Raw genomic sequence first — 906,823 nt, forward strand, 5'->3', positions numbered from 1 at the left:
CGCAGCTCCTCGGCGAGCGCGAGGGAGTACGAGAGCACGTACGCCTTCGTCGCGCCGTAGACGGCTCCACCCGGCGAGGGGTACACCGCGATGGTCGAGGAGACGTTGAGGATCCGACCGGCGCCGCGTTCGACCATCCTGGGAACGACGCGCTTGGTGAGTTCCGTGAGTGCGACCACGTTCAGGTCGAGCATCGACCGTTCCGTCCCTGGATCGGTCTCGCCGTAGAACCCGTAGACACTGAACCCGGCGTTGTTGACGAGCGTGTCGACGTGGATCCCCGCTTCGTCGACGCGTGCGAGGAGGTCGTCGACGGCGGTCGCCCCCGTGAGGTCCATCGGGACCACCGTCGCGTCGACGCCGTGTGTTCCACGGAGGTCGCTCGCGAGGGCTTCGAGTCGCTCCTCGCGCCGGGCGACGAGCACGAGGTCGTCGCCCCCGGCGGCGAACTGCTTCGCCAGTTCGTAGCCGATACCGCTCGAGGCGCCGGTGACGAGCGTAGCCCCTCGTGTGGTCTGTTCGTCGGTTCGCGTCGCGGTTGTCGTGTCTGCGGACATGGTCAGCTCTCCGCGCAACGCGACCGGGGGGTGACGGTCGCCCGCCCGAGTCCGTGCGTCGAATATTATTGATTGTATGACACTATGAACGTTCCTCTCCCGGATCTCGGCTCACGCCCGAGACTCACCGGTGAGAACGACCCCCTCCGAACCTCCCGTTGTCATCCGCTCGTCTGACGCATCTTTATCAAAACGCCACGAGGGCTAGAGAGCATGAGTAATCGGGTGGACGACCTCGAAACGAAAGTGTCGGAACTCCAGGCGGCGGTCAACGGTCTCACGGAGGAGCTGGTCGAGACGAAAGAACGGGTCCGCCAGCTCGAGAACGCCGTCGACGTCGACGATCCACTCTCCCGGGCGAAACAGCCCAGAGAACGGACGGCAGAGACGGAGACCGAGTCGGCGACGGACGACGCCGACGCCTCGACCGAAGCCGAACCCGCCGACGAGACAGACGCGGAGCCGGAACAGCGGTTCGTCGACGCCGAGGAGCACGAACAGGAGATCCAGGCCGAGACGGAGACCGACGAAGAGGCTAAGTCCACGGAGGAGAAGGAAGACGAGAAGGAGTCCGAGCAGGAGAGTAGCGACATCATCGTCGCGTAAGCTCGCGACTCCATCCGCGAGCACCCCATGCACATCAAAGAGCTCGTACTGGACGACTTCAAGAGCTTCGGCCGAAAGACACGGATCCCGTTCTACGAGGACTTCACCGTCGTGACGGGCCCGAACGGCTCGGGGAAGTCGAACATCATCGACGGCGTCCTCTTCGCCCTGGGACTGGCCCGCACCCGCGGCATCCGCGCCGAGAAGCTCACCGACCTCATCTACAACCCCGGCCACGACGACGACGCCGAGGTGAGTGGCCCGAACGAGGCGTCCGTCGAGGTCGTCCTCGACAACGCGGACGGGACGCTCTCGCGATCGCAGGTCGTCTCCGCCGCGGGGACCGAGGACGTCGGCGACGTCGACGAGATCACCGTCAAGCGCCGCGTCAAGCGCACCGAGGAGAACTACTACTCGTACTACTACCTCAACGGACGCTCGGTGAACCTCTCGGACATCCGAGACCTGCTCGCACAGGCGGGTATCACCCCCGAGGGGTACAACGTCGTCATGCAGGGCGACGTCACGGAGATCATCAACACCACGCCCTACCGCCGGCGAGAGATCGTCGACGAGATCGCCGGCGTCGCGGAGTTCGACGCCAAGAAGGAGGACGCCTTCGAGGAGCTCGAAGCCGTGAAAGAACGGGTCGAGGAGGTCGACCTCCGCATCGAGGAGAAGGACGCGCGACTGGAGCAGCTGGAGGACGAGCGCGAGACCGCCCTCCAGTACCAGACGCTCCGCGAGGAGAAAGGCGAGTACGAGGGCTACCTCAAGGCCGCCGAGCTGGAGGAGAAGCGGTCGACGCTCGCGGCGACCGAGAAGAAGGTCGAAGCGGCGGAACAGGAGCTCGACGACGTCCAGGGCGTGCTCGACGAGCGGCAGGGGAAGGTCAGCCGGCTCGAATCCGAACTCGACGAACTCACCCGGGAGATCGAGCGGAAGGGCGAGGACGAACAGCTGGCGATCAAGGCCGAGATGGAGGAGATCAAGGGCGAGATCCGCTCGCTGGAGAACGACATCGCCGCGGCCGAGGAGCGCGAGGACGCGGCGGAGGCCGAGCGGCGCAAGGCGTTCGTCGACCTCGACCGCAAGAACGAGCGCATCGACGAACTCGACGCCGAGATCAGGGAGACGAAAGTCGAGAAGGCCTCGATCAAGTCCGAGATCCAGTCGACGGAGGCGGAGCTCGCCGAGGTCGAAGCCGAGATCGACAGCGTCGACACGGCGTTCGACGAGCTCAAGTCCGACCTCCAGGAGAAGAAAGCGGAGCTGGAGTCGCTCAAATCGGAGAAGAACGACCGCCAGCGCGAGAAGGACCGCCTGCTCGACGACGCCCGTCGGCGGTCGAACGAGCTGTCGGAGGCGCGCGACGACCTCGCCGAGGCACGGGAAGCGATCCCGGAGAAGAAACAGCGCCTCTCGGAACTCCACTCCGAGTTGGACAAGGCCGAGAAGAACAGGGCGAAGATCGACGGCGTCATCGACGACCTCCGCGCCAAGAAGCAGGAGCTGAAAGACCAGCTGTCCGAGGTCGAGGACGACCTCCGCGGGAAACAGAACGAGTACGCCGAACTCGAGGCACGCGCCGGTCGCGACGGCGACGACTCGTACCCCCGGGCCGTGACGACGATCCTCAACGCGGGGATCTCGGGCGTCCACGGCACGGTCGGCCAGCTCGGGGCCGTCTCCGGCGAGTATGCCACCGCCTGCGAGACCGCCGCCGGGGGTCGCCTCGCCCACGTCGTCGTCGACGACGACGGCGTCGGCTCGTCGTGCATCGACTACCTCAAGTCGCGCAACGCGGGGCGCGCCACGTTCCTCCCCATCTCGAAGATGGACGACCGCGGCCTGCCCCGGGAACCCTCGCATCCGGGGGTGATCGACTTCGCGCGGAACCTCGTCGACTTCGAGTCCCGATACGACCCCGTGTTCTCCTACGTCCTCGGATCGACGCTCGTCGTCGAGGACATGGCGGCCGCGCGCGACCTGATGGGCGACTACCGGATGGTCACCCTCGACGGCGACCTCGTCGAGAAGTCGGGCGCGATGACCGGCGGCTCCGGCTCCGGCACCCGGTACTCGTTCTCGAAGTCGGGCAAGGGGAAGCTGGAACGCCTGGCGGAGGAGATCTCCGATCTCGAGGAGACCCGCCGCTCGTTCGCCGAGGAACTCGACGACGTCGAGAGCCGGCTGGACGACGCCCGCGGGCGTGCGTCGGACGCCCGCGACAAGGTCCGCGCGGTGGAGAGCGACATCGAACGCGCCGAGGGCGAGTTGGAGGAGGCCGAAGAGCGCGTCGAGACGCTCGAGGCACGCATCGACGAACTCGAGGCCGAACGCGAGTCGGTCTCCGCGGAGATGGAGACGCTCGACGCCGACATCGACGAGACGGACGCCGAGATCGACGCGGTCGAGGCCGCCATCGAGGAACTGGAGGCCGAACTCGCCGACTCGCGCGTCCCCGAACTCTCCGCGAAGGCCGACGACCTCCGCGCCGAGATCGACGAGCACGAGGACCGGATGGACGACCTCGACGCGCAGCTGAACGAGCTCTCGCTCGAACGGGAGTACGCCGAGGAAGCCATCGACGACCTCGAGGAGACCATCGAGGACGCCCAGAACCGCAAGGCCGACGCGGTCGAGACGATCGCGGCGAAGGAAGACGAGATCGAGGCCCAGGAGGCGAAGCTCGAGGAGAAACGCGAGGCCGTCGCCGACCTCGAGGAGGAGCTCGCGGAGCTGAAAGACGAACGCCGGGAGCTCCAGTCGGAGCTGCAGGAGGCCCGCGCCGCCCGCGACGCGCAGCGCGAACGGGTGAACACGGTCGAGTCGAGACTCGAGTCGCTCGAGTCCGACCGAGAACGTCTGGTATGGGAGATCGACGAACTCTCCGCGGAAGTGGGCGACTACGACCCCGACGAGGTGCCCGACCACGACACCGTCGAGTCGGAGATCGCCCGACTCGAGGAGGAGATGGCGGCGCTCGAACCGGTGAACATGCTCGCCATCGACGAGTACGACCGCGTCGCCGACGACCTCGCGGAGATGCAGGAGAAACGCGACGTGCTCGTCGAGGAGCGCGAAGGGATTCGCGAACGGATCGAGCGCTACGAGTCGCAGAAGAAAGAGACGTTCATGGAGGCGTTCGACGCCATCAACGAGCAGTTCACCGACATCTTCGAGCGGCTCTCCGACGGGACGGGCGAACTCGGCCTCGAGAACCCCGACGACCCGTTCGAGGCCGGGCTGACGATGAAGGCCCAGCCGGGCGACAAACCCATCCAGCGGCTGGACGCGATGTCTGGCGGCGAGAAGTCGCTCACCGCCCTCGCGTTCGTCTTCGCCATCCAGCGGTACAACCCCGCGCCCTTCTACGCGCTCGACGAGATCGACGCGTTCCTCGACGCCGCCAACGCCGAGCGCGTCGGCGAGATGGTCGACGACCTCGCGGGACGCGCACAGTTCGTCGTCGTCTCCCACCGGTCGGCTCTGCTCGAACGGTCCGAGCGGGCCATCGGCGTCACGATGCAGGGTAACAACGTCTCTGCTGTCACGGGAATCAGGCTCGGCGACGACACCGACGCCGAGGAGGTGGCCGCCGATGACTGACCGATCGGAGCCGACCGACGACGCCGACCCACCCGCTGGGCGCGACGACGCTGCGTCGCGTAACGGGCGAGACACCGACTCCGCCGACGACCACGACGCAGCCGACTCGTTCTACGCCGACGGAACCGCCGACGACGTCGCCGACTTTACGCTCGACCTGACCAGTCCCCGTGAGGGGGCCGACGGCCCGACCGACGAGGCGGCGCTGACGGACGGTGCATCGACGAACGGGTCCGCATCGACGAACGGGTCCGCATCGACGAACGGTACGGCGACAGACGAGTCTGCATCACCGAACGAGTCCGCGAGGACGAACGGCGAGTCCGAACTGCTCACCGACGCGGCCGACGTCGCGGGCGACACCGACGACGACGAGGTCGAGCCCGTCGAACTCCTGGTCCAACTCGCCGAGGAGGGCGAGATCGAGCCGTGGGACATCGACATCGTCGCCGTCACCGACGCGTTCCTCGAACGGCTGGACGAGAGCGACCTCCGGACGTCGGGCCGGGCGCTCTTCTACGCGAGCGTGCTCCTCCGCATGAAGAGCGACGAGATCCTGGCACCCGACGAACCCGACGAGCCGGAGCCGTGGGAGGCCGAGATGCACGGCGGCGAGTTCACGCACGATCCGATCGACGCGCTCGAGTCGGAGATCGACCGTCGGCTCGACCGCAAACACGCCCGTGGGTCGCCCGAGACGCTCGACGAACTGGTCCGCGAACTCCGCGAGGCCGAACACGGCTCGTGGTGGAAGGAGGGACGGACGTACGACACGAGCGGCTCCCCACACGGCTACAACCGGGGGACGCAGACGCTCGACTACCGGGCGGCGGACGACTTCCGCGACGAGGGCGAACCCGGCGAGGCGGACGTCACGGGGACGGCACACACGGAGGACATTGAGGCGACCATCGCCGACGTCGAGACCGCGCTCAGGAGCCAGTACGACCAGGGCCGCGAGGAAGTACTGTTCGCGGAGATCAGGCGGACGGGTGGTCGACCGGTCCAGACGTTCCTCGCGCTGTTGTTCCTCGCTCACCGCGGCGTCGTCCGCCTCCAGCAGGACGAACTGTTCGGCGACCTCTGGGTGCAGAACCCCGCGGCGGTCGCCGTCGGCGACGAGGCCGTCGCCGACTGACCCCCGACCCGACTCGGTCTTCTCAGTCTCCTCCGCCTTCGAGGTCGTCGATCGTCTCGAGCAGCGGGATCACGTCGTCGAACGCGGGGCCGCGCACGATGAGGTCGTCCCGTGGATCCCAGTCGATCAACCCGGCGTCGGACAGTTTCGGGAGGTTGACGTGGTGGAGACGGGCACGTTCGTTCGCGTCGTCGGATTCGACCGACACGGGGCTCCCGTCGGCGTCCAGCAACGACCGGAGGAGCTGTCGGTTCCGTTCGGCGGCGAGCAGTCGGAGATAGGTGTCGAGATCAGACATCGTCGTCTCTTCGTCGTTTCGATGTGCCGCTGTGGCACAATTACGCCTCCCACAAAAATACTTGTCGGTTGAAAATTGTGCGCAATCGTGCACAATATCAGAGGTAGTCGCCGACGAGCGGGGCGAGTCGCTCCGTCACGTCGGCCGGCACGACGTCCGCCGGGGTATTGATCGTCCCATCGAGAGCGGTGTGGCAGTCGCAGGTGTGGTCCGCCGGGAGCGTCTCGATGGCCCGTTCGACGGTTCGCTTGATCGCGTCCTCGTTCGCTCGGGCGTTCTCCAGCACTTCCCCGAGCGTCACCTGTGATTCGTCCTTCCAGACGTCGTAGTCCGTGATCCCGGTGACCGTCGCGTACGCCATCTCCGCCTCGCGGGCGAGCTTCGCCTCCGGGATGGTCGTCATCCCGACGACGTCCCACCCCTGCGCGCGGTAGAACTCGCTCTCGGCGACGGCCGAGAACTGGGGTCCTTCGATGCAGACGTACGTCCCGCCGTCGACGACGCTCTCGTCGACCGCGCGGGCCGACTCGACGAGGTGTGCCGACAGTTCGGGACAGTACGGGTCGGCGAAGGGCTGGTGGACGACGAGCCCCTCGTCGAAGAAGGTCAACGGGCGATGTTTCGTCCGGTCGTACACCTGATCCGGGACGACGAGCGTCCGGGGTGGGAGGTCCTCGCGGAGGCTCCCGACCGCGTTCGACGCGACGACGTGCGTCACGCCGAGCGTCTTCAGCGCGAAGACGTTCGCCCGGTAGGGGAGCGTCGTCGGGGAGTACTGGTGGTGACTGCCGTGCCGGGGGACGAACGCCACCTCGCGGCCGGTGTCGCCGAACTCGCCGACCGTGAGCGGTGCCGACGGATCGCCGAACGGGGTCGTCACGTCCTCCTCGCGGGTGTTCGTCAGGGGAAGTGCCTCGTAGATCCCGCTCCCGCCGATGAATCCGAGCATACCTCGACTGCGGCCAGTGCGTACAAAACCGTAGGGGTCGTCCGAACCGCGTCCCTGGATCGATCGGGCGGTTCGGCTCAGAACAGCACTCCGGCGTTCAACAGGGCGATGATCCCCGTGAGCACCGGAAGCGAGACGAGCGTCGTCACGAGGACGACCGTCGAGACGAACGACTCGACGGGGACCCCTCCCACGTCGCCCTCGCCGAACTCGACGAGCAGGATGAGCGGGGTAACCGCGGCGGGCATGGCGCTCTCGAGGACGAACACCCGCCCGACGGTCGGATCGGTGAACCCGATGACGAGCGCGATGCCGGCGGCAACGATCGGCGCGACGCCGATCTTCAACACGGTGGCGAGACCGACCTGTCGGAGGGCCGCCCCGTAGTCGGTCTCGGCGAGCTGGAGCCCGAGGATGAGCAGCATCACGGGAATCGCCGAGTCGCCGACGAGTTTGAGCGTCGTCATCGCCGTCGTTCCCGTCGGCGGGACGACCTCGAGCGCCCGCATGCCGAGCGCCGCGAGGACGGCGTAGACGAGCGGCACGGTGAACACCCGCCGGACGCCGGCCAGCGCCCCCTCGCTGTTCCCCCGGGCGGCGATGTAGACGCCGACCGTGTACATGAGCACTGCCTGCACCGCCAGGAACAACACCGCGGTCGCCCGGCCCGTCTCGCCGAAGGCGAACTCCGACACGGGGATCCCGAAGTTCCCCGAGTTCGGGAACGCACTCACGAGGACGATCGCGCTCACGCCGGTCGTGGTGCCGCCGACCAGACGCCCGACACCCTCGGCGAGAACGATCATCACGGCGATGTAGGCGACGACGCCGACCGCTACCTCGACGAGCGTCCCCACGGCGAGCGTCGTCGTCGCGAGACTGTGGAAGACGAGCGCCGGCGCGAGGACGTAGACGGTCACCGTGTTCAGCGGTCCCGGATCGATCTCTCGGAAACGCCCGAGCACGAAGCCGACCACGGAGATGGCGGCGATCGGGAGAATCGCCGTCGCGAAGATGGAGACGAGCGACATGCGTGAGTGAGATTTACGCGGGTGTTACAAGTCCGTCGGTTCGTCCCGTCGCTGTCGCGGTGCTGTCAGGTCCTCTCACCGCTCCGGTACCATCGGGTCGGCCAGAACGTCGCTCGGGACCCGCGCCTCAGCTCATCCCGACGTCCTCGAGGATCCGGTCGAGGGGCTCTCCCTCGTCGATCCGCCGCCGCACCTCGCGTTCGGTCGCCTCGACCCGCTCGGCCGCGTCGGTCACTGCCGCGACCGCGTCGCGACGGATCGCGACGACGCCGGTCTCGTCTCCGACGAGAACGTCCCCCGGTTCGATCGCCGCCCCACCGACGGTCACGGGGACGTCGACGGCCTCTTCCGCGGATCCGGACGGGCCGCGCGGCGTGCGTCCCCGGGCGAACACCGGGTACGACAGTGTACGGATCTCGGAGACGTCCCGGACGGCTCCGTTCGTCACCAGCCCGACCACGCCCTCCCGCTCGGCGTACCGCGACAGGAGTTCGCCCCAGACCGCCTCCGACACCTCGTCGGCCGCGTCGACGACGACGATCTCGCCCGCCCGCGCGTGCATCAGCGTTTCGAGGGGTACCCAGAGCCCGTCGGGGTCGAGCCGGCTCGTCCGCGCGGTGCCGACGAACGCGCAGTCGGCGTGGAGCGGCGCGATCGCGGCCGACAGGACCGTCGCCTCCTCGTGGCCCGCGTCGGCGATGGCGGCGGCCGACAGGCGGCCGAGTCGTTCGGTCAACTGGTCGTCCAGGGGTTCGAGGTCGGTGGGCATGGCCGAACACGTGTGCACTGGCTCTTGAGTATACCGTCGGTCGTCGGTCGATCGCGAGACCGTGGCGGGAGACACCCTCTCGCCGACCCCGGGCCAATCGCGGTGGTTCGTCTCACAGCCGGCCGAAGAGAGTCGTCTCGCTGGCGCACACGAGAGCGTCGTGCCACGGTCGGCCGCCGCCGGTGCCTACCCATCGGCTCGACCGGCGGGGACGACGCCGTTCGTCACTCCGCGACGAGTCGCCACGCCGTCTCGTCCGTCGACTCGACGACGCCCCGGCGTTCCATCTCCGTCATCACCTCGGGGAGCCGCCCCGGCTGGGCGATCTCCATCCCGATCCGGTCGACCTCGTGGTACGTCGAGAGGTAGTGGCGGACGTCTTCGGCCTCGAACGTCTCCTCGTCGGCCTTCTCCATCACGCCCGCGATCAGGTCGATCATGTCCTCGATGAAGTTCCAGGGGTAGACCACCCACGCCCACTCGTCGAGCCGCTCGCCGACGTAGTCGGGCTCGAACTCGCTCGTCCCCAGGAGTTGGAGCGTGGCCGTCCGGACGTCGTCGGGGTCGCGCTCGTGGACGTACTCGTGGGCACGACGGATGGACCCACCCGTGTCGGCGATGTCGTCGATGATGAGGACGTCCTTGCCGGCGACGCTCCCCTCGGGCATCGGATACCGCACCTCCGGCTCGCCCGACTTCTGGGCCGTCCCGACGTAGTGTTCCATCTTCAGGCTCGTCAGGTCGTCGAGCCCGAGGAAGTCACAGAGACACCGCCCGGCGAACCAGCCGCCGCGTGCGAGCGCGACGACGACGTCCGGCTCGAAGTCGGACGCCTTCACGTCGTCGGCGACGTCCCGACAGAGACCGTAGATGTAGTCCCAGTTCGTGATGGTACACCTGAACTCCTCGGGGAGATCACCCATGTCTCTCGCTCACCGTTAGCCACACGGGTCTGCGGGGATGTTAAGATATCCGGCTTCCGTCCCCGGTCGTGTAGTACCTTTATCATGTCTCGAATCCATGTTACAGCGTACCACGGTGACTCACCATGCACACCTGCGCCAACTGTAACTCGTTCGTCACGCCCGACTTCGTCCGTGTCTTCGGCACGGAGGACGACCGCGTCTTCGGCTGCCCACACTGTGCGAACATGCGCGAACTCATGCAGGGGTTCGGAGCGCGGACGTCCGAAGGGGATCCACCGATCCCGTGACGTGACTTCAGTCCGGTCGGGAGACGGTGGACGAGCGGTCGTCGTCCGTTCTGACACCGTCGTCCGTCTCGTCGTTCCCCGCTGCCCCGGTCGTTCCCCACTCGTCCCGTCGCCGGACGTGCAGTTCTCGCTCCCGACCGGGCAACTGACAGGCCGCCCTCGCCCCTACCCGACGTCGTGCGCCACCACTCCAGACGACGGTTCCTGCTCGCGGCAGGTGTGAGTCTCGGCCTCCTCGCCGGGTGTGCCGCCACCGGGCCGGCAGACGACGACGCACGGTCTCCCGATCCGGAGGCGCGGCGTCCCGCCTCGTCGACCGACGACGGGCGCGAGACGGCCGCGTCGACGGACCGGGAACCGATGGACGACACGCCGGCCGACCCCGCAGTCGTCGACGACCGGACGCACCGGTTCGTCCGTCGACTCGTCGACGGCGAGTTCGAGTGGGCGGTGGGGATGTTCGGTGGCGTGCTCGGCGGTGTCGGTGCCGGTCGGCTGGCGTCGACCTGGCGCGGCCTCACGATCCAGCACGGCCCCTACGAACGCCACGAGATCACCGGCCGGGCGGTCCAGGGTGATCGGTCGCTCCGGGCCGTCTCCCTCAAGTTCGCGACCGATAGCCAGCGGCTCTCGCTCGTCTTCAGTCCGTACGCACGCATCGTCGGCATCGACTTCCCGACGCGTGACACCCGCCTACCGTCCGTCGCCGAGCACCGGTCGTTCGACGTCACGCTCCAGCGCGACGACGCCGACGACTGCCCGCTGGGTGCGACCGTCACCCTCCCTCAGGGCGACGACCCCGTCCCCGGCGTCGTGATCGTCCATCGCTCGGGACCGCTCGACCGCGACGGTACCGTCGGCCCCAACCGTCCCTACCGCGACCTGGCAGCGGGGTTGGCCGCCCGCGGTGTCGCCGCCATCCAGTACGACAAGCGGTCGCTCGTCTGTGACCTCGCGCGGGACGAACAGACGCTGCGGAACGTCGTCGTCGCCGACGCGGTGACGGCGGCGGCGCGACTCGCTGCGGTCGAACGCGTCTCCGACGTCGTCGTCTTCGGGCACGGGATGGGCGGCGTGGCTGCGCCGCTCGTCGCCCGCGACGCCGACGTGGCGGGACTCGTGCTGGCGGCGACGCCCGCGCGCCCGCTCTCCGAGGTCTTCCTCGGGACCGAACGACGGAAGGCCGCCGCCGACGGTCGGATCACGGTCGTGGAACGCCAGCGGCTCGACTTCTTCGCCGAGAAGCTGAACGGGACGGCCGATCTCGGTCCCGACGACGACTACTACGTCCTCGGGACGTCCACGGCGTTCTGGCGCGACCTGCGCGCCCACGACGTCGTCGCGGCCGTCCGCGATCGGCCGGTGCCGGTGCTGGCGCTCCACGCCGGTCGGAGCTTCGTCACGACCCACGAGGACCTCCAGCGCTGGGACGAGGTTGTGCCACGCGACGCGATCCACGTCTACCCGGCTCTCGACCACCTGTTCATGCGCGTCTTCGACGACTCGCTGCCCGAGGCGTACTTCTTCCCTGACACAGTCGCGACCCAGGTCGTCGACGACGTCGCGTCGTGGGTCGGTACGGTCGGCGACTGACGTCGGTGTGGTCGTGTGCCCAGCGACGTGGCTCTCCGTTCGCCGACCACGGGAGGGCGCGACTGTCCGCTCGCCGACGACGGTGACACGGTCCCACGAACGCGCCGGAGACGGTGGGTTCTTGAGTCGCGCGGGCGTCTCGCGGCCATGCCCACCGCGTGTCGCACGCTGCTCGTCGACGCCTTCACGGACGAACCGCTCTCGGGGAATCCCGCGGGCGTGGTGCCCGACGCGGGCGACCTCACGGAGACACAGATGCAGGCGATCGCCCGCGAGCTCGGCGCGAGCGAGACGGCGTTCGTCCGTCCCTCCGACGACGCCCTCCACCGCGTCCGGTACTTCACCGCGAGCCAGGAGGTCGACCTCTGCGGCCACGCCACGGTCGCGGCGTTCTCGCTGCTCGCACGCGAGGGACGCGTCGCCCCCGGGAGCCACGAGGTGGCGACCAACGTCGGGACGGTCGCGGTCGAGATCGAGCCCGCGGCGGACGACGAGCGCGAGGCAGCCGACGGGAGCGTGGACGCCGGTCGCGACGCACTCGACGACACCACCGTCTGGCTCACCGGGAGAGAGCCGACCGTCGAGTTCGTCGATCTGGACTACGGGGCCGTCGGCGACGCGCTGGGTATCGACCCCGCCGCGCTCGAGGACGTCGGCGCGGACCTCGCACCCGCCGTCGCCTCGACGGGGCTGCCGTGGCTCTGTCTGCCGGTGAACTTCCTCGAACACCTCGGCGGGGCCGACCCCGACGACGACCGCGTCGTCGCCCTCGCCGACGCGCACGACGCTGCGGGCGTCTACGCGTTCACCTTCGACACGCTCGCGGCCGAGTCGACGCTCCACGCCCGGGCGTTCGCCCCGGGCATCGGCGTTTCGGAGGACCCCGTCACCGGGACGGCCGCGGGAGCCTGCGCCGCGTACCTCCGCGACGTCGGAGCCTTCGACGACCCCACGGCGTACGACGACCTCCGGTTCGAGCAGGGTCACTTCGTCGACCGTCCCGGTATCGTCCGTGCGAAACTCACAGATGATACTATCGCCGTCGGAGGGACGGCGACCGTCGCGCTCGACGGCACGCTCACCGTCCCCGATCCGCGGGACGACGACATCGTCGTCGCCTGAGACGTCTCGCGTGTCGACGCGATCAGAGGTTTCAGACCTGATATTAGCGGCGAGCGTATCAAGTACTCGTGAGCCCGACGTCGCACATGAATGGCCGGAATACTCCGGGTGTGGCCGGCCCGGACAACGAGCCGACCCGCCCCGACAACGAGCCGACCCGCCCCGACAACGAGCCGACCGACGTCCCGCTCGACGAACTCGAGCGGCGTGCGCTCGACGCGGTCGACGCGGGCGTCGTCATCTCCGAAGCGACCGAGGACACGCCGATCGTCTACGTCAACGAGGGGTTCACCCGGATGACGGGGTACGACCCCGACGAGGTGATCGGCTCCAACTGTCGGTTCCTGCAGGGTGAGGAGACGGACGAGCGCCCGGTCGCGTCGATGCGGAAGGGGATCGCGGAGGAGCGCGAGACCTCGGTCGTCCTCCGGAACTACCGGAAGGACGGGACCGTGTTCTGGAACGAGGTGGAGATCACGCCGGTCCGCGACGACGACGACGAGGTGACACACTTCTTCGGCTTCCAGCGCGACGTCACCGAGCGCAAGCGAGCACAGATCGAACTCGGGGCCGCACGTCGTTCGTTGCGGGAGCTGTACGCGGTGACGACTGACCGGTCGATCTCCTTCGAGGAGCGGGTCGAGCGGACGCTCGCCGTCGGCTGCCAGCGCCTCGGCGTCGATCTGGGGTTCCTGACGCGGATCACCGACGACACCCAGACCGTCGTCCACGCGGTCGGCGATCACCCCGAACTCCAGGCCGGCGCGGCGTGTCCCCTCTCGGAGTCGTACTGCCGACGAACGCTCGACACCGACGGGTTACTCGCCGTCGTCCACGCCGCGTCAGACGAGGAGTGGACCGACGACCTCGGCTACGAGCGGTTCGAGCTGGAGTGTTACCTCGGCGGGAAGGTCACCGTCGACGGCGAACTGTACGGGACGCTCTGTTTCGCCGACGTCGAGCCTCGGTCGGAGCCGTTCACGGAGTCGCAGGCGACGTTCGTCGAACTCCTCACGCGGTGGGTGAGCTACGAGCTCGAACGACGCAAACAGGAGCGCGAACTCCGGATCGCCGACCGCCGGTTCCGCTCGCTGTTCGACAACCCGATGACGTTCGCCGCCGTCCTCGACCCCGACGGGACGCTCCGCGAGGTGAACGACACCGCGCTGGTGACGCTCTCCGACGGTACCGACCTCGTCGGTCGGCCCTTCTGGGAGACCCCCTGGTGGACGCCCAGCGACGACTCGGTCGCGGCGGTCGAGGCGGCGGTCGAGACGGCCGCCGGTGGCCAACTCGCCCGGTTCGAGTGCGACTACTTCCACCGCGACGGAACGGGGACCGTCGCCGCCACGCTCTACCCGGTCTACGACGTCGACCCCGAGGAGCACGAGAGCGAAGACGCCACGGGAGACGAGGTGGTCTCGCTGATGGCCGTCGGCGCCGACACGACGACCCGGACCGAGCAGGCCACCCAGCTGAAACGGCAGCGCGACCGGCTCGAGGAGTTCGCGAGCATGGTCTCGCACGACCTCCGGAGCCCGCTGGAGGTGGCGCGGGGCCGACTCCAGCTGTACGACAACACGGACGACCCCGACCACCTCGACGAGATCGAGGCGTCGCTCGACCGGATGTCGACGCTCATCGACGACCTCCTCACCCTGGCGCGTCAGGGCAAGTCCGTCTCGGACCTGGAGCCGACGCCGGTGGCGGCGGTCGCCACCCGGGCGTGGAACACAGTCGAGACGGCCGACGCGTCGCTCGCCGTCGTCCTCGACGACGAGACGGCCGTCGCCGCCGACCCGAGCCGGCTCCAGCAGCTCTTCGAGAACCTGTTTCGGAACGCCGTCGAGCACGGCTCGGCGGGCCCCCGTCCGGAGGCTCGCGGGGACAGCGTGGAGCGCAGCTCCACGAGCAGTCGGCTGGACGCCGACGACAGCGCGGAACACGACGGCAGCCCCGTCACCGTCCGGCTCGCCGGGCTGGACGACGCCGCCGGCTTCGCAGTCGAGGACGACGGACCGGGTATCCCCCCCGCCGACCGCGACCACGTCTTCGAACGGGGCTTCTCCACCGACCGCGACGGAACCGGCTTCGGTCTCGCCATCGTCCGGCACGTCGCCGAGGCGCACGGGTGGACGGTCCGGGCCACGGAGAGCGACGCCGGTGGCGCACGGTTCGAGGTCCGCGTCGACGCCTGAGCGAGCGACGTGCGGTCGACCCGGTTCTGTCCGCCCTCGACGTCGCCACGCCGACGCCGTCCACCTCCTTGATGCGCCGCGGAGACGTGTGCTCAGGGTGGTTCGGCCGTTCCCGGTGGTTCGGCCGTTCCAGGTGGCTCAGCCGTTCCAGGTGGCTCAGCCGATGTATCGCAGATCGTCGTCGGTCGGCATCGACCCCTGCTGGTTCTGCATCTCCTGGATCTTGCCGACGACCTCCTCCATCTCCTCGGCGCGCTCTTCGAGCGACTCGAAGCCCACCTCGAAGCCGATGATCTCCTCCAGCGCGACGAGGACGGCCTGTGCGCTCTTGGGGTCGACGAGGTAGCCGCTCGTCTCTCCCATCAGACAGCCGACGTCGAGACCCCGACGGCCGCCGAGGCCGAGCAGGAGTCCCGAGACACCGACTACCCCGCCGGCGGGTTCGTCCTCGCGGAACTCGACGCCGGCGGCCTCCAGCGGTTCGATCGCCTCCGCGTGGGAGACGGCCCCGAGGACGCTCGGTTCCTCGACGAGTTCGCCGGTCGGGACGCCCCCGAGCGCGAACACCCGTTCGACGTCGAACCCCGCCGCCACGTCGAGGAACGCCTCCGTGAGCCGGTAGTGCCCCGCGTTCGTCTGTGCCTGGTGGTCGCCCGTCAGCACGAGGAGGTCGACGTCGCCGTCGTCTGCGTCGTCCGTTTCGTCGTCCGCGGCCGGGATGTCGACGGCGTGAATCTCCGCCGACGCGAGCTCCGCGACCCCATCCTCGATCGTCACCTGTGGGGGGAACTCGGTCGCGAACACGCGCCGTACGACCTCGCTGTCGAACTCCTCGAGGAGGTGCTCGACGGCCAGCTTTCCGACGTGACCCACGCCGGGTAACCCTTCGATGAGGACCGGATCGGACAGCTCCGGATCCGCCAGCGTCTCGATCTCGATGTCGTCCATGCCGCATAGTCGCGTGGCACGTCTTAAGAGCACGTTGGTCGCCTGCGACGGAACCTGAGACCGACTCGACCCCGGACGCGTGACTCGTCGGCTCGACGTCCCGGCTCGTCTGCGAGTCGTCGGTCGCCGCCCACCGTGAGCACCGTCGTCGACCGATAAGTATCAGCCGCGATACTCGGCCCGGTAGCTATTGGTTGCCGCGTCGTCGACACCGCGCAATGGACAGGACGGCGTTCGAGGAGACGCTTCTCGACCACACGATCGACATCATCGTGGTGCTCGACGAGACCGGCGAGTTTCAGTACGCGAACGCGGCCGTCCGGCGCGTCCTGGGGTACGACCCCGAGGAGCTGATCGGACGGAACGCGCTCGACCTGATCCACCCCGACGACCGGTCGGAGGTCGTCGGCGTCTTCCGGCATCTCGTCGACTGGGAGCCGGACGCCGACCAGCCCGCAGCGGACTGGTCGGAGTTCCGCTACCGCGGGGCGGACGGGGAGTGGGTCTGGCTCGCCGCTCGGATGTCGAGCGAGCCGTCGAGCCGCTCCGGCGGCTACGTCGTCAGCTGCCGGGATATCGACGCCCAGCGGCGGGCCGAGCGCGAGCACCGTCGGACCCACGAGCGGCTCCTCCACATCGCCGAACACACGAACGACGTGCTCTGGATGTTCTCGGCCGACTGGGAGGAACTGCTGTTCATCAACTCGGCGTACGAGGAGCTCTGGGGCCGATCGATCGAGGCGCTCGAGGCCGACGCGACCGACTTCCTCGAGGGTGTCCATCCGGCCGACCGCGACGCCGTGCAGCAGGCGATGGCGTGCATCTCGAGCGGCGAGTCGATCGGCACCACGTATCGGGTGAACGCGGCCACCGGCTTCGGAACGTGGGTCTGGGTACAGGGTCACCCCATCGTCGAGGACGGGACGGTGACCAGAGTCGTCGGCTTCGCCCGCGACGTGACCGAACGCCGCGAGCGCGAGCGTCAACTGCTGGTGATGGACCGACTCCTCCGACACAACCTCCGCAACGAGATGAACCTCATCCTCGGCCACGCCGAACAGGCGCGCGACCGCGGTGGCGAGGCGGTGGCGTCCGACGTCGACCGGATCGTCCAGACGGGCGAGCACCTGCTGCGGACGGTCGACAAGGAGCGCGACATCGTCGCCCTGCTGACGGACGCCGAGGAACCGGGTGCGGTCGATCTGGTCTCGATGGTCGAGGACATCTGTGCCCGCGTCCGCGAGGCCCATCCCCGGGCGACCGTCGAGGCGACGCTCCCGGCGGCCGCGACGGTTCGTGCGGTGCCGAAGCTGTCGCTCGCCGTCTACGAACTCCTCGTGAACGCCATCGAACACGCCGACAGCGACGCACCGCGGGTCGAACTCACCGTCCGGGTCGACGACGACCGGGTCGATCTCGTGGTCGCCGACGACTGTCCACCCATCCCCGTCCAGGAGATCCGTGTGCTCCGGGGCGAGCGGGACGTCCGCTCCGTCTACCACGGTAGCGGACTGGGGCTATGGCTCGTCTACTGGGCCGTCGATCGCTCCGACGGGGAACTCGCGTTCGAGACGGCCACCGACGCGGGTCGGGGCAACACGATCACGGTCTCGCTCGACCGCCTCACCGGATGAGGCTCACGCCGAATCGTCCCGGCGCCGCCGCTTCAGCCGACGACGGTACTCGCCGTAGGGGTCGTCCGGGTCGAACGGGGCGGGAGCGCTGTTCTCTGCGTCGGCACCGCAGCGGGGACAGGTCGACGCGAGCGTGTAGACGGGACGGTCGTGTTCCTCACGCCAGGCGGCACAGACGCGAATGTCCGATTTCACGGCTCTCCCCCGTTACTCGTCGTCTTCGTGACGCTCGCGGTGGTAGTGAGCGGTCCCGCCGTGCGCTTCGATGGCCTCGCGTGCGCGCCCGACGGCGGTCTCCAGCTCCGACTCGGCGGTCTTGTAGTCGGGCGCGCGGACCTTGATGCGGTACTCCGGCGAGCCGACGTACGTGACCTCGAGTTCGATCCCCTCGGGGACGTCGCCGTTCCCCCCGGCGGCCTGCAGCGCCTCTCTGATGTCGTCGACCCCGTCGCCGGTCGGACAGCGCAGGTCGACGTAGCCCGTCACGTTCACGTACGGCACCGAGACGTTCTCGCGGGCGACGTCGACGACGGCCTCGACCTCGTCGTCGGAGAGGTCGACGTCTTCGAGCGCCGCCGCGCCGTGGATGGCCGCGGCCTCGAAGCCGTCGTAGAGGCTGTCGAACTCGGCGAGGATGGCGTTGGCGACGGCGCCGTACTGCTCGTCGGACACCTCCTCGCCGAAGGCGAGCGTCATCCACTTATCGGCCTTCTGTTCGTTCTTCCACTCCTGGATCTTCTCCTTGCGCTGGTGCTCGTTGACGTCCTTGATCGAGAGGTCGATCTGCTGTGAGGACTCGTTGACGTCGAGCACCTTCGCGACGACGGTCTGTCCCTCGCGGACGTGGTCGCGGACGTTCTTGATCCAGCCCGAGGCGACCTCGGAGATGTGGGCCAGGCCGCGCTTGTCCTCGTACTCCTCGAGGTCGACGAAGACGCCGAAGTCGGCGATGTCGTCGACTTTTCCCACGACGAGTTCGCCCTTGTCGGGCCATCCACTGTACTTCATCTTCGATCCCTCAGCGCGCCTCGACGGTCTCGACGATCTCGTGGTCGATCTGTGCCTTCCCACCCGTGGGCGTCGCCAGCGTCGTCCCGCAGACGGCGCAGTTCACCGTCGACGAGGCCTTGCCGAAGACGATCTGCTCGTTCTCGCAGTCGGTGCACTTGATACGGTAGTACGAACCTGCCATGACTACTCCTGGAACTCCAGTCGTCCGGCGCGCCATCCCTCGCGCATGTGGGCCTTGCCGCAGTCGGAACAGCGGTACTTCAGGTGGACCTTCTTCGTGGGCTTGTCGCCACCGGGCACCTTCGAGAACTTGCCGGCGTTCCCGATGGTGGAGCGACCAGCACGGGTGCGGCGGGCGTCCCACTTCATCCCCGTGGGGCGGCCCTTTCGGACTTTCTCCACCTCGTGTTCGTGGTGGGCGTTGCAGTGCGGACAGTACGTATTGAACCGGCGAGGCATCTGCATGATATCTACCTTGCCGGGATTTTGACGCCGTGAGTTAAAACCCGTTTGGTTCCCGTCGCCGCCGTCGTGACGGTGCGGGACGGTCACACTGCTCGCGGTCGGGACAGGAGCACCTGGACTGTTGCTCGCCGTCGTCCGTCCCCGCCTCGTCGTTCCCGTCTCCCTCGTCGTCCGCCGCTGTCGGCCCCTCCACGCTCCGCTTCGAACGACCTACGCCCCACCCCAGGCCGGATGCGCCCGGATCTCCTTGCGAACCGTCTCGCAGTCGGACTCCGACGCGACGCCGAGCGCATCGACGATGCGGGTCGTCGTCTGTCGGTCCGCGACCCCTGACGAGCCGTCGGCCGCGTCGAGTCTGAACGTCGGACTCCGAGACAGTCCCCCGAGACCCGAGCCTCCCGACCCTTCGACGACCGTCGGGAGGATCCGGTGTTTCGCCAGCGTCCGGATCAGTTCGTCCCTGCCCCCCTCGATCGCGTCCGTGAACTCCGTCTGACTGGCCATACGTGCTGTTTCGTTGTCATCCGACTTCACTCTGACGCGGGGACACCTCGCTCCCGCGGCAGCGTCCCGACGGGATCGACCGGGGCCGGCGTGTGCGGTGGCGACCGGAACCGACACCGTTCGCGGAATCCCGAAGAGATTAAGCCCGCGTCGCCGGAACCCGGAGGTATGAAGAAGCTCATCGTCCGCGGTGATCCCGGGATTCGGCGCGACGCCGTCATCGAGTGGGACGGCGAGGAGCAGATCTGCTTCGCCATCGACCGGCAGGGGGACTACCACGGACCGGACGAGGTTCAGCTGTGGTGCACCATCGGCACCGAGGACGAGCGCGAGACGTTCGACAAGCGCGAGTACGTCCCTCACTTCCTCGACGTGGACTCCGTCGACGCCGAGGCGCTCACGGTGATCCAGAAACGCGGCATCTGAGCGCGCTCCCGCCGGACCGCCGTTCCTTCACCCTTCTTTCGTCCGCTCAGCGGTCCTCTTTCGTCCGTCCTTTCGTTCGTGTTGCACTCCGATCCACACGCTCCACGAACGGGTTACGACCCGGCTACCCACGACTCGGTTCGTCTTCGCCCACTCGATCGACGTCTCCGTCCCGCTCGAGCGGGAGGTCTGTCCGATCCCCGACCGACCTACCTCGGCGCTGCCGTGGTCGCGGGTGGTGCCGCGTCCGTCCCTTCGGGCAGCGACCCCGTCGCGGTCAACCCCACACAACGGCGAGTGGGACGCACTGGAGCCGAGACTAAACGGCACAGAGACGGTCCACTCCGGGCCGGCGGTCCGTGGCACCGCCGTGGCTCGCGTCCTCGCCCGGTCCGCCAATACTCGGGTACTCAGCCCGCGGGGAGTTCGTCGGCGTCGACCCGGTACACCGTCACCGATCCGCGCTCGTAGACGGGTTCGACGCCCGCCAGGTCGGTCACGGTCACGTCGTCGTACCGGAGCCGTTCGGACGGCCCGATCCAGATGTACTCGACGTCGTACTGTCGCAGGAGTCGCGCCTGCTCCTCGGGGGTGCCGAGGAACATCGTGTCGACCTCGCGCACGCGCGAGTAGTACGCGTCGGGACCGCGGTAGCCGACCTCGTGTTGCCACCCCGCGACGGTGGGGATCCCGGTGAGACTCGCCGCCGGGTTCGAGGTCCACGCGTACATCCCGCGTTCGCGCTCGTCCGTCCCGCCGCGCGAGTGCCACGTCGTCCCGGGGGCCGACAGCAGCGTCGGCTGCCCCTCGCGCTCGTCGAGCCACCGGATCGCGGGTGCCTCGTCGGGGTGCTGGCGATCGACGAACGTAGTCGCGTCTAGCGTCGGCTCGGCCGTGTTCTCGAAGTGGTTCCCCAGCGCGAAGACGCCGTAGGTGCTCGTCGAGACCACGAGCAGCACCACGAGGCAGACGGCGAGGACGCGCCGGATCGGGAGACCGACACCGAGCCGTCTACCCTTCTCACCGTTGGCATCCCTGTCGGCTCCGTCACTGCCGCTGCCGGCGGTGTCCCGGCCGCGCTCGCCGTCTCCGCCGCCGTCGGCAGCGACTGCCCCGCGTGTCGGTGTCGTCGCCGCTGTCTCGGTCGGGCTCCCGCGGACGAGGCCGGCGAGCGCGGCACCGGCGGCGACTCCCCAGAGCACCCACGTCTGGATGTAGAACTTGAACACGGTGTTCATCCGGAGCGGGCCGGCCTGCTCCGTGAGATAGACCAGTTCGACCATCGTCACCAGTCCGGCCCCGCCGACGACGAGCACGGTCTCGAAGCCGACCGGGCGGTCGAACCGAAGCGCGACGAACCCCACCACCAGGAGGGGTGCCGTCAGGAGGAGGACGGGCAGATCGACCGCACTCGCGACGAGCGCGACGACCGTGACGCCGACCAGCACGGGCGTCACCCGACCGATCCGCGCCAGGAGGTACGCGCCGAACGCGGCGACGAAGCCGCCGTGGACGAGGAGCAGTCCTTGAAGGGAACTGCGCTCGGCCGCGGCGAGGACCTCGAGCGACCGGCTACTCCCGCCACCCATCGCGAGCGCGACGAACGGGGCCGAGAGCACGACGCCGACGACGCCGGCGACCACGGCGACGCCGAGCGCTGCACCCAGTCGACCGAGTTCGCCGACGAGCCGTGAACCCGCAGCGCCGTTCCCGTCGGCCTCACCGACGCGGTCGAGCAGCGCCGATCCACGGGGGAGGAGCGTGAGCGGGTGGGCCGGGGCGAACGCGACGCCGAGGAAGAGCAGGCCGAACAGCGTGGGGAAGCTCCAGGTGTCGACGACGGACTGCAGTCCCGCGACGACCGGGACGGCACCGAAGACGAGCAGCCGTCGCCGTCCGATCGCGGACGCGGGCGTCTCGTAGTACGCGAACGCGAGACCGGCGGCGAGGAGGACGAACGGCAGACCCATCATGTGCGCGTGGAGGTCGCCGTTGAGCCACGCGAACAGCGGGAACTCGTTGATCGTCCCCGGGATGATCCGCGAGGCGTCGAAGTAAAAGAACCCCGACGCGCTGTCGAGGATCTCGACGGGATCGCCGCCGGTTCCGTCCGCGATCCACGTCGCGAGCGCGGTTCTGCTCCCCGCCGGGAGGAGCCCCAGCGCGACGTCCGACGCGGTGTGGAGGTTGGCGGCGAACCCCACGAAGAACGCGCCCAGGAGGCCGGCCAGTCGGGCCGACCCGTCGCGCGGAGGGGTGGGGTCGGCGTCGTCTCGTGTGCCCCGAGCGCGTCGGGCCGCCGCGATCGTCGCCGCGAGGTCGTACGCCGCGGCGACGAGCATCGCGTAGAAGCCCGCCAGCGCGAGGTTGTACGCGAAACGCGGCGGTGTCAGCGACAGCCGCGAGAGGAGCGACGTGATCAGGTGTCCGCCGTAGTAGTAGCGGACGGGCTCGCCCGCGAACCACATGTCCTCCGGGGGGAGCGTCTCGCTGCGTGCGAGCGACTTCAACAGCCCGAAGTCGAGGAACTTCTCCCCGCCGAGCGCGTGGACCGCCGGGTCGACCGCCCGGACGGCGACGAGCAGGCCGAACGCGGCGGTGAAGACGACGGCCGCCTCCGCGAGCGCCCGGCGGTCGAGTTCGAGGTCGGGCGCGAGTCGGAGCGTTCCCGCTCGGAGTGCCGACAGGTCCGCGCCCGCGACGACGCCCGCGACGACGAGGACGACGACGCCGACGACCAGTCCGGCGGTGAGCGAGAGGTGACCGACCCAGTACGCCGGCAGCGTGAGGACGACGAGCGCCACCGGGAGAGCGAACCCCGCGCCCCGACCGGGGACGCGGAAGAGGCGCGCGGCGATCGGTACGCCGGCCGCGGTCACGGCCGCGAACAGGAGGAGCCAGCGAACGACGAGGGCGTACTCCATCTGTCCGAACGACTCGCGCCGCAGCCTATACGTTTTCTGCCTCGGTTCGCAGTACTGATCCCTCGTCGATGGACCCCGCCGGTCCGACCCCGATCGCACTCCGTCGGCGACCGCGGTGACGTCGGACCACGTCGGAGGGGTAAACACCAAGAGGGAAGCCTCCCCGTGTTCAGACGGTGAGGACGAACGGATGACGGACCGACCACCGAGACTGACCGATGGGGGTGACTCCGGCGAGGGAACGGCGACCGACGGCGTCGACCAGCGACGGGCGATCCTCGGTGGCGTCGCACTCGTGGTCGCCGTCGTCGGTTTCACTGCCGTCCGGGCGGCAGTCGACGCGCTGGGCGTCCCCGGCGAGTGGGTGCTCGTGGCGCTCCCCGCGTTCGGCGTCGTCGGCGTCGTCGGCTTCGTCCTCCTCGTCTCGACGGTGGTCCCCGAGTGAGAGCTGTCGTCAGCGAGTGAGCCCGGGTCGTCAGCCCGGACGGTCGTAGCTATTCGGTCGGTTTTTTATCCACCCTCTGTAACGCTCTCTCAATGAGCACTGTCGGTGTCGTCCTGCCCGCTTACCACCCCGAGATGGATCTGCTCACGGCGTATCTCTCGGCGATCGACGACGTGCTGTCACCGGCCGTCGTCCGCGTCGAACTCGACGATCCGCGTCCGGGGACGGTCGACGCCCTCCACGATCTCCCGTTCCCTCTGGAGGTCAACGCGGTCGACGCGCGCCGGGGGAAAGGTGCTGCCATCACCGCGGGCTTCGAGTCGCTCGCTCCTCGCGTCGACGTCCTCGCGTTCGCCGACGCCGACGGCTCGACGCCCGCCGACTCGCTCGCCGACGTCGTCCGGCCCGTCGTGGCGGGGCGGGCGGGGCTCGCCGTCGGTTCCCGCCGTCACCCCGAGTCGACCATCGTCTCCCACCAGACGTTCGCGCGCCGACGGCTCGGCGACGGCTTCGCCTGGCTCGCCCGTCGGTTCCTCGACGTCTCGCTGTCCGACTACCAGTGCGGTGCGAAGGCGCTCTCGACCGACGTGTGGGCGGCGGTTCGCGAACACCTCTACGAACCCGGCTTCGCGTGGGACGTCGAGCTCGTCGCGGTCGCTGGCGCGATCGACTGCCGGGTGGTCGAGGTGCCGGTCGCCTGGGAGGACCACCCTCAGTCGACCGTCTCGACCGTCGACACCACGCTCCGACTCGCTCGGGCGCTCGTCCGCTCGCGACACCGTGCCCGGTCGCTCCGCGACGACCGTCTGCACACGTTCCTCGGCCGGCTACACGACGCCGAGCCTTCGCTCGTCGAACGCCTCACCGTCGACGTGGTCGACGAGTGATCACATGTCCGTCATCGACTCCCTGCTGTCGGGGACCCGCTTCGGCAAGTTCGCCTCCGTCGGTGCCGTCGGTGCCGTCTTCGACGTGACCACGGCCACGCTCCTCCGCGAGCTCGGCGTCTACCCCGAACTCGCCGTCTTCGTCGGCATCGAGGTGGCGATCGTCGTCATGTTCCTGCTCAACGACAACTGGACGTTCGCCGAACAGGGTGCCGCCGGGATCGGCGCGACGCTCCGCCGCCTCCTGCGCTCGAACCTCGTCCGCGCCGGTGGCATCGTCGTCCAGCTGGCGACGTTCCGCTTCCTCTTCCGCGTCGTCGCGCTCGAACTGGAGGTGGCCGGCGTCGACGGCTGGTTCGTCCTCTCGAAGATCGCCGGCATCGGGACGGGAATGATCGTCAACTACGTCGCCGAGAGCCTCGTCACGTGGCGCGTCGGGCGTGGCTGACTCGCACGGGCGAAAGTAGCATACGGCGTCCGAATCACAATCCTTAACCGGGGCGGTCGACTCGTATCGTGTAGCGGGATGGGATAGCCAGGAGATTCCGCCGGGCTCATAACCCGGAGATCGGTAGTTCAAATCTACCTCCCGCTACTTCTGGAGTGAACAACTGCGCGGAGCTCCGTCTCCGCGCCTCTCGTGAACGACTGACGAAGCGAGCAGTAGATTTGAACGAGAGGACGAAGCGTAGCGGAGTCCGCGTTGTTCAAATCTCCCTCCCGCTACTTCTCTCGGACTCACCTTCCAAGTGGCGCGTTTCATCGCGCTGCGCCGCCGAGCGCGACGAGCGTCCACCACTCGACGGGTCGGCTACCCTTCGTCGGCGTGCTCGTCGGCTCGCTCCAGCGGAGGGAGCTGTTCCCCGATCATCTCACGGTCGGCCTCGAGCCACCCTGGCAGCTGGAGCGTTTCGCCCAGCGACCCGACTGGTTCGTCGATGGCGAACCCCGGCCCATCGGTCGCCAGTTCGACGAGAACCCCCCCTGGTTCGCGGACGTACACCGATCGAAAGTACGTCCGGTCTTTGACGTAGGTCGGCTCCAGGCCGTCCTCGACGAGGAGCACGCGCCACGCCTCCAGCGCCTCCTCGTCGGGCAGTCGGAACGCGACGTGGTGCACCGTGCCGATTCCCTCGCGGCCGAACGGGAGTTCGGTGTCGAGGACGTCGACGACCGCACCATGCGTTCCTGGCACCCGATACCGGACACGGACGCCCTCCTGGCCGACGAGGTCGAACCCCAGCGCGTCGAGGACGCTCGCGGTCTGAAACGGACTCGCGGAGGCGAGTGTCACGCCGTAGAGCCCTCGAATCGCGTGTTCTCGCGGGACGTTCTCATTACCCCACCCACGTTCCGACGTCTCGATTCCGACGAGTTCGAGCGGCTGGCCCTCGCCGTCGTCGAACGCGAGGAGCGACTCGCCGAACCGCTCGCCGCGTGTGACGTCGACACCCTCGCGCGCGAGTCGGTCGGCCCAGTAGTCGAGGCTCCCGCGCGGAACCGAGAGAGCGGTCGCGGTCGGCTGCGGCCGGCCGACGCGCCCCTCCTGTCCGCGCTCGGCCGGGAAACAGGTCAGGAGCGTGCCGGGGGTCCCTCGCTCGTCGCCGAAGTAGAGGTGGTACATGAACGGATCGTCGTAGTTCACCGTCAGTTTGACGAGCTTGAGTCCAAATATTTCTGTATAAAATCGGAGTGTCGCGGCCGACGATCCCGTGATCACGGAGACGTGGTGGAGCCCCGGTGTCCGTGGTGGCAGGCTCACTCGTCGACTCCCGTCGCCACGCCGTCCTGGGGCCTGTCGTCGGTCGTCGCGTCGTCTCCGTGCCGTTCGCCGCGGGAGAGCGTCACCGGACCCTCGATGAGGGTGCGGACGAACGCGATCTCGTCGTCGTTCACGGTGTGTGCCATGCCCGGATAGATGCGCTCCGTGACGTCGCCGCCGAGCCGCTCAAAGACGTCACGGGACTCGTGGACGCGCTCGACGGGGACGTGTGGGTCGACGTCGCTACACCCGAGGAAGACGGGCGTCCCGGCGAGGTCGCCCGTGTGCTCGAACGTCGTGCCCTCGGGACCGATCAGCCCGCCGCTCAGGACCACCAGCCCGCCGTATCGCCGTGGGTGTCGCGCGACGTACTCGGCGGCCAGACAGCCGCCCTGGGAGAACCCGACGACGACCACACGCTCCGGGGGGACACCAGCGTCGATCACGTCGTCGACCGTGGCGTCGACCGCGGCGATCGCAGACGACAGATCCGGCTCGTTCGCGTCGATCGGTGCGAGGAACGACCGGGGGTACCACCGGTTCCGGTGTGCCTGCGGCGCGACGGACGCGACCCCGTGACGGTGGAACTCGTCGGCCAGCCGGAGGACGCTCTCGGCGGTCGCTCCCCGTCCGTGGAGGGCGACGACGGCGGTGTCGGCGACGCGGAGTGGTGCGCCCGCGTACCTCGGTGTGAGCCCCTGGTGCGGGCCGTCAGGTGATTGGGTCGTGTCCATGTGGTGACTGTGCCGAGGGCGAGCATAACACTTCGCTGACACGGGGGTTACGTGGTAGCGTGTCCGTCACCCCGACTGTGGCGAGCGTCGCGACGCGGCGATCCAACCCGAATTCGATGAAAGTAATTGTATACTAGCACGTCGATCCTCGGCCATCGTCCGTCGCCCGCCGAGGCTTCGAGACGTCGGCTCGAACTCCTGTTCCGCGGTGCGCGGAGCGATGGCCAGTCGACCGGCCGGGTCCGAGGGTCCCGGGAGTCACACGGAGTCGGCGGCGTCGCACACCTCCGCCAGCCCTTGGCAGTACGCTGCTCTGGTGATCGACGGCGGTGTCGAGCGGTTCGAGGGCGGGATCCAGACGCTTCGGGAGATGCGGATAACGTGCGATCACGGGGAACGGATCCTCCAACTGGCAGTGTCCCGCCTCGTCCGTCGTCGACACGGAGGACCGGATCACCGCGATCGTCGGCGTCTCGATCCCGGCCAGGTGACGTGCGACCGTCGACCGACTGAGGACGTTCTCAGCACCGCCAACGTCTTCATCGCGACGCTTCGGTCGTCGGAACCCGTTACATCCGTACTGCTGTCATTTTCGGCGCCGTCACGGACGAATGGTACTGGCTGATCGAGTCCCCCCGAACAGAACGGTGGAAGTACGCCGTCTCCGCGCCCGCGATGAACGGCTGGCGTGGTGGAACGGGCGACCCGCGGAGCGACACATACGTCGAACGCTCCCTCTACGACCTCCAGTCGGACCCGACGGAGTCCGCGAACCTCGTCGGCCGGGCGGACTACCACGACGTGAGGGGTCGACCTCCGTCCGCGCCTGCGCGAACACATCGCTGCTGTTGGAAGGGACGAACCGACCGTCGACGTGTACGAGAACCCGGGCGATCGCGAGTACTGAGCTGTCCCCCCGTCCCTTCCCGTACATCGTTCCTCGTCTGATCCCCTCAGTTCGGGCTCGTCGCGACACGGTCACACGCTCCGGCCCGTCGCCGTTCGACCCCCTTCGCCGCGTCCGCTGCTTCGCGAGACGCGAATCGATCACGAACGTTCACCACGAAAGGAATTACAGTCCTACAGATGTAACGGGATGTGGTCGATCCCGGCGGGCGTCAGGTGAGCGAGTTCTCGAGCTCGAACTCGTTGGCGACGCCGAGCAGGACCTCCGGGAGCTCCGTCTCGAACCGGTCGTCGGTCAGTCGGTTCGCGGGGCTCGCGACGCTGAACGCGCCGACGACCTGCCCGTCCGAGCCGTCGACCGGGACGCCGACGGCTTTGACGCCGTCGAGCTGTTCCTGGTGGTTGAACGCGACCCCTCGCTCACGGACCGTCGACAGCTCCTCGACCAGGACGTCGGCGTCGGTGATCGTGTTCTCCGTCGCGGCCGGGAGGCCCCACTCGTCGACGATCGCCTCGACTCGTTTCTCGGGCAGCCGCGAGAGGATCGCCTTCCCGGCCGACGTCTGGTGGAGGTAGAGCCGCTTTCCGACGGTCGAGTACGTCCAGACCGCGTGCTCCCCCGAGAAGGTGTACATGTAGACGCCACGCCCGTTCTCCTCGACGACGAACACGGCACGGCACTCGGTTTCGGCCGCCAGCTGTTCGGTGTACGACTCGGCGATCCGGTACGCGTTTCGCCTGTTGCGAACGTAGTCTCCGAGCCCCAGGAACTTGAGACTCAGGTGGTAGACGTCCCCGCTCTTCACCACGTATTCGGCGTCGACGAGTGTCGTCAGATGGGCGTGGATGGTACTCGGTGCCAGTCCCATCTCCGCCGCCAGCTCCGTCACCCGTGCACCGTCCATCTCCCGTAGCGTCTCGACGACCTCGAGGGAGGTCGCGGTCGTCTGCAGCGTCCGGCCGCCGTCTTGCGCGCTCATAGCGCATAGTGGTGACCCTCACTATTTAAAATTCGCGACGTGCAAATCCCTCTCACGGGTGATCGACCTGAAAACCGCAGGGCCTGCCCACGTACCTCGCTTCGTGTCGTCGAGAGCCCACGTCTGATTCGCCTCTGGTGAATGTTATCAGACGTCCAGAGATCCCGTGCGGGACGTCCGACCGAACCCGTCGCAAAGAACGGTCTACGGGAGACGCCGTGGCGATTCAGAGCCCGAGTAGCTCGCGCGCCTCGCTCGGCGAGGCGATCTCGCGCTCGAGTTCGTCCGCGATCCGGGCCGTGCGTCGGACGAGCTGTGCGTTGCTCTCGGCGAGTTCGCCCCGGCGGTAGTAGACGTTGTCTTCCATGCCCACTCTCACGTGCCCACCCATCGTGATCGCCGCGGTGGTCATCGGCAACTGGTGTTTTCCCACGGCGAGACACTGCCACTCCACCGGGTCTGGGAGGTTGTCGACGAAGTTCACCAGGTTCCGGGGGCCGGGGGGCATGCCGTTCTGCATCCCGAAGATGACCGTCGCCCAGTACGGCTCATCCAGCAGTCCCTCCTCGATGAGGTGTTCGGCTTCGGGGATGTGCCCGGGATTGAACAGTTCGAGCTCGGGCTTGACCCCGGCGTCGCGCATCCGTTCGGCGTACTCCTCGTTCTGCTCGCGCGTGTTCTCGGCCGTTCGCGTCTGGCCGAAGTTGATCGGGCCGAGGTCGACGGTGGCGACCTCGGGTCGTGGTTCCGTCTCGAGGATGGGTGCGAGGCGCGTTTCGCGGGAGTAGATGCCGCCACCGCCCGTGGTGAAGTTGACGATGATGTCGTCGCAGTGGTCGTCGATGGCGTCTCTCAGTAGCTGGAACCGTTCGACGTCTTTCGTGTCCTCGTGGTTCTCGTCGCGGGCGTGGAGGTGGACCATCGACGCACCGGCCTCCTCGCACTCCGCGAGGTCCCGTGCAACCTCGTCGGGCTGTGTCGGCAGGTTCGGGTTCGCCTCCTTCCCGTGGAGGCCGCCGGTCGTCGCGACAGTGATGACGAGTTTCTTCTCGAAGTAGTCGGTGTAGCCCTGATACGGCATGACTCAACCGACTCGGCGTCGGGTCTTCATTATTTCGGGCGACGGTCGTCGCTCGCGGCCGACGATCCAGCCATCCTCCACATTTATGTATGAGAGTCCGAGTTGTGGATACATGGAACGTGAGAGCACAGCCCTGGTTACTGGTGGTGGTCGCGGCATCGGCCAGGCGATCTGTGTCGAACTGGCGGCGCGGGGACACGACATCGCCATCGCCGACCTCGACGAGGAGGAGATGGCGACGACCGTAGCGCTCGTCGAGGAGGAGGGACAGGAGGCGCTCGCCCTCCCGACCGACCTGAAACACCACGAGAGCGTCGAGACGACCGTCGACCGGGCGCTCTCGACGTTCGGTTCGGTCGAGCATCTCGTCAACAACGCTGGCATCGCCGGTCCGACCGCCGCCTGTGAAGACGTCGCCCCGGAGGAGTGGGACGAGACGCTCGCGGTGAACCTCCGCGGGCCGTTTTACACCTGCCGGACGCTCCTCCCCACGATGAAAGACCAGGGATACGGCCGCATCGTCAACATCGCCTCGGTCACCGGCAAACGGCCACTGACACAGCGGACGCCGTACGCGACGGCCAAGATGGGGCTCATCGGCTTCACCCGGACGCTCGCCGCCGAAGTCGGCGAGTACGACATCAACGTCAACGCCGTCTGCCCCGGGTCGGTCGACGGGCCGCGCATCCGCCGCGTCTTCGAGCAGAAGGCCGAGGCCACCGGACGGACGTACGAAGCGGTCCGGGCGGACGCAGAGAACGAGAGCCCCCGGCGGGAACTCGTCACCCGGGAGGATATCGCCAACTCGGTCGCGTTCCTCTGTTCGCCGGACGCGGACCGGATCACCGGGCAGGACCTCAACGTCTCTGCGGGCAAGGTGATGTACTGAACGCCTCTCTGAGAGTCGGACGCCGTCCTGGTGATTCGATGGACCGTCGAACCTGCTACGATTCCAATCACAAACTATAAATCATGGTGTTCACCACATCATGGTGTCGCAAACATGGCACGAGATAGCAGCAACCAGTCCAGGCGTCGCTTTCTGAAGAAGACCGCCATCGGTGGATCGGCGGTCACACTGGGCGGCCTCGCGGGATGCACCGGTAGCGGCGGCTCGTCGGGCGGCTCGGGCACTTCGAGTGGCTCGGGATCGAGTTCGGGAGGGTCGAGCGACGGCGAGTCTTCCGGTTCCTCGGGCTCTGGCGGCAGTGGCTCGAAGACGTCGATGGGCTCCATCGCCAACCGGCAGAACTCCTACTGGCTCAGCTGGGAGAAGGGCTACCTCGAGGCGTGCGAGGCCTTCGGCTACGAACCGAACGTTCAGACGAACAACGGTGAGGTCCAGACACAGCAACAGCAGTTCGACACGGCGGTGTCGAACAACGCGGACTTCATCGCCGGTCAGACCTACACTAACGCCGCCGCAATCACGCTGGCAGAGACGCTGGTCGAGGGCGAAATCCCGGGTGTCCTCGCGGTCACCATCGCCGACTGGTTCGTCCCGCAGGACGCCGGCGAGGAGTACGTGACGTTCTTCACGCCCCACTTCGTCAACCACGCCTACACGGGCGCGAAGATGCTGTTCGAGGCGATGGGTGGCAGCGGGACGTTCGTCCACATCGAGGGCAACCGCGGTACGGCCCCCAACATCGGCCGGAACAAGGGTGTCGACCTGGCACTGGAGGAGTACCCCGACATCGAGATGGCGGGGCCACGCCAGCCGGGCAACTTTATTCGCTCGGACGCCCGCAGCGTCATGAACGACAAGGTCTCGCAGTTCGGTGACGACATCGACGGCTTCTTCGGCCAGAACGACGCCGTCGCGCTGGGTGGACTCACCATCCTCGAGGAGAACGACATCGACGTGCCCGTCGTCGGTATCGACGCCAGCGAACCCGGACTCGCGGCCATCGCCGAGGACCGGATGACCGGTACTGTGTCTGGAATGGGCCCGTGGCAGGCCGGCTGGTCGGTCGCGAAGTGCCACGACTACATCAACGGGCACACGCTCAGCCCCGCAGAGAAGATGATGTCGTTCAACGCGCCGGTCTGTGTGAAGAACCCCAGCGAGTGGACCGACGTTATCGACCGGCTTCCAGTTGTGGACGCCGCCGACTACAACGACGCCATCTTCTCGGGCGAGACGCCCTACGACTGGACGGCGATGTCCGTCGTCGAGGCTGGCGAGGACGCGTGGGACCCCCAGATCGACATGCAGCCCATGAACCTCGCGGACATGAAGCAGGTGCTCGACTGGAAGGACGCGGACAAACCGAGTGGCTACAGCCTGCCTGGCGTCTACACCGACGACGCCGCACAGGAGGAAACGACCCAGCTCTACGTGGATCAGTTCCAGAACAACCCGCTTCAATAACGCTCAGTACACACCCCCATGGCATCAGAGACACACACCAAGGCGATGGACGTGGACGGGGCCAGTCCCGGGAGTGAGGACCACAGCTTCCGCGTCGAGGGCATCTCGAAGTCGTTTCGCCACGTGCAGGCACTCAAAGACGTGTCGCTGGCAGTCGACCACGGTGAGGTCATCGGCCTCGTCGGGGAGAACGGCGCGGGCAAGAGCACGCTGTTGAACATCCTGACCGGCGTGTTGCAGGCCGACGAGGGCCAGCTGTACGTCGATGGCGAAGCGGTCACGTTCACCAATCCGCGTGAAGCGGCGGACTACGGCGTCTCGCTCGTTCACCAGGAGCAGGACGTTATCACGACCATGCGGGGGTACGAGAACCTCTATCTCGGGCGGGAGATGGAACGATTCGGAGTGCTCGAGAAGGAACAGATGCGCAAGGAGGCCCAGGCGTTCGTCGACGACCTGGGCATCAACATCGACGTGGACGAGCGCGTGCGCAGCTACTCGTTCAACGAGCGCCAGATGCTCGAGATCGCGAAGGCGTTCCACGTCTCCCAGAAGTCCGAGAACCCGGTTATCCTGCTCGACGAGCCGACGGCCGGCCTCGAAGAGAGCGGCCGTGAGATCCTCTTCGACCTCGTGAACGACCTGCGCGAGCGGGCGACGTTCGTCTTCGTCTCCCACGAACTCGACGAAGTGCTGCAGATATCCGATCGGATCTACGTCCTCAAAGACGGGGAGCGCGTCGACTCCACGACCGCGGCCGAAGCAACCACGGACTCGCTGCAGCAGGCGATGGTCGGCCGGGAGACCGCCGACGAGTACTACCGCGTCCCCGACCAGCAGCGCGAGTCCGACCTCGGCGAGACGGCGATGTCCGTCGACGGGGTGACTCACCAAGACAAGGTCGGCCCGATCTCCTTCTCCGTCCGTGAGGGCGAGATCTTCGGCATCGTCGGCGTCGAGGGATCGGGCAAGCAGCGGTTCGGACGCTTGCTCGCGGGTGACCTCGACGTCTCTGAGGGCTCGATCTCCGTCGGCGGGACCACCATGCAGAACCCGTCGGTCTCAGATATGGTCGACGCGGGTGTCGGCTACATCCCGAAGGACCGGAAGTCCGAGGGCCTGCTGCTCTACCAGTCGGTGCTGGTCAACACCTCCCTGGCGATGGTCCGGGACATGCACGGCAACATGCCGCTGCTCGACCTGGACGCCGAGGAGGAGGCGACCCTCGACGCGATCGAAGAGCTGGCTATCAAGACGCCGGGCCCCAACGCCTTGGTGCACGGCCTGAGCGGCGGGAATCAGCAGAAGGTCGTCATCGCCCGCTGGCTGGCACAGGAGACCCCAGTGCTCGTGATGGACAACGTGACCCGGGGTATCGACGTCGGCGCAAAGGAGGAAGTGTACCGTCTCTGCCGTGAACTGACCGACAAGGGCGTCTCGATCGTCTTCATCGGCGACGAACTGCCCGAGGTCATCGGCATGTCCAACCGCATCGCCGTGATGGCGAAAGGCGAGTTCGTCGGCGAGACGTTCGACGCCTCGCCGGGCAACAAACCAACTGAAGAGGATCTAATACAGGAGATGATCTGAGAATGAGTACAAGTAGTGTCAGCGAGTGGATCACGAGCCAACGAGAACAGCGCACCCTCCACGACTGGATACAGGATCTGGGCCCGTTCGTCATGCTGTTCGGGCTGATACTCTTCTTCACGTTCACGACCGAGCGCTTCTTCACCGAGGGCAACCTGCTCGACAACGTCGCGAAGAACGCCGTCACGCTCCTGCTGGTGGCACTGGCGGGGACCTTCCCCATCCTTCAGCAGAGCATCGACCTCTCGGTCGAGTCGGTCGTCCTGTTGACGGGCGTCGTGACCGTCGTCCTGATCTCGCAGTTCGGCCTGGGCCTCTTGGCCATCCCGCTCGCCATCGGCGTCGGGATGCTCGCCGGCCTGTTCAACGGCCTCGTCTTCACGAAGCTCAAGGTGCCCTCGTTCCTGGTCACGCTCGGGACGCTCTCGGTGATGGCCGGGGTCGGGAAGATCATCACCGGTGGTTCGACCATCACCTTCCGGAACCCCGCCATCCGCACCATCTCGAACGGGGACGTCCTCGGCATCCCCAACCTCGTGCTCTGGGGGCTGCTCATCTACGTGGGCACCATCGTCCTGGCCTTCCGGACGAAGTTCGGCCGGTACTGCTTTGCGCTGGGTGAGAACGAGCGCGTCGTCGAACTCGCGGGGGCAAAAGTCGACCGCTACAAGATCTATCCCTTCGTGCTGTCGGGGCTGCTCTGTGGCATCGCCGGCGTCCTGCTGACGCTGCGCATCTCGTCGGCCTCGCCGAACATCGGGAGCGGGCTTCTCTTACCGAGCATCGCCGCTATCGTCATGGGCGGGACGGCGCTGACCGGCGGCGTCGGCGGGCCTCACCGGACCATTCTGGGCGTGCTCGTCATCGCGGTCCTGAACAACGGCATGAACCTGCTCGGCACCGACTCGTTCGTCCAGGAGATCATCCTGGGGCTCGTGGTCGTCGCGGCGGTGGCGCTGTCGATCGACCGCGCGAAGATCGACGTGGTGAAGTAGCGCGGCTCTCCTCCGCGCTCCGGCTTCCCCCCTTCGTATCTCCCGTTCTCCGTCCGCTGTCGGACCCCTCATCTTCATGACCCCTGCTAGCGTACCGCTCGACATGGGACGCACACTGGTCGCGCTAGACGATTCGCCCCAGGCACAGAACGCGCTTGAGTACGCTCTATCGGTCCACGACGACGACGAGTTCGTCCTCGTCCACGTCATCGACTACAGCGAGTCCATCACCGACCCCGGCCGCGGCGGTCGCGGGCGGCTAGAAGGGTGGTACCAGAAGGCGACTGAGGACGCCGAGGAGCTGTTCGCCGAGGCGAAATCGCGTCTGGACGAACAGGGTGTCTCGGTGACGACCGTCGTCAGAGACGGGAAACCCGCGGAGGAGATTCTCGACTCCGCCGAGGAACACGACGTCGATCAGATCGTGATGGGGAGCCACGGTCGGACAGGCGTCGCGCGCGTCCTCCTCGGGAGCGTGGCCGAGCAGGTCGTTCGTCGTTCGGAGTGCCCGACGACGGTGGTACACTGACCGCGATACGGCGGCGAGCAGTATCGGTCAGTCGGCGCTCGCGGCGGCGTCGAGTCGACTGCTCGGCACGGTCCCCTCCTCGGTCCAGCCGCGACGGTCGTAGTACTCGTCGAGCGCCGCCTCGAAGTCCGGCAGCGAGTACGGGAGCGTGTCGTCCGCGCGGTCGACGCCGCGCTGGTTGTTGAAGTGCCGCTCGAGGTCGACGACCCTCGAACCGACGGCGAGGAGGTCGTCGTAGTCCTCTGAAAAGAGCCCCTCGAACCGTTCGGGCGTCATGAAGCTCCGCGAGAAGCGACAGACGATGCCGCAGTCTTCCAGCGCGCGGGCGTTCTCCTGCTCGATGACCATCTCCGGCTTGCCCTCCAGTCCCGTGGGATCGTACGCCTCGTCCTTGTCGACGAGCGGGTACTCCCAGGCGTACATCGTGGTGAACATGTGGTCCGCACCCCGCGTGGCCGTCGCGTACGACAGCCCCTGACCGTTGAGCGTACGGCCGTCGTGTGCGGCGAAGTCCAGACCCTTGACCGTCCAGTTCTCGACTCCCAACTCCTCGTGGAAGTCGTCGATTCCCTCTGCGAGGAGGTCGCCGATGCCCTCGCGGTGGGCGATCTTTTCGACTGTCTCGAAGATCAACTCCGTGTTCCCGAACTCGTCCTCGCTGGCGAGGTACGCCGAGACGACGTTGCCACAGGAGATCGTGTCCAGCCCGTATCGATCACACAGCTCGTTCGACTGCATCACGTCGACGATGTCGTCGACGCCGGCGTTCGACCCGAACGACATCACCGTCTCGAACTCCGGCCCCTCGGTCTCGACGCCCCGCTCCTCGTCCTTCGTCGGGAGTTTGCAGGCGAACGCACACGCCGAACAGGTCGCCTTCTCGAACTTCTTCTCTTCTACCCGATCCCCGTTGATGCCCTCGCTTCCCTCGAACTGGAGTTCGGAGAAGTATCTGGTGGGGAGCGCGGAGACCTCGTTGGCGAGGTCCGTCACCGACGTCGTGCCCTGCCGCTTCATGATGTGGTCGGCGGTGGCCGCGTCGCGGTGGACGTCCATCTGGATGGCGGGAATCTCGATCTCCGGGCTCGAGTCGCCGTCGAACGTGACCGCTTTGACGCCTTTGGCCCCCAGGACGGCACCGAGACCACCACGCCCGAACGCCCTCGACTCGGAGGTCATGATCGAGGCGAAGCGCACCTCGTTCTCGCCACCCGGCCCGATGCAGGCGACGTGGTCGTGCTCCAGCCCGTGTTCGTCCTCGATGTACGCGGTCGTCTCCGGCACCGTCGCCCCCGCGAGGTCGGGGACGGCCTCGAAGTCTACCCCCTCGTCCGTGACGTGGACGACAACGAGTTCGTCGCTCGCGCCCACGAGTTCGACGGCGCCGTAGCCGGTCGCGGCGAAGTTACGCGACATGAACCCGCCCGCGTTCGACGAGAGCAACCCCCCAGTCAATGGGGAGACGGCCGTACAGTTCATCCGGCCCGTGAACGACATGTTCGAGGCCTGCATCGGCCCCGTGGTGAAGTACAGGCAGTTTCTCTCGCCCAGCGGCTCGGCGTCGAACGGGATGCGGCCGTGGGCGAGTTTCGTCGCGACGCCGCGGCCGCCGATATACGACTCGTGCACGTCGTCGATCTCGGTCGTCTCCGTGGTTCGACTGCCGACGTCGACGGTCAAGAGGGGTCCCTCTGCGTGGAGCATACACTCACACCTCACGAGCACGAAATCATAAGCGTTGCTCACCACCGTTTGGACGCGTCGTCTCAGGCGGTGAAGCCGCCGTCCATAACGAGGTTGTGGCCGGTGACGAACGACGACTCCTCGCTCGCGAGGAACAGCGCCGCGTCCGCGACCTCGTCGGGCTGGCCGGCTCTTCCCAGGGGCGTCTGCTCGAGGATACCGCCCGCAGTGTCGCCGTCCTCCATCGTCATCGCCGTCTCGATGAACCCCGGATTCAGGGCGTTGACGCGGATACCGTGCTCGCCGTGTTCGACTGCCAGCTCCCGGGTGAGGTTCGTCACCCCTCCCTTCGAGGTGCAGTACAGCGAGGAGTTCTCCAGCCCGCGGATACCACCGATGGAGGACATGTTGATGATACTCCCTCCGTCCACCTGGTCGCGCATCACGTCGATGGCTGCCTGACTGCCGAAGAACACGCCCTTGAGGTTGATGTCCATCAGCCACTCGTAATCCTCCTCGGTGACGTCTCCCAGAGGTTTCTGGCGTTCGACACCGGCGTTGTTGACCATCACGTCCAGCGAGCCGAACGCGTCGACGGTGGCCTCGACCGCCGCGCGGAGGTCGTCGACCGAACTCACGTCGCAGTGGACGAACTGCGCGGTGCCGCCATCGTGCTCGATGAGTTCGTGTGTCGGCTCCCCGCCCATCCGTGGGTCCTCCCGGACGTCCGCGACGGTGACGCTCGCGCCTTCCTCGGCGAATCGCCGCGCGATGGCCCGACCGTTGCCGGACGACCCACCCGTGACCAGTGCTGCCTTCCCCTGCAGTCGCTCGGACATGACAGTCTACCGTGCTACTCGGTGCCAATTAAGTGTTTCTCGCTGTCGGCGCGTCCCGTCTATCTAGGTGCGTCCGTGTGGCGGCTGCACACCGACATCCCGGAGTACTCATGCAGGCTCTGCTCCCCCTCTCCCGACTTCCTCACCGAGCAATCCAAATGTTTAATAATGGTTCACTGGACGTACACAACGAGATGTTAGACAGTGGCTCACTCGTAGTGGACTCCGTGTCACACTGCTTCAACCACACGCCAGAGAACCACAAGCACCCACACGCGCAGGTCTGGGACGACGAGACGTACGAACTCGGGGCGAAGCTCCTCCCCGACGGCTACATCCCGAGCGAGGAGGTGTTCTACCGCGACCACCAGCCCGAAGAGCTCGCTCGGCTGCTCTTCCTCGAGAGCCAGATCGACTACTCGGTGTACCACTCGCTCCCGCTCGACGACTACTTCCACGACGGCTACGTCTCCCGCGAGAAGGGGTTCGAGTTCATGGAGCAAAACTCGAACAGGGTGTCGATGTACGTCGACGTCAACCCGCTGGAGGACGACGCCGGCGACCAGATCGAGGAGTTCGCGGCGAAAGACGGTGTCGAGGGGATCAAGTTCTACCCGGCGCGCTACCAGAACGGGAACGACCTCTCGCTCCAGTTGACCGAAGACGCCGTCTGGCCACTCCTCGAGCGCGTCGCCGACTCCGAGGTCGACACGCTGGCGATCCACAAGTTCATCCCGTTCGCGACGGCCCCCGTCCGGTACTTCCAGCCGGGCGACGTCGAGGACGCGGCCAACTCCTTCCCCGACATCAACTTCGAGATCATCCACGCCGGCTTCTCGTTCGTCGAGGAGACGGTGTTCGCGATGGCGAGCCACAAGAACGTCTACGCCAACCTCGAGAACACTGCGTGTATGGTCAACACCCGCCCGCGGAAGTTCGCGAAGGCACTGGGTGAAATGCTCTACTGGGCTGGCCCCGACCGCATCGTCTACGCCGGTGGGGCGACGGCGCTGCACCCCCAGCCACCCATCGAGGGCATCTGGAACTTCGAGATGCCCGAAGACCTCATCGAGGAGTACGACTACCCCGAAGTCACCCAGGAGATGAAAGAGAAGATCCTCGGCAAGAACGCGCTTCGCCTCCTCGACAAGGACCCCGAACAGATCAAGAAGGACATCGAGGGCGACAAGTGGGACCAGCTGAAGAGAGAGCGCGAGGAAAGCGGTGACTACCCGGCCGCGCCGTGGTCGACGTACGAGGCCGAGTCGGCGCTGGCTTCAGACGACTGATCACCCATGTCCGCACACACAGACCCGTACGCGCGAACGGAACCGGCCACGCACGTCACGCCGGAGACGGAGTTCGACGACGAGCGCAAGACGAAGATCAAAGCGCAGTTGAGCGAGGTGCTCGACCCCTGTAGCTGTATGAGCGAGCACCCGATCGACATCGTCGACCTCGGGCTCGTGGAGTCCATCGGTGTCGATGGGCGTGACGTCGAGATCACGCTCCTCCTGACCTCACAGCGCTGTACGTACTTCCTCGACATCAACGACGAGATCCGCGAACGCGTCGAATCCCTGGAGGAGATCGACAGCTGCGAGGTCCACCAGGACACGAGCGGGAAGATCTGGACGAACGACCGGATGTCTGCGGCGGAGCGCAAGGCCCGCCGCAAGCGCTTCCACGAGCGGATGGAGGCTGCGGGTATCACACCCTACGCGGAGCGCTCGGACTGACTGCTGGACGCCACACCACGGAACTGCCGCCCTCCCGTTCTTCGGCACCACCGCCGTCGCCTCGCGACGAGTGAAGACGGTCGACTTCGATCGCCCGGAGGTGTCCGAGAGGGCCCGTCAGGATGCGTCTCGGAGTTCGTCGAGCGCGGCGGGGTTCTCGATACTGCTCATGTCTCCCAGTTCGTCGCCCTGGTAGATCGACGAGATGGCCCGCCGGATGACCTTCCCCGACTGCGTCTTGGGGAACTCCGAGACGAAGAGGATCTCACGCGGGCGGAACGGCTTGCCGTGTTCCTCGCCCACCAGCGCCGACAGTTCGGCTCGCAACTCGTCGCTTCCCTCGTCGCCGTCTTCGAGCACCACGTACGCGACCACTGCGGTCCCCGTCGTGTCGTCGGGCACGCCGACCGCGGCGGCCTGGTTCACCGCGTCGTGTTCGGTCAGCACTCCTTCGATCTCCGCCGGCCCGACCTTCCGCCCGGCGACGTTCAGCGCGTCGTCGGCTCTCCCGTGAAGGAACCAGAAGCCGTCCTCGTCCTTCTGCGCCCAGTCGCCGTGGTCCCACAGATCGGGCCAGGTCGACCAGTACTCGTCGAGGTAGCGCTCGTCGCCCTCCCACAGCGATTTCGTGGTCGAGGGACACGAGTCGCGGGCGACGAGGAACCCGCGTTCGTGGGTGTCGGCGATCGACTCACCCGCCTCGTTCACGATGTCGATATCCATGCCCAGCCCCGGCCCGCCGAGCGAGGTGGGTTTGAGCGGTTCGGTGGGCATCGGCATGAGGAAACAGCCGCAGATCTCGGTCCCCCCGGAGATGTTGATGATCGGGGCCTCGCCCCCGCCAACGTGCTCGTAGAACCACTGCCACGACTCGGGGTCCCACGGTTCGCCGGTCGATCCCAGCAGGCGAATCGACGACAGATCGTGCTCGTCGACCCACTCGTCGCCGTGTTTCCTGAGCGCTCTGATCGCCGTGGGAGAGATACCGAACGTCGAGAGCGAGTGGCGGTCGATCATCTCCCAGAACCGGTCGGGCTCGGGGTGGTCGGGCGCGCCCTCGTACATGAAGACGGTGCCGCCGAAGGTGTGATTTCCAATCAACGTCCACGGGCCCATCATCCAGCCGATGTCCGACACCCAGAAGAACCGGTCGGAGGGGTTGTGATCGAAGCCGAAGTAGATCTCTTTGGCACACTGCATCTGAACTCCGGCGTGGGTGTGGACGATGCCCTTGGGTTTGCCCGTCGTGCCCGACGAGTACAGCAGCATCGACTCCTGATCCGAGGGAAGCGATTTGGTGTCGTAGTCGTCGTTCTGGGTTTCGACGGCGTCGGTCCACCACTCGTCACGGTCGTCGTCCCAGGGGATGTCCGCCTCGTCGCCGAGACGGTCGTAGACGACCGTGTGTTCGACGTGGCCCGCCTCCTCGATGGCCTCGTCGGCCGATTCCTTCAGCGTGATCGGGGAGCCACGGCGGTAGAAGCCATCACCCGTGAAGAGGACCGAACACTCCGAATCCTCGATTCGCGTCGCGGTGGCGTCGACGCCGAATCCCGAGAAGATCGGAACCGCAATCGCGCCGACTTTGAAACAGCCGTACAGAATGGAGACGACCTCGGGGACCATCGGCATGTACAGCCCGACGGTGTCACCGGTGTCGACGCCCGTCGATTCGAGGTAGTTGGCGACCTTGTTGGACTGGCGAGCCAGTTCGTGGTACGTTATCTCTCTGATATCACCGGGTTCGCCCTCCCAGAGACACGCGACTTTGTTCCTGGTGTCGCTGTCGACTGCGGCGTGACGGTCGACGACGTTGTGCGCGAGGTTGAGTTCGCCGCCGGGGTACCACTCGGAGAACTGCGGACCGTCGGCGTCGTCTCTGACGCGGTCGTACGCCTCGTAGAAGTCGATGCCCAGGTAGTCGGGCATGGTGTCCCAGAACCACTCGACGCCGCTCTCGTCGACACCCGCGAGATCTGTCGTGGTGCGTTCGACGAGTTCGTCGTAGTCGTCGATGCCGTACGTCTGCATGAACTCGTAGACGTTGGTCGACTCGACGAACTCCCGGGTCGGTTCGTGGACGATCCGCTCTTGCTGTGGCTGACTCGACATGGGCGTGCGGCGAGATGACGCGCCACTCACTAAGAGATACCGAAAGGCCCCGTCGCGATCACTCGAACCGGCCCGTCTCCTTGTACTCGCGGGAGAGGTCGACGTAGTGTTCGTGGACGCGCGCGATCTCGTCGCGCTGGCCGTCGGTGAGCGGTTTCGTCTGTGCCGGTGCACCGTACGCGAGGTGTCCCTCCGGGACCGTCTGCTCCTGGAGGACGACCGCACCGGCGGCGACGATGCTCCCGGACTCGACCGTCGCGTCGCGGAGCACACAGCTGTTCATGCCGACCAGCGAGAAGTCCTCGACGGTGGCGTAGTCGACGACGACGCCGTGGCCGACGGTCACGCGGTCGCCGAGGTCGGCCCCGTGGAGCATCGAGAACTCCTGCACGTTGGTCTCGTCGCCGACCGTCACGGTGTCGCCGTCCCCCCGAAGGCACGTGAAGGGCCAGAGGCTCGCCCGCTCGCCGACGGTGACGTCGCCGACGAGGTACGCCATCCGCGAGACGAACGCCGAGTCGGCGACGACGGGCGTGTGTCCGAACAGCGATTCGCGCAGTGAGTCTTCGGCACCGGACATACACCCACTGCCCGCTCGAGCGCGATAAAACTACGCCGGTAACGGTCACTTCCCGGCACGGGATCGCAGGGTCCGTCCGGATCCCGCCTCGGCCCGATCCAGGCACGGCCCGCCGGGTCGTGGTCCGATGATTTATCTACTCTCTCATCGAAGGTCTCCACGTGTACCGAGTACTCCTCGCGGTCAGTGACGATGTCGAACAGGCAGCCGACCAGGCCGAGTTCGTCACCTCGATGCCCGGCGGGTCGGATATCGAGGTCACGGTGACACACGCCTACGACGACACCGATCGTCGCGACTCGCGAGGACGGTCGCTCCCGCCGGAGGAGAGCGAGTCCGTTCAGGTCGCCCGGTCACGTCTGGCGGAGGCGGGGATCGCTGTCGAGACCCGGGAGACGTACCTCCCCGTCGCCGAGGGGATCGTCGACCTCGCGGCGGACGTCGACGCGGACCTCGTCGTGATCGGTGGGCGCCGACGGAGCCCCGTCGGAAAGGCGATGTTCGGGAGCGTCACGCAGTCGGTAGTCCTCGACTCGCCGGTCTCCGTCGCCGTCGTCGGCGTCGACGGCGAGTGATCTCCCACGACCACGCACGCCGCCGTCGGCGAACCGGCACGGTGCCGTGGTCGGAGTGAAGAACGTGTCGGACTGACGGCCGCGGTGTGGGCGCGTCGTGGTGGCACGGGGGACACGGTCAGTACACCGCGGGCGTCGGCGGACGAGTGGGCAGTCTGGCTACCCCTGCGGATCGACAGCGCCTTCGCCCGACACTCGTCGTCTTCAGACCGCACTGAAGACGTCCCGAGATGGACGCCAGTGCGTATTAGTCGTTTCCCCTCGCACAATGAGAGATCTATTTAATTGGACAATTTGGTTGCGTATTTTCGCTCCTTCGGCGCTCCGGCGGCGCTGCTGCTCCGCTCGACGGCGTGGTGTGCGATCGGGTCGGAGCTCGCGTCCCCGTCGCACGGATCGAGTCTCGTCCCTTCAGGCAGGCGCCGGCGATTCGACGACGAGGGATCTCTGCTCTCACCCCCTGCTCACTGAACCGGGAGACCACCGGACGGACGGGGTGGTTCCTCCCCGGTGGGACGACGAACGACGCGCGAGACACGCCGGGGATAGACGGAGATAGAATACAACTAATTATATCGGAATACGATCCCATGGTCGACCGCCCGCGTCCGTCACCGGGCCTTCGGCCATCGAACCGCCCGGGCGACCCGTCCTCGATCAGGTCCCCGTGAAGTCGATGCGACTGCCCGACGACTGTGCCGTCTCTCCGGAGGGACCGAGCCGTTCGAAGGTGTACTCGTCGTCGGTCAGGAACACCTCTCCGTCCCTCACCGTGATCTCGACCGTATCGAGATACGAGCCCTCGCAGGGGCCGAAGTTGCAGTAGCCCGAGTCGCACTCGAACGTGGCAGCGTGTTTCTGACAGACGATCTCGTCGTTTCGTACCAGTGCACCGGACCCCTTGTCGAGCCGAACGTCAGTCCAGTGTTGACAGTAGTTTTTGTACGCACTCACCCCGTCGTCGAACCGGACGAGGATGACCTCCGCGAGGCCGTCGCCGTCACGCACGGTGAACAGGAGCGTCCCGTCGGACGGCACTTCGTCGAGCGACGCGACGTGCCGGTCGTCGTCCATACCTCCGGTTGGGACGGCGCGTAATCAACCGTTACGATCCGTTCCGCCGAGTAGCGTGTTCGTGTACAGCGCCCCGACATCGATCTCGCCGGCCGACATGTAGTCGCCGTCGATCGTCTGTAAGATCTCCTCGTCCGCGAGCCACGCGACGAACTCCGCCCACCGCTCGTGACGCATCCTGCCCCACTCACCTCCCGAGAGATACGCCGGTGCGATCCGCCGCTGGCTCTCCACGAGGAACGACTCGTCGTCGAGCCCCGGGCCGTCGGCGGTCTCCGCGAGCAGTCGTGCGGCCTCCTCCGGGTCGGCGGCGGCGAACTCGTAGCCACGCCGCGTCGCGTCGAGAAACCGCGCCAGCAACTCGGGTTCGTCGTCGATCGTCGTCGGGTGGGCGAGCAGCACCGGAGTGTAGCCGTAGGGAACGCCGTACTCGTCGAGGGAGAACGCGTTCAGATCGATCCCATCTCGTTCAGCCTGGACGCCCTCCCACGGCACGAACACCCACGTCGCGTCCGCCGTGCCGTCGAGCAGCGTGTTCGGGATTCCGAGCTTCGGCGGGGTGACGATCTCGACGTCGCCTTCCCCGCCGTCGTTGCGGACGAGCTGCCGAACGATGTGATCCTCGAACCGTGCGCCGTACGATGCGTACGTCTTCGTGTCCAATTTTTTCGGTCGGTCGATCCCGCTCGACGCGAGCGTGACGATCGCGCTGGTGTCGCACTGGCAGACCGCGGCGATCGCGGTCAGCGACGGGTAGTCGGGGTGGGTGTGGTAGCTGATCGCGCTCTCCGACGGGGCGATGGCGACCGTCGCCTCCCCGGTGGCGACGCGCTTGGCCGGCGTCGTCTCGTAGTCGTCTTCGGCCGGCGAGTGGATCGAGAGGTCCACGTCGACGTCGTCGTAGTACCCTTTCGCCCGGGCGACGTAGATCCCCGTGTGGTTCGTGTTCGGTGTCCAGTCGAGCGCGAGTTTCATCGATGGTAGGACCGAGTGGTCGCCCGACGAACGTCAAAATACTGGCCGTTCGCCGACGCTCGTGTCCACCGGTCGTTCGGCTCACGTGTCCTCACTTCCCGGATGCCCACCTCCCGCGCGAGCCGAACGCGGATCGCGCCCTGTGTCGGGCCTCTTCGGTGTGATGGACGGCCTCCGGAGATCCGGTCCGGCCTCACCTGCTGTCGCTGACGTCCCACGGGCTGTCGACGCCACCGGCCGTCTCTCCGTCGGCGTCGTCCGCGTCGACACCGTCCGTTTTCGACCGGTAGTGCCCCTGTTCGACCCGCTCGTCGAACAGCCGCGACAGGAGGGTCGTGACCGGCCCGCCACCGCAGTCGATCCCGTCGACGGTCGCGACGGGTCGCAGCTCCCACGTCGTGTTCGTCAGGAACACCTCGGCGGCACCACGGACGTCGTCGGGGGTGAACTGCCCCTCGCGCACGGGGATTCCCTCGGCGCGGGCGAGTTCGATGACGACGTCGCGGGTGACGCCGGGGAGCACCGGTCCGTCGAGCGACGGCGTACAGAGCGCCTCGTCGGAGACGAAGAAGACGTTGCTCGTCGCTCCCTCGGCGACGTTCCCCTCCGAATCGAGCATCAGCGCCTCGTCGGTCCCCGTCACCCGGAGTTCGAGCCGAGCCAGGATCCCGTTGAGGTAGTTGTGCGTCTTCGCCCGTGCCGGGATCGCGCGGTCGGGCACGCGGCGGGTCTTCACCGTCTGGACCGTCGCCGGACCGTTCCAGACCGGGTCGCTCCCGCGGCCCCCGCGCGGGAGCTCTTTGACCAGGACGACGACCGTCGGATCCACCTCGGGCGCGGGCGTGAGTTTGCCGGGCTGGACACCCCGTGTGACGGAGAGACGGACGTACGCCTCGGTGAGCTCGTTGGCGGCGAGCGTCTCCCGGACGCGCTCGTGGAGGGTCTCGTCGGAGAGGCCGTGGTCGAGCTGGAGGGCCTCACAGGTCCCGGCGAGGCGCTCGGCGTGTGCCTCCCACTCGAACACCTCGCCGCCGTACGCCCGTAGCGTCTCGAACGCCGCGTCGCCGTACATGAACCCTCTGTCACGGACTGACACGGTCGCCTCGCTCGCGGGATGGAGCTCCCCGTCGACGTGGTAGACGAACTCGTCCGTCGGCGCCTGGCCGTCTCCGCCCTCTCCCGCGTCGGTCGCGTCGCCCCGTGTCATCGGGACGGATCGACGTTCGCCGGGATCATCGGCCTTCCGGCTCCGGTGCGTCCGTGGGCTCGTGGCGTGGCCTCGCGACGCGGCTCGTGTGCACGGAGTCGTCACTCGTCCCGTTCGTCACGCTCGTCTCGGATCGGTGTTGTCGGTGCGCCTCGTCGCGGACACCGTCTCCTCGATCGACCCGAGCACGCGTGGAAGCGGCGCGCTCAGTACTCCTTCGCACGTTCGATCCACTGCGAGACGAGCTTCTCCGAGACGTCGATGGCGTCGGCCACCTCGCCGGCGTCCGCGGCGGCCAGTTCCGCGACGGTCGTGATCCCCTCGTCCGCGAGCCGGCTCGAGTACGCCGGGCCGATCCCCTTGATCTCGTCGGGCGACGTGCTCCCCGCCGCGTCGGTGCCGGACTCCGTCTCCCCTTCGTCGTCGTCGGCCTCCGTCTCTTCCCCGGTGTCGGCTTCCGTCTCCTCCTCCTCGTCGGTGTCGACTTCCGCTTCCTCCTCGTCTCCCCCCACGCCGGCGTCGGTCTCCACCGCTTCCTCGTCGTTCTCGTCGACTGCCGCACTCGCCGTCTCCGACTTGTCGGCGTCGGTCGTCGGCGTTTCGACGGCCTCTGCCGGTTCGGCCGCCTCGTCTTCGACGTTCTCGTCGACCATCGACCCGGTCGACGCGGCCGCCTCCGTCCCCGTCGCGGCTGCCTCCGCCGTCTCCGGAGGTTCGGTGTCGACCTCGGTGTCGTCCTCGTCGTCCCCGCCGACGGCCTCGGCGGGTTCCGCGGCCTCCTCGGTGCTCTCGGGTTCGTCGACCATCGACGCAGTCGAGGCCGCCGCGTCCGTCTCGGCCGCCACCGGCTCGGCGTCGTCGCCGTCCGCCGTCTCTCCACCGGGTGCCTCGTCCGCGGGCGCCTTCACCGCCGACTCGCTCTCCGTCCGTGCCTCGCGCGTGTCTCGTTCGACCGTGACGCCGACGTCGTCGTCGCGGCGTCGACCGTCGTCGCCGCCCAGCCCGAGTAGCGTCTTGATGGTGTCGAGGAGCCCCATCACACACCAGCTCCCGTGACGGTCTCCACTGCGCGTTCCTCACAGGTCCGTGTCATGCCTCGCCCTACGCCCGCTCGTATTTAAAACCCTTCGTCGGCAGGCGGGCTCTGTCGCTCGGTCTGGGTTTCAGAGGCGCGCCCGCAACGCGTCGTTCATCGCGTCGACCGGCGCGTCGTGGCCGGTCCACCGCTCGAACGCGTCGACGCCCTGGAAGAGGAGCATCCACGCGCCGTCGATCGTCGTCGCGCCCGCCGCACGCGCCTCGCGCAGGAGTCGGGTCTCGATCGGACTGTACACCGCGTCGAGCACGGCGAGGTCGCCGTGGAGGTGCTCGGCTGGGACGGGCGAGGCGTCCTCGTCCATCCCGACGCTCGTCGCGTTGACGAGCACGTCCGCCCCGGCGATCCGCTCGAGCGTGTCGAGTCCCCCCGCGGTGGCCCCTCCCACGGAGGCGGCGAGTTCCTCGGCCGTCTCGACCGTGCGGTTGGCGACGTGGACGGCACAGCCGGCGTCGGCGAGCGCGAACGCGACCGCCCGCCCCGCTCCCCCGGCCCCGACGACGACGGCGTCGCGACCGTCGAGGTCGACGCCGTGGTGGGTGAACGACCGCGTCACGCCCGCCGCGTCGGTGTTGTGGCCGCTGGGTGGCGTGGTCGAGAAGTCGACCGTGTTCACGGCACCGATCCGTGCCGCCAGCGGGTCCGGGTCGACGAGGTCGAGCACGTCCCGCTTGAACGGGATCGTGACGTTCAATCCCGCGATCCCGAGCGCGGCCGCCCCCTCGACCGCCCGGTCGATCTCGTCGACCGCGGGCTCGAACGTGACGTAGCGTGCGTCGATCCCGAGCGCCTCGTAGGCGGCCTCGTGCATCGGCGGCGACAGCGAGTGCCCGACGGGGTTGCCGACGAGTCCGAACACCTGCATGGCCATGCTCGGCGGTGTCCGTCGGGGTACAAAAGTGGTCCGCTCCTCGCACGTGCTCCGCGGCTCGTTCGCCGGTGCCCGGCGGCCCGCTCGTCGCGTGTGTCTTTCACTCTCACGGCGACGTTTTGTCTCCCGGCCGAGTACGTGGGGTATGCTCTCCCCCGTGTGGGTCGACGCCGCGTTCGTCGGCGTCGGCGTTCTCGCCCTCTATCTCGGCGCGGAAGCGCTCGTCCGCGGCGCTGCCAGCCTCGCGCTCGGGCTCGGCATCCGCGCGGCGGTCGTCGGCGTCACCGTCGTCGCCTTCGCCACCACCACGCCCGAACTGTTCGTCGCGGTGCTCGCGGGTGCGGGCTACTCCACCGCGCTCGGGCTCGGTGCGGTCGTCGGGTCGAACATCGCCAACGTCGGCCTCGTGCTGGGCACCGCCGCCCTGGTCCGACCGTTCGACGTCGACGGCGAGGTGCTCCGGCGACACGTCCCGTTCATGCTCGGCGCGACCGCTCTCCTGGTGGTCCTCGCGGTCGACGGCCGCATCTCCGCCGTCGACGGGGGCGTCCTCCTCCTGGCGCTCGCGGCGTTCACCGCGACCCTCCTCCTCCGGTCGAGCGGTGGCCGCGGCTCCGTCCGGTCGGCGGCTCCACGGGACCTGCTCCTGGTCGGTGCCGGTCTCCTGGCGCTTCTCGTCGGCGCACGCGCCCTCATCGACGGCGGTACGGGACTGCTCGCCGGCTTCGGCGTCCCGACGCGCGTGGTCGGCCTCACCGTCCTCGCGCTCGGGACCTCTCTCCCGGAACTCGCGACCTCCGTGGTGAGCGCCCGACGCGACGAGGGGACCGTCAGCGTCGCGAACGTCGTCGGCTCGAACATCTACAACGTGCTCGCCGTGCTCGGCGTCCTCGCGCTGTTCGTCCCGGTCAACGTCCCCCGCTCGGTCGTCACGGTCGACCTCCCCGTGCTCGTCGCCTTCACCCTCGGCGGCGTCGCGCTCATGATCCACGACCGCGACGTCTCGCGACTCGACGGCGCGCTCCTCCTCGGCGGCTACGCCTCGTTCGTCGTCCTGCTCGTCTGAGTCGTCCTGCTCATCTGAGTCGCCTCTGGCGTCGCTCGTGCCCTCCGGTACCGGTCGTGTCCTCGGCGGTGTCACTGACGACGCGGGAGGACGCCCACGAATCGGCTCCCGTTCGTCGCCGGACGACGGCACGACCCGGGGACCGCCACGCCGACGGCTGGCCGGACTGACAGAAAGGGGAATGAATATCTGTCTCGGTTCGTTCGTGCCAGATATGAGTTCTCGAGTGCGTCACCCGCTCGTCGCGGTCGTGGTCGCGGTGACGCTCACGCTCCCCTGGTTTCTCTCCTGGGCCACCGGTGCGCACGCCTCGTTCGAGACGCTCACGACGGTGGCCGTGAGCGGGGTCGCCGTCCTCGGCGCGTCGTTCCTCCTCGCCTGGGGTGCTGAAACCGCCGAGAAGGACGTCCCCCGTGCGTTCGCGCTCGCCGTGCTCGCCGTGCTCGCCGTCGCGCCGGAGTACGCCGTCGACGCGCTGTACGCGTGGACCGCCGGAGCGAACGTCGGTACGCCACGCGGGACCGAGGCGGCGAACCTCGCCGTCGCGAACATGACCGGTGCGAACCGCATCCTCATCGGTCTCGGCTGGTCCGCCATCGCGGTGTTCACCGTCTACAAGGCTCGCGCGACGGACGACCCGGCCGTCGAACACCGCTCGGGCTTCCTCGGCGACGTGGTCCACCTCGACCGCGACATCTCCACCGAGATCGCGTTCCTGTTCGCCGCGACGGCGTACGCGTTCTTGGTCCCACTCAGCGCCGCGACGTTCGACGGAACCAGCACGATGGGTGGTATCGGCATCCTCGACACGGTCATCCTGGTCGGTCTCTACGCGCTCTACATCGCGATCATCATCCGCGGCGACGTCGACACCCACGAGGAACAGGTCGGCGTCCCGGCGTACTTCCAGGCCTACAGGAAACCGCGCCGGATCGCCACGGTGCTGTTCCTCTTCGCCTTCTCGGGGCTCCTCATCCTGACCGCGGTCGAACCGTTCGCCCACGGACTCGAGGATCTCGGCAAGCAGGCGGGCATCCCGCCCTTTTTCATGATCCAGTGGGTCGCACCGCTCGCCTCGGAGAGCCCTGAACTCATCGTCGTCGCCTATCTGGTCAACAAGGCCCGGTCGACGGCGGGATTCAACGCCCTCATCTCGTCGAAGCTGAACCAGTGGACGCTCCTCATCGGGACGCTCGCGGTCGTCTACTCCATCGCCGCCGGCCAGGTGGCCGCGCTCCCGTTCGACGGGAAACAGGTGGCCGAGATCTGGATCACCGCCGCGCAGAGCTTCTTCGCCATCGCCATCCTGACGAACTTCGAGATCTCGCTCCGGGAGGCCGTCGGCCTCTTCGGCCTGTTCATCACGCAGGTCCTCGCGGAGTTCGTCGTCATCAGGACCGTCGCCGAACCGCTCGCCTCCACCTACAGCCTCTACATCCTGTACGCCTACACGGCGGTCTACCTGCTCCTGGGGATCGCGTTGTTCGCGACCCGACGCGACGAACTCCGCTGGCTGTTCGGACGGACGAAAGCTACCGCACGGGAGGCCATGGGTCGCTCCGATACCGGGGTGGACCACGCCGATTGAGGTCGGGAACCGACACGCTGGACCGTCCCGAACCGACCCCGTATTACTCGAGATCCGAACCGACCCCGTTTTACCGCACGGAGACGAACACAACACCGTGATCGCGCTCGTCGTCAGCCGTGCCGACCGCGCCTCCGAACACATCGGCGAACAGGTGCTCGCGCTCGCGGACTGGACCGAGCGCGTCGACGAGAACCGCCCCGAAGGCGCGGGCGGCGGGACGTACCACCGCCGCCTGGGCTTCGAACTCCGGACGTTCGACGATCTCCACCTCCACCTCAGCGACGCGGCCGAGGCGTTCGACGATCCGTCGCTGCTCCTCTTTCTCTCCCGGCACTCCGGCGAGACCGGCCCCCTGCTCTCGGCGCACTTCACTGGCAACTTCGGCCCCGCGGAGTACGGCGGCGCGGACGGCGACCTCGCGCGGGCCTGCCCCGAGGCGCAGAAGGCGGTCGTCGCCGCCCTCGCCGACCACGCTCCCGACGGCTACGACGTCGGCATCGAGTGCACTCACCACGGCCCCTCCCGCGTGGGCTGTCCGTCGATGTTCGTCGAACTCGGGTCGGGTCCGGATGAGTGGGACGACCCCGACGGCGCTCGCGCGGTCGCGAGGGCCGTTCTGGCCCTCGCCGACGTCGTCCCCGACCGGCACGACGGCGACCGGACGCGGCACGTCGTCGGCTTCGGCGGCGGCCACTACGCGCCCCGGTTCGAGCGGATCGTCCGCGAGACCGACTGGGCGGTCGGTCACATCGGCGCCGACTGGCCGCTGGAGGCGATGGGCCACCCCGAGACCCGCCGCGACGTGATCCGGGCGGCGTTCGAGGCGAGTGCCGCCGACCTCGCGGTCGTCGACGGCGACCGCCCTGCCCTCGTCTCGGTCGTCGCGGAGGCGGGGTTCCGCGTCGTGAGCGAGACCTTCCTCCGGACGACGGCCGCGGTCCCGCGCTCGCTCGTCTCGCGCGTCGAGGGCGCGCTCGGCTCGGTCGACGATGGTCTCCGCTTCGGGACGCACGCGCGGGTCGGCCTCGCCGGAGGCGACGACACACCAGACGCCGAGCGTGCCCCCGACTTCGCCGTGGTCGACCTCCCCGACGACCTCCTCGACGCGGCGCTGGGGATCGACGCCGCGGCGGTGCGCGACGCTGTCGCCGACCACTCCGTCGGCTACCGGACCGCGGAATCCGGTCAGCGACCGACCGAGCGGGCGGCGCTCCCGGTCCGTGACGACGTGGCCGACGGCGAGACGGATGCACTCGACACCGACACGGACTCCGCCTCGGACGCCGGTACGGGCACGCACGACACCGGCCCAGATGCCGACGCGGTGGCCACTTCCGACGCCAGTGGCGACTCCGACGTCGTCGCCGCCTACGACCGCCTCGTCGCGGGGCTCTGTGCGGTCCTCCGCGAGCGGTACAGCGAGGTGTCCCGCGAGGGGGACGTCGTCGTCGCCCGCGAGTCGGCGTTCGACCCCGACGCCGCGGCCGACCTCGGTGTCGAACCCGGACCGGCGTTCGGCCGCCTCGCAAGCGGGGACGCGGTCGAGGTCGACGGCCGCTGGGTCGATCCCGCCGACGTCCACCGCGATAGGATTGTCAGATTTCAGGTATAAAGTGCGCGTAATCGCCCGACAGAGCGTCAGACAGGCGTATGACATCAGGGGAAAGATAATGTGGGTCCCCCCGGAACAGGGGGGCATAACGTATGGACTCCATCGTCGACAACGCAATCGATGAGGCCGAACGGATGGAGGATGGGACGACAAACGGTGTCGACGAACCCTCGCATTCGGCAGAACAGTCGGGCACGATGACGGACGACCAGCTGAAGGACGTCCTCCGTGACCTCCAGACGAACATCACGGTCGTGGGCTGCGGCGGTGCCGGCGGAAACACCGTCCACCGGATGGCCGAGGAGGGAATCAAGGGTGCGAAGCTCGTCGCCGCCAACACCGACGTCCAGCACCTGGTGAGCGTCGAGGCCGACACCAAGATCCTGATCGGCGAGCAGAAGACCCAGGGACGCGGTGCCGGCTCCCTGCCACAGGTCGGCGAAGAGGCCGCCCTCGAGTCCCAAGAGGACATCCACGACTCCATCCAGGGGTCGGACATGGTGTTCGTCACCGCCGGACTCGGTGGTGGCACGGGAACCGGGTCGGCACCCGTGGTCGCGAAGGCCGCACGCGAGGCCGGCGCACTCACCATCGCCATCGTCACCACCCCCTTCACCGCCGAGGGCGAGGTCCGCCGGACGAACGCCGAGGCGGGGTTGGAACGGCTCCGCGACGTGGCCGACACGGTCATCGTCGTCCCGAACGACCGGCTCCTCGACGCCGTGGGGAAACTCCCCGTGAAGCAGGCGTTCAAGGTGAGCGACGAGGTGCTGATGCGCTCGGTGAAGGGCATCACGGAGCTCATCACGCAGCAGGGACTGGTCAACCTCGACTTCGCCGACGTCAAGACGGTGATGGAGCGCGGCGGCGTCGCCATGATCGGTCTCGGCGAGTCGGACTCCGAACAGAAGGCACAGGACTCGGTCAAGAGCGCGCTCCGCTCCCCCCTCCTGGACGTGGACATCTCCGGGGCGAACTCGGCGCTGGTCAACGTCTCCGGCGGGTCGGACATGAGCATCGAGGAGGCCGAAGGCGTCGTCGAGGAGATCTACGAGCGCATCGACCCCGAAGCCCGCATCATCTGGGGCACCTCCGTCGACGAGGAGCTCGACGGCTCGATGCGGACGATGATCGTCGTCACGGGCGTCGAGTCGCCACAGATCTACGGCCGGAGCGACGTTCAGCCAGAGGCCGACACCGCCGACATCGACTTCGTCGAGTAGTCCGCGGCGTCGCGGCGTCGGCTCTCGATCGTCCCCGTTTTCGACAGTCGACAGCGACGGCCTCGGTCGGTTCCCTCCTCGTCCCGTCGTCGTCCGGGCCTGCGCTGTCATCAATAGATAGAAAAAGCCCGCCACCCTAGCGCCCACAACCAACCATGGACGTCAAGTACGATCTCAACAGCTACGTTCGGGTGTTGAAGCTCGCGTCGACGCCCTCCTGGGACGAGTTCTCCCAGATCTCGAAGATCGCCGGGGCCGGCATCTTCCTCGTGGGCTTTCTCGGCTTCGTCATCTTCGCGATCATGAGCTTCCTCCCGGGAGGCGTGTAGCCGTGCCGATCTTCGCCGTCAAGACGACCGCGAGCCAGGAGCGGACGGTCGCGGACATGATCGCCAACCGTGAGGAACGGGAGATCCACGCCGTGCTCGCGCCCGACTCGCTGACCTCGTACGTGATGGTCGAGGCCGACAACAACGCGGTCATCGAGCGCGTGCTGGAGGAGATCCCCCACGCCCGTGGACTGGTCAGTTCGGGCGGCGCCGTCGGTCAGTCGTCGATGGCCGAGGTCGAGCACTTCCTCTCGCCGACCCCCGACGTCGAGGGGATCGCCGAGGGCGACATCGTCGAACTCGTCGCCGGCCCGTTCAAGGGCGAGAAGGCCCGCGTCCAGCGCATCGACGAGGGCAAAGACCAGGTCACCGTCGAACTGTACGAGGCCACGGTTCCGATCCCCGTGACGGTTCGCGGCGACCAGATCCGCGTGCTCGATAGCGAGGAGCGGTAGCTCCTCGGACCGTTCCTCGACGGGCGAGCGGCCGGAGGCCGCGCGCCACTGACGAACACGTCGATGTCCTTCGACGCCCCCTCGTTTCGCTCTCGCGTGACCGAAGCGGGCGTCCGCTATCCGTTGTGACGGCGACGTCTCTCCTGGGTCGGGGTGGAGGGACGGTTCGTCTCTGATGACTCGATCGTAACGAACCCGTCCGACCCGCGGAGTGTCCCCGTCACTCCGGTCGTCGCTGCGCCCATCCCGGTCCACCTGCCACGCGCCGTGGCCCCTAGAACCCGCCTTCCTCTTCGACCCGCTCGACCACGCGGTCGACGTCGACCGTCGCTTCGATCTCCGCCTTCACCGACTCGCGTTCGCGGATGTCGTCGGCGCTGGCGTCGTACGCGCGGACGTACTCCGCACGCCCGTGCTCGTCGAGCGCGTGGCGAATCGCGAAGTAGCCTTCGGGCACGGCCGCGTCGCAGATCTTGCACGTGTGGTGGTCGTGTGCCGTCGCCTGGTGGACGATCGTGGCCTCGGCGTCGTCGAAGCTCGCACCGCACCCGGCGATCGCGCACTGCCAAGGGGACATGTGCGACTCCTCACCGCCCGGGAGCAAAACCGTTTCGTGGGTCGACACGGGGCGCGTTCTCGGTCCCGGCCCACTCGCGAGCCCGGCTTCCGTCGCCCGATTCGCGCCGAATAGCAACCACTAACTGGCGGCTACTCCACGGATCGCGTGTGAGGCGCGAGGCGTACGCGAGCGGGACCGAGACGCGAGTCGACATGCACGTGAAGCTCCTCGACGACCGCGTGGTCCAACGGGCGAAGGCGCGCGGTATCGACGTGCTCGTCTACGCGCCCCACTTCACCCGCCTCCCCGACATCCGCGCTCGCGCCCGGGAGTTCACCGACGAGGACCTCCTCGTCGTCCCCGCCCGCGAGCTGTTCACCGGCTCGTGGCGCGACCGCAAGCACCTCCTCGCCGTCGGGCTCACCGAGCCGGTTCCCGACTTCGTCACCCTGGAAGGGGCGATCCGCGAGTGCGAACGGCAGCGCGCGGCCGTCCTCGTCCCCCACCCGGATCTCCTGACCGTGAGCCTCGACGCCGCCGACGTTCGACGCCACCGCGAACGGATCGACGCCGTCGAGCGCTACAACGCGAAGTGTCTCCCGTGGCAGAACCGGGCGATGGGAGCCGTCGTCCGCGAGACGGGCCTTCCGGCTTTCGGGTCGTCGTACGCCCACCTCCACGCCACGGTCGGCGAGGCGTGGACGGCGTTCGAGCGTCCGCTCGACGACGAGACGGACCTCGTTCGTGCCCTCCGAGAGGGTGTCCCGCGGCGCGTGATTCGTCGATCGGGTGCCGGCCACCGCGTCCGTGGTGCCGTCGAGTTCGCCCACCTCGCGTACGAGAACACCTGGGGGAAGGTCGACCGACTGCTGCTGTCTGGGATGGAGCCGACCCACCCCGACCACATCGCCTATCGCGGCCGGTTCGACGACGTCGCGGTGTACTGAGTCGGGCAGCGGGACCGAGCCGAACACTCAGAGCAGCGCAGACAGCGCCGCGAGCGCAGCCGTCGTGACCTCCTGCAGCCCCGCGACGCCCGAGTCGAGCGGGTACGCGAGGTAGTGGACGGCGGCCAGCACGCCGAGTTCCACCGCCGTGATGACGACCGTGACGGCGTCGGCGTGTCTCGAACTCGTCGTCACGCCGGAGGGGAAGCCGTACTCCGTCTTCGACAGCGGGTAGAACAGCGCGATCCCGCGGCGGCTCCCCACCACGTCGAGGAGGTAGTGGGTGGCGACCCCGATCCAGACGAACTGGAGGTTGCCGAACAGCAGGGGGAACCCGACGAACACCCCGAGCACGGGGAGGTTGTGGAGCGTCTTGCGGTGTTTGCCGAACGCCGTGTCGACGTCGGGGAACAGCGCCCCGAGGGTCACGGGCACGGAGAGTTCGATCACGCGAGCGAGGCTCTCGACGACGACGTCGGTCGTCGGCTGCGTCGTTGGGGTCACCGTGAGGATCACACCCAGCCCGACGCCGAGCAACACCGCGTTCAGGACGTGGCCCTTCTTGTTCACGACTCTCCTGCCCCCGCGTGATACTCAAGCGTTTCGCCAGAGTTCTCGCGGTCGCGTCTCCGGCCGTGGGTCGGTCCACTCCCGGTCGCATACGCCCCACTCGAACGTACCCACCGCCGGGAGCGACTGCTGGATGCGCTGGCAGACTCCATAATCAATTAACGTTATGTTGTATGGAATACATCATCCGACCGGAGTGACTGGCACACGCCAGCAGGTAACACTATGGAATTCAGTGGGACGTTCGAACTCGAGGACACGACCGTCGACGAGGTGTGGCTCGCGCTCTCCGATCCGGTGTTGATCGAGCGATCGTTGCCGGGGTGTCAGTTCCTCGTCGCGGTCGACGACACCGACGTCGACTTCGACGCGTTGCGCGAGGAACTGGCCGACCGGGACGTGGAACTGACGAGCGACCCGGCAGTCGTCGAGGACCGGGCGTTCGAGGAGGGTGGCCACTACGCGGCACTGATGCAGGTCAGCGTCGGTCCCGTCAACCCGACCTTCGAGACGGTGGTGACGATCGACCGTCGCGAGTATCCGGAGATGTCCGCCTCCGGCACGGGCAGCTCCGGCGACAGCTCCTTCGAGATGAACTCGTGGATGACCCTCTCGGCGATCGACGACGGCGTCGCCGTCGAGTGGGGGACGGAGGCGGACGTGTTCGGCCGCGTCGCGCAGATGGGCCAGCGCGTCGTCAACCCGGTCGCCAACCGGGTCGTCAAGCGCTTCTTCTCGTCGGTTCAGGACCGGCTCCACGAGCGGACCCTCGCGGACGTCGACGCACCGGCCGCGAACGACGACGCGGACGCCGCAGACGACACGGACGGAGGAAGTCTCGTCGACCGGGTCCTCGGTCGCTCGAAGGGTGACGCAGATCGCTCGTAGATCGCTAACGACACGTCCATGACAGAGCACGACATCACACTCACGGTCAACGGCACAGCACACGAACTCACGGTCGAGGCGCGCACGCTTTTGATCCACGCGCTCCGCGACGAACTCGGCTACACGGGGGCGAACGTCGGCTGCGAGACCAGCCTGTGCGGCGCCTGCACCGTCCACGTCGACGGCGAGGCGGTGAAGTCCTGCACGGCGCTGGCGGTCCAGGCCGACGGTGCGGAGATCGAGACGATCGAGGGGCTCGCCGCCGCGGACGGCGAGCTCCACCCCGTCCAGCGGGGGTTCCAGGAGGAACACGGTCTGCAGTGCGGCTACTGCACTCCGGGGATGATCATGACGGCGACGGAACTGCTCGAGGAGAACCCGAACCCCACTCGCGAGGAGATCCGCGAGGGGCTCGAGGGGAACCTCTGCCGGTGTACGGGCTACCAGAACATCGTCAACGCCGTCGAGAACGCCGCAGCCGCGATGTCGAGCGGGGCGGTCGCGGACGGCGGCGCGGTCCGCTGGCCGACAGACGACGGCGACGGCGATGGCGATGGCGATGATGACGACGGCGGTTCGGCTGCCGGTACTGACGCCGACGACGCTGGGGCAGGTGGTCGCGAATGACCGTCCACACCCGGACGATCGACGAGATCGACCCGTCGGAGATCTTCGGCTCCCCCCTCGAACGGCGGGAGGATCCGGCCCTGATCACCGGCGACGCCGAGTACGTCGACGACATCCACCACCCGGGGACGGCGTTCATGGCCGTCGCCCGGAGCCAGTACGGCCACGCGCGGATCGAGGGCGTCGACACGAGCGCCGCGGAGGAGCGCGACGACGTCCTCGCCGTCTACACCCACGACGACGTCGCCGCGAGCGACGTGCCGGGTACGCTCGCCGTCTGGGTGCAGGAGGACTACGCCCACATCCCCGACCGGCCGATCCTCGCCGACGGACGGACCCGGTTCCAGGGTGAACCCATCGCCGTCGTCGTCGCGGAGTCGCGGTACGCCGCGGCGGACGCGGCCGCCCTCGTCGAGGTCTCGTACGACCGGCTCGACGCGGTGACCGATCCGGTCGAGGCCGTCGGGGATGAGGCGACGCCCATCCACGACGACGCGCCGGACAACGTCGCACTCGAGTGGGAGCACGGGGACGAGGAGGCGGTCGACGCGGCGTTCGCCGACGCCGCCGACGTGGTCGAACTCGATCTCGAGAACAACCGGCTCATCCCGACGGCCATGGAGACGCGGGCGGCGGTCGCCCGGTACGACGCGGACGACGGCCGACTGACCGTCGAGATGACCTCGCAGAACCCACACCTCCACAAGGAGTGGCTGGCCGAGACGCTCGGGCTCGACGAGGACGACATCCGGGTCCGCGCGCCCGCCGTCGGCGGCGGGTTCGGCTCGAAGATCCACCACTACCCCGAGGAGGCGCTCGTCTCTTTCGCGGCGATGGAGCTCGACCGACCGATCAAGTGGCAGGCGACCCGCACGGAGGGGTTCAGCTCGACCTCCCACGGCCGCGACCATCGGGCCCACGCCGAGATCGCCTTCGACGACGAGGGCCACATCACCGGGCTTCGCACGGAGACGCACGTGGGCGTCGGCGGGTACATCTCGTCCGCGCAGGCGAGCGTCGCCGCCCCCGACTACGCGGAGTTGCTCTGCGGGCAGTACGACGTCCCGGCGTTCTACGCCCACGTCACCGGCTCGTTCACCAACACGGTGCCCGTCGACGCCTACCGGGGTGCCGGCCGGCCGGAGGCGACCTATCTGATCGAGCGGCTGATGGACCGCGCCGCGGGACAGCTCGACGTCGACCCGGTCGAGTTGCGCCGGCGGAACTTCGTCGGGCCGGACCAGTTCCCCTACCAGGCGGCTGCCGGCCGCGAGTACGACAGCGGCGACTACGAGAAAACCCTCGACCTCGCGCTCGACCGCGCCGACTACGAGGCGTTCCGCGAGCGCCAGGCGGCCGCGCGCGAGGAGGGCCGCTACCTCGGCATCGGCTTCTCGTGTTACATCGAGGCCTGCGGCGTCGGCCCCGGCCTGTTCGAGGCGAGCACCGTCGAGTTCGAGAGCCCCGACGAGGTCGTCGTCAAGGTGGGGACCCACTCACACGGGCAGGGCCACGAGACGAGTTTCGCGCAGATCGTGGCCGACCGACTGGGGGTTCCCTACGACGACATCGAGGTCGTCGAGGGCGACACAGACGTCGTCGAGGAGGGCCGGGGGACGTACGGTTCGCGCTCTGCGCCGGTCGGCGGCAGCGCGGTGTTCAACAGCGCCGAGGAGGTCCGCGAGAAAGCCCGGACGATCGCGGCCCACCAGCTGGAGGTCGCGCCCGCGGACCTCGAGTTCGAGGCCGGCGCGTTCCACGTCGCGGGCGCGCCCGAGCGGTCGATCACCATCCGCGAGGTCGCCGACATCGCGGACGATCCGGACGAGTTGCCCGACGACGTGGAGCCGGGACTGCGGGCGCACACCTCGTACGACCCGCCGAACTTCGTCTTCCCCTTCGGCACGCACGTCGCCGTCGTGGAGGTCGATCCCGCGTCGGGCGAGATCGAGTTCGAGCGATACGTCGCGGTCGACGACGTCGGCACCCAGATCAACCCGAAGCTCGTCGAGGGACAGATCCACGGCGGGATCGCCCAGGGACTCGGCCAGGCGCTCTACGAGGGCGCTCAGTACGACGCCAACGGGACTCTGGTGACCGGCAGCCTCCAGGACTACGCCGTCCCGAAGGCGATGCACCTCCCCGAGATGGAGACCGAGAGCACGGTGACGCCGTGCCCACACAACCCCCTCGGGGTGAAGGGTGTCGGCGAGGCCGGCACCATCGCCGCGCCACCGGCCGCCGTGAACGCCGTCGTGGACGCGCTCTCGCCCAGAGGGGTCACGCACGTCGACATGCCGCTGACGGCCGAGCGAGTCTGGACCGCCGCCGACCGGGCCACCGTCGACGGCGGGTCGGACGACGACCCCGCCCGCGACGAGGGGGGTGACAGCTGATGTTCCCCGACGAGTTCGACTACCACGAGGCGACGACGGTGGCGGAGGCGATCGAGTTGCTCGAGGCGAACGCGACGGCGGAGACCGAACTCCTGGCAGGCGGTCACAGCCTGCTCCCGGCGATGAAGACCGGGCTGTCCAGTCCGGACGTGCTGATCGACATCGGGAGCATCGACGACCTCCACGGTGTCGCCGTCGAGGACGACACGCTCGCGATCGGGGCGGCGACGAGCTACAGCGACCTCCTGGCCGTCGACGCGGCCCACGAACACGCCCCGGCGCTGACCGCGGCGACCGAACGAGTCGGCGACCGGCAGGTCCGCAACCGCGGGACAGTCGGCGGCAATCTCGCGCACGCGGACCCGGCGTCGGACCTGCCCGCGGCCGCGCTGGTTTCCGAGGCGACGCTCGTCGTCCAGGGCCCCGACGGGGAGCGGACGGTCCCCGCCGAGGAGTTCTTCTTCGGGATGTACGCGACCGACGTCGGGCCGAGCGAGATCCTGACGCGGGTCGAGGTTCCGTCGGCGGCCGACGCAGTCGGCGCGTACGTCAAGAAGCCGAGTCCGTCGTCGGGATACGCGATGGTCGGCGTCGCGGCCCTTCTGGAGCTCGACGGCGACACCGTAACGTCGGCCCGCGTCGGCGCCAACGGGGTCGTGGATCACGGTGTACGCCTCGAGGCCGTCGAGGAGGCCCTGCTCGGCGAACGCCTCGACGACGCCACGATCGAAGTCGCGGCGGGACGCGCGCCCGACGACGTGGACACGACGATGCTGATGGACGACATTCAGGCGTCCGGTCAGTTCCGGCTCACCTTGCTGGCGGAGTACACGGAACGGGCGCTCCGGACGGTGACGGATCGAGTGTCGGCACCAGCGGCCGCGGACTGATCGGCCGGTTCCCGCGCTCGGCCTCCCGACCCCGTCGTACTCGACATCACTGGCCCCGTCGCACTCGGCCTCCCGATCCCGTCGTACTCGGTTTCACAGATCCCGTCGCACACCATCTCCCTGGTCCCGGCACGCCGTGGCGTGCTCCCGCCAGCGGGACGAAAACGACAACACCCTCGCTTTCCATCCCCTCGTATGGACTACGACGAGCCGCTGTTCTTCCACGTCATCCAGTACGCCCACCACGCCGACCGGGACGTCGTGGACATGGTGAGCGGCAACCCCGACTGGGACCCGCCGGCGGCGCTTCGCGAGGGACTCCACGAGTACGCCGACGCGCCCACCGCGGCGTTCCAGTACCCGCCGAGCGACGGCCTCCGCGAGCTTCGCGAGGAGATCGCCGCCCGCCGCGACGTCGATCCCGGGCAGGTGATCGTCACCCACGGCGGCGGGGAGGCGAACTACCTCGCGATGGCCCGGGCGATGGAACGAGACGCCGGCGACGAGTTCGTCCTCACCGACCCCGTCTACCCGTACTACCCCGGGAAGGCGCAGATGCTCGGCGGCAGCGTCCGGATGGTCCCCGTCCACGAGGACGGTCACCTCGACGTGGACGCGATGCGCGACGCCGTCTCGGACGCGACCGCGTGCATCGTCGTCAACACCCCGAACAACCCCACGGGGGCGGTGTACCGCCGCGAGAACGTCGAGGCACTCGTCGAACTCGCCGAGGCGCACGACGCTCTCCTTCTGTCGGACGAAGTGTACGACCACTTCGACTTCTCGGGCGCGTTCGAGTCGGCGCTCACCATCGACTCCGCGCACCGCGTGGTCACCTCGTCGTACTCGAAGACGATGAGCATCACCGGCTTCCGGGTGGGGTACGCGGTGTTCCCCGAGTCGCTGATCGAGAAGGCGAAGACGCGCCACATGCTCGTCAACGTCACCGGGGCCCGACCGTCGCAGGCGGCGGTCCTCCGCGCGCTCCAGGAGACGGGACCCGAACACTACGAGGCGGTTCGTGACACGCTTCGACCCCGGATCGACGCCTTCTGCGACGCACTCGACGCCGCGGGTGCGGACTACTCCCGTCCCGAGGGTGCCTTCTACGTGCTCGCCCGCTTCGACGGCTTCCCCGGCACGATGGAGAACGTGAAACAACTCATCGACGAAGGGGGCGTCGCGGGGATGCCCGGCGAGGCCTTCGGGAGCGCCCGCGACGAGTGGATCCGCTTTGCGCTGTGTACCCCACGGGCCGAGGAGGCCGCCGAGCGGCTGGCGGCGTTCTTCGCGTGAGCCGGGAGCTCAGGCCGATTCGAGTTCGCGGGCCTTCTCGTGGAGTTCCGCTGCCGCTTCGTCGCGGCCCCGTTCCACGAGGAACTCGGCGTAGCTCCGTACGATCTCCGGCACCGGACCGAGATCGAGCGCTCTCTGATACTGTTCTTCGGCTCCCTCGACGTCGCCCCGTCGGTGCAGGAGCGTCGCGTACGCGTCGAGTGTGCTCGCCTCTTCTGGCCGGAGCGCTATCGCCTTCTTGAGCTGGATCTCGGCGTCGTCCAGCCTGTTCTGCTCCATCAGGAACACCGCGTACCCGGTCCGGAGAAACGGATTCTCGGGGTGATGTTCGAGAGCGGCCCGGTACTGTTCGTCGGCATCGTCGGGTCGATCCTGTCCGACGAGAAACTCGGCGTAGCTGACTCGGAGCCACGGTTCGTCGGGCCCGAGTTCGGCGGCGATTCGGTACTGGTCTTCGGCCTCGTCGCCGCGCTCTCGGTCTGCCAGGAACTCCGCGTAGCTCCTGTGAATCCGTAGCGAGTCCGGATGACGGTCGATGGCAGTCCGGTACACCTCGTCGGCGTCGTCGTAGCGGCCCTGCTCGACGAGGGAGTCCGCGCGGTCGATCCAGAGGAACTGATTGTCCGGATCGTGGTCGAGGGCCGTCTGATACAGTTCGTCGGCCTCGCCGTGGTTTCCCCGCTCTAAGAGGAGTCCCGCGTAGCTTGCGACGAGAACCCGATTGGCCGGATCGAGCTCCAGTGCGGCCTGGTACTGTGTTTCGGCCTGGTCGTACCGTTCCCGTTCGTAGAGGTACGCCGCGTAGCGTCGTCGGATCTGTACGGCATCTGGAGCGAGCTCCAGTGCGGCCTGGTACTGTGTTTCGACCTGGTCGTACCGCTCACAGCTGTGAAGGAACTCCGCGTAGGTGGCGCGTGCATCCGAATCGTCGGGAGCGAGTTCCAGCGCGGTCCGATACTCCCTGTCGGCCTCGTCGGTGCGTCCCTGGTCAGCGAGGAACCTCGCGTAAGACCTCCGACACCACGGATCGTCCGGATTCTGCTCGCAGGCGATCTCGTGTTGCGTTTCGGCGTCGTCGAGCCGACCCAAGTCGACGAGGAACTCGATGTACTCGGATCGGAAGCGCTCGGGATCGCTGTCGAGAGCCTCGCGGTACTGCTCGTCCGCCTCGTCGTGTCGGCTCCGATCGACGAGGAACTCGATATATTTGGAACGGAGCCAGGGATCGTCGGGGCTTCGGTCGAGAGCCCTCCGATACTGTTCGTCCGCCTCGCTGTGACGATCTCGGTCGAGGAGGAACTCGATGTACTTGACACGGAGCCAGAGATCGTCGGGGTTCCGGTCGAGAGCGTTCCGGTACTGCTCGTCCGCCTCGTCGTGTTTGCCCCGGTCGACGAGGAACGCAATGTAGTTCTTTCGGGCGCGCTGTGAGCTGTCGGGGATGCCGAGTGCTTCGACGTACTGCGCTTCGGCCTCGACCACCTTCCCGAGCTCGGACAGCAGGTTCGCGTAGTCGATCCGGATCCACGCCGCGTTTGGGTTCTCGTCGATCTCCTCCTCGTATCTACGGAGCTGTTCGTACTGCTCTTCGCTCACCGCCGCGGTCCGGGGTGAGGTGCCCAGCAACGACCTGACGGTCTTCACGTTCGCCAGGCTGTAGTCCGAGTTCCCTCCGATCGCTCGTTCGATCTGTACCGGCCCGACGTTCGTAAAGAACTCTTCGATTCCCCGGTCCGCGTCGTCGTGATACTCCTCGACGAGCGTCTCGAACCGCTCGACCCGAGTCTCCAGGGAGGCGCTCGAGCCTTCGTCCTCGTACACTCCCGCGACGAGGAGATCGAGCAGGGTCCGTACATCGTCCGCGGGAACCGCCGCAGTCTGTCGGGCGACACGATCGGTGATCTTCCGATAGACGGCGGCGCGGCCACCCGAATCGGTCTCGCCGTTCGGCCTGTCTCCGGACCGATCGGTGTCGTCGCCCTTGCACGCCTCGTGGTACGCCTTCCAGAACTCTCGCTGGTATGCAACGAGCGTCAGCGCGGGGAGCAGTCCCGGATTCCGCTGTATCTCGGCGTGAAGTCGGGGCCAGCGGAGCGGAATGACCGCGAACTTCCCGATCTGCTCCGGTGTGGGATCGGACGGATCCGTCTCGCCGTGTTCCGGTGACGAGTCGGGCGGGACCACGCGCTCGTCCGACTGGACCGTCGATCGATCCCTGGACGCGTTCATTCGTTCCTCGAGGATCGCACTGAGGGTGTACAGGTTCAGGAACCGTTTGAGCTGTCGGGGGTTGTGATCGAGGCTTCGTGCAACGAGTTCCGTCACTGCCACGAGTCGATCGGGCGAACAGCCCGACACGGCCAGCGAGACCGGGGCGGCGGTTTCGGTCGGTGTCCGGCAGAACTCCCCCAGGGCGCCGGCGATCCACGACTGGTGCCCGGAGCCAGCCTGACCGTCCGCGGTGGGGTGGGTGACGGCGACCGTCCGGACGAACTCGTCGATATCCGCCTCGGTGGTCTTCGGGACGTCGAAGGGGATCTGAATGAACTTCTCGAGATACCGGTTTCCGTAGTCGATGTCGAAGCCATCGTCCCCGTCCGCGTCGAGGGACGACAGCACTTCCCTGTGTTTTGCCGCGATCGCAGCGGCCACTTTCTGCCTGTCCATCCCGATGAGGAACACGAGTCGCGAGTCGTCAGAGAGCATGAGATGAACCGCTTCCATGAGATCCGGGATCTTCGACAGTTCACACCGATCGAGGTCGTCGACGAAGACGAACACCCGCCGATCTCGCCCTCGGTCGTCCGTCCCAACGTACGCGTCTAACAGCTGCTCGAAGTCGTCGTGGAACCGTTCGACGAACGAGACACGGTCCTCGTATGGTTCTGTCGAGAGTTGTGACCGAATCTCCGCTTCCGTCCTCCCGACGACGTTCCGATTGATCCAGACGAGAAACGCGGCCCCGGAGACGGCCGTCACTCCGATCGTACCGAGGAACGTCTGTATTCGACTCGCCCCAACGATCGAACCGAGCACGCCGACGGCCGAGACAGCCAGGGCGTAGATCAAGAGCGTCACGCTCACCCGGAGTAGCACCCGCTTCCACTGCGTCCGTGACCGAACCCAGAGGAGGGTTAGCCTGGCGAGAAACCGATCCCGTACGGTGAGCCTCCCCGACACCTGGGTGATAAACGTGAGCATGAACGCCGCCCAGAGTGCCTCTTCCGACTGGTGACGCCACGGGTTGAACTCGACCGTGACGTGTCCGTCCGCCTCGAGCCGCTCTCTGAGCTGACACATGAACGAGGACTTCCCAGCTCCCCACTCCCCCTCGATCGAGACGGTCAGGGGCGGACTCGCGTGGAGAAGGAACTGACGGAGGGCCGTGACGTACGGAGCAAAATTCAACGAATCGGCCGACGACGCTCTGTCGTCGAGCCCGACCCGGAGCGATCCGCCATCTCCCCCCGATGCAGTTGACATAGAGCCGACACTCGTGGACACATGTCATCTCTCGATATAGCTCTGTCTCCTCTCGCCACAGAACGACCCCGAGACCGACGAGTACACAAGGCTCCACTGACGAGAACGCGTATGACGAACATCGACGTCGAACCGGTCGACTCCGTCGACGACGAGGACGCCGAGGAGACACACGTCCACGGCGAGGGCGACGCGATCGAGGTCGAGACGGGCACGATCGAGGATTCGGAGGCCGACCTCCCGGTCGGCGTCGACGCCCCGGAGTACGTCCTCTACGGGGGGAAGGGCGGCGTCGGCAAGACGACGATGGCGGCGGCGACGGGGCTGTCGTCGGCGGCCGCGGGGACGCCGACGCTCGTCGTCTCGACCGACCCGGCTCACTCGCTGTCGGATACGCTGGAGGTCGACATCCCGCCGCATCCGACGCAGATCCGCGACGATATGCCGCTGTACGCCGCCGAGATCGATCCCGATAGCGTCGCACAGGGGCCGTTTGCCGGCGGCGAGTTCGATCCGGGCTTCGGCACGGGCGACGGGGGTGACGACGAACCGACGGGGGCGACGGCTGGACCGGGAGGTGTCGCCGGGAGCGACGAGAACCCCTTCACTGGCCCCGATTCCGACGCGGGCGGCAACCCGTTCACGGGCGGCGCTGGCGAGGGTGGTCCGATGGGTGGGGCGATGGGCGGTCTCGGCGACCTCTTCGGGGGGGACTCGCCGCTGAGCGGGCCGATGCCCGGCGCGGACGAGGCCGCGGCGATGCAGCAGCTGCTCGAATATCTCGACGACCCACGCTTCGACCGCGTCGTCGTCGACACGGCCCCGACGGGGCACACCCTTCGACTCCTGGAACTCCCCGAGGTGATGGACTCGATGGCGGGCCGGCTCCTCCGAATGCGCGAACAGTTCTCCGGGCTGATGGACGGCATCAAAGGCATGTTCGGTGGGTCGGTCGACAGCGACCGCCCGATGGCCGACCTGGAAGAGCTGGCCGACCGGATCGAACGGTTGCGAGCGGTGCTCCGCGATCCCGCGAAGACGGACTTCCGCGTCGTGCTGGTGCCCGAGAAGATGAGCGTTCTCGAGTCGGAGCGCCTGATCCGACGGCTGGACGAGTTCGGCATCCCGGTCCAGACGGTCGTCGTCAACCAGGTGATGGAGGATCTGGCGGAGGTCGCTACCGACGTCGACCCCTCCTGGGTCGTCTCGCCCGACCTCGACCACTGCGAGTTCTGTCAGCGTCGCTGGAAGGTCCAGCAGGCGGCGCTCTCGGAGGCGATGGACCTCTTTCGTGGACACGACGTCAAGCGCGTTCCGCTCCTCGCTGACGAGGTGCAGGGCGAGGCCGCGCTGCGGGTTGTCGCGGCCTGTCTGCGGTGACGGCGGCAGGACAGGTGAACCACACGGACGACGTGTTCTGACTCTCGAGCGGCAGGCGTTCGACCCTCCCGGCGAGCGACTCGTCGCGTTGGCGCCCACAGCGACGCTTTCGGAGCCGCGATCACTCCTCACTGGACGAGGTGTCGATCCCGAGCAGCGCGTTCCCCCCACAGTGACCGGTCAGCGAGTTCGACAGGAGGCCCAGTCCCGCGATCCCCGTCACCGCGGCCACGACGTCCCTTCGGTCGAGGAGCGCGCCGACAGCCATCGCGAGCAACCAGATCCCCCCGACGCCGCGAACCACTCGGTCGGCCGTGGACATGTTCCGACTGAGATCCATAGCGCAAGCTAACAGCCCGTCGCACTAAAACGACACGCGGCAGCGTCCCGGTTGCGATTCCCACCCGGTACGCCGGGACGCTCTGTCGTCGCGCCTCGTCCCCTCGTGTTCGATCCCCCGTCTCGACGCACGTCGCCGCCAGCGGCGTCCACCGGGAGTGCGGCGTGACACTCCTGCGGCCGGCCGCGTCGCGGACGCTCAGGAGAGCTTTCGGACGAGACCGAACGCCTTGTCGCGGAGGGCGTCGGGGACGAACCGACCGAGCACGGCGATCCGGGCGACGGTCCCGACGGGGTAGCGCGCGGCGGGCTTGGTCGCCGAGGCCGCGTTGACGATGTCCTCGGCGACCCGCTCGGGCGACTCCTCCCAGAAGCCGCCGCCGCTGACCGCGTCGGCGTCGTCGAACGCCTTGTAGAACGACGCGTACGCCTCCGACCGGTCGAGGCCGTTGTCGACCTCCTCGGCGGCACGGTCCTGGAACGACGTGTCGACCGGCCCGGGCTCGACGAGGACGACGTCGATGCCCAGGTCGTCGACCTCGACACGGAGCGCGTCGCTCATCGCCTCGAGGGCGAACTTCGAGCCGCAGTAGACGCCGCCGCCGGGGAACGAGAGACGCCCGGCGGCGCTGGAGACGTTGACGATCGTCCCCTCCTCCTGCTCGCGCATATGCGGGAGGACCGCTCGCGTCAGCCGGTGGGGACCGTAGACGTTGACGTCGAACTGCCGGTGGACCTTCTCGGTGGGGACGTCCTCGACGGGGCCGAACTGCGCGTAGCCGGCGTTGTTGACCAGGCAATCGATGCGGCCGTGTTCGTCGACGATGCGCGAGACGACCCGCTCGACGTCGTCGTCGTCCGTCACGTCGAGCGTGGAGATGTCGCAGCCGCGCTCACCCAGCGTCTCGATGTCCGCGGGGTTGCGGGCAGTGGCGTACACCTCCCACTCCTCGTCGAGGAAGGCGCGGGCGGTGGCACGACCGATCCCCGACGAGCAACCGGTGATGAGAACCGTCTTCGGATGCACGGCGGTACGTCGGAACGCGGACAGTTAAGTGCCACCGATTGCGGTGAGTCGGGCGTGTCCGCCGCATCCGCATCTACGGCTCTCGGATGCCCTCGTCTTCGCCTCTCTCCGGGAGGACGCTCCGGTCTCTCGTGTCGGCTGTACGCCGTCGCATCCGGCTGGCTCGGCTGTACGCCGTCTCGGCTCAGGTGTACGCCGTCTCGGCTCAGGCGTACTCCGTTTTTACTTCGTCCGCGTACGCGTCCGCGAGGCGGGTCGGTTCGGGGAGCTTGTAGCCGGCACAACAGCGAGAGACGAGGTCGACGGCGGTCTCGGCCGACACGCGGTGGCCGGGGCTGACGTACAGCGGGTTGATCTTCCGACTCGTCTCGTACTGGCGCGACTGGAACGCGTAGCCGATGACGCGCCCGTCCGGGGCGTCCACGTCTGCGTCCGCGAGGATCGGCGTGCGCCACCCCTCGGGTCTGCCGTCGACCGACTCGCGGGACCGCCCACACAGGAGCGACTTGGCGACCCCGACGCTCGGCCGGTCGAAGACGACGCCCATGTGGGTCGCCAGCCCGGCCTGTCGGAAGTGGATTCGGCCGCTCCCGTCGAAGACGAGGAGGTCCGGATCCGTCTCGAGCTCGGCGAGGGCGTCGACGATGGGACCGCCCTCGCGGAACGACAGCAGTCCGGGGATGTACGGGATCGAGAGCTCCGAGACGGCGTGGGCGCGCTCGATCACCTCGCCGTCACGGAGGCAGACGACGGCGCTGACCGCCCGGTCGTCGAGGAACGCCTGGTCGACCCCGGCGACGACGGGAGGCTCCGAGCGCCACGTCCCGTCGAGTGCAGTCTGGCCCTCACCCGCGTTCGCGCCCGAGATGCGGACGCGAGCGGGGTCGAACGTGAACTCGTCGACGAACGACGCCGCCTCGGCGACACGCCGCTGTAGCGCCTCCATCTCGGCTCGCGAGGCGGTCGCGTCGGGCAGGTACTGGGGAAAACGCGGCTCCATCGGGTGTCAGAAGCGACCGCGACCGGGGCCTGCTCCGCCGCCACCGCCACCGAACTGGAGCGACTGTGGGACGCCCACTTTCCCCTTCACCCGGCCGCCGTACGCCAGTCCCACCAGGAGCCCAACGAGGTGGGCGAAGTGGGCGACGTTCCCGCCCAGGGCACCGACGCCGTTCGCAGCGCCGAAGCCGGCGACGATGCTGAACGCCGCGAAGCCGAAGGTGAGCACCCACAGCGGCATGGGGATGATGAAGTAGAGGTACACCTTCAGGTTCGGGTTCAGGACCGTGAGCACGCCGAGGACGCCCATGATCGCGCCGGACGCGCCCACCACGCCGGGTCCGAACGGGCCGGTCGTCACGAGGGTCGTCCCGACCTGTGCGAGGCCGGCGAGGATGCCCGCCACGAGGAACAGCGCCGTGAAGCGCTTCGTGTCGAGGTACCGCTCCACGACGGGGCCGAAGAAGTACAGCGCGATGCTGTTGAACGCGATGTGCGTGAAGCCGCCGTGGGCGAACATCGATGTGAACCAGGTCCAGACGTACTCGATGTGGTTTGGCCGGAGCACGAACACCGCCTGCCAGACCTCGGTGCGGGGGCCGAAGCCGAGGACGAACGGGAAGACGAACACCTGCAGCCCGAACGTGATCCACATCAACCCGAGGACGAGGTAGCTCACGTTCCCACGGAAGTAGCCGAGGGGGCCGCCAGTCGACGTGAGGCGATCGAGCACTCCCTTCGACCGCCCGCCCTTCGTGTTTACCGAGGCGTCGAAGTCGCTCTCGAAGACGCCCGCGGGGTCGTTCCACTCGTTCAGCCCGGGGCAGCCGTGGTTCTCGGGCAGGCGGTGTTCGCCGCAGAACGTCTCTCCGCAGCGCCGACACTGGTACGGCAAGTTCTCGTCTCTGCCGCACGCGTCACACTTCGCCATTACGTGCGCATAACGGCGTGGCAGTAAAAGGGATTGCCCTCCTGCGCAGTTCGGCCGCACACGGCTGCTCAGACGTCTCGCTCGTGCGATTCGTCCTCGTCGGTCGGCTCCGGTGCGGGCGTCGGGACGACCGTCGGGTGATCCATGCCGAGACGAGGTCGTTCGGCTGCCATCTCACTCGACCGTTCGGGATCGACCGAGAAAAAATTACCCATGCGCATAATTCATGCGGTGCGACGCGTTCGATAACCGTGGGGTATGGCGGACGGCTCTCGATCACCGAGCGCCAGTGCGGAGAGCTGCGCGTGCCTCCGTGGCGAGCCGGTCGACGACCGATGCTGCTGGCTCCACCGTTCGGACGAGTCCGCTGCTCTGCCCTGCGTACAGCGGGAACTCAGCCACGTCGCCGGTCGCGTCGGGCGTCGCGAGCGAGTCCTCGTAGCGACGGACCGGTGCCCTCCCGACCCGGCCGATCAGATCGTCCTCGCCCGGGCGGTCCCCGCGCGGTGGTCGGCCCGCGTCCTCCCAGGCGTCTGTCGTGGCGTTCTGGAGGACGCGATGCGGGACGCCGGACCACCCGCGATCGAACGGCGCCCCGGAGACGGTGTCCGTCTCGTCCGCGTCGACGACGCGGCGGCGGTACCGTTCGTGGACGTTCGCCTCGCGGGTGGCGACGAAGCGCGTCCCGAGCCACGCGGCGTCGGCACCGAGCGCGAGGACGGCGGCGACCCCACGTCCGTCACCGATCCCTCCGGCGGCGACCACCGGCACGTCGACGGTGTCGACGACGCGGGGGACCAGCACCATGGTCGAGACGTCGCTCTGCAGGTGTCCACCCGCCTCGGCACCCTGTGCGACGACGGCGTCGACACCCGCGGCTGCGGCCTCTCGAGCCTCGGCCGCGCTCCCGACGGTCTGCCACACGTCGACGCCGGCGTCGTGAGCCCGGTCGACGTGCGGCGAGGCGTCCCCGAACGAGAGCGAGAGCACGTCGACGTCGGCGGCGAGACACGCGTCGACGAGCTCGACGGCGGGAGTCGCCGTGGCGTCGGGATCGACGACGACGTTCGTGCCCACCGGTCCATCGGTCCGCTCGCGAGTCGCGGCGACCGTCTCCGGGACGGCGTCGGGGTCTCGCCAGGTCACGGCGAGCGTTCCCAGCCCGCCCGCTTCGGAGACGGCCGCGGCGAGTTCGGGGGAGGTCGCGCTCCCGATCGGAGCCTGTACGATCGGAACGTCGAGGCCGAGATGACGGGTGAGAGGTGTCCGGAGGGAGGGCACACACGTCGGTTCTCCCGACGGCGAGAAAAAGCCCGTGACTCGCGACTCGACAGCGTGAGACCGGCGGTCGCGTTACGCGAAGTTCTCCTCGTAGAGATCCATCGCGTGTTCGATGGCCTCCTTCGCGGTGGCGGCGTCGTCCCACCCGAGCGTCTCGACCTCTTTGCCCTCCTCGAGGTTCTTGTACGTCTCGAAGAACTCGCTGATCTCGGCTTTCGTCTGCGCGGTGAGGTCGTCGACGTCCTGGACGTGATCGTAGCGGGGGTCCTCGGTGGGAACCGCGATGACCTTGTCGTCCTGTTCGCCGTCGTCGTCCATCCCCATCAACGCGACGGGGCGGGCCTCGATGATACAGCCCGGGAAGGTCTGATCCTCGACGAGGACGAGCACGTCGAACGGATCGCCGTCGTCGTAGTACGTCCGCGGCATGAAGCCGTAGTCCGAGGGGTAGTGGACGTTCGAGTGGAGTACCCGGTCGAGGACGACGCCGGGGACGTCCTTGTCGTACTCGTACTTGTTCCGTTCGCCTTTCAGACACTCGACGACGGCGTAGACGACGTCCGGTGCGTCCGGACCGGTTTCCATCTCCTCCCAGAGGTTGACCATACGTGCCCGTCCGTTGACCGGCGCAAAAATCCGTCGGTCTCACCCGACCCGGTAGGTGTCAGCACATAGGTCGATCCGATGATCACGGAATATTCGTCGGTTACTCTCGAGTACATCGCCGGAGAGTCCTGTCTGAGCAGTAGCGGATGACTGTCGGAGTCCGTCACACGTGATGTAGATGATCACTATTCGTTGAATTCGAGCCGTACGACCGGTCTCGACACTATTGCGTGATTCTCTGAACCATATATTATGTCTGAGCTTATTGAAAGAAATAATGGTATGCGAAGTGTTAAATACCCCGGTGACATTTCTGGAGCTATGTCAGAGGCACAATCCTTAGGCACCGAATCTGGCATGGCGCGCGATCTGACCGCGTTCCAACAGAATATCCTCGTCATCCTCGCGGAGGAGCCCATGTACGGGCTGGCCATCAAGCGCCACCTCGAGGATTACTACGGCACCGAAGTCAACCACGGGCGCCTGTACCCCAACCTCGACGACCTCGTCGAGATGGGGCTCGTCGACAAGAGCGAGCTCGACAAGCGCACGAACCAGTACGAGCTGACGGAGAAGGGCCACCAGACGGTTCTGGACCGCTTCAACTGGATGCTCTCGAAGTTCGTCACGGGCGACGAACGCGCGGACGAGATCCGCGAACTGATCGACGGTCACCTGTAGTCGGGCAACTCGGCGTCGACCGTCTCGAACAGGAGTCGCAGCGACTCCTCGACCACCGTTTTCTGCGCGTCAGTCGGCCAGGCGTTCCTGGGGTAGTACTCGTCGAGGAACTCCCGGAGTTCGCGCCTCGACGCCGTCTCGACCCGCCGCGTGTAGTGGTTCCCCATGAAGTCCGCGAACGCTCGGACGTTCGCCGCGTGGACCGGGCCATGGTGCGCGTCGACGCGCTCGACTACGTCGGCGTTGTGTGACTCGACGTCCCGCCACTCGTCGTCCGCGCCCGCGTCCGAGAGCGGGAGTTCGACGGCGCGGGAGAGGTCGTCCATCCGCTCTGTCCGGGCGACACCGTCCTCGAACCACTCCGCCGGATTCAACACCAGGGTGTCGTCGGCCTCGCGGTAGCGGGCGATGTAGCCGTGCTCCGACAGGAGTTCGTCGCGCCGCCGTCTGTGTGCTGCCGCCTCGCCCTGGTCGGGGACGTCGCGGGCGAGTCGCGTCAGTCGCTCGGCCTCGTCGATCAGTTGGTCGGGAGGTCCGTCAGCCATCGTCGAACGCCTCGTTCGCGAGCGTGTCGGCGCGATCGTTTATTTCCCGCGGGACGTGCTCGAGCGACCACCGGTCGAACCCCGAGAGGAGTTCCAGCGCGGTGACGCGCCGTTCGCGCAGGCCGGGGTCGTTGACGTTCCACTCCCCCCGTACCTGCTTGACCACGAGTTCGGAGTCCCCCCGGACGTCCACCTCGTCGAAGCCGTGGTCGCGGGCGACCTCCAGCGCGCGGATCAGCGCCTCGTACTCCGCGCGGTTGTTGGTCGTCTCGTCGATCCGTTCGCCCCCCTCGGCGACGATCCCGTCGCTCGTGACGAGGGCGTACCCGATCGCCGCCGGCCCCGGGTTCCCCCGGCTGGCCCCGTCGAAGTAGACGTGTGCTCGTCCACCACTCTCTCGTAGCAGTGCGAGGAGGTCGACCGGCGTCGCTCCCTGCACGACCACCTTGTCGTCGTAGGCGACGGCGACCGCGCCGTCACGCGCCGCTCGCCACCGTTCGTACTCGGTGTTCCCGGCTTCGACGTCGACGCCCGCGGCCTCGAGCCGCCGTCGCGCCTCGTCCGGGTCACACTCGACACTCGGCATCGTCCGGGCTTCGGACGCCGGGCGTTAAGACCGTTCGCTCTCGACTTCCCCCCGACCCGGTGGGCGTCTCGCCCGTAGGCTTAAGTGTCAGCGCAAATGGAACACAAAAATGTAATGACACGGCCCACCCGTCAGCGGGAGCGCGACACGGATCGACGATGGCAGGGTGACGACGCGGCGGAGACCACAGACGACGTCGACGATGTCGACCTCGACGACGTCGACTCCGACGAGGTCGTCCGGACGGCGGACGGCGAACTCATCCACGAGCCGACGGGTATCGTCATCGAGGACGAACAGCAGATCGACCGGGGCCCGGAGTGGCGGGCGTTCAACCACTCCGAACGCCAGTCGAAGTCCCGCGTCGGCGCGCCGACGACGAAGACGATGCACGACAAGGGGCTCACGACGACGATCGACTGGAAGGACAAGGACGCGTACGGGCGGTCACTCTCCTCGGAGAAGCGCTCGCAGATGCACCGCCTGCGCAAGTGGCAAGAACGCATTCGAACCAAAGACGCGGGCGAGCGCAACCTGCAGTTCGCGCTCTCGGAGATCGACCGAATGGCGAGCGCGCTGGGGGTGCCGCGGTCGGTCCGCGAGGTCGCCTCCGTGATCTACCGGCGTGCGCTCAACGAGGACCTCATTCGCGGCCGCTCGATCGAGGGCGTCGCCACGAGCGCCCTGTACGCCGCCTGCCGCAAGGAGGGGATCCCCCGGTCGCTCGAGGAGATCGCGGAAGTCTCCCGCGTCGAGCGGAAGGAGATCGGTCGGACCTATCGATACATCTCGCAGGAACTCGGGCTGGAGATGAGACCGGTCGATCCGACGAAGTACGTCCCGCGCTTCTGCTCCGAACTCGGGCTCTCGAAGGAGGTCCAGTCGAAGGCCGCGGAGATCATCGACACGACGGCCGAAGAGGGCCTGCTGTCGGGGAAGTCGCCGACGGGGTTCGCCGCCGCCGCCATCTACGCCGCCTCCCTCCTCTGCAACGAGAAGAAGACCCAGCGCGAGGTCGCCGACGTCGCCCAGGTCACGGAAGTAACTATCCGCAATCGCTACCAGGAACAGATCGAAGCGATGGACATCCACGCCTGAGCCGACGGGAACCGGTCGGTCGCAACCGACGTGACATGGTCGGAGTGGGCCCGACCCTTCTTGTGGCGGCACGCGGTACGGGAGGGCGATGATCGACCTCCCCTGGCGTAACGACGACGCGGAGGGCGACCCCGCCAACGACGTCGACGGCGTCCCCACGAACGACGCCACGGCGGACGCCCACGACGAGGCGCTCGTCGTCTGCCGGTGTCAGGACGGCACCCTCGTCGTCTACGAGGACCGGGTAGTCATCGAACGGGCCCGACGTTCGAAGTTCGACGACACGACGGTTCCGTTCGAGGAGATCAGCGGCGTCGACTACGCCGGGGGGATCGCTATCGGCTACATCCAGCTCGAACTGGTCGGCGTCGCCCTCGACGCCGGTGGGCTCTTCTCGTCCCCGGTCAACGAGCGGACGCTCCACTTCGGTGGCGGCGGCCGGGACTGTGCGAAACGGGCCCGGGACGCGATCCTGGAGCGGGCACGGGGGTGACGGACCGCGTGGTCGCCGCTGGCCGGCTCCCCGGGCGTGGCCCGCAGCCGACAACCCTTATAGCCGAACGAACCCAATTCGGACTGGATGCGCCTCGACGACTATCTCGACATCGAGGCGAACGAGCGCGCCGAGCGCCGCCGCCTCGCCGAACAGAAGTCCTACGCCATCCTCGACCACCTCCAGACCTTCCAGGAACGGTTCGACGAGGTGGTCCAGGGCGACTCGATCTACGGGGGCGTCTCCCCGTCAATCTTCGTCGGCCGGGCGAACTATCCGCGGGTGTCGACGGGGATCCTCTCGCCCGTGGGCGTGGGCGACGACGCGGACGCGGCGACGTTCGAGACGAGCGCCGCGTGGTACGACGAGGGCGTCTCCATCTCCGACGTCTTCCGGCGGCGGACGTCGCTTCTGAACTCGAACCAGTCTACCGAGGTCGAGCGCGTCCACGACGCGTGGGACGGTTTCCTCGGCGTCCAGCGCGAGGTGGCGATCGCCGACCGTCCCGTCACCGTCGAGATCGGCCTCGACGGTCGGCCCGACCTCGACCTCGACCCCGGCCGCGACGACATCGCCACTCCGACGGGGCCGCGGGCCCGCGCTCGCTCCGCCGAACTCGGGGAGAACCCCCACGTCCCCCGGCCCGTCGAGAAGACGCTCGAGGACGACGACTGGAACGCCCAGGGGGCGATGACCTACCTGTACCGACGTGGCTTCGACGTGTACGACATCAACACGATCCTCTCCGCGGGGGCGCTCGGTCGAGGAGAGAACCGAAAGCTGGTCCCGACGCGGTGGTCCATTACTGCTGTTGACGACACACTTGGGGAGTACCTCCGTGGCAGAATCCGCGACGCGCCCTCGGTGGACGGCGTCGAGGTCTACCGCAACGAGTTCCTCGGCAACGCCTTCTGGGTCGTGCTCGCCCCCGGCCAGTGGGAGTTCGAACTCGTCGAGATGAAGGCCCCGGGGAGCGTCTGGAACCCCGACCCCGAGGCGGGCGTGTGGCTCGCTGCCGACCGCGAGGGTCGGGAGGGTCGGACGGGCTACGTCGAGGAGACCGCAGGTGCGTACCACGCCTCGCGGCTGGGCGTGCTCGAACACCTCGAGTCGCGGGGGCGACAGGCGAAGGCGCTCGTGCTCAGACACGTCTCCGACGACTACTGGGGTCCCTGTGGTGTGTGGCAGGTCCGCGAGAGCGTCCGCGACGCGTTCGACGAGGAGGGAGGCCGCGCGGAGACGCTCGGCGAGGCGGTCCGCTCCGTCTCGGAGTACCTCCCGGTGTCGCTCGGGCGGCTCCGACGGAAGTCGACGATGGTGTCGGGACTGCAGGCGACGCTGACCGACTTCGGAGCCGACGTGTGATTCCCTCTCCGTGTCGGGTTTGCCTCCCTCGAGGTGACGACCACGCATCCACGCATCCGGACGACGCGGTTCGACAGCGCAGGCCAGCGACGTGTCCGACCGGGGTACAACGGTAAAGTAGCTCTACCGCGGAGCTACGAGCATGAGTGACGAGGCCATCGACGACGTGGACAGGGCCATTCTGTACGCGTTACAGGAAGACGCCCGCAACATGTCTTCGGGTGACATCGCAGAGCGTGCGGGTACCTCCGGCAGTACCGTCCGCAAGCGTATCCAGCGCCTCGAGTCGGACGGACTCATCAAAGGGTACAGTGCCGAGATAGATTATCCGAAGACGGGCTACCCGCTTCGAATGTTGTTGTTCTGCACGGCCTCGATCCCCGAACGGGGCAGCCTCGTTCCGAAGATTCTGGACATCGACGGCGTCGTCTCGGTGCAGGAGCTGGTCACGGGCGAACAGAACCTGCTCGTGACCGCGGTCGGCGAGTCGGACAACGACGTCACGCCCATCGCCCAGGAACTCCTCGAGATGGGGCTCACGGTCGCCGACGAGGTGCTCGTGCGGAGCCACGAGACGACCCCTTTCGGCGGGTTCGATCCCGAGAAACGGTCGTCGGACCGATCCTGATCTCTCCGGGTGCATGGGCCCGCCGGTCGCTAAGAACGATCGGGAACGACCGAATCCGGCGGGGCGTCTCGGTCCAGGACGCCGAAGGGACTGACACGGTCACGGGCGACGGTGCCGGTCGGTCGACAGTGCAGTCACGTCTCCCTCTCAGGGACCGACAGGTGGCTCTATCGGGTCCGAACCATCGAGGGACCCCCGGAGGACGGGCGCTGATCCTCACGCCACCGGATCCGCCCTCACTTCCGTCGCGGGTGCCTACTCGACGTTTCCGGTGAACAGACGACCACGACCCGGTTCGCGTGCGCTCCCCACGTAGAGAGTGTTCTCGTGCTCAGACTTCTCGTGCTCAGACCATAATGTTCTATAATTCGGCATCTGAAGAACAGTTTGGGAATATAGTTAGATTTAATAGCTAATCTGTTCCTCTACTGCGTAGAGGCGACCGCAGACCGCGCTCGGGGTGGGGCGACGACCCGTCGTCGCGGTGGTGGGGTCGTCGATGGACCAACCGATGACAGGGCAAGACCGGACACCGACTGTGGGACAGCTTCCGACTCCAACGAGCAGGGGATCACGCGTGCCGACGACGCTGACGCGACTCGTGTGGTTCCTGTGGATCGCGAGCCTCGGGGTGCTCGCAGTCCACTTCTGGAGCGGCGAGACGTGGGAGCTGGCCGGAGTCGTGGTCGTCGACGGACTGACGGTCGTGATGTGGACGGCGGTGACGTTCTTCAGCGGCATCGTCCACAGCTACTCGCGGCGCTACATGGCCGGGAGTCGGACGATGGACCGGTTCTTCGGACGCGTGTTCGCGTTCACGCTGACCGTGATGGTGTTGGTCGCGGCGGACAGTTTCGTCCTGTTCGGGGCGGCGTGGCTCGTGATGGGGCTCGTGATGGCCGAGCTGATCGGCCACGTCGAGGGGTGGTCACAGGCACGGGCCGCAGCCTCGCTCGCGCGTCGGTACTTCCTCGCGAGTAGTGCGTCTCTCGCCGTGGGACTCGTGGCGCTGTGGTGGCTCACCGGGACGACGACGGTCTCCGGGACCGCGTCGACCGTCGGGACCACCTCGTCGTCGCTCGTGCTGCTCGCCGCCGGTGCGCTCCTGGCCGCCGCGATGGTCCAGTCGGCGCTCGTTCCGTTCCACACGTGGCTGCTCTCGTCGATGACGGCTCCCACGCCGGCTTCGGCGCTGATGCACGCCGGATTCGTCAACGCCGGGGGGATCCTCCTGGTACGCTTCGCGCCGGTCGTCACCGTCGACGCCAGCTTCATGCTCGCGATCGTCCTCGTCGGCGCGGCGAGCGCGCTGCTGGGCAAACTCCTGAAGACCGTCCAGACGGACGTCAAGGGCCAGCTCGGCTGCTCGACGGTCGGACAGATGGGGTTCATGATCATGCAAGCCGGGCTGGGCTTCTTCGGGGCCGCCATCACCCACCTCGTCCTGCACGGGTTGTACAAGGCGTACCAGTTCCTCGGCTCCGGCAGCCGAGTCGAACACGTGAGTCCGACGAGGACGACGGCTTCGGGCTCGTCGGGTCTCGTCGGCGTCGCCGTGATCGTCGGCACTGGCCTCGCAGGCGGCGCCCTGTTCGCCGGACTCACCGGCAAGGGGACCGCGCTGGACAGCGGACTCCTGCTCACACTCCTCGTCGTCCTGACGGTCCTGCACGCTGCCCGCGAGGTCGTCGTGCGGACCTCGATACCGGCCACGATCCGGTACGGCGCCGTCCCGCTGATCGCGCTGCCGGCGATCGCCGTCTACGCGGTGGTCTATCGGCTGATCGAGGGCCTCCTGGCCGGACTCCCCGCAGTCGGACAGCCGGCTGAACTGACGGCGGTCCACGGGCTCGTCGCCGCGGCGTTCGTCGTGGCGTACGTCGCCGTCGAGAGCGGCGTCTACCGGCGCAGCCACCGCCTGTACGCGGCACTGATGAACGCGACCAGACCCGCGTCGGACTCCCTGCTGCTCTCGAGGGAGGACTACCATGAGTACTGAACACGCCATCGAGGAGAGCATCGAAGCGGCGGCCGACGTGGTCGGCCCCGTCTGGCCGCTCCACTCGTTCGTGACGGCCAACCCGCTGGCTGGCTTCGAGGACGAGCCGTTCCACGAGGCCGTCGCGCACGCCGAACGGCTGTTCGGCGGCGACGGCTACCCGAGCGCAGACGTGTTCCGTCGCGCGCTCGAGTCCGGGGAGATCGACCCAGCGGTGGTGCGGGCCGAACTGGCCGCTCACGGCTACGACGACGACCTCGACGCGTCGCTCGACCGCATGGCCGCCGCGTCGAAGGACACGCTCGGCACGTCGACGACGGCCACGGATCGGGTCGACGCGGTGCTGACGAAGTGGCTGGCGGCGTTCCTCGACCAGGGACAGGCCGAGTGGCCCATGCCGAACCGCGAGCAGGGCTTCTACGCGGCGTTCCGCACCGTGGCTCGGTACGACGGCGACATCCCCGACGCGGACGCGCTCGTCGACCTCCCCGACCGGCCGGTCGACGCGATCCGTGACCGGCTCGCCGACTATCCCGTCGGCGAGTGGCGCGACGTCTTCGAATTCCAGCTGGCCGCGCTCCCGGGCTGGACGGGGTTGGTCAAGCAGCGTGTCGACGACCTCGATGCGTGGCAGTCGACGTATCCGATCACGCTCTCGGAGTATCTGGCAGTGCGGCTGACGCTCGTCGACCTGTTCGACGCGCCGCTCGCTCCCGCCGAGGCACCCGACGGCGACGCCAGCCACACCCCGGGAGAGCTGGACACGGACACAAACGAGGACGGCGGTGACGTCCCCCTCCCGGAACTCTGGCTGACCGCGTGGGAGGCGACCTACCGCGCCGAACTGGTCGATGCCCTCACCGAGGCGAGTGAATCGCTCGCCGACACGCCGGATGGGGACCGGCCGGACGCCCAGCTCGTCTTCTGCATCGACACGCGTTCGGAGATCGTCCGCCGGCACGTCGAGGCCGCCGGGAACTACGAGACGCACGGCTACGCCGGGTTCTTCGGCATCCCGATGCGGTACGCCGGCTACGACTCCGACGTGACGGTCGACGCCTGTCCGCCGATCCTCGACGCACAGCACTACATCCTGGACCGTCCCACGAGGACGACGAGCAGCGACAGAACCGGGTACGACCGCTGGCACGGGGTGGTCGGGTCCGCGACGCACGCGATCGAGCGTCTCAAATCCAACGCCGCGACGGCGTTCAGCTTCGTCGAGAGCGCTGGCGTGGGTTACGGGGCCGCCCTGGCCGCCCGGACGCTCCTCCCGGCACGCGTCCACGACCTGTTCGACACTGTCGACGGCCACGTCCCCGACGCCCACGAGTTCTGTGAGCCGCGGATCGATTACACGCCCGACCCCGTCTCGACGCTTCGGGCCGGCCTCACGCTCGACGAGAAGGTCGAGTACGCGGCGGCGGCCTTCGAACTCATGGGGATCGAGGAGTTCGCCCGCGTGGTCGTCTTCTGTGGCCACGCCAGCGAGACGACGAACAACCCGTACGAGTCGAGTCTCGACTGTGGTGCCTGCGCCGGCAACCCCGGTGGCCCGAACGCTCGCGTCCTCGCGGCGATCTGCAACGACGACGCGGTCAGAGCGGCCCTCGGAGCGCGCGGGATCGACGTCCCCGACGACACCGTCTTCGTCGCCGGCGAGCACAACACGACCACCGACGAGGTGGAGCTGTACGCCAGCAACGTGCCCGACACGCACGCGGACGACCTCGAACGGCTCCGCGCCGACCTCGCGACCGCACGCATCGGGGCCGCGGCCGAGCGCGCCGGTGACATGGGTGCCGACGCCGAGTCGGGAGTTCGTGAGACGGAGCGGCGTGCCGCCGACTGGGCGGAGACCCGCCCCGAGTGGGGGTTGGCCGGCAACGCGGGGTTCGTCGTCGGCCCCCGGGCGCTCACCGCGGGCCTCGATCTGGACGGCCGGTCGTTCCTCCACTCGTACGACTGGACGACCGACCCGGACGGCGACGCCCTCGAGGTGATCATGACCGGGCCGATGGTCGTCACGCAGTGGATCAACACGCAGTACTACTTCGCGACGGTCGACAACGGGGTGTACGGGAGCGGGTCGAAGGTGACACAGAATCCGGTCGGGAACGTGGGCGTCTTCCAGGGCAACGGCGGTGACCTGATGACCGGCCTTCCGTCGCAGTCGCTGCTGAGTGCGGACGACGAACTCTACCACCAGCCGCTCCGTCTCTCGACGGTCATCCACGCTCCGGTCGAGCGCGTCACCGACGTTCTGGCCGACCACGAGGCGATGCGCGGACTCCTCGACAACGGCTGGCTCTCGCTGACGGTCGTCGATCCGCAACGGGATCACCGGGCGTTCCACTACGACGGTGAGCTCGACTGGGCACCGAGCGACGAACCGGTGGCAGCGACGCCGGAATCGCCGACGAAACCCGCCCTCGCGGACGACTGAGCAGGTCGGTGCGACCGACTCGCGGCGAGTCGTCGCACCGACCCGGCGAACGCTGGTGCGGGCTCGCGACAGTCCCGTCGACCGGGACGAGACGCAGTGCATCGATCGGCACTCGTCTCGGTCCCTTGCCGACCGGCGTCACGGCGTCACGGACGGGAGGGGAACAAGGCATATAGTCGCGGGTGCCGGACCGTCGCGCATGGTCCCGCTGTTTCCCGGCGTCCCCGGCGGTCCGGAACTCCTCGTGATACTCCTCCTGCTGGTCGCGCTCTTCGGCGTACCGATCGTGATCGCCGTCCTCGGCTGGCAGTACCTCGCCGGCGACGACGACCAGATCGAAGCGCTGGAAGCCCGAGTGCGCGACCTCGAATCGGAACTCGACGAGGCGGACGACGACGAGTCGCGGGAGCGAACTGACGGATCGCAGGAGTGAGCAGGCGAATCGCGGGTGCCGGGGATCAGTCGTCGGCCGCGGCCTCGGCGGCCGTGTCGAGGTTTGCCCACGCCTCCTCGACCAGTTCGCCCGTCGTGGCGACGATGTCGGCCATCTCCTCGTCGTCGGGTGCCATCCCGACGAGTCGGGCGATGCGCATGATGCTGACGTGGTACACCTCCTGCACGCCGGGTTCGGTCTGCCAGACGACCACGTTGCAGGGGACGAGTCCACCCAGTTTGTTGCCGGTCGCGTCGAGCGCGCGGTCGGCGACCTCGGGGTTGCACGCGCCGAGGACGTAGTAGGGGTCGCGGTCGGCACCGATCTTCTCGTTCAGCAGGTCGGAGAGCGAGAACTCTACCGCGGTGCCGAACCCCGCCCGCTTGAACGCGTCGCGGACGTGGTCGATCGCCTCCTCGTGTTCCATGTGGAGGGTCGCGCGGTGTTCGCCGATGTCGTCTCCCGTGAGGACGGCCGGATCGATCGGAAGTGTCATCCAACGTCGGTTCGTCTGCGAGCGACGAAAAGGTATGGTAGTGTGGCGACAGAACAAGACCCTCGCGGGAGCGGGCTGGTGGTGACCGTCCCGCGGTCGTGCCGCGTCCTCAGAGTGGGATGGGGAGGAACGACAGCCACTCGAGGACCCGCTCGGGCGGAATGAGCGGTGGGTGGAGGACGAGCCAGTCGAGGAGCGCGAGCCCCAGCCCGTGGGCGACGATCGAGGGGAAGATGGAGTTGGCGTCGTAGTCGACGGCCCCGAAGAGGACGTCCGTGGGGCCCGACAGCAGGAGTTCGATCGGTGGCTTGCCGACGTGGTGGAGGGCGTACACCACGGGAGAGATGAAGACGCTCTTGAAGCCGATCTCCTCGCGGACCCCCACGCAGAGGAGGCCGCGGTAGTACGTCTCGGCGGCGATCACGACGACCAGCTGCTGGAGCGCGTGCGGGACGAACGCGCCGAGCGCCGTCGACGTCTCCCACATCGGGTAGTACGCCCGGATCGTGGGGAGCGAGGAGCCGACGAGATAGAAGGGGAGGACGAACAGCGCGACGAGCACGGCGTTGCGGACGGCGCGACGGTCGATCCGCCAGCCGAGGTGTCGGCCGTGCGTGACCGCGAGGGCGGCCGGGAGTGCGATGAACACGACCGCATCGCGGAGGACGCGCATCGTGAGGTCCCCTCGCGGGACGTTCCACGCGCTCCAGAGCACCGAGAGGAAGATCCCGGCGAGCAGCGTCCGCTGTACCCACGAGAGGTGTTCGAGCCGCCCGAGCGAGAACCGTTCGAGTCGCGTCACGCCCTCACTCGGTCTGGACGGGCCCGTTCCCGACGGCGTCCTCGACGGCCGACACGAACGACTGTCGCCCGTCGAAGTAGGTCACGTCGACCGACTCGAGCACGTCGGCCAGCGTCTGCGGGCCGCCGGGGGTGCGGACGACGCTCTCGCCTTCCTTCTCGACCACGCGGCTCTTCTCGTGGGGCCAGGTCAATCGCGAGGCGATCCGGGCGAGCGGCTGTCCCTCGACGGCCTCGCGCTCGCCGAGTTCGACGACAGGTCCCTCCTCCGCTTCGTCTTCGTCGTCTGCCATGCGAGTCGCTTGGCAATCGCCGACATTAATCCCTTCCCTTCCCGTCCGTGCCTGTCGACTATCGTCCCGTCCGTTCCCGTCGATCCGTCTCGCCCGTGGCTGTCGATCCGTCCCCACCCCGCTCGGCCGAACAGCCGACGGCGTCGGTGTCATGCGACCGTCTGACGTAGCGTTTTGTGTACGGGCAGTGTATCACGGGCGTATGACCAGTCTCTCGGAGGTGTACACCGGGGAGGGACGGTCGGGCGAACACCGCCCGGACCTCCGGCGGCTGTACGCGGGTGTGGGCCTCTTCCTGGCCGGCGCACTGCTCGTCCTGAGCGGCATCCTCGTCGCGGCGACCGACGTCCTGTACACGACTGCGACGGCTCAGGGGATCACGAACGGCCGTCACGTCGGCGGCGTCCTCGGCGGGATCGGCGTCCCGGCCGTCTTCCTCGGCGTCCTGACGATCCTCCCCTCGAAAACACGGACGCGCGCGGCCGCCGTCGTCGGGGCCAGCATCGCCGTCCTCGGCGTCGGCATGTTCTGGCACGCCTACCCGTGTCAGTGGTCCGGGTCGAACTGCGGCGCGGGGTTGATGGATCTCACTCTCCCCACCGTGGGCGTCTACTTCTTCGGGCTCATCACGACGTTCTGGTGGCTCTTCGTCGGCATCGCCAACTTCAAGACCCGCAACGCTCCGGGCGGCACGGTCCGGATGGAGGTCACCCGACAGGGAGAGACGAAGGTCGTCGAGATACCGAAACCCGGTGCCGGCAGCGTCGGCCTCTTCGGCTCACAGCCCGACGGCGGCGTCGAGACGCAGACCGGCACCGAGGGGACCGGCGACGGTGCCTCGTGGAGTTCCGCGATGTTCTCACCGACGTCGTCGTCCTCGCCGTCGCCCTCGTCCTCGTCGGCGGGAACCGCCACGTCGTCGCACTCGTCTTCGTCGTCTTCGTCGTCGACCCCCCGCCGGGCACAGGCCGCCTCGACGACCGCCTCCGACGGCGGTGCGTCCTCCTCTGACATCCGCTCCCCACTGGACGGGAGTGGCGACGACGGCACGGAGTTCCTGTCCAACCCGGGCGACGAACCCCGACCACGACAGGTCGGCGACACCTACTGCGGCAACTGCCAGCACTTCGACTACGTCCGCACCGACGCGGGCATCCAGCCGTACTGCGGTCTCCACGACGAACTGATGGACGACATGGACGCCTGCGAGGAGTGGACGCGGCGCTGAAGACGGAGGCGCGTCAGGTCCGTTTCCGACCCGCTTTTCACACGTTTCTGTCACGAACCGTGTCCGCGTCGAACGCTGTTCCTGTGACGACGTGTCCCTCGACAGAGACGTCGGACGCCGAGTGACTCTGGCTCGCCCGACGCACCGACGGTGGCACCGGGCTCACACTGAAGCGGTGAACCCTCACAGCCCCGCGATCCGCTCCCGCACGTCGTCCCAGTGGCTCCCCTTCCAGAACACCTGGCCGCAGTCACGACAGCGGTAACACGCCGTGTCACCGGGGTCGGGCGCGTAGTCGGGGACGTCCCCGTGTTCGTCGATCGCGTCGACCGGACCGTTGCACCGACCGCACCGCGCGGGCGTCCCCGCGAGCGACAGCTCGAACCCCGCTGATCGGAGTTCGCGGAGCTGGTCGTCGATCTCGCGCGCGTCGATGCGGACGCTGCCGGGGACCCGCGCGGCCAGCTGCCGGTCCCGCGTGAGGAGCGCTCTCCCCTCGGATTCGGCCACGGCGCGGAGGTCGTCGTCGGCCTCGATCCCGCGGTCGAGCGCGTACGCCGCGTCGTAGCCGCACATGCGGAGGTATCTGGCGAGCTTGCCCAGCATGGCGTCGAGGAGGAGTCGGTCGGACGGGTCGGCCATCGGCGTCAGTCCAGGTCGAGGAACCCACGGAGGTCGCCCACGCTCGCGGTGTTGAGCACGTCCGCGGCCTCGGCCCACCCCCGGCGCGCCGTGTGGACGCCGTAGCGGGCGTAGTCGAGTTCGGCGGGCGCGTGCGCGTCGGTGTTGACGACGACGCGTGCCCCCGCCTCGACGGCGGCGCGGACGCCCGGGCCCGGGAGGTCGAGCCGATGTGGGTTCGCGTTCACTTCCAGCGCCGTCCCCGCCTCGGCCGCGGCTTCCGCGATGCGCTCGTAGTCGAGTTCCAGCCCCGGTCGGCGATTCAACAGCCGGCCGCTCGGGTGGCCGAGCACGTCCACCTCGGGGTGTTCGACCGCGCGCACGAGCCGCTCGGTCGCCGCCTCGCGCCCCTGGTCGAGCGCCGAGTGGGGTGAGGCGACCACGACGTCCAGCCGCTCGAGCAGCGACTCGCCGACCGAGAGCCCGCCCTCGGCGTCGACGTTCGCCTCCACGCCGTGGAACACCTCGATCTCGACCGTGTCGGCCGCCTCTTCGACCGCGTCGGCCTGCTCCTCGAGTTCCGCGTCCGAGAGACCGACGCCGCCGACCATCCCCGGACCGGTGGCGTGGTCGGTCACCGCGTGGTAGTCGTACCCCCGCTCTTCGGCTCCGGCGAGCATCTCTGCGATGGTGGCGCGTCCGTCCGACCACTCTGTGTGGGTGTGGAGGTCGCCACGAATCTGATCGGTCGTCACGAGCGCCGGGAGGTCGTCCGCCGCCGCCGCGGCGATCTCACCGGTGTCCTCTCTGAGCTCGGGTGGGATCCACGCGAGGTCCAGCGCCGCGTACATCTCCTCCTCGGTTGTGCCTGCGACCCGCTCGCCGACACGCTGACCGGCGTCGGGGTCGTCGACGCCCGAGACGTCGAAGACGCCGTACTCGTTCATCTTCAGGTCGCGCGCGATGGCGCGGTTGCGGAGCGAGACGTTGTGTTCCTTGCTCCCGGTGAAGTACTGCAGCGCCGCCCCGAACTCGTCGGGGACGACGACGCGGAGGTCGACCCGGGTCCCGTCGGCCCGCACCGACGCCTTGCTCGTCCCGCTCTCGATGACGCTCGTCGCGTCCTCCCAGTCGGTGAACGCCGCGACGACGCGCTCGGCCGCCGCCGAGGCGACCAGCACGTCCACGTCGCCGATGGTCTCGCGCCACCGGCGGATGGAGCCGGCGACCGCGACGTCGCCAACGGCGTCGTGCCCGTCGAGGTGTGCGAGCACGTCGTCCGCGACCGGGCGTGCCTCGCCCAGGAGCGATCGCTCGCGCGACTGCCGGGCGAATGGGATGTTCTCGAGGATGTTCTCCTCGGTCTTCTCGCCGAACCCCTTCACCTCGCGGATCTCTTCGTTGCGAGCGGCGGCTTCGAGGTCGTCGAGCGTCTCGATACCCAGCGCCTCGTAGAGGCGGCCGACGGTCTTCGGACCGACGCCCTCGACGCGTGTCAGGCCGGCCATGTCGACCGGGAGGGCCGCGCGGGCGTCCTCCAGCTCCTCGATCTCGCCGGTCTCGAAGTACTCTATCACCTTCGATGAGATGGCGTCGCCGACGCCGTCGATCTCCGCCAGCGCCGCCTCGCCCTCCGTCGCGACGTCCTCGATCGGTCGGGGGTACTCGCGGATGTTCTCGGCGGCTCGCCGGTAGGAGTTCGGTTTGTACGAGACGTCCTGCGCCTCCAGCAGGTCGGCAAACTCCTCGAACAGCCCCGCGATCTCGTCGTTCCGGCTCATCGTCGGTTCGGTTTGTTCGCGTCCTCTCTCCCCAGCGCCTGCCGGAGGAACTTCATCCACCGCTTCTGGTCGGCGGCCTGCTGGGCCTTGGCCTCGCGTTCGAGGTCCGTCGGGCGGAGCTGTTCGAGGGCGTTCAGTGCCCGGTCGATACCGACGATGCTCTCGACGAGCGTCTCGCCCTCCTCGTAGGTGACCTCGTTTCGCTCGATCCGCTGGAGGCGTTGCAGTCGCTCGCGGCGGAGGTTCTTCTTCGCACGCTCGACCCGATCGTGCTCGCCGGGCGGAATGGTGTCCCGTCGTTTGATCTCGAAGACGAACTCCCGGAGGTTCACCTCCTCTCCCTGGACCGTGATCCGGTCGGGGATGTCCGCGCCGACGGTCGCGCCCTCCCGGTTGACGCGCTCCAACAGCTGTTTCTGCTGGTACTCTTTCACAGTCGTCGTTGTCGGGCGGCGGACTTTGGTGTTGCTCCTCCGGCACGGCCGACCAGCGGGGAAACGTCCGGCGTCTCCGAGGTGAGACGGCCGCCGTCTCCAGCGCGTTCCGTCCGAACCCGCCGTCGCGACGACTCCACCGGATGCGGTATCTCGGGCACGTCTCGGTGTGGCGAATCGTGACTGCCGTGCCGACGGGATTCGCTGTCGATCGCACATCGGGTCTGGCAACAGCCGGCGGTGTCGTCTCCACCGTACAGGGCACGGGACGCGTTCCGGTCGAAGCGCGGACCGGTGTGGACTGCTTGAAGAGCCGGGACGTGTAGCGGGCGCATTCTGTCCGCGTTTGACGCTGGAGAAGACACTTACCTCGAGCCGGTGTTCGATCGGACGGTATGGTACACTGCCCCGAGTGTGACGGCGAAATCGCCGACGAATCGGACGTCGAGTTCGTCGACCTCGACTCGAAGATGGCCGGACTCTTCAGATCCTCCAAACGGTTCTACGTCGTCGCGTGTAGCGACTGTGGCGCCGCCATCGGAAGCGGTGTCGCCGGTGGCGGCGGCTGAGAGCCGGTCACTGGCCGCGTCACCGTCTTCGAACGCTGCTCACGACGCCCAGTCACCTCTCGGCTGTTCGTCGATGCGGGTGTGAACACCCGATCTGATCGCCTCGGGTGCGCGAGCAGAGCGAGCGCACCGCTCCTCACGAAACGCCCGGACGAAAACGTGCCGTGACTCGCGCCCGGAGGCGCTCGGGAGACGACCTACCCGGTCGCGACTCCAGGCACCGACCTCCCGTCTCTCTCCGAGAGCCGCGACGTCTCCGGGCCGCTGACAGAAAAGAACCTTCTTGTGTCCCTCCTCGGAATGGGTCGGTATGGGATTGTTCGACCGATTGCGCGGGACCGACCACCCGCGCGTCGCCTTCATCGGAATCGACGGGGTTCCGTTCACGCTCCTCTCGGAGCACCCCGACGAGTTCCCGAACGTCGCGGCGCTCATCGACGAGGGGAGCGCCGGCCCGATCGACAGCATCGTTCCCCCCGAATCCAGCGCCTGCTGGCCCGCGCTCACGACCGGCGTCAACCCCGGTGAGACGGGCGTCTACGGCTTTCAGGACCGCGAGATCGGCTCGTACGACACGTACGTCCCGATGGGCCGCGACGTGCAGGCGACCCGGCTCTGGGACCGCGTCAGCCAGGACGGTCGCGACGCCACCGTGCTCAACGTCCCCGTCACCTTCCCCCCACAGCGGAACGTCCAGCGCATGGTGTCGGGCTTCCTCTCACCCTCGGTCGAGAAGGGCGCGTACCCCGACGAACTCCGCGACTACCTCCAGTCGATCGACTACGCCATCGACGTCAACGCCAAACTCGGCCACAAGGAGGACAAGACCGAGTTCATGGAGGACGCCCACCGCACCCTCGACGCGCGGTTCGAGGCGTTCAGCCACTACCTCTCCCAGGACGACTGGGACCTCTTCTTCGGCGTCTTCATGACCACGGATCGGGTCAACCACTTCCTGTTCAAGGATTACGAGCGTCTGAAGCCCGGTGCGACCGGCGACACCGAGGGGCTGAAAGAGGAGAACCGCGAGCTGTTCCTCGACTTCTACCGGCAGGTCGACGAGTATCTCGGGGAGATCCGAGCGATGCTCCCCGACGACGTGACGCTCGTCGTCGCCTCCGACCACGGCTTCACCTCGCTCGACTACGAGGTCAACTGCAACGCGTGGCTCCAGGAGAACGGCTGGCTCTCGTACGACGACGACGACCACGAGGAGCTCGGCGACATCGCCGACGACGCGCGGGCGTACTCGCTCATCCCCGGCCGGTTCTACGTCAACCTCGAGGGGCGCGAACCCCGCGGCTCGGTGCCACAGGAGGAGTACGAGGCGGTCCGCGACGAACTCAAATCGGAGCTAGAGGCGTGGGAGTCGCCCGACGGCCGGAAGGTCGCCGATCGGGTCGTCGAGAAGGAGGAAGCCTTCCGCGGCGACCACGACGAGATCGCCCCCGATCTCGTGATCGTCCCGAACCACGGCTTCGACCTCAAGTCCGGATTCAAAGAAAAGGAGTCGGTGTTCTCGCAGGGACCGCGCAACGGGATGCACTCGTTCGACAACGCGACGCTCCTCGTCGACGATCCCGGCGTCACGGTCGAGGACGCCGACCTGTTCGACATCGCGCCGACGATCCTCGACCTGATGGAGCTCGACTTCTCCCGCTCCGCGTTCGACGGCGGCAGCCTCGTCCAGCAGTGAGCTGATCAGGTGAGGTCGTCGAGTTCGTCGACGGCCCACCCCGACGCGCCCTCCGAGTTCGCGGTCTCCGCCACGGCCGTGGGGTCGGCCTGTGCCTCGCGTGCACGCTCGAAGAAGCGCTCGACCCGCGGGGTCCGCTCGACCCCACTCAGGAGGACGAGCGACGCGATCTTCCCGGTGGCGAGCGGGAAGTCGCCGCCGCGGACCTGCATGCTCCCCGTCTCGTCTTCGACCCAGCGTCGCGCCCGTTCGACGCCTTTCCGGGGGATCGCCTCCGACCGGCCGGCCACGACGACGAGCGCCGCGTCCGCCGTCGTCGCGTCGGGGACGCTCGTCCCCGTCAGGAGCGCCCGCCGGGCGGTACTGGTGACGACCGAGACGTTCTCGCCGGCGTCGGGCGCGGCGGTCGCGTCCGCGTAGCCGACCGCCGCGAGCTGGCCGTTGCGCAGCGTGTTGACGATCTCCGAGGCGTCGACGACCGACTCCGCGACCTCCTGTCCGGTATCGACTTCGCCGGCGGCGAGCAGGAGCCCGAGCCGGCGTGCGATGGCCTCGTTGATGCGGTCGTAGCCGTCACCGAGGCTCTCACCGCCCTGTCGGAAGGCGTCGTTGTCGACGAGAAGCACCGCGTCGGCCTCCCGGGCGAGCGTCTTCAGCGACCGGCCCGCGTTCGCCTGGTAGAGCGCCCCCTCGTCGCGCCCCGGGAGGACGCCGATCGCGTAGACGGGGCGGTCGTACACCCGTTTCAGCTCCTGTGCGAGCACCGGCGCACCTCCCGAGCCGGTGCCCCCACCGAGCCCCGCCACGAGGAAGATGGCGTCCACCTCGGACCTGACGGTGACGGCGTCGAGCACCTCGTTCGCGTCCTCGCGCATCACCTGTGCGCCGAGTTCGTTGTCGCCCCCGACGCCGTGGCCGGAGACACGGGACTGTCCGACGAGGAGTGACTGGACGGCTCGTGGGAGGGACTGGAGGTCGGCTGTGGCGGTGTTGACCGCGTACGCGCCACGGACGGCACCGTGTCCTCCGGCGGCATCGAACGCGTGGAGGGCACTGACGAGCTTTCCGCCCGCCTGACCGACCCCGATCAGGACGGATCTCATGCTTCGAGCGTGTAACTATCAGTGCTTCATCCTTTCGATCCGTCAGATTCGACCGGTTCTTCCCGAGCGTTTATGTGGGAGAACGCGGCCACCCGGTCGCATGACCGACGACCTGACACGCCGGCTGGAAGCGGTCGAACGGGCGGTGACCGACGGCCACACAGACCTCGCGGGTGTCGCCGACGACGCCGCGGTCGCCGACCGGCTCGCCGCGGTCGAGCGACGGCTCGACGACGTCGAGACGCGACTCGACGACCTCGACGCGACGACGCAGGCGCTCCGCGGCTACCTCGGCGGCGTCGACGGCGTCACGGAGGACGTCGAACGCCGTGCCGACCTCGCACTGGCGAAGGCCGAGGCGATCGAGGCGGCCGTCTTCGACGACGACGACGGGCTCGCCGTCGAACGGCTCGACGCCGGCAGGCAGAGGCCGGCTATCGACACCGACGACGACGAGGACTCGTCGACCGACCCGACCGGGTCACGGGAACCGACCGACAGCGCCGGCGGATCGGGACCGATCGACAGCGAGACGGCCCGTTCGCCGGTGGACCGCCTCCGGGACGTCCTGTGACCGCCGTCAGGACGCTCCTCACCGTCCTCGTCGCGGCGGCGCTCGTCGGTGCCTCGCTCCCCGCCGTCGACGACGCACGCGAGCAGCGGACGGCGATGCGGCTCGACGCGACGGCCACCCAGCTGTCGGACGCGGCCGCCACGCTCGTCGCCACCGACGATCCCGTCCCTCCCGGTGAACGAGGGGCGGCCAGAACGGTCGTCGTCACGATCCCTCGCGCCGGGTTCGCCGCCGCCCGTGCCGACTATCTCTCCGTCGGCGGCCTCCCCGGCGTGACAGCCCCCGCGACGATCGGCTACCGGGTCGCCGGGCAGCCACCACGACGGGTCGACGCTGGCGTGGCGTTCGTCACCGGCCCGGAGCCGCTCGTCCTCCCGCCCGGTCGCCACCGTCTCCGGCTGACGCTCGTCCGGACCCCGTCGGGGGTCGGCGTGCGCGTCCAGCCGGCGTTCCGCGAGTCGGGGCGGTCGGCACCTGCGACGCGGACGAACGTGTCGACGGCGACCCCGACGGATACGACCGAAACCGGTCGGCCGGCGCGGACGCACGAGCCGAACGTTCAAGTAGGAACACGCGGCCAGCGCGGTCCATGATCCACTCGCCCCTCGCGACGCTCTCGACGACGCTCGGAGTCGCCACGCTCGACACGGACGACGCCGCGTGCCGCTGTGACCCGTCGTTTCACGACCCGGCCGGAACGACTGGCGACCGCGGCACGGAGCTCCACGTCGACGCGTCGGACTGTCCCGGCGGCGGTGCTCTCGCCACGTCACCCGACTGTCGGGCGACGGCCGTCGACGCGCTGACCGAGCGGGACGTCGACGTCGTCCGCACCCGGGCCGGTGGCGTCGAGCGAACGTACCCCGCCGCTGCCACCGCGTTTCTCGTCGCCGCGGGTCGCTTCGTCGAGCAGGTGGAACACCACGACGCGGGGCTCGCCGCGCGGGCGACGCGCGATCCGCTGGGGGCCGCCCACGAGGCGACCGGCCGGGCGGGGCCGGTCGCACGCATCGCGGCCGAGACGGGGCTGGCACTCGGTGCTCAGCGGGCCCCGGACGAGGACGGCTACGAATCGGTGCTCCGGGCGTTCATCGCGCCGACGGTCGCCCGCTGTGACGTCGCCGTCGAGCCGCCCGCCGGGGCGACGCTGGTCGAGGGGTGGGAACTCGACTCCGGTGCGGCCGTCCGGTTGTACGACGTCCCCGAGCGACGCTCGGCGGGCGATCAGACGCGGTCTGCTGACGTCGACGGTGGCCGACGCTACCACCTCGTCCCCGCGTGGACGCGACTCGACGAGGACGCACTGGCGACGCTCGCTGCTGCCCGTCGACTGCTCGCCACTGGTGGCGTCGAGGGGGGCCAGCGTGCGCCGGGCCGGGCGGTCAGACGCGTCGCCGCCGACGACGATCCCGTCGACCGTCTCGCGGCACTCCTCGCGAAACACACGCGCGGCCACGGGGTACTCGACGACCTGTTCGCCGACACGCGCGTCACGGACGTCTCCGTCACCGACCCGGTGGCCGACAACCCCGTCCGCGTGGTCGTCGACGGCGAGCGGCTGCCGACGAACGTCAACCTCTCGCCGGACGGTGCGGCGGCGCTCGCCTCGCGGTTCCGTCGGGCCTCGGGACGGGCGTTCTCGCGGGCGACACCGACGCTCGACGCGACGGTCGAGACGTCGAACGGCCACCGGGTCAGGGTCGCCGGGGTGGCGCCCCCCGCGAGCGAGGGACTCGGCTTCGCCTTCCGGACGCACGACGAGACGGCCTGGACGCTCGCACGGCTCGTCGCGTGCGGGACGCTCCCGGCAGCCGCGGCGGGACTGCTCTCCGTCGCCGTCGAGCGCGGCGCGGCGGCGCTCGTCGCGGGACCGCGCGGTGCGGGCAAGACGACGGCCCTCGGGGCGCTCCTCTGGGAGCTCCCGGCGTCGACGCGGGTCGTCGCCGTCGAGGACACGCCGGAGCTCCCCGTCTCGGCGCTGCAGGCGGCCGGTCGAGACGTCCAGTCGATCCGGACCGCCCTCGACGACGGGGCGGTGCTCTCGCCCACGGAGGCGCTCCGTGCAGCACTCCGTCTCGGTGACGGTGCGCTCGTCGTCGGCGAGGTGCGCGGCGAGGAGGCGGCCACGCTGTACGAGGCGATGCGCGTCGGCGCGGCCGACGGGGCGGTGCTCGGCACGATCCACGGCGTCGGCGGCGACGCCGTTCGCGACCGAATGGTCACCGACCTGGGCGTCTCCGAACGCGCCTTCGGCGCGACCGACCTCGTCGTGACGCTCACGGCCCGCGCGGGGCGGCGCGTGACGCTCGTCGAAGAGGTGCGGCCGACGGCCGACGGCGTTCACTTCGTCCCGCTGTTCGAGACGGACGGGGTCGACGGCGACGGCGACAGTGCGGACCACCTGCTCCGGGCGACGGGCGTCGTCGACCGCGGCGAGAGCGCGCTCGTCGCAGACCTCGCCGCGCCCGACGAGTCGTACGCGGACGTCCGCGGGCATCTCGACCGTCGCGTCGCGGCCATCGAACGTCTCGCGGACGCCGGACTCACGGACCCGGACGACGGGGGGTACTGAGATGTCGGCGACGCTGGTCCGGACGACCCGTGCGCTCGCCCGGCTCTGGCCCGCGGACGTGACCGACCCCGATCCGGCGCTCGAACGGCAGCTCTCGTTCCTCGGCGTGCCGCTCTCTGCGGCCGACGTGCTCCGCGCCGGCTACGCCGGCGGTGCTGTCGTCGCGCTCCTCGTCGGGACCGTGGCCGTCGCGGGCGGCGTCGTCACCCACCTCGCCGTCGTCGTCGCCGCGACCGTCGGGCTCGCGGTCGTCCACGGCGTCCACCGGACGCCCGCCGCGCTCGCCGCCGTCGAACGGACCCGGGCGCTCTGTGCGACGAGCGACCTCGTCGGGCGCGTGGTGCTCCACGCGCGGATCACCGGTGCCGTGGAGCCGGCGGCCGTCTTCGCCGCCAGAACGGGTGAGGGTCCGCTCGCCCGGAGTCTCGACGACCACGTCCGCCGTGCCGCGGGCGTCCCGGGGAGCGGGCTGGAAACGTTCGCGGCCGCGTGGCGGCCCTGGTTCCCCGCACTCGACCGGGCCGTCGAACTCGTCACGACGGCCGTCGACGCCCCGTCCGGGGAGCGCCCGGCGCTGTTCGACGCGGCGCTCGAAACCGTGGTCGACGCCACGCACGAGCGTATGGCGTCGTTCGCCGCCGACGTGCGAGGACCAGCCACCGCCGTCTACGCGTTCGGCGTCCTGCTCCCCCTGGCGCTCGTCGGCGTCCTCCCCGCCGCCCGCGTCGCCGGGACCGGCGTCTCGCTGACCACGCTCGCCGTCGTGTACGACCTCCTGCTCCCCACCGCCCTGCTCGCGGCGTCGGCGTGGCTGCTCGTGCGCCGTCCCGTGACGTTCGCGACGCCGTCGGTCCCCCGGGACCACCCCGACGCACGAGTACCGTGGTGGCGTCCCGTGATCGCGGGCGTCGCGACGGCGGGCCTGTGCTGGCTCGTCGCGACCGCCCTCGTCGGTGCGTGGGCCGCCCCCGTGACGGGGGTCGGGTCGGGGATCGGTGCGGCACTCGTCGTTCGGTTCCACCCCGCCGTCGGCGTCCGCGCCCACGCCCGAGCGATCGAGGACGGTCTCCCCGACGCGCTCGCGGTCGTCGGCCGCCGGGTTCGCGACGGGACGTCGGTCGAGGCCGCCGTCGCGGCGACCGGTGCGGAACTCTCCGGCGAGGCGGCCGAACTGTTCGCCACGGCGTCGGGGATCCAGCGACGCCTCGGCGTCACGCTCCGGGAGGCGTTCTTCGGCGAGTTCGGTGCCCTCTCGACCCTGCCGAGCCCGCGGACTCGAGCGGCCGCGGCGCTGTTGTCGGTCGCGGCCGTCGAGGGCCGACCGGCCGGCGACACCGTCGTCGCGATGGCCGATCAGCTCCGTTCGCTCGAACGCGCTGAACAGGCCGGACGGCGCGAACTCGCGGCCGTGAGCGGGACGCTCGCCAACACAGCCGCCGCGTTCGGGCCGCTCGTCGGAGGGGCGACGGTCGCGCTCGCCGCGCGGATGGCACGCGTCGAGGCCGGACCGACCGTCGGCGACGCCTTCTCCGTCCCCGGGCTGGGAACCGTCATCGGGGGGTACGTCCTCGTCATGGCGGCGACACTGACCGCGCTGGCGACCGGGCTCGAGTCGGGGCTCGATCCGACGCGTCTCGGCTACCGCGTCGGCGTCGCGCTCGTCCTCGCGGCCGTGACGTTCCTCGTCGGTTTCGTCGCCGCCGGCCTGCTGGTGTGAGCCGTCGGCGCGTGAGGGTTTTTATACGAACGGGCGGCCAGACGGCCCATGTTCGACACCCCGATCGACGCGTGGTACGCCTGGCTCGGTCTCTCGGTGGCGACGCTCGTCGTGTTCGGCGTGGTGACCGCGTTCCCGGCGACTCCAGCGCCGGACGCGGCCGGTCTCGCGGAGACGATCGACCAGGTGGCGACGAGCGACTACGACACCACTGCTCGCCACCCGATCACCGCTCGCACGGTACGGCTCGGTCCCCGACGCGTCGGCCTCCGAAACGACGCCGGGACGACACACGCGACACTCGCCTACCCCGTCGTCCCCGTCGTGGGTGGGACGCCGCTCGCCCGCGTCCTTCGTGGGGCCGCCCCTTCGGCGACCTTCGAGTCGCCGCAGGCGTTCGCACGGGCGGCCGAAACCGCCCGGGAACGACCCCCACAGTGGCGACCTGCCGGCGAGGCGGTCGTCGTCCGTCGTCTCACCTGGGCCGGCGTCGACGTGACGCTCGTCGGCACCGTTTCGGACGGTGAACTGCCCGCCGTCGATGCGGCGGTACGGTCGCAGGCGCGAGGTGAACGCGCGTGACTGCGAGCAGCCGTCACGCGACCGGTTCGACCTGCCGTCCGACGCGGCCCAGCGGTGCCGCGGGTCGCCGCGCACGAACCGGTGACGTCACCGGCCGCCGTGGACAGGTCGAGCCGCTCGCGGCGCTCGCGGCGCTCTTCGCCGTCTGTGTCGGCCTCTCCGTGTACGCGGTCGTCCTCGCCGACGCGGGCCACCCGACGGAACGCGATCTGGCGGAGCCGACGCTCGCGGCCGTCGACGACGCGGTCTCGGTCGGCGGGGTCGTCCACCCGCAGCGTCTCGACCGGGCGCTCGCCAGCGGACCGTCGGGTTGGCGACTCAACGTCACCGTCGCGACCGACGACGCGCGGTGGACGGTCGGTCCGTCTCCGACCGTGGTCGGTGACCGATCCTCCCGCCGCGTGAGCGTGCGACTCGGCCCCGGACGCGTCCGTGTCGGCCACCTCCGCGTGGTGGTGTGGCGATGATTTCGGATCGTCGTGGCGTCAGCACGGTCGTCGACACGGCGCTGTTCCTCCTGCTCGTCAGCGCGGCCGTTCTCGGCGTCGCGACCGCGAGTGCCGACGGGATCGGCGGCTCCGGCGACGACGGTGCGGGCGACCCGGCGCTCACCGACCGCGACGAGGCCACCGTGGAGACGCTCGCGACGTCGACTGCGACCGTCCGGTACGACCTCGGAGTCGACCGCCGGACGAACGCGACGGTGACGCGCGTCCGGCACGGGAGTCTGGCCGGACTCCTGGCGGAGGCCGCCGTGGCCACGATCGCGGTCGACGACCGCCGTCTCTCCCCGTTCGCCGAGGGGTTCGTCGTCGGTGTCAGCGAGGCCGTCCGCCCGACGCTCGACGGCCGGACGCAGGTGGTGGCGACGTGGACGCCGTTCCCCGGATCGAACCTCCGGGGGCGGGTCGTCGTCGGTCCCTCGCCGCCACCCGGCGCGGCGATCCACGCCGCGACGCTCTCGGTCGACAGCGGCCTCCCACCGGCCCGCGAGGCTGCGCTCGCCGCGACGGACGCGGGCCACGGCGGCGTCGCCGACGCCGTCGCTCGGCACACCGTTCGCGGGCTGTTTCCGGTGCGGCGGACTCGGGTTGCGCTCGACGGGGGAACTGGCGACGACGACACCGGCGACGGCGACACCGTCGACGCCACTGTCACTCGCACCCGGTTCGAGCGGACCGCGTCGGCGTACGGTTCGGACGCCGCGCTCGAGACCGGCGTCGTGCCGGCGACCGCCGACCTCTCGGCGGCGGTCGCGAACCGATCGGAGACGACGCTCCGTCAGCGGTTCGAGACGCCGCGGACGGCGGCCGAGTCGGTTCGGACCGGTCGCGTCACGATCGTCGTCAGGACGTGGTCCTGATGCGGCTGGCAGACGACACCCGAGGCCGGATCCCGTTCGCGCTCGTCGGCGTGTTGCTCCTCCTCGGCAGCACGACGTACGCGACCACGCTCGCGACCGACGGCGTCCGGGTCGACCGCGACGTCGAGGTGGCGATGGACCGGGCGACGGCGGCATCGGAGACGGCGCTCCGGACCGCCGTTTCGCGCGCCGCCCGCGACGCTGCGCGGACGCCCGTGGTCGCGCCGGCGAGCAACTCCTGGGGCGACGTGTTGAACGACTCCCGCCCGTTCCGGGACAGCTTCCGCGTTCGGATCTACGCTGCCGCCCGCGAGGGCTTCGATCGGGCGGCGTACACGCACGGCGACGTCACGGCGGCGGCGTCTCTCCCGCCGACGCCGACGCCAGCGGCGCTCGACGCCGAACTCGACCGGATCACCGTCGTCGGCGTCGAGAACGGCACCGCCCTGCGCGTCACGGTCCGAAACGTCTCGGTGGTCGCCCGGCAGGACGGACAGGTCGTCGCCCGCGAGACCCGGAACCGCACCGTCACCGTCGCGACGCCGGTGCTGGCCATGCACGACCGCACCGTCCGGTTCGAGCGCTCGCTCGAACGCGGCCCACTCGAGGGCCGTGGGCTCGGCCGCAGGCTCACCGCTCGACTGTACCCGCTGGCCTGGGCCCGCGGCTACGCCCAGTGGAGCGGTCTCCCGATCAGCAACGTCCTGTCCACGCGGCACGTGGGTGTGGCGACCAACGGGGCCGTACTCGAACTCCAGCGCGAGGCGTACGGTCGGTCGGACCCGACGGGGCGGGTGGGGTACACGCGAGCGCTGGTCAGACTCGGCGTAGCGGACGCCCGTCAGGGCGTGAGCTCACCCGCGACGAGCGTCGCGGCGAGCCTCACGGACTCCGCGGGAACCCTCGATCCGAACGACGTTCCCGAACGCGTCCCGCGCCTCGCGGTTTCGGACGCACCCGGTCCCGACGACGAGATGACGGTGGGGGTGAACGAGACCGCCGACCGTGCGTTCGTCGCGTTCCTCGTCGGGAGCGGCGGTCCCGGGTTCGACGACACGCTCGCGCGAGCGTACAGCGCGGAACTCCGGGCGCGGACGACGGCCACGTTGCTGGAGACGGAGTCGTGGCCCCGGCCACGAGCGCCGTCGCCCGGCGCGACCCTCGAAGACGAGACAGTCCAGCGCGACGCGACGGTGGCCCCCGGCGACGGACCGCTCCCGCCGACCGTCGGCGGCTGGACCCGGTTCCGGAACGCGACTCGCGAGGTGACCGTCACCCACCGCATCGAGTGGACCTGGGCGCGAGGCAACGAGACTGTCACCCGGACGGCGACAGTGACCGAACGGTACGCGGTCGGCGTCGCCGTCGACGCACGCCCGATGCGACTCGAGAGTGTTCCGGAGCGCCCGATCGACCCGCTGTTCGAGCGCGGCGGCGCGCTGGACGGTCCCAACCTCGCGGACGCCCCCGACCGATCGACGCGGTTCGTGGGCGCTCACGGCGGTGTCGAGAGCATCGCAGCCCGGCGCGCGCTCGCCGGTTCGCACGAGCCCAACGGGACAGTCACCGGCGACCGTCCCGCCGACCTCGACGGGTGGGTGTACGACGACCTCGCGTCGCTCCGGCGCGAGGTCAGGAACGTCTCCGTGGCCGTCCCTGCCTCGCGTGCGGCGACGGGATCGGCGAACCCTTCGGCTCGACTCGCCGACCGCCTCCGCGAGCGCCGCTCAGCCCTCGTCGCCGCTCCCGCTCGATACGACGGCGTCGCCGACCGGGCACGCGTCGCCGCCCGTGCGGCGTATCTCGATCGGGTCATCGCGCGTCTGGACGGCCGGACGACGGCCACGACGGACGCGAACGCCCGGCTCGTCGAATACCTCCGGACGCGCGACGTCGACCTGCCCGGTCGGACGACCGACGTGTTGACGAACCGGACGGCGATCCCCCGCGACTCGCCCCCCGTCGCGGGTCCGCTCGGCGGCGAAGACGTGTTCGTCCCGCAGGGCGGTCCCGCGTACCTCGACGTACGAGGGATCGACGAGAGCGACGCCGCCTGGACCGAACGGACCGGGACGGACTACCCGCTGGCGACGCGCAACGTCAACGTCTTCACCGTCCCGTACGGTGACGCCGCGGACGCCGTCGTCGGCTCCGTCGCCGGAGCGAAGACCGTCCGGCTGCACACGGCCGCCCTGACGCTCCGGGCCGCCGAGAACGTCGCCGCTGCCGACGCGAACGCCGACCTCCGAACCAGGCGGGCCCTCCTGCGCGGGGAGATCAACGACTCGCTCGTGGCAGTCGACCAGCGGGTGGACGACGTGCTGTTTCGGGAGACGTCGCTCGGCCCGCACGAGCGCCGCCGCGCCGTCGACGACGCGTTCGCCCGATGGGATCGCCCCTCGGCCAGGGCGCTCGCGGTCACGAACGGCTCGTTCGTCCCGGCGGTCGTCGACGAGGCCGGTGTCGAGGGCCGCGCCGCCGACCGACTCCGCGTCCACCTCCGCGTCGCCGTCGCCGACCTGCGCGACTCCCCGGAGACGCGCGTCGACCACCGGCCCGTCAACAGCACGGCGAGCACCGTCCGGCGGGTGTCGACGACCGTCGCCACCGAGGCGCTCGGAACCGCCGTCGCGAACGGCACCGAGCGGCTCGCCGCCCGGACGAAGGGGACGGCAGTCGTCCTCCCGGCGGGACTCCCGTTGCTCCCGACGCCCGCGAACTGGTACGCCACGGTGAACGTCTGGACGGTCAGCGTCCGGGGCGAGTATCCGCGGTTCGCGGTCCGGAGCCGCCGGGGCGCTCCCGGTGAGACCGTCACGTACGTCCGCGACGGTGGCGTCGCGGCGCTCGACCTCGACGGGGACGGCGGGACGGAGGCACTCGGCACGGCCGAACGCGTCGACGTCTCGGTTCGGACCGTCGTGGTCGTCGCCGTCCCACCGGGCAAACTCGGTGTCGGCGACACCGACGGACAGGCCGTCGAGACGTCGCCGGGGTGGGGATCGACGGGAGGGGATCCGGAGTGACAACGGTTTTGACCCCGCCGCATCGACAGACGGGCATGCTCTACGACGTGGTCGACGACCCAGCGTCGCGGACGGCGTCCGAACTCCGTGCCGCGTACGAACGGGCGCTCGCCGACGTGGTCGACACCCACGGCGTCGCGGCCGTCGCGGCCGACGCCGACGTCGACGAGGACCGGCTCCGCGCGCTCGCCGCGGGCGACGACCTCGATCTGACCGTCGAGGAGGCGATGGCCGTGCTCGCCGTCGACGCCGACCGCGACGCCGAGACCATGGCGCTCGAACTCCGGGACCGGCTCCTGATGGGGATGACGACCGGCGTCCTCGACGTCGACACGCTCGCCGCCGAGACGGGTCTCGACATCTCGGGCCAGGAGGTCCAGCAGTCGCTCGAGGGGCGTCGACAGACGACGCTCGACGAACTCGCGGCGATCCACCGCGTCATCGCGACCCGGAACCAGTAACCGGGGGTGCACTCGTGCACATCGTCGTCCTCGGCTGTGGCTACGTCGGACTCGAACTCGGCCGTCAGCTCCGCGACCGTGGCCACGACGTCGTCGGCGTCCGGCGATCGGACGAAGGTCTCGATGCGGTCGCCGAGGCGGGACTCGACCCCGTGCGTGCGGACGTCACCGACCCCGGGTCGCTCGCCGACCTCCCCGACACCGACTGGCTCGTCTTCGCGGCGAGCTCCGGCGGCCGCGGCGCCGACGCTGCCCGGCGGGTGTTCGTCGACGGGCTGGAGAACGCCGTTGAGGAGTTCTCGGCGCGCGAGTTGCCACCGACGCGACTGGTGTACACGTCGTCGACCGGCGTCTACGGCGACCACGACGGCGACTGGGTCGACGAGGAGACACCCCTGGAGCCGACGACCGAGAAGACGCGCGTGCTCGCCGAGGCGGAGGACGTGGCGCTGTCGGCCCCGGTGCCCGCGACCGTGACGCGGTTCGCCGGGCTCTACGGCCCGTCGCGGTACCGCCTCGAACGCTACCTCAAGGGCCCCGTGACCGACGGCTACCTCAACATGGTCCACCGCGACGACGCCGCCGGCGCGGTCCGGTTCGTCCTCGAACACGGTGACGCCCCCGAACGGGACCGCGATGTCGACGGCGTGCTCCTGGTCGTCGACGACGAACCCGTCTCGAAGTGGACGTTCGCCGACTGGCTCGCGGACGCCTGCGGCGCCGAACGGCCGCCGAAGCGGACCAAGGCGGAGCGACTCGCCGCGGGCGACCTCTCGGAGGCGGCCCGTCGTCGGATCCTGACGAGCAAACGCTGTTCGAACGACCGGCTCCGCGAACTCGGATACACGTTCGAGTATCCGACGTTCCGCGAGGGCTACCAGGCTGCCGTCGACGCCTACCGCGAGACACCCTGAGGGATTTCGTCCCTCGCGAAGCGACAGGACGTGGGAATCTTCATGAACTTCGACATAGACAGGGCGGGTATGCCGCCACGAACGGACGCGGCCGCCGTCGTCCCCGACGGCGGGTCGGTCATCGACGCGGTCGGGTCGCTCGTGCGCGCGTACCCCGAACTCGTCGTCGCGGTCTTCCTCGCGGCGGTCACGCTCGTCGGCGGTGCGTACGCCATCCTGCGGTTCAAGCGACCGACGGGGACGCGGTTCCTCGAGGCGCTGGCGAGTCGCGACGAGGTCGCGGTGCTGATGCATCCGAACCCCGATCCCGACGCGATGGCCGCAGCCATTGGTGTCGCCTGTCTCGCGCGTCAGGTCGACACGGAGGCGACCCTCCAGTACACGGGTGAGATCCGTCACCAGGAGAACCGCGCGTTCCGGACCGTCCTCAACCTCGACATGACCCCCATCGAGCACGTCTCCGAACTCGCCGCCGAAGCCGTCGTCCTCGTCGACCACAACGAACCGCGGGGGTTCGCGGGTGCCGAGGGCGTCCTCCCCTTCGCGGTCGTCGATCACCACCCCGGCGACGGAACCGGTGAGGCGTTCACCGACGTCCGGACCGACTACGGCGCCTGTTCGAGCATCGTGGCCGAATACTTCCGCGACGTGGGTGCGACGCCGGTCCCCCCGGACATGCACGCCTCGGAGATCCCCGCCGAGTACACGCTCCCGTCGACGATCTCGACGGGCCTCCTCTACGGCATCCTCACCGACACGGACCGGCTCATCGCCGGCTGTTCGGCCCCGGACTTCTCCGCGGCGGGCTACCTCTATCCGGGGATCGACGAGGACCTCCTCAACCGGATCGCCAATCCGGAGGTGTCGAAGGAGGTGCTGGAGGCGAAGGCGCGCGCGATCGCCGGCAAGCAGGTGCGCGGCCCGTTCCTCGTCAGCGACATCGGCGCGCTCTCGAACCTGGACGCGATCCCGCAGGCCGCGGACGAACTCATCAAGATGGAGGGCGTGACGGCGACCGTCGTCGTCGGCGAGAAGAGCGGGAACATCTACCTCTCAGGCCGGTCGCGCGACGATCGCGTCCACATGGGCCGTACCCTGGAGGCGGCACTGACCGACATCCCCGGCTCCTCCGCCGGCGGCCACGCCCGGATGGGTGGCGCGCAGATCATGGGAAACGACGGTGTCGTCGACACCGACGGCGGCCTGCGCGTCGAACGCGAGGCGCTCGTCGAACGGCTGTTCGACTCGATGTCCGGCGAGACGTAGCCGTGAATCCGGGCGTGACGAACGGGCCGGACAGGTGTTCGGTTCGACGATCCCGAAGCGGTAGTCCGAACCGACTGGAGTGAGGCGCTCCGACGTCGACGACATGGAGCGCACACGTACACCCGTGACCGTGCAGTCGCCCGGTCGGTGTGGCCTCCCCTCTCGACTCGTTCGTGTCACTCGCGTCACTCGCTCGCCTCTCGCGCGAGTCGCTCCGGTCCGTTCGCCGCCGCGCGCCAGCCGCGAGTGCCGCAGTGCGCTGCGGTGGCGCGTGCCGGCGCAGCCACGGAGACCGCACCTCACTCACCCGAGGGACGACCGAGCGGGTGACCCGACGGAGGGAGCGAAGGAGTCGGACGAGGTGGTCTGCGGTCTCGCTTCTCTGGTGCCCGTGCGGTCTCTGTCCCGTCGATCCGGTCGAGGGAGCAAACGACACGTCCCGATCTGCCGCCAACGTCTCTCACGTCTCGCAAGGAGTATTCCGGTCGACGAGGATGGTCGCGTTAGCCCTCGATCGGCCGCCATTCCCATGCCTCGCCCGCCTGCGTGATCTGTCCCAACCCCGGTTCGGGGAAGTGATAGGCGAGCACTGACACGTGTTCGGCTGCAGCGTCCTCCAAAAGCCGTTCTCTGGTTGTGACAACCTGATCTGGATCGTGATCGGTGACGCCATACCACGTCGGGTGTGCGAGATGGATCGGGTGAAGCACCGTGTCGACGAGATGCAACAGGTGGTCGTCCTCGGAAGCGACCGAAACGGCCACGTGGCCGGGAGTGTGTCCTGGTGCCGGAAGAACACGAACGCCCGGAACGACCTCCGTTTCGGTGTCGCTGTCGACGAGTTCGAGTTGCTCCCTGATTGGTGGGAGTACCTTCCGGGGCACGTCACGGAGTACGGATCTGATGTCGTCGCCCACGGCAAGACCGGACAGATCGGGCTCCGAGGTCCAGAACTCCCACTCCGTGTCCGGCATGATATATCGCGCGTCCCGGAACGCTGGTTCCCCCTCGTCGTCCACGCAGCCTCCAACGTGGTCCGGATGACCGTGGGTGAGCAGCACCGTATCGATATCCTCGGGCTCGACACCCCCCTCGGAGAGGTTCGCACGTAAGTTCCCAGTCGTTGGCGCCAGGTCGCCGGCACCGGTGTCAACCAACACAGTGTGGTCACCCGTCTCGATCAATAGGCCCGGGTAGGGACTGACGTACTCTTCCCAGTGATCCGGATCGATGTCGTGATCGCGTAGCGCCTGTGCCCGGTCTGACTCGGGCGCATTGGCGAAGAACATCTGTGCGGGGTGGGGGTACGCGAACGTCCCGTCTCGCACGATGGAGCAGTCGAACGTCCCGACGGTAAACCGGTAGGTATGCTTCGCCGCCATTATGTATCACTAGCAATCGTGTAGGACCTCTGGAAACAAAAGGGTGAACAGGCCGTCCCCCGGGAGACGAACCAGGTCCTCTCGACCGGTCGTGACTCTCCCGTCCACTACGTCCGATAGCGCCGGTCTGCTGTCTCCACCCTCTCCACTCGGCACCCGGCTTCTGATCGTGTTCGAGTCGGTTTCAGTTGTCGCGCCGAATAGAGCGCGGGTCCCGGTCGGGAGTGTCTCCCCGGAACCTCCTCTTCGGGGTCGGTCGACAGTTCCACACTCACGCGCCCCAGGAGCGGTGCCAGTCTCGCGACGGAGGCTTCCGTACCGTCGGGTCGATACCGCGGAGCGATCACTCGTGGGGTCTCCACGTCGTCACGTACTGCCTCACGGTGTCTCCCTCGGTTTCCTCGTGGTCGAATCCACCATCGAGAAAGAACTTTACGTCTCACCGTTACGTCTTGACATAGCATGAACCGACCGATGACGACGCTCGATTTCCTCGACAGAGGGGTCGACGTCTATGGCGACGCCGTCGGTGTGATCGCCGACGACGGTACCGAGTACACCTACACCGAGTTCGGCGAGCGGGTCGACCGCGCCGCGGCGGTGCTCTCGGGTCTCGGCATCGAGGAAGGCGACCGCGTGGCGCTGCTCTCGCCGAACACACACTGGTTTCTGGAGACGCTGTTCGCGACCAACGTCCTCGGTGCCATCTCGGTCCCGCTCAACTACCGGCTCATCGCCGGGGACTACGAGTACATCCTCGACGACTGTGGGGCCCGGGTGGTCGTCGCCGACCACGCTTTCGCCGACAAGATCGAAGCGATCCGCGACCAGGTCCCCGCCACGACCTTCGTCGCCAACCCGGCCGACCGCGTCGACGGCGACTGGCGCGATTACGAGACTCTCCTGGAAGAGGCAGACCCCGACGACGTCGAGCGGCCCGACATCTCCGAGGACGACCCCGCGACGATCAACTACACGAGCGGGACGACCGGCGACCCGAAGGGTGTCGTCAGAACCCACCGCACCGAACACTGGCACGCGCTGGTCGCTACCCACCACACCGAGATCACGGACGACGACGCCTACCTCTGGACGCTCCCGATGTTCCACGTCAACGGGTGGGGCTATCCCTACATGATCACCGGCGTCGGCGGGACGCACGTCTGCCAGCGCCACTTCGACGCCGAGGACGCCTTCGAGCGAATCCACGCCCACGACGTGACCTACCTCTGTGGCGCACCCACGGTCCTCGAATCGCTGATCGACCACTACGAGAACCACGACATCGCGGCGACCGGCGACAAGCCGGTCAGGATCGCCACGGCGGCCAGCCCGCCGCCCAAGTCGACCATCCGGACCGTCGAGGACGAACTCGGCTGGAACATCCTGCACGTCTACGGACTGACCGAGACCGGGCCGCTGATCACAACGAGCAACTCGCCGCGCCGGATCGAGAGCGAGGGTCGCCTCACGGTCAAGACCCGCCAGGGCCACGCCATGCTCGGGACCGAAGTGCGCGTCGTCGACGAGGACGGCGAGGACGTCCCTCGCGACGACGAGACGATGGGCGAGATCGTCGTCCGCGGCAATCAGGTCATGGATCGCTACTGGAACAAACCCGAGCGGACCCGCGAGGCCTTCAGCGACCGGGTCGACGGGTGGTTCCACACCGGCGACATCGCCACTGTCGACGAACGCGAGATGATCTCGATCAAGGGCCGCAAGAAGGACGTCATCATCAGCGGCGGCGAGAACATCTCCAGCGTCGAGGTCGAGGACGCGCTCTACGAACACCCCGACATCGAGCGCGTCGCCGTGATCGGCGTCCCCCACGAGAAGTGGGGCGAGACGCCAAAAGCGATCGTCGTGCCCGTCGACGGTGCCGACCTCACCGAGGAGGGAGTCATCGCGTTCGCCCGCGACAACCTCGCGCACTTCAAGTGCCCGACCGTCGTCGAGTTCGTCGACGGCCTCCCCGAGACGTCCACGGGGAAGATCCGCAAGTTCGAACTCCGGGAGTCACACGGCGACCCCGCTGCGTGACCCCGTCCGTTCCGGCCCGCTCGCCGTCGGCCCCCGGTTGAACGAGAGAACGAAGTGTAACACGCGTGCCGGTCACACCCTCTTGCCGACCACGTCCGCTCCCTCTCACACGCTGATCTCGACGCACGTGTGAGCTGTCACGGTGACCCGGGCGAGCACTCGCGTCGATCCCTCTCGCTCGACCGTTTCGACCGACTGCGAGACGCCAACGCCTAACCCTACTCGCCACCTCCCCTCCGACATGGCCACCCGTGAGGGAACCTGGCGCTACCGCAACCGCTTCGGCGACAGCTTCGGTCGCACCTACTTCCGTCGGTTCGGTCCCGGTGTCGTCTCCTCGCTGGGCGTCGGCACGTACCTCGGCGAGCCGACGGACGCCGTCGACGATCGATACCGCGAGGCGCTCGTCACGGCGTTCGAGCACGGGATCAACCTCGTCGACACGGCGGTCAACTACCGCTGTCAGCGCTCCGAGCGGGTCGTCGGACGGGCACTGGCCGACGCCGACGTCGACCGCGACGAGGTGGTCGTCGCCACCAAGGGTGGGTTCGTCCCCTTCGACGGCTCCCGCCCCGCGGACCCGTCGGCGTACGTCCGCCGGGAGTTCCTCGACACCGGCCTCGTCTCGCCCGACGACCTCGCCCGCGGGAGCCACTGTCTCGCTCCCGACTTCCTCGACGCCATGCTCGACCGTTCGCTGTCGAACCTCGCGGTCGACCGGATCGACCTCTACTACGTCCACAACCCCGAGACGCAGCTGTCGGCCCGCTCGCGCGAGGCGGTGTACGATCGCCTCGAACGCGCGTTCACGCGGCTGGAGGAACGGCGAGCGGCCGGCGACGTCGGCACGTACGGCGTCGCGACGTGGAGCGCCTTCCGGGTCCTGCCGGAGCACGACCAGTACCTCTCGCTCGCGGAGGTCGTCGCCCGCGCCGAGGCGGCGGCCGACGCCGTCGGTGCCGCCGAGCCGGGACTGGCCGCGATCCAGCTCCCGTTCAACGTGACGATGGCCGACGCGTTCACCGTCGCGGCACACGGCGACGACGATGACGCCGATGGCCGCGGGGGTGACGGCGACGGTCGCGCGGGTGACGACGACGGCCGCGGGCGACTGAGCGCGCTCCGGTACGCCCACGAACGTGGACTCCACGTGTTCACCTCGGCCAGCATCGCCCAGGGCGACCTCGCCCGCGCGGTTCCGGCGGCGGTCGACGCCGAACTCGCGGGGGACACGCCGGCCCAGCGCGCGCTCAACTTCGCGCGGTCGGCTCCCGGGGTGACGGCTGCACTCGTCGGTGCGTCGCGTGCGTCGCACGTCGCCGAGAACGTCGCCGCGGGCACGTTCGATCCGCTCGGGGCGCGGGCGTTCGACGCCGTGTTCGAGTGAACGTCGCCGACTACCGCAGCTCCTTCCACTGCCGACCGCACTCGGGACAGGTCCGGACGGAGAACACCTCGTCCGGGTCGTTCACCTTCTTCAGCGTCATCTCACAGTCGGTGCAGTTGAGTCGCTCGTAGTTGTCCTTGTACAACTCACCGTCACGAAGCCCTTTCCGCGTCGATTTCATGTGCGGCCGTTGGAGACGCCCGGGCAAAAAGACCCCACACGGCGTCTGACACGGAGCCGACACGCTGTCCCTCTCCGGTCTTTCCTGACCGTCCGTCGATCGTGACGATCGGGTGGGCGGGGATGGCGGGCGTCCGCGACGTCCGCTCCCCACGCTCCCTGCGGTCTTCGGTGTCGGGACGCGGGCTGTCGACTGCCACCACGGGACACCGGGACGTGGGAGTCGGAACGTTTGTGCGCCGACGTCCGGAACTCCCACCGTGTCCCGCCGCCACCTCTTCGGCTCCCTCTGTGCGATGGTGTTCGTCGTGAACCTCGCACGCGTCGTCTTCGCGCCGCTCGTCGGCCAGTTCGTCGTCGTCTTCGACGTCGGCGAGGCCACGGCCGGGAGCATCGCGACGCTCGTGTGGCTCGGCAGCGCGCTCCCACGCCTGCCGGCCGGGTGGCTCCTCACCCGCGTCCCCCGCCACCGGGTCGTCCTCGGGACGGGGGTCGCCCTCACCGTCGCCTCGGCGTTCACGGCCGCGGCCGACTCGGTCGTCACCGTCGCCGCGGGTGCTCTGCTGATGGGGCTGTCGTCGGGGGTGTACTTCGTCGCCGCCAGCCCGCTCGTGAGCGAACTGTACCCCGGCCGGGTCGGGCGCGCGGTGGGTATCCACGGGACGGCCTCACAGGTCGCCGCCGTCGTCGCCGCGCCGGTCGTGACGCTCGCGCTCTTCGTCTCGTGGCGCGTCGCCTTCGTCGGGATCGGCGTCGCCGCGTTCCTCGTCACGCTCGCGCTCGTCGCGACGACCCGTCACGCCGATGTCCCGACGGTCGGCGTCGGCGAGCGGAACCTCCGCGACGGCATCCGGCGCGAGTGGCGGCTCATCGCCGTGGGCGTCGTGATCCTCGGACTCACCGGGTTCGTCTGGCAGGGGCTGTTCAACTTCTACGAACTGTACATGCGGACGAAGGGGCTGTCGCCGTCGATGGCGAAGAACAGCCTCACCGTCGTCTTCCTCGCCGGCGTCCCCGCCTTCCTGTTCTCGGGCTGGCTCGCCCACCGGCTCCCCCACGTGCCGTACGTCCTCGGCATCGTCGCCGCCTTCGCCGCGAGCGTCCTGCTCCTCACGACTACTACTGGCCTCGTACCGGTGCTCGCCGTCACAGCCCTCGTCGGCTACGTGATCCACAGCCTCTTCCCCGCCATGGACACGTTCCTGCTCGACACGCTCCCCGACGAGACGCGCGGGAGCGCCTACGCTGCCTACTCCGGGGTGATGATGCTCGTGCAGGCCGGCGGCTCCACCGCCGTCGGGGTGCTCGTCGAGCGCGGCGTCGCGTACGGCGACGTGTTCGCGGCGTTCGCCGTCGGGCTCTGCGTGCTCGTCGTCGTCCTCGGTGGGCTCCGGCTCGCCGGTCGACTCCCCGGGACTGCCCGCGGCGCGTCCGCGCCACAGGTTCCGGGGCCTGCGGACGACGACGCGCACCTCGAGACTGGCGGCACCCCTGGAGACCGGAACCGACCGTAACCCGACCCGATCGGAGTCGAGATCGGAACGTCGGCTGCTGCCCGTTCGACCGTGCCGACCGGTGCCGCCGTCCGTGCCGACGTCGACAACCACCGCTCGCCGTCGTTCGCGGGACTTTTGCCGTTCGATCCCCTGACACGGACGATGGAGTACGTCCAAGAGCGTGTCACGACGCTCCACGACCTCGGCGGCCCACAGCCGGCGGCCCCGGTCGACCGCGCCGCGGTGGTCGTGCCGATGACCGAACGCGAGTACGGTAGTCTCGCTGCCGAACGCGTCCTCTCGTCGCTCGAGCGGGTCGATCCGGCCCACGTCGTCGTCCCGCTCCGCGCGTCGGACGAGCGGGTCGCGACGTTCGCCGACTGGCTCGACGGGTACGACCTCCCACTCACGGTCGTCTGGTGTGACGGGCCGCGGGTCGAGCGACTCCTCTCCGACGCGGGACTCGACGGCGGACGTGGGAAGGGCCGCGACGTGTGGCTCGCACTCGGTGTCGCGCTCGCCGGCGACGAGGAGTACGTCGTCTTCCACGACGCCGACACGAAGACGTACGATCGGAGCTACGTCCCCAGGCTGCTGTTCCCGCTCGCCCGTGGACACGCGTTCTCGAAGGGCTACTACGCACGCGTGGAGAACCGCCGGCTGTACGGGCGGCTGTTCCGCCTCTTCTTCGCCCCGCTCGTCCGGGCGCTCGCCGACGACCACGACGAGCGCGTCCTCGACTACCTCGCCGCGTTCCGCTACGCCCTCGCCGGCGAGTTCGCCGTCACGCGCGACCTCGCTCTTCACCTCAGGATGCAGCGGTCGTGGGGGCTCGAGGTCGGCACGCTCGGCGACGCGTTCGCGAACGCCGGTTTCGAGGGGAGCGCGCAGGTCGACCTCGGCGCGTACGAACACGACCACCGGGCCGTCTCGGGCCCGACGGGCCTGTCGGACATGTCCCGACAGGTCGGTGCGGCGCTCTTCACCGTGATCGAAGAACACGGTGTCGCCCCCGACTACGAGACGCTCCCCGAACGGTATCGCGAGACGGCGCGACAGTACGTCCGTGCCTACGGGACGGACGCGGCGTTCAACGGACTCGACTACCCGGTCGACGAGGAACGCTCGCAGGTCGACCAGTACGCCGAGGCGATCGTCCGGCCCGTCGGAGACGCCCGCCTCCCGGCGTGGGCCGACGCGCCGATCGAGCCCGCGGGCGTCCGGGACCGGGCAGTCGCCGACCTCCGGGAGGTCCGCGAGTGACGGACCCGACGGCACCGGAGCCGTCGCCGGACCCGTTCGAAGCGGCCCCGCTCCCGGTCGACGACCCCGACGAACTCGCGGGCGTCGTCGACCTGTTCGGCGCGCTCGGCCGCGAGGAACTGCTCCGGGCACTCGTCGAACTCGCCTACCGGCAGCGCGGCGATGTCGACGAGTCGGCGGTGGCGACCGCCGCCGAACCGGCCGTCGCGTGGGCCGTCGAACGCTACTATCTGGTCGAGTACGCTCCCGACGAGGCGACCGACGGCGACGACGCCACGGACGGAGAGCCGCTGTTGACCGTCGGCCCCGTCGCGTTCCCGGCGTTGCCGGCGGAGGCAGAGGACCTGCCACACATCCTCGACTACCCGACGCGCTCGGTCTCCCGGGCGTCGCTCGCGCGGTCGGTCGAGACGCGACTCCGTGGCGACACCGCCCGGGCGGTCGCCGCCGCGGACGACGACCGGGTCCGCCACCTGTTCGACGTGACGTACGACCTCGAGGCGTGGGCACCGGTCGACGTGGCTGACGTCCGCGAGCGGCTCGACGACGTCCTCGCGGCGCTGGATTCGGAGTCGGGGGCGGATTCGGAGTCGGGGGCGGATTCGGAGTCGGGGGCGGATTCGGAGTCGGGGGCGGATTCGGAGTCGGGAGCCGACGGGGACGCGGACGCCGGCTCGGAGTGAGACGCCGGTCCGGACGCGCCCGGCCACGCTCGACACGAACCGTCGTGTGCCGTTGCCCCGTCCATACAGGATTAAGACCTTCGACCCGTTGTAGTTCGTATGGACCTCTCGGGGATCGGTCGCCACACGCCGTCGTCGTTCGAGGGAGCGACGCGGCAGGCGGCGGTCGTCGCCCCCGTCGTCGACCGCGACGGCGAGGATCACCTGCTGTTCACGAAACGGGCGGACCACCTCGGCGAACACGCCGGCCAGATGAGCTTCCCTGGTGGGGGTCGCGAGCCGAGCGACGACTCGCTCGAGGCGACGGCGCTCCGCGAGGCACGCGAGGAGATCGGTCTGTTCCCCGACGAGGTCGAACTGTTCGGCCGGCTCGACGACATCGAGACCGTCACCGACTACTCGGTCCGCCCGTTCGTCGGGCGCATCCCCGACCGCGAGTACGTCCCCGACGAACGCGAGGTGGCCGAGATCGCCGTGCTCTCGGTCGACGCGCTCACCGACCGCACGAACTACGAGTCCGAACAGCGCGACCACCCCTACTACGGCGAGATCCGCATCCACTTCTTCCACGTCGACGGCTACACCGTCTGGGGCGCGACGGGCCGGATGCTCGTCCAGCTGCTGGAACTCACGACCGACTGGCGCATGCCACCCGAGGTCGACCGCGTGGTCGGCCCCGACGCGGACCTGCCGGTCTGATCCCCGGCTCCTGTCGTCGCTGTGGCACCCGGCGTCGCCGCCCGAACGATCACACAGAACGAAGAGACGGTCGTCACCGTGACCTGAAGGCGCACTCGTCTCGATGCCGGTACGTCCGGAGACGGAGCACGTCATCGGACAGTGGTGGCAGTAACGTGGATAACAGGTGCGAGCGCTGTCGAGGCTGCCCGGATGTCGTCACCCGAGCAGGTACTTCAGCGCGGGGTGCTGGCGGACGAACGCCAGCCGCTCGATCATCGCGTCGAGCCCCATGATGCGGCCCGCGGCGAGCGTGCCGACGAGCACGAACATCAGGAACCCGAACAGGTCCCCGTTGACGTAGCCGTGCGCCCAGTCGGCGTTCCCGAGGTAGAAGAACACCATCAGGAACGCGCCCCAGAAGGCAGCGAACCGGGTGAACGCGCCCAGGATGAGCGCGAGGCCGATGAGCGTCTGACCGATGGGGATGGCGAAATTCGTGAAGCCGAGCAGCCACGGGGTCTCCGCAGCGAAGAGCAAGAAGCCGTGGATGGGGCTCCCGGCCGTGCCGTTCGCGAGCCAGCCGGCCGCGTTGAACGCCTCACCCGAGACGAAGCTGAACTTGCCCACCCCGGCGTTGAGGAACCAGTAGCCGGTGACGAGCCGCACCAGGACCGTCACGTATCCGGTAAGCGATTCCGCGTACGCGAACTCGGTGGTTTTGCCGAACCAGTTGACTCTGCTAGTAGTCATGATCGTTCTCCACCTGCTCGTTCGCCGGGTAGCCGCGTATATACCGACTCTGGCTCTCACCGGCTGAGAAAAGGTCGTCTGGAGGATCGCGGGTGGGCGTTCGGGACTACGGCGGAGTCGGTCCCGAGCTGACGTTCATCGAGAGTGTCGCGCGACGAGGACCCCTCCCCGACGCGGTCCGGCGTCTCTCGTGGCCCGCCGCCTCAGTCTTCCCACCCGGCGACGGATGGTCTCCGGACGTCGACCCCGTCCGCGTCGTCCGTCTTCCAGCGGGCGATCCCGTTCGCCTCGACCCACCAGACGAGACTCCAGTAGGCGACCGCGGCGACGAGGAGACCACCGACGACGAGGAGGCTCTCGCTCACCGTCGCACGACTGAGCACACTGACACCGAGGAGGATCGTGGCGAGGGGCACGAGCAGCACGTATCCGACGGCGACGGCTCCGAGTCCGAGCCACCACGTCGTCCGCAGGGCGCGTCTCAGGGTCGTCTGCCACGTCCGATCGTTCTCCGACAGTCGCGTGTCCGTTTCGTGTTCGTCCACTCGTGCTCGACCAGTTCGAAAACGCGTCCGAAACGTCATTAGCTGACACCCACACTAGTTCGGGTGGCAGACTCATGGCTGGGAACGGGCGACGCAGATCTACGCCTCGAGGGGGCGAGCACGGTACCGTTCGTCCGGCTCCCGCCCTCGACCCGTCCTCGTACACGACGGGTCGCCGTCGCGACCGACCCGCCGCCTGTCGAAGAACGACAGCGTTTTGTGCCGAACGACGATATCACACCTCACATGGTCGCACAGACGATGGATCGCGTTCCGCGACGACAGTGATTTCTCCCTCGATGGAGGTGACTCGACGTGCTAACCGATGAGCGTGCCGTCTCGGTGTCGGGCCTGGACGCCGTCGCGCTCAAGCCGAAAGAGTGTGACGTCCGCCGGGCGCTCGACGTCCCGCTCCCGACCGTCGCCATCGACTACGAGGGTCGCGAACACCTGCCCGACCCCGACGTCCTCGCGGCACTCGCCACGGAGAAAGAGGTCCGTCTCACCACGCCGGTCCGCGCCGACGGATTCGACCCGCTCGGCGACGACTCCCTGTGGGCTACGGTGCCGTCCGCGGTCCGCCGGGTGCTCGTCGCGGGCCACAGCGCGTACCTCACCGACGAGGAGGCGGAGCGGGCGGTCGCCCCGCGACTGCACACGGCGCGACAGCGCGTGCCCGACGCGTGGGTCGGTACCGAGGGGATCGAACGCATCGCGCTGGCTGCCGGCGGCACGCAGTACGAACTGCTCTCGCGGTCGACGATCCGCGACGTCCGCGCGCTTCGCGCCGCCGGCTTCGACGGCGAGGTCGCCCTCTACGCGCCGACGGTCCTCACCGACGACGAAGACGAGGCGCTCGACGCGGTCGGCGCGTACGCCGCCCGCCGTCGCCCGGTCGCCAGCGCCCTGCCCGACGACGCACCGACCGACGCCACGGCCACGGGGCGCGCTCGCGACGTGCTCGCGGCCGCCGTCTCCGACTACGCGCTCGTCGGCGGGCCGGACGCGGTACGCCGGCGGGTGCGTGAGCTGAAGGAGGCCGGCGTCGACACGGTCGTCGGCTACCCCGCACGCGGCGTCGACGAGTTCTGCGGGTGAACCGGCACTCTGGGCCGTCCTCGCGCGTCCACATGGTCGCCGACAGCGCCGCGTTTCCGTCGCTCTCGGCGTCCGTGATCCGCGGCGTCTCCCGTGTCACTCCCCTGCAGCCCCGGCGAGAACGTCCTGCGGATCCGTCACCCGTCCGCCGAGAGAAGCCGTTCGATACGCGGACCGACTCGGTTACGAGGCGTCGACCGTGTGCTCGTCCTCGTCGTCCTCGTCGCGGACCTCGACGTCGGTCGCGTGACCGTCCTTGGGGATCTCGATACGGAGCGTCCCGTTGTCTGCGAGCGTCGCCGACGCGCCGCCGGCGTTGACCGCGGCGTCCTCGGGGAGTCGGACGTGGCCGTCCAGCGAGAGGCCACGTCCGGGGAACCGCATCTCGAAGTCCTCGAAGAAGTCCCGGAATCGGTCGATACGGACCTGCACTTCGCCGTCGAGGAAGCGGACCTGGACGTCCGAGCGCTGGACGCCCGGCGCGTCGAAGACGACCAGGTAGGCGTCGTCGCTCTCGAGGAGGTCGTACGGGAGCGGCTTTCGTTCCTGAACCCGACTCATCCCGCGCCCGACCCGTTCGAGCACCGTGTTGGCGACCGACTCTCCGATCTCACGAATTCCTGTCATCGTTCGTGTGCGAGGGTAGTGGCCGCCGGGAGAAAAGCGTTGTTCGATGGACGGGCGACGAGCGAGGCCAGTCAGAGTTCGATGAGTTCCAGGTAGTCGGTCTCGCCGCAGTACGGACACAGGAGGTCGTCGATCGAGAGGTCGTCGGGGACGTCGTACGTGTAGTGGTTCTCGAACATGTCGAGTTCGCAGTCCGGGTTGAGACACTTGATCTCCTCTGTTTTCGGCATACCCCTCGATTGCGGAGAGAGGCGGATACGCTTTTCGGAGCCGTCGACTCCCGTCGATCGGCCCCGGCCGTCGAACCGGTGCTCGCTTCGTCGCCCGGTCGTCGTACTCGTCTCCGAGCTCGCTCCGTCGTCCGGTGCTAGCACGCTCTCTCCCGGAGCCAGTACGGTTAAGACACTGTGACGTATCAACCGATATTAATGTGTGGGGATTTCACACCACCGTCCGTCGTCTACGGCGTGGTCTACGGTGGTGACGGGGCGAACGCACGAACGTGGGTGGCACGCGGGGTCGTCACCGACGGTTCGCTGTCGATCGACCGCTGTGCGCCGGTCGGAGAGTGGTTCGAGGAGTCGGGGACGCCGGCGGCGACACCGACGCTCACCACGTTCCTCGCGGACCTCCCCGCGACCGCCGCCGCCGGTCTCGACTTCCCGTTCGGGCTCCCCGAGGGCGTCGTCGCGGAGGACGAATGGGTGACGTTCCTCCAGCAGCTTCCCTCGTGGTGTGACAGCCCGACGGACCTGCGCCGGCGGTGTGAGCGCCGACTCCGGCTGGTGGACGGGTCGGCGGACACCCGGCTCCGCGCGACGGACACCCCCCTGAGTGCGATGTCGCCGTTCGACGAACCCATCGCCGCCTCGACGTTCTACGGACTCCGCGACGTCCTCCGACCGCTCGTCCTGAGTGACGTCGTCCGGGTTCCCCCGATGACGACACCGCACCCCGATCGTCCGCTCGTCATCGAGGTGTACCCCACGGGGACGCTCGTCGACCTCGACCTGTTCGCCGCCGGCTACGAGATCGACGACGAGGGGCGCACGCTCCGTGCGGAGATCGTCGACGGGCTCGTCGCGGCGACCGACGGGGTCGAGGTGACCGACGAGGTCCGGGAGGCCGCCCTGGCCGACCCGGCGTGCCTCGAGAGCGTCGTGGCCGCGTACGCCGTCTACCGCAACAGCCGTTCGGCGGCGGCGCTGACCGTCTCCGACTCACAGCGGCTCGTCGAGGGACAGGTCTTCGTCTGAACGCCGTCGTCGGTCGTGAGCCGGCGTCGATCACCCGACGGACATCCGTCGTACCCGGGCCTCCGGCGGAGTACCCGGCAGCCGTGCGGACCGCACGGTTTACCCACGGTGAGGACGAACCTCTCGCTATGACCGAGGCACCGGCACCGAACCCGTCCGGCGACGTCCGCGACCCGGCGTCGCTGGACGTCGTCGTCGTCGACGGCTACGTCGACGAACCGGCCCACTTCGGCGTCCCGCCGTACGTCTCGACGTATCCACGATACACGGCGGGTGCGCTCGTCGACGCTGGCGTCCCGGCTCGACAGATACGGTACCACACGATCGACGAGCTGCGGGATGACCGCTCGAAGTGGCGCGATGTCGCCGACGCGGACCTCATGATCTACGTCGGCGGGATGACCGTCCCCGGCAAGTACGTCGGCGGGACGCCCGCCGAACCCGACGAGGTGCGCGAACTGGCGTGGGCCGCCGACGGGACCACGCTCATGGGTGGGCCCGTGAAGTTCGGCGTCGGCGAGCAGAACGAGGGGGCGTCGGAGACCGAACGCAAGGACCTCGACTACGACTTCGTCGCGAAGGGCGACGTCGAGGCCGCGGCGTACGACCTCGTCGTCTCGGGGCTGGAGGGGTTCGGCGACCGTATGCGTGGCTACGACGAGGTGGAGCGGTGGGCTTCGAAAGGAGCGTTCGTCGTCGAACAGCACCCGAACCACCCGGACTACCTCATCGCCGAACTGGAGACCTCGCGCGGCTGTGCCTACCGCTGTTCGTTCTGTACCGAACCCCTCTACGGCGACCCGAACTTCCGGACGCCCGACTCGGTCGTTCGGGAGGTCGCTCGGCTCTCCGACGCCGGCGTCAAGCACTTCCGCATCGGTCGTCAGGCCGACATCCTCGCGTTCGGCGGAGACGGCGAGGCACCGAACCCGGACGCGCTCCGCACGCTGTACGAGGGGATCCGCGAGGTCGTGCCCGACCTCGGCACGCTCCACCTCGACAACATGAATCCGGTGACGATCGTCGACTACCCCGAACGGTCGAGAGAGGCGATCCGGATCATCGCCGAGCACAACACGCCCGGCGACACGGCGGCGTTCGGTCTCGAATCCGCCGATCCGGTCGTGCAGGAGGAGAACAACCTCCTGGTCTCCGCGGAGGAGTGTCTCGAGGCGGTTCGCGTCGTCAACGAGGAGGGGGGCTGGCGACCCGGCGACACGGAGAAGCAGGGCCCGACGTTAGAGGGTGACCGCCTCCCCAAACTGCTCCCGGGCATCAACCTCGTCCACGGGCTGCTGGGCGAGCGCCCCGAGACGTACGAGCACAACAAGCGCTTTCTCCAGCGAGTGTACGACGAGGGGCTGATGCTCCGGCGGATCAACATCCGGCAGGTGATGGCGTTCGCGGGGACGGAGATGGCAGAGACCGGCGCGGACATCGCACGGGAGCACAAACAGCAGTTCAAGCCGTACAAACGCGAGATCCGCGAGGAGATCGACCGCCCGATGCTCAGGCGAGTCCTGCCACCGGGAACGGTGCTCGAGGGCGTCCACTCGGAGTACCACCAGGACGGGAAGACGTTCGGTCGGCAGCTGGGCACCTACTCGCTGCTCGTGGCGGTGCCGGGCGAGCGACCGCTCGGTGAGACGATGGACGTCGCGGTCGTCGACTACGGCTACCGCTCCGTCACGGGTGTTCCCTACCCGCTCGACCTGAACGCGGCGTCGCTCGACGAGCTCACCGCCATCCCGGGCATCGGCAGGCGGACCGCGGGAGACATCGTGGTCGGTCGACCGTACGCCTCGACCGAGGAGCTCCCCGACACCGCCGAGGTCGATCTCGCACGGTTCGCCACGGTTCGACCGTCCGGATCGGCCGACTGAATCGCCGCTCCCCGACGCGCACGCTGGACGGTGCTCACTGGCGCGAGCGGACGGCCCATAGAACCACTCCGTCACTGCGAACGTTCCCCGAAAACGGCCGGTTCAGAAGTCCTCTTCGATGATCTCGCCGACGGCGAAGTTCGACTTCACTTCCGTCACCTCGACCTTCACACGCTCGCCGACCTCGGCGCCGGGGACGATGATGACGTAGCCCCGCTCGACGCGGGCGATGCCGTCGCCCTGCTTGCCGATGTCCTCGATCTCCACGTAGCGGAGCTCGCCCACTTCGACTGGTGGCTGCGGCTCCGACGTGTGACTCCGCTTCGACGACGGTTCGGACGACTCCTCCTCCTGCCGAGAGATCAGTGCGACGCGGTAGATCTCGCCGGGTTCGACGCTTCCCGTCTCGATCTCTCGGCGAGGCACCTCGACGACGTATCGGTCGTCCTCCGACCGGACGTCGGCATTGAACAGACACATGAGCTTATCTGAGATTTCCACAGTGAGACCTCCATCCAGCCCCATGTTCGCAGGCACCAAAGAGCTACCGCACGAATCGACCGTTCTGCCGCCGGTTTCGTCACGTTCGGTAACTCCGGCCCGTTCGGCTGTCATCCGTCGCTCTCCCTCGTCGGTTCCCGCTCCCACGCCTCGACGTCGGGTCACGGAACCACCCAACGACGCGCCACCGTCAGCCACGTGTCGGACGAACGACCGGATAACTCGGGTACTCCACTTATGAACTCGCGCGTGGGAGGGCGAGCATGCGCGTCCGCCGGCCGCTCACGACGGGTGAAGTTCTCGGTCTCCTCGCCGCGTCGCTCGTCCTGCTGTTGCTCCTGCCCCTCCGGACTGCGGGGACGTTCACCACCCTCGCCGTCGTCCTCGCCGCGTCGATCACGACGCTCGGCGTCGCCGTGTCGCTCCTGACGTACCACGAACGCTCGCTCGACGTCGTCGACGGCTTCGTCGTCGCCGTCGCGGCGACACTGCTCACCCTCCCGACCGCCGTCTCGCTCGTGGCGATGGCGGCGGTCCCGACGACCGGCGTCGCCGCACTCGCACCCGAGACGCTCTCGGGGGCCGTCCCGGAGGCGACCCGACTCGTCGGGCAGTGGGTGATCCCAGCAGTGCTCGCGTTTCCGCTGGGGCTCGCCCGGACTGACCGAGCCAGGGTCGCGGTGGGAACGACGTTCCTCGTCGCCTTCGCCGTCGCGTCGGCGGTCGCACCGCCGTCCACGCTCGCGGATTTCGGTGGGCTCGTCGTTCGGTTCGTCGGCGCGGCGTTCCTCGGCGGCCCGCTGTTCGTCGCGGCCCGGGCGTTCCCCCGCCGGCCCGATCGGTCGCCCGCCGGCGTGCGGTGAGTTTCGATCCCGACCGCCAGATCGGCCGCGGCGCGATTCCGACGGTCCTGTGGCTCTGCCAACCCGCCCCTCTGCGTGTCTCCGACGTGTGAACCGTGTCGCGTGGCGCGACGCCGACGCTCACGTTCGAGTCCGTCGAGTGTCGTCCGTCTTCACCCGTCGAGTGTCGTCCCGTCTGGTCGTTTCTGCCCTTCGGAGTCGTGGACGACGACGCCGTCGACATCCGTCGGTCGGTAGTTGTTCCGGACGCCGATCGCCTCCTCCAGTTCGCGGACCGCTCGTCGTTTCAGTGCGGCCGCCAGCGCTTCGGCGTCTTCCCGGGAGATGTCGCGTCCGAGCCCCTCGCACTCGTGGGCCCGGACGATACCCTCCCTTCCGACCGGTTCGCCCATCGGCTGGCTCGTCCCGCCGAGTGCGACGCTGAACGGGTACGTCTGACAGACGAGTGGTCGCGACTCGTGGACCGTACAGTTTCCCTGGCCGTCGGTCTCGCGGTAGAACGTACAGTCTCCGCACGCGGTGGTCTGCAACGCCCACTCGAACGTCTCGCCCGTCGGGCCGTCGGGCCCGTCGGTCAGGCCGTAGGGCATCGGTCGGGCAATGTCGCGCCAGTCGTACGGTTCGCGGCGATCCTCGTCGACCGACTCCTCGACGCTCCGGTCGTCGGACCCATCCCGGTCGTCGTTCGTCGCGTGCGTCGCGTCGTTCGTCGCGTCGAGTAGCCGGCGGACCTCGTCGGGGAACACCGTCGCCGTGTGGGGTTCACGGCCCGTGTCGCCCTCGACACGGTCGCCGTCAGAGGCGTCCGTCTCACACTCGTCGTCCTCGATGTCGTCCCCACACGTCTCGTACCCCTTGCAGCAGGCGCCACAGCGGGTACAGTCGAAGCCGATGGACTCGATCGCGTCGGCGAGTTCCCCGACGTCGAGCTCGTGGGCGCGGGCGAGTTCGGTCTCCAGCGACGGTCCGGTCACGGTTTCACTCGTGGCGGCGTCGACTAAACGCCGTCGCCCCCAACGACGTCCACGGTCCCGTGCGTCCGCCCTGCTCGCGCCCGCGCACCCAGCTATCCGCCCGTGCCCACCCCGCCACGCCCGTCACGCTGGGGACGCACGCGGCCCGTCGTGGGGGTCCAGACGACGTCGCCCTCGACGGCGAGCTTCTCGAGGTGTGCGCGCACGGTCGCGGTGGCGAGGTCGACTACTCCCGAGAGGTCCTTGTCGTAGGCCGCGTCGACGACCTCCTCCAGCGTCCGGGCCCCTGATTCGACCGCGTGCCGGACGCGCCGTTCGCGTTCGAGGCGGTGGTCGAGGAGACGGTCGATCGTCGGCCGTGGCTCGTCGATCGGGGGACCGTGGCCTGGACAGAGACGGTCCGGATCGCGCGCCCGGAGCCGGCGGAGGCTGGTCAGATACGACCGCATGTCGCCGTCGGGTGCCCCGACAACGACACTCCCCTCGGCGACGGCGAGATCACCGCAGAGCACGACCTCGTGGCCGTCGACACGAAGCTCGAACGCGACGTGCTCCCGCGCGTGTCCGGGCGTCTCGACGACCGTGATGGGGCCGGCGTCGGTGTCGATGACGCACCCCTCGGCGAGCGTCCGGTCCGGGGTGACTCCGGTCGCGGCCTCGAACGCGGCCGTGTGGCCGCGACGCGCCCAGACGGTCGCGCCCGTCTCGGCGGCGTAGTCCGCGACGCCGCCGACGTGGTCCGGGTGGACGTGCGTCACCGCGAGGTGGGCGACGTCGTGTTCGGCGACGACCGCGTCGAGTTCGTCGTCCCGGGCCGGTGGATCGACGAGGAGGGCACGACGTGTGCCGAGCAGGTAGGCGTTGGTCGTCCCCGTCGGCACGGTGTGCGTGACGGGGACGGCGACGCGGTGCACGAGCACGAGTGAGGGAGGGAGACGGATAAACCGCTCGTAACCACGGGTTCGTGGCTCTCCGACCGTGGTACGAGGTGGCGGTCGTTCGGGCGTCGCTGGTGTCGTTCGTGACGGTGGTGACGGTCAGGTGTTGAGGTAGTACACCTGCTTGCGAGCGTCCTTGAAACTGTAGCGAGAGGAGACGAGTCCGGACTCCTCGAGGCGGTTGAGTGCGTAGCGGACCGTGCGGTCGGGCAGGAGCGACTCTTCTGCGAGCTGTCCCTGTGAGAGCGGCGCGTCCGTCTCGAGTACCTTCGCGACGAGCTTCGCGCTCGGTGGCAGTTCGCGGAGCCGTTCGCGGAACTCGGTCTCCGACAACAGATCGTCCGTCTCGGTCTCTGCGGTACTGGTGCTCATACACCTTCTGGATGTTCGGTTCGTGGTAAAGGTTAGCTACAAGTGTGACAATACAATTCAGACACCTTATATACCTAATATCGTCCGACGCGGTGTGCTCGTTCGCTGTCGCACACTCGTCCGCTGTCGTGCAGTCGGCCGTCGGCTGTGTGTCGGCGACTGTTCGACACGGAACCGGTGGCTCCCCCGGGATCGGTGGCGGTCTCTCGCCCGACGTCGGCCGCTCGGGACTACCGGCGAAGGGTGTCGGTCTCCGGCGCATCGCCGTGGCGCCGGTACCGTCCGACGATCGCTGTGCACTCCGGGCAGTGGACGACGGTGACGCGCGGGTAGTCGTGTCGGACGAGCCGGGCCGCCGTCACGGTCGCGTCGCAGGCACGGCACTGTGGCATACCGGGGACACGACGGCCAGCGGCATAACGGTCACTCCGAGGGAGCCGCCACGCCGAGACAGCCGCCATCCGGCGGTCGTTGTCGGCGCGAGACGCCGGTCGATCCGCGACCGTGATGTCCCGGTCCCCACAGTCCACGGCGTGTCCAGGTTCCGGCGTGTCTGCGTTCCAGCGTGTCCGCGTTCCAGTACGTTCATAATGTCGGCGCGCACAGAACCGGTACCAGTGAAAGGAAAGGAGTGGTACAAGGCGGACGACGTCGCCGAAGAGTACGACTCGAAGCGTTTCTCGCGTGGTGGCCGACTCATCGACCGTCGGGAGAAAGAGGCAGTTCTCGGCGCGCTCTCGCCGGTCGAGGGGAAGCGCGTCTTGGAGATCGCCTGTGGCACCGGGCGGTTCACGGTCATGCTCGCCGAACGTGGTGCGGACGTCGCCGGACTGGACATCTCGCGCGCGATGCTCGCACAGGGACGCGAGAAAGCCCGTGACGCCGGTGTCGACGATCACATCTCCTTTCTCCTCGGCGACGCCGCCCGCCTCCCGTTCCCCGACGATCACTTCGACGCCGTCTTCGCGATGCGCTTCTTCCACCTCGCGGACACCCCCGCAAAGTTCCTCACGGAGATGGCCCGCGTCTCGAGGGGACAGGTCTTCTTCGACACGTTCAACGACTTCTCGACCCGGGTCGTCTACAACTGGCTCTTACCCATGGGATCGCATCTGTACTCCCGCGAGGACGTCGAACGGCTCGTCGCCGACGCCGGCCTCTCGCTCGCGACGGAGTCGCACGACTTCGTCGTCCCCTACGGCCTCTACCGGAAGATTCCAGGGACTCTCGCGGCGGACATCCGCTCCGTCGACACCGCCGTCGGCGACACCGTCGTCGGCGAACGGCTGTCCTCGGTCTCCTATTGGAACGCCCGGGTTCCCGAGGAGAGCGACCCCGTGACCGCGGCCGAACGCGCGAGCGAGGCCGAGTGAGCGTCGCGAGCGGCCGGATTTAAGTGTCTGCTCGCCGACCGACAGCTATGGATCTCTCCGTAGTCGTCCCCACCCTCAACGGGCGGGATCGGCTGGCGACCAGCCTCGACTCGCTGGCCGCACACGCCCCCGACGTGGAGGTCGTGGTCGTCAACGGCCCCTCCGCGGACGGGACGACCGGGATGGTACGCGACCGCGACGACGTCGACGTGCTGGTCGAACTCTCCGCACGGACGCTGAACGTCGCCCGGAACGCGGGGATCCAGGCCGCCAGCGGCGACGTCGTCGCGTTCCTCGGCCACGACTTCGCGGTCGAACCGGACTGGGCCGACGCGATCCGCGACCGCCTGGCGGATAAACCGGTCGTCACCGGCCCGACCCGTCGCCGCGTCTACGGCGGACAGACCGCCGACGAACTCGAACACAGGCGGATCTGCAAGCGCGACGTCTCGTACTTCGACGGCGGAAACGTCGCCTTCCGCGCGCCGGCCCTCGACGCGCTCGACGGCTTCGACGAGTACCTCGAGACGGGCGGCGCACGCGACGCCGCTCACCGGCTCGCGGGGCTCGGCTACGACGTCGTCTGGGAGCCGACGATGCAGGTCTCGCTCGAACACGAGACCGACGGCGGCGTCGAGTCACGCGACTGGGAGTGGAAGTACCGCGCGCTCGCCTACCGGCTGGTGAAGAACTACGGTCTCAGACCCGAGGTCGCCCGCCGGACGCTCCGGCACGCCGGCTCCGACGCGTACACGACCGCCAAGGACGTCGTGGCCGGTCGGTCGGTCCCTACCTCGTGGTTCGGCACGAGTCGCGCGGTGGTCGTCGGGATGACGACCGGCGCGCGGGACGGTCTCGTCGCACGCGCTCGCGACCGGAGCCCGCGACGGAACCCGCGCGGGGTCTCGACGCGGACCGACCGTGCGGTCGCGCAGTACGACTCCCGATCCTCTTCCACGTAGCCGACCGTGCGGTCGCGCCGTCACTCCCGGCGGCGTACCGCCGGGGCTGCGACCGCGTCACTCCCCCGGGGCCAGCGCGGGGAACACCCGAACCGCGTTCTTCGAGAACGCCCGCCGCATGAGATCTTCGGGTACGTCCAGCGTGAGCAACTCCATCACGCCGACGTTCGGATGCGTCGCCGGTGCGCCGCTCCCGAAGAGGACGCGGTCGGGGTGTTCGAGCAACCCCTGTTCGAGGACGCCCCGGTAGCGGACGAAGCTCGTCTCGAGGTAGAGCCGGTCGTATCGGTCGAGGAGTTCGATCGCCGCGCCCATCAGGTCGCGGTCGAGCGGGAACCCGCCGAAGCTCTCGAGCACCACCGGAAACGACCGACGGAGCAGCGTCTCTTCGACGGCCGCCGGCGTGAAGCCGTCGCCGGCGCGGACCAGCACGGGCAGACCGACGTCGTCGAGCCGGTCAAGCGTCTCCTCGTCGGGGAGTCCGTCGCGGGCAGGATCGAGCGCGAAGCCGTGGAAGCGGTCGCCGTAGCCGTACTGTTCGACGTCGCCCGGTCCGGCGTGGTGGTCCCTGCGGGTTGCGGTGAGGTTTCTGAGACGCGCGGCGGGGCGATCGCTGGGGTCGCGCGGGCCGCCGAGACGCGCGAGCGGGAGGAACGGGCGGTCGACGCTCAGCCGCGCCACGGCGTTGTTCGCTCGCAGGTATCCCTCTCCCTCCGGTCGCGGTCCCGGCGCGAGGACCGCCGCGACGACGCCGGCCTGGTGGAACTCCCGTTCGAGCCGCTCGGGGCCGACGTCGCGCCCGAACCGCGCGCTCTCGGCCCCGTCGGGATCGAGTCGTGCGTGGACGTCGACCACGCGAAAGCCGTGTTCCAGTTCCAGCATCCTCTTACCCGGGCTGTCGTGGGGGCGAGTAATATACTGTCGGTCGCCTCCCCCCCTGTCGTCCCACTCCACTCCGCTTCCGACGTACCGTCGTCCGACGTGGATCGCGCTCGAGACGGCGGCGTCGTCTGTCGCCACCACGGACCGGTCGGACCGTGCCAGTAGCTCCCGCGCGACAGGATAACAGGATATGCCCAGCCGTGGTCGACTGTGGTCGTGGTTCGTGGTCGCGGTCAGTCCGGCGAGCGAGAGACGGGCTCGACCGGGACGGGTTCGGTCTCGTCCCCGATAGTGCGACAACTGTTTACATGAGTCGTATGCCACGCTGTCGTGCGGTTTCGGGTCGCATATCGGAGAAAACTATTTATAGAACCGCAACATTACTTCTCCTGATTACTATGTCATCCCGCATGCAGCAGGGTCAGCCGTTGTTCATCCTCGCAGAAGGCAGCCAGCGAACCCGCGGCCAGAGCGCCCAGGACTCGAACATCCGCGCCGGCCGTGCCGTCGCGAGCGCCGTCCGAACCACGCTCGGTCCCCGGGGCATGGACAAGATGCTCGTCGACTCCTCGGGCGAGGTCGTCATCACCAACGACGGGGCGACCATCCTCAACGAGATGGACATCGAACACCCCGCCGCCCAGATGATCGTCGAGGTCGCCGAGACCCAGGAGGACGAGGTCGGTGACGGCACCACTACCGCTGCGGTTCTCACAGGAGAGCTCCTCGCGAAGGCGGAGAACCTCCTCGACGACGACCTCCACCCGACGGTCATCGTCGAGGGGTACACCGAGGCCGCCCGCCTCGCCCAGGAGGCCATCGACGCGCAGGTACTCGACGTCGACCTCGACGACGACCTCCTCGTCAAGGTCGCCGAGACGTCGATGACCGGCAAGGGGACCGGCGATGTCACCGCCGACGTCCTGGCGCACCACGTCGTCGACGCGGTCCGGATGGTCCACGACGAGGACGAGCGGTTCGACCGCGACGACATCAACGTCCACACCCGGACGGGTGCGTCCTCCTCGGCGACGGAACTCGTCGAGGGCGTCATCATCGACAAGGAGCCCGTCAGCGACGAGATGCCGCGCTCCGTCGAGGACGCGACCGTGGCCATCGCCGACGTCAAACTCGACGTCCGCAAGGCCGAGGCCGACACCGAGTACAACATCACGAGCGTCGACCAGCTCACCGCGGCGCTCGACGCCGAGGAGTCGGAGCTGCGGTCGTACGCCACCTCGCTCAAGGAGGCCGGCGTCGACGTCGTGTTCTGCACGAAGTCCATCTCGGACCGCGTCGCGAGCTACCTCGCCAAGGAGGGCATCCTCGCGTTCAAGAGCGTCAAGAAGAGCGATGCGCGCCGCATCGCCCACGCCACGGGGGCGAAGCGGCTCGGCTCGCTCACCGACATCGACACCGGCGACTTCGGCCACGCCGAGTCGGTCTCCACCGAGAAGTTCGGTGACGACGAACTCACCTTCGTCGAGGGTGGCGCGGCCTCGAAGTCGGTGACGCTGCTCCTCCGCGGCGGCACCGAGCACGTCGTCGACGAACTCGAACGCGCGATCAACGACGCCATCGACGTCACCGTCGCGGCGATCGACAAGGGCGGCGTCGTCCCCGGCGCGGGCTGCACCGAGGTCGCCATCGCCGACCACCTCCGCTCCGAAGCCGCGGGCATCGAGGGCCGGAAACAGCTCGCGGTCGAGGCGTTCGCCGACGCGGTCGAGGCGCTCCCGCGCACCCTGGCCGAGAACGTGGGGATGGACCCCATCGACGCGCTCGTCGACCTCCGCTCGAGGTTCGAGGCCGAGGGCCGCGCGGGCGTCATCGCCACCGGTCGCTTCGGCGAGATCGGCGACCCCGTCGAGCACGGTGTCCTCGACCCCGCCGCCGTGAAGCGCGAGGCCGTCGAGTCGGCGACCGAGGCCGCGACGATGATCCTCCGCATCGACGACGTCATCGCCGCCGAGTAACCCGGCGACCGTCTTCGACTTTTTCGACGTCTCCCCGTCCGGAGCGACGCTGTCCGCCGACTCGACGTCGAACGTCCGTGGGACGGACCGGTCACCCCGGACAGCCGTCAAACACAGAGCCAACCGCGAGATAGCGCACGACGCACGCGAGCAGGCCGTCGCCGGGGAACGATCCCAGCACGCCAGTGAACTCGGCCCCGTCGAGGGCGAACACCGACAGCACGAGCCCGGTCGCAGCCACGGCCGCCGCGTGGTGTCTCCTCACGTCCGCGTCACCGGTCGCGACGTCGGTGTACTGTCGGTGTCGACCTCGTGGGCCGACGCTCTCACTCGACCCGCGTTATTTCGACTTCGTCACCCACCGAGAGCCCGAACACCTCGTCGCCTCTCCCCCGATTGACATCGCACTCGACGTAGCCGTGGCTGCCGACGGTGACCAGTCGGCCGCCCACCGGGACCGACGCGAACGACGACCCCACGGGCGTCTCCTCGCCGTTCACCCGCACGCGAGAGGCCCCATCGAGGAACGTCCCGTCGACACTCGTGACGGTGTTGCCGAAGTCGTCGACGGCGAGCACCTCGCCGCGGGCGACGTCGCCCGCGACCTCGGCCTCGGGAAGCGTCAGGTCGACGTACTCGTCGGCGGGTGAGATCCGGTCGAGCGCCCCTATCTCCGAGACGCCGACGTCGTGGACGGCCGCGGCCGCGGGCGCGAAGACGTCGCGGCCGTGGAAGGTGTTCGAGGCGGGGTCGTCGTAGTCGTACTCGAACACCTCGACCTCGTCTTCGTCGGCTCCTCCGTCGCGACCGCCGCCGCCGGACGCGTCGGCCAGCGCCCGCGCCGGAGGGAGCACGACGCCGTTGTCCGGGGCGACGAGTGCGTGGTCGCCGGCGCGGACGACGAGCGCGGCGCGATCCGTCCCGACGCCGGGGTCGACGACGATCAGGTGGACGGCGGGCGGGAACTCGGGGAGGACGAACCGGGTCCAGAAGGCGGCGGCGCGGACGTCCTGTCGGGGGAGGTCGTGGGCGACGTCGACCAGCCGTGTCTCGGGGTCCTGGGAGAGGACGACGCCGCGCATCGCGGCCGGATACGGCGAACCGAAGTCGGAGCTCAGCGTGATCATCGTTCCGTTCTCCCTACTCGGGATCGCTCGTCGCGTCGCTCCCCGCCCCACCGTTGGTGTCGGTGTCCGAGACGCGCTGGATGCGCTCGATCCCGCCGATCTCGTCGATCACCCCTACCACGGGGTCCGGGACGAGCGACCGCCAGTCCGCGCCCGAGAGCATCCGCTCGCGGAGTTCGGTCCCCTCGAGGACGTCGCGGTTGAACATCGGCGACTGTCGAACCTCGACGCCCGCCTCACGAAAGAGCTGGATGACGAGCGGGTTGTTCGAGTAGGCGACGTCGAACGTGGGCGACATCGACTGGACGTGGCTCACCCACACGGAGTTGCGGTCGAGGTCCTCGATGGGGACGGCGTAGGTGACGACGTCGAAGTCGGCGACCGATTTGGTGACCATCATGATGCGCTCACCGGCCGTGAACGGGTTCCGCGGCGAGTGGGAGTCGCCGGCGGAGCCGATCCCGAGGACGAGCTCGTCGACCTCCCCCGCGATCTCCTCGATCATCCTGTGGTGGCCGTTGTGGTACGGCTGGAACCGCCCGATGTAGAACCCCCGCATGACCGTACGGTTCTCGGTCGTCTTTTATAAAGGCGACGAGTCGACCGAGACGCCGCAATGAGGTGGCACAGGCCTCGTGCGCACCGTTTGGGTGTGGTGTACGCCGACCGCCGAGGGGGAGAAAGTATATCAGTCGAGCGACCCTGGTTGGAAGTAGCGACGCTTCTATGAGCAACGACATGGAAACCGACGATACTCCCCCGGACCGGGGGGGTGAAGACCACTCGGACTCGCCCCCCGTCGAGGAGACTCCACCGGAGTCTCCCGAGCGCGAACCCCAGCGCGAGCGGAGGGACGGGACTGACGAAAGCGAAAAACAGACGGTCGACGACCTCGACGACCTCGGCAGCGCCGTCGACGTCGAGGTGGACGGTGAGGCCACGATCGAAGAGAACCCTTCGGAGGACGACCTCCTCGGCGGACTCCGGATCGACTCGACCGAAGAGATCGAGGTTCCGGATCGCCTCGTCGACCAGGTCATCGGACAGGAACACGCCCGTGACGTCATCCTGAAGGCGGCGAAGCAGCGCCGGCACGTGATGATGATCGGGTCGCCAGGGACCGGCAAGTCGATGCTGGCCAAGGCGATGTCCGAACTCCTCCCGAAAGAGGAACTCCAGGACGTCCTCGTCTACCACAACCCCGACGACGGCAACAAGCCCAAGGTCAGGACCGTCCCCTCGGGCAAGGGTGAACAGATCGTCGAGGCCCACAAGGAGGAGGCACGCAAGCGCAACCAGATGCGCTCGTTCCTCATGTGGATCATCATCGCGATCGTGCTCGGCTACTCGCTCATCATCGCCGGGCAGATCCTCCTCGGGATCCTCGCGGCGGGTATCATCTACCTCGCGTTCCGCTACGGTTCCCGCAGTGGGGACGCGATGATCCCGAACCTCATCGTCAACAACGCCGACCAGACGACGGCCCCGTTCGAGGACTCGACGGGTGCCCACGCCGGCGCGCTGCTCGGCGACGTTCGGCACGACCCGTTCCAGTCCGGTGGGATGGAGACGCCGAGTCACGACCGGGTCGAACCCGGCGCGATCCACAAGGCGAACAAGGGTGTGCTGTTCATCGACGAGATCAACACGCTCGACATCCGCTCCCAGCAGCACCTGATGACGGCGATCCAGGAGGGAGAGTTCGGTATCACCGGCCAGTCCGAGCGCTCCTCGGGTGCGATGGTGCAGACCGAGCCCGTCCCGACCGACTTCGTCATGGTCGCCGCCGGGAACCTCGACGCGATGGAGAACATGCACCCCGCCCTTCGCAGCCGTATCAAGGGGTACGGCTACGAGGTGTACATGGACGACACCATCGAGGACTCCCCGGAGATGCGGCGCAAGTACGCGCGCTTCGTCGCCCAGGAGATCTCGAAGGACGGTCGCCTGCCGCACTTCACCAACGACGCCGTCGAGGAGGTCATCCTCGAGGCACGGCGTCGCGCGGGGCGCAAGGGCCACCTCACGCTCGAGTTCCGGAACCTCGGTGGCCTCGTTCGGGTGGCGGGCGACATCGCCCGCTCGATGGACGCCGAGTTCACGACGCGCGACCACGTCCTCCAGGCGAAGGGTCGCGCCCGCTCCATCGAGCAGCAGATCGCCGACGAGTACATCCAGCGCCGCAAGGATTACGAGCTCTCCGTCAACGATGGGTTCGTCACGGGCCGCGTCAACGGCCTCGCGGTCATGGGACAGGACTCCGGCATCATGCTCCCCGTCATGGCCGAGGTCACTCCCTCGCAGGGTGCTGGCCAGGTCATCGCCACGGGCCAGCTGAAGGAGATGGCCGAGGAGAGCGTCCAGAACGTCTCGGCCATCATCAAGAAGTTCTCCGACCAGGACCTCTCGGAGATGGACGTCCACGTCCAGTTCGTCCAGACCGGACAGCAGGGCGTCGACGGCGACTCCGCCTCGATCACCGTCGCGACGGCGGTCATCTCGGCGCTCGAGGACATCCCGGTCGATCAGGCGCTCGCGATGACTGGCTCGCTCTCCGTGCGCGGTGACGTCCTCCCCGTCGGTGGCGTCACGCACAAGATCGAGGCCGCCGCGAAGGCTGGCTGCAAGCGGGTCATCATCCCTGCCGCGAACGAGCAGGACGTGATGATCGAAGACGAGTACAAGGAGATGGTCGAGATCATCCCCGTCTCGCACATCAGCGAAGTCCTCGACGTCGCCCTCGAGGGCGAGCCGGAGAAGGACTCGCTCGTCGACCGGCTGAAGACGATCACCGGGTCCGCACTCCCGAAACAGGGCGTCCGCGGCCCCTCCAGCCCCAGCCCGCAGTAGATGCCCGACTGGGCGACGTTCGCCGGATTCGCGGGCGTCGTCCTCGTCTTGCTTCTCCTTCTCGCACACGCGTCGAAGTCGGTCGTGAGCGGCGATGCCGCGACCCCTGCATCCGCACCCACACCCGGCGAGCAACACGCTCCCGGCTCCGTCGATCCGTCCGTCGCCGACGCTCCCCACACGAACCGCATCGTCGACTCGGGTCCGACCGACAGCACCGATCTCGACTCCCACCTCACCCCCGTCGACGCATCCGATCACTGGACCGACCGGGCGCACGCGACGGGGCCACAGCTGTCGACGATGGCGCTCCTCGCGAACGTCGCCGTCTCGCAGGGTGCGTTCGGGTTCCTGCTCGTCGCCGGCGCCTGGTTCACCGAGATCCCGCTCTCGGCGTTCGGCGTCCCGCCCTCGCTCCCCTCGGTGACGACGCTCGGCGTCGGCGTCGCTCTGGGCCTGGCGCTGTACCTGGCTAACGAGGTGGGCTCGACCGTCGGTGAGCGGCTCGGCGTGGGTGCGGACGAGAGCCTCCGCGAGGCGCTGGCACCGGCTTCGGTCGGCGGCTGGGTGGTGCTCCTCGTCGTCGTCCTCCCCACCATCGCCGCCTTCGAGGAACTGCTCTTTCGAGGGGTGCTCGTCGGCGTTTTTTCGGCAGGATTCGGCGTCTCTCCGTGGCTGCTCGCCGGCCTCTCGTCGGTGGCGTTCGCACTCGGTCACGGCGCGCAGGGTCCCGCCGGTGTCGCCGTCACGGGCATTCTGGGCTTCGTGCTCGCTGCCGCGTTCGTCCTCACGGGCAGCCTCCTCGTCGTGATCGTCGCCCACTACCTCGTGAACGCGCTCGAGTTCGTCGTCCACGAGGCACCGGACACCGGGTGGGCCTGACCCGTCTCCCGGTTCGACGGGTGACGGCCACGGCACGCGTTGCACCGAGCAGTACGTTCTTGTCGAACGTCGACCTCCTCTCGCCGTGAAGGTCACTGTCATCGACTACGGCGTCGGGAATCTCCGGAGCCTCCGTCGCGGGCTCGAACGGGCCGGGGCGACCGTCGAGGAGCGCTCCGACCCCGAGGGCATCGCCGACGCGGAGGCGCTCGTCCTCCCCGGTGTCGGGGCGTTCGAGGAGTGTATGCGGAACTCCCGGCCCTTCCACGACGTCCTCGTGGACGCCGCGACCGACACCCCGATCCTCGGCATCTGCGTCGGGCTCCAGCTCCTGTTCACGGAGAGCACGGAGGGCGCACCGCCGGGCGAGACGGTCGCCGGGCTGGACCTGATCCCTGGACGCGTCGAACGACTCCCGTCGGAGGACGTCACGGTCCCCCACATGGGGTGGAACACGCTCGACGTCGAACGACCGCACCCGATCGTCGACGGCCTCGCCGACGGCGACTACGCCTACTTCGTCCACTCGTACGCCACGCGAGTGAGCGACCACACCGTCGCCGCGTCCGACCACGGCCGCCGGTTCGCCGCCATCGCCGCCAACGAGCGTGGCAACGTCGTCGGCACGCAGTTTCACCCGGAGAAGTCCGGAGAGACCGGTCTCGCACTCCTGGCGAACTTCGTCGCGTTCGCCGAGCGGTGGACCGACGGGGACGCAGCGGCCACCCCCGCGTCGGACGGTCTGGCTGACTGACGGCACGGACAGTCCCGAGACGGTGTGCCGTCACGCCGCGTCCCGCCCCGAGATGGGAGTCACCGCACGCGAGGGGGTGGCCGCGGCATCCGATTTGAACCCTCGCTCGTGTGTCGGCTCGCGGCGGGTCGACGAGTGCTCTGTGGGCGAGTCAGAGCCGGCGTCCGTTCGAGCGGCTACACCGACTCGACCGCGCGGAGTCGGCGGACGACGTCCGGAGGAGTCGCTCCGGGTCCCTCGACCCGGTGATCCGGGACGAACAGCGGGACGGGGTTCTCGCTGATCGCCCGTTCGACCGTCGCGAGATCCTCCTCGTCCTCGGCGTCGAGTCCAGCCAGGCGGGCGATGCGGGCCACCGACACCGTCTCGCCGTAGGGTACGTTCCGGACCGCTTCGAGCACCGCTCGCTGGTCCGTCGGCACCGTGAGCGCCACTTGGACGTCGTCGAAGCGATCCTCCTCACCCCCGAGGTACGCCTCGATACGGTCGAGCAGCGGGTGGTCGGTCGCGGCGTCGTCCGGCACGGCGTCGGGGAAGGAGACGCCGACGACGCGACCGCTCGCGACGCCGAGTTCGACCACGAAGTCGTCGAACGCGCGGGCGAAGACCCCCGCGTCCGTGGCTGAACCGAGACTCATACCGAGCACTCGCCGCTGGAGCGACTTCAACCCCGCTCTCGCCCGACCCGCGTTCGCGCATCCCGCAAGTCTTATGAACAGATACGTCCATTAGTGTACACTGATGAACGCTACTGACGAGGAGATGGCTCCGGCGGTCCGCGCCATCCTCGCGGCGGCGCGGGAGCGGTCGGGGGGCGACACCCGCCTCTCCGTCGACGCGCGGTCGTTTCCCGACGCGGTCGCGACCGCCGAGCGCGCGGGCCGGGTTCCGGTGGTCGCCGAGGTGAAACCCACGAGCCCGACGACCGACGGACTCGTGGACGGAGATCCCGTCGATCTCGCCCGCGAGATGGTCGCCGGCGGCGCGACGGCGCTGTCGGTCCTGACGGAGCCGGAGCACTTCGGCGGTTCGCCCGACGCGCTCCGCCGCGTTCGGAACGCCGTCGACGTCCCCGTGTTGCGCAAGGATTTCATCCTCTCCGAGGACCAGCTGGACGTCGTCGAGGCGGACCTCGTGTTGCTCATCGCCCGCTTCCTGGGAGAGGATCTCCCGGCGATGATCGAGACCGCCGAGGCGCGGGGGTTCCAGCCGCTCGTCGAGGTCCACTCCCGAGCGGAACTGCGCCACGCAGTCGACGCCGGTGCCTCGATCGTCGGCGTGAACAACCGCGATCTCGCTCGGCTCGACGTCGACCTGCGGACGTTCGAGCGGGTCGCTCCGTCCGCACCCGACGACGTGACGCTGCTCGCCGAGAGTGGGGTCACCACGGCCGACGACGCCCGGCGGATGCGACGCGCGGGTGCGGACGCGCTCCTCATCGGCAGTGCCATCATGGACGGCGACGTGCGGACGAACACGGAGCGGTTCGTCCGTGCGTCCGCGGACGTGGATGCGGACGACACCGTCGCACCCGACACACGCGAGACAGTCGACACGACTGACACGACCGAGACATCCGAGACACCAGACACACAATGAGTACGGACACCAGCGGAAAGTTCGGCGACTACGGCGGACAGTACGTCCCGGAGGCGTTGATGCCGGCGATCGAAGAGCTCACCGACGCCTACGAACGGTACGTCCTCGACAACGAGGACGGCTTCATGGACGAGTTCCGGTCCCGACTCCGGGACTTCGGCGGCAGACCGACGCCGATCCAGCGTGCGGACCGCCTCTCCGAACGCTACGACAGAGAGGTGTACCTCAAGCGCGAAGACCTCCTCCACGGGGGGGCTCACAAGCTCAACAACGCGCTCGGACAGGTGCTCCTCGCGAAGTACATGGGTAAAGAGCGGATCATCGCCGAGACCGGCGCGGGCCAGCACGGTACCGCGACGGCGATGGCCGCCGCACACCTCGACATGCCGTGTGAGATCTACATGGGCACGCGCGACATCAACCGTCAGCGCCCCAACGTCTTCCGGATGCGCATCAACGGCTCCGAGGTCAACCCCGTCACTGTGGGGCGGGGCACGCTGAAGGAGGCCATCTCCGAGACGATGCGCGACTGGGCGACGACGGTCGAGACGACCCACTACGTCATCGGCTCCGTCGTCGGCCCGCACCCGTTCCCGTCGATGGTGCGAGACTTCCAGGCCGTCATCAGCGAGGAGGCGCGCCGGCAGCTGCTCGACCGCACCGGCACGCTCCCGGACTCCGTGGCGACGTGTGCCGGTGGTGGCTCCAACACGATGGGCCTGTTCGCGAACTTCGTCGACGACGCGGACGTCCGCCTGATCGCCGTCGAAGCCGGTGGCTCTTCGCTGCAGGTCGACGACGAGGCGGGCGTCGCTCCCAACTCCGCCTCGCTCTCGACGGGGACCGAGGGCGTGCTCCACGGTGCCCGGACGAAGCTCCTCCAGGACTCCGACGGCCAGATCATGGAGTCGCACTCCGTCTCCTCCGGCCTCGACTACTCGGGAGTCGGCCCGGAACTCGCCCACCTCGTCGACGAAGGCCGCGTCACGCCCGTCAACGTCGACGACGACGACGCACTCGAGGGCTTTCACCGCCTCTCGCAGCTGGAAGGGATCATCCCGGCGCTCGAATCGGCGCACGTCGTGGGCTATCTGGAGAACTACCTGGGTCCCGACGCCGTCCCCGAGAGCGAGGAGGCCGGGGCGCTCGGCGACACGATCCTCGTCAACGTTTCTGGACGTGGTGACAAGGACCTCGAGACGGTGATCGAGGAGACCGCACAGCGCGACATCCCGAACGCACCCGACATGGACACCTTCCGCGGGGGGTTCTGATGGGCGACACACACGAGAGCGCGATCGCAGCGGCGTTCGCCGACGGCCCCGCTTTCGTCCCCTACCTCGCCGCGGGCGATCCCGACTACGACGCCTCGCTGGCGTACGTCGAGGCGCTCGCCCGCGGCGGGGCCGACGTCATCGAACTGGGCTTGCCCTTCTCGGAACCGATCGCAGAGGGACCGACGATCCAGCAGGCCATCGTGCGCTCGCTCGAGTCGGGCATGACGCCCGAGCGGTTCTTCGAGTTCGTCGAGGAGCTCGACGTCGACGTGCCGCTCGTCTGCATGACCTACTACAACCTCATCTACCAGTTCGGGCGGAGCGAGGCGCGACGCGCCTCGGAAACGGCGAGCGGTGAAGCCGCGAGCGAGACGGGCACCCCCGGACCCGAGGCGTTCGTCGCCCGGGCGGCCGACGTGGGCATCGACGGCTTCGTCGTCCCCGACCTCCCCGCGGAGGAAGCCGACGATCTCCGCGACGCCTGTGACGCGTACGGGCTGGATCTCATCTTCATCGTCGCGCCCACCACGCGGGGCGACCGCCTCCGGCGCATCATGGAGCAGGTCTCGGGATACGTCTACGTCCAGGCACGACTCGGCGTGACGGGCGCCCGGGACGACGTCTCCACGCAGACCGACGAGTCGCTCGCCCGGCTCGCCGAGTGGGACGTCCCGAAGGCGGTGGGCTTCGGTATCAAGACGGGCGACCACGCCGAACGCATCGTCGCGGCCGGCGCGGACGGCGTGATCGTCGGGTCGGCGCTCGTCGACATCGTCGCCGAGGGCCACGACGCCGACGAACCGGTCGCGGAGACGGCCGCGCGCCTCGAGGCGAAAGCGCGCGAACTGAAACAGGGTGCGCTCCGCGGGGCGGGGGCGCAATCGACACCGCAAACGGAACGCACATAACCCCCGGTTGACACAGACTCACACACTACGATCATGGACGCCGGCATCACAGCACGACTCGACCGCATCTCGACAGGAGGGAACTACCTCGTCGTCCCGATGGACCACGGCATCACGCTCGGGGCCATCAAGGGACTGAAAGACATCGAATCGACCATCGAGGGGATCACACGTGGCGGCGCGGACGCCGTCCTGACGCAGAAGGGGATCGCCCCACGCGTCCACCCGCACAAGAACGGCGCGGGCTACATCGTCCACCTCAACGCCTCGACATCGATCGGCCCGGACTCGAACGACAAACGACACACGGGAACGGTGAAAGAGGCCATTCGGGCGGGCGCGGACGCCGTCTCGTACCACATCAACGTCGGCTCGAACCACGAGCCGGATCAGATCTCCGAACTCGCGCGCGTGACCGAAACCGCGAGCGAGTTCGGGGTCCCGGTCCTCGCCATGACCTACGCCCGCGGCGAGAACCTCATCGGCGACGACCCCGAACACGACGCGGAGTATCTCGGCCACGCCGTCCGTCTGGGTGAGGAGCTCGGTGCGGACGTGATCAAGACCGCCTACAGCGGCGACGCGGACTCCTTCGCACACGTCGTCGAATCCACGCGGCTCCCGGTGGTCATCGCCGGCGGGGCGAAGGGAACCGATCGACGGACCGTCGAGAACGTCCGCGGCGCGATGGACGCCGGCGCGGCCGGCGTCTCGATGGGTCGCTCGATCTTCCAGCACGACGACCCCGAGGCGATCACGCGCGCTGTCTCGGCCATCATCCACGACGACGCCTCCGCTGCCGAAGCCCTCGACGTCGCGGGGCTCTCCGAGGAGGCCGGCGCGGAGGCGTAACCCGCCAGCCCGTCCACACGACTACACACGACCGTTCGGGGCGCGGTCTGGACGACCCTGTGACAGCGTGGACGACCTTCGAGTATCAGAACTGATCTTCGTGGGGGCGTGTTTTATTTGGCTCGACCGCTCACCGGCCGTCATCGCATTCGTCGGTGCGCGCGACACTGGTCGGCACGAGTGTCCGCTTCGGTGAATTCGAGGGCGTATCCATGAACCTCACACGGCTCTTCACGGACGGACGTGCGGTCTCGCCGGTCATCGGCGTCATCCTGATGGTGGCGATCACGGTCATCCTCGCGGCCGTCATCGGGACGTTCGTCCTCGGCCTGGGGGACCGAGCATCCGGATCGGCACCACAGGCGCAGTTCACGTTCGAGTTCAACGGCTCGACGGCGCTGAACGTCACCCACGAGGGTGGGGACGCGATCGAGGCGGATACGCTGAACGTCTCTAGCTCCGTCTCGATCGGCATCTCGAGCGACGGGAACGGGTACGGGGATCCGAACGGCGTCGGCGTCCTCGACGACGCCGATCCCACCAGTGCGGGCCTCGTCGAGACCGGTGCGTTCACCTCCGGAGACACCATCGACGCCGGAACCACCGTCTACGTGCTCACGAGTGAGACATTCGTCGACAAGACGGTACGCGTGGTCTGGGCGAGTCCGGACTCCGGCAGGACTGCGACTATCGCCCGGTGGGCGGACTGAGCGGACGTCCCTCGAGGGTCGGCCGACAACGTCCTCCTCTGTCGTCGTCCGTAGGTCCGGAGACGCCTCTGTCGGTGCTCCCCGACGACACCACTGAGACGCTCTCCGTCGCCGTCGAGACGCGACTCTTTGTACAGCGTGTGATGCCGGTCACGGCCGCGACTCCCGACGAGAGGGCGATGGCCCGCACGACGTGGCGGTTCCCGGGGGACGGCACGGGCGTGTCGGTCGATCTCTCCACCGAGGCGACCGACGAGCCGAGCGGGACCCGACGACCGAGACACCCCCTGACTCTGGAGTGAGTGGTCCGCCTCTCAGCTGAGGTGAGTGGTCGCTCTCGTAGTATATCAACCAGTCAACATTCAATACGTCGCCACGCGTACACATCCTTCGGGCCCGCGCCGAGTCCGGTCGGTGACGAGACGCGTCGGGACGGGCACCACGAGAGAGAACTCATGACAACGATAGACACTGCGTTACAGCGACGACTCGACCAGGTCGGGGACGTACTTACCAGCCAAGACGCCGAACGGACGGGGGACCTCTACACCCGGGACGGGCAACTCATGCCGCCCGGGAGCGACTTCGTCAGGGGTCGGGAGGCGGTCGTCGACTTCTGGTACGGCGTAGTCGAGTCGGGGGTAGAGACGATCGACATCGAGACCGTCGAGGTCGAAGGCCACGGGAGCTGGGCCGTCCGGGTCGGAGTAGCCACCCTCGCCGACGCCGACGGCGAGACGCTGGACCGCGTCAAGTTCATCGAGGTCTGGAAACGGGAGGACGACGAGTGGCGGATCCACCACGACATCTGGAACTCGAACGAGCCGACCGGGCAGTAGCCGGCAGACCCTCGCCCCGGTCGCACGGCCGTCGCGTGTCCCCTCGGATGCGGACTCCGTGTGTCGGCTGGCCACACAGTGTCTGAGGCGACCGAGCCGCGACCGCGGCTCCCGACGTCTCGAGGCAGGTGCTTTTCTCACGTGCCGCCGTACCTCGGAGACGACACATGTCTCAGCCCTCGTACGACTACGCCGACACCACCGTGATCGTCACTGGCGGCTCCAGCGGCATCGGGCGGGCGATCGCCCGGCGCTTCGGCGCGGCCGGCGCCACGGTCGTCAACGCGGACGTCCGGCGTGCTCCGAAGGATCCGGATCAGGAGCGCCCGACCGACGAGCTCGTCGACGACCTCGGTGGCACGGGGCAGTACGTCGAGACCGACGTCGCCGAGGTCTCGGAGATCGAGACGGTCGTCGAGGCCGCCCGCGAGTTCGGCGGCGTCGACGTCATGGTGAACAACGCGGCGGTGTTCGTGGAGGGGAACCTCCTCGACCTCGATCCCGCCGACTTCGACCGCCTCTACGCGGTCAACGCACGCGGGGTCTTCTACGGGACGCAGGCCGCCGCGCTCGACATGCTCGACCGTGGCGTCGAGGGCTGCATCCTCAACACTGCCTCCATCAGCGCCGACCTCGCTCAGTTCGACCACGTACAGTACGACGCCACGAAGGGGGCGGTGAAGATGATCACCCGCGGGGCCGCGCTCGAACTCGCGGACCACGGCATCCGCGTGAACGCGGTCGCTCCCGGCCACGTCGCCACGGAGATCAGCGAAGGCTGGTCCGAGGGCGCACCCCGAGAAGTCCGCGCCGGCGAGGTCATCAAACACGTCCCGCTCGGCCGCGCGGCGACCCCCGACGACGTCGCCGGTGCGTACCTCTTCCTCGCCAGCGACGACGCAGGCTACGTCACCGGCGAGACGCTCTGGGTCGACGGCGGTCTGCAGGTGTTCTGATGCTGGTTTCCCTCTCGACACCGCTCCCCGACGCCGTGGTCGACACCGACTGGGACGAGTACGCCGTCGTCGACGTCGTCGACTTCCTCCCCGGGACGACCACGATGTACGAGGACGACCACCTGCGGACGGAGATCTATCGGTATCGAGACCGCGCCCCACCGCCGTCGACGTACGAGAACGGCGAGCGCCGGTACCGGGTGCGGCGAGCGACCCGGCCGCTGGTCGAGCGTCTCGCCGGGGCGACGTCACGGTCGCCGTCGCCGTAGCCGCGGGCGTTCCCCACGCCCCCACCGCCACGCAGGATGTCGGATTCGCCACGTTCAAGCCCGCTCATCGAGTGGGTCCGGGCATGACACGGACTGTCTGGCTCAAGGCCGACGACAGCGTCGGCGACTGGGAGGCGCGGAAGCGACGCATCACGGCCGGCCTCGAGGCGGGCGTCGACTGGGTGCTCGTCGACGAGGGGGACGTCGGGCGCGTCCGCGACCTCGGCGACGTGAACGTGGCCGCGTTCCGGACCGACGTCGACGTCCACGTGATGGACGCCGAGGGCGAGGGATCCGAGGCCGAGGCCGACGCGTACTTCGTGGGCAAAGCCTCCGAGGGCGACGGGACGGTCGACCTCCCCGGCGACTTCTCGGGGTCGGCCGATCTGACGACGCTCCGCCGGACGGACGGCCGCGCGGACGGGGCGTACGTCCGCATCTTCACACAGGGGTACGAGGCGTTCGCCGAGGAGGCCGCCCACGAGGCCGATTTCACCATCGTCGTCGGCGAGGACTGGACGATTATCCCGCTGGAGAACCTCATCGCCCGCATCGGCGACGAGACCCACCTCGTCGCGGGCGTCACGACGGCGGAGGAGGCACGGACGGCGTTCGAGACGCTCGAGCAGGGCGCCGACGGCGTGCTCCTCGACAGCGACGACCCCGACCAGATCCGCGAGACCTGCGAGGTCCGCGACGCCGCCGAGCGCGAACATCTCGACCTCCAGTGGGCGGAGATCACCGCGATCGAACGCACCGGGATGGCCGACCGGGTCTGCGTCGACACGGGCTCGCTCATGGACCACGACGAGGGGATGCTCGTCGGCTCCATGTCTCGGGGACTGTTCTTCGTCCACGCCGAGACCGCCGAGTCGCCGTACGTCGCCTCCAGACCCTTCCGCGTCAACGCCGGCGCCGTCCACGCGTACGTTCGTGCCCCCGACGGTGGGACACGGTACCTCGCGGAGCTCCAGAGCGGCGACGACGTCCAGATCGTCGACGTCGACGGCAACACCCGCGAGGCCATCGTCGGCCGCTCGAAGATCGAGAAGCGACCCATGTTCCGGGTGCAGGCTCGGATCGAGACCCCCGACGGTGAGGATCGTATCGAGACGCTCCTGCAGAACGCCGAGACGATCAAGGTCCACACCCGTGAGGGCCGCAGGGCCGTGACCGACCTCGAAGCCGGCGACGAGGTGCTGGTGTACTACGAGGACACGGCCAGACACTTCGGCGAGGCCGTCGAGGAGTCGATCATCGAGAAGTGAGCCGCCCCCGCCGGCACGACTCCACCGCCACCGAGCGGCCCGGCCGTCCCCCTAGTCGTGACCTCGTGGCCGCGGTTCCGTCCGGTCGGTCCCTGCAGGCGCGTCCTCGAACCGTTCGGTACACCACGGACAGAAGTCGAGTTCCGGGTCGATCTCGTGACCGCAGTACGGACACGCCGGGCCGCCCTCCTCGGTGGTGTCGCCGGCGGTCAGCGCGAGGCGGTAGGCGTCGAGCGTGCTCAACACGAGCAACACGAGCACGGGGCCGGTGACGGTCATCGGCAGCGTCGACGGTGACTCCGTGGCCACCGCGGGGTCGGAGAACACGGACAGCAAGACGAGTCCCGTGCCGAGGACGAACGCGAACCACGCGACCGCTCGCCGCCACTCCCGGAGGTAGGCGTGCCCGGCGCCGGCGATGCCGACGGTCGCGCCGAGCACGCCGACGAGTGCCGCGACGAGCGCACGACGACGTGTGTCCGACATTGCTCTCTGCCCCCACAAGGTCGCTCCTGCCGCTTAAGTGTCCGGATACCGCGTCATCCCCCCGTCAGCCAGTTATCGCTCCCTTGTCAGTTCGTCGATCAGCGTCGCGAGCGTCGCGAGGTCGTACTGTCCCGGAGCGGTCGCCTCGGCCGGGTCGACGGGGGCGTAGCCGACGCACGAGCCGTACACCGGTGCCACTGCGCGGGTGTGGCTCCCCGCCTCGCCCATCGCCATCGTCGCCACCCGCGCTCCCCACGTCGTGGCGGCGTGGGTAGCCTCCAGCAGGCGGAGCGCGTCGGCCCGCGAGTCGGCGGTGACGGCCAGCTTTCCCACGTCGCCCGCCGTCGCCGCCTCGTGGAGCAGCCGGCGGAGTTCGGAGGCGGCAGGCGTCCCCTCGAAGTCGTGGCTCGAGGCGACTACTGCTGCGTCTCGGTCCCTGACATCGCTCGCCACGTTCCGCCCCCGTTCGGTCCGGAGCGTCTCGAGTTCGACGTCGACCGCGCCGACGGCGTCGTGGTCGGCCGCCGCCACCAGCGCATCGAGGCGGTCGGATTCGTCGCCCGCGAACGACCCACCCTCCCACGTCGGTCGGTACGTCGCGACCACGGGGAGCGGGGGGTCGTCGCCGCTCTCGTGCGCGTACTCCTCCAGCGCGCCGAGCGGGTCGTCGGCGAGGTCCATCCGGAACTCGACGGCGTCGGCGTGCGCCCGCGCGGCGTCCGTCGTCGCGTCCGCGAGCGACCCGGTGGCCGCACAGAGCACGAAGCTGTCGAAGTCGAGCATACTGGTTCTACCACACCGGGCGTCAAAAGTCTCCCTGGTCGTCCTCGCGTGGCTACCGCGGGTCGTACGAGACGACGTACCGCCGCTCGTCCTCCACGCGCTCGACGCCCGTGACGACGTAGAGCCGGATCTGTCGCTCCTGTCTCGTCACGACGGGCACGTCGTAGTGGACCGCGTCGTACGCCGGCGGCTCGTCGCGCTCGTGGACGAACGCCCGGTGACGGTCGAGACGGTCGTCGACCCGCTCGCGCGAGCGTGCCGGCAGCTCCGCGATCCGGTCTTCGAACCCCGCGAGGAGGGGTGGATCGAGCTCCCGTCCGATCGAGTGACGGCCGGCGAGCATCGCCGCGAGCGTCGTCGTCCCCGTACCGAGGAACGGGTCGTAGACGCGGTCACCGTACGTCGAGTACATCCGGATCAACCGGAGCGGCAGCTCGACCGGATACGCACCGGCGCGCTCGCGCCCGTCGCCCGTCCGGGCCTGTCCCGTTCCGGGGAGTTCCCAGAGGTCCGAGAACCACCGGTTCCGTTCCTCCCAGAAGAAGGCGCTCTCGTACCGCGTCTCGTCGCCCGGTGGGAACTCCCGGGGGGGCCCCTTCCGGAAGACGAGGACGTACTCGTGTTCGAGCGTGACGTAGGCGTTCGTCGGGAGCGTCCCCGACCCCATGAACTTGGTCAGCCGGTTCGTCGGCTTCCGCCAGAGCACGTTCGGCAGCGGCGTCAGCCCGCGCTCGGTGAGCGCGCTCGTCACGCGTGCGTGGTTGGGGAAACACTGGAACTCCCCGCCGATCGAGCGGGTGGCGTCGCCGACGTTCACGCAGGCGATCCCGCCCGGGCGGAGGAGTCGCACCACCTCGTCCCACACCTCGTCGAGGAGCGCGTGCATCGCCGCGAACGCGTCGTCGCCGCGTCCCTCCTCGAGCGCCGTCGCCACCGCGGGCGACTGGGACGCGAACTGCGCGTCCCACATCTCGATCATCGGGTACGGCGGGGAGGTGACGACCAGATCGACGCGCTCGTCGACCGTCGACGTCGTGCTGTCTCCGACCCGGAGGTCGTGCGCGGTTCGCATCGGTCGAGAGTCGACGGCCCCACTAGTATGCGTTTGGGTCCGACGAGGACAGCCCGGGATCAGGGAGCCGTCGTCTCACCCGCGTGCGCCCGGGGCTGAGCCGCTCGGCGGCGACACCGTCGACGGCGAGGGGAGCCGCTGCCTCGCCCCGCGGTCAGACGAGCAGCTGTTCTTCGGCCTCGAGCAGTTCGTGGTAGCGGTTGCGGATCGTCACTTCGGAGATGTCCGCGACCTCGCTCACGGCGGCCTGGGTCGTCTTCTCGTTCGTGAGCAGGGAGGCGGCGTACACCGCGGCGGCGGCGAGGCCGACCGGGGACTTGCCCGAGTGGACGCCCTGCTCCTTGGCGTTCTGGAGCAGCTGGCGGGCGCGCATCTTCGACTCGTCGGAGAGTTCGAGTTCGGAAGCGAAACGCGGGACGTACTGTTCGGGGTCGGCGGGCTTCACTTCGAGGGAGAGCTCCCGGGAGACGTAGCGGTAGGTGCGGGCGACCTCGCTCTTCTCGACGCGGGAGACCTCGCTGATTTCGTCGAGCGACCGGGGGACGCCGGCCATCCGGGCGGCGGCGTACGTACACGCCGTCGAGACACCCTCGATCGAGCGCCCGGGCAGCAGGTCCTCGCTCAGCGCGCGGCGGTAGATGACTGAAGCGGTCTCACGGACGTTGTCCGGGAGGCCCAGCGCCGACGCCATGCGGTCGATCTCGCCGAGTGCCTGCTTGAGGTTGCGCTCTTTCGAGTCCCTGGTCCGGAAGCGCTCGTTCCACTTGCGCAGCCGCTGCATCTTCTGGCGCTGGCGCGTCCCCAGCGAGTTGCCGTAGGCGTCCTTGTCGCGCCAGTCGATGTTCGTCGACAGCCCCTTGTCGTGCATCGTGTTCGTCGTGGGTGCGCCGACGCGGGACTTCTGATCCTTCTCACGGGAGTCGAATGCTCGCCACTCCGGCCCCCGATCCACGGAGTCGGCGGTGATGACCAGTCCACACTCCTCGCAGACGGTCTCGCCGTGTTCGTCGTCCGTGACGACGTTGCCCGCGCACTCGGGGCACGTGAGCGCGTCGCCGGTCGTCTCGCTCTCGTCCGTCCGTTCGTCTCGCTTCTCGCGCGGTGTTCGCTTCGATCGTGCTCGTGTGTACGCGTTCTCGCTCATGATGATGGATACGACCGCAGGTGCTCCCGGCAACTGTGACGGCTGCGAAAAGGCCGGAGCAGTCTGTTGTCTATCCGATGGAGCGGTATTATATAAACATTTCGATGAATGCTCGAAATAAGCCGTCACTCGGCTCCATTCAGCCGTTCACGACACGTGTTACCATACACTTATGTACTGTCCGGTGACGCGAGGATCGCGTCCGACCGACGCGAGAGGGAAACGGTCTTCAGCGGGCGAGTCGAGCCTGCCGTCATGCAGCTCGCTGTCGGCAGTGGCAACCCCGTGAAACGCGCCGCCACCGCACGGGTCTTCCCCGACGCGACGGTCGAGTCGCTCCCGGTCGGGTCGGGCGTGAGCGAACAGCCCACGGGCCTCGCGGAGACGCTCCGCGGGGCGACGAATCGGGCGCGGCGTGCGCACGCGCGGTCGGACGCCGACCTGGCCGTGGGAATCGAGGGTGGCGTCGCGGGGATGCCGGCGGTCGCGGCCCCGTCGAGAGGAGACGACAGTCCGCGACCCGAACGGGTCGTCGGGGCGGACCGCGCGCTCGTGATGTGGGCGGCCGTCACCGACGGCGACCAGCTGTCGCACGGCGGCGGCCCCACGCTCCCGCTCCCCGACTCGATCGCGACTCGCATCCGTGCCGGGGAGGAACTCGGCCCCGTGATGGACGACGTGCTCGGCACGGACAACGTCGCGAAGAAACAGGGTGCGGCCGGCGCGTTCACCGCCGGCCGCCTCACCCGAACCGACGCGCTCGAAGCGGCGGTGGCGGCCGCCGCCGGGCCGTTCCTGAGCGATCACTACTAGTCGAGTCCGTGGGTTCGTCCACCGGTCGACCGACCAAGCTGCGGGCTCCGAGGCGGGTGCTGTCGTCCTGACCGTTCGTTCGGTCGCGACGCCGACTCAGTCGTCGTCCTGCAGCACGTCGGCCTCGACGTCGCTGCCACCCGGTCCCTCGTCCACGGCGGTCGTCAGCGAGACGTTCAGCGCGAGCATCGACGCGACACCACCGGCGACGGTGACGAGGTTCTTGACGGCGTGATCGAGGACGGCCGCGCCGAGCGCGAGCGGGAACGAGATCCCCGTCAACCCGACGGCGAGGAGGGTGAACGCCCCCTCGTAGAGGCCGACGCCGCCCGGCGAGAGCGGGAGGACTTTCGCGAGGTTGCCGACGCTGACGGCGAAGAAGCCGACCGAGACGAGCGTCACGAGGTCGAGGCCGGGGCCGAACGCCTGCAGGACCAGCACGGCCGTGACGACGTCGAGCGTCCAGATGAGCACGCTCGAGAGCCCGACGCGACCGAAGCCCGCGCGCGTCCCGGCGACCCGCTGGACGTCGCCGACGAACCGCTCGATGACGTCGGCGACGTAGTCGGCGTACGAGTCGGTCGAGACGCGGTGGACCGCCCGGCGGACGAAGTTCGTCCCCGCACGGGCCGAGGCGACGATGGCCACGACGGCGACGATGGCCGCTACCCCGACGAACGAGGCCACGGAGACCGCCACGCGTCCGGCACCCTCCGCCCCCGTCACCGTCCGTGCGAGCTCCGCGGTCTGTCCCGTTACCGTGTAGCCGATGAGGACGACGCCCGCGAGGGCGGTGATCGTCAGCAGATCGAACACCCGTTCGACGGCCAGCGAGGCGAACCCCGACGGGTAGGGGATCCCCCGGCGCATCTTGACGACGTACGCCCGCACGGCGTCGCCGGCGCGGGCGGGGAAGACGAGGTTCCCCGTCTGCGAGATGAAGATCGCTCCCGTGAGGAAGCCGACGTCCGTCTCGTACCCCTGTTCGGCGAGGATGTCGCGGTAGCGCGCGCCCCGGAGCGGCCACGAGAGCACGTAGACGAGAGTCGCGACGAGGACGAGCACTGGATCGGCCTGTCGCATCTCGTCGACGACGGCACCGAAGTCGATGTACTGTGTCATCAGGGCGAGCGCCAGCACGGTCAGGAGACCGCCAGCGGTGAGCGTCACCCGGCGGGTGACACGCGGTCGCACCGAGAGCTGCCACCACGTCCGGAGGATCTGCGACCCCATCCCGAACACGTCGCGGACGAGATCGACCTTCGTGTCCCCCTTCGGTGTCCACTCGACGGGGAACTCCGCGACGCGAAAGCCCTCGCGCTGGGCGCGGACGAGCATCTCCGTGTCCCAGAACCAGTGGTCGTCCTCGACCGTTCCGGAGAGGTGTTCGAACGCCTCCCGACTGAACGCCTTGAAGCCACACTGGTGGTCGCGCAGCTCCGACCGCAGGACGAGCCGGACGAGTTCGTTGTACCCCCAGGAGGGGATCTCCCGCCTCGCCGGTCGGTCGGCGACCTGTCCGGGGAGCCACCGCGACCCCGTGGCGACGTCGTACTCGCCGGAGCGGACCCGCTCGACCAGCTCTTCGAGGTGTTTCAGATCCGTCGCCAGGTCGGTGTCGAAGTAGACGAGAACGTCGCCGTCGGCGACCCGAAAGGCGTGTTCGAGCGCCCCACCCCGACCGAGACGGCGGTCGCTGTGGACGTGACGAACCCGGGGGTCGGTCGCGGCGAGTCGGGCGGCGATCTCCGGCGTCCGGTCGTCGCAGCCGTCCTCGGCGACGAGGACCTCGTATCCGCCGTCGAGGAAGCCGTCGAGGGCGTCGAGCGTCGCCTCGACCGTCTGCCCGATGGTGTCCTCCTCGTTGTACGCCGGGAGGACGACGCTCACCTCTATCGACGCGGCGCGTCCCATTCGTCCTCAGTCGCCGCCCCGCGGCTAAGAACTTTCTGACTCGGATACCCTCGAACGCCCCGGCGAACCGACGCTCTCCCCAGTCGTCGATTCGTCGACCCGCCGGCTGGACCGGTCACCCTCCTGAACTCTCGGCGACGACGGTGAGTTAGCCCACCGTACCCACGCAGCTTCGAGATCGCCGACCGAGCCGCCGTTCTACGTACAGAATCGCCCGACTGCGACGTGTTAAGCACGTGTACCAAATCCACTATGACGGACGCCCCCTTCGACGTATGTATGAGCACGACGACCCAGACCACGACCGACCTCTCGGCGAAACAGCGGCGCATCCTCCAGTACCTCCGGACCGAGGCGAGCGAGCGGACCTACTTCAAGTCGCGACTCATCGCCCAGGACCTCGGGCTCTCGGCGAAGGAGGTCGGTGCGAACATGCGGGCGATCCTCGACGGCGACTTCGACGTCACGGTCGAGAAGTGGGGCTACTCCTCCGGGACGACCTGGAAAGTCACCCGATAGGATCGTCTGCCCGCGGAACGTCGACCACGGTCCCGGTCCCCGAGGCCCCCGCTGCGTGCTCGGTCCACCCACACGGGGGAGCGCGTCGTGCGTCACCGTACACTGCTGGACGGCCTGCGAGCTCCGTCTCTCTCCTCTGCCGTCCGTTCGTGGTATCGCTGTCAGTTCGATCCGGTCGGTTCCGTGCCGTCCGGTCGTGTTCTGCACCGCTCGGCTCGTTCTCGTCCAGCCACGCCCGACCCGGCTCCGGGACCTCCCGTCCTCGTGCGGGCCGAACGGATGCCATCCACACCTCGCGGTCCGGGCGCGTCACGAACGGCTCTCCGGCGACCGTCGCCGTTCGTCACTCTTTCCGGGCGTTCACTGTCGGGGATCGAACCGGATGAGGTCGGCGGCGTCGGCCGCGAACGCGACGGCGTCGGAGCCGAACGAGTCGGCGAACCGGACCAGCAGCGTCAGCACCGTCTCCGGGTTGCGGACCTCGTAGCCGTCGGCGCGCGAGAGGAGTCCCGCCGCGTCGAGCTCCTTGGCGGTGGTGCTGACCGTGGCCCGCGAGACGTCGAGCGACCTGGCGATCTCGCTCCCCGTCGCGTCGGGCTCGGCGAGGAGCGCGATGAGGAGGCCGCGGGCGGTCTCACGGCGGAGGTAGCCGAGCGCGACCTGCTCGAAGTCGGAGAACTGTCCCGCCGCGAAGTAGCGGCGGTAGTCGCCGTCTTTCCGCGTCTCAACGGCACCGGCGTCGAGCAGCCGCCCGAGGTGGTGCTGCGTCTCGCCCGTTCCGAGCTTGAGGTCGTCGCGAACCTTCGAGAAGTGTGCCCCGGGCGTCGTCGCGAGGTAGCCACGGATAGCCGTCCGTACCTCGCTCGTGTCGTCGGTAGACTCCGCTTTCCGACCGCCGAGACCGACGAGTGGCGTCGCCGCGCCGAGGGTAGCGAACCGACGGAGCGTCGCCCGCTTCTCCTCGTCGACGTCCGGCTGATCGGCCATTATTCGGCTGTAGGTAGGCGATTATCCAGTGAAAAGCCTTCGGGCTCGGGTCTCAACCGTGAGATTCTGCCGTCAGGTTCGAGCCCGGTCGCTTCGCGTCGGATCAGGACTCGAGGTTCGTGTCGAACTCCATCTCCTCGTCGTCCGCGTCGTCGTCGACGGCGTCCGACGGCGCGCCACCGTCGGTGTCGACCTCCGTGACGACCTCCTCTTCCTCTTCCATCGCCGAGTCGGCCTCGGCGACGACCTCGTCGGCGCTCTTGATGTCGGCGTCGACGTTGCCGGCCTTGATCGCCTCGGCCTCCTTCTCCATCTGCTCGACGTCCATCTCGGCGGCCTCGTCGATCTGTCCGAGGATCTCGTCGATGTCGTCGAGGCCGAGCATCGCTCTGGTCTCCTCGTCGAAGTCGAGGCTGTCGAGGCCGGCCTGTTCCTGCACGTCGCTGCCCGTCAGCTGTTTGCCGTACCGCCCCAGCAACGAGGAGAGCTCCTGCGGGAGGACGAACGTCGTCGACTCGCCCTCGCCGATCCGCTCCAGCGTCTCCATCCCCTTGTCGATGATGGCGCGCTCGCCCATCGACTCCGCGGACTTCGCTCGCAGGACCGTCGAGATGGCGTCACCTTGCGCTTCGAGGATCTGCGACTGCTTCTTCCCCTGTGCGCGGATGATGTTCGACTGCTTCTCACCCTCGGCGGTCTCGACGGCGGAGCGACGTTCACCCTGCGCCTCGAGGATCATGGCACGGCGACGACGCTCGGCGGAGGTCTGCTGCTCCATCGCCTGCTGGACGTCGGGGCTCGGGTTCACTTCCCGAACCTCGACCGACTCGACCCGCACACCCCACTCGTCGGTGGGTTCGTCGAGCTCTTTTCGGATTCTCGCGTTGATCTCCTGGCGCTTGTTCAGCGTGTCGTCGAGTTCCATGTCGCCCAGCACCGCCCTGAGCGTGGTCTGGGCGAGGTTCGAGACGGCCTTCTTGTAGTCGTCGACTTCCAGGAAGGCCTTCTTGGCGTCCATCACCTTGATGTAGACGACGGCGTCCGCCGTCACGGGCGAGTTGTCGCGCGTGATGGCTTCCTGCCGCGGGACGTCGAGCGTCTGCGTCCGCATGTCGAACGCGTACGTCCGCGAGACGAACGGCGGGATGAAGTTGATGCCCGGTTCGAGCAGCTTTCGGTACTCGCCGAACACCGTGAGCGCCTTCTTCTCGTAGGCGTCGACGATCTCGACCATCGACCACACGGTGACGATCGCCAGCACGAGGACGAGGATACCGATGGCGGCGGCTCCCAGCCCGAGACCGGCCTGGAGGGGGACCAGTGTGAGTGTTTCGAGGGCCATACCCGTGCTTGGGGCGGTCCGGGCAAAAGGGTTCGCCCGGATCCGACCCCGTTTGGCCCGGAGACGACCCGGAGCTGCCCGAGAGACGCGCCGACCACCGGGATACCCCTGCGACGGTCACCGCGACGCCTCGGCGTTCCAACCCCCCAGCGAACGTGGATGACGTGATTTATCCCGCTCGTCTCCGCACGTCGGCCCATGACCGACACCGCCGAACCGGGTGACACCGTCGTCGTCGACTACGTCGGCCGTTTCGAGAGCGGCGGCGTCTTCGACACGTCGCGCTACGAGGTCGCCGAAACCGAGGGACTCGCGGAGGCACAGGGACGCGAGCCGAGCGACTACGGCCCGCTGACGTTCACGGTCGGTGCGGAGCAGGTCATCGAGGGGCTCGACGAGGGGGTCGTCGGGCTGGCCGTCGGCGCGGAGGCGACGATCGAGGTCCCACCGGAGAAGGGGTACGGCCCGTTCGATCCCGACCGGGTGCGGGAGTACGATCCGGAGTCGTTCGAGGCGATGGTCGGCCAGCCACCCGAGATCGGTCTGCACGTCCACGCCGAGAACGGCCTGCACGGCGACGTCACCGCGATCACCGACGACGGCGTCGAGATCGACTTCAACCACGAGTTCGCGGGCAAGACGCTCCTCTTCGACGTCGAGGTCGTCGAGATCAGGTAGCCGGCCCCGGCGTCTCTCCCCGTCGTTCCGCACGCGTCGCAACCGGCGACATTACAAGCGAGGCACACGTACTCGGACCTATGTCGACACAGCTCGCCGACGAACCCTGTGAAGCGTGCACCTCGGAGGACGAACCGCTGACCGCGGCGGAGTACGGCGAATACTTCGCCGAACTCGACGACGCCGTCTGGGCGGTCGTCGAGGAGCACCACCTCGAGGGCACCTACGCGTTCGACGACTTCCGCGACGCCTTGGAGTTCACGTACGAGATCGGCGAACTCGCCGAGGAGGAGTGGCACCACCCGGACATCCACCTCGCGTGGGGCGAGGTTCGCGTCGAAATGTGGACCCACAAGATCGACGGCCTCCACAAGACGGACTTCGTGATGGCCGCGCGGATGGACCGTATCCACGACGAGTACGCCCCCGACTCGTCGTAGTCCGTCGTTCGCCTCGGCCGTCGGTGGACTGTCGCCGCGCGGAGTCTCCGTCCTCGCTCACGGCCCACCGCACGTCCCCGCTCACTCCGTCTCGGTTTCGCGGTCACGGTGGCGGTCGTGATCGTGATCGGATGCGTCGACCGCGGCGTCCGTGGCGTCCACGTCGTCTTCGTCGCGAGCCTCGATCGCTTCGGCCGCCGCTTCTCGCCGCCCTCGGGCAAGCTCGCGGTCGATCTCGTCCTCGTACTCGGCGACGGGCGCGACCGTGACGACGTTGCCGCCACCGGGATCGATCACCATCACCTCGGTCCCGGCCTCGATCTCGCCGTCCATCGACCGGGCGGAGTAGTAGGGGTTGAAGCCGCCGCCGTCGAGCTTGATCTCGCCGTCGGTCGGCGTGACGCGTTCGGTGACGCGACCGAACGTCCCCGTGAGGGCGTCCGAATCGCTCGTTCGTGCCGTTCCCTTGCCGCCGTAGAGGTCGAACTCGCGGTAGCCGTACAGCGAGAGCGCGCCGAAGAGCAACACGAGCACGCCCAGCACGAGCGGCGACGCGAGCGGGCCGATGAGCAGCCCGACGACGCCCGCGAGCAGGAGGGCGACGCCGAGTACGACGAAGTGCGCACCGGGGGCCAACGCCTCCGCGACGGAGAGTCCGAGCCCCGCAAGGACGAGCAGCAGAGGGAGCGTCTCGGGACCGAGAAACTCGAGCTGGAGCGGGAGGGGCGGTACCATGTGTAGTCGTAGGGGGGGACGCCGATTAAGGGTTGTTCACGTCGACCGCCCCTCGATGCCGATCACGGTTCGTCGACGGTCGTGGCCGCCTCGAGCGCACCTGTCACCCGGGACAGTGACGCCGGCGTCGCGTCCGCCCGGACCCGCCCCCACGCGTAGCTGGCGACCGTTCGCGCGACGTCGGACGCGTCGACGGCCCCTCTGTCGACCACCCGGCCGAGTTCGTCGTCGCCCCACCGGACCTCCCGTGCAGCCGCCGCCGCGAACCGGGACGCCAGCGTCGACGGCGTCGCGTTTCGTGCCGTCTCGACCGTCTCGAGCGCGGCGAGTTTCTCGCGGCGGACCACCTCGACCGACGGCGTCCCGTCGTACGCCCCGCGCTCGACGGCCTCCCGTGCCCGGTCGAGCGCCCGGAGGTCGCGGTCGGCCTCGCCGGCTGCGAGGACCGCGCTGGCGACGCCCTCCCGCTCGCGGACCTCGTCGAGACGGTTTCGACAGCGCCACTGGACTGCGGAGAACGCGTCGTCGAGCAGTGGGCGGGCGACGGACGTCGCGTCGAACCCCGCCTCGCGTCCGCTGGCATCCACCGTGGGACACCGCTCGGTGACGTTCGCCCGGAGCACGCGGGCGGTCCGGTCGAACGCGCCACCCAGTGCGCGGCCGTCCGCGTCGTCTATTCCACCGACGAATCGGTCGTACAGGTACGTCGCGTCCGCCACTGCCGTCCGGGCGAGTTCGATGGTGCCAGCCGCGGAGCCGACACGGAGGACGCGGCTCCCCTCGTCCCCGCGGCGTTCGGCCGCCTGTTCGAGCATGCTCTCGGCGTAGCCGACCTCCGACTCGATCTCTCGGTGGACGACAACCGCGACCACGGGGTCGTCGCCGACGTAGCGCCACCGGTCGCGGAACGCCGCTAGCTCCTCGCGGATCGGCTCCCGACGGGCGAGCACCGCCTCGCGCGTCAGGTCGTCCCGGTAGGCGGCGAAGACGGCGCTGACGTCGGCCGCGAACCACCGCGCCGAGCGGAGGTCGCCCATCCGCTCGTACGGCGTCCGCGCCGTCTCGGCCCGGGCGAGCGCGTCGGCCGCGCGCTCGTAGCGGTCGGCGTACTCCCGCGCGACGGCCTCGTTCGGGATGTCGGGATCCTCGGGTGCCGACGACAGCAGCGACCGGGCGCGGTCGCGGTGGCGTTCGAGGTGAGCGGTCGTGATCTCGACAGGGAGCGTCCGTGGCGTCCTCGGGCTCCCCAGCGCGACGATCCGCTGGAGCGCGTCGGCGTCGTACGAGACGTCGGGAGCCCCGGAGTCACTCCCTCGGAGCCCCGCCATCCCGAGGAGACCGACACCGAGCCCGGCGGCGAACAGGAACGCCCGGCGCGTCGGGTCGGCGTCGGTCACGACGGCCCCTCCCGTCGTTCTCGCGGCGGTCGTTCGCAGCCGCCGCCTCCGCCGATGGAGTGGCTGGAGATCCCGTCGGTCGCCAGCGGGAAGCGCACCAGCGCGACGACCACGTCCCGGCGGTCGACCTCGCAGGCGACGTCGGCGGGCCGAAGCGGTGAACAGAACTCCAGGTCGAACGAGTCGGCGTCGGTGGTCACGTAGCTCACCGCCAGCGCACGACACTCGGACACCGGGCGTTCGTGAACGTAGACGACGTCGCGCTCGAAGTCGGTCTCGTCGAGGAACCGCCGTGCGTCGTCGACGCCGTCGACGTCCGCCGTGAACGCGATCCGTTCGGCGTCGGCGGCCGTCGCGAGCAGTTCGCCCACGTACGAGGGTTCACTGGGGGGGTCATTCGACCGTGGCTCGTCGTCGGTCGGCCGTTCCGCTCCGGAGTCGCCGTACCTGACGAACGACTCGCCCGTGGGGTTCCGCACGGACAGCGCGTCGTAGTCGGCGGTCGGTCGGCCGTCGGGTTCCGGGCTCGGCGTCGGCGACTGCCTCCCGCCCCGCCCGTTACATCCGGCGACCGTCACGGCGCCCGCCGTCGTGACCGCCCGGAGGAGCTGTCGTCTGGAGAGAGGGACCATACCGACGACGACGGCCTCCCGACACATCAACGGTCTGGATTATCAACGGTCTGGGTTTTGTCTCCGTCGGGACGACGGCGACGCGCCGGGATGATCGAGACCGCGCAGGGGCCACGGTCGGCTCGACGCTGGCGAGGGGACCGAGCCACCTTTACTCCCGCCCTCCCAACGAACAGGTATGTCCGACAAGGACCTCCTCGCGATCGTCCTCGGCGGCGTCGCGCTGCTCATGTTCGCGACCGGAATCATCCTGGCGGTCTGATCCCTCGCGGCACCGTATCGATCGTTCCGTTCACGCCACGGAGCGACTGTTCCGTTCCGCCTCGGAGCGACTGTTCCGTTCCGCCTCGACCGCGATTGCCGTCAGCACCCGCCCGAGGATGTAGCCGACGAACGGGCAGACGAGCCGCCAGTACCGGCCGAACCGTCGTTCGGCGGTCGCGTCGGTCCCTGCCGTCCGTGCCTCGTACGTGACGAGCGTCCGGCCGCGCCCGTACGGACGGAACGAGAACCCGGCGGCGATCTTGGCGTACCCCGGCCGGTCGAACGCCCGGAAGTCGTCGGCGTCGAGGTCGACCCACTCGATGTCCGGCCGCCACACCGTGCCGACGGCCCCGAAGACGAACTCCTCGCCGTCGACCGCGTCGAGACGAACCCACGCCCCGCGGGACGGGAGGTCGCCGAAGCTGATCGACTCGGGCTCCGGCTCCGCGGTACCGCGGAACCACGCGCCGACGCGGATCGGGACCGCTCGCAGCGCGCCGAGTGCTCCGACGAGGGGACCGAGGTCGGTGAGGTCGACCGACAGCATGGCGTCGTACGTCTCCTCGACGGGAGCGTCGACGACGCGGTGCCGTCGGACGACGGCGTGGTAGTCGGGGAGCTGGTGGTCGAGACGCAGTGCTCGAGCGCTCGCTCTACTGGCGTCCCCTTCCTCGACTGCGTCGTCAGTCGGCTTCCCGCGGATCAGTCGGTCCGAGATGGTCGCGAACACGGTCTCTCACCGGACTGAGAGACGTCGGCGGACGAGAAGTAGCCACGAGCCGGTTCTCTCCCAGTGAGAGACCGGGTGCTCCCGCGTCAGCGAGGACTCGAGCGCGCCGACGAGCGACTCCGGCGTCGGCCGCACTCCGATCCTCCGTGACAGGTCGTCCGCCCGTCGCGGTCGCTACTCGATCTCGAGCGGGCCGTCGCCGCCCTCGCCTCCGTTCTCGTCCCACTCCAGTTCGAGTTCGATGCTCAGCTCGCCGGCCGCACCCGCCGGTCCCTCCCTCTCGACCTTGACCTCGAACTCGACGCTGGCCGGCGGATCCATCGTGACCGACTGGTCTCCGGCGCTGAAGGTGATCTCCCCACCCGCGTCGAGGTTGTCGGCGACCCGCCGGAGGTACTGCGCGACTGCTTCTCTGGTCTGGACGCTCTCCGACTCGAACAGTATCTCTTCGGGCATACGTACCAAGTAGCGCCCGAACACATAACTCTCTTCGCACGTTCACTGCGGCGAGCACGAACCGCTGTCGACCACTACTGCCTTCTCGCACGAACTGAGCGCAGCAGGGTCGTCAGAGGGTGTGACGACGCCATCGGTACGGCTCCAGCGCGTCGGAACGATCGAACGATGAAAAGTCGGCGTCGAGCCGGACGGGGTTACGCGTCGGTGTCCGCGGTCCGTTCGTCGGTACCGGCGTCGGCGTCGACGGCGGCGTCCGCAGACTCCTCGTCGGCGACCTGCCCGCCGTCCGCGGCGAGTTCCTCCTCGTCGCCGCCGTCGGCGAGCGCGAGCGACGTCTCACGCTTGCGCTCGAACCACTGCCACTCCGCGGTCTTGAGGCCGTAGTCGTCGAGGTTCCACGGGTCGCCGTCCTCGACCTTCGGGCCCTCGAGCCACGAGTCGACGAAGTTCCACAGCCAGATGAGCTGGCCGACGAAGATGAGCAGCGCGCCGACGGTCGCCACCTGGTGGAGCGTGGCGAACTCGGGCAGGTACGTGGCGTACCGGCGCGGCATGCCGCCGTAGCCGAGCAGGATCATCGCGAGGAACGTGACGTTCGTCCCGATCATCGAGAGCCAGAAGTGCGCCTTGCCCAGCGTCTTCTGGTACATCCGGCCGGTGTACAGCGGGAACCAGTAGTACAGCCCCGCGAAGCCGGCGAACGCGATGGCGCCCATGACGATGTAGTGGAAGTGCCCGACCACGTAGTACGTGTCGTGGAGCACGAGATTCACCGGAATAGACGCGAGGAAGACGCCCGTGACGCCGCCGATGATGAAGTTCGAGACGAAGCCGATGCAGAAGAGCATCGGCGTCGTCAGCCGGATCTTCCCGTTCCACATCGTCGTGATCCAGTTGAACGTCTTGACGGCGGAGGGGATGGCGATGGCGAGCGAGACGGCCATGAACGACGCGCGGAGCCGGGGGTCGATGCCGGTGGCGAACATGTGGTGTGCCCAGACGCCGAACGAGAGCACGCCGATCGCGAGGGTGGAGTAGACGACGAATTTGAATCCGAACAGCCGCCGGCCGGCGAACCTGGGCAGGACGTACGAGACGATGCCCATCGGCGGGAGCACGAGGATGTACACCTCGGGGTGGCCGAAGAACCAGAAGAGGTGCTGCCAGAGGATGTAGCCACCGTCGACCGAGAAGAACGTCGTGCCGAGGTTGCGATCCATGAGCAGCATGATGATGGCGCTGCCGAGGAGGGGGAACGCGAAGAGGATCAGGCCGGACTGGGTGAGGATCGTCCACGAGAAGATGTCGAGGTTGGCCCAGGTGACCTTCTCGTCGCGTTCGGTGAAGATGGTCGCGATGAAGTTGATCGCCCCCATCGTCGCCGACACGCCGGTGAGGTGCAGGCCCAGCAACATGAGATCGACGCCCGCGTTCGCCTGGTTACCGCTCCCGACGCCCGCTGACAGGGGCGTGTACATGGTCCAGGCGGTCTGGGCGGGGATGAGGTCCGGGATGGGGAAGAAGCCGGCCCAGATCAGGATCGCACCGGGCGGGAGGAGCCAGAACGCGATGGCGTTGATTCGCGGGAACGCCATGTCGTCCGCGCCGATGATGAGCGGGACGAGGTAGTTCGCGAACGCCGCGATGATGGGCGTCCCGAACAGGAACAGCATCGTGATGCCGTGGCTCGTCAACAGCGAGTTGTAGTAGGTGTTGGAGATGAGGGTCATGCCGGGGTCGGCGAGTTCGATCCGCATCAGCGTGACCATCAGCCCGCCGACGACGAACGCCACGACGGCGTACGCGCCGTACAGCATCCCGATGTCCTTGTGGTCGACGGTCGTGAGCCAGCGGATGAGCCCCGCGGGTTTCTCGCTCGACACGTAACCGCCCTCGCCACCGTACGCGCCGCCTCCGGCGAGCGGCGTGTACGACCGCCAGTTCTCGACGCGCGCGAGCCAGACGGCGACAGCGACGAGGAACACCCCCATGAGAACCGTCAGTGCCAGCTGTCCGTTCATCCCCGAACCGCCGGACGACGACTGGAGGGGAACCGCAGTCAGCTGTCCGTGTAGTTCCATGGATGTGGCTGAGGATTCGAGGGTAATGAAAGGTTCGGGATGTGCGCCTCGACCGGTCACGCGAAGAGAAAAAAACGCCGGACTACACGCCGTCGACCGGCGCTCGTGGACGGACGAAACGTCCCGACCGACTCCGGGGAGGGTCGAGAGAGTCGACCCGGGTTATCCGTCGGTCTCGTCGTCCCCAGTTTCGGATCCCGTCTCCTCGAGTTCGGGGTGCTGCTCCCCCGAACCCACGTCCTCCTCGTCGTGGAGCGGTTTCGCGCCGGTGACGGTCGCCTGTCCGGGGAGGTAGACGGTGAAATTCTTCTCCGATCCGGCGATGGCCTTGCCCGAGATGTACGTCAGGATCGCCAGGAGGACGAACGGTGCGACGAGCAGGCCGAACTGGATCCCGGACGCGAGGGGTTCGACCCCGAACGGGTTGAACAGCAAGAACGCGACGATGAAGAAGAAGATGATGAACAGGGGGATGATGTTCACCACCAGGTCGAGGAGCGTCTCCCGATCGAATATCTCGGTCTCGGTCTCGTTCGCCATGGTTGCCGGTGAGAACCCCCGATCAAATAGGTTGTCGGTTCGGTCGGGCCGTGCGGACGTCCCGCAGACCGCGACGTCCGGCCCGTGCGCTCGGTCGTCTCGACTCGGCCCGTGACGCTCAGACCGCGGGCGCGTCGTCGTGGACGAACAGCTCGCCCGCGACCGCTCCGAGCAGGAGGAGCGCGCCCGCGACGACGATGGCGTAGCCGCGGGTGACGAGCCGCAGGTCGGTCACGACGAAGCCGACACCAACGACGACGAGTACGACCGCCAGCACGCCGACGGCGCGCCACGGCGACTCGACGTAGCCGGTCTCCTGTAGCATGCCGGAGACGCTCCCGCTGAAGAGGATGAGTCCTCCGACGGCGAGGGGGAACAGATCGAAGAGGATGCCGAGTTCGGCGATCGGGATACCAAGCGCGATGAAGATCGGCCACGGGCTGGCCATCCGGTACTGCTCCGAGAGCCCCGGTTGCTCGTCCATACCTCACCTGAGGAGTGAACGGTAAGAAGGGCTTCGGTCCTCGGCAGTGGTTATCTGGTGCACTGGTGGAGTCTCTCCGTGAGCTACGAGAGATGCTGGCCATGGGAACGATACGTTCTCACCGTGAAAGGACCGGTCCGTGAGAGAGAACGCGTCCTCTCTGGAGCGCGAAATGAGCCGTGTTGAATTCCATCTTGTCGCAGGAATCGATCTGCGAACGGAACGGTTGCGATGACGGCGGGAGAGGTCCCAACAAGCATCAACACGTCCCACACCATCAGTACTCGGATCGCAAGAGCAAGCGCGGCACGGAGGAACAATGCGAGACTGGTGAGTAACAGAGAATCAACTCGAGCGTGTGCTTCTATCACGAGTGCTGGGAGAGCTTCTATTACGTCTGGGTCGTGTTCAGGAACCCTCGTTCCGCTCGAATCGACGGCTCTCGGAACACGCCCGTCGAGTTCGATGTTCTGTTCCGTCTGGTAGGTTGAAACGAGTACCTGAAGATAGGTGGCGATAGCCGGTCGCGCAAGAGCGACGAACTGGAGCGAAGGAACGAGTCCATCTCGTTGTGGAGCGAAGGAAAGAGTCCATCTCGTTGCTCAGCGATCGCACGCTCACCACCTGCGGTACATACTCGACTATTGGTGGATATGGACTCTCTCGGGTGTCTCTCTCCCCTTCGTGTGCCGGCTCCGAGATAGCCACGATCGGATACACCAGGCCGCGTTCAGTTCTCGTCCACAGTTAACTACTACTCGGAGACGCAGTTACGGACTGGACAGAACGAAACCCGAACAATCGCCAGGGCGGTGAAGCCACAGACCTCCCCAGCCGATTCGCTCACTCACCCCGTTCGCTCGCTCATCCCTCGCGCGGCGCGGCGACACGGAGTCGCCCCGGCCGCGCCACCGCAGGCCGGTCGGCGCGCGGAAGTGAACGAGCGAAGCGAGTGAACGGCGCGCGAGGGCCGCGGCCGGGCTCCGTGCCGGCCGTACTGGCTGGGGAGGGCGAGGCCTCTCCTCGTGCACCGGGTGCCGCGCGGTCTCCCGCGGTTTCCCCGGTCGAACGACTACCTGGTCGGATTGTCACCCCTGCCGATGACTCCGTACACGGGGTCCGTACCTCGGACGACGGACCCGTCACCGCTGGGACGCTGTCCGCCACCGCGTCGTCCTCTCTCACGCCACGTCGCTAATGAACAGGTTTTTCGACGGCGATGACCCACGCTGGCGTAATGGGACTGGAAGAGGAGATCGACGAGATCGAAGAGGAGATCTCCAGCACGCCCTACAACAAGTCGACCGAGCAGCACATCGGTCGGCTGAAGGCGAAACTCGCCGAGAAGAAGGAGAAACTCGAGAACCAGTCCTCTGCCGGTGGTGGCCACGGCTACGCGGTCGAGAAGACCGGCGACGCGACGGTGGCGCTCGTGGGCTTTCCCTCCGTGGGCAAGTCGACGCTGATCAACGCGCTCACCAACGCCGACAGCGAGGTCGGCGAGTACGAGTTCACCACCCTCAACGTCAACCCGGGGATGCTGAAGTACAACGGCGCGAACATCCAGATCCTCGACGTGCCGGGGCTGATCGAGGGTGCGGCGGGCGGTCGGGGTGGCGGGAAGGAGGTCCTGTCGGTCGTTCGGACCGCCGACCTGGTCGTCTTCATGCTCTCGGTGTTCGAGATCGAGAAGTACGACCGCCTGCGCGAGGAGCTGTACAACAACAAGGTCCGCCTCGACACCTCCCCGCCGAGCCTCTCGATCTCGAAGACCGCGAAGGGCGGCATCCGCGTCACGAAGAGCGACGCGGTCGCGCTCGACGAGGACACGATCAAGGGCGTCCTCCGCGAACACGGCTTCGTCAACGCCGACGTCACCGTTCGCGGGGACTGCGACATCGACGAACTCATCGACGGCATCATGGACAACCGCGTCTACCTCCCGTCGATGGTGACGGTGAACAAGGCCGACCTCATCGACCGCGACTACCTGCCGACCGTGGAGGAGAACCTCCGCGAGGTCGGCATCGACCCCGACGACGCGGTGTTCATCAGCGCCGCGGAGGAGAAGGGGCTCGACGCGCTGAAGGCGACGATGTGGAAGTCGCTGGGGCTGGTCCGGGTGTACATGGACAAACCCGGCCGCGGCGTCGACTACGAGGAGCCGCTCGTCCTCCGCGAGGGTGAGAATACGGTCGAGGACGCCCTCCACAAACTCGGCGGGAACTTCGACGAACGGTTCCGGTTCGCCCGCGTCACCGGCCCGAGCGCCAAGCACGACGAGCAGCAGGTCGGCCGAGGCCACGAACTCGAAGACGAGGACGTGATGCGAATCGTCGCGCGGAAGTAAGTCGCTCCGACTACCTCGGTCCTGCCAGTCGCGTCGATCACCTCGGTCGCGTCGATCACCTCAGTCACGTCGATCACCTCGGTCGAGTCGGGCGCTTCCGCCGACGCACTCGCCTCAGAGCGTTTTTGTTCGACCACACCAACGCTCCCTCATGCCCGACCGGACCGACCGCGCCTCGTTCGTCGTGCTCCTCGTGCTCCTCGCGGTGCCGTGGTCGGTCCAGACCTTCTCGCGAGGTGGCGGCACGACGTTCGTCTTCGCGTGGGGGCTGTTCAACACCGCACCGCCGAACGCGACGTTCGTCTGGGACTTCTTCTTCCTGTACACCCAGGGGCTCCCCGACTACATCTACGCCTGGCCGATCAGCGTCGTCTGCTACGTCCTCGCGCTCGCGAGCGGCTTCGTCGGACTGGTCTTCGGCCGCGAGGACCCCCGCGTCACGGGTGGGTTGCTGGTCGTCGCGGGCGTCGCCCAGCTGTCGCTGGCGCGGGGGTTCTCGGTCCAGCCGTACCGGACGGCGTGGCCCCTCGGGACCCTCGCGTTCGTCGTCGTCGCGTGGTGGCTCTACTGGCCCGCCGCGCGGGAGCGGTTCCGCGCCGTGTGGTCGTGAGCGCCCGGGGTATCAACGATCGATTGCGAGTGGTTGAACTCGACCGATTGCGAGTGGTCGGACGAGCGACCGGCGCGCGACACCCGGTGCGCAGCGAGACCACACCCTCCCCAGCCGATTCGTTCGCGTCTTCGCTATGCTCGGGTCGCTCACTCATCCCTCGCGCGCGAGTCGCGCGGCCGGACCGCGCGACGTCACGCGCCACCGCACAGTCGAGGTCGGCACGACACTGCAAGTCGAGGTCGGCACGACACTGCAAGTCGAGGTCGGCACGACACTGCAAGTCGAGGTCGGCACGACACTGCACGGTCACCGTTGACGCGCCTGCGCGAACGCCGAGGATCCGACCGATACCACACCCTTTTTCGCGCCCGCGAACCTGTGTCTCGAACGATTATGTCCGGAGTACTCGATCACGTCATGATCCGCGTCGAGGACCTCGACGCCTCGCTGGAGTGGTACCAGACACACCTCGACTACGAGGAGAAGGACCGCTACGAGGGCGACGACGTCACCATCGTCTACCTCGGCCCCGAGGAGATGCACGAGGAGGGGGCGATGCTCGAACTCACCTACAACCACGACGGCCGCTCGTACGAGATGGGTGACGCGTGGGGCCACATCGCCGTCCGCGTCCCCGAGAACGAACTCGAATCGTCGTACCAGCAGCTGATGGACGAGGGCGTCGAGGACTACCGCGACCCCGAATCGTGTGGGGGCCGCTACGCGTTCGTGAAGGACCCCGACGGTCACGAGGTCGAGATCGTCAAGCGCGACTACGGCGCGAAGTGGAGCCTCGACCACACGATGATCCGCGTCGAGGACGCCGACGACGCGCTCGGCTACTGGGTCCGCAAGTTCGAGTACGAACACACGGGCCGGTGGGAGTCCGACACGTTCGCCAACTACTTCGTGAAGCCCGAGGGAGCCTCGGAGCACGCGATGGCGGTCGAACTCACCTACAACTACGACGGGCGTTCGTACACGATGGGCGACGCGTGGGGCCACCTCTGCGTCCGCATCGACGACCTCCACGACGACTGGGACCAGCTGATGGAGCGCGAGGCACCGGACTACCGCGACCCCGCCTCCTGTGACGACCTGTACGCCTTCACGAAGGACCAGGACGGCCACGAGATCGAACTCCTCGAGCGTGACCCCGACGCCGACTCGCTGTTCCCCTTCTGAGCCGGCTCGGTCCCGATCTATCGTCTCCAATTTCTGGTAGTTCCTTCACGCGAAGCCAGTGATGTGGGCTACGTGCCGGGTGAACACGACTCACGGTCCGTGTCATCACTGCGTCAGTTGTGCAAGGCGAGCGTCACTAACGACAAGGACTTTAGTCCGACGCGCGCATTCTCGGGGTGTATGCCGGGACTGCTCTCTGACGTGCTCGGGTGGGTCGTCATCCTCCTGTTCACCTCGGGCGCGCTCTTGACCGACCGCGACCGCGACCACGCGCGCCTCGTGACGACCGCCGCCTGGGGCGGCTTCGCGGTCTTCTGGGCCCAGTTGGTCCCCTGGTTCGCCTTCAGTCACAAGAGCTACGTCGAGGGCTTCCTCTCGCTCGCCGCCGTCCCCGCCTGCCTCTACGCGGGGTATCTCGTCTACTCGGGCCGCGACACGCTGTTCGTGCTCTCGCGGGCCGTCGCCGCGATGGGGCTCGTCTACCTCCCGTTCGAGACGATCCCAGCGATCACCGCGTTCGGGCTGTCGCTGCCCGCGCCTGAACAGGTGCTCATCGAGACCGTCGCCGCACAGACCGGCTTCCTCACGAACGTGCTGGGCTACTCTCCGACCCTGATCGAGGGACCACAGGGCTACACGAACACGTATCGGTACGTCGAGCCGAACGGCCACCGACTGGAGTACACGGTCGTCCTCGCCTGCACCGGACTGGGGAGCATGGCGATCTTCGCGGGCCTCATCGCCGCCGTCCGGGCGCCCCTCGACCGGAAGCTCCGCGCGTTCGCCGTCTCGATCCCGCTCATCTACGCGCTCAACGTCGTCCGCGTCACGTTCATCGGCATCGTCTTCGGCAACCAGTACATGCAGTGGTTCGTCGACGAAGTGCTGTTCCTCTTCGGCGCGACCGACCCCTACCGCGTCTCGTTTTTCCTCTCTGACCGCGTCATCTCGCAGGTCGCCGCCGTGGTCGCGCTCGTCGGGATCATCTACCTCGTCGTGCGCGAACTCCCCGAACTCCTCACCGTCATTGAGGACGTCCTCTTCATGGTGACGGGCGACGAGTACGACCTCGCCCGGCAGCTCGACCTCCCGCGGATGCCGGACGGCGGCGAGGAGATCGAGTAACGGCCACGAACGACTGGCCGCTCGTGGCGCGCTCGTCCCGGCTCGCCGGGCCGTCCCGCCCTCGGCGGCCTATCTGTTTATCAGGACGATCGCGACGACGGCCAGCCCGATACCGGCGACCTTCGTGAGCGAGATCGGTTCGCCGAGGACGAGGACGCCGATGGCGGCGGCCACGCCTGCGACGAGTGAGAAGGCCAGTCCCCGGCCCGTCGCCGCGAGTGACGCGTCCGACACGAGCGCGTAGGCGACGGTGACGACGGCCACGGCGACGTACGAGATCGCCGCGGCGGTCCCCGGGTCGATGCTGCTCGACGCCACGTCGCCGAAGACGATCCAGAACCCCCACGTGATCATCGTCCCGAGCCCGAACAGGACTGCCGGGTTCACGCCAGCACACCCCCTCGTCCGTCGTCGATCTGTCTCGCGGTGCGACCGACGGTCGCCTCGCTGATCCGCTCGTGTTCGCTCCAGAGACGCACCCTCATCGAACGAGGTGTTCTCGAGCGTCCGTCTTAACGCTCGGACATCGGGAGCGTCCGTCTCGACCGGGGAGAGGGAGTCCGGCTGTCGATGCCGCGAGAGACGAGTCTCGGGGGCGACGACCACGGCAGCGGGAGACGCCGCTTACGCCAGCGACTGCTCGACCAGATTCCGCGGGGCACCGCAGAGGTCGCACAGCGCGTCGGCCTCGAGGTGGTGGAGCGTCCCCGGGAGCACGAGCATGTGCAGGGGACCACCGAACTCCCGTTCGGAGAGCTCGGAGAGCCGGTCCGCGGCGACGACCGGGTCGGGACTGCCCGCACGCGCGACGACGACGCCGAGGACGTCCCGCCACTCCGTCAGTAACGAGGCGGCGACGTCGCCGGTCATGAACTCGTCCGAGTCGGAGGGTTTCCCGGGCACGTCACCGACCTTGATGTCCAGGTAGACGAGCGTGTGCAGCCCCCGTTCCCGGTTCGCCTCGATCGACTCGACGACCGACGGCGGCACCCCGTCCCCGCCGTGGGCGTAGGGAAACGGGAGCGTGACGGCTTTGCCGAAGCGGTAGTTCTGCAACCCGGTCAGGCCGGCGGCGGCCGACTGTGCGGTCACGCCGTGGATCACGCGGGTGTCGATTCCTCGCTCGTGGGCACGCATCCGCAGGTCGACGTGCGTCGTCGAGATCATCGTGTCGCCCGCGGTGAGGAAGACGACGTCGTCGGTGGCGGCGGCGTCGAGGATCTCGTCGGGATGCTGTTCGACGCCCGCGCGATCTCTCACCTCGATCTCGACGCCGTGGTACGCTTCGAGCTCCTCGACCGTGGTGCCGACGAGGCGACTCGTGTAGAACTCCGCGAACGCGCGGTCGGCCTCCCCGAGAGCGTCCTGGCCCTCGACGGTGATCGAGCGTTCGTCGTAGAGGCCGAGCCCGACGAAAGTGAGCATACCCACCCCTCGGGGATCGAGCAATTAAATGGCGCGGGGACGGTCGCACGTGGGTCGTGTCTCTCTCGTCATCACCCATGTCTCTCGTCACCACTCTCTGCGGGTCTCGTTGTCCCCGAGTGCCTCCCTGGCAGCCCCGTCGATTTCTCCATCCCCCACCCCGTGGCGACGCCTCTGTCGCCTCCCGGATCTGAGACGAAATCGTAGCCGCTCCCGGCCGATGGAGTGAGTCAGATTCCACTGGTATCCAACGAACCAGAGACGAGCCCGGATTGCCACCAGTCGCTGTCGAAACGCCGTCTCGCGAACCGCTGATCGACTCGCCGAATTACTCAGTCTGGTACACGTCCATCGATCAAACACGCCGCACCCGTTCGGCCCCGGATTTATCCTCGCGACCGCGGAACGGACGACCGATGGACGACCGACGCCGACGAACCGCGACCACGGCCGACACCAGCGGCAGACCGGGGTGAGCCACGATGTCGACAGCTGCGGCCACGAAGTCGCGGTGGACGCGCGCCACCGTCGCCACCGGGATCGTTGCCCTCGTCGCGTGGCAGGCGCTGGTCTTCCTCGATGGCCCGACGGACGCGGCGCTCCTGGTCGCCGTCTTCGGGTTCGTCCTCCACGTCCTCCTCGGGAAGGGGTACGCGCTCGTCCCACCGTACTTCGCGCGGTCGTTGACGCCCGCCCGGGCACCGATGGTCGGGCTCCCGCTGACCGCCGGCGGCACTGCCCTCCTCGCGGGCTGGCGGGGGCTCGGCCTTCCACATGCCGTCGGCCTCGTCGGGGCGGTCTCGTGGCTCACCGGTGTGTGCGTGTTCGCGGGCGCGCTCGCGTGGACCGTCCGTGACAACCCTACCGGAGCCGAGACGGGGACGGGCGACCACAACGCCCATCGGCGGGCTGTCGACCGCTACGCGAACCCGTTCGTCCTCGTCGCGGTCGGCTACCTGCTGGTCGGATCCGTCGACCTCGTCGGCGTCGTCGGTGGGTTCGACACCCTGATCGCGTCGCGCCTCGCGGGGGTCGCCCACCTGCTGGCGGCCGGCAGTGCCGTCCTCGCGCTCCTCGCCGTCGGCGTCCGACTGCTCCCCCGGTTTCTCGTCGCGTCACCGCCGTCGGCCGTCGTGTACGTGATGCTCCCCGCGGCCGCCCTCGGGCCGGGCCTGATCGCGTCGTCGCTCGGCGCCGGACCGCGGTTCGTCGCCGGAGCCGTCCTCGAAGCCGTGGGAGTGGGCGGCTTCGCCGTGGCCGTCCTCGTCACGCTCCACCGCGCCGACCGGCGGCGCGTCGCGTTCGCTGGCGTCACCCTTGGCGTCGTCTCCGGCGTGGCCGGGGTGCTGGTGGGTCTGTCGTTCGCCCTGCTCAGCCTCGACCCGACGCTGGCAGTCGTCCACCGCCGTCTCAACCTCGTCGGTCTCCTCGGGCTCGCGATCGTCGGCGTCTCCTTCCAGTTCTACCCGCCAGCGGTGGGCCGCTCGCGGCTCGCCAGCGATCGATCCGCCGCGGCGGCAATCGCCCTGCTCGCGTGCGGCCTCGTCGTCGAGGTGGTCGGTCTCCTCGTGGCGGTCGGGTGGCTCGTCGGCCTCGGTCGACTCGCCGTCCTCGGCGGTGCGGTCCTGGCCGCGGTCGTCCTCTTCGACGCGTTCCGCGTGACCGGCGGGTGACGGGCCGGAACGGTCATCTCCCCAGCGTCCGTACACGGTTCGATGCTGTGGTCCCACACGTCGTGGTCCACGGACGGCGGCACGAGCGGGTCCGGAGGTGACCCTCTGGACGACGGGTCGGCCGACTCCGAGGGCGAAGCCGTGACAGCCGCACAGCTCCTGGGCCTTCGTCACCGCGACCTCGTGCGTCTCCTCGTGGAACTGTGTACACGGCTCGGCGCCGAACGCATCCGGCCCGTCGCTTTCGACGATCGTGAGACGGTCCTGGCGTGCGAGTGGATCGAGGGAGAGGCCACGACCGTCGTCGTCGAACGGGACGCCGACCCCTCTACCCACACTGGAACCGGGAGAGACCTGTCGGACTCGCCGGCGGAACGGTCCAGAGACGGACTCGCCTCCAGTGGTCGTCCCCGCCGACACGCCGACGGCCCGACGAACGTCGCGTCTGGCACACCGGCCGGACCGATCGAACCGGACCTCGTCGTGGTCGCCACGACCGAACTCCCCGAGACGCCGCGGTCGCCCGCCCGGGCTCGCCTCTCGCTCGCGACGCTGGCCGACGTGCTCCGAGAGGTGGGGGCCGACGACCTCGACGAGTGGGTGCAGGGGCGGACGCGCGCCGTTCCCCAGCGGCCGCTCACGCTCCGGACGGTCTGTCTCGGGGCGGCCACCGTGGGACGGCTGGCCGTCCTGTGCGCGGTCGTCGCCGGCGTCGCCGTTCCGGTGCTCGCGCTCTGGTTCGCCGTCGTCCTCTGGGCGACGACGCCGACGTTGCTGTATCTTGACAGCCGTGGGCTCCACGCACCGCGTGGGATCGTCCGGTGGCTCTTCGTCGCGGGGGCTGCGGTCCCGCTCGTGGGCATCCTCGTCGTCGGCGTCTACGGCGCCCGACGCGTCGAGCGCTACGAGTACGTTCCCGACGAGGCGGCTGCTCCCGTCCCGCCGTCGGTGCCCACGCCGTCCGGCTTGGGACTGGCGGCCGACCCGCTCACGGTCAGCGACGCACCGTCGACCACGGCGCTCGTGGAGGTGCTCGGCGCCGCGACCGACGAGCGGCCGGCGGCCACCTGAGCGTCGGGCCCGGCGTTCCCACCGGTGGCCGTCAGCTCGGCCGTGACAGCGCCCGTGCCGCCGGGGATCGGTTGGATCGAAGTGTGCCGCGGGGGGTCGGTTGCGTCAAAGGGAGGGTGTTAAGTGTGGCCCAGCGAGTAACACCACGTACGAATGAGCACTGGGGTCACCGTCTCGTCGATGTCGACCTACGCCATCCTCGGCTGTGGGAGCGTGGGCCACGCGGTGGCGGAGGAACTCGCCGAGGAGGGGAAACACGTCCTCATCCTCGACAAGGACGAAGACCGCGTCGAGGCGCTGCGTGACCAGGATCTCAACGCACAGCAGACCGACATCATGGACGCGTCGGTGAGCGAGGTCGTCGAGGACCGCGACGTCATCCTGATCCTCGCGTCGGACGTCGAGGCGAACAAGGCCGCCGTGTCGGCCATCCGCGAGGCGGGTGGCGACCAGTTCATCGTCGTCCGCGCGTCGGACCCCGTCTCGAAGGACGAACTCCTCGACCTCGGTGCCGACGTCGTCATCAACCCCTCGGAGGTGATCGCCGACTCCGCGCTCCGGGCGCTGGAGACGGGCGAACTCGAGTACAAGGCGCGCCAGCTCGCCGACCTCCTGCAGGGGATCGACGGGAAACTCGCGATCCTCACCCACGACAGCCCCGATCCCGACTCGATCGCGAGCGCGGTCGCGCTCCAGGCGATCGCACAGGAGTACGGCGTCGACGCCGACATCGTCTACGACGGCGACATCGGCCACCAGGAGAACCGCGCGTTCGTCAACCTCCTCGGGATCGAGCTCATTCCCCGCGACGAGAAACCGCTGTCGGCGTACAGCGCCGTCGCGCTCGTCGACCACATGAAGTCGGGCGAACTCGACGCCGACGTCGACGTCGACGTCTTCATCGACCACTTCGAGCCCGAGGAGGGGATCGACGCCGACTTCACCGACGTCCGACCGAACGTCTCCTCCACGTCGACCATCCTCACGAAGTACATCCAGGAGTTCGACCTCTCCCCGTCGGAGGCGGTCGCGACGGCGCTCCTCTACGGGATCCGCGCGGAGACGATGGACTTCAAGCGCGAGACCACTCCCGCCGACCTGACCGCGGCGGCCTACCTGTACCCCTTCGCGAACCACGACACGCTCGAACAGGTCGAGTCGCCGTCGATGTCGCCGGAGACGCTCGACGTCCTGGCGGAGGCGATCCAGAACCGCGAAGTGCAGGGGAGTCACCTCGTCTCGAACGCGGGGTTCATCCGCGACCGCGAGGCGCTCGCACAGGCCGCCCAGCACCTCCTCAACCTCGAGGGGATCACCACGACGGCGGTGTTCGGCATCGCCGACGACACGATCTACCTCGCCGCCCGCTCGAAGGACATCCGCATCAACATCGGCAACGTCCTCCAGGACGCCTTCACCGGCATCGGCGAGGCGGCCGGACACTCCACGCAGGGGAGCGTCGAGATCCCGCTCGGCATCTTCACTGGCATCGACAGCGGCGAGGGCAACCGCGACACGCTCCTCCAGTTGACCGAGGAGGCGGTCCGGCGCAAACTGTTCCAGGCGATGGGCGTCGACTCCTCGTCCGAGAGCAGTAACGGGACGTGACGACTGGCGGGGCCGCGGTGTGGTGCTCGCCGACAGTCGGGAGGTGAGTCGTCGTCTCCCGTCGTACGAGCCGACACCCCGCCGCGCGGCGCGATCGCGTCGTACGAGCCGACGGTTCGACGGCGCGTCAGCTGCGCGTCGGCGGGAGTCGGGGAACGAGTCGGTGACGCTCAGGCGAGCGCCGGCTCTTCCTCTTCGTCCTTGTACCGCTCGACGACGTCGTTGATGAGGATGACGTCGCCGACCGCGCGGACCCAGCGGTAGGGTATCATCACGCCTTTGCCGGGGTCGATGCGGCCGTGGAACAGTTCCGTGTTGAGGTCGCGCAGCGCGAGTTCGGTGACGGTCTGTCGCTCGAAGTCGAGGTGGACGTCGCGGACTTCGCCGACGAACACGCCGTTGTTCGAGTAGACCTCGCGACCGACCAAGTTCGTGATCTCCTGGGGCGTCCCATCCATACGCCCTGCGACGGTTTCGCCCCTCTTAATTACGTATCAGACGGCTGTCTGACGACCGTCAGACCGGACGGAGAACGGGGAACCGGACGGTGGACGGAACGAGGGCGAGAGCGGGGTCAGTAGCGTTCGGGCGCGACCAGCTGGACGGGGTGGCGCGACGGCCGGGCAAGGAGCGAGTCGAGCTGTTCGAGACACGACGTCCCCGACGCGACGACGGTCCGGTCGCGCGTCTCCGGGGTCGAGAACTGCGCCTCGAGGTCGCTCCCGACGTCCATGCTCAGTTCGTAATACTCGGACTTGTAGCCGAACGAGCCGGCCATCCCGCAGCACTCGGCGTCGGAGGTGACCACGTCGTAGCCGAGGTCGTCGAGGACGGCCTCGGTGTATCCCTCGAGGCCGAGCGTCCGCTGCTGGCAGTGCGAGTGGTAGGCGACGCCGGGGTCGTTGCTCGCGGGGGCGCGGAGCACGTCGGCGTCGGCACCGTTCTCGAGGAGACCGTACAGGTACTCCATCACCTCGTAGCTCGCCTCCGAGAGCCGTTCGTGCGAGCGGGGCGCGAGGAACTTCTCGTACTCCCGGTCGAACATCGCCAGATCCGAGGGTTCGATCACGACCACGTCGCGGCCGGCGTCGACGTGTTCGGCGAGCGCGCCGTAGACGGCGTGAGCCTTCTCCTCGGCCGTGGCGATCATCCCCTGCGAGAGGGGGGCGCGGCCCGACGACGGCACGTCGGGCACGCGGACGTGGACGCCGAGGGATTCGAGCGCCCGGACCGCCGCTTTCCCGCGGTCGACCTGGACGTAGTTCGTGTACACGTCCGGATAGAGCACGGCCTCGCGGTCGGCGTCGGCCGCGGCGACCCGCGGCGTTCGCGCGTCGAACCAGTCGACGAGGGTCTCGCGCTCGAACGTCGGCAGGTCGCGGCGGGCGTCGACGCCCAGGAACGACTCCATCAGTCGGCGGGCCGGGGTCGAGGCGGCGACCCAGTTCGACAGCGGCGCGAGCGCGCTCCCGACCTCGGCGACGGCCGCGAAGTTGCCGAAGAAGCGTTTCTGACGGTCGACGCCCTCGCTCTCGGCGTCGGGCGTGAGCCCGTCGACGAGCCAGTCGAACTCGTGATCCGTACCGCGGTTGATACGGTCGCGGACCACGGTGTTGATCCACGGGATGTCGATCTTCACGGGGCAGGCGTCGACGCAGCGGCTACAGCCGGTACAGAGGTCGTTGAACTCCGCGGCCGTGTCGAGCCCCTCGACGCCGGCCTCCCAGCCGGTGGCGATCCCGCCCGAGTAGGTCTCGCCGCCGAAGGCGTGGCCGCCGACGGACTGGAAGTTCGCACAGACGTTCGAACAGGCCGAACACCGGATGCAGTAGAGCGTCTCTCGCAACTCCTCGTCCTCGCGCATCGCCATCCGCCCGTTGTCGATGAGCACGAGGTGGAAGTCGCGCTCGTCGGCCCCGGTTCCGGTTCCGCCCTCGCTCGCCGTCCCGGTCGCGCCGTCTCGGTTCGTCTCCCCCCCGTCACCGCTCCAGATCGGCGCGTCGGGGTCGTCGAAGTCGACCGTGGGCGAGTCGACCGGCGGGGTCAGAAGCGAGACGTACGAGGTGATGTCCTGGCCCGTCCCGGAGCGCCCGATGAGTTCGACGAACGGCTGGAGGTCCTCGACCGTGGGGATTACCTTCTCGACGCCGGCGACCGCGACGTGGGTGTCGGGGACGACGGCCGTCTTCCGGGCGTTCCCCTCGCTCGTGACGAGTGCCATCGTTCCCGTGTCGGCCGTGACGAAGTTCGCCCCGGTCACGCCGACGTCGGCCCGCTTGATCTCCTCGAGGAGTCGCTCGCGGGCGAACATGGTCAGCTCTTCGGCGGTCTCGAGTTCGTCGTCGAGGTCGAAGTGGGAGTTGAACAGCCGCGCGATCCCTTCGCGTGACTTGTGGATGGCGGGTGCGACGATGTGCGATGGGGCCTCGTCCGCCACCTGCAACACCCACTCGCCGAGGTCGGTCTCGACGACGTCCGTTCCGTCGGCCTCGAGGAACTCGTTGACCTCGATCTCCTCGGAGGTCATCGACTTCGACTTCACGACCGTCTCGGCGTCGTTCGCGCGGCAGACCTCCCGGACGTAGCGGTTAGCGTCGGCGGCGTCGTCGGCCAGATACAGGGTGCCGCCGTTCGCCTCCACCGCCGCTTCGAGTTCGTCGATCAGGTCGGGCAGCCGGTCGATGGCGTCCTCCTTGATCGCTCTCGCCCGGTCTTTCAGCTCCTCGTACGCCTCGAGTCGAGAGACGGAGTCGTACCGGCCCTGGTTGAACCCGTGCGTGTTCGCCTTGACCGCCTCGCCCTCCGTCTCGAGAAGGTGACGGATCCGTGCCGCCTTCTCGTCGCGCGACCGCCGTTCGCCCGCGCCCTTACTCATCGAGCATCACCACGTGGACGTCCTTCGGCCCGTGAGCACCCGTCACGAGGTCGCCCATGTCGGCGGTTGCGCTCGGTCCCGTCGCGACGATCCCCGAGGAGTGGTCTCCGTCTCTAAACTCCCGACCGAAGCAGTCGAACGCCTCGGCCATCCCGGGAACGACATCGTTCGACCGGAGGATGGCGACGTGGAGGTCGGGAAACAGCGACACGGGCTCGACTCCGTCGGGCGTCGAGGGGAGGAAGACGCTCCCGTAGTCGGCGATCCCCAGTCTCGCCGCCGTGACACCCGTCGTCGCCGCGTCGAGATCGGCCGGGGCCGGCGTCGTGTTCACCCAGTCGGGGAGCGAGACGTCGAACGGCAGCGGCGCGCCCACTGCCGGTTCCGTGGCGATGTCGTCGAGCACGTCGCCCAGCCGTTCCGTCGTCGCGTGCGTCCAGCCGACCTCGAGACGGTCGAGCGACGCCTCGAACGTCGTCACCGTGCCAGTTGCCATACGCCCACTTACGATACGCCTCTCAAGATTCCTTTGGCTCGCACGCGACCCGGTCGACGGCCGCGCCGGCGTCGTGACGAGCGCGCGCGACCGGACCGGATCGATCTCCGCCTCGGCTCGCAGGACACATCGTGAACACACGTTTTGGTACCGTTCCGGGCCTGTGAGCGATTGTTTCACCGCACCTGGCACGGTACGAGGTACTGTATCCACGTGTAAACTGGCCTCTACACTCTTGGAAACTGGTTATCCCCTGCGAGTGAATCCGGCGTTGGTGTGACCGACGGCCGGACGCTGGAGACGTTTACTCGTGAGATAATAACGCAACTGAGGGCGTCAGACGTTCGGACGAGCCAGTTCCCACGAGTACATTGGGCTGCCGTCGACGCTGTCCGAGCCGTGATCGATTCCCGACGACGTGGAAGGACCGGCAGCTATTTTACGGATGGATCGGGGTCGTTCGACCATGCCACCAGGCATCGAGTACGAGGCTGTCACGAGACGGACTGGCATGGGTTCGAGACACACTGGACGGGGGGTGTGGCATGGCTAGCGCGGTCGACGCGCTCGTCGCGTTGCTCCCGCTCGCGACGATCGCGTTCCTGATGGTCGGGCGGTACTGGCCCGCGACGCGGGCGATGCCGGTCGCGTGGCTGGTCGCCGTCGGCGCGGGCGTCCTCGGCTGGGGAATGTCCGCTCGCTGGATCGCCGCCTCCTCGATCGTCGGCTTCATCACCGCCGCGAACATCCTCTACATCGTCTTCGGGGCGATCCTCCTGCTGTACACGCTGAAGCGCACGGGCGCGTTCGACGCCATCAATCAGGGGTTCGCCTCCGTGAGCGAGGATCGCCGGGTGCAGGTGGTCCTGCTGGTGTTCCTGATGGGCTCGTTCATCGAGGCCGCGGCCGGTTTCGGGACGCCGGCGGCCATCGTCGGCCCCCTGCTCGTGGGGCTGGGCTTCCCGCCGCTCGCCGCGGTGGTCGTCGCGCTCACGGGCAACCTGATGGCGATCACGTTCGGCGCGGTCGGGACGCCGTTGATCATCGGGATGATCGACGTCTTCGGCTCCGTCGAGAGCATCCAGACCGCCGTCGTCACGAACGGTCCGTTCCCGAGCATCGAGGCGTGGGTCGCCGAGATCGCAGTGTGGGCGGCGACGTACCACGTCGTCGTGGGGATCGTCCTTCCCTTCATCGGCGTCGCGATGATGACCCGTTTCTTCGGCGAGGAGCGCTCGATCAAGCCCGCGCTCGAGGTCCTGCCGCTGACGCTGTTCGCGTGGGCCTCGTTCGCGGTTCCGTACTGGCTCACCGCGTACTTCCTCGGTCCGGAGTTCCCCGGGCTGATCGGCGCGATGGTCGGCCTGTTCGTGACCGTCGGCGTGCTGAAGGCCGGCTTCTTCCACCCCGACGACGAGTGGGACTTCGGCCCGCAGGAGAACTGGCCCGATCACTGGATCGGGGAGATCGAACCCGGCGAGGGCGGCGTCTCGGCCGGCACCTCCCGTGACGGGGCGGTCACGGCAGACGGTGGCCACGTCCAGATGCCGCTGTGGAAGGCGTGGACGCCGTACGCGCTCGTCGCGGTGCTGCTCGTCGTCACCAGGGTCGTCGACCCGGTGAACGCGTTCGTCACGATGGACGTCTTCACGATCACGTGGGCCGATCTCCCGTTGACGGGCGAGACGATCCTCGGGACCGGCCTCTCGGACTCCTTCGCGGTCCTCTACCTGCCGGGGGCAGTGTTCGTCGCGGTCCACCTGCTCACGATCCCGCTGCACGACATGCGACGAGACGAGATTACCGCGGCGTGGGCAGAGACGATCGAGAAGGTCATGCCGGCCGTCGTCGCGCTGCTGTTCGCGGTGGCGACCGTCCAGGTCATGCTCCAGTCGGGGCAGGCGACCGGCACCGACAGCATGCTGATCGTCCTCTCGGACGGGATGGCCTCCGTCGCGGGCGGCGTCTACCCGTTCTTCGCCGCCTACGTGGGGGCGTTCGGGGCGTTCCTCGCCGGCTCGAACACCGTCTCCGACATCCTCTTCGGCACGTTCCAGTACGGCGTCGCCGACCAGATCGGCACGCCGCGGACGCTGATGCTCGGCGCGCAGGCCGTCGGTGGCGCCATCGGCAACCTCATCGCCATCCACAACGTCGTCGCGGCGCTGGCCGTCGTCGGCCTCGTCGGCGAAGAGGGTCGGGTCATCCGGCTGGAACTCATCCCGCTGGTCTACTACGGCACGGCGACGGGACTGCTGACGCTGCTGTTCAGCTACGTCCTCTTCCCGGGCGTCTTCTGACCCCGGGCCCGGTTCCGGTCTCGACGTCGACGCCGATGTCGACGTCGACCCCGACCGCACGCATCGCCCCACGAACGCGCCGCCGGACGGCGTGACCTCCGGCTTTTATTACGAACGACTCAAAGGACTGACCATCGATGGCAAGTAACACGGACGAATCAGGGTCGCGAACGGTCGACCCGCTCGAGGAGGCGAACTTCGACTACGTCTCCGACGACGTCGCGCGACCGGCGCTGGTCGACGACCTCGAGGGACTGGTCGACGGCGACGTCCGCTTCGACACCTACACGCGGCAGCTGTACGCGACCGACGCGTCGGCGTACGAACGCACGCCGATCGGCGTGGTGCTGCCGCGATCGACCGACGACGTCGCCGCCGTGATGCGCTACTGCGCCCGCCGCGAGATCCCCGTGCTGCCCCGGGGCGGCGGGACCTCCCTGGCGGGACAGACGGTGAACGAGGCGGTCGTCCTCGACCTCACGCGGTACATGGACGCCGTCGTCGAGGCCGACCCCGACGCGGCGACCGCACGGGCACAGGCGGGCACCTACCTCGGCGACCTCAACCGGGAACTCGAACCACACGGGCTGAAGTTCGCCCCCGATCCGGCCTGGGGCGACAAGAGCGCGCTCGGGGGGGCGATCGGCAACAACTCCACCGGCGCACACTCGCTGAAGTACGGCAAGACCGACTACTACCTCGAGGAGTGCGAGGCGGTCCTCGCGGACGGGACGGTCGAGCGGTTCGGCGAGATGGACGTCGAGGAACTCCGGGCACGGGCCGACCCCGACGCCGACGAGATCCTCCCCCGGGTGTACGCCCAGGTGGTCCGCATCCTCGACGAGGAGGCCGACGAGGTGGAGGCGCGGTACCCCGACCTCAAGCGGAACGTCTCGGGGTACAACCTCGACATGCTCGTCGACGAGGCACGGGGCCAGCGGCGGACCCCCGACAACGAGGGGATCGACCCCGACTCGGAGGCTGGAACGGTGAACCTCGCCCGCCTTCTGGCCGGCAGCGAGGGGACGCTCGCGCTCGTCACCGAGGCGACCGTCTCGCTCGAACCGATCCCGAACACGGCCTCGGTCGCGCTGCTCACCTACGACAGCGTGCTCGACGCGATGGAGGACGTCGCACCGATCCTCGAACACGACCCCGCCGCGGTCGAGGTGATGGACGACGTCCTGTTGGATCTGGCCCGCGACACGGCGGAGTTCGCCGATGTCGTCGGACTGTTGCCCGAGGGGACGAACTCGGTGCTTCTCGTGGAGTTCTACGCCGAGGACGACGCCGACGGGCGACAGCAGGTCGCCGACCTGCTCGCCGACCGCGTGGGAGTGGAGGCGGAGGCGACGCCGAGCGAGGGTGCCACCGCGATCACGGCGGAGGCGAAGACGGCCGTCACGGCGATGGAGGCCCACGACGCCGAGACGCGCGCGAAGTTCTGGAAGATGCGCAAGTCCGGCCTCCCGATCCTCCTCTCGCGGACGACCGACGAGAAACACATCGCGTACATCGAGGATACGGCCATCCCCGCCGAGAACCTCCCGGCGTACGTCGCGGAGTTCCAGGAGATCCTCGCCGACCACGACACATTCGCGAGCTACTACGCGCACGCGGGGCCGGGCGTGTTACACATCCGCCCGCTCATCAACACCAAGACGGCCGAGGGCGTCGAGACGTTCGAGTCCATCGCCGACGCCGTGACCGACCTCGTGGTGAAGTACGGCGGGAGCGTGTCGGGCGAACACGGCGACGGTCGCGCCCGGACCCAGTGGAACCGGAAGCTGTACGGCGACCGCCTGTGGGGCGTCTTCAGAGACCTCAAGACGGCGTTCGACCCCGACTGGCTCCTCAACCCGGGCAACGTCTGCGGCGACCACGACCTGACGGAGAACCTCCGGTTCTCGCCCGACTACGACTTCGATCAGTCGTTCGAGCCGGCGCTGAACTGGGAGAACGACAACGGCTTCCAGGGGATGGCCGAACTCTGTCACGGCTGTGCGGGCTGTCGCGGACCGCAGGAGACCACGGGCGGCGTGATGTGTCCCACGTTCCGGGCCGCCGAGGAGGAGATCCAGTCCACCCGCGGACGAGCGAACATGCTCCGGGGGGCGATGTCGGGCGCGTTCGACGAGGCGGAGCTGTTCTCCGACGAGTTCGTCCACGAGGTGTTCGACCTCTGCATCGGCTGCAAGGGCTGTTCGAAGGACTGCCCCTCGGAGGTCGACATGGCGAAGCTGAAAGCCGAGGTGACCCACGAGTACCACCAGCGCAACGGGTCGAGCCTCCGCGACCGCGTGTTCGCCAACGCGGAGCCGGTCTCGCGACTGGGTAGCGCCCTCGCCCCCGTCTCGAACCTGGCGGCGAAGCTCCCCGGCTCGGGGTGGATCGCGGAGAAGACGCTCGGTATCGCCGCCGAGCGCTCGCTCCCGACGTACGCGGCTGAGTCGTTCCAGGCGTGGTTCGCAAAGCGCGGCGGGAGCACGGTCGACGAGGAGAACGCGGTCCGTCGGGCGCTCCTGTTCCCCGACACGTACACCAACTACAACCACCCCGCGGCAGGGCGGGCGGCGGTACGAGTGCTCGAAGCCGCGGGCGTCCACGTCCGCGTCCCGGACGACGTCGCCGGGAGCGGGCGGCCCCCACACTCGAAGGGGTTCCTCGACAAGGCCCGGAGCGAGGCCGAACAGAACGTCGAGGCGCTCGCCCCGCTCGTCGCCGACGGCTGGGATGTGGTGGTCGTCGAACCCTCCGACGCCGTGATGTTCCAGTCGGACTACCTGGATCTGCTCTCGGGCTCCGACGTGGAGCGGTTCGCCGCGAACAGCTACGGCGTGATGGAGTACGTCGACACGTTCGGGCTGCTCGACGGCGTGGCGACCGTCGAGGCGGGGGAGTCGCTGACGTACCACGGCCACTGCCACCAGAAGTCGACCAACAAGGACCACCACGCCGTCGGCGTCCTCCGGAGGGCGGGCTACGAGGTCGACCCGCTCGACTCGACGTGCTGTGGGATGGCGGGCTCGTTCGGCTACGAGGCCGAACATTACGCGATGTCGAAGGCGATCGCGTCGATCCTCTACGACCAGATCGACGCGAGTCCGGGCGAGACGGTCGTCGCCCCCGGTGCCTCCTGTCGGTCACAGCTCGGTGACCACGAGGGAGAGGAGCCGCCCCACCCGGTCGAGAAACTGGCCGCGGTGATCGGCTGAGCGGTGGGCCGAGACGGTTCCGCCCCGCCGGCCGACGAGACGGGGACCAGCCCCTCGGCGTCCGACGACGACAACGACGGTCACGAGGGTGGCACCGAGAGAGGTGGAGACAGTGTGGGCCGACCCGTCCGGCGCGGGAGCGTCGACCTCCGGACGGTCGACGGCGAGGTTGTCCACCACGACGAGGCGGTCGTCCGGTACGACCCCGACGCCTTCGTCGTCGGCCCCGACCAGTCGTTCCCGAGCGACGCGACGGTGCGCTACCCGAAGGAGACGGTCGCGTGGATTCAGGTGCGACATCCGCGCCGGTGAGTCGGCAGGCCCGGTCACCGCTGGTCGACCGGACCGACGGGCCGGCTCACGGCAGGCCCGTCCGCGTCGTGTCGTCGACGCGAGCGTCACCGTCGAGGTCGGCGAGTGCGCCGTGGAGCGCCGAGGCGTCGACGTCGTGGAGGCGGGCGCTGTAAGACGGCGCGTCACCGCGCGTCTCGATCGTCAGTTTCGGGCGGGTGAACCGACCGCCGTCTGAGACGGCGACTCGTTCGATGGCGTCTCCCGAGAGCCAGGTGACCGTGTCGGCGGCCGCGAGCAACCCATCGAGCCCGTGGTCGTCGTACACCCTGTCGAGCGCCCGGGCGCGCCGGGTGTGTTTGCCCGCGGCCAGCCCGAACAGCGGCGTGAACGCGCCGCAGTCGAGCACGTAACAGCCAGCCGGCTCGAAGACGAACTCGAACAGCTGGAGCGGGACAGACCCACACATCCCGTAGTGGACGCGGACGTGGTCGGCCCCCGGCTCCGCGTCACTCACCCTTGTCACCCCCGGTCGTGATCGCCGCGCGGAAGAAGAGGACGCCGCCGAGGACGAACAGCGCACCCCCGACGCGGCTCACCTCCACGAGCACGTACGCCCCGACGGCGATGCCCGCGACAGCGACCGCGGTGACGGCTGTCTCGGCGCGCACTGTCCGCGCGTGTCCCGCGAGCTCCGCGAGATACGTGGTGCACATCACAGTCAGGGCGGCGACGACTGCCGGGGTCCGCGTCCACGAGGGGCCGACAGTCACGGCGAGACCGACGACGACCAGCCCGCCGACGTAGACGGCGTACCGCCGGCTTCGAAGCGTGGCGAGCGTTCGGCGGACGGTGCTGTCGGCCCGGTCGGTCATCTGTTCCGGGCGTTCGCTCCCGTCTCGAAGACGATCGACTGTCGAGACCGACGCTCGCCGAACGGGACGCCGGTTTCGGTTCGACAGCGGCGGCCGGACGTGGTCGGGGAGCCCGGCGGCTCAGCGGACGGCGGTGGGGTCACGACAACCACCCGCGTGCGGCGTCGCGCTCGGTGTCGTCGACGTCGGTGTCGCGCGTCTTCGCCTGGACGGTCCGGACGACCGTGTACGCCTGGACGGCGAGGAACGCCGCCCAGAGGACGTACCCGCCGGGGGCGCTCCCGAGGAGAACTGGCTCCGTCCAGAGGAGGGTCACGCCGAAGTCGCGCGCGAGCGTCCGTCCGACGAGCAGCGTACTGAAGTAGCCGAAGAAGCCCGTCGCCCACCACATGGCGACGATCCGCCCCCAGCCGGGCTGGAGGTGGCGGGGCAGGCGGGTGGTGTTGATGACGAGCGTGAGTGCGATGTACGGCCACATCATCACGCCCGACATGGCGGCACCGACGACGAGCAGGAAGAAGGGCTGTTCGAAGGGGAGGAGGATGATGACGATCCCCCAGAGCGTGAACGCGGTGAGCGTGACGAGGAAGATGGTCGGGAGGCTCCAGCCGGCCTGGCGGCCGTGCGCCTCGTAGATGATGTCGGCGCTGTTGCGGACGAACGACTCGACGATGGCGTACTCGGTGGTGAACAGCGCGACGAACAGGACGAACGGAACCAGGACGGCGCCCGTCCCGGAGAGCTGCGGGACGACGACGGTCAGCCACATGTCGATGCCCGTCGTCTCGGTCCCCGCGGCGAACTTCGCGGCGACCGTCATCAGCACGGTCGCGACGACGAGCAGGCCGACGACGAACGTGAGGAAGTGTTCGAGCTGGACGACCCGCCACCAGCCACGCCAGCGCCGCAGGTTCTCGGGTGTGGGACGGAAGGCGAAGCCGTCACGTTCGATCGGTTCGGGCTCCTCGCCGATGAGCGGGTTCTTCAGCCGCCCCTGGTAGTTCCCCATCCCGTACCCCTTCTCGCGGACCCACAGCGACTGCGAGAGGTTGAGGTAGCCGCCCGCGCCCGCGAACGCGAGCCCACCGAGGAACACCGCGAGGTCGGTTCCCGGCGGGAGCGTGCCGACGGCGACCGCGCCCGCGGGGAGGTTCGCGAGCTGGTCGACCGAGCCGGTGACGAGCGCGAGCGCGACCGCGCCGAGGATGGAGACGATTACGAGGACGAACTGTGCCCCCTCGACGACGTTGTACATCACCGGTGAGAGCTGGTAGGAGACGAAGATGAGCAGCATGAGTCCGATCCCGAGCGGCTTCCAGTCGGCGAAGCCGAACGCCCACGAGCCGACCTGTGCGGCGCCCGCGGCCCACCCTGGCCACCCGAGACTGACGAAGCCGGCGAGGAGGAAGAAGATCGGCCACAGCCGGTGGACGCGTCCGAACGCGCGGAAGATGCTCTCGCCGGTCGCGATGGTCCACCGCTGGAGTTCGGTGTTGACGAAGAACTGTGTCAGGACGCCGATCCAGAACGCCCAGTACAGCGACCAGCCGCCCTGGGCGACGAGGACCGGCCAGAAGAGCGTCTCGCCGCTGCCGACGCTCGCGCCGAGCATGATCGCCGAGGGGCCGACGACGTGGCTGACCTTCGGGACCCGCGGGAGGTCGAGGAGCGAGAACCGACCGCCGTTCCCCCGGTCCGGATAGTCGGGGGCGTCGGGAGCGTCCTCCAGGTCGTCGGACGGCATCGGCAGGTAGGAGGTTCCCCGGTACTGCCTCCCCTCGACCTCGGAGGCGTACACGTCGAACTCGTCGTCCGTGCCGTCGGATGGGTCGTGGTCAGGGTGCATTCCAGCGTTCTCTCGGTCAGCCGCCAACGTGTGTCACGGGAATCCCCGCGGTGATAAACCTGTACGTCTCCGTGGGTGTCTCGTCAGTCGCCGCCGAGGTAGTGCCAGATGTGGCCGCGCTCTTTCGGCGGGTCGACGCCCGGCATCTCGCGGAGCGCGGGCTGGATCGCGTTCCACCAGCCCTCGGCGGACTCGAACTCCGCGCGGTAGTCGGGGTAGACGTCGCGGAGGAAGTCCGCCTTCTTCGCCTCGGGGTGGTCGCTCAGGTAGTCGTACGCCGCCAGGAGCGCCTCGCGACGGCGCTCGAGCCGTTTACCGGTACCCGGGAGGTCGACGTCGTACGCCGCGTCGGTGGCAGCCGGTCGCCGGGTGGTGTCGTCGACCGAGCCGGATTCCTCGAGGGGCGTCCACCAGACACGGCTGCGCGCGCCGACCTTCCGCGTCCGCAAGAGCCCCCGCTCCGTGAGTTCGCCCAGCTTGTTGTGCGCCGTCCGCCGCGAACAGTCGAGCGCGTCGGCGATGTCGCCGGCCGTCAGCGGTCGGGCACGGTCGTCGCGCGACTCGAACACCGCCAGCGCCTCCTCGGGCGGGATCCGGTCGGCGAACTGACCGTGCTCGTTTCGGTCACGGTCGCCGGCGTCGGACATGCGCGTGTGTGAGCGATCGACCCGTATAAACCTATTCACTGGTGTGCATCAGCCAGACACTACGAACGAATAGGCCAATATACACGTGTATACCCGACACTTCACTCGCGTGAACCGGTAGGTCGTCCGTCCGAACCGAGGGATCAGTCCGACGCACGCATGAGATCGACACACAGGAAGGCTGTTTCGAGGCGCTCTAAGAGCGATATTATCCAGTACACACGAGAGAATCGACCTCGAGTCGTCCGTTAATAACGTCTTTACTTCCGATACGAATTCATCACGGTCGTTGCATATCGTTACCTATTTATGCCACAATTCATACCACATGATCCATGCCAGGAGATGGCAGGAACTTGGCTGGGATGGATCGACGAACGTACCTCGCACTGGTCGGCGCGACCGGTGCCACCGGGCTCGCGGGCTGCGCAGGCAGCGGCGGGGGCTCGGGCGAGTCCACGGAGTCCGGTGACTCCGGTGGATCCGACTCTGGCGGATCCGGTGGGTCGAGCGACTCCGACTCCGGCGGTTCGGGTGACTCGGGCGGATCCGGAAGTAGTGACGGCGATAGCGGATCCAACACCATTACGGTGGGGAACCTCTCGCCGTTCAGCGGCGGGCTCGGGTGGATCGGTCCGAACTCCCGGCGCGGGGTGAACACCGCACTCGAGGGCGAGGGCGGCGTGAACCAGGCCGGGATACTGGGAAGCACGATCGAGATCACCGAACAGGACACGGAGACCAAACCACAGCCCGCCATCAGCGGCTTCAAGACGCTCGACAGTCAGGGCGTGCCCGCGATGGTCGGCCCGTCGAGCACGGTGACGCCGAGCCTCGTCGAGCCGGCGCAGAGCTCACAGCTCGCGTTCGTCTCGCCGATGACGGGGACGATCCAGCTCGACGGGCTCGGCGGCGAGTACGTCTGGCGGACGGTCCCCTCCGACAGCATCGGCGCGCGCTGTCAGGCCCAGTACGCCTACCAGGAGGAGGGTCACCGTCAGATGGCGCTGGCGTACAAGAACGACAAGGGGTCGCAGAGCTTCTCGAAGGCGTCCGGGGAGTACTTCAAGAACCTCGGCGGCGAGGTCCTGACCGAGGTGGCGCTGGACCCGGCGGCGAGCAGCTACCGGAGCGAGGTCCAGAAGCTCCAGGACTCGGGAGCCGAGGTCGTCTCGATGACCGCGGGCACGGAGGTTTCGGCGCTGTTCTTCAAGAACTACGTCGAGGCCGGTGCCAAAGAGGACTTCCAGCTGCTCCTGGGCAACGACGTGCTGACGCCGGACTTCATCGAGGAGGTCGGGCCGGACGTCATCGAGGGCGCGGTCGGCCAGGCGCCCGCCCCGGGGCCGGCGTACGACCAGTTCGCCGAACAGCACCAGAGTCTCCACGACAAGGAGCCGGGCGCGTTCGCCGCCGCGGCGTACGACGCGATGAACCTCATCGCGCTCGCGTTCGTCAAGGAGGGGGAGGCCAACCGGCAGGCGGTGCCGAACCACCTCTACGACCTCGGCAATCCGCCGGGCGAGCAGGTCAGCACCTTCGCGGCGGGCAAGGAGGTCCTGGAGAACGGCGGGGAGATCGACTACCAGGGCGCCTCGAACCCCCAGAACTTCAACGAGACGGGCGACCCGCTCGGCCCGTTCTCGGCGCTGCAGGCCACGGACGGCGAGTGGAGCGAGGTCATCACGTACTCGGCCGAGGAGCTGGCCGAGTGACGAGCGTTCGGTCGTTCCGCATCGACGAGTGGTGGGACCGGAGCCCGTCCGAGCCCGGGCGGTGACTCGGTCCCGCGGTCGACGCCCTGTCGTGAACCTACATTGATCCCAGATATGTCCGACACTGACGATTGGAACCGACGTACCGAACGGCAACCGACTCCGAACGACGGGAGACACCAAGGATGGCATACGAGACGCTGCTCGTGACGGTCGGCATCATCGTCGCGATCTACTCGATGCTCGCCATCGGGATGAACATGCACTGGGGCGACACGGGCCTGCTCAACTTCGCCCACGCGGGCTTCTTCGCCGTCGGTGCGTACACGTCGGCGATCCTGACGACACCCGGGGGCTCGGGCCTGCTCGCCGAACGGGTCGTCGGCTTCGAACTACCGGTCGTCGTGGGACTAGTCGCCGCGACGGTGCTCGCGGGGGTCGTGGGTGTGCTCATCGCACTCACGAGCGTTCGTCTCGAGGGGGACTACCTCGCGATGGTGACGCTGAGTTCGGCGGAGTTCATCCGCCTCGTCATCACGAACGAGTCGTGGCTCACCGCCGGTGCCCAGGGGATCAACGAGATCCCTCGGCCCGCGTCCGGCGCGTTCCCGCTCGATCTGGGCGGCTTCGTCGTCGGCTACGACCTGTTCTACCTCCTGGTGGTGCTGGCGCTCCTGGGGGGCTGTTTCGCTGTCTTCAGACAGCTGTCGACCAGCCCGTTCGGACGTGTCCTGCACGCCATCCGGGAGGACGAGGACGTCCCCCGTGCGCTCGGCAAGCGAACGTCGCTGTTCAAGCTCAAGTCGTTCGGGCTCGGTGCCGCAATCGCCGGACTCGCCGGCGGGCTGTGGGCGCACTTCTTCTTCGCCATCACGCCGACACAGTTCCTCCCGTCGCTGACGTTCAGCGTCTGGGCGGCGGTCATCATCGGCGGCGCGGGGAGCTACGTCGGCGCGATCGCCGGCACGGTGTTCATCGTCGGGATCCGGCAGGTGACGCGGTTCATCCCGAGCGACGTTCCCCTCGGTGGGGACCTGCCGTTCATCCGGCTCATCGTCATCGGCATCGCGCTCATCGTCGTCCTCTACTACCGCCCGGAGGGGCTGTTCGGCGATCGGGAGCGACTCGTGGCCGGCCAGTCGATGGAGGGCGAGTAGATGGTGGGGTTCGATCCGCAGTTCGTCTGGTTCGGGCTCGTTACGGGGAGTCTCATCGCTCTCGGGGCGCTGGGACTGACGCTCATCTTCGGGATCCTCGACTTCATCAACATCGCCTACGGCGAGTACATGGCGCTGGGCGCGTTCATCGCGTTCGGGCTGAACACGGAGGTCGGCCTCCCGGTCGTCGTCTCGGGCGCCATCGCCGTCGTGGCCATGGGTCCGATCGCCATCGCCCTCGACAAGGCGGTGTTCCAGCACTTCCGGAATCGGTCGGCGATCGTCCTCCTCGTCGTCTCCATCGGGGTCTCGTTCGTCCTTCGGAACGTCATCCGGGTCGTCTGGGGGAGCGGCTCGAAGCGGTTCGACGTCCCGATCGAGGAGGCACCGACGTACTTCGGGATCCAGATCCTCGCGGACCAGGTGGCGATCGTCGTGCTGAGTCTGCTCGTCCTGGGGCTGACGTTCGGCCTCCTGCGCAAGACCGACATCGGGGTCGCCATGCGCGCCGCCTCCGACGACACCGACCTCGCACGCATCCGCGGCGTCGACACGGAACGGCTGGTGCTGTACGTCTGGCTCGTCGGGGGCTTCATCGCCGCCATCGCCGGCGTGATGCTCGGCCTCGACTCGCAACTACGACCGACGATGGGCTTTCTCACCCTGATCCCCATCTTCGCGGCCGTCATCCTCGGCGGGATCGGCGACCCCGTCGGGGCGGTCGTCGGGGGGTACGCGATCGGGCTGCTCCAGGAGATGAGCGTGGTCGTCATCCCCGCGGAGTACAAGCCGCTGGTCGGCCTCGCCCTGCTGGTGGTCGGGCTGCTGACCCGTCCGGACGGACTGTTCGGGGAGGCGACACGATGAGCCGGAGAGACGCCAGCGAGCCGGTCCTCCGCGTCGAGGGGCTGAAGAAGACGTTCGGCGGGCTGGTCGCGGTCGACGGCGCGTCGTTCACCGTCGAGAAGGGGACCATCGTCGGCCTCATCGGACCGAACGGCGCGGGGAAGTCGACGACGTTCAACCTCGTCACCGGCTTCTACGAGGCCGACGACGGCGACGTCTACCTGCGTGGCGAGAACGTCGTCGATCTCTCGCCCGAGGAGCGCTCGAAGCGGGGCATGGTCCGGACGTTCCAGATCGCCCGCGAGCTCACCGGGATGAAGGTCAGACAGAACATGCATCTCGGCGGGCAGAACCACGACGGCGAGAAGGTGCTCCACGCGCTGGCCGGAACGGCGGCCGACCGCGAACGCGAGGTCGCCGAGCGTGCCGAGGAGATCCTCCGGAGCCTGGAACTCTGGGAACTGCGCGACGAGTACGCCGGCAACCTCTCGGGGGGCCAGCGCAAGCTCCTCGAACTCGGGCGCGCGTTGATGACGGATCCGGACGTGCTCCTCCTCGACGAGCCGATGGCCGGCGTCAACCCGAGCCTCTCCGACGAGATCATCGAGATGATCCACGAGCTCAAAGCACAGGGGCTCACCGTCCTCATCGTCGAGCACGACATCGACATGATCATGGACATCAGCGACAAGGTGATCGGGATGCACCAGGGGCAGGTGCTGACCAGCGGACCTCCCGAGGCGGTACAGAACGACGAGGAGCTGCTTGAGGCGTACCTCGGGGGTGAGGTGTGATGTTCCTCGAGGCCAGCGACGTCGTGAGCGGCTACGGCGACGCGATCATCGTCGACGGTGCCAGCCTCGAGATGGAACGGGAGGAGATGGTGACGATCATCGGCCCGAACGGCGCGGGCAAATCGACGTTCCTGAAGACCATCGTCGGGCTCCTCCGCGTCCGCGAGGGGCGCGTCGCCTTCCAGGGCGAGGACATCACGGACCTCTCGGCCGAGGAGGCCATCGAACACGGCATCTGTTTCGTTCCGCAGACCGACAACGTGTTCGGCAACCTCTCCGTCAGGGAGAACCTCAAGATGGGCGGCTGGTCGCTCGACGACGACGACCGCTTCGACGACCGAGTCCAGGAGGTGTACGAGCGGTTCCCCGAGCTCGAGGACCGCCCCAATGCCCTCGCGGGCAACCTCTCGGGCGGCCAGCAGCAGATGGTCGCCATGGGGGCCGGACTCATGCTCGACCCCGACCTGCTGATCCTCGACGAACCCTCTGCGGGGCTCGCACCCGATCTCGTCGACGACATGTTCGAGAAGATCTCCGAGATCAACGAGGCGGGCACCTCCGTGCTGATGGTCGAGCAGAACGCCCGCCGGGCGCTCGAGGAGTCCGATCGTGGCATCGTCCTCGACATGGGCGAGTCCAAGATGGAGGGCACTGGAGCGGAACTGCTGGAGTCCGACGAGGTGGCCGAACTCTACCTCGGCACCTGAGCCGGACCGATCGGGTCGACGCCCCCGACCGTCGGCGTCACCCGGTTCGTGTTTCTAAGGCGACTGTTCCCTCGTGCCGAACAGCATACGACGAGATTATATAAATAAAACGTATATTTATATAGTATTAGTCAGAGACTGCTTCGGAACACAGCAGATGAGGTAAAGTCGTCTCGTGAGGAACTGTGGGTGCCGGGGTGCCTCTGACGAGTCGACTCACCGGAACGACCCGGCTTCCGGTACGGGCCGCCGCGTCCGACAGTCGGCAACCCCGAACGCGACGTCGATGCCCGCGGCGTCGCGTTCGAGGGGGGACGATCCTTTGGGGGGTCTTCTTCGGTGTATCAGCGAATCACACCGAGCGGTCGGCATCGAGCACCGCCGTCACACACTGCTCGGCGACGGCGACGGACGCCACCGAGAGGTGGGACCGACACGCACAGTCCGACGAGCCGAAGCCGTCGATCGGACCGGGAGGTAGCCGGCGTGCGACCGCACACTCGACGTCGACGGCCGGGAGCAAGAGCGCGGCGACGAACGACGCCTCGCGTCGGGTGGTGAGCGAATCGACGTGCCAGTGCACGGTTCGATCGTCGCCCGCGAGATGACGACGGTGGCGTTCGGCCCGGGCGAACCCGCCCGGGCCGAACGCGCTGCCGACGTAGGCGTAGCTCCCGGCAGGGAGGTCGAATCGGCCGAGCGCACCGACCTCGACCGACGCCACAGACGAGAGTTCGAAGAGGAGGACGTACGTCCCCCCGGCAGCCGGATCGTCGACGACCGCGTCGAGGGCGTCGTCGGGATCGACGCGGACGACGCGGTCCGCCCCGTCTCGTGTCCCGGTCACGCCACCGTCGCCGTCTCGTCGCTCGCGCGGGCGACGAGCCCGTCGAACAGCGCAGCCGCGTCGTCGACGAGGGTGTAGACGTCGTGGTAGTCGTCGGGGTCGCGACCGCGGCCGCTGGCGAGGCCGACGGCGCGTGCGATGTCGTCGTACCGCTCGCGGACGAGCGAGCCGACGATCCCCGGCGTCCCCGCACGGTCGGCCAGCTCCTCGGCCGCGGACCGTCCGGCGTACACCCGTTCGCGCCGGCGGTCGACGAGGAACATCGCGAACGGCCGCTCGTCGAACTGTGCCTCGAGGAACGACTGGGCGACGTCGTCGTACCACGAGACGGCTCCGATGGAGCGGAGTCGGCGGAGCGCGACCGCGGCGATCGAACAGTACGGACACTCGCCGTCGTAGACGAGGACGGCGTCGTACTCGGACATGCCCGCGGTAGGGACGACGCGAACAAAACACTGCTGGCGGCGGCACGCTGACACTCGGACCCCCCGGGGCGATCGGACGGTGGCGATCACCCGAGCCGCCGTCGGGCCAGGGTGTCTCTCCACGCCGTCGCCGCGTGGTTGCCCAGAGCCCCGCATCGACACCGCAGAACGGTGTGGCAGCCGACGGGTCAGCAGCAGCCGCCGACAGAGCGTCGTCGGTCACGCTCGGCCGCCCCACGGATCGAGACGACGTTATCCGTGTCGGCCGACGTGGTAGAGGACGCCCCACAGGAACGACAGTGAAACCATGACGACGACCGTGCCAGCGAACTGCTCGTCGAGCGGGATGCCGGCACCCGTGAGCCGGCGTAGTAACCGGATCACGGCGACCGACGCCTCTCCGAGCGGAGGCGCGTACGACCAGAGATACTTCGAGAGCATCGTGCCGACGATGAGGGTGGCGAACGCCGCGAGCGCGTGTGAACCGCCGGTCGTTGCGGGCATACAGAAGAGATGTTCAGTATTTCTCAAATAACTGTGGTCCGGGCGGCTTCGAACCGTGGCCCGCGCAGCTGTGGATCGTGATTCGAGAGACCGTGGTGGGCCGTCCGCGACGCGCGGGCGGTACCCCGTGGCACGGTTCACTCGTCGTCCGCGTCGGCCGCCTCGACGACCGTCTTTCCCGTCGCCGTCGGTACCACCCGTCTGTCGGCCCCGTCCCACTCTCGGTCGAGTTCGCGGCCCTCGAACAGCCGGTCGAGGAAGACGGCCAGTCCCGCCACTTCCGAGTGGGGCTGGTTCGTCACGGCGACGTTCCAGTCGGCGGCCTCGTACACCTCGAACGGGACCTTCTGCGAGCCGACGACGACGAGGAGGGGGTCGCCGGCGTCGGCGTGGGCGTCGCGGATCGACCCCTCGACGTCCTGGACGCGCTCGCCGTACATCGTGAGGTGGACCACGCGCCCGTCCCACTCCCGGAGGCGGGGTCGCCACTCGTCGATCACCTCGACGTCGAACGGGCCGCCGAACCGGGCCGTGACCTCCTCGACGGTCGCTTTCGACCCCGACGCGTCGCCGACCAGCAGCGCCCGGTCGGCACCGAGCGCACGCGCCGTGAGCGCGACGTGGGTGGTCATCCGGTCGTCGCGGCCGGGACGGTGGCCCAGGCGGAGGACCACGACCGCGGCTGTGTCGTGCATACGCCGAGTCGGCCGGCCGGGGTTATGGGAGTTCGCTTTCGTGGTTCGCGGGGAAGCGCGAGGCCGAACTGAACACGCGCGCGACGACCGACGGGTCGTACGTCCAGAACCCCTCGAACCCCGCCGCGTGTTCGAGCGCGACGAGCCCACACGCCTGTCCCGGCGTCTTCCCGCCGTCGAACGCCATGAACCACACCTCGCCGAGTTCGCCGCCGTCGGTGTGGACCGTCACGCGGTCGAGGAGCGGTGGCCGCCAGTCCGCCAGCCCGTAGAGGTGGACGTCGAGTCCCCGCTCGGCGAGCGCCTCGTAGACGTCCGTCTGCGCCTCGAGCTTCGACAGCGCCTGGAACCCGACGTCGATCCGACCGGTGCCGACCCGCCAGGCGCGGTCTTCGATCTCGCGCGAGGTCGCGAGCAACTGCCGCCGGTCCAGCGACGAGAAGACCGTGTCCGGCAGCATCGACGTGAGCTTCCGGTAGGCCGCCTCCACCAGGTCGGGTGAGCCGATCTCGTGGATCTTCGGATGACCGAAGTCGTAGACTGCGGGGAGGTCGACGCTCCCCAGGTAGCGGTCGTCCTCGGTCACGGTGAGGAACGGTTCGCTCGCGCCTTCGGGGAGGAACTGGTGTTCGAGTTCCACGTGTCTGCTCTCGAAGATCTCGGCGAGCGCGTCGGGGAGCGCCGGTGCGTAGATCGTGACCGTGCGCCGCCGCTTTTCGACGCCGGCGACGAGTTCGGCGAACGTCTGCGGGGTCGACTCCTCGGTCACACAGTACCCCATGAAAGTCACACCTATTACAGTTCCGCCCCTGCCCGCTGGGCCGCTCCGCCGGTGACAACAGTGTCGCGATCAGAAACGCACTTATATATACGTTCAGAAGACCCACGACAGATGAATCTCTCCGACAGCCGTGTCGTCGTCACTGGTGGAGCCGGGCTCGTCGGCTCGCACCTGGCGGCGATGCTCGCTCCCGACAACGAGGTGGTCGTCGCCGACGACCTCTCGAAGGGGACGCGCGAACGCGTCCCCGAGGGCGTCGAGTTCGTCCGGGCCGACATGACCGACCCGACCGACGTCGCCGCCGCGATCACGGCCGACGTCGACATCGTCTTCCACTTCGCCGCGTACACCGACACGAACTACGCCGATCCCAGACGGCTGTTCGAGGAGAACACCGAGATGACGTACAACGTCCTCGAACGGATGGACGAGGTCGGCGTCGACCACGTCGCCTTCACGTCGTCGTCGACGGTGTACGGCGAGGCGCCGATGCCGACGCCCGAGGATTACGCGCCCCTCGAACCCATCTCCGTCTACGGTGCCTCGAAGCTCGCCGACGAGGGGCTCGTCTCGACCTACGGCCACTCGTACGGGATGACAGCCTACGTCTTCCGTTTCGCCAACATCGTCGGCCCACGACAGCGGGGGAACGTCGTCCCCGACTTCATCGAGAAACTCCTCTCGGATCCCGACAGCCTGGAGATCCTCGGCGACGGCCGCCAGGAGAAGTCGTATCTCCACGTCGACGACTGCGTCGACGCGATCCGCCACGTCGTCGAGAACACCTCCAAGCCCGTCAACACGTACAACCTCGGGACTCGGACGACCACGTCGGTCACGCGGATCGCCGACATCGTCGCCGACGTGATGGGGATCGACCCGACGTACGAGTACACGGGCGGCGACCGTGGCTGGACCGGCGACGTCCCGCGGATGCGCCTGTCGATCGAGAAGCTCTCGGCGCTCGGCTGGGAGCCGTCGACGGCGTCCGATGAGGCGGTCAGGCAGGCAGCCGAACAGCTGTACGACGAACTCCGCGCCGAACACGGCGAGTAGCGCGAGGGGAGAGAGCGAGACACCTTTCACCGCGCGAGCCCTCCGTCCCCCCGTGCAGGTCGTCGGCTACGACACCGCCTCGGCGACGCTCCTCCTGAGCCGCGGCTCCGACGACCACGACCACGACCGTGACGACAGCGATCCCGCTCACACGGCGGGAACGGTCGAGTCGGTCGCGCTCGAACCGGGAACCGAACTCGCGTGGACGCTCGGCGACCGCCACTGCGCCGGGACGCTCACCAGGTGGGACGGCTCCGAAGGTCCCGAACACCTCGCCTGCGACGCGTCCGGAGCGCCGCACTGTCCCGAACACACCTCGACGTGGGTCTGTGCACGCTGTACCGGCACCTGTCTCAAGGACGAGATGGACTGTTACGACGACCACGCGGTCTACCTCGCGGCGTTCGCCCCCGACGCGTTCAAGGTGGGCGTGACGAAACTGTGGCGACTCGAGACCCGCCTCCGCGAACAGGGTGCCGACCGGGGCGCACACCTCTACACGGTCTCCAACGGACGGATCGCCCGCGAACTCGAGGCCGAGATCGCGGCCGACCCCGAGTCGGGACTCTCGGACTTCGTCCGCGTCGACACCAAGCGGGCGGGACTCGGCACGCGCGTCGACGACGAGGCCTGGGCGAGGCTGCTCGACGGGTTCGAGGTTCGCGACCGGTACGAGTTCGACTACGGGCTCGGCCTGACGGAACGGCCCGTCGCGGAGACGATCGCCACCGGCACGGTCAGAGGCACGAAGGGTCGGCTCCTGGTGCTCGACCACGCCCGGAGCAGCTACGCGGTCGACCTCCGGGACCTCGTCGGCTACGAACTCGTCGAGGGCGGGACCGAACGAAATCTTCAGTCGAGCCTGGGGGCGTTCGGCTGATCGGACGGGGACGCAGAACTGGGCGAGGCGGCCGACGACCGGAAGACACTGTCTGTCACGCCGCCGTCGAGACGTGGTGTTTTTTACGACCGTACGGACGAGTGAAACACATGGGCTTCGGGAGCTACGACGAGTCCGAGCAGGAACGGCAGCAACAGGACACCGACGGCGACGATGACGACGACGGCGTCAACGTCCACGAACACGACCACGACGGGGAGGTCAGCGTCGAATCGGACGTCTCGACGGACGACCTCGTGAGTCGGCTCGGCGAGATGCGTGACGCGGACGAGACCGACGAGTAGTCGATCGGTCCCCGTTCTCGCGGACGGCGTCGGTTCGGCGCGTACAGCCGAGAGCGGCTGGTTCTCGCCGGCGTGCGTCGAGGGGAGGCCAGGATCGTGCGACCGACCGTGACGTGATCGCGCCGGTCAGCCCGACAGTTCGACCCGGACCTCGTTCTCTGTGACGTGGAGGAACTGGATGAACTCCGCCCCGTCGACCGTATCGTAGATCAGGACGCCCGACGACAGCTCCTCACTAACCCGGTTCTGGCTCCCGCCGGGTCCCGCGTCGACGGTGAGCTCGAAGTCGGGCCCCATCCGCGAGAAGTAGTGGTTGATGACGAAGTCGATCGTCTCGCTGTTCCCGTCGGTGACGGTTCCGGGATCCTCGTCGTGCTGGTCGAAGACGATCGAGCCGGGTGCCTCCTGATCCTTTATGGCGTTGCCGAAGTGCCACTTGTTGTCGCTGCCCTGGATGTCGATGTCGCCGTACTCCATCGCGAACGACGACGTGAGATCCGCGTCCAGTCGCGGGGCCCCGCTACTGCAGTCGACGTGGATGGGCCGGCTCTGGAGGTGCGGGTCCGAGAGCGTCCGCTCCCACTCCTCGCTCGGCGCGGAGCTGTTGTGGCGGTAGTACACCGAGACGCTGAGCTCCGTGCTGCCCTTGGTGAACCCGTCCGCGGTGGCGGAGTCGCAGCGTCCCTGGCCCGCGAAGTGGAGTTCGAACTGCTGGCCGTTCGGCCCCTGGTGGTACATCGACCAGTGGAGCTGGTTGAACGCGTTGGAGTTCGAGGTGTCCGGTTCGAGGGAGAGCGTGAAGTCCGAGACGTTGTGCTGCTGGGCGACGCTGGGCGCTTCGACCGCGTCACCGACCAGCGGCATGTCGAAGGGCCCCGGCGCGCCCTTGAGCGTCACGAGCTCGATCGACGCGGTCTCGTTCGCGTGGTCCACCGTGAGGTTCCCCTCCGTTCGCTCCGTGAAGTACGTCGCCCACCCGCGGTAGTGGTCGCTGTGGACGGTAACGACGACCGTCCCGTTCTCGACCGGGTTGTCGTAGCTGCTGTCGTCGGCGTCGTCGTAGGGTGCACCCGTCCCGTCGACCGTGTTGGCGGTCTCGTTCGGGAACACCCGCACCACCTTCTTCGACGACGAGACGGGCGAGACCTCCGCGCTGACGCGCCCGGCGGCACCACCGGAGCCGGTGACGCGGACGAGCGGCATGGTCAACGTCTGGTCGCGGTAGTGGAACTCGGGCGGCGAGACCATCACCGTGCCGTCGTCCTGGGTGCGCCAGACGCCGCCACCCTCGTAGGCGACGACGGTGTCGCCGGTCGTGTACCGGACCGATCCGAGCGAACGGTTGAGGATGCGCTCGTTCTGCGTCCCGGTGAAGTTGTGGTGGACGACGCGGATCCACCCACTGTCGGAGTCGACCTCGTAGCTCCCGTCGGCGTTCCCGCTCAGCGTCACCCGCTGGCTCTCGGCCTCGCCGAGTGCCGCCATCGCGCCCCGGGAGTCGAGGAGCGTCATCGCGTGTTCCGTCCGCTGGATGTCCGCGGCGTCTTGCGTGTCCGACAGCGCGGACCCGCCGAGGGCGACCACCGCCGTCACGCCGATGGCGGCGATCGCAAGCAGCAGCGCGACGCCGACCGTCGTCGACTGGCCACTACGGTCGCGGACCAGCCGGTAGAGCCAGGGCGGTCGTCGAGGCCCCCGGGCACCGGCAGTCGGCGTCCGCCCGCGACCACCCCTCCGCCGCCGGTGCCGTCGGCGTGGTCGGTCGGCACGCCGGACCGGATGCTGTCGGTCGTCGACGTCTCGATCGTGGCGGTCGTTGTCGGTGTCCGTGTCGTTGGTGTCGTGCATGGTGGTTAGTCGGTGGTGTCGTGCGTGGTGGTCACTCGAACGTGATGCCGACGAGCGTCTGCTGGACGTACGTCCGCTGGGTGCCGGTGACGGAACAGGAGACGCTGTTGCCGACGATCGGATCGCACGAGACGTCGGTGTGTCGTCCCAGTTCGCGCTTCCAGGCGTCCGGTCGCTGCGAGGTGACGTTCACCGTCACGTCGACCGTCTCGGTGGTCTCCGCCACCGTGAGCCCGAAGCTCCCCCGCTGTCCCTCCGGCGTCTGCGCACGGACGAGGACGGTCGTGGTTCCGCCGACGGTGTTCGTGTCCCCGGCACTCCGCGTCGCGACGATCGGAAGGAGCACGCGCTCCTGGCTCAGGATGAACTCGGAGTGACGCACGATCACCGACCCACTGGCGTCCTCGCGGAAGATGGCGCCGTTGACGTAGACGATCCGGCCGTCACCGGTGTCGTAGACGATCGGCTGGGCGTCGAACTCGACGCTCTCCGTGGTGGTGCCGTTGTCGACGGAGACGTTGAACGTGGTGGCGTCGGCGAGACGCAGCTGGGCGTCGGCGACCTTCACCTCCGTCGCGCGGCTCGGCGCCCCGCGCCGAACCATGTCGTCGAAGTTGTCCCCCATCACGTCGAACGCCCGCTCGGCGTTGTTGAGCCGCTCGAAGTCGCGGGTGTCCTGCAGACCACCGAAGCCCAGGGCGAACGTGAGCCCGACCGTCGACAGGATCAGCGCGAAGATGAACACGAAGCCGAGCGTGTCGCTGACGCCCCGGTCGGTCCCCCCGATCATCGCTCTCTCACCACCAGTTCGCCGGCCCCGGCGTCGTACTCGACGACGAGGTCGCCGCCGACGACGCTGCCGGTCGCCAGGGACTGTTTCGTCACCAGCCGGAACTTCACCAAGACGTCGACCGACGCGGCCGTGAGCGTCACCTCGTAGATCCGCACGTTCGGCGTGGGATCGATCTCGATTGTGTACGCCGAACTCCCCACGCGACGGGGGTGGTTCGAGCGGACCGTGACGTCGCCGTCGATCGCCGAGGCGAGCCGGTCGGCGCCCTCGACGTCCGCGATGAGCGTCTGTCCCACCACCTCCAGTTCGGATCGGATCACCTGCTCGCGCTCGCTCTCGACGAACCCCCCGGCGGCGATCATCAGCCCCGAGATGAGGATGCTGGCGATGGCGAGCGAGAGCACGTAGCCGAGCGCCGTCGAAACCCCACGTTCGTCGTCGCGAAGCGTCAAACCGACCGACGTGGGTGCGCGGTCGTCGTCGCGGAGTGTCGACCCGACGGGCGCGGGCGTGCGGTCGTCGTCGTCGGAGGGCCGTCGGCACCGCCCCCGACGACGAGCAGGGGGGCAGTCACGGACACCGGACCGAGCGTCGCGAGGCCGGATCATCGGATCTCCTCCGGTGGTTCTATGTCGATCGTCGTCCGGTAGTAGACGTCGGTACTCTCGTACGTGACCGTGATCGTCGCCTCGTAGACCACGGCAGTGATGAACGGCGAGCCTTCTTCGGGACCCGGCCCCTCGTCGTTGTCGTAGAAGTTCTCTCCCGGTCCGTACGACAGACCGGAACTGACGGTGAGTCCGTACGTCCCGGCGACGTTGTCCGCGTTGGCGAAGCTGACCTCGACGTTCTCGTTCTCCAGGTCGGCGTCCGGCATGTCGAGCAGCTCCAGCGCCGGACAGGCCGTGCCGTTGACACTCGCGTTCGTGACGTCGATGTGAGCCGGCGAGCTGCCGGGGTGGGTACACTGGTCGGCGTAGTTGGTGTCGTTTACTACGGCCACGGTCACGTCGTCGCCGCCAGTGTCGAGGTCGTCGTAGACGTAGACGCTCCACGTATCGGCCCCGTTCTCGAAGTCGACGCGGAACGGGAAGTTGGCCAGCGTGGTCACCCTCGATCCAACGATCGAGTCCTGATCGACGGTGAACTGGACGTCACGGACCGCGACGTCGTCGGCGACCTCGTACGTGGGCGTGTACGATCGGTTCGTGAAGTTCCGTGAGGCGTTCGTCTGTGCGATCCGCGTCCCGTGTTCCGCGGTGTCGACGGAGACGCTCGCGACCCGGGCACGGCGGGCCGCGTGGATGCCGGTCGTGTCGCTCCAGTTCGCGACGCTGCGTTCGTACAGTTGCTTGACGCCCTGCGGATCGCCGGTCGGATCGTCCCAGTTCTTGTCGTCGGTGTTGTTCGCGCTCTCTTCGATCAGGAGGTCGCGGGCCGCGTCCGTGGCGGCGGCCCGGTAGCTGATCGACGGATCGGTCCCCGGGTCGGTGTTCCGCGTCGCCAGGTTCTCGGTGAAGATGGCGGTGTTCAACAGGAGCGCGAAGCCGACGAACAGCACCGCGAGCGACAGCGCGGCCACGAGGAATAGCTGGCCGCGGTCGTTGTCGCTGGCCCGGCTCCCCTGGTTTCGACCGTGGCGCGGTCGCGTCGGCGGTCGCCTCACATCCGCCATACGACCACCTCCACCTCGAGGACGTTGTACAGCGGGCCGGGATGTCGGTCGGCGGCGTAGAACGTCGTCGAGTTCTCCAGCGTGTGCGTCGTCTCCGTCCCGTCTGCCGCGTAGAGGACGTCGTCGTCGTACAGCGTGACGAGCCACCGGGCGGAGATGGCGTTGTCGCTCGGCCCGCCCATGCGGACGATCGTCTGTCGTCGGACCGTCCGCTCGCTCGTCGTGTGGTGGACGTAGAGGTTGAACGCGATCCCGCGATCGAGGAACGTCTCGTTGAGCGTCTCGCCGAGTGCCGTCGGTGGGCCGCCGGCGACGAACGTCCCCTCGAACGTGTTCCCGTGGAACCGTCCCGTCGAGTTGTTCACGGCGAGAAGCGTCGGTTCGAGCGTCCCGTTCTCCGCGGCTGCGGCGAGCACGCCCGTCGCGACCGCCTCCTGCTGGTTCTCGATGTGCTGGCTCGACGTCGACGCGGTGAGTGGCGTGACGGCCGTCACCTGCAGGGCGAAGACGATGCTCGCCAACAGGATCGTCGCGGCGGCGAACGCCTCCAGCGTGTGCGCCTGCCCGCGTCCGGCGTCCCCCGTCCCGCGTGCGTCGTCGTCCATCTGCTCACCACACCCTGACGTACAGTTCGTGTGACTCGCCCCCGTAGAGGACGCGCCGCTGCGCGGTGATCACGTCCCGTGCGTTCTCGCGGGAGTCGCCGATCTTCTCCACGACCGCACCGTCCGTGTCGACGAGCGTCACGTTGATCCGGGTGTCGTCCTCGACGCCGAGGGCGACGTACGGGTGGCTGGAGGCGCTGTACAGGTACGAACAGCCGCTCGGCGCGGGGTTCGAGGCGAAGAACGCCGTCGTACACGTCTCGTCGAGCACGTACGGCTCGGCGGGGTCGCCGAGGACGTCGGTCGCCAGCCGGTTGGCGACGCGGTCTGCGACCAGCGGATCGGACTGGCTGGTCGCGAACGGCTGGAACATCACCGGGACGAACGTGAAGACGAACGCCATCGTGAGGAGGAACAGCGTCGCACCGACGGCGAAGTCGATGGTCGTCTGCCCTCTCTCCGCTCGCCCGGACGACCGCCGTTCGGCCGTCGATCGCGGGGGTCGCCGTGCCCGCATCAGCCGACCACCGCCCACGTCGCGAGCGCGACCGTCATCAGGACGACGACGAACTTGACGCCCGACCGGAGGTCGGCGGTCCGGATGTAGCCGCTGATGAACCCCGAGAGCATCGCCTGGATCGTGACGCCGTGGAAGAACAACAGCGACAGCTGTTGCGGGTCGACCCCGCCGCTGAACGACCCACCGCCGCTGCCAGCCTGCTGGGTGAGGCCGGCCATCACGTCGAGGAACTGCGTCTTCAGAATAGCCATCACGGCGAGGAGCGTGAAGTACGTCATCAGGATGATGGCGACCTGCATTCTGGTCCTGGATTTGCGCTCTCGGTCGATGTCGTCCTGGTTCTCCGACGCCTGTGCGGCCGTGGTGAGCACCTCGGTGATCTGTGAGGAGGCCTCCTGCGCCTTCGAGATGAGTTTGACCGTGCGTGCCAGCCGGGGGATGTGGTACTTGTTGTTGAACTCGATCAGGGCGTCACGGAGACTCATCCCGTAGTTGACCTTCGCGTACATCACGTCGAACTCGTCGGCCAGCTGACCGGAGGAGGTCTGGGCGACCGTCCGGATCGACTCGAGCAGGGTCTGTCCCGTGTCGTTCGCCGAGGAGAGCTTCCGGAGGTTGTCGGAGAGCTTCCCCGTGACGGACGCCCGTCGGCGGATGTTCCACTCGTAGAACACCGTGAGCGGGACCGCGACGACGTACATCGGGAGGTACAGCCAGATGAACGTCCCCCAGACGGGGCGGGCGACCATCCCGTCCCAGCTGGTGGGTGCGACGCCCATCACCGCGGCGACGGCGACCAGCACGAGCGCGGTCGGGACGGTGAGCGCCAGGGTGTACATCGGGTTGTCGCGGAGGAAGACGTGCGGCGCGGTGGCGATCGTCATCGTCTTGTGTGTCCCCTCGCGGTTCTTGATCCGCGAGAAGAGGGCGAACTCCCCGACGAAGTTCTCGACGAGCCCGAGGTGGAACAGCCCCTCTTTCTGTCCGGTGTCGAGACGGTCGCCCCCGTCGGCGGGGAGCAGGTAGCCGTCGCCGGTCTCGTCCTGTTTGACCGTCGAGACGAGCACGAGAAATCCCACGCCGATCATCGGCGTGAGGATGTAGACGGTGCCGTAGAGGAGCACGTCCTGCGCCTCGCCCAGCATCGACATGATCACCAGAATGATGATGAGCAAGAGCGGGAACAGCGAGAGCGTCATGTACATCTCGCCGAACAGCTCCAGCGTCTCGAGCGTCATCTCCTGTTCCTGTTTCGCCGTCCGGAGGTGTTTCTCCTTCTTGTCCGAGAGGAACTGCTGCATGTCGCCGCCGGAGTTGACGATCGAGAGCATGTCCGTGAGGAACTGCGAGAGGTCGTCGCTGGGCGTGATGAGCGCCTGCTGGCGGATGGCGTTCCGGTAGTCGGTCCCGAAGTACTCGGTCTCCTGGACGATACTCTGGAACTCCTTGGCCACCTCGCCGTACGTGTCCTCGGCCCTGGCCATCGCCTCCAGGATCTCGAGCTGGTTCAGCCCCCCGACGGAGAGCGCGTACATGAACGACACCGAATCCGCGAGGAGCATGTTGATCTGTCGCTTGCGTGCGGACGCCCGCGAGTACGGCATGGCCATGAGCGTGCCGAACCCCATGCCGAAGCCGATGGTCCCGAAGACAACGCCCATGATGCCGATGGCCGCAGGGACGGCGATCGCCTCGAGCATCGCCGCCGTCGACTCGTCACCGACCGGGATGCCGAGACTGATCGTCTCCTCGGTCAGGACGCCGAACTGGACCAGCCCGAAGCCGACGAGCGTCCCGGCGGCCCACAGGCCGAGACCGCAGATGACGCCGATCGCGAGTGCCCGTGAGATGTACAGTTCGACGTTCTCGCCCATCCGTGCCTGTTCGAGCCGTTCTTCGACGTCGCTCACGAAGTCGCTGTTCTCGTCGAACAGGAACCTGAACAGCGGATAGAACGCGTCTCCCAGCGCGTCGGTGCTCCCGTCCAGACCGCTGCTGGATTCGAGACTCATTCGTTCACTCCTCCCCGGGACTTTCGAAGCCGAAGCCGAAGCCGCCAGTGTCGTCGTCCGCGTCCGTCCCGTCCGTCTCGTTCGTCTCGTCCGCCTCGTCCGGATCGTCCGAGTCGTCGCCACCCGTCAGCGCCCGTTCGAACACGTCGGCCGCCCCCGACTCGTCGGAGAGGTTCGTGCCGATGGTCTCGTCGATCGGAGTGTCGTCGATCCCGGCGGGCGCGTCGGTCTCGTCGGCCGCGTCGACGGCCACGTCGGCGACCGGTCCGATGTCTTCGAGCGCGTCCGCGACGTCCGCGTCCGCACTCCCGCGGAACTCGGGCAGGAGCGACTCCTCGGCGCGCTCGAGCAGTCGTCCGGCGAGCGACCCGGTCTCCTCGTCGGGAGCGGGTCGGGGGACCATCGCCTCCTTCTCCGGCTCGATGTTGATCTGGACGGACTCCATCTCCCGGAGGTCTTCGAGCGACTGTTCCAGCCCGTCGTCGGCGACGAGCGAGAGGATGGTCTCCTGATCGTTGATGAAGGCCTGGAACGTCGCGGCGACCTGTGCGTACGAGTTGAGCCCGCGGTCGATGAGGTACGCGAGGACGACCTGTCGCTTGAACAGCTCCCGGTCGAGCTTCTCGGCGCTCCACCCGCGGTCGAACATGATCTCCTCGAGCGTGTTCGAGTTCCCCATCTTGAGGAACTCGTCCGTCTCCGCCTGCCACTGGTAGACGTCTTGGACGTTGATCTCGTCGTTCTCCGCGTCGTAGTGGTTGATCTCGGTCAACGACTTGTTCCGTCGGACCTTGCTCCCCTCGACACGGGTCGACGTCTGGATCGACACGAGGTCCAGCGCCGTGAACATCGTCTTCGAGACGTTGATCGGCTCGGTCGTGAACCGCTTGAGCACCTCACCGACGGAGTCGGCGTGGAACGTCGTGTAGGTGGTGTGCCCCGTCGACATGACCTGGAAGAGGGTTCGCCCCTCCTCGCCACGGATCTCGCCCATCACGATGTAGTCGGGCCGCTGTCGGAGCGCAGCCTCGAGGAGGGCGAACTCGTCGACGTCGCCGCCGTCGTCCTCGGCGAACGAGGGCCTGGTAACAGAGGCGATCCAGTTGCGCTGGGGCAGTTCGACCTCGCGGGTGTCCTCGATGGAGACGATCTTCGAGTTCGAGGGGATGAACAGCGACACCGCGTTCAGCGAGGTCGTCTTCCCCGACGCCGTCCCGCCGGCGAAGATGAGCGACTTGTGGTTCTCGATACAGAGCCAGAGGAACGCCATCTCGTCGAGCGAGAACGTGTTCCAGCAGATGAGGTCGATCGGCGTGAACGGGACGTCCTTGAACTGCCGGATGGTGTAGTTCGTCCCGTGATCCGACACCTCCTTGCCGAGCGTGAGCTGCGCACGCGAGCCGTCGGGGAGCGTCGCGTCGACCTGCGGACTCCGTTTCGAGATGCCTTTGCCCGACCGCTGGGCGAGTTTCACCACGAAGTCGTCCAGCTCCTCGCGGCCGTGGTAGATGTTCGAGATGATCTGCTCGTAGTCGGAGTGGTAGACGAAGACGGGCGAGTTGTAGCCGTCGCAGGAGATGTCCTCCACGTTAATGTCGTGTTTGATCCCGTCGATGCGCTCGTACCCCGTGAAGTCCCGTCGAAGGTAGTAGAGCAGCTTCTCGACCTGGTACTCGTTGAGCGTCTTCGCGTCCGCCGCGAGCACCGCCGGCTCGGGGCGTGCCTCGATGCCGTCGAGCGCACCGATCCCGAGCGCCGTCGACGTCGACTCCGGCTCGTCGTCGTCGCCCAGCCCGAGCAGGTCGGCGAGCGGTGCCAGCGGGCCGCTCTGGAGGAAGCCTTCCTCGCCGTCGTTCAGCGTCGGCGCCGAGAAGAGACCGTACCGATCGAGGAGGTTGAGCGCCTCGTTCTCGATCACCCGCTTGCGGTCCTCGGTTCCGGCGGTGATGACCTCGTCGTCCGAGTATTTGATCGCGGTCCGAAGCTTGCCGGTGAGGAAGTCGATGAGGTCGTCCTCGATCCGGTTCTTGTGCGGCTGGATCACGTAGTACTTCTTCTCGTTCTCCTTGTCCGAGTGGAAGATGATCACGAACGAGTAGGGTTTGTTGACCCAGTACCGCTCCTCCTCACGGAAGTGTGACTTCTTCGAGAGCGGCACCGCCTTCTCGAGGTCGTACCGCGTCACGACCGTCGAGTGTCCCTCCTCGGTGCGGAAGAACGCGTCCTCGTCGAAGTCGTCCTGGACCGAGACGGTTCGGTCGTCGACCACGTCGGAGAGATCGGAGCCACGGGCACCCGCGTGCCCGACGACGTCCTCGATCGTCGCTGGGTCGAACCCGAGCGCGTCGCTCAGCTCCGTTCCGGGGTGGTCGTCGGCGAACTCCTCGTCGGTGTACCAGTCCTTCGCGACCGGTGGGTTCTCCGTGTCGAGGTACGGACCGACCCGGTCGTGCAGGAGCGTGGCGTGCGCCGCCGCGCTCGTCACCTGCCCGTCGGTCTCTGTCGGATGGAATCCGAGGTCCTCTGTCGCAGTCTCCTCGCCCTGGACTGCGTCCCACTCGATCCCGTCGTCTTCGTGTCGCGCCTCGGCAGCGAGTTCGGCGTCGTCCGGCTCACCGTACTCGGCGAGATACTCCTTCCAGGTGTACTCACCGACTGTCGCTCCCGCCGATCGCGACGGCGCTGACTTCGACCGAGTCTTTCCGGCAGGGTCAGCGTCGTCGATAGCCATTGTACCAGGACATGATTCTCTCCATCAAAAAGGCTTCTGCGGAGGAAGTGACGAACAGTAAGATATCTGTAATCAAAAAATAGGGGTACATAGTAGATGTTTACCGACAAAAGATACGTTTTCTGGTATGATGTCGATCGAAACGCGTCTGCCACAATTATCAACTTCTGTATTCAGAAGGTGGTGATACGGTATATGCTCTCTTCAAGTTGGGTTTATCTACCGACCGCTCGCTACCTGCAGCGCGCGGGGAGGACTGGGAAACGTGGACGGCCGTCCCAGACGCTCCTGGCTCGCACCCCGCTTCCGGCCCGCGGCGAGCGCCACGTCGGCGTGGCACTCGGTGTCTGTCGCGGTTGCTCGGCTGTGGTCGTTCGCGACGGTGTGTGGGCGGCTCGAACCACGATCGGACGCTTCCTCGCTCGCTTCGCTCGCTGTGCGCGACCTCCCTGATTCGAATCTCCGGAGCCGCTTTCACGGCTCGCTGTCGCTCGCCGGAAAACGGGCGTGGCGGGATTCGAACCCGCGATCGAGAGGTTGATGCTCCAGCCCGAGACGCGCCCCCTGTTCGCTCCCGGTCGTGCTTCCAGAGCAAAGCAATGAACGCACCTCTGGAACCAATCGAACCCAGCAAAGCCGTACAGATGTACCTCACATCCCGTGAAAGCGAGTTGGCGGCATCGAGCCTCCAATCCCACGAGTACCGTCTCAATCACTTCATCCGGTGGTGTGAGTCTGAGGCGATCGAGAACATGAACACGCTCACTGGTCGACAGCTGCATACCTACGGGATGTGGCGAAAGGAGGACGGAGATCTCTCTCCTGCCTCGTTCAAAGGTCAGATGGACACGCTCCGGGTGTTCATCCGATTCTGCGAGAGTATCGACGCTGTTCGACCAAACCTACACGACAAGGTGCTATCGACATCTCTGAGTCCGTCCGAGAAGCGCAGAACAGAGAAACTGAGTCGGGACGAAGCGGCAAAACTACTCGACTACTTGACGAAGTTCCATTACGCATCGTTCGAGCATACGCTCCTGACGCTTCTCTGGCATACAGGTCTCAGGACTGGCGGAGTCTACGGCCTCGATGTAACCGACTATCAACCCCGGAAAGCTCGGCTCAAACTGCGGCATCGACCAGAGTCCGAGACTCCTCTCAAGAATCAGAGCGAAGGGGAACGACTTGTCGCACTCTCAGATCACGTTTGTGAAATCGTGGACGACTGGCTGGATCATCACCGGCCAGAAGTGACTGACGAGTACGGTCGAAGCCCCCTACTCGCCACCGAGTACGGTCGTCCGCACAAGTCGACTGTCAGAGACGCTGTGTACCGCGTCACCCGTCCTTGCGAGTACACGGGCGAGTGTCCGCACGGTCGAGACATCGAGACGTGTGAGGCGCAGAACGACCACAAAAAGAGTGCGAGCGCTTGTCCGTCAAGTCTCAACCCCCATGCCATCCGACGAGGCAGTATCACGCACTTCCTCACCAAGGACGTCCCCGAGAAGGTCGTCAGCGACCGGATGAATGTCTCGACGGACGTGCTTGAGAAACACTACGACGAACGGAGTGAGGAGGTGAAAGTCGAACAGCGGCGAGGATACCTGAGTAACGTCTGATCGATGGTAGAATCTCAGCAGAGACGCTTCCAACCCTCGTTCAACTGTCTATCGCGAAATACGTCCGGTGACCGGGCCAGATTCTGTTCTCGTGTGGCGCATGTTTGATGTCGTATTATTTTTACGATCCCGTGTACAGTTCCTGGAACGGTATCCGATCGGTGAAAGTCCGGACAGTCGTCTTGTTCTGACTTTACCGAGGAGCCTTGTCTCGACGAACCTCTACAGGAGGATAACATATATTATCCTGCGCACGAGATGATGTCTGGTCATGATAACAATCAATCAACATGATTCGGAGGTACAACTGACTCGTCGTCAGCATCGGCTCGTCAGTCCGAGACGGACAAGGTCAGAATCGTTCCGTCGGATGCCTCGACAGGGGAGGGTCTCATTTCGGGTACGATCGCCTTCGAGGCGCGGCATCACCGGATGTGGCTCCCCGACGACCCTCGGATGGGTTTGTTGCGGGGGTGTCTGAACGGTGAGCAGACACGGGCTTCGCACGTCGATCGAAGCATGTCGTCTCTTTCTGAACCTCTTCGTCGTCTCGATAGTCGTCGTCGGCGCGTTCGCCGGCGGCGCGCTCGCGGGGGGTTCGCCGGTCGCGGGTGAGACGCCGGCCGCGATCGATCCGACGACGGGGGTGAGTCAGACGTCACCGGCTCCGGCGGACATCGCCGGCACGGGACTCGACTCCTGTACCGAGATCAGCGAATCCGGTCGTTACACGCTTACGTCGAACATCACGAACGATGCCCCTTATGACGAGCAGGGAACGTGCATCGAAATCACCGCCGACGACGTTGTTTTTGACGGGAACGGCTACGTGATTGAGGGACGGATCGAACTCGGCTATACGAAGGTCTTCGGTGGCACGGCGATTCAGGCAACTGACGTGACGAACGTGACGGTTAGGAACGTCACGGTCCGGTCTTGGCGGTACGGAGTCAGCTATCGGAACATCACTGACGGGTTGATACAGGTGTCGGCGTACGACCACGCGGCACCCCATGCGGTCGATTCAGATGATCTCGTCCTTGAGGACAGTGTCCTCGATTCGACGGGGACTGATCTAGAGGCAGACGACGTCGTCGCCCGCAGAAACGACATCGATATGGATGGTGAGTCAGGTGATGCCATCCGCGACGGAATACGAATTATCGGCGACGAGGCGGTCGTCGCCAACAACTCGATCGATCTCGCCGAACAGCGCGACTCTCCAATACATTACGGTCTCTATCTCAACGGGAGCGAACATCGGGTTCAAGACAACGTCCTATTCGGGGACCGGGCAACGAGATCGAATCCCAACCCATCTGCGGAAGGTGCCGGGTTCCGTATCGACGGGAACGGCCATACGATAGTCGAAAATAATATACTGTATGCAGTTGGTTCTGAACTGAAGGGGAATAATCACACTATTGTGAACAATTACTGGCCTCAGTCGAGGATACTTTCATCTGGATCAAATTACACCGTGGTCAATATGACCGTTAGTAGTCTAAGTATCGAAGGTGAAAATAATACCGTGGAAGACATTTCAGCAAAAACTAATGTAGGTGGCTATGAGGGGTTTTCCACAGGATCGATCTCGGTGATCGGGGCGAATAGCGTCCTCAGAGACGCCACGGCGAATGAAACTGCACACGTTAGGGGAGTGAATGTTACAGTAACCGACTCACGGGCTAAGTCTCTGTCCGTGTCCGGTCAACGCGTCTCGGTCGTCGAGAACGACGCCGCGTCGCTCACTGTCAGTAGGATGCAAGGGACGGAGAACCTGTCCCTCGTGCGAAATACGATCCGAGCGTCGTTGCGTATCGACCAGGCCGAGAACCTCACGTTCGAGAACCGAGCGTTCACGAGATCCGTATCGATCATCGAATCCGATGGAATCACCTTCCGAAACCTGACTGCAGGCAGTGTCTACGTCTCGAGCTCCAATGGCTCCGTCATCTCCGATATCACGGTGGACGCGAGTTCAGATTACCACCGGGCGGATACGACCGTTCTCGAGACGTCGTCGAACAACGTCGTCCGCAACACCACGACCGAGACGATCTCTCTGCGGTCGTCACCGAACAACACGATTCGGAACACCAGCGCCGAAGAGGTCACCCTCAGTTCTCCAACAGGCAACAGGCTGTTCAGCGACAACAACACGGTCGCGGGCAACACCGCCGACCTGATTCAGGTCATCGACGACTCCCGGAACAACACGATTCGTGACAACGACGCTGCCGTCCGTATCGCCGGTGAGACCTCCTACGACAACGTCGTCGTCGACAACAACGCCTCCAACCACCCGGTGGGCATCGAGATCGACGGCGCCAGCCGAACGATCGTCGAAAACAACACGGTCGCCCAGGTCGCCCGCGGGATCGTCCTCGAGAGTGCGACCGGCAACCCATTCGTAAACAACACCGTCGTCGACAGCGGCCAGTGGGACTACTTCGCGACCGACGGCTCGACCGACAACCCCATCACCGACCTCACCGTCGGTCCCACCGTCTCCTTCGACAGCCGCGACGTCGCGATGAAACAGGCGACCGACCCACCGCAACCACCCGAGGGGAAAGCCGGGATCGGCGCGTTCATCGTCGTGAACGACACCGAAGCCGACGCGTGGGTCGATCTCACCGTCCAGTACACCGACGCGGACGCCGCAGACGTTGACGAGGGGAGCCTGCGACTGTGGCGGTACGCCGATGGCAGTTGGGAGCCGATCGGCGAGGACGAGCGCCTCGACACCACTGACAACCAGGTGAGCGCCAACGTCAGTGGAGAGAACTTCGGGATCGTCGCCCCGCTCGGTGACGCGACCGACACCCAGCGCCCCTACGGCGGGATCCCCGCGACCGTGCCAGGCGAGATAGACGCTTCCCACTTCGACACGGGCGGGGAGGGAGTCGCGTACCGTGACACGACTCCCGAACGCCGCGACGACAGCGGCTTCCGACCGGAGACGAGCGTCGATATCGAGTCGCCGTCGCTGGGCGGAACCGGCGACGGGTCGATCGGGTACGTCGAGGAGGGCGAGTGGCTCGAGTACACCATCGACGCCGAGCCCGGAACCTATCGGCTCTCCCTGGCTGTCGCGAGCGATCGGGACAGTCCCGGAGAACTGACCGCGTCGGTCGACGGCCGCAAGATCGGAACGATCGCACAGCACACGGGCGGGTGGTACAACTTCGCCGAAACCGAGGCCGGTGAGTTCACCATCGACGAAGGTGGCGAGCACACCATCCGGATCGAGTCCACCGGACCGTCGCTCAACTTCGACACCCTCGTCGTCGAGAACGCCTCGACTCCGCCCGCCCAGCAACCCTACGGCGGAACGCCTGTTGTTGTACCGGGTGAGATAGACGCCTCCCACTTCGACACGGGCGGGGAGGGAGTCGCGTACCGTGACACAACTCTCGAACGCCGCGACGACAGCGGCTTCCGACCGGAGACGAGCGTCGATATCGAGTCGCCGTCGCTGGGCGGAACCGGCGACGGGTCGATCGGGTACGTCGAGGAGGGCGAGTGGCTCGAGTACACCATCGACGCCGAGCCCGGAACCTATCGGCTCTCCCTGGCTGTCGCGAGCGATCAAGACGGTGAACTGGTAGCCACGGTCAATGGTCGGGAGATCGGGACGGTCGAGCGGAACACCGGCGGCTGGTACAACTTCGTCGAGACGACCGCGGGGGAGTTTACCATCGACGAAGGTGGCGAACACACCATCCGGATCGAGTGGACCGGGCCACCGCTCAACGTCGATCGTCTCATCGTCGAAGAGAGCGGCACGACCACCGAGCACACGATCGAGATCGTTGGGAGCGGCGAGTACACCGAGTACGAGTTCGAGGTGTCTGGCGAAGTCACCGGCGGGTCGGGACTCAACCCCGCCGATTCGTTCTCGGGGTCAAGGGCGTCGGGGACGGTCGTCGACGGGTCGGACACGTACACGTTCACCGGTGAATTGACGAACCTGAGCGTCGACGGCACCGCGACCGTCCGGATTCGAGAGGGAGAGTAGTCGCGGGCTGTCTTTCGGCGAGTCGTGCTCCCGTGGGTTTGGGGACGACCAAGAGATCGTCGGTGGGTGGGTCACTCATAAGAAGCCCAGCACCTCCCTGGAATCGCGTTACCGCGATACGATGACCAGATTAGTCGAATCCGGGTAGCCCTGAACATGGTTGATCCTCTTCGTCTAGGGGCCCGGAAAACCGCAAGACGGCAGATGGGCGCTGCAGGATTTGAACCCGCAACAACTTGGTAGGCGCGTATAGCGTCTCTAAGCCTATCTCAGTGCTTCCATGGACAAACCATGGCAGACGAACTGGAACCACTCGACCCGAAGACTGCGGTCGAGATGTACCTCCAAGAACGACGTACAGAGCTATCAGACGCCAGCATTCAGGCACACAACTACCGGCTGAGGCATTTCATCCGCTGGTGCGACGAACAGGACATCGACAACCTGAACGAGCTTACCGGCCGTCTCCTGCACCAGTATCGCCTCTGGTGACGGGATGACGGCGACCTGAACAACGTCACGGTGAAAACGCAGATGGACACGCTTCGGGTGTTCATCAGGTTCTGTGAGCGAATCGACGGTGTGTCGCAGAACCTGAGTGAGGCGGTTATCTCACCGACGCTCGATAACGGGGAGAATCAGCGAGATGTAATACTCGAATCGGGATCTGCGGAGGAATTACTGACGTACCTGAACCGCTTTCAGTACGCTTCGTTCACGCACACGTTGCTCCTGCTGCTCTGGCGGACGGGGCTTCGGATGGGTGCTGTTCGGGCCGTTGATCTCGTTGACTATCCGAATAGCGATGAAGACGCGTCCTCTGTTTATTTTGTTCGATGAATCTTTTGATGCCGTGTTTCAAACACAGCCCGAGGAACTATACCTGAAGGTTTCGTCGGATCATGTGGAAGCACGGACGGGACAGAGGCGCGCCACGCTGCGTGTTCGAATCATAGCGGTGGTCCGAAGTCCGATTATAAAGGATCGGCCACTGTACTGCCAATGCTAAGCGGTTAATGGAGCAACGGGCGTGGCGGGATTCGAACCCGCGATCGAGAGGTTAGGAACCTCTCGCCCTGTCCGCTAGGCCACACGCCCCGCGCGGGAGTACCGAAGCGATCGACTAAAAGCCGCCCGTCGGACAGAACCGGAGCTGAGGAGAAGTGCGCCGTTCAGCTGCTCGACGTCGAGTCGGTGTCGGCCTCTTGTTCCTCGAGTTCGCGCTCCTTCTCGCGCTTGCGCGCCTCGAACTCCTCTTCGTCCTCGTCCGGCTTCATCTCCATCTCTTTCAGTTCTTCCTCGATCTCCTGGCGGCCGCGCTGGAACTCGCCCATCGCCTGGCCGGTCGAGCGCGCGAGTTTGGGGATCTTGTTGGCCCCGAACAGCAGGACGAGCACGAACAGCACGATGAGCAGCTCCGGCCCGCCCGGCAGCCCCGGGAACAGTATGACATCGGACATCGCTGTCTGAGCTTAACCAAGTCGCGATTATAGGCTTTTTGGACTGCACGGGGTGACAGAACCGCGGGTCGATGCGGGCGAAGCCGTCGCGCACACACCCTGGAGGGTCGAAAACGACACGCGGGAGTCACGACGACACGACCGGCGACCGTGACCCGACCGATCCACGACTCGACGGTGAACTCACGGCAGCTGGAGGGTGACACGGTGGATGACGATTACGAGGGCGAGGAGGCGACCACGACGAACCGTTCGGAGCAGGCGCGTCGGCGACGACGTCGCGTCTGCCGCGAGCGCAAACCCCAAACGGCTGCCACACCCTCTGTGATCTATGGTCGACGTAGGCGACACTGCTCCCGACTTCACGGCACCGATGGCGACCGGCGAGATCGAGTCGTTCACCCTCTCCGAGCACCTCGACGAGGCACCGATCGTCCTCGCGTTCTTCCCCGCGGCCTTCACCGGGACGTGTACGACGGAGATGTCGACGTTCCAGGATCGGCTGGCCGACTTCCAGGCCACCGGCGCGAATATCTACGGCGTCAGCATCGACTCGCCGTTCACGCTCAACGAGTTCCGCGAACAGAACGGCATCGAGTTCCCACTCATCAGCGACACTAACCGGAAGCTCATCGACCTGTACGACGTCTCGATGGATTTCGAGACGTACGGGGTCTACGACATCGCGAAGCGCTCGGTGTTCGTGATCGACGGCGACGGGACGGTCACCTACACGTGGGCGTCCGACGACCCCGGGGTCGAACCCGACTACGAGGCCGTCGAGGAGGCCGCCGCGGCGGCCGCGGACTGAGGCGTCGAGGAGCCGTCGACGAACGCCAACGCACGCCGACGAACGATCGACCGATCGCGGGTCACACACCGTACTCCGTCGCGCGCCTCACACACGCATCCGTCGAACTTTTTTCCGTCGCCGTCGTCTCGTGGACGATGAGTGACCTCAACGGCGGCCGAGAGTACGACCCCGACGACGATCACGCCTTCCCGGACGAGCGACTCAACGAGATCCTCCCCCAGCTCCTCACCGACCCCGAGGTGACGACGCTGCTCGAGGCACAGAACGTCAACGCCGTCACGCGCAAGGGGTACAACGATCACGGGCCGAAACACATCTCCATCGTCCGCAACCGCGCACTCAGGCTGTACGAACTGCTGAAACGCGGTGGCTGTGAGTTCAACGGGGCCGACGAGCAGGGGCTCGACGAGGCCGACGAACCGGTCATCATCGTGCTCGCCGCGACCTTGCACGACATCGGTCACATCGTCCACCGTGACGAACACGCGTACTACTCCATCCCGCTGGCGTCCGACATCCTCGACCGACTCCTGCCCCAGTTTTACGACACCCCGAACGCGGTCCGCGTGAAAGCCGAGACGCTCCACGCGATCCTCTGTCACCACACCGAGGAGACGCCCCTGACGAAGGAGGCGGGCGTCATCCGCGTCGCCGACGCGCTCGACATGGAACGCGGCCGGTCGCGCATCCCCTACGAGAAGGGCGGTCGCGGCATCAACACGCTCTCGTCGCAGGCCATCACGGACGTCATCCTCCGAGAAGGCGACGGCGTCCCCGTCCAGGTGGAGATCGAGATGGTCAACGCCGCCGGTGTCTACCAGGTCGACAACCTCCTGAAGGCGAAACTGAAGGAGTCGATGCTCGAAGAGGAGATCCGCATCGTCGCCATCAACACCAAGTCCGACGACTCACAGCTGGTCGAGCGGATCGAGCTGTAGCCGCCTCGTCGGGCGGCAACGACCCGAGCTGTCGCCGCCTCGTCGCTCAGTCGTCGGCCGACGTCGTCATCGCCTGCACCCCTTCGACCTGGAGCGCACCGTGGAGCGTCCGGTTCGGGTACGGGATGTTGATGTCCTCGGCGTCGAACCGGTCCTTGACGTTCGTCACGTACTCTCCGCGGGTCTTCACGAAGTCGGCGCGGCTCGGGTTGTCGATCCAGACGCGCGACTTGAGCACGACCGAGGAGTCGCCGAGTTCGGTCAGCCGCACCGTCGGCGCGGGATCGTCCATGATACCCTCGTGGGCCTCGGCCTCCTCCATGATGATCTCCGTCGCCTTCGGGATGTCGTCGTCGTAGCCGATGCCGAACGGCACCTGCAGCCGGAGCTTGTCCTTCGCGACGGGGTTCTTCACGACCCCGTCCGTGAGCTGGGAGTTCGGCACCGTCAACAGTTCGTTGTCGAACGTTCTGACCCTGGAGACGCGGAAGGAGATGTCCTCGACGATGCCCGAGTTCCCGTCCCACTCGATCCAGTCACCGATCTTGAACGGCTTGTCGGTGAAGATGAACACGCCTGCGACGAAGTTCTTGATCACGTCCTGCATCGCGAAGCCGATGGCGAGCGTCGCCGCCGCGGCGATGGTCGCCAGCGATGTGAGGAAGTTGCCGTAGCCCGCGAAGCCGAACGCCACGGCGATCGCGACGAAGACGACGAACACCCCTGCGATCTTCTTCAGCGGCCGAACCGCGTGCGGCTCGAGCCCACGCGCCTCGAAGACGCGGTCGAGGATCGGGAAGAGGATCGCTCGGCCGACGAGGTAGACGACGACGAACGCCACGATGAACGAGATGACGCCGCCGATCGAAGCGGCGTACGGCACGCCGTTCTGCGCGAGGAAGCGGCCGATGAACCCTCCGGACCCGGCCTGGAGCAGGAGTCCCGTGCTCATCGGTGCATCACCGCCGTGTGGCCACGGGTCTCGAAGACCTCGGCATCCGTCCGCCTGGCGAGATCGTCCGCGAGTTCCTCGGTCGTCGCCGCTCCCCGCGCCGACCGGAGGAACTTCACCTTCACCAGGTCACGGTCGCTCAGTTGGTCGTCGAGTTCGTCGACCACCGCTTCGATACCGCTCTTGCCGACCCAGACAGTGACGTCGAGGTCGTGAGCTCGCTTTCGCAGCTCCTGCGCACACATGTTGTCTCGCATTCGGACGGCCCTCTTTTGTATCTTACTTTTAATGATAGCGTAAGTACCTGGAGTATTCAGGCACAGTGAATCGCCCCCGTCGGGCCGTCGAGAGGGTCTCACTCGTAGGGGTATCGTGCGAGTTCCCCGCACTCGCACGCGACGACGACCTTCCCCGACTGGAGACGGACCCGCGCGTTGACTCCCGGTCGGAGGTAGGCGTCGCATCGGTCGCAGGTGAACCGCCGAAAGTGCCGGGGGAGTCTGAGACGGTGGCGCTCCGCGATCCGCCGGGCGAGACGTACGTACTCCCGGGCTCGCTCGTCGTCGCCCGCACGAGTCGCGTCGCTGGCGAGGGCCTCCAGCCGTTCGATCCGCTCCTCGGGGATGCCCATGCGTTCGATGGCGCACGGGTACAAAAAGACGTTCCGAACCGGTGGTTCTCGTGTCTCTCGGTTCGATCGTGGGAGGGCGGATCGGCGTCGTCGCTCGGTCCGATCGACCGCAGCCCTCCCCGGTCGGAAGCGACAGCGTGAAATCGCTCGGTCTGGAGCGGTCCATCGTGCGGGTACTCAACTACCTCGAACTCGCGTCCCGGCTCGACCGCAGCGGGATCGGGACCGCGGCCGACCAGCAACGGGCGGCTCTCCGAACCACGGACGTCGAGGTTCTCACGTGTCCGTGGAAGGGTGACTCTCCCGTCGCCGCCGCCGAGTACGCGCTCCGTGGCCGAGGTGGCTTCCGGGAGTACGACGTCGCGCACTGCAACCTCATCGGCCCGGGGACGCTCGCGGTGGCCCGCCATGCCCGGCGAACGGGGACGCCACTGGTCCTCCACGCGCACGTCACCCGCGAGGACTTCGCCGAGTCCTTTCGCGGATCGACGCACGTCGCCCGCCCCCTGGGGTGGTATCTCCGCTGGTTCTACTCGCAGGCCGACCTCGTGCTCTGTCCGAGCGAGTACACGAAGCGAGTGCTCGAGTCGTACCCGATCGACGCGCCCATCCGCCCGATGACGAACGGCGTCGACCTCGACTCGCTCGTGGGGTTCGAGTCCCTCAGAGACGACTACCGCGAGCGGTTCGATCTCGAGGGAATGGTCGTCTTCGCCGTCGGCAACGTCTTCGAGCGCAAGGGGCTGTCGACGTTCTGTGAACTCGCCCAGGAGACCGGCTACGACTTCGCGTGGTTCGGCCCGTACGACACGGGGCCGCACGCCTCGTCTACCGTGAGATACTGGGTCGGGAACCCCCCGGAGAACGTCACGTTCACCGGGTGGGTCGACGACAAGCGCGGCGCGTTCGCCGCCGGCGACGTCTACCTCTTCCCGACGAAGAACGAGAACCAGGGCATCGCCGTCCTGGAGGCAATGGCCTGCGGGAAAGCCTGCGTCTTGAGGGACATCCCCGTGTTCGAGGAGTTCTACACCGACGGCCACGACTGTCTCAAGTGCGACACCTACGAGGAGTTCCGCACGGCACTCGGGCGGCTGGACGACGACGCCGACCTCCGGGAGCGGCTTGGCGAGAACGCCCGGGAGACGGCCGAGGAACACTCGCTCGATCGCGTGGGAGCGCGACTCGTCGAGGCGTACGAGGACGTCCGCGACGGTCGCACTTCCGACTGACCCGGCTCGGGGCGCTCCCGACTGCCCGATCCAATCTGCCCGGCCGCCCGTCCGTGAGTCGTGGGTGCCCGTCCGCAAGTCAGTCGTCCGCCCGTCTCCACGCCCGTACCGTCAGTCTCCGACACTCGTCGCGGAGTCGGAAGCGATTAACCCCCGTGTGGTGAACACGCATCGACATGGACGGAGCGTCGGTCGTCGCGTTCACCGACACCTACCTGCCGACGGTCAACGGTGTCACCTACACCATCGAGACGTGGCGCGAGCGGTGGGAGCGCCGCGGTGGGCGGATGGACGTCGTCTACCCCGACGCGGCGGGTCACGAGCCCAACACGGGCGAGCATCCGGTCCGCTCCGTCCCCTTTCCCTTCTACGACGGCTTCCGCGTCAGCGTCCCGCGCGTCCCGGGCGCGGTCCGCCGCACCGACTTCGACGTGGTCCACACCCACACGCCGTTCGGCCTCGGTCTTTCGGCGCTCCGGCTCGCCTCGCGACGCGACCGCCCCTTCGTCGCGTCGTACCACACGCCCACCGCCGAGTACGCCGACTACCTGACCTCCAACGCGCGAGTCGAGGCGGGGATCGAACGACTCAGTACCCGGTACGAGCGGTGGTTCCTCTCGCACGCCGACGCCGTGATCGTTCCGAGCGACGAGACCCGCGATCGCCTCGCCGAGATCGGCGTCGAGAGCGACGTCAGAGTCGTCCAGAACGGCGTCGACGTCGACCGGTTCACTCCCGTCGACGCGACCGCGTTCCGCGACCGCCACGACCTCTCGGGGACGCTCGTCGGCTACACCGGACGGCACGGCTTCGAGAAACGGCTCCCCGACGTCGTCCGGGCCGTCGACGGGATGGACGGCGACGTGACGCTCGTCTTCGGCGGCGACGGCCCCGCCCGCGAGTCGCTGGAGCGGCTGGCCAGCGAGCGCGACGTCGACGCCCGCTTCTTCGGCTTCCTACCCCGCGAGGAACTCCCGGCCTTCTACAGCGCGCTCGACGTGTTCGCGTTCCCGAGCCCGGTTGAGACGCAGGGGCTGGTCGCGCTGGAGGCGATCGCCTGTGGGACGCCCGTCGTCGGCGTCCGCGAGGGCGCACTGCGCGACACCATCGACGACGGCGTCACCGGCTACCACTACGATCCGGGGGACATCGACGGCTTCCGTGCCGGGATCAAGCGTGCGCTCGCCGAGCGCGAGCGACTCCGGGAGAACTGTCTGGCACGGCGCGAACCGATCAGCGTCGAACGGGCCGTCGACGACCTCGCGACCGTCTACGACCGGGTTCGGCGGACACCCGTGGCCCGTCGCTGAGCCGTCGGTCTCGGAGTCCGAACGAAGAACGACCCGCAGTCAGTCGTCTTCGAGCGCGTCGCCGATCCGCTGGAGCTGGCGGGTGATGTCGCGGACCTCGTCGCGGAGCTGGCGGACCTCGCGGACGAGTTCCTCGTTGCCGACCTCGCTTTCGCCGCCGCGATCGGGGCCACCCATCCCAGGCGGACCGCCGCCCATACCGCCTGGGCCGCCACCGCCCATCATGCCGGACATCATCTGCGCGAAGGGGTTGCCGCCGCCCATACCGGGACCGCCCTCGCCGCCCATCCCCTCGGGGCCCATCCCTCCGGGGCCGGGCCGTTCACCCTCCTCGCGTTCCTGTTCGCGGCGTTCGCGGATCTCCTCGACGCGCTCGCGGAACGACTTCTCCTCGCCGCTTTCGTCGCTGTCGGCGTCCTCGTCGCCCACGTCGGCGTCGGCCTCGGCCTCGGTCTCCCGGGCCTCGTTCGGCGTGGGGGCGTCGGTCGACTCTCGTGCGTCCTCGCTCTCGTCGGTGGCGTCGTCCTCTGCCATACCCCCCGATTCAGTGTGCCGACCGAAATGGTTGTTGGTTGCCCGACCGTGACCCACCCTCCAGCGTCCCCGAACAGTTATTCGGTCTACCCGATACGTCGACGTATGCACAGACGACACGTACTGACACTCCTCGTTGGAGTCGTCGCCGGCTGCTCCGAGCAGGCTCCGGACCCGACAGCGACGTCGACGCCTCCACCGACGACGGCGGGGGAGCCGACTGCGACCGCGGAGGCGACACCGACCACGTCGCCGACCACGACCACCACCACGACCGCGACGCCGACCGCCGGGGGCGTCGCCGCGGCAGTGCTCGCGCTGAACGACGTCTACGCGGCGATGCGACCCGCGCTCGAGTCGGTCGAGGTATCCGGGCTTGACTACGGCCTGCTGGCGCGCCGCCTCGGAGACGCGGAGGTGGCGCTCGCGGGCGTGACGCCGACCGACGCGGCCGAGGAAGCGCGCGTCCGGTCGCTGTCGGACACGCGGTGGATCTTCGACCGCCTCGTCAGGACGTTCGTCAGGCTCCGCGAGGCGTACGGGATCCACACGCAGCTGCTCGCGGCGTATCGGGCGCGCGAGCACACCGGGGAGACCGGGTCGCTGTCGGCCGAGTTCGGGAGGCTCGCGACCGAAGCGGGGAACTCCAGCGGGACCGCCGTGTCGCGGTACGACTCGGTCGACGCGTTCGACCCGGCGCTGGACGTCAGCTACGAGCGGTTCGAGACGGAGATCTTCCGCGTCAGCGACACGGTCGGGGCGCTCACACCGCTGGGACAGGGACTCGACGCGGCGATCCGGGCGCGCGAGTCGTACGAGCAGGGGGTGACACAGTACGAGAACGGCTCGTATCGGGACGGACAGGACACGTTCGGGAGCGCGCTCGCCAGGTTCACCGACGCGCTCGACGACTTCGAGGAGGCCGACGAACAGGGGGTGGCGGGCCCGCTCGGTCCGCATCTCGACCGGTACCTGTGCGAGACCAGGGCCGCCAGACTCGCCTGCGTCGAGTACCGCGCGGCGTGTCGCGAACAGATGAACGGCGACCCGGACGCGGCCGAACGCCGGCGTGAGCAGGCCGAACGCCGGTTCGGACAGTGCGAGGCGACGACCGGGTAGGAGCTGAGGAGTCGGAGAGAGTCACCGACTCGGTCGTCGGTCTGCCGACAACGCCAGCCGTCTCCCGCGGCACGTCGATACATCACCGCATTACCGAACAGTCCGAAATAACGTAAAATATCTTATATTATCGATAAGATTATGTAACTATCGAACGTGGTGTTCCGTGACTCACGGCCGACAGCGGACCGACCACTGTCGGGGACCCGGAGCGACGGCCTCCCGAGCAGTGCGATCGGGCGGCTGTCCGGACCGGACGTCCCACGACCGTGAGCGCCGCCACGTCCGAGTCGTCCCGGAGTCACGTCTCGGTGACCGTACTCGGGACTCGACGGACGACAGCGCGGCAGTTCACGAGAGAGGAAACACAAGATGGAACCGAACTACTTCGTCGAGAACCGGTACTCGTTCGTCGCCGACCCCCGGCCGTTCCTGCGGGCGGTGACGTACGAGATCGACACACCCGAGACGGCGTTCGAGCGATCGATCCAGCGCGACCTCGCCGAGGCCAACCAGGCGCTCACCGAGGGGAAGCACCTGCGGGCGCTCCGACAGTACGAGTCGCTCCGGGGACGGATCCTCGAGACGCTCAGACCCTCCCCCACCGGCGGGATCGGCACGCTCGGCACGACCGCCTGGGCGCGACTCGACCCGCCACAGATCGACACGCCGCTGCTCGAGCTGTCGGCGCACATGTTGCGGCACACCCCAGTGACCGAGAGCGCGGTCCCGGAGACCTTCCGGTCAGCCGAGATCGAGCTGTCGACGGCGGCGGAGGCGACGCTCGCGACGCTCGACGACGACGGCCTGCAGGGTCGTGACGGCGCGTCGAACACCCGGGCCGGCGCGCTCGTCAGGACCGCGAACGACCTCGCGAGCCGGGGGAAGTGGGCCGAGGCGCGCGAACGGTTCGAGCGGGCGCACGACAGCACCGACGACGACGCGCTCAAGGCCGCGATCCTGCACGACATCGCGGTGACCGAGGAGAAGTCGGACAACCGCGAGGGGGCGATCCGAACCGCCATGCGGTCGGCCGAGCTGTTCGAGCGCGAGGAGCGCTTCGAGGAGCAGGCGCGTGCGCTCGTGAGCCTGGCGGGGATGCAGGCCCGTGGGGGCGACCCCGACGCGGCCGAAGCGACCATCGAACGTGTCGGACGGGTCGACGAGCAGCACAACCTCTCGCCGGCCGTGCTGGCCGCGTCGTCACGGCTGACGACGCGGCTGGAGCCCGTGTTCGGCGAGGGCGGTGTCACTCTCCCGGAGCGCCCGGGAGGCGTACTCGGGGTCGGAGGTGGCCGTCGGTTCGGCGTCGGCGGAACGACGCTACCGGGCCGCGTCCGACCACGTCCGGGGATCTCGCGCGACGACGAGCCGGTCGTCGGCGACGACGGACAGGGCGCGACGACGGTGACACAGCCCGCGGTCGAGGACCAGCCCCTGACGCTGCTCGCGCCGACCCTGGTCGTCGAACGACAGCCGTCACGGAGCTTCAGCGTCCTCGACGGCCAGCTGGAGGCGCATCGGATCGACCTCGACGAGAACGCCGGGGAGAACCTCGCGACGTTCTACCGGACGCTCTCGGAGACTGCCGACGTCGAACTCCTCACCGGCTACCTCCGCGGCCACACTCACACGGTCGCCTACCTGACCCACATCTACTCGTGGGTGATCCCAATGGCGATGGGCGACTGCCACGCCGCGCTCGGGTCGTACGGGACGGCGGAGCGGGAGTACCTCCGCACCCGCGAGTACGAGTACCTGAACAAGGTCGTCGAGTCGGTCACGCTGTGGACGCGCCTGGCGGAACTGTACGTCGAGTGGGGCGACAGTCGCTACCGGCGCGCCCGCAACGACGTCTCGCGGTACGACCGGGCCCGCGAACTGTACGAGCGAGTGGTGCGCCTCGACGGTACCATCGACCCCGAGTCGCCGCTGTACGACCACGTGGTGCTGTCGGACGTCCGTGCACGGACCGAGGCGGTCCTGCCGACGCTCTTCGACGACGACGCCGACCCCGTCTCCATCGAGGAGAACCCGCGGCTCCTCATCGCGTTCCTGCGCGCCCGGCAGCGGCTGACGCAGATCGACGCCGGACTCAACTTCCTCGGCTACGGCGTCCACTTCCCGCCCTTCAGCTTCGAGCACCTGCAGAACCTCGCGCGGTACTTCGCCCAGCACGCCTCGCGGGTGGAGGGATCGTACATCCAGTTCAAGAGCCGCGCCGAGGACGAGGAGTTCCGCGAGTCGCAGCTGGCACAGCAGGCGGAGATCGCCCGCGCGTCGGTCGAACTCGAGGAGCGCGGCCTCGACGAGGCGCGCGAGGGCGTCGACGTCGCCGAAGAGACGTTCGACTACGCGACCGTCCAGCGGAACAACGCCCGCGAGGCGAGGACGGAGTTCGCCGACGTGCGGTGGGAGCTGCTCGAACTGGAGCAGGCGCAGGCGTGGGCGTCGGCGTCGGCGGTGGACCGCGACGACCAGGTGCGCCTGAGTTGGAGCGGCCACCACTACAGTTCGAGCAGGAAGCGCCGGAACGTGGTCCTGAAGGAGCTCGCGTACCAGCGGTCGCGGATCACCCACGACATGGAGGCGAGCCGGCTCCAGCGCGAGGTCGAGTCGGCGGACGCCTACCGTGACGTGGCGCGCCAGCAGGTCGAGCAGGCAGAAGCGCGCCAGCGTGTCGCCGAGCAGCGCGTCGCGGTCGCCGAACTGCAGCAGCGCTACGCCGAGGAGAACCGCGACTTCCTCGACGGCCGCGAGTTCAGTTCCCGGATGTGGTACGACCTCTCGCGCGAGGCGCGTCGACTGTCGCGCCGCTCGCTCGACGCGGCGATCGAGGTCGCCACGCTCATGGAGAAGGCGTACGAGGCCGAGACCGGCCGTGACCTCCGGCTCATCAAGTTCGACTACGGGCGCGAAGAGCTGAACGGCCTGCTCGGTGCCGAGGCGCTCCTCGCGGACATCGACCAGTTCAGCCTCGACCACGTCCGCACGAAGGCGAAGAAGGCACAGCTGAAGCAGACGTTCTCGCTCGCGGATCGGTTCCCGATGGCGTTCTCGCGGCTGCAGGAGACGGGCCGTGCGTTCTTCGAGACGCGACTCGAGGACTTCGACCGGGCGTACCCCGGCCTCTACCTCCAGAAGATCAAGAACGTCGAAGTGGTATTCGTCGGGCTCACGGGGCCGGAGGGCGTCCACGGGACGCTCCGCAACATCGGCGTCTCGCAGTTCCGCCACGAGGACGGCCGGATCGAGAACATGGTCTACCCCGCAGACGTGATGCCGCTCTCGGAGTACGACGTGCGCCGTGACGCCATCGTCTTCCAGCTCGACTCGTCGGAGCTTCGGCTGTTCGAGAACAGCGGCGTCGCCACGATGTGGCAGCTCGACCTCCCCAGAGCGAGCAACACGTTCGACCCGTCGTCGGTTCTCGACATCCACCTCGTCGTCTCGTACGACGCGTTCTTCAGCGCGGCGCTGGAGACCGAGATCAGGGAGTCGCTGCCGGCGACCGGCAGCGCCTCGCGGGGGATCTCGCTCGGCCTGTACGTGCCGGACGAGCTGTACTACCTGCGGAGCCAGGGAACCGCCGAGATCCCGTTCGAGGAGGGCATGTTCCCGGCCAACCAGACCGATCGGGTCCGTACCGACCTGACGATGCGGGCGACGGGCGACCCCGGGACGGTCGGCGGGCTGACGCTCTCGGTCCACTCCGCCGCGCTCGACGAGACGGTTGCGGTCACGCTCGACGCCGACGGGAGGGCCGACGCGAGCGCGTTCGGTCCGTTCGTCGGACAGGACCTGCTCGACACGTGGACCGTCACGGTGGCTCCCGAGGACAACCCCGACCTCGTCACCGACGGCGAGCTCGACCTGTCGGGGGTGGCGGACCTCTCGGTGTTCGTCGAGTACGACTTCGCGTACCCGGAGTGAGCCGATGAGCGACACACTCACGACGCGACCGGCGCGGTCGACCCGGACTCCGACGTGGCCGCGGCAGCCGGCGCTCGGTCGGCGATCGACGACACGGGCGCGACGATCGACGGAGGGACGAGATGGGTAAGGCGGCGACGTCGAGCGGCGTCGCCCCACCGGCCGGCACGGGGTTCGTCGCCGGCATGGGGGAGGCGTTCTCGCTCGACCTGAACAGCGGCCAGTCGACGTACACGGTTCCGATCGAACTGCCCGACGGGATCGCGGGGCTGAAGCCCGCGATCAAGCTGGAGTACGTCCACGCCCGCACCGGAACGGCGTTCGGCCGGGGGTGGGACGTCCCGCTCCGGCGGATCGATCGGCGGCTCGACTTCGGGGTGCCGGAGCCGGACGCGGCGGCCGTCGACGGTGACGACGACGTCGACGGAGCCACCGGCGTGACGGAGGTGTTCCTCGACGCCAACGTCGAACTCCGGCGGGGGGCCGACGGTGACTACCGACCGGTCCGCGAGACCACGTTCGCCCGGTACACCCGCGAGGGTGACGGCTGGGTGATCACGGAGCGCGATGGAACGCGCTCCCTCCTCGGGACGACGGCGGAGGGACGCGTCGTCGATCCGGACCACCCCGACCGGGTCGTGTCGTGGCTCCTCGAGCGACAGGAGGACGTCCACGGCAACGCGATCGAGTACGACTACGACGTCGTCGCGGGCGTCCCGTATCTGCGCGGGGTCCGGTACGCGACGTACGTGATCCGGTTCGGGTACGAGGACCGCCCCGACCGACCGCGTAACGGACGCGCGGGCTTCGTGAGGCAGGTCACCCGGCGCTGCCAGGCGATCACGCTCGGGCTCGCCGGCTCCAGCAGGGTGATCCGGCGCTGGCGGCTCCGCTACGACGAGACCGCCCACACCGGCGAGTCGCTCCTACGGTCAGTCCGGTTGACCGGGCACGGCGCGGACGGCGCGACGACGTCGCGACCGCCGACCACGTTCGACTACACCGCCTTCGACCCCACGACCGTCGACGTGCGCTGGATGGCGTCCGCGGTGGGAGCCCCACACCCGCCGCCGCTGACCGATCCGGACACGGCGCTGGTGGCGATGGCCGACCTGCCGCTTCCGGGCGTGCTCTCGGTCCGCAACGGCCGGCAGTACTACTGGCCGAACGGGGGGAGCGACGGCTGGGAGACACCCCGCCCGTTCGGGCGTACCCCCGCCGTGGCGAGCTTCGCCGACGAGGGCGTCCAGTTCCTCGACGTCGACGCCTCTGGCACCGCCGACATGGTGGTCGGCGTGGGGGACAGCCCCCTCCACGGCTACTACGAGAACCGTGGAGAGGCAGGGTGGGGTGGGTTCGTCCTTTACCCGCGGCACGCGCGGTCGGGCCCACCGTGGGCGAGCGGCCGCGTGGCGGTCGGCGACCTCGACGGCGACGGCGCGGTCGACGCCCTGTACGGCGGCCGCCGCGGCCCCGTCACGTTCCGCAACCGGACCCGCGAGGGGTGGGCCGAACCGACGGTCGCACCCGTCGGTGACGACCGGCTGGACGTCGACTTCGCCAGCCCGTTCGTCTTCCTCGCGGACATGACGGGCGACGGGCTGCCAGACCTGGTCCAGGTCCGTTCGGGGCGGGTCGAGTACTGGCTCAACCTGGGTCACGGACGCTTCGGCGAGCGCGTCGTCATGGCGAACAGTCCGCGCCTCTCGGGGATCAGTCGCCACCCCGACCAGCTGGTGCTGACCGACGTCGACGGCGACGGACGGACCGACCTCGTGCGCGTGTCGGCCGCGGGGGTGGAGATCGCGCTGAACCGATCGGGCGACGAGTTCGCCGACGTCGCGGTGCATCCGACGGTCCCGACGCCGGTCGCGGGCACGGTCCGACCCGTCGACATGGGCGGGCGTGGCCGTGCGGGCCTCGTCTGGAACAGCAGCCGTGGTGGGCGGACGGGCTACGTCGTCCTCGACTGGGGGTCCGCGTCGCCACCGTACCTGCTCTCGGAGGTCGACAACGGCATGGGTCTCCGGTCGACGATCGACTACGCGCCGATGGTCGGGGAGGCGCTCCGCGACCGCCACGCCGGCGAGCCGTGGACGACGTTCATGCCGTTCCCGCTGTGGGTGGTCTCGCGCACCGTCGAGCGGGACACGACCCGCGGCCGCGAGACCGCAGTCGACTACCGCTACCACGAGGGCCAGTTCGACGCACGCTCGCGGCGGTTCCAGGGGTTCCGCCGCGTCGAACGGATCGAGCGCGGCGACGAGAGCGCCCCCGACGTCCGGACGCTCCACACGTTCTTGATGAACCAGGCGGACGAGCTGGGTCACGGTCCGGAACACGCCCACCTCGACCGCCTGCTCGCGCAGGTCGAGACGTACGGTCTCGACGGGTCGGCTGACGAGGGGCGTCCGTACCGGATCGAGGAGACCGAGTACGCCGTCGACGTCCTCGAGACGCTGCCGGACGGGACGCCGCGGGTGTTCGTCGGCGTCGCGACGACGCGAAAGCGCCACCTCGAGCGGACGGACGACGAACGGATCGAGGAGGTGCGCTACGAGTACGACGACGCCGGCAACGTCGTCCGGGAGACCTCGCGCGGTCACGGGACGGTCGGCGGCGACCGCGTGCCCGAGAAGGAGATCGTCACCGAGGTCGCGTACGCGGCCAACCCCGCTCGCGGGCTCTCGGGAGTGGTCGCCCACGTGGTCAAGCGCGACGTCGACGGCGCGGTCGTCGCGGAGGAGCGCCGGTACTACGACGGCGACGACGGGGAGAGCCTGCCACTGGGTGAGGTCGACCGGGGCCTCCTCACGCGCGGGGAGCAGCTCGTGCTCTCGCGGGCGGCGTTCGACGACCACTACGGCGACGTGGACCTCGACGCACACGGCTTCGTGGCTGGGAGCGACGCCGACGGCTCGCCCGCTGTCTTCGCGGTCGGCCAGCGTCGCACGTACACCGCACGGGGAACTGTCGTGACCGAGACCGACGGCCTCGGAACCACGACCACCTACGAGTACGACACCGACGGTCTCCACGTGATCGCCCAGACGGTCGACGGCAGGCGGAGCGAGTTCGAGCGCGATCCCGCAACGGGCAAGCCGACTCGGATCACCGCCAACAGCGGCGAGGCGGTCCGGCTGGGGTACGACCCGCTCGCGCGGCTGACGACGGTGTTGCTCGCGGACGACACGGAGGACGCGCCGACCCGCGAGTACCGCTACGACGACCAGTCGGTCCCGAACGCGGTCCACCAGAGCGTCCGGCTCTCGACGACCGAGCGGGCCGAGATCGCCACGTACTACGACGGCACGAACGCGGAGCTACAGAAGCGCGCCGAGCGGACGACCGACGAGGTCGTCGTGAGCGGCTGGTCCGAGACGAACCCGCTCGGCGGGGTGAAGACCGAGTACGAGCCCACGGTCGAGTCGACGCTCGCGTTCGGCGTGCCCGAGACGGCCGACCGACCGGCTCGTCACGTGGGCTACGACGCGTTCGGGCGGCCCGTCCACACCGTCGACTACGACGGCGGCGTCTCGCGCGCCGAGTACCTGCCGTTCGAGGTCGTCACCTGGGACGCAAACGACACCGACGGAGCGTCGCCGCACGCCGACACGCCACGACGCGAGCGAGTCGACGTCTGGAACCACCGGACCGCCGTCGTCGAGGTCGGCGGCGACGGTGAGCCGGTGACGACGCGGTACGACGTTGGGCTGTTCGGCGAACTCCTGGCGCACGCCGACGACGCGGGGACGGTCGCCACGTACGCGTACGACCGGCGTGGCAAGCGCATCCGGATCGATCACCGCGACGCCGGCAGTCGGCGGCTGTGGCACGACGCCGCCGGCAACGTCGTGCGGTCGGTCGACGCCGACGGGAACGATCTGACGGCGACGTACGATGCCGAGGGACGGCTCCACACGGTGAGCCACGGCGATGCCGTGGTCGAACGGTACACGTACGACGACGACACGCCGGGTGCCGGCGGTCGACTGGCCGAGGTGCAGTACCCCGGCGGGAGCCAGCGGTTCGACTACGACGAGCGCGGCCACCGGAGTCGACACGAGTACCGTTTCGAGGATCGGGCGGAGCCACTCGTGCTCGGCTTCGAACACGACGACGCCGGCCGGCAGACCGCGGTCACGTACCCAGACGGGACCACCGTAGCCCGCGAGTACTACCGCAACGGGATGGTGCGACGGATCGACGGCGTCGTCGACGAGTTCACCTACGACGCGCGCAACTTCGTGACGCGGATCGACTACGCCAACGGCGTCACGACCGAGACCGAGTACGGTGTCGGCGTCGGACGCGTCACCCGGCAGACCACGACCGATCCGCGCGGTCGGTCGTACGAGGACGTCGCCTACGAGTACGACCCGACGAAACACCTCGTCGGGACGACCGACACCGCCCCCGACAGCGGCGTCGACGCGACGTACGAACTCGACCCGCTGTACCAGCTCACGCGGGCGCAGGGCACCGACAGCGAGGGGGCGTACGACGTCACCTACGACTACGACGGGTACGCGCTGACCGCCTCCGGCGAGTCCGCGTTCGGCCTCCGCTTCGACGACGCCGTCCACCCGACCCGCGTCAGCGGCATCGAACACGCGGACGGGAGCGTCACGGACGTCCCCTACAGCGACAACGGGAACGTCACCGCGCTGGCCGACCGCTCGCTGACGTACGATCACAAGAGCCAGCTCGTCCGGGTCGAACGCGGGGACGTCGTCGTCAGCTACGGCTACGACCACCGCGGGCAGCGGATCAGCAAGCGGATCGAGTCGGGCGACGACGCGAGAGAGACGCGCTCGCTCGGTCGACTGGCCGACGTGACCGACACCGGCGTCACCGCCTACGTCACCCTCGGCGGGGTGCGGCTCGCGCAGTTGCGTGGCGGCGACCTGACCGTGTTCCACAACGACCCGCAGGGGACCGTCCGCTTCGTCACCAACGCCACCGGCCACCGGGCGACTCCCATCTCGTACTACCCGTTCGGGACCCGGCGTGGCGGGGACGACGGCGACGGGTCGACGGTTCGAACGTACGTCCTGCACGAGTTCGACCGCCACGCTGGCCTCTACTGCATGGGACGGCGGTGGTACGCCCCGGAGATCGGCCGGTTCCTGACACCCGATCCGCTGTACCTCCACCGTCCGGAGAAGGCGGACGGGGACCCGCGGCCGCTCCACCTGTACACCTACGTCGGGAACGACCCGCTCGACCGGGTCGACCCGACGGGGCTGTCGTTCTGGAGCGTCGTGGGCGCGATCGTCGGCGTCGTCGTCGGCATCGCAGTGGGCGCGCTCGTCGTCGCCGCGTTCGCCGCCGGAGCCGCCCTCGGTCTGCTGGCGATCGCGGGGGTGATCGGTCTCGTCACCGTGAGCTACCTGGCCGCGAGCGCGAACCCGGGCAGCGGATTCAGCGAGTTCATGCGTGGGTTCATGATCGGGCTCAACGCCGGGCTGAACTACACGATCCTCTCGGCGATGGGGCTGGGACCGCTCGGGGTCGCCGTGGGCGTGATCAACTTCCTGGCGGCGTTCGACTCGATCGCCGGCAACGACGTCTACCAGGGGATCCTGGGCTGGTCGAACTGGCTCATGCCGATGTCGTGGTTCGTCGTGGGGATCGGTCTCACCTTCTGGCTACTGAACGGCCTCGGCCACCTGCTGTTCTGGAGTATTCCCAGCCTGTGGGGTGGCGGGATCGACCGCTTCCGCATCGAGGGGATGCGCGTCGACTGGTCGACCGGGACCATCGCCACCCGGGGCGGGTTCATCTCGGACGCCAACGCCTGGGACACCGCGTTCAACCTGGGTAACTTCGTCTACGTCGACAGCCAGTCGTTCGACGCCACCGGCGCTCCCGCGTGGCACATGGACCACGAGGCGGGCCACAGTCTCAACCTCGCCGCGTTCGGCAGCGTCTTCCACTTCGTCGGCTGGTTCGACGAGATGGCGCGCGAGAACAGTTCCGGGACCGGCGAGGACGCGTTCGCCGAACAGGCCGCCGAGAGCCACACGGGGGCGTCGACGACGGTTCCGATGTGGGACTGAGCCGAGCCGCCCGCGCTCGTCGCGGTCGAACGGCTCCCGTGGCGGCTGTTTCCGAACCGGAACGCGACCGCCCCGTGGGCGAGCCGATCGCTACCGAGTGAAGGGGGACGGAGAGGGAGGAGCGTCTTCAGGCGTCGCGGAGTTTGCCGCTGACGGCCGTGAACGCCGGCCAGCACTTGTCGGTGAGGAGCAAGTAGGCGAAGTAGATCGCCATCACGCCCATCAGCGCTTCCCAGGCACCGAGAGCGAGCTGTCCACCCGCGACGGTCTCGAACGCGAACCGTTCGAGGAACGCGCCGACGACTGACAGCGCGACGGTTCCGAGACCGAATACCAGGAGTTCGAGCGCTTCCGGGAGCAGTTCGACGAGCGAGGTGTTCATCGAGTGGTGGATGTCGGCTGGTGGTTGTGTCTCTTTCGGTCCGGTGGTGAGGTGGGTAGTGGGGCCCACGAGGAACGAGGAGTCGACGAGTTTCACGAACCCTCCGCGAGTCGCTCGTCGACGTCGTCGCCGAGGTCGCCGAACGCGTCGTCGACGTCATCGAGGCCGCGAGCGACTTCCGCTTCGAGGTCGGCGGCCGTCTCGTCGGTGAGAAAGCCCGCGTTCGTCCGCCAGTCGGCGTCGAGTTCGTGGAGGATGCGGTCGAGCGTCTCGCTGAAGCTCTCGTCACCGCGTTTGTGCGCCTTGAGCCGCTCGTAGACGTCCTCCCTGATCCCGCTGTTCTTCGAGGCCATTCGTGTTTTGCGTATGGGTTCGTGTACACACCAGTGTTGTCCCGGTCGGGAGTCGGTTTCGTTCGGGGACGAACGGATCTTCGGCGAGGAGGAGTGTCTCACAGGGGCTGGGCGTAAAAAATACAGACTCCGAAAATTGCACACAACTGCACGTCTCTCCGTGTGCAGATCGATGAGTTGGTCCTTAGTTTTACAGCCTTGGTGAACTCGTTCAGCTCAGAACACCAACCTCATTATATACTAATCAGACTCCAGTAGGGCGACAAAGCTAGGAATCCGGATAACGTGTACAATAATACGATGAGAATCAGGATGACCGAGTCCCGAAAGCGACGGTACGAGTCCCTCTGTGAGGCTACCGGCGAGGCGACCAAGTCAAAAGCGATAGACAAAGCCGTTGGATATTACCTCCGGATGCGCGGGAATACAGGTGCTTATCCTGTTGGCGCGGTTCAGGAGCTCCTTGCTACTGCAGAGTCAGAAGGTTCGGTCACTGGCGAACAGATAGCATCGATAATTGATTGTCCTGAACTCAGAGTTGAATATGAAATTAACTGGTTTGTTAACAATGGATAGGTCGAAAGACTACATATATTGCTCAGGACGGAAAGAACTGTACTGGTCATCCTCATCAGCCTCCAAAAGCTGACGATCTAGCCTACGCAAATCGCCGACCGGCAGGTACCACCTGTCTTGATCGTCAAGCCCGAATTTGGGCTCAAGTCTCACATCGAATGCTCTTGCCATTGCGGGAATCATCTCACGGAGCAGCTTTCTAAACCACATAAATTCCAAGCCCGTCATCTCGCCACTACTCACTAGATGAATCGAAGGTGCGATTCCTTCTCCATGTTTTGCTTTGTGGCATTTTCGACACAGAGTATTGATATTGCTAAGTCTATCTGATCCACCTGCCCCTCGCGGAACAATGTGGTCTGGGTCAAGAGTAAAACCCTCTTTGATGTGCCCAAGGCAGTTACCGCATCTGTGCTGATCTCGAGTGAAAACTGCTTGTCGAATGTCCGTCCAATTTTTCTCGTGTCGTGGTTTACTCATGTGTGTGGGTCGCGGCACCGATCTACAGCCTTGCCACTCTGGATCGGTGCTGTGGCTCCTTTGATTAGCGAACTCCCCTTCAACCGACTTGTTCAGCGCACCGGACTACACTCCAATATTGATGGGGCTTGGTTTCTTAGTATTTCGTTACAAAACATGTACAAAGTATCAGAATACGATGAGGTGTGGGTGATTGCGGGTGAGGAGGACAAGATAGTGTTTAAAAAGGGACGGAAATGGGTCGAGGGAAAAACTCTACCGAAGTCGGAGATATGGGGAGAGTTGCCGGATGGGTCTCGGTTTGAAATCAAGAACAAGCATCTTCGTCATAGGTCAGAAGTCCCTGCATTCATGCGATTATGGCGTCAAACTGGTGGCTTTGAAGTTACGCCAGGATGGGAAGAAATTCCACTCGATGTTGCGATGCAAGGGAAGGCAGCTATTGCAGTATATCTCGGTGTAGTTGGCCAATTGACCCGAGAAGAAGTTGCGGAGAAAATGGGCGTAAAAGAAGGTACCATTCGGACGTATGTCTCCGAGTACAAACAGGGCAAGAGGTAACGAATTCTAGCGGTGTATTTTAATTCTGTGCCCTTAGGCACACCTCTAAGAGGGAATCCGACGGTTGCGGTCGGATTCCCTCTTCGACGAAGTGGCCTTTGGCTACGTCCGGAGGACGCGATCTCGAATGTCGGTCAGTCGCTAATAACCAGCAAAATACTCCGATAAAGTACGAGTCGAAGAGTGTTACCACTCACGGGACCGCCGCTATCGGAGTTGCTCCCAGATGCAACCTCCACGCACTCTGGTAACCATCTTAGCCTCAACTGAGCGCAGGTCGTGCTCCGGCTTCTCGATGCGATATTCGAATCTCCCGCTCGGGAACACGGCTGGATTCCGCTTCGTTCGTTCCCAGAGGTGGCGACCGCCACAGAGGATTTTCTGGGCCTCTTGACGATCGTTCTCCGCATTGAACGTTGATCGAGATAGAGGAAGAGGCGATACACGCCGTCACGGTCGAGTCGGCCGCCGAGAGGAAGAGGATGGAAATATACGACACAGGACTCGCCGGGAGTCTCGCGAGCGAGCGCAGCGAGCGAGGGGGACTACGGCGAGTCCACTGACTGGAGCGAACGAAGTGAGCGAAAGGAAGTGGACTCACCGGAATTCGAACCCGGGGCCTCTCCCACGTCTGCGGTCGCTCGCTTCACCCTCACTGGGGGGCTCACACTGGCGGTCTCTACCCACAGAACCCGATACGACACCGACGAACCCCGCGAACGCAGTAGTTGAACTACCCTGCTGAGCGACCTCCCGAGAGTACGTCTCCTCTCTGTTGGGACCGTGAGGGAGAGCGGACGTCGAAACACGTCTCAGGTCTGAGAACCTGCAGTTAAGCTATTTATATTTGGGATAGCTGGATAACAGGGATATGATTCGTGGGCGTCCGAATATCGTCTGGATTACAGTCGACAGTCTACGGTACGACCACACTACGTTAGCCGGGTATTTCCGAGACACGACCCCGAATCTAAAACATCGAACAGAAGAAGGCCTGTTTCAGTCGTTTTCGCGGGCGTACTCGCACGGTATCTGGACCCGTCCGTCGGTCGGGTCGATGCTCACGGGAACGTACCCGTCGTATCACGGACTCGGATTGCGAGAGAGGAACGAGGTCGTTCCCGAATCGATACCAACGGTACCGGAGCTGTTAGCTGAAGCAGGATATCACACCGCCTGTATCTCTGAGATGGGCAACGTCGGGCCTGCAACGGGATTAGACAGGGGGTTCGACTGGTACCAGCCGCCGTACGTTGAAGGCTCCAACCTGTACTACGTTCTCCGTAATCCGAGGGCGAGCTACCAACATCTGTTCCATCACACGCTCCCGAACGTCAAAAACATCGGCGAATACCTCGAACTCGGTATCGAGAGGCTCAAAGACGGCATGATGCCGTTGATAACGAGAGACATCGCGTCGAGATGGATCAGACAGTTGAGAGACCGGGCCTCTCCGTACTTCCTGTACGTGCATATCAACGGGCCACACAACCCGAACTTCCCCCCGTATCCGTTTCAGGAGGAGTTCTATGACGAGTCGAAACTGAGCACGTCGGCCGGGCTACGACTCTCGCGCGAACGGTTCGGACATATCGAGGGCCATCGAGAACTCGTCGCGAACGGCTGTGACCTGACTGCAGACGAGTGGGGCTGCTTGATTAGTTTGTACGATGGTGAGGTGAAACAGATCGATTCGGTACTTGATGATATCATCGGCGTCCTGACCCCGCTCGAAAATACCGTCCTCGTAATCACCGCAGACCACGGTGAACTGTTCGGTGAAAACGGGGCGGTTGCACACAAGTTGGTGGTGAACGACCCTGTCTCGCACGTGCCACTGGTGATCGGTGGAGCTGAAGACGACTTCGACGAGGACGCAATCGTGCAGCACATGGATGTGATGGAGTATCTGGTGGACCGGGCGGGTGCAAAGACGGAGTCGTTCCAGGGGTACAATATAGCATCCCAGACGAGACCGTACGCGGTCACTCAAAAGGGGGCGAGTCCGAGGTCCGCAGACAGTTTCGAGGTGTTCAGCAAATACAACCCCGAATTCGACGGCTCGGACTTCAACGAAGGCGAAGTTACGGCGCTTCGCAACCGGGAGTTCCTGTACAAACGAGGCCCTGGAGTCGAATCCCTCTTTCACGTCTCAGACGAGGAGACGGACGTGCTCTCTGACCACCTCTCTGACGCCGCAGCGTTCAGATCGTTTTATGAGTCGTGGTTCGACCAGTATGGCGACGAGATACACACCGGTACTCGCTCGAACATCAGTGACGCTATCAAAGTTCAACTGGCCGACCTCGGGTATACCGAAACGTGAGGTGTGCGTGGCGAGCACCCACCCTCAGGTCGTGAACCCCGAGTATGACCGAGGAACAGTAGTGGACTCGCCGGGATTTGAACCCGGGGCCTCTCCCATGCCAAGGGAGTGATCTACCCCTGATCTACGAGCCCGCAGTCGCACCCAAGCGTATCCGGGTAACGATATTAAGGGCTTCGACTCGTGAGGAGCGCGACAGGGCCTCTCACGGGGACGGCGGGCGCAACACCGCCACCCGCTCACTCCTTCGCGTCGCGCAATCGATCTCGAACCGACTCCAGATACTCGGTCGTCTCCTCGTCGGCACGGTCGATCAGCTCCTCGACGTCGGCCAGCAGGTCGTCGAGTTTCGCGCGCGCCTGCGCCTCGGCGTCGTCGGCGTCGGCCTCCAGATCGTCGACGAGGTCCGATAGCTGCGAGGAGGCGCGCTGGACGCCGGATTTCAGCTCGTCACCGGCACTGTCGAGGGCGTTCGCGAGGTCGTCGCGGGCGGCCGTGAGGTCGTCACGTAGCTTGGCCATACGGAACGTGTCGACGCGGTCACACATATAGTTTGAGGATGAGCGACCGGGACTGGGCCGTCGCTGGGGACGTCGGCGAGGGCCACACATGCGCCCCCGGTGTCGACGCGCGTTCGTGCCACGCGCCCACGGTCGGATGTCGTAACGGTTTAGTCCGCACGGCGTCCGGTGTGAGGTAGGGAACCAGCACGGCCGCAAATCTGACTCGTCCGGGGTTGACCTAGCACTCGACGTCCGGACTCGGGATTGCGGAAGTGCGTCGCTATCGACAGAAACGGCGCTCTCCTGCGGTCTGTGGGTTCCAATTCGAACACATGGCACGAATGCACACCCGCCGCCGAGGCTCGTCCAGTTCGGACAAGCCGGTGGCAGACGAACCCCCCGAATGGAGCGACGTCGACGCCGACGACGTCGAAGCACGCATCGTCGAACTCGCCGACCAGGGGTACGACCCCTCCCAGATCGGGATGAAACTCCGCGACGAGGGCGTGAAGGGGACGCCAGTCCCGAACGTCAAACTCGCGACGGGCAAGAAGGTCACGGCGATCCTCGACGAGCACGACGCTGGGTCGGACCTGCCCGAGGACCTCCGGAACCTGATGGAGCGGGCGATCCGCCTGCGCGAACACATGGAGGAGAACCCGCAGGACGCCCAGAACAAGCGCGCGCTGCAGAACACCGAGTCGAAGATCCGCCGCCTGGTGAAGTACTACCGCGGCGACCAACTCGACGAGGGGTTCAAGTACAGCTACGACGCGGCCGTCGAACTGCTCGAGTAGATGTCCACCACCGCCGTCATGGAATCGCCATCCGCCACCGCGACGCCGACGCCCGAGGAGGCCGCCGCCGCGCTCGCCGACGCTCGGTTCGTCCGGGTCGTCGCCGCGCCGGACGGTGCCTCGCTCGCGACCAGCGGCGTCGTCGCCCGGGCACTCCGCGAGCGGGAGATCCCGTTCCAGATCCGCGTCCGTCGCGACTCCGCCTACGCGGTGGCCGACGACGCGCTCACCGTCCGCGTGGGTCCCGGCCGTCCGGCGGACCTGACGCTCTCGGATCCCGAGACGGCACCGACGGTGGCGTTCGAGATCGCCCGCGAACTGGGGACGGACGCCGATCCGCTCCTCGCGCTCGCCGGCGTCGCCGCGAGCGAGGCCGACCCCGCCGCGTCGACGCTCGCCGATGCGGCGGGCCTCGAGCGTGCGCCGGGTGTCGGCGTCCCCGTGGCCGACCTCGCCGACGGGCTGGGGCACTCGACGCTCCTGCACGCGCCGTTCTCGAAGGGGCCGGACGCCGCGGGAGCGGTTCTCGCGGAGCTGGCGTTGTCCGCCGACCTCGACGACGGTGCCCGGCGACGGATCGCCTCCCGTGTGGCGGTCGATACGGCGACGGGTCCGGGCGCGACACCGCGTGCGGCCGAGACGGTGTCGCGTGCGCTCAACCCGCTCCACCTCGGCGACGGTACGCCCTTCGCGACCGTCGAGGGGTATGCCGACGTGCTCTGTGCGGTCGCGCGGGAGGAGCCGGGAACGGGCGTCGCCCTCGCGCTCGGACACGACGCGCGGACGCCGGCGCTCGCGGCGTGGCGACGACACGCCACGCACGCGCACGAGGCGGTGCGCGGGGCCGAGACGGCCCGGCACGGCGGCGTCTTCGTCGTGCGAACGCCCCGGCCGGTGGACGCCGACGAGGACGATCCCGACTGCCGACGGGCGGCCGGACGACTGCGGACCGTCGCCCGACTCGTGCGGGACTTCCGCTCGCCCGAACCCACGGCGCTCGTCGTCTCCGACGAGGTGGCCGCAGTGGCGACTCACGACGACGCGGTCGACGCGGCCGGGGCGCTCGCGGCGAGCGCCGAGACGACCACCGCCGACGGCACGGCCCGCGAGGCCGACGCCCGGTTCGACGTCGACGCCGAGTCGTTCGAGCGGACGGCACGGGAGGCGCTGTCGTGAGACGAGCCCGCGTCCGCACGACGCACGCCACGCCCGAGGCGGCGACGGTCGTCGCGGCCGCCCTGGCGCCGGACAACACCGACTCGATGACGACGCGCGTCGACGGCGACGAGGTCCTCACGACGATCGAGCGCGGACGGACGGGTGGACTCCACTCGTCGGTCGACGACTACGTCGTGAACCTCGTGGTCGCCGACCGCCTCGCGGGTGCGGACGACGCCGACGGCAGAACCGGCAGACCCGATGTGGACGATCCAGACGGCAGGGCCGACGTGGACGACTCGGACGTCGACGATCCGGACGACGCAGTCGACGTGGACGACGCCGACGAATCGACAGACGAAACCGACCAGACAGACACTACACACGACAATCATGAGTGAACGATCAGTATCCAGACAGAAGCGTGGCAAGCGATGGTACACCATCCTCGCCCCCGAACAGTTCGACCGAGAGGAACTCGGCACCACCTTCGCCGACGAACCGGAGAAAGTAGAGGGTCGAACCATCGACGTGACGCTCGGCGAGCTCACCGGCGACGCCGGCTCGAACAACACCAAGCTCACGTTCAAGATCACGGAGGTGGCGTCGGACACGGCGTACACCGAGTTCATCAAGCACGAGCTCACGCGGGACTACCTGCGGAGCCTCGTGCGCCGCGGCGCGTCGAAGGTCGACGCCAACATCACCGTGTTGACGACGGACGACTACCGCGTCCAGCTCCAGCCCGCGGCCTTCACCACGAAGAAGGCCGACCGCAGCCAGGAGCAGGCCATCCGTCGGGTGATGATCGATATCGTCAGAGAGGCCGCCGCCGAACGAACGTACGAACAGCTCGTCGACAGCGTCGTCGAGGGACGGCTCTCGTCGGCGATCTACGGCGAGGCCAAGGTCATCTACCCGCTCAGGAGAGTCGAGGTCCAGAAGCTCACCCTCGAGGCCCGACCCGAAGAGGTCGAGGCCGAGGAGGAGGCGGCTGTCGACGTCGACGCCGACGACGTGGCGGTCAGCGAGGACTGAGCCGGCTTCGATCGAACGCGACGCTCTTTTCGGAAGGAGGAGACGGCGAGAAGCGACGTGGAGCGACGCCGTTCGAGCGGGTGGCGTTCGCGACGTGTGAGAAGCCGCCGAACGCGAAGGGAACAGATGCGACGGCGGCTCGCGGAGAGTGAGTCGACTGACGAGAGACGTCAGGGCGGGCGGGAGCGTGACGAGCGCGAGCGGCCGCGAGTCGAGCCGTGTGTCCGTGCGAGAGCGGTTCGACGACTCCTCGACGACGGGATTTTCTCAGACGATGGCAGAACTCCGCGACGGTGACGGGACTACTCTTCGACGATGACGGCGCCGACCATGCCCCCTTGCTCGTGCGGGATACAGACGTAGTCGTATCTGCCGGCGACCTCGAACGTGTGGCTGAACGACTCGCCGGAGTCGATCCGCCCGCCGAGGCCGTCCCGCCAGGCCTGCCGCGCCTCCGCCTCTCCCGCGAACCCGCCGCTGGCGAAGTAGTCGGCCTCGTCGGGGATGGCGTTCTCGTACGCCGTCACCGTGTGGCCGCGCGAGCTGGTGTTGTGCCAGACGACCTCGTCACCGACCGAGACCGTGATCTCGGGCGGGGTGAACGCGTTCGCGGTCATGCCGACGTCGAAGTCGTCGCCGCCGCCGGTCACGAGCGCCGTACAGCCGGCGAGGGAGGCGACGCTCGCGGTTCCGACTGCGGCCAGGATCCGCCGTCGTGACGTGGTGTCGGTGAGGCGGCTCATACGAGCACGTAGAGGACCGGGCGCGTAAATGTCGCGTGGTTCCGATCGGACACGCGGTTTCCGACAGTCGGCGACCGCCCGCGAGCGCCGGGATCCGGCGACGATGCGACCGCCGGGAGCGGATGTAAAGACGTAAAGCCACCCTCGTTCACGCGGGACGTATGAAGCCCCGGTTCGTCGGCCGGCTCGGCCTCGCGGACGCCGTGACCGTCGGGAACGCGGGACTGGGCTTCCTCGCTGCGGTCGCCGCGACGGTCGACGCGAACCTGGCCGCCAGGGTCATCCTCCTCGCAGCGATCGCCGACGCGCTCGACGGCGTCGTCGCCCGCAAGGTCGGTTCGACGCCCGCGGGCACCTACCTCGACTCGCTGGCCGACGTCGCGTCGTTCGGAGTGGCCCCGGCGCTGCTCGTCGCCTGCGTCGCCAAAGCCCAGTGGTCGCTCACCGATCCGACAGCGGTGCCGGCGCTCGTCGCTTCGGTCGGCTTCCCGGCGCTGTTCGTCGTGATGGCCGTGATCCGACTCGGGCTCTACACGGCGTACGACACCGAGGTGGACGAGACACAGGGGGTCCAGACGACGCTCGCGGCGACGGTCCTCGCGGCGACGGTCCTCGCGGGGTTCGGCGACGCGCTCGTGCTCGTGCCGCTCACGCTCGTGCTGGCCGTCCTGATGGTGACCACGATCACGTACCCCGACCTCCACGCGCAGGACGCGCTCGTGATGGGCGTCGTCCAGTTCGCGGCGATCGTCTCCCGCGGGTGGTACGGCCGGGGGTTCGCGTACGCGCTCCTGTTCCTCGCGCTGGGCTATCTGGTGCTCGGCCCCGCGTTCTACTGGCGCGAGGGGCTGTGACCGGTCGACGCCGGCGACAGCGACCGCGGTGGCGACGTCAGCGACAGCAGTCGCACCGGGCGTCAGCGAGTGTTCGCGCCGACGGGGCACTCTTCTGATCCCGTCACATCCCCATGTCGGCGGCGTCGTCGGGGACCGGGAGGTCGTGCGGGGCGACGCCGAGCAGCTCGCCGGCGTGGTCCAGCGCCATGTCGAAGCCGTAGTACCGTTCGAGTTCGTCGCCGTCGGCGGTCGGTCGCACCTTCAGCATTGCGTACCCCTCGCGGTTCTGCGCGATCGCGGCCGTCCGACCGTCGCGGTCGAACTCGAGGACGCGCTCGGTGTCGGTCTCGTAGTAACGCGCGGTCACACCGACGTCGTCCGCACGGGCCTCACTCATGTCCGAAGGCAGGGACCACAGACAGTGAAAGCTGTCGGTTTTCGGAGGACGTCGCGACGGTGCCGTCGGTCGAGGAGATACGTATATCAGGCTTCCGGGAGTGGAATCGGGCATGACAGACAGCGAGGCCCGTCTCGCGATCGGTGATCCCGTGCTCGACGAGATGCTCGGCGGTGGAGTCCCGTCGAATCGGGCGGTCCTCGTGACCGGCGGACCGGGGACCGGCAAGAGCACGCTCGCGATGCAGTTCCTCCAGACCGGACTCGCCGCCGGCGAGGACTGCCTGTACGTCAGCACCGAACAGACGATCGACGAACTCCGCGACTCGTTCTCGTCGTTCTCGTTCGACGTCGACCACGAACACCTGACGTTCGTCTCCATCCACGCCACCCTCGGACAGACGGTCGAGGGTGACGAGGAACTCACCCTCCAGTCGCTCGACGACGACGAGGTGCTGGGCCCCGGATTCGAGGCTCCGTTCACCGGGAAGTACATCCGCCAGTATCTCGAACGGCACGTCCCCTGCGACCGCGTCGTCTTCGACAGCGCCTCGGGTCTCTCCGTGGTGTCGGACGACGAGGAACGCTACCGACGGACCGTGCTCGACCTGATCCGCTTTTTCACCGACGAGGCCGATGCGACCACGCTGTTCACGGCGGAGTCCTACGGGAACGGCGGGCTCACCGGCAGCGACTTGTTGCGGTTCACCACGCACGGCGTCGTCGAACTCTCGCGACACCCGGTGCGGGCGGACACGCATCGGTTCCTCGAGATCACGAAGATGCGCGGCGTCGACCACGACCGTCGCCGGATGGAGCTAGAGATCACCACCGACGGGGTCCGCGTCGGACCGCTCCGCCGGTCACAGCCACCTGCGCTGAAGGGCCACACGCACCGGCCCATCGGGCTTCCGGGACTCGACGCGCTCTGTGGCGGCGGGCTCGTCCGCGGGGCGGGCGTCCTCCTCCAGCACGACGGACGGGCGAACCTCGCGGCGCTGTTCTCGACGCTGCTGTCGCACGCGTTCGAGACGGACCACACGGTCACACTCGTCCCGACTATCGGGCTTCGGCAGTCGCGCGTCGAGTCGCTGCTCGCCGGTCACGACCTCGCACTCGACGAACTGCTCGCCGAGGATCGGCTCTTCGTCGTCGATCTCATCGGCGCGTGGGACCGGTCCGCACCGAACGTCTACGCTCCACGCGAGAGCGAGACTGCGCTGACGGAACTCCTCTCGGATCTGGACAATCGGACCGATCTCGACCGCTTCCACGTCGTCAACGCCGACGCCATCGCCCACGCGTTCGGGGACGACGAGGCCCGGCAGGTCCGCTACTTCGAGGAGGCGCAGCTGATCGAGGAGAACGACACCCTGCTCCACGTGTCGAACCCCGACACCATCGACGACCAGATCGGTGCGTTCTACCGGTCCGCCGCCGATCAGGTGCTCGACATCTGGCTCGAAGACGACGGCCTGCAGTACGTGACGCTCCGGAAGTCCCCCTGTGGGTTCGTCGGCTCGACCTCGCTCGTGGAGTACGTCGAGGAGCCGCCGTTCCTCCGCGTCCAGCACCCGCCGGGGACGCGCGAGAACCCCTACGCCTGCGAGTAGGCGCGTCGCCGTCGCGGGACGTGAATCGACACCCGGCACCCGGCAGGCTTCGCCCCGCGGTCAGGCGTCGAGCACCTGATCGCCGATGGTGTTGCGGAGGATCTCTGAGGTGCCCTCGTAGATCTCGTTGAGCTTCGCGTCGCGGTAGAACCGCTCGACCGGGAAGTCCTTCGTGTAGCCGTAGCCGCCGTGGATCTGGATGGCCTCGTTCGCGACCTCGCGGGAGATCTCCGAGGCGTAGAGCTTCGCCTGCGCGGCATCCTTGATGTACGACTCGCCGCTGATCTTGCGGTCGGCGGCCCGGTGCATCAACAGCTTCGCCGCCTGGATCTTGGTGTCCATGTCGGCGAGTTTGTGTTTGATCGACTGGAACTCGCCGATCGGCTGGCCGAACTGTTCGCGGTCGTTCGCGTACTGTCTCGCCTCGTCGAGCGCCGCGCGTGCGATGCCGACGCCGCGAGCCGCGATGGTGATGCGGCCGCCGTTGAGCGTCTTCAGCGCCTGCACGAAGCCACGGCCCTCCTCGCCGATGCGGCGCTCGGCGGGCAGGCGCATCTCGTCGAACCGCAGTTCGGCGGTGGGACAGCCCTTGTCGCCGAGTTTGTGCTCCGTTCCCTCGACGTGAAAGCCCGTGTCCTCCTTCGGGCGGACGACGAACGACGAGATCCCCTGGTTGCCGGCGTCTTCGTCGGTCTTGGCGAACACCGTCACCGTGTCCGCCACGGACCCGTTCGAGATCCAGAGCTTCGAACCGTCGACGACGTACTCGTCGCCCTCTTTCCGTGCCACGGTCTCCATCGCGGGGACGTCGGAGCCGGCACCGGCCTCCGACAGCGCGAACGCACCGATATCGTCGCCGAGGTTGAGCGGTTCGAGATACTCCTCCTTCTGCCGTTCGCTCCCGAACTCGTAGAGCATGTTCCCCGCGAGCGAGGTGTGAGCGGCGACGATCGTGCCGAGACCGCCGCTCCCCCGCGAGATCTCCTCGAGGCCGATGGCGTACGAGTGGTAGTCGAGCCCCGCACCGCCGTACTCCTCGGGGAAGGGCATCCCCATCAGACCGAGCTCGGCCATCTGGGTGACGAGGTCCCACGGGAACTCGTCGGTCTCGTCGATCTCCGCCGCGCGAGGCACGATCTCCTCGTCGACGAACTCCGCGACCATGTCGCGGATCTGTTTCTGCTCCTGTGAGAGGGCGAAGTCCATACCCGCGCTTCGACCGGTCGTGGCTTGAATGTTGGCGCGGGTCGGAGCGTCGCGTATCGACGTGGACCGGGGTCTGGGTTCGCGACCACGACGCGGCGCGGCGCGTGTCGACCCGTCGCGGTTCGGGCCGGGTTCCGACACCTGGCGGTTCACATCCGGAGAACGGCGGTGCATCGCCGTTCGGCGCTGACGGCTCCGTCCGCGAGTGGACCGACCGTCCGGACACCACACGCCGACCGGGCCGACGCCGTCGCAAGGGAGGCCGAGTCCCACGACCTTTTTATTCCCTCCTACCTACATCCCGCTATCTCGAATGTCTAGACACGTAGACCGTCCGCCGGAGGTCGACGCCGACCTGGAGTGGTGTCACGACGCGGTACAGGGCGTCTCGCGAACCTTCGCCCTGACCGTCGACGTGCTAGAGGAGCCGATGGCCTCGTACATCTGTGTCGGCTATCTCGTCTGCCGTATCGCCGACACCGTCGAGGACGCCGACGAGATCCCGCCGGAGGCGCAGGCGCGGATCCTCCGGCTCTACGACGCGGCGCTCGATCCCGACGACGAGACCACCATCGACGCGTTCGTCGAGAGCGTCGAGCCGTACCTCCCCCCCGAAGACGAACGCTCCGAGGACTGGAGCGTCGTCGCCAACGCGCCTCGTGTGGTCCGGACGTTCGAGGGCCTCCCGCACGACGTCCGCGAGGCCGTCACGCCGCCGGCGCGCGAACTCGTCCAGGGGATGGCGATGTTCGTCGAGCGCTACGCCGAGAAGGGCGGGCTCCGCATCCAGTCCCGGGAGGAGCTCGAGGAGTACTGCTACTACGCCGCCGGGACGGTCGGCAACCTCATCACCAACCTCGTCACCCGCGGCGACGTCGCCTCCGAGCGACGGGCGCGGCTGTACGAGACCGCCGAGGAGTTCGGCCTCCTCCTCCAGCTCGTCAACATCGCGAAGGACGTCCGCGACGACTACGAGGAGGAGAACAACGTCTACCTCCCCGCCGAGTGGCTCGCCGAGGAGGGCGTCTCCCAGGAAGAGGTGCTCGACCCCGAGAACGCCCCCGGGACCGCCGCGGTCGTCGAACGCACCGCCGACCACGCGACGGGCTTCCTCGACGACGCACAGCTCTACCTCGAGACAGTCCCGCTCAAAGACGGCAACACGCTGGCCGCCTGGGCGATCCCCTTCCTCCTCGCCGTCGGGACCCTCCGAGAACTGCTCGCGCGTCCCGAAGACGCCGTCTCGAGCCACGGCGTGAAGATCTCCCGCCAGGAGGTGTTCGCCGTCGTCGGTGCGATGACGGGTAGCGCGGGCCGCGACTCCCTGGCGGAGCTGAAGGAACTGATCTACCGCCAGCCGTACCACCTGGCGCGGACGAGCGCCGACTGAGCCGATCCGGCGGCACCGGCGAGCGCGTTCGTCTCGTGTGCGATCACCACGTCTTCCTCGTCGGGTCCCGACGTTTCCCGACCCAGGGTCTCGAGCGCTCCGACACGCCCGTCGCTCGCATCTGACCTATCGGATTGCGTGCGGGGGTTACGAAATCGTTTTATACGCCGCCCCCTCCGACACGGCATGAATCTTAGACGGTTGACACCAGTGATCGTCGCCGCAGTGGTCATCCTGGCCGGCTGCTCCGGCATCCAGGGCGGGGACACGACGGCTGCACCGGCCGGAACGGATACGGAGGCACCGACCGAGATGGAGACCTCGACCGCAGAGCCAACGCCGACGGAGACGGCGGAGGCGTCGTACACGCAGACTCCGCACATGGGCTGTCAACCGGGCGCGATCGAGAAGGACGGCACCTGTGAGGTGGCCGTCTCCGGACAGAACGCCGCGATCTTCAGTGCCGAGAACCTCTCGGCCATCACGGCCGAGCGGACGACCATCGACGGCACGCCGGGCTACCTCGCGCGGCCGGCCGACGACGGCACCTACCCCGCCGTGATCATGATCCACGAGTGGTGGGGGCTCAACGAGAACATCGAGCACATGGCCGACATCCTCGCCGGCCACGGCTACGTCGTCTTCGCGGTCGATCTCTACGACGGACAGGTGGCGACGAACTCCTCGCAGGCCGCCGAACTCTCCGGAGAGGTGCGAAACAACCCCGACGAAGCGGTCGCGAAGATGAGCCGCGCCGTCGCGGGCCTGCGCGACAGGTCGGACACGACGAACCAGGTCGCCAGCCTCGGGTGGTGTTTCGGCGGCGGACAGAGTCTCCAGCTGAGCCTGAGCGAGGCCGATCTGAACGCGACCGTGATCTACTACGGGACGCTCGCGACGGACGAGGAGACGCTCCAGCGGATCGACGCGCCCGTGCTCGGCGTGTTCGGCTCCGAGGACAGAGTGGTCCCCGTCGAGGACGTCCGCGCGTTCAACGAGACGCTCGACGAACTCGGGGTCGAACACGAGGTGTACGTCTACGAGGGCGCGGGCCACGCGTTCGCCAACCCGAGCGGCGAGAGTTTCCAGCCCGAGGCGACGATGGACGCGTGGGCGAAGACGCTCCGATTCCTCGACGAGACGCTGCGGGAGTCGTAGGAGTCGAACCGGCTCCGCCGCCGTCACGTCACGACGGCGAACGTGAAGAGGAAGCCGAAGTACAGCAGCACCAAGAGGCCGAGCGCGACGATGCGGAACCGCCCGAGGTCGGCTTCTTCCTCCGCGTACGCGTCGGCGAACGCCTCGCGCTCGGTCTCGGAGAGGACGTCCGCGTGCGCGAGGCCGCGGTGCAGGATCAGGTACGACTCCTCGGCGAACGGTCGGTCGCAGTACGCACAGCGGTGGACCGACGCGCCGGACGGGACGTCCGTCTCGACGGCGGTCCGTGCGTCGCTCGCGACGGGATTCGTGTGCGGGTCGCCGTCGCGGTCGCCGTCCGTGGTCGGGACGGTGCGGTCGTGGCTCGCGTCGTCCTCGGCGGGTGTCGTGTTCGTGGTCATGTGGAGAGGAACGGTGGCGTGACGAACGGTTCGGCGACGACCCAGAGGCTGACCATCGTGTAGGCGATCATGGCGAGCGTGACGCCGTACTGACTGCGGACGGCCTGTAACCGACTGGGGAAGAGGTCGTACGCGGTCGCGTGAGCGACCCAGACCGCGACCAGGTGGCCGAGGAGGACGAACGCGAGGTCGAGGCCGCCGAACCAGGGTGGCAGCACGAGCACCGTCGGGTTCGCGGGCGGTGACAGCGGTGCGGCGAGCGCGGCCAGGAAGGCCGGGGCGAGCGTGAGGATCGTCCCGAGGTTGTGCGCGAGGTGGTAGCCGGCGGCGATGGCCAGGAGCGACGGCGCGAAGCGCCGGGCCAACTCCAGCGGGGAGAGGTAGGTGTCACCGAAGCGGCGGGCGGCGGTCGTCGCCGCACGGAAGGCGAGGTAGAAGAGTCCGAACCCGCCCAGATACGCACCGAGGTAGACGGCGAGCGGTGGCACGCCAACGCCGACGACGGCTCGCGCGAACGTCGCCCAGGGAGCGGTAGCCACGAGCCCGTCGTACGTCGTCACGAAGAGGACGGCGACGACGAACGCGACCTCGTCGCGGCCGGTGACCAGTCGGGTCTCCGACAGCGCCGCGCCGGGGAGCCGGAACCGTATCCCGGCGTCCGTCCGTTCAAGGGGAGCGACGCGACCGTAGTAGCGGAGCGCACGCGAGACCGGGTCGACCGTGGAGAACCACCGGTCGGTGCCGAAGACGACCGCCCCGGCGACGGTGACGACCGTGTACGCGACGACGACCGTGGCGAGGAGGGGTGGGTCCTCGGCGAGCGGGGACGTGATCTCCAGCCAGACGAGCGCGAGGAGACCGGCGACGCTCGGCCACGCTCCCAGTCGTTCGGGGTACGGCCGATCCAGCGAGGGGAGAAGCGAGGCCACCGTCCGGAAGGGGTTGACGGTCAACCACGTGTTCCCGACGAGGTACGCCGACGCGACGTAGCCGCCCCACCACCCGACCCAGACGACGAGGATCGCGAGGTTGCGGGTCGGGGTGTCCGGGCCGACGAACCCGACGACGACCACCGCCAGGAGCACGACGACGCCGACCACTTGGACGAGTCGACGGAGCGTGGCCGCCGGCGCCGAGAACACGCGGTGCCAGGCGTGGACCGCGGCGACGAACGCCCGGTCCGTGACGAAACTCGCCAGGAGGAAGGAGGCGCCGACGACGCCGCCACCCGTGAGGAGGAACAGCCACGTCGGGACGGAGACCGACCCCCGGGCGGCCCCGCGAACCGCGCCGCCGTGGGCGGCCGCGAGCCCCGCCATCGCACCGAGCGCGAACAGCGACAGCGCGACGACCGCCGAGACGACGAGGAGACGGCGGGGATGGAGCCGGCGAGAGATGAGCCGGCGACGGCGGAGGGCGGAAGCGACGACCACGAGCGAGCGCGGGTGGTCCATGTCCGCGCTTGGAATCCGACGAACGAGTAGGTTGCGACTCGCCGGGTCGCGGAGCCGGTGGCGCAGGCGCACGTCCGGATCGCCGACGGGACGACGGCCGTTTGAGTGGATTTTTATCGGTCGAATCGTAACCCCCGTCTATGAGTACCGAAGAATCTCACGAGGACCACGGCCACCACCTCCCGGCGGTGGAAGACTGGCCACGGGGCTTCGGCGAGGCCAGCTGGTGGCCCTTCGTCACCGCGCTCGGCGGCGCGGGGATCTACGTCGGTGCGGCACTGTACATCATGGGACAGGGATCGGAACCGATCGTCGGCCCGATGCTCGGCCCGGGCGTCTTCGTCGGCTCCATCGGCCTGTTCCTCGTCGGCATCTACGGCTGGCTCTACCACGCGTTCGTCGTCCACTTCTGGGACCGTGGTGTGAGTCACCACTCGGAGACCAAACTCCGGTGGGGGATGATCGCCTTCCTGGGCTCCGAACTCGCGACGTTCGGCGCGGTGTTCACCTACTACTTCTTCATCCGTGCGGGCACCTGGCCCCCGCAGGAACTCCCGCCGCTGACCAGTTCGCTCGTCATCGCGAACACCGCCCTCCTGGTGGCCTCGTCGTTCACCCTCCACTGGGCGCACGTCGCCATCCGCAACGAGAACCGCCGGAACTTCATCCTCGGCCTCGCGGTGACGCTCCTCCTGGGGATCGTCTTCATCGGCGGGCAGGTGCTCGAATACTACGAGTTCATCGTCGGGGAGGGTTTCACCCTGACTTCGGGCATCTACTCATCTGCGTTCTTCGGGCTGACGGGCCTTCACGGGCTGCACGTCACGCTCGGTGCAGTCATCCTCGGTATCGTCTTCGTCCGCGCCCTGTTCGGGCAGTACTCCGCCGAGCGACACGTCTCGGTCTCGACCGCGTCGATGTACTGGCACTTCGTCGACGTCGTCTGGGTGTTCCTCGTCGTCGTCCTCTACGCCGGCGCGGAGATCGGCGGGTAGACCAATAGCGGCCCGTTTCTTCGGAAATCGACGGCTCCGACCGCGGAGTGCCGACGCTGTCGTGTCGCGGCTAACCGACTCGCGCGACGCGTGGGGCGGGACCACCGAACGTTCATATCCGATAGCGCGGCCACCGGACTCGTGCGCTGACACGGAGCCCGGCGCGTTTCGCGGGAGTACGGCACGGCGCGTCGTGGACCGGGCCAGGTGTCGTCAGCAAGCCCCCCTCCGCGTCCGGTGTGACCGTCACCCGACGAGTTCGTTGAACCGGTTGACGTCGTGGTCGGGACCGGCGACGACCAGCGTGTCGTCGGTCTGGACGACGAAATCCGGCCCGACGTCGGTGATGAGTTCCCCGTTTCGCTCGGCCGCGATGACGGTACAGTTGGTCCGCGCGCGGACGTCCGCCTCGGCGAGGCTCGTCCCGACCAGGGCGGGGGCGTGCGTCCTGACGATCTCCAGCTGTGCCTCCGGAGCGATGACTTCCTCGTCGAGAAGGTTCGAGGCGAGCATCCGCCCGGAGACGGTCGCGAGCGCCAGGACGTACTCGGCACCGGCACGGTAGAGCTTCGGGATACTCTCGGCCTCGTTGGCGCGGGCGATGATCTCGATCTCGGGTGCGACGCGGTTGATGACGAGCGTCGCGAACACGGCCGTGGTGTCGTTGTCCACGGCGAGGATGACGCTCCGTGCGTCGGCGACGCCGGCCTCCTCGATCGTCTGTCGGTCGGTGATGTCACCGACGACGTCGACCCCAGGTTTGTCCTCGCGGTCGACGACGACCGTGGGCACCTCCGCAGCGATCAACTCGTCCGCCGCGGTCGAGCCGACCTCGCCGTTACCGACGACGACGACGGTCCCGCGTCGGTAGCGGCGGGCCTCCGACAGCGTGAGCTCTTTCAGCCGTTCGACCTGCTGTTCTCGGCCAGTGACGAGGAGGATCGTGTGTTCGTCGATGAGCTCGTCCGGCGGTGGTGGTGAGACGAACTCGCCGCGGAACCACGCACCGATGATGTTGACGCCCGCGTCCTCGCCGATCCCCGAGTCGGCGATCGTCTTCCCCTCGACTGCGGCACCTCGCTGGACGAGGAGTTCGACGACCTCGAAGTCCTCGGCGATCTCGACGGCGTCACCGAGGTCGGTGGCGGTGGACGTCGCGGCCTTGCCGGCGAGGCTCTCGCCGAGGATCCGTCGCGGGGAGACGACGCTGTCGGCGCCGGCGTAGCGGTGGTAGTCGGCGAGATCGGCGTCCTCGATCAGGCTGATGACCCGGACGTCGGCGACCTGCTTCGCCGAGAGGATGATGCTCGCGTTGGTCTCGTCGTCGGCGTCGGCCACGAGCGCGACCGCCTCATCCGTGTTGGCGTCCTTGAGGTCTTCGACGGATTCGGGGTTGCCGTGCATCACGGAGTAACCGTCGACGTCGAGTTCTCTGGCGCGTTCGCGGTCTGATTCGACGATGACGTACTGCATGTCCATCGACTCCAGTTCCCCGACGAGCGTGTCACCGCGCGGCGTGAACTCGCAGATGACGACGTGGTCCGTGAGCGACGTCGACGTCGGCGGTGCCGTCCGGAGCGACTCCTCGACGAGCGGCACCAGAAACAGCGGGAGCGTGAGGAAGAACAGCGCCAAGCCGGTGAACTGCATGACCATCATCAGGAGCCACATCCCGTTCGTCGACCAGCGGTTGGCGTCCTCTCCGTAGCCAGTCGTGGTGAACGTCTCGACGACGACGTGGAGGGACTCGATGTAGCCGACCCGTGTCCCCTCGAAGGCAGCCATCGACCACTGGTAGACGGCCGCGTAGGCGAGCATCACGACGGCAGCGAGGGCGAGATAGAGGAGCACACGCCGACGAGCCTCGGTGAGGGCACCGTCGGCGACGGCCTGCGACATACCCCGGCTTCGACCCCCGCAACATAAAAACACACCGTCCGATTGGCGAGCGTGGACGCCGACGGAACCGCACGCCGGGACGCCGCTGCGACGCTCGTCGTGCTCGCGCCGGTGACGCTCGCCGCGGTCGTCCTCGACGCACCGCGCACCCCGACCACGTTCGCCCTGGGGGGTGGGGGAGCCGTCGTGCTGGAGCTCCTACTGTGGCTCCGTGCGGAGCGCGTGCGAGCCGTCTGGGCCGACCGGCGTGTCCAGATACTGTCGGTCGTCGTCGCCGTCGGCGGCGGCCTCGGTCTCACGGTCCTCTCCGGCCCGTGGGTCCTGACCGTGCTCGTCGGGGGGCTCTGTACGTACCTCGTGCTCCTCGTGGTGAGCGTGGCCTGGCGTCGCCACCGCACTGGAACCGAAAACGATTAACGCGGTGTGGCCCCGTCGACACCGTATGGGACGGAACGTCACACACGTCGCCGACGAGCCGTTCGAGATCACGGTCGACGACGTCGACGAGGAGTACGGCGACGTGGCCGTCTGTCTGTGTGGCCTCAGCGACGAGCAGCCGTTCTGCGACGGCTCACACCGTCGGACCGAAGGTGAGGTCGCCGGTGTCCAGTACAAGTACGTCGACGGTGAGCGCCACGTGGTCGAATTCGTCTACGGGGACGATAGAGACGGCACAGACGACCAAGGCGACGGCGCAGACGACCGGCACGACGCGGAGTGAATCGGTGACGGCGAGCACCGGGTGGATGCGACCCGGCCGTCAGTCGCCGGTCGGGGCCGATCGTTCGTCCGGTTCGTCCCGCGGTTCGGTGACGGCTCCGGCGTCGTCGACTTCCTCGACGGTCCCGACCGCCGCACCGGTCTCGACCGTGCCCCCGTCGTCGACCGCCTCCCGGTCGAGGAAGTTCTCCAGTTCGAGCGACCAGTCGTACGACCGGTAGCGGATCTTCGGTGACGCGTCCGCCGGGAGTCGGCCGTCGCGCCGGAGGAGTTCGAGGACGCCCGCCCGCCCGCCGAAATCTCCGTGGTACCAGAGGAGGAGCTGTGGGACGCGGACGATGCCGGCGTCGAGGTCGTAGTCGACTTCAGTTCCGAGGTATGACTGGCTGGCGAGGGTGAGCTCCTCGTCGAGCCCCTCCCGCGAGTAGGCGGCGATGGGGGGGCAGCTCGTCGCACCGCAGTTGAGCGCGAAGTGGATCCGTTCGTCGAGTTCCGCGACGCGGTGGGTCCGCTCGAACCGCGACTGGAGCACTCTCGGGAGGTAGCCGAGCCCGAACACCGTCTTCGACCGGCGGAGGATGCCGTGTTCGATGTCGTTGAGGCTCAGATCGTGACCGGCGACGGTGACCCGATCGGCGACAAAAAAGCGGACGCGAGCGTCGTATCGCGAGGGGTCGTCGCGGAGTTCGTCCTGCACGGCGGCGTTGTAGACGTTGAGCCAGAACGCCGTCCGTGCGTCGTCGTCGGCCAGCGCCGTCGCGAGATCGGTCGAGCTGTAGTCGGCGAACTCCTGCCAGATGGCCGCCGCGGTGTCGGTCTCTCCCGTGCGGACCGCTCGGAGGAGCGTGGCCGACGCCTCGACAGGGTGCTGGGCGTCACTCATGTCCGGTCCTACCGGCTGTCGCCGCATAAGCGGCGCGGGGGCGTGCATCCCGCACACATCACGTCGACACCACGGGTCGTCGAACGCGCACGATATGCGGAAAGTCGGCACCCGCGTGGTTATCACGGCAGATACGTCGGGGGAAAGTATTTCAGCCGTTTGCGCCGATACACTGGCAAATGGACCCAGAGATCACCGACACGGTGACAGGGTGGGAGTCTGTCGTCGCAGGGTCGGGGTACACCGGCCTCCGGTCGCTGGCCGACGACGAGTTCTCCGGTGCGGTGACGGCGGGCCTCGCCTGGGCCTTCTTCCTCAACGGGCGAGTCGTCGGCGTCTTCGACGGCGAACTCGAGGACTTCTCCGACGCGGATCTCACGGCGTATCGGGCGCCCGATCCAGCGCTCGCGCTCCTGTTCGCCATGCGCGAAACCGGCGGCGAGACGCGCGGGCAGTACTACACGGAGAAGACGCCGCTCACGGAGGTCGACAGCACGCTGTCGTCCGGGGGGTTCACCGGCTACGTCGAACTCTCCGAGAACGTCCTCTCGGGCGACTACTACGTCGTCTACCACGCCGGCGAGTCGATGAGCGTCGCCTTCGTCGGGGCGAGCGGACGGCTCGTGACCGACGACGAGGCGTTCGATCTCGCCGCCGACGAGGTCGGCATCTACGACGTCAACGCGGTCGACATCAGCGTCGTCGACATTCCCGGTGGCCCGTCGACGGGCGAGACGACCGACGACAGCGGGGCCGACCAGTCGGAGAAAAAGGAAGACGGCGCCGGCTGGCGAGGGGAGGGGACGACGGATGACGCGAGCGGTGTCAACGACACCGACGACACCGACGACGCGTCCTCGGAGAGCACGACCGGCCTGGCCGGCGTGACGTTCGAGGACCGCAGCAGTGCAGTCGGGACGGACGCGACCACGGCGGACGCCGACGAGTCGGCCGGCCGAACGGAACGCCGGGACGTCGACGACGGGTCGTCACCGGAGCCCGAACCGTCCACGGAGATCGGTTTCGACGGTGAAACCGACGACGACGCGGGCCCGTTGGACCACGAGGCAGACGAGATCGACGAGGCCGGCGAGATCGACGAGGCAGACGAGGCCGGCGAGATCGACGAGGCAGACGAGGCAGACGAGGCAGACGAGGCCGGCGAGATCGACGACGCCGACGACAGGGCAGACGGGGACGGTGTGAGCGGACACGGTGTCGGTGCCGGCGACGAACACGGTGCGGTCGGTGGCACCGAGGGCGACGATACCGGGGGGATCGGAACGGAGACCAGAAACGGCGCGGGTCGTCGGGCTGGAGCCGACGGGGTCCGAGACGGCGTCGGTGCCGGAGCGGTGGGCGACGACGCCAGCACCGAGGACACCAGCACGACGGCGGCGGACGGGGAGAACCAGTTCTCCGCGGAGCGACAGTGGCAACAGACGCGACGAATCCCCGCGCTCGATCCGGAAGACTCGATGGACTCGGCCGACGGAGCCGTCGGGACCGAGGATGAGACCGGGCCGGCGGGACCGGATCCGGTCGCACACGACGAGAGATCCACGGACGGCGTCGAAGGACCGGCGGGACGAAACGTCGAGGGAACCGCGAGCGAGCCGGACGCCGGCCCGGCACCGGCCGAATCGAGCGCCGACGCCGACACCGAGGCGACGGCCGACGCGATCGAGGAAGAACTCCGGCGCGTCGAGGAGGCGCTCGCGGCGACCGAGACCGAACGGGACGAACTCGCCGCGAGAGTCGAAGAGCTCGAGGCACGCCTCGAGACCGTCAGCCGTGAACGCGACGAACACCGCCAGCGGGTGGCGCAACTCGAATCGGAGGTCGAGCAGCTCCGTGAGTCGATCGATCGGACCGATGCGGGTGGTGGCGGCAGCGGGGACAGCCTCTCTCCCACGGCCGCCCGCGACGGGACGAACCTGTTCGTCCGGTACCGGAGCAAGGGGAAGCCGACCCTCGAGGACGCGCGCGAGGGCGAGGCCGCACAGGACGACGTCGTCGACAACCTCCGTGTCGAGTACCTGACGGCCTTCGACGACGAGACGGCGACGGTCGACGGTGAGCCGTACGAGGCGTTCCTCCACGCGACCACCGAGTGGCAGTTCGTGACCTGGGTCGTCGAGGAACTGCTGTACGAGATCGGCCGCTCGGGACACCGCGGTGACATGGCGGCGCTGTTCGATCGGATCCCCGAGATCGATCGCGTGCAGTTCAACGGCGAGGTGCCGGTCACGATCGAGGACGAGACGGGGACGAGCCACGAGAGCCGGACGTTCGATCTGGTGTTCTGGGACTCGATGGGTGACCCGCTGTTCGTCGTGAACCTCGACGCCGGCCGGATGGCGACCACCGAGGGGATGGTCGACTCGTTCATCGAGGGGGCCCGGGCGGTCGGGGCGTCGAAAGAGACCCTCGGAGGGGCGTTCTTCGTCACGACGTCGTACTTCGAGCCGGGGGCGCTCGATGCCGTCGGGGAGGCGACGAGCGGCGGCCTCCTCAGTCGGAGCTCGAAGACGAGCTTCGTGAAGCTCTCGCGGAAGCAGGGGTACCACCTCTGTCTGGTCGAGGCCCGGGACGGGGAGTTCCACCTGACGGTTCCGGAACTGTAGTCGACAGTGTCGGCCGTCGATGCCGAGGACGCACTACTGCCGGTGAGTCGGTCCGACCGTCACGGCGACGAAAACGGCGACACGCTCGACGGAACGCCGATCCTGTCGGTACGCGCGGAGGGCTGGGGCTGGACGACCCGGAGATCGATGCGAGTGTGAGGCGAGCTCAGGATTCGATTTCGGCCGCGTCCTCGATCTTCATCGACTGGAGCTTCTGGACGATGTCGTTGAGTTTCTCGTCGAGTTCGTCGACGAACTCCTCGGTGCGTTCTGTCGTGATCGCACCCTGGCTGGACGGCTCGATGAGGTTCTCCTCCTCGAGGACGCGGAGGGAGTAGCGGACCTTGTGGTGTGGATAGCCGGTCTCGTTGGACATCTTGACGATGCCGATCGGTTCGTTGTCGATGACCATCTTCAGCACCTGAAGATGTCGCTCCAACATATCCACTTCCTTCTCGAGTCGATCTATCATGGCATTTGTTAACTTGTCTTTAGAGGTTTTAAACGTTGCCCTCGAAGCCGGAGGAAAGACGACCGTTCGGTGCAACAGCGTACATCGTGTTAACACTTCTGTCTCTCCTTCGAACAGTGTTGTCGTCCGGCACTTCGCTGGCGAGGAGCGGTCGTGGTCGTTCGCCGTCCGATGGCCGAAGGGAGACCGCAGCACCAGTAGTGCAGACGCGGCCACGTACTCCCGGAACGGGACGAGGCGCGTCTCGAGCCGAGTAGTATCGAGAACGGCAGGAAAGCCGCAGGGCCGAGAGCGACCCGACCGACTACCACGGCCGAGTGGCGGGAGTCGTCACGGGGTCTCGTCCGTGCGTTCACTCGGTTCGGCGGTCCGAACCCCGTCCTCCGAGCGGAGGCGACGAACGCCCCGGCAGTGTCGGCTGTGTGGTCACGGTCGGTCCGTGACCGTGTGCTCACCACTCCGCCGGTGTCTTGAAGCGGCTCCCGGCCGTCTACGGTGGCATGCCACACGTGACGTTCGTCGAGGGGGAGCGCGTCTCACTGCACCCCCTCGAGGAGGACGACCTCGCGTTCGTCACAGAGGGAGTCAACCACCCACAGGTGCGCACACCCGTCGGGCAGTCGTTCCCGACGTCGCTCGCGCGCGAGCGCCGGTACCTCTCGGAGCTGAACGAGCGAACCGACGCGGTCCAGTTGCTCGTCACGGCCGACGGCGACCGGGCGGGCGTCGTCGAACTCGATCCGATCGACCGCGAGGCGGGCGTCGCCGACCTCGGCATCTGGATCCACCCCGACCGACACGGTGGTGGGTACGCCCGCGAGGCGATCGAGCTGATGATCGACTACGCCTTCTCGGAGCTTCGGGTCCACAAGGTGACGGCGAACGCCTACGCCACCAACACCCCGTCGCGGAAGATGCTCGAAGCCGTCGGGTTCGTCCAGGAGGGCGTCGGACGCGAGGACGCCTTCTTCGACGGCGAGTACCACGACACACACTACTTCGGCCTGCTCGAACACGAGTGGGACGAACGAACCGGCAGTGGGGAGGCGGACCCGGAGCGAACGGCGTGAGTCGCTGCGGCTGCGGTCACTCCCTCGGACGGCGACTCCGGTCCGGCCACCGTGTCGCGGGCATACCGTTGACGGCATGATTTATCTGCCGGCCGACCGAGGACTCGGCCGAGCGATGGGAACCGAGACGTCTCCGATCGACCTTACGGACGTACTGGCCGTGTTCGAGCGGCAGGAGCGGCTCGGGACGCCGCTCACCGCCCCCGAAGTCGCCGACCGCCTCGGCTGCGCGCGGCGGACCGCTCACAAGAAGCTCACGCGGCTGTCGGAGCGGGGCGACCTGTCCACGAAGAAAGTCGGCGCTCGCGGGCGGGTCTGGTGGCGGACCACTCGACGGGGAGCGACGGCGTCCACTACCGACGGGAGGGACGGACGGAGCGGCCAAAGCGAGGAACAGACCGGGAGAGCGGACCACGAACGAGCCCTCCGCGAGCTGCACGACGCCAGCCGTCGACTCATGCGGGCCGAGCGGCACGAGGCCGTCTGCGACGTCGCCGTCGAGACGGCCCGACGGATCCTCGGACTGTCGCTGTGTGGGCTCTGGGTGTACGAGCCGGGTAGCGAGACGCTCGAGCCGGTCGCGTGGACCAAACACGGCGTCGAGGAGTACGGTGAGCCGCCGGCGTTCCCCGTCGAGGAGAGCCTCGTCGGGCGGACGTTCCGCGAGGGGAGTTACCGCGTGTACGACGACGTCACCGCCGAAGAGGAACTGTACGACCCCGAGACGCGCGTCCGGAGCGAACTCGTCCTGCCGCTGGGTACGCACGGCGTGTTGAACGCGACGTCGCCCGAGGTCGGCGCGTTCGACGCGGTCGACGTCTCGCTGGGACGCATCCTCGCGGCGACCGTCGAGACCGCGCTGGAACGGGCTGACCGGCTCGAAGAGCGCCGCGAGCGTCGCCAGGAACTCGAACGCCGGCGCGACGAGCTGGAGACGCTGAACCAGCTCAACACGCTCGTCGAGGAGACCATCGGAGCGCTCGTCGGTGCGGCGACGCGGGCGGAGATCGAGGACACCGTCTGTGAGCGGCTGGCCGACTCCGCGTTCTACGTCGACGCGTGGATCGTCGAGCGCGGCCCACACCCCGAGCAGGTCGTGTTGCGGACCAGGGCGCCCGGCGAGACTGACGACGCCTTCCCCACGTCCGGAACGACGATTCCGGGACCGAGTCCCGCGCTGACCACGCTCGAAGAGGGGACCCTGCAGGTGATCCCCCGAATCGACGGTGACGAGCGGGTGCCGGAGCGACTCCGGAGCGCCGCCCGCTCACGCGGTGCACGGGCCTGCCTGGTGGTGCCGCTGGCGTACGCGGAGACCGTCTTCGGCGCGCTCGTCGTGCACGCACCGGATCCCGACGGCTTCAGCGACCGCGAACAGACCGCCTTCGAGACGCTCGGACGGGTGGTGGGCTTCGTCATCAACGCGACGAACAACCGCCAGTTGCTCCTGGGGAACACGGCGGTCGAGCTGGAGGTCGCCCTCGGGGGGACGGACGCGTGGTTCACGTCGGTCGCCGACCGGCTCGGCGGCACCGTCACCGTCGAGGGACTGGTCCAGGCGGACGGCGACGCGGGGATCCAGTACGTGCGCGTCGACGGGGTCTCGGGTGACGTCCCGTCGACTCTCGCCGCGACACGGGCCGTCGCGGACGTGCGCGTGCTCGCCACCGAGGGCGACCAGTGGTTCCTCGAGTGTACGCTCGACGCGGACGGGGCGGGCCTGCGGACGATCGCCGCGTACGGTGCCACCGTTCGGACGGCGCGGGCGAGTGGGGGAGTCGGACGGGTCACGGCACGGTTCCCGGCGACCACGTCACCGCGCGAGGCCCTGTCCGTCGTCACCGAGGCGTTCCCGTCGGCAGAACTGATCGCGAAGCGGGTCGTGGACGTCTCCGATCGGTCGGGAACGACGCTCCGCCAGCGGCTCACGGAACGGTGGACCGACAAGCAAGCCCGGGCGCTGCGAGCGGCGTACCTCGCCGGCTACTTCGACACCCCCCGGCGGACGACCGGCCGGGAACTCGCTGCGTCGCTCGACATCGCCCCGTCGACGCTCCACCAGCACCTCCAGGCGGCCCACCGGAAGCTCCTCGCGACCGTGTTCGACGAGCTGTCGGCGGCCGACTCCTGACGTACCGAACGATTGCGGCATGAGACTATTATTATCTACGACAGTACTAACGGTCGATGGCGACGATCGAGCGTTTGAGCCCGGGCCAGTACGCCGAACCGGAACGCGATCACAGGTATCTCTCACTCGAGGAGGCCGGGACGGTGTTGGAGTCGCTCTCGTCGGAGACGGCACAGTCGATCGTGGTCGAACTGGGGAGCGAACCGGCGACCCCGACGGAGATCGCCGAGCGGACCGGCACGTCGATCCAGAACGTCAGCTACCACCTCTCGCGGCTCGAAGACGCCGAGCTGGTGACCGTCGTCGGGACGCGGTACTCCGAGAAGGGTCGGGAGATGAAGCTGTACGCCTCGGCGGTGACCTCGCTCGTGATCGGCGAGGCGGCCGGCGCTGGTGCGGGCACCGACACCGAGGACGGGTGAACGGCGGCCGGACAGTCGAGGAGGGGACGTCATCGGAGGAAGGGGAGACGAGGGAGGAACGAGAGCCGTGGGAGGAGCGTCGAGAAGCGTCGACGGGGAATGGGGGCCGGGGGAGAGGGGAGAGGAAGGGGCGGCGAGAGACGTCGCCGAACGGCACTGGGCGGTCGAGCGGACACAGGGGGACGGAGGGTCGGCCTCGACGCTTTACACGACGAGCGTCTCGCAGACGGCTTCGAGGATCGCGATGCTCCGATCGTACTCCGCGAGGGCGATCCGCTCGTCGGGCGTGTGGTCGAGATCCGAGTTCCCGGGCCCGTACGTGACCATCGGGCAGTCCCACGCGTCGGCGTAGAGGTTCATGTCGCTCGTCCCGGTCTTGACGAGGAGGCGCGGATCGCCACCCTGCGCCCTGATGTGCCGTCGGAACGCCGCCGGGAGCGGCCCCCGCCGGTCGACGAGCACGGGCGGGACCGCGTCCTTCCACGTGATGCTCGCCTCGCCGGCTCCACCGTCGCCGAGCTGTGACTCGACCGTGTCGCGGACCGCCCCGGCGTCGGCGTCGAGCGGGACGCGGAACTGCACGTCGACGGTGGCTTCGACGGCGATGCCGTCGTCGGTGAGCCCGCCCGAGAACCGGAGCGGCTTGGCCGTGACGCGCTCCGTGACGGTCGCCCATCGGTCGGTCGAGAACGCCACCTCGATCCGGCCCCACCAGTCGATCGCCTCCTCGATAGCGTTCGGCTCCGGTCGCGAGGCGTGGCCCGACGGGGACGTGCCGACGTACGTCCCGGCGAGCAGCCCCCGGTAGCCGAGTGTCACGGCGTCCCACCCGCTCGGCTCGCCGTTGATCAGCGCCCGCGGCTGGGTGCGCGTCTCGAGCAGGTGTCGCGCGCCACGGGAGTCGTACTCCTCGCCGACGACGCCGACGAACGAGACGCCCGTCCGGACGGCCGCGACGGCCATCGCACAGAGCGGTCCCTTCGCGTCGACGGCCCCGCGGCCCCACAACACGCCGTCCTCGACGCGGACCGGCACGTCGCCGGGGACGGTGTCGACGTGTGAGGTCAGGAGCACCGCGTCGTCACCGGGGGCGTGGACGTTGCCGACCTCGTCGACGAACGCCTCGCGGTCGTGGGCAGCGAAGTAGTCGACGAGCAGCGCCGCGGCGGCGTCTTCCTCGCCGGAGACCGAGGGTGTGGCGACGAGTGCCTCCAGCAGCGCTCGGGGCGTCCTGATCGCGGTCGTGGTCGTGGGATCGCCGGTCATAGCGTGAGTCGGTCGGCCACGGCGACGGTGGCGTCCGCGAGTCGGTCGGCGTCGTCCGTCGAGAGTATCAGCGGCGGGAGGTACCGGAGGACGGTACGACCGGTGGGAATGACGAGCACGCGCTGGTCGAGCGCGAGGTCACGTGCCGCCGCCGTCGCCCCCGTCTTCACCTCGACGCCGACCAGCAGTCCCCGTCCGCGAACCTCGCGTATCACGTCGCCCAGATCCGTCTCCAGGCGGTCGCGGAGGTGCTGACCGACCGACGCGGCGTGGGCAGGGAGCTCCTCGTCGCGGATCGTCCGGAGGGTCTCGGCGGCGGCCGCACACACCACCGGCCCGCCGCTGAAGGTCCCGCCGTGTGATCCGGGGTTCTCGGCGATCCACTCCCGGACGACGGTCGCCCCGATCGGGAGGCCGTTCGCGAGCCCCTTCGCCGAGGTGAGCACGTCGGGGACGACGCCGCTCTCCTCGCAGGCCCACATCCGTCCCGTGCGACCGAGGCCACACTGCACCTCGTCGAGGATCAGTGCCGCACCGACGTCGGTCGCGAGGTCGCGGGCGGCCTGGAGGTACTCGGGAGACGCGGGGTTGACGCCACCCTCTCCCTGGATCGGTTCGAGGATCACTGCGGCGGTCTCGTCGGTGACGGCGTCGGTCAGCGCCGCCGTGTCGTCGTAGGGGACGAACGAGACGCCGCCGACGAGCGGCTCGAACCCCTGTTTGTACTCCTGGCTCCACGTCGCCGCGAGCGCGCCCATCGTGCGCCCGTGGAACCCTCGGATGGCGGCGACGACCTCGCTCCGACCGGTGGCGTGACGGGCGAACTTGATCGCCGCCTCGTTCGCTTCGGTGCCGGAGTTGCAGAGCCAGACGTAGTCGAGGTCACCGGGTGCGACGTCCGCGAGAAGGTCGTACAGTGCGGTTCGAGCGGCGACCGGGTACGACCCTTGGACGTAGGTCAACCGGTCGAGCTGGTCGTCGATCGCCGCCCGGACGCCCGGGTGGCGGTGGCCCAGCGGGACGCAGGCGTAGGAGGCACCAGCGTCCACGTACTCGTTCTCGGCGTCGTCGTACAGATATGGGCCGTCGCCACGGACGAGCCGGATCGGCTTCTCCGAGAAGACGAAGCCGGGCATCAGGTGCGTCCTCCGACGGTCTCGGCGGCACTGGCGACGGCAGCGACGCCGGCAACACCAACGGCGTCCGCGGCGTCGACAACGGCGGCGATGCCGGCAACACCAACGGCGTCCGCGGCGTCGACAACGGCGGCGACGTCGGCATCGGCGGCATCGACCCGCACAAGTGGACTCGCGAGTCTCATGCCGCTCGCCCGTCGACCCGTCGTTCGAGCCACCCGACGATGCGTTCGGGGACGTCGACGTCGGGGTTCGCGGCGTTCAGCGACTTGAACTCGACCTGGCTGTTGACCTCGTGGCAGACGTATCCGGAGCCCGTCTCCATCAGGTCGACGCCGAGGAGGCCGCCGCCGACCGCCTCGCTGGCCCGTCGGGCCACGTCGGCCGCCTCGTCGTCGAGGGCGAACGGCTCGGTCGTGGCCCCGCGGGCGGCGTTCGTCAGCCAGTGGTCGGAAGCGCGCGTCATCGCGGCGACCGGCTCGGCGTCGCAGGTCAACACCCGGATGTCGCGACCGGGTTTGTCGACGTACTCCTGGACGTAGAACACCTTGTGCTCGTAGCCGCCGAGGACGTCCTTGTGTTCGAGCACCGTTTCGGCGGCGGTCCGCGTGTCGATCCGTGAAATAAGCCGCCCCCACGAGCCGGTGATCGGCTTCAGTACGCACGGGTAGCCGAACGCCTCGATGGCCGCGAGCGCCGACTCCGGGGTGAACGCGACGGTGGTCCGCGGGGTCGGCACGCCGGCGGAGAGCAGGGCGAGACTGCCCCACACCTTGTCGGCGCAGACCGCCGCCGTCGTCGGGTCGTTCACCACGTCGACGCCGTACGCGTCGAGCAGCCGCGTCACGTACCGACTCCGCGATGACTCCAGACAGCGGTTGACCGCGAGGTCGAGATCGTCGAACACCGCGGGCGCGTCGTCCAGGTGGAAGCACAGCTCCCGGACGTCGATCTTCGTCACGTCGTGGCCGCGGTCGCGGAGTGCACCGAGGAGGAGTTTCTCGTCCTCCCTGATGCGCGTGTAGAGGAGCCCGCAGTGCACGTCACTCCCCCCAGTCCTCTTCGAGCTCGGGCGCCGCCTCCAGCGTCACGGGATCGTCGTCGACCACCTCCAGTTCGCTCCCACAGCCGTCGCAGTCGACGATCTCGCCGACCTCGACGCTCCCGGGGAGCGTCACCGCCGCGCCACACTCGGGGCAGTCGGTCATCGGCGGTCCCCGTCCGTGTCTTCGCTGCTGTGTCGATTCCAGGCTACGTGTTGTGGTACCATCTCGTCCGGGTGATGGCCACGAGTCCGCATAAAGACACCTCAGTCTCGGCGTCGGCGGGCCGACGGGAGGGGGCCGGGGTCGGTCCCGCGGCGGGCCGAGGACGCGAACGTGCTATCCGCCGAGACCGCTCCGGAAGCCACGCTGGATCGTCATGGCGTGCGCGTAGTCCGCCTGCGAGAGCAGGCCCACGACGTTCCCCTCCCGCAGGACGAGCGCGGCGTCGGCGCGAGCCTGGCTCAGCTGGGCGAGCACGTCGAACGCGTCGGCGGTCGCCTCGACGCGTGGCACCTCGCGCATGACGCTCTCGACGACCGTCGTCGTGCGGTCGCCCCGCCGCGAGCCGCGCAGATCGTCCAGCGTGACGATCCCGACGATCTCCCCGGCTCCGTCGGTGACCGCGTAGCTCGTCTGCCGGTCGCGCAGCATCCGCGTCCCGAGGTCGTCGACGGTGGTGTCGGCGGCGACCGTGTGGACGCCCTGAGCCATCACGTCGCCGACCGTGAGGCCGTCGAGGAGTTCGTCGAGGAGGACCGTGCGTGATTCGGTCGTCGCGGCCCCGTAGACGAACAGCGCGAGCAGGATCATCAGCAGCTGGAACGTGAGCACGCCGACGACGGCGAACAGGAACGCGAAGACGACACCGATCCGGCCGGCGATGCGCGTCGCCGTCCCGTACGGGCGCGAGCGGGCGAGTAGCGCGCGGAGGATACGCCCGCCGTCCATGGGAAACGCGGGAAGGAGGTTGAACACGGCCAGCACCACGTTCGTGATCGCGAGCCAGCCGACGACGAACCGCGGGACGGCGAGCGACCCCGGGACGACGAGGACGCCCACGTAGCAGACCGCGGCGACGAGGAGGCTCGTGATCGGCCCCGCGATGGCGATCCAGAACTCGCGGTTCCACTCCTTGGGGAGGCTCTTGAGCGAGGCGATCCCGCCGAGGATCCACAGCGTGATCGAGTCGATCTCGATCCCGTAGCGGAGCGCGACCCACGAGTGACCGAGTTCGTGGAGCGTCACGCTCACGAACAGACCCACCGCGGCCGTGACTCCGATGACCCACGGCGTCGCGCCCGCACGGAGGCCGACGAGGTCGAACCCGACGCCGGTGAGTCCCTCGATGAATCCGGCGTACACTTCGATCTGTCCGCCACTCCCGATCAACCACGCGAGGATCGGGAGGAACACCAGGAGCGAAGTGTTGATCCGGATCGGGATGTCCCACACGTCTGTGATAGTGTAGCTTCTCATGCCTCGACGTGTCACACATACAGGTATAAATCGCCCGCATCGTCGGACGAGGCGAACGGATACTCGCCGCGGGTGTCGACGAGGCGTCCTCGCGGGGCTGTCGACGGCACGATCTCCCGAGGATGGCCCGCTCCGGTGTCAACGGGATTATGGCACCCCGTGTCAGTATCGACGGACATGACGGAGTACCACACCGGTGTCGCAGAGGCAGTCGCAGATCAGCTCGTGAGCGCCGCACGAACCGGCCTCGGGGACTCGCTCCGGAGCGTCGTCTACTTCACGCCCTCGAAGTTCGACGTGCTCTACGTCCGCAAGGATCTGTACACCTCCGCGGAGGCGCTCGACCGGGCCAAGTCGACGCTCGTCGATCCCGAGATCGTCGGGTTCGCGGAGGCCTCAGTTCGTCGGGCGGACCGTGGTGACGACCGTTCGGACATCGGTCGGTACGGCTTCACCGTCCGGGTCCACGACGACGGCTACGTGCTGCGCGTGCTCGACGGGGATCGAGGGGTGCTCGCGACGACGGACAGCATGGACGTCGACGAGTTCGAGGAGACCGCGGTCGCGATCCGGAAGCTGCTCGGCTGATCGGCCACCGCCGGTCGGCTCTCGACCCGCGACTCGCGACGATCATCCGCGCGTCGAGCGACACAACCGTTGAATAGCTCCGTCCCCGAGAGCGGACGTGCCCGACACGTACGTCTGTTCGGACTGCCGTGGGACCACGGACCGGTCGTACGGGGTGCGGTACATTGTGGTGACCTGCGAGGCGTGTGGTCGACACAGTCGACACGTCCACGAGTCGCTGGTGTCGCTCCTCGACGCCGTCCCGGAAGACGACCGCCCCGACGACTGGGACGACCGGCCGCTCGACGAACGGCTGCTCGCCGCACTCGAGCAAGGGTACATCACGCTCGGCGACGCGCGCGTCACCGAGTGACGGCAGTCCCGACCACGGAGGCACGATCACGATCACGATCGGTCGCGCTCGTCGAGACCGCGGTCGTCGAGATACGCCCGCGTGCGCTCGGCGACCGCCGACCGGAACGCCCGGAGGTCGACATCGTCCCGACCGGTGAAGAGGCGGTCGTGGTGTGCCCTGACGACGATCTCAACGGTCCGCTCGAACAGCGCGTCGAACGTGAGCGGGCGGTTCTCCTCTCGGAGACGGGCGGCCACGGCGTCGAACCGCGCCGGCGTCGCGTGACGGCGAGCGAGCGACCGCGCGGCAGTTTCGGTATCCGACTCCGGCGCGTCGGGCTCGTCGCCTCGCCGGGCGTCGGCCGCGTCGTGTCGACGCGTGTCCGACCCCCCGCCGACCGCGGGGTTCGACAGCGCGGCGCGGAGCCCGGTCTTGTTACGGACGAGAACGCCCGCGACCGGCCCGTCGTACCACGTCGAGGAGGGAAAGGCGTACGCGTCGGGGTCGAAGTCGGCGGCACGGAGTTCTGCCTGGACCGTCTCGAGGGGATCGAGACCGAGTCGGCGGTAGATCTTCTCGACGCGGTCGGGGAGGAGGTAGCGGTCGGCGTCGGCGGACCAGACGTCGCTCCCGAGGAACGACGGCGTGCGCGCCCAGTCGTAGTCGACGCCGCGTCTGTGCATCGCGCGACCGAAGAACACCACCGACGTCACGTCGTCGACCGCGTCGCGGAGCGCCCCGCGGTCGAACCGCTCGCGCACGTGGCGGACGACGTGTCCGTACGCCGGCGGGACGTCGTCGCCGAACGTGCGGTGGTCGTCGGCGAAGCGGAGCCGACCGTCTTCGGCCAGGCGGAAACGGATCGGTGCACTGTCGACCAGTTCGTGGAGCCACAGGTGTCCCCGCTCGAACAGGGCCGGCGGGGCGTCGGCGACGGACGGACAGGGCGGGAACGCCTGCATGCGACTGTGAGCGTCGGCGGCCGGCGGGGAAACCGTTTCGCCTCTCGACTTCGAACCCCCGCCTCCGAGGGCGGTGCTGGCAACGGCGTGGAGAACGGCACCAGCAACGGTGACGAGAGAGACGGGTCGAAGCGTCGACGACGAGGAGCGCAGAGGAGAGATGGGAAGGAGGGCCAGCGCGCGGTACATCGGAGCGATCCGACTACCCCCTGCGAGAGCGGGGGGCGTCGGACGACCCGCAGGACGGCGAGGTGACCGGGGCGAGGGATCCGGCCTTACCGCCGTCGGCGGGCCACGAACGCGACGACGAACGCCAGAGCGAGCGCGGTCAGCACGAGCCCGCCGGCCGGGAGCGCGAAGGCCGTCGAGGTCGTCTCGTCGCCGCCAGCGTCGCCGGCGCTCGACGCCGCGGCGTCGGTGTCGTCGGTCGCGTCGTCCTCGCCGTCGCCGGAACTCGCCGCCGACCCGGACGCGTCGCTCGCCTCGGTCTCCGCGTCGGCGTCTCCGCCGACAGTGACCGTGCCGGCCTCGGTCGCCGGGTTCATCGTGCCGCCGCCGTCGGTGTCGAACTGGAGCGGCTCGACCGACAGTCCGGCCTCGCCGGCCGCCTCGCCGTTCAGTTCGACCGTCGCGAGCACGACCCCGGCGGCACCGGGCTGAACGTTCTCGCCGAGATCCGCGGCTTCGAGCGTGACGCTCGTGCCATCGTCGGCGATCTCCGGCTGCGAGGTCAGGCCGAACACGTCGGGGTAGCTCGCCCCCTCGACGGCTGCACCGTCGCCCTCGACGGTCAGCTCCAGGGCGTAGCCGGCCAGCCCGTCGGGTGCCGACGTGAGGACGACGTCGACGGTGGCGCTGTCGCCCGGCTCGACGGTCACGTCGGAGACGGTGATGGTCGGCTGGTCGGTCTGTGCGGTCACCGCGCCGGTCAGCGCCCCCGCGGCGAGGGCGACGACGATCGCGGCGACGACGGCGGTTCGGATGGGGTTCGTGGTGGATCGTGGCATGGGTTTCGGGTTCGGTGGTGGGTCGTGGGTCGTGGGTATCGAAAGAACGGAGAGGTGGGGGCAGTGACGGGAGCGTGATGCGCGCTCGTCCGTTGCCGGGTCGCTACTGTACTTCCTCGTACAGCGAGACGATGTCGTCGTAGTCGAGCTTGTCGTTCTCGTTGAAGTCGAACGCCCGCGCGTTCGACGTCACGCTCTGGCTCTCGAGGTTGTTGAACAGCAGCGCCACGTCGTCGTAGTCGACGCGGCCGTTGCCGTTGATGTCCTCGTAGAGACCGTCGCCGTCCGGATCCGTCGGCGACGCCGCGCTGCTGCCGATGCTGGACGGGCCGACCATGGCCACGCCGGAGCGGGGCTCGACCTCGATCGAGTTCCCCGCGTCGTCGTCGAGCGACGCGCTGGTGTCGACGTCGGTCGCCCCGGCGCCCATCCCGGTGAGCGTGACCGACCCGATCGTGAACTCGGTGCCCTCGGCCTGCATCGCCGCGTTCGTGTCGGCGAACCGCATTGTCACCGACGAGCCATCCTCGGAGACGGTCGGGTCCTCGGTGAGGCCGACCGCGTCGGCGTAGCTCGCGCCCGCGATCCCGACGACGCTCGTGTCGGCGACGCTCACGGTGATCTCGCCGCCAGCGATGCCGGCGGGGACGTGCTTGGCCACGACGTCCACCTCGACCGCGTCGCCCTGGCCGACGGCGGCGGAGCCGACGTAGATCTGGACGTTGGGCTGGTAGACGTACAGGCAGTCGTTGGGGTACGAGCGCTTCGACTCGTTGAAGCCGTCCTCGCAGCAGAGGACGCGCCCGTCGTCCATCACGTAGACGTTGTCGATGTTCCGGACCGAGTCGTTGGCGTCCTCGGGGCCGTCGGTGAAGTCGGGACCGACGATGACGGGCTCGAGCGTCGAGACGTCGTAGTGGGCGTCGAGCTCGCCGCGGTAGATCACGCCGCCGTCGACGCGATCCATCCGGATGTCGCCGGTCTCGTCGGCGAGGTCGTCGTTGAACTCGGAGATGCCGAAGTAGACGTAGTCACCGGGGCCAGCGTCGTCGCGGCTGTCGACGCCCTCGGCCTTGTTGAACTCGATCGACGCGCCGATCTCTTTCGCCGCGGCGCGGGTTTCGAGGAACGGCACTTTACGGAGCTCCTCGTCGACGCCGTCGGGGCCGTTCTGCTCGTACTGGCTGGCCCACTCGACGATCTCCTCGTTGGTGATGTAGTTCTGGTTGCCGTTCGCGATGACTTCCAGGTCGGCCTCCTCGAGTGCGTCGCCGACGCTCACGTCGGTGCCGATCTGGGAGGCATCGTAGTCGGTGTGCGCCGTGAGGTAGTCCATCTGGGTGACGTCGTCGTACGCGGCGATCCACTCCGCACACTCCGCGTTCGAGGCGTGACCCAGTTCGATCCACTCGATCTCGAGGTTGATCTCGGCCGGCGAGGCACGGGTGCCGGACTCGGCGACGTTCGCCGAATCGTTGGTGATCTTGGGGGCGTACAGCGTCCCCTCGATCTCCATCGGATCCTCGTAACTCGGGATCTCCTCGTCGGCGACGAACTTGTAGATGCCCTTCGAGTCGCCGTCCGAGCAGCCGTACACCGTCTTGAGGTCGTTCTCGAAGTCCGGCGCCTCCCAGGAGGCGCGGCCCATCACGTAGTATTTGACCGGCTGCGGCGGGTCGCCGGCGGGGTCGCGGAAGTCGACGTGGTAGCCGTAGTCGTACGGGTTCGGGTAGACGTCGCCGATCGGGGTGACGGTGTTCGAGTCGCCGGACTGGTCGACCTGCTCCGCGCCGAGGTAGTACGCGAGGAACTCGACGCCGGTCAGCGCCCAGTAGCCCTGGATGGACCAGCTGCTCCCGAGGTCGCCGTTGTCGGCGTAGTCGTTGACCGCACCCTGGATCGCCGAGGGGTTCGGTCGGTTCCAGAACTGACAGCCGCCGATGAGGCCTTCACCGGAGCCCGCCTCGACGATGTCGCCCACCGTGTTGGTCAGCGAGACGCGCGGATGTCCGTAGTTCTCCTCGGAGGAGACCATCGTGTCCCACGGCGTCTTGTTGCCGTAGCAGTTGATTCGGGTCCCGCCGAGTTCGCGGAATTCGTCCGTGTTGGCGAGGTTGATCGCGTTCTCTAGGTCGGACTCCCACTCGCCGTCTTCGGTCTGGCTGATCGGGATGCGGCTGATGTTGCCGGGGCTGTTCTCCCAGTTCGTGAAGAGGTACCCCTCGGTGCCCTCCTCGTTCGTGGCGACGAACTGGTTGCAGTCGGGGTTGGTCGCGGCCGCGCCGTACTGCGTGCCCGCGAAGTTGTCCGTCGTGATGTCGGTACCGTCGGGCGTCTGCGTCACGCCGAGGCGTTCCGTCCCGCCGTTGATCGAGTCCATCGACTTCCCGAGGTAGGTGTACTCGCCCACGCTGGAGCGGATCCGTCGCCGCTGGTCCTCGGTCTCCGGGATCGACAGCTCCGGGAAGTCGTCGTTGCTGCCGTTCAGCTCGAACTGGAAGCCGCTGAAGTAGCCCACACCCGGCGCGGAGAACGGCCCCGAGTTCTCCTCGCTCGGGTGCTGGTTGCTGTAGAGGAGCGATCCGTCCTCGAAGACGTACGGGCCCGTCACCTCGGCGCCGAACGCGGTGTTCGAGAACCGCTTGAGACTCCCCTTCACGCTCGGTGCACCCGGTGTGTCCGACTCCTCGATCTCGCTGTTGCTCGCACTCGCGACACCGCTGGCGACGCTCACGCCGAGCGCGGCGGCCACCGATGACGCCATCAGATTACGTCGACTGAAATCGACCATGCGAGTGGAGAGCATAACCGTTCGTTAAAAGCGTTTTATAATATAACTCTAGATTACAAGTACGGGACGTTACGCCGACAGGGTACTGCGAAGTGATATGCAGTGATGTGTGTACTCTGTACGTGTAAATATTATCACCTGACATAAACTACGGTCGGCGTACGACCGGCCTTCAGTCCGTCTGTCGGTCGATTTCGACCGAGAGAGCGAAGAAAACGGATGCGCTATCAGAACGAAGACTGGCAGGTACCGACAGTTAATCGGGCCGGGGAGCCACCGATTCCACGGTCCCGATTGGCTCGTCTCCGAATTACTATGAAAAATTATATTTCTGCGAAGTCATAAAAAACCATGATATATATGATCGGCCACGTACCGAGCCGGGCCCGACGGCGCGTCGGGCGCTCACTGCACACCCTGTTCCGCGGCACCGTCGCGGATCTCGTCGGCGCGGTCCTGCACGTTCGAGACGTACTGCTTGACCCTGTGGGGTTTCATCCCGAAGAACGAGGCGACCCACTCGAAGTCGGTGTGCGGCTGGGTGAGCATGTACGAGGCCAGCACGGCCCGCCCGGCTCCGATGATGACTGGCGGGACGCCGCGCTCGCCGGTTCCCTCCTCCGCGAACCCGTTCACGCAGAAGTAGACGTCGGCGTACAGCTCCGCCATCTCGGGGTCCGTGAACTCCACTCCCTGATGCTGAGGTGCCTCGAATCGGTAGCGCGGGTCGTCGTCGGCCGACGACTCGACCGTCACGATCCGGACGTCGAGGATGTACTGCTCGTGGACCGATTCGTGCGCCGCGTCGGTGGGCTGGTGGTCTGTCTTCGACATGGGTTGCGCCGGTCGTCGTCGCGCCGCCGGCTCGGCGAACACGACCACGATCACGTCGGGGACTGGCGGGGGCGCTGGGTAGTACGTTTATAATTCGGCTATATACCGGTGTGGAGGGGTCTGCGGGGGGGTCGATCGCTATTGACTCGTCGCCGCGGGAGTCGATCGACGACGATCGACCGGGGGTGACGGCGCGTCCTGCCCGGCGACCCCCGGCTGGCAGCGGGGACCGATCCGGAAGGGGCTGCGCGGAGCGACTCGCGCAGTACTCGGTATCAGTTCCCTCTCCCCGAACCGGTGCCCCGACCGGTGCCGACTCCCTTCCCTCCGCCACGGGCGGGGCTCTCTTCGGGTTCGTAGACGTAGAGACAGTCGTTCGGGTACGAGCGCTGGGACTCGTTGAAGCCGTCCTCGCAGCAGAGGACGCGCCCGTCGTCCATCACGTAGACGTTGTCGACGTTGCGGAGCGCGTCGTTGGCGACCTGGTGGTTGTCCGTGAAGTCCGGGCCGACGATGACGGGTTCGAGCGTCGAGACGTCGTAGTTCGTGTCGAGCTCGCCGCGGTAGACGACGCCGCCGTCGACGCGGTCCATCTGGACGTCGCCCGTCTCGTCGGCGAGCGCGTCGTTGAACTCGGAGATGCCGAAGTAGACGTAGTCGCCGGGACCGGCGTCGGAGACGCTGTCGACGCCCTCGGCCTTGTTGAACTCGATCGAGGCACCGATCTCTTTCGCCGCGGCGCGGGTCTCGAGGAACGGCACTTTACGGAGCTCCTCGTCGACCCCGTCGGGGCCGTTCTCCTCGTACTGGCTGGCCCACTCGACGATCTCCTGATCGGTGACGTAGTTCTGGTTGCCGTTCGCGATGACTTCGAGGTCGGCCTCCTCGAGCGCGTCGTCGACGCTCACGTCGGTGCCGATCTGGGAGGCATCGTAGTCGGTGTGCGCCGTGAGGTAGTCCATCTGGGTGACGTCGTCGTACGCGGCGATCCACTCCGCACACTCCGCGTTCGAGGCGTGACCCAGTTCGATCCACTCGACTTCGAGCGTGACGTCCCAGGGGGACGCACGCGGTGTCTGGCTCGTCGTCTCCTCCGTGTTGGTGATCTTGGGGGCGTACAGCGTCCCCTCGATCTCCATCGGATCCTCGTAACTCGGAATCTCCTCGTCGGCGACGAACTTGTAGATGCCCTTCGAGTCGCCGTCCGAACAGCCGTACACCGTCTTGAGATCGTTCTGGAAGTCGGGTGCCTCCCAGGAGGCGCGACCCATCACGTAGTACGTGACCGGCTGTGGCGGGTCGCCGGCGGGGTCGCGGAAGTCGACGTGGTAGCCGTAGTCGTACGGGTTCGGGTAGACGTCCCCGATCGGTTCCAGCGTATTCTCGTCGGTGACTGGGTCCGCACCGAGGTAGTACGCGAGGAACTCGACACCGGCCAGTGCGAAGGCACCCTGCGGGTACCAGCTGCTCTCGAGGGCACCGTTCTCGGCGTAGTCGCCGATGACCCCCGGAATCGACGCGGGGTTCGGACGGTTCCAGAACTGTGCGGCACCGACGAGTCCCTCGCCGGAGCCCGCCTCGACGATGTCGCCAACGGTGTTGGTCAGGGAGACGCGCGGGTGGGCGTAGTTCTCCTCGGAGGAGACCATCGTGTTCCACGGCGTCTTGTCGCCGTAGCAGTTGATTCGCGTCCCGCCGAGTTCGCGGAATTCGTCCGTGTTGGCGAGGTTGATCGCGTTCTCTAGGTCGGACTCCCACTCGCCGTCCCAGGTCCGAGTGAGCGGGATGCGCGAGACGTTGCCGGGGCTGTTCTCCCAGTTCGTGAACAGGTATCCGTCGGGCTCTGCCTCGTCCGGCGCCTCGACGAACTGGTTACAGTCGGGGTTGGTGGCGGCAGCCCCATACTGGGTGCCCGCGAAGTTGTCCATCGTGATGTCGGTGCCGTCGGGCGTCTGCGTCACGCCGAGGCGCTCCGCTTCGTCGTTGATGTCCTCGCGGGCCTGGCCGAGCATCACGTACTCGCCCTCGCTGCTCCGGACCGTCCGCTGTTGCGCCCTCGTGTTCGGAATCGACAGCTCGTCGAAGTCGTCGTTGTCGCCGTCCAAGTCGAACTGGAAGCCCCGGAAGTACCCGACGCCGGCCCGGTCGTACGGCTCCTCGTTCTCCTCCGTGTTCGGATGCTGGAGGCTGTACAGGAGCGATCCGTCGTCGAAGACGAACGGGCCGGTGACCTCCGCGCCGAACGCGGTGTTCGAGAACCGTTTCAACTCGCCCAGCACGCTGGGCGCGCGGGGTGTGTTCGACTCCTCGACCTCGGTTTCGCTCGCCCTCGCCTCCTCGCTCCCGACCACGCTGGCGCCGAGCGCGGCTGCCGTCGAGGTGGCCATCAGCTTTCGTCGGCTGAGATCTACCATGATCGTTAATGGATAAGCAATCGTATCAGTCTTTTTATAATATGTGCCAAAAGTAGCCGGTTGGATTATGTCCCCGGTCAGAGGAGGCGTCGATCGGTGGAGGACAGAACGAACCGACGAACGCGGAACGAGCCAGTAGATGGATTGAAACGAGTGATTTCCGGACTTTCGGGGAGAACGGGGCCCGTGTATTGCGTCGAGGGCCGGTGCTGCGGGACGCCACCGAACGCCGTGGGTTCGACACCGAGTTCATATAACGAATTCGAAATGTTATTGTAGAATCGAATTATATATCTATCTATAACTCGGCGAACGCTCCGCCAAGCACCCCCTCGTGGTCGGGGGATCACTCACGCCACGTCCTGCTCTCTCACGCCCGCCCGGACCTCGTCTGCCTGCCCCTGGACCCACTCGACGTACTTGCGGACGCGATGCGGTTTCTTTCCGAAGAACGACGCAACCCAGTCGCGGTCCGTCCCCGGCAGGGTGAGAAAGTACGCCGCCAGCACCGCTCGGCCGGCACCGATGACTTCGGGTGGAATCCCGCGTTCGCCCGTCCCCTCCTCGACGAATCCGTTCGTGCAGAAGTAGACGTCGGCGTACAGCGTCGCCAGTTCGGGATCCGCGAACTCCCGTCCCTGGTGGTCCGGCGCCTCGAACCGGTATCGTGGGCCGTCCGCCTCCGGCGAGGAGACCTCGACGACACGGACGCCGAGGACGTACTCCTCGTGGATCGATTCGCGTTCTTCGCCGTGGGGTGGGTCGTCTGGGGTCGACATGGGAGCTCTCCGTTCGACACCGCCCGCCCAAGTCGGTGCGCGACGCCTGGCCGCGTCGGAACACCACGCTGCAGTGGCGGGAACGACACCGTCTCGTCACTTCAGTGTTTGGCCTCGGGTGGACCTCACGGTCGAATCCGCGTCACCGGGGACCGATCGTCGACCACATAATGTCAGAAGAGCACCAACAGTTAACCCGGTGGGAGACGACCGAACACCCGGATCCGAGATGACAGACGTGACACTCGACGTGGCGAAACAGCTCGTCGCAGCCGCGGAGGAGAAGGCCGACGAGATCGACGTACCGATGTGTATCGCGGTGCTCGACGACGGGGCGAACCTCGTCGCCTTCCACCGGATGGACGACGCGCTCCTCGCCAGCGTCGACATCGCACGGAACAAGGCGTACACGGCGGTGACGCTGAAGATGGACACCGAGGCGGTGTGGGAGGCCGCTCAGCCCGGAGAGTCGTTGTACGGGATCGGCGAGACGAACGACGGCCGGATCGTCACCTTCGGCGGCGGAATCCCCCTGGAAGCCGACGGGACGGTGGTCGGCGGGGTCGGCGTCTCCGGCGGGAGCGTCGAGGAGGACGTGACGGTCGCGTCGGCCGCGGTCGAGGCGTTCGACACGGCGTAGCGGTCCACCACGGGGCCGCCCGTTACTGGGCTCTCCCGGCGATCGAACCGGGCTCGACGGGGAGACTCGCGCAGGCGGCCGTCAGTAGGTGGGGTTCTCCTCCGGCACGCCGTCGCGCGCGTTCACGAGCCGGGCCAGCACGAACAGGAGGTCGGACAGCCGATTCAGGTACGTGATGGCCTCGCCGTTTATCTCTTCCTCGTTGGCGAGGTAGACGGCCCGTCGTTCGGCCCGACGACAGACGGCGCGTGCGTGGTGGAGCCGCGCACCGGCGTCGCCACCGCCGGGCAGGACGAACGACGTGAGCGGGTCGAGTTCTTCGTCGGCCGTGTCGATCCACTCTTCGACGGCCTCGACGTGTGTGTCGCGGACGACGGGGTCGTCGTCGTCGGGGTCGGGGTTGGCCAGATCCGCCTGGACGATGTGCAGGTGGTTCTGGACCGTCGTGAGCCATCCGTCGACGTCGTCGTAGCCGGTCGGGCGGACGCGTCCGATCAGGCAGTTCACCTCGTCTACGTTGCCGTAGGCCTCGATACGTGGGTGTGCTTTCGAGACCCGGGAGAGGTCCCGGAGATCGGTCTCTCCCTCGTCGCCGCGGCGGGTGTATATCTTCATGGGTTGGGTGAGAACTCCGTGGTTCGTGTCGCGTGTTCGACCGACGCCGGCGAGCCCCCTCGCGGGAGCCACCGGGCGTCTCGCGCGGGTGAGTAGCGCCCGGACGCGTCAGTCGTCGAAACGTACACGCAGGACGGCCGGCCGACGCATAAACGTGCGGGCCGCGCGTGCGAGTCGCGAGTCGACGCGGGTCGGTAGCCGCCAGCCGGCGCGTGCGTGTCGATCACTGCCGGTCGGGGGCTCGGACGGTCGACATGGATCGCACCAGTGGTCGGTGAGAGCGCACATTTATCACCCGTGCATCTCTGACTAGCGTGCATGTCCAAAGTCGAAGTCTCGTTGCCGGACCGCATCGACAGCGAGATCCGCCGGCTCGTCGACCAGGGCGAGTTCGTCAACCAGGACCAGGCCGTCGAGGAGCTGCTCTCGATGGGGATGTCCGCGTACAACACCACGACGGACACCCAAGAGCCCGAACAGAACCTCTTCTCACAGGCCGTCGAGGATCAGCAAGACCCCGCCGCGACCGACACGGGCGACGACTACTCGTTCTGACGGCCCGGCCGACCGTTCGACGTGGACGCGCGTCCCCGCCGCGGTGGACTCATGTGCCGGACGGCCCTACCCGGAGCCATGCGGCCCGTGCTCTCCGAGGACGAACGGAGTCGGCTCGACGACCGGCCCGATCGGACGTTCTACGACCAGCCGCGGTTCGTCACGCACGCCGACGACGCGTTCCTCGACCGGCTGACCGACCTCTACGACGAGGTACTCGCCCCCGGTGACCGCGTGTTCGACGCGATGGGCAGCTGGGTGTCGCACCTCCCCGAGGAGTCGTACCACGTGGTCGGCCACGGACTCAACGCCGACGAACTCGCGGCGAACGCCCGTCTCGACGAGTGGTTCGTCCAGGACCTGAACGCCGATCCGGCGCTCCCACGACCCGACGCCGCGTTCGACGCCGTGCTCTGTGCGCTCTCCGTCCAGTACCTCCAGTTCCCCGCCCGCGTCTTCGCCGAGTTCCGCCGCGTGCTCGCGGCCGACGGGGTTCTCGTCGTGAGCTTCTCGAACCGGCTGTTTCCGAGGAAGGCCGTCCGGGCGTGGCGCGCCGCCTCGATGGACGGACGCGTCGACCTGCTCCACCGCTATCTCGACGCCGCTGGCGGCTTCGACCGCCGGACCGTGCTCCGCGAGCGGCCGGGGGCCGACCCGTTCTACGCGGTCGTCGCCCACGCGACCTGACGCCACCGTGACGGGCCGAACGCAGGCGTGCAGGCGTTCGACCGGGTCGGTTCCTCTGTCGCGCCGCGCCGCCGTCAGCTCTGGAACGGTTCGTCGTCGCGGTGGTTGTCGACGTTCTCCTGCTCGGCCGCCTCGTCCGCGCGGTGGTTCGCCTGCGGGTCCACGACCTCGTCGTAGTGGCGTTCGGAGGCGCGCCGTCGTTCCGTTCGTCGCTCGTCGGCCAGGTCAGGCTCCTCGTCGGTCTCGGCCACACGGTCGCGGTCGACGAACGCGAAGTCAGCGCCGTCGACCAAGAGGGCGAGACGACCGTTCTCGAACGCGGTGAAGAACCTCGTCCACTCGATGCGGTCGTCGGGGTCGTCCGCGAAACTGAAGCCGACCGGTACGCCCGACTCCGCCCGTGAGCGGATGGGGATCGCCCCATGCGTCTCGGCCCACGTCCTGATGGTGGCGTCGTCGATCAGTACCGCTCGCGAACCGGGTTTCGGATCGGTCACGTTCGAACGTGTGGGCGTCCGGTGTCCAAGCGACGATGCCTGCACTCGCAGGCGGCGGACGTCTCCCGGCGTCCCGTGATCAGAACGAGTCGTCGGCCGTCGCGGTCGTCCCGGTCCCACGGTCCGTGTACTCCTCGCGGCCGACGGCCTCCGAACCGACGAGCGCGTAGACGGCGTCGACGACCGCCTCGCTCGACTCGAACGTCGTCGACTCTCGCGGGGCGAGCACGGTACGGAGGGTCGTCCGTCCGCCTTCGAGATCCAGCGTCCGGTCACCGTACGTGGCCAGGAGTTCGTCCTCCGTGACGGGGTAGTCGAGCCGTTCGAGGTCGTCGCCGAGGCCACGGAGATCGATACCGCCGATCCGGTCGTCGGTCGAATCGTTCACACGAGCGTCGAGACGTTCCTCGGAGGTGTCACTGCTGCCAGCACGTGCAAGGTCGGAGGCGCTCGGCCGGATCGACGACCGGAACCCCGTGCTGCCCGGTTCGCCGACCGGAGACGATCGATGGCTGCGTCACGTCTGTCTCCGGTCCGGCTCGTCCGTCCGAGTCTCCTCGGGGGTCACTGCGGATCGGATCGTGTCGATGTCGGCGACCGCCCCCAGGTCGTCCACGGAGGGGCGATCCGCTCCGTCGACGTCCTCGCCGGCCGCGACACCGCTCGTCAGGATGCTCCTGATCCCCTCCTCGACGCTCATGTCGACGTCGTAGATCCGGGAGCGAGGGACGTGCGTGAGGAACCCCCCGGTGACGGGGTTGGGTGCCATCGGGAGGAACATCGTGACCATCTCCTCACCCCCGGTCGCCGTCTCGACCGACGTCGGCGACGGCCCCGTCTCGAAGCCGATCACGTAGAGGTCGTCGCCGAGACACTGGACCAGTTTGACCTCCTTGAAGTCGTCGGCGTCGTTGTCGAGCATCGCGTCGCTCATCCGCCGGAAGCTCCCGTACACCGTGCCCACGCCCGGGATGGAGGTGATGGCGAGGTCGACGTAGTCGATGACCATCTCGCCGTACCGGTTGTGGCCGACGGTGCCGACGAGCACGACCACGCTCAGGAGGACGATGACCGTGACGAGTTCGGTGAAGAAGTCGACCACGTTCGAGTACAGCCCCAGTTCGACCAGGAGCACGCCGAACTCCGAGCGCGCGAACCAGCCGATGACGTCGAGCCACTGCAGGAGGGCGATGACGGGGCTGAGGGCGTCCGTGAGGAGATCGACCGTCATGTCGATCAGGTAGATCGTGATCACGACCGGAACGAGGATGGTAAAGCCGGTCAGCAGCACTTCGAGCGCCGTCTGGTAGACACCTTTGCTCGCCTCGACCGGCGTGGACGACGTCCGCGGGTCGTTGCTCACGAGTGCACCTCGTCCGGAGCGGGTCGCGTCCCGAGCGGTTCTGTTTCTCTTTCAGTCATGGAGTAACCGTGTCGTTCCGTGGTATAAGCGCTTCAGCTTGCACGTCCCGACGGGTGAGTCGGTACGGTTCCGGTGCGGGCCCGTGCCGAACGCTTAACAGCCCCACCACACGAACCGGCGACAGCATGGGAGCGACACTGCTGTCGAGCGTCGTCGCCGGGATCAGGTACGACCTCCGAACGCTCCACGGTCTCTGGATGGCGCTGGCCTTCCCGCAGCTCCGGGAGTCACATCCCGTGATGGGCCGGTGGCGACCCGAGACGACTGCCCAGGAGGCGGCCTACCGGGGGTGGGCCGTGCTCGGCGGGATCGGACTCCTGATCGGCTATCCGTTGACGGTGCTCGGGTTCGCGATCCGGTTTTACGTCCGCCGTCTCGACCGGACCACGACGCGACTCGGTGTCGTCGGCACCGTGATCCTGGCGGTGCTCGTCTGGGGTGCACTGACCGCGGTCGCGCGCCTTCGGTTCTCCCCGGAGGGGTTCCTGGCCGTCGCCGCCGCGGGGTCGGTGGCCGTCGTCGCGACGGTCCTCGCGCTCGGGTTCGCCCGGCTGGGCGGGCGACTGACGACGGTCGTGTTCGCGTATCCGCTCGCCGTCGTCGCCGTCTTCCTCCCGCCGGTCGTCGCCGCGCTGTACTCCCCGACGCTCGCGGGCGTCGTCTTCCCCGAGAGCGACTCGCTCGCCATCTGGCTGCTCGACAGCGTGCTCGTGGTCGGAAACCTCAACGCGCTGCTCAGAGCCCGGTTCGAACTCGTCGGCTTCGCCTACGTGGGGATGTGGAGCGGGATCGCCGTCCCGATCGGCTGGACGCTCGGACTGCTGGTGACGCTCGCGAACCTGGTGCGGCCGAGCGGAGACGCCGACGAAGACGCCGACGCGTAGCCGAAACGGGACACGCACGGCTGTCGGCGGCCGAGAGCGACGACGTGGCGTGTTCCAGTTCCCCCCCCCGCTCGATGGACCGAGCACGCCCCCCGTCCCGCGGCCCTGCGGTAGGGTTATGTCGTTTCGTGTACACTGTTAACACGATACGTGTGACCGGAGGGGGATATCGATGACAGAGACAGAGAGACCGGGCGTCACGACGGGGCAGTCAGAGAGCGAGACCACACACGAGCCGTGGTACACGCGTCGTCGGGGCATCGTGATCATCGGGTTCTACGCCGTGTTGACGGCGTTCGCGGGGCTGATCGCCATGGGGTACACCGATCCGGTCCTCGTCGAGGAGAGCTCGTACTACCAGGAGAACCCGATCGCGATCCCGCCGTACATCTACGTCTACGCGTTCATGGGGGCGATGGCGTACGTGTTCACGACGCTCCTCGTCAACGTCGACGCCGATACGAAGACGATCGCCCGCATCGGCCTCCGCGTACCCGCCGCGCTGTTGCTCGTGACCGGCGTCTACCTCCTCGGGTCGATGCTCGAACTTGTTCCGGGGACGCCGGCCGAGAAGGCGGGCCTGGCGTTCCTGGTCGGGCTGTTCGTCAAGCACGCCCTGAAGGGGCTCTCGACGATCTCGATGCGGATGTATCCCGGCGAGCCGAAAGAGCTGTTCAGGGAGCGTCCGGGGACCTGAGACGGATTCGCTGGCAGGTAAAGCGGGACGCGTCTCGGTTCGTACACGCGAGCGGCGGGTGATGACGGCGGAGCCAGACCCGGCCCCGACGACCGATCCGAACGCTTTAGTCGGAGTCGACCGGCCCGCCGCCCTCGTTCGCTCCGCTGTCCGTCGTTCCGTCCGTGTCCTCGGCCAGCTCGGACACCGCGGCGTCGACGAGCGTGACGCCGTCGACGTCGGTGACGACGATCCGCTCGCTCTCGCCGGACCAGATCGGCTCCGTCGCGCCCCAGGACACCACGCCGGGCCGTTCGGGGACGTCTCCCGTGACGAGCGTGAGCGACGCGCCCGGGGCGATCCCGACGCCCCAGTCGAAGGTGTACTCGTGACCGCGGTCGCTCCGAACCGTGACCCCGGAGAGGTCGAACTGTCTCTCGCCGGGGTTCTCGAACACGACGGTCTCTCGACCGAGATCGCGCACCCCGGAGGGGAGGACGGTGATCCGGTCGATCAGGAGGTCGTCGGAGCGGGAGTCGTCGTCGCGGTCGGTGTCGTCCCAGTCGGTCTCGATGCCGGGGTCCTCGATCGCGACCTGGACGGTCAGCACGAGGATCAGCACGCCGACGGTCGCGACCACGAGTCGGGTGAACGGGGTGATCGGTCCACGGACCGGGACGAGCGCCTCGTCCGATCCCACCACGCCGGTGTCGGTGCCGACCGTGAGCGTCACCGACGCGGGACCGGCGGCGTCGAACGTGTAGGTGACTGTCGGCCCCGTCCGGTCGGTCTCCCCGTCGCCGTCGAAGTCCCACTCGTACGTGATGGGGCGGTCTCGGGGGAGATTCGTGGCCGACGCCTCGAACGTGACGGAGTCACCGACCGTCGGCCGCTCGGGCGTGAACGAGACGGAGACGTCCGGCGATGGCGTCTCGGTCGGTGTCGGCGTGGGGGTGGCCGTCGGCGTCTCGGTCGGTGTCGGCGTTGGCGTCTCGGTCGGTGTCGGCGTTGGCGTGGCGGTCGGTGTCGGCGTGGTAGTGGCGGTCGGTGTGGCCGTCGGTGTCTCGGTCGGCGTAGCCGTCGCGGTCGGTGTGGCCGTCGCGGTCGGTGTGGCAGTCGGCGTCGGCGTGGCAGTCGGCGTCGGCGTTAACGGTTCGACCGCGACGGAACAGGCGTGCCACAGGTCGGGTGAGTTCTGGTCGTCTTCGCCCCGGTACGCGGGCCACAGGACCCAGGTACCCCCGGAGACGGTGATCTCGGTGTCGACGGAGACGATCTCGCCTTCCTCGAGCGAACTCCCGCCGGCTGTCCGTCCGTACGCCCCGTCTCCCTCCGGACTTTCGGTGCTCACGAAGACGCCTTCGTCGGTGAAGTTGAACGGGTCGCTGTCGACGTTCCGCAGCGAGAACGTCACTCGAAGTTCGTCGCCCGCGCGGACCGGGTCCGTCGGCGCGATCACGAGGAAGCTCCCGAGCTCGAGTTCGTGGTCGGTCGGGTCCGATCCCTGGGACGAACACACGACGTTGGCGCGCTGTTGCTGTGCGTCGGCCACCCCCCAGAGCACGCTACAGCACAGGACGAGGACGACGAGTCGACTGGCGACGGTCAGCCAGCGCGCTCGTCTCTCGGTGTCTGTGGACACGGATCCGGTCTCCGTCCGGACAGAGAACACCTAGACGCATATACATGATCGGAGGTGACAGCGGCACCGACTGTCGGGGCTGGAGGGAACGTCGAGTCCGGATCGAACGTCGAATCGGGATCGAACGTCGAATCGGGACCGAACGTCTGGTCCGGACGGATCGTCGACGCCCGAACCGACCGGCCGCCTCACGCGTCCGTCGTCGGGCCGATCCGGACGAACGGTGCCTCGGATGGAACGCCGTCGCGGAGGACGAACAGCAGGTAGTAGCCGGGCGGCAGGAGGTTCGGCTCGTCGGGGACAGACAGCGCGAGGACACCGTCGCGTCGGTCGTCGATCGGGAGTTCGACGAGGCGCTGGTCGGTGTTGAGACAGTGCGTCGTCGACGACTGCCGGATCACGACGACCTCGTCCACGTCGGCCGCGTCCGGCGTCTCGACCTCGAAGGGTTGCCCGTAGTCGACGTGGTCGGGGGCGGTGTCGACGGTCGGTCGCGGCCCCCTGAACAGGTACGGCGGCCGGTACGTCTCGATCCGGAGTTCGTCGACCCGGCGCGCCGGATTGCTCCCTGCCGTGAGGACCCGCCCGTCGGGGAGCAACAGCGCGTTCGAGTGGTAGAGTCGGTCGACGGCCATCTCGGCGAGCCGCGTCCACGTCTCGGTCTCGGGGTCGAACAGTTCGGCCTCGTGGACGGCGTTCGGTGCCGGCGCGACCTCACCCGTCTCGGGGTCGTAACCAGCGTCGTGGACGTGGCCCTTCTTGCCAGTCCGACCGCCCATCACGAACACGGAGCCGTCGGGGAGCAGGACGGCGTACGCGTAGTACCGGGCGTGAGCCATCGGCTCGACGGACCGCCACCGGGGCGTCGGTGCGCCGAGGTCGATGAGCTCGGTGTTGGCGACCGCCTCGTCCCCCGTCGGCGTCCCTCCGCCCGCGAGGAGCACGCGTGGGCGGTAGTCGTCCTCCGGTCGCAGGGGGAGGAGGACGGACGCGCCCTCCTCGCGCTCCTGTTCGTTGGGGAGACCGTAGTCAGTCCACTCGCACGTCTCCAGGTCGAGGACCGCCGTCGGGAACGCACCCAGCGAGAACGGGAACGTGTAGTGGGTGTTGTACGATCCCGCGTAGAAGACGGTGCCGTCGGGGAGGAGGTGTAGTCGCGGGTACAGCGGGAGCCACCGGCCGGCACCGCGAACGACCTGCCACCCCTCGCCCGGCGTGTACCGCTCGAGTTTGCGGAGGACGACCCACGGTGGATACTTGCTGAACCCGGCCGCGGTCAACACGCTCCCGTCGCCGAGCGTCACCAGCGTCGGATACCACCGACCGGCGTGGAGGTCCTGTACCCGCGTCCACCGCTCGTCGTCGGGGTCGAAGACGTACGCCTGATCGAGGCCGCTGAACGGCGGGAAGGCGGGCTCCTCGGGCAGCCCCGGGATGGCTGACAGGTCGGGCAGGGGGATGCCGCCGTCGTAGCGGTACGTGCCGCCCGCGGCGAGGAGTCGACCGTCGGCGAGGAACGTGTGGCCGACGCAGAAGAGGTCGCCGCCCAGCTCCTGCTCGACGACCTCGACGGTGCCGCTCTGTGGGTCGAACAGCTCCGCGGGGTGTGGGTCGTGGAGGTGGTACTCGTCGTTGCCCGAGCCGCCGAAGGCGAGCACCTTCCCGGTGTGTAACAGGGCGATGTGGATCGGGAGGTGTTCGAATCGGTGTTCGACGGGCTCCCACTCCCCGCGCTCCGCCGGTGGACCGGTGTCGTCTGGCATCTCCAACGAGTTAGAACGTCTACAGGTCGTATAAGCGTATGCCTCCGGTGGCGACCGTCGGCGGGAGTGGTTTCGTCCTCCCCGCCGTTGGTGGAGTATGTTCGATGCACGTGCGCGCCAGTATCTCGCCGCCGCGCCGCTCGGTCGGCTGGCGACGGCCGACGTCGCGGCCCGTCCCCACGTCGTCCCTGTCTGTTTCGCGCTCGTCGGGGACGACCTCGTCACGCCGATCGACGAGAAACCGAAGGCCACCGCCGTCGACGACCTGCGGCGGCTCAGGGACGTCGCCGAGAACCCACGGGTGGCGCTGGTGGTCGACCACTACGCCGACGACTGGTCCCGGCTCGGCTGGCTCCTGGTGCGTGGGACGGCCGTCCGGGTCGATCCCGACGACTCGTTCCACCCCAGAGGGGTGACCGCGCTCCGGGCCAAGTACGACCAGTACGCGGACCACGCGCTCGAGGAACGGCCGCTCCTCCGGATAGAGCCCGCGAGCGTCCTGACGTGGGGGCGTCTCTCACATCCGACCGACGCGGGTGAACGCGACGGCGAGAGCACGGGGTCGTTCGACGACGGCAGCAGCGAGGGCGAAGACTCGACAGGGACGAGATGAATCGACGGCGCGGGCGTCGAGCGCGAGCGCGACCTGGGCCGTGGACGAGAGCGTCCCTCGATCAGTCGTCGACGAGCGATCCCATGACCGCTTCGGCAGTCGCGGGCGTGTCGAAGTCGTGGAAGTGTTCGCCCTTCTCCTTCGTGAGGACGTTGAGGGCGGCCGCGGCACCGTCGCCGGCGGAGATCACCGCCTGCCACTCCTCGGCGCGGACCATCGCGCCGGTGGCGTAGGCGTTCTCGACGGAGGTCTCCATCGTGACGTCGACGTCGACGACGTCGTCGTCGGTGAACGCACAGCCGAGGTCTTCGGCGAGGTCACGGTTCGCCCCCGTCGCGAGCACGACGTAGTCGGCGGTGTGTTCGTCGCCCTCCGCGGTGACGGTGAACCCGTCGTCGGTCGCGTCGATCGCCGTCACTTCGGCGTCCTGGTGTCGGTCGACGCCGAAGTCGTCGACCTGTTCGCGAAGGACCGCGAGGTAGTTCGAGCCGTCGATGGAGCCGATGCCGGGGTAGTTGAACAGGTGGGCCTTGTGCATCCACGTCCCGTCGGTGTCGAAGACGGCGGTGTCGAGTCCGTTCTTCGCGGTGAACAGTGCGGCGCTGAGGCCGGCGGGGCCGCCGCCGACGACGAGTACGTCCGTCATATGCGAGTGGCCGTCCTCCAGCAGGATAAAACCCGGAGGGAGTGGTAGCCGGACGGCACAGCCGCGGTCTCAGACCGGATCGGAGTACCACTCGGAGTCGTCGTCGAGGTCGAGGTCGTCGTCCTCGGTCGTGAGCTGGACGTACGCGCGGGAGACGACGGCGACGCCGAAAACGGTCGTCACCACGCCGAGCACGAGGCCGACGAGCGTCGCGAGGATCGGGGGGCCGGCGAGTCCGACGAGCCCGCCGATCGCCGCGACGAAGACCCCGACGACGAACACCACCAGCGCGAGCGTGAACAGTTCGAGCCGGTGACCCGAGGTGAGCTCCCAGCTCGCGGCGAGGGCGTCGAGGAAGTTCTCGTCTTCGACGGCGATCTCCTGACGGACGAAGAGGAACGAGATCGCGAGGAAGATCCCGGGGACGATCAAAAAGAGGAGACCGACGCCGACCAGGATCAGGACGACGACGCCACCGACGAAGCCGTTGAGCGTGGCCACGACGATGTTCCGGCTGACGAACTCCCGCGGGATCGACGCCGTCTCGTCGCTGACGAGGGTGCGGACGGCGACGATCCGGATCGCCTCGGCGACGAACGCGAGCACGACCACCAGCACGAACGCGACGGACAGCGGCACCGGGAGCGCGAGCGGGGTCTGTTCGGCACCGGGAAGCGCCGTGGGACCGGCCACCGCGTCGGGGGGGAGCTGGTCGAGCTGTCGCTGCAGCACGCGAGTCGCGGCGGCCGAGAGCGTCTGTCCGGCGACCGAGTCGATCAGACCGAACACGAGGAAGACGAGCATGAGGACCAGTCCGTTCCGTTCGAGGGTCCGACTCAAACCGTCGGAGAGGGCCTTCGTGATATCCAGGGACATCGGTTACACGTACCGGATCGCACGTCGGCGTGTTAACGATTGCTGGTCGGGAGACCGTCGACGACAGCCCCCTCGTCACGACGGGAGCCGGCGTCGACGCGTCTCGAGTCTCGAGTCTCAACGCCCGGTCACGCGGCCCGAACCGGTTCCGCGCCGACACGCCGGGCCGTCTCGTTCTGGGCCTCGGCGACCCAGGCTGGTGGAGTGAGTGGCTCGTCCTCGGTCGGACGATGTGTGACGTCGATCCGGACGGTCGAACCGGTCGACGGATGCTGGTACCGGGCACTGAGATCGGTGACGAGCCCCTCGGGGGTGACGGTGGTGGTCGCCCGGTAGTCGTTCGTCTCCCCCGCGAACTCGGCGGGCTGGCCGGTCGCCGTCACCCGGTAGCGGACGGTCCCGTCGAGCGTCACGCGCTCGACCCGGCTGTCGGGGGTGTTCAACGAGGTGCCGATCACGGCGCGCGAGAGCGCCGCCAGTCTGTCCGACCCGGACTGGCGGTCGGACGCGAGCACGTGACGGTACGTCGTCACGCCATCGACGGTCGTTCGCCGGTACTCTCCGCCGGCGTCGCCGTACGCGTCGAGGCGGTACGTCGTCGTCCCGTTCCCGGACTCCGCGGCGGTCGTCCGATCGACGCGGTACCGGTAGTTCCCCCGGGCGTCCACGTGGAGCTCGACGCGGCTCTCGTCGTCGTCGCCGAGGGCGGCCTGACGTGCGACGAGACTCGTCCGGCGGCGCGGACCCGACACGGTGACGACCGTCGACGACGGGCCGCGCCCGGCGGCTGCGACGTGCGCGTCGACGAGCGCGTCGACGTCGGTCACGGCGTCCTCGGAGAGTCCCGGCGGGGGGTCGACCAGTCGGGCGTCCGATTCGGCGAGTGCCGCCCACGAGCCGGGCTTCAGCCCGGCCGACTCGATCGTGGACGCGTCGACGACCGGGTCGGCTCCCTCGTCGATCGGCGCCGACCCGGCGAGACCGCCGAGCACGACCACGACGCCGAGCCCGAGGACGGCGACGCCGACGCTGGCCGCGACGAGCCCGGGACGGACGCGTTCGGTCCGGGGGCGCTGGACTAGACCGAGAACAGCCCCGTCCCACCACCCCGCCAGGCTCCGGCGATCCTCGGCGCTTCGTTCGTCGCCGCTCGCGCTCCGTTCGTCGCCGCTCGCACTCCGTTCGTCACCATCCGCACTCCGTTCGTCGCCGTCCGCACTCCGTGCGTCTTCGCGGTCGTCGCTCCCATTCCCGTCCTCGTCGGGGTCGTCACTCGCACCGCTCTCGTCCTCACTGCTGTCGTCGCGTGCGTCGCCGCGTCCATCGTCGCCGTCGGCAGTGGCGGCGGCGGAACGACTGGCGCTGTCGGTCCCCTCGGGGTCGCCACCGCCGGCGTCGCCCGTGTCGGTCCGAGTACCGGGCGGCCGCCCCGGTTCCTCCTCGGTGAGATCGAGACCGAACTGGTCGCGGTACACGGCGTTCGCCGTCTCGCGGTCGAGACCGTAGAGGAGTCGGTTCCGGAGGTCGTCGGGCCCGACCACGCGCGCGTTCACTTCCCGTGCCCTCTCCCGGACCGCCGGCGTGTCGAACGGAACGACGAGATCGTCGACGGGATCCGACGGCGTCCCGGCGACGGCGACGGACATCAGGCGGGTCGTACCTCCCTTCTCGACACGGATCACGCGACCCTCACGGGACGTCTCCCACCCGCCGGCGGCGAAGAGCGCGGCGACGAACGCCGCCTGCGTCGCCGGTGGCTGGTCTCGGAACCGACGGGCGAACGCCGCCCGGGAGGGGACGCTCATCCCCAGGGATACGCGTGTGACGGGTACAAACGTTTGGGGGTCTGACGCGCCGACGACACGGAACCCGCACGCGCGAACGGCGTCGGACACGGCGAACGGATCGCCCGAGTGCGTTCGAGGTGGATACGAACCCGACCGACACGAGTGGGAGAGTCGAACGCAGTGACCGATCCGAGGCTGTTCGACCCGAGGTCGTCGGTGGCTGTCGACGACGGGTGTCGGGATCCGTCTCGTCCGGTCTGTCGTGAGTCACTGCCGGACGTCGCCGGAACGGTCGGCGGAGTACGGTAGACAGTTACACCGGGACGTCTCAGGTGCCGACCGCGAAGACGCGGGCGACGCAGTTGTCGCTCAGCTCTGTCCGCTCGTGGAGCGTCTCGCTGTCGACGACGTCGACCTGCCGGCAGCCACGGGACTCGAACACGTCGCGGTAGTTCCGCGGGAAGAAGACGCGGTCGTCCGTCGTCTCGTTCTCGACCGTGACCAGCCAGTCGGCGGTGACGCGGACGAGTTCGTCGAAGACGAACTCGCTGGTGGGGTGGAGGTGTGCCAACACCGTGACGGCGGCCGTCGCATCGACGCCGTCGGACGGGAACTCCCAGATCTCGTGTTCCAGTGACCCCCGTCGGACGTCGGTGGCACGGAACGTCGGTTCGTACGTGGTCTCGAACAGCGCGAGCATCTCGGGGTTGAGTTCGATCGCCGCGAGGTCCCGGTAGCCGCGGTCGTGGAGGTGTGCCAGGTTCGCACCCGCACCGCACCCCACCTCGAGGACCTGGTCGGAGGGTGTCGTGCGTGGCTCGAGGAGTTCGAGGAGTACCTCGCTTCGGGGGAACGAACCGACGTAATTGCTCGGCTGCTCCCACGGGTCACTTGGGTCGAGCCAGTAGTCGTGGACGACGTCGCGTGCCAGGGTCGTGTCGGACGACATCACCGTCTGGTTAGGATATCGACTCAAAAGAGTTCGTACGGGCGACACGCAAATTTGGCTGTTTCTATATGTACATTCTGACGTTCATCGTGAGAAATAAGTTGTGTCCAGACACGCGCCGGCGGATCGGTCGCCACCGTCGACACGGACGCTAGCGGCGGGACACCGGCCACCGACAGGGTGAGTCGACGTCACCGACCGTGGGATGCGACAGTCCGGGGCCACGACTGCCGGCCGCTAGGGTCGCCACCGGCGGCGTCGAGGGAGTTGTCTCCGAAGCTATCGCGACACTCGCGGTGCCGACCCTGGACGGGGCGAACTGAAGCCGCGACCTCGGGCCCACACTGCCTCCGGCACCGGTAGGGAGGGTGCGTCGAGAACGATCCCTCCGGAAGAACCAGCCGGACGGGTTCAGGACCGCACGTCGAGCGTCGGTTCCCGGGCGAACGACTCGACCGAGCCGCGCGACTGGATGATGTTGAACGCGGTGACGAGATCGGAGCGGGAGACGAGGCCGACGAACTCGCCGGTCTCGTCGACGACCGGGAGACGACCGACACCGCGCTGTTGCATCGTCGAGATCGCCTCCATGGCGTCGGCGTCGGGAGAGATGGTCGCGAGATCGTCGGACATCACGTCGTCGACGCGGTAGGCGTCGCGTTCGACGTCGCGGACCCCACGGGCGTCGTCGAGCGTGACCATCCCCACCAGCGTGCCGCCGCGCATCACCGGGTAGCCGGTGTGGCGCTCGCGGAACATCCGCTCCATCAGGTCGGCGACCGAGGTGTGCTCGTCGACGACGTGGAGGTCCTCGCGCGGGGTCATGATGTCGCGGACGGTGACGTCCTGGAAGGCGGCTTTCATCACCGTCTGCTGGGCTTCGCTGGAGGCGCCCATGTAGATGAAGAAGGCCAGCGCGACGAGGAAGAGGTTGGCGAAGAGGCCGAAGATCCCCAGCAGGAACGCGAACAGTTTGCCGACCTCGGCGGCGATCTGCGTCGCGCGGGCGTGCGGGCGATTGCGGGCGAGGAGCGCCCGGAGGACGCGTCCCCCGTCCATCGGGAAGCCGGGGAGCATGTTGAACACCGCGAGCGCGACGTTCGTCAGCGCGAGGTAGCCCAGGACGAACAGCGCGGGGTCGCCGAGCGGGAGCGCGACGAAGCCGGCGTAGGAGACGACGCCGATGAGGACGCTCACGATCGGGCCGGCGATGGCGATGGTGAACTCCTGCTTCCAGTCCTCGGGGATCTCGGTGAAGCGGGCGACGCCGCCGAAGAGCCAGAGGGTGATCGACTCGATCTCGTAGCCGTAGCGCATGGCGACGAGCGAGTGACCGAACTCGTGGAGCAACACACCGAGGAAGAGGCCGAGCGCGGCCGCGCTCCCCAGGATCCACCGCATCGACCCCTGCGTGAGCGGGTCGGGGGCGATGGCGGTCCCGAACAGGCCGTTGATGACGCCCGTGAGGTTCGAGACGTCGGAGCCGATGAGCCAGGCGAACAGCGGGAGCACCAGGAGGAAAGTGATGTCGAGGCGGATGGGGATGCCGAACGCGCTCCCGATACGAATTCCTCGCATGGGTGGAGGTAGTCGGGGAGAGTTCTTAAACGGACGTGTCTCGGGTGTCCGGCAGCTGGTTGGTGAGCCGCGGTGGGGGGACGGAGACGACGGCCCGAAACGCAGCCCCTGACGGTCGGTGGATTCGACGGTCGCCGCGCTCGACAAGAGTAAAGAGTCCGGTCCGAGTTGGGTGCCGTGGGGTAGAGTAGAGAATGCCACACAAGATCCTCGTCCCGTTCGAGATCCCCGGCGCTGAGCCGCTCTCGCCGGTGCTGGTTCGGGATCTGGCGTCGATCGAGATCGTCGCGCTCGGGCACTACGGCCTTCCCGAACAGACGCCGCCCGACGCCGCCCGCGAGCAGTTCCTCGACGACGCCCGGCGCGAACTCGACGAACTCACGGCGAACCTCCGGGAGGCTGGGGCGACCGTCACGACCCGGGTCGTCTTCGGCAAGGACCGGTCGAAGACGATCGACCGCGTCGCGGTCGAGGAGAACTGCGACGCGGAACTCGATCCCGCCCCGGCCGACGAGATCGACCGGATACTCGTGCCACTGGTGGACGCGGGGAACCTCGATCGGCTCACGGACTTCGTCACCGCGCTCGTCGACGACGAGACGACGGAGATCACGCTCTTCCACGTCGTCGGGGAGGACGAGGACGTGGCCGAGGCGGAGTCGATGCTGGAGAGAGCGCGCAGCGGGCTGATCCAGCGGGGGTTCGACCCCGATCCGACGCTGCAGGGGTTGGAGCCCGAGTCGATCCACACCTCGGTCGTCGAGTCGAACGATCACAAGGAGGCGATCCTCCAAGCCGCCGACGACTACGACGCGGTGGTGATGGACGAGACGGACCCGGACGTCCCGGAACGCATCTTCGGCACGCTGCCGGACCGGATCCGCAACCGGACGGGCGACCCGGTGATCGTCGTCCGGCGGAACATCTGAGGCCGAGGGTGAGCGTCGTCTCCCGATCGCCACCGAACGGGACGGACGTCGGGACCGACGGAGGCGCGGTCCGCAACCGGACTGGGCGTCACTCGCTGCGGGCCACGGGAGTGGATCACGCCGTCCCGTGTGGGATCGAGACGACCGGGACCGTCGCCCGCGTCATCAGCGACCGTGCGGTGTCGCCGGTCAGGAGCCGAAGGAGGAGCCCCTTCTCCTGTGGCGAGAAGACGATGGCCGTGGCGTCGGTCTCCGTCGCCGTCTCCACGATCGACGTGACGACGTCGGAGCCGTACGCCTTCCGCGTCTCGACGACGACGTCCTCGTAGTTCTCGCTGACGGTCTCGAAGAGCCGTTCGGCCTCCTCCGCCTGGAGGTCGGCCGGTGACGGATCGATCCCTCCCTCCGTGACTTTGATCACGTGGACCAGGATCGCGACGCCACCGGCGTCGTCCAGATACGGGAGGATCGTCTCCCGTGCCCGCCTCACGTCCTCCTCCGAGGCGATCGGTACCAGGGCTCGTTCGAACGGCGTGACTGACGGTCGATCCGGCATACGTGCGGATTTGTCAAATCGAGTGTTAATTGTTTGGCAGTGGGCCGGGTGGCCGACGCGAGATCGACAACCGGTCTCTGCGCTAGCATCCGCCCGTGTTCACCCCTCGACCGCACCCGAGGTCCGATGCCTCGGCCGTGAGGCCGACTCCCGGTCGCGGGAGCACGCTCCCGACCCGTGGCGGGCGGTGGCTCCGTCGACCACGCCACCGACGGATTCGACCGCGCAGCCGCTCGACGACCGAGTCACACCGGTCGATCGAGACCTCTTCGCGTCGCCTTCGAGACGTACGAAGACATAATACGCTGTCACTATATACCATATTAATAGCATCCGATGAGCGACGATCTCGAGCGAGACCTGGGGCTGTACTCGGTCGTGGCGATCAGTATGGGCGCGATGATCGGGAGCGGCATCTTCGTCCTCCCCGCACTCGGGTTCAAGAAGGCCGGTCCCGCCGTAATCGTCGCGTACGTCCTCGCGGGGGTGGTGGTGTTGCCGGCGGCGCTCTCGAAGGCTGAGATGGCGACCGCGATGCCCGAGTCGGGCGGGACGTACCTGTACATCGACCGCGCGATGGGGCCACTGGCCGGGACCGTCGCGGGCATCGGCGCGTGGTTCTCGCTCGTGTTCAAGAGTTCGTTCGCGCTGGTCGGCCTGGGCGCGTACCTCCTCTTGTTCGTGAGCCTCCCGGCCGGCGCGGTCAAGCTCGTCGCGCTGGGGCTCGCAGCGCTCATCGTCGTCCTCAACATCGTCGGCACCGAACAGAGCGGCAAGCTCCAGGCGATCATCGTCACGGTCGTCGTCGCCGCGCTCGCGGTGTACGTCGTAGGCGGGGGGGTCAATCTGGAGCCGGCGCGGTTCCAGCCCTTCACTACGCAGGGGTCGGCCGGGATCGTCACGGCGGCCGCGTTCGTCTTCGTCTCCTACGCCGGCGTGACGAAGATCGCCAGCGTCGCCGAAGAGGTCGAAGACCCCGGGCGGAACATCCCCCTCGGGATACTCGGCTCGATGGGTATCATGATGGTCCTCTACGCGGCCGTCGTCGCCGTCGTGGTCGGGCTGAACGCGCCGGAGGTGCTCACGAAGAGCGGCCCGGGCGGGGGCGTCTCGCTGACGCCGATGGCCGACGGGGCCGGCGTGGTGTTGGGCAGCGTCGGGGTCGTCGGGATCTCCGTCGTCGCCGTGCTCGCGCTCACCAGCATGGCGAACGCCGGCGTGTTGGCCTCGTCGCGGTTCCCGCTCGCGATGAGCCGCGACTCGCTGCTCCCGAAGCGCTTCACCCGGATCGACCCCCGGTTCAAGACGCCACGGGCAGCCATCACGCTCACCGGCACGCTCCTGCTCGGCCTCATCGCGTTCGTCCCGGTCGTGGAGCTAGCGAAGCTGGCGAGCGCGTTCCAGATCCTCGTATTCGCCATCGTGAACGTCGCACTCATCGCGTTCCGAATGAGCGACGCGGAGATGTACCAGCCGACGTTCACCGCACCGGGCTACCCGTACGTGCAGGTGGTCGGCATCTTCGGCGGACTGGCGCTCCTCACGCAGATGGGCACTTTCCCCATCCTGGGCGCCGTCGGTATCATCGTCGGCGGCGTCGCGTGGTACTGGGTGTACGGCCGGGCACGGACCGACCGCGTCGGCGCGCTGAGCCTCGTCGTCCAGCGCCGGCGCGACGGCGTGAGCGAGACGGGACAGATCGAACCCGAGTGAGAGAGTCGGCGACAGCTCTTACTTCGGTGGTGCCGTGGATCCGAGCATGGCCGACGCCGACACGGAGATGGACACGGACACCGATGACGCCGACCACAGACCCTCCTCGCTCGTCCGCCGGGCGGAGGAGGTTGAGTACGAAGAGGTGAGTGCCGCCGAGGGGCTCAGAAAGGGCGTGCTCGTCTCCGACGCCGACGGCGCGCCGCACTTCGCCATCCGGCGGTTCACGCTCGCGCCCGGCGCCGAAGTGCCCAGACACACGAACGAGGTCGAGCACGAGCAGTACGTCCTCGCCGGCGAGTACGTCGTCGGCCTGGGCGACGAGGAGGTCACGGTCGCGGCGGGCGACGCGCTGTTGATCCCGGCGGGGACGGTCCACTGGTACCGCAACGAGAGCGACGAGGAGGGGGCGTTCCTCTGTGCGGTCCCCAACGGGGACGACGCGATCGAACTGGTCGACGGGAGCGACGACTGAGCGCCGGAGTGGTGACGCGGTCGGTCGGAGACGCGGTCGAATCGAGGAGGGGCTCGGAGTCGGTCCCGGCTCAGGCACAACGTCGATCGCGGATCGGGCACAACGTCGATCGCGGATCGGGCACAACGTCGATCGCGGATCGTCCGCCGCAACGGACCTCGGGACACGGTGTCCGGTGCGCGGCGAGAAGCCACCGCCTCCCCAGCCGATTCGCTCTCTCGCTCGCTCATCCCTCGCGCGACGACCTCGCGGCACGAGCGCCGCGAGGCCGCGCGCCACCCGCCGCTCCGTTCCGGAGGAGATGGTTCGTGTACCGCGCTCAACGACAGTCTCCTCTCTTCGACACCGCCCACCCACTGGCGTGCGCGGCTGGCGACTCCGGGGAGGCGTGACCCGTCCCCGTCGTGGTCGCTGGCCGGGTGGCAGGAGTCTGCTCGCCACGAACCGGCTCCGCACGCGGCCGACGGCGAGACGAACCGCTGAAATACCCCGTTCCCATATTCGTACTCGTGTCACAGCAGGTCGGGCAGGTCGACACGCTGTTCCTCCACGAGGCGGGCGACGACTTCCTCGTCGAGGTGCGGCGGGACGGCAAGCGGGTGTTCCACGCGGTCCTCGAACTGAAGGAGACCTCCGCGGGACCTCGTCCGGCGAAGTTCCGGGTGAAACGCGGCTCGTCCGAGGAGCCGCGCGACCCGGGGCAGTTCGTCGAACTCGCCCGGCGCGCCGCCCGCATTCGGATCTCCCAGCAGACCTCGAAACGCGCCCGCACCAAGCTGAAAGAGATGCTCGACGGCTACCAGCTCGAGGGCCTGACGGTGCGAACGTGTCGCTACTGCGCCTCCGACGGTCGCTACTCGCCGATCACCGACGACACGGCGATCAAGGCCGACCGCGACTACATCTGTCCCGACTGCGCCCGCCGCGAACTCCAGCGGGAGCTGTCGTACTCGGGGTCGATCACCGGTGCGGCGAAGGAACGGCTCGAGGAACTGCTGCTCGAGACGGGTGACCTCGACAAGGTGACGAACCTCCTGCAGGGCGGGCTCAACCCCGACCTCACGAAGTTCGACGAGGTCTCCGCGACGGTCGACGACGTCGACCCCGTCCCCACGTCGTCGCTGGACCTCCACCCGACGCTGCAGTCCCGCGTCGAAGATCGCTTCGACACCCTCCTGCCGGTGCAGTCGCTCTCGGTCGAGAACGGCCTGTTCGAGCCCCGCGACCAGCTCGTCGTGAGCGCCACCGCCACGGGCAAGACGCTCGTCGGCGAACTCGCGGGGATCGACCGCGTGCTGAAGGGGAACGGGAAACTCCTCTTTCTCGTCCCGCTCGTGGCGCTGGCCAACCAGAAACACGAGGACTTCGAGGAACGGTACGGCGACGTCGTCGACGTGACCATCCGCGTGGGCGCGTCGCGCATCTCCGACTCGAACGCCTCGTTCGACCCCTCGGCGGACGTCGTCGTCGGCACCTACGAGGGGATCGACCACGCCCTCCGGACGGGGAAAGACCTCGGCGATATCGGGACGGTCGTCATCGACGAGGTCCACACGCTCAAGGAGCAAGAGCGCGGCCACCGTCTCGACGGGATGATCTCGCGGCTCAAATACTACTGTGAACGCCGACAGCGGGCGACGGAGGGGTACGACGGCGCGCAGTGGATCTACCTCTCCGCCACGGTCGGCAACCCCGAGTGGCTCGGTCGTGAACTCGGGGCGACGCTCATCGAGTTCGAAGAGCGGCCGGTCCCCATCGAACGCCACGTGACGTTCGCTGACAGCCAGGAGAAAGAGCGGATCGTCGACAAACTCGTCAGGCGGGAGTTCGACTCGAAGTCGTCGAAAGGGTACCGGGGACAGACCATCGTCTTCACCAACTCACGGCGGCGGTGTCACGAACTCGCGCGGAAGATCGGCTACGACGCCGCACCGTACCACGCGGGGCTCGACTACGGCCGCCGCAAGCGCGTCGAGCGCATGTTCGGCAACCAGGACCTCGCGGCCGTCGTCACCACGGCCGCCCTGGCCGCGGGCGTCGACTTCCCCGCCTCGCAGGTGCTCTTCGACTCGCTGGCGATGGGGATCGAGTGGCTCTCGGTCCAGGAGTTCGAGCAGATGCTCGGGCGCGCCGGCCGCCCGGACTACCACGACAGAGGGAGGGTGTACCTCCTCGTCGAACCCGACGGCGTCTACCACGGGTCGATGGAGATGACCGAGGACGAGGTCGCGTTCAAACTCCTGAAAGGCGAGATGGAGGACGTCACGACCCGGTACGACGAGGCCGCCGCCGCCGAGGAGACGCTCGCCAACGTCATCGTCGCGGGCAAACACGCCAAGCGGCTGAACGACCGGATGCTCGGCGAGATCGACACCACGCGTTCCGTGGGACGACTGCTCGAGTGGGAGTTCATCGACGGCTTCGCGGCCACGCCTCTCGGGAAGGCCGTCTGCCGGCACTTCCTCGCGCCCGAAGACGCCTTCTTCCTCCTGGACTGCATCCGCAACGGGCTCGATCCCTTCGACACCGTCGCCGAGATGGAGCTGCGCGACGAGTACTGACGGAGAACGGTGGCGCGTGGATACGCGCTTCGTGATGCCATAACAGATATGTCAGACGGGCCTGATTCCGGCAGATATGAACGGTCACCCCGTGCGTCTCCTCCACGTGGACGACGACCCGGAGTTCGCGGAGATGGTCTCTCTCTTCTTGCAGCGAGAGCGCGACTCGTTCGAGATCGAGACCGTCCACGACGTCGCGACGGCGCTCGACCGGCTGCGTTCGACGCCGTTCGACTGCGTCGTCAGCGACTACGAGATGCCCGACGAGACGGGACTCGACCTCCTGCGGGCGGTCCGCGAGTCGTATCCGGACCTCCCGTTCGTGCTCTTCACCGGCCGGGGGAGCGAGGAGATCGCCGGCGAGGCGATCTCCGCGGGCGTGAGCGACTACCTCCAGAAGGAGAGCGGGACCGAGCAGTACGTCGTGCTCGCCAACCGCGTGGAGAACCTCGTGGCGGGGTATCGGAACGAGCGCGACCTGCGCCAGCGGATCGACGCCATCGAGACCGCCCGGGAGGGGATCGGTCTCCTCGACGGGCAGGGCGCGTTCACGTACGCCAACGCGGCGTACACCGGGACGTTCGGCTACGACGAGGGGGAACTCGACGGGGTTTCCCTCGGGGAGCTGTTCGTCGACGACACCTTCGAGACGACGATCCGACCGGCGGTCGGGTCCGATGGCGAGTGGTCCGGCGAGGCGTTGATGCGCCGCCACGACGGAGCGGAACTGCTCGCAGACATCGCCGTCTCGCGGACGACTGGGGAGGAACTCGTCTGTACCGTGCGGGACATCACCGCCGAGGAGCGACAGGAGCACGAACTGTTCGTGAAGAACCGGGCGATGGACGCCGCCCCGATCGGCATCATCCTCACCGACCCCTCGCTCGAGGACAACGGGATCGTCTACGCGAACGAGGAGTTCGAGCGGCTGACCGGCTACGCCGAGGAGGAGACTCTCGAGCGAAACTGCCGATTCCTCCAGGGCGAGGACACCGATCCTGAATCCGTCGCCGAGATGCGCGAGGCCATCGCGAACGAGGAGGCGGTGACGGTCGAACTCCGCAACTACCGCAAGGACGGGAGCCCGTTCTGGAACCGCGTCTGGATCTCGCCCATCCGCGACGGCGACGGCGACGTTACGAACTTCGTCGGCTTCCAGGAGGACGTCACCGAGCGCGTCGAGGCCCGGCGGGAACAGGCGGCGGTATTCGATCGAGTGTCGGACGCCTTCTTCGCGCTCGACCGGCAGTGGCGATTCACCTACCTGAACGAACAGGCCGAACGCCTTCTCGACCGTCCTGCCGAGTCCCTCGTCGGGCGATCGCTGTGGGAGGAGTTCCCCGAGGCGGTCGACACCGTCTTCGAGACACAGTACCGGCAGGCGATGGAGAGCCAGGAGACGGTCGCGTTCGAGGAGTACTACCCGCCGCTCGCCGCGTGGTTCGAGGTGCGGGCGTACCCCTCGGAGACGGGGCTGTCGGTGTACTTCCGCGACGTCAGCGAACGGAAGGCGAACGAGCGGCGGCTCGAACAGCGGGCGAAGCAGTTCCAGACGTTCGGCGACGTGCTCTCACACGACCTGCGGACGCCGCTTTCGACGCTCGAAGGGCGACTGGAACTGGCCCGCGAGACCGGCGACGAGACACACTTCGACGCGGCCGAGGAGTCGCTCGAGCGGATCGAGGCGCTCGTCGACGACCTCGCGACCGTCATGCGGGAGGGGAGCGTCGTCAGCGACGTGCGCCCGGTCGACCTCGAGACGGTCGCCCGGGGGCTCTGGACGTCGATCGACACCGCCGACGCGACGCTCGACGTCCGGGCGACGGCGTCGGTCTTCGCCGACGAGGGAGCGCTGACGCGGCTGTTCCAGAACCTCTTCCGCAACAGCGTGGAGCACGGCTCCACGAGCCCTCACTCGGAGGCTCGCGAGGACAGCGTGGAGCACAGCTCCACGGGCAGTCGGCCGGGGGCCGACGACAGCGCGGAACACGGTGGGTCCACCGTCACCGTCACGCTCGGACTGCTCGACGACGGGACGGGCTTCTACGTCGCTGACGACGGGCCCGGCATCCCCGCGGACGAACGCGACCGCGTGTTCGAGCCCGGCTACTCGACGAAGACCAGCGGGACCGGCTTCGGGGCGGTGAGCGTCCAGCAGATCGCGCTGGCACACGGGTGGGAGCTCGCCATCACCGACAGCGAGTCGGGCGGGGCCCGCTTCGAGATCCGTGGCGTCGAGTTCCAGTCGGCGGACGACGAGACGGACGCGACCGGGCACGACTGAGACGCCACTCCTCCCCACCCGGCGTTGGACGTGACCGCCGCTCACTCGGTTGTCGGGGGCTCCGTCACGTCGATCCGGTCGCGGAGCCACGCCATCGCCGTCGAGACCGCCTCGGACTCGCCGGTGAGTTTGATGCGCGTCGGGATCCGTCCCTTGCCGGGGTAGCTCCCGACGCCGACGTCGAACCGCTCGCGGACGCCGGTGAGCCGGTCGTTCAGCGCGCCCTCCGGGGCGGGCGTGTAGAGCGACTCGGAGACGACGTCACCGTCGAAGTCGTCGGCGACGAGGTCGAACATGACGTACAGTTCGTCGGGGATGCCGGGGAAGGCGTAGACGTTGCCGGCGACGAACCCCGGGCCGAAGCTCTCGGCGGTGACGAGCGGCTCCGCCTCGGCGGGGATCGACGCCTGCGCGTCGAAGTCGACGTCGAGGTCGTACGCGTCGGCGAGGTCGGGGTACTGGTCGGCGTACGCCTCGGCCTTGGCGACGATCCCCTCCCGCACGTCCCCGTCGACCACCAGGTCGCGGTCGAGCGCGTCGGCGACCGCCGCCTTCGTCACGTCGTCGGGCGTCCCGCCGAGACCGCCCGTGACGACGACCGCGTCGAACGCCTCGGAGAACGAGCGGACCGCGTCGGCGATGACACCTCTGTCGTCGGGGACGGTGAGGACGCGGGTGACGGTGACGCCCCGCTCCGTGAGCCGGCGGCAGAGCCACGTCGCGTTCGTGTTCTCGGTGTCGCCCGCGAGGAGTTCGTCGCCGACGGTCACGAGTGCGACCTCCATAACCGAGCCACGGGGAGGAGAGACATAGGTGTGAGGGCCGGAGCGGCGAGGGGAGTAGCATCGGTAGCTCTTAGTCCGACGTTCACGACAGCCGACGTATGAGAGACCGCTGGCTCTACGCGTGGGGGCTCGGCTCGGTCGCCTTCGGTGGGGCCTCCCTGCTCGTTCCGCTCTACATCGTCGAACTCGGGGCGACGCCGGTCCAGCTGGGCATTCTGGCCGCGACGGCGGCGATCATCGGCGCGCCGGGGGCGATCCTGTTCGGCCGCCTCGCCAACCGGGTCGAGCACCGACGGATGCTGGTGGTGCTCACCCTGGCGGGAGTGTCGGTCTCCCTCGCGGTGATCCCGCTCCTCCCGAACATCACGACGATCATCCTCGCCAACGCGGTGCTCTGGCTGGTCGTCGCGTCTGTGGGGCCGGTGCTGACGATGCTCGTCGTCGACGAAGCCCCGGAGTCGGCGTGGAGCGAACGCATCGGTCTTTTGAACAAGTACCAGGGGTACGGGTGGGCTGGCGGACTCGTGCTCGGGGCGGTCTGGCCCCTCGTCGCGACCCCACTCGTCGGCGGGGCGTCGGTCACGCGGGCGCTGTTCTGGGTGCTGGCCCTCTGTGCCGGTGCGAGCACGCTCGGGACGATCCGGTCGCTCCCGAACCCGGCCCCCGAGGACCACGTCACGAGCGAGCGCCGGATCCGACGCGTCGCACGCCTGCTGTCGAGCTCCCGACGCGGGGTCAAGGGGGCCACGTTCGCGTTCTCCCCGAACCGGCTGTACTGGACGACCCAGGGCATCCACCCACGCCGCCTCGTGGGCAGAGTCAACCCCGCTCTGGCGACGTATTTGATTGCCGCGGCGCTGTTCTTCACGGGGTTCGCGGCGTTCTGGGCCCCGCTCCCGCTCTTCTTCACCGACGTCGGCTTCGTGTCGGGACAGGTGTTCGCCCTCTATCTGGCGTCGAGCCTCGGGGCGGCGGTCCTCTACGAGGGGGCGGGCCGGATCGCGTCGAAGTACGACGTCCGCCTGCTCCAGTCCGGTGCGCTCGCCGTCCGGGGGCTGCTGTTCCCCGTGGTGGGGATCGTCACCGGCCTCGGTGCCCTCGCCGTGGGACTCGTCGCCGCGGGCGTGGGCCTCGCGGCGATCGGGCTGACGTGGGCGTTCATCGCCGTCGTCGGCACCGCAATCGTCACGCGCCTCGCTCCGCCGGGCGTCCGGGGGGAGGTGCTCGGCGTCCACACCGCGCTCAGTGCGGTCGCGGGGGGCGTCGGCGGCATCCTCGGCGGGTGGGCTGCCACCTTCGGCTACCTGGTCGCCTTCGGGGTCGCCGGCGGCCTCGTCATCGTGGGGGGCGTCCTGGTGTTCAGCCTGCGGACGCTCTCCGGCGGGGAACGAGCCGCACAGCCACCCACGGACCCGGTCGTGGCGACGGCCGACGGTCTCGGCGTGCCGGCGGTCTCGACCGACGAGGTCCCCGAGATGCGCCACGACTGACGAACGGATCCAGCCGGACCGCCGACCGGAGGCCGTGTCGTGGTGGGTCGCGGGTCGAGTGTCGCTCGTCGGTCGGCTACTCGGCCTCCTCGGCGTCCGCCATCCACCGCTGGCCGTACGAGCGGTAGCCGTCGAACTCCCCGCGTTCGATCTCGGCCTCGATCTCCGCACGCGTCTCGGCACTGATGCGGGCGAGATGACAGATGGGGTGACCGGGGAGCGCGACGGGGTTCTCCAGAACCCCGACGATGAGCCCGGTGAACGGCGCGGCGACGACGTGTTCGTCCCGTTTGAAGTGGTCCGTGATCGTACAGATGGCCTCGCCCTCGTGGACGAGCGGGTTCGGCCCCCACTTCATCTCCACCAGCCCACCCGTCTCCGCGCGGATCCAGCGCTTCTCCTCGTCCGGTCCCATCACCTTCCGCCACGACGGCTCCGTCTCGATCCCGTCGTAGACGCCGTACGCCGTGAGGACGCTCTCGACGCCGGCGAGCGCCTTCTCGATCAGCGCGGGCTGGAAGCGGTGGGCTTTCCCCATCTCGACCGTGAGCGTCGGGATGCCGTTTCGCGACGCCGTGGCGCGGAGCGAACTCGCCTCGCCCTCGCCGGAGAGGATGACGTTCGCGCCGAACGCCTCGGCGAGTCGGAGCACCTCGGGATCGTCGACGTCGGCGCGGACGTGGTACATCGTCGTCCGGTTGCGCGTCGAGGTGTGGAAGTCGAGACCGAGGTCGCACTGGCTTACGAACCGCTGGTACACTTGGTGCGCGATCCGTTCGGCGGTGTTCGACCGCTCCTTGCCGGGGAACGAGCGGTTGAGGTCCTGGTCGTAGATGGGGATGTACCGCTGTTGCGCCTGATACGCGGGGACGTTCACGACGTGGAGCAACACGAGCGTCCCGCTGAGCTCGCCGGGAGTGTAGCGGTCGGCGACCTCTTGGAGTACTTTGACGCCGTTGAGTTCGTCGCCGTGGATCGCGGCCGTCATACACACCCGGGGGCCGGGATCGGTGCCGTTGATAACCGTCACCGGTATCTCGACCGGGTCACCCAGATACGTCTCGCTCACCTCGTAGCGGAACTGTCGCTTCTCGCCGGGACGGACCTCGCCGTCGTACCGGAACGACCGGGGCTGATCGGGGGCGTCGTCGGACATCGTCTCACCGGACGTCGGGGTGGCAGTAACGCTTACCGCTCTGGCCGGCGCTGTCCGTCGGTCGATCGCGGAGGAAGGCTTCGCTCCCGATCAGTCCGGAGACGTCCGCCTCCACTCCTCGGGTGCGGGGTCGTACGACGGACCGACGTAGAAGCCGATCGCGCCCGGATCGATGTCGGCGACGAGTTCGGCCGTCTCGATCGCCTCACCGTCGAGACTGAACTGGACGGGGTCGCCCCCGTGAGTGACGTGGAGGTGAGAAACCTTCAGCCGGACGAGGTGACGGGCGTCCCGACGGAGGAGCTGGTCGGCCGCACCACGCGAGAGGTAGTCCAGCGTGGGCGCACGCTTGATCACGACGACGTTCAGCAGCCCGTCTTCGATGTTCGCCTGGCGCATGCGCTCGCCTGGGAACCGTCTGCCGTTGCCGACGAGGAGCATCAGTGCCTCGCCCGTCCACACCGGCCGCCGCTCGGGGCCAGCGCTGACTGCGAGTCGAAGCGACTCGAAGTTGCGGGCGACTGCGAGCGTCGTGAGGACGTACGCGAGCGTTCCGAGTCGCCGTTTCGCGGTCCGCGAGGTGCGCGCGCTCGCATCGGCAGTGAGTCCACCGACGCAGGAGTTGAGAAACGGCGCGCCGTTCGCCAGCCCCAGGTCGAGCCGGCGAGGGTCGCCCGTGTCGATCACGTCGAACGCGTGGGCGATCCCCCGGATGCCGACGTTGTCCGCGAAGTCGTTTCCCGTCCCCGCGGGGACGACGCCGACTGCGACCTCGTCGAGCGCACCGGCCTCGCGCACCCCTCTGACGGTCTTGTTCAGCGTGCCGTCGCCGCCGCAGGCGACCACGACGGCCGCCCGGGTCGCCGCCTCCCTGGCGAGTTCGACCGTGTGGTCGCTCCCGTCACTGTCGAGGACCTCGTACCCGCGTTCGACTGCGATCCGGCGCGCCCGCTCGGTCTTCTTGCCGTCCCCGCTCCGGGGGTTGCGAACGACGATCCGTGTGTCGGCGGTCACGGTCGACGTGGGACACCGAAGACGTAAACAGTGCCGGTCGACCCCCCCGTCGGAGTCGGCCGCCCCGTCGTGGGAGAGGACCGTCACTGACTCCGACCGCGACGCGGGCGGCGAGTCTTTTTATCCGTGGCTGACGTGCCGAGGTGACAGAGCGATGTCTCGACAGGTCGAAGCCCGGCTGACGCTCCGGATTCCCCGAGACGGTCGGCAGGAACTCGCCGCCGCGGTCGTCGAGCGACTGGGCCGTGCGGCGGTCGTCGAACGCGTCGACGACGTCGATCTGACGGGTGTCCGCCCGGGCCTCAACGACCTCCGGGTCGACGCGACGACGACGCTCGCCTGTGACGACGCGGCGACGTCGGATCGCGACACGGCAGACGCGCTGTCGGAGGCGACCGGGGTCGAGACCGTCGAGGTCGTCGACCACGAGGCCGGGCCGTGACTCGCGTGGATCGCTCGGGCACCCCCCCGGACGCGCTCGATAGCCCGGACGGAGGCCGGGGCCCGGACCGGGACCGTGAGGACGTCACCGCCGGATCGACAGCACCGGCGGACGTCCGGACCGACGAGGCCGAGACGCTGGTCGCGCTCAGACGGCTGAGCTACTACCTCGACGACCTGTTCGTCGTCCCCGGGACCGGGTACAGAGTCGGACTCGACCCACTGCTGGGCCTCGTGCCGGGCGTCGGCGACGTCGCGACCAGCACGGCGTCGGCGTACATCGTCGCCCAGGCCGTCGTCCTCGGCGTCCCGCGGGCGACACTGGCCAGAATGCTCGTCGTGCTCCTCGTCGACGCGGTGGTCGGCTCGCTCCCGCTCGTGGGCGACGCCTTCGACGCCGTCTGGAAGGCCAACGCACGGAACGTCCGGCTGCTGGAGGCGCGGCTCGACACACCCGAGGAGGCGACGACCGACCGTCGGTACGTGCTGGTCGTCACCGTCGTGGTGACTCTCCTGCTCGTTCTCGTGGGGGTCGGTGCCGTGCTCGCGGCGTGGTGGCTCCTGGGGGCTGGCGGCATCGTCTGAGGACGGCACCGGCCTGGGGGGCACTCCGATTGGGCGACAGTCGGCCGGTTCCACGGCCGTCCCTCTCCGCGACGATCGGCCGGTTCCACGGCCGTCCCTCCCCGCGACGATCGGCCCTTCGGGGTCGAAGGCGACGAGCCGGCAACGCAAGACAGTTACTCCCTCCGGCGCACCCACGGGTATGAGCATTCTCGACGACGCCCGGACGCTCGACGGGGCGGGGCCGGTCTGCGACGCCTGCCTCGGTCGCGTGTTCGCCGACCGGAGCTTCGGGCTGACGAACGCCGAGCGTGGGCGCTCGCTCCGCGTCGCCGCGGCACTCGACGCCGACGAGCCGTTCGAACCCACGGAGACCGAGGAGTGCTGGGTCTGTGAGGGCGAGTGCGCCCGGTTCGACGTGTGGGCCGAACGAGCCGCGGAAGCCGTCGCGGACGTCGACTTCGACACCTACCAGGTCGGGACGCGGACGCCGCCGCTGATCGAGGAGAACGAGGTGCTGTTCAGGGAGGACGCGGGGTTCGAGCCCGACGCTGGCGAGCGGTTCAAATCCGAGTTCAACCGCGAGGTGGGCAAACGCGTCGGCCAACTCACCGACACTGAAGTCGATTTCGGTCGTCCGGACGTCCAGTTCCTCGTCGACGTCGAGGCCGACACCGTCGAGGCGACGATCAACTCCGCGTTCGTCTACGGTCGCTACCGGAAACTGGAGCGAGACATCCCACAGACGGAGTGGCCCTGTGGCCGCTGCGACGGGCGTGGCGTGCTCGGCGAGGATCGCGAGTGCCCCCAGTGCGACGGCACGGGCTACCTCTACCAAGCGAGCGTCGAGGGACTCGTCGCTCCGCCGATCCGCGACGCGATGGAGGGCACCGAGGCGACGTTCCACGGCGCCGGCCGCGAGGACGTCGACGCGCGCATGCTCGGCACCGGCCGGCCGTTCGTGGTCGAGGTGCGCGAGCCCCGTCGAAGGACGGTGAACGTCGCGCCCCTCGAACGGCTGGTGAACGAGCACGCGGAGGGACGGGTGGAGGTCGAAGGCCTCCGGCTGGCGACGTACGAGATGGTCGAACGGGTTAAGGAACTCGACGCCTCGAAGCGGTACCGCGCCGAGGTCGAGTTCGATGCCGACGTCTCCGACGACGCGCTCGCGGAGGCGCTGTCGGAACTCGACGGGGCGACGGTCGAACAGTACACGCCCCAGCGCGTCGACCACCGGCGGGCGAACCTCACGCGGACGCGGGAGGTGTACGAGGCCACGGGCGAGCGGGAGGACGCCCGGCACGCGACCGTCGAGATCCACGGAGCGGGCGGGCTCTACATCAAGGAACTCGTCTCCGGCGACGAGGGACGGACGGAGCCGAGTCTCGCGGGACTGCTCGGTGTGGAAGCCGAGGTGACCGCGCTCGACGTCGTGGGTGTCTCCGGCGAATCGGAGGCGTTCGAAGACGAGGCGTACTTCCAGGACGCACCGCGGACCGACGCGGACACGGACGATGTCGACGTCGCCCACGAGGCCGACGCGGAGGAGTGATCCGTCGCGCCGTGCGGGAACGCTGGGCAGTCGATCGCTCGCGTCACACCCGAGTGGTTTCGATCGCACCGAAAACGGTTTTTCAGCCCGAGTGAGAGAAGGCCACAACCATGTCTGTCCACGTCGGCAGCGACGAGGCCGGAAAGGGGCCCGTGCTGGGGCCGATGGTCGCCGCCGCGGTCCGGGTCGACCCCGACGCCCTCGATCCCGCGGTCGACGACTCGAAACGGCTCACGCCGGCGCGCCGCGAGGAACTCGCGGGGGTGATCCGCGAGGTCGCAGAGGGGGTCGGGGTCGCCGTCATCCCGCCGGAGCGGATCGACGACCCGGCGACGGATATGAACACGCTGACCGTCGAGGCCCACGCCGAGGCGCTCGCGGGCATCGTCGCAGCGGGCGACGCGGTGTACACCGACGCGGGCGACGTCTCCGAGTCGCGCTTCGCCCGGCGGGTCGCTGCAGGGGTCGACGAGCGGGGCGTCGCGGTCACGGTCACCGCCGAACACGGAGCCGACGCGACCTACCCCGTCGTGGCCGCCGCGAGCATCGTCGCCAAGGTCGAACGCGACCGCCACGTCGACGATCTGCGCGCCGAGTACGGCGAGGTCGGCAGCGGCTACCCGAGCGACCCCACCACGCGAACGTTCCTCCGCGACTACGTCCGCGACCACGGCGAGCTTCCCGCGTGTGCACGGACGTCGTGGAAGACCTGCGACGACGTGCTCGCCGCGGCCACGCAGTCGGCGCTGGACGAGTTCTGAGTCGGGAATCGCGCGAACGGCGGACGCGAGGATAGGCGCGTCGGTCGGGTGCGTGATCCGGCGCGTCGGTCCGGGCGAACCGAGCTACCGGACGTCCGGTGCCGTCTCGTCGGTCCGACCGGGCAGTTCCAGCTCGATCTCCAGTTCCGGCTCGCCGACCCCCTCGAAGTCGATCTCGAGTTCGACCGGCTCGCCGAACGCGAAGGGGAGTTCCCACTCGTCGGTGACGATGGTCAACTCGTCGCCGTCGCGGAGCTGTTCGCCCAGCCTGATGAGGAACTCGCCCGCCTCGCTCGCGTCGAGGCGGTACTCCTGCTCGAAGTCGCGGCCCTGTCTGATGATCGTCCGTTCGGTCTCCGACTCCGGTGGCGTGTCCGAATCCGACATCACGCTATTTAGGCAAGCCTAAAACAAGAAAGGCACGGTTCGCCCGCACCGGCGACGGCGTCGGAGGGGGCTGTCCCCACGCGTCGCCGGCTGCGAGAGTGCCCGCGTCAGCGGTCCTCGGTGAGGAGCGCACGGAGGATGTCACCGTACGCCGGCCGGGTCAGGAGGACGCCCACGATCACGCCGAGGATGGTGAAGATGGCGAACCCCTGGAGGTCGCCGAGCGAGAGCACCGCCAGCGGCGACATGGCGATCACGGTGGTGGCGGCGGCGGCGCCGATGACCCAGAACGCCTTCCTGAACCGTGACTGGAAGATGCGGCGCGAGGAGACGTCGCCCTCTGCCATCACCTCGTCGGCGATGATGATGAGGTCGTCGACCCCGGTGCCGATGACGGCGATGAAGCCGGCGATGGCGGGGAGGTTGAGCGCGTAGCCGATACCGGCGGCGAAGCCGAGGAGGATGAGCACCTCGGAGAAGGCGGTCACGATCATCGGCAGCGCGACCTTCGCCTCGCCGTAGCGGACGAAGACGACCGCGGCGACGGCGAGCACGGCGACGATGCCGGTGATGATCGAGTTCACCTTGAAGTTCTCACCCTGGCTGGGCGAGATGAACGACGAGGTGCCGCCGTCCTCGCCCTCGAGGTCGAGCGCCGCCGGAAGTTCGCCGGCGCGGAGGTTGATCGAGACGCGCTGAGCCTCCGAGAAGTTCTGCGTCGTGAGCTGGAACGCCGGATCGTCGGCCCACTCGCCGGCCTGCATGCTCTGTGCGAGCCCCGGGGACATGCCGAAGGAGTTGACCACGCGGTCGTCGACGACGACGAGCAGACACGGCTGGGTGGCGTTGGGGTTCTGTTCGTACGTACACGTCGTCCCGCCGCGCTGAGCGACGCCCGTCTCGACGACCGCCGCCTGGAAGTCGTCCGCAGCCTCGTCACGGACCGTGACGGGGACGAACGGCCCGCGCTCGGACTCCTGGGCGGTGCCGATGTTCTGGAAGTCGTCCCCGGTCAGGATCCCCTCGCGGGTGGTGGGCGTGCCGTTCTGTCGGTAGTAGATGTCGATGCGGACCGACCCGCGGGATTCGACGAGGTCGACCACCTCGGAGCGGTCCTCGTTGGGCACCTCGACGAGGATGAAGTGTGCGCCGGTCGCGGTGGTGACCTGCCGCACCGTCCCGCCGGAGAGACCGGCTTCGTTGATCTTGTTCTGGAGAACGCGGACGACCTCCGCGCGGGTGGGGTCGGTGACGCCGTCGCGGACGGTCCCGAACGACAGCCCCAGCGAGTCGAGCGCCGCTCCCAGCCGCTGTGTCGTGACGCCCTCCGCGGTGACCTCGACCGTCGCGGTCGTCTGGGCGGTCCGACGGACGATGACGTCGCTCGGGTCGGCAGCCGGAATCTCTCCGGCGACGTCGCGAGCGACCTGGCGGGTGTCGGCGTCGCCGATCTCGACCTCCTCGGCCGTCACGCCGATCAGCGGCGCACGGATGCGCGTCCCGCCGGAAAGTTCGAGCCCGTACTGGAGGTTCGTCGGTCCCTCGGAGGCCACGTCGTTCCCGCCGTCCGCTCCCACGGACGGAGAGAAGAGTGCGAACGTCGACGCGAGGAGGACGACGACGAGCAACAGGATGCGCCAGTTGTCGCGCAGACTCGCCATTATCGCGCCACCCCCTCGAACTTGTACCACCGCAACAGCGAGAGGTTCAGCAGGTACGTGTTCATCAGGTCGGCGGTGAGGCCGAAGACGAGCACGATGCCGATGGCCGCGAGCAGGGAGATGCCGAACAGGGTGGCGACGACGGTCATCACGATCATCGCGGCGATCGACGTCAGCGTCATCGTCACGCCGGTCCGCATCGCCCGGTACGTCGACTCGTAGAAGTCACCCGAGCGCCGGAGGATGTGGTTGTTCAGGAGGATGTCGGAGTCGACCGAGTAGCCGATGATCATCAGCAGCGCGGCCACGGTCCCCAGAGAGAGCTCGATGCCGAGGAGGTTCATCAGCGCGACGGGGATGACGATGTCCGAGAAGGCGGAGATGACGACCGCGATCGAGGGGACGAACGTCCGGAACATCAAGAAGACGAGGACGCTCATCCCCAGGAACGCGATGGCGACGCCGATAAGCGCCTGCTGCTGTGTCTCGGAGCCGAACGCGGCCGAGACGGCGTCGATCGAGCGGATCTGAAAGCCCGCCGTCTCGGCCTGCTGTTCGATCTCCGAGGTGGTCGCGGCCCCCGACTGGAAGGTGACGATGTACGTCCCGTCGGAGGGGACCGAGCGGATCGCCTCGGGCTCCGCCGAGAACGCCGCTCGGATCTCCTGTTCGGCCTGTCCGTCGGGGGCGTCGAGGGCGATACGGAGCTCCGTGCCACCAGTGAAGTCGACCCCCTGGTTCACCGGTGAGCCAGTCACGACGGTCCACCCCGCGATGACGAGGAGGGCGACGGCGAGCACCGCGAGCGGGACCGCCGCGAGCTGACGATTCGTGTACCGGGTGTAATCGACTTCCGGTACGTCGAACTGGACCATGTTCCCCGGTGTTTCTGCGCGCCGAATAAGCCTTCTTATGTGCGCGCCGTGTCGGAGACCGCGGACGCGCCGTTCCGCCCGATATCGGTTCCGGGGCGTCGGCCGGGAGAGCCCCACTGAGAGGTACCTTTATATTATATTCAGGAAATAACTATATTCGTTAATTCCTTATTGTCGCTTGCATGATGACCCGCGTATCCGTTGCGGTCGTCGGCCTGGTCCTCCTGGGTAGTGCGACCGTCGGTTTCGCCGCACCCGCACCCGCGTACGACATTGCGTCGCCACACGCGGTCGACGTCCCGGACCGAACGGTACGGCTCGCCGGCGAAGCGTTCCCGGTCAGCGAGATGGCACGGGTGTCACGCGGCGACGACCTGGTGGTCGAGGCGTCGGTACCGTCGGAGGCGACTTACCAGGTTTACGTCTACGACGAAGACAGACACGTCGTCGTGACGTCCGACTCGCTGTTGCGCGGGGACGCGACCGTCACGTTCGAGACGAAGGCGCTTCCGCCCGGATCGTACGCCGTCGCGATCTACGACGACGCGGAGGTCAGGGCCGTGCTCCCGCTGATCGTGAAGGGGTACGCGGTGTCCGTCGACGCGCCGGCCTCGTCGACAACTAGCGCGCCCGTGACCATCAGAGCGAGGCTGACGCCGGAGTCGGAGCCCCCGTCGCCGACCGCCGTCCAGCTCCTCGTCGCGAACGCCACCACTGACGAGACGGTCGTGACGGCGACGATGTCTGAGGCTGCCTCGGGGTACACGTCCGAGATCCGGATCGACGACCCGGGCGAGTACACCGTCCACGTCTGGGTCCGGGGACAGCGAACCGTCCAGGGTCAGCGGGTGCTCCTCGGCTTCTCCGATCCCACCCCGCTGTCGATCACCGAAACAGCCGTCGAGCCGGCCGAAGAGACGGGCGCGAATGAACTATCGCTCGATCCCACAGAGCGTGTGACGGCGAGTCCGGGTGACGCGTCCGCAACGCCGTCGGGAGACGGCGAGCGGTCGACGGCCGACTCGACGGGCGTCATCACGCCTAACCCGACGTCGTCGACGTCCGAGTCGACCGAGGGCGGACAGCCGTTCTCGGTCAACATGCTCCTCGCGCTGTTCGCGGTCGTGTTCGCGGTCGGTGGAGCCGTCCTGCACCGACGACTGTAAGTCGCGAGGTCCGAGAGCGCGCTCCGGCGGTCAGGCGAGTTCCTGGAGCGGGTCGAGCAGAGCGACCCGGAGGCTCGCAGCGGCGCCCGCGACGACGCACATCGCGACGGCGAGGACGACTCCGCCGAGGAGGACGTCCGGCCGGAGCGAGACGACGGAGTCGAAGCCCACGAGCGCGGCCGAGACGGCGTTCAGGGCCGGAATCGAGAGCACCGTCAACCCGGCGCCGACCAGTCCCCCGAGGACGCCCAGAAGCAGCGCCTGCGTCGTCACGAGCGCGACGAGCGTCCGCGTCGACAGCCCGATCGCCGCCAGCGCCGCCAGCTCCCGCCGGCGCTGGGAGACGTACGACAGCAACAGGTTCACCGTGAGCGCGACGCCGGCGAGCGACGCGAACACCGCGATTGCGGCGCCGCTCGCGAGGACGACCGCCTGTCGTTCGAGGACCGCTCGCAGCTGTTCGCGGTTCGTCCGGACGTCGTACTGTGGGTACTGCGCTTGGAGTTCCCGTTCGGCCCGGTCGACGTCGGCACTGGGTTCGAGGTCGACCGTGAGGATCGTCGCCCGGTCGGCCCCGGTCGTCCCGGTGATCTCCTGCAGTTCACTCAGGTGCAACACGACGGTCGGACTGCCGAGGAAGTTCGAGAGCGTCGGCGAGATCCCGACGACGCGGAACTCGTTCGCGCGGGCCGAACTGACCGTGCCCCCGACGTACAGCGTGTCGTTGATCCCGACCCCGAACAGGGATGCGGTCCGGGGGTCGACCACGATCTCGTGGGTCATCGGACCGTCGTAGCTCCCGCCGGCGTAGTGCGGATCGCCGCCGGTGAACCCCCGGCCGTCGGTGATCTGGACCGCCTCGTCGACTGCCGGGGCGCCCACCCCGATCACCGTCTCGAACTCCTCCCCATCGGTGGAGACGTACACCGTCTGGAAGGAGAGTGCGGTGGCAGTCCTGACGTCGTCCCGGGCGGCGATCCGCTCCTGGAGCACGTGTGCGTCCGTCAGCCGGGTCCCGACGCCGCCGACGGATCCCGGTGCCAGCCGGAGTGGACCGCCCGTGATCCAGAGGTCACGGCCCGACTGTTCGAACTTCGACTGCCCGGTCTCGAACACGCCGATCCCGACGCTCGCGAGAACCGTCGACGCGAGGACGGCCAGGGCGATCCCAGCGACGACGAGTACGGTCCGCGTCCGGTCGCGACGGAGCTGTGTCACGGCGACGCTGACCACGCCCGCAGCCCGGCTCACGCGTCGAGCACCTCCACGACGCTGGTCCGGCGACCGAGCCAGAGCGGGTAGGCGGCGGCGAGGACGCCGATGAGGACCGAGACGACCAGATCCGCCACGAGGATCCGACCGTCGAGCACCGCGACACTGACGCCGAACAGTTCCCGCGTGGCGAGGTTGGTCGCGGCGATCCCGACGACGCCGAGCCCCATCCCCACGACGCCGCCGAGGACGGCGACCACGACGACCTCCACCAGAACGAGTAGCAGCCGCGAGGGCGCCGAGAAACCCAGGGCGGCGAGGGTCGCGAGGAACTGGCGGTCGTCGGTGACGGCGAGGCCCATCGTGGTAGCGACGAGGAGGACGCCGACGACGACCGCGGTCAGGACGGTCGTGATCGCGACGGCCAGCGGGAGGTTCGAGGCGGCGAACCGTCGCGTCGAGAGGCCGCCACCCGCCACGACCTCCGTCTCGGGGTAGACGCCCGCGAGGTCGGCCCGAACGGACGGGTCGTCAGTCCGGACGAGCACTTGGTCCGCGTGATCGGCGTCGGCACTTCCGGCGATTGACTGGAGTTCGGCGAGGTGGACCACCGCGACCGGGACGGACGCAGGACCCGACGACGACTCCGCCTCGTGGCGGGCGACGACGGTGAACGACCGGTCGGAGGCGCTCGCCGGCCGGAGCGTCGTGCCGACGTCGGCGTCGAGCAGCCGTCCGGCGGCCTCCGAGACGACCATCTCGCCTGTCCACGCCCCGTCGTACGACCCGTTCGCGTAGTAGGGGTCGCCAGCTGTCAGCGCCGACACCGGGAGCCCCGCGATGGACTGTCCCACCGCCGGGACCACGCCGACGACCAGCACGTACTCCTCTGGTCCGGAGGCGGCGGTCAGTTGCACGACCTGGAGTTCGACTGGGGTCGCGTACTCGATGCGCTCGTCGGCGGAGAGCCGGTCCGTGACGCGGTGGACGTCACCGAGCTTCGGCCCGTCAACCGCGACGGCGACCGACTCCGCCGAACTCGCCGCGGGGACGATCCGGTAGTCGACGTCGTCGCCCGTGACGGTGCCCTGCGAGGCGAGCCCCAGCGCGATCCCCCCGACCGTGGTGACCAGCATGACGGTGAGCGCGACCCCCAGCACCGCCAGCGCCACCTGGCGGGAGTCGACCGCCAGGGCGGCCGTGCGGTGGGCACCGAGCCGCACCAGCCCCACGACCCGTCGAATCCTACGCATGTGCCACCCGCCCGTCGTGGAGCCGGACCGTCCGGTCGGTCCGCTCGAGTACGGCGTCGTCGTGGGACGCGACGACGACACTGCGGTCGGTCGCCACGTCGGCGAGGAGGTCGATGATCCGCTCCCCGGTGGCGGAGTCGAGTTCGCCGGTGGGCTCGTCGGCGACGAGCAGGTCGGGGTCGGTCACGAGCGCCCGGGCGATCGCCACGCGCTGTTGCTCGCCGCCGCTCAGCTCCCCCGGCCGGTGCGAGAGCCGGTCGTCAAGCCCGACGGCCTCCAGCGCCGAGGTGGCCCGGTCGCGTCGCGTTGACCGCGAGACGCCGCGCTCGACGAGCGGCAGCGCCACGTTCGCCCGCGCCGAGAGCGTTGGCAGGAGGTAGAAGCGCTGGAACACGATCCCGACATGTCGCAGCCGGAGCGCCGCCCGGCCGGCCGGCGAGAGCGTCCGCGTGTCAGTCCCGAGGAGTTCGACGCGGCCGTCGGTGGGGACATCGAGCCCAGACAGGAGGTGGAGGAGGGTCGACTTCCCCGACCCCGAGGGCCCGGCGAGTCCGACGAACTCGCCGGGGTTGAGACGGAGCGAGACGTCGCGCAGCGCGGTCACAGCCGACCCGCCCCGGCGTCGGCCGAGGAGCCGACGCATCGACGACGTTCGACGTCGGTCGTACTCGTGAGAGATTTCGATGCATCGGGCTACGGTCGATTGTTCGGGGTTCATTGGCGGAGACGGCCGCGTCCGATCGGGCGTCGGACGCCGGCGGAGGGACTACTACGTACCACTTCTCGGTCAGAGCGCAACAATGTTCTGGTTTTCCTACTGGTCCGCGTGGTCGGTCCTCGCGTCGCACCCGGACCGCTCGTGTGTGCGTGTGCCACGCGCCACTACACTCTTCAGACTCCGGCGCCACAGTCTTGGATATGACCGAACGCCCGGCCACCCGCGTCGTCCTCTCGTACCCTAGGGCGCTCTCCCAGTGGGGTCGTGACCAGGTCGAGACCGACCGGTACAGAGGCTACCTCCGCAAGGTCGTCGATGACCTCACCGTGGGTCGGGAGTTCGAGGAGTTCGCCGACGTCGGCTGTTGCGGCGACTCGCTCGACATCCGCTTTCGCATCGAACGCGTCGAGGGCGGCGACGAGATGGGTCCCGAGACCGAGATCGAGTTCACGACCCGTGACGCCGACCACGAGGGTGGGTGGCGCGTCCAGAGCGCCGCCGGCCCGAACGCAGAGAGCGGGCAGGGTATCTGAGCCGCGGCGCCCGGTACCCAGCCAAACGTTGACACACCGGGCGATGCGGAACGGAACGGGTGCGGTTTCGACTGGAGGTGCGAGCACGGCGATCGGTCGCGTGGATATATATTCTCGAGAACCGCCTGTACCCCGATAGAGCCGAAGGGTCACCGTTTCCGCTGGAGGTGACGGGTGGGCGTGCCCACGGCCCCACGTCCGATCGCATCACGATGGCGTCGGTGACGGGACGATCGACCGACAGCGCCGACGTCGTGTGCGACTACGTCTCACAGTACGGCTCTACAGCCCAAAGGCCACCGCTTCGACTGGAGGTGACCGAAACGACGGTGAGCGGGTGTGGTGTCACTCGCGCGCTGGCGGTCGTCGACGGACGGGCGACGGAGTCTCGGGAGTGCGACCGAGACGTCCATATCACAAAGAGACGACAGGAGCGGAAAGGCCACGTTTTCGACTGGAGGTGACAGGCGTCGCTTCGTGAGCTACTCGGGAGCGCGGCCGGTTTCGCGCATGTACGCGTGGAGTTTCTCGGCGACGGCCTCGGCGAACGCCTCGTCGTTGACGTCGGTGTCGAACTCGAGGAGTTCGACGTCGTCGTCGATCGTCTCGCGGAGCGCGTCGAACAGCGCCGCGTCGGCCTCGGGGTCGTAGAAGTCCTCGCCCTCGACGGCGAGCATCGAGACGCCCCGCAGGGGGAGCGCGAGTGCGGTCGGGCCGGTGGCGGCGTTGAGCTTTTCACCGAGGATCCGGCCGAGTTCGGCACACTCCTCGGGCGTGGTCCGCATCAGCGTCACCTGCGGGTTGTGGACGTGGAGCGTCCGTGATTCGAACTCGTCGGGAACCTCCTCGCGCGGGCCGAAGTTCACCATGTCGAGCGCGCCGGTCGAGACGACCTGTGGGGTGCCCGTCTCCGCGGCCGCGTCCAGTCGCGTGGGACCCGCTGAGAGCACGCCACCGACGAGTTCGTCCGCCCACTCGGTCGTCGTGACGTCGAGGACGCCGTCGATGACGCCCTCTCGCACGAGGGTCTCCATCGCCGTCCCGCCCGTGCCCGTCGCGTGGAAGACGATGGTCTCGTAGCCGCGGTCTTCGAGCCACGCGCGGGCTGTCTTGACACACGGCGTCGTGACGCCGAACATCGTGATGCCGACGGTGGGGCGGTCGTCGACCGAGACGTCGGGCTCGTTCGCCACCATCCCGACCATGGCCAGCGCCGCGTTCGAGATCACGGTTCTGGAGAGCTGGTTCAGCCCCTCGATGTCGGCGACCGAGTACAGCATCATCACGTCGCGCGCCTCGACGTACGGGCGGACGTCGCCGGAGGCCATCGTCGACACCATGAGTTTGGGGACGCCGTACGGGAGCGCGCGCATCGCCGTCGTCGCGATCGAGGTGTTGCCCGACCCGCCCAGACCGAGAATGCCGTCGAGGACGCCCTCGTCGTGGAGGTCCTGACAGACCGCCGCCGCCCCGTCGCCCATGACCTCCATCGCTTCGCCGCGGTCGCCCGCCTCGCGCAGCGCGTCGAGGGAACTCCCGCCCGCGGCGGCGACCTCGCTCGCCGGCGTCTCCGGTTCGAAGCCCGGTTCGCCGACGACGCCGGTGTCGACGACGTGGACGTCGATCCCCTGCGCCTCGATCACGTCGCGGGCGAAGCCGATCTCTTCGGCCTTGGTGTCGAGCGTCCCGACGATGACGACCGCCATCAGAGATCGATCTCCTTGAACTCTCGGGCCTGGTTCTCGATCGCTTCCTCCGTGGGGAGACGCTCGATGCTCGACGCGCCGAAGAAGCCGACGACACCCTCCGTGTTGTGCAGGACGTACCGGGCGTCGTCGGGCCAGGCGATCGGCCCGCCGTGACAGATGACCATGACGTCGTCGTTCACGGATTTGGCGGCGTCGTGGTGGGCCTGTACCCGCTCGGCCGCGGCGTCGAGGTCGAGCGCCGTCTCGGCGCCGATGTCACCCGAGGTCGTGAGCCCCATGTGCGAGACGACGACGTCCGCGCCGGCCTCGGTCATCTCGCGGGCCTGCTCTTCGGAGAAGACGTACGGACAGGTGAGCATCCCCTTCTCCGACGCGGTTCGGATCATCTCGACCTCCTTATCGTATCCCATCCCGGTCTCCTCGAGGTTCTGCCGGAAGCCGCTGTCCTCGTCGATCAGTCCCACGGTCGGGAAGTTCTGGACGCCGGAGAAGCCGCGGCGCTGGAGGTCGTCGACGAAGACGTCCATGTCGCGGAACGGGTCGGTGCCGTTGACGCCGGCGAGGACGGGCGTGTCCTCGACGACCGGGAGGACCTCGTGGCCCATCTCGACGACGATCTCGTTCGCGTCGCCGTACGGCAACAGTCCCGCGAGCGACCCGCGCCCGTTCATCCGGTAGCGCCCGGAGTTGTAGATGATGAGCAGGTCCACTCCTCCACGTTCGGCGAACTTCGCGGAGATGCCCGTCCCCGCGCCCGCGCCGATGACCGGATCGCCCGCCGCGACCGTCTCGTCTAGGCGGTCCAGCGACTCCTCGCGTGTGTACTTCATTGGCATGACCACTGACACCAATTCGGACGGCGCGCATTAGTGTTACGGCGACGACATTCGCGGAACGGTCGGGCACAGCACACTCCGGACTCGTGACCATCGACCACATTGCGGGCCTGCGAACCGCCTGTCCGGACGGAACCCGCGCGAAACAGTTAACCCACCGTCACTTGAGGTGTGTGCTGTATGTCAACGTACTACGTCGAACCCGACGACGTCGACACCCAGCAGTTCGACTGGGGGACGCTCAAGTGGATGGCCACCCCCGACGTGAACGGCTCCGAGCGGTTCAGCGCGGGCGTCGTCCAGCTCGAACCCGGGAAGGGCCACGAGCTCCACACCCACCCCGACAGCGACGAGATCCTCTACTTCGTCAGCGGGACGGGCGAACAGACCGTCGCCGGCGACACGCGGGAGGTCGGGCCGGACGAGATGGTGTACATCCCCGCTGGCGTCGAACACGGCACCGTGAACACCGGCTGGGAGACGCTCCGGCTCCTCGCGGTGTACGCTCCGCCCGGGCCGGAGGACGTCCTCGCCGACCTCCCCGGGTGTACGATCGTGCCCGCGGGAGAGCTTCCGACACGAGACTGATCGGTGGTGACGCGGGACCGGCAGGTGGTGACGCGGGACCGACAGGTGGTGACGCGGGACCGACAGGTGGTGACGCGGGACCGACAGGTGGTGACGCGGGACCGACAGGTGGTGACGCGGGACCGACAGGTGGTGACGCGGGACCGACAGGTGGTGACGCGGGACCGACCAGGTGGTGACGCGGGACCGACAGGTGGTGACGCGGGACCGACAGGTGGTGACGCGGGACCGACAGGTGGTGACGCGGGACCGACAGGTGGTGACGCGGGACCGACAGGTGGTGACGCGGGACCGACAGGTGGTGACGCGGGACTGAGCCGGCTGTGTGAACGGACGAGACGGAGCAGAGCCGGGGGGCGTCGCCAGTCAGGGCATGTACCGCACGACGACGACGCCCGGTTCCGACCGGATCTCGACGCGCGCGACGCCCATGCGAGCGGCGCGGACGAGCGTCGCCTCCCGGTCGTCGACCACGTCGGAGACGGCCTGTTCGGTCGTCTCCTCGGGAACGGTCATGACGTGGAGTTCGCCCGTGCCGGCCCGCTCCTTCCGGGCGAGTTCTCCCACGGGCTGTGCGGCAGCGGTCTCGCGCGCCCAGGCCGTCGGCCTCTCGTCGGAGACGTCGAGCGCGAGGCTCCACTGGCGGTCGATCTCGGCCAGTCGCCACGAGACGTTCAGCGGCGGGTCGGGGACGACCGTCCCCTCGACGGCGTCGTCGACCGCCACGCCAGGGTTCGAGGAGAGGGTGTGGACCTGGCCGTCCGTCACGTCCTTTAATACGGCCGACTCTTCGTCCGCGGCGGTGACGAGGAACGTGCTGGTCTTCGCCGTCGGTCCGTCGTCGGTCATCGGCTGAACGAAGGCGACGCCGCCTGTTCACGCTTTCGTCCTCGGCACGCCCGGTTGGTGGATGGAGCGGGTGAGACTCCCGCCGACCGGAGATCACGACTGGTTATTACCGTCGGCCGTGGACGACCGGACGAGACCGATGTTCGACCTCTGGCGGCTGACCCGGAACGACCACGCGCGGCGGCTGTACGACGCGCTGAAACGTGCCGGGATCACTGCGACGCGGATGTACGAGTACGTCGCACCGCTCGACACCGTCAAGGCGGGTCGTGAGCCGCCAGCGGGCGTCGTCGTCGCCCCCCGACCACCAGATTCGCTCCGGGCCGAAGCGTGTCCGGCGCTCCCGGAACGCCGCGACGACGAGACAATCCTGGTGGCGAGCGCGGACGACGGTAGTGGGGAAGAGGTGCTCGGCTACCTGTTCGTCAGTCCCACGCCGACCGTTCACGTCCACCCACTCGAGAGCGACCTGTCGTTCGACGGGGCCTACATCCGGCGGGTGTTCGTTCATCCTCACGCGCGCAACCGGGGCGTCGCGACCGCACTCGTCGCCCGCGCCCTGGAGCTGGCGACGGAGTGGCGGATGGAGACGGTCCACGCACTCGTTGCCCTCGACAACCGCCCGTCGCAGTGGGTGTTCGAGGCCAACGGGTTCGAGCGCCGCCGGGTGCACGGCTACCTGCGGCTGTTCGGCTACCGCCGTCGCGACGTCACCCCCGCCTGAGTCGGTTACGAACGGGACAATACCGCTCCGTACGCCATCGCAACTATATATTTGCGAATATACTATATAATTCATCGGGAGATTTTATACACAGGTCGACGAACGGGCCTGTGAGGACATGTCCGACGAGAACAGGTCCGTGCTCGAACCGGTCGATGGATTCGACTCCCGGGCCGAGCGGGTCGTGCGCTCGACCACGGAAGAGAACATGATCTCCCGGCTGAACGGGGCGGACTGGCTCAGTCTGACGGCGCTGTTCTGGGCGTGGATCGCCGCGCTCCTCGTGGTCGGTGGGGAGCCGAACTGGGGAATCCTGGCGATGTTCGCGGGCTTCGTCTTCGACAAGGCCGACGGCTACTGGGCCCGTCGACGGGGGATCGACTCCGACTTCGGCCGCGCCATCGACTCGTTCATCGACGTCTTCGTCTACCTCGTGACCGCCGCGTTGCTGTACCACACGGTGCTCGCGCCGAACGCCCTGGTTGGGGCCGCCGTCGGCTTCGTAATCCTCCTGTTCGGGGGGCTTCGGCTCGTCCGCCACAACGCCGAGGGGTTCGGCGACGAGGGGGGCACCTCGTACTACGTGGGAACGACGGTCGTCCACACGAACGTCGTCGTCCTCGCGAGCTACCTCCTCGACGCGTTCGTCGGGCTGTGGAACGGCTGGCTCGCGGCCGTCGTCATCGTCGCCGCCTGTCCGCTCATGACCTCCCGGTACAGGGCGTACAAGACGGTCCTCGGACACTGGCTCGTCGGTGTCGGCGGTGTGGTGGCTATCGCGCTGGTGCTCGCACTCGAGTTCGGCGTCGTATGAGACGGCTCCGGGTCGATCCCTACGTCCACACGGAGGACTCGTACGACGCGGACGAGCCCGCAGAGCGGCTGCTCGACAGGGCGGCGGCGGTGGGGCTCGACGGCGTCGTCGTCACCGACCACGACGCCATCCGCGAGTCGCGTCGAGCGGCCGCCATCGCCGCCGACTACGGGCTGATCGGTGTCGTCGGGGTCGAGGTGTCGACCGCCGATGGACACCTGCTCGCCCTCGGCGTCGACGACTGCCCGCCACGGGACGAGCCCCTCGGAGAGACCGTCGAGCATGTCCACGACTGCGGCGGTGTCGCCGTCGTTCCCCACCCGTTCCAGCGGTCGCGACACGGCGCACGGCGCGACGCCATCGTCGAGACCGATCCCGACGCTCTGGAGGTGTACAACGCCCACACGATCACCGGCCTCCGCAACACGCAGACGCGGTCGTTCGCCCGGGAGCACGGCCTGCCCGGCGTCGGTGGCAGTGACGCGCACTTCGCCCCCCTCGTCGGCCGGGCGTACACCGAGCTCCGTGTCCGTGAACCGACGGCCGACGGCGTCCTCGACGCGATCCGGACCGGTCGGACGCGAGCCGTCGGCCGCCGGACGTCGGCGCGACAGTACGTCCGCAAGTACGCGCTGAACGCCACGATCCGGATGGAGTCGGTCCTCTGAGATGCAGGTCTTCGAATCTCCCGAGGCCCGTCGGCAGACGCTCCTCAGACTCGGCGTTTTGGCCGTCGTGGTGGTCGGGGGTGGCCTGGCAGTGACGCGATACGCTCCCTTCGTCACCGACCCGGAGTGGGCCCGCGCGACCGTCGACCGGGCGGGACCGTACGCCCCGGTCGCCTTCGTCGTCCTGCAGGCGACGCAGGTCGTCCTCGCGCCCATCCCCGGACAGACGCTCGCCGTTGTCGGCGGCTTCCTCTTCGGCCCGATCGGCGCCGTCTACAGCATCGTCGGCGTCGCCATCGGAAGCGCCGTCGTCCTCGTCCTCTCGCGTCGGTACGGCCGACCGTTCGTCGAACGCGTCGTGGCCGACGCAGTCGTCGACCGGTTCGACACGTTCGTCGACGACTACGGCCTCCTCGGGCTCGTCGTGGTGTTCTCGCTCCCGACGTTTCCGGACGACGCGATCTGTGCGCTCGCCGGACTCACCGCCATCAGGCTACGGACGGTGCTGGTCGTGCTGGTCGTCGCACGGACGCCGACGTTCGTGCTCGCCACTCTCGTCGGCGACGGCCTCGCGGCCGCACAGTACCGGCTCGTCGCCGGGATTCTCGTCGTCGCCGTCGTCGTCGTCGTCGCGGTGTACGTGTTCAGGGAACGTCTCGTCGCGGCGCTGCCGTCGAAGGCCTGAACGACCGACGACGGGGTCACGACCGTGAGAGACGCGACGATCGTGACGGTTACGAGGCCACGGAGGTCACGCGACGGCCAGGAGACCACGGACGCCACGCACGACCGCGCCCGGCGACTCAGCGGAGGATACGGTGGGCGACGACGATGACCGCCGAGGCGACGAGCGGGGGGACCACGCCCGCGAGCTGTGGGAGCGCGTACAGCGTCGCGACGACCGGCGCGATGGGTCCCGACGGCGCGGTCTGCTGATCGGCCGGGACGGTGATGAGCAGTCCGACGTACAGCGAGCCGACGAACAGGTAGCCCGCGAGCGAGAGGGCGAAGTCGTAGCGGGCGTCGCGGCCCTCCGACCGGCGATGGCGACGCGCGACGAGCAGGACGGGCGCGACGAGTGGTGCGACGACGAACAGGCCCACGACGATGTAGAACGCCCGCGAGAGGGTGAGTGAGCCGCCCTCGACGGCGGCGGTCTGTGCGACGAGGACGATCAGTCCCGCGCCGAACAGCACCGTCACGGCTAGCGCCGCGAGCGCACCGACGAGGACGTAGCTCCGGAAGACGAGCGAGTCGCTCTGTCGGAACGCGTAGGGGAACGCGCCGAACACCCCGCGGTACCCGTCAGCCATATCGGCGTTTAGGAGCGGTGCCGCTTAACCGGCGCGGTCCCGAGAGACGGGGGCGAACAGGCAGCACGGAGAGACGGTCCCGACACGGTGTGCCGCGCACCCGCGAGACGTGCCGGGATCGTCGTCAGCGGCGCACGCGACCTGTGGCCGCGGCCTCGTACTTGAACTCGTGGGGGGTGCAGGCGACTGACGAGACCGTTCTCGGAGTGACCAGAGAAGCGACGACACGGAGACGAGGGGCTAGTGAGACCGCGGCGTGTCCGGTCTCGTGGCTTGGGGTGACCGGCACGTACTTGTCACTGCCTTTCGGGGATGGGGACGTATGTACGTCGACATCGGGAATACGCTGGAGACGACGCCCGGCGTCTCGCGCGACTCGCTCGAACGGCTCGACGACCACGTGGCGACGGCACACGACCGCATCGAGGAAGGGCGTGCGAACGCCGAACACGGGTACGCGGCGCTGAACCTCCCCGAAACGACGGATACGAACGCTATCCACCGCGCCGTCGACCGGTTCGAGGCGTGCGAGGTGTTCCTCAACGTCGGCATCGGTGGGAGCGCCCTCGGTGCGGCGACCCTCTCGGCGGCGCTCGACTCCGACGTCGAGGCGTACTACCTCGACAACGTCGACCCGGTGCACACCCGCGCCCTCCTGGACTTGCTTCCACTCGACCGGACCGTGATGAACGTCGTCTCGCGCTCGGGCACCACCGCCGAGACGCTCTCGACGTTCCTCGTCGTCCGCGAGGCCATGGAGTCGGCGGGAGTCGACTGGACCGAGCGAACGCTCGTCACGACGGGCGAGGAGGGCAACCTTCGCCGTCTCGCCGAGACACACGACCTCCCCTCGCTCCCGGTTCCCGACGGCGTCCCCGGTCGGTTCTCGGTCCTGTCGACCGTCGGCCTGGCCGCTGCCGCCGCCCAGGGCCACGACCTCGAAGCCCTGCTGAAGGGTGGTGCGGACGCCGCCGAGTCGCTCTCTGGGTCGCTGTTCGACTCGCCCGCGTACGCCTACGGCGCCGTCTCGTACGCGCTCGCCGAACGCGGCGCGCTCACCAACGCGATGATGCCGTACGCGGAGTCGCTGGAGTACTTCGCCGAGTGGTTCGCCCAGCTGTGGGCCGAATCCCTGGGGAAGGACGGCCTCGGTCAGACGCCCGCCCGCGCGCTCGGCGTGACGGACCAGCACTCGCAGTTGCAGCTGTACCGGGCCGGTCCACACGACAAGATGGTCACGCTGGTTCGTCCCCGCGAGTACGAGGATCTGGGGATCCCCGACACCGACCTTGAGGGGCTCGCGTACCTGGGCGGGGCCTCACTTGGGGAGCTGCTCGACGCCGAGTTCGAGGCGACGGAGGCGTCGCTCGCCGCAGCCCAGGTCCCGAACGTCCGGATCGAGATCGACCACGTCGACGAGTACGCGCTGGGGGAGTTGCTGTACGCGATGGAAGCCGCCTGCGTGCTCTACGGGGAGCTCGCCGCGGTGTCGACGTTCACGCAGCCCGCCGTCGAGTGGGGCAAGCGCGCCGCTCGCGGTCTCCTCGGTGGTGGCGACTTCGAGGAGGCCGACGCCGTCGCGGACAAGACGCGGCTCGAGATCGACTGAGCGCGGCGTCGGACCCCCATCGAGTCGTGTACCGCCCACGACCGGAACCGGAGGCTTGAACCGCGAGGAAGACGAATCCGGGATCGATGGAGTCCATCACAGAGGGTGGACGACGCGGGGCCGTGGACCGGCTCGCCAGCCTCGGTCAGGCCGTCCTCGCGGTGTTCGCGGCGTTCCTCGTCGCGAGCGCGGTGGTCCCACCGGTGTCGGCGTGGCTCGTCGGAAGCGGCGTACTCGCACAGGGGAGTCTCGCGCTCGACGTCGTCCGGACGGTGCTCCAGTTCGTCGGCTTCGTCGTCGCCATCCTCGGCTTCCTCGCGATCACGGACACGTGGCACCTCCTCCACACTCGCCGAGTCACGGGCCGAACGCTCGTGCTCGCCGGCGGGGCCGTCGTCGCCCTCCTCGTCGCCCAGTTCGGTGCGGGGTTCCTCCTGCAGGCACTCGGCGTCTCGTTCGGCGAGAATCAGGTCATCACCCGGGGGCGAGAGGCTCCGGTGTACTTCCTCTACATGATCCCCGTGTCGCTCTTGCTCGTCGGTCCCATCGAGGAACTCCTCTTCCGGGGCGTCGTCCAGGGCGTCCTCCGACGGTCGTTCGGCGTCCGGGCGGGCATCGTCGTCGCCAGCGCGCTGTTCGGGCTCGTCCACTGGGTCGCGGTGTCGGGCGGACCGGCCGAGAAGTTCGCGTACGTCGCCATCGCCGCGGCGCTCGGGATCGTCCTCGGGGTACTGTACGAGCGGACCGAGACCATCGTCGCGCCGGGGCTCGCCCACGGCGTCTACAACTCCGTGCTGTTCGCGATCCAGTACGCCGGCGCGACCGGCGCGGTGTGAGCGATAGCGGAGCGCGAGCGACGGCGGGGCGCGAGCAGAGCCGTCGATCGACGGTCTCGGCGGGGGAGTCGACGGTCGTGAACGTGTGCTCGTCGACTGACTGACGACTTCTCCGTGGAGGGACGATGGCAGCTCGACAGGTGACGGCTTCTCGGTGGGCGTACAACAGCAGCGCGGACAATCCGGTAGGCACCCTGAACATCCCGTCTCGAAGCGAGAGTTCAGTCGAACTCGCTCTTCCAGAAGCAACAGCCTTGTTGCGTTCGAGATAGCAATCGGATCCGATGTCCGATGATGGTCTTTCGATAGACGGGCCGAAGACCGTTGGACAGTCCCTCCTGTTGCTCCTCGTTGCAATCGGACTGGTCGGCTATGGAGCGGTCGATTACGTCCAGTCGACGAACGCGGTCAGAGACTCGGTGGAGACCGAAGCGACGATCACCGAGGTCGGCGTCGAGACCGAGTCGTCCACAGCTGGCACTGGTAGCAACATCGAGTACGAACCGGTCGTGAGATTCACCTACACGTACGAAGGCGAGAAGTACACCGGAGACGATTTGTTCCCCGGGTCGGTCCCGCCGAGATACGAGACCGAATCCGCTGCTCGGAACGCGGTAGCCGAGTACGAACCGGGGGCGACGACGACTGCGTACGTCGACCCCGACAGTCCGGAAACCGCGTTTCTCGAGAACCGAACGTCCGGCAGGCAGCTCCTGCTTGTGGCTGTCGGCCTGATCATCGCTCCGTTTGGTGGGTTCTTCGCGGTGAAGAACTATCGGCGAGAGCGCACCTGAGCAGGGAGCGCGTTCGAACACGAGACGGGTCCGTTAGGGGAGCGTTCCGTCCTCGGCGTAGCAGTTGAATCGGGCACGTGCGGTTGCGATTCGCTCACCATCCGAACTGATCAAACTCACCGTGTACTCACCGTGAACCGGTGGTGGACCCAGTGTGACCGCGTAGAGTTCGCCGCTGTCGGAGCCGAACACGGGGTAGTCCTCGGGATCGAGACCGCTCATCTCCCGGTTGTCCATGAGCGGAACCGAGGCGATGAGGTCGTCAGCACCGTTTCGTATCCGGACTGCGTGATACATCTCCTCGGTCACGGCTTGATCAGAAACCAGTATCCCGAAAGCCACTCGTTCCTCACCCCGTATCGGCGCAATCCTGCGGAGGTGTGGTGACTCGCTGCCCACTCCGCGACTGGCACACCGAGCGAGGAGTTCCTCGGTGTCAGTACAGCCAGCGGTCACACTCACGATACCAGCGACACCCGCAATCAGGGCACGTCTGGAGGGCACGATGCGTGCTGTGTGACCGCTCCTTGTAACGGTACGGGTACTGCGGCGTTCACGCTCTGTATCCCGCACGACCACCGAAACGTCTCACTCGTCGGCGATCTCGACGAGGCCGGCGGGAGAGAAGAGCTACGACGGGTTCTTGCGTGTGAGCTCCATCCCGCACACGGGACAGCGGTCGTGGTGTTCGTCGAACTCCCGACCGCAGCCCTGACACTGGAACCGCCACTGGCGCTGTTCGGTGATGCCGTCCTGCGAGATCACCTCGCACGAGACGCCGAGTCGGTCGGCGACGTTCTGCATCGCGTAGTCGTCGGTGACGAGCGTCGCGTCGAGCTCGAACGCGGCAGCCAACAGCCGCGTGTCGGTGTCGGAGAGAACGCCGGCGTCGCCCGTCTCCCGTGCGGCGCGGCGGACCTTCTCCACCGTCGCCTCCGTCGGGATGTGGATGTGCATCCCCGCTCCCTCCATCGCCTCGAACCGCATGGACGACTCGGCTTCGAGTTCCTCACGGACGGCCGGGATCGACGCCGTCCGGTCGTCCGTGTGGTAATCGTTGATGAACGCCGACGAGTCCAGGATCCGCATCGCGCTTACTGATCGATGACGATGTAATCTTTGACGGCCTGGACGTTCCCCACCGGCACGTGCAGCAGGCTCTCGTCGTCCAGCTCGTAGTCGCTCGACACCTCGAAGTTCGGGTCGACCAGGAGGTCGTCCAGCTCGCCCGTCTTGAGGTCCATCGTGATGTTGTACAGCGTCCCGAGTTCGGTGCCGTCCGAACCCATGACCGCCTTGCCCGAGAGGTTCTCCGCGAGTACCATAGTCCCGCTACTGTCCCCCGGTAGCATAAACACCACGGGGGCGGCTGACGGGCGTCAGACGCCGAGACGACGGGTGGAGCGACCAGTGGCCGGCACTCACCGCATCCGGTGACGAAGGGCGTTCTGCGTGACGATGGACTTAACTCTCCCCCCCCGCTCCTGCCTGACAAGGAACTTCTCCCGGAGTGACTCTCATGTCCGAATCCGATACAAAACCCACAGACACACTCCGTACCCCCATCGTCGCCGTGCTGGGCCACGTCGACCACGGCAAGACGAGTCTCCTCGACACCATCCGCGGGTCGGCCGTCTCCGAGGGCGAGGCGGGCGCGATCACGCAGCACATCGGCGCGACGGCGGTCCCGCTCGAGACGGTCTCGAAGATGGCCGGGAGCCTCGTCGACCCCACGGACTTCGACCTGCCCGGTCTCCTGTTCATCGACACGCCCGGCCACCACTCGTTCAGCACGCTCCGCTCGCGAGGCGGGGCGCTGGCCGACATCGCCATCGTCGTCGTCGACGTCAACGACGGCTTCCAGCCCCAGACCGTGGAGGCGATCGACATCCTCAAACGGACGGGGACGCCGTTCGTCGTCGCCGCGAACAAGATCGACACGACGCCGGGGTGGAACCCGCAGGAGGGTGCGCCGATCCAGCAGACCTACGAGGCCCAGTCCTCGCGCGCCCGGTCGATGCTCGACGAGAACCTCTACGAGATCATCGGCGACCTCTCCGACAACGGCTTCTCCGCCGACCTGTACTGGCGGGTCCAGAACTTCCAGAAGAACGTCGGCGTCGTCCCCTCGTCGGCGATGACCGGCGAGGGCATCCCCGACCTCCTCGCGGTGTTGATGGGGCTGTCGCAGCGGTACATGAAAGAGGAGATGCAGATCGACGTCGGTGGCCCCGGCGCCGGGACGGTGCTCGAGGTCAAAGAGGAGCGTGGCTTCGGCACCACCCTCGACGTCGTGCTCTACGACGGCACCGTCCGCGAGGGCGAGACGATCGTCGTCGGCGGGAAGAACGAGCCGATCGTCACGGAGGTGCGCGCGCTCCTCCGGCCCCGGCCGAACGCCGAGATCCGGACGGAGAAACGGTTCGAGCGCGTCGACGAGGTCACCGCCGCCTCGGGGGTGAAGATCGCCGCGCCCGACCTCGAAGACGCGATGGCCGGCGCACCCGTGCGCGTCGTCCGCGACCGCTCCATCGACGAGGTCGTCGCCGAGGTCGAGCGCGAACTCGCCGAGATCGAGGTCGAGACGGCCGAGGAGGGCGTCGTGGTGAAGGCGGACACGCTGGGGAGCCTCGAGGCGATGGCGAACGCGCTCGACGAGGCCGAGGTGCCGATCCTCCGCGCGGAGGTCGGCGACGTCGCACCACGGGACGTCGCCGTCGCCTCCACGGCGAACGAGCCGAAACACAGGGTCATCCTCGCGTTCAACGTCGACGTGCTCAAGAACGCCCGAGAAGAGCTCGACCACGCCGACGTTCGGCTGTTCGACGACGACGTCATCTACCAGCTCGTCGAGGAGTACGAGGCGTACGTCGACGAGATGCAGCGCGCCCAGCAGGAGACCATCCTCGACAAGATCATCCGGCCCTGTCGGTTCAGAGTGCTCGAAGACCACGTCTTCCGCCAGTCCAACCCGGCCGTGGTCGGCGTCGAGATCATGTCGGGAACCCTCAAGAACAACCAGTACGTCGTCAAGTGGAACGGCACCGAGACGACTCGTGTCGGCCAGCTCAACGGCATCCAGGAACAGGGCGAGGACGTGAGCGAGGCCCGCGCCGGCAAGCGGGTGAGCGTCGCCATCGACGGCCCGACGGTGGGGAGACAGATCGACGAGGGCGACGAACTCTGGATCGACCTGCCCGAGAAACACGCCAAGATCCTCGAACAGGAACTTTCCTCGGAAATTCCGGCGGACGAACTCGAGGCGCTGCAGTCGTACCTCGACAAACACCGCCGACGCGACCCCTTCTGGGGGAAGTGAACGACGACCCCCGTCACACCGATCCGACCGGCTCCGGCTCCGGCTCGCGGCGAGCGTCGATGGACCGTGTGGTCTCTCGACGACCCGGAGTCGCTCTCGCGTATCGAGCGAGCCACTCGGTACGTGTCTCGGCTGTGATTCGTAGCGCCTCTCGAGCCTCCACGTCACCTCCCGGACCGGCGCCGTGGATAGTACGTCACCGATAACTTATGAGGATTCATTCGGGCAATTCGACCGAATTAGTGGAGATTCACGAGCAGACTTTGAACGAACCTCCTCACAAATTTTTAGTCGGGATACTCCGTAGGAAGGAACGAGGTGAGATCGTATGAGCACGCGAACCGCCCACGGAACCCGTCTCGACGACAGCCGCCGTCCCTCACGGTACGACCTGTTCCTCGCTCTCCTCCCGGTGCCGCTCCTGTTCGGGCTGGTCGGGGGGACCCTGACGTCGGTGCCGCTGTCGACTGGTGCCGGACTCGGCTCCCTCCCCTCGGCGGTCCTGCTCGCCTACGGCCTGTTCGTCGACGGGCCCTCGACGCCCGGTGACGACGGCTGACTGCCGACTCGATTTCACGCCACGGCTGACCGTTCGATCGCAGTCGCTGTTCGTGTCCCGAGAACCCGCGAGTGAGGAGAACGGTTACCGCGCGGTCGGGGTCAGATCGTCACCGACGGTCGACATCACCTGGAAGGCGGCCGACGCCGCGAGACCGCGGGCGACTTCCGTACAGTCCTCTGCGGAGAGGCCCGACTCCAGGTCCTCGGCGTCGGGCGTGAGCCCGGCACTGACCGGGTGGCCGACCGGCGGATGGACGGCGACGGTCGCGCGCGGACCGCCGGAGCCGTTCGACAACTCCGACCCGATGGCGTAGCTGTCGGGCAGGTAGGTCCGCGTCTCCGCGACGATGCCGGCGACGGCCTTCCGGAGCCGCTGTACCTCCGCAGTCGAGAGGTCGTCGACGTCGGACGAGGGTTGTCCCGCGCCGACCACGCCAGGAGCACCCGCGTAGGGGTTGTTTCCGTTCATCAGACACGCCCAGTACGGGAAGCGCCCGCAAAAAGCCGTCGGAGACGGAGATACCCGCGGGATCAGAACAGTCTCGTCTCACAGGATCGGCTCGCTCTCGCCGTAGACGGCGAGAGTGACGGCCGTCGTGTAACGGTCACCTTCGTCGGCCCTCTCGTCGGGCACGTCGGCCGTGGCGACCGCGACGTCCTCGGCTTCGAACGTCCAGTCGCGCAGCTGTCGCCCCTCGGCGAGTCCGTGGGCGATCGTCTCGCGGACCGTCTCGGGATCCGCGGCCGTCGCCTCGTAGAAGAGCCCGGGGCCGGGGCCGACGGTCCAGCCGACGCCCGCACAGACCCGATCGGCAGTCCCGGCCGTGACCGTCGCGCGCGATTCGACGACCGTCAGCCGGTTTCCCGCGGGGCCGAGGTCGGGCGCGGTGTCGACCTGCTCGACGGTCGCATCCGCCGGGATGACCGACGAGACCGCGACGAGGTTGTAGTTGTGGACGTTCGCCTCGGCGAGGGCGGCGTCGTACGAGGCCATCGCCGTCCCGGCGTTGGCGACGCCACGGACGACGTAGATGGTGCTCATCTGTCGGAGAAGGGTGGCGCGGGGAATAATGGGTTACGATACGAGAGTGTGTCGGACAACCGCGTGCCACCGTACCATCACGAACCGTCGTCACTGAGTGGGCCGAACAGAGGAGGCCAGTGAGGGCCCTCGTAGCGTTCCACGGTGGGGCCGTGAGCATGTCTCGAAACGGGGGAACACGCGGTCGTGAGGGCAGGGTCGCCGACGGTCCGTGTCCCGGATCGCTCGTGCGCGGTCGGACGCGGAGTCACACCTCAGTCGGCACTGTGCGTCGGGACGTACGTGCAGTTGAGACAGCCCCACGAGCCGTGGGCGAACACGACGTCACTCTCGCATCTGGGGCAGTGATATCCCGCCGTCGCGTCGTACTGGTCGGTTTTCATCGGAAGAAATCGAGGTGGTTCCACTACAAGAGCGTTCTTATAATATTGGAGATAGTGTACTAGGCGCCTTATATTCGTCTGTGTTACGCGGGATGGACCGTCCGAACACAACGCCGACGAACCGTCGACTACGGTCTCGGACGGGGTCGAACGGTCACGGAGAACGCGTCACGTCGGCCGATCGTCGAGAGGATCGACCCGATCGAACGAGCGGGCAGTGCCGGACGGTGACGGGTCAGTACTGGTAGTCGAGCCCCGGAATCTCGACGTTGTCGTCCTCGGCGAGCTTCTGTTTCGCGTCGACGAAGTCGGCGTGCGCCACCTCGGTTCGTCCGTCGCGGATAGCGAACATGCCGGCCTCGGTCGCGAGCGCGGCGATGTCCGCGCCACTGTAGTCGTCGAGGTCTTCCGCGATGGCGGCCGTATCGACGTCACCGGCGAGGCTCATCTCGCGGGTGTGGATCTCGAGGATCTTCGCCCGCCCCTCCGGGTCGGGGTTGGGAACCTCGATGAGGCGGTCGAACCGGCCCGGGCGGAGGATCGCCTCGTCCAGCATGTCGAAGCGGTTGGTCGCGGCGATGATGCGGATCTCGCCGCGCTCGTCGAAGCCGTCCATCTCGTTCAACAGCTGCATCATCGTCCGCTGGACCTCGGCGTCACCCGACGTCTTCGAGTCCGTGCGCTTCGAGGCGACGGCGTCGATCTCGTCGATGAAGATCACGGCGGGCTCGCGCTCCTGGGCGAGCTCGAAGAGGTCGCGAACGAGCCGGGAGCCCTCGCCGATGAACTTCCGGACGAGCTCGGAGCCGGCCATCTTGATGAACGTGGCGTCGGTGTGGTTCGCGACGGCCTTCGCGAGCATCGTCTTTCCCGTACCCGGGGGGCCGTGCAGGAGGACGCCCGACGGCGGGTCGATGCCCACCTCTCTGAACATTTCGGGGCGTTCGAGGGGATCCTCGACGGCCTCGCGGACCTCGCGGACCTGCTCGTCGATGCCGCCGATGTCGTCGTAGGTGACCTCCGGCGAGGCGTCGATCTCCATCGCCTGTGCGCGGGAGTCGGTCTCGTCGGAGAGGAGCGTCTGGATGGCGAACGAGTCGTTGATCGCCACGCGGTCGCCGGCCGCGACCTCGTCTTCGAGCCGTGGCGACACGCCGGTCAGGACCTCCTGGTTGTTGCCGTGTTGCTTGATGATGACGCCGTCGTCGGTCCACTCTTCGACCGTGGCGATGTACAGTGACGAGGACTTGAGCGTCTCGTTGCGCCGCTTGAGCGTGTCGACCTCCGCCTTCAGCGCCTCGGTCTTCTCGTCGGCTTCGGCGAGGCGCTCGTCGAGTTCCTCGTTGACGGCGCGCATCCGCTCGTAGTGCTGTTTGATCGCCGAGAGCCGCTCCCCGTCGGACATCTCCGGGTCCAGATCGAGGCGCGGACGCTCGGGTAACGACGGACTCCGTGACATCAGTTGGCTCTCCTATGAACCCGGCATAAATGTGCCTTTGGGTCGCGGGGAACGTTCCTGAACCGATATGTTTTTGTCGACGAATGGCGTGGCCCGGACGACTCAGAGCAGCGAGGCCGCCTCGTCGAGGTAGTCGCCGTAGACGGCCAGCGCGCTCTCGATGGGAGCCGGTTCGGTCAGATCGACGCCCGCCGTCCGGAGAACCTCGAGGGGGTACTCCCGCCCACCCAGACGGAGGGCATCGCGGTACGCCGTCGCCGCGGGTTCGCCCTCGTCGAGGATGCGTTCGACGATGGCGACCGCCGCGGAGATCCCGGTCGCGTACTGGTAGACGTAGAAATTGTAGTAGAAGTGAGGGATGCGCATCCACTCGCGCTCGATCCGCTCGTCGATCACGGCGGGTTCGTAGAACTCCTCTTTCAGTTGGCCGTAGATCGAGTCGAGCCGGTCGGGGGTGAGCGCGCCGTCGTCTTCGATCACCTCGTGGATGCGGAGTTCGAAGTCGGCGAACATCGTCTGGCGGTAGAGCGTCGACCGGAACCGCTCGAGGTACTGGTCGAGGACGTGCATCCTGAACTCGGGGTCGTCGACCGTCTCGAGCAGGTGGTGCGTCAACAGTGTCTCGTTGACCGTCGACGCGACCTCGGCGGTGAAGATGTCGTAGCTCGCGTACTGCCACGGCTGGCTCTCGTTGGCGAGTTCGGAGTGCATCGAGTGGCCCAGCTCGTGGGCGAGTGTGAACATCGACTCGACGTCGTCCTGGTAGTTCATCATGATGAACGGCTGGGTGTCGTACGTCCCCGCGGAGAACGCGCCCGACCGTTTGCCGCGGTTCTCGTACACGTCGACCCACCGCGAGTCGAGCCCCTCCGCCATCCGCTCGGCGTACTCGCTTCCCAGCGGAGCGACGGCCCCGGTGATGTACTCGGCCGCTTGCTCGTACTCGACGGTGGGCGACTCCTCACCCGTGAGCGAGACGTACAGGTCCCACGTCCGCAGCTCGTCGAGGTCGTGGGCGTCGCGCTTCAGTTCGGCGTGGTGGTGGAGGTGGTGGAGGTGGCTGTGGACCGTGTCGAGCAGGGTGTCGTACACCGCGACCGGGACGTTGGGCCCGTCGAGTGCGGCCTCGCGGGCCGTGTCGTAGTCGCGTACCTGCGCCATCTTGACGTCCTTCGTGACGCTGTTCTTGAGCGCCGCCCCGACCGTGTTGCGGACCTCCTCCCACCGGTCGTAGAACTCCTCGTGGACCTGCCGTCGGAAGTAGCGGTCGGGGTGTTTCTGGAGCTTCGTGAAGTTCGACTGCGTGATCTCGACCGCCTCACCCTCGGGGTTCTCCACGGTGGGAAACTCCATGTCGGCGTTCGTGAGCATCGAGTAGACGTCGCTCGCCGCGCCCGTGATCTCCGAGAGGTCCGCGAGGAGCTCCTCGACCTCCGTCGAGCGGGTGTGCGGCTTCATCCGGAGCACGTCGTCGAGGTAGTGGTCGTACGCCTCCAGGCCGGGTTCGTCGTCGACGAGCTCTCGCACCTCCTCGCGAGAGAGCGCCTGGAGCTCGGGTTCGACGTACGAGACGGCGCTCTGCGCCTCGGCCGAGAGCGACTGCGCCCGCGCGGAGAGCGCCTGGAACTCCTGGTTCCGGGTGTCCTCGGCCGAGCGGAGGTTGGCGTACGAGACCACCTTCGAGAGCTCCCGCATCACCTCCTCCTCCAGTTCGAGCACCGCCAGGAGCGTCTCGCCGTCCTCGGTGACCTGTCCCTCGAACTCCCGCAGTTCGGGGATCCGTTGCTTGACGTCGGCGAACGCCGCCTCCCAGTCCTCGTCCGACGCGTAGACCGAGTCGAGGTCCCACTTGTACTCGGCTGCGATCTCCGACCGTTCGGGAACCGAACTCATGGACGGGGGGAAGGGGGCGGTCGTCGTAAGGCTGTCCCTGCGGCAGCGGTGAGGTCGGTCGCTCGACGACCACCAGAGCGCGTCGTCCAGTGAATCCTCGGGCATCGCCCGGTGACCCCTCGGGCGTCGAGGTGGCCACGACCCGGTTCGTCGACGAGTTGCCGGCGAGCCGACCGGAGAGAGGCTCCATCCGGATAGAGAGGCACAGGGATCCGACCGCGCCCGCCGGGTCGCCCTCGCCGTCTCACGGGAGGGAAACGTACACCTGCGTCGACCGCCGAACCACGGGTGATGACCGAACCGGTGTTCGAGTGCGCCACGCACGGCTACTACGCACGCGCGGCCGACGACCGGGACCCGCCCGCCTGTCCCGCGTGTGACGGCGACGGTGACCGAATCCTCGACGGCCACCGCCGAAGGCGGCTCTCCACGTTCTGCTCGGGCGCGCTCCGGCACTTCCCCGACGACGCCGGCCTGACGCTCGACGCGGGCGGGTGGACCGCCCTGACGGAACTCGTCGCGTGCGCCGAGCGACAGTACGGCTGGGCCGACGACCGCGCGGTCGGAGCGGTCGTCGCGACGGACCCGAAGGGACGGTTCGAGCGCCGCGAGCGCGGCGACCGGGTCGAGATCCGGGCGGCGTACGGCCACTCGATCGCGGTCGATCTCGACGCCGGACGGAGAGACGACGTATCCGGCGACCGTGAGACCGAGACGCAGGACGACCTCCCCGAGACGCTCTACCACGGCACCGCACCCCGAAATCTCGACGCGATCCTCGACGAGGGGCTGAAACCGATGGGACGGCAGACGGTCCACCTCTCGGGCGGCCGAGAGACCGCCAGAACGGTCGGACAGCGCCACGCAGACGGGGACCCGGTCGTGCTCGCCGTCGACGTCCGTGAGCTGACGGCTGCCGGGTTCGACGTTCGAAAACGCGGCGTCGACACGTACACGGCCGAGCGTGTCCCGCCCGAGTGCCTCACGCGTTCCCCAAACGTTTAGTCGACAGTCGCACCTCTCGGAGGCGAACCATGTCGATCACGTCGGAGGCGCTGCAGGACGCCGGACGGGCGATTGCCACCTCCCAGACCCCCTCCAAGGAGTTCCGGCACCTCTCGCGGGCACACCAGCGGGAGTTGTTCTTCCGGCTCCCGGAGTCGGTTCAGGAGACGCTCGTCGTGGACATGAGCCCGACCCAGCTGAAGCAGTTCGTCCGGCGACTCGACCCCGACGAGGCGACCGACGTGCTCGGCTTCGCCGACGAGGAGACACGAGCAACCGTCCTGCGTCGACTCGACGAGGATCGCCGCGAGAAGATCGAGTTCCTCCTGGAGTTCAGTCCCGAGACCGCCGCCGGACACATGAATATCGACTACGTGACCGTCGGGATCGAGCGGACGCTGGCCGAGATCGCCCAGCGGGTCCGTCGCTACGAGGATCGAACCGACCGGTTTCCGACGATCTTCGTGACCGACGGGGAGACGCTGCTCGGACAGCTACCCGGCGGGACCCTGGCGATGACCGACCGGGACGACGTCGACCTCCGCGACCACGTCATCGAGACGCCGACCGTGAGATACGACAGCCCGGACACCGACGTCGTCGACGTGTTCCGGTCGAACCCCGAGCGGTCGGTCGCGGTGCTGGATGACGACGGGACCATCCTCGGTGTGATCTACGCCGGCGACCTCCTCGGCGTCATCGAGGAGGTGGCGGGGGAGACCCTCTACGAGTTCACGGGCGTTCAGGAGGAGGAGAGCGTCCTCGACGGTCCACTCGTGAAGATCCGGAGTCGATACAAGTGGCTCATCATCAACCTCGGGACGGCCTTCCTCGCGGCGGCCGTCGTCGGCCTGTTCGAGGACACCATCGCGGCGTTCACCCTCCTCGCGGTGTACATGCCGGTCGTCGCCGGGATGGGTGGCAACGCCGGCACCCAGTCGATGGCCGTCACGGTCCGGGGTATCGCGCTCGGTCAGGTGTCGCTGCCGACGGGCGGGCGCGCCGTCTTCAACGAGGTCGTCGCGGGCGCGGCCAACGGCGCGATCACCGGCGTCCTCGTCGCGGTCATCGCCACGGTGTTCAACCAGAGCCCCCTGCTGGGCGCGGTACTCGGCGTGTCGATGGTGCTGAACCTCGTCATCGCCGGCTTCTTCGGGACCCTCATCCCGCTGGTGCTGAGCCGGGTCGGCAAGGACCCCGCGACGTCGGCGACCATCTTCATCACCACCGCGACCGACGTGCTCGGCTTCCTCGTCTTCCTCGGACTGGCACAGGTCGCACTCGGGCTCTGAGTGCGCGTGACACACACGACGAAGCCCGCGGGTTTTTCTCCCGGCCCGCCGACTCCCCGCGTATGAAGGTGCTCTTGGGAGTCGGCGGAACGGATCACTCGATGGCGGCACTGGAGCAGACCGTCGCCCGGGCGGTCGACGCCGGCGACGACCTCACCGTCGGAATCGTCGACAACCCCGCCGCGGAGCTCTCGCGGGAGGCGGTCGAAGCGCGTGTTCGCGAGGTGCTCGACGAGGCCGGACTGGACGCCGAGATCCGCCACCTCGAGGGCGACCCCGGGAGCGAGCTCGTCCACCTCAGCGAGGCGGAGGAGTTCGACAAGATCGTGCTCGGCGGCGGCGAGACGAGCCCGATGGGGAAAATCAAGATCGGCTCCATTGCCGAGTTCGTCCTCCTGAACTCCCACGTGACGGTGTCGCTGGTGCGACGATGAGCGACCGGACCTACCCCGACGACCCGGCGGAGTCGTTCGAGGCACCCCCGCTCACGTTCGAGGACTACGAGGAGCGCGAGATCGAGATCCGGCCGTACGACGGGAGCGACGCGGAGGAGGAGGCACTCGTCGAGATGTACGAGGCGTTCGACCCGGCCGATCGCGCCCAGGGGATCCCGCCCGGGAAGGAAGAACGCATCCGTGCGTGGCTTTCGAACATCCTCACGGAGGACTGTCTGAACGTGATCGCGTGGGACGGCGAGACCGCTGCCGGCCACGCGACGCTCGTTCCGGACGACGACGCGTACGAACTCGCCATCTTCGTCCTCCAGGCGTACCAGCGGTCGGGGATCGGCACGCGGCTCATGCACGCGCTGCTCGGCTACGGCCGTGCAGAGGGCGTCGAGAAGGTGTGGCTCACGGTCGAGCGGTGGAACCACCCCGCGGTGAACCTCTACCAGCAGACGGGGTTCGAGACGAGCAACGCCGAGAGCTTCGAGCTCGAGATGACGATCCGACTGCGCTGAGCCGGAGTCCCTGCGGACACCGTCGACCGACCGGACCGCGACCGCAACAACCGTACCGCTGGTCGTTCTCCGTCCACGCATGACCGACGAGCGACAGGCGACGTTCGGAGCCGACGGGAGTCTCGACACGGAGACGCCGCCGGAGGCACGCGAGGGAACAACCGACAGGGGCGAGCAGAAGGACGAACACGAGACGAACGGCGGCTACAACCGCTACGACGTCTCGAGCCTCCTCCAGAAGGCCGTCCGCCGATCCGACGAGCGGGTGGCGGCGTGGGCGGCGTGGGAGCTCGCCCGGTCGGGCTACGCGTGGCACCTCTGGGACCGGCTGAACCTGTACGTGGTCGAGGACCTCCGCGCCGGGCAGGACGTCGCGCTCCTCGTCGAACGCTACGAACACCTCGCCACCGATCGGTGGGACCCCGACTCGTGGGAGGGGCGACTCTGTGCGATCCACGGCGCGCTCGCGTGTGCCCGTGCCCGCTCGTCACGCGAGGCCGCCAACGCGGACGAGTGTTTCCGGCGGATCGCCGACGTGCGAGCCGAGGCGGCCGAGGCGAACGAGGAGCCGTCGGTCGACTTCCCCGTCGGCGATCTCGAACCCGGCGGCCGGTTCGACGTGATCTTCGATCAGCACACGGGCGAGGGCGCGCGTCGGGGGAGGGGGACACGCTTCTTCAAGACGCACGGGGCCCGCGTGGGTCCCGAGGCGGACGGCGCGGAGAGTCGCCGGTGGCAGCGGCTGGCGATGGTACTCTCCGACGTCGACTACTCGGACGAGGAACTCGACCGCGCGCTGTCGCCGGTGTCGGCCGACGATCCGTGGAGCGACCCCGACGAGGACGACCTGCAGGGGTGACGGCGGGACCGACTCGGTGACGGGCTCACGCCACATATATCCACTTTTTCTGATTTTCAAACTACAAAGACAGTGTAACAAGGGTTAAGATTTGACGTGTCGTACATCTCTCATGAGTGAGGGATTGGCGGTTACGCGACGAGACGTGCTCAGAACCATCCCCGCCGCGGTCGCCGTCGGACTCGCCGGCTGCACCGGGTCGGGGAACGGTGGCGGGTCGGGCGGGTCCGCGGCCGATCAGCCGGGGACGATCACCCGCGTGTCACAGCTGGACCGGGCGGCGATCGTCCACATCCAGGCGCTGGTGAGCGGGACCGCCGTGTGGCCGTCGTACACGCTCGTCGACGCGGCAGCGGCGGCGGCCGCGGCCAACAGCGGGACCGTCGTCGGAACCTGGCAGACCGCCGGTGAGACGGTGACGTTCACCCCGGACGGTCAGTTCAGCGGGACGAACGCGCAAGTCGGCGCGTTCAGCGGGCTGTACAGCGTCCAGGGGTCCGTACTCCTCCTCCAGTACCAGGCGCCGGTCGTCACGACGTCGCAGGTCCAGTACGCGGTCTCGGGCGACGGGCTCCAGATCACCGGCGCGGACGGAATCACGTACGGGTACCAGCGGGTCGGCGGACAGACCGCGGGCGCCAGCAGCGCGACCGACGGCGACATCGTCTCGCAGATCGCGAACCTCCAGGTGGTGAAAGACACCAGTCAGACCGGCCGACTCGAACAGCGCGAGGTGCGGACCGGGGGGAGCGGAACCGGGTTCATCGTCTCCCCGGACGGGTACATCGTGACGAACGCCCACGTCGTCCTCACCGGCCAGGACTTCCAGCAGATGTTGCTCCAGCGGCTCGCCGGCGAGTTCCGTCAGGAACTGCTGCAGGACGCGTCGGCGTACTACCGGATCCCCGAGGGGCAACGCGACCAGATCGTCGAGATCCTCTTCAGCAAGGTGTTGAACTACTTCCTGCAGGAGGGACAGATCAGGGGAGCCAAACGCGACGTGTTCGTGCTGAACGGCGTCGGGGCACCGGGCGATAACCTCCAGGTCCGCGCGTGGCCGGCCGACATCCGGCGGGAGGGAACGGTGATGCAGGACATCGGCGGGCAGCCGACGTGGGGACGCGACATCGCCATCATCAAGGTCGAACGGGACAACCTCTCGTCGGTCACGGTGGGCGACTCCGACACGGTCGAGGTCGGACAGGAAGTGTTCATCATCGGCTACCCCGCGTTCGTGCTGGAGCAGTTCTTCAACCCGGACGAGACGCTCGAACCGACCGTCACTCGGGGAGTCGTGAGTGCGCGCCGCACGCTGGGGACCGGTATCGAAGCCATCCAGACGGACGCCGCGATCAACTCCGGCAACAGTGGCGGTCCCGTCTACAACATGGACGGCGAGGTGATCGGCATCGCGACGTTCGGAGCCGGCCCCGAACGGGGGATCGAGGCGATCAAGTTCGCGCTCCCCGTCAACCTCGCGGTCGAGTTCCTCCGCGAACTCAACGTCGAGAACACTTCGGGCGAGATGGACCAGAAGTACGAGGAGGCGCTCGCCGCCTACTGGCGGGGCGACTGCGACCGGGCGACGACGCTGCTCGAAGACGTCCAGGCGCTGTACCCCGGTCACCCCTACGCGCAGGACTACATCAACGAGTGCAAGCTCGCGTCCGCGAACTGAGGGTCGCCGACTGACGACCACCGGATCGCGGTCGGCCCCGTGTGACAGCCGGTACCATGGATTTAGTAGCGACCGGTCCGAACCGGAGAGCCGAAGCCATGGTCGAGAGACACCCCCCTGCCCCCGTGGAGTCGCTGGTGCTCTCCCGCGAGCAGCGGTGGACGCTCCACCACGTCCTGCTCGACTGGCTCGGCCGCGAGACGGCGGCCACGAGCGACCACGGCTCCGCGGCCACGAGCGAGATCGAGCGGGCGTTCGCGGAGCTCGACGCCGGGGGGTGCGAGTTTACGCACGCTGAACTCCAGGCGGTCCAGGACGTGCTCGCGAGCTACCACCACAGCCCGACGTGGTGGGAGGTCGAGCGGTCGCGGCTCGAAGGACTCCTGCACGAGGTGTCGGCACGGCTCGCGGGGAGCGACGACCGTCGCATCGGTGGCGGTGACGACTGAGACGGGGCGCGGCAGAACGTCGTCTCCGTCCGCGTTCTCAGACCGAGAGCACTGGCTGGGAGGCGTACAGGAGGACGTACTCGGCGGCCTTCTCCAGGACCTCCCCGGGGTCGCCGGAGACGGGTTGGCGGGGGACGACGAGGAAGTCCGCGTCGAGTTCCTCGGCGGTGTCGAGGATCGCGCTCCCGGGGTGGCGGGTCTTCACGCGCGTCGAGAAGCCGAACGCGGTCGAGTGCGAGATGTGGATTCCCTTCCCGGTGGCGTAGTCGGCGACGCGGTCCATGAACGCCTCGTGTTCGCCGGCGACGCTGTCCTCGTCGATCGTCCCGTCCTCGATCGCGCGGACGACCTCCTCGCCGAGGAGGTAGACGGCGTGGACCGAGGCGTCGTACTCGGCGGCGATGGAGACGGCGTACTCGACGGCGAGCGCCGACTCCTCGCTCCCGTCGACGGGGACGAGCACGAGCTCGACGTCGAGCGGGCCCGACTGCGCGTGTTCCATGCGTGGGGGTGTGGCGGCCGATGGCAAAAACCCGTCGCCTCCGCGGGTGTGGACGCGGCGTGTCGTGGGCCGAGAACGCGGTGTCCGACCGTCCCGGAAGGTGTCGGGAAGACCGCCACCGACGACGGCGGTGCCACGCGGGATTTATGTCGTCCCCGTCGGAACCCCGGGACATGTTCGAGACCATCGTCGTCGCGACCGACGGCTCCGAGAGCGTCCAGCGGGCCGTCGACGTGGCGCTCGACCTCGCCCGGCGGTTCGACGCGGAGGTACACGCCATCTCGATCGTCGACACGGACGAGGTCGACTCGTCGCCCGATCGCCTCCACGAGGAGATGGAGACGGCGCTGAAGGAGGGAGCCGAGGAGGCGCTGGCGGACGTGCGGGCGTCGACGGACCTCGACGTGACGACGTCGGTCCGCGTGGGGCGTCCAGCGACGGAGATCCGCGAGTACGCCGAAGCCCACGACGCCGACCTCGTCGCGATGGGCACGCGAGGCAGGCACGGCGAGAACCGGTTCCTCCTCGGGAGCGTCGCGGAGCGGGTCGTCCGGACGTGTCCCATGCCGGTGCTGACGGTCAGACAGCTGGCCGAAGACGAGACCCTATAAGCGCACGACTGCGCGGCACGGAAGGCCACCCTTTTCCGGAGTCGACCCGAGAGAGCGGTATGGACGACAGCCTCATCGACGCGAACGGTCTCTCGCTGTCACGGAAGTCGCGGCTCCCGGGGACGGGATTCTTCTATCCAGACTCGCTGGACGAGGAGTACGCCGACGAGCGAACCCGCGAGGCGGTCGAGGGGAGCGAGGCGGTCGTCGTCGCCGACGGCGACGCCGACGGTTTGGGGTGTGCCGCGCTCGTCCGGGAGCTGCACGACGCCGCGCTCGACGTCGCCCCGTTCGAGACGGAGCTCGCTGCACGAGTCAGGGATGGACCGGGAGCGGACACCGCATCCGACGGTGCCGTCGACGCGACGACCGTCGACACCGCCGACAGTGACGAGGACGCGGACGAAGTGGCAGCGACGGCCGAATCCGGAGAGGACGACGCCGACTCGCCGGTCGCGCTGGTCGCGACGGGGCCGCACTCGCTCGGTGAGGCACTCCGCCGGGTCGCGGAGCACCTCGACTCCGGGGCGACCGTCTACGTCTGTGACCTCTGTCCCGACGACCTCGACACGGTCGGACCGGCGCTCTCGGCGCTCGCAGAGCGTGCCGACGCGATCCGGTGGTTCGACCACCACCAGTGGGACGACGACGTCGCCGAGGGGGTTCGCGCGGCGGGCGTCGACCTCGTCGTCGGCGACTCCGACGAGGAGTGTTCGACCGACGTGGCGCTCCGCTCGCTCGACCACGACTTCCCCGACCGCTTCACCGACCTGGCCCGGGTGACGCGCGACCACGACCTCTGGCTGAACGAGGACCCCCGGAGTGCGGACCTCGCCGACTACGCGTACTGGACCTCGCCGGAGGAGTACGTGACCGTCGTGGGGACGTACGGCGCGGACCTCCCCGACGCCGTGACGGAGTACATCGCCTACCGGCGGGTGGAGAAAGAGGAGTTGATCGACCTGGCGATCGACCGCGCGGAGTTCGAGCGGGTCGGCGAGTGGCTCGTCGGCGTGACCTACGGCCGGTGCTCACAGAACGAGGTCGCCGAATCGCTCCGCGAGCAGGGAGCCGACGCCGCAGTCGTCGTCAAGCCAGCCGGGAGCGCCTCGCTCAGGGGGTCGGAGACGTTCGAGCGGTGCCACGAGGTGGCCGCGCTGGTCAACGGCGGTGGCCACCCGAAGGCCGCGGGCTGCAAGCCCGACATCTACGACGACATGCTCGACTACGCCCACCACTGGACCACGGAGGGCGCGACGACGAAACGCGTCATCCTCGCGGCGTTCGAGCGGGTCGCGGAGACGGCAGCCGACGGGAGTGCGGGGGACGACGCGGACGACGAAGGGCTCGAGACGGACCGGTAGCTCCACTCGGCTGACACCCGCGCCGACGGACGACGCTGGCATCGCCTCCCCGTCGAGAGCCATCCGGCGTCCCGGAGAGACGCGGGGCTGTCGAACGGCTCGGCGTCGCGACGCTCGACGGGAGCGAAACCGGGGGAGAAAGGGTCGTTGGGGGAGACGACCCACGAACCACGGGGCGTGTGACGACCGAAGACCCCGAAGGCATCGGCTGCTCGCGTGGGGTGTGTAATGAGCTTTGTGTCGGCGTCCGACGGACGGCGTTCGAACGGCGGACGACGGGCGGGAACCACCCCACCCCGATCCCGTTCGTCGGCGCTCACTCCGCGTCGAAGACTCACCCGGCCCGTCACCGCTCACTCCGCGTCGACGACCCACCGATCGGAGAAGGCGGTCCCTTCCGAGGAGTAGGCGTACGCGTGGATGACGTCGCCCTCGGCGTACAGCCCACCGACCTCCTCGTTCTGTGCCTCGGCGAACGCGAAGACGAACTGGACGTCGCCACCGTCGGGTGAGTCGCCGCCCGAGAGATCACGGTCGATCCGTCCCTCGGTGTCCATCGCCTCCCTGGCGAACTGCATCGCGTCCATTCCGGTGCCCGCGGCGAACAGACGCCGACCTTTCTCGCCGTCGACGACGAGGACGACGCCCTCGTCGACGTCCTCGCCGTAGTTCGCGATCTTCCCCTCGTCGTCGAGGAACGCGTGGGTGAGAAACAGCGCGACGTCGTCGAGCCGCTCGCCCGCGAGGAACTCGTCGAGTTTGCTCATACGGGCGGTGCGCGGTCCGGGGTGAAAAGCCCGTCCAACCGCGTCACTCGTCGTCGCGTTCCAGCCGTTCGGCGATCGCGCTCAGCGAGTCGCGCGGTGTCTCGATCGCCGTGTAGACCGCACGGGCTCCCGGCACGCGGAGCCCGTACAGGGCACCGGGGTCGACCTCGTCGAATTCGACTGCGTCGCCGGGGTCCCTGCCGACCGAGTCGGCCCACTCGACGAGCCGGTTCGTCCCCTCGCGTTCGCGGGCCATGCGGCGGTTGTCGTAGGCACCACGGACGACTAGGCCCGTCGTGTCGCGCGTGACGGGGGCATAGAAGGCGTCGCCGTCGAGGACGAGTCGGACGATCCCCTCGTCGACCGCGGCGGCGGCGGGGAGCCGCAGACACGGTCGGCGCGTGCCGCCGCTACGCTCGAGGCTCGTTCGGTAGGTCGCGACGGAGGGGTGGTCGCTGGGGACGCGTTCGGGCACGTCCGCTTACTCGTCGTCGTCGGCCTCGCCGAAGGCGGCGGCGACGTCGCCGGAGCCGGCGACGACCTTCGCGTTGATCTGGACGGTCTCGTCGGAGATCTGTCGGCCACGGACGGTGATGCGCTTGCGCTCGCCGTCGCGCGTGGGTTTGTAGCCGACGCCGCCCGTCGAGAGGATCTCCTTCAGGTTGGGGCCGGAGACGTCCGCGCGCATGGGTCGGCCGGCCGCGTCGGAGCCGCCGGTGAGTTCGAGCGTGAAGCCGTCGAGGCCGACGGCGCTCCCGTCGACTTCGTCGCCGAGATCGCGTCCGAGGAAGCGGTTCGCGTCCTGTCCCGATACCTCTGTCTGGTAGGTCGCGCCGGAGTCGGGGTCCGCGACGACCACCTGGAAGTCTGCCATGCGTGGGAGAAGCCCACGGCCGATAAAAAGCGCGTCGAAACGGCGGGAGGCCGTGGTCCGCAGTCACACGGCGACTCCGTGACGGGGTCACGGCTCGGCACCGACGGCCTACTCTGCGGGGTCGAACCCGCGCATGGTGCGGACGTCACCGGGAGTCTTCGGCTCGTGGTCCTCCGCGCTCGCCACGGCGGCGAAGCACAGCTCCAGCGACCGGAGGTTGTCACGTGCGCTGTTGTACGGCTCGCGCCCTGCTTCGATCGCCGAGAGCAGTTCGGCCATCGCCCCGTGGAAGCCGTCGGGGAACCACGTCCCCACGAGTTCGGGCGACGCGTAGCCGTCGGCGGTGTAGATCGTCACCGTCTGCTCTTCGAGGTCCGGTCCCTCGCTCTTGATCGTCCCCTCGGTCCCCGCGACGTACGTCCGGTCCTCCGGACCGAGTTTGGTGTCGGCGTCGAACGAGAGCGTCGCCTGTGCGCCGTCGAACTCGACGAGCGCCTGGCCGAGCATCGGGGGCGTGGCGCGCTGGCTCGGCGAAGGCTCGAACGAGGCGAAGACGCGCGTCGGCTCGGCGTCGCCCACGAAACACCGGAGGATGTCGAACCAGTGGATCGCGAAGTCGTAGAGGATCGCGTGTCGGACCTCGTCGATCTCCGTGTCCACGATCCAGTTGTGATCCCAGTCGACGTTGAAGTGGACGCCGTGCGGGTCGCCGATCAGCCCCTCGTCGATGGCGTGTCTGATGTAGCTCCAGTGGGGGGCCCACCGCCCGTTCTGATTGACGGCGAGTGTGACTCCCTTATCGTCGGCGAGGTCGACCATGCGTTCGCCGAAGTCGACGTCGACCGTGAACGGCTTCTGGCTCAGGACGTGTTTCCCCGCCCGGAGGGCGTCCTCGATCATGGGCTCGCGCTGTTTCGGGTGGGGGAGCAGGTCGACCACCTCGACGTCGTCCCGGGCCAGTACGTCCCGGTAGTCGGTGTAGACGTCGGCGTCGAGCTCGAACTCGTCGTTCTTCTCCTCGGCCTTCTTCCGGGTGCGGTTGCAGAGCGCGACCACGGAGTAGCCGGCGTCGGTGTACGCCGTCAGGTGCTGGTCGCTGATCCCGCCGGTCCCGACGAGGGCGATGTTCGGATCGTAGCTGTCGGGGTCGCTCGGTCGGTACGGGAGATCGGGAGCCGTCGTCTCCTCGAGGTCGACGATCTCCGCGAGTCCGTACTCCTCGTCGCCGTCACTGCCGCCGTCGGTGGCTCGGTCCGTCATCGGTTCGCCTCCTCACTCCACCGAGACGGGACCGTCGCGCTCGACGCTCTCCCGGGCGGCCACGACGATCCGGTTCGACTCGCGGCAGTGGTACGGTGAGAGCGGCTCGAACTCGACGTCGACGTCGTGGTCGAGACAGTGGACGAGATACTCCACCTGGTCTCTGATCGGCGCTTCGAGTTCGTCGACCTCGACCTCGTACCCCTCGGGCTGCTCCGCGGTCTGTACCCGCACCGTCTCCTCGTAGTCGTAGCTGCTGATGGTTCCCTCGGTCCCCGTGACGACGAAGCCACACTTCGGCTGTGGCTGGTGGACCCACGGATCGGTGAACGTCCCCCACCGTGTCTCGAACTTCGAGAGGCCCTTCCCCTCGTATCGCGCCACGGTGACGCTCTGGGTGTCCACCTCCGACCACTCGGGGACCTCGGTCCGGGTCGTCACCTCGACGGGGAGTTCGCCGTCGCGGAACCAGGTCGCGAGGTTCGCACCGTACCCCAGGTAGTCGACGAGCGACCCGCCACCCTTCTCGGCCTGGTGCCACCACGTCTCGGCCGCGGCGGCGACGTCCTTCTGGTCGCCACCCGCGAAGTGCATCTCGCCCGCGTCCGTGAACTCGACCTTCTCGAACCGTCCGCTCCCCTTGTTGCCGTCGTAGTAGTGGACCTCGACCACCTCGCCGACCGTCCCCTCGTCGATGAGTCGCTTCGCCGTCCGGTGAGAGCGATACCACGCCAGCGGCCAGTTCGTGAGGAACGTCCCGCCACCGGCCTCCATCGCCTCGATCATCCGGTCGTAGCCGCCGGGCGTGAGCGCGGTTCCCTTCTCGAGGACGACGTGTACGCCGTACGGGGCGACTTTTTCGACCCACTCGACGTGGTCGGCCGGCGACGGACAGAGCACGACGATGTCCGGTTCGCGCTCCTCGAGACAGGCCACGTGGTCCGTGTACACCCGGTCGTCGTCGAGTCCGAACTCGTCGGCCGTGTCCTGCAGCCCGAGCGTCGACGACTCCTGGTCCTCGTCACAGATCGCGACGAGTTCCGTGTCGGGGTTGTCCGCGACGATGCCCAGAATGTCGCCCATGTGGAAGTGGGCGAAGTTGATCCCAGCGACCGTGTATTGTGCCATGTATTGTCACACCTTGCCAGCCAGTGACTGGCGCAGAGACGGGTTAGCCTGACTACATGATGAGTGTTTCCCTGTGGGGAGGTTCGTGCGGCGGTCGAAACCTCCCACCGAGCAGCCGCGACCGCGATCCCTCGGAGCACGAGGGTAGGTCGGCGGTCGCGATCGGCGAGCGCACACGGTCTCCGGAGACCCGTGTGGGAAGTGAACGACTATACCGACTGGTCATGTCAGTGCACGTATGACACCACGATCCAACCGCTCCCCGCGTGCGTCCGACGAGTTCACGTACCGGGGGATCGACGCCGTGTTCCTCGAGAACGACTCCCTCCGCGTCATGGTGCTCCCCGGCAAGGGGGGTGACATCCTGGAGTTCCGTGACAAGCGGACGGACGTCGACGTCCTCTGGGAGACCCACCACAACTGGCAGCCGCCGGAGTCGCGGTACGTCCCCTCGGCTGACCCGACGGCGTGGATGGACCACTACCCGGGCGGGTGGCAGCTCAACCTCCCGCTCGCCGGGTTCACCGACGACTTCGGGGGCGTCCCGTACGGCATCCACGGCGAGAGCGCGCTGCTCCCCTGGGAGTACCGCGTTCGGCGGGACGACGACCGGGTCTCGCTCGTCCTGTGGACGGAACTCGTGCGCTACCCGTTCGCGGTCGAGCGCGAACTGACGCTCGCGGCGGGGGAGTCGCGCCTCCGGATCGACGAGTCCGTCACGAACCGCGGCGAGGTCGAACTCGAGTACATCTGGCAGCAACACCTCACGCTCGGTTCGCCCCTGCTGGATCCGGCGGCCAGGCTCGACGTCCCCGCCGAATCGGGCGTCGTCGAGGCGTACGGCGAGGACCACGCCAACGCGCGACTCGCCTCCGGTGCCACGTTCGACTGGCCCGACGCACCCGGATCGACGGGGGAGACGGTCGACCTGCGACAGATCCCCGGTCGCGAGAGCCGGATCCACGACGTCGCGTACGCGACCGATCTCACCGAGGGCTGGTACGCGCTCACGAACCCGGATCTGGACCTCGGCTTCGGCTTCGAGTTCCCGGTCGACCCCTTCGAGTGCGTCTGGTACTGGCAGCCGCTCGGCGGCGACGAGCGGTATCCGTACTTCGGCCGCAACTACAACGTCGGGCTCGAACCGACCACCGCCTATCCGAGCGCGCCCGTCCCCGACGCTCCGCGCGAGAACGGAACGATCGACATCCTCGGGCCGGGCGAGACGATCGAGGCGTCGTTTTCGGCCGTCACCTACGGTGGCGTCGAGTCGGTCGAGTCGATCGAGGACGGCGCAGTCGAGGGCGTCCCGATCGACTGAGGGGGTCCACGGGAGACGACCAGCTCACGCGGCCTCGAACCCTTCCTCCCACCGGAACCGCCCGTTCCGTTGCACGACCTCGCCGTCGACCTCGATCCGCGAGCGTTCGGAGACGTCCGTGATCATGTCGACGTGGACGGCGGAGTCGTTCGCCTCGTCCTCGTGGCCGGGCGGGAAGTTCGAACGGTACGCCCGGCCGACGGCGAGGTGGACCGTGTCGCCCATCTTCTCGTCGAAGAGGACGTTGTCCGTGAAGCGGTCGATGCCGCGGTTCATGCCGATGCCGAGTTCGCCGAGTCGGCGCGCACCCGGGTCGGTGTCGAGCACGTCTTCGAGCACGCCCTCGTTGGCGCCGGCGGAGAAGTCGACGACCGCGCCGCCCTCGAACGAGAGCCAGACGTCCCGGACGCGACGGCCCTGGAGGGTCATCGGGACGTCGAAGAACACCTCCCCCGCCGTGTCGGACGGCGCGGTGAACACCTCGCCCGACGGGAGGTTGTGCGAGTCGTACGCGACCGACGCGGCGCTGTTGACGGCGATCCGGCCGTCGATCGACATGGTGAGGTCGGTGTTCGGGGCCGCGTCGCGCTCGGTCACGAGGCGGACCTCGCTGCCGGCGTCGAGGACGTCTTTGAGCCGGGCCATCTCCTCGGCGAGGGACTCCCAGTCGCGGAGGATGGCCTCGTAGGCGAAGTCGCGGTACTCCTCGAACGCCATCCCGGCCTGCTGGGCCAGCGCGCGCGTCGGGTGGACGGTCGAGACCCAGCGGCTGTCGAGCCGGGCCTCGCGTGCGGCCTCGTGGGCGCGGGCGTGCGCCGCCTGCGTCTCTCCCGGCACGTCGGCCATCGCGGTCGTGTTCAGCGGGCCGCCCAGGCGGAGCACGACGTCGGCGGCCTCGTACAGCGCGAGTTCGGCGTCCGATCCCGTGAAGTCGCCGTCGTGCGCCAGCAGGTACGCGCGGTCGAGTTCGCCCGACGAGTACGTCGTGACGACGTTCGCGCCCCGGGAGCCGAGTTCGGCACAGACGGCGACGGCGAGGTCGTGTGCGCCCGCGCCGACGCTCACGACGACGTCGTCGCCGGGTTCGACCCGCGCGCTCCAGTCGACGAGCGTCCGCGCGTGCTCGGTGATGCGTTCGTCCATGAGACGAGGTGCAGACCGGCGGACAAAACGACAGCGGTCAGTGGGGGTCGCAGTCGTAGCCGTGGGCGTGGGGGTCGTCGGGGTCCATGTCGCAGTCGTGGGCGTCGGAGCCCATCCGGAGCCACGGCCCGCGCAGGGTCAGAACAGCTCGAAGAGCGCGCCTACCTCGTCGGCGTACGTCGAGAGCAGGTCGCGACGGGAGACGCATCCGACGAACTCCTCGCCGTCGTCGACGACGACGAGCCGCTCCGCGCCGGTCTCGTGGAAGCGCGAGAGCAGCCCGTCGCGGGAGGCGCGTTGGCGGATCGTCACCGGGTCGGCCGCCAGGTCGACGACCGGCCGCGACGCGAGCGCGTCGTCCGTCCCCACGGCGAGGCCGACGTCGGCCGCCGAGAGGACGCCGAGCGGATGCTGTTCGTCGAGGACGACGACGAGCGTCCGGTCGCGCGTCCGCATGGCGGTCACGGCCTCGCCGACCGTCGTGTCGGGGGCGGCCGTCAGGTCGTCGGTCCGGACGATGTCGGTGAGCATATCCGGAGAAGGGACTGCGAGGGCGTAAGCGTGACGTCGGTCGAGCCAGTGGGCGGCAGCGTAGCGGGGGCAGCGTGCGTGGCGAGCGGTGGATCGCAGGCGAGGAATCACAACCCCTACCACCTCCCCTGTCGCAGGGACGGGTATGCAACTGGGCGTCATCGGACTCGGGCGGATGGGACAGATCGTCGTCGAGCGAGTCGTCGCGGCGGGCCACGACGTGGTCGCGTTCGACCTCGACCTTGAGGCGGTCGCGACGGCGGCAGAGACGGGAGCGGAGCCCGCTGACGATCCCGTCGACCTGCTTGATCGCCTCGGGGCGGAACGCCGCGTCTGGCTGATGGTTCCGGCGGGCGAGGCCGTCGACGCGACGCTCGACGAACTGGCACCCCACCTCTCATCCGACGACGTCGTCGTCGACGGCGGGAACTCCCACTTCGAGGCCTCGCTTCGGCGGGCGAAGCGGGTCGAGGCGGCGTACCTCGACTGTGGAACCAGCGGTGGCCCTGCGGGGGCGGAACTGGGGTTCTCGCTCATGATCGGCGGGCCGGCGTGGGCGTACGAGGCGATGACGCCGGTGTTCGACGCGGTCGCCACCGGACCCGACGGCCACGAACGGATGGGGCCGTCGGGCGCGGGCCACTACGTGAAGATGGTTCACAACGGCGTCGAGTACGCGCTGATGCAGGCGTACGGCGAGGGGTTCGAGCTCCTCTTTCGCGGTCGGTACGACCTCGATCTGGAGTCGGTCGCGCGGACGTGGAACAACGGCGCCGTGATCCGGTCGTGGCTGCTGGAGCTCTGCGAGGAGGCCTTCGGTGAAGAGGGGAGCGACCTCGGCGACGTCGCCGACTACGTCTCGGGCGGCTCGACGGGCACGTGGACGGTGCAGGAAGCGCTCGAACAGGAGGTGCCGGTCCCCCTCATCTATCAGGCGCTCGCCGAGCGGTTCGGGAGCCGCGAGGACCGGTTCGCCCGGCGACTGGCGAACCGGCTGCGCTACGGCTTCGGCCGGCACGAGGTCGCGCGCGAGTAGCCGGTCTTCGGAGCACCGACCGGTCGCCGCGCGTCGACTGAGGGGGTGTGAACGGTTGGCAATCGGACAGCATGATATATCAGCTACCGTGGCCTACATTATCCGATGAACGCCTCCGTTCGGGTCCTGCACGTCGACGACGACCGAGAGTTCGCCTCGTTGACAGCAGCGTACCTCGAGGAGGAACACGAGGGGTTCGAGGTCGAGAGCGAACCCGACGCGGCGCGGGCGCTCACGCGGCTCCGCACGGAGACGTTCGACTGTGTCGTTTCGGACTACGAGATGCCGCAGATGAGCGGGCTGGAGTTCCTCCGCGAGGCACGGCAGATCGATCCGGATCTCCCCATCGTCTTCTTCACGGGGCGAGGGTCCGAGGGCGTCGCCGCCGAGGCGATCTCCGCGGGCGTGACGGATTACCTCCAGAAGCGCGGACCCGAGCAGTACGCGCTCCTCGGGAACCGTCTCAGGAACTACGTCGAGAAGCGACGTGCCGAGGAGGAACGTCTGCGCGGCTACGAGGCGATCGAACGGGCCCGCGAGGGGATCAGCATCCTCGACGAGGAGGGTCGGTTCGTCTACGCCAACCAGGCGTTCGCGACGCTCGTCGGCTACGATCACGACGAGTTGCTCGGCCAGCACTGGGAGCTGCTCTACCGCGAGGAGGACGTCGAACGCGTCTACGACGAACAGCTGCCGGCGGCCGCAAACGGCGGGTGGACCGGCCAGACCGTCTACAGGCGAAAGGACGGCGATCTGGTGCTGACGAACCACTCGCTGTCGTACACCGAGGAGGGGGAGCTGATCTCCGTCGCCCAGGACATCACCGACGACGAGCGCCGGCGGCTGGAGCTCTTGGAGGCGAAACGGTTCGAGTCGCTCGTCAACGCCGTCACCGAGTACGCCGTGTTCATGCTCGACACGGAGGGACGGGTAGTGACGTGGAACGAGGGTGCCGAGGAGATCACCGGCTACCCGGAGGCGGAGATCGTCGGGGAACACATCTCGGCGTTCTACACCCCCGACGACGCCGAGGCGGGTGTCCCCGCGGAACTGTTCGAGCAGGCGCTCGCCGACGGGAGCGCCGTAGACGAGGGGTGGCGCGTCCGGCGCGACGGGCAACGGTTCTGGGCACACGTCGTCGTCACCCCCGTGTACGACGACGACGGCACCCACCAGGGGTTCGCGAAGGTGACGCGCGACATGACCGAGCGGCGCGCACGCGAGAACGAACTGGAGGCCCAGCGCGAGTCGCTCGCAGCCGCGAACCGGATGAACGCGATCCTCCGCGACGTCCTCCGGCGCATGGTCCACGACTCCTCGCGAGAGGACATCGAACGCGACGTCTGCGAGCGCCTCACCACCGACGGCCCGTACCTCTTCGCCGCCAGCGGCGACTACGACGAGGTGGGTCACTTCGACGTCAGACTCGCGAGCGGCGTCGACACCGACGCCGCGCGGTACGTGTTCGACCACCTCACGACGCGGACTGCCGTCACGCGGGCGGTCGAAACGGGCGCCGTCGAGGTCCAGCATCTCGACCGCGAGGCGATCGACCTCGAGCACGAACTCGTCGAGGCGATCCACTCCGTGGTGTTCGTCCCCCTGACGTACCGTGACACGGTCTACGGGCTCGTCGCGCTCTGTTCGACCTCCGCGAGCTACCTGACGGACGGCGAGCGGAGCGCACTGGAGGACATCGGTGCGGCGGCGGGCTACGGCATCCACGCAGTGGAGACCGAGCGACTCCTGCAGGCGGACGGGGTGGTCGAGCTGGTGTTCGAGACGAGCGACGGCGGCGAGCCGCTGGTCGATCTCGTCGACGACGGCGGCACCGTGCAGCTCGACCGGCTGCTCCCCATCGACGAGGGGGAGTATCTGGTGTACACGACGCTCGACGGTGTGTCGCCGACGGCGGCGGTGGAAGCGGTGTCGTCGAACCCGACCGTCTCGGATACGACCGTCGTCCACGCGGACGACGACGGCGACGGGGGTGTCGTCGCGGTGACAGTGACGGAGTCGCTCGTCACCCACCTCGCGGCGGCGGGCACGAAGGTCCACACGGTCGAGTCGGCCGACGGCACGCTCCGGGTGGTCGTCGACGTCTCGCCGGCCGCCGACGTGGGGCGACTCGTCGACGACGTGGTGGCGTCATTCCCCGAGACCCACCTGGTGTCGAAGCGGCAGGTGGCCCGGCCGGTGAAACGGACGCGAGCCGTCGCGGAGACGGTCGAGTCCCGGCTCACAGAACGCCAGCTCGCGGCGCTCCAGGCGGCGTATCACGGGGGGTACTTCGAGCGGCCGCGCAGACAGACCGCCGAGGATGTCGCCGAGACGATGGGCATCTCGGCGTCGACGTTCCACCAGCACCTCCGGATCGCGCTGGAAACCGTGTTGACCGAGCTGTTCGACTGATGTCGGCGTGTAACAGGGTATCACGTCTGAGAGACACGCCCTGAGAACTCAGGCGACAGACGGAGGTGTTCAGTTCGTGATATGTGCTCATGAACGTACAGTCGAAACTCCCCTCGTGGCTGGGGCGGAGCTACCTGCGACAGTTCGCCGCGGTCGTCCTCGTGATCCTGCTCGTCGTCGCCGGGGTCGGACTGTTCATCCAGGATATGGTCGGTGCGGAGCTCAAACACGACACACAGGTCGAGATGCAGACGATCGCCGAACTCGAGGCCGACGTCTTCGCCCAGTGGGTCGAGGAGAACGAACGGACCGTCATCATCCTCTCCGAGGTAGAGGGGCTCGAGGAGTCCGACGCGGTGGCGGTCGATCGTCTGGCCGAGAAGCAAGAGAGCCTGCCCGGGACGATCCAGGCGCTCCATCTCGTCGACCGTAACTCCGGAACGGTCGTCGGCAGCACCGGCGATGGTGCCACGGGAGCGACGCTCGACGGGATGGGCGTCACCTGGACCGACGGCTCGCTCGGCGACGCTGGCCAGACCGCCGCACTCGTCTCACAGGGGTTCAAGCACGACGGAATCGAGCTCGTCGCCTTCGCCAGCCCCGTCTCCGACTCGAGAGCGGTCGTGATGACGGTCGACGCCACCGAACGCGCGGCACACTTCCGCGACCCCATCGAGGGTGGCTTCACACAGGTCGTCGACAGTCACGGCGTCGTCGAGTTCGCCCAGGACGACGAGGCGGTCCTCGCCGAGTACGAGGGCGGGACCGACAGCGAGGCGCTCCGGGCCGGCATCGCCGGCGAGACGGGTGTCCTCGAGCAGGGTGACCTCGTAGTCGGATACGCACCTGTCGAGGGGACCGACTGGGTCGTGCTGACCCATGCCCCGAAAGCGAGCGCCTACGCGCTCGTCAACGAGGTCCAGCGGGACCTGTTACTCCTCATCGGGCTGTTCGCGGCTGGGTTCGTCGCCGTCGGCCTCACCATCGGGCGGGGGACCGTCAGGGCGCTCGACGACCTCCAGGAGAGAGCCCGCGAACTCGAAAACGGGAACCTCGACGTCTCGGTGGAGACCGACCGGCGGGACGAGATCGGCCGCCTCTACCAGGCGTTCGGCTCGATGCGCGACTCGATCCGCGCGCAACTCGCGGAGGCGAACGAGTTGACGGCCCATCTGGACCAGAAGGCCGCCGAGTACGACCGGGCGCTCGAACGGGCGGCCGACGGTGATCTGACCGTTCGAGTCGACCCCACGAGCGAGAACGACGCGATGCGGAAGGTCGGCGAGGGGTTCAACGAGATGGTCTCGTCCGTCGAGTCCACCCTGCGGGAGGTCCGATCGTTCGCCGACGACGTCGCCGCCGCGAGTCAGGAGGTGACCGCCAGCGCCGACGAGGTGAGTCACGCGAGCGACGAGGTGGCCGTCTCGGTCCAGGAGATCTCCGACGGCGCGGTCGAACAGGAGGAGGGGTTACAGGAGGTCTCGAACGAGATGACGGATCTGTCGGCGACGATCGAGGAGATCGCCTCGTCGTCGGCCGAGGTCGCCTCGACCGCCGACCGGACGGCCGAGCAGGCGACGACCGGGACCGAGTACGCGTCCGAGGCGATGACGGAGATGGAACGGATCGAACGCCAGAGCGAGCGCTCCGCCACGGAGGTGGCCTCGCTCGACTCGGAGATGGATCGGATCGGCGAGGTCGTCTCGCTCATCGAGGGAGTCGCCGAGCAGACGAACCTGCTCGCGCTGAACGCCTCGATCGAGGCGGCCAGCGCGGGCGACGCCGGCGAGGGGTTCGCCGTGGTGGCCAGCGAGATCAAGTCGCTCGCCGAGGAGGTGGCCACCTCGACGTCGGAGATCTCCGAACTCGTCGACGACGTCCAGGCTTCGACCGCGGACGCGGTCGACGACATGGACGAGATGCGCGACCGCGTCGCGAACGGGGCCGAAACGATCGAAGAGGCGCTCGGCGTGCTCGAGACGATCGGTGACGACGTCACGTCGGTCAACGCCGGCGTCCAGTCGATCAGCGACGCCACCGACGAGCAGGCGGCCACGTCCGAGCAGGTGGTCGGGGTCGTCGACGAGGTGATGTCGGTCGGCCAGCAGACCGCCGCGGAGGCGCAGTCGGTCTCCGCCGCCGCCGAAGAACAGACGGCCTCGCTCGCGGAGGTCTCCGACAGCGCCGACTCGCTGGCCGACCGCGCTGCCGACCTCTCGACGCTCCTCGACGCTTTCGAACTCGGTGGAGCGGCCCCGGCGAGGGACGTCGACCACGAGGGGAGCGTGGACGGTGCTGGCGGCGGCCGCGCCGTGACCGACGGGAGCGGCCCGCAGTGGACTGACTGAGCGCAGTCGACTGTGGACCGACTCTCGGCGTCGACCGCGAACCGACCCTCGGCGGTCGCCGTCTCGTACCAGAGGGATTGAGCAATCACAATCCCCTTAACCCCCGCATCCGTAGCGCCGCGCATGGCCGAGATCAACGTCGTGGGACTCAGTATGGGCGTCCTGCTGACGCTCATCGCCGTCGCGCTGCACTACTCCAAGGGAACGGGGTGGCAGTCGACCCAGGACATCTCTCAGGAGGTCCTCGACCGCCGCGCGGAGACGGTGCCGGAGACGGACTTCCCCGAACCGATGAACCGATCGATCGGCGGGGGTGCCGCCGCCGCGGCCGTCGCTGCGGGGGGCACTGCCGACGGTGCCGAGCTCGAAGAGGGTGGCGAGGAGACAGTCGAAGAGAGCGGCCCCGCCGACATCCCCGAGGACGAGGTCGAGTACTTCGAGGTCGAGTTCGTCAAGGAAGGCGAGACGATCGAGCTCGCCAACAACAAGACGATCCTCGAGTCCGGCGAGGACCACGGCTGGGACCTGCCGTACGCGTGTCGGCAGGGGTCGTGTGTCTCCTGTGCCGGACAGATCCAGGACGGGCCGAGCGAGGAGTACGTCGTCCACGACAACCAGCAGATGCTCGACGACGGCGAACTCGACGACGGCTACACGCTCACCTGCGTGGCCTACCCGCGGGCAGCGTTCTCCATCGAGACCGGCAAGGCACCCTGACACGGGTCCGAGCCCACAGCAGTTGTTTCGTCGTTCGACGCGTCCGTGTGCGTGCAGACCCCGCGACCGACGGCGGACCTGTCGATCGGGTCGCGCGGTCCGCGTCGCTCGGTCGTGACCGGTGACGGCGGGCCTGTCGGATGACAATCGTTATACGTCGGTGTTGGCTACGACTGCGTGAGGGCCCGTAGCTCAGTGGACAGAGTGCTTGGTTCCGGACCAAGATGTCGCGGGTTCAAATCCCGTCGGGTCCGTAGACTTCGAATCGCAGGAAGGCGGTGGGATAGGCTCGAAATTTTAATTCGGATTCGTCATGCTGCATGACGAACTCTCTGGCTGAGGGGCGTAAATCCGGTTCAATTTGCCTCTAATACAGAGATGAACCCCGCGAATGACGAATTCACTCTGTGTTCGTCACGGTACCCTTCCTGCACGCAGTTCGGAGAATATCTCACAAACGCAATTCACGGGACTGCTGATTCGTTCAGGAGTCGAACTCGTCCCAGACCGCCCCCATTCGTTCGTACACCCACGGTGCAACCACCCGTGAAATCATCGTCCACAACGAAGTCGGATACTCCCGATTCTCACCGTCTTCGTGTCGGGCTTTTGACGGGGCGTGAAAGTGGTCCCGTGTGTAGTCCTCACTGTCGTGCCTATCCCATCGACACAACCACTTCTCACCGTGATGGTCTTCGACGTACGAGATGTGGAAGTCGCCGTTCGTGTACGACTGCACTTCGATGTACGCTTCGGAGACGTACTTCCGAGGGTAGTACTGCCGTTCAAGAGAGATGACAACCGATTCGGGTCGGTTCGCCGGAAACACCGTCGTGTTCTCGACCCACGACTCGGACGCCAGCAACGACGCGAGCTCCCGAAGGAGCGCCCGGTTCGGTGTCCGGTCGTGCTGTCCGTTCACCGTCAGGCGACTCCTTCGTCGACAGAGGTGTCCTCTCGGGAGCGTCTGAGATCACGAATCTCTCTGCGGATCGCGGCCCAGTTGTTCAGGTCCAGCCAGACGTTCTCGGCGTCGCCATACCCTCCGTACTCAAGCGGGTCGATCTCGTCGGGAGTCTCGACGCCGTACGTCTCCCGATACGCTTCGTCTTCGGAGAGCAGTTCACCGAGTCGGTCTCTGTACTCGTCGTCGTCCAGTTCGGAGAGTCTATTGAGTCGCCGCCACTCGAAGTACGACTCGTTTCGCTCGAACGTCTCCGGATTTTCCGTCATCCGCGTCAACACGCCGATGTCTGCGAGTCGTCGCAGGTGCCGCCGGGCCGAGTTCTTCGAACAGTCTGCTCGCTCCGCAACCTCCACGACACGGGTCGGCGTGTAGAGTTCGAGTGCAGTCCGGTACACTCGTTCGTCCGCTGGAGCGTTGTCGAGTCGCTCAACGAGGTCTTTCGAGAAGTCCGAGGAGGGCGGACCACGTTCGTCGTCGGAGGCGTTCATACACAGTAACACGAGATGCTAATCAATATATTTAACGTTAGCTCATTTATATGAGCGTCAGTCGATCAGGATGAAGCCAAGAGAGACGACGACTGGTTAGAAGTCGTCAACGTACTTTTGTCGCTGTTCCATTTTCTCGCGTTCACAACGTGCTCAGGAACAGTGTGCTGAACGTCGAGAAGAAGTCCGGCAGTCGTGAGAGTTCGCATCCACCCTCCATCCGCTGAAACGCCTCAGTCTCCCCAAGTAGGAACTTTGACGGAGGGTACAGAAGAGTAGAAAATCATGAGTCCTACCGTCCACGAGATTCGAAACTCGATTCGAGCGGCGACGGGCCGCTTTGAACGGGAGTTCGAGGCATCGTTCACGAAGGAGGAATTGCAGGCAATCTGTGAGGTACTCAAGATCACCGTCGACGAGGCAGGGCGTCCGTCAACGACGCGGATGCGCCGACAAATTCGAGTGCAGGTCGGCATCGCGGAATCGCTGGAGACGGCAGACGACTCCACGTTCCGGAAGGCCGAACTCCAAGCGATCGCTGACGGAGTCGGAGCATCGTTCGACCCGTAGTCTTCAGTCTCTCGATTAAGTTGCCTTGCTGTGAGTCTCGATGTGATGACCTCGGGTGCGAGTACCTTGTCCTGACCGAGCCGCGCCCTCTAGAAACCAGTGTCTCCGACTACTACTCAGTCTCTGTCAGTAACGGCGTGACCGATATAGAGGTAGGTTCAGCATCAAAATTCCATCCAATCATCATATATTCGAACCTCTCAAGTTTAGAAGCTTAACTGTCATATGAATATCAAATCATTCGTTACTCAAGCTCTTATCATACCGCTTCGAAGTAGGACCAATTCCAATAGAAAATGAGATCAAATAAAGACGAAATACATCATCGGCTCCTCGGTATGAACGGATACGAATTTGAGAAGGCGGTCGCTGATTTATTTGAGCAACGTGGCTGGGAAACGACTGTCACTAACAAATCACAAGATCGTGGTATCGACATTATAGCGGAGAGGACTGACCCATTTATTGAGAAAATGGTGATTCAAGCAAAAAAATATGCCTTAGACAATAAAATTGGGAGTCCAGACGTTCAGCAATATAATAGTCTTCGAAGCCAAGTGGACGGAACTGATAAAGTCATAATCGTTACTACCTCTTCATTCACGAAGCAGGCAAAAAGCGTGGCTAATGACTTGAATGTGAAATTAATAGAGGGAACAACCCTTTGTGAGATGTTCGCTGAACAGGGTATGATAGCTGAACAGAGGGTTGGGGACTCATACCAAGAGGAGTATCAAAATACGAAGAAGACGTTGCTGTGTCCATTTTGTGGGGAGAGAGTAGAACGTTCTTCAGCTAGCTACATCAATCATATGTCAGACGGGAATTGTCGTGTTCAGGATACTGATAAAATCCAGCCGAGGCGTCCAAATGGAATACCGTCAAGTATTTGCGATGACGTGAAGCGTGAGTTTGGAATAGAAGATAGAAACAAAAACGATGTCAAAAAGAATGGCAAGGAGCAGGGAGAAAACAATACGTCCACAAACAAACTGGAAACATTCAGCTGCCCGTTCTGCGATACGGATATAATTCATTCATCATCTGCAGTTATATCTCATCTCTGCAGTGATGAATGTAGTACGTATTCATCAGACGATTTACCGGCAGAACGTCCAGAAGGAATCCCACCCTCTATTTGGTGGGATATAAAAGACGAATTTCGTTTGTGGTAGTCTCAAATTCCGATCCGAGTACCCAGCGCGAATGTTGAGTAACCGACTCGCGCTCTGTATTCAGCACGACCACTGAATCATCCCATAGAGGCTGTCAGAAGTCGCATGCTGAATAGAAAGGGTCTAATCAGCATAGTTTTCGAGACTAGCTGCCGATTCTCTGATGAGATCTCCACGTAATCATATCCCGAGCACCCTGTCTTACGTGTCTCCAAACGTCGTCAGAATAGGGGCGTGGTCGCTGTAGGCGTTCTTGTCGTCGAAGGTTCCGAACGCGTCGTGATCATAGCGACTTACTTCGGGGGTGAATTCTTGAGACGCGAAGATGTGATCAAATCTGCTGTTCTTGAAACTCGTCTGCTCCACCTCAAGGTCAGTGTACCCATGCACGTATCGGAAGGTATCGACCAACCCGGCATGGCCCAGTCCCTTCAGGATGTTCAGCTCGGCGTTTAGCCAGCGTTTCTGGATCTCCGGATGCTTATCGGCGTGGATGATTGCTTGACCGTCCGGTAGTTCTTCATCCGGCGAGTTGAAATCCCCGGCAAGAACACGTGGTCGTGACTCGGCGGCCATAATACGGTCGAACACAGTCTCGAGAATCTTGATTTTCTCTTCACCTTTCATGCTTCCCGGTACCGCCCGGACGTTCCAAACCTCAATCTCGCGGCCACCGATTGAGCATTCAGTCACGAGAATCTTCTCCGGGTAGTGTGTGGAGAGATGCTTCACGTCGACGTCCTCGTAGGCACCTTCCAGCAGTTCGAGTGGTTTTCGCTGAATCGCATCGGCATCCTGGACTGCCGTGAGATTACCGTTGGTGTGGCTGATATCTTGGTGCGGTTGTACGGAACTCTCCCCGAGTTCATGCGCCCACTCAAGTGTATCGGCGATACCCTCATACCCCAGTTCGGTTCGGACAAGCTCCCGCCAGAGTTCACGCTGATGCGCGTTTACCTCCTGGAGCATGATGATATCCGGTTGCGGATCGTAGCGTTTCAGGAACTCAATCTGCTGTCGTGCCCGGGCAGGCCAACCGTTCGGTAAGGCCCCAGCGACGTTCCATGACAGTATTCTCACGGGTACCTATACACTCACCATGACCAATAGTAAAGACATAGATGAATTCGAGGTGACAGGCACTTGCCATAGATTTGTGCGATTGTCGCCGGAACAGATAATCAGGGTGAGTGAGAATCCCGATAAGAAATGAAGCTACTTTCTTGGAACGTTCAAGGGGCGTTCCCTCCCTACACACCCATCGACCGAATCGAAAGCCAAGTCCAACATATTTCGAGAGACAGCTGAGTGCCCCGATATCATCGCGTTAGACGAGGTCAGCAGACACAGACGTGATGTGTGGAGGGATGAGCTGGTCAATATCGGATAAGACCAGATTGTCCACACGCTCGATTGGGCAGAAGAGTTAGGCGAATCGGATATCCCTCCACATCAGGACTACAACCATGTTAACGGGAATCTGACTGCAATTCACGAAGATGCAGCCGTACGTAACCTCACCCGGTTGCAGCCGAGTATCCGATATGGACCGTGGGACGGTGCGGATTTGAAAGACTGGGACACGAATCTACCAGAGAAAATTCTCCACGCAAAAATGGAGCTGGATGACCAGACACTTGAACTCTGGAACATCCGTGCGGTTCCAGGGAGCATGCATGGGGAAGAGAAAGTGAAGATTCTGGAGAACACGTTCAGCAGAATCATGAAGGGAAGTCAGACTCCGTGTATTCTGACTGGTGACTTCAACTCACCAAATCGGGAGTTAACGGATGGTACCACCATCCCCTGGCGTCACAACAAGGAAGGGGACGTCGCCAAACGGTGGGTTGAAGCTGAACTCAACATTCTCCGTGGGTTAGAAGAGAAAGGTATGATCGACGTCTTTCGGCATTGTCACGGATACGGCGACTTGGAGGTGCTGGACGTGAGTCACGCCACACAGACGGACGACCCGTTAGCAGTCCCCCCAGAGCAAGTCCAAGGAAAGCGGTTCGATCACATTATCGCATCGGACGAACTGAATCCAGTCGGTTGTTATTACGATCAGAAGGGATTCAGCTGTAGTGATCACGCACCGATTAATGCGGAGTTCGGATTATAACGGGATGTCTAACAGTCCAATGGTTGTTCTGCTCGCAGCGCTGTAGCCAAGACACGACTCTTCAGTAGACGTTAGATTTGATCGAGATACCTCCGTCGCTGTTCCATCTTCTCACGTTCCGTCCGGCGATCGTAGTGTTCGTCTAAGACCGCCGTGGAGACGTTTGCTCTCGCACTCACTACTGGTTCGGGTACGTCCGAATTCAACCAGTGTGTGATTGCACCTCGACGAACGGCGTGCGGTGACACTGACGACGGGCAGGCGAACGACTGACTGCGATCAACCGCTGCTTCACACGCGGAGAGGCCACGTTCGTGTGGACATTCGCCAGTGGACTCACACGGTCGTGTCACCGAGTACACGTAGCTCTGAATCGTGGTGAGATGTGCTCGACCTTTTGCAGTTGAAACGAGTGGGTCACGACCGTACTCATCGACTGAATCTGGTCGTCGGTCAGCTACCCATGCGTCCAATACAGAACACGTCTCTGCTGAGAGCGCGATGAATCGCTCCCCGTTGAATTTGTTCTTAATCGGTGTCCCCATCTCCGGACGGTGTCGCACGTCCAGTGCCATCTCCTGCGAATCGTAGTCGTCTATATCAAGCGCGTGGATAGCTCCCCTTCTGAGGAGTGCGTGCCATATGAGGAGAAAGCAGACGTGACGTTCGGAAGCATACTCGTAGGTAGAGAGATACTCAAGAATACCGTCAGCGACCTCCGAGTCCAACATCACGTCTCGAGAGTTCTCACCGTCAGACAGACTCGGTGAGACGACTTTGGACCAGAGATCAGTCGGAACCGCATCGATGGTTCCACACCAGCGGATGAACACGCGAAGCGTATCCATCTGTGATTTCTCTGAGGGCGGCGCGAGGCCGCCATCTGCCCGGCGCCACAGTCGGTAGCGGTGCAGTTTCCGTCCGGTCAGCTCGTTCAGGTTGTCTATATCCTGTTCGCCACACCAGCGAATGAAGTGGCCGAGTCGTGAGGAGTGCGCATACTGGGTCGCTTTCGCTAACTCGCTTTTGCGATCTTCGAGATACAGTTCGACGGCTGTGTCTGGGTCGAGTGGTTCGGGTGCCATGGCTCTGTGTCGGTGCAAACCGGAGTCAGCCAGCGACCCTCATCTTCGATTGCTAATCGCCGGACAGCGAGGGATTAATTCAGGATCGTCGTAGTGCATGACGAATTCTTGTCAGGTTCGTCATTCTCCATGACGATTCGGCTTCAACAGACAGCGGCGGATTCCTCGTAAACGGAGTCCCCTGCTGGCCGGAGAGTGCTAACTACACACGACTCTACCGACCCACGAGGCCGACGAGGGGGGCGAACGCCGCCGCACCGATCGCGCCGACACAGAGCGCGAGTGCGAGCGCCGACAGCGGCGCGCCGGCGACGCCAAGCACGACACCGGGAACGGCGATGCCGGCGACGAGGACCGTGCCGAAGTAGACGACCCGGGCGACGCTGAGACGCGTGCTCGACCCGGGCCACCCGCTCCCGACGGGCAGGCTGCCCCGCATGACCGCCGCGGCCACGACGATGAAGCCCGTCGCGGTGGCGATGGTGCGGGCGCTGAGCGTCGCGCTGTTGAACAGTACGACCGAGATCAGCACCGGGATTCCGAAGACGACGAGCTCCGCGGTGGCGTCGAACAGCCGTTCGAGCCAGGTGCCGATGGCGTCGTTCCCCTCGCGGAGGCGGAGCCGACGTTCTTCCGTTTCGGGATCGGTTCCGCGCGAGGCCATGCGCGGAGGCAGGGGAGCCACGCCGATAACGGTGTTGACCCGGATCGGATCCATCCCCAAGAAGTACTTGGCCGTGGCGACCGAGTCTGTTGGGCGATGACGATAGTCCCTCACTCGTTCATCACGCGCAGACGCCTCCTCCGTGGTGTCGTGGTGTCGTCGTGTCGCTCGCCGCCGTCGCTGGCGGTCGGTCGATCTACCGGAGGCGGTCGATCACGCGCGCTTTCAGCCGCTCGCGCACCCGGTGGCTCGCCTCGGCGTCCGTCTCGACCTCGATGACCTGTGTCCCCGCCGACGCGACCGAGGCGGCGTAGGCGTCGCGGAACGCTTCGGGGGCGACCCGCGTGAACGACAGATCGTACAGCGCTTCGGTCGCGGCGAAGTCCAGCCCGTGTGGGGTGACGAACTGCTCGGTGAACGGTGGCTCGAACTCCGAGATGGGGAGCATGTGGAAGATGCCGCCGCCGTCGTTGTTCACGACCACGACGGTGGCGTCCACGTCACACCGGCCCAGCGCGAGCAGGCCGTTCATGTCGTGGTAGTACGCGAGGTCGCCCGTGACGAGCGTCAGCGGATCCGTCGTCGCGCTGGCGGCACCGAGGGCGGTGGAGACGATGCCGTCGATGCCCGACGCGCCACGGTTGCCGAGGACGGTGAGCGACGTCGTCGACGGCGCGCCGAACCGGTCGAGGTCGCGGACGGGCATCGAGTTCGAGACGAACACCGTCGACGGATCGGGCGTCTCCTCGACCACCGCGGCGAGCAGCCGGCCCTCGCAGAACGAGGAGGCGTCCGCGAACGCCTCGAAGTGGGCCGCGTCGGCGGCGAGCCACCGCTCGCGCCACGCGTCGCTCCCCGACCCCCGGCCGAGGGTCTGCGCGACTCGCCACGCCAGTCGGGCGGGGTCGGCGACGACGAGGTCTGTCGCGGCGAACTCGGCCTCGCGCCAGCCGGCAGCGGGGTCGACGACGAACTGCCGCGCGTCGGTCCGGGCGAGGTACTTCCGCAGGGGCTTGGAGGTAGGCGACGCGCCGAGTCGAAGGACCACGTCGGGGTCGGGCCACGCGTCCGTCAGTCGTGCGTCGAGGAAGCCGTCGTAGCCGCCGACGACGGGCGTGGTCCGGACGTGACCGCCGAACCGCAGGCCCGAGAGCGGGTCGGCGAGCACCGGGAACCCCGTCGCGTGGGCGAGCGCCGCGACCGACTCGCCGTCGATCCCCGCCGCGTCGGCGGGCCCGGCGACGACCAGTCCTCGTTCGACGTCGAGTTCGCCGGCCAGCTTCCGGAGTTCCCCGTCGCCGAGTTCGGCGACGCCAGCGGTGGTCCGCACGTACGGCGCGTCGTCCGGGCGGCCCCGCGTGGCGCGGTCGGGGAGGTCGGCCGGGACGTCGCCGTCGACGGCTGTCGGTTCGAGCGGCTTGCGGAACGGGACGTTGAGGTGAACGGGGCCAGCGGGGGCGGTTGTCGCCTTCGCCAGCGCCCTGGCAGCGGTGGTGCGGAGCGAGCGGAGTTTGCGTTCCTCGCCTTCGGGCTCGGCGACGTCGCGGTACCACCGGGTCGCGGAGCCGAACAGCTTCGCCTGATCGATCGTCTGGTTCGCCCCGGAGTCACGGAGTTCGGGCGGTCGGTCGGCCGTCAGGAGCAGGAGCGGGACCCGCGCCTGTGACGCCTCGATCACCGCAGGGTGGAAGTTGGCGGCCGCGGTGCCCGACGTGCAGACGAGCGGCGTCACCTCGCCCGTGCGGCGGGCGCGGCCGAGGGCGAAAAAGGCCGACGAGCGCTCGTCGAGGTGCGAGAAGACGTGGACGTCGTCGTGGCGGTCGAACGCGAGGGTGAGCGGCGTCGACCGACTGCCCGGCGTGATGCAGACGGCGGAGACGCCGCCTCTCGCCAGCTCGTCGACGAACGCCTCGGCCCAGAGCGTGTTCCGGTTCGGCGCGGTCATTGCCACCTCTTGGGCCGACGACGCCAATACACCTGTGGGTTCGACCCCGGCGTCGTCTCTTCCGTAGGTTCGATCCCCTCGTGGACTCGATCCGAGCATCGATCCTCTCACCCAGTCGACCCCGAACACTCTTTCCGGACAGAACGACGGCGGTAGGCGAATATACAATACATATTACGAATTTAGGTCCATTCTAGCCAACACTTTTCACACTGATCGGCGAGATTAGTAATGGATAATCGTCTATGACCGGGAAGATCGAGAACGAGGCGAGGGCGGGTGGAGAAGTCGGGGACGTCACCAGCGAACCGTCGACATCGACGTCGGCGGGGGTGACGATGACCCTCTGGACGCGGACGCCCGTGTGCGGGTCGCCGACGAGTGTCATCAACCGTCTCGGACGCCTCCGGGCGACCGGCGCTATCGAGGCGTTCGAGGTCAGGACGTGGCCCAACGAGATCGAACTCTCCGCGAAGACGGGGTCGGACCCGGTCGTCGAGACGTTCGAACGGTTCGAGGCGTGGGCCGCCGACCGTGGGCTGAGCGTCAGGCCCGGTTTCGACGTGCGGACGGTGTCACCGCTCGTCGGTCGGGAGCGCGAGCTGTTGACGCTCCCGATGATGTGTCTGGCCGTCCGGGTCGACGGCGAGACCGGCGCGGAGAACACGGACGCCGCCGGGAACGGAGCCGACGACCTCGTCGGCGTCTTCCCCTGCCGCGACGGCGAGCGGACGTGGACCATCGGCGACTACCTCGACGCGTACGAGATGGACGAGACGTGAGACGCCCCCGCGGGGTGAGGACGCTCCCGCACGGAACGGCGATACGACGGGTGGACAGGGACGGCTCCGGCTTCGGTCGGGGACGGTCCTCGACTGCACGGCCCGGTGTCGTCACGAACGGGCGTGGTCGGTCGGCTCTCTAGTGTATGTCGCGGCCGTCGCCAGCTACCGGACGGACGACAACACCCCACGGGCCCAGCGGAGCACCTGCGCGGGACGCCAGACGAGTCGTTCGACGGCCGCCGTCACGAGGAGCGCCCGTCGGTCGGCGGCGTCGTACGCGCCGACTCCCGTTCGCGTCCCGAAGACGGCGACGGCGGCACCGAGCGGGCCGGCGACGATCACGCCGATCACGAACACCCAGAGCGTCGTCGCCGACACGGCACCGACGATCCACGCGAACGGGACGAGGACGTACGCGACCCCCTCGACGAGGGGCCAGAGGATCTCGCCGAACAGGACGTACGGCAGGCCGACGGTACCCGCGCGTCCGTCAACCCGCCGCCCGACGAGATCCCGGTTGCGTGACAGCGTCTCCGCGGCGCCGCCAGCCCACCGGCGCCGCTGGCTCGTGAGCTCCGCCACCGTGGTGGGGACGGTCGTCCACGCGACGGCCGTGGGGACCTGGACGACCCGTGCGTCGCGACCGACGTCGCCACAGTAGCGTCGCAACTGGAGCGCCATCTCGAAGTCCTCCGTCCCGACGTCCGCGAACCCACCCACGGCACGCAGGAGTTCGGTCCGGTACAGCGAGGACGCACCGGGTGGAACGACCATGCAGCCCGCGCTGGCCCGACCGAGCTGCCGACACGACGCCTGGAGCACCTCCAGCGCCTGAAACCGCTGAAACCACGACCGCGGTAGCCGCCACTCCGCGGAGTCGTCGCGGATCGTCGCGGCGTCGGTCACCTTCAGGAACCCACCCGCCGCGACGACCGCATCGTCCGCGAACGGGGCCGCTAGTGCCGACAGGTACCCTGGTTCGACGACCGTGTCACCGTCGACGACGCCGAACAGCGGCGTCTCACAGCGGTCGAGTGCCGCGTTCAGCGCGGCGGGCTTCCCGCAATTGTCCTGTCTGCGGACCGTGAGCGGCTGGTCGGGGGCCTCGAACCACTGTCCGTCTGCGTCCGGGCCGGTCGGAACCAGGCCGAACCGTTCCGCGACGGCCTCGAACGTCCCGTCGGTGGAGCCGTCGTCGACCACGACCACCGACACCGGGTGTGACCCCGACAGGAGGGACGTCACCGTCCGTTCGACCGTCTCGACCTCGTTGTACGCCGAAACGGCGACGGTGACCGGCAGGTCCGTCGTCGCTGGCTGCGCGTTCAGCGACCGCTGTCGCTCTCGGACCCCGGCGACGGACGCCAGCAGGTGGACGACTGCCCAGACCGCGTAGTACGAGACGACGGTCAGGGTGACGAACCGAAGCACGACGATCGGAGCTGTGGCCACATTCACTGTCTCACGGTCGGCGACGGGGATTACACTGTCGCCCGGTTTCACCGTCGGAGGACCCGTCCCCCGGCCTCACCCGTCGGCTTCGAGTTCGTCGAGGATGGGTCGGTATTTGAGCTGGACCTCGTCCCACTCGCGGTCGGGGTCGGAGTCGGCGACGATGCCCACGCCCGCGAACAGCGTCACCGTCTCGGGAGTGGCCACGGCCGACCGGAGCGCCACGGCGAACGAGCCGTAGCCGGCGGCGTCGATCCAGCCGACGGGGGCGGCGTACCACCCCCGGTCGAACGGCTCCGTCTCGCGGATCGTCGCCAGCGCCTCCTCGGGCGGGAGCCCGCCGACGGCGGGCGTCGGGTGGAGCGCCTCGACCAGATCGAGGACGTGGTAGTTCCGCCCGAGTTCGGCGGTGATCGGCGTCCAGAGGTGCTGGACGGTCGCCAGCCGGCGGACCTGACGCTCGCCCGTCGCGACCGACGCCGCGAACGGAGCGAGCTGCTCGCGGATCGTCTCGGCGACGAGGTCGTGTTCGTGGACGTTCTTCTCGGAGGCCATCAGCTCGCGGGCGAGCCACTCGTCTTCGGCGGGGGTCTCGCCCCGACCGGTCGTCCCGGCGAGCGCGCCCGTCTCGACGGTCCGCCCGCGCACGGAGACGAGTCGTTCGGGCGTCGCCCCGAAGAAGCTCGTCTCTCCCGTGGCGGGTTCGACGAGGAAACGGTGGCAGTCGGGGTACTTCTCGCCGAGTCGCACGAGCGTGTCCGACAGCGACAGCGACGAGGCGAGACCGACCTCGAGCGCCTGCGCGAGCACCACCTTGCGGAGGTCGCCGGCCCGGATCCGGGAGACGGCCGCCTCAACCCCCTCGCGCCAGTCGTCGAGCGCGGTCGTCCGGGTCCGCGAGCGGATCCCCGGCCGCGGGCGCATCGGCGCGTCGGTCAGCGCGGTGAGTCGGTCGCGTTCGGTGTCGAGTCGCGATTCGACGGCCTCGACGGTGGCGTCGGGTCCCACGGCGTTGACCGTGAGCCACGTGCCGTTGTCGGCGTACGTCACCTGGACGCGGGGGAAGACGAAGCGGGCGTCGGGAAACGCACGCCAGGGGTCGCGTTCGGCACCCTCGTCGTGGAACGCGAACCCGCCGAACAGACGGGGGCGGGCCGCCTCGGTCCCGGCGTGGACGTCGCCGGTCTCGAACAGCGCCTCGGCCGCCTCGCGGATGCGGGTGAACCTGTTGGGTCCCTCGGCCGTGACGGTGGCCGCGGCGCCGCTCCCGACCACGGTGGCCTCGTTCGGTGCGCTCCAGACCGTCCGCGGTCGTGTCGCCGTCTCGAGGACGGCCCGGAACGGTGGCTCCCGAATCCGCACCGTCCGACTGACGAGACCCTCGACCTCGCCAGTCTGTAGCGACTCCATCGTTCGCTCCTCGGGACCACGTACTCTTGTACCTGACTATCGGTCGATTCCGTCCCCGACACACCGTCTCGCGTGGCGTTCCCCACCGTGTCGGTTCGCAGCGGTTCGTCGTCGAGCGCGTCACGGCAGCCCCGAGGGACGGAACACGTCAGCTCACGAGACGGGACGACCCCTGTCGGGAGTGGGACGAAACGGTGGCGGACCGGCCGCCGGACTCAGGCGTAGCGCTCTTCGGCCCAGGGGTTCGCCGTGTTCGAGTAGCCACGCTTCTCCCAGTATCCCCGTTCGGGTTCGGTCAGGAACTCGACACCCGAAACCCACTTCGCGCCCTTGTACGCGTACTTGTGTGGCGTGACGACGCGGAGCGGACCACCGTGTTCCGGGGGGAGTGGCTCACCGTCGTACTCGGAGACGAACAGCACCTCCTCGCGCATGCAGTCGGTGAGCGGGAGGTTCGTCGTGTAGTCGTCCATCGCGTGGAACATGACGTGGACGGCGTCGTCGGTGACACCGGCGGCCTCGGCGACCGCGGGAAAGGTGACGCCCGTGAACTCGCAGTCGAACTTGCTCCAGCCGGTGACGCAGTGGAAGTCCTGCCGCTGGGTCTCGCACGGGAGTTCCTGGAACGCCTCCCACGAGAGCGAGAGCGGGTCGTCGACGGCACCCCACACCTCGAACTGCCACTCGTCGCTGTCCCACCCCGGTGTTCCGGACTTTGAGAGGACGGGGAACCGACTCGTTTCGCGCTGACCCGGCGGGAGGCGTTCGTCGCCGTACGTCCGGTAGAGGTCGGTGACGTCTTTCATACCGGCGAGTGGGACGGGACACACCTATTCGTACCGACTCGGTGTGGACGGTGCCGTGTCGATCCTGGGATCGACTCGAGCCTGCGACGCCCCTCGTGTCCGATCCACGCCGTGTCCGGTCTCCGTCTTCTCCGGTCTTCGTCGTGTTCCAGACGGCTCGAGGGCGACGACGTGTTCCCGAGGGAGCGACGAACGGGCACGAACAGGTACCGAACGGCGGGTTTCGAGCCGTCACGGTGGACGGACAACCCCCGCCAGAATTAAATAGGGCCCCTTCAAACCCCCGGACAGTCAGATGCCCAAAGTAGAGATAACTGTCCCCGAACACCTGGAGATGCAGATCGCACAGATGGTCGAACAGGGGGAGTTTGTCAACCGCGAGGAGGCCATCGAAGAGCTCCTCTCGACGGGGCTGCGGGCGTTCAAGACCAGCGGCCCCCTCGACGACGACCAGGAGTTCCAGGACGACGGGATGATGGGTCACGAAGACGAGTACGTGTTCTGACGACTCTCCGGGCCATCCCGTTCAGCAGTCCCGCGAGACCGCGAGGGGCGGCGAACGACTGAGAGCCCGCGTCCCCGTGTCAGTCACCTCCCAACAACTCTTAAACGGGACTCGCTCGTATCTCCGGTATGCACAAAGACGAACTGCTGGAGCTGCACGAGCAGCTCGTGGTCATCAAGGACCACTTCAAGCGGCGCGAGGAGGTCCCCGAGGGCCTGTTCGACGAGTACGAGGGTCTCAGCGTCGATCCCTCACACGTCCACAAGTCGAAGAGCGAGCACAAACACGCCGTCTTCGTGCTCGGCAGCGCGCTCGCCTCCGCCATGAGCGACGACGAGTTCTCCAGCGCCGGCCGGGTCGGCAAGCGCATGGAAGAGCTCGCCGAGGACGCCGAGTCGAAGCTCTGAGACGCCCGGCGTCCGTATCCAGTCGATGCCGATAGCCCTGCAGCTCACCCCACCGTCAGTCCCCCCCTGGCTCCCACTGCAACAGCTCGCCGTCCTGGTGGCGGTCGTCGGGTCTCTCGTCGCCGTCTGGTACGTCGAGCGGCCCGGTGGCCAGTGGGGCCGCCGGCTCCGGCGCCGGCTCCTCGCGGGTGTCCCGTGGGGGACGCTCGTCGTCGTCGCCGTCGTCCTCGGCTTCTACCTGTTCGTCCAGGGCGGCCTCGACTACTGGTTCTCGCCCGTCGTCATCCCCTTCCGGGCGTGGTCGTACTTCTACCCGCTCGGTCTCCTCGCCTCGGGGCTCGCACACGCGGGCCCGAACCACCTCCTCGGCAACCTCGTCGGCACGCTCGTCTTCGCTCCTCTCGCCGAGTACGCGTGGGGCCACTTCCCCAGGCGACGCGGCTCCTCGTCGTTCTCGTCGTGGCGGACGAACCCGTACGTCCGGGCGTTCGTGCTGTTCCCCGCCGCGGTCCTCCTCGTCACCGTCCTCACGTCCGTCTTCGCCATCGGGCCCGTCGTCGGCTTCTCCGGTGTCGTGTTCGCCTTCGCCGGCTTCGCGCTCGTCCGCTACCCGGTCGCCACCGTGGTGGCGCTCGTCGCCGGACGCGTGGTCGGCCTGCTCAGAGCCGCGTTGCAGACCCCGACGCTCGAGGCGAAAGCCCAGCCCACGTTCTCGACGCCGTGGTGGGCCGAGATCGCCATCCAGGGCCACGCCTTCGGGCTGTTCGTCGGCGTGCTCCTCGGCGTCTGGCTGCTCCGTCGGCGGGGCGACACCCGCCCGCCCGTTGCCCGGACGTGGGCCGGCGTCCTGCTGTTCGCCGTCTCGCAGTCGCTCTGGGCCGTCTACTGGTTCCGCGGAGGCGACACCTTCGTCCTCTTCCGCGCGCTGGGGGTCGTGCTCGTCTTCGCGCTCGCGACGCTCGTCGCCCTCACCGTGACGGCCTCTGATCGTCCGCTGTTCGAGCGCGCCGTCAGCGACGGGGGCGAAACCGGCCTCCTCGCGCTCCCCCGCTGGCAGTGGGGTGTGGTGCTCATGGTCGTCTCGGCGTCGGCGCTCGCCGGCCCCGCGGTCCCGGTGAACCTCTTCACCGCCTCCGACGACCCGCTGCCTGGCGACCCGATCCAGGTGCGTGACTACGAGGTGACATACGCGGAGGACGTCACCGACGGGATGGTGGCGGCCGTGAACGTCAGCGCCTTCGGCGAGACCACCGCCGTCAACACCTCGGGGGTGATCGTCCGGAGTCGCGAGCGCGGCATCTGGACGACCGCCGTCACCGAGGGACGGTTGGCGTTCGCCGGGCGGACCGCCGTCCGCGTCGGTGGTGTCGGCTGGCGCGAGACGGTCGTCGTCGAGCGGACCGGGTGGACGGTCACGGGCGGCGGCGTCGCCTACCGGATCAACGCGACGCACGACGGCGAGACGCGGACCATCTACCTGTCTCCCCCGGCGCAGGCCTCGCCGATCGTCGGCGGTCGGAACGTCTCTGTCGTCGCCGAACCGACGACGTTCGTCGTCGAGGTGTCGAGGAACAACGAGACGGTCCGCGCGCCCATGCCGGCGGTGAACGAATCCGTGACGCTCGACGGCGTCGAACTCCGACGGACGGAGAAGGGACTCGTCGCGGTGTTCGAGGAGACCAGAGTACAGATGGCCAAGCCCGAGACGTATCGCGGCCAGCGGGAGTAGCCGTCACCGGCGCGAGTCGGTTTCGCCGGAGTTCCGTGTCGTCGTCTCGTCGGTGACGTCCTCGTCCGTGTCGACCGTCTCGTCGTTGGCGTCCAAGCCGTCGTCCTCGTCCCGTCCCGCGACGCTACCGGCCGCCGTCCTCGTCGCCTGCACCGTCCTCGTCGCCTGCACCGTCCTCGTCGCCTGCACCGTCCTCGTCGCCGACACCGGGGCTCCGGTTCCCATCGTCGGCGACGGTCCCGTCCCGGTTCGCCGTGCCGTCCCAGACGATCCGGTACACTTCGGTACGGAGTTCCCTGCGCTCCTCCTCGTGGAACTCGAACTGCCGGTCGAGGTCGAACGTCGCCTCGAACGCGTGCGTCACTTCCCCGCCGTTGTCGGCGGCGAACGCCTCGACGAACTCCCGACTCCCCGCGTTGTGGATGGAGTAGGAGACGTCGGCGACGTCGGCGGCCGTCGCCAGGAACGCGCGGTCGGTGTGTTCGTGACCGCGCTGGGCGCCGAACGGTGGGTTCATTACGACGGTCGTCCGTTCGGTCGTCCGGAGCGGACACCGCGTCGCGTCGGCCTGTACCCAGTGGATCGGCGTCGTCGTCCCCACGCGGATCCGGTTGGCGCGGGCGGTCGACAGCGCCTCGCGGTCGACGTCGACGCCGACCACCCGCGCCGGGCCGCGCAGGGCCGCCCCGAGTGCGAGCATCCCGGTGCCGGTGCCGAGATCGACGACGGTGCGCCCCTCGACGTCACCGTTGAGGTCGGCGACGTGGATCACGTGGGCGGCGAGTCCGGGCGGCGTCGGATACTGTTCGAGCGAGACCCGCGGGTCCTCGAAGCCGGCGACGACCGCGAGCTGCGTCTCCAGTGCGGCCTTCGTCGCCACGGCTACACACCTCCCGTCGTCGTGGTCGACGGCTCGGAGCGGGGGGAGAGCTGCCCGCGTCGGCCGACTCCGGGCGTCACGTGCGCTGACCGCCTCATGAGGGGGACTATCACGAGTTATCGTAAAAACCTCCCGCATGTGTACGAGTAATCTCTCGGGCGCGGCCGTGCTCGCCGCCCACCGAACCGACACACACTGATACGGTTCGACCGCCCACGCAGACGTGGGGACACACGCTCCTGGTCCCGTCCCTCGTGTCCCCACCCCTGCTCGCTCCGGCGAATCCGTCGGCTGTGTTCCGACACGACTCTCGCGGACGGCCGACACGCTCGAATCGGTGAACGGCGGGGGTCCGAGACGGCGTTCGATCGCACTCGACCGAGACAATCATCATAATTCTGTTACAAAGGTTTAAATTTACCCCTCACCACAAACCTTATAATGGAACGTCCGAGTCGGCAGCGTCAGCGCGAGCAGGCATCGGAACAGGAGTCGGGCGAAGAGGTCGTCTGTCCTGAGTGTGACTCGGAGAACATCGTCACCGACGCCGATCAGGGTGAGTTGGTGTGTGACGACTGCGGGCTTGTCCTGGACGAACGGCAGATTGACCGGGGACCGGAGTGGCGAGCGTTCAACCACTCCGAACGCCAGTCGAAGTCCCGCGTCGGCGCGCCGATCACGGAGACGATGCACGACCGGGGACTCACGACGACGATCGACTGGAAGGACAAGGACGCGTACGGGCGGTCGCTCTCCTCGGAGAAGCGCTCGCAGATGCACCGCCTGCGCAAGTGGCAGGAGCGCATTCGAACCAAGGACGCGGGCGAGCGCAACCTCCAGTTCGCGCTCTCGGAGATCGACCGGATGGCGAGCGCGCTGGGGGTACCACGGTCGGTCCGCGAGGTCGCCTCCGTGATCTACCGACGTGCGCTCAACGAGGACCTCATTCGCGGCCGCTCGATCGAGGGCGTCGCCACGAGCGCCCTGTACGCCGCCTGCCGACAGGAGGGGATCCCCCGGTCGCTCGACGAGGTCGCCGAGGTCTCCCGAGTCCCACAGAAAGAGATCGGTCGGACCTACCGATACATCTCGCAGGAACTCGGTCTCGAACTCAAACCCGTCGATCCCAAGCAGTTCGTCCCGCGCTTCGCGAGCGCCCTGAACCTCTCCGAGGAGGTCCAGGCGAAGGCCACGGAGATCATCGACGTCTCCGCCGAACAGGGGCTACTGTCGGGGAAGTCGCCGACGGGGTTCGCCGCCGCCGCCATCTACGCCGCCTCCCTGCTCTGCAACGAGAAGAAGACCCAGCGCGAGGTCGCCGATGTCGCCCAGGTCACGGAAGTCACGATTCGTAATCGCTACCAGGAACAGATCGAAGCGATGGGCTTCCGCTGACGCGAGTTCGGACGCGAACGCGGCGGCAGCTCTGACTCCACCGACGACGACCGGACGAACACGACGACCTCGCGGTTCCACAGTCCCAGCCGGTAGCGACTGCGCTCGTAGCCCGAGAGCCGTGCCCCCACGGAGTCGGCCAGCGTGGGTTCCGTGACGACGACCGGCGGCGGGGCCTCGGGGACCGCCGCGTCGGACGGGAGGCTCGTCGCCGTCCCGCCTTCGCGGGCGACGTACCACGGGAGCGGGAGCCGCGCGCCCCACCCCGGCGGGACGGGTGGCCCGTCGGCTTCGCTCCACCGGGCGGTGTGGAACCGGTCCCCGTAGTACAGCACTGTCGGATCCCCGTCGGTCGCCGAGACGTTCGCGGCGAACGGCTCCAGGTCGTCGGCCGGCTGTGCGTACTGCGCGAGCGCGTCGTCGGGCGTCGACTCCCCGTAGACGTCGTCGGCGAGGACGCCGCCGACCTGTGCGACGCCCGCGACGACCACCAGGAGCACTGCGGCGACCGCCGGGGCGTCGGCGCGTGTGACGACCCTCCGGGCGTAGCTGTAGCCGCGCCCGGCACCGACTGCCGTCGGCACCGCGAGCGGGACGACGACGTGGACGGCCGTCCAGGGCGCGTCGACCTCGGCGACCGCCGGGAAGACGAGCGCCGCGAGCGCGGCCCACACGGCGAAGAAGACGACGACGCCCCGATCGTCGCCCGCGTACCGCTCGTGGAGGGAGCCACCGATGCCCAGGACCACGGACGGGAGTGCCGCCACGAGGAGCGTCCGGCCGAGCGAGACGACGAACGGCAACAGCGGGTGCGTCGCGCCGTCGTCGTACCGGGTGGCGAGGCGGACGGAGAAGAAGCGTGTGGGCGCCTCGTCGAAGACGAACTGCAGGACTCCCGGCAACGACGCTGGGTTCCAGAGGCTCACGCCGCCACCGCGCGGGGCGAACAGGACGACGACGGCGACGACGAAGAGCACGAAGAGACGCGCGAGGAGCGTCGACCGGTCGCGGAGTCGGTCGACGAGCCCGGCGACCGACCCGACCGACACCCGGTGAGGACCGTACACGACGACGGCGGCACCAGACACACAGGCGACCGTCGCGACGACGAACCCCGAGGCGGCGACAGCGGCGGCGACAGCGACGACCGCGGCGTACGCGAACCCGCGACGGCCCGTGTCGACTGCACTGACGACCAGGACGCAGGCCGAAAACGCCGCCGCGGCCAGGAGGAGGTCGCCACGGAGGACGCGGGAGTAGTAGAGGAGCGGCGGCGAGACGGCGAGGACGGCCGCGAGCAGGACGGTCTCGGTGTCGCGGAGCCGCCCCCGTAGACCGAGCGCCGACAGGGGGAGCAGGCCGCCGACGAGCGCGACGGGGAGCCGAGCGGCGGCGTCGGTCGCGCCGAACAGCGCGAACGACGCGCGGGCGAGGTGGTACGGGAGCGGTCCGCCGGCGACCGGGCGGTATTCGAATGCTCCCGTCCGGGCGAACCGGAGCGCCCAGACGCCGACGCGTGCTTCATCCCAGTGGAACGGCCGGTCTCCGAGACCGACGAGGCGGGCGAGGAGGGCGAGGAGGGCGACGACCGCGACGGCGACGACGACGGCACGGGCGGTGTCGACGCGGTCGGCGCGGGACATGGCTCGTCGTGCCGACGCGGGCGGCAGAAACGTTTCGATTCGGCACGGACGCCGCCGGCGGATCGACTGATGGCGACCGACTCGCTCTCCCGACTCGTGAGAAGCGCACCAACACCTAAGCCCCGCGGCGGCGACTTCACGCACATGTACGACGCTATCCTCGTTCCGACCGACGGCAGCCCCGCCGCGGAGCGCGCGATCGACCACGCCGTCACCTTCGCCGAGACGTTCGACGCGACGATCCACGCGCTGTACGTCGTCGACGTGGCGCTGTACTCGTCGCTGGAGGCCGGCGTCGACGCCGTGATCGAGGCGCTGGAACGCGAGGGTGAGGGGGCCGTCGCGGAGATCGAATCGCGGTGTGCGGCCGCCGGCATCGAGGTGGAGACGACGGTGCTCGTCGGTACGGTCCACCGGGCCATCCAGAAGTACGTGGCCGACCACGACATCGACCTCGTCGTGATGGGGACCCACGGTCGCCAGGGCGTCGAACGGTTCCTCCTCGGGAGCGTGACCGAACGAACCGTCCGGACGTCGGAGGTGCCGGTGCTGACGGTCCGTGCGGACGACGAGCGCGACGTCGAAGGCGAGGCCGCGGCCGACGACGGGGCCGACGAAGGCGAGGAGGCCGACGACGAGTGAGCGACGGTGGACGAAACTGGAGCCGAGCAGAACCGATCGGCGAATGAGGCCAGGGCCGAGACGCTCCGGTCCTCCGACGGCGGCGGGCCTGGAGGTAAAGAGTTTTGCGTCGCTCCACCGAACGCCGCGGTATGACACAGTACACGGTCGAGTTCGTCAACACGGACGAGACCATCACCGTCTCGGACAAACAGACCATCCTCCGTGCGTGTCTCGACGCCGGCATCGCTCAGGAGTACTCCTGTCGTGTCGGGATGTGTCTCGCCTGTTCGGCGGAGGTGCTCGAGGGCGAGGTGACCCAGCCCGCGGCCCACGCCCTCACCGACGAGGAGCGGGAGTCGTACGCGCTCACGTGCATGGCTCGCCCCCAGTCGGACCTGAAACTCGACCGCGGCTCGTACCCGCCGAGCATCGAGACTGACGCCGCCACCGACGGTCCGACGGTCGACTCGACAACGGCCGACGACGACTGAACTCGATCCACCCGCAGACCCGGCTTCGACGGTCGTCACCGACGTCGCCTCCCTCGCCTCCGTCGTCGGCACCGTCATCTCCGCCGGACGCCTGTGTGAGACGATGGACGACGACACGCTCGACGCCGACACGCTCCTCGACCGGGTTCGGGCCCGGTACGACGGCCTCGTCGCACACGACGTGTGGGGCGAACGCGGACTGTTCTACAACCCGGGCGGGAACCTCCCGCGCGGCGCGTACTTCCTGACGGTGAAAGAACGCGATGGCGACAACGACCGCGCCTCGAACCTCGGCCGGCCCGGCGTCTACCGGGTGAACTTCGGTCTGTCGAAGGAGAGCTACCGTGAACGGTTCGACGACCCGCCGGCACGCCCACCGAAGGGTGGTGTCGTCGACACCGGCCACGACTTCGCGGCGACCGACGAGCTCCTGCCCCATCCGGTCTACGCGTGGGCCGGGTGGGTCTGTGTGCTCTCGCCGTCGGCGGAGACCCTGTCGACGCTGTGGCCACTCGTCGACGAGGCGTACGAGCGAGCCGTCGGGACGTACGCTGACCGGACGACGACACGGGACGGGTCACCGATGTGAGTCCGTCCGAGCGACGTAACCGCGATCCGCTCAGCGAGAGAACACGTCGGTCGGGATGCGCACGGCAGTCTGCGACTTCGGACGACTGGTCACGCCCCTCGGCACCGTCTGGGGCGCCCTGGCGGGGACGGTGATCGTCTCAGTTTATAAATTCGTTCGGCCGGGCGACCCTCACCGGTCGCTGGGTCCCGACGCGGCCCCGGGCGGACCGGTGGACGTACCCCCGGAGCTCGTCACGGCGACGGCCACGCTCGGGGCGCTGTTCGCGACGCTGTCGCTGTTCGACCACCGCCACGGGTTCCTCGCGGGGCTCGACTGGACAGTCACCCGGTCGCGACTAGTCCACGTCCGCCGTCCGCGTCGCCGCGCAGTTGTTCGGGCCGAGTTCGAGCTCGAACGACGCCTCGTCGTCGACACGCTCGCGACCGAGGTTCACCTCGATGATCTCCTCGTAGTTCGCCGGGCGTGGAGGCATCGCCGCGAGGACGTGGTCGACGAACTCGTCGGGAGAGAGCGACAGCGCGTGCAGTCGCTCGCGCAGGTCGCCCATCCGCGCGAGGTACGCGCCCGTCTCGTCCGGCCGCGCCGCGTCCGAGAAGTGTCCCGGCGCGACCGTGACCTCGCTGTCGAGCCCCGTGAGCGTCGCGTGCAATCGCCTGGCGGCGTCGGGTGCACCCTCGTCGCCCGCTTCGAGGTCGGGCCGGGCGACGCTCTCGAGGAAGACGGTGTCGCCGGCGAACAGCAGGTCCCCGAGCCGGTAGCCGAGCATCTCGGTCGTGTGGCCCGGGAGGGCGACAGCCGCCAGCCGCGCGTCGCCCACCTGCAGGGTGTCGCCGGCCTCGACGAGTCGGGCGTCGAAGGCGAGGCCGCGCTCGCGCGCGCCGGCGGGCAAGACGACGTCGGCGTCCGCCGCCGCGGCGAGTTCGCGGACGCCGCTGACGTGGTCGGCGTGGACGTGCGTGTCGACCGCCGCGACCAGTTCAGCCCCGTGATCGCGTGCGTCGTCGACGTACCGCTCGGTGAACGCCCGGAGGGGGTCGACGACGAGGGCCTCGTCACCGGAGACCACGAGGTAGGCGAGACAGCCCGAGGAGGGGCGCTGGTACTGGATCACGGTGGCATCGTCGGCATCGAGTTCGACGGCGTGGTAGACGCGGGCCCACCCGCGCATCCCTTCGGCGAGGTTCGCGGCGTCGACTCCTTCCTCGGCGAGGAGTTCGGCGACGTACGCGCTGGCCTCGCCGCGCCCACAGACGACGAGGATCGGTTCGGCGAGCGCCTCGCGCACCTCGCTCGCGAGGTCGTCGACCGCGTCGTTGACGTTCGCTTCGACGAAGCGGTAGTACGGGACGTGGTGCGTGGTGATCGAGTCGCCCGACAGCGGCCACTCTTCGGAGTCGGTCCGGTTTCGGACGTCGAGCACGGACACCGGCTCCCCGTCTCGGAGCCGCGCGGCCAGCTCCTCGGGGTCGACGCTGTCGACGTCGCCCGACGCCTGTGGATACTCACTCATACGAAGCGGTACGCGTGCGGCGGGCAAAAGCGGACGGGCGATCGAACGAGGGGGGGGACGGGGCGACCGGGTGGGTCGAGGTCGAACCGCGGCGACGGGACGCTGACTCAGAACGCCTCGCTCGCGGGGGAGAAGTCGACGGTCGTCCCGAGTCCCCGTTCGCGTGCCCGCTCGTACAGCATGAAGGCGGCGGCGACTGTCTCGATCCCGGTGCCGCCGGAGTCGAAGACGGTGATCTCCTCCTCGGTGGTCCGCCCCTCGACGACGCCGGCGACGATCTCGCCCAGTTCGGCGTGGACGTGGCTCTCGTCGACGACGCCCTCTTCCATCGCGAGGAGGAACGACCCCGCGTCCGTCGTCGCTCGCTTTCGCAGGTCGGGGACGTACGTCGCGCGTTCGATCGTCGTCGCGTCGAGTTCGCGCTTCTCGGCGTGGTACTGCCCCATCGCCGTGATGTGCGTCCCCGGATCGAGCAGGTCGCCGTCGAACACCGGCTCCGTGGCCGTGGTCGCCGTGATAACGATGTCGGCGTCCTCGACGGCCGCCGCCGCGGAGGCGACCGCGGCGACGCTCCCGTCGAGTTCGCGGTCCATCTCGCCGGCGAACGCCTCGCGGTTCTCCTTCGTGGGGGAGTACACCCAGACCGTGTCGAGGTCACGAACCGTGTCGACCGCGCGCAACTGGCCGCGGGCCTGCGACCCGCTCCCGATGATCGCCAGCGAGGTGGCGTCCTCGCGCGCGAGGGCGTCGACGCCGACGGCGCCGACGGCACCGGTCTTGTACGGGTTCATGTGCGCGCCGTCGACTACGGCCAGCAGTTCGCCCGACTCGGCGTCGAACAGCGGCGTGACGAACCAGGCGTCTCGTGCGCCGAACCCCGCGCTATACATGTATCCACCCATCGCGCCGGTGTCGGGGAGCACCGCGCCGTACGTCGTGAGCATGCCGGGCGGATCGTCCGGGAGGAGCTTCGTCCGTGGCTCGGCCGGTGCACCCTCGCCGCGCTGTCGGTAGCCGGCACGGACCGCCTCGACGTACTCCCGCGGGGTCGCCAGTCCTGCGACTTCGTCACTCGAGAGGAACAGCGTCTCGGTCATGTCTACGGAGACGGGACCGAGCGTCAAAACCGTGCGGGACGTGGGCGGCCGACGACTGCACGATCGCACGAGTGGTCGTGACCCTGCTGCCCTGCCTTCTCACCCGACACGACGGTCCAAAGCCACTGGTGTGGGACGTGGATCGTTCGAATCGACGGAGCGGACGGCTCCGGTGTCGGCGCCGTGTCGGGAGCACACGAGCAGAGGGCAGCTGATCGAGAACGGGGAGAACGGGGAGAACGAAGACAGTGAGCGTCGAGAACGACGGTTAGTCGGCGAACTGCGGGGCGGCGTCGGCGGGGTCGGTGGCCTCGACGACAGGTGCGCTGTCGACGATGTCCGTCGGGGCGACGGGGCCGTTGACGAACAGCGCGTGGCCGACGACGAGTCCGGAGACGCCGGCACCGAGCGGAACGGCGGTCGTCAGCCCGATGCCCGTGAGCACCAGCAGTCCCGTGAGACCGAGGAGGGTTAGCGGAATGAGACCGAGCACGTAGTCGTAATATCCAACCATAATACAAGACATACTATGGGTACGGGGTATATAATTCTTTCCCGTGGCCAATCGGTACCACTGGTGTGTTATTTGTAAAAGCCACTCATAACTTATAGAGATATATGGCGGTGCATCGGTTCAGACGCTCGAAATCAATACACTGAGAGCGTAACAACCGACTGACGACTCGGGACGCTGATACTGTTCCGGCGACCCGAAGCGGTAAAAACGGTCCACGGTGTGAGTGGAGGTGTGAACCGGAACGATCGCTCGATCGTCGCGCTCGTGAGCCTCGCGCACGGGATGGTGCACACGTACGAGCTCTCGATCCCCATCTTCGTCTCGATCTGGCTCGTCGAGTTCTCGGCGGTCGATCTCGGCTTCACCCAGGTCGGGGTGACCGCAGCGACGCTGGGCGTGATCGTGACCGCGGGTTACGGACTGTTCGGTGCCGGTTCGCTCCCGAGCGGGGTGCTCGTCGACCGAGTCGGCTCGCGGCGGCTCATCCGCGCGTGTCTGTTCGGGATGGGGGCCTCGTTCCTCCTGCTCGCGGTCGCGCCGGGGCTGGTCGCGGTCACGCTCGCACTCCTCGTCTGGGGGGCTGCGGCCTCCGTCTACCACCCCGCGGGGCTCGCACTCCTCTCGAAGGGAGTCGAGGAGCGCGGGACGGGCTTCGCCTACCACGGGATCGCCGGGAACGTCGGGCAAGGTGGTGGCCCGCTCGTGACGACGCTACTGCTCCTCTTTTTCGACTGGTCGCTCGTCGCCGCGTTGCTCGCGGTGCCCGCGCTCGTCGCCGGCGTCTACGCCTCGCGGGCGGAGTTCGACGAGACCGCCGCGGTCGACACCGTGACGAGTACGGACGGCGGTGAGCGCTCGGATGGAGCGCGATCCTCGTCGGAGGTGGAGTCCGACGGCGGTGAGCGCTCGGATGGAGCGCGATCCTCGTCGGAGGTGGAGTCCGACGGCGGTGAGCGCTCGGATGGAGCGCGATCCTCGTCGGAGGTGGAGTCCGACGGCGGTGAGCGCTTGGATGGATCGCGATCCTCGTCGGAGACGACGTCCGACAGTGGGTCGAAGGCCTCCTCTGGCGTCGACTCGTTCGCCGAGTTCCGGGCCGAGTCGACGCGGCTGTTCGCCGGCGGCTTCGTCCTCGTCTTCGTCGTCGCGCTCTGTTCGGGGCTCTACTACCGCGGGTTCCTCACGTTCTTGCCGGGCGTGCTGGAGTCGATACCCGGCTTCGAGCCGTTCCCGCTCTCCGCGATCCTCCCGGCCGACGTCGCCCGGGCGATCGGTGGGGGATCGCAGCTGATCCGGCCCGAGCGGTACTTCTACGCGAGCCTGCTCGTCGTCGGCGTCTTCGGCCAGTACGCCGGCGGGAAGCTCTCGGACCGGATCCGCGTCGAGAAGGGGATCGTCGTCGGCTTCGGGATGCTCGCGCTCCTCGCCGTCGCGTTCATCCCCGTCGCGGGCGTCGGGGTCGGCCCACTGGCGGTCCTCGGAGCGCTCGTCGGCTTTTTCCTCTTCTTCGTCCAGCCGTTCTACCAGACGGCCGTCGCCGAGTACACCCCGGCGGGCGCTCGCGGACTCTCGTACGGCTACACGTATCTGGGCGTGTTCGGCATCGGGGCGCTCGGTGGTGCGATCGCGGGCGTCGTCCTGACGTACGCGGCACCCGCCGAGCTGTTCCTCGTCCTCGCCGGCATCGGGATCACCGCATCGGGACTGGGACTGTATCTGGTCCGGAACACGGACGAGCGAGTACGAGCCGGGTGACTACGCCGCCCCGAGCCCGGATTCGCCGTCGATCGAGACACTCTCCGGTTCGCTCGAACAACAGTTAATAGCCTCTCGTCGAATATGTCACGTAGTTGCACGTGACACGCGCAGCTCCGGACCGGTCGTCCCGCGCGACGCGGCCGGAGGTCCCCGAGGGCGAGCGTCCGACCCCACAGTAATGACGACCACGACCCGAGAACAGAGGAGGGAGAGACGGCCGAAGACGACGCCGACGCGGTCCGCGTCGACGCCAGCAGACCGGCGAGCGGGGAGACGTGGTCGCGATCGTCCCCTGCAACGACTCCAGCGGAGCCACGGTAACAGAGCCGTGCAGCACGCGATCGAGACGCACCGCCGGGTGAGCGGGAAACCGACGACTCGGGGGATCGACGCCACCCAGGCCGACGGCCCCGACCGACGCGCTCGCGGTGTCGATCAGGCCGGCGACGGTTCCGGCGCTGGCCCCGTCGCCCCGTCACCGGTGCCCGGGCCGTCGGGTCTCGGGCCGACACCGGCGCCGTCGGCTCCGACGGGTGTGAGCGCGGGGGTGCCGACCAATATCCGGGCACCGTCGACGCCGGCGACGATGGCTGCGGACCGGATCCCGCCGCGCGCGGACACCGACGTCCCCGTATCGATCAGCGGATGGTCGATCCCGATGGCTCCCGTCACGCTCTCCATCGACGGTGCCGGCGGGGGGAACGGCTCGGTCACCGTCAACGGCGTCGCCACGGCCTCGCTGACCGCCAGCGCCACGGTGAAGCTGCGTGGAGCCACGCAGACCGCACCCGGGAACGCCGGGAACCTCACTCTGGTCGCCACGCAGGGCGGGACGGAACTCGCCAGAAGCGCCGGGTTCTCCGTCGCGGCGATCCCACGGAACGTCACGATCAGCCACCGGAGTGCGATCAACACGGCCACCAGACGCGGGATGGTCGTCAACACGAGCCTGGAGTCGGACTCCGGCACCGTGGCCGACCTGGACAGGGCGGAGTTCTCCGAACAGGTGCAGTACGGGAGCGGGAGCGGCGTGTTCGCGGGAATCACGGGCGCGAACTCCGGCTACCTGCCGGCGAACGGCACCGGGTACACCGACACGCACGGCGCCCCCGTGAGCCGGATAACCGGGGATGGAGCGATCACGGCCGAGCAGACGTTCATCTTCAAGGACGATCGGACGAGCGTCACGGACGTCCCGATGACGAACTCCGGGTTCCGGATACGGCGGATTGCGACGGCAATACCGCTGACCAGTACGGTCGTCTTCTTGACCTCGAAGTCGGGAGCGGCCACCACGGCCAACGGGTACTCTTCGTCGGCGGGGTCGGGCAGTGCGAGAGAGGTACAGACGGTGCCGTGACGATGTCCGACCGAGACGAGGACGACGAGATACCGGACCACCTCCAGCGATCACCCAACCTGTTCGTACACCGGGCGGACGGGACCGTCGAAGAGGCACCAGCGGCCGATCAGGCGGTGGCCGACGACTACCCACACTGGCCGGACAAGGGACCGGTCGTCGACGGCAAACGGCTCACGGTCATGACCGCGCGGGACACGTACGAGGTGGGTGAGGAGGTCCGAGTGATCCACGCGTTCGAGGCACCGGAACCGGGCGTGGACGTGTACGTGATGGGTCCGAAACCGGTGTACGGCGAACACATCGACGGCACGCTCGCGACGACCCCGCCGCCGGACGGCGACGAGCCCTGGGTACCACAGCAGTACGACGGGGCCGTGATCGCGAGTCCGGCGGTGGACTACAACTACGAAGTCACGACGTACCGGTTCGCCGAGCCGGGCCGGCACGTGATCCGCTGGGAACTCGGCCCGGTGACGTCGAACACGCTGGAGATCACGGTGGTCGAGGAGACGTAGCACGGGAGACCGGGAGCCGGGCGGGGCGAACCCGCCCGATCAGCGCAGTTTGAAGTAGAGCCAGCGCCAGACGCCCAGACCGACGACGCCCACGACGAGCGTGACGCCGAAGAAGATCGCGAGCGGGAGCAGTCGTCCCGCGAGCGGCCCGTTCGAGTCGAACGGCAGGGCGACTCTGAGGGCGACCCCGATGACGTCGGCGACTATCCACGAACGGATCGCGAGTGGGATCGCGGCCTTCGCCGACTCTGCTGCGCCCGCCGAGTACGCCCCGATCAGTGGTGCGGCGACGAGCCACCCGATCAGAAACGGGAGGAGCGTCAGTGCGAGGCCGACCGGGTTCTCGGTCAGATACGCGAAGCCGTTGTGCCGCGCGGTGCCGAGCGACAACAGGATGACGAGCACCAGCACGTCGCCCAGCGCGAGCGGGAGCGCGGCCGCGTCGATGCGCCCGTCCAGGAACGAACCTGTCGAGGTTGCCATACCGGCCCTTCCGTGGCACGCCTCTTGGCTTCCTCGGTTCGTCCGTCCGGAGACGGTCACCTCGGGACGCGTCCGGCGACGACGTAACCGAACCCCGGTTCGACGACGCGTCCCACGAGTCCCTCGCGGTCGAGAAAGCGAGCCAGATCGTTGGGTGTCGAGAAGACGGAGTCGAAGCCGACGACGTCCTCGAGGGTGACGAGTGCCCGTCCCCTGATCGTCGTCGGATCGAAATCCGCCACGACGACGACCCCGCCGGGGGCGACGACGCGCCGAGCCTCGCGAACGAGTGCCCGCTGGTCGCGGACGTGGTGGAGCGCGTCGACCACCGTCACCGCGTCGACGGCGTCGTCCGGGACCGGGAGGTGTGTCGCATCCGCGGTGACACACACGTGCCCCCGGCCGTGGGCGACGCGGAGCATCTCGCGGGAGCGGTCGACGACGACGACGCCGTGCCCCACGTCTCCCGGGTCGACGGTGTCGTTCGGGGTATCGTCGGCGTCCCCGGGTCCATCGGCGACGAGCCCCGACAGCGCCCGGGCCGCCCGTCCGGTGCCTCCGGCGACGTCGAGGACGGTCCGCACCGGGCGGTGCGACAGCGAGAACGCGTTCGACAGGGGTTCGACGCGGGCGGCCGGCATCAGCCGGTCGTACAGCGGGGCGACGCGGTCGAAAAAGCGCACGTCACCGGGACCGTGGTCGAGCATACCCGTCCCTCGTGGGCGAGCGTCGAGAAGGTTGGCCTCGCTCGCCGTGCGAGGTGCGTCTCGCCTGCCCGACGGCAACGTTTTTCTCCCACTGTCGTCAGCATCCATACATGACCAGACCAGGCCGCGCGGGAGACAGAGCCGGGGACGACGACGCCGTGGTTCCGGAGGGAATCGACGCCTCGAGCTCGAAGCTCGTCTATCTCTGTCTCGACGAGGCGAACGGAGCGACGCTCGCGGAGCTGCGGGAGACGCTCGACATGAAGCGTCTCGCGCTGTACAGCATCCTCGGCTCGCTTCGCGAGAGAGGGCTCGTCGAGAAACGGGACGAGACGTACTACGTCGTCGACGTGGACTGAGCTCGCTCGTTCGCCCGAGACGCCGGTGTCGGCGGCACACACGACCGTACCCTACGGCACACACGACGACAGACCACGCCGAAAGGCGTTCCCCGCTCCGACTGCTGTCTGTAGTATGGAGTACGCGATCCGGGGGTGGCACGACGACCCCGACGGGGGGCCCCGGCTCCGGCTCGACTACCGCGCGTTCGCCTACGCCGGCAAGTTCGTGATGTCGTCGACAGGGACGGCAGTCGTTCGCGACGGGACCGACCCGTGGGCCCTCGACGACACCGTTCGGGAAGCCGACGACGAGCCGTCACGGATCAGCGACCCGACGGTGGTCGCCGCCGTCGCGTTCAACGAGGACCGTACCGACGCCGACGCGCTCTGGCTCCGGTACGTCACCGTCCGTGCGGACCGCCGTGGAGAGGGGATCGGCCCCCGACTCGTGGCGTTCGTCTGCGAGCGCGCACGCGAACGTGGCTACGAACTGTGTCGGATCGCCGTCAACAACGTCTTCTCGTACGAGGCGCTCGCGAAGGCGGGGTTCTCGTACACCGGACGGGAGACGGGGCTGGCCGAGGTGGTGCTGGAGCGCGACCTCGGTGTCGACCCCAGCGTCGATCCCGACACCTACCGGCGAGGGCTCGACGTCTTCCGGGAGCGCGACCTCTCGGCCGGGGAACGGGCGTTTCTGGACGACCGAGAGGCGGCGGGACCGCCAGCCGTGGTCGACTCGCCAGAGGAGTGAGACGACCGCACGGCAGACCGTGGCGTGACGGGCTCGACGGCAGCCGGGTCTCCCACGAGAGACGAGCGGAGCGACACGAGCGGGGACCGGACCCAGGAGCCGTCCAGATCCGTTCTGTGGGTCCGACCCGGGCTTTTTTTGTCTCACCGCCGACCGAACCGAACACATGGTTCCCCTCCAACTCCTCCAGTTCGGTCTCCCCAGTGGTCCGGAGCTCTTGCTCCTCGGCCTGGTCCTCCTCGTGATCCCGTTCGGTCTGGCGTACTGGGTGTACACCGACGCCGAAGGTCGCGGCGACGACAACGCGGCGTTCCCGGCGCTCGCCGTCGGCGCGCTCGGCTACCTGACGTTCTTCGGTGGCTTCCTCGCCGCCGCGGTCTACGTCTGGCAGCGAGACGAACCGACCGCGGCCTGAACACGATGGCGGCTGCCTCCCAGTCCGCGACGCCGTGTCGTTAAGACGCTTCGCCCCGACAAGCCGTCAATGGGAAACGCAGACCTCCGCAGTCTGGCCCACCTCTCCGACGTCGCGTGGGACGACGTCGCCGGGAGCGTGATCGCCGTCGACGCCCACAACTGGCTCTACCGCTACCTCACGACGACCGTCAAGTGGACGCGCGACGAGGTGTACACCACGAGTGCTGGCGAGGAGGTGGCGAACCTCGTCGGCGTGGTCCAGGGACTCCCGAAGTTCTTCGAGCACGACCTCGTCCCCGTCTTCGTCTTCGACGGCGGCGTCACGGAGCTGAAAGACGACGAGGTGGAGAAACGCCGGCAGGCGAAACAACAGGCGAAAGAACGGATGGAGGCGGCGCGCGAACGGGGCGACACCGTCGAAGCCGCCCGTCTCGAGGCCCGCACGCAGCGGCTCACGGCCACGATCCAGGAGACGACCCGTGAACTCCTCTCGCTGCTGGACGTGCCCTACCTCGAGGCACCCGCCGAGGGCGAGGCACAGGCGTCGTACATGAACAGGCGTGGGGATGTCGACTACGTCGGCAGCGAGGACTACGACACGCTCCTGTTCGGCGCGCCGTACACCCTCCGCGGGCTGACGAGCAAGGGGACGCCCGAACTGATGAGCTTCGAGGCGACGCTCGAGAAGAACGACCTCACGTGGGAACAGCTGGTCGACGTCGCCATCCTCTGTGGGACCGACTTCAACGAGGGCATCTCGGGCGTCGGGCCGAAGACCGCGGTGAAGGGAGTCAAAGAATACGGCGACCTCTGGGGCGTGCTGGAGGCGCGGGGGGAACACGTCCCGAACGCCGACCGCATCCGCGACCTCTTCCTCGACCCGCCCGTGACGGACGACTACTCGTTCGACACCGAGATCGAGCCCGACCTCGACGCCGCGCGGCGCTTCGTCGTCGAGGAGTGGGAGGTCGACGCGGGCGAGGTCGAGACGGGCTTCTCCCGAATCGAGCAGTCTGTGGTGCAGACCGGTCTCGACCGGTGGACCTGAGTCCCGCTCGGGACTCCGAACCGACGGATCACGGTCCCTCGACGCTCGTCGACGCTCGTCGACGTCCTCCCGAAAACCCTTGTCCGATCGTGGTATCACTCCCTGGCGATGGCTCGATCGGACGACGACGAGTCGGGAGGTTCGCCCGGAACGACCCACGGGTGGAGCCGACGACGAGTCCTCGGGCTGATCGGAGGGAGCGTGTTCGGCGCTGGCGCGGCCAGAGTCGTGTACGAACTGCTCGGGTTCGGCACCGTCACCGGGACCAACCTCACCGAACAGGAGCTCGGCCCGATCGCGCGACGCCACCTCGAACCGTCCCCGTTCGCTCTCACGTTCTCGGACCGTCGTCTGGTGTTCGACGGGACGTCTGTCGGAGTCGAAACCGGGACCGGCGACCGTATCGCGGGCCGTCCGGTCCCCGACACCACACGGGAGGCCACGGCGAGCGTCGGCGCTCCGACCGACCCCGAAGCGAGGCTCGGACGACTGGCGACGGACCTCGGCGCGATCGAGGCGGGGCGGTACACCTTCGAGTTCACCACGAACGACGTGTTCTTCGACCGCCTTCGGGACGCCCAAACCCGCCCCGTCACCGTCGCAGCCCTCCGGAGCGATCGGTTCCGTCGGCCGTCACGGGAGACGGTTCGACGGTTCGCCGGCGTCGCTCCCCGCGATCCCGCTGCGCTCGTGGCGGGACTCGCAGAGGGGTTCAGGCGGCGGACGCACTTCGACACCCCCCGATACGTCGCTGGCAACGTTCAGGACCACCTCCTCGGCGACGCCGTGTCGCTCAGGCAGCACGTTCGAGGGGGCACGGAGTTCGAGGGGATCGTCGAGGGCTCTACGGGCCTGTACTGCTACGAGTACACGCTCCGATCGATCGAGGCGTTTCACGCGGTCGCCCCACACCAACAGGTGACTCCCGTCTTCGGTGCGTACGTCTCCGACCGTCGGCACAACCACGCGTTTACCGGCCTCGCGAGCGTCGTCCGCGAGAACGGCTCCCTCCGGATCCCGATGACCTTCCTCGACTACAGCCACTCGACGATGTACGACACCTACCACCTCCGGGGGGTGTTCGGCGACGGCGTCGACGCGTACGACGAGCGCCACCGGGCCTCACGAATCTCCTACTGACGTCGTGGGCCACCGACCGCCCCTCGGGACCACCGCGGCGGGCCGACACATCACCGACCGGGTCCGCGTGACCCGCAGCGCACGTCCCGGAGAGCGGGCGCGCGTCCAGTCGCCAGCCGGCTCCGATCGGATGCGTCCGAGGGACATCCGGGGGAGAGTCTGAATCGACTCTCCCCCGATTCTCCTCCGACTCTACACAGAGTTCGGTGTAATGTTGGAAAACTGTTATTTCGTCGCTCGACCGCCTCTCACTCCGACCGACGAGGGGCGGGGAGGTCCCGTCCGACTCGTCGGTTCGGAGAGCCACAATGACGCAACAGACGCAACGAAACGACCCGAGCCGCCGGTTCCTGCAAACGACGGGAGGAGTCGCCGGAGCGCTCACGCTCGGAATCGTCGCGACCGGCACCGCAGCAGCCGGCAAGACGGTCGTGAACGGCTGGTACGAGGAGGAGGAGATCTACTACATCGCGAACGGCATTGAGGAGGGGGTGACGGAGCGTGGGGAGAACGACATCTACCTCATCGGAGGCGATCGGGTGTGGCAGGCACAGGTGGTCGAGTTCGTCCCCGGCGAGCCCGGCTACTCACCTCACTGGAACGTCAACGTCGTCCACACGGCGGACGAAGTCACGGTCGCCGACATCGTCGCCTCGGACTACGTGTCGGGACACTACCCCGAGGCCCTCTTCGACGACGTCGCGGACATCCGGGCCGCAGCCGACGCCGGCCTGGTCACCGTCGACAGGCCGGGCGTCGTGGTCCACTGCCCCGTCGTCCCGGAGGAGACGGCGGACGCGCCGGGACACACGAAGGGCTCGGAGGAGTTCCCCCGGCCGTGGCCGAAGACGTTCTGATCACGAAAGACCACGCGGAACGGTCGGTTTTTTCCACAGCCGTCGAGGACGTCGCACCGGCCTTCCGACGGAGCCACCGCGCGAAACCCAGTCGAGAGACCGAACCGTCGTCGGCTTCGAGGAGCACCGAGCGACGACCCTCGCGGATCGGACAGGTCGCCCGTTCGACGGACCGGGACAGCCGAGATCTCGTCCGGGGGTCACTCCTCGGCCTTCGCCTTGACGACGTGGACGGGGACGTCCACCATCCGCACCACGCGCTCCGTGACGCTCCCGAGGAGCCGTCGGTACTCCCCGCTCTTACGCTCGGTCCCCATCACCACGAGGTCCGCGCCGACCATCGCGACGGCGTCGATGATGGCCTCGTGGGGACTCCCCTCGACGACGTGCCGCTCGGCGACGATCCCGCCGTCTTCGGCACGTTCGGCGGCCGCGTCGAGCGCCTCGGCTCCCTGCGCTTCGAGCGCGCCCTCGACGCCTTCGATGGCGTCGATGCCGGCGTAGTGGTTGACCACGTCGGTGTCGACCACGTAGACGAGGTGGAGCGTCGCGTCGTACCGCCGGGCGAGGTCGAGCGCGTGGTCCACGGCGAGTTCGGAGCCCGCGCTGCCGTCGGTGGGAACGAGGATCGTCTCGTACATGACGGGTCAGCGTTCGACCGGGGCGAGTAAATCCGTTCGGGCCGTTCTCGCCCCGCGAGAACGACGAGACATGGCGCAGTCGCGCAGCACGGGAGACGTCGTCGATCGGGAGGGGTCGTCGATCAGGAGACGTCGTCGATCGCCTGCAGGATGAGGTCGGCACCGAGGTCGATCTCGCGTTCGGTGACGTCTAGCGGCGGCAACACCCGGAGCGTCTTGTAGCCACAGCCGAGCGTGAGCAGGCCGCGCGCGAACGTCGCCTCTTGTACCGCGTCGCGGCGTTCCTTCGTGTCGAACTCGACGGCGAGCAACAGCCCCAGTCCGCGGACGTCGTCGACGACGGACGCGTCGGCGTCGACGAGCGTCTCGCGGAACTGTCGCCCCCGGGCCGTCGCGTTCGCCAGCAGGTCGTGCTCCTCGATGGCGTCGATCGTGAGCGCGCCCTGTGCGGCAGCGACGAGGTCGCCCGCGCCCCACGTCGAGGAGATGCGACCCTCCTCGTCGGGGAACAGGTCGCTCCGGCCGACCGTCGCTCCGACCCGCAGCGCCTTCGCCGTGCAGATGAGGTCCGGTTCGAGCGCCGAGTGATCCACGCCCCACCACTCGCCCGTCCGTCCCATCCCTGTCTGGATCTCGTCGGCGATGACCGTGAGGTCGTGTTCCTCTGCCAGGGCGGCGATCTCGTCGGTGAACGCCTCGCTCGGGAACCGGTAGCCGCCCTCGCCCTGGACGGGTTCGAGGATCACGTAGGCGACGTCCTCGGCGGGGACGTGTCCGCGGTCGGGGTCGAGTTTCCGACGGAGCCGCGACACGGTCTCCTCCCCGGAGCCGGCGAAGAAGCCACAGGAGCACGTCGCGGGCGTACACGAGCGGTCGTCGCAGTAGGGGACGTCGACGATCCCGGACACTTCGGGGAACTGCTGGCGGTACTTCTGCTTCGAGCGGTTCAACGAGAGCGCGCCGAGGGTCCGCCCGTGGAAGGCGCCCTCGAACGTGACGCCGTGTTTCGCCCCGCCGGAGTAGTCGTAGGCGACCTTGATCGCGTTCTCGACCGCCTCGGCACCGGAGTTCGAGAGGAAGACGAGATCCATGTCGTACGCCGCCGTCAGGCGGGTGAGCCGGTCCATCAGCCCGGCGGGGCCGGGAACGTCCTGCTCGTCGACGGCGGGACCGCCGGCGGCGTAGAAGTCCTGGCCGGCGATCTTCAGCGGGTCGACGAGATCGAACTCGCGGAGGCGGTCCATGATCTTCGGGTTGTTGTACCCGAGCGGGGCCGCGGCGACGTGGCTGGTGAAGTCCATGAGCACGTTGCCGTCGAGATCGGTGCAGAAGGGTCCCTCCGCGGGAGCGGTCCGGTCCCAGACGAAGTCGTAGACGTAGGTGCTGGGTGCGGCGGTCGACTGGTGGTACGCGACCCACCGACGGGCGTGTTCTCCGGGGAAGCCGTCGACCTGTGGCTCCGCCGTCTCTCGGTTCATGGGTCGGATACGGAGGGGCTGTTCAAAAGGTGTTCGGGGCGAACCGCCGGAGTCACCGACCGTACCGCCCGCGACCGGCGTGTCGCGTCGATTCAGACCGTCGTCACGAGCACCGTCACCACGGTGGTGACGGCGAGGAGGAACGCCGACCAGCGGGCGATCCGGGAACCGAACGACTGGGAGCCAGCGAGGGCGAGGACCGATTTGACGACGACGCTCGCGCCGGTGGCGAGGAAGACGGCCACGGTCGCGGTCGACGCCGGGATCGTCTCGCTCCGGTAGAGGAGCACCGCCGTGGTCGTCGCTCCGGCCGAGGAGACGAGCCCCGAGACGAACGAACTCGCGTACAGGCCCGTGGTGCCGAACTGTGACTGGGCCACGGTGCCCACGGCGAGCACGAGCAGGAAGACGGCCCCGAACGCGAGCGCGTTCCGGAGCGAGAACGGGCTGTCGAGGGCGAGGTCGACGTCGGCCGCCGCGTCCCAGTCGGTGCCGCGGAGCGCGACGACGACCGCTCCCACGACGAACACGCCCAGCGGGACGACCGCGTCGACGAGCACGGCCGGAAACGAGAACACCAGCGCGATCGCCAGGTTCCGGACGGCCATCGCCGCCTCCGCGAGGAGCACTGCCGCGACGGCGTACGACTCGAGTTCGTCCCGGCGACGGACGTGGCCGAGCATGCTCCCGACGACGGCGGTCGAGGAGGCGAGGCCGCCGACGAATCCCGTGACGACGACACCGACGCCGCCGTAGATCCTGAGGACGACGTAGTTGGCGATGCCGATCCCAGCGACCGTGACGACCATCAGCCACGCCACGCGAGGCTCGACGACGACGCCCCGGACGACGACGCGGCCCGCCGGCAACAGCGGGAAGACGACGAACGCGAGGATGGCGAACTCGGTGACCGACCGGAGTTCCTCGCGCGTCAGCGCCCCCGCGAAGTCGTGGAGCTCGCGCTTCAACACGAGGAGGAGCGAGGAGACGACCGCGACCGCGACCCCCGCGAAGATGGACCCGCTCGCGACGAGCGCGCCGACCCCGTACGCGACGAGCAGCGAGATCGACGTCGTGAGCTTGAGCGTGCGGTCGGCGTAGAACCCCCGGGCGGCGAGGAGGACGGACTGGGCGACCACCAGCAGCCCGCCAGCGAGGAGGAGACTCTCGAACCCCGTCTCCAGGGCGACGAGGGTGAACACGGCCCCGGCGAGACTCGTGAGTGAGAACGTCCGGATGCCGGCCTCCATCTCCGCCCACTCGCGCTCGAGCCCGAGGAACAGCCCGAGGAGTGCGGCGAGGAGCAGTCGGCCGACGGGCTGGGAGAGGGGGAGTCCGAACACGGGGTCGACCTGGATCGGGGAGATCACGGACACCGCCCTCGTGTTCGCGGCGCGCGGACAAAGGTGCCCTGCCGAACGACGTCGGGTACCCTCGAATCGGGGAGGTAGATTCTTCCCGTCGCCGGGAGCATCTCCCCGTATGTCCCTCGCTGGTATCGAGCGCTCCCGACTCGGGTGGTGGCTGCTGGGGCTCCTGCTCGCCGGCGCGCTCGTCGTCGTCCTCCACGCCTTCGTCGGCACGTTCGTCTTCGGGCTCTTCCTCTACTACGCGACCCGCCCCATCTATCGCCGGCTCAAACGCCGGATCCGCCCGCCGAGCCTCGCGGCCGCCGTCTCGCTGTTCGCGCTGGCGCTCCCCGCGCTGTTGCTCGTGCTGTACGCCCTCCTCATCGTCATCCGTCAGGCCGTCCGGTACACGAACAGCGGCGTGTTCGACCTGTCGCAGTACCCGATCGACCAGGATCTCCTCTCGCTCGTTACGGACCCGCAACGACTACTCGAACTCGAGCCGACGTCGTACCTCACCGCGGAGACGATCAGCCAGTTCGGGAGCTCGATCACCTCGGCAGTCGACACTGTCGCGTTCCTCGGCGTCGGCGCAGTTCACCTGTTCGTCATGATCGCCCTCGCGTTCTACCTGCTCCGCGACGACCGGAAACTGGGCGACTGGGCCCTCGCGACGTTCGGCGACGGCGAGGGGACCGTCCTCGCGTACGGCACCGCAGTCGACCACGACCTCAAGGCGATCTTCTTCGGTAACATCCTCAACGCGGTGCTGACGGGAACCATCGGCGTCATCGCGTACACGGTGCTCAACGTCTTCGCACCGGTCCCGGAGACGAGGATCCCCGCGGCCGGACTCGTCGGACTCCTGGCCGGCGTCGCCAGCATCGTCCCGGTCGTGGGGATGAAACTCGTCTACGTGCCGGTCGCGCTCTACATGGCGGTCGTGACGTTCCTGATCGACCCGCAACTGCTGTGGTTCGTCGTCGCGTTCGCGCTCGTGTCGTTCGTCATCGTCGACACCATCCCCGACCTCGTGCTCCGCCCCTACGTCTCGGGTCGGAGCCTCCACGTCGGGAGCGTGATGATCGCGTACACGTTCGGCCCACTGCTGTTCGGCTGGTACGGCATCTTCCTCATGCCGATGCTGCTCGTACTGGTCTTTCACTTCGCACGGCTCGTCCTGCCCGAACTCGTCCAGGGGCGCGAGATCCAGCCGACGGCGATCGACCCCAGCGTCATGACGCACGAGCCGTCCGACGAGATGGCGGGGGAGTCGGTGGAGGGGAGTGCGGTCGGGCCGGGCGGCGATGGCGACCGTGGAGCGCCGCGGGAGTCCGACGATGCCGGGGCGGTCGAGGGGGGACAGCGATCCACACAGGGTGCTCCAGGCGGGGAGGGCGAACCGAGCGGCCAGTGAGGTCTCAGGCGGAGAGGCCGAACCGGATGGTACGTCTCCTCGGCGGCTGGGCACGTCGCGCGCGGTTACTCGCCGAACTCTTCGTCGACGTACTGCCCCTCCCACTCCTTGCGAGCACGGATCTCACGGCGTCCGCGCCGCGTCAACGTGTAGTAGTTGGTCCGACGGTCCCGCTGACCCTTGTCGACGAGACCTTTCTCCACGAGTGTGTCGAGGTTCGGGTAGAGGCGCCCGTGATGGATCTCCTTCTCGTAGTACTCTTCCAGCTCCTCTTTGATCGCGAGCCCGTGGGGTTCGTCCAGTCCCGCGATCACGTAGAGGAGGTCACGCTGGAATCCTGTCAGGTCGTACATCGGTGTTCTCAACGTGATACTTACCCATCAGGGAGAATAAGTGTATCGAAATTCTGGTATATCTGTCGATCGTTGATGCGGTCTCACCCGTGGTGTCCGGGAATCCCGGACGGTTCGAGGCGTGAAATTTCGGCGGATCTACAACTGTCGAACGGACGACTGGTGCCACGACGGTCGACGACACGATCACGTCTCAGTGAAAAGACAGTACCTCTCGAGAGACTGTGACGGACGTGGACCGCCGTCGTTCGGTCGAAAACCCGTCCGTTGCGTGTCGAGGCGGCGAGAACGGTCCAGTGGTCTCCCGGTTCGATCCGTCGACGGGGTGGTCACGCCGGCAGCCGCGTCTCCGCTGTCGACGATTTCGTCTCGGTTGCGTCGACGCGTCGCTTGACGGTCGATCGTCCGGAAAAGGAAAGCAAGCCACGCGAAAATCGCGTGATGCTTGCCGCCCTGAATTGGTCCCCGCTGACGCTTCGGCCCTCCAAAGCGAAGCGTCACTTCTACGTAACGTGCTCTCTAACTTAAAGATGTCGAAGACCGACCTGTGCTGTAACGAGTGAGGGGTGAAGTCACGCGTGACCAGTCGATGTGGGGCGACGTCGGACCCCCGGACCCCCACGGTGGCGGCGTCCGTGAGCGATCACACGGGAACGACGGAGTCGGGTGGGTGGCCCTCTCTCGCGGGCGGCCTCCACGGCGCGTGCGCGGACCGTGACCGACGTCGCTCGACGGGAGGGAACCGTCGCTCACATGTGTTCTTCTTCCAGCACCCAGCCGAGCGCGCGACGGTAGTAGGTGAACATCTCGCGGACGCCCTCGTGTCGCATCTCCGGCGAGTCGAGCTCTGCTTTGAGAAAGTCGTACTGCTCTCTGATCTCCGCTTCGGAGCGCATACCACGGCTACGGTCGCCGTCCCCTTCATCGCTCCGTCGTGTTTTTTCCCGTCGACCCCGTACCGTACCCATGAAAGTCCGGGGCCAACGCGAGTGCCGCGACTGCGAACACCGCTGGTCGTACTACGAGACCGGTTCGGTCGACTGCCCCGCCTGTGGGAGCCTCCGGAGCGTCGGGGTCGACGAGCGGACCCGTCACACGGACACGCCCGTCTCGCTCGATCTCTCACCCTATCGGCGCACCGTCGACGCCGACGGGATCGAAGCCATCGCCGCCGATCTCAAGCGCGAGCTCCGGAGCTACCGGAACAGGCGTGGCTTCATCCGCGGGGGCGAGCTCCGCCCGTTCGACGGGACGTTTCTCGCCGCGACGGAACTGCTCCACGCCGTCGACGTCCTCGCCCGCGCAGCCGACGGGGAGATCACGGACGACGAGGAGTTCTACCTGCTCGACCTGCTCCGCGGAACCGACGCGAGCGAGCGACCGCCCGTGGCGTCGGTCCCCGAGTCGATGCGGGCGGCACGCGGCCTCGCGATCGCCGAGGCGGTCGACGACTACCGGCGCGAAGTGCTCACGTGGCTCGCCGACAACCCCGATCCCGAGGCGCGACGGACGCTCGGCACCGTCGCCGAGCTCGTGAAACGGACGCGCGCGCTCGGCGGTGACGTCCCTCTCGACGACTCGGAGGCGCTCGTGCGGGCGACGCGCGACGTCTCGACGGCGCTGCGGAACGGCGACGAGACGGCGCTCGCGACCGCGAACGAACGCCTCGCGCGACTCCACTGACGTGTTCGACGAACACGCGGTCCGGCACAGGCTGAAGCTCGTCTCCGACACGGGTGCCGCCGTCCTCTACGAGAACCGCGACGACGTCGCCTGTCCCGTCTGCGGGGAGGTCTTCGACGAGTTCTACGCCACGAACGCGGCGGAGTCGTTCCGACCCGATCGTCGGGTCGGGTTCTGCGTCGCCCACACCGACGAGCGACTCCTGCTTTTCACCCACGTCGTCGCGTCGATAGAGTCGTGAACGCGGCCACGTGATCGAACCCGACCGGCTGCCAGCGGACGATCGAACCCGGTCACACGACCACGTGACCGAAGCCGATCCCGACGCCGATCAGCGAAGCCACGTCGCATCCGACTGCCCGCCCTCGTGTCTCTCCGGGAGGTGTTCGCCGCAGACGACCTCGTCGACCGAGTGGAGCGTGCCGCCGAGGTCTTCGACGCGCTCGACCACGCCGTCGTAGTCGACCTCGCTCCCCTCGACGACGAGGACGATGTTCTGCACCTCGCGGTCGGTCTCGACGAGGTGTGCGGCCGCGGCGTCGACGCCGTCGAGCCCGGTCACCTCCCGGGCGAACGAGACGGTCGGTGCCTCACTGGGCTTGAGCACGTCGAGTACGAGTCGGCGGATAGGTGCCATGGACGCCGCTACGCTCGCGTCCGTCAAGAGTGATGGTGCTCCTCAGACGGTCGGCTCGAAGGTCGAGAAGTCCCGTGGTTCGGGTCCCTGCCGGACGGCCTGTGTCTCTCCGGTGTCGACGTTGACGACCATCGCCTGCCCGCCGTAGCCGTGGGTCTGGTCGTGACCGCGGACGACGACGTGTGTCGTCCCGTCGGGGACCGAGATCGTCTCCGAACGGGTGAACGGGGCCGTGCTGTGGGCGTGGAGCAGCGTCCGGCGGCCCAGCTGCTCGCCGTCGAGCGTCTCGACCTGCCACCAGTTCGCGTAGCCGTCCTCGCCGTCGTCGTCGTGGTACAGCGTCACGTCGAACCGGTACGAGCCGCCGGAGGGCGACAGCGAGACGCCGACCACGTTCGCCTCGCGGAGGTCCAGGTCGTCGTCCGTCGACGCGGTGTCGGTGTCTCCGGTCCCCGACGAAGAACTGTCGGGGCCGGGCGTGTCGGTCGCGGTGGCGTCGGTCGTCTCGCCGGGTGTGCCCGTCGACGCGCTCGGGTCGTCGCTCCCCTCGTCGGAGCCGGCCTGCTCGGTCGTCGCATCGGTCGAGTTCGCGTCGCCGCTGGGGCCCTCGGAGCCACCGGAGCCGTCGGTTCCCGTCGGTTCATCGGAGTCGCCCGGGTCGTCGCCCGACGTCCCGCTACAGCCGGCCAGACTGGCGGCGAGCGTGGTACTCAGGAGGAGGCGTCTGCGCGTCAGGGCAGCGGTGTGCATACGACGAGGAAGGCACCCAGCCCGAAATAAGCCCGCGGGCGGCTGTGCACGTCGGGCGCGTCGGCGCCTACCGGTAGAGCGGGTGGGCCGCGCAGAGTTCGGTCACGCGGTCACCGACCTCACCGATGACGCCCTCGTCCTCGGGGCTGTCGAGGACGCGGACGATGTGTTCGCCGACTTCGCGGATCTCGGGGTTCTCGAAGCCGCGGGTGGTGAGTGCGGCCGTCCCGGCGCGGATGCCGGATGGGTCGAACGGCGACCGGGTCTCGCCGGGAACCGTGTTGGCGTTGAGGACGATGCCCGTCCGTTCGAGCGCCTCCTCAGCCGTCCCGCCGGAGAGGTCCGGGTGGGACTCGCGGAGGTCGACGAGGACGAGGTGGGTGTCCGTTCCGCCGGAGACGACGTCGAGGCCGTGGTTGGCGAACGTGTCGGCGAGCGTTCGCGCGTTCGACACCACCTGTTCGGCGTACTCGGTGAACTCGGGCTGGAGCGCCTCCTTGAATCCGACGGCCTTGCCCGCGATGTTGTGCATGAGTGGGCCGCCCTGTGCCCCGGGGAACACCGCGTTGTCGATCGCCTTGGCGTGTTCGTCGCTCGTCATGACGATACCACCCCGGCCGGCGCGGATCGTCTTGTGGGTCGACCCGGTGACGAAGTCCGCGATCCCCACGGGAGAGGGGTGGACGCCCGCCGCGACGAGCCCCGTGATGTGGGCGATATCGGCGAGGTGGTACGCCCCGACGTCGTCGGCGACCGCCTGGATGCGCTCCCAATCGACCGCCCGCGGGTACGCCGAGTAGCCCGAGACGACGATGTCCGGGTCGAACGCGTCCGCCTTCTCCGCGAGCGCCTCGTAGTCGATGTACCCGGTCTCCGCGTCGACCTGGTACTGTTCGACCTCGAACAGCTGCCCGGCGAAGTTCGCCGGGTGCCCGTGAGAGAGGTGCCCGCCGTGGTTCAATTCGAGCGAGAGTATCCTGTCGCCCGGTTCGAGCATGGCGAGGTAGACCGCCATGTTCGCCTGCGTCCCCGAGTGGGGCTGGACGTTGACGTGCTCGGCACCCCACAGATCCCGTGCGCGCTCGATGGCCAGCGTCTCGACCTCGTCCGCGTACTCACAGCCCGCGTAGTAGCGCGACCCGGGGTAGCCCTCGGCGTACTTGTTCGTCAGCACGGATCCCTGCGCCTCGAGGACGGCCTCCGAGGCGTGGTTCTCGCTCGCGATCATCGCCAGCGTCCCTTCCTGCCGATCGACTTCGCCGCTGAGCGCTTCCGCCACCGCCGGATCGACCGCACGCACGTGCTCGTCGTTCATATATACGTTGCAGGGTGAAATCGGTATAAGCCTGTTCACTCCGCGCGACACCGCGGCTCACCGAGAGGGACCGGACGGGCGGGTGCGTCGGGGCTGAACCGTATCCTTCGGGCCGGAGGTGTCGGTAATCAAATTGTAATTACTCGCTTTCACGACAGATATATACGCTAGGGCTCCACTCCTCTGACAAGGAATGCTTCGCGCGGAGGCTACGGCCGACGGCGTCGTCGCCGTCGGACGACCCCGGCCCTCCGTCACCGTCGACGCGACGGACTGGCGGACCGGTAACTCGCCGGACCGGTCGGACGAGGGTCCCCTCGAGATCCACGGACGGATCGACGACAGCGTGACGGGACGAGCGACTGCGATGCGGCTCCCGCCAGGACCGACCAGCGTCACGCGCCACGACACCGACGAGACGTGGGAACTGACCGGCGAGCGATCGCTCCCCCCGGGGACGTACGAGGTAGGCGTCGCGTCGGCGGTCGACGTCCGCGTCGCCTTCACGGCGGCGGCGACGGTCGTGTTCGACGGCGAACGGACGACGCTGTCGTTCCCGACGACGACGGCGGTGCGGGTCGGATTCGCCGACACGAGCGACGACCCACCGGGAACCATCACCGTCTCGCAGGACGTCACGGGTGCCGCGACGGCGCTGTCCGTGCTGTCGGCGACCAGTCTGACGACGACGGCGGCCCGCTCACACTCGCGGATGCGCCGGCACCCACCGCTCGTCGAGTTCGACGACGAGACGCGGATCCCCGATCGGATCGTTCGACGACGGTCCGACACCGGGGTCACGTTCACGCTCCCGCCCGACCTCGACTACCTCTTCGCCGTGGCGTCGCTCGCGCACTATCTCGGCGCCGACGTCCGCATCGAGGCGGGGACGACGCCGATGCTGTCGACGCCCGGCGTCGTCCACCGGTTCGAGGGGATGCCCGGCTTCCAGTACGAGACCGCGTCGCTGTTGCGGCGCGTCTTCCTCCTCGACTGTCTCGTCCGTGGCGCGTTGCCCGGGAACGAGGCGGTCGCGGAGAGCCGCCTGCTCGACCGGCTCCCGATCGATGCGGAGGGGATCGCCGACAGCCCGCTCGCCGATCGCGTCGAGACGTATCTCGACACGCCGTTCGACCTCGTCTCCCCCGATCTGCCCGAGTGGCACCTGTCGATGTACGTCGAACCAACCTACGAGCACGTGCGGACGCTCCCACACGTCGTCTCGAACCTCCCCAACGTCTTCCTCCCCGACTCACAGCCGCTGGGAAGCAACGAGCGGCTGGCACGCTCGCTCGACGACTTCTACCGCGACGCCGATCGGGAGTCGCCGAGAGTCGAACCGGTCAAGCCGCTGCTCGGCCCCGGTCGGGTCCACGGCTGGCTCGCCGACGGGATCCCCATCGACGTGTTCAAGTCGCTCCCGGAGGCGTACGAACACCGCGCTCGCGGGAGTCGCCCGGACCGGCCGACGTCCGTCGTCGCGGTGCTCAACGACGCCGAGATGTCGTCCGAACACGACGACGCAGCGGACATCTATCGCCGTGGGACGGCGGATCTCGACATCGAGGTCTCCGTCCGCGAACGACTGGACCGCGAGGAACTCGCCGCCGTGTTCGAGGGAGACCACGACTTCGTCCACTACATCGGTCACTGCGAAGAGGCCGGCCTCCGGTGTCGCGACGGGGCGCTCTCGACCGCCGACCTCGACCGCTCCGGTGCGGAGACGTTCTTCCTCAACGCCTGTGGCTCGTACTACGAGGGGGTCGATCTGATCACCAAGGGGAGCGTCGCCGGGGCGGTCACGTTCGAGAAGGTCCTCGACGGGCACGCGGCGCGGGTCGGGACCACGTTCGTCCGTCTGCTGGTCAACGGCTTCAGCATCGAACGCGCCCTCGACCTCGCCCGGCGGCGGATCATCATGGGGACCGACTACACGGTCGTCGGCGATGGGACGCACAAGCTCAGTGGCGCGCCGGAGGCGGTCCCGCTGGCAGTGTCGATCACGCCCGACGACGACGGAGAGGCGTACCGCGTCAGGTTCGACGCGTCGTCGCCACGAGTTACGGGAGACGTGTTTCGTCCCCCCGAGCCGTTCGACGAACCACCTCGCCTGTTCGGGGCCGAGTCCGAACGGCTTCTGACCCCGTCGGAGACCGAGCGGTTCGTCCGGAGCGTCGACCTCCCGATCATCTTCGGCGGCGACATCCACTGGTCGTCCGATCTCGAGGGGCGGCTGAGTACATAAACAAACTTGATTTATAATGGTATGATTTCTGAGATGGAGGTCTTCGATTTACTACTCAAGCCGATTAATATACCCTGTATCGGCCATACGGCCATAGTCGGTGTGCGGTAAGATTAAATAGCCAGGGTGAGATATTACTCACATGGTTATCCACTCGAATTTACTCTCGGAGGGGCTTGAGGATATTCTGTCAACAGTCCTCTCGGAGAGCGACGACGAACTGCTCGTCATCAACCCGACGCCCGACGCGATCGAGGCGCTCGTCTCCATCGCCACCACGTTCGACGGCGACCTGCCGAGGGTCCGGGTCGTGGCCGACGAGTCGCTCCTGAAGGACGTCGTCGACGACTTCATCGTGGCGAGTAACGCCGCCGATCTGGTCGACGCCGGCGTGCTGTCGCTGAAGACCGGCATCGACGGGGAAGAGAACTCGCTCATCGTCACCGAGAGCTCCGTGCTGGCGCTCGTGACGACCGACGAACACGTCGCAGCGCTCGCGACCGACGACGAGGAGTTCGTCGACTCCGCGTACGAGACGTACGCCGCCATCTGGGAGAACGCCTCGGCGTTCAAACTCCGGACGCCTTCGATCTCGGTCGTACGCGAGTCGCTGGCGTCCGACATCTCCGAAGAGATCCGCGCGGACTTCGACACCGTCCTCTCGTCGCTCCAGACCGCCCGCGGCGACGGTCAGGGACTCGACGAAGTCACCATCAGCCTCCTCGTGGCGGCGAAGAACGACATCCTGCTGTACGACATCTCGAAGTGGGGCGAGGACATCGGGATCGCGTCGAAAGCGACGTTCTCCCGGACAAAGACCAAACTCGAGGACATGGGCCTCATCGACACCGAGAAGGTCCCCATCGACGTGGGACGGCCGCGGCTCCGCCTGAAGCTCGGTGACGACCGACTCCGACAGGCCGACGCCGACCAGCTCGCTGGCGTCGCTCAGAGCCTCCTCACCTGAGCGCGCCGACGGGCCGAACGCGAACGCGAACACGAACTCGAACTCGAAACCCCCGCGCTTTTTTCCCCTCTCTGACGACGTGGCGGTATGCACGTCGGACTCGTCGGGTCGGGACCCGCCGCGGCGGCGGTCCAGGCTGCGCTCGAAGACGTCGACACGGCTGTCAGGACCGGCGTCGGATCGCTCGCCGAGGCGGCTCTCGGGATCGTCGTCGCACCGGCGGGTGCCGAGGCATTCACCCGTGCCGACGACGCCTGCGACCGGTTCGTCGCGTGCGAGATCGGCGGCGTCGGCGGTCACGCGGTCGGCGCGCTCGACGCGTCCGTCTCCGTGTTCACGGCCGACTCGGCCCGGTACTCCGATCTGCGGCTCCGCGTCGCGTCGACGACCGACGAGTCGGTCGACCGTCCGTCCGGCGACCGGAGTGCGGTCCGGTTTGCGGGTGCCGTCGCCGGGCGGCGTGCCGTACGCCTGCTTGCCGGGGAACCACTCGGTGGGACGGTCGTCGAGGTGCCCGGGCAGGAACGGGAGTTCCTCGCGGTGCCCGACGAAGGACGCGACCGGGCGCTCGACCGCTCGTGGCGTGCGGTCGACCTGGACGCGGCACTCGAACGGGCCGAGCGAGCGCTCGACGACCGCGTCGGCCTGCTGACGCAGGTCGGCGAGCGCGAGTCGTTCCCGATCCCGTACTACCTCGCGGGCACTGCCGAGACGACGGTCTACAGCGACGCGGCGGCCGCGGCGTTGTCCGCCGGTGCCGACGCCGACTGGGACCGTGCGTTCATGAAGGCCCTGGGCGAGGGACTCGAACGCTACTGTGCGGGCGTCTACCGGCAGTCGGCGTTCGTCGTCGCGCCGGAGACCACCCGGGCGCGACCGGTCTCGCCCGCCCGGTTCGCACGACCCGATAGCTACCGACAGGCCGACCGCGAGGAACCGATCCCGTGGGTTCGGGGGGAGCATCTCGCGACCGGCGATCGGGTGTCGCTCCCGGCCGAGTTCGTCCACTACCCGCCGCCGCAGGAACGACACAAGCCCACCATCACGACGGGATTGGGGCTGGGGAACTCCGGCGTCGAGGCGCTCCTGTCGGGGCTGTACGAGGTGATCGAGCGCGACGCGACCATGCTCGCGTGGTACTCGACGTTCGACCCACTGGAACTCGACGTCGACGACGACCGCTTCGAGACGCTCGTGAAGCGAGCGCGGGCGGAGGAACTCGACGTGACGCCGCTCCTCGTGACGCAGGACGTCGACGTCCCCGTCGTGGCCGTCGCGGTCCACCGCGACGCCGACCGACGCGACGAGGACGCGTGGCCGCGCTTCGCGATGGGATCGGGTGCCGACCTCGACCCGGCCGCGGCCGCACACGCGGCGCTGGCGGAGGCGCTCCAGAACTGGATGGAGCTGCGCGCCATGGGACCCGAACAGGCGGCCGACGAGAAGGCCGCGATCGGCGACTACGCGACGTTCCCGGCGGTGGCCCAGCAGTTCGTCGACGTCGGGGCGACCGTCGACGCCGGTTCGGTCGGGCCGGAGTCGCTCCCCGAGGGCGAGGCCGCACTCGACGCCGTGGTCGAGCGGGTGACCGACGCCGGACTCGACGCGTACGCCGCACGGACGACCACCGACGACGTCGCCGAACTCGGCTTCGAGGCCGTCCGTGTGTTGCTCCCCGAGGCACAGCCACTGTTCACCGGCGAACCGTTCTTCGCCGAGCGTGCCGAGACCGTCCCGGCGGAACTCGGGTTCGAGCCCCGGCTGGAGCGGGAGTACCATCCGTACCCGTAGCCGGCGACGGCTCCGTCACGGTCGGGACAGCGAACAGGCGGCACGTCTCCCGACGGGAAGCGGCGTGCCGCACGACCGCAGACCGCTCCCCGGCGACCCTCAGCGCACGGAACGTCTGGCCGTGGAATCGTATATCAACTCTCGCCGCGTGGCGGACGATCCCGGCGAAACGCTTTGTTCGGCACGAGGTGACGTTCACGCATGGACCGCCGGTCGGGACGTTCGAGCCGGGCGCACACGGGTAGCGATCGGTGGTGGCTCGTCCTCCTCGCGATTCCGCTCGTGTTCCTCTGCTGGCTGTCGCTCTCGATCGTCGGCCTCGGCATCGCGCCGCACGTGCCCCTCCGGCTGACCAGCCTCGTCGTGGACGTGCAAGGTGCGCTCGTCGTCGCGAGTTTCGCGCTGTCACTCCTCGCACCGTTCGTCGTTCACCACGACCGGCGGCACGTCGCCGCACGTACCGCGTGGACGCCGTCGGTGCTGTACTACCTGGTCGTCGTCCCGCTGGTGAACGTCCTCGTGGCGACCCTCTACCTGTGGCGACGACACCGACAGCTCGGGCGTCCCTGAGCGGATCCGCCGTCAGACGCCGAGCGTCGCCCGGAGCATGTCGCGTGTCCCCGGCCCCAGTCCGACCGCGAGCACGGCGACCAGCAACAGCATCGTGTACCGCGGTGACTCCTCGAACACCGACTCCTCGAACACCCAGACGACGAACGTCGCGGCGACGAGTTTCACGAGGAGGAACGGCCACGCGTCGCCCGTCACGGCCAGCACCGACGCGGGGAGCGTCGACGCCGTAAAATCGACGACGAACTGGTTCACGGGGTGTTTGGGGACGAGGTTCGGACCGGCTCCCAGGGCGGTCATCCAGTCGAGGCCGATGACGTTGGCGACGCCGTCGACGGCGTGTCCCCAGATGACGATCAGCCCGATCTGGCCCGTCCCGGCGTTGATTCCGGGGGCGAACCGTTCGACCAGTGCCCACGTCACGAGGGCGGTGAGCGTCGCACCGACGAGCATCACGACGATCACCTGTGGATAGAACGTGACGTCGTTGCCCCCCGTCACGGCGAGATACGCGAGGTAGCCGAGCGTGACGCCGAGGACGGCCGACCCCAGCGCGAAGAGGGGTCGCTGGTAGTCGTCGACGAACTTCCACCGTTCCAGCGCGACCGCGATCACGACGGCTCCGAGCGTCACGAAGAAGACGGTGAAGTAGATCACCGGGCTGATGAACAGGGTGTTCAGTGGGTAGGAGATCAGCGCGTCCGTGGCCCCCGGCGTGTCGTTGGCGTCCTCGACGACGCGGAGGGCGCCGCCGAAGAAGACGAACGGGATGAGCGCGTAGAAGAACCGGCGTTCACGGCCGATGTCGAGCCGCCGCATGAGGAAGACGACGCCCGTGAGCGCGATGAGCAACGTGATCATGTAGCCGACCTCGGAGACCAGCGTGTAGCCCGGGTACGCGACGAAGCCGCTCGCCGCCTCGCAGGCGGCCGCGCTCCCGAGGTACTCGGTCCCGGTCGCGCCGCGCACCGCACAGACCGCCGACTGCGCGTCGGCCTGCACCGGGCCCCAGAAGTAGTGCCAGATGAACCCGTCGTAGACGGTCCGGGGGAACGCGAGGGATCCGCCGACGAGTGCGAGCCCCAGCGTGGCGACTACCGCACCCCAGAGCCGTTCAGGTTCGATGTCGACCCGGTCTGCGACCGTTGCCATGTCCTGACACCTGCGTTCGGTCGTCAATACGCTTGTGGTCTCGTGCGACCGGAGTACACCGGTCCGACCGGCGCGACGGCCAACTGTCACTTGACCGAACCCGATTGATCGTGTATATTTAATATTGTAGATGACATAATGCTCGGCGTCATGCACAGAAGGGCGTTCCTCGGAGCAACGGCGTTCGGCATCGGCGTACTCGCCGGCTGTGTGAGTAGCGAGGGCGACAACAGTGGCGGTCTGGTCGAGGCAGCAACACCCGCACCGACCGCAACACCCGCGCCGACCGCGACACCGACACCAGCGCGAACCCCCTCGCGAGAGGTCGCCGACGCGGGCGTCACGGACGACCTCCGGGGTGACACCGTCCGCTCGTCCGGGACCGGGAAGGGTCTCTCGGACCGCTTCACGGCGATGGGTGGGCCCGTCGTGGTCTCCCTCCAGTTCGACTACACCGGGATGCGGAACTCGAACTTCATCGTCAAGGCGGTCGACGACGCCGGCGAGCCGCTGTCACCCCTCGTTCTGTCCGTCAACGAAGTGTTCGAGGAGGCCCGATTACGGGACGACCCCGGTCGATACACCCTCCGGTTCGTGACGCACTTCGAGCCCGGTGACTACTTCCTCGACGTCACGCACGCCGGCGGCCCGTACGGTGACGGGGCGTGGGAGGCGGTCGTCGAACAGCCGGGTGTGCCGACGAGCGGGGAGTCGGTTCCGCTCACCGTCGAAGGGTTCGACGGCGACGTGATCGGACCGGTCACGTTCGACGGTCCCGTCCGCGTGACCGTCGAGACGGCAGCCCCGAAGATCGGTCCGACGGACGAGCCCATCGTATACAACTACCGGGTGGTTCCGACCGACGCCCGTGGCGCGAGCGAATCTCGGCTCCTCAACAGCGTCGAGACCGCCCCGCTCATGCAGTCGGCAGTGTACTTCCCCACCACGGACGTCGGCTATCTCAACGTCCACTCGTGGGGACCGTGGACGGCGACGGTCGAGGCGGCGTGAGAACCCCAAACGCGCGTCTAGGTTTCAGACAGGGAGCGCGGGATCGTCGTGTTCGGTGCCCAGCACGACCATCGTGTACGACCGGGCGAACCCCTCGGCGTTGGCGACGTTCTCGAACAGCAGTTCTCGGAGATCGTCAGTGTCCTCGGCGAACACTCTCACCAGGAGGTCCCAGTCGCCCGTCGTGAGGTGGACCTCCTGGACTCCGTCGAGCCCGCGGAGGTGCTCGACGAACCGATCGACGGCGGCGTCGCTTCCCTGTTCGACGCGGAGGCCGACGAACGCCGACGTGCCGAGTCCGATGGCGCGGGGGTCGACCTTCGCGTGGTAGCCCTCGATGACGCCGGCGTCTCTCATCCGGGTGACGCGATCGTGGACCGTCGCCGAGGACATCCCGATCTGCCGGGCGATCTCGCTGAACGGGGTTCGTGCGTCCGCCTGGAGGTGGCGGAGGATGGCCCGGTCGGTGTCGTCGAGGTCGACGGTCATCGTCCGCTCACGCCCCGGCGACCGTGCGGATCTCCGCGGCCGTCGCCAGGAGTTCGTCGTGGATCTCGCCGTTCGACGCGACGAGTCCCTCGGAGTCGTGTCGCCAGGGGTCGCCGTGGACGTCCGTGACCGTGCCCCCGGCGAGTCGAACGAGGTGGACGCCGGCGACCGTGTCCCACGGGTTCGCGTAGACGTTCGTGACCAGGCCGTCGACCGTCCCCGCCGCGAGCATCGCCAGCTGTGCCTGTGCACTGCCGAGCCGCCGGAGGTCGCCGAATCGTTCGACGATCGCCCGGCAAGCGGCGGCGTACTCGTCCCGTCTGTCGCGCCCCCACCACATCGTCGGCACGACGGAGCACTCCTCGGGGTCACCCCGATCGCTGACCGAGATGGGGTCGCCGTTTCTCGTGACGGAGTCGTCGCCAGCCACGTAGACGTCGCCGAGTTCGGGAGCGGCGATGGCGGCGGCGATCGGGTCGCCGTCGCGGACGGCGGCGACGGCGGTACACCACACCTGGAGCCCGCGGACGAAGTTGTTCGTCCCGTCGATCGGGTCGATGACCCACGCAGGACCTTCGTCGGGTACCGACTTGAGTTCGTCCGCCTCCTCGCCGACGATGGCGTTCGCCTCGTACGTCGAGTGGATACAGTCGATGACCCGCGCCTGCGCGTCCCGGTCGGCCTGCGTCACCACGTCGGTCTTCTCGTCCTTCGTCTCGACGGGGATACCCCGCCTGAACGAGCCCGCGGCGACCGCAGCGCCGACGCGAGCGGCCTGCTCCGCGACGTGTGCACGTGCCACCGCGTCGGACTCCGAGCTGGTGTCCATACCGGGTCCCCTCGCGCCACCCCCCTATAGGCGTCGGGTTTTTGTCCCACGGACGAGAGGTCGAGGCCGTGTCCGGAGACGGTGACGACGACGCGTGCGACGACACTGAGGCCAGAGACGAGACCGACGGCGACGCCAGAGACGAGACCGGCGCCGGAGCCGGTGCTGGAGCCGGTGCCGGGAACGACGACCGGATCGGTACCGACGCCGACCTCCCGGCCGACGTCGAGGCGACGCTCACGCAGTTGCTCGCAGAGGCGGCCGCCGCCGCCCGGACCCGCGATGTCGAGGAGGTCGAAGCCATCGTCGAGACGGTCCGGACCGTCGTCCGGAACAAGATTCCACAGGAGGCGCTCCGTGACCGGCTGCTCCACGGCTGTCGGGCCGTCGACCGACTCGTCGTGGACGAGCCGCTCGTCGCGGCGGAGTATCTGGAGGCGATGGAGCGACTCGTCTCGTCGTCGTGAGCGTGGTGTCCGGCGGCGGAGCCACGACACGCCCGGGAACAGCGCACAGACGGCAGCCGCTCCTCGTCGGTCTTCGAGCGTAAGAAAGCGAGAAACCGCAATTTGGACCCGGTCGGGAGACGTTTTCCCCAGCCCGTACGGCCCGTTCGACTTGCCCCGGATTCCGGATATCCGGGTACGTCGACTTCCCGAACGCCGCTTTCGCGTCGTCCGGTAGTTGGCCTTCGCGCCGCCCGGTCGAACGTGGTCGGCCCGGTTCGGTTGGTGTTTTCCCCGGGCCTCACGACCTTTCTCGACCCCGGAGGGTCGACTTCGCGGGACCCGCTCTCGCGTGACCCCGGTACTCGGTCTTCCACCGTTCTGCGATCGGATTCGGCCCGGTTCGGTTGGTGTTTTCCCCGGGCCTCACGACCTTTCTCGGCTCCGGAGAGCCGATTTCACGTCCCCCGCTCTCGCGTGGGCCGCTACTTGGTCTTTCGCCGTTCCGTGAGCGGTTTCGGAGCGCTTCGGTCTGCGTGTTGTCCACGCTCCTTACGGCCATTTCGGCTGCCGCCGACTTCGCGGATCCCGCTCCCGCGTGACCCGCTACTTGGCCTTGTCCCGCTGTCGGAACGGGGCCGGATCGGTTCGGTTGGTGTTTTCCCCGATCCTCTCGGCCAGTTCGACTGCCGTCGAGTTCGCGGGCCCCGCTCTCGCGTGACCCGCTACTTGGCCTTGCCGCCGTTCGCTGAACGGATTCGGACCGGTTGTGGGTTCCCCAGTCCTTACGGCCATTTCGGCTGCCGCCGAGTTCGCTCGGCCCGCTTTCGCGTTCCTCGCTACTTGGCCTTCGCACCGTTCGTGGGACGGTTGTGGGCTGCTTCGGTTCTCCGTCGGCGCGTTGACCTCGATTCCCTGTTACGGGACGCTCGGTGGTTGCACCGACGCCGTATCCGTCTGTTCGACGGTTCCGGTCGTCCGGTTTGCCCTTGCCGCTTCTCGCGGACCTACAGGTATGGTACCGAACCACATAAACATTTCGTACGAGAAACATCTTGCCGTGACCGGCTGGACGGGGCCGTGGACGACTGGCTGGAGCCGACTGTGAGCCAGCCGTGCATCGCGACAGTATGCGGACGGTGTCGGTGAGCGAGACGTCCGTCGGCTCCGGAACGACCGCGCGAACGGATCCAGTCGAGGAACCCGCGGTCGGAAACGGGAGTCGTCGTCGACGGCGGGGACGCTGATCTCGGTCGCGTCGGCCACGGCGAGAGCGCCGTCTCGGGTCACACGAGCGAGGTCGTCCGCCGCGGCCCGCGACACGACCCGGAGCGACGCGATGGGATCACCGACGTGACCGGAGTGGCGTCCCGAGGGGTCACACCGATCCGACCGCTCGCTCGGGCTCGCGGTCGCGCGTCGTCAGACGGTGTGAACGGAGGGACTCGAACCGCGGTCGGTTCGTCCATCCGCGTCGCCCACTCCCTGATTCGAATCCTTCCGTAGGCGTCGCTCTGTTCGTGGTCGCTCGTCGCCAGGAGGTGCGAGGGGAGGGATTTGAACCGGAGCCAGACGTGCTCGCTCGTCCCTGGCTGCGCGCGACTGGCAGGGATCAAATCGCTCAGTCGATTCGGAGCCGACGCTGTCGCGTCGGCACCTCATGCGAGGGGAGGGATTTGAACCACCGGAACGTCGCTTCGCTCGTTCCATAATTCAAATCCTCCGTACGGACCGCTCTGCTCACTGGCGTTCGCAGAAGCGATGCGAGGGGAGGGATTTGAACCCACGGACTCCTTCGAGAGCGGATCTTGAGTCCGCCGCCTTTTCCAGACTCGGCCACCCTCGCGCGACACGTAGCTATCCCGTCGCGGCGGTTTAAAGCTCCGATTTGTCGATCGTGCCGACGCGTCGTGCCGTGGCCACCGACAGGTTCAGGCCCCGTTCGAGAGTACTGTCGAGCGAATGGACGACCACACACGGGACCCGAGCGTTGCGCCCCCCCTCGGGAACCCGACCGGGTGGCACAGCGACCGTCGGCAGTGGGAGCACGCGACGCTCCGGCGCGCGACCGAGCACGGCGTCCGCCTGTTCAACGCGGGCGACTACCACGCCTCCCACGACTGCTTCGAGGACGAGTGGTACAACTACGGCGCCGGCACCGTCGAGAGCGCGTTCCTCCACGGGATGGTCCAGGTCGCCGCCGGCACGTACAAACACGTCGACTTCGAGGACGACGGCGGGATGCGATCGCTGTTCCGTACGGCCCTGCAGTACCTCCACGGCGTCCCGGGCGACTTCTACGGGGTCGACGTCGACGACGTCCGCGCGACGCTCGACGCGGCGCTCGACGATCCGGAGGCGCTCGAGGGGTGGCGGATCACGATCGACGACCAGCGTCCGGCGGCGTATCCAGCCGACTACGACTACGTCGAACGGCTGGAACACGACCACTGAAGGGTCGTGCTCGACGCCGCGTCGACCCGGCAGCGGCGCAGGAACGATGGACTACATATAATACCACACACTCCACCTCGTACATAATTCTCAAAAGCTTATATGTGGGGCGGTGTATGGTTTGGGTACCCAGTGACTGAGTGCGCCGTGGCGGTCCACACTCGCACCCGTTGGGGGGGTAACGCAAATCAGCATGACATCAGAGATCATCACCGGGCTCCTGTCAGGGGACGACGGGGACGAGTCGGACACGGTCAGGACCTCCACATCGACCGTCTCGAACGGCATCGAGTCCGACGAGACCGACAGCGACCGGAGCACCGACGCGGCGTTGACGAAGGACACGCTGTTCGAGCTGTTGAAGAATCAGCGTCGGCGGGACGCGCTGGCGTTCCTCAAGGCGACCGGCGGCCGGACGACGCTCTCGGACATGGCCGAACACATCGCCGCGAAGGAGAACGACGTGCCGGTCGAGGCCATCAACTCGAAACAGCGCAAGCGGGTGTACATCGGTCTCTACCAGTGTCACCTGCCCAAGATGGCCGACGCGGGCATCGTCGACTTCGAGAAGAACCGCGGGACGATCGAACTGTGTGCGCTCGCCACCCAGCTCGATCCGTATCTCGACGCCCCCGAGCGCGGCACGACCGACGCGGGCACCGAGTCGGACGGCGTCGATGAGCACGCGACCGACGCCGAGAATACGACGCTCGAGGGAAGCCGCTCGCAGGCAGCCCTGCTCGCCGGACTCGGCGTACTCGCTCTCGCCGGTGTCGCCGGCGTTCCCGGGCCCGCGTTCCTTTCGGTGTCCACCTGGGCGGTCGCCTGCGCCGTCGCCCTGGTGGCGTCTGCCGTCGTCCCGTTCGTGCGGGACTGAGTGTTCGCTGATCGCACCGGCACTCTCGCAGTTCTTCGACGGTCGTGCCCGGCACTCCCGTCGCTCTGCTCCGGTCCCGTGTCCCGTGAACGACCGGTGTCACCCCCGCCATCGCAGACGGGAGAGAATTCCGAACCGATTTGACCGTGTGACTCTCATATCTGAGCGATGCGAATCTACGAACTCGGGGACGGGACGCCCGAGGTGGCCGTCGTCGGCTCGATCCACGGCGACGAGCCCTGTGGTGCGGTGGCGATCGAGCGGCTCGTCGCCGAGGACCCCGCAGTGCGGCGACCAGTGAAGCTGATCGTCGCCAACGAGGAGGCACTCGACGCGGGCGTGCGGTTCGTCGACGAGGACCTCAACCGGGCGTTCCCGGGCGACCCGGACGCCGACGCCCACGAACGACGGCTCGCCTTCCATCTCTCGCGTGAACTCCGGGGCTGTACGACGCTCTCGTTACACTCGACGCAGTCGTTCGCCGAACCGTTCGCGCTGGTCGACCGGGTCGACGCGGTCACGCGGTCGATCTGTCCGCAGCTCCCGGTCAGCGTCGTCGTGGAGACGGACCGGTTCACCGACGGACGACTCATCGAACACCCACACACGGTCGAGGTCGAGTGTGGGCTCCAGGGGACCGACGAAGCCGCCGAGAACGCGTACGATCTCGTGCGAGCGTTCCTCGACGCGACGGACGTCCTCGACGCCGACGACGACCGGCTTCCCGGGGCGACGCGGGCGACCACGAGCGAGGACGACGAGGTGACCGTCTACCGGCTCCTCGATCCGATCCCGAAGAGCCCCGACGGGGATCACGAGGTGTTCGCGGACAACTTCGAGCCCGTCGAGGTGGGCGACCGGTTCGCCGCGACCGACGGCGATCCGCTCGTCGCCGACCGGCTCTTCTACCCCGTGTTGCTGTCGGCGTACGGCTACGAGGAGATCTTCGGCTACGTCGCCGAACGCGTCGGGACGCTGGCCTGAGGCGGTCGCGGGTCGGACGGACAGTCGGTGCCCGTCGGCGTCGCCCGTGGATACGAGTCACTCCTCCGGGGGGGCGAACTCGACGAGCGTGAGGTCGCGGTCGAGCAGACAGAAGTCGTGCGGCGGGTCGCCGTGGATCTGTTCGATCCGGTACTCCGTGTCGAACTCCGCGCCGTCGGGGACGCAGTACTGGTGGCTCGGACACTCCGTGTGCGGACAGGGACCCGGAAGCGTGGCCTTGCTCCCCGCGTACGCGCCCTTCGAGGAGACGTTCGCGGGGACCGACGCACGCTCGACTTCGACCGCCCGGACGCCGACGTCGTGGACGGCACAGTCGAGCGTCTGGGCGTTCTCGCGGACGTCGGTGACGCGGTAGCGGACGCCCTCGGAGAGGTTGAGACACTGTTGCTGGTACGGACAGCCCTCGCACGCGGTCGACCGCCCCTCGTAGACGAACTCCTGACCGGTGGCTGCGAGGCGAGAACCGACGAGCGTGACCTGTGACATACCACATCGTTGACTACGCCGTCGGTTAAGTGCCGCGCCCGTTCTCGGCGGGTGGAACGCCCGTCGATCGGTGCTTCGGCTCCCGAGGCGGCGGCGTCTCTGTCGGCACCGACACGGCTCCGACCGCGTCGGTGCGGTTCCGGCTCACTCCGCCTCGTCTCCCTCGATCGAGTCGTCGTTCACGCCGACCGAGTCGTCTGCCGCGCCGACCGAGTCGGCCACGGCGTCGGCAGTGTCGCCACCGACGAGGTCGTCGAGCCGGTCGAGGTACGCCTCGCGCGGGACCTGATACAGCCCGCGGTAGTCGACGTCGCCGGCGACGAACCGGGCCGCGAGCCCGACCGCTCCCGCGACGGCGTCGGAGCGTGAGTCGTATCGCTCGACCGGTCCTTCGACCTCGGGTTCGAGGAAGAGCGACACGTGCCACGTGTCGGTCTCGATCTGCGACGCCCCGGGACGTCGCTTCCGGGAGCCGTTCGTGACGTAGATCGTCGGCAGACACGGTGCGGGGAAGTCCTTGGTGTTGAACACGTCCGGGCGGTACGTGAGGACGCTCCGGCCGTCGGACTCGTCGGCCCACACCTGCCACCCATCGGGCAGCTCGTCGTAGGCGGTGCTCATACCCGGAGGGAGTGGCCCGGGGTCAAAGAGCGCGACGGTCCGGCGCGAGTCGGGCACGCAGGAGTCCCTGCCGTCGCTCGAAAAATGGCGTCGTGTTCACATGTCGGAGGAAGGCTTATTTATGTCGACCACTCACCGATTAAGTAGTCTCGGATACCGGGCCGAGTTACCGCCCCCCGTGCATCGCTCGCCGACTACGTCGTTCTGACGGACCCGCCGAAGATACCTGTCGCCGCACGAGACGGGTGGTATGACCACTCATGCCACGAACATCCCCCTGCCCCCGACGACGGTCGGTCGTGCTGTGTCCACCGCAGGACGCCGGTCGTCGTCCGACGGCGTGGGTGTCACCTCGGGCCAGAGACTCCGATCTTGAACAATGAGCAGTGAACTCGAAACTCTAGCAGACCTGAGCAAGCATTACCAGGACTCAGTGCCCGCGGACCTCCGCGAGGCGAAGAGCTTCGGCTGGTACCTCGAAGAGGTGTACGACGATCCGAAGATCACCCGCAACGCCCACCAGCGCGTCGCGGATATGTTCGACTACTACGGCACCACCTACGACGATGACGCCGGCATCGTCGAATACCTCATGGCCTCCGAAGATCCGCTCCACGACGGGGAGAACGTCTTCTACGGGCGAGAGGTCCACGAATCGATCCACGAGTTCGTCAACAAGGTGAAATCCGGCGCCCGCGGGTTGGGCCCGGAGAAACGCATCAAACTCCTCCTGGGTCCCGTCGGCTCCGGGAAGTCGCACTTCGACTGGATGGTGCGACGGTACTTCGAGGACTACACGATGCGCGACGACGGGCGGATGTACACGTTCCGCTGGACCCACCTGGGCGACGTCATCCGCGATCAGGACCCCGCCGACGACACGGTCCAGTCGCCGATGAACCAGGACCCGATCGTGCTCCTCCCACAGGAACAGCGCGACATCGTGCTCGAGCGGCTGAACGCCGACCTCGAGGCGCCGTACACGGTTCGCAACGAGCAGTCGCTGGACCCCGCCAGCGAGTTCTACATGGATCGCCTGCTGGCACACTACGACGACGACCTCCAGGCAGTGATGGAGAACCACATCGAGATCGTCCGCCTCGTCGCCAGCGAGAACAAGCGGCAGTGCATCGAGACGTTCGAGCCGAAGGACAAGAAGAACCAAGACGAGACCGAACTCACCGGAGACGTCAACTACTCGAAGCTCGCGGTGTACGGCGAGTCCGATCCCCGGGCGTTCGACTACTCCGGTGCGTTCTGTAACGCCAACCGGGGGCTGTTCTCGGGCGAGGAGCTCCTCAAACTCCAGCGCGAGTTCCTCTACGACTTCCTGCACGCCTCCCAGGAACAGACGATCAAGCCGAAGAACAACCCCCGCATCGACATCGACCAGGTGATCGTCGGTCGGACGAACATGCCCGAGTACCGCGACAAGAAGGGCGACGAGAAGATGGAGGCGTTCAACGATCGGACGAAACGGATCGACTTCCCCTACGTGTTAGAGTACGAGGAGGAGGCAGAGATCTACCGCAAGATGCTCCGCAACGCGGACGTCCCCGACATGCACATCGAGCCCCACGCGATGGAGATGGCGGGGCTGTTCGGCGTCCTCACGCGGATCACCGAACCCGACGGCGGCAACGTGACGCTCGTCCAGAAGGCCAAGGCCTACAACGGCGAGGTCGACGACGGCGACGACCTCGACGTGAAGAAACTCCGTGAGGAGGGAGAGGCCAAGGCCGACATCGCCGAAGGGATGGACGGCGTGAGTGCCCGGTTCATCGGCGACGAGATCGCCGAGGCCATCATGGACTCGACCCACCGGGGTCGGGATTACCTCTCCCCGCTGACGGTGTTCAACCACTTCGAGCGCAACCTCGAGTCGCACGGCTCGATCCTCGAGGAGAACATCGAGCGCTACCACCGCTATCTGGAGATGGTGCGCGAGGAGTACAAGGAACGCGCCATCGAGGACGTCCGCCACGCGCTCGCGTACGACCTCGACGAGATCCAGCGCCAGGGCGAGAAGTACATGGACCACGTGATGGCGTACATCGACGACGCCACCGTCGAGGACGAACTCACGGGGAGGGAACAGGAGCCCGACGAGAAGTTCCTCCGCTCGGTGGAGGAGAAGCTCTCGATCCCCGAAGACCGCAAGGACGACTTCCGTCAGGAGGTGTCGAACTGGGTCTCCCGCCGCGCACGGGAGGGGACGTCGTTCAACCCCCAGGACAACGACCGGCTCCGCCGCGCGCTCGAGCGCAAGCTCTGGGAGGACAAGAAGCACAACATCAACTTCTCGGCGCTCGTGAGCGCGAACGAACTCGACGACGACGAACGCAACGCGTGGATCGACGCCCTGGTCGACCAGGGGTACTCGCGCGAGGGCGCCCGGGAAGTGCTCGAGTTCGCCGGCGCCGAGGTGGCCAAGAGCGAGCTGGAGGGGGAGTGATCTGACAAGAATGCGACACGACTCACCAGTCGACCGACCCGACTTCATCCGCGCCGCGGACGACGAGCTCCGGGGGACGTACGAGGAGCCGATGGCGCTGGCAGAGTACGTCGACCGGGCGTTCGAGCGGCCCTCGATCGCCTCGCACGCCTCGAAGTACCTCCTGGAGGCGATCGAGTCGATGGGGAACCGTACGGTCGTCGAGAAGGGCGAAGAGCGCGAGCGCTACCGCTTCTTCGACGACCCGGCCAACGACGGCGAGCACGCCGTCCTCGGCAACACGGGCATCCTGAACGAGTTCGTCGACGACCTGCGGACCATCGCCGCCGACCGGGGCAAAGCCGAGAAGCTCATCTGGTTCGACGGGCCGACGGCGACCGGTAAGTCGGAGCTGAAGCGGTGTCTCGTCAACGGGCTCCGCGAATACTCGAAGACCGACGCGGGCAGACGCTACACCGTCGAGTGGAACATCGCGAACGTCAACGACACGCGCGGGCTCTCCTATGGGGACGAGGTCGAACACGAGGACGACTGGTACGAGTCGCCGGTCCAGTCGCATCCGCTGTCGGTGTTCCCGGCCGAGGTCCGTCGCGACCTCGTGGCGTCGCTCAACGGCGATGCCGACGACCACATCCCGCTGTCGCTCGACGAGGAGCTCGACCCCTTCTGCCGGGAGGCGTACACCCACCTCGAAGAGCAGTACCGCCGCGAGGGGAAACAGCGGCTGTTCAGCGAGGTCACCGCGGAGAAACACCTCCGTGTGAAGAACTACGTCGTCGACATCGGGCGGGGGATCGGCATCCTCCACTCGGAGGACGACGGCTCGCCGAAAGAACGGCTCGTGGGGTCGTGGATGCCGGGGATGCTCCGCGAACTCGATTCTCGAGGGAGAAAGAACCCGCAGGCGTTCTCCTACGACGGCGTGCTCTCGCAGGGGAACGGCCTCCTCACGATCGTCGAGGACGCCGCCCAGCACGCCGACCTGCTCCAGAAACTGCTCAACGTGCCCGACGAGGGACACGTCAAGCTCGACAAGGGGATCGGGATGGACATCGACACCCAGCTGTTGATCATCTCGAACCCCGACCTCGACGCCGAACTCGACAAGTACGCTGATCGGAACGGGCGCGACCCGCTCAAGGCGCTCAAACGACGGCTGAACAAACACGAGTTCCGCTACCTGACGAACCACTCACTCGAGGCCGAGCTGATCCGGCGCGAGCTCACGAACGAGACGGCCGTCTGGGACGCCGAGAGCTACGAGGAGCTCGAGGCCCGCATCCGCGAGGGGCTGGTCATCGCGGTCCGCGACAGCGCCGGCGACCTCACTGACCGTGAACTCGCGCCACACGCGGTGGAGGCCGCGGCGATGTACTCGGCGGTGTCGCGACTCGACGCGGAGGACCTCCCCGCGGGGCTGGATCTGGTCGACAAGGCGCTCCTGTACGACCAGGGCTACCTCCGACAGGGCGACGAGCGCATCGCGTCCGACGAGTTCGACTTCGAGGGCGAGGGTGACGGCACCCACGGCATCCCCGTCACGTTCACCCGCGACGTCATCGCCGACCTGCTCCACGCGGACACTGGCCGGCGTCACGAGACGCTCCCGGTCGAGCGCGTCATCACGCCGACGGACGTGCTCGACGCGATGGCGGGCAACCTGACCGAGGCCCCCGTCTTCTCGCGCGCCGAGGCGACGGAGTACGAGTCACGGCTGGCCATGGTGAAAGACTACATCTACGAACGAGAAGAGACGGACGTCCTCGACGCGCTGCTCGCCGAGAAGGGGGTCGAGGCCGAGACGGTCGAGGAGTACATCGAACACGTGTACGCGTGGGCCAGCGACGACCAGATCGAAGGCGAACACGGACCAATCGACCCCGACCCACTCCTGATGCGGCTGTTCGAGACCGAACACCTCGGGCGGTTCCACGAGACCGACTACGACGGTAACGAACCGAACGAGGACGTGGTCGAGTTCCGCCGCGAACGGATCATCAGCGCGCTCAACCGCTACGCGTGGGAGAACCGCGACGAGGACTTCTCCATCACCGACGTGGACTTCTCCGACATCCCCGTGATCCGCGCCGTGCTCGACACGCACGACTGGGACGATGTCCAGCGGCTCTTCCCCGACCTGGACCCCAGCCAGTGGGACGACCCGCCGGCGAACACGGACACAGAGGAGATCAAAGAGCGGACCATCGAACACATGACAGACAACGGCTACACGCGCGCTTCCGCCGAGCTGGCGAGCCGCGAGGTGATGCGCGAGGTGAGCTACCAGTGGGACTGAGAGACGACCTCGACCGCTTCCGTGAGGTCGGCGAAGAGCGCCGCGAGGACCTCAAGGAGTTCATCACGTACGGCGACCTGGGAGGAAGCGGCCCCAACAGCATCAAGATCCCGATCAAAGTCGTCGACCTCCCGTCGTTCGAGTACGACCAGCTGGACAAGGGTGGTGTCGGTCAGGGACAGGGCGGCACGCCCGACGTCGGCCAGCCGGTGGGGCAGCCCCAGCCGGGTGACGGCGACGAGGAGGGCGAACCCGGCGAGGAGGGCGGCGAGCACGAGTATTACGAGATGGACCCCGAGGAGTTCGCCGAGGAGCTCGACGAGGAGCTCGGGCTCGACCTCGAACCGAAGGGCAAACAGGTGATCGAGGAGATCGAGGGCGACTTCACCGACATCACCCGTTCGGGCCCCAACTCGACACTCGACTTCGAGAAGCTGTTCAAGGAGGGGCTGAAGCGGAAGCTCTCGATGGACTTCGACGAGGAGTTCGTCAGAGAGGCGTGCAAGGTGAGTGGAAAAGACGCCCGCGACGTCTTCCGCTGGTGCCGCGAACAACACATCCTCGTGAGCCTGCCGTGGGTGCAGGAGGCGTTCGACGAGGTGCCCGACGACGAGCGCGGCACGTGGTCGTCGTTCGAGGAGATGGCAGACAACGTCGAGCGCACCACGGCGATCCAGCGCATCCGCCGGGACGGGCTCCGCGAGGTGCCCTTCCGTCGCGAGGACGAACGCTACCGCCACCCCGAGATCATCGAGAAGAAGGAGAAGAACGTGGTCGTGGTGAACATCCGCGACGTGTCGGGGTCGATGCGCGAGAAGAAGCGCGAGCTGGTCGAGCGGACGTTCACCCCGTTAGACTGGTATCTCACCGGGAAGTACGACAACGCCGAGTTCGTCTACATCGCCCACGACGCCGAGGCGTGGCGGGTCGACCGCGAGGAGTTCTTCGGCATCCGATCGGGCGGCGGAACGAAGATCTCCAGCGCGTACGAACTCGCCAAGGCGGTCTTGGAGGAGGAGTACCCCTGGAGCGAGTGGAACCGCTACGTGTTCGCGGCGGGCGACTCGGAGAACTCGTCGAACGACACGACCGAGAACGTCGTCCCGCTGATGGAGGAGATCCCGGCGAACCTCCACGCGTACGTCGAGACCCAGCCGGGCGGGACGGCGATCAACGCGACCCACGCGGAGGAGGTCGATCGCGCGCTCGGCGACAGCGGCAACGTCGTCGTCACGTACGTCTCCTCGCCGGCAGACGTGATGGACGCCATCTACGAGATCCTCAGCACGGAGGACGGAGAATGAGCAACTCTGACAGGATCGACAAGCAGCGAGAGGCCCAGGCGCTCGAAGAACCGGTCCGGGAGGCGGGCAATCTCGCCCGCAAGCTCGGGCTGAACCCGTACCCCGTCAACTACTGGATCGTCGACTACGACGAGATGAACGAACTCATCGCCTACGGGGGGTTCCAGCAGCGCTACCCCCACTGGCGGTGGGGGATGACGTACGACCGCCAGCGCAAACAGGGGCAGTTCGGCATGGGGAAGGCGTTCGAGATCGTCAACAACGACAACCCCTCCCACGCCTTCTTGCAGCTGACGAACTCCCTCGCTGACCAGAAGGCGGTCATCACCCACGTCGAGGCACACGCGGACTTCTTCGCCAACAACGAGTGGTTCGGGCTCTTCCTCGGGGAGGGCGACGATCCCGACGCCGCGGCGATGCTCGAACGACACGCCGACGCCATCGCGACGTACATGAACGACCCCGAGATCGACCGCGAGGAGGTCGAGGAGTTCATCGACGCCGTCCTCACCCTCGAGGACACCATCGACCAGCACCGCGCGTTCGAGGAGGCCGGCGAGGGGCGACAGCGCACACCGCCGGAGGACCTCCGCAAGCGGCTCGACTCGATGAACATCTCCGAGGAGGTCCGCCGGCAGGTGTTCGACGACGAGTGGCTCGACGACCTCGCCGAGGCCGAGGAGCGGGCGGCGAAGCTCACCGAACCCCGCAAGGACGTCATGGCGTATCTCCGCGAACACGGGATGCGCTACGACGAGGACGAAGCGCGCGCGGTGGAGATGGAGCCGTGGCAGAAGGACGTCCTCGACATGCTCCGAACGGAGGCGTACTACTTCGCCGCCCAGAAGATGACGAAGGTGATGAACGAGGGGTGGGCCGCCTACTGGGAGTCGCTCATGATGGGCGACGAGCGGTTCGCCGGCACCGACGAGTTCGTCACCTACGCCGACCACCAGTCCCGCGTCCTGGGCTCACCCGGGCTGAACCCCTACAAGCTCGGCAAGGAGCTCTGGGAGTACGTCGAGAACACCACGAACAGACGAGAAGTGGCGGACAAACTCCTGCGGGTCCGTGGGGTCTCCTGGCGGAACTTCCGCGACGTCGTCGACTTCGCGGAGGTCCAGAGCCTTCTCGAGCCCCACCCGGCGATCGACGTGGTCACGTCGTCGAGCCTGGACGCGCTGTCGGAACTGGCCGAGGCGGGCGACCCGCGCGTCGACGCCGACGCGCTCCAGCGGGCGCTCGACGGCGAGATCGACGTCGACGCGTACCCGTGGAAGGTGTTGACGTACGAGGGGCTCGCCGAACGGCACTTCTCGCTGGTCAAACCGCAGAACCGGGGGTTCCTCTCGCGCGTCCGCCGGTCGGAACTCGAACAGCTCTCGCGGTACATGTTCGACGACGAGCGGTACGACACCGTCGAGGAGGCGCTCGCGGACGTCGACTACACCGTCGGCTGGGAGCGCATGCGCGAGGTGCGCGAGAGTCACAACGACGTCACGTTCCTCGACGAGTTCCTCACCCAGGAGTTCGTCACGGACAACCACTACTTCACCTACGAGTACACACAGACGAGCGGCGACTTCCGCGTCACCTCGACCGAGTACGAGGACGTGAAGAAGAAGCTCCTCCTGCAGTTCACCAACTTCGGGAAGCCGACGATCGCGGTGTACGACGGGAACTTCGACAACCGGGGCGAACTCCTCCTGGGGCACCAGTACAACGGCATCATGCTGGACGTGCCGCAGGCGAAGGCGGTGCTCGAACGGCTCTACGGCCTGTGGGGCCGGCCGGTGAACCTGATGACGATCGTCAAGGAGTACGACGACCACGACGTGGAGGTCGCCCGCCGGCGCAACCGCGAGCCGACGCCGGTAGAGATCGGCAAGCGGATCCGGTTCGACGGCGACCGGTTCGAGACGTTCGAGCTCGATTCGGAGCTCGAAGAGCGCATCCAGGCGACCGACGTGGACTACGACACCAAGCCCGACGACTGGCTGGCCTGACGCGGCTCCTCGTGCTCCGGAGCCGGTGGTGCGGGGTCGTTCACGCTCCCCGGCCGTGACCCGGGATAGTATCGCAATCGAGAATTAACGGGATAGTTTCATACGACCGGACGAGCGACGAGGAGTCGGATGAGTACCGGAGTCCAGCAGGGGGACAGCGAGGAGACGCTGGCGGAGGCCGATATCCACGACGTCCTCCGAAACGATCGCCGCCGCCTGGTCCTCGAACGGCTCTCGGAAGGGGACGAGCGACAGACCGTCAGCGACCTCGCGGAGTACATCGCGAGCGTCGAGTCGGGGGAGGACCCACCCCCTCGAAACGTGCGGCAGAGCGTCTACGTCTCGCTCCACCAGACCCACCTCCCCAAGCTCGACGACCTCGGGATCGTCGAGTACGACGCGAGCGCGAAGGCGGTGATCCGCGCCGAGAACGCCGACGACGTCGCGGTCTACATGGAGGTCGTGCCGAAGAACGCCATCTCCTGGGCCGAGTACTACTTCGGTCTCGGCGTCTTCGGACTCGTGGCGGCAGTCGGCCACGTCGTCGGCGTGCCCGTCCTCGGCGACGTCGACGGGCCGCTGCTCGCCGTGTTCCTGTTCTCGGTCCTCACGCTGTCGGCCGGCTACCACATCGTCGACCAGCGCTCGTCCGTCCTCCAGTTCCGGAACTAGTCACCCGGTCGCCGGACGGATCCGAACGCCGAACGCACCAGCACGGGAGGTCACGCGACGGCGGTGTGTATCCGACGTTTCTACCCTCGCGGCCGAGCGAACCGGCGAGAGGATTCAAGTCGCCGCTCTCCTTAGCCCGGCCATGACGACCACGGCCCTCCTGTGGTTCCGGCGGGATCTCCGACTTCACGACAACGAGGCGCTCCACGAGGCGGCCGCCGCCGACCGACTGCTCCCGGTGTACGTCGTCGATCCCCGTGAGTACGGTCGCCGACCGTACGGTGGTCCCGATTCGTTCCGGTTCGAGAAGACCGGCCCCCACCGGGCACGCTTCCGCTGTGAGACGCTCTCGGCCCTTCGAGAGTCGCTCCGCGAGCGCGGGTCGGACCTCGTCGTCCGCGAGGGACGCCCCGAATCGGTGCTTCCGACGCTGGCCGCGGCAGTCGACGCCGACGTCGTCTCGATGCACACCTGGCCCGCACCCGAGGAGACGAGTGTCGAGGCGGCAGCGAAGGCGGCGCTCCGCGACCGCGGGGTCGAAGTGCGGCGGTTCTGGGGACACACGCTGTACCACCTCGACGACCTCCCGACCCCGTACACCGAGATTCCGGACACCTACACGTCGTTCCGGAAGCGCGTCGAACGCGAGGCGAGCGTCCGGGCACCGCTCTCGACGCCGTCGCTCCCGCCGCTGCCCGAACCCGTGGCCGACGACGGAACCGTCCAACCGGGACGCGCTCCGACGCCGGCGGAACTCGTGGGACGGGGCGACGACGCCGAGGGTGCCGCTGCCGACTCGGACACTGGTGGCGACGCCGAAACCGCCGACGAGGCTCCGACCGCTCCCGACGCCCGTGGCGTGCTCCCGTTCGCGGGCGGCGAGGCCGCCGCGCTCGACCGCGTCGACAGGTACGTCTGGGAGGACGACCGGCTCCGCGAGTACAAGGAGACGCGCAACGGACTCCTCGGTGAGGGCTACTCCTCGAAGCTCTCGCTGTGGCTCAACGAAGGCTGTCTCTCGCCGCGGTACGTCCACCGCGAAGTCCGGCAGTACGAGGACCGCCGGGTGGAGAACGACTCGACGTACTGGCTGCTCTTCGAGCTCATCTGGCGCGACTTCTTCCAGTTTCAGGTGGCGAAACACGGCACACAGTTCTTCGCGAAGGCGGGCATCCGCGAACGCCGGGACATCGACTGGCGCGAGGACGGCGACGCGTTCGACCGCTGGGCACGCGGGGAGACCGGGATCCCGTTCGTCGACGCGAACATGCGCGAACTGAACGCGACTGGCTACATGTCCAACCGGGGCAGACAGAACGCCGCCTCGTTCCTCGCCAACAACCTCAGAGTCGACTGGCGGCGTGGCGCGGCGTACTTCGAGACACAACTGGTGGACTACGACCCTTGCTCGAACTACGGTAACTGGGCGTACATCGCGGGCGTCGGCAACGATTCGCGAGACCGGTACTTCAACATCGTGAAGCAGGCCCGCAAGTACGATTCCGAGGCGGCGTACGTGACACACTGGCTGCCCGAACTGGAGCCGCTTCCGCCGGCGTACGCCCACGAGCCGTGGACGATGAGCGCGGCAGAGCAAGCCGAGTACGGCGTCGAACTCGGCGTCGACTACCCCGAGCCGATGGTCGACCTCGACCGCTCGTACGAGAAACTCCGGTGAAGGGGCCCGACAGACGCCGCTCCCGCGTTCGGCCGGCGTCGACGCCGCCACCTCCGTCGGCGTGTCAGTCCCAGGGCGTCGTCGTCTCGGTGGGCGACCGTCGGTCGGCCGCGGCGAGCAGAAGCGCCCCCACCGACACGCCGAGGAAGGCTACGAGCGACAGGCGCGGGATGGTGAGCAGGCCGCCGAGCATCGGGTACTGGATCGCCGCACAGCTCTCGCCGATGCCGCACGACCCGGTCTGGGCCGGCATCACCTGGAGAGCGACGTGGTACGCCGCGACGGCGGTCCCACAGAGCGAGAGCGGGAGCACCGTCCGCCAGACCCCCGCTCGCGTCTCCACGGTCGCGACAGCGCCGACGACGACCAGCGGGTACATCAGGATCCGCTGGTACCAGCAGAGCGTACAGGGGACCAGCCCGAGCCCGAGGCTGAAGTAGAGACTCCCGGCGGTGGCGACGCCCGCGACGAACGTGAGACCCACGAGGAGCCCCCGGACAGTGCGCATCTCTGCCAGCGGCTTCGACTCGTCCCGACTTGATTGTTGTCTCGGCCGACTTGATTGTTGTCTCGGCCGACTTGATTGTTGTCTCGGCCGACTCGATCGTCGTCTCGGGCGTCGTTGCTCACGCACCGTGGCGACGGGACGGTCGCCGAACGACCGCAGGCACGGCTCCGCCGGAGCCCGGGATCGAGCGCGGTCGCGTCCGACTCAGAGCCCGTCGCCGAGCGCCGGGAGCACGGCCTCGCGACCGGCCGTGTAGCTGTGGACGCCGGCGACGCCGGCGACGGCGAACGTGACGGCGACGGCGACGGCGAGATCCGGGAGGACGTCGGCGGCCGCGAGGAGAGTCGCGACCAGGCCGCCGGCGGCGACCACGAGGTAGACGCCCGGCCACGGGACCGGCGGGGTATCCGAGGCGGTGAGAAAGTCGTCGAGCGTCGCCGCGTGTTCGGTGAGCGAGACCGTGCCGCGGTCGCGGTCGTAGTCGACGATCCGCGCGTCGGAGAGCTTCGGGAGGTGTGTCTGGTGCAGGGAGGTGTAGACGCGTTTTCGCTGTTTGTACGTGACCTCCTCGACGGGCACGTCGTTCTCCCACGCCGCGATCTGTCGGGAGAGGTCGCGGATGTTCGATCCCTCCGGCTCGTCGCGGAGACAGCTGAGAACCCGTCGCCGCCGCTGGTTGCTCAACACCGAGAAGATGGTGTCTTGCGACAGGTGGTCCGGCTCCGGGTCGTCGTCGACGAACTGCGAGTGGGTGGCCATCCTGAGCGGGGTCCTCCGGGGATACGTTTCGATCCAGGCACCCGACGTATATACAACTATCCCACGGAGACCATCCGTGATAATATTGCGATATTCGACCGCTTGAAGGCTGTCTCGGTTGGTTCCAGTTATCTGAATAGATATTGTCTGTCGGAGCGTTACACGGGACAGGGGAGAGCGCCGACGTTACAGCGGCTGCCCGGAGACGTCGACGTCCGTACCGGCGACGGACACGATCCGCGCCAACGGATCGCTCGACGAGCCGATCCTGCTGATCCGATCCGTGGCTCCGGTGTAGCAGACGGGAACGCCGCCGACCGTTCGCTCCTCGGCTACGTGCAGGTGTCCGGAGACGACCAGATCGAACTCGACCGTGGAGCGACGTAGTATCGCGGCCAGATCGATACCGCTCGACCGAAACGGTGCGAACGTCTGATGAACGACGAGGACGTTCACGCGCTCGCCTGGAGGGGCGGTCGCATCGAACGCGTCGCTCGGGAACGCGCTCGGTCGGTGGTAGTCGATCCCGAACAGGGCGACGTTCGACTCCCCGACGGTCGACGGGACTGTCGTGAGGTGCACACTGCCGTCGACCGCTTCGAGCCGCCGGGTACTGGTCGTCGACTCGTGGTTGCCGAGGATGTAGTAGAACGGAATGCCGCCGGCACGCAAGCGACCGAGAGCGGTTTCGACGGCCGCCACGTCGGCCGACAGCGGCTGGTCGTCGAAGACGTCACCGGCGTGGACGACGGCGTCGACACCGCTTCCGAGCGCGATCTCGACGACACGTTCGAAACTGGCTCGACAGTCGACGCCACGGTGTGCCGACACCCGGTTCTCCGGCGGTCGGGCGTGGTAGCCGACGTGAGTGTCACCGACGATCAGCAGTCGGCACTGCTCGTCGTGGTGAGGTCCCAGATCCGTCGCGTCGAGGTCGCTCGTGCTACTGAGTCGGCGGTGTCGCGTGCCGTCTCTGTGCCACACCTTCCCCCGGACGTTTCTGAGCTCGTAGCGCCGGCCGACTGTCCAGTCGATCCGCAGCTCGTGGGTCGTCCACACGTCCAGCTCGACCGAGACATCGTCGCTGTCCGCGACGGTCACCACGACGTCGACCTTCGAATTACTGGGGACCGACACGTCGGAGATCGACACTTCGATCGGGCCGTCGAGCCGGGCGTCACGGATCCCGTCCACTGAAAACATCGAGGAGTACGGGCTCTCGACTCGTCGACTTAACTCGTTCGCCGTCACACGACGGGTGGTCGGATCACGCTCGCGTCCTCGTGTGGTTCGTTCAGAAACGTGCTCGGTAGGGGATTTGAACCCCTGTCCTCGGCTCGAAAGGCCAAGATGATTGGCCGGACTACACCAACCGAGCGACACTCGATTGTGACCACGGGACCGATTTAACGCTTCCGTCTTCTGGTCGTTGGCCGTCGCGACACGGCCTACTCGCCGGTGAACTCGGGTTCGCGGTCGGAGTCGAACGCGGCGATCCCCTCCATCACGTCGTCGGTGCCGAAGACGTGGCCGAACGCCTGCGCCTCGACCTCGAGCCCCGCCTCGGTGTCGTCACGCCCGCGGCGCATCGCACGCTTCGTGAACGCCTGCGCGACGGGCGGGCCGCGGGCGAGGTCGCGGGCGAGCTCGAACGCACGGTCGTCGAGTGCGTCGTTCGCCACCACCTCGTTGACGAAACCGTAGTCGGCCATCGTCTCGGCGTCGAACCGCTCGGCCGTGAGGATGATCTCCTTCGCGCGGCCCTCGCCGACGACGTGGCGGAGGCGCTGGGTGCCGCCCCACCCCGGGACGAGCCCGAGATTGTGCTCTGGCTGGCCGAACGAGGAGCGACGGGAGGCGATCCGGAGGTCGGCGCAGGTCGCCAGCTCCATGCCGCCGCCGAGACAGAAGCCGTCGATCGCGGCCACGACGGGGAGCGGCGACGCCTCCAGCCGGCCGAACGTCTCCTGTCCCCGACGGGAGAGCTCCACCGCCGAGAGCGTGTCCAGTTCGGCGGCCATCCGCTGGACGTCCGCGCCCGCCGAGAAGGCGCGGTCGCCGGTTCCAGTGAGGAGGATCGTTCGCGTCTCGTCGTCGTCCTCGAGCCGGGTGATAGCGTCGTCGAGTTCGGCCAGGACGTCGGCGTTGATGCTGTTCATCCGGTGCGGTCGGTCGACGGCGAGCGTACCGACGCCGTCGCGGCGCTCGACGCTGATGGTGTCGTAGTCGTCCGCGTCACCGGCGTCGCCCGCGTGGAACCCCTCGTCGGCGTCGGCGAGGTCGCGGAGGTAGTCGACGGCGGCGTACCGCGCGGCGCCCGTCTCCTCGTGGAGCGCGTCGAGCCGGTCGACCAGGCGATCGAGCCCCGCGTCGTCGGCCAGCTTCGCCGGTCCCTCGGGGAAGCCCGCGCCGAGCTGCATCGCGCGGTCGATCGCCTCGGCGTCGGCGACCCCGTTCGCGACGAGCCCGGCGACCTCGTTGGCCATCACGGCGAGGAGGCGCTCGCGGATCGCGTCGCGCACCTGGTCGTTCGGGACCTGCGCACCGCCGTCGTCGTAGTCGTAGAAGCCCGTGCCGGACTTCTTCCCGAGGTCGCCCGCGTCGACCTTCGATTCGAGGAGCGGACAGGGTTCGTACGCGTCACCGAGTTCGTCGTGCATGTACTCGAGGACGTGGAGGGCGACGTCGATCCCGACCTGGTCCGCGAGCTCGAAACAGCCCATCGGGAGCCCGAGGCCGTACTTGCTGGTCGAGTCGACCGCCGCGAGCGAGGCGTCGCCGGAGTCGACGATCCAGGCCGCCTCGTTGAGCAGCGGCACGAGCACGCGGTTGACGACGAAGCCGGGGCTGTCCTCGTGGACGCGGACCGGCGTCTTCCCCAGCCGCTCGGCGAGCGCCTCCACCAGCTCCAGCGTCGCGTCGGCGGTGTCGGCCCCCGAGATGACCTCGACGAGCTGCATCCGGACGGGGGGGTTGAAGAAGTGCATCCCACAGAACCGTTCCGGGCGGTCGGTCTCGCGCCCGAGTTCGGTGATCGAGAGCGACGAGGTGTTCGTCACGAACACCGCTCGCTCCGGGGCGAACTCCTCGACCGCGGCGTAGACGTCCTTCTTGACGTCCATCCGTTCGGGCACCACTTCGACGACCACGTCGGCGTCTCTCACCGCCGAATCGAGATCGACCAGCGGCGTGATCCGCGCCAGCGCCGCGTCCGCCTCCTCTCGAGAGAGGCGCTCCTTCTCGACGAGTTTGCCGAGACTCCACTCGATCTCGTCGTACCCCTGCTGGACGAGCTCCTCCTCGATGTCGCGCAGCGTCACGTCGAAACCGGCGAGGGCGGCGACCTCGGCGATACCGTGTCCCATGTTCCCCGCACCGAGGACGGCGATGACGGAGACGTCGTCGATCCCGATCTGTCCGGAGTCCGTGTCCATGCGCGGTCGTCGGATGGCCGTCTGTTCAACCTTTCCCCACGAGGAAGGTGGGATCTATTCGACATCTGTTCATACGGGAGTCGAGCTGCTCTGGGGAGGGCCTGGTCGGATCCCTACCCTGAGAAGACGGCCGACGCCGGCTGTTCTCACTCCGCGCCGCGGGTGTACTTCTTCGAGTTCTTGTCGCGGTATCGTTGCGACTCCTCGTCCCACTCTTCGTTCGTAATGGTGTTTTTCACTTTGTCGATCCCTTTCTTGACCGTGTTTGACGGTTTCCGGTCGTCTTCGGACATACACACGAAGTGATACGGTCGAAGATAATAACGTTTCCTGGTGGAGAAAGTCTTTCTGAGCGTACGTTTCGGGGCGATCCGGACTGACAGACCGTCCCCGGAGGCTGCCAGTCACCAGCCGCGGCGACCGCCGAAACCGCTATTTCGCCGGCGACGAAGTTCGGCACGTGACACCGACGGACGGACCTCACGACGACCCGTACGACCACCTCCGCGCCGCCGACGAGGTGTTCGCGGCCCTCATCGACGAACACGGCGAACTCGGCATCGAACCGGCCGAGGACCTCTTCGCGCGGCTCGTCACCTCGATCCTCCGCCAGCAGGTGTCGATGGCGTCGGCAGCGGCCACCCGCGAGCGCCTCGTCGCGGCCGTCGAACTGACGCCCGAGGGCGTCCTCGCCGCCGACGAGTCGACCCTCAAGGACGCGGGTCTCTCGCGGCAGAAGACGCGCTACGTGAAGAACGTCGCCGAGGCCTTCCTCGAGAACGGATACGCCCACGAGAGCTTCCGCGGGATGGACGACGAGGCGGTCGTCGACGAACTCACCTCGATCACCGGTGTCGGACGATGGACAGCCGAGATGCAACTGCTGTTCTCCCTCGGGCGCCCGGACGTCTTCCCCGTCGGCGACCTCGGCATCCGGAAGGGGATGCGGACGCTGTACGGCGACCTCTCCCGGGAGGAGATGGTCGAGATGGCCGAGCCGTGGCGTCCCTATCGGAGTTACGCGAGCCTCTACCTCTGGCGGGTGAAGGAGGACATCGCCGAGTCGGTCGCGGAAGTCACGAAGGACCGAGACGAGAGTCGATGACGGCGACCTGCTCCGGCAGTGATGTACCGGTGTCTCACCTCCGGAGGGAAATGGGAGTCGGCGTCGTCGAGTGGATTCCACGTCGGCTCCGACTCGGGTGACCCGACGCGGGCGGTGGACGAGGGCGAGGCCGTCGCCAGGGTCGTTTTCGGGGTCACGTCGTGGAAGGACGGTCGGACGACTCCGAGGTCGTCGCGTCGTCGTCGGCAGGAGGGTCCGAGGTGGCGTCGTCGGGTGCTGTCGTCGAACGTCCTCGCCCCTCGGTCCCCTGCGTGGCGTCTCCGTTCTCGGACGTGGAGGTCACCTCGGTTCCCGCCCGCTTGTTCCGGCCCTCTCCGGAGGACTCCCGCTGTGCCTCGGACAGCGCCCTGTCGAAGAACTGTTCGGAGAACCCCGCGAAGAACGAGGTGATGATGACGAACTGGACGGTGAACGTGACCGCGTCGCTGTTCGTGCTGCTCGTCGCGAACACGTAGACGACGAGTCCGGCGAGGCTTCCGAAGAGGAGCCGTGACCACACGAGCTTCGACAGGATCACGTCGGTTGGGAGTTCCAGCGTCTCGCCGGTCTCGAAGAAGCCGAAACCGCCACCGAGCCGGCGGGCGATGTTCACCGCCGCGCCGAGGAAGCCGAAGAACAGGACGAGCGGGAACTGCCAGAAGAGCACGGAGACCTGAAGTGGGGCACTCACCTCGAGACCGGGGAACGCGGCAAGCAACACCCGGATTCCGACGGTCAGGAGGACCGGGAGGAGGAATAGCAACACGACAGTGGCACCCAGCAACCCGTTCAACGTCGTGAGGACGCCCCGGAGACGGAGGACGTATTTCAGTCGCGCGAGCCGGTAGCCGTCGATCCGTCGGGCGGCCATCTTCAACGGGCCGGTGTCGAACTCCCGGGGATTCGCGGGCAACGGGCTCACCGTGACGCTGTCGAGCAGGGTCTCGATCTCTTCGGTCGCCTCGTTGTCGCGGACCACCGACGCCTGCGTGCGGAGCGTGTCCGCCTGCTCGCGGAGGCGATTGGTCGGCCGCTCCTGCGACCGGTCGGCGACGACGAGAACGGGCAAGACGTCGATGAGTTCACGCTGTGCGTGGTAATATCGCCGGTACGCCGAGACGTACCGGCGGGTCGAGAGCCGCTCCCTGGCGCGTTCGAGGTCGCGCTCGATCCGTTCGAGTCTCGAGACGGCCGCCTCCGCTCCCTCGACGTCGAGACCCGTGAGCTGCTCTCGGTGCGACTCGAGCGCGGCGAGCAGGTCGTCGACGAGGTCTTCGAGTTCCGTCTCGAGCTCCGGGATCGGCTCGAACTCGAACCCCTCGCCGTCGGTCGGCCACCAGAGGATGTACGGCAGTCGAGTGAGGAGGATCACCAGATACACGACCACCAGCACGATCACGATCGTCAGCGGGGTCACCCGATTGACCAGCTCCGGGACGTACTGGTCGCCGACCGTGAGGAGCACGACGATCGCCACGGCGAGGGAGACGACACCGAGACCGAACCGTGTTCCGAGCCGCCGGGCGCTCCGCGACTTCGTGTCGGCCATATTATGAAAACGCGACAGCGTGAGTTAACGTTTTGGTGGGGGTCGACCGGTCGGGGTCGTCCGACGAGGCGAGGCTAGATCGTCTCTCGGCGACTGATAGCGCGTCAGACGTCGTCCGGAGCCACCTGCCTCCCACACGCCGCACACCGGAACACCTTGCGCCAGCCGCCGCCAGTCTCGCGACGCTCCCGGACGTCGCTGGACCCGCACTCGGGACAGCGTTTCGGGCGCTCGGTCGGGTCGGTCACGTCACTCCAGTCGCTCCTCTTCTTCTTCCTCCTCGATATTCCGGTCGTCGGCATCCGACCGTCGCCGCACGTCGACCCGGTAATGCTGGAGGATGTCCCGTCCGAGGAGCACGGGGTAGTCCATGTGTGACCGGTCCTCGACGCTTGCCGTCACGGTGTGCTGGCGGCCACCGATCCCGATGACGAGGTCGACGACTGGGCGGGCTTTGCCGCCCTTGACCGACCCGCTCTTCACCCGGGTCATACTCTTGATCGGACCCGCACCGATCTCGGCGGCGAGCGACGTGTCGATGCTCGTCCGGGTCGCGCCCGTGTCGGACTTCGCGAGCGTCTGGGTGGAGCCGCTGGTCCCCGAGACGACGACGTCCTCGATGTAGCCGATGAGCGGCGTGTCCTCGCGCGCGGTCGGGGCCGACCGCGGCTTGCACGACGGGGTGGAGTCGTCGAGCGTCGACGAGAGATCGCGCACCCGGTCGTCGTCGACCTCGCCGCCGGCGGTTTCGATCGCGAGTTTGGCGATGTGGGGTGCGGCGCTCGTCCCCGTCGCCTCGTGGAGTCCCTTGAACCCCGCGGTGGGGTTCACCTCGAGGACGAACCAGCCCTCCTCGCCCTCGACGAGGTCGACACCGACGTAGTCGAGTCCCATGACGTCGGCGGCGTACAGCGCCGTCTCCCTCGCTTCCGCGGGCATGTCGTCAGTGGCGTCCTCGACCGCACCGCCGAGGGCGACGTTCGTCCGCCAGTCGCCGTCGGGTGCGTAGCGGTACATCGCACCGACGACCTCGCCGGCGACGATGTAGACGCGGAGGTCGCGGTGGCGCGTCTCGTCGCGGTCGATGAGGTCCTGCAGGAACGCCTGTCGGTTTCCGACCTTCGGGTTCACCGGCTCCGTGAGGTCGACCTTCCACGTCCCACCGCCGTGCGTCCCGATGGCGGTCTTGTAGACGCCGACCGCGCCGAACCGCTCGCGGCTCTGGTTGAGTCGTTCGTTCGACAGCGCCAGGAGCGCGTCGGGTACCTGGATGTTCCAGTTCGCCAGCGTCGCGGCGGTGGCGAACTTGTGGATCGCCGTGAGCACCGCGTCGGGTTCGTTCAGCATCGGTCGGATGCGGTTGAACGTCATCGCCAGCCCGAGCAGTTCGGCCGGCTCCTCCGTGTTCGACAGCAGCAGGCGGTTCGCGATGATGTCGACCGCCGGCTCGACGGTCACCTCGCTTCCCTCGATGTTGATCGCGGCGTTCTCCCGGCGGAGCCACACCGGGGTGTGTCCCAGGTCCTCGACAGCGTTCAGGATCGCCTTCGTCTCCTTGCTGTTGTGGAGGCTGAGAACGCCCACCCGTACGTCGTCGGTTTCGGTCATGTGAACCGAGTTTCGGACCGGACGGAAAAGCGTTGACGGTTGCCCCGTCCGCGCCCTCGCCCCGACCGCCGACATCCGTGCTCACCCGGCCTGTCCAAGCAGACGCTCCAGCAGTCAACCGTGCCCGGTCGCATGCTCCAGCGGAATCCCCGGTCGACGGGCGGGGTCGCTGGAGTCCACCACACTCACGCCCGTAGCGTTATACGATCGTGCGGACTACGGGCTGACATGGCACACGTCTCCGTCCGCGAACCGGTCGAACTGGACGCGCCGACGATGGTCGAGGGGTTGCCGGGTGTCGGACTGGTGGGGAAGATCGCCGCCGACCACCTCGTCGAGGAGTTCGGGATGACCCACCACGCGAACGTCCACTGTTCGGGCGTCCCCGCGGTCGCGGTGTATCAGGAGGGCGACGCGACGCTCCACCCACCCGTTCGACTGTACGCCGACGCCGATCGGAACCTCCTCGTCCTCCAGAGCGACGTCCCGATCACGCCACAGGCGGCACAGGAGTTCGCCGACTGCGTCGGCGACTGGTTCGGCGAGGACGACGTCTTCCCGATCTACCTCTCGGGCATCGCCCGCGAGAAGTCCGACGCGCCGCCCGCGCTCTACGGCGTCGGTGTCGGCGAGGGGCTATCGCGCCTCGACGAGGCGGGCATCGGCGTCCCGTCGGAGACCGGGCTGGTATCGGGGCCGACCGGCGCGCTGTTGAACGACGCGGTCGAACGCGACCGGGCCGCCGTCGGCCTCGTGGTCGAGTCCGACCCGCGCTTTCCCGACCCCGAGGCGGCGCGCGTCCTGATCAAGGAGGGGATCGAACCGCTCGCCGACGTCGACGTCGACGTCGACGACCTCGTCGACCGTGCCGAGGAGATCCGGGCGGCGAAGGAACGACTCGCCAGGCGGATGCAGGAGGCAGGCGAGGAGAGTACGCAGGCCCGGCCACTCGGCATGTACCAGTGACGGCTACGGCGCGAGCGAGACAGTTTCTACACCCTTAAGGCTCGTCGGTGTCTCCCCCCGGACATGAGCGACGACGCGGAGGCGAACGTCGAGTCCGTACCCGACGAAGACGCCGCAGCGGCGGTCGACGGCGATCTCGAGGAGCCGGACGAGACCGACGCCGACCGGACGGCGACGGACCTCGCTGCTCGTGTCGCCACCGTGGACGAAGACCTCGCCGCGGAGGTGGCCGAACTGGCGACGCGGACCGAGGAACTCGAATCGGAGGTCGACGACCTCCGGTCGAAGCTGAAACGGAAACAGGCGGACTTCCAGAACTACAAGAAACGGACGAAACGAAAGCAGGAACAGCTCGCCGAACGGGCGACCGAGGACCTCGTCGAGCGGCTCGTCCCGGTGCGCGACAACCTGCTGCGGGCGCTCGACCAGGAGGAGGGTGCGGATCTCCGGCCGGGAGTCGAATCCACGCTCGCGGAACTCGACCGCGTGCTCGAAGCGGAGAACGTCACCCCGATCGAGCCGGAGCCGGGGTCGGCGGTCGACCCGCACCGTCACGAGGTGATGCTCCGGGTGGACGCTGACCAGCCCGAGGGGACGGTCGTCGACCTCTACCAGCCGGGGTACGAGATGGCCGACAAGGTGCTCCGTCCAGCACAGGTGACGGTGAGCGCCGCCGACGCCGAAGAGTGAACCGACGGGGTCGAGTTGCACGTCGATAAAAACCCGACGGCGAGCCACGCCGACCGAGCCGAAAACCGCACGACTGCGCCGACCTGGTTCCCGTCCGAAGTCGGTCTCGTCTAGTAACCTTTAACCGACGCAAGCCGGTAGATGAGGTCAAGATGGCGAGCAACAAGATTCTCGGTATCGACCTCGGTACCACCAACAGCGCCTTCGCGGTGATGGAGGGTGGTGACCCCGAGATCATCGTGAACGCTGAGGGGGATCGGACGACACCGTCGGTCGTCGCCTTCTCGGACGACGGGGAACGGCTCATCGGCAAACCGGCGAAGAACCAGGCCATCCAGAACCCCGACCGCACGATCCGGTCGATCAAGCGACACATGGGCGAGGAGGGCTACACCGTCGAGATCGGCGACGACGAGTACACGCCCGAGCAGATCTCGGCGATGATCCTCCAGAAGATCAAGCGCGACGCCGAGGAGTATCTCGGCGACGAGGTCGAGAAGGCTGTCATCACGGTGCCGGCGTACTTCAACGACCGGCAGCGGCAGGCCACGAAGGACGCCGGCGAGATCGCCGGATTCGAGGTCGAGCGTATCATCAACGAGCCGACCGCGGCGTCGATGGCATACGGCCTCGACGACGACTCCGACCAGACCGTCCTCGTCTACGACCTCGGGGGCGGCACGTTCGACGTCTCCATCCTCGATCTCGGCGGCGGGGTCTACGAGGTCGTCGCGACCAACGGTGACAACTCGCTGGGCGGTGACGACTGGGACGACGCGATCATCGAACACCTCGCCACCGAGTTCGAGAACGACCACGGCATCGACCTCCGCGAGGACCGGCAGGCGCTCCAGCGGCTGAAGGACGCCGCCGAGGAGGCGAAGATCGAACTGAGTAGTCGGAAGGAGACGAAGATCAACCTCCCGTTCATTACGGCCACGGATTCGGGCCCGGTCCACCTCGAACAGAAGCTCACCCGTGCGAAGTTCGAGTCGCTCACGAGCGACCTCATCGAGCGGACGGTCGGCCCGACGAAGCAGGCGCTCGAGGACGCCGGCTACGAGAAGGGCGACATCGACGAGGTCATCCTCGTCGGCGGATCGACGCGGATGCCCCAGGTGAGAGACCAGGTCGAGGAACTGCTGGGCGTGGAACCGAAAAAGAGCGTCAACCCCGACGAGGCGGTCGCGCTCGGCGCGGCCATCCAGGGCGGCGTTCTTTCCGGAGACGTCGACGACATCGTCCTGCTCGACGTCACGCCGCTGTCGCTCGGGATCGAGGTCAAAGGTGGCCTGTTCGAGCGGCTCATCGACAAGAACACCACCATCCCGACCGAGGAGTCGAAGATCTTCACGACGGCGGCGGATTCCCAGACGAGAGTCCAGGTTCGCGTCTTCCAGGGTGAACGCGAGATCGCCGATAAGAACGAACTGCTCGGCGAGTTCCAGCTGTCCGGCATCCCGCCGGCCCCGGCGGGGACCCCGCAGATCGAGGTGTCGTTCAACATCGACGAGAACGGCATCGTCAACGTCTCCGCCGAGGACAAGGGCTCGGGCAACAAGGAGGACATCACCATCGAGGGCGGTGCCGGCCTCTCCGACGAGCAGATCGAGCAGATGCAGGACGATGCCGAAAAGCACGCCGAGGAGGACGAGAAGCGGCGGGAGTTCGTCGAGGCCCGCAACGAGGCCGAGAGCACGATCCAGCGCGCCGAGACGCTGTTGGAAGAGAACGAAGAGAGCGTCTCCGACGACCTCCGCGAGGAGATCGAAGACGAGATCGAGAACCTCGGTGACGTCCTCGAGGAGAACGAGGAGGCCGACGACATCGAGGCTGCGACCGAGGAGATCGAGGAGGCGATCGAGGACCTCGCGACCGCGCTGCAGGAGATCGGCAAGCAGATGTACGACCAACAGGCCCAGCAGCAGGCCGCCGGTGGCGCTGGCATGGGCGGCGCTGGCGGCATGGGCGGCATGGGCGGTGCTGGCGGCGCGGACGGTGCCGCCGCCGACGGCGACGACGAGTACGTCGACGCCGACTTCGAGGACGTGGACGACGACGAGCAGTAGCGAGTCGTCGTCTGCTCGGAAGACGAGCGTAGCGATGTCTTCCGGTGGTTCGAGAGGCGAGCGGAGTGAGACTCTCGAAGTGGACGAGAACGATGACGAGTCGTAAGAGTCGTCTCGTCCGCTCCACCGCCTCTTCTGCAAGCCGCTCACCGACTCGAGACGTCGGTGCGGGTCACGTCTCGGCCACTGGAGAGTGGGGATCCGAGGCGATGCGGCGAGTCCGAACGACGACACCCGTGGTCCTCGGGCGGCAGAAACACATACGATCGCCGGTCGTGGAGGAGGAGCCATGGTCACGACTGCGAACGCCGTGTTCACGCTGGCCGTCGTCTGGTTCGTCGTCCACGAACTCGACGCCGTTCGGAACCACGAGTGGCGGTTCTTCGTCGCGCGTCTGTCTCTCGACGACGAGACCGCCTACCGTGCGTTCACCGCCCTCCACGTCCCCTTGTTCGTGGGACTCCTGAGCTACGGAGACGTCGCGGGGGTCCAGGTCGGTCTCGACGCGTTCCTGATCGTCCACGGGGGGTTGCACCTGGGACTGCGGAACCACCCGCTCTTGACGTTCGAGGGCTGGTTCTCCGGGCTGTGGATCTACGGCGGGACGCTTTTAGGTGCGCTCCACCTCGTCGTCCTGTTCGGACCGGGCTGAGTCGGGCTCGTTCGACCGTGCCGCCCCGGCGGGACGGCGCAGATGGAGACGGGAGTGAGACGCCGAGTGGCGGATGTGCGGACGAACGGCCGTCTCACTGGCTGAGACGGCCGTCAGATCGCGAGCGCACCCCTCGTCCGGAAGGCGCGTTTTTCAAGTAGTTCGGTCGAGTACGGGTGAGTAACGGATGAGTGAGGACTTCTACGACGTGCTCGGGGTGTCGCGTGACGCCTCGGAGGACGAGATCAAGAGAGCCTACCGGGAGAAGGCCTCGGAGTACCACCCGGACGTGAGCGACGACCCCGACGCCGAGGAGAAGTTCAAGAAGGTCCAGAAGGCGAAGGAGGTGCTCACGGACGACGAGAAGCGCCAGCTGTACGACCAGCTCGGCCACGAGCGGTTCCAGCAGGCCCAGAAACAGGGCGGCATGGGCGGTGGTGGCGGTCGTGGCGGCGGTGACCCGTTCGGCGGGATGGGTGGCATGGGCGGTGCCGGCGGCATGGGCGGCTTCGAGGACATCTTCAACCAGTTCTTCGGTGGTGGCGGTGCCCAGCGCCAGAACGGTCCCCGCCAGGGGAACAACATCCGGACGAGCATCACGCTCGACCTGGAGGAGGCGTACGAGGGGCCCTCCAAACAGTTCACGATCCGTCGTCCGGAGCGGTGTCCGGAGTGTGACGGCGCGGGGCATCCCTCCGACGCGGACGTCGAGACGTGTCCGGAGTGTAACGGACAGGGGCAGACCACACAGGTGAGTCAGACTCCCTTCGGCAGGGTCCAGCAGACCCAGACGTGTCGCCGCTGTGGTGGCGAGGGACAGACGTACTCCGAGACGTGTCCGGAGTGTCGCGGCGAGGGGCAGGTCCGCCGCGAGGCGACGCTCACCGTCGACATCCCGGCGGGCATCCGCGAGGGACAGACGCTCCGCATGGAAGGCGAAGGCGCACCCGGCGAGAACGGCGGGCCGAACGGCGACCTGCTCATCGACGTCGAGATCCGTCCCCACGACGACTTCGAGCGCGACGGCGACGACCTCGTCTACCAGCACCCGATCTCGTTCCCGCAGGCAGTGTTCGGGACGACCGTCGAGATACCCACGCTGGACGGCACCGTCGAGCTGGACGTCCCTGCGGGAACACAGAGCGGCGAGACCTTCCGCCTGAAGGACGAGGGGATGCCGAAACTCCAACAACGACGCCGGCGGCGGCAGCGCTACGGCGACCTCTACGTGCAGGTGCAGGTCGTCACGCCCGACGACCTCAACCGCGAACAGCGCAAGGCGCTGGAGCGGTTCGCCGAGGCCGGCGGCGACGAGGTCGACGTCACGGAAGGGTTCTTCGAGCGGATCAAGAACTCGTTCTGACCGGGGTCGTCCGACGTCGCCCCCACCGGCCATGGGAGTCGGTTCCTCGACGTCCTCGCCTCCGATTCCGGGGCGGCCTGTACGTACTTATTGCCGGCGTGTCTAGTCCCGGACGCATGTCCTACACCAAAGTGAACTACCACGACGTCGACCCGAAAGCGGAGGCGATGTACTTCCTCCGGGACCCGCTCGGCTGCGAGAACCTCGGCCTGACGGTCGTCGACTGCGAGCCGAACTGGACCGGGATGGAACACGACCACGCCGACCGGAGACACGAGGAGGTGTACTACCTCGTCGAGGGGGAGGCGACGCTCCACGTCGACGGGGACGAGGTGGCGATGGACGCCGGGGACGCGGTCCGTGTCTCGCCCGACGCGACTCGACAGATCGAGAACGGCCCGCGCGCGAGTACGTTCGTCGTCGTCGGCGCGCCCTGACGGGCACGGGGACTGCCCAACGCGCGTCGGGCACTCCGACGAGTGGGTGAGAGACAGAGCCACCATCGCGGTGGCGTTATTGTCGTCCAGCCGTTACGTCGAGGCATGAGCGTGGGCTCCGACGGACGCATCCCCGTAACAGTGCTCAGTGGCGCACTCGGTGCGGGCAAGACGACGCTGGTGAACCGCCTCCTGGCGAACCCGGGCGACCGGACGATTGCCGTCGTCGTCAACGACGTGGGTGACGTGAACGTCGACGCGGAACTCATCGAGTCGGAGAACGAGGAGACGGGCGTCGTCGACCTCTCGAACGGCTGTATCTGCTGTGGACTCCAGGACGATCTCCTGACCGAAGTGTCGCGTCTCGCCGACGAACGGACGTTCGACTACCTCGTCGTGGAGGCGTCGGGCGTCTCCGAACCGGTTCCCATTGCGCAGGCGTTCACCCTCGGCACGGACGAGTCGGACGTCGACCCCACGGAGCGGTTCCGTCTCGACACGATGGTCTCGGTCGTCGACGCCTACGGTTTCTGGAAGGAGTTCGACCCCGAGACGAACCGCGAGGTCAGGGACGGGGGCCGATCGCTCTCGGAGGTGTTCGTCGACCAGATCGAGTTCTGCGATGTCCTCCTGCTGAACAAGTGTGACACGGTTCCCGACGACGCTCTCGACGAGGTCGAGGCGCTGGTACGCGAACTCCAGCCCCGTGCCGTGCTGTACCGGACCGAGTACGCCGACGTCGCCCCCGGGGCCGTCCTCGGCACGGGTCGGTTCGACTTCGACGACGCGCGCCGCGCGGCGGGGTGGAAACGTCACCTCTCGGGGGCGGGTGGTGATGGAGACAGAGACGCCCACGCCCACGACCACGAGGGCGAGCACGACCACGAGTACCACGCGGGTGCCGCCCACGCGGTGTCGACGTTCACCTACGAGACCGAGCGAGCGTTCCACCCCGAGCGCTTCGACGCGTGGCTCGACGACTGGCGCGGCGACGTCGTCCGCGCGAAGGGCTTCTTCAAACTCGCCGGCCGTCCCGACACCGTCATGGGGTTGAGTCAGGCCGGGCCGTCGGTCCAGGCCGGTCCGCTCGGGACCTGGAACGAGGACGACGACCGGCGGACGCGACTGGTGTTCATCGGGACGGAGATGGACGAGGCGGCCATCAGAGAGGAACTCGACGCCTGCCTCGTCGGGGAAGACGAATCGATCGACCGCGTCAGCGACCCGTTCCCGGCGTGACCTGCTCCCGAAGATCGTCCCACTCCTCGTAGAAGCCGTAGTTGGTCTCCCGCGCCCGCTGGGCGGCGATCGCCTCCTGATAGACGTCGTCGTAGTCGAGGAGCGCCGTCCAGCCGTCCTCGCGGAAGGTGCAGTACATGCACATGACTTCCGATTGGGACGGCACCCACAAGACCGTTGTCGCCGCCGGCACCAGTTGCCGAGATTCTCAGCGGTGAGATCCGGCCCGGTAGATAGATACGTGATACCGGGAGACAGGTGAGTATGTGTAACAGACCCCCACGGCGGCGAAGCGCGGTCACCGGCCGGTGCGACCACTGCGACTGGACGGCGATCACGAGCTCCTATTCGCAGATGGTGAAGTTCTACCAGGACCACATTCGAGCCAACCACCCGAGAGTCTGGCTCCGCGTCTGAGCCGTCGACGGGACCGACCGGGTCGGTGTGGCACACGACCGCCGCGACGGCGACAGCTACACCCGGCTCCCGCGCGTACGGACGGTCGTGGCTCTCGAACGCTCCCCGAGCGGCGACGACCTCCTGACCGGGCAGTGTGACCACTGCGAGTGGACCACGGTCACGACGGCGTACTCCGAACTCGTCAAACGGTACCAGGACCACCTCCGCGAGCGACACCCGCGGGTGTGGCTCCGCGACTGAGACGGTCGGGCACACTTCGAAAAAAGTTCGTGGTCGAGTCGCCGTCGCGACCGGTCGGCTCCGCTACGGCTCCAGCAGGACCTTCGTGACGCCCTCTTCGCGCTTGTCGAACGCCTCGTACATCTCGGGGGCCTCGTCGAGGTTGACCCGGTGGGAGACGACCCACGACGGGTCCGCGCGGCCCTGGATGATGAGGTCACGCAGTTCGCGGTTGTAGCTCTTGACGTTGCACTGGCCCGTACCGAGCTTCTGGCCCTTCTCGAACAGCTTGCCGAAGTCGATGCCGAGTCGGCCCTGTGCGGCCATTTCGTCCGGGGCACCGGGGTCGGAGGGGACGTACAGCCCTGGGATGCCGAGTTGGCCCGTCGGGCGGACGACCTGAATCAGCTGGTTCAGCACGACCGCCGGGTTCTCCCGTGCCGGGTCGTAGGCGTCGGATCCGGGGTCGGTCTCCGGGTCGATCGCCTGGTAGCCGACGGCGTCGACGCCCTTGTCGACCTCGCCGCCGTGGGCGTCTTTGATCTGCTCGACCGGATCGCCCTCCTCGAAGTTGATCGCCGTGGCGTCGCAGTGTTCCTCGGCGAGTTCCAATCGGCTGGGCACGCGGTCGACCGAGTAGATCTCCGACGCACCCTTGATCTTCGCGCTGTACGCGGCCATCAGCCCCACGGGGCCGGCGCCGAAGATGGCGACGGACTCGCCCGGTCTGAGGTTCGCGAGCTCGGTGCCGTGCCACCCCGTCGGGAAGATGTCCGCCAGCAGCGCGAACGCGTCCTCGTGTTCGTCGCCTTCGGGGAGTTTGAGCGCGTTGAAGTCCGCGTACGGGATGCGGAGCTTCTCCGCCTGGCCGCCCTTGTACGGCCCCATGGCGACGTAGCCGTAGGCACCACCGGCGAAGCCGGGGTTGACGTTCGTACAGAAGCCCGTGTAGCCGTTCTCACAGTTCTGACAGAAGCCACACGCCACGTTGAACGGCGCGACCACCCGATCGCCCTCCTCGAGTGTCGAGACGCCGTCACCGACCTCCGTGACGACACCCATGTTCTCGTGTCCGAAGACGATCCCCTCCTCCGCCGCGGTTCGGCCCTCGTACATGTGGAGGTCCGACCCACAGATGCACGACGTCGTGATGTCGATCAGGACGTCGTTCGGATGCTGGAGCTCCGGCTCCTCTACCTCTTCGACGGCGACCTCTTTCGGTCCCTTGTATACGACTGCTCTCATAGACATTGGTCAGACACCTCGTTCGTGATTCGACCGAACGATTATTATATCTATTGGCCGACATTTTTGTCGACGGTTCGTTCGAGTGAAAAAGAAGTAGTCGGTACGACGAACGTCGGGAGCGCCGTCGGACGGAACCACTCGACCTTTGGGACCGAGGCTGGTACGGTACCCATGGACGTCCTCGGGGACCTCGTCGCCCGCGACCGGCGGAGCGGCCGACCCGCTTTCACCGACGCCGGGACCGATCGGTCGATCTCGTACCGCGACTTCTGTACGACGGCGTACAAGGCCGGGAACGTGCTCCGCTACCTCGGCGTTCGAGAGGAAGCGACTGTCGGCGTCGTCGGTCCGATCGGACCCCAGCCACTGTGGGCGTTCTACGGGGCGGCACAGCTCGGTGCAGTGACGTGGTTCACTGGCGACACGGCCGTCGACGAGGACCTGCTCGAGAGCGAGCCCCGGGTGGTCGTCCTTCCGGTCAGTCACGAGGAGTCGGTCGACCCCGGCCCGTCGACGAAAGTCGCGGTGTACGGCGGCGCACCCGCTCGCCCGACGACGCTCCACTGGGAGAAGGAGCTCTGGAGCGAGAACCCCGCGGTCCACCCTACGGACGTCGACTCCGCGGACCCGTTCCTCTCGACGGGTGAAGAGACGTACACGCACGGGGAGGCGCTCGAGTCCGCGCGTGCGGTCGTCGAGCGCGTCGGTCTCGACGCGGACACTCGGGTCGTCGTCCGCGGGTCGCTGTCTGACCCGCGCGTGGTCGTCGCCGGGCTCGTCGCGCCGATCCTGGCCGGTGGAACCGTCGTCGCGCCCATGGACGGGCCGCCAGCGGGCGACGTCGCCGTCGTCGACGCGGGTAACGCCCCCGAGAATCGCGTCTGCCGAGCGGACGACGTGCTGCTGTAGCGGGCCGATGACGAGGTACGAACCACGAGCGCGCGGGCGTCGGCGTCTGTCGGAGAACCGTGGCTCCGGAGGTCGTCCTCGCTACCGGATCCAGGAGGCGTCTCGGGCCCTGACGGCGTGCCGCGAGCGGGATGCGAGGAGGGGACGGCCCCGTCGGGAGGCCGCGAGGACTACTCGTCCTCGTCCTCCGTGACGGTCCCGGCGACGTACCCGGTGACGTTGCCGTAGTTCATCGCAACCGCCAGCGCGATGGCGATGGCGAAGACGATGAGCGAGGAGACGGCGTTCAGCTCCGGCGCATCGAGCTGTCTGATCCGACTGAACATCCAGATCGTCAGTACGTCCGTGTTGGGCCCAGTGAGGAAGAGCGCGCGAATGTAGTCCTCGAACGAACGGATCCACGCGAAGAGGAATCCGGCACCGACGGCAGGCGCGATCACCGGGAACGTCACGTCTCTGAACGTCGTGATCGGGTCCGCACCCAGGTCACGAGCGGCCTCCTCCAGCGACTCGTCGAACGTGTACAGCCGGGCGGAGACGATGAGAAGGACGAACGGGAGCCCGTACAACGAGTGTGCGAGCACCACGGTGGTGAAACCGGGGAGGATGTCGAGCAGGCTCTGGAAGTAGATCCGCAGCGCGACCCCGAGGATGATCCCGGGGATCACCATCGGGATGATTCCGAACGTGCGGTACACCTCCCGGAGCCGGAACCGGTAACGGGTGATCGCGAAGCTCGCCAGGAGACCCAGTACTGTCGCGATACTGGCCGACACCGTGGCGATGGTGAGACTGCCGGTGAGCGACTCGCGCATCGTCTCGTCCCCGATCGCCAGCTGGTAGTTGGCGAGCGTGAGTCCCTCGAACGGGAAGATCGTGACCGCGTTCTCCGCGAACGAGAGGAAGATCATGATCGCCAGTGGGACCCAGAGGAACACCAGCAGCAGGCCGGCGATCCCGTACAGCGACCCCTGCAGCAGTCGGTCGATCCGTCGGTGGTCGAGTAGTCGGCCACGTCGCGTCGCCCCTTGGGTCGTCTCGGTCGTGTCAGTCTCCGTCGCCATCTCAGGCACCTCCCAGTTCCTCGATACTCACGTAGCGGAACGCGACGATCATCGCGCCGATGATCGACACCAGCACGAACATCGACGCGGCGCTCGCGTAGCCGATCGAGTACGTGCCGGCGACCCGACCCTCGATGAGCATCCCGATCATCTGGACCTTCCCCTGGCCGAGGAAGCGGGGCGTGATGAACGCCCCGACGCTCGGGACGAACACGAACAGGCTCCCGCCGATGATCCCCGGGAGCGTGAGAGGGATCACGTGGTCGCGGACCACCTCGGCGCGCGAGGCACCGAGGTCCCGGGCGGCCTCGACGAGCGAGAAGTCGAGACCGTCGAGGCTGGCGTACAGCGTCAGGAGCATGTACGGAAAGTACGCGTGGGTGAGCCCGACGACGATCGCGGGGATCCCGTAGTTGAAGATCCCCAGCGGCTGGTCGATCAGTCCGACGTTCATCAGCGTGCTGTTGATGACGCCGCCAGGCCCGAACATCAGCACCCACGAGTACGCCCTGACGAGATACATCGTGAAGAACGGCAGGAGCACGAGGAAGATGACGACTTTGAACGTGCGCCCGCCGCGCCGTGCCAGCAGGTACGCGAGGGGGAACGCGAGCGTCAGGCAGAGCACGGTCGTCACCGTCGCGATGGCGTACGAGAGCCACAGCGCCTTGGCGAACGGCGTCTGCCAGAACGCGCCGCTCCCGTCGAACAGCGACCGGTAGTTGGCGAGGGTCGGCTCGTAGATGATCTTGTAAGTGATCGGACTGACCTCCAAGAAGCTCACGGCTACCATGAATGCCAGCGGTGCGAGCAGCAGCGCGACGATCCACGCCGCGCCCGGGCCGACAGTGACGCCGAGCTTCCCGTAGTGGCTACTCAACAGCCGGACGACCGCCGCACGGCTCGTTTCGTCTCGGTCACCGACTGCCATCTACGCCGACTTGACCTCCTCCCACGCGGCCACGTACTCGCTCTCGACGTCCGAGGCGATGTCCTTGAACGGGATCATCCCGTCCAGCCGCGCGGGGTCGATCGACCCGTACAGCTCGTTCTGCTCTTCGGTCAGGTTCTCGGCGGTGGCAGGGTTGGTGCTCGGCGAGAAGCCCGCCTGTGCCAGCGCAGCCCCGTTTTCCGGCGCGATGAACTCGTTGACGACCTGCCAGGCGGTCTCTTGGTTGTCCGACTCCGCCGAGACGACCGCGGTCTCGTACCACGCCATCGCGCCCTCGCGCGGGACGACGAACTCCACCCAGTCGGCACCCTCGGTCCGCATCTGGATGACCTCGTTGCGGCCGCTGTGTCCCACGAGGAAGTTCCCCTGCTGGAACTCCTGGATGAACGTCGGGTCGGCTGCGATGTACCCCTGGAGCCGAGGCTTCTGATCGATCAGCGTCTGGGTCATCTGGTCGATCTGATCGGTCGTGAACGTCATCTCCGAGCCCGCGAGGGCCTCCTCGAACCCGAGGTACAGTGCCGTGGCCGGCATCGTCTTCGCCGCCTCGTCGTACATGATGATCTCGCCGTCGAGGTCGACATCGACGTAGTCCTCCTCGAACATGATGTCGTAGCTCGGTTCGTGCTCGGGGACCTCGCGGGTGTCGTAGGCGTACCCGTACCAGCCGAACCGGATCGGGACGCCGTAGGCGTTGCCGTCCGCGGTGAACTGCTGGTCGACGAACCCCTGGAACTTGTCGTACATCGAGTCGAAGTTCGTCACGGCGTCCCGGTTGATCGGCGCGACGAGTCCCGCGTCCATGAACCGTGGGACGAGGTTGTTGTTCGGGACGGCGATATCGAACTGCGCCGCCTGCCCCGCGTTCCACTGAGAGAACATCTCCGTCGACGACGTCGACGGGGTGATGTTGAGTTCGACCCCGTCGAGCGTCGACTCGATGTTCTCCTGCATTTCGGCGTACTCCTCCCACGTGATGATGTTGATCGTGGTCGTACCGCCGCTGTCACCCATGGACTCGCCACTGGTCGTCGTACCGCCGCCGCTGCTGCCACCGCTTCCGCCGTCGCCCGTGTCGGTGTCGGTGCTTCCCCCGCCGCTTCCGCTGCAGCCGGCCAGGGCGGCCAGTCCCGTGGCACCGGCGGCAGCGATGTACGCGCGGCGGCCGATCGCGCGCGAGCTTTCGTCTGTTTCACCCGTTGCGTCCGTCAGTCCGTCACGGTCTGACGACATATTCGACATAACATCAGCGGAGGAGTATGAATGTTGGGTAATCACTAACACCCATGTATTAATTTTGTGAATATAACTCATATTGGCCGGAATAGTACACTGCTTGTGTTGATAATCAGGGTCCGACGGAAGGTCAAGGCAAAAAACAACCCGATTCAGTTCGAACGGCAGATTCATTACGACGCGCGAGCGACGACGTAACATGTCAGAGGGAGACGTGTTAGTCGAACTCGACGGCGTGGTCAAGGAGTTCGGTGACCTGACCGCCGTCAAGAACGTCGAATTCTCTGTCCACCGTGGCGAGTTCTTCACGCTCGTCGGACCGTCGGGATGCGGCAAGACGACCACTCTCCGGATGATCAGTGGGTTCGAACAACCCACGCGTGGCGAAGTGCACATTGGCGGCCAGCCGATGGCGGCGGTGCCGCCGGAGGCCCGCGATACCAATCTCGTGTTTCAGCACCTCTCGCTCTTTCCCCACATGACGGTCGGCGAGAACGTTGGCTACGGACTGAAGAAGGCCGGCGTCGGCGCCAACGAGCGCGCCGAGCGGGTGTCGGAGTACCTCGGACTGGTCGACCTCGCCGGCTTCGAAGATCGCGACCCCGCTGAGCTCTCGGGCGGGCAGCAGCAACGGGTCGCTCTCGCGCGCGCGCTGGTCAACGAGCCATCCGTCCTCCTGCTTGACGAGCCGCTCTCCAGTCTCGACCGGAAGCTCCGGAAGCTGATGCAGGTCGAACTCCGACGGATCCACGAACAGACCCAGGGGGCGTTCTTTTACGTCACCCACGACCAGGAGGTCGCCATGACGCTCAGCGACCGGATCGCGGTGATGAACGACGGCCACATCGAGCAGATCGGCACGCCCGAAGAGATCTATCGCGAGCCCGCCTCGGCGTTCGTTGCGGACTTCATCGGCGACACCAACCTCCTTGACGGTCAGGTCGTCGACGGCGGCAGTACACCCGTCGCACGGATCGGTGGGCCGGACGGGTTCACTGTTCCCGCGCCGGGTCGGACCGGAGACGTGACCGTCTCGATACGGCCCGAGGACTTCGGCGTCACTAACGGCGACGGCGTCGTCGATGGGACTGTCGCCGAGCGGTACTTCCAAGGTGACCAGACGAACTACGTGATCGATCCGGACGCTGACATCGAAGAGCTCCAGGTCGTGGTTCAGGGCCGGAAGTCGAGCGTCGACACGGGCGAACACGTCTCACTCGGGATAACTGACGGCGCGCCCGTCGTGTTCTGAGCGCACCGCCGACGATCTCGGGTCATCCACGTGCGACCTGGCACAGTGTCGAGGCCCGAGAACCGCGGTGAGACGGTGATCGAACCACGACGTCCGGAGTCGACTGCATGCTTCCCGTTCGCCTCGAACGGTCTACGATGCGTCCCTGATCTCGTCGAGGGCCGCGGGGTTCTCGATGCTCGACATGTCTCCCAGTTCCTCACCCTGGTACAGTGAGGAGATCGCCCGCCGGATGATCTTCCCCGACTGCGTCTTCGGCAGGTCCGACACGAAGAGGATCTCCCGCGGCCGGAACGGCTTGCCGTGCTCTTCCCCGATGACCGCCGAGAGCTCGTCGCGCAACTCCTCCGAGGGCTCGGCACCGGGTTCGAGCACCACGTACGCGACCACTGCGGTCCCCGTCGTGTCGTCGGGCACGCCGACGGCCGCGGCCTGGTTCACCGCCTCGTGTTCGGTCAGCACCCCTTCGATCTCCGCCGGCCCGACCTTCCGCCCGGCGACGTTCAGCGCGTCGTCGGCTCTCCCGTGAAGGAACCAGAAGCCGTCCTCGTCCTTCTGCGCCCAGTCGCCGTGGTCCCACAGATCGGGCCAGGTCGACCAGTACTCGTCGAGGTAGCGCTCGTCGCCCTCCCACAGCGATTTCGTGGTCGAGGGACACGAGTCGCGGGCGACGAGGAACCCGCGTTCGTGGGTGTCGGCGATCGACTCACCCGCCTCGTTCACGATGTCGATGTCCATGCCCAGCCCCGGCCCGCCGAGCGAGGTGGGTTTGAGCGGTTCGGTGGGCATCGGCATGAGGAAACAGCCGCAGATCTCGGTCCCACCCGAGATGTTGATGATCGGGGCCTCGCCCCCGCCGACGTGCTCGTAGAACCACTGCCACGACTCGGGGTCCCACGGTTCGCCGGTCGATCCCAGCAGGCGAATCGACGACAGATCGTGCTCGTCGACCCACTCGTCGCCGTGTTTGCGCAAGGCTCGAATGGCCGTGGGCGAGATGCCGAACGTCGAGAGCGAGTGGCGGTCGATCATCTTCCAGAACCGATCGGGCTCGGGGTAGTCGGGCGCGCCCTCGTACATGAAGACGGTCCCGCCGAACGTGTGGTTGCCGATGAGCGTCCACGGGCCCATCATCCAGCCGATGTCCGACACCCAGAAGAACCGGTCGGAGGGCTTGTGGTCGAAGCCGAAGTAGATCTCTTTGGCACACTGCATCTGAACTCCGGCGTGGGTGTGGACGATGCCCTTGGGCTTGCCCGTGGTGCCCGACGAGTACAGCAGCATCGACTCCTGACTCGAGGGGAGGGATTTGGTGTCGTAGTCGTCCGAGCGCGGTGCGACCGCGTCATCCCACCACTCGTCGCGGTCGTCGTCCCAGGGGACGTCAGCGTCGTCGCCGAGGCGGTCGTAGACGACGGTGTGCTCGACGTGGCCGGCCTCTGCGATGGCCTCGTCGGCCGATTCCTTCAGCGTGATCGGGGAGCCACGGCGGTAGAAGCCATCGCCCGTGAAGAGGACCGAACACTCCGAATCCTCGATGCGGGTGGCGGTGGCGTCGACACCGAACCCCGAGAAGATCGGAACCGCGATCGCGCCGACTTTGAAACAGCCGTACAGAATGGAGACGACCTCGGGGACCATCGGCATGTACAGCCCGACGGTGTCACCGGTGTCGACGCCCGTCGATTCGAGGTAATTGGCGACCTTGTTGGACTGGCGAGCCAGTTCGTGGTACGTTATCTCTCTGATATCACCGGGTTCGCCCTCCCAGAGACACGCGACTTTGTTCCTGGTGTCGCTGTCGACTGCGGCGTGACGGTCGACGACGTTGTGCGCGAGGTTGAGTTCGCCGCCGGGGTACCACTCGGAGAACTGCGGACCGTCGGCGTCGTCTCTGACGCGGTCGTACGCCTCGTAGAAGTCGATGTCGAGGTACTCCGGCATGGTGTCCCAGAACCACTCGACGCCGCTCTCGTCGACGCCCTCTACGTCGGAGGTGGTGCGCTCGACGAGTTCGTCGTAGTCGTCGATGCCGTACGTCTGCATGAACTCGTAGACGTTGGTCGACTCGACGAACTCCCGAGACGGTTCGTGGACGACCTCGTCGGGGTCTGGTACGGTCTCCATACTGCCACCTGTCCCGTGGTCCCACCTAACCTTTCGGGGGGCGTCTCAGACCAACACAACTATAAAAGATATTGATGACCGTCGAAACACGATGTCGACAGGAACGAACGAGACGGCGATACAGCGGTTCGGGAGTCGCGTGTCGGACGTTGTCGAACGGTGGATGCCCAGTCCGTTCCTCTTCGCGGTCATCCTGACGTACGTCGTGCTCGTCGCGGGTGTCGTGATTGAGGGCGCGTCTCCGGTCGCGATGGCGGGGTACTGGCGCGACGGCTTCTGGGTGCTCCTCACCTTCGCGATGCAGATGGTGCTGATCCTCGTGACGGGGTACGCGCTGGCGTACCACCCGTGGGTCCAGCGGTTCATCGCGTGGCTCACCGGCCTCCCGAGCGACGGCAAGCAGGCCGTCGTCCTCGTGGGAGTCATCGCGATGGTCGTCGCGTGGATCCACTGGGGACTCGGCCTCATCGTCGGGGCGGTGATGGCCCGCGAGATGGGCCGACAGGCGCACGAGCGCGGCCTGTCAGTCCACTACCCCCTGCTCTGCGTCGCCGGCTACATGGGGATGGGGCTGACGTGGCACTGGGGGCTGGCCGCGTCCGCACCGCTGCTGATGAACACCCCCGACAACGTCTTCATCCAGCAGGGGATCGTCGACGGCCTCATCTCCACCTCCCAGACTATCTTCCACCCGTACACGCTGGCGCTTACGATCAGCGGAATCGTCTACGCCGCGATCGTCCTCTACCTGCTCTCGCCGCCGGAGGAGGCGACGGAGCCGATCACGGAGTACGTTCCGGCACGGGACCTCGGTTCGGCGGCCACCGACGGGGGAGTAGACGAGGGTGTCGGCGACGCCGTCGACGACGCGGAGCCCGAGACGATCGGCGACCGCGTCGACAACAGCCGACTGCTCGGCGGTATCATCGCGCTGACCGGTGTCGTCCTCTCGGTCTGGACGTTCGTCCAGCAGGGACTCGGCGCGCTCAACCTCAACGTCGTCAACTTCCTCTTCCTCTTCCTGGGTCTGGCCCTGTTCACCCGGCCGGCGGCGTACCAGGAGGCGTTCGCCGACGCGATCCCCGCGACGAGCGGGATCATCCTGCAGTTCCCGTTCTACGCGGGCATCATCGGCATGATGAACGCCTCGGGGCTGTCGGAGACGCTCGCGGAGGCGCTCGTCTCCCTGTCGACTCCCGCGACGTTCCCGGTCGTCGCGTGGGTCACCGCCGGTATCGTCAACATCTTCGTCCCCTCCGGTGGCGGCGAGTGGACGGTCATCGGCACCACGATCCTCCAGGCGGCGAACGAACTCGGGGTCCCCGCCGGACAGGCGACGGTCGCGTACGCCGTCGGCGACGCCCACACGAACCTGTTCCAGCCGTTCTGGGCGCTTCCCCTGCTCGGGATCACGGGCATCCGCGCCCGCGAGATGTTCGGTTACGCCGTGACGATGCTGCTCCTCTTGATCCCGTTCTTGGCGGTGGCGCTGACCGTCATTCCGTACTGACGAACGCTCGCGCGTGAACTGCCCGATCGACTCCGACGGTCGCGACGACCGGCCGTGCGCCGTGGATACCGGCCCGCGTACGGCGACAAACCCTTTTACGGCGCCGTGGTTAACTTCCGAGTATGTACGTCCGGGATGCGAAGAACAGGGAAGAGGTCTGGTTGCTCGACCACATCGAGGCGATGGGCCTGGACGACGCCGCGTTCCGCTCCCGTGACTACGTGGTCGCGCTCGACGAGGAGACGAACGAGAAGGCCGGCTTCGGTCGGATCCGCGTCCACAAGGCCGACGAGGGGGAGTACTGCGAACTCACCGGGATGGGCGTCCTCGAGGCGTGGCGGGGACAGGGCGTCGGCGCGCACGTGATCGAACGGCTGATCGAGAAGGCCGGCGACGCCGGGTTCGAGGAGGTGTACTCGTTCGCGCTCGAACCGAACTACCTCGCCCAGTTCGGCTTCGAACCGGTGCCCACGGCCGAACTCCCCGACCTGCTCCGGCGACGCCTCGCCACGAAGCGCGAGTCGATGGACGACGAGATCGTCGCCATGCGGCTCGCGGTCGACGCGTTCGAGATGCCGGCCCGACTCCGAGAGGCGTTCAAGATGGCCGTCCCGGTCGACACGGAGGAGCGAGAGCCCGAAGAACGGGCGGAGGACTTCGGCATCGACCCCGAGAGCGCGACCTACAAGTACGACACGGGCCGGTAGCGTCGGCGTCTCCGGTGCGAGCGGAACGCGTGGACGACGGACGGGACGAGTAGCCGACGGACGGAACGAGCCGCCCGCGACGGTTCAGGTCCGGTCCTCGAGGAAGTCGGTGCTGAAGACGATCCACGCCAGCACCGAACAGAAGAGGATCGGCGGGAGGATGGCTAGCCCCCAGAGGGGTTCGATCCCCCAGAACAGGAGGAGCACCACGTCCGCGAGCCCGATGCCGAGGAAGGGCAGGACGGCCAGGGCCGCGCGCTTGCGGTTCTTCCGCGTCTCGCCGACGATGGGGGTGGACATAGTCGGACTCGGGGGGCGAGGGAGAAAAGCGGTCCGTTCCGGGACGGGCCGTGGCGGGCCGGACGGGTCAGCCGGCCTCGTCGAACCGCGAGGCGAGCGTGACGAGGCCGAAGAGGCCGGCGAGCGCGACAACCGCGAGCACCATCCCGTACAGCGTCATCGTCACGGGGGTCGTGGAGAGCGAGAACACGCCGAGAACGGAGATCGCGGGGGCGACGTCCGCGCCGTTCGCGCCCACGAAGAACCCGAGCAACCCCGCGAGGAACACGACGGTGACGCCGACCACGACGAAGATACGGCGGCCGTCGGTACTGTCGTCTGTCACGGGCGACGGTAGGGAGTCGACGGTATAGACGCTTTTCCTCCGCCCCCGACCACACCTGCCACCCACAGACTCTTTGCCCGTTTCGCGCCAACTCACGGGTATGTCCGACGCCGACTTCGTCGATGCCGACCTCGTCGACGCCGCCCGTGCGGTGCTCGACCGCGCGTACGTCCCGTACTCCGACTACCGAGTGGGCGCGGCGCTGCTCACCGCCGACGGGACGGTGTACACCGGCTGTAACATCGAGAACGCCAACTACTCCAACAGCCTCCACGCCGAGGAGGTCGCGATCGCCGAGGCGGTGAAGGCGGGCCACGAGGCGTTCGAGCGGATCGCCGTCTCGTCGGGCGTCCGCGACGGCGTCACCCCCTGTGGGATGTGTCGGCAGACGCTCGCGGAGTTCTGCGACGACGACCTCGCCGTCCTCTGTGACGAGGGCGACGCCGTGACCGAGTACACCCTGGGCGAACTCCTGCCGAACACCATCTCGCTGGACACGCTGGACGCGGCCGAGGGGACGACGGAGTAGCGACCGGGTCGCGCTCAGACGCGTTCGAGTTCGACGACGAAGACGGCACCCTCGGGTTCGTTGTCCTCGACGCTCACGTTCCCGCCGTACGCGCTCACCAGCCGCTCGACCAGGTAGAGCCCGACGCCGGTCCCGTCGCTGTCGAGCCCCTTCTCGCCCCGTCCGAACAGCGCCTCGCGTCGGCCCGGTGGGATGCCCGGCCCGTTGTCGGCGATTCGGACCGTGACGGTCTCCGCGGTCGTCGTGACTCGGACCGTGACTGTCGGGGTCTCCGTGTCGTTGTGCTGGATCGCGTTGTTCAGGAGGTTCTGGAACACCGACGAGAGCATCTCGTTGGCCCGGATCGTGACGTCGGGGATCGTCTCCGGGCCGTCGATCGCCGCCGTCGGGTACGTCGAGTCGACCTTCTCGAGTTCGGCGGACAGCACGGTACGGAGCGAGACCGCGCCGAGTTCGAACTCGCCGCCCTTCTCGAGGACCTCCATCACGTCGCTGACGGTGTTCGTGAGTTCGACCACGTGCTGCCCGGTCTCGATGACCCGGTCGATCCGGCTCTGTAACTCGGGCGGGAGGTCGTCGCGGAGGAGTTCGAGCCACCCCGTCACGACGTTCATCTCGTTGTTGATGTCGTGTCGGACGATCCGGTTCAACACCGCGAGCTGTTCGGCTCGTTCGTGGAGCCGTCGTTCCTGCTCCTTTCGTCTCGTGACGTCGATGACGATGCCGGTGACCTTCTTCGGGTCGCCCGTCGTCGTGCGCTGTGTGATGCCGCCGATGTCGTGGAACCAGATGTACGAGCCGTCCACCCTGCGGATCCGATACTCGACGTCGTACTTCTCGGTTCGGTCCTCGAGCCGGTCTCGCATCGCCTGCATCATCCGGTCGTGGTCGTCGGGGTGGACGTGCTGCGTGAAGTCCTCGTAGTGGTCGAACGCTTCGGGTGGGTAGCCGAGCATGTCCGCCTTGTTGTTGTGGAAGCTCACCGCGCCCGTCTCGACGTCCAGCTCCCACCACGCGAGGTCACCGGCGAACATCGCCCCGTCGAGCCGCCGTCGGTAGGTGAGGTACTCCTCCTCGATCCGTTCGCGCTCCGTGACGTCCCGGTACACGCAGAGTGTCTCCCCCACGTCGGTCGGCTCGGCGGCCGTCCACGCTGCGAGCGACCGAACCGACAGTTCGACAGGGACGGTCGCCCCCGAGGCCGTCAGGCGCGTGACCGTGACCGGCTCCGACCGTTCGTCGGCCCCGGTGGTGGTCAGCTCCGGTGCCGCCTCCCGTTCGTCCGCCGGCACCGTCGGAAGCGGTTCGCCCACGGCGTCGGCCGCGGCCCAGCCGAAGAGCGGTTCGGCGGCACCCTCCCACACGGTTACGACGCCGTCGCCGTCGAGGCAGACGACCGCGTCCGCGGTCTCGGTCAGCATGGCCTCGAGGATCGGCGACCGTTCCGTACTCATCCCGAGACGGACGCCCGTCGGGCGTATAAATCAGTACTCCGAATCGCTTGACAGCTAGCCGATGTGGTCGGCAACGTCGACCGCCTCCCAGGTCGGCGTCGTGTCGGTCCCCCGCGTCGACGTCGTGACGATTCACGTCCGGCACACCGTGGCTATTTACCGACCCACGACGCACGCGAGACAATGGCTGGTGACGCCGAAGACCCGAACGCCGAGGTCCAGTACCACGTCGAACTCGCCCCCGGTGACGTCGCCGACGCCGTGCTCCTCCCCGGGAACCCCGAACGCGTCGACGTGATCACCGACCTGTGGGACGAGTTCGAGGAGCGGGCTCACCACCGTGAGTACCGCACCGCGACGGGGACGCACGAGGGGACGCCGATCTCGGTCACCTCGACGGGCATCGGTTCGCCGTCGGCGGCGATCGCCGTGGAGGAACTCGCCCGGATCGGCGTCGACACGTTCGTCCGCGTCGGCTCCTGTGGCGCGATCCAGCCGGAGATGGCCGTCGGCGACCTCGTGATCACCTCGGGCGCAGTACGACAGGAAGGGACGAGCCACGAGTACGTCCGCGGCGACTACCCCGCCGTGGCCTCCCACGAGGTCGTCTCGGCGCTCGTCGCCGCCGCCGAACGCCTCGACTACGACTACCACGTCGGCCTCACGATGAGCGCCGACGCCTTCTACGCGGGGCAGGGACGCGCCGGATTCGGCGGGTTCGAGGCCGCGGGGTCGGAGACGCTGATCGAGGAGTTGCGGGAGGCGAACGTCGCGAACATCGAGATGGAAGCCGCGGCCATCCTGACGCTTGCGAACGTGTACGGCCTCCGTGCCGGGGCGGTCTGTTCGGTGTTCGCCAACCGCGTCACCGGCGAGTTCCGGACCGAGGGCGAGTCGCGAGCGGCCGAGGTGGCGAGCCTCGCGGTGGCGTTGCTCGCGAAGATGGACGCGGTAAAGCGCGAGGCAGGTGTCACCGAGTGGCACGCTGGCCTGTCGATATAAGCTCTCAAACGGTCGTTCGTGGACGAATCCACGGACGTTTCAACACGCTCTTATCCGATGACTCCTCAGTTCGAGACATCCATGAGTACGCAGGTCGTCGTCCTCGGTTCGGGCTACGCGGGGACGGGTGCCGTCCAACGTCTCGAGAAGGAGCTCGACGGTGACGCGGAGCTCACCTGGATCTCCGAACACGACTACCACCTCGTCCTGCACGAGGTGCACCGCTGTATCAGCACGCCCAGCGTCGAGTCGAAGGTCGCCATCCCCGTCGACGAGGTGAAGTCCTCGTCGACCGAGTTCGTCGAAGCACGCGTCACCGGCGTCGACGTCGACGACCGCACGGTCGAACTCGAGCCCGGCGAATCGGTCGACTACGACTACCTCCTCGTGGCGCTCGGGAGCACGACCGCCTTCTACGGGATCGAGGGGCTCGAGGAGCACTCGCTCGAACTCAAAGGGCTCGACGACGCCCGTGAGATCCACGACCGGGTGAAGGCGGCCGCCGACGCGGCGACCGCAGACGACCCCGCACAGGTCGTCGTCGGCGGCGCGGGGCTGTCGGGCATCCAGAGCGCCGGCGAGATCGCCGAATACCGCGACGAACACGACGCACCGATCGACATCTACCTGGTCGAGGGGCTCGACCAGGTGTTCCCGAACAACGACCCCGAACTCCAGGGTGCGCTGCGTCGCCGGCTCGAAGGCCGGGGGATCGAGATCAAGTGCGGGGAGTTCGTCTCGAAGGTCGACGAGGACGTCATCTCCATCGGCGGCGGCGAGGACGAAGCGCCGGAGGAGCTCCCCTACGACGTCTTCGTCTGGACCGGCGGCATCACCGGTCAGGAGGAGGTCGCCGACTGCGAGGTCGAGAAGGACGAGCGCTCGAACCGGCTCCACGCCGCCTCGGACTTCCGGACGAGCGACGACCGCGTCTTCGCTCTCGGCGACTCCGCGCTCGTCGAGCAGGGGCCGGACACGATCGCCCCACCGACGGCACAGGCGGCCTGGCAGGCTGCCGACGTCGCCGGCGAGAACATCGCGCGTGCGATCCGCGGCCAACCCCTGAAGACGTGGACCCACAAGGACAAGGGGACGGTCGTGTCCGTCGGCGAGGACGCCGTCGCCCACGACGTCGACGGCGTCCCGATCAACGTCTTCGGCGGGACGCCGGCCCGACTGCTCAAGAAGGCGATCGCGGCTCGCTGGATCGCCGACGTCGCGAGCCTCTCCCGCGCGATCAACGCGTGGGGCGACATGTGAACGGGTTGGTGTGAACTGATCGCGCCGCTGGTTCGATCCCGTTCTCCGTCTCGTCCGCGTCCTGTCCCGTGATGCTCGTTCTGGTCGTCGCGTCCGAGAGATCGATCCCGCACGGCCAGCGGCCCGTGCCAGCCCATCTCGCCGTGTGTCGGCGGGGAACTGGCTCGGATGACCGGGCTCGAGGCTCCCTCCGGGAGCCGCCGAGGGAGAACAGAGAGGAGAACGGACGACCGCGAGACGTGTCTTCGCCCGACTGGACGACGTTCGAGCGGTGGACCGACCGACTCAGTGGGCCGCGTCGCCGACGGGTGCCTCCATCCCCTCGATCCGGAGGATGAGGATGTTGTTCGTGTCGTCCTTGCCGTCGACGGTTCCGCGGATCACGAGTTTCGACAGGGGCGTCGGACCGACCTGGACGTCGTCGCCCTCGTGGAAGTCACGAACCGACCCCTGGACGTGGATCTCCGCCCGGCAGAGCTCGGGGTGGTGGACACTCGAGAGGTCGATCCCGTCGACGTTGGTGTTCTCGACCCGTTCGTCGTTGTGGAACAGCGGGACGACCGCCGGCTCGTCCATCTGGTCGACGTCGAGCGCCTCGTACGCGTTTGCCGTGGGCTTGTACCCACCCTTGGGGCCCGGTACCCCCTCGACCAACTGCAACGCCTTCAGGCTCTGCATCTGATTGCGGATGGTGCCGGGATTGCGGTTCACCTCCTCGGCGATGTCCTCGCCTTTCACCGCGCTCTCTGATTCGCGGAAGAGGTTGATGAGTGCGGTCAGAATCGTCTTCTGACTCGACGTTAGTTCGATTGATGACATGGGGCATAGTTGGTCGGTGGTCTCCTTAAATGCGATGGATGGACGGACGAACACGTCGCTTCGGTGGCGTCTCTGCGGGTAGTTTTCACACCTCGAACGGGTGGTTCTATCCGGTCGGTTCGTCCCGGTCCGATCGACCACAACGGCTTTCGTGCCGGTGGCTCACGTCACGACCATGGGCCGACGTGTCAGGATCATCGGTGCACCGACCGACTACGGGACGAACCGCCGCGGGGTCGACATGGGGCCGTCGGCGATCCGCTACGCCGGGCTCGCCGACGACCTCGAGGCGGCCGACGTTACCTGCCGAGACGTGGGGGATCTGGCCGTCCCGCGCATGGAAGAACGGGATCCCGACACCGAGAAACCGCCCGCAGGCACCGCGCGCTTTCTCCGCGAGACCCGGGACGTCTGCACCGTACTCGCCGACCACGTGGCCGACAGTATCGACGAGGGCGCGACGCCACTGGCACTCGGCGGCGACCACTCGATCGCCATCGGCTCGCTCGCTGGCTCGTCACGCGACGCGGCGATCGGCGCGATCTGGTTCGACGCCCACGGCGACTTCAACACGCCGACGACCTCGCCGAGTGGCAACGTCCACGGCATGCCGCTGGCGGCCGCGCTCGGCGTCGGCGACTTCGCGGCCGACGAGTACGCGTGGACGGACGCACCGGGACTCGCCGCCGAACACGTCGCGCTCGTCGGCCTCCGGTCGCTCGACGAGGACGAACGCGACGCCCTCCGCGACAGCGACGTGACGGCCTTCACGATGTCCGACATCGACCAGCGTGGCATCGCGAGTGTCGTCGACGACGCCCTCGCCGTCGCGACCGACGGAACCGACGGCATCCACGTCTCCCTCGACCTCGACTGGCTCGACCCGACCGTCGCGCCGGGGGTCGGGACGCCCGTCCGCGGGGGCGTCACCTACCGCGAGGCCCACCTCGCGATGGAGGCGGTCTCCCGTAGCGGGTCGCTCCGATCGATGGAACTCGTCGAGGTCAACCCCGTGCTCGACGAACACAACGAGACGGCGGCGCTCGCGGTCGAACTCGCCGCGAGCGCGTTCGGCAAACGCGTCCTGTGAGTCCGTCCCGCCGGACGCGTCCACGGACAGGGTGGGTTACTCCGCCGTGGCTGGCTCGCTTTCGGACTCGGACTCGGACTCGGATTCGGTCTCGGACTCGGCCTCCTCCGGTCGGTTCGCCTCCGCGACGGCCGCGGGGACGACCGCGACCGCTCCGACGGCGTCGTCGGCGTCGATCTTCATGACCCGGACGCCCTTGGTGTTGCGGCCGATGATCGAGAGATCGTCGACGGGGGTGCGGATGATCTGTCCGCCCTCGGTCATGACGACGACGTGATCGCCGTGTCCGACGGTCTCGATGGTGCAGACGTTCCCGTTTCGATCGTCCGTCTTGATGTCGATGAGCCCTTTCCCGTTGCGCGACTGGCGGCGGTAGTCGGCGATGTTCGTCCGCTTGCCGTAGCCGTTCTCGGTCACGGTGAGCGTCCAGTCGTGCCGCTCCTCGTCGACGGCGGCGATGCCGGCGACGCGGTCGCCGGCTTCGAGGTCGATCCCGCCGACGCCGCGCGCGCTCCGCCCCATCGCGCGGACCTCCTGTTCGTCGAAGCGGATGCTCATCCCGCTCTCGGAGGCGACGATGAGGTCGTGGCGGCCGTCCGTGACCTCGACGTCGGCGAGCGCATCACCCTCCTCCAGGGTGATCGCACGGATCCCCGTCGAGAGGATGTTCTGGAACCGGTCGACGTTCGTGCGCTTGACGCGGCCGTGACGGGTGACCATCGTGAGGAACCGATCCTCTGTGCCGTCTTCTCCCTCGAGGTCGTCGCAGTTGACGACGGCCTGGATCTCCTCGCCCTGGTCGAGGTCGAGGTAGTTGACGAGGGCGCTCCCCTTCGTGTACCGCGTCTCGGGCCGCGGGAGCTGGTACGTCTTGAGCTTGTACACCTGGCCGTGGTCGGTGAAACAGAGCAGGTAGTCGTGGGTGTTGGCGACGAAGACGCTCGCGATCCGGTCGCCCTCCTTCAGTTCGCTCCCGATGATCCCCTTGCCGCCCCGGCGCTGTGCGCGGAACCACGACAGGGGCATCTGTTTCACGTAGTCGTCCTCGGTGACGACGACGACGACGTCCTCCTCGGGGACGAGGTCCTCGCGGGTGACCTCGCCGTCGTCCTCGACGAAGCCCGTCCGGCGGTCGTCGGCGTACTCCGCCTTGATCTCGAGGAGTTCCTCTTCGATGACCCCGAGCAGTTCCGACTCGTCGGCGAGGATCTCCTCGAGCCTCGAGATCCGTGCCTGTACCTCCTCGTACTCCGTCTCGATCGCCTCGGTCTCCATCGACGTGAGCGAGCCGAGCTGCATCGAGACGATGTGGTCGACCTGTGCTTCGGAGAAGTCGTACGCGGCTCTGAGCGCCGCCTTCGCACCGTCGCGGTCCTCGGCGTCGCGGATGAGATCGACCACCTCGTCGACGTGTTCGAGCGCCGTCAGCCGCCCCTCGAGGATGTGCGCGCGGTCTTCGGCCTCGGCGAGGTCGTACTCCGAGCGCCGGCGGACGACCGCTTTCCGGTGTGAGAGGTACGCCTCGAGCGTCTCTTTCAGGTCGAGGATTCGTGGCTCGCCGTCGACGAGCGCGAGGTTGATGACGCCGAACGTCGATTCGAGGTGCGACGACAGGAGATGGTTCTTCACCAGCTGGGGGTCGGCGTTGCGCTTGAGTTCGATGACGACCCGGATGCCGTCTCGGTCTGACTCGTCGCGGATGTCGCGGATCCCCTCGAGCGAGCCGTCGTTGACGTCGTCGGCGATGCGTTTGATCAGCCGAGCCTTGTTCTCCTGGTACGGGAGTTCGTGGATGACGATGCGGTCGTCGGAGACGTCGAACTTCGCCCGAACGCGGACGCGACCGCGCCCCGTAGTGTACGCCTGGTAGACGGCGTTCTTGCCGACGATGTTCGCGCCCGTCGGGAAGTCGGGTCCTTCGATCGGGCCGTCGGAGCCGTTGCCCCGGCCGTCGCGAGTGTCGATCAGGTCCTCGACGGTGCTGTCGGGCTCGTCGATGAGTTGCACCGTGGCGTCGATCACCTCGCCGAGGTTGTGCGGGGGGATGTTGGTGGACATCCCGACCGCGATGCCGGACGAGCCGTTGACGAGGAGGTTCGGGAACGACGCCGGGAGGACGGTCGGTTCTCGCTTTCGGTCGTCGTAGTTCGACTGGAAGTCGACGGTGTCCTTCTCGATGTCGTCGAGCAGTTCCTCGGCGATCGACGCCATCCGTGCCTCCGTGTACCGCATCGCGGCCGGTGGGTCGCCGTCGACCGATCCGAAGTTGCCCTGGCCGTCGACGAGCGGGTACCGCATGGAGAAGTCCTGCGCCATCCGTGCCAGGGTGTCGTAGATCGCGGAGTCGCCGTGCGGGTGGTAGTCACCCATCGTCTCGCCGACGATGGACGAGGACTTGCGGTGGGAGGAGCCCGACGAGACGCCCGCCTCGTGCATCGCGTAGAGGATGCGTCGGTGGACGGGTTTGAGCCCGTCACGGACGTCGGGTAGCGCCCGCCCCGCGATGACGGACATGGCGTAGTCGATGTACGACTGCTCCATCTCCTGCTCGATGCGGGCGTTCTCGACCTGTGCGGCGATCTTGCTCCGTGGTCCGTCCGGATCTGTCTCGGAACTCATCTCAGATGTCCACCCACTCGGCGTCGGTCGCGTGCTCCTTGATGAACTGCTTTCGCGGTTCGACCGCGTCGCCCATCAGCACGTTGAACATGCGGTCGGCGGCGGCGGCGTCCTCGACGGTGATCTGTTTCAACACTCTGTTCTCGGGGTTCATCGTCGTCTCCCAGAGCTGGTCGGGGTTCATCTCGCCGAGACCCTTGAACCGCTGGACCTGCGTCGGGTTCCCGCCACATTTCTCCTCGACGATGCGGTCGCGTTCGACCTCGGTCATCGCGTCGTACGTCTCCCCGCGGTATCTGATGCGGTACAGCGGCGGCTTGGCGGCGTAGACGTAGCCGGCCTCGACGAGCGGGCGCATGTAGCGGTACAGCAGCGTCAAGAGGAGCGTCCGGATGTGTGCCCCGTCGACGTCGGCGTCGGTCATCAGGATGATCCGGTGGTATCTGGCGTCGCTCACGTCGAACTCCTCGCCGACGCCCGCCCCGATCGCGGTGATGAGCGAGCGGATCTCCTCGTTCTCGAGGATACGGTCGAGCCGGTGTCTCTCGACGTTGAGGATCTTTCCTCGAAGGGGGAGGATAGCCTGGAACGACCGATCCCGACCCTGTTTGGCGCTTCCTCCGGCCGAATCGCCCTCGACGACGAACAGCTCCGATTCGCTGGGGTCGCGCGTCTGACAGTCGGCGAGTTTGCCGGGCAGCGCGGTCGTCTCGAGCGCCGACTTGCGGCGAGTGAGCTCTTCGGCCTTCTTCGCGGCCATCCGGGCCTTCGCCGCCTCCACCGCCTTGAGCACGATCGACTGGGCGACGTCGGGATGTTCCTCGAAGTACGTCCCCAGTTTGGTGTTCGTGACCGACTCGACGATGCCTCTGACTTCGGAGTTGCCGAGCTTCGTCTTCGTCTGTCCCTCGAACTGCGGGTCGGGGTGTTTGACCGACAGGACCGCCGTCAGTCCCTCGCGGACGTCCTCGCCCTTCAGCGTCCCGTCCAGGTCGGAGAGGAGGTCGTGGCGGTCGGCGTAGTCGTTCACCGTGCGCGTGAGTGCCGTCTTGAACCCTGTCAGGTGGGTTCCGCCCTCGCGCGTGTTGATGTTGTTTGCGAAGGCGTGGATCGACGACTGCACTTCGTCCGTGGCCTGAATCGCCACCTCCACGTGGATCCCCTCCTGCTGGTCCTCGTAGTAGACGACGTCGTCGTGGAGTGTCGTCCGCGTCTCGTTCATGTAGCGGACGAACGCCCGGATCCCTCCCTCGAACTCGAAGGCGTCGGCGTCGCCGGTGCGTTCGTCCTCGATACCGATTCGGACGCCGGAGTTGAGGAAGGCGAGTTCGCGGAGGCGGTTGACGATAGTGTCGTAGTCGAACTCGGTGATCTCGAAGATCTCCTCGTCGGGCCAGAACCGGACGGTAGTCCCCGTCTCCTCGCCGGGTTCGAGGTCACGGACGCGCTGGAACGCCCCCTCCTCGGGGGCACCGTGGTCGAACCGGTGGGTCCAGACGGCGCCGTCGCGTCTGACCTCGACCTCGAGCCACTTCGACAGCGCGTTCACGACGGAGACCCCCACGCCGTGGAGCCCACCGGAGACGGAGTACGAGTCCTTGTTGAACTTGCCGCCCGCGTGGAGGACGGTCATCACGACCTCGACGGCGGGACGGTCGTACTTCTTGTGCGTGTCGACCGGGATCCCCCGGCCGTTGTCCGTGACGCTCACCGATCCGTCGTCGTGGATCGTGACGGAGATGTCGTCGCAGTACCCCGCCAGCGCCTCGTCGATCGCGTTGTCGACGACCTCGTAGACGAGATGATGTAAGCCCCGGGGTCCTGTAGAACCGATGAACATTCCGGGTCGCTGCCGGACCGGTTCCAGATCCTCCAGCGCCTGGATCTGGTCCGCTCCGTACTCGGTTTCTCCTGACATAGAATCTGTCTCTCGCTAGGGCACGATACGGCATAAACCCTCGCACGCGCGCGTGATTCAACCTGAAAAGAGACTTCGTAATCTTCGAAGCTTCGGTCCGAGTGGGAGAAGATTCTTTGGTGATAGACGAGATCCCCTGGCCGAGTCGATGTCGACTGCCGCTCGCGGTCGTGCTCACTGCCACCTGCTTCTGTCGCCGGTTACCTGCCGCCGTCGGATCCGTCTGACGCACGCACGACGGACGTCCGAGACCGCCACGAGAACGGACGAACCCGTCGATTACACTTTCACCGGACCAACGGAGAGTTCTTAACCGTCGGTACGGAAAGAGGTGACAGACGATGACCTCGATTCAGTCGACGCTCGGCGAGGGAGACGAGGATATCGCTGAGGAGCTGGCCAGGGGCCAGCGCGAGATCTCCATCGCCGAGTTCTTCGAGAAGAACAAACACATGCTCGGGTTCGACTCGGGTGCTCGTGGGCTTGTCACTGCAGTCAAGGAGGCGGTCGACAACGCCCTCGACGCGACCGAGGAGGCCGAGATCCTCCCCGACATCTACGTCGAGATCAGGGAGGTCGACGACTACCTCAGGGTGGTCGTCGAGGACAACGGTCCCGGCATCACCAAAGAACAGGTCCCCAAGGTGTTCGGCAAACTGCTGTACGGCTCGCGCTTTCACGCACGGGAGCAGTCGCGTGGCCAGCAGGGGATCGGCATCTCGGCGGCCGTCCTCTACTCGCAACTGACCTCCGGGAAGCCCGCGAAGATCACGAGCCGGACGCAGGGGCGACCCGAGGCCCAGTACTTCGAGCTGATCATCGACACCGACGACAACGAACCCGAGATCAAGGAGTCACGCGAGACGTCGTGGGACCGCTCGCACGGGACGCGCATCGAACTGGAGATGGAGGCGAACATGCGCGCCCGCACCCAGCTCCACGACTACATCCGACACACCGCCGTCGTCAACCCTCACGCCCGGATCGAACTCCGCGAACCGGGCCTCGAGGAGCCGATGAAGTTCGAGCGCGCGACCGACCAGCTCCCCGACCCCACGGAGGAGATCCGTCCCCACCCGCACGGGGTCGAACTCGGGACGCTCCGCAAGATGCTCGCGGCGACGGAGTCGTACTCGGTGTCGGGCTTCCTGCAGGGGGAGTTCACCAGAGTGGGGAAGAAGACCGCCGACAAGGTGGTCGACAACTTCCGCGACCGCCACTTCGGACGCGAACTGTCGTGGACGCCCCCCACCGACGGCGCGGTCGACCTCGCGGGCGTGATCGAGGCCGCCGTGGCCAACAAGGGGGCGTCGGCGACCGCCGACTTCGCCCGGCGGGTCGTCGACGAACTCGACGGACGCGACCGGGTCGCCCACCACGAGGTGCGCGAGATCGTCGACGGCTGTGCAGAGGCGGTCGAGAACGAGACCGGAACCCGGTTCGGCACGACGGTGCGCGAGAACACCGTCGACGCGGTCTGGGCGGCGATCACGGACACTGGAAACGGCGAGAGCGGGAGTGACGATGCCGGCGAGAGCGGGAGTGACGATGCCGGAGCCGACGCGGGCGAGAACCGACTGACCGCGAACATGTACGCCGTCGTCGACGACGTGACGTCGACGCGGAAGGACGAGACGACGAAACGGGGTATCGCAGAGCGGCTCGCCCGGAAGGTCGCGGCGCTCGACGACGACCGCCACCGGCTCACTCACCGGGCCCTCGTCGCCCTCGTCGACGCGGCCGCCGACGACACCGTCGAGTACGACGAGGTCACGTTCGGCGACACCGCCCGAGAGAAGGTGGTCGAGGCGGTCTGGGACCGCGCCCGGACGGTCTCCGACGAGCCACCCAAGGTTCGGGAGATCGTCGACGACCGCGACTGTGCGCGGGCGCTCCTCGAGGCGATGCGCGAGACCGACATCCTCGCGCCGCCCACGACGTGCCTGTCGCCCATCTCCGCCGGCCTCATCGAGGCCGGTCTCCGCGAGGTGTTCGACGCGGACTTCTACGCCGCCGCCACCCGCGACGCCGAGGTGCACGCCGGCGACCCGTTCGTCGTCGAGGCCGGCATCGCCTACGGCGGCGACCTCCCCGCGGAGGGGAGCGCCGACCTCCTCCGGTTCGCTAACCGCGTCCCCCTCGTCTACCAGCAGGGCGCCTGCGCCATCACGAACGTCGTCAAGACCATCGGCTGGCGCAACTACGGGCTCGACCAGCCCGGCGGCTCCGGCGTCCCGAACGGACCGGCCGTCATCGCCGTCCACGTGGCCTCGACGAACGTCCCCTTCACCAGCGAGTCGAAAGACGCCGTGGCGAACGTCCCCGCCATCGAGGACGAGGTCGAACTCGCCATCCGGGAGGCCGCCCGCGAACTGAAGTCGTACCTCAACCGCCGACGGTCGATGCAGAAGCGCCGGCAGAAACAGGAGGTGCTCGGCAAGATCCTCCCGGAGATGGCCGACAAGCTCTCCGAGGTGACGGGCCGAGAGCGGCCGAACATCGACGGCGCACTCGCCCGGATCATGAACAACGTCAGCGTCGAGCGCGTGGTGGAGGGCGAGACGGTGACGGTCGTCGTCGAGAACTACTCGGGGCGCACCGAGTCGCCGGAGATCACCGACATCCTCTCGGCGGAGCCGGGGGACGTGAACGGTGACGCCCAGGTGGTCGACCTCGACGGCGAGTGGTTCGTGAAGTGGTCCCCGTCCGTTCCGGCGGGCGAGACGGCCGAACTCAGCTACACGCTCCCCGAAGACGCCGACTTCGACATCGACGTCGACGGCGTCGAGGCCGAGAAGCTCACGGTGAACGCCTGAGTTCCGATCGCAGATCACAGAGTACACCCCTTACAGACCAGATCAGATCATGTCCCAGACGAAACTCAACGACGACCTGGCGCGCGAGCGCCTCATCGACCTCGCAGCGGAGTTCTACGACCAGTTCGCCTCGGGTGAAGTCCCCGAGATGACCCTTCCCACGAGAACCAAGAGCAACATCGAGTACGACGAGGAGACGAAGGTGTGGACGTACGGCGACCGCACCTCGACGCGCTCGGCCAACTCCGTGCGCGGAGCCCGCAAGCTCCTCAAGGCGGCGTACACCATCGAGTTCCTCGCCCGCCAGCTCGAAGAGGGCCGCTCGTCGACGCTGCGTGAGCTGTACTACCTCTCGGAGTCGTGGGACTCCGAGGAGGCACACTTCTCCGACCAGGACGAGTCGAACCAGCTGGTCGAGGACCTCGAGATCGTCTCGCACGTGACCCGCGAGGACTTCCACATGCGGCCCGAGGAGTCGGGGGCGACGCTGATGGGCCCCCTTCGACTCAGAGAACAGACCCGCCGCGGCGAGCGGGAGATCCACTGCCAGGAGGACGTCGGGGAGGGCGGCTACCAGATCCCCAACAATCCCGACACCATCGAGTTCCTGGCGCACGACATCGACTTCGTCCTCTGCGTCGAGACCGGCGGTATGCGCGACCGCCTCGTCGAGAACGGCTTCGACGAGCAGTACAACGTGCTCGTCGTCCACCTCAAGGGCCAGCCAGCCCGTGCCACCCGGAGAATCACCAAGCGCCTGCACGACGAACTGGGGCTGCCAGTGGTGGTGTTCACCGACGGCGACCCCTGGAGCTACCGCATCTTCGGCTCCGTCGCCTACGGCTCGATCAAGTCGGCCCACCTCTCGGAGTACCTCGCCACCCCCGAGGCCGAGTTCGTCGGCATCCAGCCGCAGGACATCGTCGACTACGACCTCCCGACGGATCCGCTGTCGGACTCGGACGTCAACGCGCTCCAGTCCGAGCTAGAGGATCCGCGGTTCATGACCGACTACTGGGAGGAGCAGATCGAGCTCCAGCTGGAGATCGACAAGAAGGCCGAACAGCAGGCGCTCGCCTCCCGCGGGCTGGACTTCGTGACGGACACCTACCTCCCCGAACGGCTCGGCGACATGGGCGTCATCTGAGTCAGGCGGTGTCGCCGGCTCCGCCGCCGTTTTCGTCCCTCTCTCCCGCCCGCTCGTGGTCGCCTGTCCCGTCCGAGAGTTCGATCTCCACCACCTCGACGATCTCACGGCGCTCGCCCTCGTCGTCGTCACCGGCGTACTCGTACAGCCGTCCGTCGACCTCGTCGTCGGTCGCTCCGTGTGAGCCGTCGCAGAAGGGGTACGCGGCCGAGAGGCCACACCGGCAGACGAGCACCGACCCGCCCCGCTCCTCGATCTTCTCGGCGTCGATCCGTAGCGGACCGGTCGCCTCGTGGGTTATCTCGCGGGCCATCGTGTCACCGCTCGTCGAGCACCACCGGGACCCCGCGTTTCGCCACGTCACGGGCGAACGCCCCGGAGTCGGCCTCGAGGAAGTCGAGGGTGTTGTAGTGGACCGGAAGCACGAGGTCCGGATCGAGCGCCGCCGCGAGGTCGGCGGCGTCGTGGCGGTCCATACAGACCGACCCCGAGATGTTCGCGAGGAACAGCGACACCGATAGCCGGGAGAGGGCGTCGTGGGCGTCGGAGTCGCCGGGCCAGAACACGGTCGTGCCGGCGAGCGAGAGGAGGAACCCACACCCCTCACCACGCGGGTGGATCACGGAGCCGTCGGCACGCGCGTACGGGCCGTCGGGATCGTTGTAGGCCGCGACGGTCCAGATGTCGACGGTCCCCCCCTCGTCCGCCGAGATCACGTGGTGGTCGTCGTCGCTCACACGAACCACCTCGTACGGGAGTTCCGCGGGTGCGACCGCGTCGCGCTCTTCGACAGCGCCGACCGCCTCGTGAACGACGACCGTCGCGTCCGCGCTCGCCACCCGCTCGACGCCGTCGGGGTCGTAGTGGTGGGCGTGGGTGACACAGACGAGGTCCGCGTCGCGCGCGTGGTAGTCGACCGGGTCCGGATGGGCCGCTTCCGCGTCCGGTGACGGTGCTGTCCACTCCCCCGTGAGTACGCCGTACCGTCCGGGATCGAGGTAGGCGACGAACCCGTCGGGCGTCTCGATCCGAACGGTCGCGTAGCCGAGCCACTCCACGGACAGACCGTCGTGACGGATAGTCATAGCTGGAGCGGACGGTCGCGTGGGTCTTCAACGGTGGGGAACGAGTCGTCGAACCGCAGGTCCCGTTGTCCGCCACCAGAGCCGACGGCCGGCCGCCGCAGCCACGCTGACGGCGAACGACCGTAGGTTACGAGTTGTCTTGCGCCGCGGGACCGACCGGGGCCGCCTCGAAGGGAGCGTCGACGTCGTCGAGCGCCCCGAGGAGAGCCAGAACGGTCGGAGCGACCTGCCGCGCATCGACGTCACCGGTGAGAGACCAGTCGGGGGCCGCCGGTCCGCCCACGCCGAACACCGGGGTCGTCTCCGGGTCGACGCGGCCGTGGGAGCCCCCGACCTTCGTGGGATCCGTCGACACCATCCCGTCGTCGCCGAGGAACAGTTCGCAGGGGTCGTAGCCGGGTTTGTCGTGAATGTCGACCGACGTGGCGTACGGCGGACGCGCGTCCGCTTCGTCCGCCTCCCACCAGTAGTAGGCGAACCACGCGTCGGGGTCGGCCACGAGGACGAGTTCTCCCGTGTTCGGGTGGTCGGTGTCCAGTGCCGAGAGGTCGTCGCCGCCGAGCACGCGGTCGACGCCGGGGAGGCCCGCGACGGCGTCCCTCGCGTCGGCGACGGCGTCGTCGTCGACGTACAGGTGGGCGATCTGGTGGTCGGCTAGCGCGAACGCGGCGGAGGAATCGAAGTCGGGGACCGTCCCCCCGTCGGGGTGGTCGACCGTCTCCAGCAGCCCGGCCGCCCGCAGTGCCCGGTTCGGGAACACGGGCGTGTCCACCTCGTGGAAGCCGTACTCGCTGACGACGACGACCGCCGTCTCCGCCCAGCGGTCAGTTCCCCGGAGGAACGCGAGGAACTCGTCGATCAGTTCGTCGACCTCGGTGAGGGCCTCGTCGAACGCGGGGCTCGACGGACCGGTGCGCTGGCCCGCGTAGTCGAGGTGTGGGACGTACGTCCAGAGCAGGTCGGGATCGTACCGCTCGATGCTCTCGCGTGCGGCCGAGAGGATCCAGCGGCTGCTCGCGTCGCTCGCCGCCGGCCCCCAGTAGTTGTGCAACGGGAAGTGCGCGTGCTCCTCCCGCAGCAGGTCGTAGAACTCGTCGGGGTTCGTCCAGCAGTTCATCTCGATGAGGTTGTTGTCCTCGTCCTCGATCGGCTTCGGTGTCACGGCCACGTCGGCCGTGGTGCCGTAGAGGTGCTGGAAGAACAGCACGCCGGTCCGCAGGCCGGCCTCCCGGCCGGTCTCCCAGACCCGACGGCGGTCGCCGACGTCTCGACCCCAGAGTTCGACCGTGTCCGTCTCGCGGTCGTACACGCCGTTGGCGACGTCGCCGTGTGTGCCGGGCGACAGGCCCGACGCGAGCGTCGTCTGCGAGGGGACCGTCACGGCCGGGAACGGCGGGACGAGCCCCGTCGTCGTCCCGTCGTCGAGCAACGTGGCGATCGACGGTGTCCGAGAGAGATGGTCGGGCTGGAGCCCGACGACGTCCAGTACGACGACCCGGTCGGCCGACCGTGCCGCGGTCACTGGTCGCTCTCCTCGCCAGTGCCGACGTCGGCGCTCTCACTACCACCGGCCCCGGCGCTCGCGTCCCCGCCGTCGGTCACCGCCGACGCCTCGTGGTGGGCCTCGACGTACGATTCGAGGGCGGCGAACTGTCGTGAGAGGTCGTGTTCGGCCACGTCCATCGGCTCCTTGAAGAACGAGGCGAGGTGGGTCTGGACGCCGCCCTCGCCGGCCTCGTCGGCGTACGCGACGAGCCGAACGAGGTCGAGAACGAGCGGGGCGGCGAGCGACGAGTCCGCGCCCTGCCACGTGAACTGGAGCGTCATCTCCGTGCCGAGGAACCCCTCGAAGTGGACGTGGTCCCACGCCGTCTTCCAGTCGCCCAGGGAGGGGGTGTAGTCGATGCGGACGCGGTTGTGCATCTCGTCGCCGAGGATGGTCGAGAGGACGTCACCCTTGCTCGCGAGCTTCCCGGCCTTGTTCGCGTCGTCGTCGAGCACGAGGCCGTCGTCGTTGCCGAGGATGTTGAAGCCGTCCCACGACAGCACCCGGAGGTTTCGACCGGCGAACATCGGGCCGAGCGCCGTCTTCAACAGCGTCTCACCGGTCTTGGCGTCGCGGCCGGCGTGCGGAACGTTCTCCCGCGCCGCGAGTTCGCGGAGTCCCCCGAGGTCGCTCCCGGTCGACGGCGTGAAGTTGACGTAGGGGTGGCCGTCGCGGAGGGCGGCGTACGCGTAGAGCGAACTCGCCGGGAGGTCGGGGTCGTCCTCCTCGACGGCCCGTTCGAACGCGTCCAGCGTGTCGTACCGCTCGGGATCCGCGATCGGCGGCTCCGACGAGGCGAGGTTGACCACGACCAGCCGGTCGAGGTCCTCCCCGTCGAGGAACGCCGTGTAGTCCGTGCTGATCCGTTCGACCAGTTCGCTGGCCGTGACGCCCTCGTCGTCGAGGGTATCGCCGTCCGCTAGCGACGCCGCGCTGCCCGTGTTGCGCGTGGTCCCCGCGCGGACGCGCCCGTCGACCGTCTCGAGGTCCTCCTGGACCGTCTCGAACGTCTCCCGGTCGACGATACCGGCCTCCGTGAGGTCGGCAGCGGTCGACGGCATCGGACGCTCGGCGATGTCGTGGCCGGCGAACACGAGGCTGTCGACGGAGACCAGTGGGAGTCGTGCACAGGGGTCTCGAGCGCTCACCATCCCGGTCGTGTCCGCGGTCCCGTGCGCGATCCCTCGCGCACCAGTCACTGCGGTCGTCGCCACGTTGCCCCGGGCACCGACGAGCCAGACGCCTGTCCTGATTCGATCCATACGTACGGACAGTCTTAATCGCTGTTAACAGTACTGGTCGACCCGTTGACGTGAGAACCGCGTCGCGGGATGTCCGACGCACGACACATATTATATCTGTCGACTGTTTTTATTGTCGGAACGATAGACGATGCGCCAACACTATACCGGGTTATTTCCTACTGACAGGTGAGATGCGAGTCATAGACCCTCATGCACACATGACGTCGCGGACCACCGACGACTACCGTGAGGCGCGACGGAGCGGGGTCGAATGCGTGATCGAACCCTCGTTTTGGTCCGGATCCGACAAACTCTATCCTGAGTCGTTCTTCGACTACTTCGAGCACATCATCGACTTCGAGACCGAGCGGGCCGAGCGGATCGCCGGGATGGATCACTACGTCACCATCGCGATCAACCCGAAGGAGGCCGACGACCGCGAGATGGCCGAGGCCGTGATCGATCGGCTCCCCGAGTACCTCGACCGTGACCGCGTCGTCGGCGTCGGCGAGATCGGCTTCAACCTCCAGACGGACGCCGAGGAGTGGGCGTTCCGCGAACAGCTCCGTCTCGCGGAGGAGCACGAGCTCCCGGTCATTATTCACCTCCCGCACACGGACAAGCCGGCCGGCGCCGAACGCACCGTCGAGATCCTCGAAGAGGAGGGTGCCACCCAGGAGCGGATCATCATCGACCACAACGAGCCCGACACGATGGAGTACACCGCCGCGACCGACTGCTGGCTCGGCTTCACCCTCTATCCCGGCAAGATCTCCATCGAGGACGTGATGCCGCTGCTGGAGGAGCACGGCACCGACCGGATGATCCTGAACTCCTCTGCCGACTGGGACGACTCGGATCCGCTCGCCGTCCCGAAGGCCCGGGACGCGATGCTCGACGCCGGATGGGATCGCGAGGTCGTCCGGAAGCTCGTGTTCGAGAACCCGCTCGAGTTCTTCTCACAGGCGGAGAACTTCGAGTACGAGCCATGAGCATGCGGTTCGGCTTCTCGACCAACGCCTACCGGGACTACTCGCTCTCCGACGCCATCGGCAGTATCGCCGACGCGGGGTACGACGGGGTCGAACTCCTGTTCGACGAACCCCACCTCTACCCCCCCACCGCGACCGACGAGGAGTACGACGCGGTGCGGGCGGCGCTCGGTCGCAACGACGTCTCCATCAGCAACTGCAACGCGTTCATGCTGACGGCGATCGAGGGATTCCACCACCCATCGTTCGTCGAGCCAGATCCAGACTACCGACGCAAGCGTGTCGACTACACGCTGGCGGCATTGGACGCCGCCGCGGAACTCGACGCGGGGTACATCTCGATCGAGCCCGGCGGGCCGATCCCCGAGGGGAAATCCCGCGAGTGGGCGATGGAGACGTTCCGTGAGAGCCTGACCGAGGTCGCCGCCCACGCGGAGTCCGTGGGGGTGGACGTGCTGGTCGAGCCCGAACCCGACCTGCTGATCGAGACGTCCGAGCAGTTCCTCGCGCTCATGGACGGCGTCGACTCCGACCGGGTCGGCTGCAACTTCGACGCCGGACACTTCTTCTGTGTGGGCGAGGAGCCTGCGGAGCTGGTCGAGACGCTCGCCCCGTACACGACCCACTACCACCTCGAAGACATCCCCGCGGATCGGACGCACGAGCACACCCAGCTGGGCGAGGGAGCGATGGATATCGACGGGTTCCTGCAGGCGGTCGAGGACTCGGGCTACGACGGGTTCGTCACGGTGGAACTGTACCCGTACCAGGAGACGGCCGCCGAGACGGCGCGCGGAGCGCTGTCGTACCTCCGCGAACACGGGTGGGTCTGACGCGCCGATGACCCTCGGCACGGCGTCGACTCCGGCGGTCGGTGTCCGGCGAACCGCTGCCGACCTCGCGGCCCTCGTGCGCCTCCCGAACCTGTTCACCGCCCCGCCCGATGTCGTCGCGGGCGCCGCACTCGCGGTCGCCGTCGGGGGAGCCGTCGATCCGCTCTCCGTTGCCGGACTCTGCGTCGCCTCGGCGGCGCTCTACGCAGGGGGGACCACCCTGAACGACGTCGCCGACGTCGCGGAGGACGCTCGCGAGCGTCCCGAGCGGCCGATCCCCTCGGGGGCGGTCTCTCGACGAACCGCGGCCGCCGTCGGGACAGGGTTTCTCGGCGCCGGCATCGTCGTCGCGGCCGTCGCCGGCGGCGTCGCAGCCGCCCCGACCGCCGTCGTGCTCGCCGCGGTCGTCGGCCTCTACGATCTCGTCCTGAAGGGTGGTCCCGCGGGACCCCTTGCGATGGGGACGGCGCGGGGGCTGAACGTCGCGCTCGGTCTCTCGGCCGCCGGGAGACTGGCGCTCGATGCTCGCGTCGTGGCCGTCCCGGTGGCGCTCGGCACCTACGTCGCCGCGCTCACCTGGATGGCCGAGAGCGAGACGGGCGACGCCGACCGGACGCCCGTGGCGGTGACCGCGGTGACGGCGGTCCTGCTCGCGGCCGTCGTCACGGCCGTCGTCGGAACGCTCGCGGGCGTCACCGCAGGGGCGCTCGCCGCGGCCGTCGGACTCGGGTTCGTCGTCTGGGTCGGTCGCCCCCTCGTCGGTGCGTACGCCGACCCGACACCCGAGACGATCGGCCCGGCGGTCGGCGCGGCCGTGCTCGGCATCGGAGCCGCGGACGCCGCGGTCGCCGCGGCGGTCGGACCGCTCGGGACCGTCGCCGCCATCGCATTCCTCGTGCCGGCCGTCGGTCTCGCTCGTCGGTTCGAAGTCACCTGAACACCAATGAAACTCGCATTCTCCACCAACGCGTACACGAACTACTCGCTCCCCGAGGCGATCCGTCGGATCGCCGGTCACGGGTACGAGGGAGTCGAACTGCTCGGCGATACGCCACACGCGTACTTCCCCACGTTCACCGCCGAGGACACGAAAGCGGTACAGGACGCACTCGACGAGACCGGCATCGCCGTCTCGAACGTCAACGCCAACACGGCGACGGGGTACTACGCCGACGCGCCTCCGTCGGCGTTCTTCGAGCCGAGCGTCATCAACCCGGATCCGGATCTCCGCGAGTGGCGGGTCGACTACACGAAGCGTGCGGTCGATCTCGCCGAGGCGGTAGACGCACCGGCGGTCTGTCTCGCGAGCGGCCGTCCGCTGCCGGGTACCCTGCCCGACGAGGCGTACGACTACCTCCTCGGCTCGCTCCACGACATCCTCGACTACGCCGAGCCGAGGGGTGTCGACGTCGGGATCGAGTACGAACCGGAACTCCTCGTCGAGTGTACCGACGACGTGCTCGCGCTGCTCGAGGACGTCGGTCGGGACGGGCTCGGGATCAATCTCGACGTGGGTCACGCCGCGGTCTACGGCGAGGACCTGCGCGAGACGATCGAACGAAGCGCAGGCCACATCACGGGCGTCCACCTCGAGGACATCGCCGGCGGCATCAGGGGGAAACACTACCACCTGATCCCGGGCGAGGGCGACCTCGACTTCGAGGTCGTCTTCGACGCGCTCGCCGAGGTCGGGTACGACGGGTTCGTGACCCTGGAGCTCTACACGTACCCCGATGCGCCGGACGACGCGGCCGAACGCGCGATGCGGGCGCTCGAAGGGTACGTCGGGTGAGCGGGCGACGAGCGACACGTCCGTGCCGCCGCGGGCCCCGAACCGTTGCCCCCCGACGGCGTCCACGGAGCCGACGCGGACGAACGGGACGGGGGGACGTCTCCCGACTCTGCTGACGCCTTCCCGGTGACGCGAGCCGCCTTCGAGCGCCTCGCGTCGCCTCACCCGTCCGTGTCCCGTCCGGTCCGGGGTTCGCCTGTCGCCTCCCGGACCTCGTCGCTCCCGTCGATGTCGTCTCCCCCCTGCGTCCCGTCGGCCGAGTCGACGGCGTCCACGTCGCCCGCTAGCCGACGAACTCGGGCCAGCGAGTCCGCTTCGTCCGGCGGCTTCTCGCGGATCGCGACCAGCCGGGGGAAGCGGAGGGCGTAGCCGACGTCGTACGTCTCCGAGCGCTGTATCTCCTCGTAGCCGACCTCGAGGACGAGCCCGGGTGCGATTCGAACCGTCTTGCCGGACGTCGATTCGATGGCTGGTTCGAGTCGCTCGGTGAGCTCGGCGAGCGTGTCGTCCGTGATGCCGGTCGCGACCTTGCCGACCGGGGCGAACGTCCCGTCGTCGAGACGGACGGACACCTCGAACGTCCCGAGGAACGAGGCACGCCGGCCCTCGCCCCACTCGGCACTGGTCACGACGAGGTCGAGGGTGTCGACGGCGGGCTTGCGTTTGAGCCACTGTTTCCCCCGGCGACCGGGCGTGTACGCCGCCTCCGGGTTCTTGAGGACGATCCCCTCGTGGCCCGCCGCGAGCGCCCGCGCCTCGTGCCGTTCGATCGTCTCGTGGTCCGACGCGAGCGTCAGGGTCGAGACGGGACCCCGACCGACACGGGCCGGGTCGTCGTCGGGTCTTCCGCGGACCGGATCGTCGTCGGGCGTGCCACGGGTCGAGTCGTCCGGTGTACTGTCGTCGGGTACGTCACCGTCGGCGGGTGCGTCACCGTCGTCGCGGTCCACGACGCTCGTCAGCCGGGCGTGTCGCGTCTCGAACGGTGCGTCGAGGAGGTCGTCGCCGTCGGCGTGGAGGCAGTCGAACAGGCGAAGCTCGACGACGACGTCCTCACGCGCCCGGTCGACGTCGTGTTTCCGGCGGAACCGGCGGAGGACTTCCTGGAAGGGGAGCGGTGCGCCCTCGTCGTCGACCGCGACGACCTCGCCGTCGAGGATCACCGGACAGTCGAGGCCCCGGTCGGCGAACTCCGTCAGTTCGGGCAGTGCATCCGTGACGTCGGCCATGTTCCGCGAGAACGCCCGCGTCTCATCGCCGTCGTAGTGGAGCTGGACCCGCGCACCGTCGAACTTCGTCTCGACGCCGACGGTGCCCCAGCCGTCGAGCGCCTCCGCCGCCGTCCCGGCCTGGGCGAGCATCGGCTGGATCGGTCGGCCCACCGCCAGCCGCATCGCCGCCAGTCCCGCCGTGGCCTCGTCGCGAGCGACGCGGGCCACCTCGCCGTAGTCGTTCGACACCTGGAGGGCGCGCTCGACTGTCGCCGCCTCGACGTCGAACGCCGCGGTGATCACGTCGCGGACGGTGCCCGCCCCGACGCCGACGCGCATCTCGCCACGGACGAGCCGTGCGAGGTACCGCGCCTCCGTCGAGGAACACCGGTTGAACAGCCCGAAGAGGTGGTCGTCCTTCCGTGACTCGCTGCCGGGGCCCGAGGCGGCGGCGAGGTCGCGGAGCGTCTCGTCGACCGCCTCGACGGTGAGCGCCGCCGTGTCGCCGTCCGTGAACGCGCCGAGGCCGCGCTGACTGCCGAGGTCGAGGGCGGCCGCGACGTCACCGACGTCGCCCGTCCCGGCCACCCGCGTCTCGACGTCGTCGTCGGTGACGTTCGGTCCCGCCGCGCGGGCGAGCGCCGCGTACAGGAGCCGTGGACCGACGTCGAGCGTCGTGGCGTCCCAGGCGGGGAAGACGCGTCCCTGAACGAACCGCGCGACCGCCGGGAGGTCGTCACCCGCGTCGGCGAACAGGTCGGCCACCGCGGCCGTGGTCTCGGTGTCGGCCGACAGCGTCTCGATCGCGGCGAGCCGCTCGCAGAACGCGTCGAACCGCATCGACTCCTGCCGTCGAGTCATCGCTCCACCCTCCGGCGGGCGACGGATAAACCCTTCCGGGATGCGGCGCGTTCAAGAGGCCCCGGTCTGAACCCTGGGGTATGACTGCCGACCTCGCCGAGCGCGTCAGGGAGGTGCTCGACGTGGACGCCGAGGCGTTCGAGGCGCAGGCCAGGGCCGACGCCGAGGTCGTCAAGGAGGGACTCCACGAGGGAGTGTTCGACAACCACCAGGCGATCGTCGGGTTCGAGTACGAGTTCTACGCCGTCGCCGACGGGCGCTGGCGTGCGGACGACGAGGCGTACACGCTCACCCGGGTGCCACGTCGGCTCCTCGAACTCATCGGCTTCGAGAAGGAGCTGGGCCTGCACAACGCCGAGATGACCACGTCGCCCCAGCCGTTCTCGGCGTACGGGTTGCGAGCGGTGGAGTCCGAGGTCAAAGCACGCCTCGCCGCCGCGCTCGACTGCGCCCGTGCGGAGGGGATGCGTCTCGTGAGCGACGCGCTCTGGACGATCCCCCCGGCGGGCGAGACCGCACGGAGCTACCTCTCGAACGCCGTCGAGGTCGACGGGATCCAGATCGCGACGAACATGAGCGACGCCGTCCGCTACCACGCGATGGCGAACGGCCCGAACGCGCCCGACCAGATGGGCGTCGACGCCCCGTACGTCTCGTTCGACGCGCCGACAGTGATGCCCGAGAGCCTCATCACGTCGATCCAGCCCCACTTTCAGGTCGCGCACGCCGGGGACCTCCCGCAGTACTTCGCGTACGCCCTCCGGGTGGCGGGGCCGTTGCTCGCGCTCGGAGCCAACTCGCCGTTCTTCCCCCCGGACCTCTACGATCCCGACGCTACTCCCGACGAGATCCTCGCCGACGGCCACGACGAGAACCGCATCGCGGTGTTCGAGTCGGTGCTCAACGCCGACGACGCCGAGAAGGTCCGGTTCCCCCGCGACGTCGAGACGGTCGAGGAGGCGGTCGACCGCGTGGCGAGCGACCCGAGCGTCGTCCCGATGTCCGTCACGCGCGGCGACCGCTACGACGACCGGTTCGCCACCCTCCGTCGGAAACACGGGACGTTCTGGCGGTGGGTCCGCCCGGTGTTCGACGGTCCCACGCGATCGGAGGCGAACGCGCGCATCGAGTTCCGCCCCATCGGAGCCCAGCCCACCGTCAGGGACTCCATCGCGTTCCAGGCGGCCTTCGCCGGGCTGATGGAGAGCCTCCCGCGACGCGCCCACCCGGTCGAGTCGCTGTCGTGGGAGACGGCGAAGGAGAACTTCTACGCCGCCGCACGCGAGGGGCTCGACGCCGACCTCACGTGGGTGACGAACGCCGGCGAAACCACGACGAACGCGGGCGATCTGTTCGCGGACGTCCTCGCACACGCCGCCGACGGGCTCGAGTCCGCGGGCTGTACCGAAACGGAGGCGGCGTACTACGTCGATCCCCTCCGAGCGCGGGTCGAGACGGCCACGACGCCCGCCGCGTGGAAGCGTAGCGAGGTCCGGCGACGACTCGACGACGGCGACCCGTTCGCCGAGGCCGTCACCGGGATGCAGCGGACGTACGTCGAGCGCCAGAAGGAGACCCTGCTCGAGGGCTGCTTCACCGACTGGCTCTGAACCGTGGTGGGTCAGTCTCGGGGTGACGCTTCCCGGGCGGCGTGAACCGTCCTGGAGGGTGTGAGCCTTCTCGGAGGCGTGAACCGGTCCGTGACGTCGACGCCAGCCCTCGGTGTGTTTACAGTAGCTCGGACCGAAGGATCGGTATGCCGAAGTCGCCCGCAACCGCACTCGACCAGGCCGAGATCGACGCGTTCCTCGAGAGTCAGACGACGGGAACGCTCTCGTTCGCCAAGGAGAACGACTCGTACGCCATCCCGGTCGGCTACACCTACGCACCGGAGGAGACCGACGTCTACTTTCGGCTCGGCTACGCGCCCGGAAGCCGCAAACGGGAGTACATCGAGGCGACCGACGAGGCGACGTTCGTCGTCGCCGCCGAGACGGCCGACGGCTGGAAGAGCGTCGTGGCACGCGGTAGACTCGAACACAGGAACACCGTCGAAGACCTCGCCCGACACCGAACGTCCAGTCAGTCCGTCAGCGACGCGGATCGTGAGTTCCAGATCCCGTTTTACCACGTCTTCGAGACGCCGTCGGAGATGGTGTTCGCGCTCGTCCGACTGAAGGTGCACGAACTCACGGGCGTCAGGGAAGCGGCAGGAAATCGCTGACTCCGGAGCGTTCGACAGTAGACACGGGAAGGCCGGTCCAGCGCACGCGGACGGCGCGCTGCAGGGTGGTCGTCGTGGACGGCGAGAACGACGCCCTCTGTCCGTTCGGCGACGGGCCGAGACGGGGGCGACCCCGTGGTGCCGCTCTACAGGACCTCTTCGAAGTCCTTGTGCCGAGTGACCTCGACACCCTCGTCGGTGACGACGGCGACGTTGATGCCGTTGCCGGAGGCGAGGTCGCGCTCGACGGCGCTCTTGATGGCGCGGGCGGCGACGGTCTTGGCCTCCTCGATCGAGAGTTCGCCGGAGTACTCCTGTTCGAGCACGCCGAGCGCGTACTGGCTGCCCGAGCCGGTGACCGTGTACTCCTCCTCCGTGGTCCCACCGAGGGGGTCGATGCTGTAGATGTGTGAGCCCTCGTCGTCGACACCACCCAGAATGGGCTGGACGATGAGGAACGCCCCCGACCGGAGGAAGTTCGCCGTCAGGGTAGACAGCGCCTGCATCGTCATGTCCTCGCCGCGCCGGGATTCGTAGAGGCTCACCTCGGCCTTGAGCGAACGGATGAGCGACTGTGCCGCCGACACGGAGCCGGCGATGGTGAGCGCACCGGTCGGGTGGATCTCCTCGACCTTCTGGACGTCCTTCGAGGCGACCATGTAGCCCGCGCTGGCTCGCATGTCGGTCGCGAGCACGACGCCGTCTTCGGTCTGCAGACCGACCGTCGTCGTCCCGGTCTTCATCTCGTTGGTCTCGTCCGACTGCGCCGAACGGCGCTGGTCGGCGTTGGGGAACTCGCCGAGTTCCGGCCCGAACACCGGCCGGTTACCGCCCAGTCGAGAGTCGTGCCCGTCGGAGAAGTCGTCGTGGGTAGGCGTACGCATTGACGGTCATAACAGTCCGGCGCTGATAAATGCAGCCCTTCCCCCCGCCGTTGCCGCCTCGCCCGCCTGCAGCCGAGAACACCACGACGGCGGTCGCCTCTGCGGAGTCTCGGCTGGTAGAGTGACGTGCTCGACCGCCGCGGCGCTCGTCGTCCGTGACTGCCGTTGAGAACGATCCGTCTCGGGCGATTACCGTGCGTCGACCTCGGCGGCCACCTCGGAGTACGCGTCGTCGAGCGTCCGGACGAGGCGGCCGAACGGGAGCGTCACGCCCAGCCGACGAGCGAGCAGCGCGACGGGCATCAGGGCGATGCCCACGAACACGGCGAACTGGTACGCGACCAGCAGGCCAGCACGGTAAGCGGTTTCGATCATCTGCGTACCAAGGCCCGAGGGACTCCAGTATATAAATACTCCGGTCCGGAATCCCGGAGCACCCCCTCGCTGTCTTGCGGTTTCTCCCGAACAGGGGTCGACCCCAAGACGTTCTGATTATCATGAATGAGTTGCGTAGGGGGACGGTGCCCCACGCCGAATACACTCGTAAGTTATGAGCGTAATCGGCAGGACGTGCGCCTCTGTCACGCCGTGAAAACGGCCCCCGATCGACGCCGCGACCGTCGCGTCGACCGCTCGTGGCTGACAACGCCTGTCACCCGGCGGGCGAACCGCAAGAGACGAAAGCCCGACTCCCCTCTTCGGGGATATGAGCAACTATCTCGTCGCGCTCGAGGCCGCGTGGCTGGTGCGCGACGTCGAGGACGTCGACGACGCGATCGGCGTCGCGGTCAGCGAGGCTGGTAAGCGGCTGAACGAACAGGACAAGGAGTTCGTCGACGTGGACGTCGGCGTCACCGGCTGCCCCTTCTGCGGCGAGGGGTTCGACTCGGCGTTCATCGCCGCGAACACGGCGCTCGTGGGCCTCGGGCTCGAGATCGAGGTGTTCAACGCCGACGGCGAACAGCACGCCGCCCGGATCGCCAAGAGCGAGGTCGGCGGGGCGCTCCGCGACGTTCCGCTGTCGGTCATCGACATCGTCGAGACCGAGGCCGGGGACGGGGACGACGAACGCGACTGACGACCGGGCGCAACCAAAGCTTTTAGTCATTACTTCTGGTTATAACTGTGTATGGAACTCCCGACACCGCAGGAACTGAAAGACCGGCGGGAGTCGCTCGACCTGACGCAGAGCACGCTCGCGGAGATGGCGGACGTCTCCCAGCCGCTGATCGCCCGCATCGAGGGCGACGACGTCGACCCCCGACTCTCGACGCTCCGGCGCATCGTCGACGCGCTCAACGAGGCCGAGGGCGAGGTGGTTCGGGCGGCGGACGTGATGAACGAGCACGTCGTGTCGGTCTCGCCGGACGACTCCGTGCGCGAGGCGCGCGATCGGATGCTCGACGAGGGGTTCTCGCAGTTGCCCGTCATCCGTGACGGCCGCCCACGGGGGTTCATCTCGAACAGCGACATCCGGCACGTCCACGAGGACAACGTGGCCGATCTGCCGGTCGCCGAGGTGATGCGCGAGTCGTTCACGACGGTAGAACCCGACGCCACGCTCGAGGAGGTCGACAGCTACCTCGACCGCCACGACGCAGTCCTCGTGATGAAGGACGGCTCGACCGTCGGGATCATCACCGACGCCGACATCGCAGCGCAGATCCCGTAGCCGGACGTCCGTGGCGACCGCGGCGGCCCGGCGGTGTTCGCCATCGCGCGTCCGATCCTCCGATTCGGACGGGCGCCGAACCGTCAGACTCCGTCGGCGTCTCGGTCGCGACACACACGATTCGACGGAACCGAACGGCCCGTGTCGCCAGCTACAGGTCGAGCCCGCGGACCGAGACGCTCGCGTCGCCGGCGGTGACCGCCTCGACGTGCCCGATCACCCGGCCCTCGGTGGCGTCGGCGAGCGCCTCGGCGTCCGTCGGTGGGAGCGCGCAGACGAACCCCGTCCCCATGTTGAACGTGCGGTGCATCTCCTCGGCGGAGACGTTCCCTTCCTCCTGAACGAACGCGAACACGGAGTGCGGCTCGAAGGGGTCGTCGACGACGTAGCGGAACGACCCCATTCGCGTCAGGTTGGTCCACCCGCCGCCGGTGACGTGCGCGGCGGCGTGGACGCCGTGGGTTCGCATCGGGTCCAGGAGGTGTGTGTAGAGCTGCGTCGGTTCGAGCAGCGCCGCGCCGACGCTGTCGTAGTCGGGCTCGTCCGCACGCTCCCCCGCGTACGGGTAGGGGTCGGTGTACTCGTGACGGCGGGTGGCGGCCTCGCGCACCAGGGTGAGCCCGTTCGAGTGGATCCCCGACGAACGGAAGCCGACGATGGCGTCGCCCACCTGCGCCTCGCCGGGGAAGAGCGCGTCCTTCGGCGCGAGTCCCGCGGCGGTCCCCGCGAGATCGAGACCCCGAACGACCTCGGGCATCACGGCCGTCTCGCCGCCGACGAGCGCGACGTCGGCCGCCTCGGCTCCGCGCTTGAGCCCCTCGCCGATCTGCGCCGAGAACGTCTCGTTCGGCTCGTCGACCGCGAGGTAGTCGACGAACGCCACCGGTCGGACGCCGGCGGCGACCATGTCGTTGACGTTCATCGCGATGCAGTCGATCCCCACGGTCGAGTAGTCGCCGAGCGCCTCGGCGACGAGGAGCTTCGTGCCGACGCCGTCGGTCGCGAGCGCGAGGTAGCGGTCGCCGATGTCGAGCAGGCCGGCGTAGTCGCCGGCACCCGCGTCGCCAGCGGCCGACACGAGCGCCGCCGTCGCCGCCTCGCTCGCCGCGATGTCGACGCCCGTCTCGGCGTACGTCAGTCCCTCCGCGTCCTCGTCGACGTCGTCCGTCCGCCGGTCGGCGTTCTCGTCGACGTCGTCCGTCCGCCGGTCGGCGTTCTCGTCGACATCGTCCGCGCCGCCGTCTGGCCGGCGCGTCGGATCGGCAGTCATGTCCGAACGCACCCGCGGACCGGTCAAGAAGCCCCCGGTTGCCGGCTCGGGCGGGACGACGGCGAGCGCGGCTCCGGATCGGGCGAAAAAGACTCAGAAACGTCGATAAACGGTTTCGAGGCCGCTGAAACGTTCGTAAAATATCGAACCGGGCGCGTAAACAGTGCCCTCGACCGGTGAACAGTCCGCAATTCGAGTGAAGACGACTCAACGCTCTGCGCCTTATATGGGGGTCACTGTCCATACGTTCAGGTGCCCATGTCCGGTGCACACTCCCAGTCCCCGCGTCTCCGGCGCGTCGGCACGACCGCCCTCGAAACGCTCTCCACCCTCGCGACCGCGACAGTTCGCACGCTCGCGTTCTGGCTCGCGGTCGTCCTCCCGCTGGCGTACCTCCCCCTCCTCGCCGGCGGCATCACCGGCGGCGAACTGGTCCCCTTCGTCGCCCTCCTCGCCGCGAACGTCGTCGCCCTGCTGCTCGGGCACGACTACGCCCGCTGACCCCGTCCCCACCTGACAGACGGCTCGGCCCTCCACACGGCCCCCACCTGACAGACGGCACGGCCCTCCACACGGCCCCGACACCTGACAGACGGCACGGCCCTCTACACGCGCCCCACATGGGCTCCGGGTTCTCGTCCGTCGGTCCCGTCCCACCGACTTCGCGGCGAGTGAGACGACGGCGACAGGAGTGAGACGGCGACGAAGAACGCGGTCGCGTGCGCCCGGCGTGCGGAAACGAACAGACGTCTGAGCGGCGCGCGCAGGTATCGTCTTCGTGAGCGGGGCGAACGAGCGGCTCTGAGCGGCCGTGTCGCTCCGGTGTGCAGTGTTCGCACTCCGTGCGCGAGCACTCGGCCGGGGAGGACCGAACCCGTTCACCGCACCCGTGCACTGCTCGGTCGCCCGGTTCGCGACTACCGTCTCGGATCGGCGTCGACGCGCCTCGGGCAGACAGCTACGACAACCGGTCGGTAGACGGAATCTCCCGGCGTGCTCGACGGCGTCCCGTCACCCCGTCGCTCCCCGGATCAGAAGCCGACGCCGAAGACGAACACCACGACGACCGCGACGACGAGGCTCGGGACGAAGGCGGCGACGAAGACGGGCGTGCTCCAGTCGAGCACCGTGCGGCCGTCGAGCGCCCCGAAGGGGATCAGGTTGAACGCCGCGAGGAAGAGGTTGATCGCGAGCCCGCGGCCGCCGAGGAGGCCGACGAACTCCGACCCGGTGAGGACACCCACCGCGAAGACCGGCACGAACAGGACCGCGAGCCCGATGTTCGCGAGGGGGCCCGCGAGCGCGATGAGGCCGTGTTCGCGGTCAGAGAGCACGCCGCGGTGGTAGACCGCCCCCGGAGCGGCGAAGATGAAGCCCGCGAGCGCGCTCACCACCGCGAGGAACAGCATCCCGTAGTCGGCGCGGAACTCCGCGATCTGTCCGAAGCGGACGGCGACGACCTTGTGGGCGAGTTCGTGGAGCAGGAAGCCGACGCCGGCGGTGAGGAGGCTCACGACGACCGCGGCGGTGAAGCCACCGCCCGAGAGGAGCGCGAGCAGGCCCCGGCCGCCACCGGCGAAGAAGACCGCGAAGGCGACGCCGAGGGCGATCCACGCGACCGCGAGGTCGCGCAGTTCGCGGTCCGAGAAGCGGAGTTCGCGGGCGAGGCTCACGTGACGGCCCTCCAGAGCAGGTCGGCGCTGTTCGACGCGCCGTCGAGCATCAGGCGCGTGACGGCGTCGACGCCGCCGAGATCCGCCGCGAACAGCGGCAGGACGTAGGCGACGAACAGCAGGCTGGCGACGATGCTTCCGACGTTGGTCATCGCGACGACCATGATGAGTTTGAACAGGGGGACGTCGAACATGTCGGAGACGATGGCTCCGATGGCTCTCTCCTCGTCCGAGAGGAGGTCGTTGAGTCGGCCGATGTCGGTCACGTTCACGGGTGTGTGCCGCAGCTCCATGTAGCCGGTGAACCAGCCCGGCGCGAGCAGCGGGTTGACCGAAGTGAGCCACGCGACCGCCCCGCCGACGAGCGCCGAGAGCCACCGTGCACCCGCGGCCCGGGCGAACGCCGCGGCGAAGACGCCGTTGATGACGAACCACGCGGCGAACACCCGCAGCAGGAAGCCGTTACGGACGCCGGCCATCGCCAGCAGGACGAAGAAGCCGACGAACACGACCGTGAGCCCCACGCCGACGATCTTCCCCCACGGGATCCCCCGCGTGGAGGGCTGGCCGACGAGCGACTCCATCGGCGGGAGCGTCTCCGGGTTCGCGAGGTACGACTCGATGCCGGCGCGGTGGCCGGCCCCGACGACGGCGACGACGTGCGCCCCCTGCTGTCGGAGCGCGACCAGCTGGTGGGCGATGTACGCGTCGCGTTCGTCGATGAGCGCCTCCGCGCCCCCCGGCGAGAAGGCGCGGAACTCCTCCATCATGACGCTCACCACGTCGGCGTCGGTGAGGTCCTCGATGTCGAACTCCTCGACCTCGTCGTACGTACCGAACCCCAGTCGATGGGCGACGAGGCCGCCGAACCCGCCGACGGTGACGCCGAGGCCGATCCCGATCGCGAGGCTCCCGACGGCCCGGACGAGGAACGGGCTCATGCGGTCGACCAGCGGGGCGGCGAGACCGAGGCCGACGCCGGCGACGAGGCCGACCGCGAGGCCGCCGCCGACCGCGAGATACAGGTCGTCGTCGCCGTCGAGCGAACCCGCCGCGAGCGTCCGGAGCACGAGGCCGGTCGCGACGGCGAGGACGACCCCGCCCGTCACCCGACCGAGGACGAAGGGGGTGACGCCGACGCTCCCCCCGAACAGCCCGACGACGGGGCCGACGAGGACGCCGACGAGGATGCCGAGGACCAGCCCGACGGCGCGGGCGTCCGAGACGCCGAAGACGAGTCCGCCGGCCATCCGGAGCTTCTCGACGACGGACATCCGCGCCCAGAACCGCTGGATGGTTGTCTGGATGTCGCGGTCGACGAGCGCGACGTCGATCTCCGACTCTTCGGCGGTCTCGACCGCGGCGAGCATGTCCGCGCCCGGCGAGATGTCGAACTTCTCGCCCAGCTGTGCCTGCACGTACGAGAGCATCCAGTAGGCGATGAACTGGAAGACGGTGTTTCCCTTGAGGAGGTCGCCGGGCTCGATGTCGTCCGGGGTGCCGCCTTTCAGCTGACGGTAGCGCCCCTCGTCGAGTTCGACGGCCACGACGTCGGGGCGCTCGCGTCGGATGGTCTCCTCGACTTCGGCCACGCTGTCCGCGGAGACGTGTGCGGTGCCGACGACTTGCACGCGTCCCTGCGGCGACGGGGCCGCGTCCTGACTCATTGCCGGGTTTTTCCGGTGGCCCCTCATACGCTTGTCGGTGCGCGTGAGAACGTGTCGCGTGCCACGGGTGCACTCGGCGGCGAGAGCGGTCGGGATCCCGCCCTCGTCCGCGCCAACGACGTCGACGTGGCTGCTGGCATCCGGAGACTCCCGGGACGGCAACCCCTATAACGCGCCCGGACGACCCCGGCGGTATGAATCTCGACGCACACGCGCCGACCGCGCGACACGAGACAGCCCTCGCCTGCGTCCGGGCCGGTATCGAGGCCGCCCACCCCGAGCGCGTCCTCGAATCGGCGGTCTCGATCGTCGACGCGGGCGGGAGCGGCGGGACCGGCGGCGGGGAGAGGACAGGCGGCGAACGCCTCCGCGTCGCCGACGCCGACTACGGCCTGACCGCCTTCGATCGCGTGGTCGTCGTCGGCGGGGGGAAGGCCGCCGCCGGCGTCGCCGAAGCGCTCGAACGCGTGCTCGGCGACCGCATCGACGCCGGCGCGGTCGTCACCTACGACCCGGGGACGGGCGACCGCATCGACCACCTGCCGGGCTCGCACCCGGTCCCCTCCGAGGAGGGCGTCGAGAGCACCCGACGCGTCGTCGACCTCCTCGCGGGAGCCGACGACCGGACGCTCGTCCTCGCGGTCGTCACCGGCGGGGCGAGCGCGCTGTTGCCCGCGCCGGCCGAGGGAATCGCGCTCGCGGACCTCCAGCAGACCACCGAGGCGCTCCTCGACAGCGGCGCGGACATCGGCGAGATCAACGCCGTCCGCAAACACCTCTCCACGCTGAAAGGCGGGGGCCTCGCGCGCGCTGCCGCACCCGCGACGATCGTCTCGCTCGTCTTCTCCGACGTCGTCGGCAACGATCTGGGCGTCATCGCGTCGGGTCCGACAGTCCCGGACGAGACCACGTACGCCGACGCGCTCGCGGTGCTCGACCGGTACGACCTCACGGTCCCCGAGTCGGTGCGCGAGCGACTGGAACGCGGTGACGCCGGCGAGGTCGCCGAGACGCCGAAAGCCGGCGACCCGATCTTCGACCGGGTCGACAACCACGTGCTCGCCGACGGCTTCACCGCGCTGGACGCGGCCAGGATCGTGGCCGAGGAACGGGGGTACGGGACGTGTGTGCTCTCCTCGCGAATCCGCGGTGAGGCACGCGAGGCGGCCAAGAGTCACGTCGCCGTCGGCGAGGAGGCGCTCGCGACGGGCAACCCCGTCTCCCCACCGGCGGTGGTGCTCTCGGGCGGCGAGACGACGGTCACCGTCCGCGGCGACGGCGACGGCGGCCCCAACCTCGAGTACGCGCTCGCGGCGGCCCTCGAACTCGACCGGGTGGCGGGCCACGCCGTGCTCGCGAGCGTCGACACCGACGGCAAGGACGGGGGAACGGACGCCGCGGGGGCCGTCGTCGACGAGACCACCCTCGAGAGACGCGAGGACCGGGCGGCGGCACGCGACGCGCTAGCGCGCAACGACGCCCTCCCGGCGCTCGACGACCACGACTGTCTGATCCGGACGGGGCCGACCGGGACGAACGTCAACGACCTGCGGGTGCTGGTGGTCGACGGGAACTGAGTGGCTGGCGGCGAGCGTTCGCTCCCGACGTCGGGGGACGGAGCCGCCATTGCCGCGGTACGGAACCGTCACTTCCGCGGGGCGGAGAACGCCCGATCGCACGCGTCACAGCCGTAGACGGCGTCGCGGCCGCGGTTGCGCTTCTGCTCGGTCCGCACGCTGCCGCAGTACGGACAGATCAGACCGTCGTCTCGCAGTATCATCGGAAGCGTCCGGTCGACCGGGAGGGACTCGACCGGTATGTAACTACGGATATTCCGCGACGAGAGGCAATCCCGACTCAGTATACGTCGCGGGGACCGACACCGCAGCGACGGGGCGACCCCCGACGGGGGAGTCGACCGGGCGGTCGGTTCCGGCCCCCCGGACGACCAACAAGGCTGTACCCCTCCGCGACGAACAGGGCGCATGGCTCGGCTGTTGCCCTCCCGTTCCGACGCGACCGCGGCCGACGACGCCACCCCGCGGGTGATCGGTCTCGACTCCGACGACGCCGACGACCTCATCGGGGCGCTCTCCTCGGGGACCGCGCGTCGCATCCTCTCGACCCTCCACGAGGAGCCCGCGTCGGCGTCCGAGGTCGCCGACCGGGTCGACACCTCGCTGCAGAACGTCCAGTACCACCTGGGTCGGATGGACGGCGCCGGCCTCGTCGAGGTCGTCGACACCGTCTACTCCGAGAAGGGACGGGAGATGAAGCTGTACGCCCCGACCGACCGGCCGCTGGTCGTCGTCGCCGGGCGCGAGTCCGAGACGGAGGGGCTCCGGGCGGTGCTGAGCCGCCTCGTGGGGGCCGTCGGGGTGCTCGCGCTGGTGAGCGTGCTCGTCCAGTTGCTCTTCGGCGGGGCTTCGACCGGGGCCGGAGGTGCGGCGAGCGCTGACGGCGCAGAGGCCGTCCGCGTCACCGCCGAGGCGACCGCGACGAGCGCGGCGTCCGGGCTCCCGCCTGGGCTCGTCTTCTTCTGCGGGGGTCTGGCGGTGCTCGTCGTGGGGTTCGCAGTCTGGTACGTCCGGGCGCGTCGCGGCGAGGAGTAGCTATTCATACCTACACGTCAAAGGAAGCGATATGAACCACGAGGCCGAGGTGCGGGGGATCGGCGTCGGGATGAGCGACGACGGCTCGAACGTGCCGGCGGTCATCCTCTCCGCGCGCGAGGAGTACCTGCCGATCGTCATCACGACGGATCAGGCGCAGGCGATCCAGCTCGCACTCTCGGGCGAACCGTTCGAGCGACCCCTCACCCACGACCTCCTCGTGGACATGGTGACGGAGTTCGGCGGCGCGATCGACTCCGTCCGCATCGACGACCTCGCCGACGGGACGTTCTACGCGAAGGTCGACGCCGAACAGTACAACGACGGCGAGCCACGCAAGTTCGTCTTCGACGCCCGCCCCTCCGACGCCGTCGCGCTCTCGGTCCGCGTCGACTGTCCCATCTACATCTCCGACGCCGTGCTCGACCTGGCCGGCCAGCCCCCGTCGCGCTTCGACGTCGAGGACGACGAGGACGACTTCGCCCGCTGAACGCGTGGTCGGCGCTGCGCTCTTTCCGACCTGTGGCACCGAACTCGACCAGCGTCACGTCGACGGGCACGACCGCGAGGTCGACCACGCCCGACAACCGGCCTCTCGCTGAGCCGACCCGTGGAGGCGTGTGAGGCTCACGTTTCAAGACCGGGGCGAACTTCGCCTCGCACATGGCCGACGAAACGGCGACGCTGGCGGAGTCGCACACCGAGATGACCGAGTACCTGCTCCCGAACGATACGAACAACCTCGGACGGGCGCTCGGGGGGGCCGTGCTCCACTGGATGGACATCTGCGGTGCGATCGCGGCGATGCGCTTCTCGAACCGGCAGGTGGTCACCGCGTCGATGGACCACGTCGACTTCATCTCGCCGATCGATCTCGGTGAGGTCGTCGTGATCGAGGGCTACGTCTTCAACGTCGGACGCACCAGCATCGACGTGAAGGTCGACGTCCGGGCGGAGAACCCCCGGACGGACGACGAGCGGGAGACGACCACCTCCTTCTTCACCTTCGTGGCACTCGACGACGACGGGACACCGACGGCGGTGCCGCGACTGGCCTGTCCGACCGACACCGAACGCGACCGCCGTGCGGAGGCGATCGCCGAACGACAGGCACAGCTGGAAGCCGTCGTCGAACGGATGGACGGCTGAGACGCCGGTGCCCACGGACGGGGCGGGTCTGGGCGGGAACCGACCGCGCTGTGCCGTCGTGGTGTCCGTCGCGCCACCGAGCTCGACCCGTTCGACGAGGAACACGCTTTACTGGCGTGCCACCGGACTCCACCTATGCTCGACGTCCCCACGCCGGAACCGCCGACGCTGAACCAGGTCGATCCCAACGAGTACGACGACGCAGAGGTCGGCGGCGACGACTACCACCGCGACGACCTCGAACGCTTCCTCCACGACGGCGCGTGGGCGGAGGCCTTCGCGGAGTGGGCCGAGACGAGCGACCTCTCGACGGAGGAGTGGGCCATCGTCGAGGAACTCGACCTCGTCTCGCACTTCGACTTCTTCTGGGACTCCTTCGCCGACCGAGTCGGCTACCACGCGCCCGGCCTCCCCGAGGACTGGAAGGAGCGCGAGATCCACCCCGACCTGACCTCCTGGGGGCAGGTGTCGGGCATCAACGCCGGGCTCACGGAGCTGGGCCAGGTCGTCTGCGACGTGCTCAAGGACGAGTACGTCGACTGGGAGTCGGAGTACGAGGCACCCGACGATCTGCCGGACTTCTCGTGACGACTCTGAACTCAGATCTGATACTTAACGCGGCACCGTTATATTCTCGGATAAGAGACTGTCGGTCGAGATGGCTACTTCGGCATCGGCCGACCGGACGACCGAACCGTTTCGAAGCCAGTTCACCGAGACGCTCGATTCGGCGACGTTTCCGATGCACGGGCCGGCCGACCTGCTGTCGGTCATGGCGAACGGACAGGACGTGTTCGTCGTCGGCGGCGTCGAACTGGTCGCGCTCGAACTGGCACTCGCCTGTGGGGACTACCTCTCGTTCCCCTACGAGTCAGGTGACGACCTCGTCGAGGACGTCACGTCCGCGCTCCAGCAGACGTACCAGTCGTAGTTCGGCCAGCACCGAACCGACAGGTCGCGTCGAGTGAACAGAGCTTTCCTCCGGTCGTTCGAACGGCGGACTGATGCGCCGCAGAGCCCTCCTTTCGACCGTCGCGTTCACCACCACCGCTGCCACCGCCGGCTGCCTCGGAGACGTCCGCCAGCGCCTCTCCGGTCCGATCCGGTTCGACCACGCGAGAGGTCGTATCCACGACGCCAGCCAGTCGTTCGTCCGTGGCGGCCTCGGTGGCTCCCCGACCGAAGACCAGTACGCCGCCTGGCTCTTCACGAGTGCTCCGTCGTCCGACGTCGCCGTGTTCACCGACGCACTGGGGTTGGAGACACGGCGGGAGTGGGACAACGAGGTTCACAACGAGAACTACGACGCCGGATTCGTCCTCCTCGCACAGGTACGAACCGGGCGCGAGCACGCGAGGAGGCTCGGGCCGGTCCCGTACATCTGTGACCCGGCGTGGACCGGCTGGCGGCGGGCTCGCGTGCCGCTGTCACTCGATCCCGCGAACCTCGAGACGGACGAACTCGCCGGCGCCGACGGAGTGGTCGCGACGCTGGCCGCCTACGTGACTGCTCCCGAGGCCCCACGAGCGGCGACGGTCCCGTTCCTCTCGACAGGAGCGGACGCCTGTGAGGCGGCGAACGCGACGCTGACCGCCGAGTCGTGGTCGCCCCCGTAGCGGACCACCGCGCGACGACTGTCCGGGCCCGTGACCGCAGACAGTGGTAGCACGACTCGTGCAATCACGGTGATAGGTGGGTCGAATTTGGGAAAAGCCTCTTTTTTACATCGTCCTCCGTCGCGGTTGAGGACATGATAGACAAGTCACGCAGAGACGTGCTTCGGACGCTCGGGGGCGTCGCAGTGGTCGGCGGCCTCGCCGGCTGCTCGTCGAATCAGAATGGCTCCGGCGGATCGGCCGGCGGCGAGTCGACGGAGACGGCCACGGCGACACCGACCGAGACGGAGACGGAGATGGAGACGGAAACCGAGACGGAGATGGCTGCCACGGCGATGCTCCGGGTGGCCCACCTGTCGCCCGACGCGCCCGCAGTCGACGTCTCGGTCGACGGGTCGGTCGTGCTCGAGGGCGTCTCGTTCGGCGCCGTCAGCGACTACCTTGAGGTGCCAGTCGGCACGCGAACCGTGACCATCGCGGCCGCCGACGACCCCTCGACGGTCGCGTTCGAGGGCGACCTCGACGTCACGGAGGGCGCGTTCACCGTCGCCGCGGTCGGCGAACTGAGCGAGGACACGTTCGAACCGCTCGTGCTCGCGGACGACAACACCGTCCCCGCGGACGACACGGCCCGGGTTCGCGTCGTCCACGCCTCGCCCGACGCCCCCGCCGTCGACGTCACGGCGGGCGGAAACGCCCTGTTCGACGGCGTCTCCTACCAGGGGTCGGGCTACGCGGAGGTGCCCGCGGGCACCTACACCCTGAACGTACGGGGCGACACGTCGTCGAACGACGGCGACAGCGTGGCCGCGTTCGACGTCGAACTGGTCGGCGGGACCGTCTACACCATCTTCGCCGCGGGCTACCTCTCGCCGGACGACGAACCGGCGGGAACCGCGTTCCAGCCGATCGCCGCCGTCGACGCCGGTGCGGGCGGCGGTGGCATCGTCCAGGGCATGGGCGACGGCGGCATGGGCGAGATGAGCGAGGACGTCGCGCTCCGCGTGGCGCACCTCTCGCCTGACGCCCCGAACGTCGACGTGCTCGTCGACGGCTCCGCGGTGCTGGAGGACGTCCCCTTCGGCGCCGTCAGCGACTACCTCTCGCTGTTGTCCGGCTCGTACCAGGTGACGATCCAGGCCGCGGGCGACTCGTCGACGGTCGTGTTCGACCAGTCGCTCGACCTCCAGCCCGGTGCGTACACCGCCGCGGCGGTCGGCGAACTCGCCGAGGACGCCGAGAACGGCTTCGCGGTCCAGCTGCTGACAGACGACACCTCGGCACCGGCGGACGACACCGCCCGGATCAGGCTCGTCCACGCCTCGCCCGACGCGCCCGCCGTCGACGTCACGGTCCAGTCGACGGGTGACGTCCTCGTCGACGGGGCGGCCTTCGGGGACGCGGCGACCGTCGAGGTCCCCGCCGGGTCGTACACCCTGGAGGTCCGTGGAGACACCGAGTCGAACGACGGCGACGTGGTGTCGACGTTCGACGTGACGGTCGAGGGCGGGACGGCGTACACCGCGTTCGCGCAGGGGTACCTCTCGACGGACGACGAACCGGCCGACGCCGGATTCGACCTCGCGGTCGTCACGGACAACTGACGATGGGGACGGGTTCGACCTCGGTACAGGTGCGGTCGACGCCGGACCAGACCAGGGCGGCGCTCCGGGAGGTGCTCGTGAGGTCGCGCGGCAGTGAGAACCGCACCCGGCTCCTCCGCGCGCTGGCCGACCGCCCGCGGAACGCGAACCGGCTCGCCGAGGCGCTCGACCTAGATTACAAGACCGTCCGTCACCACCTCTCCGTGCTGGAAGAGGCCGATGCGGTGGCCCGGAGTGGCGACGGCTACGGGGCCGTGTACGTCCCGACCGCGGGGGCGCGACAGCACTGGGACCTCGTCGATCCGGACGACGACTGACGGTCGGGCTCCCGACGGTGGGCCGGCTCCCCTCCGTCGCCACACTCGGAGACGAGCCCGTGGTGTCCCTGCCGCAGTGATGGAGCGGGGACAAGGCCTTTGTCGGTCCCGCGACCATCGCCGCCGTGCACCGCCGGGCTCTCCTCGTGACCGTCTGCGTCGGCCTCTCCGGCCTCGCCGGCTGTCACGCGGTCCGACGGACGCTCTCGGGCGGCCTGGACCTCGTCGGCGTCGACTCGCGCGTCCACCCCGCAGCCGTCCCGTACGTCGAAGGCGGCGTGTCCACCGGCGACCCGTGGGCACGGTTCGCGCTGTACCGAGCCGCCCCGCCGACAGAGCCGTTTACCGCGGCGGGGCGCGACGCCGGGCTGTCGGTCGACGACGCCGCGCTCGAACACGCCGTCGTCGTCCTCGCGGAGGTGCGGAATCCACCGCAGGCCGCCGCTCAGCTCGAACCCAGTCCCGACCAGCGGGTGACGTGGAACAGGTGGGACCAGCTCCGGGTGCCGTTGCGACGGCGACCTGTCGAGCGACCGGAGTCGTCGCCCACCGTGACGACGGCCGTGATGACCTGTCGGTGCCCCGCCGACCCGGCGTCGGCGTACGTGACCGTCGAATCCGACTCGGGACGAGCGTGGAACAGCTTCGTCGCGGACGCCGTCGTGTGAATCGGGCACCAGTTCGTCGCCACGACCGACGTGGACGACGCGTTACAGTCGCCACGGCCGGACCGACCGCGACACCACCGTTTTGATATACGTCCGGCGGCAGGAACCGAGTATGAGTATGGACACGGACGAGGTCTCCGACCAGTACAGCCCCGCGGACGTCGAGTCCACGGTGGAGTCGTACTGGGACGACCACGACGCGTACGAGGCGGCGAAGGCGGCCCACGCCGACGACCCCTCGTTCTTCTTCGTCGACGGGCCGCCGTACACCTCGGGGCAGATGCATCTGGGGACGGCGTGGAACAAGACGTTGAAAGACGCCGTCATCCGGCGCAAGCGGATGGAAGGGTTCGACGTGGCCGATCGCCCGGGCTACGACATGCACGGTCTCCCCATCGAGGTGAAGGTCGAGGAGGAACTCGGCTTCGACTCCAAGAAGGACATCGAGGCGTACGGGATGGAGGCGTTCATCGAGGAGTGCAAGGAGTTCGCCGAGCGCAATCGGGAGAAGATGGACGAGGACTTCCAGTCGATCGGGGCGTGGATGGACTGGGAGAACCCGTACAAGACGATCTCGCCGGAGTATATGGAGGCAGCGTGGTGGGCGTTCTCGCAGGTCCACGACAACGGTCTCGTCGAGCGCGGCAAGCGCGCGATCAACCAGTGCCCGCGGTGTGAGACGGCCATCGCCGACAACGAGGTCGAGTACCACGAGATCGAGTCGCCGTCGATCTACGTGAAGTTCCCCCTCCGAGAGCGAGAGGGACAGCTCGTCGTCTGGACGACGACGCCGTGGACGATCCCTGCGAACACGTTCGTGGCTGTCGACGGGGAGATGACGTATCAGGCCGTCCGCGCCGAGAAGGACGGCGAGAGCGAGGTGCTCTACCTCGCCGAGCCCTGCGTCGAGGAGGTGCTAAAGAAGGGCCGCTACACCGACTACGAGGTGGTCGACGAACTCACGGGCGAGGAGATGGTCGGCTGGACGTACGACCACCCCCTCGCCGAGGAGGTGCCGGACCACGCCACCTTCGAGGGAGCCGGACAGGTCTACACGGCGGCGTACGTCGAGGCCGACCGGACTGGACTCGTACACTCCGCGCCCGGCCACGGGCAAGAAGACTTCGAGCGCGGGCAGGAACTCGGCCTCGACGTCTTCTCGCCCGTCCGGGGCGACGGGACGTTTACCCGGGAGGCAGGCGACTACGCGGGCACGTTCGTCCGCGACGCCAACGACGACATCGTCGCCGACCTCGACGCGAAGGGACTGCTCCTCCACTCGGGCACCCACCACCACCGCTACGGGCAGTGCTGGCGGTGCGACACGGACATCGTCTTCCTGGCGACGGACCAGTGGTTCATCACGGTCACCGACGTCAAGGAGGAGTTGCTGGCGAACATCGACGACTCCGAGTGGTTCCCGTCGTGGGCGCGCGACAACCGGTTCAGGAACTTCGTCGCGGACGCACCCGACTGGAACGTCTCCCGACAGCGGTACTGGGGCATCCCGCTCCCGATCTGGGTACCTCGGGGCGAGGAGTACACCACAGAGGACATCCTCGTCGTCGGCACGCGCGAGGAACTGGCGGAGCGAGTCGATCAGGACGTCGATCCCGACGAACTCGATCTGCACCGCCCCTCGGTCGATCCCCTCACCATCACCGAGGACGGCACGACGTACGAGCGCGTCCCGGACGTCTTCGACGTCTGGATCGACTCCTCGGTGGCGACGTGGGGGACGCTCGACTATCCGTCCTCCGGAGACGACGAGCCGTGGCCCGCCGACCTCATCATCGAGGCGCACGACCAGACCCGCGGCTGGTTCTGGTCGCAGCTGGGTATGGGCACGGCTTCAGTCGGCGAGGTTCCGTACGAGCAGGTGTTGATGCACGGCTTCGCCAACGACAGCGACGGGCGGAAGATGTCGAAGTCGCTTGGGAACATCGTCACGCCGCAGGAGGCGATCGATCGGTTCGGCCGTGATCCCTTGCGAGCGTACCTGCTCTCGCACAACCAGCACGGCGAGGACCTCGCCTTCGAGTGGGACGGGCTCGCCGAGACCCAGTCGAAGCTCAACATCTTCTGGAACGTCTTCCGCTTCCCGCTGTCGTACATGGCACTCGACGGCTACGACCCCGCCGACGCCTCGCTGGACGACGGCGACCTGACCGTGGTCGACGAGTGGGTGCTCTCGCGACTGCAGTCGGTGAAACGCGAGGTCGACGACGCCTGGGGCGACTACCGCGTCCACGACGCGCTCACGTCCGTCCTCGACTTCGTCACGAGCGACGTCTCGCGCTTCTACGTGAAGGCGATCCGCGAGCGGATGTGGGAGGAGGAGGATTCGGCGTCGAAGCGCGGCGCGTACGCCACCCTCGCGACGGTGCTCGACGAGGTCGTCAGGCTCGTCGCTCCCTTCACGCCCTACCTCGCCGAGCGGATGTACCAGCGGCTCGACGGCGAGGCGACGACGGTCCACGCGCTGTCGGCCCCGACGGTGGACGAGGAGCACCACCACCCCGCTCTCGAAGCGGAGATGGCGGTCCTCCGTCGCGTCGAGGAAGCGGCGGCGAATGCCCGGCAGCAAGGGGGGAGAAAGCTCCGGTGGCCCGTCCCGCGGGTCGTCGTCGAGTCCGACGACGAGGACGTCCGAGGAGCCATCGAGTCGCTCTCCGACCTCTTCGCCGATCGAGTCAACGCCCGGTCGGTCGACGTCGTCGAGGCGTTCGACGAACTCGTCGAACACGCGGAGCCGCGGATGGACGTCATCGGCCCCGCGTTCGGTGCCGACGCACAGACGCTCATGAGGGCAGTCGAGGGTGCTACCCGTGACGCGCTCGACGGTGACGCCGACGACGGGACGCTGTCGGTGATGGTCGACGGCGACGAGTACGAACTCACCGCCGACATGATCGAGTGGCGTGCCGAACCTCCCGAAAACGTCTCCGCCGCCGCGTTCGAGTCGGGCACGGTGTACGTCGACACGGCGTTGACCGAGGAGATCGAGGCCGAGGGGTACGCCCGTGACGTCGTCCGCCGGGTTCAGGAGATGCGCAAGCGGCTCGACCTGGCCGTCGACGAGGAGATCCGAACGGCGATCGCCGTCTCCGACGAGCGGGTCGCCGATCTCGTCGACCGCCACCGCGACCTCGTCGCCGAGGAGACGCGAACGGAGTCGTTCGTCGACCTCGGTGGTCCGGCGGACGAGGAGCTGGACCTCGTCGAGGAGTGGGACGTCGAGGGCGTCTCGGTGACCATCGGTATCGACCGGATCGAAGCGGAGCAGCGGACGGCCTGATCGGCGATCGCGCCGGGCCGGGCTGTGCTGGGCCGGGGCCGCACGGTCGGTCCGGCCGCGGTGTGATGTCGGCCGTCGGCCGTCAGGCTCGGTCGGCCGTCGGCTCGCACTCGAACGTCTCGAGCTGTTCCTGCAGGCTCCCGGTCTGGTCGGTGAGATCGTCGAGTCGGGACCGGATCTCGGAGATCGTGGTCGCTCTGGTCTCCGCACGGCTCGCGAGCGAGTCGCTCCGCTCCGCGACGTCCCGCGAGCGGTCAGCCACCCGCGTGATGGCGTCGACGACCTCTTCGGTCGTCCGTGCGCCGTCGTCGGTCGCGGCGGCGACCTCGTCGACCGAGTGGTCGACGCCCTCGACGGTGTCGGTCAGGGCGGCGAAGGCCTCACCGGCGTCCGTCGTTCGGGTCTTGCCGGTCCGGAGTTGCGACCGGGTCCGCTCCATCTCCGTCTGGACGCGGTCGACGTCCTCGACCGTCCGCTCGACCGTCCGATCGATCGCCGCCGAGTGGTCCCTGGTCGCCTCCGCCAGCGACTTGACCTCCTCGGCCACGACGGTGAACCCCTCGCTCCCGTTCGCCGCACGCGCGGCCTCGATGTTCGCGTTCAGCGCGAGCGTGTTCGTCTGTTCGGCGATCGACTCGATGAGCTCCGTGCTCTCCGCGACGTCGTCCATCCGACCGTCGAGCGACTCGACGAGGTCCGCGAGCGTCCCGACGCTCCCTTCGATCCGCTCGATGGCGTCGACCGCCTCCGCCGCGGTCCCGGCGCCGGCCTCGACGGCCTCGGCCGCGCTGGAGGCCTCACCCGAGACCTCGTCGGCGTTGGCGGCGATCTCCTCGATCGTCGCCGACAGGGAGGTCAGCTCGTCGGTGGTGGATTCGAGCTCCGCCGCCTGTTCGCGGAGGTCCGCCGCGAACTCCCGGACGTCCCCCGCGAGCCGCTCCTGTGACTGCTCGAGCTCCGCGGCGTCGTCGTGGACCGACCGGGTCGTCCGCTCGACGGTCGACGCGAACTGCCGGAGGTCGACGACGGTCGTGGACAGTTCGCGCGTCATCTCCTCGAAGCCGGCGCTGATCTCCCCGATGGCCTCGATCTCGGTCTCGGCCGGCGGCGCGACGGTGAAGTCGCCCATCGAAACCGCCTCCATGGCGGACGCGAGTTCGTCGGCGCGAACCAGCAGTCGCTCGTTCAGCCGCTCGACCTCGGCTCTCGCCTCCTGGCTGTCCTCGACGTTCTGGATCTGTTCGCGGGTCTCCTCGCGCGAACGTTCGATTGAGTGCCAGTTCGACATCAGCGCCGCGGAGAGACCGAGGAGGAACACCGCGTGGACGAGCCCCCACCCCATCGGGTTCGCGATCGCGTCGGGGTGGTTGTACACCGCCCCCGGGTGGGCCATCCCGAAGAGGCTGTGCTGGATCGCCACGTAGCCGATGCCGACGGCGAACGGGATCCAGTCCTCGTAGGTCGCGATCACGCCCGCCATGACGAAGAAGTGGAAGTGTGCCTCGATGTAGCCGCCGGAGAAGTAGACCAGGAGCGCCGAACTCGTCATCAGCCCGATCGAGGCGATCGCGGTCCGCACACGCCGCGAGAGCCGCGGCCACCACGCCAGCAGCGCCAGTCCGATCACCGCACCGACGCCGAGGAGGAGGTGTTCGAGGGGGACGGCGGTGAGGGTCGCGCCGGTGACGTACGGCTCGGTCCCAGTGTAGCTCCCGAGCAGGAACAGGAGGGGCGCGTGAACCACTAGGAGGAGGACGATGTTGCGGTGACGGGCGTTCCAGGCGTCCGCCGGGATCGAATCGCCACGTGGGACGTATCTGACGAGATCCGAGAACGTCCGTCGTGCGGCCTGCACACCGGGGGCTCGGGCCGGTTCGTCCGGGGCGATCGTTGTCATGGTTGTCACTGTCCCGTGTTCGTCAAATCGATTGTGTCCCGCGTATCACGTTTGAAACCTACGGAGTCGATCCCGACGGCCGATGGCCGACGTCCCGGCTCGGCCACGCACGGGTCTCGGACGCGACCCGAGAGCCGCGTCATTAATCACGACAAACATTTTTGACCCAGTTGGCCGTCTGGTACTACGCGACATGAAGAAACTCATCAACGAGCCGGCGGACGTAGTGGACGAGATGCTCGAGGGGATGGTCGCGGCGTATCCGGACCGGGTACGCCGCCTGGACGGGATCGAGATCCTCGTGAGGGACGACGCGCCGGTCGACGGCAAAGTGGGCATCGTCTCCGGTGGGGGCTCCGGTCACGAGCCGACACACGCGGGTTACCTCGGCGAGGGGATGCTCGACGGGGCGGCGGCGGGCGAGGTGTTCACCTCCCCCACCGCGGACCAGCTCCAGGAGATGATCGAGGCGTGTGACGGGGGCGCCGGCGTGCTCTGCGTGGTGAAGAACTACGAGGGCGACGTGATGAACTTCGACACCGCGGCCGAACTCGCGGCGATGGAGGGCGTCGACGTCGAGCAGGTCGTGGTGAACGACGACGTGGCCGTCGAGGACTCGCTGTACACCTCGGGACGGCGGGGCGTCTGCGGGACGATCCTGGTCCACAAGGTCGCCGGAGCGAAGGCCCACCAGGGCGGCGACCTCCAGGAGGTGAAGGTGGTCGCGGAGAAGGTCATCGACAACGTCGGGACGATGGGGATGGCGCTCACGTCCTGCGTCACGCCGGAGAAGGGCGAACCGACGTTCGATCTCGGCGACGAGGAGATCGAACTCGGCATCGGTATCCACGGCGAACCCGGCACGGAGCGCACCGACATGATGAGCGCGGACGAGATCACGGAACACCTCACGGAGAACGTCCTCGCGGACCTCGACCTCGACGAGGGGCAGGAGGTCGTCACCATCGTCAACGGGATGGGTGGCACGCCGCTTTCGGAACTGTTCATCGTCAACCGCAAACTGCAGGAGATCGTCGACGACCACGGCCTGGAGACGTGGGACGCGTGGGTCGGCGACTACATGACCTCGCTGGACATGATGGGCTGTTCCGTCACGGTGTGTGCCGTCGACGACGAGCTCAAGGAACTGCTCGCACACCCCTGTGACACGCCCGCACTGACGGTCCGCGACTGAGCCGGCGGGCGCGGCCCCTACCCTTATTTCACTGCCGACTGATTCCGACGCATGGCAGACACGGACGTCCAGGTGGCGGCACTGCACGCGGCGCTCGAGAACGTCGCCGACCGACTCGCCGAGGAGAAGACCTATCTGACGGACCTCGACTCGGCCATCGGCGACGCCGACCACGGGGCGAACATGAACCGCGGCTTCCAGACCGTCCTTGAGCAGACGGCGGGGATGGACGGCGACCCCTCCGAGATCGTCAAGGCGGCCGGCAAGGCGATCTTGAGCGAGGTCGGCGGCGCGGCAGGGCCGCTGTACGGCGGGTCGATCATGATGGCCAGCGGGGAACTCGACGAGGGGATCACGGCGGAGACGACCGTGGCGTTCGCCGAGACGTACCTCGAGAAGCTCCAGGACCGCGGCGGGGCGGAGGTCGGTCAGAAGACGATGGTCGACGCCGTCACCCCGGCGGTCCACACGTACAAGAAGTCGATCGAACAGGACGACCTCCCGCCCCTCGAAGCACTGGCGAAGGCGGTCGACGCCGCCGAGCGCGGCGTGAACTTCACCGTCCCACTCCGCGCGACGAAAGGACGGGCCTCCTATCTGGGGTGGCGGTCGGTCGGTCACCAGGACCCCGGTGCGACGTCGACGCTGTTCATCCTCGAGGAACTCCTGAAGACGGCCCGGGAGTTCCTCGACGGCGATCTCGATCCGGACACACACGACGCCACGTCGCCGACGATCCCCGACGACGGCGCGGACGAGGAGGCGTAGATGGTCGGTCTCGTCGTCGTCTCGCACTCGGCGAAAGCCGCGGAGGGGATCTGCGAGGTGGCCGCACAGATGGCTCCCACGGCGAGCATCGAACCGGCCGGCGGCGAGCAAGACGGGGGGCTCGGCACCTCGGTCGACCGCATCACCGCGGCGATCGAGGCCGCCGACGACGGCGACGGCGTACTCGTCCTCGTCGACCTCGGGAGCGCGGTGATGAACGCCGAACTCGCCGTGGAGATGAGCGAGGCGAGCGACGTGCGCATCGCCGACGCGCCGGTGCTCGAGGCGGCCGTCAACGCCGCCGTGGAGGCCACCAGCAAGAAGGCGACGCTCGATTCGGTGCTCGCCGCGGCCGAAGAGGCACGCGACTACCGGAAGCTGAACTGAGCGGACCGACGTCGCTCTCCTCCCGCGCTCGCGCCGGTCCCCGTGGAACTACTCCTCGAACTCCTCGGTCGACAGCACCGCTTCGAGCGCGTCGAGGGCCGCCTCGGCGTCGTCGCCCTCGGCGACGAGTCGAACCCGCTCGCCGGACTTCACGCCGAGACCCGTCACGCCCAGCATGCTCCGGGCGTTCACCGGATCGCCGTCCTCGGGCGCGATCCGGAGGTCGCAGTCGTACTCGTTGGCGGTCTCGACGAACTTCGACGCCGGGCGGGCGTGCAGTCCCGCTTCGGGGACGACGGTGACGAGTCGTTCCATACCGATCGAGCGGTGAGCAGCCTGTTAGCCGCTTCGGTCACGGCCGCGGTCACCAGTCCTCACGGCGGCCGAGCGTGCGCTGGCCGAGGCTGAACCCCGCGGCGAACACGACGACGCCCTCCCGCGGGGCTTCCGAGACGCACCGGACCGGTCCGCGAGCCGACCGCGACGTGCTCGGCGGTCCGAAGAGTCAAGCCCACTCGGACCAACGACATGTGATGACACACCGAACGGACGTACTGGTGATCGGTGGTGGAGCGACGGGCGCTGGCGTCGCCCGAGACCTCTCCATGCGTGGCGTCGACGTGACGCTGGCCGACAGAGGCGGCCTCTCCTCGGGGACGACGGGGCGGTCGCACGGGCTGTTACACAGCGGCGCGCGGTACGCCGAAGCCGACGAGGTGGGGGCCCGCGAGTGTATCGCGGAGAACCGTATCCTGCGCGAGATCGCCGGCCACTGCGTCGGCGACACCGGCGGGCTGTTCGTCCAGCTCACCGAGGACGACGCCGACTACTTCGACCGGAAGCTCGCGGCGTGCCGCGAGTACGGTATTCCCGCCGAGGAGATCACCGGTGACGAGGCGCGCGACCGGGTGCCGGACCTCTCCGCCGACGCCGAACGGGCGATGGTCGTCCCCGACGGCGTCGTCTACCCCTCGCGGCTCGTCGCGGCCAACGCCGCCGCCGTCGAACGCCACGGTGGGACCGTCCTGAGAAACGCCCCCGTGGAGTCGATGACGGTCGACGACGACCGGCTCACGGGGGTCCGACTCGGCGGCGACGCCGACACCGACGTCGACGCGACGTACGTGGTGAACGCCACCGGAGCGTGGGCCGGGCACGTGGGCGAGATGGCCGGGGTCGACGTCGAGATGCGACCCACCCGTGGCGTGATGGTCGCCGTCGACTACGCCGACCTCGGGCCCGTGCTCAACCGCTGTCGGAACCCGGCGGACGGTGACATCATCATCCCGCACGACGATCAGGTCGTGCTGGGGACGACGAGCATCGTCGTCGACGATCCCGACGACTACCCCACCGAAGACGAAGAGGTCGAGCGGATGTTCGCGGAGTGTGGCGACATGCTCCCGGCCGTCCGTGACTGCGAGACGATCCGGACGTGGTGGGGGGTTCGTCCCCTGTACGCCCCGGACGAGGCGTCCCGCGGGAGCCAAAGCGGCGGCGAGGGGGCGAACCGCGGGATCTCGCGTGGTTTCTTCGTCCTCGACCACGAGGACGAGGGCGTCGAGAACTTCGCGAGCGTCGTCGGCGGGAAGCTGACGAGCTACCGACTGATGGCCGAGGAGACGGCGGACCTCGTCGCCGACCGACTGGGCGTCGACGAACCGTGTCGGACCGCCGACGAACCGCTGCCGGGCGCGGACGACCCCGGAACACTCGACGGGTTCGTCACGACGTACGAGGCCCTGTCGCCGACGGATGAGGACGTGGTGGCCGGCGACTGACCGAGGACGTGGTGGCCGGCGACTGACCGAGGCCACGGTCGCCGGCGACGCCGTCGCTCGACGACCACTCGCCTGGGGTGGATTTATAAAATCGCGTGATAATCACCGCGTGATGAGTGGTGACGAGGGACACGAACCGTCGCTGGCCATCCGAGTCGTCGAGTCGATCGCCACCGCCCGAGGAGTGCGGACGGTCGAACTCGACCCGCTGTCGGACCGACTCGACCTCGAGGCGATGGACCGGTTGTTCGAGAACAGCTCCGTCCCCATCCGGATCGAGTGTGTCGTCGACGACCTGGTTGTGACGGTAGACACCGACGGCGTCGTCGACGTCTCGCCGGCCGGGACGGACTGAGACGAGCACGGCCGGCCGTCAGTCGGACCGGACTGATCTCTCGAGTACACCGTCTACGACGTGGAGCATCTGACGACCGAGACGGCCGACGCGACCGGCAGCTACTGGGGGCATCCACGCGGTCCGTGGCGCGAGCAGGACGGCAGGTGACAGCGGGCTCTTCGGACGGAGCGGTCCGTGGGTAGACCACTACTGTACCACAGATGTCCGTGCCAGGGCTTAGGCCCCGTCCGCTCGACGTTCCGTATTATGAGTAGTAATCGGGCACACACGACGCCGAGCGTGAGCGTAGTGAACGCGGTCGCGGCCGCCAAGGGCGTCCCTCCGGTGAACCTCGATCCCCTCGTGAAATACGTCGACCTCGAGTCGCTCGACGACCTGCTCGCGAACAGCGCCGACGAGGTCCGGATCACATGCATCATCGACGGGATGGAAGTGGTGGTCGAGGCCGACGGCCACGCCTCCGTCTCGCCGGAGACGACCGACTGAGACGACGGAACGACCGGGGCCGGGAACGGCACGGAAGAAACGTCGAACGCGTGTCGCCAGACGCCGCCGGTCAGACGATCGCCTCTTCGAGCAGCTGGAGCGGGTGGCGGATCTCATAGCCGCTCCCGTGTTCCATCTGCATCGAACACGTCGGACACTCCGTCATCCCGACGTTGCCCTTCGCGTGGCGCATGTGTTCGAACATGTCCTCGCCGATCTTCATCGATTTCTCGTACTTCTCGGACTTCCAGCCGTACGTGCCGGAGATGCCCGAACAGGAGGAGCCGACGTCCTCGATCTCGAACCCCTCGACGTCGCGGAAGAGTTCGACCGCCTGCCGATCCAGTCCCTGGCCACGGGCGTGACACGGCGCGTGGTACGCCAGGTCCGGGTAGTCGACGGTCTTCCCCTCGAGCGCGCCCTGGACGTCCTCGTAGATGCGGAGGTACTCCAGCGCCTCGTACGTGTGGCTCGACACCTCCTCGATGCCGGAGATCTGGAACAGCTCGGGATACTCCTGCTTGAGCGACATCGAACAGGAGGTACAGGAGGCGACGACGTCGTACCCCTCGTCGATGAGATCCACGAACTCGGGGACGTTGACGTTCGCCGCGCGCTCGGCGTCGTCGAGCATCCCGTTGGCGAACATCGGCGTGCCGGAACACCGCTGGCGGGGCACCGCGATCTCGTAGCCGAACTCCTCGAACACCCTGACCAGGGCCTTGCCGACTTCGGGCGTGTTGTAGTTCGAGTAACAGCCGTGGAAGTACGCGATCCGTTTCTCCTCGCTGTGGACCTGCGCGCCGCCGCGCTCGCGCCACCACTCGCGGAACGTCTGGGTGGCGAACGGGGGGAACTCCCGCTCGGCGGTGATCCCCAGCAGCTTCTCGTTCACTTTCTGGACGAGGGAGTTGCCCATCACGAAGTTGGTGAGCCGGGGAACCTTGCTCCCCATCTCGGCGAGCGTCCGGTAGTTCGAGAGGATTCTGTTCCTGAGGTACTGCCGCGAGAGGTGGTCCATCTGGTTCTCGACGTACTCGCCGCGGGCCTTGTTGTGCATCTGGCTCAGCGGCACGCCCGAGGGACAGGCGGTGTCACACCGGAGGCAGTTCGAGCAGGACATGATCGAGTCGTCGATCTCGACGTCCTCCTTGCGTTTGAGCCGCCACTGCTCCGGTCCCTGGAACTTCGGCCCGGGGAACTCGTCGTCGACCTCGGCGACCGGACACGACGTATCACACGCCGTGCACTTGTAACAGTTGTCCGCGCCGGGGCGGAGGTCGACACCGTCGTCGAACACGTCGACGGGCTCGAAGTCGCCGCTACCTGGAACCGAATCGAACTCTGGGGGGGATTGTGCGTCACTCATGCGGTTTCACCTGCCTCGCGACCCGCGACCACGCCAGTCGCGAGCGAGACGCCGCTGGCCGACTTCTCGGCGGCGACGTCGGCACCGCCGACGACACCGCCGGCGGCGAAGAGGTTCTCGTACTCTGCGTGTCCGTCGGCGCGCGTGGGGCGGAGCCGGTCGTCGGGGACGACGCCGAACGTCGCGAACGGGTGGTCGCCGAACGCGTCGTCGACGAACCAGTCGTAGCGGTCGTCCGGATGGGGGACGTAGCAGTCGAAGATCGGTTCGCGGACGCCCTCGCGCGACGAGTCGATGCCCTTCCCGACGAGCCCACCCGTGGCGAGGACGAACGCGTCGGCGTGGTAGGGGATCTCGCGGCCGTTCCGGTCGACGACGACCGCCGACAGGTCGCCGTCGTCGGTCTCGTAGCCGACCGCCTTGTTCCCCGACGAGATACCGACGCCGGCCTCGTCGAGCGCGTCGAACAGCAGGTCTTCCAGTCGGAGCCCCGGAAGCGACGGCGGACCCATCGGCACCTCGAACACCGCCGCGCCGAGGTACGATTCGAGGTCGGCTCGCACCTCGTGGCGGTGGTCGTCGCCCAGGAGCGAGGGGAAGCCGACCCGCTCGGCGCCGTCGAGGTGCGGTTCGACCGCGGCCGCGAGCGCCTCCCGGGTTCCGCGACCGCCGACCGCCTCGTCGGTGTCGAGCGCCTTCGCGTAGCGGGTGATCTTCGCGTCGGCGCGGAACGTCTTCGGGAACTCGACCGTCACGCCCGACACGTCGAACGGGACGCCCGCCGCGGCGAGGTGGTCGGCCGCGAGCGACGCCTCGAAGTCGGTCATCGTCGCGAACCCGACCAGCAGGGTGTCGCGGTCGTCCGAGGCGACCCCCGCGGCGGCCGCCCGCGGGTAACGCGCCGTGGGTTTCACCGCACCGCCGTGCGTCGGGACCAGCGCGTTCGCGTCCGTGTGACTCCCGCGGTACTCGTCGCCGGCGATCTCGTCGAACAGCGCGAGTCCCTCGCGGATGGCGTCCTCGCCGACGATCCGGTACGGGTGGCGCTCGGCGAGCGAGTCGAGTCCGGCGAAGGGGTCGGCGAGCGGCCCCTCGCCGTCGCCGGTGAACCCGAGCACGTCGATGAGACCGCTCGCGTGGCGGAGCGTACTCTTCTTGTACGAGACGAGCCGAACGCTCGCGCCCGTCTCCGCGGCCGACAGCGCCGCGATCGAGCCGGCGACTCCGCCGCCGACTACCACGACGTCCTCGCTAATCGGCATCCCGGTGTCCTCCGTCCGCGGCCGCTCGTTCGACACCCGACTCGTCGCCGACCGCGGGGCCGCCGTCGAACGCGCCGAAGTCGACGTCGGCACCCGTCCGGACGGGATCGCCGTCGCGGTTCATCGTCGTCGCGTGCAGCAGGTGTTTCAGCATCGCCTGGGAGAGCTGTTCCCCCCAGAGCGCGTGTTTCTCGCCCTTCCACCGCTCCTGGTACAGCTCGTCGAGCGCCTCCCGGGCGACCGGCTCGGGATACTCCATCGCGAGTTCGTTCGCCATCCGGTGACAACAGAAGGCTCCCTGGCAGTTCCCCATCGACGCCCGGGTTCGCAGTCGGACGGCGTTGAGATCCGATCCCGCCTGCTCGATGGCGTCGCGGACCTCGGCACGGGTGACGCCCTCGCACTCGCACACCGTCGGGTTCGGCTCGTTCGTCTTCAGGACCTCGTCGGCACGCGAACCCAGACGTTGCACCGAACGACGACCGATGGGCGACCGCAGGCCGAACTCGTCCATGTAGTCGCGGAGGACCGAGAAGTCGTCGCTCCCCGGCAGGGGGACGTCGGCGGTCCGACACTCGGTCGTGTCGCCGAACTTCCCGCAGACGTGGTCGGAGATCTTCTCGGCCATCATCCGGAAGGTGGTGAACTTCCCGCCGACGATGCTCGTCATCCCCGGCAGGTCGTCGCGGTCGGAGTGGTCGAGCAGGAAGAAGTCGCGCGTGATGTCGGTCGGGTCCGTCGTCCCGGTCCCCGGCGGCTCGTACAAGGGTCTGACGCCCCAGAACGACCGGATCGTCCGTGCCTCCTGCAACATCGGGACGAGTTTGGAGAGTTCGGAGATCATCATGTCGACCTCCCACTGTTCCTCGGGGTAATCCTCGGGGTCTTCGACCTCCTCGTCGGTGGTGCCCAGAATCGCGGTGGTCTCGTGCGGGACGATGATGTCGGCGTTGCCCTTCGGCTGACAGCGGTTGATCACCGTGTCGACCTGCCGGACGTTCATGATCGTCATGACGCCCTTCGAGGGGCGGACCTCGATGTCGACCCCGGCCATCTCGCCCACGCGCCCGGCCCACGCGCCCGTCGCGTTCACGACGTAGTCGGCGTATATCTTCTCGCGACCGCCCGCTTTGCCGTGGACGCGTTTGCCCTCGCCCGACGCGTGTTCGACCTCACATCCGACGACCTCGCCCGCCTCGACCAGTACGTCGACCACCTTCGAGTGGGTCTCGATGCGCGCGCCGTGTTGCTCGGCGGCGGCGGCGTTGGCCACGCAGAGCCGGAACGGGTCGATCGCCCCGTCGGGCACGCGGATGGCCTTGTCGATGTCCTTCGCGAGGTACGGTTCGAGCTGGCGCGCCTCCCCGTTCGACAGCACCTCGGTCGGGATGCCGCACTCCTCGCACCCCTTCAGTTTCTTCTCGAAGTACTCCTCCGTGTCCTCGGGCCGTTTGACGAACAGCCCGCCGGTCATCTCGACCGTGTGACTCGCGATCTCTCGCAGGACGCGGTTCTCCTCGATGCACTCCTTCGCGCTCGGCTGGTCGGTCACCGCATATCTCCCGCCGCTGTGCAGCAACCCGTGCATTCGGCCCGTCGTGCCGTGTGTCAGGTTTCCCTGTTCGACGAGCGTGACGTCCATCCCACGCATCGCCAGGTCACGGGCGATTCCCGTCCCGGTCGATCCCCCGCCGATGACCAGGATCTCTGGTGTGTCTGTCATTAATCTTTGTAACCCTGAGGACGCGGGCTACTTTACTTTACCTCTCACGCCGACTCGTCAAGTACACGCCGCGGTACCACGTCTCACGATCTCCGAGTACGGACGGCGAGACGACCACCGTGCATCCACCTCGAGCGGCGCGTCGATATCCCTCGATTCCGTATTTGAGTGGTCTTCGAGGCTCGCACGCGAACGCGTGCATTGATCGTCTAGTTTTCGTCCAGACCTGTTTTCCTGCCGACGAATTAGCAAAGTTTATCACACACTTTCACACTGTTTACTGGTACCGCCGGACCGTCGGTAAAGAAAACGTCCGGCATGGGCTGGCACACAAGGTGCTACAAAAATGAGTCAGGACACATACGTCGGTGCGATCGACCAGGGAACGACAGGAACGCGCTTCATGGTGTTCGACCACGCGGGTGAAGTGGTCGCGAACTCCTACGAGAAGCACGAACAGATCTACCCGGAGCCCGGCTGGGTGGAACACGACGCGACCGAGATCTGGCGGAACACGAAGCACGTCATCAATACGGCGCTCGACGAGGCAGGCCTCGACGCCGAGCAGCTCGAGGCCATCGGCATCACGAACCAGCGCGAGACGACCGTGGTGTGGGACGCCGAGACCGGTAAGCCGATCCACAACGCGCTCGTCTGGCAGGACCGCCGCACGACGGACCGGGTCGAAGAGATTCAGGCCGAGGACAAGGTCGAGTGGATCCGCGGCAAGACCGGGCTGGAGTGTGACGCGTACTTCTCGGCGACGAAGGTCGAGTGGATCCTCGACAACGCCGATCCGATCAAGCTCTCGCGGTCGCGTCCCCAGGACGTCCGTGACCGCGCCGAGGACGGCGAACTTATGATGGGGACCATCGACTCGTGGCTCATCTACAAGCTCACGGGCAACCACATCACCGACGTCACCAACGCGTCGCGGACGATGCTGTACAACATCCACGACAACGAGTGGGACCACGAACTCCTCGAGGAGTTCAACGTCCCCGCCTCGATGCTCCCCGAGGTCCGCCCGTCGTCGGACGACGAGTTCTACGGCACGACGGCGGACGTCGGGTTCCTCGACGCCGACATCCCGGTCGCGGGCGCACTCGGCGACCAGCAGGCCGCACTGTTCGGTCAGACCTGTTTCGACGAGGGCGACGCGAAGAACACCTACGGCACGGGGTCGTTCATGCTGATGAACACCGGCGAGGAGGCCGTCGCCTCCGAACACGGCCTGCTGACGACGATCGGTTTCCAGCGCTCGGGCGAACCCGTCCAGTACGCCCTCGAGGGTGCGATCTTCATCACGGGGGCGGCGATCGAGTGGCTCGAGGACATGACGCTCATCGAGAACGCGGCCGAGACCGAAGAGCTGGCGCGGTCGGTCGACTCCAGCGACGACGTCTACCTCGTCCCCGCGTTCACCGGGCTCGGTGCCCCGCACTGGGACGGCCGCGCCCGCGGGACCATCGTCGGGATGACCCGTGGGACGCGCCGCGAACACGTGGTGCGAGCGACGCTCGAGTCGATCGCCTACCAGACGCGCGACGTCGCCGAGGCGATGGAAGCCGACTCCGGCATCGACATGGGCGCGCTGCGGGTCGACGGCGGGGCCGTGAAGAACAACTTCCTCTGCCAGCTGCAGGCGGACATCATCGACACCGACATCGTCCGGCCGGTGGTCGACGAGACGACCGCGCTGGGATCGGCGTACGCGGCGGGACTCGCCGTCGGCTACTGGGACACGATCGACGAACTGCGGGACAACTGGCAGGTCGACCGCGAGTTCGAACCCGACGCCGACGCGGATTACGAGTCGAACTACGAGCGCTGGAACGAGGCGGTCGCCCGCGCCGAAGACTGGGCCCGCGACGGTGGTGACGAGTAGATGAGCTTCCTCCTGCAGGCATCGGCGATCATCGACGCCATCGCGAGCCCGGGGCTGCTGCTCGCGGCGTTTGCAGGTGGCGCGTTCGGTGCGGCGCTCGGCGCGCTGCCAGCGTTCTGTTTCACCGGCTTCATGGTCATCGCCGGGGAAGCCGCGGCGTTCGCCAGCGGTGACCTCTCCGGTTCGATCACCGGTTCGATCGCCTTCGGTACGGTGTTCGGCCCACACATCTCCTTCGCCGGCGGTGCGGCCGCCGCAGCGTACGCGGCGAAGAAAGGGTACATGGACTTCGGCTTCGACTACCACGAGGCGAAGAACATCCCCGCGGCGCTCGGGACGCAGCCCGACGTCCTCGCCGTCGGTGGGCTGTTCGGGATCTTCGGCTACATCGTGACGACGATCTCCGCGAACCTCGCGGCGCCGTGGGACCCGATCGCGATCGCAGTCGTCCTCTCGGCGGTCGCACACCGGCTCGTGTTCGGCTACGACCTGATCGGTGACGTCCGCGGCGGTGGCCTCTTCGACATGGGACCGTTCGAGCGCGAAGAGATGCGCCCGGCGTCCAGCGACGCCGCGGCGATGACCGACGGCGGCGAACCGGCCACGGACGGTGGCACGGCCAAACAGCGCCTCGCTACCGAGCCGTGGCTGCCCCACCAGTACGAGTGGGGCAACGTCGCGATGATCGGCCTCACCGCGGGCCTCATCGGCGGCGTCACGGCACTGACGACCGGGAGCCCGTTCCTGGCGTTCGGTATCAGCGCCGCGTCGCTGACGTTCCTCAACCTCGGCGTCGAGAAGATCCCGGTCACCCACCACATGACGCTGCCCGCGTCGACGGCCGCGCTGGCCGTCACGGGTAACACCCCGGAGGTCACCGGGATCGCGATGGTGGCCGCCGGCATCTTCGGCATCAGTGGTGCGCTCACGGGCGAAGTCGTCCAGCGCATCTTCTACGCGCACGCCGACACGCACTTCGACCCGCCCGCTGCGGCCATCGTGGTGAACACGTTCTTCATCGCCGTGCTCACCATCGTTGGCGTCTTCAGCACGGCCGTCTGGGTCCCGATCCCGTAGTCGGGTCCAGACGGCGGCCGGGGCGGTCCCGGTGCTCCCCGTATCACCATCAGACCACCCGTTCGGTGGCGCTCCCGCAGACGTGTCGTCGCACGATCGACGCAGTGACGCACAGCAGATCCGTCACGTGACTCCCCGCTCCAGAATCGGCATGGACCTCGACGAACGAATCGAACGACGTCGCCGCGGCGAGAGCGAACGCGCACTCGTCCGCGACTTCGACGTGCTGAGCCCCGTCACGCACCTGGCCGAGCCCAACGGGCGAGGGCCCGTCCTCGAACGGCTGCTCGACGTCCTCGACCCGACGTTCGACGGCCAGCTCCCGGGCGACGCGTACGTCTGGGGACCGAAGGGTGCCGGGAAGTCGGCGGTCGTCAGCGCACTGTTCGGGCTGCTGTCCGAACAGAACAGCCGCCGCCGTTCGACGATCCTGACGACGACACGGGCCGTCGCACCACCGACGACGGTCTTCGTCTACGTGGACGCACGGTACGCCACCAGCGAGTTCGCGCTGTACCACGACATCCTCGACAGCATCGTCGAGGAGTCGGTCCCCGAGGGGGGCATCGGCACGGCCGACCTCCGCGATCGACTGCACGACGAACTCACCGGCTCGACACAGGCGGTCGTCGCCGTCGACCACCTCAACGAGTTCGACACGTTCTCCACGGCGCAGGTCGCGGAGTTGCTCGACATGTCGTCGGTCGCGTACGTCGCCATCGGCCGCGACCCGCCACCGTCGGCGTCGGACTCGCCCGGCGAGACGATCGCCGTCGACGTCGACGAGACGGTCGAAGTCCCCCGGTACGAGCCACACGCGCTCGTCGACCTGCTCACGCAACGGGCGTCGCTCGGTCTCGCACGGGGGGCACTGTCACATCCGGATATCCGCGAGGTGGCCTCGTGGGCCGACGGCGACGCTCACGACGCCCTCGCGGCCGTCTTCGGCGCTGCCGACCACGCCCTCGAACGCGGTGCGGATCGGCTCACGACGGCGGATCTCGAACCCGGCATGGAGGCCGTCCCCTGGCAGTCCGTGTCGCTCGGACGTGTGCTCGCGCTGCCGGAGAACCGACAGCGAATCCTCCTCCGGCTCCTCGACCTCGACGCCGCCGCGGTGTCCTCGGTCACCGCCGCGACGGACGCGCTCACCGCCGATCCGCGGGTCGGTCTCTCGGCGACGACGGTCAAACGAGTCCTCTACGAACTCGCGGAGGCGGGCATCGTCAAACGGGTCGAGACGGAAGGCGACAGCGGACTCGGTCGACCGCCGAGTCGGCTCGAACCGCAGTTCCCGACCCGCGTGTTCCGGCGGCTCGTCGACCTCTCCGGCGGAGACTGAACCCGGCTCGCCCCCGGGTCGAGGACGCCAGTCTCGCCGGACGACCGACGGCTCTTTGTCGCCCGACGGTCGACCGACGCGCATGGTACCACCGCTCGCGCTCGACATCGACGGGACGCTCACGACGCCCGCCGGTGCCGTCGATCCGCGCGTCTTCGACGTCCTCCCCGCGTGGGACGCCCCCGTCGTCTTTGCCACCGGGAAGGCGTTCCCCTACCCGGTCGCGCTCTGTCACTTCCTCGGCGTCCCCGAGATCGTCGTCGCCGAGAACGGCGGCGTGGTCTGCGTCGACGACACCGTCCGGTTCGCCGGGGACCGCGGCCGGGCCGAACGGGTGATCGAGGCGTTCGAGGCCCGCGGCGGTGACACCGGATGGGGTGCCGCCGACCTCGCGAACCGCTGGCGCGAGACGGAGCTGATCACCCGGACCACCGCCGACGAGCGCCTCCTCCGGGAGGTGGCCGCCGAGTTCGAGATGGAGGTCGTCGACACGGGGTACGCCTACCACGTGAAGACGCCCGGCGTCGAGAAGGGCGACGGGCTCGAACTCGTCGCCGACGAACTCGGTCTTTCGCCTACGCAGTTCGTCGCCGTCGGCGACAGCGAGAACGACGCGTCGACGTTCGCGGTCGCGGGCCGGTCGTTCGCAGTGGCGAACGCCGACGCGGTCGCCCGGGAGGCCGCCGCCGTCGTGCTCGACGAGAGCTACATGGACGGGACGCTGGCAGCGCTCGAGACGCTCACCACGCTCGGGGACTGAAGCCGGTCAGTCGGGGGACGGCGTCGTCTCGTCGTCGATCCAGTCCGCGAACGGCGCGAGCACGTCCGTCGCGTCGAACCGCTCGACGCAGGGAACCTCGTACGGGTGAAGGTCGACGACGCGGGCGACGAGGTCGTCGTACCGGTCGTCGGTCGTCTTCGCCAGGAGGATCACCTCGTCGTCTTCGACTACCTCGCCCTCCCAGCGGTACGTCGACCCACAGGCGACGCGGTTGACGCAGGCGGCGAGCCGCTCGGCGACGAGCGTCCGCGCGACCTCCTCGGCCGCCTCTGGTGGCGCGGTGACGTAGACGGTCGGCATCGTCACCCGAACGGTGCGAACTGGCCGTTGATGTCCCACTCGTGGACGCAGTAGACGTTGCCGGCGACCCGTTCGCCGTCGTTGACGACGATGCGCCAGCTCTCGACGGTCGCGTCCCAGTTCTCCTGACGGCCACACCGCTCGCACGTGCGGTCGGTCGGCCGTCGTAGCTCGCCCTCGGTCATACGTCGACGGGCGCCCGCCAGGGGTTTAACCCTGTCTCAGTTCGGCGTCCGGTCACGGTCGGCCGTGGACGGCTCGCCGTCTCGGGCGGAGACGGCCGTATCGACGGCCGGCGCGTGCTCGCGGAGCGGGATCAGCGGTGCCGCCCGAACGACGACCTCGAAGGCGTGGCCGTCCAGCGTGGTCTGTCGGCGACCGCGGTGAGCGAAGCCGTGGCGGTCGTAGAACGCGTGTCCGACCCCGTTCGCGGCCAGCACCACCGCACGGAGCGTCGTCGCCACAGGGAGGCGCCTGGCGACCGCGCCCAGGAGCGCCGTCCCCACGCCCTCGCCCCACTCGTCGGGGTGGACGTACAGTCGCGAGAGCGTCGCCTCTTCGTCCTCACACGCGCGCCCACCCTGTGCGAACCCGACGACGCTGCCCGGTCGCTCGGCGACGACGAACGGCTCGTGGTCGCGCACCGCGTCCCGGAGCGCGGTCGGTTCGTACCAGTCGTCGACGAGAGTGTCGACGGTCGCGGGGCCGAGCGGGTCGTCGTACGCGGCGTGCCAGGCGGGACGCGCGACGGCGCGGATCGCGGGCACGTCGGCGACGACCGCGTCGCGGACGCTGAACACACCTGGTCCGCCGCGGGCCGCAGGTATTAGGGTTCCGCTGCTCCTCGCTCGACCATGGGATTTCACACGTTCGACGTCGACCGCGCGGACGCGCTCGACGACCCCAGCCGGTACCGGTTCTGTTCGCGCGAGGAACTGCTCTCGCTGCTCTCCCCCGCGCCGACGGACGTGGTCGCCGACCTCGGGAGCGGGACGGGATTTTACACCGACGAGGTGGCGCCACACGTGGCGACGCTGTACGCCGTCGACGTCCAGACCGAGATGCACGGACTCTACCGCGAAAAGGGTCTCCCGCCGAACGTCGACCTCGTGACCGCCGAGGTCGCCGACCTCCCGTTCGCCGACGACGCGCTCGACGCCGCGTTCTCGACGATGACCTACCACGAGTTCGCCACGGACGAGTCGCTGGCGGAGCTCGCGCGCGTGGTCCGGCCCGGCGGGCGCGTCGTGACCGTCGACTGGTCCGCCCGGGGCGACGGGGTCGACGGCCCGCCGACCGACGAGCGGTACGACCTCGGCCACGCCGTCTCGGCGTTCGCCGACGCCGGCTTCGCCACGACACACGCCGTCTCCCGCCGCGAGACGTTCGTCTCCGTCGCCCGCCGCGACGCCTGATCCGTACCGCCGTGGTGGACGCCCCCGGGCGACCCGAGCTGGCGGTTCGTCCATCGACTCCCGAACTGGACGGGGAATGTACATAAATGGCCACGATAACCCTGTAAAAATAAACGATCGTCTTCTTTAACTCGATTTCGGTTCGAGACTATACACATTATATTGTTAAATGACGTAAGAGGAAAACCGTTAATCGGGGACGTGGGTGATCGGCTACCATGGTAGTACACAACGCCTCGATCGACCCGCACAGGAGCACGCGCGACTACTACGAGTGTCGGTCCTGTGGGGCGCGCGCGACGAGCGAGCGCCGACTGGAGACCTGCCCCGACTGCGGCGGCGACGTCCGGAACATCGCCGTCGCCCGCGAGTAGCGCGGCGACCGCGACGCACGCGTCAGTCTTCTCGCGGTCTCGTCTGCATCCGGAGAGACGGGTCCCCGTCGCTCCGTCACGTTCGTCCCGTCCGGATCGTCACGTGGTCTCGGACTCCTCGGCGTCGAGTCCGAGCGACGTGCTCCGCTCGACGAGGAGCACGACCGCACCGCCGACGACCGCGGCGGCGAGGAACGTCCCGGCGAGCTCCGGCGTCCAGCTCCGGTTCGCCTCGGCGAGGCGACGGCCGACGTCGGCCACCGGGGCGCGCAGCGCGCCGACGATGAGGCTGACGAGGAAGGCCAGCGTCGCCTCGCGGCGGCGGCTGAGCGCCCACCGGACGACGTGCGAGGTGGTGAACAGCCCGACGAACGCCCCGGTGACGAACGTCCCAACGGTCACGAGCGAGGGACCGAGCCCCGGGACGGTCCCGCCGAGGGCGGCGGCGAGGACGCCGTCGACGGCCTCGCGGAGGGTCCCGATCATGAACTCGTACTGGCCGATGAGGATGAGGATGAGCGACCCCGAGATGCCGGGGAGCACGAGCGCACTGACGGCGATCATCCCGGCGAAGAACGTCACCAGGGGGCGGTGGCCGAACGTCGCGGCGGCCTGGCCCGAGACGACGAACGCGACGACGAACCCCGTGACTGCGGCCGCGATTCGCCCGCGCGTGTCGAGGTGGACGTCGCTCCACAGCACCACGGCCGAGGCGCCGATGAGCCCGAAGAAGAAGCCGAACGTGAGCACGGGGATCGTCTCGAGCGCCGTGTCGACGAGACGCGTCACGGTGACGACGGCCGTCACGACGCCCGTTCCCAGTACGACGAGGAACACCAGATCCATCTCCGCGACGGCGCGCCACGCCGTGTCGCGGTCCTCGCCGGGGACGACCGCGCTCAGGAGGTCGCGGAGACGGCCGGGCGAGACGGCCGTGATCGCACCGATGAGTCGCTCGTAGACGCCGGTGATGAGGGCGATGGTCCCGCCGGAGACGCCGGGGACGGCGTCGGCGATGCCCATACAGACGCCCTTCGCGTAGATGACGAGCCAGCCGAGGGCCGCCTCACGCCGGGTCGGTTCAGCGGACACGGGCGGGTGAGTGAACGACTGGGTCGGTCGTCGACGCCGGTGCGAGGCCGATCGTGGGATCCGACGGGTGGGCGGTTGACGTGCCGTCGTCGTCACCGCTCCCGTCGGTCGGCGTCCCAGTCGACTCCGCGGTCGACGAGGCCGCATCGGGGTCGACCTCGCCCTCGACGTCGCTGAAGGTCAGCGCCGTCACGTTCCGTTCGAGCGTCACCTCGACCGGACCTTCGCGGTCGCCGTTGACCCGCCCCTCGCTCACGTCGACGGTGGCACGGTACTGCTCGACCGAGGCGTTGCCGTCCACTTCGACGAGTTCGCCCGGTGTCGAGACCGTGTACGGCCCGGTCGCACGGACGCTCACGTTGGTGTAGCCGTTCTCGGGCCCGTACTCACCGTAGCCGGTCGTCGAATACGGCAGCACCATGCTGAACTCGCCGTTCTCGTCGGTCTGGGCGTACTGTCGGTAGGTGAACGTGAAGTTGCCCGTCGGCGCGCGCATCTCGACCTCCGCCGTCACTTCGGTGTTCGGCGGTGCGCCGCTCCCCTCGAGCCGGGCACCCGGCACGCGCTCGAACGTCTTCAGCCACGAGGGGTTCGTGACGAACATCCGCGTCGCCGGGAACCCGGTCAGCTGCTGTGTGCGGAGGAACTCCCGCTGGTAGCTCGCCGCGCTGAACGCCGACCGGTTGCTCACGCGCACGAGGCGGTAATGCTCCAGCGCCGACACCCGTTCGGAGGGGAGTGCGCCGACGCCGCCGACCTGTGCGCTCCCGTCCCGTTCGACGAACGCCCGGGCCTGGCTCATGTTCCGGAACTCCCGGACCACGTCCGACTGGTTGCTCGGGAACGTCCGCACGCTGACGGTCTCACCCGACTGGGTCTGTGCCTGTCGGTTCTCCCAGTCGACCACGACCGGCCGGGGGTCGACGGCGCTGCCGTGGTAGTGGTACAGTCGGATCATCTGACTCTCGTAGTACCGCTGGTCCTGCACGACGACGTTCGACCGGAAGTTCTGCGTGAACACCCGCCCGGTGAAGTCGTCGCTGGAGACGTTCGACTCGGTGTAGAACACCACCGGCGCGCCGAACTTCGAGTTCGGGGAGGTCATCTGCCAGTCGACCATCACGAACCGGGTCCGTTCGCCTTCCTCGCTCTGCCGGGCCAGCACCGACTCCGCCTGCTCCTCGGAGGGCGCCAGCAGGTAGTTGGCCGCCTCGGTCGCCCCTTCCTGGAACGGGTTCGCGTTCGGGATTCGCTCGCCCCGGACGGTGATCCAGTGGCCGTAGTCCCACCACGACTGGACCCCGTAACTCCCTTCGGGGTACTGGAAGTCCTCGGTCCGCTCGAACGTGCCGTAGTAGGCCATGTCGTTCGACGCGCCGCCGAGCGTCCCCTCCGCGGGGGTCTCGCTGGCCATCCACCGGAGGCTGTCGTCCCACTGCAGGACGTTCCCGGGACCGTTGCCCTGTGCGCGCTCCCAGGCGGTGGAGCTACCGTCGAAGTTCGGGTTGCCCGTGTTTCTGACGTTCAGGGGGACGACGAGGACCGGCGCGAGCACGAGCATGACGACGGCGGCCACGACGAGGACCTGGTAGCCCTGGATGTCGTCGAGCGCCTCCGGGAGGCTCCGGAGGTCGAGATACCGGAGCAACTCACCCAGGAGGTAGGCGTTCATCACGGCGACGACCACGGCGAGGTAGTAGTTGAACCGGACCTGGGTGAACGCGGCCGCCGTGATGAACGCGGCCCACACCACGACGAACAGGCGGTCGGAGTCGTAGTTGACGAGCACCGTCGCGCCGACGATGAGCGCCGCCACGACGACGAGGCTCGTCGTCTGCGAGCCGAGGCCGACGACGCCACCGATGGCACTGAACAGCGACGGGACGAGGAAGACGAGCGTGACGACGAGGAGCGAGCCACCGAGGTACATCAGGTGGCGTGTCTCGCCCTCGTCGACGAGCGGTTTCGCGAGGAGCCAGACCGCGGCCGCCACGCCCGTAAAGAGGGTGAAGCCGTACTCGGTGAGGATGCGACCCGTCGCGTCGAGGCCCTGCTGCTGGAGGGTGCTCTGTCCGAGGAACGGCTGTGCCTCGCCGATGGTCTGGGCAGTCGCGCTCTGTCCGAAGCCGACGATGCGGAGGAGGTTGGTCTCGATCAGGCCGAACACCGACGGGAGGGCGACGGCGACGACGGCGGCACCGACGGCGACGACGCCGATGACGGCGGCGGGGTACAGCGACGGATCGACGTCGCGCCGCTCCCACTGGCGGGCGAGCCAGGCGAGGGCGACGCCCGCGACGCCGACGCCCAGCGGGGCGACGACCTGGAGGGGCGAGAACTCCGTCGGGGAGAGTTCCGTCGTCTGCAGCGGCACGAGCATGAGGAGCGTGGTGACGCCGCCAATGACGCCACCGACGAAGGCGACCGGTTCGGGGGTCTCTCCACGGGCGACGGCGCCCGAGATGGCGAGCAGCACGAAGACGCCGAAGACGCCGACGAGGAGGATGCCCGGCGGCCACACCCACATGTAGCCGGCCAGCGCCACGCCGGCGAGCGCGGCGAACAGCGCCGGCCGCCGCAGTGCGTCCGTCTCCCGGGCCGCGACGAGTTCCCAGACCGGCAACTCCTCTTCTGCGACCGAGAGCGCGACCACGATCGCCAGCACCGCGAGCGCCTGGAAGAACGGCTCGGCACTGTTGTGATCGGCGAACCCCACGAGCGTCCGCTGCAGGAACGTACCGGGGAGCAGCGCGAGGATCACGACGCCGAAGAGGCCGCCGACGCGCCCCCCGAGTCGACTCCCGATGTAGTACGTCGGGAGCACGGCGAGCGCGCCGAACGCCACCGGCGCGACGAGCAGCGTCGTCGAGACGAGCGACTCGCTCGGCGAACCCAGTCCGACGACGAGCGCGGCCGTGGCGACGAGCTGGTCGTACAGCGTTCCGAACTGCCCGACGGCCGTGCCGAACGGGAAGTACGTCCAGGGGTCGAACGGCATCGTCGCCGGCCAGTGTCGGACCGTGTAGTTCACCTCGCGCAGGTGGTACCATGCGTCGTTCCCGGAGAAGTAAACCGTCCCGTCGCGCGTGAACGAGTCCATCCCCTGGAGGCGGACCGCCACCATGAACGCCATCACGAGGAGAAGGGCAGGGACGTGGAACCAGTCTTCGAAGACGTCGAGGACCGACTGTCCGTCGTCCTCGGCGCGCTCGCTACGCTGACTCATTGTTCGTGTGGACCGCCATGGCGCGCATAAGCCTTGTGAAACGCGGCGCGATACGGTGTCTGACGCGGGTTCACACGCTCACCGCGTGGCCGTCATCCGCGTGTCAGCGAGGACGTCTGGAGCATGGCGCTCTCCCTACAGGGCCGTGACGCGCTCTCTGCAGGAGCGTGGCGCTCTCCTCCACCTGCGCGTCGACCGGGCTCGTCCGTCGACGGACGGACCGGGGGAGCTCCCGGAGAGGCGGTCGGTCACCAGGTGAGGCCCTCGTAGACGATGCCGTCGCGCGGTTCGAGACAGTGGCGGCCGTCGAGCACGAGCGGGTGAGCCATCGCGTCGAACTCGTCGTCGAGCGCCGAGTAGTCGGGCCAGGCGGTCGCGACGATGCAGGCGTGGGCACCGTCGAGCGCCTCGGCGGGGCTGTCGGCCACCGCGAAGTCGAGCTCCGGGAACGAGGCGCGCATTCGCTCGACCGCCGCCGGGTCGTGGGCGACCACGTCGGCACCCCTGTCCGTGAGACCGCGGACGAGCGCGGCCGACCGCGTGTTCCGGACGTCGTCGGTCCCCGGCTTGAACGCCAGCCCGAGCAGCGCCACCTGCTTGCCGTCGACGTCGACGTGGTCGTCGAGGAGCGACAGCAGCCGCGCGGGCATCAGGTCGTTCACCTCGACGGCGGCGTTCAGCATGGGTGGTTCGTACCCCTCGTCTCGGGCGGCGGCGACGATGGCCGCGACGTCCTTCGGGAAGCACGACCCGCCCCACCCCAGCCCCGAGTCGAGGAACGCGCGCGTGATGCGATCGTCGAGCCCCATCGCGTCGGCGACCTCGTACGTGTCGACGCCGAGTTCCTTGCAGATGTTCCCGAGGTCGTTGATGAGCGACACCTTCGCCGCGAGGAAGGCGTTGTTCGCGTACTTCATCATCTCCGCTTCCCGCGTCCCGGTCTCGACGACCGCCGTGTCGACCCGTTCGGTGAGCGGCTCGTAGACCGTGCGGAGGTCCGCGAGCGTCCGGTCGTCGTCGGCTCCGAGGACGACCTTGTCCGGCTCCAGGAAGTCCGCGACTGCGGTCCCCTCGCGGAGGAATTCGGGGTTCATCCCGACGCCGATCTCCTCGCCGAGCGCCTTGCCGCTCGCCGCGGCGACGGTGGGCGCGATCAGGTCCTGTGTCGTTCCGGGCACGACCGTGCTCTTGACGACGACCGTGTGCCATCCCTCCTTCGTGGAGAGCGTCTCGCCCAGCTGTTCGGTCCCGGCCTCCATGATCGAGAGGTCGATGCTCCCGTCGTCACGCGACGGCGTCGGTAGCGCGACGAACGTCGCCTCGGTCTCCAGCACGTCGTCGTAGTCGGTCGTCGCGCGCAGTCGGCCCGTCTCCGTGACGTGTCGCGCGACGCGCTCCGGAAGCCCCTCCTCGTGGATCGGCGGCTCTCCACGGTTGATCGTCGCCACGACCTCCTCGTCGATGTCGACGTTCACGACCTCGTGTCCCAGATCGGCGAAACAGGCCGCGAGTGTCGTCCCGACGTAGCCGCTCCCGATGACGCTTATTCGCATACTGCTACCGACGGTCAGTGGTGGCAAAAAGGTGAGTTGTGGCGCGCTACCGAACCACACTGTCCGTGGACGTGGCACCTCGGCGCGGGCCGCGAGTGGCGGCGGTCGCCGTGACGGACGGCCACGGACGGTCCCCGCCACGTACGATCCGACGGGCGAGAGCGATCGGATCCCAGGAGCGATCGGAGGCAGGGCGAGACGACGACGCACGAGGCGTGACGAGAAGACATATCCGCCCACGTCGACATCTTCCAGGCAGTGAAGGTCTCAGTCGTCGTCTGCACGTACTCGCCGGAGGCGTTCGACCACTTCGTCGACGCCGCCAACAGTGTCCTGGCACAGACGCACGACGACGTTGAACTGGTCGTCGTCGTCGACGGGGACGAGACGCTGGCCGAACGGGTGCGAGCGCGGTACGGGACGCACGACGCCGTCCGGATCCACTGTAACGACGAGAACCGGGGACTGTCGGCGAGCCGGAACGTCGGGATCGACCTCGCGTCGGGCGACGTCGTCGCATTCATGGACGACGACGCCGTCGCCCACCCCGACTGGGTCGAACGCCTCGTCGCCTGTTACCGCGACCACGACGCCGTCGCCGCCGGCGGGCGGATGGCCCCTCGCTGGGTCGCCGGCGAGCCCGCCTTCCTCCCCGCGGAGTTCTACTGGCTCGTCGGCGTCACCCACCGCGGCTTCCCGACAGAGGCGTGCGAGGTGCGGAACACCTTCGGCTCGAACATCTCCTTTCGACGGGAGGTGTTCGAAGAGGTCGGCGTGTTCGAGCCCGACCTGGGTCGTGCGGGCGAGAAGAACCTCCAGGGTGAGGAGACGGAGTTCGCCGCGCGGGTCCGCCGACAGTTCGGCCAGGGTGTCTGGTACGACCCCGACGCCGTCGTCGAACACAAGGTGTTCGACTACCGGACCGACCCGCGGTGGCTGTTCGAGCGGGCGTTCTGGCAGGGCTACTCCAAGCGGGTGATGGCCGACGTCCTGCCCGACGACGGGGAAGACCCCGGCGGGGACGTTGACGAGGAGAGCGCGTTCCTGCGGCGACTCGCGTTCGAGTTCGGTCCCGAACGACTGCGGGGACTCGTCCGTCGACCCCGACGGGCCGAGGCGCTCCAGTTCGTCACGCTGGGCGCCCTCACGGCCACCGTGGGTGTCGGCTACCTGTACGCGACGCTCGACCGCCTCCGCTGAGCGCTGGACGGTGGTTCCCGATGAGGGGCCGGTCGAACGACGGAGCGACGGCGAGACCGACGCCCCGGAACAGCCCGCCGCCGAACGGACAGTCTCAAATCCGGGGCTGGTGAACGAGCCAACAGCATGGGTACGGACACCGTCGACGGCGTCTGTGTCGTCACACACCCGCTCGCGGGGGCGGGCGAGAACGCGACCCGCACGTTGCTGAACATCGTCGCCGCGATCGCGCCGGTCTGTCTGGTGACCGCCGACCTCCCAGCGGGGTCGACTATCCGCGACGACCACGAGGTGGTGGAACTGACCCAGAAGGGCGCGGGGGCAGGCATCCTCGTCGCTGCCGTCCGGTTCCTCCTGAACCAGCTCCGGATGTGTCGCGTCCTCGCCGACCGCGACGAACGCGTCGTGCTCTTCTTCGGCGCGACGTCGTACCTCCTGCCCGTGGCCTTCGCCCGCCTCCTCGGGAAGACGGTGCTGATCGAACCCCGCGGCGACGTGCCGCTGACGCTCCGGCTACACTGGGAGGAGCGCGTCCCGGCCGTCGTCGCACGCGTCCTCGCGGGGGGCGTCCGTGGACTGGAGCGGGCCTGTTTCGCCGTCGCCGACGGCGTCGTCACGTACACGCCGAACATGGCCCGCCAGCTAGGACTCGACCCCGACGACCCCGACGTCTACCCGAACGGCGCGCGCTACGTCGACACGGAGCGGTTCTCCGTCGCGGTGCCGTTCGAAGAGCGCGAGCGCGTGGTCGGCTTCCTCGGCAGGCTCGACGAGGAGAAGGGGATCCGGACACTCGCCGCGGTGGCAGCGCGGTTACCCGACGACGTGACGTTCCGGTTCGTCGGCGACGGCGCGCTGTACGAGTGGCTCGAGACCGAACTGGCCGACGAGATCCGCGAGGGACGCGTCGAACTCGCAGGGTGGGTCGACCACGACGACGTCCCCGCCGAGTTGAACCGCCTCCGGTTGCTCGTGATGCCCTCGCAGCCGACGGAGGGGCTGCCGACGACGATCTTGGAGGCGATGGCGTGCGGGACGCCGACGTACGCGACGCCCGTATCGGGGGTACCCGACGTGGTTCGCGAGGGTGAGACCGGCTTCCTGATGCGGTCGCGCGACCCCGACCGGATCGCGTCCGACGTCGCCGACGCGCTCGACGGGGACGACCTGGCCGACTACGGCCGCCGCTGCCGGGCACTCGTCGAGGCCGAGTACGCGTTCGAGCCCGCCGTCGAACGCTACCGCTCGATCCTCACGGCGGTCACTGCGGGCTGACCGCCTCGTTCGATCCTCCCGCTACTCGTCGTAGCCGAGCCGCCGGAGCCGTTCGCGGACCTCTTCTTCCATCTCGACGTCGGTGAGGTCGACGTTCGTGCGTTCGATCTCACGGCGGTGTTCGTTCAGCTTCCCGGCGAACTGGCGCACGAGATCCTCGTGGTCCGCCGCGACGTTCCGCTGCTCGCCCGGGTCGGTGGCGAGGTCGTATAGCTCCGTAGTGCCGTCGGCGTTCTCGATGTACTTCCACTCCCGGTCGCGGTAGACGAAGCTCGCGTCGTCGACGCCGTTGCCGTATCCGCCGACGATCGAGGTGCGGTCCCAGACGCCGTCGCGAACGAGCGAGAGGAGACTGTGACCCTGATAGCTCTCGGGGACCGGCAGCCCCGCGTACTCCGCCATCGTCGGCGGCAGGTCGGTGATACCCACGGTCTCGTCGTGAGAGCCGCTGTACTCCCAGCCGTGGACGAGTAGAGGGACGTGCATCTTCACGTCGTACAGCTGTGCCCCGCTGAAGTAGCCGTGTTCGAGGAAGTGTTCGCCGTGGTCCGCGGTGAGGAACGTCGTCACGCCGCCCCAGTGGTCCTCGGCGGCGTCGAGGAGTCGTCGGACCTGGTAGTCGGTGTGCCGGATCTCGGCGTCGTACAGGTCGAGCTGGAGCTGGAGCTCCTCCTCGGTGACGTTCTCTGGCTCCTCGAGGAGCTTCCGGCGGAGCCTGATCGACTCCTGGTTGCTCACGACGTCGTCGCGGAACTGCCGCTGGAACTCCGCGGGCGGGAGGAACGGGTGGTGGACGTCCATGTAGTGGACCCAGAGGAACTGTGGGTGGTCGGTGTCTGCCGATTCGATGTAGTCGATCGCCATGTCGGTGATCTCGTCGCCCGGGACGTGGTACGATCCGACGTTGACGCCGCCGGAGGACTCCGCGAAGTTGTACGCTCTCTCGAGGAGCGGATAGACGGGGGTCCCCTGGAGATGGGTCTTGGCGTACTGTCGGGCTTTGCTGACCGTCGACGCGTCGGTCTGGGAGTCGAAGAACCGGTCGAACCCGCGTCCGTAGCCGAACTGTTCGCTGAGATAGAGATTCGAGTGGAAGCCAGCGGTTCGGTATCCGCCACGCTGGAACACTTCGGCGAGAGTGGTCTGTTCGTCCGAGAGGCCGCCCCGGTAGCCGCCGTACGAGAGCGGGGTCACCGAGGTCATGAGCGACGGGAACGCCATCTTGGTCCCGCCGGCGTGGGCGAACGCGTTCGAGAACGTGCTCCCCTCGGCGGCGAGGTCGTCGAGATGCGGTGTCGTGTCGCGTTCGTAGCCGTGGTAGCCGACGTGGTCCGCCCGCAGAGAGTCGATAGTGACGTAGAGGACGTCGTTCATGCTGGTTCATCGCCTGTGAGCGTACAAATCTCTGTTGGGATTCGTGCCGTGTCGAGATGGCCGTGGGTGTACGATGGCCTCTGACGCGTTCGTGCCGCCGTCACGCTGCCCACGTGTCCGGCAGCACGTACCGGACCTTCTGTCTGATCCGTGCCGACAGCGACAACAGCACGAGACCGTATACGCTGGCACCGAGCAGGACGAGAGCGACGGTGAGGTAGTGACCCGTCGGCACCGACGGCTCGATGGCGGCGACGGCGGCCGCCATCACGAGGGCGGCGACGACCTCACGGCCCAGTTCCCGGACCGGGATCGGGGGCCGACCCACGATCCGGTCGACTGCGACGAAGCTCGCGATGAGAACGATCGTCGTCGAGAGCACCGTCGCGATCGCCGCACCGACCCACCCGATCGTCCACACGAGTACGACGTTCAGGACGAGGTTGAGGACGACGAAGAGCCCGTTGATCCGGAAGGTCACGTCGGGGCGGTCGACGGCGTCGATCGCCGACAGGAGCTGATCGCCGAACATCGAGGCGATCTGCGCGACGATGAGGAGGCCGAGGACGGTCGCGCCCTGCGAGAACGTGGGTCGGTAGATGGCGAGCACACGATCGCCGATGGCGACCGCGCCGAAGAGGCCGGGGATGGCCAGGACGCCGGTGTAGACGAACGCCTCGTCGAGGAAGTGCCGGATGCGCTCGAAGTCGTCACCGGTGCTGAGGTTGCTCATCTCCGGGAACAGCACTCGCCTGATCGACCCACCGAGGAGCGCGACGACGTTCGAGAGCGTCCACGCGACCTCGTACACCCCGATCAAGCCGGGTGCGACGAAGAGGGCGAGGACGATCGTGTCCATCCAGCCGAACGACCGCGCTTTGAGCGGCCCGAACCACGAGTGCTTCGCGAACCGCCAGAGACTCGCGAACTGGGCTCTCGTCGGACGCCGCGGCCGGGTTCGGACGACCACCACGGTCAGGGCGGCGGCGACGAACAGCGACCCCACGTAGCCGAGGAACAGCCCCGCGACGCTGTACCCCGCGACGATGAATCCGATCTGGAGGGCGGTCCGGACGACGCGTTCGACCACCTCGGAGACCCCCGTGACCTCGACGCGTCGCTCCCCGGTGAGCACGGCCTGAACCGTCGCGTACAGCGCCTGCCCAGCGACGAGCGCGGCGAGTAGCAGTGCGACGTCCGCCCCGACGTACGACTCGACGACCCCGCGCAGTCCGAGGATTACGGCCGCGACGACGACCGTGATCGCGCCGATCATGAGCGCGCCGGCCGAGAGGTACGTCCCCTGCTCGCTCCCCTCGCTCATCCGTTTGCTGACCGCAGTCGTCACCGCGTTCAGTGGAATGCTGGTCACGTACAGCAGGCCGACACCGATCGTGTAGACACCGAGCGGCTCGGGACCCAGTTCCCGGGCAATGACGAACGTCGCGACGAAGCCGGCGAGTGAGGCCCCGACTCGCGAGACGAAGTGGACGACCGCGGTTCTACCGAGTCGCATTCGGTTCGAATCCCTCCCGACGAGACCGATGTGGGAACCGCACCGACGCGTCACGACGTCCCGTTCTCGGCCGTGTTCGTTCCGTTCGGTGGATCACTGTCGGTGTCGTCTCCAGTCGGTGGCTGGGCACGCGTGAGGGTGGGTCACTCGACGTATCCGAGGTCTCTGAGCTGTCTGCGCATCTCCTCTGTCATCCGATCGTCCGCCGCGCTCCCGATCGGCGTTCCCTCGGTCTCGAGCCACTCGGTCGCGATCGACTCGAACCGTTCCGCGACGGCTGGGTACTGCCCGGAGACGTCGGTCTCCTCGTCGGGGAGGCGATACAGTTCGGCCCGGTCGTCGGCCGTGAGGTAGCGGAACTCCCTGTCTCTGAACGCCGACGTCAACGACGCGGGGAACCGCGAGGTGTCGAACTCCTCGTTGTGCGTGAGGAACCGCTGGAAGTCCGTCGGGCCGCGTTGACTGATCGCGTACTCGCGCGCCTCGTGTCGGAGGTCGACGCCTTGGAACTGTTCGGTCCGCCCACCGGCCATCGCGACGAGCGTCTTCATCACGTCGATGTGCTGGACGACGCCGTCCGAACTCGCCTCCGGAAGTCCATCGACGACGAGCGGAACGTTCGTCACGGCGTCGTCGAGGCCGAGAACGTGGGCCAGTTCGCCGCGCTCGCCGAAGTGTTCGCCGTGGTCGGCGGTCACCACGAACACGGTCTCGCCGAGGTCGCGTGACTGGACGAAGTCGTAGAGTCGACCGACCATCTCGTCGGTGTAGCTGATCTCGGCGTCGTACATGGCATGGAGGGCATCCCACTCCGCCTCCGACAGGGTACAGCCGTTGGCGACGATGGCGTCGTTCTCGCGGTGGATCCGCATCGCCGTCTCGGCGGCTTCGCGTGGCGACATCTCGATCTCGTCGGTGTACGTGTCGTGGTAGGGGAGCGGCGGATAGAACGGGCGGTGGGGTTCGTTGTAGTGGGCGTAGAGGAAGAATGGGTCCTCGTCGCGCTCGAACTCGCGGATCCATCGTTTCAGCACGTCGTTCATCAGGTACGGGGTTGCGTGTTTCGAGTCGTCCGTGGTGAACCCCGCGGAGTGCTTGCGGATGTTTACCAGCCACTTGACGAGCGTCGACGGCGGGACCGCCCTGTAGAGGCTCGAACTCACGATGAGCTCGAAGCGGTCGAACCCCCGGTCCAGTCCGAGACCCGGGCCAAGGTAGGCGTTTCGCGAGAGGCACGCAGTCCGATAGCCACGTTCACCGAACAGTTCCGGGACGGTGTCGAGTTCGGCCGGGAGGAACTCGGTAGAGATCTTCACCTGGTGTCGAGAGGGTTGGGTTCCGGTGAGGATGGACGCAGAAGATACCGGCGTCCCGTTGCTGGACGCGATACAGTCCGGAAAGTTCGTTCCCTCCGGGTTCGTGGCAATGCGCTGGAGGTTCGGCGTCGTATCGCGTCGGTAGCCGGCCATCGACGTGTGATCGGCACGGACGCTGTCGAGCGTCAGCCAGACGACGTTGGGGCCGCTCATCGGGCGTGATAGTCCCGGGGAGTGTAAATATCTGCGTTCTTCACCTCGACCAGTACTCACGTGTCCGTGGCGAGCTCCCGGTAGAGCGCGTCGATCTCTGCGGTGATCGCCGCCCACGAGTGTCGTTCGGTCACGTACTCCCGGGCCGCGTCCCCCATCAGACGCCGGGTCGCTTCGTCGCGAGAGAGTGCACTGATCCGCTCGCTGAGCTCCTCGACGTTCCCGGGCTCCACCACGTACCCGGTCTCCCCGTGTTCGATCACGTCTCCGATGCCGGCGAGGTCGGTCGCGACGACCGGTAAGCCGACCGCCATCGCCTCCAGCAGGGCGTTCGGGAGCCCTTCCCCGCGGACCGACGGGAGTACGAAGAACGCGCCCCGACAGAGGTATTCGGTTACTCGTTCGGGGGGTACTTCTCCGACGAACGTCGCGTCGACGCCGAGTTCGTCGGCGAGCGACTCGAGGGAGTCGCGCTCGGGCCCGTCACCGACCACGAGCACCGGCGTATCGACATCCGCACTCCCAACGGCACGGAGTAGATACTCGACGCCCTTCTGTGCTTTCAGGCGGCCGACGAAGACGAGGTGGTCACCGTCGGCTACCACGTCGGGGAGGTCGACGCCGTTGCCAATGACGCGGATGTCTCGGGGAGCGAACTCCCGTTCGACGTCGTAACGCACGTTGTCTGCCTGTGCGAGAACGACCGTATCGCGGAGCACACGGTCGATCGTCCACCGTTTGACAGGGTTCTCCTTCATGAAGTAGTAGTCCCCCCCACGGATCCACGCGAAGTAGGGGACGCGCGTGAGCGTCGAGACGAGATAGCCGACGAAGCCGATCGGGTAGATCATCATGCAGTGGAGGACGTCGATCCGACGACTGTCTCGGAGGAGGGAGACGAGACAGACGAGGACGAACGTCAGAGTGCTCACGACGTCCGACGTCCTGAGGTTGGGGACACGGACCAGTTCGAACGGCGGATCGTGTGGCTCCGGACCGGGGTAGGCCTTGGTGTAGACGGTCACGTCGTGGTCCGTCCGCGTCTGTAGCTCATGGGCCATCCGGAGCGTCTGTGTCTCGGTCCCGCCGATGACGTCCGGCGGGAACTCCTTGACGACGATCGCGACGTTCATCCGTGTCCCGTGACCCCGTGGGGCAGTTCGCCGACTAACATCATATTACTCCAGATAACCTAGTTCCCGGAGTCGGTCCCGCACTTCCTCGTCGTTCTCGGTCGACGCCCGAGGTCCTTCGAGCTGTGCGAACAGTTCCGTGAGGACGAACTCGACGTACTCGTCCGCGGAGTCGAAGTCGCTGTCGTCCACGCGACGAAGCAGCGTCGCGTACGTGTCCGTCGACAGTGTCACAGTCGGATCCTCGGCCATAGTCGTGGATACCACATGCGGCTATTAATACTGCCGTCTCGACGGACGTCCATCGAAGCGGTAACGTCTTACGCCTCCTTCGGTAACCTTGCCGCAGATGGATTCCGCGAGCGAGCAGGAGGCGTACTTCGCCGAAGTGAGTTCGGAGTACGCCGACTCGTACACGAACCCACAGACCATCATGGACCACGAGAAGGTCCATCGACTCCAGGTCGCCCTGTCTCTCGCCCCACTCGACGACAGTGAACGCGTCCTCAACGTCGGTGTCGGGGGGGGAGAACTGGCCCAGTTCGTCCCGCCGTCCCTGCACGAACGGATCGTCGGATTCGACTTCTCCCGTGCGATGATCGAACAGGCTCGCAGGAGACGACCCGATGGCACGTTCGTCCAAGGGGTCGTTCAGGACATCCCGCTCGGGGACGGGGCGGTCGACACTGTCCTCTGTCTCGGCGTCGTCGGCTATCTCGACCCGGCCGAGTTGCGCGAGGCCATCGAGGAGCTGTATCGCGTGTCGGACGTAACGGTCGTGCTCTCGTTCGCGAACGCGGCTTCTCCGTTTCGACGGGCTCGGCAGGGTTACTACTACGTCTTCCTCGACACGCTCAAACGCCTGAGTGGCCTGGGTGAGCCGCTCACGCATCGGTACCGTTCGTACGATCCGGAGATGGTGATCGAACTCCTCGAAGCGGCGGGGTTTTCTGTCACCGACCGCGCCTATCTCACCTACTCGAGCGGACTGTCGAACACGCCGATCCACAGGCGGCTCTACCGGTTCTTCGAGCGTCGACTCTCCCAGAGCGACCGAGCCGGTCCGCTGGCAATGACGTGGGTCGTCAAGGCGGAAAAACGCGACCATGACGGGTGACGACTACGCCGATCGTGACGTCGTCGTCGTCGTGATCGACGCGCTCCGTACCGACGGCGTCGGCCACCTCGACGGCGTGTCGGGCGTGACGCCGACGATCGACGCACTGGCCGCATCGGGCGTCACCTTTCCGAGCGCGTACTCGTGTATCAACACGACCGACCCGTCGCTCACGACGATGGAGACAGGGCTGTTCCCGCGCACGACGGGGCTCGTTCACCACGGCCAGCAGGTGACCGAGAGAGAGGCGGCGGGTCTCTCCGGGGTGCCCGTCCTCGCCGAGTGTCTCCGTAGCGCGGGCTACGACACCGCTGCGGTCGACTGGCTCGGTCGGTGGCACCAGCGCGGGTTCGATGCGTACACCGGTCGCGACGGGATCCACGACTACGGTGCTCACGACGACGACCGCGACGGGGCGGACGCCGAGTCGCTCGCTGGGCGCGTCGCGGACGCCGTTAACGACCACAGGGACGTGCTTCCCGATACACTGTTCCGGCTCCTTCGGGCGTCGTACCGGCGCGTCGTTGGCTCGCCAGGTGACAAGGACGCGGTCGAAGACGCCGAGACCACGACCGACCGAGCCATCGACCTCCTCGACCGGATGGACCGTCCCCGATACCTCTTCGTCCACTACTGGGACGTCCACGCCCCGTACGACACCCCACAGGAGTTCGCCTGCGACGCCCTCGTCCCGGAACTGTCGGTCGACGAGGCACAGGTCCGGGCGGACCTCGATCGTATCGAGAACGACGACCGACGACGATACGTCGAGGAGATCCTCGAAGACGGCCTCTCCGCGGCACTCCGTCAGTACTACGGCGCAGTCTCGTACGTCGACGCCGAACTCGCCCGACTGCTCGAGCACGTCCCCGACGACGCGTACGTCCTCGTCGTCGCCGACCACGGTGAGAGTCTCTTCGAGCACGGCATCTTTTTCGAACACCACGGTCTCTACGAGGTCAACACGCACGTGCCGTTCGTCGTCGATGGCCCCGACGTGTCCGGCGATACACCCAGCGGGTTCGCGCAACTGTGCGACCTCATGCCGACGGTCCTCGGTCGCGTCGGCGTCGACCACCCACCCGTAGACGGAATAGACCTCTGCGAGCGACTCGAAGCCGGCCTCCCCCTCCGAGACGTCGCCTTCGCGGAGGAGGCACAGACACAACGGAGACAGATGATCCGAACCTCCAACTACCGATACATCCGCGCGCTCGATGATAGTCCGTGTTCGTACTGCGGCGTCCGTCACGGTGACGAAACGGAACTCTACGACCTCGCGGCGGACCCGAACGAGCGGGCGAACGTCGCCCGAGAACACCCCGACGAGACGGCACGACACCACGACCGGCTCCAGACGGTACTCGAGGAGACCACGCCGGTCGAACGGGTCAGAATCTCGCAGACGCTCGATCGAGTCGCCCGGAGTCCACGCTTATGACGGATCACGAGTCGACGGCAGTCACTCTGATCGGCCTCGATGGCGTCTCGTGGGCGTTGATCGACGACGTGACGACCCACGCCGACGTCCCGGTGCTCTCGAGCCTCGTCGACGAGTCGGTTCACGGCACGACGACGTCGACGATCCCCTCCTTGACCTGCCCAGCGCTCCCGACGCTCTACACGGGGAAGAACCCGGGAAATCTGGGTATCTTCGACTTCGTCAAACCCGACGGATCGCTCGTCGACTACACCGACGTGACGGAACCGGCGGTCTGGGACTACCTGTCGGATCGTGACGTCTCGATGGTCGTCGGAGCCATGCGGACCACACACCCGGCCCCGCGGATCAACGGCGTGTTCATCAGCGACGTCCTCTCGACCGCGGAGGAACCCGACTACGTGACGCCGGAGACCGCGCGTGAGTACGGCGACCGGTTCCACGAGCAGCGGGAACTGCTGGAGGCGGCGAAGAAGGAGGGACCCTCCCCAGCGTTGCTCGACGCGTTCATCGAGATGAACAACACGCGGAGTGACGTGTTCCTGGCGCTGCTCGACGAGTACGACCCCGATTTCGCCCTGCTCTGGTTCGGACTCTCCGACGGCGTTCAGCACTACTTCTGGGACGATCCCGAGAGTCTCCGCACGTTCTTCGAGGCGTTCGACGACCGACTCGGCCGAATTCTCGACGCCCGCTCCGAGAGTAACGTCGTCGTCGTCGGCGACCACGGGTTCGGTCCGGCGACGAAGTACCGGTTCCACCTCAACGACGTCCTGCACGAAGGTGGGTACCTGACGCTACAGGGAGGCGTCGCACGGGCGGCGGCAACGAAACTCTCCTACCGGCTGTCCGAACTGTATCTCGACGACCGCTGGAAACGTCGGGCGCTGGACCTCGTCAACCGGTTCAAACGAGACGAGCCGACGGATACAGAGTCGTCCAGTGGTCGGGATCGGACAGTCGTTTCGCCGTTGAACACGATACCGGGCATCGACTGGTCCGAGACCGTTGCACACGTCTCGACTAGGAAGGGATGGGGAATCAACCTGGTCGAGGAGAACATCGACGGCGACCCGGACGAACTCCGCGACGAGATCATCGAGTACATCACGCAGGTGACGGCCCCGAACGGAGCGCCGGCGATCAAAGACGCCTGGCCCGGCGAGGAGATCTACTGGGGACGATACGGAGATCAGGTCCCGGACATCGTCTACCTCGCACACGACGAACTCCGGGTACGACCGTCCGTGGTCGGGAAACGGTTCACGAGGCACGCGTCGAGTTACGTCGGGACACACGAGTCCGCCCGCGAAGCCGTGTTCATGGCGAGGGGACCGGACGTCGTCAGGGAGGAGCCTGTCGGCGCGGTCGAACTCTACGATATCGCCCCCACACTGATTCACCTGACCGGGAATCGGATCCCCGAAACACTCGATGGCGAGGTCGTCGACCTCACTTCGCGGCCGGTCACGCACGGCCAGTATCACACCGAGCGGTATCGCATCCGGAACGGGCTCCGAGCGGTGAGCGAACGACTGTGAGCGTCCCACTCCCGACGCATTCAAATACGACCATTTCGACTATCTCCCGATGACCACGGAGCCACTGACGTATCGACTCTGGAAGTGGGTGGTCCAGCGGGTTTCTCGACACCGCAGATCGTACGAGCAGCACGAACTCATGAACTCGACCGACTGGGACGTGCTCGTGGTACTCGACGCCTGTCGGTGGGACGTCCTCCAGTCGGTGACCGAGTGGCCGATCGATGCGTGTCGATCTCCCGGAAGCACGACCGGACAGTGGCTCGAGACGGCCGAACAGACCGGTGTCTTCGAGGACGTAGTCGTCGTCTCGGGACAGTCACAGTACGCGAAGTACGACGTCGGTGCGCGTACGGTCGACCCGGTCTGGGAGACGGAGTGGGACGGCCGCCTCGGCCTCGTCCCACCGGAGCCCGTCTACGACGTCGCAGCCGACTACATCGACGGTGGCGACCTGCCCGTGGTCGCACACGTACTCCCACCGCACGCCCCCTACGTCGCCCGACTCGGGTCGCTCTGGGTGCCGATCCACCCCGATGTGAACATCTGGAAGCGAAACACGTCTGTTCGGCCGGCAGACAAGATCTCACAGCAGACAGCGATGGCGACGGGCCACATCGATCTCCGTCGCGCAGCCCAGGGCTACCGCGCGTCGGTCGAGAGCACCTGGGAGGTGACTCTGAACTACGTCGAAGCGTGGCTGGAGCGAGACCTGACCGTCGTCGTGACCGCCGACCACGGCGAGACGTTTGGTCGGATCCGTGACTTCGGGCTGGTCGAGCATCCGTACGACTGTCACGTCGCACCGCTGGTCCGGGTGCCTTGGGTCGAACTCAAACGGGGTTCGCCGCCGAGTCGGACCCCGGAGTCTGTGGACGAGAAACTCGAAGCGCTCGGATACGTCGACTGATTCGACGTCGGACAGCGAATCCCTCATACATATCTGTAACCGGAATCGACAAAACCATCCACGGAGTTGAGTAGACGAACACAATGCGTATCCTCGTAACCGGCGGCGCCGGCTTCATCGGCTCGCACCTCACAGAGGGACTCCTCCGCGCCGGCCACGACGTCGTCGTCCTCGACAACCTCGACCCGTACTACGACGTCGACATCAAACGACACAGCCTCGGGCGGTGTCGCGACGCCGGCGGGGACCGGTTCACGTTCGTCGAGGGCTCCGTGACCGACGAGGCGCTCGTGCGCTCGACCGTCGCCGAACACGACGTCGAGTTCGTCTACCACCAGGCCGCACAGGCGGGCGTCCGTGCGAGCGTCGAGAACCCCAAGAAGTCACACGAGGTGAACACCACCGGACTGCTGAATCTCCTCGAAGCGGCCGCCGACGCCGGCGTCGAGCGGTTCGTCAACGCCTCCTCGTCGTCGGTGTACGGCCGCGACGAGTACCTGCCGTACGACGAGGATCACCCGACGAACCCGCGGAGCCCGTACGGGGTGACGAAGGTCGCCGCCGAGCACTACTGCACCGTCTGGACCGACCTCTTCGACCTGCCGTGCGTGAACCTCCGGTACTTCACCGTCTATGGGCCACGCATGCGGCCGAACATGGCGATCACCAACTTCGTCTCGCGGTGTCTGAACGGCGAGCCACCCGTGGTCTACGGCGACGGCGAGCAGACGCGCGACTTCACGTATGTCGACGACGTGGTCGAGGCGAACCTGGACCTCCTCGAGACCGACGCCGCCGACGGCGAGACGATGAACGTCGGGTCGACGGGGAACATCTCGATCACGGAGCTCGCGCGGTACGTCGTCGAGGAGACCGGAGCCGACGTCGAGGTCGTCTACGACGAGGCCAGGGACGCGGACGCGAGACACACCCACGCCGACGTCTCGAAGGCCGAACGGCTCATCGGCTACGAGCCGACGACGACTATCCGCGAGGGCGTCTCGCAGTTCATCGACTGGTACCGCAAGAACCGCGAGTGGTACGAGCCGCTCGTGATCGGGTCGTAGACGACGGAACGCACATCGCTCGCGAGCGCTGGAACCCGAATCCGCTCACACGTTCGAGCCGACGACGACTGTTCGAGTCCGACTACTCTACCGTGACACTCTTGGCGAGGTTGCGCGGTTTGTCGATCGACCGCCCCTTCCGTTTCGCCACGTGGTACGCGAACAGCTGGAAACAGACGTTCGCGATCAGCGGCGAGAGCACGCCGAGTTCGGGCACCTCGAAGGAGACGTCGAGGAACTTCTCGGCGTCCTCGATCGACGTACAGCCGAGCACCGGCGCGCCGCGTGACTCGACCTCCTTGACGTTGTTGAGCGTCGCCTTCGGGTTCGCCCCCTCCGAGAGGACGGCGAGGACGGACGACTCGGGCGTGACGAGCGCCAGCGGCCCGTGTTTCAGTTCGCCGGCGGCGAACCCCTCGGCGTGGACGTACGCGATCTCCTTGAGCTTCAGCGCCCCCTCGAGCGCGACGGGGTAGCCCAGTTTCCGGCCGATAAAGAAGAACGCCTCGTCGTCGGCGTGTTCCTCGGCAGCCTCGCGGATGGCCTGCTCGGCGTCGAGCACCTGCTGGACGGCACCTGGGAGCTTCCGAACGTTCGAGAGGAACTCGATGGATCTGGTCGTGGACATGACCCCGCGTGCGCGGGCGAGAGAGACGGTCAGGAGCGCGAGCGTCGCGACCTGCGAGACGAACGTCTTGGTCGCCGCGACGCCGATCTCGGGCCCGGCCCTGATGAAGACGGTGTCGTCGGCCTCGCGAGTGACGGTGCTCCCGAGCGTGTTCGTCACCGCGAGGCTCCGGGCACCGGCGCGTTTCGCGCGGCGGAGCGCCGAGAGCGTATCGGCCGTCTCCCCGCTCTGTGTGACGGGGATCACGAGGGTTCGCCAGGGGTCGCGCCCGCCGTCGAACTCGTACTCGCTCGCGATCTCGGCCGAGGCCCGCACGTCGGCCAGCGTCTCGACCAGGCGGGCGGCGTACATGCCGGCGTGATACGATGTGCCGCAGGCGACGAACGTCACCTCGTCGAGCGAGTTGAGGTACTCCTTCGGGAGTTCGAGGTCGAGGTCGACCTTGCCCGCGAGTTCGTCGATCCGGCCCGAGAGCGTCTGCCGGAGCGCCGTGGGCTGTTCGTGGATCTCCTTGAGCATGTAGTGCTCGTAGCCGCTCTTCTCGGCCGCCTCGGCCTCCCACTCCACGTGGTCGCGGGGCCGGTCGACGACCTCACCGTCGTTCGTGATCTCGACCCCCGTTCTCGTGAGCACCGCGACGTCGCCGTCCTCGACGTACGTCACTTCACGGCTGTGTTCGAGGAACGCGGTGACGTCGCTGGCGATGAAGCTCCCGGTCTCGCCGTGGCCCACGACGAGGGGGCTGTCCTGTCGTGCCGCGACGATCCCGTCGAAGTCGACGGCGACGACGCCGAGGGCGAACGTCCCCTCGAGCCGGTCGAGCACGCGGGTGACCGCGGTGGGCAGGTCGTCGCCCGCCGCGAGCCGCTCTTCGACGAGGTGTGGCACGACCTCGGTGTCGGTTTCGGACGTGAAGGTGTGCCCGTCGCGTTCGAGCTCCTCACGGAGCGTGTCGTAGTTCTCGATGATCCCGTTGTGGACGACGGCGACGTCGCCACCGCAGTCAGTGTGCGGGTGGGCGTTTGCGTCCGTCGGTTCACCGTGGGTGCTCCAGCGGGTGTGGCCGATACCGACGGTCGTCTCGTCGTCGGGGAGGACGAGGTCTTTGATCCGACCAGCCTGCTTGAACAGGCGGATCCCCTCGTCCCCACGGAGCGAGACGCCGACCGAGTCGTAGCCGCGGTATTCGAGATTCTCCAGACCGGTGCGGAGAATCGGCAGTGCCGGTTCGTCACCAACGTAGCCGATGATTCCACACATGTCATCCCCTCCTGACCGTCGCGTTGTCCTCCAGCGGCCCGTCGACCGTCGCCCCCTCGTAGACGTGGACGTTGTTGCCGACGATCGACCCCGGTGCGAGGGTGACGCCGCCGGCGAGCGTGGCGTTGTCGCCGACGACCGCGCCCAGCCGGACGGACTCGTACAGTTCCCCCGCGAGCGCGAGCGTCGCCAGCCCACCCTCCGCCGTACAGTTGGGTCCGACGACGGAGTTCGAGCCCACGACGCAGTCGCGCAGCACCGTGCCCGCCCTGATCGTCGCGTCGGGGAGGACCACCGAGTTCGAGACCACGGCGTTCGCGCCGATCTCCGCGTTGTCTCCGAGACTGGTCCCCGCCAACACCGTCGCGTTCGGGTGAACGCGGACGTCGTCGGCGACGTCGACTGGTCCCGTGACGGTCGCCGCGTCGTGGACGACCGCCGCGTCGTCGAGCCGACCGCCGGTGGTGTCGAGAACCCCTGCGTTCACCGAGAGGAGGTCCCACGGCTCGGAGACGTCGAGCCACCGCCCGTCGTACCGGACCGCCCAGACGTCGGTGTCGACGGCCAGCCGATTGAACGCCGCGGTGATCGGCACCTCGCCGACCGTCTCGACGTTCCGGATGACGTCGAAGATTCCCGTAGTGAACTTGTAGACGCCGGCGTTGATCAGCTCGCTCATCGCGGTGTGTTCCGGCGGTTTCTCCTCGATCGAGAGCACCCGGTTTCCCTCGACCTCGACGACGCCGTACGAACTCGGCGTCTCGGAACGGCTGACGGCGAGCGCCGGTGCCGGCGTCGACGCGTCGGCGACCTCCGAGACGAGTGAACTGTCGATGATCCGGTCGCCGTTCAGGACGACGAAATCGTCGTCGACGTACGACTCGGCCTGTTCGACCGCGTGACCGGTCCCGAGCTGTTTCTCCTGTACCGCGTAGGTGATGTCGACCCCCCAGTCGTTGCCGTCTCCGAAGTGACTCTGGATCCGCTCGCGCTTGTAGCCGACGACGAGAACGATGTCGTCGAAACCAGCGTCGGCGACGGCCTCGACCACGTACTCGAGGAGTGGGCGGTTCGCGATAGGCACCATCGGTTTCGGCCTCGTTCGAGTGAGTGGCCTGAGACGCATCCCCTCTCCCGCCGCAAGGATGACTGCATGCATACTCGTCTCCCCGTTGGGAAGTGCAATGAATTTATTTACTCGTCCGGTTTGCAAAATCGCATCATCCGACCGGGAGGGGACGACGCGTGGAAGAGCGGAAGTGTTATTTAAACGATGGGCGTTAGCGCCGATGATGCCCCATCCCGACGACGTCTGCGTCCTCGTACCGACGCTCGATGAGGTCGAGACCATCGCCGGCGTCGTCGTCGGCTACCACGAGGAGGGGTTCGAGAACGTCCTGATCGTCGACGGTGGATCGACCGACGGCACTCGCGAGGCCGCCGAGTCGGCAGGCGCCCGCGTCGTCGTCCAGTCCGGGTCGGGCAAGGGACAGGCGGTCCGCGAGGCGGTCACCGACCACGTCGACACGCCGTACGTCCTGATGGTCGACGGCGACGGCACCTACCTGCCGGAGGACGCCGAGACGATGCTGGCCCCGCTCGACGACGGCTACGATCACGTCATCGGCGACCGCTTCGCCGACATGCGCGACGGGGCGATGTCGCGGCTGAACCGGGTCGGAAACCGGCTGTTCAACCGGGCGTTCGCGTTCATCCACGGCACCGACTTCGGCGACATCCTCTCGGGTTACCGGGCGTTCACCCGGGAGTCGTTCGAGGAGATGACGCTCTCGGCGGAGGGGTTCGGGATCGAGACGGAGATGGCCGTCGAGTGTGCCAAACACCGGATCAAGACCACGGTCGTGTCCATCACGTACCTCCCCCGGCCCTCGGGGTCGAACACGAACCTCAGCCCGCTCCGCGACGGCAGCATCATCCTGCTCGAACTGTACCGACGCGCCAAGACCAACAACCCCCTCTTTTATTTCGGGAGCGTCGGGTTCGTCGCGACTGCGATCGGTCTCGGCATCGGGATCTGGGTCGGCGTCGAGTGGGTGACGCGGAGCATCTCGCACGAGGTGATGGCCGTCGTCTCGGCGTTCGCGATCCTCTTCGGCGTGCAGTTGCTGATGTTCGGCGTCCTCTCGGACCTCATCTTCTCGCTCCACCGCGAGCAGATGCAGCGGCTCGAACGACTCGAAGAGGAGTGAGACGGCGTCGAGTCACGGTTAGGGTCGGGCGAGAGCGCGGCGGGTTCGGGGTTCAGAAGGGAAGCAGACCACGGAGTCGACCGACGAGGCTGTTCGAAGCGGACGCACGGTACTCCTCGAACACCGGGTGGAGTTCGTCGAGGAGGTCGCGTTTCGACTCGAACCTCGTCGCCGGTGCGGCCTCGAGGATCTCCGACAGCGCGACCGTGCCACCGGAGGCGTCGTACGACACCTCGACGTCGCCGACCGCTCTGATTACCTCCTCGGCGGTCGCGGGGTAGTCGATCCGGTCGTCGAGGTGCGGTTCGAGCGCCGCGATACCGAACTCGATGTGGTCCGTATCGGACTCGTCCTGTTGTGGTGGCCTGACGCCCATTATCGTCCGTTACGCAGTCCCCCATTGAAAAACCCCCGAAGCGCTCTTTCGAGCGAACGGGATCGATGTTCGACGGCTCGGGCGGCGACAGTCCGCAAACGGTAACCCACACCGTCTCGTCCGTTCGGTCATGGCGGAGTACACCACGGTCTCGATCCCGAAAGACCTCGCCGAACGCGTCGACGAAACGATCGAGGGGACGAGCTTCTCCTCGACGAGCGACCTCGTGCGGTTCCTGCTCCGGAGTATCGTCATCCAGTACGAGCAGTCGGACGGCCTGACCGAGGCGGAGTTCGAGGAGATCACGGATCAGCTCGTCGATCTCGGCTACCTCGAGTAGTTCCTGGGCGGTGGATCACCCACGAACGGTCAGGAGGGGACGTCTTCGAGCGTCTCCTCCGGCGGCACCGCGTCGACCTCCCTGAGCGTCAACTGGTTGCCCGAGCGGTCGTACGCGCGGAGCGCTGCCCGGTCCCACGGCGGCACGGCGACGAGCACCGCGGCCGCGAAGTCGTCGCGCTTCGTCGGTCCCCGCGGGCCCTGCGGATGGGCGTGAAACCGCGCACGCCCTCGGCCGGCCGGCGTCGACAGATCGAGACCGAACACCGCGGTGACGGAACGTCCGGCTTCGGGGAGGTAGAAGTGTGACAGCACGGGGGCGTCCCCGTCGAGCCCGATGTCGGCGTCGAACGCTCCCGCAGGGGTCGACGTCAGAACGACGCTGACCGGATCGGGCTCGGCGGCCTCGCTCATGTCGAGGAGCACGTCGAGCAGCGCGCTCGTGACGTGTATCGACTGACGGTCGTCGGAGTCCGTCTCCGTCCTCGTATCGCCAGCGTCCGGACCCGATCTGTCGCGCGGTTCGTTCACGCTCCCGTTACGTACTCGGTGCGGAAAAAGCGTGTCGGAGTCGTCCACGCCCGACCCCGGTCGTCGCAGCCGACGTGTCGGTGTCCCCTCCCTACAGCATCTCCCGCAGGGCGCTGGCGTACGCCGACGGGAGGCGCGACCGGGCGTTGTCGAGCGCGTCGTGGAGGGCGGTCGTCGCGTCCTCGAACACGCCCGCTCCGTGACCCACGAGCACTCGCTCCGGTTCGAGCCCGTGGAAGGCTCGCTTCGGCGGGACGGGACGGAGCATCGGGTGGACGCCCAGCCGTTCGCCGGACGCGCAGAAGTACGACGCCGTGCCGAGCGCCTCGGGCACGACGAGCGTCCCCGTCTCGTCGTGGTAGAGACCGACTTCCTGCCACGGCGGGAGGGAGCGGTTCACGATCGTCAGCGCACGGTAGCCCGTGTCCGCGAGCTCCCGACCGAAGCGTTCGGTGGGCGCGTCGAGTTTCGACGCCACCCCAGTCATCCAGTCCGGGACGTACACCGGCACGTCGTGTCGGCGGGCGACCGCGGCCGCGTCGCGCTTGTGTCGGTCGAGGCAGACGACGACGCCGGCGACCTCGCCTACGGAGGCGAGCAGGTCGTCGACGCCGGGCGCGTCGACCGGGTCGATCACCCACGCCTCCCCGTCGCTAGACTGAGTCTCACTGTCCGCGGCGCTTCGTTCCACGCTGTCGACGCCCAGCACGTGGCTCGCGCGCTGCATCCCCTCGTCGGGGTGTGCGATCCATCCGACGCCGCCGTCCCACCGGTCGATCTCCTGCAACTGACCCGTTCCGCGACCCTTCATCGGCATGTCCCACTGCAGGTGTCGGACGCGGATAAGAAACCCGACTGCGCCCGCACGTGCGCGGTCGGTCACTCTGCGCGCGAGGCTGCTTGTGCACGACACCGACCTCGAGCCACCCCAACCGTATATCCGGTCGGCTCCCGAAAGGGGAGCGATACCGATGCTCTCCGCGCTCACCCACCTCGCACTCGAAGTGAAGTACCTCGACCGGGCGCGTTCGTTCTACGTGGAACACTTCGGGCTCGAGCCCGCCCGCGTGTCCGATCGAGAGGTCACGTTCCAGGTCGGCGAGACGGCGGTCGTTCTCCGGCGGCCGAGTGGGGTCCCGCGCGGGGGCCTCCACGTCCACTACGCCCTCGCGACCGGCGCGGACGCCTACGAGACGTGGGAGGCACGGCTCTCCGCGCTCCCGTCGACCGCGTTCGACTTCGGCGGGTCGCGGTCGCTGTACGTCGACGATCCCGACGACCACTGCGTCGAGGTCGGCACCGTCGCCGACCCCGACGCCGGGGACGACCTCGTCGGCGTCTTCGAGGTCGTCCTCGAGGTCGAGGAGCTGACGAGCGCGGTCGAACGCTACCGGGCGCTCGGCTTCGAGGTCGTCGATCGCGGTGATGACCGACGGCGGGTCCGGCTGCGGGGTCCCGTCGACCTGGAGCTCTGGGAGCCGCAGCTCGGGATCGCGGACGCTCGCGGCGGCGTCCACGTCGATCTGGGATTCGTCGCAGACGACCCGACTGCGGCCGCACGGACGGTCGCCCCCGACGCCGGGATCGAGTCGATCGACGGCGGTGTGCGGGTCCGCGAGGCCGACGGACACGTCCTGACGTTCGTCGAGGGACGAACCGGACCACAGGCGTAAGCCACTGGCCCGTGGAGGGAGTGTATGCCCTACCGGAAACGCCGCGTGGACGACGTCCCGAACGCACCGGCACCCTCTGCGGAGAAGAAGGAAGTCGACGAGGCGCTCGGCGTCGAGGCGTTCGGCTTCAACGTCTACACGGTCGAACCGGGCGAGCGGGTCCCGTGGGGGTACCACCACCACCCCCGACACGAGGAGCTGTTCTACGTGCTCGAGGGCGTGTTGACCGTCGACACGCCCGACGACCCGGTGATCGTCGAGGCCGGCGAGGCGCTCCACGTCCCGCCCGAGCATCCGAACCGCGCGCACAACGCGGGCGAGGCGGTCGTCAGGCTGATCGCGGTGGGAGCGCCGAAGGCGACCGACGAGGCCGTGATCGAGGAGCGGTGTCCGTCCTGTGGCGAGCAGACGGGACGGCGCGGGGAACGGGCGAACGACGGTGACACGGTGCGCCTGCACTGTACGGCGTGTGGTGCGGAGACGGACCGCTTCGGTCGGAACAGCGGCTGAGCGCTCGAGAAGGGGCGAACGGACGACACAGGGGCGGCTCGGCGGACGGGGTGTCGTCGCGTCGCGAACCGTCCGCCGACCGTGCTCAGTGCACGGAACCGGTGGCCGCCCGATCGGACAAAAACTCCGGGCCGGGCGGTCGTGAGGATGGGGTCGCCGCCGAAGGAGACGCCGTGGGGGAACGGAGAGAACGACGATCGCCGGCGAGAGAGGTCACGAGAAGCAGCTATGGTCAGGATAGGCGGTCCGTGTCGATCTGGACGCCGGGCGGGGCGACGACGAGGAACTTCCGAAAGTGCATCAGTTCGCCGCCCATGTCCTTGACGTCGCGGGCGAAGCCGGCGGCGAGCTGGTTGAGGTCGCCCTCGATGGCGAGAAAGAGCACGCTCCCGCTCTCGACGGCGGCGATCCACTCCCCCGGCGGCGTCGACCCGTCGAGGACGCCGAGTATCACGTTCCCCTCGATGTCGTCCGTGTCGAGGTACTCCTCGGCGCTCCGGAGGTCGAGGTCGAAGTCGCTCATGTCGAGTGGGTTGCGGTCACGCGAGAAAAACGTTCTGTCGGCTCTCCGTCCGACGGTGGGGCGACCGGCAGCTCCCATCCAACACTGACCAGATCACGCCGACCGCGGATTCAGGATGGCACTGGACCGGACGGACGCATCTCGGTCCACGAGACTCCGTCTCTCGTGGTCGGTGGAGACGTCTGACCGAAACACCTTAGATTATTGCCAAATAACACTGACACTTGTATGAGCGATCTGATCGACCCGGCAGCGTATCGGGACCACCTCGGGGAGACGGAGACGGTCGATCTGGGGCCGATCACTCGGAGAGAGATCCGACGGTACGCGCGTGCCGTCGAGGACGACAACCCGCTGTTCTGGGACCGGGAGTACGCGACGGACCACGGGTACGATGACCTCGTCGTCCCTCCCAACATGCCTCCGTCGATCCTGGAGCCGGGCGCCGGTGCACCGACGGACGAACTCCGGGACGACGGACTCCCCCCGTCGCTCGGTGTCGAGCCTCCGCTGCCCGACGGAGTCCGCACGATGAAGGGAGAACGACAGCTCACGTTCCACCAGTACGCCACTGCGGGCGACCCGATAATCCGCGAGAGTACCTTCGACGACATCTATCAGAAGGAGGGATCGAACGCGGGAACGTTGACCTTCACAGTCGTCGTCGAGGAGTACTTCGTCGGCGAGGAACCGATCGTGACGAACAGACAGGTCCACCTGCACTACGATCCGGGATGACCCGACCGACCGACACGTCGGTGGGCGACCGGCTCGACACGCTCGAGAAGACGTTCACACGCCCACAGCTGTTCAGGTTCAGCGCCGTCCGGTGGAACCCACACAGGGTCCACTACGACCGGAGATACGCCACGGAGGAGGAAGGACAGCCCGACGTCCTCGTCCACGGGCCGCTGCACGAAGCGGCGATCCAGCAGTTGCTGATGGACTGGGTCGGATCCGACGGCAGGCTCCTCGAACTGAGCTGTCGGATCGTCGGTCGAGCGGTCCCGGAGGAGCCGTACCTCGTCGAGGCCGAAGTCACTGCGGTCGACGAGCGCGACGGGACGGTCGAGTTCGACGTCTGGACGCATCAGGCCGGAGAGCGGTGCGCCGACGGGAGTGCAGTCGTCCGACTCGAACGGTAACGGACGTGGCGCTCGTCGGTCGGGGATCCGTCGAATGGCGACACGCTCCAGCACGAACGGCGCGCTCACCCGGGCCGTCACGCGACACGAAGGACACTTTTATATACTGTCGACGGCTCCTTGGAAGTACAATGTCCAATAACACGGACGTGGAGGACACTTCGTCGGGTTCCCCGGCGGGTCGAGTTCTTCCAGGGCACACTGGAAACCACTTCTGAGATCGAGACGGTACGGGTTTTCGACACGACGCTCCGCGACGGTGAGCAGTCGCCACGCACTTCCTTCTCGTACGACGAGAAACGGGAGATAGCGACGCTCCTCGACGCGATGGGGACGCACGTCATCGAGGCGGGCTTCCCCGTGAACTCCGACGCCGAGTTCGAGGCAGTCAGAGACATCGCCGCGGCGTCCGACGCGACGACGTGCGGGCTGGCCCGCGTCGTCGACAAGGACGTCGAGGCCGCGCTCGACTCGGGCGTCGATCTGGTACACGTCTTCGTGTCCACCAGCGACGTCCAGTTGCAGGACTCGATGCACGCCTCTCGCGCGGAGGCGGTCGAGCGCGCGGTGAAGAGTGTCCGCCGCGTCAAGGAGGCGGGTGTGGAGTGCATGTTCTCGCCCATGGACGCCACGCGAACCGAGAAGGCGTTCCTGATGGAGATCATCGAGGCCGTCTCGGGAGAGGGGGTCGACTGGATCAACATTCCCGACACCTGTGGCGTCTGTACGCCGACGCGGATGGCGAACCTCATCGGCGAGATCGTCGACGCGACCGACGCACGGATCGACGTCCACGCCCACGACGACTTCGGGCTCGCCACCGCGAACGCGATGGCCGGCTTCGAGGCCGGCGCCGAACAGGCGCAGGTGTCCGTGAACGGCATCGGCGAGCGCGCCGGCAACGCCGCCTACGAGGAGGTCGTGATGTCCGCCGAGTCGCTCTACGGCATCGACACCGGCATCGACACGACGCGCATCACCGAACTGTCGCGGATCGTCGAGGCGGCCAGCGACATCCCGGTGCCGCAGAACAAGCCCGTCGTGGGGCGCAACGCGTTCTCCCACGAGAGCGGGATCCACGCCGCCGGCGTGCTGGAGAACGCCAGCACGTTCGAGCCTGGCGTGATGACGCCGGAGATGGTCGGTGCCTCCCGCGAGTTCGTGCTCGGCAAGCATACGGGGACGCACTCGGTCCGCAAGCGGCTCGTCGACGCCGGCTTCGAGCCGACCGACGCGCAGGTCCGCGAGATCACCCGGCGCGTCAAGGACTACGGTGCGGAGAAACAGCGGGTCACGATTACCGAACTCGAACGGTTCGCCGACGAGGTCGGCGTCGACCGTCTCGAGGGCGAGGACGAGGACGAAGAACACGAGGAGGTCCGGGCGTAGGATGTCCCGCCTCCCGTTCGCTCCCACCCGCGAGCCGCAGGTCCAGGTCCGCGACGACCACGGTCCGGTACGACGACGGCCGATCCCTCGACGCGAGGGCAGCGGCCGCTCACGAAAGGGTTTTATGATCCGAGCGTATCGCTTCGGGTACGATGAGGCATCTCACCCGTGGCAGCGGTGCTCGGTCGACGAGCACGGGCGCTCCCAGGGTCGATGCCGCCGCCATCCGGTCGATCGTAGGGGCTGTCTAGGCCCCTCACTCCCTCTTCTCAGCGCGGACTGGACCGACCCGAACACAGTGGCGTGTAGCGACCAACACCGAACCCAAGCCGAGGAACCAAACACATGAGCGAACGAGCGACACCGAAACCCGAGGCGGACGATCCCGAGAGCGGGTCGACCGACGCGGAAGCACAGCCACGAACAGACGAACCAGCGGACGAACGACCGCCGGTGACCACCGGGGCGTCGTCGGTGATCCGCGCGCTCGAGGGGGCGGGCGTCGAGGCGGCGTTCGGCGTCCAGGGCGGTGCCATCATGCCCGTCTACGACGCCCTCTTCGACTCGTCGATCCGGCACGTGATGATGGCCCACGAACAGGGCGCGGCCCACGCCGCGGACGCCTACGGCGTCGTCCGTGACGAACCGGGCGTCTGTCTCGCCACGTCGGGCCCCGGCGCGACCAACCTCGTCACGGGACTGGCGGACGCGAACATGGACTCCGACGCCGTGCTCGCGCTCACCGGCCAGGTGCCGAGCGACATGGTCGGTTCCGACGCCTTCCAGGAGACCGACACCATCGGCGTCACCGCGCCGATCACGAAGCACAACTACTTCGCGGGCGACGCGGACACGGTCGGCGACACCGTCGGCGAGGCGTTCGCGCTTGCCGGCATGGGTCGGCCGGGTCCTACCCTGGTCGACCTCCCGAAGGACATCACGCAGGCGGAGACGGGTCGCGACCCCGGCCCGGCTCGGCCGCCGAAGACGTACAACCCGCAGATGGAGGCCGACGCCAAGGACGTCAAGGTGGCGGCGAGGGCCATCGAGAACGCCGAGAAACCCCTGCTGCTGTTCGGCGGCGGCGTCATCAAGGGCGACGCCACCGAAACCGCCCGTGCGTTCGCCACCGACCACGGCATCCCCGTGGTGACGACGATGCCCGGTATCGGCTCCTTCCCCGAGGACCACGAGCTCTGCCTGTCGTGGGCCGGCATGCACGGAACCGGCTACGCCAACATGGCGATCACCCACACCGACCTGCTGATCGCGGTCGGGACGCGGTTCGACGACCGACTCACCGGTGGCATCGACACGTTCGCCCCGGAGGCGGAGGTCGTCCACATCGACATCGACCCCGCCGAGATCAGTAAGAACGTCCACGCCGACTACCCGCTCGTCGGCGACGCGGGGCGCGTGCTCGACCAGGTCGACTCCACCATGGCGCACTCGCCCGACGCCCGCGAGTGGCGCGACCAGTGCCAGCAGTGGAAGTCGGAGTATCCGATGGACTACGCGGCACCCGCCGACGAACCCCTCAAGCCGCAGTTCGTCGTCGAGGCGTTCGACGAGGCCACGCCCGACGACACCATCGTCACCACGGGCGTCGGCCAGCACCAGATGTGGGCCTCGCAGTACTGGACCTACCGCGAACCCCGGACGTGGGTCTCATCGCACGGGCTCGGGACGATGGGCTACGGTCTCCCGGCGGCGATCGGCGCACGCCTCGCCGCGGACCAGATGGGCGACGAGGACCGCACCGTGGTCTGCTTCGACGGCGACGGCTCCTTCCTGATGACGATGCAGGAGCTCTCCGTGGCCGTGCGCGAGAACATGGACATCACGGTCGCCGTCCTCAACAACGAGTACATCGGGATGGTCCGCCAGTGGCAGGACGCCTTCTACGAGGGGCGGCGGATGGCCGCCGAGTACAACTGGTGTCCGGAGTTCGACAAGCTGGCGGAGGCGTTCGGTGCCCGCGGCTGGCGCGTCGACGACTACGACCAGGTGGCAGACGCCGTCGAGGAGGCGCTGGCGTACGACGGGCCGAGCGTCATCGACTTCCACGTCGACCCGGCCGAGAACGTCTACCCGATGGTCGCGTCGGGCGCACCCAACGGGAAGTTCGCGCTCTCGGAGGACCAGCTATGAGTTCGGACCGAACCCCCACAGCGGAGTCGTCACGAGCCGAAGACACCCACAGGACGGGACTGAAAGGGCCCGGCCCGGACGAACGGCCGCACCCGCAGGGCCGGCGCAACAGCCAGGGCATCCGGATCGACCCCGAGGTCGAGGCCGAACCCGACACCCGCGAGGCGGTGCTCTCCGCGCTCGTCGTCAACGAACCCGGCGTGCTCGCTCGCGCGTCCGGGCTGTTCGCCCGCCGGCAGTTCAACATCGAGTCGCTCACCGTCGGCACGACGCAGACCGAGGAGTACTCCCGCATCACGCTCGTCATCCGCGAACCGGAGCCGGGCATCGAACAGGCGAAGAAGCAACTGGAGAAGCTCGTGCCGGTCATCTCGGTGACGGAACTCACCGACGACGCCGTCCGCCGCGAACTCGCGCTCATCAAGATCGACGGCGAGCACCCCGACCAGATCGCCGCGGTCGCCGACATGTACGACGGCACCGTGGTCGACGCCTGCGCGGAGGCGATCACGGTCGAGGTGACGGGCCCGAAGAAGACCATCGAGAACGCGCTCGACACGTTCGAGCGGTTCGGCGTCCGCGAGATCGTTCGGACCGGCGCGGCGGCGCTGGAGGCGGGCGCGAACGCGACGGCGAAGCAGTGGCCGGACGACTGAGCCGGCGACGGACCGAAACGTAAAAACATCAGCTTTCCACCTATCCAATCCATGTCAGACGCCGAATTCACTATCGACGTATACTACGACGACGACGCGGATCGCTCGCAGATCGACGACAAGACGGTCGCAGTCCTCGGCTACGGGAGTCAGGGCCACGCACACGCGCAGAACCTCGCCGACTCCGGGGTAGACGTGGTCGTCGGACTCCGCGAGGGCTCCTCGTCGCGCGCGGCAGCCGAATCCGACGGGCTCCGCGTGGCGACACCCGTCGAGGCGGCCGCCCAGGCCGACATCGTCTCGATGCTGGTCCCCGACACCGTCCAGCCGGCGGTGTTCGAGGCCATCCGTGACGAACTCGAACCCGGCAACACGCTCCAGTTCGCCCACGGCTTCAACATCCACTACAACCAGATCGTCCCCCCCGAAGACGTCGACGTGACGATGATCGCACCGAAGTCGCCGGGCCACCTCGTCCGCCGCAACTACGAGAACGACGAGGGAACGCCCGGTCTCCTCGCGGTGTACCAGGACGCCACCGGCTCCGCGAAGGGCGAGGCACTCGCGTACGCCCACGCCATCGGCTGTACCCGCGCGGGCGTCGTCGAGACCACGTTCAAAGAGGAGACCGAGACGGACCTCTTCGGCGAACAGGCCGTCCTCTGCGGAGGGATCGCCTCGCTCATCAAACAGGGGTACGAGACGCTCGTCGACGCGGGCTACTCGAAGGAGATGGCGTACTTCGAGTGTCTCAACGAGATGAAGCTCATCGTCGACCTGATGTACGAGGGTGGGCTCGGCGCGATGTGGGGTTCGGTCTCCGATACCGCCGAGTTCGGCGGACTCACCCGCGGCGACCGTGTCATCGACGACCACGCCCGCGAGAACATGGAGGCGATCCTCGAGGAGGTCCAGTCGGGCGAGTTCGCCCAGGAGTGGATCACCGAGAACCAGGCCAACCGACCCAAGTACTGGCAGCTCCGCGCGCAGGAGGAGAACCACGAGATCGAAGAGGTCGGCGCGCGCCTGCGCGGGCTGTTCGCGTGGGCCGAGGAGGAAGAAGAGGCGACCGAAGACGACGGGAAGATCACACTGAACGAGTGACGACCAGGAGAGACACATGACACGCAAGATGAAAGACATCGAACACACGAACCCCCACACGGGGGAGGCGTTCGGCGCGAACGGGGGCGTGTTCACGCGCGGGCCCGCCGCCGCCGACGGCGGCACGGAGGGCGACGAGATGAGAGACGTCGAACACACCGCGCCCGACGGCGACGGCGCGAACGAGGTGTGGGAACGCGGCCCAGACCGCGAGGAGACCGACGAGACGCCGCCGACCGACGAGACCGACGAGGCGGCACCGACCGACGAGGTGAAAGCCGACGGGACAGTACCGGATCCAGAGGAAACCACAGATGAGTGAGGGAACACTGTACGACAAGGTGTGGGACCGCCACACGGTGACGGAGTTACCGACCGGACAGACGCAGCTGTTCGTCGGCCTCCACCTCATCCACGAGGTGACGAGCCCGCAGGCGTTCGGGATGCTCCGCGAGCGCGATCTCGACGTCGCATACCCCGAACTGACCCACGCCACGGTCGACCACATCGTCCCCACCGCGGACCAGTCGCGGCCCTACGGGGACAGCGCGGCCGAGGAGATGATGGCCGAACTCGAACAGAACGTCCGCGACGCGGGCATCGAGTTCGACGACCCGACGACCGGGAACCAGGGCATCGTCCACGTCATCGGGCCGGAGCAGGGCATCACCCAGCCCGGCAAGACCATCGTTTGTGGCGACAGCCACACGTCGACGCACGGCGCGTTCGGTGCACTCGCGTTCGGGATCGGGACGTCGCAGATCCGCGACGTGCTGGCGACGGGCTGTGTCGCCATGGAGAAACAGCAGGTCCGCAAGATCGAGGTCACGGGCGAACTCGGCGACGGTGTCGAGGCGAAAGACGTCATCCTCGAGATCATCCGTCGACTCGGCACCGAAGGGGGCGTCGGCTACGTCTACGAGTACGCGGGCGAGGCGATCGAGTCGCTGGACATGGAGGGGCGGATGAGCATCTGCAACATGTCCATCGAGGGCGGTGCCCGCGCGGGCTACGTCAACCCCGACGAGAAGACGTACGAGTGGCTCCGCGACACCGACGAATTCAGAGAGGACCCCGAGAAGTTCGAGCGACTCAAGCCGTACTGGGAGTCCATTTCGTCCGATGAAGACGCCGAGTACGACGACGTCGTCGTCGTCGACGGCGACGAGCTCGAACCCGTCGTCACGTGGGGGACGACCCCCGGGCAGGGGATCGGCATCTCGGAGCCGATCCCCCACCCCGACGAGCTCCCGAAGGCCAAGCAGGAGACGGCCCGCCGCGCGCAAGAGCACATGCGCGTGTCGCCCGGTGACACGATGGAGGGGTACGAGATCGACGTCGCGTTCCTCGGCTCGTGTACGAACTCCCGGCTCGCCGACCTCCGGCGTGCCGCCACGATCGTGAAGGGTCGGCAGGTCCACCCCGACGTCCGTGCGATGGTCGTCCCCGGCAGCCAGCGCGTCCAGCGCGCCGCCGAGGAAGAAGGGTTGAAAGAGATCTTCACCGAGGCCGGCTTCGAGTGGCGCAACGCCGGCTGTTCGATGTGTCTCGGCATGAACGAGGACCAGTTGCAGGGCGACGAGGCCTGCGCGTCCTCGTCGAACCGGAACTTCATCGGCCGACAGGGGTCGAAGGATGGGCGCACGATCCTCATGAACCCACGGATGGTCGCCGCCGCGGCCCTCAAGGGGGAAGTGACCGACGTGCGCGACCTCAAGGAGGTCGCACTGGCATGAGCGAGGTCGAGATCCCCGAGGTCGACTACGTCTCCGGGAGCGGCGTCCCCATCCGCGGCAACGACATCGACACCGACCAGATCATCCCGGCGCGGTTCATGAAGGTCGTCACCTTCGACGGGCTCGGCGAGTTCGCCTTCTTCGACCTGCGGTACGAGGACGACGACACGCCGAAGGACCACCCGTTCAACGAGGAGCGCTTCCAGGACTCCTCGGTGCTGGTCGTCAACGCCAACTTCGGCTGTGGCTCCTCGCGCGAGCACGCCCCACAGGCGCTCATGCGCTGGGGGATCGACGCCATCGTCGGCGAGTCGTTCGCCGAGATCTTCGCCGGGAACTGCCTCGCGCTCGGCATTCCGACCGTCACGGCCGATTCGGAGACGGTGGAGGCGATCCAAGAGTGGATCGACGAGCATCCGGACGGCGAGATCGCGGTCGACGTCGAGGCCGAGACGGTCACCTACGGCGACACCACGGTCGACGTGACGGTCGACGACGCCCAGCGCAAGGCGCTCGTCGACGGCGAGTGGGACACGACGGCACTGATGCGGGCGAACCGGAACGCGACCCGCGAACTCGCCGAGTCGCTGCCGTACGTCGACCTCGAATCGTAGCGCACACCGCTCGCTCGTCGGGCGAGCGTATTTCTGTCGACGGTTCGCAGGTTCGACGAGACATGCCCCAGACGTTCGACGCCGACCGGGTCGAGGCGGTCCTGTTCGACTCCTACGGGACGCTCGTCGACACGCGATCGGCCGCACGGGTGCTCGACGGGATCGTGGACGACCCGGACGTGGTCGCGACGGCGTGGCGCGAGAACGCCCTCTTTTACTCCGTGGTGGCCAACGACCTCGACCAGTACGACACGTACTTCGAGCTCCACCTCGACGGGCTCCGGGACGCGCTCGGAGCCGAGGGAGTCGAACTCCCCGAGGACCGGCTCCGTGACCTCAACGGCGTGTACCACGATCTCGAGCCGTTCGGCGACGTGGCGCGAGGGTTCGAGCGGCTCGCCGCGGCCGGCTACCGGCCGTCGATCTGTTCGAACGGCAACCCCGAGATGCTTGACTCGCTGGTCGCGTCGACGGGGATCGCCGACATCGTCGCGGAGCGCGTGAGCGCACACGACGTGCGGACGCTCAAGCCCGCCCGGGAGCTGTACGAACACGCCGCCTCGCGGGTCGGGCGGGAGCCGAGACAGGTTGCCCACGTCACCGCCCACTGGATGGACGTCCAGGGGGCGATGAACGCCGGGATGCAGGGGGTACACCTGCGCCGGGACGGGGCACCAGCGTGGCCGTCGTTCGGCCCGGCCCCGACGCTCGCCGTCGACTCGCTCGACGCGCTCTGCGATCGACTCGGTGTCTGAGGACGTGACACGTGGGGTCGGACGAGGCGTGCGACGGGCGCCTCCGCTCCCGTTCCGTGCGGTTCCGTCCAGTTCCGCTCGGTTCTGTCGGGTTACGCCGGCTCCTCCTCGCCCGCCCCGACGAGTTCGTCGAACCGGGCCGGATCCTCGGTGAGTTCTCTGAACGTGGCGGCCGCGAGGAACCGGGTCGGCGCGACGACCCACTCCGACGTCGCCGCGTCGTGGGGATCGGGTGCGTCCGTGTCGAACCACCACGCGACGTACCGTCCGTCTTCGAGGCGGGCCGTCGGGAGGAGACGATCCTTCACCATCGTGTCGACGCGGGTCCTCGCGTCGAGTCGTGGCGATTCGTCGGGAGCGGGCGGTTCGCGGATCTCGATCGAGACGTGTCGGCTCCCGTGCGTGGGACCGTCGGCCACGGGGCGTTCGTCGGGACCGGGTACCTCGTCGACGTCCGCCGTCCCGTCCGTTTCGGTGGTCCCCTCATCCTCGATCCCGTCGGGGGCCGTCTCCCCGTTCTCGGTCCCATCACTGCTTTTCATCGTCGTCCCCCGATGGCGACCGTCCGCCGACCCGTCACGCGTGGCTGCCAGCGAGTCGGTTCGTCACTCCGCCAGCGACAGTGCATACGCGGCCAGTGAACGGCCCCGCTCATAAGCTTCAGTCGGCCGTCCGTCAGACGGTCCCGCGACGTGTCGGGTGTCGGTGGCGCGAACACACCCTGGCCCGCCCCCGTTCCTGGTCGTCCACCGTGCGACGGACGCGGACCGACCCATTCATCACCGGGCCGCACACGCAGGTAACCATGACCGACGAGATCGTCGTGATCCCCGGTGACGGTATCGGACAGGAAGTGATCCCCGCCGCCCGCGAGGTGCTGGCGGCTGTCGGCGACTTCGAGTTCATCGAGGCGCCCGCGGGTGACCACGTGCTCGAAAGCGAGGGCGAGGCGCTCCCGCAAGAGACGTTCGACCTCGCCGCCTCCGCGGACGCCACGCTGTTCGGTGCCGCGGGCGAGACCGCCGCCGACGTGGTCATCCCGCTCCGCCGGGCGGTCGACTCGTTCGTCAACGTCCGGCCGGCGAAAGCCTACCCCGGCGTGGACGCCCTCCGACCCGAGACGGACCTGGTGTTCCTCCGCGAGAACACCGAGGGCGTCTACGGCGGCCACGAGCACCGACTGACCAACGACCTCTCGACGCTGACGCGCGTCATCACGAACTCGGCGTCGCGACGGCTCGCGCGGTTCGCCTGCGACTACGTCGAGGAGGGCGAGTGGGACGGATTCACGGTCGCACACAAGGCGAACGTCATGCGCGAGACCGACGGCCGGTTCAAATCGGCCGTCGAGTCGGTCGCGGAGAAACGCGGCGTCGCGACCGACGACGCGCTGATGGACGCGCTGGCGATGCATCTCTGTCTCCATCCCGAGGAGTACGGCGTCGTCGTCTGTCCGAACCTCGCGGGCGACATGCTCTCGGACCTCGCGGCGGGGCTCGTCGGCGGGCTGGGACTGCTCCCCTCCGCGAACCTCGGGCCGGAGCGCGGTCTCTTCGAACCCGTCCACGGGAGCGCGCCCGACATCGCGGGCCAGGGCGTCGCCAACCCCTCGGCGACGGTCCTCTCGGCGGCGATGCTCCTCGACTCGCTCGGCTACGAGGACGAGAGCGAGGCGGTCCACGCCGCGGTCGAGGCCGTCCTCGCGGACGGGCCGCGGACGCCCGACCTCGGCGGCGACGCCTCGACCGACGAGGTGACGGACGCGATCGTCTCGCGGCTCGACTGATCGGGCGACGAGTGACGGGGTCGCGGTCGGGTCACCGTGAACGTGGACGGCGTTCGGCGGCGAGAACGACGGCTCCCGTCGACAGCCGACTTTTTGTGGGGACGCGGAGTACGGGGAGTCGAACGATCCGTCGCCCGCGGTCGCGACCACGATCACACACTCTCGCCACGACACCAATGACGATCGACTCCACCACGATCGACCGACTGATACCGCCCGAACCGGTGACGCTCGCCGAACCACCGTCTCACCTCCCGTTCGCACTCCTGTCGCCGGCGGGGAACGACGACGGCGTGGATCACCGCGAGGTCCCGAGCGCGCTCTCGCGAGCGCTCGTGGACGAGCGGGTGCGGGAGTCGAGCCGAACGGCGACGTCGACCACGGCGGTCCGAGGGACGCCGATGGAGGTGAGGGTCGCATGAGCGACCCGGAAACCGAGCGACGGTTGCACGGCGAGGGGGCGACGCCGCTCGCGGGCGTCGGTCGTGTCGTGTGGTATCGCCCCGAGACGACCGTCGATCTGCCCGACGAGCCGGCGGAGATCGACCACGACACGGAGGTCGAACGGTTCCACGAGGCGCGCGACACCGCCCGTGTGGAGCTCGAGCGCGAACGGGAGACGGCGCGCGAGCGGGTCGGCGAGGCCGAAGCCGACGTGTTCGGCGCGCACGTCCAGTTCCTGACGGACCCACAGATCGAGGAGGGCGTCGAGGCGGCCATCGGGAACGGACTGCCCGCTCCGCACGCGGTTCGGGAGGCGTTCGCGGGACCGATCGAGCAGTTCGAGTCGATGGAGGGACGGACCGCCGAGCGCGCGGACGATCTCCGTGACGTGCGCGACCGACTGCTCCGGCTGTTGACCGGGACCGAACGGGTCGATCTGCGGTCGCTCCCCGAGGGGAGCGTCGTGTTCGCCGAGCGGCTCACCCCCTCGGACACCGCACAGCTCGACCCTGCCGTCGTTGCGGGATTCGTCACGGCCACGGGCGGGCGAACGTCGCACGCGGCCATCTTCGCCCGCTCGCTCGCGCTGCCGGCCGTCGTCGGCGTCGGCGACGGCCTGTACGACGTCGACGAGGGTGCGGAGGTAGTCGTCGACGGCGACGCGGGCACGGTGGTCGTGAACCCGACCGCGGCGACGAGAGCCGGTGTCGGCGGCGGAGTCGACGCGCCCGTTCGTGCGGAGGCGGTCGAGACTGCCGACGGCAAGCCCGTGGAGGTCGCGGCCAACGTCGGTCGGCCGGTCGAGGTCGACGCCGCGGTCGAGCGCGGCGCCGACGGCGTGGGGCTCTACCGCTCGGAGTTCCTCTTCGTCGACCGCGCGTCACCCCCCTCGGAGGACGAGCAGTACGACGCCTACCGCGAGGCGCTCGACGCCTTCCCGTCGGGCCGCGTCGTCGTCCGCACGCTCGACGTCGGCGGCGACAAGCCCGTCCCGTACCTCGACCTCCCAGAGGAAGAGAACCCGTTCCTCGGCGACCGGGGGATCAGGCGGTCGCTCGGGGTCGACGCCGACCTCTTCGAGACCCAACTGCGGGCGCTGTTGCGCGCGGCCGCCGACGGCGCGGGCGACCTCGCCGTGATGCTCCCGCTCGTCTCGACCGTCGAGGAGGTCCGGGCGACCCGCGCGCGTCTGGACGAGGTCGCCGCCGACCTCGCCGACGCCGGCGTCGCACACGCCGACCCCGAGTTCGGCGTGATGATCGAGACGCCCGCCGCCGTCTTCGTGGGACCGGACCTCGCCCGCGAGGTCGACTTCTTCAGCATCGGCACGAACGACCTCGCACAGTACGTGATGGCGGCCGCGCGCGGAAACGAGCGCGTGGCCGAACTGCGAGACTTCCGTCAGCCGGCCGTCCTCCGGGCCGTCCGCGAGACGGTGCGCGCCGCCGAGGGGGAAGACTGCTGGGTCGGTATGTGCGGCGAGATGGCCGGCGATCCCGCCCTGACGGAGCTCCTCCTGGGACTCGGCCTCGACGAACTGTCGATGAGTGCGGTCACCGTCCCGGCGGTGAAACAGCGCGTCGCAGCGGTCGACACGGCGGCGGCGAGCGAACTCGCCGCGGCGGTCGCCGGGGCCAGCACCAGAGCCGAGGCGATCGACCGACTCGAAGGCGGGGTGGACGACGGATCGTAACGCCGGCGCGGTCATCGACTCGCCGACCACGGACACGACGAGCGGAGCCGGGCCGACGAGACGGATCGACCGATCGGGGGTGTCGTGTCCCGCGTGGAGAACCGATGGTGGATTTAAGACCGCCCGGCGTTTCGTCGTAGGTATGCCACAGATCCACCTCGACGACGAGACGGTCGAACGCCTCGACGCCCTCCGGGTCGAGGACGAAGAGTACGACGAGATCGTCAGCGAGCTCATCAACATCTACCGGGCCAGCGAGATGACGCTGTTCCACTCCGGCGACGAGTACTAGCGGTTCGCGAGGGGCGTCCCGTCGTGAGCGCTCTGTCGCCAGTCGTTCTCGACGGCAGTTCTCGCAGTCGTGACCGTCGGCGAGCGACGCTCAGCCGTCGTACGACCGCCGGACCTGGTCCCACTTCCCGTTCGACTCGAGGTGTGACTGGAGTTCGTCGGCGTACTCCTGGACGAGCCGTTCGGCGGCGGCGAGCTTCGCCTCGTTGCCCTCTTCGCCGTTGCCGAGGCCGAGTGCGCTCTTGACCGAGTCGAACAGGCCGCCGCCACTCCCGCCGCTCGATCCCGACCCGCCGCCGGCCATCGACTGCTGTCGTTTCCCCGCCTCCTCGATGTGGGGCATCATCCCCTCGAGTTTGTCCGTGTTGGCGACGATGCGTGCGGCGTCGGGGTCGTCCGCGTTCTCGATCTCGAACTCCGTGGCGGTCATGATGAGGCTCCACTCCTGCTTCTGAAACTCGGAGGCGGTCACGCGGTCGTTGAACTCGCGGTCGACCGTCATCCGGTCGCCGACGATACGGTCTGTCCAGTCTGCCATGCCGTCGCCTATGGTGAGACACCGTATCAGGGTTTCCCTGGCAGCGTCCCGCCCGCATATCCGGGGCCACCGTGTTCGCTCGTCGTCAGGACTGTCAGAGTCGTCCAGCCACCGTGATCGACGGGCGGATCGATGAAGGATGACGGATACCGGAACACGTACCGGTGCGTCCTGACCGGCCAGTGATGGTACGGGTTCGGTTCGATCTTAGGTCCAGGGGTTCACCGGCTCGTCGTTGTGACGGCGCTGTTCGGCGTAAACGTCGAAAGAGAGTTCGAGTTCGTCGCCCTGGATCTCGTTCCCGACCTCGGTCGGCAGCCGCCACGAGACGGAGAGTGATCGCGTCCCGGTGCGGAAGCCATCGAGCAGGAGTCCCCCGGCCTCCATGTCGGTTCGACTCACCAGGTCACGGAGCGTCTCGTCCGCCGAGAGGGACGCTTCTCCGGTGTCGAGTTCACAGTCTTCGTCGTCGTCCCAGAAGACGTCGACGAGCAGTTCGTCCGCCAGTTCGGCGTGGTCCGAACCCGGCGACTGTTCGGTCTCGCACACGGAGAACCCGACGAAGCTGATCCCCTGTTCGACGCCCTGCGGGTTCGTCGCAGGGGTTCTGATCTCGGGGGTCGAGAACGTGCAGTCGTCGAACGTCGTAGTGTCCGTGGTCGTGCTCGACTTGACCGTTACGGCACACAGCCCGTAGGAGCCCTGTATCACCTCGGCGGTGAACCCGACAGCCTCGTCGTCCTCTGCCGACTCCCCTTTCTCGTTCGTGATCGATACCTCGATCGTGACGGTCTCGTCGTCGACGTCGAACTCGTAGACGCCGGGGGCGACGCGATTCCCCCCCTCGACGGTGTCGAACGCGTCGCCGTCGTAGTCTTCTATCTTGCCGACCATCGTGCAGGCGGCTCCCTCAAGCGGGTCGGGCTGTCCCTCGACCTCGTCGACGAGGCTTATCGCCAGCCACACCCACGCGGGGTTCGTGTCGTTGTGGATACTCAGGCTGAAACAGCCGCTGTCGCCGGGTTTGACGTCCTCGAACGCAGCAGCGACCCCGCCGTCGGTTCCCGTCCGGGACATCGAGGCGACCTGCGTTCCGTTGTGTACTGCCCGCCAGTCCAGCCCGAGATCGAGTTCGCCAGCAGAGACCGTTGTCAGCGTCCCCTCCGCGTCACTGAAAAGCGCACGGGTGCCGGCCCCGCCGACAGTTGCACCAGCCCCTATAAGCCCCATGCCGGCCAGGACACGTCGTCTTGGTATCTTCATCCCAAAGGGAGCCAAACGGAATCGAACCGTCTGCGCCGCGTTTACACGCGGACACGAGGCCAGTGCTCCACACAACGGGTAGCGCGTGTTACCCGACTGTGCTTACTGCTGTGCGGCGGTGAACTCGAACGTCGCTTCGAGCGTCCCGCCGTTCGAGGTGATACCCTCGTAATCGTAGGTGACGCCGAGCTCGATCTGGAGCTGGTTTTCTTGGAACGGCTTGAGTTGCTGGCCCGACGTGAACGCCGGAAGCGGAGCCTGATCGATCCGAGCCTTCAGGTCAGCAAGGTCCAAGAACCCGTTGCCGTTCTGGTCATCCGCATCGCCGTAGTAGGGCGAACTCCCACTGTCCAGCGCGTCGATGGATGTCCCACCGGGCTGAACGAGATTGAGCGTCGTCACCTTCGCGTTGTTCTTCAGGTCATCGTTACCGGTGAGACTCAGACTACTGACATGAAGCGCCTTGGCAGGAAGCGTGCCTGCGTTCTGGAGTGTGATCGTAGTCGTCATCTCATCGCCGTCGTCCTGTTCGTTGTCTTCACCGTCCGAAGCGGTCTCGGAGGTAAAGTCGATCGTCTCGGGCGAGACCTGAAGCACGATACTCCCCGCTTGGAGAGACACGTCCGCCTCTCCGCTGTCCGTGATGTAGGCGAACGTCCCCGCGCCGCCGGCTGCTGCTGCGGCACCGGTCCCGGCGATGGTGGCGAGGGCTTTCCGCCTGCTGATGTTCTTGTCGTTGCTCATTTTGTCTCCTCCGCTGACCGTGTACCGGCTTTCCACAACTCCCACATCTCCGACCCAATCCAGAGCGTGACCGGGAGAACGACCAGTACGATCCACCCGAGTTTCGTGGATGCGAACGCGGACAGATACCCGACAAAGGGCACACTGAACACAACTACACCAACGACGGCGCCCCGATAGACTGGTTCCGGGTCCGGGTCTTCGTTTGCATCGCCTTTCGTCCTGAACCGAACCGTGTCATCGGTCTCGAACTTCTCGATCACCCTGTGAGTAGTCGTTGGGCCGTTCCCCGATTCGGCGAAGGTGATGACGTCACCCTCCTCGATGTCGTTAGCAGGGACATCTTCGACGAAGACGACCGAGCCGGTCGGAATCGCTGGTTCCATGCTTCCCGACTGGACGGTGTACGAGTAGTCCGCGCCGGCGAACCATGGAAAGGCATTCGCGAGCAGTACAGCTACCACTATCAGCAGGGCGAGCGCCGCAACCGCTTTGACTGCCCTGCGGATCATCTCGGCTTACGAGCTGTCCTGCTGGGTGTTCTGACCGGGCGCGTAGGACGTGAAGTCCGGCGCGTCCGTGTGTCGGCTCTGCAGGAACAGGAACTCGAGGCTGATCGAACACCGGTCACCCTGCGCTTCGTTGCCCGTACCGAACGGGATGTGGAAGTCGTAGCCGAAGTTCAGCTCGGTTCCTGGCGGGAGTGGAGCCACGCCCTGAGTGTTGTTCCCCGAGTCGCTTCGGGCCGGGACGCTGCCGTCCAGCATCGTCGAGCCCTTCGCGATCGTGGAGCCGTTGGGGGCCGTGTCGTACCCGAGCGTAAAGTCGTCCGAGTTCCAGAAGGCCGTCCCGATCGCGTTGACGTTCTGGGACACGTCGAGGACGCTGCGCGGAGCGAGGTAGTACTCCTGACCAGCAACGATGTCATCCTGGTCCTCCGGAACGTCGTCCTGAGCAGTGAAGCCCGAGCTGCCGTCTTCCTGTGAGTTCGACCAGAAGCTACCAGCAGTCGCACCGTTGTAGCCCTGCGCGTCGAAGCCGCTCCCATCGAAGAACTGACAGCTATCGTCACTGTCGTAGTACGGGATCGTGTAGATGTTCTGGGCGAGGTCACCTTGAGTAGCCGCTTCCCCAACGACCTCACCATCTGCGTCGAGCGCAGATGCGTTCAGAGCGCCGGAGTTGTCGACGTTCGTCTGCGTGACGTTCCCGTCAGCAGCGATCTCCGGCTCGTAGTTCTTGTAGTCGACGTTCTCCAGCACGTTCATCTTCGAGGCGACCCACGCCTCGTTGTCCTGGACCGTGAGGGTGAAGTTGACGCAGCCGTAGTCCCCGGGCTTTACGTCATCGAAATGAACGTCTATAGGGATGGAGTTCTCACCGTACAGGCCGCCGGTGTCGGCAGTCATGCCGCTCGTGTCTCCCGTGTCAAGCGCATCCGAGGGCTCGAGAGTGACGTGACTCGTGTCCGAGTCGATGTGTTCGCCGTTGTAGGAACCGCTCCACTCGAGTTGACCGTCGATACCGCCGGCCGTGAAGGTGATCGCTCTCTCTTCTGTGTCGCTGAACTGTGCGTAAGTCCCGCCAATACCGAGCGCACCGGCCAGTCCGATGCTGCCCATTCCGGCGAGAGCCTTCCGTCGTGACAGCTTGAAGCTGTCGGAGTTGTCGTCTTCCATCGTCGCTCTGGCCCGTGATGAGCCATCTGACCCCTGGGACGTATTGGTATTCAGTAATTACACGAACCCTGAGATAACGACCGGTTGGACGGGTTATCACAGCCATTACCGATCTCTAAACCATCGGTTAACAGGTCTCAGCCGGAACGAACCCAAGCGAAACAACACGCTAAATTCATTCTTTTTGTTCATTATTAAGTCAGTGAATGTGATAGTTTCGTGTATGAATTGGGGGACAACGATCGGAGTGCAGACGAACGGAACGGACACGACCGAGGGTGAGATCTTCGACCTCCTCAGGAACGACCGGCGACGACGGGTGATCGAAGAACTGTGTTCGCGTGCGGGACAGGCGACGGTCAGAGGTCTGTCGGAGCGAATCGCGGCGCAGGAGACGGACGAGTCGCCACCACCACGCAAAGCCCGCGAGAGCGTCTACAGTTCGCTCATCCAGACGCACCTCCCGAAGCTCGACGAACGGGGGGTGGTTGAGTACGACCCGGACCGGAAGACCGTAATCCTGGGCGACGACGCGGGCACGGCGACGCTCTACCTCGAACTCGTCTCGCCGTACGGGATCACCTGGATGAGCTACTACCGGTCGATCGCAGCAGTGTCGATGCTCGTCGTCGTCGCCAGCGAACTCGGGGCACCGTTGTTGGTCACCGTGCCTGATCTCCTGTGGTCCGTCCTGTTCCTCGCGCTCCTCGTCGTCTCCACGGCGAGACAGCTCTGGGATCGGCGGTGGCTACTCATGAACCGATACCTCAAGTGACGGCGTTTGGGACGACCTGAACGTAACGCGATCGAGTGACACACCGGAGCCATCCGCGCCGGTGACGGGTCCTCGATGCTGCGGACGGTCGACGTGATGCAGCTGCTGTCTGGACTCTGAGATCCTCGACTGGCAACATCCTCGTCCCCGTACCGTCCTGTCGGACCAACTGTCGGAGGGAAGGTTATGTCTACGCAGCGCCTATCCCGGTCGACAGTGGGAGTGTAGCCCGACAATGGACCCGAAGATCACGCCAATCACGCATCGTGTCACGAAGTGGCGCGACGTCGAAACCGTCGCCGTCGACGGAGGGGAGACGTTTCGCGTCGACGGCCGCGAGTTCGCCCGCCTCTCCGCGGACGGTCACCTCACCGTTCCGATGAGTCCCGCGCTCCGGGACCAGCTCCTGACCGACGGCCTCGCGGACGGCGTCCGGGGACGTCCCGACCGCGTCACATACCGGGTCCGGTCCGCGGCCGACGTTCCGGGTGCGATCCGACTGCTCCGGATCGCGTATCTCCACCGCTGCACCCCGGACGTGCCGTCGGTCTCCCGCGACGACCACCTCCGACGGCTCGGTGCGAGCACGGAGCTCGTCGAACTGCTCGCCCATCCCGGCGGCGAGAAACAGTCGGCCTGACACGCGAGCGGGGAGGACGGGGGCCTCGTGAGAGCGCCACAGAGCTCGTCCCGGACGGCTCGATCCGTCTCCGTTCCGTCGGCGCGCGCTCGAACGACGAGCAGCACACGACCAGCAGACCGGGGTCCCACGAACGGGCGATCGCAAAGGGTTACTAACCACCGAGGAAACCCATGACCATGGGAATCGACTACGGTTCGCTCCACGATCCGAACGCGGAGTACACGATGCGAGAGCTGTCGAGCGAGACGATGGGCGTCACGGCCAAACGCGGCGGCGGCCGGGACGTCGAGATCACGGACGTCCAGACGACGATGGTCGACGGGAACTTCCCGTGGACGCTCGTACGCGTGTACACCGACGCGGGGATCGTCGGCACGGGCGAGGCGTACTGGGGTGCCGGGGTGCCGGAACTCATCGAGCGTATGACGCCGTTCGTCGTCGGCGAGAACCCCCTCGACATCGACCGGCTGTACGAACACCTCGTCCAGAAGATGTCGGGCGAGGGCTCCATCGAGGGCGTCACCGTCACGGCGATCTCGGGGATCGAGATCGCGCTGCACGACCTCGCGGGCAAGATCCTCGAGCTCCCGGCGTACCAGTTGCTGGGCGGGAAGTACCGCGATCGGATGCGCGTCTACTGCGACTGTCACACGGAGGATGAGGCCGACCCCGAGGCCTGTGCCGACGAGGCCGAACGCGTCGTCGAGGAACTGGGGTACGACGCGCTGAAGTTCGACCTCGACGTCCCCTCCGGCCACGAGAAGGACCGCGCGAACCGCCACCTCCGCCCGGGCGAGATCCGACACAAGGCGGAGATCGTCGAGCAGGTCACGGAGCGCGTGAAAGACCGCGCCGACGCCGCCTTCGACTGTCACTGGACGTTCTCGGGCGGGTCGGCCAAGCGGCTCGCCGCCGCCGTCGAGGAGTACGACGTCTGGTGGCTCGAAGACCCCGTCCCGCCGGAGAACCTCGACGTGCAGGAGGAGGTCACGAAGTCGACGACGACGCCGATCACCGTCGGCGAGAACCGGTACAGAGTGACCGAGGAGCGGCGGCTCATCGAGCGCCAGGCCGTCGACATCATCGCGCCCGACCTCCCCAAGGTCGGTGGGATGCGAGAGACGCGGAAGATCGCCGACGTCGCCAACCAGTACTACGTCCCCGTCGCGATGCACAACGTCTCCTCGCCGATCGCGACGATGGCCTCCGCGCAGGTCGGCGCGGCGATCCCCAACTCGCTCGCGGTGGAGTACCACTCGTACGAACTCGGCTGGTGGGACGATCTCGTGGAGGAGACGGTCATCGAGGACGGCTACATCGAGATCCCCGAGCAGCCGGGACTCGGCCTGACGCTCGACATGGATGCCGTCGAGGCGCACATGGTCGAGGGCGAGACGTTGTTCGATGAAGCGTAGCTTCATCGAGCCAGCAGCACGGAGTGCTGCGTTGTTCGACGAGGAGTGAAACGACTCGTCGAGCCAGGAACGCTCCGATTTGCGCTGTTCGACTGATCGAATCGAAGTCGGGCCAGCGACGCACCGAGTCATCTCCCTCTCACTCGCCCTCACCCTCGTACGCCTCAGTCGCGGTCGTCGCCCTCGGACGGCGACGAGAAGTCGAGCGTCGATGATCCGAGCGTTCTGACCCGTACCGAATACCTGTGGTGGGCGCGGGTGGTGACTTCGACGGCCGCGTAGACGGCGATGGCGACGAGCACGATCGCCCCTCCAGCGGCGACGTCGTACAGGTACGAGAGGGTCACGCCCGTCACGGTCGCGACCTGCCCGGCGACGACGGCCGCCGCGAGCGACCGTTTGAAACCGTCGACGACGGTCGCCGCGGCCACGGGGACGACGAGCATCGCGGCGACGAGGATGACGCCCATCACCTGCATCGCTCCGACGACGACGAGCGCCGTGAGGACCGCCAGGAGACGGTTGTACCAGGCGACGTCGAGGCCGGCTACCCGGGCACCCGCTTCGTCGAACGTCACGGCGAGGAGCGGTCGGTACGCGACGGCGACGACGCCACCGACGACGACGCTCATCGCGAGGAGCGTCGCCGCATTCGCCCTCGACACCGTCGCGAGCGACCCGAAGAGGTAGGCACTGATGCCGACGGCGATGCCCCCGTCGGTCGCGGTAATCAGGACGCTCCCGACCGCGAACGACCCCGTCAGCACGATGGCCAGTGACGTGTCCCGGTAGGTGCCGGCGTAGTCGACGAGCGTCTGGACGACGAGCGCGGCGAGCGCCGAGACGACGAGCGCCGCGAGGAGCGGCGGGATCGTCGCCGAGAACGCCGCGTTGACGAACAGACCGGCAGCGACGCCCGCGAACGCCGAGTGAGCGAGCGTGTCGCCGATCATCGCCATCTCGCGGTGGACGAGGAAGCTGCCGACGAGCGGCCCGACGAGCGCGATGCAGATCGCCGCGAGGTACGCGCGCTGCATGAACGGAGAGCCGAGCATCTCGACGCCGGTCGTCTCGGCCAGGAGGTCCAGCCCGGCACCCCAGATATCGTCGAGAATCACGGACACCAGGCGGTCCGCGACGCCGACGAGAACGACGCCAGCATCGACACCGCTCACGACAGAGCGCACCCCGCTCATGAGTGGTCGTGGTGGACGACGTGCTGGGAGGCGCCGTAGGCATCGGCCAGCGCGTTCGTCTCGACGAACGCCTCGGGATCGCCGTGGAAGAACAGCGTCCGGTTGAGACAGGCTACTTCGGACGCGTGCGTCGTCACGATACCGATGTCGTGTTCGATGAGGACGATTGTGAGGCCCTCGTCGTGCAGTTCGTGGAGGAGGTCGTAGAACGCCTCGCGGGAGTCGGCGTCGACGCCGACGGCCGGTTCGTCGAGCGCGAGGAGGTCGGCGTCGGCGGCGAGCGCACGGGCGATGAAGACGCGCTGTCGTTGCCCGCCGGAGAGACGGCCGACGCGTCGACCGGCGAGGTCGGTGATGCCGACGCGCTCCATGGCCGCGGCGATCGCACGGCGGTCCGCGTCGGAGAACCGCCCCACCCACCGGGAGGGGTACCGACCCATGCGGACGGCCTCCCTGACCGTGACCGGGAGTCGGTCGTTCGCTGTCGCGACGTCCTGCGGGACGTAGCCGATCCGACCGCCGTCGTCGAAGGCGTGTGCGGGTTCGCCGAACAGCGTCACGGTCCCGCTGTCGGGGCGGCGCTGTCCGATCATCAGTTCGAGCAGCGTCGTCTTCCCGGAGCCGTTCGGGCCGATGAGCCCGAGGAACTCGCCCGCCTCGACGTCGAGCGAGACGCGCTCGACCACCGGCCGGTCGTCGTAGCCGAACGTGACGTCACGGACCTCGACGACGGTGCTCATCCGTCCAGGACCCGTTCCAGCGTCGGGAGGTTCACGTTCTCGACGATGTCGACGTACCCCCACCCCTTCGACGCCCACTCCTCGGTCAGGCCGGGCATGGCGGTCAGCGGCAACACCGCTTCGGCGTCCGTCTCGGCGACCAGTTGCTCGGCCGCCCGCTGCGATTCGAGCGGGTCCGCACAGACGTACCGGAGTCCGTGCTCGACGACGATCTCCCGGGCACGCTCGATGTCCCGTGGCGTCGGGCGGTCGTCCGGCGAGGTGGACGTCAGCGACACTACCTGCACGCCGTAGCGGTCGCCGAGGTAGCCGAACGAGTCGTGCCCAGCGACGAGGACGACGTCGGTCGACCCGCCGGCGACGACCGATCGAATCCGGTCGTCGAGGGCGTCGAGGTCGCGCCGAAACGCGTCGGCGTTGGTCGCGTACGCGTCGGCGTTGGCCGGGTCGACGGCGGCGAGTCCCCGACGAACGTTCTCGGCCGCCTCCCCGACACGGATCGGATCCATCCAGAAGTGCGGATCGGTGCTCCCCGCGTGGCGGTGGTCCTCGTCGTGGTGGTCGGCGTCCTCCTGGTGGTCCTCTCCGGTCTGGTCGTGGTGGTCAGCGTCCTCCTGGTGGTCCTCTCCGGTCTGGTCGTGGTGGTCGGCGTCCTCCTGGTGGCCCTCCTCGGCACCGTCGTGGTAGTCAGCGTCCTCCTGGTGGTCCTCCTCAGCACCGTCGTGGTGGTCTCCACCTCCGGCTGCGAGCAGGTCGAGACCCGCAGACACGTCGACCGTGGTGACGGCCGACCCGTCCGCCGCCAGGTCGGACAGTATTCGGTCCGCCCACGGCTGGAAGCCCTCCATCCCGTGAACGAACAGATCGGCGTCGTCGATGGCCTCGCGGACGCTCGGCCCCGGCTCCCAGCCGTGGCCGTGCTGGCCGACCGGAACGAGCAACTCCGCGCTCGCGACGTCGCCGGCGACCGCGTCGACGACGTCGCCGAAGACGAAGAAGGACGCACGGGCCACGGGCGCGTCTGGTTCCGTACTCTGGGACGAGCTCGCCGCGCCGGTACAGCCCGCAACGGTGCCGATACTGGCCGCCCCGGCCGTCGCGGTCAGGAGTCGGCGTCTGGTGAGTCGCATGCGTTATTAATAATACTAACACCCAAATTAATAATCTTGCCGTTCCGGGACGGAGTACGATGCTAGCGACTCATCGAGTGGAGCGGTACGTCGCGGGTCGGACCACGGGAGCGGAGTGCTCGCTCGACGCAGACGTTCGCCCGGTCCCACGGCGCGATTCGTTCGCACGCGGTCACCCCGAAATCGGCGGGGTCGTCGACGCACCAAGCAGGACTGTGACCACCACCAGGACCGTGACTACCTCCCTGCCCGGGAGCAGTCCTCCCGGAGGATCACACCGTTCAGGCCGTCTGCCGCTGGGCGACCGTCGGATCGACCTTCCGGCCGACGTAGAGCAGGCTCCCGACGAGGAGCAGCGCCGCGGCCGGGACGAGGAAGCCGAACGAGGCGATGAGGACGCCCGACGCCTGGATGCCGACCGCGACGAGGACGACTGGCCCGCAGCAGGCGGTCCCCGAGAGGAGCGCCGGGAGACCGGCCAGGAGACCGGAACTCTTCGCGCCGCTCCCGATACCGCAGGCGGCCGGCTGTCGCCACGCGAGGAACGACACCGCGAGGTTCACACCGACGAGGAGCGCGAGCACGCCGCCGATCGCGACGTTCATCGGCGCGACGAGGAGTTCGAGCGGGCCGACGACGAGACCCGCGACCGGCTCGAACGCGAGCGTGCCGGTGGACTGGAACATCCGCGACAGCGGATCCGAGACGACGACGTAGTCGAAGCCGCCCCTGCCGGTGAAGCGGAGGTGGCCGAGGATGTACAGATACAGACCGAGATAGAGGACGGTGACGCCGGTGAGGACCACACGGGCGTCACGCCGGACGACGGTGCCGCGCACGGCGACGAGCGTCTTCGCGACGGCGTCGCGTCCGCGTTCGACCTGTCGGGACACGACTCCGCCCATCACTCGACCACCACGGTCCCCGGGTAGAAGCCCGCCCACGCGAACCACATCGCGTCGATGTCGAGGACAGGGTCGAGGGGGACGGCGTCGGGGGCGACCGTCTCGCCGCCGACCGACACCTGTCCGTCCGCGTAGGAGAGGTCGGAGCCGTCGCCGCGGTAGACGTGCGCCGTGTCCAGCGAGGGCTCGTACACCGCGTGGAACGTCGCGCCGCCGACCTCGCCGGTCAGCAGGCCCGCCTCGCGCAACGACTCCTTGTGGAAGGCGATCGCGCCCTCCCCTGGGCGTGTGCCGATGACGACCTCCTTCTCCCGGTAAGTGTCGTCGCGCGACAGCGGCGAGAACAGCGTGTTCTGGTTCGAGTAGTAGCCGCGCCGGGGGTTGTACTGCCCGTAGGGGTCGCGGTTGTAGTTCCGGACGTGGCCCGTGTCCTCGGAGAGCACGACCGTGTCGGGGTGGGCCTCCTTCCACCGGCCCCAGGTCGTCCACGTGATCGGGAACTCCGTGAGCGACCGTCCCTGGAACGGCCCGGACATCGCAGTCGCCAGCACCTGTGGCCACCGCGAGTCCGTCTCGCGGTCGTACATCACGAGGTTCGAGTTCACCAGCCGTCCCGAGACGCCGAAGGTCGTCTCGCCCCGGAAGAAGCCGAGCGCCGTCCCGGTGAGCGGGCAGTACGACACCGTGACGTTCTCGCCGTCGATCGTGTCGTTGGCGATCTCGTGCCAGACGAGGATGCGCTGGGGGTACGCCTTCACGTCCTCCTCGCCGGCGACACCGAAGACGACGTCGCCGGGTTCGAGGAAGTCGTCGGCCTCCGAGGCCGACCAGAACGTCGGCTGGTCGACCGACGGGATGCCGTCCTTGGGCGGGCCGCCGCTCAGCGTCCGGTCTCTGAGCTGCGAGTACGGCCACTCGACCGGTAGCGGCGAGTCCCGCGTCGGCAGGACGCTCGTGTCGGTCGAGGCCGTGTCGGTGGCCGACTGCGTCGAGCCGCTGTCGGCCGCGTCCGGCACGGTGGCCGTCCCGCCACCTCCGCTCGCGACCGATCCCGATCCGGAGTCGCCGCCGGACTGACCGAGGCAGCCGGCCATCCCCGCGAGCCCCGCGAGCCCGACGCCCGACGCCGCGAGGAACGTCCGTCTGCTGGGTACTGGTGACATACACCTCCGTTCGGTCGCTGCCCGAATAACCGTATAGCGCGATTGCGTCGTCGCAACCACAGCGTCAGCGGTCCGAAGGGTCGTCGCGGAGCCGGTCGGCGATGGTTCGTCCGACCTCGCGCGGGGACGCCTCGACGACGTCGATGGCGTCGCCCACGTGGATCGTCCCGGGGGCGACGACGTCGGCACAGATGCCGCCGCGACCGTCTTTCAGAGCACGGGCGACCCCTTGCTCGTCCGCGACCCGCTCGACGTGGGCGCACGGCGGGCGCGGGCGCGTCCCTCTGAACGTCGCCTCCCCCACGGTGAACGTCGTCTCCAGCAGCGCGTGGAGGTCGACGTCGCGGGTGACCACGTTCCGCCGGTGTCGTCCGTCGAAGAGGTCGATCCCGTGTCGGTCACGGATCTCGTCGAGCGCCTCGCCCGCGACGAACGTCACCTGACAGACGTCGTACGGCGAGTAGTGGCCCCGTCCGAGCAGGTAGCGGTCGCCGGCGAGGCCGCCCTCCACCGCGTCGACCGCGTCGTGTGTCTCCATCGGCTCGCCGTCCGCGGGTGCGGTGAAGAGCGCGTCGATCCGTCCCATGGCCGGTGGAGGCGACGTGTGGGCAAAGCGGTTCGGGTCGGCTCGAGCGATCGGGGAGCGGCAGTGGTCCTCACGTGGACGTCTCAGCGCCGGACGGCCCGCCGACACCCGAGACGACGACACGGACGCCGTCGGCGTACGTCGGGTCGATCGCGGCGTCCCAACCGTGCGTCCGGGCGAGCGTCCGGAGGTTCGGCAGGAGCATCCCGGCCTCGGCGTCGGGGACCGAGACGCCGTACTGGAAGAACGCCTCGGGGTCCGCACCGTTCACGGGGGTGCCGTCGTCGGAGATGACGAACCGGTCGTCGTTGAGCGTCACGTCCACCGCCGACGCGTCGTTGTGGACGGCGAAGGCGAAGGCGCTCTCGAAGAGCCCCGCGAGGCGGTCCCCGTCGGCCTCGACCTCCCCATCGATCGCCGTCGAGAGGCAGAGATCGGCCGTCTCGACCGACTCCCACGCGCGTTCGACGACCGCCGCGGGGTCGACCCGGGTCGTGGTTTCGAGCGTCTGTCCGTGGCGGGCGAGCCGTGACAGGTCGTCGACGATGTCCGACATCCGGGCGGCCGTCCGTGACGCCGTCCGGAGCGAATCGCGTGCCGTCCCGACGTCGCCGTCGTCGAGTGCCTCGCCGGCGATCGTGACCCGCCCGTCGACGATCTGGAGGGTGTTGAGCAGTTCGTGCCTGATCGCGGCGGCGAACCCCTCGAGTTGTGCGTTCTGTCTGTCGAGCTCGCGTCGCCGGCGCTCGGTGCTCGTCACGTCGGTGAACACGACGATCCGTCCGACGTCCGCCTGTCCGAGCGTGAACGACGTGTCGCTCACGAGGTAGTGTCGCGTCTCGTCCCCCTGCGTTCGGTCGAGGATCGGCTCGTCGGTCCCGAGCTGGGCCGCGACGTCGGGGAGCGCGGCGGCGAGCGGCGTCCCGACCGCACCGGAGAGCGACGGGAAGATCGCCCGCGCCCGTTCGTTGAACTGCCGGATCCGGTCGTCGTCGTCGAGGTAGACGACCGCGTCGTCGACCCCGTCGGTGAGTTGCACGGCGAGGAACCGTTCCTCGTAGACGAAGAGCACGCCGACGGCGAAGACGGCCACGCCGAGCGGTTCGTAGTTGATGTCGAGGAGCATCGGGGTTGCGAATCCGACGATGTCGAAGACGACCGGCAGGCCCGTGACGGCCGCGACGACGCCGAGGGGACGCGTGTCGTAGTCGGCCTCGAGGAACAGTTCGTAGAGCATGAAGAAGCCGACCGCGACGAGCGCGTACGAGAGGCCCGCCACGACCCAGTGGAACGTCCCGTGGGAGACCGTCAGGTGGGGGAACGGTTCCGTCACGAACGCGGTCGTGAAGTACAGGCCGTGGACCGGGTTCGTCACCTTCACGGCCACGATCACGAGGTAGAAGACGGCCGCAGCCCGACGGTACGTCGGGTCGGTGTGGAACGACCGCTGGGTGTACGCGGAGCAGAAGTAGAGCCAGGCACCGACCGTGGTGAGCCCGACGATCAGGCTGATCAGGTAGCTAGCGTACTTCAGCGACGGCGAGGGTGCGACGAGGAATCCCAGCTCCCAGGCCGCCCACCCACCGCTCGCAGCGAGGAGACCGACGAGCCCGCGACGCGTGTCGTCGTCTTCGACCTTCGTCGCCCGGAGGAGCGCGGCCACGCAGACGAGCGTCGCGGTACCGTAGGCGAGAACGTAGCCGAGAAACGTCCCGGAGAGACCGAACAGGACCATTGTCTCCGGGATGATCGACCGATACTTAATTCTCACACGCAAATTCTCCACACTGAGAACGATTCGAACGCGACGCCTGCGGTGGTCAGCAGACGTCTTTAACTCCGAGTCCCATCTCGGTGAGCGAGTCGGCGTAGTCGTCGTACGCCACCTGGATCACGTACTCGGCGACCATCCGCGCGCGCTCCCAGTCGTCGTCGCTCTCGCACAGGTCGTCGAGGAGCGCACAGCCGTCGTCGATCACGGCGGCGGTCTCCCGCTTGAGATCGCGGAAGAGGTCGGCCCCGGACTCGTCGGCCTCGTTGACGAAGAACCCGATCAGCTGGTTGTGTGTGCGGAGGCTGACGAGCGGCCGGCCGACCATCCCGCTCGCGACGCGCTCGACCGTCTCCTCGCGGCCGCGAAGGTACGCGTGCATCGGCCCGCCGTCGGCGAGGTCGACCTCGCGGTCGAGCGCCGCGAGAACGCGTTCGAGGTGCGTCTCCTCCTGTTCGGCGACCACCTCGAACGCCGTCCGCGCGGCGTCGTCCGACTCGTCGGCGGCCCAGGTTCGGAACGTCTCGCGGGCGGCGTGTTCGGAGTGCGCGGCAACCTCGAGGACGCGCTCGCGTTCGATCCGCGCCCCGGTCAGCGCGATGAGCAGTTTGCTCGACCCCAGTCGGTCGAGTTCGGTCCGGTTCGACTCCTCGACCGTCTCGCGGAACGTGTCGCCATCCATATCGGTCGGAGGGGGGCGACGGATTTGAACGTTTCCGGGTCGCCGGGGGACGCGACGGTCACACCCACGCCGGATCGGTCTTCGCCAGCCGCTCGAACCGGACGAGAAGCCAGGGAAACGGGAGCAACACGGCGACAGAGATCACCGCCGGGACGCCGATACCGGGCCAGGGAGACCCCGTGAACAGCTGGACCTGGACGCCGATCCACGTCGCCAGGGCGACGACGACGCCGTAGTAGGCCGCACGCACGGGGAGCGTGGCGAGGTGGCCCGGCTTCGGCCACCACCCCACGTCGACGTACCGCCCCCGGAGCGTGCCGACGGCGAGGGACGCGACGGCGAGGGTCGTCATCGCCGAGAGGGAGACCTCCGCGGGGTTGGCGGCCACTAGCAGGAGCCACAGCACCGGGATCACCAGCACGTTTACCTCCATCGCGGCGAAGAACGTGTAGTCGAGGAAGCGGTCGACCCGCTGGAGCAGCGTCCGATCGGAGTTCTCACCCACAGTCGTACTGTGGTGTCGAGACGCTAAACGGTTACTCCGGATGGCGCGAAGGTCGCCGTACACGGGCTGTGTGGGGTGGATTCGACGACCACGACGCGGGAGCGGCGCGTCGTCTTCGCGGTACCTCGGCAACCGTTGCGGCGAGGATCGACACTGGGATCGACCGGCGAGGGAGGCCGCGCGGTCAGGTCGTGTCGCTTTCAGTCGTCCGCAGACACGTCGTGTGGGATGCACGGCACGAGTCCGGCAACACCCCACGGTCTGGTGTGTTCGCTCCCGGAGCGCGTTCCAAAGGCTCAAGCACGCGTTTGACTGAACCCCTGGTTTGTTTGCTCGACAGTCCACACCTAGAGACGACGCGACATGAACCGGTCACGCCGAGCGGTCCTGTTCGCCTGCGGCGCGGGGTTGGCTCCACTCGCGGGGTGTTCGAGCCTCGATCCCGATCGCGAGACGCCCACGTACGAGGGGTCCCGTCTCGATGCCTTCGCCCGGAAGGACGTCCCGCGGCCGCCTGCCACGTTCCCGGTGTCCGTCCCGGACGCGATGGTCTCGCGGCACCTCGACCGAGCCCGGGAACTGATCGAGCACGGCCCGGAGCGTCCGGATCTCCCGAACGCGGACGCCCGCGAGCGGCTCGGAGCGGACCGCGGGACGGTGCTCGATCGACTCGACGCGGTCGACGGCGACTCGGCCGGGCACGCCCGCACGCCGCTGAGACGGCTCGCCACCGCTCGGGACGTTCGGGAAGACGCCGCGGCCGTCGACGCGGCGTACCGTGCTGCGACGGACGACGTCACGGAACAGGCGGTCGCCGATCGGCGGACGCAACTTCGGTCGGCTGTCGTCGACTTCGAGCGTGCGTGGACGTACCGCGGCGACGACCCGTCGACCGCCGTCGTCGTGCATCGAGCGCTGAAGGATCTCCAGACCGAGGCCCGTCCGGGAATCGCCCCGACCCGGGCGTTCCCCGAGGAGCCGACGACCGATCCCTTCCGCGTCGGCGAACTGGTCCGACAGCTCGAGCGAGGTGACGCAGCACTGAGTGACGCCGGACGGCTCCGGAGGCGATACCGCGAGAGCCTCTCCGAGCCACGACCGTATCGAACCGCCTTCTCCGTCGCCGCGAGTCGGCTCCGACGGATCGTCGAGCGGTACCGCGAGGACCTCCACGGGTACATCGACGCCGACGTCGAGGAGCTCCCGTTCGACCAGCCCATCGCCGAGACGCCGCTCAGGTGGCTCTACTTCTGGGCGACTGACGGCCTCGATATCTTCCGCACGGACGCGGAGGAGGCACGACTCCGGGGAGATCCGGCCACGGAGGTGATCGCGAGAGGCGTTCACCTCACGGTGCTGCGGGCACTCAAGGCCATCGTCACGGACATCGAGAACGATCGCGTCAGCGTCCCGGAGACCGTCACCGGCATCGAGGCCGCACGGCGGGAGGCGCTCGACTCGCTGGCGCGCGCCTGGTCGACCGACCCGACCGTCCTCGCCGTCGCCGTCGCCCACTGGGCAGAGCGGCTGGTCCTCGACGTCACGGATCGACTCCGCGGGCCAGCGATCGGAGCGGACGAGACGCCCGACACCCGCGATGGATACAACATCTGGGCGACGTACGTGACCGCCAGCCACGTCGCAGCGGCCGTCCCTCGGACGGTCGCCGACTGTCGGGAGGCACTCCGCGTGGCCACGTCGTGACTCCCTGTCGGAGGGCGACCGGGTTGCGAGTTACTGGAGCCGGTAGCGCAACAGCGCCGCGATGCCGCCGAGGTTCTTCAGCTGCTGGCCGGGGGCGAACTCCGCCGAGAAGACCGTCACCTCGCCGCCCTTCTGTTCGACCGTCTCGATGACGTCGTTCACGTCGACGTCCCAGTCGCCGCGGCCCTGCCGTTCGTCTCTGAGTCTGGCGTCGAGCACGAGCAGGTGTTCGACCGCGCCGAACGCCGCGGCCTCGTCGACCGCCTCGACGCCGTAGGCGATCTTCTCGCCCGTCGCGATCCCGTCCATCAGCTCGTCGATGAGCCGCGACTCCTCGGCGATGCGGGTCTCCTCCTGGACGTCGTCGATCGCGCCACGCTTGAGCACTTCGTGGACGCCGCGGTCGCCCACCCCGGCGGTGTCGACCGTCTTGACGATCTTCTCGGCCGCGTCGGGGTACTCCTCGGCGATGTAGTCCCGCGCGTCGTTCTTCGTGAATCCCGGCCCGGCGAGGACGATCGCGTCGACGTCGAGGTGTGACAGCGCCGACCCCAGTTCGCCGAACAGCTCGGTGCGGGGACGGGCGTACTCGCCTTTCCCCGTGGGGCTGGTGAACGAGGCGTACTCCTCGGTGCCGTACTGGGCGACGGTGTGGACGTACGCCGCCCCCTCCTCGACGGTGACGATGGCGACGTCGGGGTTCTCGGTCGCTTCCTCGGCCTCCTCCAGCCGCTGGATCTGATCCGGCTTCCACCGTTTCTCGATCGTGAGCTCGGATCGCTCCTCGACGTTCAGCGTGTGGTGGTGGCCCAGCTGGTCCTCGCGGGAACAGCCGACGATCTCGCCGCCGACGCGGAGCCGGTTGGCGAAGCGAGCGAACTCGACGTCGTCGTCGTCGACCTCGATCGTCACGTGGAGGTGTTCGCGCTCACCGCCGGTGTCGCGGAGGTTCTCCTCGTTGCGCTGGATCCGCCGGGTGGTGTCGCCCTCGACGAGGTCGCCCGGTTCGAGCACGTACGAGAGGTGCCAGAGGTCGTCGACGTTCTCGGGGACGACCGTGATCCGCTCGCGCCCCTCCGCGCCGCGACCCCGGCTTGCGATGCGCATACTCGTCCTCGGCGGGCGGGCGTTACGTGTCTTGTCATTCCGGTGTCTGTGTCGGGAGGGAGCCGCGAGCGGCCGCCCGGCCGCCCGGCCGCACGACCGTCCCACGGACGCGCGTCGACGGCTACGGCTCCGACCACCGCTTCTTCGCGAGCCCCGCGGCGAACCCCCGCCCGACGAGGTAGTAGACGGCGACCTGAGCGTAGAAGAGGACGAAGACGCCGACGACGACGGCGGTCAGCGCGGAGCCGACGAGCCCACCCACGACGCCGACGACGACGGCGGCCACCCACGCGATGAAGTAGTCGCGCGTGAACGCGCCGGCGAACACCGTCCGGACGTCGAACGCCGCCCCGAGTCGGTCCTCGATGGCGAAGTTCGCGAGCGCCGCGGGGAGGACGTACGCGACGACGACGGCCAGGAGGACGGCGACGAGCAGGAGGACGAGGAAGATCACCAATCCCGCTCCCGTCTCGCCCCCGCCCACCGGTGGAGCCGTTGCTGGTGTCGCCGGTACTGACCCGGATTCGACCGGGACCGCCTCCGTGTACACCGGGAGCAGGAACAGTCCGAGGACGACCACGAGGGGAACAGCCCCGATCAGCCCGTAGACGAGGTTCACGACGACCAGTTTCAGCCCATCGACGAACAGCGACCCCCACTGGGTGAACGACGGCGGCTCGCGCTCGCGGCGGGCGGCGTAGTCGAGGACGCGGACGAGATACCCCTGGAGGACGATGGCGGGAAGCACGAACGGGCCGAGAAGCGTCAGGATCCCGCCGACGAGGAGCGTCGACAGCCAGTCGTCGCCGCGACGGGGAAACGACAAGGCATCGGAGAGCATCACCGTGGCGATGACCGGGTGCGGAGTTAGTTCTTGTGACCGGCGGCGTCGGCCTCGCGGTCCGGAGGGGTCGTCTCCGTCTCCCTCCGCGTGACCAGGGGCTGGCTGGAGGTGGCCGGCGGCGGCACTGGAAGAGACGGGGACGGCAGAACGCCGAGACCGAGGTGCGGACGGCGAGACGCGAGAACGACGAGAACGACAGAACGACAGAACGACAGAACGACGAGGCCGACGGAACGACGAGAATCAGCCCGAGACGTGGAATCGGAACGCCCGATCAGACGGCGGGCTGTTCGCCGGGCATCTCGTCTTCCTCGTGGAGGTCGACGGGGTGGACGTCGGCCCAGGTGTGCCCGATCACGTAGAACGCCGCGACGGCGGCGTAGAACGTCACGAACACGCCGACGACGGTCCCGATGAACGGGACGATGCTCAGGACGCCCGTGACGATGACCGCCGCGAAGAGGATCGCGAACGCCGTCAGCCAGCCCGTGGCGTACGCGCGGGTCGTGACGATCGAGCGGATCTCGCCGAACGCGAAGCCGGCCATCACGTCGTCCTTCTCGACGTAGTTCGCGAGCGCCGCAGGGACGATGTACGCCGCCAGGAGGCCGAGCACGAACGCCACGAGGAAGCCGACGAGGGCGAGGAGTCCGCCGATCACGCCCGCGGCCCCCGAGTTCCCGGCGACGGCGCCGCCGACACCCAGGAAGGCGATGATCGCGCCGATGATGCCGGGAACGAGCCCGTAGACCAGATAGATGGCGAAGCCCTTCAGCCCCTCCACGGCCATCGTCCCCCAGTCGTCGAACACCGGCGGCTGGTCGTCGTCGGCCATCGTGCCGCGCAGGACGCGGACGTAGTAGCCGATCACGAGGAACAACGGGACGATGAGGAAGCCGAGGAGGGTGAGTACTCCGCCGATGAGGACGGTCTTCACCCACTCTTCGCTGGTACGCAGGTATCTGATTGAATCTTCGATCATGGTATATGTCACCGAGCCTGCTGCCACGGCGCACGAGGCGCCCGGCGTGGCCTGCAGTTGCTCTGCACTCCTGACGCTAGCTACGGTATTATGTATGCCGTCCCTTCCATCAGCTAAATGAACCGTTATTTCGGCCGAACTGTTTCGCCGCGCGGCCGTCGCGTGTAGCGGTTCGTCCGTCGCGTCACCGCTCGACACCCGCCTCGGCCGTCGAGACCTTCCGTTCGTACCGATCGATGTCCGCCTCACTCACCTCACCCGCCCCGCCCGCCGAAACCCCCCTTACCGATCGACGTCGCGCAGTTCGCTCCCGCCGGGCGGGAGGAACTCTTGGATCCGGTCGGGGCTGGCGACCTTGCGGAGGAACGACTGGTCTTCGAATCGGGTCTTGAACTCGCGGTAACACATCTTCGCGGCGTCGTTCTGGGCGTATCTGCCGGGTTCGAGGTGGATCGACGTCACGACCCGCGGATCGACCGCCGACGGGGGACCGCCGAGCACTCGCGTCTCCCCCTCACACTGGATACCGACCGCGACGCGGGCCTCGACGTCGCGGAAGTAGGTGCGGTCACCCCGGATGACGAACCCACCCTTCTCGAGGTATTCGCCGCTCTCTGGCGTCTTCGACACCTGATCCGGCGTCACCAGGTAGGCGTCGCCCGCGTGGCGACCGTCCTTCCACACTGACGAGTACGCGACCGCGAACTGGGCGGCCTCCCCGAGCGTCGCGTCAGGGAAGTCGACCGGGCTCGACGGCTCCGAGGGTCGAGACGCCTTGAGGAGCGTCACCGGTCCGCCGTGCGCCTGTGCGTGGAGGAACCGGTCGTGTTTCGAGAGGTACTTCTTGACGAGTTCCTCGTTCTGATCGGCGTTCCGCCCGCCGACGACGAGGTAGCCGTCGCTCGTCTCGAACCACCGGAACCGCTCGTACCAGTGGTCGGGCCGGCGAATCGGGATCGACGAGCGCGAGAGCCAATCGACTTCCCGTTGCTCCTCCCCGTCGTCTTCGTCTTCGTCGTCGGCCTCCCACGCGTCCTTTCGGGCTCTGACCGCGGCCAGTTCCTCGCGGGTGTCCTCGATCGCGGCGAGGGCACCCTCCTTCTTCTCCTCGATGCGCTTGGCCTCCGTGTAGAGGCGGTCGGCGTTCTTCTCGACGCCGTCGTCGACCTCCACCTCGACCCGGGTGCCGTCGAGGTCGATCGTGACGGTTCCCGCCGAGGAGTCGACGCCGACGACCGCCTCCGCGGCGGGGATCCCCCGGTCGGCACCGGCCGCGAGCGTCGACTCGATCTCCGACCAGGGGACGGCCTCCTCGCGGGCGTTCCTCACCGTCGACAGGACCTCGTCGACGAGGTCGTAGTTCGCGTACAGCAGTTCGGCCTTCTCGCGTTCGGCCTGCGCCTGCTCTTCGAACCCCTCGATGGCTCCCTCCTGCTGCTCGATGATGCGTTGCTGTTTGGCGATCTCCGCCTCGAAATCCGGCCGGTCCGTCCCCTCTTCGACGGGGTCGTCGTCGAGTTCCAGCCGGTAGAAGTACTCGTCGAGCGCCTCGTTGAACGTGTCGTACGCCTCCTCGTTCAGCTCCGCGCGTTCCCGTTCGCGGAGGGGGAACGGCGTCGCGTCGACCACGCGATCGCCGTCGAGATACAGCCGCGGGTCGAAGTCGCCCGCTTTCAGCTGCGCGGCGAGGTCGGCGATGGCGTCGTGGATCGCGCGGTACTCCCGTTCGCCCGCGTCGGCGATGTCGAGCGTCTTCTCGACGCCGGCCCTGGTACACAGCTCCTCGGCGTAGAGGCCGCCGAGGTTCAGCTGCGTCGCCAGCGTGCGCACCACGTCGGTGTCCGACTCCGCCATCTGCCGGCGGAAGGTGTCGAAGCCCACCGTGAGGGGGTTGAGCCGCGACGAGGGGAACTCGTACTGCGCACCGGGAGCGACGGTGCGCGACTTCAGGCGGACGGTCTCCAGACTGCGGACCACCTCGTCCGTCCCGTCGAGGACGGCGATGTTACCCTGTCCGAACAGTTCGGCCACGATCTTCGTCCGCTCGTCGCCGCGCTCGAACTCGAAGACGAGGATGCGGTCGAACTCGAACTGTTCGACCCCCACGAAGTCCGCGTTGGCGATCCGGTTCCGGAGCATCATCGCGAAGTTCGGCGGACGGCCGGGGGCGTCGGGGACGTGTTCGGGGGCGGCGACGTGCGCCCGCTTCACCTCCCCCACCTCGACGATGAGCTCGACGCGACCGCGGTCGAAGTCGCGCATGCGGAGACGCAGGAGGTCCTCGCCGTACAGATAGGCCTTGTCGACCTTCGCGCCCTCGTACCGGGTGAGTTCGGTCACGAGGGCCGCGAGGTCGACGCTCGAAAGCTCCTGCTTCGGGTCCATACCGTCCCCGTATCAGGGGCCGCCGAAAAGGGGTGTCGGTCTCGACTTCGGTCGAGGACGCGAGCGAGTTCGGGCACGCCGTGGTTACTGCCACGTGTGTCAGCACTGCCGTGAACCAGTACCGCCGTGAAATGCGAGACCGCTGTGAGAGACGCTCGCGCCCGGGGTCCCCTCCGGTCTGCCTCGAGTCCACCCACCCGGGACCGTCTCGCTCACTGGGACCGAATCGCCGTCGCGAGGCTCTTGTGTCCGCGGAGCCGACGAGGGGACGTGACAGCCGCAACCGACGTCGAGATCCGCCGCGTCCGGACCGAGTCCGAGCTGGCGGACGCGCTCGCGGTCCGGCGGACCGTGTTCGTCGACGAACAGGGCGTCCCGCCCGACCTCGAGGTCGACGCGTACGACGACCTCGACGCGGCGACGCACCTCGTCGCCTCCGACGACGGTCGGGCGGTCGGGGCCGCCCGGCTTCGCCCCTACCACGGTGGCGACGGCGAGGGTGACGACGTGGTCGACGAGGGGGAGCCTCCCGCGCGGGCGAAGGTCGAACGCGTCGCCGTGCTCGCCGAGCGTCGCGGCGAGGGGATCGGGGCGCGACTCATGGACGCGGTCGAAACCGCGGCGCGCGAGCAGGGGGTCGAGACGCTCGTCCTCCACGCACAGACCCCGGTCGAGGGCTTTTACACGAAGCGTGGCTACGAGACCGTCGGCGAGGAGTTCGAGGAGGCGGGCATCCCGCACGTCGAGATGGTCCGCGACCTCTGAACGAGCGGTGAGCGGGGACGTGATCGCACGGGCCGGACAGTGACGGCGTCGCACGAGCCGGACGGTGACGGCGTCGCACGAGCCGGGCGAATCAGGGCCGCGTTGCCCGGACGGCGAACAGCCGCTCGACGGTCGGCACGCGACACGATGGTCGCGCCCCTCTCACACACCCGCCGTAGCAGTCGACTACCCGCGCCCGTCGACCGCCGCAGCGGCGTCCGCGAACCCCTCACGCACCACCTTCGAGAGCGCCGGGTGAGCGTGGATGGTCTCCGCCACGTCGTGGACCGAGAGACCGTGCTTCATCGCCACGACGGCCTCGTGGACGAGGACGCTCGCCTCGTGCCCGAGGACGTGGACGCCGAGAATCTCGCCCGATGGGGCGGCGAGCACCTTCACGAAGCCCTCCTCGAGCTTGAGCGCCCGGGCCATCGAGGTATCCGAGAACTGTGCGGTGCCGACGACGTAGTCGACGCCCGCCTCGCGCAACTCTCCCTCCGTCCGCCCGACACCCCCCACCTGTGGCTCGGTGAAGATCGCGTGTGGGACGGCGTCGAAGTCGGCCGGATGGTCGCCGCCTCTGAAGACGTTCTCGACGACGAGGTCGGCCTCGTAGTCGGCGGTGTGTTTGAACATCGAGTTGTCCGCGACGTCGCCCATCGCCCAGACGCCGTCGACGGTGGTGCGGAGGTAGTCGTCGGTCTCGACGAAGCCGGCGTCGTCGACGCTCACGCCCGTCGTCTCCAGGCCGATAGCGTCCGTGTTCGGCTTCCGACCCACCGCGACGAGGAGTTCGTCGCCGGCGACGGTGACGACGTCCCCGTCCTCGCGCTCGGCGACGACCTCGATCCGGCCGTTCCGTCCCCGCACCGCCGTCGCCCGGTAGCCGGTGTACACCTCGTGTCGACTGCTGGCGATCTCGGTGAACTCGCGTGCGACGTCCTCGTCCTCGCGGGGGAGCAGCGTGTCGAGCATCTCGACGATCGTCACCCGGGAGCCGAGTGCGTCGAAGTAGTAGCCGAGTTCGGCGGCGATGTAGCCGCCGCCGAGCACGATCAGTTCGTCGGGGATCTTCCGGAGGCGGAGGGCTTCGCGCGAGGTGAGGTAGTCGACGTCGTCGAGGCCGTCGATGGGTGGGACGAACGGCCGCGACCCCGTGGCGACGACGACCCGCTCGCCGGTGTAGCGCTCCCCGTCGCCGTCCTCGACGGTGTGGTCGTCGACGAACCACACCTCGCGTTCGACGAGCGTGAGGTTCGCCTGCTCGCGTTTCGCCGCCGTCATGGCGTCCGCGGCGTTCGCGTTCGTCGTGTTCACCGCCTCGACGAAGCCCGCGACGTCCAGCTCGTCGATGTGGGCGTGGACACCGAACCGTGCCGCCTCGCGGACCGTGTTGGCCAGGTTCGCCCGCTGGATCAGCATCTTCGAGGGCGTACAGCCGCGGTTGAGACACGTGCCGCCGATCCGTTCCTTCTCGAACAGTGCGACGTCGTACCCCTCCGCGGCGGCCGCCGAGGCGACGATGTTGCCGGTGCCCCCGCCGATCACGAGTGCGTCGAACTCCTGCATACGACGGACGTCGCGAGAGCGGGCGATAGCCGTTCGGCGGTCTGGTGTGGACGGTGCCGGGGGACGGTAGCGTTATTAGGGGGGTCAGCCGTCGGTCGAGCTCGTGGGGCGAGCGGGGCGCAGACGTCCGGTGGATCGGACGCGGAGGGACGCGACCAGCAAGGCGAGCGTCGCGATCGTGATCGCAACCGTGACCGTGATCGCGACCGCGACCGGAACGGCCACGGTCGTCGTCGAGAGCCAGAACACGGCTAGGAGGAGGGCGACCGGGAACGTCAGCGAGGCCGTACTGGAGGGAGGGACGCGTGGGGCGATGTCGGCGTGGGTGGGTGGCTGGTACTGCATGGGACGGGGACGGACTCCCCATCGCTGTCTGTGTGTGCGACGAGCATAAATGATTCCTGAAGGACATTTCTGTAACCGAGCCGACTGAAGATTCTTTCACCGGACCGCGCTCCGACCCGACCGTCGGGACCTCGTCGCCGGGCGGACGCGACCGATCGGGCAACGCCGCTGCCGGGCGGGAGAACCGGGGGCTTCTTCCTGTCGCCCCCGACACAGTTCTTCGACGATGGCCGACGATCTGACACCCGCCGAAGCGTTCGGCGCGCTCGCGGACGAGCGACGGGTCGAGATCCTGCGCGCGCTCGACGCGACGGCTGGACGAGCCAGTTCGTTCTCCGCGCTCCGGACCCGGGTCGACGTGAGCGACAGCGGTCAGTTCAACTACCACCTCTCCCGCCTCCGGCCACACTTCGTCGAACGGGACGAGGACGGCTACCGGCTCACCGCCGCGGGCAGGCAGGTCGTCCGCGCGGTCGCTGCCGGTCGGTTCACCGCCGACGCCCGGATCGAGGAGTTCGAGCACGACAGCCGCTGTTACTGCTGCGGGGCGACCCTGCGGGTGTCGTACCGCGACGAGCGGCTCCGGTTTCACTGCCCGGACTGCGACCGGGAGGTGCTGAACGCCGGCTTCCCCTCCAGCGGCGTCCGCGAACGCTCCCCCGCCGAGGTCGTCGACGCGTTCGCGCGCTTCTCGTACCATCGGGTCTCGCAGGCCCGCGAAGGCGTCTGTCCGGACTGCTCCGGTCCCGTCGCTGGACGGGTCACGGAGAACGTCCCGTCGACGATCGACAAGCCCGCCGTCGTCGTCTTCACCTGTGGCGTCTGCGAGGGTGCGGTCTGGACCTCGTTCGGCGGGCTGGCCACCTACGATCCCCGGGTCCGTTCGTTCCACCGCGACCGCGGCATCGACCTCGACGACGGCTACTACTGGGAGTTCGCACAGTGTCTCTCCGGCGACTTCACGACTGTGAACTCGACCGACCCGTGGCGATCCACGGTCGCGTTCCCCCTCGGCGACGAGATCTGCCGCGCGCGGTTCGAGGGGAGCGATCTCGTGGCGGTCGAGCCGTCGGACTGAGGACGGGGCCAGTGAAGACGTCGTTCTCGACACACGGAGAGTTGCGTCCGATGATATATGTAGTACAGAAGACACTTATCCCGGGGACACGCGATAGACGTATGGACCGCCCGGACGCACGAACGGTCTGGAAGACCCTCGAGGACCGGGTCGGAGACCGGCTGCGTGCGGTGATCCGCTACGACGGTTTCGAGTACGACTCGGTCACACGAGCCGACGTCCGCGAGCGTTACACCGACGAGGACGCGCTCCACCTCGTAAACGACATCGTCGTGAACCAGTTGACGCTCGCCGACTCCGAGGACCTGTTCGACGCGGGGCGGTATCGAGCGTTCATCCGGGTGTTCGACGATGCCTGGATCGTCACCCTGCCGGACGACCCACCCGCGAAGACCGGATACGTGGTCTCGTTCGACCGGGACGAGGGAGAGTCGTCCGTCGACATCGACGCCCACGTCCACGCCCTCGAAGCACTCGTCTCCGACGACACCGCTCACGACCTCGAATACGTCCAGCCAAACGGTTGACGTCGTCTCACGGCGTGCGATCGCTGGTCGACGGAGACGAACGACCGCTACGACAGCCGCTTCGACACGTACGGCCCGTCCTGGTGGTAGCCGAGCTTCTCGCGGTAGTACTGCCGGACGCCGATCCCCGAGATGACGGCGAGCTTCGAGAAGCCGTCGTCCGCCGCGCGCGACTCGGCTTCGCGGATCAGCCGCCGTCCGTAGCCGCGGTGCTGCCAGTCTCCCTCCCTCCCGAGGCTGGCCTCGCTCCCGTACACGTGGAGTTCGCGGACGATCGCCGCGTCGGCCAGTTCGGGGCGCACGGGGTCGGCGTCGGGGCGGTCGCCGTACGGCGAGCACGACGGGTAGCGGAGGCGGCAGAAACCGACGAGGAGATCGGCGTCGGGATCTTCGAACGCGAGGAACTGCTCGCGGCCGCCGGCGGCGTCGTACTCCGTAACCGAGAGTTCGACGCGCTCGGGGTCGGGATCGGCGTCGTTCATCCCCACCTCGCGGGCGCGGATGTCCCGGAGTTCGATCCCCCGCTCCGCGGCGCGCCCTTCGGCGAGCTGTCTGAGGTTCGACTTCCAGACGCCGGCGTCGATGAAGTCCGCGGGGATGTCGCGCTGGACCCGCTGGAGGCGGGTGTACTCGGGGACGAGTCCCATCACCTCGGCGACGAGGTCGGCCGCCTCCTCGTTCCCGAGGGGGTCGTACTCCTCGCGCCGCCACATGTCGTACACTCTCGTCCCCCGCACGACGAGCGTCGGGTAGATCTTGAGGTAGTCGGGCCGCCACTGTGGGTTGTCGGCCAGTTGACGGAAGTCCTCGACGCACATGTCGCGCGTCATCCCGGGCTGACCGGGCATCATGTGAAAGCCCACCTTGAACCCGGCGTCGCGCAGCCGGCGGTTGGCGTCGATCGACGCCTGCGTGCCGTGCCCACGGTGCATCTCGCGGTTGATCCGCTCGTAGGTGGTCTGGACGCCCACCTCGACCTTCGTCCCCCCGAGCCGGAGCATCCGGTCGATCTGCTCGGGGTCGCACCAGTCGGGCTTCGTCTCGAACGTCATCCCCACGCAGCGCACGTCGGCGGTCTCGTTCTCCGCGATGACGTCCTCGACGTAGCGGAACTCGTACTCCTCGGGGTTCTGGGCGAACGACCGTCCCTCGGCGGGGTCGGGGGGCGAGTCGAGGTCGTACTCGTTCATCGCCTGGAGGGCGCGCTTGACGAACCACTCCTGGTAGTCGTGACTCCGCGCCGTCATCGTCCCGCCCATCAGGATGAGTTCGGCCTTGTCGACCGGGTGGCCGATGTGTCTGAGCTGCTCTAACCTGAGCGTCACCTGGCCGTAGGGGTCGTAGTCGTTCTGTTCGCCCCGCGCCGCCGCGGGTTCGTGGCCCGTGTACGACTGCGACGACGAGAACTCCGACGCGGGACCGCCCGGGCAGTACAGACACTTCCCGTGCGGGCACATGTGTGGCGAGGTCATGATCGCGACGGGCGAGACGCCCGACGCCGTGCGAACGGGCTTGCGGCGGACGACCGCCCTGACCTCGTCGCGGCGTTCGTCGGGCGCGTACTGGAGGACGTCGGTGTTCTTCGGCACCTTCGGCGAGCCGTGTTCGGAACACGCCTGGAGCTTCGCCCCTTCGAGGGAGTCGGCGTCGACCTCGCCGTCGAGGATCCGCTCGACCAGCGTCTCGCAGGTCGCTCGAAAGGCCCCGGTCTCCTCGGGTGCGGCGTCGTCGACGGCGTCGCCGTCGACCGCTCCGTCCGCGGTGCCTGTCATCGCCCGAGAGTCGTGGACAGAGGCGAATAAGCGTGTCGTTCGTGGGGACTCCAGCGGCGTATCGGTCCCGACACGCCGAGGGATCGAGGTCCGAGGTGGGGCAACGAGGCCCGAGACGCGAGGAGCACGACGAGGCCCGAGACGCGCGATCGGTCGAACGTCCCGTCTCGACCGTGTCCCTCGGGCGAAACGTTATGTCGGGCGTGTGCGCTTGTCGAGCCATGTCGAAGACACGGGGTGGTGACGCGGCGGCGCACGTGCCGGCGACGCCGCGGCGGGCAGGACCGGCCGACGACGGGTCGCAGGTGGCGGGACGGCATCAGCGGCAGTGGCCCCCCTTCGACCGGGGCTCGGAAGCGATCGACCACCGGACGGGAGCCGTCGATGAGTGACGGCCGTCTCGCTCCGGACACCGTCGCCGCCTATCTCGTCCGTCGGGGCGTCGTCAGCGAGACGGCGTCGCCGACGGTCGAAACGCTCGGCGGTGGCGTCTCCAACGCGGTCCTCCGCGTGACCACGGACGACGACTGTCTCGTCGTCAAACAGCCGCTCGCGAACCTCGCGGTCGACGACGACTGGCCCGCGGACGTCGAGCGCGTCCACAACGAGGCCGCCGCCGCGAGGGCGTACGAGGAGATCATCCGGACGGCCTCGCTCGCGAACGTCCGGGTGCCGGGTGTGGTGTTCGAGGACCACACGGCCCACGTCATCGGCATCGGGTGTGCGCCGGCCGAGTCGACGATGTGGAAGCGCGACCTCCTCGACGGGCGCGTCGACCCCTCCATCGCCCGGCGGCTCGGGGAGTTCCTCGGCACGAGCCACACCGTCGCCGCCGGCGATGGGGAGTTGCGCGACCAGTTCACCCACGAGCGGCCGTTCGAGCAGCTCAGGCTCGACCCGTACCACCAGACCGTGGCGGATCGCCACCCTGATCTCGCGCCGACGATCGAGGCGGAACTCGACCGGATCAGAGGGGTCAGCCGGACACTCGTCCACGGCGACTTCAGCCCGAAAAACGTGCTCGTCGACCGCGGAAACGGGGACGACGAACCGGCCCTCTGGCTCCTCGACTTCGAGGTGGCCCACTGGGGCGACCCCGCCTTCGACGCCGCGTTCATGCTCAACCACCTGTGCATCAAATCCGTCTACCGTGCCGCGAAACAGCCCCGATACGTCGAGGCAGCCCGTCGGTTCTGGGAGGCGTACGACGCCCGGGTCGACTGGTCGATCGAGGCCGAGACCGTCCGCGAACTCGCGATCCTGCTGCTCGCGCGGGTCGACGGCAAGTCCCCGGTCGAGTACGTCACCCGCGCGGACACCAAGGAGCGACTCCGGTCGACGGCGAGGCGAGCGCTCGTCGAGGAGGTCGAGACGTTCGAGGGATTCGTCGCGCTCGTCAAGGAGGCAGCGGCGTGAGCCGGATCGACGACGTGACCGCGTGGGAGGTGCTCGACTCCCGCGGGAACCCCACCGTCCGCGTCGCGGTCGAGAGCGGCGGCGAACGCGGCGTCTTCACCGTCCCGGCGGGTGCGAGCACGGGCACACACGAGGCGGTCGAACGGCGCGACGGCGGAGATCGGTACCGCGGGAGGGGAGTGACCGACGCCGTCGCGGCCGTCACCGACGAGATCGCCCCACTCGTCGAGGGACGCGACGTGTTCGATCAGCGGGGGCTCGACGCCGCGATCGAGGAACTCGACGGGACGCGGTCGCTCTCGCGGCTCGGGGCCAACGCCGTCCTCGGCGTCTCCGGTGCCGCCCTCAGGACGGCGAGCGCCTGCGCCGGACAGCCGCTCTACCGGTACCTGGCGACGGAGTACGGCGTCGACGGGACCGACGAGGAGGGCCGACTCCCCGTGCCGATGATAAACGTCATCAGCGGCGGGCTCCACGCGCGTGGCGGGATCGAGATCCAGGACTTCCTCGTGATCCCGCACGGGCGGGACTCGATTCGTGGCTGTCTCGAGGTGGCGTGGGACGTCCGCCAGGCGGTCCGCGACTGGCTGCTGGACGAGGGACACAGGCCCCTCGTCGCGGACGAGGGCGGGTTCGCGCCGCCACTCGACGGGATCGACGAGGCGTTCGAACTCCTCGTCGACGCCATCGAGACGGCGGGTCACGTCCCCGGCGAGGAGTGCTCGCTCGCGGTCGACGTCGCGGCGACCCACTTCTATGACTCCGCCACGGAACGGTACGAGATCGAGAGCCTCGGTCGCTCGTTCACGCCCGAGGCGTTCGGCGACCTGGTCGTCCGCTGGACCGAGGCGTTCCCGCTCGTCTCCGTCGAAGACCCGCTCGCGGAGGACGACTGGACGGGCTGGCGTCGCCTCCGCGGACGGATCGGCGACGGCGTCCAGGTGCTCGGCGACGACCTCCTCGTCACCGACGTCGACCGACTGGACCGCGCGGTCGACGCCGGGGCGGCGAACGCGGTGCTGGTCAAGCCGAACCAGGCCGGAACGGTCACCAGAGCGGTCGACGTCGTCCACCGTGCGCTCGACCGGGACGTCGCACCCGTGGTCTCCGCGCGGTCGGGCGAGACGTGCGACGCGACCATCGCGGACCTCGCCGTGGGTCTCGGCGCCGGACAGATCAAGATCGGCTCGCTCGCCCGCTCGGAACGGCTCGCGAAGTACAACCGGCTGCTCGAGATCGAACGCTTCGGCGATCCGGAGCCGCCGTCGGTGTCGGCGGCAGCGTTCGGGCCGGAGTGAGCCCCGACCGTGGAGCCTCGGAACCACGCGATCGGATGAGGGACGAGCCACCTGGAGTCGGCCGACCTCCCCGCCCCGCTCGTCGACCGGCTATAGCCGGTTCTCGGTTTATGTCCTTTCGCGGTCACTCTCCGGTCGATGTACGTCGAGATGCTCGGTCACGAGATCGAACTCCAGACTCCCCGACTCGCCGAGAGTCGGCAGGTCGTTCGTGAGCAGTTGGCCGAGTACGAGCGAGGCACGCGCCGTCGGTTCGAACTCACCTTCGACGAGCTGGACGGGTTCACCGGTCGCGTCCATCGGGAGATCCGTGCGATCCCGTACGGCGAGACGCGGACCTACAGCCAACTGGCCGAGCGTCTGGACACGGCTCCGATCGCCGTCGGGGGGGCGTGTGCCCGGAACACGCTCCCCGTCGTCGTGCCCTGCCACCGTGTGGTCGGCACGGACTCGGTGCGCGGGTATCTCTATCCGGGGCTCAAAACGAAGCTGCTGGCCCTCGAACGGACGCATCATGAGTGAGGACGGAAGCGGGTCGTCACCCCGACCGGACGCCGCGGCGGACACGACACCCACGGATAGCCACACCGCGATCTCCGTCTCGTTGAGCGTGTGGCATCCGAACTGCTGGGTCATCGAACTCACGGAGCGGCTGGACGTCGGGCTCGTCGGCTACGGGACGCGGACGAGGGCCGACGGGCGGACGACGACACTGTACACGCTCTACGCGGACACGGTCGAGGAGATCCGATCGGCGATCGAGGAGATCCGCGCGCACCCGCAGGTGTACACGGTCTCCGAGGTGAACCAGCCACACCGACGGGAGTCGATGTCGACACCGGGGAACGCGACGAAGGGGCTACTCGTCGACCACGACGGCACGACACAGATCAGCGACGAGTTCCTGTCCCGTGGGTTCGTTCACGCCGAACCCGTCGACGGATACGACGGACGCGAGTACTGGACGTTGCTGACCAACCACGACCGGGACACCCTGCGAACGCTCCTCGACGAGATTCGGACGACCGTGGGGGCGGAGATCACGGTCCTGAGCATCACGGATGCGACGTGGGGGTCGGGGCTGGGCGGGCTCCCGCTCCACAGACTGACCCGACGCCAACACGAGGTGTTTCGGCTCGCACGCCGGGAGGGGTACTACGCGACCCCTCGACGCGTCTCGGCGGACGCGCTGGCCGAGGAACTGGGCGTCTCGACGTCGACGATCCACGAGCACCTCCAGAAGGTGGAGGCGAAGCTCCTCGGGTTCCACGAGTGAACGGAAACGTACTGACAACACTGGTCCGAACGGACGTCCGAAGCCGGGGAGACGGTCGCACCGACCGTGTGTCGGTGGTGTCGGCACCGTCGGCACCACCTCACGTCTGGAAGGAGTCCTCGGTCCCACGTGGCCACAAGCGTCGTGTACGAGCGCCCCGACGACTCGACGTGATGTCGCTCCACCCGTACCGGACCCGTGCGTACCTCTGCGGCTCGCTCGCTGGCGCGTTCACCGTCGTCGCGCTTTTCGCCCGGCGGGACAGGTCTCGACCGACCTCGTGGCTCGCCCTCGGCGCGGCGCTCGTCTCCGGGGCGCTCTCGGTGGCGTTCGAGGAGGCCGCCCAGCGCGACTGACGCGGCCGGCGTGCCGACTGACGGGACCCCGTCGGCGCACCAGGGGTCGCGTGGCTCGCGAGGACGCCCCGTGCGCGCCCCACTCAGAGCACGAGTCGGTAGAAGCGGAAGAACTCGTCCTCGATGGGGAGGACCTCGACGCCAGAGAAGCCCGCTCCGGCCACGTAGTCGCGCAGGGTCGCCTCGCGCATCACCGTCCCGGTGCCGACGCCGTCGTCGACCAGGCTCACGGGGAGGCAGTGGAAGACGCTCCAGCCGTAGAAGAACTCCTCGGCGGGACCGGCGTCGGGGGAGAACGAGTCGGCCGTACGCTCGTCCATGACCAGGACGGTCCCGTCGGGAGCGGCCAGCGACCGCATCGTCGACAGCACGGCGACGGGGTCGGACATGTCGTGGACGCACTCGAACGCCGTGACGAGATCGTACGACCCGTCGACGTCGGCGGCGTCGGCCTGGGTGAACGTGAGCCGGTCGCCCACGTCCGACGCGGCGGCGTTCTCGCGGGCCCGGTCGATCGAGACCGCGTCGGCGTCGATCCCGTGGACGGTCGCCTCCGGGTACGCCCGGGCGATGCCGATCGACGACCAGCCGTGGCCACAGCCCACGTCGACGACCGCCCCGCCCGCCTTCAGTCGTGCGTCCACGTCGTCGAGCGACGGCAGCCACTCCTCGCCGAGTTGGTTGACGAACAGCGGGCGGTTGAGCGCCGCCTGCCCCTCGTGCATGTCCGCCCCGAACGCGTGGAACTCGATGCCCTCGCCGGTGCGGTAGGCGTCGGCCACCTCGTCGACGATCGACACCGCGCCGACGACGGTCCGCGGGAGCGACGCGAGGTAGTCGAGGCTGTCGGGGTCGGTGAGGACGGCCGCGTGTGCCTCCGGGAGCGCGTACCGCCGCTCGGGTGCGGGTACGTCGGGGTCCTCGCACGTCAGGACGCCCGAGACGGTCCCCTGTTCGAGCCACTCGCGCGCGTAGCGCTCGTTCGTGCCCGTCGCGGCCGCGAGTTCGACGGGCGTCGACGGTCCCTCGGCGGCGAGGGCGTCGTAGTAGCCGAGTCGTGACCCGAGGTGAATCGCGTACGTCGTGAACGTCCCGAGGGCGGCCTCGAAGACGCGGTCCTGGAACTGTTCGACCGCGGTCCGATCGATCGTGGGCTGTTCGGTCGCCATGTCCGAACAGAGGGGGAGAGCCAGCGTATAGTTACTTTCTGCGACTCGTTTCTCGAATCGAAATCGGGTGTCCGTGACGAGACGGACGCAGTGCGGCGTGACGACAGGTGGCCGACGAGACGCGTCTCACGGCGTGAGACACAGTTATCCGCTCGTGCCACCAACGTGTGTCAGTAACTGCCACACACGGGGGAGAGAACATGACAGACGCAGATCCGGCGATCATCGACGAACTGCTCCAGAACGCACTGGAGATCCAGCACCTCGGCCTCCGCGAGGAGCGACCCGACGACCGGCTCGACACCGACGCGCTCGTCGACGTCCTCCGGCACCGGGAGCTGTTCGAGGCACTGTACGGGAGCCCGCTCGACCGTCGAGACCTGGAGGCTCGACTCGACGTCTCGCGCGCGACGAGCCACCGCTTCACGCGCTGGCTCGAGGCGGAAGGGTACGCCGAGCGCGTCGACGGCGTCTACCACCTGACCGGCGAGGGCGAGATCGTGGGCGAGGCGGTCGTGGGGTTCGAGCGGAAGATCCGAACGGCGGACCGCCTGGCCCCGCTGCTTGACGTCATCTGCGAGGACCACCGCGACTTCGTCGTCGAGCCGTTCGAGGACGCGACCGTGACGGTGGCGACGCCCGCGGACCCGTACGCGCCCGTGACGCGCTTTCTCACCCTCCTCCGCGACTGCGATCGGTTCCGCGGCTTCAACACCACCCACATGATCCCACCGGGGCTGGCCGACATCTACGGCGGCGACGGAGACCCGTTCGCCGACTGCGAGGCCGAACTCATCTACCTGCCGGACGTGGTCGAGACGTTGGGCGACGACGAGGGAGGCTTCCGGCGCGCGATCGACGGCGACCACCTGACACTCCTGACTCGTGACGCGCTGCCGTACGGTCTCGCGCTGTTCGACGGCGACGACCGGAACCGCGTCGGCATCGGCGGCTACGACGAGGAGACGGGGACGATGCGCGTGTTCGTCGACACCGACACGGCGCTCGCCCGGGCGTGGGCCGAACGGGTGTACGAGACGTTCAGGCGGGATTCGACGCCGCTTGAGGCCGGCTGAGTCGGAGGCGTCGACTGGAGGCGACGCTCGAACGACGGCGACAGCGACGGCCGTCGGGACGCGGGTGCCGTCGAGCGCAGAAAAATCGGTGACTCGAGGGGTTCAGACCTGTTCGGCGATCGCGGCGACGACGGCGTTCAGCACCGCTTCGCGCATCCCGGAGAGGAACTCGATGCGCCCGTCTCGGACGCCGAAGGCGGTCACGCCGGCGCCGGGAACGCGCTCTCGCGCCTGCGCCGCGACGTCCCGGACCTCGAAGGGGACGGTGCTCCGGATGTGGAGTTCGTCGGTGCCGACACCGACCGTGACGAAGGGGACGTCGTCGGCACGGTTGCGCCGGTGGAGTTCGTCCAGCAGGAGCGTCGTCGGCGGGAAGTCGAAGCGGTGGGTGTACGAGTCGGTGTCGAGGACGGCGAACCGGACGCCGCCGGCCTCGCGGGTCTCCAGATTCGCCTCCGCGGTGTCGACCTCGTCTTCGAGTTTGACCCGGAACTGTTCGGAGACGTGGCCGGCGAGGCCGCCGTCGTCGTCGAACAGCAGGTCGGTGATGAGTTCGCGCTTGTCCTCGTACGACTGGTAGTACGCCTCGAGTGCGACCGCCTCGCGGATCTCGCGGACGCGGTCGGCGTCGTAGCCGGCCTCGGCCGCAGCGTCGACGTACGCCTCGGGGGTGTTTTCCCAGTAGCTGACCGCCGGGAGGTGGACGAGGTCGGCTCTCGTCTCGGCGTTGACCGCCGCCGCGACGTTCGCGGCGAGCGCGCCAGTCGAGAGGTCGTCGACGTCGACGTCGCCGGCGTCGACCAGCACCTCGGTGACGTCGGCGATCTCCTCGTCGGCGACCGCCGCGTCGAGGACGACTCGGCGAGCGCCGTAGACGCCGAGGAGCCCGAGACCGTCGGCGGATTCGGCCGTCGATCCCGTCCCGACGAGGAGCACCAGCGGGAGCTTCTCGTCGTGGCGGTCACGGCCCTGTAGCATCCGCGTCACGTCGTTCGTCGCCGCGTCCATCCCGTACATCGGATCGTCGAGCGGGCGGCGGGTGAAGTAGTGGTATTCGGCGTCCGAGGCGGCGTGTTCCTCGCGGACGAGCGGCAGGACGGCCCGTTCGATGGCCGCCCCGGCGACGTAGCCGTCGGCGGTCGCCGCGTGGCGAACGACGATCGGGCGACCGTCGAAGACGGCGCGACGGATCGCCTCGGCGGCGTCGGCGAGGTCGTCGGCGAGCGTCTCGACCGCGCCGTGTGGCGCCAGCGGCTCGACCGACTCGGGGCGGGCGCGCGACGTCATCGCGTCGTCGAGGCGGGCCGTGACGGCGTCGGCGTCCTCGCCGCCGAGCACGGTGAGCGCCTCGGTCTCGATCTGCAGGTCGCCGTGGCGGCGTTCGACCTCGCCCGCCAGCCGGACCGCGTCGTCGACCTCGACCTCGGGGTAGGCGCGCACGCCGGCCTCGACGAAGGCGGCACACTCGACCGTGCCGGTCTCGTCGGTGAGCTCGAACACTGTCGGGCCGGACGTCTGGTAGACGTCGGCGACGATCGCCTCGACGCTCACGTCGTCGCCGACGCGGTCCCCGAGATCGGCGATGGAGACGCGGGGGAACGCCTCGTCGTCGGTCGCCACCGGCTCGTCGGCGGGCGCGCTCGCCCCCGTCTCGGCGGTGTCGCCTCCTCCGGACGACCGTCCGTTCTCCGCGTCGCCCTCGCTGCTGGCGGCCGATCCTGACGCCGTCGTGCCCCTGGCGTTCCCGCGGTCGACCGTGGGCTCGTGCGACGGCTTCGGGCGCGTCTTCACCGCCTTGTTCGCGGCGGTCTCCTCGCGGTCGAGCGGCTCTCCCGCCGGGTCACCGTCGGGGTCGTCGATGCGCGCGCCGCGGAACTCGGACTCGGACTGTCGGATCGACCAGCCGAGGTCGACGTTGCCGTTGTCGCGGACGTTCTTGACCTGGACGAAGACGGTGTCCCCGCGGTCCCAGTCGAGGCTCTCGAGTCGGCGGTCGAGTTCGCTCCGGTGCAAGAGACCGGTAACGCTCGGCGAGAGGTCGACGAAGACGCCGAACTCGGCGAAGCCGTCGACCGTCCCGCGGTAGAAGCGACCGGGCGTGAGCTGGTTTGCGTGCTCTCCTCTGAAGTCGAACCAGACGTCTTCCTCGTGGGTAATCCAATCCATGGTGTGTCACTCGGGTGTGGGAGAGACCCGCCGTCGTCCGGCGAGTCAGGTCCGTTGCACGAACGAAACGGCCGCCGACTAAAACGATTGTCGATACGCCTGCGACGTGCGGGGACGTCGAGACCGTGTCGGCGAACCGGCGAGCGGGATGGCGACGGGCCGGCGAGCGGGATGGCGACGGGTCGTGAGAAGGATTGCGAAGAGTCTGAGAGAGATGGCGAAGAGCCGGCGAGCGGAACGGCGACGGGCCCGTGAGACGGGCGTCGACGAGCCGGTCGCCGTCGACCCGGTGGCTACGCGGAGGGCTGCTCGTCGTCGCGGAGGTCGTCGACGTCCGACAGGATCGCGGTCACCTGTTCCGGGTCGAGCGCGACCTCGACGTGGTTCCCCTCACCGTCGTCGAAGACGAACTTCACCCGGTCGCCGAACGCCCGCGCCTCGCTCTCGGTGACGTGGTACAGTTTCACCGTGGCTCCCTTCGTCTTGGTGCCGACGTGTTTGACGGTTCCCTCGTCGAGTTCGATCACGAAGTCCGACAGGTCGAGCGTGAGCATGGATTCGACACGAGGGAGCGAACGGGCAAAACGACGCGGGTCGGTCGAGTCGGCTGAGTCACCTCGGCCGGCCGACTCGCGGTCTCGCCGGCGGTGGCGTGATGGGTGCCGGGGCGCGTCGGCGTGCGTGTCGCGTGTCTCCAGCGTTCCCGTGACGGCGACGTCGTGCGTCTCCAGCGCGTCCGTGACGACGAACACCATCGCCCACGCGACGGCGAGCGTTCCCCAGACGGGGCCGACCCCCGACGCCACCCCGGAGAGCAGCGAGGCGAGTCCGAGGGTGCCGACGACCAGGCCGGCGCTCCACGTCCCGAAGCGACGACCCGGCGTCCCGGTCACCGCGAGCACCGAGACGACCGCCGCGGTCAACACCACGACCGTCATCCCGCCTCCGGCCCCGAACGCCGCGTCGGCGTCGGCTCCCCCGAGCAGTCGGCGGAGCTGTCCACCGCCGTAGACGACCAGCGGGAGGACGCCGCCCGCGACGAGCAGGAGCCGCCGGCGCGACGGTGACCCGTCGGCCACGCGCGGCACGACCGAGTCGGCAGGGTGGAGCGCGAGCACGAGCGCCGCGAGGGCGGGGAGGAGAAGGATGCTCGTCGGCCCACCCGTGAGCAGTACCACGCCGGCGATGCCGGTCACGACGGTCGCCAGCGACAGCGCCGCGACGACGTGCCGGGCGGGCCGGACTAGCTGCACGACCGCCGCGATGAACGCGACGAACAGGACCGTCGAGACGGCGAGGTCGTGAACGAAGCGCGGGTCGGTCCGGTCCATCGTGACCCACCCGACGAGCGGGGTGACCAGCGACGCCCCCGCGCCACCGACGACGACGACCGCGAGCAGGACGACCGCACCGTAGAAGACGAACGCACGGGTGGATCGGACGGAACCGTGACCCATCGTCGGTCCGGGCGTGAGCATCGTCGGTCAGAGGCGACGACGCCAGAAAAGCGAACGGCGGCCGGGCGTCGCGTACGCACCGGGCGACCGGCTGGGACAGGGTGTCGGCCAGGGGAGACGACTCGGCGACGGACCGCACGAGCGCGCCGAGTGACGCGCGACACGACGCACACGGCACGAGACTCAGATCAGCGTCCAGGCACGGGCGACGGCGACGATGGCCCCGAAGCCGCCGAAGGCGTAGCCGAACACCAGCGAACCCGGGAGGACGCCCGCGACGGCGGCCCGGGTCAGCGTCGTCCCGTGGACCTCCGCGAGGCCGACGAGGAGGAGAAACGTCCCGTACAGCGCACAGACGGCACGGAGTTCCGGGACGGGAACGCCGGCGAGCGCACACGGTGCCGTGGCGTAGGCGATGGTCTGGACGGTCTCGCTCACGCCGGCACGGTCGCGGACGAGCACCATCAGCAAGAGCGTCTGAACCGCGGCGGTGAGGTGGAGCGTCGCGGGTGCGACGAGCAGTCCCACGGCGAGGAGCGCCAGGAGCGCCGAGAGGGCGGGCCCGCCCTGGATCGCGGGGACCGATCCCGGCACGAGGAGGAACCGCGTGGCGACGTACACCAGCGCGACCACGACGGCGAAGACGAGACCGGGCGCCTGGTCGCCGGGGACGACGCCGGTCCGGAAGAACCGCCGGGGGTGGACGAGCACGTCGACCCAGGCACGCCCGAGGCCGATCGGTCCCCGTTCGCGCCCCGCACCGGGGGTGTCTACCCACGTCGTCACTGTGTTCGAGGCTAGGTGCGCCGGAGGGTATGACAGTTGCGACATCGCGCCTCGTACGACTCCTCTGCGCCGACGAGGACGGTCGGATCGTCGACGTGTGCAGGCTCGCCGTCGACGAGACGCTGGCTCCGCGTCGCGGGCTCGCCGCAGACGGCGCAGATCGCCCGGAGTTTCTCGACGTACTCCGCGACGGCCATGAGCTGCGGCATCGGCTCGAACGGTTCGCCGGCGAACGTCGTGTCGAGCCCGCTGACGACGACCCGGTAGCCGTCGCTCGCCAGCGACTCGCAGACCGCCGGGAGCGCCGGTCCGAAGAAGTTCCCCTCGTCGATCGCCACGACGTCGACGCGCCGGTCGAGGGCCGACAGGCGGTCGTAGATCATCCACGCGTCGCCGTGGCCGGCGTCGTCCCCGCCGGCTTCCGTGCCGTCGTCACGGCCCCGCTCGTCCTCGCTCCCACCGACGACCGTCGCCTCCCACGTCCGTCCGTCGTGTGATCCGATAGTGGTCTCCCCGTAGCGGTCGTCGACGGCGGGGCTGAAGACGGCCACCTCCTGGCCCGCGATCTCGGCGCGGCGGAGCCGCCGGAGCAGCTCCTCGGTCTTCCCGGAGAACATCGAGCCGGTGACGACCTCGATCCACCCACTGTTGGTGATGGCGTGCACGCTTCGACAGGGGCGAACCGAGTGAGAAAACGGTTGCGCCTCCCGCTCAGCGCCCGACGAGTCCGTGGCCACGGGCGCGTTCGTTGCCGGTCGTGATCGTCTTCGTACCGACGAACACCCCGACACGACGCCGCTCAGTCCGCACAGTGGGTGTCGCCGAGCGACTGGGGGTAGTTCGGGTTGTACGAGTTGAACACGCCCATCGGGTTCGGCTCGTGTACCCACGCGAGCAGTCGCCACACCAGGCCGTCGTGGACGCCGGTCTCGTCGGGGATCCCTTCCCAGATGAACGCCTCGCTGTAGCCGTCGACGAGGGGCCCGTCACGCACGGGTTCGTCGTCGAACAGGTCCGGGGGCGATCCTCGCTCGCGCGTTCGGATCGGGAGGAGGTACGCGACGGCCACGAGCCGCCGCGACGGCCCCTCGGCCGCGTACACGAGGCCTGTCGGTCGGATGGGGTCGACCGCGCGTGCGCGTTCCCACCCCTCCTGACGGTAGAACGCCGCGGCGCACACCTCCGCGAACCCCGCCGCCTCGGCGGCACCGACGTCAGTGTACTGCCGGGTGTGGGCCCGTACCCGCGCCAGCTGTGCGTCGAGGCTCAGCGCGTCCCAGGGTCGGTCCCGGCCGAAGTCGACTCCCTGCTCCCGTGCGGTACAGCCGGCGAGCGCGAGACCGCCCGCGAGGCCACCGACGTGGAGGAAGCGCCGTCTGGTGAGGCGCTGCGACCCGGACGGCTCGTTCCGGTCTGACGACCCGCGCGGACTGGACGGCCGATCGACGCGTGACATGACGGTGACCGTACGTCGACGGTGGGCATGTCGTGTCTGGTGTCGTGCACTGCCGGTGCAGGGATCGCCGGCTTCGGAACAACAGCCGTTAGAACAGTCCGCGGAGCAACGCCAGGAGATCGACGCTGTAGCCGAGCGCCTCGACGCCCTTGAAGCCGAGGTAGATACCGACGATGCCCATGACGCCCGCGACGTTCGGGGGGGCCGGGATGGGGACCTCGAAGGCGGCGAACACCGCGCCGGCGACGAGACCGGTGACGAGCGCGAGCAGGACCTGTGCGTTCGTCACGGCTCAGTCCCCTGCCCCGACGTTCTCGCTCGCCTCGAACGTCTCCGGGTCGGGTTCGATGTTCGCGTACTGGACGACGCGCCGCCCGAGCACCCGGAGCCGCTCTTCGATGTCGGCGTCGGTGATCGCGCCCTCGCCGTCCTCGTAAGAGACGTGTCGGTACGCCCGTGGGACCGCTGCCTGGTGAGGGACCACCCAGCAGTTGAGCGCCCGGCAGACCGAGCGGAGGTGGTCCAGTGCGGTGACGGGGAACGAGCCACCGGCGACGGCGAGGAGCCCGACGGTCTTCCCCTCGAACTCGTCGAAGCCACAGTAGTCGAGCGCGTTCTTCAGGACGCCCGAGTACGATCCGTGGTAGACCGGCGTGCCGAGGAGCACGGCGTCTGCCACGTCGACCGCCTCGATCAGTCGTGCACCGTCGCCCTGGTCCTCGGCGTCGTGGTCAGCGTCGAGCGGCGGGAGGTCGAGCGCCCGGAGGTCGAGCAGGTCCGTCGACGCGCCCGCTCGCGCCGCCTCGTCGAGTGCCGTCTCCAGCGCGACGCGGGTCTTGCTCTCCGCGCGGCGGCTCCCGCAGATGGCGAGTACGTGTGTCATGTCCGGAGCGACGCGAGAGAGAAAGAAAGGTGCCACGGTCCTGTTCGAGACGGTCGGCCACCCGTTCCCGGCAGTGTCGATGTCCCGGGCCAGCGTCGTGCAGGTATGTGGACCGTCTTCCACCTCCCCAGCGGGGCCGTCCATGACTGGACTCACGCGCTCGCCAACGTCGAGAACCTCCTCGACGGCGTCGAACTCGTCCCCTCGGGCGTCGGAGAGCTGACCAGACACTGGTCGGAGGACTGCGCGTCCATCGAGACGCCCTGAGCGGATCAGGCTGGTCGAGCGACTGTGTCGCGGAACTGCCTCGGAGGTCAGCGCCGGAGTCGGACACGAACCTCGGTGGCGTCGTCCGTGTCCCCGTCTGGGGGGGTGCCTGGGGACCCCCCGACGGCGTCGGTGTCGTCGTCGCCGCGGAGTTCGACCAGACCGTCCTCCGCGAGGTCCTCGACGAGTTCGCGGAGCCACTCGCGGGAGTCGGGCCCGTAGTCGACTCTGACGCGCGGGCCGAGTTCCGATAGCGCCAGTTCGTCGTACTCGCCGAGGACGCGGACGACCCGTCCCCGGAACTGTCTGCGGGAGCCCTCGAAGCTCGGCTGCGTCGGCACGTCCGGCGCGGTGAAGTCGCCCGTCTCGTACGCGTGACACCACCGCCGCCACGGACAGCCCGCCTCGTCACATCGTGGCGTCTTCCCACAGGCCACGCCGCCGAGTTCCATGATCGCGTTGTTCCACACGCGGGACTCCCCCGTGGGCATTAGTTCCTGCGCTGCGGCCTCGAACGCCGCGTCGTCGTCTTCGACGGAGAAGGCGCGGTGCAGCACCCGCTTGACGTTGGTGTCGACGACCGCGTCCCCGGTGTTGAACGCGAACGAGGCGACGGCGTTCGCCGTGTATGGGCCGACGCCCATCAGCGTCTCCAGTTCGGCGGGCGAGTCGGGGAACTCGCCGCCGTACTCCTCCGTGACCTGTCGGGCGGCCTCGTGGAGGTACTTCGCGCGGTTGTTGTACCCCAGCGAGTGATCGGACCAGAAGCGCACGACGTCGGCGCGGTCGGCTGCCGCGAGGTCCCGGACCGTCGGCCACTCCGCCAGGAAGTCCTCCCACGCGTCGACGACCCGTCCCAGTTGCGTCTGCTGGCTCATCACCTCGGAGACCAGTATCGAGTAGGGATCCGTGGTTCGTCGCCACGGGAAGTCGCGGTGGTCGGCCTCGTACCACTCGACGAGCGCCGAGCGCACGGCGTCGCAGTCGACCACGGAGAGCGGGGCGTCGTCGTCGCTCATCGACGGACGAAAGGACGAGTCCGGTATAGGCGTGGTGGTTCGGCACTGGACGCTTCTGACGAACAACCGACAGAGCGATCGATCGAACAACCGGTCGGATCCCCTCACTCACGCCCCGTCTATCCGAGGCCGAGCACACCCCGCACGGTCGTCAGGGCGAACTGCGAGAGCGGGATCAGGGCGGAGAGGAGCAGTTTGAGGAGTCCGGAACGGTCGAACGGCCAGATCCGGACCTGCTGGACGCTCGCGGCGGCCTGTTCCGCGACGTCCAGCCGGGCCGCGGCGTCGTCGGGGTCGACCGTCGCCCTCGTCCACCCGACGACGGTCTCGTGCGACCGTGCGTTCACCGCGGCCAGCAGGTCGCTTCGGGCCGCGCGCAGCGTCGCGTGGAGCTGCCACACCGGCACGGCCACGGTCGCGAAGCCGCCCACGATCAGCAGCCCCAGCAGCGTCGCGTGGCCGGCGACGCCGAAGAGCGGCACCGCGGGGGCGAGACCGAGGCCGGCCGACGAGCGGAGGACCTGGAGCGAGTCGCTCAGTGCGAACCAGTAGTACACCGCCAGCAGCGACACGCCGACGAACCACCAGACTGCGACGGTGATGCTGAAGCGCACGAGTCCTTCGAGAGTGTGGGCACCCGTGTAGACGTTCTCGAGCTCCCACTCCGTGGCCCGCCTCACGGTGCCGACGTGAACGCCGAACATGTAGACGCCCGTCAGGACGAGAAACGCGAGCACCGCGTTGACGAGGACGAGCACGGCGTCGTGTGGGACGGTCGGGTTCAGATCGGTGACGACGAGCACGAACGCCGGTTCGAGCAGGACGAACAGGACGACCACGGGTCGGACGTCGTACAGGCGGCGGAGCCGCGCGTCGAGGAACGACTCGTACGTCTCGTCGTCGACCGCGAACGCGGGTTCGACGGCGCGCCAGACCGCGGTGTAGCCGACGGTCCACGTCCCGAGGAGGGTCAGGACGACGAAGACGCCGAGACAGCCGAGGAGCGCCGAGAGCCCCAGGAGCGTCGACGGGTCGAGGAACGCGCCGCCCAGCCCCCACGCGACCGACAGCAGGTAGAGCGCGAAGAACAGTGCCGTGCTCGCGACGGCGGCGACGACCGGCACGTGTTCGGCGTCGGCGGTTCCGAACAGTGCGTGCAGCCAGTTCCGGTGCCGGCCGTCCAGTCCCGCCGCGCGCTCGTCGGGGTGCGCCCCGGCGTCGGGCTCGTGCGGGGGAGACACACCCGCGCTCTCGGGCTCGTCTTGAACTGACACGCTGTGAGACGTATCGCCTTCGGGTGGATTATACTCTCGGTCCACCGAAACGGACAGTCGTCCGGGTGGGAGAGTCCGGGATCGATCTCGCCGCGTCGTTTTCCCGTCCGATCGACGATCGACCACTGGACCGTTCGACAGTTCGGGACCCACCGGCCGTCCACCGACAGCGGAATCACGCCGGTTCAGCCGTTGTCCTTGCGCACCTGTTTCGGGTGTTCGGCGATGAAGACGCTGGTGTGGTCGGGGACGTCGTCGGTGATCCACGAGTTCGCGCCGATGCTCACGTGGTCGCCGATCGTGACTGGGCCGAGGACGTTGCTGCCGGCGCCGATGACGACGTGGTCGCCGATGTCCGGGTGGCGCTTGTACCCCTTCTTCAGCGTGTGCTCCTCGTCCTCCTCCTCCTCGAAGTGGAGCGCGCCGAGCGTGACGTTCTGATAGATGCGGACCCACTCGCCGACCGTGGCGGTCTCGCCGATGACCACCCCGGTGCCGTGGTCGACGAAGAAGTGGTCGCCGATCTCCGCCCCGGGATGGATGTCGATTCCCGTCTCGGTCTTGGCGTACTCGCTGAGCTCGCGGGCGTACTCCGGGACACCGAGCTCGTACAGCTCGTGGGCGACCCGCTGCGTCATGATCGCCTGAAATCCGGGGTACGACCGGACGATCTGGATGTGGCTCTTGGCCGCAGGGTCGCCCTTGTACGCAGCCTCGACATCCCGCTTGAGCGTCCGGCGGATCGACGGCAGCCGGTCGAGCACCGTGTCGACGACGTCCGCACAGTCGTCGCCGATGTACGGCTCGATCCCGAGACAGAACAGCCCCCCGAGCTCCTCCAGCCGGTCGTGGATCGCCGCGGGGTCGTCGACCAGCGACCCCGCGTTCCAGCACCGCGGGAAGATCAGCCGTTCGAGGACGCTCACCTCGTCCCGCAGGTGGTCGCGGCGGGGGAACTGCATCGTCGTCCGCGTGGGAAACGGCTCCGCGTCGTCCTGAAACGACGACTGGAGCCCCATGTGGGCGTCGCCGGTGTACGTGTATCCCATACCGTTCGTTGACCGACGCGAGTCAAGAGAATTGTGCACCCGGCGGGCACCGATCCGACACCCCGCCGGGCGGACGCGAACGAAAAGCCGTATGCCCCTGCCCGTGCTCTGTCCCGCCGTGACACTCGACGACCTCGACGACGACGTCAAAGCCGTCTACAGCGGGCTGAACGACGAACACGCCGTCGCGCTCGACCGCGAGACGAAGAACGAACTCGCGATGCTCGCGGCCGTGTTCGACGCCGACGTCGACGAACTCGTCCGCCGCGGGATCCACGCGCTGTTCCGCTCGACCGTCGACACCGGCGACCTCGACTTCCACCTCCGACAGGGGTACGACGTCACCTACGACGAGTACCTCGCCGGGATGACGTACGACGAGATGACCGGCGCCGACCAGTATCCCCAGCGCGACGACGAACGCCGGTACCAGATGTAGCAGGGCCCCCACCGAGAAGTCCGGATCGGAGGCCACTGGTCGGGGTCGCAGGCGCCGACCAGTATCCCCAGCGCGACGACGAACGCCGGTACCAGATGTAGCAGGGCCCCCACCGAGAAGTCCGGATCGGAGGCCACTGGTCGGGGTCGCAGGCGCCGACCAGTATCCCCAGCGCGACGACGAACGCCGGTACCAGATGTAGCGCCGGTGTTCGTCGGGCTTCGAGCGACTGCTCGACGACGCCGAGCACCGACGGACAGCGCTGCAGGAGCCTCATCCGCGCCACTCGACCCGGATCAACTCGGCGAGTGGCGTGTCGGGCGGTCGTGGGCGGAGCGTCACGCCCGTCGTTCGTTCGTCCTCGCGCTCGGCCGTGGCCCCGCCCTCGTCACCACGCTCGACGGCGAGGGCGTCGACGGCGACGACGAGTCGGCCCCGTTCGAGAGTTCCCCGGAGGACGACGCCGGTCGCGGTCGGCGCGACGTACGGCGGGGCCGCGACGGGCGTCGCTCGCAGACGCCCACCGACCACCTCGACACAGTCGACGAGGACGGTCGGGAGGCGATCCCAGACGCCGGCATCCCGGAGTTCCGTCTCGATCCCACGCCGGACGGCGCTCGTGTCGCTCCGGCCGGTCGCGTCGGTTCCGGTCGTCGCCGACACCGCCGCACAGTCGCGGACCGTCTCGACGACGTCGGCGTGGGCCGCGACGAGGAACGACCGGACCGCGTTCGTATCGACGTCGGTCACGCCGGTGGCTACTCGGCGTGGGAACATATAGTAGCGTTCGAGACGCTTCACGACCGATCGCATCTCCCCGGCCGTTCCAGTGGCTCCCCGAGGCGCAGCAAACGATCGAGTGAGTAGTCCCCTTCGAACGCTACTACAGTTCCGTATCGAGCGAGTCGGCGACCGCGTGCGACCCGTCCCTCGCCAGCGGACGACGCCTCCCCACGTTCCCCACCGATCCTGTGCCCCGACTGTGATTCGACCGCGCCTCACCGACCGTCCGCGCTCGAGCCGACGACGTGTTCCGTGACGACGACGTCGTCGTGGTCGTAGGGAACGGCGACCAGACGGAGCGTGTCCCCCTCGTGGAACCCTCTGAAGTCCGCCTGGTCCGTCGCTCCCGACTGGTACCCCCGGAACTCGGCGATCCATTGGTCGTCGAGACCAGGGACGCGTCTGCTCCGTGGGGCGTGGAGGGACCGCTCTGTGCCCCGGCGTCGGGCGTCGAATCCCGTCCGCCTGGCGACGGCGTACCAGCCGTCACGGTCGTAGTCGAGCGTGTCGGCGAGTTCGAGGTCGGACGCCTCCGCGACGCGGTGCTCCAGACGAACGGCGACGAGCCGGGAGGTCGGGACGAACCGAACGCGAACGAGGCGTTCGTACCGGTCGTCGTCGTCCACGTTGACGCGCTGTTCGTCGACGCTAACGCGCTGGACGTACCGGTTCCCGCGATCCGGGGACCCGTTCCGGAGCTTTCCAGCGACGGTGACCGAGAACAGGGACGCACCCGCACCGGCGAGGACGCCCCGTCGACTCCACATACGTGCGAGAGCGCGGCGGGAGTATATCACCGTTCGTCCCCAGTTCTCAGCGCTGGTACCGGCCGGGAGCGATCGACCGATGGGTGTGTCGGCGAGGTGTCGAGACGGGAGCCAGGTGGACGCGTGCGTCCCCCCGGTATCCATCGACTTTTATCCACGGAGCGTCGTGTGCTCCGCATGAACGCGGCCGAGGTCGAACGACTCATCGAAGCAGGCATCGAGGATGCGGAGGCGACGGTGACGACCCCGCGGAACCCCGACCAGGAGCACGAGGACGCCCACTTCGCCGCCGTCGTCGTCTCCCCGGCCTTTGCGGGGAAGTCGCTCGTCCAGCAGCACCAGCTGGTGTACGACGCCCTCGAGGGGCACATGACGACCGACATCCACGCGCTGGAGATGAAGACGTACACGCCCGAGGAGTACGACGAGTACGTCGGCGAGGAGTGAGCCGACCGGTGTCGAGCGGCCGTCGACGACGGCCCCGCTCGGGTCAGACCTCGGTGATGCGCCCCTCGGTGGAGGGGTCGATGGTGCCGTCGGCCTGGATCGCCTCGACGACGACGGTCGCCAGCAGGGGACCGTCGTCGGCACCGATCTGTCGCGGCACGTCCGCGAACGTCGCGTAGCCGTCGCCGCCACCGGCGACGAAGTTGTTCGTCGCGAGCGTGTACGTCGCTTCGAGATCGAGCGGCGAGCCGCCGACCGTGACGTCCGCGGGATCGACCCGGTCGCCGACGGGCGCATCGGGATCCCACGCGAACGCCATGCCGCTGACCTGTGGGAACCGTCCTTCGTTGTTCGCGACGCCGCTGACCCCGTTCTCCAGGGCGTCGTGCAGTTGCTGTCCAGTCACCTCCAGTTTCACGACCGTGTTACCGAACGGGAGGACGTCGAAGACGAGCCGTTTGGAGACGTCGCGTGGTCCCTCGTAGAGCGTGTCCGTCCGGATCCCCCCGCCGTTCATCAGGCCGATGTCGGCGTCGACCGCCGCGCGCTTCGCGTCGGCGACGTAGTTGCCCGAGTTCGCCTCCTCGTGACGGACGGTGTCGCGGCGGGTGTCGAACGTCGCGCCCGCGGCGAGCTGGCCCACGACCTCGCCGAGCGCGTCCTCCAGACCGTCGTTGTAGAACGACTGGACGTTCGCGACGGCCTGACTCGGCTCGAACGACGCGGCAGAGGCCGCCTCGGAGACGTCGTGGAGGGTGAAGTCGACGCCCTCGATCGATCCTCGCGAGACGTCGAGGGTGAGTTCGCCGAGGAACTCGTACTCGTCGCCGACGAACGAGAGCACGGTGTCGTTGATCGTCTCGACGTCTTCGGAGACCTGTGCGGCGTGGTCGCCGAGGATGACGTCGATGCCGTCGACGTTGCGCGCGAGGTCGCGGGCGACCGGACTGGAGAGGTGGGAGAGCACCACGACGAGATCGGCACCGGCCGCGCGCATCCGTGGCATCACCTCGCGCATCGCCTCCTCGATCGGAACCACCGTGTTGTCCCCGAGGCTCGTGATCTCGGGTGCTTCCTCGTTGATCAGGCCGGTGATACCGACGTTGACCGAGCCGACATCGTGGACGACGAACGGTCGGGCACCCCGGTCGGCGGCGAACACCCGTTCGCCTGCAGGATCACGCATGTTCGCGCTCAGCCACGTGAAGTGGCTCTCGCCGACCTGTTCGCGGAGCACCGCCGGCCCCATGTCGAAGTCGTGGTTTCCGTAGGTGTCGTACACGAGGTTCCCCGCGTTGAACGTGTCGACGACGTGAACCCCCTCGAACACCGACGACAGCACGGACGAGGCGAGGTCGTCGCCGTTGCCGACCCGGATCGCGTCGGGGTTCGCAGCGACGCGGTCGCGCATCAGCCCGAAGTAGTTCGCGGCGTTCTCGGCGTCCTCGCTCGACCCCAGGTTGCCGTGGACGTGAGTGTCGTGGAGGAACGTCACCGTCCCGGAGCCGTCGATGCCGGGCGACGTCGACCCGCCGGTCGTCCGCTGATCGGGGAGCTGACCGCGGATCTCGCCGCTCGGGTGTGCGGTCGTGTGGACGTTCACGTATGCGTCGCCCGCCTCCATGTCGTCGACGAGCGCCTGGAAGGGGCGGTCGCCGAGCGGTCCCTGGAGGTCGTCGACCGTGAGCGTCCCGGTAGCCAACTCGCCGGTGGATCGGCCGCCTGTCGTCGGCCCGCCGAACAGCGTCGCGACGGGCGGCCCGTTCTCGTCGGGACCACCCCGGTGGATGTGGGCCGCCGTGATCCGGTCGATGCTCGCGACCGTGAGGCGGTAGTCGAGTTCGGTCCCGTCGTCGCTCAGCGTGAACTCCGCGAGCCCCCGCCCGGGGGTACTGACCGGCGGGACCTCCGCGTTCCCGGTCAGTACCGTACTCCGGTAGTTCTCGGGATCCTCGAGCGCCTCGGCCGTCCCCGACCCCGCGACGCCGAGCGTCGCGAACGCCCCGCTCGCCCCGAGCGCGCGGAGGAACGTCCGCCTGCTCGTGCGCTCGACGCTCGACCGTGTGGGGTTCTGCTCGTGTGAATTGTGGTCGTCTGACATCTCTACGCGACATCGAGGGACCGGACCTACAAAATGACAGGGGATCGTGACATCTGCGTCGGAGGAGACCGCCGTGTGTCCGGACGCCGCCGGCGTCGGAGCCGACGCAACACCGCGATCGATGCGCACGCGACCGAAGTACCCCGGGGCTACAAGGGGGCGGCAGGTGTACTCGCACGAGCAGTATGAACCCGAGCCGCGTCGACTCCGTCGTCGATCTCACGTACGGGCTGTTGATCGCCGCGTCGGTGGGGAGCATCCTGGTGGTCGGAACCAACGTCGGACTGGCGTTCGGGTTCGGCGTGCTGGTCGCGTTCATGCTCCACGTCGTCTGGAAGATGGCCCGGTTCGACCCTGACTGGATGACGTCTGCCGTCGAGGAGACGGTCGACCGATCCGTCGAAGAGAAGGTCGGCGAGTCGGTCGAGGAGGCGGTAGATCGCTCGGTGAAGACGACGGTCGGGGAGACGGTCGAGGAGACAGTCGACCGGTCAGTCGAAGCGACCGTCGGGGAGACGGTCGAGAAGGCGGTGGACCGGTCGGTGAAGGAAACTGTCGAAGAACAGGTGAGCGCCTCGGTCGAAAAGACTGTCGGGGAGACGGTCGAGAAAAAGGTCGGCGAAACGGTCGAGAAGAAGGTCGGGGAGACGGTCGAAAAGACGGTCGGGGAGACGGTCGAGAAGAAGGTCGGCGAGACGGTCGAGGAGACGGTCAAGGCGTCGGTCGAGGAAGCGGTCGACAGGTCTGTCGAGGAGAAAGTCGGCGAGACGGTCGACAGATCGGTCGAGGAAGCCGTCGCCCAGCAACTGAACCCGGATGCAGCGGCGTCCGAGCCGACGGACGAGGATGCGGAGGAGTCGACGGACGACGAGGAGTCGACGGAGGAGGAACGCGCAGACGCGAACGAGGATCGGTCCGGGAGCTGACGCCACGTTCGAGACGTCGCGTCGAAGGCCGCGACGCCACGGTTCGAGATGCGTCTCCGGCGACGGACTGGTGCTCCATCGGGGCGACGGTCAGGGGGAACCTCTTTAACCCCCACTGACAGGATAGGCGTATGGTCAGCGTGCTGTTGGTCATCGGGGCGCTCGTCGCAGCGTTCGTCGGCTTCAACATCGGTGGCTCCACGACGGGTCCGGCGTTCGGCCCCGCTGTGGGTGCCAACGCGATCTCGAAGCCCGCGGCTGCCGCGCTGATGACCGTCTTCTTCTTCATCGGCGCGTGGACGATCGGCCGGCGCGTCGTCACCACGCTCGGGAGCGATCTCGTCTCCGATCCGGGGGTGTTCACCCTGTCGACGAGCATCGGCGTCCTCTTCTTTATCGGGGTGGCGCTGTTCGTCGGCAACGTCTTCGGCGTACCCGCGTCGACGTCGATGACCGCCGTGGGCTCGATCGCGGGGCTCGGCTTCGCCAACGACGCGCTCGACTGGGCGGTGATGGGTGGGATCGTCACCTGGTGGATCGTCGCCCCCGTGATCGGCTTCTGGGTGTCGCTGGTGATCGGGCGGTACTTCTACCCCCGGCTCAACCGGCTGATCGCGATCGAACGAAGCGACGGTCCGCTGGTCGAACTCGACCGCTCCGGCGTGCTCCCGATCCCGAGGGCCAACGCGACGACGAACCGGCGTGAGATGGCGGGCGTGGCGACCGTCATCCTGATCGGCTGCCTGATGGCCTTCTCGTCGGGTACGTCGAACATCGCGAACGCGATCGCCCCGCTCGTCGGGAGCGGCGCACTGGAGATGAACCCCGCAATCGTCCTCGGGGGGGTCGCCGTCGGCGTCGGGACGTTCACCATCGCCCGACGGACGCTGGAGACGATGGGTAGCGACATCACCGAACTCCCGCTCACGGCGGCGATCGTCGTCGCCACGGTGAGCGCCTCGCTCGTCGTGTTCCTCTCCGCGATCGGCATCCCCGCGAGTTTCGTCGTCATCGCGACGGTGTCGATCATCGGGCTCGGCTGGGGGCGGGCGACGCGGCCGATCGCCGTCACCGACGTCGTCCGCGGCGAGGAGACGCCGGACGTGGACGTCTCCGTCGGGGCGCTGGCCGCCGACGACGTCGACGAGGAGCCACCGGCGATCGGCGAATCGGAGCCCGAACAGATCCCCAGCGCCGCGGATCTGTTCGATCCCGCGACGACGGCGCGGGTCGTCCTGATGCAGAACGTCGTCCCGCTCATCGCGACGATCGGCGCGTACCTCACGTTCCGCTTCCTCCCGATCTTCTGACGGCGGCTCCGTCCCCGACGCGGACGGTCCCTCGAGTGACAGAAAATCGACAGTTTTATCGCCGCCGGTCTGGTACGTGTTCGCATGGTCGACCGTGTGCTGGTCCCGATGGACGGGTCGGAGATGTCCCTGCGTGCGCTCGAGTACGCGCTCGACGTCCACGCCGGCGCCGACATCACGGTGCTGTTCGTCGCGGGTGAGCCGTCGCCGATGATGGGTCGGGCGCTCCAACTCGCGCTCGAGACGGACGTCCAGCAAGCGGCCGAGGAGCTCGCCGAGGAGGTGTTCGAGCGGGCCCACGACCGCGCCGCCGGCCAGGGGGTGGAGATCGACACGGAGGTCGCGCTCGGGAACCCCGCACGGCAGATCGTCGATCGCGCCGCCGACTTCGACGCCATCGTGATCGGCAGTCACGGCGGCACCCTGCGGGAGACGCTGTTCATGGGGAACGTCGCGCGGACTGTGTCGAGCCGTGCGCCCGTTCCGGTGACCATCGTGCGGTGACGATGGGGTTCGGTCGCGATGCTTGCCCCTCGGCGTGCCGCAAGAGTAGCTTTTAGGCGACCCCGTCGCGTCCCTCCGAACATGAGCGACACGACCGACGACTACCGGATCGAGCGGGACAGCCTCGGGGAGATGCAGGTGCCGGCGGACGCGTACTGGGGTGCGCAGACCCAGCGCGCGGTGGAGAACTTCCCCATCTCGGGAATCGGCTTCGGGCGGCGGTTCGTGCGGGCGCTCGGCGTCGTGAAGAAGGCCGCCGCGCAGGCCAATCGGGATCTCGGCCTCCTCGACGACGACGTGGCGGCGGCGGTCGTCGAGGCGGCCGACGAGGTGATCGCGGGCGAGCTGGACGACCAGTTCCCCGTCGACGTCTTCCAGACGGGGTCGGGAACCTCGTCGAACATGAACGCCAACGAGGTGATCGCGAACCGGGCCGCCGAACTCATGGGGAAGGAGATCGGCGACCGCGCGGTCCACCCGAACGACCACGTCAACTACGGGCAGTCGTCGAACGACGTGATCCCGACGGCGATGCACGTCTCGGCGCTCGAGGCGGTCGAGAAGGATCTCCGGCCCGCGCTGGAGACGCTCGCCGAGGCGCTCGGGGCCAAGGAAGACGAGTTCGCCGACGTCGTCAAGACCGGGCGGACCCACCTGCAGGACGCCACGCCGATCACGCTCGGCCAGGAGTTCGAGGGGTACCGGACGCAGATCGAGAAGGGGATCACGCGGCTGGAGCACACCCACGACCACCTCGCCGAACTCGCTCTCGGCGGGACCGCCGTCGGGACGGGGCTGAACACACACCCCGAGTTCCCCGAGCGCGCCGCCGAGTACATCTCCGAGGAGACCGGCATCGCGTTCCGCGAGGCCGACAGCCACTTCGAGGCGCAGGCCGCTCACGACGCGATGGGCGAGGTCCACGGTGCCCTCCGGACCGTGGCGGGGTCGATGAACAAGATCGCCAACGACCTGCGACTGCTGGCGTCGGGGCCGCGGAACGGGCTCGGCGAACTCGAACAGCCCGAGAACCAGCCCGGCTCCTCCATCATGCCGGGCAAGATCAACCCCGTCGTCGCCGAGGCGGTCAACCAGGTCCACAAACAGGTCGTCGGCAACGACACCGCCGTCGCCGCCGGCGCCGCGGAGGGGCAGATCGACCTCAACCTCTACAAGCCCGTCCTCGCGCACAACGTGCTCCAGTCGACGGAACTGCTCGCGAACTCGGCGGAGGTGTTCGCCGAGCGGTTCGTCGCGAAGCTCGAGGCCAACGAGGAACACTGCGCCGACCAGGTCGAGCGGTCGATGGCGCTCGCCACGGCACTCAATCCGGCGATCGGCTACGACAAGGCGTCGAAGGTGGCGAAACAGGCGCTCGCCGAGGACAAGACCGTCCGCGAGGTCGCAGTCGCGGAGGGGTATCTCTCCGAGGCGGAGGCCGACGAGGTGCTCGACCCCGCACGGATGACTCGGCGGGGCATCCTGGGCGACGACTGATCGCCGACGACAGCGTGAGCCCGACCAGCAGCCGTCGGCACTGATTCGACTGTCAGCACTGATTCGGCCTCGGCAGCGGGCCGACCGTCGGTTCGGGGTGATCGAACCTGTCCGCCAGCGTCAGAGTCCGAACAGTGGTGGACGTTCGTCGACGACGAAACGGCGTCAGCCGTGAGTCTGACGCGGGGCTGACAGTCGTGTGAGGGGTCCAGAATCGCCCACGGGTGGCTCGGACGGCTTTGTTGCGTGTGAACGCGTCTCGAAACCGATGGGAAGCGACATCTTGAAGCTACATGCTGGTGTCCTTGTCAGTATGGCGGGGATGCAGATAACAAAGCAGTCCGGTCGAGACATGCTCGTATGCCGAAAGTGTGCAGCAGAGTTCCCCGAGGGACGGGCCACCAAGGACGGGTGGCACTACGAGTGTCCCGAGTGTGGTGAAGCAGAGGGTATCGGCGACGGCCTGCGGCGCGTCTAAGACGAGTCTCGGTTCTCCCGGCGAAGCAGCATCCCCACGAGGGCGACCGCCGCGGCGACGGCGACCGCGCCGAAGCCGGGCACCTCGGTCCGCGAGTCGCCTCCCACGCTAGTTCTCACGGCCGTCTTTTCACCTGATGTCGCGTCCGTTCCTGCCGTCGCCGTCTCGTCTGGCCGTGACGCCGTCTCCGTCGGTTCGGACGGTCCGGTGGTCGTGGTGGTTCGGTCGTCCGAGTCAGTCCCCACCCGCTCGGTCCGGATGGACGGGTCGGTCGGGTACGGATCGATGGCGTCGTTCGTCCCGTCGTCGTCGGTGTCCGCGCTTGTCGGATCGGTCCGCGCCGCGACTTCGTGTGCGTCCGAGAGCGTGTCACCGTCGGTGTCGGGCCGCAGGGGATTCGTCCCTATCTCGCGTTCGCGGGCGTCGGAGAGGCCGTCGCCGTCGGTGTCCGCGACGAACGGGTTCGTCGGCGTCGTCGCGCGCACCTCCTCGCGGCTGACGAGGCCGTCGCCGTCCGGATCGAGGTCCGGCCCGTGGACGTACCGCGCCGGGTCGTCGGGGACGGGCGGAAGCGCGTCGGTCGTGACGTACTGATCCAACCACGGGCCGAGCGACTCGTCGTTCGCGGTCGCCACGACCTGCGCCCGGAACGCCGCGTAGTCGTCGAACGTCCGGTTCGCGACGAACACGTCGTACAGCGTGTGGTCGCCGTCCGTCCGCTCGCGGATCTCCGCGTCGAGCGCGGCCAGCACGTGTGCACCCTTCTCGTAGTCGCCGACGGTGCCGCGCCACGTCTCCCGGTCGGCGAGGATCACCCCGCTTCGGTTCGGCGCGTAGCGTTCGGCGGTCGTCGCGCGGTAGAACGACTCGTACGAACTCCCACCGGCGTTCAGCGTCGAGAGGTAGCCGTAGTACTCGGCGGTGGCCTCCGTGAGCCACGTGGCGGAGCCGTTCCCGACGGTGCCCAGCCGCGAGTGGACGTACTCGTGGGCGAACGCGTTCTCCGGTCCCGTCACGTTCGTCGCGTCGGCGGTCACCCAGAACGCGTCGCCGGACGCCTCGCCGGTCACGAGCGGCCGTGTCGAGTCCCGGGAGCGCTCGTCGAACGGCAGGACGAAGACGACGAGTCGGTCGCGGTCCACGCCGAAGTCGAACCGTCCCTGCGACAGTTCGAGGAACGTCCGGGCGGCCGTGATGTTGGCTTTTTCCGTGCCGTTACCGACGACGAACGTGACGGCCTCGCCGCCGACGGTCGTCTCGGTCACGTCGTGCGGCCCCATGAACCCCATCCGGTCGGCCGCGTACCCACTGCCGACGACGCCGGTCGTCGAGACGAACCGCGGTCGGGTTCCAGTGTAGGAGAACCCGATCTCCGACCGTGGCGCGGTGGCGAACGTCCACCCGTCGCGTTCGATCCCACGGTTCAGCCGCGAGATGCTGTCCGAGGAGACCGCGAGTCGCAGGTCGAGCGCCGGGGACGACGTCGACCGCGTCCACACGAACGTCGTCTCGTCGTGTCGGTCGAAGCCGTCGCTGCCGGCGACCGACACTGCCGGTGTCGCGACTCCCGGCAGCCGGATGCGGAACGCCGTCACCGAGGGCGGCAGATCGTACTGCAGCCGGAGCCCCACCACGCCGTCGCGCTCCAGGGGGGCGAAGGTGTAGTTCCCGTCGATCACCGGTCTCCGGGCCGCGCGCCGATCCACGCCCGGGACTCGTTCGAACGGTCGGCGGTCAGAGAACGCGCTCCGACGGGTGGGCTCGACCCCCGTGGTCGTGATCGGCGCGACCAGCCCGGCGGTCTGCGCGAGCGGCGTGACGCGCGCCTGCGAGAGCGCGCCTGACGCGGCCGGTCGCTCGGTCGTCGACCGTGCAGTCGGTCGATCGACGCCCGGCACGGCGAGGACAGGCACCATCGCGGTCTGGACCAGGAGAAACGCGACGAGGAGCGCCGCAACCGCCCGGGAAGCCCGTCGGTGCGGGGACATGGCCGCGCGTACGCCGGGTGGCTACTTCAACACACAGCCTGCAGCGACCACCGAGCGACGGGAGTCGGACGTCGGAACTGACGCCTTTTTTACGCCCGCCGTTCGGAGGGGACACCAATGAGCGCGCACGACTACGAGGACCTCGGGCTCGTCGCGGGGCTCGAGATCCACCAGCAACTGGACACGTCGCGCAAGCTGTTCTGCGAGTGTCCGACCGAGCGACGCGAACCTGCAGACGCGGACCGGTCGCTGATCCGGTACCTCCACCCGACGAAGAGCGAACTCGGCGAACTCGACGACGCCGCCCTCGAGGAGAGCCGGGTCGACCGCGAGTTCGAGTATCTCTCGTTCGACACCACCTGCCTGGTCGAAGAGGACGACGAGCCGCCCTCTCGCCTGTCGAGTGAGGCGCTCGACGTGGCGATGCAGATCGCCACACTCCTCGACATGGACGTCGTCGATCAGGCCCACGTCATGCGGAAGCTCGTCATCGACGGCTCCAACACGTCGGGCTTCCAGCGGACGACGCTCGTCGCTCAGGCCGGCGAGATCTCGACGTCGGCGGGGCCGGTCTCCATCGAGGACCTCCTGCTGGAGGAGGAGTCGGCCCAGCGGGTCGAGGCCACCGACCGGGGAGTACGGTGGTCGCTCGATCGGCTGGGGATCCCCCTCGTCGAGATCGGCACCGGTCCGGACATCTCCTCGCCCGAACAGGCGCGCGAAGCCGCCGAGACGATCGGGATGCTGCTCCGGTCGACCGGCGAGGTGAAGCGCGGGCTCGGCACTATTCGCCAGGACGTCAACGTCTCCATCGCCGACGGTGCCCGCGTCGAGATCAAGGGGGTGCAGGCGCTCGACCAGATCGACGAGATCGTCAGGCTCGAGGTGCAGCGACAGGTGGAACTGCTCGAGATCCGCGACCGTCTCCGCGACAGGGACGCCGCCATCGGCGAACCGCGCGACGTCTCGGACGTCTTCGCCGACACCGACTCCGGCGTCATCGCCGGGGCACTCGGCTCGGGGGGAGCGGTCAGGGCGGTCCGACTCGCCGGCTTCGACGGCCTCGTCGGCCACGAGATCCAGCCCGACCGGCGGCTCGGCACCGAACTCTCCGACCACGCCAAACGCCACGGCGCGGGCGGGGTGTTCCACACAGACGAACTGCCCGCGTACGGCGTCACCGCCGCGGAGGTCGCGGCGCTGCGCGAGGCGGTCGACGCCGGCCTCGACGACGCCGTGGCGCTCGTCGCCGACGACGCGGAGACCGCCAGCCTCGCCATCGACGCGGTCGCCGAGCGCGCCCGCACCGCGCTGGAGGGCGTCCCCGAGGAGACCCGCGACGCGAACGAGGACGGTACGACGCGCTACCTCCGTCCCCTGCCGGGCGCGGCACGGATGTACCCCGAGACGGACGTGCCGCCGGTCGAACCCGACCAGAGCGAGGTCGAGGTGCCCGAACTCCTCACGGAGAAGACCGAGCGCTATCAGCGAGAACACGGCCTCGACGCCGGCCTCGCCGAGCAGGTGGCGTACGGGCGGCGTTTCCCGCTGTTCGAGTCGGCAGTGGCGGCGGGCGTCGACCCGACGCTGGCGGCGAACACCCTGGAGTCGACGCTGACCGAACTCCGCCGCGACGACGTCGCCGTCGAGAACCTCACCGACGACCACCTGCTGGACGTGCTCCTCCTGGTCGACGACGGCGACCTGGCGAAGGAGGGTATCGGCGACGTCCTGACCGTCCTGGCCGAGACTCCCGACCTCACCGCGGAGGAGGCGGTCGAGGAGGCCGGCCTCGCAGGCGTCGGCGACGAGGCGGTCCGCGAGGCGGTGGCCGAGGTGGTGGAGCGCAACGCCGAGCAGGTCCAGGAGGAAGGGATGGGCGCGTTCTCGGCGCTCATGGGCGAGGCGATGGGCGCGTTGCGAGGGAAGGCCGACGGCGGCCAGGTGAGCGACGTGCTGCGCGAAGAGATTCAAAAGCGCGCCTGAGAGGGTCGTTCGGCTCCCGACGCTCCGTCGAACACCGCCGTTCACCGCGCGGTAGGCAGCATCGACGTGAAGACGCGTTCTTCGATCTTCCGGAGGTGGTCGCCCACTGTCGACGGGGCGAGGTCGAGGGCCGCGGCGATGTCCTCGTGTGTCGCCCGGCGCGGCGCACGGTAGTACCCGAGGTCGACCGCAGTCGACAGTATCTCTTGCTGACGAGCGGTCAACGAACGCAGGAACCGCTCGGTCCCCGGGTCGTACTCGCCGGATTCGACGACCTCGAACCGGAACGATTCCATCGTCGTCCCCTGCTGGAACAGGTGCTCGAGCGCCTGCTCGTCTCCGATGACGGTCATCCGCTGTGAGCCGTCGGGCTGAAACAGCATCGGTGTCTCGATGACGACCCCGGCGTCTCGCTTCCACTCCAGGACCTGCCGAACTGCCTCGGACGACTCGAGTCGACTCACCGCCATCCAGCGCTCCGTTCCGGAGGCCATGTACTCGACGACCGACGGCGACGACGACATGATCTCCTCGTACCGTTCGCGGTCACCGACCGCCGCTGCGAGCAACAGCACCGTCCCGTCGTCGAGCAGTTCGACGTGGTGGACGGCCTCTCGGCGAATCGACGGCTCTTCGAACAGTCGCTTCCCGAGCGGGTGGAACCCTTCACCCTCGGACGGCGAGAGTCGAAGCGTCACGTACCGCATACTGGAACTCACCGACCGGCTGGCTTAAATAGGCGTGGATGACCGCCACAAATCCGTTGCGGCCATCAGCCGTCCCTGCGGACATGGACAGCCTGTTGCGGACGAATGCGACGCGCCCCTTCGCCGAACAGCACGCGACACGCCCCATCGAGCACGTGCTGACACTCGCCGACGCGCACGTTCGACGACTGAGACGTCGGCAGGCCGCCGGGACGTCCCGACCGGGCCGAGACGCGGGCAGTCACGACACCGGGTCCGCGTTACGGGGTAACTGACCGTGTCTGACGGACGTCACAACGGCGGCGACTCGGCACACGACCCCCCGACTGAGGACGGAACGGAGGATCCCCGCACGGACGGTGCCGGCGTCGTCGCGCCGGATAGCGAGACGCCGACCTGGTCGGAGCGGAAGACGCGACGGGTCGGCCTCCCACGACTCACCTACGAGTACTTCGAGCGGGCACGCCGCGAAGACCAGGAACTCAGACGAGAGTCGACGTACGTCGAGCGGGACGTCCTCGGCTTTCCGACCTGGCCCCACGAGGTCATCCGAAACCTCTCGATCGCGTCGTTCTTCGTCGTGATGGTCCTGTTCCTCGCGGCGACGATGCCGCCGCACATCGGTCCGCCCGCCGACGGCTCGACAACACCCGCCGTGATTCTGCCAGACTGGTATCTGTACTGGTCCTTCGGGCTGCTGAAACTCGGTCCGCTCAACCCCGAACTGGGGGTTCTGGGGGGCGAGAAACTGCTCGGCGACCGCCCCTACGGCGTGCTGGCGAACCTGGTCGTCGTCGGCATCATCACGCTCGTGCCCTTCCTGAACAAGGGGTCCGCGCGCCGACCGGTCGAACAGCCGTTCTGGTCGGCGATCGGCGTCGGCGGCGTCGTGTTCGCCTTCACCATCAGCATCTACTCCGCGAAGAACCTCGTCCCGATGAACGTCGACCTCCTGTTCGACCTGACGTTCCTCCTCCCGGTCGTCGCGAGCGTCGTCGCCTACGCGGTGTTGAAAACGATGCGTGAGGGGTACATGTACGACCTCAACCGCCGATACTACCGGCTCCGGCCGCCGAAGTGAACTGGGGGCGGCGTGGCGGTCAGTCGTCGACCAGTTGCGCGAGCAGTGTGTCGAGACTGTAGCTCTGGAGGGGCCGGCTGCTGTCGCGGAGGCTCGCGATGACGAACGTCGAGTTGGTCCGTTCGACCTGTGGGATCGACTCGAAGTCGCGGATCAGCCGTTCGACGTCGTCGCTGTCGGGGAGTCGCGCGACCAGCATGAAGTCGGTTTCGCCCATCGTGAAGTACAGCTGTGTGACGCCCTCGACGCCGAGGAGTTCCTCCGAGACGTCCTCGTACCGGTCGTAGTCCGCGAGCACCTCGACGACGACGGTCACGCCGAGCCCCACGGCGTCGAGGTCGAGGTCGTAGAGGTCGTTCTCAATGACGCCCGCCTCCCGGAGGTTGTTCAGCCGGTAGTGGATCGTCGAGACGGGGATGCCCGTCTCCTCGTGGAGACGGTCGGGGCTGCCGGTGCCGAGGTCCGAGATCGCCTTCAGCAGCGTGACGTCGCGTTCGTCCATGGCGACAGTCTCTCCTCCGAGGTCTTGAACCTCCGTCTCATCTCCGGAGGCGTCGTCGCACGGAGACCGACGACACTGTCGAATTCGACAGGGACGTTCAACAACGACTCGCTCTCTTGTAGAAGGCTTTAACAACTCTTCGGCATCGATACTGATACGAGTTCGAGTAAATGGATTCGATTCAAAGGAAAGTACAATCCACTCCGTTTCTGTTCGTACTGCTTGCCACCCTCTGGGGCGGTTCGTTCGTCGCCATCGACGTCGGCCTCCGGCACGTCCCGCCGCTTTTGTTCGCCGCGATGCGGTACGACGTCGCGGGCGCGCTCGTCCTCGGCTACGCGGCGCTCACGCGCGACCGATGGCTCCCGACCGACCGCTCGGCGTGGGTCGCCATCGCCGTCAGCAGCGCCCTCCTCATCGCCGCCTTCCACGCGCTGTTGTACCTCGGTCAGGGGTACGTCTCCGGTGCGATCGCGGCCATCGTCGTCAGTCTCGTCCCGCTCCTGACGGCCGGCTTCGACCACGCTCTCGTGGGCGACGCCGAGCTCGAACCCGTCGGCGGTGCCGGCCTCGCCTTCGGGTTCGTGGGTGTCGCCGTCGTCGCGAACCCGACTCCGAGCGCGCTCGATCCGACGACGCTCGTCGGCGTCGGCCTCGTCTTCCTCGCGGCCGCGAGCTTCGCGCTCGGCGGCGTCGTCAGCCGGCCGCTCCGAACGGGGCTCCCGCCGGCGTCGTACCAGGGGTGGGTGATGTTCGTCGGGGGGCTCTTGCTCCACGTCGGCAGCGTCGCCCGTGGCGAGTCGGTAGTCGTGGCCTGGACGCCGGCCGTCCTCGCCGCGTTCGTCTACCTCGTGCTCGCCTCGAGCGTCGTCGGCTATCTCCTCTACTTCGAGCTCCTCGACAGGGTCGGGGCCTCGGATCTCAACCTGGTCAACTACCTCGTCCCGGTCGTCGCGGCGCTGGTCGGCTGGATCGTCCTGGGCGACGTCCTCGGACCCACGGCCGTGACCGGGTTCGCCGTGGTCTTCGTCGGCTTCGCGCTGCTCAAGCGCGACGTGCTCTGCCGCGTGGTGCGGACACACTCCACCGTGCCCGACTGCTGAGACGTCGGATACGACTGCGCGTACGCCGTGGCCGACGGTGAAGGCGTCGAATACGACTCCGCGTACGCCGTGTTCGACTGTGGAGACGTCGTGATCGGTGGCCAGTACGCCGTTGCCGACGCTGAAGACGTCGTCTCCCATCCGCCGGGCGGGAACCTCTTTGTACCGGCGAGCGCACGGTGTGAGCGCACATGACCCGATTCTTCGAGGACCTCGCGGTCGGCGACACGTTCGAGCTCGGGACGTACGACGTGACCGAGTCCGAGATCCGCGCGTTCGCCGAACAGTACGACCCGCAGTGGATCCACACCGACCCCGACCGGGCCCGCGAGGAGTCGATGTTCGGGGGACTGATCGCCAGCGGCTGGCACACGGCCGCGATGACGATGCGGCTGCTCGTCGACGGCTTCCTCGCCGACACCGCCATGCTCGGCGCGAAGGGCGTCGACGAGCTCCGGTGGCGGCAACCCGTGCGACCGGACGACACGCTCTCGGCGGCGGTCGAGGTGGTCGACAGGGAGGCCGAGCGGTCCGACCGCGGACTGGTCCGGCTGTCGATCCGGACGACGAACGACGCCGGGGAGACGGTGTGTTCGATGGTCGCCGACGCGATGATCGCCCGACGCGACGACGCCGGGGAGTCGGAGGCCTGAGCGGGTCGCCTACCGCGACTCGTCACGGGGCGCGACGCGCTCCGCGGCCTTCCGAAAGAGTCCCGTGAGCGTAGTGATCTCGCGTTCCGTGGGGTGTGCCCGCCCCACCAGCCTGCGCATCATCCGCACCGTCTTCTCGCGCTTGTGCTCGCGGTGTTCGACGCCCTCGAGGAACGCCGCGAAGAAGTCGTAGAAGCGGTCGATGTCCGCCTCGTCGGCTCGCTCGCGCTCGACGTCGGGGAGCTGTGTCCCCTCGCGGTCGGGGCCGAGCGTGAGCGTCCGGAGTTCGTACAGCGCCACGGTCGCCGCCTGGCCGAGGTTCAAGACGGGGTAGTCGGCGGACGCGGGGATCGAACACACCTCGTCGAGCCGTTCGAGCTCCTCGTTGGAGAGCCCCGTCCCCTCGCGACCGAAGACGAGCGCCGTCCGCGTCTCCACGCGGGCGAGCGAGTCGGCGAGTTCCCGCGGGGTGCGGAAGGGGAACCGGACGTGTCGACGGGCGTCCTCGTTGGTGATCGCGGTGAACCCCACCGTGTGGTAGTTCTCGACGACGGCGTCGAACGTCACCGTCTCGGCCGCGGGGAGGACGTCCTCGCGGGCGTGGCCGGCGAAGCCGTACGCCTCGCTGTCGGGGGTGATCTCGGGCGGGTCGACCAGTTCGAGATCCGTGAAACCGAAGTTCTTCATCGCGCGGGCGATGGTGCCGACGTTGCCCGGCGTCTGCGGTTCGACGACGACGACCACCGGCGCGTCGGCGGTCATCGCGTCGGGTAGTCCGCACCGAGGTCGAGGTCGTCGAACGAGGCGTCCTCGTCGTCGGCATCGGTCTCGTCGTCGGTCTCGGATTCGTCGTCGGCATCGGTGTCGGTTTCGGTCTCGTCGTCGGCATCGGTCTCGGACGCGTCGTCGGTCTCGGCGTCCTCGCTCGCGTCGCCCTCCTCGGTTCCCGGTGCGGGACCGAGGCCCGCCGCCTCGCGGAGGTCGATCCGTTCGCCCTCGAACCCGCTCGCGTCCTCGAGCCGGCGCTGGATCTCCTTCGGGTCCGGGGGGTCCGGCAGGGCGTCGGGATCGGTCTCGACGTGCTCGAGGCCGGCGTACCCCTCGGGGGCGCGTCCGCCGTCGGCGAACCACTCGTGGAAGGCGTCGCGGAACGCGTCGTCACCGGCGAGTTCGCGGCCCCCCTCCTCGCGGAACCAGTAGAGGAAGTCGGCCTCGTGGTGGTCGCAGAGCAGCACCTCGTCCAGCGGCTCGCCGTAGACGATCGTCGCCGCGCGGCACCGGTCCTTCTCGCCGTGGACGAGGTAGCAGGCGTCGCAGGGGCGGTCGACGATGAGTGACAGCCGGACGAGCCGGTGGCGGGCGTCCTCGGGGATCTCGGCGAGCGGGCGGAATTCGCCCGTCTCGGCGAACACCTCGCGCTCCTCGAAGCGCCACCCCCGAAGTCCGATGCTGACCTTCGACATACCCGAGCTACCCGGCCGACGGACAAAAAGAGCGTGACTCTCACTCGCGTCGACGGGTCAGCCGACGGCCGCCCCGAGACGGTCGTGGTTCGCCGCGTCGAAGGTGGACACCGATCCAGTCACGAGGCCACGTCGCCGGGACCGGTCGGCATATAATCACGCAGTCCTGAGCGGGGGTATGCGAACGGTCAACGCGGCTGGGCTGGAGATCGGCGACGACGCTCCCCCCCGCATCATGGGCGTGCTGAACGTCTCGAAGGAGTCGCCGTACAAGCCGAGCGTCTTCGACGACCCCGGCGAGGCCGCCGAGTACGTGGACACGCAGCTGATCGATCAGGGCGCGGACATCGTCGACGTCGGCCTCGAGTCGGCGAACAAGAAGTTCGAGGTGCTGAGCGCGGAGGGAGAGCTCGACCGGCTGGAGACGGCACTCGAGACGCTCGCCAGCGTCTCCGGCGACGCCGTCTTCTCCATCGAGACCCGGTACCACGAGGTCGCCGAGGCCGCGATCGACGGCGGCTTCGACATGGTGAACGACATCTGTGGCTTCGCCGACCCGGAGATGCCCCGCGTCTGCGAGGAGCACGACGTCGCCGTCGCCAAGATGGCCTCACCCCCTGACCTCGAACGTCCCGGTGCGGTCGAGGAGGTCGACGACATCTACGACGCGCTGGCGCTCAACGGCTTCACCGACAAGACGATCCTCGACCCCGCGTTCGGCGGCTGGTCCACGGAGAAGACCACCGAACACGACCGCGAGACGCTTCGGAGACTGCGCGAGTTCCGGGGGTACGGCCGGCCACTCCTCGTCTCGATCAACCGGAAGAACTTCCTGCGGGAGATCGCGGGACGGTCCACGGAGGAAGCACTCCCCGTCTCGCTCGCGGCGACGTCGATGGCGGTCGAGCGGGGGGCGCACGTGATCCGCACGCACGACGTGCGAGAGACGCGCGACGCGGCGCTCGTCGGGAAGGCGTTCACCCGCGAACGGATCCGCGAGGTGGGAGAGATCGACGTCGAGGAGCTCGACGTGACGACCACGGGTGACGCGGTGCGCCACCTGGATCGCGTCGGGGGTGAGACGACGGCTGCCGCGGAGGGGGTGATCCGGACCGTCGAACTCGCCGGGGTCTCGCCCGACGAGCGGGCGTCCATCGACGCTGCCGCTCGGGAAGCCGGCGTGACGGTCGTCACCGCGACCGACGCCGGTCGACTGCTGCTGTTCGGGACGCCCGGCGGCTACGCGCGGCTGCAGGACGCCGGCCGTGGCGTGACGCCAGCGCTCGACACCGCGCTCGAACGGCTCCCGACGGCCTGAACACGGAGACTGCGGCGATATTCACGGACGAGAAAACTTATGCGGGACCACCATGAACCTGTCACGCGGAGGCCGGAGGGGCACGCGGGTAGGGGTACGCGCTGCCACTCCGGCTCACGCGGTACCGTACTTTATCGAGCCACTACCAGTCCGCGAGGGGCGCGTCCGACTGTCCGCGAGGGACGCGTATGAACTTCGCCGAGTGGGAGGCCGTCTACGAGCGGATCCTCGCGGACTTCGGCTTCGACCGCGCCGCCGACGAACGGGCCAGAGACGTGCTCCGGTCGCTCGTCGAGGGACAGACTGGTTACGACACGGAGACGCTCGAACGAGCCGTCGCCGGTGATACCGTCGCGATCGTCGGGGCGGCCCCGTCGCTTTCGGACGAGGTCGAACGGGCCGCGCGGGCCGACCACGTGTTCGCCGCGTCGACCGCGGCCGACGTCTGCCGCGACAACGGCGTCGCCGTCGACCTCATGGTGACGGACCTCGACAAGAACCCCGGGACGGCGGTCACGCTCACCCGCGAGGGGACGCCGGTCGCGGCGCACGCCCACGGCGACAACGTCCCCGCAGTCCGCGAGGTGATCCCCCGGTTCGACCTCGGTCGCGTGATCCCGACGACGCAGGCGGGACCCGTCTCACCGGTACGGAACTTCGGTGGGTTCACCGACGGCGACCGGGCGGCCTTTCTCGCCGACCACCTCGGGGCCGGATCGCTCGTCTTCGTCGGCTGGGAGTTCGACGACCCCACCGTGAGCGGGACGAAAGCGAAGAAGCTCCGGTGGGCCGCGCGGCTGTTGACCTGGCTGGAGTCACGCCGCGACGAGCGGTTCGACGTCCTCGACGGCCACCGCGAGTCGGTGTGAGTCGGCTCGTCGACGGGAGGCCGAGAGTCACCGACCGATCACCGGCGGCGACGGGTCGGTAGTGCGTGGTAGAGCCGACTCGCGGCCGACCGTGCGGGAGTCGTCCGCCCGGAGGTCCGGTATGAGCCGACTGCTCTCGGATGACGGGGACGTCGTGCCCAGCGGCCGACTGTCAACTGACACGGACGGTCCGTGCGGACAGTCTGTGAGACGGGGGGACTCTCCATCAGTCCGGAGCGACGGACTGGACGCAAATCATAGATATCCGAGACGACCGCGATCCGGAGCGGTCGATCACTCGATCCGACAGGCTGGGGGCACTCCTGGGGCGAAGGTCGGGTAGTCCAGTCGGAGATGCCTGGCAGGTTCGGTCGAGGGCGGCTGGCAGGTTCGGTCGGTCGAGGCCGGTAGGTTCACGGCTGGTCCGTCCTTGCCACCGGTATGCAGCTTCACTGGCACCGCCGTGATCTCCGGACGACGGACAACCGGAGCCTCTCCGCGGCGGCCGACGCGGACACGGTGGTCCCGCTGTTCGTCTTCGACGACGCCGTCCTCGCCCACGCGGGCGCTCCCCGCGTCCGGTACATGCTCGACGCCCTCGCGGCGCTCCGCGAACGGTACCGCGACCTCGGGTCGGACCTCGTCGTTCGTCGTGGTGACCCCCGCGAGGTCGTTCCCGACGTGGCCGACACGTTCGACGTCGACCGGGTGCGGTGGAACCGGGACTACTCCGGACTGGCACGCGAGCGCGACGCGGCGGTCCGGCGGTCGCTCGACGACGCCGACGTCGCCCGCGAGGCCGTCCACGACCACCTCCACCACGAACCCGGCTCCATCACGACGAACCAGGGCGAACCGTACTCGGTCTACACCTACTTCTGGAAGAAGTGGCGAGACCGGGAGAAAGCGGATCCGTACCCCGAACCCGACGAGAGACTCGTCGCGGTCGACGGCGACGAGGCGGGGCCGCTCCCTTCGATCGACGAACTGGGATTCGACGAGCCGGCGGCGTCGGTCCCCGAGGCAGGGACGGAGGCGGCCCGCGCTCGGCTAGAGCGGTTCTGCGACGACGCCGTGTTCAGGTACGACGAGGACAGGGATTATCCGACGCGCGACGCCGTCTCGCGCCTCTCGGTCGACCTCAAGTGGGGAACCCTCGGCGTCAGGGAGGTGTACGCGGCCACCGAGGCGGCGATGGCCGAGGCGAGCGACGAGGAACGCGAGTCGGTCGCGGAGTTCCAGTCGCAGCTGGCGTGGCGCGAGTTCTACACCCACGTCCTCTTCTTCAACCCCGAGGTCGTGACGGAGAACTTCAAATCGTACGAGAACGAGATCGGGTGGCGCGACGACCCCGACGAACTGCAGGCGTGGCGCGACGGTGAGACGGGCTACCCGATCGTCGACGCGGGGATGCGCCAGTTGAAGGAGGAGGCGTACATGCACAACAGGGTTCGAATGATCGTCGCCTCCTTCCTCACGAAGGACCTGCTGTGTGACTGGCGACACGGCTACGCCCACTTCCGGGAGTATCTGGCCGACCACGACACCCAGAACGACAACGGCGGCTGGCAGTGGGCCGCCTCGACGGGGACGGACGCCCAGCCCTACTTCAGAATCTTCAACCCGATGACGCAGGGCGAACGCTACGACCCCGACGCGGAGTACATCGCCGAGTACGTCCCCGAACTCCGGGGCGTCGACCCCTCGATCGTCCACTCGTGGCACGAGTGTTCGTCCCTTCAGCGGCGGAACGCGGCCCCCGACTACCCCGAACCGGTCGTCGACCACTCCGAGCGTCGCGAGGCAGCACTCGCCATGTTCGAGCGGGCACGCGGCGAGGAGTGACCGCCGCGCTCGCTACGTGACGGGGTCGGTCGTCGGGTCAGTCGTCGGGTCGAGCGTCGTCTCGACGCCCCGTGCGCGGATCTCGGTCTCGCTGGCCGGCGTCAGCTCGATCGACAGCGACCAGCCGTGGACCCGCGCGAGCGCCCCCGCGTTCGCCAGCCCGATCCCGTCCGTCACCGCCGTCCCGTACTGGAACGCCGAGTCGGTCCGGTCGTCCGGGATCGGCCGTCCGTCGTGTCGCACGACGAACCCGTCCTCGGCGAGGCTGACGGCCGCGACTGTCGCGTCCCGTTCGATCGCGTGCTCGAAGAGGTTCGAGAGCAGCGCAGTCAGCCGTCTCTCCTCGGCGACGACCGTGCCCGACGACCCTTCGACCGAGACGCGCAGGGCCGAACCCGTCGCGGCCTCGCGTGCCCGTCGGACGACGGTCCCGATCGCGTGTGGTTCGACCCCGTCGGTCGACTGCGCGAGTTCGGCGAGGGTGGCGAGGTCGCCGATCACGTCGTCGATCCGGCCGTGTGCCGTCGCGATGGCACCGACCGCCCGTCCCGTGGTCGCATCACCGTCCCCGAGCCGGTCTTCGAGAACGCCGGCGTAGCCGGCCGCGATGTTGAGGTCGTTCCTGAGTTCGTGGGCGATCGCCTCGGCGATGTTGTCCATCTCCAGGCGCTGCCGCCTGAGATCGCGTCGCTGTGTCACGAGCCGGGTGACGTCGGTGAACACGCGGACGCGGCCGACCTCGTGCGGCCCGAGTTCGACGGCCGAGGTCCGGAGCAAGAAGTGTCGCTCCCGCCCGTCCGGGGCGAGGGTGATCGGTGCCCCGGTGTCGCCGTCGGAGCTGACGACGACCGACGGAGCCGGATCGCCGACGACCAGCGGCGTGTCGGTCGACGCGAACAGTGCCGCGGCAGCCGGGTTGAAGTCCGCGACGACGTCGGCGTCGTCGAGGACGATGACCGGGTCGTCGAGGTCGTCGACGACCTGCGCCCGTGCGGGAATCCGGAGCTGTTCGCGGTCGGTCTCGACGACGAAGAGCGACCCGACGGCGAAGGCGGCGACGCCGATCGGTTCGTACGTCACGGTGAGGAGGAGATCGGGACGGAGTGTCGCGATCAGGTCGGGCACCACCGGGACGCCGGCGACCCCCGCGAGCAGCGCGATCCGGCCCGAGTCGTGTCCGGACCGACCGTAGGTCCGGAACAGGACGACGAACCCCCACGCGACCAGCGCGTACGCGATAGCGGTCACCAGCCAGTGTGGCCAGTGGCGAACCAGCGCGAGGTGAACGAACGGCTCGGTCGCCAGCTCGTACGAGAAGTAGCCGCCGTGGATCCCGTTGGTGAGCTTGACGCCGACGACGAGGAGGAACCCCCCGACGGCGACCACCCGGAGCGTCGGATGGTGGTGGAAGCCGGAACCGGTGTACGCCGAGACGAAGTAGAGCCAGCAGCCGACGGTCGCGAACCCGACGACCAGCCCGGCGGTGAAGAGCCACGCTTTCGCCGTCACCGTCGGGGCGATCAGCTGGGCGACCGTCAGTCCCGCCCAGAGCCCCGAGGACGCGAACAGCGAGACGAGGCCCCGCCGGACGCCACCGGCGAAGCGAGTCCGCACGCGACACGCCGCGGCCAGACAGGCGACCATCGCCGCCGAGAACACCACGACGTAGAGGAGGTGGACGATCGAGAGGCTCATCTACCGGTCAGGAACCGTTCGCTCGGCAAAGACTGTTCCTTCCTGGCTATCACGTTCGATATCTTCCGGCAACTGACCAATCCGATCCGACGGCCACCTCCACGACGAGGTTGCCGAGCGGTCGCGTGGGGAAGACATATACCGTCCCCGACACGGCGGGGACTCGTGGCGGACGGATTGGTCCTCCTGTTCGGTCTGGTGATGTTCGTCGTCTTCGCGATCGTCCTCCCCGTGTGGACGTACAGCGACGCGCAGCGAAACAGCCCTCACAGTCCGCTTCTGTGGGCTCTCGTCGTGTTCTTCGGCGGCGTGCTCGGTCTCCTCCTGTACTTCATCATCGGGCGCGGCGGCGGTGGTGGCCGGCGAAGCCCGACGACGTACTGAGCGGCCCGACCCGGCGAAACCGTCAGTGTTTCCAGGACGGTTGGTGTGCGTGAAGTGCTCGCGTCGAGCGGGCTGACGACGAGTCGTGGTTCGGGGGCCGACGAGCAGCGTCGACGGGACAGGTGGCGGAACGGAGTGGCGGCGGGGAACAACTATCGAGTGGCAGGCTGAATCGTCGGCGAGTGGAAGGCCGAATCGTCGGCGAGTGGAGGGTCGAACCGTCAGCGGGGCGGTCGGGGGTGGAGGGCCGAATTGTCAGCGGGGCGGTCGGGGGTGGAGGGCCGAATTGTCAGCGGGGCGGTCGGGGGTGGAGGGCCGAACCGTCAGCGGGGCGGTCGGGGGTAGAGGGCCGAACCGTCAGCGGGGTGGAGAGCCGGCATCAGCACCGTCAGTCGACGCTCGGAGTGGCGGCCGTGGCCGACCCCGCACCGGGCGTCGCCGCGTCGACGCCGCCGACGCCGAAGAGACGCTCCCAGACGACAAGCGCCGCGGGGAGCACCAGGAGCGACGAGAGGAAGGCGTAGACCACGGAGAGGCCGGTGAGGAGGCCGAAGTCGCCGATCGCGGGGAACACCGCCAGGACGAGAACGCCGATGCCGAACACGGTCGTGAGGACGCTCCCGAGGAGCGCGCCGCCGGTGCCGTAGACGGTGCGGGAGAGCGCGTCGAGGACGGTCGGCTGGAGCCGACGCTCGTCGATGTACCGGTGGGTGAGGTGGACCGAGTAGTCGATGCCCAGCCCGATGGTCATCGCGAGCACCGTCGCGGTGAAGGCGTTGAGCGAGAAGCCGAGATAGCGCATCGACCCGCCGACGCACGCGACCGTCACGACGATCGGAACGAGGTTGGCGAGCCCGAGCGACGCCCGCCCCTCCAGCACCCAGTAGATGAACAGGAGGAAGACGGCGGTGCCGGCGATGGCGAGCGCGAGGCTGACGATCGCGGACTCGAAGATGATGTCGGAGATGGCTTTGAACACGACGATCTGACCCGTCGCGACCGCTCCCATCCGGTAGCGGTCGGCCACCTCACGCGTGTCGGCCGTGATCGCGGCGTCGGTCTCGTCCGCCTTCACCGCGTACACCACGCGCGCGTTCCGACGATCTTCGGTGAGGTAGTCGAGCGCCTGTCCCCTGGCGGGGGAGGCGAACAGGTAGTCGTAGACCTCGCCGAGGTTCTGGTCAGGGATGCCGTTGGCGTTGCGGTCGTTGCGCGCGACCAGGGCGTCGAACTCGGGGTCACGCTCCTGGTAGGCGAGGATCACGGTGACGATGGAGGTCTCGCGGGCGTGGCGGCCCTCGCGGACGAACGTCCCCGGTGGGTCCTCACCCGCACGCCACATCGACTCCAGCGCGGAGTTTCGCTCCATCGGCCCCTCGACGTACACCACGGTCTCGTCGTCCTCGCTCGACTCGAAGTTGTCCTCGAGGAAGTTGATCGTCGCCGTGATGGTGTAGTCGCTCGGTTTGAACGGTTCGGGGAGGACGTCGTAGAAGTCGGCGGTCTCCTCGGGCGGGAGGAACTGTTCCTGCGAGAAGGTGGTGTCGATCCCGGTCGCGTAGTAGCCGGCGTACCCCGAGCCGAGGAGCGCCACGACCAGGAACACCGCGGGGGCGTACTTCGCGACCGTCACCCCCAGCGAGAGCACCCCGCCCAGCGAGGAGCCCTCGGAGCCGATCGGCGCCTGCGAGAACGTCGGGATGGGGTACCGTTCGCGGAGGCCGTCGGCGTACAGTTTCAGCGCGGGGAGGAAGACGCCGAAGATGAGGAAGGTGAAGACGATGCCGATCGCCGCGACGATCCCGAACTCGCGGATCGGAAGCAGCCCGCTGACGAGGTTCGAGGAGAAGCCGATGACGGTCGTCGAGGTGACGATGAAGAAGGCCACCAGGAGCTGGTCGGTGGTGTGGCGCATCGCCCGCTGGGGGTCGTCTTCCTCCAGGCGTTCCTCGCGGTAGCGGTTGATGGTGTGGATCCCGAAGTCGATCCCCACGGCCAACAGCAGGGGCGGGACGGCGATGAGGATGTTCGAGAAGGCGATGCCGGCGAAGCCCATGAAGCCGAACGTCCAGACGATCCCCATGCCGAGCGCGATCGTGCCGAGCAGGAGGTCGACGAGGTCGCGGTAGGCGACGACCAGAAAGAGGAGGATGAAGAAGACGGCCGCGGGCACCACGATCAGGAGCGAGTCGCCGATGACCGTGCCGAACTCCTGGGCGATGATGCCCGACCCGAAGACGACGACGTCGCCGCCCGCCGCGTTCGCGACGTACTGGGCTTCGACCTGGATCGGTTCGAGCGGGCTGGCCCCACCCTGGCCGGATCCGCTGGAGATGCCCGTGGGCACCTCGTGGCGGACGACCCCGACGGTCGCGGAGGCGTACGGTGCGGTGGGGTTGAAGTCGTCGCTCAGCAGGGAGGCGAAGCCGGGGTTCTCCCGGGCGAGCCTCCCGACGGCGACGCGGATCTCCCCCGGCGTGGCGCGTTCGACCGCGTCGATCTCTTCTTCCAGGGTCGACGCCGATGGGTCGAGTTCGCGCGCGACGAAGCGGGCGGCGCTCTCGGTCGAGACGACGCGCATGTCCGGATCGTCGGCCAGCCGGTGCTGGACCGTGAGCATCCGGAGCAACCCCTGTTTCGAGAGGACGTTCTCGCCGCGCTGGATCAGCTGTGTCGATCCCTCGTCGGCCGCGAAGGGGTCGGAGAACTTGTCGTTGACGTCTTGGAGGGCTCGCTCGGCGGGGACGTCTTCGGAGAACTGTTCGGTGCCGGACTCGGTCGACACCGAGGGGAGACCGAAGGCGAACGCGGCGGTCAGCACGAAGAACACGAGGACGACGGTCCCGGGTCGCCCCGTGATCCAGCCGTCGGCCGCGTCGATGAACCGCTGGTAGTCGACCTTCGCGGGCACGGCTTACCTCCGACGCACCACGACGATGGCGGCTCCGACGAGCACGACGGCACCGACGCCGACGATGAGGCCGAACGGGAGGCCGCCGCCGCTCGCCTCCTCGACCGTGACGGGGAGCCGGAACGTGTCGGACACCTGTGTCGTGCCGTCCGCGCGGTCGTACTCGAAGTCGACGGAGACCGGGTAGTCCTTGGCGAACGTGCTCCCACCGGTGCTCACCTCGAAGGTGATCTCGGCCGACTCGCCGGGACCGAGTTCGCCGATGAACGCCTCGTCGTCACCCGACGAGATGGGATCGTCGACGAACAGCTTGGCCGAGATGTCCGAGAGCGTCTCGTCCTCGGCGTTGGTGACGGTCAGGGTGAGCCGCCCGCTCTCGCCGGCGCTGATCGTCGACTCGGCGGCCTCGACGGTGAAGGGATCGCGCTCGTCGCCGACGGCGATGCGGGCGTTGAGCGGGTCGCTGGACCGGCTCTCGCCGTCCTCGTTGTCGTACTGGACGACGAACCGGAGCTGCCGGGAGCCTGGGTCGGCCGCGCTCGACACCTCGACGTCGAACGCGAAGTCGGCCGACTCGCCGGGCGCGAGGTCGGGGATCGCGTACTCGGTCTCGCTCGCGTCGAAGTTGGCGCTGGCGGGCTGGAAGACGACCACCCCGTCGGTGATCGGCGCGGGCCCCTCGTTCGTCACGGTGCCGGTGACGGTCCCCTCCCAGTTGACGCGGAGCGTCGACTCGACGTTCGAGACCGAGAACGACTGCTCTTCGAGGGGCCGGACGCTCGCCCGGAGTTCGTTCGAGCGCTGGACGATGCCGTCCGTGTCGGTGTACGTCACCCGGCCGGTGACGGTGTAGTCGCGGAGTTCGGCACCGTCAGCGACGTTCACGGGGAACGTCACCTGTTTGGTCTCGCCGGGGCGCCACTCGCCGACGAAGCTCTCGGCGGACGGCGAGCCGCCGAACGTCAGGTCACCGTTGCCCGACGAGAGCTGGACGCTCGCCTCGCGCGCCGGGTCGGTCCCGACGTTTCTGACGGCGGCGACCATCGTACCGCTGTCACCGATCTGGACGCCGGTCGACACGTCGACGACGCGGAACCGGGCCTGGTCTTCGACGACGATCGGGACGGTGAGCCGCCGCGTGACCGAACGGTCGTTGAACTTCGGGTTGTTGGTCGGGTCCTGTTCGTCGTAGGTCACGATGCTGGTGTACGTGTACGAGACGTCGATCGGGAGCCGGTACGTCCCCGGGGGGACGCCCTCGGGGACGGTGATCCTGATCGGGGCAGGGCCGACGACGCCCTCGGGGACCTGTCCGACGGCGATGTCGTCCGTCTCGACGTCGAGGCCGGCGATGTCGGCCACGTCGAGCGTGACGGCGCGGGCGGTGGTGACGCGCGAGGTGAACCGCTCGGGACCGCCGCGGGTGATGGTTCCGTCGTTGACGATCGAGACGTTCAACGTCTTCGCTTCGCCGGGAGTGACCCGGTTGTCCGGAACCGAGAGGGAGATATCCGGACGGCCGATGACCTGGTTCTCCGCTGCGGACGCCAGCGGCACCCCCGAGAGGACGACAGCGAGCGCGAGGACGATCGTGAGGAGTTTCTGATTCATGATGAGACGGGATGACTGAACGTTTATTCAGTCTGCCTTCGGAGGCGGGAGATAATAACGTGTCGTTTTCGCGAGTCCCGATGAAAAGCGGAGTCACCGGTCGAGACCGCGGCGGCCTCGCCCGACAAACGTTTTGAACGACGGGGTCGACCCCCAGCCATGGACGAGACGCCGATCCAGGTCGAGGTGCTGCTGTACGAGGGGTTCGACGAACTCGACGGGGTGGGCCCGTACGAGGTGTTCCAGACGGCGGGGGCGTTCGGCGGCGAAGTCGAGGCACGAACCGTCTCGCTCGACGGGAGCGGGCGGGTGACCGCGAGCCACGGACTGCGGGTGGGCGTCGACGGGGCGCTGGGCGACCCCGACGTCCTCGTCGTCCCCGGTGGCGGCTGGAACGCCGGCGACGACCGCCCCGGCGCACGCCGGGAGGCTGAGCGCGGCGCCGTCCCCACGGCGATCCGCGACCGACACGAGACGGGAGCGATCGTCGCGTCGGTCTGTACCGGCGGGATGCTCCTCGCCGAGGCGGGGGTGCTCGACGGGCGGCCCGCAGTCACGCACGCGGGGGCACTCGACGATCTCCGGGCCACGCGCGCCGAGGTGGTCGACGCACGCGTCGTCGACGACGGCGACGTCCTCACCGCCGGTGGGATCACCTCCGGACTGGACCTCGCGCTCCACCTCGTCTCCCGACTCTGCGGCGGGGACGTCGCCGACCGGGTCACGACGGAACTCGAGTACGACCGCGACCCCTCACGCGTGGTCGTCACGGGCGAGGCCGACGAGTAGGAGGCCCGCCACCAGCGTCGACCCGGCCAGGAGCGTCCACCCCGTGTCGTACGACAGCGTGTCCGCGAGGAAGCCGAAGACGGGCGGCGTCGCGAGTCCGCCGAGGTTGAGTGCCGTCTGTCCGCCGGCAGTCGCCGCGCCGACCCGGTCGTCCGGGACGAGGGCGGTGAGACAGGCGTAGTAGACACCGGGGAAGCCCAGGATGAACAGACCGAGCACGGCGAACGCGCCCGCCGCGAGCAGGGGGGTGTCAGCGGCGACGACCCCGCCGAAGGCGACGGTCGCCAAGAGTGCCTGCGCGACGAGCACCCGCGCGGCGGCGCGGACGTCGCTTCCCGGCAGGTGGTCGGCGACGCTCCCGCCGACGAGGCGGCCGACGCTCCCCGTCACTTGGATGGACGCGAGCACCGCACCCGCGACGGCTGCGGCCGCGCCGATGGATTCGGTGAGGTGGAGCACGACGTAGCCGGTCGTGGTGAACACCGCCGCGCCGAAGAAGAAGCCCGCAGCGACGATCGCGGGGTAGCCGTCGAGGCCGGCGAGCCCACGGAGGTCGGGCGTCGACAGCGAGCCCGAGCCGTCGTGGCCGTCGTAAGTGAGAGCGAAGACGGTGACGACGCACGCCGCGAGGACCGCCGCGACAACGAAGCCGGCTCGCCAGCCGTATCGCGTCCCGGCCGCGGTGGTGACGACCACGGCACCGAGCCCGCTTCCGACGGTGACACCCACCTGTTTAACGTTCATCGCCAGGTTCCGGTTCCCGTCGGGGGCCACGACGAGCACGGCCCGGTTCGTCGACGGCATCGCCGTCGCGTACGCCCCGCCGACGACGAGGAGCGCGACGAGCAACAGTGCGAACGACGGGGCGACCGCGACGCCGGCCATCCCGACGCCGAGTACGCCCAGCCCTGCGAGCATCACCGGTCGTTCGCCGAACCCGTCGACGGCCGGCCCCGTCACGAACAGCATGGCGGTGTAGCCGGCCATCGCGGCCGCGAGTGACACGCCGACCAGCGTCCGCGAGACGCCGAACGTCTCCCGGACCGCGGCGGTCGCGGCGAAGATGGCGTAGAAACAGAGGCTCGCCGCCACCTGCCAGCCACTCACGATGCCCACGCCGCGCCAGGTCACACGCGAAGGTGAGTGGAGGGGGGTCAAGTGCGCTCCGGGTCCGGTCGTCGAACCGAACGAATTCGAACAAATTCTCCGAACAAGTACTGTATTTCAAAACATAACTTCTGCGTGGATTCCACGAGCAACCGATAGACGCCGCGGCCGTCGAAAATGTATGTCGACTGTTAACAGAGCTTCATCAAGGTTTAACAGCGTTCCGCCCCACTCTCCTGTCGGAGGTTTCAATCATGAGCTACGAACTCGACCCACTCCCGTACGATTACGACGCACTCGAAGGCAGCATCTCCGAACAGGTGCTCACGTGGCACCACGACACCCACCACCAGGGCTACGTGAACGGGTGGAACGCTGCCGATGAGACGCTGGCGGAGAACCGCGAGAATCACGAGTTCGGCTCGTCCGCGGGTGCCATCCGCAGCGTGACGCACAACGGCTGTGGGCACATCCTCCACGACCTCTTCTGGCAGTGCATGTCCCCCGAGGGCGGCGACGAGCCCACCGGATCGCTCGCCGACCGGATCGCGGAGGACTTCGGCTCCTACGAGGCGTGGAAGGGCGAGTTCGAGGCCGCCGGCGGCGCGGCGAGCGGCTGGGCCCTGCTGGTATACGACTCGTTCTCGAACCAGCTGCGCAACGTGGTCGTCGACAAGCACGACCAGGGCGCGCTCTGGGGCTCGCACCCGATCCTCGCGCTCGACGTGTGGGAACACTCGTACTACTACGACTACGGCCCGGCCCGCGGCGACTTCATCTCGGCGTTCTTCGACGTCGTCGACTGGGACGAGCCCACGGCCCGCTACGAGCAGGCCGTCGAGCTGTTCGAGTAAGCGCAGACCCGGTCGATCTTCCGTTCTTTCTTTGACACCCGGAGACGAGCGACAGGTCCCTCGGTACGTCCCTGCTGGCCCACCCACCGGTACGCCCCTGCCGACACGTCCGTTCCCGCACCGTCCCACCCTGACAGTTACGGGGGCGGCCGCCGTAGTCCTGCGTATGTCCTCCAGCAGCCTCGTCGACTTCATCGAGCAGTGGCAGACCGGCTTCTTCCTGCTCGTCGGGATGCTCGTCGTGAGCGTCGGGGCGGGTATCGCCGCCCGGTCGGTCGTCGGCCCACCCGGGCTCGTCGTGGGGATGCTCGTCGGCGCCCTCGCGGTCTTCCTCGGCTACTCGTACCTCCGCTACGGGCGGTGACAGCGCCGTCGTCCCGCGCGGTGTCGGCGAGACCGACGACCACCGACGCGTCCCGCACCACGACCGAGCCGACGCCGCTGCTCGCTCCGTCCCCACAGCCGTGCCTCCCGGTTGGATCGCCGGATCGTCACCATCGCCGGATCGCGATCCCGGAGAGTTGCTCTCGCGGAGGCGGCGTTCCGTCACCTCCGTCGTCCGGGCGGTTCGAGGTGACCGGCGTCCGGAGGGCAGAGCCCCCCTGCCGGGAACACGGACGGAGTTCTCGCGGCCGAACGTCAACAGCCGATCCCGAGCCTCAACTGCCTCGACCGCTCCGGCGGCTCGTCCCGCCGACGAGTGGACAGGCGTTTACCGGGTGGTGCCGAATCCCCTCTCATGCCTCGCCCCAAGGACGACTTCGACACGCTGTACCCGTACCAGATGTACACACCCGCCGAGATCCTCGACCCGGACCTGCTGTACACGGTGCCCGAGATCGGTCGGCGACTGCAGGACCTCGCGCCCGACACCGCGCTCGAGGAGGAGACCGAGGCCCGGATCATCGCCTGGACCATCCCCTGGCTGGTGTACAACCAGGACGACCTCGTGATCAACGATCCCGAGGGGGACGAACCGGGTTACTTCGGCGTGAGCGAGGAGGCCGTGGCGGCGCTGGACGACTCCGACGCGTGAGGCGGCCGGCCGGACGAACGGAGCAGTTGCGCCGTCCGGTCACGGGCGGATCAGCCGTCCACGCGGCGCCACCGTTGCTCGTTCGTTCCCCGCCTCTCGCCCCCACTCTACATCTATCTCGTCCGTGCGGCCTGCAACGACAGCTCCAGAGCCCGGGACGGCTCGTCGACGACGCTGGGGCCGTGGCCCGTGTGTAGCGCCTGCAGCTCCGGACCGACGGTGTCGACCACGCGTTCGATGCTCTCGACCAGCGTCGCACGGTCACCCCCCGGGAGGTCGGTCCGGCCGAAGCTCCCGCCCGCGAAGACGAGGTCGCCGGCGAAGAGGACGCCCCCGTCGGGGTCGTGGAGGCAGAGGTGGTCGACGGCGTGGCCGGGCGTGTGGAGCGCGCGGTAGTCGCCGGTGCCGATGCGGACGACGTCGCCGTCGTCGACCGCGTTGTCGACCGCGTCGTGGGAGCCGTCGAACCCCCACGTCTCGACGCCGAACCGTTCTCTGATCGCGTCGACGTTGCCGACGTGGTCCGGGTGGGTGTGCGTGAGCACGACCGCGTCGAGGTGGTCGACGTCGCCCTCGAGGTGGGAGACGGCGTCGAAGTTCGCCCCGGCGTCGACGAGGACGGTGCGTCCGTCGTCGCCGTGGCCGCCGCGGGCTTCGGGGGAGACGAGGAAGGCGTTGCTGGTGAACGCCTGGACGTCGCGAGCGATGTTGTGGATCACAGCCGTGAGAGGTGCCCGGGCTACTTCGGCGTTGCCCGTCCACGGCGCGGTTCACACCACGGGCGGTGTTCGGACCCGACGCCGAGCCACCCCGCGAGCGGTGCTCTCGACTCGATGCCGACTCACCCGGTGGACGCCGTCCGCCGCGTGCGAGCGGGACCACGCGCCAGCGCCCGGTCGATCACGTCGCCGAGGTCGCCACGGATCGTCCGGAGCAGGACGCCGAAATGTCCCGTCTCCCAGGCGGTCCGGTTCTCGGCCGGGACGCCCCACGCGTCGAGCGTCGGCGTGAGCGTGCGGGCCGGGACGAGGTCGTCGCGGGTGCCGTAGACGGGGAACACCCGCTCGGGGTCGAGACCACACGCGTCGGGTGGGTTCAAGAGCGGACCGAGTTCGTGCAGACGTGGATACCACCCCGTGGCCCCTAGAGCGTCGTCGAGGTCCAGCGTCGGCGTGAGCCCGCCCTCGACGAGCACCGCGTCGACGTCGCCCGTGGCCGCGACGGGGACGACGGCGTCCGGCCGGGCGGCCGCGGGCCAGCCGCCACAGCGCCCCGCGGCGTGCATCGTCACGATCCCGCCGAGGCTGATGCCGCCGAGGATCACGGGTGAGGGGTCCGATCCCGACGCGGGCGCGTTCTCACCCCGGGCCCACTGGACGAAGACGCCCGCTTCGACGGCGGCCGCCGCGTACAGCTCGAACGTGGACTCGGGTGCCCGCGCGAGGTACGCCTCGCCGCTGAACCGTCCGATCGGCTCGCGACGGGCGTGCCACGGCGCGTCGGGGAGCACCACGCGAATCCCGCGAGCGGCGAGCGCCCGCCCGAGAGAGGCCTCCTCGGGCCAGTAGTCGACGCAGTCGTTCGCCATCCCGAGCCCGCCGTAGTAGACGAGCGTCGGGAGGTCGTCGGCGGGGTCGGGCGGCTCGTAGACGCGCGCGACGGCGTCACCCTCGACGAACGGTGACGGCGACGGGAACCGGAGCCAGTACTCGACCGTGCCGGGACCGGGCAGCCAGTCCGATCGCTCCACCCGCGGCGGACGCTCGGGAACGTCGTACACGGCCGCGGGCGAGGCGAGACCGGCGCGGTGCGTCGTCAGCACCCGATCCGGATCGGGGACGTCGTACGCGACGGGTGGGACGAGGTGGTCGTCGACGAGGAAGCCGAAGCAGTCGGCGGCGTCGCGTCGTCGGTGTTCGGCCCGGCGGCGCTCGCGCTCCGCGTCGAGGCGTTCGGCGACCGTCGACGACGGGTCCCAGACGACCTCGGTCCACCGCTCGGTCGCGTCGAGCGCCGCGTCGCGCCGCGGGGCGTACCGGGCGAGTGCCGCCTCGATGCGACCGTGGAGGTGCGGTGCCGGTGGCGCGTCGACCTCGTGGAGGTACGCCTCGGGCGCGACGCCGACGGCGACGTCGGCCGCGGCGCGGGCGCGCTGGACGGCGAAGTCCCGGCGGAGCGCACGGCGCTTCAGCCGTTCGAACCAGCGCGCGTCGAGCAGTCCTCCCACAGGGGATGCGAGGAGCCGGTGGACGGCGGGGGTCTCCAGAGTGTCCATACGTCCGGAACGCGCGTCCTCCACTTGGTCGTTCGCGTGGCTTCGACCGAGATGCCGATCGATATTCAGATATCCGAGAGGACTCGATGAAACATCGCCACTGTCGACCCGCGCGTGTCGGTCGCGTCGAGTCGGAGCGCCGGGCCGTACGGCTTTTTATTGAGGGACCGACAACCGCACGTATGGACGACGCCCCAGACATCGGTGAGCTGACACCGCCGGACAGGACGCTGATGGGCCCCGGTCCCAGCGAGGTCCACCCGCGAGTGCTTCGCGCGATGAACACCCCGCTTCTCGGACACCTCGATCCGGCGTACCTCGAAGTGATGGACGAGGTACAGGAACTCCTGCGGTACACGTTCCGCACCGACAACGAGTGGACGCTCGCGGTGAGCGGCACCGGCTCGTCGGCGATGGAGGCCTCGATCGGCAACCTCGTCGAGCCGGGCGAGGGCGTCCTCCTCCGGACGAATGGGTACTGGGGCGACCGGATGGCCGCGATGGCCGAGCGTGCCGGCGGCGACGTCGTGTCGCTCCCGACGGCGGCGAACGAGCCGATCGACGTCGCGGAGGTCGAGCGAGCGTTCGCCGAGGAAGAGATCGACGTGGTCGGGATCTGTCACGCGGCCACGACGACCGGCATCCGCCAGCCCGCGATGGCCGACATCGTCGACGTCGCCCACGACCACGACGCGTACGTGATCGCCGACTGCGTCACCTCGCTCGGTGGCGTCCCCGTCCACGTCGACGAGTGGGGGGTCGACGTCGCCTACTCCGCCGCCCAGAAGTGCCTCTCCGCGCCTCCGGGTGCCAGCCCGATCACCGTCTCCGACCGCGCGATGGAGAAGATCCGCGGCCGCGAGACCGAACCCCGGTCGTGGTATCTCGACCTCTCACTCCTGGCACAGTACTGGGGCGAGGAGCGCGCGTACCACCACACGGCGCCCATCACAACCGTCTACGCGCTTCGGGAGGCGCTCCGCCTCGCCGCCGAGGAGGGGATCGAGGCCCGCTGGGAGCGTCACCGCGAGGTGGCGGGCGAACTCAAGGCCGGCGTGGAGGCGATGGGGCTCGAGATGAACGCCCCCGACGACCTCTGGCTCCCCTCGCTGAACGCGGTTCGCGTCCCCGACGGCGTCGACGATGGCGCCGTGATCTCCCACCTCCTCGAGGCGTACGGTCTCGAGATTGCCTCGGGGCTGGGCGGCCTCTCGGGTGAGATCTGGCGGATCGGCTGTATGGGCTACTCGGCCCGCCGGAAGAACGTCGAGTACCTCCTCGCAGCGCTCGCGGACGCCCTCCGCAAGGAGGGGTACGATCCCGACGGCCAGGCGGCGGCCGCCGCGTCGGACGACTGACCTCTCCCCGCCCGACGTCCGTCAGTCGTCGTAGCGCGCGAACTCGACGAGGTTCCCGTCGGGGTCCCGGACGTAGATCGACCGCATCGAGCCACGGGCACCCGTCCGCGTGACGGGTCCCTCGACGACCGCGACGCCGGCGTCTTCGAACCGCTGGCCGAGGCGCTCGACGGCTTCGTCGACGACCAGACAGAAGTCGGCCGAACCCGGCGCGGGATCGGTGGCGTGGAGGACGTCGACGTCGCCGGCGGGGTGGAGGTTGAGCTTCGTGGTGCCGAACGAGAGGGCGATCCGGTCGTCGCCGAACGTCTCTCGTTCCGCGACACCGAGCGTGTCGGCGTAGAACTCGCAGGTCGCCTCGACGTCGGTCGCGTACAGGACGAGGTGGTCGATGCCGGTGACAGGGCTGTCGGTCATGGCCGCTCAGAGGACGACGACGTCCAAAGCGGTACCGGCACGGTCGACGTCTCCGGGTCGGCAGCACGTCGAGAGTGCCCGCGGATCGTCCGGGTGTCTCGCGCGTCGTGTCCGCCCCGGAGCGCGATCGGTCCGGGCGGTCCGTGGGAGTCGCCGTGGCGTCACCACTCCGAGAGCGCGTTCGGGCCGTGGAGCACGACGAGCGTGGCGAGGAACGCAGCGACGCCAGTGAGCGCGAACGCGCCACCGACGTAGAACACCCAGCCCATGCCCACCTCGGTCATGAGCCACCCACCCAGCAGGGGCCCGGCGATGCTCCCCGGCCGCCAGAGCAGGTCGCGGACGCCGAAACTGGAGGCGACTCCGCCGGAGTCGGTGCCCTCGTCGGCGAACAGCGCCATGCTGGCGGGTTCGCGGAGGCTGTCGGCGACGCCCAGCAACCCACTGAGCGCCACGAGTGGGAGGAACGCGGGCGAGAGCGGCCCCAGGAGCGGGAGCGTCGCCGGGAGGCCGAGCGACGCGCCCACGGACGGGGCGAACGGGACGGCGACGGCGACGACCCCGTAGCCGGTGCCACCGGCCGCGACGAACGCGGCCCGACCGTAGCGGTCCGAGAGCCGACCCATCGTCGGCTGGGAGAGCATGTTGGTGAACTTCTCCGCGACGACCGTGAGGCTCACCGCGAGCCCGCCGTACGCGAGGCCCCCGGTCGCGGCGGAGACGCCGGCGAAGATCGGCACCCACGTCCGAACCAGCGTGACGGCGACGGCGTACTGGGTCCGGAACGTGGCGACGGTCAGGATACGACGGTTGAGCGCGAGGTCCGAGAAGGGAAAGCCGTCGACGACGGTGTCGTCGCCCGGGAGCGCCACCCAGACGAGTGCCGTCGCCACCACGAAGACGGCGGTGACGACGGTGAACACGGGACCGAACCCGTAGCGGTCGTAGAGGATGCCCGCGCTCAGACTCCCGACGATCGAGGCGGCGAACGCCCAGGCGTTGGCCTTGCCGATGTAGTTCGCCCGCGTGCCCGTCGTGGCGAGCTGGCCGACGAGCCCGAGCGACATGAGCGAGATGCCGACGAAGGTCAGTCCCTGGACCACCCGCAACAGGACGAACCCGAGGCTCGTCTCGACCAGCGGGTAGGCCGCGTAGACGACGATCCCGAGCGCGAGGGCGGCCACGAGCACCCGGCGTTTGTCACCCCGGTCGCCCCACCAGGCGATCGGGACGACGGCGAGGCCGGACGAGAGCGTGAACCCGGTGGTGAACAGGCCGATCACGACCCCCGCGGAGAGCGTCAGGCCGACGACCGTCACGGCCGAGGGGTCCAGCACCTCGATGTACTTCGGCAGGAGCGTCGCGAGGATGATGAAGCCGAACCCGCCGGCGAACCGCGAGACGTACAGCGCCACGAACGGGGAGAGAGAGGGGAGGAAAGTCGCGGGGCGACGTATCACGTCCGGGATCGTTCGACCGGAGTCAAACCCGTTGCGATTCGCCGGTCGCCGACGGGTCGTTTGTCAGTCGTCGAAGTGTGGCGGAGCCGAGACTGGGACGACTCAGTCGCCGGCGCGCTCTCCGTCGCCACCGGTCACCTCGTCGACCGCCCAGCACGCCCGATCACGGACCCGCTGGCTCGCGTCGTCGACGCGGAGCCGGTCGAGCTCCGAGCGAGCGACCCGTGCGTCCTCCCGGAGGTACCCCAGGGTCCAGCAGGCGTTCTCCCGGACGAGCGACTCCTCGTCGTCGAGGCAGCCGACCAGCCTGTCGACGGCGTCGACGAGGGCATCGGGGAACTCGCGGGCGACGCGGGCGACCGCGGTGGTGGCGTTGGCCCGGACGACGCCGTCCTCGTCGTCGACGGCCGCCACCAGTGCGTCGACGTGACGTCGGACGTCGACCACGTGAGTCACGGCGACGTCGCCGACGACGCCGGCAGCGTTGGCGCGAATCCCCACGCCGGCGGTGTCGGCGTCGAGCACCGCGACGAACGTCGGCACGTGGTCGACGACCGCGTCCGGCCACTCGCGGGCGACGCGACCGACTGCACAGGTCGCGTTCAACCGCGTCACCTGCGGGGCCGTCGGGTCGTCGACGACCGAGACGAGTCGTCCGACCATCGGGCGGACGGCTCCGGGGTCGACGGCGGCGATCCGGCCGATCGCGTACGTCGCGTGTTTCCGCCCGTCGGCGTCGTCCCCGTCGAGGAAACCGGCGAGGTCGTCCGCGCAGTCGACGACTGCGGTGGGATCGTCGCCCGCGACGTGTGCGACGCACGCGACCGCCGCGGACGCGTCGACGGGGCCCGGCGCGTCGAGCGCGGGGAACACGCTCGAAACGTGCGGCGTGACGTGTTCTGGGCACGTCGCCGCGAGGGCCGCGAACGCGGCGAGTGCCCCGGTCCGAATCTCGTCTCTTCCGGTCGTGTCTGCCCCGATCGTCTCAGTCCCAGTCTCAGCCCCGGTCGTCCGGGACACGAGCGTCCCCACGCGCGGCACCGCGGCCAGACAGTCGTCCGGTCGGTCCCGTGCGAGCCGGGCGAGACAGTCGAGCGCCGCGACCAGTGCCGCGGGGTGTGCGGACGGGTCTCGATCGAGCACCGAGAGGACGACCGCGACGTCGACGAGCGCCGGCGCGTGGTCGGCGAGACCCCGGAGGATCGTCGCCCTGGCGTGTGTGTCGGGTGGCAGCGCCGCGGTCACCGCCGCGCGGTCCGGAATCGGCCGGACGGACTCGATCGCCTCGAGAGGGATCGGGCGCGCGACCGGCGGTTCGGCGGTGACACACGAGACGTCGACTGCGGGCGTGTCGTCCGACCGAGCACCGTCCGGGACCGGACTGACGTCGGTCGCGAACGTCGGCCGCTGGCGGCCGTCTTCGACGCAGTGGAGGACCACGACCTCCGCGGCGAACGACCGGATCGACGCCAGCAACGCGTCGACGGTCGCGGGCGGCGGTTCGTCGGTCGTCGTCGCGCTGGTCTCGTTCCGCTTCGGCTCTTCTCCGCTCACCCGACTACCTCGCTCGTCTTCGGTGTCCAACTCACTGTCGCTCGGTTTTCGATTCGAGATCACTGCTCTTGAAATTATTCCTCGGACGACAGTCATCTTCGTCGTCGGCTAGGCGGCGTGATCTCCGTCTGCGAGTCGTCGGTGGCCCTGACGACAGTCCTCCGTGGGGGCGCTCCCGACGAACACGACCGGTGCTCGGCGGGGGCACCGTCGAGCACGACTCCGACGACGTGGTCGACGACGAGGCGACCCACCGGACACAGAGGGAGCGAGTCGAACGGACCTCGACACCGTCGCGATTCGACCGCTCACAGGCGATCGAAAGGGCTCACCCCGGGAAAGCCGATGCGCCCGCGAGCACGTTCGAAGTGCGCTGGTGTGCGTCCCCCGACGCCGTCTCGCAGGGGCCGAACGAGACGGTACAGTCGCCGTCGCCCGAGACCACTCGCGACGAGACGGTGATTCGAGTCACTGGGGAACGATATCGGCCGGACGCCGCGGTCGATCCAGAGACAGCCGAACGGTGGCTCCGGTCCTTCGCCGTCTGGCATCATTCGACTGACTGAACACGATGGGCGGTGGAGAGCGAATCTTTTTGCGCGTCCGTCCCGCCCTCGCATCATGGTCTCTGAGTGCTTCGACGCCGAGCAGTGGGAGCCGGTGGACGCCGCCGCCGGCTTTACCGACGTCACCTACCACCGTGCGACCGACGTCCCCGCCGTCCGGATCGCGTTCGACCGTCCCGAGGTCCGCAACGCGTTCCGCCCGCGGACCGTCGACGAACTGTACGTCGCCCTCGACCACGCCCGGCAGGACCCCGAGGTCGGGTGTGTGCTCCTGACCGGGAACGGACCCTCTGAGAGGGACGGCGGGTGGGCCTTCTCGTCGGGCGGCGATCAGGCGATCCGGGGGTCGTCGGGTTACGAGTACCGCGATGACGACGACGCGGGGGAGGACGAGAGTGCGGACGGCCAGGGAGACGAGCACGGGGACGACGACGCCCCGCGCGTCGGTCGCCTCCACATCCTCGAGGTCCAGCGACTCATCCGATTCATGCCCAAACCCGTGATCGCGGTCGTACCCGGGTGGGCCGTCGGCGGCGGGCACTCGCTGCACGTGGTCTGCGATCTCACGCTCGCCTCGCGGGAACACGCCGTCTTCAAACAGACCGACGCCGACGTCGCCTCCTTCGACGGCGGCTTCGGCTCGGCCTATCTCGCCCACCAGGTCGGCCAGAAGAAGGCCCGCGAGATCTTCTTCCTCGGGCGGAACTACGACGCCGCCGAAGCCGCGGAGATGGGGATGGTGAACGAGGTGGTCGCCCACGAGGAGCTCGAAGACGTGGCGCTCGCGTGGGCCGACGAGATCACCCGGAAGTCGCCCACCGCCATCCGCATGTTGAAGTTCGCGTTCAACCTCGACACCGACGGGCTGGTCGGCCAGCAGGTCTTCGCGGGAGAGGCGACACGGCTGGCGTACATGACCGACGAGGCTCAGGAAGGGCGAGACGCCTTCCTGGAGAAGCGCGAACCGGAGTTCAGACGGTTCCCTTGGCACTACTGATCCCTGACCGTCTCCCCTCGTCGCGATGTGTCGATCGCGGCCGATGCGCTCGTGGTCGGCCCGTCACGGTTTCACATCCACGCCTTGGCCGCCACGGCCGTCGCGCGAATGGGTGAAGATTTGGGTGAAATCCCGGAAAGTCTTCTTTTATCAGTCCGTCGTCGCTCGAGCCGGGGAGAGGAGAGAACGATGACACGACACAGGGAGCGAACCGATGCCGGCGTGTGACCACTGCGGCCGACACGTCTCGGACCGATTCGCCCGCGTCTTCGCGGACGCGTTCGGCGAGATCCACGCCTGTCCGAGCTGCGCCCCGAACGACGGGATCGCACAGATCGCCTCACAACGGGCGCGCGAGCGGTAGGTCGGCCACGACTAGCCCCCGCGCACTGACGCGACGCGAGTCACGCGACGCCGACCGAACTCGTTGCGGAATCCGGCCCTCGCCGAGCCACGGGAAACGGACCATTTAGGCCCGTCGCGTCCCGAACAGTCGACAATGAGCGCGAGCACGAACGAGGTCTCCCGAACCCGAGCCTGGGTGATGGCTGCCCGGCCACAGACGCTGCCGGCGGCCGCCGCACCCGTCGTCGTCGGGACCGGGCTCGCGGTCCACGACGGGGTGTTCGCCCCGCTGCCGGCGCTCGTCGCGCTCGTCGGCGCGGCGCTCATCCAGATCGGGACCAACTTCGCGAACGACTACTACGACGCCGTCCAGGGTGCCGACACCGACGAGCGGGAGGGGTTCACCCGCGTCACCGCCTCGGGACTCATCTCCGCGCCCGAGGTCAAACGGGCGATGTACCTCACGTTCCTCGCGAGCGTCGTCGTCGGCACCTACCTCGTCGCCGTCGGCGGGGTTCCCATCCTCGTCGTCGGCCTGTTGAGCGTGGCGTCGGGGATCGCCTACACCGGAGGTCCGTACCCACTGGGCTACCACGGCCTCGGTGACGTGTTCGTCTTCGTCTTCTTCGGTGTCGTCGCCGTCACGGGCACGTACTACGTCCAGGCGGCCGCCGTGCTCTCGGGTGTCTTCCCCGTCGCGATCCCACCGGGAACCGTCACCACCGCGGTGATCGTCGCGTCGCTCCCCGTCGCGGCCGTCTCGACGAACATCCTCGTCGTCAACAACCTCCGCGACCGGGCCGAGGACACCCGGACTGGTAAACGGACCCTCGCCGTCCGGTTCGGGTCGGGGTTCGCCCGCGCCGAGTACGTCGCGCTCTTCGTGCTCGCGTACGCCGTCCCCCTCTACCTGGTGTCGACTCCCGGGTTCGGCCTGCCCGTCCTCCTCCCGCTGCTGTCGCTGCCGCTCGCGGTCGCCGTCACCCGGACCGTCCTCACCGAGTTGACCGGCGCGGCGCTGAACCCCGCGCTCGAACAGACCGGCAAGACGCTCGCGCTGTACGCCGTCCTCGCGGCGGTGGGGTTCGTCCTGTGACGTGTATCTCGTGCGTCGAGCGTCGCTCGGCCCGGGAGCGTCGACCGTGACCGTCGACGTGACGCCGTTCGAGCTCCCGTTGCGGACGCCGCTGTCGACGGCGCACGGCTCGATCGACCGCCGTCGCGGGTTCGTCGTTCGCGGAGCCGTCGACGGGGTCGCGGGCGTGGGCGAGGCCACGCCGCTCCCCGGGTGGACCGAGTCGGTCGACGCCTGCCGCCGCGCGCTTGACCTCGTCGACGACCTCGGGGCCGCGCTCTCGACGGGCATCCTCGACGACGCCCCCGCCGCCAGACACGCCGTCTCCCTCGCGCTGTTCGACGCGCGTTCGAAGGCCGCCGACGAGTCGCTCGTCCGGTTTCTCGCCGGCGCGCGAGCGCCCGTCGCGGAGACGGTGCCGGTCAACGCGACCGTCGGCGACGCGGGCGTGACCGAGACGGCCGACGCCGCGCGCGAGGCGGCCGACGCGGGCTACGACTGCGTGAAGCTGAAAGTCGGCGTCCGACCCGTCGAGACGGACGTCGAGCGGGTCGCCGCCGCCCGCGACGCCGCGCCCGACGTCGACCTGCGCGTCGACGCGAACGGCGCGTGGTCGCGCACGGAAGCCGAGCGGTTCGTCGACCGCGTCGGTGCGCAGGGACTGTCGCTCGACTACGTCGAGCAGCCCCTCCCGGCCGACGAACTGGGAGGGCACGCCGCGCTCCGGACGTCGACCGACCTCCGCATCGCCGTCGACGAGACGCTCGCGGCGACGGCCGTCGAGGAGGTGCTCGCGGCCGACGCCGCCGACGTCCTCGTCCTGAAGCCGATGGCGCAGGGCGGACCGGCACGGACGCTCGGGCTGGCCGAACTGGCGGGCGAGGCCGGTGTCGAGAGCGTCGTCACGACGACCATCGACGCGGTCGTCGCCCGGACGGCCGCGCTGCACGTCGCCGCGGCGCTCGGCGACCCGCCGGCGTGCGGGCTCGCCACCGGCTCGATGCTCGCGCGCGACCTCGCGTCCGACCCTGCACCGGTCGTCGACGGGCGGATGGCGATCCCCGAGGGACCGGGACTCGCCGGGGACGCGTTCGCGACGCTCGACGTCGACCCGACGCCGTAGCGGATCCGCCGTCGAAGTCGCCGTCACGAGTGGACGCGTCGGATACGGGTGGGTGGAGACGAGCGAGCCGCCGCCGAAAGTTGCGGCGGTGAAGACGCGCGATCAGCCGTCGACGACCGCGACGGCTCCCTTCATCCCGACTGCCTGGTGCGGGAGACAGAAGTACAGGACGACACCCGGCTCGTCGAACGTCCGCTCGTACGTCGCCCCTTCGGCGGAGGCGAGTTCGGACTCGAACGCCCCGTCGCGCTCCTGGACGTTGTGCTGTCCACCCTTGCCCGTCCACTCCCAGACGACGGTCGTCCCCGTCGTGACACGGATCGCTGGTGGGTCGAAGAGCAGACCGTTGCCAGCCCCGACGGCGACCGTCACGGTGTCGGCGTCGGTGCGGTCGACGGTCGAGCCGTCGTAGTTCGGCGCGTCGTCGAGCCAGCCGTCGTACGACGGCTCCGCCGGTCCGTCGCCTCCGTCGCCACTGTTCCCACCGTCGCCACTGCTGCCGTCACTGCCGTCGCCCTCACTACCTTCGTCCCCACTGCTCCCGCCCCCGTTGCTCCCGCCGCCACCGCCGGTGCAGCCGGCGACGGCCGCCGTTCCGAGGAGGGCACCCAGCTGGAGGACCCGCCGTCGGGCCACTGGCCCCGTTCGATCGTCCATACGACGGACTCCGACCTCCTGCCTCTTATCGGGACGGATTTCGCCGGCGATCAGCCGAGCGAGTCGGCCCGCCACCCGACGAGCACGTGTCGGTGACACAGGTAGAGCACGCCCACCGGCGGGAAGAACAGCGCGACCGCGGCGTACAGCCACTTGGACGGGCCGACCTCGACACCGCCGACACCGAGCGAGCGGGTGTCCTGAACGAGCGCCGCGGCCGCGAGCGGGGCGAACACCAGCGTCGCGAGGCTCTCGACTGTCGCCCACAGGAACGTCCCCTCGGCGAGGAGTCGCCAGTCGAACACCGCGAGTACGACCCACGCGATCGCGCTCGCCCCGAGGATGGCGAGCCAGGGACCGGCCTCGTCGGCCCGGTCGTCGCGGTCGTCGGGGTGTTGCGCTGGTTCGATGTCGAACACGATCGCGGTTAGGAACGGATCGGTTTGAACCGTTCGGCCGGTCGGTGTCGCGCGAGCGGTACGATGGCAGGAGCGCGGTGTTACGGCTGGGTCGACAGCCGGTCCCAGAGCGAGGGCAGGTCCTCGATCCGTTCCCACCCCTCGGCCTCGTCGACGTCCGCGTCGACGACCGTCACGTCGTCGAAGTAGTCGTCGAGGACGGGGCGTTCCATCGCCAGCGGCGGCGAACAGTAGTCCTCCTCGACCCAGACTGCCTCACCCGTCTCCGGGTCGAACTTCGCGTTCGTGAGCGCGCGGGTCATCGCCTCGCCGAACGGCTCCATCCCGTCGATCTCCCCACTGTCGAGCCGGTCGCGGAGGGCCGACAGCCGGCCGTCGATCGGGCGTGCACTGACGAACCGGTAGGCCATACCCGCCGTAGACGGCCGAGAGACGTCAGGGCTTCGCTCGCTCCTGTCGCCGTTCACGGGACGTTCGCGACACACTCGCCGAACGCGCCAGGAGGCTCACGCGGCACGTTCATCACCCCCGGCGACGACCACCCGATACACCGATGCCGCCGACCTCCTCACCGCCGACGGTTACCGTCTGGAACGAGTACCGACACGAACGTGACTCCGACGCCGTCGCGGAGGTGTACCCCGACGGCATCCACACGGCCATCGCCGATGGACTCGCGGCTCACGGCTTCGAGACGCGGACGGCGACGCTGGACGACCCGGCCCACGGGCTCTCTCTCGACGTGCTGGCGGAGACGGACGTCCTGACGTGGTGGGGTCACCGCGCACACGACGAGGTTCGCGACGACGTGGTCGAGCGTGTCTGCGACCGGGTCCGGGAGGGGATGGGCCTCGTCGTCCTCCACTCGGGGCACTACTCCAAGCCGTTCAAACGGCTGATGGGGACCTCCTGCGCGCTGAAGTGGCGCGAGGCCGGCGAACGCGAACGCCTGTGGGTCGTCGAACCGGGCCACCCGATCGCCGCGGGCCTCGACGAGTTGTTCGTCGTCCCGCGCGCGGAGATGTACGGCGAGCGCTTCGACGTGCCCGCACCCGACGAACTGGTGTTCTGCTCGTGGTTCGAGGGCGGCGAGGTGTTCCGCAGTGGCTGCTGTTACACGCGCGGGAAGGGCCGGGTGTTCTACTTCCGGCCCGGCCACGAGACGTACCCGATCTACTACCAGGACGAGATCCGGCGGGTGCTCGCCAACGCCGTCGAGTGGGCCCGTCCCCGGGGGGGACCGACGCCGCGGTTCGAGCGGTCCGATCCCGTCGAAGACGTCGACCTCGGCTGAGCGATGGGCTCGTCGGCTCGGTCGTCGGCTCGGTCGTCGGCTCGGAGACGCACCACGCGTTCGGAGACGCTCAGAGCGCCGACTCGGGCGACTCCCCCGAGAGCGTCGCCAGGAACAGCTCCGTGAAGCGGTCGGCGTCGACCGACTCGACGACGGTCGCGTTCGGTGGTTCGTCGAGCACGCCGTTGACGTCGACGAGGCTGTAGCCGCGCGTGAGCCCCTCGCGTTCGTCGACGTCGACGTGGTACCGTGCCTGTTCCTCGATCAGTTCCGGGGCGATCAGGCACGCCGCGGCCAGCGAGTCCGGGAGCGTCAGTCCGTCTTCGCCAGTGGTCTCGCGGGTGAACTGCCGGGGCGCGGTCGAGATCGTCTCGAAGAAGTCCGCCCGTGGCGTGTCCACTCCCTCGAGGCGGGCGATGTCGTCGGCTCCCAGGAAGGCGTCGCGGAGCACCAGCCCCCAGTCGACCAGCGTCACGTCGAGGTCGCGCACGACGCGCTTGGCGGCGTCGGGGTCGACCCAGAAGTTGTACTCCGCCGCGGGCGTGTCGTTGCCGAGACAGCCCACTGCCCCGCCCATCACGACCACCTCGTCGAGGAGGTCGGGGAGCTCGGGTTCGCGGGCGAGCGCGAGCGCGACGTTCGTGAGCGGGCCGATGCAGAGGAGCGAGAGTTCGCCCGGGGCGTCGCGCGCGTGCTCGACGATGGCGTCGGCGGCGTGCCCGTCGGCCGAGTCGATCCCCGTGTCGGCGAACAGGTCGCCGCCGAGCCCGCCCTCGCCGTGGACGTGGTCGGCGTGGTCCCACTCTTTCAGCAGTGGCGACCGGGCTCCCTCGTACACCGGGACGTCCTCGCGGTCGAGCACGGAGAGCGTGTACTTCGCGTTCTCCACCTCGTACTCGAACTCGACGTTGCCGGCGACGACGGTGACGGCCTCGACGGTCAGCCGCTCCGACGCGAGCGCCAGCACCAGCGCCTGCGTGTCGTCGCCCGCGGTGTCCGTGTCGACGATGACTCGTCGGTCCATGTACTCACCCCCTCGCGGGCGAGTTGGAAATACTGTCGGTCGTCGTGCGTCCCGTCGGCCACGATCGCGTGGTCACGTCCCGTCAACCGTCGTCGTGTGTCGTCGGTCGTGGTCGCGTGTCGTCGGTCGGCTCCCGCGACGAACGCGGGCGCGACGGAGACGCGGCGTCGCCCGGCGGACGGTTCGGGGTGGCGGACGGATATCCCAACAGCCAACTACCCCCGACGCACGACAGGAGTGTATGCACGACGTGGTGAGTCTCGGGAGCGTCAACGTCGACCACGTGGGTTATCTCGACGACGACGCGGTCGCGGCGCTCGAAGCGCAGTACGACTGGCTGCCGGAGCCGGGCGAGACGGTCGCCGTCTCCTCGGTCCCCGAGGCGCTCCGCGATCGGCTGTCCGAACTCTCGCTCGGCGGGAAGGGTGCGAACCAGGCGGTCGCCGCGGCTCGCGCGGGCGCGGACACGGCCTTTCTCGGCGCCGTCGGCGAGGACGACGAACGGTACCGGGTGTCTGCGGGTGTTGGCGCGCACGGCGTCGACGTCACCGAGGTCGCGCACGTCGATGGGCCGACGGGTTCGGCGTACATCGTCGTCGACGAGGCGGCCGAGAACCGCATCGCCATCCTCGCGGGCGCGAACGCCGCCGTCGACCGCGACTACGTCCAGTCGCGGTACGACACCGTCCGCGACGCCTCCTGTCTCCTCCTGCAGAACGAGATCCCACTCGACGGCGTCACCTGGCTCCTCGACCGACTCCTCGACGAACCGGACCCACCGACGGTCGTCGTGAACCCCGCGCCCGTCGCGGGATCCGAACCGCTCGTGAGTCACGCGGCGGTCGACGTCGTCGTCCCGAACGAACACGAGTACGCCCGACTGAACGGGGCGCTGTCGACGTTCGAGGGGACGCTCGTCGTCACCCGCGGCCCGAGACCAGTGCGGGTGGCCGGCCCGGAGTCGTTCGAGGTCGCCCCGCCCGCGGTCGACGCCGTCGACACCACCGGGGCCGGCGACGTCTTCACCGGCTACCTCGCGGCGTCGCTGTCGACCGGGAACGACTACTGGAGCGCCGTCGAACGCGCGGTGACCGCCGCGGCGCTCTCGACCGAAGAACACGGCGTCCAGCCGTCGGTCCCCGACGCCGAGACGGTCGACGCCCGGCGCTGACCACCGGGTGTGAACTCGCGGGACGCTCCCGCCTCGTGGGTCGCTCCCGCCTCGTGGGTCGCTCCCGCTTCGTGGGTCGCTCCCGCTTCGTGGTCGGACCCGGGAGGCGGTGCGCCTAAGACCGTGGCACACCTGCCACGGATATGGCAGAAGCCACGAAGGGACAGAAACGGCTGATGATCGGCCTGTTCGTCTTCGCGATCCTGATGACCGTCCTCGGCATCGCGGTCATCGTCTTCCTCTCCGGACTGTAGCTACGCGTCGTCGGGCGTGTACGTCTCTCCCGGCTCGGCGTCGGCCCGCATCCGCCGGAGGGCGGCGGCGGCGTTGCTCGCGTCGTAGCCGAACAGGACGTCTCTCCCGTAGGCAGCGGCGACCTCTGTCGCGTGGATCAGGTCGTCGACGTCGACGTTCACGGCGTACAGTTCGACCGAGAAGTCGACGTCGAGCCCCGCGAGTCTCGTCTGGAACCCCTTCGCGATCGTCTCCAGCCAGTAGGTCGTCCCGTAGTGGGTGTCGTATAGCGGGACGACGAACTCGTCGACGTGCTCGCTCAGGGTGTCGAGGTCGAGACCGGCCCGCTCGTACAGGTGGCCCGGATACGGGTCGGGGTAGAGCGTGAGATAGCATCGGCCCGGCACCCTCGCCGCGGCCTCGGCGACGAAGTCAGTGATCACGGAGGCACGCCAGTCGAACCAGTCGTCGAAGTCGCTCTCGTGAAAGAGCCGCTCACACCGGTCACAGTGACAGAACTCCGCGCGGGGGAAGCCGACGTCGTCGAGGCGGACGTCGTCGTTCTCGGCGACGCAGTCGTCGACGATCTCGAGTAGCCCCTCGCGGTAGCGATCGTTCGTCGGGCAGACGTACGCCCAGTCGAAGTAGGTGCGGTCTCTGGTGGCGAGTCGGCCCTCCTCGTCGACGGGGACGAGGTCGGGGTTCTCGTCGGCCGCGGCGTTGTCACCGAAACACGACACCATGTTCACGGCGTTCGGGAGCGGCGCGGCCGCTCGGCCCGTGACGTCCTTGACCTCGTAGAAGCCCCGGTCGAAGTCGCTCCACTCGACTTCCTCCGCGTTTCGCGTGACGACACCGTACATGCGCGAAAAAGCGGCCCGAGGTGGGTAACGGTTTTCGTTCGGTGCCGTCGATTCGGTCGATTCGTCGATTTGGTCAGCTCGCCCGGCGTCGCGGTCTCACTCGGTCGGGACCTCGACGGGGTCGCCCCCCGACGAGACCATGACGTAGACGAGTGCGACGAGCGCGACGACGAGGACCAGTTTCGCTTTGCTGGACATACGTGGAACTACTCCGACGACGTACAAATCCGTTTCGCTCGTTTCGACGGAGTGTCCGGAGTAGGCAACGAGGCGAGTCCGAGCGAGAGAGGGTGGCCCTCTCGTAGCTGAGCCGTGCCTCGCGAGGGAGGACGGTGTGAGAGACGACCGAACCCTCTCGCGGGGCGGCACGGGCCACGACGCGTCCGACGCACTCCGGTTCGCGTCCTTCGGGCGGCCGGGAGCGACTCGTCGCGTAGAAGCAATAGACCGCGCGCACGGTCACGGGCCCGGAGTCAGGAGGCGTCGATGTGGTCGGCGAACGCCTCGCGGATGAACGTGCCGCAGTACTCACAGCGGAGCCCTTCCGGGAGGACGGAGAACTCCGAGCCGATGGGCTCGTCCGCGTTCGTGATGCAGTTGTGGTTCGGGCACGAGAGCACCCCCACCACGCGGTCGGGCCGTTCGACGCGGTTCTTCTCGACCACCTCGTAGTCGCGGACGATGTTGATCGTCGCCTCTGGAGCGATGAGCGAGAGGACGTCCACCTCCGACTGGCTCAGCTCGCGGTCTTCGACCTTCACGATGTCCTTGCGGGCGATCCGGCCGGACGGGACGTTCATGCCGATCGAGACGGATTCGCCGGCCGAGCCGTCGATGCCGAGAATCGCGAGGACGTTCAGCGCCTGTCCGGCGGTGACGTGGTCGATGACGGTCCCGTTGCGGATCTTCGAGACGCGGAGTTCGTGTTCGGTCATGGTGACTGTGAGTCGGTGTGCCCCAGGAGACTGTCGAGGAGCGCCATCCGGACGGGGACGCCGTTGTGCGCCTGCTCGAAGTAGTTCGCCTGCGGCAGGTCGTCCACGGCGGGATCGATCTCGTCGACCCGCGGCAGGGGGTGCATCACGGCCAGCGACTCCTTCGCGTCCGCGAGCGTCGTCGCGTCGATCTGGTACTCGCCCGCCACCTCGCGATACTCGCGCTCGTCGGGGAAGCGTTCGCGCTGGATGCGCGTGACGTACAGCACGTCGAGTTCGGGGAGGACCTCGTCGAGGTCGGCGTGCTCGCGGACCTGCGCGCCCGCCTGGTGGAGGTCGTACCGGACGCTCCGGGGCAGCTGGAGCGACTCCGGCGAGACGAAGTGCTGGCGGACGTCGAAGTTGGTCAGCGCCATCGACAGCGAGTGGACCGTCCGCCCGTACTTGAGATCGCCCATGATACCGACGGTGATGTCGTCGAGGCCGACGTTCTCGCGGATCGTGTACAGGTCCAGCAGGGTCTGTGAGGGGTGCTGACCCGCGCCGTCGCCCGCGTTGACGAGCGGGACGTCGACGAACTCGGACGCCATCCGTGCCGAACCCTCCGCAGGGTGTCTGAGCACGAGCGCGTCGGCGTACCCCTGAATGACGCGGACCGTGTCGGCGAGCGACTCGCCTTTCTTCACCGACGAGGACTCGACCGACCCCATGTCGATCGTCTCGCCGCCGAGCCGTTTCATCGCCGTGTCGAAGCTCATCTTCGTCCGTGTGCTGGGTTCGAAGAAACAGAGTGCGAGCACCTTTCCGGCGTGGCGCTCGCGAACCGCCGTCGGGTCGGCGTCGATCTCGGCGGCGCGGTCCAACACCGCCTCGACGTCGGCGCGCGACAACTGCGCGGCGGAGATGAGGTGGTCGTAACGCATCAGTGTACTTCGGACGTGGCAGGGGCTTGAATCTCCCGGACGGATGCGATCGTCGGGGAGCCGTCTCTCGTGAGGCGACCTCGTCGAACGGAGCCGACGGTCCGGTCACGACGGTCGACTCTGGGAGTGCGTCTACGGCCAGCTTCCGGCTCCGCGGTAGGCGTCGGCGACGCGCTGGATCGCGACGACGTACGCCGCGGTTCGGAAGTTCGGCAGGTCGTGCTCCTCGTACGCCTCGACCAGCCGGTCGAACGCGTCGACGACGATCCGTTCGAGTTCGTCGTTGACACGCTCCTCGGTCCAGGCGAACCGCTGGCGGTTCTGCACCCACTCGAAGTACGAGACGGTGACGCCGCCGGCGTTGGCGAGGATGTCCGGGACGACGGTCACCTCCTTCTCGGTGAGGATGTCGTCGGCGTCGGGCGTGATCGGCCCGTTCGCCGCCTCAACGATGACGTCCGCCTCTACCTGGGTCGCGAGTTCGGCGTCGATGGCGTTTTCGAGTGCCGCCGGCACCAGCAGGTCGACGTCCATCGTGAGCAGTTCCTCGTTCGAGAACTCCTCCTCGGCGTCGGCGTACCCCGAGACGGAACCGGTCTCTCGCTTGAACTCCTTGACGGCGCGTGTGTCCAGTCCGCCGGGGTGGAACACCGCGCCCGAGGAGTCCGAGACGGCGACGACGTTCGCGCCGAGATCCTCGATGAGCTTCGCGGCGACCGACCCGGCGTTGCCGTACCCCTGAATCGCGACCGTCGCCCCCGTGACGTCCTTGTCGAGGTAGTCGAACGCCTCGCGGGAAGCGAGCATCACCGACCGGCCGGTCGCCTCGACACGGCCCGCACTGCCGCCGTTGGCGGGCGACTTCCCCGTGATGACGCCCGGTGCCGTCGTGTTCTCCAGTTTCTCGTAGGTGTCCTTGATCCAGTTCATCTCACGCTGACCCGTGTTGACGTCCGGCGCGGGAATGTCCTTGTCCGGGCCGATGAACGGGCGGAGTTCCTTGGCGAACGTTCGGGTGACGCGCTCCAGCTCCGACTCGGAGTAGCCACGAGGGTCGATCACGATGCCGCCCTTGCCCCCGCCGTAGGGGATGTCGACGACGGCGCACTTGTACACCATCCACCCCGAGAGCGCCTTCACCTCGTCGCGCGAGACGTTCGGGTGGTAACGGATGCCACCCTTGTACGGTCCCCGGTCGCCGTTGAACTGCGATCGAAACCCGCGGAACGTCTCGAGCGTCCCGTCGTCCAGCTCGACCGAGAGCGTCAGTTCGAGGACCCGTTCGGGGTGTTTGAGCCGGTTCACCACGTCCGCGGGGACGTCCAGGTAGGCGGCCGCGTCGTCGATCTGTTCCTGGAGACTCTCGAACGGGTTCGCCTCGTCAGGCATGGTGGAACCACCACCGGGAGCGAGAATAAGTGTGCCGGAGTATGTATCATAGGGTAGACCTAATACACCTAATACTCTCTCGTCCCCCCACGACCGACCCCGGTGCTCACCCGTCCTCGACGACACCCGCAGCACGGGCCCGTTCGAGCGTCCGTTCGGCCTGCGTGACGAGCGGCGCGTCGATCATCTCGCCGTCGACGCTGAACACCCCACGACCCGCCGCGTCGGCGTCGTCCTTCGCCGCGAGCACGCGCCGTGCCCACTCGATCCGGTCCGCGTCCGGCGTGAGCGCCTCGTTGATGATCGTGACCTGTCGCGGGTGGATGGCGAGTTTGCCGTCGTAACCCAGCTGGACGGTCGTGGCCGTCTGTGCACGAAGCCCCTCGTCGTCCTCGTAATCCGTGTGCAGGGTGTCGATGGCGTCGACGCCGGCCGCGCGGGCCGCGACGAGCACGCGCTGGCGGGCGTACAGTACCTCGGCCCCCTCGGCCGTGCGTGTCGCTCCCACCGACGCGGCGAAGTCCTCGGCCCCGAAGACGAGCGCGTCGACCGGTTCCGTCCCGGCGACGGCCGCCGCGTTCAGCACCCCAGTCGCCGTCTCGACCAGCGCGAGGAGCGGGACGTCGACGCCGTGAGACGCGACGAGATCCGCCACAGCGACGACGTCGTCGACCGACTCCACCTTCGGGACGACGACGGCGTCGAGTCGGACCTCGTCGCCGTCCGCGTCGTCGGAACCGAGCAGGACGTCGAGGTCGGCCTCGGGGTCGCCGACGCGGACGGCGACCTCGCAGTCGGGGTCGAACGCCGGATCGACGAGCACCGCACGAACCGCCGCCCGCGCCTCGTCCTTCCGTGACGGGGCGACGGCGTCTTCGAGGTCGAAGACGACGGTGTCCGCCCCGCTCGCGGGTGCCTTGCGCAGTAGCTCGGGTCGATCGCCGGGTGAGAAGAGGACGCTCCGCCGGGTCATGGGGGCGTCGACGGCCGACGCCCGCAAGAAGGTTGTCCTCCCGTACACGGGTGTGGTCTCGTGCCGAGTGCACCGGGCGGACACTCGCTCCGGTCGACGACCGCGTGGGAGAACCACCACGTGGAGGGGATCTCCACGCGGAGAGACCGACCGCGCTACGCGTGGTCGACGGCGTGCGCGTCGACGTCGACGTCGTCGGCGACACCGAGTTCGTCGAGCGCGTGGACGACGACTCGCGCCTGGACCGCCGCCTGCGGCTCGGCGTCGGGGTCGTCGATGGTCGCCAGACTCCGCGCGAGCAGCCGCCCCTCGAGTTCGGTCTGGTCGGGTTCGTCACGGGTCGCGTTCAGGAGCGCCTCGAAGTCCTCCCGCAGCGAGAACGAGGCGTGAGCGACGTTACACCGCGACAGCGGCAGCATCCCCATCTCGAGGACGAGGTCGCGCACGAGTTGCCAGTCGCTCTCGCAGAAGTGGATCGACACCTCGCCGACGATGTCACGCCACGCGATGGGGTCCGCGTTCCGCATCAGCGTCACGGCTCGCGGCGGCAGATCGAGTCGGGCGACGGTGTCGTCGTCGGCACAGAGACAGCACGGCTGTTCCGTCTGGCCGGTGTACATACTCGCTCTGAGGACGCGATCCGTTAGAGGGTTTCGCGACGAAGGGAGGCGACGATGGCAGGGTGATGACGTCGCCGTCTTCGGTCGCAGTACGGTGGCGCGAAGACATGGCAGGTACTGAGACACACGGTGGGATGCGGTTGGTCAGGGCATCGTTCGCGCCAACTGCGGAGAGTGGACTGTACAATAAAAACCTTTCGAGACAGTTGTATGTACACTATATATCGTACATATTGTACTAATACATTGATTTTTACGAATCATTTGATCGAATCGGATATGTCGGGGAATCTGATCTCCATCGGGAGACCGACGCGGTCGCGCGGGACGTCGGCGTCGGGGACGTCGGGTAGTCGCGCCAGGGGCTGAGACGCGGCGACGGCGAGCACCAGCGCGTCGATCACGTCGTCGCGCGCCACGTCGCTCCGGCGGGTCGCGTCGAGACACGCCGCGTACGTCTCGTCGACGTCGGGCACCGCCGGTCGGAGACGGTCGAGCCGCGCCGTCCGCCCCGCCGTCTCCGATTTCGACGTGAGGACGGGTCCGTCGCCGAGCGCAGCGAAACACAGCTCCGGGTGGGCCTCGACCACGCGCGACGCCGCGGCCGGCGACGACCGGAGCGTCGCGTCGACCTCCCTGATCTTGGGGACGAGGTGCCAGGCCTGAATCGAGAGCCCGTAGCCCGTCCGATCGCGGTTCACCACCGACGCCGTCTCGTGGTCCGGCGCGTCCAGCACGGCCCGACACGGCGCGAAGAACACCGTCGAGGCGCGCGATCCCAGCCGCTCCCGGGCGGCCTCGTCGCACGCGCGGCGCTCGGTCTCCGGGAGGCCGATGGGCATGTCGACGAGCAGGCGCTCCGCCGTCGGGAAGGCGCCGAGGACGCGCTCGAAGTCGGGGTAACAGCCGTGGTCGACCCCGCCGTCGGGGTCGAACCTTACTGCGAACCACCCGGCCGAACAGCCGTCGACGCCGACGTATCGGGACACACAGCACCCGGCGGCCGCCGACGGAAAGAGCGTTCCGGGTGTCAGCGTCCCGGTCAGCGTCCCGACACCGCCTCAGCGGTCCGTCGGTCACGACCGCCAGAACGCCTCCGGCGGCGACGACGACAGGTCACGGTTCCAGACGACGGCGACCACTCCGTCGGCGGGAGCGGGAACGAGTAGCGCGACCCACCCCGAGAGCGACGCGCCCGGATCGATGCGTCGTTTGCCCGGATACGGCGTCCCCGGCCAGCGGTACTCGTCCCACGACTCGGGGCTGTAGTACACCGGCGCGCGACCGTCGGCACTGGCAGTGGAGAACTCGCTCCGGGAGGGTGTCGCCCGACGCCTCGTCGACGAGTTCGACCGTCCAGCCGCCAGCGTACGGCGCGACCACCGGCCCGACTGCCGTCTCGCGCGTCTCGCCCGGCTCGATCGGCTCGACCTCGACCGCTCGATCCGTCTCGTAGATCATCCCTGCGAACGCACGGATTCGCCCACGGTAGCTGCCGCGCGACCCGCCCGTGTTGGTCACCGTGACGGTCGCGGAGAACGCCGCTCCGAGGGTCAGTTCCGCGGGCACGGACAGGGACGCCTCGAACGCGGGCGGGTCGGCGCTCCCCACGCGCAGACCGGGGCCCGTACACCCTGCCGTCAGGGACGCCCCCGCGGCCCCGACAGCGCCGAGCAGCTGTCGTCTGTGTACGTCGCTCGTTCGTCAGCACGGAGCGTGAGCCTACCCCGGATGTGCTCGGCGGCTGCCAGACCGTGGCCACACACGCCAGGGCGCGAGGAACAGCGCGTGCGACCACGAACGGGCCGACCGAACTGCCTTTGCGTCCCCGCCGAGTGTGCCCGCCATGACACTGCTCGATTCGGAATCCGTCGTCGTCGGGATGGTCCACCTCGCACCGCTGCCGGGCTCGCCGGGCTTCGGCGGTGATCGCGATCGGATCCGCGACAGGGCACTGGCGGACGCTCGTTCGCTCGCGGCCGGCGGCGTCGACGCCGTGATGGTGGAGAACTTCGGCGACGTCCCGTTCTACCCCGACGCGGTGCCGAAACACGTGGTCGCCTCGATGACCGACGTGGTGGGCCGGATCGTCGGCGCGGTCGACTGCCCCGTCGGCGTGAACGTCCTCCGGAACGACGCCGACGCGGCCCTGTCGGTGGCGGCCGCGACCGGCGCGTCGTTCGTCCGCGTGAACGTCCACGCCGGGGCACGCGTCACGGACCAGGGGCTGATCGAGGGGCGCGCACACGAGACCCTCCGCCTCCGGGACCGCCTCGACGCCGCGGTCGAGATTCTGGCGGACGTCGGTGTCAAACACTCCACGCCACTCGGCGAGGAACCGTCACTCGCCGCGTCGATCGACGACGTGGTGACCCGCGGCCTCGCCGACGCAGTCGTCGTCTCCGGCCGGGGGACGGGACACGCGGTCGACCCGGCACGACTGGAGCGTGCGGCCGCGGCCTGCGAACGGCACGACGCACCGCTGTTCGTCGGCAGCGGCGTCACCCGCGAGACGATCGGTGACTGTCTCGCACACGCCGACGGCGTCGTCGTCGGGACGGCGCTCAAGACGGGTGGCGAGACGACGAACGCCGTCGACGAGGGACGGGTTCGCGCGGTCGTCGAGGCGGCCAGCAGTCGATAGCTGCGGGACGGGACACCGGAGACGGGAGTCGCCTCATCCGTTCGATCCGGTTCGGGCGCGACGGATCACGTCCCGCAGGCGGGGGATGTAGTGTGCGAGGTTCGTCGTCGTGAGCACCCCGACGAGCTCCCCGTCGTCGACGACGGGGAGCCGCCGGATCGAGTGATCGCGCATCAACTGGGCTGCCGTGTCGATGGACGCCGTGCTGGTCGTGGTGACGACGGGTGTGCTCATGAACGAACCGACCCGAACGGCGGCCACGTCGGCGTCGTTCGCGACCTGTCGCATGACGTCGGACTCGGTGACGATCCCCACGACGTCGCCGGTCTCGTCGACGACCACCGCCGACCCGATGGCGTTCGCCGCGAACAGCCTGGCGACCGCAGCCGCCGTCGTCTCAACCGTGACCGTCCGGACCGACTGCGTCATCACGTCGCTCACCGACTGCTCGATCATGCCACCGGTTGGATACGAACACGCTTAACATTGCTGAGCGCCGCCTCAGACGGGTTGCGGGCCGCTTGCGGTCGTCGACACGACGTCGACCGTGATCTCGGCAGTGACTACGACCGCGACAGAGGCGGCCGCGGCTCCGTGACCGGTCGATCCACACCGCGTCGATGCTGCTCCCGACAGCCTCCTCCAGCGACGCCCTCCCCCGCCCGCGAGCTACTCCGCCGACTCGTCCCCGTTCGCGTCGGCGTCCGCGTCGGTCTCCGCCTCCGTGTCGTCGTCCGTCTCCCGGTCGAGATCGACCGTCCGGTGCTCGGGATCGTCGTCCGTCTCGTCGTCCACGGGGATCTCGATCTCGATCGGTCCTGCCGGTTCTTCGGACACCGTCCGATCGGGCGCGTCGGCCGTCCCCGTGCCGTGCCCACCGACCCCGTCGACGACTTCGGCGGGGTCCGGGACGTCGTCGAGCGCCGCCTCGAGCTCCTCGCCGTCGACGGCCTCGATCCCGCCCGTGCCGAGTTCGGTCTCGACGAGGTCGGCGGCCTGCCGGATCGCCCCGATCGAGGAGAGATGCCCCGCACCGACGGTCGTCTTCATCGCCAGCGCCGCCCGTCCGCGGAGGACGGTCGGACCGACCTGCGCGACGGTCCCGTCGCCGACCGAGACGATCCACCCGGGGACGTCGAAGCGGTACTGCTGGAGCCGTGGGAGAAAGTCGTCGGGGTCGGCCTCGCGGTCGTGTCGCACGAGCGTGAGGAGGTTGTCGGCGACGACGCGCGCCTCGCGGAGCGCCGCAGAGGCGGACGCGGGCACTGCCTCGCCGTCGGCGTCGACGATCTGGGCGGCGTCGCCCACGACGAACGTCCGGGCGTCGAGTCGCAGATCGCCCCTGACGGCCGGTCGATCCCGGCCCATGGCGTCGGGGCCGCGGATGCCACCGGTCCACACGAGCGTGTCGTACGGCACCGCACCGGCGTCGGTCTCAACCGCGTCGGCGGTCGCCCGTTCGACGGTCGTACCGGTCCGGACGTCGACGCCCCGCGCCACCAACTCGTCGTGGACGGCCCGCTGGAAGTTCTCGGGGAACGACGGGGCCACCGAACCGAGCTGTTCGAGCAGGACGACGTCGACGTCGGCACCCTCCTCGTCGGCGAGCGCCGCGAGTTCGCCCGCGACCTGCACGCCCGACAGCCCCGCGCCGCCGACGACGGCCGTCCCGCCCGCCGCACAGGTGTCGAGGAACGATTCGCGGATGGCGTGGGCGTCCTCGACCCGTTTCAGCGGGACGGCGTGCTCCGCCAGCCCCGGCAGGTCGTAGAAGGCCGTCTGGGCCCCGAGACAGACGGCGACGTAGTCGTAATCGAGGTCGCCGTCGGAGAGGTGGACACGTCGGCGATCCCGGTCGATCGACTCGACCCGCGCGGTCCGGATCTCCGCACGGTCGAACAGGTCGTCGAGGGGTACCTGGATCGCGTCTTCGAGCGCCGGATACCGGACGAGCCGGTGGAGTTCGTGCTGGACCAGGTGTGTCGGATCTTCGTCGACGACGACGAGTTCGACTTCGGGGGGGAGTCTGGCGTCGAGCCGGCGGGCGACCGTGACGCCCGCGTAGCCGGCGCCGAGGACGGCGATACGCATACTCGGGGGGAGGGACGCGAAGGCAAAGAACGTTTCATGACGGAACGCACGAACGTGTCAGGACTGAAGGTACCTGACGCGTCGGGCGACCGGTGGCCCCTGGACGGAACTGCTCGCGAGATCACGTCCGACGCGCCCGTTAGAACAGCGCCTCCGACTCGTCTAGGACGCGCGCTGGGCCTGCGACCCACCGCCCGTTAGAACAGCGCCTCCGACTCGTCCAAGACGCGCGCTGGGCCGCCAACCGTCCACACGTCGGTGTCGACACCGCAGTCGGCGACGGCCGCCTCCACCGCGTCGACGTGTTCTTCCACCGTGTTGACGTACACCGACGCACCCGTGTCCGTCGAGAAGTAGACCGGAACGCCCTCCGACCGGAGCTCTCGCACGGCGTTGAAGATGGCGATCGTTCGAGGTTGCCAGTACACCCACCCGGCGGGACCGGTCATCGTCGTCGCGGCCAGCGACAGCGAGTCGTGTTCGGCGAGCTCGAACGCGCGGTCGAAGTCCGCGCTTCGGAGGGCGTCACGCATCTCCGCGATCTGCCCGTGGATGTGGGCCATCCGCGCCTGGAACATGTGCGAGTCGGCGGCCTCCCTGTGGGCCTGTTCGGTCTCCTTGTAGGCGGGGACCAGTCCCGTCACGATCCGGAGCTCCGATTCGAGGTCGGTCTCGATCCGTTTCGAGCGGCAGTCGTCGTCGTTCAGCCCGGCGTAGAGGTGCGAGAACGCGCCGGTGACCGCGCGAGCGGCCGACGAGGAGCCGCGGCGGGCGACCGTCGAGATCTCCGGGCGTGTCATGTCGAGCCCGGCGGCCTCGCACGCCGCGGTCGCGAGCGCGGCGAACCCCGACGACGACGAGCCGAATCCCACGTTCGAGGGGAACGAGTTCGCCGACTCCACGCGGACGGCGTGGTCGATCCCGGCGAGCTCGCGGACGTGGTCGACGACGTGGTCGATGCGTTCGGCACCACGACCCTCCACGACGTCGCCGTCGATCCGGTACCGATCGTCGGTGGCGTCGGGGTCGAACGCGACCGTCGTGCGCGTGTGCGACGGTGCCGTGCAGACGCTGATGCTGTCGTGGTACGGCAGCCGCAGGTCGGGGTCGCGCATCCCGTGGTACTTCACCAATCCCTGGATCGGATGTGCCTTGGCGGTGGCTTTCATACTCGTACACGAGAGCGCGCGCGACGCGGGGTTAAACGTCCCGGAACCGACGGTACGGCGCAGTGGCTCCGTGCCGACGAGAGACGAGGAGAAGGGTCGCTAGTCGTCCGCCGCGGCGGGCGTGTCGGTGGTCGGTTCGACGACTCGTCCTCGCTGCCAGACGTTGGTGACGGACTCCCCTTCCGGGGGTGTGTGGCTGATCTCTTTCATCCGTGGCGTGTCCTGCGATGACATTGCACGACGGAGGGTGTGACAAGTATTAACGCTTTCCCGCGCCTCGTATTAGGAATCAATGTCATGCCTAGGAATATATATGCGCACGCCGTCGGCGTCGAACGAACCCCGTCGGGCCGCAGGCTGGCCGTTTCGCGGATCGTCGACGCGCCCGCCGACGAGGTGTGGGAACTCCTCACCGATACGACACGGTGGCCCGAGTGGGGTCCCAGCGTCGCCGCCGTCGACTGTTCCGAGCGCTCGATCGCCCAGGGGACACGCGGCCGACTCCGCGTCGCGGGTGTCGGTGTCTGGGTCCCGTTCGTCGTCGACTCGTACACCGACCACGGGGACGAGAGACGGTGGACCTGGACGGTCGCCCGCGTGCCCGCGACCGGCCACCGCGTCGACGCGCTCGACGGGCAGTGTCGCGTGACGTTCGAGGTGCCGCTCCTCGCGGCAGGCTACGTCCCCGTCTGCCGGCGAGCGCTCGACCGCATCGCCCGACTGGTCGCGCACGGGGGGTCCGACGCGTCCGACGCAGACGGGTGAGTCGCGTCCGAACCGAGACTACGGCGGGCGTTCGAGGTGGAACCGATCGCGGGTCGTCGCGTAGTAGCCGCCGGCGAGCCGGCCCGTGGCGTCGAGTCTCGTCACGTCGACCTTCCCGTCGACCAGGAGGTCGTCGTCGACGTGGGCGTGGACGACCTCGCCGAAGACGAGCGTGGAGCCGCCGACCTCCATCGAGTCGTACAGCGTACACTCGAGCGAGACGTGCGCCTCGGCCACCCGTGGGGCGTCGACGGCCGTCGCGTCGACGGCAGTCACGCCCGCGCGCTCGAACTCGCTCTCGTCGGGCCCGAGCGTCGCCGCCGTCTCGTTCATCGCCTCGACGAGGTCGTCCGTGACCACGTTGACGACGAACGCCTCCGTCGCGAGGACGTTCTCGGGGGTGTCCTTCCTGTCGTCGCCGACGCCGACCGGCGCGAACATGACCACGGGCGGGTCGATGGCGACGACATTGAAGAAACTGAAGGGCGCGAGGTTCTCGCCGCGCGGTCCACGCGAGGAGACCCACGCGATGGGCCGGGGGACGACGACCGCGGACAGCAGTCGGTACGGCGAGCCGAACACGTCGGGGGTCCCGTCCATCAGTTCGCCCCGTCCGCCGCACCGTCCGTGTCGGCTCCACCCGCGTCGCCGTCGGTCGTGTGTCCCGCCGCGAACGGATCGACGACGGCGGTGCCGGGATCGTCCTCGTCGACGCCGAACCCCGGTTCCATCGTCGCGAGTTCGAAGACGAGGCCGTCGGGGTCGCTGAAGTAGATGCTCTTGAAGTAGGTCCGATCCTTGACCGCGGAGACGCGGACGTCGTGCGCCCGGAGGTGCTCCCGCCACGCCTCGAGCGTGGCCTCGTCTTCGACGCCGAACGCGAAGTGGTGGCTCGCGCCCGGTCCCGGCTGTCCCTCGGTATCGGGGTACTCGAAGTACGTCACGTTCGTCCCCGGTTCGCCCGTCGGCGTCGACGAGAAGTAGTAGTGCGGCGTCCCGGGGTCGTCGTAGTTCTGCGTCCGTTTTACCGTGTACCACCCGAGGACGTCCTCGTAGAACGCTCGGGTCTCGGCCATGTCGGTGCAGATGTTGGTCACGTGGTGCAGTCCGGTGGTCGGGGGTGCGTCTGTCATGAGGCTGTGTCGGGGGGAACGGACAAAGCGGTGTGGTTACAGGCCGATGCCGGCCGCGAAGGGCCAGGGGGACTGGCTGATCGCGAGGACGCCGAGCGTCATCCCGACGAGCGCGACGTTCTTGAGGAACTGGGTCATCTCGGTCATCTGCTCCTCCTCGGGTGCGGCCCAGAAGTCGTGCATCGTCGGCGTCGTCACGACGAGGAACACGAGGATCGCGCCCGCGGCGAGCGTCGGAAAGACACCTAAGAGTACGCCGAGACCGCCGAAGACGAGCATCCCACCGGTGAACGGGACGGCGAGTTCGGGAGCGGGGACGCCCTTCGCCCCCGCGTAGCCGCTCATCGCCTCGGCGTTCGTGAAGTGGTTCAGCCCGAAGAAGACGAACACGAGTCCGAAGACGATCCGGGCGAGGAGGAACGCGACCTCCGCGCCGGGTGAGCCGAACAGGGATCCGCCCTGCAGGACGATCTCTGTGGTCATTCGGTGCGTGCCTCCGTGGTGAGTCGCTCGTTCATCACGTCTCCTCGTACGGTCCCGCCGAATATATCAGTTCCCGGACATTGGTGTCACCGGGTGGCGTCGACGACTACCGGGTGACGTCGACCCCCACCAGGTGGCACGGATGCCACTGGTCGAGCGTACGAGGTCGGTCCACCGCGCCAGCCCTGTCAGGAGTTCCGTTCCTCGATGTTCCGGGCTTTCTCGGCTTTCGCCGCGGCGAGGTCGGCGAGGTCGGTCGCGACCGGCTCCAGCGCCGCGCCGTTCTCGGAGAGCCCCGACGCGAACTCGCGGAGTTCCGTGGTCAGCGTCTCGAACGCCTCGGCGGCCGTCCGTGCGGCCTCGCGCGCGTTCCGTTCGTTCTCGACGCGGTCGAACCGCTCCGCGTCGTTGAGGTCGACGACGGCCTCCCGGAGCCGGTCGAGGAAGTCGGCGAGCGAGCCGAGGCCGCCGATCTCTGCGTCGAACTGGGCGACCTTGTCCTCGTACTCCGAGACGTCGATCCGCGGCAGTACGGAGACGGTGTCCGCGCTCGTCTCCTCCCGGAGTGTCGTGAACGGCCGTTCTGCCCGGCGGCGTTCCTCTCTGAGGTCCCTGACAGCCGATTCGATGGTCCCCTCCTGTTCGGTGTCGACAGCGTCGCGCGCGCGTTGCGTCTCGGCGAAGGCCGCGATGACGCGCGACTGTGCCTCGGCAGCGAGCGAGAGGAACTCCCGGGCGTCCTCGACGGCGGTGAGCCGCGACTGCTGTCGGTTGCTCGCGTCCCTCCGGGCCGCTTCGATGTGATCGTCGGCGTCCGAGATGTCCCCGATGACCGCGACGCGCGAGAACCCGTTGGTCGCCGCCGAGACGTCCAGCAGCGACCCCTCGGCACTCCCCGTGTAGGTGGCGACGGCCTGGTTCAGTTCGGAGATGGCCCGGTCGAGCGCCCGTGCAGCCCGCTGTTCGCGGTCGCTCAACTCCGGTGTCTCGGTCTCGGTCGGCGTCTCCGTGGCTGTGGCGGTCTCGGTCGGTGTGGTGGTCTCGGTCGGCGTCTCCGTGGCTGTGGCGGTCTCGGTCGGTGTCTCGGTCTCGGTCGGCGTGGCGGTCGCCGTCGGCTCGGACGTCGGCGTCTCCGTGGAGGGTAGTTGTCCGCAGCCGGCGAGCAGGGGCGCCGAGAGGGCGATGAACGAACGTCGGTCCATGCCATCCCGTCATGTCGGTGCGCAGATAAGCATACCGAACGCTCCCGGTCTCGTACCCGGGTTCCGGTCCGTCGACGAGGGCACGGCTTCGGCCGAACCGAACGCATACGATGTCTGTAAATTCCTCGAAAACCACACGAAAAATCATATACCTTCGATTCGTAAAATCAATCCGACGGATTCGATACGAATGACGGACACATGGGACGCCGCCGGATACGTCGCGAGTTCTCGGTATCGGCTAGCCGTGTGTGAGTACCTGTCGGACCACGGTCCCGGCCTGCCGTCGAAGATCGCCGCGGAGACGGATCTCGCACAGCCGCACGTCTCCCGGGCGCTCTCGGAACTCCGCGAGCGGGACGTCGTCGAACTCCTCGTTCCCGAGTCCCAGCAGAAGGGCCGGCTCTACGGGCTCACGGAGCCCGGTCGGATCGCGCTCGACCGACTCTCGCACGGCCGCAACACGATCGACGTCGACGTCGTCTCCCGCGACGGCTTCCAGTACGAGGGGCTCGTCGAGTATCTCGAGGAGCGCCACCCGACCGTCGCGAAAGCGGTCGCGACCTACGACGGCGACCGCGCCCGCGTCTACTTCTTCGGTCCGGACCCGTCGCAGCCGGCAGTCCGACGGACCGCACCGATCACGCAGCTGTGGGCGACGTCGAGACGAACCGGGGGGTTCGCGTCCGGTTCGACGGGACGGCACGAGTTCACGGTCTACGGGCTCGAGAACGTCACGCTGGTGGATCTGTCTATCGACGAGGAGTTCCGGATCGGCGTCTCGCTCGACGACGACGCCGACGTCGCCGTCCGGAGCTTCGTCGAGGAACTGGAGGCGACCCTCCGGAACTGACGCCCTGCTTCGAGGGCTACCTCTCGGGAGACACCACGGCTGCAGACGGACGGCTACGAAATGGGTGGTTAGTCTCCCGAACGGTCCGCGAAATAGGCTGCGAGCGCGAACAGGTTGATGACCGGCATCGCTGCGACGTGGATCCAGACTCGATCTGGGTTGTCCGTGCGCCGTCTGATGTCGAGATAGATCCAGAGCGGTACCACCAACTCGACGATGATGAAGCCGAGCGCGAGAGCGCGCACAAACCGCGACGTGTCTGCAAGGAACGAGCCGTCGCCGAACAGACTCAGTGTGAGCAGGCACCCAATCAAGATCAGTAATCCAATCTCCCCGACTGTCATGCCGATGAGCGCCCGTTCAGCGTCGCGATTCATCGGATAATCAGTATTCGAGGACGCTCAAAAGAGATTCGTTGAACCGAGAGGACTAGTTCGAGTTCACGGTCTCAAATACCCCGCATCCCACAGAAAGAGCAGTGTAAACACGGAAAAAAATACTATCACCCATACTAGCCGTGGCAAACTCCCCGGTTCAGGACTCTCCTCGAACGGAAAGACTGCGACAGTGGCGATGAGCAGTGAAACAAAGAGAGACAGTACGTACTTGCCAAACGCTCGGGTCGTGTTAGTGTCCCCGTTCATATATTACGGGCGTAAGCTACCCCCACCCTTCTCCCTCGGCACATACGTACCTCGGTTCCTTGAGGGTGGGGCTTTGATGTGGACCCCCGACAATCAGATCTCAGCGAGATGCCGAAACCCGTTGCCGTTCACCATCCCACTATTTACACGTACGTCTACTCTTCCCGAAGAAGACGAGAACAGCGACAGTCCCGATATTCCTCCTGCGCAGGGATTAATCGCCATCACGAGGGGGTAAGGCCACACGAGATCTCTCCCGAGTGAGCGATCACTTTATCGAGATACCACCAAACGATACGAAGCCGGTGAGGATTAGATCTGGTTCTGTTTTCATCTCGACATCCGGGGGGCGTCGGGGACGTTCGTCCTCGACCGCGCCGAAGATCGGGAGGATATCGATATCGACCAGCCACTCGTCAGGAACTTCGATTTCGAGACCGCCGAACAACACCGTCGCGGTCACCACCGCGGGTGGATCAGCGACTTCGACGTCCCGGAGGTCGACCTCCACCCCACCGAACAGCGCGGTTGCGGTCCCACCCCGAAACGAGGTGGAGGCAACCCGTTGGTCGGAGCCACCAAATATCCCGATGAGGTCGAAGTCGTCAGTCGTGACCGATGGGACGCGTCGGGTCCGACGCCAGTGCCCGAAGATGACTGAGAGGCCGAACAGGACGATGAGCGCCGGCCACCACGACGCGATGACCGCACCCGTGATGAGACCGAGTGCGAGGAGTTGGACCGTTCCCGCGATGAGAATCAGGATGACCGGTCCCGTGACGTTCCGGAAACCACTCCGGTAGAGCGCCCACACGCCAAGCAGGATGAACAGTGCGGGCACGTATCGCCACACGTTTCCAACGTCGTAGACGCCGGTCGTACTGAGTAGCAGAAGAGTCCCGACGATGACGATGACTGCTCCAGTCAGGACCTGCGTCGAAACTCCCCCTCGTGGCATGGGTGATGATACGATGTCCAGCCGTTTCTACTCTCGCCTATGAGCGGTCCGGCAGAGAAACTACTGGTGGTAGCCCCGCAGCATCAAATGGCAGCACCGTGCCAACGAACCGCCGTCTCAGGCACCAGCTGTCGTGTTGGTCGCGTTCCTCTGGACCACACGGACAGTCTCGTCGTCGTACACCTCTAACGTCTCGACGACCGTCCCGTTCGGCGCGATCCGCTCGACGACGATCGTGGGCGTCCGACCCTCCCCGTCTCCGCCCTCCGCAGGCGTCTCGGTGACACCCTCACCTTCGAGGAACGCAGTCACCTCGGGGGTCGTACTCACCTCGTGGACGTCACTCGACTGGGCGTTCACGAACGCGATGTAGGCGATGCCGCTGCTGTCGCTCGGGACGACCCGCACCTCCCAGTAGAGCTGGTCGTCGATGACGACAGGGATCGGCTCCGATGGTGTGAACCGGTTCCAGTCGGTCGTCCGTGCTGCCTGTCGGACGTAGTCGGTCGCCTTGCGAGCCCCGAACAACGACTGCTGCGGGGAGTAGACCTCGTACGTACCGGTCCGTCCATCGATCGTCCAGACCTCCTTGAGCCCCTGTGCTTGCCCGTAGGGTTCGACGGCGACGACGTACTCCGGGCCCTCGTTCGTGAATACGAGGAAGGGCTGGTCGTTCCCCTCGCCGGGGACTGGCGCGACCTCGATCTCGTCTTCGTGGCTGGTGAACGTGTTGACGATCCCGTTGCGATACTTCGTTGCAGCGACCTTCTCGCGAGCCAGCGCGAAGGGATAGAGTTTCTGCTCTTCCAAGCCTGAGTGGTCGCGGGCTTCCGCGGGTGAGAGGTCTTCGATGCTCCCGTCTGGGCCGACCAGTACCACGCCGCCCCACTCGGGGGTGGTGTAGGGGAGGGGCAACCAGTGGAACTCCGGTTTCGTGTACGGGACCGCGATGTACTGGTCGCTCTCGTGGACGACCATGAACGGATCACCGTACTCGACGAGGTAGTTCGCCTGTTTCAGCATCGCGAACCGGTAGTTGTTGTAAAACGCCGGCCCCACGCCCTTATCGAGGTCGCCAACGACCGTATCGACCTCCGCGTTCTGCTGGGTCATGTCTACGAGCACGGTCCCGTGTTGCCGTTTCGTGTAGTGGTTGTACGCTCCGTCGGGAGCGAGCGCGTACGACCAGTACGGCGTGCCGTTCCGAACCGTGATATCACCGCCTTCGATGCGATACTGCGGGAAGTTGAGTGTATTCGAGGCGTACCGCGAGGCGACGCTCTTCGTCACCACTCGGGGCTTCGCGGGGTCAGTTTCGCTCAGATTCTCGGCCGTGGGGGCGCTGTCCATCGTCGACTTGCCGATCTCTTCACCGGCGAGGAAACCCGTCAGGCCTGCTCCCGCGACGAGGACGAGCACGAACACGACCAACCCGAACTGGCCACTCGCGAGTGAGCCGACGTGTCGGCGGGCGACCACGGCGATCCCGAGCCCGACGATCGCAGCGAACGGCAGGATCGGTGTCGTATACACGCCGTAGACGATGCCGTGCAGCCACGGACGGAAGTACCACGCGAGGACGAGCAGGACGACCGTCGTCACGAGTGCGAGTCCGGCGAACCGCTGGGGGTTCTCCGACCGCATTCGTCTGAGACGCTCCCCGACCGCGACGAGGATCTCATCGATGGAGGACATGTGTCACGCCGTCGTGGGCCGACGTGTATTACTGTATCGCCATGCAGACTGCCCTCGACAACGACGTTTTTTCGAGACCGGATCTCTGAGAGCGACTCGATCTCGGAAACTCGGGCAGCGGTCCAGTTACTGCAGGACGACGGAATGGCAGACACCTACTCGGCGAGAAGCCGGAGTGCTTGGCGAAGGTGGTACCGAACCTCGGGCTCGGTCGAGGCATCCAGTGCCCGTAGAGTATGGGGTTTCACACGATCTCGATGGGGTAGGCACTACCAGACACGGATACACCCCTCACTATCCTATCGTATGCGTACATTCTTTTTCACACAAAACAAATTTTTGATCAAATAGTGTGTCGAGAACGAGACATTTCCGAAATGTATCTCTACAAGCGCACAGTCCAGGCAGTCTCGTCGACTAGCGTTTATCAGCCATAATTGGATGGAGGGCAGTCCCGGTGTCACCGACTCGCCTCAGCGGTGCCGACGGTCTGTTCGATCGGTTCACCGTGTCCACGCCGACGCACACGGAGACGACTGGCGACAGCCAGCCAGACACGGAGCACACCACCGACCTTGCTTCAAGCCGCATATCAGTCACGGATCCACTCGAGCGTGAAACGCCGCTCTCGTTCGCGGGCCTCACACCCGCAGGCACACACGAGTATCCGGATACCGTTTCATCGGAAGCACGGTGTCTCGATTTGAATCTTCGTTCACTGACACAGGTCATCGTGACCCTCCCCGACGCGAGTTCGGGTGAACTCTGGCCGACTAACGAGTTCGTCAGCGTCGACGAGGTCGTCGATACGGAAGCCACGTGTTCAGTACCCGGTCTCGACATCGACGACCCCGAGACGGCACCGGGGCAGTCACTCGACGAACTCGTCGACACTGCTGCAGACCTACTCGCCCGAGTTCGTGACCACTAGGACATCGTCGATCAGCGTCGGAACAGTGTGCGGGACGTATATGCGACCCACCGATTCCGTCCAAGTACAATTCAGTCTCCCTTCGATGGGTGGCGCTGGCCAGTGATGACGTCGGTCGCGGTGTCGATGAGTGGGATCGCAGTGTTCGTGTCGGTCGCGAGGCGTTCCCAGACGACGAGGAGGGACGGAAGGAGGAAAACCGACGACAGGTACGCATACAGCACACTCAGCGAGATGAGAACGCCGAACACACCGAGGGCCGGATTCAGTGCCAGGGCCAGCACACCGATGCCGAAGACGGTCGTCAACATACTGCCAGTCAGTGCGCCCCCGGTTCCGACGACGGTCCGTGTAAGGGCGGGATACAACGGACGGTCGTGGTACTCGTCGGCAAACCGATGGACAACGTGGACCGCGTAATCGATTCCAATGCCGACGGCGATCGCGAGGATGGTTCCGTTGATCGCGTTGAACGCGATGCCGAGCGCCCGCATCGACGCCACCACCGCTACGATCGTCACGAGGATCGGGATCACGTTGACGACGCCCAGCGATGGCCGCCCCTCGAGCGTCCAGTACGCCACGATCAAGAACGCACTCGACCCGACAAGTGTCAGGATGAGCGAGTCGATTACCGACTCGAGAACGAGTGAGATCGCCTCGTCGAAGATCACGACACTGCCGGTCGGCTGCGCAGACGCCCGATACGACGCGGCGACGCTGTACGCATCGTCGGTCACCACCTCGTCGTCGGCCTCACCGTCGACGGAGTAGATGACCTGTGCACTCCGGCGGTCCTCGGCGAGGAAGGTGCTGACCTCGCTGTCCGGCGATTCGGCCAGTGCATCGTAGACGACCGGCAGGTTGTCGTCGGGGATGCCGTTGTCGTTGCGGTCGTTGCGCTCAACGAGCGCGCGGAACTCCGGGTCACGCTCGGCTCGAGACTCGATAACCGTGATGATACTCTGAGTGTCGGCCTGGCGGTCGCTCGCGCGGAACGTCTCGGGTGGGGACTGGCTCGCTCGATGAACGTCTTCGAGTGCGGTATCCCGTGTCATCGGCCCCTCGACGTACATCAACACTTGCCCGTTCTGCTCGAAGTTGCGATCGAGATAGTTGTTGATACGGACGTATTCGAACCGTTCGGGCGGCCGGATCGATTCCGGAAGCAACTGCAGATACTCCGGCGTCTCCTCGGCTGGCTGGAAGTCATCGGGGCTGAATCCCGTGTCGACACCCGTTGCGTACACCCCACCACCGGCAGTGACGAGCGTCATGAGGAGGAGAAACACCAGTGGGCCGCGCTTTGCAACACCGACCCCGACCGACAGCAGCCGGCCCAGCGGCGACGACTCCGAACCCAGGGGAGTCGTTGCCAGCGTCGGAATCGGGTACCGTTGGCGGGCGCGGTCGACGGAGACTTTCACCGCGGGAACGAATATCCCAAAGATCAGGAAAGTAAAGACGATTCCAGCTGCGGCGACGAGCCCGAAGTCTCGCGTGGGCGGGAACGCACTGGCGAGATTCGAGAGGAAGCCGACCGCCGACGTTCCAGCGACGATCGCGAACGCAACCGTCATCTGATTCGTCGTCCGGGACATCGCATCGCTGATGGTCAGCCCGCGGACGCGTTCTTCCCGGTAGCGGTTGATCGAGTGAATTCCGAAATCGATACCGATCGCGATCAGAATCGGGGGGACGGCGATCAGCAACACCGCAAAGGGAATGCCGGCCAGACCGATGAACCCGAACGTCCAGACGAGAGTCATCAAGATTGCGAGCAGTCCAATACCGATATCGACGGGGTCACGATACGCGACCATCAGGAACAGCACGATGAGAACGAGCGCTGCAGGCAACACGACGGCTGTCGTCGTTCCGGTCGTGTCTGGCGGCGTGCCCTGAACCCAGATGTTGCTGGCGTCGTCCTGTGCAAGCCTGTCGATTCGCTCGACGCGGTTGGGCGGAAATTCCGACCCGCCGCCGGGCCCACCAGAGGCTCCTGCACCCGGGCCAGCACGGTGAGTTATGCTAGCCCGGCTCGCTGTAGCCGATGCCGACCCCCTGTTGAAATCGTCGCTCAGGCTGTTCGTGAACCCGGGGTCGTCTGCGGCCTCACGCACTGCCACCGCGATTTCAGTGGCCGTTGCCCGTTCGACTGCTCGATGTTGTGCCTCCGGAGTCGTTGCAGCGGGGTCAAGCGTTGTCGCGACAGTTTCAGCGGGGGTCGAAACCGATTCCGCACGGAGTGCGGGTGAATCGAGGATCCGCTCACGCGTCTTCAGCATATCGAGTAACGCTGGCTTCGAGAGCACGTTGTTCGATTCTTGGACGATCGTCGTACCCGTCGTCTCCGTCTGGAACGAGGGACCGAACTCCTCGTTGATGTCTTCAACGGCCTGGAACGAGGGCAAGTCCTCGATAAACTGCTCTTGGCCACTCTCGCTCGAAATCGATCCAAACCCGGTAGCGAAACCCATCGTTAGCAGCAAAAACAGGAGAACGACTGTTTTTGGCCGCGTCACAACAGCCGAATCAATACGGTCGATAAGCCAGTGGAAATCCATCGGATGTGGGGAGAGCAGTATGTCGCCGTTCGGGGACAGCAGTGGTCATACTTCGATACAGCAGGTATGAATGTTTCGTCTGTTCCTGATCGAACCCTGTGGATTCAAAAATCCAAAACAGCCAGGGACTCGTTTACACGCTAAACAAGGGCCAGTACACGTATCTGTCAGTGCTATTCTTGTCGGACGGCGATACGCTGCTGAGCGTCGGCAATCGCTTCTACTGCGACGAGGAATCGCCACGAGAAGTACAGTAATCCGATTACGACCGCGGATATGACTCCGAGCAACAACCACTCCGCGATGCGTATCGAACACCCGAGGAAGAGGACGTAGAATAACCACTAGTGCGGCGAGCCAATTGCGCGGAATCCAAGGAGAGGACCACTCCGTCGTAACAACTCGGAAAATCACAGCGTATCGATCGCGCTAATTCTACGATAATTATAAAATAATTGATGGTAAATCCGTCGTTCAGTGATGCGCTACTGAAGTATAGAGCGTCTCTGTCATCCAGTTTCCCTCGAACGACGGCGGTTGAATCGCTGTACACAGTCTGCAGACGCTTCGAGCCCCGAGTTCCAGGAAACCACGAGACATATGCCGTTGCTGCCGCGAACGTCCAGACAGACGATGGTCCCCCTCACCCGCCGCCGCCTCCTCCACGGAACCGTCGGTCTGGTCGCTGGGTTAGCCGGCTGTAACAGACTCCAAGGGCAGGACGGTTCGACCCGAACGTCGTCCCCAACCGCCGGTCGAGATAGGTCCGACACATCCACCGACTCGACCACGAGCCCTGAAACCACCCGTGTTCGAGTGGCTGACGGTCGCCCACCGGTCTGGCTCACGGATTCCGACCGTCCGACTCCCGACACCCACTCGCGTCACCTCTCGTCCATCATCATCGACAGTCAATCCCGGGCCGAACGCGTCGAGATCGTCGATGTTCCGGCTGCCGAGGACGCACGGTCGTTCATCACGAACACGTCGTTCGACCGCGAGACGGTCTACATCCAGACCCATCGGGTCAGAGAGTGTTTTCGGCTCGACCTCTGTCACGTCTCGTGGCACTCCACGACGGTCGAAACTGACTACGCGCGGATCTTGCTGCCGTACGACGAACGGTGTGCCGCGGACGAGTGGGCTGCCGAGAGCTGGCTCGTCCGCATCCCCGCCGCGCTATCCGAGGACGACGTGAACGGCTTCAGTACCTCCGTCGGATCCGCTGCCTGTGACCATCCGGCGAGCCCTGGCGGAGCCACCGGAGAACGTGGGGCTACTGGCGACCGTGGGAGCACCGACACCGCTAGCGACGTCTCTCCCCAACCGCATGCGACGCCCCCGGAGACCGCCGACCAGGGTGGTGATTCGTGATGCCTGCACGAGAGTCCATCAGCCGGCGCGGGCTGCTCGCAGTGGTCGGGACGAGCGCGATGGCTGGCTGTAGTGGGTTCGGTGGCCTGGCCGGCGAACGACGTGAGACGATCAGAGCGTACGAGCTCCCCGACGTCGACGAAGAATCGGCACTCGACCCGTCAGTACAGCCGTCCGTCCCGGTCGAAATCGAGGAGACGTATCTCGACACTGCCCGAGACCGGACGTCCTCACTCCTCGCGACGCTCCCGCTGCCGCTGGGATCCGACGACATCCCGAACGGCCACATCCGCTGGGAGCTCACGGACGCGGCCGACGATGCGACTGATAGACTCGACGACGCCCTCGAGGCTGACACCCAGTTCGCGGCCCTCCAGGCGCTCCGCCGCGCCCGCGAACAAGCGCGCTACGCCGCGGCCGGGTGGGCGACCGTCGAAGACGGACTCAGGGTCGAACGCGTCCGCCGAGCGCACCGACAGTCGGTCGCCGAAGGGCAGTCGTTCCGTGAGAACCACGAGTACGTCGGGAGGAATCTCGTCCGAGCAACGTTGGTCCACGCCCGGGTCGAGACGGCGCTCGAACTGGCCGTGGATGAGACCCGCGTCCACCCCTCGTACGAGGGCTCCGCCCTCCTCGCCGTAGCCGCGTGGGGTGAAGAAGCCGAATCCGTCCGCGCGCTCGTCGCCGATGCGCGACATCTCGACACGCAGTTCACCGCGTCGCTCCCGAACGATACTGGGACGATCGAGACGACGATCCGTAGTGCTGCCGAGATGCTGTTGTCGGATATCCGCTCGCGCCAGCCCGACCTGCCACCCGAACCGACCGCCGACGAGTGGGACGTCGAAGAGCGGCTCGTCGCAGACCTTCGTCGAGCCGCGTTGAGTGGACCCAAGCGGATTACGGATGCATCTGGTCCCGCCTCTGTGGTGGTCGACGCGACCAGGCGACTCGCGCACATCCGGGCGTTACAATGGGTTCACTCCCGCCTCGACGAGGACGGCGGGTACCAGATTGAGAGCGCAGCGGACATCAGATCACTGCGGAGCGAGGCCTACGACGCACTGCAGACCGCGCTCGAAGAAAGTCCCACACCTGGACTGGCCCGCACCGTCGTGACGGAGGCAGCCGGTCGAATCGCGAGTGCTGACTGGGAGCTCTCGCGCATCCGAGGAGAGGCACGCCTGTCACGGTTCGGTGACGTAACTGAAGGCTACATCAGCGGGAGGGCGTTGGCTCGCGCCACCCCGGAGTCGTGTCGACAAACTGTTGACCTGCTACGCACCGGCTGAACTAATCCACTCACGCCTGTCGGCCGTAACCCCTGTATCGGTCACGCGATTCCAACAGAGGGCGGGTAGCCCTTTCAGCAATCGCTGGAGGTCTCGTGTCTCGACCAAAGAGAACCGTGACTGAGGATGGTTCAATGACGGCTTCACTCTGACAAAGGATTATCACTCGACTACACTAAACGTTGATTGAGCCACTATGCCCGAAGTTGGTCCACCTCCACAGCACGGAACGACGCCGTGGAAGTACGCCCTCATCGGTGGGTTAGCTTCCCTTCCGTTCACCACCCTCAGCTACTGGCAAACGGGATCGGAACTCTCGCTTGGAGCAGTATTGTTTGGTGGTATCCTCGCCGGTTATCTGGCCAATCGCGCGGATGGTGCGGTCAGCGGGGTCGGGACTCGGGTCGGGGTGGTCGGCGGACTCCCGGTGCTCTGGGTCGTTTTCGACGTCCTTGCGGCCACGGGTGGGTTGGCCGGCCCAGCGTGGTTCGTGACGAGCGCGACGCTGCTCACGATCGGATTTACTATCGGAGTTGCAGTCGTCGGATTCGGACTCTCCGCGCTCATCGGTGAAGTCGGGACTCGAATCGGGAGCTGGGTGGCCGGCAACCAGCCCGATCAATCGACTCCGGTTGGCAACAGTTGAGCCGTGATACGACCAACACTGCCATCGTTCCATGTCTGCGACCTCTCGCCGGCATGGCAATCCGCGCTCATCGGCGCACTCGTCTCGCTGCCAGTCGCTGTTGTTGTGAACTGGATGCCGAATTCGGAGGCGACCATCAGTGGTAGTATCATGATCATCGGAGCGTTCCTCGCGGGAGTGATCGCCGCGCTTCGTTCGGCAGATCCGGACGCTGCTGGCTTCCGGGCTGGTCTCCTCGCCGGCGTTGTCGGCGTTTCCACGTTAACTTTGTCAGTAGTCGGTAACGCCCTCGGCGGTGGCATCGAAGCGTGGCCATTGTCTAGAGTCGTGTTCGTTGTTGTCGCCGGTGTTCTATTCCTGTGTGTCGCTCCCGTCTTCGGTCTCGTGTTCGGCCGTGTCGGTGGTGGGTTCACGACTACTGTCATTTCACGATTAGTGACCGGGACAACCGAGTCGTGACAGATCCTCTCTGCTGAAAGAGATCGAGCGACTACATCGCATGGCCGGCGACGTCGGAGGTGACCTGATAGCGGAAACAGAATCTCGGTCGGCGACCACGTCCCCGACGTCAGTCACGACAGCGGAGGATGCGACCACCATGCACGCGGTCGTCCAGTCGGAGTACGGAGGCCCCGAGGTACTGGAGTACACCGAGGTAGAGAAGCCCACCCCGGAGATGACGAAGCCTTGGTCCGTGTCGTCGCCGCGTCGGTCGGTGCGGGCGACTGGCACCTCATGCGCGGGACGCCGTTCCTCATTCGACTCATCTACGGTGGCTATCGCCGTCCGAAGTTCCCGACCCCCGGCGTCGACATCACGGGTGAGATCGAGGCGGTCGGCTCAGCTGTCACGACGTTTCAGCCGGGCGACGAGGTCATCGCCGACATCTCCGAACACGGGTTCGGCGGGTTCGCCGAGTACGTCTGTGTGCCGGTGACGGCGCTCGTCTCGAAGCCGGCCAGGGTCTCGTTCGAGGCAGCCGCAGCGAGCCCGACATCGGGCGTTGCCGCCCTCTAGGCGCTCCGCGATGTCGGTCGAGTCAAAGCCGGCGAGCACGTCCTAGTCAACGGGGCCTCCGGCGGCGTTGGAACGTTCGCAGTGCAGGTCGCCAAGCATCTCGGGGCCGAGGTGACCGGTGTGTGCAGCACCGCGAAGATGGAATTGGTTCGCTCGATCGGTTCCGACCACGGCATCGATTACACCGAGACAGATATCACCACCGCGGGGACGCAGTACGACCTGATCCTCGATACGGGGGCCCCATTCGATGCGGGCGTACCGGCGCGCGCTTGCCCCGACAGGACGGTACGTCATAGTGGGCGGACCCACGGGTCGATTCCTGACAGCACTGGCCCTGGGTCCAGTGCTCTCGATGACCGGCACACAGAAACTCGTCATAGAACAAAGCGCAGAGTGACAATTACACTACTGTGGAGCTGATACAGTTAATTCACCTCTGATCTATTGAATTGGATGATTTTAGTTTCGTATCCAAGTCCAACCAATAGTAAAACACCCCCGAGTGTGGCGAACAGAGTTGATGCTGAATAGTGAGTCGGCGGAATTCGAAACAGAAGCGCAAACAACATTGAACGACTACTCGTTACGAATGCAAGCTTCGTGTTCCGATTCATGTTATTATGATTGGATGTTGCGTTGTTCTTTTACTCTTCGATAAATGCTACCAATGATAATCTACTCCCAGAACGAGCGATGTTATCGCTCAATAGTCGTGTGATATCGTATCGGAACGATATCTACGAGGGTGTTTTAATTCTAATCACTACTATCCGGGACTGGAGCCATCGCCCCGTCGATGAAGGAGCGTACCTGAGCGATAACACGATCAGGTGCTTCTGTCGGGCCACCGTGACCGACGCCGTCGAACTCGACGAACTGACTGTCCGAGAGGGCTTCGTCAACTGCACGGATGCCGTCTCGAAGGTGGGGCGGCCCTTCGGTTCCGGTCAGCAGGAGTGCTGGCTCGTCGATTTCTAGTGACTCGGGAAGCTGGTACTGTTCGATGGCGCGGTTGATCCGCGCAATGTTTTCGGTCAGAGCGACGATGTCAGGCCACGGTGGCCACTCGGCAAGCCACCCGTCGAGATCATCGATGTCGCCACCGTGCATGACCTCGCGGATATAGAACTTCATCGCCTGTCGGCGTTCCCCGTCGTCGATTCGGGCCTGCATCTGTGATGCGAGGTCGGCCTGTTCTCTGTACTCTCCGACGAGGACTGCCGGCTCATACGCGATGAGCTTCCCGATGGGTGCAGTTCGAGCGGTCTCAATCGCCAACAGGCCGCCGAACGAGTGCCCGAACAGAACAGGGGTTCCATCGACGGCGTCGATGACTGCACGAACGTCTTCGACTCCCCGCTCGAGGCTATATTCCACGGTGTTGCCACTTTGTCCAACACCCCGTCTATGGGGGACGATGACGGTATAGTCCTCAGCAAATCGAGGGACTATCGGCTTCCAATACTGGGGCGAGGATCCACCGTGAAGGAGTATTAGTGGCGGTCCTTCTCCGTGTTGTTCGAACGCGATACTTGTACCATCAGCGGAGGGCATTGTTTGCATTGGTGCACCTCGTAGTTCTAGTACGAGTGGAGTACGTCTGTCTCTCAGTCATCCGGCCTTTTATAATGAAGAGTGAGGGGCTAAGAACCCGCCATCTTCGACATCGAGAGAGACGCCTCGGACGGCCTCTGTTCCATCGTCGTACGTTACGTGGACGTCCTCTGCGTCGATAGCAGTTTGACGCTCCGGGGTGTCCGCATCGGTCTCAGATTGGTGTCGTGCCTGTTGCAGTGCCATAGGCGAGTAGAAGATCAAAGATTGGCCCGGGTAGGGGATTCTCGAATTCTCGAGGGCGTTTAAGTTCCCCGTTCCGTCAACTGGCGAGTCGTGCTCTGTCAGTTCGAAAGCGGCGGCCACGTCGTAGCGACCGTCTCCTCGATGAGTTGGGTTTGGGCCCGGCGCAGTCGTTCAGAGACTGAAGACGGAGAGATGTCAAGTTCTGCAGCGACATCTTCCAGGGATGCCTGCCGCGGGATGTCGAAATGACCCAGCTCGTATGCGATTCGGAGTGCTTCGTGTTGACGGTCGGTCAGTCCGTCGCCCGGCGGTTCAGACTCTCCATCTTGGGTGAGGCGGTGTAACCGGAAGCCAGCGTTCCGCTGCCAGAACGAGGAGAACTTACGGAACGCGTCCCGGTTGGCGAACCAGCCGGTTTGTCGCCATCCGCCCGGCACCACAGTGATCCGTTCGATGATAGCGTCGGCAGTGGCGAGGGCCTCAAGACCCTCAAGATCGGCGAGATGCTCACCGAGTTGTTCCTCCAGACTGAGTGCCGGGAGCACCTGGTACCGACGAGTCTTTCCAGCCTCTCCAACGAGCGTCCACTCTCCGACGTCGTATGCGTCGGTGAAGGCGTTCTCGATTGCCGTCTGAGAACCGTCTTGGACGGTAACGAGAAACAGGGGGCGGTTCCCGTGATTGAACTGTATGTCGAGCGTCACTGTCGCTTCGCGGACATCTGCCGCCACGCCAGCGAGCGGTAGCGCCTGACAGTCGATGTCGAATTCAGCGACGAGTCCCATATGTAGTTATTTCTATCTATCATATTGGTGCTGTCGAAACAGTCGATTCACTCGAGACAGCTCGTCGAGAACCGGACTGCGCTGCCGCTTCAAACTCATCGCCGCCGGATCTGTCTGGCATCCTCCGCACCACGCAATTTGACGCTCTGTACGAGTGATTCGCCACCCCGCGTCCTGACCTGTGCGGGCGTGGTCGGTTGTCCCGTAACCTGCTACTCACAGGCCGTACAGTCGATACGGAAAAACTGGTGTGAGAGCTTCGCTTCCAGCGCTTCCTCGCCGCAGAAGACGCACACGCCATCGATGGGTTCAGGCCCAAATGACTCCGGTTGCTCGTAATTCCTGGATACGATGAATCGGACGATGCGCTCACCAGCGTGCGAAAGCGAGTACCCATCATCGCTTTTCCGGAGATAGGTCCCAGTGAGTTCTCCTAAGTGGTACGACAGCTTCGACGTGTTCTCCACATCGACGTGGCCGTAAATCTCAGAGAAAGTGAGCTCGGCAGCTCCTGCCCCGACTTGTTCGAGTTCGTATTGCGCAACGGCAACGGCACGTAGAATACCAACCCGTGTGTCGTCAGCGAGGAGGCGAAAAATATCCGTCGCCGAACGGTTGTCGGCCATTGTCTTTCGTATTTACTCTCAGTTCAGCGGTGATATTGACACCTCTAATCGTTGTGTCCTCGGACAAGAGATCACACTCCATTAGACACGGAGGTAACTGGCTACGACTATTTCTACACTGTAGCTAATAGCCTCGTGTTAGCTTTAGCATCGATTCCACCAGACGGCGAAGGCGTTCAGCCACGATTCCGCGGTCGGTAACCGCGCGTTCGAAATATATGAGAACGAAGAGGTTCGTCGTTTTACCTCACGAAAGATATATTTGATAACGTTCCGATTTCCATGGCGGCACACACGAAATCGGAGGCCGAGTCGATCCAGCGCGTTCTTGAGATGGTGTGCGTTATCGACGAAAACGTCACGTCTGAGATCTGCTGTTTCTCGCGGAGTTCACGAAGGAACAGCACGGTGAGTTGCGTCGTTCACGTCTGAAACAACCGTGCATGGAGGAATTGCTTTGTGTCGGGATCGATCGCGGCGTACAGCCAGTGACGCTGGCCGTTGACGCGAATCACTGTCTCGTCAACCGCAATCTGGTTCGGTTCAGCGCCGCTGCCGGGCTGTAGATCGGCTTTCTGTACCCAGTCGTGAATCGCGGTTCGGTTTCGCTCGACACCCAACCTACCAAGATATTATTTAGTATTCAAAAGCGAGAGATCAGCAAGATGCAGCTGAATACCCACTTGAATCGCGAACTCGGGTGTCCGCTGCCGCTCCACAAATTCCACGTCAATCGACTCGGCAGGTTCGTTGAGGCGGTTGAACTCGGACATAGAGCGTTCGAACCTCAACCGCCTCGTTCCTAACGTAACACGACCAAGACGGACCGTGGGGAACGTCAAGTGGAGAGGATGAGTCCTGACGCCGGACGGGTATCCGTCCAAGGGACGCGTGAACCCTGGCCAAGTTTTAGCATACATTGATACCCCCCCGCCTGTCGAGACCAACGTTTTTCGTGTCGCTCGTCGATGGGAGCTCATACGATGGCACATCGGCGGCATAGTCGCGTGGCACCGACCCACCACGAACTGATCGCGATCAACGAAGAACTTGAGATCGCCCGAAGGGTGAGCGGATACTTGAGCGTCGCCGCGCCGAAGACACTAACCAAGCAACCCCCTCATTCATGTATCAGGCGAACAACTTGTTAAAGAATGTTTTCCTGCACGACTTGCCCACCCCTATTTGATGCGCTCTCCGGGACTAGGTTCGGCTCGGTTAGGGGCTCGCGCTCACAGTTCGAATCTGTCCGCGACGGTCGGACGACGATCGACCGAAGGCGGAACAGCACGGTGAACGCGAGACCACTGCAGTGGAGAGGAGATCTGACGTTACCTGCACGTAACTCGAAAGTCTGGGGAACGATGACGCGGACCGGAGCACCCCCGTGACCATCATCGTCGAGATCTCGATCCCGACGAACGCGTTCGAACTCGGAGAGATCCTCGACCCCCCACCGGGACTCAAGATCGAACTCGTCGAATTCGTACCGGTGAGCGATGGAACGATCCCCTACCTGTGGATCGAGGGTGATCCGAAACTGTTCAGACAGTTCAAGCGACGGATTCGAGCCGACGAGCGAGTAAACAACTTCTGGAGCGAGGATGTCCAGAACGGACGCCGTTTAGTCCGCCTCGACTGGGATCCACATTCGGACGGCTTGCTCGACGCTTTCCTCAGCGAGGAGGTGATGATTCAGCACGGCGTTGGGACCAACAATGGATGGCGGTTTCAACTGCATTTCAGAGATCACCGTGCCGCCGCCGAGTTTCAGCAGAAGTGCGTGGATACGAACGTGCCATTCACTATCCTCCGCATTTCGGATCCGGAGTCGGAGGACGCGTTCGGTCAGTACGGCCTCACGGAAGCACAACTGGAGGCCCTCCTTCTCGCCCGCGAGGAAGGATACTTCGAGGATCCCCGAGAGATTACCCTTGAGCAACTCGGGGAACAACTCGGTATCACGCGTCAAGCCGTCTCTTATCGGATCCGTGCTGGGGTGAGGCATCTAATCGACGCCACGCTCCACGCAGAGAACGCTGATACGTACCCTGTGACGAACTAGGGAGCCCGTTAAAGCGCTTTACCAGGGTAAGAACGAACGTTTTGCAGTAGCGTGAGCATCTTTCAAGAGCCGTGACACAAGACCAGAGTCTATCACCCACGGGTGCCGATCCGGCGTCAGGTCTCGAGGAACGAGCTCGGAGCGAGCTCTTGCGTGCACTAAGCGATTCGAAGTCACGGAGTATTCTTCAGGCCACCGTTAGTCGACCGTCGACCGCCGCTGAGTTATCAGAGGAACTGGACCTTCCACTCTCGACGGTCTATCGAAAACTCGACCGCCTCCTTGAGGCATCACTCCTCCAAGAGACGCACCGACTGTCGTCTTCCGGAAGGCATCCATGCCAGTACCGCTGTACACTCGATTGGGTTCACATCGAGATGTCCGGGGAGGGTCGGCCCCTCTTCCAGATCCAGGCGTCTCTTCGGTCGGATACGTCATCCGAATCGGGATTCAACGGAGGTGACGACCAGTGACCAACTCCGAGCCGAGGGCGAACAAGCGGTTGCAGGAACTCTTCGTCGAAATTATCAGATAAAAGATATTTCTGGAGCGTCAACACGAAAACTCCCGGACGACGAGTTCACGCGAGGTCTTCTCAGCCACATTAGACGACCGCTACGTACCGGGATTCGATTTCGACGATGGACTCGAGGACGCGATCGGCTCTCCCGAAGGTGAGTCCTGACACGACTGACCGATCCCCCAAACGAAGCGTGGGAGACCGTGGCCCGTGAATTCATGATATACCCGCTTCGAGAGGGCATCCCACCAGACCCATCCACGTCTGGTACGCCGAGCAGCTCGTGTGACGGGACAGCAGTTGCCTAGAACGGCTTATTGTATCCTTTTTGTCGAGAACGTCTCTCCCTCGGTGGAGGTGCCACGGGTGACTTCGGGTTTATTGACGGGACTGTCTGCTCGCGCGAGGTCTCTCACCGACTGTTTTTCCTCCAGTCACGGCTCCGAATCGGAGTGTGCCTTCTCCAGCTCACCCAAGATCACGAGTTGGGCACGGATCGAGTCGATGAGTCGGCGATCGAGGTATCCTTCGGCCGCAATCTGGTCTGCGACCGATTCCGCTTCGCGCTGGAGACTCTCGTACTCATCATCAGTTTGCCACTCCCTGTCAGCGAACCGCCAGAAACGAAGGAATCGTGTTTCGAGGCTATCCAGTTCGCGTTCAAGTTCTTCGAGTTCCCGGAGCGCGACCCACGCCGGTCCGGATGGTCCGCGTGCTTCCAGAAGCAACCGCGCGTACCGCAGATCGCTCCAGTTACCGTCTTCGTCGGTAAGATAGACTATTGGATCGTCGTACCCCTCGGGGAGATCGGACTCGTCGGGTGGCCTCTCATAGGCGGCGGCGATTCGTTCGATGCGGTCCGCCAGCTCGTCCTCTGTCACGGCTCTCCTCAATGGTACGGATTTGTCTCGAATATAATTGGTTGGTAGTTCCCATCCGATTAGAAGTGATTGTGTTCTTCCTGTTATGTCCCTCAGAGAGTGGGAGAGAGCCGACTCGACGCGTCGGGTCTTCGAATGTTCTCACTACGATGCCCTCTCACGTGCGAAACTAGCGTGACCGGTGGGAGTGGGATTCGAACCCACGAGGCCTTTCGGCCACCTGCGTTCCAGGCAGGCACGTTTGTCCACTCCGCCATCCCACCACGTGCGACCGTCGAGGCGGTGAAGCAGCGTTCGGTCCGGAGGAGGGTCATGTCCAATGACTCGTCGTTCGCACAGCCTTCGCCGGCAGTTTCACACGCTCATTCGGTGTTCTCCTCCGTTTGTGCTCCGTGAGACTCAGCCCATCCGCCACCGTCGACCACCTCGAAGAGCTGCTGCCAGTTCTCGTCGTCCTCGCTCTCTGGAAGCTGATCCCGCAACTGTTGGAAATCCGACTGTGGAACGAGTGTGTGGACGAGGTCGATCACGACGCGGGCGTGATACGCGGCATCAGCGGGGTCCGCGTTCTCGATTTCGCTCACCCGCGAGACGAACTCCTGCCAGTCGAACCGCTGGCCGTGTTCTCTGACCGCGCCGGTCATGTACCACTTGATCTCCATCGGGAGAGAGGCAGCAAGATCCTCCGCTGCGCCGGCCGGGATTCGTTCTCCCAGTGTCATCAGCGTCGCCCGAGTTGTCCGCACGGCTTCGCCGGTACCGGGGAGTTCGAGTCGATGCTGGACCGTCCCGGTGAATTCATCGAAATTCATACAATTACGATGTTCGCGGACTGTCGGCATCAATTAGCGTGGCCTTTCCCGGCCTGCGGGAACATCCCGAAGACCCGATGGGGAACCTCGACGGTCCCTCGAACGACCTGATATAGAGGTGGGTTCGAGTTCGAGCGCTATCGAAACGAACCACCCCGATATCCAATCGATGCTCGTCTTGATCCATTGCGACTCGAAGTCTACGCGTGTGGTCTCAACGCGATGGTATCCAGCCTCGTCGAGGCGGGCGAACAACTCGGCGGTCCACCTGAGCACACACAGTTCGAAGGGTTTGGATAACGTTCCGTTGATGGCTTGATCTCGGTGGTATTCTTACCGTGGAGCTACCATTCCTAAGACGACGTGAGAATCACTCGCCCTCGGAAGGAATTTTCTCTCTGGCTTCGTCTCACGTACCACCACCGGGAGCGAGCATCTGGGTCCGGGAGGGAACCCAACTTCTATGTAATCATCCGAACAATCCTCGGAGACCACCGATAAATGAGTACTATCTTTTTCTTCCTCTCTTTGAGCGCTGAATGGCCTCTTCAACTACTCCCTAGACAGTTTCCGGTTTCGATCGACGTGGTCGTCGTACTGGTGATCATCGCTATCGTCTTCGTTCTCTTCGTCACTCAACCGGTACCGATCGACGCCACCGCGGTCGGTCTCGTGGTCGCCCTCGTCCTCCTCGGCGAGTGGACTGGCGTGTCGCCGGAGCAGGGAGTCTCTGGCTTCTCAAACCCCGCGACGCTTACCGTACTGGCGATGTTCGTCCTGAGCGAAGGTGTCCGACGGACCGGCGTTATCCAAATCCTCACGCGGAAACTGATCGCGTTCGCTGGGGACGACGAGTTCCGGCAGTTGCTCGCCACGGTCACGCTCTCCGGACCGCCGGGCGGGGTCGTCAGCAACGTCTCGGTCGTCGCCGTGTTGATACCTGCGATAATGAACCTCGCTCGGCAAACGAAAACGTCCCCCTCGAAGCTCCTGATACCACTGTCGTTCGCCTCAATGCTTGGCGGCATGCTCACCGTCGTTGGGACGATAACGAACCTCTTGGCGAGCGAGGTGTGGGTCCAGGTCGGCGGTCCCGACGCACAGCCGTTCGCCCTGCTTGAATTCACGCATCTTGGCGCTATCGTCTTGCTCGTGGGAATCGTGTACCTGCTCACCGTCGGTCGATACCTCACTCCTGCACGGATTGAGCCGGCGGAGTCGCCCACCGACGCGTTCGGTATGACCGACTACCTCACCGATGTCGTCGTCATGGAGGACTCGCCGCTCGTCGGTTCCCGGGTCGGGGAACTGAGCGAGCGGGACCTCGATCTCGACGTGTTCCAGATCGTTCGTGGCAACCGAACGCTCGCCCGCGGACTCAGATCGGAACGGATTCAGACCGGCGACGTCCTCTCCGTCAGGGCCGACCAGGAAACCCTCCAGGAGATCATCGAGCAGGACCATCTGCAGCTGTTACCGGAAGTCATGGAGGCGGCCACAGAGGACGATGCGCCCCTCCCGCTCGGCTTCTCGCCACGCCGTCACGGCTGGGAGCCCCCCGACGCGGAGCGCAGTGGCTCTCTCGCCGAGGGTAAGACGTCTAGTGAAGACACGGAGGAAGACGGTGACGAGACGGCGGAAGAGGTCCCCGACGAGGAGATTGAGCTTACCGAAGTCGTGCTGTTGCCCGGGCCTGGGTCGAGTCGGCGCAGCGGTGTTGCAGACTTCGAGCGGGACTACGACGTGACAGTGCTGGCGATCCGGCGCGGCGACGAGGTGATCCGTCAGCGTCTCAGAGAGGTCCGACTACAGGACGGCGACGTCATCCTCGTTCAGGCGCCCGACCAAGTGCTTGATCGCATCGCGAGGGACACGAACGTCGCTATCGCTGGCGAGGACAGATGGGAGGACTTCGACCGATCGAAGATCCCCATCGCCCTGGGGATCCTTGCTGGTGCCCTCGGGCTCGCGGCACTCGACGTCCTCACGCTCATGGTGAGTGCGCTGACGGGCGTCGCGGCGATGTTCTTCACCGGCATCCTCACACCCGAAGAAGCGTACGACGCCATCGACTGGGAAGTGATCTTCATGGTTGCGGGCGTCATCCCGCTTGGCATTGCGGTCGAGGCGTCCGGGACGGCGGCCCTCATCGCTGACCTCGTCGTTTCCATCAGCGTTCTTCTTCCCGTGATCGCAGTCCTGGGGCTGTTCTACCTGGGGACCGCGGTCATCACAGAGATGATCAGCAACTCCGCCAGTGTCGTGCTGCTGCTACCGATAGGGGTTGAGGTTGCTGGCCAACTCGGCGCCAACCCCTTCGCGTTCGTGATGGCCGTGACCTTCGCCGCTAGCACCCCGCTACTGACCCCTGTTGGCTATCAGACGAACCTCATGGTCTACGGCCCGGGCGGGTACAAGTTCACTGACTTCGCACGCGTCGGCGCACCGTTACAACTGATACTGACTCTCGTTACGACTGCTGGCATCGCATTTTTCTGGGGTTTGTGACTTTAGTACGGACGTTTAGCTGCCTGTGGCCTTGGGGGAGTATTTGTTGACAAACCTATTTAATTGAAATAACAGGTACATCAGCACGGCGAATCACACGTTCGGTAACGCTACCCAGGATAAACCGACGTATTCCCTTCCGACCGTGAGTCCCCATGACGATACAATCGACATCGTGTTCCTCCGCATATCTGACGATCTCAAGATAGGGTGGGCCAGTCACTAGCGAGGTTTCGGTCGGCAAGTACGTCGACGATTGGACTTTCTCGAGGGCGAGGTTTAGCGCCTTCTCACCGATTTCCTCGAGCGCTTCTCGTAGTCTCCGGGCCCTATCGCCGTTGATTACCTGTCCTATCTCGACGACATAGATGACGTGCAGTGTTGCGTCGACGGACCTTGCCAGTTTGCCTGCATGTTCAACAGCAGTATGTGCACACTCGCTCCCATCAGTTGGAACGAGTACTGAACTGATGTCTGCATCGATAACAGTCTCCTCGTGGACAGTCATGACTGGTACGGGAGACTCACGTAGGGTTAGTTCCGCGACGCTCCCAAGAACGGCCCGACTGAGGCTGAGTCCACTCCTGCCCCGGGTTCCCATCACAATACAGTCGATACTGTGTTCGGCTGTGTAGGTGAGGATCTCTTGATGAATCGACGCGCTCTTTTCGACGACCCTCCTCGTAGCCTCAACACCAGAAGAAGCAGCCAGTTCGACAGCCACTTGTACTGCTTTCTCGCCATTTCGGGCCGGGGCAGCGACATCATCAGTCTCAGTGGAGATTTTGTCGTGTTCGAGGACGTGAATTACGTGTAGTTCCGCATCGAACTGATCGGCGAGTCTAACAGCTGCTTCAGCTGCGGTCGACGAGGCTTTACTCCCGTCAGTTGGGAGTAGAATGCGTTGATACATGACCTTTCCTAATGGTCGATTAGCGCATCTCTTGAGATAAATATGGGCCGTGGTCGGACTTATGAGGGCTCTTGAACGATTAGATACCGAACCTGCACAGCTACGTTTCGACCCGCGATTCGATCGATACGCGCGTCGATTTGGTCACCTAGTTCCGGTGGTGCCTCTCCTCTGGGGGCCCCAATCAAGATCGTAACGCGAGATGGACTTTGAGAAAGAAGATTGTCTGAATATTCGAACTGAATTTCGAGAAGAGCGAACTCCGAATAGACCGGATCGTCGAGAATCCGTTGAACATCGTCCCGAATCGATTGTTCGACAGTGGCAGTCTCATACGAGGAGAACGTCACGGTGCCGAGGAACGCAGAAAGAAGCAGAATGCTAAGCAGGAGAACGCCGACGCGCTTGATGAATATCGTTCTGGTCTGCTCCATATGGAACCATCTCTCAGGCCGATACCCCATATACCAGAGCACGAGGAGTGCAGCGAGATTGATTGACAGGACGTTAACAAGGAGTAACACACCGGATCCCACAGCGAGTGCCGTGTTTCCCCATGCGATGCCGATGCCGACGGTCGCTGCGGGAGGAACAAGTGCCACGGCAATCATGACGCCGACCAGTGCCGATGAGAGTCCAGAAGCGAGGCTAATCACTCCCGCGGCTCCCGATCCAAGGGCAACCACGAGTGACAAGATATCCGGACGAAATCGTTCGCGGATCTGTGAGATAGACAGGATATCTAATCCTGGAGGAACGAGATTCCCTGTTCTGATGAGGACCGCGAAAAGAGCTGCGCCCCCGATTGTGAGTGTGGCCCCGATAATCTGCAGTTTAACACCGTCTCGAAAGAGATTGCGATCCCGAAAGACCGTGCCAACACTCGTCGCCATTGCGGGACCAATGAGCGGTGCAATCACCATTGACCCGACGACGACGGCAGCAGAATCTAGAAGCAATCCTGCTGTCGCGATGATTGCACTCACGATAGTCATGCCAACATAAATCGGCATGGACGCTGGGACGAGATCCTTGGCAGCGCTTTGGAGTTCTTCCTTGGCGATCTGTTCAGGGCTTCCAGAATCCTCTGTAAATCGCTCTTCGAGCTGGTCGTAATCACGAGAGGTGACCGACTCTGTCTCGACAGTTACTGTAATTGCGTCGTTGTTTAGACCAATCTCTCGAAGGCTGTCTAACACCGGCTCAACAGCATTCGTTGGGAGGGGGAAATGAACCGCACAGGTGTATTCGCGTCCACTCGTCTCGTCAGTAACTGTGTAATTAATGTCTTCATCATCGAGAACATCAAGAACAGCTTCTCGTTTTCCGGTTGGAATAGTCACAAAAACCAGCCGAGCCATGGAACAACGTCTCAGGCGCACGGCATAAATGGTGCTACAATTGTGGGGTGAAAGAGTGTATACGAGGGATAACTCAGAAAGCTATCTGTATCACTGTGACTCCACCACCAACTTGGTAGGATGGGTGTATCACCGTATGGTGGACGAGTTCTTGAACGTCTGTTGCTCACTGTCTTGTAGTGGTTTCGACACCTGTGTCTCACCGGACTGTCTTTCGACAGCTCGCTCGTCGACCATAATTTGAATGGCTGGTCTACGACTCAACACCCCTGCACGACCGAATCTCGCTGACCGGATTGGATTTTGACTCCCAGACCGAGTCCGAAGTGCCCTCACGAGTCCTCCGGTGACGCGATGTCGCCGAAGCAGTTGGGGGCGATGTCGAAGTCATGGGGTCAGATTGGCACAACGAGATACGTGCCGATAAGGTAGACGATCATCAACACGCCGAAAGCCGTGTGGGCCACCCGAATCACCGCTCGCCAGCGACCCCGCGGTGGATACCCGTGTCTCGCGCTCATGAGTGCGAACCCGGTCACGAGCGTCAAGACGGCGTGTGCCACGGCCGTGGCCGCGAGTCCCCAGTGGCTGAAGTATACGTCGAACATGGATCATGCGCGTGTTCCGACGGGAACGACATATAGTGGTCGCTGGTCAGCCGGTGCTCCCACGGCTTTGCGAACGCGGTCGTCGTTAAACGCGCCGACGGTAACGGTCGCGAGACCGAGCGACTCGGCCTGCAGGCAGACGTTCTGTCCCACGTGACCGGCTTCCATTGGCACGTACCGCTGTCGGCCACGCTGGCCGTACTTCGCAGTCGTCCGCGCGTCGACCGCACACACGACGAGATCGACGGCGGCCTCCGCAACGAACTCCTGATCGAGCGAGGCACGCCGTAACTCCTGTTGGACGTCGCCGGCCTCGCCCATCGCCAGTTCGTGGCGTCGGGGTCGATACCGGTAGATGCCGGGTTCGAGTTCTTCGACGCCCGGCGTGCCGACGACGACGTACAGTTTGAGCGGGTAGAGTGCACCGGCGCTGGGTGCCGCTCTGTATCCCGAACCACGTCGAGTGACCCCCTGTGCCGCCCAGAGCAACTGTCCGAGATCTCCACGCGAGAGCGGTTCAGTGCCGTATTCGCGTCGCGAACGCCGATTCGCAATGGACGTCTCGACCGGGACGTCGCCATCGCGGCTCGGAGCGGGCAACGCCACGGTGTCGACGGATTGCCATTCCTCACCCCCGTCGGTCCGGACGACCCGGAAGGCGCCAAACGCGATGTCGAGCAACAGAGACACAACTGCCACGACAAACAGCGTGACTGTCGTTCGTCTGGATGGTCGTTTGAACTTCATCGTTCGAAGATGATTATAGACCGACAAAACAGCAACGTCCGGTTACAGGTGGACGAGAACGGGGCCGAGTGCCGTGTCTGAAGAAACGCGCTTCGAGTTCATCCCCCTCGATACCAGCGCTGCTAGCGAGAACTCATCGGAGTGCTGAGAGCATGTGCGTGGTTCTGAACCGTGTTCCTCGACGGACGTAGTTTTTCACGGTGGACCGAGAAGCTCTCCACATGGAGTTCAGCAGTGTATGGCAGGAGCTTCGTGATCGGTCTGACATGGTTGATTCCGACGAAGTCCTCGTGACCCCTGCCTCGGAGCGACCGTTCGACATTACCTCGATCGAACCGGACCGGATCGTCGTCGAGTTCGTCCGCGACGACGATGAGCGGACACTCCGACGAGACCAGTTCGAAGTGCTGTACAACCGCCTCGAGACCGATCCGGACGGCGTTTCACTGACGGAACTTCCGGCTGGAGTCGAACCGTACGTGGCAGTGATGAGCCTCTCGACGCGGTATGTGGTCGACGAGTCCGACGGGAGGCTCTCCCGTGCCGATGGTCGAGCGGTGAACGAGACCCCGTTCCGTCGACCGGCGTGGACGGCCCGGACGTCCCCGGAGCGCGTGCACGACGACGCGGTGCTCCTCGCGGACGCGCTCGAACGTGAGGAGGCCGCTGACCTGGAATCGCTTTCACCCGAGTCGCTCGTGGACCTGTACGTCCTCCTCTCGGACGTCCAGCGGGGCGCCGATCGGCTCCGACAAGAGATCGGGGATCACCTCTTGGGCTATATTGGACCCGATTCGCGTCTCCATGGTCGGTTCGGAACCGTCCACCGGACGACCCGGCAGCGCCGTCGACTCAAAGACGACGAGACTATCCTCGACGCGCTCGACGAGGTGGGGATCCCACACTCGTGGGTGATGGGTGTCGATCCGGAGAAACTCGACGTGGTGCTCGCCGTCACCGACCTCCAGGAACGAGCGGTGTACGACGTCGACGAACAGGTCTACGTGCAGAAGACCGCGGTCGAGGAAGACGAGAAACAGTCCCGACTCCAGGGTCTCAGGGATCAACTCGCCGACTTGGAGACCGAAGAGGCGGAGCAACTCCGGGACGACATCGAGGCGATCGAAGACCGCCTCGAAACGGTACTCGCCGCTGGGTGAAGCGTCGCCCCTGACGACGAGGCTGTCGTCACCCAGTCGGATCGCAGCCGTGTCTTAGCCGGGTCCAATGACGACGCAGTCGTCGGATGCTCCCGTCCGACCGAAGAAGATTTCGACGAGCAGGTCCGGCGCGATTTTTCGGACCAGACGTCCGCTCAGGGAACACTGTCGCATATCTGTTCGTTCCGGTGGCGTGATGACCGGTCTTCGGCTGCGATGGAAGAGGGGGGTGGGGACTGAACCGCGGCGATCGGAAATACCCGTTTGGACGAGCCCTCGTCGCAGCGGCCGGTTCCTGAGCCGTGGGAACCGTCCCAAAGACTGGTATCCCACGGTTCGTCCCTCCAGCTATGCCGAAGACAGGGCCGTTCGAAGAGCACACGGACCAGTACGAGCAGTGGTTCGAAGAGCACCAGAACGCCTACCAGTCCGAGCTGACGGCGTTACGACGCCTCCTGCCGGACCCGGGGTTCGGCGTCGAAATAGGCGTCGGCAGCGCGCGGTTCGCCGTCCCGCTCGGCATCCAGGTCGGGATCGACCCGGCCGAGCGGATGCTCGAGCACGCTCGCGCGCGGGGAATCGACATCGTCAGGGGAGTCGCGGAGGCGCTTCCCTTCAGTGACAGGACGTTCGACACCGCGCTGATCGTGACAACGATCTGTTTCGTCGACGACGTGCAGCGGACGCTCGCCGAGGCCGAACGGGTTCTCGCACCGGGTGGCTCCCTCGTGATGGGATACATCGACAAGGACAGTCCGGTGGGACAGGTGTATCTGGAGCGGAAGGAAGACCATCCGTTCTATCACGCGGCGGAGTTCGTTTCGACGGAGGAACTCCTCGCGGCCCTGGAGGACGCCGGGTTCGGAACGTTCGACTTCGTCCAGACGATCTACCACTTGCCGGACGAGATCTGTGGACTTGACCCCGTCGAGGAAGGGTACGGTGATGGCTCCTTTGTCGTTATCAGAGCGACCCGGTAAGATCGATTCGTCGACTAATCCCGGACGGGAGACACGTCGTGCGGTCACGACAGCGCATCGACGAACCACTCTGCCGCGACGTCCGCGACCTCCTCTATTTCACCCGGTCCCTCGAAGAGATGACCTGCGCCCGCGACGACGTGAAGTTCCTTCTCGCAGTCGAGGCGGTCGTACGCCTCACGGTTGAGTTCGAGCACCTTCGTGTCGTCTCCGCCGACGACGAACAGCGTCGGCACGCGTATCTCGTCGAGGACGTCGGCAGCCATATCGACCCGACCGCCGCGCGAAACGACGGCGTCGACGTCTCCTCCGAGACGCGCTGCCGCGCGGAGTGCCGCCGCAGCGCCCGTACTGGACCCGAAATAGCCGACTTTCAATCCACGGGCCTCCTTGCGATCCGAGACCCACCCAGTGGCGGTGACGAGGCGATCGGTCAGTAACGGGATCTCGAAGCGGTTCTCCCGAATCTTGTCCTCCCGTTCCGTGAGGAGATCGAACAGAAAGGTCCCGAGGCCTCGCTCGCGGAGGGTCTCCGCGACGAAACGGTTACGCGGGCTCTTGCGGCTGGAGCCGCTCCCGTGGGCGAACACCACCACCCCTGTCGCGTCCGGCGGAATCTTTGGTGACCCCTCGAGTTCGGCGTCGTCGACTGGAACCGAGACGAGGTGTTCGGCGTTGCGTCCCATAGGTGGCCGTACACCGCCGGATTGCTTGACGGTCTTCGCGGTTCCTGTCACATGAGAACTCCCGGTCTGTACTTGAGATCTCACGTCGTTACGACGAACGAGACACATGACCGGATCCAGACGGTTCACCGACCGGACGGAGGCTGGAGAACGGCTCGGCGAGGCGCTCCGGGAGCGGGGAACCGACGCAGACATCGTGCTCGCGATTCCGCGCGGCGGACTCCCACTCGGTCGGGCGGTTGCGGACGCACTCGACGCCCCGCTCGACGTCGTCGTCGCGAAGAAGATCGGTGCGCCGGGCAACCCGGAGTACGCGGTCGGCGCTGTCGCGAGTAGCGGTAGTGTCTGGCGAAACGAGGAGGCGTTCGACCACCACGGAATCGACGAGGAGTACTTCCAGCGTCGACGCGAGGAGGAAGCGGAGAACGCGCGGCGGAAGGCCGAACGCTACCGCGATGGGGGCCCCGACCCCGACGTCGCCGGAAAGACCGTGGTCGTCGTCGACGACGGCGTGGCGACGGGGTCGACCGTTCGGGCGTGCCTGCAGAAGCTCCGTGACGACAATGCGGGTCGGATCATCCTCGCAGTGCCGGTCGGTCCGCCCGAAACGGTGCGTGAACTGGAGGAGATCGCCGACGAGGTCGTCTGTCTGGAGACGCCGAGCCGGTTCATGGGCGTCGGGGGGTTCTACGAACGGTTCGACCAGGTCTCCGACGAGGAGGCGATGGGCTACCTCGGGGGGGACTCGTGATCGAGCGTCAGGTTAGCACGGTGGCTCTGGTCGACGTGGGCGCTCAGGACCGGCGCATCCGGTCTCGCGACCCTGGCCGGACGCGACGGGTCTCGACTGCTGGTTTCCAGATGGCGGGAACGATCGGCGCGTTCTTTCGTCACAGTGATGTATATCCACACGTCGACTGCCACTCACGGGTGCATCGAACAGCGAACGCCTAGATCCGAACCCCACATAACCATGGACATCGTTGACATCGTTTCGGAAGAGTACGTCGAATTCACGCCCGACACCACGGTCTCTAAGCTCGTCGGAGCCTTCGAAGACCCCAGCGTCAAAGGTGTCGTGGTGCGTGGAGACTCCTTCGAGGGGGTCGTCACGCGGAGACAGCTCGCCACCTCGCGCCACGCGCCCGAGCAGAAACTCGGATCGATCGTGTGGCACGTCCCGCGACTCGCACCGGACGAAGACGTCCGTCATGTCGCACAGCTCATGATCGACAGCGACTCGCAGATCCTCCCGGTGTTCGAGGGCCAGGAGCTCGTCGGCGTCGTCACCGTCGACGACATCCTCGACGCGGTCCGGCCGTTCCTCGACGCCGCGACCGTGGCCCAGGCCTGCAGCCGCGATCTCGTCACGTTCGACCCCGGATCGACGTTCGGCGAGGCGCTACACCGGTTCCGGGACCACCGAATCACGCATCTCCCCGTTGTCGAGGACGACACGGCCGTCGGCATACTGAGCCTCTACGACGTGCTGGACGTCACAACGCGGCCTGCGAGCCAGTCCGCGGGTGGTGACGCCAGCGGCACGGATTCGTTCGGGGGAGACATTTCCAAGAGTGCCGGTCGTGCACGCCGCGGCGGGTTCGGCGCCCGTGAAGGTGAGCTCACGCGAATACTCGACCTGCCGGTCCGTGACGTGATGACGTCACCAGTGCGGACGATCGAGTTGGACGAGACACTCGAGCGGGCCGTGGAAGAGATGTTCGCTGTCGGGGGGTCGTCACTGGTCGTCACAGAGGACAGCCATCCGGTCGGTATTGTCACAAAAACCGACGTGCTCGACGCGCTCACGTGGGAGGCCGGTGGCAACCGGGCAGTCCAGGTGTACGGCACTGACCTCCTCGACGACGTGAACTACGACGAGATCGTGTCGATGGTCGAGCGGTTCGACGACCGGGACCACGGGGTGAACGTGCTCGACGCGAAGATCCACCTCCACGAACACGATGAGAAACGACGCGGGACGCCGTTGCTCCTCGCTCGTATTCGATTGCACACTGATTACGGGCTGTACATGGCGTCCGGAGAGGGGTACGGGGCGAAGCACGCGCTCAACGAGGCACGGGACACGCTCGAGCGACAGATCCGTGATCGGAAAACACACGGCAAGAGCAAGAAGCATCCGGACGAGGAGTACTGGGAGAAGCGATTCGGATGGTTGCTCGACTGATCAGAGTGTTGTAGGAGCGCGCCAGAAAGTGAGAGCGGTTTCCTCGCCGCCCGACTCTGGACACCGAAAGCGGACCGAACACAGGGTTTGGTCGGAGCCGTCGTCAGGAGGTACCCCAACGTGGGACGCACGAAATCGGTTCGTCACTGCGTCTTCTCGCTGCCCTGGAACACGCTTTAGGTTTTTTCTCCTATCATCCTGAAGGGGACGCAGAGAGGTCGGACAGGCGCTCGTACCCCCGACGGAAGAACACAAGCGGGGACCACGGATTGCTGCGCCAGACCGTCCGATTCACCACATCATCATGACGCCAAACGATAACAGCCGGGTACCGCCCTCCCTGAGGCTGTTTCTGTCGACCCAGCGTGCCGCGTCCGAGACGCTCGCCGACACGGCTCACGCGACGAGCGTGCTCGGGGATCGCCTCACGGACGCGGCCTCCATCGAGGTGGGGCAAACCCCAAGTGAGGTCGTCTATACGGAGAACAAACTCGAGTTGCACCGGTACGAGTCGCTCACCGACAGTCAACACGACGTCCCGATACTCGTCGTGTACGCGCTTATCAACAGGCCGTTCATTCTCGATCTCCAGCGTGACCGGTCTGTCGTCCGCCGGCTACTCGAGGCCGGCCACGACGTCTCCCTCATCGACTGGGGTGAGCCATCACTGCTCGACAGTGCGCTCGGACTCGAGGATTACGTCAACAGGTACATCGACAACTGTGTCGACGTCGTCCGCGAGCGTGCGGGCGTCGAGGCGATCAACCTCCTGGGGTACTGCATGGGTGGGACGATGTCGGCGATTTACGCCGCGCTCCACCCCGAGAAGGTCAACGCGCTCGGACTGATGGCGACGGGACTATATTTCGACGACACGGGTGGTGTCCTCGAACTCTGGGGTGGGGAAGACCACTACGACCCCTGGACGCTCGTCGAGACGTACGGCAACGTGCCTGGCGAGTTCCTCGACATCGGCTTCGACCTGATGGACCCCGTGGCGAACACCGTCACGAAGTACATCAGACTGGCCGATCGGGTCGAGAACGAGGACTTCGTCGAGAACTTCGCCCGTATGGAGACGTGGCTCAACGACAGTGTAGACGTCGCCGGCGCGGTATACGCTGAGTTCGTCGAGGAGATCTACCAGCGGAACCGTCTCGCCGAGAACGAGCTAGTCGTCGGCGGTGAGCACGTCGACATCGAGAACATCGACGTGCCGCTGCTGCAGATCCTCGGCACGTACGACCATCTCGTTCCCCCCGCCGCGAGCAAACCCTTCAACGACCTCGTCGGGAGCGACGATGTGACGACTATCGAGTATCCGACCGGCCACGTCGGGCTCGCCATGTCCACCAGTTCCCATCGGGACGTCTGGCCCGAGGTTGCCGAGTGGTTCCTCGACCAGTCCGACCAGCCGGGGCTCGCGGACGTCTTCGGAGAGGGAATCGAACGCGCGCTCAACATCGACGTGGAAACCGACGTCACGGTGGGGGATGTCGACGAGATCCAGATCAGCATCGCCGACGAAGACGGCGAGATCGCCCGTGAACTCGTTCGCCACGACGTGGTGGCGATCGAGCACTTCTTCGAGGACGCGCTTGACGTAGAGCTCGGGCTGGATATCGGAGCAGAGGACATCGCAGTGACCGTCGCGACGGCCGACGACGTCGTGACGACGGTCGTCGAGAACGTGGGTGAGGCGATCCGGACCGAGATCGAAGAGGCCGTCGACGAGGTCGACATCGCTGCATCGTACGATCTCGAAGACGTCGAAGGGATCGGACCGACGTACGCCGACCGGTTGCGGTCTGCCGGGATCGAGTCCGTCTCCGCACTCGCCGTCTCCGAAGAAACGAACGTTGCGGAAGTAGCGAGGGCCAGCACGGGGTTGGCGCGGACGTGGATTGCCCGGGCACGAAAGCTGGTCAGTGCGGACGACGCAGTCGAATCAGAGCGGTAACAGCACTCGAAGAAACTCGGTTGGTATCTCGGCCGAAGTGGAGCGGGTATCCTATGTCGTCGACCGGCTGAACTCCTCGAGTAGCTGTTGAGTGATGCCGAGGACACGCTGTCATACTCTCTGAGTGAGTCACTGAGCCTCGTTCTTGTCCTCTCCCCTGTTTAAACGGTCACTCCCTCGGCTAACCGTTTCAGCGCTCCGGAACGTCGCCGATCGCCGGGTAACACTGCTCACCCAGCACTGTCTCTCGATTCGACTTAACCGGGACAACATCGCCGTCGAACGAGGCGAGGTTCTCCAGGAGTGCCCGGCCGACCGACCCGTGGCGGTCCGTCGCTCCGATAATCGCGACGCGGTCCGGCGTGAACAATCCCGATAGCTCTGCCGTCGCTTCACTCCTGTACCGGTCGGAACGTCACGAGATCGGGACCCTCGTCGCGTGCTTCGGTTCCGAGGACCACCTCGTCACCGATCGCGATGTCGCCAGCGGTCGCCTCGCGAAGCTGTCCCGAGAGGACGACGTCGTCGTCGAACTCGACCATGACGACCGTGTAGGGCGTCTCCCCGTGGAACTTCGGGATCGTGACCGAGATCTCCGTGAACGCCACGACGGTCCCTCGATCCGGCAGGGGTCGTCGAGACAGTTCGGCCGATCCGCACGCCGGACAGACGCGTCGGGGAGGGAGCGACGACTCGCCGCACGCCTCACAGGCGAGGTACTGTCCCTCGCCAGCCGCGATCTCCTCGATGAACGTGTCGTACCACGCGGGCATACTCACGCACCTCCCAGGATCGTGACCGTGGTGCTCGCACCGCTCCCGCCGACGTTGTGGGCGAGGGCGACTTCCGCGCCCGCGACCTGGTTCGGGTGCCGTCCCTCCAGCTGCTTCGTCAACTCGACGATCTGACCGATACCGGTCACGCCGACGGGATGACCTTTGCCTAGGAGGCCACCAGACATGTTGACCGGAAGGGAGCCGTCGACCGCCGTCTCTCCGTCGACCGCACCGGACGCTCCCTCTCCTCGGCCGTAGAACCCGAGGGCCTCGAGTGCCAGAACCTCGGCGATCGTGAAACAGTCGTGGACCTCTGCCACGTCGATGTCTTCGGCCGTGACGCCGGCGACGTCGTACGCTTCGGCGGCCGCACGCTCGGCTGCCGGCGTCCGGGTGATCGAAGGGCGCTCCTGGAGCGCGAGGGCATCACTCGACTGCCCAATCCCGAGGACCGTGGCTGCGGTGTCGAGATCGCGGTCCGCGGCAAGCGCTTCGCTGACGACGATGACGGCACTCGCACCGTCGGAGACGGGACAGGCGTCGTAGAGGGTGAGCGGTGTCGCGATGGGCTTGGACTCCAGCACCTCCTCGACCGTGAGTTCCCGCTGGAACTGTGCGAGAGGGTTCTCGACGGCGTTGTTGTGGTTCTTGACAGAGATCGCAGCGAGGTCCTCACGGGACACGTCGAACTCGTGCATGTATCGCTGGGCCATGAGCGCGTAGATCCCCGGAAACGTCAGCCCCTGTTCGTTCTCGTACATCTCGTCGGCCGCGTTGGCGAGAGCGTCGGTCACGTGCTCGATGTCCGCGAGCGACATGAGTTCGACCCCACCCGCGAGCACCGCATCCACCGCTCCCGACTCGATGGCGAGTACTGCCTGACGGAGCGTTGCCCCACCGGAGGCACACGCGCTTTCGACGCGGATCGACGCCGCCTCGCGAGCACCGATGGCGTCCGCGAGGAGCGCCCCCATGTGACCCTGGTCCTCGATCAGGTCCCCCATGAAGTTCCCGACGTAGACCGCGTCGAGGTCGGCCGGACTCAGACTCGTCCGTTCGAACGCTTCGGTAGCCGCTTCACTGAACAGTTCCCGTGACGACGACTCGGGATGTTCGTCGTACTTCGTGCTCGCTCCGCTGGTGATTGTCGCAACCATGAGCACCTGTCGCTACGACGACACACCCATTAATCGCGACGGTCGTTCCCGACGAGCAAGAACGAGGTGCCCGTCTGGCTTGGCATGGCACGCTCAGCACAGAAATGAACGATGTCATGAAGCTAGTGCCTCTGATTCCGATTTATCCGTGTCGGGAGCTGTGCTCATCTCCCTCTCTCAGGGCGACCACCAGTGATCGAACCGGGGCTTCGACCGGCACACCGGAAGCCAGACGGGCCCTGCGTTCGTTTCGACTCGGAGAGTCGTCGAGTCGGTCATTCCGATCCATTCTGAGGGTAGTCGCCACCGTACTTGAGAAAGACGTACGTCAGTGGCAGCGTCGTCAGAAGCGCTGCCGACGCGGCGATTCCGATCGAAATCCCACTCGTCGGGACCGTCGGTGCGGCCACACCACTTTCCTCTCCCTGCTGCTCGGTGGTGACTGACAGTGTCCCGACCATCCCTACAGATTCGTGAGGGATACAGAAGTAGCCGTACTCCCCTTCGACTTCGAACGACTGCTGGTACGATTCCCCGCCCGGAACGTCTCCCTCGCTCGGATACGAATCGCGTGCGGCCTGCTCACTCTCTAAACCGCCCGAGGCGAAGAATTCGGAGAACGCGGAGTGGCAAACCCTTTGACTGTCTTCCCATGCAGTGAGAACGAAATCGATCGACGTCTGGTTCTTCGCTCCTGGAGTTCTGGACCGCGTCTCTACTTTGAGCCGGAGTACTGGGTCTGGTTGATGAAAGATGCCGCGTCGAGGAGGGATGACTTGTTTAAATACTAACTATTACACGTGTAAGCTTGTAATATATTATTGTTCGTCTGTTCAGAACGAGCAATCATGTAGTTGTGCACCGGAAGGTTTCGAGGGTAAACGGCTGCCGTGGAAGGAGCATATGCGACACCGACCAGTGGTGACTACAGGTCATCAAGCAAGCAATGGTTCGAACAGCTGATAGAATAGGCAAGCACTGCGATTCTCGGCTCAGCGGACGACTGTCACAGGCACTGAGGCCCGCTGGACGACGGTCTGAGCCACGTCTCCCATCAGCACCCGAGACACGAGCGGCCGTCCATGACAGCCCATCACGATCAGGTCGATGTCGTGGTCAGCCGCGTAGTCGGTTATCTCACGCGCAGGCGTTCCGAACTTCACCACTGTCTCGACCTCTCCCTCGTACTCCCCAATCCGTTCACGTACTTCGTCGAACAGTCGGTCGGTCTTTATTCTGGCGCGCTCTCGCAGTTCCTCCGGCCCGACGAGCATCTTGGCGCTGTAGCTCTCCTCGACGTAGTCGATCACGTGGAGGACCGTGATGTTCGCCCCGGAGTGGACCGCTGTCGCGAAGTCGAGGGCACGTCGCGCCAGCGGTGAGTCGTCCATCGGGACGAGTACGTGGTCGATCATAGCACGTACTACCCGACGGGGCATAATAGGTACTCCCCCACGGCAAGTCATCCACACTGGTGAAGGGTTCCATCGGATTAGGACGAGCGTCCGTCGAGCAGTCACCCGATCACCATCGGGATGACTAGGAGTGCCAGCGGCCCGACGAGAAGCGACAGGACGAACGCGACGAACACCCGTCGATCCTCGAGGAGTCGGTCGTCGACGGCCGTAACGAGGCGGCTGTAGCGGTCGTGGACCGCGAGTGCGGCCAGCGTCACGAGCGTCGCGATCAGCAGGAGTTCGAGGACGACGGCCGTCCCGACAGGCGATTCGAGGACGATCGCGACGACGAGCGTGTCGAACAGCGTCCCGAGGTTCGCGCCGAGCACGTAGGGAACGAGTTCGTCCCGTTCGACGTAGCCACGGTTGTAGAGGGGGACGATGACGCCGAGCGAGAAGGCGACACTCGTCGTCGCGGTCGTGACGACGAGACCGATGACGAACGAGAGCCACGTCCGTTTGAAGTGGCGAAAGAACCGCCGGCGGAGCGTCGTCGTGTCGACGCTGGCGAGGAGACGATCGAACAGCTTCAGACTCCCGAACAGGACGCCGATCGCGAGCACGAACGACGCAGATGGACCGATACGGGTCGTGATGGCGAGGGTTAGGGGTCCGAATAACTCCGGAGTCGGGACGCCGAGTGCCCACCCGTCGCTGGCTGTGAGAAGCGACCCACGCAGGTACGGGAGTCCGACGTACCCGAGGACGGTGACCGGGACGTAGATCGAGTGCGTCAGGAGGAACGTGAGGAGTCCCATGCTGACCGCCTTCTGGAGAGTGTAGGCCCGTTTCTGCACGTAGTCGACTGCGCCGATGAACACGACGATCGCTGCTGCACCGAGCCGCGAGCCGGCGACCGCCAGGAACAGTTGCTGGGCAGTGAGGATGTCGGCCGCAAAGAGCGACAGGGCGAGTGCAGCGATCACCGAACCGTTGGCGAGGACGTACGCACCGAGCCAGCTGAGACCGAGCGTCGCGAGGTCGCCGTCGACGGCACGGTAAAACACTCGTTCGAGAGCCGGTGCGGCGGCGTCGGTCGCCGTACCCAGCAGCTGTACGGCGAAGAGGAATAGCACGATTGCGCCGAGCACTCCGATCGGAAGAAGCGTTCGGGAGGGGAGCCGCTCTACTATCTCTCTTACCCCAGAGGTCATCAGAAGGCGTCCTCTGGTGGCGATATTTGGACGGACGTGGGCGACCCCATATCTCGATCGAACGCTCCACGGCGGTGGTCGAAAACCTGGATCGGCCGCGGCCCGTGACTCTGGCACGCCACTCCGCCGTCAGATCGACTCATCACTCTGTACGTCTGGCGCGATCTGCAAAACAGTGGCGTCCTCGCGGGATCGGTCGCATCCGTTGGTGTCGCTGCGGGTCACGAGTTCGCCGTGACGACCATCACGTCGCAGTCGGCCAATTCCTCCACTTTCTGTCCGACACCCGAGAAGTGTTCCTCGTGGTCGCCGTGTTCGCCGACGATGATGAGGCCGGCATCGATCTCGTCGGCGTACTCGAGGATGACTTCGTGCGGGATGCCGTGACGCGTGTCCCCCTCGACGGTGACCCCGGTCTCCGCGGCCATCCGTGTTACCTCCGCGACACAGACGGCGGCGTGGTCTTCGGCGTAGATGGTCGCCAGCTCCGACGAGCTGAGCGCTGGTTCGTCGAAACGACGTCTGTCGACGACGCAAATGACGTGTAGTCTCGCTCCTCGCTCCTCCGCGAGTTCGATCGCGCGGCTGGCCGCTGATCGGGCGTATTCGCTCCCATCGGTCGCTATCAGGATTGTGCTCATACGCGGCCTTCTACATGGATCGGAATAACTGTACAGCACGATTCCCATGGCACGGCATCACGCCCGGGACGCACAGCAAAGAGCTGGACCGGATCGTGAACACGACCCGGACCCTCACGTTACATTACTCCGTCGAGCGAGCGAACGTTCAGGATTTCATTCGATTCACACCAGCCCCGGCGGGCCTACGAGACGCCGAGGTGCATGAAGTCGAGTTCGTCCGCCGTATGCGCATCCGTCGAAATCACGTAGGAGACGGTGTGGCGGTACTGTTTGATTGACTGCCAATTGAGGTCTAATCGTTTGGGTTGTGCGTTGATTTCGATCGCGACGTGTTCGTCTGCTGCCGTCTGCATCACCGCGTCCATGTCGAGGTCCAGCGGCTCTCGCTCGTTGATGAGGCGAGCGGACGGGTGGGCGAGGATGTCGATCGGGTACTTTTCCAGCGCGTGAACCAACTGCTCGGTCGGATTCGAGGGGAGACCGTGCATCCCCGCGACCACGAGGTCACACGCCTCATACCATTCCTCGGGGATCTCGAGCCCCGAGTCGGTGATTTCGGCCTCGACGCCGAGGAGGATCGTAACGTCCACATCCCCCTCATCGTTAATCTCGTCGACTACGACCCGTTGATTGTCGAATGTCTCCGAGTCGAGCGTACGTGGAATCGGTGCGTGTGGTCCGTGGTCGGTGATCAGGACATACTCGAGACCACGTTCGTCGGCGGCGTCGGCCATCTCGCGGACCGTATGTGATCCATCGGAGTAGTCGGTGTGCAACTGCAGATCTCCCCGAATATCCGTCGAATCCACCAGCTCCGGGAGTTCTCCGGCCGCCGCGGCGTCTACCTCGCTGGTGTCCTCACGGAGCTCTGGTGGGATCCAACTCAGATCGAGCGCGTCGTAAACGTCTTCTTCAGTCTCGCTCGCGAGCCGCTCTCCGACGCGCTGTCCGTTCTGTGGGTTGTCCGCCTCACTCACGTCGAAGAGACCGTACTCGTTGAGCTTCCACTCGCGGTCGATCGCTCGGTTCCGGAGTGTGATGTTGTGATCCTTCGACCCAGTGAAATAGACGAGAGCGGCGCCGTACTCGGACTGATCCACGATGCGAAGGTCCACCTGAAGGTCGCCGGAGACGACGACCGACGACTTCGTTTCGCCACGAGCGAGGACCTCGTGCACGTCGTCGTGGGTACAGAAGACTTCCATCGCCGACTCCGGGTCCGACGCGGTGCCCAGCACGTCGATGTCCCCGACCGTCGGCCGACGACGACGGAAGGAGCCGACCACGTCGACGCGACCGAACGCGTCGGACTCGGTCAGCAGTGCCTCGATGTCCTGTGCGATCGGGATCGCCCGTCCGAGCAGCATTCGTTCTTCTCCCGCCTTCGCCTGCTCGATATGGTCGAGGATGTTCTGTTGAGACTTCTCGCCGAACCCGCCGAGTTCGGCGATCTCACCCGCCTCCGCAGCACCTTCGAGGTCGTCCAGAGAGGTAATTCCGAGCTTCGTGTAGAGTTCCTTGGCGGTCTTCGGGCCGACCCCTTCGACGCGGGTGATGGCCTCGATGTCGATCGGAAGGTCCGCTTTGAGCTCCTCGTAGTACGACATCTCGCCCGTTTCCAGGTAGTCGGCGATCTTCTCGGCGATGGACTCGCCAACACCCTCGATCTCTTCCAGTTCTCCCCGTTCATGCACGTCCTCGACAGCTTCGGAGAGGGACTCGACGTTCCGGGCGGCGGTGCGGTACGCGCGTGGCTTGTACTCCACCTCCTGAATTTCGAGGAAATCTGCGATCTCTCTCAGTCGCGCCGCCACGTCCTGGTTCTTCACGTGGATACACTCCCGTGCCGACGATGTTCGACCTCGGTACACAATTAACCACATGCCGCCGCCTCCGTTCAACGAAATTGTAGTGCTCTCAGCACGTTCCCCTCACGTGTTCGGTTCGAGACATCCACACGTACTGCGGACGAACTTCTCGCTCGATGGGAACAATACCCTCCTGATATGCGTGTGTCTCTCTAACGTACTTAGTATGAGAGATCGTGACAGCCGAGTGTCTGAACGCTCCGAATCGACCTACGACTTCTGGAGCCGTCGGCACTACGTTATCGCGACCGTCGGCATCGCTGCCCTAAGCGGGTGCACTGGTGGGGGAGGCGGGGGGGAGGGAGAGACGGAGACGGCAGACCAGACCACCGAACCCACCAGAGAAGTAGAAGAAGACGAAGACGACGAAGAAGACGAAGACGACGAACATGAAGAACTGCCCGAGGGCGTCTCTCAAGAGGAGTTCGACCGTGGGCCGGTTCCAGATGTGTATGCGTCGGCCACGTCGATCGGGGGCGAGCGACGGAACCCCGATGCGTTGCTCACGAAGTCGGACGTCCAGTTCTCCGAGTACGACGAGGCGCTCGAGAACTCGGCACACCAGCCGGGTCGCTGTTGTGCGAACTGTCACGAGTACATTATCGACATGAACGGCGATGAGTTCGGGGCCTGTGTCGCAGTCGAAGGTTATATCGACGGTGCAGACTGGTGTACAGTCTGGGAGGAGTTGCCGGAGCCGAACGTTCCTGAGGGACTGTCCGAGGCGGAGTTACCGACGGCGGAGGTTCCGGAGGCGTATCGGACGGCGAGTTCACAGGGCGGCGAGGAGCGTGTCCCGGACGACCTGTTTACGCAGGAGGAGGTGATGCTGACGGAGTCCGTCGACGCCATCGCGGAGGGGACCGCGCCGCCGGGTCAGTCGTGCGGTAACTGTGCGGAGTTCATTCCGGATCAGAACGACGACTCGTGGGGTGCCTGCGCGAAGGTCGAAGGCTACGTCGCGGTCGAGGACTGGTGCACTGTGTGGGAACATATCACCGAAGAACTCTGAGATACCCCGATCCTATTCTCCGTTCAGTGGTCACTCCAGCCGCGGGCGGTATCATCCGACACCATCACCTACGCGGTCGAGGCCCAAGTAGACTGGTTCTCGAGAAGTGTGTCGACCGCTCACGTATAAATCGACGCGCTATTCTCACCGAATGGTGAGATCAGTAGGAATATTTGTAAAATGACAATTAAGTAGATAGTGGAGCCATGCCAGTAAGCAATCTCGCGGTCGACGTTGTCACGGCCAGTAGAGACACTTCGGTCAAAGAACTCGCGCAAACGATGCTGGACGAGGAACTCGGAGACGTCGTGATCGCGGCGGACGACAAGCCGGTTGGCATCGTCACCGACCGCGACATCGCCCTCGCAGTCGCCCGGTACGACGATTTGACCGAACTGACCGCCGAGGACGTCATGACGGCCGACCCGGTCACCATTCACGAGGATGCCACGGCAGTCGACCTCCCAGCAACGATGGCCGATGGGTTCGTCCGGCGGATCCCTGTCGTCGATGACGACGGGGTGCTTGTCGGTATCGCGACGCTCGACGACGTGGTCGCGACGACCGGCGAGATGTTGAAAGACGTCGCAACAGTCATCGAGGGACAGTCGCGCGAGTTCACGCCGGAATGATCGGTCACCGCTGATGGAGCCGGTAGTGCCGTCGGAAACGACAAGGCGGGGTCTCCGGGGAGAGAGCGCTTACACCGGAACGACCGGGACCTCTGCCTCTCGTAGGACGCGGTCAGTCACGGAACCCATGTGGGGGGCCCGGATTCCCGTGACACCGCGTTTGCCCATCACGATCAGGTCGATCTCCTGTTGGTCGGCGTACTCCAGAATCACCTCGTGAGGAACGCCGCGGAGGACCGAAGTCGTCGAGTCGATACCCCGTTCTGTGGCGTCTTCGACGGTGTCGTCGACGAGTTCCTCCGCTTCGTCCGCGATCTCATCGAGGTACGCTTCGTAACTGCTGAGTGCCGGTGTGGACCCGTATACCGTTTCGTCGACGACGAACAGAACGTGAAGCCGCGCGCCGTGTTCCTCTGCGAGATCTAATCCGTGTTCGACACCACGAGCGGCGTATTCGCTCCCGTCGGTTGGGACAAGGATGTTCTGATACATGCGCACCGATTCAGTGCGTACCGGTAAATCCGGCTAGCTGATTCTCGATGCGTTGGAACACCCTACCCATGGGGAACGTTCGGTGATAGGAGCGCGACAACCACGGTAGTACCCTTCGACAGAACGACTGTCGGAGCACGAGAGCCGATAAAGGTCAGAGCTTGGTATCGATGAGACGAATGTACGACCAGTCGACGCGTGTTCCCGGATCCCGTATCGATCGTCGACGCATGTGGGCGTATTCACGGAATCGAGGACGTGGTGGTATGGCTCCTCTGGTCGTGGTACCGGGTCTGCAGTCGTTTCCTCATGCTCTGAGAACAACTGTAGTGATTATGATGACTGGCGTGTAACCTTTCGAAGCGCGAACTCGAAGCTCGACCAAAGATAGATGACCCCTGACAAGCATCTCGGTGTCGACCTTTACGTCCGAGCCGACGCACCGATCGTGGATCGGAGAACGGTTGTCATCGAACGATTGGAACGACTCGAACGCCGAGAGCGGATAGACGAATACAGCGTTCAGCTCTGGCCACGTGCCATTAGTCTCGATCTCATGAGGAGGGTCGACGAAAGTCCGATCGTCGACGCCGTGCGGGAGTTCGAGACGTGGGCGGAGCAGTGTGATCGATACCTGAGTCCGTGTTTCGATGTGTCAACCACACACTCGATGATCACTGACGAATCGGACAGGCTGCTCGTCCTGCCGGTTCTCTGCGTGGCCGTATTCAGCGATGGCTCCCTCGTCGACGTGGCTCCGAGTAGTGACGGGGACTCCGTCCGGACGGTCGAGGATCTCCTCGCTGACGTTGCAGCGGGAACAGTTCCTACCTCAGAAGCCTTTTCGGGGGACATGCCCTCGGGTGCTGAACCTGATCAACGAGGACTGGCGGGGAACGCGAACCCGTTGAAGTCGAGTTCAGTCACGTCCGTGTTTCACCGACCCGAACGCGGCGAGTAGTGGTAGCCGTCTGGCGTTCTCCCCGCTCACACGAGGGACCTGCGCTCGGGAATCGGTCGTGGCACTTGTCACCGGATGTGCGCGTTCAGTCTGCCGTCCGGCCCCGATCAGTTTCAAGAGGTGCTCGAATATCCGGCTCTCCTACCACGTCGTGATGTAGAACACGATCAGTCCGATGGACGAGAGGAGTCCTGCGACGGCAGTGAGCGACACGCGGCCGATGTTGAGCGGCGTTCGAAACCCGCGCTCCGCGTGTGGGCGTGAAAATCGGAGTTTGAGCAACGCACCGTTGACGAGTACGAACACGAACAACAGCATGAGGTTGGCTAACCCGGCCACCAATCCGATGTCGCCGAGAAAGACGAACGGGATCGTGAGCAGGCCGACGAGCGCGACGGCGTAATGCGGCGTTTGACGGGAGGGGTGGATCCGAGAGAGGACCTGTGGGAAGACGTGGTACTCCGACTTCGAGACCCCGTATAGAAGCCGCGACGTCGATATCTGGAGGATAAGCACGGTGTTCGTCGTCGAGAAGAGCGCGATAACGGCGAGGAGCGTCGACCCGAATGGTCCCCACCCTGCCAGGGCCACTTCGGCAAGTGGTGATGCGGAACGGCCGAGGACTCGCCAGTCGACGAGGGCGACGGCTGATAGCCCGACGAGTACGTACAGTACCGTGGTAATTCCGATCGAGAGAACGACCGCTCGTGGAATGGTTACCGTCGCGTCTTCCGTCTCTTCGGACAAGTTGACGATCGAACCGAATCCCAGGTAGGCGAAGAAGATCAGAAACGAGGCGTGAACGACGCCGAACAGCCCGTTCGGCGTGTGGGCCACCGCTGTGTTGCCCCACGAGCCACTTCCAATCCAGATGATGATGAGTAATCCGGCCACCTCGATTCCGGTGAAGACGACGTTTACTCGTGTAGATAGTTCTATGCCCCAGAAGTTGACGCAAGCCATACCCGCGATGAGTAGAACGGCAATGGGCACGGTCGGGAGAGAGACGAAGGCAGAGAGGTAGCCCGAAAAGGCCAACGCCACCGCCGCGGTCGAGATGACTCCCATGGAGAGCCGACCCACGGCCGTTAAATCGGAGACGACCTCTCGATTGAACGCTTCACGAACGTAGATGTAGTCCCCTTCGGCTTTCGGGAACAGCGAGGCGAGTTCGGCGTAGCTCAGCCCGGTCAGTGACGCGATCAGGGCTGCGAGGAGGAACGACACGACGATCGAACCACCAGTCACGCCAGTCGCCTCGCCGAGGATAGCATAGATGCCAGCCCCGAGGATCAGGCCGACACCGTAGACGACGGCCTCGACAAGCCCGAGTTCGCGGCGTAGCTCTGACATGAGCCGGCCTACTCACAGTCGATTCATAAAAGCACGTGCGCGGATCCGTCCTCGACTGGTTCACGAGGAAACGCCAAGGAAAGCGTCAACAGATGCTATAAATTCCGTATCGGGCTCACGACATCGTCCCTTCGATATCCAACTGTCCTTCGTCGGCTGTCTGTGCCTCTCGCCACCAGACGAGCTCGAACTCGATGCTCTGTTTGGCTTCGGTGTCACCCTCGGTCCAGTCCGATTCGCCTTCGAGTTTGAACGTGATCGGCTCTGTCGGATCGAGCGTCACGCGCTGGTTCCCGAGTTCGAGCGTCACGGGGCCGTCTTCGTCTAGTTGATCGGCTAGCCCGCGGAGATACGTGGCGACCTCGGTTCGGGTTTTCTGTTCCTCGGTTTCGAGTTCTCCCATACGACAATACTTGTCACACAACTGTATTATCCGGTTCGGTGAATCCCAGGCTTCGAGAACAACGCGACGATAGGATGTCGGGAAAACCGTTTCTGACTGCCGGACCGAACCTGACCTGTAGTTTGGAGTGGTCAGGGGTACCAGCGACGGGGCACCCACTCTTTTATCCTCGGAATACGCCGCGGCAGGGGATGTCGCCTTTCAGATGTGTTGCTGTAGTTGGTGGCGACCATCTCGCTCAGTACGCCATCAGATTCCAACCGAGTGAGAAGTGACGGTACGCATTCGTGACTGATTGAAGAATTGACAATTGAAGGGATCTACGAGAAGCTCGATAGAAGCGGAGGACACGTCCTCGGGTACGAAATTCGTGATCAGATCAGTGAAGAAGAGCTCCGAGAGATCCTCCACGAGATGGAGACGGTGATTCACGACTCGGGAGAGGTCCGGATCCTGGTGCATATACCGACGTTCCCGTCGTTCGAACTTAGTGCGTCGATGACGATCTCGGCTTCTGGTTCCACCACGGGGATGAACTCGAACGTTATGCCATCGTCGGCGACAACAGGCTCGTCAAGTGGGCGACTAAACTTGGCGACCGCATCACAGGCACCGAGATTCGGTATTTCGAGGGGAACGAGATCGACGATGCGTGGGAGTGGGTTGAACAAAACGAGTAGATCCCCTCATCAGTCTGCTTCCGAAGCTACCTGACCCAAGGGGAGAGTCTTTCAGTCCCTTCCCGAGAGGATGTCTTAGTCAATCCTCTTGGCACCGTTTTACCGGGGAAGTGGAGGGTGGTGGACACCGCGTTCAGTGATACATAGAGTCCTGCAGCTCGTCCAGTACTTGACCGCCGTGGTCAAACGTCCCTTCAGTCTCGAGCCCTGTTCCGGTGACCTCGACCGTTCCGTTCGCAAGCTCGTACTCACCGACTGTCATCCGGTTTTCCGTCAGCGTCCCCGTCTTGTCGGTACAAATGATAGTGGCTGAGCCGACCGTCTCGACGGAGGCAAGGTTGGTGACGAGCGCGTTGCGATCCGCCATTCGCCACATCTCTCTCGCTAGTACCAGCGTTGCGACGATGGGAAGCCCCTCAGGAACGGTTGCGATAGCCAGTGCGATCGCCGTCTCGATCATCAGGAACAGGTCCTGTCCCCTGATCCACCCCTCCTCCCTCGGGGAAAAACGGATGATAATGCGTACTATCGACGTACGTAATTCCGTCCGCGACGAACAGAAAGAGGACCGCCACGACGACTGTTACGATGATGGATTGCAGCCGGTCTGTCTGCCTGACGCCAACGATGTTCACGAGAAGCAGAAATCCTGCGAGGCCGAGCGCGATCGTCGAGAGAATAGATATGACTCGAGAATCGACAACATGGTTTTATATATTTGATATGTATTCGTTATTGTCATTCATACGCCCATTACTGAACTACACTGTCGTTCCGTGAGCTGCGACATGAATTTCGCCGAATCGTCTTCGTCAGTGGAAAGTAACCTACTGTAGGGATTACGTGCTTCCGTCATACCGCTCCGTTCGCACCGACTAATTCGATGCCCCAGCCTCTTGTTTCCCTGTAACTTCATCGGGGGTAAGTCGGAAGAATCGGAAATCCAATGTAAGTGGATGACTGTCGTACACGTCCACGAACGGGATGGTTATTCGCTCCATCGCCTCGGCGACAGATGGATCGAGTGCCGATTTCGTAATTTCTTCCAGTCTCCCCGTGGCGATGACGCTTCGCCAGCCACTGTCCGTCTGGTCGTGCGTGACGAACGAGATTACTCTATCTTCGTCTACGATATCTGCCTTCCCAGCGTCGTCGGGCCCAACGGCGAACCGAAAGTAGAAATTCCCGGTCTCTGCGTCATAACCGTACGACACCGGACGGGAATACGGCGGGTCATCGCCCGGAGTATCGAACGAGATTATGCCCGTTCCACCGCGGCCCAAAAATTCGCTCCGTTCGTCCTCGCTCATCCGTACCGAGCGGACGTCTGCCATGCGAGCACTTCGAGACGGGAGGTCAAAAATTGTGGCTCTTCACTGTACTGCGAACCCCGTGTGGCGCGAGCTGATGAGCCACGTCGACGGGCCGCTGGCGATGACTTCAGCAAACCGCTCGGGGACGGTCGGCGAGGGGACCCTTATCGATCTCGAGACGGCGCGAGCGCACGTCGGTGACCGGGTCGACATCATTCTCGCCGTCGACCCGCCCGAGGGGGCGACCCAGGCCACGACGATCGTCGACATAGCGAACGGCCCGCGTGTGTACCGTGAGGGCGACCTCACCGCCGCCGATCTGAACGCCGCCGTCGATGTCCTCTGAAGCGGCCGTTCACGAGCCACCGACGGAGCGTCCGGTGGGAGACGAGCGAGCCGAGCGCTCACTGACGGAACGACACTGGAACGATGTCCTCCCCGGCCGTGTAGTAGGCATCGGTGAGCTCTGACTGATCGGCGTACGATTGCCGGGGGATCGTTCGACACCGCACCGGGACGGACAGTGGTGACGTCTCGAAGGGGTACGGGTCGATTCGGACGGTGGTATCGTCGACCGGATCGAGTGTGAGTTCCACGTCGGCGTCCGGTCCGGAGGGGACGGGCGTGATCGACTCGGCCGTCAACTCCTCGTTGAGACAACAGTACAGCGAAAGGCGATCCCACGCCTGTAGGAGTTTGTACTGTTGCCAGAGGGCAACCGGTTCCCGGTCAAGCTGCCCGGTTTCGTGTACCGTGCGTAGTGAACGGGCGGTCGACTCCCCGACGTGATCGCCGTACTGTTCGGAGTCGCGCATCTCAGCGACGAGCTGTCGCTGGCGTCGTTCCTCGTCGGCGACAAAGTCCGCGTATTCGTCGGTGAACGAGGGGAGTTCCGGTTGCGTCCCGTAGCGCTGGCGCCGGACACCGGCACCGTGCATCGACACCAGTAGCCCGGCGTACCGGTCGATCGAGACTGCGTTGTCGATCCCGCGGTCGTAGAAGGTCGTCCACTCGGATTTGGCCACCCCGAGCAGATTGACCGGTTCGCCGTCACGGAGTTCTGGAGCGAGATCCCACTCCCACCAGCCGTTGTCGTGCGTGTAGGCGGCGGTGATGGTAGGCACACGGGGAGGTGGTACGTCGAACGTGTCGTTACCCCAGTGGTCGGCGATCCGCCCGACCTGGTTGGCGTGTTCGGTCTGGCCGATGATCCGATACTGATCCGCGTCGGCGACGATGAGCATACGTATGCACCGTCTCTGGCGGACCAAAAACCTACATCGCTCAGACGTCTCCTGTTGAGGTCAGGCCGGCCGCCTCTCTCGGATGTGGCCGCCGGCACAATTAATCCGAAAGTCAGTGATTGCGGTCGTATGCGTGCGATTCAATAACAGTAAGCACGCTCGGTCCTCCTGTCTCGTGACGACGAGGTCGCTCGCCCGGAGCCGGGGTGTACCGACATGCCTGTCGAGACCGGGGCAGCGAGTGTCAATCCGGTCGATGTGAGCTTCCGTGAGGGAGCGTACCCGACGGATCTGCCGGCAACAGCGGGCCTCGACGTCGCCGGCGTCGTAATCGTAGCTGTTGCCCACCGAACCGACAGTGTTCTGCTCGCGATGGTTGCCGGTGTCGGCGTGTTGCTGACCGTCCGCCGCGCCCCGCTCTGAACGGGGGCTTCCTGTACCAGATGGGCCTCGATAAACCTGCTACGAAACGGCGTGCCTGAACCATTTCACTCCCCATGTCCTACGATACAATCGAACAATCATGCCTGACACATCACTCGAAGGGAGCCACACATGAGCAACGACCTTCACCTCGGTCTGGAAGGGATCGCCGTCGCGGAGACACGACTCAGCCACATCGACGGCGAGACAGGGACGCTCCTGATCGGCGGGTACCCGGTCGAGGAGCTCGCGAACGAGGCAACGTACGAGGAGAGCGTCTATCTACTGTTGCACGGCCACGCGCCTACCGCATCGGAACTCGAGGACTTCCGCGAGACCCTGGCCACCCATCGCGAGCTGACCGACGAGGTGCACGCACTGCTTCGAGCGGCTGCCGCCGCGGACCTGCCCGCGATGGACGCCCTTCGGATGGGTGTGGCGGCGGCGAATCTGGGTGTCGACCTCGACGGTCCCCACGCCGAAGCCTGCCGAGTCATCGCCTGCTTCCCGACTATCGTCGCCGCGTACTGGCGCTACCGACAGGGCGAGGACCCCGTTGCGCCGCGAGGAGACCTGCGTCACGCCGCGAACTACCTGTACATGCTGACCGGCGAGAAACCAACCGACGCCGCCGTCCGGGGACTGGAGACGTACCTCAACACCGTCGTCGACCACGGCCTGAACGCCTCGACGTTCAGCGCCCGCGTCGTGGTGTCGACGGAATCGGATCTCGTTTCCGCCGCGACGGCAGCCGTCGGCACACTGAAAGGGCCACTTCACGGCGGCGCCCCGGGTCCGGTACTGGAGATGCTCCGCGAGGTTCACGCCTCGGGCGACCCGGAGCAATACGTCCGTGAGGCGCTCGACGCTGGCGAACGGTTGATGGGATTCGGGCACCGCGTCTACCGCGTCCGCGACCCCCGCGCGGCGGTGTTGGAGACCGCCGCCGAACGGTTCTTCGAGGCCGGCGGCGACGCCGCGTTTTTCGAGACGGCCCGTCGGTTCGAGGACGTCGCCACCGAACTGCTCGCCGAAGACAAGCCCGACCGCCGGCTGGAAACCAACGTGGAGTTCTACACCGCGATGCTGCTCGACGGCGTCGGCGTCCCGAAGGAACTGTTCACGGTCACCTTCGCGGTCTCACGCGTCGGTGGCTGGCTGGCCCACGCGCTTGAGCAGCGAGCCGACAACCGACTTATCCGACCTATCTCCCGCTACGTCGGCGATGAACGGCGCTTGTGGCCACCACTCGACGAGCGATAGGCATCCCTGATTCCGGACGGGTTTCTCCAAACCCCGCCTTTCGTCCGACCGTTCACGGTCCGGTTTCGCTCTGAAAACCTGATTTATAGTAGAATATCTGAAATATTTCAGACGCAAACTCGTCCTTCTTCTCAGAACGAGGCCATCAGACGATAGGCGATTCTTGGCGGTCGAAAGCATCCACTGGATGACCGGATCCCGGAAAGTGATCGGAGAACGTCGCTCCTATAGACGACGGACAGAGGAAACGTCCGTCTTGCAGTGGCTGACGGTTGGAATAACTCTCGTGGCACTGGTCGGAATACCTCTTGGCATCCTCGGAGTGGGGACGTCCGGTTTGCACTCTCCGTTCCCAACTACTATGCTCGCCTTGTTCGCGATGCTCCAAGCTCTCTTCCTTGGACTGGGATCACTGCTCGTTATGGTCGGCAGCACGTGACCGATCGAGGACAAGCAAGGGTCACACTATCGGTTCACACCACGGATTGGCTCCGATACGCAGCAAAAGTATTTGTAGATTCACATTACCTCGCGTCTCTCTGGTTGAGTGTATATTTTAGGGGTCAGATCGCCTCTAGTGCTCTATTCCAGCGCCAGCAACGGAGATAAGCATTCCAGTTTACCACGCGAAACCTGGTATCGTCTACTTTGCCTGAAATATAATTCCCGCGAGGCTGTATTCTTTCTCGTGCCGATGTCATCGAACGACATCCGATACGCGACGGTCGGACACGTGCGGACGAACAATCACCCGTCCATCCTCGGTTCGACGGGAGGTGATGCCTGATGGTGTTCTCCTCAACGCTGTCCGAGACGGCGTTCCTGCTCAGTCGAGTGCTATTTGCATTCGTCATCGGCTACCTCGCGCTGGGAAATCTGCTCGACCTCGAATCGGCAGTCGGGTACGCACAGAGCAAGGGTGCGCCGCTCGCGTCGGTTAGCGTTCCGCTGGGAAGTTTCGGACTGATCGTCGGCGCGCTCGGGGTCCTCACCGGCGTCTATCCCGCACCCGGGACGCTGGCGGTGATCGCCTTCCTCCTCCCGATCACGGTCATCATGCACGACTTCTGGACTATGGAGGGCCAGGCCAGACAGAACGAACAGATCCACTTCCTGAAGAACGTCGGCCTGATCGGGACCGCGCTGGTCTTCCTCGCTCTCTCGACGGTTACATGGCCGCTGGCAGTCGGTGTGGGGCTCTGATACTCGATGGGAGCAACCGAGACATCGACGAGTTTCGAGACGAACGTCGGTGTTCCATGGCGCTCGCCGGTACTGGTCGCCATCCTCGCGGCCACGCTGATGACCCCGATGGACGTCCCACTGATCAGCCCGGTCCTCCCGGAGATCGGGATCTTGTTCGGTGTTTCTGCGTCGCGGGCCGGGCTGTTCATCACGCTGTACGCCCTCCCGGGTATCTTGCTGGCACCGTTCATCGGTGCACTCGCCGATCGCATCGGCCGACGATACGTCCTCTCGGGGTGTCTCGTCGTCTTCGGCCTTGCTGGAACGGCAATCGCGTTCACGAGCGACTTCGCCGTGGCGGTTGGCCTGCGTGTCGTCCAGGGATTCGCCGCGGGGAGCATCCTCTCCGCGCTGGCGATGACCGTCGTCGGCGATCGGTACGAGGGTGCCCAGCACGATTCGGTGATGGGTGTCACCTCGGCGATGCTCTCGCTGGGTACAGCTCTCTACCCTGTGATCGGCGGCTACCTCGCTGCACGTGCCTGGAACGCACCGTTCCTGATGTACGCCCTCGCGCTGCCGGTCGCAGGACTGGTCTTCCTCACGTTAGATGATCACGACTCGTCGTCCGCCGCGAGCGACCGTGGCTACGTGCGGGAGGCAGTGCGGACCGTCCCGACCGGTCGGGCAGTCGCTCTCTACGGAATCATGTTCGTCTCGTTCACCCTCCTGTTCGGCGGACTGTACACGGTCCCCCCGTTCTACCTCACCGAGACGTTCGGCTTCACGGCCACTACCGTCGGACTCGTAACCAGCACTGTTCTGCTCGTGACGGGGATCGTCTCGACGCAGAACGGAAAGTTAGCCGTGCGTGCGTCGACGACTACCCTGCTCGCAATAGGCTTCGCCTGCTACGCTGTTGGCCTCCTCGGTGTTGCTCTCGCAAACGCGCTTCCGCTCCTCGTCGGCAGCCTGCTCGTGTTCGGCGTCGGGAGTGGGCTGATCACGCCCACACTGTTCGCAGGCGTCAGCGCGCTCGCGCCCGACCATGTCCGCGCCGGGGTGATGAGCCTCCAGACGACGACGATCTCAGACGGTAACAACGCAGTCCGATTCCTGTTCTTTGTTCCAGGGTAAACAGCCGGTCTCAGACGTCACGTTTCTTGTTGACGACGTCCACTACCCGAAACTGTTTGATCGATTGGGCCTCTGACCTCGAGTGTATCACTACGGAACTCAAAAACACTATGAAATATATTTTATACGATAGGATGGCAAACATATAATTTGAAGTATAATTTCAAACGATGACTCGTCGAGGCCTCGAGCGACTTCGGCTTCGAGGTCGTCGGCCTCGTCGTTGGTGAGGAAGCCCACGGCTTGAGCCGTCCTCAGAGCCCGAGATGTGTACGGAGTCGAGAGACGAGTCCACCCTGCAGGTCGAACACCCGTTCCATCTCTTCATCAGAGAGCTCGAAGTCGAAGATGTCGACATTCTCCTCGATATGTGCTGGACTCGATGCCTTGGGAACCGCGGCGACCATCTCCTGCTGAAGCAGCCATCGAATGGCGACCTGCGCGGCCGTCTTCTCGTACGTAGCTCCGATCGCTTCGAGCGTCTCGTTCCCGACAACGCGTCCCTTGCCCAGAGGGCTGTACGCGGTCAGAATCACTCCGTTCCCGATGCAAAACTCGAGGAGGTCTGACTGGCTCTTGAACGGGTGGTACTCGACCTGGTTCGTCAGGATCGGGGTGTCCGAGGCAGCCATCGCCTGTCGAAGCTGCTCGACGGAGAAGTTGCTGACGCCGATGTGGCCGACGGTGCCCGTCTCCTGGAGTTCGTTCATCGCGTTGATCGACTCTTCGATCGGTACGCTGCGACTCGGTGCGTGGATGAGTAAGAGGTCGATCTCGGTGCCCAACCGCTGTGCACTCTCCTCGACTGAACGCAGGACGTCGTCGTGGGCCAGGTTCTTGCGGAGGATCTTCGTGACGAGAAAGACGTCCTCTCGCGGCACGTCTGACTCAGCAATCGCGCGTCCGACCGACTCCTCGTTGTTGTACATCTGTGCCGTATCGACGTGTCGATAGCCGACCTCGAGGGCGTGTTCGACGGCGGTTCGGCAGGTCTCACCTTTCATCGGCCACGTCCCGAAGCCGAGCGCCGGGACGTCCACCCCTGCGGCGGTGACGTGTTCCATATGCAACACCAATGGCCTGGTGCAAGAAGAGAGTATGCAGGCGACTGGTGCTGGTCGGTGAGTTCGATCGTTAGGTTTGGATTCGGGTATCATATCCGCCGCGCGGGCGTGTGGTCATAGCTCACGAAGCTCGGGAGCCGGATCCGAGAGATCCTCATCATCGACGTCGCGACGAGACGTCCACCTTGCGGTCCCCTCGGCGTTCGAGTTCGCGTAGCCCCCGTTGTTCGCGTCGATCTCATGCTCTTCGACGAGCACATCCTGGGGGAATGTCGACGAGACTACCCGTCCGTCCGTGATGATCGCGCCGTGGTCGTCCTGCTTCAACCCCACAAGGGTTCGTCTGAAACTATTCTTATCTACGAGATATTCATTTTTGAAGTCATAAGGGCCAGGGGCCGATTGATCTTATGTAACAAAGAGTGTCTCGACGCGCGAAAGTTACATAAGCCAGTCACGGTTTGCCGACGTACTTCGATGTGAGTTTCCCGTCCTTGCGGTAGTAACGGTAGAGGTACGGCCCGTGGCCCTGGCCGTCGTTGCAGGTGCAGTCGGCACCGCACTTCACGCGCTCCTTGACTAGCGTCCCTTTGCCCTCATCGTCCTCGTCAACAGGTTCGGCATCGTCGGGGAGATCGGCTTCGTCGACGGGCTGGCTCCGGTGCTCCATCAACCGATCAACGTATGCACGGACGTCCTTGAGCGTCTCGGTGTCCTGCTTTGGAAGCCCTTCAGCGAGATACTTTGGGAGCGAATCAGGCGGGGGCGGCGTATCGGTCATTGATCTTGCCTTATGTAACACAAAGTTCCCCCCCCTTCACATAGACTTTTACATAAGGTAGAGAAGACTGATTCACGCAAGTGTCTTCGTCGGATGACAAGAGTCTCTTGCAACACTGGCAGAAACCTCGAGAGTCCGACCGTGGCAGCTCACCGAACTCCGATGTATCCAGCTGCTTCCTCGGCAATCGTCTCAGTCGTCGCGTCAACGAGACGGCCCTCTTCGTGCTGGATATCGGCGTGCCGGATAGTCGCGATGGTCCACGGGTTCACGTAGCTGTCACGCGGCAACCCACCAGACGTGAAATCATCGTCAGTCAGCGGAATTGCAACTGCACGACGAGTCGTCGTGATGGCGGCATACAGTGCTTCTTCGTCGCTGAACGGGTGGATGTCGTCGCTGAGGCAGACGTACGGACGGTAATCGTAATCAGCGAACAGGTCAGGGCCTTTCACCACGGCGCCGCGGTCGTACAAGACCGGTCACTCCTCTCCGTAGTAGTCGTCGTTCGTCGAGGCCGAACTAGCCTGTGTCTGCGCCGCGTACGACGCGAGGCGGTCGTCTTCTCCAATCGCCCAGTACCGTCCCCTGTGACGAATGAGTCCGCGATCCTCGAGGCGCGACAGGACGGCGCCGACACTCCCGCGGTTGATGTCGGTCGCCTCGTGGATCTCTGTCTGGGTGAACGCCTTATCGTTGTGCTCGGCGAGGAACTGCAGAATCTGGTAGGGCTGCGTGCCCTCCTGGAGGTCGAGGACCTCGGTTGGTTCCTCGTCGAATCGGTCGATGTTAATTGGCATGTGTAATATATTGTAATAGACTGCAATAAGTACGTCGCTGACAGAGGGGCTGGGCCGTGATCGTGGCGGACAACTTGGGCCAAGTCAAACTAATAGCCCTGGTCAGCGAGGCTACCGTGACCGGGGGGAATTCAAATGGTTAACAAAAGTCTTCAAATTTTCAATGACGTGTTTATTGAGGACGGATAGAACTGCCGTGATGGATACAACGCGCGAGTCGTCCAACACCGCTGTCCAAGGACGTCAGAAAGTCGACCCGCCACGCCGTCGAGGGACCACCCGACTGTCCGAGGTCGCTCGCTCGCCGGCCGCGGACTGACCGGCGCTCCCGAGCCTCACGTCGGTCGGCCCAAATTCTCGCCGGGTGACCGGTTCGGCCGTTCGACTCGACGACCAGCGAGGAGCTGGTCCCGCGTGTCGACGGGAACGCCAACCGAAGGTCAGTCGTCGGCGGGAGGAGCCTCGGCCTCGGCCTGCCCCTGCCAGAGATTCGCGTACGTCCCTCCGCTCGCGACCAGTTCCTCGTGTGCCCCCTGCTCGACGATACGACCCTGATCCATCACGACGATCTCATCGGCGCTCCGAATCGTCGAGAGCCGGTGGGCGATGATGAATGCGGTCCGCTCCTCGACCAACCGTTCGAGACTCTCCTGGATCAGCTCCTCGGTCTCCGTGTCGACGTCGGAGGTAGCCTCGTCGAAGACGATAATCTCGGGGTCGTTGAGCAGTGCCCGGGCGATGGCGAGGCGCTGGCGTTGGCCGCCCGAGAGCTTGATGCCCCGCTCGCCAACCTGGGTGTCGTAGCCGCCGGGCAGTTCCGCGATGAACTCGTCGGCCGCGGCGGCCTCGGCCGCCCGCTTGACCCGGCCCCGGGCGCTCCCGTCGTCGGCGCCCGACCACTCGGCCTCGAGGGTCTCGCGGTCGCCATAGGCGATGTTCTCCGCGACAGTTCCCGAGAACAGGTACGGATTCTGCTCGACGATGGCGATGGCGTCGCGTAACGACTGGAGGTCGTAGTCCCGGACGTCGGTCCCGTCGACTCGGACTGTCCCCTCGTCGACGTCGTGGAACCGGGGAATGAGCTTCAGGAGCGTCGATTTGCCAGCCCCGGTCGCCCCGGCAAGCCCGATGGTCGTCCCCGCGGAAACGTTGAGCGAGATGTCGCGGAGGACAGGCTCGCGGTCCCCGTAGGCGAAGGTGACGTCCTCGAAGGTGACGTCCCCGTCGACCGTCTCGGGGACGTGTGCCGGGTCGGGGCTGGTGATGATGGGCTTGCGGCCGAGCAGCCCAAACACGCGCTCGGCACTGGACTTCGCGAGCTGGTACTTGTTCGCCGACTTACCGACCCGACGCATCGGCGAGTAGAGCCGCCGCAACAGGAGGAAAAAGAGTGCGAACCCACCGAGGGTGAGCGCCCCTGCCTCGCCGGGGATGCCGGTGATGATGTCGGTCCCACCGATGTAGAGGACGAGGACGAACACGACGCCAGTCAGCAGCCGGAGGGTGGCGAAGAACCCGCGTCGGATTCGCAGCGCCGCGACCTTCTCGTCGTGGTAGGCCTCGCTCTGCTCGGCGACCCGACCGTGCTCGAAGCCGTAGCGGTCGAACGCCTTGATCACCGCGGCGCCGCCGAGGTTGTTCTCGAGTCGCGTGTTCAGCCGGGCGACGGTCTCGCGGATCGACTTGTATCGAGGCTCGATCCAGGTGAGAAACTGGCCGCTGGCCAGCCCGATGATTGGGACCGGTGCCAGCGCGATGAGCGCCAGCTTGGGCGAGTACGTCCAGAGGATGATGGCGATACCGCCGACCGTCGCGACCACCCGGATGAGCTGTCGGAACTCCGTGTTGAGGAACTGCTCGAGGCGGTTGATGTCGCTGTTGAGGATCGACATCATCCCGCCGGTCTGGTGGTTGGCGAAGAAGTCCATCGAGAGCCGCTGGAGATGGTCGTACGTGTCGTTCCGAAGATCACGCTGGACCTTCTGGGCGGTCGCTTGGAGTAGATAGCGGGAGGCAAAGCGGGCGACCGACCGGACCAGGTACGCGAGGACCGCGATGAGGACGAGCTGTTCGAGCAGCGCGAGGCGGGCCGCCTCGCCGGTGATCTCACCCGGCGGGAGCAAGCCCACGTCGGTCAACAGTCCCGCGTCGGCCGAGCCACGGATCGCCCGGTCGATGGCGGCCGCGACGACAATCGGCGGGACGAGTCGAGCGAACCGGGTGAGGAACGCCGCGAGCACGCCGAGCGTGAGGGTGGGCCAGTAGCGTTTGGCGTAGCCGAGCAGGCTCACCATCGGGTGGCCGTCGACGTTCTCCCGGACGTGTTTGAACCCACCGTGGTCGTCTGTCACTGTGCTCACTATCGGTCTCGTATACAAGTATCCGGTGACATGACACTGTTGAAACGCTCGGTCGCTGATAGTTTGTTGAAAACTTGCTGTATACACAGCGCATAGTCAGCAGTTCCGAGCGAATGATTGCCCGGCGTCCTGGTCACGGTTCGACGGGGGGACCTGTTCTGGCGTCTGCGTCCACGGTTCAGTCGGTTCAACCGGGGGACGGTGTCCACGTGAGACCATCGGTCATCGCTTTTGATCCACCGAGCGATGGCCGAGTACCCCGGCGAGTGGCCCACGAGTGCTTCGCGATGTTCCCGGAGACGGGCTACGAGTCCCAGATCGTCGCCTGCATCGAGAACACGGGGGGCATCGACGTGGCGGCGACAATCGACGAGGTCTCCGAACGCTACGACATGGCCTTCTCGAACGGGTACGGCTCGACGCTTGGTGAGCGGGCCTTCCGGAGCGGGCACATGGGCGAGCACGACGTCGAGAGCAGCAAGGCTCTGACCGAAGCCATCGAGGACGTGGCTGGGTTGTCGGTGCCCTCAGACCGTAATCACGATTCTTCCACGCACCGCGCCGGTCTTCAGATAGCGAAAGGCCTCTGAGACCGACTCAAGTGGGAATGTCCGGTCGACAGTCGGAGTGAGATCGCCCGACGCCAGGGCATCCGCCAGGAACCCCATGGCCTCGCCCTCCGCCGGCGTGGAGAAGTTCATTCCGGCGAGGTGCGGGTCCCAGTTCGACTTGAGTATCACCTCGATGGCCTGCGGAAGATAGCCCAAGTACCGACCACCTGTTGCGCCGAAGTGTTCGTGCGCGATGAGGAAGTACTGCCCATCGTCGGTGAGCGCACGCTTGCATCTCGAATACGAGAAGTTCCCGGCGATGTCGAATAACCGGTCGTACCGCTGGTCGCCTGCCGTGAAGTCCGTGGTCTCGTAGTCGATGAGGTGGTCGGCCCCGAGCGATTCCACGAAATCGAGCTTGTCGACACTGTCCACGCCGGTGACTTCCGCGCCGGCGCCCGCGGCCAGCTGGACGGCGATGGATCCGACCCCACCACCGGCTCCATTGACGAGTACGTGATGATCGGGCCCGACCTCGCCCAGGTGGTGGACGTAGTGGTAGGCGATGAGCCCAGCGTTCGGAACGGAGCCAGCCTCCACCAGAGTCACCTCCTCGGGCACGCCTGCGAGACGGTCGGCGGGCACAGTCGCGTACTCCGCGTATGTCCCGCCGTTAGCCAACAAGACACCGCCAATGTCTCCACCGAAGACCCGGTCCCCCGGCTCGAAGGTGGAGACGTCTGGCCCGACTGCCTTGACCTCTCCGGCGAGGTCCGTGCCGGGGACGGGGTTCTTGGGTTTGCGGAGCCCGGCCCCCAGGAGTCGGAGGACTGCAGGGCGGCCCTCGACAGCGTGCCAGACGTCGGGGTGAACCGAGGCGGCCGCGACGCGGACCAGGACCTCGTCGGGGTTGGGGGAGGGCTTGTCGATCTCGCGGAGTTCGAGGGCGTCCGGGGTGCCGTATCTGTCCTGGTAGACGGCGCGCATCACGCTGCCCGCCAATCCTGGGACTCAGCTGGCGGTTCGGCGAAGGCCCGCCCCACGACTGAATCACACGTATTGAACGGTAGGAAAATTCCTGTAACATCAATCGAGACGTTATCACTCACCTCCGTTTCGGAAAGCTGCTTTCCAACCTCTTTTTTAACATCTTTTATATAGATCTCTCTATCTACGTTCCTATCAACTATTGTCGCCCTATAATGAAGGATATCTAAATTTGTTGTGCTGGAATTCATTCTTGTGGTATCGGGATATAGTTCTAATCTGTTAAAAATTATTCTTGTCAAATCGAGTGATGGAAGAGCGAGCACTGGCAACCGAATAAACGCAGTTTCTGATGATGATCCCTGGCATGAGCTTCTATTCGTCGTTGCTGATCACGGCCGAAATCGGTATGCAGCATGAGCGCTGAAACATCACCGAATTTTGTTAGAACCGGCGTGCAAGATACAGAGCGCGTATCGATCACGGTGCGAGTCTGCCAGGGAATCGTTCTGCTGAATTCGTGTTTCGTATCCGCATGCCGTTACTGACAGGACTTCAGCACACGTGCTAAACTCATCCTCTATATCTTGCACGTCGATTTCAGCAAGTCAAAATTCCATTATGTTTGGAAGTATGAGAACTTCTGCTACTCACTGTCTCTGCGGTTATACTTCATTGATGTGATCGTAGATTCGCTCAGTCGTCTGTATCGAGCGGTGCCGAAGCCGGTTCCGGACGTCGTATAAGATGTTTCCTTCCTCAGCGTTCATCATCCGCCACGCGACACTATGCCGGAGCGCGTGGGGCGTCACGTCGGAGGCATCACCACGGCTCCCGTCGATTTTGAACGGACGAACCTCGGCTGCTTCGACGACCTTGTGAACCAGATCGCGAACGCCCTGGGTCGAGATCCGATCGGACGATCTCGAGGGGAAGAGCGCGGAGCTGTCCTTCCAGCGGTTCGTGAGATACGATCGGAGCAGTCGAGTGGTATCGCTCGCGAGTCCGAGCGTCTTCGGCGGGGGAGTGTTTTCGCTCGGGTAGTCCTTCTGGATGTGGGATGGGAGATAGAGCTTCGTGGTGCTATCTCGCAGGTAGTCGACGTCGAGGGCGACGAGTTCACCGACACGTAGCCCGGTATCGTACAGCAGCGCGATGATCGCCTCGTTCCGCTGCTGGAGATACTCGGCTCTGGTCTGGTAACACGCCGTGCGGAGGTCGTCGACCTGATCCGGACGAAGCAACACTTTCGCACGAATTTAGGAGTTTGCAGTTTCGGACGTGGTGTAGGGTGCTGTTTATAAACAGGATTACGCTCTGCCCACTTGAACTTAGGAGTCTGTATGTAGACTCCTAAATTCGAGTTCAGACAGCGGACACCTCTCCCCGAAGGAGGATTTCTCCAACGTGAGTTTTCACCTTTCAGATCAGTGTCGAGAGAGAGAGAGATATCAGAACCGATGTAATGTATTGATGAAATATTTTCTAATTGACGATAAATATACTTATTTGTCAAAGAAAAGTAAAATTTTAATTGCGGTAATCCCCTTATTCAATTCATGCGCATTGGTCGCATCCCACAGTTCATGATGATTGGCGTGGTCGTGATGAGTCTTATAATCGGAAGTGGTGTGATGTACACCCACCATTCAGCAGACACCACTTCGTCCATCGGGAAAGAATCCGTTGTCAGTATGCCAGTTCCCACTCTCACCTGTCCTCTTATTCTGTGTCCACCGACACCAGGAATGGAGTGGTTGTATGAACAAGTTGACCCGTGGGACGAAGAAGAGGCCGTGGCATGATTGACAGAGACCAATTGATGATAATTGCTGCTATCGTCGAATCGCACGTTAGGCGCGACGTCGGCGACGCTGTCCCGATTAGCGTGATCGGCACCGAATCGTTACCCCACACGGTAGACTCAACAGAGTCTGTGGGGTAACTCACGAGTCTGACGTAACCAATGTGACCGACCGAACCGGCCCACAGCGCGTTGAAACAAGGGGATCCACGGTCCGAGCCGCGGAAACGCGTCGCCAACCTCTTCAAGAAACAGAGATGGGTCTGCCCACTGAATCTTATTGAGACTCTCACACCCACGTCGTAACGCGATTTCAAATAACAAGGGACATTACGCACGCGAACACTCCTCTGCGTCCACTGCGTCCGCGCTGGCTGCTTCCTCTGCCCGGGACCTATCACTCGGCTCAGTAAGATTCGCGTCAGCCCAGTCGGGCTCCGTCCGCGAGAGATGGTGACGGAGTCGTGACGAGATGACGAGTCGGACGTCGACCACGTCAGCGAGCTCGTCGAGGACGTCGAGCGCTCGCTCTCCGGTCCGCGCGTCGTCGAGGGACGTCCACGCCGCGCCGTCGAGAAATCACCCGATGGCCGGTGGCTTCTCTCTCGTCAAGAGCAGCCGAAGCGGCCCGGCTCGGAGGCCGTCGAGACCCATGCCCTCGGGCACCTAGCCCGTACTGATCTCGGTCACGCACGTGTCACACCTATTGTAGTCTTGGGATTTCGGCATGAATGTCCCCACACCTCGACCGATTTCGATGAGCGGGGGAGTGAGAGTCAGTACGCGTGCTGGAGACAGTCACTACTGTACGTTCAAGACACTTGGTCGTCTGTGTAGGCGTAATGCCGTCGAGAGATGTCGTCACGGTCGGGAGTGCCGTCATCGATTACATCTATACACTCTCGAACCTGCCGGAACCCGACGGCGGTGCGTTCGTCCGAGACCACACGAGCGATGTGGGTGGTGTGGCAGCGAACGTCGCATCCGGAGTCGCTGAATTCGGGAACGAAACAGGGATCATCACACGGCTTGGCGCTGATGCCGCCGCTGAGATCACCGACGACTTACGTGCACGCGAGATCGATTGTACGCGGATTCGGTCTGGCTCCGAGGAGTCGTCGTACACGTTGATTCTCCGCGGACCGGGTGGAGAACGGATGATCATCGCAGGCGGGCAGAGCGTCCCGAACCTTCGGCTCGACGACCGTGATATCGCCTACGCCAGTGAGGCCGAGGTGGTCTTCACCAGTGCTTACGCTCCCGATGCGGTGGTCTCGAAACTCGTGACCGCGCGTGAACAGGGTGAGATTTCGACGCTCGTGTTCGACCTCGCTGGGCCGCTCCCGGAACTCGAAGGTCGGGGGACCACCCCATCGACCATCGACCGGCTGTTGTCTGTCGTGGACCTCTTCGTGGTCGGTGAGGTCGCTGCAGGATCGTATTTCGATGGTGGGGTCGAGGACGCTGTCGCTGCGCTGGCCCGACAGGGCGTCCCTCGGGCCGCAGTCACGCAGGGCGAGAACGGGGCGTTCCTTCTCGACGGTGACACAGTGACTGAGGTTCCTGCCTTCGACGTGGACGCTGAAGATACGACCGGTGCTGGCGACGCCTTCACCGCGGGACTGATTCATCGCTGGTTGCTCGATACCGATTCGGTTCGAGAAGCAGGGCAGTTCGCCGCTGCTGCGGCAGCACTCACCTGCACGACGGAACACGCCCGTGGTCACCTCCCAACTGAGGCCGATGTGCGAGCGTTCCTCGCGAACCACTGAGGAACGGACTCGACGAGACGCTCGCCTGGCGCTTCATCGATGGGATTGGTCGTCTCTGTCTCGTGTCTGCAGACGTTCCGACGATTGCGCCATCGGCAATCGAAAGCTAGCCGGGTGCTGAGTTGAGTGCTGATCCACGTGACGTACCGTTGCCGATCAGAAACGATGTCGGTCGACACGTGCGCTGAAGACCGCACCGAGCGCCCAAACCACAACAGCCACCCGCCAACAGAACACAGGCCGGCATCACTTTGTAACGTTAGACGCAGTCAGAACTGTGTCTCGACGCGACGTACTCTCCGCACTCACGCTCTCGATACTCGTCTTCCTCGCGGGGTGTACGGCTGGCGTCTCTCCATCGGATCCGTCGACAGAACCGACTGGCTCTGGGACACTCGAACAGGGCGTTACCGTCACGGTCGTAGAGGTCACTGACGGCGACACGATTGACGTTCGCTTCGACGACGGTCGAGAGGAGACGATTCGACTGCTCGGCGTCGACACGCCCGAGGTTCACGCCGAGAACGCACCAGGGGAGTGGGAGACGATTCCCGACACGCAGGCCGGCCGAGACTGGCTCCGACAGTGAGGCTCGAAGGCCAGCGACTTCGCGAGGAGCGATTTGGACGGGGAGCGGGTCGACATCCGCGTCGACCCCGACGCGGACCGCCGCGGTGGCTACGGCCGCCTCCTGGTGTATCTCTCCACGGCCGACAGTGAGCATTCGTTTAACCGCCGACTGCTCGAGCGTGGATACGCCCGCCTATACGAGTCGTCGTTCTCGATGCGCGACGCGTTCGCCGCAGCTGAAGCGGACGCTCGTGAGGCCGGGACCGGTGTCTGGGGGTTCGACGATGGGGCCAAAAGGCAACCGACAGCGAGCGGGCAGGAGTCACCGCTCGAACTCGTCGAAATCCACGCCGACGCGGCCGGGAACGACAACGAGAACCTGGATGACGAGTACCTCGTCTTCGAGAACACTGGGTCCGAGCCGGTCGACATCTCCGGCTGGACGATCTCCGATGCGGCAGGACACACGTACACCGTGCCGGACGGTGTCGCGGTTGCGGCCGGTGCACGGATCCGCCTGGTGACTGGCTCGGGGACGGACACAGCGACGACCCTCTACTGGGGTAAGGACTAGGCGCTCTGGAACAACGATGGCGATACAGTGATCGTGCGGACCGCGAGTGGAGAGACGGTGCTGCGGCGGTTGTACTGACTCGAACGCGGAGAAGTGCGACTCAGGGAGAGTGCTGGTCATCCGGGTAAGCCTCAGCACGACTCCGTGGTCTGAAACACTCCCCGCAGGGGAGTGAGTCGAGCGACTCACAGGTCTCACACGTGCTCGGATCGGTCGGAGCGGTCGGAGACGAGTTATCATCGGGATCGACCCTCGAATCCCTCTGCAAGGTGCCAGTTGGCAACCAGGAGTATCCCCCGTCAGCGACGGCTCGTGCCCGTGAGACTATCTCGAGTAGTGGTCGTCGAATCGCGACCGCAACGCGGTGCTTGCACGCGCCCTCGAATCGGGCATCCGCAGGGCAGGTACACGCGACTGGCACGCCGTCTTCGACCGTCACGCGATACTCGTGATTTTCGGGATCAGCGTAGCTCTCGTTTCGAACGAGGAGGCCCTCAGGAACGAGACTGAACTCGAACGCTTCGTACTGTGCACGCTTTCTGATGCGACTCGTGAACTCGAGGTGCGACAAGGGATGTTGTCTAAGTCTCCGATGGGACATCGGTATCACCGCGAGAGGCCACACCGCGACCAGCCGAACGCACGGAGGCTGGGTCTCGTTGTGACGCCCCGCACCCCTGCGGGGCTGATAAACTCTCCCGCGAAGGCGACCGTTGGAACATCCTTAACGAGGGGCCGAATCAGGTGCTTCGGAAACGGTGGAGATCTCCCCGATTCGAACCGTTCAGGAGGTCAAAACTCAAGCCTTGACGGATTTATCGTATTATTAGTTAGTTGACATCTAGCACCCCTTCAGTATTGGACTGAATAGGTGGACAGCAGCTCGTGGTGGGAGTTATTTATCAGATTCATTGCTCTCGGAGGGTTCGAGTCGGACACGTTTCACGCCACCGAGTCGGTCGTACGCTCCATCACTGGAGATGATGCTCCCCCCGGAGAGCGCGGCGTGGAACGCGTCGAACGTGTGCAGTCCGTCCTCGATGTTCTCCGACGCCTGATACACGACATCGGGATCGCCGTGGTACGTCGCCAGTTCGAGTATCGCCGTCACGGCTCGCTCACGGTCGAACGCGAACCGCTCCTCGATGAGAAACAGTTCGACGAACGTCACTAGCGAGACGTCGAGTTCGCCTTCGTATTCGTCAAGCAGCTGTTCAGCACGGTCGGATAACCAATCGTCGTTCTTCAGGAGCGCCAGCCAGAAGTCGAGATCAGCGTACATGCTCGCCAGTCTGTTCGCGTGCTTCCTCACGGGCTGCGTCTTCGAGAGCTCCCAGGGAGGCCTCACGCAGCTCGTCAGAGGCCGCGGCTCGGAGCTCCGCCAGTGGGTCATCGGGGATCGGAACCAGTTTGATTCCGCTGTCGAGTTCGACGAGCCGGAACTCCTCACCGTACCGTTCACGGACGTCCTTCGGTATCGTCAGTCGGCCGCGTTCGTCTGTCTGAACTTCTCCACCCATACGTGTTCAAAGAGATGGGTACAGTTAACTGTTATTCCCACTAATCTCTCAGATATGGGTTTATTGTGGCTGTTTTGGGCAGTGGTCGCCGAATCGCGACCGCAATGCAGTGCTGGCATGCTTCCTCAAGTTGCGCCAAGAGAGCGTTGTCTGAGTCTCCGATGAGACATCGGTATCACCACGACCAGCCGAACGCACGGTGGCTGGGTCTCGATGTGACGGCCCGCACCCCTGCGGGGCTGATAAACTCTCCCGCAAAGGCGACCGCTTAATCATACCGGAAGACGGTCCGAACGGGGATGTTCGGAAACATCGGAAATCTCTCCAGTTCGATACTTTCGGGAGCACAACCGGGTCATTACCCGGGGATCAATCCAGTGGACATCGACGAGTGTCGCTGCTCCGATTTCGAGAGGGAGGGTCAGGCCAGCCTCGGATGTGTGTACCCGGCAGAGAGCGCGGTAATTACAGGCCCGAATCGAGAATTCAGACGGGGTCCATGCAGTCTGACTCCGGTTACTCGTGCCAGAACTCACCCGTATTCCAGATGGTCACCCCATAGTGTGCGGTGAAATCGGCCACCGAGACATCGAAGACCTCCTCGGTCACCAGGTCGAACAACGTCAGGTGTTCAGTTTGTCGGCTGTCGGAGGTCTCCTCCACCAGTTCTCGTGACCCATCAGGGGAAGCGGCGACGTCTCGGGCGACATCAGAATCGAGTCCTCGATCTATTCGTTCGGCGTTCTCACCATCTTCAGCCGAAGGCTCGTCGTCCACCACTGGTTCGGGCGGCAGTTCGAGGACGTACATCGCGACAAACGACCGAGCCTCGTCGAGGGAAGGGAATCCGTCAGGAGGGGTGCCACGAGCGAGGTGGTCGGCGGTCAGTGAATCAACACGGGTGAGGTACTGACCGGGGTAGACAGTCGAGCTGAGTTCAGCGGACAGGTCCACATCAGGCTCAAGATGGAGACCAGTACCGCTGTCCTCCCGCGGCTCGGGATATCCGGCCGTGGAATACCGGTGTTTGTCGTAGATCGTGTCACGTTTCGATCGCGGGTTGATCGACGCATCGTCTAACAGCTCCCCGTCAGGCCCCTTGAGCGACACCCAGAACTGATCACCATCTCCCGTCATCTCGAAAGAGATGCCCGGGCGCACGTCTTCGATGACCAAGTAGAGGTCGTCATCGCTACCGTAGTTCTCCAAGTGGGGACACATGGCGGGACCTCTGACGGGAGATGGGATAACCGTAGTGCCGCCTCCCCTCCGCTCGTGTCGGTCGGATTTCAGGGCGACGACGACGACAGAATTGCCCGCCGCGGTTGTGATACCCGGTGTAGGCCCCGACAGTGAGACCGGGTTCCCCCAACGGGAGCCCTCCTCAACCCTGAGTTCGGCCGACGCCTCAGGTTGCGGATCGTGGCTAATAAAAACACGGATTGTGACGGAAAAAGAACTGATCAACTCTCACTAGTAATTGCCTCAGCCAACCACACCCATATTAAAAACACGGTGGAGGAACGGACCCATAGCTCCCTACAGCCATACCGGATCGGAGTCGAACCATACACTGCAGAACAGGCCTACACCATCCTTGAACAACGAGCCAGGCACTCACTGAAGCCTCGAAGCCTGCACCGAGAAGCACTCACCTACATCGCCTCCACCACACAAAACATCAGTAAAGCACTGACCTGGCTCAAAACCAGTGCAGAAACCAGTAACAAACCAATCACCGAAAACCACGTACAAAACACTCAATCAAAAGCCGAACAACGATACGCAGAACACCTACTCCAACCCTTCAACCAACACGGAAGTCTTCGCTCATCAACGCGCTTGCAAAGAAAGAGGTGGCGAGCGTCGGGGCCATCACACCAGAGACGGAAGACTCTGAAAAGTACGAAATCGAGTTCTCGGATCGGTACGCGACGTGGGATGTCGTCGACTCTCGGGGGGCTCTTCGAGAGCGTTCCCGCGAACGAGGAGGTACCAGGAGGGACAATCGAAGCAATCGCACAGGATATCGAAGAGTATCACCCGGATATTTTGATCCATGTCATGACTCCCGGCCAGGCGCGTGCTGGGAAACACGATTTCGAGGCTGTTGAACGACTGGAGGAACGTATCCCCGGGGGTCTCCCTCCTTTCCTATACTGTATCAATCAAGTAGACAACTGGCTGCCACCGGGCCACGGTATCGAACCCGAACTCGAAGAGTACAGTCATTACAGGCCACATGACTCCGATGGCAACGAGCTCCCTGACCGAATGATCGATATACCGACCGAAGTGGAAGTATTACACGACAGACAGACCCGAGAGAAACGTAATCTTGCTAGTGACGTGCCCCCGGTAATCGCCGACAGCCGGAGAAATCAATCCCTCTCGGATCACTGCATTGAAAATTGCGAGGACGGCCAGTCCAATCCATACACCGAGTGCATACAGAAGGCGGTTCGGTCGAATCGTTCGCTGCTGCGTAACTGATCTCCGTTTGGTCATAATGTACATCCCCTCCGCTGGTGCTAATCCGCAATCTGAGGCGGCGTTGGAACGATATCACGCTTTGTCAGTGTCTTTGAACCCCATATTCCCACGACGAGGAGGGCAAGAAGCACCCAGACGGGGTAGAAAAATTCGTCTGCAACCTCGACGGACGTTGCCACGAAATTCACCCATCCGTGGAAGATGATGATACCGAGAATGCTCCGCGAGGTATGATTGTACACCCAGGTGAAGACAACCGAGAGCGCGACGACACCGATCATGAACAGCCAGAAGCCCGTGGTTGCGAATCCAACCACATCCCTGTGGAACGAACCTTCGATGAAGAACAATGGGAGATGCCATCCCGCCCAAACTACACCAAGGATCAAACTGGCATTGAGTGCCGACCAATCCATCTGCAGACGATCTAACGCGTAGCCGCGCCATCCCAACTCTTCCATGATCGGCGGGAGCGTTGAAATGAAGAGTGCTGGTAGTATTGCCAAGGGATTGCTGGTCGTCTCCTGGATCACTTCGCCCCATGTTATGCCTGGACCTCCCAAGAGGGAATCCGCGATTGCTGCCACGACAGTTACCACGATCGGGATCAGAAGGATAACAAGGAACCATCGCACGCCGATACGGCTAACCCCCTTGATGCGATTCCAGAAATCCGCCCTGCCCTCCTCGCCATATACGAGGTAGATAAATCCGATACCGGCCGCACTGGGGCCGAGAAGGCCCAATAATTGCATCACCACTCCTTCAGCGGTCTGAAAATTGATTCCCAACACTATTGTCAACAGTAAGATAGTCCACGTAATGGCGTACGTCACAGCGAAGAACACCCACGGATTTCCAACCTCCACCGACGTCCTGCCGATTGTTCGGCTCCCAGTCTTGTGCATGATCTAACTATTAGTGTCCATAAATACTTAATAATGAGCTTGAGGCCTTCGAAGGCATCACGCCCACGGGAGCGATCCGTCAGTAGAACCCGTCCAGGACTGCGGTCTGGAGCCGGCCGAAGACGCCCGCCTGATCGATCGTCGAGAGGTTACTCAGCACCGCGATGGTGTACTCGGGGTCGTCGTGATGCATCGCGATCGCCGAGTAACCGGGGATCGTCCCGGTGTGCCCCACGAGTCGCTGGCCGTCGATCACCAGGTTTCGAACGCCCAATCCGTAGCCGCGCTGGGTCGTGACGTCCTCATCGGGCGCGTCCACGAACGTCCGCATCTGCGAGAGCGTCGCCTCGTCCAGGATCTCGCCAGTGAACAGTGCCCGGACGAATCCAGCGACATCGGACGCCGTCGAGAGGATGCCGCCAGCAGCGTACGCGCCGGTTTCGAGTGATGTGCGGAAGGCAGTCAGGTTTCGACGGCCGAGGTCGAAGATGGACTCGTCGTATCCGTTCGCGATCCGGGTATCCTCTGGGTAGTCGAGGTAGTACGTCCGGTCGAAGCCCGCCTCCTTGCGCACGACGCGGCGGACGAGCGTCCGATAGGACTGTCCCACCAAATCCTCGAGAAGGATACCGAGCAGCACGTAGTTGGAGTTCGAGTACTCGTGTCGAGCGCCCGGTTCGAACCGGAGCGAGGAGTCACGAATAACCTTGAGCAGGTCACTCGGCTCCCACGTCTTCGTCGGGAGCCCGAAGTACCTCGCCCCGAACCACGCGTCGCTGGTGTAGTTCGGGACGCCACTCGTGTGGTTCAGCAGCGTCTCCACGGTGACCTCGCTCGCGTATTCGAGGTCGACCCATTCATCTATCGGGTCCGACAGCGACAGGTCGCCCCGCTGGACCCGATCCAGCACGAGCGTCGCCGTGTAGAGCTTCGTCACGCTCCCGACGTACAGGTGATGCGCGAACGAGAGCGGGATGTCGTCGTCGTGGTCCGCATTCCCAACGGTTCCTCGCCACCTCGTGCCGTCTTCAAGAATCGCACACGCCTGGAGGCCGACGTCCGACCGTTCGGCGCTGTGCTCGTGGAGTTCGCTCAGCAGTCGCTCGGCCGGGACGTCCCCCGCGCTTGGTCCCGAGACCCGACTCCGGTCCGGGTCGTCGATCCCGAGGCTCACCCGCTCGTTCTGACCAGTCAGGTAGAGGATCCGCCCGGTCCAGCCAGCGACTCCGAGTGCGCCACCTAACCCCGCCGCACCGGCGGCCCGCAGAAACCGCCGGCGTGTACTCCCCGGGTCGTCCCCGCCGGCTGACGAATCTTCGCTCATCTCTGCTGTTCCTGACCGGTCCCCTGCGTGCCCTCCGGCGTGCCAGCCGGCGCTGAATCACTGTTGTCCAATCCGAGGAGACCGGTGTCGGGCACGTCGTGGTTCGAGAGCCGTTCGGTCCCGAACGCGCGGACGACCACGACGGCGAGACCGACCAGCACGACTGCGGAGGTAATCTCTGCGAGGAAGTTCAGCCACGGGTCGGGGATCCCGCCAGGGACGAGCGCAGCCTTGTCCGCGGGGTGAAACACGCCGATACTGTTCATGCCAGCGTGGAAGATGGCGGCTGCGAGGACGCTCTCCGTGTTGTTGTACATCCAGGTCCAGAGAACCGACCCCGCGAGGATAGTCCCACCCCAGATGAGCTGCTGGGAGATCGGCCAACTGCCGTGTGTGGTGTTCGCGTTCAGGAACAGCGGCAGGTGCCAGCCGGCCCACGCCACCCCGACGAGCAGGCTCGTCACGAGGGCGCTGTAGCGCTCCTGTAAAACCGGGACCATGAACCCGCGCCAGCCGAGTTCCTCCTGGCCGCCACCCCAGACGGTCCCCCAGGCCATCACGAAGAGATAGACCCCCGGAAACGGTAGTGCCTCGAAGTCGACCGGGCCACCCAGCGCCACGTAGAGACCGCTCCCGAGAGCGAGGACGACGAGCGGGATGAAGAACGCGGCAGCCCACCACTTCGCACCGATCCGCCACCGGAAGAACTGGCCGACCCACGAGCGCAGACTCCCACCGGCCGCCCAGACGACCACGGCGGCACCGACCGGCGGCCCAAACGCACCGAACCCGACCAGGATCGACAACGTCCACGATGCGCCCATCCCCGAGGCGGCAAGTAATCCCTGTATCGTCCAGGTAAACCCGTAGGCGACCGCCAGGAAGCTCGCGATCCGATGGCGGTCGATCCACGAGCGAACGGAGGGGACCATATGTCGGGGACTGCAGGCGCTTCGGATTAATATCTGCCGTCGATTCTGTCCCCCCGCGGATTTCACAAAACGTGGGCTCTTCGAGCCCGTTAGCCTACGATCGACGGAGATGTACACGTCGAGACGGCGTGCTTCCTACGAGATAGGATCGATGTCATCGATTTAATCTGTCGACAGATGAACGTTCGCGCGTGAACACACCGTGTCCTCGCTTCGCCTCTTCGTCCGTCGGCATCGTTTCTCGACGTTCGTCGCTCTCACGTTCATTCTGACGTGGGTCCCGTGGCTGACGGTCGCGTGGATGCTGCGTACCGGACGGCCACCAGTCGTGACCATCCTCGTCCTGGTCGGTGGGTTCGGGCCCTTCCTCGCCGCGGTGCTCGTCGCCGCGGCCGGCGGTGACCTCCGATCGTGGCTCCGGAACCTCGTCGACGTTAGCGCGCCGCGGGGTGTCTGGGCGGCCGCCGTGCTGATTCCCGTCGTCCTCTACGTACTCGCATTCGGCGTGTTCCTGCTCGCCGGTGGAGGGTTCGATCGCACGAGTTTACTGCCGGCCGCCGCGGTTCCGGCCGTCGTCTTCGCGACGTTCATCAGAGGGGGGCTTGAGGAACCCGGTTGGCGCGGGATGGCGCTCCCCGTCCTCCAGCGACGAATCGGTGCGTTCCAGGCGAGCCTCGTCGTCGGGGTGATCTGGGCACTCTGGCACGTCCCGCTGTTCCTGATGCCCGGGAGTTCACAGGCGGGAACGCCGTTCTGGCTGTACGCGCCAGCCGTCGTCGGTATCAGCGTCATCGCGACCTGGCTCTACAACGCGGCCGGCGGCCGAGTGCTAGTTCCGGTCGTATTCCACACGCTCTCGAACGCCGTGTCCGTCACGACTGCCACCGGGATCGTCGGTGACGGCGTCGTCTCGCAGGTCGGCTTGCTGGTCGTCGTCTGGGCCGTCGTGACGGTGCTCGTCTGGCGGTACGGGACTGAGAGGCTCGCCTCGAAACCGCTGCCCGATGGCGGACTCGACTTCGCCACGTTCGATGACTCGCGGAGTTCAGGGACGCATCGCGGTGACGTCTTCGGAGACGACCGGGCCTGACCGAGCGACCCTACCGGCGTGGTCGCCCACTCCCGAGTAGAGAGAATCAGAACCAGTGTTCATACGATCGGTGACCGAAATCCAGTCCATGACCGAACAACTCTCCACTCCGCTAACACACCGGCTCATCGCGTCGCCCCTCGGCCTCCTGTTCCAGTCGCGACTCTTCGAGCGCGTGAAGGTCGCGACTGTCGACCGGGAGTTCGGCGTGTTGCGGGCCCGGGCCGCCGCCGACGTTGCGGGCACGGACGTAGACGCGTTCCTCGACGAACTCGACGTGGCTTCGTCGATCGACCAGTCGCTCCGGACGAAGATCGCCCGGGCACTAAAGGAGCACCGGTCGGCGAAATCCCGGTACGAGTCCCTGGCCACCGAGTGGGACGAGGTCTTCTGGGGCGACGAGGAGCGCTCGCTCGACGAACGGACGCGACTCGAGAAGGAGCGGCGCGAGGCAGGGGCGGCCTGGCTCTCGCCACAGCGGACGTTCAAGTTCCTCTCGAAGACGGACCTGGTCGACATCGTGGCCTTCGACGCTCCCGACCCGGAGACGACGATAGAGGAGTGGGGGGCGCTGAGTGCGGCCGACGTGTACGGTCCCCCGGACACGGTGCCCGAGGTGGAACAGTCGGAGATCATGCGAGGTCCCGAGACCCGCGAGTATCTCGCCCGGTTCCCCTCGCCGTCGGCGTACGTCGACGACACGGCGTACGCACGGGTGTACGAGCCGTTCGACGCGCCGGCCGAGGAACCACTCCCGACGCTCATTTACGGAACGGGACTGGCGATGGCCTGTGACTCCATCGAGTACTGGACCGAAGAGGAGTACGTCGGCCGGGAACTCGCGCCGGAGGGGTACCGCGTTGTCCTGCCAGTCCCGCTGTGGCACGGGCGGCGCGAGGTCGCCGGGTCCTACACGGGCGAACCGTACCTCGCCCGGATGCCCGTGAGTGCCATCGAACTGTACGCGACGCAGGCAGTCGAGACGGCCGTGCTCGTCGACTGGGCCCGATCACGGGGCGCACCTGTGGTCGGTGTCGGCGGGCTCAGTCTCGGCGGGATCGTCACGATGTTCGTCGCGGCCCACGCGGGGACGTGGCCCGAGCGAATGCGGCCCGACGTGGCCATCCCCGTCGCCGCCTCCGCGGACATCGGTGAGCTGCTGTTCGAGAGCTCACTGACCGAGATCCTGGGCGTGACCGGGGCACTCCGGGATGCGGGGTGGACGCCCGAGCTGATGAGGGAACTCGATTCGCTGCTCGCTGCTCCCGAGACGCCCGGCCTTGACCCCGACCGGATCTTCCCGGTCGGCGGGCTCGTCGACGAGATGACGCAGTATCAGACGATGCGGGCGACACTCGACCGGTGGGGCGTCCCCGAAGAGAATCGTCTAGAGTGGGACTGTGGACACTTCGGCGTCACGCTCCGGGCGATGCGGACCGAGGAGTTTCAGGAGTTCGTCCGGACAGCACTGGCATCTCCTGCGTGACCAGGGGTGTGTTCTGCTGGTGGGGGGATACGTGACGCGACAGTGGTTCGGACGCACATCTCTCGATCCCTCGGCACCCACGAGAACGAGGACCTGCGAGACAGATCTTGGATGAGGAGACCCCAATAAAATCCCCGTTGAACGATGGTGCTGACGTGCAAGATACAGAGCGTAGATTCGGCACCGCGTCAGCGACAGTGGGAGGATGTATCCGAGACAACCATCGGGAAAGTGATATCGGGAAACGGGTTCACACGTTCGTATGGAGCCAGGAGCGGCAAAATCGAAGGTCCAAACGAGGTTTCAGCGAACTGTCGCCGACACTGCTGACTTCCACGGGGCTTCCCTGTTGATCCACTCCGAAAGCCGAGACGTCCACTGGAACCTGGCCGCCGGACGAGCGGGTCGGGATTCCGTCGAGCCGGCGCAGCCGTTCTTTGCCGCGAGTATCGGGAAAACGTTCACTGCGACGATCATCGCAATGCTGGTCGAGGACGGCGAGTTTCGATTCGACGATCCGATCTCACCGTACCTGTCCGGCGAGGTGCTGAACGGTCTCCACGTCTGTCGCGGCACGGACCACACAGACGACATCCAGATCCACCACTTGTTGACCCATACGTCCGGGTTGCCACATTTGCTCAGTGACGAGTTCGGACTGTTCTCGCGACGAAAAGAGAAATCACCGGAGGGAAAGACGTTCTTTGACATTGTAGTCGACGACCCCGATCGGTTCTGGAACCCCGAGGAAACGGTCGGGTGGGTGAAAGAAAACCTCCATCCCCACTTCCCTCCGGGGAACGGGATCTTCTATTCGGATGTCGGCTACAACCTCCTCGGCTTGATAATCGAACACGTTACAGAACAGCCATTTCACCGAGCATTGCACGAGTACCTCTTCGAGCCCCTGGGCATGGATCGGTCGTATCTCTCCCAGTATTCTGAACCGGCGGTCCGATCCAACCTCGCAGTACAACCGATTTACATCGGGGATCAGAAGTTCGACGTCGAACGATATCGGTCGTTCAGCGGATTCTATGCGGGCGGCCAGACGGTGAACACGACCGAGGACCTGCTCACGTTTCACCGTGCGCTGGTAGACGGCCGGATCGTGACGGAGACAACGCTTGACGAGATGACCCAGTGGCGGAGCCTGACGATTGGGCTCGATTATGGGTACGGCGTCGCACGAATCCGGCCGATATATCTGCGTTCGAAGTACGACTCGTGGGGTGGGCTCGGCGCGACGAACGCCGTTATGTTGTACAACCCCGGCAACGACATCTATCTAATTACTACCTTCAATCAGACTGCATCCAGGCAGAGGGCGATGCGGTTCGTATTCAGGGCGCTCCGAACGGTTTCCAAGATCGAGCCGGCGGTCTAGGCCGGACAACCGAGTCCTGAAGCTCACGCTCAGCGATCTCGAGTGAGGAGTCTCCACTGAAACACTCGCCGTATGACAGCCCTGGATGCGACGCTACGGGAGGACGATCACGCCGAACCGTCGGTTGGGAACGACGATGAGTCCACGATCGAGTACAAACAGGTCGATGTACCGTGTGTCCACGATAAACAGCCCGATGAGGGTGCCTCCGACGATACCGGTGAGCAGCGGGATGCCGACTGCTTCACCAACGAGGAACCGAACAACTCCTGCACCGGCGAACGCAGAGACAGCCGAGAGAACGAACAGTCGACGAGATGATTCTGTCATCTCGACCCGGAGATGAACCGTCTCTTGCGCTCCGAGATACCGTGCTCGTCGCTTTCGTCCGGTTTCGATGACGATGAGTCCGAAGATACCGAAGCCGACCGCTGGAAGCATGAGCGACTCAGGGAGGAGCGATGTCCCGAGTGTATCACCAGTCATGTCCCCCAGGAGGGGAAAGAGTGCGACCCCACCGAGTGGGAGATACAGCCGCGCATCAACTGCACGATCGACTCGTTCTGGACTCTGTTCGATGAGGGCCTAGGTGAGTCCCATAATGAACACTGCTCCCCCCCGCGCTGTTCGGACCGAGTCCCAACACCGACATGAGAACGAACATGCATCCACCAGGGAGGAGAAACAGAGATACTGAACGAGTCTGCAGATGGAGGGCGAAATCGCATACATCGTATCGCTTACGGGGTGATGAAAAAACTCCTCGGATGAGCGGGAGTGCTCTTATCGCAGGGGAGTTGGACAGACAACACGGTCAACGCTTGCTCGTGGCACCTCTCGCTACTAAGTGGCCCACTCGGTCACTCCGGTTCCCTCTTGAGTCGTGTGATCATCGACTGGTCGGATCCGCCGGTAGAACGCGGTCGAGAAGGTGGCGAACAGGCCGGCGAAGAGGCCGGTGAGAATCACGAGGAGGACTACCAGCACGGCGGTACCAGCGAGGCCCACGGACGGGAGGTTGAACGGGAGAGGACTCGCAGCTGGTCCAACAGCCCCTCCACCCACGCTCGGCCGCTGCGAGAACTGCGGTGACGTGAGAAGGGAGAACACCCCACCGAACAAGCCGAACAAGGCACCGCCGAGGACCGCCAGCACGGTATAGCCGAAGACGGCCACCAGGTTGTGTCGGACACACCACGCGCTCCGTTTGATACTGTCGACCGCCTTGAGATCGTCTACGACGACCGCGTGGCCGAAGAACTGGATGACGAAGGCGATGAGGAGGTATCCGAGGAGCGCGATCCCGCCGATGATGGCGACGATTGCGAGTGGGATGAGGCTCGACTGGCCGGCATCTCCGAGGAAAAGGATCCCACCGGAGATTGCGGCGAACGTGATGACGAACCCTAGGACGAGGTTTATCGCGAACAGGCCGAGATAGACCACCAGAATCGACACGTAGTGCGTCTTTCCTTCGCGAACGAACGTCTCGACGGAGGTTCGACCGTCGATGGCCTCGTTCGCCATCCCGATGATTCCACCGAAGAAGAACGGCACGACGAAGATCATGAGTCCACTGAATCCCAGTGAGACGACGCTCCCGAGGAGGGGGTGAACCGACTGTGCGAGCAATCCAGGAAGTTGAAACAGGCTGAACGCCGCAGCGATGACGAACAACAATGGGTTGCGTCTTGCCGCACCGATAGCTGTCTGGAGGGCTTGGAGGACTGCCATGTCGATAGGCGCTCGGACGTAACGTAAAACGGTGTTGATTCGCTACTAGACGGGACACTTCGGGTGCTACAGCGGAGCGCGATTTTCATCAAAGATGAGCGTGATGCAGGGGCTCACTCCGCGATGGGTCCTTACATAGATACAATCGTAATTTGACACTGTACTGAGATATGCCCCCTCACGAGTGATTCACTTGTACACGTGTGATCCTCTCATCTAATGTGAAAATCACTCAGGAGTCACCGAGTAGCTCAGAGTGACGAAGTAGATCGAGAGATCGACGAGCGAGTGACCCAGCACCGCACGCGAGTGTTCCGAGGAATACGGCTGCACTGGCGAACACGGCGAGACCGACCGGGTCGAAAAAGAACGCCAGTTCTTCGGAGAGGCTTCTTCGCGAGAGTCCAAAGAACGCCCAGTCAGCGTGGAAACCGAGATACGTGGGGAAGAACGGAATCCACGCGAAAATCAAGCCACTACTCCGGTAACCGACACCCGCCGCGACGACGAGGCCCACCACCGTCGCGTCTCCTGGAATGATGAGGATTCCTCCTGAGACCGTGAACAGGTCGACTGCGTACGCGATACACGTCGCAACGGCCAGTACGACTGCAGACAGGAGCATGAGGTTTCGTCTGAAGCGCGTGTACCCGGGTCCGAGAAGCAGTGTGCGAAGTGACCGGGCCATATCGTCGCGTGACATACAGGGAGTGACCGATGTTTGGTCACCCCAATCCAAAACACCCTCCATCGTGAATCTCTCCCCGAGATGCTCTCCCTACTCGAGCGACTCCTCGGTGACGAGACGGCCGACGAACAGGTCGACCTGGAGTCGAGACAGCGCGACGCAGACGAAGCCCTACACGACGCAGTTGAACAGGCTCGCTTCGATATCGAAGACTGTGGGGTGACGGGCGTTGCAGTCGTCAACCAAGGACCGGATGGGGAGCCTGTCGTCGTGCCGAGTGCTCGGTTCTCTCTCGGTGAAGACGTCGAAGATCCTGACATGGACCTCGTTTGGGACCTCGTCGCTGAAGCGGCCGATACACTCAAAACTCCCTTCGAAGATGTATTCGTTCGCCACTACGACATCCAGTTCACCTTCGACGATCGAACATCGCAACACGATTTTCGAGCCAGCCAGAACTCTCTGATTTCTGGTGACGGTGACGAACTCTTCGAGGCTAAGGAGTGCCGCCGTGTCTTGCTCACTGACGAGTTGGTAGAGCGATACGTGGCCGACGCCGACTTCGGCGTACTGGAGCTCCGCGAGGCGGTCGAGACCGCCGACGACGTCGACGACGAGATCGCCCCGGTCGCTTGGGGAGAGTGCGAGGACTACAGCCGGACGAGTAACGCGGCGATGGTCTTCGCCGGGACCTCTGCGGCTGCAGCCGCGAGCGCGAGTGCTGCGAGTTGTGTGGATGCCGGTGTAGCCGCGGGAGCAGGTGCTGCTGGAGGCGGTGCGTGTTGATTCGTCTCTGGTCCGACCGATAGCCCGACGTTGACCACGAGTCAGGAACAGTACGTACTCCGGAGAGAACCCTCCCGCTTCAGCTCACTCCGACTCGCGAAACTGCTCAAGTCGACGAGATGCTGGGACGTTCGTCGATTCCGCTCGCCGGTCCGCATCTAACAACCTGTCGAGTCGCTCCTCGAACTCTCCGTCGGAGAGTTCCCCGTTCGCGTACCGCTGTTTCAACCTGTCGAGCGGCTCTTGGTGCTCGGTATCGTCTGTTTTCTGGTCACCGTCTTCTGTGGACGGGGCCAGCAGGCGAAGGCGAATCCAGCGAACAGCTACCCACAGGGAGAACACGAGAAGGATCGCAACCGTGACAGCACCGGCTATCCTCCCCGACATCCGACCGACGTACCACAGCGCGGCGACGATCACCAGCGTGTCGACGCCGAGGGCGAGGAAGGCGCCCAACATGAGTCCGGTGATAACGCGTGGTTGGGTCCGTGTCACACCGGCATGTCGTAACCAGACCCACTTGGCCGTTCTGTTCGTTCACCAGAACAACTAATCGATGCGCAGCCACCGCGCTCGCCCCATCGCGTGCCGACCAGGCGCGTGTCCGGCTCCTTCCGAGACCACTGCTGTCGGCTCTGCGGCCATCGGTGCTGTCAGGTATACGCTGACCGATTTCCCACCCAGAACCCGAACAATATCGAGAGCACTCCGGCTCCCACTGCGATCCAGAAGCCAGGATCGACGAACATCGCGAGTGAGAACTTGTCGGGAGTGAACAAGAACACCCAGAGCGATAATCCGACCACTAAGAGGGCCAGGGCGAGGACACCGAGTTCGATATACGAGTTCACCACGGTCATCGTGTACATTCCGGAGGGGAATAGCAGTATTGGGTACGACCGGTACACTGAGGCCGATTCTCCTTCGCATCCACGTGTCCGGGTACATCCGCAATGGATTCAAATCAGTGCACACGTCGCCGGAAGGGCCAGCGAGAAAATCACCGACACTCATTGACGTTCCAGTAGCCGGCGATCGATGGCTTCGAGGCTACTCTTTTCAAACGTGAACGCTAGTTACTGGTATGGCGACGCAGGCCCAGCCGTCGGGTAGTCGAACGAGTGGCGACCGCCCGGATATCTCCTACTCGATCGTTGCCGGTCTCTACGGTGGCGTCCTTCTGGTACCGTTGGTGGCCCTCGTCCTCGCTCGTGTTGTCACGGAGGCTGCCGTGCTCTACGTCTGCTCGCTGGTCGTCGTCGCGTGTCTCATCGTCAGTGTGGGCTGGGCCGTCTCTCGGATTCGTGGTCTCGCGGTTGAGCTCGGCCGACGTGACGCCGCATGGCTTCTCGGCGTTTTACCGTTCGGCTGGGCCGGTGGGCTGTTCGGTGCGACCAGCCTCGGTCTTTCCCTGCCGGCTATCGCGGTTCCACTAGCGATCCTCGGCACTGGTGGGGGAGCGTTGTTCGGGATCGTGCTGGTCTCGATGAGTCGAACGAGGCATGCGGATGCGGCCCTTGAGAGGGCGACACCGTCCGCCGAGTGGGAGGCGCGATACCCGCGACGGTGGCGACACGTCGCCCTCGTCGTCGCTTTCGGGCTGCTCGCCGTGGGTGTCGTCCAGTTCGTCGCCCGCTCCCTCCTCGGACTGGACACCGGCTGGGGCTTCTATTACCTGTTCTACTTCTGGGTCCCGCTCGTCGTTCCTGCGAACCCACGGACGTTCCGAGTGACGACTGCGGGACTCGTCGTCGAACGTCCGCTCCAACGGGGGTTCCGGCCATGGTCGGCGTTCACGGGGTACGAACTCACCGACGATGCGCTCGTGATCCGGTCGGCCGCGTGGTGGCGTCCAGCGCATCGATGCGACACAGCGGACATCGAAGACAGAGATTCGGTTGTTGCGGCGCTCAACGAGTGTCTTCCGAGACGGTGACGCTCCGATTCGATCGTTGTTGGCGACGAGAACGGACACGGCCTCGGTCGCTCTCCTGATCCGAGACCTACGTCGGATATTGACGTACCGCTCACTGGCGAGAAGAATAGTTCGACGTCGTTCGGCGAACGCGATCTCACATCGTAACCCGTATCCCGGAACGGTGATCGCCTATCGTTACATCCAACACTCGGTACGATAAATACGCGTTCAAATGCCCTCCTCCAGACGGCGGTGTCTCAAATCACTCGTCGCGCTCGCGACTGTAGCCTGTGGAACGGGTGTTACAGGTGCTGTCGCTCCGAATTCACACTCCAGCCTCGATTGGCCAATGGCGCGGTACGATCCGGCTGGAACCGGCCATCACCCGACTGCGTCCGGTCCGACCGACGGCGTCACGATTCGGTGGGCACACGACGCACCGGACTGGTTTCTCGGAACGACGCCACTCGTTCGGCACGGCGAACTCCTGTACGCAGTCGGCAACGGACTCCTCGCACTCGATAGCGAGTCCGGAAGCCGTCGGTTCGGACATACCGGGCCCGGTCGATCCTCGCCAGCGCTCGCTCCGGCACCGGCTTACAACACAGACACGCTCGTGGTAACCGCACCGTCCGGGGTCTTCGGACTGAACGCCGGTGGTGGATTCACTGTTCCACTCGTGAACCATGTCATCGGAGCCGAACGATGGGCTGGGCCGCAGTCAGCTGGTGGTGGGTTCTTTGGCCCGGCAGACGCAGAACCCCCCGTCACCGCCGATGGAGTGATCTTCACGGCACTCCCCGGAACGAACTCCGTCGCCGCACTCGACCCGAACGACGGACAGGTTTTGTGGCGACGAACCCACCACGAAGACGACGCAGTGAGTGCAGCAATCAACCGACCCGCTGTGAAGGATGGTCTCGTCTTCGTGACGAACTGGCCCAAGCAGGCGGCCGCCTACCGCGCCGGGAGTGGTGAACGACAGTGGTTGGTCGAACTCGACGACCAGTTGCTCCATCCACCGGTCGCAACTGACGAGGGGGTAGTCGTCCCGTCTCGGGAGTTCGTCTACCTCCTTGACCCAGCGGACGGCTCCGAGAGGTGGCGATATTCGACGGATGGGAACGCGACCGAAAGCACACCAGCCGTGGCAGACGGGACCGTCTTCGTCGCCGACGAACGGGAGTCGTTACACGCAATCGACCTCGGGACGGGTCAGCAGCGTTGGACAATCCCGTTCGATGGCCCGACGGCTCCTGTCGTCGCCGATGGAACCGTGTACGCAGTCGAGTCCGGGTATTCGTTGGTTGCTATCGACGCCGAGTCCGGCGAGACGCTGTTCGAGTATCGCCCGTCACAGGTCCCGCTCTCGACGCCGATCGTGGGTGACGGTGTTCTCTATGCAGCCAACCGAGAGCGAGTTCTCGCGCTGGAGGGAACATGACGTCCGAGTGGCCAGACGAGTCGTCGTCGAGTCTCGAATCACGCTCAGCCAACCGGTCGATGAGCTTTGTCCGGGTTCTGAAACGAGCGACGACGCGTCTTCGGCTCGATCCCCGCCTCGGTCTCCCGTTCGTAATCGCGGGGCTGGTTGTCGCACTAGCGGATGCGATTCGCGCGTGGGACCCCATCCCTGCGACGACGCCAGCGTGGACCGAAGAATCGCTCAGTGTACAGTATTCGTTCTTTCCCAGCGGTCCGGCTCGGACCATCAGAGAACTCGGTGCGTTCGTCGACCTCCGAACGCCGTACCTTCTTGGCGCGCTCACACTCGAATGTGCGGTCTTCGTTGGCGTCGGTCTCGCCGGCTGGATCACGATCACCCGTGCGTTGGACGACGAGCGACGTCTCGGAGCACTCAGTCGGTATCTCGGCGTCTTCGGATTGATCGGTTCGCTTCCCGTTCTCATCAGCCCGAGATCAGTCACGCTCGACAGCCTCCCGCTTGCGCTGTTGGGAGTCGTCGTCGTGTCGCTCGTCTCCGTACGGTTCTTCTTCCTTCCCGGCTTCATCGCCAGGGGAGACCGCGTCACAGCCGCACTCACACACAGCGTCCGAGCCTCGAAGGGGGCGTTTTGGCCGCTGCTCTCGCTCGTCATCGTCTTCGGGCTCGGCTACTGGGTACTCGCGATGGTCCCGCTTGCCGGAGGTTTTCTCAGCACTGCTCTCATCGCTCCCCTTCACTCGATTTCGCTTGCCGTACTCCTCGAACGACCGGGTGACCCGTGAGCAGAAGTGGGTGTTCCGATCGAACGGCCGTGTTGAAACCCTTCAGCGGTGATAGGTATCAGCAGCCCTGCTGAATACAGAGCGCGTATCTCCCACCGGTATCACTGGATGCCCAGCCGTCGTAACACTCAATAGCCCTTAATTTATGATTACATAACAACCATTGTTCTGAATGGATGATCGGCGTTCACATGTGGAGTGGCGAGGGGCCACTGTTAGACAAGTGAGATGACGCCGTTCAACGGAGAGTAAAGAATGACATCGAATTCAAATCAGGATGTCGATCGGTCGGACAGAAACCAAGAAATCGCCTCGGACCAGACTGGCGAGCGTAGCACCCCCGCATGTCCGTTCCACGACCCTGCCGGAGGGAACGGCCCCTCGGAAGAACGAGAACGAGACGACAGCGGTACCGACCAACCGGGGCTGGTGGATCGGGCGGTCGATCGTCGATCGTTCATGCGAACTGCCCTGGCGATCGGGGGGACCAGCGCACTAGCGGCTGTCCGTAGCCCGGCCACGGAGGATGGGGCTGGATCCAATCGGATCGACCTCGATGTTCCCCAGGGACCAACCAACCCTAAGGCGTTTCCCGAACGTCAGCACGCTTGGAACCAGGACATCAAGAAGGATCCATTTGGGAACGTCGTGCTCCCGAACCACCAGCTCATCCTGTTCCTGAACTACGTCGACAAGGGGACACCGACCGGACGTGAACGGAACGAGGTCGAGTCGGCGTTCCGGACACTCGAACTGGCATTTCAGCGGCTCGCCGCTGGCGACTCGGATGCTGACAACCAGGGGCTCGTGTTCATGGTGGGATACTCCCGATCGTACTTCGACCGATTCGATCCCGACCTCCCGAACTCTGTCGACTTTCTCCGGCCCGAAGACGTCCTTCGAAGGACGGACGATGATCCCGACAAGGCGGACAACTATGATGCCGTAATCCTGCTCTCCTCGGACACCGTTCCGGTGTTGCTGGGCTCGGAGGAGGCGTTATTCGGCGGCCTCGAACACCTCAACGGCGTCAAGGTGCGGGGAACACTGGAAGGCATCTTCGAAAAAGCGGAGCGGCGGACGGCTTTCGTTGGAAAGGGACTCCCTCGGGAGAACCTTGTAGACGAGCCCGATGCCCCTCTCACGGACGAGACCCCCGAAGAGATCACTAACGAGAGCGTCACCGAAAATCTGCGTGGAGATGCCCCTCTCTCGATGGGGTACAAGTCGGGCTTCAAGGACAACGTGGCGACTGAGGATGCGGCGACGATCACGACGGGTCCGTTCAAGGAGGGTACGACCTTCCAAGTGTCGAAGCTCCAGCTCGACCTGGGAAAGTGGTACGAGAACAAAAGAGAAAGCCGAGACGAACTCATGTTCAGCCACGAACACTCCCGTGCTGATATCGGCGATATCGGGGAAAACCTCGAAGACGATAGCGGCATTACCGAGGACATCGTCGACGATCTCAAGAAGACGGCGGAAGAACGAGGCCGAGTCGGTCACGCCGCGAAGACGGCCCTGGCCAGGAACGAGGACTTCGAACCCCTGATCCTTCGCCGTTCGGAAGGCGTCAACAACTCGTTCGTTAAGCCCGAAGAGGGGAAGGTCGGGTTCAACTTTTCCGCGGTGATGGAGGAGATCCAAGACTTCGTAAAGACGCGACAGGCGATGAACACCTCACACCTCGACGATTACATCGACGAGGGCGGCCACGGAATCCTCCCGTACATGGAGGTCACCAACCGCGCGACGTTCCTCCTCCCACCCCGGAAGCGTCGCTCGCTGCCACGCCCACTCCCCAACGAGTAACCCATCTCATGGAGATATTTCCCATCGGATGCGTTCGCATATGGGTGAGAAATCACTTCATCCCCTGCTGTATACACCCTCTGTATCGGTCACACAGAAACCGGCAGACCGTGAGTAGGTGGAAGTGGAGTGGTTTCTTGTAATTCGTGTTAATTTGAATCGATATGGGCTCAGATCACTCCGATTTACCAAATTCTCCAACGAAGGTGGGAGTCGTTATCGGCGTTCTGCTCGGTGTTTTGAGGCGATTTGTTCATCCGATCGAATTCCCAACAGCTACGTTTCTAATCGCAGGAATCGTCCTTGTACAGTTCGGAGAGAAATCTTGGACCGATATCGGTCGGGTGTTCGTTTTCCTCAGTATCTCGAACGCTGTCGTTTGGCTGATACTCAGACTCGTCTTCGGAGGGCCGTGGTTCTGACATAGAACCGCGAACGGTGTGACGGACACAGCCTCTGTATCTCGGATTCGTCTACTGCTAGGTTCTCGGTCGCTCAGTGAGGTCTTAGCGAACGCAGGGCACGAGTCGGTTATAGAGTGCCCTGATGCGGATTGCCGAGAGAGTCGCTACGTACAGCCGCGTGGGATACCAGTTCGGACTGGAGGATCACCCGCAGTTTCAAATGTGCACTACTTGTAGATATGTTGATGAGACGTCGCCAGTTTCTCACAGCGTCACTGTCGGGAGCAGTCGCGACGGTTGCTGGGTGTTCCGTACCGACTGACGACAGGTCTCGGGGGTCAGAACCGGGAACGATCGAGTGTGCAGACGATGTCTCATCAACGACTGACGAGCGCACGACAGGAGACGAGACGTGGCCGACACCCCAGTACGATGCACGGCGGCGCGGCCACGTTCCCGGACGGGTAGGCCCACAAGGGTGTCCCACTGTCCAGTGGACCTGGCGTCACGACGAAGACATCACCGGCCCGGGGATGCACACGTCAGCGTTGATCGTCAACGACACCGTCTACATCGGCGACGAGTCACCACCTCGTCGTCAAGGCGACGACGACGACACTACGATGATCGCCATCGACGCCGCCACGGGAACAGAGCGGTGGCGCGTAGCGGGTGCTGGCAAGCCAGTCCGGACACCGACCGTGACCAACGATATGATGTACGTTCCGATGGACAACGGGATCCAAGCGATTGATCTCGTCGCGCAGGCACCGGACTGGCACACAACGTTCGTCGAGGGTCAAGAGTACGACGGCGATAGTGAGTGGGCGGAGGTCCCCGCGGTCGTCGGCGGAACCGTCTACGCGGGTACCCACCTGGGAACCCTGTACGCGATCGATGCCGCGACCGGCACGGTCGAGTGGGAGTTCACGGCCGAAGGGCTCCCGGAAGAACAACTCATGGACGAGGAGCCGGTGCCGGAGGTCAGACGAATCGGACAGTTCGACGGGCCCGTGGCGGTCGCGGACGGCATCGTCTACGCGGCGAACTGGGACAGCCGGCTGTACGCCGTCGATGCCGCGACCGGTGAGAAAGTGTGGTCGACGTTCCGGTACTCGCCCATTGACTGGACGAGCCGTCCGTCGCCGCCGGCAGTGTACGATGGAACAGTCTACACCTCGACGCGGCAGAGTGGTGCAGTCATCGCGCTTGACGCCCAGACTGGCGAGCAGGAGTGGGTGTTCGACGAACTCGGCTACTCGGAGGGCGTCTCACCGGCAGTCACCGACACGTCTGTGTATGCGAGTGCAGGAACGTCCTCGGAGCAGATGTTCCTCGTCGCGCTCGACAGGGCGACCGGGCGGCAACGCTGGCAGACATGGATCGGATTGCCGAGCCGTGGACCGATCGTCGACGAGCAGAACGTCTATATCGAGCAGCTGGGGACGCTACTGGCCTGTGGGCGTCGCAGCGGAACCGAGCAGTGGTGGTTCCGGATGCACGCCGATAGCTGGGCCTCGCCGTCGCTGGCCAACGGCTCCATCTACACGACCGACGACCGGGGGCACGTCTACGGTATCTGGTAGACAAACAGACCTACAGAACGACTGTTTCACCGCTGAGACAACGGGATACACGGCATCTGCTTGCTGCATTCACTCTCGAGATTCACCACACCAGCTCTCTCAATTCCTGAAGATTTCGACGAAGCCGATCGAATACGATGGACTCTATCCACGATCAGGCGAGCAGCCAGTCCACGCTCGACGCACAGACTGACGAGCCGCTCGAACCACGTTCCGTGAGCGTGAGGGTGTGCTCCTGTCCGCGTTGGGTACAGGTCTCGATCTCCGTCTGTACGTGTGTTTCGTTGTCACCGAGGTCTTCAACCACGTAGACAGTGACGTTCCCCGGCGTCCACCCGGTGACCGTCATCGATGCGTCCTCACCGGGCTCGACAGTGACCTGTCGAGTCGGAATTCCATCGTCGACCAGGGTCACGTTCCGGTATCCGTCCGCCCAGACCATCTGTGAAAGCGTCACGAGCCGCCGGTCACCATCCGCTGTCGTGACCGCGAAATTCAGCAGCATCGCCGTCTGCAGGCTGTCAGTCGTGTATGCCGTCACGCGATACGTCGTGGTGTCCTCGTTCGTCACGGTCATCGTCGGAGGGGAGGTGATTACGTCGCCGGCAACGACTGAGCCACCACTCAGGAGGACGAGGAGTGCGAGCAGAGCCGCAATTCGTCGGGAGACCATCCACCACATCCCAATCGCTGCGTCGATAAATATCATGCACCCTCGCTAACCTGGGGATGTCCATGCGGGTCGGTAGAGACCCCCACCCTGACAATCGAGTATGGAACCGTCAGACCCCCCCTGGGATTAATTCGCTCTGCGGGGGACGGTTTCGCATCAACGCTGGTTTGAGCCTTCCCAGCCGATTTACTCGTGCCACCAGACGGTCTGCTGTAGCAATGAAACTAGACGAGTTCACTGAATCCAACGCCCCGAAAACAGGAGGCGACGGATTTCAGAAGGAGAACAAGCGGCTCCTGGATATTGCGCTCGACGGAACGGTGATGGTCAAGGCCGGATCGATGATCGGGTACACCGGTGAGATGACCTTCACCGGGAAGTCCTCGGCGGAAGGTGGTATCACGGGGTTCGTCAAGGACGCGATCACGGACGAGGGCACGCCCGTCATGGAGGCCGACGGGAGCGGGCATCTCTACGTCGCCGACCAGGGAAAGAAGGTCCAGATCCTCGACCTCAACAGTGAGGAATCGATCTCGGTCAACGGCAACGACGTCCTCGCGTTCGAGTCAACGGTCGACTACGAGATCGGTACCATCGGCGGGCTCTCGGAGGCCGCTGCCGGAGGACTGACGAACGTCTACCTCACCGGGCCGGGAGCGGTTGCGATTACGACCCACGGTGACCCGCTCGTCGTAACTCCACCGGTCAACACGGACCCCGACGCGACCGTCGCGTGGAGCACGGACCTCTCGCCGTCGGTGGCGACGAACAAGGCGATCGAAATCGGTCAAACATCGGGGGAGACGATCCAGATGGAGTTCACCGGCTCGGAGGGCTTCGTCGTCATCCAGCCGTACGAAGAGGGCTCACAGCTGTGATCCGACGGGGTCGAACGCTGGGGCCCTAACCGGACTCGAGGGCACACTGGTGTGTCGCGTCTCGTCTCCGCCGGAGTGCAACGGTTTCTACCCACCCTCGTCCGGAGGTGGCCATCATAAGCGTTGATCCCGAGAAGTACTATCGGTTGCGTGCTCGGGGAGAGGGTTCTGTCGGTCACCAGAGCGCGTGCAGACGGTCGGCGACGTGTTCGGTACCACTGTCGGTGTCTCGGTATTCGAGCGTCCTGACGATCGCCCGTCCACCGGCGAATACGGGCGCGCGATTGACCTGATAATCGAACGTGTGTGACGCGACGGTCTCACCCGTCGCGAGGTCGACGGCCACGACCGTGTCGACGAATTCGCCCTCGGTCCGACGGCCGAAGACCCGGTCCCCGGCGACGACTGGGGGACCGAGGAAGTCCCCAGTCAGCCATCGCCGGTCACCCGAGTCGCGCTCGAACGCATGGGTATCCCCACTGTCGACGACGACGACGTCCTCACGTGCTGCGATGCCCGAGATCGAGCCGCTCTCGAAGCGTCGCGTCCAGCGACGCGTTCCCGACGACGCCGTCAACGCGTGAAGAGCAGTCGTCCCGGGATCGGTCGCCCGAGCACGCGAGGCCGTCATCGGGACGTACACGGTCTCACTGACGGCAGCGATATCGTTGACGAACAGCACGTCGGGGACGGTGGCTTCCCACCGTCGTTCGCCGTCGGGCGTGAACGCGACGACCCGATCCGCGAAGTATGCGTCCTCCCTGTCGGTATCGAACCGTGCGACCGGCGTGAATACGGTCTCCTCGCCGACCGCTGGTCGACCGACTGGGGTCCAGTCGGAGAGCCAGCGTCCGCCCGGCCACGTGGTCGGGTGGAGACGCGCACAGACCCGTCCATCAGCGGCGTCGAGCGCGACGACCGAGTCGTGGAGGACTGAGACGTAGACCACGTCGCCCGAGGCAGCGACAGCCGTAACTCGCTCCGCTTCGTACGTCCACGTGACTGACTCACCCTCGACCGCGTAGAGTCGCTGACGACCGCTGGCTCCAGCGGGTTCACCGACCAGGTATACCCTGCCGTCGATGGCGGCACTGATCCGGGCGTCATACCCCTCAGCTACGGTCCACTCGAACTGTCGCTCGCCCGTCTCGGCGTCGAATCCCAAGAGACGAATATCCGATGGAGGATCACTGGAGGTGGTAACCGTGTACACAGTCCCGTTGGCGACCAGGGGGCGACTCAGCCTCGCGTCGACGCGGAACGTCCACCGTTCAGTAAGCGAGTTCGGAGCGGCAGGTGCCGCGTTCGAATTACCCTGGTCATGGTGTCTGTGTGACCAGTCGGCCGAGTCATCGACACCGGCTGGTCTCGGACAGTCACGACTCGCTGCACTGCACCCGGCGAGGCCTCCAATAGTGGCCGCACACCGACCGAGAAAGCCACGCGTGGTAGTGGAGGGGCGTGATTCCGGGGACATGCGTCCGCGTACGAGTTGCCGCTGAAAAACCTCTTTGGACGCAACGCAGGTTGGCTGACTGTTCGAAATCCACCGACACGCATCGAACATATGAATTAGATTCGTTCGTACCGTCTACCGTTCCCAGTCGTACCTGCACTCTCCCGGGTGTTGGGCTCGGCACCGAACACTCGAACAGACGAGGCACGAATCGGACGGTATCCACTTCGAGTACACGATCGAGACGACCGGTGTCTACCGGTACGGCTGCGAGCAACACGAGAGCCTCGGGCAGCGAGGCACAATTGTTGTGCAAGCAACTCCGAACGACTGACCTGGTCTGTCCGCGTGTCTCATTGACCTCGCCCAATCACGTGTTCCGATCGAATCGAACGTCAGGGGACACGTTTGAGTGGTTCGGCGCTGTACTATCGGTCCCGATGCCCTCCAGTCAGTCCACTGTTCGACTCGCGTATCCGCCCGGTGGAACATGAGACGCCGAGACGTTATCACGGCACTGGCAGGGAGTACGTGCCTGCTTGGTGGGTGTGTGACCGACTCCTCCTCCCCCGTTGGGGAGTCGACCGCGAACCCGACGGTCCCGCCGAACGTAACGACCGTCACCGGGACGAAACCGCTCCCAACACCGGCGAGTCCGTCGACTCCCGAGGCTGCTCGGTCCTTCGTCGAGACCTACGAGCAACGCTCCGTGTACAATGAACTCGTCGACGGGATCGCCTCCGCGTACCCGGCCATCGAGATCAGTGTCGAGCCGGCACGGACCGCCGTCGTACACACGACTGACCGGGGATACTACCTGCTGTCGTCGTACAGCGGGTCGGGACGGTATCACGATCCGGACGGATCGCCAGGCAGTGCGACGAAATACGCATCGAGCATCGCTCACTTCGTCGGTTCAGAGATCCACCGACGGATCCCGTTCGGGGCGTATCGCTGTCGGGACCCCGTTATCACGGCGTCCAGCGGAGAGCGCCCGACTCACCCCGTCGCTCGATTCCAACTGTACGACTTCGAGACGCCGCCCGACTACGACCTGACGGAGCAGGACGGGCATTCGGTACATATTACCGTCACCGATGGCGACGATGAGACCGTTCTGTCCCGGGAGTACCAGACCGTGGTGCCGCTTACGATCCAGCCGAACGTCACTCGAAAGTCCGGTCGGTATACGCTCACGGTGTCACTCTCACACGGCGGAAGCGTTCGGTACAACTGGTCGCTGTCGACTTCGGTCGCCCCCGAGTGGTGGGCGGTCGGAGTGGTAATCACGAACGCGGGAGAGGTGGTCGTTCGGACGCTGTACCCGAACGATGATGTCGGCCTGCCTCGGGAGACGCTGTGTAGGCGGGCCGATCATTAACGATACAGCTTACACCGACTGAACGCGCTCGAGGAGCGCGAGTCGCCTTCCTCCGAGTTCGACGCCTGCAGCGACCAGGATAACCCCTAAGAAGACGAACCAGGCACCGAAGTAGAACGCGTGTGGGTCGTCGACACTGGCGACGAACTCCGCTCTGACGTCCAGCAGCACGAACACCGTGAGGAGAGTTGCCGGGGAGACGAGCCGATGACGGACGAGGAGGTACAGCGGGACGGCAGCGAGCAACCACATCCCGAGGGTACTGAACAGGTACAGCAAGAGTTCGAAGCCGCCAGTCGCGGTCACACCGAGTCGAACGGCGAACCACATCATCACGCCGGCGTGGAGGAGGCCACCAGCAGTCGCGATGATTGTCGCTTGCTGTCGTGACGCGGGAATACTCACCCACTGCAGTGGTGTTGGCACCGACGGAAGCCAGTCCCAGCCCAGTCGACTCACGTACTCGACGAGGCCGAGGAAGACGAACCCGACCGTCCACACAGACGCGTTGATCATGTACCGGACGATGTAGAGGCCGTTCTCGACGACCATGATGCCGGTTGGTTCGGAGAGCCGCTCTAGTTCTGCGACATCCCGGAACGTCGGTCCGGGTGGGGAGAGCTCCATCCCGAGGACGTAGCCGGTCGTCACGAGGAGCGCACATACTGGCGCGACCAGGGTATACCTGAGCGCGAGCCACACTGGGAGCGCTGCGACAACGACGAGACCACCGTATCGCCACCCCATCCCCACGAGCGAGTACTCGCCAGGGCCGACTGCATAGCCGAGTCGGGCTGCGGCGAGGAGGAGGACGCCTGCGTGGATGACCCCGAGAAGCAGGCTTACCGTGAGTCTAACCTCTCGGGCTGAAAGCATCGTCACGGTAAGGCCGATTCTCCCGGATATGTAATGGGACTGTCGAAACCTCCTATCAAGCACGGACTGCTCGTGGTATACCCGAGTGCTCCGAAGGGTCTGGGTTCTTTCAGACTCGGAAACCTCACGTCTCTTTTTATGAAGCTGACGGGAAAACGGAGAGTCGTGAACGAGGATCCGCCTCCCGCGAAGCTATTCGCGCTTCTCGACGACGAGTACGCTCGTCGAATCCTCACACACCTCGATCAAGAACCCATGTCAGCAACCGAACTCAGCGAGCGATGTGACGCTTCGCCGCCGACCGTTTATCGGCGTATCGACCGATTACAGCGGTGTGGCCTCCTCACAGAAGAGACGAGAATCGACGACGGGGGCAACCACTACGCCGTTTACGAGTCACGCTTCGAAGGCCTCGCGGTGGTCATGGAAGACGGGGAGTTCGTCGTCGACCTCTCACGGCGTGCAGACCCCGCAGACCGCCTCACGAACCTGTGGGAGGGGATGCGATGACGCTCGTTCCGGAAGGGTTCGAACTCTGGCGAGCGTGGCTAGCGGTGAATTTTGTCTTCCTGGTCAGCCTCAGTCTCGTCATCGTCTATCAAGCAATCCGTGGCTATCGGCGCAACGGGAGCCGTCCGATGCTCTTTCTCGCACTGGGTATCGTCCTGCTCACGATCGTGCCGACGGTCGTGACACTCGTCGGTGCCCGGTTGTACAGCGCTCGAACGGTCGGATTAGTCGTCTCGCCGCTTTCGAACAGTATCAAGGTACTCGGACTGGGGAGTATCGTCTACTCACTCTATGGGCGACGGTGACTGGTGTACTCAGAACACCACCAGTTGGGTGCAGACACTCGGGCCACTGGCGCGTCGGCGTCGGGTGTCTGGAGAGGGATACACTGGTGCGGGACCACAGACACGGGGGTTTCGGGAGCGACGTCGAAACGTTCGCGAGTCCGAACAGAGCCAGTGCACGCTGAATCGGTGGTGAGTCTAAAACTGCTCTTTGTCCCTCCACAACGCATACCCGAAGAGGCGACTGAGCGAAAAAGGGTGAAATCCGATGGAGACACCGCCTGACTGGTCCCGACGGACGTTGCTCTCTACCACCGCACTCGCGAGTCTCGGGTCGTTGACCGGCTGTCTCGGCTCTGCAGCCGACGTCACCGGACTTGCGCGCGCCGCCAGTAGTGACGTGGCCGAGCCGTCGTCTACGAGTGACCAGTGTCTGACCGACTTCCTTGACGGCGCGAACGGGTACGACGGACACACGAAACGGTATGGTCCCGAGGCCGAGCCGACGATCACTGTCGGCTCGAGTCCGGAAGGAAGCGACGCTCACGACATGTTCGACCCGGTTGTCGTCCGCGTCGTACCCGACACGACCGTTACCTGGCTCTGGACCGGGTATGGTGGCCCACACAACGTCGTCTCAGTCGACGGATCGTTCGATAGCGGTTCCTCGGTCACGACCAGTGGGACGCACTTCGAACACACGTTCTCCGAACCCGGCACATACCGGTACGTCTCGGAGTCGAACCGCGGAGACGGGATGCGCGGGGTCGTCGAGGTCGCCGAGCCACCGTCGGGGGAGTACCCAGCTGTCGACGAGTGGCTGGCGAGCGTCGAAGGATACGATGGGACGGTTCCGGACCGACGCGAACAGCCCCGTGTCACGGTCACAGTCGGGTCGGCCGCCGGCCCGGATGCGTTCGACTTCGCGCCGCCGGCAGTGAAAATCTCCCCAGGGACGACCGTCACGTGGGTGTGGAGCGGTGACGGCGGCCCGCATAATGTCGCGTTCGAGGATCGAGAGATCCGCCTCGACTCGTTCGAACCGGAACCAGGTGTCCACTTCGAGCACACGTTCGAGACGACCGGCGTCTACCGGTACGCCTGTGAACCTCACGAGAGTCTCGGACAGCGGGGTGCGATCATCGTCGAAGGGCCATCGAGCGATTAATCGGCGTACAGCGCCCATCATGGCGTCGGAGTAGCCTGGTATCTGTTCAAAGAACGATACTCCAGAATCCTCTGACTTGCTCTCGAGGAGCGCAACCGTCTGTTGCTCCTCGTCGGAACGGTCCCGACCGTCGGCGGCGACCTCGAGGGACGCGGGTGACTGCCACGGGGAGAAGAACGAAGTGGGTGTGAGGGGTGAGTACACCGATGGAAACGTACCGGATCGAAGATCTGGTCTTGGGTACGACCATGGTCTGCCTGGGTGTCCTCCCGACAGGCCTGCTCCTCGTCGGCCGCGGACAGACCTTACTGTTTCTCGACAGTGCGAGTGCCAGCGTACTTCCCGAACGGTTCCGAATGCTCCTCGTCGTCGTGCTGTGCGTCTGTGGACTTACACTGGCTGTACTGGGAATACTTATAATCAAGAACGGCCGGTCTCGGCCGACCACGACCAGGCTCTTTTGACGATGATACTCATCTCCCCCACTGTTGATCGATCCTCTGTGGGGAGAACAGTACCGTTACACTGAGTCGGTGAGTGCACACCGACATGGACGCTCGCTACGCCTGGCCAGTGGGGGCCGTGGTCGGTCTCTCGGTCGGCTATCTCTTCGGGGTACAGCGCGGTGACATGGTACTCGGTGCTGTGCTCACGGCCGTCTGGACGATCACGGCGTACGGTCTCTTGGCGTTCCCCGAACATCGGGGGAGGGGGTCCGGGTCACACTCCCGGTTCTGGTACTCTCTCGTCGGCGTGCTTGGGCCGATCGTGATGTTCACGCCACAGTATAGCTCGCTGTTATCCCCTGCCGAGGGGCTTCCGTTGGTCCTCCTCCTCGGCGGTGTGTGGCTCGGTGGTGTGTTCGCGGGTGTTTCGCTGGACCGGAGTGAACCCTCCGAGTCGTGAACCGATATAGAGCCACTCGTCGGACAGCTACTGTTGACCCACGACTCAGATCACCGATTGTTTCTGTATAACGACGTTAACCTCTGGAAGGAACGGTTTCCAGTCACGCTCTCCACCCATGGCGTACTCGAGAACGAGAGGCTCGAACTCCCCACGGACGACTTGGCGACCGGTGTCGTTGGCGCCGAGACTGTCCCCGTGCAGCTCGTACGTTTCGCTGATTCGTTTACCCGGATCAAGTGGCTGGACGAGCGGCGTCGACGACGTCCCGTAATCTCTCCGATTCGTCGCTCTCGGCGTATCTCTCCGTCCAGAGGATCGTTCCCGATGCCTCCTCGGTTCCGAGCGAATCGACGAGCTCGAGCAGACCGAACGGCCAGATTCCCGTGTTTCGAATCTGAATCGGCCGCTCCCCTTCGTTCGAGAGAGAACCTGAGCCGGGCTGGATGTTCGATGACCGCGTTGGGATCTTTGATTTCAACCGGAGAAGTCAACTGTCGCCGAAACGTCGACCATCGAGACCTCTGTTACGGTATACTCGGTCGCACCCAGACACCCGGTCAGCCCGAGAAGTGAGGCACTGGTGACACCGAGGAACGACCGTCGTCTCACTGCTCTGCACCCCCTGTTCCCGTCTCGATGGGCGTAGTGTCACCGGTCAGGGAAACGAACACCGACTCCATCGACGCGTCTTGTTCAATGTTTGCTCGACTCAGACGTTCTTCGAGCGTGCCGCTGGCGATCAGGCTTCCATGGTGTATGATGCCGACTCGGTCGTCGTTGATGCGTCTGTCCCCGAACCTGTGCTTATCTGTCAGTGGCATCCGAAGCTCCGAGACTCACGAGCCCGCTCACCAGTCCAAAGAACCCGACGATTACGAGCCGTATGGTAAGTGAGTCGTTCTGTGGGTCGACGAAGGGGATCGCTCCGAACGCGACGACAGCGATTCCGAAGAGGCCGACCGTGAGGACGCGGTCGTACCGCGGGTCGTACTCCACGTCTGCGAGGCGTGCCCACAGGGTATCGTCCGGAGTCGGTCGTTGCCTCCGTTCGAGTCCGTCGCTCGTTTGAACGGCAACGAACCCCCGTCTCAGTCCTGCCAAGATCGCCCCGAACAGTCCACCGATGGCTACACCGGCGACGAAGTTCCCGGGGCCGCTGAGAGCGCTCACGACGAGACCGACCACCAGTGCGGGGAGGACGAACAGGCCGACTGGTTCTATAAGATCCACCAGCGTCGCTGGTCGTTCGTGATCCGAACTCATCACCCGGCTGCTCCTCCCACCGTGCGATTCGGTTCGACAGTCGTGTCGCCAGCGTCGTGTCGATGGGTTCCTTCCCGTGTCATTCCCCTCGTTCCGCGTCGACCGCCTCCACGAGGAGTTCGATGAGCAGTTCCGACAGATCTTCGTGATCGACCACGCCGAGCGCCACGGTCACCTCCTCGCCTCTCGTTGGTTCGTCGTTGTCGTCGGACATCGGAGCTCCCGTCGTAGTGAGCGACGGGCGTGGGCCTGATAGCTATTTACCTCTCGCCTCCCCTGTTTTGGGGTGACGGCTCTCCTTCCCGTCTCGTCTCGAGCGCTCCGACTGTGTCTGTACGGCTGTCTCGTCACTTGCATCGTCTGCGAGTGTCTATCGCTCGCTGACGACATCCTCGACCCGATGCTCTGGCCGGACGGTGCCGAGTACGGAGCCATCCTCCTTGTCCTCGCTGGGGTGTACTACCAGCACATCCCTGACCGCGAGCGTATCGAACGATGGCGGGCACGGGCTGTTGCCTGTCTCGTCCTTGGACTCGTTTCGCTTCTCTCCATCGCGTACACGAATCCTGAGAGTCCGCTGACTGCTGTGCCGTTCGCAGTTCTCATCGTCGGGGCGATTGTGGCCTACCGAGGACTGTATGATGAGTGTACGCGCCCACGTCCGTGATTACTCCCGGAAGACCCAAAGGACGGATCGTTCATCTCCTCGTGAGTTCTGGATACTGACAACGGGGGAAAAGCGGTGGGGTGACGAGGCGGAGCAGACCCCGTCGAATCGCGGGCAGGAGCTCATGCCGACAGGTGGCTGTCGGCATCGAACAGTACTGAGGGGATACTAACCAATCCAGTGAAGGCTTCAACGGGGATTTGAGCGAACCCGTCACAGACTGTCGGTACGCGCTTCTCGCAGCGCAGGTCGCTCCCAACCGTCGGATGTTGCCCCTCACCGAGCGAGGAGCACGATACCGCCACCCATCGTGAGGAGGAACGCACCGGTACTGGCCAGAAGCGGCGACAGTCCGAACAGTTCGGTTCCGATCCAGTACAGGCTAGAAAACGCTCCCGACGCGACCGCCGAGGCAACGACGATCCAGCAGACGGCCTTCCACATCCGGTCGTACGGAGGCCAGTACTCGTCGTACAGGGTTGGAACGACGACACCGATTGTCAACAGGAGGAGAAAGCTTCCGTCAGGGTCGAATACCACACCGAATCCGTACGTGACGCAGAGTGCGAGGAAGATGGCTACCGAGACGGTCAGATTCCGCTGCGTCCAGAACCGTTGGCGTATGCGGGTGAGGACGGTAGTGGAGGGCATCGTTCGAGATGACGGCCAGCAGTGCAAAAAGGCTAGCACCACGCCGACGACGCCGAAGAGGTCACAGCCGTACGGTGTCTCGGTCAGATCAACTGTCACTCACGTCGAAACGTTCGAGTAGGTGATAGCAGTAGGCTGTGAGAAGGTGCGAGTCACGTGCGGGTTCGTCCTGTCGAGTGGTGTTGTCGTGGCGGCGGTGGTATACGTTTCGGGGCCCGCTGATGCGGGTGTCGTCACGTCACTGGTGATCGGTACTGTCGTGTTTCTCGTGTTCTCAGTCGCTCTCACGGTCTCGAGCGGACGAGTGAAAGAGATACTCCTCGAGCTTCTGTCGTTGCTTCCTTGACGCTCGGTTCCGAAACCGCTCATCGATCTCGCCTAAAGCCGCTCTCGAAGCAGTATACAAATAAATCGCAGGACCGTTCGTCTGAATATCTGACAGTGAGTTTGAACGACCGGATCTCGTCGACGACGTTCGTACTCAGTGGTGCCATCGTCGTGCTGGGTGCGAACTTGCTTCCACTCGTCGGCGTCGTTGCGTGGGGCTGGAGCCTCTGGTCGCTACTCGTCGTCTACTGGTCCGAGGCGTTCAGTACGATCGTCTTGGCCGCCGTCAAGACGCTGTTCGCCGAGCGTGGGTCACCGGGTATATCGGGCCAGATTGAACCGTTACACGAGCTTCGAGAGAAACGTGGTGGCTGGACGGTTCGGGAGAGCTGGCCACCGGTCTATCCGCGAAACATCCCGTTTGCGCTCTCGATGCTCGGGGTGTGGTCCGTGACAGTGCTCCCACTGAGCGTTCTCTACTGGCTGGTGGCCGACCCACTAATCACGTTCTCCCTCGACCTCATCCTCGGACTGGGCGCGTTGGTGGCCGCACAGGTAGTCGACTTCGTCTTCGAGTACATCGCCACCGAAGAATACACTGAGGTTTCCGCACAGGAGATCATGCGAACGCCGGCACAGCTCACGGTTATCTTGCTGTCGGTCGGGCTGTTTGCCGCTGGCGGCCGGACGGGCGGTCTGTTGATCCTCGTTGGTGTCGTCCTCGCGAAGACGACCGCGTCGCTGTACCGCTTCTTCGTCGAGCATATCGGGACGCCGATGCTCGGGGTCGGTGACCGCCTCGTCGACGACGAGAATTTCAGCGAACCACCGCCAGAACTCGAACTCCCCGTGGCCGAGGTGCAGACACGGGTCTCCGTCAGCGCGAAGTCGGTGTTGCTTGGGAGCATCTGGTCGATCGCGTTCGGCTTCGCGACCCGTCTTGGGCTGGGCGTGCTCGCGTTCTCTGGACTCGCTGTCATCTCCCGCGAACCACTGTGGATCGCCGGCGGACTGTTCGCGATCAGCGTACTCGTCGTCGCACGCGTTTTCAGCTACTTCTTTCGATACGGCACGATCGAGTACCAACGGCGCGGTGACACCCTTGTCGCGTACGACACACTGCTCGAAGCGCCGCAGTGGACAGTCACGGTCGACCCGTTCACCGATTTCTCGGTGAAGAACGCGATCGCCGACCGGTTGCTCGGGACAGGGACGCTCACTATCTCGGGCGTCGAGTCGGTCGATCGAGACGACGTGCAACTGGGTCCAGTCACAGATATCGACCGCGTCGTCGACACGCTCGACCTTCCGGTCGATGAAACGACGCGACCGGAGCGTGACCTGGCAGTTATGGCTGCGGCCACCGTCTTGATGCTGTGTTTCGTCGCCGTCCCGGTGGGACTGTTCTTCACCTCCCGCGTCAGCGACGCGATGGCGGGTGCACTCACCGTCCTGTTCGGACCGTTCCTGTTGCTCCCGATCGGCGTGCTCCTCTGGGCCGCACTCTCTCGAATTTGACTCGTCTTTCGGCCCTCGCAGTTGCACGCTGCGGTCACTTTTTTGTCGGTGATGTAATATAAGGCCCCGGTCCTGCAGCTCCAGACCGCAGAAAGACACGGATCTGTGGTCGGACGCGGCTATCGCTCAGAGAGGCCATCGCAGTCAGAGCTGTTCTCGCGTCAGCCCCTGCACACTGGCTGCGTGAGGGCACTCAGCGCTAGATCGTCGATACAGACTCCTGCCACCAGCACACCGGACGCGCGAACACGGCTGGTGTGCCGGGACCGGGCGATGGTGAAAAGATATATTCGATCCGGACGAGACCCGTCGAACGTCCCCCAGTGTTCGAGTTCGACGAACCCTATCAGCGTGATCTCGCACTGATTGGCCTCGGAATCCTCGTCGTGCTCCTCTGTGTGGGCGCGTTCGTTTTCGTATCCGAGACCAACCAGAGCACGAGGTGGCTCACCGTTGACGAGACGGACACCATCTACCCCACCGAGGAAGTGGTCGCATTCGAGTCGATGACACCGGCACAACAACGAACGTTCAAAGCTGCTCTCGCCGATCCGGAGAACTACGTCGAGGTAACGAACGCAAGCACCAAAGTCTGGGAGGACCACCGTGCCGTCCGGTACGAGAACCGGACCTACGAGGTTGAGGTCGCGGTGACCTGAAGCATAATTGAGATCATATTTTTCACACTGCGTCGGACCAACCTAACCCGTTCTCTGACCCGATTACTCGCTGATGTGACCAAAGGCCATCGTCTATAGCTGTCCGACTCTGGGGCGTCCTCGAACATCGTTCGGCCTCAACAACCGAAACACGTGATCGATGCGAACTGCTTGATTGTGGGGTGTGAAGAACCAGTATCGTCACTCAGGTCGTTGTCGAAAGGTATAGAGGTCGTTTCCCGCAACTGTCAGTACCCGCGATGCCCTCCACGCCACACGAACACGCAATCGAATCGACAGCTCTCAGAAAGACGTACCGGTCCGAGGTCGCACTCGACGGCCTCTCGTTGTCTATCCCCCATGGAACGGTCTATGGCTTTCTCGGCCCGAACGGCGCGGGGAAGACGACGACGATGCGACTGTTGACCGGGTTGTCGAACGCCTCTGCCGGTGAGGCTCGCGTCTGTGGCGTTCCTGTCGACGACCGTCGTCGACTCGTCTCGCACGTCGGCTATCTCCCCGAGACGCCGCCGCTGTACGAGGAGTTTAGCGCCTCCGAACAGCTCGAATACGTTGCCGACCTCCGTGACATCCCACCCGAGACGGCCGCGGACAGAATCCAGCGGTTCCTCGAACGGTTCGACCTCGCAGCCGACGCGGGCAAACGAATCGGCACCTACTCCAAAGGAATGCAACAGAAGACGGCGTTCATCCAGAGCGTCCTCCACTGCCCCGATGTCCTCTTTCTCGACGAGCCGACGAGTGGACTAGATCCCCGGGCTGCACGGGAGATTCGCGAGTCGATCAGCGAGTTCGCCGACTCGGGAACGACCGTCTTCCTCTCGACGCATATCCTCCCCGTCGTCGAAGCTGTCGCAGACGAAGTGGGTGTCCTCTTCGAGGGCAGACTCGTCGCGGAGGGGACACCGGACGAACTCACATCGCGTGCCGAGACCGGTGACGGCACGCTCGAAGACGCGTTCCTCGCCGTCACGAGTACGAGCGACATCTCGAGGGAGACGTCCGCCTCGGACGGAGCACTCGAATGACGCTCTCGACTGATGTACGACACGGGCTTCGGATCGCCAGCGCGGAGTTCAGCCGAAGCCTCCGCGGCTACACCAGTGACACACGGCGCGTCCTCGGAATCGCCCTTTTCACCCTGCTCTTCGGCGGCAACCTCCTCTTCGCACTCCCCGGTATCTACCTCCTCGGACAGCGCGTCCAGACCGTTTCGAGGGTACCGTTCCTCGACCAAATCGCGCTCCTCCTCCCAGTCGGGCTCCTGTTCGTCGCCGTCTTGCGGACACTGGAACGGATCGGTGGGGCTGAGTCCGAAGATCTCCTCCTGACGACCGTGCATCCACGTGCGGTGGTCGTCGGCCTCATGACGGCTGAAATCGCTCGACTAGCGCTGTGGTTTGGACTGCCCGTCCTCCTCGTCAGCACCGTGTTCGCGGCTGGACTCGGCGCACCGACGCTCGTCGTGACTGCTGGGCTGGTTTCGCTTCCGCTCGTCTGCTGTACCGCAGTCTGGGGATACGCGCTCGGACTCGGGCTACTCCGGGTAATTCGTCGCCTTCCCACGCTGCAGAGAGCGCTCAAGATCGGCGGAATCGGTCTCCTCGTCGTCTTCGTCGTCGTCTCTCAGTTCGTCGGCCAGTATCTCTCGAACGGGGCGGTGTCGATTCAGACGCTCCTCTCTGTCGTCCAGTTCGGACCGCTAACCGAGTACACGACGCTCGCGTTCGTCGGGACACCACTGGTTCAACCGGTCGATCCGAGTGCACTCGTCGTCCTCGTCGGTTGTCTCGTGCTCACGCCACTTGGACTCGCGGTGTCCGAACGGCAGGCGACCGCACTCTGGTTCACAGACAGCGCCGCACAGAGGAAACCCGAGACACGACTCTCCGAGTCGTCCAGTGAGACCGGCCGCTTCACACCACCTCGGCCGTTCTCGTGGAGGAAGTCCGGTCGTATCGCGTGGGGATACCTCGTCAGGGCTGCCCGAAAACCACAACAACTGGTTCATCTCGTCCTCATCATCTTCTTCATCGGTCCGTTTGGAACGGCGCTCTTCCAGAGTACTGGCGATGGACTGCTCGCCTCGATTGCGGGACTGGGCGTCGTCCTCGGCGTGTACGTCTCTGGGGCGGCGTTCAATCTCAATCCGCTCGGGGACGACCGAGACCAACTCCCGTTGATACTCCTCACCGACACCGATACGACGACACACCTTCGTGGTCGTGTCGGTGCTGGACTGTCGATCGGTCTCCCGCTCGCCGTACTCACCTCGGTCGGGTCGCTCGCGTTGAGTTCTTCACCACTCTACGGGCTGGCGTTCGCCGTGGCTGCGCTTGGCTGGTGCGTCGCCGGTGCGTTGCTGGCGCTCGGCCTCGGCTGTGCCTACCCCGTCTACGAAGAACGGGAGATGTGGGGTGTCGAAACCGTCTCACCCTCGACACTCGTCCTGGTGACGTACTCCGTCATCGTGGTGTTCGGAACGGGTCTTGGGCTCGTGGTCCTCTGGTTTCTGCTCACCGGCGGTCTCGTCCCCTCCGTCTCGGTACTCACTGGGGTCTCGTTGTACGTGCTCGTCACCAGTGGTGTTCCGGTTGTCTCGTATCTGTACGCGGTTCGGCGGTACCGCCGGCACACGATCGAGTGACACGGCAGTGTCTGAACTGCTGTCGAGGAGAGACTAGTCGGATGTGTTTGCACGCCAGCCAGTCGGGCGTCCGGCGATCAACAGGTGGGTGGCGACGACCAATGGAATCGCACTGATCATCCCGGTACCGAAACTGAGGACCGGACGGGGAGGGACGGCGAACGTCGTCTGCACGACCCAGAAGCTGATGAAAAAGAGAACGATTACCGTTGCGCGGCCCACGCCACCGATCGACCGGAACCAGCGACCGAGTTGCTTTCCAGGTGTGGAGTTCGCGCCGGGTCCGGCTGCGACGACCAGCGCCACAAAGCCGACAGCGACCCACGACCACAGGAGCGGTTCGCCGAGGATATTAATTGGCCACCAGAAGACGGCCAACACACCCATGAGCACGTCTGTCCACGTCGGCTGACGGTCCGGAGTCCACGTCGACAGGACACGTCTCACTGCCATCTGTTTCGGTATGCTCTCTCGGAGATAGTTAGCTCCTTGTGTGACCCACGTCCGTTCGGCAGCACAGTGCGATGCCCTTGCGGTAGGCTACATCGTCTCTCCGTTCGAGGGCGTCCGTCTGCGATATGTCCGGACGAGCGCGTAGACGAGTCCGACCAGCGCGCCGATGACCAGGACACCGGGACCGACACCAAACGATATCTCCTCAGGCGTGTTCGTGAACGCGAATAGATACGTGATTCGACCGGGCGTCCCCACAGTGAGTGATTCGACACCGAGCGTCGAGAGCAGGAGTGGACCCCCAATCGCAACGAGTACGAAGACGCTGAACGCAGCGACTGCCGCCCCAACAAGTGCATCCCAGACCAGTGCGGTCGCCGAGAGCGGATTGACGTGGTCGGTTTCGTTGCCGAGAATCCTGACCCCTCTCTCATGATCGACGATGCGGACGTGTGCGGGATAGCTCACCACGCTCAGGGTCATCCAGACGTCCGCGACTGCGCCGGCGGCGTTCAGCGTCAAACGATGAGTAAGCCCCACTCCAGTCCGATCATCACTGGGACACCGACGAGTGTCAGAACCACGAGCGGCGTCAACAAGACGACGATGAACTGGTTTCGACTGAACTCGTGCTCGGTCGTCGCGTACGCGTACGTCAGGATGAAGTGGGCGACCTCGACACCGTATCTGGCTTCCCCGCCGTCGTATCGGATCGCGAGGCCGTGCAGCCACTCGTGCGGGATGATGAAGGCCGTCCCGAGACCCACGACGACGAGGACGTTCACCGCAACTGCCCACCAGCCGACATCCGGCAGTACGAGTCTGAGTGCCGCCGCCTGTCCGGTTCCGAATTCGTAGAGTACACTGAACAGTCCCCACGCGACGACCATGCCGAGTGTCCCGACTGCAGTCAGCTGGATGGTGAGTCCCCGAGTCATCTCGAGATCTGCGAGGATTACCTCCGACTCAGCAGACTCTTCGGTTACCATCGTACCTCAGGTGAACGCACCGACTGGGATAACAGTTCGGCGTTCTCGCTCACAATTGGGCCTATGGGGTGCTGTCTCGAGACCATCCACTCATCGATTCCAGTGAGTTGTCGACGACAACTAGGGCTCTTGGATTGCACTCTTCGACCCGTTGTAGACGGGTGTAGTTCTGTGCCGGGTGCGAGAGACGCGTGGCTATCTGCCGGGTACATGATGCGTCCAAAGACTCGTGTGTACTGACCACCTATCAGCAATCATGGATCAATCGGACGAAGACGGCGAGGCTGACCGAACTGACGAGGAAGCGATCAACCAGCGGCTTGACCGTCTGATTAACTTCCTTGCGACGTATCTCCCCTGAACGCACAGACTGTCGCTGGTGACCCGCTTCCCACACCTACGAGCGCTCGTTACTCGGGAACGTCGGCGGGAGAGACCGTATTCGACGGCTCGTTCGACGTGAATCCCGGCGAATCCGACCGGACCGACGAGGAGGGCGCTTGCTCCGGTGAGGTAGACCAGCGAGAGCGACACCACGGCGTTGAACGAGCCGTGGAGCAGCGTCGCGGCGAGGACGGACTTCGCGTGGACGGTCAGGTAGGTGAACAGCGGGGAGGCGGCGACCGTCCAGCCCGTCATCACGACGATGCCTGCGAGCGGTGCCTCGGGGAAGTTGTGTCCCTGGACGATCAGCGACAGTTGCCGGCCTCCTCAACGGGGGAACCTGGGCCGTCTGGCACGCACCGTTCGTCTACTTCCCGGGCTACTACGCGAACACGAACTTCAACCCGGAGTTCTGGTGGTGGCTCCCGTCGATCGTCCTGCAGACCCTGATCTTCGTCTGGGTGTACAACAACACGCAGGGGAGCATCCTGGCGATACTCGTCATCCACGGGATGATGAACCTGACCGGCGAGCTCTTCGGGCTCGCCCCCGAGCTATTCCCGTTCCAGCTCCCGTTCCTCGTGCTGGTTAGGGCCCCCTCGTCGTGAGCTGGCAGCGAGACACCGTCGCTCGATCCAAAGACGTCGCAGGCGCTCCCTGATGTCCCGGGGACAGAACCGACGGTTGCTCATCGCGCTCGTGGCGCTCGCCGTCGGGTTGGCGGTCAACTCGCTCCTCGAACCGTCGCGACGGGCGCCGTTACGTATCCGTTCTCGGACCCCTCGGTGAACCAGACGATCGGCCTGGCGGCCGTCTCACCCCTCGTCGTGTCGTGGGGAGCCTCGTATCAGTCTCGTTCCTCCAGAGTCCTCAAAAAGGGCGTGTCAGGCCGCTGATTGAGAGTCATGACTCCGCTCGGTGTCTTCCCGCAGAGGCTGGGTACGTCCGAACACGATGCCGATCAGGAGAAACGCGACCGGAGCGACGACAGCGTATCCGATGACGCCGATGTTCCGGACCTGCATATCCGCGAGTGGGACACCGATCAGACCCGCGAGACTCAGTATCCCACTCACGAGGAGGAGAATCCACACCCATCTCACCAGTCGACTCCCTCCTCTGAATACGGGGACAGCGAAGAGGATCGAGAGGGCGAAGAACCAGTCCCACGCGAGGATGTCCAACGCGTACACGATCGATGGCCACTCGAACGAGACGATCAACGGAACCCACGACAGTCCGGTCGCTTCCAGTCGAGGGCCGACGGTGAGTCCGACGAAGTGGACGCTGGTCGTAACCGTCGCTAACACGATCATGAAGACGAGTGCGGTCAGACTATACACCTTGACCGCGGGGCGTGCATACGCGTGAATCGCGACCATGGTAACGACGTACAATGCCGCTAACGGGATGATGAGCAGTCTCATGATCGTGATGTATGGATCTCCGATCGGGTCATGAGGCGACTCCAGTGAGAGAAACCCGAGAGCAGTAACGAGTGCGTACACCACTCCGAGGACGAACACCAGCCAGGCTGCGGCTCTCCCGATCGTGCGGTGCTGTGGTGTGAAACCGGCATGGCTTGGCATACGATGATTCATCGGCTCGTATTGCTCCGGCATATCATAACGGTTGGTAGCGTGTCCCAGTTGGCCCGCATCGCCGACCGAGTCCACACCGGTTCCAGAGCGGGGCGAGAGCGTGAACAGTTACAGGCCAGTCGGTACACCCGACTAGCGGACGTCGGTACTGGGTTCGGCCGATAGGTACTCGTACAGGACGGGCATAATCGAACACCTCCGGTTCGGTCTAACGTGTGGTTCTGACGGTGGGTATTCTTTAGCTCGGGGCCTCCGATGTGCGACCATGCGGACTGCTCGTGTCCTCAAAGGTACCACTGGTGCGGTCGTGGCTTTCCTCATTGCCGTCCTCGCAGGCATCCTCTGGCTCCGACGTGAAACTGCCCGGTGGATTGACGAACTTCGTCGTCCGGCGAACACCGAACGCGAGATGGTGTTCACGGCCGAGGACCTGGAAGACCTACCCGCCCCCGTCCGAGCGTATCTCGAAAACACGCTTCAGGAGGGACAGCCATACGTCGACTCGGTCCGGTTGAAACAGCACGGCAAACTGCGCCTCGGCGATACGTCGTCGCCCTGGAGACCGTTTACGGCGACACAGCGCGTCACGGTCGATCCGCCGGGATTCTTCTGGGACGCCTCGATCTCGCTCGTCCCGTTCGTCTCGTTCCGCATCCGCGATCTCTTTCGGGACGGGAACGGTTCTGCAGAGGTCTCGCTGTCCGGCGTCATCCCGCTCGACAGGGGTGAGCCGAGCCAGGAACTGAACGAGGCGGAGCTGGTTCGGTATCTCGCCGAGGCCGTCTGGTATCCGACAGCGCTGCTTCCCAGCGAAGGCGTCCAGTGGGAGCCGATCGACGATCGGACGGCGGAAGCGACGATCGACCACGGTGACGTGTCCGCCTCACTCACCTTCTCGTTCAACGAGGACGACGAAGTGACGCGAGTCTACACGGAGGGGCGGTATCGACGTGTAGCGGATGGCTTCGAGCCGACGCCGTGGTCCGGGTACTGGAACAACTACCAGACACGGAACGGAATCCGTATTCCGATGGAAGGTGAAGTCGTCTGGCACCTCCCGGACGGCGATCTTGAGGCGTGGCAGGGACAGCTCACGGAGATCCACTACGATGAGTTGTGACCATCGACGCGAGGTTCACCTTCTCGGTCGGCGATAATCGAGTGCAACGGCTAATGTTTGCCCTGACGTTTTCTTCAGTATGACTCACGACCCTCTCTCGGGCGAATCTATCAGAGCACAATCAACTTTGACACCCTTGGCCATCGAAACGAACGGTCTAACCAAACGATTCGGAGACCACACGGTTCGATCACCTCGACCTCGCAGTCCCGCAGGGAACCATCTATGGGTTCCTCTGCCCGAACGGCGCCCGCAGCCCGGATCGAGGAGTTCTTGGCCCGTCTCGACGTGACCGACGACGCGGATCGACGAATTTCGACCAACTCCAAGGGGATGCGCCAGAAGCTCGGCCTGATCCAGGCACTCCTCCACGAGCCAGCCGTCCTCTTCTGTACGAACCGACGAGCGGTCTCGATCCACGGGCCGTTCGAACCGTCCTCGATGTTCTCGCCGAACTCGTTGATGAGGAGACCACCGTGTTCCTGTCGACACACATCCTCTCGGTCGTCGACGAACAGATTCCCAGTTCTATTATCCTCTCTGAGATTGACTTCGACAATTAATACCCGTTCCCCCAATATCATATCCCTCTCTCTTGTCTCTTCAAATCTATAAAATCAAGAGAATTACGAAAGATATTCCATCGCTTCTTGGTCTTTGCCCATCAGAATATCCAAAACTTCTTTTCTGAACGGATTCAAATAACATGTTCTGGATGTATTTGGTCGAAATGTGATGCTCTGAGATTGTTTCAACACTTTGAACGCGAGTCTCAGATCCCATAATGTTAAATTCTCTTGCAATAATATGGAATTAAAGTTCATTTTGTGATATTTCTGAACGCGAGCTGCTGTTGAGAGTCCCAAGACATATTTTGTGTTAGCGACTATTTCGGCCCTCGCTAGTCGGGTTCTCTCATATTCCTGACTATCTCCAGTGATAACGTCTCCGAGAAAATAAGAGTAGTTAGTATCATCTCTTACTAATGCAACAGCCAGCACCAGACTGGAGCGACAAGATCGACGAGGAAGGGACACCCGTTGATCCACTCTACACGAACCGCTCGCGCAACCGGGTCGTGAACCTGTTCGCCCACGGGGCGATTACCTCCATCCCGCTACGGCTTCGGTACGTCTCGATCTTCTGCTGGGCGATAGAGCAACTGAGCGATTCAGAGGACGACGACGAAGAGCGGTACCGGCAGATGAAGAACATCGAGAAGCTCTTCTGCCTATCGAGCCGGTATCAGGAAATCCAGCATGACCAGCCGGGTGCAATCACTGGGATGGACGGAAACACGGAATTCAATTACGATTATGAAGAATTCGATGAAATCAGGTTAGACGACCTAGAGCTGCTCAAGAACGACAGCTACGCCTACCAGCGGTTCTACGAGAACCTACTACAGAAATTCCTGCTGAAGCGGGGGGATTTTACACTGACCGCTGCAGGACAGGAACTCGCTGGACTCGTCGGGGAGCGACTCGGCGAGAATCAGGAAAGAATAATCTCGTGTGCGGAAAGTGGGCGTGCGACGCGAAACAATTTTGAGGCGTTCAGTCACGATTTCGCCAACCAGTCCGTCTACTACGAGGCGGAGTTCGAGCCAGAGCGGCGAGCACTTCAAAAGGTGTTCCTCGGGTTCCTCGAATGGGAGGATGACAAGCAGTCGGGGTCGGTTCATCTCCACGGCTCCATTCCAGAAGCGATCCGGATCAATGTTCTCGACCACCTTCACGAGACACTGGAAATGGGCGATGTCGAGGATCACAACGCCAGCAAGCTCTACCAGAAGTACCACCGAGGCTACCACCACTACCGTTGCGCGTTCTCGCTCTTCCTGCTTCGAGCGCGCCAACTGGTGATGGACGACACCGCGAATCCCATCGAACTCAAGGAGACGGACGCGAAGTTCGACCAGTTTCGGTCGCTGATGCATACCTACTGGCAGCAGGTCTACCTCGGGTACGCGCTCGAGGCACAACTCGAGGCCACAACCACCTTCCTCAACAGCCGCATCCCCGCTCGGTACGACTACGAACCGCTCGTCGAATCAGTAAGCGATGCCGACCGGATTCAAGCGGAGGTGAACGGAATCCTGCGGAATTTCGAGGTTTCGGATGGTTCAGACGATGTCCCCACGGAACAGCTCACTCGGAATCTGATGCTGTACGGGACGGCCGACCCGACGAAGCCATCGGTTTCGATTACGCCAGCGGATCCTGAGACCCCACTTGACCTCGGCACCGTACAGGATGCCATCGCAGAATGGACGGCCGAGGGGTGGGAGACCGTACCCGCACTTACCAGCGCCGAGGGCGTCAACGAGGTGCTCCTCTCGAAGGCCATCCGAAACAGTTTGAACGGGCTCCACTCGGCTCTCGATGACGAAGACGCGCAGATCGCGCACTGGTCTCGGGCCCTCGCCTGCTCGACTGTCCTCGTTCTCCTTGAGGTGGCTCGCCTGAGACGGCAGCGTGACGAACGGCAGTGGCTCCACAACTACGTGTACTCTCGACTCGACTCACCCTTCGCCTCCTTGCCCGCTCTCGACCGGTTCATAGCCGACCTTGACCCCGACACCCCCATCCACGAGGTCGCGCGGTCGCTGCTTCGGGAACAGGTCATCGGGACACACCTCCGCGTCTTCTACGACCGACTCAGCCCCGGGAACCTCAAGCGAATGCTCTCGTTCGATCAGGACAACCGCCTCTGTCTCGAGGCCCAGAAAGAGCGGGGAGAGCAGCCCTTCCGAGCACGGGTTTCCCTCGTCCGGTTCTTCGAGACCAACACCTTCCTCCGGGACTGCGGGCTGCTAGAGGACGATCCAGACGCGGACTTCGCGGTGACGCCGTTCGCCGCTGACTTGCTCCGACGCGCCCTCGGGGGTGAAAACGCATGAACCTCCTCAAGGAGCTTGAGGGGGAGGGCTGGAGCATCCAGCAGGCACTCCTGACGACGTATCCGTTCGATCCACAGTTCTTCAGCGGATACGTCCGTCCCAGACTGCGCAAGCGGAACTGCGACTTGCCGCTCGTGCTGATGGATGCCACCCGCTACGAGCGCAACATCAGTAAGGGTGACTGGCGGGAGGCCCCAATCGGGACTGACTACCTGCTGGAGCCCGTCTACTCTGACGGCGTCTTTCACCCGAAGGTCAATCTGTACGCGTCCGAGCGGAGCGTCTACTTCACCGTCAGCTCCGCGAACATCGGGCTTGAGGAATACTGTAAGGCAGCGCAAATCGGCTACAGTGACGGCTTCCAGCGGTACTGGTTGAGCGACGACGAACACAACGTTGGCGAGGTGTTCTCGGTCGCCCGCGACATCCGAGACTTCTTCGAACAACTGCTCGAGATCGAAGGCTACGTGACCGGACAGGACGCTCGAGATTACGTTCGGGAGGCCACCACCACCCTCGAATGGCTTGATCACAAGGAGGATCCACAGTCAAATACCGAACAGAGCATCTGGTTCCTCTCGAACCTCTCGGAGTCGATTCTCGATCAGATCGTCAGCCGGGTCGGTGATGTCGAGTCCGTCCAGATGTACGCACCGTTCTATGGCTCGCCGAACGTGTTGCGACAGATTGCGGAGACGCTGAATGCTGGTCGGCTGGAGTTCATCGTCGAATCTGAGAGCACCGCGATGGACGTTGGGGGACTTCCGGACACACTCGACCATGACTTCGCGGTTCGGGAGATGGAACACTCGTCGACCCGGTGGGTTCACGCGAAGTACATGACCTTGGAGGGCGGCTGGGGCACAGCTTGTCTCTACGGAAGCCCAAACATGACCAGCACCGCGCTTCTCGAGCCCGCTTCGAGAGGGAACGTCGAGGCAGGATTTCTGCAGGTGTTCCCTCCGGAGCAGACGCGGCCGCTCGACGGGTCACTCCTCCACAACGCGTCCTTCCCCTTCGACTTCTCCGACCCGGTTGCCGATCTGGACTCGCTCTCCCTTCGCGACCAGAGTTACGAGGGGTGGGAGGGAGAGATGTCGGACAACCGTGTAGACTTCCGACTCCTTGACGCACAGCTGACACAGGCCGATTCCGACGGCGAGGCCGAACTCGTCTTTCGCCTCGGTGGTATCTCGGGCAAACACACCTTCCTCGTCGCCACTGAGGCCGGGGACGAACGCCGGATGACGACTACGCTTGAGGCAGACGCCGAACTCTCTATTCGCGTCGATGAGGACGACCGGGTCACTTGGCAAGATGCCGTCGTGACCATTACTGTCCCATCCGAGGGACTACGGAGCAACGCCCGCCGGGTCGTGCAGGAGTCACAGGAGTACTACCGCGAGTATCGCGACATAACCCGGAGCGGGGGCACAGAGAGTTCCACTACCCTCCTCCGGACGGTCTTGCAAAATCCAGATGCGAGCGCAGCGGGTGTGTTCAACATCGCGATCTCCGAACTCCAGAAGATATCCCAGCAGAGCGCTGGAGGAAGCGAGACTGCGGCCCCCGACGGAAGAGGGGCCCCGCAGTTTCCGGAACGATCGCCCGCCCGGCTCGCTGGTTCTTCGTCGTCGACTCCCTCACTCCCGAAACTCATCGAGAATCATCTCTCGTACCAGCGTGAGCGCGCGGTTAATGTCTTGACAACAGATGAGCTGCCGACGCCGAACACCGTTGAGCAGTCGGTGGAGCACTTGCGCACGTTCTGGGAAACCATCGAGCTGTGCTTGGTGATGGACTGCCTCGGGGAGCTGGACTCCGATTCAACCGACGTCGAGGGACTCTTCGCGACGTGCCGCTCGGAACTCTCCGAGCTCATGAATCACCTTCCGACTATCATTCGGCGTCTGAACGGGATCCTCGACCGGGCTGAGCAAGAGGCCGATGTAAAAAAGGAGTTCCTGACGGACGAGGTAGAAGCCGTCGACGAACATCCGATCTGGGCGACGGTTTTCGACTCTTTGTTCCTCCACCCCTCCCTCGTCCTCGAACTCGACTACCGGGCCGAGCGGGATGTTACCGCTCCCCGACACAACTTCGCTCGGCAGATTAAGTCGAGCCTGAGTCTCGCAAACCCGGCTATCTGGCAGTACCTGTTCAACGGCTCATACGCGGTTTCCGAGACCAACGGTTACATTGAGAATCTACAGGTAGATTACGGCGAGGAGCAGCAGGAAGTTCCAGTGAGCACATCCGGGACTCGGACGCTGTTGCTATACGTTCTGGTACAGCAAGTGGTCTCCAGCCCGGGCTTCTTAGATGGGCTTCGCAACCACCCGAAATTTTCGGCCGAAAACATCGAATCCCTCGCCGAATCCGTCATCGAAGCAGACGACGCAATCGTTGAGTACGGACTCGTTGGCAGCATCCAATGGAGCTTCACCCTGAAAGAGGCCTACACAGACGTAAAAAAGCTCCTGTAAGCTGACTCTGACAAGGAGAGCGTCTCTATACCGAATACTCTTGGCTCGCTGGCCAAGATTCACTCCCCGAGTTCTTGGAGCTTCTTTTGCACTTGTGCGTACACCTTTGGATGTAGATTCATCCCCTCGTCCACGAGGTCATACAGGACGTCGGTCGCCTCGTCTGCTGTCAACTCACCTTCCTTCGTACGCTTGAGCAATAGGGTCGTCACCCACCAGCACTCGACGCCGTGACTCCGAGCAACCTCGACTAGGGAGTTGAACCGAGTCGAGACGTGCTCGCTCACTCCGTTCGCTGTGTGCGACTCGCCGGGTTCAACACTCTCCGAGGCGTTTTCACTGCTCACTTCGTTCGCAGGAAAACGGGCCGGGAGGGAGTTGAACCCCCGACCGACGGATTAAGAGTCCGTCGCTCTCCCTGACTGAGCTACCGGCCCTTGTTTTGGAGAAACGGTGGTACAGTAAAAGGCGTTTCCATTCGGTCGGCGGACGACGCGGGTCGGCATCCGAACAGTGTGGCCCGACACTCGGGGAGTGGGTCACAACCACCGCCGATCGGTCGATCAGGGGGCCACACGTGGGTCGTGTTTAGTTGAAGCCGAAAAGTGGGGTCGGTGTGATCTCTACTGGTTCGTGACGGAAACCACACGTCTCGGCGGATGCTGCGGCTGGATCGAACTGACAGTTGTGGAGCGGCGATGGACACCACCGCAGCTCATGAAGCTCGGTAGTCGAGTCCGTCTCGGTACGACTCGGGGGAATGAATGTCACTCTGGCCGAAAGCCGCGTCCATCAGTTGACCGCCGAAAATGCGGTGAACAGCACGCTCCGCGACGTCACCGTGAGGTCTGACAGCCGGTCGGGGAGCGTTTGGTTCCGAGGGTCCGGCAACACGGTCGAAAACGTCACCGCAGGGAGCATCACTCTCGTCTCGTCACCGAACAACACGATTCGAAACACGACGGCAGAGCGCATCCGACTCGACTGGGGGACGGGAACGGAGACGTTCCCCGACGACAACCTGCTCGTCGGAAACACCGCCGACGAGATCGTCATCTCCAACAACGCCCGGAACAACACGGTCCGCGGCAACGACGCCGCGGTGCGCGTCGCCGGGACCGAGACGTTCGACAACCGGATCGTCGGCAACGACGCGTCGGGATCGGCGGTCGGGATCGAGATCGACCGGGCCAGTCGAACCACGGTCCGCAACAACACGGTGACGGGGAACGACCACGGCATCGTCCTCGTCGGCGCGACGGACAATCGACTGGCGAACAACACCGCTGTCGGGAACGCCGAGTGGGACTACTACTCCGCGAGCGCGTCGACGAACAACACGGTGACGAATCTGACAGTCGGCCCGACGCTCTCGTTCGACAGCCGCGACGTCGCGATCCGGGAGGCGGCCGACCCACCACGGCTCCCCGAGGGGATCGCCGGCGTCGGCGCGTACGTCGTGGTGAACGGCACGAGCGTCGACTCGTGGGCGGACCTCACGGTCAAGTACACCGACTTGGACACCGTCGGCGTCGACGAGGAGAGCCTGCGACTGTGTCGGTACGCCGACGGCAGCTGGGAGCCGATCGAGGAAGAAGACCAGCTCGACGCCGCGCTAAACCGGGTGAGCGCCAACGTCAGCCGCTCCGACTTCGGCGTGGTCGCCCCGCTCGGCAAAGCGACGGACGACCAGCGGCCGTACGATGGAACCGCTCGCACGCTTCCGGGCGAGATTGACGCGTCACACTTCGACACCGGCGGCGAGGGCGTCGCGTATCACGACGACGAACCAGCACGCCGTGACGACAGCGGGTTCAGACCCGACGTCGGCGTCGACATCGAACCGCCATCGCTGGGTGGAACGGGCGACGGGTCGATCGGCTACGTCGAGGAGGGCGAGTGGGTCGAGTACACCGTCGACGCCGAGCCGGGGACGTATCGACTCGCCCTCGCCGTCGCGAGCAAGCGTGACGGCGAACTCACCGTGTCCATCGACGGCCGGGAAATCGGGACCGTGGTCAAAAACACCGGCGGGTGGTACAATTTCACCGAGACCGACGTCGGCGAGTTCACGATCGAGGAGGGTGGCGAGCACACCATCCGGATCGAGTGGAGTGGGCCACCGCTCAACGTCGATCGTCTCGTCGTCGAAGAGAGCGACACGACCACCGAGCACACGATCGAGATCGTCGGGAACGGAGAGTACACCGAGTACGAGTTCGACGTCTCTGGAGAGATCACGGGCGGGTCGGGACTCAACGCCGAGGACTCGTTCTCGGGCGCGAGCGCGGCCGGGACGGTCGTCGACGGATCGGACACGTACACGTTCACCGGCGAGTTGACGAACCTGAGCGTCGACGGGTCCGCGACCGTCCGGATTCGAGAGGGAGAGTAGTCGCGGGCTGTCTTTCGGCAAGTCGTGCCTCCGTGGGTTCGGGGACGATTGGGAGGTGGTCGGTGGGGGGCCACTCATAAGAAGCCCAACACCTCCCTGGAATCGCTTACTGCGATACGATGACCAGATTAGTCGAATCCGGATAGCCCTGAACATGGTTGGCTCTCTTTGTGGAGAGATCCGGAAAACCGCAAGACTGCGGGATGGGCGCTACAGGATTGTGAACCACGGTCGCTCGCTGCGCTCGCTCCCTGATTCAAATCCTTCGCGGTGCACCTCTCGCTCCTCACGTCCGTTCGTCGCAGAGAAGTGGGCGCTGCAGGATTTGAACCCGCGACAACTTGGTCCGAAGCCAAGCACTCTGTCCAAACTGAGCTAAGCGCCCGTATCCGAACGTAGCGAGATACGGCCTGTTAAACCTCGTGGTTTCACGCAGCTGCCCGTCGACACCGGGGCCTGTGAACGGCCCCCGACGTCCGCGGTGTTACCCACGCGACGTGGCCCCGGCGATCGCCGTCGGCGCCCCGGGAGATCGTGTCCACGGAGAGAACGTAACCGATAGACGGTTGTCCCTCCGGACCGAAGGTCGAATCGGACGGTTCGCACACTGGGATCATGACGACTACTAAGGGAATCATAAAGAATATTACCGGCACACTGTATCTTGGGACCGTCTAATGACCCCCGGACTGTTGACCCGCCATACGAGTGTCTATCTGCCAGCGGGGACGCTTACCCGGAGGGCCGCTCATGTATGATCTCTCACCTGCGCTCGACGTCGAGGTACAGCCCGGCACGAACATCCTCCTCGCCGGACCGCCGCTGACGGGCAAGCGTGCGCTCGGCTTCGACATCCTCACCGCCGGCCTCACCAGCGGCGAGGGGGCGGTCGTCGTCAGCACGAAGGACAGCGCCCAGCGGGTCCTGAAGGACTTCGAGCGCCGCGTCGACTACGAGAACCACCCGCTCGTCGTCATCGACTGCGTCACCCGCCAGCAGGGGATCAGCGACGTCTCCGAGGACGAGCGCGTCAAGTACGCGTCGTCGCCGGTGGACATGACCGGCATCGGGATCAAGCTCTCGGAGGTGCTCGAAGACCTCTACCAGTCGCGGGAGATCACGCAGAACCGGGTGATGCTGCACTCGCTGTCGACGCTCCTCATGTACTCGGACCTCCAGACGGTGTTCCGGTTCCTGCACGTGTTCACCGGCCGACTGCAGAGCGTCGACGGCCTCGGGCTGTTCGCCATCGACTCGACGGCGCACGACGACCAAACGATGAACACGCTCAAACAGCTGTTCGACGGGATCATCACGACACACGAGGACGGCGAGCCGACTGTTCGCCTCCCCTGAACCCCCCAGTCGCGGCGGGTCGGACGCGCGCCCTGGCCGACCGGGTTCCGACCGTCCGTTTTTATCCGTGGCGCACCTCTGTCGGGTGATGCCACTCACCAGCGACGAGGGGATCCAGCGACTCCTCGACCTCGAGACCGTCGCCGTCGTCGGCTGTTCGCGGACGCCGGGGAAGGCGGCCCACGAGATCCCGAGCTACCTCCAGCGACACGGCTACCGTATCGTCCCGGTCAACCCGAGCGCCGACGAGATCCTCGGCGAACCGGCGTACGACTCGCTCGGTGCGGTGCCGGACGAGGTGGCGCTCGTCAACGTGTTCCGACCGAGCCGGGAGGTGAGCGGGATCGTCGACGAGGTACTCGAGCGTCACGAGTCGAACGGCGATGCCGGGTCGATCTGGCTCCAGCTCGGGATCCGCGACGACGACGCTGCCGCACGCGCCGAGGCGGCGGGGATCGACGTGGTACAAGACAGGTGCATGAAGGTCGAACACGCCAGACTGCGCGGCTGACGCTCCACGGCAAGAGGTGTCGACGGTTCGTCCCACAGACCCCACGCTCCGTCCGATCGAGCCGACGCTCCTGACCGACCTATCGGGCTCCTCGCGACTCGACAGTCACTCCCGCGACGCGTTCTCGTCGGACGCAGTCTCGCCCGTCGGGTTCTCGTCACTCCCTGTCTCCGTCCCGTCTTCCTCGACACCGTCGGCTCCGTCGCCCTCGACACCGTCGGTCGTGGTCGCGTCGGTCTCGGCCTCGGAGATGTGTGCCTCGGCGATGACGGCGTCGAGGTCGATGCCCTCGTGGGCGGCGAGCGCCTCGAGGATGGCACGCTGTTCCGTCACCTCGCTCTCGAGTGCGTCGACGCGGTCGTGGGTCGCGTTGACGGTCTCGCGCATCTCCGCGACCTGCGCCCGGAGGTCGTTGATCCGTTTGTACAGTTCCTCGCCCATCTCCGCGACCTTCTGGAGCTTCTTCGCGGTTCCACCGAGTCCCATACGCCCGACTGCGACCGCCGGCCTTGTGTGCGTTCCGCTTGTGACCGATCACGGCCGACAGCCGACCGCCGTCCACGAACGGTCGTCCTCCTCGACGGGCTCACCCGAGCACGGCAGGGTCGACCCGGTTCGTGAGCGCCCGGAGGCCGAGATAGCCCGCGACGGCGAGCACGGCGAGGACGACGACCGCCGCCACGCTCGTCGTGTCGGCGCTGTCGATCGCGAGCCGCGCGGCGACGTTCGACGGGTTGACCGGGAGCACCGTCGTACCGCCGAACACGACGAGGACGGCGACGGAGTACAGCAACTGGGCGGTCCGGCGATCCGGGGCGACGACAGCGATGGCGAGCGCGAGCGAGACGACGAACACCGCCAGCGACGCGACGAACGCGACGAGCAGCCCCGCGTGGGCGACCGCAGTGCCGTTCAGCCGCAGGAGCGCGATCCAGAGCGCGGCCTGTGCGGGCGCGAGTCCCGCGGCGGCGAGGAGCTTCCCGTCGACGATGTCGGCGAACGACACCGGTGCGACTCGCAGGAGTTCGAGCGTGCCGCGGTCGATCTCCTCCGTGAGCGAGTCGACGGCGATCGAGCCGCTGATGAACACCGGGAGGAACAGGAGCAGGGGGACCAAGACGGTGTACGTGAACCCGAAGTACGGGCTCGATCCTCCCTCGGCGGGGAGGTCGAGCGGCGTCCGCTCGAGGAACACGGCTCGTTCGGTCCGTTCGGCGCGCTCGTACGCCTGCAGGGCCTCGCGCACCTGGACGACCGTCACCGTCGTCTCGACGTTGGAGTCGGGGACCGTCGCCCGGACGAACGTCCGTCCGCCGCGCCGTTCGGCGACGAGCACCGCGTCGACGTCGCCGCGCTCGAACGCCGCGAGGGCCGCCGCTTCCGTCGGGAAGTCGACGGGACGCATTGCGGGCTGGTCGGCCACGACGCGCGCGAGGTCGCGCACCTCCGCCTCGGAGCCGGAGAGGGCGACGTCGACCTGGTAGCCCTGAACGCTCCCCGGATCGTACAGCGAGACGAGGCCGACGACGAGGAACGATGAGAAGGCGGCGATGAACAGCTGGATGAGCAGCGCGAGCACGATGGTCTTCTCGGCCCGGAGCACGGCGAGTTCGCGCCGGGCGATGGCGAGCGAGCCGTCACCCAAGGAGCGTCACCACCGTGAGGTTGTACGTCGTGTGGACGACCACGGCGGCCCCGACCCCGCCGAGGTACCACTGAAAACCGCCACGCGCACCGAGCGCCGACAGCGCCGCCGTAACCGTGTGGAGGACGAGCGGGGCGGCCAACAGCCCGAGCGCGAGCGGGACGGTCTCCGCGCCCACGGTTCCCGAGGATGCGAACGCGGCGCGACCGACCGTGAGTTCGGGGAGTCCGACGAGCTGGACGATCGCCGTCGTCTTCTCCCCGAGGAAGAAGCCGACCCCGGAGGCGGTTCCGAGCGCCAGCGCGCGCCGGATCGAGCGGTCGAACCGGTCGTTCTCGTACCCTGCCAGCACGTGCAGGCTTTTCGCTACCTCCTCGACGAGCGCGACGACGACGAGGATGAGCGGCACCGAGACCGAGACGGGGAGCGCGAACAGCACCGCGATCCCGAGCAGTTCGGCGACGAAGACGAACGGGATCGACAGCGTGGAGAGGAGCGCGACCGACCCCAGCCCCGACAGGCGGGCGTCGAGCGCGTCCAGGAACTTCAGTGGGACCGGCCGCTGGGTGAACATGTCCTCCTCGCGGTAGACGCCGATCCCGAGGAGGAACAGCACGCCGGCCGAGAGGTAGATCGGGCCGGTCGAGAACAGGTACGCGGACAGGTCGACGCCGCTTCCCTGGAGGTCGCGGACGACGAGCGACAGTGGGGAGATGAGCGCGATGGGGGTGACGTTGGTGAAGATGGCGGGGACGAACGCGTAGGAGGTGAGGAAGACGCTGAGCGAGACAGTCACGAACGTGAGTTCCTTGAACGATCGCGCGAACATCGCGCCGACGAACGTCGCCGCGAGGAAGAGGAGAGCGAGCGGGACGACTGCGGCGACGGAGACGACCCCGCCGCCGACCGCGCCCGCGATCAGCGTGGTCACGCCGACCATCGCCGCGAGGTACGGGAGCGTCTTTCCAGCGACGATGTCGGCGGGCGAGACGGGGGCGACGAGGAGGAGCTCGCCCCGTCGGTTGACCCGCTCGTTGAGCACCGTCGAGCCGTACGCCTGGATCACGAAGTTCATCGGGACGAGGAAGGCGAACGCGAGTACGAGCGAACTGAACGGGAACGGCGGGTCGATATCCGCCGGTGACCCGACCGAGTCGCGTGCGAAGACGCCGGTACCGATCCCGGGAACCGCGAGCGGGCCACTGCTCTCCGGCCGAGTGGTGACCTCTCCGGCGCTGTCACCGCCACTCCCCCCGTCGCCGGCGGTCTCACTCCCACCGCTGGACCCGCCGTCGTCCGTGTCCCCGCTCGGTCCGGCGACCACCACCTCGTCGCGCGTCGCGTACGACAGCGAGACGACCACGGGGAACGCCGCGCTCCGGTTCTCCTCGGCCCGCATCAGTCGGGCGTTGTGTCGTTCGACGCTCTCCCGGAGCGCCGCGACCGCGGCCGCACCTTTCGGCGTGTCGGGGACGACGACGCGTCGGTCGACCACGAGCAGGTCGAGTTCGCCCGCGCGCAACGCCGTCTCGCTCGGCGGGTGGGCGGCGAGCGTCGTGCTCGACGCGACCGGGTCGTGGTACGGGCTCGACTCGGCGACGCCGACGCGATAGAGGTCGCGGTCCAGCGCTACCCCGCCGCCGAGGAGTCCCGCACCGACGACGCTGCCGACGACGACGAGCGCGAAGACGCCGAGGACGACCGTCCGACGGTCGACGACGCCGACCGACCGACCCACCTCCCAGCGGGCGATGCGGACGATCGCGCGCGGCTTCACCGGACGGCCTCCGCCCGGGGATCCGTCTCGAGTGGTCGGTCGGCGATGTCGAGGAACAGTTCCTCGAGGCTCGGCTCTCGCGTGCGGATGTCCGCGACCGTCCCGCCAGCCGCCGTCGCCTCGCTCCGGAGGTCGTCGACGGCGGCCATGTCGTCGACCACGGTCAGATGCCGGCCGTCGTCGGTCGGTTCGCTCCCGTCGAGAGGACAGGTGGTGAAGACGTGGTACGACGTGGTGCCGTGGTCGGCGCGGATTCCCTCGACGCTGCCGCGCGCGACGATCTGTCCCCGGTTCATGATGACGACGCGGTCGCAGACGCTCTCGACGTGGTAGAGGTTGTGCGCCGAGAACACCACCGTTTTGCCCTGGGTGGCGAGTTCGCGCGTGAACTCCAGGACGTAGTTCGTCGTCAGCGGGTCCAATCCAGAAGCGGGTTCGTCGTAGATGAGGAGGTCGGGGTCGTTCACGAGCGAGCGCGCGATGGCGACCTTCCGTTTCATCCCCTTGGAGGTGTCGCCGAGACGGCGCTCGCGGTGTTCGAGTTCGAGCCGGTCGAGCGTCCGTTCCGTGCGCTCGCGGGCTTCCTCCCGGGGGACGTCGTAGAGATCGGCGAAGAAGCGCAGATACGAGCGGGCGGTCATGTCCTCGTACAGCGGGGATTCCTCGGGGAGGAAGCCGAGCGAACGGCGCATCTCGGGGTCGCCCGCGTCGTGGCCGGCGACCGTCGCCGCCCCTCCGGAGGGGTCGACGAGCCCGGCGAGCATCTTCAGCGTCGTCGTCTTCCCCGCTCCGTTCGGGCCGACAATGCCGAATATCTCGCCACGGTCGACCGAGAAGTCGCTTCCGACGACAGCGGGGAAATCCCCGTACGTCTTCTGGAGTCCCTCGACGGTGATCATTGCTCGTGGCTGTCGTCGCTCGGTGTTTAATCTCACCCGCCGACTCTCAGCGGTGAGAACGGTCGGGCCGTGAAACGTGCTCGATCCGCCGGGGTTCACGGTCGAACCGCCGCACCGGAGACGGCGACAGACACAAGACGGTGGACAGACAACTGACACGTATGCGCGACCTCACTGTCGTCAGAGCCGACGGCGTCTGGCATCGCACGGACATCCTCGGCTGCTCGTACGTCGACGTCGCGCCGGTCGACGAGGAGCGCACGGTCGCCCGCGACGCGCTCGCGGACCTCGAGCGGTGTCAGACGTGTACGTGGTAGCTCGGGTGTGACAGACGGCGGACGGGACCGGCGAACGGGAACGCGGCGGGTCGACGACGCCCCCGCCGCTTCAGGCGTAGTGGCTCCGCCCTGCGCTCCCCGCGATCTCGGCGAGATCCCCGTAGACGTCGGCGATGCGCTCGCGGACCAGCCGACCGCCGACCCGCGGGTCGAAGTGGTCCTTGTTCGGCGACCACTCGACCGCGTTGTAGAAGCCGTCGCGGTCGTCTTCGACCCCCTCGGGCGGGACGAGTTCGTCGGTGTGTGCGCGGTAGAGATCGAACAGCGTCCGCGTGTACTCGTACTGGTAGCGGGTGTCCTTGTTCACCTTGCAGATGCCGTACTGGAGCATCTGCTGGAGCTGTTCGGGCAAGATGCCCGAGGAGCCGTGCAACACCAGCGGCGTGTCGAGACCGTGGTCGCGCAGTTCCTGTCGGATGTCCTGGGCGATGTCGGGGCGGAGTTCGAGGTTCTTCCCCTTCGCGACGCCGTGCTGGGTCCCCACAGAGATCGCCAGGAGGTCACAGCCGGTGCGATCGACGAACTCGACCGCCTCCTCGGGATCGGTGTAGAAGGCCTCCTCCGAGACGATCTCGTCCTCGACGCCCTTGATCCGACCCAGTTCGGCCTCGACGAGGATGTCTCGACCAGCGTCGTCGATCATGTCGACGACCTGTTTCGACTGCGCAACGTTCTCCTCGAACGACTCGTGAGAGGCGTCGATCATGATCGACGAGGGGATGTCGAGGTCCACCTGCGTCTCGATGAACTCCATGTCCGTCTGGTGGTCCATGTTGAGGAAGACGCCGACGTCGTACTGCTCGGCGATGACCTCGATGTAGGTGCCCATCGCCTTCAGCCCCGCGACGGGATCGCCGTTGCCGGCGAACGAACAGGCCCCGCCGCTCAACTGCATGAGCAGGTCCGAGTCCGCCTGTGCGGCACCCTCCATCAGCCCCATCATCACGTTCGGTTCGGCGATGTTGCTCGCGACGAGGCCCCACCCCTCGTCGAGCGCGTCGTCGTACACGGTTGCGAGTTCGTCCCCGCTGTAGAACGGCATTGTGTGTTGTCCTCGGTTGCCCCATCAGATGACAGCGTAATAATTCATGCGGGCCACAGACGTCCGCGGGACCGCGTCAGAACGGGATCGGGCGACGAGAGCCAGAACGGCCGTCTCGGGACGTTCCGGAACGTGGTGGTTCCGGTTGGTGTGCCGGAGACAGGGCGCGAGTCGGTCGGACGTGAACCACCGCGGAGTTTGGGTGGTGTGCAACGCGTCCAGACGACTGAAGTCGGTCGTTCACGCGGACGCCGATCGGTACTCGTGGTGTTGACCGAACACCAGCGCCGTGATGATCGTCACCTCGATGTTCGCCGCTCGTCGGCCTCACCGCTCTCACCCAGCGAGGTACGGACGGGGTGAAGAATCCACGAACTCCTCCGAACTCGGTATAAAGGGGTTATACAAATAAGCTTCAAACCGATGCGGTCGTGGGTCGTTCACTGGGTCGTATGGCAGCGAGAACTCGTGCCGACGACCGAGACAGCGCGACCGCGCCTGAACTCTCCCTCTCCACCGGGATCACCTCACCGGGCGAACCCAGTCGACTTGAGCGTCTCTGGGGACAGCTGTCCAACCACGGCGTCGGACCACTGAACTAGAGAGTAATGTCCGGAGATAAACACCATCCGAACCACCCCAGCATCGACCAGTCGGATCGCACCATTCCTCGAAACCTGCGTCAGACAGGCGACGCGGACATCGACCTCGTGATCTCGAACCGGGTCCGGAAGTCACCGTTCTGGCACCTCTCCGTCGAGGAAGGCTGTCACGAGGCGACCGTGTACAACCACATGTACCACCCTCGGGCGTACATCGACCCCGAAGACGGCGGGCCGAAAGCCGAGTACGACCTGCTGGTCAACCACGTCGCGCTGTGGGACGTCGCGGTCGAGCGCCAGATTCGTGTCGAGGGGCCCGACGCCGAGGCGTTCGTCAACTACGTCATCACGCGGGACGCGACCAGCATCGAGCCGATGCGTGGCAAGTACGCCATCTGTTGCAACGAGAACGGCGGTATCCTCAACGACTTCGTCCTGCTGCGACCCGACGACGACGAGTTCTGGTTCTCCATCGCCGATTCGGACCTGCTACAGTGGTTGCAAGGAGTCACGGTCGGGAACGACTTCGAGGTCGACATCGACGAGATCGACATCTCGCCGATGCAGGTTCAGGGCCCGAAATCGCCCGACGTGATCGAGTCACTCATCGACGACGCGGTCGAAGACGTCCCGTACTACGGGTTGCTGGAAGCGACGATCAATGACGTCCCGGTGTTGGTGAGCCAGACGGGCTTCTCCGGAGAGGCGGGGTTCGAGATATACGTCCGTGAGGCGACGACGAACGCCGAAGCAGTGTGGAACCCGGTACTCGAAACGGTCAAAGACCACGGCGGTGCCGCGACGCCGGTTAACGGTCGTCGACGGATCGCGGCTGGAATCCTGTCGTTGGGGCAGGACATGGACCACGAGACGTCGCCGTTCCAGGTCAACCTCGGCTATCAAGTCCCCGACGACAAGGACGCGGACTACGTCGGCAAAGCCGAACTGGAACGCCAGAAGGAAGCCATCGAAAACGGCGAGTATCCGTTCACGCACAAACTGGTCGGCCTGAAAATGGCAGGTGAACCGATTATAGAGTGGGCCTCGGACTTCTGGCTCATCTCGGACCCGGAGACGGGCGACGAGTGTGGCTACCTGACGTCGGCGGGGTGGAATCCGGACCTCGAGGCCAACATCGGCCTCGGATTCGTGCCGGCGGCGACACTGCAGGCCGCGACCGACGTCCCGCTCGACGACTCGATATACGACGCGGATCTCGACCTGGAGTTCGAGGTACATCTCCCGGACGAGTACGCCGAGGAGCCCGGCGAACCCGTCTACGCGACGCTGGCGAAGGTTCCGTTCAAAGAGTCGGTCAATCCCAGTGCTCGCGAACAGGCGAAGCTTCACGACAGGGACGACGTGGACGAGTGAGGGTCGTTTCTCCGAAGCCAACGAACGAGGAACGCAGCGGGGTCTCGGTGTTTGGGTGCTGAAGACTCCCTATACGCTGCAGGTCGTCTCTCGTACCTGCTAGAGCCGCTGTCTGCCGCACGCCGCTCGTATCGACGCTTGGTCGTTTCGGCGAGGCGACCAGAAGTGAAACGGGGACGCGAGCCGTGAGCTACTCGTAGTCGTAGAAGCCGCTTCCCGTCTTCTTGCCGAGCTCGCCTGCCTCGACCTTCCGCTTCAGCAGATACGCCGGTTTGTAGCGCTCGCCGAGTTCGTCGTAGAGCGTCTCGGAGGCGTGCAGACAGATGTCGAGGCCGATGTGGTCCGCCAGCGTGAGCGGCCCCATCGGGACGTTCGTCCCCAGCGTCATTCCTCGGTCTATGTCCTCCTTCGAGGCGACGCCCTCGTCGTACGCGCGGATCCCCTCGTTGAGCCACGGCATGAGGATGCGGTTGGTGACGAAGCCGGGCTTGTCGTCGGACTCCCACGTCTCCTTCTCCAGGCTCTCTGCGAAGCCGTGCGCGACGTCGACGGCCGCGTCGTCGGTCAGCTCACCCCGGACGACCTCGACGCCCTTCATCAGGGGGACGGGGTTCATGAAGTGGAGGCCGACGACGAGTTCGGGCCGCTCGGTCGCCGCCGCGATGGAGGTGATCGAGAGCGTCGAGGTGTTCGTCGCGAGGACGACGTCCTCGTCGACGAGGTCGTCGAGGTCGGCGAAGACGTCTTTCTTCACGTCCATGTTCTCGACCGCCGCCTCGACGACGAGATCCGCGGCCGCGAGGTCCTTGAGGTCGGTCGTGCCGGTGATGCGGGCGCGGGCGGCGTCGGCGTCCGCCTCGGTGAGTCTCTCCTTCGAGACGAACCGCGACAGCGAGTCGTCGATGCTGTCGAGGCCGCGTTCGACGAACTCCGCTTCGATGTCGCGCATGACGACGTCGTAGCCGGCCGTCGCGGCGACCTGTGCGATCCCGTTCCCCATCGTTCCTGCACCGACGACGCCGACCGTCTCTATCGCTTCGAGTGAGCGCATACTCTCCCTCCAGCCGGCGGTGACGTAAGGCTGGCGTCAGGGGTAACGGACTGTTCTCGAACCCGGTCGCTCGCGACGGCCTCAGATCGTTCGTGGCTGCACCGGTCGTGCTTCAGTCGCCGTTTCTCGTCCGCGGGTTCGAGCCCGCCGACGGGGCGTCCCCACGCCACGGCACGCGTCCACGACCCGTCCGGTGGCGTGTCCCCCACAGAACTATATATGCTGTTGCCCCAGTGACACGGGATGTACGCTGGCGTCGTCCGGACGGATGGGAGAGACACCCAAACGGCAGTGGCACCGAACGGGGACTGTACGCGACCTGGGCGGGAGGCGTGAGCGGCATGGCAGACGAGACGAACGAGATCGTGGAGGCGGTGTTCGAGGCGGTCGCCGAGGCCGCGCCCGAGATCCGCGCTGGCCTGCCGAGTCGACGGCTGAAGAGCGGGAGCGAGAACCCGAGCGGCGAGACGCAGATGGCCGCCGACGTGTTCGCCGACGACCTCCTCCAGACGCGGCTGGGTGGGATCGACGGCGTCGGCGAGTACGCGAGCGAGGAGCGCGAGGACGTCGACGACGTCGGGTCGGGGCTCTCCGTGACTGTCGACCCGCTCGACGGCTCGTCGAACCTCAAGCCGAACAACACGATGGGGACCATCGTGGGGATCTACGACGAACCCCTGCCGGCGACCGGTGACCACCTCGTCGGGGCGAGCTACGTCCTCTTCGGCCCCGTCTCGACGATGATGTGCGCCGCCGAGGGAGTGGTCCACGAGTACATCGTCGACAACGGCGTCCGCAACCTCGTCACGGAGGACGTTCGCCTCCCCGACGACCCTTCGGTGTACGGCTTCGGCGGCCGGGTGCCCGAGTGGTTCCCGGACTTCGAGGCGTTCGCCCGCGAGGTCGAACAGGACGCGTCGATGAAACTCCGCTACGGCGGGGCGATGATCGGCGACGTCAACCAGGTGCTGACGTACGGCGGCATCTTCTCGTACCCCGCGTTCACCAACGCGCCGGAGGGCAAACTCAGGCTACAGTACGAGGGGTACCCCTGCGCGTACATCATGGAGACCGCCGGTGGTGCCTCCTCGGACGGCTCGCAGTCGATCCTCGACGTGGTGAAGACCGACGACATCCACGCCCGCGTCCCCGTCCACCTGGGGAACCGGGAGCTCATCGACCGCCTGGAAGCCGCGCTCGACTGAGCGGGGATCGCCGGGGAACGCGCCCACGGTCGAAGGTGACGGCCCGTGGACGTCGCGGCTCACGACGGACACGGAGAGAGGCGATGGAGCGTACAGTATTCGATCCTGTCGCTCCGACGCGAGAACGTGCGTCACGCGACCTGAACCGTCCGCTCGTCTCGTCGCTGCCGACCCGCTTTCGGTGGTGCTCCGGCTTCGACTCGTCCGGGCGCGGCGGGTGGGCGTTAAAAACGCCTCCGCCACCAGTTCCACACGTTTAATAATGCTCATTTCTCAGTGACCGTATGCGCCTCGCCGAAACGCGGAACCTGTTCGCACGCACACTGACCTTTCCGGCCGACCGCGACGCGGTGCTCGACGCGGTCGGGGAGACCGAAATCGACGCGCCGTACGGCGACCCCGAGACCCTCCAGGAGGTGCTCGCGCGGACCGACGAACCCGGATTCGACAGCGCGGACGAACTGTTCGACACCGTGCTCACGAACGTCGGTGACCAGTACATCGGTCGCAAGCACTACGACGACCGCGGCGCACAGGGCGGGATCGAGACGGAGGAGGTGCACTTCTGATGAGCGTGATCGTCGTCTCGGGCGTTCCCGGGGTCGGTAGTTCGCGCGTCACGGAGACCGCGGTGGCGTCGCTCGACGAGCGGTACGAACTGCTGAACACGGGCGACGTGATGCTGGAGGAGGCACTCAGCGAGGGACTCGACGTGTCGGGCCGCGACGACCTCACCGCGCTCTCGCCCCGCGACCTCCGCCGTCTCCAGCGGCGCATGGGCGAGTACGTCGCCGCGATCGCCGCCGAGTCGGAGACGCACGTCGTCCTCAACACTCACCTCGTCGTCAACACCGCGGACGGGTTCGTGCCGGGACTCCCCCCCGAGGTGCTCTCGGACCTCGAACCCGCCGCGTTCGTCCTCGTCGAGGCCGATCCCGAGCGCGTCCAGGAGCGCCGGGCCGGCAGCGACTACCGATCCTACCAGGTGGACGACCGACTCGGCATCGAGTTCCAGCAGTCGATGAGCCGGACGGCGGCGTTCGCCTACGCCACGTCGGTCGGCGCGCCGATCGCCCTCGTCGAGAACACGGCCGACGTCGACTCCGCCGCCGCGCGCCTCTCGCGGGAGATCCAGTCCGCAGCGACCCGGTGATTCACCGACGACGGTCGGGGCGCACTGAACTCCCGATCGGAGTTGGCGGTCCACAGGTGTTTTTTTGATCCCCCCCGAGTCGCGACTCCCGTGAAACGGACCGAACTGACTGTCCAGGGGGAGGACGCCTGGAAACTGCCGCGAGCGGTCCGGGGATCCGACTGGGTGGATCGGTTCGACTACGGAGGAGACGGGTGGGCGGTCATCGTCGTCGAACAGTACTTCTCTCGGACCGTCTCGGCCCTCCAGACCACGGTCGTCTTCGAGCTCGTCGACGAGACGACCACACCCCACGCTAGCCACCGACGACCACACCCCACACAGTCCACCGGAAGTTTTTGGTCGAGCTTTTTCTGGCGCGAGTGGGCGCCCCCGGCGCCCCTCGCGCCTAAAAAAAGGTCGGGGGACAGAGCTTTTTGACCCCCCGACGCAGGGTGTGGCATGAAGGTCCGGATCGGTGAGGGTGCCACGACGGAGGAAGCGCACGCCATCGCCACCGCGCTCGCCGAACACCTCGGCGACTCGGTGGAAGTGGTCGCCGGCGACGCCGTCGTGGCCAGCGCCGACCCCCCCGAGAAGGAGTACCCACTCGACGACGACCTCGGCCCCACAGAACGCGAGAGACGGCTCCGCGAGGAGCTCGCGGACATCTACGCGGGCGGGCCGGAGAAGTACCGCGATCGGCTGTCGGAGCAGGGGAAGCTGTTCGTCCGCGATCGCCTCGACCTCTGGTTCGGCGACCTCACGTTCGAGGACGGCCGGTTCGCCAACTTCGACACGTGGCATCCCCACTCGCCCGAGGTAGACGAGGCCGACCCCGACAGCCGGCTGCCGGCAGACGGCCTGCTCACCGGCGCGGCGGCGTTCGAGGGGCGGGACGTCAACTTCATGGCCAACGACTTCACGGTGAAGGCGGGGTCGATGGCGCGGCGCGGCGTCGAGAAGTTCCTGCGGATGCAACAGCGCGCGCTCAAGAACGGGAAGCCGGTGCTGTATCTGATGGACTCGTCGGGCGGGCGGATCGACGAACAGACGGGCTTCTTCGCCAACCGCGAGGGGATCGGGAAGTACTACTACAACCACTCGATGCTCTCCGGTCGGGTGCCGCAGATCTGCGTGCTGTACGGCCCCTGTATCGCCGGGGCGGCCTACACGCCGGTTTTCGCCGACTTCACGGTCATGGTCGAGGGAATGTCGGCGATGGCGATCGCCTCGCCGCGGATGGTCGAGATGGTGACGGGCGAGGAGATCTCGATGGAGGACCTGGGCGGACCCGCGGTGCACGCCCGACACTCGGGGAGTGCTGATCTCGTCGCCCGCGACGAGGAACACGCCCGAGCGCTCGTCGCGCAACTGCTGTCGTATCTGCCCGACGAGGCGGGCGAGAAACCCCCCGAGTCGACGACGGTGCCGCCCAGGTACTCGCCCGAGGGGATCGACGAGCTGATCCCCGCGTCGCCGAACAAGCCGTACGACGTCCACGATCTCCTGGACAGAGTCGTCGACGCCGAGAGCGTTCTCGAACTCCGCCCCGAGTTCGGCTCCGAGATCGTCACCGCGCTCGCCCGCATCGACGGTCGGCCCGTCGGGGTAGTCGCCAACCAGCCCACGCAGCGGTCTGGAGCGATCTTCCCGGACTCCGCGGGGAAGGCCGCGGAGTTCATCTGGACCTGCGACGCCTACGAGATCCCTCTGCTGTACCTGTGTGACACGCCGGGCTTCATGGCCGGGTCCGCCGTCGAGAAGGAGGGGATCCTCGAACAGGGCAAGAAGTTCATCTACGCCACCTCGTCGGCGACCGTTCCCAAGCAGACGGTCGTCGTCCGGAAGGCGTACGGGGCCGGGATCTACGCGATGGGCGGCCCGGCGTACGACCCCGAGAGCGTGATCGGGCTCCCCTCGGGCGAGGTGGGGATCATGGGCCCGGAAGCGGCGGTCAACGCCGTCTACCGCAACAAGCTCGACGCCATCGAGGACGACGAGGAGCGCGCCGCGCGCGAGGCGGAACTCCGCGAGGAGTACCGCCGCGACATCTCCATCCACCGGATGGCGAGCGAAGTGGTCGTCGACGACGTGGTCCCCCCGTCGGAGCTGCGTGCGGAGCTCGCCGCTCGCTTCGCGTTCTACGAGGACGTCGAGAAGTCCCTGCCGGAGAAGAAACACGGGACCGTCCTCTGACCGTCTCGGCTCCCGGTAGGGTTCGGTTACGGACCGGTATAACGATGTCTTAAACCCGTCTTAAAGGGGTAAGTGCCGTATACTAATGTGGGATCCTCTCGACTACACTGGTGTCCACATCTGATGTCACCTTTCGACCTCTCTCCGACCGAGATCACCGACTCGCCGACCCACGCCCACCCGTTTGTCGAATCCGCCGAGACGTGGCTCTGGGGGCTCGTCGCCGTCTCCTTTCTGCTAGACGTGGGGCTCACCTCCTACGGACTCAGCCTCGGCCTCCGCGAAGCGAACCCGATCGCCCGGGCGTTCTTCTCGATGCTCGGCGTGGTCGAGGCGATGCTGCTGCTGAAGGGCACCGTGGTCGGGATGGCGCTCGTCGCGTGGATGTGGGTCCCCCGCCGGTACCGACCGATCATCCCGCTGGGCGTCGCGCTCCCGTGGCTCGTCGCCTCGACGATTAACCTCGGTCTCATCCTCCAGCTCTGAAGCGGTCCCGCGAGCCGCTCACACCGTCGACGACTCGGGCCGCTTCTCGGAGAGCACGGTCCGGTCGAACGAGCAGACGAGGTCGTCGTGCTGGTTGAACGCCTCGACGTGCATCGTCACGACGCCGCGCGCGCCGTCCGAGGTCTCTCTCGTCCCGGTGACGGTTGAGGCCGCTCGCAGGGTGTCGCCGTGGAACACCGGTGCGGGGTGGGTGACGTCGTCGTACGAGAGGTTCGCGACGATGGTCCCGTCGGTGGTGTCGGGGATGGTGAGGCCGACTGCGAGGCTCATCGTGTAGAGCCCGTTCACCACGCGCTCGCCGAACTCGGTGTCGGCGGCGAACTCTCCGTCGAGGTGGAGCGGCTGCTGGTTCATCGTCATGTCGCAGAATCGCTGGTTGTCGGCCTCCGAGATCGTCCGCCGTTTCTCGTGTTCGATCCGCTCGCCCTCTGTGAACTCCTCGTAGTAGCGCCCGACCATAGCGCGTGGTCGGCCGAGAGCCACAAAAGCGTGGGTGGGGCCGACGGATCGTTTCATCCGGTTCGAGCGAACACTTATTTCCCCGTTCGACGTAGCCGGTGCAATGTCGCTCGGCGCTATCATCGAGCGGGTCGAACGGCACGAGCGACGTCTGACGCTGCTCTCGCCACCGTCGCGCGCGGTGGTGAGCGCGGTCGAGCGCACCTTCGCCCCGCAGGGTGTCCGCGTCGACGTCGAGGAGGGGACGGACCACCCGACGGCGATGGTCCGTGACGGCGAACGAGTCGTCTCGACGGTCCCGCTCGCGGGCGACGACGCGGGGCTGGAGGCGACGACCGACGCGCTGGTCACCGCGCTGTCGACGCTCGACCGGACGACGTTCGCCTCGTACGACCTCCGCGGGATGGTCGCCGCGACCCGCGAGATCGAAGACCGCGCGTGGCGTGTCGGACGCGGACGCCTCCGTGCCGGCTTTCAGCACGTCCGCGCCCTCTCGGACCAGCGCCCCGTCTACAGACAGCTCGCGACGGTACTCGACGTCCACACGTACGCCGTGCCCGACGGGCCGCCACCCGACCTGGGGGACGCGGTCGTCCACCTCGATCCGGCCCCCGAGATCGAACGCTCCTGGTTCGTCGTCTACGACGGCGGTGGGTCGGCGGCGAACAAGTGTGCGCTCCTCGCCGAGGAGCGTGACGACCGCCAGTTCTCGGGCTTTCTGACCTACGCGCCCGACCTCGTCGACGAGATCGACGACTACCTGGCGACGGCGTACTGACGTTCGCGACGGCACACTGACCTTCGCGACGGCGTACTGAAGCGCCGCTTCGACGCGACGCTCCCGACCGCTCTCGAGCTACCGCCGAACTCGAAGGCCCGACTCCCCGCTCGGTTCCTCGTACGTGACGTCGACGTCGTCGACGACGGCGGCCGAGCTCCCGGTGTGACACCACTCGACCATCGCCTCGACGTCCTCCTCGGGCCCCTCGAACACAGCCTCGACGCGGCCGTCGTCGAGGTTGCGGACCCAGCCGTCGACGTCTCGTTCCCGCGCGGCGTCGCGGGTGCTGGCGCGATAGAACACCCCCTGGACGCGACCGGAGACGAACACGTGCGCACGAACCGTCTCGTCGGTGTGGGTTTCGCTCATGTCGTCCCCTTCGCGCCCGGAGACACAAAGAACCTCGTGGCGTGTCGGTCGGCACTGCCGTCCGTCGGTCATCGCCACCGACCCGGCTCCGAGCAGTGGCCCGCAGATCGCCGGACTAGCCGGTGGTGAGCGACGACCGACAGTATAAGTGTGGCCACCGAGTGGGTCGGGTATGGAGCTGTTCGGTACCGCGGGGATCCGCGGTGGCACGACGGCACGCGTGACCCCCGAGCTCGCGGTCAGAGTCGGACGCGCTGCGGGGCTCGCCGCAGTCGACGAGGGCGACGCGGAGTTCGTCGTCGGGCGTGACGGGCGGACGACCGGCGAGGCGCTCGCGTCGGCGGTGGAGGCGGGGCTGCTGTCGGCGGGGGCGACCGTCCGGCGGGCCGGCGTCCTCCCGACGCCGGCGCTGGCGTACGAGTCGCGGGGCCGGCGGGGCGTGATGCTCACCGCGAGCCACAACCCCCCGACCGACAACGGCCTCAAGCTGTTCGTCGACGGCGTCGAGTACGACCGTACGAGGGAGGAGACGGTCGAGGCTCGCGTCGACAGGGACGCACCTCCGGTCCCCTGGGACCACTGGGGCACCACCGAACGCGTCGAACCCCTCCCTCGCTACCGGCGGGCGGTCGTCTCGTACGCCCGGACGCTCGGGGCCGACCTCGACGGCCTCCCCGTCGCGGTCGACTGCGGCAACGGGGTCGGTTCGCTGGGCACGCCCGCGGTGCTCCGGGAGCTCGGTGCGACGGTCATCGGACTCAACGACCACGTCGACGGTCACTTCCCCGGCCGGGAGTCGAAACCGACGCCGGAATCGCTCGCCGACCTCCGCTCGTTCGTCGCAGACGGCGGCTTCGCGGTCGGGGTCGGACACGACGGCGACGCCGACCGGGTGGTCGTCGTCGACGGTGAGGGCGAGGTCGTCCACGAGGACACCGTCGTGGCGATCCTCGCGGCGGCGTACGTCCGGCAGGCAGTCGCCGACGGGATCGAGGAGCCGGTGGTCGTGACGACGCCGAACGCCTCGGCGCGGATCGACGAGCAGGTGATCGCTGCGGGCGGCCGGGTCGAACGGGTGCGACTGGGGGCGCTCCACGAGGGCATCGCCAGCGCCCGCGCGGCGGGCGGCGACGTGGTGTTCGCCGCCGAGCCGTGGAAGCACATCCACACCCGGTTCGGTGGGTGGATCGACGGCGTCTGTTCGGCGGCGGTCGTCGCCCGACTGATCGCCGCCCACGAGGACGGCCTGCGGGGCCTCCGCGCGCCCGTCACGGAACGACCCTACCGGAAGCTCTCGGTTCCGTGCCCCGACGAGTCGAAACGAGCGGTCGTGTCGGCGCTCGCGACCGCTCTCCCCGAGGCGTTCCCCGCGGCCGACGTCGACGGCGAACACGGCGTCAGGCTCGAGTTCCCCGACGCCTCGTGGCTGCTCGTCCGCGCCTCCGGGACGGAGCCCTACGTCAGACTCTACGCCGAGAGCGACGACGTCGACGCGCTCGTCGAGGAGGCACGGGCGATCGTAGAGCGGGCGGTCGACGACGCCTGACCCGACGGTCGAGATCGGTCGATCCGGGCGACTGGGAACGGTCGATCCGGGCGGTCTGGCGGAGCGCTCGGGCAAACGACGGCTTTATTGACGACACGACACCTCGTGTCTCCTATGAGACTCGAAGACATCGATAGACGAACCTTCATCAAAGGAACCAGCGTCGTCGGCCTCGCGGGACTCGCGGGCTGTGCGGGAGGCCCCTCGGGCGACGGCTCCTCGGGTGACGGTGGCTCCAGCGACGGCTCCTCAGGCGACGGTGACTCCGGTGACGGCTCCTCAGGCGACGGCGGCTCCGGCGACGGTGGCGACTCCGGTGATATGGAGGAGACCGAAACCGAATCCGGCGGGATGGAGGACCCGATCAACGTCGGGATGGTGTATGCCACCGGCGGCCTCGGCGACGGCTCGTTCAACGACCAGGCCCAGCAGGGCGCGTTCCAGGCTCGCGACGAGCTCGGCGTGCAGATCGGCGAGGCTCAGCCGGACGAGGTCGCCCAGTTCAGCACGTTCCAGCAGCAGTTCGCCCAGTCGACCGACCCGACGTACGAACTCGTCTGCTGTATCGGCTTCCTCCAGACGGACGCGCTGAGTTCGACCGCCGGTGACTTCCCCGACCAGAACTTCATGCTCGTCGACTCGGTCGTGGACGCGCCGAACGTGGCCAACTACGTGTTCGCCGAACACGAGGGGTCGTACCTCGTCGGCCAGATGGCCGGAATGCTCACGTCGATGGACTTCTCCGCGGGCGGGGGCGCGACGTCGCCGGATTCGTCGACCGTCGGCTTCGTCGGCGGCGTCGAGTCGGACCTCATCCGGAAGTTCCAGGCCGGTTTCGAGGCCGGCGTCACGGCTGCGGACGACGGCGTCGAGGTCCTGACGAACTACACCGGGAGCTTCAACGACCCCGCGGCGGGGAAGGAGGCCGCACTCGCGATGTACAACAACGGTGCCGACATCGTCTACCACGCCTCGGGCAACACCGGGACGGGTGTCTTCCAGGCCGCTCAGGAGCAGGGCAAGTTCGCCATCGGCGTCGACCGCGACCAGTCCGTCACCAAGGACTCGTTCGCGGACGTCATCCTCGCGTCGATGGTCAAGCGCGTCGACACCGCGGTGTTCAGCTCTATCCAGGCGCTCGTCGACGACGAGTTCCCCGGTGGGAACGTCACGACGCTCGGCCTCGAGGCCGAGGGCGTCGCCGCCGTCTACGGCCAGCAGCTCGGCAGCGAGATCCCACAGGAGGTCAAGGACGCCGTCGCCTCGTCGCGCGAGGCGATCATCGCCGGCGACGTCTCGGTGCCGACCGACCCGAGCAACGTCTGAGCGGGATTCGCAGGAGGCGCCAGCCGTCCCGTTCGTGTCCCCTCCGGCGGTCGGGGAGATCCCGTATGAGGGACGGGACGCGTATTCGCCAGTCGCACCCTCTCCGCACGTGGGCCAATCGAATCCGGTCGAGAGAACCGAAACTCACGCTGTGCTCCCCTGTCTCGAGGGATGCGACACGTCGAGTCGTGCGACAGAGTGACATAGTCGGGCAGCGTACCTCCTCGGTCGGGGGAAGTCATGGAGACGATCACTTCGGTAGATGGGACACCGATCGCGTACGAGCGGACGGGGAACGGACCACCACTGGTGCGTGTGCACGGGACGACCGCCGATCACTCGAGCTGGGACCCGGTTCGACCGTCGTTCGAGGACCACTTTACGACGTACGTGATCGATCGGCGCGGTCGCGGTGAGAGCGGTGACGCTGCGGAGTACGTACTGGAACGGGAGTTCGAGGACGTCGCGGCCGTCGTCGACTCGATCGACGAACCGGTGACTCTCGTCGGCCACTCGTACGGAGCGATATGCTCCCTGGAAGCGTCGCTACTGACCGACAATCTGCGTCAGCTCGTCCTCTACGAACCACCGATAGCGGTCGGCGACCACGAGACTCCAGACGAGGAACGGCACGCCGAACTCGAGTCACTGCTGGCCGAGGGGGAGAACGAACAGGTCCTCGAAGTGTTTCTCCGCGACGTCGCGAAGCTTCCCCCGGCAGCGATCGACGCACTCCGGTCGACGCCGCACTGGCAATCCAGCGTCGAAACGGCTCACACGATCGTTCGTGAGTACGCGGCACAGGGCGATTACGAGTTTGATGCCTCCCGACTGGACGGGGTGACCACTCCGACCGTGCTGTTGTCCGGAACCGAGAGCCCGGACTCCCTGAACGAGGCGACAGACGCACTCGACGATGTCCTTCCGAACAGTCGGGTCGTGACCTTGGAGGGCCAGGGCCACAGTGCGATGGTGACAGCGCCGGAGCTCTACACCGACGAGGTGCTCTCGTCCCTCGGCGAGTCGGAGTGACGACCGACAGCCCGATCCGTTCCGGTCTCCGCTTGGCGACCCGGCTCCGCTACCGGCACCGTGGACGGAACGCAACTGAACGAGAGACGTCGCCACGAGAGCTCCCCTCTGTCGATACTGCTGCGACATACATCCGCTGTCTCGGTCACGCTTTTCTCGTCGTCTCCGCGATCTTCCACCTCGGAACGCACGTGGACTCACGCGACTCCCGCTGGGGGGCGACAACAGGGGCGGCTCGGTTCTCACTCTCTTCTCTCCGTCGGGGAGACAGAGAGTATCTCGACACGGTCGAATCGATCGATCTCCCGCGTCGGCCTCCACCGGAGTCGCACGTGCTGCTCGGCTGGTCGCTCACGACGTGAACCCGCGGGTTTAAAAGACTCCTGTCCGAGGTGAATGCCAATGAGTACGGCCGTCCACCTCGACGGCATCACGAAACGGTTCCCCGGCGTGGTGGCGAACGACGACGTCACCCTCCGGGTCGAAGAGGGCTCGGTCCACGCGCTCCTCGGCGAGAACGGGGCCGGGAAGACGACGCTGATGAACGTCCTCTACGGGCTGTATCAGCCCACCGAGGGTCGCGTGCTCGTCAACGGGCAGGAACGCGACTTCGACTCGCCGCGCGACGCCATCGACGCCGGCGTGGGGATGATCCACCAGCACTTCATGCTCGTCGACCCGATGACCGTCGCGGAGAACATCACGCTCGGCAACGAGCCCCGGAAGTGGGGTGGGTTCGCGGTCGACCGCGAGCGAGCACGTCGAGAGGTGATCGAACTCTCCGAACGGTTCGGCTTCGACGTCGAACCCGACGCCAGGATCGAGGACGTCTCCGTGGGCGTCCAGCAGCGCGTCGAGATCCTGAAAGCCCTCTACAGAGGGGCCGACGTGCTGATCCTCGACGAGCCGACGGCGGTGTTGACTCCCCAGGAGGTCGAGGAGCTGTTCTCGGTGTTCGAGGAACTCACAGCGCAGGGCAAGACGATCATCTTCATCAGCCACAAGCTGAGCGAGGCGATGCACGCCGCCGACGAGATCACCGTCCTGCGCGACGGGATCAACGTGGGGACCGTCCCCGGCGACGACACGACGCGGGAGGAGCTGGCGGAGCTGATGGTCGGCCGGGAGGTCATCCTCGACGTCGAGAAGCGGGAGGCGACGGCCGGCGAGCGGACGCTCGGCGTCGAGGGGATCATCGCCGAGGACGAACGCGGCGTCCGCGCGGTCGACGACGTCTCGTTCGACGTCCACGCCGGCGAGGTGTTCGGGATCGCGGGCGTCGACGGCAACGGCCAGTCCGAGTTGATCGACGTCGTCACGGGGCTCCGGGAGCCGACTGCGGGCCGGATCCGGTTCGCGGACGACGACGTCACCGACTGGTCGCGCCGCGACCGCATCGACGCCGGGATGTCGTACGTTCCCGAGGACCGCCAGGAGCGGGGTCTCGTGATGCCGTTCGACCTGGTCGAGAACGGGCTCCTCGGGAGTCAGCACCGCCCCCCGTTCGCGAAGTCGGGGCGGCTCGACTGGCCGGTCGCCCGCGACCACGCCGAGTCCGTCATCGGCGAGTACGACGTCCGACCGCCGAACCCCGACACGTCGGCCGAGTCGCTCTCCGGCGGGAACCAGCAGAAGTTCATCGTCGGCCGCGAGTTCGAGCGGGATCCGACGCTCCTCGTCGCGGCCCACCCCACCAGAGGAGTCGACGTCGGCTCGATCGAGTTCATCCACGAGCGCCTGCTCGACCTCCGGGACCAGGGCGTGGCCGTCCTCCTCGTCTCCTCGAAGCTCGAGGAGGTCCAGGGCCTCTCCGACCGGCTCGCGGTGATGCACGACGGGCAGATCATGGACACCGTCGACCCCGAGACCGTCACCGAAGAGGAGATCGGCCTGCTCATGGGCGGGGAGTACCCCGACGGCTGGGCGGAGCGGTCGACGGCTCCCGACGCGGTGGGGGAGACGGAAGATGTCGCGACGGACGGTGAGGGCCGATGAGCGCGCGCGACCGCCTGGAGCGAGCACTCGAACGGCTCGTCGGTGCGTCCAGGCTCGAACGCGCCCTCATCTCGGTCGCCTCGCTCGTCCTCGCGATGCTCGTCGGGACGGTCCTCATCCTCGTTTCCGGGCGGATGACCACCTGTACCCCCGCCGACGCGGCGTACTACTTCGGCGTCGGCTTCTGTTACGACCCGGTCGTCGTCTACGATCGCCTCTTCCTCGGCGCGCTGGGCGACCCCCTCCGGGCGGGGTGGTCGCCGCTCAACAGCCAGCTGGCGGTGACGCTCCGCGAGACGACGATCCTGATCTTCACCGGGCTGTCGGTCGCCATCGCGTTCCGTGCGGGCATCTTCAACATCGGGACCCAGGGCCAGCTCGTCGTCGGCGCGCTGGCGACCGGGCTCGGCGTGCTGTGGGCGTCGCCGTTCGTCTCCGGCGTCGTCGGAACCCTGCTTCTGATCCCGCTCGGGCTCGCCATCGGCGCGACGTTCGGCGCGCTCTACGGCGCGATTCCCGGGCTCTTGAAGGCGTACGCCGACGCCAACGAGGTGATCACGACGATCATGCTCAACTTTATCGCGACGGGCGTGACGCTCTATCTGGTCTCCGACGTGTTCAAAGACCCCAACAGCCAGGCGAACCAGACGGTCCCGCTCCCGGAGTTCGCGAGCTTCCCCTCCGTCCTCTTCGGCCCCTCGACCGACTTCTCGCTGATCGCGCTCCTCCTGGGGATCGTCGCGCTCTGGCTGCTGTACGTCCTCATCGAGCGGACGACGTTCGGCTACGACGTCCGGACCTCGGGACTCCAGCCCGAGGCCGCCGAGTACGGCGGTGTCGACGCCGGGCGAACCGTCGTCGCCAGCATGATGCTCTCGGGGGCGCTCGGCGGCGTCGGCGGTGCGATGTACGTGCTGATGATCCTCGGGAAGTTCCAGACGGGCGTGCCGGCGTACGGCTTCGACGGGATCACCGTCTCCATCCTCGCGGGGAACAACCCGCTGGGCGTCGGCTTCGCCGCCCTCCTGTTCGGCGTGCTCAAGAGCGGCACCACCGTGGTCCAGTTCGCGACGGACGTCCCGCCACAGCTGGTCGGCGTGCTCCGTGGGCTCATCATCCTCCTCGTGGCGATGCCGGAGTTCTTCCGGCTGTTCGGCCGGCGGATCGTCGATCTCGGCGGCAGCGGCCCCGATCCCGTCGCCACGGACGGCGGCGTCCCGCACGACGACCGCGAGGCCGACGACGGGGGCACCGACGATCGGACCGCCATGGTCGCGGACGACGTCGCGGGGGCGCACGGGGAAGCCCCGGACGACGCGGTCGCCGGCGACCGCGCGGCCGACGATCCGGGAGGTGGGCGCCGTGAGTGAGCGGACGGTCTCGATCGACCGGCTCGACGGGCTCTCGACCCGGGCCATCGTCGCCGCGGCGGCAGTCGGCGTCCTCGCGGTCGTCTTCGTCGCCGGGCTCGCCGCGCCCGACTCCGTGGCGGGGACGCTCGTGGAGATCCTCACCAGCGAGGGGACGCTCTCCTCGGCGCTTCGTCTCTCGGTCCCGATCGCCCTAGCGGCGCTCGGCGGCATCTTCTCGGAGAAGTCGGGCGTCATCAACATCGGCCTCGAGGGGCTGCTCATCATCTCGGCGTTCGCCGCCATCTACGTCACCGACATCACTGGGGGCGTCTGGATCGGCTTCGTCGGCGGCGTCGTGGCGTCGATCCTCCTGTCGGCGCTCTTTGCCGTCGTGGTCATCGAGTTCCGCGCCGACCAGATCATCGCCGGCCTGGCGGTGTGGCTCATCGCGCTCGGCCTCGCCCCGTTCGCCTCGCAGGTCATCTACGGTCGGCCCAACTCCCCGAGCGTCTCGACGCCGGGGACGATCACGGTCCCCGGGCTCGCCGAGTTGCCGTTCTTCGGCGCGCTGTTCGACGCTTCGCCCACGGTGTATCTGATGCTCCTCGCCGTCGGCGTCTCGTGGTACACGCTGAACCGCACCCGGTTCGGCCGGTGGGTCCGTGCCTCCGGGGAGAACCCCAAGGCGCTCGACACCGCCGGGGTGAGCGTCTCCCGCGTGCGGTACGCCGCCGTGCTCCTCTCGGGACTGCTCGCGGGGATGGGCGGCGCGTCGCTGTCGCTCGACCTCGGGCAGTTCACCGGGAACGGGCCGACGATGGTCAACGGCAAGGGGTTCATCGCCATCGTCGCGTACCTCTTCGGGAACTACAACCCGATCGGGGCGTTCCTCTCGACGTTACTGTTCGCGGGGCTGGACGCGATGCAGACCGCCCTCCAGCTGCAGAACATCGGCGTCCCCAACCAGCTCATCCGGATCATCCCGTTCGTCACCGTCATCCTCGTGCTCGCGCTCGTCGGGCGGACCAGGATTCCGGAAGCCGCGGGCGAACATTACGAATCGGGCGACGACAACCGCTGAACGGGGGCTGGTTCTTCGAACGAGCCGGGCGTGCCGGAACACGCGCGTTCAAGTGAGCCGCACCTCTCCTCGCAGCCGTGACCGAACAGCCATCGCCCGCTGCTCGCGACGAGGAACGCCTCGTGACCGGCTACAGCGGGCGACTGCTCCTCGCCGTCTCGGTCGGCTGGAGTCTCATCCAGACCGGGCGGCTCGTCGTTCCACCGCTGTTACCCGCGATCAGTGCCGACCTCGGCATCTCCGCCGCGCGCGCCGGGTTCGCGCTCACTGTCCTCTGGGGACTGTACGCGCTCCTGCAGTACCCGAGCGGTCGGCTCTCCGACCGGCTCTCCCGGAAGACGCTCCTCGTCGGCGGCTTGGTGCTGCTCAGTGTCGGCTTTCTCGCCCTCTCGGCCGCCCCGACGTACGTCGTCTTCGTCGTCGGGGCGGCGGTCGTCGGCGTCGGTGCCGGACTCTACCCGACGCCGGCCCGAGGTCTCGTCTCCGATCTCTTCGTCGCCCGTCGCGGGCAGGCGTTCGGGATCCACACGGCCTCGGGCGATACCGGCGGGGTAGTGGCGGCTGGGTTGGCGACGCTCGTTCTCGGCCTGGCGACGTGGCGGGCGGCCTTCCTCCCCGTCGTCGCGGTCGTCGCCGCCGTCGCGCTCGCGCTCCACGTCTGGAGCCGCGAGGAGTACGTCTTCGCCCGGGTTGACCTCGCGGTCGGCGACACCGGTCGTCGCCTCCTCGAAGAACCGGAGTTCCGGTGGCTCCTCGTGTCGTACTGCCTGTACGCGTTCACGTGGCAGTCGGTGACGGGATTCCTCCCGACGTACCTCCAGGTCGGAAAGGGCCTCACACCCGCGCTCGCCAACACCGGCTTCGCCGCGCTGTTCGTCGTCGGTGCGGTCGCCAAACCGCTCGCCGGTGGCGTGGCCGACCGGCTCTCGCGCGGGCTGTTCGCGACGGCGACCCTCGCGCTCGCCGCGTCGATGCTGACGCTGTTGCTCGTCGCGACGACACCCCCCGCCGTCCTCGTCGCCGTCGTCGGGTTCGCGCTCGGGCTGATGGCCTTCCCTCCGGTGATGCAGGCGTACCTCATGGACTCGTTTCCGACCGACAGCATGGGGGGTGACCTCGGCGCGATGCGGACGGTCTACATCGGAGTCGGCGCCCTCGGCCCGACCTACGTCGGCGTCGTAGCGGACGTGTTCGACTTCACCGTGGCGTTCGTCGGACTCGTCGGCTGTCTCCTCGTGAGCGGCCTCCTCGTCTTCGTCGTCGGTCGGGGGTGACGCCGTCCTGTCGCCCACGAGCCGACCGATCCGGGAGGGAAGAGTTTTCCTCCCCCGTCCGGGAAGCAGTACCAATGACCACTCACGAGTGCGACATGCTCGTCGTCGGCGCCGGCACCGCGGGCTGCTACGCCGCCGCGACGGCCGCGTCGGCGGGACTCGACGTCGTCGTCGTCGAACGCAAATCCGAGGCGGAGGCGGGCCACATCGCCTGTGGCGACGCCCTCAAGGGGGCCGACACGTTTCCCGACGCCATCCCGAAGGCACGGATCGAACCCGCGTTCACCAACACCGGCGTCGACCACGGCCGGTTCGAGATCCCGCAGGAGGACACAGTCCTGGAGATCCCCGTCCCCGGCGAGCTCGCCGTGATCGACCGGTGGGAGTACGGCCACCGGATCATCGAGGGTGCCTCGGCGGCCGGTGCCGAGTTCCACTACGACACCGTCGTCCAGGACGTCACGCAGGAGGACGGCCGGGTGACCGGCGTCCGCGCCGTGCGGAAGGGCGACGTCGTGGCGTACGATGCGGCGGTGACGCTCGACGGCGCGGGCGCGCTGTCCCTGTTACAGGACAAGGCCGACCTCTCGGCGGCCACGTTCGACACGAACGTCTCGTACTCGCAGTTCTGCTCGGCCTATCGGGAGATCGTCGAGGTCGAAGAGGAGGTGCCGTGGAAGGACGCGCTCGTCTTCAAACCCACCGAGCGAGCGGCGGGCTACCTCTGGTACTTCCCGCGCACGGGGACGGAGATCAACGCCGGCCTCGGCTTCCAGATGAACGAGGAACCAATGAAGCTCGTCGAGGATCTCAAGCGCGACCTGCGGGACCGTCCGGAGTTCCGCAACGCTCGCGTCACGGACAAACTCGGCGCGGCCCTCCCCACGCGGCGGCCGTACGACTCGGCGGTCGCACCGGGGTTCATCGCCGCGGGTGACGCGGCGGGCCACGTCAACCCCACGACGGGCGGCGGGATCGCCGGTGCCGCCTACGCCGGCACGTACGCGGCCGAACAGGTCGTCGAGGCCGTGAGCGAGGGCGACGTGAGCGAGGAGCGCCTGTGGCGCTACAACGAGCGCGTGATGGACCACTTCGGCGCGCGCTACGCCGCGCTCGACGTGTACAACGTCCTCTCGACCGCGGTCGATGTCGACAGCCTGATGGGACTACTCGCGGCGCTCCCGGGCGAGAAACTCGCCGAGGCGCTGTACGAGGGGTCGACGTCGATGTCGCCGCTCTTGGTGGCGCGGACGATCAAGGAGAGCTACGGCCACTGGCGACAGATCTGGGACTTCTTCCGGACGAAGCGCGTCGCCGACGACCTGATGAGCCACTACCAGCGCTACCCCTCCCGTCCGGGTGCGCTGGCGGGCTGGCAGTCGACGCGCGACGAGGTCATGGATCGCGTCTACGCGGTCACCGGTGCCGACCCGAAGTACTGAACTACCGTCCGACAGCCCTGTCGACCCCGCGGAACTCGATCCGTGCCCCGCCGGCGGCCGCGGTCGTCGCCTCGACTGACCAGCCGTGTACGGCCGCGACCTCCGCGACGATCGCCAGCCCGAGCCCGGTCCCCCCGGGCTGGGTCGTCACTCCGGGCTCGAAGGGTGACTCACACTCTGGCGGGAAGCCGGGCCCGTCGTCCTCGACGAAAAAGCCCGTGTCATCGGTGAGCGGTCCGACGCGTACGGTGACCCCTTCGCCCCCGTGCTGGACCGCGTTGCAGAGGAGGTTCTCCAGCGCCTGTCGCAGGAGACCACGGTCGGCTGCGACGTGGCCGACCTCGTCGACGCGGAGGGTGGCGCGGTCCGAGCGGACGGTCTGCCACGCCTCCTCGGCGATCGCGACGGGATCGACCGCCGAGGCGTCGTCGATCCGGGTCCCGTACGACGTCAGCCGGAGCAGGTCGTCGACGACCTGCTCGATCCGCCTGTGTGCCGCCACGATCTGCCGGTAGTCGGCCTCGTCGCCCGTCTCGCGGTAGAGTTCGAGCCGGCCGCCGGCGACGGCGAGCGGGTTCGTGACGTCGTGGGAGACGAACTGCGCGAACGCGGCCAGCCGGTCGTTTTTGAGTTCGAGAAGGCGCTGGTACGCCTGCCGCTGGCTCACGTCGCGCCCGACGACGACCCGGCCGACCATGGTGCCGTCACGGTCGGTCAGGAGGTCGCTGTAGAGTTCGTGTGGCACCGCCTCGCCGCCCTTGGCGACGAGCCGGACCTCGACCGTGCCCTGGCCCGTCAGGTGGACCTGCTTGAGGTACTGCTGGAGCTCCGGGAGATCCTCCTCGGCCACCAGTTGCTCCGGGCGCATCCCGGCCAGTTCCTCGGCCTCGTAGCCCGACCGCTTCTGTGCGTGGTCGTTCCAGTAGATCAGTCGGTTCCGCTCGTCGAAGACGGCGAACACGTCTCTGAGGCCGTCGAGCGCCCGACGGAGCTGCTCGTCGTCGAGGTCGCGGAGATCTGTTTGCACGCTTGCTCCTGTTAAAATAATCCGACTACTCTCATAAATGTTCGTAAAATATTATGAATTCATGTATATCAGACGGTACTGACTGTCGGTCGGCCGGGTACGTCGTCCCGGCTGGGCGCGAGCGCGCTACGGGCGCTCGGCCGCGATCCGTTCGATACTCCCCGTGAGCGTCTCGATCCCGATCCGGATGGAGTCCTCGTCGACGTCGAACCGCGGGGTGTGGTGGCCGGTGGGGTGGTCGGTGCCGATGCAGACGTAGGCGGCCTTGCCGCCGCGTTCCTGGACGTGTTTCATGAGGAACGTGGCGTCCTCGCTCCCGCCGAGCGCGTCGGCCGGGAGGACGGTGTCGACGCCGTCGACATTCGATGCGACGGCTCCGACGACGTCGGCTAGCCCCGGATCGCTCGCCGCGGAGGGCGCGCTGGCGACGCTCTCGACGTCGACCTCGCAGGCGTGCATCTCCCCCGCGGCGCGGACGATCCGCTCGGCGTGGTCGGTCATGTACTCCATGAGTTCGGTCGTCTCCCCCCTGACTTCGGCTTCGAGGTGGGCCTCCTCGGCGACGATGTTCGACGCCGTCCCGCCCTCGATCACGCCGGCGTTCACTCGGGTCGCGCCGTCGTCGTGCCGGGGGATGGCGTGGAGGTTCCCCACCGCCGTCGCGAGCGCGAGGTTCGCGTTCCGTCCCTGTTCGGGGTGGTTCCCCGCGTGCGAGGACTCGCCGTGGAACTCGATGGAGAGGTGGTTCACGGCGAGGAAGCCGTCGATGCCCGCGACGACCTCTCCGGAGGGATGATCGAGACCGACGTGTACCGCCAGCAGGTAGTCGACGTCGTCGAGGTGGCCGCCGGCGACGACGGGCTCCCCCCCGGCGATGACCTCCTCGGCGGGCTGGAAGAAGATCTTGAGCGTCCCCTGGAAGTCGCTGTCGAGGATGGCGTCGATCACGCCGATCCCGATCGTCGTGTGGGCGTCGTGTCCGCAGGCGTGCATGAACCCCTCGTTCTCCGAGCGGAACCCGTCCCTCGCCGGCTGGTGGTCGTCGGTGTCGGCCTCGGTGATCGGGAGCGCGTCGATGTCGACGCGGAGGCCGACCGTCGGCCCGTCACCCCGTTCGAGGACGGCCAGCGCGCCCGTGTATCCCCCCGAGAGGCGGTCGAGGACGTCCTCGCGCGCACCGGCCTCCCGTGCGCGAGTCAGCCACTCGTCCAGATCGGCGTCGTCGGGGACGACGTTGCGCTCCCCACCGAGCACTTCCGGGCCGACGTAGAGGGCGTCGAGCGGGCGGGTTTCGAGTTCGTCGACGATGCGTGCGGTGGTGTAGAACTCGCGCCAGGCCGGCTCCGGGTGCCGGTGGAGCTCCCGGCGGAGGGCGCGAAGGTCGTCAGTGCTGCTCACGAGGGAGTCGACGCCGGGGTGGGTGATAAGTAGTGGCCACGCGGAACGACCGGCTCCGACCCGTGTGGCCGTCCCTCAGGATCGACGGTGCCCGGCGGGTTTGCGGTGTTCGACCTCGATCTCGACGTGGAGGCTCTCGGGGAACTCCATGTGGCCGACCTGGCGGGCGATGTGGTCGTTGCCGTGGATCTCGAGGCGTCGCGAGTAGACGGGGTACCGCCACGACGAGAACCGATCACCCGGCGTGAGTCGGCGGTACTGCGGAACGGTGAGGTGTTCCGGCGGGTCGTTGAACGGGCCGCGACACTCCGCACCTTTCCGTTCGAGGAGCGCCTTGATGTCGGAGACGGTCTCCTCCAGGGCGACACGATCGCCGCTCTGGAGCGAGAGCTTCGTCACGAAGGTCATTACCCTCACCTGTGTGTGCCGGGTTCAAAAACACATCTAGACGCTCGCGCCGACATACGTGAGCGCTGATGCGTGCGTCGGTTCAGTCGTCGGAGGGGGCCGCGACGGGCTCGGCCGAGTCGATGCTGAGCGAGCCCACCAGCTGTCTGTGCGGGTAGGGCATCCCGATGTCCTCGGCGTCGAACCGCTCTTTGACCCGCTCGATGAACTCGAACTTGACCGCCCCGGCGCTCGTCTCCTTCGGATCGATCCACAGCCGGCCGTTGAGCACGACGGCGGAGTCGCCGAGAGCGGTGACTGGTGCGGCGGGCTCCGGGTCGGACAGGACGCCCTCGATGGCCGACCCTTCTTCGAGGATGATCGTCCGGGCCGTCTCGATGTCGGCCTCGTAGTCGACGCCGAAGTCGAACGTGACGCGGCGCGTGTCGTTCGCGACCGGGTTCGTCACGGCCGAGTTCGCGAGGTCGCTGTTGGGGACCGTGACGAGTTCGTTGTCGAACGTGTCGAGCTTGGTCACGCGGAGCTGGATGTCGCGGACGATGCCGCTGTTGCCGCCCCACTCGATGTAGTCGCCGATCTCGAACGGCTTGTCCTTGAGGATGAACACGCCCGCGACGAAGTTGGCGATGAGGTCCTGCGCGGCGAATCCGACCGCCAGCGCGAGCGCACCGGCCAGGGTCGCGAACGCCGCCAGGATCACCCCGAAGCCGGCGACGGTCGCTGCGAGCGCGAACGCGCCGGCCAGCGCGATCCCGCCTGCGATACTCGATCCGAGACTGACGACCGCGGGCGAGAAGTCCCGCGCGCCCAGCGACCGCCTGACGAGCCGAACGAGCACCGACCGGGCGACGTAGTAGATGATCACGAACGAGACGACGAAGATCACGACGGTCACGGCGAAGGAGACGAGCGCGTCACCGTACCGGGCGACGGCCTCGCCGAGACTCGTCGGGATGCCCTGCTGGAGTACGAGGGATGGCGGATGCATTGCGGCCGCAGAAATGACAGCACCAGTATTAAAAGTGGTTGACAACGGCCTGGTTTCTCCGGCCGCGACACCGCGTGTGACGGGAGCGCGAGCCGACCCCTCCGACACCCTCTTAAACGTTGGTATGGTTATCAGAGGTAATGGCAGTGGAAGCGGTCAGCGCTGGAGCGATCCTCTTCCGCGACACCCGTGGCCACAGGGAGTACTTGCTCCTGAAGAGCCGACCGGGGGACTGGGAGTTCCCCAAAGGCGGGGTCGAAGGCGACGAGGAGCTCCAGCAGACGGCGATCAGAGAAGTCAGAGAGGAAGCCGGGGTCGAGGATTTCCGCCTCATCGACGGCTTCCGCGAGGACTACAGCTACGTGTTCGAGGCGAACGGGACGACCATCTACAAGACGGTCCACCTGTTCATCGCCCGGTCGTTCGAGGCCAGCGCGGAACTGTCGCGCGAACACCGCGACCTGCAGTGGCGCGACTACGAACAGGCGATCAACACCATCACGCAGGACGGCCCGCGCGAGATCCTCGAGCGCGCCCACGAATACCTCGACGAACTCGCCGAGGGGACCGAGGAGGGGCGGACGTACCTCGCGTAGGGCGCGCGTGACGCGGACAGCCGGATCCGTCGACACGGAGTTCACGTTCGAGCTGATCACCTGCCGGTGGGCCGAACGAACGTGGCCGCCCGGCGAGGCGCGAGCTACTGCTACAGTAGTCGCCCGACAGGTCGGCACCCGTGACCGTCGCTGGGACACGCTGATCGTCGAGGCCGATCCCGCGGGGTTCGCCGCGCGCGAGCGGTTCGGTCCAGACGAACTCGACTCGGACCTGTTGCACGTCGTCCGGCACGCACCCGCTGAGTGGGCGTGGTACCGCGACGCGCTCCCCGACCCGGGGTATCCGTGGCGCTACGTCAGAGAGGCAGTCCACCGCGCGGCCGCCCGCGACGCCGTCGAGACGCGCCGCCGTGGCAACCGGATCGAACTCCGCCGGATCGCCCCGTACCCCGACTGGATTTCGAGGGTGGTCGCCATCGAGAACAAGCCGGATCTCGACGCCAGCGCCGCCCGCGCGCTCGCCGATCAGATCGCGTACGACGTCGACTGCGGCCTCCTCGACGAGGTGTGGGTCGCCACCCGTGCCACGGGAGACGCCGTGCCGCCAGCTCTGCTGGAGGCGTTCCCCGTCGAGGCCGGCATCCTCGCCGTCGACCCACACGCAGGGGAGGCGGACGTCCTCTGGCACCCCGCGGCGCTGTCGACGACCGACGACGCGCGCAGACGGGTCATCGCCGAGCGCGCGTACGGCCGCGGCTGGCGGTCGTACGTCGACACGATGCGCCCCGACTGCCGCCACTTCGAACTCGCCGAGGTGGGCGAGGCGTTCGTCCCGTACTGCGCGGCGAAAGCGCGGTGTCAGACCGGCGTGGAGTGTTCGGGGTCGTGTCCGGCGTTCGAGCCGGAGCCGCCGGGCTGGCGAACCCGTGGGTGGCCGATCGAAGGCGGTCCGGGGAAGGGAGTCCGGTTCCTGCTCGACCGGCGACGTGATCGCGTCCGGTCACGGGAGCGGCGGCGGGAGTCGTGAGTCGCCGGCCGTTCGCCGTGAGCGGCTCGAGCGAACCGTGGGTCGTCGGTCGTCGGTCATCAGCCGCGAGTCGTGGCTCCTCAGTCGCCGGCCGTCTCGCCGTCGGCGACCCTCTCGTCGGTCGGGTCCTCGTCGTCGACGGCTTCGACGGTGACCGCGTCGACGGCGACCGTCCGCCGGAACGTCGGAACCGTCCGGTACTCGACCTCGACCACGCCCTTACGTCGCAGGCTCTGGAGCGCCCGACGGACGGCGTCGACGGTCGGATCCAGTGACGTGGTCTCGCGGAGCGCGTGGAGGACGCTCACGACGCTCATCGACCGCTCGTCCGGACCAGCGACGGTCTCGAACACCCGTGCCTCGAGTTCGGGCACGCGGATGACCGAAGGGATCTCGCCTTCTTCCTCGGACTCGACGCCGGGGTCGACGCCGACGAGTTCCGCGGCCTCCGTCGTCGCCCGGATGAGACTGTTGTCGTCGCGGTAGTAGTACTCCTTGAGTTCGTTCTCGAGGTACTGGTGTACCTCGCTCCCGCTGTCGAGGTCCCACCGTTCCTGAAGTTCCTTGTTCTTCGTGGGCTGGAGGCGAACGATGTCCGCCAGTCGCTCGGTGGCCTCCTCGGAGAGCGTCATCTGTCGGTGTGTGGAGTGGCTTCGTACATGGACCTTCTGTTCTGTGGTGGCCGACGACCGGGGGTTGTTTCTGTCGGTGGCTCTCTCAGGGCGAGGGTGATCGTACTGTGGCGTGTTTCGGTGGAATCTGTTCGACTGCCGACACGACCCGTGATGGATCGTGAGCCCCGTGCTCTCTCGACCGCCCGTGAGAGTACAGACGGCCGGTGAGCCAACGGTTATACCGCGCGACCACGTGGCACCGCCCATGGACACGGACTGGGAGACCGTCTCGCTCGACATCGACGACGACGTCGCGACCCTCACGATCGACCGCCCCGACAGCCTCAACGCCCTCAACACGGAGACGATGGACGCGCTGGAGGAGGCGATCGCCGCCGCCGAGGACGCGGACGTCCAGGTGCTCGTGCTCACGGGTGCGGGCGACAAGGCGTTCATCGCGGGTGCGGACATCGAGTACATGCAGTCGCTCTCCACCGAGGAGGCCGAGGCGTACGCCACGCAGGGACACGACATCTGCCGCAGCCTCGAGACGTTCCCCGGCGTCACGATCGCCGCGGTCAACGGCTACGCCTTCGGCGGCGGCTGCGAGATGGCGCTCGCCTGTGACCTCCGAGTGGCGTCGGAGCGTGCCGTTCTGGGCCAGACCGAGATCGACCTCGGCATCGTCCCCGGGTGGGGCGGGACGCAGCGGCTCCCGGCGCTCGTCGGCGACGAGGTCGCCCGCCGGCTGATCTTCTTCGGCGACCGGATCGACGCGGGAGACGCCTACGAGCACGGCCTCGTCGGCGAGGTGGTCGCCCACGATCAGCTGGAGAGCCACGTCGCGGAGATGGCCGACGAACTCGCCGCGAAGCCGACGTTCGCGCTCCGCACGGCCAAGGAGGCGCTGAACAAGTACCACGAGGCCCCGCGCGACGTCGGACTGGACTTCGAGCGCCGCGCCTGGTCCGGGCTGTTCGGGACGCACGACCAGCGCGAGGGGATGGCGGCGTTCGTCGAGAAGCGCGACCCCGACTTCGAGTAGGTCGGCGACGAGACTCCACGGCGGAGCCGCGACGACGAGAGCGGCGTCGACGCCAGTCAGTCGTCCTGCGGGATGGGACGCCTCAGCCCACGCGCGTCGGTGACGGTCTCGTCGACCTGGCTGTAGGTGATCACGAACGCCAGCACGGCCAGCACGGCACCGAAGACGAACGGGACGGCGAAGCCGAACCGTTCGAGGAAGCCCGACAGCAGCGGACCGAACGCGACGCCGAGGCCGAACGCCATCGTCAGCACCGACAGGGTCGTCCCCGACTCGCCCTCGCCCGCGAGGTCGCCCGCGAGCGCGAGCGACGGGGCGAACACCATCGCGACCGCGGCCCCCTGGACGAACCGCGCGACCACCATGAGTAGCGAGTCGGTGACGAACCCCTGTGCGGCCACCGACGGGATCAGGAGGAGAAAGCCCGCGAGGAGGAACGGCCGGCGACCGACGCGGTCGGAGGCGCGCCCCACGGGTATCTGAAACACCACGTTGGCGATGACGACGGCACCGAACTGGACGCCGAAGAGGAACGTCCCCTGCGAGAGCCGCTCGTTGACCTGGCCTTCGAGGGTGGCGAACAGCGCGATGCCGATGGCCATACAGAACGTGCCGATGCCGAGCGCGAACACCGGGTCCAGGAACGACCCCTCGCCCCGGACGGCGACCGAGAGGTCGTCGGCCGCCGACGCCTCGGTCCGCTCGGGGTCCTCGACGAGGATCACTACGAGCAGGAACGAGACGAGCGCGCCCACGACGGCGACGGCGAACGCGGCGTCGACGCTGACGGTCTCGATGACCACGCCGGCGACGATGGGGCCGAAGCCGAAGCCGATCAGCCGCAGCGTGTTGAAGACGCCGAAGTTGCCGCCGCGGTCGTCGCTGGTGGCGAGTTCGTTCACCAGCGCGACGGTCGAGGGGATGGTAAAGCCCGCGGCGAGGCCCTGCAGCGCGCGTAGCACGAGCACCAGCCAGTACGAGGTGACGACGAGGTAGGCCGCGCTGGCAACCGCCAGCAGGCCCAGGCCGAAGAGGATGTAGACGCGGCGACGTCCCGTCCGGTCCGAGAGCCGCCCCGTGAACGGCTGGGAGAAGGAGTTCAGGAAACCGAACAGCGAGAGCACCACCCCGATGAGGAGCGACTCCGTGACCAGGAACGAGACGGGGCCGACCCCGAGACGGACGCCGGCGATGCCGGCGAGCGACACCCGACCGCTGGCGATGAACAGCGGGAGGACGACGATGAGAAACGAGTTCCCGAGCGCGTCGGCCATGCGGGCGATCCCGAGCGTGAGGACGCGGCGGTCGGTTCCGAGGACCATCTACTCCCCGATACGGGCCCGAACGAAAGAGGGTTCGGGTTTCGCTCGTGGCCGAACCCGCCGTCGTCACCCCGTTCTCGTCGCCCGCTCGCCTGTCGGCTCACTCGCGTCACTCACCGGCGTGTGTTTCTCTGACACGACCGGCGAGGCTAAATACTATCACGATTAATAATGTGTGTGGAATCCGAACTCAAGCTCAATACACTCGTCGAACAGTTCGAGACGCTCGACTACCCCCTCGACCGCGAGACCGCCGCCGAACGGTTCGACGATTCGACGCTCCTGATGGCCGACGGGCAGACGAACCTCGGGGCGCTCATCGAACAGACACACGCCTCGTCGTTCACCTCGGCCGAAGACCTCTTCGTCGAACTCCAGACCGTCCTGCCGATCGAGGCCGTCGGCGAACCGGGGCAGTCCGACGGCGACGCCTGAAGACGGTCGCGGGCGTCGCCGGAGCGAGGACGCCACGTACACTGTTCACACCCGATCCGATAGTGCGTCACGTACACTTTTCACTCACGACGACCGACTTAGCTCGATGACGAGTGACGCACCGGGCATCGCGCAGGCGAACCGAGGCACCTCGGCAGGCGCTGAAGAACCGGTGCCGACCGGAAGTGGCCGGACGCCGACGGAGAGAACGGCCACGGACTGCCGGCCGCGCCACACGGGCCGACGGCTCTCGCCGGACAGTGCGATGGACCGCCACAGAAGGGGCGACTCGCACTCCCCCGCGCCCGTCCTGGCCCGATCGACGAGATGACCGGAGACGAGGAGCGGTGGGCGTTCGAGCGCGACCGCCGGCTGATCGAGCGGCTGCCGGTCGGCGTGTTCCGGAGCACGCTCGACGGACGGTTCGTCGACGTGAACCCCGCGTTCGTGTCGCTTCTCGGTGCCGAGTCGGAATCCGACCTGAAACGACACGACGCCGGGCGGTTCTACGCCGACCCCGACGCCCGGGATCGACTCGTCGAGCGGGTCGAACGGGACGGGAGGGTCTCGGACGAGGAGTTCGAACTCGTCACTCTCGACGGCGACCGAATCTGGGTGTCGACGACGCTGGTGCTGTCGGAGTCCGACGACGGGACGTTCCTCGAAGGGACCTCGCAGGAGATCACCTCGCGCAAGGAACGCGAGCGGGAGCTCCGCCGATATCAGAGCATGGTCGACGCGATGCAGGACGCGGCCTGTATCTACGACGCCGACGGCCGGTTCGTGTTCGTCAACGAGTACCTGGCGGAGTTCTACGGCACGACGAAGGAGGCGCTGGCGGGGGAGCCGAGCACCCTCGTCGAACGGCTTCGGACGGAGGCCACCGACGAACCCGACCCCTTCCAGCGGCTCGTCGACGGCGTGATCGAGGAGTTCAGAGGCGAGCACGAGACCGAGTTCCCCGGTCACGGACACGCCATCGTCGACTACCGGCTCACCCGGCTGATCGTCGACGGCGACTTCGAGGGTGTCGTCGCCGTGGGACGGGAGGTGACGGAGCGTAACCGGCGCGAACGGGCGCTGGAGCGGGCGAACGACCGGCTGGACGCGTTCGTCAGCATCGTCTCCCACGACCTCCGCAACCCGCTCGGCGTGGCCGAGGGACGACTCGAACTGGCGCGCGAGGACTGCGACAGCGACCACCTCGGCCACGTCGAGCGGGCGCACGATCGGATGCAGACGTTGATACAGGACCTGCTGACGCTGGCACGGGAGACCGACCCGACGATCGAGCCCGTATCGGTCGACCTCGGCGAGATCGCCGAGACGAGCTGGCGGAGCGTCCAGGGTCACGGCGCCGAACTGGTCGTCGAGTCCACGTCCGCCGTCCGTGCCGACCGACAGCGGCTTCAGCAGCTGCTCGAGAACCTGTTCCGGAACGCAGTCGAACACGGCGGTGACGCCGTCACCATCACTGTCGGCGACCTCGCCGACGGGTTCTACGTCGCAGACGACGGTCTCGGATTCCCCGGTGACGACCGCGAGCGGCTGTTCGAGCGGGGGTACTCGACGCGAGAGGAGGGGACCGGGTTCGGCCTCGTAATCGTCGAGTCGGTCGCCGCGTCACACGGCTGGGACGTGGCCGCGACCGACGGCGACGACGGCGGGGCCCGGATCGAGGTCACGGGCGTCGATCGGGTCGCGTGAGCGGGGCGGTTCGTTCCGCGACGTCGTTCGATCCCACGTTCGAACCTCCTCTTCCTGTCCGATTCGACCTCCGAGCGGGTCGTCGCTCACCCGATTCACCGACGCCGACGACACGCCCACAGAGCCAAGTCGCTGGCGACTGAACGAGGCCATATGGACGACTCACTCCGTACCGGGGAGGTGAAGGCACACTGTGAGCGGTTGGAGTACCCCGTGATGCGCGCGGACGCGGCGGCGGCGCTGGCCGACGTGACGGTCGACGCCGCCGACGGCGAGACGAACCTCGGCGTCGTCGTCTCGGAACTGGACCGCGACTCGTTCACCGGCCCGAACGAACTGTACGACGCGCTCGTCTCGTCGGTGGACGACGACTCCCCACTTCGGGGGGCTTAAGTGTCCCAGCCGATTGGTTCCTCTACCATGGAGTTCTGTGACGAGTGCGGCAAGATGATGAAGACCGACGGCGACAGATGGGTCTGTCCGAACGGTCACGAGAAGCTGCGGAACGAGGCGTCGGAGGCGACCATGACGACGACACAGGGACAGGAACAGAGCAGTGCCGTCGACATGTCCGACGTCGACGACGCGGAGATCGGACCGACCACGACGGTCCAGTGTCCGAACCCCGACTGCGACAACGACCGCGCCCGGTACGAGATGAAACAGATCCGATCGGCCGACGAGAGCGAGACGCGGTTTTTCACCTGTACCGAGTGCGGGCAGAAGTGGCGAGAGGACGACCACTGAGATGGCCCGCCCCCCCGCTCCGTCGGTCCCGCCGCTCGACGAGCGGGGCTGGGCTCTCGTCGAGGAGCGTCAGGACGTCCGGTTCGAGCTCCCGACGATGCGAGTGCTGGCACATACGCTGGTGTACGACGACGCCGACCTCCGCGACCGGGTGCGCGAGGCGACGGGCGTCGACCACCACTGGCGGTTCTTCTTCGCGACCCGGCTCGGATTCGAGCCACCCCTCCCGCCGCTCACGGGGACCGCGTCGGTGTACGGCTCGGTCCGCTCCGAGTCGCGCCGCGCCTTCGTCGCCGACCTCCGCGACCGCGGCGTCGACGACGTCGAGCGCGCTCGGTCCGAACGGATGCGGACGGAGACGGGCGACCGCGTCTCGGTGACGCGCTACCGCGGTCGGTTCCGGCTCGACCTCGACGACGGCGACCCTGTCAGCGTCCCGGTCGCGGGACTGCTCGGCGTGTGGACCCACGACGGGACGTTCCGGCTCGCCGGTGGGTGGTACCCCGACCAGTCGCTCGCGAGCGTCCTCGACGACGCGCCAGCGACCGACCCGAACCGGTTCAGGAACGACCTCGTCGATCTCGTGCGAGGCACCGCATGAGCGGGAACGACGCCGACCCGCCCGCGCCCTCGGTCGACGTGCCGGACGGCTGGGTCGAACGGGAGACGACGACCGAGCGGGTGTTCTCCGTCAGCAAAGTGACCGTCACGGCCACCACGGCCGTCTACGACGACGAACGGCTCCGCGAGCAGGTCGAGACCGAGACCGGCGGCGGCTTCCGCCGGTTCGTCTTCGCCAGCCGACTGCGGCTGCGTCCGTCGACGAAGCCCTCGAAGCCGCTCACGAAACTCGTCACGTCGCGGGCGAAGGCGGGGTTCGCCGACCGGCTGGCGGACCGTGGGATGGCCGACGTCACAGAGCGCGAGAGCCGCCGGTTCCGGGTCGGCGATGCGGAGGCGACGCTCGTCGGCTACGACGCGTCGTGCGTGGTCGCGGGGACGCGGCTGGCCGTCGACGGCTGGGTGGCCGTCTGGCCCGGCGACGACGGCGACTACTTCGTCGCCGGCGGTGCGTACCCGACGCGGGTGCTCGACAGCGACGACGGATTCGGTGGCGTCGTCGACCCGGGACGCTTCCGCGACGACCTCTTCTCGATCGTCCGGAGCGTCCGCTGACCCGATCGGCGATCGGCGGTCGGCGAGCCCACGCCTGCGCGACGAGGCCGTAACGTCGAAGTCCCGCCGACCCGAACGGGCGTCGATGGTAGCCGACGACGGTGTCGACGGGCGTGACGAGCCGGCACGCGGGCCGAACGACCACTCGGAACTCCTCTCGGAACTCGACTCGCACGACCTCGCGGTGGCGACCGACCCCGAAGCCCCGAGCGACGACGCCGTCTTCAGAGTCGAACCCGATCCCGCCGTCGAACGTGACGCCGGGACGGACGCCGCCGACGTGTTCCCCCAGTCGGTCGCCAGCGGCGGGCCCACCCCCGAGGGGGTCATCCTCTGGACGCGAATCGCGCCCGACGCGTTCCGCGACGGCGAGCCGCTCGGGGTGCAGGTCGCCCACGACGAGGCGATGGATCACGTCTGTTTCGAGGGTGTCGTCACCGACACCGACCGCATCCGTGCCCACGACTACACGATCAAGATCGACCTCGACGGTCGACTCGACCCCGACGGCGAGTACTGGTACCGGTTCGTCTACCGTGGTGTCGCCTCCCGAATCGGCCGGTGCCGGACGCTTCCGGCACCCGACTCGTCGCCCGACTCGCTCCGGATCGCGCTGCTCGCGTGTCAGAACTACCTCAACGGCTACTACCCCGCCTACCACTACGTCGCCGAGGCGGACGTGGACTTTCTCGTCCACGTCGGCGACTTCGTCTACGAGTCCGACGCGGGCGACTTCAAGGGGCTCGGCTCGTACGACTACCCCGGCCGCGAGAAGTCGTTGCCGAGCGGTCGCGACCGGGTGTGGAACCTCGACGACTACCGGTATCTGTACCGACTGTACCGGAGCGACCGCTTCCTCCAGGAGGCGCTGGAGTCGCACACGCTCGTCGCCGGCTGGGACGACCACGAGATGGTCAACGACGTCTACTGGGACCGGCTGACCGACGCCCCCGCGGGCGACCATCCGCGGGGGGACGACCCGCAGTTCATGACCGAACTGATCGCCGACGCGATGCACGCGTGGTGGGAGTTCATGCCCGCCCGCGTTGAGTACGATCCGAACGGTGAGTCCCTCCAGGACCGCTTTCGGCTCTGGCGCGACTTCGCGTTCGGCGACCTCGTCACGCTGATCATGACCGACGAACGGCTGTTTCGCGATCCACCCCGCGAGGCCATCCCGACCGTCGACAACGTCGGCCCACAGTACGAACCGCCCGGCCGGACCATGCTCGGCGCGGACCAGCGCGAGTGGCTCGTCGACACGATCACGAACTCGACGGCAACGTGGACCGTCTGGGCCGACGAGGTACTGACGGTCCCGCTCAGGATCGGGTCCGGTCCTCTCTCGCTCTACCCGGTACAGGGGGGCTGGGACGGCTACACCCGCGAGCGCATGCGGATCACCGAGGCGGTCGCCGAGGCCGGCGTGGAGAACTTCGTCACGCTCACGGGCGACATGCACAGCTACGTCGCCGCCTACCAGCAGACCTCCTACCCCGGGCGGGTGACGGGCGGCGAGGGGGTCGCGCAGGGCGACCGGATCGGCGTCGAGTTCATGACGCCCGCGATCACGTCGCTGAACGTCGCCGAGGCGCTCCACCTCACTCGGGGACGGCGTAAACGCATCTCGGAACCGTTGCTGTCGTGGCTGGTGCCGCTGATGAACCCCCACATCGAATTCTTCGACGGTCACAACTGGGGCTACTCGGTCGTGGAGTTCACCCGCGACGACTGCACCTACGTGGGGTACGCCGTCGACAAGACGGTCGACTCGCCCGACGCCGACCGGGAGGTCGTCGTCGCGTACCGCGTGCCCGAGGGCGTCGTCCAGCTAGAGGACGTGACTGACGCGTACCGGACGTGACAGCTGTCTCCCCGGAGTCGTCGGGGGAGGTCACCGCCCCGGTCGCCGTCGCTCGCGCCCAAAGCGGCAGCTTCCGGTTCCATCGAGCCAGCATCAGTTCCCGCCCGGCACCGAGAGTGTTGCCGCGCCGAACGGCACCGAGAAGCGGTCACACCAGATGCCGACGCCGTTCACCGCGTCGACGTCGACGTCTCCCGACACCGGCTGTGCGAACGTCCCGGTCTTCGTGATCTCCCCGCCGTCGGCCCCCCCGTCGATCAGCACCTTGGTGCCGGCGTCGATCGCCGCGGTCGTGTCCGGGTCCGCGTCCGGCGTGAGGTAGCAGAACACGTCCGGCCCCTGCGTCTGCTCGTAGTCGCGGAACTGGAGGAAGAGCCCGGAGTCGTCACGCGCGAGATCGACCGTCCCCGAACAGCGGTGGTTGGCCTTGCCCACGAACTCGCCGGTCTTCAGAATCTCGACCCCTCCCGGGTCGTCGCCGCCTCCCGTACTCGCCCCGTTCCCGCCGCCACTGGCGCTGTTCCCGCCGCTCGAACCGCCCGTGCGGTCGTCGTTCACCCGGGTCGCCCGCTCCGGGGCGAACAGTTCGACTCCGAGGTATCCACCCCCGCCGAGCAGGGCGAGGCCGCCGACCGCACCGATGACAGTTCGTCGTTTCACACCACAGACGACGCTGGACGAGGGGATAACCGCTTTTCCAAATCTCCCCGCAGTCGGGGAGATATCGCTCCCGAGTCGGTACGAACTTCGACACCGAGACGGCCCGACTTCGACGCCGAGTCAGTGCGTACTTCGACGCCCGCGGCTGGCTCAGTGCCGCCCGAACAGCAGGTAGCCGGTGTGTCCGACGCCGGCGGTCGACGGCCGCGACCCGCGTTCGCCGAAGTCCATCCGACGCTGGATCGTCTCGAACGTCTTCACCTCGGAGAGGCCCGTCTCCTCGGCGGCCTCGTGGGCGGCGCGCGTCCCCTCGACGAACGGAGAGTACACCGCCACGAAGCCACCCGAGACGAGCAACTCCGGCGCGCGTTCGACCACCGTCGGCGCGTCTTCGGTGTCGAGGGTGAGGAGGTCGTACCCTGCACCGTCTGCGAGGACGTCGAGGTCGGCCGTGAGGTCGCCCGTTCTGATCTCGACGCGATCCGTGACGCCCGCCAGCGCCATGTTCTCGCGGGCGACCGCGGCGAAGTTGGGGTCGCGCTCGTAGCTGGTCACGTCGGCACCGACCCGTCCCAGGTAGGCGGCGAGGACTCCGGTTCCGGTGCCGGCGTCGAGGACGCGGTCGCCGCGGGACGCGCCCGTGTGACCGACGAGGAGGCCGATGTCGCGGGGCATCATCGGTGCGCCGGTCCGCTCGAAGTGATCGAAGAGGTCCGGGCCGCGCGGCTCGCGAACCTCGAAGACCTCCCCCAGATGCGTCTCGACCGTGTCGCCGGCCGTGACGTCGTCGGGGACCTCGATGACGCCGAGGTCGGTGCCGAACTCCGCGCCGGGTTCGAGGAGATACTCGCGATCGCCGTGGACGAAGAGGAGTCGCACTCGGTCGCTCACTCGAGCCGGGAGATGGCCGCCGCGAGGTCGCCGTCTTCGGCCGCGAGCGCCTCCCGCGCCTCGTCGGGGGAGACGCCAGCGCGCTGGGCGACGAGTTTCACGTCGTCTTCGGGGATGGCGTCGCTCGCGTCGGCCTCGCCGCTCGCGTCGTCCGTCGTGTCGTCCGCGCCGGCCCCGCGCTCGCGCGTCTCGGGGTCGCCGACGACCTGGTACGTCTGGGTCCCCTGGGCGTCCATCCGGGTGACGTCGGGACCGTCGAAGACCAGCTCCTCGTCGGCGGTCCGGATGACCACCTCCTCGGCGTCGATCTCGGTGACGTCGATCCCCATCTGTTTCATCATCTGCTGCATCTTCCGCGGGTTCATACCGCCGCCTCCGAACATACCTCGGGGGAGGGTACGGGTCGGCAAAAGCGTGGCGAACCACGGGAGATCGGGTCGAGCCCTGACGGCGACGGGCTCAGCGGTTGATCGGCAGACCGGGGACGCCGACGTCGATCTTGACCAGCCCGGGCTTTGGGACGCTCCCGAACGGAGTGAACGCGAAGTTCACGACGAACAGCGTCTTCTGTTCACCCCTCGCGGTCCCGAACGCGAGGTCGGAGGGGAAGTCGAGTGCGGCTCCCTCCTCGGCCGACGCCAGCGTCTCGATCGTCGCGTCGCCGTTCCTGTCCTCGCTGACGCGGACGACGGCGTGCTGATCGTTGACGGCCACGTAGAGGTTTTCCCGCGTGTCGAACCGGATGCCGTCCGCGCCCTGCAGGCGGTCGTCTTCGGCCCAGACGTCGGGGGTTCCTGCGCTCCCGTCCGGCTCGATCGGGATCCGGACGATGTGTTGTTTGTCGGAGTTCGCGACGTAGAGGTCGCCGACGCGGTCGAGGGCGACGCCGTTGGCACCGATGGGTGGATCGCCTCCCATGGGGTCCAGGAGGGGGCTAGTGACCCACTCTTCGGCCACTCCGTCGGCGAAGCTCCAGACCGCGCCACCCGCCGAGTCCGAGATGAGCCATCGGTCCCCCTCGGCGACGATCCCGTTGAGGAACTCGGGTCCCGACATGTCGAACGTCTTGAGCGTCTCGACCTCGCCGTCGCGGGAGACGCGGTACACTGCCCGGCTTCCCCCTCCGAACTCCGTAGAGACCGTGTACAGGTCGCCCGGCGGCGTCGCGGCGATACCGAGCAGCACGGGTGACAGGTCACTCGCGAACTCCGACGCCTCGGTCCCACGCGGTGGGACGTCGCGTATTTCACCCAACAACGGGAACGTGAGGTACTTGTTCCCCCGCCGGTCGACCGTGATCGCCTCGGGCAGTTCGTCGGGAGTAAAGCTGACCACATCCTCCACTTCGTAGTCGTCTGCTGGTTTCTTCGCCCGAGCCGGGGTGACCGCGAACGGGAACGCCGCACTCGCGCCCATCGCCGTCAGTGCCTGGCGTCGCGTCCAGCGGCCGGCGCGACCGATGCTGTGCGTCCGGTCCGCTCCGATGGTGGTGTCTCTGTCTGACATGACCGACACGTATTGGCGAGCGAACACGATAAAATCGCCTAAACGGATCGACACGTCCGGTGACCGTGAACTCGGACACGCGTCGATGCGCTCACCGAGATCACGCTTCCGAGAAGGTGTGTTACACGTGGTCTTTCGGCATGAGTGTCGCGAACTCCCGGTCGGCGAGCCACTCGCAGAGTTCGACCAACTGCTCTGTGGCGGCCTCGAACAGCCGCTCGCCCTTCTCGGCGGTGGCGTCGGTCTGGTCGCCGAGCACACCGTTGTCCGTGTTGTCGATCGCGTCGTAGAAGGTCCGCGCGCCGTTCTGGACCGCGCCCGGATGGTTCTCCCAGTCGACGAGCCCGCCGTCTCTGGCCTCGTCGAGCCGGTCGTCGTGGACGAGCTCCGGGTGCAGGTACTGGATGAGCGACGTCTCTTTCGGACCCCCGTGGGGGCCGGGCTGTGAGAACACCTCCTCGACGAGGTCCGGAATCGAGTCGTTCCACATCCACTCGATGGCGTACGCCTCGCCCGACTCGTGGAGGCGGCGGCCGACCTCGCGGAGGTGGACGACGTTGCCGCCGTGGGCGTTGACGTAGACGACGCGGTCGATACCATGGTAGGTGAGGTTCCGCGTGAGCGACTCGACGTAGTTCCTGAACGCGGGTGCGTCGGCCCACATCGTCCCGTGGAACTGCCGGTGGTGGGGGCTGACGCCGACGGTGATGGTGGGCGTACAGAGGTAGCCGGTGCGGTCGGCGGCCTCGCGGGCGAAGGCCTCGGCGATGAGGTGGTCGGTCCCCTCGGGGAGGTGTGGCCCGTGCTGTTCGGTCGATCCGAGCGGGACGATGGCCAGCGACTCCTCCCTGAAGTAGGTCTCGAGGTCCGGCCACGCCTCGTCTGCGAGATACATCGACTGAACATCCGTCGTGGGGCACGTATAGCTTGGGCTCCGGACGGGACCGCTCGAACGCGGGCGACGTCGCTCGGACCCCGGACGGTCGCGACCACGTGATCCGCGTGGCCGCCTCGACGCGAGAACCACGTAGCCGTTCAGTCGACGCGGACGCTCACGGCCAGCCCCTCGTCGACCGGCAGGACCAGGGTCTCGAAGGCGGGATCGGTCCTGACGAGGTCGAGGTACGCCGCGATTCCCTCGGTCTCGGTGTCGACGTCCCACGACGCGTCCCGGCCGAGGTCGTCGCCCGCGCCCGTCCCGTCTTCGAGCATCGCCACGAGGTGCTCGGGGTCGACAGGGCCGGCAGCCACGTTGTCGGCGACCACGACGCCTCCCGGGCGGAGCTTCTCGCGCACCCGGGCGAGCGCTGGGGCGTACCGTGCCCCCTCGTGGTCCAGCAGGACGAGGTCGAACGGCCCGCCGTACCGGTCGATCGCCGCCATCGCGTCGCCCGACTCGAAGACGAAGTCGACGCCGTACGCGTCCTCGTCGCCGCCGAGGAACTCCCGGGCGAGCGCGAGTTCGTCCACGTCGTACTCCGTGAGTATCACACGCCCGCCGTCCATTCCCCGGGCGAACCACGAGGCGGAGTAGCCGAAGCCCGACCCGAACTCGAACACCTCGCGGGCACCGGCGAGGCGTGCGAGGAGTCGGAGGACCCCGCCGGCCTCGGGACCGACGGTCGGGAACCCGTCGGCGACCGCGTGTTCGAGCATCGCCGACTGTCGGGCGTCGTGGGACGGTCCCACCGCGCGGAGGAGTCGACCGAGGGGTTCGTGCGTGCGTTCGTCCATGGCTCGTCGAGGCGTCGAGCAGGTGTTAATCCTGTCCCCCTCGTCGGAGTCGTCGGCCGTCGGCCGTCGCCCGACGTCGCCCGGCCCGATCGACGCGAGCCGCCCACGTCACGCGACACCGACCGTCCGGCTCGGAAGGACAACTATTATCACCTGACGGTGAGTTGTCGCAACTCAGACGGAGGTTCCACAGATGCCACTCGTTCCGTACGACCCCTCAGACGAGCCCGAACGAGACCCGTACCTCCCGGATTTCGACGAGATCCTCGACCGAATCCTCAACGGTGACGGCGATCGGTCACCGGGGTCCGGCGGCGCGTAGTCGGCGTGACCCACGGCCACGTTCGGACCGATCCGGAAGCGGGACCCGAAGCCACGGTCGGTGCGAGCCCACGATCACAGCCACCTGTTTCGTAGTCGTCGCCCCCGAGCAGTGTTCGCTCGCAGCCCGCGCTCTCCTCTCGAGTTCCTCACACCCTCCCCCGTCGACCACCGTCCCGTCTCCGCCACCCGCCGTCGACTCCCAGCCGACGACCATCGTTAAGTCTCAGCCGACCGTGGCGACAGCTAATGTACGACCCCGACGAACTCGAACGCATCCGCGAGGCGAAGTCGGCGTGGGAGGAGGAGACGCTCGGGCCGACGCTGGACCGGTTCGGGGAGCGCGAGGAGACCTTCACGACCGACACGGGCGGCCAGCGGGTCGACCGGCTGTACACGCCGGCGGACGTCGAGACCGACTACCGCGAGGATCTCGGCTTCCCCGGCGAGGAGCCGTACACCCGGGGCGTCTACCCGACGATGCACCGCGGTCGGCTGTGGACCATGCGGCAGTACGCCGGCTTCGGGACCGCTCGTGAGACGAACGAGCGGTTCCACTACCTGCTCGACGAGGGGCAGTCCGGGCTCTCGCTGGCGTTCGATCTGCCGACGCAGATGGGGTACGACTCCGACGCGGACATGGCCGCCGGCGAGGTCGGGAAGTCGGGCGTCGCCATCGACACGCTCGACGACATGGAACGGGTGTTCGAGGGCATCCCGCTCGACGAGGTGTCGACCTCCATGACGATCAACGCGCCCGCGGCGGTGTTGCTGGCGATGTACATCGCGGTCGGCGACGAACAGGGCGTCCCGCGCGACCAGTTGCGCGGGACGATCCAGAACGACATCATGAAGGAGTACGTCGCGCGGAACCTCTACATCTACCCCCCGGAGCCCTCTATGCGGCTGATCACCGACATCTTCGAGTTCTGCGCCGCGGAGACCCCGAAGTTCAACACGATCTCCATCTCGGGGTACCACATCCGCGAGGCCGGCTCGACGGCGGCACAGGAGGTCGCGTTCACCCTCGGCAACGGTATCGAGTACGTCCAGGCCGCCGTGGACGCGGGCCTCGACGTCGACGAGTTCGCCCCCCAGCTGTCGTTCTTCTTCAACGCCCACAACAACGTCCTCGAGGAGGTCGCGAAGTTCCGTGCCGCCCGGCGGATGTGGGCGACGATCATGGACGAGCGGTTCGGCGCGGAGCACCCCAAGTCCAAACAGCTGAAGTTCCACACCCAGACCGGTGGCTCCACCCTCACGGCACAGCAGGTCGAGAACAACGTCGTCCGGGTGTCCTACCAGGCACTCGCCGCGGTGCTGGGCGGCACGCAGTCGCTCCACACCAACGGGAAGGACGAGGCGCTCTCGCTCCCGACCGAGAAGTCGGTTCGGACGGCGCTCAGAACCCAGCAGATCCTCGCTCACGAGTCCGGTGCCGCCGACACCATCGACCCCCTCGCGGGGTCGTACTACGTCGAGTCGCTCACCGACCGCGTGGAGGAGGAGGCGTTCGAGATCCTCGACGAGGTCGACTCACGGGGCGGGATGCTCGACTGCGTGGAGAACCAGTGGGTCCAGCGGCAGATCCAGGACGTCGCGTTCGAGCGCCAGCGCGAGATCGAGGAGGGTGAGCGGGTCATCGTCGGCGTCAACGAGTACCGCGTCGACGAGGACCCCGAAGTCGACATCGAGGAGGTCTCCGAGGCGGACGAACGCCGGCAGATCGCGGAACTGGACGACGTCCGTGCCGACCGCGACGACGACGCCGTCGACGACGCGCTCGCGGCGCTCCGTGACGCGGCGCGCGGCGACGACAACCTCGTCCCACACGTCGTCAGCGCGGTGAAGACGTACGCGACGGTCGGCGAGGTGTGTGACGTGCTCCGCGAGGAGTTCGGTGAGTACCAGCCGGGGAGCGCGCTCTGACCGCCGCGGCCACCGGAGACCCGCACGAACCGTTCCCCCGTGCAGCGACTCCGCGACTCGGTGGTTCGACGACACGTCCCGCCACGCCGTGCGGTCGGGTGCGCAGAATCAGGACTCGAGTACACCCACCGGACGCGTCTCGCGGATCGTCCGGTAGAGGTCGTGTTTCGTCTCGACGGCCGCCAGCAGTTCGTCGGTGATCGCACTCTTCCGGTGCTCGCACATCAGGTGAACCCGGAGGTCGGTGCGGTTCTCGAAGCGTTGCGGGCACATCGGACACTGTGCTGAGTCGTTCATGATCTATGATGCACTATGGATGCAGCAGGATCAAATAGCTATCGGAACCTCTCACCCACGAATACTGTCCCCGTCGGTGGGAGTCGGGCGACGGGGTTTACTCGTCGGACCGAGACGCGTCGGTATGGAGCTCGACCACCTGGGGATCGCTACCGACGACGCTGCCGGTCTCGCCGAACTGTACGCCGACCTCTTCGAGACGGCCGTCGTCCACGAAGAGGTGTTCGACGGGATGTTCGTCGTCTTTCTCGAACTGGACGGTCACTACTTCGAGCTGCTGGAACCGCGAGCGGACGGACCGATCAGTCGGTATCTCGACCGACACGGTCCGGGGATGCACCACGTCGCGGTGGAGACTTCGGATATCGAATCGACGCTCGAACGCGTCCGAGAGGCGGGAGTCGACCTCGTCGACGAGACGCCCCGATCGGGCGCGTGGGGACACACCGTCGCGTTCCTCCACCCGAAGTCCACGGGTGGTGTCCTCGTCGAGTTCGTCGAACATTGAGGCGAGATGATCGTTCGGCACCGGCGCTGACGGTCCTTCGATTACCCACGGACCAGCGTCTCACCACCACGCCACGCGACGTCCGATGGGACGGGCAGTGAGCGCGGTCCGGCGTACATGTCGGCGAACACCCGACACGAGACTGGACGGGTACCGAGAGAGAACACGAGACTGGACGGGCGCCGAGAGAAAGACAGTAGTGTACGGGCGCTGAGGTGGGAGCCACGGATGCAGGACTGGCTCTCTCACCGGGTACAGACGACACCCGAGCGGACGGCGCTCGTTCGCGCAGCGACGGGCGAGACGCTCGACTTCGCGCATCTCGGGGCGATGGTCGACGACCTCGCCGGCCGGCTGGTCGCACTCGGTGTCGAACCCGGTGACCACCTCGGGATGGTGCTCGAGACGCGACTGGCCGCGGTCTGTACCGTCCACGCGGCCGACCGGCTCGGGGTCGTGCTGGTCCCGCTGGGCGACGGTCTCACCGCCGCCGAACTGGGCGCACAGATCGACGCCGCGGACGTCACGACGCTCGTCTGCTCCGAGGCAACGGAGGCGCGCGCCGTCGACGCGTTCGACGGGCCGATCTGTTCGGTCGACGACCCCGAACACGCTTCCGTCGTCTCGCTCGCGGACGTGACTCCGGTGGAGGTCGCCCCCGTCACGTGGGACCTCGACGACGTCCGACTCCTGCTTTTCACCTCGGGGACGACCGGCGAGCCGAAGGTCGTCCAGCTCACCGCCGGGAACCTCCTGTGGAGCGCGGTCGCCTCGGCGTTCCGTCTGGGGTTGCACCGCGACGACCGCTGGCTCGTCGGTCTCCCGCTCCACCACATGGGCGGGCTCTCGCCCGTCCTCAGACTCCCGCTCTACGGGATGACGGTCGTGCTCCGGGAGTCGTTCGACGCGGGGCGGACCGCCGACGACATCGGCAACTTCGACGTGACGTGCGTCTCGCTCGTCCCGACGATGCTGAAACGGATGCTCGACCTCCGGGGAACGCTCGCGGACACCCTGCGCGTGGTCCTCCTCGGCGGTGCCCCTGCACCCGACGACCTGATCCGGCGCTGTCGGGACTTCTCGATCCCCGTCCACCCGACGTACGGCACGACCGAGACCGCGTCGCAGGTCGCCACGGCCACCCCAGCCGAGGCGTTCGACGACGTCGGAACCGTCGGCCGGCCGCTCTTCTGGACTACGGTCGCCGTCCGGGACGACGACGGTGCCGTCGACACCGGCGACATCGGCGAGTTCGTCGTCGGCGGGCCGACGGTGTCGCCGGGTTACTACGGGAACCACGAGGCGACCGACGCCGCGTTCGGTCCGGAGGGGTTCCGCACGGGCGACGTCGGCTACCGGGACGCAGGTGGTCGACTGTTCGTCGTCGGACGGCTCGACGACCGGATCATCACCGGCGGGGAGAACGTCTACCCGCGCGAGATCGTCGACGTCCTGGAGTCACAGCCGGGAGTCGCGGAAGCAGCCGTCGTCGGCCTCCCCGACGACGAGTGGGGGGAGCTGGTCGGGGCGCTCGTCGTCGCCACGGACGACCTCACGGTCGAGGAGATCGACAGCCACTGTCGCGACCGGCTCGCGGGGTTCAAGCTCCCTCGTGTGGTGTCGTTCACCGACGAACTCCCCCGAACCGAGTCGGGTACCGTCCGGCGTGAGGCCGTGCGCGACCTCCTCGAAGAGGGAACGGCGATTCCCGACGCCGAGGAAGCCACTCCACCCGTGGTGGGCGACGACCGCCCGGCCCGTGACGACGCTCCAGCCGACATCGACCACGACCCGGCACCGGACGGTGTCGACTCGTCCGATGCCGACGGGACCGACGGGCTCATCACCGAGGCCGAGGAGACCGAAGACGGAACCGAGCCCGTGGGCGAGAACGAGGACGACGAGGCGTTCCTGGTCGGCGGACAGCACTGGGGGACCGACGAGGAGGAAGACGAGGGAGGGGACGACCCCAGCGAGGGGTCGTCCGACGTCGTCACGGACGCTCACACGGGGGCGTCGGAAGCGGGGACCGCCTCCCAGCCGGAACCGACCGACGCCGACCCCGAGACGCCGGATTTCGTCCAGGACGCCCTGTCGGAGGGGACGACCGACGAGTCGGTACCCGAGCCGACTCCCGACCGGCAAGACGAGCGCGAAGACCGGGGAGCAGCGCCGGACGAGACCGACCGGACCGACGCCGTTGCCGACCCCGATGGCCTCGATGGCCCCACCGAGACGGACGACTCCCGCGCGGACGACGACGATCCGGCGGACGAGACGGACGCTGAAGGGACCTGATCGGCGTGAGTGACGGCGATCCGGCGGACGAGACGGACGCCGAAGTGACGTGACCGGCGTGGGCGACACGTCGGACGACGCACCGTCACGACGACCGCCCGATCGTGAGGAACAATCATTACACTCCCGTGTCAGCTACCCGTATGGTAGGGACGACCGACCAGACGTTGCGCCCGTTCCTGTGGCGAGCGGCGAAGCTGTACCCCGACCGTGAGATCGTCTCTCGGACGCACGAGGGGCTGTCGCGCACGACGTACGCGGCGTACGACCGTCGCGTCGCACGGCTGGCGAACGCGCTCGACGACGCCGGCGTGAGCCGTGACGCTCGCGTCGGGACGTTCTGCTGGAACCACACGCGACACTTCGAGACGTACTTCGGGGTCCCCTGTCGCGGGTCGCAACTGCACACGATCAACCCCCTGTTGCCGGATCACCACGTCCAGTACATCGTCGAGAACGCGGCCGACGAGCTCCTCTTCGTCGATCCGTCGCTCGTGGAGTCGCTGGAGAGCGCAGCGACCGACGCCGACGGTGCGTTCGACGCCGTCGAACAGTTCGTCGTGATGGGGTCGGACGTGCCCGAGACATCGCTCGACCCCGTCACCGACTACGAGTCCTTCCTCGCCGACGACGAGACGTACGACTGGCCCGACCTGGACGAGGAACGACCGGCGGGGATGTGTTACACCTCGGGGACGACGGGCAAGCCGAAAGGCGTCGAGTACAGCCAGCAGACCATGTGGGCACACACGATGGGGATCCTCCCGGAAGCGGGGCTCGACCTCCGGGCGAGCGACGTGGTGATGCCGGTCGTGCCGATGTTCCACGTGATGGCGTGGGGGCTCCCGCACGCCGTGACGGCCGCCGGCGGCAAACACGTCTACCCCGGACCCGCACCCGATCCGGCCGACATCGCCCGGCTCATCGAGGACGAGCGGGTGACGTTCACCGCGGGCGTGCCCACGGTGTGGCTCGGTCTGCTCGACTACCTCGAGGAGAACGACGCGGATCTCTCGTCGCTCGAACGTATCGCCATCGGCGGGGCGGCCGCCCCCGAGTCGCTCATCCGCGAGTACGAGGAGTCGTACGACGTGCAGGTGTTGCACGCGTGGGGGATGACCGAGACCTCCCCGGTGGCCGCGGCGGCCCACCTCAAGCCCGGAATGGAGTCGTGGCCGGCCGAAAAGCGGGACCGAAAGCGGGTCAAACAGGGACTCGTCCTCCCCGGACTGGAGTTCAAAGTCATGGGGGAGGAGGGCGAGATCCCGTGGAACGGTGAGGACTTCGGCGAACTGTGGATCCGGGGGCCCTGGGTGACGACGGAGTACTTCGGCCGCCCGGAGGCGAACGAGACAGACTTCGTCGACGGGTGGCTCAAGACGGGCGACGTCGTCACCGTCGACCCCGAAGGGTACATCCAGATCGTCGACCGGGCGAAGGACGTGATCAAGTCGGGCGGCGAGTGGATCTCGAGTCAGGAGCTGGAGAACGCGATCATGGCCCACGACGACGTGACCGAGGCGACCGTGATCGGCGTCCCGCACGAGAAGTGGCAGGAGCGGCCCGTCGCGTTCGTCGTCGCCCGTGAGGGCGTCGGCGGGGGACCACTGATGGCCGACATCCGGGACCTCCTCGCCGAGGACTACCCCGAGTGGTGGCTCCCCGACGACGTCGTGTACGTCGAGTCGATCCCGAAGACGGCGACCGGCAAGTTCGACAAGAAGGTGCTCAGAGATGAGTACGCCGACCACGAGATCGACGACGTACCCGAAGAGGCCGCACCCGAGGAGGAGTAGCAGTCGTCAGCGGTAGACGAACCCGAAACCGGACCGGGAGACGCACGCGTCGGCCGAACCCGACGACCGCGTCCCGAGCGACCCGTCTTCTCGGCGGTGTCGTTCGGCGGTCGTCGGCTCGTCGACCCACCCGCGACCCCGGGGACGTTCACGAACTATTTTCACGGTTCTCCGCTCACCCGACGTATGGAGCTCCTCGACGAGTCGGTCGTCCCCGACCGCGCCCGCGACGTCAAACGCCGTGCCCGCGAGTTCGCCGCCGAGCACATCGAACCCGTGGCCGCCGACTACCACGCTTCGGGGGAGTACCCGTGGGACGTGCTCGAGGCTGGGATGGACGCCGGTCTCGTCGCGGGCAACATCGGCGAGGCGTGGGGTGGCCCGGGGTTCGACCTCGCCCAGCGGCTGGCGCTCGCCGAGGAGCTCTACCGCGCCGACGCGGGCATCGCGCTCACGCTCCAGCTGGCGAGCTTCGGCTGCGACCTCGTCGAGACGCACGGGACCGACGCCCAGCGAGAACGGTGGCTCGAACCGGTGGCCGCACACGAGGCCATCTCGGGGCTCGCGGTCTCCGAACCCGACACCGGGAGCGACATGGCGGGGATGACGACGACGGCCGACGAGACCGACGACGGCTGGCTGCTGAACGGCGAGAAGTACTGGGTCGGCAACGCCGTCGAGGCCGACTGGCTCACCGTCTACGCGAAGACCGACGACGGTGACGAGGCGCACCGGAACTACTCGCTGTTCGTCGTCGACACTGACAGCACCGGGTACCACGCCGAGCACATCCCCGAGAAGATCGGGATGCGCGCCTCCAAGCAGGGTCACATCGTCTTCGACGACTGCCTCGTCCCCGCTGAGAACCTTATCGGCACCCGGGGACGGGGGTTCCGGATGCTCGCTGACTTCTTCAACAAGGGCCGCGTGATCGTCGGCAGCCACGGCCTGGGGCTGGCTGCGGCGGCCATCGAGGAGGCGTGGTCGTTCGTCCACGACCGGGAGGCGTTCGGCCGTCGGGTGAGCGAGTTCCAGGCCGTCCAGCACACGCTCGCCGACAGCCGGACGGAGTTCGAGGCGGCGCGGGCGCTCACCTGGCGAGCGGCCGAGCAGGTCGCCGCGGACGACGATCCGGGGCTGTGGGCCGCGATGGCGAAGCTGAACGCGACAGAGGTCGCCGTCGACTGCGCCGAACGCGGCATGCAACTGCACGGCGGGCGCTCGATCCTCGCGGAGAACCGCATCTCTCGGGTGTACCGCGACGTCCGCATCCCTGTCATCTACGAGGGGGCGAACGAGATCCAGCGCGACCTCGTCTACCGGCAGTCACGGTGACAGGGAGACGCGACACGGGCCGACTCCGGACGGTCGGGGACAGGGCAGGGAGACGGCGGGATCGCGACCGGCTCCGAACGGCCGGGCTGGTCGTCGGGCTGTGCCTGCTTTCGGCGTCCGCAGCGGCGTACGAGATCGCTCCGGCGAGCGTCACCCCACTGGTCCGGTCGTCACTCGGTATCGGGGCCACGTCGGCCGGGTGGCTCGTGAGCGTGATGTACGCCGTCGCGGTCGTCACGAGCGTTCCCGCTGGAATCGCACTCGATCGAGTCGGCGTCACGCGCGCCGTCGTCGTCGCCGCGGTCACACTCGTCGTCGCTGGCGTGTGGGGGTTCGCCGCCGCCGTCGCGGGGGAGTACTGGTGGCTCGTGGCCTCGCGCGTCGTCGGGGGGCTCTCCTACGTCGTCCTCTGGAACGCCGGAGCGAACCTCGTCGGCGGTGCGGTCGGGTCGGAACACCGCGCGACCGCGGTCGGCCTCTTCACCGCGAGTGCACCGTTCGGTTTCGTTCTCGGGCAGTTCGGTGGGCCACAGGTCGCTGCAGTCGCCGGGTGGCCGGCCGTGCTGCCGACGTTCTCCGCCATCGCCGGGGTCGGCGTCGTGGTGTTTCTGACCGCGGCACGCGGGCAGCGCCTGTCGGTCGCCAGCGAAACTCCGGGCCGGGAGGCGCTCGTCTCCGTCTTCGTCGACCGGGCTGTCTGGACGCTCTGCGTCCTCGGTTTCATCTCGTTCGCCCTCTACCTCTTTCTGAATAGCTGGCTGCCGAGTTACCTGCACGAAGAACTCGGCGTCAGTCTGGCGACGAGTGGACTCCTGACTGCGCTGTTTCCGGCTGTCGGCATCGTCTCGCGTACCGGCGCGGGAGTCCTCTCCGACCGGCTGTTCGACGGTCGACGCCGGCCGGTCGCCGTCCTCGCGTTCGTCGTTGCGACCCCGGGCGTCCTCGGCATCGTGGCGACGAGACAGGTCGGCTTCGTCGTCGGACTCGTCGTCGTCGCCGGCTTCGGTGTCCAGCTCGGCATCGGGCTCCTCTTCTCGTACATCGCGGAGGTCGTTCCCGACGACGTCCGGACCACGGCGGTTTCGCTTCTGACCGCTGTCGGGTTGACCGGCGCGTTCGTCGCACCGGTCGCCGCCGGCGCACTCATCGAGCGGGTCGGCTACCGGCCGGCGTTCGTCGTCGGGGGGCTCGTGGGCCTCGTCGGGGTCGCACTCGCGTGGCGTGCGCCGGAGCCGTCGGCCCCGCGTCGGAGCGACTGATTGACGGTTCCGGGTGAGCCAGCAGGCGAGACCGACGACGATGCCGGCCGCCTCGACCCGTTACCCGAACGGCTCGCGACGACTCGCCGCCTACCCAACGCTTATTCGCCGGGGGTCGGTGGCCTCTCACATGACGACGCATCCAGTGTACACACCGCTCGTCACGCCGTTTACCGACGCCGACGGGGTCGATGCCGACGCGCTCGCGTCGCTCGTCGAGGCGGTCGAACGCCGGGGCGTGGACGGTGTCGCCCCCTGCGGGACGACGGGCGAGTTCGCCAGTCTCACCGACGACGAGTACCGCCAAGTCGTCGAGACGACAGTCGATGCCGCCACCGGGAGCGTCGTCACGGGCGTCGCCGACACGAGCGTCGCCGGCGTCCGGTCGCGGATCGATCTCGCCGCCGACCTCGGCAGTGACGCAGTACTCCTCACCGGGCCGTACTTCCACACCGAGAACGCCGCGGGCGGGACGGAGTCGTTCCTCCGTGCGGCGCTCGCCGACGTTTCCCTGCCCGTCTACCTCTACAACCTTCCCGTCTACGTCGGCGAGTCGCTTGACGTCGACACCGTGGCGACGCTGGCCGACGACGGAGTCGTTCAGGGGCTCAAAGACTCCAGTGGCGATCTCGAATACCTGCTCACGCTCGCCCGCGAGACGCCCACCGACTTCGACCTCTTCTGCGGCTACGATAGCATCCTGGTGCCCGCGCTGACGAACGGAACGACCGGCGGCATCAACGCCCTCTCCAACGTCGTCCCGGAGGTGTTCGACGCGGCCACGTCGGCGCTCGAAGCGGGCGACGTCGAGCGGGCCGTGGCGATCTCCCAGCGGGCGATCGGGCCACTGTTCGCGAACTGTGCGGCGCACGGCTTCGCCCCGGCGGCGAAGGTGGGTGCCGCCGCACGGGGTTTCATCGAGTCGACCGCCGTCCGTCCCCCGCTGGTCGACCTCGACGCCGACGACCGGGCCGCGGTAGCGGCGGCGGTCGACGACGCGCTGGCGGTCGTCGACGACCACTGAACCGGGACGAATTCGCTCGACAGCACCCGTCCAGTGGACGGTCGTTCCTCCGACCAGCGCGACGTCCGCCGGCGCGTCCCACACGGCACGCGATCGTGACGCCCGAGGGTTGATATGCGATACCGCGACCAGACGTCCCATGATCTGACAGTCCTCACGGGGTGCTTGGCGGGCGCGCGGCGCGTCACTCCGTGACGCCGACGGTGCGTCGCCTGCTCGCAACTGACATGGGGCTGAACGTTTAATCTCGCTCGGCCCCTCCAGAAGGCATGGTTGATACCTCCATCCACCTCCTCGACCGGGGGCGCGTCTACGCCGACCGGGGATACGTCGTCGACGGCTACTCGATGGGCACCGCCGCCGCCCGGACCGTCGACCACGAGATCGGCGAGTTCGTCGTCTGGAGTGCGGTCGTCGACCACCCCGACGTGACCGTCCTCTGGGACACGGGATCACATCCGGACGCGGGGGCGGGATACTGGCCGGAGCCGCTGTACGCGGCCTTCGAACACGTCGACGCGGCGGACCACGAACTCGCGTCGGATCTCGACGCCGCGGGGTTCGATCTCGCCGACATCGACGCAGTCGTGATGAGCCACCTCCACCTGGATCACGCAGGCGGCCTCGCGGCGTTCGCGGGAACCGGAACGCCGGTGTACGTCCACGAGGAGGAACTGAAGTTCGCCTACTATTCGGCGAAGACGACCGAGGGATCGATCGCGTACCTGGCGTCTGACTTCGACCACGACCTCGACTGGAAGATCGTCCACCGCGACCGCCACACATTCGCGCCCGATTTCGAACTTATCCACCTCCCTGGGCACACGCCCGGCGTGCTCGGCGCGCGGATCGGTCTGCCGGACGAAACCGTCGTCGTCGTCGGCGACGAGTGTTACGTCGACGCGAACTACGCAGACGAGGTGCCACTGGGGCCGGGGCTGCTCTGGAGCGAACCACACTGGTTCGACAGCCTCCAGCTGGTGAAAGAGGAGGTCCGCCGAACCGACGGCGCGGTCGACGTGCTCTACGGTCACGACCTCGACCAGTTCGCCTCGTTCGAGGGCGGCTGGAACCGCTGACCACGGCGATCGACGCGGACAGCTGTCGGATGGCCGTCGACTCGGGGGCGGACCGAGTCGAGAAACCGCCGACTTCGAGGGTCTGGGTGTGCCCAGTCGTGTGCACGGAGAACAAACTCTTTTACACACAGCCTCCGTATCTCTCACTCGATGCCGAGTTCGATGGCCGAGTATCTTCGAGCGGACATGGAGTGTGAGGGCCTCCTCGAGTGTTTCCATGGGCTCAAGGAACTCGACAGGGAGGTCTTCCAGTCGCTCGTCGACGCCGACGGTCGGTTGACCGTCGACGAGATCGCCGAACGAGTCGAACGGGAACGGTCGACCGCCTACCGAAGTGTCCAGCGGCTCCTCCAGGCGGGTCTGGTTCAGAAGGAACAGGTCAACTACGAGCAGGGCGGATACTACCACGTCTACCGCACCGTGAGCGCCGACGAGGTGACCGACGACATGCAGCGGATGCTCAACGACTGGTACGCGAAGATGGGACAGCTCATCCAGGAGTTCCGCGACAAGTACGGCGACGAGCTGGAGACTGCGCCCGCCGACTGACCCCCCGTCCCGCCACCCCGAACCACCGCGGTAACGTGTGATCTCGTCGCACACCGTGTCACTTAGGCTGTTCGAGCCCCTACAGTTATCGCCGTGAACAAGAACGAACTCGTCCACCTTCACGCCCTCCTCGCACAGGTGGCCGAGGAGTACGCCGACGAAGGTCTCGCGACGCGCGACGACTTCGCGGCGTACCACGAACTCGGAACGACGCCGATGGCGCTTCGGCGGTCGCGGGCCGACCACGAGGCAGCAACGCGAGCGCTCGCTCGGACGCTGGCTCGACTGTCGACCGACGAGATCCGAGGGTCGGACCGCGAACTCGAGGAATCGCCCGCGGTCTGAACCGGGCCCGGGACCGACCGGAACCGGAGCGAACCGGGACAGGGGTCGGAACCGCCTTCTGCAAACCACTAAGGGACGGCCGGTGTAGCCACGGGTATGCGACTTGAGGACTTCTGGGGTGTCGGACCGAAGACGGCGACGCGACTCCGCGAGACGCTCGGGGAGGCGGCCGCCATCGAGGCGATCGAGTCGGCCGACGTCAGACGACTCGTCGAGGCAGGAGTGGCCCGGGGACGGGCGACGCGCATCCTCAGACGGGCACAGGGCGGCGCGGGGATGGACCTGCTCGCGACGCGTGACGTCCGGAGCGTCTACGACGAGATCGTGACGCAGGCGGCCTCGTACGCCGTCACCGGACACGCGGCCGATCGGATCAGGGTCCTGACGCCACTGACCGAACTGGATCGGCAGGCCGACCGGCTGGACCGGGTGCTGGCCGCGCGGGACGCGTGGCAGGCGCTGGGCGACGACGAGCGAACGGCCGTGCTCGAGGCGTTCGAGACGTACGACGACGCCGGTAACGCCCGCCCGGCCGCGATCAGGACCGTGCTCGCACTCCGTCGGGCGGGCCTCCGTGGTGAGACGTTCGCGGCGCTCGACGACGTCGACGAGGAGACGCTCGCGGCCGCCGCAACCGCGCTCGAATCGCTCGACGGGAGTGGTGGCGTCAGGCGTGGTGCCGACGAGGAGCTCGACCGACTGCGCGATCGACTCGCCGCCGCCGAGGAACTGGAGGGCAGCGCCTTCGACGTGATCGACCGGATCCGCGAGCGCGGCGTCCGCGATCTCGAGGAGTTCCGTGGCGCGTTCGTCGAGTACGTCGCGGGCGAGACGGATCTCACGCGCGGCGCGGTGACCGCCGCGACGGCCGACGACGCGGTCGACACGGCGGACTTCGTCTCGACCACCCTCAGAACGCTCGTCGCCGACCTCCGCGACCAGGTCGACGGGCGGGAGGCGACGGTCCGGGCCGAACTCGAAGATGCCGTCGGCGAGGCGCGCGACGACGTGGCGGCGACCGTCGAGGCGGTCGACGACCTCGCCGTCGCGCTCTCGCTGGGACGCTTCGCCGCCGCGAAGGGGCTGACCCGGCCGACTCTCGTGGAGGACGGCCTCGCGGTCGAAGCCGCCCGGAACCTCTCGCTGACGGACCCGCAGCCGATCACGTACGGGATCGGCACACACTCGCTGTCGGCACCGGCGACCGACCGCGTCGCGGTGCTCACGGGCGCGAACAGCGGCGGGAAGACCACGCTCTTGGAGACGCTCTGTCAGGTTACGCTCCTGGCGTCGATGGGGTTGCCGGTGCCAGCGGAGAACGCCGAAGTCGGGCAGTTCGACGCCGTGGTGTTCCACCGCCGGCACGCATCGTTCAACGCGGGCGTCCTCGAGTCGACGCTGAAGACCATCGTCCCGCCGCTCTCGCGGGAAGGACGGACGCTGATGCTCGTCGACGAGTTCGAGGCGATCACGGAGCCGGGGCGGGCCGCCGACCTGCTCAACGGGCTGGTCTCTCTCACCGTCGATCGGGCCGCGCTCGGCGTCTACGTCACGCACCTCGCGGACGACCTCGCACCTCTGCCCTCGGAGGCGCGGATCGACGGCATCTTCGCCGAGGGGCTCACCCCCGACCTCGACCTGAACGTCGACTACCAGCCCCGTTTCGGGACGGTCGGCAAGTCCACGCCGGAGTTCATCGTCTCCCGACTCGTCGCCAACGCCCGCGATCGGACGGAGCGACAGGGGTTCGAGGCGCTCGCCGCGGCGGTCGGCGAGGAAGCCGTCCAAGGAACGCTCTCCGACGCCCGATGGTCGAAGTGACGTAGTATTCGTGTCGGAACGAAACGTTCGGCCAGTAATTAATACGATTTAAGCAGCCAAGCTTGATTTTTGACCGAGAACAACAAAATCGTCGATGTTCGACACCGAAGCCTTTAGTACATACAGCTATTGAGTGGTATTGTGAAATCAGATACCCTCCTCCGCGTCGGCTGTCTCCCCGACTGCGGGTACGAGGTGGAGTCGCGAGACGAGACGGTCCTCGTCGAGGAGATGACGGAGCACATGTGGGAGGCGCACCGCCTCTCGGTCGACCCACTCGACGTCCGCGAGATGGTCTCCCCGAGTCACCGCATCTCGCGGAGCGAGACGAACGCGTCGGTGTCCGCCGAGAGCCACCTCTCGACCCGGTCCTGACACGCGAGCCCGCGCGGATAGATCGTACAGCGGTCCGGCCTGTGCTCGTAGCTGACCACGACGCCGTGGAGGTCGAACGTGCGGCGTGAGTCCGCCGCGTCGGGGTGGGCGGCCATCACGTGGATCGCCGTCCGGATCGCTTATCAACCCTGCTAAGTCAACTATATACTTCAACCGATGTTTACCGTGAGGCGTGGTATCTCTACACAGGACTACGCACGTCGATCCGCGCGCCGACGGACAGTTGTGCGTCGCGCCCATCGCTCCGCTATGGAGATCGACACTGACCGGTTCGAGCGCGTCCCGCTCTCGGAGTGGGACCGCCTCCGCGACGTCCTCGAACGGTACGCCGACGGACGCGTCGAGGTGGACGGCGATCGACTGACGTGCCGGCTGGGGGCGGCGACGTTCACCGTCGGCCGCGACGGGACGATCGACGCGGGGATGCCACTCCACGGATTCGAGACACGCGGCGTCGAGGCGCTCGGTGTCGACGCCGAGCGCGAGGAGCTCCTCGTCGAGACGGGCGACACCCGGTACGTCTTCCGACACCCGTGAACTCGGTGGGTCGCATCGAAACTGACGGTTTGAAGTAGTCGGCCCGGTGTCTCTCCGTGAGAGATGGTAGACCCGACCTCCGACCTCGACGAGGACGTCGACGAGACCAACGCGCCGGCGTGTGCGGTCTGCGGAGAGAAGCTCATCCGGGACCCGAACCACCGCGTCGTCACGTGGGTCGCCGACGGTGAGATACAGGTGCGACACTTCTGCAGCGCGGAGTGCCGCGAAGCCTGGGACGAGGACGAACGCGACTGAGTCGGTCGACCGTCACCAGAACCGGTCGAGCGCGACCGAGAGCATGTCGGCGCTGACCGGCCGGAACTCCTCGCGTTCGACGGGGGGAAACAGCCCCCGGACGCTGTCCCAGCTCTCGCGTGCGTACCGCTCGTCGACCAGGACGCGGACGCCGCGTTCGTCGGCCCCGCGGATGACACGCCCCAGCGCCTGCCGGGCTTTTCTCACCGCGGGAACGAGGAGCGCGGTCCGGAAGCCGTCGCCGAACGCCCGGTCGTACGCCGCCCGCACCGCGTTCGTCCGTGGACTCGACGTGTCGACGATCGGTACGCCGCAGACGACGGCCGCCGCGAGGCGGTCGCCGCGGTAGTCGACTCCTTCCGTGAGGGTCCCGCGGAGGCTCGTCACCAGCACCTTCCCGGGACCGGCGAAGAACTCGTTCTTGAGCGACTCGGTGTCGCGGTCGTCCGACGACTCGTCGAGCAACACGTCCTTGTCGACCCGTTCCCGGAGCCGGTCGGCGATCCACCGCGCCTCGGCGTAACTCGGCATCCCTACGAGGACGTTCCCCGGCGAGCGGGCGACCTCACAGACCGCGTCGACGTACACTTCGCGCGTCTCCGAGGTCGATCCGGGCGAGCCGCGGTTCGCGTACGTGTACTTCGGCGCGTCGACGGCGAAGCTCGCGCGATTGGTCTCGGGGAAGCTCAGCCCGTAGGTCCGTTCGACGACCGGTCGGCCGTCCTCTGCGAGCGCGTCGAGCCCCGTCACCTGCCGGAAGACGTCCATCGGCTCGATCGTCGCGCTCATCAGCACCCCGCCGCCGAACTCCCCGAGTCGGGTGGCGATGGCCTCACCGGGCAGGCAGTTGTGGAGCGCGAGTCGGGCGTTGTAGCCACGCCGCCACGAGTCGGGCGGGTGGGTGTCGTCCCACGTCCGCTCCAGTTCGATCTCGCGGAAGTAGTCGCCGTGGTCGAGCGAGCGCCACGCGGTAAGCACCCGGCCGACGGCCGACACCGCTCTGGTGCGGTCCTCGTCGTCGAGTTCGTCGAGGACGCGGGCGACGCACGCCCCGACGGCCTCGGCACGGGTCCACGCGTCGAGGTGGCCCGACTCGCGCGCCCACCGGGTCAGGGCGTCCTCTTCCGTCGACTGAGGGTCGCGGAGCGGCAGTTCGTGGTCGTCGAACGTCTCGGGCACGTCGGCGAGCGACGCGCGCCAGTCCGGCCGTTCGCCGCCGAGGTACTCGCGCACCCGCCGGTCGACCTCCTCGCGAAGCGCCTCGACAGCGTCGCGGACCGCCCGCACCTCGTCGAGGGTGAGGTCGGCGTCGTCGAACTCCTCGCGGACGAGACGGGCCCCGTCGGTCTCGTGGCCGGCGTCGTCGAACTCGAGCGGCTGGATCACACGAGAGAGTTCGGAGACGGCGTCGCGGAGCGTCGCGTCGCCCACCCCGTCGCTCACGAGGTCGCGCACGCGCGGTTCGAGCATGTGCGCCTCGTCGCAGACGACGAACGTCGAGTCGTCGAGGAGCGCGCCGGTGAACGTCGCGGCCGTCGTCGGGTCGAACGCGTGGTAGTAGTTGCCGATCACGACCTCCACCTCCGGGAGGAGTGCACCCATCACCGAGTGGGGGCACGACCCGTGCGACGCGGCGAGGCCGACGAGCGTCTCCGTGTCGATCAGGCCGCGGTCGTCGAACGCGAAGGGGATCGCCTCCGCGGGGTCGCCGTCGTCGGGGAGGTCGTCGAGAAAGCCCGCGTAGAACGGACAGAACTCGGTGTCGCCGTGCTCGGGCATCTCGGGGAGGTACGGCGTCGGCTCCCCGGCGGTCTCGAGGTAGCGCACGCCGCCGGCTCCCGAGTCGGCGAGTCCGGTCTGCGCCCGTCGCGCCTCCGCGGCGAGTGCGCCCGCGGTGGTGTCACCCCCCTCTCCGGTGAGGTTTCGCGTCCGCTCGCGTAGCCCCTCACACCGGTCGTACACGTTCGCGGTGTCGATCCGACCCTGGTTCTCGCGGGCGTAGGGACAGACGTCGGCCTTGCCGACGAGGGTGAGCCCGGAGACGGGACGCCACTCCTCGGGGAGGCCAGCGTTGATGCTCTCGAGGTCGGACTCGAACTGCCGAAGCTGTTGTTTGACGCTCGTCAGCACGACCACGCGCTCGTAGTCGGTGTCGGGGTCGCGTACGAGGTCGACGCCGGCGGTGAGCGCGAGCATCGTCTTGCCCGTTCCGCAGGCCCCCTCGAGGACGGTGAACCCTCCCCGCCGAGCGGTCTCGCCGACGGTCTCGATGCCGTCGACCTGCTCGGGGTACGGCGAGTCGTGGCCGAACACGTCCTCCCACTGCACGCTCGCCCCTCCCCGCTCGGCACACAAAGCGGTGTCGCCCTCGGTTCTCACACGGCGAGGTGGGCGCGGCCTCGTACTTGAACGTCGGGTCCGTCGGGAGAGATTTACGTGCGCAGTCGAAGCCCCGGGCGTGCACACGACCATCGCGGAACACGACGGTCGACTGCTCGCCCGACTCGAGGACGACGACCGGGTGTTCGAGGTCAGCTTCGACACGCTCGAGGCGACGGACGTCACCCTCCACTTCCAGCGCGACGGCGAGAAGGTGGGCAGCATCTACAACGACGACGGCACGCAGCGGACGATGGCCCGGTTGACCGTCCCCGGTGAGGGCGACTTCATCGCGGTCGAGGTGCCGAAGTCGTTCGTCGCGGAGGTGCTCGACGTCGCAGGCGAGACCGACAGAGTCGCGAACCCCACCGACGCGGAGGGGTACCGGCTGCGCGTCCTCTAGGTCGACAGACACGGCCGAAACCCTCTCGCCGTCCGACGCCGACACCTACGTATGCCGAACACCCGCGTTCTCGTGGCCGGTGCGTCCGGCGGCACCGGTCGCGCGGTGCTCCGCCTGCTCGCTCCACGGCCCGTGACGGTGCGCGCGCTGACCCGATCGGCGTCGAAGACCGACCGCCTCGAATCGCTCGGCGCCGACGAGGTTCTCGTGGGCGACCTGTTCGACCCCGACGACGCGAAAAACGCCGCCACGGACGTCGACGTCGTGCTGTCGGCGGTCGGCTCGACGCTCCGTGACCTGCACGGCGGAGAGTTCGTCGACGGCGTCGGGGCGCAGAACCTCGTGTCGGCCGCCGCCGCCGCCGACGTCCGGGCGTTCGTCATGGAGTCGGCGCTCGGCGTCGGGGACGACCCCGCGAGCCTGCTCGCGACCGCGTTCGACGCGGTCATCGGTCCGATCCAGCGCGCGAAGGCCGACACAGAGGCGGCGCTCCGCGCGGCGGACCTCGAACACACGATTCTCCGTCCCGGTGTCCTGACCGACGGTCCGCGAACCGATACCGTGCAGGTCGCGGAACCGGGCGCGAAGCTCTGGGGGACCGTCTCGCGGGCCGACGTCGCGCGGCTCATGGCGGCAGCACCGTGGACGCCGACGGCGACCGACCGGACGTTCGAGGTCGTCGACAACCCCCTGTTGCGGCGGCGAGAGGACCTCCTCACGATCGACTGGGTCGACGGTCCCGACAGCTGAGCCTCCGGTCGCGCCAGTCGCGAAGCGTCGCACACCTCACAGCAGGCTCGCACCGTGAACCACGACGGCGAGGTTGTTCGCGAAGACGAGGAGGCCGGCGGCGACGAGGAGCCCGAGCCAGGTCTCGACGGCCCCCGCGAGGAGCACCCGCGTCCGTGTCGACGCCTGGGCGAGCGCCCGGAGCACGAGGGAGAAGCCGCCCGCCGCGGCGACGACCGCCAGGACGTTCGCGCCGACGAGCGCCCACGTCGGGCCGGCGAGCAACGACGCGACGAGCGGGTTCGCCTCCGCGCCGGGACCGAACCGGGCGGTCGCCCCGAGCGTCGTCAGCAGATCCACCGTGACGAGGAGGAACAGCGCGACGGCGAGCCAGTCCCAGTACTCGTCGTGCGGCGCGAGGGCTGCGTGTCGTGCGCCAGGCATGACCTCGAAGTGGTTCGTCTCCCGGTATCAACCTTCGTGTGGTCTCCCGCGGGAACGCACGACCCCGGCAGTCGGCAACAGCCCGGTGGCGGCGAGTCCGACGATCACCGCGACGGTGACTGCGAGCCCCGCCGCGAAGAGCCGGAAGACCGTGTCGAAGCCGTAGCCGGCCCCGGTGAGCACGCCGACGAGCCCGCTGCCGTTCGCCTCGACGACGATCGAGAGCCCACTGAACACCGCGTAGGTGCTCCCGCGGACGTCGGTCGGGAGCACGCCGAGGACGTACGCGTCGATCGCGGGGAAGAGGCTGTGGATGGCGTAGCCGACGACGATAGAGACGACGACGAGACCGGCGACGTCGCGGGCCAGCGTGAACGCGCCGACCCCGCCGGTGAAGACCACGAGCAGGCCGACGATGTACGGGACGAGCGGGAGGCGGTCGGCGAGTCGGCCGCTGAGCCAGAACGCGGGCACGCCCGCGGCGAACGTCACGGTCAGCAGCGTGCTCGCGGTCGCGGCGTCGACGCTTCTCGCGGTGGTGAGGTACGACACGTAGAAGTTGAACAGCCCCTGCCAGACGAAGCCCGCCGTGGCGATCATGAGGATTCCCGCGCCGACGACGCGCCAGTGAGCGAGCGCCGCGCGGAAGTTCCGGTCGGCGCTCGCCGTCGCCGGGACGCCGTCGCGCCGCAAGACGACGACGAGCGCGGCCGTCACCAGCAGCGCCCCGACCGCGAGGAGCACGAACACCTCGCGCCAGGAGGCCACCCAGAGCACGGCCACGACGACCGTCGGCGCGGCGACCGAGGCGAGCTGTGCGGCCGTCCCGTGGACACCGACGGCGCGACCCACCCTGTCGGGGAAGAGATCGCTGATGAGTGGGACCGCGCTCGCGAAGTACGCCCCCGAGGCGAGACCGATCAGGAGCGCCCCGACCTGGAGCAGCCGAATCGACCCCGCGAGGGCGGTGAACGCGGCCGCGGCCGCGAGGACGACTCCCGTCACGACGACCACGTGGTGACGGGCGACGCGGGTCAGCAGGTAGCCGACCGGGATACGGACCGCCCCCGTTCCGAGCCAGACGAGCGAGGCGGCCACGCCGACGGTGGCCGGACCGACACCGAACGCTGTCTGGAGTTCGGGGAGGAGGGGCGCGAACGCGGTTCGGCCGAAGTTGACGAGGAAGACGAGTCCGAGGAGGGGACCGAAGAGACGACGGGGCACACCGGAGGTGTCGCCGGCCGGTGGTAAAGCGTTGCGTTCCGGTGGTGCGATTCGCGTGGCGTTCGGGAGCTCGTCGGTCGGCCCGTCGGCTCGAAGCACGCCGGGCGGATGGCTTACGCTTCCCGAACACCAACGGCGTGACGATGCGATCCCCGACCGTGGAACTCCTCGGCGTCTTCGCGGGCGTGTTCGTCCTCCAGCAGGTCGCCGGACTCGTCGGTGTGGGTCCGGCGTGGTTCGCGCTCGCGGTCCCGCTCGCCCGACCGTGGACGCTCGTGACCAGCGTCTACGCCCACGCGAGCCTCTCGCACCTCGTCGCCAACGCGGTCGCGCTCGTCCTCGTCGGGCTGCCGCTGGAGCGGTTTACCACCCGTGCTCGCTTCCACACGTTCGTCTTGGTGACGGGCGCAGTCGCCGGGCTCGTCGAGGTCGTCGTCGGCTCCCTGACCGGTGGGGCGGTGGCCGTGGTCGGAGCGAGCGGGGCGATCCTCGCGCTGTACGGCTACGTCCTGGCCGGCAATCCGCTCTCCGGGGGCCTCCTCGCTCGACTAGACCTGAGCCGGCGGGCGAGTATCCTGGTCCTCGTCCTCGTCGCGCTCGCGGTCACCGTCGTCACCGCGGGCACGGGTGTCGCGCTCGTCGCCCACTTCACAGGCGTCGTCCTCGGGACGGTCGCCGGCCGGCTGCGGCTCCTGCGGACGTGAGGCGGTCCCGTGGACACACGGGCTCTCTTCCGCCGGCGTTCGACCCCCGAAAGCGGCGCGATGCCGTCGAGCGGGGCACGCGTCGTCGGCCCGTGGGGACGCGTGTTTTCGAGGGGCGCGTGCCCGCGCTGGGTACGACTCTCCAGCTCTGTCGCCGCTCACCACTCGCGGCACGCCCTCCGACTCCGTCGCCGCCCACCGACACCCACAGGGCCGGTGTTTTAGGTACCGACGGCCGAAGGTCGAGCTATGATCACGGCGAGACGGATGGCGGCCGTCGACGCGAACGCGGCCGCCCTCGGCGTCCCACGCAAGCAGTTGATGGAGTCGAGCGGACACGCGGTCGCCCGCGTCGTCCGCGACGTCGCACCCGGTGACGACGCCGCGGTGGCCATCGTCGCCGGCCGGGGGAACAACGGCGGCGACGCCTTCGTCGCCGCGCGGTTCCTCGACGATTTCGACGTTCAGGTGTCGCTCCTCGGTCGCCCCGAGACCATCTCGACCGGGATCGCCCGGGAGAACTGGGACGCCCTCGTCGACGCCGAGTACGACACCCGAATCGTCGGCGACTCCAGCGACCTCGATCTGGGACGTCCGGACGTGGTGGTCGACGCGATGCTCGGCACCGGGGTGACGGGCGCGCTCCGCGAACCGGAAGCGTCGGCCGCGCAGGCGATCGACGCGCTCGACGCGACCGTCGTCGCGGTCGACGTCCCCTCCGGCGTCGACGCCGACACCGGGACTGCGGCGGGCGTCGCCGTCGACGCCGACCACGTCGTCACGTTCCACGACGAGAAGCCAGGGCTCGCGACCCTCGACGCGACCGTCCACGTCGCGGACATCGGGATCCCCGCTGCCGCCGAGGAGTTCGTCGGCCCGGGCGATCTGCTGTCGCTCGGCCGCGACCCACAGTCGCACAAGGGCGACCACGGCGAGGTGCTCGTCGTCGGGGGCGGCCCGTACACGGGTGCGCCCGCACTGTCGGCGCAGGCCGCGCTCCGGGCCGGTGCGGACCTCGTGCGCGTCGCCTGTCCCCGGTCGGTCGCCCGCGAGGTTCAGGGGTACAGCGAGAACCTCATCGTGCTCCCGTTCGAGGGCGAGACGCTCGCGCCCGACCACGTCGACGCGCTCGTCGACCGGGCGAACGAACACGACGTCGTCGTCTTCGGTCCCGGCCTCGGCTCCGCGGACGAGACGCTGACCGCCGTCGAGGCGTTCCTCGCCGACTACGACGGGCGGGCGGTCGTCGACGCCGACGCTCTCCAGGTCGTCCCCGACGTCGACACCGAGGCCACGCTGGTCTGCACGCCCCACCAGGGCGAGTTGCGGAAGATGGGCGGTTCTACGTCCGAGTCGTGGCGCGAGCGCCGGACGCTCGTCGCGGCGTTCGCGGGCGACCTCGGCCACACGTTGCTCGTGAAGGGCGCGTACGACGTCGTCGCCGACGGCCACGAGACGCGGGTGAACCGCACGGGGAACCCCGGGATGACCGTCGGCGGCACGGGCGACGTCCTCGCGGGTGTCACGGGGGCGCTCCTCTGCACGCAGGAGCCGCTCGAAGCCGCCGCGATCGGGGCGTACGTCAACGGCCGCGCCGGTGACCTCGTCGTGGAGGAGCGCGGGTTCGGGCTGGTGGCGACCGACCTGCTCGATCGCGTCCCCGAGGCCACCTGGGGGGAGCGCGATGAGTGACGCCGACGGTGGCGGCGACGGCGACGACCTCACCCACACCGACGAGGCGGGCAACGTCCAGATGGTCGACGTGGGTGCCAAACCGGATACCGCGAGGCGGGCGGTCGCACGGGGCACGATCCACCTCCAGCCCACGACGATCGACGCGATCCGCGCCGACGATGTCGACAAGGGCGACGTGCTCGCCACGGCCCGGGTCGGCGCGGTTCAGGCTGTGAAACACACCTGGGAGACGATCCCGATGTGTCATCAGATCCCGATCACGAACGTCGACACCGAGTTCGTGGTCGAAGACGACCGCGTCGTGCTCACGGTAGCGGTCGAGACGACGGGGAAGACGGGCTGCGAGATGGAGGCGCTGGAGGGCGTGACGACGGGGCTGAACGTCGTCTGGGACATGGTGAAGGCCGCCGAGAAGGACGCCGACGGGCAGTATCCCGACACCCGGATCACGGACGTCCACGTCGTGCAGAAGGTGAAAGAACGGCTCTGACACGGGCGGCACGTCCGACCTCCACCAGCCGACCGTCGCGGCCGACCCAACCCTCTTTGCCCTCGGACCGAAGGCACAGACGATGCGGGTACTCGTCGCGGGTGCGACCGGGTTCGTCGGCTCGCGGCTGGTCGACGCGCTGGTCGCCCGGGGGGATCGTGTCGTGGCGTTCTCGCGGAGCGCGTCCCAGGAGACGTTTCCCGAAGGAGCCGAACCGTTCGAGGGCGACCTCGGCGATCCGACGTCGATCGAGGGGCTGTGCGATGGCGTCGACGTCGCCTACTACCTGATCCACTCGCTCACGGCCGAGAACTTCGCCGAACGGGACCGTCAGTACGCCCGGCGGTTCCGCGAGGTCGCGTCGGCCGCGGGCGTCGACCGGGTGGTGTATCTGAGCGGAATCAGCGGCGACGAGGGGGACCTCTCCCCCCACCTGGCGTCGCGGCGGGAGGTCGAGTCGGTGCTCTCGGAGGGGGCGTTCGATCTGACCGTGCTGCGAGCGGCGATCATCGTCGGCCCCGAGAGTGCGAGCTTCCGGATCGTGGACGACCTGACCGACCGCCTGCCCGTGATGGTCGTCCCCGAGTGGGTCCGGACGCCCTGCCAGCCGATCGGCGTCGACGACGCCGTCACCTACCTCGTCGAACTGCTGGACGCCGACGAAACCAGGGGCGAGACGTACGACATCGGCGGCCCGTCGGTGTGGTCGTACGAGTCGTTGCTCGAACTCACCGCGCGCGAGAAGGGCCGGTCGGTGGTCATCGTTCCGGTTCCGGTGATGACGCCCGAACTGTCGTCGCACTGGCTCCGGCTCACGACCGACGTCCAGTACGCCATCGCCCGCCCGCTGGTCGAGAGCATGCGCCACCCGGTGACCGTGAGCGACGACCGCGACCTCCAGCACGTCGTCCCGATCGACCGGACGCCCGTCGACGACGCCGTGCGCCGGGCGCTGGACGCGTGATCATGGGGTTTCGTCGGAGACTGACGCGGACCCGGACCCGGACCCGGACCCGGACCCGGACTCGGATTCGGATTCGGATTCGACGGGGATCGTCCGGCCCCGCCGGACCGGGTCGACGTGGACGCGCGCCGCCTCGTCCAGCGGGAACGTCCCGTGGAGTTCGGCGGGTTCGCGTCCGTGGAAGACGCGCCCGAACGGCCCGGAGACCGTCGGATACGCCCGTGAGAGAGCCCGCGTGAGGGACGGGGAAACGCCCCGCGACCGGAGCACGCGTTCGACGGTCGCGGAGCCGACGTGGACGAGGTCTCCTTCGATCAACACGAGCGCGAACGGCCGGGCGTCGAACTGTGCGTCGAGGAACGCCTGTATCTCGGACGAGTGCCACGCCACGGGTTTGAGGTCGCCAGAACACCGCGTCAGCGCCTCGACCGCGGCGCGGAGCCAGGCGGGGCGGTCGTCGTAGACGAGGAGCGACTGGGACATAGCCGTCCCTTGGCGCTCGACCGTTTGAAGCTTGCCTCGTGACTCTCGTGCGTGTGGGTATGTGCCCGAGCGTGTGCCTGCGGACCCGCTGCGGAGGAAGCCGGCCGCGACGGCTACGCCGACTCGATCGCCGTCAGTTCGCCGGCTTTCGCCCGTGCCTTCTCGACGACCGCCGGCCGCGCCTCGAACTCGAGGGTGACGGAGTCGTCGTCGTACTCCTCGTGTTCCACGTGCCCGTGGTCGTACACCCACGAGACGAGGCTCATCGTCTCCTCCGTCATCGGCAGGAGGAGTCGCTCGTGCTGCCAGTCGGGGAGCTCCGCCTCGATCCGCTCGCTGAGCGCGTCGACGTTCTCGCCCGTCCGCCCCGAGACGGCGACGGGGTTGGGCGCGAGCGCCGAGAGGGCGCGCCTCTTCTCCTCCAGCTCGTCGGCGTCGACCTTGTCGATCTTGTTCAACACGGTGACGATGGGCGCTTCGTTGCGCTCGTACAGCGTGTCGTGACAGGTGACGAGCTTCTCGCGCATCGTCTCGATCGACTCCGAGGCGTCGACGACGAGCAACACGAGGTCGGCTCTGTACACCGAATCGAGGGTGGACTTGAACGACTCGACGAGCCAGTGCGGCAGGTCGGAGATGAAGCCGACCGTATCGGTGAGGAGGACGTCCCTGGTGCCCGTCTCCGCCCGTCGGGTCGTCGTCCCGAGCGTCGTGAAGAGGCGGTCCTCGGACTCGGCGGTCGGGTCCAGATCCGGGTGGAGGTCGTCGTTCTCGTCGACCGCGAGGTCGGCCGCGAGCTGGCGCATCAGCGTCGACTTCCCGGCGTTGGTGTAGCCCGCGAGCGCGACGAGGTCGAAGCCGGACTCCCGCCGTTCTCGCCGGCGCGTCTCCTCCTTCTCCGCGATGGCGTCGAGTTCCCGCTTGATACGGGCGATCTGCGCCTTGATGTCCTGTTCGCGGCTCTCGTCGTACTCGCCGAGCCCCATGAAGCCGGGGCGTTCGTCGCGTTTCGCCAGTGATGCCTTCGCTTCGGCTCTGGGGAGTTCGTATCTGAGTTCGGCGAGTTCGACCTGGAGCTGCGCCTTCTTCGTCCGGGCGCGCTGTCCGAAGATGTCGAGGATGAGCGTGAAGCGATCGACGACCTCCGTGTCGCCCGGGAGCTTCGAACCGATGTTGTACATCTGGTACGGCCCGACGCGGTTGTCGACGACGACCGCGTCCCCGCCGGTCTCGGCGACGAGCGCCGCGAGCTCGTCGACTTTCCCCTCGCCGAACATGAACGCGGCGTCCTCCTCGCGCGTCTGCGTGAGTTCGCCGACGATCTCGTAGCCGGCGGCACGGGCGAGATCACGGATCTCGGAGAGGTCGGCAGAGCCGTCGTCGACGCGTTTGGCGACGACTGCCCGGCGGCTCATCCACCCACCTCCGTGGCGTGTTCCAGCACTGTTGTCTGCTCTTGGCCGTCCATCGGTTTAAACGGGCGGTCGATCGTGATGGCGGTCTCACACCTCCATGGCCGCCAGTAGACACTACGCCGTCTTGTATGTTACCTCGTGACACCCGATCGGCCACCGACCGTCGAACGTATCTCAGAGCTGTCACGACTTCCACAAGGGACTTATGACCGCCCGCGCCATGTGAGTCATGGTCGATATCAATTTCACACAACTGGGCCTCGAACTCGGGAGCGGGGCGATCATCGGCGGCATCATCGGGTTCGCCGCCAAGAAGGTCGCGAAGATCGTCGCGATTATCGTCGGCCTCGAACTCGCGCTGTTCAAATTCCTCGAGTCGCGGCAGATCATCACCGTCGACTGGGGGGCGCTCACGGGGGGGATGCTCGGCGCTACCGAGGCCGCCGCGACGGGGGCCCCGCCGGACTGGGTGATGACGATCCTCTCGACGCTGTCGATCTCGGCGGGGTTCACCGGGGGGTTCCTGCTCGGCTTCAAGAAGGGATAGCGACTCCGTCGCGGTCCCAGTGCGTCGAACGACGGTCTTCACCGTGGCGACGACTCACGCCACACGGTGGCTCACGACTGTGAACCTCGGTCCAGCCGATACGTGTACTGAACCTGTTTCTCCTCGAACCCACAGTCCTCGTAGAAACGCCTCGCACCGGCGTTGTTCCACTCGCACGAGACTTCGACGTAGTCGCACCCCCACTCGCGGGCCATCTCCGCCACCCGTTCGAACGCTTCGGAGCCGTACCCGCGATTCCGGTACACTTCGGCGACGAACAGGTCGACGACGTGGAGATACTCCGCGTGCGTCCGGGAGGGATGCGTTCCCCGGCGGAGCGTGAGGAATCCGAGCGTGGTGTCCTCCTCGCTGAGCAGAAGAACCGTGACGTCATCGCGTTCGATCTGTTCCCTGAACGGCGCTTCGGGTACCTCGTCGACGGTCGAGTACGACAGCCGATTCAGCTCCGAATACGGTTCCATCTCCGTCGCCAGAGCGAACCACAGCTCGGCGAGCGTGTCGACGTCGTCTTCGGTTGCCTCGACGAGTTCCATCGGTTCGGGCCCCCGTGCGCGAGTAGTCGGCTCCGGGCGGTGTCGCGTGGCTACCGCACGTTCAAGTCGTCCTTGTCCTTGATGATCCGCGTATCGGCCTGTCCGCTCGTGACGTCGTTCACGAGGTCGTAGAAGTCGTTCTGCATCCCCGCCGGGAAGGTGAGTACGCCCACCCACGAGCCGTCGTTCTGCCACTCCTCGCGTTCGAGGTCGCCGAACTGTCGGATGCGTGCCTGTGCGCTGCCGGCCTTGTCGGCCGGGACCTGCACGGCGATGGTGACCTCCGAGAAGCGGATGGGGATCACGGGACGGAGCGCCTCCAGCGCGTCGTCGACCTGGGTCTCGACCGGCTCCATCGGGTCGACGCGGAAGCCGGCCTCCTCCAGCGCGCGCTCGATGCGGTCGGGGGGGTGTGGGGCGTCGTCCATCTGCGGGTTGACCGCGTTGCGCGCGATGCGGTCGATGAGCTGGCGGCGTTTCTGCTCTTGCATCTCCCGCCGCTGGTCGGCCGTGATCTGGATCTCCCCCCGTTTGACGACCTCGGGGATGATCTCCATCGGGTCCGTCGTCCCGAACACCGTCTCGAGGTCGGACTCGGCGGGGCGGTCCCCGCGCGAGGCGTCCTCGAAGACGTCTTCGGCGGCGATGACCTCCTCCAGATCGCCGTCGAACTCGCCGCGCTTGATCGCGAGCGCCGAGTCGGGGTCGATGAGCACCTCGAAGCGCGCGCCGTGCGATTCGAGGCGGGCCGTCACGGCTTCGTCGAGTGAAATCATGGAGTCAGCTACCACCTCCGGATTTAAAAGCTCTCGCCGCGACGGCCGGGACGCGACCTCGACGATACCGATGGTCTGGGGGCTGATCCCGTCGGTCGAAAGGGCGCAAGCGCTATGTCGGCTGCGCGCTCCCGGACCGTATGAACACCACAGAGACCGAATCACTCGACCGCCGCATCGAACGGTTCGTGCGGCGCAACTTCCCCCAGATCGACCTGCACGGCGGCACAGCGGGCATCGACGGCGTCGACGAGGCGACCGGGGAGGTGTGGATCACGCTCGCCGGTGCCTGCTCGGGCTGTGGCATCTCCCCACTCACGGTCCAGGCGCTCGAGGGCCGACTCCTGCGCGAGTTCGACGAGGTACGGGCGGTGCACGTCTCGACCGGCCTCGACGACGTCGGCGGCCGTCCCGATCTCTCCGACGTACCGTTCTAGCCGCGTTAGCCGCCGGTTAACGATCTGAACGCCGTGTTTAACCGATCTCACGCGGCGGGTACTTATCCGGCACCGGTTTATACTCTCGAACATGCAGGAAACCGAGAACGAAACGTTCCACGTCGTCTGTCGTGACTGTCCCTTCGAGTCGCTGCGCCCGGATCCGACGGCGGCGCGCCGGCTGGCGGACGAACACGAGACGACCACCGATCATACGACGCAGTACGCCCGTATCGAGTGACGTCGCCCCGACACGGCGCGCCCGCTCACGGAGGCGAGCCGCCGGACCAGGGTGGGTAGGGCATCGACCTCGGGCCGCTCAGGAGAGGTCCGCGATAACCGCGAGGAGCTCGTCCTTGTCCTGTACGCCGATGAGCCGCTTGGCCGGTTCGCCGTCCGCGTAGAACTGGAGCGTCGGGACGCTCCGCACCCCGGCGTCGCGCGCGAGGTCCTGCAGTTGGTCGATGTCGACTTTCAGCACCGCGGCGTCGGTCTCGTCGGCGATCTCGGCGACGGTCGGCTCGAGCATCTTGCACGGGCCGCACCAGTCGGCGTAGAAGTCGACGAGGACGACGTCGTGCTCCGCGACGAGTTCCTCGAGGTGTTCCTGACTCTTCACGTGGATCGGTTCGCTGGGCTGCGCGGTGCTCATACTGCCCTTACTGGGGGGAGACGCTTAACAGTTGAGACGGTTTGCCGGGCGACCGCACATCCGCCCTCCTCGGGGTGCGCCTCACGGGACGTCGTACCACAGCACGACGCCGTCGTCGAGCCGTTCGACGTCGCGGAGGTCGAGCCGTGGGAGGTCGTCGACGAAGCCGTCGCCGTCGACCAGCGTCGGCGCGTCGCGGCCGCCGACGACGAGCGAGCCGACGTAGACGGAGAGTTCGTCCACGAGCCCGTCCGCGAAGAGCGAGGCGAGGAGTTCACCACCACCCTCGACCATGAGGCGGTCGACTCCCTCGTCGTCGAGCCTGTCCAGCGCCGCCGAGAGGTCGACGTGGCCCGCCTCGGTCGCTTCGATCACGAGGACGCGTGCGCCCGCATCGGCGAGGGCGTCCCGGCGATCGTCGGGGGCCGCGTCGGTCACGAGCAGGTAGGTCGCGGCCTCGTCGTCGAGGATGCGGGCGTCGAGCGGTGTCCGGCCACGCGAGTCGGCGACGACGCGGGCCGGGTTGCCCGGACGGCCGGAACGGAGGCGGTGTACGCGACGGTCGTCGTCGTCGAGCGTGAGGTGTGGATCGTCCGCGAGCACGGTCCCGACGCCGACCATGACGGCGGCGGCGGCCGCCCGGAGACGGTCGACCCGGTCGAAGTCGGCGGCCCCACTGATCTTCAGCTGTTCGCGTCGCCGCGTCGAGAGCTTCCCGTCGACGCTCGTCGCGGCGTTGACGACGACGTCCATGTGTCCGAGTAAGCGGGGACGGTCAACTGTGTTTCGTCCCCACGGTGCAGCTACGACCGTACACGATGGCGACCGACGACGCGACCACGGTCGGGTCGTCCTACCGCAATGAATTAAATACTCACTCTCAGAACGAAGGGCCAACCATGTCGCTCAAAGTGCTCTGGCTCGGCTGGGGGTACCCACCGAACGTGACGGGGGGGCTCGACACCTTCGTCGGCGAGATGTTCGAGCGGTTCCTCGACCGGGACGTCGACATCGAACTCGTCCTGCCGGGGGAGTACGCACCCGAGGGCCGGGAGAACATCATCGGCGTCCCCACCGGCGACGGTGACATCATCACTCGCATCGGTCGGCTCTCCGCGGAGTTCGCCAAGCGCGCCGAGGGGAAGGACATCATCCACACCCACGACTGGTTCGGCTACGGGCCGGGATCGCGGGCGATGAACAACTCCGACGCCACGTGGGTGACGACGTTCCACTCGCTGTCCTCCGACCGGAACATCGACCCGCCCCAGCGCGAGGTCGAGACCGAACGCCGCGTCGTCGAGCGCTGTGACGAACTCATCGCGGTGAGCCACATCACCGCGCGCAAGGTGATGGACGAGTACGGCGGGGAGTGTGAGGTCATCCACAACGGCTTCTCGTCGCTGGAGCCGACGGGCCGTGACCTCAAGGCCGAACTCGGCATCGACGGGAAGATGCTCTTCTACGTGGGGCGACACACCGACCAGAAGGGGATCTCCCACCTGATCTACGCGTTAGAGCGGATGCGTCGCGACGACGTGACGCTCGTCATGGGCGGGAGCGGCCACCTCACCGACCAGCTGAAGAAGTTCGCCGAACTCCTCGGCGTCGACGACCGGATCGAGTGGGTCGGCTTCGTCGAGGAGAAGGACCTCGGCGACTACTACGCCTCGGCGGATCTGTTCGTCTCGCCCTCGCTGTCGGAACCGTTCGGCATCACCATCACCGAGGCGCTGTCGGTCGGGACGCGCGTCGTCGCGACCGAGTGTGGCGCCGCGGAGGTCATCCCCGAGTCGTGCGTCGTCCCCGCCGAGGTCGACTCCGGCTCGCTCGCCGACGCCATCGAGCACGCGCTCTCGATCGAGGGGCCCCTGGAGTACGAGCCGCGAACGTGGGACACCGTCGTCGACGAGCACCTCGACTTCTACGAGCGTATCGCCTGAGCCGGTCTGAGCACGAGACCGTCCGTGTGCGGTCGTGAGGATTGTGCGTGTGCGGTCGTGAGACCGTGGTCGTGAATCCGTGTGCACGCGTAGTCTTCTGGTGCACGAGAGAACGAGCGGGGCGACGAGCGACGACAGCAGTGACGACACCGACGTCGACGAGGACGCCGAGGCGACAGCCGAGCACCCGCGCCACCGAGCTACCGGAGGACGCGAACGTCGGTGACGGGTTCGGGGTGACGGATCGCGTAGCCGTCGCGCGTCGAACGGAGTCCCTCCTCGGGGAACTGCTGTCGGGCGGACTGGTAGGGGCTGTCGTCGCGGGACGCCGACTGGTATGGGCTGTCACTGCGGGCGGACTGGTAGGGACTGTCGTTCTGCGCGGATTGGTAGGGGCTGTCGCTGCGGGCGGACTGGTAGGGGCTGTCGCTCGTCTGTGGGGGGCGCTGGAAGTCCTCGGGCGGGAGGTAGATGCGCTCGCCCGACGCCGAACGGACGATGACGGCCGTGTCGCGGTCGCCCGTCATCTCGATCAGCGTCTCTCCGTCGGTGATCTCCACGGTGAACTCGACGTCTTCGTCGGCCATGAGAGACGGTGTGTGGGCGGTGTACTTAACTGTCGGCGTCCGACCGGAGCCCTCCCGATCCGGCTCGGTGTCGCGTTGGCACGGCTTGCGTGGCGGCGGTCGTGGAGCGACTGCGGACCGCCGGCACGGGCTCGTCGGGGGGCGTCTCCCACGGCGAGTACGAACATCGGTCCGAGGGCGACGAAGTGGACGGCCCCATCTCGGTTGGGTTCGCCCCCCTCGGTGAGCCGAGCCGACTCGCCACCGTCCGTGTGGTCTGGGCCGCCCCGACCGGAGTCGTCGGCGCGGTGTTCGCGGGCGTCGTCGACGGGACACCGATCCGCGGGCAGGCCCCGATCGACTGATCCGGTGGCCGTCGCTCGCGACCGGGTACCGGACGGATCCGCGGCACGAGCGGCCGTCGCGTGAGGCCGTGGAACGCTTTTTACCGGCGTGGCTCCATACCTCCGTCCGATGGACATCGATCACCATGCCGAGGAGCTCGCCTCCGCCCTCGGCGTCGACAAAGCGGAGGTCAAGGCGGACCTGCAGAACCTGCTGCAGTACAGCGTCCCGCTCGACGAGGCGAAACAGAGCGTCCGGCGGAAACACGGCGACTCCGGGGGTGGCTCCACGTCGGCCCCGTCGACGAAGGACGTCGGTGCGATCACGACCGAGGACGGGAACGTCACCGTCACCGTCCGGGTGCTCACGGTCGGGCAGCGGTCGATCTACTACCAGGGCGAAGAACAGGTGATCCGCGAGGGCGAACTCGCGGACGCGACGGGCACCATCTCCTACACGTCGTGGGAGGACTTCGGCTTCGAGGCCGGCGACTCCGTCACGATCGGCAACGCGGGCGTCCGCGAGTGGGACGGAAGCCCCGAACTCAACCTGGGGAACGCGACGACGGTCGCCATCGCGTCGGAGACGGTCGAGACCCCGTTCGACGACCGGATCGGCGGCGAGAGCTCGCTGTCCGACCTCGAACCCGGCGACCGCGGTCGGACCGTCGACGTCCGCGTCGTCGAGGTCGAAGCGCGGACGATCGACGGACGCGACGGCGAGACGGAGATCCTCTCCGGCGTGCTCGGCGACGCCTCGGGTCGCCTCCCGTTCACCGACTGGGAGCCTCACGACGTCGTCCGCGAGGGTGCCGACCTCCGGCTCGAAGACGTCTACGTCCGTGAGTTCCGCGGCGTCCCCTCGGTGAACCTCTCGGAGTTCACGACCGTCTCCACCCGGTCGGAGCCGGTCGCGGTCAGCGACTCCGCCACGCGGCTGTCGATCCGCGAGGCCGTCGCCTCCGGCGGCGTCTACGACGTCGAGATCGTCGGCAACGTCCTCGAGGTGCGCGACGGCTCCGGGCTGATCGAGCGCTGTCCGGACTGCGGGCGCGTCCTCCAGAACGGGCAGTGTCGCTCCCACGGCGACGTCGACGGCGAGGACGACATGCGCGTGAAAGCCATCGTCGACGACGGGACCGACGCGGTCACCGTGGTCCTCGACCGCGAGCTCACCGAGGCAGTGTACGGTGGGACGATGGCCGAGGCGCGCGAACAGGCCCGCGAGGCGATGGACAAGGAGGTCGTCGCCGATCGCATCCGCGACCGGCTCGTCGGCCGCGAGTATCGGGTGCGGGGCAACCTCTCGGTCGACGACTACGGCGCGAACCTCGACGCCACCGAGTTCGCCGAGGCCGACGACGACCCGGCGGTGCGGGCGCGTGACGTCCTCGCCCACCACGACGGCGGCCACGGGGAGGCGTCGATATGAGCTCGCAGTCGGGGTCGACCGCGGACGGTGGCGACGCGACCGACCGACCCAGACGCGAGGTCGCCTACCGGCTGTTCGCCGCCGAGTTCGACGACGCCTCGCTCTCGTACTCGGAGTCCGACGAGGAGCGCGCCCCGAACTACGTGGTGACGCCGAGCGGCGCGCGGGTCAATCGCCTGTTCGCCGTCGGCGTCCTCACGGAGGTCGAACGCGTCAACGACGACGTCCTGCGCGGGAGAGTGGTCGATCCGACGGGCGCGTTCGTCAGCTACGCCGGGCAGTACCAGCCCGACGAGATGGCCTTCCTCGACCGAGCGTCGCCGCCGGCGTTCGTCGCGCTCTCGGGGAAGGCGCGGACGTTCCAGCCCGAGGACTCCGACCGCGTCTTCACCTCCGTCAGACCGGAGTCGCTGAGCCGGGTCGACGCCGACACGCGCGACCGCTGGACCGTCACGACCGCCGAAGCGACGCTCGAACGCGTCGGCGTGATGGCCGCCGCGCTCGGGTCTGGACTGACCGGCCCCGACCTCCAGCGTGCGCTCCAGACCGCGGGCGTCGACGCGTCGCTCGCCGCGGGCGTCCCGCGCGCGCTCGACCACTACGGGACGACCCCGACGTACCTCGTGGCGCTGTCGCGCCTCGCGACTGACGCGCTCGAAGTCGTCGCCGGGGACCGCGAGGAGGTGCGGCCGCTCGAGCACGCACCCGACGAGGTCGGCGGCGACGTCGACCTCGCGGCGCTCGCCGCCGACCTCGACCTCGTAGCCCCGACCGCGTCGACGGATGCGGAAGCCGCCGACTCCGAGACGGCCGAGATGGCCGAATCGGCGACGGTGACGAACGACGCGGCCGAAACCGAACCTCCGGTGACGGCCGAACCGACTGCGTCGACGACCGACGAGCCCGAATCGACCGAGGCGACGCCGGCGGACACGGACGCGTCGGTCGACGGGACGGCGACGGAGACGGCCGAGTCGACGACCCCCGCGCACGCCGGGTCGTCGGAGGCGACCGACGCGGGTCCGTCGGCCGACTCCGCGACCGAGTCCGACCCTGGACCGGTCGAGCCAGCGGCCGAAGCCGACACCGGATCGACCATCGAAACCGACGCCGACTCCTCGGCCGCGTCCGACGACAGTGTCGGCCAGGACGAGACGACGGCCGCGACCACCGAGTCGTCGCCGTCGACAGATTCGCCCTCGGCGACCGACGACGGGCCGGGCGACTTCGAGACCACCACGGCCGACGACACGGAGCAGTCGTCCGGATCGACCGGGGCGGCGGCCGACGACGAACTCGGCGACTTCGACGCCGGTGGCTCGGAAGCGAGCGACGCACCCGGGACTGAGAGCACTGACGCCCCCACGGGCGAGCAGGCGAGCGACGCCGACGGGATGTACGAACTGGACGCGGCGGAACGCGAGGAGATCGAGGCCGAGTTCGGCACGGAGTTCTCTACCGGGAGCGAGGTCGGCCCGGCGGGCGAGGCCGACATCGACGTCCCCTCGGTCGACGAACTCGAGGAGGAACTCGACGAGGACCTCGGCTCCGGGCCGGGCGCGAGCGACGCCCCGACCGCGACGTCGACGGCGGCAGACGAGCCGGCCACCGACCCCGCCACTCCCGAGCCCGACGCCGCCGAGGGGGGGACCACCGACGCCACCGACGCCACCGACGCCGAAACCGCCGTCGCGACCGAACCCGCCGACGCCGCGACCGACGTCGATCTCGAAGCCGCCGCGGTCGAGGCGATGACGGCGCTCGACGACGGCGACGGCGCGGCGCGGGAGGCCGTCGTGGCGCAGGTGGTCGACGAGTACGGCGTCGACCCCGGCGACGTCGAGGACGCCATCCAGAGCGCACTGATGAGCGGGCAGTGTTACGAACCCACGGAAGACTCGCTGAAGGCCATTTGAATGCCCGGACGGGCGCTCGTAGAGCCGGTCCCCGGCGAACCGGCGGCCGTCGCGTCGACCGGCGACGAGCGCGTGCTCTGTCTCGCCGACTACCACGCGGGTATCGAGGTCGGCCTCCGCTACGAACGGGGCGTCGAGCTGGAGAGCGCGGCGGACGACCGGCTCGCCCGCCTCGAGCGCCTCCTCGACCGGACCACACCCGACCGACTGCTCGTGCTCGGTGATCTCGTCCACCGCATCGGCCGACCCGATGGGGACGAGGTCGACGAGCTCCGTGCCGTGGTCGACGCCGTGACCGACAGGGTCCCGATGACGCTCGTCCCCGGGAACCACGACGGCGGCGTCGCCGACGCCGTCGCGGAGTCGACGGCGGCCGTCGGCTCGGGCTCGGCATCGCGCACGAAGGCGTCCTTCGACGTCGTCGACGCGACGGGCGTCCGACTCGGCCCCGTGGGGTTCGTCCACGGCCACACCTGGCCCGCGCCCGACGTCCTCCGCGCCGACGTCGTCTGCATGGGACACGAACACCCGACGGTGAAGCTCGCGGACGAGGTCGGTGGAAGCCGGGTCGAGCGGGCGTGGCTCCGGGGACGGCTCGATCTGCGCGCGTTTGCCGACCACGTCGAGGGCATCGACAGCGAGTCCGAGACTGACGGCGACAGCGAGTCCGAGACTGACGGCGACAGCGAGGAGTCGGGGAGTCGCGCCGACTCCGGAACGGAACTCGTCGTCGTGCCGGCGTTCAACGACCGCTCCGGGGGGACGTGGGTCAACGTCGAGGGGCAGTCGTTCCTCTCGCCCTTTCTCCCCGACGCGCTGCCTCACGGCGAACTGTATCTCCTCGACGGCACCCGACTGGGCCCGTATCGACGGGTGTGAGGCGGGTTCGCGGTCGTCCGCGGCTCCCGACAGCCCGACACCGGCACGGGACGAGCGACGGACCCGTCGTCCGTGCCGATCCCCGGCGTCGGCCGTGGTCAGACGATGGCCGCCAGCGTGAAGACGGAGTACACCGTCGCCGCGAGGACGGCGACGATCAACAGCGGCGTCGGCTCGGTCGGGGCCCCGGACGTCTCGGGACTCCGGAGCCCACGGAGGGCGGTCCCGAGGACGACCATCCCGACGACGAGGAGGATGAGCGTCTGGAGCGTGACGGCCGAGAGACCCAGGACGACCGCACGGAGCAGCGTGACGAGTCCGGCGACGGCGAACGAGAGCCAGTACAGCCGGGGGTAGTCCACCTCGATGTCGGCCATAGCCGGGGAGTCGGGAGGGAGGGTGAAGAGCCCACCGGCTCCACGCTCGGCCGGGTCGACGAAACGAGCCGCTTAATCCCGTCGCGTCACTGGTACGGATATGACCGGTCCCCCGACCGAGAGCGAGGGGATGGACGCGTTCACGCACCTCCACCCGCAGGTGCGCGACGCGCTCTCCGAGCGGGGTTTCTCGACGCCGACGGAGCCGCAGCGGCGCGCCATCCCGCCGCTCGCGTCGGGGCAGAACACGCTCGTCATCGCGCCGACGGGCACGGGCAAGACGGAGACGGCGATGCTCCCCGTCTTCTCCGCGATCTGTGGGATGTCCACAGAGGAGCGCGAGGGGATCTCGGCGCTGTACATCACGCCCCTGCGGGCGCTGAACCGCGATATGCGCGACCGGCTGGAGTGGTGGGGCGACCAGCTGGGCGTCGAGGTCGACGTCCGCCACGGCGACACCACGCAGTACCAGCGGACGAAACAGGCGAACGATCCGCCGGACGTGCTCGTCACGACGCCGGAGACGCTCCAGGCGATGCTCACTGGCTCGAAGCTCCGGACGGCGCTGTCGGACGTCTCGCACGTGATCGTCGACGAGGTGCACGAACTCGCCTCCTCGAAGCGCGGCGCACAGCTCTCGGTGGCGCTCGAACGACTCCGCCTCCTCTCCCATGCCTTCCAGCGGATCGGCCTCTCCGCGACGGTGGGCTCGCCCGAGGAGGTCGGGAAGTTCCTCACCGGCGACCGTGCGTTCACGATCGTCGAGGTCGACGTCGGCAGCCGGGTCGACTTTTCGGTGCGCTGGCCCCGCCCGCGGGACGACGACCGCCGGTTGGCGGGCGAACTGGCCTGCGACGAGGAGATGGCCACGCACGTCCGGACGATCCGCGACCTCGTCCGCGGGCACGAGTCGACGCTGATCTTCGTCAACACGCGGCAGACAGCCGAGGCGCTGGGCGCGCTGTTCACCAAGCTCGACGCGCCTGTCGGCGTCCACCACGGCTCGCTCTCGCGGGAGGCGCGGGTCGACGTCGAGGACCGCTTCAAGGCAGGCGAGATCGACGGGCTCGTCTGTACGTCGTCGATGGAACTCGGCATCGACGTGGGCCGGGTCGACCACGTCGTCCAGTACGGCAGTCCGCGCGAGGTGGCGCGGCTCCTCCAGCGCGTCGGCCGTGCGGGACACCGCCAGGACCTGGTGTCGGAGGGAACCATCGTCGTCGGCCACCCGGACGACGCGCTGGAGGCGATGGCCATCGCCCGGCGGGCGTTCGAGGGGGCGGTCGAGCCCGCACGCATCCACCACGGGAGCCTCGACGTCGTCGCCAACCAGGTCGTCGGGCTAGTGATGGACCTCGGGGAGATCGGCGCGATGGCGGCGTACGACCTCGTCACCCGGGCGTACCCGTTCAGTGACCTCTCCGAAGACCAGTTCAAGTCGGTTGTGCGGGAGCTGTCGAAGAACCGCCTCGTGTGGCTGGACGAGGAGGCCGACCGCCTGGAGAAGTCGTCGGGGACGTGGCAGTACTTCTACGCGAACCTCTCGATGATCCCCGACGAGGAGACGTACGAGGTGTACGACCTCTCCGCGCGGACGACGGTCGGAACGCTCGACGAGCGGTTCGTCGTCAACTTCGCCGAGCCGGGCGCGTCGTTCATCCAGCGCGGGGAGATGTGGCGCATCGACGAGATCGACGAGGAGGAGAGCCGGGTGAACGTGACCCCGATCGCCGACCCCACCGGGGAGGTTCCCTCCTGGATCGGCCAGGAGATCCCCGTCCCGCAGACGATCGCACGGGAGGTGGGCGAGATCCGTGGCGTCGCCGGCGCGCAGCTCGAACGTGGTGCCGACGCCGAGTCGGTCGCGAGCGACCTCTGTCGACGCTATCCCACGGACGCCTACACGGCGAAGCGGGCGCTCGAACCCGTCGAACGCCACGTCGACGCCGGTCACCCGCTCCCCACGGACGACCGGCTCGTGGTGGAGGGGAGTGCCCGCAAAGTCGTACTCAACTCGACGAACGGTCACCAGGTGAACGAGACGCTGGGACGGTTGCTGGCGGCACTCGTCGGCCAGCGAACCGGCTCGTCGGTCGGGATGGAGGTCGACCCCTACAGAGTGACGTTCGAGGTGCCGGCGAAGACGCGCGCGTCGACGTTCGTCTCGACCCTCGAGGAGACGGACCCCGCCCACGTGGAGGCGCTCTGCGAACTCGCGCTGAAGCGGTCGGACACGCTCAAGTTCACGCTGGCGCAGGTCGCCGCGAAGTTCGGCACCCTGAAGCGGTACCAGGGCCAGGGGCGGTTCGGCGGCGACCGTCTGCTCGCGGCGCTCGAGGGGACGGCAGTGTTCGAAGAGGCGGTCCGCGAGGTGTTCCACCGTGACCTCGCGGTCGACGCGACGGCCGATCTCCTCGATCGCGTGGGTGACGGCGAGGTCGCCCTCGAGGTGGCTCGCGAGCACACCCCGCTCGGGACGGGCGGGCAGTCGTCGGGTCGCGAACTGCTGGTGCCCGAGAACGCCGACGCGAGCGTCATCGAGGCGGTGCGCGACCGCATCCAGAACGACCGCGTCATCCTCTTCTGTCTGCACTGTCAGGAGTGGCGACGGACGACGACGGTCCGGCGGGTGCGCGACCAGCCGGAGTGCCCGGAGTGTGGGGCGACGCGGATCGCGGCGCTCAACCCGTGGGACGACGAGGCGGTGAAGGCCGTACGCGCTCCCGAGAAGGACGACGAACAGGAGCGGCTGACCCAGCGCGCGTACCGCTCGGCGAGTCTCGTCCAGGCCCACGGCAAACGGGCGGTGATCGCGATGGCCGCCCGCGGCGTGGGCCCGCACAACGCCGCGCGGATCATCTCGAAGCTCCGCGAGGACGAGGACGACTTCTACCGAGACATCCTCGAACAGGAGCGACAGTACGCGCGGACGCAGTCGTTCTGGGACTGACCCCGTGGTCAGAGCAGACGAGCAGACGAGCGTCTTCGACGAGGGTCAGTGGTCGGGGTGGGCGATGATGTGGTCGCCGGCCGCGAAGCCGACACGGTAGTACGTCTCCCCGCGACGGAGGTACGCCTCGAGTCCGCCATCGGTTCGCGCCTCGATCCGGTCGCGGAGGCCGTCGAGCGCGGGATCGCTGTGCTCCCGCTGGACGGTGTACTCACCCTCGTCCAGCGCGGTCCGGACGACCTCTTTTTCAGCTGGCGAGAGGTCGGCGAAGACGATCGGATCGACGCCCGACCGTTCCGATTCGGAGAGCGACACGCGTTCCAGCCAGAAGCGCGTCGGGAGCCCGGCGGTGCCCGCCGGGGCTCCGGAGTCCGTCTCGATCCCGGCACCAGGGATCGACCCGAAACAGCCTGCGATGGCCGCGGCGACGGCCGTGCCGGCTCCGGCGAGCAGGCGACGTCGGTTCATGTCTTCGGGGTGGTTCTCTGCCGGCCTGGAATCCCTTGTGGTGACTCAAACGCGAGTTAGACCGTTCTGCGGAGAGAGGCCGTCCCCGGGCCGTTCCGGTCGGCCGAGACCCGATCCAGACTGGCGGCATCACGGTTGCTTCGACGTGGCACCAGCAGGTCGCGGTCGACGTCGCCGTCAGTCCAGGTTCCACTCGACGAAGAGGTGGCCGACCGCCGTCGCCAGCTCCTCGAAGTCGCGGAGGGTGACGTTGTCGGTGGTGATGATGACGCCGTGGTTTCGGGTCGTCACTCTGATCAGGAAGCCGTTCTCGAACACCCGGATGGTGTAGCGGTAGTCGCCGAGTTCGGAGCCCTGGTAGGCGTTCTGGGTAATGTTGAAGTCCTGCCACTCGCTCCCGACGAAGGTGTCGAGGTCGGCGTCGCGCTCGAGGTCACCGCGGAGGTAGACCTGTTCGTAGTCGGTGCGCGAGAAGTAGATCACGGAGCGGACGCTGTCGCCCGCGGCGGTCCGGCACGTCGTGGCGAGGTGCCCTCGTGCCTCCTCGGGGAGGAGTTCGACGTCCGTCGGGGTATCGTCGCTCATGGGCGAAACGCCGCAGCCCAGCTATAAGAAGATGGGGACGCAGGCGGTCGGTGCCGTCGTCTCGGTTCCGTGGTCCGCCGGTCGCCGCCGTGAAATCTCGTCGGGAAGGCGCATCCAGATCCGTGGGCCGCTGGCAGTCAGTACTGGTTGTCGTGCGGATCGCGGTCGGGGAGGAACGGGAGGGCGAACGAGGCGGTCGCCGCGATCGCGAGCAGTCCCAGGTACTCGGGCATCGTGAGCGCCCACGCCACGATCGCGAGCGGCGACGCGGCCCCGTCGGTCACTGCTTGCACCAGCTCCGCGTTGAGGTGGAGGAGACTCAGTCCGCCGATGAGGGCGACACCGAAGACGACGCGGAAGAACGCCCGTAGCATCCACCACGAGAACGACACCGGCCCGCCGGTGAGCGCGGCCCACTCGCGGCGCACCTTCGTCAGCCACGGGGTTCTCATCTGTCGACACCACCGGTGAGAGACGCGCTGCGAGACCTGTCTACCATACACTCATATCGCGCGCAGGGAAAATAAACGTAGCTGACGTCTGAACTCTCTCGCCGGACCCGTCGAGAGGGCGGTCGTCGTCCGGTGGTTCGCAGTCCGCTGGTGACGGCTCAGTCGGTCGCGGGCGAGACGGTCGCGAACGCGGCCTCGAACGCCTCGTGTCCGACGACGAGTTCGTCGGCGTGGTCGTTGGCCTCCGCGCCGTCGTAGCGTTCGGCGACGGCGGTGACCGCCCGCACGGCGGCCTCGCGGCAGAGCGCTTCGAGGTCGGCTCCCGAGAAGCCGGCCGTCCGCTCGGCGAGCGCGTCGAGATCGACGTCGTCGGCGAGCGGCTTCTCCCGGGTGTGGACCGCGAGGATCGCCCGCCGGGCGGCCTCGTCCGGCAGCGGCACCTCGATATGCTGCTCGAACCGCCCGGGGCGTAACAGCGCCGGGTCGAGCGCCTCGCGGCGGTTCGTGGCGGCGAGCACCACGAGCGAGGGATTCGCCGCGGCCCGGTCGAGTTCGGTCAACAACTGCGAGACCACCCGCTCTGTCACCTCCGTGTCGCCACCTCCGCCGCCGCGCCGGGAGGCGATGGCGTCGATCTCGTCGAAGAAGACGATCGCCGGTGCGGTCTGGCGGGCCCGTTCGAACAGCTCGCGGACGGACTTCTCCGACTCGCCGACGTAGCGGTCGAGGAGTTCGGGTCCGGCGACGTTGATGAAGTTGACGCCGGACTCGCCGGCGACCGCGCGCGCCAGGAGCGTCTTGCCGGTGCCCGGCGGGCCGTGGAGGAGCACGCCGGAGGGTGGGGCGGCGTCGGCCGCCTCGAACAGCGGCCCGTACGTGAGCGGCCACGAGACGGCGCGGTCGAGCGCCGCCTTCACGTCGTCGAGGCCGCCGACGGCGTCGAACCCCTCGGTCGGCTTCTCGGCGACGTACTCCCGCATGGCCGAGGGCTCGACGCTCGCCATCGCCGTCTCGAAGTCGGCACGGGTCACCCGGAGGTCGCCGAGCGCGGTCCCCCGGTCTCGGCGACGGAGCGCCGTCATCGCCGCCTCGGTGGTCAGTGATTCGAGGTCGGCACCGACGAAGCCGTGGGTCCGTTGGGAGAGACGGTCGAGGTCGACGTCGTCGGCGAGCGGCATCCGCCGGGTGTGGACCTCGAGCACCTCGCGACGACCGCGCTCGTTCGGCACGCCGATCTCGATCTCGCGGTCGAACCGCCCGCCCCGTCGGAGCGCGGGATCGAGCGTGTCGACCCGGTTGGTCGCCCCGATGACGACCACCTCACCGCGGGCGTCAAGCCCGTCCATGAGCGAGAGGAGCTGGCCGACGATCCGGTTCTCGACGTCCGAGTCGTCGTCGCGTTTGGCGGCGATGGAGTCGATCTCGTCGAAGAAGACGATCGCGGGCGACTCCTCGCGGGCCCGCTGGAACACTCGTCGGAGGTTCTCCTCGGAGTCGCCCTTGTACTTGGACATGATCTCGGGACCCGACACGGTGTGGAAGGAGGCGTCGACCTCGTTGGCGACGGCCTTCGCGATCAGCGTCTTGCCCGTCCCGGGGGGACCGTGCAGCAGGACGCCCTTGGGTGGGTCGACGCCGAGGTGGGCGAACACCTCGGGTTCCGACAGGGGCAGTTCGATCATCTCGCGGACGAGTTCGAGCTCGCGGTCGAGTCCCCCGATGTCCTCGTAGGTGACGCCCGTCTCCCCGCCGCTCGATTCCGAGCCGACCGCCGTCTCGCCCGTCGTTCGGGCCTCGTCGGTAGGGCCGGACTCGCCGCCCATCCGGGAGCCAGCCGACCGATCCGCCGTGGATTCCCCCGCGGCGTCGTCCGCTCTCGCGTCCGTCGCCGACCCGCGCATCCGGACGAACACCTTCGTCGTGTCGGTCACGCTCACGGTCCCGTCGGGTTTGGTGGCGTGGACGAGGAAGGGGGCGTCGCTCAGGTGTTCGAGGTGGACGCGGTCGCCCTCTTGGACGGGCCGACCCCGGAGGCCGCGCTTGACGTGGCGTTCCAGGGCGTCCTCGTCGGTGACGCGCCCGGGTGCGACGACGGTGATCGCGTCGGCCTCGTCGACGTCAACCGCGGAGACCCTGACCCGCTCGCCGATCTTCACACCGGCGTTGGCCCGCGTGTCGGCGTCGATCTGGATGCTGTCGGGGGCGAGCCCGCCGCGGCCGGGCCACACCTTCGCGACCGTCGCCCGCTCGGCCTCGACGAGGACCGTGTCGCCACTCAACACGCCGAGTCGTCGCCGGGCCGACTCGGGGAGGCGGGCGATCCCTCGGCCGGCGTCGCGTTTCTCCGCACCGCGGACGGTCAGTTCGACCGCCGCCTCGTCGCTCATGGCCGTGGTTGGGAGCCCACGATACTTAGCCTTCCGCGCGACGACGGCGTCTCCACCGTCTACCGGGGGACGCAACAGCTGTCAGGGGACGCATCGCTCGTCGGGGAGCGCACCGTCAGTCGGGGGAAGCATTTAGGCAAGTGACACCATACCACACGATATGGTCACGACGACCCGCCGCGAGGACGGGACGTGGTACGAGTGTGAGGACTGCGGGATGCTGTTCGACGAGGAGGCGGACGCGGAAGCCCACGAGGGGCACTGTGACACGGATTCGCCGTCGTATCTGCAGTGACGCGACCACCCACAGTGACGTCGTCACGGGACGGCCGGCGAGCGGACCGGTGACTCAGCGGTGTTCGTCGAGCAGCGACTCCGCGTGGTCGCGCGAGGTGGCGACCTGCCACCGGACCTTCGAGCCGTCGCCGTACGCGAGCGCCTCTTTCAGTTCGTCCTGTAGCGGCCCGGCGTCGACGCCGAGGGAGTTGCCGTCGTCGTCGCCGAGTTCGTACACGCCGTAGCGGTCCGGCACGCTCCGGATCGTCTCCTTCGACAGCGGCTTCCAGGGTTTGCGGAGGCTCACGCGTCGTCCTCCGTCACGCCGGCCTCGTCGACGTCGGCCGCGTTGGATCCGTCGGCGTCGACCTCCCGGCTCCCGTCGGCGTCGACCTCCCGGCTCCCGTCGGTCTCGTCGGCCTCGTCGTCCACCGTCTCGGTCACGAACTCGTAGGACTCTTCGCTCCAGTCGTCCTCGACGAAGGCGAACACGCGTCCGCGGGCGGCCTCGGGGTCGGCGTCGACCTCGAATCGGAGTTCACCGACGCGGCGGACGACCACGCCGGGAAACAGCTCTTCTTCCTCCTCGTGGCCGAGGACGACGCGCCCGACGCCGGTGGATTCGAGGATGTCGTCGTGGGTCTTGAGGTCGTTCACGTAGACGAGGACACCCTCGGATTCCGTGGGATCGGTCACCAGCACGTGGAGGTCGCGACCGGGCTTCGTCGTGAGGGTGTCCGACATCCGCTCGGGGACGCCACGGTAGAGCGTCCGGCGGCCGTCGGTGTACTCGACCTCGACGCCCTCGTCGAGCAGCGCGACCGAGAGGGTGCTCGGGGCGACGTCGCTGCGGTGTGGCGCACTCATACGGGCCCGTAGTCGCGGGACGGTAAAGAGGGCCCCGGGTTCGGGAGACGCCCCGTCCCCGTCGGGACCGTCACCTCTAAACGAACCGTTCACACACGAGACGGTATGGACGGACGCGCGGTCGCGCTCGGTGCCGGCACGGTGTTGAACGCCCTCGCCACGGGCGTCGGGTCGGCGTTCGCGCTCGACGTGGAGACGTCGGCGACGGTCGAACTCGACGACTCGACCGAGCTCCGCGGCGAGGTCGACGGTGCCCCGGACGCGGACACTCGCCTGATCGAGCGGTGCGTCGAACTGACGGTCGAGCGGTACGGCGCGAGCGACGTCGCCGGCGGCTGGGTCCGCACGGAGAGCGAGGTGCCGATGGCCGCGGGGCTGAAGTCGTCCAGCGCGGCGGCCAACGCGACGGTACTCGCGACGCTGTCGGCGCTCAGCATCGACGTCGTCGACGACCGACCCGGAGACGAACACGCTGGCCGAGCCGGCGACGATACTCCTTCCGACGCCGTGAGTCGGCTCGACGCCTGTCGGCTCGGCGTCGCGGCCGCCCGGGACACCGGCGTGGCGGTCACCGGCGCGTTCGACGACGCCTCCGCGTCGATGCTCGGCGGCGTCACGCTCACGGACAACACGGCCGACGAACTCCGTTCGCGGGTGGAGCGCGACTGGGACGCCCTCGTCTGGACCCCGCCCGAGCGGGCCTACAGCGCCGACGCCGACGTCTCTCGCTGTGAGCGCGTCGCACCCATGGCCCGTCTCGTCGCCGACCTCGCCGAGCAGGGTCGGTACGCCGAGGCGATGACGGTCAACGGCCTCGCGTTCTCGGCGGCACTCGGCTTCCCGACCGAACCGGCGGTCGAGGCGATGCCGCACGCGGCGGGCGTCTCCCTCTCGGGGACCGGTCCGAGCGTCGTCGCCGTCGGCGAGCGCCACGAGTTAGAAACCGTCGCCGCTATGTGGGACGAGCGTGACGGGACGACTCGACTGACGACCACGCGGACGGACGGCGCTCGCGTCCTCTGATCGCCGGCTGCTGGACGCGCTCCCACGTCACCACGACACCGCGGCCGCCCCCGACTGACCACGCCTTACCCCACCACACGACACCCAGCATGACAGAACCGAAGCCCGAGGATATGGACCTCGACGAACTGCGCACGGAGATCGAAGACATCGACCGCGAGATCGTCGAACTCGTCGCCCGGCGGACGTACGTCGCCGACACCATCGCCGACGTGAAGGCCGAGCGCGGCCTTCCCACGACGGACGAGTCGCAGGAGGAACGCGTGATGGACCGCGCCGCGACGAACGCCGAGCGGTTTGAGGTCGACGCCAACCTGGTGAAGGCGGTGTTTCGACTGTTGATCGAGCTGAACAAGGCCGAACAGCGGCGGAGTCGGTAGCCCGCGATTTGGCGATACGAATCGTACAGCGACCGTTTCGTCCAGTAGATTCTCTTCCGGTCGCTGTGCTCTCGATTCGAGTTCGGCGAAAACCCCCGTCTCCGTCCTCTGGTGGCTCCGAAAGACGAGGCAGCGACGAGAGGACGAGCGTTTTGATTTTGTACTCACACTGTACACACATGAGCCCCGGCTCCGAGAAGAAGCGCGTCCAGTTCCGCGCACCGAGAGGGCTGGTGGATCGGGCCGACGCGCTCGCGGCGGTGTTCGAGAGGGATCGGACGGACATCCTCATCTCTGCACTTCGAGAGTACCTGCGGGACGCCGCACTCCGACGAGGTGAAACAGGAGATCGCGAACGCCTTCTACGACGACGACATCACGTTCGAGGAACTGAAGGACCTCGTCGGGCACGAGGAGTCCGCCAACTTCCGACTCCTGAAAGAACCACTGACTGACAAATTCGCGGACGAGGTTGCGGAGGAGCTGGCCGACCCGTAGATGGTTCTGATCGTCGCCGACACGTCTGCCCTCGTGAGCCTCGGGACCGTGGCGGACAGTTCACCGAACCCACTCGACCTCCTCCTCGATTCGCACACCGTGGTCGTCCCAGCGCAGGTCGTCGACGAACTCACCGAGACGGCGTCCTCCGACGACGGCTCGGGTGAAGCGGCAGAGGCGGTTCTCGACCGGCGAGCCTCGTTCGAGGTGCGTTCCGTCGAACTGGACGAGATGTTTCCGCTGGACGATGGCGAGAACGCGGCGGGCACGCTGGCGAACGAGATCGACGCCGTGCAACTGCTCTGTGACGAGTTCAATCGACTCGGGCTCGTCCACGCCTTGCTGGCCGAGACTCGCCTCGTCACGACTCCGATTCTCCTCACCGCGCTGGTTCGCAACGGCGCGATTTTACCCGACGCAGCCGACGAGTTCTTGACCGAGATGAGTGACGCTCGCAGCTAGTCGTCGAACGCATACGTCGAGCGGGCGCAGTCCACGCTTCGAGGGCAACGCGATAGCGAGTAGCCCGATCCGAACTACCGACCTGTAACGGGCCGTTCTGCTGGCTCTGTCGAAATCCACGGTGACTGATACGAATCACGCGCTGACTACAGCGGAGCCATGAATACGTCTTGATGCATGTCGGACTGGAGACTCCGCGACACAGTTGGTATCCTCATCGTGCTGGAGGAACCCTCTCGGCGGCCAGAGTCGTGGACGGTATCGCACAGGCGCTGATCGTGCTCGTCGGCCTGTTCAGCCTGACGACTGCGCTCGTCACGGACGGCGGGCGACGTGCCTGACGTCTCAGCGGCGAGGTCCGAGCCCGCAGCTGACGGAATCGCCGATCGAACATCTCGAAACGAGGGTAGGTGCGTACCACTCGTACCGAGTCGAGTGACGGACCCCATCTCTCCGATCAGGACACGAATTCGGCCTCGTCCGAGACGGAACCAGGGGTGCGATCCCCACTCGATCGCACTCGAATCGCGTATCCACAGGCGGGACAGGTACTGTCACTCGGTGAGACCTGCGAGCGACAGCGCTCACAGAAACAGACGCCGCTTTTCACGATGACTCTGTACGTCGTTCTCACCTCCACCGTACTGGGTTCTTCGACGTCGATCCCACGCAGTCGGAAGATCTCCGTGGCCTCCCGGACGTCGTCCTCGGTGGGAATCGAGAGCGTCGTTTCGCTCGTCTCGCTCCTGAGCGAGTCGAAGTAGTCGTGATCCGGTGCGTGTGTGATCACGAGCGTTCCCTCCTCTTCGTCCATCGTGATGGTGTCGACGGTTGACAACGGGATCGTGGTCTCGCCGACGTGGTTCGACCAGAACATGTAGGCGAACATACCGACGGCGAACACGTGCGGGGCGGAGCGCAATCCCACGCCAGCGACCCCTACCTGGGAGACGTGGTAGGCCGTTCCGAGTATCGACGAGAGCAGGCCACCGGCGCTGACCACGAATTTTCCCCGTTCCCACCGATCACCGGACCGCCAGCGACTCCGCTGGCCGGCCAAGAAGTACCCCGGCGTCGACCGAATCCCGATCGCGTCCTCCCGGACAGTCACGACCCCGTTCGTGGTTCGGAATCGCCAGGAATCCTCGCTCATCGGTCCGGGAGACTATTGATCGCTGGCCGATAAAGTACGTTTTGTGAACCGCTCTTCACAGAGAGGTTTTCACGCCTGCTACGGGATCTCGTGACGCCGGTCGGGTTGGAGCGGTGCGCGGATCTATCGACCCAGTCCGCCATTCCCATCCGACCGGACTTCGGCTCTCCACATCTATCTCACTCCGACGGGTGCCCCCCCACCCAGTCCCAGGTGACATCGGTGACGGCTGCGTGTTCGTCGATCATGATGTCGAGGTGGTCCCGTTCACGGTCGATCGCGAGGGCGACGCGAAGCGGGTCATCTTCGCGCACAGTCGTACACCGATCGGTCACCGCGAACGGCAACTCCCAGACGGCTCGGTCGGTGAGGTCGATACCGTGGCGGTAGTAGAACGAGACGACAGCCGGGTGGTCGAGGAGGCGTTGGCCGATAGTCATCCACGCGTGGGCCTCACACTGGTGACATTCGTGCTGCACCGCCAACTCGATCGGTCGGTCGTGAAGCGGCGTGTCCGTTACCGGAACGACACCGGCGTTCGTCTTCCCGGAACACCACGGACACACCGAGCGTGTAATCTGCTTCATCTGGTGACGAACCCGATCGTTGAGCGCGTCAAGGACGGCCTGATTCGATCGATCGGAGTATCCTCGTGGGGGGAGATAGCCCGCGAGGAACGTCGTCTCACAATCACTACAGACGATATGGAGGATGTGGTCGTCGGGTCTGGCGAGCAGTTCACCGCTACATTCGTGACAGTGGCTCCCCACAGGGAACGTTTCGGTGGGGGGCTGTCCGGACCACGTTCCGGAGATGATCGAGCGATAGACCAGCACCCCCTCGTAGGAGAGTACATATCCGTCCTCTGCCTGGTTGACGAAGTGATCGCGGAGTTTCGTCAGATGGTAGTTGAATCGACCGCTATCGCGAACACTGACGGCCTCCATCAGGTCGCTGTACGTCTTGGGCTCTGCCCCATCCCCACCTCGTGCTCGCCCGAGTTCTTGGAGAATTCGGATCCGGGTTTCGTCCGCTAACATATCGAACGCGTCGGATGATCGAACCCCCTGCATGATGGGGAGATACGGAGCGGATGTACTCAAATTCCGGGGCTAACTGCGAATGGTGCTGGGAAACTGTGGCCCCATGCCGGGGATAATCAGTACCCCGTACGTGTCGGCGTGATCGACGCGAGAGGCCCGTTTGAGGTGGTCGATCGGATCGTTTTCGTCTTGCCGAACTCGTCCCAGTCGTCAACACGGCGGTCGAAATATATCAGCGATTGCGGATTCAACGAAATATCCACTATTCTACTGCGGGCCGGACAACTGCTTTTCGAGCGCTGCGCCCGCGACCTCGGAAGATCGGACGCGAGTGTCGGCTCTTATCCACTACCACGTATGGTGGAATTCGCCGAGTTGGAGAACGCGGAGCACAGACGGTCCCGGTAACGACGGGTACGGATACTAGAGCGTCCCCCCGACACTCACCGGCTTGCGCGTACTCGTTCGGCGTCGGATCTGTACCTCGAGATCCGTTCTTCGGCCCAGTCGATGCTCTCCACGGTCTCGTTCAGCAGTAATCCGGTCACGAGGTTCCCGTCTCTGAACTCGATACCCATTCGGCTCTCCTCGCCACGGACGACGAAGACGCCGAAGGGAACGTGACTCGCGGTTCGCCAGAGCACCGTTCCGCTGTCGAGCAGAGACGTCACGGCGTCGTCTCGCCGCCGTCGAAGGCTGTCTGCCAACGCTTCGGAGAGGACGAACTCCGGTGCGTCGACCAGTACACCGACGACCTGAAGCAGCCGCGCGAGCTGTCGAAGGAGACACACATCGAGGACATCGTGACGCAGCGGGCCGTTGAGCGTACATTGGTGAACCTGCTTGAGACGTGCGTCGACCTCACACGGCACGTCCGTTCGACGGAAGACCTCCCGCCGATGGGACAGTGAAACAGGAGATACGGGCCCTCGGAGACGCGGACGTCCACTCACCCGGCGAGCGCCTCGCGCAAGACGGCGTCGTCGAGCGTGTCGATCGGTCGCGGCGGATCGGGGGCTGCCGATGCCGTCAGCCGTCGTCGCCACCAGCCGACGTCGTGCCAATCGTCGTGTTTGTAGCCGACGTCGGGGAACGTACCGACGTGCTCGAAGCCGCAGCGTTCGTGGAGCGCGACGCTCGCCGGATTGGGAAGCGTGACGCCACCGTACGCGCTCGCGTACCCCTGTGCCGTGAGGAGAGCCAGCAACGCGTCGTAGAGCGCGTACCCGACGCCCTGCCGCCGTGCCGACGAGTCGACGTAGACGGAGAGTTCGACGGCCCAGCGGTAGGCGTCGCGCTCGCGGAGGGGACCGGCGTACGCGTAGCCGACCACGCCGTCGTCGTGTTCGTACACGAGCCACGGGTCGCGTCGAAGCGTCTCGGAGAGCTTCGACGCGAGCGTCTCGACCGCGGGAACCGTCGTCTCGAAGGTTATCGGCGTCTCCTCGACGTACGGAGCGTAGATGCGCTGGACCGCCGGTGCGTCGGCCGAGGTGGCCATCCGGAGTGTGCCGCTCATGATACGAGCGGGCGACGAGGGAGGGTAAAGCCTGGCGGTCGCTCTCACCCCCAGTCACGCGGGTCGTATTCGACCGGACGGCCAGTACGCACGGTTCGACGGCTTCGGCCCGGTCGCGGCGCTTTCGACGGCGCTGTCGGTCGCGTTCGTCGCGTCACACCGGCGGCGTCAGTCGCGGTAGGCGACCGCGAGACCGTCGAGCGCCTCGTGGTGTCGCGTCGGATGGGGGGCGAGCAGTGGTGAGACGCTCACGTGACCGTCGACGACCGCGCGACGGTCGGTCCCCTCGGGGTCGGGGAGGTCGTTCGCCCGCATCCGTTCCCACACTCGATCGTGGAGGGCGAGGCGGTCGTCGCCGTCGGGGCGGGCGGTCATGTCGTACAGCGTCGACGGCTCCGTGATCCGCATCTCCGGTTCGTCCGCGGCGTCCAGCGGCGCGTTGACGTTCAGGTAGTCGGCCTCCTCGAAGACGCCCGCCTCGGAGGCGTGGGCAGCCAGATATCTCGCGGCGTCCGTCGCCGGGCGGTAGTCGGCAACGTCCGTGGCGAGTTCCGCCCACGGCGCGTCGCCGCCGGGGACGTACAACGAGACGGCGATGGCGGGCACGTCGAAGAACGCCGCCTCCACGGCGGCCGAGACGGTGCCCGAGCGCCCCAGGACGTACGCTCCGAGGTTCGCCCCCTTGTTGCAGCCGGCGACGACCATGTCGACGTCGGGGCAGAGCGACTCCAGCCCGACGACCGTGCAGTCCGCGGGCGTCCCGTGGATCGCGTAGCCCAGGGAGTGCTCCTCGACGAGCACGTCCGCCGACATCTGTCTCCCGACCGCACTCTTGTCCTCCGCGGGTGCCACGGCGGTCACATCGGCGACCGACGACAGCGCGTCGTACAGCGCACGGAAGCCCACGCTGTCGATCCCGTCGTCGTTCGTCAGGAGGATCTCCATGGGTCACACATCGACGGTGCGTGCAAAAGCACTCCGCTTGGGCCGCACTGGTCAGCCGACGGTCTCGTGGAGGGTCCGGGCCTCGGCACGACGGTCCTCGGTCACCCTCCGGAGTTCCGTGATGACGCCCGAGAACCCCCGTCCCTGTGGCGGGACGTTCCGGGCGACGCCGTCGAGCGCCGCGACCCCACGCCCCAGCGCCCGCTCGGCGTCGTTGCCCAGTGAGGCGGCGGCGTACGGCGATCCGCTCTGCCGTTTCCCGCGGGCACGCGAGAGGAGTCTGACGCCCTCGAGCACCTCGGCGGTCGCCACGACGAGCCGCCGGAGCAGTTCGGTCTCCGTCTCCAGCTGGAGCCGCTTGGCGTCGTAGCCGTCCCGCGACAGGCGGTCGACGACGGTCACTGCCGTCCTGTAGCGCGTCTGTGACAACCTGGAGAGGATGTCGGTCGCCTGCTCGTGTCGGCTGCCGACGCGGTCCCTGGTCGAGCGAACCGTCTCGGCGTCGACGTACTCGACGGCCTCGGTGAGCGCTCCGAGGTCGGCGTGGGCCGCGACGAGGAGCGCCTGGCTGTCGATCGCGAGCCGGAGGAATTCCTCGACCTGTCGGAGCCGACGGATCGTCTCCACCTGCTCGGCCGTGATCCCCTGTCGGTCCGCGACCTCGTAAGCCGCCCGTGCACGGTACAGCTGTTCGATCGCCTCGGAGGGATCGAACGAGTCCGTCGCGGCCGTCACGGCCGTCAACGGCTCGTCCTCGCCGGCGTACGCGTCGACGGCGCGGTCGATTTGGCTCCGAGCGAGCGCGAGCAACTCCTCGACGTCCATCCGCTCGAGCTCCGCCGCAGACGGGGCGTCGTCCGTCCGCCGGTCCGGTGTCGTGCCGGCGGTCGGTTCCGCGTCCGTGGTCGTCTCGATGGGCTCGCCGGCTCTCCCGTCATCGCCGGTCCCGTCGCTGCCGGCCAGCGAATCGCCGTCACCACCACCGAAGGGGACGCCTGCACATCCGGCACACCCCGCGACGGCGACGAGTAGAGAGCGCCGGTACATACCCGACGCTGTTCGACGGCGGCGGTTAACGCTGTCGCCGCTGGTATCTCTGTTGATAATCCGACGGTCGCGGCGCGTTCGAGCGCCGAGAGAGAGTCGACCGCCGGTCGGCCGACACGGATCGCGGTCAGCCGACGCGGTCGACGATCGTCGTCCCGTCGATCACGAGGTTGTACGCCTCCTCGTCGTCGTTCCAGAGCACGAGCGCCTGCTCGAACGAGAGCACGGTCCCGTACGGTGCACGGGCCAGCGTCGCGTTCAGCGACGTCTCGCGGGTGAGCACGGCGAACACGCCGACCGCCTCGCTCCCGTCACCGATCTTGAACAGGGGGTTCGCGCCTCCGTCCACGTCCGCGGCGAGGTCGTGGCTCAGTTTCACCGCCAGCAGGTCGATCCGCTGGGTGACGTGTCGGTCGAAGTCGGCCATCTTCGCGTGGCGCGCCCGGTCGGCCCGGACGTCGACACGTCGCGTGCCGTCGGGACGGAGCACGGCGTACGCGAACTGGACCGTCGGGTTGGTGAACACCCCGGGGTCGTCGCCGGCCGCGTCGAGTCGGGACTGGAACGCCGGGACGGCGATGTCGGATCGGACGTCGAACGACCAGCCGCGGTCCGACGGCTCCTCGCCGGGCCAGAGCCGGAGCGTCGGCGCGTACACCGACACGCCGGTCCGTGCGACGACGCTCCGCTCGACCGACCGGAGCGTCGTCGCGGTGTTCTTGTCGGCCGGCTCGACGGCGACGACCGCTCCGTCCGACGCGACCACGTCGAGCACCCGTTCGACGGCGTCCACGGGGTCGTCGAGTTCGCTCAGCACGTTCGAGAAGAGCACGAGGTCGAACCCCGCGCCCCCGCTCTCACTCCCATCCTCGGCCGCGTCCTCGGTCGCGTCGCCGCCGCGAGCCGGGTCCAGCGACGCGAGATCGAGCGACTCGACCGTCGTCCGGTGGACGGTCGCGTGGAAGTTGCGGCCGGTCTCGTCGAGGAGGTGGTCGAGCACGTCGGCGGCGGCGCTCGGCTCGACGGCGTGGTAGTCGACGAGCGCCGTCTCCGGGAGGTAGTCGTGGAGACCGAGCATCGGGCCGCCGGTCCCGGCACCCACGTCGAGAACACGGAGGGGGGTCTCGACGAGGCCACGCTCGGCGAGCGTGTCGAGGACGTAGCCGACCGTCGCGTAGTAGTCCGGAAGGTGATAGAGTCCGTAGCCGAGCGCGACGTGCTCGTCGTACTCGACGGGATGCTGGCGGTAGTACCGCTCTTTCAGCCGCCGGATCGTCTCCCGCAGGTGGTCGCCCGACTCCCCGCGGTGCCAGTCGATCCCGTACCGTTCGACGAGTAGTTCCTCGAACGCGGCCGCGTACCGCTCGGGGAACGCCTCGGGTGCCCACCCGGGTTCGACGACCGTTTCGGGAGCCGGGACGAACGTCCCGTCGGCCCGTTCGACGAGTCCGAGGTCGAGCGCCTCCTCGCGGAGCACCTGCCGGACAACGGCGGGGTGCGGCGTGCCCTCGACGTACTCGTGGATCTCGTCGGGGTCGATCGGTCGGACCTCGCGCAGATACTTCGCGTTCGCACGGATCCCGTCGCGGTCAGTCATCGCTGGACTCGTCCTCGTGATCGCCTCCGCCCCGGGAGTCGTCTCCGTCCCCACGTTCCGCGTGCGCCCCGCGCAGAACGCGGTCGCTCGCTTCGCGGTACAGCGACTCGAACGCCTCGCCGTCGGCGGACGCGACCCGTGCGGCGGCCTCGGCGACGCGGTCGGCACCCTCGAACGTCTCCTGGATCTCGCGGTAGACGCGCGGCGTCCCGCCGGTGACCGTCTCGACGACCTCCGCCAGCGCGCCGGAGACGGGCGTGTGGAACTCGGGGCGCACCTCGCGGGCGGCCAGCGCGTACGCGAGGACGGCGGCGTGGGCGCTCGCCTGCACCGTCTCCATCGCGCGATCGTGTTCGTCGACGGTCGTCTCGAAGAGGTCGCAGTCCGCCGCGGCGAGGGCGGCGCGCAGGCGGTCCGTCACTGGTCCGGCCTGGTCGACGACGACCGCGACGGTCCCGGGCGCGTTCGCAGGGGCGAAGAGGGGGTGGAAACTGACCCGTTCGTTCGTCGGCAGCGCCGCACGCATCGCCGCCACCGGCGGCCCCATCGCACCCGTGACGTCGACCATCGCCTCCCGTGCGCGGGCGGCCTGCGCGTCGACGGTCGCCTGGACGGCCGAGATGGGCACCGCGAGACAGACCGCGTCGAAGCGCTCGTCGCCGTCGACCGCCACCTGTCGCGCGTCGTACCGGGCTGCGGCGTCCGCGGCCGCCGCGGCGCTCGTATCGGCGAAGGCCACGTCGACCTCGCCGGGGGCGCCTCGCCCGACGGTGTCGGCGAACCACCGCCCCATCGCCCCCGCGCCGACGACGAGCAGTTGCATCGTGGACCCGTAGCCCGGGCCGTCGCAAAAGGCTTCGGAAGCGTCTCACTCGACGGGGATCAGTCTGACCTGCGACCACGGGACCGGCTCCTCGTCGTGTCCGTCGAGACTCCCGTCGAGCGACACGGTGTCGGGGTCGGCCGGTGCCGCGAACCGGACGACGAACAGCGGGGCCGCCTCGACGTCGCGCCCGTTCCCGTCGACGTCGACTGCGCGGGCGCGGACCACGCCGACCCCCTCGTCGAACGTCTCGAAGTGGCGCGTCAACAGCGCCGGCTCGACGGCCGCGACGGGGACGGTCGCCCGGACCGTCAACTCGAACCGCCTGACGCCTGCGGGTGGGGCCTGGACGACGACGGCGACGGCGTCGACGCCCCCCTCGACCGACTCGTGTGCGGCGGTCGGCTCCTCCTCGTCGTCGGTGACCGCGTGCGTGTCCTCGTCGGTCGGGTCCGAACTGTCGTCCCCCGAACCGGAGGCGTCGTCGGTCGTCGCCGAATCGCTCTCGGTCGTCGCCGGCCTGCCCGCGACGACGTGGTCGTCGTCGGTCGGCTCGCGGAACAGTCGGGCAAGACGGTCCATCAGCGACACGCCTGATCCGACGCGCTCGACGTGCAAGACGGTACCGGCCGGTCGGACTGCCGCACGGCGGTCGAACCCTGGTTTCGTTTCCAGATCGAGACATAGTCGGGCAATTGAAATAAATACCCACTATTCGAACACAGTCACGAATATCTGATAATCTATTCTGATAGAGGGACGGAATAGCTTATACGAGACGTTCGTGACCGCTTCGAACGATGAGATTTCCGCGAGTCTCGGGGGCGACACTGGCGGGAGAGAACGTATTACTTCCCCGAGAGTTCGAAGGTGACCCGACGTTGCTCGTCGTCTCGTTTCAGTGGCAACAGCGTTCGCTCGTCGACCCCTGGTGCTCGGTCGCCGACCAGCTCGCGGCTCGCTACGACGCCTTCGAGTACTACGAGCTGCTCGTCGTCGACTGGCGGAGTCGTGTGCTCGTCGGTCGTGAACGGCGGACCGACCTGCTCGCGGATGGCAAGCGCGAGCGGCTGCTCGTCCTGCGCGTAAACAAGCGACAGTTCCGCCAGTCGCTGGGGCTGCTCGGCGAGGGGACAGTGTACGCACTGCTTCTCGACGACGGTCACGTCGTCCGCCAAGCGGCGGGCTTCCCGGCGTCGTCGACCATCGAAGGATTGCTGACGCTCCTCCGTGACTGGGAGGCGGCCCGTCCGTCGGTCGGCGAACCGCAGCCCTCGAACTCGGCCGGATAGTCGGTTACTCAGCCCTCGAACTCGATCGGGTACTCAGTCAGGTTCTCGTACCCGTCGTCGGTGACGACGACGAGATCCTCGATGCGGACGCCGCCGACAGAGGGGTCGTACAGACCCGGCTCGATCGTGATGACGTGTCCCGGTTTCAGCTCCTCGCCGTCGGGACTCACCCGCGGCCGTTCGTGGACGTCGAGCCCGACGCCGTGACCGGTCGAGTGGATGAACCCCACCTCCGTTTCGGGGTCGGACCGGAGCGTCGGATACCCCGCCTCCTCGTACACGTCACAGACGACGTCGTTGACCGCCTCGCCCGTGACGCCCGGTTCGATCGCGTCCAGCGCGGCCCGCCGTGCCTCGTCGGTCACGTCGAACCGACGGCGTAACTCGGCCGTGGGCTCGCCTTTGACGAAGGTGCGCGTCATGTCCGCGTGGTACTTGGTCTCCTTCGACCGCGGGAAGATGTCGACGATGATCGCCTCGCCCGCGCGCAGGGGACCGCTCCCGCGGTCGTGTGGGTCGGCGGCGTCAGTCCCGCAAGCGACGATGGTCTCGTCGAGCCCGCAGCCGTGTCGGAGGAGCGTGAGTTCGATCTCCTCTTTGACGCGCTCGGAGGTGAGCACCGCGTCGTCGTGGTGGAGACGGTCGTCGTCGCCGACCGTCGCCTCGCGCACGAGCCGTTCTGCGGCGGCCATCGCCGCCTCGTTCGCGCGCTGCGCCTCGCGGATGTGGTCGATCTCCTCGGGGGTCTTCGTCGCCCGGACCCCGGTCACGACGTCGGACTCGTCGACCGCGACGGCGACGCCGGCGTCACGGAGGCGGTCGGCGACGCCCAGCGGGAAGTCCGCGGGGACGAGGACACTCCCGGCACTGTGGTCGGCCAGGAAGGTCGCGATGGTTCGTGCCCGACCGGTGATCGACCCGTGTTCGCCCACCCGTTCGCGATAGTCGTAGTCGACGAGCCGAGAGACGGACGCCGCGCCCGACTGTTTCTTCGCCCGACCGTACTCGAGGCTCGACACGAGGAGGTGGACGCCGGCGTCGGCGTCGCTGTCTGTTCCCCCGTCGTCGCCGGCGGGGAGATACAGCGTGACGAACGCGTCGGGCGCGTCGAACCCCGAGAGATACCGCTGGTTCGAGTCGCTCGCGTCGGCGTCGACGAGGTAGCCGTCGGCGACGTCGTCGAGGCAGTCGTCGAGGGGAGACAGATCGCGGTCGTGAGGCATGCGTGTGGATAGGTCAGCCGTGGCAAAACGGTTGTCCTCCGTTCGGGTCGCGGGGCGACCGCCGGAGTGGGTGAGATCTGTCGTAGTCCGGAGCCCCGGACTGCTCATCGTCGACCCCGTGGTGCCGTCCGAGTGTCGCGCGAACGACCCGACCGCGGCCTCACGTGACTGTTCGGATACATTGATGTGTACTGCCACTGATAGTTCTCGCAGAAAACTCATGGCAGCCTCGACACCACCAGGGACGCGTTCCGCGGACCGTCGGCGAATGGAGTGGGACGAGTGGGGTCTCACGGACCCGAACCTGATCGGACCGGTCCTCGTGCTGGTCGCGGTCGGTGTCGGCCTGGGTCTGATCGACGAGACCCTTGCGAGCCTGTACGTCTCGGGACTGACGCCGCTCGTCGTCGTCTTCCTCGGCTACGCCTTCAACCGACGGCTGAAAGAGTCACAGTTCGAACTGGAACAGTACCGGGAGGAGGCGCGGCTGCGACGCAACCGGGACCGCATCGAGTTCACGATCGACGCCACCTTCCACGGCCCGACGGGTGGATACGTGCTCGCCGAGTTCGTCGTCCACGTCCACAACAAGAGTCTGGTCAAACACTACTCGCGAGACATCACGCTGCGTGTGCGAGGACTCGAACGGAACGAAGCACCGGCGTACCGGCTACGCGGGGGTCGTGAACACGAGGTCGCGTTCCCGATCAAGCTGTTCGAGGAGAACGTCGTTCCCGAGCCGATGAGGCCGATCTTCGTCGAGCCGAACGTCGATCAGCCGATCACCTACGTGACGCGCGTCGACGAGACGATCGGGTACGTCCTCGCTCACGCCCGATTCAACTACCTGAACAAACCCGACGAGAAGGGCCACGAGCCCCACACCGTCGAACGCGTGTTCACGATCCCGTCGCGGGGGGAGTCCTGACCCGGGAGACGCACGCTCGCGCTACCGGTCGGGGAACTCGCTTTTCACCACCGAGACCAGACAGTCGAGTTCGTCCGCGAGGTGGACGAGCAGGTCGTCGAGCGTGACGATCCCCACGAGGTCGTGGCCGCGCATCACGGGGACCCGGCGGACGCCTTCGTCGCGCATCCGCCGGGCGACCGACGCCACGTCGTCGTCCGGTTTTACCGAAAAGACGTTCGTGGAGAGGATGTGGTTGGCGATGCACTCGTCGGGGTTTCGGCCCTCGGCGAGGCCCGACACCACGAGGTCCCGGTCTGTGAGCATCCCCGCGACGGTCCCCCTGGCGTCGACGACGACGACGCTCCCGACGCGTTCGTCGCGCATGACGTGCGCGATCTCCGTCAGTGTCGCCTCCTGGTCGACCGTCACGACGTCGGTCCGGGCGATCTCCTCGATCGTCATATCCTCCCTACGACGGCGATCGGTAAATCGCTACGGCTGTCGGGCGCGTGTCGAGATCCGCCATCCGCGAGCCGTCCCACACGGGTCGTCGTCGCGGCGGTCGCGGCTCGCCGCGTCCGGTACCCTTTCGTCGCCGCTCCACGACGCCCGGATATGGACGTCTCTCTCGCGCCCTCGTCGGTCGCTGGCGACGCGCGCGCACCGCCGTCGAAGAGCTACACGCATCGCGCCCTCCTCGCCGCGGGGTACAGCGCGGGTGCCGAGGTCAGGGACGCCCTCGTCAGCGCCGACACGCGCGCGACGATGCGCGCGGTCGAGGCGTTCGGCGGGACCGTCGAGCGCGACGGGGGCACGGTCGAAGTCGCGGGGTTCGACGGCCGTCCAGCGATCCCGGACGACGTCGTCGACTGCGCGAACTCGGGGACGACGATGCGGCTCGTCACCGGCTGTGCCGCGCTCGGCGACGGGCTCACGGTGCTAACGGGCGACGACTCGCTCCGGTCGCGCCCGCATGGCCCGCTGCTCGACGCCATCGCTCAACTGAACGGCCGCGCGGAGAGTACGCGGTCGAACGGGCAGGCACCGCTCGTCGTCGGCGGTCACGTCGAGGGAGGGGGCGTCTCCATCCCTGGCGACGTCTCCTCGCAGTTCATCACGGCGCTCCTGATGGCCGGTGCGGTCACCGACGACGGGATCGAGATCGAGCTGGAGACCGAGCTGAAGTCCGCACCGTACGTCGACATCACGGTCGAACTGCTGGCCGAGTTCGGCGTCACGGTCGACCGCACCGACGAAGGGTTCGCCGTCGAGGGCGGTCAGTCGTACGACCCCGCCGACGGGACCTATCACGTCCCGGGCGACTTCTCTTCGATGTCGTACCTGCTCGCGGCGGGGGCCGTCGCCGGCGACGAGGGCGTCACGGTCCACGGTGCCCGCCCCAGCGCGCAGGGCGATTCGGCCATCGTCGACGTCCTCGAGCGGATGGGTGCGGCGATCGAGTGGGACCGCGACGGAGGCGTTATCGACGTCTCCCGATCCCCGCTCGCTGGCGTCGAAGTCGACGTCGGAGACACGCCGGACCTCCTCCCGACGATCGCCACCCTTGGTGCCGTCGCCGACGGCGACACCCACATCGTCAACTGCGAACACGTCCGGTACAAGGAGACCGACCGGGTGAGCGCGATGGCCGAGGAGCTGTCGAAGCTGGGCGCGTCGGTGACGGAGGAACACGACACACTGACCATCCACGGCGACGACACCGACCTCGTCGGCGCACGGGTCGACGGGCGTCACGACCACCGGATCGTGATGTCGCTCGCGGTCGCGGGGCTGGTCGCGACGGGGACGACGACAGTCGCCGGCGCAGAGCACGTCGACGTCTCCTTCCCGGGCTTCTTCGACGTCCTCGAGGGGCTGGGGGCGTCGGTCGAACGCCACCGGGAGTGAGATCCGACGGCCCCGGGCGGTCCGAGAACGGTTACGACCCGTGTCGTCTCCCTGCGGTCGACAGTCGGTGTGTGTCAGACCCCGGGGTCTCGACGGGAGTCGGGTTCCGGATCCGTCGGCCAACGGCCCGTACGACCCGCTTCGGTCCGTCGAGCGATGGCGTCGACCCACCAGATCTTGAGCGCCATCGCGACCACGCACGCTACGAGGGTCGTGGCCAGCTTCCGTCTCCACGCGGCCCAGAGCGCCAGTAGCGTCGCCGGGACGTTGAGCACGTTGAGCACGTTCGGGTAGCCTAGCCCCATCGTCCCCTTCTCGTCGCGGAGCCACTCGCGTTCGGCGAGGACGATCCGCGAGAGCCACGAGTCGGTGCTATCGGGCCGCGGAAACAACACGGGATTGACGACCACGAAGCCGACGACGGCGGCGAACAGTCGCCGGTCGCGGGTGTAGATCGCGTACAGCAGCGCGGGCATCGTGAGAAAGCGCGTGCCGGCGCTCCAGGGGCTGGCGTGGCGCTCCCAGAACGTGTCCGTCAGGCGGGTCCGGAGGGGGGCGGTCGGATCGGGGACCATACCACGATGATCGTCGGAACCCGCGAAGTAACTACTGGAACGGGCTGGGGTGGATCCACACTCGGGCCCGGCACCGGGTTCACGTCGGGACGCGTCGACCGACGGTCGGTCTCTGCAAACCGTCGGCTTCGACCGGAGGTGTACCGCGACCGGACGAGCGCGTCGCCGTTTTCGGCCGTGCGCGTGATCTGATCCCATGGACGTCGCATCCGAACACGGACGACGGACGGAACCGTTCGAGTCGGGCGTCTCCTGGCGGACCGGTGGCCTCGCGGGGTTCGTCGCCACGGTCGTGATGGGTCTCGTCATCGGCGTCATGGATCTGGCGACGCTCCGAGTGGCGATCGCCGGCCTGTACGGGTTCGAGGGGAGTCTCGTCGCCGGCTGGGTCGCCCACCTCGCCCACGGGACGCTGTTCGGCGTCGTCTTCGCGGGCGTCCTCGCCGACCCCGGTCTGTACCGCGTGAGCGAGTGGCTCTGGAAGACGGTCGTCGCGGGCGTGGTGTTCGGGCTCGTCCTCGCCGTCGCCGGCGCGGGCATCGTCCTGCCGATCTGGCTCGGCGCGGTCGGCGTCGACGTGGGGGCGTCGATCCCGTTCGTCACCGTCCCGAGCCTCCTGTGGCACACGTTGTACGGGGTCGTCCTCGGCGTCGGATTCCACGTTGGCGACGGCGGCTGAGGCGGTCGGCCGTGCCCACGACACCGTCCGAGCGCCGCGTCCACGACACCGGACGCCACCGAACGGAGACGACGGCCGCCGGTACAGTCTTGTCGCCCCGCACAGACGGACGGTCGTGACACCGAGCGAACGCGCTGCCTGGCTGGTCGAGCGACAGACCGAGGCGGGGTTCGTCACACCCGCGTACGGCGGTCGCTGTTTCGCGGGCCTCCCGGGGACGTGTTACGCCCTCCTCGGAGCCGACGTCGGACCGACGCTCCCGGCGTCGGTTGTCGACCGGCTGATCGGTGGCACACCCCCCGAGCGCGTCGTCGTGGTCGTCGTCGACGGCTTCGGCTGGGACCAGCTCACCCGCGAGCGAGGCCGACACAGCTCGCTGGATCGCCTCCTCGACGTCGGTCGACTCGAACCGCTCACGAGCACGTTCCCCTCGGAGACGGCGGCGGCGATGACGACGTTCCGCACCGCGGCGTACCCGCACGAACACGGTGTCGTCGGCTGGTTCCAGTACGTCGCGTCGCTCGAACGCGTGGTGTTACCGCTGCCCTTCACGACCGTCGACGGAACCCCGCTGTCGACGGTCGCGCCCGGGTTCGACCGCGCGACCCTGTTTCGCGGGAACGCCGCCGTCGAGCGTGCTCGGCCGGGTGTGACGACCGCGACGGTTCGACCGGCGGCCATCGGTGCCGACTACCCGTACGAGGGGCTCGACGGGTTCGCCCCGTCGCTCGCCGCGGCGGTCGACGCGGCCGGATCGTCGTCAGTCGTCACCGCGTACGTGCCACAGGTCGACGCCGTTGCTCACCGGGTCGGCACCCGCGCCGGCGACTACCACGAGACGGTCGGCGCCGTCTTCGACGCGATAGTCGAAACCGTCGACGACGTGGCCGACGATCGCACGCTGTTCCTCGTGACCGCCGATCACGGCCACGTCGACACCGACCCAACGACGAACGTCGACCTGCGGGACGACCGGTTCGACCGGCTCTGGGAGACGTTCCGACGGCGATCGGACGGGACGGTGGTGCCGCCGACCGGGAGTCCACGTCAGCTCCACCTGCACGTCCGCGACGGTGCGCGCGACGAGGCACGGACGGTGATCGACCGGCACCTCGACGCGCACGTGTTCGATCAGTCGGAGGCGATCGAGCACGAACTGTGGGGACCCGGCGACTCCGACGAGGCGTTCCGGTCGCGGCTCGGCGACCTGCTGGTCGTTCCCCGCGAACGGGGCGTCTGGTACGGCGACGACGAACTCGCCCAGATCGGCATGCACGGCGGGGCGACGCGCGCGGAGATGCTCGTCCCGCTCCTCGGGATCACCCCCTCGGGACGATCGGAGCCGCCCCACGAAACCTGAGCGGGCGCACGACCTCGCCGCCGAGCGCGGATTCTGCAAGCTCTAAATGCCCGCACCACTGACCGACGGGCATGAACGGGAACCGATTCGGTCGGCTCTTTCAGGTGACGACCTACGGCGAGTCTCACGGGCCGGCGATGGGCGTGACGGTGTCGGGCTGTCCCGCGGGGCTGGAACTCTCCGAGGAGGACGTCCAGCGCGAACTCGACCGGCGCAAGCCGGGACAGTCGATGATCACCACCTCCCGGGGCGAACCCGACGAGGTCGTCATCAACTCCGGCGTGCAGGACGGCTACACCACGGGGACGCCCATCGGGATGGTCATCCAGAACAAGGACGCCCGCTCGGGCAAGTACGAGCCGTACGTGACGGCACCACGACCGAGCCACGGCGACTTCACCTACTCGGCGAAGTTCGGGACGCGGAACTGGGGCGGCGGCGGCCGTTCCTCCGCACGAGAGACGGTCAACTGGGTCGCCGCGGGCGCCATCGCGGGGAAGATCCTCTCACAGCAAGGCATCCAGGTGAAGGCCCACGTCAACCAGATCGGCGACATCGAGGCTCCACCCGTCAGCTTCGAGGAGATGCTCGAACACACGGAGGAGAACGAGGTGCGGTGTGCACACCCCCCCACTGCGGAAAAGATGCGCGACCGCATCGACGAGTACCAACAGGAGGGCGACTCGATCGGCGGCTCCATCTACTTCGAGGCCCGCGGCGTCCCCCGGGGGCTCGGCGCACCCCGATTCGACTCGTTCCCCGCGCGGCTGGGACAGGCGATGTTCGCTATCCCCGCCACGACGGGTGTCGAGTACGGCCTCGGCCGCGAGGCACGCGAGTGGACCGGGCTCGACAGAAACGAGGACTGGGAGTTCGACGCCGACGGCGACCCCGCTCCGGAAGGGAACAGACACGGCGGGCTCCAGGGTGGCATCACGACGGGTCAGCCCATCTACGGCGAGGCGACGTGGCACGCGCCGACTTCCATCCCGAAGAAACAGAAGACGGTCGACTGGGAAACTGGAGAAGAAAAGGAGATCCAGGTCGTCGGGCGACACGACCCCGTCCTCCCCCCGCGGGCAGTGCCGGTCGTCGAGGCGATGCTCTCGCTCACGATCCTCGACTTCATGCTCCTGGGGGGGAGGATCAATCCCGACCGCCTCGACGGGGACGCCGGCGAGTACGACACGGAGTACCACCCCTCGTCGCCCGACAACCAGTAGGCGGCTGTCGCGGCCGTCTACTGGCTTCACTGTTCGAAGTTAGAACCGTCGATTCGGTCCTTTTCACCCCTCTCGATCATACAATATAAGGTCTATCATCATCTTTCCTTGTCAATGCATAGCAAAGTCTTTAATCGGTACCTCGCCAACAAGTCCGGTAGGGCCCACGGGGCCGTGACCACAACATGACTGACGACGAACTCATCTGGCGAATCGCAGGAGGATCCGGTGACGGGATCGCCTCGACGAGCCAGAACTTCGCGAAGGCCCTGATGCGGTCAGGGCTGCACGTATTCACACACCGACATTATCCGTCGCGCATCCGTGGTGGCCACACGTACACGGAGATCCGTGCCTCCGCGGATCCGGTCGAGTCGCGTGGCGACGGCTACAACTTCCTCCTCACGCTGGGCGACTCGTTCGCGCGGAACCCCTCGGAGGGCGCGTACTACGGCGACGAGGAGCAGAAGCCGCTGTACGAGAACCTCGACGAGCTTCGCGAGGGGGGCGTCATGGTCATCGACGAAGGGCTCGTCGACACCGACGCCGTCGAGGACTTCGACGAGCGGGTCGAGGAGAACGACTGGCACGTCTACGAGTTCGACCTGCGCTCGCTCGCCCGCGAGCACGGGCGCGAGGTCATGCGCAACACCGCCGGTGTCGGCGTGACCTGCGCGCTCGCCGGCATCGACCGGCAGTGGATCGTCGACCTGATGACCGACGCCATGCCCGAGAAGATCCTCGAGCCCAACCTCGCTATTCTCGACGAGGCGTACGAGATGGCGATGGAGCGCGAGCACACCCACGACATCTCCGTGCCCACGGGCGAACACGACGAGGAGCAGGTGCTCCTCTCCGGAAGTGACGCCATCGCCTACGGCGCGCTCGACGAGGGCTGTCGATTCATCGCCGGCTACCCCATGACGCCGTGGACCGAGGTGTTCACCATCATGTCGCAGAACCTCCCGAAGGTCGGCGGCATCTCCGAGCAGGTGGAGGACGAGATCGCCGCGGCCGCGCTCGCACTGGGGGCCTCCCACGCCGGCGTGAAGGCCATGTCCGGCTCTTCCGGCGGCGGGTTCGCGCTGATGTCCGAGCCGCTCGGTCTCGCCGAGATGACCGAGACGCCGGTCGTCCTCGTCGAGGCGATGCGCGCCGGCCCCTCCACGGGACTGCCGACGAAGCCAGAACAGGGCGACCTCGAACACGTCCTCTACACGTCGCAGGGCGACTCCAACCGCGTCGTCTTCGCCCCTGCGACGGTCTCGGAGGCGTACACCCAGACCCGCAAGGCGTTCGAACTCGCCTACGAGTACCAGATCCCCGCCATCGTCATCTACGACCAGAAGCTCGGTGGCGAGCTCGTGAACGTCCCCGCGAGCCACTTCGACGAGGCACCGAACCCGGATCTCGGGTCGGTGCTCACGGAGGCGGAACTCGCGGAGGCACCGCACGACGCCTCGGGCAAGTACAACCGCTTCCAGCACGACGTCGAGAAGGGGATCAGCCCGCGCTCGATCCCCGGGCAGAAGGGTGGTCGCTTCCTCGCGACCGGCAACGAACACATGCCCGCCGGCCACATCAGCGAGGACCCCGCGAACCGCGTCTTCCAGGTGGACCGCCGCATGGAGCGCGTCGAGAACATCCGGACGGACCTCGACGCCATGGACGAGAGCCACCAGACGCCGCACGGCCCGGAAGAGGCGGAGTACGGCATCCTGACGTGGGGGTCGAACCAGGGCACAGTCTTCGAGGCCGTCGACCGCCTCAACGACGCCGGCCACTCGGTGAAGGCGCTGTCGGTGTCGGACATGATGCCCTATCCGGTCGACGAGGTCGAGGCGTTCATCGAGAGCGTCGACGAGGTGCTCGTCGTGGAGATGAACGCCTCCGCGCAGTTCCGCGGGCTGACGCAGAAGGAGCTCGGGCGCTACGGCGAGAGGCTCTCCAGCCTCCTCAAGTACAACGGCAACCCCTTCGAGCCCGGCGAGATCGTCGACGGCTTCGTGACGACGATCGTCGAGAACGACACGCTCCCGGGGACCGAGACCAAGTTCGTCCCCGCCGCAGGTGATTAACATGAGTGTATTCAGCGCAATCGGTGAAGAGACGGAACACGACCAGAACGAGTTCACGCCCGGCCTCGAGCCACAGCCCACGTGGTGTCCCGGCTGTGGTGACTTCGGCGTCCTGAAGGCGCTGAAGGGTGCGGCCGCCGAACTGGGGCTGAGTCCCGACGAGATGCTCCTCTGTACGGGCATCGGCTGCTCGGGCAAGCTCAACAGCTACTTCGAGAGCTACGGCTTCCACACCATCCACGGCCGTTCGCTCCCGATCGCCCGTGCCGCGAAGCTGGCCAACCCCGGCCTCACGGTCATCGCCGCCGGCGGCGACGGCGACGGCTACGGCATCGGTGGGAACCACTTCATGCACTCGGCCCGCGAGAACCACGACATGACGTACATCGTGTTCAACAACGAGATCTTCGGGCTGACGAAGGGGCAGACGTCGCCCACCTCGCCCAAGGGCCACAAGTCGAAGACCCAACCCCACGGCTCCGCGAAAGAGCCGCTCCGGCCGCTGTCGCTGTCGCTCACCTCGGGCGCGTCGTACATCGCTCGTACTGCGGCAGTGAACCCGAACCAGGCGAAGGAGATCATCGTCGAGGCGATCGAACACGACGGCTTCTCGCACGTCGACTTCCTCACCCAGTGTCCGACCTGGAACAAGGACGCGCGGCAGTACGTCCCGTACATCGACATCCAGGACTCCGACGACTACGAGTTCGATCACACGGACCGCCGTGAGGCGTCGGAGATGATGGCCGAGACCGAGGACGCCCTCCACGAAGGGACGGTCCTCACCGGCCGGTACTACGTCGACGGCGACCGGCCCTCCTACGGGCAGGAGAAGCGCGCCATCGGCGAGATGCCCGAGGAACCCCTCGCGGAGCGGTACTTCGACGACGACTACGAGTGGGAGCGCTCGTACGACCTGTTCCTCGACAAACACCGCTGAGCCGGGTCACGGCTCCCCCCTGTCTCGTTCGGTTTCGGTCCTCAGAACCCGACCCAACACGGTTGATCGACGGCGGACGTCGTCGCGAAGATCCACGAGGAGCGCGTCGAACCGCGAGACGTCCCCCGAGGGGTTCCCCGTGGTCTGTGACGCGTCGTGGAGCCCGTTTTTCGATTCGCAACATATTTTTTCCGTGCCGGAAAACGAAGATACATGGACGCGACCTCTACGGCGGCGCGGGTTCTCCAGGCACTCGAGGAGGACGCACAGGCGTCCTACGCCGACATCGCCGAACGCGCGGGCGTCTCGAAGCCGACCGTGCGAAAGTACATCCAGCAGCTGGAGGACGACGGCGTCATCGTCGGCTACTCAGCCGACGTCGACCCGAAGAAGCTCTCGGGACAGTCGATCGCCCTGGTGGGGATCGACGTCGCCTCCGAGCGGTACGTGGAGGCGACGCGCGCCCTGACCGAACTCGACGCCGTCGAGTCGCTGTACACCTCCTCGGGCGATCACATGCTGATGGCCGAGGTCCGCGCCCCCGACGGCAACGCGCTCGGCGAGGTCATCGCCCAGGAGATCCTCGCGATCGACGGGGTCACCGCCGCCCACCCCTCGTTCCTCCAGGAGCGCCTGAAGTAACGTCGTCGACCACACCCCGTCGCCGTCTCCTCGTTCCGCCCGTCGCGCACGCCCGTTCACTTTCGCCTCGCTTTGGGAACGCTCAGTAGCCTCCGCCCCCGACTACACGCCGATGCCGGACCGGGACACTCCATTCGTCGCCGCGGATCGGCCCGACGACGCGACCGACGCGCGCGTCGTGCTCCACGTCGACATGGACTGTTTCTACGCCTCCTGCGAGCGGCGACGACAGCCGGAACTCGCGGGCGAACCGGTCGTCGTCGGGATGGGGTTCGAGGCCGGCGAGACCCAGGGTGCGGTGGCGACCGCCAGCTACGAGGCGCGGGCGTACGGCGTCGAGAGCGCCCAGCCCATCTCGCAGGCGCTGGAGGCACTCCCCCGCGTCGAGGAGGGCGGCGACGGTCACTACCTCCCGGTCGACCTCGACTACTACCGCGCCGTCGCCGAGGAGGTCAAGGCGGTGCTCCACGACTGCGCCGACGTCGTCCGCGAAGTGAGCATCGACGAGGCGTACCTCGACGTCTCGGACAGGACGTCGTGGGCGCGCGTCGACGGCGACACGGAACGGACGCTCGCTGAGGGGTACGCGCGGTACGTCAAACAGCGCATCGCCCGCGAGGTCGGCGTCCCCGCGAGCGTCGGCGTCGCGCCGAACATGGCGACAGCGAAGGTCGCCTCCGACCACGACAAGCCGGACGGCCTCGTCGTGGTCTCACCGAGTCGGGTCGACGAGTTCCTCGCCCCCCTGTCCGTCGATGCCATCCACGGCGTTGGTCCGGTCACGGCGCGCGAACTCCGGGGACTGGGAATCGAGACCGCTGGCGACCTCGGTGCGGCGGATCCGACGGTCCTGCGCGAGCGGTTCGGCGAGCGCGGCGTGGCGCTGCATCGCCGGGCGCGCGGCGACGACGACCGGATCGTCGAACCGACGGGGCGGCCCAAGAGCCTCTCGCGGGAGTCGGCGTTCGCCGAGGCCACCGACGACGCAGAGCGCGTCCGCGAGAAGGTCCGCGCCCTCGCTGGCGACGTCGCCGCCCGCGCGACCGACCGGGGGGCGACCTACCGCACCATCGGCGTGAAGGTGGTCAACCCGCCGTTCGACGTCAACACGCGCGAGCGGTCGCTCTCGGGGCCGGTCGACGACCCCGACCTCGTCGAGCGCGTGGCGCTCGAACTCCTCGCGGAGTTCGCGGGCGACCGGATCCGAAAGGTCGGGGTCCGCGTGTCGAACCTCACGTTCGGCGGCGGCGAGCAGGCGCGACTCGACGGCTACGAAAGCGCCGAACCGGAGCGTCGGGCGACCGGTGGAGACGACGCGACGGTGCCTCACAGCCGGCAGCCCGAAGAGGAGCAGGCCTCACTGTCGGAGTTCCAGGGCGAGCACCGGTGAGGTCGCCGACGCGGGAGTCAGGACACGAAACGTGGAGTGCTGACTATCGACGTACTGCGTAGACACACTGTTCACCAAGGCGAAAGAACAGTTTTGTTGGCAATATGATACATACTTATACTATCACGTAGTAGTGTTGTCATGAGTGGGCGAGATCCACGGAGACGGCGAACGGCCGAGACGATCGGGGACCTGCACGGGATCGGCGACGCACGCGAACGAGCGCTCCGGGAGGTCGGCGTCGAGTCGCTGGACGACGTCCGGACGGCCGACATCGAGACACTGACAGCGGTCGAGGGGATCAGCCGCTCGATGGCCCATCGGATGCGCGAGGAGGCCGGCGCCGTGACACCGACCGAACGGACCAGAGCGGCGTCGACCGCGACACCGGAGGAGTGGCGCGTGACCGACACGGCCGCGCGGTTCCTCAGCGATCGGACGGGCCTCGCCCGCGAGGAACTCAGGGAGGGGGTGGGTCTCGACCTCAGCGAACGACTCCGCAACTTCCTCGATCCGTCGCACCTCCAGTTCAGAAGGCTGTGCGGGCGGGTGGTCAAACGCGACTCGTCTGGCACACTCCGACCAGTCCCGAACGCGACAGTCACCGTCGAAGACACCGACTGCTCGTTCCTCGGGCACTTCCCCGATCCGTACCCGTGGGGGTGGCTCTTTCCGTTCAACTGTCACCGGGAGACCGTCGCCGAGGTGAAGACCGACGAGTGTGGACGGTTCTGTGTCTTCGTCCCGCGGTGGGATATCGACCGCGTTCTCCGGTTCCGCCGCGAGCGCGTCTGTTTAGACGATCTGTTCGTCCCCCGTATCCGTGACCTGTTCGAGCGGCTCCCGCACGTTCCCGACCCGATCCCCGATCCCCCCATCGGACCCGGTCCTGACCCGTTCCGGAACCCGTTCGAAGCGCAACGCGCGCTCAGGGCGATCGGGGGCATCGTCGAACCGTTACCCATCGCGCGGCTCGAGGAGGCAGTGACCGCGACCCGATTCGCGGAGTCGACCGCCGAGGTCGACGAAGTGCTCGACGCGCCGGCGTTCCCGCGGACGGCGGTGAAACCGCCCCTGCCACCGGAGATCGTCGAGGGGGGCTTCGAGGAAATAGACGAGGTCACGGAGCTGTTGATGGAGCGGGTGGAGGTGCCAAGCCGACACCTCGAAGAGCTGGCGTTCACGCGGTACCTGGGGCCGATCTTCCCCTGCCGGGAGATCGTCGTCCCCGAGTGGACGACGTTCCTTGACGTCCCGGACATCACCTTCCGCGTCACCCAGGACGTGGACGGCGACGGCGACGAGGAGGTCATCTACGACGAGGGATTCTTCGAGGTCCGCTGGGACGCGGACGATCTCTCCGACGTGACTCTCGAGGCCGACGGCAACGCCATCGCTGTCGACGGCTGCGGACTTCCCCCGATCCCCGAGGAGGACTGCGAGACGCCGGAGTTCCTCGTCGTCGGTCGGATGCCGCTCGAACCCGACTACCACGACGCGACGAGCGGGTACGCGCTTCGGGTGAACCGACCCCGGCCGAACGGACTCCCGGACGGTTCACAGGCACCCGAGGGCGAGGCACCGTACGCGCGGACGCTCCAGCTCTCGGGCTGTGTCCGGACCGAGGAGAACGCCCGCTACTACCGGGTCCGCTACGCGTACGAGGGGGACGACCCCGTCTCGTTCGCGAACGTGTCGTGGACGGCGGCCGTCATGGGCGGTGGGACCCCGATTCGGGTCCAGCCGGTCGACGGAGAGTGGTACGACATCGACGTCCTCGACACGCTCGTCGACCGAAACTGGCTGTTCAACTGGAACACGCGGCGGTACGACGACGGGCGCTACACGCTGTACCTCGACGTGGCCGACGCGGATATGAACGTTCTCGAGACGAGCGCACCGATGTCGTTCGTGATCGACAACAAGGGGCCGACCGTCGCGCTGGGACTTATCGAGTGGGCCGAGGGCGGCGACAGTCCCCCCCCGCACCCGTCGGGGGCCTGGACGACCATCGTCGAACCGGGTGCGGCGGCGACAACCTGTCCGAAGATCCCTCGGTCCGGGGAGCAGAACGTGTGGATTCGCGTGTCGTACACGGCCTCGGCTGCGCACCTGCGCGACGTGTCGCTGGGCGCCACGGGCTGCAGTAGTTCGGCACAGCCCGCGAGGGATTCCGCGGCGGATCCACTGGACTACGGTGTCTGGCACCGGTACCCGGCCGAAAACACGTACGGAGCGACCGGCCACTTCGTCGTCGAACCCAGCGATACGTCCGGATCCTACTCGGTGGTGCTCTCGGCACGGACTCGAGCGTTCAGCCCGGCCGGCGCCAGCGGCCCGGCCGCGGACTGGTACATCAACTCGGCACCCATCGGAGTCCGCGTCCCCGAAGGCATCTGTGTCATCGACTCCTCGTCCGAGGACGAGAGCTGACACCGTCTGCCGTCGGGTCGCCGTCGTCGCGTCAGTCGCTCGTCTGACGTACACCTTTGTGCGCGGCCAGCGACCGTCTCACAAGAGTGTATGACCGACACGGAGACCATCACAGTCGCTGACGTGAGCGCCGGCCCTGGGGGGGATGGAACCGATCCGGGGACGACCGTCTCACTGCCAGCCGTCGAGATCCTCACCGGCAGAGGGTTCATCACGGGCAAGTCCGGATCGGGCAAGTCGAACACCGCGTCGGTCGTCGTGGAGAAGTTGCTCTCGGCGAACTTCCCGGTGCTCGTCGTCGACACGGACGGCGAGTACTACGGGCTGAAAGAACAGTTCGAGATCCTCCACGTCGGCGCGGACGAGGAGTGCGACATCCAGGTCAACCCCGAACACGCCGAGAAGATCGCCTCGCTCGCCCTCGAACAGAACGTGCCGATCATCCTCGACGTCTCGGGCTACCTCGACGAGGGCGAGGCCAAGTCGCTGCTGCTACAGACGACGCGACACCTCTTCGCCAAGGAGAAGAAGCTGAAGAAGCCGTTCCTGATGCTCGTCGAGGAATGCCACGAGTACATCCCCGAGGGGGGCGGGATGGACGAGACCGGCAAGATGCTCATCAAGGTGGGCAAGCGCGGCCGCAAACACGGCCTCGGCATCGTCGGCATCTCCCAGCGCCCGGCGGACGTGAAGAAGGACTTCATCACACAGTGTGACTGGCTCGTCTGGCACCGCCTCACGTGGCGCAACGACACCAAGGTCGTGAACCGCATCCTCGGCAAGGAGTACTCCGACGCCATCGAGGACATGGGCGACGGCGAGGGCTTTCTCGTCACCGACTGGGCGGAGGAGGTCAAGCGGGTGCAGTTCCGGCGCAAGACGACGTTCGACGCGGGGGCGACGCCCGGACTCGACGACTTCGAGCGACCCGACCTCAAATCCGTCAGCGGTGACCTCGTCGACGAACTCCGGTCGATCAGCGACGAGAAGGAGCGCCGCGAGTCCGAACTCGCGGACCTCCGGCAGGAACTCGAGAAGAAGGAACACCGCATCGCGGAGCTCGAAGAGGAGCTGGCGGAGGCCCGGGACCTGCGGCGCTTCGCCGACCAGATGGCGCAGGCGATGTTCCAGAAGGCCGAAGCGCCGTACCGAGGTGGGAAGGGGCGCAACCTCTCGCGTCCCGACGAGCGTCAACGGGCGCTCCGCGAGTACGAGGAGGGAACCGCGCCGGACGGCGAACCGAAGGCCGCTGCGGAGGCGGCCGCCGAGCGTGCTCGTGTCGACTCCGGCGTCCGGGCCGACTCCGACGTCCCGACCGAAGCCGAAACCGGGACTGTGACCGAAACCGAGGCTGCGGCGTTCGAGGCCGCCCTCGAGGCGGCAGACGAGGAGGCGGCGGTCAACGCCGCTGCCAGCGCCGATCCGGACGTCGACGTGCCGTTCCCGCTGGCGACGGACCCCGAGATGACCGCCCCGGATGAGACGTCGACAGACGAACAGGCGGCAGACGAAGGGACGACAGACGATCCGTCGGAGGCCACCGGCCGGTCGATCGCGATGGTGTTCGGCGAGTCGAAGAGCGACCCGTCAGCCCGCGACTCGTCGTCGACACCGCCCCTCCCGGACGGAGCAGTCGGTGACGTCGCCGAGATCCTCCGCGAACGGATCGAGGCGTTCGACGGTGTAACGCGCCGGATGCTGGGAGAGTATCACGCGCGAGGCATCGCGGATCCGGTGACGGCACAGGTCGCCGCGGGCGGTCCCGAGGACCACAAGGTCGCCTACGCACGGAACCGCACGCTCAGGAAAGCCGGGTTCATCCGTCACGCCGGGCGTGGCAAGTACGCCTACGCGCTCCCCGACCACGTCCGAACCGAGTACGCCCACAGACTCCACCCCGACGCGTTCGACGAGGCGGTCGCAGCGGTGGAGACCGCGTTCGTCCTCGATTCGAGATACGAGACGGACGGGGTCGAAGCGAGCGACGGTGTCGAGAGCGCCGACACTGCCGAAGCCGCGAGCGGACAGGACGACTGAGCTCCGGTCTCGAGCGTGTGTCGGCCCCTCCTACGACCGGTCCGGCGGTGTACTCGCTGTGGGCCGAGAGGCGACGTACCGAGATCCGACGACCGACCGGGACGAGAGACAGCCGAAGCCAGGTCGGCCACGGGGAGCGAACGTAACCAGTTGCGACCGGAGACGGACTGCTACAGTCCCGCGACGAGGTCTTCCAGCGCCGCCCGCGGATCGTCGGCCTTGGCGACGCCCGACGCGAGGAGGATCCCAGTCGCGCCGAGATCCCGTGCGGCGAGCACGTCGTCTCCGGTCGAGACGCCCGCACCGCAGTAGACGTCGACGTGATCGTCGACGGCCCCCGCGGCGTCGACGGCGTCGACGACGATGTCGGGATCGGCGGTCGACACCGAGACGTCGCCACCGATGAGTTCGGGCGGTTCGACGGCCACGGAGTCGGGGCCGAGCGCCGCGACGGCACCGATCTGTTCGGGGTTGTTCCCGCAGACACACGTCTCGAGCCCCGCGCGGTCGGCGGCCGCCAGCGAGGCGTCGATGTCGGCGAGCCGGAGGCGGTTCTCGGAGTGGTTCAGGAGTGTGCCGACCGCACCGGCCTCGGCGACGGCCTCGGCGAGCGTGCTGCCGGTGTGAGAGCCGTGTCCGTTCGGCGAGACGTGCTGTGCCCACGTTTCGACGCCCGTCTCGGCGACACGTTCGATGTGTGCGGCCTGCGGCGAGACCGCGATTCGGACGCCGGAGCTGTCGGCGACGTCACGGGCGGCTTCGGCGACTGCGACGGGGTCACAGGGGTACGCCTTGAGGTTGACCAGGATGAACATGCGGATGAGTGTTCACTCTCCGACGGATAAATAGCTTCACCCCGCGGCCGTGGCGGAGCGATGGTACTCAGAGGGCTGACAGCCGGTACGGACTCCGGAGCGCGGCGACGTACCGGACAGCTGCTGCCCGCCGCGCGTCGGTCGCTACGTCGCGATCACGAACCACGGTGGCGTCGGTTTCCCATATGAAACTTCGTGGGCGCACGAGGAGTCACCGGGGGTCGTCGGTGGTCGATCCGCGTGAGCCGTTAGGAGTCGTGCGTCAGTCCTTTCGCTTGACGACGTCGCCGAGAGTCGTCGTCGTCGACGACCCCGAGGACCACTCGCTCTCGTCGTCGTCGCTGCCCGACCCCTCGACGAGCGAGATGCCGAGCTCCCGTTCGAGTTTCTTGCGCACGTCGTCGCTCGGGAGGACGTCGCCGCGTTCGATCTTCCGGATGAGGCTCGTCTTCTCGTTGAGTTCGCCGGCGAGGTCCTGCTGGCTCTGTCCGCGACTCTCGCGGGCCTCGCGGACACGCTGGTCGTAGTCGGTCGCGATCTCGTCCATCGTGTCGAACATATCGCGGCGGCGGCGGGTCGACGACGAGGACGACGAGGACGACGAGGACGAGGACGAAGACGACGCCTTCCCCGACGACGACGAGGTCGAGTACTTGCTGGACGAACTCGACGACGACTCAGTGCGGACCTCGGTGCCGAAGTCCTTGCAGTCGTCGCAGAGGTCCAGTTCGGCACCTTCGACCTTGACCGTGGTGAGCGACGACTTCGAGGCGCCGCACATCTCGCACTGGGGCATACCCCCACTAGCAGAGCATGGTGTATAAAAGGTGCGCCAGCACTCACCCGGGCATCGCCGTGAACTCTCCCGTGGACGCGATCCGCGGTAGTCGTCCGGAGGCCGGATAGAAACCGGGAGGACCGCGATGCGCGGTCAGATCGAGCGGGGTCACGTCCGACTGGGTCGCCGCGCGTCAGGCCAGATCCGACCACGCACCCCAGAACCGCTGGAGCGCCGTGAGGTGGCCGACGACGGCGAAGAGGACGAGCAGGAGGCCGACGACCGACAGCCCGGCCACGATCGTCCCTGGGACGGCCGCCGCGACGACCGCCGCGAGGCCCACGAGCGCGAGCCGGTCCGCCCGGCCGACCAGCCCGCCGTACGCTCGGCCGAGACCGACGGCCTGAATCTGCGTTCCCAGATAGGAGGTCATCACGACGCCGGTGACGGCGGCGAAGCCGAGACCGTAGCGGTCGATACCCGCGGCGAGACCGGCGATGATGACGATGTCGGCGTAGCGGTCGAGCACGTGGTCGAGGAAGTCGCCAGCGTCGCTGGCGACCTCCTGTTCCCGGGCGAGTGCCCCGTCGACGAGGTCGAGCCACCCGTTCAGGAAGACACAGACGGCGCCGAGGAGGTACGCGACCGACGAGGCGAGGACGAATGCCCCGCCCGCGACGAGGGCGACGGCGAACGCGATGACGCTCACGCCGTTCGGCGTCAGTCCGACGGCGTCGGCGGCGCTGACGAACGGCCCCAGCGCACGGTCGGCGACCGGCCGAAGCCTGTCGAGCGTCATGGGTGGAGGTAGTCCGTGAAGTCCACCTCGCCGGCCGACGGGTCACGCTCGCCCGTGACGACCCGTTCGATCTCGGTGGCGACCTCGCCGGGGGAGCGGTCGGTCGTGTCGATCTCGTAGACGCGCTCCGCGCCGTGCTCGACCGCCTCGGAGAGGATCACGTCGAGCGCCTCGCTCTCGGCGTTCTCGGCCGCCTTCGCCTCGCTCAGGCCACGTTCGCGCAGCCGCGACTCGAGGACGTCGGGCCGACACCGTAACACGATCACGCGGTCGGCGTCGAGGAGGTGTGCGAGGTGCGATTCGAGGACGACCGTGTCGGCGTCGCTCCCGTCGTTTTCGTCCTCGTCTTCGGCTTCCGCCCGTGGTGTGTCCACGTGGTCGTCGACCCACGCCGCGAGCGCGTCGACGTCGACGACGAGGGAGTCGCGGTCGGCGTCGCGTTCGGTCCACAGCCCCTCGCGCTCGACCACCTCGTTCAGGTGGACGACCTCGTACGTGCCGGGGAGACGGTCGGCCGCGGTCGTCTTTCCCGTCCCAGGGGTCCCGGTCAGGACGACCCTCACGCCTCAGCCACCTCGCGGGTGACGCGGTTGAGCACCTCGACGGCGCGCTCGGTCCCCTCGCGCGTCCCCGTGGAGACGCGGATGCACGCCGGCAGCCCGAACGAGGAGCAGTCGCGGACGATGACGCCCGCTCGCTGGCTGGCGTCGGCCACTGCCGACGCGTCGCCGACGTCGCAGAGCACGAAGTTGCCCGCGCTCTCCCAGGTGTGGGCGTCGAGTCGCTCCTGCAGGTAGTCGCGGGCCCATCGCGCAGTCTCGACCGTCTTCTCGAGGTGGCCGTCGTCGGTGAGCGCCGCCGTCGCCGCCCGGCAGGCGAGTTCGTTCGCCGCGAACGGCGTGTTGACGCGGGCGTAGACGTCGGCCCACTCGGACGGAACGAGTGCGTAACCGATCCGGAGCCCCGCGAGCCCGTACGCCTTCGAGAACGTCCGGGTGACGGCGAGGTTGTCGAACGCGTTGAGGAGCGTCGCGGCGCTCTCTCGCGTGGAGTACTCGCCGTAGGCCTCGTCGGCCACGACGAGGGTGTGGTCGTCGACTCGGTCGAGCAGGGCGATCAGTTCCTCGTGCGGCATCTCGCTGCCGGTCGGGTTGTGCGGCGTCGTGACGTAGACGATCCGCTCGCCGTCGTACGCGTCGATCACTCTGTCGGCGGTCTGGGCGAAGTCGTCGGCCTTCGAGAGCGGATAGGAGGCGACGGTGCCGTGGTGGTACCGCGCGGTCATCCCGTAGTAGGAGAAGCCGGGGTCGGGGACGAGGACGCGGTCACCGGGTTCGAGCACGGCGCGCGAGAGGTAGTCGAGCGACCCGTCGGCCCCCGCGGAGACCCACACCTGTCCGGGAGTCAGGTCCCACTCGGTCGCCAGTCGGTCCGTCAGGTCTGTGTGCGACGCCTTGGGGTAGACGTGGACCCGCGAGGCGTACTCGTGGAGCACGTCGACGGCGGCGGGGCTCGGTCCGTGGGGGTTCTCGTTCGAGGAGAGCTTCGTCAAGGATTCGGGGTCCATCCCGAGGTCGCGGGCGACCTCCTCGACGCCCCGTCCGGGGACGTACGGTGTGTGCGCGGAGAGGTCCCGTGGCTGCATGGTCGAACGATACGGTGCCCGGTTGATAAGGGTGGTTGTACGGGGCTGTGACCGGTGCTCGCGCCCACGGAGGGCGATCGGTCTCCCGCCGAGGCGGGGTGACGACCGACGACGAGATCCGGACGTCGCCGACGCGGCGATCTCCGTCCCTGAATATCCACCGCCACGGATTAAGCACTCCCCCGAATAACGCTGTACGTGCCGGCCGGCAGCACGGGGGAAGCTTGGGGGAAACGAGTGCCGATACCCGACGCAGCCGTCGCCGACACGCAGGGGATGCCCGCGTCGTCTCAGGGGTGACTCACCCTGACGCGACGTGCCCGCCCTCCACACTACAGGTCGGATGGGGTATATAAATTCACGCCGAGAGTCGAAACCGAGTATCCCATCACATCGAGAATCGGAACTCATTATAGGTTCACGCCGAGGACTGAAACCGTTCGGTGGCGTACTCCGACCCGACCCCGGCTGCAACCCGGAC

General features: G+C 67.2%; 895 protein-coding genes, 9 tRNA genes and 11 pseudogenes (1 of these 915 only partly in view). 472 read left to right on the forward strand and 443 right to left on the reverse strand.

The genetic code is table 11. The annotated features are described in order from the left end of the window. Window positions 1–557: the 5' portion of an SDR family NAD(P)-dependent oxidoreductase gene (locus tag FZP69_RS06430; protein WP_152040515.1), read on the reverse strand. 262 nt of this gene lie to the left of the window's left edge; the window shows 557 of its 819 coding nt (coding positions 1–557); its start codon is at window positions 555–557; the stop codon falls past the left edge of the window. Between the two features lie 213 nt (window positions 558–770). Between FZP69_RS06430 and FZP69_RS06435 the strand changes: the two genes are divergently transcribed. Genes FZP69_RS06435 through FZP69_RS06445 form a run of 3 tightly spaced genes read left to right on the forward strand, consistent with a single transcriptional unit; the run spans window position 771 to window position 5,913 of the window. After that, window positions 771–1,163, forward strand: a complete 393-nt coding sequence (locus FZP69_RS06435; RefSeq protein WP_152040516.1) for a DUF7518 family protein — start codon at window positions 771–773, stop codon at window positions 1,161–1,163. A 27-nt stretch (window positions 1,164–1,190) separates the two neighbouring features. Next, window positions 1,191–4,775, forward strand: a complete 3,585-nt coding sequence (smc, locus tag FZP69_RS06440; RefSeq protein WP_152040517.1) for a chromosome segregation protein SMC — start codon at window positions 1,191–1,193, stop codon at window positions 4,773–4,775. Continuing rightward, a complete protein-coding gene (locus FZP69_RS06445) occupies window positions 4,768–5,913 on the forward strand; it encodes a segregation and condensation protein A (RefSeq protein ID WP_152040518.1) in 1,146 nt (381 codons plus the stop codon). Before smc ends, FZP69_RS06445 begins: the two co-directional genes overlap by 8 nt. A 22-nt stretch (window positions 5,914–5,935) precedes the next feature. Here FZP69_RS06445 and FZP69_RS06450 read toward each other — a convergent pair whose 3' ends face one another. From FZP69_RS06450 to FZP69_RS06470, 5 genes are all read right to left on the reverse strand, one after another. Then, window positions 5,936–6,211, reverse strand: coding sequence for a hypothetical protein (locus FZP69_RS06450; RefSeq protein WP_152040519.1), 276 nt, complete (start codon window positions 6,209–6,211; stop codon window positions 5,936–5,938). 97 nt (window positions 6,212–6,308) lie between these two features. Further along, the gene (mtnP, locus tag FZP69_RS06455) at window positions 6,309–7,160 is read right to left on the reverse strand and encodes an S-methyl-5'-thioadenosine phosphorylase (RefSeq protein ID WP_152040520.1); all 852 of its coding nucleotides are present in this window, start codon (window positions 7,158–7,160) and stop codon (window positions 6,309–6,311) included. Window positions 7,161–7,237: 77 nt separating this feature from the next. Then, entirely contained in the window at window positions 7,238–8,191 is a 954-nt protein-coding gene (locus FZP69_RS06460) for an AEC family transporter (protein ID WP_152040521.1), read from the reverse strand. A 127-nt stretch (window positions 8,192–8,318) separates the two neighbouring features. Continuing rightward, a complete protein-coding gene (locus FZP69_RS06465; RefSeq protein ID WP_152040522.1) occupies window positions 8,319–8,960 on the reverse strand; it encodes an RraA family protein in 642 nt (213 codons plus the stop codon). Window positions 8,961–9,184: 224 nt separating this feature from the next. Then, window positions 9,185–9,883 (reverse strand): phosphoribosyltransferase, encoded by a 699-nt coding sequence (locus FZP69_RS06470; protein ID WP_152040523.1) that lies wholly within the window; start codon window positions 9,881–9,883, stop codon window positions 9,185–9,187. 125 nt (window positions 9,884–10,008) lie between these two features. Here FZP69_RS06470 and FZP69_RS22420 point away from each other — a divergent pair, with 125 nt between their 5' ends. From FZP69_RS22420 to FZP69_RS06485, 4 genes are all read left to right on the forward strand, one after another. Further along, on the forward strand, window positions 10,009–10,173 hold the full coding sequence (locus tag FZP69_RS22420; RefSeq protein ID WP_192918487.1) for a DUF7563 family protein: 165 nt from the start codon (window positions 10,009–10,011) through the stop codon (window positions 10,171–10,173). A gap of 177 nt (window positions 10,174–10,350) precedes the next feature. Further along, window positions 10,351–11,766: an alpha/beta hydrolase gene (locus tag FZP69_RS06475; RefSeq protein WP_152040524.1), complete on the forward strand. Its 1,416-nt coding sequence runs from the start codon at window positions 10,351–10,353 to the stop codon at window positions 11,764–11,766. Window positions 11,767–11,913: 147 nt separating this feature from the next. Next, window positions 11,914–12,888, forward strand: coding sequence for a PhzF family phenazine biosynthesis protein (locus tag FZP69_RS06480; RefSeq protein WP_152040525.1), 975 nt, complete (start codon window positions 11,914–11,916; stop codon window positions 12,886–12,888). A gap of 86 nt (window positions 12,889–12,974) precedes the next feature. Then, window positions 12,975–15,086, forward strand: a complete 2,112-nt coding sequence (locus tag FZP69_RS06485; protein ID WP_152040526.1) for a PAS domain-containing protein — start codon at window positions 12,975–12,977, stop codon at window positions 15,084–15,086. Window positions 15,087–15,242: 156 nt separating this feature from the next. Here the strand turns inward: FZP69_RS06485 and FZP69_RS06490 are convergent, their stop codons facing one another. After that, window positions 15,243–16,034, reverse strand: coding sequence for a proteasome assembly chaperone family protein (locus FZP69_RS06490; RefSeq protein WP_152040527.1), 792 nt, complete (start codon window positions 16,032–16,034; stop codon window positions 15,243–15,245). A 218-nt stretch (window positions 16,035–16,252) separates the two neighbouring features. Between FZP69_RS06490 and FZP69_RS06495 the strand changes: the two genes are divergently transcribed. After that, window positions 16,253–17,668 (forward strand): PAS domain-containing sensor histidine kinase, encoded by a 1,416-nt coding sequence (locus FZP69_RS06495; protein WP_152040528.1) that lies wholly within the window; start codon window positions 16,253–16,255, stop codon window positions 17,666–17,668. A gap of 3 nt (window positions 17,669–17,671) precedes the next feature. Here FZP69_RS06495 and FZP69_RS06500 read toward each other — a convergent pair whose 3' ends face one another. From FZP69_RS06500 to FZP69_RS06520, 5 genes are all read right to left on the reverse strand, one after another. Continuing rightward, the gene (locus FZP69_RS06500) at window positions 17,672–17,863 is read right to left on the reverse strand and encodes an RNA-protein complex protein Nop10 (protein ID WP_152040529.1); all 192 of its coding nucleotides are present in this window, start codon (window positions 17,861–17,863) and stop codon (window positions 17,672–17,674) included. Between the two features lie 12 nt (window positions 17,864–17,875). After that, window positions 17,876–18,676: a translation initiation factor IF-2 subunit alpha gene (locus tag FZP69_RS06505; RefSeq protein WP_152040530.1), complete on the reverse strand. Its 801-nt coding sequence runs from the start codon at window positions 18,674–18,676 to the stop codon at window positions 17,876–17,878. Window positions 18,677–18,686: 10 nt separating this feature from the next. Continuing rightward, entirely contained in the window at window positions 18,687–18,860 is a 174-nt protein-coding gene (locus FZP69_RS06510; RefSeq protein ID WP_152040531.1) for a 30S ribosomal protein S27e, read from the reverse strand. A gap of 2 nt (window positions 18,861–18,862) precedes the next feature. Beyond that, window positions 18,863–19,144 carry a 50S ribosomal protein L44e gene (locus tag FZP69_RS06515; protein ID WP_152040532.1) on the reverse strand — a complete coding sequence of 94 codons (282 nt, stop codon included), beginning with the start codon at window positions 19,142–19,144 and terminating at the stop codon, window positions 18,863–18,865. 210 nt (window positions 19,145–19,354) lie between these two features. After that, on the reverse strand, window positions 19,355–19,648 hold the full coding sequence (locus FZP69_RS06520; RefSeq protein ID WP_152040533.1) for a hypothetical protein: 294 nt from the start codon (window positions 19,646–19,648) through the stop codon (window positions 19,355–19,357). Between the two features lie 168 nt (window positions 19,649–19,816). Here FZP69_RS06520 and FZP69_RS06525 point away from each other — a divergent pair, with 168 nt between their 5' ends. After that, the gene (locus tag FZP69_RS06525) at window positions 19,817–20,074 is read left to right on the forward strand and encodes an HAH_0734 family protein (protein ID WP_152040534.1); all 258 of its coding nucleotides are present in this window, start codon (window positions 19,817–19,819) and stop codon (window positions 20,072–20,074) included. A gap of 410 nt (window positions 20,075–20,484) precedes the next feature. Here the strand turns inward: FZP69_RS06525 and FZP69_RS06530 are convergent, their stop codons facing one another. After that, window positions 20,485–22,998, reverse strand: coding sequence for a DUF2298 domain-containing protein (locus FZP69_RS06530; RefSeq protein WP_152040535.1), 2,514 nt, complete (start codon window positions 22,996–22,998; stop codon window positions 20,485–20,487). Window positions 22,999–23,188: 190 nt separating this feature from the next. Here FZP69_RS06530 and FZP69_RS06535 point away from each other — a divergent pair, with 190 nt between their 5' ends. The 4 genes from FZP69_RS06535 (at window position 23,189) to FZP69_RS06550 (ending at window position 24,925) form a co-directional block, all read left to right on the forward strand. Continuing rightward, window positions 23,189–23,443, forward strand: a complete 255-nt coding sequence (locus FZP69_RS06535) for a hypothetical protein (protein WP_152040536.1) — start codon at window positions 23,189–23,191, stop codon at window positions 23,441–23,443. A gap of 92 nt (window positions 23,444–23,535) precedes the next feature. Further along, on the forward strand, window positions 23,536–24,330 hold the full coding sequence (locus FZP69_RS06540) for a glycosyltransferase (protein WP_152040537.1): 795 nt from the start codon (window positions 23,536–23,538) through the stop codon (window positions 24,328–24,330). Window positions 24,331–24,334: 4 nt separating this feature from the next. After that, window positions 24,335–24,778: a GtrA family protein gene (locus tag FZP69_RS06545; protein WP_152040538.1), complete on the forward strand. Its 444-nt coding sequence runs from the start codon at window positions 24,335–24,337 to the stop codon at window positions 24,776–24,778. 72 nt (window positions 24,779–24,850) lie between these two features. Next, window positions 24,851–24,925: transfer RNA gene (locus tag FZP69_RS06550), tRNA-Met, on the forward strand. A 216-nt stretch (window positions 24,926–25,141) separates the two neighbouring features. Here FZP69_RS06550 and FZP69_RS06555 read toward each other — a convergent pair. The 4 genes from FZP69_RS06555 to FZP69_RS06570 form a co-directional block, all read right to left on the reverse strand. Beyond that, entirely contained in the window at window positions 25,142–26,092 is a 951-nt protein-coding gene (locus FZP69_RS06555; RefSeq protein WP_321168782.1) for a ring-cleaving dioxygenase, read from the reverse strand. After that, complete coding sequence (locus FZP69_RS06560; protein WP_152040539.1) at window positions 26,089–26,826, reverse strand: alpha/beta hydrolase; 738 nt, start codon at window positions 26,824–26,826, stop codon at window positions 26,089–26,091. The genes FZP69_RS06555 and FZP69_RS06560 overlap by 4 nt, the downstream gene beginning before the upstream one ends. A gap of 1,118 nt (window positions 26,827–27,944) precedes the next feature. Next, window positions 27,945–28,712, reverse strand: coding sequence for an IclR family transcriptional regulator (locus FZP69_RS06565; protein ID WP_152040540.1), 768 nt, complete (start codon window positions 28,710–28,712; stop codon window positions 27,945–27,947). A 226-nt stretch (window positions 28,713–28,938) separates the two neighbouring features. Beyond that, on the reverse strand, window positions 28,939–29,793 hold the full coding sequence (locus FZP69_RS06570) for a BKACE family enzyme (RefSeq protein ID WP_152040541.1): 855 nt from the start codon (window positions 29,791–29,793) through the stop codon (window positions 28,939–28,941). A 112-nt stretch (window positions 29,794–29,905) separates the two neighbouring features. Between FZP69_RS06570 and FZP69_RS06575 the strand changes: the two genes are divergently transcribed. The 5 genes from FZP69_RS06575 to FZP69_RS06595 all read left to right on the forward strand — a co-directional run bounded on the left by FZP69_RS06575 (window position 29,906) and on the right by FZP69_RS06595 (window position 35,281). Continuing rightward, window positions 29,906–30,682 (forward strand): SDR family NAD(P)-dependent oxidoreductase, encoded by a 777-nt coding sequence (locus tag FZP69_RS06575; RefSeq protein ID WP_192918488.1) that lies wholly within the window; start codon window positions 29,906–29,908, stop codon window positions 30,680–30,682. 114 nt (window positions 30,683–30,796) lie between these two features. Then, window positions 30,797–32,167, forward strand: a complete 1,371-nt coding sequence (locus tag FZP69_RS06580) for a sugar ABC transporter substrate-binding protein (RefSeq protein ID WP_192918489.1) — start codon at window positions 30,797–30,799, stop codon at window positions 32,165–32,167. Window positions 32,168–32,185: 18 nt separating this feature from the next. Beyond that, window positions 32,186–33,757, forward strand: a complete 1,572-nt coding sequence (locus tag FZP69_RS06585) for a sugar ABC transporter ATP-binding protein (protein ID WP_240137474.1) — start codon at window positions 32,186–32,188, stop codon at window positions 33,755–33,757. Window positions 33,758–33,849: 92 nt separating this feature from the next. Continuing rightward, a complete protein-coding gene (locus tag FZP69_RS06590; protein ID WP_152041536.1) occupies window positions 33,850–34,752 on the forward strand; it encodes an ABC transporter permease in 903 nt (300 codons plus the stop codon). Window positions 34,753–34,855: 103 nt separating this feature from the next. After that, complete coding sequence (locus tag FZP69_RS06595) at window positions 34,856–35,281, forward strand: universal stress protein (protein ID WP_152040542.1); 426 nt, start codon at window positions 34,856–34,858, stop codon at window positions 35,279–35,281. Window positions 35,282–35,308: 27 nt separating this feature from the next. Here the strand turns inward: FZP69_RS06595 and FZP69_RS06600 are convergent, their stop codons facing one another. Continuing rightward, entirely contained in the window at window positions 35,309–36,985 is a 1,677-nt protein-coding gene (locus tag FZP69_RS06600) for an aldehyde ferredoxin oxidoreductase family protein (protein WP_152040543.1), read from the reverse strand. Window positions 36,986–37,047: 62 nt separating this feature from the next. Then, window positions 37,048–37,803 (reverse strand): SDR family NAD(P)-dependent oxidoreductase, encoded by a 756-nt coding sequence (locus FZP69_RS06605; RefSeq protein WP_152040544.1) that lies wholly within the window; start codon window positions 37,801–37,803, stop codon window positions 37,048–37,050. A gap of 194 nt (window positions 37,804–37,997) precedes the next feature. On the opposite strand from FZP69_RS06605, the gene FZP69_RS06610 reads away from it, so the two are divergent. Together FZP69_RS06610 and FZP69_RS06615 are read left to right on the forward strand one after the other, a co-directional pair. After that, window positions 37,998–39,092: an amidohydrolase family protein gene (locus tag FZP69_RS06610; protein WP_152040545.1), complete on the forward strand. Its 1,095-nt coding sequence runs from the start codon at window positions 37,998–38,000 to the stop codon at window positions 39,090–39,092. Between the two features lie 6 nt (window positions 39,093–39,098). After that, a complete protein-coding gene (locus tag FZP69_RS06615) occupies window positions 39,099–39,542 on the forward strand; it encodes a metal-sulfur cluster assembly factor (RefSeq protein ID WP_152040546.1) in 444 nt (147 codons plus the stop codon). A 117-nt stretch (window positions 39,543–39,659) separates the two neighbouring features. Here the strand turns inward: FZP69_RS06615 and FZP69_RS06620 are convergent, their stop codons facing one another. Together FZP69_RS06620 and FZP69_RS06625 are read right to left on the reverse strand one after the other, a co-directional pair. Next, complete coding sequence (locus FZP69_RS06620; RefSeq protein WP_152040547.1) at window positions 39,660–41,654, reverse strand: AMP-binding protein; 1,995 nt, start codon at window positions 41,652–41,654, stop codon at window positions 39,660–39,662. A gap of 58 nt (window positions 41,655–41,712) precedes the next feature. Beyond that, the gene (locus FZP69_RS06625; protein WP_192918556.1) at window positions 41,713–42,153 is read right to left on the reverse strand and encodes a gamma carbonic anhydrase family protein; all 441 of its coding nucleotides are present in this window, start codon (window positions 42,151–42,153) and stop codon (window positions 41,713–41,715) included. A gap of 242 nt (window positions 42,154–42,395) precedes the next feature. Between FZP69_RS06625 and FZP69_RS06630 the strand changes: the two genes are divergently transcribed. Further along, window positions 42,396–42,809 (forward strand): universal stress protein, encoded by a 414-nt coding sequence (locus FZP69_RS06630; protein WP_152040548.1) that lies wholly within the window; start codon window positions 42,396–42,398, stop codon window positions 42,807–42,809. 657 nt (window positions 42,810–43,466) lie between these two features. Here the strand turns inward: FZP69_RS06630 and FZP69_RS06635 are convergent. The 5 genes from FZP69_RS06635 to FZP69_RS06655 all read right to left on the reverse strand — a co-directional run bounded on the left by FZP69_RS06635 (window position 43,467) and on the right by FZP69_RS06655 (window position 48,026). Next, complete coding sequence (locus tag FZP69_RS06635) at window positions 43,467–43,883, reverse strand: Rieske (2Fe-2S) protein (protein WP_152040549.1); 417 nt, start codon at window positions 43,881–43,883, stop codon at window positions 43,467–43,469. A 24-nt stretch (window positions 43,884–43,907) separates the two neighbouring features. Then, entirely contained in the window at window positions 43,908–44,858 is a 951-nt protein-coding gene (locus tag FZP69_RS06640; RefSeq protein ID WP_152040550.1) for an ABC transporter substrate-binding protein, read from the reverse strand. A gap of 193 nt (window positions 44,859–45,051) precedes the next feature. Beyond that, window positions 45,052–46,065 carry an aminotransferase class IV gene (locus FZP69_RS06645; protein WP_152040551.1) on the reverse strand — a complete coding sequence of 338 codons (1,014 nt, stop codon included), beginning with the start codon at window positions 46,063–46,065 and terminating at the stop codon, window positions 45,052–45,054. A 206-nt stretch (window positions 46,066–46,271) separates the two neighbouring features. Beyond that, on the reverse strand, window positions 46,272–47,102 hold the full coding sequence (locus tag FZP69_RS06650; RefSeq protein ID WP_152040552.1) for a helix-hairpin-helix domain-containing protein: 831 nt from the start codon (window positions 47,100–47,102) through the stop codon (window positions 46,272–46,274). Window positions 47,103–47,228: 126 nt separating this feature from the next. Continuing rightward, entirely contained in the window at window positions 47,229–48,026 is a 798-nt protein-coding gene (locus tag FZP69_RS06655; RefSeq protein WP_152041538.1) for a shikimate dehydrogenase, read from the reverse strand. Window positions 48,027–48,177: 151 nt separating this feature from the next. Between FZP69_RS06655 and FZP69_RS06660 the strand changes: the two genes are divergently transcribed. From FZP69_RS06660 to FZP69_RS06685, 6 genes are all read left to right on the forward strand, one after another. Next, on the forward strand, window positions 48,178–49,098 hold the full coding sequence (locus FZP69_RS06660; protein WP_152040553.1) for a calcium/sodium antiporter: 921 nt from the start codon (window positions 48,178–48,180) through the stop codon (window positions 49,096–49,098). Window positions 49,099–49,312: 214 nt separating this feature from the next. Next, complete coding sequence (locus FZP69_RS06665) at window positions 49,313–50,686, forward strand: sodium:calcium antiporter (protein WP_152040554.1); 1,374 nt, start codon at window positions 49,313–49,315, stop codon at window positions 50,684–50,686. A 97-nt stretch (window positions 50,687–50,783) separates the two neighbouring features. Further along, the gene (locus FZP69_RS06670) at window positions 50,784–52,301 is read left to right on the forward strand and encodes a D-aminoacyl-tRNA deacylase (protein ID WP_152040555.1); all 1,518 of its coding nucleotides are present in this window, start codon (window positions 50,784–50,786) and stop codon (window positions 52,299–52,301) included. Window positions 52,302–52,393: 92 nt separating this feature from the next. Continuing rightward, window positions 52,394–53,524, forward strand: coding sequence for a cell division protein FtsZ (ftsZ, locus tag FZP69_RS06675; protein WP_152040556.1), 1,131 nt, complete (start codon window positions 52,394–52,396; stop codon window positions 53,522–53,524). Between the two features lie 155 nt (window positions 53,525–53,679). Then, window positions 53,680–53,853, forward strand: a complete 174-nt coding sequence (locus tag FZP69_RS06680) for a protein translocase SEC61 complex subunit gamma (protein ID WP_152040557.1) — start codon at window positions 53,680–53,682, stop codon at window positions 53,851–53,853. Window positions 53,854–53,855: 2 nt separating this feature from the next. Next, complete coding sequence (locus FZP69_RS06685; RefSeq protein ID WP_152040558.1) at window positions 53,856–54,308, forward strand: transcription elongation factor Spt5; 453 nt, start codon at window positions 53,856–53,858, stop codon at window positions 54,306–54,308. 274 nt (window positions 54,309–54,582) lie between these two features. Here FZP69_RS06685 and FZP69_RS06690 read toward each other — a convergent pair whose 3' ends face one another. Further along, entirely contained in the window at window positions 54,583–54,885 is a 303-nt protein-coding gene (locus FZP69_RS06690) for a DUF7565 family protein (RefSeq protein WP_152040559.1), read from the reverse strand. Window positions 54,886–55,079: 194 nt separating this feature from the next. Between FZP69_RS06690 and FZP69_RS06695 the strand changes: the two genes are divergently transcribed. Beyond that, window positions 55,080–55,814, forward strand: a complete 735-nt coding sequence (locus FZP69_RS06695; protein WP_152041539.1) for a PHP-associated domain-containing protein — start codon at window positions 55,080–55,082, stop codon at window positions 55,812–55,814. Between the two features lie 27 nt (window positions 55,815–55,841). Here FZP69_RS06695 and FZP69_RS06700 read toward each other — a convergent pair whose 3' ends face one another. Continuing rightward, window positions 55,842–56,384: a metal-dependent hydrolase gene (locus FZP69_RS06700; protein ID WP_152040560.1), complete on the reverse strand. Its 543-nt coding sequence runs from the start codon at window positions 56,382–56,384 to the stop codon at window positions 55,842–55,844. 225 nt (window positions 56,385–56,609) lie between these two features. Between FZP69_RS06700 and FZP69_RS06705 the strand changes: the two genes are divergently transcribed. From FZP69_RS06705 to FZP69_RS06725, 5 genes are all read left to right on the forward strand, one after another. Continuing rightward, a complete protein-coding gene (locus FZP69_RS06705; protein WP_152040561.1) occupies window positions 56,610–57,272 on the forward strand; it encodes a CoxG family protein in 663 nt (220 codons plus the stop codon). Window positions 57,273–57,290: 18 nt separating this feature from the next. Further along, entirely contained in the window at window positions 57,291–57,899 is a 609-nt protein-coding gene (locus FZP69_RS06710; protein ID WP_152040562.1) for a (2Fe-2S)-binding protein, read from the forward strand. Next, the gene (locus tag FZP69_RS06715) at window positions 57,896–60,295 is read left to right on the forward strand and encodes a xanthine dehydrogenase family protein molybdopterin-binding subunit (RefSeq protein WP_152040563.1); all 2,400 of its coding nucleotides are present in this window, start codon (window positions 57,896–57,898) and stop codon (window positions 60,293–60,295) included. The genes FZP69_RS06710 and FZP69_RS06715 overlap by 4 nt, the downstream gene beginning before the upstream one ends. Continuing rightward, window positions 60,295–61,185, forward strand: coding sequence for an FAD binding domain-containing protein (locus tag FZP69_RS06720; RefSeq protein WP_152040564.1), 891 nt, complete (start codon window positions 60,295–60,297; stop codon window positions 61,183–61,185). The genes FZP69_RS06715 and FZP69_RS06720 overlap by 1 nt, the downstream gene beginning before the upstream one ends. A 195-nt stretch (window positions 61,186–61,380) precedes the next feature. Continuing rightward, window positions 61,381–62,481, forward strand: a complete 1,101-nt coding sequence (locus FZP69_RS06725; RefSeq protein WP_152040565.1) for a pyridoxal phosphate-dependent aminotransferase — start codon at window positions 61,381–61,383, stop codon at window positions 62,479–62,481. Between the two features lie 9 nt (window positions 62,482–62,490). Here the strand turns inward: FZP69_RS06725 and FZP69_RS06730 are convergent, their stop codons facing one another. After that, entirely contained in the window at window positions 62,491–65,964 is a 3,474-nt protein-coding gene (locus FZP69_RS06730; protein ID WP_152040566.1) for a tetratricopeptide repeat protein, read from the reverse strand. A 111-nt stretch (window positions 65,965–66,075) separates the two neighbouring features. Here FZP69_RS06730 and FZP69_RS06735 point away from each other — a divergent pair, with 111 nt between their 5' ends. Further along, window positions 66,076–67,344, forward strand: a complete 1,269-nt coding sequence (locus FZP69_RS06735; RefSeq protein ID WP_152040567.1) for an ArsA family ATPase — start codon at window positions 66,076–66,078, stop codon at window positions 67,342–67,344. Between the two features lie 121 nt (window positions 67,345–67,465). On the opposite strand, the gene FZP69_RS06740 is transcribed toward FZP69_RS06735, so the two are convergent. The 6 genes from FZP69_RS06740 to FZP69_RS06765 form a co-directional block, all read right to left on the reverse strand. Further along, on the reverse strand, window positions 67,466–67,684 hold the full coding sequence (locus tag FZP69_RS06740) for a YgaP family membrane protein (RefSeq protein WP_152040568.1): 219 nt from the start codon (window positions 67,682–67,684) through the stop codon (window positions 67,466–67,468). Window positions 67,685–67,882: 198 nt separating this feature from the next. Next, entirely contained in the window at window positions 67,883–68,710 is an 828-nt protein-coding gene (locus FZP69_RS06745; RefSeq protein WP_152040569.1) for an SDR family oxidoreductase, read from the reverse strand. Window positions 68,711–68,915: 205 nt separating this feature from the next. Beyond that, on the reverse strand, window positions 68,916–69,710 hold the full coding sequence (locus FZP69_RS06750; protein WP_152040570.1) for an endonuclease V: 795 nt from the start codon (window positions 69,708–69,710) through the stop codon (window positions 68,916–68,918). 6 nt (window positions 69,711–69,716) lie between these two features. Next, on the reverse strand, window positions 69,717–70,640 hold the full coding sequence (locus FZP69_RS06755) for a rhomboid family intramembrane serine protease (RefSeq protein ID WP_152040571.1): 924 nt from the start codon (window positions 70,638–70,640) through the stop codon (window positions 69,717–69,719). Between the two features lie 276 nt (window positions 70,641–70,916). Then, window positions 70,917–71,921 (reverse strand): NAD(P)H-dependent flavin oxidoreductase, encoded by a 1,005-nt coding sequence (locus tag FZP69_RS06760; RefSeq protein WP_152040572.1) that lies wholly within the window; start codon window positions 71,919–71,921, stop codon window positions 70,917–70,919. A gap of 72 nt (window positions 71,922–71,993) precedes the next feature. Then, window positions 71,994–72,527, reverse strand: a complete 534-nt coding sequence (locus tag FZP69_RS06765) for an inorganic diphosphatase (protein WP_152040573.1) — start codon at window positions 72,525–72,527, stop codon at window positions 71,994–71,996. Window positions 72,528–72,848: 321 nt separating this feature from the next. On the opposite strand from FZP69_RS06765, the gene FZP69_RS06770 reads away from it, so the two are divergent. Then, on the forward strand, window positions 72,849–73,208 hold the full coding sequence (locus tag FZP69_RS06770) for a PadR family transcriptional regulator (RefSeq protein WP_152040574.1): 360 nt from the start codon (window positions 72,849–72,851) through the stop codon (window positions 73,206–73,208). Here FZP69_RS06770 and FZP69_RS06775 read toward each other — a convergent pair. Together FZP69_RS06775 and rnhA are read right to left on the reverse strand one after the other, a co-directional pair. Then, the gene (locus tag FZP69_RS06775; RefSeq protein WP_152040575.1) at window positions 73,199–73,753 is read right to left on the reverse strand and encodes a DUF7108 family protein; all 555 of its coding nucleotides are present in this window, start codon (window positions 73,751–73,753) and stop codon (window positions 73,199–73,201) included. The genes FZP69_RS06770 and FZP69_RS06775 overlap by 10 nt on opposite strands. Further along, a complete protein-coding gene (rnhA, locus tag FZP69_RS06780; protein WP_152040576.1) occupies window positions 73,746–74,339 on the reverse strand; it encodes a ribonuclease HI in 594 nt (197 codons plus the stop codon). Before rnhA ends, FZP69_RS06775 begins: the two co-directional genes overlap by 8 nt. A 114-nt stretch (window positions 74,340–74,453) precedes the next feature. Between rnhA and FZP69_RS06785 the strand changes: the two genes are divergently transcribed. From FZP69_RS06785 to FZP69_RS06815, 7 genes are all read left to right on the forward strand, one after another. After that, window positions 74,454–75,437, forward strand: a complete 984-nt coding sequence (locus FZP69_RS06785; protein ID WP_152040577.1) for a transcription initiation factor IIB — start codon at window positions 74,454–74,456, stop codon at window positions 75,435–75,437. An 88-nt stretch (window positions 75,438–75,525) separates the two neighbouring features. After that, the gene (locus FZP69_RS06790) at window positions 75,526–75,930 is read left to right on the forward strand and encodes a hypothetical protein (protein WP_152040578.1); all 405 of its coding nucleotides are present in this window, start codon (window positions 75,526–75,528) and stop codon (window positions 75,928–75,930) included. A gap of 87 nt (window positions 75,931–76,017) precedes the next feature. Further along, window positions 76,018–77,295: a DNA repair protein NreA gene (gene nreA, locus FZP69_RS06795; protein WP_152040579.1), complete on the forward strand. Its 1,278-nt coding sequence runs from the start codon at window positions 76,018–76,020 to the stop codon at window positions 77,293–77,295. Between the two features lie 142 nt (window positions 77,296–77,437). Next, window positions 77,438–77,923, forward strand: coding sequence for an Lrp/AsnC family transcriptional regulator (locus FZP69_RS06800; protein ID WP_152040580.1), 486 nt, complete (start codon window positions 77,438–77,440; stop codon window positions 77,921–77,923). A gap of 511 nt (window positions 77,924–78,434) precedes the next feature. Further along, complete coding sequence (locus FZP69_RS06805; protein ID WP_152040581.1) at window positions 78,435–79,922, forward strand: proton-conducting transporter transmembrane domain-containing protein; 1,488 nt, start codon at window positions 78,435–78,437, stop codon at window positions 79,920–79,922. After that, complete coding sequence (locus FZP69_RS06810) at window positions 79,912–82,368, forward strand: DUF2309 domain-containing protein (protein ID WP_152040582.1); 2,457 nt, start codon at window positions 79,912–79,914, stop codon at window positions 82,366–82,368. The genes FZP69_RS06805 and FZP69_RS06810 overlap by 11 nt, the downstream gene beginning before the upstream one ends. A gap of 199 nt (window positions 82,369–82,567) precedes the next feature. Next, the gene (locus FZP69_RS06815) at window positions 82,568–82,801 is read left to right on the forward strand and encodes a preprotein translocase subunit TatA (RefSeq protein ID WP_152040583.1); all 234 of its coding nucleotides are present in this window, start codon (window positions 82,568–82,570) and stop codon (window positions 82,799–82,801) included. Window positions 82,802–82,826: 25 nt separating this feature from the next. Here the strand turns inward: FZP69_RS06815 and FZP69_RS06820 are convergent, their stop codons facing one another. The 3 genes from FZP69_RS06820 to FZP69_RS06830 form a co-directional block, all read right to left on the reverse strand. Next, entirely contained in the window at window positions 82,827–83,297 is a 471-nt protein-coding gene (locus FZP69_RS06820) for a DUF302 domain-containing protein (RefSeq protein WP_152040584.1), read from the reverse strand. A gap of 109 nt (window positions 83,298–83,406) precedes the next feature. Then, window positions 83,407–83,970 (reverse strand): CPBP family glutamic-type intramembrane protease, encoded by a 564-nt coding sequence (locus FZP69_RS06825; RefSeq protein ID WP_394350155.1) that lies wholly within the window; start codon window positions 83,968–83,970, stop codon window positions 83,407–83,409. Between the two features lie 133 nt (window positions 83,971–84,103). Next, window positions 84,104–84,391, reverse strand: coding sequence for a DUF5789 family protein (locus FZP69_RS06830; protein ID WP_152040585.1), 288 nt, complete (start codon window positions 84,389–84,391; stop codon window positions 84,104–84,106). A 202-nt stretch (window positions 84,392–84,593) separates the two neighbouring features. Here FZP69_RS06830 and FZP69_RS06835 point away from each other — a divergent pair, with 202 nt between their 5' ends. Continuing rightward, window positions 84,594–85,619: a DUF7139 domain-containing protein gene (locus FZP69_RS06835; protein ID WP_152040586.1), complete on the forward strand. Its 1,026-nt coding sequence runs from the start codon at window positions 84,594–84,596 to the stop codon at window positions 85,617–85,619. A gap of 183 nt (window positions 85,620–85,802) precedes the next feature. Here FZP69_RS06835 and FZP69_RS06840 read toward each other — a convergent pair whose 3' ends face one another. The 3 genes from FZP69_RS06840 to FZP69_RS06850 are packed head-to-tail and all read right to left on the reverse strand — an operon-like array spanning window position 85,803 to window position 88,455. Continuing rightward, window positions 85,803–86,261, reverse strand: coding sequence for a Mut7-C RNAse domain-containing protein (locus FZP69_RS06840; protein ID WP_152040587.1), 459 nt, complete (start codon window positions 86,259–86,261; stop codon window positions 85,803–85,805). Window positions 86,262–86,266: 5 nt separating this feature from the next. Further along, complete coding sequence (polX, locus tag FZP69_RS06845; RefSeq protein WP_152040588.1) at window positions 86,267–88,021, reverse strand: DNA polymerase/3'-5' exonuclease PolX; 1,755 nt, start codon at window positions 88,019–88,021, stop codon at window positions 86,267–86,269. After that, the gene (locus FZP69_RS06850) at window positions 88,018–88,455 is read right to left on the reverse strand and encodes a DUF5788 family protein (protein WP_152040589.1); all 438 of its coding nucleotides are present in this window, start codon (window positions 88,453–88,455) and stop codon (window positions 88,018–88,020) included. Before FZP69_RS06850 ends, polX begins: the two co-directional genes overlap by 4 nt. Window positions 88,456–88,850: 395 nt before the next feature. Here FZP69_RS06850 and FZP69_RS22425 point away from each other — a divergent pair, with 395 nt between their 5' ends. After that, the gene (locus FZP69_RS22425; RefSeq protein ID WP_192918491.1) at window positions 88,851–89,024 is read left to right on the forward strand and encodes a hypothetical protein; all 174 of its coding nucleotides are present in this window, start codon (window positions 88,851–88,853) and stop codon (window positions 89,022–89,024) included. A gap of 310 nt (window positions 89,025–89,334) precedes the next feature. Next, on the forward strand, window positions 89,335–90,720 hold the full coding sequence (locus FZP69_RS06855; RefSeq protein ID WP_152040590.1) for an alkaline phosphatase family protein: 1,386 nt from the start codon (window positions 89,335–89,337) through the stop codon (window positions 90,718–90,720). 5 nt (window positions 90,721–90,725) lie between these two features. On the opposite strand, the gene FZP69_RS06860 is transcribed toward FZP69_RS06855, so the two are convergent. Further along, entirely contained in the window at window positions 90,726–91,823 is a 1,098-nt protein-coding gene (locus tag FZP69_RS06860; RefSeq protein ID WP_152040591.1) for a tubulin/FtsZ family protein, read from the reverse strand. A 100-nt stretch (window positions 91,824–91,923) separates the two neighbouring features. Here FZP69_RS06860 and FZP69_RS06865 point away from each other — a divergent pair, with 100 nt between their 5' ends. From FZP69_RS06865 to FZP69_RS06915, 11 genes are all read left to right on the forward strand, one after another. Next, complete coding sequence (locus tag FZP69_RS06865; protein ID WP_152040592.1) at window positions 91,924–92,397, forward strand: DUF7310 family coiled-coil domain-containing protein; 474 nt, start codon at window positions 91,924–91,926, stop codon at window positions 92,395–92,397. After that, window positions 92,394–92,990 (forward strand): DUF7311 family protein, encoded by a 597-nt coding sequence (locus FZP69_RS06870; RefSeq protein WP_152040593.1) that lies wholly within the window; start codon window positions 92,394–92,396, stop codon window positions 92,988–92,990. Before FZP69_RS06865 ends, FZP69_RS06870 begins: the two co-directional genes overlap by 4 nt. Then, entirely contained in the window at window positions 92,987–94,969 is a 1,983-nt protein-coding gene (locus FZP69_RS06875) for an ATPase, T2SS/T4P/T4SS family (RefSeq protein ID WP_152040594.1), read from the forward strand. The genes FZP69_RS06870 and FZP69_RS06875 overlap by 4 nt, the downstream gene beginning before the upstream one ends. 1 nt (window position 94,970) lies before the next feature. Then, a complete protein-coding gene (locus FZP69_RS06880) occupies window positions 94,971–96,686 on the forward strand; it encodes a hypothetical protein (RefSeq protein ID WP_152040595.1) in 1,716 nt (571 codons plus the stop codon). Between the two features lie 48 nt (window positions 96,687–96,734). Then, a complete protein-coding gene (locus FZP69_RS06885; RefSeq protein WP_240137481.1) occupies window positions 96,735–97,268 on the forward strand; it encodes a DUF7283 family protein in 534 nt (177 codons plus the stop codon). Then, the gene (locus tag FZP69_RS22865) at window positions 97,265–97,735 is read left to right on the forward strand and encodes a DUF7285 family protein (RefSeq protein ID WP_204959922.1); all 471 of its coding nucleotides are present in this window, start codon (window positions 97,265–97,267) and stop codon (window positions 97,733–97,735) included. Before FZP69_RS06885 ends, FZP69_RS22865 begins: the two co-directional genes overlap by 4 nt. Continuing rightward, on the forward strand, window positions 97,732–98,631 hold the full coding sequence (locus tag FZP69_RS06895) for a DUF7284 family protein (protein ID WP_152040596.1): 900 nt from the start codon (window positions 97,732–97,734) through the stop codon (window positions 98,629–98,631). Before FZP69_RS22865 ends, FZP69_RS06895 begins: the two co-directional genes overlap by 4 nt. Next, a complete protein-coding gene (locus FZP69_RS06900; protein WP_152040597.1) occupies window positions 98,631–101,657 on the forward strand; it encodes a DUF7286 family protein in 3,027 nt (1,008 codons plus the stop codon). Before FZP69_RS06895 ends, FZP69_RS06900 begins: the two co-directional genes overlap by 1 nt. A gap of 35 nt (window positions 101,658–101,692) precedes the next feature. Next, window positions 101,693–102,118: a DUF5791 family protein gene (locus tag FZP69_RS06905; RefSeq protein WP_152040598.1), complete on the forward strand. Its 426-nt coding sequence runs from the start codon at window positions 101,693–101,695 to the stop codon at window positions 102,116–102,118. A 14-nt stretch (window positions 102,119–102,132) separates the two neighbouring features. Next, window positions 102,133–103,032, forward strand: a complete 900-nt coding sequence (locus FZP69_RS06910) for an SDR family oxidoreductase (protein WP_152040599.1) — start codon at window positions 102,133–102,135, stop codon at window positions 103,030–103,032. Window positions 103,033–103,101: 69 nt separating this feature from the next. Further along, on the forward strand, window positions 103,102–104,298 hold the full coding sequence (locus tag FZP69_RS06915) for a DHH family phosphoesterase (protein WP_152040600.1): 1,197 nt from the start codon (window positions 103,102–103,104) through the stop codon (window positions 104,296–104,298). A 503-nt stretch (window positions 104,299–104,801) separates the two neighbouring features. Here FZP69_RS06915 and FZP69_RS06920 read toward each other — a convergent pair. After that, window positions 104,802–105,680, reverse strand: coding sequence for an MBL fold metallo-hydrolase (locus FZP69_RS06920; protein ID WP_152040601.1), 879 nt, complete (start codon window positions 105,678–105,680; stop codon window positions 104,802–104,804). A 462-nt stretch (window positions 105,681–106,142) separates the two neighbouring features. Here FZP69_RS06920 and FZP69_RS06925 point away from each other — a divergent pair, with 462 nt between their 5' ends. Next, window positions 106,143–107,723, forward strand: coding sequence for a long-chain-fatty-acid--CoA ligase (locus tag FZP69_RS06925; RefSeq protein ID WP_152040602.1), 1,581 nt, complete (start codon window positions 106,143–106,145; stop codon window positions 107,721–107,723). 241 nt (window positions 107,724–107,964) lie between these two features. Beyond that, window positions 107,965–109,110: an aldo/keto reductase gene (locus FZP69_RS06930; RefSeq protein WP_152040603.1), complete on the forward strand. Its 1,146-nt coding sequence runs from the start codon at window positions 107,965–107,967 to the stop codon at window positions 109,108–109,110. 10 nt (window positions 109,111–109,120) lie between these two features. Here FZP69_RS06930 and FZP69_RS22430 read toward each other — a convergent pair whose 3' ends face one another. Continuing rightward, the gene (locus FZP69_RS22430) at window positions 109,121–109,291 is read right to left on the reverse strand and encodes an HVO_0758 family zinc finger protein (protein ID WP_192918492.1); all 171 of its coding nucleotides are present in this window, start codon (window positions 109,289–109,291) and stop codon (window positions 109,121–109,123) included. A gap of 295 nt (window positions 109,292–109,586) precedes the next feature. On the opposite strand from FZP69_RS22430, the gene FZP69_RS06935 reads away from it, so the two are divergent. The 4 genes from FZP69_RS06935 (at window position 109,587) to FZP69_RS06950 (ending at window position 113,431) form a co-directional block, all read left to right on the forward strand. After that, a complete protein-coding gene (locus FZP69_RS06935; protein ID WP_152041542.1) occupies window positions 109,587–110,804 on the forward strand; it encodes an MFS transporter in 1,218 nt (405 codons plus the stop codon). 144 nt (window positions 110,805–110,948) lie between these two features. After that, window positions 110,949–112,049: a glycosyl transferase family 2 gene (locus FZP69_RS06940; RefSeq protein ID WP_152040604.1), complete on the forward strand. Its 1,101-nt coding sequence runs from the start codon at window positions 110,949–110,951 to the stop codon at window positions 112,047–112,049. Further along, on the forward strand, window positions 112,046–112,732 hold the full coding sequence (locus FZP69_RS06945; protein WP_449329020.1) for a DUF7109 family protein: 687 nt from the start codon (window positions 112,046–112,048) through the stop codon (window positions 112,730–112,732). The genes FZP69_RS06940 and FZP69_RS06945 overlap by 4 nt, the downstream gene beginning before the upstream one ends. A 99-nt stretch (window positions 112,733–112,831) precedes the next feature. Then, complete coding sequence (locus tag FZP69_RS06950; RefSeq protein WP_152040605.1) at window positions 112,832–113,431, forward strand: NUDIX hydrolase; 600 nt, start codon at window positions 112,832–112,834, stop codon at window positions 113,429–113,431. A gap of 198 nt (window positions 113,432–113,629) precedes the next feature. Here the strand turns inward: FZP69_RS06950 and FZP69_RS06955 are convergent, their stop codons facing one another. Both FZP69_RS06955 and FZP69_RS06960 read right to left on the reverse strand, forming a co-directional pair. Continuing rightward, window positions 113,630–114,163, reverse strand: a complete 534-nt coding sequence (locus tag FZP69_RS06955; protein ID WP_152040606.1) for a DoxX family membrane protein — start codon at window positions 114,161–114,163, stop codon at window positions 113,630–113,632. Between the two features lie 203 nt (window positions 114,164–114,366). Beyond that, window positions 114,367–114,708, reverse strand: coding sequence for a hypothetical protein (locus FZP69_RS06960; RefSeq protein WP_152040607.1), 342 nt, complete (start codon window positions 114,706–114,708; stop codon window positions 114,367–114,369). A 315-nt stretch (window positions 114,709–115,023) separates the two neighbouring features. On the opposite strand from FZP69_RS06960, the gene FZP69_RS06965 reads away from it, so the two are divergent. Next, window positions 115,024–115,806: a DUF7388 family protein gene (locus FZP69_RS06965; protein WP_152040608.1), complete on the forward strand. Its 783-nt coding sequence runs from the start codon at window positions 115,024–115,026 to the stop codon at window positions 115,804–115,806. Between the two features lie 183 nt (window positions 115,807–115,989). Here the strand turns inward: FZP69_RS06965 and FZP69_RS06970 are convergent, their stop codons facing one another. Beyond that, entirely contained in the window at window positions 115,990–116,433 is a 444-nt protein-coding gene (locus FZP69_RS06970; protein ID WP_152040609.1) for an Hsp20/alpha crystallin family protein, read from the reverse strand. Between the two features lie 71 nt (window positions 116,434–116,504). Beyond that, complete coding sequence (locus FZP69_RS22435; RefSeq protein WP_192918493.1) at window positions 116,505–116,663, reverse strand: DUF7559 family protein; 159 nt, start codon at window positions 116,661–116,663, stop codon at window positions 116,505–116,507. A gap of 198 nt (window positions 116,664–116,861) precedes the next feature. Here FZP69_RS22435 and FZP69_RS06975 point away from each other — a divergent pair, with 198 nt between their 5' ends. Next, window positions 116,862–117,689 carry a DUF429 domain-containing protein gene (locus FZP69_RS06975; RefSeq protein ID WP_152040610.1) on the forward strand — a complete coding sequence of 276 codons (828 nt, stop codon included), beginning with the start codon at window positions 116,862–116,864 and terminating at the stop codon, window positions 117,687–117,689. Between the two features lie 128 nt (window positions 117,690–117,817). Further along, on the forward strand, window positions 117,818–119,572 hold the full coding sequence (locus tag FZP69_RS06980) for a radical SAM protein (protein ID WP_152040611.1): 1,755 nt from the start codon (window positions 117,818–117,820) through the stop codon (window positions 119,570–119,572). A gap of 102 nt (window positions 119,573–119,674) precedes the next feature. Here FZP69_RS06980 and FZP69_RS06985 read toward each other — a convergent pair whose 3' ends face one another. Further along, window positions 119,675–120,073, reverse strand: coding sequence for a TRAM domain-containing protein (locus FZP69_RS06985; RefSeq protein WP_152040612.1), 399 nt, complete (start codon window positions 120,071–120,073; stop codon window positions 119,675–119,677). Between the two features lie 263 nt (window positions 120,074–120,336). Between FZP69_RS06985 and FZP69_RS22440 the strand changes: the two genes are divergently transcribed. Beyond that, the gene (locus tag FZP69_RS22440) at window positions 120,337–120,936 is read left to right on the forward strand and encodes a hypothetical protein (RefSeq protein ID WP_192918494.1); all 600 of its coding nucleotides are present in this window, start codon (window positions 120,337–120,339) and stop codon (window positions 120,934–120,936) included. Window positions 120,937–121,088: 152 nt separating this feature from the next. Here the strand turns inward: FZP69_RS22440 and FZP69_RS06995 are convergent, their stop codons facing one another. From FZP69_RS06995 to FZP69_RS22445, 4 genes are all read right to left on the reverse strand, one after another. Beyond that, on the reverse strand, window positions 121,089–121,910 hold the full coding sequence (locus FZP69_RS06995; RefSeq protein WP_152040613.1) for a YkgJ family cysteine cluster protein: 822 nt from the start codon (window positions 121,908–121,910) through the stop codon (window positions 121,089–121,091). A 92-nt stretch (window positions 121,911–122,002) separates the two neighbouring features. Next, the gene (locus tag FZP69_RS07000) at window positions 122,003–122,830 is read right to left on the reverse strand and encodes an MBL fold metallo-hydrolase (RefSeq protein ID WP_152040614.1); all 828 of its coding nucleotides are present in this window, start codon (window positions 122,828–122,830) and stop codon (window positions 122,003–122,005) included. A 117-nt stretch (window positions 122,831–122,947) separates the two neighbouring features. Then, window positions 122,948–123,220: a MarR family transcriptional regulator gene (locus FZP69_RS07005; protein WP_152040615.1), complete on the reverse strand. Its 273-nt coding sequence runs from the start codon at window positions 123,218–123,220 to the stop codon at window positions 122,948–122,950. Between the two features lie 230 nt (window positions 123,221–123,450). After that, window positions 123,451–123,612, reverse strand: a complete 162-nt coding sequence (locus tag FZP69_RS22445; protein WP_192918495.1) for a hypothetical protein — start codon at window positions 123,610–123,612, stop codon at window positions 123,451–123,453. A 225-nt stretch (window positions 123,613–123,837) separates the two neighbouring features. Here FZP69_RS22445 and FZP69_RS07010 point away from each other — a divergent pair, with 225 nt between their 5' ends. Beyond that, window positions 123,838–124,593: a class I SAM-dependent methyltransferase gene (locus tag FZP69_RS07010; RefSeq protein ID WP_152040616.1), complete on the forward strand. Its 756-nt coding sequence runs from the start codon at window positions 123,838–123,840 to the stop codon at window positions 124,591–124,593. Between the two features lie 47 nt (window positions 124,594–124,640). After that, a complete protein-coding gene (locus tag FZP69_RS07015) occupies window positions 124,641–125,555 on the forward strand; it encodes a glycosyltransferase family 2 protein (RefSeq protein ID WP_152040617.1) in 915 nt (304 codons plus the stop codon). A 57-nt stretch (window positions 125,556–125,612) separates the two neighbouring features. On the opposite strand, the gene FZP69_RS07020 is transcribed toward FZP69_RS07015, so the two are convergent. Next, window positions 125,613–126,437: an amidohydrolase family protein gene (locus tag FZP69_RS07020; protein ID WP_152040618.1), complete on the reverse strand. Its 825-nt coding sequence runs from the start codon at window positions 126,435–126,437 to the stop codon at window positions 125,613–125,615. A 398-nt stretch (window positions 126,438–126,835) separates the two neighbouring features. On the opposite strand from FZP69_RS07020, the gene thsA reads away from it, so the two are divergent. Next, window positions 126,836–128,413 carry a thermosome subunit alpha gene (gene thsA / locus FZP69_RS07025; RefSeq protein ID WP_152040619.1) on the forward strand — a complete coding sequence of 526 codons (1,578 nt, stop codon included), beginning with the start codon at window positions 126,836–126,838 and terminating at the stop codon, window positions 128,411–128,413. A 91-nt stretch (window positions 128,414–128,504) separates the two neighbouring features. Here the strand turns inward: thsA and FZP69_RS22450 are convergent, their stop codons facing one another. From FZP69_RS22450 to FZP69_RS07035, 3 genes are all read right to left on the reverse strand, one after another. Continuing rightward, window positions 128,505–128,678: a hypothetical protein gene (locus tag FZP69_RS22450; RefSeq protein WP_192918496.1), complete on the reverse strand. Its 174-nt coding sequence runs from the start codon at window positions 128,676–128,678 to the stop codon at window positions 128,505–128,507. Window positions 128,679–128,739: 61 nt separating this feature from the next. After that, window positions 128,740–129,540, reverse strand: coding sequence for an SAM hydrolase/SAM-dependent halogenase family protein (locus FZP69_RS07030; RefSeq protein WP_152040620.1), 801 nt, complete (start codon window positions 129,538–129,540; stop codon window positions 128,740–128,742). Window positions 129,541–129,553: 13 nt separating this feature from the next. Further along, window positions 129,554–130,099 carry a nicotinamide-nucleotide adenylyltransferase gene (locus FZP69_RS07035; RefSeq protein ID WP_152040621.1) on the reverse strand — a complete coding sequence of 182 codons (546 nt, stop codon included), beginning with the start codon at window positions 130,097–130,099 and terminating at the stop codon, window positions 129,554–129,556. Window positions 130,100–130,266: 167 nt separating this feature from the next. On the opposite strand from FZP69_RS07035, the gene lonB reads away from it, so the two are divergent. The 3 genes from lonB to hisH all read left to right on the forward strand — a co-directional run bounded on the left by lonB (window position 130,267) and on the right by hisH (window position 134,026). After that, window positions 130,267–132,390, forward strand: coding sequence for an ATP-dependent protease LonB (gene lonB, locus FZP69_RS07040; RefSeq protein ID WP_152040622.1), 2,124 nt, complete (start codon window positions 130,267–130,269; stop codon window positions 132,388–132,390). After that, window positions 132,391–133,272, forward strand: coding sequence for a CPBP family intramembrane glutamic endopeptidase (locus FZP69_RS07045; protein ID WP_152040623.1), 882 nt, complete (start codon window positions 132,391–132,393; stop codon window positions 133,270–133,272). Window positions 133,273–133,357: 85 nt separating this feature from the next. Continuing rightward, window positions 133,358–134,026 (forward strand): imidazole glycerol phosphate synthase subunit HisH, encoded by a 669-nt coding sequence (hisH, locus tag FZP69_RS07050; RefSeq protein ID WP_152040624.1) that lies wholly within the window; start codon window positions 133,358–133,360, stop codon window positions 134,024–134,026. A gap of 176 nt (window positions 134,027–134,202) precedes the next feature. Here hisH and FZP69_RS07055 read toward each other — a convergent pair whose 3' ends face one another. Next, window positions 134,203–134,664 carry a methylated-DNA--[protein]-cysteine S-methyltransferase gene (locus FZP69_RS07055; protein ID WP_152040625.1) on the reverse strand — a complete coding sequence of 154 codons (462 nt, stop codon included), beginning with the start codon at window positions 134,662–134,664 and terminating at the stop codon, window positions 134,203–134,205. A gap of 103 nt (window positions 134,665–134,767) precedes the next feature. On the opposite strand from FZP69_RS07055, the gene trpC reads away from it, so the two are divergent. The 10 genes from trpC to FZP69_RS07105 all read left to right on the forward strand — a co-directional run bounded on the left by trpC (window position 134,768) and on the right by FZP69_RS07105 (window position 142,704). Beyond that, window positions 134,768–135,625, forward strand: a complete 858-nt coding sequence (gene trpC, locus FZP69_RS07060; RefSeq protein WP_152040626.1) for an indole-3-glycerol phosphate synthase — start codon at window positions 134,768–134,770, stop codon at window positions 135,623–135,625. After that, on the forward strand, window positions 135,622–136,899 hold the full coding sequence (gene trpB, locus FZP69_RS07065; protein WP_152040627.1) for a tryptophan synthase subunit beta: 1,278 nt from the start codon (window positions 135,622–135,624) through the stop codon (window positions 136,897–136,899). Before trpC ends, trpB begins: the two co-directional genes overlap by 4 nt. After that, complete coding sequence (gene trpA, locus FZP69_RS07070) at window positions 136,899–137,810, forward strand: tryptophan synthase subunit alpha (protein WP_152040628.1); 912 nt, start codon at window positions 136,899–136,901, stop codon at window positions 137,808–137,810. The genes trpB and trpA overlap by 1 nt, the downstream gene beginning before the upstream one ends. Window positions 137,811–137,843: 33 nt before the next feature. Continuing rightward, window positions 137,844–138,662, forward strand: a complete 819-nt coding sequence (locus FZP69_RS07075; RefSeq protein ID WP_152040629.1) for a 2-amino-3,7-dideoxy-D-threo-hept-6-ulosonate synthase — start codon at window positions 137,844–137,846, stop codon at window positions 138,660–138,662. Between the two features lie 212 nt (window positions 138,663–138,874). Further along, complete coding sequence (locus FZP69_RS07080; RefSeq protein WP_152040630.1) at window positions 138,875–139,372, forward strand: type IV pilin; 498 nt, start codon at window positions 138,875–138,877, stop codon at window positions 139,370–139,372. A gap of 74 nt (window positions 139,373–139,446) precedes the next feature. Then, the gene (locus FZP69_RS07085) at window positions 139,447–139,674 is read left to right on the forward strand and encodes a hypothetical protein (protein ID WP_152040631.1); all 228 of its coding nucleotides are present in this window, start codon (window positions 139,447–139,449) and stop codon (window positions 139,672–139,674) included. A gap of 153 nt (window positions 139,675–139,827) precedes the next feature. Next, complete coding sequence (locus FZP69_RS07090) at window positions 139,828–140,211, forward strand: YybH family protein (RefSeq protein ID WP_152040632.1); 384 nt, start codon at window positions 139,828–139,830, stop codon at window positions 140,209–140,211. Between the two features lie 167 nt (window positions 140,212–140,378). Beyond that, on the forward strand, window positions 140,379–141,167 hold the full coding sequence (locus FZP69_RS07095) for an SDR family NAD(P)-dependent oxidoreductase (protein WP_152040633.1): 789 nt from the start codon (window positions 140,379–140,381) through the stop codon (window positions 141,165–141,167). After that, on the forward strand, window positions 141,167–141,436 hold the full coding sequence (locus tag FZP69_RS07100) for a hypothetical protein (protein ID WP_152040634.1): 270 nt from the start codon (window positions 141,167–141,169) through the stop codon (window positions 141,434–141,436). Before FZP69_RS07095 ends, FZP69_RS07100 begins: the two co-directional genes overlap by 1 nt. An 83-nt stretch (window positions 141,437–141,519) precedes the next feature. Continuing rightward, window positions 141,520–142,704, forward strand: a complete 1,185-nt coding sequence (locus FZP69_RS07105) for a 3-dehydroquinate synthase II (protein WP_152040635.1) — start codon at window positions 141,520–141,522, stop codon at window positions 142,702–142,704. 51 nt (window positions 142,705–142,755) lie between these two features. Here the strand turns inward: FZP69_RS07105 and FZP69_RS07110 are convergent, their stop codons facing one another. The 4 genes from FZP69_RS07110 to FZP69_RS07125 form a co-directional block, all read right to left on the reverse strand. Continuing rightward, complete coding sequence (locus tag FZP69_RS07110) at window positions 142,756–143,190, reverse strand: DUF7575 domain-containing protein (protein ID WP_240137483.1); 435 nt, start codon at window positions 143,188–143,190, stop codon at window positions 142,756–142,758. A gap of 72 nt (window positions 143,191–143,262) precedes the next feature. Next, window positions 143,263–143,973 (reverse strand): type I 3-dehydroquinate dehydratase, encoded by a 711-nt coding sequence (locus tag FZP69_RS07115; protein WP_152040636.1) that lies wholly within the window; start codon window positions 143,971–143,973, stop codon window positions 143,263–143,265. Window positions 143,974–144,025: 52 nt separating this feature from the next. Further along, entirely contained in the window at window positions 144,026–145,045 is a 1,020-nt protein-coding gene (locus tag FZP69_RS07120) for a DNA-methyltransferase (RefSeq protein WP_152040637.1), read from the reverse strand. Between the two features lie 154 nt (window positions 145,046–145,199). Then, on the reverse strand, window positions 145,200–146,189 hold the full coding sequence (locus FZP69_RS07125) for a transcription initiation factor IIB (protein ID WP_152040638.1): 990 nt from the start codon (window positions 146,187–146,189) through the stop codon (window positions 145,200–145,202). Between the two features lie 255 nt (window positions 146,190–146,444). Here FZP69_RS07125 and yjjX point away from each other — a divergent pair, with 255 nt between their 5' ends. Beyond that, a complete protein-coding gene (gene yjjX / locus FZP69_RS07130; protein ID WP_152040639.1) occupies window positions 146,445–147,002 on the forward strand; it encodes an inosine/xanthosine triphosphatase in 558 nt (185 codons plus the stop codon). Between the two features lie 96 nt (window positions 147,003–147,098). On the opposite strand, the gene FZP69_RS07135 is transcribed toward yjjX, so the two are convergent. Continuing rightward, window positions 147,099–148,916, reverse strand: a complete 1,818-nt coding sequence (locus FZP69_RS07135; RefSeq protein ID WP_152040640.1) for a flippase-like domain-containing protein — start codon at window positions 148,914–148,916, stop codon at window positions 147,099–147,101. A gap of 279 nt (window positions 148,917–149,195) precedes the next feature. On the opposite strand from FZP69_RS07135, the gene FZP69_RS07140 reads away from it, so the two are divergent. Then, window positions 149,196–149,435 (forward strand): DUF7123 family protein, encoded by a 240-nt coding sequence (locus FZP69_RS07140; protein ID WP_152040641.1) that lies wholly within the window; start codon window positions 149,196–149,198, stop codon window positions 149,433–149,435. A 360-nt stretch (window positions 149,436–149,795) separates the two neighbouring features. On the opposite strand, the gene FZP69_RS07145 is transcribed toward FZP69_RS07140, so the two are convergent. Then, the gene (locus FZP69_RS07145) at window positions 149,796–150,422 is read right to left on the reverse strand and encodes a winged helix-turn-helix transcriptional regulator (RefSeq protein WP_152040642.1); all 627 of its coding nucleotides are present in this window, start codon (window positions 150,420–150,422) and stop codon (window positions 149,796–149,798) included. 103 nt (window positions 150,423–150,525) lie between these two features. Beyond that, window positions 150,526–151,764: an SPFH domain-containing protein gene (locus tag FZP69_RS07150; protein ID WP_152040643.1), complete on the reverse strand. Its 1,239-nt coding sequence runs from the start codon at window positions 151,762–151,764 to the stop codon at window positions 150,526–150,528. A 198-nt stretch (window positions 151,765–151,962) separates the two neighbouring features. Here FZP69_RS07150 and FZP69_RS07155 point away from each other — a divergent pair, with 198 nt between their 5' ends. Together FZP69_RS07155 and FZP69_RS07160 are read left to right on the forward strand one after the other, a co-directional pair. Continuing rightward, complete coding sequence (locus tag FZP69_RS07155; protein WP_152040644.1) at window positions 151,963–152,442, forward strand: FKBP-type peptidyl-prolyl cis-trans isomerase; 480 nt, start codon at window positions 151,963–151,965, stop codon at window positions 152,440–152,442. 80 nt (window positions 152,443–152,522) lie between these two features. Further along, window positions 152,523–152,882, forward strand: coding sequence for a 4a-hydroxytetrahydrobiopterin dehydratase (locus tag FZP69_RS07160; protein ID WP_152040645.1), 360 nt, complete (start codon window positions 152,523–152,525; stop codon window positions 152,880–152,882). A gap of 81 nt (window positions 152,883–152,963) precedes the next feature. Here FZP69_RS07160 and FZP69_RS07165 read toward each other — a convergent pair whose 3' ends face one another. The 8 genes from FZP69_RS07165 to FZP69_RS07200 all read right to left on the reverse strand — a co-directional run bounded on the left by FZP69_RS07165 (window position 152,964) and on the right by FZP69_RS07200 (window position 160,204). Then, window positions 152,964–153,617, reverse strand: coding sequence for an NfeD family protein (locus FZP69_RS07165; protein ID WP_152040646.1), 654 nt, complete (start codon window positions 153,615–153,617; stop codon window positions 152,964–152,966). Between the two features lie 62 nt (window positions 153,618–153,679). Then, a complete protein-coding gene (locus FZP69_RS07170; protein WP_152040647.1) occupies window positions 153,680–155,014 on the reverse strand; it encodes a hypothetical protein in 1,335 nt (444 codons plus the stop codon). Next, window positions 155,011–155,646, reverse strand: coding sequence for a hypothetical protein (locus tag FZP69_RS07175; RefSeq protein ID WP_152040648.1), 636 nt, complete (start codon window positions 155,644–155,646; stop codon window positions 155,011–155,013). Before FZP69_RS07175 ends, FZP69_RS07170 begins: the two co-directional genes overlap by 4 nt. A gap of 292 nt (window positions 155,647–155,938) precedes the next feature. After that, the gene (locus FZP69_RS07180; protein WP_204959924.1) at window positions 155,939–156,640 is read right to left on the reverse strand and encodes a hypothetical protein; all 702 of its coding nucleotides are present in this window, start codon (window positions 156,638–156,640) and stop codon (window positions 155,939–155,941) included. 174 nt (window positions 156,641–156,814) lie between these two features. After that, a complete protein-coding gene (locus FZP69_RS07185; protein ID WP_152040649.1) occupies window positions 156,815–157,096 on the reverse strand; it encodes an amphi-Trp domain-containing protein in 282 nt (93 codons plus the stop codon). A gap of 197 nt (window positions 157,097–157,293) precedes the next feature. After that, window positions 157,294–159,090 carry a cbb3-type cytochrome c oxidase subunit I gene (locus tag FZP69_RS07190; RefSeq protein ID WP_152041544.1) on the reverse strand — a complete coding sequence of 599 codons (1,797 nt, stop codon included), beginning with the start codon at window positions 159,088–159,090 and terminating at the stop codon, window positions 157,294–157,296. Between the two features lie 252 nt (window positions 159,091–159,342). Next, window positions 159,343–159,720: a DUF6684 family protein gene (locus tag FZP69_RS07195; RefSeq protein WP_152040650.1), complete on the reverse strand. Its 378-nt coding sequence runs from the start codon at window positions 159,718–159,720 to the stop codon at window positions 159,343–159,345. A 118-nt stretch (window positions 159,721–159,838) separates the two neighbouring features. Then, window positions 159,839–160,204 (reverse strand): DUF7541 family protein, encoded by a 366-nt coding sequence (locus FZP69_RS07200; RefSeq protein ID WP_152040651.1) that lies wholly within the window; start codon window positions 160,202–160,204, stop codon window positions 159,839–159,841. 1,237 nt (window positions 160,205–161,441) lie between these two features. Between FZP69_RS07200 and FZP69_RS07205 the strand changes: the two genes are divergently transcribed. The 4 genes from FZP69_RS07205 to artA all read left to right on the forward strand — a co-directional run bounded on the left by FZP69_RS07205 (window position 161,442) and on the right by artA (window position 165,477). Then, window positions 161,442–162,554: an OBG GTPase family GTP-binding protein gene (locus FZP69_RS07205; RefSeq protein ID WP_152040652.1), complete on the forward strand. Its 1,113-nt coding sequence runs from the start codon at window positions 161,442–161,444 to the stop codon at window positions 162,552–162,554. 151 nt (window positions 162,555–162,705) lie between these two features. Next, a complete protein-coding gene (locus tag FZP69_RS07210) occupies window positions 162,706–163,164 on the forward strand; it encodes a TIGR04206 family protein (protein WP_152040653.1) in 459 nt (152 codons plus the stop codon). A gap of 396 nt (window positions 163,165–163,560) precedes the next feature. Beyond that, window positions 163,561–164,352, forward strand: a complete 792-nt coding sequence (locus FZP69_RS07215) for a VOC family protein (protein WP_152040654.1) — start codon at window positions 163,561–163,563, stop codon at window positions 164,350–164,352. Between the two features lie 180 nt (window positions 164,353–164,532). Beyond that, window positions 164,533–165,477, forward strand: a complete 945-nt coding sequence (artA, locus tag FZP69_RS07220; RefSeq protein ID WP_152040655.1) for an archaeosortase A — start codon at window positions 164,533–164,535, stop codon at window positions 165,475–165,477. A gap of 69 nt (window positions 165,478–165,546) precedes the next feature. Here the strand turns inward: artA and FZP69_RS07225 are convergent, their stop codons facing one another. Then, a complete protein-coding gene (locus tag FZP69_RS07225) occupies window positions 165,547–165,864 on the reverse strand; it encodes an EamA family transporter (protein WP_152040656.1) in 318 nt (105 codons plus the stop codon). 237 nt (window positions 165,865–166,101) lie between these two features. After that, window positions 166,102–166,902, reverse strand: coding sequence for a diphthine synthase (gene dph5 / locus FZP69_RS07230; RefSeq protein WP_152040657.1), 801 nt, complete (start codon window positions 166,900–166,902; stop codon window positions 166,102–166,104). Between the two features lie 482 nt (window positions 166,903–167,384). Here dph5 and FZP69_RS07235 point away from each other — a divergent pair, with 482 nt between their 5' ends. The 3 genes from FZP69_RS07235 to FZP69_RS07245 all read left to right on the forward strand — a co-directional run bounded on the left by FZP69_RS07235 (window position 167,385) and on the right by FZP69_RS07245 (window position 171,254). Next, window positions 167,385–168,575, forward strand: a complete 1,191-nt coding sequence (locus FZP69_RS07235) for a hypothetical protein (protein ID WP_152040658.1) — start codon at window positions 167,385–167,387, stop codon at window positions 168,573–168,575. A 42-nt stretch (window positions 168,576–168,617) separates the two neighbouring features. Further along, on the forward strand, window positions 168,618–169,646 hold the full coding sequence (locus FZP69_RS07240; protein WP_152040659.1) for a hypothetical protein: 1,029 nt from the start codon (window positions 168,618–168,620) through the stop codon (window positions 169,644–169,646). 153 nt (window positions 169,647–169,799) lie between these two features. Then, complete coding sequence (locus tag FZP69_RS07245) at window positions 169,800–171,254, forward strand: DHH family phosphoesterase (protein ID WP_152040660.1); 1,455 nt, start codon at window positions 169,800–169,802, stop codon at window positions 171,252–171,254. A 170-nt stretch (window positions 171,255–171,424) separates the two neighbouring features. Here FZP69_RS07245 and FZP69_RS07250 read toward each other — a convergent pair whose 3' ends face one another. From FZP69_RS07250 to FZP69_RS07260, 3 genes are all read right to left on the reverse strand, one after another. After that, entirely contained in the window at window positions 171,425–171,712 is a 288-nt protein-coding gene (locus FZP69_RS07250; RefSeq protein ID WP_152040661.1) for a PRC-barrel domain-containing protein, read from the reverse strand. Between the two features lie 116 nt (window positions 171,713–171,828). Continuing rightward, the gene (locus FZP69_RS07255) at window positions 171,829–174,129 is read right to left on the reverse strand and encodes an LUD domain-containing protein (protein ID WP_152040662.1); all 2,301 of its coding nucleotides are present in this window, start codon (window positions 174,127–174,129) and stop codon (window positions 171,829–171,831) included. Further along, window positions 174,122–174,625 (reverse strand): LUD domain-containing protein, encoded by a 504-nt coding sequence (locus FZP69_RS07260; protein ID WP_152040663.1) that lies wholly within the window; start codon window positions 174,623–174,625, stop codon window positions 174,122–174,124. Before FZP69_RS07260 ends, FZP69_RS07255 begins: the two co-directional genes overlap by 8 nt. 545 nt (window positions 174,626–175,170) lie before the next feature. Here FZP69_RS07260 and FZP69_RS07265 point away from each other — a divergent pair. From FZP69_RS07265 to FZP69_RS07275, 3 genes are all read left to right on the forward strand, one after another. Continuing rightward, entirely contained in the window at window positions 175,171–176,925 is a 1,755-nt protein-coding gene (locus FZP69_RS07265) for an L-lactate permease (RefSeq protein WP_152040664.1), read from the forward strand. A gap of 137 nt (window positions 176,926–177,062) precedes the next feature. Further along, a complete protein-coding gene (locus FZP69_RS07270) occupies window positions 177,063–180,140 on the forward strand; it encodes an FAD-binding and (Fe-S)-binding domain-containing protein (protein WP_152040665.1) in 3,078 nt (1,025 codons plus the stop codon). A 114-nt stretch (window positions 180,141–180,254) separates the two neighbouring features. After that, window positions 180,255–180,452, forward strand: coding sequence for a hypothetical protein (locus FZP69_RS07275; protein ID WP_152040666.1), 198 nt, complete (start codon window positions 180,255–180,257; stop codon window positions 180,450–180,452). 46 nt (window positions 180,453–180,498) lie between these two features. On the opposite strand, the gene FZP69_RS07280 is transcribed toward FZP69_RS07275, so the two are convergent. The 4 genes from FZP69_RS07280 to FZP69_RS07295 form a co-directional block, all read right to left on the reverse strand. Beyond that, the gene (locus FZP69_RS07280) at window positions 180,499–180,948 is read right to left on the reverse strand and encodes a hypothetical protein (protein WP_152040667.1); all 450 of its coding nucleotides are present in this window, start codon (window positions 180,946–180,948) and stop codon (window positions 180,499–180,501) included. Further along, entirely contained in the window at window positions 180,941–181,306 is a 366-nt protein-coding gene (locus tag FZP69_RS07285; RefSeq protein WP_152040668.1) for a hypothetical protein, read from the reverse strand. Before FZP69_RS07285 ends, FZP69_RS07280 begins: the two co-directional genes overlap by 8 nt. 139 nt (window positions 181,307–181,445) lie before the next feature. Continuing rightward, on the reverse strand, window positions 181,446–183,152 hold the full coding sequence (locus FZP69_RS07290) for an Nramp family divalent metal transporter (RefSeq protein WP_192918557.1): 1,707 nt from the start codon (window positions 183,150–183,152) through the stop codon (window positions 181,446–181,448). An 83-nt stretch (window positions 183,153–183,235) separates the two neighbouring features. After that, window positions 183,236–183,799: a winged helix-turn-helix domain-containing protein gene (locus tag FZP69_RS07295; protein WP_152040669.1), complete on the reverse strand. Its 564-nt coding sequence runs from the start codon at window positions 183,797–183,799 to the stop codon at window positions 183,236–183,238. 335 nt (window positions 183,800–184,134) lie between these two features. Here FZP69_RS07295 and FZP69_RS07300 point away from each other — a divergent pair, with 335 nt between their 5' ends. The 5 genes from FZP69_RS07300 to FZP69_RS07320 all read left to right on the forward strand — a co-directional run bounded on the left by FZP69_RS07300 (window position 184,135) and on the right by FZP69_RS07320 (window position 189,018). Further along, window positions 184,135–185,514 (forward strand): ABC transporter substrate-binding protein, encoded by a 1,380-nt coding sequence (locus tag FZP69_RS07300; protein WP_152040670.1) that lies wholly within the window; start codon window positions 184,135–184,137, stop codon window positions 185,512–185,514. Window positions 185,515–185,699: 185 nt separating this feature from the next. Next, window positions 185,700–186,671: a branched-chain amino acid ABC transporter permease gene (locus FZP69_RS07305; protein WP_152040671.1), complete on the forward strand. Its 972-nt coding sequence runs from the start codon at window positions 185,700–185,702 to the stop codon at window positions 186,669–186,671. After that, the gene (locus tag FZP69_RS07310) at window positions 186,672–187,538 is read left to right on the forward strand and encodes a branched-chain amino acid ABC transporter permease (RefSeq protein ID WP_152040672.1); all 867 of its coding nucleotides are present in this window, start codon (window positions 186,672–186,674) and stop codon (window positions 187,536–187,538) included. Further along, a complete protein-coding gene (locus FZP69_RS07315) occupies window positions 187,535–188,311 on the forward strand; it encodes an ABC transporter ATP-binding protein (RefSeq protein WP_152040673.1) in 777 nt (258 codons plus the stop codon). The genes FZP69_RS07310 and FZP69_RS07315 overlap by 4 nt, the downstream gene beginning before the upstream one ends. Beyond that, window positions 188,311–189,018: an ABC transporter ATP-binding protein gene (locus FZP69_RS07320; RefSeq protein ID WP_321168785.1), complete on the forward strand. Its 708-nt coding sequence runs from the start codon at window positions 188,311–188,313 to the stop codon at window positions 189,016–189,018. The genes FZP69_RS07315 and FZP69_RS07320 overlap by 1 nt, the downstream gene beginning before the upstream one ends. Window positions 189,019–189,370: 352 nt before the next feature. On the opposite strand, the gene FZP69_RS07325 is transcribed toward FZP69_RS07320, so the two are convergent. The 5 genes from FZP69_RS07325 to FZP69_RS07345 all read right to left on the reverse strand — a co-directional run bounded on the left by FZP69_RS07325 (window position 189,371) and on the right by FZP69_RS07345 (window position 192,270). After that, the gene (locus FZP69_RS07325) at window positions 189,371–189,865 is read right to left on the reverse strand and encodes a GIY-YIG nuclease family protein (protein ID WP_152040675.1); all 495 of its coding nucleotides are present in this window, start codon (window positions 189,863–189,865) and stop codon (window positions 189,371–189,373) included. Then, window positions 189,862–190,290, reverse strand: coding sequence for a DUF393 domain-containing protein (locus FZP69_RS07330; protein WP_152040676.1), 429 nt, complete (start codon window positions 190,288–190,290; stop codon window positions 189,862–189,864). The genes FZP69_RS07325 and FZP69_RS07330 overlap by 4 nt, the downstream gene beginning before the upstream one ends. A 252-nt stretch (window positions 190,291–190,542) precedes the next feature. Next, window positions 190,543–190,794, reverse strand: a complete 252-nt coding sequence (locus FZP69_RS07335) for a hypothetical protein (RefSeq protein WP_152040677.1) — start codon at window positions 190,792–190,794, stop codon at window positions 190,543–190,545. Between the two features lie 137 nt (window positions 190,795–190,931). Further along, window positions 190,932–191,489 carry a tRNA (cytidine(56)-2'-O)-methyltransferase gene (locus tag FZP69_RS07340; RefSeq protein WP_152040678.1) on the reverse strand — a complete coding sequence of 186 codons (558 nt, stop codon included), beginning with the start codon at window positions 191,487–191,489 and terminating at the stop codon, window positions 190,932–190,934. A gap of 22 nt (window positions 191,490–191,511) precedes the next feature. After that, window positions 191,512–192,270 carry a DICT sensory domain-containing protein gene (locus tag FZP69_RS07345; RefSeq protein WP_152040679.1) on the reverse strand — a complete coding sequence of 253 codons (759 nt, stop codon included), beginning with the start codon at window positions 192,268–192,270 and terminating at the stop codon, window positions 191,512–191,514. Between the two features lie 111 nt (window positions 192,271–192,381). Between FZP69_RS07345 and FZP69_RS07350 the strand changes: the two genes are divergently transcribed. From FZP69_RS07350 to FZP69_RS07360, 3 genes are all read left to right on the forward strand, one after another. After that, window positions 192,382–193,326: an NAD-dependent epimerase/dehydratase family protein gene (locus FZP69_RS07350; protein ID WP_152040680.1), complete on the forward strand. Its 945-nt coding sequence runs from the start codon at window positions 192,382–192,384 to the stop codon at window positions 193,324–193,326. 52 nt (window positions 193,327–193,378) lie between these two features. Further along, window positions 193,379–194,206 (forward strand): DUF2797 domain-containing protein, encoded by an 828-nt coding sequence (locus FZP69_RS07355; RefSeq protein ID WP_192918497.1) that lies wholly within the window; start codon window positions 193,379–193,381, stop codon window positions 194,204–194,206. A gap of 110 nt (window positions 194,207–194,316) precedes the next feature. Continuing rightward, window positions 194,317–194,511, forward strand: a complete 195-nt coding sequence (locus FZP69_RS07360; RefSeq protein WP_152040682.1) for a DUF5786 family protein — start codon at window positions 194,317–194,319, stop codon at window positions 194,509–194,511. A gap of 126 nt (window positions 194,512–194,637) precedes the next feature. On the opposite strand, the gene FZP69_RS07365 is transcribed toward FZP69_RS07360, so the two are convergent. From FZP69_RS07365 to FZP69_RS07400, 8 genes are all read right to left on the reverse strand, one after another. Continuing rightward, window positions 194,638–196,359, reverse strand: coding sequence for a DUF7289 family protein (locus FZP69_RS07365; RefSeq protein WP_240137485.1), 1,722 nt, complete (start codon window positions 196,357–196,359; stop codon window positions 194,638–194,640). Window positions 196,360–196,390: 31 nt separating this feature from the next. Continuing rightward, window positions 196,391–197,149 carry a DUF7289 family protein gene (locus FZP69_RS07370; RefSeq protein WP_152040683.1) on the reverse strand — a complete coding sequence of 253 codons (759 nt, stop codon included), beginning with the start codon at window positions 197,147–197,149 and terminating at the stop codon, window positions 196,391–196,393. Then, window positions 197,146–197,604: a DUF7266 family protein gene (locus FZP69_RS07375; protein WP_152040684.1), complete on the reverse strand. Its 459-nt coding sequence runs from the start codon at window positions 197,602–197,604 to the stop codon at window positions 197,146–197,148. The genes FZP69_RS07370 and FZP69_RS07375 overlap by 4 nt, the downstream gene beginning before the upstream one ends. A gap of 152 nt (window positions 197,605–197,756) precedes the next feature. Continuing rightward, entirely contained in the window at window positions 197,757–198,827 is a 1,071-nt protein-coding gene (locus FZP69_RS07380) for a DUF7261 family protein (protein WP_152040685.1), read from the reverse strand. After that, entirely contained in the window at window positions 198,815–199,432 is a 618-nt protein-coding gene (locus FZP69_RS07385; RefSeq protein WP_152040686.1) for a DUF7288 family protein, read from the reverse strand. The genes FZP69_RS07380 and FZP69_RS07385 overlap by 13 nt, the downstream gene beginning before the upstream one ends. Window positions 199,433–199,436: 4 nt before the next feature. After that, window positions 199,437–199,949 carry a DUF7287 family protein gene (locus FZP69_RS07390; RefSeq protein WP_152040687.1) on the reverse strand — a complete coding sequence of 171 codons (513 nt, stop codon included), beginning with the start codon at window positions 199,947–199,949 and terminating at the stop codon, window positions 199,437–199,439. After that, entirely contained in the window at window positions 199,949–201,964 is a 2,016-nt protein-coding gene (locus FZP69_RS07395) for a type II secretion system F family protein (RefSeq protein ID WP_152040688.1), read from the reverse strand. The genes FZP69_RS07390 and FZP69_RS07395 overlap by 1 nt, the downstream gene beginning before the upstream one ends. A gap of 4 nt (window positions 201,965–201,968) precedes the next feature. Next, entirely contained in the window at window positions 201,969–204,695 is a 2,727-nt protein-coding gene (locus tag FZP69_RS07400; protein ID WP_152040689.1) for a type II/IV secretion system ATPase subunit, read from the reverse strand. A gap of 644 nt (window positions 204,696–205,339) precedes the next feature. Between FZP69_RS07400 and FZP69_RS07405 the strand changes: the two genes are divergently transcribed. The 4 genes from FZP69_RS07405 (at window position 205,340) to FZP69_RS07420 (ending at window position 211,181) form a co-directional block, all read left to right on the forward strand. Next, on the forward strand, window positions 205,340–206,317 hold the full coding sequence (locus FZP69_RS07405) for a tyrosine-type recombinase/integrase (protein ID WP_240137487.1): 978 nt from the start codon (window positions 205,340–205,342) through the stop codon (window positions 206,315–206,317). 1,702 nt (window positions 206,318–208,019) lie between these two features. Then, complete coding sequence (locus FZP69_RS07410; protein WP_192918498.1) at window positions 208,020–210,341, forward strand: carbohydrate-binding protein; 2,322 nt, start codon at window positions 208,020–208,022, stop codon at window positions 210,339–210,341. A gap of 291 nt (window positions 210,342–210,632) precedes the next feature. Further along, on the forward strand, window positions 210,633–210,833 hold the full coding sequence (locus FZP69_RS07415) for a hypothetical protein (protein WP_152040692.1): 201 nt from the start codon (window positions 210,633–210,635) through the stop codon (window positions 210,831–210,833). A gap of 42 nt (window positions 210,834–210,875) precedes the next feature. Continuing rightward, a complete protein-coding gene (locus tag FZP69_RS07420; RefSeq protein WP_152040693.1) occupies window positions 210,876–211,181 on the forward strand; it encodes a hypothetical protein in 306 nt (101 codons plus the stop codon). Window positions 211,182–211,366: 185 nt separating this feature from the next. Here FZP69_RS07420 and FZP69_RS07425 read toward each other — a convergent pair. After that, window positions 211,367–211,439: transfer RNA gene (locus FZP69_RS07425), tRNA-Arg, on the reverse strand. Between the two features lie 74 nt (window positions 211,440–211,513). Then, window positions 211,514–211,801, reverse strand: coding sequence for a Sec-independent protein translocase subunit TatA/TatB (locus FZP69_RS07430; protein ID WP_152040694.1), 288 nt, complete (start codon window positions 211,799–211,801; stop codon window positions 211,514–211,516). A 331-nt stretch (window positions 211,802–212,132) separates the two neighbouring features. Here FZP69_RS07430 and FZP69_RS07435 point away from each other — a divergent pair, with 331 nt between their 5' ends. Both FZP69_RS07435 and FZP69_RS07440 read left to right on the forward strand, forming a co-directional pair. After that, window positions 212,133–212,612: a redoxin domain-containing protein gene (locus tag FZP69_RS07435; RefSeq protein ID WP_152040695.1), complete on the forward strand. Its 480-nt coding sequence runs from the start codon at window positions 212,133–212,135 to the stop codon at window positions 212,610–212,612. A gap of 137 nt (window positions 212,613–212,749) precedes the next feature. Beyond that, complete coding sequence (locus FZP69_RS07440) at window positions 212,750–213,553, forward strand: HD domain-containing protein (RefSeq protein WP_152040696.1); 804 nt, start codon at window positions 212,750–212,752, stop codon at window positions 213,551–213,553. A 46-nt stretch (window positions 213,554–213,599) separates the two neighbouring features. On the opposite strand, the gene FZP69_RS07445 is transcribed toward FZP69_RS07440, so the two are convergent. The 3 genes from FZP69_RS07445 to FZP69_RS07455 all read right to left on the reverse strand — a co-directional run bounded on the left by FZP69_RS07445 (window position 213,600) and on the right by FZP69_RS07455 (window position 215,136). Continuing rightward, window positions 213,600–214,505 carry a mechanosensitive ion channel family protein gene (locus tag FZP69_RS07445; protein WP_152040697.1) on the reverse strand — a complete coding sequence of 302 codons (906 nt, stop codon included), beginning with the start codon at window positions 214,503–214,505 and terminating at the stop codon, window positions 213,600–213,602. Beyond that, window positions 214,502–214,750: a YhbY family RNA-binding protein gene (locus FZP69_RS07450; protein WP_152041547.1), complete on the reverse strand. Its 249-nt coding sequence runs from the start codon at window positions 214,748–214,750 to the stop codon at window positions 214,502–214,504. Before FZP69_RS07450 ends, FZP69_RS07445 begins: the two co-directional genes overlap by 4 nt. 110 nt (window positions 214,751–214,860) lie before the next feature. Then, window positions 214,861–215,136 carry a ribonuclease P protein component 4 gene (locus FZP69_RS07455; protein ID WP_152040698.1) on the reverse strand — a complete coding sequence of 92 codons (276 nt, stop codon included), beginning with the start codon at window positions 215,134–215,136 and terminating at the stop codon, window positions 214,861–214,863. Window positions 215,137–215,303: 167 nt separating this feature from the next. Here FZP69_RS07455 and FZP69_RS07460 point away from each other — a divergent pair, with 167 nt between their 5' ends. Next, window positions 215,304–216,368, forward strand: a complete 1,065-nt coding sequence (locus tag FZP69_RS07460; protein ID WP_152040699.1) for a glycosyltransferase family 4 protein — start codon at window positions 215,304–215,306, stop codon at window positions 216,366–216,368. Between the two features lie 176 nt (window positions 216,369–216,544). Beyond that, on the forward strand, window positions 216,545–217,678 hold the full coding sequence (locus FZP69_RS07465; RefSeq protein ID WP_152040700.1) for a glycosyltransferase: 1,134 nt from the start codon (window positions 216,545–216,547) through the stop codon (window positions 217,676–217,678). 39 nt (window positions 217,679–217,717) lie between these two features. On the opposite strand, the gene FZP69_RS07470 is transcribed toward FZP69_RS07465, so the two are convergent. Then, window positions 217,718–218,212 (reverse strand): hypothetical protein, encoded by a 495-nt coding sequence (locus FZP69_RS07470; protein ID WP_152040701.1) that lies wholly within the window; start codon window positions 218,210–218,212, stop codon window positions 217,718–217,720. A 105-nt stretch (window positions 218,213–218,317) separates the two neighbouring features. Here FZP69_RS07470 and FZP69_RS07475 point away from each other — a divergent pair, with 105 nt between their 5' ends. The 3 genes from FZP69_RS07475 to FZP69_RS07485 all read left to right on the forward strand — a co-directional run bounded on the left by FZP69_RS07475 (window position 218,318) and on the right by FZP69_RS07485 (window position 229,326). Continuing rightward, window positions 218,318–219,331, forward strand: coding sequence for a hypothetical protein (locus FZP69_RS07475; protein ID WP_152040702.1), 1,014 nt, complete (start codon window positions 218,318–218,320; stop codon window positions 219,329–219,331). Window positions 219,332–219,703: 372 nt separating this feature from the next. Next, on the forward strand, window positions 219,704–223,264 hold the full coding sequence (locus FZP69_RS07480) for a Tc toxin subunit A-related protein (protein WP_152040703.1): 3,561 nt from the start codon (window positions 219,704–219,706) through the stop codon (window positions 223,262–223,264). A gap of 122 nt (window positions 223,265–223,386) precedes the next feature. Further along, a complete protein-coding gene (locus tag FZP69_RS07485; protein WP_152040704.1) occupies window positions 223,387–229,326 on the forward strand; it encodes a toxin TcdB middle/N-terminal domain-containing protein in 5,940 nt (1,979 codons plus the stop codon). Between the two features lie 127 nt (window positions 229,327–229,453). Here the strand turns inward: FZP69_RS07485 and FZP69_RS07490 are convergent, their stop codons facing one another. Both FZP69_RS07490 and FZP69_RS07495 read right to left on the reverse strand, forming a co-directional pair. Next, window positions 229,454–229,804, reverse strand: coding sequence for a hypothetical protein (locus FZP69_RS07490; protein ID WP_394350145.1), 351 nt, complete (start codon window positions 229,802–229,804; stop codon window positions 229,454–229,456). Continuing rightward, window positions 229,801–230,061 carry an antitoxin VapB family protein gene (locus tag FZP69_RS07495; RefSeq protein WP_152040705.1) on the reverse strand — a complete coding sequence of 87 codons (261 nt, stop codon included), beginning with the start codon at window positions 230,059–230,061 and terminating at the stop codon, window positions 229,801–229,803. Before FZP69_RS07495 ends, FZP69_RS07490 begins: the two co-directional genes overlap by 4 nt. Before the next feature lie 312 nt (window positions 230,062–230,373). Here FZP69_RS07495 and FZP69_RS07500 point away from each other — a divergent pair, with 312 nt between their 5' ends. Further along, a complete protein-coding gene (locus FZP69_RS07500) occupies window positions 230,374–230,637 on the forward strand; it encodes a hypothetical protein (RefSeq protein ID WP_204959926.1) in 264 nt (87 codons plus the stop codon). Between the two features lie 9 nt (window positions 230,638–230,646). Here the strand turns inward: FZP69_RS07500 and FZP69_RS23380 are convergent, their stop codons facing one another. Then, on the reverse strand, window positions 230,647–231,081 hold the full coding sequence (locus FZP69_RS23380; RefSeq protein ID WP_394350157.1) for an HNH endonuclease: 435 nt from the start codon (window positions 231,079–231,081) through the stop codon (window positions 230,647–230,649). Between FZP69_RS23380 and FZP69_RS22970 the strand changes: the two genes are divergently transcribed. The 3 genes from FZP69_RS22970 (at window position 230,992) to FZP69_RS07515 (ending at window position 234,004) form a co-directional block, all read left to right on the forward strand. Beyond that, window positions 230,992–231,678, forward strand: a complete 687-nt coding sequence (locus FZP69_RS22970) for a sigma-70 region 4 domain-containing protein (protein ID WP_240137489.1) — start codon at window positions 230,992–230,994, stop codon at window positions 231,676–231,678. The two genes, FZP69_RS23380 and FZP69_RS22970, sit on opposite strands and share 90 nt — an antisense overlap. Window positions 231,679–232,094: 416 nt before the next feature. Next, window positions 232,095–232,241, forward strand: coding sequence for a hypothetical protein (locus FZP69_RS22455; protein ID WP_192918499.1), 147 nt, complete (start codon window positions 232,095–232,097; stop codon window positions 232,239–232,241). Between the two features lie 308 nt (window positions 232,242–232,549). After that, the gene (locus tag FZP69_RS07515) at window positions 232,550–234,004 is read left to right on the forward strand and encodes a sulfatase (RefSeq protein ID WP_152040709.1); all 1,455 of its coding nucleotides are present in this window, start codon (window positions 232,550–232,552) and stop codon (window positions 234,002–234,004) included. 62 nt (window positions 234,005–234,066) lie between these two features. Here the strand turns inward: FZP69_RS07515 and FZP69_RS07520 are convergent. Together FZP69_RS07520 and FZP69_RS07525 are read right to left on the reverse strand one after the other, a co-directional pair. Next, window positions 234,067–234,138, reverse strand: a tRNA-Ala gene (locus FZP69_RS07520). 105 nt (window positions 234,139–234,243) lie between these two features. Continuing rightward, complete coding sequence (locus FZP69_RS07525) at window positions 234,244–234,525, reverse strand: hypothetical protein (protein ID WP_152040710.1); 282 nt, start codon at window positions 234,523–234,525, stop codon at window positions 234,244–234,246. 314 nt (window positions 234,526–234,839) lie between these two features. Between FZP69_RS07525 and FZP69_RS07530 the strand changes: the two genes are divergently transcribed. The 4 genes from FZP69_RS07530 to FZP69_RS07545 are packed head-to-tail and all read left to right on the forward strand — an operon-like array spanning window position 234,840 to window position 237,500. Beyond that, window positions 234,840–235,304 carry a 30S ribosomal protein S15 gene (locus tag FZP69_RS07530; RefSeq protein WP_152040711.1) on the forward strand — a complete coding sequence of 155 codons (465 nt, stop codon included), beginning with the start codon at window positions 234,840–234,842 and terminating at the stop codon, window positions 235,302–235,304. Continuing rightward, on the forward strand, window positions 235,305–236,480 hold the full coding sequence (locus FZP69_RS07535; protein ID WP_240137491.1) for an exonuclease RecJ: 1,176 nt from the start codon (window positions 235,305–235,307) through the stop codon (window positions 236,478–236,480). After that, window positions 236,477–236,863, forward strand: a complete 387-nt coding sequence (locus tag FZP69_RS07540; RefSeq protein WP_152040712.1) for a KEOPS complex subunit Pcc1 — start codon at window positions 236,477–236,479, stop codon at window positions 236,861–236,863. The genes FZP69_RS07535 and FZP69_RS07540 overlap by 4 nt, the downstream gene beginning before the upstream one ends. Continuing rightward, on the forward strand, window positions 236,856–237,500 hold the full coding sequence (locus FZP69_RS07545) for a 30S ribosomal protein S3ae (RefSeq protein ID WP_152040713.1): 645 nt from the start codon (window positions 236,856–236,858) through the stop codon (window positions 237,498–237,500). The genes FZP69_RS07540 and FZP69_RS07545 overlap by 8 nt, the downstream gene beginning before the upstream one ends. A gap of 302 nt (window positions 237,501–237,802) precedes the next feature. On the opposite strand, the gene FZP69_RS07550 is transcribed toward FZP69_RS07545, so the two are convergent. Next, on the reverse strand, window positions 237,803–238,243 hold the full coding sequence (locus FZP69_RS07550) for a plastocyanin/azurin family copper-binding protein (protein WP_152040714.1): 441 nt from the start codon (window positions 238,241–238,243) through the stop codon (window positions 237,803–237,805). Between the two features lie 161 nt (window positions 238,244–238,404). On the opposite strand from FZP69_RS07550, the gene FZP69_RS07555 reads away from it, so the two are divergent. Next, entirely contained in the window at window positions 238,405–239,097 is a 693-nt protein-coding gene (locus FZP69_RS07555) for a protein sorting system archaetidylserine synthase (RefSeq protein ID WP_152040715.1), read from the forward strand. Window positions 239,098–239,200: 103 nt separating this feature from the next. Here the strand turns inward: FZP69_RS07555 and FZP69_RS07560 are convergent, their stop codons facing one another. Next, window positions 239,201–239,476, reverse strand: coding sequence for a DUF7111 family protein (locus FZP69_RS07560; RefSeq protein WP_152040716.1), 276 nt, complete (start codon window positions 239,474–239,476; stop codon window positions 239,201–239,203). A gap of 112 nt (window positions 239,477–239,588) precedes the next feature. On the opposite strand from FZP69_RS07560, the gene FZP69_RS07565 reads away from it, so the two are divergent. Then, window positions 239,589–241,088, forward strand: coding sequence for an RAD55 family ATPase (locus FZP69_RS07565; RefSeq protein ID WP_152040717.1), 1,500 nt, complete (start codon window positions 239,589–239,591; stop codon window positions 241,086–241,088). A gap of 60 nt (window positions 241,089–241,148) precedes the next feature. Here the strand turns inward: FZP69_RS07565 and FZP69_RS07570 are convergent, their stop codons facing one another. Next, window positions 241,149–242,294 (reverse strand): acyl-CoA dehydrogenase, encoded by a 1,146-nt coding sequence (locus FZP69_RS07570; RefSeq protein ID WP_152040718.1) that lies wholly within the window; start codon window positions 242,292–242,294, stop codon window positions 241,149–241,151. 313 nt (window positions 242,295–242,607) lie between these two features. Between FZP69_RS07570 and FZP69_RS07575 the strand changes: the two genes are divergently transcribed. Both FZP69_RS07575 and FZP69_RS07580 read left to right on the forward strand, forming a co-directional pair. Beyond that, window positions 242,608–243,684, forward strand: a complete 1,077-nt coding sequence (locus FZP69_RS07575; protein WP_152040719.1) for a phytoene/squalene synthase family protein — start codon at window positions 242,608–242,610, stop codon at window positions 243,682–243,684. 186 nt (window positions 243,685–243,870) lie between these two features. After that, the gene (locus FZP69_RS07580; RefSeq protein WP_152040720.1) at window positions 243,871–244,842 is read left to right on the forward strand and encodes a dienelactone hydrolase family protein; all 972 of its coding nucleotides are present in this window, start codon (window positions 243,871–243,873) and stop codon (window positions 244,840–244,842) included. A 23-nt stretch (window positions 244,843–244,865) separates the two neighbouring features. Here FZP69_RS07580 and FZP69_RS22870 read toward each other — a convergent pair whose 3' ends face one another. Both FZP69_RS22870 and FZP69_RS07590 read right to left on the reverse strand, forming a co-directional pair. After that, window positions 244,866–245,243 carry a DUF7410 domain-containing protein gene (locus FZP69_RS22870; protein WP_204959928.1) on the reverse strand — a complete coding sequence of 126 codons (378 nt, stop codon included), beginning with the start codon at window positions 245,241–245,243 and terminating at the stop codon, window positions 244,866–244,868. Continuing rightward, window positions 245,240–246,697, reverse strand: coding sequence for a hypothetical protein (locus FZP69_RS07590; protein ID WP_240137493.1), 1,458 nt, complete (start codon window positions 246,695–246,697; stop codon window positions 245,240–245,242). The genes FZP69_RS22870 and FZP69_RS07590 overlap by 4 nt, the downstream gene beginning before the upstream one ends. Window positions 246,698–246,837: 140 nt before the next feature. On the opposite strand from FZP69_RS07590, the gene FZP69_RS07595 reads away from it, so the two are divergent. After that, a complete protein-coding gene (locus FZP69_RS07595; RefSeq protein ID WP_152040721.1) occupies window positions 246,838–247,692 on the forward strand; it encodes a cytochrome c oxidase subunit 3 in 855 nt (284 codons plus the stop codon). 246 nt (window positions 247,693–247,938) lie between these two features. Here the strand turns inward: FZP69_RS07595 and FZP69_RS07600 are convergent, their stop codons facing one another. Next, window positions 247,939–249,591, reverse strand: a complete 1,653-nt coding sequence (locus FZP69_RS07600; protein ID WP_152040722.1) for a potassium channel family protein — start codon at window positions 249,589–249,591, stop codon at window positions 247,939–247,941. A gap of 51 nt (window positions 249,592–249,642) precedes the next feature. Here FZP69_RS07600 and FZP69_RS07605 point away from each other — a divergent pair, with 51 nt between their 5' ends. Together FZP69_RS07605 and FZP69_RS07610 are read left to right on the forward strand one after the other, a co-directional pair. Further along, the gene (locus FZP69_RS07605; protein WP_152040723.1) at window positions 249,643–250,008 is read left to right on the forward strand and encodes a hypothetical protein; all 366 of its coding nucleotides are present in this window, start codon (window positions 249,643–249,645) and stop codon (window positions 250,006–250,008) included. A 25-nt stretch (window positions 250,009–250,033) separates the two neighbouring features. Further along, the gene (locus tag FZP69_RS07610; RefSeq protein ID WP_152040724.1) at window positions 250,034–250,312 is read left to right on the forward strand and encodes a CDGSH iron-sulfur domain-containing protein; all 279 of its coding nucleotides are present in this window, start codon (window positions 250,034–250,036) and stop codon (window positions 250,310–250,312) included. A gap of 39 nt (window positions 250,313–250,351) precedes the next feature. On the opposite strand, the gene FZP69_RS07615 is transcribed toward FZP69_RS07610, so the two are convergent. Further along, a complete protein-coding gene (locus FZP69_RS07615; RefSeq protein ID WP_152040725.1) occupies window positions 250,352–251,194 on the reverse strand; it encodes a DUF547 domain-containing protein in 843 nt (280 codons plus the stop codon). A gap of 179 nt (window positions 251,195–251,373) precedes the next feature. On the opposite strand from FZP69_RS07615, the gene FZP69_RS07620 reads away from it, so the two are divergent. Then, the gene (locus FZP69_RS07620; RefSeq protein ID WP_152040726.1) at window positions 251,374–253,821 is read left to right on the forward strand and encodes a DUF7527 domain-containing protein; all 2,448 of its coding nucleotides are present in this window, start codon (window positions 251,374–251,376) and stop codon (window positions 253,819–253,821) included. Window positions 253,822–253,987: 166 nt separating this feature from the next. Here FZP69_RS07620 and FZP69_RS07625 read toward each other — a convergent pair whose 3' ends face one another. Further along, complete coding sequence (locus FZP69_RS07625; RefSeq protein ID WP_152040727.1) at window positions 253,988–254,293, reverse strand: hypothetical protein; 306 nt, start codon at window positions 254,291–254,293, stop codon at window positions 253,988–253,990. A 500-nt stretch (window positions 254,294–254,793) separates the two neighbouring features. On the opposite strand from FZP69_RS07625, the gene FZP69_RS07630 reads away from it, so the two are divergent. From FZP69_RS07630 to FZP69_RS07640, 3 genes are all read left to right on the forward strand, one after another. Further along, on the forward strand, window positions 254,794–255,363 hold the full coding sequence (locus FZP69_RS07630) for a GNAT family N-acetyltransferase (RefSeq protein ID WP_152040728.1): 570 nt from the start codon (window positions 254,794–254,796) through the stop codon (window positions 255,361–255,363). 115 nt (window positions 255,364–255,478) lie between these two features. After that, window positions 255,479–257,494, forward strand: coding sequence for a bacterio-opsin activator domain-containing protein (locus tag FZP69_RS07635; protein WP_192918500.1), 2,016 nt, complete (start codon window positions 255,479–255,481; stop codon window positions 257,492–257,494). A gap of 56 nt (window positions 257,495–257,550) precedes the next feature. Next, a complete protein-coding gene (locus FZP69_RS07640; RefSeq protein ID WP_152040730.1) occupies window positions 257,551–257,916 on the forward strand; it encodes an ArsR/SmtB family transcription factor in 366 nt (121 codons plus the stop codon). A 204-nt stretch (window positions 257,917–258,120) separates the two neighbouring features. Here FZP69_RS07640 and FZP69_RS07645 read toward each other — a convergent pair whose 3' ends face one another. The 6 genes from FZP69_RS07645 to FZP69_RS07670 all read right to left on the reverse strand — a co-directional run bounded on the left by FZP69_RS07645 (window position 258,121) and on the right by FZP69_RS07670 (window position 262,840). Continuing rightward, on the reverse strand, window positions 258,121–259,182 hold the full coding sequence (locus tag FZP69_RS07645; RefSeq protein ID WP_152040731.1) for a [LysW]-lysine hydrolase: 1,062 nt from the start codon (window positions 259,180–259,182) through the stop codon (window positions 258,121–258,123). Beyond that, complete coding sequence (locus FZP69_RS07650) at window positions 259,179–260,318, reverse strand: aspartate aminotransferase family protein (RefSeq protein WP_152040732.1); 1,140 nt, start codon at window positions 260,316–260,318, stop codon at window positions 259,179–259,181. Before FZP69_RS07650 ends, FZP69_RS07645 begins: the two co-directional genes overlap by 4 nt. Further along, window positions 260,318–260,503 (reverse strand): hypothetical protein, encoded by a 186-nt coding sequence (locus FZP69_RS07655; protein WP_152040733.1) that lies wholly within the window; start codon window positions 260,501–260,503, stop codon window positions 260,318–260,320. Before FZP69_RS07655 ends, FZP69_RS07650 begins: the two co-directional genes overlap by 1 nt. Then, the gene (lysX, locus tag FZP69_RS07660; RefSeq protein WP_152040734.1) at window positions 260,500–261,360 is read right to left on the reverse strand and encodes a lysine biosynthesis protein LysX; all 861 of its coding nucleotides are present in this window, start codon (window positions 261,358–261,360) and stop codon (window positions 260,500–260,502) included. The genes FZP69_RS07655 and lysX overlap by 4 nt, the downstream gene beginning before the upstream one ends. A 1-nt stretch (window position 261,361) precedes the next feature. After that, window positions 261,362–261,526, reverse strand: a complete 165-nt coding sequence (gene lysW / locus FZP69_RS07665; RefSeq protein ID WP_152040735.1) for a lysine biosynthesis protein LysW — start codon at window positions 261,524–261,526, stop codon at window positions 261,362–261,364. 174 nt (window positions 261,527–261,700) lie between these two features. Continuing rightward, window positions 261,701–262,840, reverse strand: a complete 1,140-nt coding sequence (locus tag FZP69_RS07670; RefSeq protein WP_152040736.1) for a site-2 protease family protein — start codon at window positions 262,838–262,840, stop codon at window positions 261,701–261,703. A 177-nt stretch (window positions 262,841–263,017) separates the two neighbouring features. Between FZP69_RS07670 and FZP69_RS07675 the strand changes: the two genes are divergently transcribed. Together FZP69_RS07675 and FZP69_RS07680 are read left to right on the forward strand one after the other, a co-directional pair. Next, window positions 263,018–263,428, forward strand: a complete 411-nt coding sequence (locus tag FZP69_RS07675) for a DUF7522 family protein (protein WP_152040737.1) — start codon at window positions 263,018–263,020, stop codon at window positions 263,426–263,428. Window positions 263,429–263,525: 97 nt separating this feature from the next. Further along, window positions 263,526–263,780: a hypothetical protein gene (locus FZP69_RS07680; protein ID WP_152040738.1), complete on the forward strand. Its 255-nt coding sequence runs from the start codon at window positions 263,526–263,528 to the stop codon at window positions 263,778–263,780. Between the two features lie 32 nt (window positions 263,781–263,812). On the opposite strand, the gene FZP69_RS07685 is transcribed toward FZP69_RS07680, so the two are convergent. From FZP69_RS07685 to FZP69_RS07710, 6 genes are all read right to left on the reverse strand, one after another. Further along, entirely contained in the window at window positions 263,813–264,724 is a 912-nt protein-coding gene (locus FZP69_RS07685; RefSeq protein WP_152040739.1) for a hypothetical protein, read from the reverse strand. A 275-nt stretch (window positions 264,725–264,999) separates the two neighbouring features. Then, window positions 265,000–265,731 carry a hypothetical protein gene (locus tag FZP69_RS07690; protein WP_152040740.1) on the reverse strand — a complete coding sequence of 244 codons (732 nt, stop codon included), beginning with the start codon at window positions 265,729–265,731 and terminating at the stop codon, window positions 265,000–265,002. 103 nt (window positions 265,732–265,834) lie between these two features. Then, window positions 265,835–268,522 carry an alkaline phosphatase PhoX gene (locus FZP69_RS07695; protein ID WP_152040741.1) on the reverse strand — a complete coding sequence of 896 codons (2,688 nt, stop codon included), beginning with the start codon at window positions 268,520–268,522 and terminating at the stop codon, window positions 265,835–265,837. A gap of 405 nt (window positions 268,523–268,927) precedes the next feature. Then, window positions 268,928–269,356 carry a hypothetical protein gene (locus tag FZP69_RS07700; RefSeq protein WP_152040742.1) on the reverse strand — a complete coding sequence of 143 codons (429 nt, stop codon included), beginning with the start codon at window positions 269,354–269,356 and terminating at the stop codon, window positions 268,928–268,930. A 275-nt stretch (window positions 269,357–269,631) separates the two neighbouring features. Further along, window positions 269,632–271,770 (reverse strand): alkaline phosphatase PhoX, encoded by a 2,139-nt coding sequence (locus tag FZP69_RS07705; RefSeq protein ID WP_192918501.1) that lies wholly within the window; start codon window positions 271,768–271,770, stop codon window positions 269,632–269,634. A gap of 350 nt (window positions 271,771–272,120) precedes the next feature. Beyond that, complete coding sequence (locus FZP69_RS07710) at window positions 272,121–272,549, reverse strand: hypothetical protein (RefSeq protein ID WP_152040743.1); 429 nt, start codon at window positions 272,547–272,549, stop codon at window positions 272,121–272,123. A gap of 229 nt (window positions 272,550–272,778) precedes the next feature. Here FZP69_RS07710 and FZP69_RS07715 point away from each other — a divergent pair, with 229 nt between their 5' ends. Further along, entirely contained in the window at window positions 272,779–273,189 is a 411-nt protein-coding gene (locus FZP69_RS07715; protein WP_152040744.1) for a GlcG/HbpS family heme-binding protein, read from the forward strand. An 81-nt stretch (window positions 273,190–273,270) separates the two neighbouring features. On the opposite strand, the gene FZP69_RS07720 is transcribed toward FZP69_RS07715, so the two are convergent. Continuing rightward, on the reverse strand, window positions 273,271–273,804 hold the full coding sequence (locus tag FZP69_RS07720; protein WP_152040745.1) for a cob(I)yrinic acid a,c-diamide adenosyltransferase: 534 nt from the start codon (window positions 273,802–273,804) through the stop codon (window positions 273,271–273,273). 318 nt (window positions 273,805–274,122) lie between these two features. On the opposite strand from FZP69_RS07720, the gene FZP69_RS07725 reads away from it, so the two are divergent. Both FZP69_RS07725 and FZP69_RS07730 read left to right on the forward strand, forming a co-directional pair. Continuing rightward, window positions 274,123–274,359 carry a DUF7120 family protein gene (locus FZP69_RS07725; protein WP_152040746.1) on the forward strand — a complete coding sequence of 79 codons (237 nt, stop codon included), beginning with the start codon at window positions 274,123–274,125 and terminating at the stop codon, window positions 274,357–274,359. Between the two features lie 78 nt (window positions 274,360–274,437). Beyond that, window positions 274,438–275,046: a class I SAM-dependent methyltransferase gene (locus FZP69_RS07730; protein ID WP_152040747.1), complete on the forward strand. Its 609-nt coding sequence runs from the start codon at window positions 274,438–274,440 to the stop codon at window positions 275,044–275,046. 74 nt (window positions 275,047–275,120) lie between these two features. Here FZP69_RS07730 and FZP69_RS07735 read toward each other — a convergent pair whose 3' ends face one another. The 3 genes from FZP69_RS07735 to FZP69_RS07745 form a co-directional block, all read right to left on the reverse strand. After that, window positions 275,121–275,543 (reverse strand): hypothetical protein, encoded by a 423-nt coding sequence (locus FZP69_RS07735; protein ID WP_152040748.1) that lies wholly within the window; start codon window positions 275,541–275,543, stop codon window positions 275,121–275,123. A gap of 79 nt (window positions 275,544–275,622) precedes the next feature. Next, on the reverse strand, window positions 275,623–275,931 hold the full coding sequence (locus FZP69_RS07740; protein ID WP_152040749.1) for a DUF5789 family protein: 309 nt from the start codon (window positions 275,929–275,931) through the stop codon (window positions 275,623–275,625). Window positions 275,932–276,060: 129 nt separating this feature from the next. Next, the gene (locus FZP69_RS07745) at window positions 276,061–276,906 is read right to left on the reverse strand and encodes a DUF502 domain-containing protein (RefSeq protein ID WP_240137495.1); all 846 of its coding nucleotides are present in this window, start codon (window positions 276,904–276,906) and stop codon (window positions 276,061–276,063) included. Window positions 276,907–277,091: 185 nt separating this feature from the next. On the opposite strand from FZP69_RS07745, the gene FZP69_RS07750 reads away from it, so the two are divergent. Together FZP69_RS07750 and FZP69_RS07755 are read left to right on the forward strand one after the other, a co-directional pair. Beyond that, window positions 277,092–277,850, forward strand: a complete 759-nt coding sequence (locus FZP69_RS07750) for a hypothetical protein (protein ID WP_152040750.1) — start codon at window positions 277,092–277,094, stop codon at window positions 277,848–277,850. A 172-nt stretch (window positions 277,851–278,022) separates the two neighbouring features. Then, entirely contained in the window at window positions 278,023–278,547 is a 525-nt protein-coding gene (locus tag FZP69_RS07755; RefSeq protein WP_152040751.1) for a hypothetical protein, read from the forward strand. Between the two features lie 106 nt (window positions 278,548–278,653). On the opposite strand, the gene FZP69_RS07760 is transcribed toward FZP69_RS07755, so the two are convergent. Together FZP69_RS07760 and FZP69_RS07765 are read right to left on the reverse strand one after the other, a co-directional pair. Continuing rightward, complete coding sequence (locus FZP69_RS07760) at window positions 278,654–280,168, reverse strand: PKD domain-containing protein (RefSeq protein WP_192918502.1); 1,515 nt, start codon at window positions 280,166–280,168, stop codon at window positions 278,654–278,656. 188 nt (window positions 280,169–280,356) lie between these two features. Then, window positions 280,357–281,931 (reverse strand): galactose oxidase-like domain-containing protein, encoded by a 1,575-nt coding sequence (locus FZP69_RS07765; protein ID WP_152040753.1) that lies wholly within the window; start codon window positions 281,929–281,931, stop codon window positions 280,357–280,359. Between the two features lie 97 nt (window positions 281,932–282,028). Here FZP69_RS07765 and FZP69_RS07770 point away from each other — a divergent pair, with 97 nt between their 5' ends. After that, window positions 282,029–282,544: a TIGR03668 family PPOX class F420-dependent oxidoreductase gene (locus FZP69_RS07770; RefSeq protein ID WP_152040754.1), complete on the forward strand. Its 516-nt coding sequence runs from the start codon at window positions 282,029–282,031 to the stop codon at window positions 282,542–282,544. Window positions 282,545–282,605: 61 nt separating this feature from the next. Here the strand turns inward: FZP69_RS07770 and FZP69_RS07775 are convergent, their stop codons facing one another. From FZP69_RS07775 to FZP69_RS07795, 5 genes are all read right to left on the reverse strand, one after another. After that, window positions 282,606–283,190, reverse strand: a complete 585-nt coding sequence (locus FZP69_RS07775) for an NAD(P)/FAD-dependent oxidoreductase (protein WP_152040755.1) — start codon at window positions 283,188–283,190, stop codon at window positions 282,606–282,608. A gap of 69 nt (window positions 283,191–283,259) precedes the next feature. Then, window positions 283,260–284,066, reverse strand: coding sequence for a hypothetical protein (locus FZP69_RS07780; RefSeq protein ID WP_192918503.1), 807 nt, complete (start codon window positions 284,064–284,066; stop codon window positions 283,260–283,262). A gap of 128 nt (window positions 284,067–284,194) precedes the next feature. Continuing rightward, window positions 284,195–285,871 (reverse strand): hypothetical protein, encoded by a 1,677-nt coding sequence (locus tag FZP69_RS07785; RefSeq protein ID WP_152040756.1) that lies wholly within the window; start codon window positions 285,869–285,871, stop codon window positions 284,195–284,197. Between the two features lie 310 nt (window positions 285,872–286,181). Continuing rightward, entirely contained in the window at window positions 286,182–286,802 is a 621-nt protein-coding gene (locus tag FZP69_RS07790; RefSeq protein ID WP_152040757.1) for a class I SAM-dependent methyltransferase, read from the reverse strand. Between the two features lie 411 nt (window positions 286,803–287,213). Continuing rightward, window positions 287,214–288,380: a M50 family metallopeptidase gene (locus FZP69_RS07795; RefSeq protein ID WP_152040758.1), complete on the reverse strand. Its 1,167-nt coding sequence runs from the start codon at window positions 288,378–288,380 to the stop codon at window positions 287,214–287,216. A gap of 194 nt (window positions 288,381–288,574) precedes the next feature. Here FZP69_RS07795 and FZP69_RS07800 point away from each other — a divergent pair, with 194 nt between their 5' ends. Then, window positions 288,575–289,309 carry a universal stress protein gene (locus FZP69_RS07800; RefSeq protein ID WP_152040759.1) on the forward strand — a complete coding sequence of 245 codons (735 nt, stop codon included), beginning with the start codon at window positions 288,575–288,577 and terminating at the stop codon, window positions 289,307–289,309. A gap of 115 nt (window positions 289,310–289,424) precedes the next feature. Here FZP69_RS07800 and FZP69_RS07805 read toward each other — a convergent pair whose 3' ends face one another. Beyond that, window positions 289,425–289,865, reverse strand: coding sequence for a universal stress protein (locus tag FZP69_RS07805; RefSeq protein WP_152040760.1), 441 nt, complete (start codon window positions 289,863–289,865; stop codon window positions 289,425–289,427). A gap of 336 nt (window positions 289,866–290,201) precedes the next feature. Here FZP69_RS07805 and FZP69_RS07810 point away from each other — a divergent pair, with 336 nt between their 5' ends. The 4 genes from FZP69_RS07810 (at window position 290,202) to FZP69_RS07825 (ending at window position 296,898) form a co-directional block, all read left to right on the forward strand. Then, window positions 290,202–291,578 carry an APC family permease gene (locus FZP69_RS07810; protein ID WP_152040761.1) on the forward strand — a complete coding sequence of 459 codons (1,377 nt, stop codon included), beginning with the start codon at window positions 290,202–290,204 and terminating at the stop codon, window positions 291,576–291,578. A 67-nt stretch (window positions 291,579–291,645) separates the two neighbouring features. Beyond that, a complete protein-coding gene (locus FZP69_RS07815) occupies window positions 291,646–292,053 on the forward strand; it encodes a cupin domain-containing protein (protein WP_204959981.1) in 408 nt (135 codons plus the stop codon). Between the two features lie 509 nt (window positions 292,054–292,562). Continuing rightward, window positions 292,563–294,614 carry a DEAD/DEAH box helicase gene (locus tag FZP69_RS07820; RefSeq protein WP_152040763.1) on the forward strand — a complete coding sequence of 684 codons (2,052 nt, stop codon included), beginning with the start codon at window positions 292,563–292,565 and terminating at the stop codon, window positions 294,612–294,614. 76 nt (window positions 294,615–294,690) lie between these two features. Further along, window positions 294,691–296,898 (forward strand): PAS domain S-box protein, encoded by a 2,208-nt coding sequence (locus FZP69_RS07825; RefSeq protein ID WP_152040764.1) that lies wholly within the window; start codon window positions 294,691–294,693, stop codon window positions 296,896–296,898. Between the two features lie 41 nt (window positions 296,899–296,939). On the opposite strand, the gene FZP69_RS07830 is transcribed toward FZP69_RS07825, so the two are convergent. Then, window positions 296,940–297,683, reverse strand: a complete 744-nt coding sequence (locus FZP69_RS07830; RefSeq protein WP_152040765.1) for a competence/damage-inducible protein A — start codon at window positions 297,681–297,683, stop codon at window positions 296,940–296,942. A 98-nt stretch (window positions 297,684–297,781) separates the two neighbouring features. Between FZP69_RS07830 and FZP69_RS07835 the strand changes: the two genes are divergently transcribed. Next, window positions 297,782–299,173, forward strand: coding sequence for an MFS transporter (locus FZP69_RS07835; RefSeq protein WP_152040766.1), 1,392 nt, complete (start codon window positions 297,782–297,784; stop codon window positions 299,171–299,173). 76 nt (window positions 299,174–299,249) lie between these two features. Here FZP69_RS07835 and FZP69_RS07840 read toward each other — a convergent pair whose 3' ends face one another. Both FZP69_RS07840 and FZP69_RS07845 read right to left on the reverse strand, forming a co-directional pair. Then, the gene (locus tag FZP69_RS07840; protein ID WP_152040767.1) at window positions 299,250–300,329 is read right to left on the reverse strand and encodes a succinylglutamate desuccinylase/aspartoacylase family protein; all 1,080 of its coding nucleotides are present in this window, start codon (window positions 300,327–300,329) and stop codon (window positions 299,250–299,252) included. Between the two features lie 90 nt (window positions 300,330–300,419). Further along, window positions 300,420–301,343 (reverse strand): diacylglycerol/lipid kinase family protein, encoded by a 924-nt coding sequence (locus FZP69_RS07845; protein ID WP_152040768.1) that lies wholly within the window; start codon window positions 301,341–301,343, stop codon window positions 300,420–300,422. A 154-nt stretch (window positions 301,344–301,497) separates the two neighbouring features. Here FZP69_RS07845 and FZP69_RS07850 point away from each other — a divergent pair, with 154 nt between their 5' ends. The 4 genes from FZP69_RS07850 (at window position 301,498) to rnhB (ending at window position 304,661) form a co-directional block, all read left to right on the forward strand. Next, window positions 301,498–301,785, forward strand: coding sequence for a hypothetical protein (locus tag FZP69_RS07850; protein ID WP_152040769.1), 288 nt, complete (start codon window positions 301,498–301,500; stop codon window positions 301,783–301,785). Beyond that, window positions 301,782–302,369 (forward strand): DUF4112 domain-containing protein, encoded by a 588-nt coding sequence (locus FZP69_RS07855; RefSeq protein ID WP_152040770.1) that lies wholly within the window; start codon window positions 301,782–301,784, stop codon window positions 302,367–302,369. Before FZP69_RS07850 ends, FZP69_RS07855 begins: the two co-directional genes overlap by 4 nt. 181 nt (window positions 302,370–302,550) lie before the next feature. Beyond that, window positions 302,551–303,900 carry a tRNA pseudouridine(54/55) synthase Pus10 gene (locus FZP69_RS07860; RefSeq protein ID WP_152040771.1) on the forward strand — a complete coding sequence of 450 codons (1,350 nt, stop codon included), beginning with the start codon at window positions 302,551–302,553 and terminating at the stop codon, window positions 303,898–303,900. A gap of 110 nt (window positions 303,901–304,010) precedes the next feature. Beyond that, entirely contained in the window at window positions 304,011–304,661 is a 651-nt protein-coding gene (gene rnhB, locus FZP69_RS07865; RefSeq protein ID WP_152040772.1) for a ribonuclease HII, read from the forward strand. An 84-nt stretch (window positions 304,662–304,745) separates the two neighbouring features. Here the strand turns inward: rnhB and FZP69_RS07870 are convergent, their stop codons facing one another. From FZP69_RS07870 to secF, 3 genes are all read right to left on the reverse strand, one after another. Beyond that, complete coding sequence (locus FZP69_RS07870) at window positions 304,746–305,048, reverse strand: amphi-Trp domain-containing protein (protein WP_152040773.1); 303 nt, start codon at window positions 305,046–305,048, stop codon at window positions 304,746–304,748. Between the two features lie 107 nt (window positions 305,049–305,155). Then, window positions 305,156–306,709, reverse strand: coding sequence for a preprotein translocase subunit SecD (locus FZP69_RS07875; RefSeq protein WP_152040774.1), 1,554 nt, complete (start codon window positions 306,707–306,709; stop codon window positions 305,156–305,158). Next, complete coding sequence (gene secF / locus FZP69_RS07880; RefSeq protein WP_152040775.1) at window positions 306,709–307,584, reverse strand: protein translocase subunit SecF; 876 nt, start codon at window positions 307,582–307,584, stop codon at window positions 306,709–306,711. The genes FZP69_RS07875 and secF overlap by 1 nt, the downstream gene beginning before the upstream one ends. 182 nt (window positions 307,585–307,766) lie before the next feature. Here secF and FZP69_RS07885 point away from each other — a divergent pair, with 182 nt between their 5' ends. Beyond that, complete coding sequence (locus tag FZP69_RS07885; RefSeq protein ID WP_152040776.1) at window positions 307,767–308,750, forward strand: hypothetical protein; 984 nt, start codon at window positions 307,767–307,769, stop codon at window positions 308,748–308,750. A 30-nt stretch (window positions 308,751–308,780) separates the two neighbouring features. Here the strand turns inward: FZP69_RS07885 and FZP69_RS07890 are convergent, their stop codons facing one another. From FZP69_RS07890 to FZP69_RS07900, 3 genes are read right to left on the reverse strand one after another with little or no spacing between them, the layout of a single operon-like run. Beyond that, window positions 308,781–310,001 carry an ABC transporter permease gene (locus tag FZP69_RS07890; protein WP_152040777.1) on the reverse strand — a complete coding sequence of 407 codons (1,221 nt, stop codon included), beginning with the start codon at window positions 309,999–310,001 and terminating at the stop codon, window positions 308,781–308,783. Further along, the gene (locus tag FZP69_RS07895) at window positions 309,998–311,215 is read right to left on the reverse strand and encodes an FtsX-like permease family protein (RefSeq protein WP_152040778.1); all 1,218 of its coding nucleotides are present in this window, start codon (window positions 311,213–311,215) and stop codon (window positions 309,998–310,000) included. The genes FZP69_RS07890 and FZP69_RS07895 overlap by 4 nt, the downstream gene beginning before the upstream one ends. Continuing rightward, complete coding sequence (locus FZP69_RS07900; RefSeq protein ID WP_152040779.1) at window positions 311,208–311,933, reverse strand: ABC transporter ATP-binding protein; 726 nt, start codon at window positions 311,931–311,933, stop codon at window positions 311,208–311,210. Before FZP69_RS07900 ends, FZP69_RS07895 begins: the two co-directional genes overlap by 8 nt. 200 nt (window positions 311,934–312,133) lie before the next feature. On the opposite strand from FZP69_RS07900, the gene FZP69_RS07905 reads away from it, so the two are divergent. Then, the gene (locus tag FZP69_RS07905) at window positions 312,134–312,466 is read left to right on the forward strand and encodes a hypothetical protein (protein WP_152040780.1); all 333 of its coding nucleotides are present in this window, start codon (window positions 312,134–312,136) and stop codon (window positions 312,464–312,466) included. A 482-nt stretch (window positions 312,467–312,948) separates the two neighbouring features. Here the strand turns inward: FZP69_RS07905 and FZP69_RS07910 are convergent, their stop codons facing one another. Both FZP69_RS07910 and FZP69_RS07915 read right to left on the reverse strand, forming a co-directional pair. Beyond that, window positions 312,949–314,172 (reverse strand): Tm-1-like ATP-binding domain-containing protein, encoded by a 1,224-nt coding sequence (locus FZP69_RS07910; protein WP_152040781.1) that lies wholly within the window; start codon window positions 314,170–314,172, stop codon window positions 312,949–312,951. After that, on the reverse strand, window positions 314,172–315,005 hold the full coding sequence (locus FZP69_RS07915; RefSeq protein WP_152040782.1) for a phosphoenolpyruvate hydrolase family protein: 834 nt from the start codon (window positions 315,003–315,005) through the stop codon (window positions 314,172–314,174). Before FZP69_RS07915 ends, FZP69_RS07910 begins: the two co-directional genes overlap by 1 nt. 186 nt (window positions 315,006–315,191) lie before the next feature. Between FZP69_RS07915 and FZP69_RS07920 the strand changes: the two genes are divergently transcribed. Both FZP69_RS07920 and FZP69_RS22460 read left to right on the forward strand, forming a co-directional pair. Continuing rightward, complete coding sequence (locus tag FZP69_RS07920; RefSeq protein ID WP_152040783.1) at window positions 315,192–315,599, forward strand: cupin domain-containing protein; 408 nt, start codon at window positions 315,192–315,194, stop codon at window positions 315,597–315,599. Between the two features lie 172 nt (window positions 315,600–315,771). Next, entirely contained in the window at window positions 315,772–315,915 is a 144-nt protein-coding gene (locus tag FZP69_RS22460; RefSeq protein ID WP_192918504.1) for a hypothetical protein, read from the forward strand. A gap of 50 nt (window positions 315,916–315,965) precedes the next feature. Here the strand turns inward: FZP69_RS22460 and FZP69_RS07930 are convergent, their stop codons facing one another. After that, a complete protein-coding gene (locus tag FZP69_RS07930) occupies window positions 315,966–316,448 on the reverse strand; it encodes a DUF5812 family protein (protein WP_152040784.1) in 483 nt (160 codons plus the stop codon). Window positions 316,449–316,587: 139 nt separating this feature from the next. Between FZP69_RS07930 and FZP69_RS07935 the strand changes: the two genes are divergently transcribed. The 4 genes from FZP69_RS07935 to FZP69_RS07950 all read left to right on the forward strand — a co-directional run bounded on the left by FZP69_RS07935 (window position 316,588) and on the right by FZP69_RS07950 (window position 319,339). Beyond that, the gene (locus tag FZP69_RS07935; protein ID WP_152040785.1) at window positions 316,588–317,172 is read left to right on the forward strand and encodes a GNAT family N-acetyltransferase; all 585 of its coding nucleotides are present in this window, start codon (window positions 316,588–316,590) and stop codon (window positions 317,170–317,172) included. 118 nt (window positions 317,173–317,290) lie between these two features. Continuing rightward, entirely contained in the window at window positions 317,291–317,986 is a 696-nt protein-coding gene (locus tag FZP69_RS07940) for a CDP-alcohol phosphatidyltransferase family protein (RefSeq protein WP_152040786.1), read from the forward strand. Further along, window positions 317,983–318,654, forward strand: coding sequence for a CehA/McbA family metallohydrolase (locus tag FZP69_RS07945; protein ID WP_152040787.1), 672 nt, complete (start codon window positions 317,983–317,985; stop codon window positions 318,652–318,654). Before FZP69_RS07940 ends, FZP69_RS07945 begins: the two co-directional genes overlap by 4 nt. A gap of 1 nt (window position 318,655) precedes the next feature. Further along, window positions 318,656–319,339: a TVP38/TMEM64 family protein gene (locus FZP69_RS07950; protein WP_152040788.1), complete on the forward strand. Its 684-nt coding sequence runs from the start codon at window positions 318,656–318,658 to the stop codon at window positions 319,337–319,339. 118 nt (window positions 319,340–319,457) lie between these two features. On the opposite strand, the gene FZP69_RS07955 is transcribed toward FZP69_RS07950, so the two are convergent. Beyond that, window positions 319,458–319,967 carry a hypothetical protein gene (locus FZP69_RS07955; RefSeq protein ID WP_152040789.1) on the reverse strand — a complete coding sequence of 170 codons (510 nt, stop codon included), beginning with the start codon at window positions 319,965–319,967 and terminating at the stop codon, window positions 319,458–319,460. Window positions 319,968–320,289: 322 nt separating this feature from the next. Here FZP69_RS07955 and FZP69_RS07960 point away from each other — a divergent pair, with 322 nt between their 5' ends. The 3 genes from FZP69_RS07960 to FZP69_RS07970 all read left to right on the forward strand — a co-directional run bounded on the left by FZP69_RS07960 (window position 320,290) and on the right by FZP69_RS07970 (window position 323,206). Next, window positions 320,290–321,576 carry a glucose-6-phosphate isomerase gene (locus FZP69_RS07960; protein ID WP_152040790.1) on the forward strand — a complete coding sequence of 429 codons (1,287 nt, stop codon included), beginning with the start codon at window positions 320,290–320,292 and terminating at the stop codon, window positions 321,574–321,576. An 86-nt stretch (window positions 321,577–321,662) separates the two neighbouring features. Continuing rightward, window positions 321,663–322,412 (forward strand): CPBP family intramembrane glutamic endopeptidase, encoded by a 750-nt coding sequence (locus FZP69_RS07965; protein ID WP_152040791.1) that lies wholly within the window; start codon window positions 321,663–321,665, stop codon window positions 322,410–322,412. A 284-nt stretch (window positions 322,413–322,696) separates the two neighbouring features. After that, window positions 322,697–323,206, forward strand: a complete 510-nt coding sequence (locus FZP69_RS07970) for a DUF3592 domain-containing protein (RefSeq protein ID WP_152040792.1) — start codon at window positions 322,697–322,699, stop codon at window positions 323,204–323,206. A gap of 33 nt (window positions 323,207–323,239) precedes the next feature. Here FZP69_RS07970 and FZP69_RS22465 read toward each other — a convergent pair whose 3' ends face one another. From FZP69_RS22465 to FZP69_RS07985, 3 genes are all read right to left on the reverse strand, one after another. Beyond that, entirely contained in the window at window positions 323,240–323,710 is a 471-nt protein-coding gene (locus FZP69_RS22465) for a hypothetical protein (RefSeq protein WP_192918505.1), read from the reverse strand. 126 nt (window positions 323,711–323,836) lie between these two features. Further along, window positions 323,837–324,295: an NOB1 family endonuclease gene (locus FZP69_RS07980; RefSeq protein WP_152040794.1), complete on the reverse strand. Its 459-nt coding sequence runs from the start codon at window positions 324,293–324,295 to the stop codon at window positions 323,837–323,839. Between the two features lie 5 nt (window positions 324,296–324,300). Next, a complete protein-coding gene (locus tag FZP69_RS07985; RefSeq protein WP_204959930.1) occupies window positions 324,301–324,531 on the reverse strand; it encodes a PRC-barrel domain-containing protein in 231 nt (76 codons plus the stop codon). Window positions 324,532–324,725: 194 nt separating this feature from the next. Between FZP69_RS07985 and infB the strand changes: the two genes are divergently transcribed. After that, on the forward strand, window positions 324,726–326,525 hold the full coding sequence (infB, locus tag FZP69_RS07990) for a translation initiation factor IF-2 (protein WP_152040796.1): 1,800 nt from the start codon (window positions 324,726–324,728) through the stop codon (window positions 326,523–326,525). 328 nt (window positions 326,526–326,853) lie between these two features. Further along, window positions 326,854–327,084: a hypothetical protein gene (locus FZP69_RS07995; RefSeq protein ID WP_152040797.1), complete on the forward strand. Its 231-nt coding sequence runs from the start codon at window positions 326,854–326,856 to the stop codon at window positions 327,082–327,084. 84 nt (window positions 327,085–327,168) lie between these two features. Here FZP69_RS07995 and FZP69_RS08000 read toward each other — a convergent pair whose 3' ends face one another. The 5 genes from FZP69_RS08000 to pepF all read right to left on the reverse strand — a co-directional run bounded on the left by FZP69_RS08000 (window position 327,169) and on the right by pepF (window position 331,863). Further along, window positions 327,169–327,555 carry a DUF5811 family protein gene (locus tag FZP69_RS08000; RefSeq protein ID WP_152040798.1) on the reverse strand — a complete coding sequence of 129 codons (387 nt, stop codon included), beginning with the start codon at window positions 327,553–327,555 and terminating at the stop codon, window positions 327,169–327,171. 78 nt (window positions 327,556–327,633) lie between these two features. Then, window positions 327,634–328,128, reverse strand: a complete 495-nt coding sequence (locus tag FZP69_RS08005) for a pyruvoyl-dependent arginine decarboxylase (RefSeq protein WP_152040799.1) — start codon at window positions 328,126–328,128, stop codon at window positions 327,634–327,636. A 254-nt stretch (window positions 328,129–328,382) separates the two neighbouring features. Next, window positions 328,383–328,511, reverse strand: coding sequence for a hypothetical protein (locus tag FZP69_RS23215; RefSeq protein ID WP_275689348.1), 129 nt, complete (start codon window positions 328,509–328,511; stop codon window positions 328,383–328,385). A 235-nt stretch (window positions 328,512–328,746) separates the two neighbouring features. Beyond that, on the reverse strand, window positions 328,747–329,970 hold the full coding sequence (gene pan2 / locus FZP69_RS08010; protein ID WP_152040800.1) for a proteasome-activating nucleotidase Pan2: 1,224 nt from the start codon (window positions 329,968–329,970) through the stop codon (window positions 328,747–328,749). A gap of 102 nt (window positions 329,971–330,072) precedes the next feature. Continuing rightward, window positions 330,073–331,863, reverse strand: a complete 1,791-nt coding sequence (pepF, locus tag FZP69_RS08015) for an oligoendopeptidase F (protein WP_152040801.1) — start codon at window positions 331,861–331,863, stop codon at window positions 330,073–330,075. 291 nt (window positions 331,864–332,154) lie between these two features. Between pepF and FZP69_RS08020 the strand changes: the two genes are divergently transcribed. The 7 genes from FZP69_RS08020 (at window position 332,155) to FZP69_RS08050 (ending at window position 338,107) form a co-directional block, all read left to right on the forward strand. Continuing rightward, on the forward strand, window positions 332,155–332,868 hold the full coding sequence (locus FZP69_RS08020; RefSeq protein WP_152040802.1) for an RNA 2'-phosphotransferase: 714 nt from the start codon (window positions 332,155–332,157) through the stop codon (window positions 332,866–332,868). A gap of 29 nt (window positions 332,869–332,897) precedes the next feature. Beyond that, window positions 332,898–334,160, forward strand: coding sequence for a magnesium transporter (locus FZP69_RS08025; protein WP_152040803.1), 1,263 nt, complete (start codon window positions 332,898–332,900; stop codon window positions 334,158–334,160). A 62-nt stretch (window positions 334,161–334,222) separates the two neighbouring features. Continuing rightward, complete coding sequence (locus tag FZP69_RS08030; protein WP_152040804.1) at window positions 334,223–334,594, forward strand: universal stress protein; 372 nt, start codon at window positions 334,223–334,225, stop codon at window positions 334,592–334,594. Further along, on the forward strand, window positions 334,591–335,121 hold the full coding sequence (locus FZP69_RS08035) for a GNAT family N-acetyltransferase (RefSeq protein WP_152040805.1): 531 nt from the start codon (window positions 334,591–334,593) through the stop codon (window positions 335,119–335,121). The genes FZP69_RS08030 and FZP69_RS08035 overlap by 4 nt, the downstream gene beginning before the upstream one ends. Window positions 335,122–335,200: 79 nt before the next feature. Then, on the forward strand, window positions 335,201–335,980 hold the full coding sequence (locus tag FZP69_RS08040) for a hypothetical protein (RefSeq protein ID WP_152040806.1): 780 nt from the start codon (window positions 335,201–335,203) through the stop codon (window positions 335,978–335,980). A 112-nt stretch (window positions 335,981–336,092) separates the two neighbouring features. Further along, on the forward strand, window positions 336,093–337,658 hold the full coding sequence (locus FZP69_RS08045) for a trypsin-like peptidase domain-containing protein (RefSeq protein WP_152040807.1): 1,566 nt from the start codon (window positions 336,093–336,095) through the stop codon (window positions 337,656–337,658). Between the two features lie 98 nt (window positions 337,659–337,756). Then, window positions 337,757–338,107 (forward strand): DUF7853 family protein, encoded by a 351-nt coding sequence (locus FZP69_RS08050; RefSeq protein ID WP_152040808.1) that lies wholly within the window; start codon window positions 337,757–337,759, stop codon window positions 338,105–338,107. Window positions 338,108–338,144: 37 nt separating this feature from the next. Here the strand turns inward: FZP69_RS08050 and FZP69_RS08055 are convergent, their stop codons facing one another. Beyond that, entirely contained in the window at window positions 338,145–338,609 is a 465-nt protein-coding gene (locus tag FZP69_RS08055; RefSeq protein ID WP_152040809.1) for a universal stress protein, read from the reverse strand. Window positions 338,610–338,782: 173 nt separating this feature from the next. Here FZP69_RS08055 and FZP69_RS08060 point away from each other — a divergent pair, with 173 nt between their 5' ends. Both FZP69_RS08060 and FZP69_RS08065 read left to right on the forward strand, forming a co-directional pair. Next, complete coding sequence (locus FZP69_RS08060; protein WP_192918506.1) at window positions 338,783–339,220, forward strand: universal stress protein; 438 nt, start codon at window positions 338,783–338,785, stop codon at window positions 339,218–339,220. Between the two features lie 59 nt (window positions 339,221–339,279). Continuing rightward, the gene (locus FZP69_RS08065; protein WP_152040811.1) at window positions 339,280–340,584 is read left to right on the forward strand and encodes a DHH family phosphoesterase; all 1,305 of its coding nucleotides are present in this window, start codon (window positions 339,280–339,282) and stop codon (window positions 340,582–340,584) included. Between the two features lie 353 nt (window positions 340,585–340,937). On the opposite strand, the gene FZP69_RS08070 is transcribed toward FZP69_RS08065, so the two are convergent. The 5 genes from FZP69_RS08070 to FZP69_RS08090 form a co-directional block, all read right to left on the reverse strand. Next, a complete protein-coding gene (locus tag FZP69_RS08070) occupies window positions 340,938–341,351 on the reverse strand; it encodes a DUF5807 family protein (RefSeq protein ID WP_152040812.1) in 414 nt (137 codons plus the stop codon). A gap of 43 nt (window positions 341,352–341,394) precedes the next feature. After that, window positions 341,395–341,826, reverse strand: coding sequence for a DUF7112 family protein (locus FZP69_RS08075; RefSeq protein ID WP_152040813.1), 432 nt, complete (start codon window positions 341,824–341,826; stop codon window positions 341,395–341,397). 6 nt (window positions 341,827–341,832) lie between these two features. Next, entirely contained in the window at window positions 341,833–342,225 is a 393-nt protein-coding gene (locus FZP69_RS08080; protein WP_152040814.1) for a 30S ribosomal protein S6e, read from the reverse strand. Window positions 342,226–342,333: 108 nt separating this feature from the next. After that, the gene (locus FZP69_RS08085) at window positions 342,334–343,485 is read right to left on the reverse strand and encodes a Gfo/Idh/MocA family protein (protein ID WP_152040815.1); all 1,152 of its coding nucleotides are present in this window, start codon (window positions 343,483–343,485) and stop codon (window positions 342,334–342,336) included. A gap of 12 nt (window positions 343,486–343,497) precedes the next feature. Beyond that, on the reverse strand, window positions 343,498–344,613 hold the full coding sequence (locus FZP69_RS08090; RefSeq protein WP_152040816.1) for a Gfo/Idh/MocA family protein: 1,116 nt from the start codon (window positions 344,611–344,613) through the stop codon (window positions 343,498–343,500). Between the two features lie 238 nt (window positions 344,614–344,851). Here FZP69_RS08090 and FZP69_RS08095 point away from each other — a divergent pair, with 238 nt between their 5' ends. After that, entirely contained in the window at window positions 344,852–345,934 is a 1,083-nt protein-coding gene (locus FZP69_RS08095) for a DUF4432 family protein (protein WP_152040817.1), read from the forward strand. A gap of 24 nt (window positions 345,935–345,958) precedes the next feature. Here FZP69_RS08095 and FZP69_RS08100 read toward each other — a convergent pair whose 3' ends face one another. After that, a complete protein-coding gene (locus tag FZP69_RS08100; protein WP_152040818.1) occupies window positions 345,959–347,077 on the reverse strand; it encodes an aminopeptidase in 1,119 nt (372 codons plus the stop codon). Window positions 347,078–347,215: 138 nt separating this feature from the next. Continuing rightward, window positions 347,216–347,608, reverse strand: coding sequence for a CBS domain-containing protein (locus FZP69_RS08105; protein ID WP_192918507.1), 393 nt, complete (start codon window positions 347,606–347,608; stop codon window positions 347,216–347,218). Between the two features lie 145 nt (window positions 347,609–347,753). On the opposite strand from FZP69_RS08105, the gene gnd reads away from it, so the two are divergent. The 5 genes from gnd (at window position 347,754) to FZP69_RS08130 (ending at window position 354,375) form a co-directional block, all read left to right on the forward strand. Further along, window positions 347,754–348,644, forward strand: a complete 891-nt coding sequence (gnd, locus tag FZP69_RS08110) for a phosphogluconate dehydrogenase (NAD(+)-dependent, decarboxylating) (RefSeq protein ID WP_152040820.1) — start codon at window positions 347,754–347,756, stop codon at window positions 348,642–348,644. Between the two features lie 105 nt (window positions 348,645–348,749). Then, the gene (locus FZP69_RS08115; protein WP_152040821.1) at window positions 348,750–351,056 is read left to right on the forward strand and encodes a PAS domain S-box protein; all 2,307 of its coding nucleotides are present in this window, start codon (window positions 348,750–348,752) and stop codon (window positions 351,054–351,056) included. A gap of 89 nt (window positions 351,057–351,145) precedes the next feature. Continuing rightward, entirely contained in the window at window positions 351,146–353,404 is a 2,259-nt protein-coding gene (locus FZP69_RS08120) for a methyl-accepting chemotaxis protein (RefSeq protein WP_152040822.1), read from the forward strand. 123 nt (window positions 353,405–353,527) lie between these two features. Next, window positions 353,528–354,121 (forward strand): 2Fe-2S iron-sulfur cluster-binding protein, encoded by a 594-nt coding sequence (locus tag FZP69_RS08125; protein WP_152040823.1) that lies wholly within the window; start codon window positions 353,528–353,530, stop codon window positions 354,119–354,121. A 181-nt stretch (window positions 354,122–354,302) separates the two neighbouring features. Further along, window positions 354,303–354,375, forward strand: a tRNA-Arg gene (locus tag FZP69_RS08130). A 670-nt stretch (window positions 354,376–355,045) separates the two neighbouring features. Here FZP69_RS08130 and FZP69_RS08140 read toward each other — a convergent pair. Then, on the reverse strand, window positions 355,046–355,576 hold the full coding sequence (locus tag FZP69_RS08140) for a DUF7342 family protein (RefSeq protein ID WP_152040825.1): 531 nt from the start codon (window positions 355,574–355,576) through the stop codon (window positions 355,046–355,048). Window positions 355,577–355,861: 285 nt separating this feature from the next. Here FZP69_RS08140 and FZP69_RS08145 point away from each other — a divergent pair, with 285 nt between their 5' ends. After that, complete coding sequence (locus tag FZP69_RS08145; RefSeq protein WP_152040826.1) at window positions 355,862–356,146, forward strand: hypothetical protein; 285 nt, start codon at window positions 355,862–355,864, stop codon at window positions 356,144–356,146. A gap of 338 nt (window positions 356,147–356,484) precedes the next feature. Next, window positions 356,485–357,321 carry a restriction endonuclease gene (locus FZP69_RS08150; RefSeq protein WP_192918508.1) on the forward strand — a complete coding sequence of 279 codons (837 nt, stop codon included), beginning with the start codon at window positions 356,485–356,487 and terminating at the stop codon, window positions 357,319–357,321. Window positions 357,322–357,522: 201 nt separating this feature from the next. Here FZP69_RS08150 and FZP69_RS08155 read toward each other — a convergent pair whose 3' ends face one another. Continuing rightward, window positions 357,523–358,401 carry an endonuclease/exonuclease/phosphatase family protein gene (locus FZP69_RS08155; RefSeq protein ID WP_152040828.1) on the reverse strand — a complete coding sequence of 293 codons (879 nt, stop codon included), beginning with the start codon at window positions 358,399–358,401 and terminating at the stop codon, window positions 357,523–357,525. Between the two features lie 487 nt (window positions 358,402–358,888). On the opposite strand from FZP69_RS08155, the gene FZP69_RS08160 reads away from it, so the two are divergent. Then, window positions 358,889–359,443 carry a hypothetical protein gene (locus FZP69_RS08160; RefSeq protein WP_152040829.1) on the forward strand — a complete coding sequence of 185 codons (555 nt, stop codon included), beginning with the start codon at window positions 358,889–358,891 and terminating at the stop codon, window positions 359,441–359,443. 71 nt (window positions 359,444–359,514) lie between these two features. Here FZP69_RS08160 and FZP69_RS08165 read toward each other — a convergent pair whose 3' ends face one another. From FZP69_RS08165 to menD, 3 genes are all read right to left on the reverse strand, one after another. Then, window positions 359,515–360,528 carry a tyrosine-type recombinase/integrase gene (locus FZP69_RS08165; RefSeq protein WP_152040830.1) on the reverse strand — a complete coding sequence of 338 codons (1,014 nt, stop codon included), beginning with the start codon at window positions 360,526–360,528 and terminating at the stop codon, window positions 359,515–359,517. 214 nt (window positions 360,529–360,742) lie between these two features. Further along, window positions 360,743–361,192, reverse strand: coding sequence for a hypothetical protein (locus tag FZP69_RS08170; protein WP_152040831.1), 450 nt, complete (start codon window positions 361,190–361,192; stop codon window positions 360,743–360,745). 196 nt (window positions 361,193–361,388) lie between these two features. Beyond that, a complete protein-coding gene (gene menD / locus FZP69_RS08175; RefSeq protein ID WP_152040832.1) occupies window positions 361,389–363,137 on the reverse strand; it encodes a 2-succinyl-5-enolpyruvyl-6-hydroxy-3-cyclohexene-1-carboxylic-acid synthase in 1,749 nt (582 codons plus the stop codon). A gap of 245 nt (window positions 363,138–363,382) precedes the next feature. On the opposite strand from menD, the gene FZP69_RS08180 reads away from it, so the two are divergent. After that, window positions 363,383–363,919 (forward strand): HTH domain-containing protein, encoded by a 537-nt coding sequence (locus tag FZP69_RS08180; protein ID WP_204959932.1) that lies wholly within the window; start codon window positions 363,383–363,385, stop codon window positions 363,917–363,919. Between the two features lie 165 nt (window positions 363,920–364,084). On the opposite strand, the gene FZP69_RS08185 is transcribed toward FZP69_RS08180, so the two are convergent. From FZP69_RS08185 to FZP69_RS08195, 3 genes are all read right to left on the reverse strand, one after another. After that, on the reverse strand, window positions 364,085–365,374 hold the full coding sequence (locus tag FZP69_RS08185; RefSeq protein WP_192918509.1) for a glycosyltransferase: 1,290 nt from the start codon (window positions 365,372–365,374) through the stop codon (window positions 364,085–364,087). A 75-nt stretch (window positions 365,375–365,449) separates the two neighbouring features. Further along, complete coding sequence (locus FZP69_RS08190) at window positions 365,450–366,784, reverse strand: isochorismate synthase (RefSeq protein WP_152040834.1); 1,335 nt, start codon at window positions 366,782–366,784, stop codon at window positions 365,450–365,452. A 215-nt stretch (window positions 366,785–366,999) separates the two neighbouring features. Continuing rightward, entirely contained in the window at window positions 367,000–367,590 is a 591-nt protein-coding gene (locus tag FZP69_RS08195) for a sulfite oxidase-like oxidoreductase (RefSeq protein WP_152040835.1), read from the reverse strand. Window positions 367,591–367,885: 295 nt separating this feature from the next. Between FZP69_RS08195 and FZP69_RS08200 the strand changes: the two genes are divergently transcribed. From FZP69_RS08200 to FZP69_RS08210, 3 genes are all read left to right on the forward strand, one after another. Then, the gene (locus FZP69_RS08200; RefSeq protein WP_152040836.1) at window positions 367,886–368,095 is read left to right on the forward strand and encodes a DUF7120 family protein; all 210 of its coding nucleotides are present in this window, start codon (window positions 367,886–367,888) and stop codon (window positions 368,093–368,095) included. Between the two features lie 128 nt (window positions 368,096–368,223). After that, the gene (locus FZP69_RS08205) at window positions 368,224–368,502 is read left to right on the forward strand and encodes a UPF0058 family protein (RefSeq protein WP_152040837.1); all 279 of its coding nucleotides are present in this window, start codon (window positions 368,224–368,226) and stop codon (window positions 368,500–368,502) included. A gap of 25 nt (window positions 368,503–368,527) precedes the next feature. Then, window positions 368,528–370,231 (forward strand): rhomboid family intramembrane serine protease, encoded by a 1,704-nt coding sequence (locus FZP69_RS08210; RefSeq protein ID WP_152040838.1) that lies wholly within the window; start codon window positions 368,528–368,530, stop codon window positions 370,229–370,231. A gap of 3 nt (window positions 370,232–370,234) precedes the next feature. On the opposite strand, the gene FZP69_RS22470 is transcribed toward FZP69_RS08210, so the two are convergent. Next, complete coding sequence (locus tag FZP69_RS22470; protein WP_192918510.1) at window positions 370,235–370,384, reverse strand: hypothetical protein; 150 nt, start codon at window positions 370,382–370,384, stop codon at window positions 370,235–370,237. Window positions 370,385–370,493: 109 nt separating this feature from the next. Continuing rightward, window positions 370,494–371,111, reverse strand: a pseudogene (locus FZP69_RS08215) (METTL5 family protein); the annotation flags it as partial. Between the two features lie 441 nt (window positions 371,112–371,552). Here FZP69_RS08215 and FZP69_RS08220 point away from each other — a divergent pair. Further along, the gene (locus tag FZP69_RS08220; protein WP_152040840.1) at window positions 371,553–372,506 is read left to right on the forward strand and encodes a transcription initiation factor IIB; all 954 of its coding nucleotides are present in this window, start codon (window positions 371,553–371,555) and stop codon (window positions 372,504–372,506) included. On the opposite strand, the gene FZP69_RS08225 is transcribed toward FZP69_RS08220, so the two are convergent. Then, complete coding sequence (locus tag FZP69_RS08225; protein ID WP_152040841.1) at window positions 372,470–374,149, reverse strand: flippase activity-associated protein Agl23; 1,680 nt, start codon at window positions 374,147–374,149, stop codon at window positions 372,470–372,472. The two genes, FZP69_RS08220 and FZP69_RS08225, sit on opposite strands and share 37 nt — an antisense overlap. A gap of 144 nt (window positions 374,150–374,293) precedes the next feature. Here FZP69_RS08225 and FZP69_RS08230 point away from each other — a divergent pair, with 144 nt between their 5' ends. From FZP69_RS08230 to FZP69_RS08240, 3 genes are all read left to right on the forward strand, one after another. Then, window positions 374,294–374,791: a universal stress protein gene (locus FZP69_RS08230; protein ID WP_152040842.1), complete on the forward strand. Its 498-nt coding sequence runs from the start codon at window positions 374,294–374,296 to the stop codon at window positions 374,789–374,791. Window positions 374,792–374,922: 131 nt separating this feature from the next. After that, window positions 374,923–375,264, forward strand: a complete 342-nt coding sequence (locus FZP69_RS08235; RefSeq protein ID WP_152040843.1) for a 2Fe-2S iron-sulfur cluster-binding protein — start codon at window positions 374,923–374,925, stop codon at window positions 375,262–375,264. Window positions 375,265–375,367: 103 nt separating this feature from the next. Beyond that, a complete protein-coding gene (locus tag FZP69_RS08240; protein ID WP_152040844.1) occupies window positions 375,368–375,853 on the forward strand; it encodes a DUF6194 family protein in 486 nt (161 codons plus the stop codon). A gap of 337 nt (window positions 375,854–376,190) precedes the next feature. On the opposite strand, the gene FZP69_RS08245 is transcribed toward FZP69_RS08240, so the two are convergent. The 3 genes from FZP69_RS08245 to FZP69_RS08255 all read right to left on the reverse strand — a co-directional run bounded on the left by FZP69_RS08245 (window position 376,191) and on the right by FZP69_RS08255 (window position 378,977). After that, a complete protein-coding gene (locus FZP69_RS08245; protein ID WP_152040845.1) occupies window positions 376,191–377,366 on the reverse strand; it encodes an MBL fold metallo-hydrolase in 1,176 nt (391 codons plus the stop codon). Between the two features lie 107 nt (window positions 377,367–377,473). Further along, window positions 377,474–378,463 (reverse strand): ornithine cyclodeaminase family protein, encoded by a 990-nt coding sequence (locus tag FZP69_RS08250; RefSeq protein WP_152040846.1) that lies wholly within the window; start codon window positions 378,461–378,463, stop codon window positions 377,474–377,476. Between the two features lie 268 nt (window positions 378,464–378,731). After that, window positions 378,732–378,977: a hypothetical protein gene (locus tag FZP69_RS08255; protein ID WP_152040847.1), complete on the reverse strand. Its 246-nt coding sequence runs from the start codon at window positions 378,975–378,977 to the stop codon at window positions 378,732–378,734. Window positions 378,978–379,211: 234 nt separating this feature from the next. On the opposite strand from FZP69_RS08255, the gene FZP69_RS08260 reads away from it, so the two are divergent. The 3 genes from FZP69_RS08260 to FZP69_RS08270 all read left to right on the forward strand — a co-directional run bounded on the left by FZP69_RS08260 (window position 379,212) and on the right by FZP69_RS08270 (window position 382,616). Beyond that, window positions 379,212–380,735 (forward strand): MFS transporter, encoded by a 1,524-nt coding sequence (locus FZP69_RS08260; protein WP_204959933.1) that lies wholly within the window; start codon window positions 379,212–379,214, stop codon window positions 380,733–380,735. Between the two features lie 589 nt (window positions 380,736–381,324). Beyond that, a complete protein-coding gene (locus tag FZP69_RS08265) occupies window positions 381,325–382,098 on the forward strand; it encodes a hypothetical protein (RefSeq protein ID WP_152040848.1) in 774 nt (257 codons plus the stop codon). Window positions 382,099–382,100: 2 nt separating this feature from the next. Next, the gene (locus tag FZP69_RS08270; RefSeq protein ID WP_152040849.1) at window positions 382,101–382,616 is read left to right on the forward strand and encodes a hypothetical protein; all 516 of its coding nucleotides are present in this window, start codon (window positions 382,101–382,103) and stop codon (window positions 382,614–382,616) included. A 39-nt stretch (window positions 382,617–382,655) separates the two neighbouring features. On the opposite strand, the gene FZP69_RS08275 is transcribed toward FZP69_RS08270, so the two are convergent. Both FZP69_RS08275 and FZP69_RS08280 read right to left on the reverse strand, forming a co-directional pair. After that, window positions 382,656–383,099: a DUF3054 domain-containing protein gene (locus FZP69_RS08275; protein ID WP_152040850.1), complete on the reverse strand. Its 444-nt coding sequence runs from the start codon at window positions 383,097–383,099 to the stop codon at window positions 382,656–382,658. Window positions 383,100–383,155: 56 nt separating this feature from the next. After that, window positions 383,156–383,806, reverse strand: coding sequence for a class I SAM-dependent methyltransferase (locus FZP69_RS08280; RefSeq protein ID WP_152040851.1), 651 nt, complete (start codon window positions 383,804–383,806; stop codon window positions 383,156–383,158). Window positions 383,807–383,916: 110 nt separating this feature from the next. Between FZP69_RS08280 and FZP69_RS08285 the strand changes: the two genes are divergently transcribed. The 6 genes from FZP69_RS08285 (at window position 383,917) to FZP69_RS08310 (ending at window position 388,360) form a co-directional block, all read left to right on the forward strand. Next, window positions 383,917–384,165, forward strand: a complete 249-nt coding sequence (locus FZP69_RS08285) for a helix-turn-helix domain-containing protein (RefSeq protein WP_152040852.1) — start codon at window positions 383,917–383,919, stop codon at window positions 384,163–384,165. A gap of 115 nt (window positions 384,166–384,280) precedes the next feature. Further along, window positions 384,281–384,898, forward strand: coding sequence for a GNAT family N-acetyltransferase (locus FZP69_RS08290; protein WP_152040853.1), 618 nt, complete (start codon window positions 384,281–384,283; stop codon window positions 384,896–384,898). Between the two features lie 166 nt (window positions 384,899–385,064). Next, window positions 385,065–385,313 carry a hypothetical protein gene (locus FZP69_RS08295; protein ID WP_152040854.1) on the forward strand — a complete coding sequence of 83 codons (249 nt, stop codon included), beginning with the start codon at window positions 385,065–385,067 and terminating at the stop codon, window positions 385,311–385,313. 69 nt (window positions 385,314–385,382) lie between these two features. Beyond that, window positions 385,383–386,363: a flap endonuclease-1 gene (fen, locus tag FZP69_RS08300; RefSeq protein WP_152040855.1), complete on the forward strand. Its 981-nt coding sequence runs from the start codon at window positions 385,383–385,385 to the stop codon at window positions 386,361–386,363. Window positions 386,364–386,471: 108 nt separating this feature from the next. After that, on the forward strand, window positions 386,472–387,503 hold the full coding sequence (locus FZP69_RS08305; protein ID WP_152040856.1) for a hypothetical protein: 1,032 nt from the start codon (window positions 386,472–386,474) through the stop codon (window positions 387,501–387,503). Between the two features lie 308 nt (window positions 387,504–387,811). Further along, window positions 387,812–388,360, forward strand: a complete 549-nt coding sequence (locus FZP69_RS08310) for a hypothetical protein (RefSeq protein ID WP_152040857.1) — start codon at window positions 387,812–387,814, stop codon at window positions 388,358–388,360. 200 nt (window positions 388,361–388,560) lie between these two features. On the opposite strand, the gene FZP69_RS08315 is transcribed toward FZP69_RS08310, so the two are convergent. The 3 genes from FZP69_RS08315 to FZP69_RS08325 form a co-directional block, all read right to left on the reverse strand. Beyond that, window positions 388,561–389,001 (reverse strand): universal stress protein, encoded by a 441-nt coding sequence (locus FZP69_RS08315; protein ID WP_152040858.1) that lies wholly within the window; start codon window positions 388,999–389,001, stop codon window positions 388,561–388,563. A gap of 122 nt (window positions 389,002–389,123) precedes the next feature. Beyond that, complete coding sequence (locus FZP69_RS08320; protein WP_152040859.1) at window positions 389,124–390,479, reverse strand: aminotransferase class III-fold pyridoxal phosphate-dependent enzyme; 1,356 nt, start codon at window positions 390,477–390,479, stop codon at window positions 389,124–389,126. Window positions 390,480–390,571: 92 nt separating this feature from the next. Then, complete coding sequence (locus FZP69_RS08325; protein WP_321168789.1) at window positions 390,572–391,855, reverse strand: MgtC/SapB family protein; 1,284 nt, start codon at window positions 391,853–391,855, stop codon at window positions 390,572–390,574. A 106-nt stretch (window positions 391,856–391,961) separates the two neighbouring features. Here FZP69_RS08325 and FZP69_RS08330 point away from each other — a divergent pair, with 106 nt between their 5' ends. Then, window positions 391,962–393,245 carry an AI-2E family transporter gene (locus tag FZP69_RS08330; protein WP_152040860.1) on the forward strand — a complete coding sequence of 428 codons (1,284 nt, stop codon included), beginning with the start codon at window positions 391,962–391,964 and terminating at the stop codon, window positions 393,243–393,245. A 65-nt stretch (window positions 393,246–393,310) separates the two neighbouring features. On the opposite strand, the gene FZP69_RS08335 is transcribed toward FZP69_RS08330, so the two are convergent. After that, entirely contained in the window at window positions 393,311–393,598 is a 288-nt protein-coding gene (locus tag FZP69_RS08335; RefSeq protein WP_152040861.1) for a PadR family transcriptional regulator, read from the reverse strand. 749 nt (window positions 393,599–394,347) lie between these two features. Further along, window positions 394,348–394,494 carry a hypothetical protein gene (locus tag FZP69_RS22475; protein ID WP_192918511.1) on the reverse strand — a complete coding sequence of 49 codons (147 nt, stop codon included), beginning with the start codon at window positions 394,492–394,494 and terminating at the stop codon, window positions 394,348–394,350. Window positions 394,495–394,564: 70 nt separating this feature from the next. Here FZP69_RS22475 and FZP69_RS08340 point away from each other — a divergent pair, with 70 nt between their 5' ends. Together FZP69_RS08340 and FZP69_RS08345 are read left to right on the forward strand one after the other, a co-directional pair. After that, on the forward strand, window positions 394,565–395,281 hold the full coding sequence (locus FZP69_RS08340; protein WP_152040862.1) for a DUF7117 family protein: 717 nt from the start codon (window positions 394,565–394,567) through the stop codon (window positions 395,279–395,281). A gap of 1 nt (window position 395,282) precedes the next feature. Next, window positions 395,283–395,522 (forward strand): DUF7385 family protein, encoded by a 240-nt coding sequence (locus tag FZP69_RS08345; protein WP_152040863.1) that lies wholly within the window; start codon window positions 395,283–395,285, stop codon window positions 395,520–395,522. 90 nt (window positions 395,523–395,612) lie between these two features. Here the strand turns inward: FZP69_RS08345 and FZP69_RS08350 are convergent, their stop codons facing one another. The 3 genes from FZP69_RS08350 to glyA form a co-directional block, all read right to left on the reverse strand. After that, window positions 395,613–395,918, reverse strand: coding sequence for a DUF211 domain-containing protein (locus FZP69_RS08350; RefSeq protein ID WP_152040864.1), 306 nt, complete (start codon window positions 395,916–395,918; stop codon window positions 395,613–395,615). Between the two features lie 42 nt (window positions 395,919–395,960). Then, entirely contained in the window at window positions 395,961–396,668 is a 708-nt protein-coding gene (locus tag FZP69_RS08355; RefSeq protein WP_152040865.1) for a hypothetical protein, read from the reverse strand. Window positions 396,669–396,735: 67 nt separating this feature from the next. Beyond that, window positions 396,736–397,983, reverse strand: a complete 1,248-nt coding sequence (glyA, locus tag FZP69_RS08360) for a serine hydroxymethyltransferase (protein WP_152040866.1) — start codon at window positions 397,981–397,983, stop codon at window positions 396,736–396,738. A 193-nt stretch (window positions 397,984–398,176) separates the two neighbouring features. On the opposite strand from glyA, the gene FZP69_RS08365 reads away from it, so the two are divergent. The 4 genes from FZP69_RS08365 to FZP69_RS08380 all read left to right on the forward strand — a co-directional run bounded on the left by FZP69_RS08365 (window position 398,177) and on the right by FZP69_RS08380 (window position 403,556). Beyond that, window positions 398,177–400,228 carry a hypothetical protein gene (locus tag FZP69_RS08365; protein ID WP_152040867.1) on the forward strand — a complete coding sequence of 684 codons (2,052 nt, stop codon included), beginning with the start codon at window positions 398,177–398,179 and terminating at the stop codon, window positions 400,226–400,228. A 148-nt stretch (window positions 400,229–400,376) separates the two neighbouring features. Next, window positions 400,377–401,195 carry a transcriptional regulator TbsP gene (tbsP, locus tag FZP69_RS08370; protein WP_152041556.1) on the forward strand — a complete coding sequence of 273 codons (819 nt, stop codon included), beginning with the start codon at window positions 400,377–400,379 and terminating at the stop codon, window positions 401,193–401,195. A gap of 87 nt (window positions 401,196–401,282) precedes the next feature. Then, a complete protein-coding gene (locus FZP69_RS08375; protein WP_152040868.1) occupies window positions 401,283–402,986 on the forward strand; it encodes a YcaO-like family protein in 1,704 nt (567 codons plus the stop codon). 201 nt (window positions 402,987–403,187) lie between these two features. Next, window positions 403,188–403,556: a hypothetical protein gene (locus FZP69_RS08380; protein ID WP_152040869.1), complete on the forward strand. Its 369-nt coding sequence runs from the start codon at window positions 403,188–403,190 to the stop codon at window positions 403,554–403,556. Between the two features lie 12 nt (window positions 403,557–403,568). Here FZP69_RS08380 and FZP69_RS08385 read toward each other — a convergent pair whose 3' ends face one another. After that, the gene (locus FZP69_RS08385; RefSeq protein ID WP_152040870.1) at window positions 403,569–404,708 is read right to left on the reverse strand and encodes a DUF63 family protein; all 1,140 of its coding nucleotides are present in this window, start codon (window positions 404,706–404,708) and stop codon (window positions 403,569–403,571) included. A 150-nt stretch (window positions 404,709–404,858) separates the two neighbouring features. On the opposite strand from FZP69_RS08385, the gene FZP69_RS08390 reads away from it, so the two are divergent. Beyond that, entirely contained in the window at window positions 404,859–405,719 is an 861-nt protein-coding gene (locus FZP69_RS08390) for a hypothetical protein (RefSeq protein ID WP_152040871.1), read from the forward strand. A 24-nt stretch (window positions 405,720–405,743) separates the two neighbouring features. Here FZP69_RS08390 and FZP69_RS08395 read toward each other — a convergent pair whose 3' ends face one another. Next, window positions 405,744–406,208, reverse strand: a complete 465-nt coding sequence (locus tag FZP69_RS08395) for an Lrp/AsnC family transcriptional regulator (RefSeq protein ID WP_152040872.1) — start codon at window positions 406,206–406,208, stop codon at window positions 405,744–405,746. Window positions 406,209–406,215: 7 nt separating this feature from the next. After that, the gene (locus FZP69_RS08400; protein ID WP_152040873.1) at window positions 406,216–407,037 is read right to left on the reverse strand and encodes an inositol monophosphatase family protein; all 822 of its coding nucleotides are present in this window, start codon (window positions 407,035–407,037) and stop codon (window positions 406,216–406,218) included. A gap of 68 nt (window positions 407,038–407,105) precedes the next feature. Between FZP69_RS08400 and FZP69_RS08405 the strand changes: the two genes are divergently transcribed. Further along, a complete protein-coding gene (locus FZP69_RS08405; RefSeq protein WP_152040874.1) occupies window positions 407,106–407,504 on the forward strand; it encodes a hypothetical protein in 399 nt (132 codons plus the stop codon). A gap of 1,741 nt (window positions 407,505–409,245) precedes the next feature. On the opposite strand, the gene FZP69_RS08410 is transcribed toward FZP69_RS08405, so the two are convergent. Continuing rightward, window positions 409,246–409,329: transfer RNA gene (locus FZP69_RS08410), tRNA-Leu, on the reverse strand. Between the two features lie 116 nt (window positions 409,330–409,445). On the opposite strand from FZP69_RS08410, the gene FZP69_RS08415 reads away from it, so the two are divergent. From FZP69_RS08415 to FZP69_RS08425, 3 genes are all read left to right on the forward strand, one after another. Continuing rightward, window positions 409,446–409,937, forward strand: coding sequence for a DUF309 domain-containing protein (locus tag FZP69_RS08415; protein ID WP_152040875.1), 492 nt, complete (start codon window positions 409,446–409,448; stop codon window positions 409,935–409,937). A gap of 193 nt (window positions 409,938–410,130) precedes the next feature. After that, a complete protein-coding gene (locus FZP69_RS08420) occupies window positions 410,131–410,814 on the forward strand; it encodes a DUF7344 domain-containing protein (RefSeq protein ID WP_240137500.1) in 684 nt (227 codons plus the stop codon). A gap of 168 nt (window positions 410,815–410,982) precedes the next feature. After that, the gene (locus FZP69_RS08425; RefSeq protein ID WP_152040876.1) at window positions 410,983–411,798 is read left to right on the forward strand and encodes a succinylglutamate desuccinylase/aspartoacylase domain-containing protein; all 816 of its coding nucleotides are present in this window, start codon (window positions 410,983–410,985) and stop codon (window positions 411,796–411,798) included. Between the two features lie 57 nt (window positions 411,799–411,855). Here FZP69_RS08425 and FZP69_RS08430 read toward each other — a convergent pair whose 3' ends face one another. After that, window positions 411,856–412,305, reverse strand: a complete 450-nt coding sequence (locus FZP69_RS08430; protein WP_152040877.1) for a UPF0179 family protein — start codon at window positions 412,303–412,305, stop codon at window positions 411,856–411,858. Window positions 412,306–412,539: 234 nt separating this feature from the next. Next, window positions 412,540–412,926 (reverse strand): annotated as a pseudogene (locus tag FZP69_RS08435) (DUF5820 family protein); the annotation flags it as partial. Window positions 412,927–413,305: 379 nt separating this feature from the next. Between FZP69_RS08435 and FZP69_RS08440 the strand changes: the two are divergent. The 6 genes from FZP69_RS08440 to FZP69_RS08465 all read left to right on the forward strand — a co-directional run bounded on the left by FZP69_RS08440 (window position 413,306) and on the right by FZP69_RS08465 (window position 423,337). Beyond that, entirely contained in the window at window positions 413,306–415,381 is a 2,076-nt protein-coding gene (locus tag FZP69_RS08440; RefSeq protein ID WP_152040878.1) for a PrkA family serine protein kinase, read from the forward strand. 10 nt (window positions 415,382–415,391) lie between these two features. Next, window positions 415,392–417,677 carry a PrkA family serine protein kinase gene (locus FZP69_RS08445; protein WP_152040879.1) on the forward strand — a complete coding sequence of 762 codons (2,286 nt, stop codon included), beginning with the start codon at window positions 415,392–415,394 and terminating at the stop codon, window positions 417,675–417,677. Beyond that, on the forward strand, window positions 417,668–418,981 hold the full coding sequence (locus tag FZP69_RS08450) for a YeaH/YhbH family protein (RefSeq protein WP_152040880.1): 1,314 nt from the start codon (window positions 417,668–417,670) through the stop codon (window positions 418,979–418,981). Before FZP69_RS08445 ends, FZP69_RS08450 begins: the two co-directional genes overlap by 10 nt. Then, window positions 418,978–420,987 carry a SpoVR family protein gene (locus FZP69_RS08455; RefSeq protein WP_152040881.1) on the forward strand — a complete coding sequence of 670 codons (2,010 nt, stop codon included), beginning with the start codon at window positions 418,978–418,980 and terminating at the stop codon, window positions 420,985–420,987. Before FZP69_RS08450 ends, FZP69_RS08455 begins: the two co-directional genes overlap by 4 nt. A 129-nt stretch (window positions 420,988–421,116) precedes the next feature. Further along, window positions 421,117–421,659, forward strand: coding sequence for a DUF7344 domain-containing protein (locus FZP69_RS08460; RefSeq protein WP_152040882.1), 543 nt, complete (start codon window positions 421,117–421,119; stop codon window positions 421,657–421,659). Between the two features lie 142 nt (window positions 421,660–421,801). Continuing rightward, window positions 421,802–423,337, forward strand: a complete 1,536-nt coding sequence (locus FZP69_RS08465; protein ID WP_152040883.1) for a DASH family cryptochrome — start codon at window positions 421,802–421,804, stop codon at window positions 423,335–423,337. Window positions 423,338–423,401: 64 nt separating this feature from the next. On the opposite strand, the gene FZP69_RS08470 is transcribed toward FZP69_RS08465, so the two are convergent. From FZP69_RS08470 to FZP69_RS22480, 6 genes are all read right to left on the reverse strand, one after another. Further along, a complete protein-coding gene (locus FZP69_RS08470) occupies window positions 423,402–423,845 on the reverse strand; it encodes a disulfide bond formation protein B (RefSeq protein WP_152040884.1) in 444 nt (147 codons plus the stop codon). A gap of 204 nt (window positions 423,846–424,049) precedes the next feature. Then, window positions 424,050–424,604, reverse strand: a complete 555-nt coding sequence (locus tag FZP69_RS08475; RefSeq protein WP_152040885.1) for a DUF7344 domain-containing protein — start codon at window positions 424,602–424,604, stop codon at window positions 424,050–424,052. Between the two features lie 186 nt (window positions 424,605–424,790). Beyond that, a complete protein-coding gene (locus tag FZP69_RS08480) occupies window positions 424,791–425,807 on the reverse strand; it encodes a DNA repair exonuclease (RefSeq protein WP_152040886.1) in 1,017 nt (338 codons plus the stop codon). A 100-nt stretch (window positions 425,808–425,907) separates the two neighbouring features. Further along, window positions 425,908–425,982, reverse strand: a tRNA-Glu gene (locus FZP69_RS08485). Window positions 425,983–426,052: 70 nt separating this feature from the next. After that, entirely contained in the window at window positions 426,053–428,017 is a 1,965-nt protein-coding gene (locus tag FZP69_RS08490; protein WP_152041558.1) for a 3-hydroxyacyl-CoA dehydrogenase/enoyl-CoA hydratase family protein, read from the reverse strand. Between the two features lie 167 nt (window positions 428,018–428,184). Then, the gene (locus FZP69_RS22480; protein ID WP_192918512.1) at window positions 428,185–428,331 is read right to left on the reverse strand and encodes a hypothetical protein; all 147 of its coding nucleotides are present in this window, start codon (window positions 428,329–428,331) and stop codon (window positions 428,185–428,187) included. A 167-nt stretch (window positions 428,332–428,498) separates the two neighbouring features. On the opposite strand from FZP69_RS22480, the gene FZP69_RS08495 reads away from it, so the two are divergent. Next, entirely contained in the window at window positions 428,499–429,143 is a 645-nt protein-coding gene (locus tag FZP69_RS08495; protein ID WP_152040887.1) for a DNA-3-methyladenine glycosylase family protein, read from the forward strand. Between the two features lie 154 nt (window positions 429,144–429,297). Here the strand turns inward: FZP69_RS08495 and FZP69_RS08500 are convergent, their stop codons facing one another. From FZP69_RS08500 to FZP69_RS08510, 3 genes are all read right to left on the reverse strand, one after another. After that, the gene (locus tag FZP69_RS08500; protein ID WP_152040888.1) at window positions 429,298–430,692 is read right to left on the reverse strand and encodes a hypothetical protein; all 1,395 of its coding nucleotides are present in this window, start codon (window positions 430,690–430,692) and stop codon (window positions 429,298–429,300) included. Between the two features lie 104 nt (window positions 430,693–430,796). Further along, window positions 430,797–430,994, reverse strand: coding sequence for a transposase (locus tag FZP69_RS08505; RefSeq protein WP_152040889.1), 198 nt, complete (start codon window positions 430,992–430,994; stop codon window positions 430,797–430,799). Beyond that, window positions 430,942–432,300 carry a putative ATP-dependent zinc protease gene (locus FZP69_RS08510; RefSeq protein ID WP_152040890.1) on the reverse strand — a complete coding sequence of 453 codons (1,359 nt, stop codon included), beginning with the start codon at window positions 432,298–432,300 and terminating at the stop codon, window positions 430,942–430,944. Before FZP69_RS08510 ends, FZP69_RS08505 begins: the two co-directional genes overlap by 53 nt. Before the next feature lie 228 nt (window positions 432,301–432,528). Between FZP69_RS08510 and FZP69_RS08515 the strand changes: the two genes are divergently transcribed. From FZP69_RS08515 to FZP69_RS08545, 7 genes are all read left to right on the forward strand, one after another. Further along, the gene (locus tag FZP69_RS08515) at window positions 432,529–433,266 is read left to right on the forward strand and encodes a proteasome assembly chaperone family protein (protein WP_152040891.1); all 738 of its coding nucleotides are present in this window, start codon (window positions 432,529–432,531) and stop codon (window positions 433,264–433,266) included. 63 nt (window positions 433,267–433,329) lie between these two features. Further along, window positions 433,330–433,956, forward strand: a complete 627-nt coding sequence (locus FZP69_RS08520; RefSeq protein ID WP_152040892.1) for a nucleotide exchange factor GrpE — start codon at window positions 433,330–433,332, stop codon at window positions 433,954–433,956. A 152-nt stretch (window positions 433,957–434,108) separates the two neighbouring features. Continuing rightward, on the forward strand, window positions 434,109–436,025 hold the full coding sequence (gene dnaK, locus FZP69_RS08525) for a molecular chaperone DnaK (RefSeq protein ID WP_152040893.1): 1,917 nt from the start codon (window positions 434,109–434,111) through the stop codon (window positions 436,023–436,025). Between the two features lie 289 nt (window positions 436,026–436,314). Continuing rightward, window positions 436,315–436,677: a DUF6713 family protein gene (locus tag FZP69_RS08530; protein WP_152040894.1), complete on the forward strand. Its 363-nt coding sequence runs from the start codon at window positions 436,315–436,317 to the stop codon at window positions 436,675–436,677. A 187-nt stretch (window positions 436,678–436,864) separates the two neighbouring features. Next, the gene (gene dnaJ, locus FZP69_RS08535; protein WP_152040895.1) at window positions 436,865–438,040 is read left to right on the forward strand and encodes a molecular chaperone DnaJ; all 1,176 of its coding nucleotides are present in this window, start codon (window positions 436,865–436,867) and stop codon (window positions 438,038–438,040) included. A 116-nt stretch (window positions 438,041–438,156) separates the two neighbouring features. Then, a complete protein-coding gene (locus FZP69_RS08540) occupies window positions 438,157–438,477 on the forward strand; it encodes a cupin domain-containing protein (RefSeq protein ID WP_152040896.1) in 321 nt (106 codons plus the stop codon). 105 nt (window positions 438,478–438,582) lie between these two features. After that, a complete protein-coding gene (locus FZP69_RS08545; RefSeq protein ID WP_152040897.1) occupies window positions 438,583–439,716 on the forward strand; it encodes a CobW family GTP-binding protein in 1,134 nt (377 codons plus the stop codon). On the opposite strand, the gene FZP69_RS22485 is transcribed toward FZP69_RS08545, so the two are convergent. Further along, complete coding sequence (locus FZP69_RS22485; RefSeq protein ID WP_173862792.1) at window positions 439,694–439,861, reverse strand: hypothetical protein; 168 nt, start codon at window positions 439,859–439,861, stop codon at window positions 439,694–439,696. The genes FZP69_RS08545 and FZP69_RS22485 overlap by 23 nt on opposite strands. 299 nt (window positions 439,862–440,160) lie before the next feature. Here FZP69_RS22485 and FZP69_RS08550 point away from each other — a divergent pair, with 299 nt between their 5' ends. Then, window positions 440,161–440,376, forward strand: coding sequence for a hypothetical protein (locus FZP69_RS08550; protein WP_152040898.1), 216 nt, complete (start codon window positions 440,161–440,163; stop codon window positions 440,374–440,376). A 63-nt stretch (window positions 440,377–440,439) separates the two neighbouring features. Here FZP69_RS08550 and FZP69_RS08555 read toward each other — a convergent pair whose 3' ends face one another. Further along, on the reverse strand, window positions 440,440–441,600 hold the full coding sequence (locus FZP69_RS08555; RefSeq protein ID WP_152040899.1) for a glutathione-independent formaldehyde dehydrogenase: 1,161 nt from the start codon (window positions 441,598–441,600) through the stop codon (window positions 440,440–440,442). A 174-nt stretch (window positions 441,601–441,774) separates the two neighbouring features. Here FZP69_RS08555 and FZP69_RS08560 point away from each other — a divergent pair, with 174 nt between their 5' ends. Further along, window positions 441,775–442,512 (forward strand): AMP-binding protein, encoded by a 738-nt coding sequence (locus FZP69_RS08560; RefSeq protein WP_152040900.1) that lies wholly within the window; start codon window positions 441,775–441,777, stop codon window positions 442,510–442,512. Window positions 442,513–442,682: 170 nt separating this feature from the next. Here FZP69_RS08560 and FZP69_RS08565 read toward each other — a convergent pair whose 3' ends face one another. From FZP69_RS08565 to FZP69_RS08575, 3 genes are read right to left on the reverse strand one after another with little or no spacing between them, the layout of a single operon-like run. Continuing rightward, window positions 442,683–443,576: an ABC transporter permease gene (locus tag FZP69_RS08565; RefSeq protein WP_152040901.1), complete on the reverse strand. Its 894-nt coding sequence runs from the start codon at window positions 443,574–443,576 to the stop codon at window positions 442,683–442,685. A 1-nt stretch (window position 443,577) separates the two neighbouring features. Further along, the gene (locus FZP69_RS08570; protein WP_152040902.1) at window positions 443,578–444,507 is read right to left on the reverse strand and encodes an ABC transporter permease; all 930 of its coding nucleotides are present in this window, start codon (window positions 444,505–444,507) and stop codon (window positions 443,578–443,580) included. Continuing rightward, window positions 444,508–445,761: an ABC transporter substrate-binding protein gene (locus tag FZP69_RS08575; RefSeq protein WP_152040903.1), complete on the reverse strand. Its 1,254-nt coding sequence runs from the start codon at window positions 445,759–445,761 to the stop codon at window positions 444,508–444,510. 202 nt (window positions 445,762–445,963) lie between these two features. On the opposite strand from FZP69_RS08575, the gene FZP69_RS08580 reads away from it, so the two are divergent. Then, complete coding sequence (locus FZP69_RS08580) at window positions 445,964–447,016, forward strand: ABC transporter ATP-binding protein (RefSeq protein WP_152040904.1); 1,053 nt, start codon at window positions 445,964–445,966, stop codon at window positions 447,014–447,016. 132 nt (window positions 447,017–447,148) lie between these two features. On the opposite strand, the gene FZP69_RS08585 is transcribed toward FZP69_RS08580, so the two are convergent. Next, window positions 447,149–449,143, reverse strand: coding sequence for an AMP-binding protein (locus FZP69_RS08585; RefSeq protein ID WP_152040905.1), 1,995 nt, complete (start codon window positions 449,141–449,143; stop codon window positions 447,149–447,151). A 91-nt stretch (window positions 449,144–449,234) separates the two neighbouring features. Between FZP69_RS08585 and FZP69_RS08590 the strand changes: the two genes are divergently transcribed. Beyond that, window positions 449,235–450,653 carry a short-chain fatty acid transporter gene (locus tag FZP69_RS08590; RefSeq protein WP_152040906.1) on the forward strand — a complete coding sequence of 473 codons (1,419 nt, stop codon included), beginning with the start codon at window positions 449,235–449,237 and terminating at the stop codon, window positions 450,651–450,653. A gap of 122 nt (window positions 450,654–450,775) precedes the next feature. After that, window positions 450,776–451,360 (forward strand): GNAT family N-acetyltransferase, encoded by a 585-nt coding sequence (locus FZP69_RS08595; protein WP_152040907.1) that lies wholly within the window; start codon window positions 450,776–450,778, stop codon window positions 451,358–451,360. An 84-nt stretch (window positions 451,361–451,444) separates the two neighbouring features. On the opposite strand, the gene FZP69_RS08600 is transcribed toward FZP69_RS08595, so the two are convergent. Next, window positions 451,445–451,660, reverse strand: coding sequence for a hypothetical protein (locus tag FZP69_RS08600; RefSeq protein ID WP_152040908.1), 216 nt, complete (start codon window positions 451,658–451,660; stop codon window positions 451,445–451,447). A gap of 67 nt (window positions 451,661–451,727) precedes the next feature. Further along, complete coding sequence (locus tag FZP69_RS08605) at window positions 451,728–451,985, reverse strand: DUF7520 family protein (protein ID WP_152040909.1); 258 nt, start codon at window positions 451,983–451,985, stop codon at window positions 451,728–451,730. A 100-nt stretch (window positions 451,986–452,085) separates the two neighbouring features. Between FZP69_RS08605 and cdd the strand changes: the two genes are divergently transcribed. After that, complete coding sequence (gene cdd, locus FZP69_RS08610) at window positions 452,086–452,514, forward strand: cytidine deaminase (protein WP_152040910.1); 429 nt, start codon at window positions 452,086–452,088, stop codon at window positions 452,512–452,514. Window positions 452,515–452,528: 14 nt separating this feature from the next. Here the strand turns inward: cdd and FZP69_RS08615 are convergent, their stop codons facing one another. Continuing rightward, window positions 452,529–453,968 carry a sensor histidine kinase gene (locus FZP69_RS08615; RefSeq protein ID WP_152040911.1) on the reverse strand — a complete coding sequence of 480 codons (1,440 nt, stop codon included), beginning with the start codon at window positions 453,966–453,968 and terminating at the stop codon, window positions 452,529–452,531. A gap of 183 nt (window positions 453,969–454,151) precedes the next feature. Between FZP69_RS08615 and FZP69_RS08620 the strand changes: the two genes are divergently transcribed. Further along, on the forward strand, window positions 454,152–454,970 hold the full coding sequence (locus tag FZP69_RS08620; protein ID WP_152040912.1) for a nucleoside phosphorylase: 819 nt from the start codon (window positions 454,152–454,154) through the stop codon (window positions 454,968–454,970). 81 nt (window positions 454,971–455,051) lie between these two features. After that, the gene (locus tag FZP69_RS08625) at window positions 455,052–456,230 is read left to right on the forward strand and encodes an NAD(P)/FAD-dependent oxidoreductase (RefSeq protein WP_152040913.1); all 1,179 of its coding nucleotides are present in this window, start codon (window positions 455,052–455,054) and stop codon (window positions 456,228–456,230) included. Between the two features lie 285 nt (window positions 456,231–456,515). On the opposite strand, the gene FZP69_RS08630 is transcribed toward FZP69_RS08625, so the two are convergent. Next, complete coding sequence (locus FZP69_RS08630; protein ID WP_152040914.1) at window positions 456,516–457,049, reverse strand: Rrf2 family transcriptional regulator; 534 nt, start codon at window positions 457,047–457,049, stop codon at window positions 456,516–456,518. Window positions 457,050–457,224: 175 nt separating this feature from the next. On the opposite strand from FZP69_RS08630, the gene rocF reads away from it, so the two are divergent. Then, a complete protein-coding gene (rocF, locus tag FZP69_RS08635; protein ID WP_152040915.1) occupies window positions 457,225–458,139 on the forward strand; it encodes an arginase in 915 nt (304 codons plus the stop codon). Window positions 458,140–458,175: 36 nt separating this feature from the next. Here the strand turns inward: rocF and gyrA are convergent, their stop codons facing one another. Then, the gene (gene gyrA, locus FZP69_RS08640; RefSeq protein ID WP_152040916.1) at window positions 458,176–460,758 is read right to left on the reverse strand and encodes a DNA gyrase subunit A; all 2,583 of its coding nucleotides are present in this window, start codon (window positions 460,756–460,758) and stop codon (window positions 458,176–458,178) included. A gap of 1 nt (window position 460,759) precedes the next feature. Beyond that, window positions 460,760–462,676 (reverse strand): DNA topoisomerase (ATP-hydrolyzing) subunit B, encoded by a 1,917-nt coding sequence (gene gyrB / locus FZP69_RS08645; protein WP_152040917.1) that lies wholly within the window; start codon window positions 462,674–462,676, stop codon window positions 460,760–460,762. 341 nt (window positions 462,677–463,017) lie between these two features. Here gyrB and FZP69_RS08650 point away from each other — a divergent pair, with 341 nt between their 5' ends. Together FZP69_RS08650 and FZP69_RS08655 are read left to right on the forward strand one after the other, a co-directional pair. Beyond that, window positions 463,018–465,492: a DNA topoisomerase VI subunit B gene (locus FZP69_RS08650; RefSeq protein ID WP_152040918.1), complete on the forward strand. Its 2,475-nt coding sequence runs from the start codon at window positions 463,018–463,020 to the stop codon at window positions 465,490–465,492. 49 nt (window positions 465,493–465,541) lie between these two features. Continuing rightward, a complete protein-coding gene (locus FZP69_RS08655; protein ID WP_152040919.1) occupies window positions 465,542–466,639 on the forward strand; it encodes a DNA topoisomerase IV subunit A in 1,098 nt (365 codons plus the stop codon). Window position 466,640: 1 nt separating this feature from the next. Here FZP69_RS08655 and FZP69_RS08660 read toward each other — a convergent pair whose 3' ends face one another. The 4 genes from FZP69_RS08660 to FZP69_RS08675 form a co-directional block, all read right to left on the reverse strand. Continuing rightward, window positions 466,641–466,952 (reverse strand): CDGSH iron-sulfur domain-containing protein, encoded by a 312-nt coding sequence (locus FZP69_RS08660; protein WP_152040920.1) that lies wholly within the window; start codon window positions 466,950–466,952, stop codon window positions 466,641–466,643. 4 nt (window positions 466,953–466,956) lie between these two features. Beyond that, a complete protein-coding gene (locus FZP69_RS08665) occupies window positions 466,957–467,724 on the reverse strand; it encodes an MBL fold metallo-hydrolase (protein ID WP_152040921.1) in 768 nt (255 codons plus the stop codon). Between the two features lie 127 nt (window positions 467,725–467,851). Beyond that, window positions 467,852–469,246, reverse strand: coding sequence for an alkaline phosphatase family protein (locus FZP69_RS08670; RefSeq protein ID WP_152040922.1), 1,395 nt, complete (start codon window positions 469,244–469,246; stop codon window positions 467,852–467,854). After that, window positions 469,243–470,532 carry an inositol-3-phosphate synthase gene (locus FZP69_RS08675; protein WP_152040923.1) on the reverse strand — a complete coding sequence of 430 codons (1,290 nt, stop codon included), beginning with the start codon at window positions 470,530–470,532 and terminating at the stop codon, window positions 469,243–469,245. Before FZP69_RS08675 ends, FZP69_RS08670 begins: the two co-directional genes overlap by 4 nt. Window positions 470,533–470,705: 173 nt before the next feature. On the opposite strand from FZP69_RS08675, the gene FZP69_RS08680 reads away from it, so the two are divergent. Genes FZP69_RS08680 through FZP69_RS08695 form a run of 4 tightly spaced genes read left to right on the forward strand, consistent with a single transcriptional unit; the run spans window position 470,706 to window position 474,131 of the window. Continuing rightward, on the forward strand, window positions 470,706–471,506 hold the full coding sequence (locus tag FZP69_RS08680; RefSeq protein WP_152040924.1) for a TatD family hydrolase: 801 nt from the start codon (window positions 470,706–470,708) through the stop codon (window positions 471,504–471,506). Window positions 471,507–471,508: 2 nt separating this feature from the next. Then, window positions 471,509–472,339 (forward strand): sugar phosphate isomerase/epimerase family protein, encoded by an 831-nt coding sequence (locus tag FZP69_RS08685; protein WP_152041559.1) that lies wholly within the window; start codon window positions 471,509–471,511, stop codon window positions 472,337–472,339. A 7-nt stretch (window positions 472,340–472,346) separates the two neighbouring features. Further along, window positions 472,347–473,276 carry a UbiA family prenyltransferase gene (locus FZP69_RS08690; protein WP_152040925.1) on the forward strand — a complete coding sequence of 310 codons (930 nt, stop codon included), beginning with the start codon at window positions 472,347–472,349 and terminating at the stop codon, window positions 473,274–473,276. A gap of 6 nt (window positions 473,277–473,282) precedes the next feature. Next, the gene (locus FZP69_RS08695; RefSeq protein WP_152040926.1) at window positions 473,283–474,131 is read left to right on the forward strand and encodes a sugar phosphate isomerase/epimerase family protein; all 849 of its coding nucleotides are present in this window, start codon (window positions 473,283–473,285) and stop codon (window positions 474,129–474,131) included. 281 nt (window positions 474,132–474,412) lie between these two features. Here the strand turns inward: FZP69_RS08695 and FZP69_RS08700 are convergent. After that, window positions 474,413–476,182 (reverse strand): annotated as a pseudogene (locus tag FZP69_RS08700) (ATP-dependent DNA ligase); the annotation flags it as partial. A 101-nt stretch (window positions 476,183–476,283) separates the two neighbouring features. On the opposite strand from FZP69_RS08700, the gene FZP69_RS08705 reads away from it, so the two are divergent. Both FZP69_RS08705 and FZP69_RS08710 read left to right on the forward strand, forming a co-directional pair. Continuing rightward, on the forward strand, window positions 476,284–477,813 hold the full coding sequence (locus FZP69_RS08705; protein WP_152040927.1) for a hypothetical protein: 1,530 nt from the start codon (window positions 476,284–476,286) through the stop codon (window positions 477,811–477,813). Window positions 477,814–477,959: 146 nt separating this feature from the next. After that, the gene (locus FZP69_RS08710; protein ID WP_152040928.1) at window positions 477,960–478,427 is read left to right on the forward strand and encodes a pyridoxamine 5'-phosphate oxidase family protein; all 468 of its coding nucleotides are present in this window, start codon (window positions 477,960–477,962) and stop codon (window positions 478,425–478,427) included. Window positions 478,428–478,573: 146 nt separating this feature from the next. Here the strand turns inward: FZP69_RS08710 and psmB are convergent, their stop codons facing one another. After that, complete coding sequence (gene psmB, locus FZP69_RS08715) at window positions 478,574–479,311, reverse strand: archaeal proteasome endopeptidase complex subunit beta (RefSeq protein WP_152040929.1); 738 nt, start codon at window positions 479,309–479,311, stop codon at window positions 478,574–478,576. Window positions 479,312–479,500: 189 nt separating this feature from the next. Beyond that, a complete protein-coding gene (locus FZP69_RS08720) occupies window positions 479,501–479,686 on the reverse strand; it encodes a hypothetical protein (RefSeq protein ID WP_152040930.1) in 186 nt (61 codons plus the stop codon). Window positions 479,687–480,017: 331 nt separating this feature from the next. On the opposite strand from FZP69_RS08720, the gene FZP69_RS08725 reads away from it, so the two are divergent. Continuing rightward, on the forward strand, window positions 480,018–480,389 hold the full coding sequence (locus FZP69_RS08725) for a DUF555 domain-containing protein (protein ID WP_152040931.1): 372 nt from the start codon (window positions 480,018–480,020) through the stop codon (window positions 480,387–480,389). A gap of 51 nt (window positions 480,390–480,440) precedes the next feature. After that, a complete protein-coding gene (locus FZP69_RS08730; protein WP_152040932.1) occupies window positions 480,441–480,983 on the forward strand; it encodes a CBS domain-containing protein in 543 nt (180 codons plus the stop codon). Between the two features lie 151 nt (window positions 480,984–481,134). Here the strand turns inward: FZP69_RS08730 and purM are convergent, their stop codons facing one another. Continuing rightward, a complete protein-coding gene (purM, locus tag FZP69_RS08735) occupies window positions 481,135–482,253 on the reverse strand; it encodes a phosphoribosylformylglycinamidine cyclo-ligase (RefSeq protein ID WP_152040933.1) in 1,119 nt (372 codons plus the stop codon). 258 nt (window positions 482,254–482,511) lie between these two features. On the opposite strand from purM, the gene FZP69_RS08740 reads away from it, so the two are divergent. Next, window positions 482,512–482,754 carry a hypothetical protein gene (locus FZP69_RS08740; protein WP_152040934.1) on the forward strand — a complete coding sequence of 81 codons (243 nt, stop codon included), beginning with the start codon at window positions 482,512–482,514 and terminating at the stop codon, window positions 482,752–482,754. Window positions 482,755–483,284: 530 nt separating this feature from the next. On the opposite strand, the gene FZP69_RS08745 is transcribed toward FZP69_RS08740, so the two are convergent. Then, window positions 483,285–483,926, reverse strand: coding sequence for a metalloprotease (locus tag FZP69_RS08745; protein ID WP_152040935.1), 642 nt, complete (start codon window positions 483,924–483,926; stop codon window positions 483,285–483,287). After that, a complete protein-coding gene (locus FZP69_RS08750; protein ID WP_152040936.1) occupies window positions 483,923–485,593 on the reverse strand; it encodes a TraB/GumN family protein in 1,671 nt (556 codons plus the stop codon). The genes FZP69_RS08745 and FZP69_RS08750 overlap by 4 nt, the downstream gene beginning before the upstream one ends. A gap of 194 nt (window positions 485,594–485,787) precedes the next feature. On the opposite strand from FZP69_RS08750, the gene FZP69_RS08755 reads away from it, so the two are divergent. Beyond that, the gene (locus FZP69_RS08755; RefSeq protein ID WP_152040937.1) at window positions 485,788–487,170 is read left to right on the forward strand and encodes a glycerate kinase type-2 family protein; all 1,383 of its coding nucleotides are present in this window, start codon (window positions 485,788–485,790) and stop codon (window positions 487,168–487,170) included. A 68-nt stretch (window positions 487,171–487,238) separates the two neighbouring features. Here FZP69_RS08755 and FZP69_RS23220 read toward each other — a convergent pair whose 3' ends face one another. After that, complete coding sequence (locus FZP69_RS23220) at window positions 487,239–487,373, reverse strand: hypothetical protein (RefSeq protein ID WP_275689349.1); 135 nt, start codon at window positions 487,371–487,373, stop codon at window positions 487,239–487,241. A gap of 205 nt (window positions 487,374–487,578) precedes the next feature. Between FZP69_RS23220 and FZP69_RS08760 the strand changes: the two genes are divergently transcribed. The 10 genes from FZP69_RS08760 to ileS all read left to right on the forward strand — a co-directional run bounded on the left by FZP69_RS08760 (window position 487,579) and on the right by ileS (window position 496,857). Continuing rightward, the gene (locus FZP69_RS08760) at window positions 487,579–488,205 is read left to right on the forward strand and encodes an ArsR/SmtB family transcription factor (protein WP_152040938.1); all 627 of its coding nucleotides are present in this window, start codon (window positions 487,579–487,581) and stop codon (window positions 488,203–488,205) included. Window positions 488,206–488,236: 31 nt separating this feature from the next. After that, window positions 488,237–488,695, forward strand: coding sequence for a bifunctional nuclease family protein (locus FZP69_RS08765; protein ID WP_152040939.1), 459 nt, complete (start codon window positions 488,237–488,239; stop codon window positions 488,693–488,695). Between the two features lie 173 nt (window positions 488,696–488,868). Then, complete coding sequence (locus FZP69_RS08770; protein WP_152040940.1) at window positions 488,869–489,354, forward strand: acyl-CoA thioesterase; 486 nt, start codon at window positions 488,869–488,871, stop codon at window positions 489,352–489,354. 135 nt (window positions 489,355–489,489) lie between these two features. Beyond that, window positions 489,490–489,942, forward strand: a complete 453-nt coding sequence (locus tag FZP69_RS08775) for a hypothetical protein (RefSeq protein ID WP_152040941.1) — start codon at window positions 489,490–489,492, stop codon at window positions 489,940–489,942. Between the two features lie 70 nt (window positions 489,943–490,012). Beyond that, window positions 490,013–490,285, forward strand: coding sequence for an MTH865 family protein (locus tag FZP69_RS08780; protein WP_152040942.1), 273 nt, complete (start codon window positions 490,013–490,015; stop codon window positions 490,283–490,285). A gap of 73 nt (window positions 490,286–490,358) precedes the next feature. Continuing rightward, window positions 490,359–490,970 carry a hypothetical protein gene (locus FZP69_RS08785; protein ID WP_152040943.1) on the forward strand — a complete coding sequence of 204 codons (612 nt, stop codon included), beginning with the start codon at window positions 490,359–490,361 and terminating at the stop codon, window positions 490,968–490,970. Between the two features lie 134 nt (window positions 490,971–491,104). Further along, window positions 491,105–492,574, forward strand: coding sequence for a DUF4397 domain-containing protein (locus FZP69_RS08790; RefSeq protein WP_152040944.1), 1,470 nt, complete (start codon window positions 491,105–491,107; stop codon window positions 492,572–492,574). Between the two features lie 2 nt (window positions 492,575–492,576). Continuing rightward, the gene (locus FZP69_RS08795; protein ID WP_152040945.1) at window positions 492,577–492,891 is read left to right on the forward strand and encodes an ArsR/SmtB family transcription factor; all 315 of its coding nucleotides are present in this window, start codon (window positions 492,577–492,579) and stop codon (window positions 492,889–492,891) included. Window positions 492,892–493,016: 125 nt separating this feature from the next. Beyond that, window positions 493,017–493,559 carry a hypothetical protein gene (locus FZP69_RS08800; RefSeq protein WP_152040946.1) on the forward strand — a complete coding sequence of 181 codons (543 nt, stop codon included), beginning with the start codon at window positions 493,017–493,019 and terminating at the stop codon, window positions 493,557–493,559. A gap of 118 nt (window positions 493,560–493,677) precedes the next feature. Then, window positions 493,678–496,857, forward strand: a complete 3,180-nt coding sequence (ileS, locus tag FZP69_RS08805; RefSeq protein WP_152041561.1) for an isoleucine--tRNA ligase — start codon at window positions 493,678–493,680, stop codon at window positions 496,855–496,857. An 82-nt stretch (window positions 496,858–496,939) separates the two neighbouring features. Here the strand turns inward: ileS and FZP69_RS08810 are convergent, their stop codons facing one another. Continuing rightward, a complete protein-coding gene (locus tag FZP69_RS08810) occupies window positions 496,940–498,754 on the reverse strand; it encodes a methyl-accepting chemotaxis protein (RefSeq protein WP_152040947.1) in 1,815 nt (604 codons plus the stop codon). 193 nt (window positions 498,755–498,947) lie between these two features. Here FZP69_RS08810 and dhaK point away from each other — a divergent pair, with 193 nt between their 5' ends. The 3 genes from dhaK to dhaM are packed head-to-tail and all read left to right on the forward strand — an operon-like array spanning window position 498,948 to window position 501,104. Beyond that, entirely contained in the window at window positions 498,948–499,949 is a 1,002-nt protein-coding gene (dhaK, locus tag FZP69_RS08815; RefSeq protein WP_152040948.1) for a dihydroxyacetone kinase subunit DhaK, read from the forward strand. Between the two features lie 51 nt (window positions 499,950–500,000). Then, entirely contained in the window at window positions 500,001–500,717 is a 717-nt protein-coding gene (gene dhaL, locus FZP69_RS08820) for a dihydroxyacetone kinase subunit DhaL (RefSeq protein WP_152040949.1), read from the forward strand. Then, a complete protein-coding gene (dhaM, locus tag FZP69_RS08825; protein WP_152040950.1) occupies window positions 500,718–501,104 on the forward strand; it encodes a dihydroxyacetone kinase phosphoryl donor subunit DhaM in 387 nt (128 codons plus the stop codon). It begins immediately after the preceding gene. A 48-nt stretch (window positions 501,105–501,152) separates the two neighbouring features. Here the strand turns inward: dhaM and ptsH1 are convergent, their stop codons facing one another. Beyond that, entirely contained in the window at window positions 501,153–501,419 is a 267-nt protein-coding gene (gene ptsH1 / locus FZP69_RS08830) for a phosphocarrier protein HPr (protein WP_152040951.1), read from the reverse strand. 218 nt (window positions 501,420–501,637) lie between these two features. Between ptsH1 and FZP69_RS08835 the strand changes: the two genes are divergently transcribed. From FZP69_RS08835 to FZP69_RS08845, 3 genes are all read left to right on the forward strand, one after another. After that, window positions 501,638–502,885, forward strand: a complete 1,248-nt coding sequence (locus FZP69_RS08835; RefSeq protein WP_152040952.1) for an FAD-dependent oxidoreductase — start codon at window positions 501,638–501,640, stop codon at window positions 502,883–502,885. 112 nt (window positions 502,886–502,997) lie between these two features. Further along, on the forward strand, window positions 502,998–503,240 hold the full coding sequence (locus tag FZP69_RS08840) for a HalOD1 output domain-containing protein (RefSeq protein ID WP_152040953.1): 243 nt from the start codon (window positions 502,998–503,000) through the stop codon (window positions 503,238–503,240). 249 nt (window positions 503,241–503,489) lie between these two features. Continuing rightward, window positions 503,490–503,729, forward strand: a complete 240-nt coding sequence (locus tag FZP69_RS08845) for a HalOD1 output domain-containing protein (protein WP_152040954.1) — start codon at window positions 503,490–503,492, stop codon at window positions 503,727–503,729. 70 nt (window positions 503,730–503,799) lie between these two features. Here the strand turns inward: FZP69_RS08845 and FZP69_RS08850 are convergent, their stop codons facing one another. The 3 genes from FZP69_RS08850 to glpA are packed head-to-tail and all read right to left on the reverse strand — an operon-like array spanning window position 503,800 to window position 508,083. Continuing rightward, window positions 503,800–505,098 (reverse strand): anaerobic glycerol-3-phosphate dehydrogenase subunit C, encoded by a 1,299-nt coding sequence (locus FZP69_RS08850; protein ID WP_152040955.1) that lies wholly within the window; start codon window positions 505,096–505,098, stop codon window positions 503,800–503,802. After that, window positions 505,095–506,360 carry a glycerol-3-phosphate dehydrogenase subunit GlpB gene (glpB, locus tag FZP69_RS08855; RefSeq protein ID WP_152040956.1) on the reverse strand — a complete coding sequence of 422 codons (1,266 nt, stop codon included), beginning with the start codon at window positions 506,358–506,360 and terminating at the stop codon, window positions 505,095–505,097. Before glpB ends, FZP69_RS08850 begins: the two co-directional genes overlap by 4 nt. Beyond that, a complete protein-coding gene (glpA, locus tag FZP69_RS08860) occupies window positions 506,350–508,083 on the reverse strand; it encodes an anaerobic glycerol-3-phosphate dehydrogenase subunit GlpA (protein ID WP_152040957.1) in 1,734 nt (577 codons plus the stop codon). The genes glpB and glpA overlap by 11 nt, the downstream gene beginning before the upstream one ends. Window positions 508,084–508,429: 346 nt before the next feature. On the opposite strand from glpA, the gene glpK reads away from it, so the two are divergent. The 4 genes from glpK (at window position 508,430) to FZP69_RS08880 (ending at window position 513,150) form a co-directional block, all read left to right on the forward strand. Beyond that, window positions 508,430–509,971 (forward strand): glycerol kinase GlpK, encoded by a 1,542-nt coding sequence (gene glpK / locus FZP69_RS08865; protein WP_152040958.1) that lies wholly within the window; start codon window positions 508,430–508,432, stop codon window positions 509,969–509,971. Further along, window positions 509,972–511,048, forward strand: a complete 1,077-nt coding sequence (locus FZP69_RS08870; protein ID WP_152040959.1) for a hypothetical protein — start codon at window positions 509,972–509,974, stop codon at window positions 511,046–511,048. A 151-nt stretch (window positions 511,049–511,199) separates the two neighbouring features. Further along, on the forward strand, window positions 511,200–512,390 hold the full coding sequence (locus FZP69_RS08875) for a Cdc6/Cdc18 family protein (RefSeq protein WP_152040960.1): 1,191 nt from the start codon (window positions 511,200–511,202) through the stop codon (window positions 512,388–512,390). 82 nt (window positions 512,391–512,472) lie between these two features. After that, complete coding sequence (locus FZP69_RS08880) at window positions 512,473–513,150, forward strand: HAD hydrolase family protein (protein WP_152040961.1); 678 nt, start codon at window positions 512,473–512,475, stop codon at window positions 513,148–513,150. Window positions 513,151–513,156: 6 nt separating this feature from the next. On the opposite strand, the gene cutA is transcribed toward FZP69_RS08880, so the two are convergent. The 3 genes from cutA to FZP69_RS08895 are packed head-to-tail and all read right to left on the reverse strand — an operon-like array spanning window position 513,157 to window position 514,271. After that, window positions 513,157–513,471 (reverse strand): divalent-cation tolerance protein CutA, encoded by a 315-nt coding sequence (gene cutA / locus FZP69_RS08885; RefSeq protein WP_152040962.1) that lies wholly within the window; start codon window positions 513,469–513,471, stop codon window positions 513,157–513,159. 2 nt (window positions 513,472–513,473) lie between these two features. Beyond that, entirely contained in the window at window positions 513,474–513,656 is a 183-nt protein-coding gene (locus FZP69_RS08890; protein WP_152040963.1) for an HEWD family protein, read from the reverse strand. A 36-nt stretch (window positions 513,657–513,692) separates the two neighbouring features. Further along, window positions 513,693–514,271, reverse strand: coding sequence for a GNAT family N-acetyltransferase (locus FZP69_RS08895; RefSeq protein WP_192918513.1), 579 nt, complete (start codon window positions 514,269–514,271; stop codon window positions 513,693–513,695). Between the two features lie 54 nt (window positions 514,272–514,325). On the opposite strand from FZP69_RS08895, the gene FZP69_RS08900 reads away from it, so the two are divergent. Both FZP69_RS08900 and FZP69_RS08905 read left to right on the forward strand, forming a co-directional pair. After that, entirely contained in the window at window positions 514,326–514,886 is a 561-nt protein-coding gene (locus FZP69_RS08900; RefSeq protein ID WP_152040965.1) for a class I SAM-dependent methyltransferase, read from the forward strand. Between the two features lie 218 nt (window positions 514,887–515,104). Continuing rightward, window positions 515,105–515,260, forward strand: coding sequence for a rubrerythrin-like domain-containing protein (locus FZP69_RS08905; protein ID WP_152040966.1), 156 nt, complete (start codon window positions 515,105–515,107; stop codon window positions 515,258–515,260). 99 nt (window positions 515,261–515,359) lie between these two features. Here FZP69_RS08905 and FZP69_RS08910 read toward each other — a convergent pair whose 3' ends face one another. From FZP69_RS08910 to aglM, 3 genes are all read right to left on the reverse strand, one after another. After that, complete coding sequence (locus FZP69_RS08910) at window positions 515,360–516,352, reverse strand: DUF368 domain-containing protein (protein WP_394350146.1); 993 nt, start codon at window positions 516,350–516,352, stop codon at window positions 515,360–515,362. Further along, window positions 516,342–519,578, reverse strand: coding sequence for an oligosaccharyl transferase, archaeosortase A system-associated (locus FZP69_RS08915; protein WP_152040967.1), 3,237 nt, complete (start codon window positions 519,576–519,578; stop codon window positions 516,342–516,344). The genes FZP69_RS08910 and FZP69_RS08915 overlap by 11 nt, the downstream gene beginning before the upstream one ends. Window positions 519,579–519,826: 248 nt before the next feature. Then, window positions 519,827–521,131, reverse strand: coding sequence for a UDP-glucose 6-dehydrogenase AglM (gene aglM / locus FZP69_RS08920; RefSeq protein WP_152040968.1), 1,305 nt, complete (start codon window positions 521,129–521,131; stop codon window positions 519,827–519,829). Between the two features lie 258 nt (window positions 521,132–521,389). Between aglM and aglG the strand changes: the two genes are divergently transcribed. Together aglG and FZP69_RS08930 are read left to right on the forward strand one after the other, a co-directional pair. Further along, entirely contained in the window at window positions 521,390–522,331 is a 942-nt protein-coding gene (gene aglG / locus FZP69_RS08925) for a glucosyl-dolichyl phosphate glucuronosyltransferase (RefSeq protein ID WP_152040969.1), read from the forward strand. Between the two features lie 126 nt (window positions 522,332–522,457). Beyond that, the gene (locus FZP69_RS08930; RefSeq protein ID WP_152040970.1) at window positions 522,458–523,606 is read left to right on the forward strand and encodes a glycosyltransferase family 4 protein; all 1,149 of its coding nucleotides are present in this window, start codon (window positions 522,458–522,460) and stop codon (window positions 523,604–523,606) included. A 21-nt stretch (window positions 523,607–523,627) separates the two neighbouring features. On the opposite strand, the gene FZP69_RS08935 is transcribed toward FZP69_RS08930, so the two are convergent. The 5 genes from FZP69_RS08935 to FZP69_RS08955 all read right to left on the reverse strand — a co-directional run bounded on the left by FZP69_RS08935 (window position 523,628) and on the right by FZP69_RS08955 (window position 529,410). Beyond that, window positions 523,628–524,980: a sulfatase gene (locus FZP69_RS08935; RefSeq protein ID WP_152040971.1), complete on the reverse strand. Its 1,353-nt coding sequence runs from the start codon at window positions 524,978–524,980 to the stop codon at window positions 523,628–523,630. A 100-nt stretch (window positions 524,981–525,080) separates the two neighbouring features. Next, window positions 525,081–526,496, reverse strand: a complete 1,416-nt coding sequence (locus tag FZP69_RS08940; protein WP_152040972.1) for a lipopolysaccharide biosynthesis protein — start codon at window positions 526,494–526,496, stop codon at window positions 525,081–525,083. Window positions 526,497–526,639: 143 nt separating this feature from the next. Next, entirely contained in the window at window positions 526,640–528,025 is a 1,386-nt protein-coding gene (locus tag FZP69_RS08945; protein ID WP_152040973.1) for a sulfatase, read from the reverse strand. A 56-nt stretch (window positions 528,026–528,081) separates the two neighbouring features. Further along, window positions 528,082–529,158, reverse strand: coding sequence for a glycosyltransferase family 4 protein (locus FZP69_RS08950; RefSeq protein WP_152040974.1), 1,077 nt, complete (start codon window positions 529,156–529,158; stop codon window positions 528,082–528,084). Between the two features lie 45 nt (window positions 529,159–529,203). Next, complete coding sequence (locus FZP69_RS08955) at window positions 529,204–529,410, reverse strand: hypothetical protein (protein WP_152040975.1); 207 nt, start codon at window positions 529,408–529,410, stop codon at window positions 529,204–529,206. Window positions 529,411–529,507: 97 nt separating this feature from the next. Between FZP69_RS08955 and FZP69_RS08960 the strand changes: the two genes are divergently transcribed. The 5 genes from FZP69_RS08960 (at window position 529,508) to FZP69_RS08980 (ending at window position 535,234) form a co-directional block, all read left to right on the forward strand. Continuing rightward, window positions 529,508–530,275 (forward strand): class I SAM-dependent methyltransferase, encoded by a 768-nt coding sequence (locus tag FZP69_RS08960; RefSeq protein WP_152040976.1) that lies wholly within the window; start codon window positions 529,508–529,510, stop codon window positions 530,273–530,275. After that, complete coding sequence (locus FZP69_RS08965; protein ID WP_152040977.1) at window positions 530,265–531,716, forward strand: sulfatase family protein; 1,452 nt, start codon at window positions 530,265–530,267, stop codon at window positions 531,714–531,716. The genes FZP69_RS08960 and FZP69_RS08965 overlap by 11 nt, the downstream gene beginning before the upstream one ends. After that, complete coding sequence (locus FZP69_RS08970; protein WP_152040978.1) at window positions 531,713–533,257, forward strand: alkaline phosphatase family protein; 1,545 nt, start codon at window positions 531,713–531,715, stop codon at window positions 533,255–533,257. Before FZP69_RS08965 ends, FZP69_RS08970 begins: the two co-directional genes overlap by 4 nt. Before the next feature lie 49 nt (window positions 533,258–533,306). Continuing rightward, window positions 533,307–534,167 (forward strand): hypothetical protein, encoded by an 861-nt coding sequence (locus FZP69_RS08975; RefSeq protein WP_152040979.1) that lies wholly within the window; start codon window positions 533,307–533,309, stop codon window positions 534,165–534,167. Window positions 534,168–534,250: 83 nt separating this feature from the next. Continuing rightward, window positions 534,251–535,234 carry an SDR family oxidoreductase gene (locus tag FZP69_RS08980; protein ID WP_152040980.1) on the forward strand — a complete coding sequence of 328 codons (984 nt, stop codon included), beginning with the start codon at window positions 534,251–534,253 and terminating at the stop codon, window positions 535,232–535,234. An 82-nt stretch (window positions 535,235–535,316) separates the two neighbouring features. Here FZP69_RS08980 and glmS read toward each other — a convergent pair whose 3' ends face one another. Both glmS and glmU read right to left on the reverse strand, forming a co-directional pair. After that, window positions 535,317–537,122 carry a glutamine--fructose-6-phosphate transaminase (isomerizing) gene (gene glmS, locus FZP69_RS08985; protein WP_152040981.1) on the reverse strand — a complete coding sequence of 602 codons (1,806 nt, stop codon included), beginning with the start codon at window positions 537,120–537,122 and terminating at the stop codon, window positions 535,317–535,319. A gap of 1 nt (window position 537,123) precedes the next feature. Continuing rightward, window positions 537,124–538,281, reverse strand: a complete 1,158-nt coding sequence (glmU, locus tag FZP69_RS08990) for a bifunctional sugar-1-phosphate nucleotidylyltransferase/acetyltransferase (RefSeq protein ID WP_152040982.1) — start codon at window positions 538,279–538,281, stop codon at window positions 537,124–537,126. 133 nt (window positions 538,282–538,414) lie between these two features. On the opposite strand from glmU, the gene aglJ reads away from it, so the two are divergent. Further along, window positions 538,415–539,332, forward strand: coding sequence for an S-layer glycoprotein N-glycosyltransferase AglJ (gene aglJ / locus FZP69_RS08995; RefSeq protein WP_152040983.1), 918 nt, complete (start codon window positions 538,415–538,417; stop codon window positions 539,330–539,332). Between the two features lie 52 nt (window positions 539,333–539,384). Here the strand turns inward: aglJ and FZP69_RS09000 are convergent, their stop codons facing one another. After that, entirely contained in the window at window positions 539,385–539,708 is a 324-nt protein-coding gene (locus tag FZP69_RS09000; RefSeq protein ID WP_152040984.1) for a DUF5789 family protein, read from the reverse strand. Window positions 539,709–539,838: 130 nt separating this feature from the next. Between FZP69_RS09000 and FZP69_RS09005 the strand changes: the two genes are divergently transcribed. Further along, a complete protein-coding gene (locus FZP69_RS09005; RefSeq protein WP_152040985.1) occupies window positions 539,839–540,048 on the forward strand; it encodes a ribbon-helix-helix domain-containing protein in 210 nt (69 codons plus the stop codon). A gap of 29 nt (window positions 540,049–540,077) precedes the next feature. Here FZP69_RS09005 and FZP69_RS09010 read toward each other — a convergent pair whose 3' ends face one another. Together FZP69_RS09010 and FZP69_RS09015 are read right to left on the reverse strand one after the other, a co-directional pair. Further along, window positions 540,078–540,578, reverse strand: coding sequence for a hypothetical protein (locus FZP69_RS09010; RefSeq protein ID WP_240137505.1), 501 nt, complete (start codon window positions 540,576–540,578; stop codon window positions 540,078–540,080). A 91-nt stretch (window positions 540,579–540,669) separates the two neighbouring features. Continuing rightward, the gene (locus FZP69_RS09015; RefSeq protein WP_152040987.1) at window positions 540,670–541,395 is read right to left on the reverse strand and encodes a hypothetical protein; all 726 of its coding nucleotides are present in this window, start codon (window positions 541,393–541,395) and stop codon (window positions 540,670–540,672) included. A gap of 154 nt (window positions 541,396–541,549) precedes the next feature. Here FZP69_RS09015 and FZP69_RS09020 point away from each other — a divergent pair, with 154 nt between their 5' ends. Together FZP69_RS09020 and FZP69_RS09025 are read left to right on the forward strand one after the other, a co-directional pair. Continuing rightward, entirely contained in the window at window positions 541,550–542,251 is a 702-nt protein-coding gene (locus FZP69_RS09020; protein WP_152040988.1) for a VOC family protein, read from the forward strand. A gap of 24 nt (window positions 542,252–542,275) precedes the next feature. Continuing rightward, window positions 542,276–542,761, forward strand: coding sequence for a cupin domain-containing protein (locus FZP69_RS09025; protein ID WP_152040989.1), 486 nt, complete (start codon window positions 542,276–542,278; stop codon window positions 542,759–542,761). Between the two features lie 232 nt (window positions 542,762–542,993). Here FZP69_RS09025 and FZP69_RS09030 read toward each other — a convergent pair whose 3' ends face one another. Further along, window positions 542,994–543,284 carry a DUF5779 family protein gene (locus tag FZP69_RS09030; protein WP_152040990.1) on the reverse strand — a complete coding sequence of 97 codons (291 nt, stop codon included), beginning with the start codon at window positions 543,282–543,284 and terminating at the stop codon, window positions 542,994–542,996. Window positions 543,285–543,512: 228 nt separating this feature from the next. Here FZP69_RS09030 and FZP69_RS09035 point away from each other — a divergent pair, with 228 nt between their 5' ends. The 10 genes from FZP69_RS09035 (at window position 543,513) to FZP69_RS09080 (ending at window position 552,834) form a co-directional block, all read left to right on the forward strand. After that, window positions 543,513–544,022 (forward strand): FAS1-like dehydratase domain-containing protein, encoded by a 510-nt coding sequence (locus FZP69_RS09035; protein WP_152040991.1) that lies wholly within the window; start codon window positions 543,513–543,515, stop codon window positions 544,020–544,022. Continuing rightward, entirely contained in the window at window positions 544,019–544,429 is a 411-nt protein-coding gene (locus tag FZP69_RS09040) for an acyl dehydratase (RefSeq protein WP_152040992.1), read from the forward strand. The genes FZP69_RS09035 and FZP69_RS09040 overlap by 4 nt, the downstream gene beginning before the upstream one ends. A 120-nt stretch (window positions 544,430–544,549) precedes the next feature. Further along, a complete protein-coding gene (locus tag FZP69_RS09045; protein ID WP_152040993.1) occupies window positions 544,550–545,818 on the forward strand; it encodes a LeuA family protein in 1,269 nt (422 codons plus the stop codon). A gap of 345 nt (window positions 545,819–546,163) precedes the next feature. Then, on the forward strand, window positions 546,164–547,969 hold the full coding sequence (gene ilvB / locus FZP69_RS09050; RefSeq protein WP_152040994.1) for a biosynthetic-type acetolactate synthase large subunit: 1,806 nt from the start codon (window positions 546,164–546,166) through the stop codon (window positions 547,967–547,969). Next, window positions 547,966–548,625 carry an acetolactate synthase small subunit gene (gene ilvN, locus FZP69_RS09055; protein WP_152040995.1) on the forward strand — a complete coding sequence of 220 codons (660 nt, stop codon included), beginning with the start codon at window positions 547,966–547,968 and terminating at the stop codon, window positions 548,623–548,625. The genes ilvB and ilvN overlap by 4 nt, the downstream gene beginning before the upstream one ends. 51 nt (window positions 548,626–548,676) lie before the next feature. Beyond that, window positions 548,677–549,729, forward strand: coding sequence for a ketol-acid reductoisomerase (ilvC, locus tag FZP69_RS09060; RefSeq protein ID WP_152040996.1), 1,053 nt, complete (start codon window positions 548,677–548,679; stop codon window positions 549,727–549,729). Between the two features lie 16 nt (window positions 549,730–549,745). After that, window positions 549,746–550,051 (forward strand): hypothetical protein, encoded by a 306-nt coding sequence (locus FZP69_RS22975; RefSeq protein ID WP_240137507.1) that lies wholly within the window; start codon window positions 549,746–549,748, stop codon window positions 550,049–550,051. Next, on the forward strand, window positions 550,044–551,465 hold the full coding sequence (gene leuC / locus FZP69_RS09070; protein WP_152040997.1) for a 3-isopropylmalate dehydratase large subunit: 1,422 nt from the start codon (window positions 550,044–550,046) through the stop codon (window positions 551,463–551,465). The genes FZP69_RS22975 and leuC overlap by 8 nt, the downstream gene beginning before the upstream one ends. Then, entirely contained in the window at window positions 551,462–552,079 is a 618-nt protein-coding gene (gene leuD, locus FZP69_RS09075) for a 3-isopropylmalate dehydratase small subunit (protein ID WP_152040998.1), read from the forward strand. Before leuC ends, leuD begins: the two co-directional genes overlap by 4 nt. 62 nt (window positions 552,080–552,141) lie before the next feature. Then, window positions 552,142–552,834 (forward strand): haloacid dehalogenase type II, encoded by a 693-nt coding sequence (locus FZP69_RS09080; protein ID WP_152040999.1) that lies wholly within the window; start codon window positions 552,142–552,144, stop codon window positions 552,832–552,834. Between the two features lie 92 nt (window positions 552,835–552,926). On the opposite strand, the gene FZP69_RS22875 is transcribed toward FZP69_RS09080, so the two are convergent. Further along, the gene (locus FZP69_RS22875) at window positions 552,927–553,376 is read right to left on the reverse strand and encodes a hypothetical protein (protein WP_204959935.1); all 450 of its coding nucleotides are present in this window, start codon (window positions 553,374–553,376) and stop codon (window positions 552,927–552,929) included. A 263-nt stretch (window positions 553,377–553,639) separates the two neighbouring features. On the opposite strand from FZP69_RS22875, the gene FZP69_RS09090 reads away from it, so the two are divergent. The 4 genes from FZP69_RS09090 (at window position 553,640) to FZP69_RS22490 (ending at window position 557,049) form a co-directional block, all read left to right on the forward strand. Continuing rightward, complete coding sequence (locus FZP69_RS09090) at window positions 553,640–554,620, forward strand: isocitrate/isopropylmalate dehydrogenase family protein (protein ID WP_152041000.1); 981 nt, start codon at window positions 553,640–553,642, stop codon at window positions 554,618–554,620. Between the two features lie 176 nt (window positions 554,621–554,796). Next, window positions 554,797–555,042, forward strand: coding sequence for a PTS sugar transporter subunit IIA (locus FZP69_RS09095; RefSeq protein WP_152041001.1), 246 nt, complete (start codon window positions 554,797–554,799; stop codon window positions 555,040–555,042). Beyond that, window positions 555,039–556,757 (forward strand): phosphoenolpyruvate--protein phosphotransferase, encoded by a 1,719-nt coding sequence (ptsP, locus tag FZP69_RS09100; protein WP_152041002.1) that lies wholly within the window; start codon window positions 555,039–555,041, stop codon window positions 556,755–556,757. The genes FZP69_RS09095 and ptsP overlap by 4 nt, the downstream gene beginning before the upstream one ends. A 142-nt stretch (window positions 556,758–556,899) precedes the next feature. Continuing rightward, window positions 556,900–557,049, forward strand: coding sequence for a DUF7557 family protein (locus FZP69_RS22490; protein WP_192918514.1), 150 nt, complete (start codon window positions 556,900–556,902; stop codon window positions 557,047–557,049). A gap of 90 nt (window positions 557,050–557,139) precedes the next feature. On the opposite strand, the gene FZP69_RS09105 is transcribed toward FZP69_RS22490, so the two are convergent. From FZP69_RS09105 to FZP69_RS09125, 5 genes are all read right to left on the reverse strand, one after another. Beyond that, on the reverse strand, window positions 557,140–557,586 hold the full coding sequence (locus FZP69_RS09105; RefSeq protein ID WP_152041003.1) for a DUF5799 family protein: 447 nt from the start codon (window positions 557,584–557,586) through the stop codon (window positions 557,140–557,142). Between the two features lie 207 nt (window positions 557,587–557,793). Beyond that, window positions 557,794–558,816, reverse strand: a complete 1,023-nt coding sequence (locus tag FZP69_RS09110; protein WP_152041004.1) for a hypothetical protein — start codon at window positions 558,814–558,816, stop codon at window positions 557,794–557,796. A gap of 135 nt (window positions 558,817–558,951) precedes the next feature. Next, window positions 558,952–559,593, reverse strand: coding sequence for a TasA family protein (locus FZP69_RS09115; RefSeq protein ID WP_152041005.1), 642 nt, complete (start codon window positions 559,591–559,593; stop codon window positions 558,952–558,954). Then, window positions 559,590–560,105, reverse strand: a complete 516-nt coding sequence (locus FZP69_RS09120) for a signal peptidase I (RefSeq protein ID WP_152041006.1) — start codon at window positions 560,103–560,105, stop codon at window positions 559,590–559,592. The genes FZP69_RS09115 and FZP69_RS09120 overlap by 4 nt, the downstream gene beginning before the upstream one ends. Before the next feature lie 6 nt (window positions 560,106–560,111). Further along, the gene (locus FZP69_RS09125) at window positions 560,112–561,272 is read right to left on the reverse strand and encodes a SipW-dependent-type signal peptide-containing protein (protein WP_152041007.1); all 1,161 of its coding nucleotides are present in this window, start codon (window positions 561,270–561,272) and stop codon (window positions 560,112–560,114) included. Between the two features lie 223 nt (window positions 561,273–561,495). On the opposite strand from FZP69_RS09125, the gene FZP69_RS09130 reads away from it, so the two are divergent. From FZP69_RS09130 to FZP69_RS09140, 3 genes are all read left to right on the forward strand, one after another. After that, window positions 561,496–562,047, forward strand: coding sequence for a DUF7344 domain-containing protein (locus tag FZP69_RS09130; protein WP_152041008.1), 552 nt, complete (start codon window positions 561,496–561,498; stop codon window positions 562,045–562,047). Between the two features lie 235 nt (window positions 562,048–562,282). Beyond that, complete coding sequence (locus tag FZP69_RS09135) at window positions 562,283–562,687, forward strand: luciferase domain-containing protein (RefSeq protein ID WP_152041009.1); 405 nt, start codon at window positions 562,283–562,285, stop codon at window positions 562,685–562,687. 179 nt (window positions 562,688–562,866) lie between these two features. Next, entirely contained in the window at window positions 562,867–564,105 is a 1,239-nt protein-coding gene (locus FZP69_RS09140; protein ID WP_152041010.1) for a mandelate racemase/muconate lactonizing enzyme family protein, read from the forward strand. A 164-nt stretch (window positions 564,106–564,269) separates the two neighbouring features. On the opposite strand, the gene FZP69_RS09145 is transcribed toward FZP69_RS09140, so the two are convergent. The 9 genes from FZP69_RS09145 to FZP69_RS09185 all read right to left on the reverse strand — a co-directional run bounded on the left by FZP69_RS09145 (window position 564,270) and on the right by FZP69_RS09185 (window position 572,783). Next, complete coding sequence (locus FZP69_RS09145; RefSeq protein WP_394350147.1) at window positions 564,270–565,280, reverse strand: metal ABC transporter permease; 1,011 nt, start codon at window positions 565,278–565,280, stop codon at window positions 564,270–564,272. Window positions 565,281–565,297: 17 nt separating this feature from the next. Next, window positions 565,298–566,041 (reverse strand): metal ABC transporter ATP-binding protein, encoded by a 744-nt coding sequence (locus FZP69_RS09150; RefSeq protein ID WP_152041012.1) that lies wholly within the window; start codon window positions 566,039–566,041, stop codon window positions 565,298–565,300. Continuing rightward, a complete protein-coding gene (locus FZP69_RS09155) occupies window positions 566,038–567,171 on the reverse strand; it encodes a metal ABC transporter solute-binding protein, Zn/Mn family (RefSeq protein WP_152041013.1) in 1,134 nt (377 codons plus the stop codon). Before FZP69_RS09155 ends, FZP69_RS09150 begins: the two co-directional genes overlap by 4 nt. Window positions 567,172–567,452: 281 nt before the next feature. Then, window positions 567,453–568,076 carry a hypothetical protein gene (locus FZP69_RS09160; protein ID WP_152041014.1) on the reverse strand — a complete coding sequence of 208 codons (624 nt, stop codon included), beginning with the start codon at window positions 568,074–568,076 and terminating at the stop codon, window positions 567,453–567,455. After that, window positions 568,076–569,239, reverse strand: coding sequence for a DUF3179 domain-containing protein (locus FZP69_RS09165; protein ID WP_152041015.1), 1,164 nt, complete (start codon window positions 569,237–569,239; stop codon window positions 568,076–568,078). The genes FZP69_RS09160 and FZP69_RS09165 overlap by 1 nt, the downstream gene beginning before the upstream one ends. A gap of 64 nt (window positions 569,240–569,303) precedes the next feature. Then, window positions 569,304–569,825, reverse strand: a complete 522-nt coding sequence (locus FZP69_RS09170; RefSeq protein WP_152041016.1) for an MOSC domain-containing protein — start codon at window positions 569,823–569,825, stop codon at window positions 569,304–569,306. Between the two features lie 70 nt (window positions 569,826–569,895). Then, the gene (locus tag FZP69_RS09175) at window positions 569,896–571,560 is read right to left on the reverse strand and encodes a histidine kinase N-terminal 7TM domain-containing protein (protein ID WP_152041017.1); all 1,665 of its coding nucleotides are present in this window, start codon (window positions 571,558–571,560) and stop codon (window positions 569,896–569,898) included. 85 nt (window positions 571,561–571,645) lie between these two features. After that, window positions 571,646–572,278: a rubrerythrin family protein gene (locus FZP69_RS09180; protein ID WP_152041018.1), complete on the reverse strand. Its 633-nt coding sequence runs from the start codon at window positions 572,276–572,278 to the stop codon at window positions 571,646–571,648. Window positions 572,279–572,336: 58 nt separating this feature from the next. Then, the gene (locus FZP69_RS09185; RefSeq protein ID WP_240137509.1) at window positions 572,337–572,783 is read right to left on the reverse strand and encodes a hypothetical protein; all 447 of its coding nucleotides are present in this window, start codon (window positions 572,781–572,783) and stop codon (window positions 572,337–572,339) included. 363 nt (window positions 572,784–573,146) lie between these two features. Here FZP69_RS09185 and FZP69_RS09190 point away from each other — a divergent pair, with 363 nt between their 5' ends. Continuing rightward, window positions 573,147–574,487: a hypothetical protein gene (locus FZP69_RS09190; RefSeq protein ID WP_152041019.1), complete on the forward strand. Its 1,341-nt coding sequence runs from the start codon at window positions 573,147–573,149 to the stop codon at window positions 574,485–574,487. A gap of 30 nt (window positions 574,488–574,517) precedes the next feature. On the opposite strand, the gene FZP69_RS09195 is transcribed toward FZP69_RS09190, so the two are convergent. From FZP69_RS09195 to rqcH, 4 genes are all read right to left on the reverse strand, one after another. Next, on the reverse strand, window positions 574,518–575,594 hold the full coding sequence (locus tag FZP69_RS09195; RefSeq protein WP_152041020.1) for an mRNA surveillance protein pelota: 1,077 nt from the start codon (window positions 575,592–575,594) through the stop codon (window positions 574,518–574,520). 121 nt (window positions 575,595–575,715) lie between these two features. Then, window positions 575,716–576,435 (reverse strand): DUF4013 domain-containing protein, encoded by a 720-nt coding sequence (locus FZP69_RS09200; protein ID WP_152041021.1) that lies wholly within the window; start codon window positions 576,433–576,435, stop codon window positions 575,716–575,718. Window positions 576,436–576,712: 277 nt separating this feature from the next. After that, complete coding sequence (locus tag FZP69_RS09205) at window positions 576,713–577,420, reverse strand: DUF4013 domain-containing protein (protein ID WP_152041022.1); 708 nt, start codon at window positions 577,418–577,420, stop codon at window positions 576,713–576,715. 282 nt (window positions 577,421–577,702) lie between these two features. Next, window positions 577,703–579,805, reverse strand: coding sequence for a ribosome rescue protein RqcH (rqcH, locus tag FZP69_RS09210; protein ID WP_152041023.1), 2,103 nt, complete (start codon window positions 579,803–579,805; stop codon window positions 577,703–577,705). Between the two features lie 270 nt (window positions 579,806–580,075). Here rqcH and FZP69_RS09215 point away from each other — a divergent pair, with 270 nt between their 5' ends. After that, window positions 580,076–580,570 (forward strand): GNAT family N-acetyltransferase, encoded by a 495-nt coding sequence (locus tag FZP69_RS09215; RefSeq protein ID WP_152041024.1) that lies wholly within the window; start codon window positions 580,076–580,078, stop codon window positions 580,568–580,570. Between the two features lie 186 nt (window positions 580,571–580,756). On the opposite strand, the gene FZP69_RS09220 is transcribed toward FZP69_RS09215, so the two are convergent. After that, window positions 580,757–582,139: a dihydrolipoyl dehydrogenase family protein gene (locus FZP69_RS09220; protein WP_152041025.1), complete on the reverse strand. Its 1,383-nt coding sequence runs from the start codon at window positions 582,137–582,139 to the stop codon at window positions 580,757–580,759. 84 nt (window positions 582,140–582,223) lie between these two features. Next, window positions 582,224–582,484 (reverse strand): hypothetical protein, encoded by a 261-nt coding sequence (locus FZP69_RS09225; RefSeq protein ID WP_152041026.1) that lies wholly within the window; start codon window positions 582,482–582,484, stop codon window positions 582,224–582,226. Between the two features lie 226 nt (window positions 582,485–582,710). On the opposite strand from FZP69_RS09225, the gene FZP69_RS09230 reads away from it, so the two are divergent. Together FZP69_RS09230 and FZP69_RS09235 are read left to right on the forward strand one after the other, a co-directional pair. Next, window positions 582,711–583,562, forward strand: coding sequence for a winged helix-turn-helix domain-containing protein (locus FZP69_RS09230; RefSeq protein WP_152041027.1), 852 nt, complete (start codon window positions 582,711–582,713; stop codon window positions 583,560–583,562). Between the two features lie 101 nt (window positions 583,563–583,663). Then, a complete protein-coding gene (locus FZP69_RS09235; RefSeq protein ID WP_152041028.1) occupies window positions 583,664–584,089 on the forward strand; it encodes a hypothetical protein in 426 nt (141 codons plus the stop codon). Window positions 584,090–584,136: 47 nt separating this feature from the next. Here FZP69_RS09235 and FZP69_RS09240 read toward each other — a convergent pair whose 3' ends face one another. Then, the gene (locus FZP69_RS09240; protein ID WP_152041029.1) at window positions 584,137–585,861 is read right to left on the reverse strand and encodes a tRNA uridine(34) 5-carboxymethylaminomethyl modification radical SAM/GNAT enzyme Elp3; all 1,725 of its coding nucleotides are present in this window, start codon (window positions 585,859–585,861) and stop codon (window positions 584,137–584,139) included. A gap of 221 nt (window positions 585,862–586,082) precedes the next feature. Here FZP69_RS09240 and FZP69_RS22495 point away from each other — a divergent pair, with 221 nt between their 5' ends. The 6 genes from FZP69_RS22495 to FZP69_RS09265 all read left to right on the forward strand — a co-directional run bounded on the left by FZP69_RS22495 (window position 586,083) and on the right by FZP69_RS09265 (window position 590,207). After that, a complete protein-coding gene (locus FZP69_RS22495) occupies window positions 586,083–586,253 on the forward strand; it encodes a hypothetical protein (RefSeq protein WP_192918515.1) in 171 nt (56 codons plus the stop codon). After that, the gene (locus FZP69_RS09245) at window positions 586,246–587,277 is read left to right on the forward strand and encodes a phosphotransferase family protein (RefSeq protein ID WP_152041030.1); all 1,032 of its coding nucleotides are present in this window, start codon (window positions 586,246–586,248) and stop codon (window positions 587,275–587,277) included. The genes FZP69_RS22495 and FZP69_RS09245 overlap by 8 nt, the downstream gene beginning before the upstream one ends. Then, window positions 587,274–588,575, forward strand: a complete 1,302-nt coding sequence (eno, locus tag FZP69_RS09250; protein ID WP_152041031.1) for a phosphopyruvate hydratase — start codon at window positions 587,274–587,276, stop codon at window positions 588,573–588,575. Before FZP69_RS09245 ends, eno begins: the two co-directional genes overlap by 4 nt. A gap of 138 nt (window positions 588,576–588,713) precedes the next feature. Then, a complete protein-coding gene (locus tag FZP69_RS09255) occupies window positions 588,714–589,097 on the forward strand; it encodes a methylated-DNA--[protein]-cysteine S-methyltransferase (protein WP_152041032.1) in 384 nt (127 codons plus the stop codon). Next, window positions 589,090–589,851 (forward strand): helix-turn-helix domain-containing protein, encoded by a 762-nt coding sequence (locus FZP69_RS09260; RefSeq protein WP_152041033.1) that lies wholly within the window; start codon window positions 589,090–589,092, stop codon window positions 589,849–589,851. Before FZP69_RS09255 ends, FZP69_RS09260 begins: the two co-directional genes overlap by 8 nt. Before the next feature lie 173 nt (window positions 589,852–590,024). Then, window positions 590,025–590,207, forward strand: a complete 183-nt coding sequence (locus FZP69_RS09265) for a hypothetical protein (protein WP_152041034.1) — start codon at window positions 590,025–590,027, stop codon at window positions 590,205–590,207. Window positions 590,208–590,290: 83 nt separating this feature from the next. Here the strand turns inward: FZP69_RS09265 and FZP69_RS09270 are convergent, their stop codons facing one another. After that, the gene (locus FZP69_RS09270) at window positions 590,291–591,376 is read right to left on the reverse strand and encodes a class I SAM-dependent methyltransferase (RefSeq protein WP_152041035.1); all 1,086 of its coding nucleotides are present in this window, start codon (window positions 591,374–591,376) and stop codon (window positions 590,291–590,293) included. 200 nt (window positions 591,377–591,576) lie between these two features. Here FZP69_RS09270 and FZP69_RS09275 point away from each other — a divergent pair, with 200 nt between their 5' ends. Continuing rightward, window positions 591,577–592,452: a helix-turn-helix transcriptional regulator gene (locus FZP69_RS09275; protein ID WP_152041036.1), complete on the forward strand. Its 876-nt coding sequence runs from the start codon at window positions 591,577–591,579 to the stop codon at window positions 592,450–592,452. Between the two features lie 102 nt (window positions 592,453–592,554). Here the strand turns inward: FZP69_RS09275 and FZP69_RS09280 are convergent, their stop codons facing one another. The 7 genes from FZP69_RS09280 to FZP69_RS09310 form a co-directional block, all read right to left on the reverse strand. Beyond that, the gene (locus FZP69_RS09280; protein ID WP_152041037.1) at window positions 592,555–594,618 is read right to left on the reverse strand and encodes a DHH family phosphoesterase; all 2,064 of its coding nucleotides are present in this window, start codon (window positions 594,616–594,618) and stop codon (window positions 592,555–592,557) included. 293 nt (window positions 594,619–594,911) lie between these two features. Then, the gene (locus tag FZP69_RS22980) at window positions 594,912–596,096 is read right to left on the reverse strand and encodes a hypothetical protein (RefSeq protein ID WP_240137511.1); all 1,185 of its coding nucleotides are present in this window, start codon (window positions 596,094–596,096) and stop codon (window positions 594,912–594,914) included. Window positions 596,097–596,258: 162 nt separating this feature from the next. Continuing rightward, window positions 596,259–596,861, reverse strand: a complete 603-nt coding sequence (locus FZP69_RS09290) for a YIP1 family protein (RefSeq protein ID WP_152041038.1) — start codon at window positions 596,859–596,861, stop codon at window positions 596,259–596,261. Window positions 596,862–596,872: 11 nt separating this feature from the next. Beyond that, on the reverse strand, window positions 596,873–597,526 hold the full coding sequence (locus tag FZP69_RS09295) for a thymidine kinase (RefSeq protein WP_152041039.1): 654 nt from the start codon (window positions 597,524–597,526) through the stop codon (window positions 596,873–596,875). A gap of 134 nt (window positions 597,527–597,660) precedes the next feature. Then, window positions 597,661–598,317, reverse strand: coding sequence for a hypothetical protein (locus FZP69_RS09300; protein ID WP_152041040.1), 657 nt, complete (start codon window positions 598,315–598,317; stop codon window positions 597,661–597,663). A gap of 88 nt (window positions 598,318–598,405) precedes the next feature. After that, window positions 598,406–598,606: a XapX domain-containing protein gene (locus tag FZP69_RS09305; RefSeq protein ID WP_152041041.1), complete on the reverse strand. Its 201-nt coding sequence runs from the start codon at window positions 598,604–598,606 to the stop codon at window positions 598,406–598,408. Between the two features lie 3 nt (window positions 598,607–598,609). Continuing rightward, complete coding sequence (locus tag FZP69_RS09310; protein ID WP_152041042.1) at window positions 598,610–599,200, reverse strand: NADPH-dependent FMN reductase; 591 nt, start codon at window positions 599,198–599,200, stop codon at window positions 598,610–598,612. A gap of 105 nt (window positions 599,201–599,305) precedes the next feature. Here FZP69_RS09310 and FZP69_RS22500 point away from each other — a divergent pair, with 105 nt between their 5' ends. Beyond that, window positions 599,306–599,467 (forward strand): hypothetical protein, encoded by a 162-nt coding sequence (locus tag FZP69_RS22500; protein ID WP_192918516.1) that lies wholly within the window; start codon window positions 599,306–599,308, stop codon window positions 599,465–599,467. Between the two features lie 47 nt (window positions 599,468–599,514). Here the strand turns inward: FZP69_RS22500 and FZP69_RS09315 are convergent, their stop codons facing one another. The 3 genes from FZP69_RS09315 to epsC form a co-directional block, all read right to left on the reverse strand. Beyond that, complete coding sequence (locus FZP69_RS09315; RefSeq protein ID WP_152041043.1) at window positions 599,515–600,486, reverse strand: A/G-specific adenine glycosylase; 972 nt, start codon at window positions 600,484–600,486, stop codon at window positions 599,515–599,517. A gap of 119 nt (window positions 600,487–600,605) precedes the next feature. After that, window positions 600,606–601,760, reverse strand: coding sequence for a hypothetical protein (locus tag FZP69_RS09320; RefSeq protein ID WP_152041044.1), 1,155 nt, complete (start codon window positions 601,758–601,760; stop codon window positions 600,606–600,608). Window positions 601,761–601,945: 185 nt separating this feature from the next. Further along, window positions 601,946–602,809 (reverse strand): serine O-acetyltransferase EpsC, encoded by an 864-nt coding sequence (epsC, locus tag FZP69_RS09325; protein WP_152041045.1) that lies wholly within the window; start codon window positions 602,807–602,809, stop codon window positions 601,946–601,948. Window positions 602,810–602,927: 118 nt separating this feature from the next. Here epsC and FZP69_RS09330 point away from each other — a divergent pair, with 118 nt between their 5' ends. After that, a complete protein-coding gene (locus FZP69_RS09330; protein ID WP_152041046.1) occupies window positions 602,928–603,248 on the forward strand; it encodes a hypothetical protein in 321 nt (106 codons plus the stop codon). A 273-nt stretch (window positions 603,249–603,521) separates the two neighbouring features. Here the strand turns inward: FZP69_RS09330 and FZP69_RS09335 are convergent, their stop codons facing one another. After that, a complete protein-coding gene (locus FZP69_RS09335; RefSeq protein ID WP_152041047.1) occupies window positions 603,522–603,998 on the reverse strand; it encodes a hypothetical protein in 477 nt (158 codons plus the stop codon). A gap of 248 nt (window positions 603,999–604,246) precedes the next feature. Further along, entirely contained in the window at window positions 604,247–604,798 is a 552-nt protein-coding gene (locus FZP69_RS09340) for a hypothetical protein (RefSeq protein ID WP_152041048.1), read from the reverse strand. A gap of 177 nt (window positions 604,799–604,975) precedes the next feature. On the opposite strand from FZP69_RS09340, the gene FZP69_RS09345 reads away from it, so the two are divergent. Continuing rightward, on the forward strand, window positions 604,976–605,245 hold the full coding sequence (locus FZP69_RS09345) for a BolA family protein (RefSeq protein WP_152041049.1): 270 nt from the start codon (window positions 604,976–604,978) through the stop codon (window positions 605,243–605,245). 43 nt (window positions 605,246–605,288) lie between these two features. On the opposite strand, the gene FZP69_RS09350 is transcribed toward FZP69_RS09345, so the two are convergent. Continuing rightward, window positions 605,289–607,346, reverse strand: a complete 2,058-nt coding sequence (locus FZP69_RS09350) for a 5'-nucleotidase C-terminal domain-containing protein (protein ID WP_152041050.1) — start codon at window positions 607,344–607,346, stop codon at window positions 605,289–605,291. A gap of 185 nt (window positions 607,347–607,531) precedes the next feature. On the opposite strand from FZP69_RS09350, the gene FZP69_RS09355 reads away from it, so the two are divergent. The 5 genes from FZP69_RS09355 (at window position 607,532) to FZP69_RS09375 (ending at window position 612,061) form a co-directional block, all read left to right on the forward strand. Continuing rightward, a complete protein-coding gene (locus tag FZP69_RS09355; protein WP_152041051.1) occupies window positions 607,532–608,272 on the forward strand; it encodes a hypothetical protein in 741 nt (246 codons plus the stop codon). Between the two features lie 131 nt (window positions 608,273–608,403). Further along, entirely contained in the window at window positions 608,404–609,582 is a 1,179-nt protein-coding gene (locus FZP69_RS09360) for an inorganic phosphate transporter (protein WP_152041052.1), read from the forward strand. An 84-nt stretch (window positions 609,583–609,666) separates the two neighbouring features. Then, window positions 609,667–610,086, forward strand: a complete 420-nt coding sequence (locus tag FZP69_RS09365) for a universal stress protein (RefSeq protein ID WP_152041053.1) — start codon at window positions 609,667–609,669, stop codon at window positions 610,084–610,086. A gap of 81 nt (window positions 610,087–610,167) precedes the next feature. After that, a complete protein-coding gene (locus FZP69_RS09370) occupies window positions 610,168–611,583 on the forward strand; it encodes a class II fumarate hydratase (protein WP_152041054.1) in 1,416 nt (471 codons plus the stop codon). A gap of 268 nt (window positions 611,584–611,851) precedes the next feature. Further along, window positions 611,852–612,061 (forward strand): HVO_2901 family zinc finger protein, encoded by a 210-nt coding sequence (locus tag FZP69_RS09375; RefSeq protein WP_152041055.1) that lies wholly within the window; start codon window positions 611,852–611,854, stop codon window positions 612,059–612,061. Here the strand turns inward: FZP69_RS09375 and FZP69_RS09380 are convergent. After that, window positions 612,058–614,049: a hypothetical protein gene (locus FZP69_RS09380; RefSeq protein ID WP_152041056.1), complete on the reverse strand. Its 1,992-nt coding sequence runs from the start codon at window positions 614,047–614,049 to the stop codon at window positions 612,058–612,060. The two genes, FZP69_RS09375 and FZP69_RS09380, sit on opposite strands and share 4 nt — an antisense overlap. Window positions 614,050–614,166: 117 nt before the next feature. Here FZP69_RS09380 and gatE point away from each other — a divergent pair, with 117 nt between their 5' ends. After that, on the forward strand, window positions 614,167–616,035 hold the full coding sequence (gene gatE / locus FZP69_RS09385) for a Glu-tRNA(Gln) amidotransferase subunit GatE (protein ID WP_152041057.1): 1,869 nt from the start codon (window positions 614,167–614,169) through the stop codon (window positions 616,033–616,035). A gap of 41 nt (window positions 616,036–616,076) precedes the next feature. On the opposite strand, the gene FZP69_RS09390 is transcribed toward gatE, so the two are convergent. Beyond that, window positions 616,077–616,742 (reverse strand): helix-turn-helix domain-containing protein, encoded by a 666-nt coding sequence (locus tag FZP69_RS09390; protein ID WP_152041058.1) that lies wholly within the window; start codon window positions 616,740–616,742, stop codon window positions 616,077–616,079. 277 nt (window positions 616,743–617,019) lie between these two features. Here FZP69_RS09390 and FZP69_RS09395 point away from each other — a divergent pair, with 277 nt between their 5' ends. After that, window positions 617,020–617,823 carry a cytochrome bc complex cytochrome b subunit gene (locus FZP69_RS09395; protein WP_152041059.1) on the forward strand — a complete coding sequence of 268 codons (804 nt, stop codon included), beginning with the start codon at window positions 617,020–617,022 and terminating at the stop codon, window positions 617,821–617,823. A 19-nt stretch (window positions 617,824–617,842) separates the two neighbouring features. Here the strand turns inward: FZP69_RS09395 and FZP69_RS09400 are convergent, their stop codons facing one another. After that, window positions 617,843–618,325, reverse strand: coding sequence for an Lrp/AsnC family transcriptional regulator (locus FZP69_RS09400; protein WP_152041060.1), 483 nt, complete (start codon window positions 618,323–618,325; stop codon window positions 617,843–617,845). 170 nt (window positions 618,326–618,495) lie between these two features. On the opposite strand from FZP69_RS09400, the gene FZP69_RS09405 reads away from it, so the two are divergent. Genes FZP69_RS09405 through FZP69_RS09410 form a run of 3 tightly spaced genes read left to right on the forward strand, consistent with a single transcriptional unit; the run spans window position 618,496 to window position 620,081 of the window. Continuing rightward, window positions 618,496–619,428, forward strand: coding sequence for a DMT family transporter (locus FZP69_RS09405; protein ID WP_152041061.1), 933 nt, complete (start codon window positions 618,496–618,498; stop codon window positions 619,426–619,428). Window positions 619,429–619,455: 27 nt separating this feature from the next. Beyond that, the gene (locus tag FZP69_RS22505; protein WP_192918517.1) at window positions 619,456–619,623 is read left to right on the forward strand and encodes a hypothetical protein; all 168 of its coding nucleotides are present in this window, start codon (window positions 619,456–619,458) and stop codon (window positions 619,621–619,623) included. Continuing rightward, window positions 619,620–620,081, forward strand: a complete 462-nt coding sequence (locus FZP69_RS09410) for a MaoC family dehydratase (protein ID WP_152041062.1) — start codon at window positions 619,620–619,622, stop codon at window positions 620,079–620,081. The genes FZP69_RS22505 and FZP69_RS09410 overlap by 4 nt, the downstream gene beginning before the upstream one ends. A gap of 9 nt (window positions 620,082–620,090) precedes the next feature. On the opposite strand, the gene FZP69_RS09415 is transcribed toward FZP69_RS09410, so the two are convergent. Further along, a complete protein-coding gene (locus FZP69_RS09415; RefSeq protein ID WP_152041063.1) occupies window positions 620,091–620,843 on the reverse strand; it encodes an RNA methyltransferase in 753 nt (250 codons plus the stop codon). Next, the gene (locus tag FZP69_RS09420; RefSeq protein WP_152041064.1) at window positions 620,840–621,544 is read right to left on the reverse strand and encodes a hypothetical protein; all 705 of its coding nucleotides are present in this window, start codon (window positions 621,542–621,544) and stop codon (window positions 620,840–620,842) included. The genes FZP69_RS09415 and FZP69_RS09420 overlap by 4 nt, the downstream gene beginning before the upstream one ends. A gap of 178 nt (window positions 621,545–621,722) precedes the next feature. On the opposite strand from FZP69_RS09420, the gene folP reads away from it, so the two are divergent. The 3 genes from folP (at window position 621,723) to FZP69_RS09435 (ending at window position 625,576) form a co-directional block, all read left to right on the forward strand. Then, complete coding sequence (folP, locus tag FZP69_RS09425) at window positions 621,723–622,862, forward strand: dihydropteroate synthase (RefSeq protein ID WP_152041065.1); 1,140 nt, start codon at window positions 621,723–621,725, stop codon at window positions 622,860–622,862. 188 nt (window positions 622,863–623,050) lie between these two features. Continuing rightward, window positions 623,051–623,731: a 6-hydroxymethylpterin diphosphokinase MptE-like protein gene (locus FZP69_RS09430; protein ID WP_152041066.1), complete on the forward strand. Its 681-nt coding sequence runs from the start codon at window positions 623,051–623,053 to the stop codon at window positions 623,729–623,731. 441 nt (window positions 623,732–624,172) lie between these two features. Continuing rightward, entirely contained in the window at window positions 624,173–625,576 is a 1,404-nt protein-coding gene (locus FZP69_RS09435) for a cryptochrome/photolyase family protein (protein WP_152041067.1), read from the forward strand. A 12-nt stretch (window positions 625,577–625,588) separates the two neighbouring features. Here the strand turns inward: FZP69_RS09435 and FZP69_RS09440 are convergent, their stop codons facing one another. Next, on the reverse strand, window positions 625,589–627,271 hold the full coding sequence (locus FZP69_RS09440) for a sensor histidine kinase (protein WP_152041068.1): 1,683 nt from the start codon (window positions 627,269–627,271) through the stop codon (window positions 625,589–625,591). Window positions 627,272–627,436: 165 nt separating this feature from the next. On the opposite strand from FZP69_RS09440, the gene FZP69_RS09445 reads away from it, so the two are divergent. Further along, a complete protein-coding gene (locus FZP69_RS09445) occupies window positions 627,437–627,655 on the forward strand; it encodes a PLDc N-terminal domain-containing protein (RefSeq protein WP_394350148.1) in 219 nt (72 codons plus the stop codon). 388 nt (window positions 627,656–628,043) lie between these two features. On the opposite strand, the gene FZP69_RS09450 is transcribed toward FZP69_RS09445, so the two are convergent. Beyond that, window positions 628,044–630,566: an efflux RND transporter permease subunit gene (locus FZP69_RS09450; RefSeq protein ID WP_152041069.1), complete on the reverse strand. Its 2,523-nt coding sequence runs from the start codon at window positions 630,564–630,566 to the stop codon at window positions 628,044–628,046. A gap of 3 nt (window positions 630,567–630,569) precedes the next feature. Continuing rightward, window positions 630,570–632,177 carry a COG1361 S-layer family protein gene (locus tag FZP69_RS09455; RefSeq protein ID WP_152041070.1) on the reverse strand — a complete coding sequence of 536 codons (1,608 nt, stop codon included), beginning with the start codon at window positions 632,175–632,177 and terminating at the stop codon, window positions 630,570–630,572. Window positions 632,178–632,351: 174 nt separating this feature from the next. Between FZP69_RS09455 and FZP69_RS09460 the strand changes: the two genes are divergently transcribed. Continuing rightward, on the forward strand, window positions 632,352–632,966 hold the full coding sequence (locus FZP69_RS09460) for a DJ-1/PfpI family protein (protein ID WP_152041567.1): 615 nt from the start codon (window positions 632,352–632,354) through the stop codon (window positions 632,964–632,966). On the opposite strand, the gene FZP69_RS09465 is transcribed toward FZP69_RS09460, so the two are convergent. Then, window positions 632,931–634,097: an MFS transporter gene (locus FZP69_RS09465; protein WP_152041071.1), complete on the reverse strand. Its 1,167-nt coding sequence runs from the start codon at window positions 634,095–634,097 to the stop codon at window positions 632,931–632,933. The two genes, FZP69_RS09460 and FZP69_RS09465, sit on opposite strands and share 36 nt — an antisense overlap. 230 nt (window positions 634,098–634,327) lie before the next feature. Here FZP69_RS09465 and sod point away from each other — a divergent pair, with 230 nt between their 5' ends. The 3 genes from sod (at window position 634,328) to FZP69_RS09480 (ending at window position 635,963) form a co-directional block, all read left to right on the forward strand. Continuing rightward, window positions 634,328–634,927 (forward strand): superoxide dismutase, encoded by a 600-nt coding sequence (gene sod, locus FZP69_RS09470; protein WP_152041072.1) that lies wholly within the window; start codon window positions 634,328–634,330, stop codon window positions 634,925–634,927. A gap of 166 nt (window positions 634,928–635,093) precedes the next feature. Further along, the gene (locus tag FZP69_RS09475; RefSeq protein ID WP_152041073.1) at window positions 635,094–635,291 is read left to right on the forward strand and encodes a hypothetical protein; all 198 of its coding nucleotides are present in this window, start codon (window positions 635,094–635,096) and stop codon (window positions 635,289–635,291) included. A 375-nt stretch (window positions 635,292–635,666) separates the two neighbouring features. Further along, entirely contained in the window at window positions 635,667–635,963 is a 297-nt protein-coding gene (locus tag FZP69_RS09480) for a DUF5827 family protein (protein WP_152041074.1), read from the forward strand. Window positions 635,964–636,076: 113 nt separating this feature from the next. On the opposite strand, the gene FZP69_RS09485 is transcribed toward FZP69_RS09480, so the two are convergent. Both FZP69_RS09485 and FZP69_RS09490 read right to left on the reverse strand, forming a co-directional pair. Then, on the reverse strand, window positions 636,077–636,682 hold the full coding sequence (locus tag FZP69_RS09485) for an MBL fold metallo-hydrolase (RefSeq protein WP_152041075.1): 606 nt from the start codon (window positions 636,680–636,682) through the stop codon (window positions 636,077–636,079). A gap of 122 nt (window positions 636,683–636,804) precedes the next feature. After that, window positions 636,805–638,238 carry an alpha/beta hydrolase gene (locus FZP69_RS09490; RefSeq protein WP_152041076.1) on the reverse strand — a complete coding sequence of 478 codons (1,434 nt, stop codon included), beginning with the start codon at window positions 638,236–638,238 and terminating at the stop codon, window positions 636,805–636,807. Between the two features lie 182 nt (window positions 638,239–638,420). Between FZP69_RS09490 and FZP69_RS09495 the strand changes: the two genes are divergently transcribed. After that, complete coding sequence (locus tag FZP69_RS09495) at window positions 638,421–639,596, forward strand: pyridoxal-phosphate-dependent aminotransferase family protein (protein WP_152041077.1); 1,176 nt, start codon at window positions 638,421–638,423, stop codon at window positions 639,594–639,596. 21 nt (window positions 639,597–639,617) lie between these two features. Here FZP69_RS09495 and FZP69_RS09500 read toward each other — a convergent pair whose 3' ends face one another. From FZP69_RS09500 to FZP69_RS09510, 3 genes are all read right to left on the reverse strand, one after another. Then, the gene (locus FZP69_RS09500; RefSeq protein ID WP_152041078.1) at window positions 639,618–640,013 is read right to left on the reverse strand and encodes a VOC family protein; all 396 of its coding nucleotides are present in this window, start codon (window positions 640,011–640,013) and stop codon (window positions 639,618–639,620) included. Between the two features lie 161 nt (window positions 640,014–640,174). Next, window positions 640,175–641,473: an MFS transporter gene (locus FZP69_RS09505; RefSeq protein WP_240137513.1), complete on the reverse strand. Its 1,299-nt coding sequence runs from the start codon at window positions 641,471–641,473 to the stop codon at window positions 640,175–640,177. A 102-nt stretch (window positions 641,474–641,575) separates the two neighbouring features. Further along, window positions 641,576–643,027 (reverse strand): HEAT repeat domain-containing protein, encoded by a 1,452-nt coding sequence (locus FZP69_RS09510; RefSeq protein WP_192918518.1) that lies wholly within the window; start codon window positions 643,025–643,027, stop codon window positions 641,576–641,578. Between the two features lie 621 nt (window positions 643,028–643,648). Here FZP69_RS09510 and FZP69_RS09515 point away from each other — a divergent pair. The 4 genes from FZP69_RS09515 to menC all read left to right on the forward strand — a co-directional run bounded on the left by FZP69_RS09515 (window position 643,649) and on the right by menC (window position 647,133). Continuing rightward, window positions 643,649–644,590: a 1,4-dihydroxy-2-naphthoyl-CoA synthase gene (locus FZP69_RS09515; protein WP_152041080.1), complete on the forward strand. Its 942-nt coding sequence runs from the start codon at window positions 643,649–643,651 to the stop codon at window positions 644,588–644,590. 214 nt (window positions 644,591–644,804) lie between these two features. Further along, window positions 644,805–644,954, forward strand: coding sequence for a DUF7563 family protein (locus FZP69_RS22510; protein WP_192918519.1), 150 nt, complete (start codon window positions 644,805–644,807; stop codon window positions 644,952–644,954). A 135-nt stretch (window positions 644,955–645,089) separates the two neighbouring features. Next, window positions 645,090–646,031, forward strand: coding sequence for a 1,4-dihydroxy-2-naphthoate polyprenyltransferase (locus FZP69_RS09520; RefSeq protein ID WP_152041081.1), 942 nt, complete (start codon window positions 645,090–645,092; stop codon window positions 646,029–646,031). A gap of 46 nt (window positions 646,032–646,077) precedes the next feature. Next, on the forward strand, window positions 646,078–647,133 hold the full coding sequence (gene menC / locus FZP69_RS09525; protein WP_152041082.1) for an o-succinylbenzoate synthase: 1,056 nt from the start codon (window positions 646,078–646,080) through the stop codon (window positions 647,131–647,133). A gap of 102 nt (window positions 647,134–647,235) precedes the next feature. Here the strand turns inward: menC and FZP69_RS09530 are convergent, their stop codons facing one another. The 3 genes from FZP69_RS09530 to FZP69_RS09540 all read right to left on the reverse strand — a co-directional run bounded on the left by FZP69_RS09530 (window position 647,236) and on the right by FZP69_RS09540 (window position 648,619). Beyond that, the gene (locus FZP69_RS09530; RefSeq protein WP_152041083.1) at window positions 647,236–647,790 is read right to left on the reverse strand and encodes a halocyanin domain-containing protein; all 555 of its coding nucleotides are present in this window, start codon (window positions 647,788–647,790) and stop codon (window positions 647,236–647,238) included. 50 nt (window positions 647,791–647,840) lie between these two features. Then, on the reverse strand, window positions 647,841–648,209 hold the full coding sequence (locus FZP69_RS09535) for a hypothetical protein (protein ID WP_152041084.1): 369 nt from the start codon (window positions 648,207–648,209) through the stop codon (window positions 647,841–647,843). An 80-nt stretch (window positions 648,210–648,289) separates the two neighbouring features. Then, entirely contained in the window at window positions 648,290–648,619 is a 330-nt protein-coding gene (locus FZP69_RS09540; protein WP_152041085.1) for a hypothetical protein, read from the reverse strand. Between the two features lie 143 nt (window positions 648,620–648,762). On the opposite strand from FZP69_RS09540, the gene FZP69_RS09545 reads away from it, so the two are divergent. Then, window positions 648,763–649,503 carry a ThuA domain-containing protein gene (locus FZP69_RS09545; RefSeq protein WP_152041086.1) on the forward strand — a complete coding sequence of 247 codons (741 nt, stop codon included), beginning with the start codon at window positions 648,763–648,765 and terminating at the stop codon, window positions 649,501–649,503. A 70-nt stretch (window positions 649,504–649,573) separates the two neighbouring features. Here the strand turns inward: FZP69_RS09545 and FZP69_RS09550 are convergent, their stop codons facing one another. Then, window positions 649,574–650,527, reverse strand: coding sequence for a nucleoside hydrolase (locus FZP69_RS09550; RefSeq protein ID WP_152041087.1), 954 nt, complete (start codon window positions 650,525–650,527; stop codon window positions 649,574–649,576). A gap of 241 nt (window positions 650,528–650,768) precedes the next feature. Here FZP69_RS09550 and FZP69_RS09555 point away from each other — a divergent pair, with 241 nt between their 5' ends. After that, entirely contained in the window at window positions 650,769–651,698 is a 930-nt protein-coding gene (locus tag FZP69_RS09555) for a PfkB family carbohydrate kinase (protein WP_152041088.1), read from the forward strand. 254 nt (window positions 651,699–651,952) lie between these two features. On the opposite strand, the gene FZP69_RS09560 is transcribed toward FZP69_RS09555, so the two are convergent. The 8 genes from FZP69_RS09560 to FZP69_RS09595 all read right to left on the reverse strand — a co-directional run bounded on the left by FZP69_RS09560 (window position 651,953) and on the right by FZP69_RS09595 (window position 658,909). After that, window positions 651,953–652,795: a hypothetical protein gene (locus tag FZP69_RS09560; RefSeq protein WP_152041089.1), complete on the reverse strand. Its 843-nt coding sequence runs from the start codon at window positions 652,793–652,795 to the stop codon at window positions 651,953–651,955. Between the two features lie 473 nt (window positions 652,796–653,268). Next, window positions 653,269–653,730, reverse strand: a complete 462-nt coding sequence (gene pyrI / locus FZP69_RS09565; RefSeq protein WP_152041090.1) for an aspartate carbamoyltransferase regulatory subunit — start codon at window positions 653,728–653,730, stop codon at window positions 653,269–653,271. Continuing rightward, entirely contained in the window at window positions 653,727–654,653 is a 927-nt protein-coding gene (pyrB, locus tag FZP69_RS09570) for an aspartate carbamoyltransferase (protein ID WP_152041091.1), read from the reverse strand. The genes pyrI and pyrB overlap by 4 nt, the downstream gene beginning before the upstream one ends. A 132-nt stretch (window positions 654,654–654,785) precedes the next feature. Further along, window positions 654,786–656,042 carry a Glu/Leu/Phe/Val family dehydrogenase gene (locus tag FZP69_RS09575; RefSeq protein WP_152041092.1) on the reverse strand — a complete coding sequence of 419 codons (1,257 nt, stop codon included), beginning with the start codon at window positions 656,040–656,042 and terminating at the stop codon, window positions 654,786–654,788. 106 nt (window positions 656,043–656,148) lie between these two features. Then, complete coding sequence (locus tag FZP69_RS09580; protein WP_152041093.1) at window positions 656,149–657,015, reverse strand: HpcH/HpaI aldolase/citrate lyase family protein; 867 nt, start codon at window positions 657,013–657,015, stop codon at window positions 656,149–656,151. 155 nt (window positions 657,016–657,170) lie between these two features. Beyond that, a complete protein-coding gene (locus FZP69_RS09585) occupies window positions 657,171–657,635 on the reverse strand; it encodes a hypothetical protein (RefSeq protein WP_152041094.1) in 465 nt (154 codons plus the stop codon). 260 nt (window positions 657,636–657,895) lie between these two features. Then, window positions 657,896–658,624, reverse strand: a complete 729-nt coding sequence (locus FZP69_RS09590; RefSeq protein WP_152041095.1) for a DUF429 domain-containing protein — start codon at window positions 658,622–658,624, stop codon at window positions 657,896–657,898. A gap of 87 nt (window positions 658,625–658,711) precedes the next feature. Further along, on the reverse strand, window positions 658,712–658,909 hold the full coding sequence (locus FZP69_RS09595) for a hypothetical protein (RefSeq protein ID WP_152041096.1): 198 nt from the start codon (window positions 658,907–658,909) through the stop codon (window positions 658,712–658,714). Between the two features lie 572 nt (window positions 658,910–659,481). On the opposite strand from FZP69_RS09595, the gene FZP69_RS09600 reads away from it, so the two are divergent. Beyond that, window positions 659,482–660,279: a BtpA/SgcQ family protein gene (locus tag FZP69_RS09600; protein ID WP_152041097.1), complete on the forward strand. Its 798-nt coding sequence runs from the start codon at window positions 659,482–659,484 to the stop codon at window positions 660,277–660,279. Window positions 660,280–660,312: 33 nt separating this feature from the next. Here FZP69_RS09600 and FZP69_RS09605 read toward each other — a convergent pair whose 3' ends face one another. The 4 genes and pseudogenes from FZP69_RS09605 to FZP69_RS23225 all read right to left on the reverse strand — a co-directional run bounded on the left by FZP69_RS09605 (window position 660,313) and on the right by FZP69_RS23225 (window position 663,773). Next, window positions 660,313–660,735 carry a CBS domain-containing protein gene (locus FZP69_RS09605; protein ID WP_204959940.1) on the reverse strand — a complete coding sequence of 141 codons (423 nt, stop codon included), beginning with the start codon at window positions 660,733–660,735 and terminating at the stop codon, window positions 660,313–660,315. A gap of 513 nt (window positions 660,736–661,248) precedes the next feature. Next, window positions 661,249–662,370: pseudogene (locus tag FZP69_RS09610) on the reverse strand (NAD(P)/FAD-dependent oxidoreductase); the annotation flags it as partial. A gap of 197 nt (window positions 662,371–662,567) precedes the next feature. Then, complete coding sequence (mvaD, locus tag FZP69_RS09615; protein ID WP_152041099.1) at window positions 662,568–663,539, reverse strand: phosphomevalonate decarboxylase MvaD; 972 nt, start codon at window positions 663,537–663,539, stop codon at window positions 662,568–662,570. A 99-nt stretch (window positions 663,540–663,638) separates the two neighbouring features. Further along, window positions 663,639–663,773, reverse strand: a complete 135-nt coding sequence (locus FZP69_RS23225; protein WP_275689350.1) for a hypothetical protein — start codon at window positions 663,771–663,773, stop codon at window positions 663,639–663,641. A 63-nt stretch (window positions 663,774–663,836) separates the two neighbouring features. Between FZP69_RS23225 and FZP69_RS09620 the strand changes: the two genes are divergently transcribed. Continuing rightward, window positions 663,837–664,304: an SRPBCC family protein gene (locus FZP69_RS09620; protein ID WP_152041100.1), complete on the forward strand. Its 468-nt coding sequence runs from the start codon at window positions 663,837–663,839 to the stop codon at window positions 664,302–664,304. 18 nt (window positions 664,305–664,322) lie between these two features. Here FZP69_RS09620 and FZP69_RS09625 read toward each other — a convergent pair whose 3' ends face one another. From FZP69_RS09625 to FZP69_RS22515, 4 genes are all read right to left on the reverse strand, one after another. Next, window positions 664,323–664,904, reverse strand: coding sequence for a flavin reductase family protein (locus tag FZP69_RS09625; protein ID WP_152041101.1), 582 nt, complete (start codon window positions 664,902–664,904; stop codon window positions 664,323–664,325). After that, window positions 664,904–665,437: a VOC family protein gene (locus FZP69_RS09630; protein ID WP_152041102.1), complete on the reverse strand. Its 534-nt coding sequence runs from the start codon at window positions 665,435–665,437 to the stop codon at window positions 664,904–664,906. The genes FZP69_RS09625 and FZP69_RS09630 overlap by 1 nt, the downstream gene beginning before the upstream one ends. A 36-nt stretch (window positions 665,438–665,473) precedes the next feature. After that, window positions 665,474–665,920, reverse strand: coding sequence for a DoxX family protein (locus tag FZP69_RS09635; protein ID WP_152041103.1), 447 nt, complete (start codon window positions 665,918–665,920; stop codon window positions 665,474–665,476). Window positions 665,921–666,108: 188 nt separating this feature from the next. Further along, complete coding sequence (locus FZP69_RS22515; protein WP_192918520.1) at window positions 666,109–667,122, reverse strand: hypothetical protein; 1,014 nt, start codon at window positions 667,120–667,122, stop codon at window positions 666,109–666,111. Window positions 667,123–667,312: 190 nt separating this feature from the next. Between FZP69_RS22515 and FZP69_RS09645 the strand changes: the two genes are divergently transcribed. Next, complete coding sequence (locus FZP69_RS09645; protein ID WP_152041104.1) at window positions 667,313–667,975, forward strand: winged helix-turn-helix domain-containing protein; 663 nt, start codon at window positions 667,313–667,315, stop codon at window positions 667,973–667,975. Window positions 667,976–668,043: 68 nt separating this feature from the next. On the opposite strand, the gene FZP69_RS09650 is transcribed toward FZP69_RS09645, so the two are convergent. From FZP69_RS09650 to FZP69_RS09660, 3 genes are all read right to left on the reverse strand, one after another. Beyond that, window positions 668,044–668,352, reverse strand: a complete 309-nt coding sequence (locus FZP69_RS09650) for a hypothetical protein (RefSeq protein WP_152041105.1) — start codon at window positions 668,350–668,352, stop codon at window positions 668,044–668,046. Window positions 668,353–668,887: 535 nt separating this feature from the next. Beyond that, the gene (locus FZP69_RS09655) at window positions 668,888–669,577 is read right to left on the reverse strand and encodes a LiaF transmembrane domain-containing protein (protein ID WP_152041106.1); all 690 of its coding nucleotides are present in this window, start codon (window positions 669,575–669,577) and stop codon (window positions 668,888–668,890) included. A 117-nt stretch (window positions 669,578–669,694) separates the two neighbouring features. Next, on the reverse strand, window positions 669,695–671,272 hold the full coding sequence (locus FZP69_RS09660) for a hypothetical protein (RefSeq protein ID WP_204959942.1): 1,578 nt from the start codon (window positions 671,270–671,272) through the stop codon (window positions 669,695–669,697). Window positions 671,273–671,975: 703 nt separating this feature from the next. Between FZP69_RS09660 and FZP69_RS09665 the strand changes: the two genes are divergently transcribed. Next, window positions 671,976–672,203 carry a hypothetical protein gene (locus tag FZP69_RS09665; protein WP_152041107.1) on the forward strand — a complete coding sequence of 76 codons (228 nt, stop codon included), beginning with the start codon at window positions 671,976–671,978 and terminating at the stop codon, window positions 672,201–672,203. A gap of 71 nt (window positions 672,204–672,274) precedes the next feature. Here FZP69_RS09665 and FZP69_RS09670 read toward each other — a convergent pair whose 3' ends face one another. Continuing rightward, window positions 672,275–674,770, reverse strand: coding sequence for an efflux RND transporter permease subunit (locus FZP69_RS09670; RefSeq protein ID WP_152041108.1), 2,496 nt, complete (start codon window positions 674,768–674,770; stop codon window positions 672,275–672,277). An 816-nt stretch (window positions 674,771–675,586) separates the two neighbouring features. On the opposite strand from FZP69_RS09670, the gene FZP69_RS09675 reads away from it, so the two are divergent. The 6 genes and pseudogenes from FZP69_RS09675 to FZP69_RS23385 form a co-directional block, all read left to right on the forward strand. Beyond that, the gene (locus tag FZP69_RS09675; RefSeq protein ID WP_152041109.1) at window positions 675,587–676,144 is read left to right on the forward strand and encodes a hypothetical protein; all 558 of its coding nucleotides are present in this window, start codon (window positions 675,587–675,589) and stop codon (window positions 676,142–676,144) included. After that, window positions 676,144–677,436: a hypothetical protein gene (locus FZP69_RS09680; RefSeq protein WP_152041110.1), complete on the forward strand. Its 1,293-nt coding sequence runs from the start codon at window positions 676,144–676,146 to the stop codon at window positions 677,434–677,436. Before FZP69_RS09675 ends, FZP69_RS09680 begins: the two co-directional genes overlap by 1 nt. A 196-nt stretch (window positions 677,437–677,632) precedes the next feature. After that, window positions 677,633–678,082: a DUF5518 domain-containing protein gene (locus FZP69_RS09685; protein ID WP_152041111.1), complete on the forward strand. Its 450-nt coding sequence runs from the start codon at window positions 677,633–677,635 to the stop codon at window positions 678,080–678,082. Between the two features lie 3 nt (window positions 678,083–678,085). Continuing rightward, complete coding sequence (locus tag FZP69_RS09690) at window positions 678,086–678,541, forward strand: DUF5518 domain-containing protein (protein WP_240137515.1); 456 nt, start codon at window positions 678,086–678,088, stop codon at window positions 678,539–678,541. Between the two features lie 81 nt (window positions 678,542–678,622). Continuing rightward, entirely contained in the window at window positions 678,623–679,099 is a 477-nt protein-coding gene (locus tag FZP69_RS09695) for an alcohol dehydrogenase catalytic domain-containing protein (protein WP_152041112.1), read from the forward strand. Between the two features lie 75 nt (window positions 679,100–679,174). Beyond that, a pseudogene (locus FZP69_RS23385) lies at window positions 679,175–679,522 on the forward strand (hypothetical protein); the annotation flags it as partial. A 336-nt stretch (window positions 679,523–679,858) separates the two neighbouring features. Here FZP69_RS23385 and FZP69_RS09705 read toward each other — a convergent pair. The 4 genes and pseudogenes from FZP69_RS09705 to FZP69_RS09725 all read right to left on the reverse strand — a co-directional run bounded on the left by FZP69_RS09705 (window position 679,859) and on the right by FZP69_RS09725 (window position 683,086). Beyond that, window positions 679,859–680,665 (reverse strand): alpha/beta fold hydrolase, encoded by an 807-nt coding sequence (locus FZP69_RS09705; protein ID WP_152041114.1) that lies wholly within the window; start codon window positions 680,663–680,665, stop codon window positions 679,859–679,861. A 335-nt stretch (window positions 680,666–681,000) separates the two neighbouring features. After that, the gene (locus tag FZP69_RS09715; RefSeq protein WP_152041115.1) at window positions 681,001–681,687 is read right to left on the reverse strand and encodes a helix-turn-helix domain-containing protein; all 687 of its coding nucleotides are present in this window, start codon (window positions 681,685–681,687) and stop codon (window positions 681,001–681,003) included. A gap of 212 nt (window positions 681,688–681,899) precedes the next feature. Beyond that, the gene (locus FZP69_RS09720) at window positions 681,900–682,313 is read right to left on the reverse strand and encodes a DUF7347 domain-containing protein (protein WP_152041116.1); all 414 of its coding nucleotides are present in this window, start codon (window positions 682,311–682,313) and stop codon (window positions 681,900–681,902) included. 144 nt (window positions 682,314–682,457) lie between these two features. Next, window positions 682,458–683,086: pseudogene (locus FZP69_RS09725) on the reverse strand (IS6 family transposase). 614 nt (window positions 683,087–683,700) lie between these two features. On the opposite strand from FZP69_RS09725, the gene FZP69_RS09735 reads away from it, so the two are divergent. Further along, the gene (locus FZP69_RS09735; protein WP_152041117.1) at window positions 683,701–684,378 is read left to right on the forward strand and encodes a helix-turn-helix domain-containing protein; all 678 of its coding nucleotides are present in this window, start codon (window positions 683,701–683,703) and stop codon (window positions 684,376–684,378) included. A gap of 71 nt (window positions 684,379–684,449) precedes the next feature. Next, window positions 684,450–684,851: an ArsR/SmtB family transcription factor gene (locus tag FZP69_RS23390; RefSeq protein WP_152041118.1), complete on the forward strand. Its 402-nt coding sequence runs from the start codon at window positions 684,450–684,452 to the stop codon at window positions 684,849–684,851. Window positions 684,852–685,332: 481 nt separating this feature from the next. Here the strand turns inward: FZP69_RS23390 and FZP69_RS09745 are convergent, their stop codons facing one another. The 3 genes from FZP69_RS09745 to FZP69_RS09755 all read right to left on the reverse strand — a co-directional run bounded on the left by FZP69_RS09745 (window position 685,333) and on the right by FZP69_RS09755 (window position 686,591). Continuing rightward, complete coding sequence (locus FZP69_RS09745; protein WP_152041119.1) at window positions 685,333–685,779, reverse strand: hypothetical protein; 447 nt, start codon at window positions 685,777–685,779, stop codon at window positions 685,333–685,335. 179 nt (window positions 685,780–685,958) lie between these two features. After that, window positions 685,959–686,042: transfer RNA gene (locus tag FZP69_RS09750), tRNA-Ser, on the reverse strand. 99 nt (window positions 686,043–686,141) lie between these two features. Then, window positions 686,142–686,591: a DUF2267 domain-containing protein gene (locus FZP69_RS09755; RefSeq protein WP_152041120.1), complete on the reverse strand. Its 450-nt coding sequence runs from the start codon at window positions 686,589–686,591 to the stop codon at window positions 686,142–686,144. A 501-nt stretch (window positions 686,592–687,092) separates the two neighbouring features. Here FZP69_RS09755 and FZP69_RS09760 point away from each other — a divergent pair. After that, window positions 687,093–689,099 (forward strand): SLC13 family permease, encoded by a 2,007-nt coding sequence (locus tag FZP69_RS09760; RefSeq protein ID WP_152041121.1) that lies wholly within the window; start codon window positions 687,093–687,095, stop codon window positions 689,097–689,099. Window positions 689,100–689,154: 55 nt separating this feature from the next. Here the strand turns inward: FZP69_RS09760 and FZP69_RS09765 are convergent, their stop codons facing one another. The 4 genes from FZP69_RS09765 to FZP69_RS09780 all read right to left on the reverse strand — a co-directional run bounded on the left by FZP69_RS09765 (window position 689,155) and on the right by FZP69_RS09780 (window position 692,728). Then, entirely contained in the window at window positions 689,155–690,012 is an 858-nt protein-coding gene (locus FZP69_RS09765) for a universal stress protein (protein ID WP_152041122.1), read from the reverse strand. 59 nt (window positions 690,013–690,071) lie between these two features. Next, window positions 690,072–691,373 (reverse strand): TIGR00341 family protein, encoded by a 1,302-nt coding sequence (locus tag FZP69_RS09770; protein ID WP_152041123.1) that lies wholly within the window; start codon window positions 691,371–691,373, stop codon window positions 690,072–690,074. A 395-nt stretch (window positions 691,374–691,768) separates the two neighbouring features. Next, window positions 691,769–691,981: a hypothetical protein gene (locus FZP69_RS09775; protein WP_152041124.1), complete on the reverse strand. Its 213-nt coding sequence runs from the start codon at window positions 691,979–691,981 to the stop codon at window positions 691,769–691,771. Window positions 691,982–691,984: 3 nt separating this feature from the next. Beyond that, the gene (locus FZP69_RS09780; RefSeq protein WP_152041125.1) at window positions 691,985–692,728 is read right to left on the reverse strand and encodes a SagB/ThcOx family dehydrogenase; all 744 of its coding nucleotides are present in this window, start codon (window positions 692,726–692,728) and stop codon (window positions 691,985–691,987) included. A gap of 266 nt (window positions 692,729–692,994) precedes the next feature. Here FZP69_RS09780 and FZP69_RS09785 point away from each other — a divergent pair, with 266 nt between their 5' ends. Together FZP69_RS09785 and FZP69_RS09790 are read left to right on the forward strand one after the other, a co-directional pair. Next, on the forward strand, window positions 692,995–693,888 hold the full coding sequence (locus FZP69_RS09785; RefSeq protein ID WP_204959944.1) for a hypothetical protein: 894 nt from the start codon (window positions 692,995–692,997) through the stop codon (window positions 693,886–693,888). A 350-nt stretch (window positions 693,889–694,238) separates the two neighbouring features. Beyond that, on the forward strand, window positions 694,239–694,868 hold the full coding sequence (locus FZP69_RS09790) for a class I SAM-dependent methyltransferase (protein ID WP_152041127.1): 630 nt from the start codon (window positions 694,239–694,241) through the stop codon (window positions 694,866–694,868). A gap of 44 nt (window positions 694,869–694,912) precedes the next feature. Here the strand turns inward: FZP69_RS09790 and FZP69_RS09795 are convergent, their stop codons facing one another. Beyond that, window positions 694,913–695,554 (reverse strand): dienelactone hydrolase family protein, encoded by a 642-nt coding sequence (locus tag FZP69_RS09795; protein WP_152041128.1) that lies wholly within the window; start codon window positions 695,552–695,554, stop codon window positions 694,913–694,915. Window positions 695,555–695,660: 106 nt separating this feature from the next. Between FZP69_RS09795 and FZP69_RS09800 the strand changes: the two genes are divergently transcribed. From FZP69_RS09800 to phaC, 3 genes are all read left to right on the forward strand, one after another. Further along, window positions 695,661–696,305, forward strand: coding sequence for a phosphoribosyltransferase (locus tag FZP69_RS09800; protein ID WP_152041129.1), 645 nt, complete (start codon window positions 695,661–695,663; stop codon window positions 696,303–696,305). Between the two features lie 222 nt (window positions 696,306–696,527). After that, the gene (locus FZP69_RS09805; RefSeq protein WP_152041130.1) at window positions 696,528–697,742 is read left to right on the forward strand and encodes a CBS domain-containing protein; all 1,215 of its coding nucleotides are present in this window, start codon (window positions 696,528–696,530) and stop codon (window positions 697,740–697,742) included. Window positions 697,743–698,046: 304 nt separating this feature from the next. Further along, window positions 698,047–699,702 (forward strand): class III poly(R)-hydroxyalkanoic acid synthase subunit PhaC, encoded by a 1,656-nt coding sequence (gene phaC / locus FZP69_RS23230; RefSeq protein ID WP_152041131.1) that lies wholly within the window; start codon window positions 698,047–698,049, stop codon window positions 699,700–699,702. A gap of 190 nt (window positions 699,703–699,892) precedes the next feature. Here the strand turns inward: phaC and FZP69_RS09815 are convergent, their stop codons facing one another. The 8 genes from FZP69_RS09815 to FZP69_RS09850 form a co-directional block, all read right to left on the reverse strand. Further along, a complete protein-coding gene (locus FZP69_RS09815; RefSeq protein WP_152041132.1) occupies window positions 699,893–700,072 on the reverse strand; it encodes a CoA-binding protein in 180 nt (59 codons plus the stop codon). Window positions 700,073–700,094: 22 nt separating this feature from the next. After that, complete coding sequence (locus FZP69_RS09820; RefSeq protein ID WP_152041133.1) at window positions 700,095–700,475, reverse strand: Zn-ribbon domain-containing OB-fold protein; 381 nt, start codon at window positions 700,473–700,475, stop codon at window positions 700,095–700,097. 2 nt (window positions 700,476–700,477) lie between these two features. Beyond that, a complete protein-coding gene (locus FZP69_RS09825; protein ID WP_152041134.1) occupies window positions 700,478–701,635 on the reverse strand; it encodes a thiolase domain-containing protein in 1,158 nt (385 codons plus the stop codon). Window positions 701,636–701,910: 275 nt separating this feature from the next. Continuing rightward, entirely contained in the window at window positions 701,911–702,408 is a 498-nt protein-coding gene (locus FZP69_RS23235) for a plastocyanin/azurin family copper-binding protein (RefSeq protein WP_152041135.1), read from the reverse strand. 219 nt (window positions 702,409–702,627) lie between these two features. Next, window positions 702,628–703,101 carry a universal stress protein gene (locus tag FZP69_RS09835; RefSeq protein WP_321168799.1) on the reverse strand — a complete coding sequence of 158 codons (474 nt, stop codon included), beginning with the start codon at window positions 703,099–703,101 and terminating at the stop codon, window positions 702,628–702,630. Between the two features lie 50 nt (window positions 703,102–703,151). Further along, window positions 703,152–704,246 carry a sodium:phosphate symporter gene (locus FZP69_RS09840; RefSeq protein ID WP_152041137.1) on the reverse strand — a complete coding sequence of 365 codons (1,095 nt, stop codon included), beginning with the start codon at window positions 704,244–704,246 and terminating at the stop codon, window positions 703,152–703,154. A gap of 221 nt (window positions 704,247–704,467) precedes the next feature. Beyond that, window positions 704,468–704,935, reverse strand: a complete 468-nt coding sequence (locus tag FZP69_RS09845; RefSeq protein ID WP_240137521.1) for a universal stress protein — start codon at window positions 704,933–704,935, stop codon at window positions 704,468–704,470. 137 nt (window positions 704,936–705,072) lie between these two features. Next, window positions 705,073–706,719, reverse strand: coding sequence for a helix-hairpin-helix domain-containing protein (locus FZP69_RS09850; protein ID WP_204959945.1), 1,647 nt, complete (start codon window positions 706,717–706,719; stop codon window positions 705,073–705,075). 52 nt (window positions 706,720–706,771) lie between these two features. Here FZP69_RS09850 and FZP69_RS22520 point away from each other — a divergent pair, with 52 nt between their 5' ends. Next, window positions 706,772–707,770, forward strand: a complete 999-nt coding sequence (locus tag FZP69_RS22520) for a high-potential iron-sulfur protein (protein WP_192918522.1) — start codon at window positions 706,772–706,774, stop codon at window positions 707,768–707,770. Window positions 707,771–707,976: 206 nt separating this feature from the next. Beyond that, complete coding sequence (locus FZP69_RS09860) at window positions 707,977–708,402, forward strand: CBS domain-containing protein (RefSeq protein ID WP_152041139.1); 426 nt, start codon at window positions 707,977–707,979, stop codon at window positions 708,400–708,402. Between the two features lie 69 nt (window positions 708,403–708,471). Here the strand turns inward: FZP69_RS09860 and FZP69_RS09865 are convergent, their stop codons facing one another. Next, window positions 708,472–708,894, reverse strand: coding sequence for a universal stress protein (locus FZP69_RS09865; protein WP_152041140.1), 423 nt, complete (start codon window positions 708,892–708,894; stop codon window positions 708,472–708,474). Between the two features lie 391 nt (window positions 708,895–709,285). Here FZP69_RS09865 and FZP69_RS09870 point away from each other — a divergent pair, with 391 nt between their 5' ends. Next, entirely contained in the window at window positions 709,286–709,855 is a 570-nt protein-coding gene (locus tag FZP69_RS09870) for an HTH domain-containing protein (protein WP_152041141.1), read from the forward strand. A gap of 141 nt (window positions 709,856–709,996) precedes the next feature. Here FZP69_RS09870 and FZP69_RS09875 read toward each other — a convergent pair whose 3' ends face one another. After that, the gene (locus tag FZP69_RS09875) at window positions 709,997–711,208 is read right to left on the reverse strand and encodes an APC family permease (RefSeq protein WP_152041142.1); all 1,212 of its coding nucleotides are present in this window, start codon (window positions 711,206–711,208) and stop codon (window positions 709,997–709,999) included. A 115-nt stretch (window positions 711,209–711,323) separates the two neighbouring features. Continuing rightward, window positions 711,324–711,611 (reverse strand): amphi-Trp domain-containing protein, encoded by a 288-nt coding sequence (locus FZP69_RS09880; protein WP_152041143.1) that lies wholly within the window; start codon window positions 711,609–711,611, stop codon window positions 711,324–711,326. 551 nt (window positions 711,612–712,162) lie between these two features. Between FZP69_RS09880 and FZP69_RS23395 the strand changes: the two genes are divergently transcribed. Continuing rightward, entirely contained in the window at window positions 712,163–712,291 is a 129-nt protein-coding gene (locus FZP69_RS23395) for a SpoIIAA family protein (RefSeq protein ID WP_192918561.1), read from the forward strand. A gap of 133 nt (window positions 712,292–712,424) precedes the next feature. Here FZP69_RS23395 and FZP69_RS09890 read toward each other — a convergent pair whose 3' ends face one another. Both FZP69_RS09890 and FZP69_RS09895 read right to left on the reverse strand, forming a co-directional pair. Next, window positions 712,425–712,820, reverse strand: a complete 396-nt coding sequence (locus FZP69_RS09890; protein ID WP_321168814.1) for an HAD-IC family P-type ATPase — start codon at window positions 712,818–712,820, stop codon at window positions 712,425–712,427. Window positions 712,821–713,166: 346 nt separating this feature from the next. Beyond that, entirely contained in the window at window positions 713,167–713,625 is a 459-nt protein-coding gene (locus FZP69_RS09895) for a pyridoxamine 5'-phosphate oxidase family protein (protein WP_152041145.1), read from the reverse strand. Here FZP69_RS09895 and FZP69_RS09900 point away from each other — a divergent pair. Then, window positions 713,624–713,950 carry an L-threonylcarbamoyladenylate synthase gene (locus tag FZP69_RS09900; protein WP_192918523.1) on the forward strand — a complete coding sequence of 109 codons (327 nt, stop codon included), beginning with the start codon at window positions 713,624–713,626 and terminating at the stop codon, window positions 713,948–713,950. The two genes, FZP69_RS09895 and FZP69_RS09900, sit on opposite strands and share 2 nt — an antisense overlap. Before the next feature lie 58 nt (window positions 713,951–714,008). On the opposite strand, the gene FZP69_RS09905 is transcribed toward FZP69_RS09900, so the two are convergent. Further along, window positions 714,009–714,848, reverse strand: coding sequence for a DUF3891 family protein (locus tag FZP69_RS09905; RefSeq protein ID WP_152041147.1), 840 nt, complete (start codon window positions 714,846–714,848; stop codon window positions 714,009–714,011). A gap of 216 nt (window positions 714,849–715,064) precedes the next feature. On the opposite strand from FZP69_RS09905, the gene FZP69_RS09910 reads away from it, so the two are divergent. From FZP69_RS09910 to FZP69_RS09925, 4 genes are all read left to right on the forward strand, one after another. Further along, entirely contained in the window at window positions 715,065–715,271 is a 207-nt protein-coding gene (locus FZP69_RS09910; protein ID WP_152041148.1) for an alcohol dehydrogenase catalytic domain-containing protein, read from the forward strand. Window positions 715,272–715,403: 132 nt separating this feature from the next. Beyond that, a complete protein-coding gene (locus tag FZP69_RS09915) occupies window positions 715,404–716,534 on the forward strand; it encodes a citrate synthase/methylcitrate synthase (protein ID WP_152041149.1) in 1,131 nt (376 codons plus the stop codon). A gap of 786 nt (window positions 716,535–717,320) precedes the next feature. Continuing rightward, window positions 717,321–717,737 (forward strand): DoxX family protein, encoded by a 417-nt coding sequence (locus FZP69_RS09920; protein WP_204959947.1) that lies wholly within the window; start codon window positions 717,321–717,323, stop codon window positions 717,735–717,737. Between the two features lie 6 nt (window positions 717,738–717,743). Further along, the gene (locus FZP69_RS09925) at window positions 717,744–718,856 is read left to right on the forward strand and encodes an MFS transporter (RefSeq protein WP_152041150.1); all 1,113 of its coding nucleotides are present in this window, start codon (window positions 717,744–717,746) and stop codon (window positions 718,854–718,856) included. Window positions 718,857–719,110: 254 nt separating this feature from the next. Here FZP69_RS09925 and FZP69_RS09930 read toward each other — a convergent pair whose 3' ends face one another. The 6 genes from FZP69_RS09930 to FZP69_RS09955 form a co-directional block, all read right to left on the reverse strand. Then, complete coding sequence (locus FZP69_RS09930) at window positions 719,111–719,920, reverse strand: aldo/keto reductase (protein ID WP_152041151.1); 810 nt, start codon at window positions 719,918–719,920, stop codon at window positions 719,111–719,113. Window positions 719,921–720,034: 114 nt separating this feature from the next. Further along, the gene (locus FZP69_RS09935) at window positions 720,035–720,253 is read right to left on the reverse strand and encodes a hypothetical protein (RefSeq protein ID WP_152041152.1); all 219 of its coding nucleotides are present in this window, start codon (window positions 720,251–720,253) and stop codon (window positions 720,035–720,037) included. 121 nt (window positions 720,254–720,374) lie between these two features. Then, entirely contained in the window at window positions 720,375–720,701 is a 327-nt protein-coding gene (locus tag FZP69_RS09940; RefSeq protein WP_152041153.1) for a DUF6788 family protein, read from the reverse strand. 149 nt (window positions 720,702–720,850) lie between these two features. Beyond that, window positions 720,851–721,177, reverse strand: a complete 327-nt coding sequence (locus tag FZP69_RS09945; protein WP_152041154.1) for a hypothetical protein — start codon at window positions 721,175–721,177, stop codon at window positions 720,851–720,853. A 6-nt stretch (window positions 721,178–721,183) separates the two neighbouring features. Beyond that, complete coding sequence (locus tag FZP69_RS09950) at window positions 721,184–721,501, reverse strand: helix-turn-helix transcriptional regulator (protein ID WP_152041155.1); 318 nt, start codon at window positions 721,499–721,501, stop codon at window positions 721,184–721,186. Window positions 721,502–721,941: 440 nt separating this feature from the next. Then, entirely contained in the window at window positions 721,942–723,852 is a 1,911-nt protein-coding gene (locus FZP69_RS09955) for an ABC transporter ATP-binding protein (protein WP_152041574.1), read from the reverse strand. A 246-nt stretch (window positions 723,853–724,098) separates the two neighbouring features. Between FZP69_RS09955 and FZP69_RS09960 the strand changes: the two are divergent. Then, a pseudogene (locus FZP69_RS09960) lies at window positions 724,099–724,379 on the forward strand (alanine--glyoxylate aminotransferase family protein); the annotation flags it as partial. A gap of 9 nt (window positions 724,380–724,388) precedes the next feature. Here FZP69_RS09960 and FZP69_RS09965 read toward each other — a convergent pair. The 3 genes from FZP69_RS09965 to FZP69_RS09975 all read right to left on the reverse strand — a co-directional run bounded on the left by FZP69_RS09965 (window position 724,389) and on the right by FZP69_RS09975 (window position 726,646). Further along, window positions 724,389–725,399 carry an NAD(P)-dependent alcohol dehydrogenase gene (locus FZP69_RS09965; protein WP_152041156.1) on the reverse strand — a complete coding sequence of 337 codons (1,011 nt, stop codon included), beginning with the start codon at window positions 725,397–725,399 and terminating at the stop codon, window positions 724,389–724,391. Beyond that, window positions 725,399–725,650, reverse strand: a complete 252-nt coding sequence (locus FZP69_RS09970) for a hypothetical protein (RefSeq protein ID WP_152041157.1) — start codon at window positions 725,648–725,650, stop codon at window positions 725,399–725,401. The genes FZP69_RS09965 and FZP69_RS09970 overlap by 1 nt, the downstream gene beginning before the upstream one ends. 414 nt (window positions 725,651–726,064) lie before the next feature. Further along, window positions 726,065–726,646 (reverse strand): tyrosine-type recombinase/integrase, encoded by a 582-nt coding sequence (locus FZP69_RS09975; RefSeq protein ID WP_152041158.1) that lies wholly within the window; start codon window positions 726,644–726,646, stop codon window positions 726,065–726,067. A gap of 1,399 nt (window positions 726,647–728,045) precedes the next feature. Here FZP69_RS09975 and FZP69_RS09980 point away from each other — a divergent pair. The 3 genes and pseudogenes from FZP69_RS09980 to FZP69_RS23010 form a co-directional block, all read left to right on the forward strand. Continuing rightward, the gene (locus FZP69_RS09980) at window positions 728,046–728,975 is read left to right on the forward strand and encodes a carbohydrate kinase family protein (protein ID WP_152041575.1); all 930 of its coding nucleotides are present in this window, start codon (window positions 728,046–728,048) and stop codon (window positions 728,973–728,975) included. A 277-nt stretch (window positions 728,976–729,252) separates the two neighbouring features. Further along, window positions 729,253–729,564 carry a thermonuclease family protein gene (locus FZP69_RS23005; protein ID WP_240137524.1) on the forward strand — a complete coding sequence of 104 codons (312 nt, stop codon included), beginning with the start codon at window positions 729,253–729,255 and terminating at the stop codon, window positions 729,562–729,564. Window positions 729,565–729,576: 12 nt separating this feature from the next. Continuing rightward, window positions 729,577–730,119, forward strand: a pseudogene (locus tag FZP69_RS23010) (lamin tail domain-containing protein); the annotation flags it as partial. Between the two features lie 100 nt (window positions 730,120–730,219). Here the strand turns inward: FZP69_RS23010 and FZP69_RS09990 are convergent. From FZP69_RS09990 to FZP69_RS10005, 4 genes are all read right to left on the reverse strand, one after another. Then, window positions 730,220–730,720, reverse strand: a complete 501-nt coding sequence (locus FZP69_RS09990) for an SWIM zinc finger family protein (protein WP_152041159.1) — start codon at window positions 730,718–730,720, stop codon at window positions 730,220–730,222. 294 nt (window positions 730,721–731,014) lie between these two features. Next, entirely contained in the window at window positions 731,015–731,401 is a 387-nt protein-coding gene (locus FZP69_RS09995) for a type II toxin-antitoxin system VapC family toxin (protein ID WP_152041160.1), read from the reverse strand. Continuing rightward, on the reverse strand, window positions 731,391–731,639 hold the full coding sequence (locus FZP69_RS10000; protein WP_152041161.1) for an AbrB/MazE/SpoVT family DNA-binding domain-containing protein: 249 nt from the start codon (window positions 731,637–731,639) through the stop codon (window positions 731,391–731,393). Before FZP69_RS10000 ends, FZP69_RS09995 begins: the two co-directional genes overlap by 11 nt. Before the next feature lie 516 nt (window positions 731,640–732,155). Next, entirely contained in the window at window positions 732,156–732,860 is a 705-nt protein-coding gene (locus FZP69_RS10005; RefSeq protein WP_152041162.1) for a hypothetical protein, read from the reverse strand. 635 nt (window positions 732,861–733,495) lie between these two features. Between FZP69_RS10005 and FZP69_RS23400 the strand changes: the two genes are divergently transcribed. After that, window positions 733,496–733,753, forward strand: a complete 258-nt coding sequence (locus FZP69_RS23400; protein WP_192918524.1) for a hypothetical protein — start codon at window positions 733,496–733,498, stop codon at window positions 733,751–733,753. A gap of 417 nt (window positions 733,754–734,170) precedes the next feature. Here FZP69_RS23400 and FZP69_RS10015 read toward each other — a convergent pair whose 3' ends face one another. The 3 genes from FZP69_RS10015 to FZP69_RS10025 all read right to left on the reverse strand — a co-directional run bounded on the left by FZP69_RS10015 (window position 734,171) and on the right by FZP69_RS10025 (window position 737,296). Beyond that, a complete protein-coding gene (locus FZP69_RS10015; RefSeq protein ID WP_152041163.1) occupies window positions 734,171–735,040 on the reverse strand; it encodes a CPBP family intramembrane glutamic endopeptidase in 870 nt (289 codons plus the stop codon). A gap of 79 nt (window positions 735,041–735,119) precedes the next feature. Further along, on the reverse strand, window positions 735,120–736,364 hold the full coding sequence (locus FZP69_RS10020; RefSeq protein ID WP_152041164.1) for a serine hydrolase domain-containing protein: 1,245 nt from the start codon (window positions 736,362–736,364) through the stop codon (window positions 735,120–735,122). Then, on the reverse strand, window positions 736,361–737,296 hold the full coding sequence (locus FZP69_RS10025) for a CPBP family intramembrane glutamic endopeptidase (protein ID WP_152041165.1): 936 nt from the start codon (window positions 737,294–737,296) through the stop codon (window positions 736,361–736,363). The genes FZP69_RS10020 and FZP69_RS10025 overlap by 4 nt, the downstream gene beginning before the upstream one ends. Window positions 737,297–737,498: 202 nt before the next feature. Here FZP69_RS10025 and FZP69_RS10030 point away from each other — a divergent pair, with 202 nt between their 5' ends. The 3 genes from FZP69_RS10030 to FZP69_RS10040 all read left to right on the forward strand — a co-directional run bounded on the left by FZP69_RS10030 (window position 737,499) and on the right by FZP69_RS10040 (window position 741,259). Continuing rightward, window positions 737,499–738,386: a type II CAAX endopeptidase family protein gene (locus tag FZP69_RS10030; RefSeq protein WP_152041166.1), complete on the forward strand. Its 888-nt coding sequence runs from the start codon at window positions 737,499–737,501 to the stop codon at window positions 738,384–738,386. Window positions 738,387–738,474: 88 nt separating this feature from the next. Next, complete coding sequence (locus tag FZP69_RS10035) at window positions 738,475–739,872, forward strand: alpha/beta hydrolase (RefSeq protein ID WP_152041167.1); 1,398 nt, start codon at window positions 738,475–738,477, stop codon at window positions 739,870–739,872. A 262-nt stretch (window positions 739,873–740,134) separates the two neighbouring features. Beyond that, a complete protein-coding gene (locus FZP69_RS10040; protein WP_152041168.1) occupies window positions 740,135–741,259 on the forward strand; it encodes a serine hydrolase domain-containing protein in 1,125 nt (374 codons plus the stop codon). Window positions 741,260–741,352: 93 nt separating this feature from the next. Here the strand turns inward: FZP69_RS10040 and FZP69_RS10045 are convergent, their stop codons facing one another. The 3 genes from FZP69_RS10045 to FZP69_RS10055 all read right to left on the reverse strand — a co-directional run bounded on the left by FZP69_RS10045 (window position 741,353) and on the right by FZP69_RS10055 (window position 743,618). Then, window positions 741,353–741,745 carry a hypothetical protein gene (locus tag FZP69_RS10045; protein ID WP_152041169.1) on the reverse strand — a complete coding sequence of 131 codons (393 nt, stop codon included), beginning with the start codon at window positions 741,743–741,745 and terminating at the stop codon, window positions 741,353–741,355. 357 nt (window positions 741,746–742,102) lie between these two features. Beyond that, window positions 742,103–742,993, reverse strand: coding sequence for a DUF7847 domain-containing protein (locus FZP69_RS10050; protein ID WP_152041170.1), 891 nt, complete (start codon window positions 742,991–742,993; stop codon window positions 742,103–742,105). Between the two features lie 232 nt (window positions 742,994–743,225). Further along, window positions 743,226–743,618 (reverse strand): hypothetical protein, encoded by a 393-nt coding sequence (locus FZP69_RS10055; RefSeq protein ID WP_152041171.1) that lies wholly within the window; start codon window positions 743,616–743,618, stop codon window positions 743,226–743,228. A 144-nt stretch (window positions 743,619–743,762) separates the two neighbouring features. On the opposite strand from FZP69_RS10055, the gene FZP69_RS10060 reads away from it, so the two are divergent. Next, a complete protein-coding gene (locus FZP69_RS10060; protein ID WP_152041172.1) occupies window positions 743,763–744,467 on the forward strand; it encodes a hypothetical protein in 705 nt (234 codons plus the stop codon). Between the two features lie 84 nt (window positions 744,468–744,551). Here FZP69_RS10060 and FZP69_RS10065 read toward each other — a convergent pair whose 3' ends face one another. Together FZP69_RS10065 and FZP69_RS10070 are read right to left on the reverse strand one after the other, a co-directional pair. Next, window positions 744,552–744,962 carry an SHOCT domain-containing protein gene (locus tag FZP69_RS10065; RefSeq protein WP_152041173.1) on the reverse strand — a complete coding sequence of 137 codons (411 nt, stop codon included), beginning with the start codon at window positions 744,960–744,962 and terminating at the stop codon, window positions 744,552–744,554. A 158-nt stretch (window positions 744,963–745,120) separates the two neighbouring features. After that, window positions 745,121–745,375, reverse strand: coding sequence for a hypothetical protein (locus FZP69_RS10070; protein WP_152041174.1), 255 nt, complete (start codon window positions 745,373–745,375; stop codon window positions 745,121–745,123). Between the two features lie 371 nt (window positions 745,376–745,746). On the opposite strand from FZP69_RS10070, the gene FZP69_RS10075 reads away from it, so the two are divergent. The 5 genes from FZP69_RS10075 (at window position 745,747) to FZP69_RS10095 (ending at window position 752,416) form a co-directional block, all read left to right on the forward strand. Continuing rightward, window positions 745,747–746,403, forward strand: coding sequence for a hypothetical protein (locus tag FZP69_RS10075; protein ID WP_204959950.1), 657 nt, complete (start codon window positions 745,747–745,749; stop codon window positions 746,401–746,403). 214 nt (window positions 746,404–746,617) lie between these two features. After that, entirely contained in the window at window positions 746,618–747,829 is a 1,212-nt protein-coding gene (locus tag FZP69_RS10080; RefSeq protein WP_152041175.1) for a PQQ-binding-like beta-propeller repeat protein, read from the forward strand. After that, entirely contained in the window at window positions 747,826–748,614 is a 789-nt protein-coding gene (locus FZP69_RS10085) for a hypothetical protein (RefSeq protein ID WP_152041176.1), read from the forward strand. Before FZP69_RS10080 ends, FZP69_RS10085 begins: the two co-directional genes overlap by 4 nt. A gap of 255 nt (window positions 748,615–748,869) precedes the next feature. Beyond that, on the forward strand, window positions 748,870–750,426 hold the full coding sequence (locus FZP69_RS10090; protein WP_192918525.1) for a DUF7405 family protein: 1,557 nt from the start codon (window positions 748,870–748,872) through the stop codon (window positions 750,424–750,426). Between the two features lie 649 nt (window positions 750,427–751,075). Next, on the forward strand, window positions 751,076–752,416 hold the full coding sequence (locus tag FZP69_RS10095; RefSeq protein WP_275689352.1) for an outer membrane protein assembly factor BamB family protein: 1,341 nt from the start codon (window positions 751,076–751,078) through the stop codon (window positions 752,414–752,416). A gap of 154 nt (window positions 752,417–752,570) precedes the next feature. Here the strand turns inward: FZP69_RS10095 and FZP69_RS10100 are convergent, their stop codons facing one another. Then, entirely contained in the window at window positions 752,571–753,089 is a 519-nt protein-coding gene (locus FZP69_RS10100; RefSeq protein ID WP_152041179.1) for a hypothetical protein, read from the reverse strand. Between the two features lie 218 nt (window positions 753,090–753,307). Between FZP69_RS10100 and FZP69_RS10105 the strand changes: the two genes are divergently transcribed. Continuing rightward, window positions 753,308–753,967 carry an AIM24 family protein gene (locus FZP69_RS10105; RefSeq protein ID WP_152041180.1) on the forward strand — a complete coding sequence of 220 codons (660 nt, stop codon included), beginning with the start codon at window positions 753,308–753,310 and terminating at the stop codon, window positions 753,965–753,967. Window positions 753,968–754,142: 175 nt separating this feature from the next. Here the strand turns inward: FZP69_RS10105 and FZP69_RS10110 are convergent, their stop codons facing one another. Next, window positions 754,143–755,534, reverse strand: coding sequence for an outer membrane protein assembly factor BamB family protein (locus FZP69_RS10110; RefSeq protein WP_152041181.1), 1,392 nt, complete (start codon window positions 755,532–755,534; stop codon window positions 754,143–754,145). A gap of 43 nt (window positions 755,535–755,577) precedes the next feature. On the opposite strand from FZP69_RS10110, the gene FZP69_RS23405 reads away from it, so the two are divergent. Next, window positions 755,578–755,757 (forward strand): plastocyanin/azurin family copper-binding protein, encoded by a 180-nt coding sequence (locus tag FZP69_RS23405; RefSeq protein ID WP_394350158.1) that lies wholly within the window; start codon window positions 755,578–755,580, stop codon window positions 755,755–755,757. Between the two features lie 1,056 nt (window positions 755,758–756,813). On the opposite strand, the gene FZP69_RS10120 is transcribed toward FZP69_RS23405, so the two are convergent. After that, window positions 756,814–757,680, reverse strand: coding sequence for a hypothetical protein (locus FZP69_RS10120; RefSeq protein ID WP_152041183.1), 867 nt, complete (start codon window positions 757,678–757,680; stop codon window positions 756,814–756,816). Between the two features lie 165 nt (window positions 757,681–757,845). On the opposite strand from FZP69_RS10120, the gene FZP69_RS10125 reads away from it, so the two are divergent. The 5 genes from FZP69_RS10125 to FZP69_RS10145 all read left to right on the forward strand — a co-directional run bounded on the left by FZP69_RS10125 (window position 757,846) and on the right by FZP69_RS10145 (window position 760,548). Beyond that, on the forward strand, window positions 757,846–758,190 hold the full coding sequence (locus FZP69_RS10125; protein WP_152041184.1) for an ArsR/SmtB family transcription factor: 345 nt from the start codon (window positions 757,846–757,848) through the stop codon (window positions 758,188–758,190). Beyond that, window positions 758,187–758,495, forward strand: a complete 309-nt coding sequence (locus FZP69_RS10130) for a DUF7521 family protein (RefSeq protein ID WP_152041185.1) — start codon at window positions 758,187–758,189, stop codon at window positions 758,493–758,495. The genes FZP69_RS10125 and FZP69_RS10130 overlap by 4 nt, the downstream gene beginning before the upstream one ends. A gap of 247 nt (window positions 758,496–758,742) precedes the next feature. Continuing rightward, window positions 758,743–759,642 carry a halocyanin domain-containing protein gene (locus FZP69_RS10135; RefSeq protein WP_152041186.1) on the forward strand — a complete coding sequence of 300 codons (900 nt, stop codon included), beginning with the start codon at window positions 758,743–758,745 and terminating at the stop codon, window positions 759,640–759,642. Between the two features lie 206 nt (window positions 759,643–759,848). Next, on the forward strand, window positions 759,849–760,106 hold the full coding sequence (locus FZP69_RS10140) for a hypothetical protein (RefSeq protein ID WP_152041187.1): 258 nt from the start codon (window positions 759,849–759,851) through the stop codon (window positions 760,104–760,106). A gap of 85 nt (window positions 760,107–760,191) precedes the next feature. Then, entirely contained in the window at window positions 760,192–760,548 is a 357-nt protein-coding gene (locus tag FZP69_RS10145; RefSeq protein WP_152041188.1) for a hypothetical protein, read from the forward strand. Between the two features lie 807 nt (window positions 760,549–761,355). Here FZP69_RS10145 and FZP69_RS10150 read toward each other — a convergent pair. Together FZP69_RS10150 and FZP69_RS23240 are read right to left on the reverse strand one after the other, a co-directional pair. Beyond that, window positions 761,356–761,721, reverse strand: coding sequence for a hypothetical protein (locus tag FZP69_RS10150; protein WP_192918528.1), 366 nt, complete (start codon window positions 761,719–761,721; stop codon window positions 761,356–761,358). 172 nt (window positions 761,722–761,893) lie between these two features. Continuing rightward, the gene (locus FZP69_RS23240; RefSeq protein WP_275689353.1) at window positions 761,894–762,028 is read right to left on the reverse strand and encodes a hypothetical protein; all 135 of its coding nucleotides are present in this window, start codon (window positions 762,026–762,028) and stop codon (window positions 761,894–761,896) included. Between the two features lie 72 nt (window positions 762,029–762,100). Between FZP69_RS23240 and FZP69_RS10155 the strand changes: the two genes are divergently transcribed. Next, window positions 762,101–762,481, forward strand: coding sequence for a hypothetical protein (locus FZP69_RS10155; protein ID WP_152041190.1), 381 nt, complete (start codon window positions 762,101–762,103; stop codon window positions 762,479–762,481). Window positions 762,482–762,757: 276 nt separating this feature from the next. Here FZP69_RS10155 and FZP69_RS10160 read toward each other — a convergent pair whose 3' ends face one another. Continuing rightward, window positions 762,758–763,132 carry a hypothetical protein gene (locus FZP69_RS10160; protein WP_152041191.1) on the reverse strand — a complete coding sequence of 125 codons (375 nt, stop codon included), beginning with the start codon at window positions 763,130–763,132 and terminating at the stop codon, window positions 762,758–762,760. 121 nt (window positions 763,133–763,253) lie between these two features. Between FZP69_RS10160 and FZP69_RS10165 the strand changes: the two genes are divergently transcribed. The 5 genes from FZP69_RS10165 to FZP69_RS10185 all read left to right on the forward strand — a co-directional run bounded on the left by FZP69_RS10165 (window position 763,254) and on the right by FZP69_RS10185 (window position 768,304). Further along, the gene (locus FZP69_RS10165) at window positions 763,254–763,478 is read left to right on the forward strand and encodes a hypothetical protein (RefSeq protein ID WP_240137538.1); all 225 of its coding nucleotides are present in this window, start codon (window positions 763,254–763,256) and stop codon (window positions 763,476–763,478) included. 95 nt (window positions 763,479–763,573) lie between these two features. Next, entirely contained in the window at window positions 763,574–764,977 is a 1,404-nt protein-coding gene (locus tag FZP69_RS23020; protein WP_240137540.1) for a DUF6498-containing protein, read from the forward strand. Window positions 764,978–765,300: 323 nt separating this feature from the next. Next, window positions 765,301–765,636, forward strand: a complete 336-nt coding sequence (locus FZP69_RS10175; protein ID WP_152041192.1) for a hypothetical protein — start codon at window positions 765,301–765,303, stop codon at window positions 765,634–765,636. A 260-nt stretch (window positions 765,637–765,896) separates the two neighbouring features. Beyond that, the gene (locus tag FZP69_RS10180; RefSeq protein WP_152041193.1) at window positions 765,897–766,685 is read left to right on the forward strand and encodes an ABC transporter ATP-binding protein; all 789 of its coding nucleotides are present in this window, start codon (window positions 765,897–765,899) and stop codon (window positions 766,683–766,685) included. Beyond that, the gene (locus tag FZP69_RS10185; protein ID WP_152041194.1) at window positions 766,682–768,304 is read left to right on the forward strand and encodes a hypothetical protein; all 1,623 of its coding nucleotides are present in this window, start codon (window positions 766,682–766,684) and stop codon (window positions 768,302–768,304) included. Before FZP69_RS10180 ends, FZP69_RS10185 begins: the two co-directional genes overlap by 4 nt. 33 nt (window positions 768,305–768,337) lie before the next feature. On the opposite strand, the gene FZP69_RS10190 is transcribed toward FZP69_RS10185, so the two are convergent. The 3 genes from FZP69_RS10190 to FZP69_RS10200 form a co-directional block, all read right to left on the reverse strand. Then, window positions 768,338–768,697 (reverse strand): hypothetical protein, encoded by a 360-nt coding sequence (locus FZP69_RS10190; RefSeq protein WP_152041195.1) that lies wholly within the window; start codon window positions 768,695–768,697, stop codon window positions 768,338–768,340. A gap of 147 nt (window positions 768,698–768,844) precedes the next feature. Continuing rightward, window positions 768,845–769,279, reverse strand: coding sequence for a hypothetical protein (locus FZP69_RS10195; protein ID WP_152041196.1), 435 nt, complete (start codon window positions 769,277–769,279; stop codon window positions 768,845–768,847). Beyond that, window positions 769,276–769,746: a DUF3267 domain-containing protein gene (locus tag FZP69_RS10200; protein WP_152041197.1), complete on the reverse strand. Its 471-nt coding sequence runs from the start codon at window positions 769,744–769,746 to the stop codon at window positions 769,276–769,278. Before FZP69_RS10200 ends, FZP69_RS10195 begins: the two co-directional genes overlap by 4 nt. A 659-nt stretch (window positions 769,747–770,405) precedes the next feature. Here FZP69_RS10200 and FZP69_RS10205 point away from each other — a divergent pair. After that, the gene (locus FZP69_RS10205) at window positions 770,406–770,738 is read left to right on the forward strand and encodes a CPBP family glutamic-type intramembrane protease (RefSeq protein WP_240137542.1); all 333 of its coding nucleotides are present in this window, start codon (window positions 770,406–770,408) and stop codon (window positions 770,736–770,738) included. Between the two features lie 276 nt (window positions 770,739–771,014). On the opposite strand, the gene FZP69_RS10210 is transcribed toward FZP69_RS10205, so the two are convergent. After that, window positions 771,015–771,731, reverse strand: a complete 717-nt coding sequence (locus tag FZP69_RS10210) for a hypothetical protein (protein ID WP_204959951.1) — start codon at window positions 771,729–771,731, stop codon at window positions 771,015–771,017. Window positions 771,732–771,996: 265 nt separating this feature from the next. Here FZP69_RS10210 and FZP69_RS10215 point away from each other — a divergent pair, with 265 nt between their 5' ends. The 4 genes and pseudogenes from FZP69_RS10215 to FZP69_RS10230 all read left to right on the forward strand — a co-directional run bounded on the left by FZP69_RS10215 (window position 771,997) and on the right by FZP69_RS10230 (window position 778,239). Beyond that, window positions 771,997–772,851, forward strand: coding sequence for a DUF6920 family protein (locus FZP69_RS10215; RefSeq protein ID WP_204959953.1), 855 nt, complete (start codon window positions 771,997–771,999; stop codon window positions 772,849–772,851). A 189-nt stretch (window positions 772,852–773,040) separates the two neighbouring features. Next, window positions 773,041–773,366, forward strand: a pseudogene (locus FZP69_RS10220) (AAA family ATPase); the annotation flags it as partial. A gap of 470 nt (window positions 773,367–773,836) precedes the next feature. Then, the gene (locus FZP69_RS10225) at window positions 773,837–775,753 is read left to right on the forward strand and encodes a tetratricopeptide repeat protein (RefSeq protein WP_152041199.1); all 1,917 of its coding nucleotides are present in this window, start codon (window positions 773,837–773,839) and stop codon (window positions 775,751–775,753) included. Further along, window positions 775,750–778,239 (forward strand): hypothetical protein, encoded by a 2,490-nt coding sequence (locus tag FZP69_RS10230; protein WP_152041200.1) that lies wholly within the window; start codon window positions 775,750–775,752, stop codon window positions 778,237–778,239. The genes FZP69_RS10225 and FZP69_RS10230 overlap by 4 nt, the downstream gene beginning before the upstream one ends. 59 nt (window positions 778,240–778,298) lie before the next feature. Here FZP69_RS10230 and FZP69_RS10235 read toward each other — a convergent pair whose 3' ends face one another. Together FZP69_RS10235 and FZP69_RS10240 are read right to left on the reverse strand one after the other, a co-directional pair. After that, window positions 778,299–778,586 carry a hypothetical protein gene (locus FZP69_RS10235; RefSeq protein ID WP_204959955.1) on the reverse strand — a complete coding sequence of 96 codons (288 nt, stop codon included), beginning with the start codon at window positions 778,584–778,586 and terminating at the stop codon, window positions 778,299–778,301. 16 nt (window positions 778,587–778,602) lie between these two features. Beyond that, window positions 778,603–778,676, reverse strand: a tRNA-Lys gene (locus FZP69_RS10240). A gap of 359 nt (window positions 778,677–779,035) precedes the next feature. On the opposite strand from FZP69_RS10240, the gene FZP69_RS10245 reads away from it, so the two are divergent. Continuing rightward, window positions 779,036–780,634: a carbohydrate-binding protein gene (locus FZP69_RS10245; RefSeq protein ID WP_192918529.1), complete on the forward strand. Its 1,599-nt coding sequence runs from the start codon at window positions 779,036–779,038 to the stop codon at window positions 780,632–780,634. 310 nt (window positions 780,635–780,944) lie between these two features. Here the strand turns inward: FZP69_RS10245 and FZP69_RS10250 are convergent. Beyond that, window positions 780,945–781,019: transfer RNA gene (locus FZP69_RS10250), tRNA-Arg, on the reverse strand. 365 nt (window positions 781,020–781,384) lie between these two features. Here FZP69_RS10250 and FZP69_RS10255 point away from each other — a divergent pair. Next, window positions 781,385–781,990: an RAD55 family ATPase gene (locus tag FZP69_RS10255; RefSeq protein ID WP_152041202.1), complete on the forward strand. Its 606-nt coding sequence runs from the start codon at window positions 781,385–781,387 to the stop codon at window positions 781,988–781,990. A gap of 88 nt (window positions 781,991–782,078) precedes the next feature. Then, window positions 782,079–782,501 (forward strand): CoA-binding protein, encoded by a 423-nt coding sequence (locus tag FZP69_RS10260; RefSeq protein WP_152041203.1) that lies wholly within the window; start codon window positions 782,079–782,081, stop codon window positions 782,499–782,501. Between the two features lie 105 nt (window positions 782,502–782,606). Here the strand turns inward: FZP69_RS10260 and FZP69_RS10265 are convergent, their stop codons facing one another. The 4 genes from FZP69_RS10265 to FZP69_RS10280 form a co-directional block, all read right to left on the reverse strand. After that, complete coding sequence (locus FZP69_RS10265; RefSeq protein WP_152041204.1) at window positions 782,607–782,987, reverse strand: DUF5798 family protein; 381 nt, start codon at window positions 782,985–782,987, stop codon at window positions 782,607–782,609. Between the two features lie 100 nt (window positions 782,988–783,087). Then, window positions 783,088–784,146: an ABC transporter permease gene (locus FZP69_RS10270; protein WP_152041205.1), complete on the reverse strand. Its 1,059-nt coding sequence runs from the start codon at window positions 784,144–784,146 to the stop codon at window positions 783,088–783,090. Next, window positions 784,139–785,923, reverse strand: a complete 1,785-nt coding sequence (locus tag FZP69_RS10275; RefSeq protein WP_152041206.1) for an ABC transporter permease — start codon at window positions 785,921–785,923, stop codon at window positions 784,139–784,141. Before FZP69_RS10275 ends, FZP69_RS10270 begins: the two co-directional genes overlap by 8 nt. Beyond that, on the reverse strand, window positions 785,920–786,822 hold the full coding sequence (locus tag FZP69_RS10280; protein ID WP_152041207.1) for an ABC transporter ATP-binding protein: 903 nt from the start codon (window positions 786,820–786,822) through the stop codon (window positions 785,920–785,922). The genes FZP69_RS10275 and FZP69_RS10280 overlap by 4 nt, the downstream gene beginning before the upstream one ends. 161 nt (window positions 786,823–786,983) lie before the next feature. Between FZP69_RS10280 and FZP69_RS22525 the strand changes: the two genes are divergently transcribed. Next, on the forward strand, window positions 786,984–787,139 hold the full coding sequence (locus FZP69_RS22525; RefSeq protein WP_192918530.1) for a hypothetical protein: 156 nt from the start codon (window positions 786,984–786,986) through the stop codon (window positions 787,137–787,139). Between the two features lie 70 nt (window positions 787,140–787,209). Here the strand turns inward: FZP69_RS22525 and fba are convergent, their stop codons facing one another. Further along, the gene (fba, locus tag FZP69_RS10285; protein ID WP_152041208.1) at window positions 787,210–788,202 is read right to left on the reverse strand and encodes a class II fructose-bisphosphate aldolase; all 993 of its coding nucleotides are present in this window, start codon (window positions 788,200–788,202) and stop codon (window positions 787,210–787,212) included. Between the two features lie 608 nt (window positions 788,203–788,810). On the opposite strand from fba, the gene FZP69_RS10290 reads away from it, so the two are divergent. Further along, window positions 788,811–790,178, forward strand: coding sequence for a glycine cleavage T C-terminal barrel domain-containing protein (locus tag FZP69_RS10290; protein ID WP_192918531.1), 1,368 nt, complete (start codon window positions 788,811–788,813; stop codon window positions 790,176–790,178). A 190-nt stretch (window positions 790,179–790,368) separates the two neighbouring features. On the opposite strand, the gene FZP69_RS10295 is transcribed toward FZP69_RS10290, so the two are convergent. Further along, window positions 790,369–791,229: a 3-hydroxyacyl-CoA dehydrogenase family protein gene (locus FZP69_RS10295; RefSeq protein WP_152041209.1), complete on the reverse strand. Its 861-nt coding sequence runs from the start codon at window positions 791,227–791,229 to the stop codon at window positions 790,369–790,371. A 341-nt stretch (window positions 791,230–791,570) separates the two neighbouring features. Here FZP69_RS10295 and FZP69_RS10300 point away from each other — a divergent pair, with 341 nt between their 5' ends. From FZP69_RS10300 to FZP69_RS10325, 6 genes are all read left to right on the forward strand, one after another. Next, a complete protein-coding gene (locus tag FZP69_RS10300) occupies window positions 791,571–792,434 on the forward strand; it encodes a class 1 fructose-bisphosphatase (RefSeq protein ID WP_152041210.1) in 864 nt (287 codons plus the stop codon). A 284-nt stretch (window positions 792,435–792,718) separates the two neighbouring features. Further along, window positions 792,719–793,003, forward strand: coding sequence for a DUF5789 family protein (locus tag FZP69_RS10305; RefSeq protein WP_152041211.1), 285 nt, complete (start codon window positions 792,719–792,721; stop codon window positions 793,001–793,003). Next, window positions 793,003–793,587, forward strand: a complete 585-nt coding sequence (locus tag FZP69_RS10310; protein ID WP_152041212.1) for an adenylate kinase — start codon at window positions 793,003–793,005, stop codon at window positions 793,585–793,587. The genes FZP69_RS10305 and FZP69_RS10310 overlap by 1 nt, the downstream gene beginning before the upstream one ends. 90 nt (window positions 793,588–793,677) lie before the next feature. After that, window positions 793,678–794,007, forward strand: a complete 330-nt coding sequence (locus FZP69_RS10315; protein ID WP_152041213.1) for a hypothetical protein — start codon at window positions 793,678–793,680, stop codon at window positions 794,005–794,007. A gap of 21 nt (window positions 794,008–794,028) precedes the next feature. Next, on the forward strand, window positions 794,029–795,765 hold the full coding sequence (locus tag FZP69_RS10320; protein WP_152041214.1) for an acyl-CoA carboxylase subunit beta: 1,737 nt from the start codon (window positions 794,029–794,031) through the stop codon (window positions 795,763–795,765). A 123-nt stretch (window positions 795,766–795,888) separates the two neighbouring features. Beyond that, window positions 795,889–796,251, forward strand: coding sequence for a DUF5658 family protein (locus FZP69_RS10325; RefSeq protein ID WP_240137544.1), 363 nt, complete (start codon window positions 795,889–795,891; stop codon window positions 796,249–796,251). 18 nt (window positions 796,252–796,269) lie between these two features. Here the strand turns inward: FZP69_RS10325 and FZP69_RS10330 are convergent, their stop codons facing one another. Further along, entirely contained in the window at window positions 796,270–796,731 is a 462-nt protein-coding gene (locus FZP69_RS10330) for a MaoC family dehydratase (protein WP_152041215.1), read from the reverse strand. A 103-nt stretch (window positions 796,732–796,834) separates the two neighbouring features. Here FZP69_RS10330 and FZP69_RS10335 point away from each other — a divergent pair, with 103 nt between their 5' ends. Next, on the forward strand, window positions 796,835–797,509 hold the full coding sequence (locus FZP69_RS10335) for a DICT sensory domain-containing protein (protein WP_152041216.1): 675 nt from the start codon (window positions 796,835–796,837) through the stop codon (window positions 797,507–797,509). A 78-nt stretch (window positions 797,510–797,587) separates the two neighbouring features. On the opposite strand, the gene FZP69_RS10340 is transcribed toward FZP69_RS10335, so the two are convergent. Continuing rightward, window positions 797,588–797,881: an acylphosphatase gene (locus FZP69_RS10340; RefSeq protein ID WP_152041217.1), complete on the reverse strand. Its 294-nt coding sequence runs from the start codon at window positions 797,879–797,881 to the stop codon at window positions 797,588–797,590. 172 nt (window positions 797,882–798,053) lie between these two features. Here FZP69_RS10340 and FZP69_RS10345 point away from each other — a divergent pair, with 172 nt between their 5' ends. From FZP69_RS10345 to FZP69_RS10380, 8 genes are all read left to right on the forward strand, one after another. Further along, window positions 798,054–799,427, forward strand: a complete 1,374-nt coding sequence (locus FZP69_RS10345) for a phosphomannomutase (protein WP_152041218.1) — start codon at window positions 798,054–798,056, stop codon at window positions 799,425–799,427. A gap of 114 nt (window positions 799,428–799,541) precedes the next feature. Further along, window positions 799,542–800,753, forward strand: coding sequence for a BMP family lipoprotein (locus FZP69_RS10350; RefSeq protein WP_192918532.1), 1,212 nt, complete (start codon window positions 799,542–799,544; stop codon window positions 800,751–800,753). A 240-nt stretch (window positions 800,754–800,993) separates the two neighbouring features. Then, complete coding sequence (locus FZP69_RS10355; RefSeq protein WP_152041219.1) at window positions 800,994–801,785, forward strand: alpha/beta fold hydrolase; 792 nt, start codon at window positions 800,994–800,996, stop codon at window positions 801,783–801,785. Window positions 801,786–802,187: 402 nt separating this feature from the next. Then, window positions 802,188–803,780, forward strand: coding sequence for an ABC transporter ATP-binding protein (locus tag FZP69_RS10360; RefSeq protein WP_152041220.1), 1,593 nt, complete (start codon window positions 802,188–802,190; stop codon window positions 803,778–803,780). Beyond that, entirely contained in the window at window positions 803,777–805,150 is a 1,374-nt protein-coding gene (locus FZP69_RS10365; RefSeq protein ID WP_152041221.1) for an ABC transporter permease, read from the forward strand. Before FZP69_RS10360 ends, FZP69_RS10365 begins: the two co-directional genes overlap by 4 nt. A 13-nt stretch (window positions 805,151–805,163) precedes the next feature. Further along, window positions 805,164–806,213, forward strand: coding sequence for an ABC transporter permease (locus tag FZP69_RS10370; protein WP_152041585.1), 1,050 nt, complete (start codon window positions 805,164–805,166; stop codon window positions 806,211–806,213). Window positions 806,214–806,290: 77 nt separating this feature from the next. Next, a complete protein-coding gene (locus FZP69_RS10375; protein WP_152041222.1) occupies window positions 806,291–807,487 on the forward strand; it encodes an MFS transporter in 1,197 nt (398 codons plus the stop codon). Between the two features lie 74 nt (window positions 807,488–807,561). Next, a complete protein-coding gene (locus tag FZP69_RS10380; RefSeq protein WP_152041223.1) occupies window positions 807,562–808,929 on the forward strand; it encodes a geranylgeranyl reductase family protein in 1,368 nt (455 codons plus the stop codon). 1 nt (window position 808,930) lies between these two features. Here the strand turns inward: FZP69_RS10380 and FZP69_RS10385 are convergent, their stop codons facing one another. The 4 genes from FZP69_RS10385 to FZP69_RS10400 all read right to left on the reverse strand — a co-directional run bounded on the left by FZP69_RS10385 (window position 808,931) and on the right by FZP69_RS10400 (window position 812,750). After that, window positions 808,931–809,956: a PAS domain S-box protein gene (locus tag FZP69_RS10385; RefSeq protein ID WP_152041224.1), complete on the reverse strand. Its 1,026-nt coding sequence runs from the start codon at window positions 809,954–809,956 to the stop codon at window positions 808,931–808,933. Between the two features lie 126 nt (window positions 809,957–810,082). Next, window positions 810,083–811,354: an amidohydrolase gene (locus FZP69_RS10390; RefSeq protein WP_152041225.1), complete on the reverse strand. Its 1,272-nt coding sequence runs from the start codon at window positions 811,352–811,354 to the stop codon at window positions 810,083–810,085. Between the two features lie 75 nt (window positions 811,355–811,429). Continuing rightward, window positions 811,430–811,762 carry an uS10/mL48 family ribosomal protein gene (locus FZP69_RS10395; protein ID WP_152041226.1) on the reverse strand — a complete coding sequence of 111 codons (333 nt, stop codon included), beginning with the start codon at window positions 811,760–811,762 and terminating at the stop codon, window positions 811,430–811,432. A gap of 82 nt (window positions 811,763–811,844) precedes the next feature. Next, on the reverse strand, window positions 811,845–812,750 hold the full coding sequence (locus FZP69_RS10400; protein ID WP_152041227.1) for a mechanosensitive ion channel family protein: 906 nt from the start codon (window positions 812,748–812,750) through the stop codon (window positions 811,845–811,847). A gap of 140 nt (window positions 812,751–812,890) precedes the next feature. On the opposite strand from FZP69_RS10400, the gene FZP69_RS10405 reads away from it, so the two are divergent. Beyond that, a complete protein-coding gene (locus FZP69_RS10405; protein WP_152041228.1) occupies window positions 812,891–813,346 on the forward strand; it encodes a bis(5'-nucleosyl)-tetraphosphatase in 456 nt (151 codons plus the stop codon). Between the two features lie 7 nt (window positions 813,347–813,353). Continuing rightward, a complete protein-coding gene (locus FZP69_RS10410) occupies window positions 813,354–814,334 on the forward strand; it encodes a DUF5787 family protein (protein WP_152041229.1) in 981 nt (326 codons plus the stop codon). Between the two features lie 80 nt (window positions 814,335–814,414). Here the strand turns inward: FZP69_RS10410 and FZP69_RS10415 are convergent, their stop codons facing one another. Then, window positions 814,415–814,966 carry a DUF5797 family protein gene (locus tag FZP69_RS10415; RefSeq protein WP_152041230.1) on the reverse strand — a complete coding sequence of 184 codons (552 nt, stop codon included), beginning with the start codon at window positions 814,964–814,966 and terminating at the stop codon, window positions 814,415–814,417. Between the two features lie 247 nt (window positions 814,967–815,213). Here FZP69_RS10415 and FZP69_RS10420 point away from each other — a divergent pair, with 247 nt between their 5' ends. Further along, window positions 815,214–815,993, forward strand: a complete 780-nt coding sequence (locus FZP69_RS10420) for an enoyl-CoA hydratase/isomerase family protein (protein WP_152041231.1) — start codon at window positions 815,214–815,216, stop codon at window positions 815,991–815,993. A 56-nt stretch (window positions 815,994–816,049) separates the two neighbouring features. On the opposite strand, the gene FZP69_RS10425 is transcribed toward FZP69_RS10420, so the two are convergent. Next, the gene (locus tag FZP69_RS10425; protein ID WP_152041232.1) at window positions 816,050–817,315 is read right to left on the reverse strand and encodes an MFS transporter; all 1,266 of its coding nucleotides are present in this window, start codon (window positions 817,313–817,315) and stop codon (window positions 816,050–816,052) included. 171 nt (window positions 817,316–817,486) lie between these two features. On the opposite strand from FZP69_RS10425, the gene FZP69_RS10430 reads away from it, so the two are divergent. The 7 genes from FZP69_RS10430 to FZP69_RS10460 all read left to right on the forward strand — a co-directional run bounded on the left by FZP69_RS10430 (window position 817,487) and on the right by FZP69_RS10460 (window position 823,244). Next, window positions 817,487–817,750: a DUF5789 family protein gene (locus tag FZP69_RS10430; protein WP_152041233.1), complete on the forward strand. Its 264-nt coding sequence runs from the start codon at window positions 817,487–817,489 to the stop codon at window positions 817,748–817,750. Between the two features lie 327 nt (window positions 817,751–818,077). After that, window positions 818,078–819,457: a PAS domain-containing sensor histidine kinase gene (locus FZP69_RS10435; protein WP_152041234.1), complete on the forward strand. Its 1,380-nt coding sequence runs from the start codon at window positions 818,078–818,080 to the stop codon at window positions 819,455–819,457. 153 nt (window positions 819,458–819,610) lie between these two features. Beyond that, window positions 819,611–819,850, forward strand: coding sequence for a DUF5789 family protein (locus tag FZP69_RS10440; protein ID WP_152041235.1), 240 nt, complete (start codon window positions 819,611–819,613; stop codon window positions 819,848–819,850). Between the two features lie 27 nt (window positions 819,851–819,877). After that, window positions 819,878–820,204: an RPA12/RPB9/RPC11 RNA polymerase family protein gene (locus tag FZP69_RS10445; protein WP_152041236.1), complete on the forward strand. Its 327-nt coding sequence runs from the start codon at window positions 819,878–819,880 to the stop codon at window positions 820,202–820,204. Window position 820,205: 1 nt separating this feature from the next. Continuing rightward, a complete protein-coding gene (locus tag FZP69_RS10450; protein WP_152041237.1) occupies window positions 820,206–820,805 on the forward strand; it encodes a hypothetical protein in 600 nt (199 codons plus the stop codon). Beyond that, window positions 820,802–821,380 (forward strand): DUF6517 family protein, encoded by a 579-nt coding sequence (locus FZP69_RS10455; protein ID WP_152041238.1) that lies wholly within the window; start codon window positions 820,802–820,804, stop codon window positions 821,378–821,380. The genes FZP69_RS10450 and FZP69_RS10455 overlap by 4 nt, the downstream gene beginning before the upstream one ends. A gap of 85 nt (window positions 821,381–821,465) precedes the next feature. Beyond that, a complete protein-coding gene (locus tag FZP69_RS10460) occupies window positions 821,466–823,244 on the forward strand; it encodes an alkaline phosphatase D family protein (RefSeq protein ID WP_152041239.1) in 1,779 nt (592 codons plus the stop codon). A 93-nt stretch (window positions 823,245–823,337) separates the two neighbouring features. Here the strand turns inward: FZP69_RS10460 and FZP69_RS10465 are convergent, their stop codons facing one another. From FZP69_RS10465 to FZP69_RS10490, 6 genes are all read right to left on the reverse strand, one after another. Continuing rightward, window positions 823,338–823,904: a DM13 domain-containing protein gene (locus tag FZP69_RS10465; protein WP_152041240.1), complete on the reverse strand. Its 567-nt coding sequence runs from the start codon at window positions 823,902–823,904 to the stop codon at window positions 823,338–823,340. A 150-nt stretch (window positions 823,905–824,054) separates the two neighbouring features. Further along, window positions 824,055–824,783, reverse strand: a complete 729-nt coding sequence (locus tag FZP69_RS10470) for a methyltransferase domain-containing protein (protein WP_394350149.1) — start codon at window positions 824,781–824,783, stop codon at window positions 824,055–824,057. 8 nt (window positions 824,784–824,791) lie between these two features. Then, window positions 824,792–825,178 (reverse strand): nascent polypeptide-associated complex protein, encoded by a 387-nt coding sequence (locus FZP69_RS10475; protein WP_152041242.1) that lies wholly within the window; start codon window positions 825,176–825,178, stop codon window positions 824,792–824,794. A 76-nt stretch (window positions 825,179–825,254) separates the two neighbouring features. Then, window positions 825,255–826,301 (reverse strand): SMP-30/gluconolactonase/LRE family protein, encoded by a 1,047-nt coding sequence (locus FZP69_RS10480; protein ID WP_152041243.1) that lies wholly within the window; start codon window positions 826,299–826,301, stop codon window positions 825,255–825,257. A 121-nt stretch (window positions 826,302–826,422) separates the two neighbouring features. Next, the gene (locus FZP69_RS10485; protein WP_152041244.1) at window positions 826,423–827,196 is read right to left on the reverse strand and encodes a creatininase family protein; all 774 of its coding nucleotides are present in this window, start codon (window positions 827,194–827,196) and stop codon (window positions 826,423–826,425) included. A gap of 140 nt (window positions 827,197–827,336) precedes the next feature. After that, window positions 827,337–828,035, reverse strand: coding sequence for an O-methyltransferase (locus FZP69_RS10490; protein ID WP_152041245.1), 699 nt, complete (start codon window positions 828,033–828,035; stop codon window positions 827,337–827,339). Between the two features lie 193 nt (window positions 828,036–828,228). Here FZP69_RS10490 and FZP69_RS23245 point away from each other — a divergent pair, with 193 nt between their 5' ends. Both FZP69_RS23245 and FZP69_RS10495 read left to right on the forward strand, forming a co-directional pair. After that, window positions 828,229–828,357 (forward strand): hypothetical protein, encoded by a 129-nt coding sequence (locus FZP69_RS23245; protein WP_275689354.1) that lies wholly within the window; start codon window positions 828,229–828,231, stop codon window positions 828,355–828,357. Window positions 828,358–828,605: 248 nt separating this feature from the next. Next, window positions 828,606–830,285, forward strand: a complete 1,680-nt coding sequence (locus FZP69_RS10495; protein WP_152041246.1) for an acyl-CoA mutase large subunit family protein — start codon at window positions 828,606–828,608, stop codon at window positions 830,283–830,285. Between the two features lie 108 nt (window positions 830,286–830,393). On the opposite strand, the gene FZP69_RS10500 is transcribed toward FZP69_RS10495, so the two are convergent. Further along, window positions 830,394–830,582: a hypothetical protein gene (locus FZP69_RS10500; RefSeq protein WP_152041247.1), complete on the reverse strand. Its 189-nt coding sequence runs from the start codon at window positions 830,580–830,582 to the stop codon at window positions 830,394–830,396. A 124-nt stretch (window positions 830,583–830,706) separates the two neighbouring features. On the opposite strand from FZP69_RS10500, the gene mce reads away from it, so the two are divergent. The 11 genes from mce to FZP69_RS10555 all read left to right on the forward strand — a co-directional run bounded on the left by mce (window position 830,707) and on the right by FZP69_RS10555 (window position 842,971). After that, on the forward strand, window positions 830,707–831,090 hold the full coding sequence (gene mce, locus FZP69_RS10505) for a methylmalonyl-CoA epimerase (RefSeq protein ID WP_152041248.1): 384 nt from the start codon (window positions 830,707–830,709) through the stop codon (window positions 831,088–831,090). Window positions 831,091–831,318: 228 nt separating this feature from the next. Then, the gene (menE, locus tag FZP69_RS10510) at window positions 831,319–833,388 is read left to right on the forward strand and encodes an o-succinylbenzoate--CoA ligase (protein ID WP_152041249.1); all 2,070 of its coding nucleotides are present in this window, start codon (window positions 831,319–831,321) and stop codon (window positions 833,386–833,388) included. 143 nt (window positions 833,389–833,531) lie between these two features. Then, window positions 833,532–835,184, forward strand: a complete 1,653-nt coding sequence (locus tag FZP69_RS10515; protein ID WP_152041250.1) for a long-chain fatty acid--CoA ligase — start codon at window positions 833,532–833,534, stop codon at window positions 835,182–835,184. Window positions 835,185–835,370: 186 nt separating this feature from the next. Next, window positions 835,371–836,519 (forward strand): acyl-CoA dehydrogenase family protein, encoded by a 1,149-nt coding sequence (locus FZP69_RS10520; RefSeq protein WP_152041251.1) that lies wholly within the window; start codon window positions 835,371–835,373, stop codon window positions 836,517–836,519. Further along, a complete protein-coding gene (locus FZP69_RS10525) occupies window positions 836,516–837,778 on the forward strand; it encodes an MFS transporter (RefSeq protein WP_152041252.1) in 1,263 nt (420 codons plus the stop codon). The genes FZP69_RS10520 and FZP69_RS10525 overlap by 4 nt, the downstream gene beginning before the upstream one ends. 130 nt (window positions 837,779–837,908) lie before the next feature. Then, a complete protein-coding gene (locus tag FZP69_RS10530) occupies window positions 837,909–838,802 on the forward strand; it encodes a dihydrodipicolinate synthase family protein (protein WP_152041253.1) in 894 nt (297 codons plus the stop codon). Between the two features lie 269 nt (window positions 838,803–839,071). Next, a complete protein-coding gene (locus FZP69_RS10535) occupies window positions 839,072–839,881 on the forward strand; it encodes an N-acyl homoserine lactonase family protein (protein ID WP_152041254.1) in 810 nt (269 codons plus the stop codon). A 150-nt stretch (window positions 839,882–840,031) separates the two neighbouring features. Beyond that, on the forward strand, window positions 840,032–840,430 hold the full coding sequence (locus tag FZP69_RS10540) for a helix-turn-helix domain-containing protein (RefSeq protein ID WP_152041255.1): 399 nt from the start codon (window positions 840,032–840,034) through the stop codon (window positions 840,428–840,430). A 93-nt stretch (window positions 840,431–840,523) separates the two neighbouring features. Then, a complete protein-coding gene (locus FZP69_RS10545; RefSeq protein WP_192918534.1) occupies window positions 840,524–840,775 on the forward strand; it encodes a UPF0058 family protein in 252 nt (83 codons plus the stop codon). Window positions 840,776–840,871: 96 nt separating this feature from the next. Next, window positions 840,872–842,596, forward strand: coding sequence for a MutS-related protein (locus FZP69_RS10550; RefSeq protein WP_152041257.1), 1,725 nt, complete (start codon window positions 840,872–840,874; stop codon window positions 842,594–842,596). A gap of 141 nt (window positions 842,597–842,737) precedes the next feature. Further along, on the forward strand, window positions 842,738–842,971 hold the full coding sequence (locus tag FZP69_RS10555) for a DUF1059 domain-containing protein (RefSeq protein ID WP_192918535.1): 234 nt from the start codon (window positions 842,738–842,740) through the stop codon (window positions 842,969–842,971). Here FZP69_RS10555 and FZP69_RS23505 read toward each other — a convergent pair. After that, window positions 842,902–843,087, reverse strand: a complete 186-nt coding sequence (locus FZP69_RS23505) for a DUF7511 domain-containing protein (RefSeq protein ID WP_152041259.1) — start codon at window positions 843,085–843,087, stop codon at window positions 842,902–842,904. The genes FZP69_RS10555 and FZP69_RS23505 overlap by 70 nt on opposite strands. Before the next feature lie 154 nt (window positions 843,088–843,241). On the opposite strand from FZP69_RS23505, the gene FZP69_RS10565 reads away from it, so the two are divergent. Together FZP69_RS10565 and FZP69_RS10570 are read left to right on the forward strand one after the other, a co-directional pair. Further along, on the forward strand, window positions 843,242–843,529 hold the full coding sequence (locus tag FZP69_RS10565; protein ID WP_152041260.1) for a hypothetical protein: 288 nt from the start codon (window positions 843,242–843,244) through the stop codon (window positions 843,527–843,529). A 63-nt stretch (window positions 843,530–843,592) separates the two neighbouring features. Continuing rightward, a complete protein-coding gene (locus tag FZP69_RS10570) occupies window positions 843,593–843,787 on the forward strand; it encodes a DUF7576 family protein (RefSeq protein WP_152041261.1) in 195 nt (64 codons plus the stop codon). A gap of 12 nt (window positions 843,788–843,799) precedes the next feature. Here the strand turns inward: FZP69_RS10570 and FZP69_RS10575 are convergent, their stop codons facing one another. Further along, the gene (locus tag FZP69_RS10575) at window positions 843,800–846,142 is read right to left on the reverse strand and encodes an ATP-dependent DNA helicase (RefSeq protein ID WP_394350159.1); all 2,343 of its coding nucleotides are present in this window, start codon (window positions 846,140–846,142) and stop codon (window positions 843,800–843,802) included. Between the two features lie 103 nt (window positions 846,143–846,245). On the opposite strand from FZP69_RS10575, the gene FZP69_RS10580 reads away from it, so the two are divergent. Both FZP69_RS10580 and FZP69_RS10585 read left to right on the forward strand, forming a co-directional pair. Beyond that, a complete protein-coding gene (locus FZP69_RS10580; RefSeq protein WP_152041263.1) occupies window positions 846,246–846,569 on the forward strand; it encodes a hypothetical protein in 324 nt (107 codons plus the stop codon). 51 nt (window positions 846,570–846,620) lie between these two features. Then, window positions 846,621–847,319 (forward strand): SDR family oxidoreductase, encoded by a 699-nt coding sequence (locus FZP69_RS10585; protein WP_152041264.1) that lies wholly within the window; start codon window positions 846,621–846,623, stop codon window positions 847,317–847,319. 36 nt (window positions 847,320–847,355) lie between these two features. On the opposite strand, the gene FZP69_RS10590 is transcribed toward FZP69_RS10585, so the two are convergent. Continuing rightward, a complete protein-coding gene (locus FZP69_RS10590; RefSeq protein ID WP_152041265.1) occupies window positions 847,356–847,742 on the reverse strand; it encodes a hypothetical protein in 387 nt (128 codons plus the stop codon). A 27-nt stretch (window positions 847,743–847,769) separates the two neighbouring features. Next, on the reverse strand, window positions 847,770–848,966 hold the full coding sequence (locus FZP69_RS10595) for an MFS transporter (RefSeq protein ID WP_152041266.1): 1,197 nt from the start codon (window positions 848,964–848,966) through the stop codon (window positions 847,770–847,772). A 143-nt stretch (window positions 848,967–849,109) separates the two neighbouring features. On the opposite strand from FZP69_RS10595, the gene FZP69_RS10600 reads away from it, so the two are divergent. The 4 genes from FZP69_RS10600 to FZP69_RS10615 all read left to right on the forward strand — a co-directional run bounded on the left by FZP69_RS10600 (window position 849,110) and on the right by FZP69_RS10615 (window position 852,819). Then, complete coding sequence (locus tag FZP69_RS10600; RefSeq protein WP_152041267.1) at window positions 849,110–849,670, forward strand: rhomboid family intramembrane serine protease; 561 nt, start codon at window positions 849,110–849,112, stop codon at window positions 849,668–849,670. A gap of 249 nt (window positions 849,671–849,919) precedes the next feature. After that, entirely contained in the window at window positions 849,920–851,362 is a 1,443-nt protein-coding gene (locus tag FZP69_RS10605) for an NAD(P)H-hydrate dehydratase (protein WP_152041268.1), read from the forward strand. Continuing rightward, a complete protein-coding gene (gene moaC / locus FZP69_RS10610; RefSeq protein WP_152041269.1) occupies window positions 851,355–851,855 on the forward strand; it encodes a cyclic pyranopterin monophosphate synthase MoaC in 501 nt (166 codons plus the stop codon). Before FZP69_RS10605 ends, moaC begins: the two co-directional genes overlap by 8 nt. A gap of 82 nt (window positions 851,856–851,937) precedes the next feature. Then, window positions 851,938–852,819, forward strand: a complete 882-nt coding sequence (locus FZP69_RS10615) for an NAD(P)H-binding protein (protein ID WP_152041270.1) — start codon at window positions 851,938–851,940, stop codon at window positions 852,817–852,819. Here FZP69_RS10615 and FZP69_RS10620 read toward each other — a convergent pair whose 3' ends face one another. Together FZP69_RS10620 and hflX are read right to left on the reverse strand one after the other, a co-directional pair. Further along, window positions 852,820–853,302 (reverse strand): hypothetical protein, encoded by a 483-nt coding sequence (locus FZP69_RS10620; protein ID WP_204959959.1) that lies wholly within the window; start codon window positions 853,300–853,302, stop codon window positions 852,820–852,822. A gap of 113 nt (window positions 853,303–853,415) precedes the next feature. Continuing rightward, window positions 853,416–854,717: a GTPase HflX gene (gene hflX / locus FZP69_RS10625; protein ID WP_152041271.1), complete on the reverse strand. Its 1,302-nt coding sequence runs from the start codon at window positions 854,715–854,717 to the stop codon at window positions 853,416–853,418. Between the two features lie 229 nt (window positions 854,718–854,946). Between hflX and FZP69_RS10630 the strand changes: the two genes are divergently transcribed. Beyond that, entirely contained in the window at window positions 854,947–855,264 is a 318-nt protein-coding gene (locus tag FZP69_RS10630; protein ID WP_152041272.1) for an FUN14 domain-containing protein, read from the forward strand. Window positions 855,265–855,335: 71 nt separating this feature from the next. On the opposite strand, the gene FZP69_RS10635 is transcribed toward FZP69_RS10630, so the two are convergent. Further along, a complete protein-coding gene (locus tag FZP69_RS10635) occupies window positions 855,336–855,818 on the reverse strand; it encodes a GNAT family N-acetyltransferase (protein ID WP_152041273.1) in 483 nt (160 codons plus the stop codon). Between the two features lie 50 nt (window positions 855,819–855,868). Beyond that, the gene (locus FZP69_RS10640) at window positions 855,869–856,594 is read right to left on the reverse strand and encodes a ribosome assembly factor SBDS (RefSeq protein ID WP_152041274.1); all 726 of its coding nucleotides are present in this window, start codon (window positions 856,592–856,594) and stop codon (window positions 855,869–855,871) included. Window positions 856,595–856,734: 140 nt separating this feature from the next. Here FZP69_RS10640 and FZP69_RS10645 point away from each other — a divergent pair, with 140 nt between their 5' ends. Next, window positions 856,735–857,031 carry a NifU family protein gene (locus FZP69_RS10645; protein WP_152041275.1) on the forward strand — a complete coding sequence of 99 codons (297 nt, stop codon included), beginning with the start codon at window positions 856,735–856,737 and terminating at the stop codon, window positions 857,029–857,031. 91 nt (window positions 857,032–857,122) lie between these two features. Then, window positions 857,123–857,272 carry a hypothetical protein gene (locus tag FZP69_RS22530; RefSeq protein ID WP_192918536.1) on the forward strand — a complete coding sequence of 50 codons (150 nt, stop codon included), beginning with the start codon at window positions 857,123–857,125 and terminating at the stop codon, window positions 857,270–857,272. Window positions 857,273–857,350: 78 nt separating this feature from the next. Here FZP69_RS22530 and trxA read toward each other — a convergent pair whose 3' ends face one another. Continuing rightward, on the reverse strand, window positions 857,351–857,683 hold the full coding sequence (trxA, locus tag FZP69_RS10650; protein ID WP_152041276.1) for a thioredoxin: 333 nt from the start codon (window positions 857,681–857,683) through the stop codon (window positions 857,351–857,353). A gap of 81 nt (window positions 857,684–857,764) precedes the next feature. After that, the gene (locus FZP69_RS10655) at window positions 857,765–858,436 is read right to left on the reverse strand and encodes a 2,5-diamino-6-(ribosylamino)-4(3H)-pyrimidinone 5'-phosphate reductase (RefSeq protein ID WP_152041277.1); all 672 of its coding nucleotides are present in this window, start codon (window positions 858,434–858,436) and stop codon (window positions 857,765–857,767) included. A gap of 146 nt (window positions 858,437–858,582) precedes the next feature. On the opposite strand from FZP69_RS10655, the gene FZP69_RS10660 reads away from it, so the two are divergent. Further along, window positions 858,583–859,626, forward strand: a complete 1,044-nt coding sequence (locus FZP69_RS10660) for a glycosyltransferase family 4 protein (RefSeq protein WP_152041278.1) — start codon at window positions 858,583–858,585, stop codon at window positions 859,624–859,626. Window positions 859,627–859,826: 200 nt separating this feature from the next. On the opposite strand, the gene FZP69_RS10665 is transcribed toward FZP69_RS10660, so the two are convergent. Beyond that, on the reverse strand, window positions 859,827–860,213 hold the full coding sequence (locus FZP69_RS10665) for a DUF7510 family protein (protein ID WP_152041279.1): 387 nt from the start codon (window positions 860,211–860,213) through the stop codon (window positions 859,827–859,829). Window positions 860,214–860,302: 89 nt separating this feature from the next. On the opposite strand from FZP69_RS10665, the gene FZP69_RS10670 reads away from it, so the two are divergent. The 4 genes from FZP69_RS10670 (at window position 860,303) to FZP69_RS10685 (ending at window position 864,763) form a co-directional block, all read left to right on the forward strand. Beyond that, window positions 860,303–860,557 (forward strand): hypothetical protein, encoded by a 255-nt coding sequence (locus tag FZP69_RS10670; RefSeq protein ID WP_192918537.1) that lies wholly within the window; start codon window positions 860,303–860,305, stop codon window positions 860,555–860,557. A 109-nt stretch (window positions 860,558–860,666) separates the two neighbouring features. Next, a complete protein-coding gene (locus FZP69_RS10675; protein ID WP_152041281.1) occupies window positions 860,667–861,968 on the forward strand; it encodes a Single-stranded DNA binding protein in 1,302 nt (433 codons plus the stop codon). After that, window positions 861,965–863,884, forward strand: a complete 1,920-nt coding sequence (locus FZP69_RS10680; RefSeq protein ID WP_152041282.1) for a hypothetical protein — start codon at window positions 861,965–861,967, stop codon at window positions 863,882–863,884. The genes FZP69_RS10675 and FZP69_RS10680 overlap by 4 nt, the downstream gene beginning before the upstream one ends. Then, the gene (locus FZP69_RS10685) at window positions 863,885–864,763 is read left to right on the forward strand and encodes a metallophosphoesterase (protein WP_152041283.1); all 879 of its coding nucleotides are present in this window, start codon (window positions 863,885–863,887) and stop codon (window positions 864,761–864,763) included. Window positions 864,764–864,861: 98 nt separating this feature from the next. Here FZP69_RS10685 and FZP69_RS10690 read toward each other — a convergent pair whose 3' ends face one another. Beyond that, the gene (locus FZP69_RS10690) at window positions 864,862–865,140 is read right to left on the reverse strand and encodes a hypothetical protein (RefSeq protein WP_152041284.1); all 279 of its coding nucleotides are present in this window, start codon (window positions 865,138–865,140) and stop codon (window positions 864,862–864,864) included. A 100-nt stretch (window positions 865,141–865,240) separates the two neighbouring features. Here FZP69_RS10690 and FZP69_RS10695 point away from each other — a divergent pair, with 100 nt between their 5' ends. Continuing rightward, window positions 865,241–868,090 carry a DEAD/DEAH box helicase gene (locus tag FZP69_RS10695; RefSeq protein ID WP_240137547.1) on the forward strand — a complete coding sequence of 950 codons (2,850 nt, stop codon included), beginning with the start codon at window positions 865,241–865,243 and terminating at the stop codon, window positions 868,088–868,090. A 45-nt stretch (window positions 868,091–868,135) separates the two neighbouring features. On the opposite strand, the gene FZP69_RS10700 is transcribed toward FZP69_RS10695, so the two are convergent. From FZP69_RS10700 to FZP69_RS10715, 4 genes are all read right to left on the reverse strand, one after another. After that, window positions 868,136–868,558, reverse strand: a complete 423-nt coding sequence (locus FZP69_RS10700; protein WP_152041285.1) for a hypothetical protein — start codon at window positions 868,556–868,558, stop codon at window positions 868,136–868,138. A 177-nt stretch (window positions 868,559–868,735) separates the two neighbouring features. After that, window positions 868,736–869,143, reverse strand: coding sequence for a DUF7522 family protein (locus FZP69_RS10705; protein ID WP_152041286.1), 408 nt, complete (start codon window positions 869,141–869,143; stop codon window positions 868,736–868,738). 137 nt (window positions 869,144–869,280) lie between these two features. Beyond that, complete coding sequence (locus FZP69_RS10710) at window positions 869,281–869,595, reverse strand: hypothetical protein (protein WP_152041287.1); 315 nt, start codon at window positions 869,593–869,595, stop codon at window positions 869,281–869,283. Between the two features lie 158 nt (window positions 869,596–869,753). Continuing rightward, window positions 869,754–871,982, reverse strand: a complete 2,229-nt coding sequence (locus FZP69_RS10715; protein ID WP_152041288.1) for an AAA family ATPase — start codon at window positions 871,980–871,982, stop codon at window positions 869,754–869,756. A gap of 160 nt (window positions 871,983–872,142) precedes the next feature. Here FZP69_RS10715 and FZP69_RS23250 point away from each other — a divergent pair, with 160 nt between their 5' ends. After that, window positions 872,143–872,277: a DUF7128 family protein gene (locus FZP69_RS23250; RefSeq protein ID WP_275689355.1), complete on the forward strand. Its 135-nt coding sequence runs from the start codon at window positions 872,143–872,145 to the stop codon at window positions 872,275–872,277. Window positions 872,278–872,331: 54 nt separating this feature from the next. Here FZP69_RS23250 and FZP69_RS10720 read toward each other — a convergent pair whose 3' ends face one another. Both FZP69_RS10720 and FZP69_RS10725 read right to left on the reverse strand, forming a co-directional pair. Next, entirely contained in the window at window positions 872,332–872,565 is a 234-nt protein-coding gene (locus FZP69_RS10720; protein WP_152041289.1) for a DUF7508 domain-containing protein, read from the reverse strand. A gap of 128 nt (window positions 872,566–872,693) precedes the next feature. After that, window positions 872,694–873,125: pseudogene (locus FZP69_RS10725) on the reverse strand (DUF5796 family protein); the annotation flags it as partial. A 105-nt stretch (window positions 873,126–873,230) separates the two neighbouring features. Here FZP69_RS10725 and FZP69_RS10730 point away from each other — a divergent pair. The 4 genes and pseudogenes from FZP69_RS10730 to FZP69_RS10745 all read left to right on the forward strand — a co-directional run bounded on the left by FZP69_RS10730 (window position 873,231) and on the right by FZP69_RS10745 (window position 875,488). Then, entirely contained in the window at window positions 873,231–874,148 is a 918-nt protein-coding gene (locus tag FZP69_RS10730; RefSeq protein ID WP_152041291.1) for a shikimate kinase, read from the forward strand. Window positions 874,149–874,237: 89 nt separating this feature from the next. After that, a complete protein-coding gene (locus tag FZP69_RS10735) occupies window positions 874,238–874,528 on the forward strand; it encodes a chorismate mutase (protein WP_152041292.1) in 291 nt (96 codons plus the stop codon). Between the two features lie 179 nt (window positions 874,529–874,707). Next, a pseudogene (locus FZP69_RS10740) lies at window positions 874,708–875,026 on the forward strand (hypothetical protein). Then, window positions 875,027–875,488, forward strand: coding sequence for a hypothetical protein (locus FZP69_RS10745; RefSeq protein ID WP_152041293.1), 462 nt, complete (start codon window positions 875,027–875,029; stop codon window positions 875,486–875,488). A gap of 457 nt (window positions 875,489–875,945) precedes the next feature. Here FZP69_RS10745 and FZP69_RS10750 read toward each other — a convergent pair whose 3' ends face one another. The 9 genes from FZP69_RS10750 to FZP69_RS10790 form a co-directional block, all read right to left on the reverse strand. Then, a complete protein-coding gene (locus tag FZP69_RS10750; RefSeq protein WP_152041294.1) occupies window positions 875,946–876,641 on the reverse strand; it encodes a zinc ribbon domain-containing protein in 696 nt (231 codons plus the stop codon). Between the two features lie 179 nt (window positions 876,642–876,820). Further along, window positions 876,821–877,714, reverse strand: coding sequence for a winged helix-turn-helix domain-containing protein (locus tag FZP69_RS23510; protein WP_449329022.1), 894 nt, complete (start codon window positions 877,712–877,714; stop codon window positions 876,821–876,823). Window positions 877,715–878,127: 413 nt separating this feature from the next. Further along, entirely contained in the window at window positions 878,128–878,475 is a 348-nt protein-coding gene (locus FZP69_RS22535) for a transcriptional regulator FilR1 domain-containing protein (protein WP_192918539.1), read from the reverse strand. 158 nt (window positions 878,476–878,633) lie between these two features. After that, window positions 878,634–879,203, reverse strand: a complete 570-nt coding sequence (locus tag FZP69_RS10765; protein WP_152041297.1) for an arsinothricin resistance N-acetyltransferase ArsN1 family B — start codon at window positions 879,201–879,203, stop codon at window positions 878,634–878,636. A 168-nt stretch (window positions 879,204–879,371) separates the two neighbouring features. Then, complete coding sequence (surE, locus tag FZP69_RS10770; RefSeq protein ID WP_152041298.1) at window positions 879,372–880,148, reverse strand: 5'/3'-nucleotidase SurE; 777 nt, start codon at window positions 880,146–880,148, stop codon at window positions 879,372–879,374. A gap of 51 nt (window positions 880,149–880,199) precedes the next feature. Continuing rightward, window positions 880,200–881,195: a hypothetical protein gene (locus FZP69_RS10775; protein ID WP_152041299.1), complete on the reverse strand. Its 996-nt coding sequence runs from the start codon at window positions 881,193–881,195 to the stop codon at window positions 880,200–880,202. Window positions 881,196–881,322: 127 nt separating this feature from the next. After that, window positions 881,323–882,792 (reverse strand): small ribosomal subunit Rsm22 family protein, encoded by a 1,470-nt coding sequence (locus tag FZP69_RS10780; RefSeq protein WP_152041300.1) that lies wholly within the window; start codon window positions 882,790–882,792, stop codon window positions 881,323–881,325. Next, complete coding sequence (locus tag FZP69_RS10785) at window positions 882,785–883,615, reverse strand: prephenate dehydrogenase/arogenate dehydrogenase family protein (protein WP_152041301.1); 831 nt, start codon at window positions 883,613–883,615, stop codon at window positions 882,785–882,787. Before FZP69_RS10785 ends, FZP69_RS10780 begins: the two co-directional genes overlap by 8 nt. A gap of 45 nt (window positions 883,616–883,660) precedes the next feature. After that, window positions 883,661–884,197: a hypothetical protein gene (locus FZP69_RS10790; protein WP_152041302.1), complete on the reverse strand. Its 537-nt coding sequence runs from the start codon at window positions 884,195–884,197 to the stop codon at window positions 883,661–883,663. A 218-nt stretch (window positions 884,198–884,415) separates the two neighbouring features. Here FZP69_RS10790 and FZP69_RS10795 point away from each other — a divergent pair, with 218 nt between their 5' ends. Then, window positions 884,416–884,907, forward strand: coding sequence for a hypothetical protein (locus FZP69_RS10795; protein WP_152041303.1), 492 nt, complete (start codon window positions 884,416–884,418; stop codon window positions 884,905–884,907). 8 nt (window positions 884,908–884,915) lie between these two features. Here the strand turns inward: FZP69_RS10795 and FZP69_RS10800 are convergent, their stop codons facing one another. Continuing rightward, window positions 884,916–886,130, reverse strand: coding sequence for a M24 family metallopeptidase (locus FZP69_RS10800; RefSeq protein ID WP_152041304.1), 1,215 nt, complete (start codon window positions 886,128–886,130; stop codon window positions 884,916–884,918). A gap of 268 nt (window positions 886,131–886,398) precedes the next feature. Between FZP69_RS10800 and FZP69_RS10805 the strand changes: the two genes are divergently transcribed. Next, window positions 886,399–887,058, forward strand: a complete 660-nt coding sequence (locus FZP69_RS10805; protein ID WP_152041305.1) for a hypothetical protein — start codon at window positions 886,399–886,401, stop codon at window positions 887,056–887,058. A gap of 21 nt (window positions 887,059–887,079) precedes the next feature. On the opposite strand, the gene FZP69_RS10810 is transcribed toward FZP69_RS10805, so the two are convergent. After that, window positions 887,080–887,502 (reverse strand): CBS domain-containing protein, encoded by a 423-nt coding sequence (locus tag FZP69_RS10810; RefSeq protein WP_152041306.1) that lies wholly within the window; start codon window positions 887,500–887,502, stop codon window positions 887,080–887,082. A gap of 153 nt (window positions 887,503–887,655) precedes the next feature. On the opposite strand from FZP69_RS10810, the gene aroA reads away from it, so the two are divergent. After that, on the forward strand, window positions 887,656–888,948 hold the full coding sequence (aroA, locus tag FZP69_RS10815) for a 3-phosphoshikimate 1-carboxyvinyltransferase (RefSeq protein ID WP_152041307.1): 1,293 nt from the start codon (window positions 887,656–887,658) through the stop codon (window positions 888,946–888,948). 74 nt (window positions 888,949–889,022) lie between these two features. Here the strand turns inward: aroA and FZP69_RS10820 are convergent, their stop codons facing one another. Continuing rightward, window positions 889,023–889,523, reverse strand: coding sequence for a DUF6653 family protein (locus tag FZP69_RS10820; RefSeq protein ID WP_152041308.1), 501 nt, complete (start codon window positions 889,521–889,523; stop codon window positions 889,023–889,025). A gap of 196 nt (window positions 889,524–889,719) precedes the next feature. Here FZP69_RS10820 and FZP69_RS10825 point away from each other — a divergent pair, with 196 nt between their 5' ends. From FZP69_RS10825 to FZP69_RS10865, 9 genes are all read left to right on the forward strand, one after another. Then, on the forward strand, window positions 889,720–890,202 hold the full coding sequence (locus tag FZP69_RS10825) for a histidine kinase (RefSeq protein ID WP_152041309.1): 483 nt from the start codon (window positions 889,720–889,722) through the stop codon (window positions 890,200–890,202). Window positions 890,203–890,317: 115 nt separating this feature from the next. Then, a complete protein-coding gene (locus FZP69_RS10830; protein WP_192918540.1) occupies window positions 890,318–891,562 on the forward strand; it encodes an alkaline phosphatase family protein in 1,245 nt (414 codons plus the stop codon). A 71-nt stretch (window positions 891,563–891,633) separates the two neighbouring features. After that, window positions 891,634–892,785 (forward strand): chorismate synthase, encoded by a 1,152-nt coding sequence (gene aroC / locus FZP69_RS10835; RefSeq protein WP_152041311.1) that lies wholly within the window; start codon window positions 891,634–891,636, stop codon window positions 892,783–892,785. Window positions 892,786–892,970: 185 nt separating this feature from the next. Further along, complete coding sequence (locus FZP69_RS10840; RefSeq protein ID WP_152041312.1) at window positions 892,971–894,863, forward strand: 2-oxoacid:acceptor oxidoreductase subunit alpha; 1,893 nt, start codon at window positions 892,971–892,973, stop codon at window positions 894,861–894,863. A gap of 1 nt (window position 894,864) precedes the next feature. Then, window positions 894,865–895,803, forward strand: a complete 939-nt coding sequence (locus tag FZP69_RS10845) for a thiamine pyrophosphate-dependent enzyme (protein ID WP_152041313.1) — start codon at window positions 894,865–894,867, stop codon at window positions 895,801–895,803. Window positions 895,804–896,016: 213 nt separating this feature from the next. Continuing rightward, window positions 896,017–896,445, forward strand: a complete 429-nt coding sequence (gene lrpA1 / locus FZP69_RS10850; protein ID WP_152041314.1) for an HTH-type transcriptional regulator LrpA1 — start codon at window positions 896,017–896,019, stop codon at window positions 896,443–896,445. Window positions 896,446–896,557: 112 nt separating this feature from the next. After that, window positions 896,558–897,835 carry a DNA polymerase IV gene (gene dinB, locus FZP69_RS10855; protein WP_152041315.1) on the forward strand — a complete coding sequence of 426 codons (1,278 nt, stop codon included), beginning with the start codon at window positions 896,558–896,560 and terminating at the stop codon, window positions 897,833–897,835. A 141-nt stretch (window positions 897,836–897,976) separates the two neighbouring features. Next, window positions 897,977–900,268 (forward strand): helix-hairpin-helix domain-containing protein, encoded by a 2,292-nt coding sequence (locus FZP69_RS10860; RefSeq protein WP_152041316.1) that lies wholly within the window; start codon window positions 897,977–897,979, stop codon window positions 900,266–900,268. Window positions 900,269–900,358: 90 nt separating this feature from the next. Next, window positions 900,359–902,305 (forward strand): ATP-binding protein, encoded by a 1,947-nt coding sequence (locus FZP69_RS10865; RefSeq protein ID WP_152041317.1) that lies wholly within the window; start codon window positions 900,359–900,361, stop codon window positions 902,303–902,305. A 170-nt stretch (window positions 902,306–902,475) separates the two neighbouring features. Here FZP69_RS10865 and tpiA read toward each other — a convergent pair whose 3' ends face one another. The 5 genes from tpiA to hisC all read right to left on the reverse strand — a co-directional run bounded on the left by tpiA (window position 902,476) and on the right by hisC (window position 906,342). Next, complete coding sequence (tpiA, locus tag FZP69_RS10870; protein WP_152041318.1) at window positions 902,476–903,120, reverse strand: triose-phosphate isomerase; 645 nt, start codon at window positions 903,118–903,120, stop codon at window positions 902,476–902,478. A 262-nt stretch (window positions 903,121–903,382) separates the two neighbouring features. Next, window positions 903,383–903,916, reverse strand: a complete 534-nt coding sequence (locus tag FZP69_RS10875) for a multiprotein bridging factor aMBF1 (protein WP_152041319.1) — start codon at window positions 903,914–903,916, stop codon at window positions 903,383–903,385. A gap of 175 nt (window positions 903,917–904,091) precedes the next feature. Beyond that, on the reverse strand, window positions 904,092–904,697 hold the full coding sequence (locus FZP69_RS10880; RefSeq protein ID WP_152041320.1) for a CDP-alcohol phosphatidyltransferase family protein: 606 nt from the start codon (window positions 904,695–904,697) through the stop codon (window positions 904,092–904,094). Continuing rightward, on the reverse strand, window positions 904,694–905,260 hold the full coding sequence (locus FZP69_RS10885; RefSeq protein ID WP_152041321.1) for an adenylate kinase family protein: 567 nt from the start codon (window positions 905,258–905,260) through the stop codon (window positions 904,694–904,696). Before FZP69_RS10885 ends, FZP69_RS10880 begins: the two co-directional genes overlap by 4 nt. Then, on the reverse strand, window positions 905,257–906,342 hold the full coding sequence (hisC, locus tag FZP69_RS10890) for a histidinol-phosphate transaminase (protein ID WP_152041322.1): 1,086 nt from the start codon (window positions 906,340–906,342) through the stop codon (window positions 905,257–905,259). Before hisC ends, FZP69_RS10885 begins: the two co-directional genes overlap by 4 nt. Between the last annotated feature and the right edge of the window lie 481 nt (window positions 906,343–906,823).

The organism is Salinigranum salinum, assembly GCF_009176545.1.
Lineage (GTDB): Archaea > Halobacteriota > Halobacteria > Halobacteriales > Haloferacaceae > Salinigranum > Salinigranum salinum.

Coding starts and splice junctions, on each gene's coding strand:
- FZP69_RS06545 (WP_152040538.1), top strand. CDS start 24,335: ATGTCCGTCATCGACTCCCTGCTGTCGGGGACCCGCTTCGGCAAGTTC.
- FZP69_RS07980 (WP_152040794.1), bottom strand. CDS start 324,295: ATGCGGATCCTGGACTCGTCGGCGTTCATCAACGATTACCACACGGAC.
- FZP69_RS10405 (WP_152041228.1), top strand. CDS start 812,891: ATGGCAGTGGAAGCGGTCAGCGCTGGAGCGATCCTCTTCCGCGACACC.
- FZP69_RS08200 (WP_152040836.1), top strand. CDS start 367,886: ATGCCCAAAGTAGAGATAACTGTCCCCGAACACCTGGAGATGCAGATC.
- FZP69_RS08120 (WP_152040822.1), top strand. CDS start 351,146: ATGAACGTACAGTCGAAACTCCCCTCGTGGCTGGGGCGGAGCTACCTG.
- FZP69_RS09090 (WP_152041000.1), top strand. CDS start 553,640: ATGACCGACGAGATCGTCGTGATCCCCGGTGACGGTATCGGACAGGAA.
- FZP69_RS06595 (WP_152040542.1), top strand. CDS start 34,856: ATGGGACGCACACTGGTCGCGCTAGACGATTCGCCCCAGGCACAGAAC.
- FZP69_RS07645 (WP_152040731.1), bottom strand. CDS start 259,182: ATGACCGGCGATCCCACGACCACGACCGCGATCAGGACGCCCCGAGCG.
- FZP69_RS10185 (WP_152041194.1), top strand. CDS start 766,682: ATGACGCTCTCGACTGATGTACGACACGGGCTTCGGATCGCCAGCGCG.
- FZP69_RS08020 (WP_152040802.1), top strand. CDS start 332,155: ATGACCGAACCGGTGTTCGAGTGCGCCACGCACGGCTACTACGCACGC.
- FZP69_RS08980 (WP_152040980.1), top strand. CDS start 534,251: ATGCGTATCCTCGTAACCGGCGGCGCCGGCTTCATCGGCTCGCACCTC.
- FZP69_RS10420 (WP_152041231.1), top strand. CDS start 815,214: ATGGACACGGACTGGGAGACCGTCTCGCTCGACATCGACGACGACGTC.
- FZP69_RS07780 (WP_192918503.1), bottom strand. CDS start 284,066: ATGTCCCTGGATATCACGAAGGCCCTCTCCGACGGTTTGAGTCGGACC.
- FZP69_RS10050 (WP_152041170.1), bottom strand. CDS start 742,993: ATGGCAGTCCTCCAAGCCCTCCAGACAGCTATCGGTGCGGCAAGACGC.
- FZP69_RS07500 (WP_204959926.1), top strand. CDS start 230,374: ATGACCGAGTCCCGAAAGCGACGGTACGAGTCCCTCTGTGAGGCTACC.
- FZP69_RS10160 (WP_152041191.1), bottom strand. CDS start 763,132: ATGCCCTCCACTACCGTCCTCACCCGCATACGCCAACGGTTCTGGACG.
- FZP69_RS07670 (WP_152040736.1), bottom strand. CDS start 262,840: ATGAGAAGCTACACTATCACAGACGTGTGGGACATCCCGATCCGGATC.
- FZP69_RS22525 (WP_192918530.1), top strand. CDS start 786,984: ATGCGCGACCTCACTGTCGTCAGAGCCGACGGCGTCTGGCATCGCACG.
- FZP69_RS09105 (WP_152041003.1), bottom strand. CDS start 557,586: ATGGCAGACTGGACAGACCGTATCGTCGGCGACCGGATGACGGTCGAC.
- trxA (WP_152041276.1), bottom strand. CDS start 857,683: ATGAGCACCGCGCAGCCCAGCGAACCGATCCACGTGAAGAGTCAGGAA.
- FZP69_RS07315 (WP_152040673.1), top strand. CDS start 187,535: ATGAGCCGGAGAGACGCCAGCGAGCCGGTCCTCCGCGTCGAGGGGCTG.
- FZP69_RS10060 (WP_152041172.1), top strand. CDS start 743,763: ATGCTCTCCCTACTCGAGCGACTCCTCGGTGACGAGACGGCCGACGAA.
- FZP69_RS08710 (WP_152040928.1), top strand. CDS start 477,960: ATGCCGAAGTCGCCCGCAACCGCACTCGACCAGGCCGAGATCGACGCG.
- FZP69_RS08545 (WP_152040897.1), top strand. CDS start 438,583: ATGAGCGTGGGCTCCGACGGACGCATCCCCGTAACAGTGCTCAGTGGC.
- FZP69_RS10875 (WP_152041319.1), bottom strand. CDS start 903,916: ATGCCCCAGTGCGAGATGTGCGGCGCCTCGAAGTCGTCGCTCACCACG.
- FZP69_RS06790 (WP_152040578.1), top strand. CDS start 75,526: ATGATCGACCTCCCCTGGCGTAACGACGACGCGGAGGGCGACCCCGCC.
- dhaL (WP_152040949.1), top strand. CDS start 500,001: ATGGCAGACACGGACGTCCAGGTGGCGGCACTGCACGCGGCGCTCGAG.
- FZP69_RS08505 (WP_152040889.1), bottom strand. CDS start 430,994: ATGCCGACGACCGGAATATCGAGGAGGAAGAAGAAGAGGAGCGACTGG.
- FZP69_RS07250 (WP_152040661.1), bottom strand. CDS start 171,712: ATGGATGGGACGCCCCAGGAGATCACGAACTTGGTCGGTCGCGAGGTC.
- FZP69_RS07800 (WP_152040759.1), top strand. CDS start 288,575: ATGCCACACAAGATCCTCGTCCCGTTCGAGATCCCCGGCGCTGAGCCG.
- FZP69_RS10325 (WP_240137544.1), top strand. CDS start 795,889: ATGTCACCTTTCGACCTCTCTCCGACCGAGATCACCGACTCGCCGACC.
- FZP69_RS09420 (WP_152041064.1), bottom strand. CDS start 621,544: ATGTCGAAGGTCAGCATCGGACTTCGGGGGTGGCGCTTCGAGGAGCGC.
- FZP69_RS10750 (WP_152041294.1), bottom strand. CDS start 876,641: ATGAGCGAGGATTCCTGGCGATTCCGAACCACGAACGGGGTCGTGACT.
- FZP69_RS10475 (WP_152041242.1), bottom strand. CDS start 825,178: ATGTTCGGAGGCGGCGGTATGAACCCGCGGAAGATGCAGCAGATGATG.
- FZP69_RS10685 (WP_152041283.1), top strand. CDS start 863,885: ATGCCCGGACGGGCGCTCGTAGAGCCGGTCCCCGGCGAACCGGCGGCC.
- FZP69_RS09095 (WP_152041001.1), top strand. CDS start 554,797: ATGACGATCGACTCCACCACGATCGACCGACTGATACCGCCCGAACCG.
- sod (WP_152041072.1), top strand. CDS start 634,328: ATGAGCTACGAACTCGACCCACTCCCGTACGATTACGACGCACTCGAA.
- FZP69_RS10485 (WP_152041244.1), bottom strand. CDS start 827,196: ATGTATCTCGCAGACGAGGCGTGGCCGGACCTCGAGACCTACTTCAGG.
- FZP69_RS10550 (WP_152041257.1), top strand. CDS start 840,872: ATGCGACTTGAGGACTTCTGGGGTGTCGGACCGAAGACGGCGACGCGA.
- dph5 (WP_152040657.1), bottom strand. CDS start 166,902: ATGCTCACTTTCGTCGGGCTCGGCCTCTACGACGAACGCTCGATCACC.
- FZP69_RS23250 (WP_275689355.1), top strand. CDS start 872,143: ATGGTCACGACGACCCGCCGCGAGGACGGGACGTGGTACGAGTGTGAG.
- FZP69_RS07515 (WP_152040709.1), top strand. CDS start 232,550: ATGATTCGTGGGCGTCCGAATATCGTCTGGATTACAGTCGACAGTCTA.
- FZP69_RS07535 (WP_240137491.1), top strand. CDS start 235,305: ATGTCCACCACCGCCGTCATGGAATCGCCATCCGCCACCGCGACGCCG.
- FZP69_RS06810 (WP_152040582.1), top strand. CDS start 79,912: ATGAGTACTGAACACGCCATCGAGGAGAGCATCGAAGCGGCGGCCGAC.
- FZP69_RS09345 (WP_152041049.1), top strand. CDS start 604,976: ATGAACGCGGCCGAGGTCGAACGACTCATCGAAGCAGGCATCGAGGAT.
- FZP69_RS08570 (WP_152040902.1), bottom strand. CDS start 444,507: ATGGCAGTCGGTGACCGAGACGAAACGAGCCGTGCGGCGGTCGTCCGG.
- FZP69_RS06730 (WP_152040566.1), bottom strand. CDS start 65,964: ATGTCAACTGCATCGGGGGGAGATGGCGGATCGCTCCGGGTCGGGCTC.
- FZP69_RS07715 (WP_152040744.1), top strand. CDS start 272,779: ATGACAGACGTGACACTCGACGTGGCGAAACAGCTCGTCGCAGCCGCG.
- secF (WP_152040775.1), bottom strand. CDS start 307,584: ATGGTCCAGTTCGACGTACCGGAAGTCGATTACACCCGGTACACGAAT.
- FZP69_RS07140 (WP_152040641.1), top strand. CDS start 149,196: ATGAGCACGACGACCCAGACCACGACCGACCTCTCGGCGAAACAGCGG.
- FZP69_RS09310 (WP_152041042.1), bottom strand. CDS start 599,200: ATGACACACGTACTCGCCATCTGCGGGAGCCGCCGCGCGGAGAGCAAG.
- FZP69_RS09650 (WP_152041105.1), bottom strand. CDS start 668,352: ATGAATCGCGACGCTGAACGGGCGCTCATCGGCATGACAGTCGGGGAG.
- FZP69_RS08875 (WP_152040960.1), top strand. CDS start 511,200: ATGGACCTCGACGAACGAATCGAACGACGTCGCCGCGGCGAGAGCGAA.
- FZP69_RS09755 (WP_152041120.1), bottom strand. CDS start 686,591: ATGAATTTCGATGAATTCACCGGGACGGTCCAGCATCGACTCGAACTC.
- FZP69_RS07095 (WP_152040633.1), top strand. CDS start 140,379: ATGTCTCAGCCCTCGTACGACTACGCCGACACCACCGTGATCGTCACT.
- FZP69_RS07575 (WP_152040719.1), top strand. CDS start 242,608: ATGTCTAGACACGTAGACCGTCCGCCGGAGGTCGACGCCGACCTGGAG.
- FZP69_RS08390 (WP_152040871.1), top strand. CDS start 404,859: ATGCACAGAAGGGCGTTCCTCGGAGCAACGGCGTTCGGCATCGGCGTA.
- FZP69_RS10260 (WP_152041203.1), top strand. CDS start 782,079: ATGCCACTCACCAGCGACGAGGGGATCCAGCGACTCCTCGACCTCGAG.
- FZP69_RS08725 (WP_152040931.1), top strand. CDS start 480,018: ATGAGCAACTATCTCGTCGCGCTCGAGGCCGCGTGGCTGGTGCGCGAC.
- FZP69_RS08790 (WP_152040944.1), top strand. CDS start 491,105: ATGATAGACAAGTCACGCAGAGACGTGCTTCGGACGCTCGGGGGCGTC.
- FZP69_RS09930 (WP_152041151.1), bottom strand. CDS start 719,920: ATGGAACACGTCACCGCCGCAGGGGTGGACGTCCCGGCGCTCGGCTTC.
- FZP69_RS10225 (WP_152041199.1), top strand. CDS start 773,837: ATGCAACAGCCAGCACCAGACTGGAGCGACAAGATCGACGAGGAAGGG.
- FZP69_RS23245 (WP_275689354.1), top strand. CDS start 828,229: ATGCCACTCGTTCCGTACGACCCCTCAGACGAGCCCGAACGAGACCCG.
- FZP69_RS08575 (WP_152040903.1), bottom strand. CDS start 445,761: ATGTCGTCAGACCGTGACGGACTGACGGACGCAACGGGTGAAACAGAC.
- FZP69_RS06680 (WP_152040557.1), top strand. CDS start 53,680: ATGGACGTCAAGTACGATCTCAACAGCTACGTTCGGGTGTTGAAGCTC.
- FZP69_RS09660 (WP_204959942.1), bottom strand. CDS start 671,272: ATGTCCTCCATCGATGAGATCCTCGTCGCGGTCGGGGAGCGTCTCAGA.
- FZP69_RS09380 (WP_152041056.1), bottom strand. CDS start 614,049: ATGTCCCCGCACCGACGGGCTTCCCGGGCGGTTGCGGCGCTCCTCGTC.
- FZP69_RS10340 (WP_152041217.1), bottom strand. CDS start 797,881: ATGAGCGAAACCCACACCGACGAGACGGTTCGTGCGCACGTGTTCGTC.
- FZP69_RS10715 (WP_152041288.1), bottom strand. CDS start 871,982: ATGAGCGACGAGGCGGCGGTCGAACTGACCGTCCGCGGTGCGGAGAAA.
- FZP69_RS08835 (WP_152040952.1), top strand. CDS start 501,638: ATGACACACCGAACGGACGTACTGGTGATCGGTGGTGGAGCGACGGGC.
- FZP69_RS08540 (WP_152040896.1), top strand. CDS start 438,157: ATGTCCTACACCAAAGTGAACTACCACGACGTCGACCCGAAAGCGGAG.
- FZP69_RS08080 (WP_152040814.1), bottom strand. CDS start 342,225: ATGGCAGACTTCCAGGTGGTCGTCGCGGACCCCGACTCCGGCGCGACC.
- FZP69_RS07030 (WP_152040620.1), bottom strand. CDS start 129,540: ATGATCACGCTGAGCTCCGACTTCGGTTCGCCGTATCCGGCCGCGATG.
- FZP69_RS09030 (WP_152040990.1), bottom strand. CDS start 543,284: ATGAGCGACTTCGACCTCGACCTCCGGAGCGCCGAGGAGTACCTCGAC.
- FZP69_RS09125 (WP_152041007.1), bottom strand. CDS start 561,272: ATGGAAGACGACAACTCCGACAGCTTCAAGCTGTCACGACGGAAGGCT.
- FZP69_RS06710 (WP_152040562.1), top strand. CDS start 57,291: ATGACAGAGCACGACATCACACTCACGGTCAACGGCACAGCACACGAA.
- FZP69_RS08795 (WP_152040945.1), top strand. CDS start 492,577: ATGGGGACGGGTTCGACCTCGGTACAGGTGCGGTCGACGCCGGACCAG.
- FZP69_RS09200 (WP_152041021.1), bottom strand. CDS start 576,435: ATGCTCTCCGATGCCTTGTCGTTTCCCCGTCGCGGCGACGACTGGCTG.
- FZP69_RS07135 (WP_152040640.1), bottom strand. CDS start 148,916: ATGGGACGCGCCGCGTCGATAGAGGTGAGCGTCGTCCTCCCGGCGTAC.
- FZP69_RS08230 (WP_152040842.1), top strand. CDS start 374,294: ATGTACGACGCTATCCTCGTTCCGACCGACGGCAGCCCCGCCGCGGAG.
- FZP69_RS10590 (WP_152041265.1), bottom strand. CDS start 847,742: ATGCCTGGCGCACGACACGCAGCCCTCGCGCCGCACGACGAGTACTGG.
- FZP69_RS10825 (WP_152041309.1), top strand. CDS start 889,720: ATGGACGTCGCATCCGAACACGGACGACGGACGGAACCGTTCGAGTCG.
- FZP69_RS09440 (WP_152041068.1), bottom strand. CDS start 627,271: ATGAGCCTCTCGATCGTCCACCTCCTCTACGTCGTGGTGTTCTCGGCG.
- aroC (WP_152041311.1), top strand. CDS start 891,634: ATGAACGGGAACCGATTCGGTCGGCTCTTTCAGGTGACGACCTACGGC.
- FZP69_RS06920 (WP_152040601.1), bottom strand. CDS start 105,680: ATGGCGGCGAAGCATACCTACCGGTTTACCGTCGGGACGTTCGACTGC.
- FZP69_RS06435 (WP_152040516.1), top strand. CDS start 771: ATGAGTAATCGGGTGGACGACCTCGAAACGAAAGTGTCGGAACTCCAG.
- FZP69_RS07115 (WP_152040636.1), bottom strand. CDS start 143,973: ATGCTCGACTTCGACAGCTTCGTGCTCTGTGCGGCCACCGGGTCGCTC.
- FZP69_RS06740 (WP_152040568.1), bottom strand. CDS start 67,684: ATGGATCTCAGTCGGAACATGTCCACGGCCGACCGAGTGGTTCGCGGC.
- FZP69_RS06490 (WP_152040527.1), bottom strand. CDS start 16,034: ATGGACGACATCGAGATCGAGACGCTGGCGGATCCGGAGCTGTCCGAT.
- FZP69_RS06715 (WP_152040563.1), top strand. CDS start 57,896: ATGACCGTCCACACCCGGACGATCGACGAGATCGACCCGTCGGAGATC.
- FZP69_RS07345 (WP_152040679.1), bottom strand. CDS start 192,270: ATGGGGTACTGTGTGACCGAGGAGTCGACCCCGCAGACGTTCGCCGAA.
- FZP69_RS23240 (WP_275689353.1), bottom strand. CDS start 762,028: ATGTCCGACGACAACGACGAACCAACGAGAGGCGAGGAGGTGACCGTG.
- FZP69_RS09925 (WP_152041150.1), top strand. CDS start 717,744: ATGGGAGCAACCGAGACATCGACGAGTTTCGAGACGAACGTCGGTGTT.
- glpB (WP_152040956.1), bottom strand. CDS start 506,360: ATGCCGATTAGCGAGGACGTCGTGGTAGTCGGCGGCGGAGTCGCCGGC.
- FZP69_RS08005 (WP_152040799.1), bottom strand. CDS start 328,128: ATGAGCACCATCTACGTCGTCCGTGGCGTCGCCAACGCCGGGACGGCG.
- FZP69_RS06775 (WP_152040575.1), bottom strand. CDS start 73,753: ATGGCTGACGGACCTCCCGACCAACTGATCGACGAGGCCGAGCGACTG.
- glyA (WP_152040866.1), bottom strand. CDS start 397,983: ATGAACGACGAGCACGTGCGTGCGGTCGATCCGGCGGTGGCGGAAGCG.
- FZP69_RS10630 (WP_152041272.1), top strand. CDS start 854,947: ATGGTCGATATCAATTTCACACAACTGGGCCTCGAACTCGGGAGCGGG.
- FZP69_RS06950 (WP_152040605.1), top strand. CDS start 112,832: ATGGACCTCTCGGGGATCGGTCGCCACACGCCGTCGTCGTTCGAGGGA.
- FZP69_RS10090 (WP_192918525.1), top strand. CDS start 748,870: ATGACATCGAATTCAAATCAGGATGTCGATCGGTCGGACAGAAACCAA.
- FZP69_RS08755 (WP_152040937.1), top strand. CDS start 485,788: ATGAATCTCGACGCACACGCGCCGACCGCGCGACACGAGACAGCCCTC.
- FZP69_RS07295 (WP_152040669.1), bottom strand. CDS start 183,799: ATGTCCGACGCCGGCGACCGTGACCGAAACGAGCACGGTCAGTTCGCC.
- FZP69_RS07175 (WP_152040648.1), bottom strand. CDS start 155,646: ATGGTCCCTCTCTCCAGACGACAGCTCCTCCGGGCGGTCACGACGGCG.
- FZP69_RS07870 (WP_152040773.1), bottom strand. CDS start 305,048: ATGTCGGATTCGGACACGCCACCGGAGTCGGAGACCGAACGGACGATC.
- FZP69_RS07290 (WP_192918557.1), bottom strand. CDS start 183,152: ATGCACCCTGACCACGACCCATCCGACGGCACGGACGACGAGTTCGAC.
- FZP69_RS09900 (WP_192918523.1), top strand. CDS start 713,624: ATGCGAGCACTTCGAGACGGGAGGTCAAAAATTGTGGCTCTTCACTGT.
- FZP69_RS10445 (WP_152041236.1), top strand. CDS start 819,878: ATGGAGTTCTGTGACGAGTGCGGCAAGATGATGAAGACCGACGGCGAC.
- FZP69_RS08935 (WP_152040971.1), bottom strand. CDS start 524,980: ATGAACGACGTCCTCTACGTCACTATCGACTCTCTGCGGGCGGACCAC.
- FZP69_RS07210 (WP_152040653.1), top strand. CDS start 162,706: ATGCCCGACCGGACCGACCGCGCCTCGTTCGTCGTGCTCCTCGTGCTC.
- FZP69_RS22425 (WP_192918491.1), top strand. CDS start 88,851: ATGGTACACTGCCCCGAGTGTGACGGCGAAATCGCCGACGAATCGGAC.
- FZP69_RS10735 (WP_152041292.1), top strand. CDS start 874,238: ATGACAGAACCGAAGCCCGAGGATATGGACCTCGACGAACTGCGCACG.
- FZP69_RS23225 (WP_275689350.1), bottom strand. CDS start 663,773: ATGTCATCGCAGGACACGCCACGGATGAAAGAGATCAGCCACACACCC.
- FZP69_RS09120 (WP_152041006.1), bottom strand. CDS start 560,105: ATGATCCGCAGGGCAGTCAAAGCGGTTGCGGCGCTCGCCCTGCTGATA.
- FZP69_RS07360 (WP_152040682.1), top strand. CDS start 194,317: ATGGGCTTCGGGAGCTACGACGAGTCCGAGCAGGAACGGCAGCAACAG.
- FZP69_RS07475 (WP_152040702.1), top strand. CDS start 218,318: ATGCACAGACGACACGTACTGACACTCCTCGTTGGAGTCGTCGCCGGC.
- FZP69_RS10210 (WP_204959951.1), bottom strand. CDS start 771,731: ATGAATCATCGTATGCCAAGCCATGCCGGTTTCACACCACAGCACCGC.
- FZP69_RS08840 (WP_152040953.1), top strand. CDS start 502,998: ATGAGTGGTGACGAGGGACACGAACCGTCGCTGGCCATCCGAGTCGTC.
- FZP69_RS10320 (WP_152041214.1), top strand. CDS start 794,029: ATGAAGGTCCGGATCGGTGAGGGTGCCACGACGGAGGAAGCGCACGCC.
- FZP69_RS09410 (WP_152041062.1), top strand. CDS start 619,620: ATGACCCGATTCTTCGAGGACCTCGCGGTCGGCGACACGTTCGAGCTC.
- folP (WP_152041065.1), top strand. CDS start 621,723: ATGCGAACGGTCAACGCGGCTGGGCTGGAGATCGGCGACGACGCTCCC.
- FZP69_RS07395 (WP_152040688.1), bottom strand. CDS start 201,964: ATGAGTCTCGAATCCAGCAGCGGTCTGGACGGGAGCACCGACGCGCTG.
- FZP69_RS08560 (WP_152040900.1), top strand. CDS start 441,775: ATGGACGTCCTCGGGGACCTCGTCGCCCGCGACCGGCGGAGCGGCCGA.
- FZP69_RS06815 (WP_152040583.1), top strand. CDS start 82,568: ATGGTCCCGCTGTTTCCCGGCGTCCCCGGCGGTCCGGAACTCCTCGTG.
- epsC (WP_152041045.1), bottom strand. CDS start 602,809: ATGGGATACACGTACACCGGCGACGCCCACATGGGGCTCCAGTCGTCG.
- FZP69_RS09260 (WP_152041033.1), top strand. CDS start 589,090: ATGAGTGAGGACGGAAGCGGGTCGTCACCCCGACCGGACGCCGCGGCG.
- FZP69_RS09515 (WP_152041080.1), top strand. CDS start 643,649: ATGGTCTCTGAGTGCTTCGACGCCGAGCAGTGGGAGCCGGTGGACGCC.
- FZP69_RS08000 (WP_152040798.1), bottom strand. CDS start 327,555: ATGAACGGAAACAACCCCTACGCGGGTGCTCCTGGCGTGGTCGGCGCG.
- FZP69_RS06495 (WP_152040528.1), top strand. CDS start 16,253: ATGGACAGGACGGCGTTCGAGGAGACGCTTCTCGACCACACGATCGAC.
- FZP69_RS08510 (WP_152040890.1), bottom strand. CDS start 432,300: ATGACCGAAACCGACGACGTACGGGTGGGCGTTCTCAGCCTCCACAAC.
- FZP69_RS09770 (WP_152041123.1), bottom strand. CDS start 691,373: ATGGCTCGGCTGGTTTTTGTGACTATTCCAACCGGAAAACGAGAAGCT.
- FZP69_RS22520 (WP_192918522.1), top strand. CDS start 706,772: ATGCCGCCGCCTCCGTTCAACGAAATTGTAGTGCTCTCAGCACGTTCC.
- FZP69_RS06525 (WP_152040534.1), top strand. CDS start 19,817: ATGAAGAAGCTCATCGTCCGCGGTGATCCCGGGATTCGGCGCGACGCC.
- ilvC (WP_152040996.1), top strand. CDS start 548,677: ATGTCAGACGCCGAATTCACTATCGACGTATACTACGACGACGACGCG.
- FZP69_RS08140 (WP_152040825.1), bottom strand. CDS start 355,576: ATGAACGCCTCCGACGACGAACGTGGTCCGCCCTCCTCGGACTTCTCG.
- FZP69_RS07805 (WP_152040760.1), bottom strand. CDS start 289,865: ATGCCGGATCGACCGTCAGTCACGCCGTTCGAACGAGCCCTGGTACCG.
- FZP69_RS08515 (WP_152040891.1), top strand. CDS start 432,529: ATGGCACACGTCTCCGTCCGCGAACCGGTCGAACTGGACGCGCCGACG.
- FZP69_RS08100 (WP_152040818.1), bottom strand. CDS start 347,077: ATGGACGAACGCATCACCGAGCACGCGCGGACGCTCGTCGACTGGAGC.
- FZP69_RS07270 (WP_152040665.1), top strand. CDS start 177,063: ATGGCAAGTAACACGGACGAATCAGGGTCGCGAACGGTCGACCCGCTC.
- FZP69_RS08940 (WP_152040972.1), bottom strand. CDS start 526,496: ATGCGACTCGGTAGAACCGCGGTCGTCCACTTCGTCTCGCGAGTCGGG.
- FZP69_RS07350 (WP_152040680.1), top strand. CDS start 192,382: ATGAATCTCTCCGACAGCCGTGTCGTCGTCACTGGTGGAGCCGGGCTC.
- FZP69_RS07615 (WP_152040725.1), bottom strand. CDS start 251,194: ATGAGTGACGCCCAGCACCCTGTCGAGGCGTCGGCCACGCTCCTCCGA.
- FZP69_RS07125 (WP_152040638.1), bottom strand. CDS start 146,189: ATGAGCGAGAACGCGTACACACGAGCACGATCGAAGCGAACACCGCGC.
- FZP69_RS09950 (WP_152041155.1), bottom strand. CDS start 721,501: ATGCCAATTAACATCGACCGATTCGACGAGGAACCAACCGAGGTCCTC.
- FZP69_RS08340 (WP_152040862.1), top strand. CDS start 394,565: ATGAAAGTCCGGGGCCAACGCGAGTGCCGCGACTGCGAACACCGCTGG.
- FZP69_RS06650 (WP_152040552.1), bottom strand. CDS start 47,102: ATGGGGCTCCTCGACACCATCAAGACGCTACTCGGGCTGGGCGGCGAC.
- FZP69_RS09965 (WP_152041156.1), bottom strand. CDS start 725,399: ATGCGCGCCGTCTACCAGGACAGATACGGCACCCCGGACGCCCTCGAA.
- cutA (WP_152040962.1), bottom strand. CDS start 513,471: ATGCCGACCGTCTACGTCACCGCGCCACCAGAGGCGGCCGAGGAGGTC.
- FZP69_RS10350 (WP_192918532.1), top strand. CDS start 799,542: ATGAGACTCGAAGACATCGATAGACGAACCTTCATCAAAGGAACCAGC.
- infB (WP_152040796.1), top strand. CDS start 324,726: ATGTCCGAATCCGATACAAAACCCACAGACACACTCCGTACCCCCATC.
- FZP69_RS08460 (WP_152040882.1), top strand. CDS start 421,117: ATGAGTACCGGAGTCCAGCAGGGGGACAGCGAGGAGACGCTGGCGGAG.
- FZP69_RS08520 (WP_152040892.1), top strand. CDS start 433,330: ATGAGCGACGACGCGGAGGCGAACGTCGAGTCCGTACCCGACGAAGAC.
- FZP69_RS09600 (WP_152041097.1), top strand. CDS start 659,482: ATGACACTGCTCGATTCGGAATCCGTCGTCGTCGGGATGGTCCACCTC.
- FZP69_RS08115 (WP_152040821.1), top strand. CDS start 348,750: ATGAACGCCTCCGTTCGGGTCCTGCACGTCGACGACGACCGAGAGTTC.
- FZP69_RS07320 (WP_321168785.1), top strand. CDS start 188,311: ATGTTCCTCGAGGCCAGCGACGTCGTGAGCGGCTACGGCGACGCGATC.
- FZP69_RS07020 (WP_152040618.1), bottom strand. CDS start 126,437: ATGCTGGAACTGGAACACGGCTTTCGCGTGGTCGACGTCCACGCACGA.
- FZP69_RS07965 (WP_152040791.1), top strand. CDS start 321,663: ATGGAGTCCATCACAGAGGGTGGACGACGCGGGGCCGTGGACCGGCTC.
- FZP69_RS06735 (WP_152040567.1), top strand. CDS start 66,076: ATGACGAACATCGACGTCGAACCGGTCGACTCCGTCGACGACGAGGAC.
- FZP69_RS07815 (WP_204959981.1), top strand. CDS start 291,646: ATGGACACGGACACCGATGACGCCGACCACAGACCCTCCTCGCTCGTC.
- FZP69_RS07860 (WP_152040771.1), top strand. CDS start 302,551: ATGAGCATTCTCGACGACGCCCGGACGCTCGACGGGGCGGGGCCGGTC.
- FZP69_RS09800 (WP_152041129.1), top strand. CDS start 695,661: ATGACCGGATCCAGACGGTTCACCGACCGGACGGAGGCTGGAGAACGG.
- FZP69_RS10845 (WP_152041313.1), top strand. CDS start 894,865: ATGAGTGTATTCAGCGCAATCGGTGAAGAGACGGAACACGACCAGAAC.
- FZP69_RS22445 (WP_192918495.1), bottom strand. CDS start 123,612: ATGCCACAGTGCCGTGCCTGCGACGCGACCGTGACGGCGGCCCGGCTC.
- FZP69_RS09370 (WP_152041054.1), top strand. CDS start 610,168: ATGAGCGACACGACCGACGACTACCGGATCGAGCGGGACAGCCTCGGG.
- FZP69_RS09775 (WP_152041124.1), bottom strand. CDS start 691,981: ATGTTCGACGTATACTTCAGCCACTGGGGACTCGCGGCCACGGCCGTG.
- FZP69_RS10295 (WP_152041209.1), bottom strand. CDS start 791,229: ATGCGCTCACTCGAAGCGATAGAGACGGTCGGCGTCGTCGGTGCAGGA.
- FZP69_RS08090 (WP_152040816.1), bottom strand. CDS start 344,613: ATGGCACAATACACGGTCGCTGGGATCAACTTCGCCCACTTCCACATG.
- FZP69_RS06665 (WP_152040554.1), top strand. CDS start 49,313: ATGAGTTCTCGAGTGCGTCACCCGCTCGTCGCGGTCGTGGTCGCGGTG.
- FZP69_RS10605 (WP_152041268.1), top strand. CDS start 849,920: ATGATCACGGCGAGACGGATGGCGGCCGTCGACGCGAACGCGGCCGCC.
- FZP69_RS10040 (WP_152041168.1), top strand. CDS start 740,135: ATGGAGCCAGGAGCGGCAAAATCGAAGGTCCAAACGAGGTTTCAGCGA.
- FZP69_RS06695 (WP_152041539.1), top strand. CDS start 55,080: ATGCACGTGAAGCTCCTCGACGACCGCGTGGTCCAACGGGCGAAGGCG.
- FZP69_RS06955 (WP_152040606.1), bottom strand. CDS start 114,163: ATGACTACTAGCAGAGTCAACTGGTTCGGCAAAACCACCGAGTTCGCG.
- FZP69_RS07785 (WP_152040756.1), bottom strand. CDS start 285,871: ATGAGCGTCCCCTCCCGGGCGGCGTTCGCCCGTCGGTTCCGAGACCAG.
- FZP69_RS08760 (WP_152040938.1), top strand. CDS start 487,579: ATGGCTCGGCTGTTGCCCTCCCGTTCCGACGCGACCGCGGCCGACGAC.
- FZP69_RS07920 (WP_152040783.1), top strand. CDS start 315,192: ATGTCAACGTACTACGTCGAACCCGACGACGTCGACACCCAGCAGTTC.
- FZP69_RS07015 (WP_152040617.1), top strand. CDS start 124,641: ATGGATCTCTCCGTAGTCGTCCCCACCCTCAACGGGCGGGATCGGCTG.
- FZP69_RS10780 (WP_152041300.1), bottom strand. CDS start 882,792: ATGACTGACCGCGACGGGATCCGTGCGAACGCGAAGTATCTGCGCGAG.
- FZP69_RS10025 (WP_152041165.1), bottom strand. CDS start 737,296: ATGGTCCCCTCCGTTCGCTCGTGGATCGACCGCCATCGGATCGCGAGC.
- FZP69_RS07940 (WP_152040786.1), top strand. CDS start 317,291: ATGTCCGACGAGAACAGGTCCGTGCTCGAACCGGTCGATGGATTCGAC.
- FZP69_RS08740 (WP_152040934.1), top strand. CDS start 482,512: ATGTCCGGTGCACACTCCCAGTCCCCGCGTCTCCGGCGCGTCGGCACG.
- FZP69_RS07685 (WP_152040739.1), bottom strand. CDS start 264,724: ATGCAGGCGTTCCCGCCCTGTCCGTCCGTCGCCGACGCCCCGCCGGCC.
- FZP69_RS07465 (WP_152040700.1), top strand. CDS start 216,545: ATGGACGGAGCGTCGGTCGTCGCGTTCACCGACACCTACCTGCCGACG.
- FZP69_RS07390 (WP_152040687.1), bottom strand. CDS start 199,949: ATGCGGGCACGGCGACCCCCGCGATCGACGGCCGAACGGCGGTCGTCC.
- FZP69_RS06690 (WP_152040559.1), bottom strand. CDS start 54,885: ATGTCCCCTTGGCAGTGCGCGATCGCCGGGTGCGGTGCGAGCTTCGAC.
- FZP69_RS06460 (WP_152040521.1), bottom strand. CDS start 8,191: ATGTCGCTCGTCTCCATCTTCGCGACGGCGATTCTCCCGATCGCCGCC.
- FZP69_RS08975 (WP_152040979.1), top strand. CDS start 533,307: ATGACCACGGAGCCACTGACGTATCGACTCTGGAAGTGGGTGGTCCAG.
- mce (WP_152041248.1), top strand. CDS start 830,707: ATGGAGCTCGACCACCTGGGGATCGCTACCGACGACGCTGCCGGTCTC.
- FZP69_RS09500 (WP_152041078.1), bottom strand. CDS start 640,013: ATGACCGACAGCCCTGTCACCGGCATCGACCACCTCGTCCTGTACGCG.
- FZP69_RS10805 (WP_152041305.1), top strand. CDS start 886,399: ATGGAGTGGGACGAGTGGGGTCTCACGGACCCGAACCTGATCGGACCG.
- FZP69_RS22435 (WP_192918493.1), bottom strand. CDS start 116,663: ATGCCGAAAACAGAGGAGATCAAGTGTCTCAACCCGGACTGCGAACTC.
- FZP69_RS07725 (WP_152040746.1), top strand. CDS start 274,123: ATGTCCAAAGTCGAAGTCTCGTTGCCGGACCGCATCGACAGCGAGATC.
- FZP69_RS08585 (WP_152040905.1), bottom strand. CDS start 449,143: ATGGAGACCGTACCAGACCCCGACGAGGTCGTCCACGAACCGTCTCGG.
- FZP69_RS06930 (WP_152040603.1), top strand. CDS start 107,965: ATGGCCACCCGTGAGGGAACCTGGCGCTACCGCAACCGCTTCGGCGAC.
- FZP69_RS10660 (WP_152041278.1), top strand. CDS start 858,583: ATGTCGCTCAAAGTGCTCTGGCTCGGCTGGGGGTACCCACCGAACGTG.
- FZP69_RS08355 (WP_152040865.1), bottom strand. CDS start 396,668: ATGCACACCGCTGCCCTGACGCGCAGACGCCTCCTCCTGAGTACCACG.
- FZP69_RS10020 (WP_152041164.1), bottom strand. CDS start 736,364: ATGAGCGAAGATTCGTCAGCCGGCGGGGACGACCCGGGGAGTACACGC.
- FZP69_RS08190 (WP_152040834.1), bottom strand. CDS start 366,784: ATGGAGTCGCTACAGACTGGCGAGGTCGAGGGTCTCGTCAGTCGGACG.
- FZP69_RS07265 (WP_152040664.1), top strand. CDS start 175,171: ATGGCTAGCGCGGTCGACGCGCTCGTCGCGTTGCTCCCGCTCGCGACG.
- FZP69_RS09165 (WP_152041015.1), bottom strand. CDS start 569,239: ATGTCACCAGTACCCAGCAGACGGACGTTCCTCGCGGCGTCGGGCGTC.
- FZP69_RS22500 (WP_192918516.1), top strand. CDS start 599,306: ATGTGGACCGTCTTCCACCTCCCCAGCGGGGCCGTCCATGACTGGACT.
- FZP69_RS08040 (WP_152040806.1), top strand. CDS start 335,201: ATGACCGACGAGCGACAGGCGACGTTCGGAGCCGACGGGAGTCTCGAC.
- FZP69_RS09480 (WP_152041074.1), top strand. CDS start 635,667: ATGCCTCGCCCCAAGGACGACTTCGACACGCTGTACCCGTACCAGATG.
- FZP69_RS06720 (WP_152040564.1), top strand. CDS start 60,295: ATGTTCCCCGACGAGTTCGACTACCACGAGGCGACGACGGTGGCGGAG.
- FZP69_RS09390 (WP_152041058.1), bottom strand. CDS start 616,742: ATGCGGTACGTGACGCTTCGACTCTCGCCGTCCGAGGGTGAAGGGTTC.
- FZP69_RS09400 (WP_152041060.1), bottom strand. CDS start 618,325: ATGGACGAACGCGACGTCACGCTGCTGAAGGCGATCTCGGACCTCGGC.
- hisC (WP_152041322.1), bottom strand. CDS start 906,342: ATGCAGCCACGGGACCTCTCCGCGCACACACCGTACGTCCCCGGACGG.
- FZP69_RS06980 (WP_152040611.1), top strand. CDS start 117,818: ATGACCGAGGCACCGGCACCGAACCCGTCCGGCGACGTCCGCGACCCG.
- FZP69_RS08690 (WP_152040925.1), top strand. CDS start 472,347: ATGACCCTCGGCACGGCGTCGACTCCGGCGGTCGGTGTCCGGCGAACC.
- FZP69_RS09870 (WP_152041141.1), top strand. CDS start 709,286: ATGACCCCTGACAAGCATCTCGGTGTCGACCTTTACGTCCGAGCCGAC.
- FZP69_RS08955 (WP_152040975.1), bottom strand. CDS start 529,410: ATGGCCGAGGATCCGACTGTGACACTGTCGACGGACACGTACGCGACG.
- FZP69_RS07075 (WP_152040629.1), top strand. CDS start 137,844: ATGGACGCCGGCATCACAGCACGACTCGACCGCATCTCGACAGGAGGG.
- FZP69_RS07590 (WP_240137493.1), bottom strand. CDS start 246,697: ATGGACCACCCGCGCTCGCTCGTGGTCGTCGCTTCCGCCCTCCGCCGT.
- FZP69_RS09170 (WP_152041016.1), bottom strand. CDS start 569,825: ATGGGACGGATCGACGCGCTCTTCACCGCACCCGCGGACGGCGAGCCG.
- glpA (WP_152040957.1), bottom strand. CDS start 508,083: ATGACAGACACACCAGAGATCCTGGTCATCGGCGGGGGATCGACCGGG.
- FZP69_RS07600 (WP_152040722.1), bottom strand. CDS start 249,591: ATGTCGCAGGCCGTCGCCGACGGTGCCCTCACCGAGGCTCGTCGGCGT.
- FZP69_RS08145 (WP_152040826.1), top strand. CDS start 355,862: ATGAGTCCTACCGTCCACGAGATTCGAAACTCGATTCGAGCGGCGACG.
- FZP69_RS07255 (WP_152040662.1), bottom strand. CDS start 174,129: ATGAGTAAGGGCGCGGGCGAACGGCGGTCGCGCGACGAGAAGGCGGCA.
- glpK (WP_152040958.1), top strand. CDS start 508,430: ATGAGTCAGGACACATACGTCGGTGCGATCGACCAGGGAACGACAGGA.
- glmU (WP_152040982.1), bottom strand. CDS start 538,281: ATGCATGCAGTCATCCTTGCGGCGGGAGAGGGGATGCGTCTCAGGCCA.
- FZP69_RS08195 (WP_152040835.1), bottom strand. CDS start 367,590: ATGAAAGACGTCACCGACCTCTACCGGACGTACGGCGACGAACGCCTC.
- FZP69_RS06885 (WP_240137481.1), top strand. CDS start 96,735: ATGTTCGACACCCCGATCGACGCGTGGTACGCCTGGCTCGGTCTCTCG.
- FZP69_RS09785 (WP_204959944.1), top strand. CDS start 692,995: ATGGTTGATTCCGACGAAGTCCTCGTGACCCCTGCCTCGGAGCGACCG.
- FZP69_RS08475 (WP_152040885.1), bottom strand. CDS start 424,604: ATGGCCACCCACTCGCAGTTCGTCGACGACGACCCGGAGCCGGACCAC.
- FZP69_RS09765 (WP_152041122.1), bottom strand. CDS start 690,012: ATGTATCAACGCATTCTACTCCCAACTGACGGGAGTAAAGCCTCGTCG.
- gyrA (WP_152040916.1), bottom strand. CDS start 460,758: ATGAGTTCCGAGACAGATCCGGACGGACCACGGAGCAAGATCGCCGCA.
- FZP69_RS10335 (WP_152041216.1), top strand. CDS start 796,835: ATGTCGCTCGGCGCTATCATCGAGCGGGTCGAACGGCACGAGCGACGT.
- FZP69_RS07450 (WP_152041547.1), bottom strand. CDS start 214,750: ATGTGTGCGCAGGAGCTGCGAAAGCGAGCTCACGACCTCGACGTCACT.
- FZP69_RS06540 (WP_152040537.1), top strand. CDS start 23,536: ATGAGCACTGTCGGTGTCGTCCTGCCCGCTTACCACCCCGAGATGGAT.
- FZP69_RS10100 (WP_152041179.1), bottom strand. CDS start 753,089: ATGGTCTCCCGACGAATTGCGGCTCTGCTCGCACTCCTCGTCCTCCTG.
- FZP69_RS06785 (WP_152040577.1), top strand. CDS start 74,454: ATGACACGGCCCACCCGTCAGCGGGAGCGCGACACGGATCGACGATGG.
- FZP69_RS08170 (WP_152040831.1), bottom strand. CDS start 361,192: ATGGCCTCGCGCGGAACCGATCCCGAAACGGAAGAACGTCGGCTCCGC.
- FZP69_RS09990 (WP_152041159.1), bottom strand. CDS start 730,720: ATGTCCCATCGGAGACTTAGACAACATCCCTTGTCGCACCTCGAGTTC.
- FZP69_RS08150 (WP_192918508.1), top strand. CDS start 356,485: ATGAACGGATACGAATTTGAGAAGGCGGTCGCTGATTTATTTGAGCAA.
- FZP69_RS10675 (WP_152041281.1), top strand. CDS start 860,667: ATGGACATCGATCACCATGCCGAGGAGCTCGCCTCCGCCCTCGGCGTC.
- FZP69_RS10620 (WP_204959959.1), bottom strand. CDS start 853,302: ATGTCCCAGTCGCTCCTCGTCTACGACGACCGCCCCGCCTGGCTCCGC.
- FZP69_RS10665 (WP_152041279.1), bottom strand. CDS start 860,213: ATGGCCGACGAAGACGTCGAGTTCACCGTGGAGATCACCGACGGAGAG.
- FZP69_RS07690 (WP_152040740.1), bottom strand. CDS start 265,731: ATGCCACGATCCACCACGAACCCCATCCGAACCGCCGTCGTCGCCGCG.
- FZP69_RS08905 (WP_152040966.1), top strand. CDS start 515,105: ATGGTAGTACACAACGCCTCGATCGACCCGCACAGGAGCACGCGCGAC.
- FZP69_RS07285 (WP_152040668.1), bottom strand. CDS start 181,306: ATGACCGACCGGGCCGACAGCACCGTCCGCCGAACGCTCGCCACGCTT.
- FZP69_RS06470 (WP_152040523.1), bottom strand. CDS start 9,883: ATGGGTGATCTCCCCGAGGAGTTCAGGTGTACCATCACGAACTGGGAC.
- FZP69_RS06510 (WP_152040531.1), bottom strand. CDS start 18,860: ATGGCAGGTTCGTACTACCGTATCAAGTGCACCGACTGCGAGAACGAG.
- FZP69_RS09530 (WP_152041083.1), bottom strand. CDS start 647,790: ATGGACGATCGAACGGGGCCAGTGGCCCGACGGCGGGTCCTCCAGCTG.
- FZP69_RS10230 (WP_152041200.1), top strand. CDS start 775,750: ATGAACCTCCTCAAGGAGCTTGAGGGGGAGGGCTGGAGCATCCAGCAG.
- FZP69_RS07340 (WP_152040678.1), bottom strand. CDS start 191,489: ATGCACGACACAGCCGCGGTCGTGGTCCTCCGCCTGGGCCACCGTCCC.
- FZP69_RS09805 (WP_152041130.1), top strand. CDS start 696,528: ATGGACATCGTTGACATCGTTTCGGAAGAGTACGTCGAATTCACGCCC.
- yjjX (WP_152040639.1), top strand. CDS start 146,445: ATGCAGCTCGCTGTCGGCAGTGGCAACCCCGTGAAACGCGCCGCCACC.
- FZP69_RS22485 (WP_173862792.1), bottom strand. CDS start 439,861: ATGTGCATGTACTGCACCTTCCGCGAGGACGGCTGGACGGCGCTCCTC.
- FZP69_RS07875 (WP_152040774.1), bottom strand. CDS start 306,709: ATGGCGAGTCTGCGCGACAACTGGCGCATCCTGTTGCTCGTCGTCGTC.
- FZP69_RS08270 (WP_152040849.1), top strand. CDS start 382,101: ATGTCCGACCGAGACGAGGACGACGAGATACCGGACCACCTCCAGCGA.
- FZP69_RS08290 (WP_152040853.1), top strand. CDS start 384,281: ATGGAGTACGCGATCCGGGGGTGGCACGACGACCCCGACGGGGGGCCC.
- FZP69_RS07100 (WP_152040634.1), top strand. CDS start 141,167: ATGCTGGTTTCCCTCTCGACACCGCTCCCCGACGCCGTGGTCGACACC.
- FZP69_RS09905 (WP_152041147.1), bottom strand. CDS start 714,848: ATGCTCATCGTCGCCGACGCGGATCAGTATCGGATCATCGGCCAGACC.
- FZP69_RS09435 (WP_152041067.1), top strand. CDS start 624,173: ATGCAGCTTCACTGGCACCGCCGTGATCTCCGGACGACGGACAACCGG.
- smc (WP_152040517.1), top strand. CDS start 1,191: ATGCACATCAAAGAGCTCGTACTGGACGACTTCAAGAGCTTCGGCCGA.
- FZP69_RS08395 (WP_152040872.1), bottom strand. CDS start 406,208: ATGACCGTCGACCTCGACGACACCGACCGGGCCATCCTCCGCCACCTC.
- FZP69_RS09880 (WP_152041143.1), bottom strand. CDS start 711,611: ATGGGAGAACTCGAAACCGAGGAACAGAAAACCCGAACCGAGGTCGCC.
- FZP69_RS09605 (WP_204959940.1), bottom strand. CDS start 660,735: ATGATCGAGCAGTCGGTGAGCGACGTGATGACGCAGTCGGTCCGGACG.
- FZP69_RS08470 (WP_152040884.1), bottom strand. CDS start 423,845: ATGCGCACTGTCCGGGGGCTCCTCGTGGGTCTCACGTTCGTCGCGGGC.
- FZP69_RS06635 (WP_152040549.1), bottom strand. CDS start 43,883: ATGGACGACGACCGGCACGTCGCGTCGCTCGACGAAGTGCCGTCCGAC.
- FZP69_RS07300 (WP_152040670.1), top strand. CDS start 184,135: ATGCCAGGAGATGGCAGGAACTTGGCTGGGATGGATCGACGAACGTAC.
- FZP69_RS09110 (WP_152041004.1), bottom strand. CDS start 558,816: ATGGGGCTTATAGGGGCTGGTGCAACTGTCGGCGGGGCCGGCACCCGT.
- FZP69_RS06970 (WP_152040609.1), bottom strand. CDS start 116,433: ATGACAGGAATTCGTGAGATCGGAGAGTCGGTCGCCAACACGGTGCTC.
- artA (WP_152040655.1), top strand. CDS start 164,533: ATGCCGGGACTGCTCTCTGACGTGCTCGGGTGGGTCGTCATCCTCCTG.
- FZP69_RS06625 (WP_192918556.1), bottom strand. CDS start 42,153: ATGGCGTACCTCGTCGGCGACGTCACCGTCGGCGAGCGGGCGAGCCTC.
- FZP69_RS06580 (WP_192918489.1), top strand. CDS start 30,797: ATGGCACGAGATAGCAGCAACCAGTCCAGGCGTCGCTTTCTGAAGAAG.
- FZP69_RS07565 (WP_152040717.1), top strand. CDS start 239,589: ATGACAGACAGCGAGGCCCGTCTCGCGATCGGTGATCCCGTGCTCGAC.
- FZP69_RS10790 (WP_152041302.1), bottom strand. CDS start 884,197: ATGGACCGTCTTGCCCGACTGTTCCGCGAGCCGACCGACGACGACCAC.
- FZP69_RS09405 (WP_152041061.1), top strand. CDS start 618,496: ATGGATTCGATTCAAAGGAAAGTACAATCCACTCCGTTTCTGTTCGTA.
- FZP69_RS06590 (WP_152041536.1), top strand. CDS start 33,850: ATGCTGTTCGGGCTGATACTCTTCTTCACGTTCACGACCGAGCGCTTC.
- FZP69_RS09150 (WP_152041012.1), bottom strand. CDS start 566,041: ATGAGCACCGTCGTCGAGGTCCGTGACGTCACGTTCGGCTACGACGAC.
- FZP69_RS08580 (WP_152040904.1), top strand. CDS start 445,964: ATGTCAGAGGGAGACGTGTTAGTCGAACTCGACGGCGTGGTCAAGGAG.
- FZP69_RS07330 (WP_152040676.1), bottom strand. CDS start 190,290: ATGTCCGAGTACGACGCCGTCCTCGTCTACGACGGCGAGTGTCCGTAC.
- FZP69_RS06925 (WP_152040602.1), top strand. CDS start 106,143: ATGAACCGACCGATGACGACGCTCGATTTCCTCGACAGAGGGGTCGAC.
- FZP69_RS08900 (WP_152040965.1), top strand. CDS start 514,326: ATGGGATTTCACACGTTCGACGTCGACCGCGCGGACGCGCTCGACGAC.
- FZP69_RS07705 (WP_192918501.1), bottom strand. CDS start 271,770: ATGGTAGATCTCAGCCGACGAAAGCTGATGGCCACCTCGACGGCAGCC.
- FZP69_RS10345 (WP_152041218.1), top strand. CDS start 798,054: ATGGAGCTGTTCGGTACCGCGGGGATCCGCGGTGGCACGACGGCACGC.
- FZP69_RS07055 (WP_152040625.1), bottom strand. CDS start 134,664: ATGAGTCTCGGTTCAGCCACGGACGCGGGGGTCTTCGCCCGCGCGTTC.
- FZP69_RS10775 (WP_152041299.1), bottom strand. CDS start 881,195: ATGTACCGGCGCTCTCTACTCGTCGCCGTCGCGGGGTGTGCCGGATGT.
- FZP69_RS08315 (WP_152040858.1), bottom strand. CDS start 389,001: ATGTACGAGACGATCCTCGTTCCCACCGACGGCAGCGCGGGCTCCGAA.
- FZP69_RS09865 (WP_152041140.1), bottom strand. CDS start 708,894: ATGTATCAGAACATCCTTGTCCCAACCGACGGGAGCGAATACGCCGCT.
- FZP69_RS07905 (WP_152040780.1), top strand. CDS start 312,134: ATGACCGAACGCCCGGCCACCCGCGTCGTCCTCTCGTACCCTAGGGCG.
- FZP69_RS08730 (WP_152040932.1), top strand. CDS start 480,441: ATGGAACTCCCGACACCGCAGGAACTGAAAGACCGGCGGGAGTCGCTC.
- FZP69_RS07795 (WP_152040758.1), bottom strand. CDS start 288,380: ATGCGAGGAATTCGTATCGGGAGCGCGTTCGGCATCCCCATCCGCCTC.
- FZP69_RS09255 (WP_152041032.1), top strand. CDS start 588,714: ATGTACGTCGAGATGCTCGGTCACGAGATCGAACTCCAGACTCCCCGA.
- FZP69_RS22475 (WP_192918511.1), bottom strand. CDS start 394,494: ATGCGCTCCGAAGCGGAGATCAGAGAGCAGTACGACTTTCTCAAAGCA.
- FZP69_RS08060 (WP_192918506.1), top strand. CDS start 338,783: ATGTTCGAGACCATCGTCGTCGCGACCGACGGCTCCGAGAGCGTCCAG.
- FZP69_RS10290 (WP_192918531.1), top strand. CDS start 788,811: ATGTCCGGAGATAAACACCATCCGAACCACCCCAGCATCGACCAGTCG.
- FZP69_RS08680 (WP_152040924.1), top strand. CDS start 470,706: ATGCGAGTCATAGACCCTCATGCACACATGACGTCGCGGACCACCGAC.
- FZP69_RS07495 (WP_152040705.1), bottom strand. CDS start 230,061: ATGGCCTCGAAGAACAGCGGGATCAGGGAGGACGTCTACGAGCGGCTC.
- FZP69_RS09015 (WP_152040987.1), bottom strand. CDS start 541,395: ATGCCGATGAAGGGTCGCGGAACGGGTCAGTTGCAGGAGATCGACCGG.
- FZP69_RS10135 (WP_152041186.1), top strand. CDS start 758,743: ATGGAGACACCGCCTGACTGGTCCCGACGGACGTTGCTCTCTACCACC.
- FZP69_RS22980 (WP_240137511.1), bottom strand. CDS start 596,096: ATGCTCACGCCCGGACCGACGATGGGTCACGGTTCCGTCCGATCCACC.
- FZP69_RS07235 (WP_152040658.1), top strand. CDS start 167,385: ATGTCGACAGCTGCGGCCACGAAGTCGCGGTGGACGCGCGCCACCGTC.
- leuD (WP_152040998.1), top strand. CDS start 551,462: ATGAGCGAGGTCGAGATCCCCGAGGTCGACTACGTCTCCGGGAGCGGC.
- FZP69_RS09315 (WP_152041043.1), bottom strand. CDS start 600,486: ATGAGCGACGACGACGCCCCGCTCTCCGTGGTCGACTGCGACGCCGTG.
- FZP69_RS08780 (WP_152040942.1), top strand. CDS start 490,013: ATGGCTACTTCGGCATCGGCCGACCGGACGACCGAACCGTTTCGAAGC.
- FZP69_RS09970 (WP_152041157.1), bottom strand. CDS start 725,650: ATGAATTCCAGCACAACAAATTTAGATATCCTTCATTATAGGGCGACA.
- FZP69_RS10215 (WP_204959953.1), top strand. CDS start 771,997: ATGCGGACTGCTCGTGTCCTCAAAGGTACCACTGGTGCGGTCGTGGCT.
- FZP69_RS08320 (WP_152040859.1), bottom strand. CDS start 390,479: ATGAACCGAGAGACGGCGGAGCCACAGGTCGACGGCTTCCCCGGAGAA.
- glmS (WP_152040981.1), bottom strand. CDS start 537,122: ATGTGTGGAATCATCGGCTACGTTGGTGACGAACCGGCACTGCCGATT.
- FZP69_RS07910 (WP_152040781.1), bottom strand. CDS start 314,172: ATGGCGGTCGTCATCGTCGGGACGCTCGACACCAAGGCCGAAGAGATC.
- FZP69_RS08280 (WP_152040851.1), bottom strand. CDS start 383,806: ATGCTCGACCACGGTCCCGGTGACGTGCGCTTTTTCGACCGCGTCGCC.
- FZP69_RS09715 (WP_152041115.1), bottom strand. CDS start 681,687: ATGGGACTCGTCGCTGAATTCGACATCGACTGTCAGGCGCTACCGCTC.
- FZP69_RS07720 (WP_152040745.1), bottom strand. CDS start 273,804: ATGAAGATATACACCCGCCGCGGCGACGAGGGAGAGACCGATCTCCGG.
- FZP69_RS10640 (WP_152041274.1), bottom strand. CDS start 856,594: ATGATTTCACTCGACGAAGCCGTGACGGCCCGCCTCGAATCGCACGGC.
- FZP69_RS10490 (WP_152041245.1), bottom strand. CDS start 828,035: ATGGACGAACGCACGCACGAACCCCTCGGTCGACTCCTCCGCGCGGTG.
- moaC (WP_152041269.1), top strand. CDS start 851,355: ATGAGTGACGCCGACGGTGGCGGCGACGGCGACGACCTCACCCACACC.
- FZP69_RS10500 (WP_152041247.1), bottom strand. CDS start 830,582: ATGAACGACTCAGCACAGTGTCCGATGTGCCCGCAACGCTTCGAGAAC.
- FZP69_RS09205 (WP_152041022.1), bottom strand. CDS start 577,420: ATGATCGAAGATTCAATCAGATACCTGCGTACCAGCGAAGAGTGGGTG.
- FZP69_RS09035 (WP_152040991.1), top strand. CDS start 543,513: ATGAGCGATCTGATCGACCCGGCAGCGTATCGGGACCACCTCGGGGAG.
- FZP69_RS07985 (WP_204959930.1), bottom strand. CDS start 324,531: ATGGTACTCGCGGAGAACCTCTCGGGCAAGGCGGTCATGGGTTCGGAC.
- FZP69_RS07310 (WP_152040672.1), top strand. CDS start 186,672: ATGGTGGGGTTCGATCCGCAGTTCGTCTGGTTCGGGCTCGTTACGGGG.
- FZP69_RS08045 (WP_152040807.1), top strand. CDS start 336,093: ATGAGTGAGGGATTGGCGGTTACGCGACGAGACGTGCTCAGAACCATC.
- FZP69_RS08335 (WP_152040861.1), bottom strand. CDS start 393,598: ATGTACGACCTGACAGGATTCCAGCGTGACCTCCTCTACGTGATCGCG.
- pan2 (WP_152040800.1), bottom strand. CDS start 329,970: ATGTCACGGAGTCCGTCGTTACCCGAGCGTCCGCGCCTCGATCTGGAC.
- FZP69_RS09140 (WP_152041010.1), top strand. CDS start 562,867: ATGGGAATCGACTACGGTTCGCTCCACGATCCGAACGCGGAGTACACG.
- FZP69_RS07400 (WP_152040689.1), bottom strand. CDS start 204,695: ATGGCTATCGACGACGCTGACCCTGCCGGAAAGACTCGGTCGAAGTCA.
- FZP69_RS08720 (WP_152040930.1), bottom strand. CDS start 479,686: ATGATCGAAACCGCTTACCGTGCTGGCCTGCTGGTCGCGTACCAGTTC.
- FZP69_RS22490 (WP_192918514.1), top strand. CDS start 556,900: ATGCCACAGATCCACCTCGACGACGAGACGGTCGAACGCCTCGACGCC.
- FZP69_RS22430 (WP_192918492.1), bottom strand. CDS start 109,291: ATGAAATCGACGCGGAAAGGGCTTCGTGACGGTGAGTTGTACAAGGAC.
- FZP69_RS09760 (WP_152041121.1), top strand. CDS start 687,093: ATGAGTACTATCTTTTTCTTCCTCTCTTTGAGCGCTGAATGGCCTCTT.
- FZP69_RS09490 (WP_152041076.1), bottom strand. CDS start 638,238: ATGGACACTCTGGAGACCCCCGCCGTCCACCGGCTCCTCGCATCCCCT.
- FZP69_RS09005 (WP_152040985.1), top strand. CDS start 539,839: ATGGCGGAGTACACCACGGTCTCGATCCCGAAAGACCTCGCCGAACGC.
- FZP69_RS06575 (WP_192918488.1), top strand. CDS start 29,906: ATGGAACGTGAGAGCACAGCCCTGGTTACTGGTGGTGGTCGCGGCATC.
- FZP69_RS08965 (WP_152040977.1), top strand. CDS start 530,265: ATGACGGGTGACGACTACGCCGATCGTGACGTCGTCGTCGTCGTGATC.
- FZP69_RS07995 (WP_152040797.1), top strand. CDS start 326,854: ATGAGCACGCGAACCGCCCACGGAACCCGTCTCGACGACAGCCGCCGT.
- FZP69_RS08845 (WP_152040954.1), top strand. CDS start 503,490: ATGAGTAGTAATCGGGCACACACGACGCCGAGCGTGAGCGTAGTGAAC.
- FZP69_RS07900 (WP_152040779.1), bottom strand. CDS start 311,933: ATGAACCCCGAACAATCGACCGTAGCCCGATGCATCGAAATCTCTCAC.
- FZP69_RS06600 (WP_152040543.1), bottom strand. CDS start 36,985: ATGCTCCACGCAGAGGGACCCCTCTTGACCGTCGACGTCGGCAGTCGA.
- aroA (WP_152041307.1), top strand. CDS start 887,656: ATGGACGTCTCTCTCGCGCCCTCGTCGGTCGCTGGCGACGCGCGCGCA.
- FZP69_RS10480 (WP_152041243.1), bottom strand. CDS start 826,301: ATGTCAGACAGAGACACCACCATCGGAGCGGACCGGACGCACAGCATC.
- FZP69_RS08650 (WP_152040918.1), top strand. CDS start 463,018: ATGACCTCGATTCAGTCGACGCTCGGCGAGGGAGACGAGGATATCGCT.
- FZP69_RS08245 (WP_152040845.1), bottom strand. CDS start 377,366: ATGAGTGAGTATCCACAGGCGTCGGGCGACGTCGACAGCGTCGACCCC.
- FZP69_RS07655 (WP_152040733.1), bottom strand. CDS start 260,503: ATGAGACTCGCGAGTCCACTTGTGCGGGTCGATGCCGCCGATGCCGAC.
- FZP69_RS09795 (WP_152041128.1), bottom strand. CDS start 695,554: ATGGGACGCAACGCCGAACACCTCGTCTCGGTTCCAGTCGACGACGCC.
- FZP69_RS10785 (WP_152041301.1), bottom strand. CDS start 883,615: ATGCAACTGCTCGTCGTCGGCGCGGGGGCGATGGGGCGGTGGTTCGCC.
- FZP69_RS10680 (WP_152041282.1), top strand. CDS start 861,965: ATGAGCTCGCAGTCGGGGTCGACCGCGGACGGTGGCGACGCGACCGAC.
- FZP69_RS08415 (WP_152040875.1), top strand. CDS start 409,446: ATGGACGACCACACACGGGACCCGAGCGTTGCGCCCCCCCTCGGGAAC.
- FZP69_RS08555 (WP_152040899.1), bottom strand. CDS start 441,600: ATGAGAGCAGTCGTATACAAGGGACCGAAAGAGGTCGCCGTCGAAGAG.
- FZP69_RS10330 (WP_152041215.1), bottom strand. CDS start 796,731: ATGGTCGGGCGCTACTACGAGGAGTTCACAGAGGGCGAGCGGATCGAA.
- FZP69_RS09240 (WP_152041029.1), bottom strand. CDS start 585,861: ATGACAGGCACCGCGGACGGAGCGGTCGACGGCGACGCCGTCGACGAC.
- FZP69_RS10700 (WP_152041285.1), bottom strand. CDS start 868,558: ATGAACCGACGTCGCCTGCTCGCCGGAGCCGGCACGGCCGTCGCCGCG.
- FZP69_RS10255 (WP_152041202.1), top strand. CDS start 781,385: ATGTATGATCTCTCACCTGCGCTCGACGTCGAGGTACAGCCCGGCACG.
- FZP69_RS06825 (WP_394350155.1), bottom strand. CDS start 83,970: ATGCGCGTCCTCCGCGATGCGGTCGTGTTCATCGCACTCCCGGCCGCC.
- FZP69_RS07775 (WP_152040755.1), bottom strand. CDS start 283,190: ATGACGGACGTACTCGTCGTCGGCGGCGGCCCCGCCGGCCTCAGCGCC.
- FZP69_RS06485 (WP_152040526.1), top strand. CDS start 12,975: ATGAATGGCCGGAATACTCCGGGTGTGGCCGGCCCGGACAACGAGCCG.
- ilvB (WP_152040994.1), top strand. CDS start 546,164: ATGAGCGAACGAGCGACACCGAAACCCGAGGCGGACGATCCCGAGAGC.
- FZP69_RS10540 (WP_152041255.1), top strand. CDS start 840,032: ATGCCGAGTTCGATGGCCGAGTATCTTCGAGCGGACATGGAGTGTGAG.
- FZP69_RS08220 (WP_152040840.1), top strand. CDS start 371,553: ATGGAACGTCCGAGTCGGCAGCGTCAGCGCGAGCAGGCATCGGAACAG.
- FZP69_RS08685 (WP_152041559.1), top strand. CDS start 471,509: ATGCGGTTCGGCTTCTCGACCAACGCCTACCGGGACTACTCGCTCTCC.
- FZP69_RS07480 (WP_152040703.1), top strand. CDS start 219,704: ATGGAACCGAACTACTTCGTCGAGAACCGGTACTCGTTCGTCGCCGAC.
- FZP69_RS22495 (WP_192918515.1), top strand. CDS start 586,083: ATGTCGAAGACACGGGGTGGTGACGCGGCGGCGCACGTGCCGGCGACG.
- FZP69_RS07710 (WP_152040743.1), bottom strand. CDS start 272,549: ATGTCGACCCCAGACGACCCACCCCACGGCGAAGAACGCGAATCGATC.
- FZP69_RS10400 (WP_152041227.1), bottom strand. CDS start 812,750: ATGCATCCGCCATCCCTCGTACTCCAGCAGGGCATCCCGACGAGTCTC.
- FZP69_RS09820 (WP_152041133.1), bottom strand. CDS start 700,475: ATGCCCGCGTGGTACGACACGTTCATCGAGGAGATCGCGGCTGGCGAG.
- FZP69_RS10265 (WP_152041204.1), bottom strand. CDS start 782,987: ATGGGACTCGGTGGAACCGCGAAGAAGCTCCAGAAGGTCGCGGAGATG.
- FZP69_RS09080 (WP_152040999.1), top strand. CDS start 552,142: ATGCCCCAGACGTTCGACGCCGACCGGGTCGAGGCGGTCCTGTTCGAC.
- FZP69_RS09135 (WP_152041009.1), top strand. CDS start 562,283: ATGGACCCGAAGATCACGCCAATCACGCATCGTGTCACGAAGTGGCGC.
- FZP69_RS09375 (WP_152041055.1), top strand. CDS start 611,852: ATGGGAAGCGACATCTTGAAGCTACATGCTGGTGTCCTTGTCAGTATG.
- FZP69_RS08210 (WP_152040838.1), top strand. CDS start 368,528: ATGCCGATAGCCCTGCAGCTCACCCCACCGTCAGTCCCCCCCTGGCTC.
- FZP69_RS07695 (WP_152040741.1), bottom strand. CDS start 268,522: ATGGTCGATTTCAGTCGACGTAATCTGATGGCGTCATCGGTGGCCGCC.
- FZP69_RS08165 (WP_152040830.1), bottom strand. CDS start 360,528: ATGGCACCCGAACCACTCGACCCAGACACAGCCGTCGAACTGTATCTC.
- FZP69_RS08600 (WP_152040908.1), bottom strand. CDS start 451,660: ATGTCCACCCCCATCGTCGGCGAGACGCGGAAGAACCGCAAGCGCGCG.
- FZP69_RS08890 (WP_152040963.1), bottom strand. CDS start 513,656: ATGACCGAGGGCGAGCTACGACGGCCGACCGACCGCACGTGCGAGCGG.
- FZP69_RS10705 (WP_152041286.1), bottom strand. CDS start 869,143: ATGAGCGACGATACCCCGACGGACGTCGAACTCCTCCCCGAGGAGGCA.
- FZP69_RS09625 (WP_152041101.1), bottom strand. CDS start 664,904: ATGGACGGGACCCCCGACGTGTTCGGCTCGCCGTACCGACTGCTGTCC.
- FZP69_RS09920 (WP_204959947.1), top strand. CDS start 717,321: ATGGTGTTCTCCTCAACGCTGTCCGAGACGGCGTTCCTGCTCAGTCGA.
- FZP69_RS08950 (WP_152040974.1), bottom strand. CDS start 529,158: ATGAACGTCGCGATCGTCGTCAAGGAGTTCCCGCCGGACGTCATCGGC.
- FZP69_RS07895 (WP_152040778.1), bottom strand. CDS start 311,215: ATGCGTAGGATTCGACGGGTCGTGGGGCTGGTGCGGCTCGGTGCCCAC.
- FZP69_RS07790 (WP_152040757.1), bottom strand. CDS start 286,802: ATGTCGTCCGACACGACCCTGGCACGCGACGTCGTCCACGACTACTGG.
- FZP69_RS06915 (WP_152040600.1), top strand. CDS start 103,102: ATGCCGCCACGAACGGACGCGGCCGCCGTCGTCCCCGACGGCGGGTCG.
- FZP69_RS08930 (WP_152040970.1), top strand. CDS start 522,458: ATGGGTACGGACACCGTCGACGGCGTCTGTGTCGTCACACACCCGCTC.
- FZP69_RS06565 (WP_152040540.1), bottom strand. CDS start 28,712: ATGAGCGCGCAAGACGGCGGCCGGACGCTGCAGACGACCGCGACCTCC.
- FZP69_RS07045 (WP_152040623.1), top strand. CDS start 132,391: ATGCCCGACTGGGCGACGTTCGCCGGATTCGCGGGCGTCGTCCTCGTC.
- FZP69_RS10440 (WP_152041235.1), top strand. CDS start 819,611: ATGGACGACTCACTCCGTACCGGGGAGGTGAAGGCACACTGTGAGCGG.
- FZP69_RS10055 (WP_152041171.1), bottom strand. CDS start 743,618: ATGCTCCTGTCTGCAGTCGTACTGGCCGTTGCGACGTGTATCGCGTAC.
- FZP69_RS08765 (WP_152040939.1), top strand. CDS start 488,237: ATGAACCACGAGGCCGAGGTGCGGGGGATCGGCGTCGGGATGAGCGAC.
- FZP69_RS09620 (WP_152041100.1), top strand. CDS start 663,837: ATGCCTAGGAATATATATGCGCACGCCGTCGGCGTCGAACGAACCCCG.
- FZP69_RS09575 (WP_152041092.1), bottom strand. CDS start 656,042: ATGCCTGACGAGGCGAACCCGTTCGAGAGTCTCCAGGAACAGATCGAC.
- FZP69_RS09475 (WP_152041073.1), top strand. CDS start 635,094: ATGTCCTCCAGCAGCCTCGTCGACTTCATCGAGCAGTGGCAGACCGGC.
- FZP69_RS09350 (WP_152041050.1), bottom strand. CDS start 607,346: ATGTCAGACGACCACAATTCACACGAGCAGAACCCCACACGGTCGAGC.
- FZP69_RS09365 (WP_152041053.1), top strand. CDS start 609,667: ATGGTCGACCGTGTGCTGGTCCCGATGGACGGGTCGGAGATGTCCCTG.
- FZP69_RS08880 (WP_152040961.1), top strand. CDS start 512,473: ATGGTACCACCGCTCGCGCTCGACATCGACGGGACGCTCACGACGCCC.
- FZP69_RS10495 (WP_152041246.1), top strand. CDS start 828,606: ATGTACGACCCCGACGAACTCGAACGCATCCGCGAGGCGAAGTCGGCG.
- FZP69_RS10015 (WP_152041163.1), bottom strand. CDS start 735,040: ATGCACAAGACTGGGAGCCGAACAATCGGCAGGACGTCGGTGGAGGTT.
- FZP69_RS07035 (WP_152040621.1), bottom strand. CDS start 130,099: ATGCGGGGGTTCTACATCGGGCGGTTCCAGCCGTACCACAACGGCCAC.
- FZP69_RS09495 (WP_152041077.1), top strand. CDS start 638,421: ATGGACGACGCCCCAGACATCGGTGAGCTGACACCGCCGGACAGGACG.
- FZP69_RS22875 (WP_204959935.1), bottom strand. CDS start 553,376: ATGAAAAGCAGTGATGGGACCGAGAACGGGGAGACGGCCCCCGACGGG.
- FZP69_RS08275 (WP_152040850.1), bottom strand. CDS start 383,099: ATGGCAACCTCGACAGGTTCGTTCCTGGACGGGCGCATCGACGCGGCC.
- FZP69_RS09175 (WP_152041017.1), bottom strand. CDS start 571,560: ATGGTCCTGTTCGGTCTCTCCGGGACGTTTCTCGGCTACGTTCTCGCC.
- FZP69_RS10710 (WP_152041287.1), bottom strand. CDS start 869,595: ATGAGAACCCCGTGGCTGACGAAGGTGCGCCGCGAGTGGGCCGCGCTC.
- trpB (WP_152040627.1), top strand. CDS start 135,622: ATGAGTACGGACACCAGCGGAAAGTTCGGCGACTACGGCGGACAGTAC.
- FZP69_RS06505 (WP_152040530.1), bottom strand. CDS start 18,676: ATGAAGTACAGTGGATGGCCCGACAAGGGCGAACTCGTCGTGGGAAAA.
- FZP69_RS06895 (WP_152040596.1), top strand. CDS start 97,732: ATGATTTCGGATCGTCGTGGCGTCAGCACGGTCGTCGACACGGCGCTG.
- FZP69_RS08695 (WP_152040926.1), top strand. CDS start 473,283: ATGAAACTCGCATTCTCCACCAACGCGTACACGAACTACTCGCTCCCC.
- FZP69_RS07185 (WP_152040649.1), bottom strand. CDS start 157,096: ATGCCCGAAGAGATACTGTTCGAGTCGGAGAGCGTCCAGACCAGAGAA.
- FZP69_RS07630 (WP_152040728.1), top strand. CDS start 254,794: ATGCCACACGTGACGTTCGTCGAGGGGGAGCGCGTCTCACTGCACCCC.
- FZP69_RS06640 (WP_152040550.1), bottom strand. CDS start 44,858: ATGAAACTCGCGCTCGACTGGACACCGAACACGAACCACACGGGGATC.
- FZP69_RS09230 (WP_152041027.1), top strand. CDS start 582,711: ATGGCCGACGATCTGACACCCGCCGAAGCGTTCGGCGCGCTCGCGGAC.
- FZP69_RS07650 (WP_152040732.1), bottom strand. CDS start 260,318: ATGCCCGGCTTCGTCTTCTCGGAGAAGCCGATCCGGCTCGTCCGTGGC.
- FZP69_RS09635 (WP_152041103.1), bottom strand. CDS start 665,920: ATGACCACAGAGATCGTCCTGCAGGGCGGATCCCTGTTCGGCTCACCC.
- FZP69_RS10645 (WP_152041275.1), top strand. CDS start 856,735: ATGAACACCACAGAGACCGAATCACTCGACCGCCGCATCGAACGGTTC.
- FZP69_RS08295 (WP_152040854.1), top strand. CDS start 385,065: ATGGTTCCCCTCCAACTCCTCCAGTTCGGTCTCCCCAGTGGTCCGGAG.
- FZP69_RS07525 (WP_152040710.1), bottom strand. CDS start 234,525: ATGGCCAAGCTACGTGACGACCTCACGGCCGCCCGCGACGACCTCGCG.
- FZP69_RS09235 (WP_152041028.1), top strand. CDS start 583,664: ATGGACCGCCCGGACGCACGAACGGTCTGGAAGACCCTCGAGGACCGG.
- FZP69_RS08750 (WP_152040936.1), bottom strand. CDS start 485,593: ATGAGTCAGGACGCGGCCCCGTCGCCGCAGGGACGCGTGCAAGTCGTC.
- FZP69_RS06840 (WP_152040587.1), bottom strand. CDS start 86,261: ATGGCCGACCCGTCCGACCGACTCCTCCTCGACGCCATGCTGGGCAAG.
- FZP69_RS09875 (WP_152041142.1), bottom strand. CDS start 711,208: ATGTCAGAGCTACGCCGCGAACTCGGGCTTGTCGAGGCCGTCGTCTAC.
- FZP69_RS08365 (WP_152040867.1), top strand. CDS start 398,177: ATGCTTCGCGCGGAGGCTACGGCCGACGGCGTCGTCGCCGTCGGACGA.
- FZP69_RS06585 (WP_240137474.1), top strand. CDS start 32,186: ATGGCATCAGAGACACACACCAAGGCGATGGACGTGGACGGGGCCAGT.
- FZP69_RS08380 (WP_152040869.1), top strand. CDS start 403,188: ATGGACCGCCGGTCGGGACGTTCGAGCCGGGCGCACACGGGTAGCGAT.
- FZP69_RS08665 (WP_152040921.1), bottom strand. CDS start 467,724: ATGACTATCCGTCACGACGGTCTGTCCGTGGAGTGGCTCGGCTACGCG.
- FZP69_RS08425 (WP_152040876.1), top strand. CDS start 410,983: ATGCGAATCTACGAACTCGGGGACGGGACGCCCGAGGTGGCCGTCGTC.
- FZP69_RS08440 (WP_152040878.1), top strand. CDS start 413,306: ATGAGCAGTGAACTCGAAACTCTAGCAGACCTGAGCAAGCATTACCAG.
- FZP69_RS08960 (WP_152040976.1), top strand. CDS start 529,508: ATGGATTCCGCGAGCGAGCAGGAGGCGTACTTCGCCGAAGTGAGTTCG.
- FZP69_RS10530 (WP_152041253.1), top strand. CDS start 837,909: ATGACGACGCATCCAGTGTACACACCGCTCGTCACGCCGTTTACCGAC.
- FZP69_RS10765 (WP_152041297.1), bottom strand. CDS start 879,203: ATGAGCGGCACACTCCGGATGGCCACCTCGGCCGACGCACCGGCGGTC.
- FZP69_RS08810 (WP_152040947.1), bottom strand. CDS start 498,754: ATGACAACGATCGCCCCGGACGAACCGGCCCGAGCCCCCGGTGTGCAG.
- FZP69_RS10300 (WP_152041210.1), top strand. CDS start 791,571: ATGGCAGACGAGACGAACGAGATCGTGGAGGCGGTGTTCGAGGCGGTC.
- FZP69_RS09115 (WP_152041005.1), bottom strand. CDS start 559,593: ATGAGCAACGACAAGAACATCAGCAGGCGGAAAGCCCTCGCCACCATC.
- FZP69_RS10820 (WP_152041308.1), bottom strand. CDS start 889,523: ATGGTCCCCGATCCGACCGCCCCCCTCCGGACCCGCCTGACGGACACG.
- FZP69_RS09340 (WP_152041048.1), bottom strand. CDS start 604,798: ATGTGGAGTCGACGGGGCGTCCTCGCCGGTGCGGGTGCGTCCCTGTTC.
- FZP69_RS09655 (WP_152041106.1), bottom strand. CDS start 669,577: ATGCCACGAGGGGGAGTTTCGACGCAGGTCCTGACTGGAGCAGTCATC.
- FZP69_RS07370 (WP_152040683.1), bottom strand. CDS start 197,149: ATGATCGGGGGGACCGACCGGGGCGTCAGCGACACGCTCGGCTTCGTG.
- FZP69_RS08235 (WP_152040843.1), top strand. CDS start 374,923: ATGACACAGTACACGGTCGAGTTCGTCAACACGGACGAGACCATCACC.
- FZP69_RS08250 (WP_152040846.1), bottom strand. CDS start 378,463: ATGACCGAGACGCTGTTCCTCTCGAGTGACGAAGTCGCAGGACTGGCG.
- FZP69_RS09275 (WP_152041036.1), top strand. CDS start 591,577: ATGACAGACGCAGATCCGGCGATCATCGACGAACTGCTCCAGAACGCA.
- FZP69_RS07080 (WP_152040630.1), top strand. CDS start 138,875: ATGAACCTCACACGGCTCTTCACGGACGGACGTGCGGTCTCGCCGGTC.
- fba (WP_152041208.1), bottom strand. CDS start 788,202: ATGCCGTTCTACAGCGGGGACGAACTCGCAACCGTGTACGACGACGCG.
- FZP69_RS06880 (WP_152040595.1), top strand. CDS start 94,971: ATGTCGGCGACGCTGGTCCGGACGACCCGTGCGCTCGCCCGGCTCTGG.
- menE (WP_152041249.1), top strand. CDS start 831,319: ATGCAGGACTGGCTCTCTCACCGGGTACAGACGACACCCGAGCGGACG.
- FZP69_RS08330 (WP_152040860.1), top strand. CDS start 391,962: ATGTCCCTCGCTGGTATCGAGCGCTCCCGACTCGGGTGGTGGCTGCTG.
- FZP69_RS09995 (WP_152041160.1), bottom strand. CDS start 731,401: ATGTACGCTGATCTCGACTTCTGGCTGGCGCTCCTGAAGAACGACGAT.
- FZP69_RS06835 (WP_152040586.1), top strand. CDS start 84,594: ATGACCAGTCTCTCGGAGGTGTACACCGGGGAGGGACGGTCGGGCGAA.
- FZP69_RS07765 (WP_152040753.1), bottom strand. CDS start 281,931: ATGCCAGACGACACCGGTCCACCGGCGGAGCGCGGGGAGTGGGAGCCC.
- FZP69_RS06570 (WP_152040541.1), bottom strand. CDS start 29,793: ATGCCGTATCAGGGCTACACCGACTACTTCGAGAAGAAACTCGTCATC.
- FZP69_RS09585 (WP_152041094.1), bottom strand. CDS start 657,635: ATGTACACCGGCCAGACGGAACAGCCGTGCTGTCTCTGTGCCGACGAC.
- dhaM (WP_152040950.1), top strand. CDS start 500,718: ATGGTCGGTCTCGTCGTCGTCTCGCACTCGGCGAAAGCCGCGGAGGGG.
- FZP69_RS08595 (WP_152040907.1), top strand. CDS start 450,776: ATGTACGTCCGGGATGCGAAGAACAGGGAAGAGGTCTGGTTGCTCGAC.
- FZP69_RS06725 (WP_152040565.1), top strand. CDS start 61,381: ATGGACTACGACGAGCCGCTGTTCTTCCACGTCATCCAGTACGCCCAC.
- trpC (WP_152040626.1), top strand. CDS start 134,768: ATGAACGCTACTGACGAGGAGATGGCTCCGGCGGTCCGCGCCATCCTC.
- FZP69_RS07245 (WP_152040660.1), top strand. CDS start 169,800: ATGAGCACTGGGGTCACCGTCTCGTCGATGTCGACCTACGCCATCCTC.
- FZP69_RS09790 (WP_152041127.1), top strand. CDS start 694,239: ATGCCGAAGACAGGGCCGTTCGAAGAGCACACGGACCAGTACGAGCAG.
- FZP69_RS08070 (WP_152040812.1), bottom strand. CDS start 341,351: ATGAGCAAACTCGACGAGTTCCTCGCGGGCGAGCGGCTCGACGACGTC.
- FZP69_RS08035 (WP_152040805.1), top strand. CDS start 334,591: ATGAGCGACCGGACCTACCCCGACGACCCGGCGGAGTCGTTCGAGGCA.
- FZP69_RS09130 (WP_152041008.1), top strand. CDS start 561,496: ATGAATTGGGGGACAACGATCGGAGTGCAGACGAACGGAACGGACACG.
- FZP69_RS07560 (WP_152040716.1), bottom strand. CDS start 239,476: ATGAGTGAGGCCCGTGCGGACGACGTCGGTGTGACCGCGCGTTACTAC.
- FZP69_RS07945 (WP_152040787.1), top strand. CDS start 317,983: ATGAGACGGCTCCGGGTCGATCCCTACGTCCACACGGAGGACTCGTAC.
- aglJ (WP_152040983.1), top strand. CDS start 538,415: ATGCCCCATCCCGACGACGTCTGCGTCCTCGTACCGACGCTCGATGAG.
- FZP69_RS07625 (WP_152040727.1), bottom strand. CDS start 254,293: ATGATAGATCGACTCGAGAAGGAAGTGGATATGTTGGAGCGACATCTT.
- FZP69_RS07190 (WP_152041544.1), bottom strand. CDS start 159,090: ATGGGGGTGTTCCTCGTCGCTGTCGCCGTCTGGCTCGCGCGCGTCGAG.
- FZP69_RS09160 (WP_152041014.1), bottom strand. CDS start 568,076: ATGGGCGGAGTCGTGTCCCGACAGGTCGAACGCGGACGCGACGCCGTC.
- FZP69_RS09555 (WP_152041088.1), top strand. CDS start 650,769: ATGCACGACGTGGTGAGTCTCGGGAGCGTCAACGTCGACCACGTGGGT.
- FZP69_RS10110 (WP_152041181.1), bottom strand. CDS start 755,534: ATGTTCGATGCGTGTCGGTGGATTTCGAACAGTCAGCCAACCTGCGTT.
- gnd (WP_152040820.1), top strand. CDS start 347,754: ATGCAACTGGGCGTCATCGGACTCGGGCGGATGGGACAGATCGTCGTC.
- ileS (WP_152041561.1), top strand. CDS start 493,678: ATGGACACGGACGAGGTCTCCGACCAGTACAGCCCCGCGGACGTCGAG.
- ptsH1 (WP_152040951.1), bottom strand. CDS start 501,419: ATGGAACGACTCGTCACCGTCGTCCCCGAAGCGGGACTGCACGCCCGC.
- FZP69_RS09840 (WP_152041137.1), bottom strand. CDS start 704,246: ATGACCTCTGGGGTAAGAGAGATAGTAGAGCGGCTCCCCTCCCGAACG.
- FZP69_RS06820 (WP_152040584.1), bottom strand. CDS start 83,297: ATGACACTTCCGATCGATCCGGCCGTCCTCACGGGAGACGACATCGGC.
- FZP69_RS08030 (WP_152040804.1), top strand. CDS start 334,223: ATGAAGGTGCTCTTGGGAGTCGGCGGAACGGATCACTCGATGGCGGCA.
- FZP69_RS08055 (WP_152040809.1), bottom strand. CDS start 338,609: ATGGAACACGCGCAGTCGGGCCCGCTCGACGTCGAGCTCGTGCTCGTC.
- FZP69_RS06875 (WP_152040594.1), top strand. CDS start 92,987: ATGATCCACTCGCCCCTCGCGACGCTCTCGACGACGCTCGGAGTCGCC.
- FZP69_RS07835 (WP_152040766.1), top strand. CDS start 297,782: ATGAGAGACCGCTGGCTCTACGCGTGGGGGCTCGGCTCGGTCGCCTTC.
- FZP69_RS08265 (WP_152040848.1), top strand. CDS start 381,325: ATGGCTGCGGACCGGATCCCGCCGCGCGCGGACACCGACGTCCCCGTA.
- rnhB (WP_152040772.1), top strand. CDS start 304,011: ATGTCTGTCCACGTCGGCAGCGACGAGGCCGGAAAGGGGCCCGTGCTG.
- FZP69_RS08455 (WP_152040881.1), top strand. CDS start 418,978: ATGAGCAACTCTGACAGGATCGACAAGCAGCGAGAGGCCCAGGCGCTC.
- FZP69_RS07090 (WP_152040632.1), top strand. CDS start 139,828: ATGACAACGATAGACACTGCGTTACAGCGACGACTCGACCAGGTCGGG.
- FZP69_RS10600 (WP_152041267.1), top strand. CDS start 849,110: ATGCGATCCCCGACCGTGGAACTCCTCGGCGTCTTCGCGGGCGTGTTC.
- dnaK (WP_152040893.1), top strand. CDS start 434,109: ATGGCGAGCAACAAGATTCTCGGTATCGACCTCGGTACCACCAACAGC.
- FZP69_RS10695 (WP_240137547.1), top strand. CDS start 865,241: ATGACCGGTCCCCCGACCGAGAGCGAGGGGATGGACGCGTTCACGCAC.
- fen (WP_152040855.1), top strand. CDS start 385,383: ATGGGAAACGCAGACCTCCGCAGTCTGGCCCACCTCTCCGACGTCGCG.
- FZP69_RS07470 (WP_152040701.1), bottom strand. CDS start 218,212: ATGGCAGAGGACGACGCCACCGACGAGAGCGAGGACGCACGAGAGTCG.
- FZP69_RS07105 (WP_152040635.1), top strand. CDS start 141,520: ATGACACGGACTGTCTGGCTCAAGGCCGACGACAGCGTCGGCGACTGG.
- FZP69_RS09265 (WP_152041034.1), top strand. CDS start 590,025: ATGTCGCTCCACCCGTACCGGACCCGTGCGTACCTCTGCGGCTCGCTC.
- FZP69_RS09270 (WP_152041035.1), bottom strand. CDS start 591,376: ATGGCGACCGAACAGCCCACGATCGATCGGACCGCGGTCGAACAGTTC.
- FZP69_RS23505 (WP_152041259.1), bottom strand. CDS start 843,087: ATGGCCGCCCACCCCGACGCGGCGGACTCACGCCGCACGTTCGACCTC.
- FZP69_RS23510 (WP_449329022.1), bottom strand. CDS start 877,714: ATGCAGGGGGTTCGATCATCCGACGCGTTCGATATGTTAGCGGACGAA.
- FZP69_RS09540 (WP_152041085.1), bottom strand. CDS start 648,619: ATGGCCTACCGGTTCGTCAGTGCACGCCCGATCGACGGCCGGCTGTCG.
- FZP69_RS06465 (WP_152040522.1), bottom strand. CDS start 8,960: ATGCCCACCGACCTCGAACCCCTGGACGACCAGTTGACCGAACGACTC.
- FZP69_RS10515 (WP_152041250.1), top strand. CDS start 833,532: ATGGTAGGGACGACCGACCAGACGTTGCGCCCGTTCCTGTGGCGAGCG.
- lrpA1 (WP_152041314.1), top strand. CDS start 896,017: ATGGACGCGACCTCTACGGCGGCGCGGGTTCTCCAGGCACTCGAGGAG.
- FZP69_RS07240 (WP_152040659.1), top strand. CDS start 168,618: ATGCTGTGGTCCCACACGTCGTGGTCCACGGACGGCGGCACGAGCGGG.
- FZP69_RS08050 (WP_152040808.1), top strand. CDS start 337,757: ATGGTCGAGAGACACCCCCCTGCCCCCGTGGAGTCGCTGGTGCTCTCC.
- FZP69_RS07455 (WP_152040698.1), bottom strand. CDS start 215,136: ATGGGCATCCCCGAGGAGCGGATCGAACGGCTGGAGGCCCTCGCCAGC.
- FZP69_RS08620 (WP_152040912.1), top strand. CDS start 454,152: ATGGCTGGTGACGCCGAAGACCCGAACGCCGAGGTCCAGTACCACGTC.
- FZP69_RS09560 (WP_152041089.1), bottom strand. CDS start 652,795: ATGTACGGTGTCGTCACGCGAAACGCGGAGGAAGTCGAGTGGAGCGAC.
- FZP69_RS07825 (WP_152040764.1), top strand. CDS start 294,691: ATGAACGGTCACCCCGTGCGTCTCCTCCACGTGGACGACGACCCGGAG.
- FZP69_RS09980 (WP_152041575.1), top strand. CDS start 728,046: ATGCCGTCGAGAGATGTCGTCACGGTCGGGAGTGCCGTCATCGATTAC.
- FZP69_RS22515 (WP_192918520.1), bottom strand. CDS start 667,122: ATGGACCGACGTTCGTTCATCGCCCTCTCGGCGCCCCTGCTCGCCGGC.
- FZP69_RS06660 (WP_152040553.1), top strand. CDS start 48,178: ATGCTCTCCCCCGTGTGGGTCGACGCCGCGTTCGTCGGCGTCGGCGTT.
- FZP69_RS07215 (WP_152040654.1), top strand. CDS start 163,561: ATGTCCGGAGTACTCGATCACGTCATGATCCGCGTCGAGGACCTCGAC.
- FZP69_RS06940 (WP_152040604.1), top strand. CDS start 110,949: ATGGAGTACGTCCAAGAGCGTGTCACGACGCTCCACGACCTCGGCGGC.
- leuC (WP_152040997.1), top strand. CDS start 550,044: ATGAGTGAGGGAACACTGTACGACAAGGTGTGGGACCGCCACACGGTG.
- FZP69_RS06450 (WP_152040519.1), bottom strand. CDS start 6,211: ATGTCTGATCTCGACACCTATCTCCGACTGCTCGCCGCCGAACGGAAC.
- FZP69_RS10690 (WP_152041284.1), bottom strand. CDS start 865,140: ATGGCCGACATCGAGGTGGACTACCCCCGGCTGTACTGGCTCTCGTTC.
- FZP69_RS08400 (WP_152040873.1), bottom strand. CDS start 407,037: ATGGACACCAGCTCGGAGTCCGACGCGGTGGCACGTGCACACGTCGCG.
- FZP69_RS10000 (WP_152041161.1), bottom strand. CDS start 731,639: ATGGGTGGAGAAGTTCAGACAGACGAACGCGGCCGACTGACGATACCG.
- FZP69_RS10200 (WP_152041197.1), bottom strand. CDS start 769,746: ATGGTAACCGAAGAGTCTGCTGAGTCGGAGGTAATCCTCGCAGATCTC.
- FZP69_RS10585 (WP_152041264.1), top strand. CDS start 846,621: ATGCCGAACACCCGCGTTCTCGTGGCCGGTGCGTCCGGCGGCACCGGT.
- thsA (WP_152040619.1), top strand. CDS start 126,836: ATGTCATCCCGCATGCAGCAGGGTCAGCCGTTGTTCATCCTCGCAGAA.
- FZP69_RS07955 (WP_152040789.1), bottom strand. CDS start 319,967: ATGGCTGACGGGTACCGCGGGGTGTTCGGCGCGTTCCCCTACGCGTTC.
- FZP69_RS10280 (WP_152041207.1), bottom strand. CDS start 786,822: ATGATCACCGTCGAGGGACTCCAGAAGACGTACGGGGATTTCCCCGCT.
- rnhA (WP_152040576.1), bottom strand. CDS start 74,339: ATGCCGAGTGTCGAGTGTGACCCGGACGAGGCGCGACGGCGGCTCGAG.
- FZP69_RS09355 (WP_152041051.1), top strand. CDS start 607,532: ATGAACCCGAGCCGCGTCGACTCCGTCGTCGATCTCACGTACGGGCTG.
- FZP69_RS07810 (WP_152040761.1), top strand. CDS start 290,202: ATGAGCGACGATCTCGAGCGAGACCTGGGGCTGTACTCGGTCGTGGCG.
- purM (WP_152040933.1), bottom strand. CDS start 482,253: ATGACTGCCGATCCGACGCGCCGGCCAGACGGCGGCGCGGACGATGTC.
- mvaD (WP_152041099.1), bottom strand. CDS start 663,539: ATGAAAGCCACCGCCAAGGCACATCCGATCCAGGGATTGGTGAAGTAC.
- FZP69_RS07435 (WP_152040695.1), top strand. CDS start 212,133: ATGGTCGACGTAGGCGACACTGCTCCCGACTTCACGGCACCGATGGCG.
- FZP69_RS06905 (WP_152040598.1), top strand. CDS start 101,693: ATGCTCTACGACGTGGTCGACGACCCAGCGTCGCGGACGGCGTCCGAA.
- FZP69_RS06560 (WP_152040539.1), bottom strand. CDS start 26,826: ATGGACACGACCCAATCACCTGACGGCCCGCACCAGGGGCTCACACCG.
- FZP69_RS07970 (WP_152040792.1), top strand. CDS start 322,697: ATGTCCGATGATGGTCTTTCGATAGACGGGCCGAAGACCGTTGGACAG.
- FZP69_RS22480 (WP_192918512.1), bottom strand. CDS start 428,331: ATGTCCGAAGACGACCGGAAACCGTCAAACACGGTCAAGAAAGGGATC.
- rocF (WP_152040915.1), top strand. CDS start 457,225: ATGGGCCGACGTGTCAGGATCATCGGTGCACCGACCGACTACGGGACG.
- FZP69_RS07165 (WP_152040646.1), bottom strand. CDS start 153,617: ATGGTACCGCCCCTCCCGCTCCAGCTCGAGTTTCTCGGTCCCGAGACG.
- FZP69_RS08430 (WP_152040877.1), bottom strand. CDS start 412,305: ATGTCACAGGTCACGCTCGTCGGTTCTCGCCTCGCAGCCACCGGTCAG.
- FZP69_RS07200 (WP_152040651.1), bottom strand. CDS start 160,204: ATGGACGAGCAACCGGGGCTCTCGGAGCAGTACCGGATGGCCAGCCCG.
- FZP69_RS08655 (WP_152040919.1), top strand. CDS start 465,542: ATGTCCCAGACGAAACTCAACGACGACCTGGCGCGCGAGCGCCTCATC.
- FZP69_RS08660 (WP_152040920.1), bottom strand. CDS start 466,952: ATGGCCCGCGAGATAACCCACGAGGCGACCGGTCCGCTACGGATCGAC.
- FZP69_RS08500 (WP_152040888.1), bottom strand. CDS start 430,692: ATGGCCGACACGAAGTCGCGGAGCGCCCGGCGGCTCGGAACACGGTTC.
- FZP69_RS06770 (WP_152040574.1), top strand. CDS start 72,849: ATGTCAGAGGCACAATCCTTAGGCACCGAATCTGGCATGGCGCGCGAT.
- rqcH (WP_152041023.1), bottom strand. CDS start 579,805: ATGGACCCGAAGCAGGAGCTTTCGAGCGTCGACCTCGCGGCCCTCGTG.
- FZP69_RS10305 (WP_152041211.1), top strand. CDS start 792,719: ATGCGCCTCGCCGAAACGCGGAACCTGTTCGCACGCACACTGACCTTT.
- ftsZ (WP_152040556.1), top strand. CDS start 52,394: ATGGACTCCATCGTCGACAACGCAATCGATGAGGCCGAACGGATGGAG.
- FZP69_RS08385 (WP_152040870.1), bottom strand. CDS start 404,708: ATGGCAACGGTCGCAGACCGGGTCGACATCGAACCTGAACGGCTCTGG.
- FZP69_RS06800 (WP_152040580.1), top strand. CDS start 77,438: ATGAGTGACGAGGCCATCGACGACGTGGACAGGGCCATTCTGTACGCG.
- FZP69_RS06480 (WP_152040525.1), top strand. CDS start 11,914: ATGCCCACCGCGTGTCGCACGCTGCTCGTCGACGCCTTCACGGACGAA.
- FZP69_RS08615 (WP_152040911.1), bottom strand. CDS start 453,968: ATGAGTACGGAACGGTCGCCGATCCTCGAGGCCATGCTGACCGAGACC.
- FZP69_RS06655 (WP_152041538.1), bottom strand. CDS start 48,026: ATGCAGGTGTTCGGACTCGTCGGCAACCCCGTCGGGCACTCGCTGTCG.
- FZP69_RS07840 (WP_152040767.1), bottom strand. CDS start 300,329: ATGTCCGACGACGCCCCCGATCAGCCCCGGTCGTTCCGGTACGACGGC.
- FZP69_RS07415 (WP_152040692.1), top strand. CDS start 210,633: ATGGCAGACGAACTGGAACCACTCGACCCGAAGACTGCGGTCGAGATG.
- FZP69_RS07005 (WP_152040615.1), bottom strand. CDS start 123,220: ATGAGCACCAGTACCGCAGAGACCGAGACGGACGATCTGTTGTCGGAG.
- FZP69_RS10095 (WP_275689352.1), top strand. CDS start 751,076: ATGAGACGTCGCCAGTTTCTCACAGCGTCACTGTCGGGAGCAGTCGCG.
- FZP69_RS08105 (WP_192918507.1), bottom strand. CDS start 347,608: ATGCTCACCGACATCGTCCGGACCGACGACCTGACGGCCGCCCCCGAC.
- FZP69_RS06645 (WP_152040551.1), bottom strand. CDS start 46,065: ATGACACGGGGCGACGCGACCGACGCGGGAGAGGGCGGAGACGGCCAG.
- FZP69_RS07885 (WP_152040776.1), top strand. CDS start 307,767: ATGATGACCCGCGTATCCGTTGCGGTCGTCGGCCTGGTCCTCCTGGGT.
- dnaJ (WP_152040895.1), top strand. CDS start 436,865: ATGAGTGAGGACTTCTACGACGTGCTCGGGGTGTCGCGTGACGCCTCG.
- FZP69_RS10840 (WP_152041312.1), top strand. CDS start 892,971: ATGACTGACGACGAACTCATCTGGCGAATCGCAGGAGGATCCGGTGAC.
- FZP69_RS09195 (WP_152041020.1), bottom strand. CDS start 575,594: ATGCGCATCGCAAGCCGGGGTCGCGGCGCGGAGGGGCGCGAGCGGATC.
- FZP69_RS09220 (WP_152041025.1), bottom strand. CDS start 582,139: ATGCAGGAGTTCGACGCACTCGTGATCGGCGGGGGCACCGGCAACATC.
- FZP69_RS07930 (WP_152040784.1), bottom strand. CDS start 316,448: ATGACCGACGACGGACCGACGGCGAAGACCAGCACGTTCCTCGTCACC.
- FZP69_RS07260 (WP_152040663.1), bottom strand. CDS start 174,625: ATGGCAACTGGCACGGTGACGACGTTCGAGGCGTCGCTCGACCGTCTC.
- FZP69_RS07550 (WP_152040714.1), bottom strand. CDS start 238,243: ATGAGCCGCCTCACCGACACCACGTCACGACGGCGGATCCTGGCCGCA.
- FZP69_RS07440 (WP_152040696.1), top strand. CDS start 212,750: ATGAGTGACCTCAACGGCGGCCGAGAGTACGACCCCGACGACGATCAC.
- psmB (WP_152040929.1), bottom strand. CDS start 479,311: ATGCGTACGCCTACCCACGACGACTTCTCCGACGGGCACGACTCTCGA.
- FZP69_RS09245 (WP_152041030.1), top strand. CDS start 586,246: ATGAGTGACGGCCGTCTCGCTCCGGACACCGTCGCCGCCTATCTCGTC.
- FZP69_RS10795 (WP_152041303.1), top strand. CDS start 884,416: ATGAGATTTCCGCGAGTCTCGGGGGCGACACTGGCGGGAGAGAACGTA.
- FZP69_RS07595 (WP_152040721.1), top strand. CDS start 246,838: ATGAGTACCGAAGAATCTCACGAGGACCACGGCCACCACCTCCCGGCG.
- gatE (WP_152041057.1), top strand. CDS start 614,167: ATGAGCGCGCACGACTACGAGGACCTCGGGCTCGTCGCGGGGCTCGAG.
- FZP69_RS09860 (WP_152041139.1), top strand. CDS start 707,977: ATGCCAGTAAGCAATCTCGCGGTCGACGTTGTCACGGCCAGTAGAGAC.
- FZP69_RS06755 (WP_152040571.1), bottom strand. CDS start 70,640: ATGGCGAAGTGTGACGCGTGCGGCAGAGACGAGAACTTGCCGTACCAG.
- FZP69_RS08870 (WP_152040959.1), top strand. CDS start 509,972: ATGAGCTTCCTCCTGCAGGCATCGGCGATCATCGACGCCATCGCGAGC.
- FZP69_RS10085 (WP_152041176.1), top strand. CDS start 747,826: ATGACGTCCGAGTGGCCAGACGAGTCGTCGTCGAGTCTCGAATCACGC.
- FZP69_RS08025 (WP_152040803.1), top strand. CDS start 332,898: ATGTCGATCACGTCGGAGGCGCTGCAGGACGCCGGACGGGCGATTGCC.
- FZP69_RS09550 (WP_152041087.1), bottom strand. CDS start 650,527: ATGGACCGACGAGTCATCGTCGACACGGACACCGCGGGCGACGACACG.
- FZP69_RS08705 (WP_152040927.1), top strand. CDS start 476,284: ATGACTGCCGACCTCGCCGAGCGCGTCAGGGAGGTGCTCGACGTGGAC.
- FZP69_RS10865 (WP_152041317.1), top strand. CDS start 900,359: ATGACCGACACGGAGACCATCACAGTCGCTGACGTGAGCGCCGGCCCT.
- FZP69_RS09300 (WP_152041040.1), bottom strand. CDS start 598,317: ATGTCACGCGTCGATCGGCCGTCCAGTCCGCGCGGGTCGTCAGACCGG.
- FZP69_RS06520 (WP_152040533.1), bottom strand. CDS start 19,648: ATGGCCAGTCAGACGGAGTTCACGGACGCGATCGAGGGGGGCAGGGAC.
- FZP69_RS08350 (WP_152040864.1), bottom strand. CDS start 395,918: ATGGCACCTATCCGCCGACTCGTACTCGACGTGCTCAAGCCCAGTGAG.
- FZP69_RS10435 (WP_152041234.1), top strand. CDS start 818,078: ATGACCGGAGACGAGGAGCGGTGGGCGTTCGAGCGCGACCGCCGGCTG.
- FZP69_RS07635 (WP_192918500.1), top strand. CDS start 255,479: ATGGGAACCGAGACGTCTCCGATCGACCTTACGGACGTACTGGCCGTG.
- lysW (WP_152040735.1), bottom strand. CDS start 261,526: ATGACCGACTGCCCCGAGTGTGGCGCGGCGGTGACGCTCCCCGGGAGC.
- FZP69_RS10045 (WP_152041169.1), bottom strand. CDS start 741,745: ATGACTGGTGATACACTCGGGACATCGCTCCTCCCTGAGTCGCTCATG.
- FZP69_RS09360 (WP_152041052.1), top strand. CDS start 608,404: ATGGTCAGCGTGCTGTTGGTCATCGGGGCGCTCGTCGCAGCGTTCGTC.
- FZP69_RS06530 (WP_152040535.1), bottom strand. CDS start 22,998: ATGGAGTACGCCCTCGTCGTTCGCTGGCTCCTCCTGTTCGCGGCCGTG.
- FZP69_RS08285 (WP_152040852.1), top strand. CDS start 383,917: ATGACCAGACCAGGCCGCGCGGGAGACAGAGCCGGGGACGACGACGCC.
- FZP69_RS22870 (WP_204959928.1), bottom strand. CDS start 245,243: ATGACCACGAACACGACACCCGCCGAGGACGACGCGAGCCACGACCGC.
- FZP69_RS07935 (WP_152040785.1), top strand. CDS start 316,588: ATGTTCGACCTCTGGCGGCTGACCCGGAACGACCACGCGCGGCGGCTG.
- pepF (WP_152040801.1), bottom strand. CDS start 331,863: ATGAGTTCGGTTCCCGAACGGTCGGAGATCGCAGCCGAGTACAAGTGG.
- hflX (WP_152041271.1), bottom strand. CDS start 854,717: ATGAGCCGCCGGGCAGTCGTCGCCAAACGCGTCGACGACGGCTCTGCC.
- FZP69_RS09940 (WP_152041153.1), bottom strand. CDS start 720,701: ATGACCGATACGCCGCCCCCGCCTGATTCGCTCCCAAAGTATCTCGCT.
- FZP69_RS10450 (WP_152041237.1), top strand. CDS start 820,206: ATGGCCCGCCCCCCCGCTCCGTCGGTCCCGCCGCTCGACGAGCGGGGC.
- FZP69_RS08590 (WP_152040906.1), top strand. CDS start 449,235: ATGTCGACAGGAACGAACGAGACGGCGATACAGCGGTTCGGGAGTCGC.
- FZP69_RS10455 (WP_152041238.1), top strand. CDS start 820,802: ATGAGCGGGAACGACGCCGACCCGCCCGCGCCCTCGGTCGACGTGCCG.
- pyrB (WP_152041091.1), bottom strand. CDS start 654,653: ATGCGTTACGACCACCTCATCTCCGCCGCGCAGTTGTCGCGCGCCGAC.
- FZP69_RS06615 (WP_152040546.1), top strand. CDS start 39,099: ATGTCCGCACACACAGACCCGTACGCGCGAACGGAACCGGCCACGCAC.
- FZP69_RS07365 (WP_240137485.1), bottom strand. CDS start 196,359: ATGCACGACACCAACGACACGGACACCGACAACGACCGCCACGATCGA.
- FZP69_RS07620 (WP_152040726.1), top strand. CDS start 251,374: ATGGACCCAGAGATCACCGACACGGTGACAGGGTGGGAGTCTGTCGTC.
- FZP69_RS07155 (WP_152040644.1), top strand. CDS start 151,963: ATGACCGACACCGCCGAACCGGGTGACACCGTCGTCGTCGACTACGTC.
- FZP69_RS07150 (WP_152040643.1), bottom strand. CDS start 151,764: ATGGCCCTCGAAACACTCACACTGGTCCCCCTCCAGGCCGGTCTCGGG.
- FZP69_RS08310 (WP_152040857.1), top strand. CDS start 387,812: ATGACGCAACAGACGCAACGAAACGACCCGAGCCGCCGGTTCCTGCAA.
- FZP69_RS09000 (WP_152040984.1), bottom strand. CDS start 539,708: ATGGGCGTCAGGCCACCACAACAGGACGAGTCCGATACGGACCACATC.
- FZP69_RS09895 (WP_152041145.1), bottom strand. CDS start 713,625: ATGGCAGACGTCCGCTCGGTACGGATGAGCGAGGACGAACGGAGCGAA.
- FZP69_RS10415 (WP_152041230.1), bottom strand. CDS start 814,966: ATGACGCTCTCCGAGGAGGCCACCGAGCGACTGGCGGACATCGTTCGC.
- FZP69_RS08565 (WP_152040901.1), bottom strand. CDS start 443,576: ATGGCGACGGAGACTGACACGACCGAGACGACCCAAGGGGCGACGCGA.
- FZP69_RS09780 (WP_152041125.1), bottom strand. CDS start 692,728: ATGAAGTTCAAACGACCATCCAGACGAACGACAGTCACGCTGTTTGTC.
- FZP69_RS09685 (WP_152041111.1), top strand. CDS start 677,633: ATGCCCGAAGTTGGTCCACCTCCACAGCACGGAACGACGCCGTGGAAG.
- FZP69_RS07675 (WP_152040737.1), top strand. CDS start 263,018: ATGACGGAGTACCACACCGGTGTCGCAGAGGCAGTCGCAGATCAGCTC.
- FZP69_RS07960 (WP_152040790.1), top strand. CDS start 320,290: ATGTACGTCGACATCGGGAATACGCTGGAGACGACGCCCGGCGTCTCG.
- cdd (WP_152040910.1), top strand. CDS start 452,086: ATGTCCGACGCCGACTTCGTCGATGCCGACCTCGTCGACGCCGCCCGT.
- FZP69_RS07195 (WP_152040650.1), bottom strand. CDS start 159,720: ATGGCGAACGAGACCGAGACCGAGATATTCGATCGGGAGACGCTCCTC.
- FZP69_RS06900 (WP_152040597.1), top strand. CDS start 98,631: ATGCGGCTGGCAGACGACACCCGAGGCCGGATCCCGTTCGCGCTCGTC.
- FZP69_RS10880 (WP_152041320.1), bottom strand. CDS start 904,697: ATGACGCTCGACAGGCTTCGGCCGGTCGCCGACCGTGCGCTGGGGCCG.
- FZP69_RS10310 (WP_152041212.1), top strand. CDS start 793,003: ATGAGCGTGATCGTCGTCTCGGGCGTTCCCGGGGTCGGTAGTTCGCGC.
- FZP69_RS07420 (WP_152040693.1), top strand. CDS start 210,876: ATGGACACGCTTCGGGTGTTCATCAGGTTCTGTGAGCGAATCGACGGT.
- FZP69_RS08850 (WP_152040955.1), bottom strand. CDS start 505,098: ATGAGTGACGCACAATCCCCCCCAGAGTTCGATTCGGTTCCAGGTAGC.
- FZP69_RS07915 (WP_152040782.1), bottom strand. CDS start 315,005: ATGAAGTACACACGCGAGGAGTCGCTGGACCGCCTAGACGAGACGGTC.
- FZP69_RS08675 (WP_152040923.1), bottom strand. CDS start 470,532: ATGGATCGAATCAGGACAGGCGTCTGGCTCGTCGGTGCCCGGGGCAAC.
- FZP69_RS07750 (WP_152040750.1), top strand. CDS start 277,092: ATGGGAGCGACACTGCTGTCGAGCGTCGTCGCCGGGATCAGGTACGAC.
- FZP69_RS09835 (WP_321168799.1), bottom strand. CDS start 703,101: ATGACTTGCCGTGGGGGAGTACCTATTATGCCCCGTCGGGTAGTACGT.
- FZP69_RS10430 (WP_152041233.1), top strand. CDS start 817,487: ATGTGTGTGGAATCCGAACTCAAGCTCAATACACTCGTCGAACAGTTC.
- FZP69_RS07700 (WP_152040742.1), bottom strand. CDS start 269,356: ATGTCGAAGACAGACCACCAGCCCACCGACGCGGCGCACGAATCGGTC.
- FZP69_RS06445 (WP_152040518.1), top strand. CDS start 4,768: ATGACTGACCGATCGGAGCCGACCGACGACGCCGACCCACCCGCTGGG.
- FZP69_RS10360 (WP_152041220.1), top strand. CDS start 802,188: ATGAGTACGGCCGTCCACCTCGACGGCATCACGAAACGGTTCCCCGGC.
- FZP69_RS07950 (WP_152040788.1), top strand. CDS start 318,656: ATGCAGGTCTTCGAATCTCCCGAGGCCCGTCGGCAGACGCTCCTCAGA.
- FZP69_RS22975 (WP_240137507.1), top strand. CDS start 549,746: ATGACACGCAAGATGAAAGACATCGAACACACGAACCCCCACACGGGG.
- FZP69_RS06975 (WP_152040610.1), top strand. CDS start 116,862: ATGTGTGGGGATTTCACACCACCGTCCGTCGTCTACGGCGTGGTCTAC.
- FZP69_RS08305 (WP_152040856.1), top strand. CDS start 386,472: ATGGCTCGATCGGACGACGACGAGTCGGGAGGTTCGCCCGGAACGACC.
- FZP69_RS10460 (WP_152041239.1), top strand. CDS start 821,466: ATGGTAGCCGACGACGGTGTCGACGGGCGTGACGAGCCGGCACGCGGG.
- FZP69_RS07555 (WP_152040715.1), top strand. CDS start 238,405: ATGAAGCCCCGGTTCGTCGGCCGGCTCGGCCTCGCGGACGCCGTGACC.
- FZP69_RS09580 (WP_152041093.1), bottom strand. CDS start 657,015: ATGACCCGGCGGAGCGTCCTCTTCTCACCCGGCGATCGACCCGAGCTA.
- FZP69_RS08970 (WP_152040978.1), top strand. CDS start 531,713: ATGACGGATCACGAGTCGACGGCAGTCACTCTGATCGGCCTCGATGGC.
- FZP69_RS06750 (WP_152040570.1), bottom strand. CDS start 69,710: ATGGAGCCGCGTTTTCCCCAGTACCTGCCCGACGCGACCGCCTCGCGA.
- FZP69_RS07145 (WP_152040642.1), bottom strand. CDS start 150,422: ATGGCCGATCAGCCGGACGTCGACGAGGAGAAGCGGGCGACGCTCCGT.
- lonB (WP_152040622.1), top strand. CDS start 130,267: ATGAGCAACGACATGGAAACCGACGATACTCCCCCGGACCGGGGGGGT.
- FZP69_RS06860 (WP_152040591.1), bottom strand. CDS start 91,823: ATGAGATCCGTCCTGATCGGGGTCGGTCAGGCGGGCGGAAAGCTCGTC.
- FZP69_RS09670 (WP_152041108.1), bottom strand. CDS start 674,770: ATGGATTTCCACTGGCTTATCGACCGTATTGATTCGGCTGTTGTGACG.
- FZP69_RS10145 (WP_152041188.1), top strand. CDS start 760,192: ATGGACGCTCGCTACGCCTGGCCAGTGGGGGCCGTGGTCGGTCTCTCG.
- FZP69_RS10380 (WP_152041223.1), top strand. CDS start 807,562: ATGACCACTCACGAGTGCGACATGCTCGTCGTCGGCGCCGGCACCGCG.
- FZP69_RS10395 (WP_152041226.1), bottom strand. CDS start 811,762: ATGACCTTCGTGACGAAGCTCTCGCTCCAGAGCGGCGATCGTGTCGCC.
- FZP69_RS08125 (WP_152040823.1), top strand. CDS start 353,528: ATGGCCGAGATCAACGTCGTGGGACTCAGTATGGGCGTCCTGCTGACG.
- FZP69_RS06515 (WP_152040532.1), bottom strand. CDS start 19,144: ATGCAGATGCCTCGCCGGTTCAATACGTACTGTCCGCACTGCAACGCC.
- FZP69_RS22530 (WP_192918536.1), top strand. CDS start 857,123: ATGCAGGAAACCGAGAACGAAACGTTCCACGTCGTCTGTCGTGACTGT.
- FZP69_RS09705 (WP_152041114.1), bottom strand. CDS start 680,665: ATGCAAACAATGCCCTCCGCTGATGGTACAAGTATCGCGTTCGAACAA.
- ilvN (WP_152040995.1), top strand. CDS start 547,966: ATGAGTTCGGACCGAACCCCCACAGCGGAGTCGTCACGAGCCGAAGAC.
- FZP69_RS07445 (WP_152040697.1), bottom strand. CDS start 214,505: ATGAGCACGGGACTCCTGCTCCAGGCCGGGTCCGGAGGGTTCATCGGC.
- FZP69_RS09020 (WP_152040988.1), top strand. CDS start 541,550: ATGCTCTCCGCGCTCACCCACCTCGCACTCGAAGTGAAGTACCTCGAC.
- FZP69_RS08180 (WP_204959932.1), top strand. CDS start 363,383: ATGACCGGGAAGATCGAGAACGAGGCGAGGGCGGGTGGAGAAGTCGGG.
- FZP69_RS07830 (WP_152040765.1), bottom strand. CDS start 297,683: ATGGAGGTCGCACTCGTGACCGTCGGCGACGAACTCCTCGCGGGCGAC.
- FZP69_RS07405 (WP_240137487.1), top strand. CDS start 205,340: ATGTACCTCACATCCCGTGAAAGCGAGTTGGCGGCATCGAGCCTCCAA.
- FZP69_RS09155 (WP_152041013.1), bottom strand. CDS start 567,171: ATGCGACTCACCAGACGCCGACTCCTGACCGCGACGGCCGGGGCGGCC.
- FZP69_RS07730 (WP_152040747.1), top strand. CDS start 274,438: ATGCGGCCCGTGCTCTCCGAGGACGAACGGAGTCGGCTCGACGACCGG.
- menD (WP_152040832.1), bottom strand. CDS start 363,137: ATGACCGCGCCGAACCGGAACACGCTCTGGGCCGAGGCGTTCGTCGAC.
- dhaK (WP_152040948.1), top strand. CDS start 498,948: ATGAAGAAACTCATCAACGAGCCGGCGGACGTAGTGGACGAGATGCTC.
- FZP69_RS09680 (WP_152041110.1), top strand. CDS start 676,144: ATGCCTGCACGAGAGTCCATCAGCCGGCGCGGGCTGCTCGCAGTGGTC.
- FZP69_RS08915 (WP_152040967.1), bottom strand. CDS start 519,578: ATGAGTCAGCGTAGCGAGCGCGCCGAGGACGACGGACAGTCGGTCCTC.
- FZP69_RS07770 (WP_152040754.1), top strand. CDS start 282,029: ATGTTCGATGCACGTGCGCGCCAGTATCTCGCCGCCGCGCCGCTCGGT.
- FZP69_RS10800 (WP_152041304.1), bottom strand. CDS start 886,130: ATGCCTCACGACCGCGATCTGTCTCCCCTCGACGACTGCCTCGACGAC.
- FZP69_RS09720 (WP_152041116.1), bottom strand. CDS start 682,313: ATGGCCGACAACCGTTCGGCGACGGATATTTTTCGCCTCCTCGCTGAC.
- pyrI (WP_152041090.1), bottom strand. CDS start 653,730: ATGACCGAACACGAACTCCGCGTCTCGAAGATCCGCAACGGGACCGTC.
- FZP69_RS10615 (WP_152041270.1), top strand. CDS start 851,938: ATGCGGGTACTCGTCGCGGGTGCGACCGGGTTCGTCGGCTCGCGGCTG.
- FZP69_RS22440 (WP_192918494.1), top strand. CDS start 120,337: ATGCGCGTCCGCCGGCCGCTCACGACGGGTGAAGTTCTCGGTCTCCTC.
- FZP69_RS10130 (WP_152041185.1), top strand. CDS start 758,187: ATGACGCTCGTTCCGGAAGGGTTCGAACTCTGGCGAGCGTGGCTAGCG.
- FZP69_RS09645 (WP_152041104.1), top strand. CDS start 667,313: ATGACGGACACATGGGACGCCGCCGGATACGTCGCGAGTTCTCGGTAT.
- FZP69_RS09025 (WP_152040989.1), top strand. CDS start 542,276: ATGCCCTACCGGAAACGCCGCGTGGACGACGTCCCGAACGCACCGGCA.
- FZP69_RS07545 (WP_152040713.1), top strand. CDS start 236,856: ATGAGTGAACGATCAGTATCCAGACAGAAGCGTGGCAAGCGATGGTAC.
- FZP69_RS06765 (WP_152040573.1), bottom strand. CDS start 72,527: ATGGTCAACCTCTGGGAGGAGATGGAAACCGGTCCGGACGCACCGGAC.
- FZP69_RS10120 (WP_152041183.1), bottom strand. CDS start 757,680: ATGCTTTCAGCCCGAGAGGTTAGACTCACGGTAAGCCTGCTTCTCGGG.
- FZP69_RS10570 (WP_152041261.1), top strand. CDS start 843,593: ATGGTAGACCCGACCTCCGACCTCGACGAGGACGTCGACGAGACCAAC.
- FZP69_RS07160 (WP_152040645.1), top strand. CDS start 152,523: ATGTCGACACAGCTCGCCGACGAACCCTGTGAAGCGTGCACCTCGGAG.
- FZP69_RS07205 (WP_152040652.1), top strand. CDS start 161,442: ATGGGACTGGAAGAGGAGATCGACGAGATCGAAGAGGAGATCTCCAGC.
- FZP69_RS08465 (WP_152040883.1), top strand. CDS start 421,802: ATGACGACCACGGCCCTCCTGTGGTTCCGGCGGGATCTCCGACTTCAC.
- FZP69_RS09845 (WP_240137521.1), bottom strand. CDS start 704,935: ATGGGAATCGTGCTGTACAGTTATTCCGATCCATGTAGAAGGCCGCGT.
- FZP69_RS07305 (WP_152040671.1), top strand. CDS start 185,700: ATGGCATACGAGACGCTGCTCGTGACGGTCGGCATCATCGTCGCGATC.
- FZP69_RS10355 (WP_152041219.1), top strand. CDS start 800,994: ATGGAGACGATCACTTCGGTAGATGGGACACCGATCGCGTACGAGCGG.
- FZP69_RS07850 (WP_152040769.1), top strand. CDS start 301,498: ATGTCTCGACAGGTCGAAGCCCGGCTGACGCTCCGGATTCCCCGAGAC.
- phaC (WP_152041131.1), top strand. CDS start 698,047: ATGACGCCAAACGATAACAGCCGGGTACCGCCCTCCCTGAGGCTGTTT.
- FZP69_RS07110 (WP_240137483.1), bottom strand. CDS start 143,190: ATGTCGGACACACGTCGTCGTGCGCTCGTCGCGGCACTCGTCGGCGTG.
- FZP69_RS08375 (WP_152040868.1), top strand. CDS start 401,283: ATGCACGTCGGACTCGTCGGGTCGGGACCCGCCGCGGCGGCGGTCCAG.
- FZP69_RS10565 (WP_152041260.1), top strand. CDS start 843,242: ATGGAGATCGACACTGACCGGTTCGAGCGCGTCCCGCTCTCGGAGTGG.
- FZP69_RS09280 (WP_152041037.1), bottom strand. CDS start 594,618: ATGGATTGGATTACCCACGAGGAAGACGTCTGGTTCGACTTCAGAGGA.
- FZP69_RS07335 (WP_152040677.1), bottom strand. CDS start 190,794: ATGCCCGCAACGACCGGCGGTTCACACGCGCTCGCGGCGTTCGCCACC.
- FZP69_RS07570 (WP_152040718.1), bottom strand. CDS start 242,294: ATGGACTTCGCCCTCTCACAGGAGCAGAAACAGATCCGCGACATGGTC.
- FZP69_RS06610 (WP_152040545.1), top strand. CDS start 37,998: ATGTTAGACAGTGGCTCACTCGTAGTGGACTCCGTGTCACACTGCTTC.
- FZP69_RS10005 (WP_152041162.1), bottom strand. CDS start 732,860: ATGTGTCCCCACTTGGAGAACTACGGTAGCGATGACGACCTCTACTTG.
- FZP69_RS10860 (WP_152041316.1), top strand. CDS start 897,977: ATGAGTGGGCGAGATCCACGGAGACGGCGAACGGCCGAGACGATCGGG.
- FZP69_RS07755 (WP_152040751.1), top strand. CDS start 278,023: ATGACAGAGACAGAGAGACCGGGCGTCACGACGGGGCAGTCAGAGAGC.
- FZP69_RS10535 (WP_152041254.1), top strand. CDS start 839,072: ATGGTTGATACCTCCATCCACCTCCTCGACCGGGGGCGCGTCTACGCC.
- FZP69_RS08445 (WP_152040879.1), top strand. CDS start 415,392: ATGCGACACGACTCACCAGTCGACCGACCCGACTTCATCCGCGCCGCG.
- FZP69_RS06535 (WP_152040536.1), top strand. CDS start 23,189: ATGACGGACCGACCACCGAGACTGACCGATGGGGGTGACTCCGGCGAG.
- ptsP (WP_152041002.1), top strand. CDS start 555,039: ATGAGCGACCCGGAAACCGAGCGACGGTTGCACGGCGAGGGGGCGACG.
- FZP69_RS09455 (WP_152041070.1), bottom strand. CDS start 632,177: ATGAATCAGAAACTCCTCACGATCGTCCTCGCGCTCGCTGTCGTCCTC.
- FZP69_RS09415 (WP_152041063.1), bottom strand. CDS start 620,843: ATGACCGCCGACGCGCCGGTGGTCGTCGTCGTCGAACCGCAGACGCCG.
- FZP69_RS09430 (WP_152041066.1), top strand. CDS start 623,051: ATGAACTTCGCCGAGTGGGAGGCCGTCTACGAGCGGATCCTCGCGGAC.
- FZP69_RS06620 (WP_152040547.1), bottom strand. CDS start 41,654: ATGTCGAGTCAGCCACAGCAAGAGCGGATCGTCCACGAACCGACCCGG.
- FZP69_RS10520 (WP_152041251.1), top strand. CDS start 835,371: ATGGAGCTCCTCGACGAGTCGGTCGTCCCCGACCGCGCCCGCGACGTC.
- FZP69_RS06935 (WP_152041542.1), top strand. CDS start 109,587: ATGGTGTTCGTCGTGAACCTCGCACGCGTCGTCTTCGCGCCGCTCGTC.
- FZP69_RS10745 (WP_152041293.1), top strand. CDS start 875,027: ATGGTTCTGATCGTCGCCGACACGTCTGCCCTCGTGAGCCTCGGGACC.
- FZP69_RS07530 (WP_152040711.1), top strand. CDS start 234,840: ATGGCACGAATGCACACCCGCCGCCGAGGCTCGTCCAGTTCGGACAAG.
- FZP69_RS10730 (WP_152041291.1), top strand. CDS start 873,231: ATGGACGGACGCGCGGTCGCGCTCGGTGCCGGCACGGTGTTGAACGCC.
- FZP69_RS08530 (WP_152040894.1), top strand. CDS start 436,315: ATGGTCACGACTGCGAACGCCGTGTTCACGCTGGCCGTCGTCTGGTTC.
- FZP69_RS10810 (WP_152041306.1), bottom strand. CDS start 887,502: ATGACGATCGAGGAGATCGCCCGGACCGACGTCGTGACGGTCGACCAG.
- FZP69_RS08255 (WP_152040847.1), bottom strand. CDS start 378,977: ATGGTTGGATATTACGACTACGTGCTCGGTCTCATTCCGCTAACCCTC.
- FZP69_RS06865 (WP_152040592.1), top strand. CDS start 91,924: ATGACCGACGACCTGACACGCCGGCTGGAAGCGGTCGAACGGGCGGTG.
- FZP69_RS06855 (WP_152040590.1), top strand. CDS start 89,335: ATGGGATTGTTCGACCGATTGCGCGGGACCGACCACCCGCGCGTCGCC.
- FZP69_RS22510 (WP_192918519.1), top strand. CDS start 644,805: ATGCCGGCGTGTGACCACTGCGGCCGACACGTCTCGGACCGATTCGCC.
- FZP69_RS07380 (WP_152040685.1), bottom strand. CDS start 198,827: ATGGCGGATGTGAGGCGACCGCCGACGCGACCGCGCCACGGTCGAAAC.
- FZP69_RS23215 (WP_275689348.1), bottom strand. CDS start 328,511: ATGAAAACCGACCAGTACGACGCGACGGCGGGATATCACTGCCCCAGA.
- FZP69_RS06605 (WP_152040544.1), bottom strand. CDS start 37,803: ATGTCCGAGCGACTGCAGGGGAAGGCAGCACTGGTCACGGGTGGGTCG.
- FZP69_RS23220 (WP_275689349.1), bottom strand. CDS start 487,373: ATGATACTGCGAGACGACGGTCTGATCTGTCCGTACTGCGGCAGCGTG.
- FZP69_RS08630 (WP_152040914.1), bottom strand. CDS start 457,049: ATGTCATCAATCGAACTAACGTCGAGTCAGAAGACGATTCTGACCGCA.
- FZP69_RS08205 (WP_152040837.1), top strand. CDS start 368,224: ATGCACAAAGACGAACTGCTGGAGCTGCACGAGCAGCTCGTGGTCATC.
- FZP69_RS09520 (WP_152041081.1), top strand. CDS start 645,090: ATGAGCGCGAGCACGAACGAGGTCTCCCGAACCCGAGCCTGGGTGATG.
- FZP69_RS07385 (WP_152040686.1), bottom strand. CDS start 199,432: ATGGACGACGACGCACGCGGGACGGGGGACGCCGGACGCGGGCAGGCG.
- FZP69_RS06830 (WP_152040585.1), bottom strand. CDS start 84,391: ATGGCAGACGACGAAGACGAAGCGGAGGAGGGACCTGTCGTCGAACTC.
- FZP69_RS09225 (WP_152041026.1), bottom strand. CDS start 582,484: ATGCAGTACCAGCCACCCACCCACGCCGACATCGCCCCACGCGTCCCT.
- FZP69_RS08240 (WP_152040844.1), top strand. CDS start 375,368: ATGGACGACGACACGCTCGACGCCGACACGCTCCTCGACCGGGTTCGG.
- FZP69_RS09910 (WP_152041148.1), top strand. CDS start 715,065: ATGCCTGTCGAGACCGGGGCAGCGAGTGTCAATCCGGTCGATGTGAGC.
- FZP69_RS08065 (WP_152040811.1), top strand. CDS start 339,280: ATGGACGACAGCCTCATCGACGCGAACGGTCTCTCGCTGTCACGGAAG.
- trpA (WP_152040628.1), top strand. CDS start 136,899: ATGGGCGACACACACGAGAGCGCGATCGCAGCGGCGTTCGCCGACGGC.
- FZP69_RS07610 (WP_152040724.1), top strand. CDS start 250,034: ATGGGACGGAACGTCACACACGTCGCCGACGAGCCGTTCGAGATCACG.
- aglM (WP_152040968.1), bottom strand. CDS start 521,131: ATGCGAATAAGCGTCATCGGGAGCGGCTACGTCGGGACGACACTCGCG.
- FZP69_RS09545 (WP_152041086.1), top strand. CDS start 648,763: ATGCCGCCGACCTCCTCACCGCCGACGGTTACCGTCTGGAACGAGTAC.
- FZP69_RS08775 (WP_152040941.1), top strand. CDS start 489,490: ATGCTCGACGTCCCCACGCCGGAACCGCCGACGCTGAACCAGGTCGAT.
- mtnP (WP_152040520.1), bottom strand. CDS start 7,160: ATGCTCGGATTCATCGGCGGGAGCGGGATCTACGAGGCACTTCCCCTG.
- surE (WP_152041298.1), bottom strand. CDS start 880,148: ATGGAGATCCTCCTGACGAACGACGACGGGATCGACAGCGTGGGCTTC.
- FZP69_RS10655 (WP_152041277.1), bottom strand. CDS start 858,436: ATGGACGTCGTCGTCAACGCCGCGACGAGCGTCGACGGGAAGCTCTCG.
- polX (WP_152040588.1), bottom strand. CDS start 88,021: ATGAGCCGGAACGACGAGATCGCGGGGCTGTTCGAGGAGTTTGCCGAC.
- FZP69_RS08625 (WP_152040913.1), top strand. CDS start 455,052: ATGAGTACGCAGGTCGTCGTCCTCGGTTCGGGCTACGCGGGGACGGGT.
- FZP69_RS09180 (WP_152041018.1), bottom strand. CDS start 572,278: ATGGATGGCGACACGTTCCGCGAGACGGTCGAGGAGTCGAACCGGACC.
- FZP69_RS08225 (WP_152040841.1), bottom strand. CDS start 374,149: ATGTCCCGCGCCGACCGCGTCGACACCGCCCGTGCCGTCGTCGTCGCC.
- FZP69_RS10105 (WP_152041180.1), top strand. CDS start 753,308: ATGAAACTAGACGAGTTCACTGAATCCAACGCCCCGAAAACAGGAGGC.
- FZP69_RS06805 (WP_152040581.1), top strand. CDS start 78,435: ATGACAGGGCAAGACCGGACACCGACTGTGGGACAGCTTCCGACTCCA.
- gyrB (WP_152040917.1), bottom strand. CDS start 462,676: ATGTCAGGAGAAACCGAGTACGGAGCGGACCAGATCCAGGCGCTGGAG.
- FZP69_RS10180 (WP_152041193.1), top strand. CDS start 765,897: ATGCCCTCCACGCCACACGAACACGCAATCGAATCGACAGCTCTCAGA.
- FZP69_RS09825 (WP_152041134.1), bottom strand. CDS start 701,635: ATGGTTGCGACAATCACCAGCGGAGCGAGCACGAAGTACGACGAACAT.
- FZP69_RS09630 (WP_152041102.1), bottom strand. CDS start 665,437: ATGACAGACGCACCCCCGACCACCGGACTGCACCACGTGACCAACATC.
- FZP69_RS08085 (WP_152040815.1), bottom strand. CDS start 343,485: ATGACGGACCGAGCCACCGACGGCGGCAGTGACGGCGACGAGGAGTAC.
- FZP69_RS09040 (WP_152040992.1), top strand. CDS start 544,019: ATGACCCGACCGACCGACACGTCGGTGGGCGACCGGCTCGACACGCTC.
- FZP69_RS07580 (WP_152040720.1), top strand. CDS start 243,871: ATGAATCTTAGACGGTTGACACCAGTGATCGTCGCCGCAGTGGTCATC.
- FZP69_RS10425 (WP_152041232.1), bottom strand. CDS start 817,315: ATGGTCCTCGGAACCGACCGCCGCGTCCTCACGCTCGGGATCGCCCGC.
- FZP69_RS10635 (WP_152041273.1), bottom strand. CDS start 855,818: ATGGAACTCGTCGAGGCAACCGAAGACGACGTCGACACGCTCGCCGAG.
- FZP69_RS08770 (WP_152040940.1), top strand. CDS start 488,869: ATGGCCGACGAAACGGCGACGCTGGCGGAGTCGCACACCGAGATGACC.
- FZP69_RS10080 (WP_152041175.1), top strand. CDS start 746,618: ATGCCCTCCTCCAGACGGCGGTGTCTCAAATCACTCGTCGCGCTCGCG.
- FZP69_RS07430 (WP_152040694.1), bottom strand. CDS start 211,801: ATGTCCGATGTCATACTGTTCCCGGGGCTGCCGGGCGGGCCGGAGCTG.
- FZP69_RS07640 (WP_152040730.1), top strand. CDS start 257,551: ATGGCGACGATCGAGCGTTTGAGCCCGGGCCAGTACGCCGAACCGGAA.
- nreA (WP_152040579.1), top strand. CDS start 76,018: ATGCGCCTCGACGACTATCTCGACATCGAGGCGAACGAGCGCGCCGAG.
- FZP69_RS08945 (WP_152040973.1), bottom strand. CDS start 528,025: ATGAGCGGCCCCAACGTCGTCTGGCTGACGCTCGACAGCGTCCGTGCC.
- FZP69_RS22420 (WP_192918487.1), top strand. CDS start 10,009: ATGCACACCTGCGCCAACTGTAACTCGTTCGTCACGCCCGACTTCGTC.
- FZP69_RS08785 (WP_152040943.1), top strand. CDS start 490,359: ATGCGCCGCAGAGCCCTCCTTTCGACCGTCGCGTTCACCACCACCGCT.
- FZP69_RS07485 (WP_152040704.1), top strand. CDS start 223,387: ATGGGTAAGGCGGCGACGTCGAGCGGCGTCGCCCCACCGGCCGGCACG.
- dinB (WP_152041315.1), top strand. CDS start 896,558: ATGCCGGACCGGGACACTCCATTCGTCGCCGCGGATCGGCCCGACGAC.
- tpiA (WP_152041318.1), bottom strand. CDS start 903,120: ATGTTCATCCTGGTCAACCTCAAGGCGTACCCCTGTGACCCCGTCGCA.
- FZP69_RS08095 (WP_152040817.1), top strand. CDS start 344,852: ATGACACCACGATCCAACCGCTCCCCGCGTGCGTCCGACGAGTTCACG.
- FZP69_RS09190 (WP_152041019.1), top strand. CDS start 573,147: ATGAACCGGTCACGCCGAGCGGTCCTGTTCGCCTGCGGCGCGGGGTTG.
- FZP69_RS06705 (WP_152040561.1), top strand. CDS start 56,610: ATGGAATTCAGTGGGACGTTCGAACTCGAGGACACGACCGTCGACGAG.
- FZP69_RS08420 (WP_240137500.1), top strand. CDS start 410,131: ATGACATCAGAGATCATCACCGGGCTCCTGTCAGGGGACGACGGGGAC.
- FZP69_RS08480 (WP_152040886.1), bottom strand. CDS start 425,807: ATGTTTTCAGTGGACGGGATCCGTGACGCCCGGCTCGACGGCCCGATC.
- FZP69_RS10035 (WP_152041167.1), top strand. CDS start 738,475: ATGACCGAACAACTCTCCACTCCGCTAACACACCGGCTCATCGCGTCG.
- FZP69_RS10365 (WP_152041221.1), top strand. CDS start 803,777: ATGAGCGCGCGCGACCGCCTGGAGCGAGCACTCGAACGGCTCGTCGGT.
- FZP69_RS10140 (WP_152041187.1), top strand. CDS start 759,849: ATGGAAACGTACCGGATCGAAGATCTGGTCTTGGGTACGACCATGGTC.
- FZP69_RS09915 (WP_152041149.1), top strand. CDS start 715,404: ATGAGCAACGACCTTCACCTCGGTCTGGAAGGGATCGCCGTCGCGGAG.
- FZP69_RS07120 (WP_152040637.1), bottom strand. CDS start 145,045: ATGCGAACCGCGCACGACCTCCGGGTCGGAGACAGCACGACGTCGACG.